The organism is Pseudomonas sp. S8 (assembly GCF_050473925.1).
Taxonomy (GTDB): Bacteria; Pseudomonadota; Gammaproteobacteria; order Pseudomonadales; family Pseudomonadaceae; genus Aquipseudomonas; species Aquipseudomonas parakoreensis.
The window spans coordinates 2762088-3681485 of the sequence record NZ_JBFDVZ010000016.1 but is presented as its reverse complement, the minus strand read 5'-3'; the positions used below and the strand labels follow the sequence as shown (position 1 = coordinate 3681485).

Annotated in this window: 836 protein-coding genes, 9 tRNA genes, 3 rRNA genes, 1 other RNA gene and 5 pseudogenes (2 of these 854 running past the window's edge); 484 read left to right on the top strand and 370 right to left on the bottom strand. The window is 60.1% G+C overall.

Annotation, left to right across the window (positions count from 1 at the left end; translation table 11 throughout):
* Window positions 1-133 carry the 5' portion of a hypothetical protein gene (locus tag AB1J88_RS17790; protein ID WP_041065594.1) on the bottom strand. It extends 374 nt beyond the left edge of the window, so only the first 133 of its 507 coding nucleotides appear in the window; it begins with the start codon at window positions 131-133; its stop codon lies off the left edge, out of view.
* A gap of 385 nt (window positions 134-518) precedes the next feature.
* On the opposite strand from AB1J88_RS17790, the gene AB1J88_RS17785 reads away from it, so the two are divergent.
* Entirely contained in the window at window positions 519-2594 is a 2076-nt protein-coding gene (locus AB1J88_RS17785; RefSeq protein WP_430291611.1) for an AsmA family protein, read from the top strand.
* A gap of 129 nt (window positions 2595-2723) precedes the next feature.
* On the opposite strand, the gene AB1J88_RS17780 is transcribed toward AB1J88_RS17785, so the two are convergent.
* Together AB1J88_RS17780 and AB1J88_RS17775 are read right to left on the bottom strand one after the other, a co-directional pair.
* Window positions 2724-3257, bottom strand: a complete 534-nt coding sequence (locus AB1J88_RS17780) for a ferritin-like domain-containing protein (RefSeq protein WP_003221186.1) — start codon at window positions 3255-3257, stop codon at window positions 2724-2726.
* Window positions 3258-3348: 91 nt separating this feature from the next.
* Complete coding sequence (locus tag AB1J88_RS17775) at window positions 3349-4308, bottom strand: LysR substrate-binding domain-containing protein (RefSeq protein ID WP_430291610.1); 960 nt, start codon at window positions 4306-4308, stop codon at window positions 3349-3351.
* Window positions 4309-4417: 109 nt separating this feature from the next.
* On the opposite strand from AB1J88_RS17775, the gene AB1J88_RS17770 reads away from it, so the two are divergent.
* The 3 genes from AB1J88_RS17770 to AB1J88_RS17760 all read left to right on the top strand — a co-directional run bounded on the left by AB1J88_RS17770 (window position 4418) and on the right by AB1J88_RS17760 (window position 6344).
* On the top strand, window positions 4418-5056 hold the full coding sequence (locus tag AB1J88_RS17770; protein WP_430291609.1) for an FMN-dependent NADH-azoreductase: 639 nt from the start codon (window positions 4418-4420) through the stop codon (window positions 5054-5056).
* Window positions 5057-5362: a DMT family transporter gene (locus AB1J88_RS17765; protein WP_222016832.1), complete on the top strand. Its 306-nt coding sequence runs from the start codon at window positions 5057-5059 to the stop codon at window positions 5360-5362.
* Between the two features lie 91 nt (window positions 5363-5453).
* A complete protein-coding gene (locus AB1J88_RS17760) occupies window positions 5454-6344 on the top strand; it encodes an alpha/beta fold hydrolase (RefSeq protein WP_430291608.1) in 891 nt (296 codons plus the stop codon).
* A gap of 108 nt (window positions 6345-6452) precedes the next feature.
* On the opposite strand, the gene AB1J88_RS17755 is transcribed toward AB1J88_RS17760, so the two are convergent.
* On the bottom strand, window positions 6453-7340 hold the full coding sequence (locus AB1J88_RS17755; protein WP_027613549.1) for a DMT family transporter: 888 nt from the start codon (window positions 7338-7340) through the stop codon (window positions 6453-6455).
* 96 nt (window positions 7341-7436) lie between these two features.
* Between AB1J88_RS17755 and AB1J88_RS17750 the strand changes: the two genes are divergently transcribed.
* From AB1J88_RS17750 to AB1J88_RS17740, 3 genes are all read left to right on the top strand, one after another.
* Window positions 7437-8231, top strand: coding sequence for an AraC family transcriptional regulator (locus AB1J88_RS17750; RefSeq protein ID WP_430291607.1), 795 nt, complete (start codon window positions 7437-7439; stop codon window positions 8229-8231).
* A 63-nt stretch (window positions 8232-8294) separates the two neighbouring features.
* Window positions 8295-8600 carry a PsiF family protein gene (locus tag AB1J88_RS17745; RefSeq protein ID WP_041065573.1) on the top strand — a complete coding sequence of 102 codons (306 nt, stop codon included), beginning with the start codon at window positions 8295-8297 and terminating at the stop codon, window positions 8598-8600.
* A gap of 169 nt (window positions 8601-8769) precedes the next feature.
* Entirely contained in the window at window positions 8770-9783 is a 1014-nt protein-coding gene (locus AB1J88_RS17740) for an AI-2E family transporter (protein ID WP_198759481.1), read from the top strand.
* A gap of 132 nt (window positions 9784-9915) precedes the next feature.
* On the opposite strand, the gene AB1J88_RS17735 is transcribed toward AB1J88_RS17740, so the two are convergent.
* Window positions 9916-11190, bottom strand: a complete 1275-nt coding sequence (locus AB1J88_RS17735; RefSeq protein WP_430291605.1) for an Hsp70 family protein — start codon at window positions 11188-11190, stop codon at window positions 9916-9918.
* A gap of 291 nt (window positions 11191-11481) precedes the next feature.
* Here AB1J88_RS17735 and AB1J88_RS17730 point away from each other — a divergent pair, with 291 nt between their 5' ends.
* A complete protein-coding gene (locus tag AB1J88_RS17730) occupies window positions 11482-12432 on the top strand; it encodes a DnaJ C-terminal domain-containing protein (protein ID WP_086794516.1) in 951 nt (316 codons plus the stop codon).
* Window positions 12433-12455: 23 nt separating this feature from the next.
* Complete coding sequence (locus tag AB1J88_RS17725; protein WP_047600625.1) at window positions 12456-12761, top strand: chaperone modulator CbpM; 306 nt, start codon at window positions 12456-12458, stop codon at window positions 12759-12761.
* A gap of 138 nt (window positions 12762-12899) precedes the next feature.
* Here the strand turns inward: AB1J88_RS17725 and AB1J88_RS17720 are convergent, their stop codons facing one another.
* The 24 genes from AB1J88_RS17720 to cbiE form a co-directional block, all read right to left on the bottom strand.
* Window positions 12900-14027 carry a sensor histidine kinase gene (locus AB1J88_RS17720; RefSeq protein ID WP_222016820.1) on the bottom strand — a complete coding sequence of 376 codons (1128 nt, stop codon included), beginning with the start codon at window positions 14025-14027 and terminating at the stop codon, window positions 12900-12902.
* Window positions 14028-14174: 147 nt separating this feature from the next.
* Window positions 14175-15875, bottom strand: coding sequence for an urease subunit alpha (ureC, locus tag AB1J88_RS17715; RefSeq protein ID WP_430291604.1), 1701 nt, complete (start codon window positions 15873-15875; stop codon window positions 14175-14177).
* A gap of 182 nt (window positions 15876-16057) precedes the next feature.
* Window positions 16058-16366: an urease subunit beta gene (locus AB1J88_RS17710; RefSeq protein WP_198759478.1), complete on the bottom strand. Its 309-nt coding sequence runs from the start codon at window positions 16364-16366 to the stop codon at window positions 16058-16060.
* Window positions 16363-16899, bottom strand: coding sequence for a GNAT family N-acetyltransferase (locus AB1J88_RS17705; protein WP_108181538.1), 537 nt, complete (start codon window positions 16897-16899; stop codon window positions 16363-16365). Before AB1J88_RS17705 ends, AB1J88_RS17710 begins: the two co-directional genes overlap by 4 nt.
* 6 nt (window positions 16900-16905) lie before the next feature.
* A complete protein-coding gene (locus AB1J88_RS17700; RefSeq protein WP_108181539.1) occupies window positions 16906-17439 on the bottom strand; it encodes a GNAT family N-acetyltransferase in 534 nt (177 codons plus the stop codon).
* A gap of 9 nt (window positions 17440-17448) precedes the next feature.
* Complete coding sequence (locus AB1J88_RS17695) at window positions 17449-17751, bottom strand: urease subunit gamma (RefSeq protein WP_222016817.1); 303 nt, start codon at window positions 17749-17751, stop codon at window positions 17449-17451.
* A 149-nt stretch (window positions 17752-17900) separates the two neighbouring features.
* Window positions 17901-18740, bottom strand: a complete 840-nt coding sequence (locus AB1J88_RS17690) for an urease accessory protein UreD (protein ID WP_430291603.1) — start codon at window positions 18738-18740, stop codon at window positions 17901-17903.
* A 30-nt stretch (window positions 18741-18770) separates the two neighbouring features.
* On the bottom strand, window positions 18771-19469 hold the full coding sequence (gene urtE, locus AB1J88_RS17685; RefSeq protein ID WP_239778634.1) for an urea ABC transporter ATP-binding subunit UrtE: 699 nt from the start codon (window positions 19467-19469) through the stop codon (window positions 18771-18773).
* A gap of 119 nt (window positions 19470-19588) precedes the next feature.
* Window positions 19589-20458, bottom strand: coding sequence for an urea ABC transporter ATP-binding protein UrtD (gene urtD / locus AB1J88_RS17680; RefSeq protein WP_086794501.1), 870 nt, complete (start codon window positions 20456-20458; stop codon window positions 19589-19591).
* Complete coding sequence (gene urtC / locus AB1J88_RS17675) at window positions 20455-21534, bottom strand: urea ABC transporter permease subunit UrtC (RefSeq protein WP_041068203.1); 1080 nt, start codon at window positions 21532-21534, stop codon at window positions 20455-20457. The genes urtD and urtC overlap by 4 nt, the downstream gene beginning before the upstream one ends.
* Window positions 21534-23036 (bottom strand): urea ABC transporter permease subunit UrtB, encoded by a 1503-nt coding sequence (urtB, locus tag AB1J88_RS17670; protein WP_430291601.1) that lies wholly within the window; start codon window positions 23034-23036, stop codon window positions 21534-21536. The genes urtC and urtB overlap by 1 nt, the downstream gene beginning before the upstream one ends.
* A 238-nt stretch (window positions 23037-23274) precedes the next feature.
* Window positions 23275-24540, bottom strand: a complete 1266-nt coding sequence (gene urtA, locus AB1J88_RS17665; RefSeq protein WP_430291600.1) for an urea ABC transporter substrate-binding protein — start codon at window positions 24538-24540, stop codon at window positions 23275-23277.
* Window positions 24541-24852: 312 nt separating this feature from the next.
* Complete coding sequence (locus tag AB1J88_RS17660) at window positions 24853-25863, bottom strand: FecCD family ABC transporter permease (protein ID WP_041068196.1); 1011 nt, start codon at window positions 25861-25863, stop codon at window positions 24853-24855.
* Entirely contained in the window at window positions 25860-26807 is a 948-nt protein-coding gene (locus AB1J88_RS17655; RefSeq protein ID WP_041068194.1) for an ABC transporter substrate-binding protein, read from the bottom strand. Before AB1J88_RS17655 ends, AB1J88_RS17660 begins: the two co-directional genes overlap by 4 nt.
* Entirely contained in the window at window positions 26804-27592 is a 789-nt protein-coding gene (locus AB1J88_RS17650; protein WP_222016806.1) for an ABC transporter ATP-binding protein, read from the bottom strand. Before AB1J88_RS17650 ends, AB1J88_RS17655 begins: the two co-directional genes overlap by 4 nt.
* A gap of 172 nt (window positions 27593-27764) precedes the next feature.
* Window positions 27765-29888 carry a TonB-dependent receptor gene (locus AB1J88_RS17645; RefSeq protein ID WP_430291599.1) on the bottom strand — a complete coding sequence of 708 codons (2124 nt, stop codon included), beginning with the start codon at window positions 29886-29888 and terminating at the stop codon, window positions 27765-27767.
* 150 nt (window positions 29889-30038) lie between these two features.
* The gene (locus AB1J88_RS17640) at window positions 30039-31418 is read right to left on the bottom strand and encodes a PepSY-associated TM helix domain-containing protein (protein WP_430291598.1); all 1380 of its coding nucleotides are present in this window, start codon (window positions 31416-31418) and stop codon (window positions 30039-30041) included.
* Window positions 31419-31533: 115 nt separating this feature from the next.
* The gene (locus AB1J88_RS17635) at window positions 31534-33654 is read right to left on the bottom strand and encodes a TonB-dependent copper receptor (protein WP_430291597.1); all 2121 of its coding nucleotides are present in this window, start codon (window positions 33652-33654) and stop codon (window positions 31534-31536) included.
* A gap of 85 nt (window positions 33655-33739) precedes the next feature.
* On the bottom strand, window positions 33740-34180 hold the full coding sequence (locus AB1J88_RS17630; RefSeq protein ID WP_222016801.1) for a DUF2946 domain-containing protein: 441 nt from the start codon (window positions 34178-34180) through the stop codon (window positions 33740-33742).
* Between the two features lie 21 nt (window positions 34181-34201).
* A complete protein-coding gene (locus AB1J88_RS17625) occupies window positions 34202-34678 on the bottom strand; it encodes a copper chaperone PCu(A)C (protein ID WP_430291596.1) in 477 nt (158 codons plus the stop codon).
* Between the two features lie 48 nt (window positions 34679-34726).
* Window positions 34727-35125 (bottom strand): DUF2946 domain-containing protein, encoded by a 399-nt coding sequence (locus tag AB1J88_RS17620; RefSeq protein ID WP_108181550.1) that lies wholly within the window; start codon window positions 35123-35125, stop codon window positions 34727-34729.
* Window positions 35126-35384: 259 nt separating this feature from the next.
* Window positions 35385-36113, bottom strand: coding sequence for a cobalt-precorrin-6A reductase (locus tag AB1J88_RS17615; RefSeq protein ID WP_430291595.1), 729 nt, complete (start codon window positions 36111-36113; stop codon window positions 35385-35387).
* Window positions 36110-37207: a cobalt-precorrin-5B (C(1))-methyltransferase gene (locus AB1J88_RS17610; RefSeq protein WP_430291594.1), complete on the bottom strand. Its 1098-nt coding sequence runs from the start codon at window positions 37205-37207 to the stop codon at window positions 36110-36112. Before AB1J88_RS17610 ends, AB1J88_RS17615 begins: the two co-directional genes overlap by 4 nt.
* Window positions 37200-38411, bottom strand: a complete 1212-nt coding sequence (gene cbiE / locus AB1J88_RS17605) for a precorrin-6y C5,15-methyltransferase (decarboxylating) subunit CbiE (RefSeq protein ID WP_430291593.1) — start codon at window positions 38409-38411, stop codon at window positions 37200-37202. Before cbiE ends, AB1J88_RS17610 begins: the two co-directional genes overlap by 8 nt.
* Window positions 38412-38681: 270 nt before the next feature.
* Between cbiE and AB1J88_RS17600 the strand changes: the two genes are divergently transcribed.
* The 6 genes from AB1J88_RS17600 (at window position 38682) to AB1J88_RS17575 (ending at window position 51270) form a co-directional block, all read left to right on the top strand.
* Window positions 38682-39296 carry a hypothetical protein gene (locus tag AB1J88_RS17600; RefSeq protein WP_430291592.1) on the top strand — a complete coding sequence of 205 codons (615 nt, stop codon included), beginning with the start codon at window positions 38682-38684 and terminating at the stop codon, window positions 39294-39296.
* Between the two features lie 147 nt (window positions 39297-39443).
* Window positions 39444-40742: a precorrin-3B synthase gene (gene cobG / locus AB1J88_RS17595; protein ID WP_430292697.1), complete on the top strand. Its 1299-nt coding sequence runs from the start codon at window positions 39444-39446 to the stop codon at window positions 40740-40742.
* On the top strand, window positions 40735-41361 hold the full coding sequence (locus tag AB1J88_RS17590; protein ID WP_108181556.1) for a precorrin-8X methylmutase: 627 nt from the start codon (window positions 40735-40737) through the stop codon (window positions 41359-41361). Before cobG ends, AB1J88_RS17590 begins: the two co-directional genes overlap by 8 nt.
* Complete coding sequence (locus AB1J88_RS17585) at window positions 41358-42092, top strand: precorrin-2 C(20)-methyltransferase (protein WP_430291591.1); 735 nt, start codon at window positions 41358-41360, stop codon at window positions 42090-42092. The genes AB1J88_RS17590 and AB1J88_RS17585 overlap by 4 nt, the downstream gene beginning before the upstream one ends.
* The gene (gene cobJ, locus AB1J88_RS17580; RefSeq protein ID WP_430291590.1) at window positions 42092-43792 is read left to right on the top strand and encodes a precorrin-3B C(17)-methyltransferase; all 1701 of its coding nucleotides are present in this window, start codon (window positions 42092-42094) and stop codon (window positions 43790-43792) included. The genes AB1J88_RS17585 and cobJ overlap by 1 nt, the downstream gene beginning before the upstream one ends.
* A 410-nt stretch (window positions 43793-44202) precedes the next feature.
* Window positions 44203-51270, top strand: a complete 7068-nt coding sequence (locus tag AB1J88_RS17575; protein ID WP_430291588.1) for a TcdA/TcdB pore-forming domain-containing protein — start codon at window positions 44203-44205, stop codon at window positions 51268-51270.
* Between the two features lie 99 nt (window positions 51271-51369).
* On the opposite strand, the gene AB1J88_RS17570 is transcribed toward AB1J88_RS17575, so the two are convergent.
* Window positions 51370-51966: a MarC family protein gene (locus AB1J88_RS17570; protein WP_003221263.1), complete on the bottom strand. Its 597-nt coding sequence runs from the start codon at window positions 51964-51966 to the stop codon at window positions 51370-51372.
* A gap of 236 nt (window positions 51967-52202) precedes the next feature.
* Here AB1J88_RS17570 and AB1J88_RS17565 point away from each other — a divergent pair, with 236 nt between their 5' ends.
* Both AB1J88_RS17565 and AB1J88_RS17560 read left to right on the top strand, forming a co-directional pair.
* A complete protein-coding gene (locus AB1J88_RS17565) occupies window positions 52203-52985 on the top strand; it encodes a hypothetical protein (RefSeq protein ID WP_041068162.1) in 783 nt (260 codons plus the stop codon).
* A gap of 102 nt (window positions 52986-53087) precedes the next feature.
* Entirely contained in the window at window positions 53088-53735 is a 648-nt protein-coding gene (locus AB1J88_RS17560) for a hypothetical protein (protein WP_430291587.1), read from the top strand.
* Window positions 53736-53785: 50 nt separating this feature from the next.
* Here the strand turns inward: AB1J88_RS17560 and AB1J88_RS17555 are convergent, their stop codons facing one another.
* The 12 genes and pseudogenes from AB1J88_RS17555 to gcbA all read right to left on the bottom strand — a co-directional run bounded on the left by AB1J88_RS17555 (window position 53786) and on the right by gcbA (window position 69983).
* Window positions 53786-56560 (bottom strand): response regulator, encoded by a 2775-nt coding sequence (locus tag AB1J88_RS17555; RefSeq protein WP_430291586.1) that lies wholly within the window; start codon window positions 56558-56560, stop codon window positions 53786-53788.
* Between the two features lie 99 nt (window positions 56561-56659).
* Window positions 56660-57955: a phosphoribosylamine--glycine ligase gene (gene purD / locus AB1J88_RS17550; protein ID WP_103485973.1), complete on the bottom strand. Its 1296-nt coding sequence runs from the start codon at window positions 57953-57955 to the stop codon at window positions 56660-56662.
* 147 nt (window positions 57956-58102) lie between these two features.
* Window positions 58103-59710 (bottom strand): bifunctional phosphoribosylaminoimidazolecarboxamide formyltransferase/IMP cyclohydrolase, encoded by a 1608-nt coding sequence (gene purH, locus AB1J88_RS17545; RefSeq protein ID WP_430291585.1) that lies wholly within the window; start codon window positions 59708-59710, stop codon window positions 58103-58105.
* 82 nt (window positions 59711-59792) lie between these two features.
* Entirely contained in the window at window positions 59793-60113 is a 321-nt protein-coding gene (gene fis, locus AB1J88_RS17540; RefSeq protein WP_003221275.1) for a DNA-binding transcriptional regulator Fis, read from the bottom strand.
* Window positions 60110-61120, bottom strand: coding sequence for a tRNA dihydrouridine synthase DusB (dusB, locus tag AB1J88_RS17535; RefSeq protein WP_007961945.1), 1011 nt, complete (start codon window positions 61118-61120; stop codon window positions 60110-60112). The genes fis and dusB overlap by 4 nt, the downstream gene beginning before the upstream one ends.
* A 185-nt stretch (window positions 61121-61305) precedes the next feature.
* The gene (locus tag AB1J88_RS17530; RefSeq protein ID WP_430291584.1) at window positions 61306-62580 is read right to left on the bottom strand and encodes a DUF3426 domain-containing protein; all 1275 of its coding nucleotides are present in this window, start codon (window positions 62578-62580) and stop codon (window positions 61306-61308) included.
* Window positions 62581-62610: 30 nt separating this feature from the next.
* On the bottom strand, window positions 62611-63489 hold the full coding sequence (gene prmA / locus AB1J88_RS17525; RefSeq protein WP_041068147.1) for a 50S ribosomal protein L11 methyltransferase: 879 nt from the start codon (window positions 63487-63489) through the stop codon (window positions 62611-62613).
* Window positions 63490-63727: 238 nt separating this feature from the next.
* Window positions 63728-65086 (bottom strand): acetyl-CoA carboxylase biotin carboxylase subunit, encoded by a 1359-nt coding sequence (gene accC / locus AB1J88_RS17520; RefSeq protein WP_041068145.1) that lies wholly within the window; start codon window positions 65084-65086, stop codon window positions 63728-63730.
* Between the two features lie 17 nt (window positions 65087-65103).
* On the bottom strand, window positions 65104-65571 hold the full coding sequence (gene accB, locus AB1J88_RS17515) for an acetyl-CoA carboxylase biotin carboxyl carrier protein (protein ID WP_430291583.1): 468 nt from the start codon (window positions 65569-65571) through the stop codon (window positions 65104-65106).
* Between the two features lie 48 nt (window positions 65572-65619).
* Complete coding sequence (gene aroQ / locus AB1J88_RS17510) at window positions 65620-66072, bottom strand: type II 3-dehydroquinate dehydratase (RefSeq protein ID WP_007914604.1); 453 nt, start codon at window positions 66070-66072, stop codon at window positions 65620-65622.
* 242 nt (window positions 66073-66314) lie between these two features.
* Window positions 66315-66821: pseudogene (locus tag AB1J88_RS17505) on the bottom strand (methyl-accepting chemotaxis protein); the annotation flags it as partial.
* A 1491-nt stretch (window positions 66822-68312) separates the two neighbouring features.
* The gene (gcbA, locus tag AB1J88_RS17500; RefSeq protein WP_430291581.1) at window positions 68313-69983 is read right to left on the bottom strand and encodes a diguanylate cyclase GcbA; all 1671 of its coding nucleotides are present in this window, start codon (window positions 69981-69983) and stop codon (window positions 68313-68315) included.
* 322 nt (window positions 69984-70305) lie between these two features.
* Here gcbA and AB1J88_RS17495 point away from each other — a divergent pair, with 322 nt between their 5' ends.
* The 11 genes from AB1J88_RS17495 (at window position 70306) to AB1J88_RS17445 (ending at window position 80965) form a co-directional block, all read left to right on the top strand.
* A complete protein-coding gene (locus AB1J88_RS17495) occupies window positions 70306-71454 on the top strand; it encodes a DUF2515 family protein (RefSeq protein WP_430291580.1) in 1149 nt (382 codons plus the stop codon).
* A gap of 109 nt (window positions 71455-71563) precedes the next feature.
* The gene (locus tag AB1J88_RS17490; RefSeq protein WP_313902814.1) at window positions 71564-72172 is read left to right on the top strand and encodes a hypothetical protein; all 609 of its coding nucleotides are present in this window, start codon (window positions 71564-71566) and stop codon (window positions 72170-72172) included.
* Window positions 72151-72657, top strand: coding sequence for an Hcp family type VI secretion system effector (locus AB1J88_RS17485; RefSeq protein ID WP_430291579.1), 507 nt, complete (start codon window positions 72151-72153; stop codon window positions 72655-72657). The genes AB1J88_RS17490 and AB1J88_RS17485 overlap by 22 nt, the downstream gene beginning before the upstream one ends.
* Window positions 72654-73130, top strand: a complete 477-nt coding sequence (locus tag AB1J88_RS17480; RefSeq protein WP_222016758.1) for a hypothetical protein — start codon at window positions 72654-72656, stop codon at window positions 73128-73130. Before AB1J88_RS17485 ends, AB1J88_RS17480 begins: the two co-directional genes overlap by 4 nt.
* A gap of 137 nt (window positions 73131-73267) precedes the next feature.
* Window positions 73268-74335, top strand: a complete 1068-nt coding sequence (locus tag AB1J88_RS17475) for a DUF2333 family protein (protein ID WP_007963034.1) — start codon at window positions 73268-73270, stop codon at window positions 74333-74335.
* A gap of 3 nt (window positions 74336-74338) precedes the next feature.
* A complete protein-coding gene (locus AB1J88_RS17470; protein ID WP_430291578.1) occupies window positions 74339-74896 on the top strand; it encodes an NUDIX hydrolase in 558 nt (185 codons plus the stop codon).
* A 316-nt stretch (window positions 74897-75212) separates the two neighbouring features.
* Window positions 75213-75584 (top strand): translation initiation factor Sui1, encoded by a 372-nt coding sequence (locus AB1J88_RS17465; RefSeq protein ID WP_041068080.1) that lies wholly within the window; start codon window positions 75213-75215, stop codon window positions 75582-75584.
* 219 nt (window positions 75585-75803) lie between these two features.
* Window positions 75804-77717 (top strand): arginine decarboxylase, encoded by a 1914-nt coding sequence (gene speA, locus AB1J88_RS17460; protein WP_007963030.1) that lies wholly within the window; start codon window positions 75804-75806, stop codon window positions 77715-77717.
* Window positions 77718-77948: 231 nt separating this feature from the next.
* Window positions 77949-79286 carry a type VI secretion system Vgr family protein gene (locus AB1J88_RS17455; RefSeq protein WP_430291577.1) on the top strand — a complete coding sequence of 446 codons (1338 nt, stop codon included), beginning with the start codon at window positions 77949-77951 and terminating at the stop codon, window positions 79284-79286.
* Window positions 79283-80077 carry a DUF4123 domain-containing protein gene (locus tag AB1J88_RS17450; RefSeq protein ID WP_430291576.1) on the top strand — a complete coding sequence of 265 codons (795 nt, stop codon included), beginning with the start codon at window positions 79283-79285 and terminating at the stop codon, window positions 80075-80077. Before AB1J88_RS17455 ends, AB1J88_RS17450 begins: the two co-directional genes overlap by 4 nt.
* A gap of 12 nt (window positions 80078-80089) precedes the next feature.
* Window positions 80090-80965, top strand: a complete 876-nt coding sequence (locus AB1J88_RS17445) for an alpha/beta hydrolase (RefSeq protein ID WP_430291574.1) — start codon at window positions 80090-80092, stop codon at window positions 80963-80965.
* Here AB1J88_RS17445 and AB1J88_RS17440 read toward each other — a convergent pair.
* Both AB1J88_RS17440 and AB1J88_RS17435 read right to left on the bottom strand, forming a co-directional pair.
* Entirely contained in the window at window positions 80959-82308 is a 1350-nt protein-coding gene (locus AB1J88_RS17440) for an MATE family efflux transporter (RefSeq protein WP_430291573.1), read from the bottom strand. The two genes, AB1J88_RS17445 and AB1J88_RS17440, sit on opposite strands and share 7 nt — an antisense overlap.
* Window positions 82309-82460: 152 nt before the next feature.
* The gene (locus tag AB1J88_RS17435; protein WP_007963021.1) at window positions 82461-82754 is read right to left on the bottom strand and encodes a hypothetical protein; all 294 of its coding nucleotides are present in this window, start codon (window positions 82752-82754) and stop codon (window positions 82461-82463) included.
* A gap of 239 nt (window positions 82755-82993) precedes the next feature.
* Between AB1J88_RS17435 and AB1J88_RS17430 the strand changes: the two genes are divergently transcribed.
* The 5 genes from AB1J88_RS17430 (at window position 82994) to AB1J88_RS17410 (ending at window position 87534) form a co-directional block, all read left to right on the top strand.
* On the top strand, window positions 82994-83296 hold the full coding sequence (locus AB1J88_RS17430) for a MazG-like family protein (protein WP_007951009.1): 303 nt from the start codon (window positions 82994-82996) through the stop codon (window positions 83294-83296).
* Window positions 83296-84045, top strand: a complete 750-nt coding sequence (locus tag AB1J88_RS17425; RefSeq protein ID WP_430291571.1) for a methyltransferase — start codon at window positions 83296-83298, stop codon at window positions 84043-84045. The genes AB1J88_RS17430 and AB1J88_RS17425 overlap by 1 nt, the downstream gene beginning before the upstream one ends.
* A 12-nt stretch (window positions 84046-84057) precedes the next feature.
* The gene (locus AB1J88_RS17420) at window positions 84058-84669 is read left to right on the top strand and encodes a DUF4136 domain-containing protein (protein WP_041068055.1); all 612 of its coding nucleotides are present in this window, start codon (window positions 84058-84060) and stop codon (window positions 84667-84669) included.
* 51 nt (window positions 84670-84720) lie between these two features.
* Window positions 84721-85278, top strand: a complete 558-nt coding sequence (locus AB1J88_RS17415; RefSeq protein ID WP_007963018.1) for a DUF4136 domain-containing protein — start codon at window positions 84721-84723, stop codon at window positions 85276-85278.
* Window positions 85279-85530: 252 nt separating this feature from the next.
* Window positions 85531-87534, top strand: coding sequence for a pilus assembly protein TadG-related protein (locus AB1J88_RS17410; protein ID WP_430291570.1), 2004 nt, complete (start codon window positions 85531-85533; stop codon window positions 87532-87534).
* On the opposite strand, the gene AB1J88_RS17405 is transcribed toward AB1J88_RS17410, so the two are convergent.
* Both AB1J88_RS17405 and AB1J88_RS17400 read right to left on the bottom strand, forming a co-directional pair.
* The gene (locus AB1J88_RS17405) at window positions 87531-90278 is read right to left on the bottom strand and encodes a PAS domain-containing sensor histidine kinase (protein WP_430291569.1); all 2748 of its coding nucleotides are present in this window, start codon (window positions 90276-90278) and stop codon (window positions 87531-87533) included. The two genes, AB1J88_RS17410 and AB1J88_RS17405, sit on opposite strands and share 4 nt — an antisense overlap.
* On the bottom strand, window positions 90275-90721 hold the full coding sequence (locus AB1J88_RS17400) for a TadE/TadG family type IV pilus assembly protein (RefSeq protein WP_041068044.1): 447 nt from the start codon (window positions 90719-90721) through the stop codon (window positions 90275-90277). The genes AB1J88_RS17405 and AB1J88_RS17400 overlap by 4 nt, the downstream gene beginning before the upstream one ends.
* Before the next feature lie 76 nt (window positions 90722-90797).
* Here AB1J88_RS17400 and AB1J88_RS17395 point away from each other — a divergent pair, with 76 nt between their 5' ends.
* Window positions 90798-91268, top strand: a complete 471-nt coding sequence (locus tag AB1J88_RS17395) for an A24 family peptidase (RefSeq protein ID WP_086794449.1) — start codon at window positions 90798-90800, stop codon at window positions 91266-91268.
* Window positions 91269-91386: 118 nt separating this feature from the next.
* Window positions 91387-92172, top strand: a complete 786-nt coding sequence (locus tag AB1J88_RS17390; RefSeq protein WP_041068038.1) for a response regulator transcription factor — start codon at window positions 91387-91389, stop codon at window positions 92170-92172.
* A gap of 61 nt (window positions 92173-92233) precedes the next feature.
* Here AB1J88_RS17390 and AB1J88_RS17385 read toward each other — a convergent pair whose 3' ends face one another.
* The 3 genes from AB1J88_RS17385 to AB1J88_RS17375 form a co-directional block, all read right to left on the bottom strand.
* Complete coding sequence (locus tag AB1J88_RS17385; protein ID WP_025111740.1) at window positions 92234-92641, bottom strand: response regulator; 408 nt, start codon at window positions 92639-92641, stop codon at window positions 92234-92236.
* A gap of 66 nt (window positions 92642-92707) precedes the next feature.
* Complete coding sequence (locus AB1J88_RS17380; protein ID WP_430291568.1) at window positions 92708-92920, bottom strand: Flp family type IVb pilin; 213 nt, start codon at window positions 92918-92920, stop codon at window positions 92708-92710.
* 119 nt (window positions 92921-93039) lie between these two features.
* A complete protein-coding gene (locus AB1J88_RS17375; RefSeq protein ID WP_373557745.1) occupies window positions 93040-93255 on the bottom strand; it encodes a Flp family type IVb pilin in 216 nt (71 codons plus the stop codon).
* Window positions 93256-93590: 335 nt separating this feature from the next.
* Here AB1J88_RS17375 and cpaB point away from each other — a divergent pair, with 335 nt between their 5' ends.
* The 8 genes from cpaB to AB1J88_RS17335 are packed head-to-tail and all read left to right on the top strand — an operon-like array spanning window position 93591 to window position 101044.
* A complete protein-coding gene (gene cpaB, locus AB1J88_RS17370; protein ID WP_222016740.1) occupies window positions 93591-94523 on the top strand; it encodes a Flp pilus assembly protein CpaB in 933 nt (310 codons plus the stop codon).
* Between the two features lie 20 nt (window positions 94524-94543).
* On the top strand, window positions 94544-95767 hold the full coding sequence (locus AB1J88_RS17365; protein WP_086794445.1) for a type II and III secretion system protein family protein: 1224 nt from the start codon (window positions 94544-94546) through the stop codon (window positions 95765-95767).
* Entirely contained in the window at window positions 95764-96954 is a 1191-nt protein-coding gene (locus tag AB1J88_RS17360) for a pilus assembly protein (RefSeq protein WP_430291567.1), read from the top strand. The genes AB1J88_RS17365 and AB1J88_RS17360 overlap by 4 nt, the downstream gene beginning before the upstream one ends.
* Entirely contained in the window at window positions 96951-98219 is a 1269-nt protein-coding gene (locus tag AB1J88_RS17355; protein WP_041068020.1) for a CpaF family protein, read from the top strand. The genes AB1J88_RS17360 and AB1J88_RS17355 overlap by 4 nt, the downstream gene beginning before the upstream one ends.
* 18 nt (window positions 98220-98237) lie before the next feature.
* Window positions 98238-99122, top strand: coding sequence for a type II secretion system F family protein (locus AB1J88_RS17350; RefSeq protein ID WP_430291566.1), 885 nt, complete (start codon window positions 98238-98240; stop codon window positions 99120-99122).
* Window position 99123: 1 nt separating this feature from the next.
* A complete protein-coding gene (locus AB1J88_RS17345) occupies window positions 99124-100008 on the top strand; it encodes a type II secretion system F family protein (protein ID WP_430291565.1) in 885 nt (294 codons plus the stop codon).
* Between the two features lie 23 nt (window positions 100009-100031).
* Window positions 100032-100754 carry a tetratricopeptide repeat protein gene (locus AB1J88_RS17340; protein ID WP_430291564.1) on the top strand — a complete coding sequence of 241 codons (723 nt, stop codon included), beginning with the start codon at window positions 100032-100034 and terminating at the stop codon, window positions 100752-100754.
* Window positions 100755-100771: 17 nt separating this feature from the next.
* Window positions 100772-101044, top strand: coding sequence for a DUF3613 domain-containing protein (locus AB1J88_RS17335; RefSeq protein WP_041068008.1), 273 nt, complete (start codon window positions 100772-100774; stop codon window positions 101042-101044).
* A gap of 67 nt (window positions 101045-101111) precedes the next feature.
* On the opposite strand, the gene AB1J88_RS17330 is transcribed toward AB1J88_RS17335, so the two are convergent.
* The 4 genes from AB1J88_RS17330 to AB1J88_RS17315 form a co-directional block, all read right to left on the bottom strand.
* Entirely contained in the window at window positions 101112-102782 is a 1671-nt protein-coding gene (locus tag AB1J88_RS17330; RefSeq protein ID WP_222016727.1) for a ShlB/FhaC/HecB family hemolysin secretion/activation protein, read from the bottom strand.
* 134 nt (window positions 102783-102916) lie between these two features.
* Window positions 102917-104521 carry a collagen-like triple helix repeat-containing protein gene (locus AB1J88_RS17325; protein ID WP_430291563.1) on the bottom strand — a complete coding sequence of 535 codons (1605 nt, stop codon included), beginning with the start codon at window positions 104519-104521 and terminating at the stop codon, window positions 102917-102919.
* 301 nt (window positions 104522-104822) lie between these two features.
* On the bottom strand, window positions 104823-105677 hold the full coding sequence (locus AB1J88_RS17320) for a MaoC family dehydratase (protein WP_430291562.1): 855 nt from the start codon (window positions 105675-105677) through the stop codon (window positions 104823-104825).
* A gap of 2 nt (window positions 105678-105679) precedes the next feature.
* Window positions 105680-107032: a 3-oxoacyl-ACP reductase gene (locus AB1J88_RS17315; RefSeq protein WP_430291561.1), complete on the bottom strand. Its 1353-nt coding sequence runs from the start codon at window positions 107030-107032 to the stop codon at window positions 105680-105682.
* A gap of 327 nt (window positions 107033-107359) precedes the next feature.
* On the opposite strand from AB1J88_RS17315, the gene AB1J88_RS17310 reads away from it, so the two are divergent.
* From AB1J88_RS17310 to AB1J88_RS17300, 3 genes are all read left to right on the top strand, one after another.
* Window positions 107360-108637: an acetyl-CoA C-acetyltransferase gene (locus AB1J88_RS17310; protein WP_430291560.1), complete on the top strand. Its 1278-nt coding sequence runs from the start codon at window positions 107360-107362 to the stop codon at window positions 108635-108637.
* A gap of 234 nt (window positions 108638-108871) precedes the next feature.
* Window positions 108872-109768, top strand: coding sequence for a PA4780 family RIO1-like protein kinase (locus AB1J88_RS17305; RefSeq protein WP_041067990.1), 897 nt, complete (start codon window positions 108872-108874; stop codon window positions 109766-109768).
* Between the two features lie 182 nt (window positions 109769-109950).
* Window positions 109951-111195: an MFS transporter gene (locus AB1J88_RS17300; protein ID WP_430292696.1), complete on the top strand. Its 1245-nt coding sequence runs from the start codon at window positions 109951-109953 to the stop codon at window positions 111193-111195.
* Here the strand turns inward: AB1J88_RS17300 and cueR are convergent.
* The 3 genes from cueR to AB1J88_RS17285 form a co-directional block, all read right to left on the bottom strand.
* On the bottom strand, window positions 111149-111562 hold the full coding sequence (gene cueR / locus AB1J88_RS17295; RefSeq protein WP_007962968.1) for a Cu(I)-responsive transcriptional regulator: 414 nt from the start codon (window positions 111560-111562) through the stop codon (window positions 111149-111151). The two genes, AB1J88_RS17300 and cueR, sit on opposite strands and share 47 nt — an antisense overlap.
* Window positions 111559-113952, bottom strand: a complete 2394-nt coding sequence (locus AB1J88_RS17290; protein WP_430291559.1) for a heavy metal translocating P-type ATPase — start codon at window positions 113950-113952, stop codon at window positions 111559-111561. Before AB1J88_RS17290 ends, cueR begins: the two co-directional genes overlap by 4 nt.
* Before the next feature lie 163 nt (window positions 113953-114115).
* On the bottom strand, window positions 114116-114499 hold the full coding sequence (locus tag AB1J88_RS17285; RefSeq protein ID WP_430291558.1) for a hypothetical protein: 384 nt from the start codon (window positions 114497-114499) through the stop codon (window positions 114116-114118).
* A 148-nt stretch (window positions 114500-114647) separates the two neighbouring features.
* Between AB1J88_RS17285 and AB1J88_RS17280 the strand changes: the two genes are divergently transcribed.
* Window positions 114648-114848, top strand: coding sequence for a heavy-metal-associated domain-containing protein (locus AB1J88_RS17280; RefSeq protein ID WP_047291084.1), 201 nt, complete (start codon window positions 114648-114650; stop codon window positions 114846-114848).
* Between the two features lie 214 nt (window positions 114849-115062).
* Window positions 115063-116265, top strand: coding sequence for a multidrug effflux MFS transporter (locus tag AB1J88_RS17275; protein ID WP_041067973.1), 1203 nt, complete (start codon window positions 115063-115065; stop codon window positions 116263-116265).
* A gap of 3 nt (window positions 116266-116268) precedes the next feature.
* On the opposite strand, the gene AB1J88_RS17270 is transcribed toward AB1J88_RS17275, so the two are convergent.
* From AB1J88_RS17270 to AB1J88_RS17260, 3 genes are all read right to left on the bottom strand, one after another.
* Window positions 116269-116442 carry a hypothetical protein gene (locus AB1J88_RS17270; protein ID WP_169842458.1) on the bottom strand — a complete coding sequence of 58 codons (174 nt, stop codon included), beginning with the start codon at window positions 116440-116442 and terminating at the stop codon, window positions 116269-116271.
* 153 nt (window positions 116443-116595) lie between these two features.
* A complete protein-coding gene (locus AB1J88_RS17265; protein ID WP_047291086.1) occupies window positions 116596-117609 on the bottom strand; it encodes a zinc-binding alcohol dehydrogenase family protein in 1014 nt (337 codons plus the stop codon).
* A gap of 32 nt (window positions 117610-117641) precedes the next feature.
* Window positions 117642-117935, bottom strand: a complete 294-nt coding sequence (locus AB1J88_RS17260) for a putative quinol monooxygenase (RefSeq protein WP_086794397.1) — start codon at window positions 117933-117935, stop codon at window positions 117642-117644.
* Between the two features lie 118 nt (window positions 117936-118053).
* Here AB1J88_RS17260 and AB1J88_RS17255 point away from each other — a divergent pair, with 118 nt between their 5' ends.
* From AB1J88_RS17255 to AB1J88_RS17245, 3 genes are all read left to right on the top strand, one after another.
* Window positions 118054-118983 carry a LysR family transcriptional regulator gene (locus AB1J88_RS17255; protein ID WP_430291557.1) on the top strand — a complete coding sequence of 310 codons (930 nt, stop codon included), beginning with the start codon at window positions 118054-118056 and terminating at the stop codon, window positions 118981-118983.
* Between the two features lie 316 nt (window positions 118984-119299).
* The gene (locus AB1J88_RS17250) at window positions 119300-120031 is read left to right on the top strand and encodes an ArsR/SmtB family transcription factor (protein ID WP_430291556.1); all 732 of its coding nucleotides are present in this window, start codon (window positions 119300-119302) and stop codon (window positions 120029-120031) included.
* Window positions 120032-120160: 129 nt separating this feature from the next.
* Entirely contained in the window at window positions 120161-121543 is a 1383-nt protein-coding gene (locus AB1J88_RS17245; protein WP_222016709.1) for an MFS transporter, read from the top strand.
* 118 nt (window positions 121544-121661) lie between these two features.
* Here AB1J88_RS17245 and AB1J88_RS17240 read toward each other — a convergent pair whose 3' ends face one another.
* From AB1J88_RS17240 to AB1J88_RS17230, 3 genes are all read right to left on the bottom strand, one after another.
* Window positions 121662-122615, bottom strand: a complete 954-nt coding sequence (locus AB1J88_RS17240; RefSeq protein ID WP_430291554.1) for an adenosine deaminase — start codon at window positions 122613-122615, stop codon at window positions 121662-121664.
* A gap of 80 nt (window positions 122616-122695) precedes the next feature.
* Complete coding sequence (locus AB1J88_RS17235; protein WP_430291553.1) at window positions 122696-123661, bottom strand: 2-oxoglutarate and iron-dependent oxygenase domain-containing protein; 966 nt, start codon at window positions 123659-123661, stop codon at window positions 122696-122698.
* A gap of 143 nt (window positions 123662-123804) precedes the next feature.
* Window positions 123805-124878 (bottom strand): BMP family ABC transporter substrate-binding protein, encoded by a 1074-nt coding sequence (locus AB1J88_RS17230; RefSeq protein WP_430291552.1) that lies wholly within the window; start codon window positions 124876-124878, stop codon window positions 123805-123807.
* A gap of 274 nt (window positions 124879-125152) precedes the next feature.
* On the opposite strand from AB1J88_RS17230, the gene AB1J88_RS17225 reads away from it, so the two are divergent.
* Window positions 125153-126244 (top strand): calcium:proton antiporter, encoded by a 1092-nt coding sequence (locus AB1J88_RS17225; protein ID WP_430291551.1) that lies wholly within the window; start codon window positions 125153-125155, stop codon window positions 126242-126244.
* Between the two features lie 118 nt (window positions 126245-126362).
* Here AB1J88_RS17225 and AB1J88_RS17220 read toward each other — a convergent pair whose 3' ends face one another.
* From AB1J88_RS17220 to AB1J88_RS17180, 9 genes are all read right to left on the bottom strand, one after another.
* Window positions 126363-127721, bottom strand: a complete 1359-nt coding sequence (locus tag AB1J88_RS17220) for an 8-oxoguanine deaminase (protein ID WP_430291550.1) — start codon at window positions 127719-127721, stop codon at window positions 126363-126365.
* 247 nt (window positions 127722-127968) lie between these two features.
* Complete coding sequence (locus AB1J88_RS17215) at window positions 127969-128655, bottom strand: SDR family oxidoreductase (RefSeq protein WP_041067945.1); 687 nt, start codon at window positions 128653-128655, stop codon at window positions 127969-127971.
* A gap of 248 nt (window positions 128656-128903) precedes the next feature.
* Complete coding sequence (locus AB1J88_RS17210; RefSeq protein WP_003221385.1) at window positions 128904-129830, bottom strand: ABC transporter permease; 927 nt, start codon at window positions 129828-129830, stop codon at window positions 128904-128906.
* The gene (locus tag AB1J88_RS17205; protein ID WP_430291549.1) at window positions 129830-130936 is read right to left on the bottom strand and encodes an ABC transporter permease; all 1107 of its coding nucleotides are present in this window, start codon (window positions 130934-130936) and stop codon (window positions 129830-129832) included. Before AB1J88_RS17205 ends, AB1J88_RS17210 begins: the two co-directional genes overlap by 1 nt.
* A gap of 14 nt (window positions 130937-130950) precedes the next feature.
* The gene (locus AB1J88_RS17200; RefSeq protein ID WP_430291548.1) at window positions 130951-132498 is read right to left on the bottom strand and encodes an ABC transporter ATP-binding protein; all 1548 of its coding nucleotides are present in this window, start codon (window positions 132496-132498) and stop codon (window positions 130951-130953) included.
* A 605-nt stretch (window positions 132499-133103) separates the two neighbouring features.
* Window positions 133104-133685 carry an IMPACT family protein gene (locus AB1J88_RS17195; RefSeq protein WP_108181600.1) on the bottom strand — a complete coding sequence of 194 codons (582 nt, stop codon included), beginning with the start codon at window positions 133683-133685 and terminating at the stop codon, window positions 133104-133106.
* A 7-nt stretch (window positions 133686-133692) separates the two neighbouring features.
* Window positions 133693-134343 carry a TetR/AcrR family transcriptional regulator gene (locus tag AB1J88_RS17190; RefSeq protein WP_027613646.1) on the bottom strand — a complete coding sequence of 217 codons (651 nt, stop codon included), beginning with the start codon at window positions 134341-134343 and terminating at the stop codon, window positions 133693-133695.
* Between the two features lie 87 nt (window positions 134344-134430).
* Window positions 134431-135819, bottom strand: coding sequence for a uracil-xanthine permease family protein (locus AB1J88_RS17185; RefSeq protein WP_414904176.1), 1389 nt, complete (start codon window positions 135817-135819; stop codon window positions 134431-134433).
* 164 nt (window positions 135820-135983) lie between these two features.
* Window positions 135984-136904, bottom strand: a complete 921-nt coding sequence (locus tag AB1J88_RS17180) for a LysR family transcriptional regulator (RefSeq protein ID WP_007968115.1) — start codon at window positions 136902-136904, stop codon at window positions 135984-135986.
* Window positions 136905-137042: 138 nt separating this feature from the next.
* Here AB1J88_RS17180 and AB1J88_RS17175 point away from each other — a divergent pair, with 138 nt between their 5' ends.
* The 13 genes from AB1J88_RS17175 to AB1J88_RS17115 all read left to right on the top strand — a co-directional run bounded on the left by AB1J88_RS17175 (window position 137043) and on the right by AB1J88_RS17115 (window position 157662).
* Window positions 137043-138392, top strand: coding sequence for an aspartate aminotransferase family protein (locus AB1J88_RS17175; protein ID WP_430291547.1), 1350 nt, complete (start codon window positions 137043-137045; stop codon window positions 138390-138392).
* 76 nt (window positions 138393-138468) lie between these two features.
* Window positions 138469-139962, top strand: a complete 1494-nt coding sequence (locus AB1J88_RS17170; protein WP_041067919.1) for a CoA-acylating methylmalonate-semialdehyde dehydrogenase — start codon at window positions 138469-138471, stop codon at window positions 139960-139962.
* Between the two features lie 630 nt (window positions 139963-140592).
* Window positions 140593-142129, top strand: a 16S ribosomal RNA gene (locus AB1J88_RS17165).
* 124 nt (window positions 142130-142253) lie between these two features.
* Window positions 142254-142330, top strand: a tRNA-Ile gene (locus AB1J88_RS17160).
* 9 nt (window positions 142331-142339) lie between these two features.
* Window positions 142340-142415: transfer RNA gene (locus AB1J88_RS17155), tRNA-Ala, on the top strand.
* Window positions 142416-142652: 237 nt separating this feature from the next.
* Window positions 142653-145544 (top strand): 23S ribosomal RNA (locus tag AB1J88_RS17150).
* 153 nt (window positions 145545-145697) lie between these two features.
* Window positions 145698-145813: ribosomal RNA gene (gene rrf, locus AB1J88_RS17145) — 5S ribosomal RNA — on the top strand.
* Together the 16S, 23S and 5S rRNA genes with 2 tRNA genes alongside form the textbook arrangement of a ribosomal RNA operon.
* A 153-nt stretch (window positions 145814-145966) precedes the next feature.
* On the top strand, window positions 145967-149419 hold the full coding sequence (gene recC, locus AB1J88_RS17140; RefSeq protein ID WP_430291546.1) for an exodeoxyribonuclease V subunit gamma: 3453 nt from the start codon (window positions 145967-145969) through the stop codon (window positions 149417-149419).
* Window positions 149416-153105, top strand: a complete 3690-nt coding sequence (recB, locus tag AB1J88_RS17135; protein ID WP_430291545.1) for an exodeoxyribonuclease V subunit beta — start codon at window positions 149416-149418, stop codon at window positions 153103-153105. The genes recC and recB overlap by 4 nt, the downstream gene beginning before the upstream one ends.
* Window positions 153102-155198, top strand: coding sequence for an exodeoxyribonuclease V subunit alpha (gene recD / locus AB1J88_RS17130; protein ID WP_430291544.1), 2097 nt, complete (start codon window positions 153102-153104; stop codon window positions 155196-155198). Before recB ends, recD begins: the two co-directional genes overlap by 4 nt.
* A 123-nt stretch (window positions 155199-155321) precedes the next feature.
* Window positions 155322-155897: a YfiR family protein gene (locus AB1J88_RS17125; RefSeq protein WP_041066640.1), complete on the top strand. Its 576-nt coding sequence runs from the start codon at window positions 155322-155324 to the stop codon at window positions 155895-155897.
* Window positions 155894-157162: a diguanylate cyclase domain-containing protein gene (locus AB1J88_RS17120; RefSeq protein ID WP_095667609.1), complete on the top strand. Its 1269-nt coding sequence runs from the start codon at window positions 155894-155896 to the stop codon at window positions 157160-157162. The genes AB1J88_RS17125 and AB1J88_RS17120 overlap by 4 nt, the downstream gene beginning before the upstream one ends.
* 44 nt (window positions 157163-157206) lie before the next feature.
* The gene (locus AB1J88_RS17115) at window positions 157207-157662 is read left to right on the top strand and encodes an OmpA family protein (protein ID WP_222019448.1); all 456 of its coding nucleotides are present in this window, start codon (window positions 157207-157209) and stop codon (window positions 157660-157662) included.
* Here the strand turns inward: AB1J88_RS17115 and AB1J88_RS17110 are convergent.
* Window positions 157659-158606 carry a LysR family transcriptional regulator gene (locus AB1J88_RS17110; RefSeq protein ID WP_007962101.1) on the bottom strand — a complete coding sequence of 316 codons (948 nt, stop codon included), beginning with the start codon at window positions 158604-158606 and terminating at the stop codon, window positions 157659-157661. The two genes, AB1J88_RS17115 and AB1J88_RS17110, sit on opposite strands and share 4 nt — an antisense overlap.
* Before the next feature lie 150 nt (window positions 158607-158756).
* On the opposite strand from AB1J88_RS17110, the gene AB1J88_RS17105 reads away from it, so the two are divergent.
* Together AB1J88_RS17105 and mmsB are read left to right on the top strand one after the other, a co-directional pair.
* The gene (locus AB1J88_RS17105; protein ID WP_430291542.1) at window positions 158757-160283 is read left to right on the top strand and encodes a CoA-acylating methylmalonate-semialdehyde dehydrogenase; all 1527 of its coding nucleotides are present in this window, start codon (window positions 158757-158759) and stop codon (window positions 160281-160283) included.
* Window positions 160284-160292: 9 nt separating this feature from the next.
* Window positions 160293-161180: a 3-hydroxyisobutyrate dehydrogenase gene (gene mmsB, locus AB1J88_RS17100; protein WP_430291541.1), complete on the top strand. Its 888-nt coding sequence runs from the start codon at window positions 160293-160295 to the stop codon at window positions 161178-161180.
* A 249-nt stretch (window positions 161181-161429) separates the two neighbouring features.
* Here mmsB and AB1J88_RS17095 read toward each other — a convergent pair whose 3' ends face one another.
* Both AB1J88_RS17095 and AB1J88_RS17090 read right to left on the bottom strand, forming a co-directional pair.
* A complete protein-coding gene (locus AB1J88_RS17095; protein WP_003221437.1) occupies window positions 161430-161780 on the bottom strand; it encodes a cupin domain-containing protein in 351 nt (116 codons plus the stop codon).
* A 34-nt stretch (window positions 161781-161814) separates the two neighbouring features.
* Window positions 161815-162753 (bottom strand): LysR substrate-binding domain-containing protein, encoded by a 939-nt coding sequence (locus AB1J88_RS17090; RefSeq protein ID WP_430291540.1) that lies wholly within the window; start codon window positions 162751-162753, stop codon window positions 161815-161817.
* Window positions 162754-162986: 233 nt separating this feature from the next.
* Between AB1J88_RS17090 and AB1J88_RS17085 the strand changes: the two genes are divergently transcribed.
* Window positions 162987-163751, top strand: coding sequence for a sulfite exporter TauE/SafE family protein (locus tag AB1J88_RS17085; protein ID WP_430291539.1), 765 nt, complete (start codon window positions 162987-162989; stop codon window positions 163749-163751).
* Here AB1J88_RS17085 and AB1J88_RS17080 read toward each other — a convergent pair.
* The gene (locus AB1J88_RS17080) at window positions 163741-164055 is read right to left on the bottom strand and encodes a putative quinol monooxygenase (protein WP_047291115.1); all 315 of its coding nucleotides are present in this window, start codon (window positions 164053-164055) and stop codon (window positions 163741-163743) included. The genes AB1J88_RS17085 and AB1J88_RS17080 overlap by 11 nt on opposite strands.
* Before the next feature lie 182 nt (window positions 164056-164237).
* On the opposite strand from AB1J88_RS17080, the gene AB1J88_RS17075 reads away from it, so the two are divergent.
* From AB1J88_RS17075 to AB1J88_RS17045, 7 genes are all read left to right on the top strand, one after another.
* Window positions 164238-164828, top strand: coding sequence for an NAD(P)H-dependent oxidoreductase (locus AB1J88_RS17075; RefSeq protein ID WP_166496110.1), 591 nt, complete (start codon window positions 164238-164240; stop codon window positions 164826-164828).
* 127 nt (window positions 164829-164955) lie between these two features.
* Window positions 164956-165867, top strand: a complete 912-nt coding sequence (locus tag AB1J88_RS17070; RefSeq protein WP_430291538.1) for a LysR substrate-binding domain-containing protein — start codon at window positions 164956-164958, stop codon at window positions 165865-165867.
* A gap of 103 nt (window positions 165868-165970) precedes the next feature.
* On the top strand, window positions 165971-166864 hold the full coding sequence (locus tag AB1J88_RS17065; RefSeq protein ID WP_041066665.1) for an NAD-dependent epimerase/dehydratase family protein: 894 nt from the start codon (window positions 165971-165973) through the stop codon (window positions 166862-166864).
* Window positions 166865-167178: 314 nt separating this feature from the next.
* On the top strand, window positions 167179-168528 hold the full coding sequence (locus AB1J88_RS17060; protein ID WP_430291537.1) for a GntP family permease: 1350 nt from the start codon (window positions 167179-167181) through the stop codon (window positions 168526-168528).
* A gap of 15 nt (window positions 168529-168543) precedes the next feature.
* On the top strand, window positions 168544-169404 hold the full coding sequence (locus AB1J88_RS17055; protein WP_430291535.1) for a MurR/RpiR family transcriptional regulator: 861 nt from the start codon (window positions 168544-168546) through the stop codon (window positions 169402-169404).
* A gap of 1 nt (window position 169405) precedes the next feature.
* Window positions 169406-170863, top strand: a complete 1458-nt coding sequence (locus AB1J88_RS17050; RefSeq protein ID WP_430291534.1) for an N-acyl-D-amino-acid deacylase family protein — start codon at window positions 169406-169408, stop codon at window positions 170861-170863.
* 151 nt (window positions 170864-171014) lie between these two features.
* Window positions 171015-171383 (top strand): glyoxalase superfamily protein, encoded by a 369-nt coding sequence (locus tag AB1J88_RS17045; RefSeq protein ID WP_430291533.1) that lies wholly within the window; start codon window positions 171015-171017, stop codon window positions 171381-171383.
* A gap of 156 nt (window positions 171384-171539) precedes the next feature.
* On the opposite strand, the gene AB1J88_RS17040 is transcribed toward AB1J88_RS17045, so the two are convergent.
* Window positions 171540-172556: an AraC family transcriptional regulator gene (locus tag AB1J88_RS17040; protein ID WP_285373952.1), complete on the bottom strand. Its 1017-nt coding sequence runs from the start codon at window positions 172554-172556 to the stop codon at window positions 171540-171542.
* A 211-nt stretch (window positions 172557-172767) separates the two neighbouring features.
* On the opposite strand from AB1J88_RS17040, the gene AB1J88_RS17035 reads away from it, so the two are divergent.
* The 7 genes from AB1J88_RS17035 to AB1J88_RS17005 all read left to right on the top strand — a co-directional run bounded on the left by AB1J88_RS17035 (window position 172768) and on the right by AB1J88_RS17005 (window position 183007).
* Window positions 172768-174363 carry an FAD-binding oxidoreductase gene (locus AB1J88_RS17035; protein WP_336837844.1) on the top strand — a complete coding sequence of 532 codons (1596 nt, stop codon included), beginning with the start codon at window positions 172768-172770 and terminating at the stop codon, window positions 174361-174363.
* Between the two features lie 5 nt (window positions 174364-174368).
* Window positions 174369-175964: a glycerol-3-phosphate dehydrogenase/oxidase gene (locus tag AB1J88_RS17030; protein ID WP_430291532.1), complete on the top strand. Its 1596-nt coding sequence runs from the start codon at window positions 174369-174371 to the stop codon at window positions 175962-175964.
* Window positions 175965-175984: 20 nt separating this feature from the next.
* Window positions 175985-177553 carry an FGGY-family carbohydrate kinase gene (locus AB1J88_RS17025; RefSeq protein ID WP_430291531.1) on the top strand — a complete coding sequence of 523 codons (1569 nt, stop codon included), beginning with the start codon at window positions 175985-175987 and terminating at the stop codon, window positions 177551-177553.
* Between the two features lie 230 nt (window positions 177554-177783).
* Window positions 177784-179073, top strand: coding sequence for a phospholipase (locus AB1J88_RS17020; RefSeq protein ID WP_430291530.1), 1290 nt, complete (start codon window positions 177784-177786; stop codon window positions 179071-179073).
* Between the two features lie 43 nt (window positions 179074-179116).
* Window positions 179117-181075 carry a DUF1302 domain-containing protein gene (locus tag AB1J88_RS17015; protein WP_430291529.1) on the top strand — a complete coding sequence of 653 codons (1959 nt, stop codon included), beginning with the start codon at window positions 179117-179119 and terminating at the stop codon, window positions 181073-181075.
* Window positions 181076-181223: 148 nt separating this feature from the next.
* Window positions 181224-182597, top strand: a complete 1374-nt coding sequence (locus AB1J88_RS17010) for a DUF1329 domain-containing protein (protein ID WP_430291528.1) — start codon at window positions 181224-181226, stop codon at window positions 182595-182597.
* Window positions 182598-182794: 197 nt separating this feature from the next.
* Complete coding sequence (locus AB1J88_RS17005; RefSeq protein WP_430291527.1) at window positions 182795-183007, top strand: FitA-like ribbon-helix-helix domain-containing protein; 213 nt, start codon at window positions 182795-182797, stop codon at window positions 183005-183007.
* A gap of 171 nt (window positions 183008-183178) precedes the next feature.
* On the opposite strand, the gene AB1J88_RS17000 is transcribed toward AB1J88_RS17005, so the two are convergent.
* Complete coding sequence (locus tag AB1J88_RS17000) at window positions 183179-183892, bottom strand: methyl-accepting chemotaxis protein (RefSeq protein WP_411353453.1); 714 nt, start codon at window positions 183890-183892, stop codon at window positions 183179-183181.
* A 144-nt stretch (window positions 183893-184036) separates the two neighbouring features.
* Window positions 184037-184963, bottom strand: a pseudogene (locus tag AB1J88_RS16995) (methyl-accepting chemotaxis protein); the annotation flags it as partial.
* Window positions 184964-185353: 390 nt separating this feature from the next.
* On the opposite strand from AB1J88_RS16995, the gene AB1J88_RS16990 reads away from it, so the two are divergent.
* Window positions 185354-186025, top strand: coding sequence for a histidine phosphatase family protein (locus tag AB1J88_RS16990; protein ID WP_430291526.1), 672 nt, complete (start codon window positions 185354-185356; stop codon window positions 186023-186025).
* A gap of 77 nt (window positions 186026-186102) precedes the next feature.
* On the opposite strand, the gene AB1J88_RS16985 is transcribed toward AB1J88_RS16990, so the two are convergent.
* On the bottom strand, window positions 186103-187581 hold the full coding sequence (locus tag AB1J88_RS16985; protein ID WP_430291525.1) for an ArnT family glycosyltransferase: 1479 nt from the start codon (window positions 187579-187581) through the stop codon (window positions 186103-186105).
* A gap of 30 nt (window positions 187582-187611) precedes the next feature.
* Window positions 187612-188199, bottom strand: a complete 588-nt coding sequence (gene rimJ, locus AB1J88_RS16980; RefSeq protein WP_430291524.1) for a ribosomal protein S5-alanine N-acetyltransferase — start codon at window positions 188197-188199, stop codon at window positions 187612-187614.
* A gap of 142 nt (window positions 188200-188341) precedes the next feature.
* Between rimJ and AB1J88_RS16975 the strand changes: the two genes are divergently transcribed.
* Both AB1J88_RS16975 and AB1J88_RS16970 read left to right on the top strand, forming a co-directional pair.
* The gene (locus AB1J88_RS16975; RefSeq protein WP_430291522.1) at window positions 188342-188914 is read left to right on the top strand and encodes a GNAT family N-acetyltransferase; all 573 of its coding nucleotides are present in this window, start codon (window positions 188342-188344) and stop codon (window positions 188912-188914) included.
* 301 nt (window positions 188915-189215) lie between these two features.
* Entirely contained in the window at window positions 189216-191081 is a 1866-nt protein-coding gene (locus AB1J88_RS16970) for a hypothetical protein (protein WP_430291521.1), read from the top strand.
* Window positions 191082-191144: 63 nt separating this feature from the next.
* On the opposite strand, the gene AB1J88_RS16965 is transcribed toward AB1J88_RS16970, so the two are convergent.
* Together AB1J88_RS16965 and AB1J88_RS16960 are read right to left on the bottom strand one after the other, a co-directional pair.
* Window positions 191145-192551 (bottom strand): DUF2252 domain-containing protein, encoded by a 1407-nt coding sequence (locus AB1J88_RS16965; RefSeq protein WP_430291520.1) that lies wholly within the window; start codon window positions 192549-192551, stop codon window positions 191145-191147.
* Window positions 192552-192635: 84 nt separating this feature from the next.
* Complete coding sequence (locus AB1J88_RS16960) at window positions 192636-193559, bottom strand: PliI family lysozyme inhibitor of I-type lysozyme (RefSeq protein WP_430291519.1); 924 nt, start codon at window positions 193557-193559, stop codon at window positions 192636-192638.
* A gap of 205 nt (window positions 193560-193764) precedes the next feature.
* Here AB1J88_RS16960 and AB1J88_RS16955 point away from each other — a divergent pair, with 205 nt between their 5' ends.
* The 6 genes from AB1J88_RS16955 (at window position 193765) to AB1J88_RS16930 (ending at window position 199862) form a co-directional block, all read left to right on the top strand.
* Entirely contained in the window at window positions 193765-194805 is a 1041-nt protein-coding gene (locus tag AB1J88_RS16955) for an EamA family transporter (protein ID WP_430291518.1), read from the top strand.
* Between the two features lie 732 nt (window positions 194806-195537).
* Complete coding sequence (locus AB1J88_RS16950) at window positions 195538-196632, top strand: nucleoid-associated protein (protein ID WP_430291517.1); 1095 nt, start codon at window positions 195538-195540, stop codon at window positions 196630-196632.
* Window positions 196629-197606 carry a GTP pyrophosphokinase gene (locus AB1J88_RS16945; RefSeq protein ID WP_430291516.1) on the top strand — a complete coding sequence of 326 codons (978 nt, stop codon included), beginning with the start codon at window positions 196629-196631 and terminating at the stop codon, window positions 197604-197606. Before AB1J88_RS16950 ends, AB1J88_RS16945 begins: the two co-directional genes overlap by 4 nt.
* A gap of 437 nt (window positions 197607-198043) precedes the next feature.
* A complete protein-coding gene (locus AB1J88_RS16940; protein WP_430291515.1) occupies window positions 198044-198586 on the top strand; it encodes a hypothetical protein in 543 nt (180 codons plus the stop codon).
* Window positions 198587-198705: 119 nt separating this feature from the next.
* On the top strand, window positions 198706-199002 hold the full coding sequence (locus AB1J88_RS16935) for a hypothetical protein (protein ID WP_430291514.1): 297 nt from the start codon (window positions 198706-198708) through the stop codon (window positions 199000-199002).
* 257 nt (window positions 199003-199259) lie between these two features.
* Window positions 199260-199862 (top strand): hypothetical protein, encoded by a 603-nt coding sequence (locus AB1J88_RS16930; RefSeq protein WP_430291513.1) that lies wholly within the window; start codon window positions 199260-199262, stop codon window positions 199860-199862.
* A gap of 193 nt (window positions 199863-200055) precedes the next feature.
* Here the strand turns inward: AB1J88_RS16930 and AB1J88_RS16925 are convergent, their stop codons facing one another.
* The 4 genes from AB1J88_RS16925 to AB1J88_RS16910 all read right to left on the bottom strand — a co-directional run bounded on the left by AB1J88_RS16925 (window position 200056) and on the right by AB1J88_RS16910 (window position 203662).
* Complete coding sequence (locus AB1J88_RS16925) at window positions 200056-200250, bottom strand: hypothetical protein (protein WP_430291512.1); 195 nt, start codon at window positions 200248-200250, stop codon at window positions 200056-200058.
* A 202-nt stretch (window positions 200251-200452) separates the two neighbouring features.
* Window positions 200453-200758 (bottom strand): hypothetical protein, encoded by a 306-nt coding sequence (locus AB1J88_RS16920; protein WP_055135522.1) that lies wholly within the window; start codon window positions 200756-200758, stop codon window positions 200453-200455.
* 247 nt (window positions 200759-201005) lie between these two features.
* Entirely contained in the window at window positions 201006-202373 is a 1368-nt protein-coding gene (gene mobH / locus AB1J88_RS16915; protein WP_430291511.1) for a MobH family relaxase, read from the bottom strand.
* 425 nt (window positions 202374-202798) lie between these two features.
* Window positions 202799-203662, bottom strand: coding sequence for an integrase domain-containing protein (locus AB1J88_RS16910; protein WP_430291510.1), 864 nt, complete (start codon window positions 203660-203662; stop codon window positions 202799-202801).
* A gap of 1290 nt (window positions 203663-204952) precedes the next feature.
* Here AB1J88_RS16910 and AB1J88_RS16905 point away from each other — a divergent pair.
* On the top strand, window positions 204953-205672 hold the full coding sequence (locus tag AB1J88_RS16905) for a hypothetical protein (protein WP_430291509.1): 720 nt from the start codon (window positions 204953-204955) through the stop codon (window positions 205670-205672).
* Between the two features lie 198 nt (window positions 205673-205870).
* On the opposite strand, the gene AB1J88_RS16900 is transcribed toward AB1J88_RS16905, so the two are convergent.
* Complete coding sequence (locus tag AB1J88_RS16900) at window positions 205871-206383, bottom strand: hypothetical protein (protein ID WP_430291507.1); 513 nt, start codon at window positions 206381-206383, stop codon at window positions 205871-205873.
* Window positions 206384-207187: 804 nt separating this feature from the next.
* Between AB1J88_RS16900 and AB1J88_RS16895 the strand changes: the two genes are divergently transcribed.
* From AB1J88_RS16895 to AB1J88_RS16880, 4 genes and pseudogenes are all read left to right on the top strand, one after another.
* On the top strand, window positions 207188-208135 hold the full coding sequence (locus AB1J88_RS16895) for a hypothetical protein (protein WP_430291506.1): 948 nt from the start codon (window positions 207188-207190) through the stop codon (window positions 208133-208135).
* Window positions 208136-208395: 260 nt separating this feature from the next.
* Window positions 208396-210537, top strand: a pseudogene (locus tag AB1J88_RS16890) (P-loop ATPase, Sll1717 family).
* Between the two features lie 643 nt (window positions 210538-211180).
* Entirely contained in the window at window positions 211181-211768 is a 588-nt protein-coding gene (locus AB1J88_RS16885) for a hypothetical protein (RefSeq protein WP_430291505.1), read from the top strand.
* A gap of 379 nt (window positions 211769-212147) precedes the next feature.
* The gene (locus AB1J88_RS16880; RefSeq protein ID WP_430291504.1) at window positions 212148-213029 is read left to right on the top strand and encodes a hypothetical protein; all 882 of its coding nucleotides are present in this window, start codon (window positions 212148-212150) and stop codon (window positions 213027-213029) included.
* A gap of 219 nt (window positions 213030-213248) precedes the next feature.
* Here the strand turns inward: AB1J88_RS16880 and AB1J88_RS16875 are convergent.
* The 14 genes and pseudogenes from AB1J88_RS16875 to AB1J88_RS16810 all read right to left on the bottom strand — a co-directional run.
* Window positions 213249-213350 (bottom strand): annotated as a pseudogene (locus AB1J88_RS16875) (integrase); the annotation flags it as partial.
* 136 nt (window positions 213351-213486) lie between these two features.
* Window positions 213487-214500, bottom strand: a complete 1014-nt coding sequence (locus AB1J88_RS16870) for a hypothetical protein (protein ID WP_430291503.1) — start codon at window positions 214498-214500, stop codon at window positions 213487-213489.
* A gap of 510 nt (window positions 214501-215010) precedes the next feature.
* Window positions 215011-216099, bottom strand: coding sequence for a hypothetical protein (locus tag AB1J88_RS16865; RefSeq protein WP_430291502.1), 1089 nt, complete (start codon window positions 216097-216099; stop codon window positions 215011-215013).
* A 293-nt stretch (window positions 216100-216392) separates the two neighbouring features.
* A complete protein-coding gene (locus AB1J88_RS16860) occupies window positions 216393-216638 on the bottom strand; it encodes a hypothetical protein (protein ID WP_430291501.1) in 246 nt (81 codons plus the stop codon).
* A 537-nt stretch (window positions 216639-217175) separates the two neighbouring features.
* Window positions 217176-217508, bottom strand: a complete 333-nt coding sequence (locus AB1J88_RS16855) for a hypothetical protein (RefSeq protein WP_430291500.1) — start codon at window positions 217506-217508, stop codon at window positions 217176-217178.
* A complete protein-coding gene (locus AB1J88_RS16850) occupies window positions 217492-218883 on the bottom strand; it encodes a YfjI family protein (RefSeq protein WP_430291499.1) in 1392 nt (463 codons plus the stop codon). Before AB1J88_RS16850 ends, AB1J88_RS16855 begins: the two co-directional genes overlap by 17 nt.
* A gap of 413 nt (window positions 218884-219296) precedes the next feature.
* Complete coding sequence (locus AB1J88_RS16845; RefSeq protein ID WP_145597244.1) at window positions 219297-220553, bottom strand: integrase domain-containing protein; 1257 nt, start codon at window positions 220551-220553, stop codon at window positions 219297-219299.
* A 183-nt stretch (window positions 220554-220736) separates the two neighbouring features.
* Window positions 220737-221126: a transfer-messenger RNA gene (ssrA, locus tag AB1J88_RS16840) on the bottom strand.
* A gap of 97 nt (window positions 221127-221223) precedes the next feature.
* Window positions 221224-221502, bottom strand: coding sequence for a hypothetical protein (locus AB1J88_RS16835; protein WP_007961392.1), 279 nt, complete (start codon window positions 221500-221502; stop codon window positions 221224-221226).
* A gap of 129 nt (window positions 221503-221631) precedes the next feature.
* Window positions 221632-224442 (bottom strand): FAD-binding and (Fe-S)-binding domain-containing protein, encoded by a 2811-nt coding sequence (locus AB1J88_RS16830; RefSeq protein ID WP_430291498.1) that lies wholly within the window; start codon window positions 224440-224442, stop codon window positions 221632-221634.
* Entirely contained in the window at window positions 224439-225110 is a 672-nt protein-coding gene (locus AB1J88_RS16825) for a LutC/YkgG family protein (protein WP_430291496.1), read from the bottom strand. Before AB1J88_RS16825 ends, AB1J88_RS16830 begins: the two co-directional genes overlap by 4 nt.
* Window positions 225110-226564, bottom strand: coding sequence for a LutB/LldF family L-lactate oxidation iron-sulfur protein (locus AB1J88_RS16820; protein ID WP_135294931.1), 1455 nt, complete (start codon window positions 226562-226564; stop codon window positions 225110-225112). The genes AB1J88_RS16825 and AB1J88_RS16820 overlap by 1 nt, the downstream gene beginning before the upstream one ends.
* Complete coding sequence (locus AB1J88_RS16815) at window positions 226561-227385, bottom strand: (Fe-S)-binding protein (RefSeq protein ID WP_430291495.1); 825 nt, start codon at window positions 227383-227385, stop codon at window positions 226561-226563. The genes AB1J88_RS16820 and AB1J88_RS16815 overlap by 4 nt, the downstream gene beginning before the upstream one ends.
* 150 nt (window positions 227386-227535) lie before the next feature.
* Window positions 227536-229230, bottom strand: a complete 1695-nt coding sequence (locus AB1J88_RS16810; RefSeq protein WP_027610771.1) for a lactate permease LctP family transporter — start codon at window positions 229228-229230, stop codon at window positions 227536-227538.
* 261 nt (window positions 229231-229491) lie between these two features.
* Between AB1J88_RS16810 and AB1J88_RS16805 the strand changes: the two genes are divergently transcribed.
* Window positions 229492-230259 carry an FCD domain-containing protein gene (locus tag AB1J88_RS16805; RefSeq protein WP_041066759.1) on the top strand — a complete coding sequence of 256 codons (768 nt, stop codon included), beginning with the start codon at window positions 229492-229494 and terminating at the stop codon, window positions 230257-230259.
* Between the two features lie 103 nt (window positions 230260-230362).
* Here AB1J88_RS16805 and smpB read toward each other — a convergent pair whose 3' ends face one another.
* Entirely contained in the window at window positions 230363-230845 is a 483-nt protein-coding gene (gene smpB / locus AB1J88_RS16800; protein ID WP_003221505.1) for an SsrA-binding protein SmpB, read from the bottom strand.
* A 119-nt stretch (window positions 230846-230964) separates the two neighbouring features.
* Here smpB and AB1J88_RS16795 point away from each other — a divergent pair, with 119 nt between their 5' ends.
* Genes AB1J88_RS16795 through AB1J88_RS16785 form a run of 3 tightly spaced genes read left to right on the top strand, consistent with a single transcriptional unit; the run spans window position 230965 to window position 233117 of the window.
* Window positions 230965-232368, top strand: coding sequence for a sodium-dependent transporter (locus tag AB1J88_RS16795; RefSeq protein WP_430291494.1), 1404 nt, complete (start codon window positions 230965-230967; stop codon window positions 232366-232368).
* Between the two features lie 7 nt (window positions 232369-232375).
* Window positions 232376-232810 (top strand): type II toxin-antitoxin system RatA family toxin, encoded by a 435-nt coding sequence (locus AB1J88_RS16790; RefSeq protein WP_003221509.1) that lies wholly within the window; start codon window positions 232376-232378, stop codon window positions 232808-232810.
* On the top strand, window positions 232803-233117 hold the full coding sequence (locus AB1J88_RS16785) for an RnfH family protein (protein WP_430291493.1): 315 nt from the start codon (window positions 232803-232805) through the stop codon (window positions 233115-233117). The genes AB1J88_RS16790 and AB1J88_RS16785 overlap by 8 nt, the downstream gene beginning before the upstream one ends.
* A 61-nt stretch (window positions 233118-233178) precedes the next feature.
* On the opposite strand, the gene AB1J88_RS16780 is transcribed toward AB1J88_RS16785, so the two are convergent.
* A complete protein-coding gene (locus AB1J88_RS16780) occupies window positions 233179-233706 on the bottom strand; it encodes an outer membrane protein assembly factor BamE (RefSeq protein ID WP_027610774.1) in 528 nt (175 codons plus the stop codon).
* Window positions 233707-233803: 97 nt separating this feature from the next.
* Between AB1J88_RS16780 and fur the strand changes: the two genes are divergently transcribed.
* Complete coding sequence (gene fur, locus AB1J88_RS16775; protein WP_003221515.1) at window positions 233804-234208, top strand: ferric iron uptake transcriptional regulator; 405 nt, start codon at window positions 233804-233806, stop codon at window positions 234206-234208.
* Window positions 234209-234283: 75 nt separating this feature from the next.
* Here fur and recN read toward each other — a convergent pair whose 3' ends face one another.
* Window positions 234284-235957, bottom strand: coding sequence for a DNA repair protein RecN (recN, locus tag AB1J88_RS16770; protein WP_430291492.1), 1674 nt, complete (start codon window positions 235955-235957; stop codon window positions 234284-234286).
* A gap of 240 nt (window positions 235958-236197) precedes the next feature.
* Between recN and grpE the strand changes: the two genes are divergently transcribed.
* From grpE to AB1J88_RS16730, 8 genes are all read left to right on the top strand, one after another.
* Window positions 236198-236764 (top strand): nucleotide exchange factor GrpE, encoded by a 567-nt coding sequence (gene grpE, locus AB1J88_RS16765; protein WP_007961425.1) that lies wholly within the window; start codon window positions 236198-236200, stop codon window positions 236762-236764.
* Between the two features lie 102 nt (window positions 236765-236866).
* A complete protein-coding gene (gene dnaK / locus AB1J88_RS16760; protein ID WP_003221521.1) occupies window positions 236867-238783 on the top strand; it encodes a molecular chaperone DnaK in 1917 nt (638 codons plus the stop codon).
* A gap of 296 nt (window positions 238784-239079) precedes the next feature.
* Window positions 239080-240204, top strand: a complete 1125-nt coding sequence (dnaJ, locus tag AB1J88_RS16755; protein ID WP_003221522.1) for a molecular chaperone DnaJ — start codon at window positions 239080-239082, stop codon at window positions 240202-240204.
* Window positions 240205-240213: 9 nt separating this feature from the next.
* The gene (dapB, locus tag AB1J88_RS16750; RefSeq protein ID WP_003221523.1) at window positions 240214-241020 is read left to right on the top strand and encodes a 4-hydroxy-tetrahydrodipicolinate reductase; all 807 of its coding nucleotides are present in this window, start codon (window positions 240214-240216) and stop codon (window positions 241018-241020) included.
* A gap of 257 nt (window positions 241021-241277) precedes the next feature.
* Window positions 241278-242414 carry a glutamine-hydrolyzing carbamoyl-phosphate synthase small subunit gene (carA, locus tag AB1J88_RS16745; RefSeq protein ID WP_430291491.1) on the top strand — a complete coding sequence of 379 codons (1137 nt, stop codon included), beginning with the start codon at window positions 241278-241280 and terminating at the stop codon, window positions 242412-242414.
* 126 nt (window positions 242415-242540) lie between these two features.
* Entirely contained in the window at window positions 242541-245762 is a 3222-nt protein-coding gene (gene carB, locus AB1J88_RS16740; RefSeq protein WP_047291165.1) for a carbamoyl-phosphate synthase large subunit, read from the top strand.
* On the top strand, window positions 245759-246235 hold the full coding sequence (gene greA, locus AB1J88_RS16735; protein WP_041066788.1) for a transcription elongation factor GreA: 477 nt from the start codon (window positions 245759-245761) through the stop codon (window positions 246233-246235). The genes carB and greA overlap by 4 nt, the downstream gene beginning before the upstream one ends.
* A 28-nt stretch (window positions 246236-246263) precedes the next feature.
* Window positions 246264-246668, top strand: a complete 405-nt coding sequence (locus AB1J88_RS16730; protein ID WP_095667564.1) for an MFS transporter — start codon at window positions 246264-246266, stop codon at window positions 246666-246668.
* Window positions 246669-246677: 9 nt separating this feature from the next.
* On the opposite strand, the gene AB1J88_RS16725 is transcribed toward AB1J88_RS16730, so the two are convergent.
* Window positions 246678-246986 carry a YhbY family RNA-binding protein gene (locus AB1J88_RS16725; protein WP_003221534.1) on the bottom strand — a complete coding sequence of 103 codons (309 nt, stop codon included), beginning with the start codon at window positions 246984-246986 and terminating at the stop codon, window positions 246678-246680.
* A 101-nt stretch (window positions 246987-247087) separates the two neighbouring features.
* Between AB1J88_RS16725 and rlmE the strand changes: the two genes are divergently transcribed.
* From rlmE to AB1J88_RS16645, 16 genes are all read left to right on the top strand, one after another.
* Complete coding sequence (gene rlmE / locus AB1J88_RS16720; RefSeq protein ID WP_003221536.1) at window positions 247088-247717, top strand: 23S rRNA (uridine(2552)-2'-O)-methyltransferase RlmE; 630 nt, start codon at window positions 247088-247090, stop codon at window positions 247715-247717.
* A 202-nt stretch (window positions 247718-247919) separates the two neighbouring features.
* Window positions 247920-249827: an ATP-dependent zinc metalloprotease FtsH gene (gene ftsH / locus AB1J88_RS16715; RefSeq protein ID WP_027610779.1), complete on the top strand. Its 1908-nt coding sequence runs from the start codon at window positions 247920-247922 to the stop codon at window positions 249825-249827.
* Window positions 249828-249835: 8 nt separating this feature from the next.
* Window positions 249836-250687, top strand: coding sequence for a dihydropteroate synthase (gene folP / locus AB1J88_RS16710; protein WP_108181642.1), 852 nt, complete (start codon window positions 249836-249838; stop codon window positions 250685-250687).
* A 16-nt stretch (window positions 250688-250703) separates the two neighbouring features.
* Entirely contained in the window at window positions 250704-252041 is a 1338-nt protein-coding gene (gene glmM / locus AB1J88_RS16705) for a phosphoglucosamine mutase (RefSeq protein ID WP_430291489.1), read from the top strand.
* A 65-nt stretch (window positions 252042-252106) separates the two neighbouring features.
* Window positions 252107-252862, top strand: coding sequence for a triose-phosphate isomerase (tpiA, locus tag AB1J88_RS16700; protein ID WP_008088336.1), 756 nt, complete (start codon window positions 252107-252109; stop codon window positions 252860-252862).
* 4 nt (window positions 252863-252866) lie between these two features.
* The gene (gene secG / locus AB1J88_RS16695; protein ID WP_027610782.1) at window positions 252867-253253 is read left to right on the top strand and encodes a preprotein translocase subunit SecG; all 387 of its coding nucleotides are present in this window, start codon (window positions 252867-252869) and stop codon (window positions 253251-253253) included.
* 22 nt (window positions 253254-253275) lie between these two features.
* A tRNA-Leu gene (locus AB1J88_RS16690) sits at window positions 253276-253361 on the top strand.
* Between the two features lie 97 nt (window positions 253362-253458).
* Window positions 253459-253535: transfer RNA gene (locus tag AB1J88_RS16685), tRNA-Met, on the top strand.
* 138 nt (window positions 253536-253673) lie between these two features.
* Window positions 253674-254132: a ribosome maturation factor RimP gene (rimP, locus tag AB1J88_RS16680; protein ID WP_007973115.1), complete on the top strand. Its 459-nt coding sequence runs from the start codon at window positions 253674-253676 to the stop codon at window positions 254130-254132.
* Between the two features lie 47 nt (window positions 254133-254179).
* Window positions 254180-255661: a transcription termination factor NusA gene (nusA, locus tag AB1J88_RS16675; protein WP_003221546.1), complete on the top strand. Its 1482-nt coding sequence runs from the start codon at window positions 254180-254182 to the stop codon at window positions 255659-255661.
* Between the two features lie 27 nt (window positions 255662-255688).
* Window positions 255689-258208, top strand: coding sequence for a translation initiation factor IF-2 (gene infB / locus AB1J88_RS16670; protein WP_041066807.1), 2520 nt, complete (start codon window positions 255689-255691; stop codon window positions 258206-258208).
* 160 nt (window positions 258209-258368) lie between these two features.
* The gene (rbfA, locus tag AB1J88_RS16665) at window positions 258369-258767 is read left to right on the top strand and encodes a 30S ribosome-binding factor RbfA (RefSeq protein ID WP_007961438.1); all 399 of its coding nucleotides are present in this window, start codon (window positions 258369-258371) and stop codon (window positions 258765-258767) included.
* Between the two features lie 4 nt (window positions 258768-258771).
* Complete coding sequence (gene truB, locus AB1J88_RS16660; protein WP_024011571.1) at window positions 258772-259689, top strand: tRNA pseudouridine(55) synthase TruB; 918 nt, start codon at window positions 258772-258774, stop codon at window positions 259687-259689.
* Between the two features lie 141 nt (window positions 259690-259830).
* Window positions 259831-260100, top strand: a complete 270-nt coding sequence (rpsO, locus tag AB1J88_RS16655) for a 30S ribosomal protein S15 (RefSeq protein WP_003221553.1) — start codon at window positions 259831-259833, stop codon at window positions 260098-260100.
* Window positions 260101-260293: 193 nt separating this feature from the next.
* Window positions 260294-262399 (top strand): polyribonucleotide nucleotidyltransferase, encoded by a 2106-nt coding sequence (gene pnp / locus AB1J88_RS16650; protein ID WP_007961443.1) that lies wholly within the window; start codon window positions 260294-260296, stop codon window positions 262397-262399.
* Window positions 262400-262653: 254 nt separating this feature from the next.
* Window positions 262654-262729, top strand: a tRNA-Thr gene (locus AB1J88_RS16645).
* A 6-nt stretch (window positions 262730-262735) separates the two neighbouring features.
* Here the strand turns inward: AB1J88_RS16645 and AB1J88_RS16640 are convergent.
* On the bottom strand, window positions 262736-263230 hold the full coding sequence (locus tag AB1J88_RS16640; protein ID WP_041066814.1) for a hypothetical protein: 495 nt from the start codon (window positions 263228-263230) through the stop codon (window positions 262736-262738).
* Between the two features lie 276 nt (window positions 263231-263506).
* Here AB1J88_RS16640 and AB1J88_RS16635 point away from each other — a divergent pair, with 276 nt between their 5' ends.
* Window positions 263507-263806, top strand: a complete 300-nt coding sequence (locus AB1J88_RS16635) for a DUF6388 family protein (RefSeq protein WP_041066817.1) — start codon at window positions 263507-263509, stop codon at window positions 263804-263806.
* Between the two features lie 51 nt (window positions 263807-263857).
* Here AB1J88_RS16635 and nadC read toward each other — a convergent pair whose 3' ends face one another.
* Window positions 263858-264706: a carboxylating nicotinate-nucleotide diphosphorylase gene (gene nadC, locus AB1J88_RS16630; RefSeq protein WP_027610785.1), complete on the bottom strand. Its 849-nt coding sequence runs from the start codon at window positions 264704-264706 to the stop codon at window positions 263858-263860.
* A 305-nt stretch (window positions 264707-265011) separates the two neighbouring features.
* Here nadC and AB1J88_RS16625 point away from each other — a divergent pair, with 305 nt between their 5' ends.
* From AB1J88_RS16625 to AB1J88_RS16605, 5 genes are all read left to right on the top strand, one after another.
* Window positions 265012-267198 (top strand): DUF1631 domain-containing protein, encoded by a 2187-nt coding sequence (locus AB1J88_RS16625; protein ID WP_430291487.1) that lies wholly within the window; start codon window positions 265012-265014, stop codon window positions 267196-267198.
* Window positions 267199-267262: 64 nt separating this feature from the next.
* A complete protein-coding gene (gene ampD, locus AB1J88_RS16620) occupies window positions 267263-267823 on the top strand; it encodes a 1,6-anhydro-N-acetylmuramyl-L-alanine amidase AmpD (protein WP_121183664.1) in 561 nt (186 codons plus the stop codon).
* Entirely contained in the window at window positions 267820-268659 is an 840-nt protein-coding gene (ampE, locus tag AB1J88_RS16615; RefSeq protein ID WP_041066826.1) for a regulatory signaling modulator protein AmpE, read from the top strand. The genes ampD and ampE overlap by 4 nt, the downstream gene beginning before the upstream one ends.
* Before the next feature lie 265 nt (window positions 268660-268924).
* Window positions 268925-270955 carry a methyl-accepting chemotaxis protein gene (locus AB1J88_RS16610; protein ID WP_430291486.1) on the top strand — a complete coding sequence of 677 codons (2031 nt, stop codon included), beginning with the start codon at window positions 268925-268927 and terminating at the stop codon, window positions 270953-270955.
* A 295-nt stretch (window positions 270956-271250) separates the two neighbouring features.
* Entirely contained in the window at window positions 271251-271646 is a 396-nt protein-coding gene (locus AB1J88_RS16605) for a hypothetical protein (protein ID WP_047291192.1), read from the top strand.
* A gap of 96 nt (window positions 271647-271742) precedes the next feature.
* Here the strand turns inward: AB1J88_RS16605 and AB1J88_RS16600 are convergent, their stop codons facing one another.
* Window positions 271743-272519 (bottom strand): TatD family hydrolase, encoded by a 777-nt coding sequence (locus AB1J88_RS16600; protein WP_222016594.1) that lies wholly within the window; start codon window positions 272517-272519, stop codon window positions 271743-271745.
* A 3-nt stretch (window positions 272520-272522) separates the two neighbouring features.
* Window positions 272523-273518, bottom strand: a complete 996-nt coding sequence (gene cra / locus AB1J88_RS16595; RefSeq protein ID WP_430291485.1) for a catabolite repressor/activator — start codon at window positions 273516-273518, stop codon at window positions 272523-272525.
* 306 nt (window positions 273519-273824) lie between these two features.
* Between cra and ptsP (AB1J88_RS16590) the strand changes: the two genes are divergently transcribed.
* From ptsP (AB1J88_RS16590) to AB1J88_RS16575, 4 genes are all read left to right on the top strand, one after another.
* The gene (ptsP, locus tag AB1J88_RS16590) at window positions 273825-276686 is read left to right on the top strand and encodes a phosphoenolpyruvate--protein phosphotransferase (protein WP_430291484.1); all 2862 of its coding nucleotides are present in this window, start codon (window positions 273825-273827) and stop codon (window positions 276684-276686) included.
* Window positions 276686-277627, top strand: a complete 942-nt coding sequence (pfkB, locus tag AB1J88_RS16585) for a 1-phosphofructokinase (RefSeq protein WP_430291483.1) — start codon at window positions 276686-276688, stop codon at window positions 277625-277627. Before ptsP (AB1J88_RS16590) ends, pfkB begins: the two co-directional genes overlap by 1 nt.
* A gap of 11 nt (window positions 277628-277638) precedes the next feature.
* Window positions 277639-279372 carry a PTS fructose-like transporter subunit IIB gene (locus AB1J88_RS16580; RefSeq protein WP_430291482.1) on the top strand — a complete coding sequence of 578 codons (1734 nt, stop codon included), beginning with the start codon at window positions 277639-277641 and terminating at the stop codon, window positions 279370-279372.
* A 142-nt stretch (window positions 279373-279514) separates the two neighbouring features.
* Window positions 279515-281056, top strand: coding sequence for an alkaline phosphatase D family protein (locus tag AB1J88_RS16575; RefSeq protein ID WP_430289973.1), 1542 nt, complete (start codon window positions 279515-279517; stop codon window positions 281054-281056).
* Between the two features lie 129 nt (window positions 281057-281185).
* Here AB1J88_RS16575 and AB1J88_RS16570 read toward each other — a convergent pair whose 3' ends face one another.
* Both AB1J88_RS16570 and AB1J88_RS16565 read right to left on the bottom strand, forming a co-directional pair.
* The gene (locus tag AB1J88_RS16570; RefSeq protein WP_430289972.1) at window positions 281186-283714 is read right to left on the bottom strand and encodes a PepSY domain-containing protein; all 2529 of its coding nucleotides are present in this window, start codon (window positions 283712-283714) and stop codon (window positions 281186-281188) included.
* Between the two features lie 235 nt (window positions 283715-283949).
* Window positions 283950-286271 carry a TonB-dependent receptor gene (locus AB1J88_RS16565; protein ID WP_430291481.1) on the bottom strand — a complete coding sequence of 774 codons (2322 nt, stop codon included), beginning with the start codon at window positions 286269-286271 and terminating at the stop codon, window positions 283950-283952.
* Between the two features lie 207 nt (window positions 286272-286478).
* Here AB1J88_RS16565 and AB1J88_RS16560 point away from each other — a divergent pair, with 207 nt between their 5' ends.
* The 4 genes from AB1J88_RS16560 to AB1J88_RS16545 all read left to right on the top strand — a co-directional run bounded on the left by AB1J88_RS16560 (window position 286479) and on the right by AB1J88_RS16545 (window position 291288).
* A complete protein-coding gene (locus tag AB1J88_RS16560; protein ID WP_430289971.1) occupies window positions 286479-287159 on the top strand; it encodes a Fe2+-dependent dioxygenase in 681 nt (226 codons plus the stop codon).
* Window positions 287156-287911: a tetratricopeptide repeat protein gene (locus AB1J88_RS16555; RefSeq protein ID WP_430289970.1), complete on the top strand. Its 756-nt coding sequence runs from the start codon at window positions 287156-287158 to the stop codon at window positions 287909-287911. Before AB1J88_RS16560 ends, AB1J88_RS16555 begins: the two co-directional genes overlap by 4 nt.
* A gap of 232 nt (window positions 287912-288143) precedes the next feature.
* Window positions 288144-290363 carry an alpha-xenorhabdolysin family binary toxin subunit A gene (locus tag AB1J88_RS16550; RefSeq protein WP_430289969.1) on the top strand — a complete coding sequence of 740 codons (2220 nt, stop codon included), beginning with the start codon at window positions 288144-288146 and terminating at the stop codon, window positions 290361-290363.
* 46 nt (window positions 290364-290409) lie between these two features.
* Window positions 290410-291288: a hypothetical protein gene (locus AB1J88_RS16545; RefSeq protein WP_430289968.1), complete on the top strand. Its 879-nt coding sequence runs from the start codon at window positions 290410-290412 to the stop codon at window positions 291286-291288.
* A gap of 44 nt (window positions 291289-291332) precedes the next feature.
* Here the strand turns inward: AB1J88_RS16545 and AB1J88_RS16540 are convergent, their stop codons facing one another.
* The 5 genes from AB1J88_RS16540 to AB1J88_RS16520 form a co-directional block, all read right to left on the bottom strand.
* The gene (locus AB1J88_RS16540) at window positions 291333-292496 is read right to left on the bottom strand and encodes a type III PLP-dependent enzyme (RefSeq protein WP_047291221.1); all 1164 of its coding nucleotides are present in this window, start codon (window positions 292494-292496) and stop codon (window positions 291333-291335) included.
* A gap of 636 nt (window positions 292497-293132) precedes the next feature.
* Complete coding sequence (locus AB1J88_RS16535) at window positions 293133-294290, bottom strand: betaine/proline/choline family ABC transporter ATP-binding protein (protein ID WP_003221591.1); 1158 nt, start codon at window positions 294288-294290, stop codon at window positions 293133-293135.
* A complete protein-coding gene (locus AB1J88_RS16530) occupies window positions 294287-294940 on the bottom strand; it encodes an ABC transporter permease (RefSeq protein ID WP_430289967.1) in 654 nt (217 codons plus the stop codon). Before AB1J88_RS16530 ends, AB1J88_RS16535 begins: the two co-directional genes overlap by 4 nt.
* Before the next feature lie 12 nt (window positions 294941-294952).
* A complete protein-coding gene (locus AB1J88_RS16525) occupies window positions 294953-295846 on the bottom strand; it encodes a glycine betaine ABC transporter substrate-binding protein (RefSeq protein WP_430291480.1) in 894 nt (297 codons plus the stop codon).
* 21 nt (window positions 295847-295867) lie between these two features.
* Window positions 295868-296557, bottom strand: coding sequence for an ABC transporter permease (locus AB1J88_RS16520; RefSeq protein ID WP_177327907.1), 690 nt, complete (start codon window positions 296555-296557; stop codon window positions 295868-295870).
* 449 nt (window positions 296558-297006) lie between these two features.
* Between AB1J88_RS16520 and AB1J88_RS16515 the strand changes: the two genes are divergently transcribed.
* The 3 genes from AB1J88_RS16515 to AB1J88_RS16505 all read left to right on the top strand — a co-directional run bounded on the left by AB1J88_RS16515 (window position 297007) and on the right by AB1J88_RS16505 (window position 301235).
* Window positions 297007-298590, top strand: a complete 1584-nt coding sequence (locus AB1J88_RS16515; protein WP_041066884.1) for a peptide chain release factor 3 — start codon at window positions 297007-297009, stop codon at window positions 298588-298590.
* A 1003-nt stretch (window positions 298591-299593) separates the two neighbouring features.
* Window positions 299594-300823, top strand: a complete 1230-nt coding sequence (locus AB1J88_RS16510) for an MFS transporter (RefSeq protein WP_430291479.1) — start codon at window positions 299594-299596, stop codon at window positions 300821-300823.
* Window positions 300824-300980: 157 nt separating this feature from the next.
* On the top strand, window positions 300981-301235 hold the full coding sequence (locus AB1J88_RS16505) for a hypothetical protein (RefSeq protein ID WP_047291237.1): 255 nt from the start codon (window positions 300981-300983) through the stop codon (window positions 301233-301235).
* A gap of 210 nt (window positions 301236-301445) precedes the next feature.
* Here the strand turns inward: AB1J88_RS16505 and AB1J88_RS16500 are convergent, their stop codons facing one another.
* The 9 genes from AB1J88_RS16500 to AB1J88_RS16460 form a co-directional block, all read right to left on the bottom strand.
* Complete coding sequence (locus tag AB1J88_RS16500; RefSeq protein WP_047291239.1) at window positions 301446-302426, bottom strand: peptide ABC transporter ATP-binding protein; 981 nt, start codon at window positions 302424-302426, stop codon at window positions 301446-301448.
* Window positions 302426-303394, bottom strand: a complete 969-nt coding sequence (locus AB1J88_RS16495; protein ID WP_041072769.1) for an ABC transporter ATP-binding protein — start codon at window positions 303392-303394, stop codon at window positions 302426-302428. Before AB1J88_RS16495 ends, AB1J88_RS16500 begins: the two co-directional genes overlap by 1 nt.
* Window positions 303395-303404: 10 nt before the next feature.
* Complete coding sequence (locus tag AB1J88_RS16490; RefSeq protein WP_041072771.1) at window positions 303405-304331, bottom strand: ABC transporter permease subunit; 927 nt, start codon at window positions 304329-304331, stop codon at window positions 303405-303407.
* A 10-nt stretch (window positions 304332-304341) separates the two neighbouring features.
* Window positions 304342-305352: an ABC transporter permease subunit gene (locus tag AB1J88_RS16485; RefSeq protein WP_041072773.1), complete on the bottom strand. Its 1011-nt coding sequence runs from the start codon at window positions 305350-305352 to the stop codon at window positions 304342-304344.
* 73 nt (window positions 305353-305425) lie between these two features.
* Complete coding sequence (locus tag AB1J88_RS16480; RefSeq protein ID WP_047291244.1) at window positions 305426-307021, bottom strand: ABC transporter substrate-binding protein; 1596 nt, start codon at window positions 307019-307021, stop codon at window positions 305426-305428.
* A 77-nt stretch (window positions 307022-307098) separates the two neighbouring features.
* Window positions 307099-308511 carry an OprD family porin gene (locus AB1J88_RS16475; RefSeq protein WP_041072777.1) on the bottom strand — a complete coding sequence of 471 codons (1413 nt, stop codon included), beginning with the start codon at window positions 308509-308511 and terminating at the stop codon, window positions 307099-307101.
* A gap of 177 nt (window positions 308512-308688) precedes the next feature.
* The gene (locus tag AB1J88_RS16470; RefSeq protein WP_108181665.1) at window positions 308689-310287 is read right to left on the bottom strand and encodes an ABC transporter substrate-binding protein; all 1599 of its coding nucleotides are present in this window, start codon (window positions 310285-310287) and stop codon (window positions 308689-308691) included.
* 300 nt (window positions 310288-310587) lie between these two features.
* The gene (locus AB1J88_RS16465) at window positions 310588-312213 is read right to left on the bottom strand and encodes an ABC transporter substrate-binding protein (protein ID WP_041072781.1); all 1626 of its coding nucleotides are present in this window, start codon (window positions 312211-312213) and stop codon (window positions 310588-310590) included.
* Between the two features lie 260 nt (window positions 312214-312473).
* Window positions 312474-314075 carry an ABC transporter substrate-binding protein gene (locus AB1J88_RS16460; protein WP_430291478.1) on the bottom strand — a complete coding sequence of 534 codons (1602 nt, stop codon included), beginning with the start codon at window positions 314073-314075 and terminating at the stop codon, window positions 312474-312476.
* Between the two features lie 963 nt (window positions 314076-315038).
* Between AB1J88_RS16460 and AB1J88_RS16455 the strand changes: the two genes are divergently transcribed.
* Window positions 315039-315401 (top strand): DUF6124 family protein, encoded by a 363-nt coding sequence (locus tag AB1J88_RS16455; protein WP_430291476.1) that lies wholly within the window; start codon window positions 315039-315041, stop codon window positions 315399-315401.
* Window positions 315402-315521: 120 nt separating this feature from the next.
* Window positions 315522-315704, top strand: coding sequence for a hypothetical protein (locus AB1J88_RS16450; RefSeq protein WP_430291475.1), 183 nt, complete (start codon window positions 315522-315524; stop codon window positions 315702-315704).
* A gap of 137 nt (window positions 315705-315841) precedes the next feature.
* On the opposite strand, the gene AB1J88_RS16445 is transcribed toward AB1J88_RS16450, so the two are convergent.
* The gene (locus tag AB1J88_RS16445) at window positions 315842-316561 is read right to left on the bottom strand and encodes an SIMPL domain-containing protein (RefSeq protein WP_097090382.1); all 720 of its coding nucleotides are present in this window, start codon (window positions 316559-316561) and stop codon (window positions 315842-315844) included.
* Between the two features lie 409 nt (window positions 316562-316970).
* On the opposite strand from AB1J88_RS16445, the gene AB1J88_RS16440 reads away from it, so the two are divergent.
* The 4 genes from AB1J88_RS16440 (at window position 316971) to AB1J88_RS16425 (ending at window position 321538) form a co-directional block, all read left to right on the top strand.
* Window positions 316971-318233, top strand: coding sequence for an ATP-binding protein (locus AB1J88_RS16440; RefSeq protein ID WP_027610820.1), 1263 nt, complete (start codon window positions 316971-316973; stop codon window positions 318231-318233).
* Window positions 318226-318786, top strand: coding sequence for a response regulator transcription factor (locus AB1J88_RS16435; RefSeq protein ID WP_003221630.1), 561 nt, complete (start codon window positions 318226-318228; stop codon window positions 318784-318786). The genes AB1J88_RS16440 and AB1J88_RS16435 overlap by 8 nt, the downstream gene beginning before the upstream one ends.
* A gap of 96 nt (window positions 318787-318882) precedes the next feature.
* Window positions 318883-320610 (top strand): ABC transporter ATP-binding protein/permease, encoded by a 1728-nt coding sequence (locus AB1J88_RS16430; RefSeq protein ID WP_041072797.1) that lies wholly within the window; start codon window positions 318883-318885, stop codon window positions 320608-320610.
* Between the two features lie 178 nt (window positions 320611-320788).
* Entirely contained in the window at window positions 320789-321538 is a 750-nt protein-coding gene (locus tag AB1J88_RS16425) for a FadR/GntR family transcriptional regulator (protein ID WP_041072876.1), read from the top strand.
* Between the two features lie 209 nt (window positions 321539-321747).
* Here the strand turns inward: AB1J88_RS16425 and AB1J88_RS16420 are convergent, their stop codons facing one another.
* The gene (locus tag AB1J88_RS16420; RefSeq protein ID WP_145597338.1) at window positions 321748-321936 is read right to left on the bottom strand and encodes a hypothetical protein; all 189 of its coding nucleotides are present in this window, start codon (window positions 321934-321936) and stop codon (window positions 321748-321750) included.
* Between the two features lie 3 nt (window positions 321937-321939).
* Entirely contained in the window at window positions 321940-323253 is a 1314-nt protein-coding gene (locus AB1J88_RS16415; RefSeq protein ID WP_430291474.1) for a phospholipase, read from the bottom strand.
* Window positions 323254-323490: 237 nt separating this feature from the next.
* On the opposite strand from AB1J88_RS16415, the gene kdgD reads away from it, so the two are divergent.
* From kdgD to AB1J88_RS16390, 5 genes are all read left to right on the top strand, one after another.
* A complete protein-coding gene (gene kdgD / locus AB1J88_RS16410; protein WP_041072803.1) occupies window positions 323491-324402 on the top strand; it encodes a 5-dehydro-4-deoxyglucarate dehydratase in 912 nt (303 codons plus the stop codon).
* Window positions 324403-324462: 60 nt separating this feature from the next.
* A complete protein-coding gene (locus AB1J88_RS16405; RefSeq protein ID WP_430291473.1) occupies window positions 324463-325908 on the top strand; it encodes an aldehyde dehydrogenase family protein in 1446 nt (481 codons plus the stop codon).
* Between the two features lie 156 nt (window positions 325909-326064).
* Window positions 326065-327429, top strand: coding sequence for an MFS transporter (locus tag AB1J88_RS16400; protein WP_430291472.1), 1365 nt, complete (start codon window positions 326065-326067; stop codon window positions 327427-327429).
* Between the two features lie 11 nt (window positions 327430-327440).
* On the top strand, window positions 327441-328994 hold the full coding sequence (gene garD, locus AB1J88_RS16395; protein WP_430291471.1) for a galactarate dehydratase: 1554 nt from the start codon (window positions 327441-327443) through the stop codon (window positions 328992-328994).
* Window positions 328995-329146: 152 nt separating this feature from the next.
* The gene (locus AB1J88_RS16390) at window positions 329147-330088 is read left to right on the top strand and encodes an AEC family transporter (RefSeq protein ID WP_041072811.1); all 942 of its coding nucleotides are present in this window, start codon (window positions 329147-329149) and stop codon (window positions 330086-330088) included.
* An 85-nt stretch (window positions 330089-330173) separates the two neighbouring features.
* On the opposite strand, the gene AB1J88_RS16385 is transcribed toward AB1J88_RS16390, so the two are convergent.
* The 6 genes from AB1J88_RS16385 to gatC form a co-directional block, all read right to left on the bottom strand.
* On the bottom strand, window positions 330174-330551 hold the full coding sequence (locus AB1J88_RS16385; RefSeq protein ID WP_041072813.1) for a carboxymuconolactone decarboxylase family protein: 378 nt from the start codon (window positions 330549-330551) through the stop codon (window positions 330174-330176).
* Window positions 330548-331609, bottom strand: a complete 1062-nt coding sequence (locus AB1J88_RS16380) for a calcium/sodium antiporter (RefSeq protein WP_041072814.1) — start codon at window positions 331607-331609, stop codon at window positions 330548-330550. Before AB1J88_RS16380 ends, AB1J88_RS16385 begins: the two co-directional genes overlap by 4 nt.
* 46 nt (window positions 331610-331655) lie before the next feature.
* Window positions 331656-332030, bottom strand: coding sequence for a septal ring lytic transglycosylase RlpA family protein (locus tag AB1J88_RS16375; protein WP_041072815.1), 375 nt, complete (start codon window positions 332028-332030; stop codon window positions 331656-331658).
* 151 nt (window positions 332031-332181) lie between these two features.
* Window positions 332182-333627, bottom strand: coding sequence for an Asp-tRNA(Asn)/Glu-tRNA(Gln) amidotransferase subunit GatB (gatB, locus tag AB1J88_RS16370; protein ID WP_041072816.1), 1446 nt, complete (start codon window positions 333625-333627; stop codon window positions 332182-332184).
* 10 nt (window positions 333628-333637) lie between these two features.
* Complete coding sequence (gatA, locus tag AB1J88_RS16365; RefSeq protein WP_095667492.1) at window positions 333638-335089, bottom strand: Asp-tRNA(Asn)/Glu-tRNA(Gln) amidotransferase subunit GatA; 1452 nt, start codon at window positions 335087-335089, stop codon at window positions 333638-333640.
* 16 nt (window positions 335090-335105) lie between these two features.
* Window positions 335106-335393 (bottom strand): Asp-tRNA(Asn)/Glu-tRNA(Gln) amidotransferase subunit GatC, encoded by a 288-nt coding sequence (gene gatC, locus AB1J88_RS16360; RefSeq protein ID WP_003221657.1) that lies wholly within the window; start codon window positions 335391-335393, stop codon window positions 335106-335108.
* Between the two features lie 211 nt (window positions 335394-335604).
* Between gatC and mreB the strand changes: the two genes are divergently transcribed.
* From mreB to tldD, 8 genes are all read left to right on the top strand, one after another.
* Window positions 335605-336642 (top strand): rod shape-determining protein MreB, encoded by a 1038-nt coding sequence (gene mreB, locus AB1J88_RS16355; RefSeq protein ID WP_002555108.1) that lies wholly within the window; start codon window positions 335605-335607, stop codon window positions 336640-336642.
* A gap of 141 nt (window positions 336643-336783) precedes the next feature.
* The gene (gene mreC, locus AB1J88_RS16350; RefSeq protein WP_430292695.1) at window positions 336784-337911 is read left to right on the top strand and encodes a rod shape-determining protein MreC; all 1128 of its coding nucleotides are present in this window, start codon (window positions 336784-336786) and stop codon (window positions 337909-337911) included.
* Window positions 337911-338402 carry a rod shape-determining protein MreD gene (gene mreD / locus AB1J88_RS16345; protein WP_003221660.1) on the top strand — a complete coding sequence of 164 codons (492 nt, stop codon included), beginning with the start codon at window positions 337911-337913 and terminating at the stop codon, window positions 338400-338402. Before mreC ends, mreD begins: the two co-directional genes overlap by 1 nt.
* 44 nt (window positions 338403-338446) lie before the next feature.
* Window positions 338447-339043, top strand: a complete 597-nt coding sequence (locus tag AB1J88_RS16340; protein ID WP_041072825.1) for a Maf family protein — start codon at window positions 338447-338449, stop codon at window positions 339041-339043.
* A 58-nt stretch (window positions 339044-339101) separates the two neighbouring features.
* Complete coding sequence (gene rng, locus AB1J88_RS16335) at window positions 339102-340559, top strand: ribonuclease G (RefSeq protein WP_007961585.1); 1458 nt, start codon at window positions 339102-339104, stop codon at window positions 340557-340559.
* A gap of 75 nt (window positions 340560-340634) precedes the next feature.
* Window positions 340635-344438, top strand: coding sequence for a YhdP family protein (locus AB1J88_RS16330; RefSeq protein ID WP_430291469.1), 3804 nt, complete (start codon window positions 340635-340637; stop codon window positions 344436-344438).
* 137 nt (window positions 344439-344575) lie between these two features.
* Window positions 344576-345436: a carbon-nitrogen hydrolase family protein gene (locus tag AB1J88_RS16325; protein WP_430291468.1), complete on the top strand. Its 861-nt coding sequence runs from the start codon at window positions 344576-344578 to the stop codon at window positions 345434-345436.
* 4 nt (window positions 345437-345440) lie between these two features.
* Complete coding sequence (gene tldD, locus AB1J88_RS16320; protein ID WP_007961588.1) at window positions 345441-346883, top strand: metalloprotease TldD; 1443 nt, start codon at window positions 345441-345443, stop codon at window positions 346881-346883.
* 106 nt (window positions 346884-346989) lie between these two features.
* Here tldD and yjgA read toward each other — a convergent pair whose 3' ends face one another.
* On the bottom strand, window positions 346990-347514 hold the full coding sequence (gene yjgA / locus AB1J88_RS16315) for a ribosome biogenesis factor YjgA (RefSeq protein WP_007961589.1): 525 nt from the start codon (window positions 347512-347514) through the stop codon (window positions 346990-346992).
* 108 nt (window positions 347515-347622) lie between these two features.
* Here yjgA and pmbA point away from each other — a divergent pair, with 108 nt between their 5' ends.
* The 6 genes from pmbA to AB1J88_RS16285 all read left to right on the top strand — a co-directional run bounded on the left by pmbA (window position 347623) and on the right by AB1J88_RS16285 (window position 352987).
* Entirely contained in the window at window positions 347623-348969 is a 1347-nt protein-coding gene (gene pmbA, locus AB1J88_RS16310; protein WP_027610838.1) for a metalloprotease PmbA, read from the top strand.
* 248 nt (window positions 348970-349217) lie between these two features.
* Window positions 349218-349625, top strand: coding sequence for a FagA protein (locus tag AB1J88_RS16305; RefSeq protein ID WP_430291466.1), 408 nt, complete (start codon window positions 349218-349220; stop codon window positions 349623-349625).
* Window positions 349606-350982, top strand: coding sequence for a class II fumarate hydratase (locus tag AB1J88_RS16300; protein ID WP_182403856.1), 1377 nt, complete (start codon window positions 349606-349608; stop codon window positions 350980-350982). The genes AB1J88_RS16305 and AB1J88_RS16300 overlap by 20 nt, the downstream gene beginning before the upstream one ends.
* Window positions 350983-351009: 27 nt before the next feature.
* A complete protein-coding gene (locus AB1J88_RS16295; RefSeq protein WP_430291465.1) occupies window positions 351010-351450 on the top strand; it encodes a hypothetical protein in 441 nt (146 codons plus the stop codon).
* Window position 351451: 1 nt separating this feature from the next.
* Window positions 351452-352063, top strand: a complete 612-nt coding sequence (locus AB1J88_RS16290; RefSeq protein ID WP_430291464.1) for a superoxide dismutase — start codon at window positions 351452-351454, stop codon at window positions 352061-352063.
* Between the two features lie 30 nt (window positions 352064-352093).
* Window positions 352094-352987: a ZIP family metal transporter gene (locus tag AB1J88_RS16285; protein ID WP_430291463.1), complete on the top strand. Its 894-nt coding sequence runs from the start codon at window positions 352094-352096 to the stop codon at window positions 352985-352987.
* Window positions 352988-353088: 101 nt separating this feature from the next.
* Here AB1J88_RS16285 and AB1J88_RS16280 read toward each other — a convergent pair whose 3' ends face one another.
* From AB1J88_RS16280 to AB1J88_RS16235, 10 genes are all read right to left on the bottom strand, one after another.
* A complete protein-coding gene (locus tag AB1J88_RS16280; protein WP_414905568.1) occupies window positions 353089-353364 on the bottom strand; it encodes an HPr family phosphocarrier protein in 276 nt (91 codons plus the stop codon).
* A 15-nt stretch (window positions 353365-353379) separates the two neighbouring features.
* Window positions 353380-354237, bottom strand: a complete 858-nt coding sequence (rapZ, locus tag AB1J88_RS16275; protein ID WP_041072843.1) for an RNase adapter RapZ — start codon at window positions 354235-354237, stop codon at window positions 353380-353382.
* Between the two features lie 2 nt (window positions 354238-354239).
* The gene (ptsN, locus tag AB1J88_RS16270; RefSeq protein WP_041072845.1) at window positions 354240-354704 is read right to left on the bottom strand and encodes a PTS IIA-like nitrogen regulatory protein PtsN; all 465 of its coding nucleotides are present in this window, start codon (window positions 354702-354704) and stop codon (window positions 354240-354242) included.
* Window positions 354705-354716: 12 nt separating this feature from the next.
* Complete coding sequence (hpf, locus tag AB1J88_RS16265) at window positions 354717-355025, bottom strand: ribosome hibernation-promoting factor, HPF/YfiA family (protein WP_025109458.1); 309 nt, start codon at window positions 355023-355025, stop codon at window positions 354717-354719.
* 73 nt (window positions 355026-355098) lie between these two features.
* Complete coding sequence (locus AB1J88_RS16260; protein ID WP_121183720.1) at window positions 355099-356592, bottom strand: RNA polymerase factor sigma-54; 1494 nt, start codon at window positions 356590-356592, stop codon at window positions 355099-355101.
* A gap of 188 nt (window positions 356593-356780) precedes the next feature.
* Entirely contained in the window at window positions 356781-357506 is a 726-nt protein-coding gene (gene lptB / locus AB1J88_RS16255) for an LPS export ABC transporter ATP-binding protein (RefSeq protein WP_041072850.1), read from the bottom strand.
* Window positions 357506-358051: a lipopolysaccharide transport periplasmic protein LptA gene (lptA, locus tag AB1J88_RS16250; protein ID WP_025109456.1), complete on the bottom strand. Its 546-nt coding sequence runs from the start codon at window positions 358049-358051 to the stop codon at window positions 357506-357508. Before lptA ends, lptB begins: the two co-directional genes overlap by 1 nt.
* Window positions 358038-358610, bottom strand: coding sequence for an LPS export ABC transporter periplasmic protein LptC (gene lptC, locus AB1J88_RS16245; protein ID WP_041072852.1), 573 nt, complete (start codon window positions 358608-358610; stop codon window positions 358038-358040). The genes lptA and lptC overlap by 14 nt, the downstream gene beginning before the upstream one ends.
* An 8-nt stretch (window positions 358611-358618) precedes the next feature.
* The gene (locus tag AB1J88_RS16240; protein WP_430291462.1) at window positions 358619-359143 is read right to left on the bottom strand and encodes a KdsC family phosphatase; all 525 of its coding nucleotides are present in this window, start codon (window positions 359141-359143) and stop codon (window positions 358619-358621) included.
* Entirely contained in the window at window positions 359143-360117 is a 975-nt protein-coding gene (locus AB1J88_RS16235; protein ID WP_027610849.1) for a KpsF/GutQ family sugar-phosphate isomerase, read from the bottom strand. The genes AB1J88_RS16240 and AB1J88_RS16235 overlap by 1 nt, the downstream gene beginning before the upstream one ends.
* A gap of 275 nt (window positions 360118-360392) precedes the next feature.
* Between AB1J88_RS16235 and AB1J88_RS16230 the strand changes: the two genes are divergently transcribed.
* The 10 genes from AB1J88_RS16230 to hisC all read left to right on the top strand — a co-directional run bounded on the left by AB1J88_RS16230 (window position 360393) and on the right by hisC (window position 368345).
* The gene (locus tag AB1J88_RS16230; protein ID WP_003221703.1) at window positions 360393-361202 is read left to right on the top strand and encodes an ATP-binding cassette domain-containing protein; all 810 of its coding nucleotides are present in this window, start codon (window positions 360393-360395) and stop codon (window positions 361200-361202) included.
* The gene (gene mlaE / locus AB1J88_RS16225; protein ID WP_025109452.1) at window positions 361202-361999 is read left to right on the top strand and encodes a lipid asymmetry maintenance ABC transporter permease subunit MlaE; all 798 of its coding nucleotides are present in this window, start codon (window positions 361202-361204) and stop codon (window positions 361997-361999) included. The genes AB1J88_RS16230 and mlaE overlap by 1 nt, the downstream gene beginning before the upstream one ends.
* Window positions 361999-362466: an outer membrane lipid asymmetry maintenance protein MlaD gene (mlaD, locus tag AB1J88_RS16220; protein ID WP_430291461.1), complete on the top strand. Its 468-nt coding sequence runs from the start codon at window positions 361999-362001 to the stop codon at window positions 362464-362466. Before mlaE ends, mlaD begins: the two co-directional genes overlap by 1 nt.
* Window positions 362467-362477: 11 nt before the next feature.
* On the top strand, window positions 362478-363131 hold the full coding sequence (locus AB1J88_RS16215) for an MlaC/ttg2D family ABC transporter substrate-binding protein (RefSeq protein ID WP_041072855.1): 654 nt from the start codon (window positions 362478-362480) through the stop codon (window positions 363129-363131).
* Window positions 363128-363433, top strand: coding sequence for an STAS domain-containing protein (locus AB1J88_RS16210; RefSeq protein WP_041072857.1), 306 nt, complete (start codon window positions 363128-363130; stop codon window positions 363431-363433). Before AB1J88_RS16215 ends, AB1J88_RS16210 begins: the two co-directional genes overlap by 4 nt.
* 116 nt (window positions 363434-363549) lie before the next feature.
* Window positions 363550-363789, top strand: a complete 240-nt coding sequence (locus tag AB1J88_RS16205) for a BolA family protein (protein ID WP_007953556.1) — start codon at window positions 363550-363552, stop codon at window positions 363787-363789.
* 22 nt (window positions 363790-363811) lie between these two features.
* Window positions 363812-365077, top strand: coding sequence for a UDP-N-acetylglucosamine 1-carboxyvinyltransferase (gene murA / locus AB1J88_RS16200; protein ID WP_027610854.1), 1266 nt, complete (start codon window positions 363812-363814; stop codon window positions 365075-365077).
* Between the two features lie 126 nt (window positions 365078-365203).
* The gene (gene hisG / locus AB1J88_RS16195; RefSeq protein ID WP_041072861.1) at window positions 365204-365839 is read left to right on the top strand and encodes an ATP phosphoribosyltransferase; all 636 of its coding nucleotides are present in this window, start codon (window positions 365204-365206) and stop codon (window positions 365837-365839) included.
* A gap of 125 nt (window positions 365840-365964) precedes the next feature.
* Window positions 365965-367290 carry a histidinol dehydrogenase gene (gene hisD, locus AB1J88_RS16190; protein ID WP_430291460.1) on the top strand — a complete coding sequence of 442 codons (1326 nt, stop codon included), beginning with the start codon at window positions 365965-365967 and terminating at the stop codon, window positions 367288-367290.
* 2 nt (window positions 367291-367292) lie between these two features.
* Entirely contained in the window at window positions 367293-368345 is a 1053-nt protein-coding gene (hisC, locus tag AB1J88_RS16185) for a histidinol-phosphate transaminase (RefSeq protein WP_041072866.1), read from the top strand.
* Window positions 368346-368466: 121 nt separating this feature from the next.
* On the opposite strand, the gene algW is transcribed toward hisC, so the two are convergent.
* Entirely contained in the window at window positions 368467-369621 is a 1155-nt protein-coding gene (algW, locus tag AB1J88_RS16180) for a Do family serine endopeptidase AlgW (RefSeq protein ID WP_041072868.1), read from the bottom strand.
* A gap of 103 nt (window positions 369622-369724) precedes the next feature.
* Between algW and AB1J88_RS16175 the strand changes: the two genes are divergently transcribed.
* From AB1J88_RS16175 to cysN, 3 genes are all read left to right on the top strand, one after another.
* A complete protein-coding gene (locus AB1J88_RS16175) occupies window positions 369725-370483 on the top strand; it encodes a Nif3-like dinuclear metal center hexameric protein (RefSeq protein WP_430291459.1) in 759 nt (252 codons plus the stop codon).
* A 255-nt stretch (window positions 370484-370738) separates the two neighbouring features.
* The gene (cysD, locus tag AB1J88_RS16170; protein WP_007912374.1) at window positions 370739-371656 is read left to right on the top strand and encodes a sulfate adenylyltransferase subunit CysD; all 918 of its coding nucleotides are present in this window, start codon (window positions 370739-370741) and stop codon (window positions 371654-371656) included.
* 9 nt (window positions 371657-371665) lie between these two features.
* Window positions 371666-373564, top strand: a complete 1899-nt coding sequence (cysN, locus tag AB1J88_RS16165) for a sulfate adenylyltransferase subunit CysN (RefSeq protein WP_430291458.1) — start codon at window positions 371666-371668, stop codon at window positions 373562-373564.
* Window positions 373565-374203: 639 nt separating this feature from the next.
* Here the strand turns inward: cysN and AB1J88_RS16160 are convergent.
* The 3 genes from AB1J88_RS16160 to AB1J88_RS16150 are packed head-to-tail and all read right to left on the bottom strand — an operon-like array spanning window position 374204 to window position 377596.
* A complete protein-coding gene (locus tag AB1J88_RS16160; protein WP_430291457.1) occupies window positions 374204-375109 on the bottom strand; it encodes an acyltransferase in 906 nt (301 codons plus the stop codon).
* Window positions 375110-377209, bottom strand: coding sequence for a phosphate acetyltransferase (gene pta, locus AB1J88_RS16155; RefSeq protein ID WP_041073921.1), 2100 nt, complete (start codon window positions 377207-377209; stop codon window positions 375110-375112).
* A 60-nt stretch (window positions 377210-377269) separates the two neighbouring features.
* Window positions 377270-377596, bottom strand: a complete 327-nt coding sequence (locus AB1J88_RS16150; RefSeq protein ID WP_086793796.1) for a DUF3565 domain-containing protein — start codon at window positions 377594-377596, stop codon at window positions 377270-377272.
* Here AB1J88_RS16150 and AB1J88_RS16145 point away from each other — a divergent pair.
* The 3 genes from AB1J88_RS16145 (at window position 377565) to AB1J88_RS16135 (ending at window position 379959) form a co-directional block, all read left to right on the top strand.
* Complete coding sequence (locus tag AB1J88_RS16145) at window positions 377565-378050, top strand: FKBP-type peptidyl-prolyl cis-trans isomerase (protein ID WP_007968032.1); 486 nt, start codon at window positions 377565-377567, stop codon at window positions 378048-378050. The genes AB1J88_RS16150 and AB1J88_RS16145 overlap by 32 nt on opposite strands.
* Before the next feature lie 122 nt (window positions 378051-378172).
* Window positions 378173-378655 carry a glutathione peroxidase gene (locus AB1J88_RS16140; RefSeq protein ID WP_041073925.1) on the top strand — a complete coding sequence of 161 codons (483 nt, stop codon included), beginning with the start codon at window positions 378173-378175 and terminating at the stop codon, window positions 378653-378655.
* A gap of 200 nt (window positions 378656-378855) precedes the next feature.
* Window positions 378856-379959, top strand: coding sequence for an NADH:flavin oxidoreductase (locus AB1J88_RS16135; protein WP_047291742.1), 1104 nt, complete (start codon window positions 378856-378858; stop codon window positions 379957-379959).
* A gap of 135 nt (window positions 379960-380094) precedes the next feature.
* On the opposite strand, the gene AB1J88_RS16130 is transcribed toward AB1J88_RS16135, so the two are convergent.
* Complete coding sequence (locus tag AB1J88_RS16130; protein WP_430289944.1) at window positions 380095-381294, bottom strand: glycosyltransferase family 4 protein; 1200 nt, start codon at window positions 381292-381294, stop codon at window positions 380095-380097.
* 54 nt (window positions 381295-381348) lie between these two features.
* A complete protein-coding gene (gene cysZ / locus AB1J88_RS16125) occupies window positions 381349-382101 on the bottom strand; it encodes a sulfate transporter CysZ (protein WP_041073931.1) in 753 nt (250 codons plus the stop codon).
* A 311-nt stretch (window positions 382102-382412) separates the two neighbouring features.
* On the opposite strand from cysZ, the gene trxB reads away from it, so the two are divergent.
* A complete protein-coding gene (gene trxB, locus AB1J88_RS16120) occupies window positions 382413-383375 on the top strand; it encodes a thioredoxin-disulfide reductase (protein WP_003221727.1) in 963 nt (320 codons plus the stop codon).
* A 126-nt stretch (window positions 383376-383501) separates the two neighbouring features.
* Here trxB and AB1J88_RS16115 read toward each other — a convergent pair whose 3' ends face one another.
* From AB1J88_RS16115 to AB1J88_RS16090, 6 genes are all read right to left on the bottom strand, one after another.
* Window positions 383502-383840, bottom strand: a complete 339-nt coding sequence (locus tag AB1J88_RS16115; protein WP_430289943.1) for a HopJ type III effector protein — start codon at window positions 383838-383840, stop codon at window positions 383502-383504.
* A complete protein-coding gene (locus AB1J88_RS16110; RefSeq protein ID WP_007968038.1) occupies window positions 383833-384129 on the bottom strand; it encodes a DUF1244 domain-containing protein in 297 nt (98 codons plus the stop codon). Before AB1J88_RS16110 ends, AB1J88_RS16115 begins: the two co-directional genes overlap by 8 nt.
* A 68-nt stretch (window positions 384130-384197) precedes the next feature.
* Complete coding sequence (folX, locus tag AB1J88_RS16105) at window positions 384198-384569, bottom strand: dihydroneopterin triphosphate 2'-epimerase (RefSeq protein WP_041073935.1); 372 nt, start codon at window positions 384567-384569, stop codon at window positions 384198-384200.
* Complete coding sequence (folE, locus tag AB1J88_RS16100) at window positions 384570-385130, bottom strand: GTP cyclohydrolase I FolE (protein ID WP_108181698.1); 561 nt, start codon at window positions 385128-385130, stop codon at window positions 384570-384572. It abuts the gene before it with no gap.
* A gap of 21 nt (window positions 385131-385151) precedes the next feature.
* A complete protein-coding gene (gene folM, locus AB1J88_RS16095; RefSeq protein ID WP_430289942.1) occupies window positions 385152-385862 on the bottom strand; it encodes a dihydromonapterin reductase in 711 nt (236 codons plus the stop codon).
* 129 nt (window positions 385863-385991) lie between these two features.
* Complete coding sequence (locus AB1J88_RS16090; protein WP_047291761.1) at window positions 385992-386561, bottom strand: antibiotic biosynthesis monooxygenase; 570 nt, start codon at window positions 386559-386561, stop codon at window positions 385992-385994.
* Window positions 386562-386771: 210 nt separating this feature from the next.
* Between AB1J88_RS16090 and AB1J88_RS16085 the strand changes: the two genes are divergently transcribed.
* Complete coding sequence (locus tag AB1J88_RS16085; protein ID WP_430289940.1) at window positions 386772-387731, top strand: MerR family transcriptional regulator; 960 nt, start codon at window positions 386772-386774, stop codon at window positions 387729-387731.
* 3 nt (window positions 387732-387734) lie between these two features.
* Here AB1J88_RS16085 and AB1J88_RS16080 read toward each other — a convergent pair whose 3' ends face one another.
* Together AB1J88_RS16080 and AB1J88_RS16075 are read right to left on the bottom strand one after the other, a co-directional pair.
* Entirely contained in the window at window positions 387735-388340 is a 606-nt protein-coding gene (locus AB1J88_RS16080) for a hypothetical protein (RefSeq protein WP_025109427.1), read from the bottom strand.
* A gap of 55 nt (window positions 388341-388395) precedes the next feature.
* A complete protein-coding gene (locus AB1J88_RS16075) occupies window positions 388396-388872 on the bottom strand; it encodes a PAS domain-containing protein (RefSeq protein WP_108181702.1) in 477 nt (158 codons plus the stop codon).
* Window positions 388873-389024: 152 nt separating this feature from the next.
* Between AB1J88_RS16075 and AB1J88_RS16070 the strand changes: the two genes are divergently transcribed.
* Window positions 389025-389480 carry a flavodoxin gene (locus AB1J88_RS16070; RefSeq protein ID WP_430291456.1) on the top strand — a complete coding sequence of 152 codons (456 nt, stop codon included), beginning with the start codon at window positions 389025-389027 and terminating at the stop codon, window positions 389478-389480.
* On the opposite strand, the gene AB1J88_RS16065 is transcribed toward AB1J88_RS16070, so the two are convergent.
* Window positions 389470-390357, bottom strand: coding sequence for a LysR family transcriptional regulator (locus tag AB1J88_RS16065; protein ID WP_430291455.1), 888 nt, complete (start codon window positions 390355-390357; stop codon window positions 389470-389472). The genes AB1J88_RS16070 and AB1J88_RS16065 overlap by 11 nt on opposite strands.
* Before the next feature lie 94 nt (window positions 390358-390451).
* On the opposite strand from AB1J88_RS16065, the gene AB1J88_RS16060 reads away from it, so the two are divergent.
* From AB1J88_RS16060 to AB1J88_RS16040, 5 genes are all read left to right on the top strand, one after another.
* Window positions 390452-390838: a CidA/LrgA family protein gene (locus tag AB1J88_RS16060; protein WP_041073952.1), complete on the top strand. Its 387-nt coding sequence runs from the start codon at window positions 390452-390454 to the stop codon at window positions 390836-390838.
* Window positions 390828-391514 (top strand): LrgB family protein, encoded by a 687-nt coding sequence (locus tag AB1J88_RS16055; protein WP_430291454.1) that lies wholly within the window; start codon window positions 390828-390830, stop codon window positions 391512-391514. Before AB1J88_RS16060 ends, AB1J88_RS16055 begins: the two co-directional genes overlap by 11 nt.
* Window positions 391515-391645: 131 nt before the next feature.
* Window positions 391646-392428, top strand: a complete 783-nt coding sequence (locus tag AB1J88_RS16050; protein WP_222016505.1) for a class II aldolase/adducin family protein — start codon at window positions 391646-391648, stop codon at window positions 392426-392428.
* Entirely contained in the window at window positions 392428-393330 is a 903-nt protein-coding gene (locus AB1J88_RS16045; RefSeq protein ID WP_086793805.1) for an alpha/beta fold hydrolase, read from the top strand. The genes AB1J88_RS16050 and AB1J88_RS16045 overlap by 1 nt, the downstream gene beginning before the upstream one ends.
* Before the next feature lie 200 nt (window positions 393331-393530).
* A complete protein-coding gene (locus AB1J88_RS16040) occupies window positions 393531-394442 on the top strand; it encodes an SDR family oxidoreductase (protein WP_086793807.1) in 912 nt (303 codons plus the stop codon).
* A gap of 355 nt (window positions 394443-394797) precedes the next feature.
* Here the strand turns inward: AB1J88_RS16040 and AB1J88_RS16035 are convergent, their stop codons facing one another.
* Window positions 394798-395592, bottom strand: coding sequence for an IclR family transcriptional regulator (locus tag AB1J88_RS16035; RefSeq protein WP_222016501.1), 795 nt, complete (start codon window positions 395590-395592; stop codon window positions 394798-394800).
* A gap of 165 nt (window positions 395593-395757) precedes the next feature.
* Between AB1J88_RS16035 and hmgA the strand changes: the two genes are divergently transcribed.
* From hmgA to AB1J88_RS16015, 4 genes are all read left to right on the top strand, one after another.
* Complete coding sequence (gene hmgA / locus AB1J88_RS16030) at window positions 395758-397062, top strand: homogentisate 1,2-dioxygenase (protein WP_430291453.1); 1305 nt, start codon at window positions 395758-395760, stop codon at window positions 397060-397062.
* Window positions 397063-397065: 3 nt separating this feature from the next.
* Window positions 397066-398370, top strand: coding sequence for a fumarylacetoacetase (gene fahA / locus AB1J88_RS16025; RefSeq protein ID WP_430291452.1), 1305 nt, complete (start codon window positions 397066-397068; stop codon window positions 398368-398370).
* A gap of 12 nt (window positions 398371-398382) precedes the next feature.
* Window positions 398383-399018 carry a maleylacetoacetate isomerase gene (maiA, locus tag AB1J88_RS16020; protein WP_145597439.1) on the top strand — a complete coding sequence of 212 codons (636 nt, stop codon included), beginning with the start codon at window positions 398383-398385 and terminating at the stop codon, window positions 399016-399018.
* A gap of 145 nt (window positions 399019-399163) precedes the next feature.
* Window positions 399164-400534, top strand: coding sequence for an MFS transporter (locus AB1J88_RS16015; protein ID WP_430291451.1), 1371 nt, complete (start codon window positions 399164-399166; stop codon window positions 400532-400534).
* A gap of 51 nt (window positions 400535-400585) precedes the next feature.
* On the opposite strand, the gene AB1J88_RS16010 is transcribed toward AB1J88_RS16015, so the two are convergent.
* The gene (locus AB1J88_RS16010) at window positions 400586-401389 is read right to left on the bottom strand and encodes a SirB1 family protein (RefSeq protein ID WP_041073965.1); all 804 of its coding nucleotides are present in this window, start codon (window positions 401387-401389) and stop codon (window positions 400586-400588) included.
* A gap of 172 nt (window positions 401390-401561) precedes the next feature.
* Here AB1J88_RS16010 and AB1J88_RS16005 point away from each other — a divergent pair, with 172 nt between their 5' ends.
* Complete coding sequence (locus tag AB1J88_RS16005; protein ID WP_123464767.1) at window positions 401562-402581, top strand: Glu/Leu/Phe/Val dehydrogenase family protein; 1020 nt, start codon at window positions 401562-401564, stop codon at window positions 402579-402581.
* Window positions 402582-402759: 178 nt separating this feature from the next.
* Here AB1J88_RS16005 and AB1J88_RS16000 read toward each other — a convergent pair.
* The 5 genes and pseudogenes from AB1J88_RS16000 to AB1J88_RS15980 all read right to left on the bottom strand — a co-directional run.
* Window positions 402760-403014 (bottom strand): annotated as a pseudogene (locus AB1J88_RS16000) (YebG family protein); the annotation flags it as partial.
* 188 nt (window positions 403015-403202) lie between these two features.
* Complete coding sequence (locus tag AB1J88_RS15995) at window positions 403203-403973, bottom strand: SDR family NAD(P)-dependent oxidoreductase (protein ID WP_430291450.1); 771 nt, start codon at window positions 403971-403973, stop codon at window positions 403203-403205.
* A gap of 13 nt (window positions 403974-403986) precedes the next feature.
* Complete coding sequence (locus AB1J88_RS15990) at window positions 403987-405135, bottom strand: NADH:flavin oxidoreductase (protein ID WP_430291449.1); 1149 nt, start codon at window positions 405133-405135, stop codon at window positions 403987-403989.
* On the bottom strand, window positions 405132-406376 hold the full coding sequence (locus AB1J88_RS15985; protein WP_430291448.1) for an AfsA-related hotdog domain-containing protein: 1245 nt from the start codon (window positions 406374-406376) through the stop codon (window positions 405132-405134). The genes AB1J88_RS15990 and AB1J88_RS15985 overlap by 4 nt, the downstream gene beginning before the upstream one ends.
* Before the next feature lie 140 nt (window positions 406377-406516).
* Window positions 406517-407071, bottom strand: coding sequence for an acyl-homoserine-lactone synthase (locus AB1J88_RS15980; protein ID WP_041073971.1), 555 nt, complete (start codon window positions 407069-407071; stop codon window positions 406517-406519).
* Between the two features lie 179 nt (window positions 407072-407250).
* Here AB1J88_RS15980 and AB1J88_RS15975 point away from each other — a divergent pair, with 179 nt between their 5' ends.
* Both AB1J88_RS15975 and AB1J88_RS15970 read left to right on the top strand, forming a co-directional pair.
* Window positions 407251-407946 (top strand): autoinducer binding domain-containing protein, encoded by a 696-nt coding sequence (locus AB1J88_RS15975; RefSeq protein WP_430289945.1) that lies wholly within the window; start codon window positions 407251-407253, stop codon window positions 407944-407946.
* Window positions 407947-408270: 324 nt separating this feature from the next.
* Window positions 408271-408771 carry a phosphate-starvation-inducible protein PsiE gene (locus tag AB1J88_RS15970; RefSeq protein ID WP_003221775.1) on the top strand — a complete coding sequence of 167 codons (501 nt, stop codon included), beginning with the start codon at window positions 408271-408273 and terminating at the stop codon, window positions 408769-408771.
* Here AB1J88_RS15970 and AB1J88_RS15965 read toward each other — a convergent pair.
* From AB1J88_RS15965 to AB1J88_RS15955, 3 genes are all read right to left on the bottom strand, one after another.
* Window positions 408768-409085, bottom strand: coding sequence for a DUF3509 domain-containing protein (locus tag AB1J88_RS15965; protein WP_108181719.1), 318 nt, complete (start codon window positions 409083-409085; stop codon window positions 408768-408770). The genes AB1J88_RS15970 and AB1J88_RS15965 overlap by 4 nt on opposite strands.
* A gap of 295 nt (window positions 409086-409380) precedes the next feature.
* Window positions 409381-410682, bottom strand: coding sequence for an HAAAP family serine/threonine permease (locus AB1J88_RS15960; protein WP_430289946.1), 1302 nt, complete (start codon window positions 410680-410682; stop codon window positions 409381-409383).
* Window positions 410683-410768: 86 nt separating this feature from the next.
* Entirely contained in the window at window positions 410769-412145 is a 1377-nt protein-coding gene (locus AB1J88_RS15955) for an L-serine ammonia-lyase (RefSeq protein WP_430289947.1), read from the bottom strand.
* 135 nt (window positions 412146-412280) lie between these two features.
* Here AB1J88_RS15955 and AB1J88_RS15950 point away from each other — a divergent pair, with 135 nt between their 5' ends.
* Together AB1J88_RS15950 and AB1J88_RS15945 are read left to right on the top strand one after the other, a co-directional pair.
* Window positions 412281-413228, top strand: coding sequence for a LysR substrate-binding domain-containing protein (locus AB1J88_RS15950; protein ID WP_007914183.1), 948 nt, complete (start codon window positions 412281-412283; stop codon window positions 413226-413228).
* Between the two features lie 200 nt (window positions 413229-413428).
* On the top strand, window positions 413429-413833 hold the full coding sequence (locus tag AB1J88_RS15945) for an HPF/RaiA family ribosome-associated protein (protein ID WP_007968091.1): 405 nt from the start codon (window positions 413429-413431) through the stop codon (window positions 413831-413833).
* A gap of 112 nt (window positions 413834-413945) precedes the next feature.
* Here the strand turns inward: AB1J88_RS15945 and fecA are convergent, their stop codons facing one another.
* The 3 genes from fecA to AB1J88_RS15930 form a co-directional block, all read right to left on the bottom strand.
* On the bottom strand, window positions 413946-416276 hold the full coding sequence (gene fecA, locus AB1J88_RS15940) for a TonB-dependent Fe(3+) dicitrate receptor FecA (protein ID WP_430289948.1): 2331 nt from the start codon (window positions 416274-416276) through the stop codon (window positions 413946-413948).
* A 177-nt stretch (window positions 416277-416453) separates the two neighbouring features.
* Entirely contained in the window at window positions 416454-417386 is a 933-nt protein-coding gene (locus AB1J88_RS15935) for a FecR domain-containing protein (protein WP_430291447.1), read from the bottom strand.
* Window positions 417383-417871, bottom strand: a complete 489-nt coding sequence (locus tag AB1J88_RS15930; RefSeq protein ID WP_430291445.1) for a sigma-70 family RNA polymerase sigma factor — start codon at window positions 417869-417871, stop codon at window positions 417383-417385. The genes AB1J88_RS15935 and AB1J88_RS15930 overlap by 4 nt, the downstream gene beginning before the upstream one ends.
* Before the next feature lie 179 nt (window positions 417872-418050).
* Between AB1J88_RS15930 and AB1J88_RS15925 the strand changes: the two genes are divergently transcribed.
* The 6 genes from AB1J88_RS15925 to AB1J88_RS15900 all read left to right on the top strand — a co-directional run bounded on the left by AB1J88_RS15925 (window position 418051) and on the right by AB1J88_RS15900 (window position 424448).
* Complete coding sequence (locus tag AB1J88_RS15925) at window positions 418051-418356, top strand: DUF3649 domain-containing protein (protein ID WP_041073980.1); 306 nt, start codon at window positions 418051-418053, stop codon at window positions 418354-418356.
* Window positions 418353-419939, top strand: coding sequence for a PepSY-associated TM helix domain-containing protein (locus AB1J88_RS15920; RefSeq protein WP_430291444.1), 1587 nt, complete (start codon window positions 418353-418355; stop codon window positions 419937-419939). The genes AB1J88_RS15925 and AB1J88_RS15920 overlap by 4 nt, the downstream gene beginning before the upstream one ends.
* Complete coding sequence (locus AB1J88_RS15915; RefSeq protein ID WP_430291443.1) at window positions 419939-420265, top strand: DUF3325 domain-containing protein; 327 nt, start codon at window positions 419939-419941, stop codon at window positions 420263-420265. Before AB1J88_RS15920 ends, AB1J88_RS15915 begins: the two co-directional genes overlap by 1 nt.
* A gap of 1 nt (window position 420266) precedes the next feature.
* The gene (locus AB1J88_RS15910; protein WP_041073983.1) at window positions 420267-420833 is read left to right on the top strand and encodes an RNA polymerase sigma factor; all 567 of its coding nucleotides are present in this window, start codon (window positions 420267-420269) and stop codon (window positions 420831-420833) included.
* A complete protein-coding gene (locus AB1J88_RS15905; RefSeq protein ID WP_430291442.1) occupies window positions 420830-421819 on the top strand; it encodes a FecR family protein in 990 nt (329 codons plus the stop codon). Before AB1J88_RS15910 ends, AB1J88_RS15905 begins: the two co-directional genes overlap by 4 nt.
* Before the next feature lie 199 nt (window positions 421820-422018).
* Window positions 422019-424448 (top strand): TonB-dependent siderophore receptor, encoded by a 2430-nt coding sequence (locus tag AB1J88_RS15900; protein WP_430291441.1) that lies wholly within the window; start codon window positions 422019-422021, stop codon window positions 424446-424448.
* A 99-nt stretch (window positions 424449-424547) separates the two neighbouring features.
* On the opposite strand, the gene AB1J88_RS15895 is transcribed toward AB1J88_RS15900, so the two are convergent.
* On the bottom strand, window positions 424548-425423 hold the full coding sequence (locus tag AB1J88_RS15895) for an AraC family transcriptional regulator (RefSeq protein ID WP_222016463.1): 876 nt from the start codon (window positions 425421-425423) through the stop codon (window positions 424548-424550).
* 252 nt (window positions 425424-425675) lie between these two features.
* Between AB1J88_RS15895 and AB1J88_RS15890 the strand changes: the two genes are divergently transcribed.
* The gene (locus tag AB1J88_RS15890; RefSeq protein ID WP_430291439.1) at window positions 425676-426578 is read left to right on the top strand and encodes a DMT family transporter; all 903 of its coding nucleotides are present in this window, start codon (window positions 425676-425678) and stop codon (window positions 426576-426578) included.
* 26 nt (window positions 426579-426604) lie between these two features.
* On the opposite strand, the gene AB1J88_RS15885 is transcribed toward AB1J88_RS15890, so the two are convergent.
* The 4 genes from AB1J88_RS15885 to AB1J88_RS15870 all read right to left on the bottom strand — a co-directional run bounded on the left by AB1J88_RS15885 (window position 426605) and on the right by AB1J88_RS15870 (window position 431301).
* Entirely contained in the window at window positions 426605-427114 is a 510-nt protein-coding gene (locus AB1J88_RS15885; RefSeq protein ID WP_222016459.1) for a DUF2165 family protein, read from the bottom strand.
* 148 nt (window positions 427115-427262) lie between these two features.
* On the bottom strand, window positions 427263-428237 hold the full coding sequence (locus AB1J88_RS15880) for a 2-hydroxyacid dehydrogenase (RefSeq protein ID WP_041073989.1): 975 nt from the start codon (window positions 428235-428237) through the stop codon (window positions 427263-427265).
* A 1378-nt stretch (window positions 428238-429615) separates the two neighbouring features.
* Window positions 429616-429990 (bottom strand): DUF6124 family protein, encoded by a 375-nt coding sequence (locus AB1J88_RS15875; RefSeq protein WP_430291438.1) that lies wholly within the window; start codon window positions 429988-429990, stop codon window positions 429616-429618.
* A gap of 342 nt (window positions 429991-430332) precedes the next feature.
* Window positions 430333-431301 (bottom strand): LysR family transcriptional regulator, encoded by a 969-nt coding sequence (locus AB1J88_RS15870; RefSeq protein ID WP_108181735.1) that lies wholly within the window; start codon window positions 431299-431301, stop codon window positions 430333-430335.
* 282 nt (window positions 431302-431583) lie between these two features.
* On the opposite strand from AB1J88_RS15870, the gene AB1J88_RS15865 reads away from it, so the two are divergent.
* The 4 genes from AB1J88_RS15865 to AB1J88_RS15850 all read left to right on the top strand — a co-directional run bounded on the left by AB1J88_RS15865 (window position 431584) and on the right by AB1J88_RS15850 (window position 436576).
* The gene (locus AB1J88_RS15865; protein ID WP_430291437.1) at window positions 431584-433083 is read left to right on the top strand and encodes an efflux transporter outer membrane subunit; all 1500 of its coding nucleotides are present in this window, start codon (window positions 431584-431586) and stop codon (window positions 433081-433083) included.
* 233 nt (window positions 433084-433316) lie between these two features.
* Window positions 433317-435509 carry an FUSC family protein gene (locus tag AB1J88_RS15860; protein WP_430291436.1) on the top strand — a complete coding sequence of 731 codons (2193 nt, stop codon included), beginning with the start codon at window positions 433317-433319 and terminating at the stop codon, window positions 435507-435509.
* On the top strand, window positions 435499-435699 hold the full coding sequence (locus tag AB1J88_RS15855; protein WP_003221811.1) for a DUF1656 domain-containing protein: 201 nt from the start codon (window positions 435499-435501) through the stop codon (window positions 435697-435699). Before AB1J88_RS15860 ends, AB1J88_RS15855 begins: the two co-directional genes overlap by 11 nt.
* Window positions 435700-435709: 10 nt before the next feature.
* Entirely contained in the window at window positions 435710-436576 is an 867-nt protein-coding gene (locus AB1J88_RS15850; RefSeq protein WP_222016447.1) for an efflux RND transporter periplasmic adaptor subunit, read from the top strand.
* A gap of 130 nt (window positions 436577-436706) precedes the next feature.
* Here AB1J88_RS15850 and AB1J88_RS15845 read toward each other — a convergent pair whose 3' ends face one another.
* Both AB1J88_RS15845 and AB1J88_RS15840 read right to left on the bottom strand, forming a co-directional pair.
* Window positions 436707-437105: a DUF4440 domain-containing protein gene (locus tag AB1J88_RS15845; RefSeq protein ID WP_430291435.1), complete on the bottom strand. Its 399-nt coding sequence runs from the start codon at window positions 437103-437105 to the stop codon at window positions 436707-436709.
* Window positions 437102-438472, bottom strand: coding sequence for an MFS transporter (locus AB1J88_RS15840; RefSeq protein ID WP_430291434.1), 1371 nt, complete (start codon window positions 438470-438472; stop codon window positions 437102-437104). Before AB1J88_RS15840 ends, AB1J88_RS15845 begins: the two co-directional genes overlap by 4 nt.
* Window positions 438473-438581: 109 nt before the next feature.
* Here AB1J88_RS15840 and AB1J88_RS15835 point away from each other — a divergent pair, with 109 nt between their 5' ends.
* On the top strand, window positions 438582-439463 hold the full coding sequence (locus AB1J88_RS15835) for a LysR substrate-binding domain-containing protein (RefSeq protein ID WP_430291433.1): 882 nt from the start codon (window positions 438582-438584) through the stop codon (window positions 439461-439463).
* A 134-nt stretch (window positions 439464-439597) separates the two neighbouring features.
* Here the strand turns inward: AB1J88_RS15835 and AB1J88_RS15830 are convergent, their stop codons facing one another.
* Together AB1J88_RS15830 and AB1J88_RS15825 are read right to left on the bottom strand one after the other, a co-directional pair.
* Entirely contained in the window at window positions 439598-440422 is an 825-nt protein-coding gene (locus tag AB1J88_RS15830; RefSeq protein ID WP_430291432.1) for an SDR family oxidoreductase, read from the bottom strand.
* A 34-nt stretch (window positions 440423-440456) separates the two neighbouring features.
* Complete coding sequence (locus tag AB1J88_RS15825; RefSeq protein WP_047601459.1) at window positions 440457-440921, bottom strand: hypothetical protein; 465 nt, start codon at window positions 440919-440921, stop codon at window positions 440457-440459.
* 188 nt (window positions 440922-441109) lie between these two features.
* Here AB1J88_RS15825 and AB1J88_RS15820 point away from each other — a divergent pair, with 188 nt between their 5' ends.
* Window positions 441110-443935, top strand: coding sequence for an RHS repeat domain-containing protein (locus tag AB1J88_RS15820; protein WP_430291431.1), 2826 nt, complete (start codon window positions 441110-441112; stop codon window positions 443933-443935).
* Window positions 443936-444022: 87 nt separating this feature from the next.
* Here AB1J88_RS15820 and AB1J88_RS15815 read toward each other — a convergent pair whose 3' ends face one another.
* The 13 genes from AB1J88_RS15815 to yaaA form a co-directional block, all read right to left on the bottom strand.
* Window positions 444023-445474 carry a mannose-1-phosphate guanylyltransferase/mannose-6-phosphate isomerase gene (locus AB1J88_RS15815; RefSeq protein WP_041064843.1) on the bottom strand — a complete coding sequence of 484 codons (1452 nt, stop codon included), beginning with the start codon at window positions 445472-445474 and terminating at the stop codon, window positions 444023-444025.
* A gap of 211 nt (window positions 445475-445685) precedes the next feature.
* The gene (locus AB1J88_RS15810; protein WP_430291430.1) at window positions 445686-446342 is read right to left on the bottom strand and encodes an alginate O-acetyltransferase AlgF; all 657 of its coding nucleotides are present in this window, start codon (window positions 446340-446342) and stop codon (window positions 445686-445688) included.
* Between the two features lie 15 nt (window positions 446343-446357).
* The gene (locus tag AB1J88_RS15805) at window positions 446358-447530 is read right to left on the bottom strand and encodes an alginate O-acetyltransferase (RefSeq protein WP_145597498.1); all 1173 of its coding nucleotides are present in this window, start codon (window positions 447528-447530) and stop codon (window positions 446358-446360) included.
* Window positions 447531-447540: 10 nt separating this feature from the next.
* On the bottom strand, window positions 447541-449106 hold the full coding sequence (locus AB1J88_RS15800) for an MBOAT family O-acyltransferase (RefSeq protein WP_430291429.1): 1566 nt from the start codon (window positions 449104-449106) through the stop codon (window positions 447541-447543).
* Between the two features lie 200 nt (window positions 449107-449306).
* Entirely contained in the window at window positions 449307-450431 is a 1125-nt protein-coding gene (locus AB1J88_RS15795) for a mannuronate-specific alginate lyase (RefSeq protein ID WP_108181745.1), read from the bottom strand.
* Between the two features lie 8 nt (window positions 450432-450439).
* A complete protein-coding gene (locus tag AB1J88_RS15790; RefSeq protein ID WP_047292668.1) occupies window positions 450440-451900 on the bottom strand; it encodes an alginate O-acetyltransferase in 1461 nt (486 codons plus the stop codon).
* Window positions 451901-451910: 10 nt separating this feature from the next.
* On the bottom strand, window positions 451911-453497 hold the full coding sequence (gene algG / locus AB1J88_RS15785) for a mannuronan 5-epimerase AlgG (protein ID WP_041064886.1): 1587 nt from the start codon (window positions 453495-453497) through the stop codon (window positions 451911-451913).
* A gap of 26 nt (window positions 453498-453523) precedes the next feature.
* Window positions 453524-455005: an alginate export family protein gene (locus AB1J88_RS15780; RefSeq protein ID WP_430291428.1), complete on the bottom strand. Its 1482-nt coding sequence runs from the start codon at window positions 455003-455005 to the stop codon at window positions 453524-453526.
* A complete protein-coding gene (algK, locus tag AB1J88_RS15775) occupies window positions 455002-456513 on the bottom strand; it encodes an alginate biosynthesis TPR repeat lipoprotein AlgK (RefSeq protein ID WP_430291427.1) in 1512 nt (503 codons plus the stop codon). Before algK ends, AB1J88_RS15780 begins: the two co-directional genes overlap by 4 nt.
* Window positions 456514-456522: 9 nt before the next feature.
* On the bottom strand, window positions 456523-457692 hold the full coding sequence (locus AB1J88_RS15770; RefSeq protein WP_430291426.1) for a PilZ domain-containing protein: 1170 nt from the start codon (window positions 457690-457692) through the stop codon (window positions 456523-456525).
* A gap of 35 nt (window positions 457693-457727) precedes the next feature.
* Complete coding sequence (gene alg8 / locus AB1J88_RS15765; protein ID WP_219738132.1) at window positions 457728-459209, bottom strand: glycosyltransferase family 2 protein; 1482 nt, start codon at window positions 459207-459209, stop codon at window positions 457728-457730.
* A 196-nt stretch (window positions 459210-459405) separates the two neighbouring features.
* Window positions 459406-460722: a nucleotide sugar dehydrogenase gene (locus AB1J88_RS15760; RefSeq protein ID WP_430291425.1), complete on the bottom strand. Its 1317-nt coding sequence runs from the start codon at window positions 460720-460722 to the stop codon at window positions 459406-459408.
* Window positions 460723-461532: 810 nt separating this feature from the next.
* The gene (gene yaaA / locus AB1J88_RS15755; protein WP_108181747.1) at window positions 461533-462312 is read right to left on the bottom strand and encodes a peroxide stress protein YaaA; all 780 of its coding nucleotides are present in this window, start codon (window positions 462310-462312) and stop codon (window positions 461533-461535) included.
* A gap of 298 nt (window positions 462313-462610) precedes the next feature.
* Between yaaA and AB1J88_RS15750 the strand changes: the two genes are divergently transcribed.
* Window positions 462611-463687: a polysaccharide deacetylase family protein gene (locus tag AB1J88_RS15750; protein ID WP_430292694.1), complete on the top strand. Its 1077-nt coding sequence runs from the start codon at window positions 462611-462613 to the stop codon at window positions 463685-463687.
* Window positions 463688-463863: 176 nt separating this feature from the next.
* On the opposite strand, the gene AB1J88_RS15745 is transcribed toward AB1J88_RS15750, so the two are convergent.
* Window positions 463864-464010: a hypothetical protein gene (locus tag AB1J88_RS15745; RefSeq protein ID WP_430291424.1), complete on the bottom strand. Its 147-nt coding sequence runs from the start codon at window positions 464008-464010 to the stop codon at window positions 463864-463866.
* Between the two features lie 14 nt (window positions 464011-464024).
* Here AB1J88_RS15745 and AB1J88_RS15740 point away from each other — a divergent pair, with 14 nt between their 5' ends.
* The 5 genes from AB1J88_RS15740 to AB1J88_RS15720 all read left to right on the top strand — a co-directional run bounded on the left by AB1J88_RS15740 (window position 464025) and on the right by AB1J88_RS15720 (window position 467883).
* Window positions 464025-465419 (top strand): PhoH family protein, encoded by a 1395-nt coding sequence (locus AB1J88_RS15740; protein WP_041064814.1) that lies wholly within the window; start codon window positions 464025-464027, stop codon window positions 465417-465419.
* 249 nt (window positions 465420-465668) lie between these two features.
* Window positions 465669-466142 (top strand): cyclic pyranopterin monophosphate synthase MoaC, encoded by a 474-nt coding sequence (moaC, locus tag AB1J88_RS15735; RefSeq protein ID WP_008080206.1) that lies wholly within the window; start codon window positions 465669-465671, stop codon window positions 466140-466142.
* Window positions 466139-466381: a MoaD/ThiS family protein gene (locus AB1J88_RS15730; protein WP_430291423.1), complete on the top strand. Its 243-nt coding sequence runs from the start codon at window positions 466139-466141 to the stop codon at window positions 466379-466381. Before moaC ends, AB1J88_RS15730 begins: the two co-directional genes overlap by 4 nt.
* Window positions 466382-466384: 3 nt before the next feature.
* Window positions 466385-466837: a molybdopterin synthase catalytic subunit MoaE gene (moaE, locus tag AB1J88_RS15725; RefSeq protein ID WP_086792219.1), complete on the top strand. Its 453-nt coding sequence runs from the start codon at window positions 466385-466387 to the stop codon at window positions 466835-466837.
* A 269-nt stretch (window positions 466838-467106) separates the two neighbouring features.
* Window positions 467107-467883: an ABC transporter substrate-binding protein gene (locus AB1J88_RS15720; protein WP_041064800.1), complete on the top strand. Its 777-nt coding sequence runs from the start codon at window positions 467107-467109 to the stop codon at window positions 467881-467883.
* A gap of 123 nt (window positions 467884-468006) precedes the next feature.
* Here AB1J88_RS15720 and AB1J88_RS15715 read toward each other — a convergent pair whose 3' ends face one another.
* From AB1J88_RS15715 to AB1J88_RS15695, 5 genes are all read right to left on the bottom strand, one after another.
* On the bottom strand, window positions 468007-468633 hold the full coding sequence (locus AB1J88_RS15715) for a helix-turn-helix transcriptional regulator (RefSeq protein WP_047292678.1): 627 nt from the start codon (window positions 468631-468633) through the stop codon (window positions 468007-468009).
* Between the two features lie 93 nt (window positions 468634-468726).
* Window positions 468727-469854: an NAD(P)/FAD-dependent oxidoreductase gene (locus tag AB1J88_RS15710; RefSeq protein WP_430291422.1), complete on the bottom strand. Its 1128-nt coding sequence runs from the start codon at window positions 469852-469854 to the stop codon at window positions 468727-468729.
* Between the two features lie 135 nt (window positions 469855-469989).
* Window positions 469990-470934 (bottom strand): ornithine cyclodeaminase family protein, encoded by a 945-nt coding sequence (locus AB1J88_RS15705; RefSeq protein ID WP_430291421.1) that lies wholly within the window; start codon window positions 470932-470934, stop codon window positions 469990-469992.
* Window positions 470935-471071: 137 nt separating this feature from the next.
* The gene (rhlB, locus tag AB1J88_RS15700) at window positions 471072-472544 is read right to left on the bottom strand and encodes an ATP-dependent RNA helicase RhlB (protein WP_430291420.1); all 1473 of its coding nucleotides are present in this window, start codon (window positions 472542-472544) and stop codon (window positions 471072-471074) included.
* 96 nt (window positions 472545-472640) lie between these two features.
* A complete protein-coding gene (locus AB1J88_RS15695; protein ID WP_430291419.1) occupies window positions 472641-473297 on the bottom strand; it encodes an alpha/beta hydrolase in 657 nt (218 codons plus the stop codon).
* Window positions 473298-473765: 468 nt separating this feature from the next.
* Between AB1J88_RS15695 and AB1J88_RS15690 the strand changes: the two genes are divergently transcribed.
* From AB1J88_RS15690 to AB1J88_RS15675, 4 genes are all read left to right on the top strand, one after another.
* Window positions 473766-474797, top strand: a complete 1032-nt coding sequence (locus AB1J88_RS15690; protein ID WP_007965188.1) for an amino acid ABC transporter substrate-binding protein — start codon at window positions 473766-473768, stop codon at window positions 474795-474797.
* Window positions 474798-474862: 65 nt separating this feature from the next.
* On the top strand, window positions 474863-476044 hold the full coding sequence (locus AB1J88_RS15685) for an amino acid ABC transporter permease (RefSeq protein ID WP_430291418.1): 1182 nt from the start codon (window positions 474863-474865) through the stop codon (window positions 476042-476044).
* Window positions 476045-476054: 10 nt separating this feature from the next.
* Window positions 476055-477152: an amino acid ABC transporter permease gene (locus AB1J88_RS15680; protein WP_041064780.1), complete on the top strand. Its 1098-nt coding sequence runs from the start codon at window positions 476055-476057 to the stop codon at window positions 477150-477152.
* 13 nt (window positions 477153-477165) lie between these two features.
* The gene (locus AB1J88_RS15675; protein WP_003221897.1) at window positions 477166-477930 is read left to right on the top strand and encodes an amino acid ABC transporter ATP-binding protein; all 765 of its coding nucleotides are present in this window, start codon (window positions 477166-477168) and stop codon (window positions 477928-477930) included.
* Between the two features lie 69 nt (window positions 477931-477999).
* On the opposite strand, the gene AB1J88_RS15670 is transcribed toward AB1J88_RS15675, so the two are convergent.
* Entirely contained in the window at window positions 478000-479661 is a 1662-nt protein-coding gene (locus AB1J88_RS15670) for a S8 family peptidase (protein WP_430291417.1), read from the bottom strand.
* Window positions 479662-479873: 212 nt separating this feature from the next.
* Between AB1J88_RS15670 and AB1J88_RS15665 the strand changes: the two genes are divergently transcribed.
* The 5 genes from AB1J88_RS15665 (at window position 479874) to AB1J88_RS15645 (ending at window position 483835) form a co-directional block, all read left to right on the top strand.
* Complete coding sequence (locus AB1J88_RS15665; protein WP_430291416.1) at window positions 479874-480533, top strand: FadR/GntR family transcriptional regulator; 660 nt, start codon at window positions 479874-479876, stop codon at window positions 480531-480533.
* Window positions 480523-481809: a CynX/NimT family MFS transporter gene (locus tag AB1J88_RS15660; protein WP_430291415.1), complete on the top strand. Its 1287-nt coding sequence runs from the start codon at window positions 480523-480525 to the stop codon at window positions 481807-481809. Before AB1J88_RS15665 ends, AB1J88_RS15660 begins: the two co-directional genes overlap by 11 nt.
* Before the next feature lie 193 nt (window positions 481810-482002).
* Window positions 482003-482473, top strand: a complete 471-nt coding sequence (locus AB1J88_RS15655; protein WP_003221901.1) for a nuclear transport factor 2 family protein — start codon at window positions 482003-482005, stop codon at window positions 482471-482473.
* A 39-nt stretch (window positions 482474-482512) separates the two neighbouring features.
* Window positions 482513-482815, top strand: coding sequence for a GIY-YIG nuclease family protein (locus AB1J88_RS15650; RefSeq protein WP_047292696.1), 303 nt, complete (start codon window positions 482513-482515; stop codon window positions 482813-482815).
* 84 nt (window positions 482816-482899) lie between these two features.
* Window positions 482900-483835: a glutathione S-transferase family protein gene (locus tag AB1J88_RS15645; protein ID WP_222016402.1), complete on the top strand. Its 936-nt coding sequence runs from the start codon at window positions 482900-482902 to the stop codon at window positions 483833-483835.
* A 159-nt stretch (window positions 483836-483994) separates the two neighbouring features.
* On the opposite strand, the gene AB1J88_RS15640 is transcribed toward AB1J88_RS15645, so the two are convergent.
* Both AB1J88_RS15640 and yejK read right to left on the bottom strand, forming a co-directional pair.
* Window positions 483995-484345: a glutaredoxin family protein gene (locus tag AB1J88_RS15640; protein WP_145597532.1), complete on the bottom strand. Its 351-nt coding sequence runs from the start codon at window positions 484343-484345 to the stop codon at window positions 483995-483997.
* Window positions 484345-485349 (bottom strand): nucleoid-associated protein YejK, encoded by a 1005-nt coding sequence (gene yejK, locus AB1J88_RS15635; protein WP_430291414.1) that lies wholly within the window; start codon window positions 485347-485349, stop codon window positions 484345-484347. Before yejK ends, AB1J88_RS15640 begins: the two co-directional genes overlap by 1 nt.
* Window positions 485350-485744: 395 nt before the next feature.
* On the opposite strand from yejK, the gene AB1J88_RS15630 reads away from it, so the two are divergent.
* Window positions 485745-486026, top strand: coding sequence for an HU family DNA-binding protein (locus AB1J88_RS15630; protein WP_003221909.1), 282 nt, complete (start codon window positions 485745-485747; stop codon window positions 486024-486026).
* A 225-nt stretch (window positions 486027-486251) separates the two neighbouring features.
* Here AB1J88_RS15630 and rlmF read toward each other — a convergent pair whose 3' ends face one another.
* From rlmF to AB1J88_RS15605, 5 genes are all read right to left on the bottom strand, one after another.
* Window positions 486252-487271, bottom strand: a complete 1020-nt coding sequence (gene rlmF / locus AB1J88_RS15625) for a 23S rRNA (adenine(1618)-N(6))-methyltransferase RlmF (protein WP_430291413.1) — start codon at window positions 487269-487271, stop codon at window positions 486252-486254.
* A 226-nt stretch (window positions 487272-487497) separates the two neighbouring features.
* Window positions 487498-490344, bottom strand: a complete 2847-nt coding sequence (locus tag AB1J88_RS15620; RefSeq protein WP_007965170.1) for a valine--tRNA ligase — start codon at window positions 490342-490344, stop codon at window positions 487498-487500.
* Window positions 490345-490595: 251 nt separating this feature from the next.
* A complete protein-coding gene (locus tag AB1J88_RS15615; protein WP_430291411.1) occupies window positions 490596-490991 on the bottom strand; it encodes a DNA polymerase III subunit chi in 396 nt (131 codons plus the stop codon).
* Between the two features lie 8 nt (window positions 490992-490999).
* Window positions 491000-491428 (bottom strand): DNA polymerase III subunit chi, encoded by a 429-nt coding sequence (locus tag AB1J88_RS15610; RefSeq protein WP_041064748.1) that lies wholly within the window; start codon window positions 491426-491428, stop codon window positions 491000-491002.
* 60 nt (window positions 491429-491488) lie between these two features.
* Complete coding sequence (locus AB1J88_RS15605; protein WP_027610952.1) at window positions 491489-492979, bottom strand: leucyl aminopeptidase; 1491 nt, start codon at window positions 492977-492979, stop codon at window positions 491489-491491.
* A gap of 308 nt (window positions 492980-493287) precedes the next feature.
* Between AB1J88_RS15605 and lptF the strand changes: the two genes are divergently transcribed.
* From lptF to pdxJ, 8 genes are all read left to right on the top strand, one after another.
* The gene (lptF, locus tag AB1J88_RS15600; RefSeq protein ID WP_222016391.1) at window positions 493288-494409 is read left to right on the top strand and encodes an LPS export ABC transporter permease LptF; all 1122 of its coding nucleotides are present in this window, start codon (window positions 493288-493290) and stop codon (window positions 494407-494409) included.
* Window positions 494402-495463, top strand: a complete 1062-nt coding sequence (gene lptG, locus AB1J88_RS15595) for an LPS export ABC transporter permease LptG (protein ID WP_222016389.1) — start codon at window positions 494402-494404, stop codon at window positions 495461-495463. Before lptF ends, lptG begins: the two co-directional genes overlap by 8 nt.
* Before the next feature lie 172 nt (window positions 495464-495635).
* Window positions 495636-497432: a translation elongation factor 4 gene (gene lepA / locus AB1J88_RS15590; protein ID WP_041064736.1), complete on the top strand. Its 1797-nt coding sequence runs from the start codon at window positions 495636-495638 to the stop codon at window positions 497430-497432.
* 9 nt (window positions 497433-497441) lie between these two features.
* Window positions 497442-498296: a signal peptidase I gene (gene lepB, locus AB1J88_RS15585; RefSeq protein ID WP_041064734.1), complete on the top strand. Its 855-nt coding sequence runs from the start codon at window positions 497442-497444 to the stop codon at window positions 498294-498296.
* A 183-nt stretch (window positions 498297-498479) separates the two neighbouring features.
* Window positions 498480-499169: a ribonuclease III gene (gene rnc, locus AB1J88_RS15580; RefSeq protein ID WP_024011703.1), complete on the top strand. Its 690-nt coding sequence runs from the start codon at window positions 498480-498482 to the stop codon at window positions 499167-499169.
* A complete protein-coding gene (gene era, locus AB1J88_RS15575; protein WP_041064729.1) occupies window positions 499162-500064 on the top strand; it encodes a GTPase Era in 903 nt (300 codons plus the stop codon). Before rnc ends, era begins: the two co-directional genes overlap by 8 nt.
* A 170-nt stretch (window positions 500065-500234) precedes the next feature.
* Window positions 500235-500924, top strand: a complete 690-nt coding sequence (gene recO, locus AB1J88_RS15570) for a DNA repair protein RecO (RefSeq protein ID WP_103484915.1) — start codon at window positions 500235-500237, stop codon at window positions 500922-500924.
* Window positions 500925-500963: 39 nt separating this feature from the next.
* Complete coding sequence (gene pdxJ, locus AB1J88_RS15565; protein ID WP_430291410.1) at window positions 500964-501710, top strand: pyridoxine 5'-phosphate synthase; 747 nt, start codon at window positions 500964-500966, stop codon at window positions 501708-501710.
* Window positions 501711-501795: 85 nt separating this feature from the next.
* On the opposite strand, the gene mltF is transcribed toward pdxJ, so the two are convergent.
* The gene (gene mltF / locus AB1J88_RS15560; protein WP_080963251.1) at window positions 501796-503256 is read right to left on the bottom strand and encodes a membrane-bound lytic murein transglycosylase MltF; all 1461 of its coding nucleotides are present in this window, start codon (window positions 503254-503256) and stop codon (window positions 501796-501798) included.
* A gap of 285 nt (window positions 503257-503541) precedes the next feature.
* Between mltF and purL the strand changes: the two genes are divergently transcribed.
* From purL to AB1J88_RS15540, 4 genes are all read left to right on the top strand, one after another.
* Window positions 503542-507438: a phosphoribosylformylglycinamidine synthase gene (gene purL, locus AB1J88_RS15555; RefSeq protein ID WP_430291409.1), complete on the top strand. Its 3897-nt coding sequence runs from the start codon at window positions 503542-503544 to the stop codon at window positions 507436-507438.
* Between the two features lie 5 nt (window positions 507439-507443).
* Window positions 507444-507755 carry an NGG1p interacting factor NIF3 gene (locus AB1J88_RS15550; protein ID WP_430291408.1) on the top strand — a complete coding sequence of 104 codons (312 nt, stop codon included), beginning with the start codon at window positions 507444-507446 and terminating at the stop codon, window positions 507753-507755.
* Window positions 507756-508697: 942 nt separating this feature from the next.
* On the top strand, window positions 508698-509060 hold the full coding sequence (locus tag AB1J88_RS15545) for a DUF6124 family protein (protein WP_430291407.1): 363 nt from the start codon (window positions 508698-508700) through the stop codon (window positions 509058-509060).
* Between the two features lie 244 nt (window positions 509061-509304).
* Window positions 509305-509601, top strand: a complete 297-nt coding sequence (locus tag AB1J88_RS15540; protein WP_430291406.1) for a hypothetical protein — start codon at window positions 509305-509307, stop codon at window positions 509599-509601.
* An 80-nt stretch (window positions 509602-509681) separates the two neighbouring features.
* Here AB1J88_RS15540 and nagE read toward each other — a convergent pair whose 3' ends face one another.
* From nagE to AB1J88_RS15505, 7 genes are all read right to left on the bottom strand, one after another.
* The gene (nagE, locus tag AB1J88_RS15535) at window positions 509682-511397 is read right to left on the bottom strand and encodes an N-acetylglucosamine-specific PTS transporter subunit IIBC (protein ID WP_430291405.1); all 1716 of its coding nucleotides are present in this window, start codon (window positions 511395-511397) and stop codon (window positions 509682-509684) included.
* Between the two features lie 35 nt (window positions 511398-511432).
* A complete protein-coding gene (gene ptsP / locus AB1J88_RS15530) occupies window positions 511433-513946 on the bottom strand; it encodes a phosphoenolpyruvate--protein phosphotransferase (protein WP_430291404.1) in 2514 nt (837 codons plus the stop codon).
* A 142-nt stretch (window positions 513947-514088) separates the two neighbouring features.
* Window positions 514089-515111 (bottom strand): SIS domain-containing protein, encoded by a 1023-nt coding sequence (locus AB1J88_RS15525; RefSeq protein ID WP_430291403.1) that lies wholly within the window; start codon window positions 515109-515111, stop codon window positions 514089-514091.
* Window positions 515092-516198, bottom strand: a complete 1107-nt coding sequence (nagA, locus tag AB1J88_RS15520; protein ID WP_430291402.1) for an N-acetylglucosamine-6-phosphate deacetylase — start codon at window positions 516196-516198, stop codon at window positions 515092-515094. Before nagA ends, AB1J88_RS15525 begins: the two co-directional genes overlap by 20 nt.
* Before the next feature lie 30 nt (window positions 516199-516228).
* Window positions 516229-516960 carry a GntR family transcriptional regulator gene (locus AB1J88_RS15515; protein WP_430291401.1) on the bottom strand — a complete coding sequence of 244 codons (732 nt, stop codon included), beginning with the start codon at window positions 516958-516960 and terminating at the stop codon, window positions 516229-516231.
* A 282-nt stretch (window positions 516961-517242) separates the two neighbouring features.
* Window positions 517243-517758, bottom strand: coding sequence for a L,D-transpeptidase family protein (locus AB1J88_RS15510; protein WP_430291400.1), 516 nt, complete (start codon window positions 517756-517758; stop codon window positions 517243-517245).
* Between the two features lie 100 nt (window positions 517759-517858).
* Window positions 517859-518410 carry an NUDIX hydrolase gene (locus AB1J88_RS15505; protein ID WP_041063112.1) on the bottom strand — a complete coding sequence of 184 codons (552 nt, stop codon included), beginning with the start codon at window positions 518408-518410 and terminating at the stop codon, window positions 517859-517861.
* 146 nt (window positions 518411-518556) lie between these two features.
* On the opposite strand from AB1J88_RS15505, the gene AB1J88_RS15500 reads away from it, so the two are divergent.
* The 5 genes from AB1J88_RS15500 to purT all read left to right on the top strand — a co-directional run bounded on the left by AB1J88_RS15500 (window position 518557) and on the right by purT (window position 521825).
* Entirely contained in the window at window positions 518557-519156 is a 600-nt protein-coding gene (locus tag AB1J88_RS15500; RefSeq protein WP_007967803.1) for a CoA pyrophosphatase, read from the top strand.
* Between the two features lie 47 nt (window positions 519157-519203).
* The gene (locus tag AB1J88_RS15495; RefSeq protein WP_084321873.1) at window positions 519204-519728 is read left to right on the top strand and encodes a gamma carbonic anhydrase family protein; all 525 of its coding nucleotides are present in this window, start codon (window positions 519204-519206) and stop codon (window positions 519726-519728) included.
* A complete protein-coding gene (locus AB1J88_RS15490) occupies window positions 519725-519940 on the top strand; it encodes a DUF1289 domain-containing protein (RefSeq protein ID WP_430291399.1) in 216 nt (71 codons plus the stop codon). The genes AB1J88_RS15495 and AB1J88_RS15490 overlap by 4 nt, the downstream gene beginning before the upstream one ends.
* A 136-nt stretch (window positions 519941-520076) precedes the next feature.
* On the top strand, window positions 520077-520544 hold the full coding sequence (locus tag AB1J88_RS15485) for a preQ0 transporter (RefSeq protein ID WP_086792211.1): 468 nt from the start codon (window positions 520077-520079) through the stop codon (window positions 520542-520544).
* Between the two features lie 99 nt (window positions 520545-520643).
* Window positions 520644-521825 carry a formate-dependent phosphoribosylglycinamide formyltransferase gene (gene purT, locus AB1J88_RS15480; RefSeq protein WP_003221968.1) on the top strand — a complete coding sequence of 394 codons (1182 nt, stop codon included), beginning with the start codon at window positions 520644-520646 and terminating at the stop codon, window positions 521823-521825.
* 114 nt (window positions 521826-521939) lie between these two features.
* Here the strand turns inward: purT and AB1J88_RS15475 are convergent, their stop codons facing one another.
* From AB1J88_RS15475 to AB1J88_RS15465, 3 genes are all read right to left on the bottom strand, one after another.
* On the bottom strand, window positions 521940-523256 hold the full coding sequence (locus tag AB1J88_RS15475; protein ID WP_086792209.1) for an MFS transporter: 1317 nt from the start codon (window positions 523254-523256) through the stop codon (window positions 521940-521942).
* Window positions 523257-523565: 309 nt separating this feature from the next.
* Window positions 523566-524807, bottom strand: a complete 1242-nt coding sequence (locus tag AB1J88_RS15470; RefSeq protein WP_222016367.1) for an HlyC/CorC family transporter — start codon at window positions 524805-524807, stop codon at window positions 523566-523568.
* Between the two features lie 12 nt (window positions 524808-524819).
* A complete protein-coding gene (locus tag AB1J88_RS15465; protein ID WP_025112187.1) occupies window positions 524820-525632 on the bottom strand; it encodes a cytochrome C assembly family protein in 813 nt (270 codons plus the stop codon).
* 195 nt (window positions 525633-525827) lie between these two features.
* Here AB1J88_RS15465 and ffh point away from each other — a divergent pair, with 195 nt between their 5' ends.
* The 6 genes from ffh to AB1J88_RS15435 all read left to right on the top strand — a co-directional run bounded on the left by ffh (window position 525828) and on the right by AB1J88_RS15435 (window position 529958).
* Entirely contained in the window at window positions 525828-527204 is a 1377-nt protein-coding gene (gene ffh, locus AB1J88_RS15460; RefSeq protein ID WP_041063139.1) for a signal recognition particle protein, read from the top strand.
* A gap of 249 nt (window positions 527205-527453) precedes the next feature.
* The gene (rpsP, locus tag AB1J88_RS15455) at window positions 527454-527705 is read left to right on the top strand and encodes a 30S ribosomal protein S16 (RefSeq protein WP_003185073.1); all 252 of its coding nucleotides are present in this window, start codon (window positions 527454-527456) and stop codon (window positions 527703-527705) included.
* A 5-nt stretch (window positions 527706-527710) separates the two neighbouring features.
* A complete protein-coding gene (gene rimM, locus AB1J88_RS15450; RefSeq protein ID WP_108181782.1) occupies window positions 527711-528247 on the top strand; it encodes a ribosome maturation factor RimM in 537 nt (178 codons plus the stop codon).
* A 3-nt stretch (window positions 528248-528250) separates the two neighbouring features.
* The gene (trmD, locus tag AB1J88_RS15445) at window positions 528251-529003 is read left to right on the top strand and encodes a tRNA (guanosine(37)-N1)-methyltransferase TrmD (RefSeq protein WP_003221981.1); all 753 of its coding nucleotides are present in this window, start codon (window positions 528251-528253) and stop codon (window positions 529001-529003) included.
* A 45-nt stretch (window positions 529004-529048) separates the two neighbouring features.
* The gene (gene rplS, locus AB1J88_RS15440) at window positions 529049-529399 is read left to right on the top strand and encodes a 50S ribosomal protein L19 (RefSeq protein ID WP_003175895.1); all 351 of its coding nucleotides are present in this window, start codon (window positions 529049-529051) and stop codon (window positions 529397-529399) included.
* Window positions 529400-529544: 145 nt separating this feature from the next.
* A complete protein-coding gene (locus AB1J88_RS15435; RefSeq protein WP_041063151.1) occupies window positions 529545-529958 on the top strand; it encodes an acyl-CoA thioesterase in 414 nt (137 codons plus the stop codon).
* Window positions 529959-530064: 106 nt separating this feature from the next.
* On the opposite strand, the gene AB1J88_RS15430 is transcribed toward AB1J88_RS15435, so the two are convergent.
* Entirely contained in the window at window positions 530065-531873 is a 1809-nt protein-coding gene (locus AB1J88_RS15430) for a cation:proton antiporter (protein ID WP_430289974.1), read from the bottom strand.
* A gap of 108 nt (window positions 531874-531981) precedes the next feature.
* Between AB1J88_RS15430 and xerD the strand changes: the two genes are divergently transcribed.
* From xerD to AB1J88_RS15395, 7 genes are all read left to right on the top strand, one after another.
* Window positions 531982-532878, top strand: coding sequence for a site-specific tyrosine recombinase XerD (gene xerD, locus AB1J88_RS15425; protein WP_430289975.1), 897 nt, complete (start codon window positions 531982-531984; stop codon window positions 532876-532878).
* A gap of 313 nt (window positions 532879-533191) precedes the next feature.
* Complete coding sequence (dsbC, locus tag AB1J88_RS15420; RefSeq protein WP_007967782.1) at window positions 533192-533923, top strand: bifunctional protein-disulfide isomerase/oxidoreductase DsbC; 732 nt, start codon at window positions 533192-533194, stop codon at window positions 533921-533923.
* Window positions 533924-534054: 131 nt separating this feature from the next.
* Window positions 534055-535359 (top strand): homoserine dehydrogenase, encoded by a 1305-nt coding sequence (locus tag AB1J88_RS15415; RefSeq protein ID WP_145597577.1) that lies wholly within the window; start codon window positions 534055-534057, stop codon window positions 535357-535359.
* A gap of 66 nt (window positions 535360-535425) precedes the next feature.
* Window positions 535426-536835 (top strand): threonine synthase, encoded by a 1410-nt coding sequence (gene thrC, locus AB1J88_RS15410; RefSeq protein ID WP_430289976.1) that lies wholly within the window; start codon window positions 535426-535428, stop codon window positions 536833-536835.
* Between the two features lie 119 nt (window positions 536836-536954).
* Window positions 536955-538307 carry a transporter substrate-binding domain-containing protein gene (locus tag AB1J88_RS15405; protein ID WP_222016355.1) on the top strand — a complete coding sequence of 451 codons (1353 nt, stop codon included), beginning with the start codon at window positions 536955-536957 and terminating at the stop codon, window positions 538305-538307.
* Window positions 538308-538434: 127 nt separating this feature from the next.
* Window positions 538435-538842, top strand: a complete 408-nt coding sequence (locus AB1J88_RS15400) for a response regulator (RefSeq protein WP_430289977.1) — start codon at window positions 538435-538437, stop codon at window positions 538840-538842.
* A gap of 162 nt (window positions 538843-539004) precedes the next feature.
* A complete protein-coding gene (locus AB1J88_RS15395) occupies window positions 539005-539286 on the top strand; it encodes a DUF3509 domain-containing protein (RefSeq protein ID WP_027610974.1) in 282 nt (93 codons plus the stop codon).
* Between the two features lie 176 nt (window positions 539287-539462).
* Here AB1J88_RS15395 and AB1J88_RS15390 read toward each other — a convergent pair whose 3' ends face one another.
* Both AB1J88_RS15390 and AB1J88_RS15385 read right to left on the bottom strand, forming a co-directional pair.
* Window positions 539463-540443 (bottom strand): TIGR02285 family protein, encoded by a 981-nt coding sequence (locus AB1J88_RS15390; protein ID WP_430291398.1) that lies wholly within the window; start codon window positions 540441-540443, stop codon window positions 539463-539465.
* A complete protein-coding gene (locus tag AB1J88_RS15385; protein WP_430291397.1) occupies window positions 540370-541569 on the bottom strand; it encodes a CaiB/BaiF CoA transferase family protein in 1200 nt (399 codons plus the stop codon). Before AB1J88_RS15385 ends, AB1J88_RS15390 begins: the two co-directional genes overlap by 74 nt.
* Before the next feature lie 146 nt (window positions 541570-541715).
* On the opposite strand from AB1J88_RS15385, the gene AB1J88_RS15380 reads away from it, so the two are divergent.
* The 4 genes from AB1J88_RS15380 to AB1J88_RS15365 all read left to right on the top strand — a co-directional run bounded on the left by AB1J88_RS15380 (window position 541716) and on the right by AB1J88_RS15365 (window position 546013).
* Entirely contained in the window at window positions 541716-542258 is a 543-nt protein-coding gene (locus tag AB1J88_RS15380; RefSeq protein WP_041063193.1) for a YaeQ family protein, read from the top strand.
* A 55-nt stretch (window positions 542259-542313) separates the two neighbouring features.
* Window positions 542314-544023 carry a single-stranded-DNA-specific exonuclease RecJ gene (recJ, locus tag AB1J88_RS15375; RefSeq protein ID WP_041063196.1) on the top strand — a complete coding sequence of 570 codons (1710 nt, stop codon included), beginning with the start codon at window positions 542314-542316 and terminating at the stop codon, window positions 544021-544023.
* Window positions 544024-544289: 266 nt separating this feature from the next.
* Window positions 544290-545396: an NADH:flavin oxidoreductase/NADH oxidase gene (locus AB1J88_RS15370; protein ID WP_134785512.1), complete on the top strand. Its 1107-nt coding sequence runs from the start codon at window positions 544290-544292 to the stop codon at window positions 545394-545396.
* Window positions 545397-545479: 83 nt separating this feature from the next.
* Complete coding sequence (locus AB1J88_RS15365; RefSeq protein ID WP_430291395.1) at window positions 545480-546013, top strand: GNAT family N-acetyltransferase; 534 nt, start codon at window positions 545480-545482, stop codon at window positions 546011-546013.
* Window positions 546014-546138: 125 nt separating this feature from the next.
* Here AB1J88_RS15365 and AB1J88_RS15360 read toward each other — a convergent pair whose 3' ends face one another.
* Window positions 546139-547767, bottom strand: coding sequence for a glucan biosynthesis protein D (locus AB1J88_RS15360; RefSeq protein ID WP_108181791.1), 1629 nt, complete (start codon window positions 547765-547767; stop codon window positions 546139-546141).
* A 394-nt stretch (window positions 547768-548161) separates the two neighbouring features.
* On the opposite strand from AB1J88_RS15360, the gene AB1J88_RS15355 reads away from it, so the two are divergent.
* The gene (locus AB1J88_RS15355; RefSeq protein ID WP_041063212.1) at window positions 548162-548347 is read left to right on the top strand and encodes a hypothetical protein; all 186 of its coding nucleotides are present in this window, start codon (window positions 548162-548164) and stop codon (window positions 548345-548347) included.
* A gap of 106 nt (window positions 548348-548453) precedes the next feature.
* Here the strand turns inward: AB1J88_RS15355 and AB1J88_RS15350 are convergent, their stop codons facing one another.
* From AB1J88_RS15350 to AB1J88_RS15315, 8 genes are all read right to left on the bottom strand, one after another.
* Complete coding sequence (locus tag AB1J88_RS15350; RefSeq protein ID WP_430291393.1) at window positions 548454-549938, bottom strand: APC family permease; 1485 nt, start codon at window positions 549936-549938, stop codon at window positions 548454-548456.
* A gap of 225 nt (window positions 549939-550163) precedes the next feature.
* Window positions 550164-551588, bottom strand: coding sequence for a gamma-aminobutyraldehyde dehydrogenase (locus AB1J88_RS15345; protein WP_430291392.1), 1425 nt, complete (start codon window positions 551586-551588; stop codon window positions 550164-550166).
* A gap of 166 nt (window positions 551589-551754) precedes the next feature.
* A complete protein-coding gene (locus AB1J88_RS15340; RefSeq protein ID WP_007967757.1) occupies window positions 551755-552564 on the bottom strand; it encodes an ABC transporter permease in 810 nt (269 codons plus the stop codon).
* Complete coding sequence (locus tag AB1J88_RS15335) at window positions 552554-553489, bottom strand: ABC transporter permease (RefSeq protein WP_041063224.1); 936 nt, start codon at window positions 553487-553489, stop codon at window positions 552554-552556. The genes AB1J88_RS15340 and AB1J88_RS15335 overlap by 11 nt, the downstream gene beginning before the upstream one ends.
* 1 nt (window position 553490) lies before the next feature.
* Entirely contained in the window at window positions 553491-554528 is a 1038-nt protein-coding gene (locus AB1J88_RS15330; protein WP_108181794.1) for an ABC transporter ATP-binding protein, read from the bottom strand.
* Between the two features lie 146 nt (window positions 554529-554674).
* Window positions 554675-555826: a putative ABC transporter substrate-binding protein YdcS gene (gene ydcS / locus AB1J88_RS15325; protein WP_430291391.1), complete on the bottom strand. Its 1152-nt coding sequence runs from the start codon at window positions 555824-555826 to the stop codon at window positions 554675-554677.
* 83 nt (window positions 555827-555909) lie between these two features.
* A complete protein-coding gene (locus AB1J88_RS15320; RefSeq protein ID WP_430291390.1) occupies window positions 555910-557367 on the bottom strand; it encodes a gamma-aminobutyraldehyde dehydrogenase in 1458 nt (485 codons plus the stop codon).
* A 130-nt stretch (window positions 557368-557497) separates the two neighbouring features.
* Window positions 557498-558412: a LysR family transcriptional regulator gene (locus AB1J88_RS15315; RefSeq protein ID WP_007954670.1), complete on the bottom strand. Its 915-nt coding sequence runs from the start codon at window positions 558410-558412 to the stop codon at window positions 557498-557500.
* Window positions 558413-558588: 176 nt separating this feature from the next.
* Between AB1J88_RS15315 and AB1J88_RS15310 the strand changes: the two genes are divergently transcribed.
* The 15 genes from AB1J88_RS15310 to AB1J88_RS15240 all read left to right on the top strand — a co-directional run bounded on the left by AB1J88_RS15310 (window position 558589) and on the right by AB1J88_RS15240 (window position 575255).
* Window positions 558589-559311 carry a tellurite resistance TerB family protein gene (locus AB1J88_RS15310; RefSeq protein WP_430291389.1) on the top strand — a complete coding sequence of 241 codons (723 nt, stop codon included), beginning with the start codon at window positions 558589-558591 and terminating at the stop codon, window positions 559309-559311.
* A 366-nt stretch (window positions 559312-559677) separates the two neighbouring features.
* Window positions 559678-561300, top strand: a complete 1623-nt coding sequence (locus AB1J88_RS15305; RefSeq protein WP_222016339.1) for a methyl-accepting chemotaxis protein — start codon at window positions 559678-559680, stop codon at window positions 561298-561300.
* Window positions 561300-561818 carry a chemotaxis protein CheW gene (locus AB1J88_RS15300; protein WP_041063245.1) on the top strand — a complete coding sequence of 173 codons (519 nt, stop codon included), beginning with the start codon at window positions 561300-561302 and terminating at the stop codon, window positions 561816-561818. Before AB1J88_RS15305 ends, AB1J88_RS15300 begins: the two co-directional genes overlap by 1 nt.
* Entirely contained in the window at window positions 561815-563083 is a 1269-nt protein-coding gene (locus AB1J88_RS15295) for a CheR family methyltransferase (protein ID WP_430291388.1), read from the top strand. Before AB1J88_RS15300 ends, AB1J88_RS15295 begins: the two co-directional genes overlap by 4 nt.
* Window positions 563080-563775, top strand: coding sequence for a chemotaxis protein CheW (locus AB1J88_RS15290; RefSeq protein ID WP_174377138.1), 696 nt, complete (start codon window positions 563080-563082; stop codon window positions 563773-563775). The genes AB1J88_RS15295 and AB1J88_RS15290 overlap by 4 nt, the downstream gene beginning before the upstream one ends.
* Complete coding sequence (locus AB1J88_RS15285; protein ID WP_430291387.1) at window positions 563772-566069, top strand: hybrid sensor histidine kinase/response regulator; 2298 nt, start codon at window positions 563772-563774, stop codon at window positions 566067-566069. Before AB1J88_RS15290 ends, AB1J88_RS15285 begins: the two co-directional genes overlap by 4 nt.
* Window positions 566066-567076 (top strand): chemotaxis response regulator protein-glutamate methylesterase, encoded by a 1011-nt coding sequence (locus AB1J88_RS15280; protein WP_041063258.1) that lies wholly within the window; start codon window positions 566066-566068, stop codon window positions 567074-567076. Before AB1J88_RS15285 ends, AB1J88_RS15280 begins: the two co-directional genes overlap by 4 nt.
* 48 nt (window positions 567077-567124) lie before the next feature.
* Window positions 567125-568126 (top strand): response regulator, encoded by a 1002-nt coding sequence (locus AB1J88_RS15275; protein WP_041063261.1) that lies wholly within the window; start codon window positions 567125-567127, stop codon window positions 568124-568126.
* 203 nt (window positions 568127-568329) lie between these two features.
* Window positions 568330-569425, top strand: a protein-coding gene (gene prfB / locus AB1J88_RS15270; protein ID WP_096795805.1) for a peptide chain release factor 2 whose coding sequence is annotated in 2 segments (ribosomal slippage) — window positions 568330-568401 and window positions 568403-569425 — 1095 coding nt in all. Because the reading frame shifts where the segments join, the coding sequence is not laid out codon by codon here.
* A gap of 112 nt (window positions 569426-569537) precedes the next feature.
* Entirely contained in the window at window positions 569538-571040 is a 1503-nt protein-coding gene (gene lysS / locus AB1J88_RS15265; protein WP_041063265.1) for a lysine--tRNA ligase, read from the top strand.
* A gap of 105 nt (window positions 571041-571145) precedes the next feature.
* Window positions 571146-571859, top strand: a complete 714-nt coding sequence (locus AB1J88_RS15260) for a TetR/AcrR family transcriptional regulator (protein ID WP_007964212.1) — start codon at window positions 571146-571148, stop codon at window positions 571857-571859.
* 143 nt (window positions 571860-572002) lie between these two features.
* Complete coding sequence (locus AB1J88_RS15255) at window positions 572003-572560, top strand: hypothetical protein (protein ID WP_430291386.1); 558 nt, start codon at window positions 572003-572005, stop codon at window positions 572558-572560.
* Window positions 572561-572584: 24 nt separating this feature from the next.
* Window positions 572585-573862 carry a flavohemoglobin expression-modulating QEGLA motif protein gene (locus AB1J88_RS15250; RefSeq protein WP_003222055.1) on the top strand — a complete coding sequence of 426 codons (1278 nt, stop codon included), beginning with the start codon at window positions 572585-572587 and terminating at the stop codon, window positions 573860-573862.
* A gap of 161 nt (window positions 573863-574023) precedes the next feature.
* Window positions 574024-574929, top strand: coding sequence for an alpha/beta hydrolase (locus tag AB1J88_RS15245; RefSeq protein ID WP_041063273.1), 906 nt, complete (start codon window positions 574024-574026; stop codon window positions 574927-574929).
* The gene (locus AB1J88_RS15240; protein ID WP_007964217.1) at window positions 574926-575255 is read left to right on the top strand and encodes a hypothetical protein; all 330 of its coding nucleotides are present in this window, start codon (window positions 574926-574928) and stop codon (window positions 575253-575255) included. Before AB1J88_RS15245 ends, AB1J88_RS15240 begins: the two co-directional genes overlap by 4 nt.
* A gap of 142 nt (window positions 575256-575397) precedes the next feature.
* Here AB1J88_RS15240 and AB1J88_RS15235 read toward each other — a convergent pair whose 3' ends face one another.
* The 3 genes from AB1J88_RS15235 to AB1J88_RS15225 all read right to left on the bottom strand — a co-directional run bounded on the left by AB1J88_RS15235 (window position 575398) and on the right by AB1J88_RS15225 (window position 577359).
* Window positions 575398-576186, bottom strand: a complete 789-nt coding sequence (locus AB1J88_RS15235; RefSeq protein WP_041063276.1) for an OmpA family protein — start codon at window positions 576184-576186, stop codon at window positions 575398-575400.
* Between the two features lie 56 nt (window positions 576187-576242).
* Window positions 576243-576647: a DUF4398 domain-containing protein gene (locus AB1J88_RS15230; RefSeq protein WP_007964219.1), complete on the bottom strand. Its 405-nt coding sequence runs from the start codon at window positions 576645-576647 to the stop codon at window positions 576243-576245.
* 367 nt (window positions 576648-577014) lie between these two features.
* Window positions 577015-577359 carry a pilin assembly protein gene (locus tag AB1J88_RS15225; protein ID WP_086792187.1) on the bottom strand — a complete coding sequence of 115 codons (345 nt, stop codon included), beginning with the start codon at window positions 577357-577359 and terminating at the stop codon, window positions 577015-577017.
* A 210-nt stretch (window positions 577360-577569) separates the two neighbouring features.
* Here AB1J88_RS15225 and ppc point away from each other — a divergent pair, with 210 nt between their 5' ends.
* From ppc to AB1J88_RS15190, 7 genes are all read left to right on the top strand, one after another.
* Window positions 577570-580200, top strand: a complete 2631-nt coding sequence (ppc, locus tag AB1J88_RS15220) for a phosphoenolpyruvate carboxylase (protein WP_430291384.1) — start codon at window positions 577570-577572, stop codon at window positions 580198-580200.
* A 290-nt stretch (window positions 580201-580490) separates the two neighbouring features.
* Window positions 580491-581138: an adenylate kinase gene (gene adk / locus AB1J88_RS15215; protein ID WP_025112233.1), complete on the top strand. Its 648-nt coding sequence runs from the start codon at window positions 580491-580493 to the stop codon at window positions 581136-581138.
* 93 nt (window positions 581139-581231) lie between these two features.
* The gene (tsaB, locus tag AB1J88_RS15210) at window positions 581232-581906 is read left to right on the top strand and encodes a tRNA (adenosine(37)-N6)-threonylcarbamoyltransferase complex dimerization subunit type 1 TsaB (protein WP_430291383.1); all 675 of its coding nucleotides are present in this window, start codon (window positions 581232-581234) and stop codon (window positions 581904-581906) included.
* Between the two features lie 286 nt (window positions 581907-582192).
* A complete protein-coding gene (locus tag AB1J88_RS15205; protein WP_086792184.1) occupies window positions 582193-582501 on the top strand; it encodes a hypothetical protein in 309 nt (102 codons plus the stop codon).
* Window positions 582501-583361 (top strand): DUF72 domain-containing protein, encoded by an 861-nt coding sequence (locus AB1J88_RS15200; protein ID WP_041063287.1) that lies wholly within the window; start codon window positions 582501-582503, stop codon window positions 583359-583361. The genes AB1J88_RS15205 and AB1J88_RS15200 overlap by 1 nt, the downstream gene beginning before the upstream one ends.
* Before the next feature lie 32 nt (window positions 583362-583393).
* On the top strand, window positions 583394-584230 hold the full coding sequence (locus AB1J88_RS15195) for an isocitrate lyase/PEP mutase family protein (protein WP_430291382.1): 837 nt from the start codon (window positions 583394-583396) through the stop codon (window positions 584228-584230).
* Window positions 584231-584232: 2 nt separating this feature from the next.
* Window positions 584233-584925, top strand: a complete 693-nt coding sequence (locus AB1J88_RS15190) for an extensin family protein (RefSeq protein WP_430291381.1) — start codon at window positions 584233-584235, stop codon at window positions 584923-584925.
* A gap of 4 nt (window positions 584926-584929) precedes the next feature.
* Here the strand turns inward: AB1J88_RS15190 and AB1J88_RS15185 are convergent, their stop codons facing one another.
* A complete protein-coding gene (locus AB1J88_RS15185) occupies window positions 584930-585550 on the bottom strand; it encodes an energy transducer TonB (protein ID WP_430292693.1) in 621 nt (206 codons plus the stop codon).
* A 93-nt stretch (window positions 585551-585643) separates the two neighbouring features.
* Between AB1J88_RS15185 and AB1J88_RS15180 the strand changes: the two genes are divergently transcribed.
* The gene (locus AB1J88_RS15180) at window positions 585644-586426 is read left to right on the top strand and encodes a class I SAM-dependent methyltransferase (RefSeq protein ID WP_430291380.1); all 783 of its coding nucleotides are present in this window, start codon (window positions 585644-585646) and stop codon (window positions 586424-586426) included.
* A gap of 129 nt (window positions 586427-586555) precedes the next feature.
* Here the strand turns inward: AB1J88_RS15180 and AB1J88_RS15175 are convergent, their stop codons facing one another.
* Window positions 586556-587191: a TetR/AcrR family transcriptional regulator gene (locus AB1J88_RS15175; RefSeq protein WP_041063295.1), complete on the bottom strand. Its 636-nt coding sequence runs from the start codon at window positions 587189-587191 to the stop codon at window positions 586556-586558.
* A 94-nt stretch (window positions 587192-587285) separates the two neighbouring features.
* On the opposite strand from AB1J88_RS15175, the gene AB1J88_RS15170 reads away from it, so the two are divergent.
* Window positions 587286-588386, top strand: a complete 1101-nt coding sequence (locus AB1J88_RS15170; protein ID WP_430291379.1) for an efflux RND transporter periplasmic adaptor subunit — start codon at window positions 587286-587288, stop codon at window positions 588384-588386.
* Window positions 588387-588392: 6 nt separating this feature from the next.
* On the top strand, window positions 588393-591461 hold the full coding sequence (locus tag AB1J88_RS15165; protein ID WP_430291378.1) for an efflux RND transporter permease subunit: 3069 nt from the start codon (window positions 588393-588395) through the stop codon (window positions 591459-591461).
* A gap of 1282 nt (window positions 591462-592743) precedes the next feature.
* Here AB1J88_RS15165 and AB1J88_RS15160 read toward each other — a convergent pair.
* The 4 genes from AB1J88_RS15160 to plsB all read right to left on the bottom strand — a co-directional run bounded on the left by AB1J88_RS15160 (window position 592744) and on the right by plsB (window position 597186).
* On the bottom strand, window positions 592744-593433 hold the full coding sequence (locus AB1J88_RS15160; RefSeq protein ID WP_086792179.1) for a DUF4197 domain-containing protein: 690 nt from the start codon (window positions 593431-593433) through the stop codon (window positions 592744-592746).
* A gap of 21 nt (window positions 593434-593454) precedes the next feature.
* The gene (locus AB1J88_RS15155; RefSeq protein ID WP_003222082.1) at window positions 593455-593853 is read right to left on the bottom strand and encodes a YbaY family lipoprotein; all 399 of its coding nucleotides are present in this window, start codon (window positions 593851-593853) and stop codon (window positions 593455-593457) included.
* 50 nt (window positions 593854-593903) lie between these two features.
* Entirely contained in the window at window positions 593904-594590 is a 687-nt protein-coding gene (locus tag AB1J88_RS15150; RefSeq protein WP_430291377.1) for a hypothetical protein, read from the bottom strand.
* Window positions 594591-594687: 97 nt separating this feature from the next.
* Window positions 594688-597186, bottom strand: a complete 2499-nt coding sequence (plsB, locus tag AB1J88_RS15145) for a glycerol-3-phosphate 1-O-acyltransferase PlsB (protein WP_041072371.1) — start codon at window positions 597184-597186, stop codon at window positions 594688-594690.
* A 237-nt stretch (window positions 597187-597423) separates the two neighbouring features.
* Here plsB and AB1J88_RS15140 point away from each other — a divergent pair, with 237 nt between their 5' ends.
* Window positions 597424-597633, top strand: coding sequence for a cold-shock protein (locus AB1J88_RS15140; protein ID WP_016771489.1), 210 nt, complete (start codon window positions 597424-597426; stop codon window positions 597631-597633).
* A gap of 93 nt (window positions 597634-597726) precedes the next feature.
* On the opposite strand, the gene AB1J88_RS15135 is transcribed toward AB1J88_RS15140, so the two are convergent.
* From AB1J88_RS15135 to AB1J88_RS15120, 4 genes are all read right to left on the bottom strand, one after another.
* Window positions 597727-598104 carry a hypothetical protein gene (locus AB1J88_RS15135; protein WP_007964251.1) on the bottom strand — a complete coding sequence of 126 codons (378 nt, stop codon included), beginning with the start codon at window positions 598102-598104 and terminating at the stop codon, window positions 597727-597729.
* 75 nt (window positions 598105-598179) lie between these two features.
* The gene (locus AB1J88_RS15130) at window positions 598180-598989 is read right to left on the bottom strand and encodes a putative RNA methyltransferase (protein ID WP_041072367.1); all 810 of its coding nucleotides are present in this window, start codon (window positions 598987-598989) and stop codon (window positions 598180-598182) included.
* Window positions 598989-600140 carry a succinyl-diaminopimelate desuccinylase gene (gene dapE / locus AB1J88_RS15125; protein ID WP_041072365.1) on the bottom strand — a complete coding sequence of 384 codons (1152 nt, stop codon included), beginning with the start codon at window positions 600138-600140 and terminating at the stop codon, window positions 598989-598991. Before dapE ends, AB1J88_RS15130 begins: the two co-directional genes overlap by 1 nt.
* A gap of 205 nt (window positions 600141-600345) precedes the next feature.
* Window positions 600346-602934, bottom strand: coding sequence for a glycosyltransferase (locus AB1J88_RS15120; RefSeq protein WP_430291376.1), 2589 nt, complete (start codon window positions 602932-602934; stop codon window positions 600346-600348).
* Between the two features lie 381 nt (window positions 602935-603315).
* Between AB1J88_RS15120 and tcdA the strand changes: the two genes are divergently transcribed.
* Window positions 603316-604134: a tRNA cyclic N6-threonylcarbamoyladenosine(37) synthase TcdA gene (gene tcdA / locus AB1J88_RS15115; protein ID WP_430291375.1), complete on the top strand. Its 819-nt coding sequence runs from the start codon at window positions 603316-603318 to the stop codon at window positions 604132-604134.
* A 141-nt stretch (window positions 604135-604275) separates the two neighbouring features.
* Here tcdA and AB1J88_RS15110 read toward each other — a convergent pair whose 3' ends face one another.
* From AB1J88_RS15110 to AB1J88_RS15095, 4 genes are all read right to left on the bottom strand, one after another.
* Window positions 604276-604686, bottom strand: a complete 411-nt coding sequence (locus AB1J88_RS15110; protein WP_430291374.1) for a SufE family protein — start codon at window positions 604684-604686, stop codon at window positions 604276-604278.
* Entirely contained in the window at window positions 604683-605888 is a 1206-nt protein-coding gene (locus tag AB1J88_RS15105) for an aminotransferase class V-fold PLP-dependent enzyme (RefSeq protein ID WP_430291373.1), read from the bottom strand. Before AB1J88_RS15105 ends, AB1J88_RS15110 begins: the two co-directional genes overlap by 4 nt.
* 149 nt (window positions 605889-606037) lie before the next feature.
* Window positions 606038-607072, bottom strand: coding sequence for a 2,3,4,5-tetrahydropyridine-2,6-dicarboxylate N-succinyltransferase (gene dapD, locus AB1J88_RS15100; protein ID WP_007954762.1), 1035 nt, complete (start codon window positions 607070-607072; stop codon window positions 606038-606040).
* 32 nt (window positions 607073-607104) lie between these two features.
* Window positions 607105-607467: an ArsC family reductase gene (locus tag AB1J88_RS15095; RefSeq protein WP_041072357.1), complete on the bottom strand. Its 363-nt coding sequence runs from the start codon at window positions 607465-607467 to the stop codon at window positions 607105-607107.
* Window positions 607468-607756: 289 nt separating this feature from the next.
* On the opposite strand from AB1J88_RS15095, the gene AB1J88_RS15090 reads away from it, so the two are divergent.
* Window positions 607757-609388 carry a Na+/H+ antiporter gene (locus AB1J88_RS15090; protein ID WP_430291372.1) on the top strand — a complete coding sequence of 544 codons (1632 nt, stop codon included), beginning with the start codon at window positions 607757-607759 and terminating at the stop codon, window positions 609386-609388.
* Window positions 609389-609409: 21 nt separating this feature from the next.
* On the opposite strand, the gene AB1J88_RS15085 is transcribed toward AB1J88_RS15090, so the two are convergent.
* From AB1J88_RS15085 to map, 4 genes are all read right to left on the bottom strand, one after another.
* Complete coding sequence (locus AB1J88_RS15085; protein ID WP_430291371.1) at window positions 609410-610057, bottom strand: hypothetical protein; 648 nt, start codon at window positions 610055-610057, stop codon at window positions 609410-609412.
* A 261-nt stretch (window positions 610058-610318) separates the two neighbouring features.
* Window positions 610319-611518: a succinyldiaminopimelate transaminase gene (gene dapC, locus AB1J88_RS15080; RefSeq protein WP_430291370.1), complete on the bottom strand. Its 1200-nt coding sequence runs from the start codon at window positions 611516-611518 to the stop codon at window positions 610319-610321.
* A gap of 207 nt (window positions 611519-611725) precedes the next feature.
* Window positions 611726-614428 (bottom strand): [protein-PII] uridylyltransferase, encoded by a 2703-nt coding sequence (locus AB1J88_RS15075; RefSeq protein ID WP_430291369.1) that lies wholly within the window; start codon window positions 614426-614428, stop codon window positions 611726-611728.
* Window positions 614429-614469: 41 nt separating this feature from the next.
* On the bottom strand, window positions 614470-615252 hold the full coding sequence (gene map / locus AB1J88_RS15070) for a type I methionyl aminopeptidase (RefSeq protein ID WP_047291865.1): 783 nt from the start codon (window positions 615250-615252) through the stop codon (window positions 614470-614472).
* Between the two features lie 373 nt (window positions 615253-615625).
* Here map and rpsB point away from each other — a divergent pair, with 373 nt between their 5' ends.
* The 23 genes from rpsB to ispD all read left to right on the top strand — a co-directional run bounded on the left by rpsB (window position 615626) and on the right by ispD (window position 641749).
* Window positions 615626-616363: a 30S ribosomal protein S2 gene (gene rpsB / locus AB1J88_RS15065; RefSeq protein WP_003222119.1), complete on the top strand. Its 738-nt coding sequence runs from the start codon at window positions 615626-615628 to the stop codon at window positions 616361-616363.
* Between the two features lie 203 nt (window positions 616364-616566).
* Window positions 616567-617430 carry a translation elongation factor Ts gene (gene tsf, locus AB1J88_RS15060; RefSeq protein WP_025110889.1) on the top strand — a complete coding sequence of 288 codons (864 nt, stop codon included), beginning with the start codon at window positions 616567-616569 and terminating at the stop codon, window positions 617428-617430.
* Between the two features lie 211 nt (window positions 617431-617641).
* Window positions 617642-618385, top strand: a complete 744-nt coding sequence (pyrH, locus tag AB1J88_RS15055; RefSeq protein WP_011332683.1) for a UMP kinase — start codon at window positions 617642-617644, stop codon at window positions 618383-618385.
* Window positions 618382-618939, top strand: a complete 558-nt coding sequence (frr, locus tag AB1J88_RS15050; protein ID WP_008019552.1) for a ribosome recycling factor — start codon at window positions 618382-618384, stop codon at window positions 618937-618939. Before pyrH ends, frr begins: the two co-directional genes overlap by 4 nt.
* Window positions 618940-618952: 13 nt before the next feature.
* Window positions 618953-619708 carry a polyprenyl diphosphate synthase gene (uppS, locus tag AB1J88_RS15045; protein WP_041072340.1) on the top strand — a complete coding sequence of 252 codons (756 nt, stop codon included), beginning with the start codon at window positions 618953-618955 and terminating at the stop codon, window positions 619706-619708.
* Window positions 619708-620514: a phosphatidate cytidylyltransferase gene (locus tag AB1J88_RS15040; RefSeq protein WP_108181818.1), complete on the top strand. Its 807-nt coding sequence runs from the start codon at window positions 619708-619710 to the stop codon at window positions 620512-620514. The genes uppS and AB1J88_RS15040 overlap by 1 nt, the downstream gene beginning before the upstream one ends.
* The gene (gene ispC / locus AB1J88_RS15035) at window positions 620511-621701 is read left to right on the top strand and encodes a 1-deoxy-D-xylulose-5-phosphate reductoisomerase (protein WP_430291367.1); all 1191 of its coding nucleotides are present in this window, start codon (window positions 620511-620513) and stop codon (window positions 621699-621701) included. Before AB1J88_RS15040 ends, ispC begins: the two co-directional genes overlap by 4 nt.
* Before the next feature lie 54 nt (window positions 621702-621755).
* Complete coding sequence (gene rseP / locus AB1J88_RS15030; RefSeq protein ID WP_047291874.1) at window positions 621756-623108, top strand: sigma E protease regulator RseP; 1353 nt, start codon at window positions 621756-621758, stop codon at window positions 623106-623108.
* A gap of 74 nt (window positions 623109-623182) precedes the next feature.
* A complete protein-coding gene (gene bamA / locus AB1J88_RS15025; protein ID WP_108181821.1) occupies window positions 623183-625558 on the top strand; it encodes an outer membrane protein assembly factor BamA in 2376 nt (791 codons plus the stop codon).
* A gap of 45 nt (window positions 625559-625603) precedes the next feature.
* Complete coding sequence (locus tag AB1J88_RS15020; RefSeq protein WP_003222140.1) at window positions 625604-626107, top strand: OmpH family outer membrane protein; 504 nt, start codon at window positions 625604-625606, stop codon at window positions 626105-626107.
* A 3-nt stretch (window positions 626108-626110) separates the two neighbouring features.
* Window positions 626111-627166 (top strand): UDP-3-O-(3-hydroxymyristoyl)glucosamine N-acyltransferase, encoded by a 1056-nt coding sequence (lpxD, locus tag AB1J88_RS15015; RefSeq protein WP_041072330.1) that lies wholly within the window; start codon window positions 626111-626113, stop codon window positions 627164-627166.
* Between the two features lie 106 nt (window positions 627167-627272).
* Window positions 627273-627713, top strand: a complete 441-nt coding sequence (fabZ, locus tag AB1J88_RS15010) for a 3-hydroxyacyl-ACP dehydratase FabZ (RefSeq protein WP_003222142.1) — start codon at window positions 627273-627275, stop codon at window positions 627711-627713.
* Window positions 627710-628486 carry an acyl-ACP--UDP-N-acetylglucosamine O-acyltransferase gene (gene lpxA, locus AB1J88_RS15005; RefSeq protein WP_047601290.1) on the top strand — a complete coding sequence of 259 codons (777 nt, stop codon included), beginning with the start codon at window positions 627710-627712 and terminating at the stop codon, window positions 628484-628486. Before fabZ ends, lpxA begins: the two co-directional genes overlap by 4 nt.
* 2 nt (window positions 628487-628488) lie before the next feature.
* Window positions 628489-629619 (top strand): lipid-A-disaccharide synthase, encoded by a 1131-nt coding sequence (gene lpxB, locus AB1J88_RS15000; RefSeq protein ID WP_430291366.1) that lies wholly within the window; start codon window positions 628489-628491, stop codon window positions 629617-629619.
* An 8-nt stretch (window positions 629620-629627) separates the two neighbouring features.
* Window positions 629628-630254, top strand: coding sequence for a ribonuclease HII (gene rnhB / locus AB1J88_RS14995; RefSeq protein ID WP_430292692.1), 627 nt, complete (start codon window positions 629628-629630; stop codon window positions 630252-630254).
* Between the two features lie 76 nt (window positions 630255-630330).
* Complete coding sequence (gene dnaE, locus AB1J88_RS14990) at window positions 630331-633852, top strand: DNA polymerase III subunit alpha (protein ID WP_086792161.1); 3522 nt, start codon at window positions 630331-630333, stop codon at window positions 633850-633852.
* Window positions 633853-633991: 139 nt separating this feature from the next.
* On the top strand, window positions 633992-634939 hold the full coding sequence (locus AB1J88_RS14985) for an acetyl-CoA carboxylase carboxyltransferase subunit alpha (RefSeq protein ID WP_041072320.1): 948 nt from the start codon (window positions 633992-633994) through the stop codon (window positions 634937-634939).
* A gap of 125 nt (window positions 634940-635064) precedes the next feature.
* Entirely contained in the window at window positions 635065-636393 is a 1329-nt protein-coding gene (gene tilS, locus AB1J88_RS14980) for a tRNA lysidine(34) synthetase TilS (RefSeq protein WP_430291365.1), read from the top strand.
* 274 nt (window positions 636394-636667) lie between these two features.
* Window positions 636668-638299 carry a CTP synthase gene (locus AB1J88_RS14975; RefSeq protein ID WP_003222153.1) on the top strand — a complete coding sequence of 544 codons (1632 nt, stop codon included), beginning with the start codon at window positions 636668-636670 and terminating at the stop codon, window positions 638297-638299.
* A gap of 4 nt (window positions 638300-638303) precedes the next feature.
* Window positions 638304-639149: a 3-deoxy-8-phosphooctulonate synthase gene (gene kdsA / locus AB1J88_RS14970; RefSeq protein WP_098967470.1), complete on the top strand. Its 846-nt coding sequence runs from the start codon at window positions 638304-638306 to the stop codon at window positions 639147-639149.
* 156 nt (window positions 639150-639305) lie between these two features.
* Window positions 639306-640595, top strand: coding sequence for a phosphopyruvate hydratase (gene eno / locus AB1J88_RS14965; protein ID WP_041072316.1), 1290 nt, complete (start codon window positions 639306-639308; stop codon window positions 640593-640595).
* Window positions 640596-640766: 171 nt separating this feature from the next.
* Window positions 640767-641045 carry a cell division protein FtsB gene (gene ftsB, locus AB1J88_RS14960; protein ID WP_007964293.1) on the top strand — a complete coding sequence of 93 codons (279 nt, stop codon included), beginning with the start codon at window positions 640767-640769 and terminating at the stop codon, window positions 641043-641045.
* Complete coding sequence (gene ispD, locus AB1J88_RS14955; protein WP_430291364.1) at window positions 641042-641749, top strand: 2-C-methyl-D-erythritol 4-phosphate cytidylyltransferase; 708 nt, start codon at window positions 641042-641044, stop codon at window positions 641747-641749. The genes ftsB and ispD overlap by 4 nt, the downstream gene beginning before the upstream one ends.
* 88 nt (window positions 641750-641837) lie before the next feature.
* On the opposite strand, the gene AB1J88_RS14950 is transcribed toward ispD, so the two are convergent.
* A complete protein-coding gene (locus tag AB1J88_RS14950; RefSeq protein WP_041072312.1) occupies window positions 641838-642734 on the bottom strand; it encodes a LysR substrate-binding domain-containing protein in 897 nt (298 codons plus the stop codon).
* Between the two features lie 117 nt (window positions 642735-642851).
* Here AB1J88_RS14950 and AB1J88_RS14945 point away from each other — a divergent pair, with 117 nt between their 5' ends.
* The 8 genes from AB1J88_RS14945 to rpoS all read left to right on the top strand — a co-directional run bounded on the left by AB1J88_RS14945 (window position 642852) and on the right by rpoS (window position 650073).
* Window positions 642852-643964 carry an S-(hydroxymethyl)glutathione dehydrogenase/class III alcohol dehydrogenase gene (locus AB1J88_RS14945; RefSeq protein ID WP_095667387.1) on the top strand — a complete coding sequence of 371 codons (1113 nt, stop codon included), beginning with the start codon at window positions 642852-642854 and terminating at the stop codon, window positions 643962-643964.
* 66 nt (window positions 643965-644030) lie between these two features.
* The gene (gene fghA, locus AB1J88_RS14940; RefSeq protein ID WP_430291363.1) at window positions 644031-644876 is read left to right on the top strand and encodes an S-formylglutathione hydrolase; all 846 of its coding nucleotides are present in this window, start codon (window positions 644031-644033) and stop codon (window positions 644874-644876) included.
* 44 nt (window positions 644877-644920) lie between these two features.
* Complete coding sequence (ispF, locus tag AB1J88_RS14935; RefSeq protein WP_063428632.1) at window positions 644921-645394, top strand: 2-C-methyl-D-erythritol 2,4-cyclodiphosphate synthase; 474 nt, start codon at window positions 644921-644923, stop codon at window positions 645392-645394.
* Window positions 645391-646449: a tRNA pseudouridine(13) synthase TruD gene (gene truD / locus AB1J88_RS14930; protein ID WP_430291362.1), complete on the top strand. Its 1059-nt coding sequence runs from the start codon at window positions 645391-645393 to the stop codon at window positions 646447-646449. Before ispF ends, truD begins: the two co-directional genes overlap by 4 nt.
* Window positions 646437-647186 carry a 5'/3'-nucleotidase SurE gene (gene surE / locus AB1J88_RS14925; protein ID WP_041072306.1) on the top strand — a complete coding sequence of 250 codons (750 nt, stop codon included), beginning with the start codon at window positions 646437-646439 and terminating at the stop codon, window positions 647184-647186. The genes truD and surE overlap by 13 nt, the downstream gene beginning before the upstream one ends.
* Window positions 647187-647227: 41 nt before the next feature.
* The gene (locus tag AB1J88_RS14920) at window positions 647228-647863 is read left to right on the top strand and encodes a protein-L-isoaspartate(D-aspartate) O-methyltransferase (RefSeq protein WP_169841266.1); all 636 of its coding nucleotides are present in this window, start codon (window positions 647228-647230) and stop codon (window positions 647861-647863) included.
* A 212-nt stretch (window positions 647864-648075) separates the two neighbouring features.
* A complete protein-coding gene (locus AB1J88_RS14915) occupies window positions 648076-648957 on the top strand; it encodes a peptidoglycan DD-metalloendopeptidase family protein (RefSeq protein WP_041072302.1) in 882 nt (293 codons plus the stop codon).
* Between the two features lie 105 nt (window positions 648958-649062).
* Complete coding sequence (gene rpoS / locus AB1J88_RS14910; RefSeq protein WP_016985073.1) at window positions 649063-650073, top strand: RNA polymerase sigma factor RpoS; 1011 nt, start codon at window positions 649063-649065, stop codon at window positions 650071-650073.
* A 577-nt stretch (window positions 650074-650650) separates the two neighbouring features.
* Here rpoS and fdxA read toward each other — a convergent pair.
* Both fdxA and mutS read right to left on the bottom strand, forming a co-directional pair.
* The gene (gene fdxA / locus AB1J88_RS14905; RefSeq protein ID WP_007908827.1) at window positions 650651-650974 is read right to left on the bottom strand and encodes a ferredoxin FdxA; all 324 of its coding nucleotides are present in this window, start codon (window positions 650972-650974) and stop codon (window positions 650651-650653) included.
* Window positions 650975-651137: 163 nt separating this feature from the next.
* Window positions 651138-653720, bottom strand: coding sequence for a DNA mismatch repair protein MutS (mutS, locus tag AB1J88_RS14900; RefSeq protein ID WP_430291361.1), 2583 nt, complete (start codon window positions 653718-653720; stop codon window positions 651138-651140).
* 200 nt (window positions 653721-653920) lie between these two features.
* Here mutS and AB1J88_RS14895 point away from each other — a divergent pair, with 200 nt between their 5' ends.
* The 46 genes from AB1J88_RS14895 to recX all read left to right on the top strand — a co-directional run bounded on the left by AB1J88_RS14895 (window position 653921) and on the right by recX (window position 690500).
* Window positions 653921-654664, top strand: coding sequence for a LexA family transcriptional regulator (locus tag AB1J88_RS14895; protein ID WP_095138375.1), 744 nt, complete (start codon window positions 653921-653923; stop codon window positions 654662-654664).
* Between the two features lie 13 nt (window positions 654665-654677).
* On the top strand, window positions 654678-655001 hold the full coding sequence (locus tag AB1J88_RS14890) for a hypothetical protein (protein WP_430291360.1): 324 nt from the start codon (window positions 654678-654680) through the stop codon (window positions 654999-655001).
* Between the two features lie 227 nt (window positions 655002-655228).
* The gene (locus tag AB1J88_RS14885; RefSeq protein WP_174376860.1) at window positions 655229-655654 is read left to right on the top strand and encodes a tail fiber assembly protein; all 426 of its coding nucleotides are present in this window, start codon (window positions 655229-655231) and stop codon (window positions 655652-655654) included.
* A gap of 259 nt (window positions 655655-655913) precedes the next feature.
* Window positions 655914-656255 carry a phage holin family protein gene (locus AB1J88_RS14880; RefSeq protein ID WP_003222183.1) on the top strand — a complete coding sequence of 114 codons (342 nt, stop codon included), beginning with the start codon at window positions 655914-655916 and terminating at the stop codon, window positions 656253-656255.
* 72 nt (window positions 656256-656327) lie between these two features.
* Window positions 656328-656849 (top strand): hypothetical protein, encoded by a 522-nt coding sequence (locus AB1J88_RS14875; RefSeq protein ID WP_430291359.1) that lies wholly within the window; start codon window positions 656328-656330, stop codon window positions 656847-656849.
* A 3-nt stretch (window positions 656850-656852) separates the two neighbouring features.
* Entirely contained in the window at window positions 656853-657461 is a 609-nt protein-coding gene (locus AB1J88_RS14870) for a phage baseplate assembly protein V (RefSeq protein WP_430291358.1), read from the top strand.
* A gap of 14 nt (window positions 657462-657475) precedes the next feature.
* The gene (locus AB1J88_RS14865) at window positions 657476-657808 is read left to right on the top strand and encodes a phage baseplate protein (RefSeq protein ID WP_003222189.1); all 333 of its coding nucleotides are present in this window, start codon (window positions 657476-657478) and stop codon (window positions 657806-657808) included.
* Entirely contained in the window at window positions 657805-658800 is a 996-nt protein-coding gene (locus AB1J88_RS14860; RefSeq protein WP_430291357.1) for a baseplate J/gp47 family protein, read from the top strand. Before AB1J88_RS14865 ends, AB1J88_RS14860 begins: the two co-directional genes overlap by 4 nt.
* Window positions 658797-659432, top strand: a complete 636-nt coding sequence (locus AB1J88_RS14855; RefSeq protein ID WP_041072285.1) for a phage tail protein I — start codon at window positions 658797-658799, stop codon at window positions 659430-659432. The genes AB1J88_RS14860 and AB1J88_RS14855 overlap by 4 nt, the downstream gene beginning before the upstream one ends.
* Window positions 659433-662195: a phage tail protein gene (locus AB1J88_RS14850; RefSeq protein WP_430291356.1), complete on the top strand. Its 2763-nt coding sequence runs from the start codon at window positions 659433-659435 to the stop codon at window positions 662193-662195.
* A 10-nt stretch (window positions 662196-662205) separates the two neighbouring features.
* Window positions 662206-662715 (top strand): DUF4376 domain-containing protein, encoded by a 510-nt coding sequence (locus AB1J88_RS14845; protein WP_041072281.1) that lies wholly within the window; start codon window positions 662206-662208, stop codon window positions 662713-662715.
* Window positions 662716-662818: 103 nt separating this feature from the next.
* Window positions 662819-663004, top strand: a complete 186-nt coding sequence (locus AB1J88_RS14840) for a hypothetical protein (RefSeq protein WP_007964321.1) — start codon at window positions 662819-662821, stop codon at window positions 663002-663004.
* A gap of 2 nt (window positions 663005-663006) precedes the next feature.
* Window positions 663007-664173: a phage tail protein gene (locus AB1J88_RS14835; RefSeq protein WP_430291355.1), complete on the top strand. Its 1167-nt coding sequence runs from the start codon at window positions 663007-663009 to the stop codon at window positions 664171-664173.
* Window positions 664173-664679: a phage major tail tube protein gene (locus AB1J88_RS14830; RefSeq protein ID WP_007908799.1), complete on the top strand. Its 507-nt coding sequence runs from the start codon at window positions 664173-664175 to the stop codon at window positions 664677-664679. The genes AB1J88_RS14835 and AB1J88_RS14830 overlap by 1 nt, the downstream gene beginning before the upstream one ends.
* Before the next feature lie 233 nt (window positions 664680-664912).
* Window positions 664913-665494 carry a phage tail assembly protein gene (locus AB1J88_RS14825; protein ID WP_430291354.1) on the top strand — a complete coding sequence of 194 codons (582 nt, stop codon included), beginning with the start codon at window positions 664913-664915 and terminating at the stop codon, window positions 665492-665494.
* A gap of 269 nt (window positions 665495-665763) precedes the next feature.
* Window positions 665764-667749 (top strand): phage tail tape measure protein, encoded by a 1986-nt coding sequence (locus tag AB1J88_RS14820; protein ID WP_430291353.1) that lies wholly within the window; start codon window positions 665764-665766, stop codon window positions 667747-667749.
* Window positions 667749-668132: a phage tail protein gene (locus AB1J88_RS14815; protein WP_430291352.1), complete on the top strand. Its 384-nt coding sequence runs from the start codon at window positions 667749-667751 to the stop codon at window positions 668130-668132. Before AB1J88_RS14820 ends, AB1J88_RS14815 begins: the two co-directional genes overlap by 1 nt.
* A complete protein-coding gene (locus AB1J88_RS14810; RefSeq protein WP_430291351.1) occupies window positions 668125-668337 on the top strand; it encodes a tail protein X in 213 nt (70 codons plus the stop codon). Before AB1J88_RS14815 ends, AB1J88_RS14810 begins: the two co-directional genes overlap by 8 nt.
* Before the next feature lie 9 nt (window positions 668338-668346).
* Complete coding sequence (locus AB1J88_RS14805) at window positions 668347-669375, top strand: phage late control D family protein (RefSeq protein ID WP_430291350.1); 1029 nt, start codon at window positions 668347-668349, stop codon at window positions 669373-669375.
* Window positions 669376-669547: 172 nt separating this feature from the next.
* Entirely contained in the window at window positions 669548-670132 is a 585-nt protein-coding gene (locus tag AB1J88_RS14800; RefSeq protein WP_430291349.1) for a phage tail terminator protein, read from the top strand.
* Window positions 670129-670311, top strand: coding sequence for a DUF2635 domain-containing protein (locus AB1J88_RS14795; RefSeq protein ID WP_041072263.1), 183 nt, complete (start codon window positions 670129-670131; stop codon window positions 670309-670311). Before AB1J88_RS14800 ends, AB1J88_RS14795 begins: the two co-directional genes overlap by 4 nt.
* Window positions 670311-671807 (top strand): phage tail sheath subtilisin-like domain-containing protein, encoded by a 1497-nt coding sequence (locus AB1J88_RS14790; protein ID WP_225137729.1) that lies wholly within the window; start codon window positions 670311-670313, stop codon window positions 671805-671807. Before AB1J88_RS14795 ends, AB1J88_RS14790 begins: the two co-directional genes overlap by 1 nt.
* A gap of 67 nt (window positions 671808-671874) precedes the next feature.
* On the top strand, window positions 671875-672222 hold the full coding sequence (locus AB1J88_RS14785; RefSeq protein WP_007964335.1) for a phage tail tube protein: 348 nt from the start codon (window positions 671875-671877) through the stop codon (window positions 672220-672222).
* Window positions 672219-672515, top strand: coding sequence for a phage tail assembly protein (locus AB1J88_RS14780; RefSeq protein WP_003222226.1), 297 nt, complete (start codon window positions 672219-672221; stop codon window positions 672513-672515). Before AB1J88_RS14785 ends, AB1J88_RS14780 begins: the two co-directional genes overlap by 4 nt.
* Before the next feature lie 130 nt (window positions 672516-672645).
* Window positions 672646-674544, top strand: coding sequence for a phage tail protein (locus tag AB1J88_RS14775; RefSeq protein WP_430291348.1), 1899 nt, complete (start codon window positions 672646-672648; stop codon window positions 674542-674544).
* Window positions 674531-675769 carry a DNA circularization protein gene (locus tag AB1J88_RS14770; RefSeq protein ID WP_222016275.1) on the top strand — a complete coding sequence of 413 codons (1239 nt, stop codon included), beginning with the start codon at window positions 674531-674533 and terminating at the stop codon, window positions 675767-675769. The genes AB1J88_RS14775 and AB1J88_RS14770 overlap by 14 nt, the downstream gene beginning before the upstream one ends.
* A 2-nt stretch (window positions 675770-675771) precedes the next feature.
* Window positions 675772-676818 (top strand): phage baseplate assembly protein, encoded by a 1047-nt coding sequence (locus AB1J88_RS14765; protein ID WP_430291347.1) that lies wholly within the window; start codon window positions 675772-675774, stop codon window positions 676816-676818.
* 114 nt (window positions 676819-676932) lie between these two features.
* Window positions 676933-677442: a phage baseplate assembly protein V gene (locus AB1J88_RS14760; protein WP_007964341.1), complete on the top strand. Its 510-nt coding sequence runs from the start codon at window positions 676933-676935 to the stop codon at window positions 677440-677442.
* Window positions 677442-677840, top strand: coding sequence for a phage GP46 family protein (locus tag AB1J88_RS14755; RefSeq protein ID WP_007964342.1), 399 nt, complete (start codon window positions 677442-677444; stop codon window positions 677838-677840). Before AB1J88_RS14760 ends, AB1J88_RS14755 begins: the two co-directional genes overlap by 1 nt.
* Window positions 677830-678876, top strand: a complete 1047-nt coding sequence (locus tag AB1J88_RS14750; RefSeq protein ID WP_430291346.1) for a baseplate J/gp47 family protein — start codon at window positions 677830-677832, stop codon at window positions 678874-678876. Before AB1J88_RS14755 ends, AB1J88_RS14750 begins: the two co-directional genes overlap by 11 nt.
* Window positions 678864-679463: a YmfQ family protein gene (locus tag AB1J88_RS14745; RefSeq protein ID WP_108181847.1), complete on the top strand. Its 600-nt coding sequence runs from the start codon at window positions 678864-678866 to the stop codon at window positions 679461-679463. Before AB1J88_RS14750 ends, AB1J88_RS14745 begins: the two co-directional genes overlap by 13 nt.
* A 14-nt stretch (window positions 679464-679477) precedes the next feature.
* The gene (locus tag AB1J88_RS14740) at window positions 679478-680629 is read left to right on the top strand and encodes a phage tail protein (RefSeq protein ID WP_430291345.1); all 1152 of its coding nucleotides are present in this window, start codon (window positions 679478-679480) and stop codon (window positions 680627-680629) included.
* Window positions 680626-681141: a phage tail protein gene (locus tag AB1J88_RS14735; protein ID WP_430291344.1), complete on the top strand. Its 516-nt coding sequence runs from the start codon at window positions 680626-680628 to the stop codon at window positions 681139-681141. Before AB1J88_RS14740 ends, AB1J88_RS14735 begins: the two co-directional genes overlap by 4 nt.
* A 137-nt stretch (window positions 681142-681278) precedes the next feature.
* Window positions 681279-682358 (top strand): phage tail protein, encoded by a 1080-nt coding sequence (locus AB1J88_RS14730; RefSeq protein ID WP_430291343.1) that lies wholly within the window; start codon window positions 681279-681281, stop codon window positions 682356-682358.
* A 7-nt stretch (window positions 682359-682365) separates the two neighbouring features.
* Window positions 682366-682932: a tail fiber assembly protein gene (locus tag AB1J88_RS14725; protein WP_430291342.1), complete on the top strand. Its 567-nt coding sequence runs from the start codon at window positions 682366-682368 to the stop codon at window positions 682930-682932.
* Between the two features lie 23 nt (window positions 682933-682955).
* Window positions 682956-683882, top strand: a complete 927-nt coding sequence (locus AB1J88_RS14720) for a hypothetical protein (RefSeq protein WP_430291341.1) — start codon at window positions 682956-682958, stop codon at window positions 683880-683882.
* On the top strand, window positions 683882-684349 hold the full coding sequence (locus AB1J88_RS14715; protein WP_222016261.1) for a phage tail assembly chaperone: 468 nt from the start codon (window positions 683882-683884) through the stop codon (window positions 684347-684349). The genes AB1J88_RS14720 and AB1J88_RS14715 overlap by 1 nt, the downstream gene beginning before the upstream one ends.
* Window positions 684350-684386: 37 nt before the next feature.
* On the top strand, window positions 684387-685307 hold the full coding sequence (locus AB1J88_RS14710; protein WP_430291340.1) for a gp53-like domain-containing protein: 921 nt from the start codon (window positions 684387-684389) through the stop codon (window positions 685305-685307).
* Between the two features lie 2 nt (window positions 685308-685309).
* Complete coding sequence (locus AB1J88_RS14705; protein ID WP_222016259.1) at window positions 685310-685750, top strand: phage tail assembly chaperone; 441 nt, start codon at window positions 685310-685312, stop codon at window positions 685748-685750.
* A 32-nt stretch (window positions 685751-685782) separates the two neighbouring features.
* Window positions 685783-686985 carry a carbohydrate binding domain-containing protein gene (locus AB1J88_RS14700; protein WP_430291339.1) on the top strand — a complete coding sequence of 401 codons (1203 nt, stop codon included), beginning with the start codon at window positions 685783-685785 and terminating at the stop codon, window positions 686983-686985.
* Window positions 686986-686994: 9 nt separating this feature from the next.
* Window positions 686995-687213 carry a hypothetical protein gene (locus AB1J88_RS14695; RefSeq protein WP_041072232.1) on the top strand — a complete coding sequence of 73 codons (219 nt, stop codon included), beginning with the start codon at window positions 686995-686997 and terminating at the stop codon, window positions 687211-687213.
* A 33-nt stretch (window positions 687214-687246) separates the two neighbouring features.
* Window positions 687247-687813: a glycoside hydrolase family 19 protein gene (locus AB1J88_RS14690; RefSeq protein WP_086792126.1), complete on the top strand. Its 567-nt coding sequence runs from the start codon at window positions 687247-687249 to the stop codon at window positions 687811-687813.
* Window positions 687792-688310 carry a lysis system i-spanin subunit Rz gene (locus AB1J88_RS14685; RefSeq protein ID WP_430291338.1) on the top strand — a complete coding sequence of 173 codons (519 nt, stop codon included), beginning with the start codon at window positions 687792-687794 and terminating at the stop codon, window positions 688308-688310. The genes AB1J88_RS14690 and AB1J88_RS14685 overlap by 22 nt, the downstream gene beginning before the upstream one ends.
* Window positions 688311-688378: 68 nt before the next feature.
* Window positions 688379-688879: a CinA family protein gene (locus AB1J88_RS14680; RefSeq protein ID WP_127652530.1), complete on the top strand. Its 501-nt coding sequence runs from the start codon at window positions 688379-688381 to the stop codon at window positions 688877-688879.
* Window positions 688880-688962: 83 nt separating this feature from the next.
* Window positions 688963-690021 (top strand): recombinase RecA, encoded by a 1059-nt coding sequence (recA, locus tag AB1J88_RS14675; RefSeq protein ID WP_003222269.1) that lies wholly within the window; start codon window positions 688963-688965, stop codon window positions 690019-690021.
* Window positions 690022-690029: 8 nt separating this feature from the next.
* On the top strand, window positions 690030-690500 hold the full coding sequence (gene recX / locus AB1J88_RS14670) for a recombination regulator RecX (RefSeq protein WP_430291337.1): 471 nt from the start codon (window positions 690030-690032) through the stop codon (window positions 690498-690500).
* 56 nt (window positions 690501-690556) lie between these two features.
* Here recX and AB1J88_RS14665 read toward each other — a convergent pair whose 3' ends face one another.
* Window positions 690557-691675, bottom strand: coding sequence for a TIGR00730 family Rossman fold protein (locus AB1J88_RS14665; RefSeq protein WP_430291336.1), 1119 nt, complete (start codon window positions 691673-691675; stop codon window positions 690557-690559).
* Window positions 691676-692033: 358 nt separating this feature from the next.
* On the opposite strand from AB1J88_RS14665, the gene AB1J88_RS14660 reads away from it, so the two are divergent.
* Entirely contained in the window at window positions 692034-692228 is a 195-nt protein-coding gene (locus AB1J88_RS14660; RefSeq protein WP_041072222.1) for a hypothetical protein, read from the top strand.
* Here AB1J88_RS14660 and AB1J88_RS14655 read toward each other — a convergent pair whose 3' ends face one another.
* Window positions 692229-692654 (bottom strand): PA3611 family quorum-sensing-regulated virulence factor, encoded by a 426-nt coding sequence (locus tag AB1J88_RS14655; RefSeq protein WP_041072220.1) that lies wholly within the window; start codon window positions 692652-692654, stop codon window positions 692229-692231.
* A 189-nt stretch (window positions 692655-692843) separates the two neighbouring features.
* On the opposite strand from AB1J88_RS14655, the gene AB1J88_RS14650 reads away from it, so the two are divergent.
* The 3 genes from AB1J88_RS14650 to AB1J88_RS14640 all read left to right on the top strand — a co-directional run bounded on the left by AB1J88_RS14650 (window position 692844) and on the right by AB1J88_RS14640 (window position 694902).
* Complete coding sequence (locus tag AB1J88_RS14650; RefSeq protein ID WP_262948024.1) at window positions 692844-693590, top strand: tRNA-uridine aminocarboxypropyltransferase; 747 nt, start codon at window positions 692844-692846, stop codon at window positions 693588-693590.
* Window positions 693591-693814: 224 nt separating this feature from the next.
* Window positions 693815-694465: a response regulator transcription factor ErdR gene (gene erdR, locus AB1J88_RS14645; RefSeq protein WP_041072218.1), complete on the top strand. Its 651-nt coding sequence runs from the start codon at window positions 693815-693817 to the stop codon at window positions 694463-694465.
* Between the two features lie 74 nt (window positions 694466-694539).
* Entirely contained in the window at window positions 694540-694902 is a 363-nt protein-coding gene (locus tag AB1J88_RS14640) for a diacylglycerol kinase (protein WP_042607041.1), read from the top strand.
* Here AB1J88_RS14640 and AB1J88_RS14635 read toward each other — a convergent pair.
* Complete coding sequence (locus AB1J88_RS14635) at window positions 694899-695825, bottom strand: LysR family transcriptional regulator (RefSeq protein WP_007964377.1); 927 nt, start codon at window positions 695823-695825, stop codon at window positions 694899-694901. The genes AB1J88_RS14640 and AB1J88_RS14635 overlap by 4 nt on opposite strands.
* Before the next feature lie 133 nt (window positions 695826-695958).
* On the opposite strand from AB1J88_RS14635, the gene fpr reads away from it, so the two are divergent.
* A complete protein-coding gene (fpr, locus tag AB1J88_RS14630; RefSeq protein WP_003222277.1) occupies window positions 695959-696738 on the top strand; it encodes a ferredoxin-NADP reductase in 780 nt (259 codons plus the stop codon).
* 178 nt (window positions 696739-696916) lie between these two features.
* On the opposite strand, the gene tsaA is transcribed toward fpr, so the two are convergent.
* The 5 genes from tsaA to rimO all read right to left on the bottom strand — a co-directional run bounded on the left by tsaA (window position 696917) and on the right by rimO (window position 701045).
* Entirely contained in the window at window positions 696917-697615 is a 699-nt protein-coding gene (gene tsaA, locus AB1J88_RS14625) for a tRNA (N6-threonylcarbamoyladenosine(37)-N6)-methyltransferase TrmO (RefSeq protein ID WP_430291335.1), read from the bottom strand.
* A 9-nt stretch (window positions 697616-697624) separates the two neighbouring features.
* Window positions 697625-698092, bottom strand: coding sequence for a DUF1456 family protein (locus AB1J88_RS14620; protein WP_108181863.1), 468 nt, complete (start codon window positions 698090-698092; stop codon window positions 697625-697627).
* A 72-nt stretch (window positions 698093-698164) separates the two neighbouring features.
* Window positions 698165-698875 carry an rRNA pseudouridine synthase gene (locus tag AB1J88_RS14615; protein WP_047291998.1) on the bottom strand — a complete coding sequence of 237 codons (711 nt, stop codon included), beginning with the start codon at window positions 698873-698875 and terminating at the stop codon, window positions 698165-698167.
* 157 nt (window positions 698876-699032) lie between these two features.
* Window positions 699033-699506: a GNAT family N-acetyltransferase gene (locus tag AB1J88_RS14610; protein ID WP_108181865.1), complete on the bottom strand. Its 474-nt coding sequence runs from the start codon at window positions 699504-699506 to the stop codon at window positions 699033-699035.
* Between the two features lie 201 nt (window positions 699507-699707).
* Complete coding sequence (rimO, locus tag AB1J88_RS14605; RefSeq protein WP_024011887.1) at window positions 699708-701045, bottom strand: 30S ribosomal protein S12 methylthiotransferase RimO; 1338 nt, start codon at window positions 701043-701045, stop codon at window positions 699708-699710.
* A gap of 349 nt (window positions 701046-701394) precedes the next feature.
* Here rimO and AB1J88_RS14600 point away from each other — a divergent pair, with 349 nt between their 5' ends.
* Window positions 701395-703236, top strand: a complete 1842-nt coding sequence (locus AB1J88_RS14600; protein WP_371260436.1) for a potassium transporter Kup — start codon at window positions 701395-701397, stop codon at window positions 703234-703236.
* Between the two features lie 441 nt (window positions 703237-703677).
* On the opposite strand, the gene AB1J88_RS14595 is transcribed toward AB1J88_RS14600, so the two are convergent.
* The 4 genes from AB1J88_RS14595 to AB1J88_RS14580 form a co-directional block, all read right to left on the bottom strand.
* A complete protein-coding gene (locus tag AB1J88_RS14595; protein WP_430291334.1) occupies window positions 703678-704970 on the bottom strand; it encodes a virulence factor family protein in 1293 nt (430 codons plus the stop codon).
* Window positions 704970-707609: a bifunctional lysylphosphatidylglycerol flippase/synthetase MprF gene (gene mprF, locus AB1J88_RS14590; protein WP_430291333.1), complete on the bottom strand. Its 2640-nt coding sequence runs from the start codon at window positions 707607-707609 to the stop codon at window positions 704970-704972. The genes AB1J88_RS14595 and mprF overlap by 1 nt, the downstream gene beginning before the upstream one ends.
* A 279-nt stretch (window positions 707610-707888) precedes the next feature.
* Window positions 707889-707965 (bottom strand) — tRNA-Met (locus tag AB1J88_RS14585).
* A gap of 208 nt (window positions 707966-708173) precedes the next feature.
* A tRNA-Met gene (locus tag AB1J88_RS14580) sits at window positions 708174-708250 on the bottom strand.
* Window positions 708251-708529: 279 nt separating this feature from the next.
* Here AB1J88_RS14580 and dinB point away from each other — a divergent pair.
* Entirely contained in the window at window positions 708530-709591 is a 1062-nt protein-coding gene (gene dinB / locus AB1J88_RS14575) for a DNA polymerase IV (RefSeq protein ID WP_047292012.1), read from the top strand.
* A gap of 85 nt (window positions 709592-709676) precedes the next feature.
* Here dinB and AB1J88_RS14570 read toward each other — a convergent pair whose 3' ends face one another.
* From AB1J88_RS14570 to AB1J88_RS14555, 4 genes are all read right to left on the bottom strand, one after another.
* Entirely contained in the window at window positions 709677-710630 is a 954-nt protein-coding gene (locus AB1J88_RS14570) for a hypothetical protein (protein WP_027614341.1), read from the bottom strand.
* Window positions 710631-710647: 17 nt separating this feature from the next.
* Window positions 710648-712363, bottom strand: a complete 1716-nt coding sequence (locus AB1J88_RS14565; RefSeq protein ID WP_041070725.1) for a proline--tRNA ligase — start codon at window positions 712361-712363, stop codon at window positions 710648-710650.
* 129 nt (window positions 712364-712492) lie between these two features.
* Window positions 712493-714052 carry an AmpG family muropeptide MFS transporter gene (locus tag AB1J88_RS14560; protein WP_041070722.1) on the bottom strand — a complete coding sequence of 520 codons (1560 nt, stop codon included), beginning with the start codon at window positions 714050-714052 and terminating at the stop codon, window positions 712493-712495.
* A 43-nt stretch (window positions 714053-714095) separates the two neighbouring features.
* Entirely contained in the window at window positions 714096-714449 is a 354-nt protein-coding gene (locus AB1J88_RS14555) for an MGMT family protein (protein WP_430291332.1), read from the bottom strand.
* Window positions 714450-714615: 166 nt separating this feature from the next.
* On the opposite strand from AB1J88_RS14555, the gene AB1J88_RS14550 reads away from it, so the two are divergent.
* On the top strand, window positions 714616-715623 hold the full coding sequence (locus AB1J88_RS14550) for a DUF481 domain-containing protein (protein WP_198759682.1): 1008 nt from the start codon (window positions 714616-714618) through the stop codon (window positions 715621-715623).
* A gap of 163 nt (window positions 715624-715786) precedes the next feature.
* Here the strand turns inward: AB1J88_RS14550 and AB1J88_RS14545 are convergent, their stop codons facing one another.
* Window positions 715787-715996: a cold-shock protein gene (locus AB1J88_RS14545; protein WP_002554837.1), complete on the bottom strand. Its 210-nt coding sequence runs from the start codon at window positions 715994-715996 to the stop codon at window positions 715787-715789.
* Between the two features lie 353 nt (window positions 715997-716349).
* Here AB1J88_RS14545 and dcd point away from each other — a divergent pair, with 353 nt between their 5' ends.
* A complete protein-coding gene (dcd, locus tag AB1J88_RS14540; protein ID WP_003222308.1) occupies window positions 716350-716916 on the top strand; it encodes a dCTP deaminase in 567 nt (188 codons plus the stop codon).
* Window positions 716917-717018: 102 nt separating this feature from the next.
* Window positions 717019-717228, top strand: coding sequence for a hypothetical protein (locus tag AB1J88_RS14535; RefSeq protein ID WP_047292047.1), 210 nt, complete (start codon window positions 717019-717021; stop codon window positions 717226-717228).
* A 45-nt stretch (window positions 717229-717273) separates the two neighbouring features.
* Here the strand turns inward: AB1J88_RS14535 and pdeM are convergent, their stop codons facing one another.
* The 10 genes from pdeM to AB1J88_RS14485 all read right to left on the bottom strand — a co-directional run bounded on the left by pdeM (window position 717274) and on the right by AB1J88_RS14485 (window position 730545).
* On the bottom strand, window positions 717274-717930 hold the full coding sequence (gene pdeM, locus AB1J88_RS14530; protein ID WP_108181873.1) for a ligase-associated DNA damage response endonuclease PdeM: 657 nt from the start codon (window positions 717928-717930) through the stop codon (window positions 717274-717276).
* Complete coding sequence (locus tag AB1J88_RS14525) at window positions 717927-720416, bottom strand: ligase-associated DNA damage response DEXH box helicase (protein ID WP_430291330.1); 2490 nt, start codon at window positions 720414-720416, stop codon at window positions 717927-717929. Before AB1J88_RS14525 ends, pdeM begins: the two co-directional genes overlap by 4 nt.
* A 170-nt stretch (window positions 720417-720586) precedes the next feature.
* The gene (locus AB1J88_RS14520; protein ID WP_123586990.1) at window positions 720587-721351 is read right to left on the bottom strand and encodes an ABC transporter ATP-binding protein; all 765 of its coding nucleotides are present in this window, start codon (window positions 721349-721351) and stop codon (window positions 720587-720589) included.
* A 13-nt stretch (window positions 721352-721364) separates the two neighbouring features.
* On the bottom strand, window positions 721365-722483 hold the full coding sequence (locus tag AB1J88_RS14515; protein WP_430291329.1) for a succinylglutamate desuccinylase/aspartoacylase family protein: 1119 nt from the start codon (window positions 722481-722483) through the stop codon (window positions 721365-721367).
* 11 nt (window positions 722484-722494) lie between these two features.
* The gene (locus AB1J88_RS14510; RefSeq protein WP_041070638.1) at window positions 722495-723205 is read right to left on the bottom strand and encodes an ABC transporter permease; all 711 of its coding nucleotides are present in this window, start codon (window positions 723203-723205) and stop codon (window positions 722495-722497) included.
* Complete coding sequence (locus AB1J88_RS14505; protein ID WP_003222319.1) at window positions 723202-723930, bottom strand: ABC transporter permease; 729 nt, start codon at window positions 723928-723930, stop codon at window positions 723202-723204. The genes AB1J88_RS14510 and AB1J88_RS14505 overlap by 4 nt, the downstream gene beginning before the upstream one ends.
* A 57-nt stretch (window positions 723931-723987) precedes the next feature.
* Complete coding sequence (locus AB1J88_RS14500; protein WP_003222321.1) at window positions 723988-724770, bottom strand: transporter substrate-binding domain-containing protein; 783 nt, start codon at window positions 724768-724770, stop codon at window positions 723988-723990.
* 425 nt (window positions 724771-725195) lie between these two features.
* Window positions 725196-726884 (bottom strand): ATP-dependent DNA ligase, encoded by a 1689-nt coding sequence (locus AB1J88_RS14495; RefSeq protein ID WP_430291328.1) that lies wholly within the window; start codon window positions 726882-726884, stop codon window positions 725196-725198.
* A complete protein-coding gene (locus tag AB1J88_RS14490) occupies window positions 726881-727915 on the bottom strand; it encodes a ligase-associated DNA damage response exonuclease (protein ID WP_121184087.1) in 1035 nt (344 codons plus the stop codon). The genes AB1J88_RS14495 and AB1J88_RS14490 overlap by 4 nt, the downstream gene beginning before the upstream one ends.
* Window positions 727916-728094: 179 nt before the next feature.
* Window positions 728095-730545, bottom strand: a complete 2451-nt coding sequence (locus tag AB1J88_RS14485) for a penicillin acylase family protein (RefSeq protein ID WP_430291327.1) — start codon at window positions 730543-730545, stop codon at window positions 728095-728097.
* Window positions 730546-730829: 284 nt separating this feature from the next.
* On the opposite strand from AB1J88_RS14485, the gene AB1J88_RS14480 reads away from it, so the two are divergent.
* Entirely contained in the window at window positions 730830-731387 is a 558-nt protein-coding gene (locus AB1J88_RS14480; RefSeq protein ID WP_108181880.1) for a cysteine hydrolase family protein, read from the top strand.
* Window positions 731388-731580: 193 nt separating this feature from the next.
* On the opposite strand, the gene AB1J88_RS14475 is transcribed toward AB1J88_RS14480, so the two are convergent.
* Genes AB1J88_RS14475 through AB1J88_RS14460 form a run of 4 tightly spaced genes read right to left on the bottom strand, consistent with a single transcriptional unit; the run spans window position 731581 to window position 733297 of the window.
* The gene (locus tag AB1J88_RS14475) at window positions 731581-731784 is read right to left on the bottom strand and encodes an SEC-C metal-binding domain-containing protein (RefSeq protein ID WP_003198420.1); all 204 of its coding nucleotides are present in this window, start codon (window positions 731782-731784) and stop codon (window positions 731581-731583) included.
* Window positions 731781-732275 carry an LEA type 2 family protein gene (locus tag AB1J88_RS14470; RefSeq protein ID WP_430291326.1) on the bottom strand — a complete coding sequence of 165 codons (495 nt, stop codon included), beginning with the start codon at window positions 732273-732275 and terminating at the stop codon, window positions 731781-731783. The genes AB1J88_RS14475 and AB1J88_RS14470 overlap by 4 nt, the downstream gene beginning before the upstream one ends.
* Before the next feature lie 43 nt (window positions 732276-732318).
* The gene (locus tag AB1J88_RS14465; RefSeq protein WP_041070623.1) at window positions 732319-732795 is read right to left on the bottom strand and encodes a YchJ family protein; all 477 of its coding nucleotides are present in this window, start codon (window positions 732793-732795) and stop codon (window positions 732319-732321) included.
* 4 nt (window positions 732796-732799) lie between these two features.
* A complete protein-coding gene (locus AB1J88_RS14460; RefSeq protein ID WP_041070621.1) occupies window positions 732800-733297 on the bottom strand; it encodes a DUF6231 family protein in 498 nt (165 codons plus the stop codon).
* A gap of 197 nt (window positions 733298-733494) precedes the next feature.
* Here AB1J88_RS14460 and AB1J88_RS14455 point away from each other — a divergent pair, with 197 nt between their 5' ends.
* The 4 genes from AB1J88_RS14455 to AB1J88_RS14440 all read left to right on the top strand — a co-directional run bounded on the left by AB1J88_RS14455 (window position 733495) and on the right by AB1J88_RS14440 (window position 736192).
* Window positions 733495-734190 (top strand): OmpA family protein, encoded by a 696-nt coding sequence (locus tag AB1J88_RS14455; RefSeq protein WP_041070618.1) that lies wholly within the window; start codon window positions 733495-733497, stop codon window positions 734188-734190.
* Window positions 734191-734280: 90 nt separating this feature from the next.
* Window positions 734281-735003, top strand: a complete 723-nt coding sequence (locus AB1J88_RS14450) for an OmpA family protein (RefSeq protein WP_041070617.1) — start codon at window positions 734281-734283, stop codon at window positions 735001-735003.
* Window positions 735004-735165: 162 nt separating this feature from the next.
* Complete coding sequence (locus AB1J88_RS14445; protein WP_430291325.1) at window positions 735166-735441, top strand: DUF1145 domain-containing protein; 276 nt, start codon at window positions 735166-735168, stop codon at window positions 735439-735441.
* Window positions 735434-736192, top strand: coding sequence for a collagen-like protein (locus tag AB1J88_RS14440; RefSeq protein ID WP_430291324.1), 759 nt, complete (start codon window positions 735434-735436; stop codon window positions 736190-736192). The genes AB1J88_RS14445 and AB1J88_RS14440 overlap by 8 nt, the downstream gene beginning before the upstream one ends.
* Window positions 736193-736271: 79 nt before the next feature.
* Here the strand turns inward: AB1J88_RS14440 and AB1J88_RS14435 are convergent, their stop codons facing one another.
* Window positions 736272-736736, bottom strand: coding sequence for a CopD family protein (locus AB1J88_RS14435; RefSeq protein WP_041070611.1), 465 nt, complete (start codon window positions 736734-736736; stop codon window positions 736272-736274).
* A 98-nt stretch (window positions 736737-736834) separates the two neighbouring features.
* Between AB1J88_RS14435 and dinG the strand changes: the two genes are divergently transcribed.
* The 5 genes from dinG (at window position 736835) to pdxH (ending at window position 744663) form a co-directional block, all read left to right on the top strand.
* On the top strand, window positions 736835-738979 hold the full coding sequence (gene dinG, locus AB1J88_RS14430) for an ATP-dependent DNA helicase DinG (RefSeq protein ID WP_430291323.1): 2145 nt from the start codon (window positions 736835-736837) through the stop codon (window positions 738977-738979).
* A 92-nt stretch (window positions 738980-739071) separates the two neighbouring features.
* Window positions 739072-741411 (top strand): beta-galactosidase, encoded by a 2340-nt coding sequence (locus AB1J88_RS14425; protein WP_430291322.1) that lies wholly within the window; start codon window positions 739072-739074, stop codon window positions 741409-741411.
* A gap of 184 nt (window positions 741412-741595) precedes the next feature.
* Window positions 741596-742741, top strand: coding sequence for a serine hydrolase domain-containing protein (locus AB1J88_RS14420; protein WP_430291321.1), 1146 nt, complete (start codon window positions 741596-741598; stop codon window positions 742739-742741).
* Between the two features lie 113 nt (window positions 742742-742854).
* Window positions 742855-743991 carry an OmpA family protein gene (locus tag AB1J88_RS14415; RefSeq protein ID WP_430291320.1) on the top strand — a complete coding sequence of 379 codons (1137 nt, stop codon included), beginning with the start codon at window positions 742855-742857 and terminating at the stop codon, window positions 743989-743991.
* A gap of 24 nt (window positions 743992-744015) precedes the next feature.
* Entirely contained in the window at window positions 744016-744663 is a 648-nt protein-coding gene (gene pdxH / locus AB1J88_RS14410) for a pyridoxamine 5'-phosphate oxidase (protein ID WP_041070601.1), read from the top strand.
* Between the two features lie 5 nt (window positions 744664-744668).
* On the opposite strand, the gene AB1J88_RS14405 is transcribed toward pdxH, so the two are convergent.
* Complete coding sequence (locus tag AB1J88_RS14405; RefSeq protein ID WP_047292092.1) at window positions 744669-744905, bottom strand: hypothetical protein; 237 nt, start codon at window positions 744903-744905, stop codon at window positions 744669-744671.
* A 167-nt stretch (window positions 744906-745072) separates the two neighbouring features.
* Between AB1J88_RS14405 and AB1J88_RS14400 the strand changes: the two genes are divergently transcribed.
* Window positions 745073-745537 (top strand): glycine zipper 2TM domain-containing protein, encoded by a 465-nt coding sequence (locus tag AB1J88_RS14400; RefSeq protein ID WP_007969461.1) that lies wholly within the window; start codon window positions 745073-745075, stop codon window positions 745535-745537.
* A gap of 79 nt (window positions 745538-745616) precedes the next feature.
* Here AB1J88_RS14400 and AB1J88_RS14395 read toward each other — a convergent pair whose 3' ends face one another.
* Together AB1J88_RS14395 and AB1J88_RS14390 are read right to left on the bottom strand one after the other, a co-directional pair.
* Entirely contained in the window at window positions 745617-745856 is a 240-nt protein-coding gene (locus AB1J88_RS14395) for a pyocin S6 family toxin immunity protein (protein WP_121184105.1), read from the bottom strand.
* A 13-nt stretch (window positions 745857-745869) separates the two neighbouring features.
* Window positions 745870-747054: a colicin E3/pyocin S6 family cytotoxin gene (locus tag AB1J88_RS14390; RefSeq protein WP_430291319.1), complete on the bottom strand. Its 1185-nt coding sequence runs from the start codon at window positions 747052-747054 to the stop codon at window positions 745870-745872.
* Between the two features lie 336 nt (window positions 747055-747390).
* On the opposite strand from AB1J88_RS14390, the gene AB1J88_RS14385 reads away from it, so the two are divergent.
* Window positions 747391-748485, top strand: a complete 1095-nt coding sequence (locus AB1J88_RS14385; RefSeq protein WP_430291318.1) for a PLP-dependent cysteine synthase family protein — start codon at window positions 747391-747393, stop codon at window positions 748483-748485.
* 133 nt (window positions 748486-748618) lie between these two features.
* Here AB1J88_RS14385 and AB1J88_RS14380 read toward each other — a convergent pair whose 3' ends face one another.
* The 3 genes from AB1J88_RS14380 to AB1J88_RS14370 form a co-directional block, all read right to left on the bottom strand.
* Entirely contained in the window at window positions 748619-750232 is a 1614-nt protein-coding gene (locus tag AB1J88_RS14380) for an NAD(P)/FAD-dependent oxidoreductase (RefSeq protein WP_182404005.1), read from the bottom strand.
* 97 nt (window positions 750233-750329) lie between these two features.
* The gene (locus tag AB1J88_RS14375) at window positions 750330-750983 is read right to left on the bottom strand and encodes a COG3650 family protein (protein ID WP_430291317.1); all 654 of its coding nucleotides are present in this window, start codon (window positions 750981-750983) and stop codon (window positions 750330-750332) included.
* Window positions 750984-751042: 59 nt separating this feature from the next.
* Window positions 751043-751642 carry a short chain dehydrogenase gene (locus AB1J88_RS14370; RefSeq protein ID WP_430291316.1) on the bottom strand — a complete coding sequence of 200 codons (600 nt, stop codon included), beginning with the start codon at window positions 751640-751642 and terminating at the stop codon, window positions 751043-751045.
* Between the two features lie 104 nt (window positions 751643-751746).
* Here AB1J88_RS14370 and AB1J88_RS14365 point away from each other — a divergent pair, with 104 nt between their 5' ends.
* Complete coding sequence (locus AB1J88_RS14365; RefSeq protein ID WP_430291315.1) at window positions 751747-752661, top strand: LysR family transcriptional regulator; 915 nt, start codon at window positions 751747-751749, stop codon at window positions 752659-752661.
* Window positions 752662-752779: 118 nt separating this feature from the next.
* On the opposite strand, the gene AB1J88_RS14360 is transcribed toward AB1J88_RS14365, so the two are convergent.
* From AB1J88_RS14360 to AB1J88_RS14345, 4 genes are read right to left on the bottom strand one after another with little or no spacing between them, the layout of a single operon-like run.
* A complete protein-coding gene (locus tag AB1J88_RS14360) occupies window positions 752780-753256 on the bottom strand; it encodes a DoxX family protein (protein ID WP_430291314.1) in 477 nt (158 codons plus the stop codon).
* The gene (locus AB1J88_RS14355; RefSeq protein WP_430291313.1) at window positions 753253-754011 is read right to left on the bottom strand and encodes a DNA-binding domain-containing protein; all 759 of its coding nucleotides are present in this window, start codon (window positions 754009-754011) and stop codon (window positions 753253-753255) included. The genes AB1J88_RS14360 and AB1J88_RS14355 overlap by 4 nt, the downstream gene beginning before the upstream one ends.
* A complete protein-coding gene (gene bufB, locus AB1J88_RS14350) occupies window positions 754008-754895 on the bottom strand; it encodes an MNIO family bufferin maturase (RefSeq protein ID WP_222016114.1) in 888 nt (295 codons plus the stop codon). The genes AB1J88_RS14355 and bufB overlap by 4 nt, the downstream gene beginning before the upstream one ends.
* Window positions 754896-754920: 25 nt before the next feature.
* A complete protein-coding gene (locus tag AB1J88_RS14345; RefSeq protein WP_007969475.1) occupies window positions 754921-755229 on the bottom strand; it encodes a BufA1 family periplasmic bufferin-type metallophore in 309 nt (102 codons plus the stop codon).
* 215 nt (window positions 755230-755444) lie between these two features.
* Between AB1J88_RS14345 and AB1J88_RS14340 the strand changes: the two genes are divergently transcribed.
* Together AB1J88_RS14340 and AB1J88_RS14335 are read left to right on the top strand one after the other, a co-directional pair.
* On the top strand, window positions 755445-756818 hold the full coding sequence (locus AB1J88_RS14340; protein ID WP_430291312.1) for a DUF2599 domain-containing protein: 1374 nt from the start codon (window positions 755445-755447) through the stop codon (window positions 756816-756818).
* A 30-nt stretch (window positions 756819-756848) separates the two neighbouring features.
* Window positions 756849-758087 carry a DUF2599 domain-containing protein gene (locus tag AB1J88_RS14335; RefSeq protein ID WP_430291311.1) on the top strand — a complete coding sequence of 413 codons (1239 nt, stop codon included), beginning with the start codon at window positions 756849-756851 and terminating at the stop codon, window positions 758085-758087.
* Window positions 758088-758246: 159 nt separating this feature from the next.
* Here the strand turns inward: AB1J88_RS14335 and AB1J88_RS14330 are convergent, their stop codons facing one another.
* The 5 genes from AB1J88_RS14330 to AB1J88_RS14310 all read right to left on the bottom strand — a co-directional run bounded on the left by AB1J88_RS14330 (window position 758247) and on the right by AB1J88_RS14310 (window position 763247).
* Window positions 758247-758948 (bottom strand): ABC transporter ATP-binding protein, encoded by a 702-nt coding sequence (locus AB1J88_RS14330; RefSeq protein ID WP_003222380.1) that lies wholly within the window; start codon window positions 758946-758948, stop codon window positions 758247-758249.
* Window positions 758949-759716 (bottom strand): high-affinity branched-chain amino acid ABC transporter ATP-binding protein LivG, encoded by a 768-nt coding sequence (gene livG, locus AB1J88_RS14325; RefSeq protein ID WP_007969480.1) that lies wholly within the window; start codon window positions 759714-759716, stop codon window positions 758949-758951.
* On the bottom strand, window positions 759713-760969 hold the full coding sequence (locus tag AB1J88_RS14320) for a high-affinity branched-chain amino acid ABC transporter permease LivM (RefSeq protein ID WP_430291310.1): 1257 nt from the start codon (window positions 760967-760969) through the stop codon (window positions 759713-759715). The genes livG and AB1J88_RS14320 overlap by 4 nt, the downstream gene beginning before the upstream one ends.
* On the bottom strand, window positions 760966-761889 hold the full coding sequence (gene livH / locus AB1J88_RS14315) for a high-affinity branched-chain amino acid ABC transporter permease LivH (protein ID WP_027614381.1): 924 nt from the start codon (window positions 761887-761889) through the stop codon (window positions 760966-760968). The genes AB1J88_RS14320 and livH overlap by 4 nt, the downstream gene beginning before the upstream one ends.
* Window positions 761890-762119: 230 nt before the next feature.
* Window positions 762120-763247, bottom strand: coding sequence for a branched-chain amino acid ABC transporter substrate-binding protein (locus tag AB1J88_RS14310; protein ID WP_047292128.1), 1128 nt, complete (start codon window positions 763245-763247; stop codon window positions 762120-762122).
* A gap of 352 nt (window positions 763248-763599) precedes the next feature.
* Between AB1J88_RS14310 and AB1J88_RS14305 the strand changes: the two genes are divergently transcribed.
* Complete coding sequence (locus tag AB1J88_RS14305) at window positions 763600-763905, top strand: DUF2288 domain-containing protein (protein ID WP_123586963.1); 306 nt, start codon at window positions 763600-763602, stop codon at window positions 763903-763905.
* Between the two features lie 319 nt (window positions 763906-764224).
* Here the strand turns inward: AB1J88_RS14305 and AB1J88_RS14300 are convergent, their stop codons facing one another.
* Window positions 764225-766423, bottom strand: coding sequence for a hypothetical protein (locus tag AB1J88_RS14300; protein ID WP_047601140.1), 2199 nt, complete (start codon window positions 766421-766423; stop codon window positions 764225-764227).
* A 195-nt stretch (window positions 766424-766618) separates the two neighbouring features.
* On the opposite strand from AB1J88_RS14300, the gene AB1J88_RS14295 reads away from it, so the two are divergent.
* On the top strand, window positions 766619-767515 hold the full coding sequence (locus tag AB1J88_RS14295) for an NAD(P)-dependent oxidoreductase (RefSeq protein WP_430291309.1): 897 nt from the start codon (window positions 766619-766621) through the stop codon (window positions 767513-767515).
* Here the strand turns inward: AB1J88_RS14295 and AB1J88_RS14290 are convergent.
* Window positions 767406-769688 (bottom strand): putative bifunctional diguanylate cyclase/phosphodiesterase, encoded by a 2283-nt coding sequence (locus tag AB1J88_RS14290; RefSeq protein WP_430291308.1) that lies wholly within the window; start codon window positions 769686-769688, stop codon window positions 767406-767408. The two genes, AB1J88_RS14295 and AB1J88_RS14290, sit on opposite strands and share 110 nt — an antisense overlap.
* A 147-nt stretch (window positions 769689-769835) precedes the next feature.
* The gene (locus AB1J88_RS14285) at window positions 769836-770204 is read right to left on the bottom strand and encodes a YkgJ family cysteine cluster protein (protein ID WP_041070557.1); all 369 of its coding nucleotides are present in this window, start codon (window positions 770202-770204) and stop codon (window positions 769836-769838) included.
* A gap of 301 nt (window positions 770205-770505) precedes the next feature.
* Between AB1J88_RS14285 and AB1J88_RS14280 the strand changes: the two genes are divergently transcribed.
* Window positions 770506-771855, top strand: a complete 1350-nt coding sequence (locus tag AB1J88_RS14280; protein ID WP_430291307.1) for a spinster family MFS transporter — start codon at window positions 770506-770508, stop codon at window positions 771853-771855.
* Window positions 771856-772041: 186 nt separating this feature from the next.
* On the opposite strand, the gene rapA is transcribed toward AB1J88_RS14280, so the two are convergent.
* The gene (gene rapA, locus AB1J88_RS14275) at window positions 772042-774888 is read right to left on the bottom strand and encodes an RNA polymerase-associated protein RapA (RefSeq protein ID WP_430291306.1); all 2847 of its coding nucleotides are present in this window, start codon (window positions 774886-774888) and stop codon (window positions 772042-772044) included.
* Between the two features lie 253 nt (window positions 774889-775141).
* Between rapA and AB1J88_RS14270 the strand changes: the two genes are divergently transcribed.
* The 4 genes from AB1J88_RS14270 (at window position 775142) to AB1J88_RS14255 (ending at window position 777487) form a co-directional block, all read left to right on the top strand.
* Window positions 775142-775483, top strand: a complete 342-nt coding sequence (locus AB1J88_RS14270) for a hypothetical protein (RefSeq protein ID WP_003222394.1) — start codon at window positions 775142-775144, stop codon at window positions 775481-775483.
* A 19-nt stretch (window positions 775484-775502) separates the two neighbouring features.
* Window positions 775503-775757: a hypothetical protein gene (locus AB1J88_RS14265; RefSeq protein WP_131669914.1), complete on the top strand. Its 255-nt coding sequence runs from the start codon at window positions 775503-775505 to the stop codon at window positions 775755-775757.
* A 148-nt stretch (window positions 775758-775905) separates the two neighbouring features.
* Window positions 775906-776019 carry a cytochrome c oxidase subunit CcoM gene (gene ccoM, locus AB1J88_RS14260; protein ID WP_041070550.1) on the top strand — a complete coding sequence of 38 codons (114 nt, stop codon included), beginning with the start codon at window positions 775906-775908 and terminating at the stop codon, window positions 776017-776019.
* A gap of 292 nt (window positions 776020-776311) precedes the next feature.
* Window positions 776312-777487 carry an integrase core domain-containing protein gene (locus AB1J88_RS14255; protein ID WP_430290968.1) on the top strand — a complete coding sequence of 392 codons (1176 nt, stop codon included), beginning with the start codon at window positions 776312-776314 and terminating at the stop codon, window positions 777485-777487.
* An 836-nt stretch (window positions 777488-778323) separates the two neighbouring features.
* On the opposite strand, the gene AB1J88_RS14250 is transcribed toward AB1J88_RS14255, so the two are convergent.
* From AB1J88_RS14250 to AB1J88_RS14240, 3 genes are all read right to left on the bottom strand, one after another.
* Window positions 778324-779799 carry an inorganic phosphate transporter gene (locus tag AB1J88_RS14250; RefSeq protein ID WP_007963152.1) on the bottom strand — a complete coding sequence of 492 codons (1476 nt, stop codon included), beginning with the start codon at window positions 779797-779799 and terminating at the stop codon, window positions 778324-778326.
* A gap of 375 nt (window positions 779800-780174) precedes the next feature.
* Window positions 780175-780375, bottom strand: coding sequence for a hypothetical protein (locus AB1J88_RS14245; protein ID WP_003222398.1), 201 nt, complete (start codon window positions 780373-780375; stop codon window positions 780175-780177).
* A gap of 481 nt (window positions 780376-780856) precedes the next feature.
* Window positions 780857-781036, bottom strand: a complete 180-nt coding sequence (locus tag AB1J88_RS14240; protein WP_142579987.1) for a hypothetical protein — start codon at window positions 781034-781036, stop codon at window positions 780857-780859.
* Between AB1J88_RS14240 and pcaR the strand changes: the two genes are divergently transcribed.
* The 11 genes from pcaR to pcaC all read left to right on the top strand — a co-directional run bounded on the left by pcaR (window position 781025) and on the right by pcaC (window position 792106).
* Window positions 781025-781867: a pca regulon transcriptional regulator PcaR gene (gene pcaR, locus AB1J88_RS14235; RefSeq protein WP_041070522.1), complete on the top strand. Its 843-nt coding sequence runs from the start codon at window positions 781025-781027 to the stop codon at window positions 781865-781867. The two genes, AB1J88_RS14240 and pcaR, sit on opposite strands and share 12 nt — an antisense overlap.
* 294 nt (window positions 781868-782161) lie before the next feature.
* Complete coding sequence (locus tag AB1J88_RS14230) at window positions 782162-783508, top strand: MFS transporter (protein ID WP_086792080.1); 1347 nt, start codon at window positions 782162-782164, stop codon at window positions 783506-783508.
* 264 nt (window positions 783509-783772) lie between these two features.
* Entirely contained in the window at window positions 783773-784630 is an 858-nt protein-coding gene (locus tag AB1J88_RS14225; protein ID WP_041070518.1) for a CoA transferase subunit A, read from the top strand.
* The gene (locus AB1J88_RS14220) at window positions 784630-785409 is read left to right on the top strand and encodes a CoA-transferase subunit beta (protein ID WP_095667332.1); all 780 of its coding nucleotides are present in this window, start codon (window positions 784630-784632) and stop codon (window positions 785407-785409) included. Before AB1J88_RS14225 ends, AB1J88_RS14220 begins: the two co-directional genes overlap by 1 nt.
* Entirely contained in the window at window positions 785406-786611 is a 1206-nt protein-coding gene (gene pcaF / locus AB1J88_RS14215) for a 3-oxoadipyl-CoA thiolase (protein ID WP_430291305.1), read from the top strand. The genes AB1J88_RS14220 and pcaF overlap by 4 nt, the downstream gene beginning before the upstream one ends.
* Before the next feature lie 37 nt (window positions 786612-786648).
* Complete coding sequence (gene pcaH, locus AB1J88_RS14210) at window positions 786649-787353, top strand: protocatechuate 3,4-dioxygenase subunit beta (RefSeq protein WP_025110743.1); 705 nt, start codon at window positions 786649-786651, stop codon at window positions 787351-787353.
* A 1-nt stretch (window position 787354) separates the two neighbouring features.
* Window positions 787355-787921, top strand: coding sequence for a protocatechuate 3,4-dioxygenase subunit alpha (gene pcaG / locus AB1J88_RS14205; RefSeq protein ID WP_047292153.1), 567 nt, complete (start codon window positions 787355-787357; stop codon window positions 787919-787921).
* A 271-nt stretch (window positions 787922-788192) separates the two neighbouring features.
* Window positions 788193-789488, top strand: a complete 1296-nt coding sequence (locus AB1J88_RS14200; protein WP_041070509.1) for an MFS family transporter — start codon at window positions 788193-788195, stop codon at window positions 789486-789488.
* A gap of 46 nt (window positions 789489-789534) precedes the next feature.
* The gene (locus AB1J88_RS14195; RefSeq protein WP_430291304.1) at window positions 789535-790899 is read left to right on the top strand and encodes a 3-carboxy-cis,cis-muconate cycloisomerase; all 1365 of its coding nucleotides are present in this window, start codon (window positions 789535-789537) and stop codon (window positions 790897-790899) included.
* Between the two features lie 12 nt (window positions 790900-790911).
* Window positions 790912-791703: a 3-oxoadipate enol-lactonase gene (gene pcaD / locus AB1J88_RS14190; protein WP_430291303.1), complete on the top strand. Its 792-nt coding sequence runs from the start codon at window positions 790912-790914 to the stop codon at window positions 791701-791703.
* A 10-nt stretch (window positions 791704-791713) separates the two neighbouring features.
* The gene (gene pcaC / locus AB1J88_RS14185; RefSeq protein ID WP_041070503.1) at window positions 791714-792106 is read left to right on the top strand and encodes a 4-carboxymuconolactone decarboxylase; all 393 of its coding nucleotides are present in this window, start codon (window positions 791714-791716) and stop codon (window positions 792104-792106) included.
* Between the two features lie 92 nt (window positions 792107-792198).
* On the opposite strand, the gene AB1J88_RS14180 is transcribed toward pcaC, so the two are convergent.
* From AB1J88_RS14180 to emhA, 5 genes are all read right to left on the bottom strand, one after another.
* Window positions 792199-793005, bottom strand: a complete 807-nt coding sequence (locus AB1J88_RS14180; protein ID WP_222016094.1) for a methyltransferase domain-containing protein — start codon at window positions 793003-793005, stop codon at window positions 792199-792201.
* Window positions 793006-793287: 282 nt separating this feature from the next.
* Window positions 793288-794547: an OprD family porin gene (locus AB1J88_RS14175; RefSeq protein WP_430291302.1), complete on the bottom strand. Its 1260-nt coding sequence runs from the start codon at window positions 794545-794547 to the stop codon at window positions 793288-793290.
* A 437-nt stretch (window positions 794548-794984) separates the two neighbouring features.
* Window positions 794985-796445, bottom strand: coding sequence for an efflux RND transporter outer membrane subunit EmhC (emhC, locus tag AB1J88_RS14170; protein ID WP_108181911.1), 1461 nt, complete (start codon window positions 796443-796445; stop codon window positions 794985-794987).
* Window positions 796442-799591, bottom strand: coding sequence for an efflux RND transporter permease subunit EmhB (emhB, locus tag AB1J88_RS14165; protein WP_086792071.1), 3150 nt, complete (start codon window positions 799589-799591; stop codon window positions 796442-796444). Before emhB ends, emhC begins: the two co-directional genes overlap by 4 nt.
* 3 nt (window positions 799592-799594) lie before the next feature.
* Window positions 799595-800749, bottom strand: coding sequence for an efflux RND transporter periplasmic adaptor subunit EmhA (gene emhA, locus AB1J88_RS14160; protein WP_041070493.1), 1155 nt, complete (start codon window positions 800747-800749; stop codon window positions 799595-799597).
* Between the two features lie 267 nt (window positions 800750-801016).
* Between emhA and emhR the strand changes: the two genes are divergently transcribed.
* Window positions 801017-801649: an efflux system transcriptional repressor EmhR gene (emhR, locus tag AB1J88_RS14155; RefSeq protein ID WP_008080104.1), complete on the top strand. Its 633-nt coding sequence runs from the start codon at window positions 801017-801019 to the stop codon at window positions 801647-801649.
* Between the two features lie 217 nt (window positions 801650-801866).
* Here the strand turns inward: emhR and AB1J88_RS14150 are convergent, their stop codons facing one another.
* Genes AB1J88_RS14150 through AB1J88_RS14140 form a run of 3 tightly spaced genes read right to left on the bottom strand, consistent with a single transcriptional unit; the run spans window position 801867 to window position 804439 of the window.
* A complete protein-coding gene (locus AB1J88_RS14150; protein ID WP_108181913.1) occupies window positions 801867-802916 on the bottom strand; it encodes an alkene reductase in 1050 nt (349 codons plus the stop codon).
* A 30-nt stretch (window positions 802917-802946) separates the two neighbouring features.
* Window positions 802947-804113: an MFS transporter gene (locus AB1J88_RS14145; protein WP_145593390.1), complete on the bottom strand. Its 1167-nt coding sequence runs from the start codon at window positions 804111-804113 to the stop codon at window positions 802947-802949.
* Between the two features lie 5 nt (window positions 804114-804118).
* Window positions 804119-804439 (bottom strand): ArsR/SmtB family transcription factor, encoded by a 321-nt coding sequence (locus tag AB1J88_RS14140; RefSeq protein WP_003222436.1) that lies wholly within the window; start codon window positions 804437-804439, stop codon window positions 804119-804121.
* Between the two features lie 169 nt (window positions 804440-804608).
* On the opposite strand from AB1J88_RS14140, the gene AB1J88_RS14135 reads away from it, so the two are divergent.
* Complete coding sequence (locus AB1J88_RS14135) at window positions 804609-805181, top strand: ACP phosphodiesterase (protein ID WP_430291301.1); 573 nt, start codon at window positions 804609-804611, stop codon at window positions 805179-805181.
* Between the two features lie 82 nt (window positions 805182-805263).
* On the opposite strand, the gene AB1J88_RS14130 is transcribed toward AB1J88_RS14135, so the two are convergent.
* A complete protein-coding gene (locus tag AB1J88_RS14130) occupies window positions 805264-806058 on the bottom strand; it encodes a lysophospholipid acyltransferase family protein (RefSeq protein ID WP_430291300.1) in 795 nt (264 codons plus the stop codon).
* Window positions 806058-806813 (bottom strand): L-ornithine N(alpha)-acyltransferase, encoded by a 756-nt coding sequence (gene olsB, locus AB1J88_RS14125; RefSeq protein WP_007963187.1) that lies wholly within the window; start codon window positions 806811-806813, stop codon window positions 806058-806060. The genes AB1J88_RS14130 and olsB overlap by 1 nt, the downstream gene beginning before the upstream one ends.
* Window positions 806814-806966: 153 nt before the next feature.
* On the opposite strand from olsB, the gene AB1J88_RS14120 reads away from it, so the two are divergent.
* The 5 genes from AB1J88_RS14120 (at window position 806967) to AB1J88_RS14100 (ending at window position 811260) form a co-directional block, all read left to right on the top strand.
* A complete protein-coding gene (locus AB1J88_RS14120; protein WP_430291299.1) occupies window positions 806967-807848 on the top strand; it encodes an acyl-CoA dehydrogenase in 882 nt (293 codons plus the stop codon).
* Window positions 807849-807985: 137 nt separating this feature from the next.
* Window positions 807986-809065 (top strand): serine hydrolase domain-containing protein, encoded by a 1080-nt coding sequence (locus AB1J88_RS14115; protein WP_430291298.1) that lies wholly within the window; start codon window positions 807986-807988, stop codon window positions 809063-809065.
* The gene (locus AB1J88_RS14110) at window positions 809062-809367 is read left to right on the top strand and encodes an amidase (protein ID WP_222016083.1); all 306 of its coding nucleotides are present in this window, start codon (window positions 809062-809064) and stop codon (window positions 809365-809367) included. The genes AB1J88_RS14115 and AB1J88_RS14110 overlap by 4 nt, the downstream gene beginning before the upstream one ends.
* A 143-nt stretch (window positions 809368-809510) precedes the next feature.
* Entirely contained in the window at window positions 809511-810101 is a 591-nt protein-coding gene (locus AB1J88_RS14105; RefSeq protein WP_222016081.1) for a YceI family protein, read from the top strand.
* 1 nt (window position 810102) lies between these two features.
* Complete coding sequence (locus AB1J88_RS14100) at window positions 810103-811260, top strand: phospholipase D-like domain-containing protein (RefSeq protein WP_041070472.1); 1158 nt, start codon at window positions 810103-810105, stop codon at window positions 811258-811260.
* A 104-nt stretch (window positions 811261-811364) separates the two neighbouring features.
* Here AB1J88_RS14100 and bglX read toward each other — a convergent pair whose 3' ends face one another.
* Window positions 811365-813656, bottom strand: a complete 2292-nt coding sequence (gene bglX, locus AB1J88_RS14095; RefSeq protein WP_430291297.1) for a beta-glucosidase BglX — start codon at window positions 813654-813656, stop codon at window positions 811365-811367.
* A 258-nt stretch (window positions 813657-813914) separates the two neighbouring features.
* Here bglX and AB1J88_RS14090 point away from each other — a divergent pair, with 258 nt between their 5' ends.
* From AB1J88_RS14090 to AB1J88_RS14075, 4 genes are all read left to right on the top strand, one after another.
* A complete protein-coding gene (locus AB1J88_RS14090; protein ID WP_007963199.1) occupies window positions 813915-814523 on the top strand; it encodes a LemA family protein in 609 nt (202 codons plus the stop codon).
* A 13-nt stretch (window positions 814524-814536) separates the two neighbouring features.
* A complete protein-coding gene (locus AB1J88_RS14085) occupies window positions 814537-815289 on the top strand; it encodes a TPM domain-containing protein (RefSeq protein ID WP_430291296.1) in 753 nt (250 codons plus the stop codon).
* A 33-nt stretch (window positions 815290-815322) separates the two neighbouring features.
* Entirely contained in the window at window positions 815323-815940 is a 618-nt protein-coding gene (locus AB1J88_RS14080) for a TPM domain-containing protein (RefSeq protein ID WP_430291295.1), read from the top strand.
* Window positions 815941-816181: 241 nt separating this feature from the next.
* Window positions 816182-817399 carry a class I SAM-dependent methyltransferase gene (locus AB1J88_RS14075; RefSeq protein ID WP_430291294.1) on the top strand — a complete coding sequence of 406 codons (1218 nt, stop codon included), beginning with the start codon at window positions 816182-816184 and terminating at the stop codon, window positions 817397-817399.
* A gap of 138 nt (window positions 817400-817537) precedes the next feature.
* On the opposite strand, the gene AB1J88_RS14070 is transcribed toward AB1J88_RS14075, so the two are convergent.
* A complete protein-coding gene (locus tag AB1J88_RS14070) occupies window positions 817538-818428 on the bottom strand; it encodes a DMT family transporter (protein WP_430291293.1) in 891 nt (296 codons plus the stop codon).
* A gap of 292 nt (window positions 818429-818720) precedes the next feature.
* On the opposite strand from AB1J88_RS14070, the gene AB1J88_RS14065 reads away from it, so the two are divergent.
* The 3 genes from AB1J88_RS14065 to AB1J88_RS14055 all read left to right on the top strand — a co-directional run bounded on the left by AB1J88_RS14065 (window position 818721) and on the right by AB1J88_RS14055 (window position 820158).
* Window positions 818721-819302 carry a DJ-1/PfpI family protein gene (locus tag AB1J88_RS14065; protein ID WP_430291292.1) on the top strand — a complete coding sequence of 194 codons (582 nt, stop codon included), beginning with the start codon at window positions 818721-818723 and terminating at the stop codon, window positions 819300-819302.
* Window positions 819303-819315: 13 nt separating this feature from the next.
* Complete coding sequence (locus AB1J88_RS14060) at window positions 819316-819627, top strand: ribbon-helix-helix domain-containing protein (RefSeq protein ID WP_047292209.1); 312 nt, start codon at window positions 819316-819318, stop codon at window positions 819625-819627.
* Between the two features lie 186 nt (window positions 819628-819813).
* Window positions 819814-820158, top strand: coding sequence for a YegP family protein (locus tag AB1J88_RS14055; RefSeq protein WP_108181923.1), 345 nt, complete (start codon window positions 819814-819816; stop codon window positions 820156-820158).
* 131 nt (window positions 820159-820289) lie between these two features.
* Here the strand turns inward: AB1J88_RS14055 and AB1J88_RS14050 are convergent, their stop codons facing one another.
* Both AB1J88_RS14050 and AB1J88_RS14045 read right to left on the bottom strand, forming a co-directional pair.
* Window positions 820290-821174: a dihydrodipicolinate synthase family protein gene (locus AB1J88_RS14050; RefSeq protein ID WP_262948962.1), complete on the bottom strand. Its 885-nt coding sequence runs from the start codon at window positions 821172-821174 to the stop codon at window positions 820290-820292.
* A gap of 22 nt (window positions 821175-821196) precedes the next feature.
* A complete protein-coding gene (locus AB1J88_RS14045) occupies window positions 821197-821979 on the bottom strand; it encodes an aldolase (protein WP_430291291.1) in 783 nt (260 codons plus the stop codon).
* Between the two features lie 106 nt (window positions 821980-822085).
* On the opposite strand from AB1J88_RS14045, the gene AB1J88_RS14040 reads away from it, so the two are divergent.
* Window positions 822086-822628, top strand: coding sequence for a helix-turn-helix domain-containing protein (locus tag AB1J88_RS14040; RefSeq protein ID WP_003222480.1), 543 nt, complete (start codon window positions 822086-822088; stop codon window positions 822626-822628).
* Window positions 822629-822716: 88 nt separating this feature from the next.
* Here the strand turns inward: AB1J88_RS14040 and AB1J88_RS14035 are convergent, their stop codons facing one another.
* Window positions 822717-823736: a DUF4917 family protein gene (locus AB1J88_RS14035; protein ID WP_430291290.1), complete on the bottom strand. Its 1020-nt coding sequence runs from the start codon at window positions 823734-823736 to the stop codon at window positions 822717-822719.
* Between the two features lie 153 nt (window positions 823737-823889).
* On the opposite strand from AB1J88_RS14035, the gene yiaY reads away from it, so the two are divergent.
* Entirely contained in the window at window positions 823890-825038 is a 1149-nt protein-coding gene (gene yiaY, locus AB1J88_RS14030; protein ID WP_041070446.1) for an L-threonine dehydrogenase, read from the top strand.
* 144 nt (window positions 825039-825182) lie between these two features.
* Here the strand turns inward: yiaY and AB1J88_RS14025 are convergent, their stop codons facing one another.
* Window positions 825183-825671, bottom strand: a complete 489-nt coding sequence (locus tag AB1J88_RS14025; RefSeq protein WP_430291289.1) for a DMT family transporter — start codon at window positions 825669-825671, stop codon at window positions 825183-825185.
* 77 nt (window positions 825672-825748) lie between these two features.
* Between AB1J88_RS14025 and AB1J88_RS14020 the strand changes: the two genes are divergently transcribed.
* On the top strand, window positions 825749-826672 hold the full coding sequence (locus tag AB1J88_RS14020) for a LysR family transcriptional regulator (protein WP_430291288.1): 924 nt from the start codon (window positions 825749-825751) through the stop codon (window positions 826670-826672).
* Window positions 826673-826679: 7 nt separating this feature from the next.
* Here the strand turns inward: AB1J88_RS14020 and AB1J88_RS14015 are convergent, their stop codons facing one another.
* Together AB1J88_RS14015 and relB are read right to left on the bottom strand one after the other, a co-directional pair.
* Window positions 826680-826964: a type II toxin-antitoxin system RelE/ParE family toxin gene (locus AB1J88_RS14015; RefSeq protein WP_084234200.1), complete on the bottom strand. Its 285-nt coding sequence runs from the start codon at window positions 826962-826964 to the stop codon at window positions 826680-826682.
* A complete protein-coding gene (relB, locus tag AB1J88_RS14010) occupies window positions 826954-827193 on the bottom strand; it encodes a type II toxin-antitoxin system RelB family antitoxin (protein ID WP_041070438.1) in 240 nt (79 codons plus the stop codon). Before relB ends, AB1J88_RS14015 begins: the two co-directional genes overlap by 11 nt.
* Window positions 827194-827300: 107 nt before the next feature.
* Here relB and AB1J88_RS14005 point away from each other — a divergent pair, with 107 nt between their 5' ends.
* The 6 genes from AB1J88_RS14005 to AB1J88_RS13980 all read left to right on the top strand — a co-directional run bounded on the left by AB1J88_RS14005 (window position 827301) and on the right by AB1J88_RS13980 (window position 831421).
* Complete coding sequence (locus tag AB1J88_RS14005) at window positions 827301-828017, top strand: hypothetical protein (RefSeq protein WP_430291287.1); 717 nt, start codon at window positions 827301-827303, stop codon at window positions 828015-828017.
* Between the two features lie 5 nt (window positions 828018-828022).
* The gene (fos, locus tag AB1J88_RS14000; RefSeq protein WP_430291286.1) at window positions 828023-828439 is read left to right on the top strand and encodes a fosfomycin resistance glutathione transferase; all 417 of its coding nucleotides are present in this window, start codon (window positions 828023-828025) and stop codon (window positions 828437-828439) included.
* A gap of 60 nt (window positions 828440-828499) precedes the next feature.
* Window positions 828500-829138, top strand: a complete 639-nt coding sequence (locus AB1J88_RS13995; RefSeq protein ID WP_041070432.1) for a LysE family translocator — start codon at window positions 828500-828502, stop codon at window positions 829136-829138.
* 77 nt (window positions 829139-829215) lie between these two features.
* Window positions 829216-830565, top strand: coding sequence for a diguanylate cyclase domain-containing protein (locus AB1J88_RS13990; RefSeq protein WP_430291285.1), 1350 nt, complete (start codon window positions 829216-829218; stop codon window positions 830563-830565).
* A gap of 118 nt (window positions 830566-830683) precedes the next feature.
* The gene (locus AB1J88_RS13985) at window positions 830684-830842 is read left to right on the top strand and encodes a KGG domain-containing protein (RefSeq protein ID WP_080963245.1); all 159 of its coding nucleotides are present in this window, start codon (window positions 830684-830686) and stop codon (window positions 830840-830842) included.
* 75 nt (window positions 830843-830917) lie between these two features.
* Window positions 830918-831421: a DUF4142 domain-containing protein gene (locus AB1J88_RS13980; protein WP_047292232.1), complete on the top strand. Its 504-nt coding sequence runs from the start codon at window positions 830918-830920 to the stop codon at window positions 831419-831421.
* A 100-nt stretch (window positions 831422-831521) separates the two neighbouring features.
* Here the strand turns inward: AB1J88_RS13980 and AB1J88_RS13975 are convergent, their stop codons facing one another.
* Window positions 831522-831932 carry a low affinity iron permease family protein gene (locus AB1J88_RS13975; RefSeq protein WP_027614440.1) on the bottom strand — a complete coding sequence of 137 codons (411 nt, stop codon included), beginning with the start codon at window positions 831930-831932 and terminating at the stop codon, window positions 831522-831524.
* A 187-nt stretch (window positions 831933-832119) separates the two neighbouring features.
* Here AB1J88_RS13975 and tam point away from each other — a divergent pair, with 187 nt between their 5' ends.
* A complete protein-coding gene (gene tam, locus AB1J88_RS13970; protein ID WP_430291284.1) occupies window positions 832120-832890 on the top strand; it encodes a trans-aconitate 2-methyltransferase in 771 nt (256 codons plus the stop codon).
* A 128-nt stretch (window positions 832891-833018) separates the two neighbouring features.
* Here the strand turns inward: tam and AB1J88_RS13965 are convergent, their stop codons facing one another.
* The 5 genes from AB1J88_RS13965 to AB1J88_RS13945 form a co-directional block, all read right to left on the bottom strand.
* Window positions 833019-833747, bottom strand: coding sequence for a class I SAM-dependent methyltransferase (locus AB1J88_RS13965; protein ID WP_430291283.1), 729 nt, complete (start codon window positions 833745-833747; stop codon window positions 833019-833021).
* A gap of 459 nt (window positions 833748-834206) precedes the next feature.
* Window positions 834207-834280, bottom strand: a tRNA-Gly gene (locus AB1J88_RS13960).
* A 159-nt stretch (window positions 834281-834439) separates the two neighbouring features.
* Window positions 834440-835324: an alpha/beta fold hydrolase gene (locus tag AB1J88_RS13955; protein WP_108181934.1), complete on the bottom strand. Its 885-nt coding sequence runs from the start codon at window positions 835322-835324 to the stop codon at window positions 834440-834442.
* 316 nt (window positions 835325-835640) lie between these two features.
* Window positions 835641-836333: a pseudouridine synthase gene (locus AB1J88_RS13950; protein ID WP_041070416.1), complete on the bottom strand. Its 693-nt coding sequence runs from the start codon at window positions 836331-836333 to the stop codon at window positions 835641-835643.
* Between the two features lie 33 nt (window positions 836334-836366).
* Entirely contained in the window at window positions 836367-836597 is a 231-nt protein-coding gene (locus tag AB1J88_RS13945; protein ID WP_041070414.1) for a cysteine-rich CWC family protein, read from the bottom strand.
* Between the two features lie 373 nt (window positions 836598-836970).
* On the opposite strand from AB1J88_RS13945, the gene AB1J88_RS13940 reads away from it, so the two are divergent.
* Window positions 836971-837234, top strand: a complete 264-nt coding sequence (locus AB1J88_RS13940; protein ID WP_430291282.1) for a hypothetical protein — start codon at window positions 836971-836973, stop codon at window positions 837232-837234.
* Window positions 837235-837413: 179 nt separating this feature from the next.
* Window positions 837414-837812, top strand: a complete 399-nt coding sequence (locus AB1J88_RS13935; RefSeq protein WP_430291281.1) for a hypothetical protein — start codon at window positions 837414-837416, stop codon at window positions 837810-837812.
* A gap of 66 nt (window positions 837813-837878) precedes the next feature.
* Here AB1J88_RS13935 and AB1J88_RS13930 read toward each other — a convergent pair whose 3' ends face one another.
* Complete coding sequence (locus AB1J88_RS13930) at window positions 837879-838991, bottom strand: enoyl-CoA hydratase/isomerase family protein (RefSeq protein WP_430291280.1); 1113 nt, start codon at window positions 838989-838991, stop codon at window positions 837879-837881.
* Between the two features lie 132 nt (window positions 838992-839123).
* Here AB1J88_RS13930 and ung point away from each other — a divergent pair, with 132 nt between their 5' ends.
* A complete protein-coding gene (ung, locus tag AB1J88_RS13925; protein ID WP_086792240.1) occupies window positions 839124-839816 on the top strand; it encodes a uracil-DNA glycosylase in 693 nt (230 codons plus the stop codon).
* A gap of 126 nt (window positions 839817-839942) precedes the next feature.
* Here ung and AB1J88_RS13920 read toward each other — a convergent pair whose 3' ends face one another.
* The 5 genes from AB1J88_RS13920 to AB1J88_RS13900 all read right to left on the bottom strand — a co-directional run bounded on the left by AB1J88_RS13920 (window position 839943) and on the right by AB1J88_RS13900 (window position 845367).
* Entirely contained in the window at window positions 839943-840977 is a 1035-nt protein-coding gene (locus AB1J88_RS13920; RefSeq protein ID WP_430291279.1) for an AbrB family transcriptional regulator, read from the bottom strand.
* A complete protein-coding gene (locus AB1J88_RS13915; protein ID WP_041070400.1) occupies window positions 840970-842484 on the bottom strand; it encodes a tripartite tricarboxylate transporter permease in 1515 nt (504 codons plus the stop codon). The genes AB1J88_RS13920 and AB1J88_RS13915 overlap by 8 nt, the downstream gene beginning before the upstream one ends.
* Before the next feature lies 1 nt (window position 842485).
* Window positions 842486-842944, bottom strand: coding sequence for a tripartite tricarboxylate transporter TctB family protein (locus tag AB1J88_RS13910; RefSeq protein ID WP_041070398.1), 459 nt, complete (start codon window positions 842942-842944; stop codon window positions 842486-842488).
* A gap of 58 nt (window positions 842945-843002) precedes the next feature.
* Window positions 843003-843980 carry a Bug family tripartite tricarboxylate transporter substrate binding protein gene (locus AB1J88_RS13905; RefSeq protein ID WP_041070529.1) on the bottom strand — a complete coding sequence of 326 codons (978 nt, stop codon included), beginning with the start codon at window positions 843978-843980 and terminating at the stop codon, window positions 843003-843005.
* Window positions 843981-844074: 94 nt separating this feature from the next.
* Window positions 844075-845367 carry an OprD family porin gene (locus tag AB1J88_RS13900; protein WP_222016041.1) on the bottom strand — a complete coding sequence of 431 codons (1293 nt, stop codon included), beginning with the start codon at window positions 845365-845367 and terminating at the stop codon, window positions 844075-844077.
* Between the two features lie 237 nt (window positions 845368-845604).
* Between AB1J88_RS13900 and AB1J88_RS13895 the strand changes: the two genes are divergently transcribed.
* Both AB1J88_RS13895 and AB1J88_RS13890 read left to right on the top strand, forming a co-directional pair.
* Complete coding sequence (locus AB1J88_RS13895) at window positions 845605-846276, top strand: response regulator (protein ID WP_041070394.1); 672 nt, start codon at window positions 845605-845607, stop codon at window positions 846274-846276.
* Window positions 846269-847654: a sensor histidine kinase gene (locus tag AB1J88_RS13890; protein WP_222016039.1), complete on the top strand. Its 1386-nt coding sequence runs from the start codon at window positions 846269-846271 to the stop codon at window positions 847652-847654. The genes AB1J88_RS13895 and AB1J88_RS13890 overlap by 8 nt, the downstream gene beginning before the upstream one ends.
* 153 nt (window positions 847655-847807) lie before the next feature.
* On the opposite strand, the gene AB1J88_RS13885 is transcribed toward AB1J88_RS13890, so the two are convergent.
* Window positions 847808-848629, bottom strand: coding sequence for an HDOD domain-containing protein (locus AB1J88_RS13885; protein ID WP_086792023.1), 822 nt, complete (start codon window positions 848627-848629; stop codon window positions 847808-847810).
* A gap of 35 nt (window positions 848630-848664) precedes the next feature.
* A complete protein-coding gene (locus AB1J88_RS13880; protein ID WP_430291278.1) occupies window positions 848665-849606 on the bottom strand; it encodes a YgfZ/GcvT domain-containing protein in 942 nt (313 codons plus the stop codon).
* Between the two features lie 149 nt (window positions 849607-849755).
* On the opposite strand from AB1J88_RS13880, the gene AB1J88_RS13875 reads away from it, so the two are divergent.
* Both AB1J88_RS13875 and AB1J88_RS13870 read left to right on the top strand, forming a co-directional pair.
* Window positions 849756-850010 (top strand): succinate dehydrogenase assembly factor 2, encoded by a 255-nt coding sequence (locus AB1J88_RS13875; RefSeq protein ID WP_007963266.1) that lies wholly within the window; start codon window positions 849756-849758, stop codon window positions 850008-850010.
* Entirely contained in the window at window positions 849994-850446 is a 453-nt protein-coding gene (locus tag AB1J88_RS13870) for a protein YgfX (RefSeq protein ID WP_430291277.1), read from the top strand. The genes AB1J88_RS13875 and AB1J88_RS13870 overlap by 17 nt, the downstream gene beginning before the upstream one ends.
* Here the strand turns inward: AB1J88_RS13870 and nadB are convergent.
* A complete protein-coding gene (nadB, locus tag AB1J88_RS13865; protein WP_086792017.1) occupies window positions 850415-852031 on the bottom strand; it encodes an L-aspartate oxidase in 1617 nt (538 codons plus the stop codon). The two genes, AB1J88_RS13870 and nadB, sit on opposite strands and share 32 nt — an antisense overlap.
* A 558-nt stretch (window positions 852032-852589) precedes the next feature.
* Between nadB and rpoE the strand changes: the two genes are divergently transcribed.
* From rpoE to AB1J88_RS13845, 4 genes are all read left to right on the top strand, one after another.
* On the top strand, window positions 852590-853171 hold the full coding sequence (gene rpoE / locus AB1J88_RS13860; RefSeq protein WP_003172477.1) for an RNA polymerase sigma factor RpoE: 582 nt from the start codon (window positions 852590-852592) through the stop codon (window positions 853169-853171).
* Between the two features lie 30 nt (window positions 853172-853201).
* Window positions 853202-853789: a sigma-E factor negative regulatory protein gene (locus tag AB1J88_RS13855; protein WP_041070379.1), complete on the top strand. Its 588-nt coding sequence runs from the start codon at window positions 853202-853204 to the stop codon at window positions 853787-853789.
* An 8-nt stretch (window positions 853790-853797) separates the two neighbouring features.
* On the top strand, window positions 853798-854760 hold the full coding sequence (locus tag AB1J88_RS13850) for a MucB/RseB C-terminal domain-containing protein (RefSeq protein WP_222016034.1): 963 nt from the start codon (window positions 853798-853800) through the stop codon (window positions 854758-854760).
* Window positions 854761-854970: 210 nt separating this feature from the next.
* Window positions 854971-856401 carry a DegQ family serine endoprotease gene (locus tag AB1J88_RS13845; RefSeq protein WP_047598084.1) on the top strand — a complete coding sequence of 477 codons (1431 nt, stop codon included), beginning with the start codon at window positions 854971-854973 and terminating at the stop codon, window positions 856399-856401.
* A gap of 80 nt (window positions 856402-856481) precedes the next feature.
* On the opposite strand, the gene AB1J88_RS13840 is transcribed toward AB1J88_RS13845, so the two are convergent.
* Window positions 856482-857915 (bottom strand): M48 family metalloprotease, encoded by a 1434-nt coding sequence (locus AB1J88_RS13840; protein ID WP_041070373.1) that lies wholly within the window; start codon window positions 857913-857915, stop codon window positions 856482-856484.
* 98 nt (window positions 857916-858013) lie between these two features.
* On the opposite strand from AB1J88_RS13840, the gene AB1J88_RS13835 reads away from it, so the two are divergent.
* Both AB1J88_RS13835 and AB1J88_RS13830 read left to right on the top strand, forming a co-directional pair.
* On the top strand, window positions 858014-858253 hold the full coding sequence (locus tag AB1J88_RS13835; RefSeq protein ID WP_007963279.1) for a sulfurtransferase TusA family protein: 240 nt from the start codon (window positions 858014-858016) through the stop codon (window positions 858251-858253).
* Between the two features lie 32 nt (window positions 858254-858285).
* Window positions 858286-859356, top strand: coding sequence for an AI-2E family transporter (locus AB1J88_RS13830; protein ID WP_027614463.1), 1071 nt, complete (start codon window positions 858286-858288; stop codon window positions 859354-859356).
* A 73-nt stretch (window positions 859357-859429) separates the two neighbouring features.
* On the opposite strand, the gene AB1J88_RS13825 is transcribed toward AB1J88_RS13830, so the two are convergent.
* Together AB1J88_RS13825 and AB1J88_RS13820 are read right to left on the bottom strand one after the other, a co-directional pair.
* A complete protein-coding gene (locus AB1J88_RS13825) occupies window positions 859430-859903 on the bottom strand; it encodes a peroxiredoxin (RefSeq protein ID WP_430291276.1) in 474 nt (157 codons plus the stop codon).
* Window positions 859904-859913: 10 nt separating this feature from the next.
* Window positions 859914-860474, bottom strand: a complete 561-nt coding sequence (locus AB1J88_RS13820) for a glycine cleavage system protein R (RefSeq protein ID WP_007963284.1) — start codon at window positions 860472-860474, stop codon at window positions 859914-859916.
* Window positions 860475-860799: 325 nt separating this feature from the next.
* Here AB1J88_RS13820 and dapA point away from each other — a divergent pair, with 325 nt between their 5' ends.
* The 5 genes from dapA to AB1J88_RS13795 all read left to right on the top strand — a co-directional run bounded on the left by dapA (window position 860800) and on the right by AB1J88_RS13795 (window position 864493).
* Window positions 860800-861678, top strand: coding sequence for a 4-hydroxy-tetrahydrodipicolinate synthase (gene dapA, locus AB1J88_RS13815; protein WP_047292292.1), 879 nt, complete (start codon window positions 860800-860802; stop codon window positions 861676-861678).
* Window positions 861679-861695: 17 nt separating this feature from the next.
* Window positions 861696-862811 carry an outer membrane protein assembly factor BamC gene (gene bamC / locus AB1J88_RS13810; RefSeq protein ID WP_041070366.1) on the top strand — a complete coding sequence of 372 codons (1116 nt, stop codon included), beginning with the start codon at window positions 861696-861698 and terminating at the stop codon, window positions 862809-862811.
* 4 nt (window positions 862812-862815) lie between these two features.
* Window positions 862816-863577 carry an MBL fold metallo-hydrolase gene (locus AB1J88_RS13805; RefSeq protein ID WP_102354439.1) on the top strand — a complete coding sequence of 254 codons (762 nt, stop codon included), beginning with the start codon at window positions 862816-862818 and terminating at the stop codon, window positions 863575-863577.
* Between the two features lie 28 nt (window positions 863578-863605).
* Window positions 863606-864319: a phosphoribosylaminoimidazolesuccinocarboxamide synthase gene (purC, locus tag AB1J88_RS13800; protein ID WP_007963288.1), complete on the top strand. Its 714-nt coding sequence runs from the start codon at window positions 863606-863608 to the stop codon at window positions 864317-864319.
* 84 nt (window positions 864320-864403) lie between these two features.
* Window positions 864404-864493, top strand: a tRNA-Ser gene (locus AB1J88_RS13795).
* A gap of 351 nt (window positions 864494-864844) precedes the next feature.
* Here the strand turns inward: AB1J88_RS13795 and AB1J88_RS13790 are convergent.
* From AB1J88_RS13790 to AB1J88_RS13750, 9 genes are all read right to left on the bottom strand, one after another.
* Window positions 864845-866401 carry a hypothetical protein gene (locus AB1J88_RS13790; RefSeq protein ID WP_430291275.1) on the bottom strand — a complete coding sequence of 519 codons (1557 nt, stop codon included), beginning with the start codon at window positions 866399-866401 and terminating at the stop codon, window positions 864845-864847.
* Entirely contained in the window at window positions 866395-867525 is a 1131-nt protein-coding gene (rffA, locus tag AB1J88_RS13785) for a dTDP-4-amino-4,6-dideoxygalactose transaminase (RefSeq protein WP_222016029.1), read from the bottom strand. The genes AB1J88_RS13790 and rffA overlap by 7 nt, the downstream gene beginning before the upstream one ends.
* 90 nt (window positions 867526-867615) lie before the next feature.
* A complete protein-coding gene (locus AB1J88_RS13780) occupies window positions 867616-867990 on the bottom strand; it encodes an EamA family transporter (protein WP_222016028.1) in 375 nt (124 codons plus the stop codon).
* Window positions 867990-868913, bottom strand: a complete 924-nt coding sequence (locus tag AB1J88_RS13775; protein ID WP_222016025.1) for a hypothetical protein — start codon at window positions 868911-868913, stop codon at window positions 867990-867992. Before AB1J88_RS13775 ends, AB1J88_RS13780 begins: the two co-directional genes overlap by 1 nt.
* Window positions 868910-869575, bottom strand: coding sequence for an acetyltransferase (locus AB1J88_RS13770; protein WP_222016023.1), 666 nt, complete (start codon window positions 869573-869575; stop codon window positions 868910-868912). The genes AB1J88_RS13775 and AB1J88_RS13770 overlap by 4 nt, the downstream gene beginning before the upstream one ends.
* On the bottom strand, window positions 869575-870207 hold the full coding sequence (locus tag AB1J88_RS13765; RefSeq protein ID WP_222016021.1) for a class I SAM-dependent methyltransferase: 633 nt from the start codon (window positions 870205-870207) through the stop codon (window positions 869575-869577). Before AB1J88_RS13765 ends, AB1J88_RS13770 begins: the two co-directional genes overlap by 1 nt.
* On the bottom strand, window positions 870188-871117 hold the full coding sequence (locus AB1J88_RS13760) for a glycosyltransferase family 2 protein (protein WP_430291274.1): 930 nt from the start codon (window positions 871115-871117) through the stop codon (window positions 870188-870190). Before AB1J88_RS13760 ends, AB1J88_RS13765 begins: the two co-directional genes overlap by 20 nt.
* Window positions 871117-871809: a WbqC family protein gene (locus AB1J88_RS13755; RefSeq protein WP_222016017.1), complete on the bottom strand. Its 693-nt coding sequence runs from the start codon at window positions 871807-871809 to the stop codon at window positions 871117-871119. Before AB1J88_RS13755 ends, AB1J88_RS13760 begins: the two co-directional genes overlap by 1 nt.
* A 586-nt stretch (window positions 871810-872395) precedes the next feature.
* Entirely contained in the window at window positions 872396-872587 is a 192-nt protein-coding gene (locus AB1J88_RS13750; RefSeq protein ID WP_041070360.1) for a YegP family protein, read from the bottom strand.
* A 276-nt stretch (window positions 872588-872863) separates the two neighbouring features.
* On the opposite strand from AB1J88_RS13750, the gene AB1J88_RS13745 reads away from it, so the two are divergent.
* The 6 genes from AB1J88_RS13745 (at window position 872864) to AB1J88_RS13720 (ending at window position 878552) form a co-directional block, all read left to right on the top strand.
* Window positions 872864-873829: a glycosyltransferase family 2 protein gene (locus AB1J88_RS13745; protein ID WP_108181958.1), complete on the top strand. Its 966-nt coding sequence runs from the start codon at window positions 872864-872866 to the stop codon at window positions 873827-873829.
* Between the two features lie 3 nt (window positions 873830-873832).
* Window positions 873833-874543 carry a class I SAM-dependent methyltransferase gene (locus tag AB1J88_RS13740; protein ID WP_430291273.1) on the top strand — a complete coding sequence of 237 codons (711 nt, stop codon included), beginning with the start codon at window positions 873833-873835 and terminating at the stop codon, window positions 874541-874543.
* Window positions 874540-874926 carry a GtrA family protein gene (locus AB1J88_RS13735; RefSeq protein ID WP_430291272.1) on the top strand — a complete coding sequence of 129 codons (387 nt, stop codon included), beginning with the start codon at window positions 874540-874542 and terminating at the stop codon, window positions 874924-874926. The genes AB1J88_RS13740 and AB1J88_RS13735 overlap by 4 nt, the downstream gene beginning before the upstream one ends.
* Window positions 874923-877007: a DUF6311 domain-containing protein gene (locus AB1J88_RS13730; protein WP_430291271.1), complete on the top strand. Its 2085-nt coding sequence runs from the start codon at window positions 874923-874925 to the stop codon at window positions 877005-877007. Before AB1J88_RS13735 ends, AB1J88_RS13730 begins: the two co-directional genes overlap by 4 nt.
* 88 nt (window positions 877008-877095) lie before the next feature.
* On the top strand, window positions 877096-878016 hold the full coding sequence (locus tag AB1J88_RS13725) for a LysR substrate-binding domain-containing protein (protein ID WP_041070352.1): 921 nt from the start codon (window positions 877096-877098) through the stop codon (window positions 878014-878016).
* Between the two features lie 170 nt (window positions 878017-878186).
* Window positions 878187-878552: a 5-carboxymethyl-2-hydroxymuconate Delta-isomerase gene (locus tag AB1J88_RS13720; RefSeq protein WP_041070350.1), complete on the top strand. Its 366-nt coding sequence runs from the start codon at window positions 878187-878189 to the stop codon at window positions 878550-878552.
* Window positions 878553-878555: 3 nt separating this feature from the next.
* Here AB1J88_RS13720 and AB1J88_RS13715 read toward each other — a convergent pair whose 3' ends face one another.
* On the bottom strand, window positions 878556-879491 hold the full coding sequence (locus tag AB1J88_RS13715; protein WP_430291270.1) for a LysR substrate-binding domain-containing protein: 936 nt from the start codon (window positions 879489-879491) through the stop codon (window positions 878556-878558).
* Window positions 879492-879691: 200 nt separating this feature from the next.
* Window positions 879692-880873 (bottom strand): cyanate transporter, encoded by a 1182-nt coding sequence (locus tag AB1J88_RS13710; protein ID WP_430291269.1) that lies wholly within the window; start codon window positions 880871-880873, stop codon window positions 879692-879694.
* Window positions 880874-881142: 269 nt separating this feature from the next.
* Here AB1J88_RS13710 and rnd point away from each other — a divergent pair, with 269 nt between their 5' ends.
* From rnd to AB1J88_RS13695, 3 genes are all read left to right on the top strand, one after another.
* Window positions 881143-882276 (top strand): ribonuclease D, encoded by a 1134-nt coding sequence (rnd, locus tag AB1J88_RS13705; protein ID WP_041070344.1) that lies wholly within the window; start codon window positions 881143-881145, stop codon window positions 882274-882276.
* Window positions 882273-882566 (top strand): YcgL domain-containing protein, encoded by a 294-nt coding sequence (locus AB1J88_RS13700; RefSeq protein WP_003222599.1) that lies wholly within the window; start codon window positions 882273-882275, stop codon window positions 882564-882566. Before rnd ends, AB1J88_RS13700 begins: the two co-directional genes overlap by 4 nt.
* Window positions 882567-882684: 118 nt before the next feature.
* Window positions 882685-883617, top strand: a complete 933-nt coding sequence (locus AB1J88_RS13695) for a D-2-hydroxyacid dehydrogenase (protein WP_430291268.1) — start codon at window positions 882685-882687, stop codon at window positions 883615-883617.
* 81 nt (window positions 883618-883698) lie between these two features.
* Here AB1J88_RS13695 and AB1J88_RS13690 read toward each other — a convergent pair whose 3' ends face one another.
* Complete coding sequence (locus AB1J88_RS13690; protein WP_047292309.1) at window positions 883699-884292, bottom strand: nitroreductase family protein; 594 nt, start codon at window positions 884290-884292, stop codon at window positions 883699-883701.
* A 165-nt stretch (window positions 884293-884457) separates the two neighbouring features.
* Here AB1J88_RS13690 and AB1J88_RS13685 point away from each other — a divergent pair, with 165 nt between their 5' ends.
* Both AB1J88_RS13685 and AB1J88_RS13680 read left to right on the top strand, forming a co-directional pair.
* Window positions 884458-884907: a YcgN family cysteine cluster protein gene (locus AB1J88_RS13685; protein ID WP_027614519.1), complete on the top strand. Its 450-nt coding sequence runs from the start codon at window positions 884458-884460 to the stop codon at window positions 884905-884907.
* Between the two features lie 36 nt (window positions 884908-884943).
* Window positions 884944-886173, top strand: a complete 1230-nt coding sequence (locus tag AB1J88_RS13680) for a hypothetical protein (RefSeq protein WP_430291267.1) — start codon at window positions 884944-884946, stop codon at window positions 886171-886173.
* An 87-nt stretch (window positions 886174-886260) separates the two neighbouring features.
* Here AB1J88_RS13680 and AB1J88_RS13675 read toward each other — a convergent pair whose 3' ends face one another.
* The 4 genes from AB1J88_RS13675 to AB1J88_RS13660 all read right to left on the bottom strand — a co-directional run bounded on the left by AB1J88_RS13675 (window position 886261) and on the right by AB1J88_RS13660 (window position 888504).
* On the bottom strand, window positions 886261-886638 hold the full coding sequence (locus AB1J88_RS13675) for a YgaP family membrane protein (RefSeq protein ID WP_430291266.1): 378 nt from the start codon (window positions 886636-886638) through the stop codon (window positions 886261-886263).
* Between the two features lie 82 nt (window positions 886639-886720).
* The gene (locus AB1J88_RS13670; protein ID WP_007911337.1) at window positions 886721-887191 is read right to left on the bottom strand and encodes an RNA methyltransferase; all 471 of its coding nucleotides are present in this window, start codon (window positions 887189-887191) and stop codon (window positions 886721-886723) included.
* Window positions 887192-887396: 205 nt separating this feature from the next.
* Window positions 887397-887768, bottom strand: coding sequence for a YajD family HNH nuclease (locus AB1J88_RS13665; protein ID WP_003222612.1), 372 nt, complete (start codon window positions 887766-887768; stop codon window positions 887397-887399).
* 49 nt (window positions 887769-887817) lie between these two features.
* The gene (locus AB1J88_RS13660; RefSeq protein ID WP_430291265.1) at window positions 887818-888504 is read right to left on the bottom strand and encodes a spermidine synthase; all 687 of its coding nucleotides are present in this window, start codon (window positions 888502-888504) and stop codon (window positions 887818-887820) included.
* An 81-nt stretch (window positions 888505-888585) separates the two neighbouring features.
* Between AB1J88_RS13660 and AB1J88_RS13655 the strand changes: the two genes are divergently transcribed.
* The gene (locus AB1J88_RS13655; protein WP_041070325.1) at window positions 888586-888870 is read left to right on the top strand and encodes a hypothetical protein; all 285 of its coding nucleotides are present in this window, start codon (window positions 888586-888588) and stop codon (window positions 888868-888870) included.
* Here AB1J88_RS13655 and AB1J88_RS13650 read toward each other — a convergent pair.
* Together AB1J88_RS13650 and AB1J88_RS13645 are read right to left on the bottom strand one after the other, a co-directional pair.
* On the bottom strand, window positions 888867-889340 hold the full coding sequence (locus tag AB1J88_RS13650; RefSeq protein WP_041070525.1) for a cyclic nucleotide-binding domain-containing protein: 474 nt from the start codon (window positions 889338-889340) through the stop codon (window positions 888867-888869). The two genes, AB1J88_RS13655 and AB1J88_RS13650, sit on opposite strands and share 4 nt — an antisense overlap.
* 275 nt (window positions 889341-889615) lie before the next feature.
* Window positions 889616-891670, bottom strand: coding sequence for a S9 family peptidase (locus AB1J88_RS13645; protein WP_430291264.1), 2055 nt, complete (start codon window positions 891668-891670; stop codon window positions 889616-889618).
* A 1286-nt stretch (window positions 891671-892956) separates the two neighbouring features.
* Here AB1J88_RS13645 and ltrA point away from each other — a divergent pair.
* The 4 genes from ltrA (at window position 892957) to AB1J88_RS13625 (ending at window position 896597) form a co-directional block, all read left to right on the top strand.
* On the top strand, window positions 892957-894654 hold the full coding sequence (ltrA, locus tag AB1J88_RS13640; protein ID WP_430291263.1) for a group II intron reverse transcriptase/maturase: 1698 nt from the start codon (window positions 892957-892959) through the stop codon (window positions 894652-894654).
* Between the two features lie 95 nt (window positions 894655-894749).
* Entirely contained in the window at window positions 894750-895247 is a 498-nt protein-coding gene (locus AB1J88_RS13635) for an MFS transporter (RefSeq protein ID WP_086791999.1), read from the top strand.
* Between the two features lie 16 nt (window positions 895248-895263).
* Entirely contained in the window at window positions 895264-896040 is a 777-nt protein-coding gene (locus AB1J88_RS13630; RefSeq protein WP_007969599.1) for a class II glutamine amidotransferase, read from the top strand.
* 14 nt (window positions 896041-896054) lie between these two features.
* Window positions 896055-896597 (top strand): DUF2937 family protein, encoded by a 543-nt coding sequence (locus AB1J88_RS13625; RefSeq protein WP_007969600.1) that lies wholly within the window; start codon window positions 896055-896057, stop codon window positions 896595-896597.
* Between the two features lie 145 nt (window positions 896598-896742).
* Here AB1J88_RS13625 and AB1J88_RS13620 read toward each other — a convergent pair whose 3' ends face one another.
* Window positions 896743-897657, bottom strand: a complete 915-nt coding sequence (locus AB1J88_RS13620; RefSeq protein ID WP_430291262.1) for a LysR family transcriptional regulator — start codon at window positions 897655-897657, stop codon at window positions 896743-896745.
* Window positions 897658-897815: 158 nt separating this feature from the next.
* On the opposite strand from AB1J88_RS13620, the gene AB1J88_RS13615 reads away from it, so the two are divergent.
* The 4 genes from AB1J88_RS13615 (at window position 897816) to AB1J88_RS13600 (ending at window position 901533) form a co-directional block, all read left to right on the top strand.
* Entirely contained in the window at window positions 897816-899102 is a 1287-nt protein-coding gene (locus AB1J88_RS13615; protein ID WP_430291261.1) for an MFS transporter, read from the top strand.
* Window positions 899103-899165: 63 nt separating this feature from the next.
* Window positions 899166-899918, top strand: a complete 753-nt coding sequence (locus AB1J88_RS13610) for a 5-oxoprolinase subunit PxpA (protein WP_430291260.1) — start codon at window positions 899166-899168, stop codon at window positions 899916-899918.
* Complete coding sequence (gene pxpB, locus AB1J88_RS13605) at window positions 899915-900619, top strand: 5-oxoprolinase subunit PxpB (RefSeq protein WP_430291259.1); 705 nt, start codon at window positions 899915-899917, stop codon at window positions 900617-900619. Before AB1J88_RS13610 ends, pxpB begins: the two co-directional genes overlap by 4 nt.
* Entirely contained in the window at window positions 900616-901533 is a 918-nt protein-coding gene (locus AB1J88_RS13600; protein ID WP_430291258.1) for a biotin-dependent carboxyltransferase family protein, read from the top strand. Before pxpB ends, AB1J88_RS13600 begins: the two co-directional genes overlap by 4 nt.
* Before the next feature lie 88 nt (window positions 901534-901621).
* Here the strand turns inward: AB1J88_RS13600 and AB1J88_RS13595 are convergent, their stop codons facing one another.
* Both AB1J88_RS13595 and AB1J88_RS13590 read right to left on the bottom strand, forming a co-directional pair.
* Entirely contained in the window at window positions 901622-902800 is a 1179-nt protein-coding gene (locus AB1J88_RS13595) for a vWA domain-containing protein (RefSeq protein WP_027614532.1), read from the bottom strand.
* Window positions 902801-902812: 12 nt separating this feature from the next.
* A complete protein-coding gene (locus AB1J88_RS13590) occupies window positions 902813-903658 on the bottom strand; it encodes an AAA family ATPase (RefSeq protein WP_025110627.1) in 846 nt (281 codons plus the stop codon).
* 202 nt (window positions 903659-903860) lie between these two features.
* Here AB1J88_RS13590 and AB1J88_RS13585 point away from each other — a divergent pair, with 202 nt between their 5' ends.
* Window positions 903861-904091, top strand: a complete 231-nt coding sequence (locus tag AB1J88_RS13585) for a DUF4160 domain-containing protein (RefSeq protein ID WP_097086717.1) — start codon at window positions 903861-903863, stop codon at window positions 904089-904091.
* Window positions 904079-904576: a DUF2442 domain-containing protein gene (locus AB1J88_RS13580; protein ID WP_086791990.1), complete on the top strand. Its 498-nt coding sequence runs from the start codon at window positions 904079-904081 to the stop codon at window positions 904574-904576. The genes AB1J88_RS13585 and AB1J88_RS13580 overlap by 13 nt, the downstream gene beginning before the upstream one ends.
* Here AB1J88_RS13580 and AB1J88_RS13575 read toward each other — a convergent pair.
* The gene (locus tag AB1J88_RS13575; protein WP_430291257.1) at window positions 904573-905649 is read right to left on the bottom strand and encodes a DUF748 domain-containing protein; all 1077 of its coding nucleotides are present in this window, start codon (window positions 905647-905649) and stop codon (window positions 904573-904575) included. The two genes, AB1J88_RS13580 and AB1J88_RS13575, sit on opposite strands and share 4 nt — an antisense overlap.
* A gap of 127 nt (window positions 905650-905776) precedes the next feature.
* On the opposite strand from AB1J88_RS13575, the gene cysK reads away from it, so the two are divergent.
* Both cysK and AB1J88_RS13565 read left to right on the top strand, forming a co-directional pair.
* The gene (gene cysK / locus AB1J88_RS13570; RefSeq protein WP_430291256.1) at window positions 905777-906751 is read left to right on the top strand and encodes a cysteine synthase A; all 975 of its coding nucleotides are present in this window, start codon (window positions 905777-905779) and stop codon (window positions 906749-906751) included.
* 184 nt (window positions 906752-906935) lie between these two features.
* Window positions 906936-907874, top strand: a complete 939-nt coding sequence (locus AB1J88_RS13565; protein ID WP_047292347.1) for an aspartyl/asparaginyl beta-hydroxylase domain-containing protein — start codon at window positions 906936-906938, stop codon at window positions 907872-907874.
* Window positions 907875-908134: 260 nt separating this feature from the next.
* Here AB1J88_RS13565 and AB1J88_RS13560 read toward each other — a convergent pair whose 3' ends face one another.
* Window positions 908135-908659, bottom strand: coding sequence for a hypothetical protein (locus AB1J88_RS13560; protein ID WP_430291255.1), 525 nt, complete (start codon window positions 908657-908659; stop codon window positions 908135-908137).
* 473 nt (window positions 908660-909132) lie between these two features.
* Between AB1J88_RS13560 and AB1J88_RS13555 the strand changes: the two genes are divergently transcribed.
* Complete coding sequence (locus AB1J88_RS13555) at window positions 909133-909996, top strand: DMT family transporter (RefSeq protein WP_222015985.1); 864 nt, start codon at window positions 909133-909135, stop codon at window positions 909994-909996.
* Window positions 909997-910131: 135 nt separating this feature from the next.
* Here AB1J88_RS13555 and AB1J88_RS13550 read toward each other — a convergent pair whose 3' ends face one another.
* Window positions 910132-911025, bottom strand: coding sequence for a DMT family transporter (locus AB1J88_RS13550; RefSeq protein WP_086791982.1), 894 nt, complete (start codon window positions 911023-911025; stop codon window positions 910132-910134).
* A 219-nt stretch (window positions 911026-911244) separates the two neighbouring features.
* On the opposite strand from AB1J88_RS13550, the gene aceK reads away from it, so the two are divergent.
* The 5 genes from aceK to AB1J88_RS13525 all read left to right on the top strand — a co-directional run.
* Complete coding sequence (aceK, locus tag AB1J88_RS13545) at window positions 911245-912966, top strand: bifunctional isocitrate dehydrogenase kinase/phosphatase (protein WP_135295161.1); 1722 nt, start codon at window positions 911245-911247, stop codon at window positions 912964-912966.
* A 180-nt stretch (window positions 912967-913146) separates the two neighbouring features.
* Window positions 913147-917058 (top strand): ATP-dependent RNA helicase HrpA, encoded by a 3912-nt coding sequence (gene hrpA, locus AB1J88_RS13540; protein WP_430291254.1) that lies wholly within the window; start codon window positions 913147-913149, stop codon window positions 917056-917058.
* A 319-nt stretch (window positions 917059-917377) separates the two neighbouring features.
* Window positions 917378-918499, top strand: a complete 1122-nt coding sequence (locus AB1J88_RS13535) for a beta-ketoacyl-ACP synthase III (RefSeq protein WP_041070278.1) — start codon at window positions 917378-917380, stop codon at window positions 918497-918499.
* Window positions 918500-918605: 106 nt separating this feature from the next.
* A complete protein-coding gene (locus tag AB1J88_RS13530) occupies window positions 918606-919220 on the top strand; it encodes an RNA polymerase sigma factor (protein ID WP_086791978.1) in 615 nt (204 codons plus the stop codon).
* A protein-coding gene (locus AB1J88_RS13525; protein WP_222015977.1) for an anti-sigma factor family protein crosses the window boundary here: on the top strand, window positions 919214-919398 show its 5' portion. It continues 55 nt past the right edge of the window; the window shows 185 of its 240 coding nt (coding positions 1-185); the start codon lies at window positions 919214-919216; the stop codon falls past the right edge of the window. The genes AB1J88_RS13530 and AB1J88_RS13525 overlap by 7 nt, the downstream gene beginning before the upstream one ends.

Genomic DNA, 919398 nt, shown 5'->3' with positions numbered 1-919398 from the left:
CAGCAGCCACAGTCTGGCTGAACACCGAGTGGCTGGATTTCACTTGTGGGGTAGCCTGATCGGCAGCGGGCAGGGCGAAAGCAGTGCTGGCTAGCATCGACAGGGTAAGGCTGAGCAGTAATTGGCGTTTCATGATGGGTTGCTCCTTGGGAGGGCGATAAAGTGGGTACGAAGCCAATGCTACTCTCGATAAGTCGATATAAAAGTTCATAAACGCAATGGTAATAATCAACAGAATTGATTGTTCTGCCGAGGCGCTCTAGCTCGGGCGTTTGCGGGCGGCGGTTTTGCACCGCAGTGGGTATTTTCGACTCACTCGCGCCTCGCAAATGTGCGGATGGCGGTAACGCTGTTCGACCAATCGGTCAGCATTCGGGCGATTTTTTGCCACGGAATCTATATTCCGATTAAACCTGCGCACTGTTTGCCAGTCGTAGATTTCATGAGGGCCGCTTTGGCCCGCCGTTTCAGCTGTGCGTCGCGAAGTCGGCGTGCGGTCGTCATCAGGAGTTTTGTGCATGACGCGCACCGGGAAAATCTTCAGTTGGACCTTCGCCATCCTCGTACTGCTGCTGGCGGTACTCGTTCTGATCATCGTGTTCTTCGATTGGAACCGGATCAAACCGCCGCTCAACGCCAAAGTCTCGGAAGAACTGCATCGACCGTTTGCCATCAATGGCAACCTCGCGGTGATCTGGCAGCGCGAGCCGGACGAGGGCGGCTGGCGGGCCTGGGTGCCGTGGCCGCACGTGGTGGCTGAAGACCTGACGCTGGGTAATCCGGACTGGTCGAAGCAGCCGCAGATGGTCACGCTCAAACGCGTGGAGCTGCGCATCTCGCCGCTGGCCCTGCTGGCGCAACGGGTGACGATCCCGCGGATCGACCTGACCGAACCCAATGCGCAACTGCAACGCTTGGCCGATGGGCGCGCCAACTGGACCTTCAAGATCGACCCGAAAGACCCGAACGCCGAACCGTCGAACTGGGTGGTGGACATCGGCGCCATCGGTTTCGACAAGGGCCACGTCACGCTGGACGACCAGACGCTGAAGACCAATCTCGACGTGGTGATCGACCCGCTAGGCAAGCCGATTCCGTTCAGCGAAATCGTCGGTGACAAAGCCGCGAAAACGGCCCAGGACAAAGGCACCGCGCCGCAGGACTATGCGTTCGCGCTGAAGGTCAAAGGCCAATACCATGGCCAGAGTCTCACCGGCCAGGGCAAAATCGGTGGATTGCTGGCGTTGCAGGACGCGAACAAACCATTCCCGCTGCAGGCCCAGGCGAAGATCGGCGCCACCAGCCTCGAACTCGCCGGCACGTTGACCGACCCGCTCAACCTCGGTGCCCTCGATCTGCGGCTGAAACTGGCCGGTGCCAGCCTCGGCAACCTCTATCCGCTGACCGGCGTGACCCTGCCGGATACGCCGCCGTATTCCACCGACGGTCACTTGATCGCCAAATTGCATGACACCGCCGGGGCGAAATTCACCTACGAGCAGTTCAACGGCAAGATCGGCGGCAGTGACATTCATGGCGATCTGACCTATGTCGCCAGTCAGCCTCGGCCAAAACTCAGTGGTGCGCTGCTGTCCAATCAGCTGCTGTTCGCCGACCTCGCGCCGCTGATCGGCGCCGACTCGAATGACAAGCAAAAGGCCCGCGGCGGCGAGAGCAAGCAGCCGAGCGACAAAGTGCTGCCGGTGGAAGAATTCAAGACCGACCGCTGGCGCGCGATGGATGCCGACGTCGAGTTCACCGGCAAACGCATCGTGCACAGCGAAAAACTGCCCTTCACCGACCTTTATACCCATCTGAAACTCAACGACGGCGAGCTCAGCCTGGAACCGCTGCGCTTCGGCGTGGCCGGCGGCAATCTGGACGCGCAGATCCGCCTCAACGGTCGAGCCGAACCGCTGGAAGGGCGGGCCAAACTGACCGCGCGCGGGTTCAAACTCAAGCAGTTGTTCCCGACCTTCGAACCGATGAAAACCAGTTTCGGTGAGCTCAATGGCGACGCCGACATCAGCGGCCGCGGCAATTCGGTGGCCAAGCTGCTCGGCGGCGCCAATGGCCAGTTGAAGATGCTGATCAACGACGGGGCGATCAGCCGTGAGCTGATGGAACTGGCAGGGCTTAACGTCGGTAACTATGTGGTCGGCAAGATCTTTGGCGACAAGGAAGTGAAGATCAACTGCGCGGCGGCGGACTTCGACATCAAGACCGGCCTGGCGACCACCCGGTTGTTTGTGTTCGATACCGAGAACGCGATCATCTATATCGACGGCACGGCGAACATGGCCACCGAGCAACTGGACCTGACCGTGACCCCGGAATCCAAGGGCTGGCGTCTGATTTCGCTGCGTTCACCGCTGTACGTGCGCGGCAAGTTCATCAAGCCGGACGCCGGGGTCAAGGCTGTACCGTTGATGCTGCGCGGGGCGGGAATGGTTGCACTGGGCGTGATCGCTGCACCAGCGGCGGGGCTGCTGGCGCTGGTGGCGCCGAGTGGCGGGGAGCCGAATCAGTGTGCACCGCTGCTTGAGCAGATGAAGGCGGGCAAGGCGCCCGTGACCGTCAAGCCAACCAAGTAAGGCAAGAGCAAAAGATCGCAGCCTGCGGCAGCTCCTACAGTGGAATGTAGGAGCTGCCGCAGGCTGCGATCTTTTTGCTTCTGTTGCGGCCCCTTCGCGAGCAGGCTCGCGAAGGCGGTTTCGAAGGGCTTACAGGTCTTTCAGAATGTCGGCCATGTCATCGGCATGCTCTTCTTCCTGCGCGAGGATGTCTTCGAAGATGCGCCGAGTCGTCGGGTCTTTTTCGCCGATGTACTGAATGATCTCGCGGTAGCTGTCGATGGCAATCCGCTCGGCCACCAGGTCCTCATAGACCATTTCCTTCAAGGTGTTCCCCGCCACATATTGGGCGTGGGACATTTTCGACAGCAGGTCCGGATTGAACTCCGGCTCGCCGCCCAGTTGCACGATGCGCTCGGCCAGACGGTCGGCGTGTTGTGCTTCCTGGGTGGCGTGTTCGAGAAATTCGTCAGCGGCCACATTGGCTTTCAGACCGTTGGCCATGAAGTAGTGACGCTTGTAGCGCAGCACGCAGACCAGCTCGGTGGCCAGCGATTCGTTGAGCAGGCGCAGCACCTCTTCACGGTTGGCACTGTAGCTTTCGGTTACCGCGCCGTTCTCGACGTGTTGCCGCGCACGTTCGCGCAGGGTTTTGACATCCGACAAGTGCAGGTCATCGCTCATTTCGATCTCCAGGAGGCTAATCCAATGGGCGCCACGCTCTACAGGCGTGATCGCTTACCCTGGTTGTGAGTCCTGCGCGACGCAAAAAGTTTTACGAGATTTGCGCCGTCCCCCCTGTAGGCGCTGCCGAAGGCTGCGATCTTGGCGTCAGTCCGGACAACACGGCCTCCTCCTGCAACCAGGCAAAAAACGCCCGCACCGGCGGATGGCGCTCCCGTCCCGGCACGCACAGCGCGCTGTACCCGGCACCCTCAACCTGCACCTGCCCCTTGTACGGCACCAGTAAACCGCTGGCGACGCTCTGCGAGACCAGAATATTGCTCGCAAGGACCAAGCCTTGCCCGGCAATTGCCGCTTGCAAGGCGTAGTGCTCTTCGTCGTATTCGCGCATTGCGGGATGCTGGTTCAGCCAGTTCTCACCTGCGCGGGCGCACCACGCTTCCCAGCCGTGGGCATACAGCTTCGAGTTGTGCCAGCGCACGCTGATCAGCGCCGGCGTGCGCCGGGCGGCCAGCGCCACCTGCTCCGGTGAGCCGTACACGCCGAACGACTCATCGAACAGGCACAAGCCGTAAAGATTGGGGTAGTCGTCAAGGCTGTAGCGCAGCACCAGATCGACGCTGGCGTCCTGATGCAAGTCGATGACTTCGCAGTGGGTATCGAGGCGCACGTTGATGTTCGGGTGCTGCGCATAAAAGCGCCCGAGGCGCGGTACCAGCCATAGCGCGGCGAAGGCGGCCGTGGTCGACAGCGTCAGGCTGCTGCCACTGCGTTGCGGGCGCAGGGTATCGACGCTTTGCGCCACTTCCAGCAGCGCGCCGTGCAGGCTGCGAAACAGCCGCTCGCCACCTTCGGTCAGGCGTACCTGACGCGGCAAACGTTCGAACAGTGCCACGCCGAGCCAGTCTTCCAGCGTACGGATCTGATGAGAGATTGCCGTGGGCGTGACCGACAGCTCTTCGGCGGCGGCCTTGAAACTCAGCAGGCGCGAAGCGGATTCGAAGGCGCGCAGAGCGGTCAGCGGCAACGAGGCGAACATTGAAAACTCCATGGATGAAATGAATTCATCCCGACTGATTTTTGCTCATTTGAACGGACGCGGTCACGCGCTTCAAGCTGCAAGCCACAAGCCGTTTGATTCTAGTCCGGAGGAAATACAGATGAGCAAAATTCTTGCAATACATGCCAGCCCACGGGGTGACCGTTCGCATTCACGGCGCCTCGCAGAAAGCTTTCTCAGCGCCTGGCAATTGCGCCATCCGCAGGCGCAGGTCACCCGCCGTGAAGTCGGGCGCACGCTGATCCCGCCAGTCAACGAAGCGTTTGTCGCTGCCGCGTTTCATCCTGAGCCCGAGGCGCGCCCACTGTCGATGCAGGCCGATCTGGCGCTCAGCGATCAATTGGTCGGCGAGTTGTTCGAGCATGACCTGCTGCTGATTTCCACGCCGATGTACAACTTCAGCGTGCCCAGCGGCCTCAAGGCCTGGGTCGATCAGATCGTGCGCCTGGGCCTGACGTTCGACCACAGCCTCGACAACGGCGTGGCCCAGTACACCCCGCTGCTGCAGGGCAAGAAAGCGTTGATCGTCACCAGTCGCGGCGGGTTCGGCTTCGGCCCCGGCGGTGAACTGGAAGCACTGAACCACGCCGATCCGTGGTTGCGCACCGCGCTGGGCTTTATCGGCATCAACGACGTCACGGTGGTCGCGGCCGAGGGTGAAGAGTCGGCCGAGCGCACCTTCGCCGTGTCAGTGGCCGAGGCCGAGCAGCGTTTGCTCGACCTCGCCCGGGGGTTCTAGATGGCCTGGCTGTTCCTGCTGATCGCCGCCGGGTTCGAAGTCACGTTTGCCATGGGCATGAAATACGCCGAAGGCTTCACCCGGTTGTGGCCGTCGCTGATCACGGTGCTCGCGGCGATTGGCGGGGTTTACTTCCTGACGCTGGCGATGCGCGAGTTGCCGGTGAGCATCGCCTACCCGATCTGGACCGCGATCGGCTCGCTGGGCACGGTGTTTCTCGGCTTTGCCTTGCTGGGCGAGAGCCTGACCCTGATGAAACTGCTGTCGGTGGGGCTGATTGTGGCGGGGGTGGTGGGCCTGAAGTAGGCTGGTCGTGGAGTTGTCATCATCAGAGAGGATGCTTGGCGGGCGTTTTGCACGTCCGGCATCCACTCAGCGACCACAAGGATGTTTGCCCATGTCACAAGGTACGGCGACACGTTATCCACTGGTGCTGGTGCCGGGCATGCTCGGGTTTATCCGGCTGCTGCTGTATCCGTACTGGTACGGGATCATCAAGGCGTTGCGCCGTGGCGGGGCCACAGTGATTGCGGTACAGGTGTCGCCGCTACACTCCACCGAGGTGCGCGGTGAGCAATTGCTGGCGCGGATCGACGAGATTCTGCGCGAGACCGGCGCGGCCAGGGTCAATCTGTTCGGTCACAGCCAGGGTTCGTTGACCGCCCGTTATGCCGCCGCGAAACGGCCGGATCTGGTCGCTTCGGTCACGTCGGTGGCCGGGCCCAATCACGGTTCGGAACTGGCCGACTATCTGCAGCAACACTACCCGGCGAACACCGCCAAGGGCCGTCTGCTCGAAGCGCTGCTGCGTTTGATCGGCTGGCTGATGGCGCGGCTGGAAACCGGTTATCACGGGCCGAAACTGCCGGTGGATATCCACGCATCGCATCAGTCGCTGACCCGCGAGGGCGTGGCGCTGTTCAATCAGCGTTATCCACAGGGCCTGCCCGAAACCTGGGGCGGGCACGGGCCGGAAGAGGTCAACGGCGTGCGTTATTACTCGTGGTCAGGCACATTGCAGCCGGGCAAGACTGACCGCGGTGGCAACCTGTTCGACGGCACCAACCGCAGCTGCCGATTGTTCGCGAAAACCTTCGTGCGTGAGCCGGGGCAGTGTGACGGGATGGTCGGGCGCTACAGCTCGCACCTGGGCACGGTGATTGGCGACGACTATCCGCTGGATCACTTCGATATCGTCAACCAGTCGCTGGGGCTGGTGGGCAAGGGCGCGGATCCGGTGCGGTTGTTTGTCGAGCATGCGGCGCGGCTCAAGGCTGCCGGCTTGTAAAAGCCAAGACAAGATCAAAAGATCGCAGCCTGCGGCAGCTCCTACAAGGTTTCAGCGTTCATCCACGCGATCACCTGTAGGAGCTGCCGCAGGCTGCGATCTTTTCCATCAGGCAACGCTGAGTTTGCGGCCTAGAACGGTGGTCCAGCGCTCCGACAGAATCACCCCACCCAACGTCAACACCCCACCCACCAGGTGATACATCGCCAGCTCTTCCTTCAACACCACCGCCGCAATCAGCGCGGTAATCAGCGGCAGCAGGTTAAAGAACAACGTGGTCCGGCTCGGCCCCAGACGCTGCACCGCCTGCATCCACGCCAGCGGCGCGAGCATCGAGGCCAGCAGGCACGCATACAGCACCAGCGGAATGTTCTGCGCGGTGAAGCCGGTTTTCGGCGAGGCGGCGTACAGCGGAAACAGCACCACAATCGCCACCAGAACCTGCAGGTACAGCAACACCAGCGGCGGCAGGCGCAGCTGCCATTTTTTTAGCAGGGTGCTGTAGATCGCGTAGGCCAGGGTGGCGATCAGCATCATCGCGTCACCCAGGTTCACTCCATGTTGCAGCAGCGCGCCGAGGCTGCCGGACGACACCACCACCAGCACGCCGGCGAACGACAGCACCGCGCCGAACAATGCGCCGGCAGTCAGGCGTTGGCCGAGGCTGATGATCGCCATGGCCAGCGACATCAGCGGCATCAGCGACAGGATGATGCCCATGTTGGTCGCCGTGGTCAGGGTCGCGGCGAAGTAGGCCAGGCTTTGATAGACCGCCATCCCGAGCACGCCGAGGATGAAGATCTTGCCCAGATTCGGGCGGATCTGCGGCCAGTGGGCGATCACCGCTTTGAGCATGAACGGGGTGAACAGCAGGCCGGCGAGCAGCCAGCGGTAGAAACCGATCTCGGCGGGGAAGATCGCCCCGACCGCCAGTTTGTTGATCACGGTATTGCCGGCCCAGATGAAAATCGCCAGCAGGGGAAACGCGTATTGCATGGGTTAAAACCAGAACGTTGATGAACCGTGATTATCCCCTGTCTGGATGCAGCCCTATACTGCGAACCGGACAACCTGCCTCTGCAACCGGACAGCATGAACAGTAAACACATCGATCTGCTGGATTTCAGCGAATTGCCGTCGGCGGTGTACTTCCGCTACGCCGACTTCAACGCCCATGAATACGCCGCGCCGCACCGCCATCCGTGGGGCACGCTGGAGTACGCGGCCCACGGTGTGCTGCACATGGACGTCGACGGCAGCCGCTTCATGTCGCCGCCGCAGTACGCGGTGTGGGTGCCGCCGCAGATCGAGCACAGTTTCTACAGCCATCAACCGGTCAACTACCGCGCGGTATGCCTCGACCCGAAGGTCTGCGCCAATTTGCCGGAGCGCGCCTGCACGCTGGCGATCAGCGACATCCTCAAGGCGATTCTCAAGGACTTCGCCGCCCGCGACGTGAAGATCCCCGAACTCGACGCCGACCAGCGTCTGGCCCAGGTGCTGGTCGATCAACTGCAACAGGCGCCGGTACATGAATGTTATCTGCCGTACGCGAGCCATCCCGGGTTGCTGGCGATTCTCGATGCATTGCAGGCCGATCCCGGCAATAACCAGCCGCTGGCGCACTGGGCGGCGCAGGTACACGTCAGCGAGCGCACGTTGGCCCGGCAGTTCGTGCGCGAGTTGGGCATGAGTTTCGGCGAATGGCGTCAGCGCCTGCGTTACCTGGCTGCCATCGAGGCACTGGAAAGCACGAAGAGCGTGCAGGAGATCGCCTTCGATCTGGGTTACAGCAGTGGCTCGGCCTTCATCGCCATGTTTGCCCGGCAGGCCGGCTGTACGCCGGAACAGTATCGGCGTAGCCACCTGGAAGGCAGGAAGGTGTAACAAGATTTGGCTACACTTCAGCGGAGGCCGCATCCATCGATGCGGCGACAAGGAGAAAACTCCATGAAGATGTTGCGTGTGCCTTTGTTGATGATCGGTCTGCTCCTGTGTTCCCAGGGTTTCGCCGCCACGGCGCAACAGAACAAAATGACCACCTGCAATGCCGACGCTACCGCCAAGAACCTCAAGGGCGATGAGCGCAAGACTTTCATGAGCACTTGCCTCAAGGCTGCACCGGCCGCCAACGACGCCAAAGTGCTGACCCCGCAGCAGGAAAAAATGAAGACCTGCAACGCCGACGCGAAAACCAAGGCCCTGACCGGTGATGCGCGCAAGACCTTCATGAGTGATTGCCTGAAGAAAAAATAAGATCAAAAGATCGCAGCCTGCGGCAGCTCCTACATGAGATCGCGATCCTGTAGGAGCTGCCGCAGGCTGCGATCTTTTCGGCGCGACCAGGATGCGGGGCATCTACTCGCTTCGGCGCCGGATCGCTGGCAGACTGCCAATCCTTTTACGCCGTTCGTTTTGAGGCTGTATGCCAACGTTTTCTGAGCGTCATGTTGTGTTTTGGGTCAGTTGCATCATCATCTGCGGCGGTTTGCTGCTGGCATTGCCGCTGCGCTTGTTGCCCAGCCTGCTGGCCGGTTTGCTGGTGTTCGAGCTGGTCAACATGCTCACCCCGCAACTGCAACGATTGATCGAAGGCCGGCGCGCGCGCTGGCTGGCGGTGGCGCTGCTGGGCACCCTGGTGGTCAGCGTGCTGGCGCTGATCTTTGCCGGTGCTATCAGTTTCCTGCTGCACGAAGCGGAAAACCCGGGCGCCTCGCTCGACAAATTCATGGGCGTGGTTGATCGCGCGCGCGGGCAACTGCCGCCGTTTCTCGATGCCTATCTGCCGGCCAGTGCTGCGGAGTTCCGCGTGGCGATTGGTGAGTGGGCGAGCAAACACCTGGCTGACCTGCAACTGGTGGGCAAGGACGCGGCGCACATGTTTGTCACTCTGTTGATCGGCATGGTCCTCGGCGCAATCATTGCCCTGCAGCGGATACCGGATGTGACCAAGCGCAAGCCGCTGGCCGCCGCCCTGTTTGATCGCCTGCACCTGCTGGTGCAAGCCTTCCGCAACATTGTCTTCGCGCAGATCAAGATTTCCCTGCTGAACACCTTCTTCACCGCGATCTTCCTCGCGGTGATCCTGCCGCTGTTTGGCATCAAGCTGCCACTGACCAAGACCCTGATCGTCCTGACCTTCCTGCTCGGCCTGCTGCCGGTGATCGGCAACCTGATGTCGAACACGCTGATCACCATCGTCGGCCTGTCGCTGTCGATCTGGGTGGCGGTGGCGGCGCTGGGTTACCTGATTTTTATCCACAAGCTCGAATACTTCCTCAACGCGCGCATTGTCGGCGGGCAGATCAGTGCCAAGTCGTGGGAGTTGCTGCTGGCGATGCTGGTGTTCGAAGCCGCGTTCGGCCTGCCGGGGGTGGTGGCGGGGCCGATTTATTACGCGTATCTGAAGAGTGAGTTGAAGCTGGGCGGGATGGTTTGATTTGATAACTGTGTTGCCTTAGCTGACGCCATCGCTGGCAAGCCAGCTCCCACAGGATTGATAGCGCTTTCGAAAGCGGCGCAGAACCTGTGGGAGCTGGCTTGCCAGCGATGGGCGCAACGCGGTCTTGGATCAGCTCATGGCGCCGTAACGCTTCATCGCCTCGATCGCCAGACCGCTGCCAATGCTGCCAAAGATGTTCCCTTCCACATGTCGCGCGTTCGGCAGCATTGCCGAGACGCTGTTGCGCAGCGCCGGAATGCCGCTGGAGCCGCCGGTGAAGAACACCGTATCGACCTGACCCACCGACACGTTGGCATCGTTCAACAGCTGCGTAACGCTGCCGCGTACGCGCTCAAGCAGCGCGTCGATCGACGATTCGAACAGAGCGCGGCTCAGTTCCACGCTCAGGCCCGGTTCAATGCGGTCCAGCGGCACGTGGCGGCTGTCGGTGTGGGTCAGCTGAATCTTGGTTTCTTCCACTTCCATCGCCAGCCAGTGCCCGGCGCGCTGTTCGATCAGCTTGAACAGGCGATCAATGCCGCCAGTGTCCTCGATGTCGTAGCGCATGCTGCCCAGCGCCAGGGTGGATTTCTGCGAGTACACCGAGTTGATGGTGTGCCAGGTCGCCAGGTTCATGTGGTGACTGGTCGGCATGTAGGCGCCGCTCTTCATCCGGCTGCCGTAGCCGAACAACGGCATCAGGCCTTGCAGGCTCAGCTGTTTGTCGAAGTCGGTCCCGCCGATGTGCACGCCGCCGGTGGCGAGGATGTCATCGTGACGGTTGTCCATGCCGCGACGCTCGGGCGACAGGCGCACCAGCGAGAAGTCCGAGGTACCCCCGCCGATGTCGACGATCAGCACCAGCTCTTCTTTTTCGATGGTCGACTCGTAGTCGAAGGCGGCGGCAATCGGTTCGTACTGGAACGACACGTCCTTGAAGCCGAGCTTGCGCGCCACTTCGACCAGGGTGTCTTCGGCTTCCTGGTCAGCCAGCGGGTCGTCATCGACGAAAAACACCGGACGCCCCAGCACCACTTGTTCGAACTCGCGACCGGCGGCCGTTTCGGCGCGGCTCTTGAGCTGGCCGATGAACAGCCCCAGCAGATCCTTGAACGGCATCGCCGTGCCGAGCACGCTGGTGTCGTGCTTGATCAGCTTGGAACCCAGCAGGCTCTTGAGCGAGCGCATCAGCCGGCCTTCGTAGCCTTCCAGGTACTCGTGCAGCGCCAGGCGACCGTACACCGGACGGCGCTCTTCGATGTTGAAGAACACCACCGACGGCAGGGTGATCTTGTCGTCTTCCAGCGCGATCATCGTTTCCATGCCGGGGCGCAGCCAGCCGACGGTGGAGTTGGAGGTGCCGAAGTCGATACCGCAGGCACGGGCTGGAGAGGCGTTGTTCATGTCTTTCGGGTTCCGGTCAAAAAACGGCCGCGCAGTGTATGTCAGTGCGCGGCAGATTCGAAGGCCGGTCATCTGCTATTTCACGACTAAGCTTCTTGAAAGTCGCAGCTTCGCCCCAAACTTGCTGGCATGGGCCGGCAGACATACCGGCGGTCGCAAGAACCGTCGTCCACTGCCGATAAACTTCTGCTGCGCCACCCGGTCACAAAGTTGAGATCGGTCAACCCGGCACGCGCGAATGAGCGCATGCTGGCCTCGGCGCGAAATCGATAACGGATGGTGATTCCTTCGATGGACTTCAAAGACTATTACAAGATACTCGGCGTGGAGCCGACAGCGGACGACAAGGCGATCAAGGCTGCCTATCGCAAGCTGGCGCGCAAATACCACCCCGATGTCAGCAAGGAAAAAGACGCCGAGGCCAAGTTCAAGGACGCCTCGGAAGCCTATGAAGCGCTGAAGAGCGCCGACAAGCGCGCCGAGTACGACGACCTGCGCCGTTATGGCCAGCATGGTCAGCCGTTCCAGGGCCCGCCGGGCTGGCAGAGCCGTGGTGGCTTTGGCGGCGGTGGTGGCGACACCGGCGACTTCTCGGACTTCTTCAGTTCGATCTTCGGCAATCGCGGCGCCGGTTTCGGTGGCGGCGAAGGTCGGCAGCAACGCAGTGCAGGACGGCGGGGACAAGACGTGGAAATGGAACTGCCGATCTTCCTTGAGGAGACGCTGTCGAACGAGTCGAAGAAGGTCAGCTTTCAGGTCCCGCAGTACAACGCCAACGGTCAGCACGTCAGCAACACCAGCAAAAGCCTGAACGTGAAGATCCCGGCGGGCGTGACCGACGGCGAGCGCATCCGCCTCAAGGGGCAGGGCGCGCCGGGCATCGGTGGCGGCGCCAATGGCGATCTGTACCTGACCATTCGCTTTGCGCCGCACCCGAAATTCGATGTCGAAGGCGACAACCTGATCATCACCTTGCCATTGGCACCGTGGGAGCTGGCGCTGGGCACCGAGGTGGCCGTGCCGACCCTGACCGGCAAGATCAACCTCAAGGTTCCGGCCGGCAGCCAGAACGGCCAGCGCATGCGCGCCAAGGGCCATGGTCTGAAAAACAAGGCCGGTGAGCGCGGTTACCTGTTCGTGCAGCTCAAGGCCGTGATGCCGAAAACCTCGGACGACGAGGTCAAGGCGCTGTGGCAGGAACTGGCGAAGAAAGCCGCGTTCAACCCACGCGAGAACTTCTGAACCCGACGACGGAGTAGCCCATCATGAGCAGCCCCCTGATCGTTCAACTGGACATGGCAGAATTCTGTGAGGCGGCCGATCTGTCGGACGTCTACGTGATCGAAATCGTCGAACACGGCATCCTCGAACCTCAGGGCGCGCAGCCCCGGGAATGGCGGTTCACCGACTACGAGCTGAGCCTGGCCAAACGCGCCGCGAAGTTGCGGCGCGAGCTGGAGCTGGAGTGGGATGGGGTCGCGCTGGCACTGAATCTGCTGGAGGAAGTGCACGAGTTGCGGGCGGAGAACCGGATGCTCAGGCAGCGCTTGGGGCGGCTGGTGGTCGAATAGGTTTTCCGTGGTATTGGCCGGCCTCATCGCTGGCAAGCCAGCTCCCACAAGGAACTATGTCGTACACAAAGTTTGTATTCGACGCCGAACCTGTGGGAGCTGGCTTGCCAGCGATGAATTTACCGCAGATTTTCTTGCTTAAACCTTTCTCGGCAACACCACACTGAACAGCGTCCCGTCAGCCTCGCTCGAGCTGACGTCGATTGTCCCGCCATGGGCGCTCACCACTTCCTTGACGATGAACAAGCCCAACCCGAGGCTGGTCGACGGCTGCCCGAGTTCTTCGTCGGCGCTGCGCACCAGCGGGTCGAAAATCGTGCCGATCGCCTCTTCGGAAATCGGTGTGCCGTAGTTGTGCACCGTCAGGCACACGTTGTCGCCCTCGCCACGCAGATCAAGGGTCACGTCGCGCTGGCTGGTGCCGTGCTGCAAGGCGTTGCCGATCAGGTTTTGCAGGAGCTGGTCGATTCGCCCGGCGTCCCACATCCCACGGGTGTCGCCGTGCACCGTGAGCTTCGGATCGGATAGCGGATTACCGGCGCAGGCTTCGGCAATCGCCGCCCGCGCCGCAACGGCCAGGTCCATCGCTGCCGGCTCGATCGGCAGGCTACGGCCGAGGCGACTGCGCACCAGCTCCAGCAGGTCGCTGACCATCGTCGCCATGTGCCGCGCGCCACGCTTGATGTGCTGGGCGCAGGCCAGGGCATCGCCTTCAAGGCTGGATTTGCGCAGCAGCAGTTCGGTGGACATGCTCACCGCCTGCAGCGGCGCGCGCAGGTCATGGCCGAGGATGGCGAGGAAAATGTCCCGCGAGCGATTGACCTGCTCGGCGTAGGCCGCGGTGGATTCGGCCAGTGCCTCGTCGATGGCTTCGTTGAAACGGATCATGTCCTGAAAATAGGTCATGTCCGGCGATTCAAGGCTGTTGACCCACAGGCGGATCACACAGGCGCGCAAATGGCGGAATTCGCTGGTCATCTGCACCAGATCGAAACCGACGGTGTGGCGCAGTTCGCCATGGCTGGCGCCGGCCTCGTCCAGGCTCGGGGTCTTTTCCGGGCCCTCGCCCTTGGCTTTGGCAGCCTGTTCGGCGGGGCTCTGTGGCTTGCTCATGTCACGGGCGGCGGCCCGCAGAATCTCGCTGGCGTGATCGCGCAGCGCAGTGGAATCCAGATGGTCGGCCGCCGGCGTAATGGTCGCGGCGAACTGTTCCCATTCATCGACGATAGGCTCGATGTTGGCCAAGATGAACTCGGAAAGACGCATGGGCAGTTCCTGAAAATAGGCGGAGCGAATCGAATATTAGCCCCTTTGGCGGGAAATACACGACCGTTTGCACATCGGTTTTCCTGCCCCATGAAAAAGGCCCCCGGCCCGTGCGCAAGATGCGGGTCGGGGGCCTTTTGCCGTGTGTCAGAACAGGAAGTAACGCTGAGCCATCGGCAAGGTTTCCGCCGGTTCACACCACAGCAGCACACCGTCGGCCTTGACCTGATAGGTCTGCGGATCGACGTCGATGTTCGGCAGGTAATCGTTATGGATCAGGTCGGTTTTCTGCACATCGCGGCAGCCTTTGACCACGCCGATTTTCTTCTTCAGTCCCAGTGCCTCGGGCAACCCTGCCTCCTGTGCGGCCTGGCTGATGAAGGTCAGGCTGGTGGCGTGCAGCGAGCCGCCGTAGCTGGCGAACATCGGGCGGTAGTGCACCGGTTGCGGGGTTGGGATCGATGCGTTGGCGTCGCCCATCAGGCTGGCAGCGATGGCACCGCCCTTGAGGATCAGCGTCGGTTTTACGCCGAAGAACGCCGGGCGCCAGAGCACCAGATCGGCCCATTTGCCGACCTCCACCGAGCCCACCTCATGGCTGATACCGTGGGTGATCGCCGGGTTGATCGTGTATTTGGCGATGTAGCGCTTGGCGCGGAAGTTGTCGTTGCCATCGCCGTCCTGGGGCAGCGGGCCGCGCTGCTTTTTCATCTTGTCGGCGGTCTGCCAGGTGCGCGTGATGACTTCGCCGACACGGCCCATGGCCTGGCTGTCGGAGCTGATCATCGAGAACGCACCGAGGTCGTGGAGGATGTCTTCGGCGGCAATCGTCTCGCGGCGGATACGGCTTTCGGCGAACGCCACGTCTTCGGCAATGCTCGGGTCGAGGTGGTGGCAGACCATCAGCATGTCGAGGTGTTCGTCGATGGTGTTGCGGGTGAACGGCCGGGTCGGGTTGGTCGAGCTCGGTAGCACGTTAGGGAAACCGCAGGCCTTGATGATGTCCGGCGCGTGGCCGCCACCGGCACCTTCGGTGTGATAGGTGTGGATGGTGCGGCCCTTGAACGCGCCCAAGGTGGTTTCGACGAAGCCGGACTCGTTGAGGGTGTCGGTGTGGATCGCCACTTGTACGTCGTACTGGTCGGCGACGCTCAAGCAATTGTCGATGCTCGCCGGGGTGGTGCCCCAGTCTTCGTGCAGTTTGAGGCCGATGGCCCCGGCCTTGACCTGCTCGATCAACGGCTCCGGCAGGCTGGCGTTGCCCTTGCCGGTGAGGCCGATGTTCATCGGGAACGCGTCGGCGGCCTGGAGCATCCGCGCCAGGTGCCACGGGCCGGAGGTGCAGGTGGTGGCGTTGGTACCGGTCGCCGGCCCCGTGCCGCCGCCGATCATGGTGGTGACGCCGCTCATCAGCGCTTCTTCGATCTGCTGCGGGCAAATGAAATGGATGTGCGTGTCGATGCCGCCGGCGGTGAGGATCATGCCTTCACCGGCGATCACTTCGGTGCTGGCGCCGATGGCGATGGTCACGTTCGGTTGTACGTCCGGGTTACCGGCCTTGCCGATAGCAGCGATGCGCCCGTCCTTGAGGCCGACGTCGGCTTTGACGATGCCCCAGTGGTCGATGATCAACGCATTGGTGATCAGCGTGTCGACCACTTCGGCAGCGAGCAACTGGCTCTGGCCCTGACCGTCACGGATGACTTTGCCGCCGCCGAACTTCACTTCTTCGCCGTAGGTGGTGAAGTCTTTTTCGACTTCGATCCACAACTCGGTGTCCGCCAGGCGCACCTTGTCGCCGACGGTGGGACCGAACATGTCGGCGTAGGCTTGTCTTGAAATTTTCATCCGAATTCCTTGCACAAATTTATTGTGGCGAGGGGATTCATCCCCGATCGGGTGCGAAGCACCCGCCATTCAGCAAAAGTGATTTTCGTGGTGGGGCCGGTGGTGGTTGGCGACCGCTGCGCGGTCGATCGGGGATGAATCCCCTCACCACAGATAAACCCCTCACCACAGGTGAATCTGCTTCAGTCGAGATCACCCATGACCCGCCCGGCAAAGCCGAACACCCGCCGATGCCCGGTGTACTCCACCAGCTCGACCTCGCGGCTTTGCCCCGGCTCGAAGCGCACGGCGGTGCCGGCGGGGATGTTCAGGCGCATGCCACGGCTGGCGGCGCGGTCGAAGGTCAGCGCGTCATTGGTTTCGAAAAAGTGATAGTGCGAACCGACCTGAATCGGCCGGTCACCGCTGTTGGCGACTTTCAGGCTGAGGGTGCGGCGGCCGACATTCAGTTCGATGTCGCCGGGCTGGATCTGGTACTGGCCGGGAATCATGGCCGGGCTCCTTGCAGAATCTTGTAGTAGAGGGCAGTCGGGCGATAGGTACCGTGCGGGTCGCAGGCGTAATCGGGAATTTCACCGGCACGGGTGTAACCCAGGGCCTTGTAGAACTCTTCGGCGGGCGAGCCGGCCTCGGTGTCGAGGTAGAGCATGCCGCGCTTGTGTTTGGCCGCTTCGAGCTCCAGCGCATTCATCAACTGCTGGCCGAGACCGCGTCGCCGTGCCTGTTCGCGCACCAGCAGCTTCTGCACTTCCGCGCGATTGAGGCCGTTGGCCTTCTGGCACAGGCCCAACTGCACGCTGGCCTGCACCTCTTCATCCTTGACCACCACCCAGAGCAACACGCTGCCCTTGTTCACGTGTTGCTGCACTTCATCGAAGTAGGCGCGAGCCTGCGCGGCATCAAGGTCGGCCATGAAGCCGACGCTGGCGCCATAACCCACGGCGTCGAGCAGCAGATCAATCAGGCCCTGACGATAGTGCGCAAAACTTTCCGCATTGACGCGTCGCAGTTGGGCGGGGTTCATCGCGTGTCACTCCTTGTTGGCGAGCGGCGGCTGCGCGCCAGGGTTGAGGATCAGTTGCATGAAGGTCAGGTCGAGCCAGCGGCCGAACTTGGTGCCGACTTGCGGCATCTGTCCGGTGATGCTGAAACCGGCGCGTTCATGCAGACGAATGGAAGCGGCATTGCCACTTTCGATGGCGGCGACCATCACATGCTTGTCGCAGGCTTTGGCCCGCTCGATCAGCACGCTCATCAATTGCGGGCCAAGGCCATTGCCGCGCTGGTCGCTGCGCACGTAGACCGAGTGCTCGACGGTGTGACGGAAACCGTCGAACGGCCGCCAGTCGCCAAAGGAAGCGTAGCCGAGCACCACGTTGTCGGCGTCGACGATCACCAGAATCGGGTAGGCCTGGGCCTGACGGGCGCTGAACCACGCCTGGCGGTTGCCGAGGTCGACCGCCGACTCGTTCCAGATCGCCGTGGTGTTGAGCACCGCGTCGTTGTAGATGTCACGGATCGCCGGCAGGTCGGCGTGCAGGGCATCGCGAATGGTGTAGGTCATGGCGAGTCCTCAAACGATCGGTTGGTGGACGGTGACCAGTTTGGTGCCGTCGGGGAACGTCGCTTCGACCTGGATCTCCGGGATCATTTCCGGAATACCTTCCATCACTTGCTCGCGGCCCAACAGGGTGGTGCCGTAGTGCATCAGCTCGGCCACGGTCTGGCCGTCACGGGCGCCTTCGAGCAGCGCGGCGGAGATGTAGGCCATGGCTTCCGGGTAGTTGAGCTTCAAACCACGGGCCAGTCGGCGCTCGGCGACGAGGCCGGCGGTGAAGATCAGCAACTTGTCTTTTTCGCGTGGGGTCAGGTCCATTTGTTTTTCAAATCTCGGCAGAAGAAAGTTAAGTCGTACGCTCTGTAGGAGCTGCCGAAGGCTGCGATCTTTTGATCTTGATTTTTTACAGCAAGATCAAAAGATCGCAGCCTTCGGCAGCTCCTACAGAGGAATACGGGGAGTGCATTTCAGGTGTTCCAGATTCGCGGTGGCTGGGCCTCGCGACCGAGCAGGGCCGGGCGCAGCAGGCGCCACAGGTCGATCAGCCAGGCGCGGGCCAGCAGTGCCTCGCTCGCCAGGCAACGGGCAACCAACAGCCCCGGCAACTGGGTCAGATCGCCGCGCACGGCATGCCCCAGCGAACGACAGCGCTCCAGCAGCTCGGCGTCGATTTCACCGGTGACCAACAGCGTGGCGAACACCGGACGGCCATCCAGACCGATGGGCGAATCCAGCAAACCGTCACCGCCAGTAATCCTCTGACGCTCGTGCCAGAGCAATCGCCCGTCGCGGCGGATATCCAGATGCGCTTGAAAGTGTCCGAGGTCGAAGCGCTCGCCACTCGCCGGTCGGCCCAGCGCCACCACGTCCCAGTAGAACAGCCGCGCATCGCCCTCCAGTTCAATCGAGGTGGTGAGTTCAGCCTGAGCGGCGCTGTAGACGATGGTTTCCTGCGGCAGCCACTCCAGCGTCGCGCCGGCGGCGACTTGCAGATCGAGCTGTTGATACGCCGGCCCTGCCGCGCGATACCACTTGGCGGCGCCGGGGCTGGTGATCTGCGCCCAGGCGTCTGCTTCGACGCGGGCGCTGATGTTCAGCCGGTCACCGCCGGCGATCCCGCCGGGCGGGTGGACGATGATGTGCTGGCAGACCTCAGGGCCTTCGGCATACAGGTGCTTTTGCACGCGCAGCGGGCCGAGATGCCGGCGCTGAACCGGGCGTGTGCAGTCGCCGAAGCGGGCGTAGGCCAGTTCCAGCTCGGCGTGCCAGCTCGGGGTAAACAGGGCAGTGGAAAGCGGTAAGTTCATGGTTTGTGATTATCGTTAGGAAGCTACAGATTAAATTGTTACCAGACCTCGTACACCCTCGGCCTCCATATTTTCGCCGCGACCCTGTTGCACGATCTCGCCCCGGGACATCACCAGGTACTGATCGGCCAGCTCCGCAGCGAAATCGTAGAACTGCTCCACCAGCAAAATGGCCATGTCGCCTCGGGCCGCGAGCTTTTTGATCACCGCGCCGATCTCCTTGATCACCGAGGGCTGGATGCCTTCGGTGGGTTCGTCGAGGATCAGCAAACGCGGACGACTGGCCAGGGCGCGACCGATAGCGAGCTGCTGTTGCTGGCCGCCGGACAGGTCGCCGCCTCGGCGCTGCTTCATTTGTAGCAGCACCGGGAACAATTCGTAGATGAAACTTGGGACTTCTTTCGCTTCGCTGCCGGGAAACCGTGAGAGGCCCATCAGCAGATTCTCCTCCACGGTGAGCCGGCCGAAGATTTCCCGGCCCTGTGGCACATAGGCGATCCCGGCGTGCACGCGCTGGTGCGGCTTGAGCGTGGTGATCGGTTTGCCCTCCCAATTCACCACGCCTTCCTTGGCCGGCAACAGGCCCATCAGGCATTTGAGCAGGGTGGTCTTGCCCACGCCGTTGCGCCCGAGCAGGCAGGTGACTTCGCCGACGTTCACGTCAAAGCTCAGGCCGCGCAGGATATGGCTACCGCCGTAGTACTGGTGCAGTTTGTCGACTTGCAGCATTCTCAAAGTCTCCTCAAATCCCTGTGTGGGAGCTGCCGAAGGCTGCGATCTTTTGATCTTGTTTTTAAGATCAAGATCAAAAGATCGCAGCCTTCGGCAGCTCCTACAGGGGACAATCTTTAGCGGCCGAGATAGACCTCGATCACCCGCTCGTTTTCCTGCACCTGTTCCAGCGACCCTTCCGCCAGCACGCTGCCCTGATGCAGCACCGTCACATGGTCGGCAATCGAGCCGACGAAGCCCATGTCGTGCTCTACCACCATCAGCGAATGCTTGCCGGCCAGCGACTTGAACAGCTCGGCGGTGAATTCGGTTTCGGCATCGGTCATGCCCGCCACCGGTTCGTCGAGCAGCAGCAGTTGCGGGTCTTGCATCAGCAGCATGCCGATCTCCAGAAACTGCTTCTGCCCGTGTGACAGCAGGCCCGCCGGGCGATTGACCGAGGTAGTCAGGCGGATGGTCTCCAGCACTTCGCTGATGCGATCGCGCTGCTCACCGCTCAAGCGTGCGCGCAAACTGGCCCAGACCGACTTGTCGGTTTTCTGCGCCAGTTCAAGGTTTTCGAACACGCTGAGGGCTTCGAACACCGTCGGTTTCTGAAACTTGCGGCCAATCCCGGCCTGGGCGATCTGCACTTCGCTCATCTGCGTCAGATCCAGAGTTTCGCCGAACCAGGCCTTGCCGTGGCTGGGGCGGGTCTTGCCGGTGATTACGTCCATCAGCGTGGTCTTGCCCGCGCCGTTTGGGCCGATGATGCAGCGCAACTCGCCGACGCCGATGTACAGGTTCAGATTGTTCAGGGCGCGAAAACCGTCGAAGCTGACGCTGATGTCTTCCAGGGTCAGGATCGTGCCGTGACGGGTGTCGAGGCCCGGGCCGACGCGTTGGCCGAGGCCGATCGAGTCACGGCTGGTGCCTTCGTCCTTGTTCGGTTCTACGGGGAAAAACGCCGGTTCGAGCATGAATTCAGCACTCGCTGTGACTCTCATTGTTCACCTCGTTTCTTCAGCAGGCCGATCACGCCTTTGGGCAAATACAACGTCACGACGATGAACAGCGCGCCGAGGAAGAACAGCCAGTATTCGGGGAACGCCACGGTGAACCAGCTCTTCATGCCGTTGACCACACCGGCGCCGAGCAGCGGCCCGATCAAGGTTCCGCGTCCGCCAAGGGCGACCCACACTGCCGCTTCGATCGAATTGGTCGGCGACATTTCGCTGGGGTTGATGATCCCCACTTGCGGTACGTACAACGCCCCGGCCAGACCGCACAGCACCGCGCTCAAGACCCAGACAAACAGCTTGAAACCGCGCGGGTCGTAGCCGCAGAACATCAGGCGGTTTTCCGCATCGCGCAGCGCGGTCAGCACCCGACCGAACTTGCTCTGCGCCAGACGCCAGCCGATGAACAGACTCGCCACCAGCAACAGCACGGTGGCCAGAAACAGCACCGCGCGGGTGCCCGGTTCAGTGATGCCGAAGCCGAGAATCGTGCGGAAGTTGGTGAAACCATTGTTACCACCGAAGCCGGTCTCGTTGCGGAAAAACAGGAGCATGCCGGCGAACGTCAGGGCCTGGGTCATGATCGAGAAATACACGCCCTTGATCCGCGAGCGGAAGGCAAAGAAACCGAACACCAGCGCCAGCAGACCTGGCGCCAGCACCACCAGACACATCGACCAGATAAAACTGCTGGTGCCGCTCCAGTACCACGGCAATTCGGTCCACGACAGAAAGGTCATGAACGCCGGCAAGCCGTCACCGGCGGCCTGGCGCATCAGGTACATGCCCATCGCATAACCGCCGAGGGCGAAGAACAGCCCGTGGCCCAGCGACAGCAGCCCGGCGTAACCCCAGACCAGATCCAGTGCCAGAGCGACGATGGCGTAGCAGAGGATTTTGCCGACCAGCGTCAGCGTATACGCCGACACATGCAGCGCGCTGTCCGCCGGCAACAGCGAGAGCAACGGCAGGGCGATCAACAGCGCGAGGATCACCGCGCCGATGGCGAGGGTGAGTTTCGGGCCGGCCTTTTGCGTGGCCGTGACAAGTAGAGGCTGGTTCATCAGTCGATCACCCGTCCTTTCAGTGCGAAGAGGCCTTGCGGACGTTTCTGGATGAACAGAATGATCAGCGCGAGGATCAGGATCTTGCCGAGCACCGCACCGATCTGCGGTTCGAGAATCTTGTTGGCGATGCCCAGGCCGAACGCCGCCAGTACGCTGCCGGCGAGTTGGCCGACGCCACCGAGCACCACCACCAGGAACGAGTCGATGATGTAGCTCTGGCCGAGGTCCGGGCCGACGTTGCCGATCTGGCTCAGCGCCACGCCACCGAGGCCGGCGATGCCCGAGCCGAGGCCAAAGGCGAGCATGTCGACGCGCCCGGTGGGCACGCCGCAGCAGGCGGCCATGTTGCGGTTCTGCGTGACCGCGCGGACATTGAGGCCGAGGCGGGTCTTGTTCAGCAGCAGCCAGGTCAGCGCCACCACGAACAAGGCGAAGGCGATGATCACGATGCGGTTGTACGGCAGGACAAGATTCGGCAGCACCTGAATGCCGCCGGACAGCCACGCCGGATTCGCCACCTCAACGTTCTGTGCACCGAACAGCAGGCGCACCAACTGGATCAGCATCAGGCTGATGCCCCAAGTGGCGAGCAGGGTTTCCAGCGGTCGGCCATAGAGGTGTCGAATCACCGTGCGCTCCAGCGCCATGCCGATTGCTGCGGTGACGAAGAACGCCACCGGCAACGCAATCAGCGGATAGAACTCGATCGCCTGTGGCGCGTAGCGCTGGAACAGCAACTGCACCACGTAGGTCGAGTAGGCGCCGAGCATCAGCATCTCGCCGTGGGCCATGTTGATCACCCCGAGCAGGCCGAAGGTGATCGCGAGGCCGAGGGCCGCGAGCAGCAGAATCGAGCCGAGGGACATGCCGCTGAACGCCTGACCCAATACTTCACCGATCAGCAGTTTGCGCTTGACCTGCGCCAGGCTGGTTTCGGCGGCGGTACGCACACCGGCATCGCTTTCGACGCCAGGTTCGAGCAGTCCTTCGAGGCGGGTGCGGGCCAGCGGATCGCCGGTTTCGCCGAGCAGGCGTACGGCGGCCAGACGCACCGCCGGGTCGCTGTCCACCAGTTGCAGGTTGGCCAGCGCCAGGCTCAGGGCGGCGTGGACGCTTTCATCTTTTTCGCCAGCCAGTTGCTGGTCGAGGAATTTCAGCTGCGCGGGTTTCGCGCTTTTCTGCAATTGCTGCGCGGCAGTCAGACGGGTTTTGGCGTCGGCGGCGAGCAATTGGTGGCTGGCCAGAGCGGTGTCGATCAGACCCCGCAGGCGGTTATTCAGGCGCAGGGTTTTGGGCTGGCCGTCGATGATCAATTCGCCTTGTTGCAGGGCGTTGATCAGCTCGACACGCGCCGGCTCGGGCTGCGCGGCCCAGGCTTCCAGCAGTTTGGCCTGTTGCACCGGGTTGGCGGCGACGAAGTCTTCGGCGTCGCTGGCGTGGCCGGCCATCGGCACCAACAGTGCGAGGGCGAGGATGAAGCGGTAAAGGGTAGTCGGCATAAAGAGTCGCCTTGCGCGGACTAATTGTGGGCACAGTCTTTGTGGCGAGGGGATTCATCCCCGATGGGTTGCGAAGCAGCCCCAAATCCAGCGGTCGCGGTGTATCAGATTGATCGCGTCGACTGATTTCGCGACTGCTTCGCAGCCGGTCGGGGATGAATCCCCTCACCACAAAATATTGTTCCCACAGAGGGATTGTGTCGGGCCGAAAATGCTCATCAGCCCGACACCCAATGGCTCAGTTGCTCTTCACCGCATAGTCCGGTTTCTTGTCGTTGCCATCGATAAACGGACTCCACGGCTGCGCACGGATCGGGCCTTCGGTCTGCCACACGACGTTGAACTGACCATCGTTCTGGATCTCGCCGATCATCACTGGTTTGTGCAGGTGGTGATTGGTCTTGTCCATGGTCAAGGTGTAACCCGAGGGTGCGGAGAAGGTCTGGCCGGCCAGCGCTTCGCGGACTTTGTCGACGTCGGTGGACTTGGCTTTCTCCGCCGCCTGCGCCCACATGTGGATGCCGACGTAGGTGGCTTCCATCGGGTCGTTGGTCACCGCTTTGTCGGCGCCCGGCAGGTTGTGTTTCTTCGCGTAAGCCTTCCAGTCAGCGACGAACTTTTTGTTCACCGGGTTCTCCACGGACTCGAAGTAGTTCCACGCCGCGAGGTTGCCCACCAGCGGTTTGGTGTCGATGCCGCGCAGTTCTTCTTCACCCACGGAGAACGCCACCACCGGTACGTCGGTCGCCTTCAGCCCCTGGTTGGCCAGCTCTTTATAGAACGGCACGTTGGAGTCGCCGTTGACCGTGGAGATCACAGCGGTCTTGCCGCCGGCGGAGAATTTCTTGATGTTGGCGACGATGGTTTGATAGTCGCTGTGACCGAACGGGGTGTAGACCTCTTCGATGTCCTTGTCGGCCACGCCTTTGGAATGCAGGAACGAGCGCAGGATCTTGTTGGTGGTGCGCGGGTAGACGTAGTCGGTGCCGAGCAGGAAGAAGCGCTTGGCGCTGCCACCTTCTTCGCTCATCAGGTATTCAACGGCCGGGATGGCTTGCTGGTTCGGCGCGGCGCCGGTGTAAAACACGTTCGGCGACATCTCTTCACCTTCGTATTGCACCGGGTAGAACAGCAGGCCGTTGAGTTCTTCGAACACCGGCAGCACCGATTTGCGCGACACCGAGGTCCAGCAGCCGAACACCACCGCGACCTTGTCCTGAGTCAGCAACTGCCGGCCTTTCTCGGCGAACAGCGGCCAGTTCGATGCCGGGTCGACCACCACCGGTTCGAGCATCTTGCCGTTCACCCCGCCCTTGGCGTTGATCTCGTCGATGGTCATCAGCGCCATGTCCTTGAGCGACGTTTCGGAAATCGCCATGGTCCCGGACAACGAATGCAGAATCCCCACCTTGATGGTCTCGGCGGCCTGGACAGTCCAGGTCATGCCCATCGCGGCAATGGATGCCGTGAGTGTGAAAGCCTTGATCAAACTGCGACGCTTCATTGTGCGATCTCCATGAACGTTAAAGTTTTTTATGGTTGGCAGATGCGGACGACTGAAGGGTGTTTTGCAAGGGCTGTGCCCGGTCGGGATCGGGCAGGAAAATGTCGGTTTAGAGCGGTCGCGCGTGGGTGGGGTGCACCATGAAGGGACGCGGAGAGAGCGTTGGTGCAGGCGGCCGCGCCAGATTGGGGCGCCCACAATTCCTGTAGGAGCTGCCGCAGGCTGCGATCTTTTGACCTTGATTTCTAATGATCAAAAGCAAGATCAAGAGATCGCAGCCTGCGGCAGCTCCTACAGGGGGATTGTGTTGTGTCAGCGGCGGCGCATCAGGCCGATGAAGAACAGGCCGCCGATGGCCGCGGTGGCAACGCCGATGGGCAGGTCTTCCGGCGCGATCAGGGTTCGCGCGGCCACATCGACCCACACCAGAAACAGGCTGCCGAGCAGTACGCAGGCCGGCAGCAGACGGCGATGTTCGGCACCCACCAGACGGCGGGCAATGTGCGGCACCATCAGTCCGACAAAGCCGATCGAGCCACTGATCGACACCAGCACTCCGGTCATCAACGAGGCGATCACAAACACCCGCAAACGCACCGCCCGGGCATTCAGGCCGAGGGTCACGGCGGTCTGCTCGCCAGCCATCAGTGCGTTCAACGGGCGGGCCATGCCCAGCAGCAGACCGAGGCCGAGCAGCACGCTCAGCGCGGGTATCGCCAGCAGCTCCCAACGCGCCAGGCCAAGGCCGCCGAGCATCCAGAACATCACCGCCGAGCTGGCGCGATGGTCGCCCATGAACAACAGCAGGTTGGCGATCGCCATCATCACGAACGACACCGCCACGCCGCACAGCAGCAAGCGGTCGCTGTCGAGTCGACCCTGCCGATTGGCGATGCCCAATACCAGAAACATGCTCAGCAATGCACCCATGAAGGCGGCAATCGGCAAGGTCAGCAGGCCAACGATTTCACCAATGTGCAGCACCACGATCACTGCGCCGAGGGTCGCGCCAGAGGTGACGCCGAGCAGGTGCGGATCGGCCAGTGGATTACGCGTCACCGCCTGCAGCACCGCGCCGATCAACGCGAGCCCGGCACCGACCAACGCCCCGAGCAGCATGCGCGGCACGCGGATCAGCCAGACGATGTGCTCCTGCCCGGCGCTCCAGCTCACCTCGCCGAAACCGAAGGTCTTGTGCAGCAGAATCCGCCAAACCACCTCCACCGGCACCCGCGCCGGACCAAAACCGAGCGAGACCACGCACGACACCAGCAACAGGGCACCGAGGGCGGTGAGCAACAGGGCGTAGCGCCGGTCGATCATTCGCCGTGGAATCCTTTGGCCAGGGTTTCCACCGCCAGCACGTTATCGATGCCCGGTGTGGCCTGCACGTAAGGGATGACGATGAAACGCTGGTTCTTGATCGCGTCCACCGATTGCAGCGCCGGGTTCTTCAGCAGAAATTCGATCTTCTGCTCGGCAGTGATTTCGCTGTAGTCGACGATCACGATCACCTGCGGATTGCGTTCGACCACGGTCTCCCAGTTGACCCGGGTCCAGCTCGCGTCGACGTCATCGAGAATATTGCGCCCACCCGCCGCGTCGATCAGCGCCTGCGGCATGCCGAGTCGGCCGGAGGTCATGGCGCGGTCTTCGCCACTGTCGTAGAGGAACACACGCGGCTTATCGGCGGGCAGGTCTTTACGGATCTCGGCGACCTGATTCTGCATGTCGGCGATCAGTGCGTTGGCGCGATCCTGTACGTCGAAAATCTTCCCGAGGTTGCGCAGGTCGTTGTAGGTGTCGTCCAGCGTGGCCGCCGGACGCTTCATCACGAAGGCGCAGGACTCGGTCAGCTCATACACGTTGATGCCCAGCGGTTGCAGGGTCTGCGGGGTGAGATCACCGCCGACGCGCATGCCGTAATCCCAGCCGGCGAAAAAGAAATCGACGTTGGCGTTGAGCAGGGTTTCCACCGACGGATATTTCGCGGCCAGCTCCGGCAAGCCGTCGAGCAGCGACTGCATCTGGGGCGTCACCGACTTCCAGCCACTGACGCCGCTGTAACCGGCCATGCGCGGTTTGAGGCCGAGGGCGAGCATCATCTGAGTCATGTTGATGTCGTGGCTGACCGCGTGCTTCGGCGCCTCGTTGAAGGTCACTTCGCGGTTGCAGCTATGGACGGTCAGCGGGTATTTGGTGGCTTCGGCCAAGGCTTGGGCACTGCACAACAGAAGAGCGACGCAAAGCAGGGAACGCACAGTCATGGTCGGGTTATCCAGGTGATTCGCGGGTAGCCGTGGAGGGGGTGGGAGTCGATCAACGCCTCGACGCCGAATACGTCGCGCAGCAGCTCGGTGGTCAGTACTTCTGGCGGCGTGCCGCTGGCGACGATCCGGCCGTGGTTGATCACGTACAGTCGGTCACAGAACGCGGCGGCCAGGTTCAGGTCGTGGATGCTGGCGAGGGTGCCGATCTGCAGACGTTTGACCAGTTGCAGCAGTTCGAGCTGATAACGCGGGTCGAGGTGGTTGGTCGGCTCGTCGAGGATCAACAGTTGCGGTTGCTGGGTCAGGGCGCGGGCAAGGATCACCCGCTGCTTCTCACCGCCGGACAGGGTGGCGAACGCGTGGTCTTCGAAGCCGTCGAGGCCGACGGACTTGAGCGCTAACGTGGCAAGGTTGCGATCTTCCAGCGTGTCGCCATCGAACAGGCCTTTGTGCGGCGTGCGGCCCATGGCGACCACTTCTTCGACGGTCAGGCCAAAGGCATCGGGGAATTCCTGCAGAACCACGGCGATGCGTTTCGCGCACCAGCGCGAGGATTGCTTCCATACGTTGTGATGATCGAGTCTGACCTCACCGCTTTCCGGCTGACTGAAGCGATAAGCGCAGCGCAGCAGGCTGGTCTTGCCGCTGCCGTTGGGGCCGATCAGCCCGACAAACTCACCGGCGGCCACCTGCAACGAGGCATCACGCAGCTGGAACTGGTGATGGCAGTGGCCGTGGCCCAGGGGTGTCCAGGCAAGGTTGGCGAGATTTAGCGAGGTCATCAAATTCCTGAATTCATTACATCATTTGTGGTGAGGGGATTTATCCCCGATGGACCGCGCAGCGGTCCCAAAACCTGTAATCACGATTTGTCAGAAGACTGTATTCATCGGATTGCGACGGCTTCGCCGCCGATCGGGGATAAATCCCCTCACCACAGGAATGTTTGAGCTTTTAAAAGGTGTAATCCGCCGTGACGAAGAACGCTCTCGGCTCGCCGAGGATCCATTGCTGGCCGTCATTGTATTGGCTTTGTGCGTACCGGCGGTCAAACAGATTGTTCAGCTGCAGGCCCAGCGTGGTGTTGCGCAAGGCTTGCCACGACAGCGTCGCATCGACCACGGTGTAACTCGGCAGCTCGTTGCGGTTGGCCATGTCGGCGTAGCGCGCGTCGACATAACGCACGCCGGCGCCAGCCTTCAGATCATCACTGAGGTTTTTGTTCAGCCAGAGATTGGCGGTTCGACGTGGTACATCCACCGGGCGATTGCCGTTGTACGACAGCGTCTGTCCGTTGACCACTTCGGAGAAGTCATCGTACTTGGCTTTGACGATGGCGGCGTTGGCCTGCAGTTGCCAAGCGTGCGGCAGTTGCAGGTCGAGGCTGGCTTCAAGACCGTTGGACGATTGCTGGCCGACTTGCTGCTTGAGCGTCGGGTTGCCCGGATCGTCGGTCAGCAGTTTCTTTTTGACGATGCGATAGGCCGCCAGGGTGAACTCGCCGCGTTGATCCCAGAACAACTGCTTCAGGCCGATTTCTGTCTGGCGCGCGGTCGACAGGTCGTATTGCTGCTGGCTCGGACTGAGGGATGTCAGGCCGCCGATGCCGTCGGTGCTGGTCGCGACCTGACCGTAGAACGAGGTCTCGGGCGTCAGGGCAAACACCAGTCCGGCCTTCCAGTTGTTGCCGGTCAGGGTCTTGTCGCTCTGGCTGTCGTCGATCAGATTGTTGCGATCCACATGCACATAGTCGCGGCGCACGCCGGTCACCAGCGACCAGCGCTCACTCAGTTGCGTGCGGTTTTCAGCGAACACTGACATCTGTTTGGTGGTGCTGTCGAACTGGTCGCGGTACGGGTTGGCGCTTTCGAAATAGCCCGGTTGCGGGTGATACAGATCCAGCGCCTGACCGTTCGGCAGCACATCGTTGAACGGCGAGTTGCTGTTGAGCTGAAAACGGATGCGGTTGTAATCGACGCCGGTCACGGTCTGGCTGTCGAGGCCGAACAGCGAGTGTTTGAAAGTGAAGGTCTGGCGGTCACCGACCTGTTCCTGTTGGTGGCCGATGCCGAAGTAGCCGCTGCGGCTGAGCTGTTGCGTGGCGGTGTCGAAGTTGTAGTTCTCGGCGTTCTGCCAGCGGCGCCGGGCCTTGAGGTAGTACAGCTCGTTGCTGGCACTGACCGCGTCGTTGATCTGCCAATCGGTGGTCAGGCGCGTCCACTGATCGTTGTAGTGCTGCTGGTCGTCGCGCACGTTGTAGTTCTTGTAGCGCAGGCTGTCTTTCAATTGGCCGTTGATCAACGGCGTGCCGAAGTCGTTCTGTGGGCGCTGGTCGCCGTAGTCGTGGGCGAGGGTGAAGGCCAGGTCGTCGGTGGCCTGCCAGCACAGCGCGGCACTGATGAAGTCGCCGGAGGAATCACCGCGATCGACCCAGCCGTTGCTGCGCAGACGATTGAGATTGAGGCGATAGCTCAGGGTGTCGCTCAGCGAGCCGCCGCTGTCGAACGCCTGCTGCTGACGGTCGTAGGAGCCGTAGCCGAGGCGCAAGTGGTTTTCGATGTCGCCCTCGAACGGTTTCTTCGCAATCACGTTGATCACCGCACCGGTCGCGCCTTCGCCGTACAGCACCGAGGCCGGGCCGCGTAGCACGTCGACGCGCTGCACCGACCAGGTGTCGACCGGAAAGGTCACGGTGCCCATGCCGGTGTACATGCGGTTGCCGTCATACAACTGCATCACTGAACTCTGCCCGGTAAAACCGCGCGCCTGCAACGAAGTGCCGCCATCGCCCGGAGTGCCGGTGCGGCTGATGCCGGTGCTGCGCGACACGGCGTCCTGCACGCTGCGATCGCCACGGGCGCGCACCTGCTCGCCGCTGAGGCTTTCGACGCTGGCCGGGGTTTCCATGGCCGTCAGGTTCAGGCGCGAACCAGCGGTGGTCGGCGTGGTCAGGCTGACATTTTCTTCGTCAAGCGCAGGCGCGGTGATGGTGCCCGCGGGCAGCGTCAACGGCTGGCTGTCGGCGTTGGCGTTGTTCAGGGCGAACAGGCAGAGGCTGGACAAGAGGTACTTGTTCATCGGGGCGGTGAATCACTTCTTCAAAAGAAAACCCGCCACTTTGGGTGGCGGGCAGAACGGCACATTTGCGTTATACAGTAACACTAAAATCTGCCGGAGTTTAAACCCCGGCAGTTTAAAGATCTGTCTGAAACGCGCATCTCGCCTGCTTCACGATGAAGTTGAGGCAGATTCAGCTTGGCGACCCAGACGCGACAACAGCAGGCGATCCAGCAGCCAGACCAGCACCAGCGAAGCGCCCACCAGCGGAAAAATCAGCGCCAGCACCAGCATGATCGCCATCCCGGTTTTCCATTTCGGCAGGTCATGGCGCAGCGGCGGCACGCCGAACTTGCCTTGCGGGCGACGCTTCCACCAGATCACCACACCGCTGACGGCGCTGAGCAGAATCATCAGGCAGATCAGCAGCACGATGATCTGGTTGAAGGTGCCGAACATCTTGCCCTCATGCAGCATCACACCGATTTCCGTGGCCCGTGCCACCGCGCCGTACTGCTCGAAACGCACATCGGCGAGGACCTTGCCGGTGTACTGATCGACATGCAGGGTCGCATCGTTACGCGGGTCGTCGGCGAACACGGCAATGGTGAACACGCCGGTCGCGGTGGTCGGCAGGGTGATGCTGTAGCCGGGTTCGACCTTGCGCTCAATGGCGATGTTCTGCACGTCTTGCAGGCTGATCGCGGGCGCGGCGGGACCGTGTTGCATGCCGCCGTGGGCCATGTGTTCGGCATGGTCACCGGACATCGGCATCGGCGTGTTTTCCATCGCCCATGGCACGGTTTGGCGCGCGGCGTTATTGAGGCTGCCGGCCTCGACGTCGGAGGTCGGCACGTTGTTCCACATCGCGGCCGGGAACACGTTCCACACCTGCGCATATTGCTTGCCCCAGAAGCCGGTCCAGGTCATGCCGCTGAGCAGCATCACCAGCAACAGTGCGGCGCCCCAGAATCCGGTAACCGCGTGCAGATCACGCCACAACACCCGACCGCGACTGTTCAGCCGTGGCCACAGAATCCCGGCGGACTGCCCGCGCGGCCACCACAGGAACACTCCGGACACCACCAACACCACACCCCAACCGGCGGCGAGTTCGATCAAGCGGTCACCGAGCGTGCCGATCATCAATTCGCCGTGAATGGCGCGGGCGACGGCTTGCAGATTTTTCTTCGCATCCTGCTCGCCGAGGATGTCGCCGTGATACGGATCGATGAATACGTTGAGTTCATGCCCCTCATTCTTGACGACAAACTGAGCGCTGCGTTCGGCGTTGGCCGGCGGCAGGTATTGGCTGATCTGACCCTGTGGATAAGCGCTCTTGACCCGTTGCAGCAGGTCATCGGCCGGCACCGTGTGATGCCCGGCCGGGACGTTGAGCAGGCTGCTGTACATCAGTGAATCGAGTTGCGGTTTGAACAGGTAGACGATGCCCGTCAGGGCCAGCATCACCATGAACGGCGCGACGAATAATCCGGCATAGAAATGCCAGCGCCAGGCCAGGTTGTAGAAATTCGGTTTGGGCTTTTGCATCACGTTTGCTCCGCTTGGCGAATCGTTTTTAGATCAAAAGATCGCAGCCTTCGGCAGCTCCTACAGGATCTACGCGCTCCCATGCAGGAGGCTGCGATCTTTTGATTTTTTCTTGTCAGAAACTCATGTCGACCTTGGTCCAGAGCGTGCGCCCCGGCTCGTTAATCGCTTGCGGGTCGTTGGCCGGGTAGCCGAAACCGGCGTTGCCCGCCAGGTTCAGGTGCTCGGCGTAAGCCTTGCCGAACAGGTTGTCGACGCCGGTGCTGACCTTCCAGTTCTTGTTGATCCGGTAGGCGCCGTTGAGCGAGAACACGCCAAAGCCGCCGCTCTTGTCGTAGTCCTTGCCGACCACGTTGCCTTTGTTCTGGTCGATGCGGTTTTGCGCCGCGACCGCGCGCCACAGCGCCCCGGCGCTCCAGTTGTCTTCGCTGTAGGTCAGGCCGAAACGCGCATCCAGCGGTGGCATTTGCGGCAGGGCCTTGCCATCGCTGCTGTTCTTGCCCCAGGCGTACGCCAGGGTCGCGTCGGCTTTCCAGTTATCGGTGAGTTTGTAGGCGGCGCCGAGTTCGCCACCCATGATCCGTGCGTCGATGTTTTCCGCGCGCGAAGTACTCATGCCCATCATCGTTGGCGTGTAGTCGAACAGGATGTAGTCGCGCACCACACCGACGTAGCCCGAGGCCCAGGCTTCGAGTTCGGCGGTCTTGTAGTTCACGCCGAAGTCGAACTGGGTGGTCTTTTCCGGTTTGATCGAGTCGAACGCATTCAGCGAACCGGCCGGGCCGGACTTCGGTGAAAACAGCTCCCAGTAATCCGGAAAGCGCTGCGCGTGACCGAGGCCGGCGTACAGCGTGGCCGGTGTGTCGGTCAGGTCATGCTCGTAGCGCACGAAACCGCTGGGCAGGGTGTCGGCGCGGGTCTCGTCGGCGGTCGGGTTGGGGCGGCTCATCATCCCCGAGCCGATGCTCTGCCGGTAATCCTTGGCCGAGGCACGGTCGACCCGGGCGCCGGTAATCAGCCGATCGCGGTCGGCGGCGTACCAGGTCATTTCGCTGAACACGCCGTAGTTATGGAAATCGGCGTCCTTGGTGTAGGGCTGATCCTTGTAGGTGTCGATGCCCATGCCGCTGCGCTGGCGGTGTTCGTTGGTCTGCGCATCGAGGCCGGTGATCAGCTGGATGTCGGCCCAGCGCCAGGTCGCCTTGATCCGCGCGCCGAGGGTCCGACGGTCGACGTTGGAGGCCATGGGCCCGGCCATCATCCCGGTGCCGGACGGCGTGCGCAGGGTGTAGTTGTCCATCACATGGTCGGCGTAGTTGTAGTAGACCTGGGTTTCGAGTTTCTCCAGTACGTCAGTGATGTTGGATTTTTCGAAGCGCAGGCCGAGGCTTTCGCGCAGGAACTGCGAACCGTCCATGCCGCGTCCGGCGTAACGTGCTTCGCCGTCGCCCTTGCCGGCGGTGAGTTCGATCAGGGTGTCGGCGTCCGGGGTCCAGCCGACGGCGATGTCACCGTTCCACTTGTCGTAGCGCGAGGCAACGATGTCGTTGTTGCCGTCGCGGTAGTCGTCGGAGTGCGCGGTGTTGCCGATCACCCGCACGTAGCCCAATGGCCCGCCGGCAGCGGCGTCGACGACCTTGTCGAAGCGTCCGTTGGAGCCGGCCAGCACGCTGGCATTCACCCGCGTGCCGAGTTCGCCGAAGCTCTCCGGCTCACGGTCGAAGAGGATCGTGCCGGCCGATGCGCCCGGGCCCCAGAGTACGGTTTGCGGGCCTTTGATCACCGTGAGCTTGTCGTAGGTTTCCGGCGAGATGTACGAGGTCGGTGCGTCCATCCGCCCCGGGCAGGCGCCGAGCAGCATGCTGCCGTTGGTGAGAATGTTCAGCCGCGAACCGAACATGCCGCGCAGCACCGGGTCGCCATTGGTGCCGCCGTTGCGCACCAGGGCGAAGCCGGGAATGGTCTTCAGGTAATCGCCGCCGTCGCTGGCCGGCACCGGTTGGCGCGGGTCCTTGGGGTTGGTGACGATGGTCAGCGGCGAGCTCGGGGCGATGGCCGTGATCACCGTCGGGCTCAGTTCTTCGTTGTGCCCGGCGTGGTCATCGGCCAGCACCAGCGGCGACAGCAGGACGCCGCAAAGGACGGCGGTAGCGTGCGAGAAACGAATCCGCGATTCGTTCAAGGCGAAAGACGCCTGAGCAGTGCTCAAACGTGGAACAGCAGCAAACCTGGACATGACAATTTCCATCAAACAGTCGTAAACGACACGGCCGGCAGCCTGAAGCTGTCTTCTCAACCGTGTGCAATCAAAGGTGCGGTGTTTACGCTGTGACGGGCGGGGCGCGGGTGCGAGCGCCAGGGAAGAAGGTCTGCCGGGCATGGCCCAGACGCGGGGAGGATGGGACGAAGGTGTTGACGTGGGTGATGCTGAATGTGGCGAACGTGCCGCCACCGGTCAGCGCCGGGCAATTGAACAGCAGGCTGCAATAACCACACTTTTCCCACAGGGCGTGGTGCGATGATTGCGGCGGACAGTGTTCGGCAGCCGGTTGTGCGCCGTGCGCGGCGTGATCCATACCCGGCATGGCCATGTCCATGCTCATCGGCATGGAACTCGAGGCGTGCTGATCCATCGGCATCGACTGAGAAATCAGCGGGCCGATGAAGATCATCAACATGGCGAACAGGGCGATCCAGCTACCGCGGGTCAGAGCCTGACTCTGGCGATGCTTGCTGGACGCCCCGGCGCGTTGCGGGCGCACGGGCGTGGTCAGCCGGATCGGTTACTGGGCGTGATCGTGTGCCTTGGTTTCCGGTGGCTTCTTCTGCACCGCGACTTCGACGGTAACGTTGCCGGCCTTTTCGAAATGCAGGGTCAGCGGGAAGCGTTTACCGTCGCTGAGCAGGCTGCGGTCTTTCGGGTTGAGCAGCATCACGTGATAGGCCATCGGCGCGAACGTCACTTTGCCGCCGGCCGGGATCTCCACGTTGGGCACTTGCTGCATTTTCATCAGATCGCCCTGCATCACGTGCTCGTGCAACTGAGCCTCGTCAGTGATCGGCGAATCGACGCTGAGCAGGCGGTCGTCGGTCTTGCCGGGATTACTGATCACAAAATAAGCGGCGACGGTTGGCGCGTTGGGCGGCAACTCCTGCGACCACGGGTGAGCGATTTCCAGCTCGCCGGCCTTGTATTCGTGGGCATGGGCGAAGCACGCCGGCAGCAACAGCGCAGCGATGACGAAGAGTTTGTTCAACATGGCAGTTCTCCAGAACGATTTGATACGCAGGTCAATTGCGAGAACAAATCAAACCAGAGGCGAGGCGCGGGGATTAAGGCTCGGCCATTGCTGGCGCGGTGTCGGTGTTTGCAACGAGGGCGGCGCCACGCTGCGATTGCTTTCGAAGCGGGCAAAATACAGCTGCGGCGCATGCCCCGGCAACGCCACCAGCGGCGCTGAACCCGAGCAGCACCAGCAATGCTGCATGTTGGAATGGCTGTCGTTGGACGGGGCTTTCTGCTCTGGGGCGCCGATGTTGATCGCCACCATCTTCGTCCCGCTGCCGGTGCAGAAACTGCTCCACAGCAATTGTTCGGCCGGTGAATTGGCCGCCTGCGCCAGCGCCCCGGTCATCGGCATGGCGAGCATGTTGAACAGCACTGCAAAGCAGGCGATCCAGGCAAATGCGAGCCGGTGTCGGTTCATGGGACAGATCCGTTGGGTGGGCGATCAGGCGCGGGCTATTTAGCCTGATCAGGGCCGATAAGTAAAAAGGCGTCGTGCGGTTTGGTGTCGCAGATCAATGGAAATGAGTGTAGCGGTGGAAATGTGCAACGCCAGATCCGACGCCTTCGCGAGCAAGCCTGCTCCCACTGGGTTTCTGGCATACACAGACTATGCGGTTGCCGCCGACCACTGTGGGAGCGGGCTTGCCCGCGAAGGCGTATTCGAAATCTGCACCTGGCTAAAGCCGGGTGAAGGCGGCAAGGGCAGCGAAGACTTCAGCCGTCGTCAGAAACTCCCGATCAACTCCCGCCAACTCCGGCCGCTTCAACACCATCACCGGCACCCCAAGCTCCCGCGCCACTTCCAGCTTCGGCTCGGTCGCGGTGCTGCCGCTGTTCTTGCTGATCAGCACATCAATCTGCCGGCGTTCGAAGAGCGCGCGTTCTTCCGCAAGCAGAAATGGCCCACGGGCGCCGATGACTTCGCAGCGTTCGTTACCGGGATAAGCGTCGAGGGCGCGCAGGGTCCAGAACTGGTGGGCAGGGATTTCGTCGAGGTGTTGCAGCGGTTCGCGGCCGAGGGTGAACAGCGGGCGGCGGAACGGTGTGAGGGCTGCGGTCAGTTCGGCCCAGTCGCTGACTTCGCGCCAGTCATCGCCCGGTTGCGGCTGCCATGCGGGGCGGCGCAAGGCCCAGCAAGGGATACCGCTCAGTTGCGCGGCGCGGGCGGCGTTGTGGCTGATTTGCGCGGCGTAGGGGTGGGTCGCGTCGAGCAGCAGGTCGATGCCTTCGTCGCGAATGAACTGCGTCAGACCTTCGGCCCCGCCGTAGCCGCCGACGCGTACCTGGCAGGTCAGGTCGGTCGGCACCCGGCCCACGCCGGCCAGGCTGTAGATGTGTTCTGGCCCCAACGTACGGGCGATGGCCAGGGCTTCGGTGACGCCGCCCAGCAACAGAATGCGCTTCATGCAAAACCTCCGGCGTGGCCGACAATGCCGCCCTGGCGATCAATCGCAAACACCTCGACCTGAACCTGCGCCGGCACCACGCTGCGGGCGAAATTCAGCGCGTGGCGGCAGACCTCATCGCCGAGGGCAATGCCTGCCGCACTGGCCATCGCCAAGGCCTGCTGACTGGTGTTCGCTTCACGAATACTTTGCTGCAACGCCTGATCGGCGCCAATCGCCGCCGCCCATTCGGCCAGTTGCGGCAGGTCGATGCTGGAATGGCGCGAGTGCAGATCCATGTGCCCGGCCGCCAGTTTGCTGATCTTGCCGAAGCCGCCGCACAGGCTGAGTTTATCCACAGGCACTTTGCGCAGATGCTTGAGCACCGCGCCGACAAAGTCGCCCATTTCGATCAAGGCGATTTCGGGCAGGTCGTAGACCCGGCGCATGGTGTCTTCGCTGGCGTTGCCGGTGCACGCAGCGATGTGCAGGTAACCATTGGTTTTGGCGACGTCGATGCCCTGATGGATCGAGGCAATGTACGCCGCACAGGAAAACGGCCGAACGATACCGCTGGTGCCGAGAATCGACAGCCCGCCGAGAATGCCCAGCCGTGGATTCATGGTTTTCAGCGCCAGCGCTTCGCCGCCCTCGACATTGACCGTGACCTCGAAGCCGCCGCCATAACCGCTTTCGGCGGCGAGCAGGCTCAAGTGATCGCTGATCATCTTGCGCGGCACCGGGTTGATTGCCGGCTCACCGACGCCGAGCACCAGTCCCGGCCGGGTCACGGTGCCGACACCTGTGCCCGCGACGAAGCGAATCCCCGGCGCGGCCAGCAGCCGCACGTGTGAATAGAGCAGCGCACCGTGGGTCACGTCGGGGTCGTCGCCGGCGTCCTTGATCGTTCCGGCCTCGGCGCCGTCGGCGGTCAAGCGGCAAAACTCCAGGCGCATCTGCACCTGCTTGCCCTTGGGCAGGACGATCTGCACCGCGTCCGCCGAGGTACCGTCGAGCAGCAGGCGCGCGGCGGCAAGGCTGGTGGCGGTGGCGCAGCTGCCAGTGGTCAGGCCGCTACGCAGCGGCGCGGGTTGTTCGGCGGTTTCGTCACGCATCGAGGGGTTTGACCAGATCGAGCAAGGTGATCGGCAGCGCCTGCCGCCACGTGTCGAACTCACCGAGCGGTTGCGCCTGGGCAACGTGGATTCGGGTCAGTTCGCCGCCATGGCGTTCGCGCCAGTTCATCAAGGTGACTTCGCTTTGCAGGGTCACGGCGTTGGCCACCAGTCGACCACCGGGTTTGAGTTGATCCCAGCAGGTTGCAAACACGCCCTCACGGGTCACGCCGCCGCCGATGAAGATCGCGTCGGGGCGCTCCAGCCCGGCGAGCGCCTGCGGTGCGCGGCCCCGCACCAATTGCAGACCGGGTACGCCCAACGCGTCGCGGTTGTGTTCGATCAAGGCCTGTCGGCCTTCGTCTGCCTCGATGGCAATGGCACGGCAGCTGGGGTGCGCGCGCATCCATTCGATGCCGATCGAGCCGCAACCGCCGCCGACATCCCACAGCAGTTCGCCGGGGATCGGCGCAAGGCGGGCGAGGGTGATGGCGCGGACATCGCGTTTGGTCAGTTGCCCGTCGTGCTGGAATGCCGAGTCGGGCAGTCCGGCCAGACGCGACAGGCGCGGTGCCTGCGCATCGGCCAGGCATTCGATGGCGATCACATTCAGATCGGCAATCGTCGGGTCGCTCCAGTCATTGGCAGTGCTGTCGATGCGCCGCTCGGCGTCGCCGCCCAGGTGCTCGAGAACACTCAGGCGACTGCCGCCAAATCCGCGCTCGCGCAGCAGCGCCGCGACCGCCGTCGGACTTTGCCGGTCATTGCTCAGCAGCAACAGGCGTACGCCGCTGAACAGCTGTGCATTGAGTGCCGCCAAAGGTCGCGCGACCAGCGACAGTGTCACTACATCCTGCAACGGCCAGCCGAGCCGGGCGGCGGCCAGCGAACAGGAAGAGGGCGCCGGCAGGATCAGCATCTCGGCACTCGGCACCTGCCGCGCAAGGCTGGCGCCGACGCCATATAACATCGGATCACCGCTGGCCAGCACGCACACGGCTTCGCCGCGCTGCTCCAATACGGGCGCGAGGGAAAACGGGCTTGGCCACAACGCGCGTTCACCGCGTATGCATACCGGCAGCAAATCCAGTTGCCGCTGGCCGCCGATGATCCGCGAGGCGCCCATCAGGGCGCGCCGGGCATTTTTGCCCAGGCCCTTGAAGCCGTCTTCACCGATTCCCACAACCGTCAGCCAGGGTGTCATGCCGTTCCTTTAATCCAGGGTAGATCTTCAAGGGCGGCATGATAACGCGGCGGCCGGCATCTGACGCGGGTCTGTCGTCGCGGGGGCCGAAAGCCGCGCGGAAACGTGTTGTTGAGCAATATTGGTTTTTTCAACTGCTGTTTTTGTTAGTTTGCTTCAGGTCAGTTTTTTAATAAGTCTGGCGCAATAGATCGATAAATAATCAATGCCAAGTTGGCAGGAGATGATATGGATATCAGTTCCAATACACGTTTAAGTCAGAATAACGCAGTGGCCGTTAACAATATGTTATTCACCGGCCTGGAAGGTCGGGCCGAGGCCGATAACAACTTTGTGAAGCACTGCATTTATCTCGCGCAGATCAAGGCGGACGGCGTTTATAACAGCAGTACTCAGCCTGCGCAGTGGTTCGATCATTTTGCCGGTATCCTCTGGTCGTTTGGCTGGAGTCTTGAGGAACAGCCAGTGGTGCTGGTCCAGACGGCGTTTTCCGGGAGTGTGCAGGAGGCATGGCGGCGATTGACTGCGCCGTTGCTCGCGCGTTCGCAACTGACCCAGGTTGAAGCGGGACTGGCAGCGCTGGAAAAAGATGCGGCATTGTTGAAGCAGTTTTCCGCGCTGAGTGGCAAAACCTTCAACTCGCACATTTTGCCGGTCAGTCAGAACACCCGTGACGAGTTGGTGGTGGTCATCAGCCATATCCGCTTTATCAAGTTGGTACTCAATACCAACTATCTGTTCTGGCAGGTTCATCAACCGATGTCACAACTGGACATTCGCGCCAGAAAGCTGCTGATCAAGCGCCGGGCCATGGATGCCAACCGGGCAAGTGTGGAGCAAGCCATTCGCGAGAATGCGTCCAGGTTTGAGGAATACCAACTCTGAAGCAGCGCCTGACAGCGGGAATTGCAGCCTGGGTGCAATTTCCGACCGGCAGGCATTTTCATGCGCTCGGGCAAAGCAGGCATAATGGCGACCTTTCGCCCACCACAGCGCTGCCAGTCAGCCGGTCATCCCTTGAACGAACGCCCTTTGTCCACCGCTCTGCGCCCCTCGGCTTGTCCGGGGTTGTTGCGTATCGTCCAGGCGCTGGACGGCGGCATCTGCCGGATCAAGCTCAATGGCGGTTCGATCACTGCCGATCAGGCCGACGCGGTGGCCAATGCCGCCGAGCGTTTCGCCCGTGGGGAAATCGAGGCGACCAACCGCGCCAATCTGCAGATTCGCGGCATCGGTGAGCAGTCAGCGGTATTGACCGACAGCTTGCTGGCCGCCGGCCTCGGGCCGCAAACCGCAGCGGGTGACGATGTACGCAACCTGATGCTCAGCCCGAGCGCCGGTATCGATCGGCGGTTGCTATTCGATACCCGGCCTCTGGCCGAACAGATTCTGCTGACATTGCAGACGCATCCGCGCTTTCCCGAGTTGAGCGCCAAGTTTGCCGTGCAACTGGACGGTGGTGAGGCGTTGGCGATGCTCGAACATCCGCATGATCTGTGGTTGTCGGCGTTTGAGTGTGACGATGAAGTCTTGCTGGCGTTCGGTCTGGCCGGCTGTCCGACCGATCGGGCGGCCGGTGCCGTGACCCTGGAAAACGGCCATGCGTTGGTGGTCGCGGTGCTGGAGCTGTTCCTCGAGCGGGCTCGGCCGGAGCAGACGCGCATGCGCCATTTGCTTGATGAATGGCCGATGCCGGCCTTCCTCGAACAGTTGCGCGAACGGGTGGCGATCAAAGCCGTCGTTGCCCGACAGCGCACGCCGCTGGCGGAGGCTCTGCACATCGGTGTTCACCCGCAAAACGCTGCCGACCGGGTGTATGTCGGCGCGGTGCCGGCGCTTGGCCGTCTCGACCCGGCCATGCTGCGTGGCGCCGCCCGGCTGGCCCGCGAGTACGGTGATGGCAGCCTGCGTTTCACCCCGTGGCAAAGTCTGTTGCTGCCGAACGTGAAGCCCTCCGACGCGGCGCAAGTCTTGCAAACACTGACGCAATTGCACTGGCTGACCGATGCCAGTGAGCCGCTGTCCAGGCTGATTGCCTGCACCGGTTCCAGCGGTTGCGGCAAAGGCCTGGCCGATACCAAACACGACGCCCGATGGCTGGCGACGCTGTTGCCTCAGGCGCAGAACGTGCACCTGTCCGGCTGCCCGCGCTCTTGCGCGGCGGCCCACCGCGCACCCGCCACATTGCTGGCGATCAGCCCCGGTCATTACGACCTCTATTTTCGCGATGCAGCGCTGCCGGGTTTCGGCACGCTGTACGCACGCAACCTTACTATTGAAGCGGCCGCGATCCTGCTCGACGCCCGCTCACGGAGCCCCCTTGATGCTTGATTACATCCGCGACGGTCAGGAGATCTATCGCAACTCCTTCGCGATCATTCGCAGCGAGGCCAATCTGGCACGCATCCCGGCCGATCTGGAAAAACTCGCGGTGCGGGTGATCCACGCCTGCGGCATGGTCGAGGCCATCGACGGTCTGCAATTCTCCGAGGGCGCCGGCAAGGCCGGGCGCGATGCGTTGGCAGCCGGTGCGCCGATCCTGTGCGATGCGCGGATGGTCTCCGAAGGCGTGACCCGTGCGCGTTTGCCGGCGAACAACCCAGTGATCTGCACCTTGCGCGACGACAGCGTGCCCGACCTGGCCCGCGAGCTGGGCAACACCCGTTCGGCGGCGGCGCTGGAGTTGTGGCGACCGCATCTCGAAGGCAGCGTGGTGGTGATCGGCAACGCGCCGACCGCACTGTTTTATCTGCTGGAAATGCTCGACGCCGGCGCACCGAAACCGGCGCTGATCCTCGGCTTCCCGGTGGGCTTCGTCGGCGCCGCCGAATCGAAAGCGGCGCTGGCGGCTGACAGTCGCGGTGTACCGTTCGTGATCATGCAAGGCCGGCTCGGCGGCAGCGCCATGGCCGCCGCCGCAGTCAATGCCCTCGCCACGGAGGTCGAATGATGCAGGCAACAGGACGTCTGATCGGCCTCGGCGTGGGCCCCGGTGATCCGGAACTGATTACCGTGAAAGCCCTGCGTCTGCTGCGCGAATCGCCAGTGGTGGCGTACTTCGTCGCCAAGGGCAAGAAAGGCAATGCGTTCGGCATCATCGAAGCGCACCTGCAGGACGCGCAGAATCTGCTGCCGCTGGTGTACCCGGTGACCACCGAAGTGCTGCCGGCGCCGCTGTCCTACGAGCAAGTGATCAGTGATTTCTACGACGATGCCGCCGAAGAAGTCGCGGCGCATCTGGACGCCGGGCGCGACGTTGCAGTGATCTGCGAAGGCGATCCGTTCTTCTACGGCTCCTACATGTATCTGCATGACCGGTTGTCCACCCGCTATGAAGCCGAAGTGGTGCCGGGCGTGTGCTCGATGCTTGGCGGCGCCTCGGTACTCGGCGCGCCGCTGGTGTATCGCAACCAGAGCCTGTCGGTGCTCTCCGGTGTACTGCCGCACGAGGATCTGAAGCGCCGTCTGGCCGACGCCGATGCGGCGGTGATCATGAAACTGGGGCGCAACTTTCCCAAAGTCCGAGCGGTACTCGAAGAGCTCGGGCTGGCTGAGCGGGCGCTGTACGTCGAACGCGCGACCATGGCCAATCAGAAGATCGTACCGCTGGATCAGGTCGAGCCGATGTCCTCGCCGTACTTCTCGCTGATCATCGTACCGGGTGAACGGTGGCAAGGTTGATGACACAGTCCACTCCGGCCATTGTCATCCTCGGACAGAGCGCGCTGGCCACCGCGCGACGTATCCAGCAGGTGTATCCGACGGCGCAGATCCACGGCCTCGCCGGACGCGTCGAAGGCGCCGACCGCCGCTATCAGGAATTCGGCGCAACCCTGCGTGAGCTGTACCAGCAAGACACGCCGATCATTGCCCTGTGCGCGGCCGGCATTGTCATTCGCACCCTGGCGCCGTTGTTGCTGGAAAAAGGTGCTGAACCGGCGGTGCTCGCCGTTGCCGAAGATGGCAGCGCCGTGGTGCCGCTGCTCGGCGGCCTCGGCGGAGTGAATGTCATGGCCCGGGAAATCGCTGGCGCATTGCAGGTCGCAGCGGCGATCACCACCAGTGGCGAATTGCGCTTTGGCACTTGCCTGCTCAACCCACCCAGCGGCTATGCGCTGGCGGATCTGGAACTGGGCAAGCGTTTCGTTTCCGATCTGCTGGCCGGGCACAGCGTGCGCATCGAAGGTGCGGCGCCGTGGCTGGATCAGGCGCAGTTGCCGCAAGACCCGCAGGCGCAGCGCTCGATTCATGTCGGCAGTGCCGAACGTGTTGCGAGCGCCTACGAGCTGCTGATCTATCCGCGCAGTGTGGCGGTGGCGGTGAGTGCGCAGTTGGACGATCTGCCGCATGCCGTGCGCGCCGCGTTGCAGCAGGCCGGGGTTGCGCAGCAGGCGCTGGCCTGTCTGCTGGCGGCTGACACGGAAATGGCGGCGGCCAAACTGCGTGAAGCCGCGCTCGAACTGGGTGTGCCACTGCGCTTTGTCGCGGCGCACAACGACCTCGACGTATTGGCGCGTCAGGCACTGCCGCAGGCCACGATCAGCCGTGCCAACGGCTTGGCGATTGCGCGCGCCGAACAGCCGCTGGACGTCGCGCAGATCGGTCGTCAGCGTGGGCGCCTGGCGGTGATCGGCCTCGGCCCCGGCGCTGCCGAGTTGATGGTGCCTGCGGTCAAGGCGGAACTGGCGCGGGCCACCGATGTGCTCGGTTACGAAACCTATGTGCGCATGGCCGGCCCGTTTCGCGCTGATCAGGTGCAGCACTGCACCGACAATCGCGAAGAAATGCAGCGCGCCCGCCACGCCTTTCGGCTGGCGGCCGAGGGCCGTTCGGTGATCGTCGTTTCGTCCGGCGACCCCGGCGTGTTCGCCATGGCCGCAGCGGTGCTTGAAGCATTGCACGAGTCGACCGATCCGTCCTGGCACAGCGTCGAGCTGGAAATCCTGCCGGGAGTGTCCGCCTCGCTCGCCACGGCTGCGCAAGCGGGTGCGCCGCTGGGTCATGATTTCTGCGTGATGTCGCTGTCGGATAACCTCAAACCGTGGTCGATCATCGAGAAGCGTCTGGATCTGGCGGCCGCCGCCGATCTGGCCCTGGCCTTCTACAATCCGATCTCCCGGGCGCGTCCGTGGCAACTGGGACGTGCACTGGAAATCGTTGCGCAACATCGCACTGCGGCGACGCCGGTGGTGTTGGGGCGCGACATCGGTCGGCCGGGGCAGTCCCTGCGGGTCACCACACTGGGGCAACTGACCCCGGATCAGGTGGACATGCGCACCATGGTACTGATTGGTTCTTCGACCACGTGCACGTTCCCCAAGGCCGAAGGTGGCGAGTGGGTCTACACGCCGCGCTGGTACGGCGAAAAGCCGCAGTCATGAGCGCAGGCGAGGGGGCATGCTCCCTCGCTGTGCCGGACATGGCGGGTAGATTGTTTCCGGATTTGCCGATGTCATATCTTTCAGCAGGGCGTGTGTGATTTGCTCCATTGCCGCGTGGGCTCTTTCTTGTGACTTACATTTTGTCGGACTTATCCTGAATCTTGATTGGCCGCAGTAAAAGTCGATGCGCAGTTGTGCCGCCGACTTTCGCAGTTTTTTTAATTTATTGATCAGGGTTGTCGCAATAACTTGTTGCGGTTACATGCGTTATCAGTTGTTTTTTAGTCGCCTGTTTTGACATGTATTGAAAGTTCTGAAGTTTGAGTGTGAATTTGCCATTCGTTAACTTCGCTGCCATTCAAGTGCCTGGGTGCACTGATGATGTCGGTCAGAATAACGGAGGAACTTTCATGCGCAATCAACGATTTAAAGATGCCAGTGGTTATGTCAGTTTTATCAATCTGTTCAAACAGGCTGATCTCGAGCAGGCCCTGTTGGTACACCGGGACAGTGACGTTTATTCGTCAGTGTGGCGCTATTACTTTGCATGTATCGGTTTGCTCAATTCCCCGCGACTGATTGAACCCCTGACATTGCTCAAGCATTCCCTGGCGCAGTTGATCGGCGAGCCGCGTGTGCGCCGTGACACTCTTGGCCAGTCTGAGCCGCCGAAAAACTCTTTATCGGGTATTTACAACAATATCCAGGCGTTTGAGACCCGTCTGCGAAACAGCGAGATTTACGCGAAGACCGCCGCCACTCCGGTTGTAAAAAATCTGCATTTTGTCTGGCTGGGCGGTGGTCTTGGCGCGATCCAGCGAGACTACCTCGACCTGTGGAAGCAGGTATTGAGCGGGCAGGGGTACAGCCTCCATCTCTGGTATGACAGTGACGCGCTACTGGCCTGGCAAACCAATCAGTTGATCGTCGAGGCCGCCAAGGCTGACGCCATGCAACATGGCGGTAGCGAGAGTATTACCGACAGCAGACTGGGGACGCTGTACGAAGAACGGGTCATCGTCCTCAAGCAGCAGATGTTCATGCACATCAACGAAGCGCTGGAACGAGGGGAATCGGCGGATGACGCACGGGTCGATTTGTTGACCCGCGCCTACGGCCAGGACGCGGTACAACTGGAAGCCTTGATCGAGCAGAACCGGCGCAGTCTGCTCGATCTGGCAGGCGATGATTTGCAGTTGCGTGACTTGCGTGACCTGGACGCACCGCTGCGACTGCAAGCCATCTATGAGCGCGAGACCCGGTTGCGCGGTAATCTGGCCGCCGCCTCCGACGTGGTGCGGGCCGAGGCGTTGTACGAGGAGGGCGGTCGCTACGTCGATGTCGATAACCTGCCGCCCCTGGTCAAAACCATGGGCGGGGTCGACATCAGTGCGTTCGGCGGCGACGCGCGCCTTGGCGTTCTGCAGCTGCTGCTCGATCACAATCCGCACTGGATGCCGGGACGCCAGGCATTGCGCGACCGGTACACCGATTATCTGGGCCGGATTCCCGACGAACACCGCGCTGCGCTGGAGGCTTTTGCCCGGCAGCAACCGGCACTGCACGAGGTGTTCCAGGCGCCGGCCGAGCTGCTTGTGCGGCCGCAGGACCTGCGCGCTGTTGCCGTGCAGAACACGTTGAGCAACTCGTTTCTGATGGCTCATGCGCAATCGCCGATGCTCAACAGCGTGATCGAGCGGTTCCGGTTCAACTATCAGGCCATTGACCAGACGGCCCGCCTCGCCGCCAAGCGAGGCGTCGCATTAAGCGATTTTGACGGCATGACAGAGCTGGCACGGGAAGTACTCGAGCAGGCATTTGGCCCTCTGGCCGAACTGTCGATGACCGAGGACGTGGCGGCCAACTTTCTGATGCTGGCCATCGCGGGCTACTTCAGTGACGGCATTCGCCCGCAGAGCGAGGGGACGATTTATCTGACCGGACCCGCCGCGATGCGCGATGGCATGGCCGATTACGCACGGCGCAATTTCGTCCCGCGCGAGGAGGAAACCTTGCGTGTGGAAGCGGCTATCGAGCCATTGTGGATGGTCAACGACAAGACCGAGGAAGAGCAGGACCACTCCTGGAAAGACAACGCCGTTGATGTCGAGCAGTGGGTGCTCGACGAGCAGCAGCGCTGGCACGAAGGACAGTACAGCGCGCGCTACCGCGGCGATGTAAAAGCATTGTTGACCCAGCAGAGCATAACGTTCGAGGAGGGCTGGCCGGTTATCGAGGGCCGGCCAGTGCTGTTGACGCAGGTGCTGCAACGGATGATCGACAGACTCGGTGAACCGTTCGTGGTCGCGATGCGCGACGGACATAACGGCCCATTATGGTTTCCTGACGGGCCGGGGCTCAGCTTCGATGATCGCCAGGCCATTAAGGCCCAGCCCGTCACTTTGCAGGCTCCGGCGTCGCTCAGCGATGCGCGGATTCAGGGGCTGGCGCTGGATGAGTTGCTAAGCGGCATTGCCGAGGGTTCGCTGCCGTTCTTTCAGATCAGTCCGTTGCAACGGGTGGTGTTGGGACAGATGCTCGGCGCACGCTCACTGGATAACTCAAGTCTCACGCAACTTGCCTCCGAGCTGGATAATCTGGCCAACAGCGTTGCCGAGTTAGGGGCGTCGGTGCGTTATGCGGCCATTGAACGCCATCTGTATCAGCAGCGAGCCCCGCAATTCATGGCCGGTCTCGCCAGTCATGTCGAGCAGCCGATGATGTCGTCAGACAGTGCGTTGACGCTGAAGCGAGCCGCGCTGTCGCAGGCGCACACGCTGTTTCAATGGGGGCGTCATGTTGCCCATATTCAGACCGTCGCCACCCGCGAGCATCGCGAGCAGGTGATCCTGCGGCTGGGTCAGGTGCTGGGGCAAATCGAGGCCAGTGACGTCAAACTGGTGCCGCAGGATCTGTTGCTCGAAGGGCCGGGCGATCCCGGTGGCCGCTGTTACCCGCTGGCGCTGATCATGAGTGCTGCTCTGGAGCAGGGCGTTGTCGCGTCGCGACGATTGCGCGAGCGGTTCTTTCTGGCCACTGCCGAGCCGCAGCAGCACGATTCAATGATGTTTCTGGAGGCGCTCGAAGAGTTGCGCGGCGTGCAATTGCACGACATCGGCAAGCCGTTGGGGCGGGTCGATCTGCAACAGCTCGGCACCGCGCTGGAAGCGTTCGCCAGCCCGCGCACGTTGATGCTCAACTCGGACAACCACGCCATGCTGGTGGCGAAAACCTTCAAGGGTGGGCACGCCACCTATCACTTTTATGATCCCAATTTCGGCGTGTTCGAGTTCAGCCAGCCGGATCAGTTTCAACTGGCACTGACTGACCTTTTCCAGAAACAGGGCATGGCGAAATACTATGCGGCCTATGGCGACAACGCGCGTCCGACTTTTGATCTGATCGAGCTGCAGGGGCAAAGGATATCGGCCCTGAATCTGTCCGGCGGATTTAGCGTCGGGCAATTGCTGGAGTCCGACAATGTGTTGCCGGAGCAGGCACAGCGGCCAATCCGTCGGCGCTTGAACAGTGCCCGCGGCCATTCGCTGGTCAGCAATCCGCACCTGGGGCGCAGCCTGCGCGATCTGGACAGTCGTTGGTGGGGACAGCAGATCGCCCAGGCAACTGACGCTTTACAGCACTTGCATGCTTCGGCAAAACCGTTGGTGCCGTTGTTCGAAACCCTGGAGATGATGCCCACCGGCGAGTTCCGGATCAACCTGATCGATCCCGCGCAAACCGAGCATGTGGTACAGGTGGTCAGCAGCGATCATCGCCTGCTGCGCATCAGAAATTATCTGTCGGAGCAGTTTTCGACACTGGGCACCCGAGCCACGCCGCAGATGGTTGAGGCCGGTGCCGTTCACACCCTCAATACCGGCTTCACGATCCAGGCACTGATGAACGTCTTGCGTGGACGAGAGGGGGATGGCCGCACCTTGACCACCGCCGTCAGGTTGCATGCTTACGTCAATTACGCGCAATTGCTGCACGGCAATGTCACCGACGTCGCCGGTCTGATCAGTCTGATCAAGACCGCACTCAATGAGGAGAAAGTCATTGCCCGTACCTGTGCGCCAGTGGTGGGCGAGGCGCTGGGACACGTCGCCAACGAAGGCGTGGGCGCGGTGCTGGGGCTGGCCAATGTCGGCTTCGACATCTACCAATTGGCGACGGCAGACAACGAGGTCGAGCGCGCGCAGTTCGGTACTCAGTTGGCCTTCGACGCCACCAGTCTGGCGTTGACCGCTGGTGGTCTGGGAGCCGCCACGGCGGGCGCGGCGACTGCAGCCGCTGTGCTCGGCGGCGCCGGGGTGGTGCTGGGCGGATTGGCTGTGGGTGTGGCGGCACTGGCTCAGGGGTTCGCCAGGATCGCCGGGCAGGCGCAGGAGGTGGGGCTGTTTTTCGATGATCTGGAGCGGGCCTGTCGCGGTGTCGGTTATCGTTATGACGACGGGTTTGGGGCGTGGGTCGCTCATCCCTCGCTGGTGGTTCAGAGCCTGGACTTCAATCGCGCGATGATGGTACTCGACAGCCCGAAGGTGTATCGGCTGCGCGACCATTTCGGGGTGCCGGGTATCAATCCGGATGATCATCAAGCACTCGATCTGCGGCGTGAGCTGGGGCTGCCAGGCTACATCCGCTTCGATCCGCCGAGCACGCAACTGGTCGTCCTGCCATGCACGCCGACCACCTACTACGGTTACGAATACAAGGCGCTGCCGTTCTCGACGCTGCGTCACGACACCGGTTTCGATACGGCCCGCAAGCTGGAGAAAAAGGATGCGGCAGGCCAGTGGCAGTTCCTGTTTTCGTTCTACTCTTTTCCCACGCACTACATCATCAACCGCCTGATACCGTCGTATCGCTCAACCGTGATCGAGGTACGGCTGGATGCCCGCGAACGTGCGCTGGCAGTCCCCATGACGCCGCCGGTCTGGCACGACAAGTTGTCGTATCGCATCGAAGGAGCGGGCGGCGCCTGTTCACTGATTCTCAATCGTGGGGTCGATGTCCAGTTGCAGTCTCCCAGCCTGCAGCTGTGTCGCTGGAAGCTGGTCGCCACCTGGGCCAGCGAAAGGGATGTGCGGATTGACGCCGCCGGGATTCTTGCCGTGGGTGGTGTGAAGGTGACGTTCACCGGCAGAGGACGGCATGACGTCACGCTGCAACTGACCGGGCGACAAACGTTCAAGGTCAACCGCGGTGACGCACGACTGGACATTCTCGAGCAGGACGCGCCAGCCGGGGAGCATGAGCAGTCGCTGCTTACGCATTACCAGAGGCTGGCCCGGGAGCATCGGCTGGTGATGCCTTACACGCCGGTTCATCACTTTCCGATTCCTTTCGAGCCCGAAGGACAACCGCGCTACACCACGGCCTGGTACGACGCTGCCAAGGATCGTTTTCTGTACATTCGCAGTGAAGAGGTACTCGCGGCCGATGAAATGCTGCTGGCGGCGGTGGTCGACGATTCTGCGTTTTTCTATGAGACGCACAACTACGATATCTGGCAGGTCGACGCCGTCAGCGGTTTACTCAAATGCCGTTACCGGCTGCTGGTGACGAAGGGGCAGTGCAGCGTGCGGCGTATCGATGTCGATGCCCAAGGGGTGATTCACATCGAGCAACAATGTCAGGGGGCCGATCAGCAAGTCACGCAGTTCAATTACCTGATCCGTGAGGGCCAGCTGCAGCTGGTTGCGGTGACCCGAGAGATGGACCGTGACTTGGGCCAGCGAGTGTTCGCCAATCCGACCCTGATACATTGGTCGGCGGTGCTGGGTCACTATTTCCCGTTATCGCCGGTGCCCGAACGCGCAGGCGTCACCACCGTCGACTGGCAACCGGCCGCCTACGTGTCGGTGTGCTGGAAGTTCAATCCGGACAAGCGCGATCTGGTCTGGATTCGCAGCCGGGACCTGTTGTGCATTCATCCGTTTGCCTCTGGGCGTCACCGCGGTTGGGCCGATTCGATCAAGCATCTAGATGATCTGGTGCTGCTGCCGGTCAACGACGAGCACGCGCTGTTTTTCATCTACGACCGGCTGGCGCAAAAACTGTGCAGGGTGCAACGCAGCGCGCCCGCAGGCAGCGAGCGCTGGCCGGCGCAATGGACGCATCAATGGCTTCAGCCTGACGGACTGAATGACGTGGTGCCGGTACAGGACGGGTATCTGGCCCTGACCGATGACGGCTTGTTCTTCAATCTGACCGCCGAGGGTGAAGTGCAGCTGGGTGGCTTGAGTGAGCGCTGGCTCAAAGGACGGGCCCAGTGGTGGCAAGCATTGGAAGCGCTGGCAGCAAAGTACCCGGTCGACAGTTTTGCCATTCTGGGTGTGCGCAACGCCACCGGTGATCGCAACCTGTGTGCCTGGTATGTGGATAACCGCGTGCTGCTGTGCGACCCGGGGCACGACGGGGAAATGCGCCTGCTCGGCGTGACCCCGGACAATCGGGCGGTCTGGCTGTTGGACGTCGGCAGCGGTGAGATCTTGAGTCAGCTGTTCATTGACAGTCGACAGCTCGCAGCAGCCTTCGGCGGTGGCGCACAGTTACTGGCGGGCGAGCTGTTGCCGGCACCGCAGGCCGAGTGGGACGACTGGCGGTTCAGCACCGTGAGCAATGATGGCTCCGGTCTGCGCGGGACGTCAGCCAATGGCGTGTCTCTCGAGCTGCGATATCAGGAACCTGAACGAATCATTGGCGTCGATCATCAGTGGGCAAGCGAACACGCAGAGCATTTGCCAGAGGCTCTGCAGGCATTGCTGGAGACTGCCGAGCATGCTCCCTACATCGCCGTGGAGTCCGACGCGGGCAAACTGCAATGGTTCGACGTGGCGAATGCCCAATTGATCCGGATCGCGGGCCAGAACCTGCCGCACGATTGCGAATTGCTCGGTACGCGCCATCGGCATGTGCTGTTGCACGAGCGCGCGGCACATTGCGTGTTCGTCTACCCCGATCACCAGAGCATTGGCCCTTTCGAATATATGCGGCGCGAGGCCGAGGTGTTGGTGGTCGAGGGCCAGAAACAGGTCGACGACCTCTTGCCACTGATCGCTGATGACGTGAGTTGTCTGGTATTGCGCGTGGGGCAGGGCGGTGTGACGTATCACCTGTCGAGGGCCAGCTGGTTGCGGCTGGAATCGGTCATCGTCGATTGTCGACCGCCACTGGGCGAGGCTCCGGTGATTCCCGGCAAGCTGGTCTGGGCGCTGGACGCTCCGCAAAAACTGCAACTGTCGTTTGTCGACGAGCACTTGCTGATCGTCGACCCGGATCGCCAGCACAGCCTGATCCTGCGGGATGTGTGCTCGGCGGATCCGGCGATGCGCGGCGATGTCTTCCTCGGCTTCGAGGGCAAGCGTTCCTATGCGGTATCGAGCCTGGTGCAGAGGTTGCGTGAAGTCACTGAGGCCGATGATGCCGACGGCAGTGCAACGCTTGCGCAGTTGCTGGGAGCTGTGCCGGCCTGACGCGGAGGGGAAACTGACCAGGCCTGCGCAGATTACTGCGCGGGCCTTTTTACTGATTCTGTCTCGTCCTGAATAAGGTTTACACCGGCTGACTTCACCTCAGGAAACCAGATAGCCCTTCACCCCGGTAAAGATGATCTGCGCCGCCAGCGCGCAAACAAACAGGCCCATCAACCGACTGACGATCTGCAAGCCTTGGTCGCCGAGAATCCGCTCGATGTGATTGGACAGGTACAGCACCACGCCGACGGTGAAGCTGGCAAGGGTGATACTCATGATTGCGGTCAGCTTGTCGTCCCAGTGCGGTTGGCTGACGCCCATCACCAGCAGGGCGCCGATGGTGCCCGGGCCGACGGTCAGCGGGATGGTCAGCGGAACGATTGTGACGTCCTGTTGCACGTTGTCACTCTGCACGACCGGTTTGCCCTGGGCCATGCCCAGCGCCGAGATGAACAACACGCTGCCGGCACCGATGCGGAATGCGTCCGCCGTGATCCCGAACACATCGAAAATCACCCGCCCGAACAGGTACAGCAAGACGCTGGATACCAGCGTGGCAATTGCCACTTTCCAGGCCAGGCGCCGCTGCTCCTTGCGCGAGTAGCCACGGGTCAGACTGATGAAACAGGACAACACGAAGAAGGGGCTGTAGAGCACCAGCATCTTCAGGTAAACGCTGAATAACACGTGGAGCATGGTGTTGGCTCGCGGCGGCAGATGGACAGAGCGGAGTCTATCAGCCGGTTTAATTTTTGGGGGGATGGCGAAAACAAATATCCCCGGAGCAACTAAGCAAGTTGTAGTTTGAAGTGGGTGTTTTCGGGGTTTGTTATTAGCAAGTTACATGTTCTGGTTTGTGGTTTTTTATTGTTCTGTTTATTGTTCTTTCGCGGGTTCAAGAGGAGCTCGTTTTAATTAATAAGGATTTGATAATGAATATTCATGATGTTGAAGATTGCGCCGTTGCTGAGTGTGTCCACCGCTTGCAGAGTTATGAACTGGACGGCGCGGCTATTCGTCCTCGTGGTCTTTCGCTGCCGGCAATCGAAGAGCCGGGCAAGGGTTCCATCGTCGGTGAAGGCATTCTGTCCTTTACCGGAAACTTGAGTGAACAGAATCGCGAAGATGTGCAACACGCGTTCCTGTTCGCCACGCTGGTCGCCAACAAGAAGTATCCGTACGAATATCAGGGCAAGGAATGGTACTACCTGTTTCTGCAAGTGATGACCGATGCCGGCTGGCTGCCAACGAGCAAGTACTACAATGACATGAACATCGGCGGTAATACCGTACGGATGGATCAACTGGTGCTGGAGATCCTCGGCAGCGTCGTGGCCGGGCTTGCTGTGCCGGGCTCGGCTTCGGTGTTGATGCTGAAAGTCGCAGGCGACGCCATTACCGCCCTGAAAAAGCGTGAAACCGCGCTGACGCTGTACGAGCGCAACATGCTTGAACATGGTGTCGGCGGTATGGCGGCTGGCACGTGTACCGAAATCAATGGCGAAGTCACCATGGCCCTGGGGACTGTTCGATTCATCCGCAAAAACACGGCCAAACAAGTGTTGTTCATGGATTGGGATTCGCGTGAAGTGAAACTCTATCGGGGTGATTCGGTATTCCGCAAAGTGCCTTCTATCGTCGAGCAAACCCGCGATACCATCCGCGTCAAACTGGGTTTGAACGCAAAAACCAAGATCGAAGATTACGAGATCTGACTGAGTGTTATTGATAGGGCGGCCGTTATCGGTCCGCCCTTTTTCCATTGAGGGTTGATAATGGCTCGGTTATACACGTTGTTGGCAGTAGGGCATGCTGTTTTGGCGTTGCCGGAATCTGGACGCCGCACGGATTACGATGATCTCGTTCAGTCAGGTCTGTTGGCGCAACTGGTCGCCAATAAAAAAATCGAAGACGCGAAAGTTGAAAGTTGGTACGACGCTTACATCGCTGTGCTGGATGACTTCTGGGTGCGAAGCGTGAAGTTGCGCGAGGATTTCTCTGTCGCTCAGGCAGATACGGGTTCGGCGCTGGAGTGGGCCACGACAGTGTTGGCCAATAACGCTGGCAACGATCCGGCACTTGGCGGGCTGATGGCATATGCGGCGCGAATCACTGACGGTGTTTCGGCAGTGCAGACGTTGCCCGAGCCGCCTGGCGAAGCGCTCATGCAGACGCCGAGGCCTGCGCTTCAGGTGGTGCGCCTGCTGACCATTGCAGCGCAGAGTCCGACATCGATCAGCAGCCTTTATCTTGAGTTCAAGACGCGACAGACGCTGGCTGCCAATCCGTGGTCGCAGCGTTTCGCGAGCGCTGAAGTCGAAGGTCCGGTGTGTGTGCGTTATGCGCGAGCGACGCTGTCACAAACGCTCTACGCACTATCGCGTCAGGCCGTGGCGCGAAAGCTTGGAGATCGACTGGCGCAGAACGTGGCGCCATTGGCTGAGGCAATCGATCTCGGTGTCTGAGGCGGATTGCCCGGGGGCTGCAAGCGCTTTCGGGCGATGAACGGCAATCGTCAGAAAGTCGAGGCCGTACGGTTCTGCTGATCACGCTGGGCCACCCAGTGTTCGATCAGCTCGCGCAGTTGCGACAACTCCACCGGTTTGGCCATGTGCCCGTCCATCCCGGCCTGGCGCGCGCGTTCCTTGTGCTCGGCGAGGATGTGTGCGGTCAGCGCGACAATCGGTGTGCGGGTACGCTGATTGCTGACTTCCCACGCGCGCAATTGCTGGGTCGCCGAGAAGCCGTCAAGGATCGGCATTTCGCAGTCCATCAGCACCAGGTCGTAACGCTGAGCCTTCATCGCCTGCAGGGCTTCTTCGCCGTTGCTGGCAGTGTCAGGTTGCAGGTTGAGTTTGCCGAGCATGCCGCGAATCACTTTGGTCGAAATCGTGTTGTCTTCGGCGACGAGAATGCGGAAATCGCTCGGCACCTTGGCGGCGGTCGCGGGCGTGACCACTTGCGGCTGGAACACCACCTGCCCCTTGTTGCGCTGGTTCAATTCGTCGGCCAGCGTGGTCTTGAGCGTGTAGCCGGCCACCGGTTTGGCGAGGATGCGTTTGATCCCGGAGTTGCGCGCGATGATCTTGCTCGGCGCGTTGCTGATGCCGGTGAGCATGATCAACAGGATGTCGTGATTGAGGCTCGGGTCTTCCTTGATCTTGGCCGCCAGTTGCATGCCGGTCATGCCGGGCATGTTCTGGTCCAGCAGCACCACATCGAAGTAGTCGCGCAGGTGCGCCTTGGTGCGCAGCAGCGCCAGCGCTTCCTTGCCCGATGGCACGGCGCTGACGTTCAGACCCCAGGCGCTGCATTGCTGCACCAGCACCTTGCGGCAGGTATCGTTGTCGTCCACCACCAGCACGCGCGCACCTTGCAGCGGGCCGTCGAGGTCGGAGGTCGGGTGTTCGAGACGGTCAGGGTCCAGTGGCAGGGTCAGCCACAAAGTGCTGCCCTGATTGGCGCCGCTCTTGATCCCGAACTCGCCGTGCATCAGGCGGATCAGTTGCCGGGCGATCACCAGCCCAAGGTTGCCACCCAAACGGTTGGCCGAGAGGAAGTGCTTGCTGTGCAACTCGGCGTGCAGCAGCGCATCGCGCTCTTCTGCCTCCATCGGCTGGCCACTGTCCTGCACGGCGATGCGCAGGCGCGGCTTGACGCTGCGCTCGTCGAGGGCGACGACGATCAGCACTTCGCCTTCGTCGGTTTTTTTCAGGGCATTTTCCAGCAGGCTCAGCAGGGTCTGGCGCAAGCGGGTCGGGTCGCCGCTGATCACGCGCGGTACCTGTGGCTGGATGAAACTGATCAGCTCGACGTTTTGCTGTTCGGCTTTGGCCCGGTAAATGCTCAGGCAGTCGTCGATCAAAGCATTGAGGTCAAACTGCACATCGTCCAGTTCGATCTGCCCGGATTCGAGCTTGGAGATGTCGAGGATCTCGTTGATCAATGTCAGCAGTTCGTTGCCGGCACTGTGGATGGTTTGCACGTAATCGCGTTGCTTTACCGACAGCGGTGTGCCCAGCAGCAACTCGGTCATGCCCAGCACGCCGTTCATCGGGGTGCGGATTTCGTGGCTGATCTTGGCGAGGAACTCGGCTTTGGCGTTGATCTCGGCATTGCTCGCAGCAAGGTCGCGACTGATGCTGAAACGGCTTTCGGTGATGCTGCGCTGGCGTTCACCCAAGGCGATGCTCATCAGCAGGCCGCTGATGCAGATGAAGCCCATCAGGGTCATGATCAGGCCCTGCGGCGCCACCAGGGTCAGCCCCAGCAGTGCCGGCAGGATGATCAGCGTGCCGATATTGAACACCACCATCCCGGCAACGAACAGCCGCGCCGGGCGATAACCTTTTTGCCAGTGATAGAAGCCGACCAGCAACATGCTCAGGCCGGCCAGCGCCACCAGCGCGTAGGTGATGATGTTCAGCGGCAGGGTGTTGACGAATAACAGCAGCAGGCTGCAGATCACGATGAACAGAATGTCGCCCAGCAACAGTTTGTTCAGCGGGTGCGGGCCCAGCGGGGCGAAGAAGCGCAGGGCGAACATCAACCCGGCGGGGGCGGTCAGCAGCAGCGCCAGATAAGCGCCCGGCGTCTGGATCGCGTGCCAGTTCGGCAGCCACGGGCCGGCGAGGTTGAGCAGCAACAACAGACTCAGGCCCAGCAGGCCTTCGCAGATCGCCAGCCACAGGCTGCTGCGCGAGCGCGAGTAGGCATAGCGCACGAGGTTGTGCAGCAGCAACATGCCGAGGCAACCGAACAGCAGGCCGAAAATCAGCGTCTGGTTCTGATTGGCGGCACTCATCACCGCCGATTGCAGGGTGATGTGCGGGCGCAGCTGATGGTCGGAGACCATGCGCAGATAGATGTCGAGTGGCTTGTCGCTTTGCGGCAGCGGCAGCAGGAAGTCGCTGCTGGGCAGTGGCCGCTCGGCCTGCGGCTGGTGGGTGCCGGAGAGGCGTTGCTCGATCAGCTTGTCGCCGTCCAGCACGTACAGACTGAGACTGGACAGGTCGGGCGCAAAGATACGCAGCACTTGCTCGTGCTTGCCCGGCGCCAGTTTGAAGCGCAGCCAGAGTGCACCATCGGGCTCGGCCGCCGTGAGGCGATCAAGTTCGATGGGACTGAATTGATTGGTGTAGCGCGCCGAGCGGATGTCGCTCAGTTGCAGATTACCCTGATCGTCAAGCAATACCGACCAGCCACTGCCTTGCGCGGCCAGCGCCGGAAGCATGCAGAGCAAGGTCAGCAACGTGACGGTGAAACTTATGGCAATCCTGAGCCAGCGCACGGCGAAATCCCTTCGTAGGTTGATGCCAGAATATAACGATGCGCGGCGGCGGAACAGCCCGGCGAGGGACTGCATCCCGCGCCGGACGTGAAGGACAGCTTATTCCTGGGTTTCGCCACGTTCACGGGCAATGGCGCGGTAGCCAATGTCCTTGCGGTAGAAGCAGCCTGCCCAGTCGATGGCGGCGGCCAGCTTGTAGGCTTGCTGCTGCGCTTCGCTGACACTGGCGCCCATGGCAGTGGCGCAGAGTACGCGACCACCGGCCGTCACCACGTTGCCATCCTTCAGCGCCGTACCGGCGTGGAAGACTTTGCCTTCCAGGCCTGCGGCTGCGTCCAGACCGTTGATCGCCGCCCCCTTGGCATAGTCGCCCGGGTAGCCGCCGGCGGCCAGCACGATGCCGACGCTCGGACGTGGATCCCACTGTGCTTCAACCTTGTCCAGCGCTTGCGCCAGAGCGGCTTCGACCAGCAGCACCAGGCTCGACTGCAGGCGCAGCATCACCGGTTGGGTCTCCGGGTCACCGAAGCGGCAGTTGAACTCGATGACTTTCGGGTTGCCGGCCTTGTCGATCATCAGACCGGCGTACAGGAAACCGGTGTAGACGTTGCCTTCTTCGGCCATGCCGCGCACGGTCGGCCAGATCACCTGATCCATCACGCGCTGGTGCACGTCGGCGGTGACCACCGGGGCAGGGGAGTAGGCACCCATGCCGCCAGTATTCGGGCCGCTGTCGCCGTCGCCAACACGTTTGTGGTCCTGGCTGGTGGCCATCGGCAGGACATTCTTGCCGTCGACCATGACGATGAACGAGGCTTCCTCACCGTCGAGGAATTCTTCGATCACCACGCGCGAACCGGCATCGCCGAACGCATTGCCGGCGAGCATGTCGCGCACGGCGTCTTCGGCTTCGGCCAGGGTCATGGCAACGATCACGCCTTTACCGGCGGCCAGGCCATCGGCCTTGATCACGATCGGTGCGCCTTTTTCACGCAGGTAAGCCAGGGCCGGCTCGATCTCGGTGAAGTTCTGGTAGTCGGCGGTCGGAATCTTGTGCCGGGCCAGGAAATCCTTGGTGAAGGCTTTCGAGCCTTCCAGCTGCGCAGCGCCGGCGGTCGGACCGAAGCAGTCCAGGCCACGGGAGCGGAACAGATCGACCACGCCAGCGACCAGCGGTACTTCCGGGCCGACGATGGTCAGGGAAACGTTTTTCTCGGCGAAGTCGGCCAGTTGCTCAAGGGCCAGCACGTCGATGGCGACGTTTTCGCACTTGGCTTCAATCGCGGTACCGGCATTGCCCGGCGCGACGAAAACCTTCTGTACGCGCGGATCCTGAGCCACTTTCCAGGCCAGGGCGTGTTCACGGCCACCGCTGCCAATGATCAAAACATTCATTTCAAAAACCTCAAATTCTGTGGGGCGCTACCAACCGCTGTGAAACCTGTAGGAGCTGCCGAAGGCTGCGATCTTTGCTCTTGATCCTTTAAAGCAAGATCAAAAGATCGCAGCCTGCGGCAGCTCCTACACAGAGGGAGCGGTGTATCAGTGACGGAAGTGGCGCATGCCCGTAAAGACCATGGCGATGCCGGCTTCATCAGCAGCAGCAATCACCTCGGCATCACGCATCGAGCCGCCTGGCTGGATCACCGCCGTGATACCGACCTTGGCCGCGTTGTCCAGGCCGTCGCGGAACGGGAAGAACGCATCCGATGCCATCACCGAACCTGCAACCTGCAGACCGGCGTGCTCAGCCTTGATCGCAGCGATACGCGCGGAGTTTACGCGGCTCATCTGGCCAGCGCCGACACCGATGGTCTGACGGTTCTTGGCGTAGACGATGGCGTTGGACTTGACGTACTTGGCGACTTTCCAGGCGAAGATCAGGTCGTGGATTTCCTGTTCGGTCGGTGCACGCTTGGTCACCACTTTCAGGTCGTCGGCGCCGATCATGCCGATGTCGCGGCTCTGCACCAGCAGGCCACCATTGACGCGCTTGTAATCCCAGGCCGGAACGCGGTCCGCCGACCACTCGCCGCAGGCCAGCAGACGCACGTTGGCTTTGGCGGCGACGATGGCGCGGGCTTCTGCGCTGACGCTTGGAGCAATGATCACTTCCACGAACTGACGCTCGACGATCGCCTTGGCGGTCTCGGCATCCAGCTCACGGTTGAAGGCGATGATGCCGCCGAAGGCCGACTCGGTGTCGGTAGCGTAGGCCAGTTCGTAGGCCTGACGGATACCGCCCTCGGCGTCCGGGCTCACGGCCACGCCGCACGGGTTGGCGTGCTTGACGATCACGCAGGCCGGCTTGACGAAGCTCTTCACGCATTCCAGCGCGGCGTCGGTGTCGGCCACGTTGTTGTACGACAGCTCTTTGCCTTGCAGTTGGGTCGCGGTGGCGATACCGACTTCGGCAGGCTTGGCTTCCACGTAGAACGCCGCGCTCTGGTGCGGGTTCTCGCCGTAGCGCATTTCCTGAGCCTTGATGAACTGGCTGTTGAAGGTGCGCGGGAACTCGCTGCGGCCTTCGGTGCTCAGGGTTTCGGCAGCCTGATTCACGGTGCCCATGTAGTTGGCGATCATGCCGTCGTAGGCGGCGGTGTGTTCGAAGGCCTTGAGCATCAGGTCGAAACGCTGAGCGTAGGTCAGGCCGCCGGCCTTGAGGTTTTGCAGAACGTTGGCGTAATCGCTGGCATTCACCACGATCGCCACGTCTTTATGGTTTTTCGCCGCCGAACGGACCATGGTCGGGCCGCCGATGTCGATGTTCTCGATAGCGGTCGGCAAGTCGCAGCCTGGCTTGCTGATGGTGGCTTCGAACGGGTACAGGTTGACCGCAACCAGGTCGATCGGCTTGATGCCGTGCTCGCTCATGATCGCGTCGTCGATACCGCGACGACCGAGGATCCCACCGTGGATTTTCGGGTGCAGGGTTTTCACCCGACCGTCCATCATTTCCGCGAAACCGGTGTAATCCGCGACTTCCACTGCGGCAACACCGTTGTCGCGCAGCAGCTTGAACGTCCCGCCGGTGGAGAGGATCTCGACGCCGAGGGCTTCAAGCTCCCTGGCGAACTCGAGGATCCCGGTCTTGTCGGAAACGCTGATCAAGGCGCGGCGGATCGGCAGGCGGGTAGTCTGGTCGGTCATCTCAATTTCCATCAAAAGCAAAGGAAGTCAGCAAAAAAGGCGACCGGTTTTACGCGGGCGCCTTTCTGGTTTGATTGAATGCTTACAGCAGATCGTACTGCTTGAGTTTCTTGCGCAGTGTGCCGCGGTTGAGTCCCAGCAGCTCACTGGCCTTGGTCTGGTTGCCCTTGACGTAGTTCATCACGCTTTCGAGCAGGGGAGCCTCGACTTCGGAGAGCACCAGGTTGTACACATCCGTGACGGACGCGCCCTCAAGGTGGGCGAAATAATTGTGCAGCGCCTTCTCGACACTCCCGCGAAGGGTCTGACCTTCTTCGCTTGGGGTATTGAGGTGCTGTTTCAAATTCACGTTGTCGCTCACGGGTGCTGTTCCACTCACTAAAGTCTCGGTCATCATCGTCATGCGGCCACCCCTTCTTCGTCCCCTGTCAGGCTCTTGTAACGCTCGGCGAAGAACTCCCGAACGTTGGCGCATTGTGTTTCCGTACCATCCAAACGATTGAAGTGGGCGCGAAACTCCCTGGCGCCCGGCAAGGTTGCGAGATACCAGCCCACATGCTTGCGGGCAATGCGCACGCCCATCACATCCCCATAGAAGGCGTGAAGGGCGGCCAGATGCTCCAGCAGGATGCGTTCCACTTCGCTCAGCTCCGGCGCCGGCAATTTCTCGCCGGTACGCAGGAAGTGTTCGATCTCGCGAAAAATCCATGGCCGCCCCTGGGCAGCCCGGCCTATCAGCAGGCCATCGGCACCGGTCGCGTCAAGCACGTAACGGGCCTTTTCCGGCGAATCGATATCGCCATTGGCAAACACCGGGATCGACACCGCCTGCTTGATCGCGGCAATCGTGTCGTACTCGGCTTCGCCGGTGTACAGATCGGCGCGCGTGCGGCCATGCACGGCCAGCGCGGTGATCCCGGCCTGCTCGGCGATCTTCGCCACGGTCAGGCCGTTCTTGTTGTCGCGATCCCATCCGGTGCGGATCTTCAGGGTCACCGGCACATCCACTGCAGCGACGACGGCCTGCAGGATCTCGGTGACCAGTGCTTCATCCTTCAACAACGCGGAGCCGGCGGCCTTGTTGCAGACCTTCTTTGCCGGGCAACCCATGTTGATATCAATAATCTGTGCGCCCAGTTCGACGTTGGCCCGTGCCGCGTCCGCCAGCATCTGCGCATCGCCACCGGCAATCTGCACCGAGCGTGGCTCGGGATCGCCTTCGTGGATCATGCGCATGCGCGACTTGCGGGTGTTCCACAGGCTCATGTCACTGGTGACCATTTCCGAGACTACAAGCCCTGCGCCCAAACGCTTGCACAGCTGACGAAAGGGCTGGTCGGTGACGCCCGCCATCGGGGCGAGAATCAAACCGTTCTGCAATGTATATGGGCCGATGCGTACCGCCGACATAGGACTTCCCTGAAGTGGGGCCGGATCATGAGAGTTCGAAAAAGGGTTGGCATGATACCCGCTCTCGATGACTGGATAAAGGCTGAATTGAACAAAATCTGAACAGTTATTCTGTTATTACCAGCGGTTTGGTGGCCGCGGAGGAAGTCAGAAAACTGCCGTCAAACCTGAAGCGATAAAGCGATTCACTCGGGGGAGTGGAAACTCAGGCTGTAATTCACCGCTTTGGGGCCTGGATCGAGGATATCCAGTGCGATGTGGATCGGCGTCTGTGGCGGCATTTCCGCCATGCCCTCAAGGTCGCCGTTGAGGTATTCGCCGGGTTTGAAGCGACGACTGGCAATCAGGTGACCGTTGAGATCGGCGAAGCGCAACTCCAGCAGCGGGAACGGCTGGGAGAATGTTGCGCGGTTATAAATGATCGCGTCGACCACCAGCGCTCCACTGAATTCCGGATGGCTGCGCACCACCAGGTTGCTGCTTTTGATTTTGCCGATGTCGACCTTGGACGGCACCGTGCAACCGATCTGCGGACAGAACTGCTGGAACCACGGGCGGTACTGATCCTGGCGCGCCAGTTCGTCGAAATGATAGGCGATGTACTGACCCGCCAGACCGGCGGCGGCGAGCAGCACCAGCAAACTCCAGAGCAGGCGCCGGCCCCAAGGCGAACGGCGCTTCTGCCAGTCCAGTTGCAGCGGGTCGTCGGTCAGATCCTGCAGCACTTCGGCGCGTTGACGTTTTTTGCGCAGCGGTTCGACCGATGGCAAGTCGTCATCGTCCGGCTCGACGTTGGCCGACAGGCGTTCACGACGGGCATTCGGATCGATCGGGTCGTGCAGGCGCAGTTGCGGGATCGGCGGTTCATCGTCCAGATCCACCGGCTCCAGCGACAGGGAAGGCTCGGTGCGCGCGGTGTTTACCGGTTCCGGTTCGACGGTATCTGGCTCGACGTCATCTTCGGGCTCGGGCAGACGTTCATCGTCGCGTGTGCTGAACAGGCTGTCGCGCCACTCCGTTTCATCGGCTTCAGGGCTGTCGCGGCGGGCGCTCAGGGATTCTTCGCGCTGACGACCGAATTCGGTGGTCGGCTGGATTTCCCGTTGTTCGAGGCGGGCCAGTTCTTCGTCCAGATCGAGGCTGTCCAGATCCAGCTCGCTGGCGCTCCATTGCTTTTGGCTGATGGCGCGCGGCGCGGGCGGTTCGTCATTGACGGGTGCTTCGACCACTGGCGGCGGCTCGCTGACCACCGCCTGAGACGGTGCTGGCTGGACAATGGACGGCGCCACCGGCGTAACCGCTTCCTTGCCGGCGTGTTGTTCCAGCAGCTGTTTGGCGGCATTGAACACTTGCAGGCAGGAGCCACAGCGAACCACCCCGCGGGCCACGCTCAACTGAGCATGGCTGACGCGGAAGCTGGTTTGGCAATGCGGGCACTGGGTGACGAAGCTGTCGGTCATGCGGCGATCCGGTTTATGCAGGCGGCCATTCTAGCGCCGACGGCCGGTGATGCGCACCCAGCCATCACGATTGGCGATCGGGTCCAGATCGAAGTCCTGCGCATAGGCTGCAGCGACCTCTTCGCCTTGTTCGGCGAGGATCCCGGACAACGCCAGACGCCCGCCGGACTTGACCAGGCCGGACAGCTGTGGCGCCAGGGAAACCAGCGGGCCGGCCAGAATGTTGGCCACCAGCACGTCGGCTTTGACCTGCGGCAGATCTTCCGGCAGGTACAGCGGGAACAGCTCGTCGGCAATATTGTTGCGCCCGGCGTTGTCGCGCGAGGCTTCCAGCGCCTGCACGTCGATGTCGGTGCCGACCGCTTCTTTGGCGCCGAGCAGCAGGGCGGCGATCGCCAGAATCCCCGAGCCGCAGCCGAAGTCCAGCACGTTGCAGTCCTTCAGATCCTGGCCGTCGAGCCATTCCAGGCACAGCGCGGTAGTCGGGTGAGTGCCGGTGCCGAATGCCAGGCCCGGATCCAGCAACAGATTGACCGCGTCAGGCTCAGGCGCGGCGTGCCAGCTCGGCACGATCCACAGGCGCTGACCGAAACGCATTGGCTGGAAACCGTCCATCCAGCTGCGTTCCCAATCCTGGTCTTCGATGACTTCGCTGTGATGCTCGGGCAGCGGGCTGCCGGTCAGCAGTTCCAGATGGGCCAGTACCGGCGCAGGCTCGGTGCCGCCCTCGAACAGGGCCAGCAGATGTGTGTGCGCCCACAGCGGGGTGGTGTTGAGTTCCGGCTCGAAGATCGGCTGATCTTCGGCGTCCATGAAGGTCACCGAAACGGCGCCGACTTCAAGGAAAGCGTCTTCGTAGGTTTCGGCTTGTTCCGGGCTGATGGCGAGACGTACTTGCAGCCAAGGCATGGCGGGCACCTTTGAAAAAATATGATTGCAGCCTAGCGGCCAGCGAGAAGCGCGCAAGTTTACGCGAGCGCGCCAAAGAAGACGAACTTGGTTGAAAAGCAAAAGATCGCAGCCTTCGGCAGCTCCTACATTTCGAATGCATTCTCCTGTAGGAGCTGCCGAAGGCTGCGATCTTTTGACTTTGCTGCAGAAACAACAAAGCCGCCCGAAGGCGGCCTTGTCTGGTGCGGGCTGAAGCTTAGTGCTTGTCGCCAGCCAGCTTGTGCTCGAGGTAGTGAATGTTCACGCCCCCTTTGCAGAAGCCTTCGTCGCGGGTCAGATCACGGTGCAGCGGGATGTTGGTCTTGATCCCGTCCACCACGATTTCGTCCAGGGCATTGCGCATGCGCGCCATGGCTTCGTCGCGGGTGGCGCCGTAAGTGATCAGCTTGCCGATCAGCGAGTCGTAGTTCGGCGGAACCGCATAACCGCTGTACAGGTGCGAATCGACGCGAACGCCGTTGCCGCCTGGAGCGTGGAAATGCTTGACCGTGCCCGGGCTCGGCATGAAGGTTTTCGGGTCTTCAGCGTTGATCCGGCACTCCAGCGAGTGACCGCGGATCACCACGTCATCCTGAGTGAACGACAGCTTGTTGCCAGCGGCGATGCTGAGCATCTCCTTGACGATGTCGATACCGGTGACCATTTCCGAAACCGGATGCTCCACCTGAACACGGGTGTTCATTTCGATGAAGTAGAAACGACCGTTCTCGTACAGGAACTCGAACGTGCCGGCGCCACGGTAGCCGATGTCGATGCACGCCTTGACGCAGCGCGCCAGCACTTCCTGACGTGCCTGCTCGTCGATGCCGGGTGCCGGTGCTTCTTCAAGCACCTTCTGGTGACGACGTTGCAGCGAGCAATCGCGGTCGCCCAGATGGATGGCGTGACCCTGGCCGTCGGACAGCACCTGAACTTCGACGTGACGCGGGTTGGTCAGGAATTTTTCCAGATAGACCATCGGGTTGCCGAACGCTGCGCCAGCTTCGGAGCGGGTCAGTTTCGCCGAGGCGATCAGGTCTTCTTCCTTGTGCACCACGCGCATGCCGCGACCACCGCCGCCGCCAGCGGCCTTGATGATCACCGGGTAGCCGACTTCACGACCGATGCGCAGCGCCGTTTCTTCGTCTTCCGGCAGCGGGCCGTCGGAACCTGGAACGGTCGGCACGCCGGCTTCGATCATCGCGTGCTTGGCCGACACCTTGTCGCCCATCAGACGAATGGTTTCGGCTTTCGGGCCGATGAAGGCGAAGCCGGAGTTCTCGACCTGTTCGGCGAAATCGGCGTTTTCCGCGAGGAAACCGTAGCCTGGGTGAATGGCGGTGGCGCCAGTCACTTCAGCGGCAGCGATGATGGCCGGGATGTGCAGGTAGGACTGAGCGGCAGAAGCCGGGCCGATGCAGACGGACTCGTCTGCCAGACCCAGGTGCATCAGCTCTTTGTCGGCCTTGGAGTAAACGGCGACGGTCTTGATGCCCATCTCTTTGCAGGCACGCAGAATCCGCAGGGCGATCTCACCGCGGTTAGCGATCAGAACTTTTTCCAACTTCGCAGTCATCAAAGGCTCTCCGCAGTTCAAACGATGGTGAACAGCGGTTGGTCGTACTCAACCGGCTGGCCGTCTTCGACGAGGATGGATTCGATCACACCGCTGGTTTCAGCTTCGATGTGGTTCATCATCTTCATGGCTTCGACGATGCACAGGGTGTCGCCTTTCTTCACGGTCTGGCCGACTTCAACGAAGGCTGGCGAGGTTGGCGAAGATTTACGGTAGAAGGTGCCTACCATTGGCGAGCGGGCCACGGTGCCGTTCAGTGCAGGAGCAGCAGCGGCAGCGGCAGCCGGAGCGGCAGCAGCCACTGGAGCAGCGGCGGCAGGCGCAGCGGCCGGAGCCTGCATCGGCGCCGGAGCGTAGTACTGCTGAGCCGGGGTCTTGCTGTGACGGCTGATGCGTACGGACTCTTCGCCTTCCTTGATCTCGAGCTCGTCGATGCCGGACTCTTCCAGCAATTCGATCAGTTTCTTAACTTTACGGATATCCATGAATCATCAACTCCCAAGGGTCGGTCAGGGGCGTTTAACGCTTGTGGTTCAAGTCGTTGCCTGTGTTTCAAGCTGCTCTAGTGCGGCCTCCAGGGCCAGTCGGTAACCGCTGGCGCCAAGGCCGCAGATCACTCCCACCGCTACATCGGAGAAGTAAGAGTGATGGCGGAAAGGTTCGCGCTTGTGCACGTTGGACAAATGCACTTCGATGAATGGGATGCTCACTCCCAGCAGCGCGTCACGTAATGCGACACTTGTGTGCGTAAAAGCTGCTGGGTTGATCAGAATGAAATCCACACCTTCACCGCGAGCGGCGTGGATGCGGTCGATCAATTCGTACTCGGCGTTGCTTTGCAGATACAGCAGATGATGGCCGGCTTCACGGGCGCGGCGCTCCAGATCCTGATTGATCTGCGCCAGGGTCGTTGAACCGTAAGTGCCGGGTTCGCGGGTGCCGAGCAGGTTCAGGTTGGGGCCGTGCAGCACCAGTAGCGTTGCCATCTGCATGTTCCTTGTTATGAATGAGCAGTCGTCAGAACCCGGCGACTATGCCGCAAAGGCTTTGTGACTGTCCAGTTCTCTGCAATAGCCAGCACGATGACCGATGTTTGCGCGAAATTTGTGACTGAGTGATTTGATCCGGTCATTCGCTCTGTAGGAGCTGCCGAAGGCTGCGATCTTTTGATCTTGTTTCTAAAAAATCAAAAGATCGCAGCCTTCGGCAGCTCCTACAGGGATCGTGATCAGACGCGGAAGGCCTGTACGGCGGTATGCAGTTGCCCGCCCAATAGCAGCAGGTTCTCGCCTTGTTCTCGACCTTCGCCGATGCGCAGCAGGTTATCGCCGCCCAATTGATGGATCCGCTCGCTGTGATCACGGATTTCGCTGACCGCGCCGCTCTGCTGAGCGGTGATCTCGGCGATGCGGATCGCCGTGTCGGAAATGGTCTGGATCGCGCCGACGATTTTATCCAGCGCGCCGTCCGCCGCTTGTGCCTGGTTGGCCGTGGCTTCGGCGTGTTCGACCTGCGCGCGCATGCCTTCGACCGATTGTCGGGCGGCGGCTTGCAGGCCGGCGATCAGCGTCTGGATTTCCGCCGTCGCGCCGGCCGTGCGTTGTGCCAGTGAGCGCACTTCCTCGGCCACCACTGCAAAGCCACGGCCCATTTCCCCGGCCCGCGCCGCTTCGATGGCCGCGTTCAGGGCCAGCAGGTTGGTCTGGTCGGCGATCGAACGGATCACCGTCAACACGCCGCCGATGGTCGCCGACTCTTCGGCCAGGTGCTCGATCATCTGCGCGTTACCCTGGACTTCGCCGACCAGCGCGTGCAGGCCGGTGAGGCTCTGGCCGATCACGGTTTGTCCGTGTTCGACGGCCAGCCCGGCATGGCGGCTGGCATCGGCGGCCTGCCGCGCATCGCCAGCGACCTGCTGAATGGTGGCTTCCAGTTCGCCCAGTGAATCGCGGATCAGCGCAGTGTCGCCGGCCTGATGTTCGGCACCGGTGTGCAGGTCATTGCTCAGTTCGGCCAGGGTACGGCTGCTGTCGGCGACCTGTTCGGCGTTGCCGCGAATCGTCCCGACCAGATCCACCAGATACGCGCGCAAGCGGTTGAGCGAAGCTTCAATGTCATGCAGTTCGCGGTTGGTTTTGCCCAACTGAATGTCGCGACTGAAATCGCCTTCGGCCCAGGTCGACAGCGCCGGGGCAAGGTTGGTCAGGGTGCGCGCCAGGCGCCGCTGCAAGGTGTCGATCAGCAGCGCGATCAGCAGAATCAGGCCGATCATCACGCCCTGCATCAGGCGCACTTCGCCCTGAATCTGTCCGTGCTGGGCGCGCACCACCGGCTCAAGTCCAGCGATGGCCTGTTGCACGGCGGCGATTTTCAGGTGAGTCGCGGTGCTCAGTTCGGTGCGTTTCTGGATCTGCTCGCGGGTGCGTGCCAGTTCCGCCGGGTAGCGGCCGAGCAGGCTGTTCAATTCACGCTTGAGGCCGATGCCGGCGTCTTCGGCGGCGGATTTTTCGGTGCTTTCGATGCCCATCATCGCGGCGAAATCATCGCTGCCGGATTCATTCCTGGCGACCACACCGAGCAGCGGCAGGGCGTCGATGGCCTGAGCCTGGGTGCGGATATTGTCGACTTCGCGCTCGACGTCGGCGGCGAGTTCACTGCGGCCGCTGCTGACCAGTTTGTCGCGGGCCAGCGACAGCTTGCCCAGGTGCTGCGAGGCGATGAGCAGCGGTGTCAGATACGTCGCGTTGCCATTGGCGTAGGTGCTGAGTTGATCGAGACTGGCGCTCAGTTCGCGTTCGGCCTGCAACAGCAACGCCTGCGGATCACCGGCCAGTTTGCCGGCCGCGAGCAGGTCGGTTTTGCTGAAGTCTTCCAGGCTCGACAGGCTTGGCCGCAGGGTCTCGGCCAGTGCCGGCGGCAGTTCGCCGAGTTCCTTCTGCAGGCCGTCGATGGCTTGGCTGGCGCTGCTCAGGCGCAGGGCGTCGCCGCTGGCGAGGTAGTCCTCGACATTGCGTGCCACGTCATTCTGAAATTGCTGCGACAGGCCGAGGTAGCGCTCCATCAACAGATACGGACGCTCCAAGGCTTTTTGCGACCACCACAGCGTCGCGCCGAGCGCCACGCAGACGGCGACCAGCAGCAGGGTGTTGAGATTGGTGAGCAACTTCAGGCGCATGACGGCTACCAACGGCAGAAATGGTAAGCGCCTGAATTTATTGCGGTTCTGTTACAGGGTTATGACCGAATCAGTGGATTCCGATGAAAAGGTGGCACTTTGCTTTGAGTCGCGCGCGGTCTGCACTCGATTGCGTCCGGCACCCTTGGCGCGGTACAGCGCTTCGTCGGCCTGGCTGGCCATCATCAGGCTGTCGGAGTCTTCGTGCATTTCCACCACGCCGGCGCTGAAGGTGCACCACAAATCCTGCGGCTGCGCCGGATAGTGGATTTCGGCAAAGCGCTGGCGGATCTCGTCGAGCACTTTGTGCGCGGCTTCTATATCCGTGTCGGGCATGACAATGGCGAACTCTTCGCCGCCGTAACGGCCGATGAAGTCGGTCTTGCGCAAGCGTTGCTTGAGGAACAGCGCCAGGCTCTTGATCACTCGGTCGCCCATCGGGTGACCGTGGCTGTCGTTGACCCGTTTGAAGTGGTCGATGTCGAGCATGGCAAAGCTCAGCGGCTTGTTCTCGCGCCGGGCGCGGAACGAGCAGTCTTCGAGCAATTGCAGGATGTGCGTGTGGTTGTACAGGCCGGTGAGGCTGTCGCGGACCATGCGTGCCTTGAGATTGCGCGCACGGGCGGCGCGGTTGCGCACCGTCGTAATCAGATGTCGCGGCTTGATCGGCTTGGTCAGGAAGTCGTCGCCGCCCTCGCTCATCGCGTCGAGCTGCTTGTCCAGATCGTCCTCGGCGGACAAATAGATGATCGGCACGCTGACGTAGCGGTCGTTGTGGCGAATCACCTTGGCCAGTTCAGTGCCGGTGCAGGCCGGCATGTACATGTCGAGGATGATCAGGTCCGGCTGGAAATCCGCCAGTTCGGCCATCGCCTGGATCGGTTCGATCAGGGTACGCGTGACGATTCCGGCGCTGTTGAGCAGGCGCTCGGTGTGCAAGGCCTGGGCGCGGGAGTCGTCGATGATCAGCACTTTATAAGGTTCGTACTGGGCGACGCAGGTCAGGACTTCGATCTTCTCCAGCAGGCTCGACGCTTCGAGGGTGCCGGTGAGAAATTCCTGGCCGCCAGCGCGCACGGCGGCGAGACGGGTCGGGGTGTCGGTTTCATGCAGGCTGAAAAACAGCAGCGGCAGTGGCTCTTCCAGACCTGTCTGGGCTTCGGCGGCCAGTTGCAGGCCGACACCGGCGCCGCTGAAGTCCACGTCCATGACGATTGCCGCCGGCAAGCGCTCGACCATCGAGGAGCGAAATGCAGCGACACTGTCCAGCGCCTGTGCGGTCAGTCCGAAGAATTCCAGCTGCTTGGCCAGGCGTTCGGCGCGGTCGTGATCCTGCAGCATCACGTAGATCGGTTTGCGCAGCGGCGGCAGGAAGGTCTGGTCGAGTTGATCGCCATGGCGCAGACCGGTGCGAGACAGGCGCTGCATCAAGCGATTGAGGTCGGTAATCAGGCCACTGCTCAAGCGCCCGCGATTGGCATCCACGGCCTCCAGCGACTGGCTGATGTGATGAGCCAGTTGCGTGTGCTCGGGCTGCTCGAAGCGCTCGGCAAAGCGCAGCAGGCGCAAGTTCGCTTCGCTCAGTTCGGCGAGGTCGGCAGTGGACCACTCACTGCGTTGCAGGCGCTGCCATATCTCAAGAATCTGACGTGCCTGATGAATTACCCGCTGGGCAAAGTGGTGCTTGAGGCGCTCACGGCTGGGGTCTTCTGGCTCGGTCATATCCTGACTACTAGTTAGGGCGCATGCTGAGATCGACTGGTGGCTCTATGCTAGCACCTCTTTTCCCTTATATGAGTGTCGTGCGTCAATAATCTGCGGTGCTGCACAATTCAGTTTCTGACCGAGCGGTTTTGTTTTTGACTTGCTCGTCGGTCAAACCCCCGTATTACGGGCTCTTTGGGGTTTTTCCTGTCGTTCGCGAAGGAGTGTCCCACCGCTTTGAAGTCATTGTCTTTCAGAGTCTTCTGATTTTTCTTCGACCCCTTTCACAGGGATTACGGACGGGTAGGGTTAAGGGATTCCCTTAGATGCCTTCGCCACCATGACCCAATGTTTCAACCCGCATCCCAGCGATGGATTACGCCTGAACCACACCACCGCGCCCGTCGCCGAGTGTGAGTGCAAGGAAGAGTGGCTGTACGGCGAAAAGATGCTGGTTACCGAGGTTCCGGTACTGATGTGTCAGTGCCTCTGGCGCGCCTGTCAGCAGGAGGCCGAGAAAGTTGTCGCGCCTGAGGGCGTTCTGATCGCCGACCCCGTTGCACGCAACCGGGCGATCAACGCCGCCTATGCCCGCTTGTGGCAACACGATCCGCGGTTCCAGTGGGCGGGTCTGGCGGCCTTCGCTTCCAAGCAGGTGGGTTGTGGGCTGCTCCATGCCGCGGACAGGATCGAACGTATTCGTGAAGAACATGAGGCGCGGCAGCGGGTGCGGGATGGTCGCAGCGAGTCCGGATTGCTGACTCCTGCAAAAATGCCTGAGCAAGCCGATGCGTTGCGCGAGTACGACGAAGCCCGGGCGCGCAATTCTGTGTCGTCGCTGGATTTCCGTGGCCCCGGTGACGCGTTGTCAGTGGCGCAGCAACAGTTCCGGCATGTGTACGAGATGATGGCGATGGGCAATACCACGCTGTTTCTGGATGTACATCCGTTGCACCGGTTTTATGCGGTGCGTGGGTTGGCGGAATTGAAGAAGTGTCTTGGTGAGCGGAAAAAAATATATGGGCACCCCACGTTTCCGGTGCTTTGGCCGGTGGGGCAGGAAACGCTTGAGTTTGGAAAGCGCTTTACAGAAATTCTGGATGCTTTTGAAGCGATCGAGGCAGGGAATATTGCCGAAAGTGTGGAGCATCTGGCTTGGCATGAGCAACGAAACATTCTTCAGCCAACCATCTACGAAAACCTTCATCTGGTGGCGCTGCTGCGGGGCAATCATTTTTCTTACGTAACGGATTTTCCCTCAGGCGTTGCCCAGGCCATCGAGTTGACCCTCACCAGTCAATGCCAGCGAGTCGATGATGGCCGCACCATCGGTTTCGATACTAATCCTCTAGCGGATTTATCCGATATCGATCAACGAATGGCGTTCGTGCTTCGGGCGGCGGCTCGTTTTGACCAGATGCTCAATAACGACGATAGACATGCGCTAGCACAATCCATCCATGAAATTGCCACCATGGAGGGGAGTTAACTTGCACTTCTTTCTGTTCAGCAGGCGTTGTTGGGGGGCGTTGGTGCTTTGTACTGTTTTAGCGATAGCCGCCGCACGTCTACTGACGCAGCCATTGTGGGATGACCCCGTGATTACCGTGAAAATGGGGGGAACATATGAATACATGGAAGCGCACTCGACAGCCGGATTCAAGGCGTGGGGTCGCGGCCGAGGCGGCGTTTCAGGTGGGATCCCGAAGACTGACGCCCGCCTGCGCTTTATTGATCCGCAGTACGGATTCGAAACACCTCTTGCGCGTTTTTTTACGCTGACTTTCGTTGGCAACCTGGTCATCGACATCCGCATGTCCCCGCAAATCGAGCCTTTACTCATCGACGATGCGATGAAAGTTGTAGTCGATCTGCAGGCACAGTGGTGTGCAAAGGGCTGGAAACCGATGGGTACGCGGCGCGATCCGACTATGGCGGATACCCCGCAGTGGCGTGCATACGTCCGACAAGGCGTGCTCTCGGGCACGTCCTATTGGCAGGCTGGCGACAAGTACCAGGCAATGCTGTCACTGGCACGATTTCGAGACTCCAGGCATCCGGATCAGGAGCGCTACCTCATCACCCTTGAGGTCGCCGAACCCTGGATACCTTTCGAAGAAATCGAAAAGCTCCCCGACGAACCCGACCATTTCCCCCCGCCCCAACCACAAAAAGGAGCAACCCCATGCCCAGCCCAGCCTTCATGACCATTCATGGCAGCCGTCAGGGGCTGATCAGTGCCGGGGCCTTCACCGAGGAGTCGGTGGGCAACATCTATCAGAAGGGACGTGAGGACAAAATCATGGTTCAGGCCCTGAGCCACGGCATTTTCCTTCCCAAGGGGCAGGGCGCGGGGCGGCGGATGCACAAGCCGCTGATCATCACCAAGGCACTCGACAAGGCATCGCCCCTGATCGAGGTGGCGATGTGTTCCGGTGAGCTGCTCAGCCAGTGTCGCGTGGAGTTCTATCGCACCTCCGCCCAGGGCGTGCAGGAGCACTTCTACACTATCGAACTGGAGGATGCGCTGATCGTCGGTGCCGAGGTGCTGATGCCGCATTGTCTGGATTCGGCGGTGTCGCACTTTACTCAACTGGAAAAAGTCCATTTCAGCTACCAGCGCATTTACTGGCGACACGAGGTGAGCCGCACGATGGGCTCCGACGAGTGGCAAGGCGAGGTGCAGGGATGAGGCTGGTTCATCATGCTGAGTTGACCAGCGCCGAGCGTCAGCATGTTTACCCGGTGGATCAGGCGCTGGAACGCGTCTGTCAGGTATTGCTGGAGCGCCGCCGGCTTGAAGGGCTCGATGAGCTGCGGGCCAGCTTGCTGATCAATCTGGACAGCGAAGTGCTGGGGCAGATCGAGTGTGGCGACTGGTTGTTGCTCAAGTCACAAGCCGAATTCGGCCAGTGGCCGGTTGCGGCGTCGGTCTTCGATCAGACTGTGCTCGAGATGATGAACAATCCCCCCGCGCAGCCCGTCCGAACCCCGCGAATTTTTCGTCTGGTCGACAGCATCACCGGTGAGCCACTGGCGCAGCAGCCTTACCTCGTAACGGTTGACGGCGTTGTCAGCCAGCGCAAGACCGACGCTGAGGGCATCGCCCATCTGTTCGCAGCTGACGCCGTCCGGCCGATTTCAATGAAAATTTTCAGCGTCTGAAGGGCGCGTCTATCCTTTCGCTCACCGACCGCGCGCGGTTTTTTGTTCCATGACCCGATCACGGGTGCCCGGCCTTGGCACGTTGTTGTATGGTTGTGGTCGAACCGTTGAACCCAAGTGATTGAAAGGATATCGCCATGCTGGACTGGAAGAACCGCGCGGGCAGCGCGCCTGAACGTGCCGCTGAACCGAAGTCGGCCACCCGCAGCTACGTGGGCGGGCTGCTGTTCAGCCGCGCGCTGGCCACGCTGATCGGCATTTATCTGCTGGTCACCATTGGCCTGGGCTGGTACTGGAGCCAGGAGCCCGCGCTGTTCCCGGTGGCACAAAATGCCCAGGCGGCTGCCGAGAAAGAAGGCAAGCAAATGGTGGTCGGCTACACCACGGTCGAAACCCTCAAGACCGTTGCCGGCACTCTGCTGAACAAGCCGGGTGGCTACATTTCCAACGACCGCTTCCCGCCAGGCCTGTGGATGGACAACACGCCGAGCTGGGAATACGGCGTGCTGGTGCAGGTGCGTGACCTGACCCGGGCCCTGCGTAAAGATTTCGCCCGTTCGCAGTCGCAGTCGGCCGAGGACGCTGATCTGGCCAAGGCCGAACCGCGTTTCAACTTCGACAACAAGAGCTGGATCCTGCCGTCGAGCGAATCGGAATATCAGGAAGGCATCAACTCCCTGAGCCGTTATCAGGCGCGTCTGTCTGATCCAACGCAGAAAAACGCCTTGTTCTACGCCCGCGCCGATAACCTGAACAACTGGCTGGGCGATGTCGGCACTCGCCTGGGTTCGCTGTCGCAACGTCTGTCCGCCAGTGTTGGCCGGGTGAAGCTCAACACCGCACTGAAAACCGAAGTGCCGGCGGTGGGCGAAGTGCCGCAGGTTGACGAGGAAGTGGTCGAGACTCCGTGGATGCAGATCGACAACGTGTTCTATGAAGCACGCGGTCAGGCCTGGGCGCTGTCGCACCTGCTGCGCGCCATCGAAGTGGACTTCGCCGATGTGCTGGCGAAGAAGAACGCCACGGTCAGTGTGCGCCAGATCATTCGTGAGCTGGAAGCCTCGCAGGAGCCGGTCTGGAGCCCGATGATTCTCAACGGCAGCGGTTTTGGCGTGCTGGCCAACCACTCGCTGGTCATGGCCAACTACATCTCTCGGGCCAACGCCGCCGTGATCGATCTGCGTCAACTGCTCAATCAGGGCTGAGTCATGGACGAGAGCGCCAAAGAGGCGGCCCATCGCGCCGCCTCCGATGCTGAACAGATCGCCTGGGTCGACGAGCAGGACAACCTGCTCGGCGCCTTGGTGCGGGCCGATCTGCGTGAGCGTGGGCTGATCGGTCGCGGCACTTACATCATGCTGTTCAACAGTGCCGGTGAGCTCTGCGTGCATCGACGCACCTTGAGCAAGGCGATCTATCCCGGTTACTGGGACGTGGCGGCCGGCGGCATGGTCCAGGCCGATGAGACCTATGCCGAATCGGCGGCCCGCGAGCTGGAAGAGGAATTGGGGGTGAGCGGGGTGGAACTGACCGCCCACGATCATTTCTTCTTCGAGGACACCGGCAATCGCCTGTGGTGCTCGGCGTTTTCCGCGGTGTGGGACGGCCCGCTGAAACTGCAGCCGGAAGAAGTGCTGGAAGCACGCTTCCTTCCGGTCGATCAGGTAATGCTGGAAATCGAGCAAAAGCCTTACTGCCCGGACTCTCTGGCCGCGTTGAAGCGCTATCTGAAGGCGCAGCAAAGCGACGTCGCAAAGAACACATAAATTGGCGCCGATTGGCTCTTAGCAATTGCGCTTTTTGCCGTTACACTGCGCGACCTTTTCAAGCTGCACCGAATGGTTTGATATGGGCCTGAACGATGACAGGCCTTTAGGAGCTGCCGAAGGCTGCGATCTTTTGATTTTTGAAGATCAGGATCAAAAGATCGCAGCCTCGTTGCACTCGACAGCTCCTACAGGTCGACGTCGAGCGGTTCAATTGTGTCGGTGCAGTAGCGCTGCCCCTGCCTGAGTGGGGCTTCGCGGTCGATGACCTTGCCCAAGGTCGCGATCAGTCTTTGTCCTCCCAAGAGGATTGCCGGTGGCCAAAAAAGCCGCATCCTTCGCCGCCCTGGGCGGCCTGGTATTTTCCACCGACGCAGGTCGTCATTGCCCGGAATGCAGCAAACCGGTGGACGCCTGTATCTGCAAACAAACCGTGATCCCGGCCGGGGACGGCATTGCCCGCGTGCGTCGCGAGAGCAAGGGCCGTGGCGGCAAGACGGTGACCACCATCACCGGCGTGCCACTGGCCGAAGACGCCCTCAAGGAGCTGGCGACAACGTTGAAGAAACGTTGCGGCACCGGTGGGGCGTTGAAGGACGGGGTCATCGAAATCCAGGGCGATCATGTCGAGCTACTCTTGGCAGAGCTGATCAAGCACGGTTTCAAAGCGAAGAAGTCCGGCGGCTAGCAGCCTCTGTGAAATCCATCTGCGGCTTGATCCGGCACTGAAGCAGTTCAGATCCGGCGTCGTCTCCATGGTTTTCACAGAGCCTGTTCATGAACGGTTTCTAAACTACACGCGGTCAGCGCGGTCTACCGCCGCGCTGACGAACCGTCATTTTCATTCTTTAGACTGCGCCGGCCTGCGATCAGGCGACGCACTATGACTTCTTTATAGGGGACTTCGATGTCCGTACGACGCACACGCAAAGACGATGGCAGCCAATGGACAGTTGCGGACAGCCGCAGTGTTTACGGGATTCGCCATTGGGGGGCCGGGTATTTCGCGATCAATGACGCCGGTCGCGTCGAAGTTCGTCCGAACGGCCCGAGCAGTTCGCCTATCGACCTGTTCGAACAAGTCGACCAACTGCGCAAGAGCGGCTTGTCCCTGCCGTTGCTGGTACGTTTCCCCGACATCCTGCAAGACCGTGTCCGTCAACTGACCGGTGCTTTCGACTCGAACATCGAGCGCCTGGAATACCAGAGCAAGTACACCGCGCTGTACCCGATCAAGGTCAACCAGCAGGAAGCGGTGATCGAGAACATCATCGCCACCCAGAACGTTTCCATCGGTCTGGAAGCCGGCTCCAAGCCCGAGCTGCTGGCGGTGTTGGCGCTGGCGCCGAAGGGCGGCACCATCGTCTGCAACGGTTACAAGGACCGCGAGTTCATCCGTCTGGCGCTGATGGGGCAGAAGCTCGGCCACAATGTGTTCATCGTCATCGAGAAAGAATCCGAAGTCGGCCTGGTGATCGAAGAAGCCGCCTCGCTCAAGGTCAAGCCACAGGTCGGCCTGCGCGTGCGCCTGTCGTCGCTGGCGTCGTCGAAGTGGGCGGACACTGGTGGCGAGAAATCCAAGTTCGGTCTGTCGGCGGCGCAACTGCTGTCGGTGGTCGAGCGCTTCCGCGCTGCCGGCCTCGATCAGGGCATTCGCCTGCTGCACTTCCACATGGGTTCGCAGATCGCCAACCTGGCTGACTACCAGCACGGTTTCAAGGAAGCGATCCGTTACTACGGCGAGCTGCGCAACCTTGGCCTGCCGGTCGATCACATCGACGTCGGCGGCGGTCTGGGTGTCGACTACGACGGCACTCACTCGCGCAACGCCAGTTCGATCAACTACGACATGGACGACTACGCCGGTGTCGTGGTCGGCATGCTCAAGGAGTTCTGCGACGCGCAGAGCCTGCCGCATCCGCACATCTTCTCCGAAAGCGGCCGCTCGCTGACCGCACACCACGCGATGCTGGTGGTGCAAGTGACCGACGTCGAGAAGCACAACGACGACGTGCCACAGATCGAAAACAAGGAAGCACTGCCGGAAACCGTGCAGTGGCTGGTTGACCTGCTCGGCCCGACCGACATCGAAATGGTCACCGAGACCTACTGGCGCGCGACGCACTACATGAGCGACGTGGCCTCGCAGTACGCCGACGGCAAACTGACCCTGGCTGAAAAAGCCCTGGCCGAGCAGTGCTACTTCGCGGTGTGCCGTCGCCTGCATAACTCGTTGAAAGCCCGTCAGCGTTCGCACCGTCAGGTGCTCGACGAACTCAACGACAAGCTGGCCGACAAGTACATCTGCAACTTCTCGGTGTTCCAGAGCCTGCCGGACACCTGGGCGATTGATCAGGTGCTGCCGATCATCCCGCTGCATCGTCTGGACGAAGAGCCGCTGCGTCGTGCCGTGCTGCAAGACCTGACCTGCGACTCCGACGGCAAAATCAACCAGTACGTCGACGAACAGAGTATCGAGACCAGCCTGCCGGTACATGGTCTGAACGAAGGTGAAGACTATCTGCTGGGGGTGTTCCTGGTCGGCGCCTATCAGGAAATTCTCGGCGACATGCACAACCTGTTCGGTGACACCGACTCGGTGAACATCTATCAAAACGCCGATGGCAGCGTGTACCACGCCGGTATCGAGACCCACGACACCATCGAAGACATGCTGCGCTACGTGCACTTGTCGCCGGAAGAACTGATGACCCACTACCGTGACAAGTGCGCCAGTGCCCGCATCAGTGCCAGCGAACGCACGCAGTTCCTCGATGCCTTGCGTCTGGGTCTGACCCGCTCCTCCTACCTGTCTTCCTGAGACAGATGCTGTTGCACCGGGTTGTCTGAAATTTCCACGAAAGCGGTGGAAAATTCGGATGATCCGGTGGGACATCTCCCAAATTTCCCGCGAAATAACTGCCTGCCACAGCCGGTGAAGTGATCCCGTCTGCTTTTCGCGTAGGTCATTTCCTAAGTTGTACTTCAGCTCTCTACTCGGCCATGTCTCTCGGCGAGAATCCCCGGCCGCCCCTCCTGTAGAGATCCGCCCATGTTCGAATCAGTCAACGAGCCGTTGTTTCGTCTCGATGTAACGGGGCTGCCCGACCCCTTCGAGGTGCTGGCCTTTACCGGCAGTGAGGGCATCAGCGAACCTTTTGCGTTTGACATCGACCTGTTGATCGATGACCCGCAACTGGACCTGGCCGGTCTGCTGTACCGCTCGGCGTTCCTGCATTTCGGCCCCAGACACAATGGCCTGAGCGGGCAATTGCAGAGCGTCGTGCAGCATGAGCACGCGGCGGGGGTGCGGTTGTGCCGAGTGACGCTGGGACCGAAGTTGAGTTGTCTGGCGCTGCGTTTCAGTCAGCGCATTTTCAGCAGCCAGTGTGTGCCGCAGATCCTCGCACAGGTCCTCAAGGAGCACGGTATCGCTGGCGCGCAACGGCGTTTTGATTTGCACGGCGAATACCCGGTACGCACGTTTTGCACCCAATACCGCGAGTCGGACCTGCAGTTCGTGCAGCGGCTGTGCGCGCAGGCGCGAATTGACTACTACTTCGAGCATCGGCCTGACGGGCACTGTCTGGTCTTCGTTGATGATCCCGCAAGGTTTCCGCTGGCTGGCGGGGCATCTGTGGACGATGACGCGAACTCGCCGAGCGTCCGGCGCTGGCAGATGCAAGTGGATGCCAGCGATGTGCAGGCGCGTTTGGCTCGGTCCGGTAAAGCCCACGGCCACAGCGATCTGCCAGCCTTGCGCAGTGCGCGGTGGCTGGCACTGAGCGAACATCCGTTTGCCGAGTGCAACCGCCGCTGGCTGCTGAACCGGATCGAGCATCGTGCTGATCCGGCCAGCGAACCGCCGTACAGCAACCGGATTCTTGCCTCGGCCGAGGCGCCTCTTGCCCCGCCGACGAGCCTTGCTACACCACCGCGCATGCACAGTCTGCAACGGGCCTGGGTGGTGACCGTCGCTGAGCCCCAGCCTGACGAATGGCGGTCAGTAGCGGTGCAGTTTGACTGGCTCTATCAGGGTGAAGGCGCTGCTGCCAGTCACTGCTGGCTGCCCCTTTCTGCGGCGTTGAGCGAGACGGCGCCGGCAGCGTTGGACGAGGGCGTCGAGGTGGTGGTGAGTTTTCTTGAGGGCGATCCGGATCAGCCGGTGATCAGTGGTGTGTTGCAGGAACCGGCCCTGATCGAAGACTACCCGGAGCCTCCGGTACTGCCGGACGTTCTGCCGAGCGCAGGTCTGGCGCGGTGGCTGATGTCCGCCGAACCGCTGTTGCTGTTGTGTCTGGTGCCCGGCGGTGGCAGTTATAACCACTGCACGGCGGCAATCTGCAGTTGCCGGCTGGTCGCGTCGCTGGGACAGGGCGGCGCCACTTGAGCGGCGCGCCATTCACCCCGCAGACACAGTGGCTGCTGCTCGATGGCGCCGATGCGCGGCAGGCGCTGACGACGTTGCGTCAGGGGTTCGCCGCAGTCCATTGCACGCGGCTGTTCGAGGGCACCGAATTTCAGGCGGTAAGCGAGCTCGGGCCGCTGCTGGTCGACCTGCACGAGTGCCCGGCACTGGCGGCGCTGTGTCACCGTGATCCGCAGACCTGGCGCGGTCTGCTGATCGCGAGCGATGCCTCGTTGCAGGTTCTTCTGAGTCACTTGCGACGAATGCTGACCGTCTCGTTCGGGCTCAATCATCGCGCCTTGCTCGGTTACTACAACCGGCAGACAGCCAGTTACTTCTTCGATGCCTGTGATGCCGCCGACCTGAGCCGCTGGCTCGGGCCGATCCAACTGCTGCGCTGGTTCGGTGGTACCTGGGCTGACCTCGCGATTGGCAGCGAGGGCTGGCAGCAACTGCGCAATCCGCAATGGGTGGTCGAGCCGCTGAGCGTCGACGAAAGCCTGACGCGGCGCCAGCGCGAACGCTTGCAAAACTGTCTGCTGGAACAACACATCTGGCGCTGGTGCCAATCCATGGGAACCGACTATGCGCGGATGGCCTCCCATGTGCAGGAGGGCCTGAGCCTGGGTTTCAGCGACCGCGCGGTGCTGGATGGCTGGTTATGGCTACGCTTGCAGCATCCCCGGGCGCAACTGCCGGACGTGCCGGACGGGCTGAGCCCGCAGGCACGGCTCGACCATGTGCGGCGGCACTGGCAGAACGATCAATCTTGAGGTGTGGCACCCATGACAAACCCGCTGTGGCAACGGTTTGGTTCAATTCTCGGCGGGTGCCTGCTGCTGATGCTGTCGGGGTGTTCGCCGGTCAAGGTGCTCAATGCGCTGACACCCGATGACACGTTCCAGCGAACGGCGGGCATTGCCTATGGCGACGATCCAAGGCAGAAGCTCGACGTCTACGTGCCACGCCAGCCACTGGAGGGCGCGCCGGTGGTGGTGTTTTTCTACGGTGGCAGCTGGAACAGCGGTGATCGCGGCGATTACGCCTTTGTCGGCGAGGCGCTGGCGTCGCGGGGGATCGTCGCGGTGCTGGCGGATTATCGGCTGTACCCGCAAGTGCGCTATCCGCTGTTTCTTGAAGACTCGGCACGGGCAGTGGCCTGGACCCGGGCGCATATCCGCGAGTTCTCCGGCAACCCGCAACGCCTGTTCCTGATGGGCCACAGTTCCGGGGCCTACAATGCGGCGATGCTGGCGCTCGACCCTGCGCTGCTCGGTGCGGTGGGCATGTCGTCGAAAGACCTCAGCGGCTGGATCGGCCTGGCCGGGCCGTACGATTTTCTGCCGATCAAGAATGCCGCTGTGCGCCCGGTATTCTTCTGGCCTGACTCACCGCCGCAATCGCAGCCGATCAACCATGTCCGGCAGGGTGAGCCTCCGGCGCTGCTGATCGCTGCGACCAAAGATAATCTGGTCAACCCGACGCGCAACACCGCCGGCCTGGCGCGCAAACTGCGCGAGGCCGGTGTGCCGGTGCAGGATCTGTACTATTCGCGCCCCAGTCATGTGACGCTGGTGGCGAGCCTGTCGCGGCCGCTTCGGCGCCTGGCGCCGGTGCTTGAGCAGGTCGTCGCGTTCGTCAAACACACGCCGGTTCAGTGAGCGGCGCCGCTGAACCAGCCGTCGTCGCGGCGCAGCCACAGGGCAAATACGCCGAGCGTCAGGCTGCGCAAGACCATGAACAGCAGGAACGTTATCCACAGCCCGTGATTGCCCAACCCTTGTAGCGCCCAGGCAAACGGCAGCAGCAGGGCGACGGTCAGCAGCATGCCATTGCGCATTTCCCGGGCGCGGGTGGCGCCGATGAACAGGCCGTCAAGCAAATAGCTCCAGACCGCAATCAGCGGCAACACCGCCAGATACGGCAGATAGATGAACGCGGTGTCGCGCACGCTCTGGATATCGGTCTGCATTTCGATGAACAAATGCCCGGCCAGCAGAAACAGCGCGGCAAATCCGAGGCTGGCCAACAACGACCAGCCGCCGGCCACCACCAATGAGCGGCGCAGGGCGAGGCGATCGCGGGCGCCGATGGCGTGCCCGCACAAGGCTTCGACCGCATGCGCCAGACCGTCCAGCGCATGGGCGGTCAGCAGCAGGCCGTTGAGCAGCAGGGCATTGGCCGCCACCGTGGCATCGCCCAAACGCGCGCCTTGCACGGTGATCAGGAAGAACACCGATTGCAGCGCCAGGCTGCGGATGAAAATGTCGCGGTTGACCGCCAGCAACGGGCGCCAGTTCTGCCACAACTTCAAGGCCGCCCAGGCGATGTGCCCGGGATAGGCGCGCAAGGCGCCACGGGTCAGCCACAGGCCAAGCAGGGCACCGCTCCACTCGGCGATCACCGAGGCCCGGGCCGAGCCGACCACGCCCCATTCCAGGCCAATCACGAACCACAGGTTCAGAGCGATGTTGATCAGGTTGGTGCTCAGCAGAATCGCCAGCGGCGCCCGGGCGTTCTGAGTGCCGAGGAACCAGCCGACCAGGGCGTAACTGGCCAGCGCTGCGGGCAGCCCGAATAACCGGGTGTGGAAGAATTCGCGGGTCAGTTGATCAAGCTCCGCCGACGGCTGCATGAAGTGCAGGGCCACACCGCTCAACGGCACGCCGAGCGTGCCGAGCACGATTGCCAGTCCCAGCGCCAGCAGCAAACCCTGCAACAGAATCTGCCGCAACGCCGCGCCATCGCTGCGCCCGGCGGCCTGGGCGGCAAACCCGGTGGTGCCCATGCGCAGAAAACCCATGGCCCAGGCGAGAAAGGTATAGAGGCTGGCGCCGACCGCCACCGCGCCCAACTGATGGGCGTGGGGCAGGTGGCCGATGACGGTGCTGTCGACCAGCGCCACCAGCGGTACGGAAATATTCGAAAGAATCATCGGCGCGGCGAGCGCCCAGACCTTGTGGTGAGTCGGACGGTCGCGCCAGTCGGCAATCAGGTTGGACATGCGGGCTCCTTGGGGGAGCGGGGATTGTAGCGATTCATGCGGCCTGCGATACAAACCAATGTGGGAGCGAGCCTGCTCGCGAAAACGGTGTGTCATTCAGAGCCGTTTTGGCTGATCTGACGCCTTCGCGAGCAGGCTCGCTCCCACGAGGACTAATGGATGATCCAGCTCAACAGCCACAACCCCAACAGCAACCAGATGATCCCGGCAATGATCGACGCATTCATGAACGCGCGAATCGCCGACCACAGCAGCATCAGGCCGACAATCAGCGCGAGGATGCTGATGATCGAGGTGTCCATGCCCAGTGTCTTGGCCAGGCCATCGACAAAATTGCCGCCAGCGTTGCTCAGTATGTTGAACAGGCCGCTGAGGCCATCGACGATGAAGCGGATGATCGAACCAAGTGCCTGGCCGAGCCATTCGAAAAAGCTTTCTACCTGCATGTGTGCATCCTGATGAAAGAGCTGAGCCTTGGGCCACAACGCGGGTGGCCGAGTTCCCTGACAGGAGTATGGCCCAATGCTGCGCCGAACGGAAAATCTGTAGGAGCTGCCGCAGGCTGCGATCTTTGACTGTTGATTTTCAGGGACAAGATCAAAAGATCGCAGCCTGCGGCAGCTCCTACATGGGCCTTGCCTTCAACGCGTATCCCCCCGAAGCTATACGCCTTCAGGAGAGCCCGATGAACCTTGTTGAACTGACCGAACGCCTGCACGCCATCCGCGACCGTAATGACTGGCGACAATTTCACAGCCCGAAAAACCTCGCCATGGCCGCCAGCGTGGAAATGTCCGAGCTGGTGGAGATTTTCCAGTGGCTGACCGAAGACCAGTCACGCCAGTTGCCGGCGGACAAACTGGCGCATGCCGGGCAGGAAGTCGGCGACATCGTCCTGTATCTGTTGCTGTTGTGCAGCGAGTTGGGGCTGGATATGAATGAAGTGGTGCGCAGCAAGCTCGCCGACAGCGAACGGCGGTTCAGCTGATGAGCGACCGGCATTTCGATCAGTTGGCGACCCGCTTCGCCGAAAAAATCTACGGCGGCGCCAAAGGCGCGATTCGCTTGGCGGTGTTGCAGGCCGACCTGGCCGAAGCGTTGCCGGACCGGCCGTTGCGCGTGCTGGACATCGGTGGCGGTCTGGGCCACATGTCGCTGTGGCTGGCCGAGCGTGGCCATCAAGTGACCTTCACCGAACCGGCCGAACCGATGCTCGAAGGGGCTCGTCAACGCTTCGCCGAAGCCGGGCAGAGCGCGACGTTCATTCAGGCGCCGTGGCAGGAGCTGCTCGGTCAGCTCACCGAACCCTACGATCTGGTGATCTGCCACGCCGTACTCGAATGGCTGGCCGAACCCCATGCGATCCTGCCGGTGCTGCATCAGCTGACCAGCCCCGGCGGCTGGCTGTCGCTGGCGTTCTACAACCGGGATGCGCTGATTTATCGCAACCTGCTCAAGGGCCATTTCAAGAAAATGCGCAAAAACACCATGGCCGGTGAAAAGCAAAGCCTGACCCCGCAGCAGCCGCTTGATCCGCGGGAGCTGGCAACGCAACTCGAAGGGTTGTGGCAGGTCGAAACCCAGAGCGGGATCCGGGTTTTCCACGACTACATGCCCGTGGAATTCCAGGCCCGCGCCGAACTCGTGGATTTGCTGGAGATGGAGCTCGCTTACCGTCGCCACCCAAGCTTCGCCGGGCTTGGGCGTTACTTGCACTGGATCTGCCGGCCGATCTGATCGGAGCACCGCATGAAAGCTCAATCCGGTTTATTGCTGATCTGCCTGGGGCTGGCCGCCTGCCAGGGCAGCAACCCGTACGTCGCGCAGTCACGGCCGTTGCCGCCGGCACCGCCGCAAGCGGCCAACACCTTCGATCGCAGTGCTTATCCGGCACCGCCACGCGATTACGGGCGCTATCGCAGTTGGGCCTGGCTCAACGGCCAGTTGCCGCCGGGCACGGCGTGGGCCGACTCGGCGCAAGTGGCCGAAGCGGTGAGCAATGCGCTGGATCAGCGCGGATTGCGGCCGTTGCACGACAACCGTCCGGCCGACCTGTTGGTCAGCGCCAACCTGCGTCTGGAAACCCGCTTGCGTCAGGTGCAGGACGACTACGGCTACTACGGCGGATACGGTGGCTATGATCGCTACGGACACGGTTACGGCATGTACAACAGCGTGCCGATTGTTCGCACCTATCAGGAGCAGGTCGTGGTGGTGCAGGTCAATCTGTTCGACGCCGGCACCGGGCAACCGGTGTGGAGCGCCAGCGCCGAGACGGCCAACCAGGGCAGCCAGCTGGTGCGCACCGATGCCATTCGCGAGGCTCTGGAAAAAGCCCTGTCGGCCTATCCGCCGAGCTAGACTTCATATGAGAACGCTTCGCAGGTTCAGGCCTTCAACCGGAGAAAAATCATGTTCCGCCGTCTCGCTTTATTGGCCATGGCCGCGCTGCTCAGTGCCTGCGCCGCCAATCAGGTCAACCATGACTTCGACGCCAGCCGCGACTTCGCCGCCTATCGCAGTTGGAGCTGGAAAGAACCCGCGCTGCAATATCGCCCGGATGATCCACGGATCAAAAGCGACCTGACCGAGCAACGCATCCGCCAGGCCGTCAGCGATCAGCTCGACCAGCGCGGTTTGCGTCCCGCCGCAGCGGGGGCCAAGGGTGACCTGAGTGTGCAGACCTACCTGATCGTCGAAGATCGCCAGCAGCAAGTGACCACCAACTACGGCGGCGGTTGGGGTGGCCCGTGGAACGGTTACTGGGGCGCGCCGATGTACAACGAAACCCGCAACATCACCTACAAGGTGGCAACGATCCAGATCGACCTGCTCGACGGCAAGGACGGCAAACTGGTGTGGCGTGGCAGCGACGAGCAGATGCTCAGCAGCACGCCCAATCCGCAGGATCGCAGCAACGCGGTACGCGAAACCGTCAGCCGGATATTGGCCAACTATCCACCGCGCTAGTGCGCTGTAAAAAAACGGGAGCCCAAGAGGCTCCCGTTTTTTTGCCCCGCCACAAATCCCCTGTGGGAGCGAGCTTGCTCGCGAGGACGGCGTGTCAGCCACCTCCATGTTGAATGACACCGCGCATTCGCGAGCAGGCGAGGTCTGCAGGGTTTTGTGCGGCATCAAATGGCGCGTTGCCACTAGCGCCGTCTACACTCAAACCCACCATCGGAGGTAGCGCTCGGCAACGCGCCAGCAAAGGAGTGCGCCATGTCGCCTCGTACGCAGTTCAATGGCAAGGCCCGGCAACGCGGGGCGATCGGCTTGATGGCGGCTGCGACCCTCAGTCTGGCGCTGGTGTTGATGCTGTTGGTGGTCGACACCGGTCGGCTGTACATGGAGCAGCGCAAGTTGCAGCGGGTGGTCGACAGTGCCGCGCTGGAAGCCGTCAGTCGCGGCGGCAACTGCCAGTCCGGTCTCAGCGCCGCTACTTACGCCGGGCAAAGCGCCGTGCGTAATGGCTACATCGTCGATGGCAACAACACGCTGGTGACCACTTGCGGCAGCGTACAGACCGCCGCCACCGGACTGCGCGCGTTCACTGCCGATGCGACGCAGTCGACGGCGGTGAAAGTCGCTGCCAGTCGCACGGTGACCACCAGTTTTGCCGGTGGGGTACAAGCGCTGTTCACGGGCTCGGCGGTCAGTCTGAACACCACGCTGAATGCTTCGGCTGTCGCCGCCCAGCCGACGCCGACGGTCGCGCAACTGAACATCCGCAGCAACCTTGCGAGCATCAACACCGCACAATCGAACATCCTCAATCCGCTGTTCTCCGGGCTGCTCGGCGGCAACGTCAACCTCACGGCACTGGGCTGGGATGGCCTGCTCAATACCGACATCAACCTGCTCAGCTACCTCAACCAACTGGCAATCAACCTCAACGTCGCGGCCGGTAACTACACGCAACTGCTCAATACCCAGGCCACGGTCACCCAACTGATTCAGGCGGCCGCGACGGTGGTGCAGCTCAATGGTGCGACCGCCACGGTGATCACTGCGCTGGGTCAGTTGCAGGTGGCGGCGATCAATGCGGCACCGGTCAAGCTCGGCGACATCCTGCAGTTACAGACCGGTACCACGGCAGCCGGGCTGGATGCCAACCTGCAACTGCTGCAATTGATTCAGGGCGTGGTGCAACTGGCCAACAGCAAAAGCGCGGTGGCTGCGACCTTGCCGATCAGCGTGCTGGGGCTGGCGAATGTCACGGTGCGGGTCAAGGTCATCGAGCCGCCGCAGTTCTCGGCCATTGGTGATCCGGCGCGGGCCAAGGCCAATCCGTTGGGGCCGGACCGGATTTATGTGCGCACGGCGCAGATTCGCACGCTGCTCTCGGTGAATCTGCCGGTGCTGACCGGGGTGACCGGGTTGACCAATGCCGTATTGGGGCTGGTCGGAACATTGACCCCGACCCTCAATGCGCTGTTGAGTCTGAATCTGGTGGCGACCCTCAACTCGGTCGGTTGTCTGCTGGGTGCCGGTTGCGAACAGCTTGATCCGCTGCTGTTGCCATCGCCGCAAATCGACATCGCCCTGGATGCCGGTGGGGCGGTCAGCTACGTCACCGATTACAGCTGCCCGGCAGGCCCGGGCACTGCGGGCACGAAAAGTCTGACCGCCCATACCCTCACCTCGATCGCGGACCTCAAGGTCGGCAAGATCGACCCGACCAATGCCTTTTCCTCACTCGCCGAACCGACGGTCACACCGTTGCCACTGGTCGATCTTGGCACCGTGACCTGCCACAAAATCCTCGGCATTGGCAGTTGCGACGAGAGCACCCACGTCCAGTACGGGGCGGGTGGTATTGCGATCATGGTCAACACCAGTGTCGCGCAAAACGCTCAGGATCTGCTGTATTCCAGCAGTACGCCGTTCGCCACGCCGGCCAACCTCAAACTGCCGCCAAGCGTGATCTCGGCGGCGCCGTCGAGCAATATCGTCAACAGCCTGGCGAATACGTTGGCGGGGATCAATCTGATCGTTTACAAACCGCAGGGCAGCAATCCACTGGGCGCCATCGTCACTGGCGTAGCCAGCCTGATCAGTGATGTCACGGCGATTTTGCAGCCACTGATTACCAACCTCGTCAGCCCGTTGCTCGACCCCTTGCTCAACAACCTGCTGAAAAGCCTGGGCATCAACCTGATGGACGTCGACGTCGGCGCCAACATGACCTGCGGCCAGACCGGCAAGGCTTATCTGGTGATCTAGACGTTCGGCGCTATCGGCAACTCGATGCAGAAACGTGCGCCCTCCAGCGAGTTGCGCACGCTCAAATGGCCGCCCATGTTTTCAATGATGCCGTAGCTCACCGACAGCCCCAGCCCGGTGCCGACGCCCACCGGTTTGGTGGTGAAGAACGGTTCGAATATGCGCTCCAGCAAACGTGGGTCGATGCCGCCACCGTTGTCCTCAACCCACAGCCGCACCTTGCTTTCATCGCGCTCGGCGTAAATCGAAATCCAGGGTTTGAATGACGCGTCCTTCTCGCGTTTACCGAGCAGCGCATCGCGGGCATTGACCATCAGGTTGATCAGCACCTGTTCCAACTGATCGACATAACCGCGCACCTGCACGCTGAAAGCGGTTTCGCTGATCCGCAGGTCGACACCTTTGCCGCGCATGCCTTCGGCGAGCAACGACAGCGTCCCTTCGATGGCCGAGGCCGGGTTGAACAGTTGCTGCTCGACCTCCGAGCGGCGGCCGAACACGCGCATGTGATCGACCACTTTCGCCGCGCGCTGCACCTGGGCGTCGATGCGATTGAGTTTGTCGGTCAGGTAGTCGATCTGCACATCACCATTGCCCAGACGCTTGAGCACGTTGACGATGGCCATGCGCATCACGTTCAGCGGCTGGTTGATTTCGTGGGCCAGGCCGGTGGCCATTTCGCCGAGGGTGGCCATTTTCGCGCTTTGTGTGAGTTGCTGTTGCGAGCGGCGTACCTCGGTGTTGTCGCGGCCCACGGCCTGCACTTCGAGCAGGCGCCCGTGTTCATCGAACACCCCGCGATCGGACCACACCCACCAGGCATGCTCGCGTCCGGGCAGTTGCAGGCTGATTTCGGCGGTGCTCACCGGCAGCTCCGGAGTCAGCAGCGCCAGGCGTTGCACGAAGGCGGCGCGTTGTTCGTCGGACATCCAGCTGCCCAGATCGACCCCCGGCAATTGCTCCGGCGAGCATTCCAGATAAGTCGCCAGCGGCCGGTTGCCGAAGGTCAGGGTCAGGTCCGGACGATAACGGCAAATCATCGCCGGCGAGTCTTCCACCAGAATCCGGTAGCGCTCTTCGCTCTGTTTGACCTGTTCGGCGGCGAGGGTCGCTTCGGTGACGTCCAGCCACAGGCCGACGGCTTCGACCGGCAGGCCCAGGTCATTGCGCAGCAGCTTGGCTTCATCGAGCAGCCAGTGGTATTCGCCGCGCGCGTCGCGTAAACGAAAGCGCGCGCGCACCGAGCCTTCGCGCAGCAGTTGGCGGGTACGGGCGAAATACAGATCGCGGTCTTCAGGATGAATCAATTGCACCCAGTCAGTGCCAATGCCCTCGTCCGGCGTCCAGCCCAGCAGCGGCTGCAAACTGGCGCTGAAGAAATCGGGACGTAGCGCGCCCTCGACGTAACGCTGCACATAAATCACCGCTGGCGAACTGGCGATCAGGTTGTCCAGTCGCGCGTGCGCAGCTTCGGCTCGCTGCTGCTGGTTCCGGATGTCGCTGATGTCGAGCATGAACCCCACCAGTCGCCGCTGTTCACCACTGCCGGCGACCTGACCTTGCACGCGATACCACTGCGGTGTTTGTCCTGATTCGCTGCGGTGCAGACGAACGCTCAGGCTCAGGGCTTCGCCGTGCAGTTGCAGGGCGTGCAGACGGCTGCGCAGTTCTTCGCGGTCGGCCGGATGAATCAGCGCCAGCCAGTCTTGCAGCGAGATTCGCGCGCTGTCCGCCGGCAGCGCAGCGAGCAGCGACGGCGCCAGCAACACGTCGTCCCCGAGCATTTCCCACCAGCCGGTACCCAGCAGGGTTTGCAGCGACTCGAGGCGCTCGGTGTAGTGATGATGTTGCTGATCCCGCAGACGGCTGAGCAGCGGGCCGGCGAGGGCGCCGGTCAGTGACATCCAGTCGCGGTCGCTCAGGTGTGGCGCGACAACGTCCACGGTGTAGAAACCACAGAGCAACCATGCCGCCACCCCGCGATCATCGCTGTAGGGCACGGCGAAACCATCGGCGTTGCCGAAGATCGCTGCAACGCGCGAGTGTTCGAACAGACCGTGATGCGCGCCGAGACGCTGCGGTGCACTGCCGTTGAGGCTGTCGAGCGGCGTGCCCAGACGCTGGCCGTCCTGCCACAGCGTGGGGGCATCGTGGGCGCGATAGTGTTGAAAAATCTGCCAGCCCTGTGCCTGTTCGTCGAGCAGGGCGATGGCCAGGCACGGGATTCGCCAGCGCTGGGCGATGGCCTGCAACTGCTCGCTGAGCACCACCGGCAGGCGCATCAGGCTGCAGGTGCGCAGGTGGTCGCTGATCTGCCCGGCAAGGGCCTGACAGGATTCGCGGTGGCGCGATTGCTGGCGCTCCAGCAGCAGGTCGCCGATGTCCATCAGTTGCAATACCCAGCCCGCCGCCGAAGGCTGCACCCAGCCGCGCAAATGCAGGGTCTGGTCACTGAGCCCGGGGAAATCCAGGTCGAGCATTTGCCCTTGCCAGTCCTGCGGCCGGCCTTCGATCGCCAGCGTACTGTGTGCGAGTAAATACGCCGCCAACGGTAGCGGCGAATCGTGGGGCGGCTGTTGCGCCAACAGATGACGCAACGGCCCGGCCATCTGCAGTACGCCGCCGTCGTGATCCAGGTGCAGGTGCAAACCCTGCGGCGGTGAGCCGAGGTGGTCGGGCAGTTCACTGGCGGGCGCCGGCGCGCGTTTGAGCAGGCGTCCGAACAGATGGTCGCCGGAGGTCAAAATTTCAGGCTCGACGCGGCGGAGAGGGTGGCGGGCAGGCTCGGCACGGCACCCACGCCCGGCAGCACCAGAAACGGAATGACCTGATTGAGCTTGCTGGTGGGGTAATCGACTCTGACCGTCAGCGTACCTTGAGTGGCGTCATACACCGCTGAGGTGTCGACGCCGACCACCAGGTTCAGCGCGGGTGGCACCCACTGCAACTGCTGGGTCAACGCGGTGTTGGCAGTGCTCACCACCACGGAGGCATAACCAGGCGTGTTGGGGTCGACTCCGACGCTGCGGCGCACCGCTTCGGATGTCGCCTCGTTGAAGGTCTGCATCAATACAAACGGCAGGCTGTAACTGACCAGCGCGTAAAACACGGCGAAAAAAATCACGAATACCAGGGCGAATTCGATCGCCACTGCGCCTGCCTGTGATTTTGCGAAGCCGGTTTTCATGACTGCGTCTACCCTGACGTTCACTGCGTAGTATCAGCATAGAATCAATCAGCAAAATCGGACGGGATTTAACCGGATGCAGAGTTTCGTTCTCCTGATCTGGCTGGCGGTTTGCGCCGCCCAGGATGCCCGACACCGGCGTATCGCCAATGCACTGACATTCGGCGCGGGAGCTCTGGCGCTGATCTATCTGCTGGTGACTGGCACGACCTGGCTCGGTGCCGAAGCGCAGCAGGGACTGTGGGCGGGCGTGATCGCTCTGGTGTTGACCCTGCCGGGTTATTTCATGGGGCGCATGGGGGCCGGCGATGTGAAACTAATGACAGCCATGGGCCTTGCGACGAACGGTTTATTCATTCTTTGTGCGTTTATCGGCGCCGGCGTCGCCAGTCTGATCTGGCTGCTTGTTGCGCCAAGAGTCTGGCTTCATATGAGTCAACGACTTAGAGAACATCTTCGATATATGGAGCCTGGAGTGTCAAAGAAGCTGCCATTTGCACCGTTCGTGCTGCTGGGCGTACTGGCTTCGATTCATTGGATCCATTAGTCGCCAGGTGCCACTAGTTCTATGTACATAGTCGGAAAGTGCGTCTACTTTCAAATGAAGTCGTTACATTGCCAAAGTGCAGAAAAAGTCAGCTTTGGCCCGAGCAATGGAGTGGTTCGTGAACAAGCTTACGTCGGCGGTAAAAGTGCTCGTGGTCGATGATCAGCCGTTGATCGTCGAAGAGTTGTGCGAGTTTCTCGAAAGCAGCGGGTACCGCTGTGTGCCGTGTGAATCCAGTGCGCAGGCGATCGAGCGTTTCAGCGAAGACGCGGAAATCGGCCTGGTGCTGAGCGATCTGCACATGCCGGACATGGACGGCATTCAGCTGGTGCAGGAACTGCAACGAATCTGCGGCAAACACCGGGTGTTCGAAGCGATCATGCTCACCGGCCGCGCCGATAAACAGGACGTGATCAAGGCCCTGCGCGCGGGGATCGCCGATTACTATCAGAAGCCGATCGAGCTGGATGAACTGCTTGAAGGCGTGAAGCGTCAGGAAGCGGCTCTGCAGGAGCGGCACAAGAATGTGCAGTTGGGCCACCTGAACCAGAAGCTGCAGTTTCTTTCCGAATCCATCGATGATCTTTACCAGGACCTGGACAAGGTCCGGCGTAACCCGGCGGCGGTGGTCAAAGACATGCTCGGTGGCGACAGCGCCGAAGCCGAGCAGGAGATTCCGGCGATCTTCAATCAGTTGTCGCCACGGCAACTGGATGTGGCGCGGCTGGTGGGCAAAGGGCAGACCAACTATCAGATTGCCTGCGAGTTGGGCATCACTGAAAACACCGTGAAGCTGTACGTTTCCCAGGTGTTGCGCCTGACCCACATGCACAACCGCACGCAGTTGGCATTGGCCCTTTCACCCAGTGCTTCGGCCGCCCGTCAGCGTGTAACCGCACACTGATTCTGTTTGCCTGCCCCTTCCCGGGCAGGCAGTCAATTCTGCCAAAAAACCTTCGCCTGTATTACCCGGCCTGTGTCTTGGGTTTGGGGAACAGATTGTCCAGGGTTTCCAGCAGCCGCACGTGGTAGATCGGCTTGCGAAACAGGTCCAGAACCTGCAGGCGCAGCATGTCGCTGACGTCCTCCATGTCGGCATGTCCGGAGGTCACGATCACCGGCAGATGCTGGCGCGACGTGTGCTCGCGCAGGCGCTTGATCAGCGACATGCCGGACTCCTCCGGCATACGCAGATCGGTGATGACCAGGGCAATATCCGGATGGCGGGTGAGGTGATGCAGGGCGAGTTTCACCGACGTGGCGGTGTGGCAGACAAAGCCCTCGCCCTCCAGTAGCTCGGCCAGCTCAAGCAACGCGTCCTCTTCGTCGTCAACCAGAAGCAACTGTTGGCGGGGGAGTGAGGAAGCAGTCATGGGCAGTCCCTGAAAAGCTGAAAGTGCAATCGAGTGTAGCGCGACATTCGCCAGACGCGACTCACATCAGGGGGTTTGCACCGGAGCGGTCTGCGCGGTGCCGCCGAGGGATACCAGGACGCTGTTGAAAATCGCAAAGATTTTCGCGCCCAGTGGTGTGATGAACACCACCACAACGACCGCTACCATCGCCACCACGATGGCGTACTCGATGGCGGATGCAGCCTCTGTACTTGCCAGAAACGACCTCAGGCGCAATAGCAGATATTCGAGGATCATTGACATTCTCCTTCGTAACGGCGGGTGATCGGACTTGTGAAATCCGAAGATTTGCCAGTGTCTGAGCGCTGCTGCCGGTCAGCCTGGACCCGGACACTGGACGACGGGAGGGATGTTGATCAAGGCGTCGTTCTGACCTGTGCCGTGCCACCGAGCTTGGTCAGCACCACGTTGAAAATGGCCAGCACCTTGTCGCCGATGGGCGTCACAAACACCACGACCACCACCGCCACCATTGCCACCACGATCGCGTATTCGATGGCCGACGCACCTTCTTCACTTCTGCACAGCAGCCTGGCCCTGGCCAGTAGATAGTCGATGATCATCCGAAACATACGTCCACTCCTTCGCGCCTCTGGCGCCGATCCAACGCTACAGCGGCATGCTTTCACCGTGCTATCAGAGCATTGTCAACAAACCCCCGGTCAACAACTGTAAGAACGGATTAATCACAAAGGATTAACCGGATTGTTAATTGAGCCAATCCCTACAGTTAATTGGCCATGACTCATACTTTAGTGAGTTATTTTCCTGTCAGTAATGGCGTTTTGGCTCGTATCAGCTAGCTTGGAAATAGCGAAATCGTTGCATGTTCATAGCTGCCTGATCGCGAAAAATTCTCTCGGCAGGAAGTACAGGCTGTCGGTGCAGCAGGAAAGGGAGAGCCGTCATGAACAGTCGCGTCACCATGGGCCTTGCAGCCGTGCTGCTGTTGGGCGCAATCATCGTCGGTTACTGGGGCCTGGTGCTCAGTCGGCAACCGGCTCCGGTTGCCCAGGCGCCTGTCGCTACGCCCGTCGTGGTGGAAAAAACCGTCGCTGCCGCCGAAGATCAGACCCGTCAGCCCGTGGTCGTGTTGTTGCACGATGTTCCGCCGTTCACTCCGCTGACCGCTGCCGATGTGACCGTGGAAAAATTGCGCAATGCGCCGGCCGGCAGCCTTGCCAGTGTTGATCAGGCAGTGGGTCGTACCCCGTGGCGGCATTTGAGCGCCGGCACCTGGCTCAACGATGAAAGCTTCGAGGCGGGTGGCTCACTGGCGCGGATGATCCACAGCGACGAGCGCGCTCTGACGGTGGCCGTGGATGAAGTGATCGGCGCTGCCGGGCAACTGCTCCCCGGCGACTATGTCGATGTGCTGCTCTACCTGCGCCAGGATGCGAGCAATCTGCAGCAGTCGGCGCAAATCGTCGTACCGGCCATGCGTGTGCTTGGCGTGGGTGAACAATACGGCCTGACCAACGACGGCCAGCCCGCCAGCCCGGCCCTCAGCGCCGACGACAAACTCAAACAGGATCAACGCCGGATCGCAGCGCGCACCGTGGTCCTGGCCGTACCTGAACAATTGCTCAGCCGGATGATGCTCGCCACCCAGGTCGGCACCTTGCGTCTGGCCGTGCGCAGCAGCGAAGAGCAGCGGCTGGCGAAATACTGGGCCGGTGAACAGCAGGCGCCGGCGCACCTGGATAACGCCAACAGCCAACTCTTCCAGTTCACGCAACTGGCCTTGGGCGCCGCGCCGAAAGCGCCGTCCTCAGGTGGTCATGAACGCAAGCCGATGGAAGTGATCCGCGGCAATCAGCTTTCCCAACAAGCCCCATGACTGAGCAAGGATCCACATGCATGCAGAGTCGATTCAGGCCGTTATTAAAACCGGTAGTCCCGGCCTTGATACTGATGGGACTGACGATGAACGCGGCCATCGCGGCCACCGGCAATTGCTCGGCGCTCGGTCGCCTGCCAGCGGTGATCGAGATCGGCGAAGGGTTCCAGCAGGACATCCAGTCGCCCGTGGCAATCACCCGGGTGGCCATCGGTGATCCGAAGATCGCCGATGTGCATGACACCGGCAGTGCTTCTTTTTTGCTCACTGGCGTGGCCCCCGGCGCCACCAGCCTGATGGTCTGGACCTCGTGCTCCAGTGAGCCGCGTCAGAGCATGGTGTTCGTGCAAGGCAGCGCCACAGCGGCGTTGACCAGCACCAGCAGACTGCCTTCCGATGACCCGACGCTGCCTTCGCAAGTGCAGACCGACATTCGCTTCGTCGAAGTCAGCCGCACCAAACTCAAGGAAGCCACGGCCTCTTTGATCGGTGTGCGCGGCAATTTTCTGTTTGGCTCGCCCGGTACGCTGCCCGATGTCGGTGGTGTGCCGACACCGAAGTTGCCGGTGAATAACGGCCAGTTCAATTTTTCCTGGATCGGCGGCAAGACCATGGCGATCATCAATGCGCTGGAAGGCAGCGGCTTTGCCTACACCCTCGCGCGGCCGAGTCTGGTCGCGCTGAGCGGGCAGAGCGCAAGCTTTCTGGCCGGTGGCGAAATCCCGATTCCGGTGCCCAGTTCCGGCAGCGATACGGTGACCATCGAGTACAAGGAGTTTGGCATCCGCCTGACCCTGACGCCGACCGTGATCGACCGCAATCGCGTGGCGCTGAAGGTCGCGCCGGAAGTCAGCGAACTGGATTACGCCAACGCCATCAATATCGCCGGCACCCCGGTGCCGGCCCTGACCGTACGCCGTACCGATACCAGCGTATCGCTGGCCGACGGCGAAAGTTTCGTCATCAGTGGCTTGATCAGCACCAGCAACACCTCGCAAGTGAACAAGTTTCCGGGGCTGGGTGATATCCCGGTGCTCGGCGCGTTTTTCCGTGATTCGCAGATCAAGCGCGAGGAGCGCGAACTGCTGATGATCGTCACCCCGCACCTGGTGCAGCCATTGGCGGCCGATGCGCAGCTGCCGTCGCTGCCGGGCGAAAAATTGCGCAACTACGACCCGAATTTCTACCGCATGTTCTTCCTCGAAAACGGCAACTTCGACAAGCGCAGTGGGTTGTCCCAATGAACCAGAACCTGAGCCAGACCTTTCTTGCGATCACCCGTAACAGCACCGATCTGGAGTGGCTGCAAGGCGCTCTCGCGCCGCTGGGCCAGGTGGTCAGCGCCGGGGCCGGGAGCCTGGACGAGTTGCTGGCGCTGGTCGACGTTACCTTCGCCAGCCTGGTGTTCGTCGGCCTCGACCGTGACCACGTGGTGGCGCAGAGTGCGTTGATCGAAGGTGCGCTGGAAGCCAAACCCATGCTCGCCATCGTTGCTCTGGGTGATGGCATGGACAACCAACTGGTGCTCAATGCGATGCGTGCCGGCGCCCGGGATTTCGTCGCGTACGGTTCGCGGGCCAGTGAGGTCGCCGGGCTGGTGCGGCGCCTGAACAAACGCCTGCCACCGGTGACCACCAACACCCAACTGGGTGGCCTCACCGTGTTGTACGGCACCCAGAGCAATTCCGACGGTGCGCTGCTGGCCAATCACATGGCGCTGGTGGTGCAAAAGAGCGGTCAGCAAACCTTGCTGCTGGATCTGGGCCTGCCCCGGGGCGACAGTCTGGCGCTGCTCGGGCTCGAGAGTTCGTTTCACTTCGGCGATGCCCTGCGCCACTTGCGCAGGCTCGATGCGACGTTGATCGACAGTGCCTTCACCAGCACGGAAGCCGGCCTGCGGATTCTGGCGTACGCCAGCAGCGACGAGCCGCTGGACAGTACCAGTGCCGCCGAGCTGTACATGTTGCTCAGCGCCTTGCGTCAACACTTCCAGCACATCGTCGTGAACCTCACCGGGCAGTCCGACAGTGAAGCCTTGCGTACATTTGTCAGCCATTGCGACAAGCTGATCTGGTACACCGATCAGAACGTGCTCAACTGCCGTCGCAACCTTGCCGTGCTCAACCAGTGGCGCGAGAAAGGCATGAAACTCGACCACGCACGCTTGCTGGTGGACGGTTACTTGAGCAGCGTCGCCCCGGACGCCGAAACCCTTGGCAAGACCTTCAACCTGGAAGTGATCGCGGTGTTGGCAGCCAACGCCGAAGTGCGTTTGAACGCCAAGAACCAGGGCGTCAGCCTGTTCGAACTGGCCCCGCGGGAAAAACTCACACAAAGCCTGCGCACCCTCGGCGAGCGCCTGGCCAAGCGCTCCGAAGGCCTGGTTAAACCCAAGGTCACCTGGTTCGACCGCTTGCGAGGCACCTCATGAGCGCGGAAAAACTGTTCGGCGCGGTGCAGCACGGCGCGACCGGCAACACCGATCACGAAGGCCTGAAACTGGTCCTGCATCGCTACATCATTGACGCCATCGAAGAGTCGGGGAAAAACCTGCTGGAAGGCTCGCGCCAGTTGCTGGCGCAATTTGTCACCGACAAGGTCGCCGAATACATCGCCCGTCTGCACCTGGCGATTTCCCGCTACGAGATGGAGCGCCTGGCCGAAGAAATCGTCGATGAACTCACCGGTTTCGGCCCGCTGGAAGTGCTGCTGCGCGATCCGTCGGTGACCGAGATTCTGGTCAACGGCCCGCACCGGGTATTCATCGAGCGCGACGGCGTGCTGCATCAAAGTGACTTGCGCTTTATCGATGCGCATCACGTCGAGCGGGTCATGCAACGGATTCTCGCGCCGCTCGGGCGACGCCTCGACGAGTCCTCGCCGATGGTCGATGCACGCCTGCCGGATGGCAGTCGGGTCAACGCGATCATCCCACCGATCGCTCTCGATGGCCCCTGCCTGTCGATTCGCAAGTTTCGCAAGGACATGCTCAAAAGCAGTGACCTGATGGCGATGCAGACCATCGATCTGGCGATTTTCGAGTTTCTTCAAGAGGCGGTGGGCAAGCGCTGCAACGTGCTCATCAGCGGCGGCACCGGCACCGGCAAGACCACGCTGCTGAACATCCTCAGCCAATTGATCAACCCCCACGAACGTCTGGTAACCATCGAAGACGTCGCCGAATTGCAGCTTGGCCACCCGCACGTCGTGCGCCTGGAAACCCGCCCGCCAAATGCCGAGGGTCACGGCGAAGTCAAGGCCAGCGACCTGATCCGCAACGCCCTGCGCATGCGTCCCGACCGGATCATCCTCGGCGAGATTCGTGGGGTCGAAGTGGTCGATGTACTGACCGCGATGAACACCGGCCACGACGGCTCGATGAGCACCGTGCACGCCAATAATGCGCAGGATGCGTTGCTGCGTCTGGAGACGCTGGTGGGGCTGACCGGACGCTCGATCGCCGAGCGCACACTGCGTCAGATGATCTGCGCCGCCCTCGACGTGATCATCCAGCTGACCCGCATGCCGGACGGCCGCCGTTGTGTCAGCGAGGTGGTGGAAGTGGTCGGCATCCGCGAAGACGTCTACGTCACCAACACCCTGTTTCGCCTTGATCGGCGTACCGGTTTCGGCTTCCTGCGCGAAGCGGTCAATCCGGCGGGCGACAAGTTGCGCCACGAGATGAACCTGAGCTGAGAGCATGGGACGCACATCATGATCGGACCGGCCATTCTCATCCTGCTTTGTCTGATTCTGCTCGGGCTGTCGATCTGGCTGTTCGTGCACGGCATCCACAAGAGCGGCAACGAACGGGTGCTCAATCGCCTTGCGGCAGGCCAGCCACAACTCGTTGCACAGAAACCGGCGTGGGTCGGGTTCGAACGCATGTTCCTGCGTGCGGGGCTGGGCCGCCCCAACGAACGATTCGGCCTGTGGCTGACCTTGTGGGGCGTGGCCATTGCCCTCGGGTATCTGCTGGCGAGCTGGATCGGTCTGCTGACGATGCTGTTGGCACCGCCGCTGATTCTGCGTCTGTACATGTCCTGGCGGTACCACCGGCGGATCAAACGCATGATCGAGCAGTTACCGCAGTTGCTCGACTACACCGTGCGCAGTCTCAAGTCCGGCCGCACCCTGAGTGACGCGATCATGGGCGGCATCGAATCGAGCGACGATCCGCTGAAAGGAGCGATGGGCCGGGTGCAGCGCAACGTGCAACTGGGCGTCAATCTGCCGGATGCGGTCAGTGACTTTGCCGAGCTTTATGAACAGGACGAATTGCGCATGTTCGCCCTCGGCCTGAAGGTCAATCATCGCTATGGCGGCAATGCCAGCGAGTTGCTGGAGAACCTGATCAAGCTGATCCGCGAGCGTGACCAGGGTGCCCGGCAACTGCGCGCGCTCACCGGCGAAACGCGTATGACGGCCTGGGTGCTGGGTTCGCTGCCGGTGATCCTGGTGGGCTACTTCATGCTGACCAATCCCGGTTACATGCTTGGCATGTGGCACGACGGCGGTGGGCGGACCATGTTGATCATCGCCGTGGTGTTGCAAGTGACCGGCTGCCTGGCGCTGTGGCGCATGTTGCGGAGTGTTTGACATGGTCTATCTCGCCGCTCTGATGCTGTTGCTCGGCGCGCTGTTGCTGGTGGTCAATCACCTGCTGACGGAGCGGCGTCGGGTGCGCCAGGTCAACCAGCGGTTGCAGGGGCATCTGGTGCGCGAGAACCGTTTCGGCAACTGGCTGCGAGCGCTGGGCAACAGCAAGTTCGGCCAGCGTTCGGTGAGCATCGACAGTGAAACCCAGACCCTGCTCAGCCGGCTCGGCTGGCGCCGCGCCAGTGAGCGTTCGCTGTACGCCGCGTGCCAGATCGGCACACCGCTGTTGGCGCTGGGGCTGGCGCTGTTTCTGCAGGAAGTGTTTTTTCCGCACGCGGCCAACGGCTGGCTGGTGCCCATGCTGGCCACCGGTGCCGGCTATTTGCTGCCCAAGCGAGTGCTGGCGTACGCCGCCGGGCGTCGACAGAAAACCATCGCCGTGGAAATCTCCACGTTCATCCCGTTGCTGCGCATCCTGTTCGAGTCGGGCATGGCGGTCGAACAAGCCCTGCGCGTGCTCAGCAGCGAAGGGCAGAAACTGCTGCCGGAACTGACCCGCGAACTGCGCCTGATTCTGGCCCGGGTCGATTCGGGACTGGAGTTGGGGCAGGAACTGAACAAGGCCTCGGTGATGCTCGCCGTCGATGAATTCACCGACACCTGCGTGATCTTGCAACAGCTGATTCAGCAGGGCGGCGGGGCGATGAAATCGTTGCTGGCGCTCAAACAATTGCTCGACGACCGGCGCCTGACCCGACTGCAGGAATACATCTCGAAAATGTCGGCGAAGATGTCGGTGGTGATGATGCTGTTTCTGTTTCCTGCCTTGCTGATCGTACTGGCCGGCCCGGGGTTCACCGCGATTACCCGGGCGTTTGCAAACTGACGTGGGCTCATGGAGAGCGTTTGATGAAAGCACTGATTGTCGTGGCAAGTCTGTTGATGCTCGGTGGCTGTGCCACTGACGGCCAGGCACCGTGGTCGGCAATGCTGGCGCCGAGCAGTTGCAGCAAGCTCGACTCCGAACAGGAACTGGCCCTGAACCTGGCGGATGATCTGGCCAACGACGGCAAGCTGCACGCCAGCCTGGCCAACCTGCAAAGCCTGCCCGACAACCTGGTCGAGGTGCGCTTGCGCAAGGCCAGGGTTTACCGCTTGCTCGGGCGCAACGAGGCCGAGCCGCTGTATCGCGGCCTGCTCGGCACGTGCCTGACGGCGGACGCCGAACATGGCCTGGGGCAAATCTATGCCGCCCGTGGCGATAACGGTCAGGCCCAGGCGCACCTGCAGCGCGCGGTGCGTCTGGCGCCAACCAATGACAAGATCCGCAACGACCTCGGCGTGGTCTACCTCAACCAGTTGCGTCTTGAAGACGCGCGCTTCGAATTCCTTACCGCTATTGAACTCAAGCAGAACGATCAACTGGCTCCGCTGAATCTGGTGACCTTGCTGCTCTACCAGAACAACTGGCAGCAAGCCGCCGAAATCGTCAGCCGCGCGCACCTGACGCCGGAACAATTCTCCGAAGCCCAGGCCCGTGCGGAAAAACTCAAGGTGCCGGCCAAGGCCCCGACCGCGGCCTGTAATCAAGTGGCGGTGGTGGCTGACCCACAACCGTCGACGCTCAAGTGACATTCCGGGAGATCACCATGAACACCGTGCACCGCCTAAGCTGCCTGATACTGCTGAGCCTGCCGCTAGCAGCCCAGGCGATCGACGCCGGCCCGGCCTCGGCGCAGCAACAGGAAACCGAAGGCTGGCTGGTGTTGCAAAGCCGTAACCAGGCGGCCTCGACGAAACCGCAAACCGCCACGGCGGCCGAGCGGGAACAGGCGATGCAGCGCTGGCTGAAGAAGTACAAGTATGAGATCCCGGACTTCTACGACCCGGACGCGGGCGGCAAGATCGAGACCAAGAACTAGGTTGCTGGCGAGGCTAAATCCATTGCGTCATCGCCGCTAAAGCGGCGTTGACGCAATGGCTGAAGGTCTACAACTGATAGCTGAAACTGATGCTGTAGCGCGCCCGACGATTGAACGTATCCAGCGCCTCATCGGACATCGGCTTGGCGGCCTCCAATGCAATGTTGTAGTACTTGGCATCGCCAAAGCGCAGCCCCACTGCCGCCGATGACAGGTCGTTGCTCTGTACCGCGAGCTTGTTGAACCAGGTTTTCGAACGGTCCAGCACCACATACGGCTGCAGGATGCGCACCCAATTGCCGTCGCGGTTGAAGCTGTAGTTGACCTCGTAGGCCGCGCCCCAGCCTTTATCCCCCGACGCCTGATCGTCCGGGTAACCACGGCCGAAATTCTGCCCGCCGAACACGGCGCGTTCGCTGTCGGGCAAGGTGTCATCGCTCCAGTACAACGCGGCCGACAGCACGCCTTGCCAGTTGTCGAAGAACTTGTCGCTCTGCACGCCGGAGAGGCGCAGGCGCAGGAAGTTCAGGTCCAGTGCCGGGTTGTTGGAATGTGCGCCCATGCTGTCCAGCCCCTGATACAAGCCGCCACTGACAATCCGCAGTTGGCGGGCGTCGCTCTTGCGCCAGTCGCTTTCGAACGCGAGGGCGCGTACGTCAGTTCGCTCCTCGATGCTCAACGGGTAGCCAACCACCTTGTAGCGGTTGGTGCTATCGACCGCATACAGCCGCGCGCCGGCATTGAGCAGTTCGTTGGCCGCAGCGATGAACGGGTGACTGACACCGATTGAGTAACGGTCGTCTTCCTTGTGCGGCTTGAGTTCGAAGCCATCGCTGGTGAGCACATTGGTGCCCGGATCGGCCCGGTAGCGTGAGGCAAACAGGCTCAGTTGCGTGCCTTCGCTGTTGAGGAACTGGTTGTAGTCCAGTCGGTAGTAATGCTCGTGGTCATCCCCCGGCGGAAACAGCCCGCTGAGGGTCAATTGCTCGCCCATGGCGGTCTGCGAGTTGCTGCTCACTCCCAGCAACGCCTGGGTGCCGTTACGGTTGTCTTCTGTGGTGCTCAGGGTGCTCGTGAACGGTTTGCGACTGGCCTGTGCGACCAGGGTCGTGGCACCGTCAGTGGTGCCGGGCGGAGGCACTTGCGCCTGCACCGTCACGCCGGGAATGCGGGTCATCAACGTGGTATAGCGCTCGAAGGTCTTGCGGGTCAGCGGCCGTTCAGCCTGGATTTTCGCTGCCAGCTTGTCGAGCAGACCTTTGACCCGGCCGACGTCGCCCTGCATCTGGATGTCCCTGACGTAGCCTTCCACCAACACCACCCGCGCGACGCCGTCGTCGAATTTTTGTTGGGGCAAGAACGCGTAGGACAGCAGATAACCGTCCTGTTGGTAGCGGCGGGTAATGGTGCGAGTGGCTTCGATCAGGTCGGCGAGGCTGGTCGGGTGACCGATCAGGGGTTTGTAGATCTCGGCCAGTTCGCTGAGTGGATAGATCGTCCCGCCTTCAATCTGGACTGTCTTCAGGGTAATTCTGGTTTCCATCATCAGCGGCTGGGCACTGGCCGCGCCGGGTTCCGGTACTTGCACCGGAGTAGTGGCCGGGCGGTAGGCATCGGCCGGCAGGTTCGGCACGGGCAGGTTGCGGATGGTTTCGTTGCTGTTGAGAAAACTGGGCAGGGTGTCGGCGAGGGCGGCGGAACTGAGACTGAGGAACAGCAGGGATGCCATTACACGCATAGGACACTCCATGGTCAGATCACAGCACTGGGCTGAATTTTTCCTAAGAAAAAAGCGGAAGACTCGTGGGAATCTTCCGCCCTCAACCAAGCGTAGGCGCTGTAGGTGAGGCCGTCGAATCGGCCAGGTGCAATTTAGCGTTTGTTGCCTCCAAGAGTGCCGGTCAGGCCACCGAGTACACCGCCCAGGCCACCGGTTGCGGTACTACCCGTTGCGGTGCCGCCGGTACTGGTGCCACCGTTGAGCAGGCCACCGACCGCGCCGACGGTAGCGCCAACATTGCTGACCACACCACCGACGGCGGTCGTGACCGGGTTGTTTGTGGACGCGAGGGTGGCGCCAACCGTGCTGACTGCGCCGCCGACCTGACCGGTGAGACCTGCGACCGGTGCGCCCAGACCTGTGGCGGCGCCGACTTGTTGAGTGACGCTGGTGACCGCGCTGGTGACCGGGTTCAGCCCGGCACCGACGGTGGCGCCGACGGTGGCCAGTGGCGAGGTGGTGGCGGTGATCGGCGTGCCCGAGCCACCGAGTACGGTGTTGAGCGAGGCGATGGTATTGCCCACTGACGCCGTGGTGACGCCACCGGCACTCACCGCACCGTTGGTGTTGCCGGCGTTCAGACCAGCACCCACATTGACCACGGCCCCGCCTACGGTTTGCAGCAGGCCGGTACCGCCCAGGCCGCCACCGAGGCCGCCGCCCAAGCCACCACCGGAAGCGGTGCCATTGTCGACCAGCCCGCCGGCTTTGCCGACCGTGGTACCAACGTTGGTCAGGGCGCCGCCAACGGTGTTGGTCAGGGCATTGCCGCTGCCGGCACCGGTAACTTGACCGCCCAGGCCTTTGACTGCGCCACCGACCTGGCCGAGGACACCGTTGAGCGGAGCGCCGAGGCCGGTCGTGTCGCCGATTTTGTCGGTGGTGCTTTCCACCATCGCAATCACCGGTACCAGACCGTTGCCGACGCTCTTGGTCACTGAACCGAGTGGGCCTGTGGTGGTGGCCAGGCTCAATGTGTCGCCGAGCATGGTGACTTTCTCGCCGACGCCATCAAGCACTGGTGCCACTTTGGTCACCACGCCACCGACGACTGGAACGCTGCCGGTGGCGGTCGCCAGTTTGCCGCTCAGGTCCGAGACGCCGGTACCGACATCTGAAACCACCCCGCCGACCGAAGCCGCGGTGACGCCCAGGCCATTATCGACCGTGCCCAGTTTGCCGATACCGTTGGCCACGCCGTCACCCAAAGTGCTGACCACATTGCCAGCGGTGTTGGCTGCGCTTTGCACGACGCCACCGACCACTGGAACCGTGCTGAGCGAATCGCCGACCTGGCCGACGCCGTCGCCGACGCCTGCAACGGTATTGCCGACATCCTGCACCAGGGTGGTGGTCACCAACGGGGTGGTGGTCGGGTTGGTCGGGTTGGTTGGGTCCGTAGGGTCGGTCGGGTTGGTTGGGTTCGTCGGATTGGTCGGGTTGGTCGTGCCTGTACCGCCAGTGCCACCGGTACCGCCAGTGCCAGCGGTATCGGTGCCGCCAGTACCGCCAGTGCCGCCAGTGCTGCCGGAACCGCCGGTGCCACTGGTGCCGCCAGTGCCCGATGTCGCGCTGTCAGGCGAAGAGCTGCCGGAACTGCTGTGATGGCCGCCACCGCCGCTGCTGCAGCCCGCGAGGCCAAGGGAGAGGATCAATGCCAGAGCTGTTGCCGATTTGCACCACACTTGAGTTTTCATGATTGAGATTCCTTGCACCTGTAACAACATTCGTCGTTTTCGATGGCTCACCCGTCTGTCGCCGGTGATGCCTCGTCCGTGGTGTCAATCTCGATCGCGTCGCGGCTTGCCGCCATTCTCAAGTTGGTATTAACGCCTTTATATATAAGGCGCCGCGCAGTGCCTAAGGACTAATACCCAGGATATAAACGCGCAAAAAAAAGCCTTGAAAATCAAGGCTGGGAGTTTTCCAGGGCGCCGCGTGAAGGGCGGAAAAACTTAAGTGATATATACACAATTTACAGGCTTGCCGGGGGTGGAATCAGGCAACCGGTTGCCACTGACCAACCATATGCTCCAGATCGCCAGCACCGATCAGGCGTAATTCGCCACTCGACCCAGCCGCACTCGCCAGCAACGAAACCTCGCTGGGCAAACGCACCGGTTTGCGAAAGTGCACGACGATTTCCAGGTTGGCTTTTGGCAAGTGATCGGCCAGTGCCGCAAGGGTTCGCGCCTTGTTCCACAAGCCGTGAGCAATCGCCGTGGGAAAACCGAACAGCCTGGCACTGGCGGCGCTCAGGTGAATCGGGTTGTAATCGCCCGAGACCCTGGCGTACTGCCGACCGATATCGGCCGGCGCTTTCCACTGCGCCACCTGGGTCAGGGCCTGCGCAGGTTCCCACTGTTGTTCGACCGGTTCGCCGTCGAGTTTCACCCCGCGACAAAGCATCTGGCTTTCGGCTTCCCACAGCGGCCCGAGTTGATCATCGAGGGTGGTCAACACATCGAAGGTTGCCCCTTTGGGATGCGGCTGCAGGTTGTGCACGCGGACGCTGACTTGTGCGCGACTGATTCCGCCCATCGGCCGCCATACACGGATGCGGTTGCTCAGATGAATCAACCCCAGCAGCGGGAACGGAAAATCCTTCTGCGTGAGCAATTGCATTTGCAGGGCGAACGCGAGGATGTGTGGATAAGTCGGCGGCAGCAGGCCGTCATCGGCAAAGCCGCAGACCTTGCGATAGGCCGCCAGCTTCTGGCCGTCGACATCGATCCAGCAGCGCAAGCCGCTGTCGGGCAGTCGGGTGCCGGTGATCTTGCGTCGGGTCGCGGCCCGCGCATACAGGCCGGGCAGGCTCGGTTCGCGATCGAGGGTGTGCCATTCAATGCTCATGTCTACGCCCCCAGAACACTTTGTCCACAGACCCGCAGCGCCTGGCCGGTGAACGCGCCAGTGCCCGGTTGGGCAATCCACGCCACGGCTTCGGCGACATCTTGCGGTAAACCGCCCTGGCCCAACGAACTCATGCGTCGCCCGGCCTCGCGCAGGCCGAACGGAATGTGCGCGGTCATCTGGGTTTCAATGAAGCCCGGCGCCACGGCGTTGATGCTGATGCCGCGTTCGTGCAGCGTCGGCGCCCAAGCCTGGGCCAGGCCGATCAGGCCGGCCTTGCTCGCGGCGTAGTTGGTCTGTCCGCGATTGCCGGCGATACCGCTGATCGAGGCCAGCAGAATTACCCGCGCGTTGTCGTGCAAGCTGCCGCTGTCGAGCAGGGCCTTGGTCAGCACCTGCGGCGCATTGAGGTTGACCGCCAGCACCGCATCCCAGAATTCCGGGGTCATGTTGGCCAGGGTCTTGTCGCGGGTGATCCCGGCGTTGTGCACCAGAATGTCGAGGCCGTCCGGCAGTTGTTCGATCAGTTGCGCAGCGGCGTCTTCAGCGCAAATGTCGAGGGTGATGGCGCGGCCGCCGAGCCGCGCGGCGAGGGCTTCCAGATCGGTCTTGGCCGGCGGCACGTCGAGCAGAATCACCTCGGCGCCATCGCGGGCGAGGGTTTCGGCGATGGATGCGCCGATCCCGCGAGCTGCCCCGGTGACCAACGCCTTGCGTCCGGCCAATGGTCGCGTCCAGTCTGTGACTGGCGTGGCGCATGCGGTCAGGCGAATCACTTGCCCGGAGACAAAGGCACTTTTCGGCGACAGGAAAAATCGCAGCGGGCCTTCCAGTTGCTCTTCGGCGCCCTCACCGACATAAATCAGTTGCAGCGTACCGCCGCTGCGCAACTCCTTGGCCAGCGAGCGCGAGAAACCTTCAAGTGCCCGTTGTGCGCTGGAGGCAAAGGGATCGCGCAGGGTTTCCGGAGCGCGGCCGAGAATCACCAGGTGCGCACTGTGGTCGAGGTTTTTCATCAGCGGCTGGAAGAATTCGCGCAGCTGTTTGAGCTGGTCGGTGTGCTGCAGGTCGCTCGCGTCGAACACTACGGCCTTGAGCTTCGGCCCGTGCCCGGGAATCCACGCGGTGGCCAGCGACGGTTCGGTGCCGTAGCTGTAGATCGCATCGGTCAGGCGGTTGGCGAATGCATTGACCCGCTCGGCCAGCGGCCCGCCGCCGATCAGCAGCGCACCGTCCACCGGCCGCAGACGCCCGGCCTGCCAGCGTTCCAGCCGCACCGGCGACGGCAGGCCCAACGCCCCGACCAGACGATGGCCGATGGATGAGTTGGCGAAGTCGATATAGCGGTCAGACATGGAACGCTCTCCAAAAGTTGGGGTTCAAAGTGTGGACTACCAACGGCAATCAATCGTTCGATCCACGCAATAAGGCCTACGCTAGAACAGCAGAGTAGTTGGCCGCCGATGGTTGTGTGGCCAAACACAAATTCAGAAACAACGTTGAACCTTGTAGGAGTGACCCGTGGCGAGGGGATTCATCCCCGATCGGCTGCGAAGCAGTCGCAATGTATAGCGATTGCAATGAGGGGCCGCTGCGCGACCCATCGGGGATGAATCCCCTCACCACAGGTCACTCCTGCAAAGGATTCAGGTGAATTCGACCATTTGGAAAAGGAGCTTTTCATGAGTCAACTGCGCCGCGTCGCCATCATCGGTGGTAACCGTATTCCTTTCGCCCGCTCCAACGGGCCGTACGCCACCGCCAGCAATCAGGTGATGCTCACTGCCGCCCTGGAAGGCCTGATCGAACGCTACAACCTGCACGGCCAGCGCATTGGCGAAGTGGTGGCCGGTGCGGTGCTTAAATTGTCACGGGATATGAATCTGACTCGCGAATGTGTGCTCGGCTCGCGGCTGTCACCGGCCACCCCGGCCTATGACATCCAGCAAGCCTGCGGCACCGGGCTGGAAGCGGCGCTGCTGGTGGCGAACAAAATCGCCCTCGGCCAGATCGATTGCGGCATCGCTGGCGGCGTCGATACCACGTCGGACGCGCCGATCAGCGTCAGCGAAGGCTTGCGCAAAATCCTCTTGCAGGCCAACCGCGCGAAGACCACCGGCGACAAACTGAAAACCTTGCTGCAACTGCGCCCACGGCACTTGATTCCGGAATTTCCGCGTAATGGCGAGCCACGCACCGGCCTGTCGATGGGCCAGCACTGCGAACTGATGGCGCAGACCTGGAACATTCCTCGTGAAGAGCAGGATCAACTGGCCCTCGAAAGCCATCACAAACTCGCCGCATCCTACAGCGAAGGCTGGCACAACGACCTGATGACGCCGTTTCTCGGCCTGACCCGCGACAACAACCTGCGCCCGGACCTGACCCTGGAAAAACTCGCCACGCTCAAACCGGCCTTCGAAAAAAGCGCGAAGGGGACGCTGACGGCGGGCAACTCCACGCCGCTCACCGACGGTGCCTCGGTGGTGCTGCTGGGCAGTGAAGAATGGGCGAAAGAGCGTGGTTTGCCGATCCTTGCCTATCTGCGTGACGGTGAGGCGGCGGCGGTGGATTTCGTCAACGGCGTCGAAGGGCTGTTAATGGCGCCGGTGTATGCGGTGCCGCGTCTGCTGGCGCGCAATGGCCTGACCTTGCAGGACTTCGACTACTACGAAATTCACGAAGCATTCGCCGCGCAGGTGCTGTGCACGCTCAAGGCCTGGGAAGACCCCGAATACTGCAAGGCCCGTCTTGGACTGGATGCGCCGCTCGGTTCGATCGATCGCAGCCGCTTGAATGTCAAAGGCAGCTCGCTGGCGGCGGGGCATCCGTTTGCCGCGACGGGCGGGCGGATTGTCGCCAATCTGGCGAAATTGCTGGATGCGGCGGGCAAAGGTAGAGGACTGATCTCGATCTGCGCTGCCGGGGGCCAGGGTGTCACCGCAATCATCGAGCGCTGAGCGCAATTCCCCCGGGGAAATGCAGGCGATGTCAGATTCTGTCGCAAATGCCCTCGACGCCCGATCACTACAAGTCCGGTGGGCTCGGCTATGATCGGCAGCGGTCGATTATTTCGGCACAGTGTGTGCATCCACAGGGTTCACAGGTCGGCAACCCCTCCCCGTAGCGCGAGGATTGCCGTATAACGAGTGACATTCGCGTGTTTGGTAATAAAGGACCCACAATAAAAGCTGATGAAGACTCCAAAACGCATTGAACCCCTGATCGAAGACGGTCTGGTCGACGAAGTGCTGCGCCCACTCATGAGTGGTAAAGAAGCAGCTGTTTATGTGGTGCGCTGCGGTAACCAGTTACGTTGCGCGAAGGTCTACAAGGAGGCGAACAAACGCAGTTTCCGCCAGGCAGCCGAGTATCAGGAAGGGCGCAAGGTGCGTAACAGCCGGCAGGCGCGGGCGATGGCCAAGGGTTCGAAATTCGGTCGCAAGGAGACCGAAGACGCCTGGCAGAATGCCGAAGTCGCGGCGCTGTTCCGCTTGGCCGGAGCTGGCGTGCGAGTGCCCAAGCCGTATGATTTTCTCGATGGCGTGCTGCTGATGGAACTGGTGGCCGACGAATACGGTGATGCCGCGCCGCGTCTGAACGACGTGGTGCTGGAGCCGGATCAGGCCCGCGAATATCACGCGTTCCTGATCTCGCAGATCGTGCTGATGTTGTGTACCGGTCTGGTGCACGGTGACCTCTCGGAGTTCAACGTGCTGCTGACCCCGACAGGTCCTGTGATCATCGACCTGCCGCAGGCAGTGGATGCCGCCGGTAACAACCACGCGTTCAGCATGCTGGAGCGTGATGTGGGCAACATGGCTTCGTACTTCGGGCGCTTTGCCCCGGAGCTGAAGAAAACCCGTTACGCGAAAGAAATGTGGGCGTTGTACGAAGCCGGCACCTTGCACCCGAACAGTGTGCTGACCGGCGAGTTCGACGATCCTGAGGACCTGGCCGACGTTGGCGGAGTGTTGCGCGAGATCGAAGCGGCGCGTCTGGATGAAGAGCGCAAGCAGGCGATCCGTGCCGCCGACGATGCGCCCAAAGGCAAGTCCGACGAACCACCGCCGCCACCGTGGATGCAGTAAGCGCTTGAACAGAAACCCGGCTTCGGCCGGGTTTTTTTGTGCCCGCATGTTCCTTCACCACCTCACTGTGGGAGCTGGCTTGCCAGCGATAGTGGAGGTTCAGCTGAAAAATTTTATCGGATGTACCGGCCTCTTCGCTGGCAAGCCAGCTCCCACAGGGGCCGGTGGTGTCTATGGACTTTATGTGGGAATCTTGTCAGCCCTCGCACACTCAAGGATTGAATGTGAACGCCTGCCTCATCATCAGCGCCCGGCTGATCTCCGACTTCGGCGCTTTCCTCAACATGGTCGCGCTGGCGACTTACGTTTACCTGCTGAGCAACAGCGCCATGAGCGTCGGGGTGTTTCTCGCCAGTCGTGTCGGCGGGGGGATTTTTGCCAGCCTGATTGGCACTCGCTTTTACCGGCGCTGGAGCGGCCGGATGCCGTTGATTGCCTTCGATCTGCTGCGCGCGGTGTTGCTGGGTCTGCTGTTGATCCTGCCGGGGAGCCAGCAGGCGTTGCTGTTGCCGGTGATTGCCTTCGGTTTGGGCTTTGGCAACTCGATGTTCGCCATCGGCCTCAACAGTCAATTGCCGAGGCTGATCGAAGCCGCGCAGCTACTGAAAACCAATGCCTGGATCACCTCGGCTTCATCGGCGGCAATGGTCGGTGGCAGCCTGGTGTCCGGCTTGCTGGTGGCGGCATTCGGTTTCGAAACGGTGTTTGCGCTAAACGCATTGACCTATGTGCTGGCGGCGCTGTTGATTGCGCCGTTGCGCTTCGCCGCTGCAGACGTCTGCGAACAATCGACCAACGAACGCAGCGAATGGTCAGCCCTGAAACAAGGCCTGCGCAGCGCTCCGGTGATTGCGGCGATGCTCGCCGTGACCATGGCCGACACCTTGGGCAGTGCCGCGCACAACGTCGGCTTCCCGATCATCTCCAAACTGCTGACACCCGATTCGGCCAGCACCACGCTCGGCCTGATGCTGGCGGTGTGGGCCAGCGGCAAACTGCTGGGTGCGCGGATTGCCAGTCGCCTCAAAGGCACGGATAACCGTGATCTGGAGCGACGGTATTTCTTCGGCGTGGCGTTGATGTCCTGCGGTTTTATCCTGATGTTCCAGCAGCACAGCCTTCTCGGGCTGCTGCTGTTTTCCCTGCCGGCGGGGTTGGGTGACGGCATTTCCGAGGTCGGCCTGATGTCGCGCCTGCAACGCGAACCGGAGCATTTGCGCTTGCCGGTTTTCAGCTTCCTGACCTTGCTGCAAATGACCGGGTTCGGTGTCGGCATGTTGATCGCCGCGCCGTTCTACGGCTGGTGGACGCCGGGTGCCGTGGTGCTGCTGTTCCACGGCATCCCGCTTGGTACGTTGTTGACCGTTAAGCTGTTGGCGCTCAGGCGCGGGCGGGTTGCGCGCAGCAGCCTGACGCCAGTTCCTTGAGGATCGGGCAGTCGGGGCGATGGTCGCCATTACAGTGCTCGACCAGGTCCTGCAGGGTGTCGCGCAACTCGCCGAGTTCGCGGATCTTCTGGTTCAGCTCGTCAATATGCTGCCGTGCCAGGGCTTTCACATCGGCGCTGGCGCGCTGGCGATCCTGCCACAGGGTCAGCAGCTTGCCGACTTCTTCCAGAGAAAATCCCAGGTCCCGCGAACGCTTGATGAACGCCAGCGTGTGCAGGTCATCATCGCTGTAGACCCGGTAGCCGCTGTCGGTGCGATGGGCAGCCTTGAGCAGGCCGATCGACTCGTAATAGCGGATCATCTTTGCGCTCAGGCCACTGTGCCGGGCCGCTTGGCCGATGTTCATCGGTGCTCCTCCAGATCCTTCGGTTTCCAGGTTTTCAACAGTAGCGCATTGCTCACCACGCTGACGCTCGACAGTGCCATTGCCGCGCCGGCCAGCACCGGGTTGAGAAAACCGAACGCCGCCAGCGGAATGCCGATCAGGTTGTAGACGAAGGCCCAGAACAGATTCTGGCGGATCTTCGCGTAGGTCTTGCGGCTGATCTCCAGCGCGGCGGGCACCAGTCGTGGATCGCCGCGCATCAAAGTAATGCCGGCCGCGTGCATGGCCACGTCGGTGCCGCCGCCCATGGCGATACCGATGTCGGCAGCGGCCAGTGCGGGGGCGTCGTTGATGCCGTCGCCGACCATTGCCACCACGCCGGTTTTCTTCAGTTCGGCGACGGTGGCGGCTTTGTCGGCGGGCAGCACTTCGGCGTGCACGTTCTCGATGCCCAACGCCTCGGCGACGACTTTCGCGCTGCCGCGGTTGTCGCCGGTCAGCAGATGGCTGTGGATACCCCGGGCGGCCAGTTGTTGCACCGCTTGCAGTGCGCCGGCCTTGAGTGTGTCACCGAACGCGAACAACCCGAGCACCCGTGGCTGCGGGCTTTGTTCGATCAGCCACGACAGGGTCCGGCCTTCCTCTTCCCAGGCCCGGGCGGACCCGGCGAGATCACCCGCGTTGAGGCCGTTTTCCTCCAGCAAGCGCTGGTTGCCCAGCGCCAGGCGCCGCCCGTCAAGATGGCCGGCGATGCCGCGCCCGGTCAGGGACTGGCTGTCGCTGACATCGGGCACGCTCAGCCCGCGCTCGGCGGCCGCGTCCAGCACGGCTTTGGCCAGCGGATGCTCGCTGCCGCGCTGCAGGGCGCCGGCCAGTGTCAGCAGGGTATTTTCATCGCTATCCACCGCACTGAAATGGGCGATGCGCGGCGTACCGGACGTCAGCGTGCCGGTCTTGTCGAAGACCACGTTGTCGACCTCATGGGCTCGCTCCAGCGCTTCGGCGTCCTTGATCAGAATGCCGTGACGCGCAGCCACACCGGTGCCGGCCATGATCGCCGTCGGCGTGGCGAGGCCGAGGGCACACGGACAAGCGATCACCAGCACGGCGACAGCGTTGATCAACGCGGTTTCCATAGGTGCGCCGTACAGCCACCAGCCAATCAACGTGACGAGGGCAATCAGCAACACAGTGGGCACGAACACCTGGCTGACTTTATCCACCAGTTTCTGGATCGGCGCTTTCGCTGCCTGGGCGTCTTCCACCAGCCGAATGATCCGCGCCAGCACACTTTCCGCACCAAGGGCGGTGGTGCGTACCAGCAGGCGACCTTCGCCGTTGATCGCACCGCCGGTGACCTGGTCGCCCGGCTGTTTTGGCACTGGCAGGCTCTCGCCGCTGATCAGCGCTTCGTCAGCGTGGCTCTGGCCTTCCAGCACTTCACCGTCCACCGGGAAGCGTTCACCGGGTTTGACCAGCACCTGATCATTAAGGCGCAGGGCGCTGATTGCGACGTCTTGCTCGCGACCGTCGATGACTTGAATCGCCCGTTCCGGGCGCAAGGCTTCGAGGGCACGGATGGCGCTGGCGGTCTGGCGCTTGGCGCGGCTTTCCAGATATTTGCCGAGCAGCACCAGGGCGATCACCACGGCTGAGGCTTCGAAATACAGATGCGGCATGCGCCCGGCGGCGGTGGCCCATTCGTACAGGCTCAGGCCATAACCGGCGCTGGTGCCGAGGGCGACCAGCAAGTCCATGTTGCCGGCGCCGGCGCGCACGGCTTTCCACGCGGCCACATAAAATCGCGCGCCGAAAATGAATTGCACCGGCGTGGCAAGGGCAAATTGCGCCCAGGCCGGGAGCATCCAGTGAATGCCGAATGGTTGCAGCAGCATCGGCAGCACCAGCGGCAAGGCCAGAACGATGGCGCAGATCAGCGCCCAGCGTTCATGTTGCAGGCGCTGTTGCTGGTTATCCGCTGCGGGATGTTCGGCTTGCCAGACGCTGGCCGAGTAACCGGCCTTGCTCACGGCGTCGAGCAGCAATTGCGGATCGATCTGACCGAGCAATTCGAGGTGGGCGCGTTCGTTGGCGAGGTTGACGCTGACGCTCCTCACCCCGGGGACTTTGTTCAGGGCGCGCTCGACGCGACCGACGCACGAGGCGCAGGTCATGCCGTCGATGCTCAGTTCCAAGGTTTGTTGGGGGACGCTGTAACCGGCGCGTTCAACCGCCTCCATCAACGCCGGCAAGCTGTTACCGGGTGCCAGGACGCGGGCCTGTTCGGTGGCGAGATTGACGCTGACGCCACTGGCGCCGCTGACGTTGCGCAACGCCCGCTCGACACGCCCGGCGCAACTGGCGCAGGTCATGCCGGCAATCGGCAGATCGAAAGTGATGGAATCGGACATCGGTCTTACTCCCTGTAGAAGATGTCTACAAGGATCAACCTTGCCACGCGGGCAAGGTCAAGCGCCAATCTGAAAAGCAAAAGATCGCAGCCTTCGGCAGCTCCTACAGGTGGATTGCATTCCAATGCAGGAGCTGCCGAAGGCTGCGATCTTTTTCGTTGACTCAATATTCGAGGGCGGCAGGTCGCAGGTACAGCCCTTTGGCGTTGGCCGCGATCCGGTACTTGAGCACATCGCCGGCCTTCAGCGAGATCTGCTGCGCGGGCGGCGCGAGCATGCCTGCCTGGCACCCCGGCATCTGGCCAGGCAATTGTTTCAGACGAATGGACAGCGTGCCGTGGGGCAGGTTGAAGGAAGTCGTCTGTTCCTGCAGCAGACGCCCAGCGAGTTGATCATTGACGTACACGCCAATCTCACAGGAAGTCGGCACTTCCAGGCGCTCGCGCGAGATGATCAGAACCGCATAGTCCTCGCCGGTCGCATTGGCCTGAGGCAGGGCGGCAAAGAGGCTGAGCAAGCCAAACAGGCTGAAAGCTGACCAGCGCATGGCTGAATCTCCTGAATTTGAGTCATTGATGCACGCAGCTTGGCTGAGCGCAGCGCCGATTGCCAGCCCGGCAGTTTTACGCAGAACTTGACCTTGCCATGGTGGCAAGCTCGACACTGCCGGCAACCTCACTCAAAGGAGTCCCTCCATGCAAGTGTTCAGCGTTCAAGGCATGTCCTGCGGCCACTGTGTCAAAGCCATCACCAACGCCGTGCAGGCGAAAGATCCGGCAGCCAGCGTGCGGGTCGATCTGGCAGCCAAAGAAGTCGGCGTCGAAAGCTCGCTCAGCCCCGAGCAGGTGATCGAGGTCATCAGCGAAGAGGGTTACCCGGTAAAACTCGCCGGATGATCAAAAGCCAAAAGATCGCAGCCTTCGGCAGCTCCTACAGGAAACGCATTCAATGTAGGAGCTGCCGAAGGCTGCGATCTTTTGATCTTTGCAGGCAAACTCCACAGTGAAGTTCGTCTGACTTTTTAATAGTTAGCGAGCTATCGGAATGTTCAAGGTGTCTTTGCGCGGCTAGACTGTCGGGCTGCCGACTCCAATCCAACCTGGATGCCTGATGAACTTCCGTACCATTCTGATTCTCGGTGCCTTGAGCGCCTTCGGTCCGCTGGCGATCGACTTCTATCTGCCGGCGTTCCCGTCAATGGCGCTGGCCTTTGGCACCGATGAAAAGCACGTCCAGCTGACACTGGCAGCGTATTTCGCCGGTCTGTCGATCGGGCAGTTGTTGTATGGCCCGGTGGCCGACCGGTTTGGTCGGCGCCTGCCGCTGCTGGTCGGTGTCGGCCTGTTCACGCTGGCCTCGTTGGCCTGCGCCTATGCGCCGAATCTGCAATGGCTGATCGGGGCCCGCTTCGTCCAGGCCTTGGGCGGCTGCGCGGGGATGGTGATTTCCCGGGCGGTGGTCAGCGACAAATGCGATGCCGTCGGATCGGCGAAAGTCTTCTCGCAGTTGATGCTGGTGATGGGTTTGGCGCCAATCCTCGCACCATTGCTCGGCGGTCTGCTGGTCAACACCACGGGCTGGCAGTCGATCTTCCTCGTGCTGACTGGCTTTAGTGCACTGGCCGGCCTCGCTGTGGCGCTGGGGTTACCGGAAAGCCTGCCGGCCTACGTGCCGCGCCAGCCGCTGTCCGGTGCGTTGCGTCAATACGGCCGGTTGTTCGGTGACCGGGTGTTTCTCGGCCACGCACTGACCGGCGGTATCGCGGTCGCCGGGATGTTTTCCTACATCGCCGGTTCACCATTTGTCTTCATCAAACTGTACGGCGTACCCGCCGAGCATTTCGGCTGGCTGTTCGGCACCAATGCAGCGGGTTTCATTCTGGTGGCTCAGGTCAACGCGCGGCTGTTGGCCAAGCGCGGTCCGTCCTTCCTGCTGGCGCGAGCGGTGTGGGTATACCTGTTGGCCGGCGTTTCGCTGCTCGCGGTCAGCGCGATGCACACCGAAGCATTGTGGCCGCTGTTGATTCCGTTGTTCGTGTGCATTGCCAGCCTCGGCTGCATCCTGCCCAATGCTGCGGCATGCGCGATGAACGGCCAGGGCGCGCGCGCCGGGAGTGCCTCGGCGCTGATGGGCTGCCTGCAATTCAGCGTGGCCTCCGGCGCGGCCTCGCTGGTGGGTGTCCTGCACGATGGCAGCGCCATGCCGATGGCCATGGTCATCAGCCTGTGCGGACTGCTGGTGGTGAGCATTGCGATGTACACCCGGCGTTTGCAGAATGCTCGGGCACTGGCGCAAGCACAGGCCGAAGCCTGAACCTCAGCCGACGGCGCGTTGTTGTCCGGGCTGGGGAATCTGATGGGGCGCGTGCAGGCGCGCTTCGAGGGTGCGGGTGAAGGCGAGAGCCTCGGCTTCACTGCGAAAGGTCACGGCGTGCTGGTCCAGACGAACCTGCCATTGAGACTTTGCCACTTCTTTTATCAGGATCTTCATTGCTGACCTCCCTTGTGTAAAAGATGCATCGCAGAGGGTTCGAGTGTAGACCTGAATACGATCGCATTTGTGACAACGATCAAGCATCTGACTGACGGCAAAAAACAGCGCCGGCCCTTAAAAGGACTGGCGCTGATGACGACGTTCGGGTTTTCAGAAACTTTCTAAAACAATTTTGCCCTTGGCTTTGCCGCTTTCCAGCAACTCGTGCGCGCGTCGCAGGTTCGCCGCATTGATCGTGCCGAAATGCTCGCCCACCGTAGTTTTCAAAGTCCCCGCATCAATCAGCTCGGCCACGCGGTTGAGCAGTTTGTGCTGCTCGATCATGTCCGGGGTTTCGAATAGCGAGCGGGTGTACATGAATTCCCAGTGCAGCGACAGGCTCTTGCGCTTGAGTTTGCTCACGTCCAGTGACTTAGGATCGTCGATCAGCGCCAGTTTGCCTTGCGGCGCCAAGGCCTCGACCAGTTGATCGAGGTGCAGATCGGTCTGGGTCAGGCTGGCGACGTGGGTCACGTGATCGATGCCGGCGCGCTTTAGCTCTTCGCTCAACGGCTGGCTGTGATCGATCACCAGATCGGCGCCCAACTCAGTCACCCAGTCGCGAGTCTGTGCACGGGACGCAGTGCCGATCACCTTCAGGCCGGTCAACTGGCGGGCCAGTTGGGTGAGGATCGAACCGACACCGCCAGCGGCGCCGACGATCAGCAGGCTTTGACCTTCATCGGTCTTGCCCTCACGGATCTGCAGGCGTTCGAACAGCAATTCCCACGCGGTGATCGCGGTCAGCGGCAGGGCAGCGGCTTCGGCGAAACCCAGGGACTTGGGCATGTGGCCGACAATCCGCTCATCCACCACGTGCAGTTCGCTGTTGCCACCGGCACGGGCGATGGAGCCGGCGTAGAACACCTTGTCGCCGGCCTTGAACAGCGTCACTTCACTGCCGACGGCTTTGACCACGCCGGCGACGTCCCAGCCCAGCACTTTTGCCGCGCCGTTTTCCGGCGCCACGTTCTGCCGCACCTTGGTGTCGACCGGGTTGACCGAGATGGCTTTGACTTCCACCAGCAGGTCGCGCGGGCCTGCGACCGGCTCCGGCAGTTCGATGTCTTGCAGGGATTTTTCGTCGCTGATCGGCAGGGAAGCGTAATAGGCGATGGCTTTCATGATTTGCTCCGTAGCGGTAATAGAAGAAGGGCTCAGGCGATGCTGCCCAGGCGTTTCAATTGGAAGTGTTCGATACAGTGGCCGGCTGTGGCCTGGAAATTCTGGAAGTGCGCGCTGGCGTTGTGCGCCTGGAGGATTTCTTCGCTGGCCCAGTGTTCGATCACATAGAAAGTCAGCGGGTCGGCGAGGTCGCGGTGCAGGTCGTACTGGCCGCAGCCTTCCTCGGCGCGGCTCGGCTCAACCAGTGCGCGCAGAGCGTTTTCGAGGGTGTCCTGCTGACCGGGTTTGGCGATCAGGGTGGCGATGGCGGTGAATGCTTGGGACATGTGCGGCTCCAGTCGCGGGATAAATTTGCTTGAACCCATCATTGGCTATTTCTCGGCGCGATAAAACCGGCTAAAAGAGCAGTCTCTTTCAATATTTTTTTGATAATCGAGGCTGAGAATGCTGCGTTTCGACGATTTGCAGTTGTTCGTTCGCGCTGCGGACCTGGGCAGTCTGTCGGCAGCCGCGCGGGTGATGGACATGTCTGCCGCGGTGGCCAGCGCCGCGCTCAAGCGTATCGAACAGCAACTGGGCGTGCGCTTGCTGGCGCGTTCGACCCGCAGCCTGCGCCTGACCGCCGAGGGCGAAGGCTTTCTCGAATATGCCCGGGCCGCGCTCGGTTCGCTGGACGAGGGCCGGCGCTTTCTCTCCAGCGCGCAGGATCAGGTCAGCGGCATCCTGCAGTTATCGGCGCCTTCGGATTTCGGGCGTAACCTGCTGTTGCCGTGGCTCGACGAGTTTCAGCGCGAGCACCCGAAGCTGACCGTGCGCCTGTTGCTCGGTGACCGTATCGCCGACCTGTTCCGCCAGCCAGTGGACATCGCCCTGCGCTATGGCGAACCGGAAGATTCGAGCCTGGTGGCCCTGCCCATCGCCCCGGACAATCGCCGCGTGCTCTGCGCCTCGCCGGCCTACCTGGCTCGCCACGGCGAGCCGCGTCAGCTCGAACAATTGGCGCAGCACAATTGCCTGCTGTACATGCTCGGCAGCCGCGTGCATGACCATTGGAGTTTTCATGACGGCAAGCGCGAAGTCGGTCTGACGGTCAGTGGTGATCGCTTCAGTGATGACGCCGACGTCGTACGGTTGTGGGCGTTGGCGGGGGCGGGCATTGCTTATAAATCGTGGCTCGATGTCGGCACCGATGTCCTCGCCGGACGCCTCAAAGTGTTGCTGCCGGAGCTTCTCTGCGAGCGTGCTCCGCTGAATCTGTTGTGCGCCCATCGCGCGCAATTGAGTAAGCCGGTAAACCTTTTAAGGGAAATGCTCGCCAGCCGATGCGTCGAATTGAGTAGTCAATTTCCCAATTTCCCGAAACTTGATCATTAGTCGCAGGCAATTAGCGAAATTTCACTCAGGAACTATCACCATTCGCGTCAGCTACGGCGCAGGAAGCAGCGTGCATCCCGCTTATACTAGCGACCGCCTCAAACCTGCACCGACAACTGGCCAGGGCAGAATCAGGCCGGTTTTTCCAGGGCCGTGCCTGCGCCATACAAACGCTGTGAACACGCCATCAACGGGTGTGGCAGCGCTGACCTGGCTTGCACCGGCTCATGGCGTTTTACCCGTCTTGGCCGACGACACATTACTGGTCAAGATGTCTTCGAGCAGTAGACGATACGATTCAACAGGGAGTGAATACATGGAACATGCACCTTGCATCAGCCAGATCGCCACGCTGCTGGCCGACCCCAAGCGCAGCGCGATGATGTGGGCGTTGATGGATGGCTCGGCCCGCCAGACCGAGGAGCTGGCGCTGCTGGCAGGGCTGTCGCCGTCGTCGGCCAGTGCGCATCTGGGGCGTTTGTCCGCGGGTGGCCTGTTGAAAGTCGAGGTCCGTGGACGCAAGCGCTTCTTCCGCCTGGCGGCTCCGGAAATCGCAGCCGCCATTGAAGCCCTGGCCAGTGCCACGATTGCCAGTGCGCCGCGGGACGTCCCTCACGTATTCAAACGCTCGACGCCGATCAACAATCCACGAACCGCACCGTCCTCGCTGCTGCGTGCGCGCTTTTGCGATGATCATTTGGGTGGCACGCTGGCCGCCGATCTGTACCAGCGTTTGCTTGATGCCGGTTGGATCGAACAGGTCGAGCAGCGGGTCGTGGTGACGCTCAAAGGCTCGACGCAGCTGGCGAATCGCGGGGTTTTCATTCAGGCCCTGGCCCATCGCAAGGCCCAGGTGGCGTGTGCCTGTCCGGACTGGAGCGAACGCCGTCCGCATCTGGGCGGTTCACTGGGCGCCGCGTTGCTGCAATTGTTCATGCAGTCCGGCTGGCTGGTGCTGCCCAAGGATTCTCGCGCATTGCAAGTCACGCCGGCCGGACAGCGGGAAATCCACTGTTTCGCCAAGGAAGTCGAGCTGGAACTGGCGTAATAGAGCATTCGCCGATCAATACTTCGTGGCTTGCGTCGCCTGTGACTGCGAACAGGTCGTATCCAGAAAAAGCGTTGAGGCGTTATCGCGCACACTCGGTCCGCACACTTCGTGGATGGGGGATGAGGTATGGATACGCGAAACTTCAGCGCGGCAGAACGCCTGGAACGGCTGCCGCTCAGCGGTTATCACCGGGTCATTTTCATCATCATCGCCTTGGCGTTCTTTTTCGATTCCATGGACCTGGCCATGATGACGTTCCTGCTCGGCTCGATCAAAAGCGAGTTTGGCCTGAGCAGTGCACAAGCCGGCCTGCTCGCCAGTTCGAGTTTTTTCGGGATGGTGCTGGGGGCATCGCTGTCGGGCATGCTCGCCGACCGCTTCGGACGCAAACCGGTGTTTCAGTGGAGCATTGTGTTGTGGGGCGTGGCCAGTTACCTGTGTTCGACCGCGCAAACGGTCGAGAGCCTGACGCTGTTCCGCATCCTGCTGGGGATCGGCATGGGCATGGAGTTTCCCATTGCGCAGTCGATGCTCTCGGAGCTGATCCCGGCGCAGCGGCGCGGGCGCTACATCGCATTGATGGACGGTTTCTGGCCATTGGGTTTTGTCGCTGCCGGCGTACTGTCTTACTTCCTGCTGCCGTTGATTGGCTGGCGCGACATCTTCCTGGTGTTGGCGGTACCGGCGGTGTTTGTGCTGGCGATCCGTTTTTTCATTCCCGAATCACCGCGCTGGCTGGAGCAGGCCGGACGTCACGCAGCGGCGGACAAAGTCCTCGGCGCCATCGAGGCACGGGTGCGCACGTCTCTTGGCGTTGCGACATTGCCTGAGCCGGTGCGCCTGCCAAGGACAGTGACGCCGCCGGGCAACTTCTTCTCGGCCCTGCAGCAGATCTGGTCGCCGCAATACCGCCAGCGCACGACGATGATCTGGAGCCTGTGGTTTTTCGCCTTGCTCGGTTTTTACGGGCTGACGTCGTGGCTCAGTGCCTTGTTGCAGCAGTCGGGTTTCGCCGTGACCCAGTCGGTGTATTACACCGTGCTGATTTCACTGGGCGGGATTCCCGGGTTTCTGATGGCGGCGTGGCTGGTGGAACGCTGGGGGCGTAAACCGGTGTGTATCGTCACGCTGCTGGGCGGCGGGGTGATGGCGTTCATCTACGGCCAGAGTGCGGTGTTTGGGGGCAATGTCGCGCTGCTGATCGGCTCGGGATTGTTGATGCAGTTTTTCCTGTTCGGCATGTGGGCGGTGCTTTACACCTATACGCCGGAGTTGTACCCGACTTCGGCGCGCGCCACAGGTTCGGGCTTTGCCTCGGCGATTGGGCGTGTCGGTTCGCTGCTCGGGCCGTTGGTGACCGGATTGGTGTTCCCGATTACCGGGCAGGGCGGAGTGTTTGCGCTGGGCGCGCTGTGCTTTGCGATTGCGGCGGGGGTGGTGTGGCTGTTCGGGATGGAGACGCGCGGTAAAACCCTGGAGGAGCTGACTGAAGCAGAGATCGCTGGCTGAACACAGCACCCTGTGGGAGCGGGCTTGCTCGCGAAAGCGGTGTGTCAGTCGACATATTGGTTGAATGACACACCGCTTTCGCGAGCAAGCCCGCTCCCACAGGGGATTTGCTTTGTACTTACGGTTTTACCAGACGCGCATCCAGGCTGTTCTGCGCCAGGCGCTTGGCCTGATCCTGGGTCATGCCCAGGTGTTCGTGCAGCGCGTGGAAGTTCTCGGTGACGTAACCGCCGAAGTACGCCGGGTCATCCGAGTTGACGGTGACCTTCACCCCACGCTCGAGCATGTCGAGGATGTTGTGCTGCGACATGTGATCGAACACGCAGAGCTTGGTATTCGACAGCGGGCACACGGTCAGCGGGATCTGCTCGTCGATGATCCGCTGCATCAGGCGCTCGTCTTCGATGGCGCGTACGCCATGGTCGATACGCTGGATTTTCAGCAGGTCGATGGCTTCCCAGATGTACTCCGGCGGGCCTTCTTCACCGGCGTGGGCGACGGTCAGAAAGCCTTCGTGGCGGGCGCGGTCGAACACGCGCTGAAACTTGCTCGGCGGGTGACCCATCTCGGAGCTGTCGAGGCCGACGGCGACAAACGCATCACGGAACGGCAGCGCCTGATCCAGCGTTTTCTGTGCTTCGTCTTCGCTCAGGTGGCGCAGGAAGCTCAGGATCAAACCGCTGGTGATGCCCAGTTGCTGTTCGCCATCCTTGAGTGCCGCCGCGATGCCGTTGAGCACGACTTCGAACGGGATGCCGCGGTCGGTGTGGGTCTGCGGGTCGAAGAACGGTTCGGTGTGAATCACGTTCTGCGCGTTGCAGCGCAGCAGGTAGGCCCAGGTCAGGTCGTAGAAGTCCTGCGAGGTGCGCAGCACATCGGCGCCCTGGTAATACAGGTCGAGGAATTCCTGCAGGTTGTTGAAGGCGTAGGCCTTGCGCAGGGTTTCGACATCGCTCCACGGCAGGGCGATCTTGTTGCGTTCGGCCAGGGCGAACAGCAGCTCGGGCTCCAGCGAGCCTTCCAGATGCAGGTGCAGTTCAGCCTTGGGCAGGGCGTTGAGCCAGTCGTACATATGCTTTTCTCATCAGGTGCAATGACGGCATTCTACAGATGCTCGCCGAAACAATTGGCAAAACCTGACCAAGCGATCCATCAGACCGCTTGCGGCTCGCGCCGATAGGCGTAGGTATCGGCGAAGCGCGACAGCAGGAATTCGGCGCAGGTGGTGGTCGGATATTTCGCCGGATGCTGTGCGTCCTGACAACCGGGCAGGCATTCGATGCGAGTATCCGGATGCGGCTCGGCGAAGAACGGCATCGAATAGCGATCCACTCCCAGCGGACTGATGACCCGGTGCGGCGTCGAGCGATAACGGTCATTGCTCCAGCGCGCCATCATGTCGCCGAGGTTGACCACGAAGGTACCGTCAATGGGCGGCGCGTCGATCCATTCACCGTTGATGTTCTTCACTTGCAGGCCGCCGGCGCTGTCCTGATAGAGCAGGGTGATGCAGCCGTAATCGGTGTGCGCTCCGGCGCCTTGCTGTGCGGCGCTGCTGGCGGTGTGGCGCGGTGGGTAGTGGATCATCCGCAGTACGCTGACCGGCTCAACGAAGCGCGAATCGAAGAAGTCGCGTTCGATCCCCAGCGCAATCGTCATCGCCCGCAGCAGAGTTTGCGCGAGCGCCTGCATGTCGAGGTAATGCTGCTCCATCAGCGCTTCCCAGCCTGCTTGTGCAGGATGACGATTCGGCCCGCGCAGCGGTTTTCCCGCGAGCACCTCGGGATGATCCGCCGGCAAGTGCAGGCCCATGTCGAAGGTTTCCTTGAGGTCGCTGGGTTTGTCCGGGTCGAGCTGTTCGGTGGCGATGGCACCGTAGCCGCGATGGTGGCGGGTCTGGGTGATGTCGATCCTGAGTTTTTCTTCGGTCGGTTGCGCAAAAAAACGCTGGGCGTGGTCGAGCAGCGAGTCGATGCGCTGCGCGGAAATCGGGTGGCCCTTGATGTAGAAAAAGCCCCATTCGCGGCAGGCCTGGTCGATCTGCGCGGCGACGGCGGGCCAGGCGTTTTGGTCGGTGGAATAGAGCGGGCTGATGTCGATGACCGGAAGCTGATCCATACACAATCCTTGAGAGCGCTGATGATCAAATGTGGGAGCTGGCTTGCCAGCGATAGCGGTCTGACAGGCAACAATGATGTTGAATGTGAGGGCCCCATCGCTGGCAAGCCAGCTCCCACAGGGACGATGCAAGTTTGAAGAGATTACTTCGGCATCTCGGCCTTCATGCCTTCAACGTAGTAATTCATCGACGCCAGTTCGGCATTGGATGCGCTCACACCGGCAGGGATTTTCTCGACGCCGGCCTGATCCTTGATCGGCCCGGTGAACGGTTGCAACTTACCGCTCTTGATGTCGGCAATGATCTGTTCGGCCTCGGCTTTCACCGGTGCCGGCACCAGCTCGCTGATCGGCAGTTCAACCGTGCCTTCCTTCAGCCCGCCCCAGTAGTCCTGGGATTTCCAGCTGTGGTCGATCACGCTCTGGGTCGCTTGAATGTAATGCGGGGCCCAGTCATTGACGATCGAAGTCAGCACCGCTTTCGGGCCGAAGTGCGCCATGTCCGAGGCGTAACCCACGGCGTACACGCCACGCCGTTCGGCGGCCTGGATCGGCGCCGGGCTGTCGGTGTGCTGGAACACCACGTCCACACCCTGATCGATCAGGGCGTTGGCGGCGTCGGCTTCCTTGCCCGGGTCGAACCACGAGTTGACCCACACCACTTTGATCTCGGTGCCAGGGTTGTACTTATTCAGCGCCAGCTGGATGGCGTTGATGTCGCGGATCACTTCCGGAATCGGGAACGAGGCGACGTAACCGACCTTCTTGGTCTTGGTCATCTTCGCCGCGAGGAAGCCGCCGACATAACGCCCCTCGTAGGTGCGCGCCAGATAGGTGCCGAGGTTTTTGTCCTGCTTGTAGCCGGTGGCGTGTTCGAAGGTCACTTTGGGAAATTGCTTGGCGACTTTCAGCGTCGGGTTCATGTAGCCGAAGGAGGTGGTGAAGATCAGGTCGTAGTTGTCCTTGGCCATGTTGCGGATCACCCGCTCGGCGTCGGCGCCCTCGGCCACGTTCTCGACGTAATTGGTGCTGATCTGCGCGCCGAATTTCTCCGCCAGCGCCTTGCGTCCCTGTTCATGCTGATACGTCCAGCCGTGGTCGCCGATCGGGCCGATGTAGACGAAACCGACCTTCAGCGGATCGGCAGCGCTGGCGCTCAGGCTGATCCCCAGACCGATGGCGGCGCACAGCAGTTTGTGCAGCGGACGTATTTGCATGAATTGGAGCTCCATTTTGTTGTGTGTGGTCAGGGGCAATGCAAATTGCTGACCAACAGGACAACAAAGCAAAAGATCGCAGCCTGCGGCAGCTCCTACAGGGGAATGGGAAACCTGTAGGAGCTGCCGCAGGCTGCGATCTTTTCAGCGCCGGAACCAACGCAGTGCAAGTCAGCGGATTCACGCTATCGGCTGGTGCGCTAAGGTGTAACGAAACGTTAGCGCCGCGCCGCAGTCAGTAGCTCATTCGAACCTCTCGGCAAAAAGGCCCGCCATGCTCACGATCCTCAAGCAAGAAAGCTTTCTGCTGCTGGCAGTGATTGCCGCGTGCATCGCCTATCCGCTGGAACACTGGATGCTGCACAGCGGCCAGATCGTTGCGCTGATCTGCGGGCTGGTGCTGATCGCCTTCATCGTCGCGGCTTCGATGCGCGTTGCCCATCATGCTGAACTGCTCGCCGAAAAAGTCGGCGACCCCTATGGCACGATGATCCTGACCCTCGCTGCGGTGCTGGTGGAGGTGGTGATCCTGGCGATCATGATGAGCAACGAAGCGTCCGCCACGCTGGTGCGTGACACGATCTATTCGGCGGTGATGCTCGACATCAACGGCATCCTCGGCCTTGCCGCGCTGATGGGTGGACTCAAGCATGGCGAGCAGTCGTACAACGATGATTCGGCGCGCAGCTATAGCGTGATGATCCTCACCGCCATGGGCGTGTCGATGGTGGTGCCGGAGTTTATTCCGGCGGCCAACTGGAAGGTTTATTCAGCGTTCACCATCGGTGCGATGGTGGTGCTTTACGCATTGTTCCTGCGCATGCAGGTCGGGCCGCACAGTTACTTTTTCAGCTACAGCTACCCCGACAAGCGCCGCAAGAAAGAACCGGTGGAAAATGAGCCGAAACCGCTGAGCCTGGCGTGGTCGATCGGCATTCTGGTGTTCGGCGTGGTGGTGATCGGCGCACTGGCCGAAGTGATGTCCAAGACCCTCGATCTGGGCCTGGAAGGCACGGGCGCACCGCCGGTGATCACGGCGATTCTGGTGGCGGCGATTTCCGCCGCGCCGGAAATTCTGACGGCGTTGCGTGCCGCGTTGGCCAACCGCATGCAATCGGTGGTGAACATTGCGATGGGCGCGTCACTGTCGACGGTGATCCTGACGGTGCCGGTGATGGAAGCGATGGCGCTGTACACCGGCCAGCCATTTCAAATGGCGATGACCCCGGTGCAGACGGTGATGATCTTCATCACGCTGATCGTCAGTGCGATCAACCTGAATGACGGCGAGACCAATGCCATCGAAGGCATGACTCACTTTGTGCTGTTTGCGACGTTTATCATGCTGTCGCTACTGGGCCTCTAGAAACACCATAAATCCCCTGTAGGAGCTGCCGCAGGCTGCGATCTTTTGATCTTGTTTTTTTAAAATCAAGATCAAAAGATCGCAGCCTGCGGCAGCTCCTACAGGGTTCTTTATTGGATCAGGTCCCCGCGATCAACTGGCGAGCCGCCTGGCTGTGATCGGCGATCAGGCCTTTAAGGTCAAGTCCTTCGACTTGACCATCAGTCACCCGCCATTTGCCACCAATCATCACCCGATCGGCACGATCGGCACCGCACAACAACAGCGCCGAAATCGGATCATGGCTGCCCGAGAAGCGCAGCTCATCGAGCTTGAACAGCGCCAGGTCCGCCTGCTTGCCCACCGCCAGCTCACCAATGTCGGTACGCCCCAACAGGCTCGCCGAGCCTTTGGTTGCCCAGCCGAGCACGCGTTCCGGGGTGATCTTCTCCGCGCCGTAACGCAGGCGCTGAATGTACAGCGCCTGCCGCGCTTCGAGGATCATGTTTGACGCGTCGTTCGAGGCCGAACCATCCACGCCGAGACCGAACAGCGCGCCGGCATCGGTCAGATCGATGCTCGGGCAGATGCCGGAGGCCAGACGCATGTTCGAACTCGGGCAATGGCAGATACCGGTGCCGGCCTGGCCGAGGCGAGCGATTTCATCCGGGTTGAAGTGAATGCCATGGGCCAGCCAGGTGCGCGGGCCGAGCCAGCCGACGCTGTCCAGATAATCCACGGTGCGCAGGCCGAAACGCTGCAGGCAGAAATCCTCTTCGTCGAGGGTTTCGGCCAGATGGGTGTGCAGACGCACGTCGAGTTTATTCGCCAGTTCGGCGCTGGCCGACATGATTTCCGGGGTCACCGAAAAGGGCGAGCAAGGCGCCAGAGCGATCTGGATTTGTGCACCATCGCCGCGCTCGTGGTACTCGTGAATCAGACGCTGACTGTCGTCGAGAATCACCTGACCTTCCTGCACGGTCTGCTGCGGCGGCAGGCCGCCGTCCTTCTCGCCGAGGCTCATCGAACCGCGCGTGAGCATGGCGCGCATGCCCAGTTCACGCACGGTGTCGACTTGCACGTCGATGGCGTTTTCCAGGCCGTCCGGGAACAGGTAATGATGGTCGGCGGCGGTGGTGCAACCCGACAGCAGCAATTCAGCCAAAGCCACTTTCGTCGCGAGGGCGAGTTTTTCCGGAGTCAGCCGCGCCCACACCGGATACAGGGTTTTCAACCACGGGAACAATGGCTGATTGACCACCGGCGCCCAGGCGCGGGTCAGGGTTTGATAGAAATGGTGGTGGGTGTTGATCAGGCCCGGCAGGATCACATGCTCGCGGGCATCGAACACTTCATTGCACGGCGCGGACGGTTGCTGACCGGCTGCCAGCACTTCGACGATCACGCCGTCTTGCAGCACCAGACCGCCACGGGCGTCGAGCGCGTTGGCCGTGAAAATGGCGAGGGGATTTTTTAACCAGGTACGGGTCGCAGGCATTGTGGCCGGCTCCTCTGAAAGTGGGGTTCAGGGTTGCCAGCTCAGTGTTGCCCTGTCTGCTGATCCAGGGTCGCCGCGTTGGACGAGGTGCGCAGTTTCAAACAAATCGCGGCAGCGGGCAAGCCCAACCCGACAAGCCAACACATCACCCTCTGTAGGAGCTGCCGAAGGCTGCGATCTTTTGATCTTGTTTTTTACAATCAAAAGATCGCAGCCTGCGGCAGCTCCTACAGGTGGTTTTCAGTGTTTACCAGGGAATGGTTTCACCCTTGTAGTTGATGAAATGATGCCCACCCTTGCCGGTATACGCATTCACCTGATCAATCAGCCCACGGGTGCTGGTCTCGACATCCAGGTCAGCCCCTTCACCGCCCATGTCCGTCTTCACCCAGCCCGGGTGCAGCGACAGCACGGTCAGTTTCTGTTCGCCCAGTTGCGTGACAAAACTGTTGGTCATGGAATTCAGCGCGGCCTTGCTCGCCTTGTACAGCGCCAGCTCCGGCGCGTCCGGTACGGTCACGCTGCCAAGACCGGAGCTCATGAACGCCAGCACGCCGCTGCCATCGCGGATCTGCCCGACGAAGCGCTGCGCCAGGTTGATCGGCGCCACGGCGTTGGTGAAGAACAACTGGCCGACTTCGGCCAGGGTCGCGCCGCCCGGGGTTTGCACCTCCGGACCTTTGACCCCGGCGTTGACGAACAGCAGGTCGAAGGTCTCGCCCTTGAGCTGCTGGCTCAGGGCGATCACCGCTTGCTGGTCGTCCATGTCGAGTTTCTCGATCCGCACCTTGCCCAGCGCTTGCAGCGCCTCGGCCTTTTGCGGATTGCGCACGGTAGCGGTCACTTGCCAGCCGTCGGCCAGCAGGGTTTTCACCAGCCCGAGGCCCAAGCCGCGGGAGGCGCCGATGATCAGTGCGTGTTTTGCCTGGGACATGACGGAATTCCTTGAAAGTTACGGTTCACGGATTCAATGGACACGCCTGACCGAGCCGTTGTTGCAACGCTCGTCGCAGCACATCGAACCGGCTCTCAAAAGAGCTGTTGACCCCGGAGCATACTCCAGGCTTTAGCATGCTTGCTTCTCAAATTCGCAGGCCGCTCAGCGGTGTTCGCCCATCATGTAGACAACACCGCCACTGTGGGAGCTGGCTTGCCAGCGATGAGGCCAGTGACATCACCGCCCTAATGCCCGGCCTGCCACGGCTGCCCCAACGACACCGGCGCATACAACCGAGTCCGCACCGCATCGCGCGACAACAGCACCAACACCACAATCGTCGCCACATACGGCAGCATCGCCAGCAGACTCGACGGAATCGCCAGCCCCAACCCCTGCGCCACCAGGTGCAGGATGCTGGCGAGTCCGAACAGGTAAGCCCCGAGCAACAGCCGCCACACGCGCCAACTGGCAAATACCACCAGCGCCAAGGCAATCCAGCCGCGTCCGGCGGTCATATTCTCGGCCCACATCGGCGTGTACGCCAGCGACAGATACGCCCCGGCCAACCCGGCCATCGCCCCGCCAAACAGCACCGCCAGCGTGCGCACGGTCAGCACCGGCAGGCCCATCGCACTGGCCGCGTCCGGGTTCTCGCCGACTGCCTGAATGATCAAGCCGACACGGCTTTTGATGATCACCCACGCCACCAGCGCAAACAGCGCGAACGACAGATACACCAGCAGATCCTGGGCAAACAGCATGCGGCCGATCAGCGGAATCTCACTCAAGTAAGGAATCGCCAACGGTTCGAATCCAGCCAGTGGCTTGCCGACCCATGCTGCGCCAACGAAGGTCGACAGGCCCACGCCGAAGATCGTCAGTGCCAGCCCGGTCGCCACCTGATTGGCATTGAACACCAGCGCCACCAAGGCAAACAGCGACGACAGCAGCATCCCCGCAAGCATCGCCAGCAACACGCCGAGCCACAGGTTGCCGCTGTTGAGGGCGACGATAAAACCGATCACCGCGCCAAACAGCATCATCCCTTCCTGGCCGAGGTTGAGCACGCCGCTCTTTTCGCAGATCAACTCACCCAGTGCCACCAACAGCAGTGGCGTGCCGCAGCGCACCATGGCGTAGAAAATATTGCTCAGCAGATCGATATCCATCACAGCGCTCCGGCGGTTACGGCGGTGGTCGAGGTGCGCCGTGCCCAGCGCAGTTTCAGGCGTGGCCGATAGAGAATCAGCACGTCGCAGGCCAGCAGGAAAAACAGCATCATTCCCTGAAACAATTGGGTGATGGCTTGCGGCAGGTTGAGGGTCATTTGCGCGCTTTCGCCGCCGATGTACAGCAGCGCCATCAGCAAGCTTGAGAACAGAATCCCGATCGGGTTCAACCGGCCGAGAAACGCCACGGTGATTGCTGCATAGCCATAGCCCGGCGAGACTTGCGGCACCAATTGCCCGATCGGCCCGGTCACTTCGCAGACCCCGGCCAGCCCGGCCAAACCGCCGCTGATCAACAGCGCGAGCCAGATCAGGCGTTGCTCGCGAAAGCCGACAAACCCCGCCGCACGTTTATCCAGACCGAGCACTTTGATCTGAAAACCGACGAAGCTTTTCTGCAACAACACCCACACCGCGACCAGCGCGAGCAAGGCGAAATACACCCCGGCATGCACCCGACCATCCTCCATCAGCAGCGGCAGGCGACTGGCGTCGCCGAACATCGCCGACTCGGGAAAGTTGTAGCCGGCCGGATCCTTCAGCGGCCCGTGCACGCAGAACAGCAACAGGTTCAGTGCGATGTAGTTGAGCATGATGCTGGTGAGGATTTCGTTGGCGTTGAAGCGCGTGCGCAACCACGCCGTCAGGCCGGCCCAGGCGGCACCGGCGAAAGTACCGGTGAGCAGAATCAGCACCAGTGCCCAATGGCTTTGCATATCGATGATGTTCACCGCCAACGCACTGCCGGCGAGCGCGCCGAACAGCAACTGACCTTCAGCGCCGATGTTCCAGATTCGCGCTTGATACGCCACGGCCAGACCGAGTGCGCAAAGCAGGATCGGCAGCGCTTTGACCAACCATTCGGAGACGCCATACAGGTCGCTGATCGGCGCGATCAACAGCGTGTGCAGGGTTTGCAGCGGGTCATGGCCGAGGGCGATGAACAGCAGCGAGCCGCAACCCAATGTCAGCAGCGCCGCCAGCAACGGCGAGCACCACAGCATCAGGCGCGATTGCTGGCCACGGGATTCGAGGGAAAGCAACATAGGGGGAAACTCCGTCAGAGCGTGGCCGATGAAGGCGCGTCGTTGAATTGCCCGGCCATCCAGCCGCCGACGTCACTCAGCAGGGTGTCGGTGGTGTTTCGCAGCGGTGACAGACGCCCCGCGCACAGGGCGCCGAGGCGGTCGCTGATCTGGAACAGTTCGTCGAGGTCTTCGGAAATCACCAGAATCGCCGCGCCGGCATCGCGCAGGGCAATCAGCGCGCGGTGAATGGTCGCGGCGGCGCCTACGTCCACGCCCCAGGTCGGGTGCGCGGCGATCAGCAGTTTCGGTTGCTGGAGGATTTCCCGGCCAAGAATGAATTTTTGCAAATTGCCGCCGGAAAGACTGCGCGCGGCGGTCTGGCTATCGGGCGTTTTCACCCCGAAACGCTGAATGATCTGCTGGGCGAGGGCTTCGACTTTGCCGCGCTCAATCAAACCGTTGCTGACCAGCCCTTGTTGAAAAGCCGTGAGCAAGGCGTTGTCGGCCAGGCTCAATTCCGGCACCGCGCCATGGCCCAGGCGTTCTGCCGGGACGAACGCCAGTCCGAGTTGGCGCCGCGCATCCGGGCGCAAAGCGGCGACCGCTTGCCCGGCAAAACAGATCGATGTCGCGCTGTCGCGGGGCAGGGTTTGCTCGCCGCTGAGCAGCGCCAGCAACTCATCCTGGCCATTGCCCGCGACCCCGGCGATACCGACGATTTCGCCGCTGCGTACTTGCAGGCTGATGTCGTTCAACGAGCAGCCGAACGGATCGGGGTTGTGCCAGCTCAAGCCGTTGACCTGTAAGTACGCCGCGCCACCGCTGACTTTCGGATATTCGCCGATCAGTGCCGCCGCTTCGCCGACCATCATTTGCGCCAACTGCTGATCCGAGCATTCGGCCGGCACGCAATGCCCGGCGACCCGCCCGCCGCGCAAAACCGTGGCGCTATGGCACAGCGCGCGCACTTCCGCGAGTTTGTGGCTGATAAACAGGATGCTGCAGCCCTCGGCGGCGAGACGGCGCAGGGTGATGAACAATTCCTCGGCCTCTTGCGGCGTCAGCACCGACGTCGGCTCGTCGAGAATCAGCAAGCGAATGTCCTGCATCAGGCAACGAATGATCTCCACCCGTTGCCGCTCGCCGATCGACAGGCTGTGGACAAGTCGCTCCGGCTCCAGCGCCATGCCGTAGCGGCGCGACACTTCGGCAATTGTCGGCTCCAGTTGTTTCGGCGTGCCGGCCCTGGCGCCCATCGCCAAGGCAATGTTCTGCGCGACGCTGAGGGTTTCGAACAGCGAGAAATGCTGGAACACCATGCCGATCCCCAACTGCCGGGCCTGCGCCGGATTACGAATATTCACCCGCTGACCTTGCCAGAGCATTTCGCCGGCATCGGCCTGGGTCACGCCGTAAATGATCTTCATCAGCGTGCTTTTGCCCGCGCCGTTCTCACCGAGCAGGGCGTGGATTTCTCCGGGCGCGATGCTCAGGTCGATGGCGTCATTGGCCAGACAACCGGGGTAGCGTTTGCTGATCTGGCGCAGTTGCAGGCGCGGCGTTGAATCTGGGCTTGGCATGACAGGCTCGACTGGCTTGGAGTTATGCCTGTGGATAAAGCAATTTCCTGGCCATTGAGTCAGGAACCTTGGCGGCTCTCGTACGGCAACGGTTGCCGTAGAGCGTCGAAGGGCAAATGTTCGGGAGGTACGGCACCAATTGAGAGCAAAGCCGTTGATCAGGCTCCAGTTTTGCCCGTAGGCAACTGATCAAAAAACGAGCAAATGCGTGGGGCCTATGCAGACCCTGCGACTGCGCCAGCCATGAACGGGTTATCCACAGGTTGCTCCACAGTATTTGTGTGCAATTGGGAATCCTTGGCATAAGCGCAGCGGTGCTATCTTCCATTGGTGATAAACAGCGCTAACTATTTGTTTTTACGCGGGATTAATCTTTTTTCAGGTGGAGTGGACGAAAAGTGAGCAAATCGCGCAATGCCACGTGACAGAAGGGTTACAGCCAGATGTGCTCAGGTTATCCACAGTCGGGTGCACAGCAGATGTGGGCAAGTTGCTGGAATAAAGAAATCCGTCGATGCCCTAAAAGATCGCAGCCTTCGGCAGCTCCTACAGGGAAACGCAAAGTCCTGTGCAGGAGCTGCCGAAGGCTGCGATCTTTTGCTCATCTAACGCTGCAGCACAATCCGCCCACGGCTCAAATCCGCCAATTGCGTTTGCAGCAAATCGATCTGCGCCTCACCCACCGCCAGCTGCAATTCAACACCATTGGCGGTGAAGTTTTCTTCGACGACCAACCCACCCAGGTCCGCCACCCGCAGCTTCACCAGCGCCAGCTCGGCAAAGCCGCAGGCACAGCGCAGCGGCACACGGCTGATCAACTCGATTTTTTCCGCGTTCTGCAGGCACTTGTTCGCGCCGCCGCCATAGGCCCGGGCCAGACCGCCAGTGCCCAGTTGAATGCCGCCGTACCAGCGGATCACCAGCACCGCGACCTGATCGCAATCCTGCGCCTCGATGGCTGCCAGAATCGGCCGTCCGGCAGTGCCGCCGGGTTCGCCATCGTCGTTGCTGCGGTATTGCGCCCCGAGTTTCCACGCCCAGCAGTTATGCGAGGCATTCAGGTCGCTGTGCTGTTCGAAGAACGCCTGTGCGTCGGCGGGGCTGGCGATCGGCGCGGCGAAGGTGATGAAGCGGCTTTTGCGAATTTCTTCGCGGTACTCGCAAAAACCGCTGAGGGTGAAAGGCATAAACGTCTTAAATAGTCGGGGTGAGGCCGCAGCCTTTGAGAATGATGCGGATCAGGTTGTTGCCGGCGTCTTCCATGTCTTGCTTGGTCAACTTGCTGCGCCCGCTGACACGGCAGATCTGCGTGGCGAAGTCGGCGTAATGCTGGGTGCTGCCCCACAGCAGGAAAATCAGGTGCACCGGGTCCACCGGGTCCATTTTTCCGGCATCGATCCACGCCTGAAACACGGCCGCGCGCCCCTGAAACCAGGCGCGGTAATCCTGGTTGAAATACTCGGTCAGGCATTCGCCGCCACTGATCACTTCCATCGCAAAGATCCGCGAGGCCTGCGGTTGGCGGCGGGAGAATTCCATCTTGGCGCGAATGTAGCGGGTCAGCGCTTCGGCGGGATCGTCCTCGGCGGTCAGGGTATTGAAGGTGCTGTCCCACAGCTCGATGATGTTGCTCAGCACCGCCACGTACAACCCAAGCTTGTTGGTGAAGTAGTAATGCAGGTTTGCCTTGGGCAGCCCGGCATTCTGCGCAATGGTGTTCATGCTGGTGCCTTTGTACCCGTGACGGGCGAACTCGTCTTCGGCGGCTTTGAGGATGGTCTCTTCGTTCTTCTGACGAATGCGGCTGGCGGGTTTGCCGCCATGGGCTGGGACTTCAAAGGTCATAGGCACTTCCGGTTTGTCTGTGGGTGCAACCAGTTGCGTTGATAACGCACCCACAGGCATCCGACAAGTCCTGATGCAATAAAACCGTTATGCCTGTTCGATCTTGTTCAACGATGCGCCGGATTCGACGGTCGAGGTTTTCGCCTCCGGCAGCAACAGGCAGAGGATGATCGCGGTCAGGCCACCGCTGGTAATTGCCGAGTCGAAGAGGTTCTGCACCAGTTTCGGCAACAGGTGCAGCAGGTTCGGTTGCGCGGCGATGCCCAGGCCGACGCCGAGCGAGGTGGCGATGATCAGCATGCTGCGTCGGTCCAGCGGCGACTGCGCGAGAATCCGCACCCCGGCCGCCGCCACGCTGCCGAACATCACCAGGGTGGCGCCACCGAGCACCGGTTTGGGGATCTGCTGCAGCACCGCGCCGATCATGGGGAACAGGCCGAGACAAAACAGGATCGCACCGATGTATAAACCGACGTAGCGGCTGGCGACGCCGGTCAACTGGATCACGCCGTTGTTCTGCGCAAACGTGGTATTGGGGAAGGCGCTGAAGGTGGCGGCGATCATGCAGCTGACGCCGTCACCGAGTACGCCACCGCGCAGTCGACTTATATAAGAAGGGCCGCTGATCGGCTGACGGGCGAGCATGCAATTGGCGGTGAGGTCGCCGACGGTTTCGATGGTGCTGATCAGATAAATCAGCGCGACCGGCAGGAACGCCGTCCAGTCGAAGCTGAATCCGAACTTGAACGGTGCAGGAAGACTCACCAGCGGCAAGTCAGGCAATGCCTGCGGAACCAGTTTCCCGCTGAACCACGCGGCCAGACTGCCCAGCAGCAGTCCGATAATGATTGCCGACAGCCGCACCCACGGCGTGTTCGAGCGGTTGAGCAGGATGATCGTCAGCAACACGAACACCCCCAGCGCGAGATTGCCCGGGGCACCGAAGTCCGGCGCATTGAAACCACCGCCCAGATCGGTAATGCCGACTTTGATCAGGCTGATGCCGATCAGAGTAATGACGATCCCGGTCACCAGCGGCGTGACGACCCGGCGCAACTGACCGATGAAACGGCTGAGGACGATCTGCACCACGGCGCCGAAGAAGCACACGCCGAAGATCATCGCCAGAATGTCCTCCGGACTGCCGCCGCGCTGCTTGACCAGAAACCCGGCCGACAGCACTGCGCCGAGGAAGGCGAAACTGGTGCCTTGCAAACAGATCATCCCGGCGCCGATGCCGAACGGTCGCCGCGCTTGAATAAAGGTGCCGACCCCTGAAACCATCAACGCCATGCTGATGAGATACGGCAAGTGCGCGGTCAAGCCGAGAGCCGAGCCGATCACCAGCGGCGGGGTAATGATGCCGACGAAACTGGCGAGCACGTGTTGCAGGGCGGCGAGGATAGCTGCCGGTGGTTTTGGGCGGTCGTCGAGGCCGTAGATCAGTTCGCTGGACGGTTCAGAATCTGGCTGCATGGGTTTGGCTTCTTGTTCAGGGATCGAGTTCACCCTTCACTGCAAAAACCTGTCCACTTGCTCAGCTTTCTGCGTGTACACCTTCCAATGTAGGAGCTGCCGAAGGCTGCGATCCTTTGATCTTGCTGTTCCAGGCCGAAGCGGTAGATTCTGGGTTTATATTTTCAACGCGTCGCCGCCAGGCTCTCCAGAAAGCTCTCCAGCACCAAATGAGGGCGCCGCCCCTTGCGCGTGACCGATGCGAGGCTCAAGTCATAAAAACGCGTCGTCGATTTCAGCGCACGCAAGCGCCCTTGCTGCACCCACAGACTGGCGTAGTGATCCGGCAGATAACCGATATAACGCCCGGTCAGAATCAGAAACGCCATGCCCTCACGGTCGGAAGCGCTGGCGGTGCAGTTGAGTGCCTGGTAATGCGCCTGAATTTCCGCCGGCAAACGGAACGTCGGCGCAATCGCGTCCTGACTGTTCAGGCGTTCGTCATCCAGTTGCTTGTCATCGACATAAAACAGCGGATGACCCACTGCGCAATAAAGCAGCGAGCGCTCGCTGTACAACGGCTGATATTCCAGCCCCGACAGTGCACTGGCCTGCGGCACCACGCCGACATGCAGGCGGCCGTCGAGCACGCCTTGTTCGACTTCGTTGGGGGCGATCATGCGGATCTGGATCTGCACGTCCGGCCCGCGCTCCTTCAATTGGGCGAGGGCATGGGTGATGCGCATGTGGGGCAGGGTGACGAGGTTGTCGGTCAGGCCGATGATCAGTTCGCCGCGCAGGTGCTGGTGCAATCCGTTGACCTCGGTGCGGAAACTTTCCAGCGCACTTAATAGTTGCAGCGCCGATTGATAAACCTCGCGGCCCTCTTCGGTCAACGAGAATCCGGCGCGGCCACGCTGACACAAGCGCAGGCCGAGGCGCTGTTCGAGATCGCTCATCTGCTGGCTGATCGCCGAGCGCCCGATACCGAGCACGGTTTCCGCCGCCGAGAAGCCGCCGCACTCCACTACGCTGCGGAAAATCCGCAGCAGGCGAATATCAAAATCACTGACCTGGGCCAGCGGATCGGGGCGACGACTGCTCATGCTGTTGTTCTCATTGTTTAGCAGGCTTCTAACTGAAGGTTAGAAAAGTTGGATTTCACCGACTTTATCGCCGTGGCAATTTAGCTGCAACAACGCTTTTTATCTCCCTGATGCTTATGCCCTGCGAGGTTTTGCCCGATGAACATGCCTGAAAACGCGCCGTCGCCACTGGCCAGCCAACTGAAGCTGGACGCGCACTGGATGCCGTACACCGCCAACCGCAACTTCCAGCGCGATCCGCGTCTGATCGTGGGGGCCGAAGGCAGCTGGCTGTTCGATGACAAGGGCCGCAAGATCTACGATTCGCTGTCCGGTCTGTGGACCTGCGGCGCCGGGCACACCCGCAAGGAAATCCAGGAAGCGGTCGCCAAGCAACTGGGCACCCTCGATTACTCGCCAGGCTTCCAGTACGGCCATCCGCTGTCATTCCAACTGGCGGAAAAAATCACTGATCTGACCCCGGGCAACCTGAACCACGTGTTCTTCACTGACTCCGGCTCCGAGTGTGCCGACACCGCGGTGAAAATGGTCCGTGCCTACTGGCGTCTGAAAGGTCAGTCGACCAAGACCAAAATGATCGGCCGTGCCCGCGGTTATCACGGCGTGAACATCGCAGGCACCAGCCTCGGCGGCGTCAACGGCAACCGCAAACTGTTCGGCCAGGCGATGATGGACGTCGATCACCTGCCGCATACGCTGCTGGCCAGCAACGCATTCTCCCGTGGCATGCCGGAGCAGGGCGGCATCGCCCTCGCCGATGAACTGTTGAAGCTGATCGAACTGCACGATGCATCGAACATCGCGGCGGTCTTCGTTGAGCCAATGGCCGGCTCCGCTGGTGTACTGGTTCCGCCTCAGGGTTACCTGAAGCGTCTGCGCGAGATCTGCGATCAACACAACATCCTTCTGGTGTTCGACGAAGTGATCACCGGTTTCGGCCGCACCGGAGCGATGTTTGGCGCCGAGAGCTTTAGCGTGACTCCGGACCTGATGTGCATCGCCAAGCAGGTCACCAACGGCGCGATTCCGATGGGCGCGGTGATTGCCAGCTCCGAGATCTACCAGACCTTCATGAATCAGCCGACGCCGGAATATGCGGTGGAATTCCCCCACGGCTATACCTACTCGGCGCATCCGGTGGCGTGCGCCGCTGGCCTGGCGGCACTCGATCTGCTGCAAAAGGAAAACCTGGTGCAGAGCGTGGCCGAAGTCGCGCCGCATTTCGAAAATGCCCTGCACGGCCTGAAAGGTTCGAAGAACGTCATCGATATCCGTAACTACGGCCTGGCCGGTGCGATCCAGATTGCCGCCCGCGACGGCGACGCCATTGTGCGTCCGTTCGAAGCCGGCATGGCCCTGTGGAAAGCCGGGTTCTACGTGCGCTTCGGCGGCGACACCCTGCAGTTTGGCCCAACCTTCAACAGCAAGCCGCAAGACCTCGATCGTCTGTTTGACGCGGTTGGCGAAGTGCTGAACAAGCTCGACTGATTTTTCCCTCTATATATACCTGCGAATAACGGGCGCCCCATGCGGGCGTCTGTACACAAGAATTCAGGAGTTTTCGATGAGCGTTATCCCGCATTTGATCAATGGCGAACTGGTGACCGAGAACGGTCGCGCGGTTGATGTGTTCAACCCGTCCACCGGTCAGGCCATCCACAAGCTGCCGCTGGCCACCCGCGAAACCATTCAACACGCGATCGACGCCGCCAAGGCCGCGTTCCCGGCATGGCGCAACACCCCACCGGCCAAACGTGCCCAGGTGATGTTCCGCTTCAAGCAACTGCTGGAGCAGAACGAAGCGCGCATCTCGCAATTGATCAGCGAAGAACACGGCAAGACCCTCGAAGACGCCGCCGGTGAACTGAAGCGCGGTATCGAGAACGTCGAGTTCGCCTGCGCCGCGCCGGAAATCCTCAAGGGCGAGTACAGCCGCAACGTCGGCCCGAACATCGATGCCTGGTCGGACTTCCAGCCACTGGGTGTGGTGGCCGGTATCACGCCGTTCAACTTCCCGGCGATGGTGCCGCTGTGGATGTACCCGTTGGCGATCGTCTGCGGTAACTGCTTCATTCTCAAGCCATCCGAGCGTGACCCGAGCTCGACGCTGCTGATCGCCCAACTGCTGCTGGAAGCCGGTTTGCCGAAAGGCGTGCTGAGCGTGGTGCATGGCGACAAGACTGCAGTGGACGCGCTGATTGAAGCGCCGGAAGTCAAAGCGCTGAGCTTTGTTGGTTCGACGCCGATTGCCGAATACATCTACGCCGAAGGTACCAAGCGCGGTAAACGCGTTCAGGCACTGGGCGGGGCGAAGAACCATGCGGTGCTGATGCCGGATGCGGATCTGGACAACGCAGTCAGCGCGCTGATGGGCGCGGCCTATGGTTCTTGCGGTGAGCGCTGCATGGCGATTTCGGTCGCAGTGTGTGTCGGCGATCAGGTAGCGGATGCGCTGGTGGCGAAACTGGTTCCGCAGATCAAGGCGCTGAAAATCGGTGCCGGCACTTCGTGTGGGCTGGACATGGGGCCACTGGTGACCGGTCAGGCGCGGGACAAGGTCAGCGGCTATGTCGATGACGGTGTGGCAGCGGGCGCGACCTTGGTCGTCGATGGTCGCGGCTTGAGCATTCCGGGTAACGAAGAGGGCTTCTTCCTCGGCGGCTGCCTGTTCGACAATGTTACCCCTGAAATGCGCATCTATAAGGAAGAGATCTTCGGACCGGTGTTGTGCGTGGTTCGTGTCAATAGCCTGGAAGAGGCGATGAAGCTGATCAACGATCACGAATACGGTAACGGCACCTGCATCTTTACCCGTGACGGTGAAGCGGCGCGTCTGTTCTGTGACGAGATTGAAGTCGGCATGGTCGGCGTCAACGTACCACTGCCGGTACCGGTGGCTTACCACAGCTTCGGTGGTTGGAAGCGTTCGCTGTTCGGCGACCTTCATGCTTATGGTCCGGATGGTGTGCGCTTCTATACCCGTCGCAAGGCCATCACTCAGCGTTGGCCGCAGCGTGCGAGCCATGAGGCTTCGCAATTCGCTTTCCCTAGCTTGTAAGTAGCAGGGCATGACCAAGGCCGACCTCTAGAGGTCGGCCTTGGTGTTTTCGGGTGTTTTTGACCGATATGACAGAAATATGAAAAAAGCGGTTGACGGCAGATTCTGGAGGTCTATAATTCGCCCCACTTCCGGCGCAGTCGAAACGGAAAACTCCTTGAGATTCAATGAGTTACGCGGTTTTCGACAGTGGGTCGCTTCAGTTCATCGAGGCCTGGAAGGAGTTGAAAGAGCGGTGATGTTTGGCTCTTTTGATGGTTCGATCTTCTCGGTCGAAAGCGGAGAAAAAGAGGTGTTGACAGCAGCGTGTAACGCTGTAGAATTCGCCTCCCGCTAACGAGAGATCGGAAGCGAAAGTGGTTGAAGTTGTTGAAGAATTCTTCGAAAACTTCTGAAAATAATCACTTGACAGCAAATGAGGCTGCTGTAGAATGCGCGCCTCGGTTGAGACGAAAGATCTTAACCAACCGCTCTTTAACAACTGAATCAAGCAATTCGTGTGGGTGCTTGTGGAGTCAGACTGATAGTCAACAAGATTATCAGCATCACAAGTTACTCCGCGAGAAATCAAAGATGTAACCAACGATTGCTGAGCCAAGTTTAGGGTTTCTTAAAAACCCAAAGATGTTTGAACTGAAGAGTTTGATCATGGCTCAGATTGAACGCTGGCGGCAGGCCTAACACATGCAAGTCGAGCGGATGAAAGGAGCTTGCTCCTGGATTCAGCGGCGGACGGGTGAGTAATGCCTAGGAATCTGCCTGGTAGTGGGGGACAACGTTTCGAAAGGAACGCTAATACCGCATACGTCCTACGGGAGAAAGCAGGGGACCTTCGGGCCTTGCGCTATCAGATGAGCCTAGGTCGGATTAGCTAGTTGGTGAGGTAATGGCTCACCAAGGCGACGATCCGTAACTGGTCTGAGAGGATGATCAGTCACACTGGAACTGAGACACGGTCCAGACTCCTACGGGAGGCAGCAGTGGGGAATATTGGACAATGGGCGAAAGCCTGATCCAGCCATGCCGCGTGTGTGAAGAAGGTCTTCGGATTGTAAAGCACTTTAAGTTGGGAGGAAGGGTTGTAGATTAATACTCTGCAATTTTGACGTTACCGACAGAATAAGCACCGGCTAACTCTGTGCCAGCAGCCGCGGTAATACAGAGGGTGCAAGCGTTAATCGGAATTACTGGGCGTAAAGCGCGCGTAGGTGGTTTGTTAAGTTGGATGTGAAATCCCCGGGCTCAACCTGGGAACTGCATCCAAAACTGGCAAGCTAGAGTATGGTAGAGGGTGGTGGAATTTCCTGTGTAGCGGTGAAATGCGTAGATATAGGAAGGAACACCAGTGGCGAAGGCGACCACCTGGACTGATACTGACACTGAGGTGCGAAAGCGTGGGGAGCAAACAGGATTAGATACCCTGGTAGTCCACGCCGTAAACGATGTCAACTAGCCGTTGGGAGCCTTGAGCTCTTAGTGGCGCAGCTAACGCATTAAGTTGACCGCCTGGGGAGTACGGCCGCAAGGTTAAAACTCAAATGAATTGACGGGGGCCCGCACAAGCGGTGGAGCATGTGGTTTAATTCGAAGCAACGCGAAGAACCTTACCAGGCCTTGACATCCAATGAACTTTCCAGAGATGGATTGGTGCCTTCGGGAGCATTGAGACAGGTGCTGCATGGCTGTCGTCAGCTCGTGTCGTGAGATGTTGGGTTAAGTCCCGTAACGAGCGCAACCCTTGTCCTTAGTTACCAGCACGTTATGGTGGGCACTCTAAGGAGACTGCCGGTGACAAACCGGAGGAAGGTGGGGATGACGTCAAGTCATCATGGCCCTTACGGCCTGGGCTACACACGTGCTACAATGGTCGGTACAGAGGGTTGCCAAGCCGCGAGGTGGAGCTAATCCCATAAAACCGATCGTAGTCCGGATCGCAGTCTGCAACTCGACTGCGTGAAGTCGGAATCGCTAGTAATCGCGAATCAGAATGTCGCGGTGAATACGTTCCCGGGCCTTGTACACACCGCCCGTCACACCATGGGAGTGGGTTGCACCAGAAGTAGCTAGTCTAACCTTCGGGAGGACGGTTACCACGGTGTGATTCATGACTGGGGTGAAGTCGTAACAAGGTAGCCGTAGGGGAACCTGCGGCTGGATCACCTCCTTAATCGACGACATCAGCTGCTCCATAAGTTCCCACACGAATTGCTTGATTCATTGAAGAAGACGATAGAAGCAGCTTTAAGCTCCAAGCTGATAGCTCTGAGCTAATCAGTTACGCGCTCGAAATTGGGTCTGTAGCTCAGTTGGTTAGAGCGCACCCCTGATAAGGGTGAGGTCGGCAGTTCGAATCTGCCCAGACCCACCAATTTTGTATGGGGCCATAGCTCAGCTGGGAGAGCGCCTGCCTTGCACGCAGGAGGTCAGCGGTTCGATCCCGCTTGGCTCCACCATTAACTGCTTCTGCTTGTTAGAGCTTAGAAATGAATATTCCAGTGCGAATATTGATTTCTAGTCTTTGATTAGATCGTTCTTTAAAAATTTGGGTATGTGATAGAAAGATAGACTGAACGTTACTTTCACTGGTAACGGATCAGGCTAAGGTAAAATTTGTGAGTGACTCTTAAGAGTTTTGCGAATTTTCGGCGAATGTCGTCTTCACAGTATAACCAGATTGCTTGGGGTTATATGGTCAAGTGAAGAAGCGCATACGGTGGATGCCTTGGCAGTCAGAGGCGATGAAAGACGTGGTAGCCTGCGAAAAGCTTCGGGGAGTCGGCAAACAGACTTTGATCCGGAGATGTCTGAATGGGGGAACCCAGCCATCATAAGATGGTTATCTTGTACTGAATACATAGGTGCAAGAGGCGAACCAGGGGAACTGAAACATCTAAGTACCCTGAGGAAAAGAAATCAACCGAGATTCCCTTAGTAGTGGCGAGCGAACGGGGACTAGCCCTTAAGTGGCTTTGAGATTAGCGGAACGCTCTGGAAAGTGCGGCCATAGTGGGTGATAGCCCTGTACGCGAAAGTCTCTTAGTCATGAAATCGAGTAGGACGGAGCACGAGAAACTTTGTCTGAATATGGGGGGACCATCCTCCAAGGCTAAATACTACTGACTGACCGATAGTGAACTAGTACCGTGAGGGAAAGGCGAAAAGAACCCCGGAGAGGGGAGTGAAATAGATCCTGAAACCGTATGCGTACAAGCAGTGGGAGCAGACTTTGTTCTGTGACTGCGTACCTTTTGTATAATGGGTCAGCGACTTATTTTCAGTGGCGAGCTTAACCGAATAGGGGAGGCGTAGCGAAAGCGAGTCTTAATAGGGCGTCTAGTCGCTGGGAATAGACCCGAAACCGGGCGATCTATCCATGGGCAGGTTGAAGGTTAGGTAACACTGACTGGAGGACCGAACCGACTACCGTTGAAAAGTTAGCGGATGACCTGTGGATCGGAGTGAAAGGCTAATCAAGCTCGGAGATAGCTGGTTCTCCTCGAAAGCTATTTAGGTAGCGCCTCATGTATCACTGTAGGGGGTAGAGCACTGTTTCGGCTAGGGGGTCATCCCGACTTACCAAACCGATGCAAACTCCGAATACCTACAAGTGCCGAGCATGGGAGACACACGGCGGGTGCTAACGTCCGTCGTGAAAAGGGAAACAACCCAGACCGTCAGCTAAGGTCCCAAAGTTATGGTTAAGTGGGAAACGATGTGGGAAGGCTTAGACAGCTAGGAGGTTGGCTTAGAAGCAGCCACCCTTTAAAGAAAGCGTAATAGCTCACTAGTCGAGTCGGCCTGCGCGGAAGATGTAACGGGGCTCAAACCATACACCGAAGCTACGGGTATCACGCAAGTGATGCGGTAGAGGAGCGTTCTGTAAGCCTGTGAAGGTGAGTTGAGAAGCTTGCTGGAGGTATCAGAAGTGCGAATGCTGACATGAGTAACGACAATGGGTGTGAAAAACACCCACGCCGAAAGACCAAGGTTTCCTGCGCAACGTTAATCGACGCAGGGTTAGTCGGTCCCTAAGGCGAGGCTGAAAAGCGTAGTCGATGGAAAACAGGTTAATATTCCTGTACTTCTGGTTATTGCGATGGAGGGACGGAGAAGGCTAGGCCAGCTTGGCGTTGGTTGTCCAAGTTTAAGGTGGTAGGCTGAGATCTTAGGTAAATCCGGGATCTTAAGGCCGAGAGCTGATGACGAGTTACCTTTCAGGTGACGAAGTGGTTGATGCCATGCTTCCAAGAAAAGCTTCTAAGCTTCAGATAACCAGGAACCGTACCCCAAACCGACACAGGTGGTTGGGTAGAGAATACCAAGGCGCTTGAGAGAACTCGGGTGAAGGAACTAGGCAAAATGGCACCGTAACTTCGGGAGAAGGTGCGCCGGTGAGGGTGAAGGACTTGCTCCGTAAGCTCATGCCGGTCGAAGATACCAGGCCGCTGCGACTGTTTATTAAAAACACAGCACTCTGCAAACACGAAAGTGGACGTATAGGGTGTGACGCCTGCCCGGTGCCGGAAGGTTAATTGATGGGGTTAGCTAACGCGAAGCTCTTGATCGAAGCCCCGGTAAACGGCGGCCGTAACTATAACGGTCCTAAGGTAGCGAAATTCCTTGTCGGGTAAGTTCCGACCTGCACGAATGGCGTAACGATGGCGGCGCTGTCTCCACCCGAGACTCAGTGAAATTGAAATCGCTGTGAAGATGCAGTGTATCCGCGGCTAGACGGAAAGACCCCGTGAACCTTTACTATAGCTTTGCACTGGACTTTGAATTTGCTTGTGTAGGATAGGTGGGAGGCTTTGAAGCGTGGACGCCAGTTCGCGTGGAGCCATCCTTGAAATACCACCCTGGCAACTTTGAGGTTCTAACTCAGGTCCGTTATCCGGATCGAGGACAGTGTATGGTGGGTAGTTTGACTGGGGCGGTCTCCTCCTAAAGAGTAACGGAGGAGTACGAAGGTGCGCTCAGACCGGTCGGAAATCGGTCGTAGAGTATAAAGGCAAAAGCGCGCTTGACTGCGAGACAGACACGTCGAGCAGGTACGAAAGTAGGTCTTAGTGATCCGGTGGTTCTGTATGGAAGGGCCATCGCTCAACGGATAAAAGGTACTCCGGGGATAACAGGCTGATACCGCCCAAGAGTTCATATCGACGGCGGTGTTTGGCACCTCGATGTCGGCTCATCACATCCTGGGGCTGAAGCCGGTCCCAAGGGTATGGCTGTTCGCCATTTAAAGTGGTACGCGAGCTGGGTTTAGAACGTCGTGAGACAGTTCGGTCCCTATCTGCCGTGGACGTTTGAGATTTGAGAGGGGCTGCTCCTAGTACGAGAGGACCGGAGTGGACGAACCTCTGGTGTTCCGGTTGTCACGCCAGTGGCATTGCCGGGTAGCTATGTTCGGGAAAGATAACCGCTGAAAGCATCTAAGCGGGAAACTTGCCTCAAGATGAGATCTCACTGGAACCTTGAGTTCCCTGAAGGGCCGTCGAAGACTACGACGTTGATAGGTTGGGTGTGTAAGCGCTGTGAGGCGTTGAGCTAACCAATACTAATTGCCCGTGAGGCTTGACCATATAACACCCAAGCAATCTGAATGCTCGAAAGAGACCAGATTGCGGTGTGTGAAGACGCAATGAACCGAAAGTTCGCGCTGCTCACAAACACCTGTATCACATACCCGATTTGCTGAAGCGAGGCCAATTGGTCACGAGTCAGTACCCGAATTTCTTGACGACCATAGAGCGTTGGAACCACCTGATCCCATCCCGAACTCAGAAGTGAAACGATGCATCGCCGATGGTAGTGTGGGGTTTCCCCATGTGAGAGTAGGTCATCGTCAAGATTAAATTCCGAAACCCCAATTGCGAAAGCAGTTGGGGTTTTGTTTTGTCCGCAGGAAAGTTCCTACAGCGCGCGTTATGCCCTTCCGGCTGTCACAGCCTGCCGACAATGCTAAGGTTCTGCCCTGGCTTTGTACTTTTCCAAGGAAGCTTTTATGCCGGACGCCCAGTCCCTCAATGCTGCATTCATGGTGGTCCAGAGCAATAGCCTGGACGAACTGCGCAGCCTGGTGGTTAGCGTCATGCGGCGCTATCCATTGGCACCCTTGGAGAACGAAATCGCTCTGGTGCAGAGCAACGGTATCGCCCAATGGCTCAAACTGGCTTTGGCGGAAGACCCTGAGGACGACGACCTCGGGGGATGCGGAATAGCTGCGGCCATAGATGTGCAATTGCCTGGCAGTTTCATGTGGCAGCTTTACCGTATGGTGTTGGGCCGAGACGAAATTCCCGCCAACTCCCTGCTCGACAAAGCCCCATTGACCTGGCGACTGATGCGCTTGCTGCCGCAGGTTATTGATCGCCCCCATTTTGAGCCACTACAAAGGTTCCTCACGCACGACACGGATTTACGCAAGCGCTACCAGCTGTCAGAGCGTCTGGCAGATCTCTTTGACCAGTACCAAGTGTATCGGGCTGATTGGCTCGAGGACTGGGCCGAAGGCCGGCACCAGTTGCGCAATGTTCGAGGTGAAGTGAAGCCACTGCCCCCGGTCAGTTGCTGGCAGGCTGAATTGTGGCGTGCTCTGCTGGAAGATGTCGGTGAGCAGGGCATGGCGCAGAGCCGGGCAGGTGTTCATCAGCGCTTTGTCGAGCGCATAAATGCCCTTGAAAACGCACCTGCGGGGCTACCCTCGCGGGTGATCGTGTTTGGCATATCTTCGTTGCCGGCCCAGGTGCTCGAAGCATTGGCCGGACTTGCGCGTTTCAGTCAGGTGTTGCTGTGTGTGCACAACCCTTGCCGACACCATTGGGCAGATATCGTTGCCGACAAGGATCTGCTGCGCCATCAATACAAGCGACAAAGCCGCAAGACCGGCATGCCGGTCGTACTCGATCCGGAAGCGCTGCACCAACACGCGCATCCGTTGCTCGCAGCTTGGGGCAAGCAGGGGCGCGACTACATTAACTTGCTGGACAGCTACGATGACCCCAATAGCTATCGCGCGGCATTCCGTGACGGGCGTATCGATCTGTTCAGCGAGACGCAGCCACAGAACCTGCTCAATCAACTTCAGGATGACATCCTCGAATTGCGGCCGCTCAATGAAACGCGTAAACACTGGCCTTCCGTCGACCTGACGCAGGATGAGTCGATCCGCTTCCATATAGCCCACAGTGCTCAGCGCGAGGTGGAAATCCTTCACGACCAGTTACTCGCCCGCTTCAGTGCCAAACCCGACCTACGCCCGCGCGATGTAATCGTGATGGTGCCGGACATCGATAGCTATGCGCCCCATATTCGGGCGGTGTTCGGGCAACTGGATCGGCATGATCCGCGCTTCATTCCATTTACCTTGGCCGACCAGGGCCAGCGCGGTCGCGATCCGTTGCTGATTGCCGTCGAGCACCTCCTTAAACTGCCGGACAGTCGTTTCCCGGTAAGCGAGATCCTCGACCTGCTCGACGTTCCTGCATTGCGCGCCCGCTTTGGCGTTCAGGAACGCGACTTACCTACGCTGCATCGCTGGATCGAAGGCGCAGGTGTGCGCTGGGGAATGAACGCTGAACAACGTGCTGGATTGGGCTTGCCAAATGAGCTTGAGCAAAACAGCTGGCATTTCGGCCTGCGACGGATGTTGCTTGGATACGCCGTAGGCAGCTCCAACGCCTGCGCAGGTATCGAGCCTTACGATGAAATCGGCGGTCTGGATGCAGCGTTGATCGGGCCGCTGGTTGCCCTGCTCGATGCCTTGGAGCTGGCCCATCACGAGCTCAATGAGGCCGCTCAGCCCAAGGTGTGGGGCCTGCGGCTGCAGATTCTGATGCAACTATTCTTCAAGGCCAGTAATGAGCACGACGATTATCTGCTCACGCAACTTGAGGAGCTGCGCGAGACTTGGCTACAGACCTGCGAGTCGGTGGGGTTGGTAGATGAGTTGCCGCTGACGGTGGTTCGGGAAGCCTGGCTCGCGGGGCTGGATCAAGGGCGTCTGTCCCAGCGCTTTCTGGCCGGTGCAGTAAATTTTTGCACACTGATGCCCATGCGTGCGATCCCGTTCAAGCTTGTCTGTTTGCTGGGGATGAACGATGGCGATTATCCCCGGGCGCAACCTCCGCTTGATTTTGACCTCATGGGCAGTGATTACCGGCCCGGGGACCGTTCCCGACGTGAGGATGATCGCTATCTGTTGCTCGAGGCGCTGCTGTCTGCGCGAAATCAGCTGTACATCAGTTGGGTCGGACGCAGTATTCGAGACAATAGTGAACGGCCTGCTTCCGTGCTGATCGGCCAGTTGCGCGATCACCTAGCCAGTGGCTGGCGGTCGCTCGATGAGCACCAGGAACTGTTGCACGCCATGACCGAGGAGCATCCCCTGCAACCGTTTAGCTCGCGCTATTTCCATGAAGGCGACCAACTATTCAGTTATGCCCGTGAATGGCAGGTTTTGCACCAGATGCATGAGCCACAACACGAAGCTGAGCTACTCGCGCCTTATGTTCAGGAGGAGCCGCTGAGTCTGGCCCTTCTGCAGGATTTCCTGCGCAATCCGGTCCGGCACTTTTTCACGCAGCGACTCAAAGTGTACTTTGAGGCCGCCGAGGCGCCCCTGGCTGACGAAGAACCGTTCGTGCTGGACGCATTGCAACGTTACACACTGAGCGAGAGCCTGCTCGAGGCCGCGCTTCGGCAGCCCGATAATGTCGATCGTGCGCTAGAAGATCAGGCACGTCGTTTGCAAAACAGTGGGTTACTGCCCATGGCCGGTTTTGGCGAATGCCTGCAACGAGAGTTGATCGAGCCGTTACCGGACCTGCTGCAGCGTTACCAACAACTTCTGGCGTTATGGCCGACTCCGTTGACCAGCGCGCTGCCGGTCAATCTCGAGTTGCAGGGTGTGCGTATTGAAGGCTGGCTCGCCGGTTTGCATCAGCGTGCTGACGGTGGCGTGTTGTCCGTCACGGCCATTCCCAACAGCATCGGTTCGATCAAAAGTCGGAAATGGCATCGCTTGATCAAGCCCTGGGTCAACCACCTGGTGGCCTGCGCCAGCGGACTCATGCTGAGCACGGCGTTGGTGGCGAGTGACGATACGCTGTTGCTCGAGCCGATGGAGAAGGATCGTGCCGCTCGGTTCCTTGGCGATCTTCTGCTCGCCTGGCAGGCCGGCATGCGCCAGCCGCTGCCGATCGCGGTCAAGACAGCCTTCGCCTGGCTTGCGCAGACTGATCCGCTCAAAGCCGAGGCAGCTGCCCGCAAGGCCTATGAAGGTGACGGCCAGACCACTGAAGCCGAGCGCCGAGAGAACCCTGCGTTGTCCCGTCAATTCGCAGATTTTGATGCATTGCTGGCGGATGAAACATTCTCCGGTTGGTGCGACGCGTTGTATCGCCCTCTGTATGAAGCGCCTTGGCGTTCACTGACCAGCGAAGGGGCGCACGCATGAGTACCAAGACACCTTTGGCACTGGCCTTCCCGCTGCACGGCAGTCAACTTATCGAGGCCAGTGCCGGCACCGGCAAGACCTTTACTATCTCGGCGCTTTATCTGCGGCTGATCCTTGGGCACGGCGGCGAAGCGAGCGGTTTCGGCCGTGAGCTGCTGCCCCCGCAGATTCTTGTGGTGACGTTCACTGATGCCGCCACCAAGGAACTGCGTGAAAGAATTCGTACACGTCTGGCCGAGGCCGCGCGGTTTTTCCGTGAAGAAACCCCTGCGCCGGATGCCCTGATTGCCGAATTGCGTGAGCAATTTGACCCGGCGCAATGGGCCGGATGCGCCAATCGTCTGGACATCGCCGCGCAATGGATGGACGAAGCGGCCGTCTCCACCATCCACAGTTGGTGCCAGCGCATGTTGCGCGAACATGCATTCGACAGCGGCAGCTTGTTTACGCAATCCCTGGAGACCGATCACAGCGACCTGCTCGGCGAAGTGCTGCGCGATTACTGGCGACTGTTCTGTTATCCGATGCAGGGCGATGCGCTGAACTGGGTTCGTACCCACTGGGGCGGTCCGGCCGCGTTGTTGCCAAGGGTGCGCGGCCTGTTTGGCAGTGAGCGCGACAGTGATGACGGAAAGGCTCCCGCAGAGCTGATCGACGAGTGCCTGCTGGAGCGACGTGCCGCGTTGCTCGAGCTGAAGATGCCATGGCGTCAGTGGGCGGATGAGCTGCTGCTGATCTGTCACGAGGGCGTCGCGAGCAAAGCCGTTGACGGACGCAAGATGCAGGCGCGTTACTTCGAGCCCTGGTTCGAGAAACTCAAGGCCTGGGCGCAAGACGAGTCCATGGAGCAACTGGACATCGGCACTGGTTTCACCCGACTGACCCCTGACGGGATGGCTGAAGCCTGGAAGGGGCAGGCGCCGAGTCATCCGGGGCTCGACGCGATGCCGGGGCTCAAGTCGAGCCTCGACGCGCTGCCCACCCCGGATGCCGCTGTCTTGCAGCACGCGGCGAGATGGGTGGGCGCGCGTTTTGAAGAAGAGAAGCGTCGTCGTGCGGAAATGGGCTTCGATGACATGCTGTTACGCCTCGATGCGGCGTTGCAATCCGACAGCGGCGAGCGCCTTGCTGCGGTAATCCGCGAGCAGTTTCCGGTGGCACTGATCGATGAGTTTCAGGACACCGATCCGGTGCAATACCGGATCTTCGAAAGCATCTATCGCATCGAAGATAACAGTCCGGACACCGGCCTGTTCCTGATCGGCGACCCCAAGCAGGCGATCTACGCGTTCCGTGGCGCCGATATCTATACCTACCTGCGCGCGCGTCAGGCCACCACCGGCCGTCTGCATACGCTGGGCACCAACTTCCGCTCCAGCCATGGCATGGTCAATGCGGTCAATCATGTATTCGAACGCGCCGAGTCCCGTGAGCAGGGGCGCGGCGCGTTTTTATTTCGGGAAAAAACCGGGGAAAACCCGGTGCCGTTCCAGCCCGTTGATTCGCAAGGACGCAAAGAGCGGTTGCAGATTGCCGGCCAGGATGTCGCGGCACTGAACGTCTGGCACCTGTCGACGGACCAGCCGCTGTCAGGGGCGGTCTATCGCCAGCAGTTGGCGGCGGTCTGTGCCAGCGAAATCACCGCATTGCTCAACGGCGGGCAAGCCGGCGCGGCGGGATTTGTCCGGGACGCAGAAGCCTTCCGCGGTTTGCGGCCCTCCGATATCGCGATTCTGGTACGTGACGGCAAAGAGGCCCAAGCCGTACGCACAGAACTCGCGGCCCGTGGCGTGCGCAGCGTTTATCTGTCGGACAAGGACTCGGTGTTTGCCGCCCAGGAAGCGCACGACCTGCTGTCCTGGCTCAAGGCCTGCGCCGAGCCGGATGTCGAGCGCTCACTGAAGGCCGCGCTGGCCTGCATCACCCTCAATCTGCCGCTGGCTGAACTTGAGCGCTTGAATCAAGACGAGTTGATCTGGGAAGCTCGCGTCATGCAGTTTCGTGGCTATCGCGAACTGTGGCGCAAGCAAGGTGTACTGCCGATGTTGCGACGCTTGCTGCACGACTTCCATTTACCGCAGACCCTGATCGCTCGCAGTGACGGCGAACGAGTGCTGACCAACCTTCTGCACCTGTCGGAACTGATGCAGCAGGCCGCGGCGGAACTCGATGGCGAGCAAGCGCTGATTCGTCATCTGGCCGAGTTGCTGGCACTGTCCGGTCAGGCCGGTGAAGAACAGATATTACGTCTGGAGAGCGACGAGCAACTGGTCAAGGTGGTGACCATCCACAAGTCGAAGGGACTTGAGTATCCGTTGGTGTTCCTGCCTTTCATCTGTTCGGCAAAACCGGTGGATGGCAGTCGCCTGCCGCTGCATTACCACGATGCTTCCGGCAAAGCCCAGGTGACACTGAAGCCTACCGCCGAATTGGTCGCCCTGGCGGATGACGAGCGCCTGGCCGAGGACCTGCGTCTGCTCTACGTCGCGCTGACTCGTGCGCAACATGCATGCTGGCTGGGTGTAACGGACCTCAAACGCGGTAATAACAACAGTTCAGTGCTTCATCTTTCGGCGCTTGGCTATCTGCTGGGTGGCGGCGCCAGGCTGGATGAGTCAACCGGCCTGAGTCGTTGGCTGCAGGATCTGCAACAGAACTGCGCGGCTATCAGTCTGAGTGAGTTGCCTCAAGCGACGCAGGAGATCTACCAGCCCGAGCGCAATGAAGCGATCCTCAGCGCCACATTGGTGCCAAAGCGCAAGGCCAGCGAGAACTGGTGGATTGCCTCTTACAGTGCATTGCGCATCAGCGACGTGTTGAGTGTCGGCAGCGATGAGGCGCCGGACAGTCCGCAAGCGCAAAAGCTGTTTGACGATGAGCGCCTCGACCCGGATGCGCCGCGAGAGCTCGTGGTTGGTGGCGCCGATATCCATCGTTTTCCCCGCGGTCCGAACCCGGGAACCTTCCTCCATGGTTTGCTGGAGTGGGCTGGCGATGAAGGCTTTGCCGTTTCCAGTGAGTCGATCAAGGACGCAATTGGCCGGCGCTGCAATCTGCGCGGCTGGCAGGGCTGGATTGTCACCTTGAGTGACTGGCTGCAGCACTTGCTCAAGTCCCCGCTGCCAGCAGGTGGCGGACAGCCTCCGGTCGTGCTCGAGCAACTGAAGCAGTACCGCGTTGAAATGGAGTTCTGGTTTGCCAGTCACAAGGTTGATGTCCTCAAACTTGATGATTGGGTGCGCCAGTACACCCACAACGGTGTGGCGCGAGTAGCCGCCGAGCCAGTACAGCTCAACGGCATGTTCAAAGGTTTTATTGACCTGACTTTCGAACACGCGGGCCGTTACTACGTCGCCGACTACAAATCCAACTGGCTGGGTGTCGACGATACGGCCTATACCGAGCAAGCCATGGAGCGCTCGATCCTCGACAACCGTTACGACCTGCAGTACGTGCTGTATCTGCTGGCCTTGCATCGGCAATTGAAGGCGCGCCTGCCCGACTACGATTATGACCGGCATGTCGGTGGTGCGTTGTATGTATTCCTGCGGGGAACCCGGGCAGACAGTCGCGGCGTGTACTTTGCGCGGCCGCCACGGGACTTGATCGAACGCCTGGATCGCCTCTTCCAGGGTAAGCCGGAACCCAAGGCCGAACCCGCATGGGAACAGGGAGTCCTGTTATGAACCGTACCTTCGCCGATCTGTCATCGGCTATCGACAACCCGTCGAGCCTGGCGCCACTGACCAGTGCCGCAGATCTGCTGATCTTGCTTGAGCGCTGGGTCGAGCGAGGCTGGCTTCGTTCGCTGGACAAGGCCTTTATCGGTTTTCTGTACGAACTCGCACCCCAGTCCGATCCACTGGTGTTGCTCGCTGCCGCACTGACCAGCCATCAACTGGGTCACGGACATGTCTGCCTCGATGTGTTCGAAACCCTCAAGGCCCCGGATTTCGCCCTGTCTTTACCTCCTGAAGGCGATGAGCAAAGTGATGTCTTGCTCCTGCCGTCGCAGTTGCTTGAAACGCTGGATGGCGCGCATTGGTGCAAGGTGCTGGCGAGCAGCGCTCTGGTTGCACTGGCTGCGGACAATAGCGAAGCGGCGCATCAGCGACCGTTGGTGCTGTCCGGCAAGCGTCTGTACCTGCGGCGCTACTGGGCCTATGAGCGGCGTATCGATGCGGCGTTACGCACACGTCTGGCCCAAGGCGAAACGCCGCCGGATGACTTGCCTAAGCGTCTCGATGAATTGTTCGGCCCCGCCAGGCCCGGAGCAGTGATCGACTGGCAGAAACTCGCCTGCGCGCTTGCCACTCGGGGAGCCTTCAGCATCATCACGGGCGGCCCGGGAACTGGCAAAACCACCACGGTGGTGCGTTTGCTCGCGCTGCTCCAGGCGCCGGCGGTCGAGGCCGGTCAACCGTTGCGTATTCGTCTCGCAGCGCCCACCGGCAAGGCCGCTGCGCGGTTGACCGAATCCATCAGCCAGCAAGTGCAATCGCTGACGGTCACCGAAGACGTGCGCGAGAAGATCCCTTGTGACGTGACGACTGTCCATCGTTTGCTGGGCAGCCGTCCCGGTACCCGACACTTCCGTCACCATGCTGGCAACCGCTTGCCGCTGGATGTGCTGGTGGTCGATGAAGCTTCCATGATCGACCTGGAAATGATGGCTAACCTGCTCGATGCATTGCCGAAGCATGCGCGTCTGGTGTTGCTCGGCGACAAGGATCAACTCGCTTCGGTGGAGGCCGGAGCGGTACTCGGCGATCTTTGCCGTGATGCCGAGGCAGGCTGGTATAACCCGCACACCCGGCAGTGGCTGGAGTCGGTCAGCGGAGAGTCATTGCACGGCAGTGACCTGCACGTAGACCTCGATGGCTCTCATCCGCTGGCCCAACAACTGGTGATGCTGCGTCATTCCCGGCGTTTCGGTGAAGGTAGCGGCATTGGTCAACTGGCGCGGCGGGTCAATCAGCAGTTGCCGGAGGAGGCGCGCCAGTTGCTGGCGGCCGGTCACTATGATGACGTGTTTTCCCTGCCGCTCAAGGGCGAACACGATCACACGTTCGAGCGGCTGCTGCTCGACGGTCATGGGGAAGGTCCAAAGGGTTATCGCCACTATCTGAATATCCTGCGCCAACAACGCCCGCCAGCGGACAGACCACTGGGGCATCCGGACTGGATCAACTGGGCGCGGGAAGTGCTGCAGGCGTTCGACACCTTCCAGTTGTTGTGTGCCGTGCGCAAGGGACCTTGGGGCGTTGAAGGGCTGAATCTGCGGATCACCGAAACCCTGCTCAAGGCACGCCTGATCGAGCATGACCAACAATGGTACGAAGGCCGGCCGGTGCTGATGACCCGCAACGATTACGGTCTGGGACTGATGAACGGCGATATCGGCATCGCCCTCAAGTTGCCCGAGCGCGAAGGCCCCGAAGCTGGCAGACCGGTACTGCGCGTTGCCTTTCCGCGAAACGACGGGCAGGGCGGGGTACGTTTCGTGCTACCGAGTCGGCTCAACGACGTTGAAACGGTGTACGCCATGACCGTGCACAAATCCCAGGGCTCGGAGTTCGCCCACACCGCGCTGATCCTGCCGGATGCCTTGAATCCGGTGCTGACCAAAGAATTGATCTACACCGGAATCACTCGGGCCAAGCACTGGTTCACCTTGATCGAACCCCGGCCTGGAGTGTTCGAAGAGGCCGTGCAGCGCAAGGTCAAGCGCCTGAGCGGATTGATGCTGGAACTGGAGGAAGGCGCAGAGGCTCGGTAATGAAATAACCTGAAGTCTGATACCGATTACTGATCGGCGGGTCAGAAGACGCTGTCTCGCTGGTGTTACTTCGCTGTGCTATCGTTGCGGCATCATTTCGGTACGATCCAAGAGAATCCCTGCATGAAGGTGGCTGTCTGGGCGACAGAGCGCGTGGTTCGCTGCAAGCACGCATTGCTTGTCGGTCTGCTCTGTTTGCTGGCGGGCGCTGCCATCGCGCAGCCACAAACGTCGGCGGGCATGGCCGAGCAACGCGCCCAAGCGGTGACGCAGGTCGTGCTCGGCATTCTCAGCTATGCACGCTGGCCGGTTGAACCTGCGCAATTGCGCCTGTGCATCGTCGGCCCCACTGAATACACCGACGACCTGGTCAAAGGCACCACGCAGGCCACTGGTCGGCCGGTCGTCGTACGCCGACTGCTGGCCGACAACCCGGCGATCGTCAGCGAATGCGATGCGGTGTATATCGGCAAACTCACGGCGGATGAGCGCAGTCGGCTGTTTGCTTCATTGATCGGTCACCCGGTGTTGAGCATCAGCGAAGGGGGCGATCAGTGCACGGTCGGCAGCCTGTTCTGCTTGCGCGTCGGCGATGAACAGGTGTCCTTCGAGGTCAACCTCGACTCTGTCGCGCGCAGCGGTGTACGCATCCACCCGAGCGTACTGCAATTGTCGCGTCGCAAACCGGCGGCGCCATGAAACTGTTCCGTTCTGGAAGCCGCCCGACGCTGGGATCGGTCATTGGCCGTGGCCATTTGATTGTGGCGCTCGTAGCCGTGACGATGGCCAGCGTATCGCTGACCCTGCTGGGCGTTCTCGCGCTGCGGGTGTACGCCGATCACAACTTGCAGCTCATTGCGCGCTCGATCAGCTACACCGTGGAAGCGGCGGTAGTGTTCAACGACAAGGCCGCCGCGACTGAGGCGCTGGCCTTGATTGCGTCCACCGAAGAGGTGGCGGACGCGCAGGTGTTCGATGCGCAAGGTCAGGTGCTGGCGCGTTGGCAGCGGCCGGAGAACGGCTTGTTCACCGAATTGGAAATGCAGATCACGCGTACCGTTCTGGAAAAGCCGGTCAGGCTGCCGATTGTGCATCAGGAACGCGAAATCGGTCACATTCTGCTGGTCGGTCATGGCGGCAGTCTCATGCGCTTTTTGCTGAGTGGTCTGGCAGGGATCATCCTGTGTACCGCCATCAGTGCCTGGGTCGCGCTCTATCTCGCGCGTCGACAATTACGCGGTATTACCGGACCACTGCGTAGCCTCGCCGCGGTGGCCCACGCCGCGCGCAGCGAGCGCGCGCTGGATCGACGGGTACCGCCGGCGCAGATTGCCGAACTGGATAATCTGGGCAACGACTTCAATGCTTTGCTCGACGAACTCGAATCCTGGCAAACCCACCTGCAGAGCGAGAACGAGACCCTCGCCCACCAGGCCAGCCACGACAGCCTCACCGGCTTGCCGAACCGGGCGTTTTTCGAGGGCCGATTGATTCGTGCCCTGCGTAATGCCGGCAAACTCAACGAGCGGGTAGCGGTGTTGTTTCTCGACAGTGACCGTTTCAAAGGCATCAACGACAACTTCGGCCACGCCGCCGGCGATGCCGTGCTGGTGGCAGTCGCCAATCGGATCCGCGCGCAGCTGCGTGAAGAGGATCTGGTGGCGCGGCTCGGCGGCGATGAGTTTGCCGTGCTGCTTGCGCCGCTGCACAAGGTCGAAGATGCCGAGCGCATTGCTGACAAGATTCTCGACAGCATGGACATGCCCATCGCGCTGCCGGGCGACACCAGTGTGGTGACGTCGCTCAGTATCGGCATTGCGGTTTTCCCCGATCATGGCGCCACGCCAGGTGCCTTGCTCAACGCCGCCGACGCCGCGATGTATCAGGCCAAACGCCTGTCACGTGGTGCTCAATTCACTGCCGGGTCGGAGAGCCCGGTTGTCAATCTGCAAACCAGGAGCTGATTCCCGTGTTCACATTTCCCGCTCGATTGTTTTCCGCCTTGCTGATGATCGCCGTACTGGCGCTGACCGGCTGCCAGACCGCACCGCAAAAAGGCCTGACCCCGGCGCAGATCGCCGTCCTCAAACAACAAGGCTTCGAGGCAACCGACGAAGGCTGGGAGTTTGGCCTGTCAGGCAAAGTGCTGTTTGGCAGCGATATCGAAAGCTTGAACGCGAAAAGCACCGAAATCGTCGAACGCATTGGCAAGGCGCTGGTGGGAGTCGGCATTGAGCGCGTACGGGTCGACGGTCATACCGACGCCTCGGGCAAAGAGACCTATAACCAGCAATTGTCGTTACGCCGGGCCAAGAGTGTGGCCAAAGTGCTGACCACCGTCGGCATGAAGGAAGAGAACATCCAGTTGCGCGGCCTGGGCAGCAGCGAGCCGGTGGCGTCCAACAGTACTGCCGCCGGACGTACCGAGAATCGTCGGGTGTCGATTGTGGTCAGCGCCGATTAATCGGCAAACCGCATCTCGCGGGTCTGCCCCATCAGCAGACCCTGATTACGCTCGGTCACCTCGCGGATGTAATCCCACAATAGGGTGATCCGCTTCAATTTCCTGAGATCCTCCCGGCAGTACATCCAGAACTGTCGGGTGATGTCGATTTCCTCGGGCAGCACCGGCAGCAGGCGCGGATCCTGGGCCGCGAGGAAGCACGGCAGAATCGCCAGTGAACGCCCTTGCTGCGCTGCGACGAACTGCGCGATCACGCTAGTGCTGCGCAGGTTCGCGCTGGCGCCGGGCAGCACGTTCGCCAAGTACAGCAGCTCCGAGCTGAACGCCAGGTCATCCACATAACTGATGAATTGATGCTTGCCCAAATCGGCCGGGCGGCGGATCGGTGGGTGTTGGTCGAGGTAGTCCTGGGTCGCGTACAGCTGCAAGCGGTAGTCGCAGAGTTTGCAGCACACGTACGGGCCGTGTTCCGGGCGCTCCAGTGCGATGACGATATCGGCTTCGCGTTTGGACAGGCTGATGAAGTGCGGCAGCGGCAGGATGTCTACCGAGATTGCCGGGTAAGCGTCGACGAAATGGCTCAGCTGTGGGGTGATGAAAAAGCTGCCGAAACCTTCGGTGCAGCCCATGCGCACATGGCCCGACAGTGCCACACCGGAGCCGGAGACCTGCTCGCAGGCCATATGCAAGGTGCTTTCAATCGACTCGGCATAGCCCAGCAAACGCTGGCCTTCAGTGGTCAGGACGAAACCGCTGGTGCGCGATTTTTCGAACAGCAACGTACCCAATGCCGCTTCCAGCGAACTGATGCGCCGCGACACGGTGGTGTAGTCGACGGCCAGGCGTTTGGCCGCGGTGCTGGCCTTGCGGGTGCGGGCGACTTCGAGGAAAAACTTCAGGTCGTCCCAGTTCAGCGACCCCAGGGAGGTGATGTTTTTTTGCATGATGGACGGGCTTATATGTGCGTTCTTATTAGAAGTTTGCACATCTATACTCCAAAAACAGTCCGACAACCAATTCGTGACACACGCCTCATCTCAAGGCGAACCCTTTCGCCTTGGCTCCTACGATAAAAACAAGTTTCGGAGACCAGCATGAACGCATCGCTTACGCCCAACGAAACCACGGTCCAGAAGGTCAAGCTGTTGATCGACGGCGAGTGGGTTGAATCGCAGACCACTGAGTGGCACGACATTGTCAACCCGGCGACCCAGCAAGTGCTGGCCAAAGTACCGTTCGCCACCGCTGCTGAAGTCGATGCCGCCATCCGTGCCGCACACCGCGCCTTCCAGACCTGGAAACTGACCCCGATCGGCGCGCGCATGCGCATCATGCTCAAGCTGCAGGCACTGATCCGCGAGCACTCCAAACGCATCGCCGTAGTGCTGAGCGCCGAGCAGGGCAAGACCATTGCCGACGCCGAGGGCGATATTTTCCGTGGCCTGGAAGTGGTCGAACACGCCTGTTCCATCGGCACCCTGCAAATGGGCGAGTTCGCCGAAAACGTGGCCGGCGGCGTCGATACCTACACCCTGCGCCAGCCAATCGGCGTGTGCGCCGGCATCACCCCGTTCAACTTCCCGGCGATGATTCCGCTGTGGATGTTCCCGATGGCCATTGCCTGCGGCAACACCTTTGTGCTCAAGCCTTCGGAACAGGATCCGCTGTCGACCATGCTGCTGGTGGAGCTGGCGATCGAGGCGGGCGTTCCGGCAGGCGTGCTCAACGTCGTGCACGGTGGCAAGGACGTCGTCGATGGTCTGTGCACCCACAAGGACATCAAAGCCGTATCGTTCGTTGGTTCGACGGCGGTCGGTACTCACGTTTACGACCTGGCCGGCAAGCACGGCAAACGCGTGCAATCGATGATGGGCGCGAAGAACCACGCCGTGGTGCTGCCGGACGCCAATCGCGAGCAAGCGCTGAATGCGCTGGTCGGCGCCGGTTTCGGTGCCGCCGGGCAGCGTTGCATGGCTACCTCGGTGGTGGTGCTGGTCGGTGCCGCGAAACAATGGCTGCCGGACCTGAAAGCACTGGCGCTGAAACTCAAGGTCAACGCCGGCAGCGAGCCGGGCACCGATGTCGGCCCGGTGATCTCGAAGAAAGCCAAGGCGCGGATTCTCGAGCTGATCGAGAGCGGCATCAAGGAAGGCGCCAAGCTTGAACTCGATGGTCGCGACATCAAGGTGCCGGGCTACGAGCAAGGCAACTTCGTCGGCCCGACCCTGTTCTCGGGCGTGACCACCGACATGCAGATCTATACCCAGGAAATCTTCGGCCCGGTGCTGGTGGTGCTGGAAGTCGACACCCTCGATCAGGCCATCGCACTGGTCAACGCCAACCCGTTCGGCAACGGCACGGGCCTGTTCACCCAGAGCGGTGCGGCGGCGCGCAAATTCCAGACGGAAATCGACGTCGGCCAGGTCGGCATCAACATCCCGATTCCAGTGCCGGTGCCGTTCTTCAGCTTCACCGGTTCCCGTGGCTCGAAACTCGGCGACCTAGGCCCGTACGGCAAGCAAGTGGTGCAGTTCTACACCCAGACCAAAACGGTCACGGCGCGCTGGTTCGATGACGACAGCGTCAACGACGGCGTGAACACCACCATCAACCTGCGCTGAGGACTGGTCATGAAAATCGCATTTATCGGTCTGGGCAACATGGGCGCGCCGATGGCGCGCAACCTGATCAAGGCCGGCCATTCGCTGAACCTGGTGGACATGAACAAAACCGTGCTGGCGGAACTGGAGCAACTGGGCGGCACCATCCGCGCCTCGGCCCGTGAAGCGGCGCAAGACGCCGAGCTGGTGATCACCATGCTCCCGGCGGCGGTGCATGTGCGTAGCGTCTGGCTCGGTGAGGACGGCGTGCTGGCCGGTATCGGCAAAGGGGTGCCGGCGGTGGATTGCAGCACCATCGATCCGCAGACCGCCCGCGATGTGGCCGCCGCTGCCGCCAAACAAGGCGTGGCGATGGCCGATGCACCGGTCTCCGGCGGTACTGGCGGCGCGACCGCCGGCACGCTGACTTTCATGGTCGGCGCCACCCCGGAACTGTTCGCCACCCTGCAACCGGTGCTGGCGCAGATGGGCCGCAACATCGTGCATTGCGGCGAAGTCGGCACCGGGCAAATCGCCAAGATCTGCAACAACCTGCTGCTGGCGATCTCGATGGTTGGCGTCAGTGAAGCCATGGCGCTGGGCGATGCACTGGGGATCGACACCTCGGTGCTGGCCGGGATCATCAACAGCTCCACCGGGCGTTGCTGGAGTTCGGAAATGTACAACCCGTGGCCGGGCATCGTCGAAACGGCGCCGGCCTCGCGCGGTTACACCGGTGGTTTCGGTGCCGAGCTGATGCTCAAGGATCTGGGGCTGGCCACCGAGGCGGCGCGTCAGGCGCATCAACCGGTGGTGCTCGGCGCGGTGGCGCAGCAGTTGTATCAGGCGATGAGCCAGCGCGGGGAGGGCGGCAAGGACTTCTCGGCGATTATCAACAGCTATCGCAAGCCGCAGTAACTTGGACATCAATACTTTTTGTGGCAACGGAGTCTTTGTGGTGAGGGGATTTATCCCCGATCGACTGTGTAGCAGTCGCAACCACTGAGCCGGCGTTTCAACTGACACAATGCGGGGGGGGGCGCTTTGCGCCCATCGGGGATAAATCCCCTCGCCACAAATCTCACAGGCGCCACAACCATGGCGTCAGCCAGAATGCAGTAGGTGTTGCCGGGAAATCACGTCGGGTGGTTTCCCGGCTTTTTTGCATCAGGCGAAAACGAAATATTTGCGTACGGTCTCGACCACTTCCCAGGTGCCTTTCATCCCCGGCTCAACCACGAAGATGTCGCCGGCACGCAGGTGAATCGGCGCCATGCCGTCCGGGGTGATGATGCAATAGCCTTCCTGGAAGTGGCAGTACTCCCACTTCACGTAGTCGACCCGCCACTTGCCCGGGGTGCAGATCCAGGTGCCCATGATCTTGCTGCCGTCTTCGCTGGTGTAGGCGTTGAGGTTGACGGTGTGCGGGTCACCTTCGAGTTTTTCCCATTTGCAGGCATCGAGTACCGGCAGCGGGTGGGTGTCGCGCAGAACGGTGATGGGGGCGGTCGCGGTCATGGGAACTCCGGGCAGAGGGATTTGAAGTCGAACCCTATAGCGCCTGCTCGCCGTTCAGTTGTCTGTGCTCGACATCGAACTGCTCAGAAACGCGCGGATCAGTGAGCGCGTGTAACAACGCGCGGGCGTAATTCGGCAGCGCGGTAAAGTCTCTGGCGCACAACATGAGCGTGCGGCGTGCCCACGTTTCATTGAGCGCAACCCATTTGAATGACCGCAACGCGGTTCGCTCGACAGCGGCCAGCGGCACAACTGCCAGCCCGGCACCTCGGGCGACCATGCGTAGCACCCCGTCGAATCCGTCGGCGCGGATGCGGATCTGCATCCGCGAGCCGCTGTGCAGCGCTTGTTCTTCCAGATACACCGCCAGCGCGCTGTCAGCGCGCAGTCCGACAAAGTCATGCTGCAGGGCGTCGCTGAAACGGACTGGCGCAGCGTCAGACAATGGGTGGTCGAGGGGGAGGATCAGCACCAGTGGATCGGCACGAAATGGCAGGGTCTGCAGGTCGGTGGTATCGACGGCGTCGGACACAATCCCGAGGTCCGCCGCGCCTTGGCGCAAGGCATGAGTGATGCGCGCGCTGGGCAATTCCTGCAGATCGATATCGAGGTTGGGATGCTCGCACAAAAAGTCCGCCAGCACTTCCGGCAGGTATTCAGTGATCGCGGTGGTGTTGCACAGCAGCCGTACCTGGCCTTTGACGCCTTGGGCGTAATCGGCCAGATCCTGCTGCATGCGTTCAGACTGTTGCAGGAGGACACGCGCATGTTGCGCCAGCGCCTTGCCGGCCGGTGTCGGGCTCACGCCACGGCGCCCGCGCTGCAGGAACTCGGTGCCGAGCGAAGCCTCCATGGCCCGGATACGCGCACTGGCGGCGGCCAGCGACAGATGACTGCGGGTGGCGCCGGCGGTGATGTTGCCGCTGTCGAGGATGTGCAGGTAGAGGCGCAGGTCGGTGAGGTCGAAGTGCATGGGGGCAGCCTCTGTTCTTCGTGGTTTCTGGGCGGACCCTATCGCTGGCAAGCCAGCTCCCACAGGATTTTGTGTTTTGCACAAATCCTGTGATCCCACTGAAACCTGTGGGAGCTGGCTTGCCAGCGATGAGGCCAGAAATATCAATCAAGTCTTCAGCCTCTTGTATCGAAAGAGGCAGCCTCAGTATATGGCAGATTTTCAGTGCCCCCGCCAAAGCGCACAGTAGCGCCATGAACGCACTCGCAGACTTCTATCAAAACCTCGGCCTTGGCCTATCGCTGCTGGTCATCGCCACCTTTATCATGGCCGGTCTGGTCAAAGGGGTAATCGGTCTCGGCTTGCCCACTGTCGCAATGGGGCTGCTGGGTCTGGCTATGGCCCCAGCACAGGCAGCCGCGTTGCTGATCATTCCGGCGACGCTGACCAACGTTTGGCAACTGGCCTTTGGCGGGCATCTGAAAGGACTGATCAAACGCCTGTGGCCGCTGCTGCTGATGATCTTCCTCGGGACCGCCGTCGGCACGTTGTCGATCGGCATGGCGGGCGGGCATTGGGTGGTGCGCGGCTTGGGCGCGGCGTTGCTGCTGTATGCGTTGAGCGGGTTGCTGCTGCCGACCCTGCAGGTCAATCCCCGGCATGAGCCGTGGCTCGGCCCGCTGTGCGGGCTGATCACCGGAGTCATCACTTCGGCAACCGGCGTGTTCGTGATACCGGCGGTGCCGTACCTGCAGGCGCTGGGTTTGCAGCGTGATGAACTGGTGCAGGCGCTGGGCCTGTCGTTCACCGTTTCGACCCTGGCGCTGGCCGGCGGCCTGTTCTGGCGCGGCGCACTGGGCAGTGGCGAATTGAGTGCGTCGCTGCTGGTGCTGATCCCGGCGATGCTGGGCATGGGGTTCGGCCAATGGCTGCGGCAGCGCATCAGCGCCGTGCTGTTCAGGCGCGTGTTCTTTATCGGACTGGGCGCACTCGGCGCCCATTTGCTGATCAGCGGCTAGCCGACGAGGCGCTCAGCATGTCGATCCGCCGGATATCGAAATCACGCTCCAGGTACGTCATGCGGTTGTCGAAAAACTCGCGCATGTGCGGCAGGTTCGAGTGCACGTCCAGGTGCGCCTGGCTTTCCCAGATCTCGTAGAAGATGAACAGCGTCGGGTCTTCCTGGTCGCGCAGCATGTGGTACTCAATGCAGCCCGGTTCGGCGCGGCTCGGTTCGACATAGGCGCGAAACAGCGCTTCGAAGGCCTCGGCTTTCTCCGGGCGGGTCTTGGCGTGCAGGATGAAACCGTGGCGTTCACTCATCAGATCAACTCCTCAAATGCAGATGGCTGCCAATGCTATTGCAACAATCTGCGTTCCATTCGTGCATTTTGGTCAAATGTATTTTGCGCCGACGCGGCTTATTCCGCGCGAGATGGATGGTTAACCTGCCGCCATTCGTTTTCCCATCTTTCCCCAGCCCAATGGCTGCGCGAGGCGTTCTGATGAAAAAAGTGTTGTTGCTCAATGGCGGCAAGAAATTCGCCCATTCCGACGGTCGTTACAACGCGACCCTGCACGAAACTGCACTGAGCGTGCTGGATCGTGGTGGCCTGGATGTCAAAACTACGTTCATCGATGAGGGTTACGACGTCGCTGAAGAAGTGGCCAAATTCCTCTGGGCCGATGTGATCATTTATCAGATGCCGGGCTGGTGGATGGGCGCGCCGTGGACCGTGAAAAAGTACATCGACGAAGTCTTCACCGAAGGCCACGGCAGCCTCTATGCCAGCGATGGTCGGACCCGTTCCGATGCGTCGCAGAAGTACGGCAGCGGCGGCCTGATTCAAGGCAAGCAATACATGCTGTCGCTGACCTGGAATGCACCGCAGCAAGCTTTCGACGACCCGAGCGATTTCTTCGAAGCCAAAGGTGTCGACGCGGTGTATTTCCCGTTCCACAAGGCCAACGAGTTTTTGGGCATGACCGGATTGCCGACGTTCCTCTGTGTCGATGTGATGAAGCGGCCGAACATCGAGAATGATGTGGCGCGGTATGAGCAGCATCTGAAACAGGTGTTTGGTCTCAAGGCTTGAATGGTTTCGGGCTACTATCGGCGGTAAGAGCAAAAGATCGCAGCCTGCGGCAGCTCCTACAGGGGAATGCAGTTCACTGTAGGAGCTGCCGAAGGCTGCGATCTTGGCGATTTCAAAGAGGACACCCGTGAAAGCCAGATCCGATGAGTTGCAGATTTTCGTCTGCGTGATCGAGTGCGGTTCGATTTCCGCCGCCGCCGAACAGGTCGGGCAGACGCCGTCGGCGGTCAGCCGCACACTGTCGCGGCTGGAAGCCAAGCTCGACACCACGCTGATCAACCGCACCACGCGGCGTATGGACCTGACCGAGGAGGGCAAGTATTTCTTCGAACAGGCCAAGCTGATTCTCGATCAGATGGATGCGCTCGAAGAGCGTCTGTCTTCACGCCAGCAAACCCCGTCCGGGCGTCTGCGGATCAACGCTGCGTCGCCGTTCATGCTGCACGCCATCGTGCCGTACATCGACGAATTCCGTGGCCTGTACCCGGACATTCAGCTCGAACTCAACAGCAATGACCTGATCATTGACCTGCTGGAACAAAGCACCGACGTCGCGATCCGCATCGGCACCCTTGCCGACTCGACGTTGCATGCGCGTTCGCTGGGTTGCAGCCCGCTGCTGATCGTCGCCAGTCCGGCGTATCTGGAGCAGCACGGCGCGCCGCAGCAGGTCGCCGACTTGAGTGACCACGCCCTGCTCGGTTTCACCCACAACGAAGGCCTCAATCAGTGGCCGCTGCGTTACGTGCACGGTGACCGTTGGCCGATCACTCCGGCCATCAGCGCCTCCAGCGGTGAGACCGTGCGCCATCTCGCGCTGGAGGGGCAGGGCATAGCCTGCCTGTCGCACTTCATGACCGTCGACGACATTCGCGCCGGACGCCTCAAGGTGTTGCTGGCGGAGTTCAACAGCGGTTATCGCCAGCCGATCAACGCGGTGTATTACCGGAACTCGCAACTGGCGCTGCGCATCCAGTGCTTCCTCGATTTCATCCAGAGCAAACTCGCGGCGTACGCCAGTGCTGATTTCAAGGGCTGATTCGTGACCCCTGCGCAACAGTGATTTGGGTGATCGCGGGTGTTTCCACTGGGACTGGCGGTCGATACTCGTTGCATCACTTATTCACGCAGGGAGTTTCTCCATGAACGTATTCATCACCGGTGCCGCCGGTTTTATCGGCGGCTCCATCGCCACCGGTCTGGTCCAGGCCGGGCACTCTGTCACCGGCCTGGTGCGCAGCGCCGAGCAGGCCGATGAGCTGAAAGCTTTGGGCATCACCCCGGTGATCGGCACCCTCGAAGACAGTACATTGCTGGCCGATCAGGCCCGCGCCGCCGATGCGGTGATCAATGCCGCCAGCAGTGACCATCGCGGCGCGGTCGAAGCCTTGCTCGATGCCCTGCGCGGTTCGCACAAAGTGTTCCTGCACACCAGTGGTTCGAGCATCGTCGGCGATGCCTCGGGCGGCAAATCCAGCGACGTCATCTACTACGAAGACAACCTGCCGGAGCCCACCGTCGACAAGGCGGCGCGCGTGGCGATCGACAACCTGATCCTCGCCGCCGCACAGGACGGCGTGAACTCGGCAGTGATCTGCAACACCCTGATCTACGGCCACAGCCTGGGCGTCAATCGCGACAGCGTGCAGTTGCCGCGTCTGCTCAAACAAGCACGTAAAAGTGGCGTGGTGCGGCATGTCGGCACTGGCCAGAACATCTGGTCCAACGTACACATCGAAGACGTCGTCGCCCTGTACCGGCTGGCGCTGACCCGGAATGTGCCCGGCACCTTCTACTTCGTCGAAAGCGGTGAAGCCTCGTTCATCGACATGACCACTGCCATGGCGCAGGCGTTGAATCTGGGCCAGCCACAAGACTGGCCACTGCAAGACGCCGAAGCCGAATGGGGCTACGAAATGGCCAACTACGGGCTCGGCTCCAACAGCCGCGTACGCGGCAAACACGCTCGTGAACGGCTGGGCTGGGCGCCAAAGCGTACGTCGGTGGTGGAGTGGATTCGTAACGAGATGGTGTGAATCGTACTCCAGCCATCCAGACACCACCGAACCTGTGGGAGCTGGCTTGCCAGCGATAGCGGTTCACCCGTCAGCAAATATGTTGAATGTGCAGCCGCCATCGCTGGCAAGCCAGCTCCCACAAGTTTTTGTGTTTGCCTGGGAACCATGTAAATCCCGCCCCGCGATTTTCATTAATCGCGACAAGACATATCCAAAAGCGACACGCCTTACCTCTCCACGAAAATTACTTTCATGGTGTTTGAAAACTCGATCTCGAAATGATTTATGAGTTTCACAACCCATTCGAACGTGACCCTTTCGAGGAGTACCGCATGACGCCTTCCTTCGGCTATTGGCTACTGATTTATGCCGCCGTAGCCATCATTGCCTTGATCGTGCTGATCGCCCGTTACCGGCTCAATCCGTTCATTGTCATCACGCTGATTTCCATCGGTCTGGCGCTCGTAGCGGGAATGCCGCCGTCGGGCGTGGTGGGGGCGTATGAGGCCGGGGTGGGCAAGACGCTGGGGCATATTGCGCTGGTGGTGGCGCTGGGGACGATGCTCGGCAAGATGATGGCCGAGTCCGGCGGTGCGGAGCAGATGGCCCGCACCCTGATTGAGAAGTTCGGCGAGAAGAACGCGCACTGGGCGATGGTTTGCATCGCGTTTCTGGTGGGGCTGCCGCTGTTCTTCGAAGTCGGTTTTGTGTTGCTGGTACCCATCGCCTTCACTGTGGCGCGGCGGGTGGGCGTGTCGATTCTGATGGTCGGCTTGCCGATGGTTGCCGGTCTGTCGGTGGTGCATGCGCTGGTGCCGCCGCACCCGGCGGCGATGCTCGCGGTGCAGGCTTATCAGGCCTCGGTCGGGCAGACCTTGCTGTATGCGATTGCCATCGGTATTCCCACCGCAATCATCGCTGGGCCGCTGTACGCCAAATTCATCGTGCCGCGCATTCAACTGCCGGCGGATAACCCGCTGGAAAAACAATTTCTCGACCGCGAGCCGCGCGACAGGCTGCCGGGTTTCGGCATCACCATGGCGACCATTCTGTTGCCGGTGGTGCTGATGCTGATCGGTGGCTGGGCCAACCTGATCTCCACGCCGGGCAGCGGTTTCAACCAGTTCCTGTTGTTCATCGGCAACTCAGTGATCGCACTGTTGCTGGCGACCTTGCTGAGTTTCTGGACGTTGGGCATCGCTCAGGGTTTCAACCGTGAATCGATCCTCAAATTCACCAACGAGTGCCTGGCACCGACCGCCAGTATCACCTTGCTGGTCGGCGCCGGCGGTGGTCTGAACCGGATTCTGGTGGACGCTGGGGTCACCGATCAGATTGTCGGGCTGGCCCACGAATTTCACCTGTCGCCGCTGATCATGGGCTGGCTGTTCGCCGCGTTGATGCGGGTGGCCACCGGTTCGGCGACCGTGGCGATGACCACCGCATCCGGCGTGGTTGCGCCGGTCGCCATCGGTCTGGGTTATCCACACCCGGAATTGCTGGTGCTGGCGACCGGCGCCGGCTCGGTGATCTTTTCCCACGTCAACGACGGCGGCTTCTGGTTGATCAAGGAATACTTCAACATGACGGTCGCGCAGACGTTCAAGACCTGGACCGTGCTTGAGACCCTGATCTCGCTGGTCGCTTTCGCTTTGACCGTCGGCCTTTCTTACCTGCTGTAACCGGAGCCCGCCGCCATGGACATCCTTTATCAGATCCGCGCTCGTCAGGACTCCTTCAGCGCCGGCGAAGGCCGCATCGCCCGGCTGATGCTGGACGACGTCGGTTTTGCCGCGAGCGCCAGCCTCGAAGACCTCGCGCAACGGGCCGAAGTCAGCACCGCCACGCTGTCGCGTTTTGCCCGTACGGTGGGCTGCCGCGACCTGCGTGATCTGCGCCTGCAACTGGCTCAGGCCAGCGGCGTTGGCAGCCGTTTTCTCGACCCGGCGGGTACCCCTGAACAGTCGGCGTTCTACGGGCAGATTGTCGGCGATATCGAAACCACGCTGCGCCAGCATCTGGCTGGATTCGACGAATCACGCTTCGCCGACGCGGTGAAAATGCTCGGCCAGGCGCAGATGATTCATGCGTTCGGCATGGGCGGTTGCTCGACCCTGTGCAGCGATGAATTGCAGGTACGCCTGGTGCGCCTCGGCTACCCGATTGCGGTGTGCCACGACGCGGTGATGATGCGCGTCACCGCCGCCAGCCTCAATGCCGAGCACGTGCTGATCGTCTGCTCGCTGACCGGCATCACCCCGGAGCTTTTGGAAACTGTCGAGCTGGCGCGCAACTATGGCGCACGCATTCTGGCCATCACCCGCGCCGACTCGCCGCTGGCCGAACTGGCCGACATCGTTCTGCCGCTGCAAGGCGCGGAAACTTCGTTCATCTACAAACCGACGGCGGCGCGCTACGGCATGTTGCTCGCCATCGATGTGCTTGCGACCGAGCTGGCGCTGGCCAATCCTGAAGACAATCAAGAGCGTCTGCGGCGGATCAAACTCGCCCTCGACGAATACCGTGGCGGCGACGATCACCTGCCGCTGGGAGACTGACATGCAGTACGACACGCTGATCCGCAACGCCACCGTCATCGATGGCAGCAACACGCCCGGCTACCGCGCCGATGTGGCGATTCTCAACGGCCGTATCGAACGCATCGGCGACTTGCACGATGCCCGCGCCACAGAAGAAATCGACGCCGCCGGCCGCGTGCTCGCCCCGGGTTTTATCGACGTGCACACCCACGACGACACCGTGGTCATCCGCCAGCCGCAGATGCTGCCCAAACTCAGCCAGGGCGTGACCACGGTGATCGTCGGCAACTGCGGGATCAGCGCCTCGCCGGTCAGTCTCAAAGGCAATCCGCCGGACCCGATGAACCTCCTCGGCACAGCCGCCGCATTCGTCTATCCACGTTTCAGCGATTACCGCGCCGCCGTCGAAGCAGCGAACACCACGCTGAACGTCGCCGCGCTGGTCGGTCACACCGCGCTGCGCAGCAATCACCTCGACGACCTGTTGCGCACCGCCACGCCTGACGAAATCGCCGCGATGCGCGAGCAATTGCGTGAAAGCCTTGAGTCTGGCGCGCTCGGTTTATCCACAGGCCTAGCCTACGCCAGCGCCTTCAACGCTTCCACCGATGAAGTGAAGCAACTGACCGAAGAACTGACCGCGTTCGGCGCGGTGTACACCACCCATCTGCGCAGTGAATTCGAGCCGGTGCTGGAGGCGATGGACGAAGCGTTCAGCATCGGCCGTCACTCGCGATCCCCGGTGATCATTTCCCACCTCAAATGCGCCGGTGTCGGTAATTGGGGGCGCAGTCCGCAGTTGCTCGCGGCGCTGGAGGCCGCGGCGAAAACCCAGCATGTGGGCTGCGATTGCTATCCCTACGCGGCGAGCTCTTCGACGCTGGATCTGAAGCAGGTCACCGATGCTCACCGCATCACCATCACCTGGTCGACGCCGCATCCTGAAGTCAGCGGCCGCGACCTGATCGACATCGCTGCCGAATGGAACGTGCCACTGTTCGAAGCCGCCAAACGCCTGCAACCGGCGGGCGCGGTGTACTACGGCATGGACGAGGCGGATGTACGAAAAATCCTCGCGCATCCACTGTCGATGGTCGGCTCTGACGGCCTGCCGGAAGACCCGTTCCCGCACCCACGCTTGTGGGGCGCTTTCCCACGAGTGCTCGGCCATTTCAGTCGCGATCTCGGGTTGTTTCCGCTGCACACCGCCGTGCACAAGATGACCGGTCTGTCGGCGGCGCGGTTTGGCTTGAAAGGGCGCGGCGAGATTCGCGAGGGCTATTGGGCGGATCTGGTCTTGTTCGATCCTGAGACGGTGCGCGATGTGGCGGATTTCACTGATCCGCAACGGGCGGCGCAGGGGATTGAGGGGGTGTGGGTCAATGGCGCGTTGAGCTATCGCGACGGGCAGGCGAATGGTCGCCGGGAAGGGCGGTTTCTGGCGCGGCAGGGGGATTTGCGCGAAGGGTTTCATTGATTGCCAAGCCCCGGTAGGCGCTGCCGAAGGCTGCGATCTTTTGATCTGCGTCTCATAGTGGCACTCTGAGATTAAAGAATGTCGAAACCAAGCCGAATTGCTGACATCCAGCCCAGCTAAACTCTTGGGCCAACCAGTCAGGGAGCACCCCATGAGCTTCGGCAAAACCACCCCGATCCTGCGGATCTTCGATGAAGCCAAGGCGTTGGAGTTCTACGTCGACTTCCTCGGCTTCAAGATCGACTGGCAGCACCGTTTCGAAGCGAATTTCCCGCTGTATCTGCAGGTGTCCCGTGGCGAATGCGTGCTGCACCTGTCCGAGCATCACGGCGACGCGACGCCGGGCTCGGCGTTGCGCATCGAGACCGACGAGCTGGAGGCGTTTCAGCAGCAGTTGCAGGCCAAGGATTACAAGTTCTCGCACCTACAGATTCAGGCGATGCCGTGGGGCAGTCAGGACATGACCATTGCTGATCCGTTTGGTAATCGGTTGGTGTTCACCAACGCGATCAGTGTCTGAGTCGAGCCATACAAAAAAAGCGCTGCCAAACCATTAAGGTGGCCACTGACGCCATCGCTGGCAAGCCAGCTCCCACATTGATCGCGTCGTACACAAAATTTGTGCTTCACCAAGAAACCTGTGGGAGCTGGCTTGCCAGCGATGAGGCCAGAACAATTACCCCCGATGCATCTGCCGAAACTCCCCCGGAGGCATCCCGCGCCGGCTCTTGAACGTACGATGAAACGACCGCGGCTCGGTAAACCCCAGATACTGCGCAATGTCCTGAATCGGCAACGTACTGTTGAGCAAATAATGCTCCGCCAGCTCTTGGCGCAAATCGTCGAGAATCTGCTGATACGACGTCCCCGCCTGATGCAACTGGCGCTGCAACGTGCGCACCGACACCGCGAGCTGCTCGGCCACCTGTTCCTTGCGCGGCAAACCTTCCTTGAGCAACTGGCGCAGGATGCTTTTGACCCGTTGTTCCAGCGACGCATCCTCCAGCGTCGCCATCAAGCCCATCGCGTGTTCTTCCAGGGTGCGCAGCAACTGCGCATCGGCCTGGCGCAGCGGTAATTGCAGATACGCCAGCGGCACGATCAGCGCCGAATACGCCTGCTCGAACAGCACCGGGCAATCGAAAAACGCTTCGTATTGCGCCTGACTGGCGTCTGGTGGGCGCGGATGTTCCAGCCACACGGCGGCGGGCGACATCTGTGTGTCGGCAATCCAGCGGGCATATTGCAGCCAAGAGCCAAGAACGTTTTCCACCAGATGCCGGCGAATCCGCGGACGCTCGTAGCGGCAAGTCCAGATCAGGTGTACGTGGCCGTCCTGCACTTCGGCACGGCTGACGCCCATGTCGCCCACCAGTTTTTCGAACGGCATGATCCGGCTCATGGCATCGCCCAGGGTCGCACAGTTCATGGTGATGTAACCGAGCACGCTCCAGGAGTTGGGCAGGACGAAATTGGCCGCGTTGAGACCAAACAGCGGATCGCCCGAGTGCTCGCAGAAATAATCGAGCAGGCGCTCATGGGTTTCGCCCGGCAGGCGCAGGCTGTTGTCGCTCAGTTGCTGCGCCTGCAATCCGGCTGCCGCCAGCGCCGGCTCGATGGCCATGCCCAGCTGCTCGGCATGGCGCACGTATTTGAGCAGCGGCGGAACCGAGGTGAAGCCGAGCGATTGCATGATCCGAATCCCTTGATCAAGGCCTGCGTGAGCGAATGAATGCCTGAAAGGTAATTTGAAACCCCGACTAAAGTAAATGGCTGGCACTTGCGCGACGTTTGACTCAATTGGCTACTCGAACTGGCCGGATGCGACCGTGACACTTTGCGGCCGCTGACTAGTATGGAGGCCTGCCATATCACTGATCAGACTGCATAAGAAGGACACACGCATGCGACGCTGGAACGGCTGGGGAGAGGCAACAACGGTGGTCGAGCTGCCGGCTCAGGGCGTGAGTTTTCTCCATGAACGACTGGGGGCCGGGCACGTGTTGCCCGATGCCACGCTGGAGTCGGCATTGGCACGGGTGCCGCTTTCGCGGCTGGCGGCGCACGCCTTGTACAGCGTCGACCCCCACGACCGTCTGCTGCACGCCCGGGGCCAGAGCCTGCCGGACTGGCTGGCGTTGCGCGAAGGCGCGCTGGGCAACTATCCGGATGCGGTGGCGTTTCCCGAAACTGCGGAGCAGATCCGCCAATTGCTGGCGCTCGCCCATGAGCAGGACCTGTGCCTGATTCCTTATGGCGGTGGCACCTCGGTGGCGGGGCACATCAACCCGCCGGATTCGACGCGACCGGTGGTGACCGTGTCGCTGGCGCGGATGAATCGCCTGATCGACCTCGACGAGCAGAGCCAACTGGCGACGTTCGGCCCCGGTGCCAGTGGCCCGCAAGTGGAAAGTCAGCTGCGCGCTCGCGGCTACACGCTAGGGCATTTCCCGCAGTCGTGGGAGTTGTCGACGCTGGGCGGTTGGGTCGCCAGTCGCTCCAGTGGTCAGCAGTCGTTGCGCTACGGGCGCATCGAGCAATTGTTCGCCGGCGGCACCCTGGAAACCTTTGCCGGGCCGTTGGAAATTCCGACCTTCCCAGCCTCGGCGGCGGGGCCTGATCTGCGCGAAGTGGTGCTCGGATGCGAAGGCCGTTTCGGGATCATTTCCGAAGTCAAAGTGCGGGTCAGTCCGCTGCCCGCCGATGAGCGTTTTTACGGGGTGTTTTTGCCCAGTTGGAGCAAAGCGCTGCAAGCGATCCGCCAATTGGCGCAGGCGCGAGTGCCGTTGTCGATGCTGCGCCTGTCGAACGCGGTGGAGACCGAAACCCAACTGGCGCTGGCCGGGCATCCGCAGCAAATCGCCTGGCTGGAAAAGTACCTGAGCCTGCGCGGTGCCAGTGAAGGCAAGTGCCTGCTGACCTTCGGCGTGACTGGCAATCGTCGGCAAAACGCGCTGTCGCTGAGCCAGGCGCGGCAGCATCTGAAAGCCTTCGGCGGTGTGTTCACCGGTACGTTGCTTGGCAAGAAGTGGGCGCAGAATCGCTTTCGTTTTCCCTACCTGCGCGAGAACCTGTGGAACGCCGGTTACGTGGTCGACACTCTGGAAACCGCCACCGACTGGAGCAACGTCGACCACCTGCTCAACCTGATCGAAAACAGCTTGCGTGATGCCTTGGCAGCGCAGGGCGAGCGGGTGCACGTGTTCACCCATCTGTCCCACGTCTACGGCGAAGGTTCGAGCATCTACACCACCTACGTGTTTCGCCCGGCGGCGGATTATGCGGCGACGCTGGCGCGCTGGCAGGCGCTCAAGCACGCGGCCAGCCAGACCATCGTCGACAACCACGGCACCATCAGCCACCAGCACGGGGTCGGCAAGGATCACGCGCCGTACCTGCCGCGCGAAAAAGGCGCGCTGGCGATGGATACCTTGCAGGCGCTGAGCAGGCACTTCGATCCGGCCGGGCGCCTCAACCCCGGCACGCTGATGCAGGAGTGACGATCATGCACCCGGACTGGAACGCTGCGTGGCGCCAGCAAATTTTGCCGACATTGGCCGACGAAACCTGGGATCTGATCGTCATCGGCGGCGGCATCAGCGGTGCCGGAATTCTGCGCGAAGCGGCACGGCGTGGCTGGCGTTGCCTGCTGCTGGAGCAACGGGATTTCGCCTGGGGCACCTCCAGCCGATCGTCAAAAATGATCCACGGCGGTTTGCGTTACATCGCCAAGGGCCAGTGGCGCCTGACCCGCGATTCGGTGCGCGAGCGTCAGCGCCTGCTCGACGAAGCGCCGGGGCTGGTGGAACCGATGAGTTTCATGATGCCGCACTATCGCGGCGGCTTTCCCGGGCCGCGTGTGCTCGGTGGCTTGTTGTCGGTTTACGACGCCTTGGCCGGACGCCGCAGCCATCGTTTTCATGACGCGCAACAACTGCGTTTTCTCGCGCCGGGGGTGAAGGAAAATCACCTGCTCGGCGGCACCTGTTTTGTCGATGCGCTGACCGATGACGCACGGCTGGTGATGCGCGTGTTAAGCGAAGCGCGAGCCGATGGCGCGGTAGTGCTCAACGGGGTGCGCGTCGAACATTTGCTGCGCGAAAACGGTCGGGTGTGTGGGGTGCAGATCGAGGACTGCGAAGCGGGTGGATCGCTGCAATTGCGTTGCGGCGTGTTGGCGGTGGCGACCGGAGCGTGGGCTGAGCGCCTGCGTTTGCCCGAGGCACCACGACAGTTGCGGCCATTGCGCGGCAGCCATCTGCTGTTGCCGGGCTGGCGTTTGCCGGTGGCGCAGGCCTTCACTTTTCTGCATGCGCGCGACCGTCGGCCAGTGTTCGTTTTTCCGTGGGAAGGGGCGACGGTGGTTGGCACTACGGATCTCGATCATCGTGAGGATCTGGATCAAAGCGCGAGCATCAGCACCGAAGAACTCGACTATCTGCTGGCGGCCTGCACGCAACAATTTCCGGGGGCCGAAGTGACGGCGAGCGATGTGCTGTCGACCTGGTCCGGCGTACGTCCGGTGGTGGGCAGCGCGGCGGGTGCACAGCAAGGCAAACCGTCGAATGAAACCCGTGAACATGTGCTGTGGCAGGAGCCGGGTTGCGTCACGTTAGCTGGCGGCAAACTGACAACGTTTCGCCCGCAAGCCATCGAAGTGCTCAAGGCTTGTGCCGATATGCTCGGTCGCTCTTTCGAAGATGATGCCGCGCCAGTGTTCGCACCGGTGCCGCCGCTGACGATTCCCGGACTCAGCCCGCAACAGTGGCGACGGCTGGCCGGACGCCACGGTCGCGACCTGCCGCGACTGGCGCAGCTGATCGCCGAGTTGGGCCGCGAAACGGTCGGCAACACCGACACCTTGTGGGCAGAACTGGCCTTCGCCTGTGAGGCGGAAATGGTTCTGCACCTCGATGATCTGTTGCTGCGCCGCACCCGACTGGGCCTGTTGCTGGTGCGCGGTGGCGAAGCGCATTTCGCCGCCATCCGCCAACTCTGCCAGCCACGCCTGGGCTGGGACGATGCACACTGGCAACAAGAGCTGCAGCGTTACCGGGCGTTGTGGCAACGTCACCACGGCCTGCCGGATGCCACGCCTTGAGGCCCCTTGAAGAGAGCGCCATGGATAACCACTCGAACAAGCGCTACCTGCTGGCGATCGACAACGGCACCCAGAGCGTGCGCGCATTGCTCTTCGATTTGCAGGGCAATCTGCTCGGTAAAGGCAAGGTCGAGTTGCAGGCGTACTACTCGACGCAACCGGGCTGGGCCGAACAGGACCCGGAATATTATTGGGCAAAACTCGGCGAAGCCTGTCAGCAGGTGTGGGCGCAAACCGGGATTGATCGCTCGCAGATTGCCGGGGTGTCGCTGACCACTCAGCGCGGCACGGTGATCAACGTCGATGCTCAGGGCAAGCCGCTGCGCCCGGCCATTCTGTGGCTCGATCAGCGCCAGAGCGAAGTCGAGGGCGGGATCAAGGGGCCATGGGGCTGGCTATTCAAACTGGTCGGCGCGCAGGCCACCGTGGATTATTTTCGCGCTCAGGCCGAGGCCAACTGGATCGCCAGACACCAGCCTGAAGTCTGGGCGGCGACGGACAAGTTTTTGCTGCTCTCTGGGTTTCTCACTCATCGTCTGTGCGGGCGCTTTGTCGACTCGGTGGGTTGCTGCGTCGGCTACCTGCCGTTCGACTTCAAACGCCTGAAATGGGCCGCGCCCAGCGACTGGAAATGGCAGGCGCTGGCGGTGCGTCCGGAGCAATTGCCGACCTTGCATAAACCCGGTGAAACCCTTGGCTACATCAGCGCCGAAGCCAGCCGTCACACCGGGATCCCCGAGGGCTTGCCGCTGATTGCGGCGGGTGCTGACAAGGCCTGCGAAGTGCTCGGTTCTGGCGTGGTCGATGCGAGCACGGTGTGCCTTTCTTACGGCACCACCGCGACGATCACCAGCACCCGTTCGCGCTATCTGGAAATCGTCCCGTTGATCCCGCCATACCCCTCGGCGGTGCCCGACCAGTACAACTGCGAGGTGATGATTTATCGCGGATACTGGATGGTCAGCTGGTTCAAGAACGAGTTCGGCCTGCGCGAGATGCAGCAGGCCAAAGAGCAGGGCATCGAGCCCGAACAACTATTCGATGCGCTGGTGAACGCGGTGCCGCCGGGATCAATGGGGCTGATGCTGCAACCGTACTGGTCGCCGGGGATTCGTGAGCCGGGTGTGGAAGCCAAAGGCGCGATGATCGGCTTCGGCGACGTGCACACCCGCGCGCACATTTACCGGGCGATTCTGGAAGGGCTGGCGTATGCGCTGCGCCAGGGGCTGGAGAACATCGAGAGGCGTTCGAAGGTGTCGGTCAAGCGTCTGCGGGTGGCCGGTGGCGGTTCGCAGAGTGATGCGGCGATGCAGCTGACGGCGAATATTTTTGGTCTGCCGGCGGAGCGCCCGCATGTGTATGAAGCGTCGGGGCTGGGCGCGGCGATCTGTTGTGCAGTGGGGTTGGGATTGTATGCGGATTACCCGGCAGCGATAGCGGCAATGACCCGCGTCGGGACGGTATTCACCCCGCAACCCGAGGCGCAGCAGGTTTACGAACGGTTATACAAAGAGGTGTACCTGCGCATGTATCGCCAGCTCAAGCCGCTGTACCAGAGCATCCGCAAAATCACCGGTTACCCCGCCTGAAGCAACACCACCAATCCCCGTGTAGGAGCTGCCGAAGGCTGCGATCTTTTGATCTTGTTTTTACAAAATCAAAGTCAAAAGATCGCAGCCTTCGGCAGCTCCTACAGGGGCGCGTGGTGATTCGCATGTGGCGCTATCGGAGACTTTTTCTGGTGAGATCGGACAGTGTCAGCGCCCGGGGCGGTTGTTAGGCTCAACCCCCACAGCACCTCCAATAAGAATTAAAAGCAATGAAGCTGACATTTCTCCTGTTGCTGCTTTGTGCAACGGCCCCGACAGCGTGGGGCTGGTCGAACCACACGGTGGGCAGTTATCTGGCGTTGCAGGAATTGCCGGCGCTGCGCGATACGCCGCCGGTCGAGGTCGAGCCGCTGGAGCGTTTTCTCGCCGAGCAATATCCGGCCGTGGTCGCATTGCTGGAGCAACAGGAAAGCTTCGCCCGTGAACACTTCACCCAGTACCCGCCGCGCCCCGACAATCTGAAGCTGCCCGCCTTACCGAGCGACAATCTGCGCCACGATTTTCTCACTGCGTTGCGGCTCAATCCGCGCATTCATCTGGCGATGGTCATTCAGCCGCTGCCGGGCCAAGACCTGCCCGAACGCGAACATCTCAGTTCCGATCAGGTGATGGTCGAGCAGACGCTTTCGCCATGGAATCGTCAGCGTTTCATTCGCGTGGCGGATGGCGAGAACGTCGCGCCGCTGGCCGTGCTGGCAAGCGCCGCCGACGAGCCGGATTACGGTCACGACATCAACCTGTTCAGCGACAACCCCGGCGAGGTCGGCGCGCGGTACGGCTTCGGCCCGCAGCCGTTTGGCGATGCGCGTTTTCAGTACAGCTCGCAGGCGCCGTTCCACATGGGCTTCTTCCATGAGAGTCCGGTGGTGTATGCCGCTGCCGGATTTCTCCAGCGCAGTTGGCCGGATTGGCGCGCCTATCAGTACCTGGGGCTTGCGCGTTTGGCATTTGCCTCTGGCCATCCCTACTGGGGCTATCGGTTCCTCGGTTGGGGCGTGCACCACGTGCAGGACCTGACTCAGCCGTATCACGCCAAGCCGCTGCCCGGGGTCGAACTGCCGAGTCTGTTGCTGCTGGAAGGCAAGGCGCTGGCCGGTTTTGCCGACGATAAAAAAGCCTCGATCGAACGGGTCGCCACCCGCCACATGGAAATCGAGAAGTATCAATCGACCTGGCTGCGTCGCGTGCTGCGCGCCGGTCAGGCGCATCCGATGCTCGCGGCCTACGCCGATGTCGCTCAAGACCAACACTATCCGCCGTACTCGGTGGACTACCTGCGCGACGTGGTCAGCGCCGAGTCGGTCGAGGACTCGGCGGCGTTCGATGAAGCCATCGGCCAGTGGCTGGAAACGGCCCCGGTGACCAGTGATTTCAGCAGCGGCAATCAGGTGCAGCGCGAGACGTTCGAGCATCCGGCACTCAATCAGCAGCTGTTCAAACTGCTCGGGCATTTCGGCGCGCACAGCCGGATTTATGTCCGCGCGGGGTTGGCACCGTAGCCGTCGCGGCCACGCAAAAAACAATAAGAACAAGGAGGAACCCATGATCAACACTCGATTGCGCCTCACCGGCGTGGCACTTCCCGGTGTCGGCCTGGCAGGGCTGCTGCAACTCTGCGCGGTGGATGCGCTGCAGGCTGCGGAGTTCAGCGTGCTGGACAATCAGGTCACCGGCTCGATCGACACGACCCTGTCCTATGGCCGTTTGTGGCGGGTGCAGGGCCGCGACAAGAACAACGACGACGTCAATACCAACGACGGCAATCGCAACTTCGACACCGGGCTGGTTTCCGAGGTGTACAAGATCACTTCCGAGCTGGAGGCCAACTACCAGAACTACGGGATGTTCCTGCGCGGCACCGCGTTCTACGACACGCAGTTGATGGACAAACGCAACGATTACTACCGCAACAACAACCCGTCGCAGCCGAGTCAGAGCTACCCGCAGGACGACCGATTCACCAGCCAGACCCGCGACATCGCCGGCAGCCGGATCGAGATGCTCGACGCCTATGTCTACGGCAACTGGGACGTGGCGCAGATGCCGGTCACCGCACGGGTCGGGCGTCAGGTATTCAACTGGGGCGAGGGGATTTTCTATCGCGGCGGGATCAACACCACCAACCCGGTGGACGCCGCCAAATACCGTTTGCCCGGCGCCGAGGTCAAGGAAGTGCTGATGCCGGTGGAGGCCGTGAGTTTCAACATCGGCCTCAGCGATTCGTTGACCCTGGAGAGCTTCTACCAGACCAACTGGAAGGAAACCCGCATCGACCCGGTCGGCACTTTCTACTCGCAGACCGACCTGTTCGCCGATGGCGGCAACACCGGTTACAACAACTTCAGCGGCACCGCGCTCGACACCCCTGTGCCGGGCTTCGGCAACGTTATCGGGCTGTACAGCGCACTGGGCAACAATCCGTTGCTCGGCCCGGCGCTGAAAAGCACCGGCCTGTACGCCAACGGTGTGACGCCGGCCTACGGCAATACGCTGAAAGTGGCGTCGATCGGCAAGGACTACAACGCGCGCAACGACGGCCAGTTCGGCTTCGCCTTCCGCTACATCGCCGAGGCGCTCAACAGCACCGAGTTCGGCCTGTACCTGGTCAACTACCACGCCAAGGAACCGACCATCGCCGCTGACCTCGGTGGCTACAAGGGCATCGACATGAATGCCCTGACCAACATGCTCTCCACCGTCGCCGGCAGTCAGGCCGGGGCGCTGGCCAACGGTCTGGCGACGGCCGATGTGATGGGCAACATTCAGGCGCATCGGCGCTATGCCGAAGACATCCGCATGTACGGTTTCAGCTTCAACACCACGTTGGGCCAGGCCTCGGTGTTCGGCGAGATTGCCTACCGGCCGAACCTGCCGATCGGCATCGCCGCGACTAACGACTTGATCGGCGATCTGGCCAACGGCGCCGCTGTGGCGGTGACCGGCAAACCCGTCAATGTCGGCGGGCAGATGGTCACCCTCGACAGCGAGATCAACAACGCCGAGCGCGTGGAAGCGTTCAACACCTCACTGGGCAGCATCTACAACTTCGGCCCGACGCTGTCGTTCGACTCGATGTTCGGCATCTTCGAACTGGCCTCCGAACACCTGCGCGGCAGCAGTCTGCAATACACCGCCTACGACGGCAGCACGCGCTATTACGCCGGTACCGGCAACACCTCTTATGTGTCCGGCGGTGATCGTGACGATCAGGTCAACCGCAACTCCTACAGCTACACGGTGATGTTCAACGGCACCTGGAACGACGTGTACGCCGGGGTCAACGTGTCGCCTTACGTCGTCTACAAGGACGACTTCAAGGGCAACAGCTATCAGGCCGGCAACACCATCGACGGGCGTAAGGCCTACACCCTGGGGATCAAGGCCAACTACCAGAACAAGCTCGAAGCCGAGGTGCAATACACCAACTTCTGGGGCGGCGGGCAGAACAACGGGATTCGCGACCGCGACAACGTCGGGTTCAACCTCAAGTATTTCTTGTGAGTTTCAGACGCAGATCCCGGGACAACTCATCCCCCTGTGGGAGCGGGCTTGCCCGCGATGACGGCAGCACATTCGACATCAATGGTGGCTGACCCACCGCTATCGCTGGCAAGCCAGCTCCCACAGGGTACGCATTCTGGAGAAGAACATGTTTCATATTTCAAGATTGACTAAGACAACGCTGGCGCTGGTTCTGGGCCTGAGCGTCGGCAGCACCTTCGCCGCCATCACCCCACAACAAGCCGAACAACTGAAAACCACCCTCACGCCCATGGGCGCCGAGCGTGCCGGCAACGCTGCCGGCACCATTCCAGCCTGGACCGGCGGCATCACCCAGGCGCCAGCCGGCTATAAACCGGGCCAACATCATCCGGATCCGTATGCGGCGGACAAGCCGCTGTTCACCATCACCAAGGCCAATCTGGAGCAGTACAAGGCCCACCTCAGCCCCGGTCAGATTGCGCTGTTCAACAGCTATCCGGACACGTTCCAGATGCCGGTCTACCCGTCGCGTCGCTCGGGTTCGGCGCCGCAATGGCTGTATGACAACACGTTGAAGAATGCGACCTCAGCCAAGCTGCTCGAGGGCGGCAGCGGATTCGCCGATGCCTACGGCGGCGTACCGTTCCCGGTGCCCAAAGACGGCATCGAAGTGCTGTGGAACCACATCACCCGTTATCGCGGGATCTACGTGGTGCGTCGTGCGTCCGAAGCCCCGGTGCAGCGCAACGGCAGCTTTGCCTTGGTCACCTCACAGCAAGAAGCGCTGTTCAATTTTTATCGTCCGGGCGGGCAGTACGCCGACCTGAAAAATATCCTGTTTTACTACCTCGCTTTTGTGAAAAGCCCGGCGCGGCTGGCCGGGGGCGCGGCGCTGGTGCACGAGATGCTCGATCAACTCAAGGACCCGCGTCAGGCCTGGGTCTACGATGCAGGCCAACGCCGTGTGCGCCGCGCGCCGAACCTGGCATATGACACGCCGATCGCCTCATCCGATGGCCTGCGTACGGCGGACGATACCGACCTGTTCAACGGCTCGCCGGACCGCTACGACTGGAAGCTCAAGGGCAAGCAGGAAATCTACATTCCCTACAACAACTACAAGGTCGGCAGCCCCGACGTGAAGTACGCCCAACTGCTGACCCCGGGCCACCTCAACCCGCAATTCACCCGCTACGAACTGCACCGAGTGTGGGTGGTTGAAGGCAACCTGAAACCGGGCGCGCGGCATGTCTATTCCAAGCGCGTGCTGTTCCTCGACGAGGACAGCTGGGGCGCGGCGCTGGTCGATCAATACGATGGGCGCGGGGAGTTGTGGCGGGTGTCGATGGCCTACCTGAAAAACTTCTACGACCTGCCAACCACCTGGAGCGCACTGGACGTGTTTCACGACCTGCAGGCCCGCCGTTACTACGTGCAGAACCTCGACAACGAAGAAGCCTCCACCGTCGACTTCTCGCAACCGGTGCCGGAAGACGCGTATTTCATGCCGTCTGCGTTGCGCCAACGCGGGACTCGCTAAGGGGCACCGGACTGCTGATCGAAGAGCTGCCGCAGGCTGCGATCTTTTGACTTTGATTTTAAAAACAAGATCAAAAGATCGCAGCCTGCGGCAGCTCCTACAAAGGCTCGATCAAATGGCGTTACAACCTGAAAACGAAGATTCGTAAACCGAGTGGTAGTCTCGCTGCTTCGATGGCTGTATCGCTGGAGTACATTGTGGCGAGTTTGACTATCAGCAATCTTGACCTTCAGCTCTATGAAGAACTGCAGTTAGCGGCAGATATTAATAATCGTTCGATTGAAGAGCACGCGCGTGTGATGTTGCAGAAAGCGCTCGAGCAGAATCAATCTGCCGCTGGCTTGGGGACTCGAATTCAAAGACGATTTAATAATGTCGGTGACGTTGAATTGGATGTGCCTTCACGCTGAAGCCAGTATTTTCTCGGCATCGCCAATTTTCAGTGGCAGTAAATCTGACGCCATCGCGGGCAAGCCCGCTCCCACAGGTTTTTCGGTCGTTCACATATTTTGTGTTCGACTCGTTTCCTGTGGGAGCGGGCTTGCCCGCGATTGGATTTACGCTTTGGCGCTGACTGAAGATCAGACGCGGAAGTGGCTGACCATCTGCTGCAACTGACCACCCAGGCGTGCCAGTTCAACGCTGGACGCTGCGGTTTCATCACTGGCTGCGGCGGTCTGTTCCGACACGTCGCGCACGTTGATGATGCTGCGGCTGATTTCTTCGGCCACGGCGCTTTGCTGTTCGGCCGCGGCGGCGATCTGCTGGTTCATCGACTGGATGTTCGACACCGTGCGGGTGATGTTTTCCAGGGAGTCGCCAGCCTTGCGGGTCAGGGCCACGCTGCTGTCGGTCAGGGCGCGGCTGTTGTTCATCACGGCAGCCACTTGCTGGGTGCCGTTCTGCAGACCGGCGACCAGGCCTTCGATTTCTTCGGTGGATTTCTGCGTGCGTTGCGCCAAGCCACGGACTTCGTCGGCGACCACGGCAAACCCACGGCCGGCTTCACCGGCACGCGCCGCTTCGATCGCGGCGTTGAGTGCCAGCAGGTTGGTCTGTTCGGCCACGGCCTTGATCACGTCCATGACGCTGCCGATCTTGTCGCTTTCCTGTTGCAGCACGCTCATGGCTTCAGTGGAACGCACCACTTCGCTGGCCAGGCGCTCAATCTGGGCGATGGCTTCATTCACTACCTTGTCGCCTTCACGGGCTTCGCCGTCAGCGGCAGCTGCGGCTTGCGAAGCTTCTTCGGCGTTGCGCGCGACTTCCTGCACGGTGGCGGTCATCTCGTGCATGGCGGTGGCCACCTGATCGGTCTCGACCTTCTGGCTGTTCACGCCGGCGCTGGTCTGCTCGGTCACGGCCGAGAGTTCTTCGGCGGCGCTGGCGATCTGAGTGACGCCGTCGCGGATACCGCTGATCAGGTCGCGCAGGGTCACGCCCATACGCGCGATGCCTTGTTGCAGCACGCCGAGTTCGTCGCGGCGGGTCACGATGACGTTCTGGGTCAGGTCGCCGCTGGCAATGCGCTCGACCACGGCCAGGGTATCTTGCAGCGGACGGGTGATCTGACGGGTGATGATCACCGCAGCAATCACACCGACCAGCAGTGCCAGCAGGGTGCTGATCAGCTGGAGCGTACGGGCCTGGGCGCTTTCGATGTCGCGACGGTCGAGCTGGATCTGGTACAGCTGCTCGCTGGTGGTGACGATGGCCGCACCCTGATCGGTCATCTCCTTACGCGCCTGCACCGCTTCGCTGTTGGCGTTCTTGTAGGCCTGCAACGCGCTGCGGTAGTTGGTCAGGGCGGTTTCCAGCTGACGCAGAGCGTCTTGCTGGGTCGCGGCGAAATGCACGTTCAGTTGCTTGAGGCTGTCGATGGCCACGTTCAGTTGGCCGACGGCTTTCTGCTCGGTTTCGTTATTGGTGGTGGCGGTATAGCCGCGCACTTCATAGCGCGCGAGGATGAACGCTTCCTTGGCCTGGGTGATGGCCTGGAACTGCTCGAAGCGCTGCTCGCTCATGTCCATTTGCTGCACGCGCTTGCTGATCGTTTCGATCAGGTTGTAAGCGGTGTCGGCGTTGCTGCCCATCACGTCGCGGGCGCTGTTGCCGGTGCGGTAGGCATTGCGCATCTTGTTCAGCGAAGTCTGGTATTCGGCGATGGTCGCGGCCTGCTCTTTCAGCAGCTTGACGTTTTCCGGGCTCTTGAACTTGTTGATCAGCGCCTGTTGTTGCGCGGCGAAGCTTTCGAGGGTGGTTTGCACATTCTGCGCGGCGGTTTCGTCGCCGTTGGTCAGCATGTATTGCAGGCGCACCACGCGCAGCTTGGTCAGGCCGGCGTTGAGCTGGGTGATGTCGCTCATCCAGTTGCTGCGGTCGATCAGACCGCCGAGGCTGGTCCAGCCAGTCAGGGCGAGGACGCAGGTCAGGGCCAGGACCAGGCCGAAGCCCAGACCCAATTTCATGTTCACGCTGATGTTGCCGAACCAGCTATTCATCACAATTCCTCCAGGAACGTTGAGCTACTTGATCGTCGGTCAGGCTGGAAGATTGTTGTTTTTTTGAGCCAGCAAGGGGGTTAGCAGGTCTGTATCGGCCGCAAACACGAGAGCTGAAAGGATTTTGTCCGACGGAATTTGTAACAAGGGCGTTTCAAGACTTTTTTCACATGCGTTTCACTCGCCACTTACGCCCGCTTCTCTACCCTCGCCGCATCGTATTGACTGTGATGGATGCCGACGAGGCGGCCCGATGTGGAATTGAGACTGAGTCTGTTCGGCGTCAAACGCTCGATTTCCCTGAGTAAGCTGGCCCGCTATCGCAACACGTGGGCGGTGCTCGGTGCGTCGCTGCTGGTGATCCCGCTGACCCTGTGGCTGCTCGCCCCGGCGGCGGTGCCTGACCTGGCCCACGGCAATGTGTCCGGTGCACGCGCGCTGGCGGCCGGGTGGGCCAAGGGCGAGATGATTGTGCTGGTGCGTCACGTCGAGCGCTGCGATCACTCGCCGGCGCCGTGCCTGAGCGGTGATGACGGCATCACCGACCGCTCGCGCAGTGTCGCGGTCGGTGTCGGCGCACAGTTCGAGCATTTGGGCCTGAATAACGCCGATATCTACAACAGCCCGATGCTGCGCACTGTGCAGACCGCCGGTTACATGTTCAATCGCGCGGCCACCGGCGAAGACTGGCTGATCAGCTGCAAGGGCCACATCCTGCAGGAAGCGCTGGCGCACAAGCTTGCGGGGCGCAATCTGATTCTGGTGACCCATAGCGAATGCATGGCGGAGCTGGAAAAGGATCTGAATTCGCCGGTTTCGGACCCGGGCTATGGCTCCTCGCTGTTTGTTTCCGCTGCGAACAAAGCGGCCCCGCGCGTGCTTGGCTTCATCGAAGCCTCTGACTGGCAGTCAGTGAGCACTCGATGAACTGAGGTGGGCAAAGCGTCGGCCCAAATAAAACCCGCCAGTGACGGCGGGTTTTTTATTGTCTGGCGCGAAGGGCGTCAGTAGCCGACGAAGTAGTACGCCTGGCGCCCGACCATCATGGTCTTCAGCACTTTGAGTGGTGCGACGGGTTCGCTGTCCGCCGAGATCACCGCGACGTTCGAGGGCGAGGCACTGAGGAAGTCATGCAGTTGCGCGTCGGTGTCCAGTCCCTTGAGCACACGTTGGGTGTAGAACACGCTGGCGCCGCCGACCCGCTCGTTGGCCTGGAACAGCGCGACCTGCTGACCGTTGGCTTGCAGGCTCTGAATATGGGCAGTCAGCGGCAGGAACGACAGTTCTTTATCAGCGTTGGGCAAGGCCCACTGGGCCGCGCCGAGGTAGCTGGCGATCACCACCGTGAGCAAGCCGGCGGCAATTGCCTGACGATGACGGGCGACTTTTCCGATAAAGCGGTCTGCGTTTTCACGCGCCTGCAAGCGCTCGAACAACACGCGTGCGTACTCGGCGGCGATCACCGCCGCAGCCGGGGTCATCGACATCAGGTACACCGTGCGTTTGCTGGAAGCGAGGGTCAGCATGATGAACTGCGCGACGATCCACAGGCTGAAAAACAGCAAGTAACGGTTGGCCTTCAGCTCCTTGCGGAAATGCCACAGGCCCAGATACACCAGAATGTTCCATGGCAGGAACGCTTCCGGCAGTTTGGCCAAGTAGTAATAGAACGGCTCGTAGTGCCCGGCCTCGACGAACGAGCCGCTGAAGCGACCGACGCTATTGGTCAGCAGCACTTCAGCGACGGCGTGCGAGCCACCGCGCTGATAAAGCACGACGAGCCAGATCAGCAACGGAATCAGGCCCACCGCCGTGAGCAGGCCGGGTCGCAGCCACGCGCCGATCTTCAGGCGTCTGTCGATCAGGTTGTCCGCCAGCAGGTAGGCGAAAATCACCACGCCGGGCATCGCCAGTCCAAGTACGCCCTTGCTCAACGTTGCGATGGCGATGCCGACGATAAACAACAGCGAGTTAGCCGCGTTCGGTGCGCGTTGCGCCTGAAAGAATGCCAGCAGCGCGGTGGTCACGCCGAGCGCCAGCAGCGCATCTTCGCCGACGCCGCGCACGTTGCTCCAGTAACTGGCCATGGTCGCCAGCAGAATCCCCGCCGTCCAGGCCAGCGCTTTCGGCCGTCCGAAGCGGCGCAGCATGCCGTACAGCAGCATGACACTGAGCAACCCGGCCACCGCCGACGCCAGCCGCACCGCCCACGGCGAAACGCCGAACACACGCATGGCGCCGGCGTCCAGCCACAGGCTCAGCGGTGGTTTTTCCAGAAACGGTTCGCCGAACAGGCGCGGCGTCACCCAGTCATCGTCCAGGTGCATCTCCATGGCGATCCCGGCGACCCGGGCCTCGGTGGAGCCTTGCAGCTGGTGGTTACCCAAAGCGAAAAAAAACAGCAGGGCGGCGAGTAGAAACAGCGAAGTGGCGGCACGCGGCATGGATTTCAGGCAACCGGAAAGGGCAGGAGCCTTGAGCATACTTCGCCAATGCTTAACAAATTGTGAAACTCACGCCAGTTGTCGTGACCAACGCTTTTCCGGCGCCTCGAACACCGGATTGACCAGCGCCGTCAGCACATGGTCCTGCCAACGCCCGGCGATGTTCAGGTAGGCCTTGGCGTAGCCCTCGCGTTCGAAACCCAGACGCTCCAGCAACCGCGCACTGCGCTCGTTGCCGGGTATGTAGTTGGCCATGATCCGGTGCAGGTTCTGCGTGTCGAACATGTAGCCGATGCCGGCCTCCAGGCCTTCCTGCATCAGGCCCTGACCCTGATGCGCGTGGTCAATGTGATAACCCAGATAACAGGCCTGAAACGCCCCGCGAATGATCCCGCTGAAGTTGCATGCGCCGATCATTTGCTGGCCGTCCGGCGTCAGCAGGGCGAAATGCATCGCCAGCCCGGCCTCGTAGGCACTGGCCTGAACTTCAAGGCGTCGGCGAATCTGCTCGGTGGAAAAGTACTCGGTGGTGCGAATCGGCGACCACGGGGCGAGATGGCGCTGGTTGCGTGCATAGAACGCACTTTCCAGTTCGGCCTGTTCCGGGGCGAGGATGGCGAGCGTCAGGCGTTGGCAGGGCAGGCTCAGCAGTGACATCGGGCGCTCCGGTTGGCAGGGTCGAGGGACAGGATTGATCACGGGATGGAAAAAAACAAACCGCGCTGGCGTCCTGTAAATTTCTTTGGTTGAGTGCACAGGGTTATCGACTGCGGAATTTCCGGGATTGGAGGAACAAGCAATGGAATTTGCATTGACGGTGAACGGGTTGGCGCTGCGTGTTCGGGCGCCGGACCCAGCGCTGGTCGATCCGGTGCGCGAGGCGCTGAACGCCAGTTACCGCGAGCATGCGCCTTTTCTCGAGTGGGCGGTGGAACACACCAGTGAGGAGCGGACGCTGTCGTCCATGCTGCAAGCGCGCGACGATTTCGCCAGCGAGACCGGTGAGCGGCGCTTATTCATCGTGACTGAAGACGGACAAGCAGTCGTTGGCTGCATCGGCCTGGTGCCGCGTCGACGCAAGCGCTATGTCGTCGGTTATTGGGCCAACAGCGCGTTTGCCGGCAAGGGCTACATGCGCGAAGTGCTCCAGCAACTGGTCAGGCGTCTGCCTGAGTTCACCTTTTACCTGACCACATCGTCGACCAACAGCCGCAGTCAGCGTCTGGCTGAAGCGGCGGGGTTTGCGCTGATCAGGGTTCACCCGCAGGCGCGGCGATCGCAGCAGCACGGCGTGCAGGACACTTGGGTGTATCGCTTCGGCAGCAAACGCCAGGCAAAAAAAAGCCCGCGGGAGAGCGCGGGCGAACCGTAGTTTCTTGAATGAGCGAGCGGACTGTACCGTGTTGATCGAACGGGGGCAGTGAAGAAAAATTCATCTGGTTTGTCGGATGTTCTTCAAGTGGTAGCGGATAGATTTCACTCAAAAGTTTCTGAGGCGACAGCTTTTACCCTTGGAATCACAGAGCGAAGAATTCACTGAAATCTTATTTGATAATGTTTTGCAGTCGAACTAATGTCGCGACGTTTTGCTGTCGTAAGTTGCGCAGTGAGTTCCACTGAGACGCAGAAGGCGCTTCGTAAAACGGAAGATTTCTCTACACGGAGTAGAAAGCATGTTCAATCGCGCCATCCCTTTGGTCCTGGTTGCGGCAGCGTGGTTGCTGTCATCGAGTAGCAATGCCTGGGCGTCACCGACAGTTCAAGCGCAAGTTCGGCCGCCAAACGCTGCCGCGCTGATGCGTGAAGCCGAGCGACTGAGCCGCGAGGGTTCACTGCCGCAGGCCACGGTCACTGCCCGAGCGGCGATGGAGGCCGGCCGACAAGGCAGTGGTGGCGCCTTCGACTCCACTGAGCTTGAAGCAGGAGACTTGCTCGTTGATCTACTCCACAAACAGGGTAGGTACGACGAGGCCCGCCGCGCTGCTGAAGAGCAAATTGCGTACTGGGAACAACAAACTGCCGCCATCGCAAGGTCGAGCAGGCGCGACCCGCGGATCACGAGCATGCTTGGTCGGGCAATCGAAGCGAGCATGATGGCGGGCGAAAAAGCACACGTCGCACGCCTGCAAGAAAAGCTGTTCGCTGTCGTCAGCCCCGATCCGGGTCAGTGGCGCTTGTCTTCGGATGAGCCGCGCTTGCAATACAACCTGGCTGACTTCGCGATGCCACTTACGGTGGGACAGTGGAAGTTGACCGAGTTCCGCCCAGCAGAAAAGCGCGACTCCTACACCCGTGCACTTTACACCCAGGCGTTGCCGGGCGGCCGCCTGAGCGCCGAGATTTCCCTGTCTTATGACGAAGATCAACGCAAGGTGAGCGCGGCCGAGCGGCAGGCACAATGGAATGCCTATCTGGAGCGGCATGTGCCAAACGCACTGGAAGTGGCAATGCCCGATCTCGCCTTCGACGGCCTGACAGCTTTCAAGCGGGGAGAGCCATCGGAGTATGAGGGTGAGGAGTGCATCAATGTGCATTGGCTGACCTATCGTGGTGACTGGCGCATGGACATCGACATCACGTTCGGATTACCGGACGAGGTCCAGGCGGCCGAGCAAATGCGTCAACTGTTCTCCGCATTGAATTGGCGCAGTGCTCCGCAGCTGTTTCGTGAGCGTCCGATGGGACTTCAGATCCGCGACATCGAAGTGGTTGCGTCCCTTGAGGACGGTGTAGACAAGGCAGCTGGACTGGCAAAACAGGCGTTGCCCGATGCGTATTTTTCCCCGGAAATTGCTCTGTTGCAGACTTATATTGGCGTGTCGCAATACCAGCGCGGAGACTTCGACGCGGCTCGTCAGGCCCTGGGTTTGGCCGTGCCCGCCTGGGAGGAGACGTTCAGCAATGAAATCCTCTATCGCAGTGCGCTGGACCACGGCGCTGACATCGCTTATCGACAGGGCCGAAGCCAGGACGCCATTGCCCTGAATCGCAAACTCATCGAATGGCAGGAAAATGATGCAACGCTGGGCTGGACGGTACCGAAGGATGAAAACGCTTTGGTCAACAACCGCAAAGGCGTGCATTTGCCCCTGCGCGTGGGCGACTACCGGTTGCGTCCGGACACGCAGGGACGGTTCTACTACGAAAACCTGCAGACCGGCGCACAGCTCGGCGTGACAGTGGGCATGCCTGTTTCCTCAGATCAGGAGCTGGAATCGATGCTGCGCTCCTACATGTCGACAAATCTGAACCTGCAAGCCGCGGGCATCTATAAGACAATGTTTTCACCCAAGTCCGCCGTGCATGGCGACACACCGGTAATCGGCTATAAGTGGGAGTTCGAGGTGTTACCGATGCCGGAAGGGCAAGGTTCCTCCGACGCTGACCCTGTCACAGTTGCTTCGCGTAAATCGCCGACAAAAATGGCGTTCTGGATCGTCGATCGCAACGAGCAGCGGTCGGTGTTGCGCGCACCTCTCACTGACAGCGGTCGATCCAGGACCGAGGCAGAGCAAATTGCACAGGCGTTATCCTGGTAGAAGGTCGATGCGCCAAGGGTCGAGCGCGATGGAAGACCTTGGGCCACCTGTCCAGCCAAAGGGTCAAGGCAGATGATCCGCTGCAAAATCCGCTTCCGAACGTGCCCGCAGCCGGCCCTTGCGGCAAGCCTGCTGAAAACGTTCGAAGTCGCGCTCGTTCTGCGCTGTATAACTGCGGGCGTATTTGAACAGGGCGTCAGACAAGGCATCGCCCTTGCCGATATAGCCGCTGATGACCGCCGCATTGCCCGAGGCTTTGGCGTGGGCGCGGGCCAGTGCGCGACCGCAGACCCGGGCATAGGCAGCGAAGGTTTCGGCGTCGAAGTTTTCCAGTTCGGCGGAGATCTTCATGTCGCGCAATTGCCGCACATAAAAATGCCGACCGTGGGGGCCGGTGGTCCAGCCCAGAAACAGATCGCTCGCCGACTGCATCAAGCGCTGCCCTTCGACCACCCGTTGGCCTTCATGACGCGTGCGGGACTTGGCCTTCACATAGTCGGCGAGCACCGAGCGCCGCGCCTCCTTGAACTGCAGAAACAACGGAAATTCCTGATCGTCGGTCAGCAGCGCCACCAGACATCGGGTGCCCACACTGCCGACACCCACCACTTTGAACGCCAGATCCTGTACGTGAAACCGCGAGAGCAATTCCCGCCGGTCAGCCTGCAGCGTGGTGCGATAGTCACGCATGAACGTATCGAACAACGGCCGCCAGTCTGCCAGCCGCAACCAATCATCGTCGGCGTCGAGCAGCGTGGTGTTCTTGTGCAGGTGGAAAATTTCCGGCAAATCGTCACGAATGACCAGTCGCCCGTTGGCGTCGCGCTCGCTGATTTTCGGCAGCAACTCGGCGTGGGTGCGCCGTTCGGCTTTATCGACGGCACGCTGCACATGCTCCAGCGCACTCTTGCGTGCCTGATCGAGCAAGTCTTCGTACTTGATCGATTCGTACCAGGTTTCCAGCGCACTCTGTTCGGCGCACTCCAGCATCGTCGCTTGATAGGCACCGAACATCTGCCGACAGACCTCTTCCTCAACCGACTCGCCATGGCGCAAATCCCGCGCCGCCACCACAAAACTCGCCGCCAGCCGCTTCACGTCCCATTCCCAGGGCCCGGGATGCGCCTCGTCGAAATCATTGACGCTAAACAACAGATTGCGCTCCGGCGTGGCGAATCCGCCGAAGTTCATCAAGTGTGCATCCCCACAGATCGGCCCAACCAGCCCCATGTTCTGGGTGCTCGACAGATCATGCGCCTGCAGCAGCGCGTTGCCACGGAAGAACGTGAAGGGCGACACCAGCATTCGTCCGTAACGCAACTCCACCAGCGAAGCGACGCGGCCCTGACTCGACGCTTTGATCAGCGGAATCGGATCGCGGCTCATTTTTCCGGTGGTGGCGTGGGTGCTGCGCGAGCATTGCTTGCGGGCGTCCTTGCCTTGTTTCATGCGGGTTTGGAGGGTGGTCATGGGGGCTCGTCGTGGCAGTGGGGGCGGTGTGAGTGTAGAAGTGGTTCAGGGGTTTATCCGCCGGCCGTAACGAACCCGGTCATTTCAGAATTCCGTGACCTTGTCCTCGCGTAAAATCCACCCGGCTTCACCCGCCACCAACGTGTATTGAACCTGTCGCATCTTCCCCGTACGCCCCGCACCCGCGTCGGCGCTGTCATACACCGGGAAGCGTTGCACCAGCCTGTTTTCCACCACGGCAAACGAGTCCTCGCCCTGATAACCCTCGGCGGTTTTCGGGTTGTCGCTGACCGGAGGCAAGTAGATTTCGCTCAGGGATTTCTTGTTGTTGGCCGAATAGGCGATCAGTTCGCCCGGCATGCCGCGCCCGGGCGAACGGGTGAACACATAGAGTTCAGGGGAACCGTCGTTGTTGAGATCGGCGACTTCGGCGCGTACCACCTCACCGCTGAGGGCCTGAATGATGACCGTATTGTCGATCTCCAGCCCCTTGGGAGCGATGTGCAAAGTGGGTTTGCCATCGACCTGTTCAGTGCTGACGTGAAAGGCAATGCCCTGCAATTCCAGCGTCTGATCGAATGGTGGCTGACGGCTGATGGCATCGCCATTGACCAGCCTCAGCGCCAGCTCGTAGTTGGCCACTTCATTACGTCGTGCGGCGTTGCGCATGAGGTAGACCTGAATCGTGTACTCGCCATCGCTGGGCAATGTGCCGAGGAAGTGATTGCCCATGATCGAGCCGTTGAACAGCGCGTAATCGGCCCCCTTGGCAGCGATGTTGAAGTAAGCGGAGGTGTTGGAGGGCTTGAAGTCGATGGTCAGCATCTGGCCGGCCTTGGCGTTGAACCGGTACTCCGCCGTCTGGTCACCCGTGATCGACTGTTTGCGCTGGACGCTGTCGGCAGCGGTTGTGAACGCTATCGGTTCGACGCGCACAGTGGGGGCGTCGGCCGCATGGACGGACGAGGAAATCAGCGCGGCCAGGGCTACGGCGATCCAGCTCTTCATCTTCAACTCCATTGCATCTCGATGTTCGCAGCATAGAAGCTGCATCGAGCGATCGCCCAGAGATTGCGCGGATTAAATGTTGCTGGATTTGAGCACGTGCCAGAGGCCGTGTTCCCTGACACGAATCAGTTGTTCACATAATTCTCACCTGAGTTTTGCCATGATGCTGGCTGGTATTCCATCGGCCCCAGCGAGTGATCCCGGCATGAATATGAGCGTTCTCTACGCATTGATTGCGGCAGCGCTGTTTGGCGCCAGTACGCCCCTCGCCAAACTGCTGGGGGTACAGATTTCGCCGATTCTGCTCGCCGGGTTGCTCTATCTCGGCAGTGGTCTGGGTTTGACCGTTCTGCGTTTTGCCCGCGATCGTGGTTGGAAACCTTCCGGGCTCGGCACCGGTGAATGGCCATGGCTGATTGGCGCCATCGGCTTCGGCGGCGTGCTGGCGCCAGTGGCGCTGATGTTCGGTCTGACCCGAACGTCCGGCGCGAGCGCTTCACTGATGCTCAACCTCGAATCCGTGCTCACGGCGCTGCTGGCGTGGGTGGTGTTCAAGGAAAATGCCGACCGCCGAATCGTGATCGGCATGCTCGCCATCGTCGCCGGTGGCATCGTGCTGTCCTGGCCACAAGAGGCCGTCTCGGCGCAAGACTGGACCGGACCGCTGGCTGTGGCTTTCGCTTGCTTTTGCTGGGCCATCGACAACAACCTGACCCGTAAAGTCTCGGCCTCGGACGCACTGTTTATCGCCGGCAGCAAAGGCCTCGTGGCCGGTCTGGTCAACTGCACACTGGCTCTGTTCATCGGCAGCCAACTACCCGCCGCCACCTCGCTGGTACCGATCATGCTGGTCGGCTTTCTCGGCTACGGCGTCAGCCTGGTAACGTTCGTCCTCGCCCTGCGCGGCCTCGGCAGCGCCCGCACCGGCGCCTACTTTTCCACCGCACCGTTTCTCGGCGCAGGCATCTCGATTCTGCTGCTGGGCGAATCGATATCGCTGATGTTCCTGCTCGCCGCAGCGTTAATGGCCGTGGGCGTATGGATTCATCTGATGGAAAACCATGTTCATGAACATCAGCACGAACGGCTTGAGCACGATCATCGGCATATACACGATGAGCATCATCAACATACGCACGGGTTTGAATGGGATGGGGTGGAGCCGCATAGTCATCGGCATGTGCACATGCCGATGCGGCATAGTCATGCGCATTTTCCGGATGTGCATCATCGGCATGGGCATTGAGTTGGGTGCGTGGGGGGGGGACCGTTGGCGGTGAGGCAGGAATGAAACGCCAGATGCGACAAAGCCCGCACTGGGCGGGCTTTGTTGTTGAGAAGTGGTGGGCCGGGGTAATCTGAATTGAGGAGAGAACCTTTTGATTATAGGGAATATATTCGTATCGCATTTTTTTGATGGAATACCATTTGGAATACTCAAAGCCAATACCCTGCCCGGAGTTGCAGCTCACAGGGGGAAAAGTACTCACTCCTTGAGATGAGAGCGGAAGGGAAATCGAAAAAGTAAAATAGCCCACCTCTGTTTTCGAGCATCTCAGCAGTTACCGGCGCTTGTGACGTAACACGAAGGCCTTAACTACATTGAGCGCAGCGACTACCCTATCGAGGCTCGGCATAGAACTCACCTACTATCTGGTGCTCGCGAGCCACATAGTCTCACTCGACAACTGGTCTCTTCCCGCAAAAAAAACAGCACGATTTTATGCGAAACGATTGCGCGGTCGCTGCTTGGCCCTGGGCAAACCTTTTCCCCTTGCCGATGGCTAAGCAGGGTAGTACATTTGATTGGGTGGCTAAATGCCATAAGGACTGATGGATTCAAGGATGAGTTTTTGATTAAAAGATATCTTCCTGCTAAGAATAAATCATCACTCTTTCTAGTGCCTATTGGGCCACTATTTATAGCGCCTGTTTTTTACATTTTAATAATTATAATGTCGTAATGTCCGGGGTGGGTATGGAGCTTTCAAATCTAACAATAGATCGAATTATCATTCATCAGATTTTTCGCCGGGGTGAAGATGCGGAAAAAATAGAACCTATCCGGAGTCGTGATTTTACTCGGTTCGATCTAACTGCAATGGAGGCATTTAAGGGCAGGGTTCGTGATGCTCTTGGCAGTGGTTCAAAAGCAGTCCAAATGGAGATTGTCAACCAAGGGCCAAATGACCTTCCAGTTATCATTGATCGTTTGGTTGATATGAATGATGCGGATTTTGCATTTACCTCATACGACGTAGCAACCAAACTCAACGATGCTCAGCATCGGAAGGCTATTCCGGGGGGGATTGTTGTTGTATTTTCGGGACGCCAGGGTCATCCATTAAAGAGCTTCATTGGTATAATTAAAGCTGAAATTCATAGTGCTTATGAAAAAGAAGTAAATCAACGGACTAACGAGATTTCATTGAAGTTTGTTGAGGAGGTTTTGTTGACGCCCGGTACAAAGCTTTATAAAACAGCTGGATTTTTTGAAAGAGCTACTGTCGAGGCTTCGAGTGAGGACCTTAATGCGCGATGGGTAGTAATGGTTTCTGATAATCAGATCAGCCAGGCAGACGGCAAAGCTGCAGCTCAATACTTTTATTCGGGTTTTTTAGGATGTGGATATCCGCAAACTAGCGCTAGGACAACCCGTCAGTTTTATGAGGAGGCGAGCGAGTTTATTTCTAATTTGAACGTTTCAGCTTCAAATAAAAACGATTTTCTAAACGCCCTAACGACATATTTAAAGGTGAGCAATTCCTCCACGGTTAGCTGCGCGGATTTTGCCTCCCAGTATTTTGATGTAGATACTCAAGACGCTTTCTGCGATCATATGTATGAGGCTGGGATTCCCGAAATCGCTTTCACCAAAGACACCGCCCAAATTGAGAGCAAACTAAAATTTAGAAAGGTTAATTTCGGTGGCAATGTTAAAATCACCGCGCCATCTGAAGCATTTAAAAATTTGGTCACTATTGAAACTATCGATGGCGATCCTGATGAGGCCGGAGGTCCTACAGAGTGGACTAAGGTGATTATCAAAGAAAAAGTGGTCGGTCAAGAATGAACGAAGAGGAATTCAAAGCTAGGTGGCATAATGACAAGCTTGTGTATCAGGCTTGGGGGGATTATGTTGTAGCCAAAATTAGCAATGAATTAACCTCTCTCGGAAAGGATGTAAATGTCTTCCTTAAAGTGCCTGCTAAAACTAGGCTCAAAGATGACTCGTCGCTGATAGACAAAGCTTTTAATCGTAAGAAAACTTACAAAGATCCCTATAATGATATCGAGGATAAGGTAGGCGCTCGCTTCGTTGTTCTCTTGCTTGATGATGTTGATCTGATATGCAGCGTGGTCCAAGCTCTAGGTGATTGGGCATTTGACGCATGTAAGAATTTCAAAGAGGATATGCGGACTAATCCGTTACTATTCACATATAAATCTGTTCATTATATTCTACGGCCGAAGCAAGACTTTGAGTATAACGGGGTTTTGTTACGTGCGGATGTTGCTTGCGAATTGCAGATTCGCACGTTGCTACAGCATGCGCACTCTGAGCTTACTCATGACACTATCTATAAGTCTGAGCGTGAAGTTCGTCCGGAAGTGCATCGGACTGTAGCCAAAAGTATGGCTCTCATTGAAACTACTGACGAGTTTTTCTCGCAGGCCACTAAGTTAATTAATTATGGGCCATTTCAGGAGTTTGAGATAGGTGGTCGATTGGACTCCATCTACAAGAACTTGGTGGGGCTTGTAGCTCATAATCAGAAATCCTCATTCGTCGTTTGGAGTGAGTACGAATCTTTTGTTGATGCTGATTTAGTTGATAGCATAGCTAGATTGCTGGCTAAAAGGCCCGACTTAGTTGATAGGGTTTCTGAAAGATATTCGATAAACGTATTCTATCAGCAGTCCGTCGTTTTCTTTTTGTATTGGATGTTGCTTAAGCGCAAGCAGAGATTGATTAAAGATTGGCCGTTGGATGAGTCAATACTAAATATGCTTGCTAACGATGTGGGCGTTAGTCTGAATGAATGATTTTCTCATAGGGCCGGGGTGCCCTCGATGGACGAACATAAGGGCCAAACACAAGGGCCAGCTTTTGAACGGGTATTAAAGCACTGCGAGCTAGACGGAGAGCCAAGGTACACGCGGCCTCTGATTTGCTCCGGCAGATCTTCAGCAGGCTCTCCAATCGAATAGCGGCTGGTCCCCTGGACGGCCAAGGTATTGATAGCAACATGCGTTGTTGAAACCGTAAAGACTATCCTTGGCCATTACAACCTTGACCACAATAATAAAAGAAAGCGACCATCGCTCAATCGATCGATAGGCTACGTTGGTCTTCAAGGCCAGGAGAAGCGAACGAAGACAGCTATGTAAAAGCGTGGGTCGCTGTTGACCCTGATGAGAATTTTTTGCCAATGAGTTGATTTTGGGAGGGAAATTTGAAAAGGACAAAAAGAGAGTACGATTTGGAACTCGATCCATTTGCCTGCTATAAAATGGAAATTATGCATAATGAATCAAGGGAGAATTTTGAGTCAACTCATAAGTGGCTGTATCTGGGCGCCAACTCTAGAGATATCGAATTTGCCAAGGTAGGAATAACCCTAGGGGATCTTACAACCAGATCATCTAGTTCAGAAAGTCCAGGTTATTATCTTTTTTGTGCTTTCAAGTGCAGAAGCAATATATCAAAGTCTCAACTTGAAGAAGTAGAGAAAAGTGCTTTGAGCTATCTTGAAGGGGTATTCACCTATCTTGACGGCTCGACTAAGCGAGCATCGCATCATGACTCAGGGCGCATCTCAGAATGTTTTTATGATGTTAATTTTCTGGATTTTTTTGGTGAGCTTCATTACTACCTTTATGAAAACCACTGTAATTATTTTATGCGGGTTGGATTTGAAAATGAAGCGGGATTTGACGAGGGTGATTTTCTAGATTGTGAATTCAATACGCACCGCATGTCACGCAATGAAATTAACAAGTACATAAGAATGATTCTCCAGTAGTATCACTAGATGGGGGCTATATAGCCCTAGGCCCAGAAGCACGCATGGTTGCACCATGCAGTAGTTGTGAACACGCGTCTCACGTACGTGATATCCAAGGTAGGCGGTATGAATTTGTAATGTCCTATCCTCGCATAGGAAACTACTGCCATCGCTGCCGCAAGGTTTGCGACGGCACTCCGAAAATCAAGGAAATCAGTATGCAAACGCCAATAAGCGAACTCTCGAATGGTGTTTTTGACGTATACGACGCTAATGGAAAAGCTATTGCGAGACTTGGTTTCGGGAACTATCTCTCCATGGATATCGCTATAGGCCAGTTCGAGGTTCGCGGATTTCCATGGGTGACCGACTGCTATCGGCCGATTCTGTTGAAAAAGTCGGTTTGCCCAAACTGCCTGATCATTGAGTGGTGAAAATGCCTTTTTACACGCTGCTACGTGAAATCCGACTCTGAAACCTCTGCCAAAAAGTAAAGATTTCAATCTCGGACGCGTATTTTCCTCATGCGCAAACCATGGCCGACTTTTTCAACAGAATCGGCCGATTCCTGCCTGTCATAACTGGCCGAAAGCGACCCAAAGGAGACTTTGATTGACCCAGCGGCGCCTCTAGGCACTATTCTTCGGTATATGAACTGCTAAATTTGAACATGAATAGAGGGATATGAGGGATGGAGAACGAGGCATTTAGTATCTGGACGCCGCACGAGGTGTTCTACATTCAGTCGATGCTCTTCAATACGACCTCTGCCTTCCAGTCGTGCAGCATTGCAGAAAAGATCATCGAGAAGATCTCAGTTGGGGAGATTGATCCGCAAGAGAAGAAGGATTTATTACTGGACTGTTTGCAGAACGTCGTCAACCAGTCTGGAGCTATATCGCGATACTTCTTCCCGTCGCGTGATGGTGTGAAGGGAACGGATAAGAAGAGCATTCACAGGGATCGCGGACAGTATCTGTCAAGGGTCTTTGGTGTAAAGGACAACAGTCCACTGATGAATAGGGCGTTAAGAAATTCGATTGAGCACTTTGACGAGCGGCTTGATCTTTATCTTCAAGAGGGGATAGTCGGATACATCTTTCCTAGCCTTATTCTTCCTGAGCCTGAAGACTCGGATGTGCCTCATCACATCTTCAGGGCTTACTACTTGAAGGAAGGTATTTTTCAAGTGCTAGGTGAGCGATACGAGATCCAGCCAATTGTTGATGAGGTAGCGAGAATTCATGATCTCTTAGTCAAGTTTGACGGCAATGGCGGAGTTTTCCGCCCGTAAAAAAGGGGCTCTACGCTACTTTTTTATTGTGCTGACGCATAGGTCTTATCCAAGAAGAGGTTCGCCACCTTGGCGATCTCTGGAACTTCTGGCGAATGTCCACTTTTGGCCAAAGGGAGACGTTTCCACCTTACTGGGTGTTGATTGGGCCCGTCGCAACTCGAGCTCAACAAACGTGCTTCCAATCGGTAATTTAAGCTTTGTGCCGCCAGTCGTTCTGATTGCTGGATTGCTGGATTGCGGGTTTTGGCAATGCCATGCGCAGGTTTTCGCGATACTGTTCCGCCGCTGCTTCGTTGGTGAATTCGACAACAGCATCGTAGTTTTCGCGAATGACCGACTCAACCTTCGCAATGTCCGCGCGGAAGAACTCCTTGCGCCCGCGCATGGGATGCGGATGCAGAAGAGGTGGGACGCACATCGAAAAAGCGACGTCTGATCAAAGGCAAGAACGGGATCGGAAAAATTGCTGGGTTGATGTCCGCTGTGGGAGAGTCAGACTTGCTGTCTTACCCGTTGGCAAGAGTCGCGAAAAAAATCACCTGTCGAAGGACAGGTGATTTTAGTGGTTTCAGTAATCGCTAAGAAAACTATAAGAAGACTTTCATCGCCCCGATCAAGATGCCGATCGTGACTGCGAGCATGGAAGCCATACGTATGGATAACTTGAGATCAGATTTAGCGATCTCGGCAGTCAGCCGATGAATCTCAGATGTGAGACGATGATCAATATGAGTAATCTCAGCAGTCAGTCGCTGCTCTAGATTGGTGAGATCACTTTTCGTCGCGAGTAGTGTGAGCATGTCAGATTCCAATGCTTGGATAACGGCTTCAGCTTTGAGCTCAGGTACGTCGATTGCGCGCAGTGCCTGATACATCGCCAGTTCCATTTTCATTAAGGCCTCCTAAACAAAAAAAGGCCTTCCCCACGACGGGAAAGGCCCGTCGTGGGTGGGAAAGTCATGCTTCCATCGACATTCAAGTCGACTGTCCGCGCTGCCGGAAGCTATGCGGTCATATGAAGGATCCTGCGGAGAAACCGCAGCGCCGTTTTGAAGATCCTGGCGGCTGGTGCTGAACGAATCAGCGAGATGCATAGCAAAAATGCCCCTGGGGGGCGTTTGCTGTCAATCCGGAAATCGGTTATCGAGTGTTTCCTAATGTTGTGTGAGGCTTCTCGCTGTCTGGCGTCACTACCTTAAGATTCGGGTTGTTGAGGGACGAGTCGCTTATCAAGCCATAGTGCTTTTTCAAGAGATAGCCGTGTAAGAAACGTGTTCTGCGCGCACCGCTGAGCTCACATGTCCAGATGCAGCGACCGTTCGCTTGTATGCGGTGCAGTTTCATTTTCCCAAAGCGTCTTTGAACCCATTCCCAGTCAGGCTGCCTCTGTCTATTCGAGATGGTGGCGAGATGAGGGAATGCTTTCGCGTAGCGTTGGAAGATTCCAGGAGTGACCAAGAAGAGTGTGTCTTCGACGGAGTGCACCAGCGCTTGATCGTCATTTATGATGATCTCGTGAGTGCGGACGCCTTCGATCAGCCACTCCATGAAGTGTTCGCCGCTTGGCTTCGCATGTTTGTCTGGCACGGACGGTTCTTCTGCTGAGGGGGCAGATTCGGCGATAGGTGCGGAGTCGGAATCTTCAGGCCACTTGGGAGGCTCGCCGAATTGATTCGTTAATGAGTCGAGATAGTCGGTTGATGTTGTATCTGACAATGATGGATCTGATTGTGTGGCGATGGTCGCTGGCTTATGGCTCTCAGCTGTCGTGGTGGTCTGTACAGGGGCTTTGGCTACTGAAGCTTGATCGGCTTGAGTAATGAGCGCGCCGAGTTCGCCGGTATGTTCACTATGGCCAGACCAGTGAAATATGAGAGAGGCCCACAGTTCAGGGAAAGCGGAAAGCCAGTCCAGGATTTCCCTGCTTAATAGCTGCTGGATCATAAGGCTGGATACGGCCCCGCGCAGTCGACACACGAGATCTTTTCGGTATCGAAATCGGTAAGGTCGAGTCAGCGGTCCGTGCCATGGGTGCCAGGCGCAGCCATCTAAATATTCGATCTGGACATCAATCGCAATCTTGCCAAGGTTTTCACCCAGGCTGGCGTATGCCAGTGCGGCATTCCACGCTTCTCCTTGGGCGATCTGAACTTCTGGTTGAGCTCCTGAGGGCAGTAATTGTGATGGGCGCATTTTGAGAGCGTACGTAATTACTTCCAGACCATGGTCCAGCATCCCACCGGAATAAGCGTGGTGCTGGCTTTCGGAGGCAGGGAGAAGTTGGACCAGTTCGGCGTATCGTCTAATTGGGTCGAGATAAAGTTTATCGAACTGAGGGCGGGATACGGCGGTGCACTGCCAGATCTGCTCCAGCAACTTTTGTCTGTGGGGAGTGGCCAAGAGTGATTTCGCAGATTGGGGAGTGGTCAGGCCGGCGGGTGATGTTGGGCTGGCTGGAGCCGTAGGGTCGAGTGCACGCCGAAGCTTGCGATGGAACAGCGAGAACATAATTGCTCCTGTCGAGAGAGAAGAGGAGGTATTCGCTTGGCAACGACATGGGCAGCACTCATGAATGATGGATGAGTGCTTAGCTTCGAAGCGCCGATATGGACTTGTCAGTGGGCAAAGCGCGGGGCGAGCGAGCCGGATTAGTTGGTATTCCATAGGGACAGCGGGCGGCTTCTTGCGACGTCAGAGAAGTCCCTCAGTTATTCACGCTTGCAGGGTTGAACAGGTGACCGAAGCCGGGAATGCTCGCCGAGCAGGCATTCAATGTCTCGTGCCCATAGGACACGCAACCGGCAAGCGCAGAAAGATTAAATGTGCCACTGCGCATATCCGTATTAGCCGGAAATACGCTTGGTCAAGGCGAGGCGCTAACAAGGTGCGAGTAGGGCGCACCCTTACGGCTTATTGACGTCGACCGCCCTGAATTATCGTCCGAGGTAGGTCGCGGTAATCTGTGTTCTCTCATGCCCGAGTTCACGGCTGATAATTTGCCGAGCAATACGGTCTTGAGAACGCTGCATTGGGGTCAATTCTTTGGAAGAGATTCCTCCTGCCGCCGGTGCTTTCCATCCTGTCAAAGCTACGTAACGGCTTTGTGCATAATGATGACGTAGCCCATGCATGTGGCTCAGGCCTGCGGCCTTGCACTGACCATCGTAGGTGTTTCTCTGCTGGATATACGTTTTCTGAGCCGGGATTAATGAGCCGGCTCCCGCTAGCTGATGTGCCGCGTTCAGCACCTCGCGCTGTTGCGAAGTAGTGACCGGTACAGGGCGATCACGCCCACCCTTCGTCCATGAGCCCTTAAGGAGAATGTGATCTCCTTGATCCGCATACTTGGGTTGAAATTTGATCGCTTCCTCACGGCGTAGTCCAAACGCCGACTGAAGCTGGAGACTCATGTGCACATGGGCGTCGGTGATCTTGCCAAGGTCCGTTCCCAGTTCCTGGGCTTTGCTGACGTTAGTGACGAAGCGCCGGTTGGCCACACCCAGTTGCGTGTTGTCCGCGGGGAGAATGCCAGCCTTGCCGATTTTTTCAGCCCACCATCGAAGGTGCGCAAGCCGATTTTTGATGGTGCCAGGTGACAGGCCTTCGCCTTGCCAGCGATCTAGCAGTGCCAGTACGTGTTTGCCCTTGAGCGAGGGGGCTTTCATCTGCCGGAAACCAGACTCCCGCAGTTGGCGGGCGATCAGCCCCAGTGAGCGGATACGGTCGGCCTGAGTGTTGTGACTGCCATCGCGATTGCGCCGGCAAAGTTGCCGCAGGGTGTAGGTCAAATCGTCCATATATCATCCACGCTCACAGGCTTTGACTGTGTTGTTGTCCTGTCCTGAAAATCATTGGTAAGTGTTGGTGCCAACTCGCTAGGCGAGATCCCCGAAGGGCAGGGGCATGGTGTTCAGGAAACACCGGTGTCTCGACTGAGACGTCCGTCTTGCTTCCTGCTGGAAGGTCGGACGGAGATGTAGCGAGATGAGTTAGTTTTTAGTGTTGATGAGTACTCCAAGGAAATGGATGGGATTGTTAAGTGAAAGCAGTCGGCATTGCGCATAGGCCCGCTGCCTAGGACGGTGCAGTAGCGGCACATCACGGAATAAATCCGATAGACAAAAGCGGCTCCGCCCATGGGTATGGGTCGGTATGCTTTTGGAACCTTGCATACCTGGCTAACTCCATCCTGCTGGATCAGCGCTTGCAGGAGTTTCGCGCTGTTGGGATGACGACTCTCGAACCTGTCGTCTTAGGTTTTTGCTGGGCCAGTGTATGGGGGCATCATCATGTACGCCGCACTCTTTGGGGTTGAGGATTTGCCCGTGATGTTGGGGCGTCGGCGGGGCCGTCACTGCGGCTTGCAGTGACGGCCCGGCACATGTGAGTTGCGCGTCATCGGGCAGGGGCATACATATTATGGCCTGTGGGACTGACGCGGCCTTCGGCCTTGCCGGCTCCCTGCGCAGGGGCGGCATGGTCCCCATGCCACGACTGCGCAGGGAGCTTGTGTGAAAAACCGGGCTGGGAATCCCATCGCTGTTTTTCATCACCGAGAGATATGGGGCATCTGAGTTGGGCTTCAATGTGCAGAACGAAATCGTGATCTGGCTCTCTTCGGTCCAGCCATCGCGATGGTCGACACCTGCCGTCGCTAACCGGCCAGGAGCTACCATTTGCTGAGAAAATACAATATAGCGAAGCAGGTGATCAGGGCCTTCGCTGAATGAGCCGGAGCTTAGGATACTTTTCAGTGGCTACCCTGTGCGGCGAATGAATGGCCGAGTGCTGCCGGTCGCGAATGGCAGCAATCGGTTGTGGATTCAACCGGTCGTGGGGGCCAGTATTCCGGTGGCGGTTCAGGGCAAGGTTAAACATTTTACGGTTAGCAAGCGGACATGGCCTGGGGCCGGAGCGGAACGTTTTTAACAGACATCGCGTGACGAATGCAGGAGTCGTTGGCACTATTCGCCGACGAGGAAAGGCTGAGTTCTATTTGGCTGTCAAAGTGCTCAACGAAACATTCCACGGGTTCAATGCCGTCATCAACAAACCGCGAATAATAGGTATTAAAGGTATGGATAACCATGAAGAAAAATACAGTCCGCTTTGCACCTTGGGTCGGCTCCCATTATGCGGAAGGTTTTTGCGGTCTACGCATTCTTCTAGTGTGCGAGTCTCACTATGGCGATAAAAAACACGAACGCCCGACAGCGACTCCCGAAATCGTGAAAGCTCTAGCGTTAAGCGAGAAGCACCCTAGGGCAACCAGCAAGCTTCGTCGGCACCCGCACTTCACCAAAATAATGAGTGCGGTGAAAAACGTCAGACATAGCTTCACGAACATACAAAGAAGGGACTTCTGGGAAAGCGTTGCTTATTACAATTTCCTACAGGAGTTCATACGCGATACTCGCGTCCATCCACCAAAAGAAGCTTGGGAACAGGGCAAAAGTGCATTTGCCGAAGTCTTGGACGTATTAGCACCGGATTTGATTGTTTGCCTTAGCGCGCGGAACGGCCATCGGATTCGGTCTCTCGCTGGGGATGTCCCAGTAGCGGTGGTGAACCACCCCTCTTCGCGGTTTGCATATTCCAGAGTTAATCCACTCATCGCCGCACATATAGAGATGGCCTTAGTACGGAAGGCGCAAGTACTAGCGTTCGCCAGCAGTGATACCTTCGTTCGCTGGTGCGAGGCCACCGCTTCTGCTTTTCCCACACCTGGTTCAAACCTTTCAGAGTCGGACAAGATCGCTCTTCTTGCGCAGCGGAAAGAGTCAATGGCGGCGCTTGATGGACTATAGTAGGCCATGTGCCGATAGTATTTACAGCCTGCTTTTATTACTCGTGCCTGAACCATCAGCTCCGCTGACTGCAGTCGTTGCAAAAGGCAGGAAATGTGGACGGATCTATTTTTTTAATTACACTAAATAAATCCGCCCCCCATTATTCTCCGCTGAGTGTCTTCTTGCTCATCCTATCCTCTACGTTTTCGGTCGATGCTAGGCGTGGATTTGTTTTAGTGAAGTACTGAATTGATTAAATATCTTCGAGCGCACTTCGTCAACCTCGCGTTTTATTTCATTGTAGTTGCAATCTTCAGAAAAGTCATTTCTATTTAAAAGTTTGTAAAGTGAGTTTCTATTAACCCAGTATGCTCTCATTAATTCAGTAAGTTCTCTATCACCTATTAATGCTGACAGTCGAACGGCGGAGCTCACAAGATTGCAAACTTTTTTAGCAGCTTCCAGTGCCTGATCCTTATTTAATAATATCATTGACATCTGATCGCTAGGCTCTTGATTTACCCAGTGACTTATATCATTTGTCAGTTCACCTGCAAGTTGAAAATTCTCAGAGAGCTCAATTAGTTTTAATCGCTTATAGCTAATCAAGTCTCCTCTTCTTTCGTCCGCGTTTTTTTTGGATAACGTGACATAGGTGACGATTCCGCTTATAAGTGCCCCAAGACCAACCTTTACAGCGCTATCTACTATGTCAAGTATAGTTATCATCATATTTATTTTTTGTTCATGTTAAAGAGATACCCGCCTCCAGCTGCGATAGATATCTACCGAGCTTGATGGGCCTACAGTTCGTTTTCCATTTGCCGCCGAAAATCATGACTGTGGTAGGTTGGAGTCATTGAGATTTTCTCAGCTGATGCAAAATCACTTCCGCCATAATGGTAAATCGCCACTACCGAGTTGCCAATAAAAATATGTACTGCCCATTGGCCGTCTGGGCTTCTTTGGCAAACAGACGAGGATGGTCCAGCTCAACCAACTTCTGGAAAGAAATGGGTGACCGGTCTGGGCCGAGATGAACGGGTCTCCACGGGCAGCATCCGGCTTGGAGCAGATGGTGGATACAGTGTTGGCAAATGGGGAGCGTTCCCGCTGCTGCTTTCAAGTCTAGAAGGCAGCAGGGCTTGCCGTGACCCGTGTCGTGTTTCTGGGCGATGTCGCGTTTTTATGCGACCAAACATAACTCAAGCAACTGCGGAAAATGCGGAAAACCGGCAAAGTCAGAATCATGACTGAATCACGCTCTGGTGGTCTGTAAAGCCTAATAACTGGCTTAAATCGTTGTCCGTCTCAGAAAAAACGTACTAGTTGCTGGCAGTCGCCACTATCAGCTTGGGGGGCGTTTTCAGCCGGTCACCACAGGCAGAAAACGGCCAGGAGCAGTCATTCAATGTGTCTACGGATTTGGGAGCGATTCGATGATCCGAACACAGACTCTGCTCGCTATAAAAGTGCATCATCGCGGCTATAATCAAGACTCACCATTTCAAATACGATATTTTTAGGATAAAAATGCAAGCAATCTTAGAATCAATAACCCTTCTAGATACGAAGGACCTGATTTTGTTGGGGCTAGGGGGAGTCCTCGGATATTTGCTCAGTCTTATCGCCGCCAAACAAACCGAGAAAAAGAAAGACTTAGTATTGGAAGTCCTAGGGCGCCAGATCGTTGCAGAAGCCACCGAATATTGTCCTTTTCGGATTGTCGATCTCGCTGGCGAGCCGCTGGACAACGTTTACTTTATCGTTGTACGAGTGTGGAATAGAGGTAGAGAAGCAGTGCGAGGCGACGAAATTTCACCCAGTGCACCTATCACGATTGACCTGGGTGAGGATATCAAAGTTATTGGGCCACCCCGTGTGACTAAACCTCATCAGGCGATGGATTTTTCCATCAACTCAGTAGATCAGAATAGATATCAAATTGGTTTTGACTGTTTGAACCAAGACGAATGGGTGCAAATCGGATTTTATACGGCTGGCAATCCCAGGGCGGTAATAAAAGGGACTGGCCGTGTGTTCGGACAGCATTCAGATTTCGCTCTAACCACTGATGATTCCAGGGCTACTATTTATGAAAGACTAACTGCTTTGATTGCGTTTGCGATGATCGTCAGCAGCCCGTTCTGCCTTTTTTTTGCATTGTGGTGGATATATGAGGACTACACATTGGCAGAAGTTTTTCTTCAGTCTGACAAACTACCAAAAACTCTATCAGCGATGCTATACCTAGGCATATTCATACCAGTGATCTCGGGATTCTATTTCTTTTCTCTGTGGCTAAAGCGTAAACGCAACCCTAAAGGCTACCCTATACGCGAAGATTTTGAGCCGACCCAAAGCCAATCGTTAAAAGCTTTCTATCTGACAGCGCTGCATGGAAAACGCTACGAAGTATCTACATCAGTTCATGACTACGGTGAGATAACGGTGCGTTCTGCCCCAAGCAAAGAGCCGTAACTCATTGGGGCGGAAGCAGCCTTTCGTGAATGGCGGCTATTGGCCGGTTTCTGCCTGTTGCCAAGGTCCGAATCGGCCCAATAGATGAGGGTGGCGACAGGTACAGATCGGCCCAGTGCGACGCTCGACGTTGACGGAACATGACCCCCGTTCATAAGAGCCTGGTCCTAAAAGGAGGCTCAAGACGGTCGGCTTATGAACGAGACCGTTGGAATCGGTGAAAAGATGAGTCCTAGCCCCCAACCAATAACCGTTCGCGGATGGAGATTTCGCCGAATTCAGCTAGTCTACGTTGCGGAGCGTTAGAGCTACTTACCCATTTATATGCGTCTCTGATAAGCACAAGGATATTACCTTTGGCTAAAATTCAGTTACCTAAAGATGCTTTGCAACGAGTAAAGCTGGGCCAGGCTTTTGCAGAGTACGATATAATTAGAAGTGATCATGAATTATTCGTAACTACACCGGCGACTCTCTCTGCGCTCAATCCGGAAAGCTCTAACTGTTTTTTTATAGGTCGACGCGGCGCCGGAAAAACCGCGATTACATTTGAAGTTGAGCGGCGTTTCCCCCGAACAATAAATATTGTTCCTCAGATATTTGATCTCTTACGGCTCCCACTAGAGCAGCAGTTGTTTCTAGACACAAGGCAGCGTCCTTTCAAATCATTAATGCACTCGATGGAAAGGGCTTTGATCGATGAAGTGATCAAGATATGGGTCATGGAAGGGCGTTTAAGTTTCGACAAGGCGCCAGATACTATCCGGCGAGAAAGAGGCCTGATAGAAGATTGTGATTTTGATCAGCGCATCTTGAATTTGACCGAAGAGATTTTTGATGCATACACCAAAGATAATGATAAGTTATGGCTTCGTCAGATAAGTCGAAGCAAGAACCTGCTGGCGGAAATTAATCAGATCTCATTTTCTTCACCAATGAGTTACATCATCTTAATTGATCGTCTAGATGAATCCTGGGATGGTTCTGGCTCAGCTATCATATGCCTCATGGCATTGATGCATGCCACGGTGAGACTAATCGCCTCAACTCCGCACGTAAAACCCTATGTCTTCATACGCGAAAACATCTATGACTGAATTCGCTCCCTTGATAATGAGTTTGCGAGGCTTGAGACGTCAGTGGTTTTTCTTGATTGGTCTTCTGAAAAACTTACCGAGCTTGTAGAGCGTCGATTGGTAAAGCCTTTTACTACCAAGCCAAAACTAGGGGGAGAGGCATGGAATTGTTTTTTCGAGGAGGAAGATTCAAAGACTAGCGTGCCCTCGGTGATGAGCCTCTGTCAGCATCGGCCTCGGGATGTACTGATGCTAACTAGCTATGCAATAGACTCAGCCATTAATCACGGCAACCAAAAGGTTAGAGACGCAGACATGGATGTCGCGTCAAAACGCTATAGCACAAGTAGACTCAAGGATTTGGGGGACGAGTATGCTGAGAATTATCCAAATATTAGTTTAATCCTCGAGTACTTTTTTGGCTTAGGCAATGAGTATACCTTGGTGGCAATTGAAGACTTTATTCAAAAGTTGCTGGTTACGGAGTCTATTAACAAATACTGCAACGGTTGGTTTTACGACTATACAACGCCTTTTCGTTTCGTCGAAGTTTTGTATGGGATCGGTTTTCTTGGTATTCGGCGAAAAAGAACTGTCGAGTACAAAGAGTCTGGCAAAGATTCAAATGCCAAGCCGTCATTTGATAATAGCTCAACTTTCTATATTCATCCTACCTACCACGAAGCACTAAACCTTCAACCACTGCTATTGAAGGATTTGCGCGACGAAACGCAACTGAAGAATGAAGGCATCCTAGAGGAGCTGCCCGACACCTTTAACTTGGATGACTATAAAGGCGCATTGCAGGACACATTGGATAATTTGCGAACCTTGCCCAAGGGACCGTCGGGGGCAGCTGGGTTTGAAGAAATTGTAGGCAATATCATAAAACTGTGTTTTTTTCGATCTTTGACGAATGTTCAACCGCACGAGCGAAGTCACGATGGCGCCTCAATACGTGATTGGATAGCATCCAACCGAGCGCCTGACGGCTTTTGGGAGGTCATAAGGAATAAATACGGTTCTACCCAAGTCGTATGGGAGTGCAAAAACTACGAAGACCTAAGCGCAAGTGATTTTCATCAGATCAACTATTACCTTAATGACACATTTGGACGATTTGGTATCATTGCCTTTCGTGGGGAGGAAGTTAAAAACAGTTATTATCGTCACATTTCTAACATAATAAACCGGAACAAATCAGGGCTAGTTGTGTTGTTGACGCAGAAAGACCTGGAGGTTTTTCTGCGCCAAGCAATCAAGGGTGCTTTCAAGGAATCACACTTACAAGATAGATATGATCAAACGATTCGCCAGATATCATAGACAGCGGAAGGAAGAACGGTGTCTAAATTAGTGTAAATATTTGAAATTCTAGCCGGTTACTACCGGCCGTTCTCTGAATCGCCCCCGATTTCTAGCACACAGCTGACCGACTACTTTTGGCCGTTTTATGCCTCTCGCCAAGGGCAGCAATCGGCCGATTCTGTTGAAAAAGTCGGCTTCGGTTTCTACGGCAGAAAAGTACGCGCCTGAGATTGAAATCTGTGTTTTTTGCAGAAGGTTCAGGAGTCAGATTTCACGTAGCCGCGTGCAAAAGAGATGTTTTCACCAATCAATACTCGCGCGTTTTGGGCAAACCGACTTTTTCAACAGAATCGGCCAAAAGCAGCCCGTCATCAAAGCCACTTTTGGATTCTTAGCAGCGAGCATAATACCCGCTGAGATGTCGCTAGCGCCTAGCCGCCGTCGAGAGCCGTAGGTAAATCGGATTTTTAGTAAGGTCAGGTGCGATAGATTGGATTTGATCCAGTGCGGCTGTGAGATCGTGAGGGATAGACCATCTACGTCAGCGCCAATTGAGCTAACCTTACGATCGACTGAGAACACAATACCCGCACCACCACCCATCATTTCCTGGGCTCCGGTCGCGGCCTCCACAGGTGTAGGTCAACATAGGGATGTCATCGTGACTATCGCAGCCACCCCGGCAAAGCTTCATTGGAATTATTTCGTGGCTTTGGAACGAGACATGGAGCTGCTCTCACGCTATGTCGAGTTCTGCGAAGAGAATTTTTCAGTTTACTCAGTAGAGCTTGCCCATCTTCTTTTTGCAGCTGCTTCCGAAGTCGACGTTGTGTGCAAGCTGATCTGCGAGCAGGTGTCCCCTGGTGCACGAAGAGAAAATATCAACGACTACAAAGCCGTTCTCTTGCAGGCCTTACCAGAACTTCCCTACACCGAAGTTTCCGTGCCTCGATACGGGCTGTCATATTGCCCCTGGCTTAATTGGGCGGGCGATCGAAACCCAGACTGGTGGCGCAGTTACAACAACGTGAAGCATGAACGAGACGCGCATTTTAACCAAGCAACGCTCAAAAACGCGCTAAATGCCCTTGGTGCTCTGCTTGTGCTTACCGTCCACTATTACTCTCGAAAGTTGGCTCTAGAGCCTGGACAGGTATTGAGACCAGAGGACACTACGCGGGAACTGATGCCTGAGTCGACGCTGCTTCGTCTTCATGAAGACAGCTACTTTTCACATCTTATTGTCTGAGCTCTCAAGCGCAGAGTGGTTCGCATTGGCCACCCCTGTCCGGTCCAGATCCCTTACGAGCTTGGGCCGTCATTACGCTTTCGGGGCTAGATGAGCCTAAGTCCCCTCAGTCTTTACGGGTCTGAGGATAGCAAGTAAGTTGGACCTGTTTGTCGTCAATAGGGGGTTTGAAGCTCTCATGACGAACACGACGGAACTGAAGTATAATTGCTGGGACGTTGTCAGCCTTACATAAATCTTTCATGCGTGGAATTCGAAGTTCAGGGGCTAGATATCTATGTTCACCCTGACAAATTTATGAGTTCGGCACGACGATTTTCCTGAGCGCATTTATTTGCGCCGATTACACACTAACGAAATTCCTAATATGATAAATGTTATGCCGTTCTCTAGTCATAAAAAATTATCTCACTCTATATATTTCTGGGTTGCCATGTTAATCCCAGTGCTGTTGGCAACTTTGGTGGCCGCCACAATTTTTCATTCGTCACCTGAGGTGGGATTTTGCTTTTCTGCTGATTGCTGGACTAACTTTTTTCAGCTTTACAAAATACCTATCACCATAGCTGGAGCATCTATTCCTGCTGCAGCTATTGTCGCCACACTCCACCGCTCCCACGAGACAGCGATCCAAATATCCATGTCTTTCCAACAGTATCAAGAAGCTGTAAGCAACAATAGATTTGGGAACTTCCTTAAACATCGCGAAGGCTTTATAAAACACATGGAAGGGGTGGTTGTTGGGCTTGAGCACAAAGGTGTAAAGTGCAATGTCGATTCGGGGGCACTTTATCATGCTGTTTTTCCAAAAAATGGCTTTGAGGATTTTGAGTGGGCATCAGACATAAATCAAACCATCTGGGTGGACTCACAAGCATTACTTTCCAAGTTGTCCGAAATTTTCTCCCAAAGAAATGAGCCTCCCGCGGGAGAAGCTGTTCTCGCCGGAGTAAAAATTTTGAATGATCTTCAACGTACATTTAGCTTCAGACATTCAGATCCTGTGCGCTACCAATTATCAGTAAAAGAGGGGGTTTATCACCTGTATAACTTCCCGAAAGTGGCTGAGGGAATTGACCATGATAGATGTGTGGCCGTTGCAGTAGTTTCTTTTTTGGAGTTTATTCGTAAAACAGCATCATTTTGCTTTGTTGATCTAGATATTTCTAAATTTGAAAAGTCTTTGAATTTGCCAAATATTGTTGAATTTATTGCAGAGTCTGAGATTGAAATTGAGGATTATGAGGATGATGAAAATTAACTATTAATCGTCAATACGCTCAGTGGTGCAGGGTAGGTAAATTAAGATTCTGGACCAAATAATAGCTCATGACATGTATGCTTTTCGGAGTCTAGCGCTGTCCGTCATACTGTTTGTAACGCCTCACTCAGTGGCTGCTTTTGACCGATTTCCGCTGGGGGTCATCGGCAGCTAAGGGTCGGATAGCGACGGGCTGGCGTAGACCGTCGCAGTGGATGGTCAGACTTCTGTCTGCTCTGCCATTTCCAGGGCATCATCGACCTCGATACCCAAGTACTTGACGGTGCTTTCAAGCGTCGTATGTCCCAGCAAGAGTTGAACTGTTGTTCCAAGGCTGATGGCGATATGTAGAAATTGAGTTCATGGCTTGTCCTCCAGGTCGAGGGAGGACAAGGGTGATTCAGTCACGGTGCGTCGTGGTCGCTATTCGACCCAAATCGGCCTTTCGCGAGTGCACTTAAACTTCGGTCCTTAGCCGCTTAAGGTAGTCCAACTTTGATTCGAGAAGTATTTTTTGAATTTTTGCTTCAAGATGACGATATCCGTTTCCCGTAATCATCCCTACACGTTGGAAGTGAAGAGCAATCTCTTTCTCGATATATTCACCGAACGCTTTTTCTGAGTCAGTGATTGTCACCCATAATTTTTCCATAGCGGCTTCATCGAGGCTCCATTCAACTTCCCACTTTGCTACTAACTCCTGCCACATATTGCCTATCGTGGAATATAGCGCCCCAGAATTTTGCAAGGCCTGAACCGAACTTCCAAATGCTCCGCGCGAAGCGCCAGGGCGAAGTTTTTGCTCGATAATCTCATACGTTGCTCTTGCGAAGGTCATTGCGCTTTCAAACCAGCGAAGCAGTTGGTCTGCACTGACCAATCGAAAATTCGCTTCATGAGCGGCTATATGGCGGGCGGCGAATATGTCTTGGATATCACCAATTAGCTGGTTGACATCGCTAACAATTATCTCGCCATACTCTATTGGGTATTTGTCTGGATCATCCATGATCGCCTCTTCAGGCGGTTCCACGAACTCCCGCACCGCAGATAAGCTTTCTTTAAAGTCTCGGTAGCCAGTATCACTATCAAATAGAGTATCGAAATGCTTGATTATTTGATCCGCACTACTGATGCTAACATTATGACTAACTAGGTCACCAAAAGTTATTTCCTTGCGACTTAGCGCCTTAGTAAGCTCAAAGTCAAATGTTAAGTCTTTAAATTTCTTAGCTCTTTCCAAATAGGGGCTATTTTCTTCATCGATAAGAATTTTCAAGCATGCCCTGGAAAAAGCTTCAAGACAGGAAGCGATAGCCACGACATGAAGCGAAATTTGATAAGGTTCAGGAGAATTGAGCGACGAGAAGCCGCTGTCCAGTGTGGCAAGCTCACTCATACCAGCATATTCCCAGTGATCAGCCCGCGATTTTTTTTCAGCGATAAAATTCAACTGGTTTCTCTTGGACATGGCTCCCTCAAATTCTGTCAGGCCAGTTAAAAAGCGGCATCAGGCGGGTTCGATAGATTGGATTCCTCTCCTTATCGATACCTGAAGAATGGCGTTGACCATCCAGGTCAAAGCACTGTTGATTTTTATCACAAACCCCGCTTTTCAAACACTCTCGGCCAAAAGCATCTTAGTCTGACTGCCCGCTTTTGGCCGATTGCTGCATCCCGTGACGGGTGGCTATGGGTCGATTGATGCCGGTGATGACAGGTAGAGAGCGGCCAAAAGCTGCCAGTAGTGACCGGCTGGCAGAACAATGGGGTTCCTGCCCAGCAAGCAATCAGTCACGTCCATTTCCATATTGCGGGCACTTTTAAGAACGTTGGAACTGAGTTCGGAGAAGTCGAAGAAAAATCAGTTGAGGAAACTGGTGAGATTGCGAAGAGGCTCCTAAGAGGCCTGTAGACGCCAGCGCCAACCTGTTTTCGGTATGGCTAGCATCACCATGGGCAATTCTGGGTCAGAAACCGACTAATAGAGTGTGATCATCCTGAGAAGATGATCATCAGGCTTATACTCTAGAGCAACATTCATGCGGGCGATGCGGCCTGAGGCGGATCGTGGAACCTCAATTACTACGTTGAATATTTTCACATTATGATCTTTCAAGTAGCGAAGATTATATATATAGCTTGCTTCAATTTTGGACCGTATTAGATTCGCCAGTTGTACTTTATCAAGTTCAACAAGATCGCCTTTTATCAGTTTCCCTGCTTTTATTAAATACTCATATTTTGCGTCTTCTATTTGAATATTCATGTCTGCTAACGGAGATACCACACCCGAAATTGCATTGAGTGAGAAGTGCGTATCTGTCTCAAATCCTGGCCAAGTCGGCCGTTCGATTTTATAGCTAAGGAAGTGGCTGAAGTCGTGCGATTGAATGCTCCGTATTTGAAATCCAAGATCCTCAAATGGATAGAATGTGATATTAATATTTTCATCGTTCGGCCGATCATCCTCATGAGGGAGAATGATCAGGTTCTCTCGTTTTATGCATACATTTACTAAAATAGTAGAAAGGTAGGCCTTTGCTGAGGAAGCGTAAGTGGTCGGAATGAATCCCAGATACGCTGAAAATGATTTTAACCCTTCATGGATTCTCTCCAAAGACGCATCGGTGACATTCGTTAAATACACGCAAAAAAGAAGGTTGCTGTGTTTATATTCGAACGATTTTGTAAGGATCAAGTTCTCACGGAGTAGATTGAATACAAGTTCTTGTTTTTCGTTGCTCGCGACGAGGTCTCCAGCGAGAATGCTCTGTGTGCTTCTAGGATCCAGAAAAGGTAAAATCGCCTGCATTGCCTCGCGACCATAACTGCTAGATTCTATTGCCGTTGAATCGAAAACAAGTCCAATTTCGTTATGCTCTAAAGATGGAACTAGCGCTGTTTTTAGGTTTGCATAGTCCACGCCGCTCTTCTTAAGATCACGAACGGTATTTTTAAACATAGATTGAATTTCGGTCATCATTCTCGACTGAGAAATTTCAAAAGCATCGCTAGTTACTTCGAGGAAAACATTTCCTCTTGCATTTAGGGTGAAAATCGTATCCATTTTAAAAGTCCGTGAGACCAAATTTTATGCGCAGGCATATGCTCAAGCAACGATGACTAGACATTATCATTCCTTACTCCATGGCAGGGTAGGATAGCCAAACCTTACTGGAAATAGCCTCCTCACAAACGTCCGCTGTTGGCCGATAGCTGCCCTTAGCCGCGCGTGCACCTGACTGGGCATAGCGGCCTAGTAGACACTACTTGGGCAATCCAGTGACTGGTACCTGAGCAAATAAAAAACCACCTGTCCTAGAACAGGTGGCTCCCGGTGTTGCTGGAAGACAGAGTTTGTCAGTGGATAAACGCGATCCCAGCGAAGAGAATCGCCACCACGAGGGAGAGCATCACGCCGATATTTACAATGAGACTCACCTCAAACCGAGATAGCTCTGCCCGAAATTGTGCTATGTCGGGATCGGATTTAACTGCAGAAGATAAATGCCTATCAGTATCCAAGGCTTGGATAACTGCTTCGATTTGCTGCTCAGGCACGTTGATCGCCTTCAGGGCTTTATACATTGCCAGTCGAATTTTCATTAAGGCCTCCAAAATAAAAAAGGCCTGCCCCAAGACGGGGAGGCCCGTCCTGGGTGGGGGGAATATCATGCTTCCTTCGACATCAAGTCGACTGTTCGCGCTTCCGGAAGCGATGCGTCATTGGAAGGATCCTGCGGGGAACCGCAGCGCCGTCTCGAAGATCCTGGCGGCTAGTGTGAGCTTGTAAATTGCATTCACTGACATTTGCCGTCAATCCGAAAACCGACTACCGAGCGTTTCCGAATGTTGGGCCAAGGGTCGTTTACGGTCAGACACTTTCATCTTCAGATTTGAGTGTGGCGGGCAAGCCTTTGATCAATCATCAGTAGTCGCTCATGTGGTTGCAGCCGTGCATCGATTCTGTCGCCAGACCCCAACAGCAGTATCTCGTGGATGTTGTCTATCTGAGGACGGTGGGTCTCATGCCTGGTTCACCGTAGAGATGTGAACGTCGGAGACCAGATCTTCTAGTGTTGGTGGACTGCAGTTGGAGATAGCCAACGTCATGGTTCTCACGCTGACCGATCCACACCATTGTCATCCATTTTCATTCGTTTGGAGGAAGAGGAGCATGGCTTTCCAGTAGCCGCTGATTTGGTCCAGCTGATGCCAGTGCCTCGGTCGGATGTGCAGAGTATTTTCATGGTGGTGCAACACCACCCCGTCATTACGCATTTGCTGGATCAGCAGTTTGATGTCGACAGGGTCTGAGCTGGATGTGGCGACAGCGGCGACAGTGGCGACAATCTGCGGGATGTCACGGTTGGCATCTGGCGACAGCTTGGCGACGGACGTGGCGACACACTGCAGGACAGGGGGCGTCTGATTTTTCGACTGAAAGCGGCGTACTGCGTCATTCAGACGGAACACGACATACCTCGAAAGTCTTGGCGTCTTGGCTCTTCACACAGTTCGCTGTGAGTAGCTCAACGAGGAGCGTGGAGGTGTGATTACAGCTCTTGCGCGCAAAGCGAGGGCCGTTGCGATTGATGTCTCGGATGGTAAAGCGGGTCCAGCCTTTCTGGTTCAGCCAGCGTAATAAGCGATCCGCCTCCTCACGCAGGGTGTTAACCGGCTCTTGCTCAGTCAAGCGTTGGATCTCGGCCAGGTAATAGTCCATCAGTGTTGAAGCGCGCTGAATATGTTCTTCGTTCAGGACACTGGCTTCCTCGATTGCCGCCAGAACCCCCGCGATGCGCAGTACATTGGCAGCAGCTTTACTTGCGACGGATTGAACGCAGGCCAGTTCGCCGAACTCGCCAGACTGGCACTCTATGGTGTCGTGAATATCAATCCAGACCCTGCGGGCGCTGTCCGTTAACTCCAATGTCTTGAGCTTGAGTGATCCGTCCTTGTTGGTCGCTAACGGTTTTTTCAGCAGATCAGAGATATGCCTTTGGTAGCGTTGGACTTTGGCGTCTTGCGTCAGATCCACCGCCTTGTACAGGCGCTGACCGATCAACCGCTCAGGCCAACTGATCAGGAATCTGCCGAGCACACCTTGCCCATTGATCATCGGATCTTTGAGGAACTGGTTGGCCAGGTAAGGCTGCAGCATCAGGTGCATGCTGAGACGACGATCATAGGCTCGCAGGCTTTCCCCGGGCATGGACCGTGTTCGGTCAATCGGGCTGCCATCCCAGATTCTTGAAAGCGTGGTGATTGCTTTGAGCTGGTTCTCTTTGCTCATGGTGCTGCCACCGAGGAATTGACCGCCTTCGTCATTGAACAGGCCCATGCTTGGCAGCCCATAACACAGGTTTTTTATAAGTGCTTCGATGGTGGGGTCGGTGGAGATCAGCCTGGGCTGGACGGGTTCGGACAGTTCACAGCTTTCACGCTTTTCCTGTCGATGGGTTTTGGCCGTAAGACGGATGGCTGATTGGTAAGCGTTGAGCTTTTCCGTATACACAGACCACTGCTCTCGCTCCCAGTTACGCGCTGCGAAGAGAGCGTGATGATCCACTGCACTTTTACGGTCACCTGATGATGCGACCGTCAGCAGATACAGAGACAGCGGATAGGTGCGGCCATCGAGTTGTACGTTGACGTGACCTTGAGTCACCAGAGCTGCGGTGGCCAGCACCGATTGTGCGGCCATGGCACTCGGTGCGCCGATGACCTCTGCCATCCGTTCTACAGCGTCCCCCAGGAGTTCACCCAGCGCTTCGACCGGGTAGGTCAAAGGTTGGGGCCGATAATCCAGCAGCGGGCGCGGTGGATCGCACTTTTCGCACAATTGCATCGACAACGTTCTCCTTATGGGGGGCAGATTTACCTCGCTCCTTGGGAAGAAGCACGACGATGTGTCGTAGTCTCAGGCTCTTGAACTTACTCAGGATCGCCGCTAACTGCGCCTCGTGAGGCGTTGGTTTACCCCGCGTTCGACTAGCGATCAAGCGGGTCATTGGGGAATGCAACTGACGTAGAAGACCTTGGATCTCGGCGGCTCTAGATAGATTTTTTACCGTTTGTAAGATCGCCAAGCGAGCCACTGCAAACGTTGCAGCGAAGCCTTCCCGACCGCAGCGGCTTTGGCTGAATAAGCATGATCGAAACCTGTGGTGGCGACGGCCCCCAGTTTGTCGCCTCGCCCGTGGCCAGAGACGACGAGGGTTGTCGCCGCTGTCGCCGCCGTCGCCATCAGGTTGTTTTTGCTTAACGAATCGAGACGACTTTCTGGCTTCTGTTCTCATGGATTGCTGCTATTGAAAAGTCACCTGTGGCCGCCTTTTGAATGTGCTCGCTCCACCAGGCCATCATTGGGCGTCGACGCTCAATGTAGTCCGCGCGGTTGTAAGCGCTTCTAACCTCATCTTTGTCGACATGAGCCAAGGCAACCTCAATCAGTTCGGCATCCCATGCATGCTCGTTCAGAATGGTGCTCGCCATGGAGCGCATTCCGTGGCTTACGAGTCGCCCCTCAAACCCCATCCGTTTCAACGCCATGTTGGCGGTCTGGCTGTTGCAATGGGTGCGAGGATTACGGTCGGCGGGAAACACGTACTCCCGGTGTCCGCTGTAGGGCTTGATGGCTTCCAGGAGCGCCAAGGCTTGCTCAGTGAGCGGGATGATGTGTGTGCGCCGTTTCTTCATGCGCTCTGCTGGAATCGTCCAGATCTTCTTCTTGAAGTCGATGTCAGTCCATCGAGTGGTCGCAGCTTCTGCTGGCCGAGTCATCGTGTGGAGCTGCCATTCGATGAGGCACCGGGTGGTTCTTTTGATGCTGGCGTTGGCAATCGTCACCATGAGTTCATTCAGCTCATCGGGGGGCAATGCCGCCATGTTTTTCTTCTTTGGTTTTTTGAAGACCGATCGAATTCCGCTCAAGGGGTTGGCGTGAATGAGTCCGTAGTTCACCCCGTAAGTCATGATTTCGTTAAGGCGTTGGGTCAGGCGCTTGACCGTTTCCAAGCTGCCTTTGGTTTCAAGTGGCCGAAGCAACTTGATGACCTGAGGCGCGCTGATTTCAGAAATTGGGGTCGCGTGTAGATCCGGGAAGATGTGCAACGTGAGCGACCGCCAGATGTCTTCAGCGTAGGCGGTTGTCACCGAATCTTTCTTCAGTTCAAACCAGGCTGTCGCGACGTTTTGAAAGGTGTGCTCTGTCGCAGCTTTTTTCGCTTGGCGATCTGCATCGCGCTGCTCTTTCGGGTCCAGTCCTTGGGCAACCAGCTCCCTGGCTTCAACCGTGCGTTTTCGCGCATGAGCCAGGCTGAGTTCTGGGAACGTCCCCAGTCCCATGTTGATCCGTTTCTTGGTCACGGGGTGGATGTAGTTGAAATTCCAAAGCCTCGAACCGTTGGTTCGGACTCGTAACTGAAGGCCGTCGCCGTCGGTCAATGTGTAGTCTTTATCCTTGGGCTTGGCGGCTTTGATTTTCAGGTCTGAAAGGCGTGTGGCTCGGGCTCCCATGGGTACTCCAACGCTGTTTGTGTATTCCAAAATTTACCAGTCACGGGCTTGGAATACGCCTTGGAATACATTTCAAAATGGATCTGCCTGAAGCGCTGTGGAGCTCAATGGCCCTGAAACCCCCGTATTTACTGGGTTTCAGGCACAAAAAAAGACGTCCGTGGACGTCTTTAGATGATGAAATGGTGGAGCCGGGGGGATTTGAACCCCCGTCCGCCAGTGCTCCGCTGTCGGTACTACATGCTTAGCCGTGTCTATTAAGTTAACCCTCAGCGACCCGACGGGCAGGGTGCTTTGGGCGAGTTGTGTAAGTTTTAGCCGCTTCGTCCACAACGTACTGCACGGCGATTCTGTTCTATATGACAATCATTTCGGGTTTACAGACATCCCCTGATGATTGCTGGGCCCGAAGGCACCAGGAGTGCATGTCAGCTGCAATTAAGCAGCGAGAGCAGCACCGTATTGGTCGTCATTGGCAACTATAAGAAGTTGCAACAGTGGATTTACGACTTCTGTTACCAAGTCGGCATGCACCTAAAGTTTCGTCACCGGCGTCGAATCCTAATCGGCCCCGAACTCATTGCCTCGTACATCAGGTGAGGCAACAAGCCTGCGCAGTGTACGCCAAACGGCCGGCAAGGCCAACCCGAAGGTTGGCCGAGGCCTTGAATCAGTTGTTGGTGCCGGTGGATTTACGCAGTTCTATGATGGTTTGCGAGGTTTCCGCTACGCAGTCATCAATCTTGCCCTGGGCTTTCAGCGCCTGTGCCTTGCTCACACTGGCCTCAGCACGCTGACTGAGTTCCGGGTTCGCTGACAGCTGCCCCTTGGCATTGTTGATGGTCTGGATGTTGGCATCGCACAGGTCGGCAGGTTTGTCGGCGGCGAACGAGGTGGAGGCCATCATCGAGGCAGTAACGAACAGACCTAACAGTACAGAACGTTTCATGTGTATCTCCTTGAACTGAGGGATCCAGACTGCGCTGGCCGTCAGGACGGGCAACCGATGGGAGGAAAAGCCCCGTTTTCCGGGGCCTGTTCTGTGGACTACGGTCGCACGCAAGGGTTCTATTTTTCTTCAGCAGGCCTTGCCCCGGGTCACCCGATCCACCAGATAGACCAGTCCGTGATAGTCGATGCCGCCGTGTTGCGTCAGGCCGATCTCACAGGTGCGGCTGGTGGAAATCCCCTCGCTGCAATGTTGCACCGCGTCCTTGAGGGTGCGCAGCGAATGACTGTTAAGCTCCGGCGTGGTGAAGCCCTTGTCACCGGCGAACCCGCAGCAGTGAATGCCTTCGGGGATGACCACGGTCTTGCTGCATTTGCGCGCCAGATCGATCAGCGCCTGGCTCTCGCCCAGATGCTGGGTGCTGCAGGTCACGTGAACCGCAATCGGTGCGTCCTGCGGTGTGAACTCCAGTCGATCGAGAAGGTGCGTACGGATAAAGCGCACCGGGTCGTACAGATCCAGGCGAACATTTCCCACGTCCTGCACCAGGCGCAAGGTGCACGGGCTGGTGTCGCAATAGATCGGATCGAGTCCGCCACGACTGGCATGGAGGAGGGCGCTGATCAGTTCTTGGCGTTTGTGTTCGGCCTGCTCGGCGTAGCCCTTGGAGGCAAACGGCTGACCGCAGCAGAGATTGTCCTGATTGTCCGGGATCACCACTTGGTAACCGGCTTTTTCCAGCAAGCCGCGGGTTTTGTCGTACAGCGACATTTGCTCCTTGTCGCCGGCTGCCGGGCCCATCACCCGCGATACGCACGCCGCCAGATACACCACCCGCGGGCGCTCATCCGACACACTCGGGTTGAAGCGAATGGCTTTTTCCGGTTGCGGCATCGCGTTGGTCCACAGCGGCACCTGGCCTTTGGACAGACGCGTCAGGCTCGCCGACAGCTTCGCCAGACGCGGTGCGCCAAGCAGCATCCGTGCGCCGTTGGCCACATGCAGGGTGAAACGTGCGCCTTGCAGAGTCTTGGCGAAATTTCCTTCGATCCAGTCAGCGGTTTTCTGATGCGTCGCGTGGCGGCCACGAAGCTTTTTCACCAGCTCGCCGGTATTGATGCCCACAGGGCAACGCTGAGCGCACAAGCCAGTCGCGGCGCAGGTTTCAATGCCTTGGTACTCGTAGGCTTGTTCCAGCTCGGTGGTGTCAACGCCGGCGCGCTTCTTCGCCTGAATGTCACGCCAGATCACGATGCGCTGGCGCGGGCTGAGGGTAAGGCCTTTCGACGGGCAGACCGGTTCGCAGAAGCCGCACTCGATGCATTTATCAACAATCTCGTCAGCCGCCGGCAGCGGCTTGAGGTGTTTGAGGTGGATCTGCGGATCTTCGCTGAGCACCACGTCCGGGTTGAGGATGCCGTTGGGGTCGAGCAGGCGTTTGAGCTGCCACATCAACTGATAGGCATCGCTGCCCCATTCCAGCTCAACGAACGGCGCCATATTGCGCCCGGTGCCGTGTTCAGCCTTCAGCGAACCGCCGAACTCCACCGCCACCAGTTGCGCGACGTCGTCCATGAACGCTTGATAGCGTGCGACTTCTTCCGGACTGTTGAAGCCTTGGGTGAAGACGAAGTGCAGATTTCCCTCCAGCGCGTGTCCGAAAAGGATCGCTTCGTCGTAGGCATGTTTGTCGAACAGCTCGATCAGGCGGTTGACGCCGATCGCCAGTTGCTCGACCGGGAAGGTTACGTCTTCGATGATCACCGTGGTGCCGGTTTTACGCACGGCACCGACGGCGGGGAAGGTGTCCTTGCGGATCGCCCAGAGTTTGGCGTTCTCGGCCGGATCTTCAGTGAAATCGACCTGTTTTTCCACCGGGAAACGGGTCAGCGAAGCCATGATCTGCGCCAGTTGTTCCTGCAGCAAAGAGGAAGAGGCGGCGCGGGATTCGATCAGCAGGGCGCAGGCATTGTTCGACAGGTGTTGTACGAAATCCGGCATGCCCGGTTTGTCTTGCACCGAGCGCAGGCTGCGTCGGTCCAGCAGTTCCACCGCTGACACCGGTTGGCTTTTCAGCACGGTGACCGCGTTGCAGCAGGTTTCCACATCCGGGAACACAATCAGTGCCGAGGCCTTGTTCGGGTGGTCGATCACCGTGTCGTAGGTCACCGCACTGATGAAGCCGAGCGTGCCTTCGGAGCCGACCAGCAGGTGGCTCAAGATATCCACAGGCTCGTCGAAATCCATCAAGGCGTTGAGTGACAGGCCGGTGGTATTTTTCAGACGGTATTTGTGGCGGATTTTCGCCGCCAGTTCGGCATTGGCGCGGGTCTCGCGGCCCAACGTCGCCAAGCGCTCCAGCAGATCGCCATGGCTTTCGCGAAACGCGGCGACACTGGCTGCGTCTTCGGTGTCGAGACGGCTGCCGTCGGCCAGTACCAGACGAATTCCGGCGAGTGTGTGATAGGTATTTTGCGCGGTGCCGCAGCACATGCCGCTGGCGTTGTTGGCGACGATGCCGCCGATTTTACAGGCGTTGATCGATGCCGGATCCGGGCCGATCTTGCGCCCGAACGGGGCCAGCCACGCGTTGGCCTGCGCGCCAATCACGCCCGGCTGCAGGCGGATTTGCAGGCCCTGATCGCGAATCTCACGAGCGTTCCAGTTATCCCCCAGCACAATCAGCACCGAATCGCTGATCGCCTGCCCGGACAAACTGGTGCCGGCGGCGCGGAAGGTCACCGGGACTTGATCGCGCTGGGCCAGTTTCAGCAGCGCTACCACTTCATCTTCGGACTCGACGCGGATCACCAGTTTGGGAACCAGCCGATAAAAACTGGCGTCGGTGCCGAAGGCCAAGGTCGACAGCGGATCGTCAAAACGGCGCTCCGCTGGAATCAGTTGCTGCACATCACGCAGGAAATTCACCGGAAGCGTCATTGGTCCTCCAGGATCAGTACCACCAGGTCTTTCGGACCGTGAGCGCCGTAGGCCAGCACTTGCTCGATGTCGGCGGTTTTCGACGGGCCGGATACCAGCAGCGCGTTGGTCGGCATGCCTTGGGCCCACTCGAACTCCTGTTGCACCTGATAGAAGTTGTCGCGGATTTCGCTGGCCTTGAGCAGGGCGAAATGCACCGGCGGCACCAGGCTCATCAATCGCGGCTCTTCACGAGTGGGCCAGAGGATCAGGCTGCCGGTGGCGGCGATGGCGCCGAGGGTGCCGGTCAGGCTGGCCGGGGTGTCGTTGAACAGCTCGGCTTTCCACTCCTCCATCGGCCGGTCGTAGGATTTCAGTGTCGGCAGATCAGGATTGTTCGCCCAGTATTGTGAGATGCGCTGCCCGTGAGGCGTAGTCGGTGCGATCAGCAGGCTCGGTAGCTGCCGGTCACGCAGCAATTGCGCGAGCAGCGCAGGCCAGTCTGCGCCGGTAGTCAGATGGATTTCGGTGTGCACCGCCTCCATCAGTTTGCGCAGTTGCGGAATGCGTCGCTCGGCGCTGTAGGTGTAAGGCTGGGTCACCAGATCGACGTCGAAGTCGTCGGCAATCGGTGTGGTGCCGGTCAGACTTTTCCGTAGCTTGGCGAGGATATTTTGCTTGGCGCTCATCAGCGGTCTCCCTGTTTGCCCAGATGCTCGCGGGCCATGTCGTGCAGTGAGCGGGCGGCGGGTTTTGGTGCGCTGTGGTTTTGTGTCCACGGGCCGACATTGCTCGGCGTTAACGCACGCAGGCGCGTGGCGAAGAAACCGAACAACCGATACAACGTCGGCGAGCTGTTGAGTTTCGCCCAGGCGTTCCAGATGAAACGTTCCTTGCGCGAATACTTGCTGCCCTGACCGCGCATCACTTGATGCGGACTGTCCGGGGCTTTGACGTTTTCTTCGCGCAATCGCCGCAGCAGGGCAGGGATCGGAATTTTCACCGGGCACACTTCACCGCAGGCACCGCACAACGACGAAGCGCTCGGGTGATCCGGGACTTTCGCCAGACCGACCATGTGCGGGGTGATGATTTTGCCGATCGGTCCCGGGTACACCTCGCCGTAGGTGTGACCACCGACGCGGGTGTAGACCGGGCAATGGTTCATGCACGCGCCACAGCGGATGCAGTTCAGGGTCTGGCGCAGTTCGCTGTCGGCGAAGGCCTGGCTGCGACCGTTGTCGAGCAGCACCAGATGCACTTCCTGCGGGCCGTCGAGTTCATGTTCCTTGCGCGGGCCGGAGATCATGTTGACGTAAGTGGTGATCGGAATGCCCAGTGCCGAGCGGGTCAGCAGCGACAACAGCGGCACCACGTCGCGCAGGTTTTCCACGACCTTTTCGATGCCGGTGACGGCGATGTGCACCGGCGGCACGGTGGTGGTCATGCGTCCGTTGCCTTCGTTTTCCACCAGCAGCAGGGTGCCGGTTTCGGCCACGGCGAAGTTGACACCGGAAACGCCGATGTCCGCTTCGAAGAATTTCTGCCGCAGGACTCTGCGACCGATCTGAATGAGTTGGTCAACGTCCTTGGTGTACTCCACGCCAAGTTTGTCGTGGAACAAGGACGCGACCTGACCGGCATTCTTATGGATCGCCGGCATAATGATGTGTGAAGGCTTCTCGTGGTCGAGCTGGACGATGTATTCCCCCATGTCGGACTCCAGGCATTCAACACCTTGAGCCTCGAGGAAATGGTTCATCTCCATCTCTTCGCTGACCATCGATTTGCCCTTGATCACTTGCCGCGCCTCGTGAGCGCGGATGATCGAAAGGACGATGCCATTGGCCTCGTCCACCGTTTCCGCCCAGTGCACTGTCACACCGTTGCGGGTCAGGTTCTGTTCCAGTTGCTCGAGCAGGTCGGGCAACTTGGAGAGCGCACGCGCCCTGATCGAGTTGCCCAGGGCGCGCAAGTGTTCTCTTTCGTGGGCATCGCTGAACGCCGCTGCCCGCTTGGTCATCAGTGAATCCATCGCAGTGCGGAAGTTGTTCCGTAGCTGCTGATCACCCAAGGCGTTGTGTGCTCGGGTGCGGAAATCTTCTTCTACGGCAACCGTAGGAATAATCGTCGAGGTGCTCATTGGGCACCTCCGGTTCGTTGCCACAGAAAGCTGGCGAGATGTTGCCCGCGCAGCGCTTCTTTTTGTTTCTCCAATGCGCCGTTGATGTTCATCAAACAGCCGCAGTCGGCGCTCAACACTTTGTGCGCGCCGGAATCCTTCAACGCCCGGGTCTTGTCCGCCACCATCGCGCCGGAAATGTCTGGCATACGGACGCTGAATGTCCCACCGAAGCCACAGCATTCGCTTTCGTGATCGTGGTTGACCCGTTCCACGTTGCTCAACTGCGCCAACAGCTCGCGGCCGTGCAGGTGGGTGTTCATTTCGCGACGTGCCGAACACGAAGTGTGCAGCGCCACTTTGACCGGTTCGCCGCTGTCCTTGAGCTGCACCTTGCAGACAAACAGCAGAAACTCAGCCAGTTCATAAGTGCGGGCCGCGAGGGCCTGCACCTGTTTCAACGTTTGCGGCTCGTCCTTGAACAAGTCCGCGTAATGCTCGCGCAGCATGCCTGCGCAGGAACCCGACGGCACCACCACCGGATAATCCCCGGCAAACAACGCCAGTTGCGCGCGCGCGACCGTCCGCGCCTGCTCGGTGTAACCCGAGGTATAGGCCGGTTGCCCGCAGCAGCTCTGCCCTTGCGGGTACTCCACACGGATGCCTTCACGCTCCAGCAAGTGGATCGCATCCATCCCGGCTTCGGGGTAGAACAGGTCGACCACGCACGTGCCGAACAGATAGACCCGCGACGGTTTCTCGCTGGGGTACTGCCGAGGTTCGGGCAGTGGCGGTGCGACGCGGGTGGCGTTGGGCACAGCGTTGTAATAAAGCTCGCTCATCAGGCGTGTCTCCGGGTGGGCCCGGTTATCCGTCTGTTGAGACTGCTGAATATAAAGCGCCTTGCTTTCAGCAGCCTTACAGACCGGGGTGTGAATTGCTGACGCCGGAATCACCAGCCGGCGTCGGTTATTTCCGTTTTGTTTATAGGTTTAGTGCACCAGCATGCCGGTGAACCAGTAGGCCTGGGCCAGCGTAATCAGGCCTACGATCGTGGCAAAGAATAGGCTGTGCTTGAGGGTGAAGCGGAACAGATCCGATTCTTTGCCCACCAGCCCGGTCGCAGCACAGGCCACGGCGATCGATTGTGGCGAGATCATCTTGCCGGTCACGCCGCCGCTGGTATTGGCGGCGACCAACAGGGTGTCATTGACGCCGATCTGGTGTGCGGTGGTCGCCTGCAGCGAACTGAACAGTGCGTTGGACGAAGTATCGGAACCGGTGAGGAACACGCCCAGCCAGCCGAGAAACGGCGAGAAGAACGGGAAGGCTGCGCCGGTCGCGGCCAATACCAGCGCCATGGTCGAAGACATCCCGGAGTAGTTGGTGACGAAGGCGAACGCCAGGACCATGCCGATCGACAGAATAGGCCAGCGCAGTTCGTAAAAGGTCTCTTTCAAAGTGGTCAGACCAGTTTTGAAGTTGATCTTCAGTACCAGCATCGAGATCAGCGCCGAGAAGAAAATCGCCGTGCCGGTCGCCGAGATCGGGTCGAGTTTGAATACGGCCGGGATGGCGGTCGGGGTGGCGACGATCGGGGCAGTCTTGATCACCAGTTGATCAAGGTGCGGGATGGCAAAGTTGAACACCCAGGCGTACATCGAACCGCCGGCGGCGAACATGGCTTTGAAGGGTTTTAGCGTCCAGATGGTTACCAGCACGGTGAGAATCAGGAACGGCGACCAGGCGATGAAAATTTCCCAGAGGCTGTAAGGCGACGCCACGGTGCTGCGTTTCTGGCCGAAACCGCCGGCGCTGGCGGTTACCACCGAGGCCGACACGGCGCCGGCGATGTGCTGACCGGCGGCGCGTTTTGGCTGCCAGACTTTGAGAAACAGGGTCAGGGAAATCAGGCTGGCCAGAGCCGAGGTGATGTCCGGCAGCTCCGGGCCGATGAAGTTCGAAGTGAAGTACTGGGTCACGGCGAAGCTCAGGCCTGCAACCAGCGCTGCCGGCCAGGTCTCACGCACGCCGCGCAGGCCGTCCATCATGAACACCAGCCAGAACGGCACGAACAGCGACAGCAGCGGTAGCTGGCGACCGGTCATGGCGCCGATCTTGAACGCGTCGATGCCAGTGACCTGGCCGGCCACGATGATCGGAATCCCCAGTGCGCCGAAGGCGACCGGCGCGGTGTTGGCAATCAGGCACAGGCCGGCGGCGTACAGCGGGTTGAAACCAAGACCGACCAGCAGCGCGGCGGTAATGGCCACTGGCGCGCCGAAACCGGCGGCGCCTTCGAGGAACGCACCGAAGCAGAAACCGATCAACAGCACCTGCAGACGCTGGTCGTCGGTGATCGACAGTACCGAACTGCGAATGACCTCGAACTGACCACTCTTGACCGTCAGTTTGTAGAGGAACACCGCCGCGACGATGATCCAGGCAATCGGCCACAGACCATAGGCAAAGCCGTATCCGGCAGCGGCGAAAGCCATGTCGACCGGCATGTGGAAGGCGAAAATCGCCACGGCAATCGACAGGGCGAGCGTGATGCTGCCGGCTACATGACCCTTGAGGCGGAACACCGCCAGAGCCAGGAAGAAGAAAACGATGGGTATGACGGCCGCGAGTGCGGAGACGCCGAGACTGCCGAGCGGGGTATACAGCTGTTGCCAGGTTTGCATATGGGGTGGCCCCTAATTGTTGTTGGTCAGGCACTGTCAGCGTTCTTGGTTAATTGGTAATACCAATTTACAATCGCTGTTGGCTAGGGTAAAAGCCTTGATATCGGTGTGTCAATTTGTCGCCCTGAAACTTTTGTCGAATAAGCGGTGCAGAAGGCATCTGATCCGCTCGGGCAAATGTGCTCTGACAGGTGTCGGCGGGGCGCTGATAGGCCAGAATAGAGAGCCCGGCGAGCGGTCGGGATCGTGGAGAAATGAGTTATGGGGTTTGATCAGATTCGTCAGCGCCGTTTGTCTGACGATATTGTCGAGCGTCTCGAGGGGATGATCCTCGAGGGCACGCTGAAGTCCGGCGAGCGGCTTCCGGCTGAGCGCACCTTGGCCGAGCAGTTCGGCGTGTCGCGTCCGTCGTTGCGTGAAGCGATCCAGAAACTGGCGGCCAAGGGCTTGCTGGTCAGTCGCCAGGGCGGCGGCAACTACGTGGTGGAAACCCTCGGATCGACCTTCAGCGACCCCCTGCTATTGCTGCTGGAGAGCAACCCCGAAGCACAGCGCGATTTGCTGGAGTTTCGGCACACACTGGAGGCATCGTGTGCCTATTACGCAGCATTGCGCGCCACGGATGTGGATCGTGAGCGCCTGACCGCAGCGTTCAACGAGCTGCAGGATTGCTACACGCGGCATGACGAAGTGAGCCGGGTGGAAGAGGGCGCGGCGGATGCGAAGTTTCATTTGGCAATTGCCGAAGCCAGCCACAACGCGGTGCTGCTGCACACCATTCGCGGTCTGTTCGATCTGCTCAAGCGCAACGTGGTGACCAATATCGGCGGCATGTACAAACAGCGCACGGAAACCCGCGACATGCTGATTTCTCAGCACCGGGAGCTGTATCTGGCGATTATCGAAGGGCGTGCGGAGCAGGCGCGGGAGGTTTCCAGTCGGCACATTCTGTATGTGCAGGAAGTGCTGGAAGAGGTGCGGCAGGAAGTTCAGCGCATGGCTCGGGCGGAGCGGCGCAAGGGAATGTAGCTTTTAGAAGCAAAAAGATCGCAGCCTTCGGCAGCTCCTACACAGGAATGTGTCTTTCCCTGTAGGAGCTGCCGCAGGCTGCGATCTTTTCAGGCAGAAGAAATTATTCTTCCTTGCCCTTGTTGCGCACAGCGCGCTGCAGCTCTCGACCGGCGTCGCGTTCGCGCTCGGTGTCACGCTTGTCGTATTCCTTCTTGCCCTTGCCCAGAGCGATCTCGCACTTGACCATGTGCTTGCTCCAGTAGAAGGACAGGCACACGCAGGCATAGCCTTTCTGTTGCACGGCAGCGGCGAGTTTTTCCAGCTCGCGCTTATTGAGCAGCAGTTTGCGGGTGCGGGTCGGATCGGCGATGACGTGGGTGCTGGCGGTCATCAACGGCGTGATGTGACTGCCGAGAAGCCAGGCTTCGCCGTCCTTGAGCAGCACGTAACTGTCGACCAGTTGCAGCTTGCTTGCCCGCAGACTTTTTACTTCCCAGCCGGCCAGGACCAGACCAGCCTCGAAACGATGTTCGATGAAGTAATCGTGTCGCGCCTTTTTGTTCTGCGCGATGGTCCCTGTTGGGTGTTTCTTCTGTTTAGCCATAGGGGCGGCATTATATGGAGATAAATGATCCTCGGCTACGGTGATGCTGCGTGCTTGAGCAGGTTGAGTGAATCCCGGACAATGCGGCCTCTTTTTCTAACGCTTGGGCGTGATATTCAATGTCGACAGACAAGGTTTCTGTCCACGGCAGTTGGGCTAGCCGCTGGGTTTTCATATTCGCCGCGACCGGTTCGGCCGTGGGACTGGGCAGCATCTGGAAATTCCCCTACATGGTCGGGGTCTACGGCGGCGGCGCCTTCGTGCTGATGTTTCTCGCCTGCATCGCATTGATCGGGATCCCGGTCATGCTGGCTGAAACCCTGATCGGCCGGCGCGCACGGCAGAGTCCGGCGAACGCCTTGAAGGTGCTGGCGCGGGAGGCCGGGCATTCGGGCAAGTGGTCGTGGGGCGCGTTTGCCGGGATGATCACGGCGCTGCTGATCCTGTCTTTCTATAGTGTGGTCGGCGGCTGGTCGCTGGATTACATCATCGACATGGGGCGCGGCGACTTCCAGGGCGCCACGGCGGAGCAGGTTGGCGCTTATTTCGGCAATGTGATCTCTGATCCTTGGCGCCTGACACTTTGGCACACGGTTTTCATGCTGTTGTCGGCCGTAGTGATCGCCAAAGGCGTGGTTGCCGGGCTGGAGCGCAGCCTGCGGATCATGATGCCGCTGCTGTTCGTGATGGTGTTGGTATTGCTGGGTTACAGCATGACCACCGGGCATTTCATGGAAGGCGTGCATTTCATGTTCGACTTCCATCCGGAAAAAGTCCTCGACGGCTTGCTGCCCGCCATGGGCCACGCGTTCTTTTCCCTGAGCGTGGGTGTGGGTTCGATCATGATTTACGGCGCTTACATGACCAAGGAAGCCTCGTTGTCCGGCACCGTGGTCGGTGTGGCACTGCTGGATACCTTTGTATCGCTGGTGGCCGGTCTGGCATTGTTTCCGATTGTGTTTGCTGGCGGTTTGAACCCTAGCGAAGGCCCAGGCCTGATGTTCGTCAGTCTGCCATTCGCCTTCGGTAACGTGGTTTTCGGCCAGCTGATGGGCGTGGTGTTCTTTGTGCTGGTGGCGATTGCCGCCTGGAGCTCGGCGATTTCCCTGCTCGAACCGATGGTTGCCTATCTGGTTGAACGCACGAAAATCAGCCGTGGCTGGGTGACTTTCTGGCTGGCGTTCATCTGCTGGTTCGTCGGTCTGGGTACGGTTTTCTCCTTCAATATCTGGAAGGAAGCCAAATTTTTCGTGAACGAAGGCGGGCTGTTCCATCTCTACCAATGGGGTGTGACGGGCGGTCTGGACTTCTTCGGCGTGATCGACTTCTTCACCTCGCGGATCATGTTGCCGCTCGGTGGCCTGTGCTTCGTGCTGTTTGCCGGTTGGGTGATGGGGCGCGATGCGGTGCGTGACGAGTTGTCGATTCGTAACCCGGCGCTGTTTGCCCTGTCCTTGTTCTTGATGCGCTACGTGGCGCCTATCGGCATTCTTGTAGTGTTTGCTGCTCAGCTCTGGAAGTAACGCTTACATGACGACACATATTCAACGTTCGGCGTTGCTGCCATACCCGGCGCAATTCCTCTATGACCTGGTCAACGACGTCGCGCGTTACCCGGAATTCCTGCCGTGGTGCTCGTCCGCCGAAGTGCTGGAAAGCTCGCCCGAGCACATGCGCGCCAGCGTTGGCGTGGCCAAGGGCGGCCTCAGTCAGCACTTCGTCACGCGCAATACGCTGGTGCCGGGGCAGTCGATCGAGATGAACCTGGAAGAAGGCCCGTTCAATCAGCTGCATGGTGTCTGGGTCTTCAAGGCGTTGAACGAGAAGGCCTGCAAGATCAGTCTTGACCTGTCTTTCGACTACGCCGGCCCGCTGGTGCGCGCGACGCTCGGCCCGCTGTTCAATCAGGCGGCGAATACGTTGGTGGATGCGTTCTGCCAGCGTGCCAAGCAGATGCATGGTTGATCCGGTGATCGAGATTGAAGTGGTGTATGCCGCCGTGGATCGTCAGCTTCTGCGCACTTTGCGCGTCCCTGAAGGGACGACAGTGCGAGAGGCGGTGCACAAGTCAGGTATTGGCGATGAATTCCCGGAGCTGGATCTGAGTGATTGTCCGCTGGGGATCTTCGGCAAGGTGGTGGCTGATCCACAGGGTCGCTTGATTCAGGCGGGAGAGCGCATCGAGATCTACCGGCCGTTGCTGGCGGATCCGAAAGAGGTGCGACGCCTGCGGGCGGCCAAGGCTGCCGAGGCCAAAGCGCGAAATCAGTAGCCTGGCCAGATCGCAGGCAATAAAAAACCCGGAAATTCCGGGTTTTTTATTGCCTCGCGCATTACTGCGGGGAGGTGTCCAGCGGCTCAGGCGTCGGAACCGGAACGGTTTCAACACCGTCCACGTCCTTCTGGATCGAATCCAGCAAGGAGCCTGGTTTGGCGGGTTGTTCCGGCTTCGGCTTCTCGGCGTTTTCAGCAGGGGCGGTCACGCTGGTGCCACTGTCCTTGCCGAGAATGGCTTCGTCACGGCTTACGCCCGGCATGAAGTCACCGGACAGGCTGACAAGCTGGTCGTTGGAGTTGAAATTAACACTCACGCGCTCCTGCTGGCGTTCACCGCCACCAGGTTGCAGGCTGTACAGATAATCCCAGCGATCGGCATGGAACGTGTCGGTCAGCAGAGGGTTGCCCATGATAAACCGTACTTGCCGACGGGTCATTCCCGGGCGTAACTGGTCTATCATGTCCTGCGTGACGACATTGCCCTGCTGGATGTCGATTTTGTAAACCCCGGGGAATGAACAACCGGCGAGTGCGAGCAGTCCCACAAAGGTGAAACTGGTTAGCAAGAGCTTGGTGTTTTGCATCGGTGGGCGACTTCCACTATCTTGGCTGGGACAACGTAAACGCCGATCATACCCGCATTAAGAGAAGCTGCGAAGCAGCATCGCGAGAAAGCTGACCATGGTTGAAAATAGCGAACTACGCAAAGCCGGCCTCAAAGTGACCCTGCCACGGGTCAAGATCCTGCAAATGCTCGACTCTACCGAGCAGCGTCACATGAGTGCCGAAGACGTCTACAAGGCGTTGATGGAAGCGGGCGAGGACGTCGGTCTGGCCACGGTTTACCGTGTTCTGACCCAGTTCGAAGCTGCTGGCCTCGTGGTCCGTCACAACTTCGACGGTGGCCACGCGGTATTCGAATTGGCCGACGGTGGCCACCACGACCATATGGTCAACGTGGAAACCGGTGAAGTCGTCGAATTCGTCAGTCCGGAAATCGAAAAGCTCCAGAAGGCAATTGCCGAGGAGCACGGTGTTGATCTGGTAGATCACAATCTGGTGCTGTACGTACGCAAGAAAAAGTAAGCATGTCGCGCGAATTTCAGGTTCGCGAAACGAACGAAGGCGACCCAAGGGTCGCCTTCGTGCTTTCTGCTGCTTTTAAACTTTTGCGGTGACCACCATTTTTTTCGCGTGAGCCAAAGACTCTTTGGTCAGGTCGATGCCGCCCAGCATCCGCGCCACTTCTTCTATACGGTCGTTCTTGCTCAGCTTGGACACTGCGGTGTGAGTCGCTTGTTCGCCCCGTACCTTGTGCACGAATAAATGCTGATGACCCTGCGCCGCCACTTGCGGCAAGTGCGTCACGGTCAGTACCTGCCCACGATCGCCAAGACGTCGCAACAATTGGCCGACAATCTCCGCTGTCGGCCCGCCGATCCCCACGTCCACTTCGTCGAATACCAGGGTTGGTACCCGTGAAGTCTGCGCGGTAATCACCTGAATCGCCAGGCTGATCCGCGACAGCTCGCCACCGGAGGCCACTTTGGCCAGCGCCTTCAACGGCTGACCGGGGTTGGCACTGACCAGCAGCTCGACTTGCTCCAGACCGTTGGGTAGCAATTCGTCGCTGCTGTTGGCGCGCAATTCGATGGTGAAGCGACCGCCGGGCATGCCCAGGCGCTGGATTTCCTGTTCCACGGCGCTTGCGAGGCTGCCGGCGGCTTGATGGCGCAAGTCGCTCAGCTCGCGGGCTTTCTCTTGATAGTGGCGTGCGTAGGAAGCCAGCTCTTCACCCAGACGCTCGATGGATTCGTCATTGGCGTTGAGGGTTTCGATCTCATCCAGCAACTTTTGCTGCATCTCGGCGACTTCGGTTGGCTGGATCCGGTGCTTGCGCGCCAAGGTGTAAATCGCGTCGAGGCGTTCTTCCAGATATTGCAGGCGCGCCGGATCGGCATCGAAGTTGTCGAGGAAGCGATTGAGCTCGCCCACGGCTTCTTCGACCTGGATCTGCGCGCTGGTCAGCAAGCTGCTGGCTTCGCCCAGTGCGCCAACCGAGCTGTTCACGCTCGACAGGCGGTTGAGGCTGGCGGTCAGTGCATTCAGTACGTTGCCGGAATCGCTTTCGCTGCACTGCTCGACCACCTGTCGGCAAATGCCAAGCAGGGTTTCGGCGTTGGTCAGATTCTTGTGTTCCTGCTCCAGCTGTTCGAGTTCGTTTTCGCCGAGGCCGAGGTTCTCCAGTTCTTCGAGCTGGTAGCTGAGCAATTGGTGACGCGCGCGTTGCTCGTCACCCGAGTTGGAGAGGCGCTCCAGTTCCTGGCGGGTCTGACGCCAGCGCTGCGCGGCCAGTTGCACCTGACGGGCCAGATCGGTAGCGCCGGCGTATTCGTCGAGCAGGCGGCGATGGGTATCGGTTTTCAGCAGGGACTGGTGTTCGTGCTGGCTGTGGATATCGATCAGCAGTTCGCCGAGAGCCTTGAGATCGCCGAGCGGGCAGGGCGTGCCATTGATATAGCCGCGCGAACGGCCTTCGGCGGTGATCACTCGGCGCAGGATGCAGGGGCCGTCGTTTTCGAGGTCGCGCTCGGCCAGCCAGGCATGGGCTTCAGGGATGTCCACCAGATCGAAGGTGGCCAGAATGTCGGCCTTGTCGGCGCCCGGGCGAACCACGCCGCTGTCGGCGCGGTCGCCAAGGGTCAGGCCCAGGGCGTCGAGCATGATCGACTTGCCGGCGCCGGTTTCCCCTGTGATCACGCTCATCCCGCGATCAAGTTCGAGATCGAGATGTTCAACGATGGCGTAGTTATGTACGGACAGGTGCACCAGCATAAAGGCCGCTCCCAGGCTTTAGGTCTGGTTATTTATACAGTGTTTTGTTTCGGCCTGACAATGCCCTCGCTTAGCTCGATTTGCTTGATCCGATCAAATGCTTAGTCCGAGCGGGAATGACAATGCAGCACTTTTTTGTAGGGTTAATCATTGCAGGCCCTTGAAGCCTGATTTTGCGGCCCCATATATCGGGGCAGAAGCGCGAGTACAGCTCGCGGACGTAATTGAAAGGAGAATTCTATGGCTGACGAACAGACAGTAGATACGCAAAATCCAGAAGCCAATCAGGCGCCCGAAACTTCGGGTGACGACCTGGCGACCCGTGTACAAGTGCTCGAAGAGCAGTTGGCCGCCGCGCAGGATCAGTCGCTGCGCGTAGCTGCCGATCTGCAGAACGTCCGCCGCCGTGCCGAGCAGGATGTCGAGAAGGCGCACAAGTTTGCGCTGGAAAAATTCGCCGGTGACTTGCTGCCGATCGTTGACAGCCTGGAGCGCGGCCTCGAGTTGTCGAGCCCGGACGACGAAAGCATCCGTCCGATGCGCGAAGGCATCGAGCTGACCCTGAAAATGTTCCACGACACCCTCAAGCGTTATCAGCTTGAAGCGATCGATCCGCATGGCGAACCGTTCAACGCCGTTCATCATCAGGCGATGGCCATGCAGGAAAGCGCCGACGTCGAACCGAACAGCGTTCTGAAGGTATTCCAGAAGGGCTACCAGCTCAACGGTCGCCTGTTGCGTCCGGCCATGGTTGTGGTCAGCAAGGCGCCGGCGCCAATTTCGCCTTCGATTGACGAGAAGGCTTGAAATTAGCCGCAAGGCCCCCATTTAGAAGTCAAGCGTTTAAGTATTACCGCAGTTAGCCACCACTGCTGCGGCAACAAAATCCAAAGTTTCGGGAGAGTGAACATGGGCAAAATTATCGGTATCGACCTGGGGACTACCAACTCCTGCGTCTCCGTGCTGGAAAACGGCGTAGCCAAAGTTATCGAAAACGCCGAAGGCGCGCGCACCACGCCGTCGATCATCGCTTACGCCAACGATGGTGAAATCCTCGTTGGTCAGTCGGCCAAGCGTCAGGCAGTGACCAACCCGCACAACACCCTGTACGCGGTGAAGCGTCTGATCGGTCGCAAGTTCGACGAAGAAGTCGTACAGAAAGACATCAAGATGGTCCCGTACAAAATCGCCAAGGCTGACAACGGCGACGCCTGGGTTGAAGTGAACGGCCAGAAAATGGCGCCGCCACAAATCTCGGCTGAAATCCTGAAGAAGATGAAGAAGACCGCCGAAGACTACCTTGGCGAGCCTGTGACCGAGGCGGTGATCACCGTTCCGGCCTACTTCAACGACAGCCAGCGTCAGGCGACCAAAGACGCCGGCCGCATTGCCGGTCTGGACGTTAAACGTATCATCAACGAACCAACCGCGGCTGCTCTGGCTTACGGTATGGACAAGGCCAAGGGCGATCACACCGTGATCGTTTACGACCTGGGTGGCGGTACTTTCGACGTTTCCGTGATCGAGATCGCTGAGGTTGACGGCGAGCACCAGTTCGAAGTGTTGGCCACCAACGGTGACACCTTCCTCGGCGGTGAAGACTTTGACATTCGTCTGATCGACTACCTCGTTGACGAATTCAAGAAAGAAAGCGGCATGAACCTCAAAGGTGACCCGCTGGCCATGCAGCGCCTGAAAGAAGCCGCTGAGAAAGCCAAGATCGAGCTGTCGTCCGCTCAGTCGACCGACGTCAACCTGCCGTACATCACTGCAGACGCTACCGGTCCTAAGCACCTGAACGTGAAGATTTCGCGTGCCAAGCTCGAAGCACTGGTTGAAGACCTGGTTCAGCGCACCATCGAACCTTGCCGTATCGCCATGAAAGACGCCGGTATCGACGTTGGCGCGATCAACGACGTGATTCTGGTCGGCGGTCAGACCCGTATGCCGCTGGTACAGAAGCTGGTGACCGATTTCTTCGGTAAAGAAGCACGTAAAGACGTGAACCCGGACGAAGCGGTTGCCATGGGTGCTGCGATTCAGGGCGCCGTTCTGGCCGGTGACGTGAAAGACGTTCTGCTGCTCGACGTCAGCCCGCTGACCCTGGGTATCGAAACCATGGGTGGCGTGATGACCGCGCTGATCGAGAAAAACACCACGATTCCTACCAAGAAATCGCAAGTGTTCTCGACTGCCGATGACAACCAGGGCGCCGTGACCATTCACGTTCTGCAAGGTGAGCGTAAGCAAGCCGCACAGAACAAGTCCCTGGGCAAGTTCGACCTGGCCGACATTCCACCAGCTCCACGTGGCGTGCCACAGATCGAAGTGACCTTCGACATCGACGCCAACGGCATCCTGCACGTCGGTGCGAAAGACAAGGCGACCGGTAAAGAGCAGAAGATCACCATCAAGGCCAACTCCGGTCTGTCGGATGAAGAAATTCAGAAGATGGTTCGCGATGCCGAGCTGAACGCCGAGGAAGACCGCAAGTTCGCTGAACTGGCTGAATCCCGTAACAAGGGTGATGCACTGGTTCACTCGACTCGCAAAATGGTCACCGAAGCGGGCGACAAGGTCAGCGCTGAAGAGAAGACCGCGATCGAAGCTGCCGTGGTTGCACTGGAAGCCGCTGTGAAAGGCGACGACAAGGCTGCCATCGAAGCGAAGATCGAAGAGCTGTCGAAAGTCTCGGCTCCGGTTGCCCAGAAGATGTACGCCGAACAGGCTCAGCCTGCTGAAGGCGCGGCACCGCACGACGAGAAAGCTGAAAAGGCTGACGATGTTGTCGATGCCGAGTTCGAAGAAGTCAAAGACCACAAGTAAGTTGTTGGTCGGCCGGTTGACTGCCTTGCGGCGGTGACTGGTAGGATGTCGCCGCGCGGGAGCTTGCTCCCGCGTTGGCGTATCTGGAATACGTGAATTTTTACAGCATGCGACAAGCCTTGCGTGCTGTTGGTATGGCCGGGAATGCTCCTGCTTTTCGTGCCGCAAGTACCACAAGAAACAAAGACCAGGATCGTTGAATTGACGTGAGTTGGGTCCGGGCCTGTATTGGGGCTCAACGAGTTTGGCCATCCTCAGGAGGGGTTTGCCGAACGTCCTCAAGAGTGCAAAGACTTATGGCAAAGCGTGACTATTACGAAGTATTGGGTGTAGAGCGTGGTTCAAGCGATGCAGACCTGAAAAAGGCCTATCGTCGCCTGGCGATGAAGCACCACCCGGACCGTAATCCCGATGACAAAGCGTCGGAAGAACTGTTCAAAGAGGCCAACGAGGCCTACGAAGTATTGTCCGATTCGAGCAAGCGCGCGGCCTACGACCAGTACGGTCATGCTGGCGTCGACCCAAGCATGGGTGGCGGTGGTGCCGGTTTCGGCGGGCAGAATTTCTCTGACATCTTTGGTGATGTCTTCAGTGACTTCTTCGGTGGCGGTCGCGGCGGTTCCCGTGGCGGCGCCCAGCGCGGCAGCGATTTGCGCTACACCCTGGAGCTGAATCTGGAAGAAGCGGTACGCGGGACCACCGTGAATATCCGCGTTCCGACACTGGTCAACTGCAAGCCGTGCGACGGTTCCGGCGCGAAGAAAGGCTCGTCGCCATCGACCTGCCCGACCTGCGGCGGCATCGGTCAGGTGCGCATGCAGCAGGGCTTCTTCTCGGTGCAGCAGACCTGCCCGCGCTGCCATGGCCAGGGCAAGATCATTTCCGATCCGTGCGATTCCTGCCACGGCGACGGTCGCGTCGAAGAATACAAGACCCTGTCGGTCAAAGTGCCGGCGGGTGTTGATACCGGCGACCGCATTCGTCTGTCCGGCGAAGGCGAGGCGGGCACTCAGGGCGGCCCGACTGGCGACCTGTACGTGGTGATCAACGTGCGCGAGCACGACATCTTCCAGCGCGATGGCAAACATCTGTTCTGCGAAGTGCCGATCAGCTTTGTTGATGCGGCGCTCGGCGGCGAACTGGAAATCCCGACCCTCGACGGTCGCGTCAAACTGAAAATTCCTGAAGGCACTCAGACCGGCAAGCAGTTCCGCGTGCGTGGCAAAGGCGTGGCGCCGGTGCGGGGCGGTGGTGCGGGCGACTTGATGTGTCGCGTAGCGGTCGAGACCCCGGTCAATCTGAATCGTCGTCAGCGCGAATTGCTCGAAGAATTCCGCAGCTCGCTGGCGGATGACAACAGTCACTCGCCAAAAACCACCGGTTGGTTCGATGGCGTGAAGCGCTTCTTCGGCGATCTGTAAGGAGTCGGCATGCGACGTATAGCTGTGATGGGCGCCGCCGGGCGCATGGGCAAGATTCTGGTCGAGGCCGTGCAACAGCGCGCGCCGCTGACCGGCCTGACCGCGGCGATCGTTCGTCCCGGCAGTACGCTGATCGGGGTGGATGCCGGTGAGCTGGCTTCGCTGGGTCGCATCGGTGTGCCGTTGTCCGGCAATCTCGAATCGGTGGCTGAAGAGTTCGATGTGCTGATCGATTTCACCCTGCCGGAAGTCATGCTGAAAAACCTCGCGTTCTGTCGCAAGGCTGGCAAGGCCATGGTCATCGGCACCACCGGGCTCGACGCTGCGCAGAAGCAGCTGCTGGCTGAGGCGGGCAAGGATATTCCGATCGTGTTCGCGGCCAACTTCAGTGTCGGGGTCAATCTGTCGCTGAAGCTGCTCGAAATGACCGCCCGGGTGCTGGGCGATGATGCCGACATCGAAATCATCGAAGCGCATCACCGGCACAAGATCGATGCGCCTTCGGGCACGGCGCTGCGCATGGGTGAAGTGATCGCCGATGCGCTGGATCGTGATCTGCAGAAGGTAGCGGTCTATGGCCGTGAAGGTCACACCGGTGCGCGCGAACGGGAAACCATCGGTTTCGCCACCGTTCGCGGTGGTGATGTGGTCGGCGATCACACCGTGCTGTTCGCTTGTGAGGGCGAGCGCCTGGAGATCACGCACAAGGCTTCTAGTCGCATGACATTCGCCAAGGGTGCGGTGCGTGCGGCGTTGTGGCTCGATGGCCGCGAGCCGGGTCTGTATGACATGCAGGACGTGCTCGACCTGCATTGATTGACGGTTTTACCCAGCGCAGACGCCCGTTTTGCGCTGGTTTTTCTACATCGCGCGACGCCCTGTCGCATTCTCCGGCCTTTTAGGCTCTTTAGCGGTGGACCAAAAAAGCCTTTTTCTGTAAGCTACAGCTTTAGTGTGTCCACTAAAAGCGCGCAGAATAATTCAGTGAAGAAGCGGGGTGACGTGTCCATACGTCACTCCGCTTTTTTACAACCTGCGATTGCCCTTTCATGCGTTATTTACGGGAGGTCTTCTTGACTAAGCCAGCCATACTCGCCCTTGCTGATGGCAGCATTTTTCGCGGCGAAGCCATTGGAGCCGACGGTCAAACCGTTGGTGAGGTGGTGTTCAACACCGCAATGACCGGCTATCAGGAAATCCTTACCGATCCTTCCTACGCCCAACAGATCGTTACCCTGACTTACCCGCACATCGGCAACACCGGCACCACGCCGGAAGATGCCGAGTCCGACCGCGTATGGTCCGCTGGTCTGGTCATCCGTGACCTGCCGCTGGTAGCGAGCAACTGGCGTAACACGATGTCCCTGTCCGACTACCTGAAAGCCAACAACGTTGTGGCAATCGCTGGTATCGATACTCGTCGCCTGACCCGCATCCTGCGTGAAAAAGGCGCACAGAACGGCTGCATCATGGCCGGCGACAACATCTCCGAAGAAGCTGCAATTGCCGCCGCGCAAGGCTTCCCGGGCCTGAAGGGCATGGATCTGGCGAAAGTCGTCAGCACCAAGGAAAAGTACGAATGGCGCTCCACTGTCTGGGATCTGAAGAGCGACAGCCACGCGACCCTCGAAGCGTCCGAGTTGCCATACCACGTGGTTGCCTACGACTACGGCGTCAAACTGAACATCCTGCGCATGCTGGTCGAGCGCGGCTGCCGCGTGACCGTGGTGCCGGCGCAAACCCCGGCAGCCGACGTGCTGGCACTCAAGCCGGACGGCGTGTTCCTGTCCAACGGCCCTGGTGATCCGGAGCCATGCGACTACGCAATCAAGGCGATCAAGGAAGTGCTGGAAACCGAAATTCCGGTCTTCGGTATCTGCCTCGGTCACCAGCTGCTGGCTCTGGCCTCCGGCGCCAAGACCCTGAAAATGGGCCATGGCCACCACGGTGCCAACCACCCGGTACAGGATCTGGACACTGGCGTCGTGATGATCACCAGCCAGAACCACGGTTTCGCGGTTGACGAAGCGACCCTGCCGGCCAACGTGCGTGCGATCCACAAATCGCTGTTCGACGGCACCCTGCAAGGCATCGAGCGCACTGACAAGAGCGCGTTCAGCTTCCAGGGCCACCCTGAAGCGAGCCCGGGCCCGAACGATGTGGCGCCCCTATTCGACCGCTTCATCAACGAGATGGCCAAGCGACGCTAAGCGTTCGCCTTGAGACTGTAGCGAGAAGCCCTCGAGGGCGGCCCCGACCCCGGTGGCGCCCCTCAGGGCTTCAGAAATCGATCAAGACGGCTTGCCGACTGACCTGCGGATTTGAGTGACAAACCCATGCCAAAACGTACAGACATTAAAAGCATCCTGATTCTCGGCGCTGGCCCGATCGTTATCGGCCAGGCCTGCGAATTCGACTACTCCGGCGCCCAGGCCTGCAAAGCCCTGCGCGAAGAGGGTTACCGCGTCATCCTGGTGAACTCCAACCCGGCCACCATCATGACCGACCCGGACATGGCCGACGCCACGTACATCGAGCCGATCAAGTGGCAGACCGTGGCCAAGATCATCGAAAAAGAGCGCCCGGACGCGGTGCTGCCAACCATGGGCGGCCAGACTGCACTGAACTGCGCCCTCGATCTGGAGCGCGAAGGCGTTCTGGAAAAGTTCGGCGTGGAAATGATCGGTGCCAACGCCGACACCATCGACAAGGCTGAAGACCGTTCGCGTTTCGACAAGGCCATGAAATCCATCGGTCTGGAATGCCCGCGTTCCGGTATCGCCCACAGCATGGAAGAAGCCAACGCCGTCCTCGAGCGTCTGGGCTTCCCGTGCATCATCCGTCCATCCTTCACCATGGGTGGCACCGGCGGCGGTATCGCCTACAACCGTGAAGAGTTCGAAGAAATCTGCGCCCGCGGTCTGGACCTGTCGCCGACCAAAGAGCTGCTGATCGACGAATCGCTGATTGGCTGGAAAGAATATGAGATGGAAGTTGTCCGCGACAAAAAGGACAACTGCATCATCGTCTGCTCGATCGAGAACTTCGACCCGATGGGCGTGCACACCGGTGACTCGATCACCGTTGCTCCGGCACAGACCCTGACCGACAAGGAATATCAGATCCTGCGTAACGCCTCGCTGGCGGTACTGCGCGAGATCGGCGTCGAGACCGGCGGTTCCAACGTGCAGTTCGGTATCTGCCCGGACACCGGCCGCATGGTCGTGATCGAGATGAACCCGCGTGTATCGCGTTCCTCGGCACTGGCTTCGAAAGCCACCGGTTTCCCGATTGCCAAAGTCGCGGCCAAACTGGCTGTGGGCTACACCCTCGACGAGCTGTCGAACGACATCACTGGCGGCAAGACCCCGGCGTCCTTCGAGCCGTCGATCGACTACGTTGTGACCAAGCTGCCACGTTTCGCCTTCGAGAAATTCGCCAAGGCTGACGCACGCCTGACCACGCAAATGAAGTCGGTCGGTGAGGTTATGGCCATCGGCCGCACCTTCCAGGAATCCCTGCAGAAAGCCCTGCGCGGCCTGGAAGTCGGTGTTTGCGGTCTGGACGAGAAGCTCGATCTGAGCAATCCGGAAAGCATGAGCATCCTCAAACGCGAGCTGACCGTGCCGGGCGCCGAGCGTATCTGGTACGTGGCGGACGCATTCCGCGCCGGCATGACCGTCGAAGACATTTTCGGCATGAACATGATCGACCCGTGGTTCCTGGTGCAGATCGAAGATCTGATCAAGGAAGAAGAGAAGGTCAAGACCCTCGGTCTGTCCGCCATCGACCGCGACCTGATGTTCAAGCTCAAGCGCAAAGGCTTCTCCGATCAGCGTCTGGCCAAACTGCTGGGTGTGACCGAGAAGAACCTGCGTACGCATCGTCAAAAACTGGAAGTGTTCCCGGTGTACAAGCGCGTTGACACGTGCGCGGCCGAGTTCGCCACCGACACCGCGTACCTCTACTCGACGTACGAGGAAGAGTGCGAAGCCGCGCCGTCCGGTCGCGACAAAATCATGATTCTGGGTGGCGGTCCGAACCGTATCGGCCAGGGCATCGAGTTCGACTACTGCTGCGTACACGCCGCTCTTGCACTGCGCGAAGACGGCTATGAAACCATCATGGTCAACTGCAACCCGGAAACCGTTTCCACCGACTACGACACGTCCGACCGTCTGTACTTCGAGCCGGTAACACTGGAAGACGTACTGGAAATCTGCCGCGTCGAGAAGCCCAAAGGCGTGATCGTCCAGTACGGCGGTCAGACGCCGCTGAAACTGGCGCGTGCCCTGGAAGCCGCTGGCGTGCCGATCATCGGTACCAGCCCTGATGCCATCGACCGTGCCGAAGACCGTGAGCGCTTCCAGCAAATGGTTGAGCGTCTTAACCTGCGTCAGCCGCCAAACGCCACCGTACGCAGCGAAGACGAAGCCGTTCGCGCTGCCGCGAAAATCGGTTATCCGCTGGTGGTGCGCCCGTCCTACGTACTGGGCGGCCGCGCGATGGAAATCGTTTACAAGGAAGACGAACTCAAGCGCTACCTGCGTGATGCGGTGCAAGTGTCCAACGACAGCCCGGTGCTGCTCGACCACTTCCTCAACTGCGCCATCGAGATGGACGTGGATGCGGTCTGCGACGGCAAAGATGTGGTGATCGGCGCGATCATGCAGCACATCGAACAGGCGGGCGTTCACTCCGGTGACTCCGCGTGCTCGCTGCCGCCTTACTCGCTGCCGGCGCACATCCAGGACGAGATGCGCGAACAGGTCAAGAAAATGGCCCTGGAACTGGGCGTTGTCGGCCTGATGAACGTGCAACTGGCGCTGCAGGGCGAAGACATCTACGTCATCGAAGTCAACCCGCGTGCTTCGCGTACCGTACCGTTCGTGTCCAAGTGCATTGGTGTTTCCCTGGCCATGATCGCCGCTCGCGTCATGGCCGGTAAGACCCTGAAGGAAATCGGCTTCACCAAGGAAATCATCCCGAACTTCTACAGCGTGAAAGAGGCGGTGTTCCCGTTCGCCAAATTCCCTGGCGTTGACCCGATCCTCGGCCCAGAGATGAAGTCCACCGGTGAAGTGATGGGCGTCGGCGACACCTTCGGTGAAGCCTTCGCCAAGGCCCAGATGGGTGCCAGCGAAGTGCTGCCGACCGGTGGTACCGCGTTCATCAGCGTGCGTGACGATGACAAGCCGCTGGTTGCAGGCGTGGCCCGTGATCTGATCAACTTGGGCTTCGAAGTGGTCGCCACTGCCGGTACTGCCAAGCTGATCGAAGCCGCAGGCCTGAAAGTGCGCCGCGTGAACAAGGTGACCGAGGGTCGTCCGCACGTGGTCGACATGATCAAGAATGACGAAGTCACCCTGATCATCAACACCACCGAAGGTCGTCAGTCGATCGCTGATTCCTACTCCATTCGTCGCAATGCCCTGCAGCACAAGATCTACTGCACCACCACCATTGCTGCGGGCGAGGCTATCTGTGAAGCGCTGAAGTTCGGTCCCGAGAAGACCGTACGCCGCTTGCAGGATCTACACGCAGGATTGAAGGCATGATCAAGTACCCAATGACCGTCCAGGGTGCAAAAGCCCTGGAAGAAGAACACGCTCACCTGACCAAGGTCGTTCGTCCGAAGCTCAGCCAGGACATCGGTACGGCTCGCGAGCTGGGTGACCTGAAGGAAAACGCCGAATACCATGCCGCCCGCGAACAGCAGGGCATGGTCGAGGCGCGGATCCGTGATATCGAAGGCCGGATCCAGAATCAGGTCATCATTGATGTCACGACCATTCCGCACACCGGCAAAGTGATCTTCGGTACCACCGTCGAAATCGCCAACGTCGAGACGGATGAAAGCGTCGCTTACCACATCGTGGGTGAGGATGAGGCTGACTTCAAACTCGGCAAGATTTCGGTCGGCTCGCCCTTGGCCCGTGCCTTGATCGGCAAGGAAGAGGGTGACGTGGTTGCCGTGAAAACGCCGAGTGGTGTTATCGAGTACGAGATTGTCGAAGTCCGTCACATCTGAGGGCAGGCGCCCGCTACGTGCGGGCGCCATGCTTTGGCAGCTGACCCAGATGTTGTGGGTCGGCGGCTTTTGGCTGATTCATCTCGGTTTGCGACCGGTGCTGGGCAAGATTGGTCTGGCACCGTTGCTGATCGATGAGATTGCCGATGCGTTCGAAGTGTCGCTGGTGATTTTTGCCGCTGCCTGCGTGATTTTTCAGGCTTTGGTGCTGGTACGGGCCGAGGGCCTTGCCAGTCTGTGGCGGGATTTTCGCGGGCAGGTGCTGCTGATGGCACTGTATGCGTGTGCGATGTTTGTCGCCGTGCATGTCGGCTGGCCGCAAGCGCAGCGCTGGCAGGCATTCAGTTTTCTGCTGTTAGGCTTCTCCGGGCTGGTGCTGGTGTTGCAGCCGCTGCCGGGATGGAGTGGCAGGGTGCGCGAAGCACACCCTTGACCCTTGTCATCACTTGAAGCGATGAACGTTCGACAGCTGCTTGTTGACGCTGAAGTTCTTGCGATAAACCAGTGCCATCTTGCCGATGACCTGTACCAGATCAGCCTTGCCGACCTTGCACAGTTCTGCAATGTGCGCCAGGCGCGACTCGCGGTCGAGGATGTTGAGCTTGATCTTGATCAGCTCGTGATCCGCCAAGGCGCGTTCAAGCTCGGCTAATACACCCTCAGTCAGACCGTTGTCCGCCACCGTCAAAACCGGTTTCAGGTGGTGACCAATGGATTTGTACTGTTTCTTCTGCTCTGGAGTGAGCGGCATAATCTGACCCTTTCGTCTGGATTCTGTAAAATGGCGGCCATTTTACCCGAGGGTTCGTGGATCCGCCCAATTAATCACGACCCTTATTATCGAGGTGCCCAATGGCGCGTTCCAAGACAAGCCTTGGTTGGCTGAAACGACATGTCAACGATCCTTATGTGAAGCAGGCGCAGAAGGATGGCTACCGCTCGCGTGCGAGTTACAAGCTTCTGGAGATCCAGGAGAAATACAAGCTGATCCGCTCCGGCATGAGTGTTGTCGACCTGGGCGCGGCGCCTGGCGGCTGGTCACAGGTCACCAGCCGGCTGATCGGTGGTCAGGGGCGACTGATCGCTTCGGACATCCTGGAGATGGACAGCATCCCTGACGTGACCTTCATTCAGGGTGACTTCACCGAGGACGAAGTGCTCGCGCGAATTCTTGAAGCCGTGGGTAATTCACAGGTGGACCTTGTGATTTCCGATATGGCCCCCAATATGAGTGGTACGCCTGAAGTGGACATGCCCAAAGCCATGTTCCTTTGCGAGCTGGCGCTTGATCTGGCAGAGCGGATACTCAAGCCGGGTGGTAATTTCGTGATCAAGATTTTTCAGGGCGAAGGTTTTGATGTCTACCTGAAGGATGCTCGGAAAAAGTTCGACAAGATCCAGATGATCAAGCCGGATTCCTCCCGTGGCAGTTCCCGCGAGCAATACATGCTGGCTTGGGGCTACCGCGGAGGTAATGAGTAAAACGAGGTTTTTTGGCAGGGTGATAGGTTTTTCGTATTTTGCCCCGCGTGCATAAGCGAATATTGTGTAGAAAGTGTTTCACAAAGGGTTACAGACGGCGCCTGCAAGAGTTGTAGGTAATGTAGTAAGTTAGGCTGGTGAATATCATGCGAAGCGCGCGCCAGTAGCGGAGCTTGCTTCAGAGGGTAGTTAATTGAACGATATGGCAAAGAATCTGATCCTGTGGTTGATCATCGCGGCAGTCCTCGTGACGGTGATGAACAACTTCTCCAGCCCTAACGAGCCGCAGACCCTCAACTATTCCGACTTCATCCAGCAGGTCAAGGATGGCAAGGTCGAGCGCGTAGCCGTTGACGGCTATGTGATTACCGGCAAGCGCAACGATGGCGACAGCTTCAAGACCATTCGTCCGGCGATCCAGGACAATGGCCTGATCGGCGACCTGGTCGACAACCACGTTGTGGTTGAGGGCAAGCAGCCTGAACAGCAAAGCATCTGGACTCAACTCCTGGTGGCGAGCTTCCCGATCCTGGTGATCATCGCGGTGTTCATGTTCTTCATGCGCCAGATGCAGGGCGGTGCTGGCGGCAAGGGCGGACCGATGAGCTTCGGCAAGAGCAAGGCACGCCTGCTTTCCGAAGATCAGGTGAAAACCACCTTGGCTGACGTTGCAGGTTGCGACGAAGCCAAGGAAGAGGTCGGCGAACTGGTTGAGTTCCTGCGTGATCCGGGCAAGTTTCAGCGCCTGGGTGGTCGTATTCCTCGCGGCGTATTGATGGTCGGCCCTCCGGGTACCGGTAAAACCTTGCTGGCCAAGGCGATTGCCGGCGAAGCGAAGGTTCCGTTCTTCACTATTTCCGGTTCCGACTTCGTTGAAATGTTTGTGGGTGTTGGTGCAAGCCGCGTTCGCGACATGTTCGAGCAGGCCAAAAAGCACGCGCCTTGCATCATCTTCATCGACGAGATCGACGCCGTCGGTCGCCACCGTGGCGCCGGCATGGGCGGCGGTCACGACGAGCGTGAGCAGACTCTCAACCAGTTGCTGGTAGAGATGGACGGCTTCGAAATGAATGACGGCATCATTGTGATCGCTGCCACCAACCGTCCTGACGTACTTGACCCTGCGCTGCTGCGTCCGGGCCGTTTCGACCGTCAGGTCGTTGTAGGTTTGCCGGATATCCGCGGTCGCGAGCAGATCCTCAAGGTTCACATGCGTAAAGTGCCAATGGGTGATGATGTGGCTCCGGCCGTTATCGCGCGCGGTACCCCGGGCTTCTCCGGTGCGGATCTGGCTAACCTGGTCAACGAAGCGTCGCTGTTCGCTGCACGTAGCGGCAAGCGCATCGTCGAAATGAAAGAATTCGAGCTGGCCAAAGACAAGATCATGATGGGCGCCGAGCGCAAATCCATGGTCATGTCCGAGAAAGAGAAACAGAACACCGCTTATCACGAAGCGGGCCATGCGATCGTTGGGCGCGTTGTGCCTGAGCATGATCCTGTCTACAAGGTTTCGATTATTCCGCGTGGTCGTGCGCTGGGTGTGACCATGTTCCTGCCGGAAGAGGATCGCTACAGCCTGTCCAAGCGTGCGCTGATCAGCCAGATCTGCTCGCTGTACGGTGGCCGTATCGCCGAAGAAATGACTCTTGGTTTCGACGGTGTGACCACCGGCGCGTCCAACGACATCATGCGTGCCAGTCAGATTGCGCGGAACATGGTGACCAAGTGGGGTCTGTCGGAAAAACTCGGTCCGCTGATGTACGCCGAAGAAGAGGGTGAGGTGTTCCTCGGTCGCGGTGGTGGCGGTCAGAATGCCAGCTTCTCCGGTGAGACAGCCAAACTTATCGACTCTGAAGTGCGCAGCATCATTGATCAGTGCTACGGCACGGCCAAGCAGATCCTCACGGACAACCGTGACAAGCTGGATGCCATGGCTGATGCGCTGATGAAGTACGAAACTATTGATGCCGAGCAGATCGACGACATCATGGCGGGTCGTACGCCACGTGAACCGCGTGACTGGACAGGTGGCACGGGTACGCCTCCGCCTCCGGTGATTCAGGATGAGCGTCCGGAAACACCGATCGGCGGTCCGGCTGCTGACGTTTAAGGTTTGAAATGACTTCTGTACAGTCCCTGACCCGGTTGCCTTGCGGCAACCGGGTTCTTGATTTGGCCCAGACGCATGTCATGGGCATTCTCAATGTCACTCCCGATTCCTTCTCCGATGGCGGCCGGTACAATCAGCTCGACGTGGCCTTGCGTCACGCCGCAGCCATGGTGGCTGCTGGGGCGACGCTGATCGATGTCGGCGGTGAATCGACCCGGCCTGGCGCGCGCGCGGTTTCGCCGCTGGAAGAGCTGGAGCGCGTGGCCCCAATCGTGGAGCTGATCAATCGCGAGCTGGATGTGATCATCTCGGTCGATACTTCGACACCTGCCGTGATGCGTGAAACTGCGCGCCTGGGCGCCGGGTTGATCAATGATGTGCGTTCGCTGCGCCGCGATGGCGCGCTGGATGCAGCAGCGGCGACCGGATTGCCGGTCTGTCTGATGCATATGCTCGGCGAGCCGGGTGACATGCAAGACAATCCGCACTATCAGGACGTCACTCGGGAGGTGGGAGAGTTTCTGGCAGAGCGCATGGCTCAATGTGCGGCGGTGGGCATTCCTGCAGAGCGGATCATTCTTGATCCCGGTTTCGGTTTCGCGAAAACCCTCCAGCACAATCTAAGCTTGTTCAAGCATATGGAAGCCCTGCATGCGCTGGGGCGTCCGCTATTGGTTGGTGTCTCGCGCAAAAGCATGATTGGCCAGGCGCTGAACCGCCCCGTGGGCGAGCGTCTGCATGGCGGTCTGGCCCTCGCGGCACTGGCGTCGGTGAAAGGTGCGCGTATCCTGCGCGTCCATGATGTGGCGGAAACGGTAGACGTGGTGCGCATGCTCGCGGCCGTGGAATCAGCCGAATAAGAATGATGGAGCACTTATGAGCAAGAAATACTTTGGTACTGACGGTATTCGTGGCCGCGTCGGTGAATATCCGATCACTCCGGACTTCATGCTCAAGCTCGGCTGGGCGGCCGGTATGGCCTTTCGCAAGATGGGCGCGTGCAAGGTGCTGGTTGGCAAGGACACGCGAATCTCCGGCTACATGTTCGAATCGGCGCTTGAGGCAGGTCTGACGTCGGCGGGCGCCGATGTGATGCTGCTTGGTCCGATGCCGACGCCCGCCATTGCCTATCTGTCGCGCACGTTTCAAGCCGAAGCCGGGATCGTGATCAGTGCTTCACATAACCCGCATGACGATAACGGCATCAAGTTCTTCTCGGGTAAAGGCACCAAGCTGCCTGACGAGTTGGAGCTGATGATCGAAGAATTGCTCGATACCCCGATGACCGTGGTTGAGTCGAGCAAAATTGGCAAGGTGTCGCGTATCAACGACGCCTCGGGTCGCTACATCGAATTCTGTAAAAGCAGTGTGCCTACCGGTACCAGCTTTTCCGGTTTGAAAATTGTGATCGACTGCGCACACGGAGCGACCTACAAGGTTGCTCCTAGTGTCTTTCGTGAGTTGGGCGCTGAAGTGGTCGTGCTGTCGGCTCAGCCCAATGGTCTGAACATCAATGACAATTGCGGTTCGACCCATATGGGGCCGCTGCAGGCCGCTGTTCTCGCCGAGCACGCTGATCTGGGGATCGCCTTTGATGGTGACGGTGACCGGGTGTTGATGGTCGATCACACGGGCGCCATTGTCGATGGCGACGAGCTGCTGTTCATCATTGCGCGTGATCTGCACGAGCGTGGCAAGTTGCAGGGTGGCGTAGTCGGTACCCTGATGAGCAATCTGGGGCTTGAACTCGCACTGGCAGATCTTTCGATACCGTTCATTCGAGCCAATGTCGGTGACCGTTACGTGATCGCCGAGTTGCTGGAACGTAACTGGCTGGTTGGTGGTGAGAACTCGGGACATGTCGTTTGTTTCAATCACACCACTACAGGTGATGCAATCATTGCTGCGCTGCAGGTGCTGATGGCACTGAAAACCCGCAATGAAGGTCTTGCGCAAACGCGTCAGGCTTTGCGCAAGTGCCCTCAGGTACTGATCAATGTGCGCTTCGGTGGTGGCGAAAGTCCGCTTGAGCACCGGGCTGTCAAGGAAGCCAGTGCGCGTGTAACCGAGGCAATGGCGGGTCGTGGCCGGGTGCTTCTGCGCAAGTCCGGCACAGAGCCATTGGTGCGTGTGATGGTCGAAGGCGAGGATGAAACTCAGGTTCGCAGCTACGCCGAAGAACTGGCAAAACTGGTAACTGAAGTTTCTGCCTGATTCGGCTTGCCAGCCATGATTGTGTTGGGTAACATCTGCGCCCACTTTGACCGACGAGGTACAGCATGCGTCGCCCTATGGTAGCTGGTAACTGGAAGATGCACGGTACCCGCGCCAGCGTCGCTGAGCTGATCAACGGCCTTCGTCATCTGGCCTTGCCAAGCGGTGTTGATGTCGCGGTATTCCCGCCTTGCTTGCATATCAATCAAGTGATTGATGGCTTGAAAGGTAAATCGATTTCGGTCGGTGCGCAGAATTCTGCGGTGGAATCCATGCAAGGTGCGTTGACTGGCGAGATTGCTCCTAGTCAGTTGGTGGATGCAGGTTGTTCCCTGGTGCTTGTCGGGCACTCCGAGCGCCGCCAGATAATGGGCGAGCGAGACGGGATGCTGAATCGCAAGTTCGCAGCGGCACAGGCATGTGGCTTGATTCCGGTGTTGTGTGTAGGGGAGACCCTAGAACAGCGCGAAGCCGGAAAAACTCTTGAGGTTGTCGGGCGTCAGCTGGGCAGCATCATCGAGGAGCTGGGTGTTGGTGCCTTTGCCAAGGCAGTCATTGCTTACGAGCCTGTCTGGGCCATTGGTACCGGACTGACTGCAACGCCGCAACAGGCTCAGGATGTGCATAAGGCCATTCGAGAGCAGTTGGCGGCAGAGAATTCTGAAGTCGCGCGAGGTGTGCGGCTTCTATACGGCGGCAGCGTGAAGGCGGCCAATGCGGTCGAACTGTTCGGCATGCCGGATATCGATGGGGGGCTCATTGGTGGAGCTTCCCTGAATGCAGATGAGTTCGGTGCGATTTGTCGCGCCGCGGGAAACTGAAAAAATGCTGGAAACAGTCGTAGTCGTTTTTCATCTGCTGGGTGCATTGGGCGTAGTTGCTCTGGTTTTGCTGCAGCAGGGTAAAGGTGCGGACGCTGGCGCGTCTTTCGGAGCAGGTGCTTCAAATACTGTGTTCGGAAGCCAAGGTTCCTCTACCTTTCTTAGTAAGTTTACTGCTATACTTGCCGCCGGTTTCTTCATAACCAGCTTGGGGTTAGGTTACTTTGCTAAAGAGAAGGCTCATCAGCTGACTCAAGCAGGTTTGCCAGATCCAGCAGTGTTGGAAGTACCTAAGCAACAACAACCGGCTTCTGATGATGTCCCGGTGCTTCAAGAGCAAAAGTCGGCTACTCCAGCGACTGACGTACCTCCAGCTCAAGAGCAGAAGTAAGAAGAGTTTCAAACGTAGTTTTGCCGAGGTGGTGGAATTGGTAGACACGCAACCTTGAGGTGGTTGTGCCCATAGGGTGTAGGGGTTCGAGTCCCCTTCTCGGTACCAATTAGTCAGGAGAGCCCGCTGTTGCGGGCTTTCTTGCAGGTGGAAGGTTACATTGACCCTATAAGGGATCGGTCGTATACTTCCGCCCCAGCTTTGTCGCGGGGTGGAGCAGTCTGGTAGCTCGTCGGGCTCATAACCCGAAGGTCGTCGGTTCAAATCCGGCCCCCGCAACCAGTTTAAGGAGCCCCTTTTCAGGGGCTTTTTGTTAGCTGGACACTTTCTACGCCGATGTTCGACGGCGTTTCAAGGATGGGCGTTTCGCCCATTTTTTTATTTTGCAGCGCATGCATTTACATGCACGAGGGGGTTCAGGTGTCGAGCAAGCTAGAAGAGTTGCAGGCCTTGTTGGCCCCGGTGGTCGTGGCCCTAGGCTATGAATGCTGGGGTATCGAGTTTTCGGCTCAGGGTCGTCACTCGATGTTGCGTGTTTATATCGATAAAGAGGGTGGCGTGCTGGTGGACGATTGCGCCATTGTCAGCCGTCAGATCAGCGGTGTCCTGGATGTTGAAGATCCGATCTCCGTTGAATACACCCTCGAAGTTTCCTCGCCTGGCATGGAACGCCCACTGTTCACTCTTGAGCAGTTTGCAAAATTTGCCGGTGAACAAGTGAAGATCAAGCTGCGCTCGCCTTTTGAAGGTCGACGCAACTTTCAGGGCCTTCTGCGCGGTGTAGAAGAACAGGACGTCGTGGTGCAGGTAGAAGACCATGAGTTCCTGTTGCCGATCGATATGATCGACAAGGCCAACATTATTCCCAGTTTTGACTGAGACGCGGATCCCGCGGATCCAATGGCTTGCGAAAGGCGAGGCGTACGATGAGCAAAGAAGTACTGCTGGTTGTTGAGTCGGTATCCAATGAAAAGGGTGTACCGGCAAGCGTGATTTTTGAAGCGCTGGAGCTGGCTCTGGCCACTGCTACCAAAAAGCGTTTTGAAGACGAAGTTGACCTGCGTGTGGAAATTAACCGCCACACCGGTTCCTACGAGACTTTCCGTCGCTGGACAGTCGTCGAAGAGAATGATCTCGACGATCCTGCGATCGAAACCTGGCCAAGCAAGGTTGCCGAAACGCATCCGGGCGCCAAGGTCGGCGACGTCGTCGAAGAAAAGATCGAATCCATCGAGTTCGGCCGCATTGCTGCACAGACCGCCAAACAGGTCATCGTGCAGAAAGTCCGTGAAGCCGAGCGCGCTCAAGTGGTCGACGCCTATCGCGAGCGCCTGGGAGAAATCATCTCCGGCACCGTGAAGAAAGTCACCCGCGACAACGTGATCGTCGATCTGGGCAACAACGCCGAAGCGTTGCTGGCCCGTGAAGACATCATTTCTCGCGAAACCTTCCGTGTCGGTGTGCGCCTGCGCGCACTGCTCAAGGAAATCCGCACCGAGAACCGCGGCCCGCAGCTGATCCTGTCGCGTACCGCGCCGGAAATGCTGATCGAGTTGTTCCGCATCGAAGTGCCGGAGATTGCCGAAGGCCTGATCGAAGTCATGGCGGCGTCCCGTGATCCGGGTTCGCGTGCCAAGATCGCTGTCCGCTCCAAGGACAAACGCATCGACCCGCAGGGCGCGTGCATCGGTATGCGCGGTTCGCGCGTCCAGGCCGTGTCGGGCGAGTTGGGTGGCGAGCGTGTCGACATCGTCCTGTGGGACGATAACCCGGCGCAGTTCGTGATCAATGCCATGTCGCCGGCAGAAGTGGCGGCCATTATCGTTGACGAAGATGCCCATGCCATGGACATCGCCGTTGGCGCAGACAATCTGGCTCAGGCCATTGGTCGTGGTGGTCAGAACGTGCGTCTGGCGAGCCAGTTGACAGGCTGGACCCTGAACGTGATGACCGAATCGGACATCCAGGCTAAGCAACAAGCAGAAACCGGCGACATCCTGCGCAACTTCATCGACGAGCTGGAAGTCGACGAAGAGCTGGCTCAGGTGCTGGTAGATGAAGGCTTCACCAGCCTGGAAGAGATTGCCTACGTACCGTTGGAAGAAATGCTCAACATCGACGGCTTTGACGAAGACATCGTCAACGAGCTTCGCGCTCGTGCCAAGGATCGTTTGTTGACCAAAGCCATCGCTACTGAGGAAAAGCTGGCAGACGCCCATCCGGCCGAAGACCTGCTCTCGCTTGAGGGTATGGACAAGGATTTGGCGATGGAACTGGCGGTGCGCGGCGTAATTACCCGCGAAGACCTGGCCGAGCAGTCTATTGACGACCTGCTCGACATCGACGGCATTGACGATGATCGTGCCGGCAAGTTGATCATGGCCGCCCGAGCCCACTGGTTCGAGTAATTAGGCGCGGCCTGAGGAGAGAAGTGCATGACGCAAGTCACGGTGAAACAACTGGCCGATGAGGTCAAAACACCGGTAGAGCGCCTGTTGCAGCAGATGCGTGAGGCAGGTCTGCCGCACACCGCCGCCGAAGAACATGTGACTGACAGTGAGAAGCAATCCCTGCTGACTCACTTGAAAAGCAGCCACAAGGCGAAAGTGGAAGAACCACGCAAAATCACGCTGCAGCGTAAAACCACCAGCACCCTGCGTGTGGCTGGTAGCAAGAGCATCAGCGTAGAAGTTCGCAAGAAGAAGGTTTTCGTACAGCGTAGCCCGGAAGAAATCGAAGCCGAGCGCCAGCGTGAACTGGAAGAGCGTCGCGCAGTAGAAAATGCTGCCCGTCAGAAGGCTGAAGAAGAAGCCAAGCAGCGCGCTGAAGAAGAAGCGCGTCGCCAGCCTGCTGCTGCGCCGAGCGCTCCTGCCGAAGCTGTTGCAGCACCTGCGCCAGTCGCTGAACCTGTGCGCGAAGCCGCACCGGTTGTCGCTGCTGCGCCAGCTGCCGACACGCGCAAGCGTGACGAACAGCGCCGTCCGGACAAACCACGTGCCGACGATAACAGTCGTCGTGGCGGCGGCGATGGCGAGCGCAAAAACGCTCCGCATCGCGCATCGGTCAAAGAAAAAGCGCCGGCTCCACGAGTGGCGCCACGCACTACCGACGAAGAAAGCGATGGCTTCCGTCGTGGTGGTCGCGGCAAGGCCAAGCTGAAGAAGCGCAACGCTCACGGTTTCCAGAACCCTACCGGTCCTGTCGTGCGTGAAGTGAAGATCGGCGAGACCATCACTGTTGGCGATCTTGCCCAGCAGATGTCGGTCAAGGCTGCTGAAATCATCAAGTTCATGTTCAAACTGGGCACTCCAGCGACCATCAACCAGGTACTCGATCAGGAAACTGCTCAACTGGTAGCTGAAGAACTGGGCCACAAAGTGACCCTGGTCAGCGACACCGCCCTGGAAGATTCCCTGGCCGAGTCCCTGAAGTTTGAAGGCGAGGCAGTTTCCCGTGCGCCAGTCGTGACCGTAATGGGCCACGTTGACCACGGTAAGACTTCCCTGCTCGACTACATCCGTCGTGCCAAGGTAGCTGCAGGCGAAGCCGGCGGCATTACCCAGCACATCGGCGCCTACCACGTTGAAACCGACCGTGGCATGGTGACGTTCCTCGACACTCCGGGTCACGCTGCGTTTACCGCCATGCGTGCCCGTGGTGCCAAGGCGACCGACATCGTGATCCTGGTGGTTGCGGCGGACGACGGCGTGATGCCGCAAACCATCGAGGCTGTTCAGCACGCTCAGGCCGCTGGCGTTCCTCTGGTGGTTGCGGTGAACAAGATCGACAAGCCAGGTGCCGACCTCGATCGCATCCGTAGCGAACTGTCGGTTCACGGCGTGACTTCCGAAGACTGGGGCGGCGACACGCCATTCGTACCGGTTTCGGCGAAAATGGGTACCGGCGTTGACGAACTGCTCGAAGCCGTTCTGCTGCAGGCCGAAGTGCTCGAACTGACCGCCACCCCATCGGCTCCTGGCCGTGGTGTTGTCGTCGAATCGCGTCTGGACAAGGGCCGTGGCCCGGTAGCCACTGTTCTGGTTCAGGACGGTACGCTGCGTCAAGGCGACATGGTGCTGGTCGGCTCGAACTATGGCCGCGTGCGCGCCATGCTCGACGAGAACGGCAAGCCAATCAAGGAAGCCGGTCCGGCCATTCCGGTCGAAATCCTGGGTCTTGACGGTACGCCGGACGCTGGTGACGAGATGAGCGTGGTTGCCGACGAGAAGAAAGCCCGTGAAGTGGCTCTGTTCCGTCAAGGCAAGTTCCGCGAAGTCAAACTGGCTCGCGCTCACGCCGGCAAGCTGGAAAACATCTTCGAAAACATGGGCCAGGAAGAGAAGAAGACGCTCAACATCGTCCTCAAATCCGACGTCCGTGGTTCGCTGGAAGCTTTGCAGGGCGCTCTGAACGGCCTGGGCAACGACGAAGTGCAAGTGCGCGTAGTCGGTGGCGGTGTCGGTGGTATCACCGAATCCGACGCCAACCTGGCACTGGCTTCCAACGCTGTACTGTTCGGCTTCAACGTGCGTGCCGATGCTGGCGCACGCAAGATCGTCGAGCAGGAAGGTCTGGACATGCGTTACTACAACGTGATCTACGACATCATCGAAGACGTCAAGAAAGCCCTGACCGGCATGCTCGGCAGCGATGTTCGCGAGAACATCCTGGGTGTGGCCGAAGTGCGTGACGTGTTCCGTTCGCCGAAGTTTGGCGCGATCGCCGGTTGCATGGTGATCGAAGGTGTTGTGCACCGTAACCGTCCGATCCGTGTACTGCGTGAAGACATCGTTATCTTCGAAGGCGAGCTGGAATCCCTGCGCCGCTTCAAGGATGACGCTTCCGAAGTACGTGCCGGCATGGAATGCGGTATCGGCGTGAAGAGCTACAACGACGTCAAAGTCGGTGACAAGATCGAAGTCTTCGAGAAGGTTCAGGTTGCTCGCAGCCTCTGACTCGCGCACTTCAAGGGCCACGCCGAGCCGCCGCATGCAGATGCGCGCCACGGCGTCAGGACTCTAAACGCAACGCCCGGTCTGGCTTTTGTCAGGCCGGGCGTTTGCCGCTTTCAGACCTTGCGGGTTTCACCGTAGGGCAGTAACAGGTAACAAAATCATGGCAAAAGAATACAGCCGTACCCAACGTATCGGCGATCAGATGCAGCGTGAGCTGGCCCAGCTGATCCGTCGTGAAGTCAAAGACCCGCGCGTCGGCCTGGTCACCATTACTGCTGTGGAAGTCAGCCGTGACGTCGGTCACGCGAAGATCTTCATCACCGTGATGGGGCAGGACAACGCCGAAGACATCGCGCAAAGCATCAAGGTGCTCAACGCTGCCGCAGGTTTCCTGCGCATGCAGCTGGCCCGTGAAATGAAGCTGCGCAGCGTGCCGCAATTGCATTTCCACTACGACGAAAGCGTCGTGCGTGGCGCGCACCTGTCGGCCCTGATCGAGCGCGCCGTGGCTGAGGACAATCAGCACGTGGCTGCGGCACCTGAAGACACCAAGGAGTAATTCGGTGGCTCAGGTCAAACGTATCCGTCGTAACGTCAGCGGTATCATCCTGCTCGACAAGCCGCTGGGGTTCACCTCCAACGCCGCGTTGCAGAAGGTTCGCTGGTTGCTCAACGCCGAGAAGGCCGGTCACACCGGCAGCCTCGACCCGTTGGCCACCGGTGTATTGCCGCTGTGCTTTGGCGAAGCAACCAAGTTCTCGCAATACCTGCTCGATTCCGACAAGGGTTACGAAACCCTCGCGCAACTGGGCAAGACCACCACCACAGCGGACGCTGAGGGTGAGGTTTTACAGGAGCGCCCGGTGACCGTTGGTCGCGCCGATGTCGAAGCGGTTCTGCCGAAATTTCGCGGGCAAATCAGTCAGATACCGCCGATGTACTCGGCACTCAAGCGTGATGGTCAGCCGTTGTACAAGCTGGCTCGTGCAGGCGAAGTAGTGGAGCGCGAACCGCGTTCTGTTACTATTGCGCGCTTGGAATTGCTGGCCTTCGAAGGCGATACTGCGCGTCTTGCGGTGGATTGCAGCAAGGGCACCTATATTCGCACTTTGGTGGAGGATATCGGTGAGCAACTCGGTTGTGGTGCGTACGTCGCTGAACTGCGTCGTACCCAGGCCGGGCCTTTCACCCTGGCGCAGACCGTGACCCTCGAAGAGCTGGAAGCGGTACATGCCGAAGGCGGCAACGAAGCGGTCGACCGTTTCCTGATGCCATCGGACAGCGGCCTGCAGGATTGGCCGCTGCTGCACTTCTCCGAAGCGAGTGCGTTCTACTGGCTCAACGGCCAGCCGGTACGTGCCCCGGATGCGCCGAAGTTCGGCATGGTACGGGTACAGGATCACAACGGTCGCTTCATCGGTATCGGTGAAGTGAGCGAAGACGGGCGCATCGCGCCGCGTCGACTGATTCGGTCAGAATGACCGGAAACCGGTCTGTGTAACAGCAGGCCGGCGAGTGTGGCTGTCAACAGGCACGGTCACTACTCATTTATAGATACAGGGATTTGTCCCTGGCCTGTTGAAACTGTTTTTGAAACAGTTTCCTGATAAAAGGATTGCCTCATGGCTCTCGACGTTCAAGAAAAAGCTCAAATCGTTGCCGACTACCAGCAAGCTGTTGGTGATACTGGTTCGCCAGAAGTGCAAGTTGCACTGCTGACCGCCAACATCAACAAACTGCAAGGTCACTTCAAGGCCAACGGTAAAGACCACCACTCCCGTCGTGGTCTGATCCGCATGGTAAACCAGCGTCGCAAGCTGCTGGACTACCTGAAAGGCAAGGATCTGAGCCGTTACAGCGCTCTGATCGGCCGCCTGGGTCTGCGTCGCTAATCAGCGATTGCGCTATGAGGTTGGTTGTCTGTCAGGCATCAGCGGTTTTCCGCTGGTGGCTGGCAGGCTCCCAGCCTCAAGTTTTATCTGCACTACCGTTTTACCCGGACAGTCAGCGGGCCGATTCCCGACATTGCCCAAGAATTTCGCAAGAAACCAGTTCCCCCAAGAGCCACAAAGAAGGTAGGACACCGTGAACCCGGTAATCAAAAAATTCCAGTTCGGTCAGTCGACCGTTACCCTCGAGACCGGCCGTATCGCCCGTCAGGCCTCCGGCGCAGTATTGGTCACCGTTGATGACGACGTCAGCGTATTGGTGACCGTAGTCGGTGCCAAGCAAGCCGATCCAGGCAAGGGTTTCTTCCCTCTGTCCGTTCACTACCAGGAAAAAACTTACGCTGCCGGTAAGATCCCTGGCGGTTTCTTCAAGCGTGAAGGCCGTCCTTCCGAGAAAGAAACCCTGACTTCCCGACTGATCGACCGTCCGATCCGTCCGCTGTTTCCAGAAGGTTTCATGAACGAAGTGCAGGTTGTCTGCACCGTCGTTTCCACTAGCAAGAAGACCGATCCGGACATCGCTGCGATGATCGGTACCTCGGCTGCCCTGGCCATCTCCGGTATTCCGTTCGACGGCCCGATCGGCGCCGCTCGCGTCGCTTTCCACGAAAGCACCGGCTACCTGCTGAACCCGACCTACGAGCAGCAAGCTGCTTCGAGCCTGGACATGGTCGTTGCCGGCACCTCCGACGCCGTACTGATGGTTGAATCGGAAGCCAAAGAGCTGACCGAAGACCAGATGCTGGGCGCGGTACTGTTTGCTCACGACGAGTTCCAGGTGGTGATCAACGCCGTCAAGGAACTGGCCGCTGAAGCTGCCAAGCCAACCTGGACCTGGGCGCCTGCTCCAGAAGCCACCGAACTGCTGGGCGCGATCCGTGCCGAGTTCGGCGAAGCGATCTCCCAGGCTTACACCATCACCGTCAAGGCTGACCGCTACGCACGTCTGGGCGAGCTGAAAGACCAGGTCGTTGCCAAGCTGTCCGGCGAAGAAGGCCAGCCTTCTGCTGCTGACGTCAAAGCCGCTTTCGGCGAAATCGAATACCGCACCGTTCGCGAAAACATCGTTAACGGCAAGCCACGTATCGACGGCCGCGACACCCGCACCGTACGTCCGCTGAACATCGAAGTCGGCGTTCTGCCTAAGACTCACGGTTCGGCGCTGTTCACTCGTGGCGAAACCCAGGCTCTGGTAGTCGCGACGCTGGGTACTGCCCGTGACGCACAGCTGCTGGACACCCTGGAAGGCGAGAAAAAAGACCCGTTCATGCTGCACTACAACTTCCCTCCGTTCTCGGTGGGCGAGTGTGGTCGCATGGGTGGCGCTGGTCGTCGTGAAATCGGTCACGGCCGTCTGGCCCGTCGTTCGGTTTCGGCCATGCTGCCAGCCGCTGACGTGTTCCCGTACACCATCCGTGTGGTTTCGGAAATCACCGAATCCAACGGTTCGAGCTCGATGGCTTCCGTTTGCGGCGCTTCCCTGGCCCTGATGGACGCTGGTGTGCCAATGAAGGCGCCGGTTGCCGGTATCGCCATGGGTCTGGTCAAAGAAGGCGAGAAGTTCGCCGTCCTGACCGACATCCTGGGTGACGAAGACCACCTGGGCGACATGGACTTCAAAGTAGCCGGTACCGCCAAAGGCGTTACTGCGCTGCAGATGGACATCAAGATCAAGGGCATCACCGAAGAGATCATGGAAATCGCTCTGGGCCAGGCCCTGGAAGCGCGCCTGAATATTCTTGGCCAGATGAACCAGATCATCGGTCAGTCGCGTACCGAGCTGTCGGCCAACGCGCCGACCATGATCGCGATGAAGATCGACACCGACAAGATCCGTGACGTTATCGGTAAAGGTGGCGCGACCATCCGTGCGATCTGCGAAGAAACCAAGGCTTCGATCGACATCGAAGACGACGGTTCGATCAAGATCTTCGGCGAAACCAAGGATGCCGCAGAAGCTGCTCGCCAGCGCGTTCTGAGCATCACTGCAGAAGCTGAAATCGGCAAGATCTACGTCGGCAAGGTTGAGCGCATCGTCGACTTCGGCGCATTCGTCAACATCCTGCCGGGCAAGGACGGTCTGGTGCACATCTCGATGCTGAGCGACGCTCGCGTAGAGAAAGTCACCGACATCCTGAAAGAAGGCCAGGAAGTGGAAGTGCTGGTACTGGACGTGGACAACCGCGGCCGTATCAAGCTGTCCATCAAAGACGTGGCAGCGGCCAAGGCTTCGGGCGTTTAATCAGCCCCCAGCTTTAGCGCAATGAAAATGCCCCGCCGTGAAAACGGCGGGGCATTTTTTTGTCTGCCATAAACGCATTTGTGGCGAGGGCGCTTGCTCCCGCTCGGCTGCGCAGCAGTCGTAAAAATCAGCCTCAGAAAGCATGGGGTCGCTCCGCAACCCAGCGGGAGCAAGCTCCCTCGCCACAAGTGATAATCAGCAGAAACATGCTCAAATTTGCCGCAGCCCGAGACCGGTGCTAGGTTTAGCCCACCGCCCGTGTAGCTCAGCCGGTAGAGCAGCGCACTCGTAACGCGAAGGTCGCAGGTTCGATTCCTGTCTCGGGCACCACTTCCCTTATTTCACCTTGCGGCTCAGATCCTCGACGGTTCGTTTGAGTTGTTCCATGGCGCGATCCTGATCGTTGATTTTCTGCTTCAGGCTGGAAATCTCGCTGCTGGCGGAATTCGAGCTCGAGCCGCTGTTGCGCTTGAGGTCTTCGACCTGGCGTCCGAGGGTATCCAGTTGCCGGTCCTGATCCTTGACCTTGCTCTTCAGGTCATCGATTTCCTTGCTGCTGGAGTTCGAACTCGAACCGCTGCTGCGTTTGAGTTCTTCAATCTGGCGTGACTGATCGCGGACGGTATCGCGGATCTTTTGCAGTTCATCAATGCTGATATCGCTTTTGATGACAACATCCTTGCCGTAGTCATTGTGAATCAGCGAAACCTTGTCGCCATAGGATGAGCTGCTGTTGCTCAATTCAAGCGCCATGGCGCTGGCCGGCAACAGCATGGCGGCGAGCAAGGCACTGGCAGACACAACGGAACAAATCTTCGAAAAGCTGCGCATCACTGGTTTTCCTTGTGAACAGCAAGAGTGAGTGCCGAAGTGGCACATCGCTATGACTCAAAATCCGGATTTATGTTCCGCAGGTCAAGTTTTTGTGCAAGAGATGTAAAGAGCCGTGTAATTCGTCATGCAAACGTCCTATATTCGGTGCCTGCATGAGCATCGCTTAGCAGTTTTCAGATGATCCCGAATGGTTCCGAAGGCCGGACAATCCGCGTCAGAGAGATCCTTGATGATCCAGATCCATCCTCCATTCTTACGATCAGCGAGAACGCCATGACCGAATTAACTCAAGAGCAACGTCACGAACAAGCGCTGGAGAAATACAAGCTCGACGCGCCCCAACTGCTGGAAGAGATCAAGGACCTGAGTCCTGATGAGCAGAAGGACCAGATACAGTGGGCGTTCGAGGACGAAGCCGAGGCCCAGGGCTTGCAGCCGTGGGAGTTGACGCTCAAGTACACCAGCACCCCTGAAGAGTTTGAGGCCAAGCGTCTGGAACTGCACAAGGAGGCGGCCGAAGTGTTGGGCGTCGATTGGGAAGAGTACTGCGAGATGAACAATCTGGTGGTCTGAAACAAAAACGCCAGCCTTAACCGGGCTGGCGTTTTTTATGGCTTGAGGGCCTCAGAGGCTCAGACGCATCGACAGGTCCACTGCCTTCACATCCTTGGTCATCGCACCGATCGAGATGTAATCCACCCCGGTCTCGGCGATCGGCAGCAGCGTGCTTTCGTTGATGCCGCCACTGGCTTCCAGTTTGGCCTTGCCGCCGTTCAGGCGCACGGCTTCGCGCATGTCATCCAGGCTCAGCTCGTCGAGCATGATGATGTCGGCGCCGGCTGTCAGCGCTTCTTTCAGCTCTTCCAGACTTTCCACTTCGACTTCCACCGGTTTGCCCGGCGCGATCTTGTGCGCGGCGGCGATGGCCTGCGCAATGCCGCCGCTGGCGGCGATGTGGTTTTCCTTGATCAGGAACGCGTCGTAGAGGCCGATGCGGTGGTTGTGGCAGCCGCCGCAGGTCACTGCGTATTTCTGCGCCAGACGCAGGCCCGGCAGGGTCTTGCGGGTATCCAGCAGCTTGACCTGGGTCTGGGCCACGAAGTCCGCCAGGTACTGCGCACGCGTCGCCACGCCGGACAGCAGTTGCAGGAAGTTCAGCGCGCTGCGTTCGCCCGTCAGCAACGAGCGGGCCGGGCCCTCCAGATGAAACAGCGGCTGATTGGGTTTGACCCGTTCGCCATCCCGCACCTGCCAATGCACCGCGACCCGCGGATCGAGCTGGCGAAACACCGTGTCGACCCACGCCGTGCCGCAGATGACGGCCTCATCGCGAGTAATGATGGTGGCTTTGGCCAGACGTTCGGCCGGGATCAGTTGCGCGGTGATGTCGCCGCTGCCGACGTCTTCGAGCAACGCGCGGCGCACGTTGGCTTCGATTTCGGCGGTCAGATCGGCGAGACGTAGATTCGGCATAACGGGCTCCACAAACTAAGTGCGCCGATTATAGGGGCATGGCGAGAGCCAACCCAAGGCGAGAACGCGCGTGGCAGACTGCAACTGGTCGATTTTCTGTGAGCAAAGCAGCGCTTCTCGTGGTCACTGGAAGGTGTTGCAGGCATAGGGGAAACCCTGACGGCTATAGCGCCCGCGACAAGTTTTGCAAGATAATCCGCCTTGCATTTGACGTCATGGCTTTGACGCTGATGTGAGAGCGAGCCCGCTCCCACAGGGAATTGCGCGGTAACTGCCCAGTGGAATCACCGTTTCAGGAGGCTTGGATGCACAACGACGGGAATGTAGTGCCTTTGCACAAGGCCGCTACCGATCAGGCGAATCACTCGCCGCTCGCCCGCCTGCCTGTGATTCTGCTTCAGGTCCGCGACAAGGCAGCCCAGCAACTGCGCCACGGTTTGCAGGAGTTGTTCGATAACGCCGACGACACCCTGTTCGAAATGGCCGACCGGGCGCGCAACGATGTCGAACAGAACATCTTTTTCGAAGCCATGCGCGACCTGCGCCTCAAACGCAAAAACATCGAGCGCGGGTTTCTCGAACAATTTTTCGAAGCCTTCGTCGCCCTCATCCAGTACGACCCCGTTCAGCACACGTTGCCCGATTCGTTGATGTTCGAAGAGTCGGCACCGCGCACCGACGACATGGAGCGCAACGTGGCGGTCGAGACCATGGTCGGCCGGGTGCTCAAGCGTGACGGCTTTGCCCTCGATCAACTGACCGCGCGGCTCAACGTGTTGCTGGGCAAGAATTTCGACAACCAGCACAACCCGCTCGGCCCGACGATGCTCTGCGAGTTTTTTCTGCAAGCCGGGCGCAACCTGGGGGTGGAGATCAAGGTCAAGCTGATCTTGCTCAAACTGTTCGAACGCTACGTACTGGCCGACACCGAGCCGTTGTACGCCGAAGCCAATCAATTGCTGGTTGCCACCGGTGTGTTGCCCGAGTTGAAACCGGCACCTGCGCGTCGCGCGATCGAGCGTGCGGCAGCGAGCATCAGCAGCGAAGAAAGCGACGAGCCGGCTCGCGCCGACGAAGGCGTACAGGAAGTTTTCGCCGCGTTGCAGGAGTTGCTCCGGCACGTGCGCGGCAGCGTCGCGCCGACCCTGGAGCCGAGCGTCGCGACGCAGCCGATCAGTACCCGCGATCTGTTGCGCCTGCTCTCGCATCTGCAGCAATACGTCCCGGCGCTGGCGGCGCAGGATGACTTCGACCTGCGCAACCAGCTCGAACAATTGCTGACGCGGGTCAGCGTCAGGAGCGGCAAATCGCGCATCGTCGACGGTGCGGATGAAGACGTGATCAATCTGATTGCGATGGTCTTCGACTGCATCCTCGAAGACCCTAACCTGCCGGATTCGCTCAAGGCGTTGATCGCCCGTCTGCAGATTCCGATGCTCAAAGTGGCGGTGCTCGACAAAAGCTTCTTCAGTCGCGGCAGCCACCCGGCGCGACGCCTGCTCAATGAGATCGCCGATGCCGCCATGGGCTGGGGCGATTGCAGCGGCGAGGCGCGTGACAGCCTGTATCTGCGCATCGAACAAGTGGTGCAGCGCCTGCTCACCGAGTTCGTTGACGACCCGGCGATCTTCTCCGAATTGCTCGCAGACTTCCTCGCCTTCACCAGCGATGAGCGGCGGCGCAGCGAATTGCTTGAGCAGCGTTTGCGCGACGCCGAAGAAGGGCGAGCGAAAACCGAGTTGGCCCGGCAGCGGGTCGAGCAGGTGTTGAATCTGGCGCTGCTGGGGAAAGTCCTGCCGCCTTCGGTGGTAATGTTCGTGCGTGATGCGTGGAGCAAAGTGCTGCTGCTGACGTGCCTCAAGCATGGCGACCAGTCGGCTGAATGGCAGGCCGATGTACAGACCATGGAACAATTGATCTGGAGCGTGCAGCGTCATGACGAGGCGGACGCCGGTCTGCGATTGCTGGCGCTGGTGCCCGGTTTGCTCAAATCATTGCGTGATGGCCTGAGCAGTTCGGCGTTCGATCCGTTCGCCACCAGCGAATTTTTCAGCGAGCTGGAAGCGTTGCATGTGCGGGTGCTTGAGCCCTCATCCGAGCCGCCGCCGGCCGATGCGCCGGCGCTGGTTGAAGTGTCGCAGCACATTACCCTGCGCAGCGCTGATGAGGGCGCGATCGGCCTGAATGCCAGCGGCCTTGCGCACGACGATCCCGGCCTGCGTCAGGTGGAGCAACTGCGTCTGGGCAGTTGGGTCGCCTTCCAGGAAGACGACGAGCACAGCCTGCGCTGCAAGCTCGCGGCGGTCATCGAAGCCACCGGCAAATACGTGTTTGTTGATCGTACCGGGATGAAAGTGCTGGAGCGCAGCCGCATCGACCTGGCCCTTGAATTCCGCCGGGGCGCGGTGCGTGCGCTGGATGACACCTTGCTGTTTGATCGGGCGCTGGAGTCGGTGCTCGGCAATCTGCGGCGCCTCAATCGCGGCAAGTGATCGCGCGCCGGGGGCCGATCACGGCATACTGGGCGCCAACACAGTCGGCGTTGAAGGAATCGGTATGCAGTTGGATCCCGCTAGCGGGTGGTGTCACGGGGTGCAGGTCTGCCCATCGCCCAACTTCAATGAACGCCCTGCGGGCGAAATCTCCCTGTTGGTGATCCACAACATCAGCCTGCCGCCGGCGCAGTTCGCCACCGGCAAGGTGCAGGAATTTTTCCAGAATCGTCTGGATGTCACCGAGCATCCCTATTTTGCAGGGATTGCCGACTTGCGCGTCTCGGCGCATTTTCTGATCGAACGTGACGGCACCGTCACCCAGTTTGTCTCTTGTCTTGAGCGGGCGTGGCATGCGGGCGTGTCGAAGTTTGAAGGCCGGGAAACCTGTAACGATTTTTCCGTGGGCATCGAACTCGAAGGCACCGATGATCTGCCCTTTACCGATGCGCAGTATCAGGCGCTGATCACGCTGACGCGTCAGCTGCAAACCGCATTTCCGGCCATCACCGGCGCCCGTATCTGCGGGCACAGCGACATCGCACCCGGGCGCAAGACCGATCCTGGCCCGGCATTCGACTGGGCGCGTTACCGCGCAGCCCTGGCACAAGAGGAAGGACAATGAGTTTTCTGGTGTTACTGCTGGCGGTCTGGATCGAGAAGTTCTCGGCCTTGCGCCATCGGGTTCAACGCGATGGCGGATGGATCCGCGAGCTGCACAAACTCGAAAGCAGCCCACGATTATCGAATCGACCGTGGCTGGTGCTGACCATTCTGGTGTTGCTGCCGGTGGCGCTGCTCGGCTTGTTGCTGCTGGTACTGGAACCCGTCGCGTACGGCTTGCTGGCCTTGCCGGTGCATTTGGTGGTGGTGATTTACGCCTTGGGCCGCGGTGATCTGCTCGGAGGACTCGGGCCGTTCCGTGACGCCTGGCGGCGTGAAGACCTGCAAGCGGCCGCGCATGTGGCCAAGCGTGATCTGGATATCTGTGCCGACAGCGGTGAGCAATTGCTGGAACAGGTCCAGAGTCACTTGCTGTGGCAGGCCTATCAGAGCTTCTTCGCGGTGATTTTCTGGTACTTCGTGCTCGGTCCGGTCGCGGCGCTGGCTTATCGCTTGCTGGCATTGGCGGAAGAAAACAGCCAGAACCCGGCGCTCGCCGAACGTGCCGGCCAGTTACGTCACGCCTTTGACTGGTTGCCGGTGCGCCTGCTGGCTGCCAGCCTTGCACTGGTCGGCAACTTCGTCGCGGTCAGCCGGGTGATGTTGCATGAGCTGCTGAACTGGAACATCAGCGCCGCGCATCTGATCAACAAGGTCGGCCTGGCAGCAGGCGAGATCCCGCCGCCGGTGGTCGGCCCTGAAGGTATCAATACCCTCGATTGCCTGTGGGAACTGCTGCTGCGCGCGGCGGTGCTGTGGTATGCCGGGTTTGCCTTGTGGACAGTCTTGATTCACTGATACTCGCCCGTGAAATTCATTGTGGTGAGGGGATTTATCCCCGATGGGGCGCGCAGCGGCCCCAATATCTTAATGGGGCTGCTGCGCAGCCCATCGGGGATAAATCCCCTCGCCACAGGTCAGTGAACGGCGCAGCGTAGTCGTTAACCTTAAGTTACAAAACCTCCCGCCGATTTGAGCTATACAGAGACAGCGCCCGATAGTGGCTATCTGCTTTCGTCCCGCGCCTGCCAATAAAAACAAGAAAAACCAAGGGAGACTTCCAGTGAAGAGCTTGCTCTATCCCGCCGTCTCGCTGATGAACCGTCTGAGCTTCGGCATGAAGTTCAGCCTGATCAGCGTGCTGTTCCTGGTGCCGATGCTGGTGACCAATTTCTATCTGGTGCGCGATTCCTACCGCGAATTCCAGGGCACCCGGGTCGAATTGCAGAGCCTCGATCTGCTGGGCAGCAGCCTGAGCCTGCGCCGGGATCTGGAAACGCTGAATAATCTGGTGCAGATCAACGTTGTCCTCGGGCAGTCCGGCAAGGCCGACAACCTCGAGGCGCAGATCAGCAGCCTGGAGCAAGCCGTGCTGGCGCGCTTGCAAGGTCTGCAGGCGATGACCGACGATCCCGAGCAGGTCAAACTGTTCGACGGCAAACGCGATGAAATGATCAGCGCGTTCAAGGCCCAACAGGTGGAAAGCTCCCTGCAAAGCAAAAGCGCAATGATCGGCAAGCTGCTCGGCAACGCGCAGATTTTCAGCCAGATCATCGCCAGTCAGGCCGGTTTGAGCCGTGACAACCAGAGCGACATCCGCCAGCTCAGCGAGTTGCTCACCAACATTACCCCGGGCGTCACCCAAACCCTCGGCGAAGGCCGGGCCATCGGCTCGTATTCGTTGGGGCAGGGCTTTCTCAACAGCTCGTCGAGTACCCGTTTCGACGAGTTGCTGGCGCAGATCGAAAAGCTCCAGGCCGAATACGCACTGAAATTGCAGGATGCCCTCGACTCCAGCAAAGCTGCGCGCGCCAGCCTCAGCGCGCCGTCCGACAGCAGCAAGACCTCGCTCAAACAGGCCAGCGAACTGTTTGAAGCGAAAGTCGTGGTGGCCGAGACCCTCGATACTCCGTGGCAGGCGTTTTACGACCAAGTCACCGGGCTGATGGCGCAGACCTACCAGCTCAATGACGCGACCCTGAAATTTCTCGATACCCAACTGCAGCAGCGCCTGGCGCAGAACCGCACGCACATGGTGTTGCAGGCGGTGGCGTTGTCGGTGGTGTTCGTGCTGATTTTCTATCTCTACGCGGGTTTCTACGCCTCGACCCGCACCACGCTCAAGCGTTTGGGCGCGATGATGGACAAGGTCGCGGCCGGTGACATGACGGTCAATTTCAAGGCCAGCAGCCGCGATGAACTCGGCGAGCTGGGTGAGGTGTTCAACGGCACCGTAAGGAAGATCCACGACCTGATCGAACGGGTCGGCCATACCGTGGCCGAGGTCGAGCGCCAGGCCGGGCAGGTGGAAAATGTCTCCGCGCAAAGCAATCAGGCGGTGGCCGGGCAGCGCACGCAGATCGAGCAAGTGGCGACCGCGATGAATCAGATGTCGGCGACCTCGCTGGAAGTTGCACGCAGCGCAGCGGCAGCCGTGAGCAGTGCGCACAGCGTCAACGATGAAACCGTCAGCGGCCGCACACTGGTGGAGTCGCAGCAGGGCAGCATTGCCGCGTTGGCCAGCGAGATCGACCAATCAGTGCTGGTGATCAATCAGTTGGCCAGCGACAGCCAGTCGATCAGCCGCGTGCTGGAAGTGATCAAGAGCATTGCCGAGCAGACCAATCTGCTGGCGCTTAACGCGGCCATCGAAGCGGCCCGTGCCGGCGAGCAGGGCCGTGGCTTCGCCGTGGTGGCAGATGAAGTGCGTACGTTGGCCAAACGCACTCAGCAATCGACCGAAGAAATCGAACAGATGATCGCCAAGCTGCATGGCGGCGTCGGCGCGGCGGTGAAAGCCATGGGCGTCAGCCATCAGATGGCCAACGGCACGGTCGGGCAGTCGGAAAAGGTCCAGCAGGCGTTGGAAAACATCCTGGGGGCGGTAGGCATGATCGTCGATCAGAATCAGCAGATCGCCGCTGCCGTGGAGCAGCAGACCGCCGTCGCGCATGACATCGACCAGAACATCGTCGAGATCAACCGCGCCGGTGAACGCACGGCCCAAGGTGCGCATCAGACCGAGGATGCCAGCCGGGCACTGTCGGCGCAGGTGGTGGAACTCAAACAGCTGATCAGCGCGTTCCGCGTCTGAATCCTGCCGCGCCCCCCTTGGCAGAAAACCTGTTGGGAGGGGATTCATCCCCGATGGGACGCGCAGCGTCCCCCCCATGCCTGTAAGTGATCAGGGACTGCTGCGCAGTCCATCGGGGATGAATCCCCTCACTACATGCTCATTCCAACAGGGGGAGCAGGGCAGATGTCAGAACATTTTGTAATGCATTGATACTTACGCTTGTAAGCCAATTCCTGTTTTCTTCCGACGGCTGGCTTTTCGTCATTAATGAGCCAGTATCCGAGTTCCGCTGATTGCGTCGAGGAGGCCGCTCATGTCCGTTGCAACCCTGGGAGTCCAGGGCCGTTGTGCTCATTGCCAGACCACGCAGTTACTCAAGCCATGGCAGCTCAACGCCATCGCAATCAACGAACCGTTCACTTGCGCGCACTGCCAGAAAACGCTGGAGTTGCGTTGCCCGAAACAGATCAAACGCTTCAAGTCCCTCGATTCGCTGGGATTGCTGCGCTTCAGCGCCTCGGTAACCGTGTGTACCGCGCTGCTGGTGGCGCTGGTCATGGAATGGATCGGGCTGCTCAGCGTGACTGAACAGTTGAATGCGTCACTGATCGTGCTTTTCGCGTACTTCGCGCTGCTGCGTTTTTTTCACCACCGTCAGCACATGACCCTGATCCTCGACGCAGCCAGAGCGCATGCGAACCGACTGTAGGAGCTGCCGAGTGAAACGAGGCTGCGATCTTTTGATCTTGTCTTGAGGGCGAGGAGCAAAAGATCGCAGCGTGCCGCAGCTCCTACAGAAGGCGTGTTACCAACCGAATACTTCGCAGCTGTTGGCAGTGCTGGCAGCGGCCAGTTGTTCCGGGCTGATGTTCATCAACTCGGCGAGCGCCGCACAGATCGCCGGCAAGTGTGCCGGTGTATTGCGTACGCCGGGAAACATCGCCGGGGCCATGTCTGGCGAGTCGGTCTCGAGCACGATCGAATCCAGTGGCAACTCCGCCAGCACGCGATGCATGCGCAACGCCTGCGGCCAGGTTGGCGCGCCGCCCAAACCCAATTTGAAACCGAGCTTGATGTATTCGCGTGCTTCTTCGCGGCTGCCGGCGAAGGCGTGGATGATCCCGGCGCGTTTGAGCTTGAAGCGCTTGAGCGTGGCGATTACGGCTGCGTGGCTGCGGCGGACGTGGATCAGCGCCGGCAAATCGAAGTCTGCCGCCAGTTGCAGTTGCGCGTCGAACAGCGCTTGCTGGCGTTCGCGGTCGAGGGTTTCGATGAAATAATCCAGACCGATCTCGCCCACCGCACACAGTTGCCGATGGCCGCGCAGCCGCGTCAGCCAGTCACCGAGTGCGCGCAGGTCTTCGGGTCGATGCTGATCGAGGTACACCGGATGCAGACCGAACGCTGCATACAAGTCGGCATCGCTCTGCACCAGATCCCACAGCCGTTGCCAATTGCCCTGATAAACCCCCAGCACCACCATCCGCCGCACGCCGAGAGCGCGGCTTTCGGCGAGCAACGCCGCGCGATCGGCGTCGAAGTCGGGGAAGTCGAGGTGGGTGTGGCTGTCGATCAGCTCCACGGCTCAGTCCCGGTGAATACGCTGCTTGAAGGTCCGCGCGATGGCCTGCACGCCAGGCTTGTATTCGGCTTGCTCAACCGCAGCCAACGCCAGCTCCAGCGCCTTGTCGGCGATCAACTGGTGCTGCTGGGCCATGGCGTTGACCGGCAATGGCAGAAAGTCCAGCAACTGCGTGTCACCGAAGGTGCCCAGGCGCAGCGGACGGGATTTGAGCGGGAAGTCATGCAGCGCATCGAACACGCCCTGCAGCAGCACGTAGGAGGTGGTCACCAGTGCATCCGGCAAATGCCCCAGACGTTGCAGGAGTTCTTCCATCAATTGCTTGCCGCATTCGCGGCTGAAGGACTCGGCGTGCTCGATCAGCACTTCGCCTTTGAAGTCGAGCAGTGCCTGCTTGAAGCCGGCCGCACGTTCCTGACTGATGCTCAGCTCCGGACGTGCGCCGAGCAGCACGATCTGTTTTGGCTGCGGGGCGAGCAGGCTCTGGGTCAGGTGCAGGCTGGCTTCGCGGTCGTCACTGATCACCGAGCAGAAGTGCTCGGGTTCCATGACCCGGTCGATGGCGATGATCGGCAGACCCTTGGCTTGCAACTGGCGATAGCTGTCGTCACCGGCCGGCAGGCAACTGGCGACGATCAGCGCATCGCAGCGGCGCGCCTTGAACAGTTGCAGCAACTGGCGCTCGCTGTCCGGCGCGTCGTCGGAGCTGGCGATCAGCAACTGATAACCCCGCGCCCGCGCGCCTTGCTCGAGCAGTTTGGCGATCCGCGCGTAACTGGGGTTTTCCAGATCCGGCAGAATAAAGCCCAACGTGCGCGTGTACCGACTGCGCAACCCGGCAGCTTGTGGATTGGGGGTGAAGCCGTGCTGTTCGACGACCGCACGCACCCGCTCGACCGTGGCGTTGCTGATGCGTTGCTGTTCGGCCTTGCCGTTGATGACGTAGCTGGCGGTGGTCACGGACACTCCGGCCAACCGCGCGATATCACTGAGTTTCAACCCGGTATTTCCTTGTTTTTTCGAGCTTGCCGCGACATTTTCGCCAATCCTACCCGATTCAGGCAGACGACTATTGTCGCAGCGCATCCGACAAGTTGGACTTCAAGGATGAGACATTATCGAGTAACGTGCCGATCAATCTAGATTAAACGTTTCAGCAAGCGTATTTTCTACGTTTTAGACGCCTTTGGCCGGTTCTGCCGTGAAACCGCCAAAACGGCCGCTGAAAAGCAGGCTGACCAGCGCCTAAGCTGTGACCATTCAAAACAATATCCTGGCGCATCCATGTGCCAAAAAGGAGATCGCATGCTCGAGCTCACTATAGAGCAGATATCCATGGGCCAATCGGCTGTGGATAAACCCGCCGCCCTGCAACTACTCGCCAATCATCTGGTGGCCGATGGCCTGGTCGCCGATGGCTACCTCGCCGGCTTGCAGGCCCGGGAAGCCCAGGGCTCGACCTTTCTCGGCCAGGGTATTGCCATCCCCCACGGTACGCCCGAGACCCGCGATCAGGTGTTCGCCACTGGCGTGCGGCTGATGCAGTTTCCCGAGGGCGTGGATTGGGGTGATGGCCAGATCGTGTATCTGGCGATCGGTATCGCTGCCAAATCCGACGAACACCTGCGCCTGCTGCAACTGCTGACCCGCGCCCTCGGCGAGACCGATCTGGGCCAGGCCCTGCGTCGCGCCAGTTCCCCGGAAGCGTTGCTGAAACTGCTGCAAGGTGCGCCGCAGGAACTGGCGCTGGATGCGCAGATGATCGGCCTCGGGGTGTCGGCTGACGACTTCGAAGAATTGGTCTGGCGTGGCGCGCGTCTGTTGCGCCAGGCCGATTGTGTGAGCAACGGGTTTGCCGGCGTGTTGCAGCAAGTCGAAGCGCTGCCGCTGGGCGATGGCCTCTGGTGGCTGCACAGCGAGCAAACCGTGAAGCGCCCGGGCCTGGCCTTCGTCACCCCGGACAAACCGATGCGTTACCTCGGCCAGCCACTGAGCGGTCTGTTCTGCCTGGCCAGTTTGGGCGAGGCGCATCAGGCGCTGCTCGAACGTCTGTGCGCGTTGTTGATTGAAGGTCGCGGCCATGAGCTGGGCCGTGCCACCAGCAGCCGCAAAGTCCTCGAAGTGCTCGGTGGCGAACTGCCCGCCGACTGGCCGAGCGCGCGTATTGCCCTGGCCAATGCCCACGGTCTGCATGCACGTCCGGCGAAGATCCTTGCGCAACTGGCGAAGAGTTTTGACGGCGAAATCCGTGTGCGCATCGTCGACAGCGCGGACAGCGCCGTGTCGGTGAAAAGCCTGAGCAAACTGCTGAGCCTCGGTGCGCGGCGTGGTCAGGTGCTGGAGTTGATCGCCGAGCCGAGCATCGCCGCCGATGCCTTGCCTGCATTGCTGGCCGCTATCGAAGAAGGCCTCGGTGAAGAAGTCGAACCGTTGCCGGCCGTGAGCCAGCAACGCGAAGTCATCACCGATATTGCCGAGGTGCTGATCGCCCCGGCGTCCGGCGCGCAGTTGCAGGCGATCCCTGCTGCACCGGGCATCGCCATTGGCCCAGCGCACATTCAGGTGCAACAGGCTATCGATTACCCGTTGCGCGGCGAGTCCGCCGCCATCGAGCGCGAGCGCCTCAAGCAAGCGTTGAGCGATGTGCGCAGTGACATCCAGGGCCTGATCGAACGCAGCAAGGCCAAGGCGATTCGCGAGATTTTCATCACTCACCAGGAAATGCTCGACGACCCGGAACTGACCGACGAAGTCGACACTCGCCTCAAGCAAGGCGAAAGCGCCGAAGCGGCGTGGATGGCGGTGATCGAAGCGGCAGCCAGACAACAGGAATCGCTGCAGGACGCGTTGCTCGCCGAGCGGGCGGCGGATCTGCGTGATATCGGTCGCCGGGTGCTGGCGCAACTCTGCGGCGTACAGACGCCGAACGAGCCGGAGCAACCGTACATTCTGGTGATGGACGAGGTCGGCCCGTCGGACGTCGCACGGCTGGATCCGGCGCGGGTAGCGGGGATTCTCACCGCGCGCGGCGGCGCCACGGCGCACAGTGCAATCGTCGCCCGTGCATTGGGGATTCCAGCGCTGGTCGGTGCGGGCGCAGCGGTGTTACTGCTGGAACCGGGCACGCCGCTGCTGCTGGACGGCCAGCGCGGTCGCCTGCACGTCGACGCCGATGCTGCGACCCTGCAACGTGCCGCCGAGGAACGCGACACCCGTGAGCAGCGCCTCAAGGCTGCCGCCGAACAACGGCATCAACCGGCGCACACCACTGACGGTCACGCCGTGGAAGTGTTCGCCAACATCGGTGAAAGCGCCGGGGTCAACGCTGCGGTCGAGCAGGGCGCCGAAGGCATTGGTCTGCTGCGCACCGAACTGATTTTCATGGCCCACCCGCAGGCGCCGGACGAAGCCACTCAAGAAGCCGAATACCGCCGCGTTCTCGATGGCCTCGCCGGGCGGCCGCTGGTGGTGCGCACCCTTGATGTCGGCGGTGACAAACCGCTGCCGTATTGGCCGATCGCCAAGGAAGAAAACCCGTTCCTCGGCGTGCGTGGCATTCGCCTGACGCTGCAGCGTCCGCAGGTCATGGAAGCGCAGTTGCGCGCCTTGCTGCGTTCGGCGGACAACCGGCCGTTGCGGATCATGTTCCCGATGGTCGGCAGCGTTGAAGAATGGCGTCAGGCCCGTGACATGACCGAACGCCTGCGCCTGGAAATCCCGGTCGCGGACTTGCAACTGGGGATCATGATCGAGGTGCCGTCCGCCGCGTTGCTGGCGCCGGTGCTGGCCAAGGAAGTCGACTTCTTCAGTGTCGGCACCAACGACCTCACGCAATACACCCTGGCCATTGACCGTGGTCATCCGACGCTATCGGCCCAGGCTGACGGCCTGCACCCGGCGGTGCTGCAACTGATCGACATCACCGTGCGCGCGGCGCATGCCCATGGCAAATGGGTCGGTGTGTGCGGCGAACTGGCGGCGGATCCGCTGGCGGTGCCGGTGCTGGTCGGCCTCGGTGTCGATGAGCTGAGCGTGTCCGGGCGCAGCATCGCCGAGGTCAAGGCGCGCATCCGCGAACTCAGCCTGAACCAGGCGCAAACCCTTGCTCAACAAGCCCTCACCGTGGGCAGCGCGAACGAAGTGCGTGCATTAGTGGAGGCCCTGTAATGGCCAAGATTCTCACCCTGACCCTCAATCCGGCGCTGGACCTCACGGTCGAGTTGCCACGCCTGGAGGCCGGTCAGGTCAACCGCAGCGACGAGATGCACACCCACGCCGCCGGCAAAGGCGTGAACGTCGCGCAAGTGCTGGCGGATCTCGGGCATCAACTGACGGTCAGCGGCTTTCTCGGCGAAGACAATCTGCAGGCCTTCGAAACCCTGTTTGCCAAGCGCGGTTTTGTCGACGCCTTCATCCGCGTGCCGGGGGAGACGCGCAGCAACATCAAGGTCGCCGAGCACGACGGGCGCATCACCGACATCAACGGTCCGGGGCCAGTGGTCGACGCGGCGGCTCAGCAAGCGTTGCTTGAGCGTCTGCTGCAGATCGCTCCGGGGCATGATGCGGTGGTGGTCGCCGGCAGTCTGCCGCGTGGCGTCAGTGCGCAGTGGTTGCGCGAGTTGATTGAACACCTGAACGGCCTCGGCCTGAAAGTCGCCCTCGACAGCAGCGGCGAAGCCTTGCGCGCTGCCATTGAAGCGCGCCCGTGGCTGATCAAACCGAACACCGAAGAACTCGCCGATGCGCTCGATTGCGATGTGGTCTCCCACGCCGCCGAAGCCCAGGCAGCGGCGTGCCTGCATGCCAAAGGCATCGAGCACGTGGTGATCTCCCACGGTGCCGACGGTGTGAACTGGTTCAGTGTCGGCTCGGCGCTGCATGCCACGCCGCCGAAGGTTACGGTCGCCAGCACGGTAGGGGCCGGCGATTCGCTGCTGGCCGGCATGCTCCACGGTCTGCTCAGTGCCGACACGCCCGAGCAGACCCTGCGCACGGCCACGGCGATTGCCGCGATGGCGGTGACCCAGATCGGTTTCGGCATCAACGATGCGGCGCAACTGGCGCGGCTCGAACAGGGCGTGCGCGTGCGTCCCCTGACAGAACAATAAGAGGGTTTGTCATGAAATTAGCCATTGTCACGGCCTGCCCGAACGGCATGGTCACCAGTGTGCTGTGCGCCCGTCTGCTCGACGCGGCGGCCCAGCGTCAGGGCTGGAGCACCAGCGTTGAAGTGGTCGATGCGGCGCATCCGGAACGTGAGTTGTCGGCCGCCACCATTGAGGCGGCGGAGTGGGTGTTGCTGGTCGCCACCGGTGACATCGACATGACGCGTTTTGTCGGCAAGCGCGTGTTCCGCATCGCCCCGGCGCAAGCGCTGCAAGATGTCGAAGCGGTGCTGCGTCGCGGTGCGCAAGAGGCTGGAGTTTATGTCGCCAGCGAAGCCGCCCCGCTTGCCGCTGCGCAACGTGCCCCGCGCATCGTCGCCATCACCGCGTGCCCGACCGGCGTCGCCCACACCTTCATGGCGGCCGAGGCGTTGCAGCAGACGGCCAAGCGTCTGGGCTATGAACTGCACGTCGAAACCCAGGGTTCGGTGGGCGCGAAAACCCCACTCAGCGCGACGGCGATTGCCGAGGCTGACGTGGTGTTGCTGGCGGCGGACATCGAAGTCGCCACCGAGCGTTTTGCCGGCAAGAAAATCTACCGCTGCGGCACCGGCATTGCCCTCAAACAGTCCGAAGCGACGCTGAAAAAAGCCCTCGCCGAAGCTCAGGTGGAGAACGCTGCGAGCGACGGCAAGGCGCCGGCCAAGCAAGAGAAAACCGGCGTTTACAAACACCTGCTGACCGGTGTTTCGTTCATGCTGCCGATGGTGGTGGCCGGTGGGTTGATGATCGCGCTGTCTTTCGTCTTCGGCATCACCGCGTTCAAGGAAGAAGGCACGCTGGCGGCAGCGCTGATGCAGATCGGCGGCGAGACCGCGTTCAAGCTGATGGTGCCGCTGCTCGCCGGGTACATTGCCTACTCGATCGCCGACCGCCCGGGCCTGGCGCCGGGGATGATTGGTGGTTTGCTTGCCAGCACGTTGGGCGCAGGGTTCATCGGCGGGATCGTCGCCGGTTTCATCGCTGGTTATGCGGCCAAGGCCATCAGTCGTTATGTGGCGTTGCCGCAGAGTCTGGAAGCGCTGAAACCGATTCTGATCATCCCGTTGTTCGCCAGCCTGTTCACCGGTCTGGTGATGATCTACGTGGTGGGTAAACCGGTCGCCGGGATGCTCGCGGCGCTGACGCATTTCCTCGACAGCATGGGCACCACCAACGCGATTTTGCTCGGCGTGTTGCTCGGCGGCATGATGTGTGTCGACCTCGGCGGACCGATCAACAAAGCCGCGTATGCGTTCTCGGTGGGGCTGCTGGCATCGCAGAGTTATGCGCCGATGGCCGCGACCATGGCTGCCGGCATGGTGCCGCCCATCGGGCTGGGCATCGCCACCTTCATCGCTCGCCGCAAGTTCGCCCAGACCGAGCGCGAGGCCGGTAAAGCGGCGCTGGTGCTGGGGCTGTGCTTTATCTCTGAAGGGGCAATTCCGTTTGCCGCCAAAGACCCGCTGCGGGTGATTCCGGCGAGCATCGCCGGCGGTGCATTGACCGGCGCGTTGTCGATGTACTTCGGCTGCAAACTGATGGCGCCGCATGGTGGCTTGTTTGTGCTGGCGATCCCCAATGCGATCAATCATGCGTTGTTGTATCTGCTGGCGATTGTTGCGGGGAGTGTGTTGACGGCGGTGGTTTACGCGGCGGTCAAACGCCCGGAAGCTGTTGAGTTGGCAATGGAGCCGGTAAAAGCTTAAAGGCAAAAGATCGCAGCCTGCGGCAGCTCCTACAGGGGATCGAGATTCTCTGTAGGAGCTGCCGCAGGCTGCGATCTTTTTGTGTGTCATCCCCAATTCATCATCCCGTGCTTAAGTTTTCCTTTTTTCAGGGAGAACACGCATGAGCGATTTCAACATTGGTCGCCGACGGGTCATGCAGGTTGTCGGTGCCGGGCTGCTGATGCCGGGGCTGGCGCCGGCAGTGATCGCGTCGGTCAAGGATCGGCCGCAACTCACCGACGGCGTGCAGTCCGGCGACCTGCAAGGCGACCGCGCGATGATCTGGAGCCGCAGCGACCGTCCGGCGCGGATGGTGGTCGAGTGGGACACCCGCAGCCAGTTTCGCCACCCGCGCCGTGTCGTCTCGCCACTGGCTGATGCGCGCACCGATTTCACCGCCCGGGTTGAGCTGACCGGGCTGCCCGCCGATCAGGCGATTTTCTATCGGGTGTATTTCAAGGACGCACAATCCGGCGTCGCCAGCGAGCCGTGGCTCGGCCATTTGCGCAGCGCACCGAAGGCGCGACGCAACATCCGTTTCGTCTGGAGTGGCGACACCGTCGGCCAGGGTTTCGGCATCAACCCGGACATCGGCGGCATGCGCATCTACGAATCCATGCGCCTGCGCCTGCCGGACTTCTTTATCCACAGCGGCGACACCATCTACGCCGACGGCCCGGTGCCGGCGCAAGTGACCACCGAAGGCGGGCGGATCTGGCGCAACCTCACCACCGAAGCCAAGAGCAAAGTGGCGCAGACCCTCGACGACTATCGCGGCAATTACCGCTACAACTTGATGGATGAAAACATCCGCCGCTTCAACGCCGAAGTACCGCAGATCTGGCAGTGGGACGACCACGAAGTGGTCAACAACTGGTCGCCGGGCAAGCAGCTCGACGAGCGTTATCAAGAGAAAGATATCCACACCCTGGTCGGCCGTGCGCGCAAGGCCTGGCTGGAATATTCGCCGATGCGTTTGCAGGCGACCGATGGCGGTGGGCGGATTTATCGCAAGCTCAGCTACGGGCCGATGCTCGACGTGTTCGTGCTCGACATGCGCAGCTATCGCGGGGCCAACGATGACAACCTTGGCGCGGCCAAACCGTTCCTCGGGCGCGAACAACTGGACTGGCTCAAGCGTGGCTTGAAGCACTCCAAAGCGCAGTGGAAGGTGATCGCCGCCGACATGCCGATCGGCCTCGGCGTGCCCGACGGCGAGGTCAGCCCGGGCGTCGCACGCTGGGAGGCGGTGGCCAACGGTGATCCCGGCCCGGCGCAAGGGCGTGAACTGGAAGTCGCCGAACTGCTCGGTTTTCTGCGGGCGCAGCACGTGCGCAATTTCGTGTTTCTGACCGCGGACGTGCATTACTGCGCGGCGCATCATTACCACCCGGATCGCGCGGCGTTTCAGGATTTCGAACCGTTCTGGGAATTTGTCGCCGGGCCGCTGAATGCCGGCAGTTTCGGGCCTAATCCGCTGGACAAGACCTTCGGGCCGGAAGTGGTGTTCCAGAAAGCACCACCGACGCAGAACGCTTCGCCGTTTGCCGGGTTTCAGTTCTTTGGCGAGGTGAATATCGAAGGGCAGAGTGGGGAGATGAGTGTGGTGTTGCGGGATTTGAATGGGGTAGCGGTGTTTGAGCAGAAGTTGCAGCCTGTCTGATTTCACAGGCACTGCAATTTCCTTGTGGGAGCGAGCTTGCTCGCGAAAGCGGTGGATCAGTTGACAATTAGGCCGGCTGGCACGACGCCTTCGCGAGCAAGCTCGCTCCCACATGGGGTATGAGTAGTGTCAGTACACGTCGCGGCGGTAGCGGCCCTGTTCGATAAGGCGTTCGACTTCGACGCTGCCGAGGATGTCGTTGAGTGCCTGATCGACGCCAGCGGCCATGCCCTGAAGGCTGCCGCAGATATAGATCACCGCACCGTCGGCCAGCCACTTCTTCAGCTCTTCAGCGGATTCGCGCAGGCGATCCTGGACGTAAATCTTCTGCGCCTGATCCCGTGAAAACGCCAGATCGAGTCGCGCCAGATCGCCATTGATCAACCACTCTTCCAGCTCCGCGCGGCAGAGGAAATCATGCTCGCGATTGCGCTCGCCGAACAGCAGCCAGTGACGCTGCTGACCGTCGGCGATGCGTGCCTTGAGCAGGCTGCGCAGCCCGGCGAGGCCGGTGCCGTTGCCCAGCAGAATCATCGGCACCGGTTGGTTCGGTAAGTGGAAGCCACTGTTGCGACGTACACGCAGGCTGATGCTGCCGCCGACCGGGGCATGCTCGGTCAGCCAACCGGAACCGATGCCCAGGCTGCCATCGCTGTGTTGCTCCTGGCGCACGATCAACTCCAGCACACCGTCAGCGGCAATCGAGGCAATCGAGTACTCGCGCATCGCCAGCGGCACCATTGCGTCCACCAGCGCTTGCGCATGCAGGCCGACCAGATGCGCGCGATGCTCGGGCAGTTGGCGCGAGGCGAGGGCGACTTCCAGCGGCTCTTCCAGGCCGTTGATCGTCACGCGGGTTTCGCCGCGAATGCCGAGGCCGTCGAGGAAATGTTCGACCGCCCACGCGCAATTGCGTGGCAGCACCTCTACCAGATCCCCGGCCAGCCAGCTGCTGGTACTCGGCGCCTTCAGGCCCAACAGGTAAACCGGCGCGCCGCTGCTGTCGGGATTCATCAGTTCGCGGCTGACCAGCGTCCAGTTGTCGTAGCTCGGCGCTTGCCAGGTGTCGACCGGCGCTTGCCCGGTGATCAGGCCGAGCTGCGTCTGCCAGTGACGCAGGGCGTACGGGTCGCCGCTGTCGACTTCGACCGGAGCGAACAGGGTCTTGCCGCCGTGATCGCCGAGCCACTGATGCAGGCGTCGGGCGAAGCCGCAGAAGTGTGGGTACTGGCGATCGCCGAGGCCCAGCACCGCATAGTTCAAGCCGTCGAAGCTGGCAGCGGTGCGCAGCACTTTGCGTTCGAAACCGCGTGCGCTGTCCGGTGCTTCGCCGTCGCCGAACGTGCTGACCACGAACAACGCATTGCTCGATTCACGCAGATCCTCGGCGCTGACGTCCGCCAGCGGCTGCACCTTCACCGGCAACCCGGCGGCCTGTAATTGCCCGGCGGTCTGCCATGCCAGTTGTTCGGCAAAACCACTCTGAGTGGCGAAACCCACCAGCCATGCCGGTGTATCTGCGTTCGGTGCCTGAAGACCTTTGCGTGCGTCCTGAATCTGTTTTTTCTTGCGCCGGCGGTCCAGATACAGCAGCCATCCGGTGATGAAAAACAGCGGCATGCACACGGCGGCGAGGGTGACGATGATCCGTCCGACGAGGCCGAAATAGCTGCCGACGTGCAGCGCGTAAATGCTGGTCAACAGCTGCGCCTTGAAGCTCTTGTCGGCGTAGCGGTCGACACGTTTGACCACGCCGGTGGCCGGATCGAGGGTGATCTGGTTCAGCGCGCGATCATGCGGCGAGCTGTCGAGCAGGTAGAACACGGTCGCCGGTTGCCCGGCCACTGGCGGCATGCGGATGTTGTAGGCCGACAGGCCCGGGCCGGCAGCGCTGTAGATGCTGCTCCACATCGCCGCGTAGTCGGCGGTGGGTGCCGGGCCTTCCGGCGTCGGGCCACGACCGCCGCGCATGCGCTCGTTTTGCGGCGCGTCGGAAAGCAGTCTGGTCAGGCCTTTGTTGTACCACTCGTACGACCAGGACAACCCGGTCAACGCCAGCAGCAGATACACCAGCAGACACCAGGTGCCGGCCACCGAGTGCAGATCCCAGTTGAAGCTGCGGCCCTTTTTCTGCCAGTCGAGGGTCAGCCACACGCGCCAGCTGTTCCACTGGCGCGGCCAGCGCAGGTACAGCCCGGAGAGGCAGAAGAACAGCAGGATCAGGGTGCAGGCGCCGGTGATGTTGCGCCCGGTATCGCCCATGGCGAGGAAGCGGTGCAGTTGCAGCATCAGACCGAAAAAGTCCTGGCCCACCGCGTCGCCCATGAACTCGCCGGTGTACGGATCGAAGTAGCGCATCTCGCCACGACGTTCGCCTTTGGGCGGGGTGAAGTAGACGCGTGCGGCGTTGCCGCTGTCGGTTTCGACCCAGAGCATGCCGACTTTCTTGCCGGAGTTCGCTTCGATGTGCTCCACCAACTCGACTGGAGGCAGGACGCCAGCGACCTGTTTTTCCACCTGCAACACCGACGGGTTCAGCGCCCGCAGGATTTCGTCCTGGAACGAATAGGCGGCACCGGTAATGCCCATCAGGGCCAGCACCAGCCCGGCAGTGATGCCGAAAAACCAGTGCAACTGGAACAGGGTTTTCTTCAACACGTCGCTCGCCTTGTCCGTTCGAAAATTGTCATCACGGCGCGCATTATGCCGTGGGTTGTCGAGAGCTTCTTTGATTACGCACAAAACCCCGTTCACATGAATGAACGGGGCCAAGCCTTGCGGCGCAGATCGTGTGGGAGCGAGCCTGCTCGCGAAGACGTCGTGTCAGTCAGCCTCTACTTGACTGACCCACCGCTTTCGCGAGCAGGCTCGCTCCCACAGGTTTCCACATCGGTCAGAAGTGGAAGTTGGTGCTCAACAGCGCCGTGCGGCCCGCCGCCTGATTGGCGAAGTGCGTCGAGAAGGCTTTGTCGTAGTAGACCTCGTTGGTCAGGTTCTGCACGTTGAGTTGCAGGTCGACGTTCTTGCTCAGCTTGTAGGCGGCCATCGCATCGTAACGGACATAGGAATCGACCATCGTCGTGTTGGCCACGCTGCCGTAGACGTCGTCGACGTAGAACGCGCCGCCACCGAGGGTCAGCTTCGGCGTGACCTGATAAGTGGTCCACAGGCTGGCGCTGTTTTGCGGCGTGTTGGGCAACTCGTTACCGTTGTTGGCCTTGTTGGCCGGCAGGTCACCACCGTCCACCTGTTCGCTGTCCATGTAGGCGTAACCGGCGAACACTTGCCACTTGTCGGTGATCTTGCCGCTGGCCGACAGCTCGATACCTTGCACGCGGGTCTTGCCGGCGTTTTCGTACGAGGTGGTGTCGACTTGTACGCGAGCGTTTTCTTTCTCGGTGCGGAAGAGGTCAGCGGTCAGCGACAGGCGATCGTTCAGCAGATCCCACTTGGTACCGATTTCGTAGTTCTTGGTGGTTTCCGGCTCCATGTCGCTCTTGAGCAGGTTGCCGTTGCGATCCGGGGTGCCGCCTAGGGGGTTGCCTTCCTGACCTTCACCGAGGGTGTTACCCGGTGGCGTCGCGGAGGTCGCGTAGGAGGCGTAGATGCTGCCGTTCGGTGCCGGTTTATAGACCACGCCGAACTGACCGGTGACGAATTCGCTGGTGTCATCACCTTTGGAGGTGGTGGTGCCGGCGTTGTTGTAGGTCTTGTAGTCGGTGTCGAAGTGGTCGTAACGCAGGCCCATGTTCACCAGCCACTGCTCGGACAACTCCAGGGTGTCGAACGCATACAGCGCGTAAGTGTTGGCCTTGGTGTCGGTGCCGGCGTAGTTGCGCGAGATCGCGCCGTTCCACGGATCGTTCGGGTTCGGATTCGACAGCGAGGTGCAGTTGTAGCCGCTCGATGCGCCAATCATCGACGGGGTGCAATTGGTGGTCGCGGCGCTGGTGCGCGGCGTGGTGTCAGTGTTGACGTTGTACGAGGACTTCTGGCCTTCCTCGCGGGTGTATTCGACACCGGTGGAGAAGCTGTTCTTGAAACCGGCGACGTAGAAATTGCCGAACAGGTCAGTCTGGTTGGTGGTGGTCTCGGTGTTGCTGACCCGCGTGTTGGCACGGCGCCAGACGCTGCCATTGTTGACGTTGCCCTTGCTGTCGTCCGGCTGAGTCAGGATGTAATCCTGCATGCTGGTGCCGTGGCGCAGGGTGTTCTTGATGGTCAGCGAATCGCTCAGGTCATGCTCGATGGCGAAAGTCGCGGTGTCGGTGCGGCCCTTGCGGAAGTCGCGATCCAGACCGTAGAAGTTGCTGTGATCGCCACCGGCATACGGCTTGTCCGGGTTGGACTTGGTACGTGCCGCCGAACCACCGGCCGGGATGGTGTAAGGAATGCCCGAGTCCGGGGTGTCGTTGCTTTCCAGATGGTAGTAGTCCAGGTTGACCCGGGTGTCGGTGCCCAGGCCAAACGCCAGGGACGGCGCGATGCCCCAACGGTCGTAGTCGACCTTGTCGCGACCGGCGACATTGCTCTCGTGGCTCATCAGGTTCAGGCGGCCGGCAGCGGTGTCGCTGAACTGGTAGTTGCCGTCCAGGGTGTAACGCTGGGTCTGGTCGGAGCCCCAGGTGAAACCACCGTCGAACGAGTTGCCCAAGTGTGCTTTTTTGCTCACCAGGTTGATGCTGCCACCGGCCGCGCCGCGACCGCCGATGGCCGAGTTCGGGCCCTTGCTGACTTCAATGTTTTCCACGGCAAAGATTTCGCGACTCTGCGAACCGGTGTCGCGCACGCCGTCGAGGTAGGTGTCGCCCTGGGCATCGAAACCACGAATGAACGGACGATCGCCCTGCGGGTTGCCGCCTTCACCGGCACCGAAGGTGATGCCCGGCACGGTGCGCAGCGCGTCCTGCATGTTCAGGGCGCCGGTGTCTTTGAGCACTTGTTGCGGGATGACGGTGACCGAACGCGGGGTATCGACCAGCGGCGCGGTGTACTTGGGCGAGGAGGCTTTTTCGACCTGGTAGGACGTCGAGTCCTGCGCTTCGCCGGTGATGGCGGTAGCGTCCAGAGCGATGGCATTGCCGGAGGCTTTGCTGTCGGTCTTTTCTGCGGCGAAGACCATGTGGCCAGCGGAACCGGCGGTGATGGCGACACCAATGGCCGAAGCGAGCAAACGTGGTGAACTGACCGGCAATTGTGCGTGTTGACGTGACATTTTTATTCCCCTCCCCAAGGATTTGAGGTCGCGGAATATAGGGTAAACGGGTATTCGTATCAATTGCGAAACATTGTTATTCGCGACGAATTTACATTCTTTACAATTTAACCTTACGGTTTTTACCGATTCATCCGTCATGCGGGTTTTACACGGCCAATAAGAATCAATACCATTGGCACCCCTTTACCATCAGGTACGATCGCCATGCTGCTGCACATCCCCGGCCTGTTTGCCAAAGAAGAAGTGCAGCGCATCCGCGAGGCGCTGGAGCAGGCGGATTGGGCCGATGGCAAGATCACCGCCGGCTATCAGTCGGCCAAGGCCAAGCACAATCTGCAACTGCCGGAAGGCCATCCGCTGGCCAAGGAAATCGGCGCAGCGATGCTCGAGCGGCTGTGGAAAAATCCGCAGTTCATGTCCGCTGCGCTGCCGCACAAAGTATTCCCGCCGTTACTCAACTGCTACACGGCGGGTGGCAGTTTCGACTTTCACATCGACAACGCCGTGCGTCAGGCCAAAGGCAGCATCGAGCGGGTGCGCACCGATCTGTCGGCCACGCTGTTTTTCAGTGAACCCGAGGATTACGACGGCGGCGAACTGGAAATCCAGGACACCTTCGGCACGCAACGGGTGAAACTGCCCGCCGGCGATATGGTGCTGTACCCCGGCACCAGCCTGCACAAGGTCAATGCCGTCACCCGCGGCGCGCGTTACGCGTCGTTCTTCTGGACGCAGAGTCTGGTGCGCGAAGACAGCCAGCGCGCCTTGCTGTTCGAGATGGACGGGGCGATCCAGCAGCTCACTCAGGACTTGCCTGATCACCCGTCGCTGATTCGCCTGACCGGCACCTATCACAACCTGCTGCGGCGCTGGGTCGAGGTATGAGTTTTCAACTGCGGCGCGAGGAGGTGCTCGACGTTGCGCAGCTCAGCGCGATGCTCGAAGAAAGTCCGGCGCGTGCGGCGCAGGCGATTCTGCTCGCCGCCGGCCAGGGCATTGTTGAAGCGCAGGCGCTGCTCGGGCAGATCCTGCTCGATGGTCGCGGTATCGCTCAGGATGCGCCATTGGCGCTGCGCTGGTTTGGCATCGCTGCCGGGCAGGGTCACCTGATGGCGCGCAACATGCTCGGTCGCTGCCATGAGCATGGTTGGGGCTGTGTGGCGGATGCTGCGGTTGCCGCGCGGCATTATCGGATCGCTGCGCAAAACGGGTTGGACTGGGCGATGTACAACCTGGCCAATCTGCACGCTACCGGGCGTGGGACGACGGAGAATCACGCGCAAGCCCTGGCGTTTTATCGTCAGGCTGCCGAATCTGGGCATGCCAAATCGATGAATCTGCTGGGCCGGTATCTGGAGGACGGACACCACTGCCCGCAAGATGTGCCGATGGCGCGCCACTGGTATCGCCTTGCCGCCGAGGGCGGAGATTTTCGCGGGCAGTTCAGTCACGCTGCAATGCTTGCCGATGAGGGCCGGATCGAGGAGGCCCTTGGGTGGTTGCGCAAGGCGCTGGACGCGGGCAATGCTAATTTTCTGCGAGTCGCCAGTGTTTCCTTGTTGAATGCACAGCATCCGGAAGTGCGTGCGATGGCCGACGCATATAGTTTGCGTTTGGCGGAACTGGATAATCGTTGATTACTTGTTTTGCAACTGCCTGGTGTCATGTATTTGAACTTGCTGCTATCGATTAAACATCGTAGTGAATGTCTATTTGTCTTGAATACTAATATTTAAGAGCTTGTTGGTTGTCGTCTTGTTGTCTTAGTGTTGTTTTGCGGTGACGGCGATTGAGTGGGGTAAGCCATTTGATGAAGTCGTATTTCAAAATAACGCTAATTAAATATCCGAAGGCGACAAGGAGTCTCTTATGGAATTCAAAATGGACAGCAAGATCGTCGAGGCTGCCGCAAAGGCACCTCGAATGTTTGTAGATGCTTCGCTGGGCGAAGGTGAAGAATACAATCGGGAAACCGGTATTCAATTAACCAAAGAACAGATTGTCAGCCTGCGCAAGTATGAAGTTCTCGGGCTGTCGCTTCCGGTTCGGATCGAGGATGTCAGGAGCTATCTGAACTACGGTGCCGGGGATGTGGGGGGTGTTGGTCTCAAGGCGGTGGACTTTCTACGGACATTCACCCGCACCTACGACCATGCGAAACGCTGGTCCCCGCTGCGTGAAAAAATCATGCTGACCGGGACCGACCTGAAGATTTTTGCCGGCAGCATCATTCGCACAGGTGAAGGCATCGTAGAGATTTACGAAGACCTGAAAGCGTCCAGATATCTGGACGAATACGATATCAAGACGCCTCAAGAGTATCTGGAGCTCAAGCGCAGGATTCCAAATCTCCCCGATCTGGAGTTGCCTTCCGGTGATGTTCCGGAAATCAAGGAGTATCTCAAAAGCATGATGGCCAAAGTCATGCAGTGCCATGCGAAAGCCGAGGAGGTGAGATCCGAACTCGACAGCTTTGGCACCGATATGCGCGAGTCTGTGCTGCCGGAGATCAAGCTGCGACTGGAGTTCGTGTCTCGCAATACCTATCAGGCAGACATTCAGGCTCTTCAGGGCGAGATCGACCAGCGCTCGAAAGAAATCGATGTACTGAACAAGCAATATGATCAACTGGTTCAGGAAGCGATTGCCGCGGCAGCGACACTGAATATCGGTGGTCTGATTCTCGGTATCTATCAGGGCGTCAAAGCTGAAAAGATCCGCAAGGAACGAAACAGGCTGAAGGCGGAGCAACAGGCTTCCAACCAGCTGATGGCCAGCAAAAACCAGACGCTGAGTTCCCTGAACAAAGTGCGCGACGATTTGCAGAATCTGAGTTATGTAGCGATCGAGGCCGAAGTCGCTACGCAAAACCTGATGCTGGTATGGAGTGCGCTAAGTACATATATCAATGCATCTGTAAAAGAAGTTGATCTGATTCACGAAGCAACTTCCCTGAGAAAATTCAAGAACCAGATTCTCGCGATCATTGACCCATGGCAACAGATCAAGACGAATTCCGATCAGCTGTTGGGCGTCTTCGCTGCGGCAGATAAAGAGTACGCAAGCAGTTCCATGATGTTCAGGAGTAAGGTACTGATGTTTTCCCAACACAATCTTCCAACCCATTCGGAGTTCGATATCGCCGCTTTGCGCAATCACGCGGCGTCTGTTCAGGCAAGCGATACCACTGCGCGAATGCTGGGGGAACAGTTCAACTACCTTCCGAACACCGTTCGCACAATGAGTGACCTGACGGCGGTTATCCAGGAAGCTACTTTTGAACTTCGTAATCAGGCCCAGAAAACCTGGATTTATCTGGATAGCACACAGAATAAACTCAGGGCTTCTCAGAAGGATCTTCTCGAATACCCGGAAGATGCGGATGAAATTCATATGGAGATGGAAAGCAGACTCAAAGACGTATCAAGGAAAGTCTGCGAGTACGCGGACGATTTACAGGTGACGCACAACGGTATGAGTACCGCTTATGACCGGTCGGCTTCGGCGCAATGGATTGTCACGCTGCAGCAGGATCGGGCCTTCAGCGCAACGCTGAAAGTCAAATCCGAAGAGAAACTCGTCGATCTGGAAACACAGATGAAATCGGTATCCGAAGCGATTGACCTGATCGCCAAGGCCGGGGTGGAAAAGATCGGACAGGAAGCCCGGTTAACGCTGGATAACCTGAAAGCGCTGGGTCTGGCACCACCGCAGGTTCAGGTTGCACTGTTCGCCATTGATACTCTGAAAAAAATGATCTCGGGTATCGGGGAGGCCATTTCCTATCTGAACATGCTGGCGGCTTATAACCAGCTCAAGGAGAAGGCAGGTGATCTGAGGGCGCAGTTGAAGAAGCACACCAAGGACATTGAGCTGATTGATGGAAAGATTCTGCTGGTGCAAGTGCTCGACCAGTTGGACGAGGAGCGTTGGAGCTACGTGAATGAGTTCTCGAATCTGGTGACCCGGTTCAAGTCCTTCGCAGACGACTTCAAACAAGACAAGTCGCAGGCGGTCGAGCAACGCACGGTTGCCACAATCGCCGCGATTTCCGAGCTCCGGCAGTTTCTGAAAACCATTCAGCAGTAAGGGGGGCAAGGCGGTGAACGGTGTGTTCACCGCCTTATAAACGGTCATGAATACACTTGCCCATGAGTTTCAAGCAGCACAGCGGCGGACGTTGGACCGCTACACTTACTTTCTTGGTTCTCTTCATTCCACCTTCAACAACATTCCCTGGGTCTTTGAGCGCCGCAGGGCCAGCGGTCATCAACTGACGGTTCTGGTCAGCGATTCGCGTTTGATCAACGCCAGTTTCAATGCGCGCTACCTGCAGGAGTTCTGGGAGCGTAGTGCAGACACTCGGCGCCTGTGCACAACGTACGTGGCGGACCTTGCCAGATTCACCACTGAAACGCTGGAAATCGCCAGAAATACTTCAAGGAACCAGCCCCTCAGCGAGGTGGATTTCAAGTTGTACAGCTTGTCCAGGTCGCCGACCTGGAAGTTGTTTCCTGCAACGGATGTGTCGGACCTGGTTCACGAATTGGCGCTTCGGTTCAACGCTTTGAGTGCGCAAGTGCGCCAACTGAAATACACCAGCGCTGAGGTGCATACCGAGTCGTTCGGCCTCAAGTCGATGTTTTTCAAGGCGATGGAACATCAATCGTGCAAGTGCCATACACAGCCGACAGTGATCGATGAGTTATTTCGCGAAGCGCGCACGACGCCGGTTTGGGACGTGACTTATTCTTCAGCAGATCCAAAAGTCAGGGCCGCAGAATACAAAACCGATATCGCTGCGTTGTTTAACGCATCGGCTTCTGTGATTTCGCAAATGAGCTTCTTTCTTGAGGAAACGTGTCTGCGTATCGATACGGCGTTCCGTGAGTTATTGAAAGCGGAGCGCGCATCGAAGCTCGGAGAGTTGAATTTTCAGTTGGCCGCCACGAGGGAGGGCGCCGACGAGTTCATGGCGATGATCGATCACCTCGAGACCTGGCTGCGCAAATAAAAAAGGCCCATGCACAAGCATGGGCCTTTCGGTTAAAGCATCACTTACACGTAGAACGATTTCAGCGGCGGGAAGCCATTGAATTCGACGGCGCTGTAACTGGTGGTGTAGGCACCGGTCGACAGCCAGTACAGACGATCACCGATCGCCAGGTTCAGTGGCAGGCCGTACTTGTAGTTCTCGTACATGATGTCGGCGCTGTCGCACGTTGGACCGGCGATCACCACTTCTTCCATCTCGCCTTTCTTCTCGGTCCAGATCGGGAACTTGATCGCTTCGTCCATGGTTTCGATCAGCCCGGAGAACTTGCCCACATCGGTGTAGACCCAACGCTCGACGGCGGTGCGCGATTTGCGTGCGACCAGTACCACTTCGCTGACCAGAATGCCGGCGTTGGCGATCAGCGAACGGCCCGGTTCCAGAATGATTTCCGGCAGGTCATCACCGAAGTCTTCTTTCAGGAAACGGATGATCTCTTCGGCGTAGGTTTCCAGGCTGTTGGTACGGGTGATGTAGTTGGCCGGGAAGCCACCGCCCATGTTGATCAGCTTCAAGTGGATACCGTCTTCTTCTTTCAGGCGCTCGAAGATCACTTTGACCTTGGCGATCGCTGCGTCCCAGACGCTGATGTCGCGCTGCTGCGAACCGACGTGGAACGAGATGCCGTAAGGCACCAGACCGAGGTCGCGAGCGAGGATCAGCAGGTCCATGGCCATGTCGGTCTGGCAGCCGAATTTGCGCGACAGCGGCCAGTCGGCAGTGGTCGAGCCTTCGGTGAGGATGCGCACATAGACTTTCGAACCCGGCGCGGCTTTGGCGATGTTGCGCAGGTCGGCTTCGGAGTCGGTGGCGTACAGACGCACGCCCTTCTCGAAGAAGTAGCGGATGTCCTTGGACTTCTTGATGGTGTTGCCGTAGCTGATCTGATCCGGGCTGACGCCACGGCTCAGGACTTTGTCCAGCTCATAGATGGAGGCGATATCAAAGCTCGAGCCTTTCTCTTTGAGCAGGTCGATGATCTCGACAGCCGGGTTGGCCTTGACCGCGTAGTAGACCTTGGCGAATTCGAAACCGGCGCGCAGGTCATCGTAGGCCTGGGCGATCATCGCGGTGTCGATCACCACGAACGGGGTTTCCTGTTTGTCGGCGAACGCCTTCATTTTCTGAAAGGTTTCGCGCGCGAAATAGTCTTCGACCTGGATCGACATGCTGGAGTGCTCCTATGGGCAAACGGGTAAAAACATGGGTGTAAATGAACGTCCTCCGTATCCCCACTTTGGTTCGCCTACTTCCCAAGGCATGTCGCCGAAAGCAAAAAGGCCACGGGCGTAACTGCCCTTGGCCTTGCTGTCTCGTCGTCAGTACTTGAGCCGGATGGATCGTTTCCAGCATGGACGTTCGGCGCGAACTTTAGGGCGTGAGGGGCCTGAGATCAACTAAAAATGTCGCGTTTTTGCACGCTTCTGACGTACGTCGCGGATATCACTCTTTGTAGCCGACCGAGATGACGGACAGATGTTCCCCAAGAATTTTCATGTGTTAAAAATACCTGCACGTTCGCCGCTTTTGTCGGCGAAGTCGAGGGTAAGTACGTTAGGCGCAACATCGGCGACGTTGGCGGCGAGAGAGGGGTGTGAGAGGGATTTTGGCTGTTTCGCAGGTCGCTTTAGACAGGCTGCGGGCTTTTTCGGTGTTGAGATTCTTTTTCGCCTGATGAGTGAAGAAAAAATCACCCGGATCCTGTGGGAGCGAGCTTGCTCGCGAAGGCATTTTCCCAGTCGACATCGTTGTTGACTGATATTCCGCTTTCGCGAGCAAGCTCGCTCCCACAGCTTGTGTATTTTTTAGGCGACTACCGCTTCAGCAGGCGAGACAATATTGGTCTTCATCCCGCGCGAACGTCCCGAGCTCAGATAGGCTGCAATCGACTCCTGCGTCACCTCGCCGAGGAACACCCGCTCGGCATCCATCACCGGCAGCCACGAGCGATTGAACTCGTACATGCGCGACAGCAAGATACGCAGGTGCTCGTCATACGCTGCAGTGGCGTTGAACTCGCGCAGATACTGCGCGCAGGTGCCGGTCTGGCGATGCAGGTCGCGGCGTCGCACATAACCCAGCGCCTTGTTCTCGGCACAGGTGACCACCACGTAGCGGCGGTCATGCTCGTCCATCAGCTCCAGCGCATCGGCCACCGGGGTTTCCGGACTGACCGATGGGGCGTTGTCCGCCGCGTCTTCAGCCTTCACCAGCAGCAGACGCTTGAGGGTGCTGTCCTGGCCGACGAAGTTGCTGACAAAGTCGTCCGCCGGGTGCGCGAGCAGGGTGTCCGGGTGATCGATCTGCAGCAGTTTGCCGGCGCGGAAGATCGCGATCTTGTCGCCAAGCTTGATCGCTTCGTCGATGTCGTGGCTGACCATGATCACGGTCTTGTTCAGTGCGCGTTGCATCTCGAAAAACTCGTTCTGGATCATCTCGCGGTTGATCGGGTCGACCGCACCAAACGGCTCGTCCATCAGCAACAACGGCGCATCCGCCGCCAGTGCGCGGATCACGCCGATGCGCTGTTGCTGGCCGCCGGACAGTTCACGCGGGTAGCGATGCAGATACTGCTTGGGTTCCAGCTTGATCATGCTCATCAATTCGCGGGCGCGGTCGTGGCATTTCTGTTTGTCCCAGCCGAGCAGTTTCGGCACCACGACGATGTTCTCTTCGATGGTCATGTTCGGGAACAGACCGATCTGCTGGATCACGTAGCCGATGTTGCGGCGCAAGGTCACTTCGTCGAGGTCGGTGGTGTCTTCGCCGTTGATCAGGATCTTGCCCGAAGTCGGTTTGATCAGGCGGTTGATCATTTTCAGCGTGGTGCTTTTGCCGCAACCCGATGGCCCGAGGAACACACAGATTTCGCCTTCATTGACGGTCAGGCTTACCGAGTCCACGGCTTTGACATCTTTGCCGTTGCTCTGGAAGGTCTTGCTGAGGTTTTGAAGTTCGATCATTTGAGGAGTCCTTTTGGAGTCAGCGTACGTTGCAGCCACTGCAGGAGAAGGTCGGCGAAGATCGCCAGAAGACTGACCAGCAGCGCGCCGACGATCAGCATCGACATGTCGCTGCGGCTGATGGAGGCGAGGATCAGCACACCGAGGCCACCGGCGCCGATGGTCGCGGCGATGGTCATCACGCCGATGTTCATCACCACCGCAGTGCGCACGCCAGCGAGAATCACCGGCACCGCAATCGGCAGCTCGACCATGCGCAGGCGCTGGCCGAAGGTCATGCCGATGCCGCGCGCGGCTTCACGGATACCCGGCTCGACGCCGGTCAGGGCGAGGTAGGTGTTGCGCATGATCGGCAGCAGCGAATAGAGGAACACCGCGGTGATCGCCGGCATCGGCCCCAGACCCTGACCGAACTTGGAATAGAGCGGCAGCAGCAGGCCGAACAGCGCAATCGATGGCACGGTCAGCAACACTGTGGCGCTGGCTTGCAAGGGACCTGCGAGTGTCGGGAAGCGCGTCATCAGAATGCCCAGCGGCACGCCGATGAGAATCGCCAGTGTCACCGCGATGCCGACCAGGGTGATGTGCTGCCAGGTCAGGTGCATCACCTGCTGCCAGTCGAGGTGGGAAAAGGCGTTCAGAAATTCCATGACTTTTCCTCCTTAGTTGAGTGGATGCTGGCGCAGGAAATCGACGGCCACTTTCGATGGGCTTTCGTGATCGACGTCGACCCGCGCGTTGAGCTGGCGCATGGTTTCGTCGTCGAACAATTGCGCCAGCGGCTTGAGTTGCTCGGCCAGTTGCGGGTGCGCATCGAGGTAGGCCTGGCGCACCACCGGCGCGGCGGTGTAGTCGGGGAAGTAGTGCTTGTCGTCTTCCAGCAGTTTCAGGCCGAACGCATTCAGGCGGCCGTCGGTGGTGTAGACCAGACCGGCAAACACCTGGCCGTTGCGCAGCGCGGTGTAGACCAGCCCCGCGTCCATCTGCCGGATGTTCTTGCGGGTCAGGTTCATGTCGTAGAGCTTGACCATGCCGTCCAGACCGTCGGAGCGGTTGGCGAACTCGGTGTCCAGCGCCACCAGGTGATTGGTCTTGGCCTCATCGCGCAGCACCTTGTTCAGGTCGCTGATGGTGTTGACCTGCGGATACTCCTCGGCGACTTTTTTCGGCAGGGCGAGGGCGTAGGTGTTGCTGAATTTCGACGGGGTCAGCCAGACCAGGCCTTTTTTCGCGTCGAGTTCTTTGACCCGGGCGTAGGACTGTTCGCTGTCGAGTTTCTCGGTGACATGGTTGTAGGCCACCAGCGACACGCCGGTGTATTCCCAGAGCATGTCCAGCTGACCGCTTTCGTGGGCGCTGCGGGCGAGGTTGCTGCCCAGACCGCCGGTGATCTGCGCGTCGTAGCCTTTGCTGCGCAGGTATTGCGCGGTGATTTCCGCGAGCAGCGTCTGCTCGGTGAAGACCCGGGCGCCGAGGCGGATAACCGGTTTTTCGGCGGCTTGGGCCAGTCCTGCAAACAGCAGGAGGCAGCTCAAGATCAAGCTAAATCGTTTCATAAATATTCCTTCGCAAAAGCCTTAAGACGGGCGCAAACCGCGTTCCAGCCAGAGACGGCTGGCGAGGGTGACGACGCCATCGAGCAGCAGGGCCAGCAGCGCGGTACACGCGGCGCCGAGCAGCAGTTGCGGCTGATTGTTCAGGGCGATGCCAGGGAAGATCAGGCTGCCGAGGCTGTTGGCGCCGATCAGGAAGGCCAGTGGCGCGGTGCCGACGTTGATCGCCAGCGCCACGCGCACGCCACCGATGATGATCGGCACGGCGTTGGGCAATTCGACTTTCCACAGCACCTGGCGCGGGGTCATGCCGATGCCGACGGCGGCTTCTTTGAGCGAACCCTGAACGTTTTTCAGGCCTTCGTAGGTGTTGCGCACAATTGGCAACAGGGAAGCGAGGAACAAAGCGAAGATCGCCGGACCACTGCCGATGCCGAGAATCCCCAGGGCAATCGCCAGTACCGCCAGCGGTGGCACGGTGTTGCCGATATTGAAGATCTGCATGAAGCGTTCAGCGCGGCCGACCATGCTCGGGCGGCTGAGAAAGATACCGGCGGGGATGCCCACGACCAGGGCGGCCAGCATTGAAGCGAGGACGAGAATCAGATGAGCTTGCAGGTAAAACAACAAATCGTCGCGGTAGTGTTCGATCGTGTTGATGCCGATCCAGTGAACCAGCAGGGCCAGGAGCGCGATCACCACCGCACCTCCCATCAGCCCTTTGCCATAGCGGATAGCCACAGGCGGACTCCTTTTTTTGTAGTCGGCGAACGCAGCTCCGTGTGGCAAGGCCATTCCTGGCTGCCGAAGTCAGCGTTCGCGAAAAGTAGCCGTTTTTCAGGACCGGCCAAGCGATCTGAAAGCGAGCCATGAGCGCAGCCTCGTCAGGCTAACTTGCTGATTTTTCAGCCCCTGACGAAATGTCGTAACAGGGGATGGACGTCTCCGTGCTTTAAAAGGTTCCCACGTCAGACACTGTTTGGCCACCTGCAGGAGCAACCGCAGGCTGCGATCTTTTGATTTTGTTCTTGAGAGCAAGATCAAAAGATCGCAGCCTGCAGCAGCTCCTACAGGGTTTTGCGCGGCCGAGGGACGGTGGTTCGGCGGTTACTTTTTAAGCTATACTCGCCGCCCTTTTTTGAATCACCGCCAGGCGATTTCCCATGACCAACCAGGCCGCCGAAGTCGCGAAACGCCGCACTTTCGCCATTATTTCCCACCCCGATGCCGGTAAAACCACGATCACCGAAAAGCTCCTGTTGATGGGCAAGGCGATTGCAGTGGCCGGTACGGTGAAATCCCGTAAATCCGACCGCCATGCGACATCCGACTGGATGGAGATGGAGAAGCAGCGGGGTATTTCCATTACCACGTCGGTCATGCAGTTCCCGTATCGCGAACACATGATCAACCTGCTCGACACCCCGGGCCACGAAGACTTCTCCGAAGACACCTACCGCACCCTGACCGCAGTCGACTCGGCGCTGATGGTGCTCGACGGCGGTAAAGGCGTTGAGCCACGGACCATCGCCCTGATGGACGTTTGCCGTCTGCGTGACACGCCGATCGTCAGCTTCATCAACAAACTCGACCGTGACATCCGCGACCCGATCGAGCTGCTCGACGAAATCGAAGCCGTTCTGAAGATCAAGGCGGCGCCGATCACCTGGCCGATCGGTTGCTACCGCGACTTCAAGGGCGTGTACCACTTGGCCGACGACTACATCATTGTCTACACCGCCGGTCACGGTCACGAACGCACTGAAACCAAGATCATCGAGAAACTCGACTCCGACGAGGCGCGCGCGCATCTGGGCGACGAGTACGAGCGCTTCCTCGAACAGCTGGAACTGGTGCAGGGCGCCTGCCATGAGTTCAACCAGCAGGAGTTCCTCGACGGTCAACTGACTCCGGTGTTCTTCGGTACCGCACTGGGCAACTTCGGGGTCGACCACGTGCTCGACGCCGTTGTGGACTGGGCGCCGCGTCCTTTGCCTCGCGTGGCCAACGAGCGCACCGTCGAGCCGGTGGAAGAGAAGTTCTCGGGCTTCATCTTCAAGATCCAGGCGAACATGGACCCGAAACACCGCGACCGTATCGCTTTCATGCGTATCTGCTCCGGCAAGTACGAGAAAGGCATGAAGATGCGCCACGTGCGTACCGGCAAGGACGTGCGCATCGGCGACGCCCTGACGTTCTTCTCCTCCGAGCGTGAACAGCTGGAAGAGGCGTACGCCGGCGACATTATCGGTCTGCATAACCATGGCACGATCCAGATCGGCGACACTTTCAGCGAAGGCGAAGTCCTCGGGTTCACTGGTATCCCGCACTTCGCCCCGGAGCTGTTCCGTCGCGTGCGTCTGCGTGATCCGCTGAAATCCAAGCAATTGCGTCAGGGTCTGCAACAGCTGGCTGAAGAGGGCGCGACTCAGGTGTTCTTTCCGGAGCGCAGCAACGACATCATTCTTGGCGCCGTCGGTGTGCTGCAGTTTGATGTGGTCGCCAGTCGTTTGAAGGAGGAATACAAGGTTGAGTGCTCTTACGAGCCGATCACTGTGTATTCCGCGCGCTGGATTGAATGCAGCGACAAGAAGAAGCTTGAGGAGTTTTCCAACAAGGCGGTGGAGAATCTCGCGCTGGATGGCGGTGGGCACCTGACCTATCTGGCGCCGACGCGGGTTAACCTGGCGTTGATGGAAGAGCGTTGGCCGGATGTGAAGTTCCGTGCGACGCGTGAGCATCATTAAGCGCTGAGCTGGGTTGTTCGAAAGCCCCTGAGGTGTAGGCCTTGGGGGCTTTTTTTGGGCTTTGTCTTGGCGGCCTTTGGGCCGACCAGGCTTCGGGTGGTTTTGGGTGTATATCCGTTTTTTCGGTGATGGCGGCTTAGGGTTTCGCCCTGACGGCGACTCACTTTTTTTACAAACGCCTAAAAAAAGTAAGCAAAAAAACGCTTGCTCCTGCGTTCGGCCCGCTCGCTAAAGCTCGGGGTCCCTTCGCTCCGGGATTGATCCGGGCGCAGCGCCTACGGTTTGCTTCGCTGCACCTCCTCTCGCTGTGTTTGGCTGCGCCAAACGGTCGCTGCGCTCCCACCCCCGGATCAATCCCTCCACTCAGCCTTCCGATGTCGCCCGTGGATCAAGATCAAAAGCGGTACTCGAGCTAACGCTCATTGTGTTGAGTGGTGAGGAGCGAGAGCGGTGCGCGTTCTGCTCTTGCTCTTGTGTGGGAGCTGGCTTGCCAGCGATGGCGGCCTGCAAGCCGACCAATCGCCCACTGAAGTCACTCAATTTCCCTGTGGGAGCGAGCTTGCTCGCGAAGGCGCCCTGCCAGCCAACCGTTCTCCAAATGAATACCCCAATCCATTGTGGGAGCTGGCTTGCCAGCGATGGCGGCCTGCGAGCCGACCAATCTCCCACTGAAGTCACTCAATTTCCCTGTGGGAGCGAGCCTGCTCGCGAAGGCGTCCTGCCAGCCAACCGTTCTCCAAATGAATACCCCAATCCATTGTGGGAGCTGGCTTGCCAGCGATGGCGGCCTGCGAGCCGACCATTTTCTAATCGAACTGAGCGACCGAGGGCTGCGATCTTTTGGACTTGAAGCGCGAAGTCAAAAGATCGCTGCCTACGACAGCTCCCACAGGGTTGTAGGGCGACTCTGTATTTTGAGATATCGATGTCCTTGAGCGCGACAACCGGTGTGCTGGGCGTTAGTGTTTCAGGTCCACGCCGGTCGCTTTGAGAGGTCAATGGAATGACGCGCAACCTCGTCCATCTGCTGCGCCCCAACGGCTATTTCAGCCTGATGGCCTGGGTGCTCGCGGCGCTGCTGTTCATCAATCGCTTGAGCAGCATGGTCAAGTTGTTCATGGCGCTGTATCTGCGCCAGGAGCTGGGGCTGGCGATCGAGACGGTGGGCTGGCTGTTGTCGGCCTACGGTGCCGGGTTGTTGATTGGTTCGATGCTCGGTGGGTTGCTCAGTGATCATGTGCGGACGGCGCGGCTGACCGCCGCGTTGTTCTTTGTTTCCATGTGGGTGTTGATCCTGTTGGGGCTGGTGACGCAGGTGGCGTTGCTGGCCGTGTTGCTGTTGCTCAGTGGTGCCGTCGACGGGGCGATTCGAACGCTGCATCAGCGACTGATCATGGAGTATTGCGAGCCTGCGCAGCGCTCCCGTGCCCAAGCCTTGAGCCGGGTGGCGCGAAACCTTGGCATGGCGGCTGCCGGGGTGGCCGGCGGGGTGTTGGCGCAGACGGATTTCCGTTGGGTGTTTTTTGTCAGTGCGGCGATGACGCTGCTCGCGTTGCTGTGGTTTGTGCGCACCACTTGGCGCCGCGCGGTACTCAAGCCCGATGAGGTGACCGAAGCTGGCACTGGTACACCGTTGCGCGACGCGGCATTCCTCTGGCTGCTCGGTGCGGCCGTGTTGCTGGGGATGGCCTTCGACACGGTTTACAGCACGCTGGGCAACTATCTGCGCGACTACTACCACTTGAGCACCGAGGCCATCGGCTGGCAGTTCGGGCTTAACGCGATGCTGGTGGTGGTGCTGCAGATCCCGCTCACGCACTGGGGCGAGCGGTGGGGCTTGCGTCGGCAATTGCTCGCGGGTTGTGTGTTGTTGGCGGTCGGGTTGGGGATGTTGCCGTTTGGCTCCGGCTTGCTTTACGTGTGTCTGTCGACGGTGATCTGGACCTTGGGTGAAGCTTTTTTCATGCCGCCGCTGAATGTGCTGGTCATGCGGCACGCGCAGGGCGGCAAAAGTGGCCAGTATTTCGGTCTGTTTTTCATGAGCTGGAGCGCCAGTGCATTGTTGTCGCCGGTGTTGAGTGGTCAGCTGTATGGGCACTTCGGCGGCCACAGTGTATGGCTTGCGAGCGCGACACTGGCGTTGTTGACCTTGCCGCTGATCTGCCTGGCGACGCGCTCATCGACCCAGGCCAAAGCGCTGGCCGCCAGTGAGCGCACGGCCTCGCTTAGCTGATTCGGTTATAGCGGTTATTCACAAGTGATCTCTCGTCCCAGGGCATTTCCCGGGGTTGGTCAGCGTCCTATCTGGTGAACCGGACTGATCGGAACTAGATTTCATTCAGCGCCGGATCGGCACCCCAGGCTTCAACCACGAAAGGATGGAAATGGCTATGAGCATTTTTCAACGCATTGTGCTGTTGCTTAAGGTTTTGGTGATGTTGACGCTTGGCACTACGGCGGCGTGGGCAAGTTCTGCCACACCATCACAGGGGTTTAACGCAGCCCACGGACAAGCCGGTGTGGTCATGCTGGCCAAGTCTGAATCCGAACCGGGCGATCAGGACCAGGGCGGCAGCAAGGATGATGACGACTCGACCACTGACGAGCCGGACACTGACGATGACGAAGGCGACAGCCAGTCGTAAAGCGCCGGCAAAAGAAAACCCCTTCTTCCCCGACTGATGCGCAATCGGGGGAGAAGAGGTTTGGGTTAACACATTATTTCCGGATAAACACGATTCCTGCAGGAGCTGCGGCACGCTGCGATCTTTTGATCCTGATGCTGGAAATCAACAGATCGCAGCCTCGTTTCACTCGACAGCTCCTACAGGTTTTGTATCGGTCTCCGGTTTTGCTTACGCCGCGCCATCGAGGAACTGTTCGGCGTAGTGGCAAGCCACCTGCCGGTTGTCGAGCTGGCGCAGGGCCGGCTCTTCAGTGCTGCAACGCTCGGTCGCGTACGGGCAACGTTTGTGGAACGCGCAGCCCGGTGGCGGGTTCAGCGGGTTGGGCAGTTCGCCGACAATCTTGATTTTCGGCTTGTCCGGATCCGGGTGGATCGTGGGTGTCGCTGACAACAAGGCCTGAGTGTAAGGGTGCAGAGGTCGGGTGTAGATGTCCTCTTTCGGGCCCATTTCCACCGGACGGCCGAGGTACATCACCAGCACCGAGTCGGCGACGTGACGCACCACCGCCAGGTTGTGCGAGATGAACACGTAGGCGGTGTTGAACTCCTGCTGCAGGTCCATGAACAGGTTCAGCACCTGCGCCTGAATCGATACGTCGAGCGCCGAGGTCGGTTCGTCCGCCACCAGCACCTTCGGTTGCAGCATCATCGCCCGCGCCAGGGCAATACGCTGACGCTGACCGCCGGAGAACATGTGCGGATAGCGCTGGTAGTGCTCGGGACGCAAGCCGACCTGCTTCATCATCGCCTGGACTTTCTCGCGACGCTCGGTAGCACTCAGGTTGGTGTTGATCAGCAGAGGCTCGGCCAATTGATCACCGATTTTCTGCCGTGGGTTCAACGATGCGTACGGGCTCTGAAACACCATTTGCACGTCTTTGCGCAGTTGTTTGCGCTGGGCCTTGTCGGCGCCGGCGACTTCTTGCCCGGCGATTTTCAGCGAGCCGGAAGACGGCTCTTCAATCAGGGTCAGGGCGCGGGCGAGGGTGGATTTGCCGCAACCCGATTCGCCTACGACAGCGAGGGTCTTGCCGGCTTCCAGTTCGAACGACACGCCGTTGAGGGCGCGCACGGTCGCGTGGCCCTTGAACAGGCCACGGGAGACTTCGTAGTGACGGGTCAGGTCGCGGGCGGTAAGTACGACGGCCATTACGCCACCTCCTGGTTCAGCGGGTAGAAGCAACGGGCGAGGCTGTTGGCTTTCGGATCAAGGGCTGGACGTTGCACGCGGCAGCTGTCCTGCACGTACGGGCAGCGCGGCGACAGCAGGCAACCCTGCGGACGGTCGTAGCGGCCTGGAACGATGCCCGGCAGGGTCGACAGGCGCTCGGCGCCCAGACTGTGCTCGGGAATCGCCTTGAGCAGGGCTTCGCTGTAAGGGTGTGCCGGGATGTCGAACAGTTGCGGCACCTGACCGACTTCTACCGCTTGACCTGCGTACATCACACAGACGCGCTGGGCGGTTTCGGCCACGACCGCGAGGTCGTGAGTGATCAGCACCAGGCCCATGTTCTGTTCTTTCTGCAACGCCAGCAGCAGATCCATGATCTGCGCCTGAATCGTCACGTCCAGCGCCGTGGTCGGTTCGTCGGCGATCAGCAGTTTCGGCTCGCCGGCAATCGCCATGGCAATTGCCACACGCTGGCTCATGCCGCCGGACAGTTGGTGCGGGTAGGCGTCCATACGGCTGGCGGCGCCCGGGATTTCCACTTTCTCCAGCAATTCGATGGCGCGTTTGCGCGCTTGCTTGCCGGACATTTTCAGGTGCAGGCGCAGCACTTCTTCGATCTGGAAACCGACGGTGTAGCTCGGGTTGAGCGCGGTCATCGGATCCTGGAACACCATCGACAGGTCTTTGCCGACGATTTGCCGACGCTGACGATTGCTCAGCTTGAGCATGTCTTTGCCGTCGAAGCTGAGCGAGTCGGCAGTGACGATGCCGGGATGCTCGATCAGCCCCATCAGCGCCATCATGGTCACGGATTTACCCGACCCCGACTCGCCAACGATGGCCAGGACTTCGCCCTTGTCGACTTTCAGGTCGAGGCCATCGACCACGGGCGTCGCGTTCTTGTCGCCGAAGCGGACGTTGAGATTCTTGATTTCTAGCAGTGACATAGGAATCTCCTCAGGCGGCGTTCTTGAGTTTCGGGTCCAGCGCGTCGCGCAGGCCGTCGCCCATCAGGTTGATTGCCAGCACGCTGAGCAAAATGGTCAAACCAGGCAGACTCACCACCCACCAGGCGCGTTCGATGTAGTCGCGGGCCGAGGCCAGCATGGTGCCCCACTCAGGGGTTGGTGGTTGTACGCCAAGGCCGAGGAAGCCCAGCGCCGCCGCGTCGAGAATCGCCGAAGAGAAACTCAGGGTGGCCTGTACGATCAGCGGTGCCATGCAGTTGGGCAGCACGGTGATAAACATCAGGCGCGGCAGACCGGCACCGGCCAGGCGCGCGGCGGTCACGTAGTCGCGGTTCAGTTCGCCCATCACGGCGGCACGGGTCAGACGCACGTAGGACGGCAGCGAAACCACGGCGATGGCGATCACGGTGTTGATCAGGCCAGGGCCGAGGATGGCGACAATCGCCACAGCCAGCAGCAGGGACGGCAGGGCCAGCATGATGTCCATCAGACGCATGATGGTCGGGCCGATCATCTTCGGGAAGAAACCGGCGAACAGACCCAGCAGGATCCCCGGGATCAACGACATCACCACCGACGACAGACCGATCAGCAGCGACAGGCGCGAACCCTGGATCAGCCGCGACAGCAGGTCGCGGCCCAGTTCATCGGTGCCGAGCAGGAACTGCATTTGCCCGCCTTCGAGCCACGCCGGTGGCGTCAGCAGGAAGTCACGGTATTGCTCGCTCGGGTTATGCGGCGCGACCCACGGCGCGAAGATCGCGCAGAAAATCACCAGCAGCATGAACAGCAGGCCGGCAACCGCGCCCTTGTTCTTCGCGAAGGCTTGCCAGAATTCTTTGTACGGTGACGGATACAGCAGGCTTTGATCCGCGCTTGGGGCGGAAGTGGCTACTGAGGATGTTGGAGTGCTCATGGTATGGACCTCAGCGCTGATGACGGATGCGTGGGTTGGCAAAGCCGTAGAGGATGTCCACTACGAAGTTGACCAGAATCACCAGGCAGGCGATTAACAGGATGCCGTTTTGCACAACCGGGTAGTCCCGGGCGCCGATGGCTTCGATCAGCCATTTACCGATGCCGGGCCAGGAGAAAATGGTTTCGGTCAGGACCGCGCCGGCCAGCAGGGTACCGACTTGCAGGCCGACCACGGTCAGAACCGGAATCAGCGCGTTACGCAGGCCGTGCACGAACACCACGCGCGACGGCGACAGGCCTTTGGCCTTGGCAGTGCGGATGTAGTCTTCACGCAGCACTTCGAGCATCGACGAACGGGTCATCCGCGCGATCACCGCCAGTGGAATGGTGCCGAGCACGATGGCCGGCAGAATCAGGTGATGCAGGGCATCGAAGAATGCGCCCATGTCATCGGCCAACAGCGTGTCGATCAGCATGAAACCGGTGCGCGGCTCGATGTCGTAGAGCAGGTCGATCCGCCCGGACACCGGGGTCCAGCCCAGGCTCACCGAGAAGAACATGATCAGGATCAGGCCCCACCAGAAGATCGGCATCGAATACCCCGCCAGGGAGATGCCCATCACCCCATGGTCGAACAGGGATCCTCGTTTGAGGGCCGCGATCACCCCGGCCAGAAGACCGAGAATGCCGGCGAACAGCAGGGCGGCCATGGACAGTTCCAGGGTCGCCGGGAAGAGGGAGGTGAACTCGGTCCATACGCTCTCACGCGTACGCAGGGATTCGCCGAGATCGCCGTGGGCCAGTTTGCCGATGTAGTCCAGGTACTGGGCATACAGCGGTTTGTTCAGACCAAGGCGTTCCATTGCCTGAGCGTGCATTTCGGGGTCGACCCGACGTTCGCCCATCATCACTTCCACGGGGTCGCCGGGAATCATGCGAATCAACGCGAAAGTCAGCAGGGTGATGCCGAAAAACGTGGGGATCAACAACCCCAGTCGGCGGGCAATAAAACTAAACATCTTGTGTGGTACCTCATCAGCCGGTTAGGCGTGCCCGGCGACCCTGGGGTCAGGGAGGCCGGGAGTTTCTTATCTACTTCACCTGGGTGGTGGCGAAGTTATTCGTGGTCAGAGGGCTGATGTGGTAACCCTCTACGTTATTGCGCATTGCGGTAAACATACGGGTGTGGGCCATGCTGATCCACGGTTGGTCCTGATTAAACAGCACCTGAGCCTGTTCGTAGAGCTTGGCGCGTTCGGCCGGATCTACTTTAGCCCGTGCTTCGTCGAGCAGTGCCTGGAATTTCTCGTTGCACCAGCGCGCGTAGTTTTCGCCGTTCTTGGCCGCTTCGCAACTGAGCATAGGCGTCAGGAAGTTATCCGGGTCGCCGTTGTCGCCCGCCCATCCGGCCGACACCATATCGTGTTCGCCGGCCTTGGCGCGCTTGAGCATCTCGCCCCATTCCATCACACGGATGTCGACCTTGATCCCGACTTTCGCCAGGTCGGCCTGCATCATCTGTGCGCCGAGCATCGGATTGGGGTTGGTCGGGCCGCCGCCGTTACGGGTAAACAGAGTAAACACGGTGCCTTCCGGGACCCCGGCTTCCTTGAGCAGGGCGCGGGCCTTGTCGAGGTCACGTGGCGGGTTCTTCAGGTCGTGGTTGTAGCCCAGCAGTGTCGGCGGGTAGGGGTTGACCGCTACGGTCGCGTTGCCCTTGCCGAACAGGGCGTTGACGTAGGCTTCCTTGTCGAAAGCGATGTCGATCGCTTTGCGGACCCGCACGTCGCTCATGTATTTGTGCTGAGTGTTCATGGCGATGTACGAGACGGTCATCGCGTCCAGTTCATCGACCTTCAGGTTGCTGTCTTTCTTGATGCTCGGGATGTCATCCGGCTTCGGATACAGTGCGATCTGGCACTCGTTGGCCTTGAGCTTCTGCAGGCGCACGTTGTTGTCGGTGGCGATTGCCAGGATCAACGCATCGGCCGGTGGCTTGCCACGGAAGTAGTCCGGGTTGGCCTTGAAGCGCACCTGCGCATCCTTGGCGTAACGCTGGAAGATGAACGGGCCGGTGCCCACAGGCTTGTTGTTGAGGTCGGCGGTCTTGCCGGACTTGAGCAACTGGTCGGCGTATTCGGCCGGGTAAATCGAGGAAAACGCCATGGCGATGTCGGCCAGGAACGGCGCTTCGCGGCGGGTCAGGGTGAACTTGACCGTGTTGTCGTCGACTTTCTCTACGCTTTTGAGCAGTTCTTTGAAGCCCATGCTTTCAAAGTACGGGAAGCCCACGCTCGACAGTTTGTGCCACGGGTGATTCGGGTCCAGCTGACGCTGGAAGCTCCAGACCACGTCGTCGGCGTTCATGTCGCGGGTCGGCTTGAAGTATTCGGTGGTGTGAAACTTGACGCCTTTGCGCAGGTGGAAGGTGTACGTCAGGCCGTCTTCACTGATGTCCCAGGATTCGGCCAGTGCCGGAATCACTTCGGTGGTGCCGGGCTTGAAGTCCGCCAGACGGTTGAAGATCGTTTCGGCCACCGCATCGGCAGTGACTGCAGTTGTGTACTGGACCATATCGAAGCCTTCCGGGCTGGCTTCGGTGCAGACCACCAAGGGTTTGGCCGAGACGCCGATGGCGGCGCTCAACAACACAGCCGTGACGGCCGCACGTAGGGGAAGCATTTTCATCGATAACCCTCTGCAATCGGTTGAAGACAAAAAACCGAACGGCCGACTCGTCATGAGTCAGCCGTCGGTCGGCGTTTTTACAGGATGTTGAACGGGATGGTGGTCACGAGACGGAACTCGTTGATGCTGCCGTCAGCCTGGTTTTCGCTGGCGCGGTGAGCGGTGTAGGTGCCACGGATGGTGGTCGCCTTGAGCGGGCCGCTCTGTACGGCGTAGGTCGCACCAATGCCGTATTCGTAGTGGTGCTCGCCGTCCATGTTGCGTACGTCATAGGCAGTGCCGGTGTAGTGAGTACCGTCGATACCCCAGCCGCGAGCCTGGTAGATGTTGAACTTCAGGCCTGGCACGCCATATTCGGCCATGTTCAGACCATAGGCGACCTGGAAGGATTTCTCGTTCGGGCCGTTGAAGTCGGACAGCAGGGAGTTGGCCAGGTAGATGCCGTTGGTTTCGTGCAGGTAGTCGAAGTACTCGTTACCGTTAATTTCCTGGTACGAGAAGGTCAGGCTATGAGCCTGGTGAGTCAGGCCGAACGACAGCGAGTAGGTGTCGTTGTCGATTTCGCCCATCTCTTTTTTGCCGGTATCGACGGTCTTGTAGTAGTTCAGGCCGGTGGTCAGGCTGACGACATTGCTGTCACCCAGTTCGTGGGTGGCGCCGAAGTAGTACTGGTTCCAGAAGTCTTCAACCTTGGAGGCGTACAGGCTGGTCTTCAGGCTTTTCAGCGGCTGATAGTTCAGGCCGACGATGCTGACGCGATCGGTTTCGGCGTTGTTGTTGGTGTACTCGGAACGGAATTTCGACAGGCTTTCTTCGGTACGTGGCGATACGCGGTCGAAGCTGCCGGCGTCAAACGACAGGTTGTTCAGTTCTTCGCTGTGCAGGCTCACACCTTCAAAGCTCGAAGGCAGCGCACGGTTGCCGATGGTGTCGACGATCGGGGTGCTGAAGTTCTGGCGACCGGCGGTCAGGGTGGTGTTCGACACGCGGAACTTGACGTTGGCCAGACCCAGTTTGCTCCACTGGCCTTCAGCGTCGCCGCCTTCTTTGGTCAGCGTACGGTTGTTGCCCGCGCCTGGACGCGAACCCGGTGCGCCACCGTTGTTGGAGGCCAGGTCCTTGCGATTGCGCTCCAGCGCTACAGCGTTGTAAGCAGCGACTTCAGTGCTGACACCCACGGTGCCCTGAGTGAAACCGGAAGTGAAATTGACGATGGTGCCCTGCACCCAGTTGATACGACGATCAGTCGGGGTGGCAACGCCGTCCTTGCGATAAGTGAACTTGCCGCCGCGCTTGAGTTGCTCGTTGGCGTACCAGTTACGGGTCGTGCCGCTGATGGTGGAACCTTCGAGGAAGCCGGTGGCATCAGCCTGGGCGCTTTTCTCGTTGACGGTCACCGGGGTGAACGCCTGGCTCTGTTCCTCGGCATAGGCCGTGGCGGTGATGCTGCTGATGGCCAGGGCCAGTATCGCGGTGCTGCTCAGTTTCATGGGTGAAGCTCCTTTACTTTCTTTTTATGCCGGCTTTTTTGGGTGGGCCGGTTATTGGTTTAGAACTCATTTCACACATCGCAAACGTTTGCAAAAGGCCGGATCGGCGAATTTCGGCAAAGCGCTTGCGTGAGGGGGATAGACAGCCCCCCTCAGCATTGCGGCTAATCGGTTGGGTTAATCGATACTGACGCCCGAGAACACATTGCGACCGAAGGGGCTGACCTTGAAGCCCTCAACCCGGGCGCTTAACGGCTGGTTGACCGTCGAGTGGGCGACAGGCGTGATCGGCACTTGCTGCTTGAGCAACTGCTGCGCCTGTTTGTAGAGCGTGGTGCGCTGGTCGCGGTCGGTGACGACCTTGGCCTCTTTGATCAGCTTGTCGTAAGCCGGATCGCACCACATGGAATAGTTGTTGCCGCCGATGGCATCGCAGCTGTACAGGGTGCCCAGCCAGTTGTCCGGATCCCCGTTGTCGCCGGTCCAGCCAATCAGGCTGATGTCGTGCTCGCCATTCTTGGTGCGCTTGATGTACTCGCCCCATTCGTAGCTGACGATCTTCACTTTCAGACCGATTTTCGCCCAGTCAGCCTGGAGCATTTCGGCCATCAGTTTGGCGTTCGGGTTGTACGGACGCTGGACCGGCATCGCCCACAACGTGATCTCGGTGCCTTCCTTGACGCCGGCGGCCTTGAGCAGCTCTTTGGCTTTTTCCGGGTTGTAGGCGGCATCCTTGATGCTGTCGTCGTAGGACCACTGGGTCGGCGGCATGCCGTTGACCGCCAGTTGTCCGGCGCCTTGATAAACAGCGTTGAGAATCCCTTGTTTATTCACTGCCATGTCCAGCGCCTGACGCACTTCGAGCTGGTCGAAGGGCTTGTGACGGACGTTGTAGGCAATGTAACCGAGGTTGAAGCCAGGCTTGGAGATCAGCTGCAGTTTCGGGTCGGCCTTCAGCGCCTCCACGTCGGCAGGGCGCGGATGCAGAGTGATCTGGCATTCGCCGGCCTTGAGCTTCTGCACGCGCACCGAAGCGTCGGTGTTGATCGCGAAGATCAGATTCTTCAGCTTGACCCGGCTTGGGTCCCAGTAGTGTTCGTTGCCGGTGTAACGGATGTTCGAGTCCTTCTGATAGCTCTTGAACACGAACGGCCCGGTCCCGACCGGTTTCTGGTTGATGTCGCTTGGCTTGCCTTCAGCCAGCAGCTTGTCGGCGTATTCGGCGGACAGGATGGCGGCGAAGCTCATGGCAATGTTCTGGATGAACGCGGCGTCGACGCTGTTGAGCGTGAACTCCACGGTCAGCGGCCCGGTCTTTTCGACCTTGGCGATGTTCTTGTTCAGGCTCATCCCGTTGAAATACGGGAATTCGGTTGGATAAGCCTTACGGAATGGCTGCGCGGGATCGAGCATGCGGTTAAACGTGAACAGCACGTCGTCGGCGTTGAAATCGCGCGTCGGTTTGAAGTACGGCGTTGTATGAAATTTCACACCTTCACGCAGGTGAAAGGTGTACTTGAGTCCATCCTCGGAAATATCCCACTGGGTTGCCAGTCCCGGTACGACGTTGGTCGCGCCTTTTTCGAACTCGACCAGACGGTTGTACAGCGGCTCGGCGGCATCGTTATCGGTCGCCGTCGTGTATTGCGCGGTATCAAAACCCGCCGGGCTGCCTTCGGAGCAGAACACCAGGCTCTTGCTGGCGGCAAAACTGGCGGACGTGGCGGCCAGCAGGCCGGCGCCCAGCAATGCGGAAAAAACCAAGGTATGGCGCATGACGCTCCCTCTTTTTGTCGTGTTGTTCAATGCACCGCGATCCCGTCCAGGGAAGTTGAGGTGGCATTGAGCTCAATCCAGTACGTACAGCAAGCCGATGGCCCACGCAGAAACTGGTCAGAACCCGACGGTAGGGGCCGTGGGTCTGGCAGTAAATGCGTAATTGCCTGAATGCTCGTAGGAAAAGTCGACACATCCCCTGCCGTTGCAGTCATCCGCAACGGAATTGGCTGTAGGCAAATTCCTGACTTCCGGCAGCTAAAGCAGCGGCGACGTCATGAACGTCGCCGCTGCGATGGCTTAATTGCTGACGCTGACGCCGTAGAAGGAATTCAAGCCGAATGGGCTGATCTTGAAGTCCTGCACGTTGGCGCGCATGGGTTGGAACACCGTCGAGTGAGCGATAGGTGTGTAGGGAACAGCATCTTTGAGGACGTGTTGCGCCTGTTTGTACAGTTCGGTGCGCTTGGCCTGATCGGTGGTGCGCTTGGCATCTTTGACGAGACCGTCGTACTTCTTGTCGCACCACTTGGAGAAGTTGTTGCCGTTGAGCGAGTCGCAGCCGAACAGCACGTTCAGCCAGTTGTCGGGATCACCATTGTCACCGCTCCAGCCAATCAGCATGGCCTGGTTCTCGCCACCTTTGGAGCGCTTGATGTACTCGCCCCATTCGTAGCTGGTGATCTTCACGTTCAAGCCGATCTTCTTCCAGTCGGACTGGAGCATTTCAGCCATCAGCTTGGCGTTCGGGTTGTACGGGCGCTGTACCGGCATCGCCCACAGAACGATTTCGGTTCCTTCCTTGACGCCGGCTTCCTTGAGCAGCTGTTTGGCTTTCTCAGGATCGTATTTGGCGTCCTTGATGGTGGTGTCGTAGGACCACTGGGTCGGCGGCATGGCGTTGACGGCCAGCTGGCCGGCGCCCTGGTAAACCGAATCGATGATCTGCGGCTTGTTCACCGCCATGTCCAGCGCCTGGCGCACGCGCAGGTCGGCCAGCGGGTTAGGCTCGTTGCTACCCTTGACCTTGTCCATCACGTTGTAGGCGATGTAGCCCAGGTTGAAACCGGCCTGGTCAGGCATCTTCAGGGTCTTGTCGGCCTTGAGCGCCGCGAGATCCGCCGGACGCGGGAACAGGGTGACCTGGCATTCGTTCTTTTTCAGCTTCTGGATGCGCACCGACGGGTCGGTGGTGATAGCGAAGATCAGGTTGTCGATCTTCACGTCCTCAGGCTTCCAGTAGTCCTTGTTGCCGGTGTAACGGATGTTCGAGTCTTTCTGGTAGCTCTTGAACACGAACGGACCAGTGCCGATCGGCTTCTGGTTGATGTCGGCAGCCTTGCCTTCCTTGAGCAGTTGGGCAGCGTACTCGGCGGACTGGATCGAGGCGAAGCTCATGGCCATGTTCTGGATGAACGCGGCGTCGACTTCTTTCAGCGTGAACTTGACGGTGTGGTCGTCGACTTTATCGATCTTGGTGATGTTGGTGTCCATCCCCATGTCGGTGAAGTACGGGAATTCGGTCGGGTAGGCCTTACGGAACGGGTCATCCTTGTTAATCATGCGATTGAAGGTGAACAGCACGTCGTCGGCGTTGAACTCACGAGTCGGCTTGAAATACGGGGTGGTGTGGAACTTGACGCCTTCACGCAGGTGGAAGGTGTAATTCAGGCCGTCCGGGGAAATGTCCCAGCTGGTGGCCAGGCCCGGGATAACGGCGGTGCCACCACGCTCGAACTGGCTCAGACGGTTGAACATGGTTTCGGCTGAGGCGTCGAAGTCGGTTCCGGTGGTGTACTGGCCTGGATCAAAACCGGCCGGGCTCCCTTCGGAGCAGAACACCAGGTTAGTCGCAGCGGATGCGAAAGGTGCGGAGGCTAACAAGCCTGCGCCGACTAAAAACGGAATGACCGCGTGTTTAAGCATGTTGGCCTCATGATTTGTTGTCATTTTTTAATATTGAGGTACGACCTCGTGAGTCGTGCCTGCGGATACTTATGCAGGGGCCATACCCAATGCAAGATCCAGAGCGACTGCCGGCCTCAAAGCGTGGCACGAACGTACCTTAATGTCGCATTTGTATAAGAGTTGACGCATTTGACCGTTTGCGGCCGTTTTTTACGGTGCAAACGAGGCCCCAAAACGGTGCGTTGGTCACGTTGTGCGCGCCGCCTTGGGGCTCGGTGTTACTTATTTATACCCACGCCGTAGAAGGGTGTAAGGCCAAACGGACTGATCTTGAAGTCGCTCACTTCCTTGCGCAGCGGCTGGAACACCGTGGAGTTGGCAATGGGCGTGATCGGCACCTGCTGTTTAAGGATCAGTTGCGCCTGTTGATACAGTTTTACCCGTTGCGCTTTATCCGTGGACACCTTGGCCTGCTGAATCAATTTGTCGTAGGCCGGATCGCACCACTTGGCGTAGTTGCTGCCCTTGACTGCCGCGCAGCTGTAGAGCACGCCGAGCCAGTTGTCCGGGTCGCCGTTGTCACCTGTCCAACCATAGATCATCGCGTCGTGTTCGCCATTTTTCGCGCGCTTGATGTACTCGCCCCATTCGTAGCTGACGATGTTGGCCTTGATCCCGATCTTGTCCCAATCCTGCTGGATCATCTGCGCCGACATCCGCGCATTCGGGTTGGAGGCGCGCTGCACGGTCATCGCCCAGAGATTGATGGTGGTACCCGGTGCAACCCCGGCTTCCTTGAGTAGCGCCTTGGCTTTCACCGGGTCGTACGGCGCGTCCTTGATGTTCGGGTCATACGACCATTGCGCCGGTGGCAAGGCGTTCTGCGCCAGTTGCCCGGCACTCTGGTAGACGGCTTTGATGATCGCCGGTTTGTCGATGGCCATGTCCAGCGCCTGACGGACCTTGAGCTGGTCCAGCGGCGGATGCGTGGTGTTGTAGGCGAGGAAGCCGAGGTTGAAACCGGCCTGCTTCAATACGCGCAGGTTCGGGTCTTGTTCCATCACTTCGATGTCGGCCGGGCGCGGGTAGCCGCTGACCTGGCATTCGCCGGTCTTGAGTTTCTGCAGGCGGACGGCGGCGTCCGGGGTGATCGAGAACACCAGGTTGTCGATCTTCACGTCCTCGGGTTTCCAGTAGTCCTTGTTTGCGGCGTAGCGGATCTGCGCGTCTTTCTGGTAACGCTTGAACACGAACGGGCCGGTGCCCACCGGTTTCTGATTGAGCTCGGCGGCTTTGCCTTCCTTTAACAGTTGGGCGGCGTATTCGGCCGACTGCACCGAGGCGAAGCTCATGGCGAGGTTTTGCACGAACGCGGCGTCGACGTTGTTCAGGTTGAAGCGCACGGTGTTGTCGTCGAGTTTTTCCACTGATTTGATGGTGGTGTTCAGGCCCATGTCGGTGAAGTACGGGGACTCGGCGGGGTAGGCCTTGCGAAAGGCGTTGTCCGGGTCGAGCAGGCGCTGGAAGGTGAACAGTACGTCGTCGGCGTTGAAGTCGCGGGTCGGGGTGAAATATTCCGTTGTGTGGAATTTCACGCCTTGCCGTAGGTGGAAGGTGTATTGCAGGCCGTCGTTGGAGACGTCCCATTGGGTCGCCAGGCCGGGTTCGATGTCGGTGCCGCCGCGCTGGAATTGGGTGAGGCGGTTGAAGACGGTTTCGGCGGAGGCGTCGAAGTCGGTGCCGCTGGTGTATTGGCTGGGGTCGAAGCCGGCGGGGCTGGCTTCGGAGCAGTAGACCAGGGTTGTTGCTGCGTTTGCGATTGGGGCTATGGCGGTTAGTGCGAGGGTGATTAGTAGTGGTTTCAGGGTGAATCTTTCCATGGAGTCCCCGGGTCGATTGGAGGTGGTTGTGTTTTTCAGGGTAGCGGGGATTTGGGGGGCTTCGGAAATATCGTTTTTCTTGTTGAGATGTCTGTCTCGATATATGTGGCGGCTTTTGTCGGGTACATATCCGTTGCTGCGGTAACGGCTGCTTAGGGTTCCGCCCTGACGGCGGGTCACTTTGGCAAACGCCCCAAAGTAACCAAAGGGCTTTACCCTGACGTTCGGCCCTCGCTTGGGCTCGGGTTCCTTCGCTGCGGGATTCATCCGGGGGGCAGCGCCTACGGTTTGCTTCGCTGCACCTCCTCTCGCTGTGTTTGGCTGCGCCAAACGGTCGCTGCGCTCCCACCCCCGGATAAACCCCTCCACTCAGCCTGCCGACGGGCCCTCAGATCAAAAGCGGTACTCGAGCTAACGCTCATCGTGTTGAGTGGTGAAAAGCGGTTGCGGCGACTTGCCAGCGATGGCGGCCTGACAGCCGACCTGAATTTGATTGAATACTCTGAGTTCCCCCTGTAGGAGCTGCCGAAGGCTGCGATCTTTTGATCTTGCTTTTGAGTTGTGAGAGCCAAAGTCAAAAGATCGTCTGAACGCGGCCCGAGCCTTCGGCAGCTCCTACAGGGAGTGGGGTTGTATTTAAAGGTGTGTGGGATAACCAGAACCTTCCCACAAGGTTTTCAGGTTGTCCCTCGGACGTTAGCTCTCTAGCCTTGAGCTGTCGCTGAAAACTCAGCGATCGGGTGTGAGAGCCTGGAAAAATTAGTGATTCAGTCCATGTGTCCGCATAATTGCCGGCGGCTTATCTGTTGCCTGCAAATGCTTCATGGCGGCTGTGTGCGGGCAGACTTCGGTCTGGCCGGTTTCCTATTTTTCCGGTTTCTCACCCCGCACATAGCTGCCACCCACTTCGCCGCGTGAGAAACGGCAAGTGCTGGCGTTCATTTGCAAAAATAGGGTTATCCAATGACTAAGCCAGTCCCAGATCCACCACTCGAACCCACAACCCCACTCACCGAAGCCCTCCACGCCGAAGACCTCGCAAAAAACCGCGAAGCGATCAAACGTGCCCTCGATTTCTACCTCAGCCCCGAAGCCACAAAACCGCGCCCACCCAGTTCGATGTTCCTCGTCCATCCGGGCATCGACACGGAAAGCCTGCTGGCCCACGCCTGTGAGTCCCTGGCCTCGGCCAACACCATGGCCAGCGATTTCGCCGATCAGCTCAATCGCCCGCAGCGCAATACGGCGCTGGCGATTCAGCAGATCATCATGTTGGCCGAGTTGGCGGTGAACCGGGCGCTGGATCGGGTGGATCCGCAGTCATAGACCTGTCAGGTCTGACAGTAGATATAGCTCGCGAATGGGATGAACATGATTGCAAGCGACTCGTCTGGCTAGTCTTGCCAATCGAGTTGTATCCAAGCAAAAACTGATTGAGGTGAAGCCATGGACATCGCGGATGCAAAACAACGCGGCTATCAAGCCGTCCCAGTCGCCAAGGGGAATCAGGGAATCGTCTGGCAGGTCTATCTGGCAGGGCAGCTGTTTGATCGTCAGGAGTTTGGCACCGAGGCTGAAGCGTGGACGCACGCGATAGATTTGATTAATGCAGACCAATACAACCATTGATCTTCCGTTTAAGGTTGCGGCTGAATTGTAGAAAGAAGCGGTATGCCTGCAATGGCAGCTCATTCACTACAAACCCAGGCACAAAAAAACCGGCGATCATTCTCTGATCGCCGGTTTTTCATTCAGCCCACATCAATTCACTGCATCAGCACTTCAATCGAGCCGTCCGCCGTCAGGCTGACCTGGCTGGTGCCGGCTTCGACTTCCGGTGTGACCGGTGCCGAATCCGCCATGCCGGCGGCTTTCATCATCATCGGGGCGCGCATGTACGGTTGTGGGTAGCCGTTGCTGTTGAGGTTCAGGTTGACGATTTTGTAGCCCTTGCCGCCCAGTGCGTCGGTGGCCAGTTGCGCGCGGGCCTTGAAGGCGTTGACGGCTTCTTTGAGCAGTTTGTCTTCGCTGGCCTTGCGGGTCGGCTCGGCGATGGCGAAGTCCATGCCGCCCATTTTCAGGTCGGTCAGCAGTTCGCCAGTGAGTTTGGACAGGGCGGCGAAGTCGGCGCTTTCCAGGCGCAGTTCGGCGCGTTCACGCCAGCCGGTGATTTTCTGGCCCTTGGTGTCGTAGATCGGGTAGCTGTTGCGGCTGCCCTGGCGCAGGGTGATGTCTTTGACTTGCTTGGCCTGGGCCAGTGCCTTGTTCATGGTGGTGCTGACGTCGGCGGCGAGCTTGGCCGGGTCGGTGTTTTGCGCTTCGGTGTAGAGCGTCACGATCATCAGGTCGCGGGCCACTTCCTGGCTGACTTCGGCGCGCAGGGAGATCTGGTTGTAGTGCAGCTCATCGGCGGCCAGCGCCGGAAGGCTGGCGATGCTGCCGACGGTCAGGGCGAGAAGGGCGGCGCTGCGGCGAAAGGTGTGCATGAAGGCTCCTTGAATAATGCGCAGGTGTTGGTTCGTCCCTGCGTGAAACCATCAGACTCTAGCTTCTGCGCTGCGGTTCGCCCAGTTACAACTTCTATACAGATGGCCGCACGCCGCAAGCTCTTTGTGGCGAGGGGATTTAGCGAAACGTCGCACCGCCCCGATCGGCTGCGAAGCAGTCGCAATTCAGCAGATGCGGTCTGCCTGTGAAAAACGGATTGCAGGGTTTGGGGCGGCTTCGCCACCCATCGGGGATGAATCCCCTCACCACAGGTGATCTCGGACAGCTATGTGAGGTAGCTGAATTTTTCGGCAACGCCATGTGGTCATTTGCCGCACTTTCGCCTCTCAAAGGCGCGGCTTGGTTATACTCCGTGCGATCCGCCTGGAGCGCTCATCAGGAGAGCTCATGCTCGCCCCCGTACAACTGACTTCCGCCACTCGCCAGAACCTCTGGCGGCTGACGTTCATCCGCACCCTGGTGCTCGCCGCGCAGGCCGGGTCCGTCGGCCTGGCCTACTGGCTGCAATTGTTGCCGTTGCCGTGGGTGCAACTGGCGATGACCCTCGGCTGCTCGATTCTGCTCTGCGTGTTCACCGCCGTGCGACTGCGTACGTCGTGGCCGGTGACCGAACTCGAATATGCGCTGCAACTGGCCTGCGATCTGGTGATCCACAGTGCGCTGCTGTATTTCTCCGGCGGTTCGACCAACCCGTTCGTTTCCTACTATCTGGTGCCACTGACCATCGCGGCGGTGACGCTGCCGTGGCGTTATTCGGTGATTCTGTCGGGTATCGCGCTGGCGCTGTATACCGTGATGCTGACCCGGTTCTACCCGCTGGAAACCCTGCCGGTGGCCCGCGAGAACCTGCAGATCTACGGCATGTGGCTGAGTTTTGCCCTCGCGGCTGCGGTCATCACGTTTTTCGCTGCGCGCATGGCCGAAGAGCTGCGCCGTCAGGAAGAATTGCGCGCGATTCGCCGCGAAGAAGGCCTGCGCGATCAGCAATTGCTGGCCGTCGCCACCCAGGCCGCTGGCGCGGCGCATGAACTCGGCACGCCGCTGGCGACCATGAGCGTGTTGCTCAAGGAGATGCAGCAGGACCACCCCGACGCGATGTTGCAGGACGATCTGAAAGTGCTGCAGGATCAGGTCAAGCTGTGCAAAGAAACGTTGCAACAACTGGTGCGCGCCGCCGAGGCCAACCGGCGTATGGCGGTGGAGATGCAGGACGTCACCCAATGGCTCGACGAAGCGCTGAACCGTTGGCACCTGATGCGTCCGGAAGCCAGTTATCGCTTCCAGCGTCTCGGCCAGGGCACAGTCCCGCGCATGGCACCGCCGCCGGATCTGACCCAGGCGCTGCTCAATCTGCTGAACAATGCCGCCGACGCCTGCCCGGAAAATCTTCAGGTGACGCTGGACTGGGACGCGGAAACCGTGACCATCAGCATTCGTGACCACGGTGCCGGTGTGCCGCTGGCCATCGCCGAGCAGATCGGCAAACCGTTTTTTACCACCAAGGGCAAAGGTTTCGGCCTGGGCCTGTTTTTGAGCAAGGCCAGCGTGACACGCGCCGGCGGCTCAGTGAAACTCTATAGTCATGAGGAAGGCGGCACGCTCACCGAGCTGCGCCTGCCCCACGGCGCCCGAGGAGACCAACATGAGTGACGAAATCCAAGTCGAAGGCGAAGAACTGCCGCATCTGCTGCTGGTCGACGACGACGCGACCTTCACCCGAGTAATGGCCCGTGCCATGGCCCGCCGTGGCTTTCGCGTGAGTACCGCAGGCTCCGCCGAGGAAGGCTTGACCATCGCCCAGGCCGACCTGCCGGACTACGCCGCGCTGGACCTGAAAATGGACGGCGACTCCGGTCTGGTGCTGCTGCCCAAGCTGCTGGAACTGGACCCGGAAATGCGCGTGGTGATCCTCACCGGTTATTCGAGCATTGCCACGGCGGTCGAAGCGATCAAGCGCGGCGCCTGCAACTACCTGTGCAAACCGGCCGACGCCGACGACGTGCTGGCTGCGCTGCTCTCCGAACACGCCGACCTCGACAGCCTGGTGCCGGAAAACCCGATGTCGGTCGACCGCCTGCAATGGGAGCACATCCAGCGCGTGCTCACCGAGCACGAAGGCAACATCTCCGCCACTGCCCGCGCCCTGGGCATGCACCGCCGCACCCTGCAGCGCAAACTGCAGAAGCGCCCGGTTCGTCGCTGAACCTGCGCTGAACGGCCATCGCCAGCCCTCGCGATAACGCGCACCGATCAACTATGATCGGTGCGTGTCTGTTCTTTTCTTTATCGAGCCTTTTCCATGAATCAGAACGCTGAATATTCCGCGGTCAACGATGCTGTGCGCGGGCAGTTTTTTCGCAAGGTGTGGGGGATCATCACGCCTTATTGGCGCAGCGAAGAGAAGGGCAAGGCCTGGACATTGCTGATTGCGGTGATTGCGCTGTCGTTGCTCAGCGTGGGGATCTCGGTGTGGTTCAACACCTGGTACAAGGATTTCTACAACGCGCTGCAGAAGAAAGATGAAGCGGCGTTCTGGCAGCTGATTCTGTATTTCTGCGCGATTGCAGCGGTGGCGATTGTCGGTGCGGTGTACCGGCTTTATCTGACCCAGATGCTGACGATTCGCTGGCGGGCCTGGCTCACCGAAAAGCATTTCTCCCGTTGGCTCGCCGACAAGAATTACTACCAGCTGGAGCAGGGCGGTTACACCGATAACCCGGACCAGCGGATTTCCGAAGACCTCAATAACTTCACCTCCAATACCCTTGAGCTGGGGATCGGCCTGCTGCGCAATATCGTCAGCCTGGTGTCGTTCTCGATCATTCTGTGGGGCGTGTCGGGCAGCATTGAGGTCTATGGCATCACCATTCCCGGCTACATGTTCTGGTGCGTGCTGGTCTACGCCGTGGTGGGCAGCTGGCTGACGCACTTGATCGGTCGCCGCTTGATCGGCCTGAACAACCAACAACAACGCTTCGAAGCCGACCTGCGTTTTTCCATGGTGCGGATTCGTGAAAATGCCGAGAGCATCGCGTTGTACAACGGCGAGCCGAACGAAAATCGTCGTTTGAGCGGTCGCTTCGGTAATGTCTGGCACAACTTCTGGGACATCATGAAAGTGTCCAAGCGCCTGACGTTCTTCACTGCCGGTTACAGCCAGGCTGCGATCATTTTCCCGTTTATCGTGGCGTCGCCGCGCTACCTCGCCGGCAAGATCGAGCTGGGTGAACTGATGCAGATCAGCTCGGCATTCGGCAACGTCCAGGAGAGTTTCAGCTGGTTCATCAGCGCCTATCAGAGCCTCGCGTCTTGGCGCGCCACCTGTGATCGTCTGCTGAGTTTCCGTCAGGCCATGACCGATAACGAACAGCGCCGCCCGGCCATCGACGTGCAAAACCAAGGCAGCGAATTGCAAGTGCACAACCTCGGCCTGGACCTGGCCGATGGTCGTCACCTGCTGACCAATGCCGACATGACGGTAGAGCCCGGCGAGCGGGTGATGCTCAGCGGTCGCTCCGGCAGCGGCAAGTCCACGCTGTTGCGGGCGATGGGGCACTTGTGGCCCGCGGGCCACGGTGCTATTCGTCTGCCGGCAGCGCGTTATCTGTTCCTGCCGCAGAAGCCGTATCTGCCGATCGGTACCCTGCGCGAAGCCTTGAGTTATCCACAACCGGGCGACACCTACGCGCCAGAGCGTTACGCGCAGGTGCTGGAGACTTGCCGTCTGCCGCATCTGGTCGCACGTCTGGACGAAGCCAATCACTGGCAGCGCATGCTGTCGCCGGGTGAGCAGCAACGCCTGGCCTTCGCCCGCGCGATGCTTTACGCACCGCAATGGCTGTACATGGACGAGGCGACGTCGGCGATGGATGAAGAGGATGAGGCAACGTTGTATCAGGCGCTGATTGATCAGTTGCCGGGCCTGAGCATCGTCAGCGTCGGCCACCGCAGCAGCCTCAAGCGCTTCCACCCACGGCATGTACGGATCGACAGCGGGCATCTGGTGGAACAGGCCGTGACCGCCTGACCCACAGAAATCCCCCTGTAGGAGCTGCCGCAGGCTGCGATCTTTTGATGTTGTTTTTCAAGATCAAAAGATCGCAGCCTGCGGCAGCTCCTACAGGGGAAGTTTGTGACGAGTGATCGTACAACCCGCCTGCGCTATGATGCCCACCAAGCCGATTTTTCGAGACCAGACGTTGACCATGGAAAACCCGATCGACACCCCACGCCTCCCGCGCAAGCGCCGCAGCCTGGCCCAGGAGCTGGTGACGGTGCTGACCGAGCAGATCCGCGACGGTCTGCTCAAGCGCGGCGACAAATTGCCCACCGAGTCGGCGATCATGCAGGAGCATGGCGTCAGCCGCACGGTGGTGCGCGAGGCGATCTCCCGCTTGCAGGCTGCCGGCCAAGTGGAAACCCGCCACGGCATCGGCACCTTCGTGCTCGACACGCCGAGCCCCAGCGGTTTCCGCATCGACCCGGCGACCGTCGTCACTTTGCGTGACGTGCTGGCGATTCTGGAGTTGCGCATCAGCCTGGAAGTGGAGTCCGCCGGCCTCGCCGCGCAACGTCGCAGTCCCGAACAACTGGCGACCATGCGCGCCGCCCTCGATGCACTGAACGACAGCGTGGCCCACGCCAGCGATGCGGTAGCGTCGGACTTCGCCTTCCACCTGGAAATCGCACTGTCCACCGGCAACCGTTACTTCACCGACATCATGACCCACCTGGGCACCAGCATCATTCCGCGTACGCGGCTGAATTCGGCGCGCCTGGCGCATGATGATCAGCAGCACTACATGAATCGCCTGAGCCGTGAGCACGAGGAAATCTACGAGGCAATTGCCCGCCAGGATGCCGATGCGGCGCGGGCGGCGATGCGCCTGCATTTGACCAACAGCCGTGAAAGGCTGCGCCAGGCCCATGAAGAGGCACAGGCGCAGCGCGGATGAGCGTCTGGCAGATTATGTGCGCCTGACATACCGCTATCGCTGGCAAGCCAGCTCCCACAGGTTCCTATGTTGAAGCGGATCCCGTGTACGACATCGATCGCTGAGGGGAGCAGGCAAGCCAGCTCCCACAGGTTCCTATGTTGCAGCGGATCCCGTGTACGACATCAGTCACTGTGGGAGCTGGCTTGCCAGCGATGAGGCCGGTGAATTCAGCGCGGCAATATCGAGCGATCCACCCTCACTGCCAGTTTCGCGTTACCAGGCTTGGCAGCAAACGCCACCTCTCCCGATTTATCCACAACCCCCCGCGCAATCGGCTTGCCGTCCGCCAGCAGCTCCAGCGGCGCGCCCTGTAGCGACTGCCCCGACGTCAGTTCCAGTTTCAATGTGATCGTCATTGCTCATTCTCCTTGATTGACGTTGCCCGTCGGGTGGTAGTCCTTGAGCAGCAAGTAAGTGCTCCAGCCCCACCAGTCATCGATGGTGGCGGTGTCGTTGAGGTTGTTCACATCTTTGCGCCGCAGCACCTTGCCGCCCTCTACGCGGAACAGCGGCGAGAAGTTGCTGGAAAGATTCAGCACCGCCGTCAGATCCGGCAGGCATTGCAGCGCAGCAAACGTTGAAGGGGCGGGCACGTTGCCGCTGAGGTAGGCGGCGAAGATTTCATCCGCCGAAGCCTGCACCGCCAGATTGACCTGGGTTCGGTTGTCCGCGTCGCTGGCGTCGAAGTAACGTTTGTCGCCGTAGGCGCGCCATTGATCGCCATGGGCGTTGCGCACCTTGAGGCCGAATTTGCTGTCCTCGTCGTGCATGAAACGGGTGACCAGCGAGCCGAGATCGCTCGGCGTGACCACCGCCGCCATCTCTTTGCGTGGCACACGCAGGTGGCCGGCAGAGAACAGGTCGGTGAGGAAGTGGTCGGCAAACGCGTTCATCGCGTAGGCCCGTTCCAGTTGCTGCTCATCGTGATTGGCGCGGGCTGCGACGGCGGTTTGCAGGGCGGCGGTGTGGCCGGCGATGTAGGCCAGTCTGGCCCATTCGCCAAAGTGGTCGGCGTTGTTCGCCGCCAGTTTCAGATAGCGCCCAAGCGGGAATAGCGCGGAGACGAAACTGCCGCCGCCGGTGAGCTTGTTCCACTCTTCGGACAACGTATCTCCGAGCGCGTCGTAGGCTTCGTGCGGTGATTTACCGTCCTTGATCGCCTGTTTGACCGCGTCGATCTCCTTTTGCATGACCGCGAGAATCTGCGTGGCCTCGGCGCGTGAGGCCGGCAGCACGGCGAGAGAATCAAATGCAGCGTGGAAGCGATTCAGGCGATCAGCCGGGGTCGCGCCTTCGTTGATCGGTCGATCGACCACGCCGTAGAAATCTCCAGCCAGCGCCACCACTTGGCCGTAGGTCAGCGCAAGGCCATTGGGCAAGTGCAAGGGCTTGTTTTGCGCGCGAATCGGCTCGGCGTTTTCGCTGAAGCGCAGCAGGGTGTTATCGCCGATGGCCGTGTGTTCAGCGCCTTCGAAGTGCAGTGGCGGTCGAATGTTCAAGGCGTTGCCGGGGAGGGCGGCGGCCGGTACGACATCGCTATGGGCGTCGGCGATGTGCAGCAGCAGATGCGGATTGTCGGCGTTGAAGCGCATGCCTTTTACAGTGAAAAGATCATCGAGTCGAGCGACGACCGGTTTGGGTCGTACCTGTGGTTTTGCATGCAGTCCGGACATTTCTGGCTCCTTGATATGTCGTCGGTGGATTTATTTTTAACTGTATGGATATACAGTCAGGTCGAGCCTAGACCAGATTTTTCCTACGTCAAGATCGAATCTTGTCCGACAAAAAGTGCGGGGCAACGATGAAATGCAGTTGACGGTTATCTTTTAAGTTGTACGATGACCTACAACTTCAGCGCTGGCTGAACCATAAAACTCACAAAAAACGTTGCTACCCAGGGTGTTCGAATAATGAATCCACAAGAACTGAAGTCCATCCTCTCCGCCGGTCTGCTGTCGTTCCCGGTCACTGATTTCAATGCTCAGGGCGATTTCAACCGCGCCGGCTACATCAAACGTCTGGAGTGGCTGGCCCCGTATGGCGCTTCAGCCTTGTTCGCCGCCGGCGGCACCGGTGAGTTCTTCTCCCTGGCCGCCAGCGAATACTCGGAAATCATCAAGACCGCGGTCGATACCTGCGCCAGCAGCGTGCCGATTCTGGCCGGTGTCGGCGGCTCGACCCGTCAAGCCATCGAGTACGCCCAGGAAGCCGAGCGTCTGGGCGCCAAAGGCCTGTTGCTGCTACCGCACTATCTGACCGAGGCCAGCCAGGACGGCGTCGCCGCCCACGTTGAAGCGGTGTGCAAATCGGTGAACATCGGCGTGGTGGTCTACAACCGCAACGTCTGCCGCCTGACCGCGCCACTGCTGGAACGTCTGGCCGAGCGCTGCCCGAACCTGATCGGCTACAAGGACGGTCTGGGCGATATCGAGTTGATGGTGTCGATCCGTCGCCGCCTCGGTGATCGCTTCAGCTACCTCGGCGGCCTGCCGACTGCGGAAGTCTACGCCGCTGCCTACAAGGCACTGGGCGTGCCGGTTTACTCCTCGGCAGTGTTCAACTTCATCCCGAAAACCGCGATGGACTTCTACCACGCGATTGCCCGTGACGATCACGCCACCGTCGCCAGGATCATCGACGACTTCTTCCTGCCGTACCTGGACATCCGCAACCGCAAGGCCGGTTACGCCGTGAGCATCGTCAAGGCAGGCGCGAAAATCGCCGGCTATGACGCAGGCCCGGTGCGCGCACCGCTGACTGACCTGACCGGCGAAGAATTCGAAATGCTCGCCGCGCTGATCGACAAACAAGGCGCGCAATAAACACCGACCCACAAGGCCGCTGAGCAATCAGCGGCTTTTGCGTAGAGAGGAGAATTTTCTGTGGCTGATTCCAAGCGTTACGACAACTACATCAACGGTGAATGGGTCGCCGGTGCCGATTACTCGGCCAACATCAACCCGTCCGAGCTGAGCGACACCATCGGCGACTACGCCAAGGCTGACCTGACTCAGGTTAACGCCGCCATCGATGCGGCCCGCGCCGCGTTCCCGGCGTGGTCGACTTCGGGCATTCAGGCCCGTCACGATGCGCTGGATAAAGTCGGCACGGAAATCCTCGCCCGTCGCGAAGAACTCGGCACCCTGCTGGCCCGGGAAGAGGGCAAGACCCTGCCCGAAGCCATCGGCGAAGTGACCCGCGCCGGCAACATCTTCAAGTTCTTCGCCGGTGAATGCCTGCGTCTGTCCGGCGACTACGTGCCGTCGGTGCGCCCGGGCGTCAACGTCGAAGTCACCCGCGAAGCCCTCGGCGTGGTCGGTTTGATCACCCCGTGGAACTTCCCGATTGCCATTCCGGCATGGAAAATCGCCCCGGCCCTGGCCTACGGCAACTGCGTGGTGCTCAAACCTGCCGATCTGGTGCCAGGTTGTGCCTGGGCGCTGGCGGAAATCATCTCCCGCGCTGGCTTCCCGGCCGGCGTGTTCAACCTGGTGATGGGCAGCGGTCGGGTGGTCGGCGAAGCGCTGGTCAACAGCCCGAAAGTCGATGGCATCAGCTTTACCGGTTCGGTGGGCGTCGGTCGGCAGATCGCTGTTAATTGCGTGTCGCGCCAGGCCAAGGTGCAGCTGGAAATGGGCGGCAAGAACCCGCAGATCATTCTCGACGACGCCGACCTCAAGCAAGCGGTCGAGCTGTCGGTGCAGAGCGCGTTCTACTCCACCGGCCAGCGTTGCACGGCGTCGAGTCGTTTGATCGTCACTGCCGGGATTCATGACAAGTTCGTTGAAGCCATGGCCGAGCGCATGCAGTCGATCAAGGTCGGCCACGCGCTGAAATCCGGCACCGACATCGGTCCGGTGGTTTCCCAGGCGCAGCTGGAACAGGACATGAAGTACATCGACATCGGCCAGTCCGAAGGTGCACGTCTGGTCAGCGGCGGTGGTCTGGTGACCTGCGACACCGAAGGCTACTTCCTCGCGCCAACACTGTTTGCCGACAGCGAAGCGTCGATGCGCATCAGCCGTGAAGAAATCTTTGGCCCGGTGGCTAACGTCGTTCGCGTGGCCGATTACGAGGCGGCGCTGGCGATGGCCAACGACACCGAGTTCGGTCTGTCCGCCGGTATCGCCACCACGTCGCTGAAGTACGCCAACCACTTCAAGCGCCATTCGCAGGCCGGGATGGTGATGGTCAACCTGCCGACCGCCGGTGTCGATTACCACGTTCCGTTCGGGGGCCGTAAGGGTTCATCCTATGGCTCACGTGAGCAAGGCCGCTATGCGCAAGAGTTCTACACGGTCGTGAAGACCAGCTACATCGGCTCCTGAAGCAATACCCCTGTAGGAGCTGCCGAAGGCTGCGATCTTTTGATTTGTTTGAAGATCAAGATCAAAAGATCGCAGCCTTCGGCAGCTCCTACAGGGAATACATGCAGCACAACAGATTCACCCGCGCATAAAAATAATCAGTGGGAGTACATCTACATGCAATCGTCCAAGCCGACTCACGTCCGCTATTTGATCCTGCTCATGCTGTTTCTGGTGACCACGATCAACTACGCCGACCGCGCGACCATCGCCATCGCCGGTTCCAGCCTGCAAAAAGACCTCGGCATCGACGCGGTCACCCTCGGTTATATCTTCTCCGCTTTCGGGTGGGCCTACGTCGCCGGACAGATTCCCGGTGGCTGGCTGCTCGATCGCTTCGGCTCGAAAAAAGTCTACGCCCTGAGCATTTTCACCTGGTCGCTGTTCACCGTGCTGCAAGGCTTTGTCGGTGAATTCGGCATGTCCACGGCGATCGTTGCGCTGTTCATGCTGCGCTTTCTGGTCGGTCTGGCGGAGGCGCCATCCTTTCCCGGTAACGCACGGATTGTCGCGGCCTGGTTCCCGACCGCTGAACGCGGTACGGCATCGGCGATCTTCAACTCGGCGCAATATTTCGCCACTGTGCTGTTCGCGCCGCTGATGGGCTGGATCGTGTATCGCTTCGGCTGGGAGCACGTGTTCATTGTCATGGGTATCCTTGGCATCATCTTCTCGCTGGTCTGGCTCAAGGTTATCCACAGCCCGCGTCAGCATCCGCTGGCCAACGAAGCCGAAGTGCAGTTCATCGCCGACAACGGCGGCATGGTCGACATGGACGGCAAGCAAGGCAAAAAATCCGACGGGCCGAAGTGGGATTACATCCGTCAGTTGCTGACCAACCGCATGATGCTCGGCGTGTATCTGGGCCAGTATTGCATCAACGGCATCACTTATTTCTTCCTGACCTGGTTCCCGGTGTACCTGGTGCAGGAGCGCGGCATGACCATCCTCAAGGCTGGTTTCATTGCCTCGCTGCCGGCGATCTGCGGTTTCATCGGTGGCGTGCTTGGCGGGGTGATTTCCGATTACCTGCTGCGCAAAGGGCATTCGCTGACCTTCGCCCGCAAGGCGCCGATCATTGCCGGCTTGCTGGTCTCGAGCAGTATCGTGGCCTGCAACTATGTTGACGTGGAATGGATGGTCGTTGGTTTCATGGCATTGGCCTTCTTCGGCAAAGGCGTAGGCGCGCTGGGTTGGGCGGTGGTGTCCGACACTTCGCCAAAACAGATCGCTGGCCTGAGCGGCGGGTTGTTCAACACCTTCGGCAACCTCGCTTCGATTACCACGCCGATCGTGATCGGCTACATCATCAGCTCCACCGGTTCGTTCAAGTGGGCGCTAGTGTTCGTCGGTGCCAACGCACTGGTCGCGGTGTTCAGCTACCTGGTGATCGTCGGCCCGATCAAACGTGTGGTGCTCAAAGAGCCGCCCACCAACGGTGGTTCTGAAATCACCGGCAAATTGTCTCAAGCGCATTCCTGAGGAGCGGCGTCATGCAGTTGATTGAACATTCCGACTCGCCGCGCTACATCCGCCTGCACGAGCGGGACAACGTAGTGATTGTGGTCAACGACCAGGGCGTACCGGCCGGCACCGAGTTCCCGGACGGTCTGGTGACCGTGGACTTTGTGCCGCAGAGCCACAAGGTCACCCTCGAGGACATTCCCGAGGGCGGCCAGGTGATTCGCTACGGCCAGACCATCGGCTACGCGTTGCAGCCGATCCCGCGTGGCAGTTGGGTCAAGGAAGATCAACTGCGCATGCCGACTGCGCCGCCGCTGGACAGCCTGCCGCTGTCCACCGAGGTGCCTGCCGCACAGGCCCCGCTGGAAGGCTTCACGTTCGAGGGTTATCGCAACGCCGACGGCACCGTCGGTACGCGCAATATTCTCGGGATCACCACCACGGTGCAGTGCGTGACCGGCGTGCTTGATCACGCGGTGAAACGCATCAAGGACGAGTTGCTGCCGAAGTATCCGCACGTTGATGACGTGGTGGCGCTGACCCACAGTTACGGCTGCGGCGTGGCGATCACCGCCACTGATGCGTACATCCCGATCCGCACCGTGCGCAATCTGGCACGCAACCCGAACCTGGGTGGCGAAGCGCTGGTGATCAGCCTGGGCTGCGAGAAATTGCAGGCCGGGCAGGTGATGCACGAGGATGACGCCTCGGTCGATCTCAGCGAGCCGTGGCTGTATCGCCTGCAGGATTCCAGTCACGGTTTTACCGAGATGATCGAGCAGATCATGGCGCTGGCTGAAGTCCGTTTGCAGAAGCTTGACCAGCGCCGCCGCGAAACCGTGCCGGCCTCCGAGCTGATCCTCGGCATGCAGTGCGGCGGCAGCGATGCGTTCTCCGGCATCACCGCCAACCCGGCGCTGGGTTACGCCTCTGACTTGCTGCTGCGCGCCGGGGCGACGGTGATGTTTTCCGAGGTCACCGAAGTGCGCGATGCGATCTATCTGCTGACGTCCCGTGCCGAAACCAAGACCGTGGCGCAGGAACTGGTGCGCGAGATGGACTGGTACGACCGCTATCTGGCCAAGGGCGAAGCGGATCGCAGCGCCAATACCACGCCGGGCAACAAGAAGGGCGGGTTGTCGAACATTGTCGAGAAGTCGCTGGGTTCGATCGTCAAATCCGGCAGCAGCGCGATCAATGGCGTGCTCGGCCCGGGCGAGCGTTTCAAGCAGAAGGGTTTGATTTTCTGCGCGACCCCGGCCAGTGATTTTGTCTGCGGCACCTTGCAGTTGGCCGCGGGGATGAACCTGCATGTGTTCACCACCGGGCGGGGCACGCCGTATGGCTTGGCCATGGCGCCGGTGGTCAAGGTCTCGACCCGGACCGAGCTGGCGCAACGCTGGCCGGATCTGATCGATATCGATGCCGGGCGGATTGCTACCGGTCGTGCGTCCATCGAGGCGTTGGGCTGGGAGTTGTTCCACTATTACCTGGATGTGGCGAGCGGCAAGCAGCAGACATGGGCGGAGAAGCACAAGCTGCATAACGACATCACCCTGTTCAATCCGGCGCCGATTACCTGACCCCAAAAAAGATCGCAGCCTGCGGCAGCTCCTACAGGGAAACCCGAATTCCACTGTAGGAGCTGCCGCAGGCTGCGATCTTTTGATCTTCAATGGCAACTCAGTGGCTTATCATTAGCCCCTGACGACGCTCACCCAAAGGCTCCCCCGGCATGCTGGCAATCTTCCTCGAAACCCTGAATATCACCGCGCCGGTGTTCGCCATGCTGTTCCTCGGGGTGTTGCTCAAGCGCATCGACTGGATCAACGACAACTTCATCCACACCGCCTCGGCGCTGGTGTTCAACGTCAGCATGCCGGCGCTGTTGTTTCTCGGGATTCTGCATGCGGATCTGCACGCCGCGCTGCAACCGGCGCTGTTGATCTATTTTGCAGTCGCCACGCTGGTGAGTTTTGCCCTGGCCTGGGGCTGGGCGATCATCAAGTGCCCGCGTGAAGATCGCGGCATCTACACCCAGGGCGCGTTTCGCGGCAACAACGGGGTGATTGGTCTGGCGCTGGCGGCGAGCATGTACGGCGACTACGGGATTTCCCTCGGGGCAATTCTCGCGGCGCTGGTGATCCTGTTCTACAACACGCTGTCGACCATCGTGCTTGCGGTGTACAGCCCGGTGATCAAGTCCGATCCGTGGAGCATCTGCAAAAGCGTTTTCAGCAATCCGCTGATCATCAGCGTGATTGCCGCCGCACCGTTCGCGTATTTCCAGATCAGCCTGCCAGGCTGGCTGGAAACCTCCGGCCAGTATCTGGCGCAAACCACCTTGCCGCTGGCGCTGATCTGCATTGGCGGCACGCTGTCATTAGCGGCGCTGCGCAAGAGCGGGAGCATGGCGCTCAGTTCGAGTCTGGTGAAGATGATCGGTTTGCCGGTGCTGGCGACGCTCGGTGCGTGGCTGTGGGGCTTTCGCGGAGCGGAGCTGGGGATTCTGTTTCTGTACTTCGGCAGCCCGACGGCGGCGGCGAGTTTCGTCATGGCCCGGGCAGCGCAGGGCAATCATGAGCTGGCAGCGGCGATCATTGTGCTGACCACGCTGATGGCGGCGGTGACCACCAATATCGGGATCTTTCTGTTGCAGTGGGGTGGGTGGATCTGAAGGGCAAGATCAAAAGATCGCAGCCTGCGGCAGCTCCTACATTGGAATGCGTTCTCCTGTAGGAGCTGCCGAAGGCTGCGATCTTTTAGTTTTTCTGATAACTGTCGATCACTTCCTGCGCCGCGCGAAACGCATCGATCGCCGCCGGTACTCCGGCATATACCGCGCAATGCAGCAGCGCCTCACGAATCTCCTCGACCGTGCAGCCATTGTTCAACGCGCCACGCACGTGACCCTTCAATTCCTGCGGGCACTTCAACGCGGTCAGCGCGGCGAGGGTGATCAGGCTGCGAGTCTTCAGCGGCAAACCTTCGCGATTCCACACGCCGCCCCAGGCGTGTTCGTTGACGAAATCCTGCAAGGGTTGAGTGAACTCGGTGGCATTGCCCAGCGCGCGGTCGACAAACGCGTCGCCCATTACCTGACGGCGCATTTCAACCCCGGTTTTCTGCGAATCGGTCATGGCACATCCCTCTTGTGGTGTTGGCGGCGCCAGGCGCGTACGGACGTGAACAACAGAAACGCCAGCAGCGTTGGCAGCACGTAAAACAGCATCAGCTTTTCCAGTTTGCCGGCCAGTGGCATGCCGGTGGTGAACGACACCACGTGCAGCCCGTAAGCCGCGTACAAACCGAGCAACAACAAACCTTCAGCGCGGGTCACGCGATAGCCGGAATAGAACACCGGCAGGCACAACGCGGCGACGCCGAGCATCACCGGCAGGTCGAAATCCAGTGCGTTGGGCGAGACCGACAACGGTGTCGGTGCGATCAGTGCGGTAACGCCGAGCACCCCGAGCAGGTTGAACAGGTTGGCGCCGATCACGTTGCCCACGGCGATATCGCGCTGCCCGCGCAGTGCGGCGATCAGCGAGGTGGCGAGCTCCGGCAGCGAGGTGCCGACCGCGACCACGGTCAGGCCGATTACTCGTTCGGAGAAGCCCAGATCCGTCGCCACCGCCACCGCTGCGCCGAGCAGCAAATGCCCGGCGAACACCAGCAGCGCCAGACCGACGACGATCATCAACAGACTGCTGAACCACGGCACCTGCGGGGCTTGCGGCAATTGCGAATGCGGACGCGCCGAGTGCCGCGACTGGCGCAGCAACAAACTGAGGTACAACGCCAATGCCGCGAGCAGCAGCACGCCGTCGAAGCGACCGATCTGTTCGTTCCAGGCGAGGACAAACACCAGCAGGCTGGCGCCGATCATCAGCGGAATATCCAGGCGCACCAGTTGCCGCGAGACCCGCAGCGGAATAATCAGCGCCGACAGACCGAGGGTCACGAGGATGTTGAAGATGCTGCTGCCGATCACGCTGCCGACGGCGATGTCGGGGTTGTGCGTCAGGGTCGCTTGCAGGCTGACCGCCATTTGCGGGGCGCTGCTGCCGAGGGCGACGATGGTCAGGCCGATGATCAGTGGTCGTACATGCAGGCGGGCGGCCAGACGCACCGCGGCGCGCACCATCAGTTCGGCGCCGAGGATCAACAAGATCAGGCCGCTGAGCAACTCGATCACGTTGATCAGCGGTAAATCGGCCAGAGCAAAAATGGTCAGCGCTCCATCAGTCGTCGAGGGCCTGTATGCGCACGCGTGCCGTGCCGCTGCCTAGCATGCCGAGGCGTTCGGCGGCTTCACGGGAGACATCGATCAAGCGGCCACGGGTGTGCGGGCCGCGATCATTGATGCGCACAACGCAGGATTTGTCGTTTTTCAGATTGGTGACCTTCACCCGCGTGCCGAACGGCAGTTGGCGATGGGCGGCGGTCAGGGAATTCTGGTTGAACGCTTCGCCGCTGGCGGTGCGTTTACCGTGGTGCTTGGCACCGTAATAGGAAGCGACGCCAGTCTGGTCGTAACCGTGCGGGTCGATGATGTCGTTGCTGGCGCAACCGGCGAGCAAGGAGAGCAGGGCGCAGGCGCCGAGCAGGCGTTTCATTCGAAAGCTCCACAAAACAAATGTGGAAACAACCCAATGTGGAGATCAGCTTCTGTGGTGAGGGGATAAATCCCCTCACCACAAAACCCCTTCAGCCATGGATTGTTCCCACAGGGGATGGAGCCAGGCTTCAGGTCTGGCCCCATTTGCATCAGCCTTCGAGCTTGCTTTTCAGCAGTTCGTTCACTTGCTGCGGGTTGGCCTTGCCTTTCGAAGCCTTCATGGCCTGACCCACAAAGAAGCCGAACATCTTGCCGCGTTTGGCTTCGTCTGCCGCGCGGTATTGTTCGACTTGCTCGGCGTTGGCCGCCAGCATTTCGTCCAGTACCGCCGAGATCGCGCCGCTGTCGGTCACTTGCTTGAGGCCGCGCTTGTCGATGATCTCGTCCGCCGTGCCTTCGCCGTTGGCCATCGCTTCGAACACCACTTTGGCGATCTTGCCGGAGATGGTGTTGTCCTTGATGCGCTGCAGCATGCCGCCCAACAGCTCGGCGGAGACCGGCGAGTCCTCGATGTCCAGGCCTTGCTTGTTGAGCAGGCTGCCCAACTCGACCATCACCCAGTTCGCCGCCAGTTTGGCGTCGCCACCGATGGCCGCGACTTTTTCGAAGTAGTCCGCTTGCTCACGGCTGGTGGCCAGCACGTTGGCGTCGTAGGCCGACAGACCGAACTGGCTCTGGAAGCGCTCGCGCTTTTGCGGTGGCAGTTCCGGCAGAGTGGCGCGCACCTCGCCGAGGAACGACTCTTCGATGACCACCGGCAGCAGGTCCGGATCGGGGAAGTAACGGTAGTCGTTGGCTTCCTCTTTGGAGCGCATCGGACGGGTCTCGTCCTTGTTCGGATCGTACAGACGGGTCTGCTGGATCACTTTGCCGCCGTCTTCGATCAGCTCGATCTGCCGCTGGATCTCGGAGTTGATCGCCTTCTCGATGAAGCGGAACGAGTTGACGTTCTTGATCTCGCAGCGGGTGCCGAACTCGACCTGGCCTTTCGGGCGGACCGAGACGTTGCAGTCGCAACGCAGCGAGCCTTCGGCCATGTTGCCGTCGCAGATGCCCAGGTAACGCACCAGCGCGTGGATCGCTTTGACGTAAGCCACGGCTTCCTTGGCGCTGCGCATGTCCGGCTCGGAAACGATTTCCAGCAGCGGCGTGCCGGCACGGTTCAGGTCGATGCCGGTGGCACCGTTGAATTCTTCGTGCAGGCTCTTGCCGGCGTCTTCTTCCAGGTGCGCGCGGGTGATGCCGACACGTTTGACGGTGCCGTCTTCCAGCGCGATGTCCAGGTGGCCCTTGCCGACGATCGGCAATTCCATCTGGCTGATCTGGTAGCCCTTCGGCAGGTCCGGGTAGAAGTAGTTTTTGCGGGCGAACACGTTGTGCTGACCGATCTCGGCGTCAATCGCCAGACCGAACATCACCGCCATGCGCACCGCTTCCTGGTTCAGCACCGGCAATACGCCGGGCATGCCCAGGTCGATCAGGCTGGCCTGGGTGTTCGGCTCGGAGCCGAACTGGGTGGAACTACCGGAAAAGATTTTCGACCGGGTAGTGAGCTGAGTGTGAATCTCCAGCCCGATCACGACTTCCCATTGCATGTGTGTCTCCTCAGAAGCCGGTTGGGGTGCGGGTGTGCCAGTCAGTGTTCAACTGATACTGGTGCGCAACGTTGAGCAAACGGCCTTCCTGGAAATACGGCGCAAGCAACTGCACGCCCACCGGCAGACCGTCGACAAAACCGGCCGGCATCGACAGGCCCGGCAGGCCCGCGAGGTTGGCGGTGATGGTGTAGACGTCTTCCAGATAGGCAGCGACCGGATCGCTGTTCTTCGCGCCGAGTTTCCAGGCCGGGTTCGGCGTAGTCGGGCCGAGGATGATGTCGACTTCATTAAAGGCCGCCATGAAGTCGTTTTTCACCAGGCGACGGATCTTCTGCGCTTTCAGGTAGTAGGCGTCGTAGTAACCGGCGGACAGCGCGTAGGCGCCGACCATGATCCGGCGCTGCACTTCAGGCCCGAAGCCTTCGCCACGCGAGCGCTTGTACAGGTCGATCAGGTTTTCCGGGTTCTCGCAGCGATGGCCGAAGCGCACGCCGTCGAAACGCGACAGGTTCGAAGAGGCTTCGGCCGGGGCGATCACGTAGTACGCAGGAATCGCGTGCTGCATGTTCGGCAGGCTGATTTCCTTGATCACGGCGCCGAGCTTCTGCAGCTCTTTGATGCTGTTCTGGATCAGTTCGGCGATGCGCGGGTCGAGACCGGCGCTGAAGTATTCCTTCGGCACGCCGATGCGCAGGCCTTGCAGCGAAGTGTTGAGACCCGCGGAGTAATCCGGAACCGGCTCATCGATGCTGGTGGAGTCGTTCTGGTCGAACCCGGCCATACCTTGCAACAAAATCGCGCAGTCTTCGGCCGTGCGCGCCAATGGGCCGCCCTGATCGAGGCTGGAGGCGTAAGCGATCATGCCCCAGCGCGAAACACGACCGTACGTCGGTTTCAGGCCGGTGAGGTTGGTGAATGCAGCGGGCTGACGGATCGAACCACCGGTATCGGTGGCCGTGGCCGCCGGCAACAGACGAGCGGCAACCGCCGCCGCCGAACCACCGGACGAACCACCCGGCACGTGTTCCAGGTTCCACGGGTTTTTCACCGCGCCGTACCAGCTCGACTCGTTGGCCGAACCCATGGCGAATTCGTCCATGTTGGTCTTGCCCAGCGTCACGGCGCCGGCAGCCGCGAGTTTCGCAACCACGGTGGCGTCGTACGGGGCCTTGAAGTTGTCGAGCATCTTCGAGCCGCAACTGGTGCGGATGCCCTGGGTGCAGAACAGGTCCTTGTGGGCAATCGGCGCACCGAGCAGGGCGCCGCTCTCACCGTTGGCCCGGCGCGCGTCGGCGGCTTTCGCCTGCGCAAGCGCCAGCTCTTCGGTGAGGCTGATGAAGCTGTTGAGCTGCGGATCGAGCTGGGTAATACGCGCCAGCAGGACTTTGGTCAGCTCTTCGGAGGAAAACTTTTTATCGGCGAGACCGCGGGCGATCTCGGCCAGAGTCATTTGATGCATTGCAGGCTCTTTCCCTTTAGTCGATGACTTTCGGAACCAGATACAGGCCGTTTTCGACCGCTGGTGCGATGGACTGGTAAGCCTCGCGGTGATTGGTCTCGGTCACGACGTCGGCGCGCAGGCGCTGACTGGCTTCCAGCGGGTGGGCCAAAGGCTCGATACCGTCGGTATCGACGGCCTGCATTTCGTCGACCAGCCCGAGAATGCTGTTGAGGGCGGAAGTAATGTGCGGAAGATCGGCATCATTCAGGCCAAGGCAGGCCAGATGCGCGATTTTTTCCACGTCGGAGCGTTCTAGCGCCATCGGGATTCTCCAGTGGAAAACAGAACGGACGGCGTCCGTGTGTTAGATTGTCGGAACACTACCGCACTTCTACGGTCATAAGGCCGCGATTGTGGGGCTTGGTGCACAGAAAAGCGGCCAATTTAACATATTGGCGCCTTGCCCAAAATCCCTGTCGTTGTTAGAGTTTGCCGCACTTTTTTACCCACGCGTTGCCTAGGGTCCCTTTCCCATGTTCAAGAAACTGCGTGGCATGTTTTCCAGCGATCTCTCCATTGACCTGGGCACTGCCAACACCCTTATTTACGTGCGCGAGCGCGGTATCGTCCTGAATGAGCCATCGGTTGTGGCCATTCGGACACACGGTAACCAGAAAAGTGTCGTCGCTGTCGGCACCGAAGCCAAGCGCATGCTCGGCCGTACGCCGGGCAACATTGCTGCCATTCGTCCGATGAAGGACGGCGTGATTGCCGACTTCAGCGTCTGCGAAAAGATGCTGCAATACTTTATCAACAAGGTTCACGAAAACAGCTTTCTGCAGCCCAGCCCTCGTGTGCTGATCTGCGTTCCATGCAAATCCACCCAGGTTGAGCGTCGTGCCATCCGTGAATCGGCCCTTGGTGCCGGTGCCCGTGAAGTGTTCCTGATCGAAGAGCCGATGGCTGCTGCGATCGGTGCCGGCCTGCCGGTTGAAGAGGCCCGTGGCTCGATGGTCGTCGATATCGGTGGTGGTACCACTGAAATCGCGCTGATCTCCCTGAACGGTGTGGTCTATGCCGAATCCGTCCGCGTGGGCGGCGACCGCTTCGACGAAGCGATCATCACCTACGTGCGCCGTAACTACGGCAGCCTGATCGGTGAATCGACGGCCGAGCGCATCAAGCAGGAAATCGGTACGGCCTACCCGGGCGGCGAAGTTCGCGAAGTCGACGTTCGCGGTCGCAACCTGGCCGAAGGCGTTCCACGCGCATTCACCCTGAACTCCAACGAAGTGCTGGAAGCTCTGCAAGAGTCTCTGGCAACCATCGTTCAGGCCGTGAAAAGCGCCCTGGAGCAATCGCCGCCGGAACTGGCTTCCGACATCGCCGAGCGTGGTCTGGTGCTGACCGGTGGTGGCGCGCTGCTGCGTGACCTCGACAAGTTGCTGGCCCAGGAAACCGGTCTGCCGGTGATCGTTGCCGAAGACCCGCTGACCTGCGTTGCTCGCGGCGGTGGCCGTGCATTGGAAATGATGGACAAGCACACCATGGATCTGCTCTCCAGCGAATAAGCGCTGGGTTGCAATACGTGGGTGAGCGCACAGGCAGCACTTTGCAGTGCTGCCTGTTGGCGTTTATCTTCTGTCAGTCTTCATCCAGGCCGGTTTGATGCCGTATGAATAAACAGAACATTTGCCTGGGAGGAGCGGCTTATTAAACCGCTTTTCGCCAAGGGCCCTTCGTTGGGCGTGCGCCTGTTGGTGCTGGCCGTGCTGTCGGTCGCGCTGATGGTGGTCGATGCCCGCTTCAGTCTGCTCAAGCCTGCACGCAGCCAGATGTCGCTGGTGCTGATGGACGCCTACTGGATCACCGACCTGCCCGGCCGGTTGTGGGACGGTGTCGCCAGTCAGTTTGGCAGTCGCACCGAGCTGGTCGCCGAAAACGAAAAACTCAAGACCGAGAATCTGCTGTTGCAGGGCCGCATGCAAAAGCTCGCCGCTCTCACCGAGCAGAACGTGCGGCTGCGCGAGCTGCTCAATTCCTCCGCACTGGTCAACGAAAAGGTCGAAGTGGCCGAGCTGATCGGCATGGACCCCAATCCCTTCACCCATCGCATCATCATCAATAAGGGTGAGCGCGATGGCGTGGTGCTCGGTCAGCCGGTGCTCGATGCACGCGGGCTGATGGGCCAGGTGGTCGAGTTGATGCCGTACACCTCCCGTGTGCTGCTGCTGACCGACACCACGCACAGCATTCCTGTCCAGGTGAACCGTAACGGTCTGCGGGCGATTGCCAGCGGCACCGGCAACCCGGAACGTCTGGAACTGCGGCACGTCGCCGATACCGCTGACATCAAGGAAGGCGATCTGCTGGTCAGCTCCGGCCTCGGGCAGCGCTTCCCGGCCGGTTATCCGGTGGCAACGGTCAAGGAAGTCATCCACGACTCCGGTCAGCCTTTCGCGATTGTCCGTGCGGTGCCGACCGCTGCGTTGAACCGCAGCCGTTATCTGCTGCTGGTATTCAGCGACAACCGCACCGCCGAAGAGCGCGCCAACGATGCGGCGCAGGCTCAGGAAAATCTTGATGCGCAGGGCGGTGGACCGGTGATTCCGGCCACGGTGCCGAAAACCGTGACACCGCCTGCAGCGGTACCTGCGCCGGCCGCGACCGCCACGCCGGCAGTCAGTGCTACGCCGGCCAAACCGGTCGCCAGCAAGCCCCCTGCCAAACCAACTGCAGCCACGCCCGCGAATAGCCGGCCTGCACCGTCCCAGCCGGCGGTTCGACCAGCGGCCAAACCGCCTGTCACCACGCCGGCCAACACCGGGAGACAAGAATAATGGTCGGGGCTACCGCTTCGCGTAACGGTTGGATGGTCTGGCTGACGTTTCTCATCGGCCTGCTGCTCAGTGTGTCGCCGATGCCGCAATTCATGGAGATCCTGCGCCCGCTGTGGCTGGCGCTGCTTCTGGCGTTCTGGGCTCTGGCCCTGCCGCAAACGGTCGGCATGGTGACCGCGTTTTGCCTGGGACTGGCCGAAGACGTGCTGTACGGCACGCTGCTTGGGCAGAACGCGTTGATCCTGACGCTGATCACCTTCCTGGTGCTGTCGTTGCAGCAGCGTCTGCGGATGTTCCCGATGTGGCAGCAATGCCTGGTGATCCTGGTGATCTTCGGCCTCGCTCAGCTGGTTCAACTGTGGCTCAGCGCGCTGACCGGCAACCGCCAGCCAACGCTGGCACTGGTGCTGCCGGCATTGACCAGCGCGTTGCTCTGGCCCTGGGTCAGCTTCGCTTTGCGTGGATTGCGCCGGCGCTACAAAATCAACTGATTCGGTCAGGCATGTGCCCGCACCTCGACAAGGGAGATGTCTTGATGAAGCCGCTTTACCTCGCCTCTGGTTCGCCGCGCCGGCGTGAATTGCTCACGCAGATCGGCGTGCCGTTCTCCGCCATCAGTGCGGAAATCGACGAAACCCCGCTTGCCGAAGAATCGCCTTCGGCCTATGTCGAGCGCCTGGCGCGTGGCAAGGCCGAGGCCGGTCGACGCGCGCTCGCCTGCGACGCGGCGTTTTGCGTACTGGGGGCGGACACTGCCGTGGTCCTCGACGGTAAAATTCTTGGCAAACCGGTGGACGAAGTCGACGCATGCGCCATGCTGATGATGTTGTCCGGCAAGGAGCATGAAGTGCTGACCGCCATCGCTGTGCTGGAAGGCCAGCATTGCGAGTCGCGCGTGGTGCGCAGTCTGGTGCGCTTCCGCCCGATCAGCCGCGAAGAGGCGGCGGCCTACTGGGCCAGTGGCGAGCCTCGGGACAAGGCCGGCGGTTATGGCATTCAGGGCCTCGGCGCGGTGTTTGTCGCCGGGCTCAATGGCAGCTATTCGGCGGTGGTCGGGCTGCCGGTTTGCGAAACCGCAGAACTGTTGGGCCATTTCGGCATACCCTGTTGGCAAAACCTGAACGCGCAATGAGCGTCGTATGGATCAAGATGCGGCCATTATCGTGAACATGCCTGAACGAGACCCTGCCATGAGTGAAGAGATTCTGATCAACATCACGCCGATGGAATCGCGCGTGGCGGTGGTCGAAAACGGTGTGCTGCAAGAAGTCCACGTTGAGCGCACGCAAAAACGCGGGATCGTCGGCAACATCTATAAAGGCAAGATCGTCAGGGTGCTGCCGGGCATGCAGGCGGCATTTGTCGATATCGGTCTGGACCGTGCGGCATTCATTCACGCCTCGGAAATCTCCCTGCGCGAAGGCCCGGCGGTGGAAAGCATCAGCGCGCTGGTGCATGAAGGCCAGAGCCTGGTGGTGCAAGTCACCAAGGATCCGATCGGTTCGAAAGGCGCACGTTTGACCACCCAGCTGTCGATCCCGTCGCGCTATCTGGTGTACATGCCGCGCACCGCCCATGTCGGCATTTCCCTGAAGATCGAAGACGAAGCCGAGCGCGAGCGCCTCAAGCAGGTGGTCAGCGATTGCGTGGCCAAGGAAGGAATCAAGGAGGCCGGTGGCTTCATCCTGCGTACCGCCGCCGAAGGCGCCGGGGCCGATGAAATCCTCATGGACATCCGCTACCTGCGGCGCCTGTGGGACCAGATCAATGCGCAGATCCAGACCATCGGCGCACCGAGCGTGATCTACGAAGACCTCGGTCTGGCGCTGCGTACCCTGCGCGATCTGGTCAGCCCGAAGATCGAGAAAATCCGCATCGACTCCCGGGAAACCTTCCAGAAAACCACGCAGTTTGTCGCCGAACTGATGCCGGAAATCGCCGATCGTCTGGAGCACTACCCGGGTGAGCGACCGATTTTCGACCTGTATGGCGTCGAAGACGAAATCCAGAAAGCCCTCGAGCGCAAAGTGCCGCTCAAGTCCGGTGGTTATCTGGTGGTCGATCCGGCGGAAGCCATGACCACCATCGACGTCAACACCGGGGCCTTCGTCGGCCATCGCAACCTTGAAGAAACCATCTTCAAGACCAACCTCGAAGCCGCCACCGCGATTGCCCGGCAGATGCGCCTGCGCAATCTGGGCGGGATCATCATCATCGACTTCATCGACATGGAAGATGAGGAGCATCAGCGCCAGGTGCTGCGCACCCTGGAAAAACAGCTCGAACGTGATCACGCCAAGACCAACATCATCGGCATCACCGAGTTGGGCCTGGTGCAGATGACCCGCAAGCGCACCCGTGAAAGCCTTGAGCAAGTGCTGTGCGAGCCGTGCAGCAGCTGTCAGGGGCGCGGCAAGCTGAAGACTCCGGAAACCATCTGTTACGAGATCTTCCGCGAAATTCTGCGCGAGGCCCGCGCTTATCAGGCCGAGGGGTACCGGGTGTTGGCGAACCAGAAAGTGGTGGATCGCCTGCTCGATGAAGAATCCGGTAACGTCGCCGAGCTTGAAGGTTTCATCGGTCGAACCATACGCTTTCAGGTCGAAACCATGTATTCCCAGGAACAATATGATGTGGTGCTGCTCTGATCCCCTGCAGCACATTTAATCCACAACGGCTGGCCTCAGCTTTTCGCAGTTTTTTCGCCATGGGAGCCAACTGACATGGAGCGTCTGACACGCATTTTGGCCGCACTTACCCGCTGGGGACTGGGCCTGTGCGCGTTGGTTCTGGTGCTGTTGGCGTTGTACGTCAGCCTCGGTCGGGAATTGACGCCGCTGGTGGCGGAGTACCGCACCGACATCGAAGACAAGGCCAGTGCCGCGCTCGGCATGCCGTTGCAGATCGGCGAACTGGAAGGTGACTGGAGCGGATTTGCACCGATCCTGCTGGCCCATGACGTGATGGTCGGTGACGGCGCGAATGCCTTGCGTCTGGACCGCGTACGTGTGGTGCCGGATCTCTGGGGCAGCCTGCTGGCGCGCGAAGTGCGTATCGCCCATCTGGAATTGAACGGTCTGAAAATCAGCGTCAAGGAAGCGCAGGACGGTACATGGTCGCTGGAAGGCCTGCCGGTGCAGAACGACCAGCCGCTGGATCCCGAACAACTGTTCAAGCGCTCGCAGATCGTTCAGCAATTGTCGGTGCTCGACAGTCAGGTGACCGTGCAGCCGCTGGACCATGCGCCGATGACCTTCACCTACGTCGGCCTCAATCTGAAAACCGGCAGCAGCCGGCAGCGCCTCGACGCTCGTCTGACTTTGCCCGACGGGCAGCCGATGGCGATGAGCCTGCGAACACGGATTCGCCCGTCCCGACTGCCGGACAGCTCGGTGGAAGGCTATGTCAGCCTGCCGCAAAGCGACTGGTCGAAGTGGTTGCCCGAGCGTTTGACCCAGCAATGGAATTTTTCCGAGATCAAAGCGGGCGGCGAGTTGTGGGTGAACTGGAACGACGGCGCCCTGCAAAGCGCCGCTGTCCGTTTGAACGCACCGCAGGTGACCGGCGCTTATGCCGAGCGCAAGCCGATCAAGATCAGCAATCTGGCGCTCAATGGCTATTACCAGCGCGACGATGACGGCGCCACCGTTACGCTTGATTCGCTGGCGATGAGTTTTGGCGAAACCCGCTGGGAAACTCACGTGCAGCTCAAGCAGACGGCAGCCACTGATGCAGTCGACGAGCTGTGGCATCTGCAGGCTGACCGCCTCGATTTGCAGCCGGTCACCCCGTTGCTGAATGCACTGGGGCCGCTGCCTGAAGGCTTCGCCACGGTTGTCGACCACCTGAAAGTGACCGGCGGGTTGCGCAACGTGTTGCTGGATTTTCGCCCCAACGCTACCGATGGCTCGAAATTCGGCTTCGCGGCCAATCTGGATAAAGTCGGGTTCGACGCCTATCACGGCGCCCCGGCGGCGCGAAACGTCAGTGGCAGCCTCAGCGGCAACCTCGACGGCGGCGAGCTGCGCCTGGACAGCAAGGATTTCGTCCTGCACCTCGACCCGATCTTCGCCAAGCCATGGCAATACATTCAGGCCAATGCCCGGCTGACCTGGAAGCTCGACAAAGAAGGTTTCACCCTGATCGCGCCTTACCTGAAAGTGCTGGGCGAGGAGGGCAAAATTGCTGGCGATTTCCTGATCCGCCTGCACTTCGACCATAGCCAGGAAGACTACATGGACCTGCGCGTCGGGCTGGTCGATGGCGACGGTCGCTACACCGCCAAATACCTGCCCGAAGTCTTGAGTCCGGCCCTCGACGAGTGGCTGCGCACGGCGATCCTCAAAGGCGCGGTGGACCAGGGTTTTTTCCAGTATCAGGGTTCGCTGAGCAAAAATGCCAAGGATGTCGATCGCAGCATCAGCCTGTTCTTCAAGGTGCATGACGCCGAGCTGGCGTTCCAGCCGGGCTGGCCGCACGTGAGCAAGGTCAGTGGCGACGTGTTCATCGAGGACAGCGGCGTGCGCATCGTGGCCGACAAGGGGCAGTTGCTCGACACCCAGGTCAGCGACGTTTTCGTCAATATTCCCCATGTCCCGGCAGGGCAGCATACGCATCTGTTCCTCGACGGCGGGTTTGCCGGTGGGTTGGGTGATGGCCTGAAAATTCTCCAGACTGCACCGATCGGCACTGGCGAAACGTTTGCCGGCTGGGAAGGCGAGGGCGATCTGCAGGGCAAGGTCAAACTCGATATCCCGCTGGAAAAGGGCGATTTGCCGAAGATCCTCGTCGACTTCAAGACTGCCAATGCGCGCTTGAAACTGGCGGAGCCGAAACTTGAGCTGAGCCAGCTCAAAGGCGATTTCCGTTTCGACAGCGCCAAAGGATTGAGTGGGCAGAACATCGCCGCCAAGGCTTTTGACAAGCCGGTGACCGCGCAGATTTTCGCGGATGGCAGCCCGGGCAAGCTCAAGACGCGGGTCTCGGCTTCCGGGCAGGTCGAGGTCAAGAAACTCACTGACTGGCTGGGCGTGACTCAACCGTTGCCGGTGTCTGGGACCCTTCCCTATCAGTTGCAGGTCAACCTCGACGGCACTGACAGTCAACTGACGGTCAGTTCCAGCATGAAAGGCGTCGCGGTGGATCTGCCGGCGCCGTTCGGCATGTCGGCCCAGCAAGGGCGTGACACGGTGTTCCGCATGAGCTTGCAAGGTCCGGAGCGACGTTTTTGGGTCAGTTACGATCAACTGGCCAGCTTCACCTTCGCCGCACCGCCGAGCAATTTCGCCGATGGTCGTGGCGAGCTGTTTCTCGGTACTGGCGACGCAGTCCTGCCGGACGCCAAAGGCCTGCGCATACGCGGTGTGCTGTCGGAGCTGGACGTCGCGCCGTGGCAGGACCTGGTCAATAAATACGCCGGTAACGACCCGGGTGGCAGCGCCAAGCAATTACTCAACAGTGCCGACTTCAAGGTGGGCAAGCTCACCGCATTCGGCACCACCCTCGATCAGGCGGCAGTTCAGGTCAATCGCAAACCGTGGGCGTGGAATCTGGCGCTCGACAGCCAGCAGGCCAAAGGCTCGGCCAGTCTTCCCGATGCCAAGGGCGCACCGATCGCGGTCAATCTGCAATACGTGCGGCTGCCGGCACCGGATCCGACGGTGCAGGCCGACGAGAACTCGCCTGATCCGCTGGTTTCCGTCGACCCGACGAAGATTCCCGCGCTGGACATCACCATCAATCAATTGTTTCTCGGTGCGGATCTGGTAGGCGGCTGGTCGCTCAAGGTACGGCCAACGGCCAAAGGCATCGCCCTGAACAATATGGACATGGGCCTCAAGGGCATCCTGTTGCAAGGCAATGGCGGCTGGGAAGGTATCCCGGGTTCGACCAACAGCTGGTTCAAGGGCCGGATCAGCGGCAAGAACCTTGCCGATGTGCTTAAGGGCTGGGGCTTCGCGCCGAGCGTGACCAGTGAAGAATTCCACATGGACGTCGATGGCCGCTGGCCGGGGTCGCCGGCGTGGCTGGCGACCAAGCGTTTCTCCGGCACGCTGGATGCCTCGCTGAATAAAGGTCAGTTCGTTGAAGTGGAGGGCGGCGCGCAGGCGTTGCGGGTGTTCGGTCTGCTCAACTTCAATTCCATTGGGCGCCGTCTGCGTCTGGACTTCTCCGACTTGTTTGGCAAAGGCTTGAGCTACGACCGGGTCAAGGGCTTGTTGGTGGCCAATAGCGGCGTGTATGTCACCCGCGAGCCGATTCGGCTGACCGGTCCTTCAAGCAATCTTGAGCTGGACGGTACGCTGGATCTGGTTGGCGATCAGGTCGATGCAAAATTGCTGGTGACCTTGCCGGTGACCAACAATCTGCCGATCGCCGCGCTGATTGTCGGCGCGCCAGCGGTCGGCGGGGCATTGTTTCTCATCGACAAGCTGATCGGTGACCGCGTGGCACGCTTCGCCAGCGTCAAATACACCGTCAAGGGCCCGTGGAAAGAGCCGAAAATCACCTTCGACAAGCCTTTTTGAGTAGCATGAGGCTTTTCCCCGTGTAGGAGCTGCCGCAGGCTGCGATCTTTTGATCTGGTTTTAAAAAGCACAATCGAAAGATCGCAGCCTGCGGCAGCTCCTACAGTGATAAGTGGACTCCCTGTCAGGAAGCGGCCATGTCTTTAGCGGTGATTCAAATGGTCAGCCAGAGCGATGTGCTGGCCAATCTGGCGCAGGCTCGAAGCCTGCTCGAACAGGCTGCGGCCGGCGGCGCGAAGCTGGCGGTGCTGCCGGAAAACTTCGCCGCCATGGGCCGTCGCGACATCGCCGACATCGGCCGTGCCGAAGCGCTTGGCGAAGGTCCGATCCTGCCATGGTTGAAACAGACCGCCCGCGACCTCAAGTTATGGATAGTGGCCGGCACCTTGCCGTTGCCGCCGCTTGGGCAACCGGACGCCAAGTCGCATGCCTGTTCGCTGCTGGTCAATGATCAGGGTGAAACCGTGGCGCGGTATGACAAGTTGCATCTGTTCGATGTTGATGTGGCGGACAATCGCGGGCGGTATCGCGAATCCGATGACTATGCTTATGGCAGTGGCGTAGTGGTCGCAGACACGCCGGTTGGCCGAGTCGGCCTGACCGTGTGTTACGACCTGCGCTTTCCGGAGCTGTACAGCGAATTGCGCGCCGCTGGTGCCGAGTTGATCACCGCCCCGTCGGCCTTCACCGCTGTGACCGGAGCAGCGCACTGGGAGGTGCTGATTCGCGCCCGGGCCATCGAAACGCAGTGTTATGTATTGGCGGCAGCGCAGGGCGGGACTCACCCGGGACCGCGTGAAACCTTCGGTCATGCGGCGATTGTCGACCCGTGGGGCCGTGTGCTGGCGCATCAGGATCAAGGCGAGGCGGTATTGTTGGCCGCACGCGACAGTGACGAACAAGCGTCTATCAGGGCGCGAATGCCGGTGACCCGTCATCGGCGGTTTTTCTCGCAGGGCGCCCAGCGGCCTGCTTCAGAACATGAATTTAAGGCGTAAACCTATGAGCGAGTTGTTGTCCTCAGTCAGTGATCACCTGTTGGCGCCCGGCGGCGTGACCATCGAGAGCCTGCAAGGCGTGCTCGGCGATCTGGCCGGCCCGGGCATCGATGCTGCCGATCTGTATTTCCAGGGCCAGATCTCTGAGTCGTGGTCGCTGGAAGACGGTATCGTCAAGGAAGGCAGCTTCAACCTCGACCAAGGTGTTGGCGTGCGTGCGCAGTCCGGCGAGAAAACCGGTTTTGCCTACAGCAACGCGATCACCCTCGAAGCCCTGGGCGCTGCGGCCCGTGCCGCCCGCTCGATCTCCCGCGCCGGGCAGAACGGCACGGTGCAGGCGTTCAGCACTCAGGATGTCGCGCAGTTGTATGCGCCGGATAATCCGCTGGAAGTGCTGAGCCGCGCCGAGAAAGTCGAGCTGCTCAAGCGCATCGACGTCGCCACCCGCGCCCTCGATCCACGGATTCAGCAGGTCAGCGTGAGCATGGCCGGGGTCTGGGAACGGATTCTGGTGGCGTCCACCGACGGTGGCCTGGCCGCTGATGTGCGTCCACTGGTACGTTTCAACGTCAGCGTGATCGTCGAGCAGAATGGCCGTCGCGAGCGCGGCGGGCATGGCGGTGGCGGGCGTACCGATTACCGCTATTTCCTCGCCGAAGACCGCGCCATGGGCTATGCCCGTGAGGCGCTGCGTCAGGCGCTGGTGAACCTGGAAGCGATTCCGGCACCGGCCGGCACTTTGCCTGTCGTCCTCGGTTCGGGTTGGTCCGGCGTGCTCCTGCACGAAGCGGTCGGCCACGGTCTGGAGGGGGATTTCAACCGCAAGGGCAGTTCGGCCTACAGCGGGCGAATGGGCGAAATGGTCGCCTCCAAACTGTGCACCATCGTCGATGATGGCACCTTGAGCGGCCGTCGCGGTTCGCTGAGCGTCGACGACGAAGGCACTCCGACCGAGTGCACCACGCTGATCGAGAACGGTGTGCTCAAGGGTTACATGCAGGACAAGCTCAACGCGCGCCTGATGGGTGTAGCCCGTACCGGCAACGGTCGTCGTGAGTCATACGCGCATCTGCCGATGCCGCGCATGACCAACACCTACATGCTCGGTGGCGAAAGCGATCCGGCGGAAATCATCGCATCGGTGAAGAAAGGCATCTACTGCGCCAACCTCGGCGGCGGTCAGGTCGACATCACCAGCGGCAAGTTCGTGTTCTCCACCAGTGAGGCGTACCTGATCGAGGACGGCAAGATCACCGCACCGGTCAAGGGCGCGACGTTGATCGGCAATGGTCCTGAGGCGATGAGCCGAGTGTCGATGGTCGGTAACGATCTGGCACTGGACAGCGGTGTGGGCACGTGCGGCAAGGACGGGCAGTCGGTACCGGTGGGTGTCGGTCAGCCGACGCTGAAGATCGATGCGATTACCGTGGGGGGCACGGGCGCATAAACAAAAAAGCTGTAGGAGCTGCCGCAGGCTGCGATCTTTTGATCTTGCTTTTAACAATCAAAGTCAAAAGATCGCAGCCTGCGGCAGCTCCTACAGGGGCGAGATATCAACGCAGACCGCGTTGCGTATCGTCCAGCTCACGGATGTACTTGAAGATCTTGCGGCTGGAAGCAGGAGGTTTGTTGTGTGCAACCTCGTGCTGAGCCTGACGGATCAGCGACCGCAGTTGCTGGCGATCGGCGTCCGGGTATTCGACGACGAATTTCTCCAGCACGGCATCGTCACCGGCGATCAGCCGGTCACGCCAGCGTTCGAGATTGTGGAAACGCTCGTTGTACTGACGGGTGGAGGCATCGAGTTGATCGAGCAGGACCAGAATCGCGTCAGTGTCCTGATCGCGCATCAGTTTGCCGATGAACTGCAGGTGCCGTTTACGCGCGATGTTCGCGGTGTGCTTCGGCGCATCGGCCAGGGCCCGGCGCAGAGCGTCGGTCAATGGCAGTTTTGCCTGCAAGTCGGGCTTGAGTGTTGTAAGGCGCTCGCCAAGGTCAACCAGAGCATGCAGCTCGCGTTTGACCTGAGATTTGCTTTTTTCTCCCGTATCGAGGGAGTCGTCGTAAGAATCAACCATGGTGGCAGTCCGCAAAGAAACGCCGCCATGATAACCAGTCGGGGGCCGCTTGTCCGGCCCGGTCGCTCGATGACCCCAGCCGAAAGCAGAATTTGAGTGGAGATGAGCATGAGTGCAGTTCAAAGCGTCGGTCCGCAAGCATTGCCGGCACTGCAGGAACAGGTCGAGCAGATCATCGCCGAAGCCAAGCGTCAGGGCGCCAGTGCCTGCGAAGTCGCGGTGTCGCTGGAGCAGGGTTTGTCGACCTCGGTGCGTCAGCGTGAGGTCGAGACGGTCGAGTTCAATCGCGACCAGGGCTTTGGCATCACCCTGTACGTCGGCCAGCGCAAAGGCTCGGCCAGCACCTCCGCCACCGGGCCGGATGCGATTCGTGAAACCGTTGCTGCCGCACTGGCGATCGCCAAACACACCTCTGAAGACGAAGCCTCGGGCCTCGCCGATGCCGCGTTGATGGCCAGGGATGTGCAGGATTTCGACCTGTTCCACGAATGGGACATCACCCCGGAGCAGGCGATCGAGAAGGCGTTGCTCTGTGAAGCCGCCGCATTCGACGCCGATGCGCGAATCAAGAACGCCGACGGCACCACCCTCAGCACCCATCAGGGCTGCCGCGTGTATGGCAACAGCCACGGTTTCATCGGCGGTTACGCGTCGACCCGGCACAGCCTGAGCTGCGTGATGATCGCCGAAGCCGATGGCCAGATGCAGCGCGATTACTGGTATGACGTCAATCGTCAGGGCAGCCTGCTGGCGGATCCGGTGAGCATCGGCCAGCGTGCCGCGCAACGCGCCGCGAGTCGTCTGGGCGCGCGTCCGGTGCCGACCTGCGAAGTGCCGGTGTTGTTTTCTGCCGAGCTGGCGGGCGGGTTGTTCGGCAGCTTTCTGTCAGCGGTCTCCGGCGGCAGTCTGTATCGCAAATCGTCGTTCCTCGAAGGCACGCTGGGGCAGAAGCTGTTTCCGGAATGGCTGACCATCGATGAGCGTCCACATCTGATGCGCGCCATGGGCAGTGCGTCTTACGACGGTGATGGCTTGGCCACCTACGCCAAACCGTTCGTCGAAAAGGGCGAATTGGTGTCGTACATCCTCGGCACGTACTCCGGGCGCAAACTCGGCATGCCAAGCACCGCCAACGCGGGGGGCGTGCATAACCTGTTCGTGACGCATGGTGATGAAGATCAGGCGGCGCTGTTGAAGCGCATGGGCCGTGGCCTGTTGGTTACCGAATTGATGGGTCATGGTTTGAACATGGTCACCGGCGATTATTCGCGCGGAGCGGCGGGGTTCTGGGTCGAGAATGGCGAAATCCAGTTCGCCGTGCAGGAAGTGACCATCGCCGGCAACATGCGCGACATGTTCAAGCAGATCGTCGCTGTCGGTAATGATCTGGAACTGCGCAGCAACATTCGCACAGGCTCGGTGTTGATCGAGCGGATGACTGTCGCGGGCAGCTAAGCCCCAGCGGTCAGACAAGAAAGGCGCGCCACCTCATCGGGTGGCGCGCCTTTTTTCTTGGCTCCACACAAAACCTTGTGGGAGCGAGCCTGCTCGCGAAAGCGATAGCAGCCGACCGCAGCGGCGACTGACACGACGCCTTCGCGAGCAGGCTCGCTCCCACAATGGAGTTTGTGTAACCAAGCGCTCTTGTTTTGGTTCTCATTATCATCTAATAATTAATCTCATCTCCGAACGAGTCCCGGATCATGAGTTCTGCCTTGCACGAGCAGCCATACCTCGAAAGCTGGCGCTGGATGAGTCGCCAGATCCGTTGCGCGATGGATCCTGACGAACCGCGCCTGATCGAACATTACCTGGCCGAAGGCCATTATCTGGCCTGCTGCACGGCGACTTCCCCGTGGACCATCGCTGAAACCTCCTTCCGTTTGCTGCTCGACACAGCCTGCGACATCGCGTTGCCATGGCACTGGCGCAGCTTGTGTCTCGATCAAGCCTGGCGCCCGCTGCGTGAAATGGAGCGCCTGTCGCTGTGCAACTGCCGACTCCAGCGTTGGCAGCGCTACACCTGGCAACTGGCAACCTGCGAGTTGCAACCCTCGATTCCTCTCATTGAATCAGTCCAAGGATTTTCAGATGACCAAGACTCGTATTGAGCGCGACAGCATGGGCGAACTGCAGGTGCCGGTGGACGCTCTCTACGGCGCGCAAACCCAGCGCGCAGTGGATAACTTCCCGATTAGCGGCAAACCGATGCCAACGCAATTCATCCGTGCGCTGATCCTCGCCAAAGCCGCCGCCGCGCGGGCCAACGTCGAACTCAACCAGCTCAGCGCCTCGCAAGGCAAGGCCATCAGCGACGCCGCGCAAGGCCTGCTCGAAGGCGATTTCATGCAGCATTTCCCGGTGGATATCTTCCAGACCGGTTCCGGCACCAGCTCCAACATGAACGCCAACGAAGTGATCGCGACCCTCGCCAGTCGCCTGCTTGGCGAGCCGGTCAACCCGAACGATCACGTCAACTGCGGCCAGAGCAGCAACGACATCATCCCGACCACCATTCACGTCAGCGCCGCCCTGGCGTTGCACGAACAACTCTTGCCGGCGTTGCTGCACCTGGTGCAGGTCATCGAAAACAAAGCCGTGCAAGTGCATCACCACGTCAAAACCGGTCGCACCCATTTGATGGATGCGATGCCGGTGCGCATGAGTCAGGTGCTCAACGGTTGGGCGCAGCAACTCAAGGCCAACATCGCCCACCTGCAGGATCTTCTGCCGAGCCTGCAATCGCTGGCGCAGGGTGGCACGGCCGTCGGCACCGGGATCAATGCGCACCCGGAATTCGCCGCGCGTTTCAGCCGCCAATTAAGCCAGCTGACCCATGTGCAATTCACTCCGGGCAAGGATCTGTTCGCCCTGATCGGCTCGCAGGACACCGCCGTCGCTGTCTCCGGCCAGCTCAAGGCCATTGCCGTGTCGCTGATGAAAATCGCCAACGACTTGCGCTGGATGAACTCCGGCCCGCTCGCCGGTCTCGGTGAAATCGAGCTGGAAGCTTTGCAGCCGGGCTCCTCAATCATGCCGGGCAAGGTCAATCCGGTGATCCCGGAAGCCACCGCGATGGTCGCCGCGCAAGTCATCGGCAACGATTCGGTGATCACCATCGCCGGCCAATCGGGCAACTTCGAGCTGAACGTGATGCTGCCGATCATCGCCCAGAACCTGTTGAGCAGCATCGAACTGCTGGCCAACGCCAGCCGTCTGCTCGGCGACAAAGCCATCGCCAGCTTCAAGGTCAACGAGTCGCGGCTCAAGGAAGCGCTGTCGCGCAACCCGATTCTGGTCACCGCGCTCAACCCGATCATCGGTTACCAGAAAGCCGCGGAAATCGCCAAGCAGGCCTACAAACAGGGGCGCCCGGTGATTGACGTCGCGCTGGAGCACACCGATCTGTCGCGCAGCCAACTGGAAGAGTTACTCAACCCCGAGAAACTCACCGCCGGCGGCGTATAAACCCCGCAACCGCTTTGGAGGTTCACCATGGAGCACTGGAAACGCACGATCGAACGGGCCAATCGCTGCTTCATGCTCGGCGAGCTGATTGATGCCCGTGAAGCTTATCTGCAAGCCCTGGCCCTCGCGCAAGTACTGTTCGAACGCTGGGCGGACGCCGACGAAGCGGTAGCGGCCTGCGTTATCTCCCACCACAACCTGGCGGACCTGCACCTGCGCCTGAACCAGCCGGAGGAGAGCGCCGAGTACCTCTGCGCGATTCATCAACGGCTGTTGCAAACCATGCAGGACGAGCGCCTGCGCCCGGCCCTGCGGGAAGCGGCGTTGCGCCAGAGCAGCAAGACCTACGTCGAGCTGCTGAATTTCATCGGCGAACACGGCGAATACCCGCGCACCCAACGCCTGCTGCATCCGGACACCGGCCATGCACGCCGCGCGTCAGCCTCACATCACCATGGAGTCCACTGAAATGGCTTTTACCTTGCCTGCCTTGCCGTACGCCTACGACGCCCTGGAACCGCACATCGATGCGCAAACCATGGAGATTCACTACACCAAGCACCACCAGACCTACATCAACAACCTCAACACTGCCGTCGAAGGCACAGAGTATGCCGAGTGGCCGGTGGAAAAACTGGTCGCCAGCGTCCAGCAATTACCGGAAAAACTCCGTGCGGCCGTGATCAATCAGGGTGGCGGTCACGCCAACCATTCGTTGTTCTGGGAAATCATGGTGCCCAACGGTGGCGGCAAGCCTGAAGGCGCGCTGGCCAAGGCGATTGATGACCAACTGGGCGGCCTCGACAGCTTCAAGGACGCCTTTACCAAAGCCGCACTGACCCGTTTCGGCAGTGGCTGGGCCTGGCTCAGCGTCACTTCAGAGAAGACCTTGATCGTGGAAAGCAGCGGCAACCAGGACAGTCCGCTGATGAACGGTAATACGCCGATTCTCGGTCTGGACGTATGGGAACACGCCTACTACCTGCGCTATCAGAACCGCCGTCCGGAATACATCAACGCGTTCTACAACGTGATCAATTGGCCTGAAGTGGCCGCGCGTTATCAGGCTGCGCTGGTTTAAGTCATCTATAAAAACAATCCTGGGCTGACTATGGGCACTGAAACACTGGCGATTGGTGGTGGGCGCATGTTTCGTTATGCGGTCGGGTCGCTGTTGCTGCTGGCGGGCATGACTTTGCTGGCGGCGCATGGGCTGGAATGGCTGGATCTGCAGCCGAAACTGTCGCGGGCCTTGCAGGGTGGCGCGATTTGCGCCCTCGGCACGGCGCTCGGCGCGGTGCCGGTGCTGGTGATCCGGCGCATACCGCAGAGGCTTAGCGATACGCTATTGGGGTTCGGCGCCGGCGTGATGCTGGCGGCGACTGCGTTTTCGCTGATCGTGCCGGGCATTGCTGCTGCTGAAAGTCTGGGCCTGACACCGTGGGCTGCCAGCGGGTTGATCTGTTTCGGCATCATGCTCGGTGCATTCGGTCTGTATCTGGTGGATCTGAAACTGTCCGGCGCCTCACCGGAAATGCTCGTCGGTACCTCTGAGCGCCCGGTGATCCCGCCAAGGATCTGGTTGTTCGTCTTCGCCATCATTGCTCACAACATCCCGGAAGGCATGGCGTTGGGGGTGTCTGCTGGCGGCGGCATGCCGGATGCCGACAGTCTGGCGATGGGCATCGCTTTGCAGGATGTGCCTGAGGGATTGGTGATTGCGCTGATGTTGGCTGGGGCCGGGATGTCGCGGGTCAAGGCGTTTTTGATCGGTGCGGCGTCAGGGCTGGTCGAGCCGGTGTTTGCATTGCTCTGTGCGTGGCTGGTCAGCCTGGCAGAGTTGTTGTTGCCGTTAGGGCTGGCGCTGGCCGCGGGAGCGATGTTGCTGGTGGTGACGCATGAGGTGATCCCCGAGTCGCGACGCAATGGTCATGACAAGCTGGCCAGTCTTGGCTTGCTGATCGGGTTTTGTCTGATGATGGCGATGGATACGGCGTTGGGTTGAATATCAAAAGATCGCAGCCTGCGGCAGCTCCTACATTGGAATGCGTTCACTGTAGGAGCTGCCGCAGGCTGCGATCTTTTGATCTTTTGATCTTTAAACGATCAACCACCCTCATCGAAGTAGTTGTTGATCAACTCCACCAGCGCATCCAGCGCTTCCTGTTCCTGATGGCCTTCAGTACTCAGATAGATCTTCGTGCCCTTGCCGGCAGCCAGCATCATCATCGCCATGATGCTTTTACCGTCCACGGTTGTTTCTGGTGTACGACCCACTCTGATCGTGCAATCCGGGAACTTGCCCGCCACCCCGACGAACTTGGCCGAAGCTCGGGCATGCAGGCCCAGTTTATTGATGATTTCGATTTCCAGAGCAGGCATCGCGGTGTGAATCCTTTAAGTGAGGTCGCGGTGGCGAACCTGGACGTTCTTCAGGGTTTTCTGCAGGGCCTGACCCAGGCGTTCGGTCAGGTAAACGGAGCGGTGATGCCCACCAGTGCAGCCAATGGCAATGGTGACGTAGGCGCGGTTGCTCGCAGCAAAGCGTGGCAGCCATTTATTCAGATAGCCGAAGATATCCTGATACATCTCCTCGACTTCCGGTTGCGCCGCCAGGTATTCGGCGACCGGTGCATCGAGACCCGATTGGGCGCGTAGCTCCGGCTTCCAGTACGGATTAGGCAGGCAGCGCACGTCGAATACCAGATCCGCATCCACCGGCATGCCGCGCTTGAAGCCGAACGACTCGACCAGAAACGCCGTGCCCGGCTCTGGTTGGTTCAGCAGGCGTAACTTGATGGTGTCACGCAGTTGGTACAGATTCAGATTGGTGGTGTTGACCTTGAGGTCGGCCAGGTCCGCAATCGGGCCCAGCAGGGCCGTCTCGTCTTGAATCGCTTCGGCCAGCGAACGATTGGCAGTGCTCAGCGGATGGCGCCGGCGGGTTTCCGAGAAGCGCTTGAGCAGGGTTTCTTCGTCGGCATCCAGATACAACACATCGCACTGGATGTGCCGGGCACGGACTTCTTCAAGCAGTTCGGGGAAACGCGACAGGTGGCTCGGCAGATTGCGTGCATCGATCGACACGGCCACCAGCGGCTGGGCCAGCTCGGTATGAATCAGGGCGCGTTCGGCGAGTTCCGGCAGCAGGCCGGCCGGCAGGTTGTCGATGCAGTAGTAGCCATTGTCCTCAAGGACATCCAGGGCAGTACTTTTACCCGAGCCGGAGCGGCCGCTGACGATGATCAAACGCATGATTAATGACCGTTCTGCTCGCTCAGGACGACCTGATACAAGGCTTCGTTACTTGGTGCGCTGCGCAGTTTTTCGCGCACTTCCTTGCGATCGAGCATGCTGGCGATCTGGCGCAATAATTCCAGGTGAGCATCGGTGGCCGCTTCCGGGACCAGCAGGACAAACAGCAAGTCAACCGGAGCGCCGTCGATGGCATCGAAATCAATGGGGGCATCAAGGTGCATCAATGCGCTGATAGGCGCTTCGCAGCCTTTGAGGCGACAATGGGGAATGGCGATGCCGTTGCCGAAACCGGTGGAACCGAGTTTCTCACGGGCGATCAGCGCATCGAACACATCCTGCATGGCCAGATCCGGCACTTCTTTATGGATGAGGTTGGCAATCTGTTCGAGGGCTTTCTTTTTACTGCCGCCCGGCACGTTCACCAGGGAACGGCCGGGGGTCAGGATACTTTCAAGTCGGATCATGGGTTGGGGGTGTTAACGACCGGTTGCGCCCTGGAGGAGGCTCTGGGTCTTTTCCTTATGCTTTTTGAGTTGGCGATCCAGCTTGTCGGTCAGTGAGTCGATCGCAGCATACATGTCGGTATCTTCTGCGTTGGCGACCACTTCGCTGCCGGGAATATGCAAGGTGGCTTCGATTTTCTGCTTGAGCTTTTCGACGCACATCGTGACCTGCACGTTGGTGATCTTGTCGAAATGGCGCTCCAATCGTTCGAGTTTCTCGTTGATGTAGGTGCGCAGAGGTTCGGTCACTTCCAGTTGGTGTCCACTGATGTTGACTTGCATACAGCTTCTCCTTCGTTGCCAGTGCATAAAGCGGCAGGCCGGATAGCCTGCCACTGGAACGCTGTAACGTGGCTTACATCAACCGCTTGCGTTCGCTCGAAGGCGCGATCCCGAGGGATTCGCGGTACTTGGCGACGGTGCGGCGAGCCACCTGAATGCCTTGTGCCTCCAGTAAACCAGCGATCTTGCTGTCACTCAATGGCTTTTTCTGATTTTCCGCCGCGACCAGTTTTTTGATGATCGCGCGGATCGCCGTGGATGAGCATTCACCGCCTTCAGAGGTGCTGACGTGGCTGGAGAAAAAGTATTTCAGTTCATAAATGCCCCGAGGGGTATGCATGAATTTCTGCGTGGTGACCCGGGAAATCGTCGATTCGTGCATGCCGACCGCCTCGGCGATGTCATGCAGGACCAACGGTTTCATGGCTTCATCGCCGTATTCCAGGAAGCCGCGCTGATGCTCGACGATCTGGGTGGCCACCTTCATCAGGGTTTCGTTGCGGCTTTGCAGGCTCTTGATGAACCAGCGTGCCTCTTGCAACTGGTTGCGCATGAAGGTGTTGTCGGCGCTGGTGTCGGCGCGTCGCACGAAGCCGGCATACTGCGCATTGACCCGCAGACGAGGCACCGACTCCTGATTCAGCTCGACCAGCCAGCGTTCGTTGTCCTTGCGCACAATCACGTCAGGCACCACGTACTCGGCTTCGGTGGATTCGATCTGTGAACCCGGGCGCGGATTGAGGCTCTGCACCAGTTCGATGACCTGACGCAGCTCGTCTTCCTTGAGCTTCATGCGTCGCATCAGCTGGCTGTAGTCGCGACTGCCAAGCAGATCGATGTAGTCGCTGACCAGACGCTTGGCTTCGTTCAGCCAAGGAGTCTTGGCCGGGAGTTGACGCAGTTGCAGCAACAGGCATTCGCCGAGGTTGCGCGCGCCGATGCCGGCGGGTTCGAATTGCTGGATGCGGTGCAGGACGGCTTCGATCTCGTCCAGCTCGATGTCGAGTTCCGGATCAAAGGCGTCGAGAATTTCTTCGAGGGTTTCGTCGAGATAACCCTGATTGTTGATGCAGTCGATCAGGGTCACGGCGATCAGGCGGTCGGTGTCGGACATCGGCGCCAGGTTCAGTTGCCACAGCAGATGGCTTTGCAGGCTTTCCCCGGCGGAGGTGCGGGTGGTGAAGTCCCACTCGTCGTCATCGCTGCTGGGCAGGCTGCTGGCGCTGGTCTGGTAGACGTCTTCCCAGGCGGTGTCGACGGGCAATTCGTTAGGAATGCGCTCGTTCCATTCGCCTTCCTCCAGGTTGTCCACCGTCGGGGCGGTTTCCTGATAGGAGGGTTCCTGAATCTCGGTGTTGGGTTTTTGTTCGGCGTTGTCGGCCAATGGATCGGAGTTGTCGAAGTCGTCGCCTTCTTCCTGGCGCTCGAGCATCGGATTGGATTCCAGGGCCTCCTGGATTTCCTGTTGCAGGTCCAGGGTCGACAATTGGAGCAGGCGGATGGCCTGTTGCAGCTGCGGTGTCATCGTCAGCTGCTGGCCCATTCTCAAGACTAGCGATGGTTTCATGGCAGGGGCTTAACACCTTATTCGCCGGCGCGCATGCGCCATCCACTACAGGGCGCCGAAGCGCCAAACTTAAGCAAATTATATGCCTGAAACTGTCGTGTTTGCCTAGAGCGCTGTAACAATAAAGCGCATAAAAAAAGCGCTTCAACGTTACAGCACCCGGACGGCTGGCCGAATGCGCTCGCGCTTTAGAGGCGGAACTCGTGGCCCAGGTACACTTCCTTCACCAGATCGTTGGCAAGGATGGTTGCCGCATCGCCTTCAGCGATCAGTTGACCGTCGTTGACGATGTAGGCGGTCTCGCAGATATCCAGCGTCTCACGCACGTTGTGGTCGGTGATCAGCACACCGATGCCCTTGGCCTTGAGGTGATGGATGATCTGCTTGATGTCGCCGACCGAGATCGGGTCGACACCGGCGAACGGTTCGTCGAGCAGGATGAATTTCGGGGCGGTCGCCAGGGCGCGGGCGATTTCCACTCGACGGCGTTCACCACCGGACAGGCTCATGCCGAGGTTGTCGCGGATGTGGCTGATATGGAATTCCTGCAGCAGGCTTTCCAGCTCCTTGCGACGGCCGGCCTTGTCGAGCTCCTGGCGGGTCTCGAGGATGGCCATGATGTTGTCGGCCACTGACAGTTTGCGGAAGATCGACGCTTCTTGTGGCAGATAGCCGATACCGGCCTTGGCGCGACCGTGCATCGGCTGGTGGCTGACGTCCAGATCGTCGATCAGTACGCGGCCCTGATCGGCCTGCACCAGGCCAACGATCATGTAGAAGCAGGTGGTCTTGCCGGCACCGTTCGGGCCGAGCAGGCCGACGATCTGGCCGCTGTCGATCGACAGGCTGACGTCACGCACGACCTGGCGGCTTTTATAGGCCTTGGCCAGGTGCTGAGCTTTCAGAGTTGCCATTACTGGGTTTTCTCGTCGGTTTTCTTCTTCGGCTGGATCACCATGTCGATGCGCGGACGCGTCTCGGTGACCTTGTTGCCGGTAGCGCGACCGGCGCTGGCCAGTTTTCTCACCGTGTCATAGACGATTTTCTCGCCCTGGGTGGTGTTGTTGTCCTTGTCGACAACCTTGGCCTTGTCGATCAGCACGACGCGGTTTTGCGCGGCGTGATACTGGATCGTCACGCCCCAGCCCTGTACAGGCTTGGTGTCACCCTGGGTTTGCAACTGCTCGAAGTAGGCAAGGTTGCCCACCGAGGTCACCACGTCGATGTCGCCGGTCGGAGTACGGGTGATGGTCACCGTATTGCCCTTAACGATCATCGAGCCCTGGGTGATGATCACGTCACCTTTATAGGTGGCGATGCCGTTCTTGTCGTCCAGTTGGGCGTCGTCGGCCTGAATGCGGATAGGTTGCTGCTGATCGTTCGGCAGAGCCCAGGCGCTCACGCTTCCCAGTGCTGCGCCCAGACTGAGCAAAATAGGGAGGGTTTTAACGAGCCTCATACTGTCCTCTTACGTTCGATTGCAGGTGTATCCTGCTTTCCTTCAAATACGCCTTCATTCCCACGCCAGTCGATACACCGCCAGCGCCGTCGATTCTAACGGGTTGCTCGGTCTGCGCATATTGCTGCTGAGGGAACACCGTCATGCGGGTGCTGGTGATCAGGGTGTCGCGGTTCTTTTCATCGGTGCGCTTGATGCGTACCGAGTCGATCAGTTCCACCTGGGTTCCGTCCGGGTTCACTTCGCCACGCTCGCTGGTCACGTGCCACGGAAAGTCTGTGCCGCGGAACATGTTGAGGTCGGGTTTGGTGACCAGCGTCACGTCCGTCGCTTTCAGATGCTCGGCCTTGTCCGACGTCATTTCGTACTGCACCTTGCCGTCCGGAAGGTATTGCAGGGTATGCGTGTTCGTGGCGTACCAGTCGATGGCGGTGTCTTCGACCTTGGTCACAGGTTTGTCGAGGAACCGTTCAGGGCTGATGTTCCAATAGCCGACCGCTGCAAACAGGGCAGCGATACAGCCGAACAACAGGAAGTTGCGAAATTTTTTGCTAAACATGGTTTGGCTCACAGGTACGCGGCGTTGGCCGCATCGAGGCGGCCCTGGGCGCGCAGGATCAATTCGCAGAACTCTCGGGCGGCACCTTCGCCACCGCGGGCCCGAGTGACGCCATCGGCGTGTTCGCGCACGAAGTCGGCAGCATTGGCCACGGCCATGCCCAAGCCTACGCGGCGGATCACCGGCAGGTCAGGCAGGTCGTCACCGAGGTAGGCGACTTGTTCATAGCTTAGGCCCAGTTGCGCCAATAGGCCGTCCAGAACTACCAATTTGTCTTCGCGGCCCTGAAACAGATGCGGGATGCCGAGGTTCTTCGCCCGGCGCTCGACCACCGGCGTCTTGCGGCCACTGATGATGGCGGTTTCTACGCCGGCATTCATCAGCATCTTGATGCCCTGGCCGTCGAGGGTGTTGAAGGTCTTGAATTCGCTGCCGTCTTCGAGGAAGTACAGGCGCCCGTCGGTGAGGACGCCATCGACGTCGAACACCGCCAGTTTGATCGCTTTGCCGCGTTGCAGCAGATCGGTTGTCATTACATCACTCCTGCACGCAGCAGATCGGAGAGGTTGAAGGCGCCGATCGGGCGATCTTCTTCGTCCACGACCACCAGTGCGTTGATTCGGTGGTCTTCCATGATTTTCAGCGCTTCGGCGGCGAGCATCTCGGGCCGTGCGGTCTTGCCGTGCGCGGTCATGACCTGGTCGATGGTGGCGCTGCGGATGTCGATGCTGCGATCCAGGGTGCGGCGCAGGTCGCCGTCGGTGAAGATCCCGGCGAGTTTGCCATCGGCTTCAACGATCGCGGTCATGCCCAGGCCCTTGCGGGTCATTTCCATGAGCGCGTCCTTGAGCAGGGTACCGCGTTGCACTTGCGGCAACTCCTGGCCTGCGTGCATGACGTTTTCCACTTTCAGCAGCAGGCGTCGACCCAGGGCGCCGCCCGGGTGGGAAAAAGCAAAATCTTCGGCGGTAAAACCCCGGGCTTCCAGCAGCGCCACGGCCAGGGCATCGCCCATGACCAGCGCAGCGGTGGTCGAGGAAGTCGGTGCCAGGTTCAGCGGGCAGGCTTCGTGCTCGACGTGAACGTTGAGATTGACTTCGGCGGCCTTGGCCAGCGGTGACTGTGGATTACCGGTCAGGCTGATCAACTGGATGCCCAGGCGCTTGATCAACGGCAGCAGGGTGACGATTTCGTTGGTCGAGCCGGAGTTGGAGAGGGCGAGGATCACGTCATCGCGGGTGATCATGCCCATGTCGCCGTGGCTGGCTTCGGCTGGATGAACAAAAAATGCCGGGGTGCCGGTGCTGGCCAGGGTCGCGGCAATCTTGTTGCCGACGTGCCCGGATTTGCCCATGCCGACCACGACCACACGGCCCTTGCTGGCCAGAATCATCTCGCAAGCGCGTACGAAATCGGCGTCGATATGGGGCAACAAGCCTTGTACGGCTTCCACTTCGAGGCGGATGGTGCGTTGTGCCGATTGAATCAGGTCGCTGGATTGGCTCATGTCAGAAATCGTATAGCCCGATGAAAAGGCGGCGATTATAGCGGTTATGTTGAAAAGCCTCACGCAAGTTCGTCGAGCTTTGTCATTCCTGGCAACCAAAACCCCGAAAAAGTGCCGTCGGGCCTGTCATATCGTTGAACGCGGAGGGGCATGGGCCTTGGGCGCTTGGCGTTTGCAGTGATATAGTTCGCCGCCAGTTCGGCCTGCCCGGGAGGTATGTGCTTTCTACGGAAAGCCAGGCGTCCGAGTGAGAGGCTGCATCGCAAGGAGTTTAGATGAGTGCCGATAACGCCTACGCGGTCGAGCTGAAGGGAGTCTCCTTCAAGCGCGGTGCGCGCAGCATTTTCAATAACGTCGATATTCGCATCCCGCGCGGCAAGGTTACCGGCATCATGGGGCCTTCCGGGTGTGGCAAGACCACGCTGCTGCGATTGATGGGCGCGCAATTGCGTCCCTCCAGCGGGGAAGTCTGGGTCAACGGTCAGAACCTGCCGACGCTGTCGCGCAGTGATCTGTTCGATGCGCGAAAGCACATGGGCGTGCTGTTTCAGAGTGGCGCGCTGTTCACCGATCTCGATGTCTTCGAGAACGTCGCTTTCCCCCTGCGGGTTCATACCCAATTACCGGACGAGATGATCCGCGACATCGTCCTGCTCAAATTGCAGGCGGTTGGACTGCGCGGCGCGATCGAGCTGATGCCGGACGAGCTGTCGGGCGGCATGAAACGTCGCGTGGCGCTGGCGCGGGCGATCGCGCTCGATCCGCAGATTCTCATGTATGACGAGCCTTTCGTTGGTCAGGATCCGATCGCCATGGGCGTGCTGGTGCGCCTGATCCGTCTGCTCAATGATGCGCTGGGCATTACCAGCATTGTGGTTTCCCACGACCTGGCCGAAACCGCGAGCATCGCTGACTACATCTATGTAGTGGGTGATGGTCAGGTGCTGGGGCAGGGCACGCCGGACGAATTGATGAACTCGGATGAACCGCGTATTCGCCAGTTCATGACCGGCAACCCCGATGGCCCGGTGCCGTACCATTTTCCAGCGACGGATTACCGCGCAGATCTTCTGGGGAAGCGCTGATGCGCAGAATTTCATTGATAGAACGCGTACGCCGCTTTGGCGAGACGGCGATCGACGCCGTGGCGGTGTTTGGCCGCGCGACCCTGTTCCTGTTTCACGCCCTGCTCGGTCGTGGCGGCATCAGTGGCGGTTTTGGTCTGCTGGTCAAGCAACTGCATTCGGTTGGCGTGATGTCGCTGGTGATCATCGTCGTCTCCGGGATTTTCATCGGCATGGTGCTGGCGCTGCAGGGCTTCAGTATTCTGTCGAGCTACGGTTCGGAGCAGGCAGTGGGGCAGATGGTCGCCCTGACCTTGCTGCGTGAATTGGGTCCGGTGGTGACGGCGCTGCTGTTTGCCGGGCGTGCCGGTTCGGCGCTGACGGCCGAAATCGGCAACATGAAGTCCACCGAACAGCTTTCCAGCCTGGAAATGATCGGTGTCGACCCGCTCAAGTACATCATTGCTCCGCGCCTGTGGGCCGGTTTCATTTCCCTGCCGGTGCTGGCGATGATTTTCAGCGTGGTAGGCATCTGGGGTGGATCGTGGGTGGCTGTCGACTGGCTGGGTGTGTATGAAGGCTCTTATTGGGCGAACATGCAGAACAGCGTGAATTTCACCAGTGACGTGCTCAACGGCGTGATCAAAAGTATTGTTTTCGCCTTTGTAGTGACCTGGATTGCCGTATTCCAAGGCTATGACTGTGAGCCCACTTCCGAGGGTATCAGTCGTGCCACCACCAAGACCGTGGTGTTTGCCTCGCTGGCAGTGCTCGGCCTGGACTTTATTCTGACCGCTTTGATGTTTGGAGATTTCTGATGCAAAACCGCACCCTGGAAATCGGTGTCGGCCTGTTCCTGCTGGCAGGGATTCTGGCCTTGTTGCTGCTGGCGCTGCGGGTCAGTGGCCTGTCTCCGACCTCGACCACCGACACCTATAAGCTGTATGCCTACTTCGACAATATCGCCGGTTTGACGGTCAGAGCCAAAGTGACCATGGCCGGTGTAACCATCGGCAAGGTCACGGCCATCGATCTGGATCGCGACAGCTTCACCGGTCGGGTCACCCTGCAAGTGGATAAAAAGGTCGACAACCTGCCGACCGACTCCACAGCGTCTATCCTGACCGCTGGCCTGTTGGGCGAGAAGTACATCGGTATCAGCGTGGGCGGGGAAGACTCCCGTCTGAAGGATGGTGGAACCATCCACGACACGCAGTCGTCTCTGGTACTGGAAGACCTGATCGGTAAATTCCTGCTCAATACCGTTAGCAAAGACGCCAAATGAGGAGCTTTTGAATGATCTCTACCTTGCGACGTGGCCTGTTGGTGTTGCTCGCGACACTGCCACTGCTGGCTAACGCTGCGCCCGGGCAATCGGCGCACGATCTGGTTCAGGACACCACGAACCGGATGCTGGCCGACCTGTCGGCCAACAAAGCGAAATACAAGCAGGATCCGGCTGATTTCTATGCCGCGTTGAACAACATCGTCGGCCCGGTAGTGGATGCCGAGGGCATTTCCAAGAGCATCATGACGGTCAAGTATTCGCGCAAGGCCACGCCTGCGCAGATGCAGACCTTCCAGGAAAACTTCAAGAAAGGCCTGTTCCAGTTCTACGGCAATGCCTTGCTCGAATACAACAATCAGGGCATCACGGTTGATCCGGCCAAGGATGAATCGGGTGATCGCACCAGCGTCGGCATGACCGTCAAGGGCAGCAACGGCGCGATCTATCCGGTGCAGTACACGCTGGAGAAGATCAACGGCGAGTGGAAGCTGCGCAACGTGATCATCAACGGCATCAACATCGGCAAGCTGTTCCGTGATCAGTTCGCGGATGCGATGCAGCGCAATGGCAACGATCTGGACAAGACCATCAACAATTGGGCTGGCGAAGTGGCCAAGGCCAAGGAAACCACCGAGAAAGCTGCCGAGAAGCCAGCGCAATGAATGAGGCGGCAGTTCGTATGAGTGATGTCGACGAGCTATTGCTCAGCGGAGTGCTGGACTATCGCACAGGCCCCGACCTGCGCAAGGAAGGCCAGGCGCTGATCAAGTCCAGCAAGGCGGCATCGCTGGTGATTGATTGTTCGGCAGTGAAGAAGTCCAGCAGCGTCGGCTTGTCCTTGCTGCTGTGCTTCATGCGCGATGCCCGGGCGGCCGGCAAGGCCGTCAGCATCCGCGCGATGCCGGAAGACATGCGCGAAATCGCTCAGGTCAGCGAACTGACCGAGTTGCTGGCGCACCCCTGAACCCGCATCGACAAACAAGCCCCCCGTCAGAGTCCTGCCAATGCGGGGTTCGCAGGCGCGGGGCTTTTTTGTATGATGTCCGACCCGTGCGCACAGGGCGCCGATTGAGGTTGAGCATGCAGGCCGTAGAAGTGAAGAGCTTCCTTGAAGGAAAGCTGCCAGGAACGCAGGTGGAAGTTGAAGGCGAAGGCTGCAACTTCCAGCTGAACGTGATTAGTGATGAACTGGCGGCGTTGAGCCCGGTCAAGCGTCAGCAAAGCATCTATGCCCATTTGAACCCTTGGATCGCTGATGGCAGCATCCACGCGGTCACTATGAAATTTTTCAGCAGCGCGGCCTGGGCCGAGCGCACCTGAGCCCTAGGGCGTCGAGATTCTTATGGATAAATTGATTATTACCGGTGGCGTTCGTCTTGATGGCGAAATCCGTATCTCCGGGGCGAAGAACTCCGCCCTGCCGATTCTGGCCGCCACCCTGCTGTGCGATGGCCCGGTGACCGTTGGCAACCTGCCGCACCTGCACGACATCACCACCATGATCGAGCTGTTCGGTCGCATGGGCATCGAGCCTGTGATCGACGAGAAACTCAGCGTTGAAATCGACCCACGCACCATCAAGACCCTGATCGCGCCATACGAACTGGTGAAAACCATGCGTGCCTCGATCCTGGTTCTGGGGCCGATGGTTGCCCGTTTCGGTGAAGCCGAAGTCGCCCTGCCTGGCGGTTGCGCCATCGGTTCGCGCCCGGTTGACCTGCACATCCGTGGTCTCGAAGCCATGGGCGCGGTGATCGACGTCGAAGGCGGCTACATCAAGGCCAAGGCGCCTGAAGGCGGTCTGCGCGGTGCGCACTTCTTCTTCGATACCGTCAGCGTGACCGGTACCGAAAACATCATGATGGCGGCTGCCCTGGCCAAGGGTCGCAGCGTGCTGCAGAACGCTGCGCGCGAGCCGGAAGTCGTCGACCTGGCGAATTTCCTCAACGCCATGGGCGCCAAGGTTTCCGGCGCCGGTACCGACACCATCACCATCGATGGCGTCGAGCGCTTGGGTTCGTGTTTCTACAAGGTCATGCCTGACCGTATCGAAACCGGCACCTACCTGGTGGCCGCTGCGGTCACCGGTGGCCGCGTCAAGGTCAAGGACACTGATCCGACCATTCTTGAAGCAGTCCTGGAAAAGCTCCGTGAGTCCGGTGCGGAAATCACCTGCGGTGAAGACTGGATTGAGCTGAACATGCACGGCAAGCGCCCGAAAGCGGTCAACGTGCGCACGGCACCGTACCCGGCGTTCCCGACCGACATGCAGGCGCAGTTCATCTCGCTCAACGCCATTGCCGAAGGCACCGGTGCGGTAATCGAGACGATCTTCGAAAACCGTTTCATGCACGTGTACGAACTGCACCGCATGGGCGCCAGGATCCAGGTCGAAGGCAACACTGCGATCGTCACCGGTACTGAAGTGCTGAAGGGCGCGCCAGTGATGGCCACCGACCTGCGTGCTTCGGCCAGCCTGGTGATCTCGGCCCTGGTGGCCGAAGGCGATACCCTGATCGACCGCATCTACCACATCGACCGTGGTTACGAGTGCATCGAAGAAAAACTGCAGATGCTGGGCGCCAAGATCCGTCGCGTTCCGGGCTAGTCGCTGCACTGGGCACAGGGAGGTGTCCACTGAATTTGTTTCGAGTCGAGCCGGTATCCGGCTCGATGTGTGTCCGGCGCCGATTGCGACCGGACATGAGTACCTTGATAAGGACTGACGTTTCCCATGTTGACCATCGCACTGTCCAAGGGCCGCATCCTTGACGACACTCTGCCGCTTCTCGCTGAAGCCGGCATCGTGCCGACCGAGAATCCGGACAAGAGCCGCAAACTGATCATCCCCACCACTCAGGATGACGTACGTCTGTTGATCGTGCGTGCCACCGACGTGCCGACCTATGTCGAGCATGGCGCGGCCGACCTCGGCGTCGCCGGTAAAGATGTGCTGATGGAATACACCGGCCAGGGCCTCTACGAGCCGCTGGATCTGCAGATTGCCCAGTGCAAGCTGATGACGGCCGGCAAGATCGGCGCAGCCGAGCCCAAGGGCCGTCTGCGCGTGGCGACCAAGTTTGTCAACGTTGCCAAGCGCTACTACGCCGAGCAGGGCCGTCAGGTCGACATCATCAAGCTCTACGGCTCGATGGAGCTGGCGCCGCTGATCGGTCTGGCCGACAAGATCATCGACGTGGTCGACACCGGCAATACACTGCGCGCCAACGGCCTGGAACCTCAGGAACTGATCGCCACGATCAGCTCGCGCCTGGTGGTCAACAAGGCTTCGATGAAGATGCAACACGCCCGAATCCAGGCGTTGATCGATACCCTGCGCACGGCAGTGGAATCGCGACACCGCGGCTGATGTACTTGCGCGACCTTGAGTCGCGCCCGTCTATCCGCCTCATAGCCAGAATCTCAGGTGCCCAAGCGGAAACGACTGCTAAGTTAGGGCGCCTGAGTTTTTGCCATTCCTATGAGGCTCTCGCTATGACCGCACCGACTGCAATTCGCCGACTCAACGCTGCTGACCCGGATTTCGCGCATCATCTGGATCATCTGCTGAGCTGGGAAAGTGTGTCTGACGACTCGGTCAATCAGCGCGTGCTGGACATCATCAAGGCTGTGCGCGAGCGCGGCGACGCGGCGCTGGTCGAGTTCACCCAGAAGTTCGACGGCCTCGAAGTGGCGTCGATGGCCGACCTGATCCTGCCGCGCGAGCGTCTGGAACTGGCCCTGACCCGCATCACTGTCGCGCAGCGCGAAGCGCTGGAAAAAGCTGCAGCGCGGGTGCGCAGCTACCACGAAAAACAGAAACAGAATTCCTGGAGCTACACCGAGGCCGACGGCACTGTGCTCGGGCAGAAGGTCACGCCGCTGGATCGCGCCGGCCTGTACGTGCCGGGCGGCAAGGCGTCATACCCGTCGTCGGTGTTGATGAACGCGATTCCGGCCAAGGTTGCCGGCGTGGCCGAAGTGGTCATGGTGGTGCCGACCCCGCGCGGTGAAATCAATGAGCTGGTGCTGGCGGCGGCGTGCATTGCCGGCGTTGACCGGGTGTTCACCATCGGCGGCGCGCAAGCGGTTGCTGCGCTGGCTTACGGTACCGAAAGCGTGCCGCAGGTGGACAAAGTGGTCGGCCCGGGCAACATCTATGTCGCCACCGCCAAACGCCACGTGTTCGGTCAGGTCGGCATCGACATGATCGCCGGCCCGTCGGAAATCCTCGTGGTGTGCGACGGCCAGACCGATCCGGACTGGATCGCCATGGACCTGTTCTCCCAGGCCGAGCACGACGAAGACGCGCAGGCAATTCTGGTCAGTCCCGACGCCGAGTTCCTCGACAAGGTCGCGGCGAGCATCGACAAACTGCTGCCGACCATGGACCGCGCGGCCATCATCGAAACTTCGATCAATGGTCGCGGTGCGCTGATTTACGTGCGCGACATGGCGCAAGCCATCGAAGTCGCCAACCGCATCGCCCCGGAACACCTGGAGCTGTCGGTCGCTGACCCACAAGCGTGGTTGCCGCAGATCCGTCACGCCGGCGCGATCTTCATGGGCCGCCACACCTCGGAAGCGCTGGGTGATTACTGCGCCGGCCCGAACCACGTGCTGCCAACGTCCGGCACTGCGCGTTTCTCCTCGCCACTGGGTGTGTACGACTTCCAGAAACGTTCGTCGATCATCTTCTGCTCCGAGGCCGGTGCTTCCGAGCTGGGCAAGACCGCTTCGGTGCTGGCCCGTGGCGAATCCCTGAGCGCGCACGCACGCAGCGCCGAATACCGTATCAAAGACGAAGTGAAGGGGAATTGAACATGAGTAAATTCTGGAGCCCGTTCGTCAAGGATCTGGTGCCCTATGTGCCGGGCGAACAGCCGAAGCTGACCAGACTGGTCAAGCTCAACACCAACGAAAACCCTTACGGCCCGTCGCCCAAAGCCCTGGCGGCGATGCAAACCGAGCTCAACGACAACCTGCGCCTGTACCCGGATCCGAACAGCGATCTGCTGAAAACCGCCGTCGCCAACTACTACGGCGTGCAGAGCAATCAGGTGTTCCTTGGCAACGGTTCGGACGAAGTGCTGGCGCACATCTTCCACGGTCTGCTGCAACACGAGCAGCCGCTGCTTTTTCCGGACATCAGCTACAGCTTCTATCCGGTGTATTGCGGTCTGTACGGCATCCAGTTCGATGCCGTGCCGCTGGACGCGCAGTTCCAGATCAACCCGGCGGACTACGCCAAACCGAACGGCGGGATCATTTTCCCCAATCCGAACGCACCGACCGGTTGCCTGCTGGCACTGGAAGCGGTCGAGCAGATCCTCAAGGCCAGCCCGGATTCGGTGGTTGTGGTGGACGAGGCTTATATCGACTTCGGCGGCGAAACCGCGATCAGCCTGGTGGACCGTTATCCGAACCTGCTGGTGACCCAGACCTTGTCCAAGTCGCGCTCGCTGGCCGGCCTGCGCGTAGGCCTGGCGGTGGGGCATCCGGATCTGATCGAAGCGCTGGAGCGAATCAAGAACAGCTTCAACTCCTATCCGCTGGATCGCCTGGCGATTGTCGGAGCGGCGGCCGCGTTCGAGGATCGCGAGTATTTCGACAAGACCTGCCGTCTGGTCATCGAAAGTCGTGAGTGGGTCATCGCGCAATTGCAGGCCAAGGGGTTTGAGGTGCTGCCGTCGGCGGCGAACTTCATCTTCGCCCGGCACCCGCAACACGATGCAGCGGGGCTGGCAGCCAAGTTGCGCGAGCAGGGCGTGATTGTGCGCCACTTCAAGCAGGAGCGGATTGCCCAGTTCCTGCGGATCTCGATCGGTACGCCGGAGCAGAATCAGGCGCTGATCGACGGTCTCGGCGACCTCTAAACCGCCGCTGAACCTGTGGGAGCGAGCTTGCTCGCGAAAGCGCTTGGCCATTCAATAACGATGTTGAATGTGCCGGCCTCTTCGCGAGCAAGCTCGCTCCCACAGTGTTTTTGGTTGGTGTTTACTCTTCTTCCTTGACCGGCGCCGGCGGTGGACGCAGGCCGATTTCCGCGGTCAGCTTCAGCTCCTTGCCATTGCGCATCACTTGAATCGTGACCTTGTCAGTCGGCTTGATCCGCGCCACCTGGTTCATTGACTTGCGGCCATCACCCGCCGGTTCGCCGTCGATACTCAGAATCACGTCACCCAGCTGCAGGCCGGCCTTCTGTGCCGGGCCATCGCGGAAGATTCCCGCCACGACAATTCCCGGACGCCCGGACAGGCCAAACGACTCGGCCAGTTCCTGGGTCAGCGGCTGCACTTCAATACCGAGCCAGCCACGAATCACCTGACCGTGCTCGATGATCGACTTCATCACCTCCATCGCCAGTTTTACCGGAATCGCAAAACCGATGCCTTGCGAGCCGCCGGACTTGGAGAAGATTGCCGTGTTGATCCCTGTGAGGTTGCCGTTGGCATCGACCAGTGCGCCGCCGGAGTTGCCCGGGTTGATCGCCGCGTCGGTCTGGATGAAGTCTTCGTAGTTGTTCAGGCCCAACTGGTTGCGCCCGGTGGCGCTGATGATGCCCATGGTCACGGTCTGGCCGACGCCGAACGGGTTGCCGATGGCCAGCGCGACGTCGCCGATGCGGATGTTGTCGGAGCGGCCGACGGTGATCGCCGGGAGGTTTTTCAGATCAATCTTCAGCACCGCGAGGTCGGTTTCCGGGTCGCTGCCGATGACGCGGGCGAGGGTTTCGCGCCCATCCTTGAGTGCCACCACGATCTGGTCGGCGCCGGTGGTTACGTGGTTGTTGGTCAGGATGTAGCCTTCCGGGCTCATGATCACGCCGGAACCGAGGCTCGATTCCATGCGTTTCTGCTTCGGCGAGTTGTCACCGAAGAAGCGCCGGAACTGCGGATCCTCAAACAGCGGGTGCGCCGGTTTGTTGATGACTTTGGTGGTGTAGAGGTTGACCACCGACGGTGCGGCGATGGTCACCGCGTCGGCATAGGACACCGGGCCCTGCTGCACACTGGTGGTTTGCGGGGCCTGTTGCAGGTTGACGTCGAGGCTCGGAAGCCCGACCCACTGCGGGTAACGCTGAATAATCAACAGAGCGATAAGCACGCCGGCCAACAGCGGCCAGCCAAAAAAACGCAGCGCCTTGAGCATTAAGCACGTCCTGGAAAAGTTGCAGGCGGGGGCAGACCGCCGATAATGTCGCGCATTATACGAGGCCGCGCGCGCCTCTGAACGGGATTTTCAGGAGTCTTTCATGGCCGTCGCCCTCAGCACCCTCGTCGAAGAAGCCGACCGTTACCTCGGCAGTGCAAAAATCGCCGATTATTGCCCCAACGGCCTGCAGGTCGAAGGCTGTCCACAAGTGATGCGCATCGTCAGTGGCGTCACCGCCAGTCAGGCCTTGCTCGATGCCGCAGTAGAAGCCGAGGCCGATCTGGTGCTGGTGCATCACGGCTATTTCTGGAAGGGCGAGAACCCGTGCATCACCGGCATGAAGCAGCGTCGCCTGAAAACCTTGCTCAAGCACGACATCAGTCTGCTCGCCTATCACTTGCCACTGGATCTGCACCCGGAGGTCGGCAACAACGTGCAACTGGCGCGTCAGCTGGACATCACCGTCGAAGGGCCGCTGGATCCGGACAACCTGAAGATTGTCGGACTGGTTGGCTCGTTGAATGAGCCGATGACCCCGCGTGATTTCGCGCGCAAGGTTCAGGAGGTCATGGGCCGCGAGCCGCTGCTGGTCGAAGGCAGTACGATGATTCGTCGGGTCGGCTGGTGCACTGGCGGCGGGCAGGGCTATATCGATCAGGGCGTGGCGGCGGGTGTTGATCTGTTCCTCAGCGGTGAAGCCTCCGAGCAGACCTTCCACAGCGCTCGGGAAAACGACATCAGCTTCATCGCCGCCGGCCACCATGCCACCGAGCGCTATGGTGTGCAGGCGCTGGGTGACTACCTGGCAAAACGTTTTGCCCTGGAACACATCTTCATCGACTGCCCGAACCCGATCTGACGACTCGCGGCGAGCTTGATCTGAAATTCTGCCCTGTAGGAGCTGCCGAAGGCTGCGATCTTTTGATCTTAAAAACAGAGGCAAAAGATCGCAGCCTGCGGCAGCTCCTACAGGGGAGAAAGGGGCAAACCGGCGGGCATATTGATATGCCCTTTCGATCTAGTTGGCGTCCTGATTAGAAGAGGGCGCTGTGCTAGGATTCCCCGCTCGAACACGGCCCGCTGGCCGTTCATAAGAAAGCTTTCGTGAGTAGCCATGGTCGACAAACTGACGCATCTGAAACAGCTGGAGGCGGAAAGCATCCACATCATCCGCGAGGTGGCCGCCGAGTTCGACAACCCGGTGATGCTGTACTCCATCGGTAAAGACTCCGCCGTGATGCTGCACCTGGCACGCAAGGCGTTCTTCCCGGGCAAACTGCCGTTTCCGGTGATGCACGTCGACACTCGCTGGAAATTCCAGGAGATGTACAAGTTCCGCGACAAGATGGTCGAAGAGCTGGGCCTGGACCTGATCACCCACATCAACCCCGATGGCGTGGCGCAGAACATCAACCCGTTCACCCACGGCAGCGCCAAGCACACCGACATCATGAAGACCGAGGGCTTGAAGCAGGCACTCGACAAGCATGGTTTCGACGCCGCGTTCGGTGGTGCCCGTCGTGACGAAGAGAAGTCCCGCGCCAAGGAGCGTGTGTACTCGTTCCGCGACAGCAAGCACCGCTGGGATCCGAAGAATCAGCGTCCGGAGCTGTGGAACGTCTACAACGGCAAGGTCAACAAGGGCGAATCCATTCGTGTGTTCCCGTTGTCGAACTGGACCGAACTGGACATCTGGCAGTACATCTACCTCGAAGGCATCCCGATCGTGCCGCTGTACTTCGCCGCCGAACGCGAAGTAATCGAGAAGAACGGCACCCTGATCATGATCGACGACGAGCGCATCCTTGAGCATCTGTCCGACGAGGACAAGGCGCGCATCGTCAAAAAGAAAGTGCGTTTCCGTACCCTTGGCTGCTACCCGTTGACGGGCGCGGTGGAGTCCGAGGCCGAAAGCCTCACGGACATCATTCAGGAAATGCTCCTGACGCGAACTTCCGAGCGCCAGGGCCGGGTCATCGACCACGATGGCGCCGGCTCGATGGAAGATAAAAAACGTCAAGGCTATTTCTAAGGGGTTGTCATGTCGCACGCATCTGATTTGATCAGCGAGGACATCCTCGCCTACCTGGGCCAGCACGAACGTAAAGAGCTGCTGCGCTTTTTGACCTGCGGTAACGTCGACGACGGCAAAAGCACCCTGATCGGGCGCCTGCTGCACGACTCCAAGATGATCTACGAAGATCATCTGGAAGCCATCACCCGCGATTCGAAGAAAGTCGGCACCACCGGTGACGACATCGACCTGGCATTGCTGGTCGACGGCCTGCAGGCCGAGCGTGAGCAGGGCATCACCATCGATGTTGCCTACCGCTACTTCTCCACCGCCAAGCGCAAATTCATCATCGCCGACACCCCCGGCCATGAGCAGTACACCCGCAACATGGCCACCGGTGCATCCACCTGTGACCTGGCGATCATTCTGGTCGATGCCCGTTACGGCGTGCAGACCCAGACTCGTCGTCACAGCTTCATCGCCTCGTTGCTCGGCATCAAGCACATCGTTGTCGCCATCAACAAGATGGACTTGAAAGACTTTGATGAAGGTGTGTTCGAGTCGATCAAGGCCGACTACCTGAAGTTCGCCGAAGGCTTGAAGATGAAGCCGACCAGCATGCACTTCGTGCCGATGTCTGCTCTCAAGGGCGACAACGTGGTGAACAAGTCCGAGCGCTCGCCTTGGTACAAAGGGCAGTCGCTGATGGAGATCCTCGAAACCGTGGAGGTGTCGGGTGATCGCAACTTCACCGATCTGCGCTTCCCGGTGCAATACGTCAACCGTCCGAACCTGAACTTCCGCGGCTTCGCCGGCACCCTTGCCAGCGGCATCGTGCACAAGGGCGACGAAGTGGTGGTGCTGCCGTCGGGCAAGAGCAGCCGCGTCAAATCCATCGTCACCTTCGAAGGTGAGCTGGAGCAGGCCGGTCCTGGTCAAGCGGTGACGCTGACCATGGAAGACGAAATCGACATCTCCCGTGGCGACTTGCTGGTGCATGCCGACAACGTGCCGCCGGTCACCGACAGCTTCGAAGCGATGCTGGTGTGGATGGCTGAAGAGCCGATGCTGCCGGGCAAGAAATACGACATCAAGCGCGCCACCAGTTACGTGCCGGGCTCGATTGCCAGCATCGTCAACAAGGTCGACGTCAACACCCTCGAAGAAGGTCCGGCGAGCGCGTTGCAGCTCAACGAAATCGGCAAGGTGAAGATCGCGCTCGACGCGCCGATCGCCCTCGACGGTTACGACAGCAACCGCACCACCGGTGCGTTCATCGTCATTGACCGTTTGACCAACGGCACCGTTGGCGCCGGCATGATCGTCGCCCCACCGTTGTCCCACGGCACCGCGACGCATCACGGCAAACTGGCCCACGTTGCCACTCAGGAACGTGCCCAGCGCTTCGGCCAGCAGCCAGCCACCGTGTTGTTCAGCGGCCTGTCGGGCGCGGGCAAGAGCACGCTGGCCTATGCGGTCGAGCGCAAGTTGTTCGACATGGGCCGTGCGGTGTTTGTGCTGGATGGGCAGAACCTGCGTCACGACCTCAACAAGGGCCTGCCACAGGACCGTGCCGGTCGTACCGAGAACTGGCGTCGTGCTGCGCACGTGGCGCGTCAGTTCAACGAGGCCGGTCTGCTGACGCTGGCGGCGTTTGTTGCGCCGAGTGCTGAAGGTCGCGAGCAGGCCAAGGAGCTGATCGGCAAGGAGCGTCTGCTGACGGTTTATGTGCAGGCTTCGCCGGCGGTGTGTGCCGAGCGTGATCCGCAGGGTTTGTATGCTGCGGGTGGCGATAATATTCCGGGTGAGTCCTTCCCGTATGACGTGCCGCTGAATGCCGATCTGGTGATCGATACGCAGTCGCTGTCGCTGGAAGAGAGCGTCAAGCAGGTGCTGGATCTGCTGCGTCAGCGTGGCACGATTTAAGCGTTAGCCGGAAATGAAAGGCCCGCGGATGAGTGATCATCGGCGGGCTTTTTGTTGGCTGCGATTTTTGCGCGAGCTCATTCCACTGTGGGAGCTGGCTTGCCAGCGATGGCGCCCTTATAGGCGACCATGCTCTGTCTGGCTGAGTGAATATCCGTTTCTTCGGGTGCTGCGGCTGGCGGTTTCGCCCTTACGGCGACTCACTTTTTTTACAAACGCCTAAAAAAAGTAAGCAAAAAAAGGCTTGCTCCTGCGTTCGGCCCGCTCGCTGGGGCTCGGGGTCCCTTCGCTGCGGGATTGATCCGGGCGCAGCGCCTACGGTTTGCTTCGCTGCACCTCCTCTCGCTGTGTTTGGCTTCGCCAAACGGTCGCTGCGCTCCCACCCCCGGATCAATCCCTCCGCTCAGCCTTCCGACGTCGCCCGTGGATCAAGATCAAAAGCTGCAGCCGAGCTTGCGCTCATCCTGGAGTGGGGCGGCTGCGCCGCGTGCGGGTTGTATTATCTTCCCTGTAGGAGCTGCCGAAGGCTGCGATCTTTTGATCTATTGTGGGAGCTGGCTTGCCAGCGATGGCGGTGTGTCATTCACCAATGATGCTTGCTGATCTCCGCCATCGCCGGCATGCCGGCTCCCACCAGATTCACTGTCGGTTCGGGAATTCGCGGTGCATCTGTTCCAGCAGCGCATCCTTGTCCTGCCACAGCTGGTTGATCCAGCCCTGAAACTGCAGACGGTATTCGCCGTCCTGATCGTAGTTCTTGCCAATGAACGCTGGCGGAATCTGCAGTTCTTCAAAGTGCACCACCACGTCGCGCACGTTGCCGCACAGCAGGTCCCAGAAGCCCGGCCGCCCGCCCGGATAGTGGATGGTCACGTTGACGATCGATTCCAGCTGTTCTCCCATTGCGTCCAGCACAAAGGCGATGCCGCCAGCCTTGGGCTTGAGCAGGTACTTGAACGGTGATTGCTGTTGCGCGTGCTTGCCTTCGGTGAAGCGTGTGCCTTCGACGAAGTTGAAAATCCCCACCGGGTTGTCGCGAAACTTCGCGCAGGTCTTGCGCGTGGTTTCCAGGTCTTTGCCTTTCTTCTCCGGGTGTTTTTCCAGATAGGCCTTGGAGTAGCGTTTCATGAACGGAAAGCCCAGCGCCCACCACGCCAGGCCAATCACCGGGACCCAGATCAGCTCCTGCTTGAGGAAGAATTTCAGCGGTTGGATGCGCCGGTTGAGCACGTATTGCAGCACCAGGATGTCGACCCAGCTCTGGTGGTTGCTGGTGATCAAATACGAGTGTTTGTAATCCAGGCCTTGCAAGCCGCTGATGTGCCAGCGGGTGCGGCGCACCAGGTTCATCCAGCCCTTGTTGTTACTGATCCAGGCTTCGTGGGTGTGGCTCATCAGCCACCGTGAGGCGCGGCGGGCGAGGTCGAAGGGCAGCACTTTGATCAACGCCACGCAGAACAGGAACGAGCACAGCAGAATCGTATTGAGCGCCAACAGCAGCGCGGCGATCACGCCGCGAATCGGGGCGGGCAGGAAGTCCAGCATTTACACATCCATAGGTCGGTTGGCGGCTTGAATCGCGGTCAGGGCGATGGTGTAGACGATGTCGTCGACCTGCGCGCCGCGCGGCAGGTCGTTCACCGGTTTGCGCAGACCTTGCAGCATCGGGCCGAGGCTGACGCAGTCGGCACTGCGCTGCACGGCTTTGTGGGTGGTGTTGCCGGTGTTCAGGTCGGGGAACACGAACACCGTGGCGCGGCCAGCCACCTGGCTGTTGGGCGCCAGTTGCCGGGCCACATCGGCGTTGGCAGCGGCGTCGTATTGCAGCGGCCCGTCGATCAGCAGCGAGTGCTGTTGCTCGTGGGCGAGCAGGGTGGCTTCGCGGACTTTCTCGACTTCTTCGCCGCTGGCCGACTCGCCGCTGGAGTAACTGATCATCGCCACGCGCGGGGTGATGCCGAAGGCCGCTGCCGAGTCGGCGCTTTGCAGGGCGATCTCGGCCAGCTCAGTTGCGCTTGGGTGCGGATTCATCACGCAGTCGCCGTAGACCAGCACTTCTTCGGGGAACAGCATGAAGAACACTGAAGACACCAGCGTGCAGCCCGGCGCGGTCTTGATCAGTTGCAGCGCTGGGCGGATGGTGTTGGCGGTGGTGTTGATCACGCCCGACACCAGACCGTCGACTTCATCCAGCGCAAGCATCATGGTGCCAATGACCACGGTGTCTTCCAGTTGCTGTTCGGCCATCGGCGCGTTGAGGCTTTTGCTTTTGCGCAGGGCGACCATCGGTTCGATATAACGCTCGCGGATCAGATCCGGATCGAGAATCTCCAGCCCCGGCGGCAGCTCGATGCCCTGAGCGCGGGCCACGGCTTCAACGTCCGCCGGTTTGGCCAGCAACACGCAACGGGCGATACCGCGCTCCTGACAGATCGCCGCCGCTTGCACGGTGAGCGGCTCGCTGCCTTCGGGCAGGACGATGCGCTTGTTCGCCGACTGCGCCCGTTGAATCAGTTGATAGCGGAATACTGCGGGTGACAGGCGCATTTCCCGCGGGGTGCCGCAGCGCTGGTGCAGCCACTTGGCGTCAAGATGGCTGGCGACGAAGTCGGTGATGATCTCCGCGCGCTCGCGGTCATCAATGGGGATTTCCTTGTTCAGGCCATTGAGCAGGTTGGCGGTGTCGTAGGAGCCGGTGCTCACCGACAATACCGGCAGACCGGCCTGCAACGCGCCACGGCACAAGTCCATGATGCGTGGATCGGGCAGGGTGTCACTGGTCAGCAACAGCCCGGCCAATGGCACGCCGTTGAGCGCCGCAAGGCTGACCGCAAGAATGATGTCGTCGCGGTCGCCCGGGGTTACCACCAGCACGCCGGGTTTGAGCAGCTCCACGGTGTTGCGCATGGTGCGCGCGCAGATGATGATTTTGGTCATGCGCCGGGTTTCATAGTCGCCGGCGTTGAGCACCTGTGCGCCCATCAGGTCAGCGACGTCGCGGGTGCGCGGTGCGTTGAGCTCGGGCTGGAACGGAATGCAGCCGAGCAGGCGGAAGTCACCGCTGCGCAGCAACGGCGAATGCTCCTTCAAGCGCGTGGCGAAGGCCTCCATGCTCTCGTCGGTCTTGACCTTGTTGAGGATCACGCCGAGGACTTTCGGGTCTTTCGGACCGCCGAACAATTGCGCCTGCAATTCCACGCGGCCGGAGAGTTCGGCGAGCACTTCGTTTTCCGGGGCCGACACCAGAATTACCTCGGCATCCAGGCTTTTGGCCAGGTGCAAATTGACCCGCGCCGCATAACTGGCGCTGCGGGTCGGCACCATGCCTTCGACCACCAGCACGTCCTTGCCGACAGCCGCTTGCTGATACAGGGCGATGATTTCTTCGAGCAGCTCATCGAGCTGACCGTCGCCGAGCATTCGCTCGACGTGAGCCAGGCCCAGTGGTTGCGGCGGTTTCAGGCCGTGAGTACGTGCCACCAGTTCGGTGGAACGCTCGGGGCCGGTGTCGCCCGGATGCGGCTGAGCAATCGGTTTGAAGAACCCGACTTTCAGTCCGGCCCGCTCCAGGGTACGCACCAGCCCGAGGCTGATGGAGGTCAGACCCACGCCAAAATCGGTGGGCGCGATAAAAAAAGTTTGCATGCGGATTCTCTAAGGGTGCATGGCAAGGGTGGCGATCTATACGTGACCGCCTACCGAAATTCAGTCGCCAAGGTTATCGCTAACCGAGCCTTGTGCGCACCAACCGCAGGTAAAGGCTTGGCCTATTTTTTCAATACGTTGCGCCGGGTCAAGGACCCAGGCGCGCGATTGCCATGGCGGCTGATGACGCAAGTGCTGGGTGTGGCCACAGGAAAGCTCGACGACCCAATGACTGTCCTCGTCCTGATGGAAGCCGGTGATCGTCGAAACCCGTTTGTCCGGGTTGTGTTCGCTTTCGCGCGATTGCTTCGCTAAACTTGGCCTTTCTATATTCTTATGCAAAAGGTCTCGCCCCATGCTGATCGCCGCCAATAAGGCTGTCTCCATCGACTATACCCTGACCAACGACGCTGGTGAGGTCATCGACAGCTCCGCCGGCGGCGCTCCGCTGGTCTACCTGCAAGGCGCAGGCAACATCATCCCGGGCCTGGAAAAAGCGCTGGAAGGTAAGGCTGTTGGTGACGAGCTGGAAGTTTCCGTTGAGCCGGAAGACGCTTACGGCGAATACGCTGCCGAACTGGTCAGCACCCTGAGCCGCAGCATGTTCGAAGGCGTTGACGAGCTGGAAGTCGGCATGCAGTTCCACGCTTCGGCGCCGGACGGCCAGATGCAGATCGTGACCATCCGTGACCTGGACGGCGACGACGTCACCGTTGACGGTAACCACCCACTGGCCGGTCAGCGCCTGAACTTCAAAGTGAAGGTCGTTGCTATCCGTGACGCCAGCCAGGAAGAAGTCGCTCATGGCCACGTCCATGGCGAAGGTGGCCATCACCACTGATTTTCTGCGCTAAGCTTCGAGTACTGGAGAGGCGCCTGAGGGCGCCTTTTTAGTCCGCGGCTGTCCTTGGTGGCCTCGCCAAGTGGCTGTTTCGAGTAGAACACGGGAATCTGGAGTCCGTCATGAGTGCTTTTCACGACCTTAAGTTGACAGCCCTGGATGGTCAGGAGCTACCGTTGGCGCCTTTCAAGGGCCAAGTCGTGCTGGTGGTCAACGTCGCCTCCAAATGCGGCTTGACCCCACAGTACGCGGCACTGGAAAACCTCTACCAGCAATTCAAGGGCAAAGGCTTCAGTGTGCTGGGCCTGCCGTGCAACCAGTTTGCCGGCCAGGAACCAGGCACGGAGCAGGAAATCCAGGAATTCTGCAGCCTGAACTATGGCGTGACGTTCCCGTTGTCGAGCAAGCTTGAAGTCAACGGTCACGAGCGGCACCAGCTGTACCGCTTGCTGGCGGGCGAGGGCGCGGAGTTTCCCGGGGATATCACCTGGAACTTCGAGAAGTTTCTGCTCGGCAAGGACGGCCGGGTGCTGGCGCGGTTCTCGCCGCGTACGGCGCCGGATGATCCGACAATCGTTCACGCGATTGAAAAAGCGCTGGGCTGAACCAGCAAGATCAAAAGATCGCAGCCTGCGGCAGCTCCTACACGTCATCGAGTTATCGAATAATTGTAGGAGCTGCCGCAGGCTGCGATCTTTTGCTTTGTGTCTTTTGATCCTTGATCACTCAAATCAATAATGCTGTTCAAGGCTTGCAACTCTCCATATTATCGCCGTCATAAAGTCATTCCCTGTGGAGCCTTCCAATGCCGGTGCAAGCCCTGTTCAAACCGTTCCACCTCGGTGCCCTCGAACTGCCGACCCGCGTGGTCATGGCGCCAATGACCCGCTCGTTTTCCCCGGGTGGCGTACCCAATTCCAAAGTGATCGAGTACTACCGTCGCCGCGCTGCGGCCGGTGTCGGTCTGATCATCACCGAAGGCACCACGGTCGGTCACAAGGCCTCCAACGGTTACCCGAACGTGCCGCAGTTCTTCGGTGAAGCGCCACTGGCCGGCTGGAAAAAAGTGGTCGACGCGGTGCACGCCGAGGGCGGCAAGATTGTTCCGCAACTGTGGCATGTCGGCAGCGTGCGCCGTATCGGCACCGAGCCGGACGCCAGCGTGCCGGGTTACGGCCCGACGGAAAAACTCAAGGACGGTCAGGTCGTGGTGCACGGCATGACCAAACAGGACATTCAAGACGTGATCGCCGCATTCGCCCAGGCCGCCAAAGATGCCAAAAGCATCGGCATGGACGGCGTGGAAATCCACGGTGCCCACGGTTACCTGATCGACCAGTTCTTCTGGGAAGGCAGCAATCAGCGCAGCGACGAATACGGCGGCAGCCTGGCCAACCGCTCGCGTTTCGCCATCGAATTGATTCAAGCGGTGCGCGCCGCCGTCGGCGAAGGCTTCCCGATCATCTTCCGATTTTCGCAATGGAAGCAGCAGGATTACACCGCGCGTCTGGTACAAACGCCCGAGGCGCTGGGCGAGTTCCTCAAGCCGTTGGCCGACGCTGGCGTGGACATTTTCCATTGCTCGACGCGGCGTTTCTGGGAGCCCGAGTTCGACGGTTCCGAGCTGAACCTGGCCGGCTGGACACGCAAGCTGACCGGCAAACCGACCATTACCGTCGGCAGCGTCGGCCTGGACGGCGAGTTCCTGCAGTTCATGGTCAACACCGACAAGGTCGCGCAACCGGCCAGTCTGGAAAAACTGCTGGAGCGTCTGAACAACGACGAGTTCGACTTGGTGGCGGTGGGCCGTGCGCTGCTGGTGGATCCGGACTGGGCACTGAAAGTCCGTGAAGGGCGTGAGCAGGACATTCTGCCGTTCAGCCGTGAGGCGTTGATGACGCTGGTTTAAGCGGCGCTCAAACTGATGCTATCGCTGGCAAGCCAGCTCCCACAGGTATTGCGGGTGTTCGCAAAAATTGTGTTCACCGCAGCCCCTTGTGGGCGCTGGCTTGCCAGCGATGGCGGCTTCAAAATCAGCAAAGATCTAAGGCAATGTCTGCGCATTCGGCAACACCTGCTCCCGCAGACACGCCCCACGCAAATGCTTTTCAAATTGCTCGATGATCGCTGCCCACCCCTGGCGACTGGCATGCTGACGCGCATTCAGGCGCACGCAACGCAACGTCTCGTCCTCCTCCAGCAGCCAAGCCGCCGCATCGCAAAACGCCTCTTCATCACCCGGCATCGCCAGCACACCGTTGTAGCCGTGGCGAATATGCTGCGCTGCCGCTGCCTGATCGTACGCCACCACCCCCAGTCCTGAAGCCAATGCTTCGAGCACCACATTACCGAAGGTTTCGGTCATGCTCGGGAACAGAAAAATATCCCCCGAGGCATAGTGCGCCGCCAGCGCTTCGCCGCGCTGTGAACCACAGAAAATCGCCTCAGGCAGCTCTTTTTCCAGCGCAAGCCGTTGTGGTCCGTCGCCGACCACAATCAGCTTCAGGTTGCGCTGTGGATAAGTGCTGCGGAGTTTATCGAAGCAGCGCTTGAGCAGGCCCAGATTCTTCTCCGTGGCCAGGCGTCCTACGTGAATCACCGCGATGTCCTGCTCGCTCAGGCCCCATTGCTCACGCAACCCGTTCAGGCGCCTGGCCGGGTGAAACAACTGGCTGTCCACGCCTCTGGAGAGCAGGGCGAGGCGGTCGAAATGCCGGCGCTCCAGTTCCAGACGCTGACTGACGCTCGGCACCAGGGTCATCGACGAGCGATTGTGGAACCAGCGAAGATAATGCGTCAGCAAGCGCGTCAGCAAACCCAGCCCGTACTGATGGGTGTACTGCTGGAAATTGGTATGAAAACCGCTGACCACCGAGATCCCCAGGCGCCGCGCCGCCCGCAAGGCTGACAAGCCGAGCGGACCTTCTGTGGCGATGTACAGCACGTCCGGGCGATGACGCTGCCAGCGCCGCAGCAGCTTGTGCATCGACGACTGACCCCATTGCAACCCCGGATAACCCGGCAACGGCCAGCCCCGGCACAACAGCAAGGCATCGTCCTCGACGCGCTGCGGATCGCCCGCCTGGCGCGGTCGCACCAGTTCCACCTGATGCCCACGCGCGCGCAAGCCATCGCACAAGCGGCCAAGGGTATTGGCCACCCCGTTGATTTCCGGTGGAAAGGTTTCGCTGATCAGAGTGATATGCAGAACTGTCGTCATGACCTCAGTGTCGGCTGAGGCCATGTCGTGCTTGTGACGTTCGGATGATGGATTTGTGACTGGCGGTCTGTGAGCGGCTCAGCGCTGTGCGACAAGGTTCTCCGCGCCGCGCTCACGTACCCAGAACAAGGTCGCGCCGGCAACGGCGGCCGGCATCATCAGGATGTTGACCACCGGAATCAGCAGCGCCAGGTAGACGATTCCGCCAAAACTCATGCTCTGCCAGCGCTTCTGGCGCAGCCAGGCGAGCATTTCGTTCCAGCCCAGTTTGTGGTTGTCCGCCGGGTAGTCGATGTACTGGATCGCCATCATCCACACGCCGAACAGCAGCCACAGCGGTGCGGCGACGATATTGACCACCGGGATGAACGAGAGAACGAACAGGCCGATTGCTCGCGGCAGGAAGTAGCCGAGTTTGCGCATTTCCCGGGCGAGGGTGCGCGGGATCATCGCGATCAGTTCGCCCCAGCTGAAGGCCGGGAAATCATCGGTGCCGCGCACCACCACTTCGACTTTTTCCGCGAGGAAGCCGTTGAACGGCGCCGCGATCACGTTGGCCAGCATGGTAAAGGTGAAGAACACCATCAACGCCACCAGCACCACGAACAGCGGCCACAGGATGTAGCTGAGAAAACTCAGCCAGTCGGGCAGCGACGGCATCAGGCTGTCGACCCACAGGCTGAACTGATGGCCGGCCAGATAGATCAATCCGACGAACAGCACCAGATTGATCGCCAGCGGCAGCAGCACGAACAGGCGCAGGCCCGGGCTGAGAACCAGTTTGAGGCCTTCGCGCAGGTATTGCGGGCCGGACAGAACGGGGGCGGGCATAAGGGGCTCCGAGCAAGGGAAAACGCGCCGACCTTACCGACTTTGCAACGGGTGCGAAAGCGCGGTAGAGCGATCGACATTCACTGTAACAAAGACGTCGATCCGGTCGGAGTCTGCGCATAGAGACCACCTATGAGCTGGATTGTTAATCCGTATTTCCTTAATCTTGCCCCCCTCGATACGCTGCACCCAACTTTTTACAGGACTGTCGAGCTCATGCCTTCCCCAAGGTTATCCACAGTCCTTTTTTATTCCCGCCGGCAGTCCGGCGTTCCGCGCCAGTGTTTCGGCCCGGTCAACAGGAGCAGGTCATGTCTGAAGTCCGTCATTCGCGAGTGATTATTCTCGGTTCCGGCCCTGCCGGTTACAGCGCTGCGGTCTACGCCGCCCGTGCCAACCTCAAGCCACTGCTGATCACCGGCATGCAGGCTGGCGGTCAGCTGACCACCACCACTGAAGTCGATAACTGGCCGGGCGACGTCCACGGCCTGACTGGTCCGGCGCTGATGGAGCGCATGCGCGAGCACGCCGAGCGGTTTGAAACCGAGATCGTTTTCGATCACATCAACGCCGTGGACTTCGCCGCCAAGCCGTACACCCTGACCGGTGACAGCGCGACCTACACCTGCGACGCGCTGATCATTGCTACCGGTGCCAGCGCACGTTACCTGGGCCTGCCGTCGGAAGAAGCGTTCATGGGCAAAGGCGTTTCGGCCTGCGCGACCTGCGACGGTTTCTTCTACCGCAACAAGCCAGTGGCTGTGGTCGGCGGCGGCAACACCGCTGTTGAAGAAGCACTGTACCTGGCGAACATCGCCAGCACCGTGACCCTGATCCACCGTCGCGAAACCTTCCGCGCCGAGAAGATCCTGATCGACAAGCTCAACGCCCGTGTGGCCGAAGGCAAGATCATCCTCAAGTTGAACGCCAACCTCGACGAAGTGCTGGGCGACAACATGGGTGTGACCGGTGCGCGCCTGAAAAACAACGACGGCAGCTTCGACGAAATCAAGGTCGACGGCGTGTTTATCGCGATCGGCCACACTCCGAACACTTCGCTGTTCGAAGGCCAGTTGACCCTCAAGGACGGTTATCTGGTGGTCCAGGGCGGTCGTGACGGCAACGCCACTGCCACCAGCGTCGAAGGCATCTTCGCTGCCGGCGACGTGGCTGACCACGTTTACCGTCAGGCCATCACCTCGGCCGGCGCCGGCTGCATGGCGGCACTGGACACCGAGCGTTACCTGGACGGTCTGCAGAACGCTTCGTTCTAAGACCGCAGGCACAAAAAAACCGGCTTCGGCCGGTTTTTTTATGAGAGTCAAAAGATCGCAGCCTGCGGCAGCTCCTACAGGGATCAGTGTAGGAGCTGCCGCAGGCTGCGATCTTTTGATCTTGAATCAGCGACGGGTCAGCGGCTGTGCTTCGAACTTCACACCGGCCAGACCGTGCTTGATCAGCGCACGGATATTGCCGTGGTCGCTGCCTTCAGGCGTCGCCAGCACCGAGCGGTAATGCTCGCCGAATGCCAGCAGCGCTTCTTCATTGCTCAAGCCTTCCAGCAGTGCCAGACCCAGGGTCTTGCACGAGCCTTCGTTCTGCCCGGCAGCGTTTTCCACGCCGCCATTGTTGAACGCTTGTGGCTGGTAGTCATAACCGGCAGCGATGAACGCCAGGGTGTCGGCGAAAGCGTGTTCGCCGCTGTTGAGGCTGGCGCGCAGGGTGTTCAGATCACTCATTGGGTTTTCCTTTGGCGAACGCCGCCTGTTGTTCGGCGCTGGCCTCTTGCTGGTATTGGGCTTTCCATTCGGCGTACGGCATGCCGTAAACCACTTCGCGGGCGTCATCGAGGCTGACCTCGATCTGACGGTCATCGGCGGCGGCCTTGTACCACTTGGACAGGCAGTTGCGGCAGAACCCGGCAAGGTTCATCAGGTCGATGTTCTGCACGTCCTTGCGGCTGTCCAGATGGGCGACCAGCCGGCGGAAAGCGGCGGCTTCGAGTTCGAGGCGTTGTTGCTCGGTCATGATGGGCTCTGTGCAGTCTATTCGTGGCGCGGATGATAAAAGTCTGGCGAGCAATGCGCCAGACGCGCTCAGCGGCTGGCCGCGAGAGTGATCGACACCGACTCGGCAAATCGCAGGGCATGCGGCTTGTCGACTTCGACTTCGGCGTAAAGCACGGCGGTATTGCTCATCACCAGATCCAGCAGCTCCTGGGTCAGGCGTTCGAGCAGCGCAAAGCGGTTGCCCTCGACGTGGGCGATGATCGCCTTGGTGATGGTGCGGTAGTTCAGCGCGTGATCGATGTCGTTGTCGCGCACCGCTTCCTGCGCGGCGTACTGGATGGTCAGGTTGATCAGCACATCCTGTTTGTTGAGGATCTCGTCCTCGTTGATCCCGATAAAGGTGCGCAAGCGCAGATCCTTGACCCGGATGCGCGCCATTCCCGGTTGAAGTTGTGACATTTACTTGCTCCGTCCAATCAATTGCAGGAACTCCTGGCGGGTGTTGCTCGAGTCGCGAAAGGCGCCGAGCATGACCGAGGTGTTCATGGTCGAATTCTGTTTCTCGACACCGCGCATCATCATGCACATGTGCCGGGCCTCGATGACCACCGCGACGCCAGCGGCATCGGTGACCTGTTGCACCGCTTCGGCAATCTGTCGGGTGAGGTTTTCCTGAATCTGCAGGCGCCGGGCGAACATGTCCACCAGCCGCGCAATCTTCGACAGCCCCAGCACCTTGCCGGTTGGAATATAAGCCACATGGGCCTTGCCGATGAAGGGCAGCAGGTGATGTTCGCACAACGAGTAGAGCTCGATGTCGGCGACGATAATCATCTCGTCGCTGTCGGAGGCAAACAGCGCGCCGTTGACGATCTCCTCCACACGCTGTTCGTAGCCGTGACACAGGTATTGCATGGCCTTGGCCGCGCGCTGCGGAGTGTCGAGCAGACCTTCGCGGTCGGGGTCTTCGCCGAGGCCGATGAGGATCTCGCGGTAATTCTCGGGCAGGGTACGGCTCATGGGAGATCCTCGCGCAGCAGCTTATTTGACGTGCCGCCCGCCGTTGACGGTCAGGGTCGTGCCGGTGACATAGGGGTTGTCGAGCAGATAGCGCAGGCTCTGGTAGATCACTTCGCTGCCGGGTTCGATGCCCAGCGCGGATTTGGCCAGCGCCTTGGCGCGGTACGCCGCGTCGTCGTCGGGATTGAACAATAGCAGGGCCGGCGCGATGCCGTTGACCTTGATTGCCGGCGCATAGCGCGCGGCGAAGGACAGGGTCAGGCTGTCGAGCCCGGCCTTGCTGGCGCAATAGCCGATGTGTTTGCTGCTGCCCTTGCGCGTGACGTCGTCACTGATGTGGATGATGTCGGCCGGTGTCGAGCGCTTGAGCAGGTCGGCGCAGTGCAGGTTGATCAGGTACGGCGCGAGCAGGTGCACGTTGAGCATGCGTTCGAAGGCTTCGGCTTCGTTGCCCGGGGTTTCCGCCAGCCATTCGGAGGCGTTGTGGACGATGGCGCGCAGGCGGTCGGTATGGGTTTTCAGTTCATCGATGAAGGCGAGAATGGCCGCTTCGCTGGAGAAGTCGGCGAACACTCCGATCGCGCCCAGATCCCGCAGCGCTTGCACGCCTGGACGTTCGCTGCGGTAGGTGAAAATGACCTGATGGCCGTCTTCAAGCAAACGCTGCGCGCAGTGCAGACCGACACGCTGGCCGGCACCGGTGATGAGAATCGGGGCGGAGGAAATGGTCATGTACGGCTCGCGTCGCGGCTGGAGCAAAAACTATAACAGCGACGCTGTCGAAAAGATCGCAGCCTTCGGCAGCTCCTACAGGGGCGCCTTCATCTGTAGGAGCTGACGAGTGCAACGAGGCTGCGATCTTTAGCGATTCTGCGTAGAGGGTGTTGCAGGCAAAGGTCGCGCCGGCACAGCGTTCAACCAGTTGGCCAGCAACCGCGTCGACAGCGGAATAAAGAAATACACCATCAACGGCGTCAGGCACGCCGTGCTGATCAACACCCGCGGCAGCAGGCTCATGTCGCCGAGCAACGGCCCGAGAACAAAGTTGAACAGCAGCGACACCGGAAAGAACGCCAGCCAGATGGCCACGGCCTGTTTCCAGCGCGGTGGCCGCTGACCGGCCGCGCCGAACCAGCCTTCGATACCACTGACCCGATGTTCTTTGGGATGCGCGAACAGATCGCTGCCTCGCGCGAGCCACGCGGTACGCGAGACCGAGTGCTCCCAGGCGTGCAGGGTCTGCTCGTCGACGAAGCGGAAAATGATCTGGAATTCGTTGTCACCGGGTGGCGGAGCGAGCACGCCGGAGCCCAGGTAACCGGGAAAGTCAGTGGCCAGTTGTTCGCCTTCGCGCAGCCAGGCAATCAGGTCCTGATAGCGGCCGTCGGCGACGCGACGCGCAACCATCAGCGTGACGGGGGAAGTAGACATTATGTATCTCCGTATTCCGAGTGCGTCGCTCCGGGTAGGAGTTTCGCAATACGCAGGCGGGGGTAGGAGCCTGCGCTTTTTGACAAGCAAGGATTATTCCTGATTTTAATGACAGTTTCAGAGACTTTCGTCTCTATTCATGGGTTGAACCGATAGAGGGCATCGGAGGTAGAATGGGATCCAAATCTACCGAGTGGATGCACCTGCACAATGGCTGTTATCACGGACGCTGATCCTGCTTCGCAGGCCTCTGTCGCACTTGAGCGCGAAGAGTTGTTCCCTATTCGTGAGGTGTCGCGCCTGACCGGCGTCAACCCGGTAACGCTGCGTGCATGGGAGCGTCGCTACGGTTTGATTCAGCCGACTCGCACCGAAAGCGGGCATCGGCTGTATTCGATGACCGAAATCGAGCGCGTGCGCAGCATCGTCGACTGGATCGACCGCGGCGTGGCGGTGAGCAAGGTCGGCAAGATCCTCGCCAAGACCGAGCCGCTGAAAGTGCTGGCGCATATCATTCCTGATGATCTGGTGCAGGCTGATTACGCGCAGTGGCAACAACAGGTGCAGGTTGCAGTCGGCGCATTCGATGACCGCGCGCTGGACCAGGTCTACAACCAGATTTTCTCTTCATATTCGCTGTCAGTGGTGTTCCAGGACATTCTCATGCCGTTGTGGCTGCAGATGCTGCAGCGTCAGGATGCCTTCGGCCAGACCAGCGAATGGTTGTTTTTCGACGGGTTCCTGCGGGCGCGGGTCCTGCAGCGGATTGTCGCGCTGCGCGGCGCGCAACCGCGCAAAGTGATTGTCAGTGCGCTCGCCGGTCAGTGCCGTGAACTCGAATTACTGGTTGCCGCGTTGTTTCTGAGTGGCAATGACGCCGGGGTGCGGGTGCTCACCACCGGTCAGCCATTCGATGAGTTGGCGCTGGTGTGCGAGCGGATCAAGCCGCAGGCGCTGGTGCTGTTTTCCAATCACGCCCCGACAGCCGATTTGCCGCGACGGTTGAACCGTCTGGCGTTAAGTCTGGATTGTCAGGTGCTGCTGGCCGGCGATACCGCCGATCTGGCACAGGACAGCCTGGCGGGATCGTCGATCGGCTGTCTGGGCAATGAAGGGGCGACGATGCGTCAGCGCATGACGCAGTTTCTCGCGGGGACGCTGGATACCTGAATATCAGGTGTGCAGGGCGGGGTGGGTCAGACGGTGTTGTTGCAGGATGAACTGGCGCAGGCGTTCGGTTTCATCGGCATCGGTCTGGCTCAGCTCGTAGGCGTAGAAGCCATGCTCGGTTTCCCGCTCGAAATTGCCGCGCAGGGAGATCCGCTCATACCCTGAAGGGCTGAACCACAGGGCGAAATGCTTGGGCGGTTTGGTCTTGTTGCGCATTTCCAGCAGCACGCCTTTGTGCGACACCTCGTGCACCCACATCATCCCCGGTTGGCCCTTGGCATTTTCCAGCGCGACCGGCTCTTCGAGGGTCAGACGCCATGGGCGAACCATCGGCCCGTCTTCGTAAATGCTTGGTACGCCCAGACGCAGGTGCAAGGCGTGGAATTCGTCTTCCACCAGGTGCAACGGGAAGGTCATCTGCTGATTTTCGAAGTTGGCCTGGATGGTCACTTGCTCATGAGCCGCCAGGCGCGTGAGCAGGTCACGGATCTGCGAGCCACCATTGACCAACAGGCTCGACGTCGCATCCCGCACATTGAGTTGCGGGTTGTGCTGCATGGTCTGGATGAAATCCAGCTCATCCTGGGTCAGGAGGGCGTCGCGTTGCATGGCCTGGCTCGAAAGAATTAGTTACAAAGTCATTGGTGATTGTAGTTACTGACACTTAGTTCGCAGTTTTGTTTGCGCCGTTCGTCGCTTTCAGGGCAGAGAGTTCGGCTTGCAAGGCGGCAACCTGTGCTTCCAGTTGCGCGACGCGTTGCTGCGCCTTGACCTGAACCGTGACGTCCTTCTGCACGCCGACGAAATAAGTCTGGCCGTCCTTGTCGTTTTTCACTGTCGACAGCGACAGTTCGTTCCAGAATGGCGTGCCGTCCTTGCGGTAGTTACGCAGGATTTCCCGGCACGCCCCGCCATTGCGCAAGGTGTCACGAATCCGCGTCAGATTGGCCTGATCGCGGTCGCCGGACTGCAGAAAACGGCAATCCTGGTAGAGAATTTCTTCGCTGGTGTAACCGGTCAGGCGCTCGAAGGCCGGGTTTACGTAAATCAGGATGTTGTCCTGTTCGCCTTCCTTTTCTGCAACCACGATCCCGTCGTTCGAAGCGTTGATCACCATTTGCAGCAGATTGGCGTTGATCATCAATGAATCCTTTCAGTGTCGATATTGGCTGGCATTCTAGAAGTTCCAGCCAGTCTGTCTACTGGCCATCACGGCTATTCGGGCCTGGATCGCGGCTTTTACGTCGGACTGCTACTATCGCCGCTCTTTTTTTCAGCTTCAGGATCAGATTGATGAAAGTCGCCATCCTCTCCGGCTCGGTTTACGGCGCGGCCGAAGAAGTCGCCCGTCACGCGCAGAACCTGCTGAAAGACGCCGGTTTTGAAACCTTCTACAACTCGCGCGCCAGCCTGGCGGATATACAGGCGTTCGGCCCTGAAGCGATTCTCGCGGTGACCTCGACCACCGGCATGGGCGAGTTGCCGGATAACCTGCAGCCGCTGTATTTCAGCCTTCGCGATCAATTGCCAATGGCCTGGCGCGGCTTGCCCGGCGCGGTGATCGGTTTGGGCGATGCCAGTTACGGCGATACGTTCTGCGGTGGCGGCGAGCTGATGCGTGAGTTGTTCGCCGAGCTGGGCCTGCGCGAAGTACAGGGGATGCTGCGTCTGGACGCCAGCGAAAGCGTGACCCCGGAAACCGATGCCGAGCCTTGGCTGGCGCAATTGATCGCCACGCTCAAGGGCTGATCGCGCGCTCGCGCAGCAGGGCCAGCCAGGCCTGCGCGGCTTTCGACAGGTAGGCGCCGCGACGCCAGATGAACGCGATATCCCAACGCAGATAATCTGGCGCGCGCAAGGTCAGGCGCACCACGCCCGGACGCTCCAGTGCCCGGGCGACCACGCTCGGCAACAGCACCACGCCTTGCCCGGCCGCCACCAGCGCCACGAGAAAATCCGCCTGGCCACTGCGGCCGCCTTCTTTCGGGGTAAAGCCCAGTTGCTGGCACGCCTGCAATAACCGGTCATTGAGCACGAAGCTGCGCTGATACAGCAGGAACGGTGTCTCGGCCAACTCCTCCAGAGCAATTTCACCGCGCGCCGCCAGCGGATGATCCACCGGCAGCAACGCGTCGAGCTTCTCATCGCAGAACGGCTGAAAATCGAACTGCGGATCCTTGGGCAGCAAGCTGCCACCCAACTCCAGTTCACCGCTGAGCACCGCCTGCTCGACGTTACGGCTGCCGCCCTCAAGCAATTGAATGCTGATGTTCGGATAGCGCCGTCGATACTCGGCGAACAACCCGGCGAACAGCGCATCGCTGCCCAGCAACGGCAGACCGAGGCGCAATTCGCCGCGCGCCAGTTGGCTCAGATCATCCAGTTCGCTGAGCAACTCCTGACGCAAGCGCAGCATGCCCTCGGCGTGTGACAGCACCACGCTGCCCGCAGCGGTCAGGTGCAACTGGGAGCCGAGCCGTTCGAGCAACGGCGTGCCGAGACTCTGCTCCAGTTGCGCGACTTGTTTGCTCACCGCCGACTGACTGACGTGCAGGGTTTTCGCCGCCTGGGTAAAGCCGCCTTGACGTATGACTTCGACAAAACTGCGCAGCTGTTTGAATTCCACTTTCCGATTCCGTTTTGGAATAGCCATGAGTCTAACAATTCGCTTCTGGGATGGCAGGCCGCTTCGTAAAATAAGCCCCTGTAAGGAGCCCATCATGAACGCTGCATCCCTCACCTATGTTTCCCGTCTGATAGCAGAACTGGCCGTGTTGCTCGGTCTCTATCTGCTCGGCTGTCAGATCGCCGCGTGGCTGGCCTGGCCAATTCCCGGCGGCGTCATCGGCATGGCCCTGTTGCTGCTGGCGTTCGCGTTTGGCTGGGTCAAACCGGCGGCGCTGCAATTGGGGGCCGGATTGCTGATGGCCGAGATGCTGCTGTTCTTTATTCCGGCACTGATGAGTCTGCTCGACTATGGCGCACTGCTGCGTGATGACGGTTGGCGGATTCTGCTGGTGATTGGCGCCAGCACCCTGATGGTGATGCTGGTGACGGCCTTTACCGTGGAGCTGGCCGTGCGCCTGAGGCGGTCCCATGAAGCTTGAATGGATGCCGATGTTCTGGCTCGCTTTCACTCTGTTGGCGTACCTGTTCAGTCGCTGGATTTATCGACGCACCGGGCGTTATCTGCTGTCGCCGCTGATTCTGGTGCCGGCGCTGCTGCTGGCGCTCGCCATACCGTTGCACACGGCCTATGCCGAATACTCAAGCAACACCCATTGGCTGATGCTGGTGCTCGGGCCGGTGACGGTCGCTTTCGCGGTGCCGATCTGGCAGCAGCGACGTCTGCTGGTGCGGCACTGGTCAGCGCTGTTGCTGGGCATGCTCGCCGGCAGCGCGGCATCGATCGCTACCTCGTTTGGCCTGGCCAGGGCGCTGGCGCTGGATACCTCAGTCACGATGTCGCTGGTGCCGCGTTCGATCACCACGCCGTTCGCCATGCCGCTGGCGCAGGATCTGGGGGGCGTGCCGGAACTGACGGCCGTGTTCGTGATGTTCACCGGCGTGTTCGGTGCGATGCTCGGCGGCGTGCTGCTCAAGTGGCTGCCGCTGCGCAGTGCCTTGGCGCGCGGTGCGTTGTTTGGGGTTGGCGCGCACGGTGCCGGCGTCAGTCGGGCGCATGAAGTGGGCGGTGAAGAAGGCTCGGTGGCCGGGCTGGTGATGGTGCTGACAGGACTGCTCAATCTGTTCGCTGCGCCTTTGTTGGCGTCGTTGCTTTGACATGGATCCAAGCTGTTTGCATGGCTGACCCGCTCAGTCATCAAGCTGGCTGGCAATGCAACTACGTGAGCCCCGGGAGCTGACTAGACTGCTGACACGTGCAAAACAATAAGAACGCAGAGGTGCATACAGTGAGCGTAGCCCCCGTCCAGTCGCCCGTTAATGTCAAAGACCAGGTCAGTGCTGCGGAGTGGCAGACCCGGGTCGATCTCGCCGCCTGTTATCGACTGGTCGCCCTGCATGGCTGGGACGACCTGATCTTCACCCACATTTCCGCCAAGGTCCCGGGCACCGAAGACTTCCTGATCAATCCGTTCGGGTTGATGTTTCATGAGATCACCGCGTCCAGCCTGGTCAAAGTCGACCAGGCCGGCAACAAGCTGATGGACAGTCCCTACGAAATCAATCCCGCCGGTTACACCATCCACAGCGCCGTGCACGAAGTGCGGCACGACGTGGTGTGTGTACTGCACACGCACACTGCGTCCGGCGTGGCCGTTTCAGCGCAGAAGCAGGGCGTGTTGCCGATCAGCCAGCAGTCGCTGTTCGTGTTGTCGAGCCTGGCCTATCACGGCTACGAAGGCGTGGCGCTGAATCACGAAGAGAAAGCGCGCTTGCAGGCCGACCTGGGCGAGAACAATTTCCTGATGCTGCACAACCACGGTCTGCTGACCTGTGGCGGCACCATCGCCGACACCTTTCTGATGATGTTCACCTTCCAGCGCGCCTGCGACATTCAGGTCATGGCGCAGACCGGTGGTGCTGAGCTGATCGCCATCGAACCGCAGATCCTCGCGGGCGCCAAGGCGATGATCGCCGGCGTCACCAAGAGTGCTCAAGGCATGGGCGGCGCGCTGGCCTGGCCGGCGTTGCTGCGCAAACTCGATAAACAAGACCCCGGATATAAACTCTGATGCCTCTTGCCGAGATTCCTCTGTGTGTCTGGCGCAAACGCAGCCGGACATTTGTCTTTCGCGGCCAGTCGATCCGTTACTGGACGGCGGGGCAGGGTGAGCCGCTGTTGCTGATCCATGGCTTTCCGACGGCCAGTTGGGACTGGCATTACCTGTGGCAGCCGCTGGCCCAGCGCTATCGGGTGATCGCCTGTGACATGCTCGGTTTCGGTGATTCGGCCAAACCGTTGCACCACAGCTACAGCCTGCTGGAACAGGCTGATTTGCAACAGGCGCTGCTGGCCCATCTGCAGGTCGAGCAACCTCTGCATATTCTGGCTCACGATTACGGCGACAGCGTCGCCCAGGAACTGCTCGCGCGGCATTACGAAAACCGGCTCGCCGTCGCCAGTTGCGTGTTCCTCAACGGCGGGCTGTTCCCGGAAACCCATCGCCCGGTGCTGATGCAAAAGTTGTTGCTCAGCCCCTTGGGCTGGATGATTGGCCGGGCCTTCAGCCGTGATGCATTGGTGAAAAGCTTTCGGCAGATTTTCGGCCCGCAGACCGGCCCCAGCGAAAGCGAACTGGATGATTTCTGGAGCCTGATCGAGACCCACCGCGGTCCGCGCATCCTGCACAAACTGATTGGTTACATCCCCGAGCGCCGAGCGCAACGCGACCGCTGGGTAGCGGCCATGCAGCGTGATGACATCCCGTTGCGGGTGATCGACGGCGAAGTCGATCCGGTCTCGGGTGCGCACATGGTCGAGCGTTACCGCCAGTTGATCGCCGGCGCCGACACGGTGTTGTTGCCGGGCATCGGCCACTATCCACAGATCGAGGCGCCGGTGCAGGTGCTCAAACATTATCTGGCGTTTCGTGACCGCCTGGAGTTGCCGCCGCGCAAGGTCGCGTGCTCCTGAGAGATCAAAAGATCGCAGCCTGCGGCAGCTCCTGCACAAATTAATGCAGGAGCTGCCGCAGGCTGCGATCTTTTGATCTTTTGACGCCCTCATCATCCCCCACCGTTATCGCGCACCATTCAGCCTCAGCCGTATTTGTTGTGACCCAAAGCCCTGTGCCTGACACTCGGACTCAATACTGGCCTGCTGGAGTTCCTGCGATGAATGAGTCCGTACGTTTCGAAGATAAAGTCGTGATCGTCACCGGAGCCGGTGGTGGCCTGGGCCGGGCGCATGCTTTGCTGTTCGCCCGGCACGGCGCCAGAGTGCTGGTCAACGACCTCGGCGGCTCGACCCAGGGCGAGGGCGCCAATGCCTCCGCCGCCGACCGTGTGGTGGCGGAAATTCGCGAAGCCGGCGGCATTGCCGAGGCCAACCACGACTCGGTCACCGACGGCGACAAACTGGTGCAGAACGCCCTTGACGCCTTTGGCCGTGTCGACGTGGTGGTGAACAACGCCGGGATCCTGCGCGACAAGACCTTTCACAAAATGGACGACGCCGACTGGGATCTGGTCTATCGCGTTCACGTCGAAGGCGCCTACAAAGTCACCCGCGCCGCCTGGCCGCACCTGCGCGAGCAAAACTACGGCCGGGTGATCTTTACGGCATCCACTTCGGGCATCTACGGCAACTTCGGCCAGTCCAACTACGGCATGGCCAAACTCGGCCTCTACGGATTGACCCGTACCCTGGCCATCGAAGGGCGCAAGAACAACATTCTGGTCAACGCCATCGCGCCCACTGGCGGTACGCGCATGACCGAGGGGCTGATCCCGCCGCAAGTGTTCGAACAGCTGAAACCGGAACTGGTCAGCCCGCTGGTGGTGTACCTGGCCAGTGAGCAGTGCCAGGAAACGTCCGGTCTGTTTGAAGTCGGTGGTGGCTGGATGGGCAAAGTGCGCTGGGAGCGCAGCCTCGGCGCCGGATTCGATCCACGCAGCGGTTTCTCCCCGCAAGACGTCGCGGCGCATTGGCAGCAGATCTGCGATTTCGAAGGCGCGGCGCATCCCAAGGACAACATTGAAGCGCTGAAGGAAATGATGGCGAATCTGCAGAAGTATTCGCTTTGACATCTGCCATGACCGTCAAGCGACCTGTCCCACCGGCATGAATCTCGCCCATAAAAAAGGCCGCTGCAAACGCAGCGGCCAAGGTAAGACGTTGGATCAAGGAGCTACAAATCAACGTCAGTGAACACCGGGGCGATCAATCGAAGCATCGATTCATCTGAAATCGGTCAGCGCGGGCGCGAGTTGCTCGGCAGCCAAGGCTGGTTGCTTTGCGGCGTGTGCCGTGAAAGCCCGCTCAGAATAAGCACTTGAGATCGAAGGAAACAGAGCGATTCCGGACATGCACTGTTACGGGGCATGCAACAGTCGTGTCCGGCTACGCTATTGGGTCACTGAAGGGATTGTGGCTGTTGTTTCAAGGGCGCAGGTCGTCGGCCTGATAGCCCATGCGCCAACTGACGGCGCGTGCCGCCGCCAGCAATCGCCGGGCGGCCGGGCCGTTTTCATCCGCGTGGAACAATGAAGTCGGGCCGACAATCGTCAGTACCGCTGCGATCTGCCCGACGGCGTTGAACACTGGCGCCGACAACGCATCCACGCCCGGCATCAACAAACCGTGCACATGATGCAAGCCGCGTTCGCGGATCTGTTCACACAGGCTGGCGTAGTTTGTTTCATCGGCCAGCGGATGGTCGGCGATGGCGGTTTCCAGTACGCGCAGTTCATCGGTTTCGCGATGCGGCAGGTAGGCGCTGAATACCAAGCCAGTGGATGAACTGAGCAGCGGCAATACCGAACCCAATTGCGTGACCACCGTCACCGCGCGCACCGCCGGCTCGATGTGCACCACGGTCGCGCCCTGATTGCCCCACACCGCCAGAAAACAGGTTTCATTCAGTTCGTCGCGCAACTCGGACAGCGGCAGGGCGGCGACTTTCAGCACGTCCATACTGTTCAGGGCTGCCAGGCCCACGCGCAACGCTTCACGGCCGAGTCCGTAATGGTTGGTGGCGGCGTTCTGCTCGGCGAAACCACTGGCGATCAGAGCCTGAAGATAACGGTGCACCTTGCTCGCCGGCATCTGCACATGTTCGGCCAGCCGCGACAACGAGGTGGAGGGCGACAACTCGGCCAACGCCTTGAGGATGTCGGTGCCGACCTCGGCGGAGCGGACTTTCTGTTTGCCGTTGCTGTCGCTGGTTTTTTCCATGGTGCGGCCGGGATCCGAAAACGAATGGGCGTCTTTATAGCTTGACGCTGGATAGCGAGCAAATTACGTTATGCGTAATCGAATTACGATAATAACAACCCCGGCGTGCGCAAACCTCTGAGCCAGAGCGATGGGCCACTGCCGACTCCCTGTTCAGGAGGCTCCATGAACCTCGATTCAAACGCGTCGGCGCTGGCGTACCAGTCCGGTTTCGGCAACGAATTCAGCAGTGAAGCGTTGCCCGGCGCCTTGCCCATCGGCCAGAACTCCCCGCAAAAAACCCCCTACGGCCTCTACACCGAATTGCTCTCCGGCACGGCGTTCACCATGACCCGCAGTGAAGCGCGGCGTACGTGGCTGTACCGGATTCAACCGTCGGCCAATCACCCGGCGTTCGTCAAACTGGAGCGGCAACTGGCCGGCGGCCCGTTGGGTGACGTAACCCCGAATCGTCTGCGCTGGAATCCCCTGCAGATGCCCGCCGAGCCAACCGACTTCATCGACGGCCTGGTTGGCATGGTCGCCAACTCGGCGGCGGAGAAGCCTGCCGGCATCAGCATCTATAACTATTGCGCCAACCGCTCGATGGAGCGGGTGTTCTACAACGCCGACGGCGAGCTGCTGCTGGTGCCGCAACTCGGGCGACTGCGGATTGCCACCGAACTCGGTGTGCTCGACGTCGCGCCGCTGGAAATCGCCGTGTTGCCACGCGGTCTGAAATTCCGCGTCGAACTGCTTGATCCGCAGGCGCGCGGTTACGTTGCCGAGAACCACGGCGCGCCGCTGCGCCTGCCGGATCTGGGGCCGATCGGCAGCAACGGTCTGGCCAATCCACGGGACTTCCTCGCGCCGGTCGCTGCCTACGAAAACCTGCAGCAGCCGACGACGCTGGTGCAGAAATTCCTCGGCCAGTTGTGGGGCACCCAACTCGATCATTCGCCGCTGAACGTGGTCGCCTGGCACGGCAACAACGTACCGTACAAATACGATCTGCGCCGTTTCAACACCATTGGCACCGTGAGTTTCGATCATCCTGACCCGTCGATTTTCACCGTGCTGACCTCGCCGACCAGCGTGCATGGCATGGCCAACCTCGACTTCGTGATCTTCCCGCCACGCTGGATGGTCGCCGAGAACACCTTCCGTCCGCCGTGGTTCCATCGCAACCTGATGAACGAATTCATGGGCTTGATCCACGGCGAATACGACGCCAAGGCTGAAGGCTTCGTGCCCGGCGGTGCATCCCTGCACAGCTGCATGAGCGCCCACGGCCCGGACGGCGAAACCTGCACCAAAGCAATCAACGCCGAGCTCAAGCCGACGAAGATCGACAACACCATGGCCTTCATGTTCGAGACCAGTCAGGTGCTGCGTCCAAGCCGTTTCGCCCTCGACTGCCCGCAACTGCAATCCAATTACGACGCCTGCTGGGCCACGCTGCCCGCTACGTTCGACCCGACCCGGAGATAACCCATGATTCAGACTTCCATCACCCGCAGCTGGGTTGCTTCGGCCAATGGCCACGCGGATTTCCCGTTGCAGAACCTGCCGCTGGGCGTATTCAGCATCAACGGCTCGGCGCCGCGTGCGGGCGTGGCGATTGGCGAGCACATTTTCGATCTGCAAGTGGCGCTTGAAGCCGGTCTGTTTGACGGCGCCGCACGCAGTGCGGTCGAGGCCATGCACGGCGGCCTGTTGAACGCCTTCTTCGACCTCGGTCGCGAAGCCCGTGTCGCCTTGCGTACGCGCTTGCTGGAACTGTTCAGCGAGGGCAGCAGCCATCGCGGCACCATCGAAGCCCAAGGCGCAAAACTGCTGCCCTTGGCTGCCGATTGCCAAATGCACCTGCCGGCCCGCATCAGCGATTACACCGACTTCTACGTCGGCATCGAACACGCGCAAAACGTCGGCAAACTGTTCCGCCCGGACAACCCGTTGTTGCCGAACTACAAGCATGTGCCGATCGGTTATCACGGTCGCGCCTCCACTGTGCGCGCCTCCGGTACCGACGTGCGCCGCCCGAAAGGCCAGACCCTGCCGGCCGGTGCCAGCGAGCCGACCTTCGGCCCTTGCGCCCGTCTGGACTATGAGCTGGAACTGGGCATCTGGATCGGTCAGGGCAACGACATGGGCGAGCCGATTGCCATCGGTGACGCCGCCGAGCACATCGCCGGTTTCTGCCTGCTCAACGACTGGTCGGCCCGCGATATCCAGGCCTGGGAATACCAGCCACTGGGACCGTTCCTGTCCAAGAGTTTTATCACCAGCGTCTCACCATGGGTGGTGACGGCCGAAGCGCTGGAGCCGTTCCGTATGGCACAACCGGCGCGCCCTGAAGGTGATCCGCAGCCGCTGCCTTACCTGTTCGACAAGCGCGATCAGGAGGCCGGTGCCTTTGACATCGAACTGGAAGTGCTGCTGCTCACCGAAGCCATGCGCGAGCAGAATCTGCCGGCCCATCGCCTGACCCTGAGCAACACGCGCTACATGTACTGGACCGTCGCACAAATGGTCGCGCATCACAGCGTCAACGGCTGCCAGTTGCAGGCCGGCGACCTGTTCGGTTCGGGCACTTTGTCCGGCCCGCAAAACGGTCAGTTCGGCAGCCTGCTGGAAATCACCGAGGGCGGTAAAAAGCCGATCGAACTGGCGTCCGGCGAAGTGCGCAAATTCCTCGAAGACGGCGACGAAATCATCCTGCGCGCGCGTTGCGCCCGAGAGGGTTTTGCCTCGATCGGCTTCGGCGAATGCCGCGGCACAGTGCTGGCGGCGCGCTGACAGGAGCGGCTCATGGATCTCTACACCTATTACCGTTCCACCTCGTCGTACCGGGTGCGTATCGCTCTGGCGCTGAAGGGGCTCGACTACAACGCGCTACCGGTCAATCTGATTGCGCCGTCTGGGGGCGAGCATCGGCAGGCGGCGTATCTGGCGATCAATCCGCAGGGCCGGGTGCCGGCTTTGCGTACTGATGACGGCGAGTTGCTGATTCAGTCGCCGGCGATCATCGAGTACCTGGAAGAGCGTTATCCACAGCAGCCGCTGCTGCCGGAAGACCTCGCCGCCCGCGCCCATGTGCGTGGCGTCGCGGCGGTGATTGGCTGCGACGTGCATCCGCTGCACAACGTCAGCGTGCTCAATCGTCTGCGCCAGCTGGGCCACGAAGAGCCGCAGGTAGTGGAGTGGATCGCGCACTGGATCAATCAAGGGTTGGCGACCGTCGAGCAGTTGATCGGCGACAGTGGTTTCTGTTTCGGCGAGTGGCCGTGTGTGGCGGACGTTTATCTGATTCCACAGTTGTACGCGGCGGAGCGCTTCGGTGTTTCGCTGCAGGCTTATCCACGGATTTGTCGCGTAGCCGCGTTGGCGGCTGAGCATCCGGCGTTCATCAAGGCGCATCCGGCCAACCAGCCCGATACACCGTAAGACCCTGTGGGAGCGAGCCTGCTCGCGAAGAGGTCGTATCAGCAGACATTCTTTAGCTGGCACACCGCTTTCGCGAGCAGGCTCGCTCCCACATGGGGTCCGTGTTGCCCCTAAAAAATCATAAAAACAAAACAGGTACCTTGCGATGCACAACCAGATTGCCAGCTTCCGGGCGGCACTCGACGCCCGTCCTGTGTCCCGCTATCAGTGGTTGCTCTTGATCCTGCTCGCCTTGTTGCTGGTCACCGACGGCTATGACGCCCAGGTGCTCGGTTACGTGGTGCCGGCCCTGGCGCAGGACTGGGGTCTGGAGAAAGCCGCCTTCGGGCCGGTTTTCAGTGCCAACCTGTTGGGCCTGACCCTTGGTTCGCTCGCGGTGACGCCGCTGGCCGACCGCTTCGGCGTGCGGCGAATTCTGCTGGCGTGCGTGCTGATCTACGCCACCCTCACGGTGCTGATGGTGTTCGCCGATTCCCTGAATACCCTGATGATCGCGCGCTTTATCTGCGGCATCGGCATGGGCGGAGCGATGCCCAGTGCCATGGCCCTGATGTCGGAGTATTCGCCGCCGCGCTTGCGCACCTTGATGGTCACGCTGGCCGCTTGTGGGTTTTCGTTTGGCGGTGCGGCGGGTGGTTTCGTTGCGGCGGGCTTCATTGATCGCTTTGGCTGGCAAGCGGTGTTCCTCGCCGGTGGTGTCACGCCGTTGCTGCTGTTCCCGTTCCTGTGGTGGATGCTCCCGGAATCGCTGCCGCGTCTGCTGCGTGACGCACCGCCTTATGCGCGCTTGCGCCAAGTCACCGCGCGAATGCTGCCGGACTGGCAGCCACCGGCTGCCTCGGTCGAGCAGAACGAGCGCGAGCAGGGCAGCAAACTGACCGTGGTCGAGCTGTTCCGCAACGGTTATGCACGACCGACCCTGCTGATCTGGGCGACGTTTTTTGTCAGCCTGATTCTGTTGTATTTCATGATCAGCTGGCTGCCGACGCTGTTGCTGGAAAGCGGTCTGCAACTCAATGAAGCTAATCTGGTGACCTCGATGTTCCTGTTCGCCGGCACCTTGGGCGCGGTGTGCATGGCGTGGTTCGCCGACCGGCTCAAGCGCAAGGTGCGGCTGCTCTGCGCGGTGTTGGCTGGGGCGGCTGTGTGCACGGTTCTGCTGGGCCTGAATCACGACAATCCGCGCTATCTGGTGGCCTGCGTGTTTGCTGCCGGATTTTGCATCATTGGTGGGCAACTGACGTTGAACGCCTTCGCCAGTAACTTCTATCCGGCGCAGGTGCGCGCCACGGGCACTGGCTGGGCGCTGGGCGTAGGGCGCTTCGGTTCGATCCTCGGGCCGCTGTTTGGCAGCCTGCTGCTGGCGATGCACATTCCGGTGGCGCAGATATTTTTCTTCTGCGCGATTCCGGCGGTTATTGCGGCACTGCTGATCATCCAGGTGCGTTCGCCCTCAGATATCCCGCAATCCAATGTAGGGGCGAGCTTGCTCGCGAAGAACGATAACGCGGTTTAAAGGATAAACCGAGGTGCCTGCTTCGCGAGCAGGCTCGCTCCCACACAGGGATTAGTGGACCACGGAATTCGGAGGCAGGTGCCCGAGCCGTTCGGTCAGGCGCAGGCGCTGGATTGGATCGTCGCTGAGCAGCAACGCATGTTCCAGATCGAAGCGTTCGGCGTTCGGGCAGTCGAGGCGCTGATACAGGCTGGCGCGGGCCAGATAATCGGCAGCGCTGGCACCGCCCAGTTCCAGCACGCGTTCGGCATCGATCAACGCAGCGATGTAATCCTCGTGCGCCAGATGCAACTGGCGCAGGTTGCGTGACAGGCGCTGCAGCATTTGGATCGGGGTGGCGACCAATAGATGCTCGGCGTTGAGTTTCATGTGTGCGCCGTACTGACGCTGCAACAACTCGCGACAATCATTCGGGTAAAGCCGCCGACCGCCGCAGGGATCCAGCAAGTGATCAGCGCCGGGCACCCGCAGCAGGAAATGCCCGGGAAAGTTCACCCCGACCAGCGGAATCTCCAGGCTGCGCGCCAGTTCCAGGGCTATCAGGGACAGGCTCAGTGGCTGGCCGCGACGGGTCTGCAACACCTTGTGCAGCAACGCGACCTGCGGGCGCAACGGCAAAAAATCGTCCTGAGAAAAGCCCAGATCATTCATCCGCCGCAGCAACGGTTGCGCCAGTTCGCTGACTGGCAGCATCGGCAAGCCGTAGCTGACGCGCTGTTGCAGCTCCTTGAAGTCCTGTTGCAGTGCTTCGACATCCAGGCCTTTTTCGTGCTCGGCAGCCATCCACAGCGCCGCTTCGAACAGTGCGGGCGGTGAACGGTGCAGACACTCGAAAAAACGTTGGCGCGGACTCATCGAAATCTCCGGGGCATGCCTCGTTTTAGCCCCGTCCGTGCCATTCGTCCAGTACCGGCCGGGTTATGCCGCAAAGTCGCCGTCGGCGCCGACGCTTATTCCGGTGCGCTTCAGCAATTTTTGGGCGCAAGCCTATACTGGCGACTACCAGAAGTGATTCGGGAGCCTGCCGATGTTCGCTCTCATGCAAAGCACTCGCCTGGAATCGCTGCACCTCAGCGTTGACCCGGTCACCGGGTTGAAGGCGGTCATTGCCATTCATAACAGTCGCCTCGGGCCTGCCCTGGGCGGTTGCCGTTATCTTGCCTATCCCAACGACGAATCCGCAGTCGAGGACGCCATTCGCCTCGCGCAGGGCATGAGCTACAAAGCGGCGCTGGCCGGACTGGCCCAGGGCGGCGGGGTGGCAGTGATCGTACGCCCGGCGCATGTGGAAAACCGCGGTGCGCTGTTCGAGGCTTTCGGGCGCTGCATCGAGCAGCTCGACGGTCGCTACATCACCGCCATCGACAGCGGCACGTCGGTGGCGGACATGGATTGCATCGCCCAGCAGACCCAGCATGTCACCAGCACCACCTCGGCCGGTGACCCGGCACCGCACGCGGCGATGGGGGTGTTCACCGGAATTCGCGCCACCGCCATGGCGCGGCTGGGCAGCGACAATCTCGAAGGATTGCGCATAGCGATTCAGGGGCTGGGGAATGTGGGTTATGCACTGGCGGAACAACTGCATGCGGCGGGCGCCGAATTGCTGGTCAGCGACATCGATCACGGCAAGGTGCAACTGGCGATGGAGCAACTCAACGCGCATCCGATCGCCAACGATGCGTTGCTCAGCACACCGTGCGACATCCTTGCGCCGTGCGGCCTCGGCGGGGTACTCAACAGCCACACAGTGACGCAACTGCGTTGCTCGGCGGTGGCGGGTTCGGCGAACAATCAACTGACGCATCTGGACGTGGCTGATCAACTGGAGCGTCGGGGGATTCTGTATGCGCCGGATTACGTGATCAACGCGGGCGGGTTGATTTATGTTTCGCTCAAGCATCGCGGTGAAGAGCTGGGGACGATCACTGCGCATCTGTCGAAGATTTCCTCGCGACTGACCGAAGTGTTTGCCCATGCGCAGGCCGAGAAACGCTCGCCAGCGCGGGTGGCGGATGAGTTGGCGGAGAAAGTCTTGTATCGCTGAAAAGCAAAAGATCGCAGCCTGCGCCAGCTCCTACATATGGAATGCGTATTCCCTGTAGGAGCTGCCGCAGGCTGCGATCTTTTCGATTCAAACGTGGTTACTTGGCAGCTTTCGCCGCTTTAACCGGCTTCACTGGAGCTTCTTCCGGCTCAGCCGCTGCGTCTTTTTCGACTACTTCTGCCGGTGCATTGATCAGCTCCGACAGCGCATCAGGCTGGCTCTTGAACGCCTTGGCGAACACATCGCGGTTCTTCGCCATGTAGATCCCGACTTCTTCAACCTGTTGCTCGTTCAGCGACGGCACGGCTTTTTGCAACACTTCGGACAGCATCTCGGCCAGTTCGAGCATTTTGTCATGACGGTCAGCTTCGGCTTTATCCATGAACAAGCGCTCCAGATCTCGGCTGCTGCGGTATACCACTTCGACGGCCATTCACCACCTCACATGCCTTCACATTTAGTTGTCTTAGCGACTACTGTATTTATATACAGCGAAAGGATAAGCGAATCCCTGCGCTTTGGGTAGTGGCTTTTCAATGTAGACCGGATTCGGCGATTTTCCTGATTTACGCCCCTCGAACAAAACGACCCGCACACGGCGGGTCGTTGGTTTATTTGATTTCAGAACTTGCCGCTGGCGTAACCCCCATCGATGGGCATGATCACGCCCGTGACGTAAGCAGACTGATCGCTGAGCAGCCAGAGCACCGCGTTGGCCACTTCGTCCGCCGTGCCGAAGCGCTTCATCGACGTCACGTTGATTTTGCGCTGGGTGTTTTCCGGTGCGGCTTTCAGGCGTGCCTCGCTGTTCATGCCGCCAAGGATCGGCCCCGGGGCGACGGCATTGACGCGAATGCAGCCACCGTCTTCCAGCCGCGCATTCTCGATCGACGCCACCTGGGTCATGCCATTGATCGCCTGCTTGCTGGCGACATAGGCCACCTGGCCGCCTATCGGCACCACGCCGGCGCAGGACGAGGTATTGACGATGGCCCCGGTGCCGCGGGTGAGCATCAGTTGCAGTTCATGGCGCATGCAGTGGTAGGTGCCGTTGACGTTGATGTTCATCACCTTCATCCAGTCATCCGGGCACGATTGCGCGAGCGCTGCGTACTTGGCGGTCACGCCGGCATTGTTGAACGCGCAATCAAGGCGGCCGTAGGCCGAACGAATGCTCGCGAACGCCTGCTCGACCTGCGCCGGGTCACCGACATCGCAGGCGATGAAGCGGCAGTGTTCACCCAGCCGATCGGCCAGCGCTGCGCCTTTTTCTTCGTCTCGGCCGAACACGATCACATCGGCGCCGGCCTTGATCAGGCGTTCGCTGACGGTCTCGCCAATGCCGCTGGTGCCGCCGGTGACCAGGCATACTTTTCCCAGAAAATCGTACATATGTCGCATCTCCTTATGCCAACGCGGGGCGTAAATATTTCGGGTTCACGCAGCAATACACCCGATCCAGTCGCGGATTGCTCTTGTCGCTGAAGCACTGGCTGTCCCACCGGCATTTGTGGATATCGGCGGAGCGGCCCTGCAGGGTTTTGTTGATCAGGTCGTTGTCGGCAAACAGCGCCCGCGACATGCCCACCCAATCGCATACGCCGTCGGCCAGCAACTGCTCGGCCTTGTCCAGACCGTCGATGAAACCGGCGTACCCCACCGGCACTGTCGCCACGGACTTGATCGCCCGCACGCCGGCTTGCAGGTAGTGGTCCATGGTCTCGGAGTGCACGATCAACTGGCCGAAGGTCGCGCCCATGCACATCGAACATTCCAGCGCGGCAACGCCGGCCTGACAGAGCGCTTGAACGGTTTCCTTGAGGTCCGGATATTGCAGCCCTTCCGCGCCCAGGCGGTCGTCGATGCCCAGACGAATGGTGACGATCAATTGGCCCCGGGTGCGCTCGCGGATGGCCCTGACCACGTCGAGCAACAGCCGCGCGCGGTTCTCTTCGCTGCCGCCATAGCGGTCGGTGCGCTTGTTGGTGTGCGGTGAAAGAAAGCTGCTCAGCAGGTAGCCGTTGGACGCCTGTAACTGCACCAGGCGTGCGCCGTTGGTCCAGGCCAGCCAGGCGGAGTGGGCGAACTGCTCGATCACCAGGGCGATGTCGGTTTCGTCCATGATCCGCACGCGATAATCCGGATCAAGTTTCGACACGCGCGGGCAGGGCACGCCGCTCGGGGTCAGCACGGCAACCCCGGTGTGCGTGGTGGTGCCCTGGCCGCCGTAATGCTGCAGTTGCACACTCACCGGCGTGTTGACCTGCTCGGCCATGGCGAACATCGCCCTGAGCGATTCGCCCTGATGCGCCTCGAACAGGCCGAGCCCGGTGCTCTGTAGACGTGACTGCGGCGAGACCGTGGCGTTGCACAGAAACGCCATGGAGCAGCCGCCCTCCATGATGCCCTGATAAAACTCGATCATGGCGGGCGTCACGCACCCGCTGTGATCAGCCAGGTCCACGCCCATCGACGCGAAGAACAGCCGATTGCGCAACTCCAGCCCGCCGGCCAGCCGCAGCGGCTCCAGCACGTGGGGATAGCGCGTCATCATGCTTCCTTCCTGTGTTCGGGTATTGCGGTGGTCTGATCGAAGGTCATCCACACCGGTTGTCCGAGAGCGGGCGCCGGGGCCGGGGCGGTTTCTTCGTGGGAGAAGTAAGCGAACTGTTTGAGCACTTCGCGCCACTTGAAGCGCAACGGCGAATCCAGCTCTGCCAGGTGCAGTTTGAGCGTGCCGGCCTTTGTCGCGTCGCTGGCGTGCAGCGATTGCAGCGGCAGACTGAGCATCCCTTCGTTTTCCAGGTACAGGTAAACGTGGCCGCGCTCGGAGGCGTCGAGCGGGCTGTCGCATTGCACTTGCAGCCCGGCCATCGACAACAGCTCCAGACGGGCGGAGAGGTGACGACCGGAATCCAGGCGCACCAGCACTTCATGGCGTATGCCCTTGAGCGGGCGGAACCAGCAGGCCGGGTCGATGTTGATATTCCGCATGCGCTTGAACACCGGCATCTTGATCACTTCGCCATGCAGGCGAATGTCGGCCACCAGTTCGCCGCGCTGGAAGAAGCGCGCACGCTTGTCGACCTTGCGCGCCCGTGGCTGCGCCATGCCCTCGTAGTCGCCGACCAGCACATTCACCTGAAACGAAGACTCGGTGTAACGGGGAAAACTCGACAGCAGATCAACGATGGAAATCGACACCTCACCGCGGGCATAACCGCTGTGCTCGTAGAACTGCGCGTACATGGCCTGGCGTGCCGCTTCGATCAGCATCAGGCCGGGCACGTGCTCGTGGTGCTTGCGGTAGAAAAAGTAATTGGCGGTGTCGTTGAACAGGGTGAAATACAGCAGACCCTGCTGCGGGCAGCCGTCCAGGTTTTTCAGGACATCATGTACCTGCCGGCGCTGATCGAGGCTCAGGCCGTTGCCGCAACCGGGCAGTCGAGCCAGTTTGGCTTCGGTGCTTTCCAGCACCCAGATGCCGCTGAGGATCAGGTGGTCGGTGGTCTTTTCGTAATTCGTCAGCAGTTCCGGCAGACAGTCCGACAGGCCCACCTGTTCGAGCGCCTGCAGGTCGATGATGGTTGGCAGTGAACGCAGCACCAGTCGCTCGCTGTCCAACCGATAGGCCTGATTGATAACCTCCAGATCCATCGGATCAAGGTTCGCCCGTTGCACGATGGCGGCAGGCAACCAGGCCGGCAGCAAGTGGTGAGCGTCGTAAATCAGCACATCGTCGTCGTGGCCCTTGTGGACGATGTCTTTGGCAACTTTCCTGTGCATGTCGATCATGATCATCCCTCTGTGTTGAACGTTGGTTGTAAGGCAGTTGCTATCCATGGCGTGAAATCGACCCACACCGAAAGGTGCTGCTCGACGCGTGTCGGCAGCTTCAGTTGATGTGTTTTTTTGTTATCGCGTGTCGGGCAGTTTTACTGCACCGTGATGTAGCAGGCGCCGAGGGTTCGGTTGTCCAGGACCTGTGGCGGCGCCAGCCATTTGTAGTCAATGCCGCCGCGTTTGAGCAGGCGGCCGATGGCAATCGGGGACACCGACACCAGATGTGAAACGCCGCAGGTTCGGGCGTACTCGAGCGTGGCCATGAACAGGCCGACGGTATTTTCGTCGGACATCACTTGTTCGTTTTTGCCGCCCTCGGCATCAAGGTCCAGTGAGGTGAAGCGCGACAGCTCCCAGATGTCATCACCGCACGGTGCAGGCTGGTCACCGAGCAACGCGGTGAACACCTCACTCAGCAAATACGGCTGGGTGGTCGGCAACAGGCGTGCGCAACCTTTGATGTTGCCGTCTTCTTCTTGCGCAACGATGTAATGGGTGCCGCTGTGGTCGAACTGATCAAACTCGAAATCGTCCGGTGTTGATAATTGCCAGCCGAGGCGTTCGACAAAGACCTGATAGCGATATTGAGCCAAGCGTTGACGCTTTACTGTCGTCAACTGGTCATAACGTCCTGACAAGTAATCCATCACAGATTCCGTTTAGTGATTGGTTGGGTGGCGATTAAAGTGCACACTGCGCTCGCAGACTACCTGTCACCCTTGACAGCTAGCGGAAACATTTGGAAATATGCTAGGCATGTTGGCAAGAGGCCGACAGCAATAACTGTGGGAAAGGAATCTCTATGTCATATTGGCAGGCTGAACTGTTGGAAAACGCCATGTCTGCAACGGATGTCGAGTTGTTGTTCGACAATATCAAGACCGTTGCCAGGCAGTTGGAGTTTGATTATGTGGCCTATGGTTCACGCAGGCTCTTCCCCATCACCAAACCTTGCCTGTTTCTCGCCAATAACTATTCGCCGGCCTGGCAAGCTGCCTATTCCGCCAATCGTTACCTGGACATCGACCCTTACGTGATGCGCGCAATGCGCAGCGTGAAACCGGTGCTGTGGGACTCTGAACTCAAGGCTCAGGCGCCCGAGTTCTGGCAGGAAGCGCATGCTCATGGAATCTGCGAAGGTTGGGGGCAGACGCTGCTGAACAGCGAAACTCAAGGGCTGGTGACGTTTGCCCGGGGCAGCGAAGCGATCACCGCACTGGAACTCGAAACCAAGCAGGCAGAGCTTTCATGGCTGGCCCAGATCACCCATCTGGGCCTGACGCGCCTGCAAATGCGCGGCGCCGATTCGGTAATCCCGGTACCGATAGAACTGTCGCAAAGGGAAAAGGAAATTCTGCAATGGACCGCTGACGGAAAGTCATCGGACGATGTTTCGGTGATCCTCGGCATCAGCAAAAGGACCGTAAACTTCCATATAAACCATTGCCTGAAGAAACTCGGTTGCCAAAACAAAATCGCCGCGGCCGTTAAAGCTTCGCTGATGGGCCTGCTCTGGAAATAATTACACGAGTCATTTATTCGATAACTAACTGGTGAATTACCGGGGGGAGTGTGCGCGAGTTCACAGAATGACCCGGTTAATAATATTTCATTTATAAGCTAATGCCTTTTCAGCGTAACGAACTTATCAAGAAACTTTAGTTGGATCGTCACAATCATTCCTGTCGACGGTGTCTGTTCAACGGTGCGACCAAACGCCACGGCGCAGGTTTCATGCCGTCTCGCCATGATGCGTGGCCTCGTTTCTGCATGGCGCACAGCGCATACGGAAAACCGTCACGTCCAACCGGCATCATCCGCTCGCATCGGGCTAAGGAACATCATCGTGAAAATCAACTGGGCCGAGAAATTGCGGCAAAACGTGCATCAACTGGCCGAGTCCCTGGGCAACCTGTTTGTCGAGACCTTCCACTACCTGGCGCTGTTCGCCATCGGTGCGGTGACCGCGTGGGCGGCGGTGATGGAGTTTCTCGGCATGCTCGAAGAAGGCCACATCAAGATCGATGACATTCTGTTGCTGTTCATCTATCTGGAACTGGGCGCAATGGTCGGGATTTACTTCAAGACCAACCACATGCCAGTGCGCTTCCTGATCTACGTGGCGATCACTGCGCTGACTCGCCTGCTGATCTCCAACGTCTCGCACCACAACCCGCCGGACATGGGCATCATCTACCTGTGCGGCGGCATTCTGCTGCTGGCGTTCTCGATTCTGGTGGTGCGCTACGCCTCGTCGCAATTCCCGTCGGTGAAGATCGAAAAACCGCAACGCAAACTCGGCGCCGGTTCCGGTGAACACCCCGAGATCGAGAAGGGCGAGCTTTAAAGTCCCATCGATGGCCGAGGCTGGCCGTTGTTTTGCTGCGGTGGCGGGGGCAGCCCGTCGCCGCTGGTCATCGCTTCGAGGATCGCCATGGCACTGTGGCCCTGTTCGATGGCAATGCCGAATTGAATGCTTTGCACCAGCCGCTTAAGCCGTACCGGGTCGTTGCGCTGTTCGGCGCTGATCATCCGTTTGGCCACGATCCGGCCGCTGTTGGACAGGGTCAGCATGATGCTGCCGTCCAGCCCCTGAATGCTCAGGTTGATCTGATAGTCCGGCGCGAAGGCATCGGTAATGATCTGAAAAGGGTTGTCCATGATGCGTCACCGCCTGATTGAACGTGCAGTTGTTGACCGGCCGTGATCGGGTTGGTTCGCCATACCGGACCATCGGCCATTCCGTGGCCTGTGTTGTTGCTTATGTAGGAGCTGCCGCAGGCTGCGATCTTTTGATCTTCAGTGTTTTGATTTCGGTCACAAAGATCAAAAGATCGCAGCCTGCGGCAGCTCCTGCACAGGTCATAGCAAGGGCTGTGCCGGGAAAATTGTTGGACAATGGATACGGCATAAAAAAGGCGAGCCCATGGCTCGCCTTTGTCATTTGTGGCCCGTTTCAGGGCAGAACCGAGTAGATGATCGCCGACAGTGCAATCAGGCCGATCAGCACCACGAACACGTTGGACGCCTGTCCCGAGTACTGGCGCAAGGCTGGCACACGGCGGATGGCGTACATCGGCATCAGGAACAACAGGCAGGCAATCACTGGCCCGCCGAGGGTTTCGATCATGCCGAGGATGCTCGGGTTGAACGTCGCCACGGCCCAGCAGCTGAGGATCATGAACAGCGCGGTCGCACGGTTCAGCCAGCTCGCCGACATCACCTTGCCACGGCCGCGCAGGCTCTTGACGATCATGCCCTGAAAGCCTTCGCTGGCGCCGATGTAGTGGCCGAGGAAGGATTTGGTGATCGCCACCAACGCAATCAGCGGCGCGGCGTAGGCGATGACCGGGGTCTGGAAGTGGTTGGCCAGGTACGACAGGATCGAAATGTTCTGCGCTTTCGCGGCCGCCAGATCCGCTGGCGACAGCGCCAGCACGCAACTGAAACAGAAGAACATTACCGTCAGCACCATCATGCCGTGGGCCATGGCGAGGATGCCGCTGCTCTTGCGTTCGGCCTCCGCGCCGTAACGCTGCTTCTGATCGACCGCGAAGGCGGAGATGATCGGCGAATGGTTGAACGAGAACACCATCACCGGGATCGCCAGCCACAGGGTCTTGAGGAACGTCGATAACGGCATTGCCTCTTGAGCGCTGGCGAAGAACGCGCCGTTCCAGTTCGGAATCAGACTGAGGCCGAGTAACAGCAGCGCGGCGACGAACGGGTAAACCAGCACGCTCATGGCTTTGACGATCACGTTCTGGCCGCAGCGCACGATCGCCATCAGGCCGAGGATCAGCACCAGCGACAGGATTGCCCGTGGTGGCGGGGCGATGTGCAACTGGTGTTCGAGAAAACTGCTCAGGGTGTTGGTCAGCGCCACGCTGTACACCAGCAGGATCGGAAAAATCGCAAAGAAATACAGCAGGGTAATCAGCTTGCCGGCGCCGTTACCGAAGTGTTCTTCGACGACTTCGGTGATGTCGCCGGAACGCCCGGACAGCACGAAGCGGGTCAGGCCTCGGTGAGCGAAGAAGGTCATCGGGAAGGCCAGCAGCGCCAGAATCAGCAACGGCCAGAAACCGCCAACGCCGGCATTGATCGGCAAGAACAATGTGCCGGCACCAATCGCGGTGCCGTACAGACCGAGCATCCAGGTGGTGTCGGATTTGCTCCAGCCCTTGTGAGCGGTTTCGGTGTTGCGTGTGCGATCTACAGCGGGATTTTCGGCAGCAGGTGTACGTACATCGGTCATCGTTTTTGCCTCGTTATTATTTTTGCTCGGGCTCACGGTTGGCAGGCCGCAAGTTGCGGCCTGCCGGGGCGGTCAGGGAATGCGCGTCAGCACTCCACCCAGCTCACGGCCAGGCCGCCCCGTGAAGTCTCTTTGTATTTGTCGTGCATGTCGGCGCCGGTGTCGCGCATGGTGCGGATCACCCGGTCGAGGGAAATGAAGTGTTTGCCGTCGCCGCGCAGGGCCATTTGTGTGGCATTGATCGCTTTCACCGCGGCAATGGCATTGCGTTCGATGCACGGCACCTGTACCAGGCCGCCGACCGGGTCGCAGGTCAGGCCGAGGTTGTGTTCCAGGCCGATTTCGGCGGCGTTTTCCAGTTGTTCCGGAGTCGCACCCAGCACTTCAGCGAGGCCCGCCGCGGCCATGGCGCAGGCCGAACCGACCTCGCCCTGGCAGCCGACTTCAGCGCCGGAGATCGAGGCATTTTTCTTGCACAGAATGCCGACAGCAGCGGCGCCCATGAAGAACGCGACCACGTCATCGTCAGACGCGTCCGGGTTGAATTTCATGTAGTAGTGCAGCACCGCCGGAATGATCCCGGCCGCGCCATTGGTCGGCGCGGTCACCATGCGCCCGCCGGCAGCGTTCTCTTCGTTAACGGCGAGGGCGAAAAGGTTGACCCACTCCATCGCCGACAGCGTCGAACTGATGACATTCGGCTTGCCGATTTCCAGCAGGCTGCGGTGCAATTTCGCCGCGCGGCGCGGCACGTTCAGCCCACCGGGCAGGATGCCTTCGTGGCGCAGGCCCTGTTCGACACACTCGCGCATCACCGACCAGATGTGCAGCAGGCCGTTACGGATTTCAGCGTCGCTGCGCCAGGCCCGTTCGTTGGCCATCATCAGCTCCGACACGCGCAAGTTGTGCTGCTTGCACAGGCTGAGCAGTTCGGCGGCGCTGGAAAAATCGTACGGCAACACCACGTCGCCGGCCGGCGCCACACCGGACTCGGCTTGCGCCGCTTCGATGATGAAACCGCCGCCAATCGAGTAGTACGTTTGCGTAAACAGCTCGACGCTTTCGCCAAAGGCTGTCAGCGACATGGCGTTGGGGTGGTAGGGCAGGCTTTCGTCCAGCAGCAGGAGATCGTGCTGCCAGTTGAAGGAAATTTCTCTGTGACCGGCCAGAGACAGCAGACCACTTTCGCGCAGTTGCTGGATGCGTGGGTCGATGGTCGAGGGATCAATGCTGTCCGGCCATTCGCCCATCAGGCCCATGACCGTGGCGCGGTCGGTGGCGTGGCCGACGCCGGTGGCCGACAGCGAGCCGTACAAACGGATTTCCACCCGACGCACATCGTTGAGCAAGTGCTGCTCGATCAGCGCCTGGGCGAAGGTCGCGGCGGCGCGCATCGGGCCGACGGTGTGGGAACTGGACGGACCGATGCCGACTTTGAATAGATCGAAAACACTGATAGCCATGCTAAACCCTTACAAGCAATGGAGTAGGAATCGCTGCCATTTTTTGTAGGACAAGCGCAATGTCGGCGATACTGCCCACCTCGGTCCTACGTGACCAACGAAACTTCCTAAGAAAGCCTTTAGCAGGACTAAACGATGAGTCGTCAATTGCACGCCCAGACCTATGTCTGGCTGCAGGTGTTTTCCTGTGCCGCGCGGCACCTGTCGTTCACCCGTTGCGCGGAAGAGCTGCACATCACTCCGGGGGCGGTCAGCCAGCAGATTCGTCAGTTGGAAGAGCGTCTTGGTTTTCGCCTGTTCCATCGCCGGGCGCGGGGGGTCGAGTTGAGTGCGGAAGGCCAGCGGCTGGCCATCACCGTCAATGAGGCCTACGGCAGCATCGATGCTGAATTGCGTCGTCTGGATGCGGGGATGATCAGCGGGATTCTGCGGGTGCGTTCGATTCCGTCGTTCCTCAGCAAATGGCTGACCCCGCGTTTGCCGCGCCTGCAACAGCGCTATCCGGACATCCAGTTACGGCTGGTGGCCGAGGACAGCAGCGTGCCGTTGCACGAGGGCGACTTTGATCTGGCAATCGATCTGAACGACGGCAGCTACCCGGGGCTGTTATCCACAGCCTTGCTCGATGAGCAGATTTTCCCGGTGTGTGCGCCGAGTTTGCTGCGCGGACGCCCTCCGCTGCACGGGCCGGCGGATCTGGTGCATTTTCCGTTGTTGCACGACATCACCGCCTGGCGCGGCAGTTATGAATATGCGGAATGGGAGTTTTATCTGAACGCGATTGGTTTTGAAGGCGCCGACGTACGGCGTGGGCACACGTTCAATCGCAATCACCTGACCATCGAAGCGGCGATCGCCGGCATGGGCGTGGCGATTGCCCGGCGCACGTTGCTCAACGATGAGCTGGAGCGCGGAACGTTGATCGTGCCGTTCGGCCTGTCGGTGCCCAACCACAAACGCTACGTGCTGCTGTATGCGCCGGGGGCCTTGAGCCATCCGGGCGTGCGCGCCGTGCATGACTGGCTGGTGGAGGAGGCGGGGATTTTCCGCAGTTTGCACCCGCTGAATGACGGGCAATTGTGAGCAGATTTTGCAGGGTTGCCAGGCAACCCAACTCCCGACCTTACCAGTGACTTGCTCGGTTGTCCGGCTTTTTTTGCGAATGAATATTTATCTTTTTTCAGGGGTTGAAATGTTCGCCGGTCGGGCCGATTGTTGTAACCAGGAGGTCAGGAAATTCAATTCAAGGCCTCTGGCGAGCTAGCTGAAATAAGGGATGAACTATGCAAATCCAAGTCAACAGCGATAACCATATTCAAAGCAGTAAACGACTGGAGGAGTGGGTACGTACAACCATTGAGAGCACGCTCGACCGTTATGAAGAAGACCTGACCCGTGTCGAAGTCCACCTGAGCGACGAGAACGGCGACAAACCAGGTCCCCATGACTTGCGCTGCCAACTGGAAGCGCGGCCAAAAGGCCATCAACCGATTTCCGTCACCCATAAAGCCGATTCGCTGGAACAGGCGATCGACGGTGCAGCCGAAAAACTGGAACACGCGCTGGAGCACCTGTTTGGCAAACTGCGAGGCAAGCCCCGCGCCGCCATCGTGCCATTCAGCAAGGCGAATGACGCACTGCTGGAAGAAGAGTTTCTGGAGAATGAGCAGGCAGCGATCAACAGTTGATGCGCTGATTTTTCAAGCCACCCCATGAGAACGGGCCTGCGCAAGCAGGCCCGTTTTTGTTTGTGTTGCTGAACAGTGTGGCGACGGAGCTTGCTCCCTCGCCACAGTTCTTTTAGAAAGCTACAGACGTTTGTACATACACCGTGCGCGGTTCACCCACGTACTTGCCCTTGTTGTTGTCGTCAAACGAGCGGGTGAAGTACTGCGTGTTGAAGATGTTCTTCACCCCCACTGCCACGTTCAGATCCGACAGTTGCGGGCCGAAGTCGTAACCGGCGCGGCTGCTGAACAGCATGTAGCCGGGGATTTTGCCGGTGCTGCCGTCAGCACTTTCCTTGGAGGTGTTGGCGTTGTCGGCGAACTGGTCGCTCTGGAAGCTACTGTCAAAGTTGAGCTTCCACGACCCTTCGGTGTAACCGACGCCAATCGTGCCTTTGTGTTTCGAAGAGAACGGTACGCGGTTGCCCTTGTTCGGCCCGTCTTCGCGGATGGTCGCGTCGACATAGGCATAAGTGGCGTATACATCGAAACCGGCCAGTGCCGGGCTCAAGTCATCCAGTGCGTAATTGACGCTGGTCTCGATGCCCTGATGACGGGTCTCGCCACGGGCGATCACTGAATCATTGGTCTGGTTGCTTTCGTACTGGTTGTCGAAGTTGATCAGAAATGCGCCGATCTCCGCGCGCAATGCACCGTTGTCGTAACGGGTGCCGAGTTCCCAGGTGCGAGCCTTCTCCGGTTTCACTTCGCCGCTGCTCACGCGGTTAGGCATCTGGCTGTACTGCACGCTGCCGAACGAGCCTTCGGTGTTGGCGTACAGATTCCAGCTGTCGGTCAGGTGATACAGCACGTTCAGTGCCGGCAGCGCGGTGTTGTAGTCGCCTTGATATTTGACGTTGGTCAGATTGTTGGTCTGCTGCGACTCGATCATCTCGTAGCGCATGCCCGGGGTGATGGTCCATTTGCCGATGTCGATGCGATCGTCGACGAAGAGTGCATTGGCTTCGGTGCCACCGCGGGTGTCGCGGTCGTTGCGGCTGTTGGTGGTCGGGTATTGGTTGCTGCTGATCGGCGTGCGATAGCGCAACTCGTGGCCGGCCTCGTTGATGTAGCGATAACCGACGCCGACTTCGTGGCTGGTCGGGCCGAGGTCGAAGCCTTGGGCGAAACGGGTTTCGAAACCGCGCACCCAATACTCGCGTGGCGACAGCGAAAGGAAGCTGCCCTGATCCAGATAGCCGCTGCGCAAAGTCTTGGTGAAGAACGTGTTGGCGGTGAATTCGCGGCGATCCTCCTGATAGCGATAGCCAAAGTTGAACATTGTGCGGCGACCCCAGAACTGGTCTTTCAGGCGCGTCGACTGGTACGGATCGGCGTCGTAATCGGCGACGCTCAGGCCACCGGGCATGTCGGCCTTGCCTTCGTAATATTGGGCCATGGCGTTGAAGCTGTTGACCTCATCGAGCTGGTATTTGCCCTTGAGAATCAGGTCGTCGATCTCGCTGTCGCTGTGTTCACGCCAGTCGCCACCGCGAGTGCCAGAATACAGCAACGCGCCGCCCAGACCGTTGGCATTGGTGCCGCCGGCCAGCAGATTGGCGCTGGTCTTGAAGCCGTCATGGCTCGATGACGGACTGGTTTCTGTCTGGAACCCACCCTTGACCGTCGGCTCATCGGGGATGGCACGGGTGACGAAGTTGACCACACCGCCGACGTTTTGCGGGCCGTAACGTACCGCGCCGCCGCCACGCACCACATCCACCGCGTCCATGTTGCCCATGCTGATCGGCGCAAACGACAACTGTGGCTGGCCATAAGGGGCGAACGGCACGGGAATGCCGTCCATCAGTACCGTCGAACGTGCAGCCAGGCGCGGGTTAAGACCGCGAATGCCAAAGTTCAGCGCCATGTCGTGGCTGCCGGTGCCGTTGTTTTCCGGCGCGTTGACCCCGGGGATGCGGTTGAGCACATCGCGCGCCTGGGTCGCGCCTTGGCGTTCGAAGTCTTCACGGCGGATCACGTCGCGGGCGCCCGGATGCTCGAACACGTTGACCTGCGCCGCGTCACCGAGCCAGTCACCGACGACTTTCGAGGCGTCCAGCTCCAGCGCGGTGTCGCCGACCGGTTGCAGGCTGAACGCGTTGTTACCTTCGGCGCGGGCTTGCAGGCCGGTGCCCTCGAGCAATGCATCGAGACCTTGGGCGGCGGTGTAGCTGCCTTCCAGGCCACGACTTTGCACGCCGCGGGTGATTTGCGAACCGAAGGAAATCAGCACGCCGGCCTCACGACCAAACTGGTTGAGGGCGTTTTCCAGCGACGCCGGAGCGATGTGGTAAACCTTGGTTTCGGTGGCCATGGCTGGCAGAGCGCTGAAGCTCAGGCTGGCGCCCAGTACGAGGTTGCGCAGGCGGCGGGCCAGTGGCGTGAGGCGGGTGGGGTGCATGAAGGTTGATCCTGAGAAGGTTGAATCAAAGGGGCTTTCCTTCTCTGTCACGCCAGATCTGAAAAACGGCTCATTTATTTTTCGAGAGCAAAAGATCGCAGTCTTCGGCAGCTCCTTCAGGATGTACACCGAGCCAATGTAGGAGCTGCCGCAGGCTGCGATCTTTTGATCTTGCTGCTAAACCCGAGCCTCGACGCTGACCCAATAGCGGGTAAACCGCCGTACTTTCACCGGCAGACTGATTTGCAGCAGATCCAGAATCCGCTCGCTGTCGTCCAGTGGATAAGTCCCGGAGATCAGCAGATCGGCCACTTTCGCATCGCAATGCAACTGGCCGCGACGGTAGCGCCCGAGCTCTTCAAGGAAGTCGCCCAGGCGCATGTGCGCGGCGATCAACATGCCGTCCGCCCAGGCGCCGCTGTTGGCGTCCAGTGGCCTGGCTTCGCTGATCGAGGTGGCGCTGAAGCTCAGCTGACGGGCGATGGGCAATAACATCGGCGCACGCCCTTGGGCATTCAACTCCACTTGACCCTCAAACACTGCCACCTGCGTGCGATCGGCGAACTGCCGCACGTTGAGGCGTGCCGCCCGGGTGTGCAGAGTGCCTTGTGCCGTACGCACTTCGAACGCTTGCGTGGTGCTCAGGAGGATCTCGCCCTCCAGCAGACGAATCAGTCGTTGCGTGCTGTCCACGTCCGCTGCACTGGCGGTATTGAGCTGCAACTGGCTGCCCGTGCCCAGCGCCACCTTGCGACGCTGACCCAGCGGACTGCGGTAATCGGCGAGCAGCGTCGGCAGCGGATTGTGCTCGCGCATGCCCCAGGTGACGGCGGAACCGGCACCGAGAAGCAGGAGCAATTTGAGCGCCTGACGGCGGCTGGAGGACTTCGGCCCGTTCAACGCGGCATGGGCCAATGGCGAAGATACACCGCGCAAGCGCTGGTTGACCCGCTGCATGTGCTCCCACGCGCGACGGTGTTCGCTGTGGGCGTCCAGCCATTGCTGCCAGGCTTGTTGCTGGCGCGGGGAGAGCGTCCCCTGCTGCATTTCCATCAGCCAGTGCACGGCCTGTTCGGCCACTTGCGCAGAGAAATCCGGGACGCGGTTCATAGGGCGAAATAGCAGCGCAGGGCGGCTTTTTGCAAGTGACGTTTGACCGTAGCTAGGGAGATGCCCAGCTCGGCGGCGATTTGCGGATAAGTCAGGTCATCGACCTGCGCCAGCAAAAAGGCGCGTTTGACCAAGCGCGGCAAGCCATCGAGCAACTGGTCCAGCTCGATCAGGGTTTGCAGGATGATCGCTTTGTCTTCTTCCGACGGCGCAAGCATTTCCGGCATCTGCGCCAGGGTCTCGAGGTAGGCGCGTTCCAGATCCTGGCGACGGTAATGATTGAACAGCACACGTTTGGCGAGGGTGGTCAGGAAGGCGCGCGGCTCGATGATCACCGGTTGTTCACGAGCGCTGAGCACACGAATGAAGGTGTCCTGGGCCAGATCCGCAGCGCTGTCCGGGCAGCCGAGTCTGCGCCGCAACCAGCCGGTGAGCCAGCTGTGGTGGTCGTGGTAGAGCGATTCGACGGGATGAGCGGACGACAAGGGTATTACTCCGGGCGCATGATCGATGCGTTAGAGAACAAGAACTGTTCGCATTGTAGGGGTGTGCAGCGCTGCCCGGCAATCAGATGCTTTTGCGTATGAGAATATTTATCATTAATATTGCTCGCCTGTTGGTTCGGCTTTATCGGCTGGACGTTTTTTCGTTTCAGGGTCGAAACATGAAAGGCAAACTCGCCTCACTTCCCATGTCCTATCGTCTGGCCATCACCTCGCGGGTGCTGGCGGCGGTGTTCGGCGGCTATCTGGTTGCGGCGCTGGCCAGTGTCGCCCTGACGCTGTGGCTACCGTTAAGTCGTGCCGAAGCGGTGGTGACCGGCATGACCATTTCCTTTCTGGTTTATCTGGTCGCGGTGCTCTGGTGTTTCGCCTGTCGCACGGCGTGGTCGGCGTGGGTCGGTCTGCTGGTGCCCAGCGTGATTCTGGCGACGGTATCCGGCGCCGCGCGGGGCTTGGGCTACGCATGAAGGAGGGCTTTCGTCAGTCGATGGCCTGGCTGCATACCTGGACGGGACTGGTGTTTGGCTGGCTGCTGTTTGCGATTTTCCTGACCGGAACGCTGGCCTATTTCAAGGATGAAATCAGCCACTGGATGCAGCCGGAAATTCCCGTGCACGCCATCGATTCAGCGAACAGCCTGAGCCTGGCGCAAGGCTATCTGCAGCAGCACGCGCCGGCTGCTTCGCGTTGGTTGATTGATTTGCCGAATGCCCGTGATCCTGCGTTGACTGTGCGCTGGCAAGACACACCGGCCGAAGCCGGCAAGCGCGGAAGCTTCACGCAAAAAACACTCGATGCGCAGACCGGTGCAGAAATACACGCCCGGGACAGCCGGGGCGGCGAGTTCTTTTATCGCTTCCATTTCCAGCTGCAAATGCCTTATCCGTGGGGCCGCTGGCTGGCGACGACGGCCGCGATGGTAATGTTCATTGCGCTGATCACCGGCATCATCACCCACAAGAAAATCTTCAAGGACTTCTTCACCTTTCGCCCGCGCAAAGGCCAGCGTTCATGGCTCGACGGGCATAATGCGGTCGGCGTGCTGGTGCTGCCGTTTCATCTGATGATCACTTACAGCAGCCTGGTGATTTTCATGGCGATGGTCATGCCGGCCAGCATTCTGGCGTCCTACGGCACTGATCGCGAGGCGTTTTACCAAGAGTTGTTTCCCGAAACGCCAACCCCGCAACGTGCCGCTCAAGCGAGTTTGCTGCCACCGCTGGCACCCTTTTTGGTACGGGCAAGCGAGCAGTGGGCGGGGGGGCATACGGCGCGGGTCAACGTCATCAACCCCGGCGACGCCAATGCCACGGTGCAGCTGTCGCGCGCGAGTTCCGACCGGATCGCCTATGAGTACGCCAGCAACCTGACCTTCAACGGCGTCACCGGGCAGATGCTCGGCGCCACGCCCGACAAGCCGCTGCCGATGACGATCGCCAGTGGTTTCTACGGTTTGCACATCGGTCATTTCGCCGGTCCGATCCTGCGTTGGCTGTACTTCATCTGCGGTCTGGCGAGTACCGCGATGATCGGCACCGGGCTGGTGATCTGGCTCGGCAAGCGCCAGCTCAAACATGCCAAAAGCGGCGTGATGCCGTTCGAATTGCGCGTGGTGGAGGTGCTGAACATCGCCAGCATGGCCGGGCTGACAGCGGCGGTGGCGGTGTTCTTTTTGGCCAATCGCCTGTTGCCGGCGGACCTGGCCGGGCGCGCCGATCAAGAAGTGAATGCGTTTTTTATCGCCTGGGCCTTGAGCGTGGTGCATGCGCTGCTGCGCAAGGGGCGAACGGCCTGGGTCGAACAGCTGGGGCTGGCTGGCGTGCTGTTTATCGCGGTGCCACTGATCAATCTGGCCACGCCATGGAGTCTCGGCGTAACGCTGGCGCAAGGCGACTGGACGCTGGCGGGTTTCGATCTGACGTGCCTGGGCGCAGGCCTGTTCCTCGGTTGGGCCGCCTGGAAAATGCAGCGTGCCGGCAGCGCCGTCAGCGTGAAAAAAACTCCCCGCGAAAAGCCGCGGCCGATCACGCTTGAGCAGGAGGTGAGCTGATGTTGCTGGCGTTGTTGCTGTGCTATGCCGGGTTCAGCGCGTTGTGTCTGTCGATGCCACGGCACCACGATGAGCTGCTCGGCAACAAACCCTCGGCCCGACGTGCACGGGTTCTGAAACTCGCCGGGTGGCTGTTGCTCGGGCTGTCGCTTTGGGCAACTGTCGGGGCGAACGGCTGGAGTTTCGGTCTGGTCGACTGGTTTGCGGTCCTCATGCTCAGCGCCTTGGCGTTGGTGTTGTTGCTGCCCTATCGCCCACGTCTGGCCCTCGCACTGGCCGGGTTGAGCCTGCTGGCCAGTCCGGTCGCTGCTTGGGCGCGGTGCTGAGATGCTGATCGGTCATCCTCCGGAATCCCGCGACGACGAGCCGCACGGCGCGCGTGCGCATTTTCTCCAGGTGTTCCTGTCGCAGCGCTCGCAAATGGAAGCGCTGGTCAACCGGCGCGTTGGTTGCCGGGCCACGGCGGCGGATCTGGTGCAGGACCTGTTCCTGCGTTTCTGGCGGCGGCCGCTGGTGCAGGTCGAAGAACTCAGCACCTACCTGTTGCGTTGCGCCGGCAACATCGCCATCGATCATTTGCGCAGCGAAGGCACGCGGGTGCGGATCAACGAGGGCTGGCAACCGGATGCGCCGGACAGCCACGGCAGCGAACCGCAAGCCGCGCTCGAAGCGGGCAATGACCTGCGCCATGTCGAGGCGGCGTTGCGCGCCTTGCCCGAGCGCACCCGGCAGATTTTTTTGCTCAATCGCATTCACGGTCGCAAATACGCAGACATCGCCAAAGCCATGGGCCTGTCCCAAAGCGCCGTGGAAAAACATATGATGCGCGCCCTTGAGGCCTGCAAGGCCAGCCTGCGCGAACCCGCGCCACGCCTGCCAGGGAAAGCACCGTGAAAGCCACCGACCGCGTCATCCCCACGCCCGCTCAGGAACAGGCCGCACTCGCTTGGCTGAGTCTGCTGCACGACCGCCCGAGCACCGGCGATCAACTGACCTTCAGCCAGTGGCTGCGCGCCGACCCGGCCCACGCCGAGGCCTACGCCCAGGCGCAAGTCGTGTGGGAGTTGAGCGAAAGTCCGGCGCGTACCCTGGCCGATGAGGACGCGTTTGCGTTGCAGGGCTACCTCAATGCAATGGAGCGTCCGCGTCGTTCAACGCTGCTGCGCTGGTCGGGCGCGCTGGCGATGGCCGCGTGTCTGATGCTGATGATCAGCCTTGGCACGGGTTGGCAGCCGCAGCGCTGGATCGATGATCTGGGTGCCGATTACGTTTCGGCACCGGGGGAAGTCCGCACGGTGACCCTGGCCGATCAATCGCAAGTCACGCTGGATGCCGACAGTGCCATCGCGGTGGATTTCAGTCATGGCGAGCGGCATGTGCAATTGCGTCGCGGTGCCGGATTTTTCAGTGTGACGCACACCGGTGACCCCTTTGTGGTCGAGGCTGAGAAAGGCGAGGCGCGGGTCCTCGGTACGCAGTTCGAAGTGCGTCTGCAACCGCAGGGCGCGCAGGTCACGGTGTTGTCCGGGCGCGTTGGCGTGACGGCGGATCGCAATGCGCAACAGCAGATTCTGACGGCTGGCCAGCAAGTGGCTTACGGACAAGGCCGCGCAGAAAAACTGCACGCCGTGGACAGCGAAGCACAACTGGCCTGGCGGCAGGGCTGGCTGACGTACTACAAGGCGTCGCTGGCCGATGTGGTGCAGGATTTGCGTCGCTATTACCCAGGGCGGATTGTTGTACTCAACGATGAGTTGGCTGCGCGCAAGGTCAGCGGCAGTTTTCCGAGCAAGGATCCGCAGGCTGTTTTGAGTTCGCTGCAAGGGGTGATGGGGTTTGAGCAGCGTCAGGTGTTGGGGCATCTGATTATTTTGCGCTGATTCAACGTCAAAAGATCGCAGCCTGCGGCAGCTCCTACAGGTACACGCGATCACCTGTTGGAGCTGCCGCAGGCTGCGATCTTTTGATCTTCAGAAATATTTTCAGATTTGTGGTGAGGTAAACCACAGCCCCATCCGTGTAGTGACTGAAACTGCGAGTCATTCGCATCCGTAGCGGTTCTACACAGGTCATTGAGCAATGAAGTCCAGGGCAAAATCGGGTTCGGTCAAACAGTGGTTGGGTGTTTCGGCATTGAGTTTTTCGGCGTTGGCGCTGTTGCCGCTGAGTGTGGCGCTGGCCGCTGAAACCGTCAGCAGCCCGACACAGAAACAGTTCAGTTTCTCCCTGAGCGCCAAACCACTGCCCCAGGCTCTGAGCGACTTCAGCCGCGTCACCGGGCAAAGCGTGGTCTACACCGATGAAGCGCCGTACGGCCTCAACGCCCCGGCCGTCAGCGGCCAGATGAGCGCCGAACAGGCGCTGCAACGCCTGCTCAGTGGTTCCGGCATGACCTTTCGCCGTACCGACAGCCACACCCTGGCGCTGGAACCGCAACCCACCGCAGGCGCACTCAATCTTGGCGCGACCACCATCACGTCGATGCGTGACGAGTCGATGAGCTATCAGCCGCCGCAGACCAGTTCGGTGATGCGCTCCTCGGCGTCGCTGCAGGAAATCCCGCAGACCGTCAACGTGATCCCGGCCCAGGTGATCCGCGATCAGGCCCCGCGCAATCTCGACGATGCGCTGGCCAATGTCAGCGGCATCACCCAGGGCAACACCTTGGGCAGCACCCAGGACTCGGTGATGACCCGCGGCTTCGGCGACAACCGCAATGGCTCGATCATGCGCGACGGCATGCCGATCGTGCAGGGCCGTGGCATGAACGCGACGGTCGATCGGGTCGAAGTGCTCAAGGGCCCGGCCTCGTTGCTCTACGGCATTCAGGACCCGGGCGGGGTGGTCAACCTGGTCAGCAAAAAGCCGGAATTGACCCAATACAACGCGCTGACCCTGCGCGGTTCGAGCTACGGCGACGGCAAGAATGGCAGCGGCGGCACCTTCGACAGCACCGGGGCACTGGGTGAATCTGGGCTGGCCTACCGGCTGGTGCTGGACCATGAAGACGAAGATTACTGGCGCAACTACGGCACCCATCGCGAGACGCTGATCGCGCCTTCGCTGGCCTGGTTTGGCGAGCGCACCCAGCTGTCGTTCGGCTACGAGCATCGCGAGTTCCTCACGCCGTTCGACCGGGGCACGGTGATCGATCCGCGCACCAACCACCCGTTGGACATCTCGCGCAACGAGCGTCTGGACGAGCCGTTCAACGACATGGAAGGCCGCTCGGACCTCTACCATTTCGAGGCCGACCACGAACTCAACGACGACTGGAAAGCCCACTTCGGTTACAGCTGGAACCGCGAAACCTACGACGCCAGCCAAGTCCGCGTGACCGCCATCGACACCAAAAAAGGCACACTGACCCGCAGCATGGACGGCACGCGAGGCGCGATCAGCACCGACCGCTTCACCACCGCCAGCCTTGAGGGCAAGGTCAACCTGCTGGGCATGCAACATGATCTGGTGTTCGGCGTCGACGACGAGTACCGCAAAATCTACCGTGCCGACCTGATCCGACAGAAAAGCCTGAGCACCTTCAGCTACGTCAATCCGGTGTATGGCCGTGAAGTCGAAGGCACCACGGTCAGCCCGGCGGACAGCGCGCAGACCGATCTGCTGCGCAGCGATTCGGTGTTTCTGCAGGACTCCATTCACCTCAATGACCAATGGATTCTAGTCGCCGGTGGACGCTTTCAGGAGTACGACCAGTACGCCGGCAAGGGGGTGCCGTTCAAGGCCAACACCGACAGCAACGGGCAGAAGTTCGTGCCGCGCGCCGGTCTGGTGTATCGCTACACCGACGAGTTGTCGTTCTACGGCAGCTACACCGAATCGTTCAAACCCAACTCGACCATCGCCCCGCTCAGCGGCAGCAGCACCGTGCTCGACGGCAGCATCGCACCGGAAGAAGCCAAGTCGTGGGAACTGGGTGCGCGTCTGGATATGCCAGGGCGCATCACTGGCAATATCGCGTTGTTCGACATCAAGAAGCGCAACGTGCTGGTCTCCAATTCTGAAGGCCCGACCACGATCTACAGCGCGGCTGGCGAAGTGCGTTCCCGAGGCCTGGAACTGGACCTGACCGGTCAACTGACTGACCGTTGGAGCCTGATCGGCGCCTATGCCTACACCGATGCCGAGGTCACCGAAGACCCGGACTACAAAGGCAATCGCCTGCAGAACGTGGCGAAAAACAGCGGCTCATTGTCAGCGGTGTATGACTTCGGCAGCGTGATCGGTGGCGATCAGCTGCGGGTCGGCGCCGGGGCGCGGTATGTTGGTGAGCGCGCGGGCAACGCGGTGAATGATTTCGACCTGCCGAGCTACACCGTGGCCGATGCGTTCGCCACTTACGACACCCGACTCGAAGGGCAGAAGGTCAAGTTCCAGCTCAACGTGAAGAACCTGTTCGACCGCACCTACTACACCTCGGCGGCGAGCCGGTTCTTTGTGTCGATGGGCGATTCGCGGCAGATTTCGCTCTCCAGCACGCTGGAGTTCTGATCCGAAAACAGCAAAAGATCGCAGCCTGCGGCAGCTCCTACAGTTGGAATGCGTTTCCCCTGTAGGAGCTGCCGCAGGCTGCGATCTTTTGATCTGGCTCTAACGCAAAAACGCCTGCCGATATTCCCCAGGCGTCCCACCCAACACCTGGCGAAAACGGTTGGTGAAATGACTGGCGCTGGCAAACCCGCATGCCAGCGCAATCTCTCCCAGCGGCAACGCGGTGCAGCGTAACAACTCCCGCGCCCGGCTCATGCGTCGCGCCAGCACGTACTGATGCGGCGGCAAGCCGAAGCTCACGCGAAACATCCGCGCAAAGTGGTATTCCGACAACGCACATAGACCGGCGAGTTGCCCTAGGCTGATCGGTTCGGCCAATTGACTGTCGATGAACTCCACCAACTGCCGGCGCTGGTGGGGCGCCAGTCCGCCCTTGAGGCGCAAACCCTGGCGCGCGCCGACCTGGCTGAGCAGGGTGTGGCTGATCAATTCGTGAGCGAGGCTGCTGGTCAGCAAACGTTCGGCCGGCTCGTCCCAGTTCAGCGTGAGCAATTGCCGAAAGCGCTGTGCCTGTTGCGGATCTTCGAGAAAAGTCTGCTCGCGCAACTGCATTTCTCGCGGCTCGCGATCGAGCAAGGTGACGCAGCCCAACGCAAATTGCTCGGCACTGAAATACAGGTGAGCGAGGCGAATGTCACCGTTGATCACCCAGCCGGATTGGTGATCGGCGGGCAGGATGCACAACTTGTCCGGCCCGCCCTTGTGCCCCGGCTGCCCGCGCCGAAAGGTGCCGGTGCCGCCGGCGATGTAGCAGGACAGCGTGTGGTGGCTCGGCGCTTCGTACTCCTGGGCATCATGATGGTTGGTCCACAAAGCCGCAGACAAGCCGTCACCGAGCTCGGCGCTGTGCACAAGGCGTGCGTTCGGCGAGCGGTTGAGGGCTTGAAAGACTTGCAGGGTATCAATAGCGGCCATGTGCGGTTCTCTCCAACGCCTTGCATCCTACTCCGTAGCCTTCGCGCTGCCAGCCTGTCGGGCGACAAAAGCGCAAGAATCTGCAAGCGCCCCGATCGTTGCTGCCGCATCCTGAATCTCCATACAACACAACCCTGTGGCGAGGGAGCTTGCTCCCGCCGAGTGCGCAGCACTCATGAACGGGGCTGCTGCGCAGCCCGGCGTGAGCAAGCTCGCTCGCCACAGAGGTCAGGTGTCCTCAGGAGTCTCGCCATGAACCTTTCGCTGTATCTGCTGACTGTGCTGATCTGGGGCACCACCTGGATTGCCCTGAAATGGCAATTGGGGGTGGTGGCGATTCCGGTGTCGATCGTCTATCGCTTCGGCCTCGCCGCGCTGGTGCTGTTCGTGCTGTTGCTGCTCAGTCGGCGCCTGCAACTGATGAATCGCCGTGGTCATTTGATCTGCGTGGCGCAGGGGTTGTGCCTGTTCTGTGTCAACTTCATGTGCTTTCTGACGGCCAGCCAGTGGATTCCCAGCGGTCTGGTGGCGGTGGTGTTTTCCACCGCCACCTTGTGGAACGCGCTCAATGCGCGGGTGTTCTTCGGCCAGCGCATTGCGCGCAATGTGCTGATGGGGGGCGCGCTCGGTTTGTTCGGTCTGGGGATGTTGTTCTGGCCGGAACTGTCCGGCCATCAAGCCAGTCCGCAGACCTTGCTCGGTCTGGCGTTGGCCCTGTGCGGCACGCTGTGTTTCTCGGCGGGCAACATGCTGTCGAGTCTGCAGCAGAAGGCCGGTCTGAAACCGTTGACCACCAATGCCTGGGGCATGGCCTACGGGGCGGCGATGTTGTCGGTGTGGTGCCTGGTCAAAGGTATTGCGTTCGACATGGACTGGTCGCCACGTTACGTCGGCGCGCTGTTGTATCTGGTGATCCCGGGTTCAGTGATTGGCTTCACTGCCTACCTGACGCTGGTCGGGCGCATGGGCCCGGAGCGCGCGGCCTATTGCACAGTGTTGTTCCCGGTGGTGGCGCTAAACGTTTCGGCGTTTGCCGAAGGCTACCAGTGGACTGCTCCGGCGCTGGTCGGCCTGGTGTTGGTCATGCTTGGCAACATCTTGGTATTTCGTAAACCTCGTGCCGTGGCATTGCCCCGTCAGGGCAAGTTGGCGTGAGGCTGTAACTGTGCGAGCGCTGATGTTCAGCGCTCGACTTTTATCACGATGTAAATCATCAACGGCAAGATAAAGTCGACAATATGTCGGGCCCAATCCTTGGCGTTCCAGATCTTTGAAGTGTCCATGTCGAACCATTCGACACCGACAACTTGAAAACATACGTAGTAGATGAAAACAGCGATTAAAAGACCAATGATCGAAAACTTCTTGGCTTCATGGAATTCCTCGCTGGAGCCGTTGATGTTCTTGAGTAATTGATAGACACCCAACATGCAAAATGCGCTGAAAGTGACTTCCAGGGTAATGATCAGCCAATAGATACGGTGGTGCAGCATTGGCGAGGTGATGGCGCGGTAGCGCAGGTTGGCGTTGTGTTCGGTCGTGTCCATGCTCAGGACGTGCGCGACATATTCGTAGTTTGAACCGTAGTCGGTGAAATTGCTGAACATCATCAGCAAGCCAAAAAAACTGAAGTAACTCATCAGTATGACTTTGCTGTAGCGGATAATTTTATCCATGGTCAGAGCGTTCAAGTGTGTTCTCCATAACATTTGTCGAGGGTTCGATATGTCGGGAGAGTTTATAGCGGGGTCTATTGTTTTGGTGTCGGGTTGAATTGCAAAGTATGTGGGCGTGCATAACGTGTCGGGCAAGTGTCTTTTGGCACTTGCCCGATTTTGTTTAACCGCGCCAGACCTGCGGGTTTACCAGATCCTGTGGACGCTCGCCCATCAAGGCGCTGCGCAGGTTGGCCAGCGCGCGATTGGCCATGGCTTCGCGGGTTTCTCCGGTGGCCGAGCCGATGTGCGGCAATGTCACAGCATTTTTCAACTGGAACAGCGGGGACTCGGCCAGCGGTTCTTTTTCGTAGACGTCGAGACCGGCGCCACGGATGCGATTGTTCTGCAGCGCCTCGATCAGCGCTGGCTCGTCGACCACCGGACCACGGGAGATGTTGACCAGGATCGCGCCCGGCTTCATCAGGCCCAGTTCGCGATGGCTGATCAGGTGGCGGGTCTTGTCGCTGAGCGGCACCACCAGGCAGACGAAATCGGCTTCGGCGAGCAACTGGTCGAGGCTGCGAAAGTGTGCGCCGAGTTGTTGTTCCAGTTCGGGCTTGCGGCTGTTGCCGCTGTAGATAATCGGCATGTTGAAGCCGAAGTGGCCACGGCGGGCGACGGCGGCGCCGATGTTGCCCATGCCGACGATGCCCAGGGTCTTGCCGTGGACGTCGCAGCCGAACAATGGCGCGCCGACGCTGGCTTGCCACTGGCCGGCCTTGGTCCAGGCATCGAGTTCGGCGACGCGGCGGGCGCTGCTCATGATCAGGGCGAAGGCGAGGTCGGCGGTGCTTTCGGTGAGCACGTCCGGGGTGTTGGTGAGCATGATTCCGCGTTGGTTGAAGTAATCGAGGTCGTAGTTGTCGTAGCCGACGGAGACGCTGGAGACCACTTCGAGTTTTGTGGCGGTTTCGAGTTGGGCTTTGCCGAGTTTACGGCCGACGCCGATCAGTCCGTGGGCGTGGGGCAGGGCTTCGTTGAATTGGGCGTTGATGTCACCGTTCTTCGGGTTGGGGACGATGACGTCGAACTCTTGCTGGAGGCGTTCGATCATGGGCGGGGTGATGCGGCTGAAGGCCAGGACTGTTTTTTTCATTGGGCTTGGGCTCGGCTGTCTTTATTACCAAGCACGCTAACATTTCTTTGTGGGGTTTGGCTTGTCTTGGCGGCCTCTGGGCCGACCATGCTCCTGGGGTTTTGGGTGTTTATCCGTTGCTTCGGGTGTTGCGGCTGGCGGTTTCGCCCTTACGGCGAGTCACTTTTGCAGACGCCCAAAAGTAACCAAAACGCTGGGCCCCGGCGTACGGCCCTCGCTCAGGCTCGGGTACCTTCGTTGCGGGGTTCATCCGGGGGCATCGCCTCCGGTTTGCTTCGCTGCACCTCCTCTCGATGTGTTCGACTGCGTCGAACGGTCGCTGCGCTCCCACCCCCGGATAACCCCCTCCACTCAGCCTGCCGAAGGGGCCGGCACGGCAAGATCAAGAGCTGCAGCCGAGCTAACGCTCATCCTGTTGAATGGTGAAAAGCATGCGGTTTGCCTGGACTGCTTTGCTTTTCTGTAGGAGTGAGCTTGCTCGCGAAGGCGGCCTGGCAGCCGACCTGGATCTAACTGAATCCACTCAATCCTTGTGGGAGCTGGCTTGCCAGCGATGGCGGCCTGACAGCCGACCTGGATCTAACTGAATCCACTCAATCCTTGTGGGAGCTGGCTTGCCAGCGAAGGCGGCCTGACAGCCGACCTGGAACTAACTGAATCCACTCAGTCCTTGTGGGAGCTGGCTTGCCAGCGAAGGCGGCCTGACAGCCGACCTGGAACTAACTGAATCCACTCCATCCTTTTGGGAGCTGGCTTGCCAGCGATGGCGGCCTGACAGCCGACCTGGATCTAACTGAATCCACTCAATCCTTGTGGGAGCTGGCTTGCCAGCGAAGGCGGCCTGACAGCCGACCTGGAACTAACTGAATCCACTCAATCCTTGTGGGAGCTGGCTTGCCAGCGATGGCGGCCTGACAGCCGACCTGGATCTAACTGAATCCACTCAATCCTTGTGGGAGCTGGCTTGCCAGCGAAGGCGGCCTGACAGCCGACCTGGAACTAACTGAATCCACTCAATCCTTGTGGGAGCTGGCTTGCCAGCGATGGCGGCCTGACAGCCGACCTGGATCTAACTGAATCCACTCAATCCTTGTGGGAGCTGGCTTGCCAGCGAAGGCGGCCTGATAGCCGACCTGGAACTAACTGAATCCACTCAGTCCTTGTGGGAGCTGGCTTGCTCGCGAAGGCGGCCTGACAGCCGACCTGGAACTAACTGAATCCACTCAATCCTTGTGGGAGCTGGCTTGCCAGCGAAGGCGGCCTGACAGCCGACCTGGAACTAACTGAATCCACTCAGTCCTTGTGGGAGCTGGCTTGCCAGCGATGGCGGCCTGACAGCCGACCAGTCTCTAACCGACTCGCCCGCTCCCACAATGGCTCAGCTGTGTGCTGCAGATTGGCTGATTTCCACGTTATCCAGCACCCGATTCACCGCCAGTTCGGCGAGCATGATGATTTGCTGGATCGCCAGTATCGTTTGTCGCTGCGGGCTGTCGACGTAGGCCGCAATGTCGCTGGTCATGATGCTCGCCGAGGCCAGTGATTCGCAGGCGTGAACCAGCAGGCTTTCGTTGTCCATGTCGGGGGCGACCTGGAACATGCTGCTGGGTTTGTGGAATCTCACAGCGGCGGCGGAAGGTTTCAGGTAGTGGTCGAGGGCGCGTTCGGCGGCGTCGTGGAGTTTTTTTGAATCGAGGGATTCGTAGGGGGAGGTGCTTTCCGCTTGGGGCGGATTGGGTGAGGGCTTAATCATGGCAAAGATCCTTTTAACGGAATGGAACTGCCACTTTTCGTTTCCAGGCGAAGTGGGTGGCAGCTGTACGCAGGCTGGAAAAACCGGCAAAGGATCAAACCCGGCAGACCCGAGGGTCTCCCACGTACAGCCGCCATAACTGAAACACCGGCGCTGAAGAAGCGCGGCATTATGTCATGTGCTTTGACCCATCGGGTTTTCCAGACCCGGTCGCTGATGTGTCAGCGACCGAACCAGCCTATCCACCCAACTTCCGAGCCACAACCGTCAAAACCTGTCGGAAAACTCCCTTCAAATCACCGCTTCTGTAGGAGCTGCCGCAGGTTTGGCGGTGTGTTTAAGTCAGGTGGCGACGCGGGCGCCGGCGAGGCTGCCGCTGAGTTCGTAGGCGGCCAGTTCTGCCTGGTGCGCGGCAAGGATTTCCGGCAGTGACCCGCGCAAATACTCGACCCAGGTCTTGATTTTCGCGTCCAGGTATTGCCGCGACGGGTAGATCGCGTACAGGTTGAGTTCCTGCGAGCGGTAGTTGGGCATCATCCGTACCAGCGTGCCGTTGCGCAGGCCTTCGATGGCGGCGTAGACCGGCAGGACGCCGACGCCCATGCCGCTGATGATCGCGGCCTTCATCGCGTCGGCGGAGTTCACTAGGAACGGCGAGCTGTTGATGGTGACCATTTCCTGGCCATCGGGGCCGTTGAAGGCCCATTTTTCCAGGGGGATCACCGGGCTGACGAGGCGCAGGCAGGCGTGGTTCAGCAGGTCGCTGGGTTTTTGCGCGCAGCCGTTGGCTTTCACGTAGGCCGGGGAGGCGCAGACGATGCTGTAGGTGATGCCCAGGCGTTGCGAGACGAAGCCCGAGTCCGGCAGTTCGCTGGCCAGCACGATGGACACGTCATAGCCCTCGTCGAGCAGGTCCGGCACGCGGTTGGCCATGGTCAGGTCGAAGGTCACGTCCGGGTGGGTCTTGCGGTAGCGGGCGATGGCGTCGATCACGAAGTGCTGACCGATGCCGGTCATGGTGTGCACTTTCAGTTGGCCGGCGGGGCGCGCGTGGGCTTCGCTGGCCTCGGCTTCGGCTTCTTCGACATAGGCCAGGATCTGTTCGCAGCGCAGCAGGTAGCGCTTGCCGGCCTCGGTCAGGGCGATGCGCCGGGTCGTGCGATTGAGCAGGCGGGTTTGCAGGTGGGCTTCCAGGTTGGAGACCGCGCGCGAGACGTTGGCCGTGGTGGTGTCGAGTTGCACGGCGGCAGCGGTGAAGCTGCCAGCTTCGGCCACGCAACTGAAGGCGCGCATGTTTTGCAATGTGTCCATGGGGTGCTCTCAAGGGAGATGGCAAATTGTGACACGAAGTTTCAGGGGCTGAGACCCCCGACCAAGGGATTATCTCGTTAACGGTAACAAAGATTCACAGGAATCCCAGCTTATCGCCACCAAGGCGCCCACCTAGAATTGCGCCGTGCCCATGTAGGAGCTGCCGAAGGCTGCGATCTTTTGATTCTGTTTTAAGGGAATCAGGATCAAAGATCGCAGCCTTCGCCAGCTCCTACAGAAGGGAACACGTCCCGCCTTATCCTCTTTCAGGAATTCGCAGCTGTGCCGCGTCGCATCAACAGAGCGCTTTTGCCGCTCAGTGTTCTGGCTTTTACTTTGGGTCTTGGCGGCTGCATCGGTACCGGAGGAATTGCCCCGCAGGGCAAGGCACTGGAGGCCAATACCCTGGCCACCGACGATGCGATTGCCCACGCCGCCAAAGACGCCAATTGGCCCACCGCACAATGGTGGCAAGCCTACGGCGACCCGCAACTCAATCGCTGGATCGACCTCGCCGTGCAGGGCAGTCCGAGCATGGCCATGGCCGCTGCACGCGTGCGTCAGGCCAAGGCGCTGGCCGGTGTCGCCGAGGCCGCCGAGTCGTTGCAGATCAATGGCGAGTCAACGCTCAAGCGCCACAACTGGCCGACCGACCAGTTCTACGGCCCGGGCGAGCTGGCCAACACCACCACCTGGGACAACAACGCCGCGCTGGGTTTCAGCTACGCCCTCGACCTCTGGGGCCGCGAAAGCAATGCCAGCGAACGCGCGGTGGATCTGGCGCACATGAGCGCCGCCGAAGCACGGCTGGCGCAGCTGGAATTGCAGAACAACCTCGTGCGCGCCTACATCGAGCTGTCGCTGCATTACGCCCAGCGCGATATCGTCGCCGCGACGCTCAAGCAGCAACAGCAGATTCTGGATCTGGCGCAGAAGCGTCTGGATGGCGGGATCGGCACGCACTTCGAAGTCAGTCAGGCCGAAACACCGTTGCCTGAAACCCATCGGCAACTGGATGCGCTCGACGAAGAAATTGCCCTGAGCCGTAACCAGATCGCCGCGTTGGCGGGCAAAGGTCCGGGCGACGGGGCGCAGTTGCAGCGCCCGACGTTGGCGCTGGGTGCTGCGTTGAAACTGCCGTCGGCATTGCCCGCCGAGTTGCTCGGTCAGCGCCCGGACGTGGTCGCCAGTCGCTGGCAGGTCGCGGCGCAGGCGCGCGGTATTGATGTTGCGCATGCCGGTTTCTATCCCAACGTCGATCTGGTTGGCAGCCTCGGCTACATGGCCACCGGCGGCGGGGCGCTGGAGTTTTTGACTGGCAAGAAGCTCAACTACAACGTCGGCCCGGCGATCTCGCTGCCGATCTTCGACGGTGGGCGTTTGCGCAGCGAACTGGGCGAAGCGTCTGCCGGCTATGACATCGCCGTGGCGCATTACAACCAGACGCTGGTCAATGCGCTGAAGAACATTTCCGACCAGTTGATCCGTCGCGAGTCGATGGACAAGCAGCAAGCCTTCGCCGCCGAGTCGGTGGCTACTGCGCAGAAGACCTACGACATCGCGATGATCGCTTATCAGCGTGGCCTCACCGATTACCTCAACGTGCTGAATGCGCAGACCTTGCTGTTCAAGCAGCAGCAAGTGCAGCAGCAGGTGCAGGCGGCGCGCTTGAGTGCGCATGCCGAGCTGGTGACGGCGCTGGGCGGCGGCCTCGGGGCGGGCAATGACGTGCCGACTGCCGAGCAAACAGCAGCCCCGAAAATCCCGACCCTGCTGCGGTGAACACACAACTCACTACACAAAACCTTTGTGGCGAGGGGATTCATCCCCGATGGGCTGCGGAGCAGCCCCAAAACCTGCAAACCGGTTCTGCTTGGCACACCGCATTGGCTTTTCTTGGGGCTGCTGTGCAACCCATCGGGGATAAACCCCCTCACCACAGAGTTTGTGTTCACCACAAAAATTGATGTTTGCCACAGATAACTCTTCAGTCCTCAATCATTGAGCAAGATTTAATGACTCCCTTGCCCGCACCTCTACGCTGGCTCTCCTCCCTGGAATGGCGCCGTGGCTTCTTTGACTGGGCGCGCAGTGATGGCGTGACCTGGGTCTACATCTTCAAGGTCTTGCTCGCCGCGTTCCTCACGCTATGGCTGGCCATGCGTCTGGAGCTGCCGCAGCCGCGCACGGCGATGATCACCGTGTTTATCGTCATGCAGCCGCAGAGCGGGCAGGTGTTCGCCAAGAGTTTCTATCGCTTTCTCGGCACTCTGGCCGGGTCGGCGATGATGGTCACGCTGATCGCGCTGTTCGCGCAGAACACCGAATTGTTCCTGGGCTCGCTGGCGATCTGGGTTGGCATCTGTTCTGCGGGGGCGGCGCGCTGCCGTAACTTTCGCGCCTACGGTTTTGTCCTGGCGGGCTACACCGCGGCGATGGTCGGGTTGCCGGCGCTGGCACATCCGGACGGTGCGTTCATGGCCGCCGTGTGGCGGGTGCTGGAGATCTCGTTGGGGATTCTCTGCTCGACCGTGATCAGCGCCGCGATCCTGCCGCAAACCGCCAGCGCAGCCATGCGCAACGCGCTGTATCAGCGCTTCGGTGTGTTCGCGCTGTTCGTCACCGATGGCCTGCGCGGGCGCAGCAAGGCCGAGTCGTTCGAAGCGAGCAACGTGCGCTTCATCGCCGAAGCCGTAGGCCTGGAAGGGCTGCGCAGCGTGACCGTGTTCGAAGACCCGCACATGCGTCGGCGCAACGGTCGCCTCAGTCGTCTGAACAGCGAGTTCATGGGCATCACCACACGCTTCAACGCCCTGCATCAGTTGCTCGAGCGCCTGCGCGGCAATGGCGAAGAACATGTGGTGGCCGCGATCAAACCGGGCCTGCAGGACCTGGCCGAAGTGCTCGACGGCTTCAGTGGCCGTGCCTTGACCAGCCCCGACGCGGCACGTTTGGCGACGGCGTTGGCGACGTACAAGGAAGGCCTGCCGACACGCGTGCGAACCTTGCGCGGCATTTTCCAGGAAACCGCTCCGAGTGAAGCCGAGCAACTGGACTTCCACACCGCCTACGAATTGCTCTATCGCTTCGTCGATGACTTGCACAGTTATGCACAGACCCACGCCTCGCTGGCCGATCACCGCCACGAGCGTGAGCGCTGGGACGAGCCGTTCACCCCGCAAACCAACTGGTGGGCCGCGGCGGCTTCGGGGATCCGCGCCTCGTTCATCCTGATTGTGCTGGGCAGCTATTGGGTGGCCACCGCGTGGCCGAGCGGCGCGACCATGACCTTGATCGCCGCCGCCACCGTGGGTTTGTCCGCCGCCACACCGAACCCGAAACGCATGGCTTTTCAAATGGCCTGCGGGACGTTCCTCGGGGCGCTGATCGGCTTCGTCGAGATGTTTTTCATCTTCCCGTGGATCGACGGTTTTCCGCTGTTGTGCGTGATGCTCGCGCCGGTGATCGTGCTCGGTTCGTTCCTCACGTCGCGGCCGCAATATGCCGGGGTCGGTCTCGGTCTGTTGATCTTCTTCAGCACCGGTTCGGTGCCCGACAACTTGACCATTTACAACCCTTACACCTTCATCAACGACTACATCGCCATGGTCATGGGCATGCTGGTATGCGCGGCGGCGGGGGCAATCATTCTGCCGCCGAACAGCCGCTGGTTGTGGAAGCGTCTGGAGCAGGACCTGCGCGGTCAGGTGGTCTACGCCATCAGCGGCAAACTCAAGGGGCTGGCGTCGAGTTTCGAGAGTCGTACCCGCGATCTGTTGCATCAGGCATACGGCCTCGCTGCCGGCCAGCCGAAGGTACAAAAAAACCTGCTGCGCTGGATGTTCGTGGTGCTCGAAGTCGGCCACGCGATCATCGAGTTGCGCAAGGAACAGGCAATCCTCCCGGTGCACCCGGCGTATGCCGAATCGCAGCCGTGGCGTCAGGCGATCCGCGTCATGGGCCGGGCGCTGGTGCGGCTGTTTCTGCAACCGAACCCGAGCAATCTGGAGCGTGCACTGGTCGCGGTCGATCACGCGATCAGCCGGGTCGCCGCGACCGACGAGCCGTTCGCGCCGCACTTCGACACCTCCGCGCTGCGTCGGGTGAAGAGCTACCTGCACTTCATCCGCACCTCGTTGCTCGACCCGCAATCACCACTCGCTGCCTACGCCGTCGCCAAGCCCGAAGGACTTGCCCATGCCTCGTGAAATCGCTTTCCACGGCGTGTACATGCCGACCATGACCCTAATGTTTTTTGTCGCCGCGGCGCTGGCCTGGGCGCTGGACCGGTTCCTCTCGGGGTTCGACCTGTACCGCTTTTTCTGGCACCCGGCGCTGCTGCGCCTGAGTCTGTTTACCTGTCTGTTCGGCGCCATGGCGCTGACCGTCTACCGTTGAGAACGTTCTGATGAAAAAGTTTTTCAGCCTGCTCGCGACCCTGCTGGTGTTGGCCCTGGCACTGTGGATTGGCCGGACCCTGTGGGAGCACTACATGAACACCCCGTGGACCCGCGACGGCCGGGTGCGGGCGGACATCATCAACGTCGCGGCTGACGTCACCGGTGAAGTCATCGATGTGCCGGTGCGCGACAACCAGTTGGTGAAGAAGGGCGACCTGCTGATGCAGATCGACCCGGAGCACTACCGCATCGCGGTCAAGCAGGCGCAGTCGCTGGTCGCTTCGCGCAAGTCGACATGGGAGATGCGCAAGGTCAACGCGCATCGCCGCGCCGACCTCGACAACCTGGTGATCTCCAAGGAAAACCGCGACGACGCCAGCAACATCGCCGACGCCGCGCTGGCCGATTACCAACACGCGCAAGCGCAACTGGAAGCCGCCGAACTTAACCTCAAACGCACCGAAGTGCGCGCGGCGGTGGACGGTTACGTGACCAACCTCAACGTGCATCGCGGCGACTACGCGCGCATTGGCGAAGCGAAAATGGCCGTGGTCGACATGAACTCGTTCTGGGTCTACGGCTTCTTCGAAGAGACCAAGCTGCCGCACGTGCGCGTGGGTGACAAGGCCGACATGCAACTGATGAGCGGCGAAGTGTTGAAGGGCCACGTGGAGAGCATTTCCCGCGGCATCTACGACCGCGACAACCCGGAAAGCCGCGAGCTGATCGCCGACGTCAACCCGACGTTCAACTGGGTGCGCCTGGCACAGCGCGTACCGGTGCGCATTCACATCGATGACGTGCCGGAGGGCGTGTTGCTGGCGGCGGGGATTACTTGCACGGTGGTGGTGAAACAGGACGCTGTGGATAACTGAAATACCGAGTCGCTTTCATTCGCGAGCAAGCTCGCTCCCACAGGGGGGCCGGGGTGCAACAAACATCCCTTGTGGGAGCGAGCTTGCTCGCGAAGAGGTCGACTCGTTACTTCAGAAAAGCGCTGAGCAATCACTCAGCGCAAAACGTCTCCTGCAAATGCCGCCACAGCACCCGCCCGTCTTCGCTCTTTTCAAACACCACTGTCGACCGGCGATCAGTGTGCAACCCGCTCGCATCGCTCTGCTGCTCGCGATAACTCAGCGTTGCGCCATGCGCATGCAGGGCAATCCCGCGCAGCTCACTGAGCTCGATCCGGAACCCGGGCTTCTTCCCGCCTGCTGACTGAAACAGCCCGCGCAAGGCTTCGATATCCAGCATCCGGCCCAGCGGCGTGACCATGGAAAAATCCGTGGAGAACCGGCTCAGCAAACGCGCCAGTTCCGCCGGATCCTGCTCCACGGCAAACCAGCGTTCGATGACCAGATGGGCCTGGATCACTTCATCAAAATATTCGTTGTAGTCAATCATGTGGATTTTTCCTGAAGGGAAGGTGGGCTCAGAAGGGCGAGCACTTTGCTCGCATCGAAACGCAGCACCGCGACCATTGGCAACAGCGTCAGCACAGCGGCGGCGAGAAAGCAGTAGCGGAAACCGTCGCCCCCCAATGCGCCCAACAGTGAACTGAGCAGCGCGGCGCCAAGACAGAAACCGAGCTGGCGATTGATGTTCCACAGGGCGCTGGAGTGGCCCATTTTTTCCGGCGCGATGCCGACAAACGCCAAGGTCTGTGCGGTCACGCTGCACAGGCTGCCGCCCAGTCCCATCAAGGCATAGGCGATGATCAGCGGCGCGGCGGCGGGCTGCTCGATGCGCATCAACAAGACAATGCCCAGACATTGCAAAAGCATTCCGGCGATCAGCAACGGTTTGGGGCCGATGCGGTTGAAACTGCGTTTGCCGAGCATGATCGCCACGCCCGAGGCAGCGGCCCAGGACAGCATCAGCGCACCGGTTTGCGCGGCGCCGAAGCCGAGGTCATGCAGGTACAACACGGCAATCATGTTGGTGCCGGTAAACACCCCGGGCACAAACAGATAAATCAGCATTGCCAGGCGCAACGACGGACTCTTGAGTAGTTGCAGGTCGAGCACCGCGTCGGGTTTGTGCCAGCCATCACGCAGGTATAGCCATAAGGTGATGCCGCCGATCAGCAGCACGCCGCCCGCAAGATGTCGGGTCGTGGGCGCGCTCGCCAGACTCACGGCCATCAACAACAGACTCAGGGTTGCCACCGCCAGCAGCAGGCCGCGTACGTCCAGCGTCGGGCGCTCGGTGGTGGGTTGATCCGCTTGCAACCACAACAGACCCAATGCGAACACGAGCAGCGCCAGCGGCATGTTCAGGTAGAAAATCCAGCGCCACGACAAGGCCTCGACGATCAGGCCGCCCGCCGCCGGCGACAGGGCTGGCACCATCAGCGCGACCAGCAACACCACACCAGTGAGGTGTGCCCGCTGCGCCGCCGGGAATTGCCGATACGCCAGGGCTTGCCCGATCGGCAGCAACAATCCGCCGCCGAGCCCTTGCAGCAAACGCCAGCCGATCAGGCTTTCAATCGACCCGGCCTGGGCCACCAGGCCCGAGGCGATGCCGAACAGCAGCAACGAGCCGAGAATCAGCCGGCGCTCGCCCAGCCGCGCTGCAAGCCATACGCTCAGCGGAATGATCAGCGTCAGCCCGAGCATGTAGGCGTTGGTGATCCACGCCAATTGCGTCACCGATGCCTGTAATTCCCGGGCGATGTCCGGGTAGGCAATGCTCGCGGCGAACATGTTCAGCAGGTCGAGGGCGAACCCGGACAAATACACCAGCGCGACTTTCGAGCGATAGGCCATGGCAGCTTCCCTGTGATGAGGCGTGCAGGGTAGGGCGGTTCGGACGTTAGGAAAACGCGGGTTTGCCTGCTAGTTTGTCAAAATTATTTTGACAGGGAGTGCGCCGGAGATGGTCAGCCTGGACCGTTTTGACACCTTCAAAGCCGTGGTCGAGGCCGGGTCACTGACGGCCGCCGCCGATACCTTGGGCCAGACCCGCGCCGTGGTGAGCTTCAACCTCAAGCGTCTGGAAGAGGAATTGGGCGTCACGCTGCTCACGCGCAACACCCGGCAACTGGCCCTGACCGATGCCGGCGAGCGCTTTTATCGCCGCTGTCTGCGCACCCTCGACGAAGCGCGACTGGCGATCGAGGAGGCGCGCTCCGAGCATGCGCAACTCAAGGGCACGTTGCGCATCACCACCACCGTGGAATTCGCCTTGGCTCAGGTGGTGCCGGCGCTGGAGGTGTTTCGTCAGCAACAGCCGCAACTGAACATTCATTTGTCGACGTCCTCGACCCACGCCGATCTGATCTCCGAACGCTTTGACCTGGCGATTCGCCTGGGCCGCATGCACGACTCCAGTCTGCGCGCGGTGCAGTTGTCGACGTTCGAAGTGTTTGCGGTGGCGGCGCCGCCGCTGGTCGAGCGCTTTGCCCCGGCTGCCACGTTGGCGATGCTGGAATCAATGCCGACGCTGGGGCATGGCCGCGTCCCGGAAATGACCGTGACCGACCCGGCGGGTACCGAGCATGTCTACCAGCCCAAACCGGGGACTACCGCCATCGTCGCTGACAACTCGGCGACGCTGCGAGCGTTTGCGTTGACCGGGCAAGGCGTGGCGATTCTGCCGCAGTGGCTGATTCAGGATGATCTGGAGGCGGGGCGATTGGTGCGATTGCTGGCCGATTACCGTTTTGCTCAGCAGGGGGTGTATGCGCTGTACCCGGATACCCGGCATTTGCCGCTGAAAGTGCGGGCGTTCATTGATTTCATGAAGGGCTGGGGCTGAGGGTCTCGGCTGACTGTGCCGGCCTCATCGCGGGCAAGCCACGCTCCCACAGGTTTTTGTGTTGCTCTGGATATTCGTGTACGGCGCAAAACCCTGTGGGAGCGTGGCTTGCCCGCGATGGGGGCACCTCGGTCTCAGAGCTTGCCACGCAACCCGAACCGCCGCATCAACGTCGACTCCAGCAACCCCTTGGGCAACACCATCGCCAGCAACGGCAACGCCCGGCTGCCATTACCCAGGCGGATCAGTCGTGGCGGCTTGCTTTGTTGCACAGCCTTGAGCAACTCAGCCGCAAACTCACTGGCCGGCGTCGGCTTGTCCTGCGAGGCCTTGGCCCGTGCGCGGATTCCCTCACGCAAGGGAAACCACGGCGACTGCTCGTTGATCAGTTGCTCGGCTTCGTGCCCGGCATTCTTGGCGAAGCTCGACTGAATCGCCCCAGGCTGGACCTCCATCACGCGAATGCCGAACGGCGCCAGTTCCATGCGCAGTGCATCGCTCAACGCATGCACCGCCGCTTTCGAGGCGCAATATGCGCCAGCGAACGGCGTCACCAGCACGCCTGAGACACTGCCGATGTTCACCACCAGACCCTTGGCCCGACGCAGTACCGGAAACAGTGCGCGGGTAACGCCGACAATCGAGAACACGTTGGTTTCGAACTGGCGCTGCATGGCCGGCACGCCGCCATCGAGCAGCGGCCCCATCGCGCCATAACCGGCGTTGTTGATCAGCACGTCGAGGCCGCCGTGTTGCTGGTTGAGGCGTTCGGCGAGTTGTTCCAGCGCCACGCTGTCATTGACGTCCAGCGCAATGGCGGTGAACCCGGCAGCGGCGAGGGCCGCGACATCTTCGGTTTTGCGCGCAGTGGCCCAGACTTCGTAGCCGGCGGCTTTGAATGCATCGGCGAGGGCGCGGCCAATGCCGCTGGAGCAACCGGTAATCAACGCAACGGGCATGGCGCATTCCTTGTGCAAAAAAGGGGGGTAAGGATCAGTCGGAGAAGCTGCCCTGCAAGCGCTCGGCACGAAACTCCAGGGTTTGCGGACGGTAACCGGGGCGCAGCGGTGGCATCGGCAGGCAGTCTTCCCAGTTACCGCCGGCCTGCAGTTCGCCGGGGCCGCGATAGCGCGGGGCGGTGTATTGGTTGTCGGCCAGATTGACCGTGTCGCCGGGCGCGTAGGCTGCGATGCGCCAGCGTAATTCGGTCAGCGGCACGTCGTTGCCGTTTTTCATTTTCAGTTGCAGCGGACGATCCGCCGGGCATTGTTCAGGCGCATAGACAATGCGCATCTCCAGACGCGCCAGTTGCTTGAGCTCGCGGTTGTCCAGCCACACTACCCAGACCGCGACCAGTCCCAGACCCACGGCGGCCGCGACGGACACCGGCACGGCCTTGGCCGGATAGCGCAGCAACAGGATCAGCCAGGTAATGACCAGCAGCACGCCGATGAACATGTTTGAACGCTCCTTGAACTCATGAGCACCATCCTACCGAAGGGGCGCGGGAATGGATATTCACCGGGCAAAGCATGACGCCATTGGTCGGGACTGTAATTTCTGACAGTGGGCATCCGGACTGTCGAGCGGTTTGATGTCTCCGCCGGAACGAAATGGCGCGGTCATGAATATTGAGTACGAGACATATGGGCGTTCATTACAAGACTCCGACCCTTTCGGCGAACGACCCTCGGGGGCTTGCGATTCGCACGGTCGACTATTGGCGCGGTGATGACGTCGGCCCCGCTCAAAGTCGCATCCACCGTACCTTGCACGACGTGGCCGGGCGTGCTGTTGCGCAGTGGGACCCGCGTTTGTGGGCACTGCAAATGTCCGACCCACTGACCCCGGCCAATCTGACCACGGTGTACTCGTTGAATAGCCAGGTGTTGCGCTCGGACAGCGTCGACGCGGGCACGCAGGTCGCGTTGTACGGTCTCGGAGCACAAGTGCTGCTTGATTGGGACAGCCTTGGAACCCGTCGTGAGGCGGAATATGACGTGTTGCTGCGACCGCTGGCGGTGTTCGAAGAAGGTGTAGCGACGCCCCGACGCTGCGTCGAGCGTTACCGGTATGGCCAGCCCGGCGCCGGTGAACCGAGTAAAAATCAGCTCGGCCAGCTGATACGCCATGACGATCCGGCGGGCAGCGTGTTGTTTGAAACCTTTGCGGTCACCGGCCAGTGCAGTGAAAACATCCGCTATTTCACCCACGACCCTGTCGCCCCCGATTGGCCCGAGCGAATGGAAGACCGTGCACGGTTGCTTGAGCCGGGCGAGGGCGCCGCTAGCCGATGGCGCTTCGGCCCGCTGGCACAAGTGCTCGAACAAGTCGACGCGCGAGGTAACAGGCAGGGGGTTGAACTGACCGTCGACGGGCGCTTGCGTGCGGCACATGTGCAGTTGAAGCTGCAGCCCGATACCCGGCCCATGGTCAGCGACATTCGTTACAACGCTGACGGGCAGGTCGAACATGAGTTGGCGGGCAACGGCGTTCGTGCCTCGCTGATCTATCAGCCGCAGAACGGTCGTCTCGTCAGCCGTCGCACGACTGACGCCAGCGCCAAGCTGCTGCAGCATCTGCTTTACACCTATGACCCGATGGGTAATGTGTTGAGCATCGAAGACGCGGCCCAGCCTATCCGTTACTTCGCCAATCAGCGTATTGACCCGATCAGCCGTTTCACTTACGACATCCTCTATCAATTGAGTGAGGCGAGCGGCTGGGAGGCGGGGGCAAATAATCAGGGGCCGACGCCGATGAGTCGCGCTGATCCAGCGGCGTTCAGCAACTACCGGCAAACCTATCGTTACGATGCCGGCGGCAATTTGCTCGAGTTGACGCATGTCGGCGCTCAAGCGCACGGACGCCAGTTCAAGACCGCCCGCTACAGCAATCGCGGCCTGTCGTGGCGCAATGGCCTGCCGCCGACTGAAGCGCAAATCGCGGCAGCTTACGACGCTCGTGGCAATTTGCTGGAGCTGGATCAAGGGCGATTTGTGCAGTGGGATCTGCGCAATCAACTGCACCTGGTCAGCTTGGTAGAGCGCGTGAGCGAATCTGACGATCAGGAAATTTATCTGTACGACGCCGGCGGTCAGCGCGTGCGGAAAATCCGTTCGCTGCAGACCCATACCCGTACTGTCATCAACGAAGTGCGCTACCTGCCAGGACTGGAGTTGCGGGTCGACAGTGCTGGCGAAGTCCTGCAGGTGATCTCGGCACAAACGGCAATTAACAGCATCAACGTCCTGCACTGGGAAGGTCCGCCGCCGTCGGGAAGCAATGATCGGTATCGGTACAACGTTGTTGATCATCTTGGGTCGGCCAGCCTGGAGTCAGGCGAGAAGGGGCGGATCATCAGTCAGGAAAGCTATTACCCGTTTGGCGAGACGGCGTGGAGCCGTGAGTCCGAGGTCAGTTACCGCACGCTTCGATATTCGGGCAAGGAGCGAGATGCGACGGGACTGTATTATTACGGTTTGCGCTATTACGTCCCGTGGCTGCAGCGTTGGATGAACCCGGATCGCAAAGGCTTCATCGATGGAAGTAATCTCTACAGGATGGTGTTGAACAACCCGATGACCTATCTCGACAGCGACGGAGCGATCACGCGAAAACCGTTGGCCAATGGCTTATGGGAACCCGTTATTGCATCAGGCTCAAAGCGCGAAATGACCGCCGTCGCATTCACGGATAAAGGCGAACCCAATCGGTTTGTACCTGCAATGGGTAACCCCACCCCTATCGCGAAAGCGCTGCAAACACCTGAGTTCGGCAAGGTGGTGGTCGACACCAAGTTTTTAGACCCGACGCCCGGGCGTTATTCCAAAGCGGTGGTCAACGGCCTCAGTAATACTGCGGGTGGAGCCGAATTCATATTCACCATGGATAAGCTGACCTACTCAGGAGCCAGCAATGGTGCTTTCAACGCATTGAGAATTGTCGACATCGCTGCCGGCCAGATGCCTGATAAAGCCAACGCCGTTTCTGGCTATTGGGCGCCTCAGGGGGGGTATGTCGATATTCCTGTGAATCCTTCCGGGGTTCAGCCAGATCATGTCTTTACCCCGGCCTTCAGTGGCTGCTCGCTGACGGTGGAACAGTTGAACAGAAACGTCCTCCGCGTGCGTCACGTGGAGGGTGGCAAGGAAGATACCCAGTTCAATAACCTGCCGCGCAGCGAGCATGGTCTGGGCCTCGGTGCAACAATGGAGTACCCGGACTATGGCTATGCCGCTAACGACAGCGGACAGCTACAGGAGTTTAAAAACGCGTTCGCCTTCATGAAATTCGATCGAAAACAGCAGGCATGGAATATCCACTACCAGACCATTGAGGGTACCGCCAGCATTACGCGTTACGAGCCGGCCAAGAGGGGCTTGTTCACCAAAACCAATGCCAGTGTATCCGCGCATGCTTCTATCAAAGTCCGGCAGTCGATGAGCAAGCGTGTGGCGATTGCGCGGTAACCGACAAAAGAATGAAAAAGCCCCCGCCCAACCCACTGCGGATAGGGGACGCAGCGGGCTGGACGGGGGCTTCTTATTGCCGGGAGATCACTGCGCGATGGTTTTCACCGACACGCCGCGTTCGATCGGGGTGGAGCGACCGTAGATGTCTTCGAAGCGCTCGATATCGTCTTCACCCAGGTACGAACCCGACTGCACTTCGATGATTTCCAGCGGGATCTTGCCCGGGTTGCGCAGGCGATGCACCGAAGCGATCGGGATGTAGGTCGACTGGTTCTCGCAGAGCAGGAACACGTTGTCATCGCAGGTCACTTCGGCGGTGCCGCTGACCACGATCCAGTGTTCGGCGCGGTGGTGGTGCATCTGCAGCGACAGGCACGCGCCCGGCTTGACCGAGATGTGCTTGACCTGGAAGCGGCCGCCCATGTCCACCGAGTCGTAGGAACCCCACGGACGGTAGACCTCGCAGTGGTTCTGGGTTTCGCTACGGCCCTGTTCGTTGAGGGTGTTGACCATCTGCTTGACGCCCTGAACCTTGTCCTTGTGGGCGATCATCATCGCGTCTTTGGTTTCGACCACGACGATGTTTTCCAGGCCGATCACCGACACCAGTTTGCCGTTGCCGTGGATCATGCAGTTCTTGCTGTCCTGGATCACCACGTCGCCTTTGCTGACGTTGCCGTTGGCATCCTTCTCATTGACTTCCCACAGCGACGACCAGCAACCGACATCGCTCCAGCCGGCGGTCAGCGGCACCACGCAGGCGCGCTGGGTTTTTTCCATGACGGAGTAGTCGATGGAATTGTCCGGGCAGCAGGCGAAGGTGGCCTCGTCGAAGGTGATGGTGTCGGCGTCCTGCTGGCTGCGCTCAAGGGTCAGCAGGCAGGTGTCGTAGATGTCCGGATCGTGCTTTTTCAGCTCTTCGAGGAAGCGGCTGGCGCGGAACAGGAACATGCCGCTGTTCCAGTAGTAGCCGCCGGATTCGACGTATTCGGTGGCGCGTTTGACGTCAGGTTTCTCGACGAAGTGCGAAACGCGGCTGACGCCTTCGGGCAGCAGCGAGTCGCCGGTGGATTTGATGTAGCCGTAGCCGGTTTCCGGTTTGGTCGCCGGCACGCCGAACAGCACCATCTCGCCGTTTTCGGCGGCGACGGTGGCCAGGGCCAGGGCGCGTTGCAGGGCTTTCTGGTCTTCCAGCACGTGGTCGGCCGGCAGCACCAGCATCAGTTCGTCACGTCCTTCGTTGACCAGCATCATCGCGGTCAGCGCCACGGCCGGCGCGGTGTTGCGGCCGAACGGCTCCATGAGGATGCGCTGGCATTCGAGATTACGGTTGGCCAACTGTTCGTTGACGATGAAGCGGTGATCCTTGTTGCAGACCACGATCGGCGTGTCCATGCCTTCGAACACCAGGCGCTCCAGGGTTTGCTGGAACAGCGTGTGTTCACCGGTCAGGGCCAGGAATTGTTTAGGGAATTGCTTACGCGAAAGCGGCCAAAGACGTGAACCGCTACCACCTGACAAGATCACCGGAATCATGTTGTTTACTCCATAAAAATCGATTGGTTAGAGGCACGAACGTTGTGTCGTTTCACTCTTGTTGTTGTCTCGTATCCGAACTCTTGCCTCGGTCCCTGTGGGAGCCTGGCTTGCCAGCGATGGCATCACCTCGGTGTATCTGCAGAACCGAGGTGTCTGCATCGCTGGCAAGCCAGCTCCCACAGGAGGCCGGGTCAGTTCATGAAATGTGTTAGCGCGTCGACACCGGGCGTTTTACCCAGACTGGCGACAGGCTGCTGCCGGAGCCGGTGACGTACAGCACCGCGGCTTCACCACGCTCCAGCGCGACCGGTTTCACGTCGCCGACTTTCTTGTCGCCTTCGTACAGCGCCAGGCTGACTTTCACCGGGTTGATTTCACGTTCGCCACGGCCCTTGGCAGCCACGTTCGGCACCACGTCGGTCTTGCCGTCGGCGGTCTTCAGGGTCAGCGGCTTGTCGCTGAGGTTCTGCACGCGCACCAGGGATTTCTGCTTGTTCTTGAACGGCGGTTCTTCGATCAGTTGCGGCGCGCCGGACGCGTTGTTGACCAGGGTGTAGTAGTGGTCACCGGCGAGTTTGACCGGCAGGGTCTGGCTGCCGACTTTGGCGCTGTAGTCACCGCCCGGCATGAAGCTGAAGTCGCTGCTGGCCAGTGGCGCTACGTCACTCAGATTGGTGCTGCCGACGGTGGCGCTGACTTCGGCGTTGCTGGCGTTGTAGACCCGCACGAAGGTCGAGCCTTTCGGTGCGGTCGGGCCGTACAGCGCGGCGTCGCCAGCGGCGAAAGCCTGGACGGAAAGCACGCTGAGGCCTGCAACCAGTGCGAAGCGTTTGGCGAGACGACGAGGAGTAGTAGTGAAAGTCATGGTGTTACCTCTCTTTCAGTTTTGCGCCCGATCGGGCGTCTCGGATTTAGTGTTGATGGCTACGTTTTGTTGGCGAGCACCGGCTTGTTTGAGCTCTGCGACCCACTGCGGGTCGGCGTCGCCGATTTCGTTGTTCACAGGCAGATATCGTTCAGGAAACTCCCAGATCAGCACCTGTGGCGGGCTGTTCTTGAAGTCATCGCTTTTCAGGTAGCTGAGCATCGGCAGGATCGGGCCGTGGCCGTCCTCGGCGTAGTTCACGACGTCGCTGTGCAGCGCTTGTTTCAGCGCCCCGACGAAGTTCCAGTTGGGGTTGGCGCTGTAGCTGGTGCCGATCAGTGCGACCGGGACTTCGTTGCTGGCGAACAGCGCGTCGTCACCGGCCGGTTGCTCGGCGGCCACGGTGTTGCGCTTTTGCAGCGGCTCTTGCGCCGGCATCAGGTTTTCGAACAGCGGATCCAGCGGCAGGAACAGACGCAGGTCGCCCTTGTGCGTGACCTTTTCGGCTGGCGTGGTGACGAAGCGCTGCGGCTCGCCGCTGAGCGGGAACTTGTCGGCGATGGTCTTGGCCAGGGTGTTGGCGGCGATTTCGGCGCCTTCCGGGGTCCAGTGGGTGTCGGTGCGCAGGAACACTTGCTGACCGTTTTGCTTGGCTTGTTGCAGCGGGCCGAGCAGGTCCGGGGCGAGGATCTTGTCCGCCGCGACACGGGCGTGGAAGTCCTGATAAAGGTTGGCGTGAATGCTCGCCGGTTTCACTTCACCCAGGTGTTCCGGGTACAGGCGCACCTTGGCCGGCACGATGGCCATCACCAGTTTCACGCCTTTCTCTTTCAGGGTCTGACGCACGCCTTCGACCAGCGCGTAGTTGCCTTGCAGGTTCAGCTCTTCGTTGACGATCGGGTTGAATTCCTCGTCGCTGTACAGCCACTGATCGCGACCAAGCACTACGCCCGGACGACCTTCGTTGAACAGTTTGAAATCCAGCGCCGCCCAGAGGTTGGTGCCCAGCCGCTTGATCGGAAACTGATCGTCGTAGTGGGTTTCCACGGCTTTGGTCCAGCGACCGTTGAGCACCGTCGCGTCGGCATTGGTGTTGAAGCCGAAGAAGCTGCGCACCGACCACAGACCGAGCACCAGCAGGGTCAGCAGAAACAGCGCGATGTAGAAGATGCGTAATGAGCGGGTCATGTCAGATCCCTCAGAACTGGAAGTAAAGGAACGGCGAGAAGCTTTGCGCCGAGAGTTTGAGAATCGAGGCGATGAACAGCAGCAGGATCAGCCCGCGCATCACGTAGCGCGACCAGTCCGCCGTCCAGTACGCCGGTTGCACCTGGGCTTCGACGCCGACGGTGTAGCCAGGCTCATGGATGTTCGCCGGGTTTTCGCCAGGCGCGGCTTTGATCATGCCCGGGGTCGCAGCGGCAGGGCCGTCGGTTTCGACGTTGACCACTGGCTTGGTTTTGACCGGAGGCTGATTGGTGTACAGATCACGCAAGCCAAAGAACGCCAGCGTTGCGTACGCCACAACCAGCGTTGCCACTTGCAGACCGGTGAGGCTGGCGCGGTTGAGTTCTGACAGCGACCAGTCGCTGAAGCTGAACATCGCGCCGTACATGCGCCCGGCGACGTGCAGGTTCTCGGCACGGAAGATCACCCAGCCCATCACCACCAGCAGGAAGGTCAGCGCCCAGCGGATCGGGTTGAGGCTGCGCGGCGAGGTGTTGATGCCGAGCATTTTTTCGATCGCCAGCCACATGCCGTGCCAGGCGCCCCAAACGATGTAAGTGATGTTCGCGCCGTGCCACAGACCACCCAGCAGCATGGTCAGGAACAGGTTGCGATAGGTCATCAGCGTGCCTTTGCGGTTACCGCCGAGGGTGATGTACAGGTAGTCACGCAGCCAGGTCGACAGGCTGATGTGCCAGCGACGCCAGAACTCGGTGATCGACTGGCTGATGTACGGCTGCTTGAAGTTTTCCATGAAGCGGAAACCCATCATCAGGCCCAGACCGATGGCCATGTCGCTGTAACCGGAGAAGTCGAAATACAGCTGCGCGGTGTACGCCAGTGCGCCCAGCCAGGCATCCCCGGTGGTCGGGTTTTGCAGGGCGAAGCAATGGTCGGCGACCACCGCGAGGGTGTCGGCGATGAACACCTTCTTGATGAAACCCTGCATGAACCGCGTGCAACCTTCGGAGAACTTGTCGAGGGTGTGGGTGCGGTTGTTGAACTGGTCGGCGAGGTCGCGGAAGCGCAGGACCGGGCCGGCAATCAGGTGCGGGAAGATCGCCACGAACGCCGCGAAGTCGATCAGGTTGCGCGTGGCCGGGGTGTCGCCGCGGTACACGTCGATGATGTAGCTGATCGATTCGAAGATGTAGAACGAGATGCCGATCGGCAGCAGCACGTGGGTCAGGATGAACGGCTCCAGACCGAACGAGGTCATGATCGCGTTGATGCTGTCCACGCCGAAGTTGGCGTACTTGAAGTAGCCGAGGATGCACAGGTCGACCGCGACGCCGAGCAGCAGCCAGCGCTGCGCTGGTTTGGTGCGCACGCCGGCGGCGCCGACTTTCAGGCCGATCCAGTAGTTCCACAGGGTGACGCCGGCGAACAGCGCCAGGAAGTCCACCCGCCACCACGCGTAGAACACGTAGCTGGCGATCAGCAGCAACAGGTTGCGATAGCGTTGCCCGCTCAAGTAGTACAAGCCGAGAAAGATCGGCAAGAACAGAAACAGGAACACGTTGGATGAAAATACCATCCCGATCTCTCCATGTTTGAACCAACAGTCAAGGGCCAAAGCCCCCCCAAACCCCCCCATGTAAAACCGGAGGGCTAACTCAAATCTTGCTGCCCCCTGTAGGAGCTGCCGAAGGCTGCGATCTTTTGATTTTTGTCTTTGGAAATCAAAGTCAAAAGATCGCAGCGTGCCGCAGCTCCTACAGGGTTTTGTGTCCTGCCTTAAGAACCCTTGTTGCCCTTCTCATGCGACGGGTCGTAGACCTTGGTCAGGTCGCCGCCGAGGCGGAAGGTCTTGAACGGTTGCATGCCGTGCTTCTTCTCGATCACATCCGCCGGGCAGGTGTAGAGGGTGCAGAACGGTTCGAGCCAGGCGAATTTCATGTCCTCTTTCAGGTCGGTCATGTCCTGCTCTTTGCCGTTTTTCTTCTCGAATTGATCAGGGTCTTTCACTCCGGCCAGCACTCGGTCACCCAGACGCTTGAGCGCGCTGTTGTTTTCCTGACGCAGATCGACGCCGTTGACCTGGGCGAAACTGGCGATCATCGCCAGTGGCGGCAGGGCGTAGTTGTGATAGGCGAGGGCGCGTTGCTGGCGCTTGAGTTCGTTGGGCAGGAAGCCGTCGGCGTCGACTTGATTGACCCCGACCTTGTATTCCTTCACCGCCCAATCAAACAGGTCGCGACGGTTGGTGGCGATCGAGGTCGCCATCACCGACCACGCGGCCCAGTACGAGTGGTTGTTGGTTTTTTCCAGCGGCAGGTTGTCCCAGTCGCTGACCACCTGATCGGCCATCTTGCTGAACCACGCCTCGATCTGCTGCGCTTCTTGCTGATGCGTGGCCAGCGGATGCGAGTCGGAGAACTTCAGGCGAATGTACGAAGAGGCCATGCTGCCCAGCGCCCATTTGCGCATCGATTTGCCGGTGTGGTTGAAGTCTTTCGACATCAATGCATCGGCCTTGGCCCACGCGGTCAGCCAGTTCAACGTGCAGTCGAGCTGCTCCGGGCGACCGTCGCGCATGAACTGCATCACCCGTTTGGCGGTGCCGCGCTCCAGGGTGGTGATGTCCTTGGTGGTGTCGCGGAAGGCTTTTTCCGACTGCACGTTCAGGGTCGCGCGAGCCTTGTCCGAGCCTTCGTATTTGCTGCGAAATTGCAGCGGTCCGGTGTACGGCGCCGGCATCGCATCGCAGCCTTCGCTCTTGTCGCCGCTCTTGAATTTATCCACCGGGGCGAAGTAGCCCTGCGGCGGGCGCAGTGGCGCGGCGGCCTGAGTGGCCCCGGCGAACATCGCCAGGGTCAGCAGGGATGGCGCAAGCAAGTGTTTGATCGTTCGATTTCGCATAGCAGACCTCATTGCCCGAGCTGAGCGGTTTGTGGCCCAGCGCCCGGGAATACGTTGCGTTTGCAGATTTTCGCTTCGACTTTTTGCGGCGCGGTACCCGCTTCCGGGCCCTGAACTTCGACGGCCAGCAGATTTTGCGAGGCCCAGTCTTCGTCCGTGCGCAGCTCAAAGGCGAAACGACCGTCGGTGTCGGAGGTTTCCGGTTTCTCGATCTTGATGTCCTCGTGGCGACCGTTCATGTACCAGAGGGTGGCTTGCAGGGTTTTCACCGAGGTGTCGGCGAAGCGGATGTCGACCTGATGGCTGCTGTTCTGCAGGTTCAGGTTCTTGCTGTTGACCAGCAGTTCCTGTTTGCCGCCAGGCTTGAGTGTGGTGCTGGCGGACATTTGGGTTTCCTTGCCTTCGCAACCGTTATCCAGCAGCGCCATCATTTGGCGATAGATGGTTTCCTGGTCGAGGCGGTACAGCGGCGAGAATTCCCAGATGAGGATCTTCGGCGGGGTCTTCTGGAATTCGTCGCTACCGAGGTACTGCAGCATCGAACCTTCGAGACCACCGCCGGGGAAGGCGACGTTGAGGATGTCGGCGCCGATTGCCTCTTCGAGGAAGCCGGCGAAGTTGTAGTTCTTGCCGCTGTGCGAGGTGCCCACGAGGGTGATTTGCGGGTTGCCGGAATCACCGAACAGGTCGCCGTCACCGGCTTCGCCTTTCGGCTCGGTGGTGAACTGGTCCATGTACTGGATCGCGTAACTGGTGCCGCACAGTTGCCCGGCCATGTTGTGCAGGGTGCCGGTCTTGCCCATGCGCCCGGTGCGCTTGGTCTCGAATTCACGCTTGGGAATGTCGGCGAAGGCCGGAATCTGCTTGACCTTCTCGGCGACGATTTTCGCTGTGCGCTGAGCACCGTATGGGGTCCAGTGCTGGTCGCCACGGAAGTAGAAATCGTGAGCGGGCAGGGTGTCCGGCAGCGATTCGTTGGTCAGCGGCGACAGGTCCGGTACCACGTAACCCATCTTGGCGAAACGGCCGAGCATGGTCTTGTAGTTGCCCAGCGCTTTCTCGTAATCGAACGCGGCTTTTTCCTGCGGGTTGAGCTTGTTGCGGTTCACCAAACCACGGGTCGGCTGATAGACGATCACCAGTTCGACGCCTTTGGCCTTGAACGCATCGTGCAGCTGTTGCAGGCGTTTGTAGCCGGCCGGGGTGGTGTTGAACTCGGTGCGCAAATCTTCCTGGGTACGGAACAGCCAGTCGCCCTGCGCCTGCACCAGGGTGGTGAAGTTCTGCTGATAACGTGTGGTGTAGTTCTTCGCATCGTGCGCGGCCGGGCACAGGTTGCAGCACGGTTCGGCGCTGAATTTTGGCGCGGTGGCGCCCGCCGCTTCATCGGCGCGAGCAGCATTGCTTGCCGCCAGAATGCCCACGGTCAGGGCCGACAGGCTGAGTAATTTGATCAAGTGTGGGTGCATAAAATTATCCTCAGTCCCGCAGTTCGGTCTGGCGTTCGACAGGGTCGATCAGTACGGCTTTCTGCTGGCGTACCAGCAGGTCGAGAATTTCATCCTGGCGCTCGCCAAGGATGCCGTTGAAGCTGATGCCGCTGGATTTGGTCGGCGCCAGCATCGATACGCGATACAGCTCGACGCTCAACGGCGAGTCGATGGCCATCGGGCCGCTGCCGTTGGCCGCCAGTTCACCGCCAACCACGATCAGCGAGACCTGGGCGTCGAACGGGTCGAGCTTGATGTCGCGGTCGGTGTCGGTCAGGTCCTTGATGTGGCCGTAGACACCGGTCAGCCCGTTGGCCATGGCGACGTTTTCGTAGAGGCGGATGTTCACGCTGTTACGAATGCGGATGCCGTGGCGCTTGTTGCTGATGACCTTGTTGCCCCACAGCAGGTTGTCGGCGGACTCGTAGAGGGTGATGCCGTCGGTGTGGTTCTTGTAGATCTCGTTGTAGGCAATGATGTTGTTGACGCTGTTACGGTCGATCACCAGGCCCGAGAGGTGGTTGTCGTAGCTCTTGTTGTTGAAGATGAAGCTGTCGTTCACTTCACGGGAAATGATGATGCCGTGCTTCTTCTTCGTGCCGTGGACGGTGTTCTCGGCAATGATCAGACCGTGGGAACGGTCGTGCGGGTCGATGCCGTAGACGATGTTGTCCTTGTAGGTGTTGCCCTTGACCACGAAGTCGCGGGTCTCGTAGCAGTAGAAGCCGTACCACATGTCGGAGAACTCGGAGCCGACGATCCAGCCGGTCGGTTCAGGGCGCTTGAGCACCTTGGCCATGTTCGGCGTGTACTGGGAAATACTCACCCCGTACGACTTACTGTTGGCGTAACCGAAACTGGCCATCTTGCTGTTGACGATGTAGGTCTCGGTGCCGCCCCAGGCCAGCAGGAACGGACGGAATTCCTTCGGCGAACGGAAGGTCGCCGGACCGTTGTCCTTCTCGCGCCAGCCAGTGACTTTGGTGTCACGCACAAACAACTGACCGTCGTTGACCAGGAACGAACCAGCCTCTTGCGACAGACGCAATTCCTGGGTCTGGCCGTCGATTTCGAGGATGCCTTTACGGCCCACCACGATTGGCAGCTTCGCCAGGTACACGCCCGGCGAGGTCTCGCTGAAGTACTGCTTGGGCAGCTTCTGCGCCAGATCCTTGAGGTTCAGGTAACCGTCGTCGACGAAGATCGCCTGCGGGATGCCGTGCTGACGCACCACCCATTCGGCCATCTTGTTGTCACCGCCGATGAAGTCCTTCAGGGCGTCTTCCTGCATCATCCGGCGCACGCTGATCTTGCCCGGTTTACTGCGATTGATCTTCGCGGCAGCGGCTTCGGCGGTGAAGCCGGACAGGTCGGGCAGTTTCGGCTTGGCCAGTTCCAGCGCCTCGGTCGGCGCGCTGCTGACGGTGTAGGTCTTGGCTTGTTGCAGCTCTTTGGCGGTGGTCACCGGCTTGCCCTGTTGAGGCACGGCCGGTTCCACCGTGGCGAACGCGCCAGCGGAGGCCAGCAGCATGGCGCCGGCCAACAGGCTGAGCGAGCCTTTCCTTGCATGGTGCATGTCGGGCACTCCCTTGGCGGTTTGCATCAGAAGCGCCAGATCACGTCGATGAACGCGCGGTGCATGTACGAATCGACCTGGCTGCCATAGGCATCACCCGGCTTGAACACGCCGCCACGGAAACGCACCAGCGCCGACGGTTCGTCGATCGACTGGCTCAACGCCGCCGGCAGCAAGCCTTGCTTGAAGTATTTGGTCACCACCAGATCCATTTCCTGACCCAGGTCCTTGTTGCCATCCTGCAGTGGCAGCGAGGTGCTGGAGAGGATCGCGCCAGTGACGTCGTCGGTGTTGTTTTCCACGGCGTTGATGCCGTTGCTGCCCACCGGCTTGTTGCCGTCCACGCGCCAGAATTTGTGGTAGATCAGGCTGGCGTCGTACTGGTCGTTGAGCATCCACGAACCGAACAGGGTGGCGGTCTGCATGTTGTTCATTTCGCCACGGAACGCTTCGCCGAAACGGTGCACCCGCGAGCGGGTACCGGTGTAGTTGGAGCGGTTGCTTTCCAGACCGTTCTGCTGGTAATCGGCGCTGGCGCGGGCGTAGGCCGCACCGACCTGCCACTGCGGATCGAGGCGCAGGCGTACGCCAAGGTCGGTGGCCCAGCCGTTGATGTCATCACTGCGCTTGGCTTGCGCCGGACGACTGCCATCGGCATTCAGCGGATTGACCGAGTCGAGGTTGCCGCTCATGCCGGTGATGCTGCCCCAGTAGTTGACGGTGTTGGTGTTGCGCCAGTTGTAGGCATCGCTGTCGGCGGTCAGACCGAGCCAGCTGATGTCGCCGTTCTGGGTTTTGTCGAGGGTGTCGCGGGGCACGCCCGGTTCGGCGTAATCGAGCTTGCCGTTGTCGTGGGTGTGATGACCGCGAATGCCGACCCAGTTGCCCGGTGTCCACTGATAGGCGGCATCGGCGTAGGCGTGCAGGCGATCCTTGTCTTTCGGCGCCAGCTCTTTGAGGTCAGTGCGGTATTCGCTGAAGCGTTCGGCGACACCGACGTTGGCGCGCAACAGGGTGGTGTCGAAGGTCCAGTTCAGCGCTTCGATGTTGGTGTCGCGCCATTGGCCGTCGTCATTGCGCAGGCGCTGGCGACCGAGCTTGAGCATCTCGCCGGGGTACGGCGTCAGGCCGCTGTAGCCGACCCAGAACTCGCGCATCGCCAGGTAGTTTTTCTTGGTCTTGCGGTCGCTGTTGTCGGTGGTTTGTTCACCGTCGGACTGTTGCAGAGTGTCGGTCTCGATGATGTCGGTCGAGGTCACGGCCTGGCCCATGGCGTAGGCGCTCCACGCGCCGCTTTCGCCGTAGACCCACGGACGCAGGTCCAGGCCCACACCGTTGACGTCGCCGCCGCTGGCGGTGCCGAGGTCGCGGTCGTCTTCGGACTGGCCGGTGATTTTCACTTCCAGACCGAAGTTCTTGGTTTCAGTGATCGCGGCCAGTGTCGGGCAAGACCAGATCAGCGCGAACGTGAGGCCAATGCCAGCCTTCACAAAGGGATTCAACTTCATAGGGATTCCTCGCCGTCTTCTTCTTGCAGGGCATGCAGTTGCAGCGTGTTCTGGTTCAGGGCGCCACGGCTGGCCTGTTCCTGTTGCAGCAGGCGCTGGGCTTCGGCCAGACGCTCGGGCGGCAATTGTGCTGCCAGGGTGGTCGCCAGTTCATCGGCTTGCGGGGTGTTCTGCGCCTTGGCCAATTGGCTGAATACATAGGCGTTGAGTGGATCGGGCTTGGTGCCCTTGCCTTGGGAAAACAGTTGGGCGATGGCGAAATCGGCGCTGTTCTGGCCATTGCGCGCAGCGGTCAGCAGGTGGTCGAGAGCCTTCTGCGGATAGACCTTGCCCAGGTAACCACGGCGATAAATCTGGCCGAGGTAGTAGTCGGCGGCGACTTCGCGGCCGACGGCTTTCTGGAAGTGTTCTTCGGCGACTTTCGCGTCGGCCGGCACCAGTTTGCCTTCGTAGTAGAGCTTGCCCAGCAACAGTTCGGCGCGCGGCTGGTCGGCGGCGCGGCCGTTGTCCAGGTACTTCATCATCTGATCGACGTCGCCCAGTTCAGGGAAGTCATAAAGCAGCTGCGCGAGGGTCACCCACGATGCCGGGTAGCCCGGGGCGATCGGTTCGAGCAGCGACTGCGCGGTCTTCTCGTCGGTCTTGCCGAGGGTCGAATCGGCCAGCACGCGGGCCACCGAATCGACGCGCTGCGCGCTGACCGTGCCGCGGCTGTAACCGGCCTGCATCTGCTTGAGCAGCTCGGCCTGTTGCTCCGGCTGGGCCCGTTTCTGATAGACCGTGGCCAGTTCGACGTAGCAGATGTCGGTGGTGTTGAGCGCGGCCTTGCAGATCTTTTCCACGTCATCCAGATGCTGGTCGTAAGTGCCTTGGGTGCGATACAGCAGCACCTGCGCCAGACCCGCTTCCGGGTAACCGGATTTGCGCCACTGATCGATCTGCTGCTGCGCGTTGATATTCGGGAAGCTGTGCGGGTATTGCAGGTACAGCATCGCCAGCGGGATCAACGTGTTGCCTTCGCCATTGGCGGCGGCTTTTTTCAGCAGGCTTTCGGCTTCGTGGTGCTCGGCTTCGGTGGAACCGGGCTTGGCCACCAGCAGGCGACCGAGACGGGCCTGGGCCCGTGGCGACACGTCGGCGGCGGCGCGGTAGGTCGCTTCGGCCTGTTTGATCTGCTCGGGGTCGCGGCTGTCGACCTGGATATCGGCGAGACCGACTTGCGCCTCGCTGTAACCCAGATCCGCCAGCGCACGGTAGTTCTGCGCGGCAGTGGCAGTGTCGCCGCGCTTGAGCGCTTCGTTGGCCAGGCGTTGGTCGGGCAGGCCGGCGCAACCGGCCAGACTCACCGCCAGTGCCAGCGAGCACACCATATGACCTTTGTGGGAGCTGGCTTGCCAGCGATTCAGGCGGCTCGGTGTGTCAGACCGACCGCGTTGATCCAATCGCTGGCAAGCCAGCTCCCACAGGGATCGCGGTGTTCTCAGGAGACTGATGATAGTCACAGGCATGTCCTCGACTTAAAGACCGGCAGCCATGGCTTTGTCGATCAGCCAGTTCAGGTTCGGACCACGGTCGCTGTTCACTTCCACCGGACGGCCGGCGAAGCTGCTGTCCAGCGGTTCGTCCGGCTGGATCTGCACGCGGATGTCGGAGGACAGGTCGGCGCTTTTCAGGCTGGTGCTGCTGACGATCTTGCCGGTGCGGGTCTGGTCTTCGCCGGCGATCTGGAAGCTCACTGGCGTACCCGGACGCACGTCGCCGAACTGGCGATAGGAGAAGCGAGCATCGACGGTGGCCTGGGTGTTGCGCGGTACCAGGGTGAAGATCACGTCGCCTTTGCTTGCGTACTGACCGTCAGCCACCAGTTGCTGGGCCACGGTGCAGTCGCACGGCGAGGTCAGGGTGCCAGTCATCTGCTTGCCGAACAGTTCTTCCACCTTGGCCGGTTGCAACTGGTCTTCGTCGAGATGGCCCTTGAGCACGTCGAGCATGCTGGTGCTGAAGGTCGCCAGCGGGGCGCCTTTGGCGGCGACGCCGTCGGACTTGACCAGGCTCTGCACGGTACCGTCACGCGGCATGGTGATGTTCATTCCCGGTACGCTGACCAGACCGGCCTGCGCATGGCTGACGAAGTACATGCCGTACACCGACTTGAAGACGAAACCGAACGCCACCAGGCCGATGGCGAATACCCCGGCACTGAAGGTCACCGCTTTCAGACGCCCGAACGGGGTCATGCCGCTGCCGCTGTCCTTGACCTTGCGCGCCTTGGTGAAGTTGTCGCGCTGCAGGGTCGCCAGCACTTCACCCATGCTGACGATGTCGCCGGCCAGGTGCGACGTGATCAGGTGACGCAGGGTCGAGATGTCCTGCGGTTCGAGGTTCTGGAACTGGCAACCGACGCGGCCGCTCTGGCGGTCGTAGGAGCGCACTTGCAGTTCGACGTCCATGGCCAGGCCGAGATTGTCGATCACGAATTGCAGGCGTGCCTTGTACACGTCGCCGGTCTTGAGCGGCAGTTGTCCGGCGTTGAACGCCAGACCACCGGCGGACAGGTCCAGGACCCGCGCCTCGACCGGCGTCCGGTCCGGGCCGAAGAAGCGCAGTTTGGCCGGGATTTTCACTCGGGCGTGCTGACGCTGGGCTTCGGATTCATGCACTACGTTGGCGTTGACGGCGGTATTCATGGGGGCGATTTCCTTGTTAATTCAATAGGGGCAGGTCAGACCATCATCAGCAGCACGGCGACGAAAATGCTGCCGGCGGAGAAGGTCATGGTCCGAGACGACCAGGTGTTGAACCAACGTTGAAAGCTGGCGAGATCACGGGTCAGGGAAGTGGGTTGGCGCGTCCAGGATTGCTGGTCGAGGCGGAAGAACACGTAGATCTTCACCAGCGCACCGACGATCTGGTTGTAATACAGAATCACGGGATAGGCCGGGCCGATCCGGTGACCGGAGCACGACAGCAGCAGGGTCAGAATCAGGCGCGTGATGCCGATCCACAGCAGGTAGGCGAGGATGAACGCACCGCCGTACTTGAAGCTGGCGATGATCGCCACGGTCAGGCCCAGCAGCGAGGTCCACATCGATACGCGCTGGTCGAACAGCACCACCGAGGTGAAGGCGCCGAGGCGTTTCACGCCCAGGCCCAGCGCTCGCGAGTTCTGGCGCAGGTTGTTGCCGTACCAGCGGAACATCAGTTTGCGGCTGGCCTTGATGAAGCTCTTTTCCGGCGGGTGTTCAACGGTGTTGATCGCGGCGTCCGGCACGTAAAAGGTGTCGTAACCCAGACGCATCAGGCTGAACCAGCTCGATTTGTCGTCACCGGTGAGGAACTTGAAACGCCCCAGGCGCCAGTGTTGCAGCGAGTCGCTTTCGACGTCGGCGATGAATTCCGGGTCGGTCACCACGGTGGCGCGGAACACCGACATACGCCCGGTCATGGTCAGTACGCGCTTGGACAGGGCCATCGAGCACATGTTGATGTGACGCTGGGCGAAACGCAGCTTGTGCCATTCGCTCATGATGTAGCCGCCGCGCACTTCGCAGAATTCGTTGGTGGTCAGGCCGCCGACATTGCCGAACAGCTGGAACCACGGCACGGTCTTGCGCACGGTGCCTTCACCGAGCACGGTGTCACCGTCGATCACGGCCACCACGGCGCGGTCGTCCGGCAGGTGACGGGAGATCGCGCGGAAACCGTAGGCCAGGCCATCACGCTTGCCGGTGCCGGGAATGCGCACGAAGTCGAGCTTCACCCGGTCTGGCGGATTCATCCGCGCCCACAGCGCCTTGACCAGCAGCTCATCGGACATTTCGACGATCGAGCAGACCACGGTGGTCGGCAGTTCGCAGTCGATGGCTTCGCGGATCACCGAGCTGTAGACCTGCGCGGTGGTGAGCGCGTCGATACGGAAACTGGTGACCATCAGAAACACATGCGACGGGTCCGCCGCCTTACCCAGCTTGCGCACTTTGCGGCGCAGGTGCGGGTAAACGATGTAGAGAAAAATCATGCCGCGCACAAAGTGCGTTGCACCCATCGAGTAGCGCCAGATACCCACGGCGCCAATCAGGAAAATAAAGTCCTTCGACTCAGAGTCGAACGTGGACGTGGGCAGCATCAAAGCCAGGCCCAACAACAAACTGAGGTAAAACAGCCAACCGGCGGCCTGAAGTAGGCCGTGCTTTAGCCTGTGCATAATCTGCATCCGTCTCTATCTCGGGCGAGCCTGTCGGGTGGCCCGATGGGGTTAAGGCAGGCATACAAAAACTTGCAAGGACATGTAGGAGCTGCCGAAGGCTGCGATCTTTTGATCTTTGCGGGTTCACTCAAGACTCAAGTGGCCGGGGTAAAGATCGCAGCCTCGTTTCACTCGTCAGCTCCTACAGGGCTGTTTACCAGCAGATACCTTCAGTGCGAGTACCTGGATTGGTGGCTTTGGCCATGAAGCCGACCAGGTCGATGACCTGTTTGCCCTGCGGTGCTTCCTGGGCCAGCGAGCGGAATTTCTCGTCGCGGTTGCCGAGGATGATCACGTCGGAGTTGTCGATCACCGAATCGAAGTCCGCGTTGAGCAGGGACGACACGTGCGGGATCTTCGACTCGATGTAGTCCTTGTTCGCGCCGTGAACACGGGCGTACTCGACGTTGCTGTCGTAGATGCTCAGGTCGTAGCCCTTGCCGATCAGCATTTCGGCCAGTTCCACCAGCGGACTTTCGCGCAGGTCGTCGGTGCCGGCCTTGAAGCTCAGGCCGAGCAGGGCGACTTTGCGTTTGTCGTGGCTTTCAACGATGTCGAAGGCGTTCTGCACTTGCGATTCATTGCTGCGCATCAGCGAGTTGAGCAGCGGTGCTTCGACGTCCAGCGAACCGGCGCGGTAGGTCAGGGCGCGTACGTCTTTCGGCAGGCACGAACCGCCGAAGGCGAAGCCCGGGCGCATGTAGTACTGGGACAGGTTGAGCGTCTTGTCCTGGCAGACCACGTCCATCACTTCGCGGCCATCGACGCCGACCGCTTTGGCGATGTTGCCGATCTCGTTGGCGAAGGTGACCTTGGTTGCGTGCCAGACGTTGCAGGTGTACTTGATCATCTCGGCGACGGCGATGTCCTTGCGGATGATCGGCGCGTCGAGTTCTTCGTACAGCGATTGCAGAACGTCGCCCGAGGCCTTGTCGAACTCGCCGATGACGGTCATCGGTGGCAGGTCGTAGTCCTTGATCGCGGTGGATTCACGCAGGAATTCCGGGTTGACCGCGACGCCGAAATCGACACCGGCCTTCTTGCCCGAGCAGTCTTCGAGGATCGGGATGACCACGTTGGCGACGGTGCCCGGCAGCACGGTGCTGCGCACCACGATGGTGTGACGGGTGGATTTTTCACGCAGCACGAAACCGATCTCGCGGCACACCGCCTCGATGTAGTTCAGTTCCAGGTCGCCGTTCTTCTTGCTCGGTGTACCGACGCAGATCATCGACAGGTCGGTGTCACGAATTGCCTCGGCGAAGTTGGTTGTACCGCGCAGACGACCGGTCTCGATACCCTGGGCCAGAAGTTCGCCCAGACCCGGTTCAACAATCGGCGACTTGCCGGCGTTGATCATGTCGATCTTGTCTTTGGCAACATCGACGCCAACCACGTCATGGCCCCGTGCAGACAGGCAACCGGCACATACTGCGCCAACGTAACCCAAACCAAATATGCTGATGCGCATCGCAAATACCTCTGTGTTTTATCAAGCCATTAGATGGCCGGAGTTAATGGTGTTCAGCGGTCATAGTGCACTCGAAAGTGCGGCAAACAGGCGCCACAATGCCGTGTGCAGGCATACTAAGTTCCGAGTGTCTAAATAAGTGCACTCAAGATGTGCGCAACTAGGCCTGGTTGTTATGACTTGCCCTGTTATGCAGCGGATCTTCTTGCTGGAAGACTCTTGTGCATGTTTTCAGTCCACCTGATGTCGGTCGAAAAGCCCGTAGATCAAGCGGTTGGGTGCTCAGGCGAGCACGTTTACAGGGGCGCAGCCTTGGCCTTGTAGAGGATGTTTATGGTGCGTATCACCTATCCATCGTTAGTTGATCAGATGAGTGAACCATCTAGGCAAGTTGCTGTGACAACTTGGTTACATGGTTCTCCGCTCTGCGTAAGTTATCTCGTACAAACTCGGCGAGAATCGTTACCGGTGGTATGAGCTATGCATTTGGACATAGTTCCTACCCGCTCATCGCGAAATCTGAAATTTTTTGAAATATTGACAAAGATGGCACTGGTCTCAATTTGATAGCACTTTCGATTTGGGCCTTTATTAATCGGTGCGCAATCGAGCTAGATAGTTTTGTGCCACTACCGTAAAAAAATTTGCGTGCCACTACTGAAAAAAAGTGCGGCTGTCGAGTGAAACTAAAATTAGAATTGGGTGGGACGATTTTGTGGCGCCAATAAAACGGCGAAATGTGGCGGGGGATTTTTGACGTCGTGCGAGCTGCACGACTCTTTATAGAAAGAGTCGTGCAATGGGCATGCTTTATTCCGGGGCGTGGTCGCGCAGAAACACCAGATTGTCCGGTTTCGATTGCTCGGCGCTGTAGCGATAACCCTGCACATCGAACTGCTTGAGCAGGGCAGGATCGTTGATTTTTTCCTGAATCACGAAACGGCTCATCAGGCCGCGGGCCTTCTTCGCGTAGAAGCTGATGATCTTGTACTGGCCGTTCTTCAGGTCCTTGAAATCGGTGTTGATGATCCGGGCGTTCAGGGCGCTGCGTTTGACCGCCGAAAAGTACTCGTTGGAGGCCAGGTTCAGCAGCACATCGTCGCCCTGATCGGCCAGCGCTTCGTTGAGCCATTCGCTGATGCGCGTGCCCCAGAACGCGTACAGGTCCTTGCCACGGGCGTTGGCCAGTTTGGTGCCCATTTCCAGACGATACGGCTGCATCAGGTCCAGCGGACGCAGCAGGCCATAGAGACCGGAGAGCATGCGCAAGTGCTTTTGCGCATAGTCGAACTGAGCTTCGCTGAACGATTGCGCGTCGAGGCCGGTGTACACGTCACCCTTGAACGCGAGCAGCGCCTGCTTGGCGTTTTCCGGGGTGAAGGCGGGCGTCCAGCTGCCGAAACGCGCGGCATTCAGGCCGCCGATCTTGTCGGACACGTGCATCAGTTCGCTGATCTGTGCCGGGCTCAGTTCGCGCAGCTGCTGGATCAACTCCTGAGAGTGATCAAGGTATTGCGGCTGGGTAAAGCGCTGGGTCGCCGGCGGTGTTTCGTAATCGAGGGTCTTGGCGGGGGAAATCACCATCAGCATGAAGTCGTCTCCTTTAATCGTGGGGGCGATTCTAGGGGGTTGGCCGGGTTGACTCCAGCTATCAAGCCCATAGGTGATCGATGGTGTGCTGGAAAAGATCGCAGCCTTCGGCAGCTCCTACAGGTTACGGTCGATTGTTCGCTGCCTTTGTAGGAGCTGCCGAAGGCTGCGATCTTTTGATTTTTCTTTTGATCGTCCTGCGATCACCCGCGATATAGTGCCGCGCGGGTTTGGTTATGGAGACACCCCTTTGCGCATTGTTCTTTTATTCACGGCGTGGCTGATGAGCTGCGGGGCCATGGCGGCACCGGGCGATGTGGCGACGCTGGATCGCAGCACCTGGCCGGAGCAACTGAGCAGCCCGACGCTGTTCGACGTTGCCTCGCGCGCGGAAATCCTCATGTTCGCCCGGGGCCTGCTCGGCACCGAGGCGCTGGACGAGGCTGCGCTGGCCCAGCGTTTGGGGCTGCGCACGGTCAATGTCGACGCGATCAGCCGCCTGCGGCAGCGGCTCTGGGAGCGTCTGTTGACCAACTACAATTTCGCCCAGCAGAGCTGCGATCAGGATGCTTCGTTCTGCTTCCTCGTCGAAGACCTGCCGACCCTGCGCGAGCAGGCCGCCAAGTTCGTGGTCAGCGACGACAGTTATTACACCAAATGGGCCGAACCGAGCCGGTTGTTTCATCTGCAGTACCTGGACGAGCTGATGCGCAAGGCCGCGCTGTCGCCGCAGACCAGCAGTGAAGTCGATCGTTTCGGCGACTATGAACGCAGCGGCGACGAGATGCATGACCGGCTGTTTCTGCTGAGTTTCGACAGCGCTGCAAACCTGCAGCCGGACAACACCGACTGGATCGCCGACTATCTGCGCAAAGCCAATCTCAGCGGCACGTTCTTCCTGTTGGGCAAGGACGTGCAGGCGCGACTGGCGGATCGCTCGGTGAGCAATCTGCAATCGGAGTTCTCGAAACAGTGTGTCGGCGTGCAGGGTTGGGAGTTCCGTTCCCACAGTTATTGGCAGGACTGGCAGGACTCGGTGCGCCGCAGCAGTGACCTGGTGAAGAACAAGTTGCCGGAAAACTACGTGCCGCTGTTCCGTCCGCCGGAGGGGCAGCGTCGCTCTGATGCCGGCAGTTTCTTGCGCAATCAGGGCCTGCAAGTGGCGCTGTGGGACATCGATGCCCAGGATGGTGCCGGCAAGCTGAAGGGCGCGCAGAGCGCGCAGCGAGTGCTGACCCTGATGCTGCTATGGCGTCACGGGGTGATCAATTTCAACATGAAACAGGATGCGGTGAAGACCGCGTTGCCGTGGCTGATCACGCAAACTGCGCAAAGCGGCATCGGCTTTGAAGACTGTCAGGACGGGTTTCGCTGATAAACGGAGAAAGCCCGGAAACATTGGGCTTGGGGCGATTTTTCTAGAGAATTCGATGCAGGCGGACTTCCGACTTTAGCGGGGTCTGGACGGTCCGCCAAGGGCTTTTCGTCACTCTGCAAAATAAACTTAAAAAAACCGTCAAAGTGCTTTTTTATGTCATGGGTTTTGGAGTATTACGAAGACAGACCGCCGAAACCTGCAACACAGGTGGCGTCTTCCAAGACTCCTTTTGTGTGCAGTTCATCCAGGCCCTCGCGGATGAATTCGGCAGTCACTTCGAGGCGCAGCACCGCCCAGGTATTGCGTCGAATGGCTCCCACAAAGGTGACCGAGTATGGATGATCACGGACGTAGCCCTTCTTCCAACCAGCCAATCCTTTATGTACTCGATACCAACGTATTGATTCACGATCCAAATGCCCTGCTGAATTTCGAAGAACACCACGTCGCGATCCCGATGACCGTGCTTGAGGAGCTGGACAAGCTCAAGAGCGGCCATCACAGCGTTGCTGCCGAATGCCGCCAGGCGATCCGGCTGATCGACAAGACCCTGGGCGATGCCTCCCCCGAGGACGTCGAGCTGGGTGTGCCGATCCAGCGCGGCAAGGGTGGGCCGAAAGGCTTGCTGTCAATTCTGATGAGCAAGCAGGCCGAGTCGAACCTGATTCTGCCCGAGCACCTGAACGACAACAAAATCATCAACCAGTTGATCGACCTGCACACCCGTGATCCGCAGAAGGCGGTGGTGCTGGTCACCAAAGACATCAACATGCGCCTCAAGGCACGTGCCTGCGGCATCGATGCCGAGGACTACAGCACCGACCAACTGGTCGACGACGTGTCCCTGCTGCCCAACGGCTACCACAACATGACCGGCTCCTTCTGGGACCGCGTGAGCAAGGTCGATACCCGTCAGGATCACGGCCGCACCTGGCATCAGGTGCAGTTGATCGACAACCTGCCCGCGGTGCACATCAACGAGTTCATCATTGACGAACAAGGCTTTGTCGGCTGGATCAAGGAAATCCAGGAAGACAAGCTGCTGATCCTCGACTTGCACCAGGAACCGCTGCTGCACCAGGAAGCCTGGGGCCTCAAACCACGGGACATCTATCAGAGTCTGGCGCTCTACGCGCTGCTGGATCCGGACATTCATCTGGTCAACCTGTCGGGTGCTGCCGGTTCCGGTAAAACCATTCTGGCGCTGGCCGCGGCGATCGAGCAGACCATGGTCAGCAAGCGCTATCGCCGCATCATCGCGACCCGCAGCGTGCAGGGCCTGGACCAGGAGATCGGCTTCCTGCCCGGCACCGAAGCGGAAAAAATGGAGCCTTGGCTGGGCGCCATCACCGACAACCTCGAAGCCTTGCACATGGATGATGAAAACACCCATGGCAGCGTCGATTACATCCTCAGCAAAGTGCCGTTGCAGTTCAAATCGCTCAACTACATTCGCGGTCGCAGCTTCCAGCAGAGCCTGATCCTGATCGACGAATGCCAGAACCTTACGCCGCACCAGATGAAAACCATCATCACCCGGGCCGGCGCCGGTTCCAAAGTGGTGTGCCTGGGCAACCTGGCACAGATCGACACCCCTTACCTGTCCGCGACCAGCTCCGGGCTGACCTACCTGACCGAACGCTTCAAGGATTTCCCCAACGGGGTGCACATCACCCTGCAGGGCGTGCCACGCTCGATTCTGGCCGAATACGCCGAATCGCATTTGTAACCCTTCCAACAAAACCGGGCGGCCGCAAAGCCGCCCGGTTTTTTATGCCTGAACCACAAATCCCTTGATTGATGCACCACTGATCCGATGTAGGAGCTGCCGAAGGCTGCGATCTTTTGATCCTGCTTTAAAAATCAAAGTCAAAAGATCGCAGCCTGCGGCAGCTCCTACACAAAGAGCGTCATATTCGTGGATGCGGAAATTTGACCCACAGGTTTACAATCCACGCTCCTGATCAGGAGTAATCCCGTGCTGACTCATCTCGATTCCCAAGGTCGCGCCAACATGGTCGACGTCACCGAAAAAGCCGTGACATTCCGTGAGGCGACCGCCCAGGCGCTGGTGCGCATGCTGCCCGAAACCCTGCAGATGATCGTCAGCGGCGGCCACCCCAAGGGTGACGTGTTTGCCGTCGCTCGGATTGCCGGCATTCAGGCGGCGAAGAAAACCAGTGATCTAATCCCGTTGTGCCATCCGCTGATGCTCACCGGTGTCAAGGTCGAACTCAGTGCAGAAGGCGAAGACAGCGTACGCATCGTCGCCCGCTGCAAGCTCTCCGGGCAGACCGGCGTGGAGATGGAAGCACTGACCGCTGCCAGCGTTGCCGCGCTGACCATTTACGATATGTGCAAGGCCGTGGATCGGGGCATGACCATCGAAAGCGTGCGTTTGCTGGAAAAGGTCGGCGGCAAGAGCGGGCATTTTCAGGCGGAGCAACCATGAAACTGACGGTTAAATTCTTTGCGCGTTATCGTGAAGCGTTGGGCGTGGACTCGGTCAAGGTCGAAGGCGATTTCGCCACGGTCGACGATGTCCGTTCGCTGCTCGCGCAACGCGATGGCGCCGAGGTCTTGAGCGAGCAGAACCTGATGTGCGCGCGCAACGAAGACCTGTGCCAGCTCAACGAGCCGGTGAGCGACGGCGACGAAGTGGCGTTTTTTCCCACCGTGACCGGAGGCTGAGGCATGGCGATTCGTGTGCAGTCCACGGCGTTCGATCCCGGCGCTGAAGTCAACGCGATGCACGCGGCGAATGTCGGCGTTGGCGCGGTGGTGAGTTTTGTCGGCTACGTGCGCGACTTCAATGACGGGCTGGATGTGGCCGGGATGTTCCTCGAACACTATCCGGGCATGACCGAAAAGGCGTTGGCCAAGATTGCCGTCGAGGCCGAGCAGCGCTGGCCGCTGCTGAAGCTGGAAGTGCTGCACCGCATCGGCGCGCTGGAGCCGGGCGAGCCGATTGTGTTTGTCGGCGCGGCCAGCGCCCATCGCCAGGCGGCATTCGACGCCTGCGCCTTCGTCATGGACTACCTGAAAACCCGCGCGCCGTTCTGGAAAAAAGAGAACACCCGCGACGGCCCGCGCTGGGTCGAAGGGCGTGACAGCGATCATGCTGCGGCGGATCGCTGGAAGAAGTAATTTCTGCATCGCCCTCTAGTCAGCCATCGCTGGCAAGCCAGCTCCCACAGTGTTTTGTGTCATGCACATATTCATGTACACCTCTGAACCCTGTGGGAGCTGGCTTGCCAGCGATGAGGCCATCCGCAACACCAAATACCTTTCTTCAGCTAATTGACGATTTGTACGTGCGAGTCCAATATGGATTTATAAGTACAAAAAAGGCATTCCTCTTTCCAGCTCTTTTCTTCTGTCTTGCCAAACCAACAACAACCCGCGAGAGAACGAACATGAAGAAACTCCCCCTCATCACCGGTCTGGCCCTGAGCCTGTTGGCGTGCACCCATTCGTTTGCTGCGGAGAAAACCCTGCGCATCGGCATTGAGGCCGCTTATCCACCGTTCGCCTCGAAAACCGACAAGGGCGAGATCGTCGGTTTCGACTACGACATCGGCAACGCCCTGTGCGCGCAGATGAAGGTCAAGTGTGTGTGGGTCGAGGGTGAGTTCGATGGCCTGATCCCTTCGCTGAAAGTGAAGAAAATCGATATGGCGCTGTCGTCGATGACCATCAACGAAGACCGCAAGAAGTCGGTGGATTTCACCCACAAGTACTACTTCACTTCGTCGCGGCTGGTGATGAAGGAAGGCGCCACGGTCGACGACCAATACGCCAGCCTCAAGGGCAAGACCGTCGGTGTGCAGCGCGCGACCACCACCGACCGTTATGCCACCGAGGTGTTCGAGCCCAAGGGCATCATCGTCAAGCGCTATGGCAATAACGAAGAAATCTACATGGACCTGGCGGCAGGGCGGCTCGATGCGATTTTTGCCGACACCATTCCGCTGACCGACTTCCTGTCGATGCCACGCGGCAAGGGTTACGCGTTTGTCGGGCCGGAACTGAAGGATCCGAAGTACGTGGGCGAGGGCGCGGGGATTGCGGTGCGCAAGGGCAATACCGAGCTGGTCAGCGAGTTGAACACGGCCATCGACGGGATTCGTGCGAGTGGCGAATATCAGAAGATTTCCCAGAAGTACTTCAAGTCTGACATTTACGGCGACTGACAGCCCGCTATCGCTGGCAAGCCAGCTCCCACAGTGACCGAGTCGTGCACAGATTTTGTGTACACCAAAAAACTGTGGGAGCTGGCTTGCCAGCGATGGGGCCGGAACTGCCAATGCAGATCTTCAGCCCTTCAATTCCTTCAAATGCTTGTACACCGTCGCTCGCCCCATGTTCAGCACATTGGCCACATAGTTCGAGGCGCTCTTGCCCTTGAACGCGCCTTCGGCGTGCAGCGCCAGCACCAGTTCGCGCTTGTGATCGCGGGTCAGCAGATTCAGGCTCAGCTGGCGCTCGCGCAGCCAGGCGTGGAGGAAGGTGTTGATGCGTTCCTGCCAGTCATCGCGAAACAGTGAATCCGGCTGCGGGATCAGTTTGCTCGGCGACAGGAACAGGTCCAGCGCAGCCTTGGCATTCTCGAACAACGAAATATTCAGGTTGATGCACAGCACCGCCAGTGGCCGCTCTTCGCTGTCGCGCAGCACGGTGCTCAGGCTGCGTATCTTCTGGCCGTCCCAATTGAGCTTTTCGTACGGACCGATGTTGCGCTCACTGACCTCCTCGCTGAGCATGTCTTCAAGCGATGAATCGTCGCCGATCTCGCGTTTGGACAAGTTGTTGGCGATGTAGTCGACCTTCTGCGTGCGCAAGTCGTGCAGCACCACTTCGGCGTGGGGAAAGAACAGCGTGGCGATGGCGTCGGCGATGGCGCGGAAATTATCCAGTGCCGGATCGAATTCGGGGGCGGTCATGTTTGTGGAGCTCCAGGCAGCGTCAGCGCCCCCCGTGCACGGGGGCGCTGCGAGTGTGCCGCAATCCGTTGGGCGCGTCATCCGCCAAGGCGCTCAGCCGAGCCTTGCGAGGGAGAGCATGGCGCTGCTCAGGCCGAACTGCTGCAGATGTTCAGGCAAGGCTTCACCGCGTACCAATGCCGCACTGGCCTGGCCCATGGCCGGTGAGGTCTGAATACCGTAACCGCCTTGGGCCGCGACCCAGAACAGCCCGGGCACCTGCGGATCGAAACCGCTGAGCAGATCACCGTCGGCGACAAAGCTGCGCAAACCGGCCCAGGTGCGGGTCGGACGGCGGATGGTCAGGGTCGTGGCTTCTTCGATCTGGTAGATGCCCATGGCGATGTCCAGCTCTTCTGGCTGCACGTCGTGGGGTTCGACCGGGTCGGCGTTGGCCGGCGAGCCGAGGAACATCCCGGCGTCGGGCTTCATATAGAACGACTCATCGAGGCTGACCAGCATCGGCCAGTGATGAATGTCCACGCCCTCGGGACCGGCGAAAATGAACGCCGCGCGGCGCTTGGGTTGCAGGCCCAGCGCTTGTGCACCGGCCAGTGCGCCGATCTGGTCGGCCCAGGCGCCGGCGGCGTTGATGATGACCGGTGCGCTGAAAGTCTGACCGTTGGTCTGCACTTGCCACTGGCCGTCAGTGTCACGACGCAGGCCCAGCACTTCGCGATCGGTGTGCACTTGGCCGTTGTTGCGGCGGATACCGCGCAGGTAGCCCTGATGCAGGGCGTCGGTGTCGATGTCGCTGGCGGTCGGGTCGTAGATCGCGCCGTGGACTTTTTCCCGACGCAGTATTGGCAGGCGAGCGCAGGCTTCATCGGCGCTGAGCAGTTGCATTTCCGGCACCGTGGCTTTGGCACTGAGGTACTGGTTGTTCAGCTCGGCGGCATCACCGGTGAAATCCACGGTCATTTCGCCGCGTGGCGTGAGCAATGGGTGCTCGCAAAAGCCGCTCGGCGGATGGTCGAAGAACGCACGGCTGGCCAGTGTCAACGCCCGCACCTGCGGCGTGCCGTAGGCGGCGGTATAGAGCGCCGCGGAACGTCCGGTGGAGTGATAGGCCGGGTGTGATTCGCGTTCGAGCACGATCACTCTGGCGTGGCGCGACAGCCAGAAACCGGTGGAAGCGCCGGCAATCCCGCCGCCGATGATGATGAAATCTGCCTGGCTCATGAAATCTCCCAATTTATCTGGAATCCTGTAGGAGCTGACGAGTGAAACGAGGCTGCGATCTTTTGATCTTGTCTTCTGAAAATCAAAAGATCGCAGCCTCGTTTTACTCGTCAGCTCCTACAAGGGATCGAGGTGTCAGTGCTTGAGGTGATAAATCGCATTGGCCAGCGCAATGTCTTCCAGGCCCAGGCCTATTGAACGGAAAAATACGTGACGGTCGTAACCGGGACGCGGCACTTTCTCGCTGAGCAGATCGGCCAGGTCGCCGATGATCAAATCCTTGTTCCAGCCATGCTGATCGGCGGCGATCAGCATTTCACCCGCCGAGCCCGGCGTGGTCAGCCGATAGTCACAGAACACCTGCATGTCGCCCAAGCTCTGTGGGGGCACCTCATGGGCGCGCGGAGCGTTGGTGCTGATGGAGGTGATCAGCGCCGGTTTGCTCAAGCTGGCCGGGTCGATGACCGGGCCGGCGGATGACGTGCAGAGCATGATCACGTCCGCGTCCGTGAAGGCGACATCGCGGCTGTCGGCAATCTTCACCCCGGGGTAGATCTCTTTCAGCAGCGCCCGGGTTTCAGCGTCTTCAGACAGACTCGGCGAATACACGCTGATGCGCTGCCAGTCGCGCAGCCCTTTCACGTAATGCAGATGCGCCTGGGCAACCTTGCCGCTGCCGATGATCGCCAGTCGTGTGGCATTCAGCGGGGCGAGGGCATCGACCGCCACGGCGGTGGTCGCAGCGGTACGGGCGGTGGTCAGTTCGCCGGCGTCGCACAGCAGCAGTGGCTGGCCGGTTTGCATTGACATCAACAGCGTCCACGCTGTCACCAGTGGCCCTTGCTCGCGGACGATGTACGGCGAGGTTTTTACGCCGTACACGCCGTCCTCGGCCAGCACCCCCAGATAATTGATGAAGTCGCCGGCGCCCTGCGGGAACTCCACCAGTTGCTGCGCTGGTTGTACGGCGTGGCCGGCGGCAAGGTCGCGAAACAGTTTGCGCAGGATCTGTGGCACGTCGATGTGCGCCAGCAGCTCGCGGGCCTGGGTGTGGTCGATCACGTAGGGTGTACTGGACATGTCAGGCTCCGCAGTCTGGATATAAACTAATTTGTCCATTATGGACTTTTAGTTTTCTATCGCAAGCGCCTGGTGAAAACGCCGAGCAAAAAAAAGCGCAGTCCGTTGCCGGCTGCGCTTTTTGCGTTAGAAGTGGCTTACTGCGGCTGCGGACGCTTGCGTTCGACTGCGCGCAGCAGGTGCGTCGGCGGTGTTTCGCAACTGATCTTGCGGCCGAGCTTCTCTTCGATGGACGGCAACTGGTACGAGTCGTCCTCACCGGCGAAGCTGATCGACACGCCATCGGCGCCCGCGCGACCGGTACGGCCGATGCGGTGTACGTAATCGTCCGGGACTTCCGGGAGGGTGAAGTTGATCACGTGGCTGATGCCGTCGATGTGGATGCCGCGACCGGCGACATCGGTGGCCACCAGCACGCGGATCTTGCCTTCGCGGAAGCCTTCCAGGGTCTTGATGCGCTTGTGCTGCGGCACGTCGCCGGACAGTTGCGCAGCGTTGATGCCGTCACGCACCAGACGCTCTTCGATGCGGCGCACTTCGTCCTTGCGGTTGGCGAAGACGATCACGCGCTCCCAGCCGTTGTCGTTGACCAGGTTGAACAGCAATTTGTACTTGTCCGCACCGGCTACCGCGTAGATGTGCTGCTCGACGTTTTCGTTGGCCACGTTGGTGACTTCGATTTCGACGATTGCCGGATCGGTGGTCCATTGCTTGGCCAGGTTCATCACGTCTTCGGTGAAGGTCGCGGAGAACAGCAGGGTCTGACGCTCGGACTTCGGCGGGGTCTGGCGAATGATCTGTCGCACTTGCGGGATGAAACCCATGTCGAGCATGCGGTCGGCTTCGTCCAGCACCATCACTTCGACCATGTCCAGGTGCACGTCGCCGCGCTGGTTGAAGTCGAGCAGACGGCCCGGAGTGGCGACGAGAATGTCGCAGTGGCGCGCTTCGAGGTGCTTGAGCTGTTTGTCGAAGTCCATGCCGCCAACGAACGTCATGACGTTGAGGCCGGTGTACTTGGTCAGGTCGGCAGCATCCTTGGCGATCTGCACCACCAGCTCACGGGTCGGCGCGATGATCAGTGCACGGGGTTCGCCCATGTAGCGTTCTTTCGGCGGCGGGGTCTGCAACAGCTGGGTGATGATCGAGATCAGGAACGCGGCCGTCTTGCCGGTACCGGTCTGCGCGCGGCCGATGGCGTCTTTGCCGGCGAGGGTGAAACCCAGCACCTGCGCCTGAATCGGTGTGCAGTATGGAAAGCCCAGGTCCTGAATGGCGTGCATCAGTTCCGGAGCGAGTTTGAAATCGTGGAAGCGGGTTTTGCCTTCCTGGGGTTCGACGACGAAATCTTCGAGTTTCCAGGGAATGACCGGTGCCTTGGGCTTCGGTTCACGGCGCGGCCGAGGCGGTTTCGGTGCTTCGGCGCGGACAGATTCGGTGGCGATGGCAGGCTGCGGCTCGGGCTGGGGTGTCGCTACCGGTGCCGGACGTTCGGCTTTGGGCGCATCGCTGCGAGGGCCGGGGGCGCGTGAGGGCGCACTGGGGGCTGGCGCGAGCTGCTCAGCCTCGCTTTTGCCGAACATTTTCTTGAGTGCTTTGAGCACGGTCATCTCATCAATTGGTTAAGGAATGTACGCCGGCCAGTGTAATGCAAGAAGCGGGCTCGGCGTAGTGGGATGATCAAAGGGACGTTCGAACTGAAACGATCAACGCAGGTGTTCACCCAGCCAGACCCCGATGTCGCGAATTTCTTCGGGTAACACTTCATGCTCCATTGGGTATTCCTGCCATGTCACGGTGACACCATGCTTCAGCAGATGCTCATAGGCGCTGCGTCCCATGGAGTTCTGCACCACGCCATCGAACTGGCCGTGCAGGCACAGCGCAGGAATACGCTGCTGACTGGCTGAAAGCTCCATTTCATCGGTGAAGGTCGGGGCATAAGTGGACAGGGCAAGTACGCCACCCAACGGACCTTGCCACTTTATATAAGCGGTGTGCAGAACAACGGCGCCACCCTGGGAAAACCCGGCGAGAAAAATCCGCGAGGCGTCTATTCCGCTGGCGCGCTCCTTTTCGATCAATTCGATGATGCGATCCGCCGACGCTTCCAACTGCTCACGGTCAATCGACCGCGCCGGACTCATTGCTTTTATGTCGTACCAGCTCGGCATCGCGTAACCGCCGTTGATGGTGACGGACAGGGTTGGCGCTTGCGGTAATACGAAGCGCGTACTCAGCAGGCTTTCCTGCAGCGCTTCGGCGACCGGCAGAAAGTCATAGCGATCCGCGCCGAGACCGTGCAGCCAGATCACGCAGGCGTCTGCGGGCTTTTGGGGTTGAAGAATCAGGGGCTCGGTCATGGCTGCTCCAAAAATGTGCGGGCGCTCTCATTAAGTGCGTGATTGAGGTGCGCGCCCGGTCGATCCGTTAAGAAGATGTCGCAAGGCTACAAGTTTTGCTATTGACCTGTCGCGCAATCGCTTCGGCAGGCGGTGTGGTACGGGCTTTGCTATGGCTCTAAGCGTGCAACCGATCTCGCGTGTGGCGGTAACACTATCAGTGTACGTCGTGCGAAGGGATTGCAAAGAATCCGGTGATGGATGTTCGCCAATGGCCGCTACGGGCAACGCGAACGTGAAAGGGCTACAGCCCGTTCGGCCGACTGGTGAGAAGTGAGTTGTCCATGATGTGGATTTTCTCCTACTAGACTCATAGCGAAGGTCTTACGTCGGTTGACCCCAAAAAAAGCCAACACGGGTCAACAACGCCTCAAAAGGGTGCGACTGGACTCAAGCTCCGACACAACAAGAGCAAAACTGGAGGTTTGAATGAAGATGTTGAAATCCACTCTGGCGGTCGTGACTGCTGCAGCAGTACTCGGCGTCAGCGGGTTCGCTCAGGCGGGTGCAACCCTGGATGCCGTGCAGAAGAAAGGTTTCGTGCAATGCGGCGTGAGCGACGGTCTGCCGGGTTTCTCGGTGCCGGACGCCTCGGGCAAGATTCTCGGGATCGACGCTGACGTTTGCCGCGCTGTGGCCGCTGCCGTATTCGGCGACGCCAACAAGGTCAAGTTCAGCCAGTTGAACGCCAAGGAGCGCTTCACCGCGCTGCAGTCCGGCGAAATCGACCTGCTCTCGCGCAACACCACCATGACCAGCTCGCGTGACGCCGGCATGGGCCTGAAATTCCCGGGCTTCATCACTTACTACGACGGTGTGGGCTTCCTGGCCAACAACAAGCTGGGCGTGAAAAGTGCCAAGGAACTGGACGGTGCAACCATCTGCATCCAGGCCGGTACCACCACCGAACTGAACGTCTCCGACTACTTCCGCGCCAACGGCCTGAAGTACACCCCGATCACCTTCGACACCTCCGATGAAAGCGCCAAGTCGCTGGAATCCGGTCGTTGCGACGTGCTGACCTCCGACAAGTCGCAGCTGTACGCCCAGCGCAGCAAACTGGCGTCGCCGAAAGACTACGTGGTGCTGCCGGAAACCATCTCCAAAGAACCACTGGGCCCGGTCGTGCGTAACGGCGACGACGAGTGGCTGGCGATCGTTCGCTGGGTTGGCTACGCGCTGCTGAACACTGAAGAAGCCGGCGTGACCTCGAAAAACGTGCTGGAAGAAGCCAAATCCACCAAGAACCCGGACGTCGCTCGTCTGCTGGGTGCTGACGGTGAATACGGCAAAGACCTGAAACTGCCGAAGGACTGGGTTGTGAAAATCGTTTCGCAGGTCGGTAACTACGGTGAAATCTTCGAGAAAAACCTCGGCAAGAGCACTCCGCTGGAAATCGACCGTGGCCTGAACGCGCTGTGGACCAACGGCGGCATTCAGTACGCACCACCAGTGCGCTAATGGTTCTATCACCCGGCGGGCCAACCGCCGGGTGATGTTCTGTTCCATTTTTTCCGGGGCACTTCATGCAAAATTCAATCGGCGCACCAAAGCAGAGGTTCAGCCTCAGCGATCCGCGAGTGCGTGCGTGGCTGTTTCAGATCATCACCGTCGTGGCGGTGGTCGCCATGGGCTGGTATCTGTTCGACAACACCCAGACCAACCTGCAGCACCGGGGCATCACCTCCGGTTTCGACTTTCTCGAGCGCAGTGCCGGGTTCGGCATCGCTCAGCACCTGATCTCCTACACCGAAGCGGACAGTTACGCTCGGGTATTCGTGATCGGCCTGCTCAACACGCTGTTGGTGACCTTCATCGGCGTGATCCTGGCGACCCTGCTGGGCTTCATCATCGGTGTGGCGCGGCTGTCGCCGAACTGGATCATCAGCAAACTGGCGACCGTGTATGTGGAAGTGTTCCGCAACATTCCGCCGCTGCTGCAGATCCTGTTCTGGTACTTCGCGGTGTTCCTGACCATGCCGGGACCGCGCAACAGCCACAACTTCGGCGACACCTTCTTTGTCAGCAGCCGGGGCCTGAACATGCCGGCCGCGCAAATGGCTGACGGCTTCTGGGCATTCTTCATCAGCGTGGTGCTGACCATCATCGCCATCGTGCTGATGTGCCGCTGGGCCAACAAGCGATTCGAAGACACCGGCGAACCATTCCACAAGTTCTGGACCGGCCTGGCGATCCTGCTGGTGATCCCGACCTTGTGCGCGCTGATTTTCGGTGCACCCCTGCACTGGGAAATGCCGCAACTCAAGGGCTTCAACTTCGTTGGTGGCTGGGTGCTGATCCCGGAACTGCTGGCGTTGACCCTGGCGTTGACCGTGTACACCGCAGCATTCATCGCGGAAATCGTCCGTTCCGGGATCAAGTCGGTCAGCCATGGCCAGACCGAAGCGGCGCGTTCGCTCGGCTTGCGCAACGGCCCGACCCTGCGCAAGGTGATCATTCCGCAAGCCCTGCGGGTCATCATTCCGCCGCTGACCAGCCAATACCTGAACCTGGCGAAGAACTCGTCGCTGGCCGCTGGTATCGGTTATCCGGAAATGGTTTCGCTGTTCGCCGGCACCGTGCTCAACCAGACCGGCCAGGCCATCGAAGTCATTGCCATCACCATGAGCGTGTACCTGGCGATCAGTATCAGCATTTCCCTGCTGATGAACTGGTACAACAAGCGCATTGCGCTGATCGAGCGGTGAGGAAACGCGCATGACAACCCATACTTTCAAACCCGACATGCCACCACCGGCCAAGGTTTTCGGCCCGATGGCGTGGATACGCGCCAATATGTTCTCCAGCTGGCTCAACACGCTGCTGACCCTGTTTGCGTTTTACCTGATTTATCTCGTCGTGCCGCCGATCCTCAGCTGGGCGATCCTCGACGCCAACTGGGTCGGCACCACCCGCGCCGACTGCACCAAGGACGGCGCCTGCTGGGTGTTCATTCAGCAGCGTTTCGGCCAGTTCATGTACGGCTACTACCCGGTGGAACTGCGCTGGCGTGTAGACCTCACTGTTTGGCTGGCAGTGCTCGGCGTGGCGCCGCTGTTCATCTCGCGCTTCCCGCGTAAAGCGGTGTACGGTCTGAGTTTCCTTGTGATCTACCCGATCGTCGCCTGGTGCCTGCTGCATGGCGGCGTGTTCGGCCTCGATGCCGTGGCGACCAGCCAGTGGGGCGGCCTGATGCTGACCCTGGTCATCGCCACCGTCGGTATCGCCGGCGCCTTGCCGCTGGGGATCATTCTGGCACTGGGCCGTCGCTCGAACATGCCGGCGATTCGCGTGGTCTGCGTGACGTTCATCGAGTTCTGGCGCGGCGTGCCGTTGATTACGGTGCTGTTCATGTCCTCGGTGATGCTGCCGCTGTTCCTGCCCGAAGGCATGAACTTCGACAAGCTGCTGCGGGCGCTGATCGGGGTGATTCTGTTCCAGTCGGCCTACGTCGCCGAAGTGGTGCGCGGCGGTCTGCAAGCGATCCCCAAAGGGCAGTACGAAGCGGCTGCGGCGATGGGGCTCGGTTACTGGCGCGCCATGGGGCTGGTGATTCTGCCGCAAGCCCTGAAGCTGGTGATCCCGGGCATCGTCAACACCTTCATTGCGCTGTTCAAGGACACCAGCCTTGTGATCATCATCGGCCTGTTCGACCTGCTCAACAGCGTCAAGCAAGCCGCTGCCGATCCGAAATGGCTGGGCATGGCCACCGAAGGCTACGTATTCGCCGCCCTGGTGTTCTGGATTTTCTGTTTTGGTATGTCGCGCTATTCCATGCATCTGGAACGTAAGCTCGACACTGGCCACAAGCGTTAGGAGTTCTCTGTAAATGAGCGAAGCAATCAAAAAGCCTGTGGGCCCTGAAGGCATTATCCAGATGCAGGGCGTGAACAAGTGGTACGGCCAGTTCCACGTGCTGAAAGACATCAACCTCAACGTCAAACAGGGCGAGCGTATCGTTCTGTGCGGCCCGTCGGGTTCCGGCAAATCGACCACCATCCGCTGCCTCAATCGCCTGGAAGAACACCAGCAGGGCCGCATCGTGGTTGATGGCGTGGAGCTGACCAACGACCTCAAGCAGATCGAAGCGATCCGCCGCGAAGTCGGCATGGTCTTCCAGCACTTCAACCTGTTCCCGCACCTGACCATCCTGCAGAACTGCACGCTGGCGCCGATGTGGGTGCGCAAGATGCCCAAGCGCAAGGCCGAGGAAATCGCCATGCATTACCTGGAGCGCGTACGCATTCCGGAGCAGGCGCATAAATTCCCGGGGCAGTTGTCCGGCGGTCAGCAACAGCGTGTGGCGATTGCCCGCGCGCTGTGCATGAAACCGAAAATCATGCTGTTCGACGAACCGACCTCGGCACTCGACCCGGAGATGGTGAAAGAGGTGCTCGACACCATGATCGGCCTCGCCGAAGACGGCATGACCATGCTCTGCGTGACCCACGAAATGGGCTTCGCCCGCACCGTGGCCAACCGAGTGATCTTCATGGACAAGGGTGAAATCGTCGAACAGGCGGCGCCGAACGACTTCTTCGACAACCCGCAAAATGACCGCACCAAACTGTTCCTGAGCCAGATCCTGCATTGATCGCTTGAGACGTTCGCCTGACAAAAAGCCCTGCCGGTATGCCGACAGGGCTTTTTTCATGGAGGAAAATCAACTCGCATTGGCTTTGAGCTCAAGTGCCAACTGCACGGCACGCAGTGCATTGAGTCGACCGTGCCCGTAGTAGTGACTGTGGCCGTTTTTGTCGTACTGGCCGAGCGGCCCGTCATCGGGGTGGCCGATCTTGTCGCAACAATCGGCAAGAATCTGCCGTACCGCAGTGCGATCAAGCTCAGGGTTGACGCCGAGCACCAGTGCAGCGATGCCCGCAGCGCCAGGGCAGGCGCTGGAGGTACCGCTGAAGGCCTCGGTATAGGCCGGCAATGTGGCTGCGACAAACTTTGCGCTCAAATCGGTGGTGCGGATACCCCGGGTCTGCGGGATCGAGGTTGCAGGCTTGAACTTCGGATCGGGGTGTTGCTGATCTCCGCTGGGAAAGCAGCACCAGACGGACTTGCCATAATCACTGTAGGCACTGCGCCGGTTCTGATCGTTGCAGGCCCCTACCGCAATGATCTCTGGGTGGCTGGCGTAGCCATCGTTATCGGCGCATTCGTTACCGTTTCCCGCGCCAAAAAAGATCACACAGCCTTTGCCATTGCGGCCCTTGGTGGCGGCGTATTCGATTGCCAGCCGTGTACTGGCAGCCAAGGGAAACACTTGCGTGTGACGCGGATCCGCCGGATCGGCCCAATGACCTTCAGCCGGCCCCCAGCTGCAGGAAATAACGTCCGCTCCCTGATCGGCGGCCCAGAAAAAGGCGTCGGCCTCCGCGCGTGCTCCCAAGGGTTTGGTGAGTTTCAACGGCATCAGGCTGGCCTTGGGGGCGACACCGCTGGCGCCGTCCTGACCATTGGCGCAAGCCACTCCGGCAGCGGCCGTACCGTGGCGCTCCAGGGCGTTCAGTGGGCGCGGGCCCCCTTTGGCGTTACGTCGGTCAAAGTTCTTTGCGCCGACCACTTTGCCTTCTCCGGAAAATTCGGGATGGTCGATATCAAACGCGTCATCGATGACGGCGATCACGATGCCTTCGCCCTGCGCGAGCTTATGTGCGTCTTCGACGTTGGCGCTGGCATCGATTTCAACCTGATAGGTCACGGTGGTTTTCTTCAGGTGCCACTGATTGGCATGGATCGCTCGGCGTTGACCCTGTCGCAGCAATTCCGGATGGCAGTACTCGACCTCGTCGCGTTCCAGCCATTTACCGGTGAGGGTACAGATATCGATGCCATGAGTGCCGGGGTGATGGACAAAGAAAGCATTGGTTGCATAAGGCACCTGTTGTTTGATCATCAGCCCCAGCTCTTCAAGTATGACCATGCACTCGGTGGCTTTCAGCGAATCGACGAACTTCAAAAAGACATTTTCGGTATAGAGCACAGGCTCCTGAGTGACGGGTTCCACCAGCACACTGCCGGCGAAGCGCACGTCGGGCAATTCGCGCAACAGCGCCTTGCGGTGCGATGTGTCCGAGTGTTCAGGCAGTTTGAAAACCTGCACATCAGCGTCCTCGATATGCATCAAAAGCTCACAGCCCTCCAGCGCGGTGTGAGCGGACTTACAGCAAAGTGTTTGAGCCAACGGCGTTCCTGCGTGGCTGCGGACCGCCAGCAATTGGCGATTTTTCTGCAGAACAAAAGGGCGGTCGTGCTGCTTGCCGAAATTGACTTCTACCATGAGCGTTGCATCTTCCTTTGGATAATGACGGGGCAAAACGCCCCTGGATCAATGTCCAGAGTCTGCAGTCCGGCGTCTGCAAGTGATGTCGGCACTATTCCCGCGACGTGTGGGAAATCACTTTTCCTGTCAGCGGCTTTTACAGCTTGCCAAGTAGGATTGATGTCTCGGTTGGGGTTGTGTGCGGCACCTGAGCTGACTACCATGTCAGAAAATTCATCCTATGATTGGATGAAAGGGCGAATTTCATGACAGACACCTCACCTTTGATCAAGCGATCCCTGGTCGATCAGGCCCTGGATCAGTTGCGCCAGCGCATCACCGATGGCGTGTGGCAGATCGGCGAACGGCTGCCGACGGAGCCTGAGCTGTGCGCCGAGCTGGGCATCAGCCGCAACACCGTGCGTGAAGCCATGCGCGTGTTGGCGTTTTCCGGGTTGATCGAAATCCGGCAGGGCGATGGCAGTTATTTGCGCGCGGTGGTGGATCCGATGGACACGCTCAAGGCGTTGTCCCGTTGCTCGCTGGAGCAGGCGCGCGAGACCCGGCACATTCTCGAAGTCGAGGCGATTGGCCTGGCCGCGCTGCGTCGCACCGATGAAGATCTCACCGCATTGCGCGCAGCGCTTGGCACCAGCGGCAGCCACTACCACGGCGATCTCGACACTTACATTGCCTGCGATCTGGTGTTCCACCGCCGTCTGGTGGACGCCGCGCACAACCCCACCCTCAGCGAGCTGTATCGCTATTTTTCCAGCATCGTCGGCGCGCAATTGCGCCAGACGCTGAACATCGTCCCGCGCCGTCAGGAAGTGTTCGACCTGCACATCGAGTTGCTCGATGCGGTCGAACAACGCGACCCGGAACGGGCCAAAGCCATATCGAGGCAGTTGATCAATGAACCTTGAAAGCGAGAAAAACTTTTCAACCCCCAAGCGCACGGCGGAGCTCGAAGAGCTGCTGATCGACGCCGAGGCCGACGACGAACACGTGCAGCAAAGCCACCCGCTGGTGCGCCGGCCATGGCTGTTGCTGCTGGGGCTGATTCTGGTGGCGCTGAACCTGCGCCCGGCGCTGTCGAGCATGGCGCCGTTGCTCAGCGAAGTGTCGAAAAGCCTTGGCCTGTCTGCGGCGCAGGCCGGTTTGCTGACCACGTTGCCGGTGTTGTGCCTGGGACTGTTCGCGCCGCTGGCGCCGATTCTGGCGCGGCGTTTCGGCGCCGAACGGGTGGTGCTGGGGATTCTGCTGACCCTGGCCGCCGGGATCATTGTGCGCAGCAACTTCGGTGAGATCGGGCTGTTCGCCGGCAGTGTGCTTGGTGGCGCGAGCATCGGCATCATCGGTGTATTGCTGCCGGGCATTGTCAAACGCGACTTCGCCAAACACGCCGGAACCATGACCGGCGTCTACACCATGGCCCTGTGCCTGGGCGCGGCAATGGCAGCGGGTTCCACCGTGCCATTGAGCGAACACTTCGACCACAGCTGGGCGCTGGGCCTGGGTTTCTGGGTGATCCCGGCGCTGGTGGCAGCGCTGTTCTGGCTGCCGCAGGTCGGGCAGAAACACGGCGCGCACAACGTCGCCTATCGGGTGAAAGGTCTGCTGCGCGATCCGCTGGCCTGGCAAGTGACCTTGTACATGGGCCTGCAATCGTCGCTGGCGTACATCGTGTTCGGCTGGTTGCCGTCGATCCTGATCGGCCGCGGGCTGACCCCGACCCAGGCCGGCCTGGTGCTGTCCGGCTCGGTGATCATCCAGCTCGCCAGTTCACTGGCTGCACCGTGGCTGGCGACCCGTGGCAAGGACCAGCGCCTGGCGATCGTGGTGGTGATGGCGCTGACCCTCGGTGGTCTGTTCGGTTGCCTGTATGCACCGATTGAAGGACTCTGGGGCTGGGCGATTCTGTTGGGGCTGGGGCAGGGCGGTACGTTCAGTCTGGCGCTGACCCTGATCGTGCTGCGCTCGCGGGATTCGCACGTGGCGGCGAACCTGTCGAGCATGTCCCAGGGCTTCGGCTACACCTTGGCGTCGATGGGGCCGTTCGCCGTCGGCGTGGTGCATGACTGGACTGGCGGCTGGAATGCCGTGGGCTGGATTTTCGGCATCATCGGCACCGGTGCGATCATTGCCGGGCTGGGTGCCGGCCGGGCGCTGTACGTGCAAGTGCAAAGCGAGAAAATCTGACACCTGTAGGAGCTGCGGCACGCTGCGATCTTTTGATGTTGATCTTGACGGTCTTGAAGATCAAAAGATCGCAGCGTGCCGCAGCTCCTACAGGATTTGTGTGCTCCGGGTATTCGGTGCACGAATGCCGATAGTGTTTCTGCGATTTGCAGCTTATCGTGCTGGCAATCTGTCCATTCCCCGGAGTTTGCCCATGAGCGAAGCCCACGCCGCCCTGATCACCCGCTTCTACCAAGCCTTCCAGCGCCTCGACGCCGAGGCCATGGCCGCGTGCTATACCGACGATGTGGTGTTCAGCGATCCGGCCTTCGGTGAACTGCGCGGGCGCGATGCCGGCGACATGTGGCGCATGCTCACCACTCGCGCCAAGGACTTTTCCTTGACCTTCGACAATGTCCGCGCCGACGAGCGCAGCGGTGGCGCGCATTGGGTGGCGACGTATCTGTTCAGCCAGACCGGCAACGTGGTGATCAACGATATTCAGGCGCGCTTCGTCTTTCGTGACGGCAAGATCTGCGAGCACCACGACCATTTCGACCTGTGGCGCTGGTCGCGTCAGGCGTTGGGTTTCAAGGGCTTGCTGCTGGGCTGGACACCGCTGGTACGCAACGCCGTCCGGGCGCAGGCGCTGAAAGGGCTGAAGGCATTTCAGGCCGGTCGCTGATAAGATCGCGGCCTGTTTCCTACACGTCCAGATCCCGAAGTGACCAGCCTCAGCGAAAAACCGGTTGATGTTGTCGAACCCGTGAGCAAGTCCTGGTTCGTCTACCTCGTGCGCGCGGCCAATGGCTCGCTGTACTGCGGGATCAGCGACGATCCGGTGCGGCGCTTTGCCAAGCATCAGAGCGGCAAGGGTGCGCGGTTCTTCCTGTCCAGCCCGGCGATGGCGCTAGTCTACACCGAACGTTGCCGCGACAAGAGCGATGCGTTGCGTCAGGAACGCTTGATCAAGAAGCTGCGCAAGAGCGCCAAGGAATGTCTGGTCGCGTCTTATCAATCTGACTGATCGGTTCCCATCAGCCAGATCTGTAGGCTGCTAATCAAATGCACGCTAAGCTGCCAATTCACTTTCTGTGCGGCGGAGCCGAGCATGTCCGAGTTGATTCTGCATCATTACCCGACCTCTCCATTTGCCGAAAAGGCTCGCCTCCTGTTGGGCTTCAAAGGCTTGTCCTGGCGCTCGGTGCACATTTCGCCGGTGATGCCCAAGCCGGATCTGACCGCGCTGACTGGCGGCTACCGCAAGACTCCTGTGTTGCAGATCGGCGCGGACATCTATTGCGACACCTCGTTGATCGCCCGTCGTCTGGAGCAGGAAAAAGCCCTGCCAGCGTTTTTCCCGGAAGGCCAGGAAATGACCAGCGCCAGCTTTGCCGCGTGGGCCGATTCGGTGGTGTTCCAGCATGCGGTCAGTCTGGTGTTCCAGCCAGAATCGGTGGCGGTGCGTTTCGGCAAGTTGCCGCCGGAAGCGATCAAGGCGTTTATCGCTGACCGTGCCGGTCTGTTCAGTGGTGGCAGCGCCACGCGGTTGCCGGCCGAACAGGCCAAACACCAATGGCCAACGATCATGGCGCGCCTGGAGCAGCAGTTGCAGCGCGAGCAGGGCGACTTTCTGTTCGGTGAGCCATCGATTGCCGACTTCGCCTTGGCGCATCCGCTGTGGTTCCTCAAGGCGACGCACGTCACTGCGCCGTTGGTCGATGAATATCCGGCCGTAACGGCCTGGCTTGGGCGTGTGCTGGGCTTTGGCCATGGCGCCGCGAGCGAAATGACCGCCGAAGCGGCGCTGGAAGTGGCGCGCACCTCGACGCCGGCGGCGCTGCCGGATGAGCGATTTGTCGATCCGAACGGGTTCAAGGCCGGGCAGCAGGTGGCGATTGCTGCGGTCGATTACGGGGTTGACCCGGTGGTGGGGGAGTTGCTGTTTGCTGGCCGCGAAGAGCTGATCCTGCGCCGCGAAGACCCGCGTGGTGGCGTGGTGCACGTGCACTTCCCGCGCTTTGGTTTCCGCATCGAAGCTCGCTGATCAGCAAGCGGCTTTTGCTTGGAGGGGGCAATTGTGGTGAGGGGATTTATCCCCATGGGGCGCGAAGCGCCCCCAAAAAACTGCACACCCTACCAGGCAGATTTTGCGACGGCTTCACCGCCGATCGGGGATAAATCCCCTCACCACAGAGGAGTTGTGTTATTTCAGGGCAGCGAGGATTTCGTCCGGGTCGAACCCGCGAATCAACGTGCCATTCACGTCGATCAGCGGAATCCCGCGCCCACCCAGCGCCTCATACGCTTTGCGCGCCTCGGCGTCCTTCTCGATATCGAATTCCCGGAAAGGAATCCCCTTGCTGTCGAGAAAGCGCTTGGTCTGTTTGCAGTAGCCGCACCAGTCGGTGGCATACAGCACGACACGGGCCTGCGCCCGCGTCTGCTCAGAGACCATCTGCGACGGGTTGAACACCCGCTCGATCTTGCCCCAGTTCTGATAGATCACCACCACCAGCAGAACCAGCGCAACCTTCTTCAGCACATTGCCCAGCATCAGTTGCGGCGCTTGAGCTGATCGGTGAGCGAGGTCGGCAGGCCCTTGATGATCAGGGTGCCGGCCTCTTCGTCGTATTCGATCTTCGAACCCAGCAGGTGCGCTTCAAAGCTGATCGACAGACCCTCGGCGCGGCCGGTGAAGCGGCGGAACTGGTTGAGGGTGCGTTTGTCTGCCGGAATCTCCGGCGACAGACCGTAGTCCTTGTTGCGGATGTGATCGTAGAAGGCTTTCGGCCGTTCTTCGTCGATCAGCTCCGACAGCTCTTCCAGGCCCATTGGCTCGCCGAGCTTGGCCTGACTGCTGGCGTAATCGACCAGAGTCTTGGTTTTCTCGCGGGCGGAATCTTCCGGCAGGTCTTCGCTCTCGACGAAGTCGCTGAAGGCCTTGAGCAGGGTGCGGGTCTCGCCCGGGCCGTCGACGCCTTCCTGGCAGCCGATGAAGTCGCGGAAGTACTCCGAAACCTTCTTGCCGTTCTTGCCCTTGATGAACGAGATGTACTGCTTGGACTGCTTGTTGTTCTGCCACTCAGAGACGTTGATCCGCGCCGCCAGGTGCAGTTGGCCGAGGTCGAGGTGACGCGACGGGGTGACGTCCAGCTCGTCGGTCACCGCCACGCCTTCGCTGTGGTGCAGCAGGGCGATCGCCAGGTAGTCGGTCATGCCTTGCTGATAGTGGGCGAACAGCACGTGGCCGCCGACCGACAGGTTCGACTCTTCCATCAGTTTCTGCAGATGCTCGACCGCGACTTTGCTGAACGAAGTGAAGTCCTGGCCGCCTTCCATGTATTCCTTCAGCCAGCCGCTGAACGGAAACGCGCCGGATTCCGGATGGAACAGGCCCCAGGCTTTGCCTTGCTTGGCGTTGTAGCTCTCGTTGAGGTCGGCAAGCATGTTCTCGATGGCCGCGGACTCAGCCAGTTCGGAGTCGCGGGCGTGCAGAACTGCGGGCGTGCCGTCGGGTTTTTTGTCGATCAGGTGGACGATGCAATGACGGATCGGCATGGGCTTCTCGGCTGGTGGAAGGGAGGAGGGCGGGCTCCCCCGAAAAAGCGCCCAGTGTACCGCAACCACTGGTTTTGGCGCGGGGTGAAGGGCAAATCCGGGGCGGGTGACCGCCCTTATGCAGTTTTTTACCGATTTAGAGCAATAAACCTGACCAAATGGGTAGCTAGAGGCGGATATTTCCCCGTCTCTGTGCTAGTTTTGCCCGGTCTTACGCGAAGTCACTGCGTTAAGCGTGCAATCAGCATTTGTCAGGTCGAACCAAACCCTGATTTCGGTATCTATAACCCGACTCGTCGTGGTTATCGCCGAGGGTGCCAGATCCAGAAGATCGGGCTCGATGGCTGACACTGCACTCTGCAATCCATATGAATTTGATAGGGAAGGAACACTACATGGCTCTTACTAAAGACCAACTGATCGCCGACATCGCTGAAGCTATCGACGCGCCGAAAACCACCGCGCGTAACGCTCTGGACCAACTGGGCCAAATCGTTGCCGATCAGCTGGAAAACGGCGGCGAAATCACCTTGCCAGGTATCGGCAAGCTGAAAGTGACCGAGCGTCCTGCCCGCACTGGCCGTAACCCTTCGACTGGCGCTGCCATCGAAATCCCTGCCAAGAAAGTGATCAAGCTGGTTGTGGCCAAAGGCCTGACCGACGCTGTGAACAAGTAAGACGCAGCGATAAAAAAACCGTGCACCGGAGCGATCCGGGCACGGTTTTTTTGTGCCTGCGATTTGATGGCCGACTCCTGAGCACCATATGCCATTGTGGGAGCGAGCTTGCTCGCGAAGGCAGTGTGTCAGTCAAAGTTGAATTGACAGATGCGCCGCATTCGTCGGAGCGCCGCCCGGAGCAAGCTCGCTCCCACAATTGATTTGTGTCCGGCGATGCAATGTTTAGCGCACCCAGCGCTCGCGACGCCAGATCTGCTGCTCGGACTTGGTCTGAAAGGTCCACGCCACGAAGCGGCTCTGTTTCTGCCCTTGCGACATCTCCACCACCTGGCTTTCCAGCACGCCGGCCTTTTTCAGGGCGGTTTCGATGGCCGGCAGGTTCGAGGCTTTCGACACCAGGGTGCTGAACCACAGCACCTTGTGCTGGAAGTTCGCGCTCTCGGCGATCAGTTGCGTCACGAAACGCGCTTCACCGCCTTCACACCACAGCTCGGCAGACTGACCACCGAAGTTCAGCACCGGCAGTTTGCGTTTCGGATCAGCCTTGCCCAGTGCGCGCCATTTGCGCTCGCTGCCCTTGGTTGCCTCTTCCATCGAGGCGTGGAACGGCGGGTTGCACATGGTCAGGTCAAAGCGCTCACCCGGTTCCAGCAGGCCAATCAGGATGTGTTTGCGGTTTTCCTGCTGGCGCAGCTGGATCACCTTGTTCAGGCCGTTGGACTGGACGATGGCCTTCGCGGCAGCCACGGCGGTCGGATCGATTTCCGAACCGAGGAAGTGCCAGCGGTATTCGCTGTTACCAATCAGCGGATAAACGCAGTTGGCGCCCATGCCGATGTCCAGCACGTTGACGATTGCACCGCGCGGCACCTTGCCGTCGTTCATGCTGGCTAGCAGGTCCGCAAGAAAGTGCACGTAATCGGCACGGCCCGGGACCGGTGGGCATAGGTAATCGGCCGGGATGTCCCAATGCTCGATGCCATAAAACGCCTTGAGCAGCGCCCGGTTGAAAACGCGCACCGCGTCGGGGCTGGCGAAGTCGATGCTTTCCTTGCCGTACGGGTTGGTGATCACGAATTTCGCCAGTTCCGGCGTGGTCTTGATCAGCGCCGGGAAGTCGTAGCGACCCTGGTGGCGATTGCGCGGGTGCAGGCTGGCCTTTTCACGCGGCTCGACGGCTTTGGCCGGGATCGCGGCATCAGGTTTCTTGCGCGCAGGTTTGGGGGGGCGGGGGGCGTTCATGGGTGTGATCGATTCGGGTATGGCTGAAAGTGGCGGGTATTGTCCCACATTGATGAGTCATGCGCCGAACGCATGTAGGAGCTGCCGAAGGCTGCGATCTTTTGATCTTGTTTTTAAAAAAATCAAAGTCAAAAGATCGCAGCCTTCGGCAGCTCCTACAGGGGATTGGTGTTCTGGAATAAAAAAGGGAGGCCACTTGGCCTCCCTCTTTCATTGCGGCTTGCCCTTACAGGCTGGAAATCCGCGCATGTTGCTCGGCCAGTTTGCCCAAGGCCTGTTCAGCCTCGGCCAGTTTGGCGCGTTCCTTCTCGATGACTTCGGCCGGCGCCTTGTCAACGAAACCGGCGTTCGACAGCTTGCCGCCAACGCGCTGGACTTCACCTTGCAGACGCAGGATTTCCTTGTCCAGACGCGCCAGCTCGGCGCCCTTGTCGATCAGGCCGGCCATCGGCACCAGCACTTCCATCTCGCCAACCAGCGCGGTGGCGGACAGTGGTGCTTCTTCGCCAGCGGCCAGCACGGTGATCGATTCCAGACGCGCCAGCTTCTTCAGCAGCGCTTCATTCTCGGTCAGACGACGCTGGTCTTCAGCGCTGACGTTCTTCAGGTAGATCGGCAGCGGTTTGCCCGGGCCGATGTTCATTTCGCCACGGATGTTGCGCGTGCCGAGCATCAGGCCTTTAAGCCATTCGATGTCGTCCTCGGCGGCCGGATCGATGCGCTCTTCGTTGGCCACTGGCCAAGGCTGCAGCATGATCGTCTTGCCCTGAATACCGGCCAGCGGCGCGATGCGCTGCCAGATTTCTTCAGTGATGAACGGCATGAACGGATGCGCCAGACGCAGCGCCACTTCCAGAACGCGCACCAGCGTGCGACGGGTGCCGCGCTGGCGCTCGACCGGCGCGTTTTCGTCCCACAGCACTGGCTTGGACAGTTCCAGGTACCAGTCGCAGTACTGGTTCCAGATGAACTCGTATAGCGCTTGCGCGGCGAGGTCGAAACGGAACTGATCCAGTTGACGGGTCACCTCGGCTTCGGTGCGTTGCAGTTGCGAGATGATCCAGCGATCCGCCAGCGACAGCTCGTAGGCCTCGCCGTTCTGGCCACAGTCTTCGCCCTTGTCCAGAACATAACGCGCGGCGTTCCAGATCTTGTTGCAGAAGTTGCGATAGCCTTCGACGCGGCCCATGTCGAACTTGATGTCGCGACCGGTCGAGGCCAGCGAGCAGAAGGTGAAGCGCAGCGCGTCAGTGCCGTAACTGGCGATGCCGTCGGCGAACTCGTCGCGGGTCTGCTTCTCGATCTTCTTCGCCAGTTTCGGCTGCATCATGCCGGAGGTGCGTTTCTGCACCAGGGCTTCCAGCTCGATACCGTCGATGATGTCCAGCGGGTCAAGGACGTTGCCCTTGGACTTGGACATCTTCTGGCCCTGGCCATCACGCACCAGGCCGTGCACGTAAACGGTCTTGAACGGTACTTGCGGGGTGCCGTCCTCGTTCTTGATCAGGTGCATCGTCAGCATGATCATCCGGGCAACCCAGAAGAAAATGATGTCGAAACCGGTGACCAGCACGTCGGTGGAGTGGAATTTCTTCAGGAACTCGGTCTTTTCCGGCCAACCCAGAGTGGAGAACGTCCACAGACCCGAGCTGAACCAGGTGTCGAGCACATCGTTGTCCTGTTGCAGCGCAACGTCCGGGCCGAGGTTGTGCTTGGCACGCACTTCGGCTTCGTCGCGACCGACGTAGACCTTGCCCGACTCGTCGTACCAGGCCGGAATCCGGTGGCCCCACCACAGTTGACGGCTGATGCACCAGTCCTGGATGTCGCGCATCCACGAGAAGTACATGTTTTCGTATTGCTTCGGCACGAACTGGATGCGGCCGTCTTCAACGGCAGCAATCGCAGGCTCGGCCAGAGGCTTGGTCGACACGTACCACTGGTCAGTCAGCCACGGCTCGATCACGGTGCCGGAACGGTCGCCTTTCGGCACTTTCAGGTTGTGATCGTCGACGCTGACCAGCAGGCCGGCGGCGTCGAACGCGGCAACGATCTGCTTGCGCGCTTCGAAACGCTCGAGACCGGCGTACTCGGCCGGGATCTTGCCGTCGATGCTGTCGTTCAGCGTGCCGTCGAGGTTGAATACCTGGGCTGCGGGCAGCACGTTGGCGTTCTTGTCGAAGATGTTCAGCAGCGGCAGGTTGTGGCGCTTGCCGACTTCGTAGTCGTTGAAATCGTGGGCCGGGGTGATTTTCACGCAGCCGGTGCCGAATTCAGGGTCGCAGTAATCGTCGGCGATGATCGGGATGCGGCGGCCAACCAGTGGCAGCTCGACAAATTTGCCGATCAGGGCTTTGTAGCGCTCATCGTTCGGGTTAACCGCGACGGCGGAGTCGCCGAGCATGGTTTCCGGACGGGTGGTCGCGACGATCAGGAAATCGTTGCCTTCAGCGGTTTTCGCGCCGTCGGCCAGCGGGTACTTGAGGTTCCACAGGAAACCTTTTTCGTCGTGGTTTTCCACTTCGAGGTCGGAAATCGCCGTGTGCAGCTTGGTGTCCCAGTTGACCAGACGCTTGCCGCGGTAGATCAGACCGTCTTCGTGCAGGCGTACGAAGGCTTCCTTGACCGCTTCCGAGAGGCCGTCGTCCATGGTGAAGCGCTCGCGGCTCCAGTCCACGGACGAGCCGAGGCGGCGGATCTGACGGCTGATGTTGCCGCCGGACTGATCCTTCCACTCCCAGACTTTCTCGAGGAATTTCTCGCGGCCCAGGTCGTGGCGGTTCTGCCCGGTGGCTTCCAGTTGACGCTCCACCAGCATCTGCGTGGCGATACCGGCGTGGTCGGTGCCCGGCTGCCACAGGGTGTTGCGACCCTGCATGCGGCGGAAACGGATCAGGGCGTCCATGATCGCGTTGTTGAAACCGTGACCCATGTGCAAGCTGCCGGTGACGTTTGGCGGCGGGATCATGATGGTGTAGGAATCGCCCGCGCCTTGCGGTGCGAAATAGTTCTCGGACTCCCAGGTGTTGTACCAGGAAGTTTCAATGGCGTGCGGCTGGTAGGTCTTATCCATGCGCGGCGGGACCCTATTGGCATTTATTCAGGAAAAGCCGGGAAGTATAGCGGGGCATGGGGCAGAGGGCGAGCGGGGGGAGGCTGGGCGGACACTAATGTTGGGGGGAACCCTTGTGGTGAGGGGATTTATCCCCGATGGGCCGCGCAGCAGCCCCAAATAATTCAATCACGCTGCGTATTCGCAGGGTTCACGACTGCTGCGCAGCCGATCGGGGATAAATCCCCTCGCCACAAGGAGATCCATCCGGGTTATTCGTACTGGCTGAGCAACCGCTCCATCCGCGCCTCGAGGCGGCGTTTGATTTCGGTTTCGATGTGCGGTGCGAAGTCGTCGATCACGTCCTGCATGATCAACTGCGCGGCGGCGCGCAGTTCGCTGTCCAGGTGCAGCAGGGCGTCCGGGCCTTTATCAACAGGCGCTGCCGGTTGGGCGGCAGGCGTCGGGGCCGGGACGGGTGGCGGTTCGACGGCGGGCGTCTCGTTGCCAACCGCCTCGAACAGCATCGGAATCTGTTCCTGTTCACCGTCATCGACTGTGTCGGTCAGCAGCGGCGGTTGCAGGTTGTCATCGCCGAGCAACTGACGGATCGATTCGAGATCGTCCAGCAGGTGCGCAGGCTTTTGCAGCGGTTTTGGAGTGTCCATCGGCGTACTCAGAGTCGCTGTAAACGGTGATCTTGCAGAGGATAGCCCTGTTCGCGGTAGAAACGGAAACTCTCCCGTGCCGCCGCTCGAATCGTCGGATCTTCCACCACCACTTCCGCCACGCGGGCGAATTTGCTGGCGAAGGCCGGGATTTTCAGGTCGAGGTTGACCAGCAGATCCTGATGCTCGCCGCAGTCTGCGCTCAGTCCCAGCACGATCAAACCATCCGGCTCGCTCTCGGCAGGGCCGTGCGGCACGAACGTTTCACCCTTGAACGCCCACAGGCGCGCATCGAGATCGTCACGCTGAGCAGCATCGCTGCAATGCAGGTAGATGCGGTGGCCCATGCGCCAGGCTTTCTCAGTGAGCTTGCAGGCAAAGTCCAGGCGAGCCGAAGGATCGGCGCTGGGCAGGATATAGAAGTCGACTTTGGTCATTGCGGTTCCTGAGCCTGGAACGGCGTCACCGCCAAGTGACGCCGTTCAGGTTCATCGGTTTCAGGCTTTGGCGCGGTCCAGCAGGTATTGGGTCAGCAGCGGAACCGGACGGCCGGTGGCGCCCTTGTCCTTGCCGCCGCTGGTCCACGCGGTGCCGGCGATGTCCAGGTGCGCCCAGTTGAGGTTCTTGGTGAAGCGCGACAGGAAGCACGCGGCGGTGATGGTGCCGGCCTTCGGCCCGCCAATGTTGGCGATGTCGGCGAACGGGCTGTCCAGTTGCTCCTGGTATTCGTCGAACAGCGGCAGTTGCCAGGCGCGGTCGTCAGCAGCTTTGCCGGCGCTGAGCAGTTGCTCGATCAGTTCGTCGTTATTGCCCAGCAGGCCGGAAGTGTGGGCGCCGAGTGCAACCACGCAGGCACCGGTCAGGGTGGCGATGTCGATCACCGCTTGTGGCTTGAAGCGCTCGGAGTAGGTCAGGGCGTCGCACAGCACCAGACGGCCTTCGGCGTCGGTGTTGAGGATTTCCACGGTCTGGCCGCTCATGGTGGTGACGATGTCGCCCGGGCGCGAGGCGTTGCCGCTCGGCATGTTTTCGGCGCAGGCGAGGATGCACACCAGGTTGATCGGCAGTTTCAGTTCGAGCACGGCACGCAGGGTACCGAACACGGAGGCCGCGCCACCCATGTCGTACTTCATTTCGTCCATGCCGGCGCCCGGCTTGAGGCTGATGCCGCCGGTGTCGAAGGTGATGCCTTTACCGACCAGCGCGTAAGGTTTCTCGGATTTCTTGCCACCGTTGTATTGCATGACGATCAGGCGCGGCGGTTGGGCGCTGCCTTGGCCGACGGCGTAGAACGAGCCCATGCCCAGGGATTTGATCTTCTTCTCGTCGAGGACTTCGACTTTCAGATCCTTGAACTCTTTGCCGAGGTTCTTGGCTTGCTCGCCGAGGAAGGTCGGGTGGCAGATATTCGGCGGCAGGTTGCCCAGATTACGGGTGAAGGCCATGCCGTTGGCGATCGCGGTGGCATGGTTCACGGCGCGCTGCACTTCGGCCTGCGCAGCCTTGATGGTCAGCAGGGTGATTTTCTTCAGGGCGCGCGGTTCGGCTTTCTGGCTCTTGAACTGGTCGAAGGTGTATTCGCCGTCCACCAGGGTTTCCGCCAGCAGACGGGTCTTGCCGTAGCTGTCGCGGTTCTTGACGATGATTTCATCCAGGGCCAGCACGGCATCGCTGCCACCCAGACCTTTCAGGGTGTTGAGGATGCCAGCCACGATTTTACGGAACGGACGGTCGCCCAGTTCTTCATCCTTGCCCACGCCGACCAGCAGCACGCGCTCGGCCTTGAGGTTCGGTAGGCTGTGCAGCAGCAGGCTTTGACCGACCTTGCCGGCCAGATCGCCACGCTTGAGCACGGCGCTGATCGCGCCACCGCTCAGCTCGTCGACCTGTCTGGCGGCGACGCCGAGTTTGCGGCCTTCGCCGACGGCAACCACCAGGGTGGCGGTTTTCAACGTTTCTGGGCTAACGCTTTTTACAACCAGTTCCATGTCCGGATCCCTGAATGAATGGTCAACACACAGGCGTTCGACGGTGTCCGCAGTCGCCTGCTTATAGATAGAAGAGGCGCAGGTCTGTGCCTGCGACGAAGGCGGCAGTTTGAACCTCGCTCACCGCGCCTGACAACCCTCGGTTGTGCGATCTTCAACGGAATCTACGCTTGGGTGAGTGTGCGCAGTGACAGGCGCCCTCAATCACAGGATAATGCCGCATCTTTTTTCGACGGCTCTGCCTTGCGGGTCGCTCGAAACGTTTGCTTGTTTGGCCGCCTTAGCCTGACAACCCTGGAGTGTCTGGTTTGATCGTCTTCCGTTATCTGTCCCGTGAAGTGATGTTGACCCTGAGCGCCGTCAGCGCCGTGCTGCTGGTCATCATCATGAGCGGTCGCTTCATCAAATACCTTGCCCAGGCCGCTGCGGGCCAACTCGATCCGGGATCGCTGTTCCTGATCATGGGTTACCGCCTGCCGGGTTTCATGCAGCTGATCCTGCCGTTGGGCCTGTTTCTCGGGATCCTGCTGGCTTACGGCCGGCTGTATCTCGAAAGCGAAATGACCGTGCTCTCGGCCACCGGCATGAGTCAGCAGCGTCTGCTGCGCATGACCCTGTTTCCGGCGACGCTGGTGGCACTGGTGGTGGCGTGGCTGAGCCTGAGTCTGGCCCCGCAAGGCGCTAACCAGTTTCAGTTGCTGCTGAACAAGCAGGACGCCCTGACCGAATTCGATACCCTCGAACCCGGCCGTTTCCAGGCGTTGCGTGACGGCACTCGGGTGACCTACACCGAAAGCCTGACCGACGACCGCGTCAACCTCGGCGGCGTGTTCATCTCGCAGAAAAATCTCGGCTCCGATCAGAAAGATCGGGGGATTTCCGTGCTGGTGGCCGAGAAGGGCCGTCAGGAGATTCACCCGGACGGCAACCGCTATCTGATCCTCCACAACGGTTACCGCTACGACGGCAGCCCGGGTCAGGCCGATTACCGCGCGATCAAATACGACACCTACGGCGTATTGCTGCCCAAACCCGATGCCAGCGACGAAGTCACCGACCGTGATGCGATCCCGACTTCGACCCTGCTGAGCGCCGATGACGAGCGTTCCAAGGCTGAATTGCAATGGCGGATTTCACTGCCGTTGCTGGTATTCATCGTGACCCTGATGGCGGTGCCGCTGTCGCGGGTCAATCCGCGTCAGGGCCGTTTCCTGAAGCTGCTGCCGGCGATTCTTCTTTATATGGCTTACCTGACCATCCTGATTGCCGCCCGCGGCGCCCTCGAAAAAGGCAAGATTCCAGCGGTGCTCGGCTTGTGGTGGGTGCACGGGATCTTCCTGGTCATCGGTCTCGGCCTGCTGTACTGGGAGCCGTTGCGCCTGAAGCTGGCCAGCCGTCGCAGCGCTGCGCTGGAGGTGGCCCGTGGTTAAACTCGACCGCTACATCGGCAGTAGTGTATTCGTGGCGATCATCGCCGTGCTGGCGATCATTCTGGGTCTGGCGACCCTGTTTGCCTTCATCGACGAGATGAGCGACGTCAGCGATACCTACACCCTGGCCGACGTGCTGAGCTTCGTCATGCTCACCGCGCCGCGTCGCCTGTATGAAATGCTGCCGATGGCCGCGCTGATCGGCTGTCTGATCGGCCTCGGCAGTCTGGCCAGCAGCAGCGAGCTGACGGTCATGCGTGCCGCGGGTGTGTCCATCGGGCGCATTGTCTGGGCGGTCATGAAGCCAATGCTGGTGCTGATGCTGGCTGGCGTGCTGATTGGCGAATACGTGGCCCCGGCCACCGAAAGCATGGCCCAGGCCAATCGCTCGCTGGCGCAAGGCAGCGGCGATGCGCAGAGCGCCAAACACGGTATGTGGCACCGTCAGGGCGAGGAGTTCATCCATATCAACGCCGTGCAACCCGACGGCCTGCTGTATGGCGTGACCCGCTATCACTTCGACAAAGAGCGCCACCTGCTCAGTTCCAGCTTCGCCAAGCGTGCGGAGTTCGACGGCAAGCGCTGGCTGCTCACTGACGTGACTACTACGGTGTTCCATGAGCGCAACACTGAAGTGGTGAACGCGCCGAGCGAGGAGTGGGATGTATCGCTGAGCCCGCAATTGCTCAACACGGTGGTGATGGCGCCTGAGGCGCTGTCGATTTCCGGACTGTGGGGCTATATCCACTATCTGGCGGATCAAGGCCTGAGCAACGGTCGTTACTGGCTGGCATTTTGGGTCAAGGTGTTGCAGCCGCTGGTCACCGCTGCGCTGGTGCTGATGGCGATCTCCTTCATCTTCGGCCCATTGCGCTCGGTAACCCTCGGTCAGCGAGTGTTCACCGGCGTGCTGGTGGGCTTCACCTTCCGCATCGTCCAGGATCTGCTCGGCCCGTCGAGCCTGGTGTTTGGCTTCTCGCCGCTGTTCGCGGTGCTGGTGCCGGCCACGGTCTGTGCGCTGGCGGGTGTCTGGTTGCTGCGACGCGCCGGTTGATGGCCACGTTGTTGCCAATGCTTTAACCGCGAAAACGCCTCGGTCGACAGATCGGGGCGTTTTCGTATGCAATCCGGGTGACAGGCGAACGTGACGCTTGCGCCGTGTATCAGGTACAATTCCCGGCTATTTTTCGGCGGGCCAAGCCTGCAGCCTTTTTGAGTGTTGATCCGTGAGTGATTTGAGTCATATCCGCAATTTCTCCATCATCGCCCACATTGACCATGGCAAGTCGACGCTGGCTGACCGTTTCATCCAGATGTGCGGTGGCCTGGCCGAGCGTGAAATGGAAGCCCAGGTACTGGATTCCATGGATCTGGAGCGCGAACGCGGGATCACCATCAAGGCCCACAGCGTTACCCTCTATTACAAAGCCAAAGACGGCGTCACCTACCAGCTGAACTTCATTGACACCCCGGGTCACGTCGACTTCACCTACGAAGTCAGCCGTTCCCTGGCCGCGTGTGAAGGCGCATTGCTGGTGGTCGATGCCGGTCAGGGTGTTGAAGCCCAGTCCGTGGCCAACTGCTACACCGCCATCGAGCAAGGCCTCGAGGTCATGCCGGTGCTGAACAAGATCGACCTGCCACAGGCCGAGCCGGACCGCGTCAAGGACGAGATCGAGAAGATCATCGGCATCGACGCCACTGACGCCGTTACCTGCAGCGCCAAGACCGGCCTGGGTGTCGACGAAGTGCTCGAGCGTCTGGTCGCGACCATTCCTGCGCCGACCGGCAACATCGAAGATCCGCTGCAAGCGTTGATCATCGATTCCTGGTTCGACAACTACCTGGGCGTTGTTTCCCTGGTGCGCGTGCGTCATGGCCGCGTGAAGAAGGGCGACAAGATCCTGGTGAAATCCACCGGCAAGATCCACCTGGTGGACAGCGTCGGTGTGTTCAACCCGAAACACACTGCCACTGCTGACCTCAAGGCCGGCGAAGTGGGCTTCATCATCGCCAGCATCAAGGACATTCACGGTGCACCGGTCGGTGACACCCTGACCCTGAGCTCGACCCCGGACGTTGAAGTGCTGCCCGGCTTCAAACGCATCCAGCCACAGGTTTACGCCGGTCTGTTCCCGGTCAGTTCCGACGACTTCGAGGACTTTCGCGAAGCGCTGCAGAAACTGACCCTGAACGACTCCTCGCTGCAGTACACCCCGGAAAGCTCCGACGCACTGGGCTTCGGCTTCCGTTGCGGGTTCCTCGGCATGCTGCACATGGAGATCATCCAGGAGCGCCTCGAGCGCGAATACGACCTGGACCTGATCACCACCGCGCCAACGGTAATTTTCGAGCTGGTGCTGAAAACCGGTGAAACGATTTACGTCGACAACCCGTCCAAGCTTCCGGATGTGTCGGCCATTGAAGACATGCGCGAGCCGATCGTGCGAGCCAATATTCTGGTTCCGCAGGAACACCTGGGCAACGTCATCACCCTGTGCATCGAGAAACGCGGCGTACAGGTCGACATGCTGTTCCTCGGCAATCAGGTACAAGTGACCTACGACCTGCCGATGAACGAAGTGGTCCTGGACTTCTTCGACCGTCTCAAATCCACCAGCCGCGGCTATGCTTCGCTGGATTACCATTTCGATCGTTACCAATCGGCTAATCTGGTGAAACTGGACGTGCTGATCAACGGTGACAAGGTCGACGCCCTGGCGTTGATCGTGCACCGTGACAATTCGCACTTCAAAGGTCGCCAGTTGACCGAGAAGATGAAAGAACTGATTCCTCGTCAGATGTTCGACGTGGCGATCCAGGCGGCCATTGGCGGTCAGATCGTCGCCCGGACCACCGTCAAGGCACTCAGAAAGAACGTATTGGCCAAATGCTACGGCGGTGACGTAAGCCGTAAGAAAAAGCTGCTTGAAAAGCAAAAGGCCGGTAAGAAACGCATGAAGCAGGTCGGCAACGTGGAAATTCCACAAGAAGCCTTCCTCGCCGTGCTCAGGTTGGAATAGTCAGGTCCTATGTCACTAAATTTCCCGCTGTTGCTGGTCATCGCCGTGTTCGTCTGCGGCCTGTTGGCGTTGCTCGATCTGCTGTTCCTGGCGCCGCGCCGGCGTGCTGCGATTGCCTCTTATCAAGGCAGTGTCAGCCAGCCCGAGCCCGTGGTGGTCGAGAAGCTGAACAAAGAGCCGTTGCTGGTCGAATACGGCAAGTCGTTCTTTCCGGTGCTGTTCATCGTGCTGGTGCTGCGTTCGTTCCTGGTGGAACCGTTCCAGATTCCGTCCGGCTCGATGAAACCGACGCTGGACGTCGGCGACTTCATTCTGGTGAACAAGTTTTCTTACGGGATCCGCCTGCCGGTGATCGACAAGAAAATCATCGAAGTCGGTGATCCACAGCGTGGCGATGTGATGGTGTTCCGCTACCCGAGCGACCCTAACGTCAACTACATCAAGCGTGTAGTCGGCGTACCGGGCGACACGGTGCGTTACACCGCCGACAAGCGTCTGTTCGTCAATGGCGAGTCGATTGCCGAGCAACTGGTCGGCTCCGAGCCGGGCACGCTGGGCAGCGCGGAACTCTACAAGGAAAAACTCGGCGCCGCCGAGCACCTGATCCGCAAGGAAATGAGCCGCTACCGCGCGACGCCGGACCATACCTGGACCGTGCCGGCCGGGCACTACTTCATGATGGGCGACAACCGCGATAACTCCAACGACAGTCGCTACTGGGATGATCCGAACATTCCCAAGGATCTGCTGGGCATGGTTCCCGACCAGAATATCGTCGGCAAAGCCTTCGCTGTCTGGATGAGCTGGCCGGAACCGAAACTCAGCCACCTGCCGAATTTCTCGCGGGTTGGCCTGATCAAGTAATCAATCACGGCGCTGTTGACCACAGCGCCGAATGCATTTCTGGCGTCGACACAAATTGGCGCCAGGGCATGAAGCCACGATATTCAGGACGTCATTTTTGAACACAGCGTTAATTGTCCCAGGCCTGCGCCGTACCCCGGCGATGGCAGTGGAATCCAGCCACGAACTCAGCGTGGGTAAACCGTGAGCGTTTCTCTAAGCCGTCTCGAGCGCCAGCTCGGTTACACCTTCAAGGATCAGGAGCTGATGCTGCTGGCCCTCACGCACCGCAGCTTTGCCGGGCGTAACAACGAACGCCTGGAATTCCTTGGCGATGCCATCCTCAACTTCGTCGCCGGCGAGGCGCTGTTCGATCGCTTCCCGCTGGCTCGCGAAGGCCAGTTGTCGCGTTTGCGCGCACGCCTGGTGAAGGGTGAGACACTGGCCGTGCTGGCCCGTGGTTTCGACCTGGGCGACTACCTGCGTCTGGGTTCGGGCGAACTGAAAAGCGGTGGTTTCCGTCGCGAATCGATTCTGGCCGATGCCCTCGAAGCGCTGATCGGCGCGATCTACCTGGATGCCGGCATGGACGTCGCTCGCGAGCGCGTGCTGGCCTGGTTGGCCGGTGAGTTCGAAGGCCTGACGCTGGTCGACACCAACAAGGATCCCAAGACCCGTCTGCAGGAACACCTGCAATCGCGCGGTTGTGAACTGCCACGCTATGAAGTGGTGGATATCCAGGGTGAGCCCCACTGCCGTACCTTCTTCGTCGAGTGCGAAGTGGTCTTATTGAATGAAAAAAGCCGAGGTCAGGGTGTGAGCCGTCGTATTGCCGAACAGGTAGCGGCCGCCGCAGCACTGATTGCCCTGGGCGTGGAGAATGGCAATGACTGATACAAACGCAACTCGCTGTGGCTACGTTGCCATCGTCGGCCGTCCCAACGTTGGCAAGTCGACGTTGCTCAACCACATCCTCGGCCAGAAGCTCGCGATCACCTCGCGCAAGCCGCAGACTACCCGTCACAACATGCTCGGGATCAAGACCGAAGGTGACGTGCAGGCGATCTACGTCGACACCCCCGGCATGCACAAGGGTGGCGAAAAGGCCCTGAACCGCTACATGAATAAAACCGCCTCGGCGGCGTTGAAAGACGTCGATGTGGTGATCTTCGTGGTTGACCGCACCAAGTGGACCGAAGAAGACCAGATGGTCCTGGAGCGCGTGCAGTACGTGACCGGCCCGCTGATCGTCGCGCTGAACAAGACCGACCGCATCGAAGACAAGGCCGAGCTGATGCCGCACCTGTCGTGGTTGCAGGAACAGCTGCCGAACGCGCAGATCATCCCGATTTCCGCGCAGCAAGGGCACAACCTCGACGCACTGGAAAAGGTCATCGCCGATCACTTGCCGGAGAACGATCATTTCTTCCCGGAAGACCAGATCACCGACCGCAGCAGCCGTTTCCTTGCCGCCGAACTGGTGCGCGAGAAAATCATGCGCCAGATGGGTGCCGAGCTGCCGTACCAGATCACCGTCGAGATCGAAGAGTTCAAGCAGCAGGGCAAGACCCTGCACATCCATGCGCTGATCCTCGTCGAGCGTGACGGCCAGAAGAAGATCATCATTGGCGACAAGGGCGAGCGCATCAAGCGCATCGGCACCGAAGCGCGCAAGGACATGGAGCTGCTGTTCGACGCCAAGATCATGCTCAACCTGTGGGTCAAGGTGAAGGGCGGCTGGTCCGACGACGAGCGTGCTCTGCGTTCGCTGGGTTACGGCGACCTGTAAAAAATCTCGGTTCCTGTTTAAACCAGAGAACCCTGTGGGAGCGGGCTTGCCCGCGATGAGGATGTAATGTTCAACAGAGATGTTGAATGTGAATCCGCCATCGCGGGCAAGCCCGCTCCCACATTTGGTTTATGTTGATCTCAAGACTGCGTTTCTTCATCGAGAACTCCATGTCGCAAACCCCACCTCCCGCCCAACTCGCCTACGTCCTGCATTCGCGCGCCTACCGCGAAACCAGCGCGCTGGTCGACTTCCTCACGCCGCAAGGTCGGCTGCGGGCGGTGTTGCGCAGTGCGCGGGGCAAGGCCGGGACACTGGCGCGACCGTTCGTGCCGCTGGAAGTCGAGTTTCGTGGCAAGGGTGAGCTGAAGAATGTCGGGCGCATGGAAAGTGCCGGTAATGCGACCTGGATGGTCGGCGAGGCGCTGTTCAGCGGCCTCTATCTCAATGAGCTGCTGATCCGCCTGCTGCCCGCCGAAGACCCGCACCCGGCGGTGTTCGATCACTACGCTGCCACGCTGTTGGCGCTGGCCGAAGGTCGCCCGCTGGAGCCGTTGTTGCGCTCCTTTGAATGGCGCCTGCTGGACGATCTCGGTTACGGCTTCTCCCTGAACACCGATATCCACAGCGAACCGGTCGCGCCGGACGGTCTCTATCGTCTGCAAGTGGATGCCGGGCTTGAGCGGGTCTACCTGCTGCAACCGGGCTTGTTCAACGGCGTTGAATTACTGGCCATGGCTGAAGCCGATTGGTCCGCCCCCGGCGCACTGTCGGCAGCCAAGCGTCTGATGCGTCAGGCACTGGCCGTTCACTTGGGCGGTCGGCCCCTCGTCAGCCGCGAGCTATTTCGCAAGCCCTGATATGCTGTGCGCCGAATCTTTCCCTTCAGGAGCGCATCCGTGACCACCAGCAATCGCATTCTTCTTGGCGTGAACATCGACCACGTCGCCACCCTGCGTCAGGCCCGTGGCACGCGCTACCCGGATCCGGTCAAGGCTGCGCTGGACGCGGAAGAGGCGGGCGCCGACGGCATCACCGTGCACCTGCGCGAAGACCGCCGGCACATTCAGGAGCGCGACGTGTTGCTGCTCAAGGATGTGCTGCAGACTCGCATGAACTTTGAAATGGGCGTCACCGAAGAAATGATGGCGTTCGCCGAGCGCATCCGTCCGGCACACATCTGTCTGGTCCCGGAGACTCGTCAGGAACTGACCACTGAAGGCGGTCTGGATGTAGCGGGGCAGGAAGAGCGGATCAAGGCGGCGGTCGAGCGCCTGTCGAAGATCGGCAGCGAAGTGTCGCTGTTCATCGATGCCGACGAGCGCCAGATCGCTGCGTCCAGGCGCGTAGGAGCCCCGGCGATCGAGCTGCACACCGGGCGTTACGCTGATGCCGAGACCCCGACCGAAGTTGCTGAGGAATTGAAGCGTGTGGCGGACGGCGTGGCGTTTGGTCTGGCGCAGGGCCTGATCGTCAATGCCGGGCATGGCCTGCATTATCACAACGTCGAAGCCGTGGCAGCGATCAAGGGCATTAACGAATTGAACATCGGCCATGCGCTGGTGGCGCATGCGTTGTTCGTGGGCTTCAAGTCGGCAGTGTCCGAGATGAAGGCGCTGATTCTGGCGGCTGCGCTCAAAGGCTGAAGATCAAAAGATCGCAGCCTTCGGCAGCTCCTACAGATGTACGCAAAACCCTGTAGGAGCTGCCGAAGGCTGCGATCTTTTGCTTTTAGAGCGGGGCAGGCTCTTGCGCCGGTTTTGACTTGTCGATCCCCGGCACATGCAGATTGCCCTCGGCCACCTGATCGCCCTCGAGCTGCGGCTGGGTCACCCAGGTCAGGATGTCGTAGTAGCGACGGATGTTCGCCACGAAATGCACCGGCTCGCCGCCCCGGGCGTAGCCGTAGCGGGTTTTGCTGTACCACTGCTTCTGCGACAGGCGCGGCAGCATCTTCTTCACGTCCAGCCACTTGTCCGGGTTCAGGCCTTCGCGGGACGCCAGTTTGCGCGCGTCATCCAGATGGCCGCTGCCGACGTTGTACGCCGCCAAGGCAAACCAGGTTCGGTCCGGTTCCTGAATCGATTCGTCGAGCTGATCCTTCATGTAGGCCAGGTACTTGGCGCCGCCCATGATGCTTTGCTTGGGATCGAGCCGGTTCGACACGCCCATCGCCTGAGCGGTGTTCTGGGTCAGCATCATCAAGCCGCGCACGCCGGTTTTCGAAGTGACCGCCGGTTGCCACAGCGATTCCTGATAACCGATGGCCGCGAGCAGGCGCCAGTCGATTTTCTCTTTCTTGGCGTACGCCTTGAAGTGCTGTTCGTATTTGGGCAGGCGCTGCTGCAGGTGCTGGGCGAAGGTGGTAGCGCCCATGTAGCCAAGGACATCGACGTGGCCGTAGTAACGGTCTTTCAGGCGCTGCAGGGTGCCGTTTTTCTGCACCTTGTCGAGGTAGGCGTTGATCTCGTTGAGCAGGCTGTTGTCTTCGCCGGCGGCCACGGCCCAGCTCTGACTGCGCGCATCGCCGAGGTCGAAGGCCACGCGGATGTTGGTGAAGTACACCTGGTTCATTGCCACTTCGTTGGAATCAACCAGCGTCAGGTCGATCTGGCCTTCATCGACCATGCGCAACAGGTCGACCACCTCAACGGCGTCGGATTCTTCGTATTCGATGCCGGGAAATTTCTTTTTCAGCTCGGCCAGCTGTTCGGCGTGGGTGCTGCCCTTGAGCACCATGATCTTCTTGCCGACCAGATCGCCCGGGTCGGTAGGGCGCGACTGGCCGTTGCGGTAGATGATCTGCGGGGTGACTTCGAGGTAGGAGTGGGAGAAGCGCACCTGCTTCTTGCGCTCCTCGCTGCTGACCAGGCCCGCCGCCGCCAGTACCGGGCCGTTCGGCTTGCCGATCTGGTTGAACAGGTCATCGAGGTTGTCGGCGGTCTCGATCTTCAGTTCGACCCCCAAATCGTCGGCGAAGCGCTTCACCAGCTCGTATTCGAAGCCGGTTTCACCGCTGCGATCCTGAAAGTAGGTGGCGGGGCTGTTACGGGTAATCACCCGCAGCACACCATCCTCCTTTACGCGCTCAAGTGTGTTGGGTTTATCAACACAACCACCGAGCATCAGGAAGAGTCCGGTTGCGATCAGCCATTTGGCGTACCGCGGACGCAAAGCCGTTGGGAAAAACATGTGCGCAGTATACGCAAACGGCTGCGGGCGCCATATCTCGACAGTGAGGGGCTTGTCTGCTAGAGATCACAAAACCGCACGAAACCCCGCAGGAATGGGGATTAGCGGCATTTTGTGACAGAAAAAATATGCGTTGGCCGCGCACTCTCGAAATTTGACTTCAAAGGCAGAAACACAGATTGATATCCGAGTGCAACCGTGCGTAGCGTTTCGGGTGATGTTGAGGGCGGTTTAGGCTAGAATGCACGGCCTCAAAGCACACCCCTTCCCGAGGCTGTCCCGAAGATGTTGATCCTGCGCGGCGCTCCTGCCCTTTCTGCCTTTCGCCACAGCAAACTCCTTGAGCAACTGAGCCAGAAGGTTCCAGCTGTCAATGGCCTGTATGCTGAATTCGCTCACTTCGCCGAAGTCACCGGCGTCCTGACCGGCGACGAACAGCAGGTGCTTGCGCGCCTTCTGAAGTACGGCCCAAGCGTTCCGGTACAAGAGCCGACCGGCCGTCTGTTCCTGGTGTTGCCGCGTTTCGGCACTATCTCGCCATGGTCGAGCAAGGCCAGCGACATCGCCCGCAACTGCGGCCTGAGCAAGATCCAGCGTCTGGAGCGCGGCATCGCGTTCTACGTGGCCGGCCAGTTCAGCGACATTGAAGCCCAGCAGATTGCCGACGTGCTGCATGACCGCATGACCCAGATCGTTCTGGGCAATCTGGAACAGGCCGCCGGTCTGTTCAGCCACGCCGAGCCGAAGCCGCTGACCGCGATTGACATCCTCGGTGGCGGCCGCGCCGCGCTGGAAAAAGCCAACACCGAGCTGGGCCTGGCCCTGGCCGAAGACGAGATCGATTACCTGGTCAACGCCTTCAACGGCCTCAAGCGCAACCCGCACGACATCGAACTGATGATGTTCGCCCAGGCCAACTCCGAGCACTGCCGCCACAAGATCTTCAACGCCAGTTGGGATATTGACGGCGAGAGCCAGGAAAAAAGCCTGTTCGGCATGATCAAGAACACCTACCAGATGCACAACGAAGGCGTGCTGTCCGCTTATAAGGACAACGCTTCGGTGATCGTCGGCAACGTCGCCGGCCGCTTCTTCCCGGATCCGGAAACCCGCCAGTACGGCGCGGTGCAGGAGCCGGTGCACATCCTGATGAAGGTCGAGACCCACAACCACCCGACCGCGATCGCCCCGTTCCCGGGCGCCTCCACCGGTTCCGGTGGTGAGATCCGCGACGAAGGTGCCACCGGCCGTGGCGCGAAGCCAAAGGCCGGCCTGACCGGTTTCACCGTGTCCAACCTGCAGATCCCGGGCTTCGAACAGCCGTGGGAAGTGCCGTACGGCAAGCCTGAGCGTATCGTTACCGCGCTGGACATCATGATCGAAGGCCCGCTGGGCGGCGCCGCGTTCAACAACGAATTCGGTCGTCCGGCCCTGACCGGTTACTTCCGTACCTTCGAACAATCGATCACTACTCCGCACGGTGACGAAGTTCGCGGTTACCACAAGCCGATCATGCTCGCGGGCGGCATGGGCAACATCCGTGAAGAGCACGTCAAGAAAGGCGAGATCGTCGTCGGCTCCAAGCTGATCGTCCTCGGCGGCCCGGCGATGCTCATCGGTCTGGGCGGCGGCGCCGCGTCCTCGATGGCCACCGGCACCAGCTCGGCGGATCTCGACTTCGCTTCCGTACAGCGTGAAAACCCTGAGATGGAGCGTCGCTGCCAGGAAGTCATCGACCGTTGCTGGCAGCTGGGCGACAAGAACCCGATCAGCTTCATCCACGACGTGGGCGCGGGCGGTCTGTCCAACGCCTTCCCGGAACTGGTCAACGACGGCGACCGCGGTGGCCGTTTCGAACTGCGCAACATTCCAAACGACGAGCCGGGCATGGCCCCGCACGAAATCTGGTCCAACGAATCCCAGGAACGTTACGTTCTGGCGGTCGGTCCGGCTGACTTCGAGCGCTTCAAGGCGATCTGCGAACGCGAGCGTTGCCCGTTCGCCGTGGTCGGTGAAGCCACTGCCGAGCCGCAACTGACCGTGACCGACAGCCACTTCGGCAACAACCCGGTGGACATGCCGCTGGAAGTGTTGCTGGGCAAGGCCCCGCGCATGCACCGTTCGGTGGTTCGCGAAGCCGAGCTGGGCGATGACTTCGATCCGTCGAACCTGGACATCAGCGAATCCATCGAGCGCGTCCTGCATCACCCGGCCGTGGCGAGCAAAAGCTTCCTGATCACCATCGGCGACCGCACCATCACCGGCCTCGTGGCCCGTGACCAGATGGTTGGCCCATGGCAGGTTCCGGTGGCCGACGTCGCCGTCACCGCCACCAGTTTCGACGTCTACACCGGTGAAGCGATGGCCATGGGCGAGCGCACTCCGCTGGCGCTGCTGGACGCTCCGGCGTCGGGCCGTATGGCTATCGGCGAAACCCTGACCAACATTGCCGCTTCGCGCATCAACAAGATTTCCGACATCAAGCTGTCGGCGAACTGGATGTCCGCTGCCGGCCACCCGGGCGAAGACGCGCGTCTGTACGACACCGTGAAAGCGGTCGGCATGGAACTGTGCCCAGAGCTGGGCATCACCATCCCGGTCGGCAAGGACTCGATGTCCATGGCCACCCGCTGGAGCGACAACGGTGAAGAAAAAACCGTGACCTCGCCGATGTCGCTGATCGTGACCGGTTTCGCCCCAGTGGCTGACATCCGTCAGACCCTGACCCCGGAACTGCGCATGGACAAGGGCACCACCGACCTGATCCTGATCGACCTCGGTCGCGGCCAGAACCGCATGGGCGCCTCGATCCTCGCTCAGGTTCACGGCAAGCTCGGCAAGCAGGCACCGGACGTCGATGACGCCGAAGACCTGAAAGCCTTCTTCGCGGTGATCCAGGGCCTCAACGCCGACGGTCACCTGCTGGCTTACCACGACCGTTCCGACGGTGGTCTGCTGACCTCCGTGGTGGAAATGGCGTTCGCCGGCCACTGCGGCCTGAGCCTGAACCTGGACAGCGTTGCCGAAAATTCGGCAGAAATCGCCGCGATCCTGTTCAACGAAGAACTGGGTGCAGTGATCCAGGTTCGTCAGGACGCCACGCCAGATATCCTCGCGCAGTTCAGCGCGGCTGGTCTGGGTGATTGTGTGTCGGTGATCGGTCAGCCGATCAACAATGGCCAGATCAACATCACCTTCAACGGTGACACGGTGTTTGAAGGCCAGCGTCGTCTGCTGCAGCGTCAGTGGGCCGAGACCAGCTACCAGATCCAGCGTCTGCGCGACAACGCCGACTGCGCCGAGCAAGAGTTCGATGCACTGCTGGAAGAGGACAACCCGGGCCTGAGCGTCAAGCTGAGCTACGACGTCAACCAGGACATTGCCGCGCCTTACATCAAGAAAGGCATCCGCCCACAGGTTGCCGTGCTGCGTGAGCAGGGCGTCAACGGTCAGGTGGAAATGGCCGCCGCGTTCGATCGCGCCGGTTTCAACGCGATCGACGTGCACATGAGCGATATTCTCGCTGGCCGTGTCGACCTGAACGAGTTCAAAGGCCTGGTGGCCTGCGGTGGTTTCTCCTACGGCGACGTCCTCGGCGCCGGTGAAGGCTGGGCCAAGTCGGCACTGTTCAACAGCCGTGCCCGCGATGCGTTCCAGGGCTTCTTCGAACGTAACGACAGCTTCACCCTCGGCGTGTGCAACGGTTGCCAGATGATGTCCAACCTGCACGAGCTGATCCCGGGCAGCGAGTTCTGGCCGCACTTCGTGCGCAACCGCTCCGAGCAGTTCGAAGCGCGCGTGGCGATGGTGCAGATCCAGGAATCGAACTCGATCTTCTTGCAGGGCATGGCCGGTTCACGCATGCCGATCGCCATCGCGCACGGTGAAGGCCATGCCGAGTTCTCCAGCGAAGAAGCCCTGCTGGAAGCCGATCTGTCCGGTTGCGTGGCGATGCGTTTCGTCGACAACCACGGTAAGGTCACCGAAGCCTACCCGGCCAACCCGAACGGTTCGCCACGCGGGATTACCGGTCTCACCAGCCGCGACGGTCGTGTGACGATCATGATGCCGCACCCGGAGCGGGTGTTCCGCGCGGTGCAGAACTCGTGGCGTTCGGAAGACTGGACCGAGGATGCTCCTTGGATGCGCATGTTCCGTAACGCGCGCGTCTGGGTGAACTGAGGCCTGTGTACAAGCTCGCGTTTTTTGTTCCCGACAGTCATGTCGAGGTGGTCAAGGACGCTGTATTCGCTGCCGGTGGTGGGCGGATCGGGGACTATGACCACTGTGCTTGGCAGGTGCTTGGGTCTGGTCAGTTTCGGCCTTTGCACGGCAGTCAGCCGTTCATTGGTGAGGCGGGGCGGGTTGAGCGGGTCGAGGAATGGAAGGTTGAGCTTGTGGTTTGTGACGCGTTGATTCGTGATGTGGTGGCTGCTCTCAAGTTGAGCCACCCTTACGAGACGCCGGCTTATGAAGTGTGGCGGCTGGAGGATTTCTGATCTTTTTGCCGCTGGAACGGGAAACCCGCAGATGAGTGATTGTCTGCGGGTTTTTTGTTACCTGCGATTTGAGGGGTGACTACGTTTCATTGTGGGAGCTGGCTTGCCAGCGATGGCGCCCTTATAGGCGACCATGCTCTGTCTGATTGAGTGAGTATCCGTTGCTTCGGGCGCAGCGCCTACGGTTTGCTTCGCTGCACCTCCTCTCGCTGTGTTTGGCTTCACCAAACGGTCGCTGCGCTCCCACCCCCGGATCAATCCCTCCACTCAGCCTTCCGACGTCGCCCGTGGATCAAGATCAAGAACGACAGCCGAGCTTGCGCTCATCCTGGAGTGGGGCGGCTTCGCCGCATGGCGGTGTTCACAAGTTAAAAATATGGGAGCTGGCTTGCCGGCGAAGGCGCCCTGCCAGCCAACCGTTCTCCAATTGAATACCCCCCAATCCATTGTGGAGCTGGCTTGCCAGCGATGGCGGCCTGAAAGCCGACCAATTTCTATCTGGTGCAGTACTCACCTGTAGGAGCTGCCGAAGGCTGCGATCTTTTGACTTTGGTTTTTTACAGGCAAAGGGCAGATCAAAAGATCGCAGCCTTCGGCAGCTCCTACACGGGATGTTTTGTGTTTAAGAGTGTGTGGAATTACCAGAACCTTCCCACAAGATTTTCAGGTTGTCCCTCGGACGTCCGGTCTCTAGGCTTCGTCTGTCGCTGCCAATTCAGCGACCGGGAGGTGAGATACCCGATTTGGATCCCCAGACAAGTGCCCCCATAATTGCGGCCAGCTTTCGCTGTCAGCAATTCCTTATGGCGGCTATGTACGGGCGGACTTCGGTCCGGCCGGATTTGGGGTCCTTACCGGTAATCTCACTCCGTACATGGCTGCCACCTCTTCTCCGAGTGAGATCGGGATCAAGTGGCTACAACACTTAAAAGGACTTGTTCAATGGACAAACTGATCCCCGACCCACCCCACAAAGTCACACTTCCACCCGCCGACGCCATCCGGATTGAAGACCTGACGAAAGACCGTGAAGCCATCAAGCGCGCTGTCGATTTCTACTTCACCCAGCAACCCGCTCAGGCGCATCAGCCCAGCACAATGTTCCTGGTCAACCCCAGCATCGACACCGAAACCCTGCTAGCCCACGCCTACGAATCGTTGGCCTGCGCCAGTGCCATGGCCAGCAACTTCGCCAACGAACTCAGCGGCCTGCAACGCAGCACCGCACTGGCGATCCAGCAAATAGTCATGCTCGCCGAACTGGCGGTAAACCGCGCGCTGGACCGGGTCGATCCGCAAATCTGATTCATCGGATGATCATCGCAAACCGGCTCGTCCCGTCGCGGATCTCATTTCCTTTTTGGGCAGTGGAGACTTCCCTAGGGAGCGAGCCTTCGGCGATCGACTTTTGGATTCAATGCCCAGGTTCGACATGAAGATGACCGATCATCGGAATCCACCGCTGACCTGTAATTTCTGACAGTGGTGCGCTTCGGCAAACTTCTGTCTGATGACACTTCCAACCACAACAGGTAAGAGGGATTTTGCTATGTCTACTGAAAAAAACACTGTGCCAGTGATTACCTCCATGAAAAACAGCCAAGGCGAGCAGATTCCAAACGGCGGTATCACCTCGTCCACTGTTGTGCAGTCGAGCGGCTTGGCGTCTGCAGGCGATGAACTGCAGATTGTTGACGGTGCGACTGAGAAGGGGCGAGTAGTCGCCGACGCTGCAGGCACTTGGCACTTTCACTTGAGGGATTTGTCAGTGGGCATGCATTCGATCACGGCCAGAGGACAGGCTGGTGTCTCTGCACCACGTACGTTCATCGTCACAGTCGAGTAAACACCCGATAAAAAAGCCGCTGAGCTCCACAGCCCAGCGGCTTTCCGTTTATCAGTGAGGCTGTTGAGTTTCGCTGTGGGTTATACCTTGGCGCTGACCTCACTCCGATTAACCAACGCCTCAATCGCCCCACTCAAACTCGCGGCTTTCTCGCCAATCAACAGATGCCAGACCCCACCTTCCAACGGGCTGACACCCTGACACCCCAGCTCTTTCAACTGAGCCTCGGACAACGCTTTGCCATCGGCCAGTTGCAAACGAAGGCGGGTCAGGGCGATGCAGTCCAGTTGCAGTACATTCTCGCGACCGCCTAACGCAGTCAGCCATTGTTGGGCTTCTGGCGCCGTGACCCATGCAGCGTTCGATGCTTCGACCTGCACCGCAGGCGCCGGCACTAACGCACGCCCCAGCGCTGGCATCGCGAGCCGAATTTCGTCGGCGATGCTGTCGGCCAATGGCCCGACCACCACCTGCAAGCTGCCGCCCTTGCCCGGGCGTACCACGGCCATCGCGCCCAATGCCTTCAAGTCAGCGTCGGAAGCCTTGTTGCGATCAACCATTTCCAGACGCAAACGGGTGGTGCAGGCACCGACAGTCACCAGATTCTGCGCACCACCGAGCGCCTTGATGTAAGCCGCGGCGCGCTCATTCTCGGTGAGAACAGCCTTGTCCGCCGCTGCCACATCCTCACGCCCCGGCGTCTTCAAATTGAAGCGACGAATACAGAAATCAAACACCGCGTAATACACCACGGCATACGCCAGTCCGACCGGAATCACCAGCCAGCCATTGGTCGAGCGCCCCCAACCCAGCACCATGTCGATGAAGCCGCCGGAGAAGGTGAAACCGAGGTGGATGTTCAGCGCATTGGTGATCGCCATCGACAGGCCGGTCAGCAACGCATGCAGCAGATACAGCAGCGGGGCGAGGAACATGAAGGCGAATTCGATGGGCTCGGTTACCCCGGTCAAAAACGAGGTCAGCGCCATCGACAGGAAGATCCCGCCCATGACCTTGCGCCGCTCTGGCAGGGCGTTGCGGTACATCGCCAGGCACGCGGCGGGCAGGCCGAAGATCATCATCGGGAACATTCCGGTCATGAACTGGCCGCCTTTCGGATCGCCGGCGAAGTAGCGTGACAGGTCGCCGGTGACCAGTGCACCAGTGGTCGGATCGGTGAAGTTGCCGAACACGAACCACGCCATGTTGTTGAGGATGTGGTGCAGGCCGGTGACGATCAGCAGGCGGTTGAACACGCCGAAGACGAACGCGCCAATGCTGCCGCTTTCCATCATCAGCGCGCCGAAGGCATTGATGCCGTGCTGGATCGGCGGCCAGATGTAGCCGAACACCACGCCCAGCGCGACGGCGGCGAACCCGGTGACGATCGGTACAAACCGTCGGCCGCCGAAGAACGCCAGATACTCCGGCAGTTTGATGTCCTTGAAGCGGTTGTACAGCGCGCCGGCCATCAGGCCGCTGACGATCCCGGCGAGCATGCCCATGTTGATGCTCGCGTCGAGCACCTTGAGGGTGGAGATCATCACCAGATAACCGATTACCCCGGCCAGACCCGCGGTGCCGTTGTTGTCCTTGGCAAACCCGACGGCGATGCCGATGGCGAAGATCATCGCCAGGTTGGCGAAGATCACTTGCCCGGCATCGTGAATGATCGCGATGTTCAAAAGGTCGGTGTCACCCAGACGCAGCAGCAGGCCGGCAATCGGCAGGATCGCGATCGGCAGCATCAGCGCGCGGCCGAGGCGTTGCAGGCCTTCGATGAAGAGTTGGTACATGGTGGTTCTCCCTGCTCTTTATAGAGAGCTTGTTGTTAGTGCAGAGGCCAATGCTGGTGGCAGGCGTGACGAACCGCAGCGGCGCTGTTGAGTTTCAACAGGTCGTGGCTGAGGCGTTGGCATTCGGCCTCGTGCAACTGGCGCACGCGATCCTTGATTTCACCGATTTGCACCGGGCTCACCGACAACTCGGTCACGCCGAGGCCGATCAGCACCGGCGTCGCCAGTGGATCCGAGGCGAGGGCGCCGCAGACGCCGACCCAGCGTTTGTGCGCCGCCGCACCTGCGCAGGTCATGGCGATCAGCCGCAGCAGCGCCGGGTGCAAGGCATCAACCCGAGCGGCCAAACCTGCGTGATCGCGGTCCATGGCCAGGGTGTATTGCGACAGGTCGTTGGTGCCGATCGACAGGAAGTCGGCGTGCTCGGCCAGTTGCTCGGCCTGCAATGCCGCAGCCGGGACTTCGATCATCACGCCGATTTCCGGGCGCTGGCTGATGCCCAGTTCCAGGCACAGCGCATCGACGCGCTGACGGATCTGCAGCAGTTCATCGACTTCGGTAACCATCGGCAGCAGGATCCGGCAACGCTGCAACGGGCTGACCTGCAGCAGTGCGCGCAGTTGTTGATCGAGGATTTCCGGACGCGCCTGAGCCAGACGAATGCCACGCAAGCCGAGTACCGGGTTGGCTTCGGCAGGCAGCGGCAGGTAGTCGAGTTGCTTGTCGCCGCCGACGTCGATGGTGCGAATGATCACCGAATGTTCACCCATGGCATCGAGCACCGCTTGATAGGCAAAGCGCTGCTCTTCGACGTCCGGCGCGGTTTGCCGGTCGACGAACAGAAACTCGGTGCGCAACAGGCCGACGCCATCGGCGCCGTTGGCAAAGGCGTCCGCCGCTTCATGGCTGGAGGCAACATTGGCGACCACTTCGATGACCACGCCATTGCGGGTTTCGGCGGGCAGATGGGCCTTTTTCTGTTGCGCATCGCGGCGTTGCTGACGCTCGATTTGCGCCTGCTGCACTTCGGCCAGACGCTCGGCATTTGGCTTCAGTTCGAGGCGACCGCCATCGGCATCCAGCACCACCGACTGACCTTGTGCTTGATCGAGTAAAGCGGCGCCCAGTGCAACCAGGCACGGCAGGCCTTTGCCGCGCGCCAGAATCGCCACATGCGAGGTCGCGCCGCCTTCGGCCATGCACAATCCCGCGACACCCTGCGCGCTGAGTTGCAGCAGATCCGACGGCGTCAGTTCATGCGCAGCGACGATGGCACCGGCCGGCACTTCGTAATGCCAGGCTTCGCCAAGCAGGGCGCGCAGCACCCGTTGCTTGAGGTCGCGCAGGTCGTTGGCGCGTTCGGCCAGCAGCGCGCTGCCGGTGTGTTGCAGTACTTCGCACTGCACGTCGATCGACTGGCTCCAGGCGTGGGTCGCCGCTGTTCCTTGGTCGATAGCATGCTGCGCGGCGTCGAGCAGGGCCGGGTCTTCGAGCAGTGCCAGATGCGCGGTGAAAATCGCTTCTTCGTCGGTGTTCTTGTGCTTTTTTGCTTGGGTGAGCGTGGCGTGGATTTCGCCGCGCACCTGATGCAGCGCCGACTCCAGCACCTGCTGTTGCACCCGCGGATCATGCTTGCCGACATCTGCCGGCAGGCTGATCGCGTTCAGGCGAAACAACGGCCCGCCAACCAGTCCCGGTGCGGCGCACACCCCTTGCAGCACGCCCGCCTCGGCTGGGCGTTTGCGCGGTGTGGCGCTGGCCGGCGCAGCTGCGTGATGATCATCAGGAAGGGCGGTCGCCAACGCATTGAGCAACGCCTGCAGCGCGGCGTCGGCTTCCGGCCCCTGACAGCTGACCTGCACCTCATCCTGCTCACCGATCGCCAGGCCCATCAGCCCGATCAGGCTGTTGCACGGCGCCGATTTGCCGGCGAAGTGCAGCTGCGACTGGCTCTTGAAGCCTTGTGCGGTCTGGCGAATCAGCGCGGCTGGGCGGGCATGCAAGCCGCCGCGATGCGCCACCAGCACCTGACCTTGAACCTCTGGCCCGCCAACCGCTTCAGCGGTCGCCGCAAAGCTGTTGCGCGCAATGATGTGTAGCAACGGCTCGCCGACCTTCACCGCTTTGAGCGTGATCGGGCGCACCTGGAAGTCCTGGCTGTTGGTCAGGATCAACAGGCTGACCAGGCTTTTGCACTGCTGGCCGACCTTGTCCAGGTCGTAGCGCAACAACGGTTGGCCCTTGTCGACCCGCGTGCCTTGCTTGACCAGCATCGAGAAGCCTTCGCCGTTCAGTTCGACAGTGTCCAGGCCAAGATGCAGGAGGATTTCCGCGCCGTTGTCGGCGCGCACGGTCAGCGCGTGGGCGGTGCGTGCGACGTGGATGATCTCCCCGGCACAGGGTGAGTACAGGGTGTCATTCAGCGGGTCGATGGCGATGCCGTCGCCCATTGCGCCACTGGCGAACACCGCGTCCGGGACTTTGGCCAGCGTGAGCACCGGGCCGCTGAGCGGGGCGCTGAGGGTCAGCTCTTTATTGTTGTTGTGCATGGCTCGGTCTCATCAGTAATTTCGCTTTCCCCGGTAGGAGCTGCCGCAGGCTGCGATCTTTTGATCTTGTTTTTTTGAACGTCAAAATCAAAAGATCGCAGCCTTCGGCAGCTCCTACACGGGTTACATGCCTAAACAGTGGTCAGTGCGTACGGGTCACTTTGCTCAGGTGACGCGGCTGGTCCGGGTCCATGCCGCGGGCCACGGCCAGGCCGGCGGCCATCACGTAGAAGCTCTGGATCGCCAGAATCGGGTCGAGGGCCGGGTGTTCGGCGCGGCTCAGGGTCAGGTCGCGTTCGAGGATGTCGTCCGGCGCGGCCAGCAGCACGCGGGCACCGCGTTGACGCATCTCTGACGCGAGGCTGATCAGACCGGCCTGTTCGGCACCGCGCGGGGCGAACACCAGCAAAGGGTAATGCTCGTCGATCAGCGCCATCGGGCCGTGACGGACTTCGGCACTGCTGAACGCTTCGGCCTGAATGGCCGAGGTTTCCTTGAATTTCAGCGCGGCCTCTTGGGCGATGGCAAAACCGGCGCCACGGCCGATGACCATCAGCCGTTCGCAGTCGCGCAAGGCGTCGATCGCGGTGCTCCAGTCCTGTTTTGCCGCTTCGCGCAGACCTTCGGGTAGGGCGTTGTGCGCTTCCAGCAGTTCGCTGTCTTCTTTCCAGTGCGCGATCAGACGGGCGCTGGCGCTCAGGGTGGCGATGAAACTCTTGGTCGCGGCGACACTGCTTTCGATACCGGCGAGCAACGGCAGGCTGAATTCACACGCCGCTTCCAGTGGCGAATCGGCGGCGTTGACCATCGACACGCTCAGCGCGCCACGCTTGCGCAGCAGACGCAGGCTGTTGACCAGATCCGGGCTTTGCCCCGATTGCGAGAACGCGAACGCGACCTGACCGCTGACCTTCAACGGCGCCTGCTGCATGGTCACCACCGACATCGGCAACGACGCCACCGGTACCCCCAGTTGCTGCATGGTCAGGTAGGCGAAGTAGCTCGCCGCGTGGTCGGAGCTGCCGCGCGCGACGGTCATCGCCACTTGCGGCGGCTGACGGCGCAGGCGCCCGGCGATCTCGATCATCTGCGGGTCGAGCTGTTGCAGTTGGGCTTGCACGGCCTCGAACGAGGACAGCGCCTCTTCAAGCATTTTTGAAGTCAATGTCTTCTCCTTCGACCATGACGGCGGTCAGTGTGAGTGAGCGATCCAGCCGCACGCAGTCGGCCCAGGCGCCCGGTTCGAGGCGCCCGCGTTCGGTGATGCCGAGGTAGTCGGCGGGGAATTGCGACAGGCGCTGCGAGGCCTCGGCGATCGGCAATCCGATCTTCACCAGGTTGCGCAGGGCCTGATCCATGGTCAGGGTGCTGCCGGCCAGCGTGCCGTCGGGCAGGCGCACGCCGCCCAGGCATTTGGTCACGGTGTGGCTGCCGAGCTTGTATTCACCGTCGGGCATGCCGGCGGCGGCGGTTGAATCGGTGACGCAGTACAGGCACGGGATCGAACGCAGGGCCACGCGGATCGCGCCGGGGTGCACGTGCAACAAGTCCGGGATCAGCTCGGCGAATTTGGCGTGGGCCAACGCGGCGCCGACGATGCCCGGCTCGCGGTGATGCAGCGGGCTCATGGCGTTGTACAAATGGGTGAAACTGGTCGCGCCGGCATCGAGGGCGGCGACGCCTTCCTCGTAGCTGCCGAGGGTGTGGCCGATCTGCATGCGGATGCCGCGGCTGCTCAGTTCACGAATCAACCCGTCGTGGCCGGCGATTTCCGGAGCGATGGTGATCACCCGGATCGGCGCCAGCGCCAGGTATTCCTCGACTTCGGCCATCAACGCGGTGTGGGCGAAATTCGGTTGCGCGCCGAGTTTGCCGGGGTTGATGTACGGGCCTTCCAGATGCACACCGAGTACCCGGGCGGCGTCTTGCGGACGCTGTTCGCAGAACTCGCCGACCTCTTTCAGCACGCTGGAAATCTCGGCGCTCGGCGCGGTCATGGTGGTGGCCAGCAGTGAAGTGGTGCCGAAACGCACGTGGGTTTTGGTGATGGTTTCGAAGGCGCTGGCGCCTTCCATGATGTCTTTGCCACCACCGCCGTGGACGTGCAGGTCGATGAAACCCGGCAGCAGGTACGGCAGGTCATTGTCGGCCGGATCGCAGGGTACGCCTTCGATCGACACGACTTTGCCGTGTTCGTGAATCAGCCGGCCGCGAACCCAGCCGCTGGCGGTGAGGATGTTGTCTTCGGACATTTTGCTTCTCTCGTTTGGCCTGGCTGCCGGTCAGCGGCGAAGCTCTGCAACAAAGTCGTAGTAGTCGTTGCGGCAATAGGTGTCGGTGACTTCGATCGGCGTGTTGTCTTCCAGATAGCCGACCCGGGTCATCAGCAGCATGGCGGTGCCGGGGGCGATGCCGACCAGCGCGGCGAACTCGTCCGAGGCGTTGATCGCCTGGATGTGCTGCAGGGCGCGGACGATCGGTTTGCCGATGCCGTCGAGGTACTCGTAGAGCGAATTGCCGACCAGGTGCGGCTTGGGCATGATCGAGGCGGGCAGGGTGCTCATCTCGATGGCCATCACGGTGTCATCGGCCTTGCGCAGGCGTTTCATGCGCGCCACCTTGTCGTTCGGCGACAGGCTCAGGCGGATCAGTTCTTCGTGAGTCGGCAGGGTGATTTCGCGTTCCAGCCACTGCGAGCTGGGGACGAAACCCTTGAGGCGGAGCATTTCGCTGAAGCCCGAGAGGCGTGACAGCGGTTGTTCCAGACGTGGGGTGATGAAGGTGCCGGAACCTTGCAGACGGCGGATCAGACCTTGATCGAGCAGCACTTCCAGCGCCTTGCGCGCGGTGACCCGGGAGATCCCGAGTTGCTCGCTGAGGTTGCGCTCGGAGGGCATGGCCTGCTCGGCCTTCCATTGCCCGGAATGGATCGCCGATTCCAGATTGCGCGCCAGCTGCAGGTACAGCGGCGTCGGCTGGGAGTCATCTGGGCGTAGGGCCTGGAGGTCGTTCATGTAGGTCATTTCCGACGCGAGTATAGGATTGTTGTGGCTCGCTTGTGGGGCGGAAATTAATACCACTTGAATACCATGTCAACGCAGTGAATTGGCGTGTAGCCCAATGAAATGGCGGGTTTCGGGGTTTGTGGTTTGAAGTGGTATTAGTGGTGGGCTGTAAAAAGCAAAAGATCGCAGCCTGCGGCAGCTCCTGCAGTGGGAAGTGGTATCAACCCTGTAGGAGCTGCCGAAGGCTGCGATCTTTTGATTTATTTTTTTCAGGTGACCAGTGGTCAGTCGTTAAGGACGAATCTCGATCATCGTGCCGTCCGGCACCAGACCCCAGACTTCACGCATGTCCATGTTGCGCATGGCGATGCAGCCGTCGGTCCAGTCCAGAGTGTGGAACAGGTCTTCGGGGGTTTCTGCCGAATCCGGCGTGCCGTGAATCATGATCATCCCGCCAGGCTCGACGCCTTCGCGGCGGGCGCGGGCCGAATCGCTGATGTTCGGGTAGGAGATGTGCATCGCCAGATTGAATTTCTCGCTGACCTTGCGCCAGTCGATCCAATAGAAACCTTCCGGGGTACGTTTGTCGCCTTCAATCAGTTTCGGCCCCTTTTTCGCGCCCTTGCCCAAGGAAATCCGATAGGTCTTGATCGGCTTGCCGTCGGCGATCAACTGCAGTTGATGCGCCGATTTGAGCACCAGGATTTTTTCGATCAGCGGGGTGTTCGACGGCGTCACGGTGGTCACGAAGGACGCTTGGGAGACTGAGACGAATGACAGGCAAAACAGAGCAAACAACCAGCGCATTGAAACAATTCCCCAAAGAGTGACGCAACGTTAAGTGTAGGAGCTGCCGAAGGCTGCGATCTTTTGATCTTTTGATCTTTTGATCTTTGGATTTTTTGAGTCAGCTAATGGCAGGCTGAGCCAGCGGCGGAATCGATTCGGAGCGAACCGGGTAGTTTTCGGCGCGGCGATCAGCGAAGAAACATTCTAAGGTACGCCCCACGGTGCGGAAAGCCAGCTCGTCCCACGGAATGTCGGCTTCGTCGAATAGTTGCACTTCGAGGCTTTCGGGGCCGGCCGCGAAGTCCAGGTCGGCCAGTTCGGCGCGAAAGAACACATGCACCTGGCTGATGTGCGGCACATCGATCAGGGTATAGATGCTCAGATTGCGCACTCGGGCGCAGGCTTCCTCGGCGGTTTCGCGGATCGCGGCCTGTTCGATGGTCTCGCCGTTTTCCATGAAGCCGGCGGGCAGCGTCCAGTAACCCAGGCGTGGCTCGATGGCGCGGCGGCAGAGCAGCACCTGGCGACCCCAGGTCGCGACACAACCGGCGACGATATTGGGGTTTTGATAGTGAATGGTCTGACAGCTGTCACAGACAAATCGCAGTCGCGAGTCGCCTTCGGGAATGCGCTGGGTCACCGGGTTGCCGCACTGGCTGCAAAATTTCATGCTGGGGTTCCTGAATGCTGCGCCTATCTTGGCGTGCAGCGGTGTCGGTCGGCAAGTTGTCGTTTCGCGACATGGCCCGGCGAAGGGCTTGGGCGGCTGCAATGATTGGTGCATGATGCAGGGTAAGGCACAGATCGAGAACACTCATGCTGGACGAGCTACTGCATAGGGTAAGCAACCACACACCGCGCACGCTGGAGACCGATAAACGTTTCCCCGAGGCCGCTGTTCTGGTGCCGATCACCCGCAGTGACGAGCCCGAGCTGGTGCTGACCCTGCGGGCAAGCGGCCTCTCGACCCATGGCGGCGAAGTGGCCTTTCCCGGCGGTCGCCGCGACCCCGAAGACCCCGACCTGATTTTCACCGCCTTACGCGAAGCCGAAGAAGAAATCGGCCTGCCACCGGGGCTGGTCGAAGTCATCGGCCCGCTCAGCCCGCTGATCTCCCTGCATGGCATCAAGGTCACGCCGTATGTCGGGGTGATTCCGGACTTTGTCGAATACCAGGCCAACGATGCCGAGATCGCTGCCGTCTTCAACGTGCCGTTGGAGTTCTTCCGCAAAGACCCGCGTGAGCATACGCATCGTATCGATTATCAGGGCCGCAGCTGGTACGTGCCGAGTTATCGTTACGGCGAATTCAAGATCTGGGGATTGACCGCTATCATGATTGTCGAGCTGATCAATCTGCTCTATGACGAACAGATCAGCCTGCATCACCCGCCCAAAAGCTATATCAACACCTGAAGCCATCGCTCGAATGGCCCGTCATCGTGAGCCCTGAGGAAAACAAGATGAAATACCGCCTGGGCGACGCCCGCGTCGAGACCCATCCACAGAGCTGGGTTGCACCCAATGCCGTGCTGGTGGGCAAGGTCAAGCTGGAAGAAGGCGCCAACGTCTGGTTCAACGCCGTGCTGCGCGGCGACAACGAGCTGATCCTGATCGGCAAGAACAGCAACGTCCAGGATGGCACGGTGATGCACACCGACATGGGCTATCCGCTGACCATCGGCACCGGCGTGACCATCGGCCATAACGCCATGCTGCATGGCTGCACCGTTGGCGACTACAGCCTGATTGGCATCAACGCGGTGATCCTCAACGGCGCGAAAATCGGCAAGAACTGCATCATCGGCGCCAATTCGCTGATCGGCGAAGGCAAGGAAATCCCCGATGGCTCGCTGGTGATGGGGTCTCCGGGCAAGGTCGTGCGTGAACTGACCGAGCCACAGAAGAAAATGCTCGAAGCCAGTGCCGCGCACTATGTGCACAATTCCCAGCGCTATGCGCGTGATCTGGTCGAGCAGGAAGCATGAACACGCCCGAAAGACCGGTTGCCTCGCCGTGCGTGAATATCTGTGCGCTGGATGAGGACGATATTTGTACCGGTTGCCAGCGCACGGTCGCGGAGATCACCTGCTGGGGCCGCATGACCAACGACGAGCGGCGGGTGGTGCTGGGGTTGTGTCATGAGCGGGCGAAAGCGAGTGGGTTGGTGTGGATGATCCCGGCGACCCCAAACAAGTAGCGAAGATCAAAAGATCGCAGCCTTCGGCAGCTCCTACAGGAAGATCGCATTCCCATGTAGGAGCTGCCGCAGGCTGCGATCTTTTGCTTCTGCTTTGCCTGAAGTAACCTGTGCGCCAATTTCCCAGGTCGCCAGCATGATTTTCCTCATCGCCTACATCAGCAGCGTCGTGCTGATCAACTTCGCTTTCTCCACCGCGCCACACCTGGACATCATCTGGTCGGCCTGGGGCGGATTGGTGTTCGTGTTGCGCGACATGGTGCAAACCCGTTTCGGTCACGGTGCCATCGTGGCGATGCTGGTGGCGCTGGTGTTGTCCTACGTCACCTCGGATCCTTCCATCGCCCTGGCCAGCGCCACGGCGTTCGCGATCTCCGAATGCATCGACTGGCTGGTCTTCAGCATCACCAAACGGCCGCTGCGCGACCGCCTGTGGATCAGTTCGGCGCTGAGCATTCCCCTCGATACCTTCATCTTTTTCGGCATGATCGACCTGATGACGCCACCGGTGATCATCACGGCATTGGCCTCGAAGTTCGCAGGTGTTACTGCCGTCTGGCTGATCATGGCCTGGCGCGAGCGCAAACAGGCTGTCGCCAGCTGAGCCAAACCCTGCGGTTCATGTAAAATGCCGCGCTTTCTCCCCATGGAAAGCGCGTCTGGCGTTGCTTTCCTCGATGATCCGCTTCTTTGAGGACCTGAGATGACCCGTATCGGAACTCCATTGTCGCCAACCGCGACCCGCGTATTGCTGTGTGGCTGTGGTGAGTTGGGCAAGGAAGTGGTGATCGAGCTGCAACGCCTGGGCGTTGAAGTGATTGCCGTCGACCGTTACGCCAACGCGCCGGCCATGCAGGTGGCGCACCGCAGCCACGTGATCAACATGCTCGACGGCGCCGCGCTGCGTGCAGTCATCGAAGCCGAGAAGCCGCACTTCATCGTGCCGGAAATCGAAGCCATCGCCACCGCCACGCTGGTCGAGCTGGAAGCCGAAGGCTTCACCGTGATACCGACCGCCCGCGCCGCGCAATTGACCATGAACCGCGAAGGTATCCGTCGCCTGGCCGCTGAAGAGCTGGACCTGCCAACCTCGCCGTACCACTTTGCCGACACCTTCGAGGACTACAGCAAAGCCGTTCAGGATCTGGGCTTCCCGTGCGTGGTCAAGCCAGTCATGAGCTCGTCGGGCAAAGGCCAGAGCCTGCTGCGCAGCGCCGATGACGTGCAGAAAGCCTGGGATTACGCGCAAGAGGGCGGTCGCGCCGGCAAAGGTCGGGTGATCATCGAAGGCTTCATCGATTTCGACTACGAAATCACTCTGCTGACCGTGCGCCACATCGGCGGCACCACGTTCTGCGCACCGGTCGGTCACCGTCAGGAAAAGGGCGACTATCAGGAGTCCTGGCAGCCGCAGGCCATGAGCCCGATTGCCTTGGCTGAGTCCGAGCGCGTGGCCAAAGCCGTGACCGAGGCTCTGGGTGGTCGCGGGCTGTTCGGCGTCGAGTTGTTCATCAAGGGTGATCAGGTGTGGTTCAGCGAAGTCTCGCCGCGCCCGCACGACACCGGTCTGGTGACCCTGATTTCCCAGGATCTGTCGCAGTTCGCCCTGCACGCGCGCGCCATTCTCGGTCTGCCGGTGCCGCTGATCCGTCAGTTCGGCCCATCCGCTTCGGCGGTGATTCTGGTGGAAGGGCAGTCGACCCAGACCGCGTTCGCCAACCTTGGCGCAGCGCTGAGCGAGCCGGATACCGCACTGCGGCTGTTCGGCAAGCCTGAAGTCAACGGTCAGCGCCGGATGGGCGTGGCGCTGGCGCGGGATGAGTCGATTGAGGCGGCTCGTGCCAAGGCGACCCGTGCGGCTCAGGCTGTTGTTGTAGAGCTGTAAACCGAGGCGCGGCATTCGCGAGCAAGCTCGCTCCCACAGGTTTTTTGGTTGTGCACAAAATTTGTGATCAACCGAAAACCCTGTGGGAGCGGGCTTGCCCGCGATAGCGATCTATCAGGCAACCTGATTCAGATCGTTGCCACGCGTTTCCTTCAGGCACAGCACCGCAATCAGGCTGAGCACCGCTGCCGCCGACACATACCCGCCGACATAACTCAAACCGCCCATCGCCACCAGTTTCTGCGCAAAGAACGGTGCCGCCGAGGCGCCGACGATGCCGCCCAGATTGTAGGCCGCCGATGCGCCGGTATAGCGCACGTGGGTCGGAAACAGTTCCGGCAGCAGCGCGCCCATCGGGGCAAACGTCACGCCCATCAGGAACAGCTCGATGCACAGGAACAGCGCCACGCCCCAGGTCGAGCCCTGCGTCAGCAACGGCTCCATCAGGAATCCGGACAGGATCGCCAGCACACCGCCGACGATCAGCACCGGTTTGCGCCCGTAACGATCGCTGGCCCAGGCGGACAACGGTGTAGCCGCCGCCATGAACAGCACGGCAAAACACAGCAGTCCAAGAAACGTCTCACGGCTGTAGCCGAGGGTGGACACGCCGTAGCTCAGGGAAAACACCGTCGAGATGTAAAACAGCGCATAACACACGACCATCGCCGCCGCGCCGAGCAGGGTGGGCGCCCAGTATTGGCTGAACAGCTCGACCAGCGGCACTTTCACTCGCTCCTGACGGGCAATCGCGTTGGCGAACACCGGCGTTTCGTGAAGCTTGAGGCGTACATACAGACCGACCATCACCAGCACTGCGCTGAGCAGAAACGGAATCCGCCAGCCCCAGCTGCGGAACTGCTCGTCATTGAGGGTCATGGCCAGGGTCAGGAACAACCCATTGGCCGCGAGAAAACCGATCGAAGGCCCCAGTTGCGGGAACATGCCGAACCACGCCCGCTTGCCCTTCGGCGCATTCTCGGTGGCCAGCAACGCCGCGCCACCCCATTCGCCGCCCAGGCCCAACCCCTGACCGAAACGCAGCACGCACAACAGAATCGGTGCCCAGGCGCCAATGCTGTCGTAACCCGGCAGCACGCCGATCAGCGTGGTGCACACGCCCATCAGCAAGAGTGAAGCGACCAGCGTCGATTTGCGCCCGATGCGGTCACCGAAGTGGCCGAACAGCGCCGAACCCAGCGGTCGGGCGAGGAAGGCGATACCGAAAGTGAGAAACGCCGAGAGCATTTGCGCGGTGCCGGACGTCTGTGGAAAGAACACCGGTCCGATCACCAGTGCAGCGGCGGTGGCGTAGACATAGAAGTCGTAAAACTCGATGGCGGTGCCGATGAAGCTCGCCGTTGCCACGCGGGTGGCGGAGTTGGTCGGCTGGGCAGGCGCGGTGGCGCTGTAAGCGGTACTGGTCGTCATGCGGTGATCCCTGACAGTCATGGCTCCGTTGGAGCGAATTATTATGGTTGAACACCCAGGGATGTGGGATGAGACGCGAGCGCTGTTTCGAGTAGGAACAGTCGTCGGGGTAGTGCGGAAAATGGCCAAAACCGCTTTAGTGCGGGGTAAGCACAGGGCTCGGCAGCGCTTGGGTAAGCGGCTCGATTATAGGAAGGGGGCTAACGAATGAACAAGAGCAAAGATCGCAGCCTTCGGCAGCTCCTACAGAGTACAGAGGAACGCATTCCCAAATGTAGGAGCTGCCGAAGGCTGCGATCTTTTGATCTTTTATCTGGCCGGCACCAAAGCAGGCACAGCGCTCGTATGCCAGATCAACACCTTGCTCACCCGGTTGTCCTCGGTCTCGAGAATCTCCAGCCGATAACGCCCGATCTTCAGACACACCGCGCTGTCCGGAATGGTTTCCAGCGCCTCGGTCACCAGGCCGTTGAGGGTTTTCGGCCCGTCGCTCGGCAAATGCCAGCCCAGGCATTTGTTCAACTCGCGGATCGACGCGGTGCCGTCGATCACCATGCGCCCGTCGGGCTGCGGATGGATGTGCGGGTTGTCGAGGCTGTGCTCGCTTTCGAATTCGCCGACGATTTCTTCGAGAATGTCTTCCAGGGTAACGATGCCCAGCACTTCGCCGTATTCGTCCACCACCATGCCCAGCCGGCGCTGCTGTTTGTGGAAATTGAGCAGTTGCAGTTGCAGCGGCGTGCTTTCCGGAACGAAGTACGGTTCGTAGCTGGCGGCCAGCAGTGCTTCGCGGGTCAGCTCGCCATCGTTGAGCAGATGGCGGATTTGCCGGGTGTTGAGCACCGCTTCGACCTGGTTGATGTCGCTATGGAACACCGGCAGGCGCGTGCGTTTGTTGTGGCGCAGTTGTTCGATGATCTCCTCGATCGAGTCGTCGAGGTTGATGCCGTCGACATCGCTGCGCGGCACCAGAATGTCGTTGACCGTGATGTTGTCCAGCGCGTGGATCCCGGAAACCGGGTGGGCGCGAGACGGGTGTTCCGGGTCGTCGTTCGGGTCGGCAGGTTCTTCGTCTTCGCTTTGCTGCACCACTTGGGTTTTGCGCGCGAAGGGACGCAGCAGCAAACCGCTGATGCGGCTCAGCAGCCAGGCCAGCGGATAAAGAATTTTCAGCGGAACGGCCAGCAGGGTATTGCCGAAGGACAGCACGGCCTCCGGATAGCGCTGGGCCACGGTGCGTGGGAAGTAATCGGCAAACACCAGCAACACGGCAGCGGCACCGAGGCAGGCTGCCCACGGGCCGTTTTCTTCGCAAAGGAAGATTGCCAGCAGCGTGGCAATGACCACCGCAAGGGCGCGGCACAGGGTGTTGCACAGGATCAGACTGTCGAGCGGGAAGCTCAGCTTCGCCAGCGGTTTATCGCTGGCGCGCGAGGCGGTGCGTTGCGCGAGCAAGTGCTGCTGCGCGATTTCGACGGCGGTAAACAGCCCCGACCATAAAATCAGCAGGACAAATACCGCAAGCATCGGCCCTATGGGCAAACCGTCCATTTATGCCGCCCGTCAGATGTGCAGGATGTATTCACGAACCAGTTTGCTGCCGAAATACGCCAACATCAGCAGGCAGAAACCGGCGAGGGTCCAGCGAATCGCCTTGTGGCCGCGCCAGCCGAGGCGATTACGGCCCCACAGCAGCACGCTGAACACCACCCACGCCAGGCACGCCAGCAAGGTCTTATGCACCAGATGCTGGGCGAACAGGTTCTCGACGAACAGCCAGCCGGAGATCAGCGACAGCGACAGCAGCGTCCAGCCGGCCCAGAGAAAGCCGAACAACAGGCTTTCCATGGTTTGCAGCGGCGGGAAGTTCTTGATCAGGCCCGACGGGTGCTTGTGCTTGAGCTGGTGATCCTGCACCAGCAGCAGCAAGGCCTGGAAGACCGCGATGGTGAACATGCCGTAGGCGAGGATCGACAGCAGAATGTGGGCGAGGATGCCCGGCTCTTCGTCGATGATCTGCACCGTACCGGCCGGCGCGAACTGCGCCAGCAACACCGTCGCCGCGCCGAGCGGGAACAGCAGCACCAAGAGGTTTTCCACCGGGATCCGCGAGCAGGCCAGCAGCGTCAGGGCGATGACGGCCGCGGCGATCAGGCTGGCGGCGCTGAAGAAGTCCAGGCCCAGGCCGATCGGGGTCAGCAGGTGAGTGAGCAGGCTGGCGCTGTGGGCGAGCACGGCGAGGATGCCGAGCGTAACCAGCAGGCGCTTGTTCGCCTTGGCGCCGGAGGCCAGGCGGGTGCCCTGATAAAGGGTCGCAGCGGCATAAAGAAGAGCGGCGGCGAGCGTGGTCAGCAAACTGGGTGACAAGGGGAGCATAAATCCTGTTAGGCAGGCCCGAAAGGCGCTGAGTTTGGCATAGAACCGCCACACCACGAAAGTGCGAGGTGTCCGCCCGACGCAGTCTTCGCTATAATCCGCGACCTGCCCACGCCGCAGGCTCGCCGAGCACATGTTGAATCCGGTCTGGGCCGCCATTATCCCGGTCTACACAGGGCCTGAAAGGATCGCGCAATGTTTGAAAACTTAACCGACCGTCTCTCGCAGACGCTGCGCCATGTCACCGGCAAGGCGAAGCTGACTGAAGACAATATCAAAGACACCCTGCGCGAAGTGCGCATGGCGTTGCTCGAAGCCGACGTCGCCCTGCCGGTGGTCAAGGACTTCGTCAATTCGGTCAAGGAGCGCGCTGTCGGCACCGAGGTGTCGCGCAGCCTGACGCCGGGCCAGGCATTCGTGAAGATCGTCCAGGCCGAACTCGAAAGCCTGATGGGCGCGGCCAACGAAGACTTGAACCTGAGCGCTGTGCCGCCCGCCGTCATTCTGATGGCCGGTCTGCAGGGTGCCGGTAAAACCACCACCGCCGGCAAGCTCGCGCGCTTCCTTAAAGAGCGCAAGAAGAAGTCGGTGATGGTCGTATCGGCGGACATCTACCGCCCGGCGGCTATCAAGCAGCTGGAAACCCTGGCCAACGACATCGGCGTGACGTTCTTCCCGTCCGATCTGAGCCAGAAGCCGGTCGACATCGCCAACGCGGCTATTAAAGAAGCAAAACTCAAATTCATCGATGTGGTCATCGTCGACACCGCCGGTCGTCTGCACATCGATGAAGAGATGATGGGCGAGATCAAGGCGCTGCACGCCGCGATCAAGCCGGTCGAAACCCTGTTCGTGGTCGACGCCATGACCGGTCAGGACGCCGCCAACACGGCCAAGGCCTTCGGTGATGCGCTGCCACTGACCGGTGTGATCCTGACCAAGGTCGACGGCGATGCCCGAGGCGGTGCGGCGCTGTCGGTACGCGCGATCACCGGCAAGCCGATCAAGTTCATTGGTATGGGCGAGAAGAGCGAAGCACTCGATCCGTTCCACCCTGAGCGTATCGCTTCGCGGATCCTCGGCATGGGTGACGTGCTCAGCCTGATCGAACAGGCTGAAGCGACCCTCGACAAGGACAAGGCCGACAAGCTGGCCAAGAAGCTGAAGAAGGGCAAGGGCTTCGACCTCGAAGACTTCCGCGATCAGCTGCAACAAATGAAGAATATGGGCGGCCTCGGCGGGCTCATGGACAAACTGCCGAGCATCGGCGGCGTCAACCTGTCGCAGATGGGCAATGCCCAGAACGCGGCAGAGAAACAGTTCAAGCAGATGGAAGCCATCATCAACTCCATGACCCCGGCCGAGCGCCGCGACCCTGAGCTGATCAGCGGTTCGCGCAAACGCCGGATCGCCATGGGTTCCGGCACCCAGGTGCAGGACATCGGTCGCTTGATCAAGCAGCACAAGCAGATGCAGAAGATGATGAAGAAATTCACCGCCAAGGGCGGTATGGCGAAAATGATGCGCGGCATGGGCGGTATGTTGCCCGGCGGCGGCATGCCAAAAATGTAAAGATCTCGCCGGTCGTCGCACCGGCGCAGACCCTGCAAGGACGCAGGATCAACAGCAAACCCGCACTCGGCGGGAGCTGACCGGCCGTTTTCATCGACGGCTCTATATGCAAATCCGCACGGCATGCCATAGGCGCCGGAAAAAGTCATTTGCAAAAGTCCGGATATTCCTTAGAATATGCGGCCTTTCGGGCACCCATGCCCGCTGTGCATTTAGATTTGCAGCACCGACTACAGGAACGATGTTCACATGCTAACAATCCGTCTTGCCCTTGGCGGCTCCAAAAAGCGCCCGTTTTACCACCTGACCGTAACCGACTCGCGTAACCCGCGTGACGGCTCCCACAAAGAACAGGTTGGCTTCTTCAACCCTGTTGCCCGTGGTCAGGAAATCCGTCTGTCCGTGAACCAAGAGCGCGTAGCCTACTGGCTGAGCGTTGGTGCACAGCCTTCTGAGCGTGTTGCTCAGTTGCTGAAGGAATCTGCCAAGGCTGCAGCCTGAGCAGTATGAGCGCGACGCCAGAAAAAGCTGATGACCTGATCGTTGTCGGCAAGATTTTTTCGGTTCACGGCGTTCGCGGCGAGGTGAAGGTCTTTTCCTTTACCGATCCGATTGAAAACCTGTTGGACTACCGCCACTGGACGCTTCGGCGCGAAGGCGTGGTGAAACAGGTCGAGCTGGTCAGCGGCCGGTCCACTCAAAAGGATCTGGTTGCCAAGCTCAAAGGCCTCGACGATCGCGATGAAGCCCGTCTTCTGAGCGGTTACGAGATTTGCATCTCGCGAAGCCTTTTGCCCAACCTGACAGGCGACGAGTACTACTGGTACCAGTTGCAGGGTCTGAGCGTCATCAACCAGGACGAGCAATTGTTCGGCAAGGTTGATCACCTGTTGGAGACCGGCGCGAACGATGTATTGGTGGTCAAGCCCTGCGCGGGCAGCCTGGATGATCGTGAGCGGTTGTTGCCCTACACGGAGCAATGCGTGCTGACAATCGATCTGGATGCAGGCGTGATGAGGGTGGAATGGGACGCGGACTTCTAAGCAATGGCCAGCCTGCGCGTAGACGTCATAACGTTGTTCCCCGAGATGTTTTCGGCCATCAGTGAGTACGGCATTACCAGTCGTGCGGTCAAACAGGGGCTGTTGCAGCTGACCTGTTGGAATCCGCGGGATTACACGACGGATCGGCATCACACTGTGGACGATCGCCCGTTTGGCGGTGGTCCGGGCATGGTGATGAAGATCAAGCCCCTGGAAGATGCTCTGGTTCAGGCCAAGGCAGCAGCCGGGGAGGCGGCGAAGGTGATTTACCTGTCCCCCCAAGGCCGTCAACTGACTCAGTCGGCGGTACGCGAGTTGGCAAAATCGGATGCATTGATCCTGATTGCCGGCCGCTATGAAGGCATTGACGAGCGCTTTATTGAGGCTCATGTCGATGAAGAGTGGTCGATTGGTGACTATGTACTGTCTGGCGGCGAGCTGCCGGCCATGGTCATGATCGATGCGGTTACACGACTGCTGCCCGGAGCTTTAGGGCATGCGGATTCCGCTGAGGAAGATTCCTTTACGGATGGTCTGCTGGATTGCCCGCACTACACCCGACCTGAGGTGTATGCGGATCAGCGTGTTCCCGACGTGTTGCTAAGTGGCAATCACGCGCATATCCGGCGTTGGCGTTTACAGCAGTCCCTTGGTCGGACCTATGAACGACGCGCCGATCTTCTGGAAAGCCGCTCGCTTTCTGGAGAAGAGAAGAAGCTGCTCGAGGAATACATCCGCGAGCGGGACGATAGTTAACAACGTATCGATGGTAGATCAGTTGATTTACCTTAGGAGCACAGCATGACCAACAAAATCATCCTTGCACTCGAAGCAGAGCAGATGACCAAAGAAATCCCTACCTTTGCCCCAGGCGACACCATTGTCGTTCAGGTGAAAGTGAAGGAAGGCGATCGTTCCCGTCTGCAAGCGTTCGAAGGCGTTGTCATCGCCAAGCGTAACCGCGGCGTGAACAGTGCGTTCACCGTTCGTAAAATCTCCAACGGTGTTGGCGTAGAACGTACTTTCCAGACCTACTCCCCGCAGATCGACAGCATGGCTGTTAAACGTCGCGGTGACGTACGTAAAGCCAAGCTGTACTACCTGCGCGACCTGTCGGGTAAAGCAGCTCGCATCAAGGAAAAACTGGCTTAAGTCCAGCTTCCGATGCAGAAAAAAGCAGCCTACGGGCTGCTTTTTTGTTGCCTGCAATAAACTGCCCCCACTGTAGGAGCTGCCGAAGGCTGCGATCTTTTGATCTTGCTTGTGTTTCGGGAGCCAGAAATCAGAGCCATTCTTTATGACCACCCGCGACCAGGAAATCCAGCGCCGCACCGAACTCTCGGTAACGCGCGTGACCAAAGCCGTCTTCCCGCCGACCACCAACCATCACAACACCCTGTTCGGCGGCACCGCGCTGGCGTGGATGGACGAAGTGTCGTTCATCACCGCCACACGCTTCTGCCGTCTGCCTTTGGTGACTGTGTCCACCGACCGGATTGACTTCAATCATGCGATCCCGGCTGGTTCGATCGTCGAGCTGGTAGGGCGGGTGATCAAAGTCGGCAACACCAGCCTCAAGGTTGAAGTGGAAGTGTTTGTCGAGAGCATGAGCTGCGATGGTCGCGAGAAGGCGATCCACGGGCAGTTCAGCTTTGTCGCTATTGATGATGACAAGCGGCCGGTGCCGGTGCTGCCTGGGTTTGCAGCCTGATCTGAAACCGAGTCGCGCCATTCGCGAGCAGGCTTGCTCCCACAGGTTCTGTGTTGGACACAATTTCCGATCACAGTGGGAGCGAGCCTGCTCGCGAAGCGTCAGCTCAGGCGCCGCTGGCCTCCGGCTGAATCAGCGCCAACAAGGTCCACCCGGATCCCGGTTTCACAGCAGTCTCCGGCGTCACCACGTGCACCCACCCGCTGTCATCACGCATGAACAGCAGAGTCGCTCGATTGCCATGCAATGCCTGGTAATCCTCCCAGCCAAAACCGTCGGTCAGCGTCGTGCTGTACAGTTCGGCGCCGTTGCTGATCAGGCTGGCCAGCTTGGCATAGGTCAGCGCCTCGCTGCCCAGCTGATTGCCGCGATGCTCCAGACTCGCGCGATGCTTGTCAGTGCGACGAGTTTCCTGACCGCTGGCCAGACCGAACAAACGCTGGTGACCAAAGTCGTGGCGAAAGCGCATTGCCGCCAAAGTATTCAATTCGCCCGAGGGCGATAGCGCCAATAGATGCCCCAGCCCCACCAGATCCAGATGCGCATCGGCATGCTGCGACGCCGGGTTACCGAAGTACGTCGGCAACCCCTCCATGCGCGCCGCACGAATATTCTCCCAGCTCGAATCGGTCAACAGTACGCGGCTGCCCAGTTGCTGCAATGACTTGCCCAGCAACCGCGCCGGGCCGTTGGCGCCGACGATCAGGAAGCCGCTCGGCGCCGGTTCAGCGACGTTCAGCAAGCGTGCCAGTGGCCGAGCGGTTGCACTTTGCAGCACCACGGTGCCGGTGATCACCGCGAAAGTCAGCGGCACCAGCAGCAGCGCACCTTCGTGTCCGGCTTGATCCAGGCGAATCGCGAAAATCGCCGACACCGCTGCCGCCACGATCCCGCGCGGGGCGATCCAGCACAGCAAGGCGCGTTCACGCCAGCTCAGGCTGGAGCCAGCAGTGCTCAACAGCACGTTCAGCGGACGCGCGATCAGTTGAATCACCAGCAGCAGAATCAGCACCAACGGCCCGAGGCTGATCAGTGCATGCAGATCCAGCCGCGCCGCCAGCAGAATGAACAGTCCGGAAATCAGCAAAACGCTCAGGTTTTCCTTGAAGTGCAGGATGTGCCGCACATCCACGCCCTTCATGTTCGCCAGCCACATGCCCATCAGCGTCACCGCCAACAGACCGGACTCATGCATCACCTGGTTGGCAGCAATGAAAATCCCCAACACCGCCGCCAGCGAGGCGAGGTTGTGCAGGTATTCCGGCAGCCATTGGCGACGGATGATGGTGCCGAGCACCCAGCCGCCGACCACCCCGAATACGCTGCCGCAGGCAATCACGCCGCCGAAGGTCAACAGGCTCTGTTCGAGGCCGTTACCCTCGGAGCGGGCGATGATGAAGCTGTAGACCACCACCGCAAGCAGGGCGCCAATCGGGTCGATGACGATGCCTTCCCAGCGCAGAATGTTGGCGATCGAGGCTTTCGGTCGCACCACCCGCAGCATCGGCACGATCACCGTCGGCCCGGTCACCAGCGTCAGGCTGCCGAACAGAATTGCCAGCAACCAGTCGAAGCCGAGCAGGAAGTGGGTCGCGACGGCAATCACCACCCAGGTCGTGAGCGCGCCGATTGTCACCAGGCGATGCACGACGCTGCCGATCTCGCGCCATTCCGACAGATGCAGGGTCAGACTGCCCTCAAACAGGATCAACGCGACCGCCAGCGACACCAGCGGCATCAGCAGCGGGCCGAACATTTCCTGCGGGTCGAGCCAGCCGAGCACCGGGCCCGCGAGAATCCCGGTCAGCAACAAAAACAGAATGGCCGGCAGCTTCAGGCGCCACGCCAGCCACTGGCACCCCAGCGCAGCGGCGCCGATCCCGCCAAATGCCAAGAGAATTTGTTGTTCGTTCATTGAAGCTCCTTGTTCCTTGAAATGGCGGGCTATGAAAGACTAGCGGCCATTCCTACAGTTCACTCGACATTTGCACGCAGCCCCGGAGGTTGTGTGTCTTGAGCGCCCATGCCTGCCATCGACCACCCGCTGATTGACCAATTCCTCGACGCCCTGTGGCTGGAAAAGGGCCTGTCCGACAATACCCGCGGCGCCTACCGCAGCGATCTGGCGCTGTTCAACGGCTGGCTGCAGGAGAAAAACCTCGAGCTGATCAATGCCGGTCGCGAGTTGATCCTTGATCACCTGTCCTGGCGTCTGGAGCAGAACTACAAACCACGCTCCACCGCCCGATTTCTCTCCGGTGTGCGTGGCTTTTATCGCTATCTGCTGCGGGAAAAACTGATTACGGTCGATCCGACTTTGCGCGTCGACATGCCGCAACTGGGCAGGCCACTGCCCAAATCGTTGTCGGAAGCGGACGTCGAAGCGCTGCTCAGGGCACCGGACCTGAGCGAAGCCATCGGTCAGCGTGATCGCGCGATGCTTGAAGTGCTGTACGCCTGCGGGCTGCGGGTGACCGAACTGGTGAGCCTGACGCTGGAGCAGGTCAACTTGCGTCAGGGCGTGTTGCGGGTGATGGGCAAGGGCAGCAAGGAGCGGCTTGTGCCGATGGGCGAGGAGGCGATTGTCTGGGTCGAGCGCTACCTGCGTGATGGCCGTAGCGAGCTGCTGGGCGGGCGTCCCAGCGATGTGCTGTTCCCCAGCCAGCGCGGCGAACAGATGACGCGCCAGACCTTCTGGCACCGGATCAAGCATTGGGCCAAGGTCGCCGGGATCGGCAAATCGCTGTCACCGCACACCTTGCGTCACGCGTTTGCCACGCACCTGCTCAACCACGGCGCCGACTTGCGGGTGGTGCAGATGCTGCTGGGGCACAGTGATCTGTCGACCACGCAGATTTACACCCATGTCGCCCGGGCACGGTTGCAGGACCTGCATGCCAAACACCACCCAAGAGGCTGATGCCCCCCTCAATGGTGGATTAATTACCCGTGGCGAGGGGATTCATCCCCGATGGGCTGCGCAGCAGCCCCAAAAACTTTGGGTTTAATAAAAATACCAAAGTATCCATTCACGACCGTAGCGCCTGCATCGGGGATAAATCCCCTCACCACAATAATGTGTGTCAGTCAGCCTGGAGTGTCTGGCGACAGGCGCATTCGGCCATGCGGGCCTTATGTGTTAGGCTTTGCCGGTTTGCACGATGGACGGTTATGACCCGGTGTTCCGGCACGGGCGTTCTGACCGTTTCATTTGTCCGCCTTCAGGAGTTCTCATGCGTCTGACCCAGATTTTCGCCGCCGCAGCCATTGCGTTGGTCAGCACCTTTGCCGTCGCCGATGACGCGGCCGACAAAGCCATTCGTCAAAGCCTGGAAAAACTCGAACTCGAGGTTCCGGTAGAAAGCATCAGCGCCAGCCCGTTGCCGGGCATGTATGAAGTCAAGCTCAAGGGCAGCCGCGTGCTGTACGCCAGCGCCGACGGCCAGTACATCGTTCAGGGCTACCTGTTCCAGCTCAAGGACGGCAAACCGGTCAACCTGACCGAGAAGACCGAACGCCTGGGCATCTCCAAACTGATCAATGCCATTCCAGTGGCCGAAACCGTGGTGTATCCGGCGGTGGGCGAAACCAAATCGCACATCACCGTGTTCACCGACACCACCTGCCCGTACTGCCACAAGCTGCACGCCGAAGTGCCTGAGCTGAACAAGCGCGGCATCGAAGTGCGTTACGTGGCGTTCCCGCGTCAGGGCCTCGGCTCGCCGGGTGACGAGCAGTTGCAAGCCGTGTGGTGCTCGACCGACAAGAAAGCCGCCATGGACAAAATGGTCGATGGCAAGGAAATCAAGGCCGCCAAGTGCGCGAACCCGGTTTCCAAACAGTTCGCTTTGGGTCAGTCGATTGGCGTGAACGGCACACCGGCTATCGTTTTGGCCGACGGACAAGTCATTCCGGGCTACCAGCCGGCGCCACAAGTCGCCAAACTGGCGCTGGGCGCCAAGTAATTCGCATCGTCACGGTCCGCCGTTGACGATCATGGTCCGGCGGTAACTTCGCCGGGCCATTAATAGAGAGCCGCGAACACGCGGTTGTTTTCCGGCCGACCTTGCGTCGGCCGTTTCATGGGGAGTTCACAGTGAATCCGGTCAAAGTAGGCATCTGTGGGTTAGGGACCGTCGGTGGCGGTACCTTCAACGTACTTCAGCGCAACGCCGAGGAAATTGCTCGTCGTGCCGGGCGTGGGATCGAAGTGGCACAAATTGCCATGCGCACGCCAAAGCCTCAGTTCCAGACGACCGGTATTGCGATTACCAACGATGTCTTCGAAGTGGCCACGAACCCTGAGATCGACATCGTCATAGAGCTGATGGGCGGCTACACCGTTGCCCGCGAGCTGGTACTCAAGGCCATCGAGAATGGCAAGCATGTGGTCACCGCGAACAAGGCACTGATTGCCGTTCACGGTAATGAGATTTTCGCCAAGGCACGCGAGAAAGGCGTGATCGTGGCGTTCGAAGCGGCCGTGGCCGGTGGCATTCCGGTAATCAAGGCGATCCGTGAAGGCCTGTCCGCCAACCGCATCAATTGGGTGGCCGGGATCATCAACGGTACCGGTAACTTCATCCTCACCGAAATGCGCGAGAAGGGTCGCACCTTCGAAGACGTGCTGGCCGAAGCGCAAGCGCTGGGCTACGCCGAAGCCGATCCGACCTTCGACGTCGAAGGCATCGACGCGGCGCACAAGCTGACGATTCTGGCGTCGATCGCGTTCGGCATTCCGCTGCAATTCGACAAGGCTTACACCGAAGGCATCACCCAGCTGACCACCGCCGACGTGAATTACGCCGAAGCGTTGGGCTACCGCATCAAGCACCTCGGTGTAGCGCGCAGCACCGCTGCCGGTATCGAGCTGCGCGTACACCCGACGCTGATCCCGGCCGATCGTCTGATCGCCAACGTCAACGGCGTGATGAACGCCGTGATGGTCAACGGTGACGCTGCCGGCTCGACCCTGTTCTACGGCGCTGGCGCCGGCATGGAGCCGACCGCTTCGTCGGTGATCGCCGACCTGGTGGACGTGGTTCGCGCCATGACGTCCGATCCGGAAAACCGCGTGCCGCACCTGGCCTTCCAGCCGGACTCGCTGTCGGCGCATCCGATCCTGCCGATCGAAGCCTGCGAAAGCGCCTACTACCTGCGCATCCAGGCCAAGGACCATCCGGGCGTTCTGGCTCAGGTGGCAAGCATCCTTTCGGAGCGCGGTATCAACATCGAGTCGATCATGCAGAAGGAAGTCGAAGAGCATGACGGTCTGGTGCCGATGATCCTGCTGACCCACCGCGTGGTCGAGCAGCGCATCAACGATGCGATCGCTGCCCTCGAAGCGCTGGCGGGCGTCAACGGTCCGGTTGTGCGGATCCGCGTCGAGCACCTGAACTAAGTCGCCATCATTGACCGGGCCCGTGCGCGGGTCCGGCATTGCGAACACTCTGCATTGGAGTCAGTCATGCGTTACATCAGTACCCGCGGCCAGGCACCGGCCCTGAATTTCGAAGACGTCCTGCTGGCCGGTCTCGCCACCGACGGCGGTCTGTACGTCCCGGAAAACCTGCCACGTTTCACCCAGGAAGAAATCGCTTCCTGGGCCGGTCTGCCGTACCACGAGCTGGCCTTCCGGGTCATGCGCCCGTTTGTCACCGGCAGCATCCCGGACGCCGATTTCAAAAAGATCCTCGAAGAAACCTACGGTGTGTTCTCGCACAGCGCCGTTGCGCCGCTGCGTCAGCTCAACGGCAACGAATGGGTGCTCGAGCTGTTCCACGGCCCGACCCTGGCGTTCAAGGACTTTGCCCTGCAACTGCTCGGTCGTCTGCTCGATTACGTGCTGGAAAAGCGCGGCGAGCGCGTGGTCATCGTCGGTGCCACCTCGGGTGACACCGGTTCGGCCGCCATCGAAGGCTGCAAGCACTGCGAAAACGTCGACATCTTCATCCTGCACCCGCACAACCGTGTGTCCGAAGTGCAGCGTCGGCAGATGACGACGATTGTCGGCGAGAACATCCACAACATCGCCATCGAAGGCAACTTCGATGACTGCCAGGAAATGGTCAAGAACAGCTTCGCCGACCAGAGCTTCCTCAAGGGCACGCGCCTGGTAGCGGTGAACTCGATCAACTGGGCGCGGATCATGGCCCAGATCGTCTACTACTTCCACGCAGCCCTGCAGCTGGGCGGCCCGGCGCGTTCGGTGGCGTTCTCGGTGCCGACCGGCAACTTCGGCGACATCTTCGCCGGTTACCTGGCGCGTAACATGGGCCTGCCGATCAACCAGTTGATCGTCGCCACCAATCGCAACGACATCCTGCACCGCTTCATGAGCGGCAATCAGTACGTCAAGGAAACCCTGCACGCCACGCTGTCGCCGTCGATGGACATCATGGTCTCGTCGAACTTCGAACGCCTGCTGTTCGACCTGCACGGTCGCAACGGCGCGGCCATCGCCGGGCTGATGGATTCGTTCAAGCAGGGCGGTGGCTTCAACGTCGAGCAAGAGCGCTGGACCGAAGCCCGCAAACTGTTCGACTCGCTGGCCGTGGATGACGCGCAAACCTGCGAAACCATCGCCGAAGTCTACGCGCAATGCGGCGAAGTGCTGGACCCGCACACCGCCATCGGCGTCAAGGCCGCCCGCGAATGCCGTCGCAGCCTGGACATCCCGATGGTGATTCTGGGCACTGCACATCCGGTGAAATTCCCGGATGCCGTGGAGAAAGCCGGTGTAGGAAAAGCTCTCGAACTGCCTGCACATCTTTCTGATTTGTTTGAGCGAAACGAGCGTTGCACCGTTCTGCCGAACGAACTGAAAGCCGTACAGGCCTTTGTCAGCCAGCATGGCAACCGCGGCAAGCCGTTGTAAGCCGAAAAAGCTGTCACATTTTGAAGCCCGTCTCCTGACGGGCTTTTTTGTTTCTGCTGCCACACTGCTCGGGTTTTCGCCCATGAAGGACGGGTGAGTCGATCACGAAGGAAGTGGCAATGCTGTTTGAAAGAGGATGGAAACACACCCTGAAGCAGGTTCTGCTGTTGTGCCTGTTGTACGGCTGGCGCGTGAGCGCGGCGGCGCATCTGGCGCATGAGGAAGACAAGTTGAACATCGGCACCGTGGTGCTGGATGAGGAAGAGCGACAATGGATTCGCGATAATCCTACGGTGATCGTGGCGGCGGAGCAGTACCCGTTGTACCTGTTTCTGGACGAGCACGGTCATTGGAGCGGCCTCAACAGCGATGTGCTCAAGCGCATCAGCGCCATGACCGGCTTGCAGTTCATCTACAGGGAATCCTTTTCCACCGCGCAAATGCTCGAGCGCCTGGAAACCGGTGCTGCGGACATCAGCACAACCCTGGCGATGAATGATGAACGCCGATTGAGCCTGGATTTCAGTCATGCCTTTGGCGGTGCCGGCTGGGTATTTGTCGGCCGCGCCGGCGAGCCGCAGGTGCAGTCACTGGAGCAGTTGGCCAAACGGGTGCTGGTATTGCCGGGTCGGCATGCGCTGGAGGGGGTGATCCGGCGCGATTATCCGTCCATCGAGTTACGTTCGGTGAAAACCTATGCCGAGGCGCGGGCGCTGGTCGAAAGCGGTGAGGCCTATGCCACTATCGAAAATGAAATCGGTGCGCAGCTCTATCCCTCCGGCCTGCTGAAGGTCGGCGAATTGCTGGAGGGCAAATGGGAGGCCGATCTTCTGGCCGTGCGCAAGGGGCAGCCGCAATTGCTGAGCATCCTGAACAAGGCGCTTGAAGCGTTCCCGGCTTCCGAACTCCGGGCCATTCGCCTGAACTGGCTGGGCGGCATCGGGCCGAAACCTGCCGCCGCCGGTTGGCAACACTGGCTCCGCTCGAGCTGCTGGGGGGTGGTTTTGGTGGGGGGCTTTTGCGTGATGTCGCTGCTATGGAATCGGCGAATGGCGGCCGTGATCAAGCGGCATCGAGACGTGCAAAGCGAGCTCGACGATCAGTTGGTCTTCCAGCGTGCATTGATTGATGCCATGCCTGATCCGGTGTTCGTCCGTGACCTGGAAGGGCGCCTGATCCTGTGCAACAAGAGTTACGAAGAGGCGTTGTCGCTCCGCTTTGAGCAGGTGCAGGGATGCCGTTTGATCGAGGTCGATGCGCTACCGCGAGCGACCGCCGCCACGCTGCATGATGAATTCATGATTCAGTTGAGAACGCGCAGGACCCGCTTCAGCAAGCGCCGTTTGCAATTCAACGATGGCAATCGGGAAATCTATCAGTGGACCGTGCCGTTCTACAGCGCCAAAGGGGAATTGCGCGGCCTGCTCGGGGGCTGGACAGATATCACCCAGCGTGAGGCTGAGGCGGGATAAGGTCCGCATTGATATTGGGAAATTTCCTATGTCACGCGCCTCTTTTTCCGATGGGGGACTGAAGGAGGCTCGCCTAAAGTGGGCAACCCCTGCGGCGAGTCCGCGATTGCCGTTTCCGAGGTCGCCCATGCGCTCGCTCAAAGTCCTGATTCTCGAACCTGACCCTTATCGAATGATGGCGTTGCACCAGATGCTCAACGCGTTCGGTATCTATGACGTACTCACGGCGTCATCGCTGGCCTCGGCACGCTGCTCGCTGGAGCGTCGTACCCGGGTCGACATCGCGATCTGCGATCCGCAGCTGAAAGGCGGGGAAGGCCTGGCGCTGATCCGGCATCTGGCGGCCGAGCGGGAGGCCAGTGCTGTCATTCTGTTGGGGCGAGTAGCACCAGGCCTGCTGAGCGATCTCGAAAGCCTGCTGCAAACACAGGCGTTGATGCTGCTGGGGCGCCTGCAAACGCCTGTTTCGGCAGTGCTGATGCGCGGGCTGCTGGACCGCTACCTGCAAACTGCAGCCCAGTCGGCCAGTGCCTGAACCGACGGTTATGTTTCTGTCATCTTCACCGTGCATGCTCTGACAGACCGCTAACTGCTTCGTGAGCAGCGCGACATTCAGAACTTTCTTCTCGGGCCGGTGGTCACTTAATGTGAACACGCCCCAGGCACAATGTTTTCGGACTATTGAGTGGAGATCGAGATGGAAAGTATCAGTCTATTGCTCGGTGAGGCTCTGAGCCCGTATCAGGTGACGTTGACTCCGTGTGGCGCCCATGGCGAATGCCTGGTGACGCTGAAGAACAGCAACGGCGCCCTCGTGGTGGAGCGCGAATTCAATCAGGCGCAGTTGAGTGACAAACGTCTGCTGACCGATGTGGTCGACGGGTTGCACCGCGACGTCCTGATCGCCGAAGGGCGGCTGGAGCCCTGTGTCATCGCGGCTTTGCGCAATGCGGCGCTGGATAAGCGTGCGGCACTGTAAAGATGAAATATTTTTTGTGGGAACCTTCCTGCATTCCCGTCAGTCAGACCCCGTAACAGCAGGATCAAGCATTGTGCTCCGGTGCTTGTCGCTTGCTGCTACGGGTCTTTATGTAGACCGCGTTTAACCCCGAGTCGTCTCCCCACTTCTCGGGGTTTCTTTTTGCCCGCAGGTTTTTATTGCGCGGCCTGTTGTTCGAAAAAGATTCGTGCCTGTTGCAGGTAATCCGTGCGCATTTCGGGGTCCAGCCAGTCGGCATACGACTGGTTCAGTTGCTCATGGGGCAGGGTACGCAGCAGTTGGTTGATCTCACTGATCGCCTGACGGCCCTGAGGCGTATCGGAACACCCGACATAGCCGGACAGATATTTGCCGGTGCCACGAATCGGATAGAACACCAGTTGGTCTTCGGCGATTTGCGCCTGATGCGCCTGATAGCGGATCTCCGGCCAGTAACCCAACACCACTTGCAGCCGCCCCAGGCGCTGCATTGATAGCAGGCTGCTCAGGGCGTCGTTGCCATAATGCGGCGTCAGCGCACCGTCCGGGGCCTGCTTGAGCAGCGTGTCGAGATACTCGCCGTAACTGCGTTCTGCGACGACGCCGACCTTGATTTCACCGTTGGCCAGAAATGCCGTCAGATCGACTTCACCGTCGATCAGGTACGGCGCCAGCACATTGCGATCCTTCTGACGCACCACCAGACCATTACTGACAGCGCGAAACGCCGGGATAGAGAAAGTGATCCATTGCGTGCGCTCCTTGCTCCAGATCAGCGAGGGATCGCAGGTGAAGGACGGCTCGTGCAGCATCTGCATGCCCCGGGCGCGATTGACCCGCATCAGCGTGTGTTCGTATTGCGGCATGCCGGCGATCAGCATCGGCATCAGTTGATCGATGACGCCCTGGCCCTTTTTCGGGCCTTCGAAGATGGTCAGGGGCGGCAAGTCGCGCAGCAACCAGATCAGCGTGGGTTTCGCTTGCGCCCAGGCGGGCAGGGCCAGCAGAAACAGCAGGCCGAACAGCCGCCACGTCCACCCGTGGTGGGCGCGGTTGGCGGCCGATGTCTGGCGATGTTTCAGCTTAAATGGCTCCGTCTGTGCGCAACCGGGCGATCTGCTGTTCGTCGTAGCCGAGATCGTGCAGCACCTGCGCATTGTGTTCACCGAGCTGTGGCCCGACCCATTCGGAAGTGCCCGGCGTCTCGGAGAGTTTCGGCACGATGCCCGGCATCTTGAAAGGCTTGCCGTCCGGCAGTTTCGCCTGCAGGAACATTTCCCGGGCGAGGTACTGCGGGTCGCTGAACATGTCTTCGGCACTGAAGATCCGGCTGGCCGGCACTTCCGCCTGGTTGAGCAGGTCGAGCACGCTTTGCAGCGGCAGCGAATTGACCCAACGGTCGATCACCCCATACAACTCGTCACGGCGATGGTCGCGCCCGTCGTTGCTCGCCAGCGTCGGGTCGTTGGCCAGATCCTCGCGGCCGATGATCAGCATGAAACGTTTGAAGATCGCGTCGCCATTGGCGCCGATCTGCACATGCTTGCCGTCGGCGCTGGTGTGGATCGATGACGGCGTGATGCCCGGCATGATGTTGCCGGTGCGCTCGCGGATGAAACCGAACACGTCGAACTCCGGCACCATGCTTTCCATCATGGCGAAAATCGCCTCGTACAACGCGACATCAACGACCTGGCCGAGACCGCCGTTGACCTCGCGGTGACGCAGGGCCATCAGCGCACCGATCACGCCCCATAACGCGGCAATCGAATCACCGATGGAAATCCCGGTGCGCACTGGTGGCCGATCCTCGAAACCGGTGATGTAGCGCAAGCCGCCCATGGATTCACCGACCGCGCCGAAGCCCGGTTGATCCTTCATCGGCCCGGTCTGGCCGAACCCCGAGAGGCGCACCATCACCAGTTTCGGATTCAGGGCATGCAGGGTTTCCCAGCTCAGCCCGAGTTTTTCCAGCACACCGGGGCGAAAGTTCTCGATCAGGATGTCGGCTTCGCCCAGCAGTTTTTTCAGGATCGCCAGACCCTCGGGGTGCTTGAGGTTCAGCGTCAGTGACTTCTTGTTGCGCGCCTGAACGAACCACCACAATGAAGTACCTTCATACAATTTGCGCCATTTGCGCAGCGGGTCGCCGCCGTCGGGCGATTCGACCTTGATCACTTCGGCGCCGAACTCGCCGCAAATGCGTGAGGCGAACGGCCCGGCAATCAACGTACCCAATTCAATGACTTTCACACCGCTGAGCGGTTTGTTGGCGAACGGCATACTGAATCCTGTAGGACAAGGCTGAGCAGATACAGCGTTTTAACATAGCCGGCTGTCAGACGCCGCAGCTTGATCGCCATCAATTCGATGATTGCCTACCGCATCGGTTAGACTTGCCGACTTTCCTCGTATCAAGAAGCCCGTTCATGGCCCAGCCGTCTACCACTTACAAATTCGAACTGAACCTCACTGACCTCGACCGTGGTGTCTACGAGAGCGTCAAGCAGACCATCGCCCGTCACCCTTCGGAAACCGAAGAGCGCATGACCGTGCGGCTGCTGGCCTACGCCCTCTGGTACAACGAACTGCTGTCGTTTGGCCGTGGTCTGTCGGATGTGGATGAACCTGCGCTGTGGGAAAAAAGCCTGGACGACCGCGTTCTGCACTGGATCGAAGTCGGCCAGCCGGATGCCGATCGCCTGACCTGGTGCTCGCGTCGCACCGAACGCACCAGCCTGCTGGCCTATGGCAGCCTGCGCGTATGGGAAGGCAAAGTGGTGCCGGTGGCGAAGAACCTGAAAAACGTCAACATCGCCGCCGTGCCGCAAGAGGTGCTGGAAACCCTGGCCAAGGACATGCCGCGTGTCATCAAGTGGGACGTAATGATCAGCGAAGGCACGATCTTCGTCACCGACGACCGTGGTCAGCACGAAGTTCAGCTGGAATGGCTGGCAGGCGAGCGCGGCTGATCCCGTGTCGCCTGCTGATTAATCCCACGTATTCAAGAGAAGTTTCCGTTACCCCATGCGTATTGATCCTCGACCGTTGCCTGCCACGCTGCCGTTTCTCGGTGATCTGCCACCTTTGCTGACCCGTTTGTACGCGGCGCGTGGCGTTCAATCCGAGGCCGAGCTGGATAAAAGTCTGGCGCGGCTGATTCCGTTCCAGCAGCTCAAGGGCATCGAGGCGGCGGTGGATCTGCTGGTGACGGCGCTGGAGCAGCGTCAGCGGATTCTGATCGTCGGTGACTTCGATGCGGACGGGGCGACGGCCAGTACGGTCGGCGTGCTCGGCTTGCGTCTGCTGGGCGCGGCGCATGTCGATTATCTGGTGCCGAACCGCTTCGAATACGGCTATGGCCTGACCCCGGAAATCGTCGAAGTCGCGCTGACCCGTGAGCCGCAGTTGTTGATCACTGTCGACAACGGCATCTCCAGCGTCGAGGGCGTGGCTGCCGCCAGGCGCGCGGGACTCAAGGTGTTGATCACCGACCACCACTTGCCCGGCGATGAACTGCCGCTGGCCGATGCACTGGTCAACCCGAATCAGCCAGGCTGCGAGTTTCCGAGCAAGGCGCTGGCCGGGGTCGGGGTGATTTTCTACGTGCTGATGGCCTTGCGCGCGCGCCTGCGCAGCCTCGGCTGGTACGAGAGCAAGCCGCAGCCGAACATCGGTGAACTGCTGGATCTGGTGGCGCTGGGCAGCGTCGCCGACGTGGTGCCGCTGGACGCCAACAACCGGATTCTGGTGCATCAAGGCCTTGAGCGGATTCGCGCCGGGCGCGCACGGCCGGGGATCAAGGCGATTCTCGAAGTGGCCAAGCGTGACGCGGCGCGCATTACCTCAACCGACCTGGGTTTCATCGTCGGACCGCGCTTGAATGCGGCGGGGCGCCTGGATGACATGAGCCTCGGGATCGAATGCCTGCTCACTGCCGACGCCAATCTGGCGCGGGAAATGGCCGCGCAACTGGACGGCATGAACCAGGACCGCAAATCCATCGAGCAGGGTATGCAGCGCGAGGCGCTGGCCCAGCTCAAGGATTTGCCGGTGGAATCAATGCCGTTCGGCCTGTGCCTGTTCGATCCCGAGTGGCATCAGGGCGTGATCGGCATTCTCGCCTCGCGGATGAAAGAGCGTTATTTCCGCCCGACCATTGCCTTCGCCGATGCTGGCGACGGGCTGCTCAAGGGCTCTGGACGTTCGGTGCAAGGCTTCCACATTCGTGACGCGCTGAGCGTGGTGGCCGCGCAGCATCCGAACCTGATTGCCAAATACGGTGGTCACGCGATGGCGGCGGGCCTGACCTTGCCGCAGGAGAATTTTGCGCTGTTCGCCGAGGCTTTCGATGCCGAAGTGCGTCGGCAACTCCGCGAAGAAGACCTGACCGGGCGGATGCTCTCGGACGGTACGTTGGCGGTCGAGGAGTTCCATCTGGAACTGGCTCGCGCATTGCGCCATGCCGGGCCTTGGGGCCAGCATTTCCCGGAGCCGCTGTTCCATGGTGTGTTCCAGTTGGTCGAGCAGCGCGTGGTCGGCGAGCGCCATCTGAAAGTAGTGCTGAAAAGCGAGTGCGGGTCGGTGAAGCTGGATGGCATCGCGTTCGGCATTGACCGCGATGTGTGGCCGAACCCGACTATTCAGTGGGTCGAGCTGGCTTATAAGCTCGACGTTAACGAGTTTCGGGGCAACGAGTCGGTGCAATTGATGATTGCCCACATCGAACCACGCTGACCCCATTCGCGAGCAGGCTCGCTCACACAGGCACGGTGTTGTCTTTGTGGGAGCGAGCCTGCTCGCGAAAGCACCCTTTCACCACTGAATCACTCTGAACCCTCCCTCATCCCCGGTTGTCGACTAGGCTCTAAGCACTGCTTGATTGGCCTTGTGACGTCTTGTCGAATTTTTTGCCCGCGGGGGCGGGTGCTGCGCCTTTTTTGTCACTCGTCGACTTTTCAAACAGAACCCTGGAGCCTGCCCACTGATTTGAGAGGTGCCCCATGAGTCTGCTGCTCGAACCCTTTACCCTTCGCCAACTGACCCTGCCCAACCGCATCGCCGTCTCGCCGATGTGCCAGTATTCCAGCGTCGACGGTCTGGCCAACGACTGGCATCTGGTGCACTTGGGCAGTCGCGCGGTAGGCGGTGCCGGCCTGATTTTTACCGAGGCCACGGCGGTCACCGCCGACGGGCGGATCACCGCCGAAGACCTCGGTTTGTGGAACGACGAACAGATCGAACCGCTGCAACGCATCACCCGTTTCATTACCGCTCAAGGCGCCGTCGCCGGCATTCAGCTGGCCCATGCCGGGCGCAAGGCCAGCACCCATCGGCCATGGATCGGCAAACACGGTAGCGTCAAGCCGGAGGATGGCGGCTGGACCCCAGTCGGCCCGTCACCGATTGCCTTCGACCCGCAGCACACGCAACCGAAACAGCTGGATGAAGGGCAGATCGCCGAAGTGATCCAGGCCTTCGTTGCTGCGGCCAAACGTGCGTTGACCGCAGGTTTCAGCGTGGTCGAAGTGCATGCCGCCCACGGTTATCTGCTGCATCAGTTTCTGTCGCCATTGAGCAATCAGCGCCGCGATCAATATGGTGGTTCGTTCGAAAATCGTATTCGGCTGGTGTTGCAAGTCACCGAGGCCGTGCGCGAGGTCTGGCCACAAGAGTTGCCGGTGTTTGTCCGGGTGTCGGCCACCGACTGGGTGGAAGACGGCTGGAACCCGGATGAAACCGTGGAGCTGGCGCGCCGCCTCAAGGCACTGGGAGCGGATCTGATCGACGTCTCTTCCGGTGGAACCGCCGCCAACGCCGAGATTCCGGTGGGGCCGGGTTATCAGACGCGCTTCGCCGAACGGGTACGCAAGGAGTCCGGCATCGCCACCGGCACCGTCGGCATGATTACCGAGCCGGCGCAGGCCGAGCACATTTTGCGCACCTGTCAGGCCGACATCATCTTCCTCGCTCGCGAGCTGCTGCGTGACCCTTACTGGCCGCTGCATGCCGACGATGATCTGGGTGGGCGCAAAGCGGTATGGCCGGCGCAGTATCAGCGCGCGACCCATCGTGATCAGCCGATTCACGAATCCGATCTGCGCGATTGATTTCAAACCGGCGCAACGTCTATAAAACCCGCCATTGAACCGGCGGGTTTTTTCTTGCCTGCCATTTGCCAAGGAAGTCGAGCATGTTGATCGAGCGAGAACTGACCGAACACGACTTGCCGCTGCTGGCGCAGATCGACCGCAGTGAGCTGGTGGAGGAATGTTATCGGCTGGAAAACGGTGAGCTGATTCTGTACCCGGTACATTTCGACATGCGTGGCTGGCCGGAAGGCGAAGCTGAGGAAAACGCGCTGGCGCTGGAGAAGTGCTTGCGGCGCGGTGGCTGGTTGTACGGGGTTTTCGATGGGCTGGCACTGGTCGCGGCGGTGGTTGTGGATAACCGGGTTATACACAACCAGGGGCTGAGCATGCGTCAGCTGAAGTTTCTGCACATCAGCCGTGATTACCGCGGGCAAGGGCTGGGGGCGAAGTTGTTTGCGCTGGCTTGTAAGCAGGGGCGACGGTTTGGTGCCGAGGCGTTGTATGTTTCAGCGACTGAATCGCGCAACACTGTGGAGTTTTATCAGAGACAGGGTTGCCGGTTGGTTGATCAGGCGGATCCGGAGTTATTCGCTCTGGAACCCTGCGATATCCATTTGTATTTGCCGCTGACCTGACGGACGCCATCGCTGGCAAGCCAGCTCCCACAGTGGTCGGTGTCGATCACGCAATTTGTGTACGGCACCGAACTTGTGGGAGCTGGCTTGCCAGCGATGAGGCCCGATCAGACGCTAGACAACCTTCAAGGATATTTGCGCTTGTCCGGCGCCGGCGGGAAGTACTGGTACAACCAGGTCTCGCTCAGCGTGCGGTCATTGGTGCGGATGAACAGGCGCAGTTCCACCGGGTCGACGCTGTCGCTGGTCGGGTACCAGTCGAACAGGATCCGGTAACCCTTGATGTCATCGAGCACCAGTACGCTGAAGTCCTGCACCTTGCCGTTGGAGCAGGTGACCACCGGTTCGATCCCGGTGCCCTGCGGCAGGCGATCCAGGCCGCCACCGGTGAAGTCCACGGCAAAGCGCCGTGCCCAGACCGGCGGATAGTGCTCGCCCGGTGCCCAGCCTTCGACGAAGCCCCCCATGCCCGAGCGGGTCGCATGCACCCGCGCCAGCGGTGTGCCAACTGGCGGCAGAGCGCTCCAGTAGAGCTTGTAGCCGTAATTCAGCGAGTCGCCGGCGGCCACCGGCTTCTTCGGGGTCCAGAACGCGACGATGTTATCGAGGGTTTCGCCGGTGGTCGGAATTTCCAGCAGATCGATCGAGCCTTCGCCCCACGCGGTTGTAGGCTCGACCCACAGGCTCGGGCGCTTGCTGTACCAGTCGACAGTGTCCTGATAGTTGGCGAATTCGTGGTCAGTCTGTACCAGACCGAAGCCTTTCGGATCGGTGTCGGCGAACGCGTTGAACTGCAGGGTCGCCGGGTTGTTCAGCGGGCGGCAGATCCACTCACCGTTGCCACGCCACATCGCCAGGCGATCCGAGTCGTGGATTTGCGGGTGGATGGTGTCGCACATGCGGCGTTCGTGGGTGCCGCAGCTGAACATGCTGGTCATCGGCGCGATGCCCAGTTGTTCGATGGCGGTACGCGCGTTGATGTGGGCGTCGATCTCCATCACCACGCGCTCGGCCTGGCAATCGATGTCGAAGCGATAGGCGCCAGTCGCACTCGGCGAGTCGAGCAGGGCATAGACCACAAAACGCGTGGCGTTCTGCTCCGGAGTCTCGAACCAGAACTTGGTGAAGTCAGGGAACTCTTCGCGCTTTTTCGCGTAGGTGTCGACGGCCAGGCCACGGGCCGAGAGGCCATATTGGCCAGTGGCATCCACCGCACGGAAGTAGCTGGCGCCGAGGAACGACACCACGTCGTGACGATCCAGCTCCGGCGCCTTGAACAGCTTGAAGCCGGCAAAGCCCAGGTCGCCCTTGAGCTGCTGGGTATCGACCGAGGTGTTCTCGTAATTGAATAGTGTCGGGCGGAAATGCACTTCGCGCGCGGTGCGAGTCTTCGGATCGACGCTGTACATGCGCACTGGCTGGCGGAAACCCATGCCGACGTGGAAGAACTGCACGTCCAGCTGACCCTTGTTTTCCTTCCACAGCGAATGTTCGCCGTCGTAGCGGATCGCGTTGAAATTCTGCGGGGTCATGGTCGCCAGGGTCGGCGGCAGCACCTGTTTAGTGTCCTGATAGGCCGAACCGGCCAGTTGCTTGGCCTGACGCTTGAGCGCTTCGAAATCGAAGGCCTGCGCTTCGCCATCAGCGGCGCCACCATTGGCGGCCCAGGCACGGGCGGCCAGCAGGCCGGAAGCCGAGAGACCGGTGTAAGCCGCAATGGCCATCGACGCTTTGAGCAAATTCCTGCGGTGCATAAATACAACCTGTCGTGAGCAATCCCGCGCCGTTCCTGGCACGTGCTGGATCAGAAATTACGGTTCGGACAAGCCTTCGGCCAAACGCAACGGACTATAAACAGATGCCGGCTAGCTTAAACGGTTCGCTCGCCGAGCAAAATTCGTTGATACACGATGACAGCGTGTCAATGAAACAAGACATGTCGGTTAAACGTCCTACGGCACTTACTGATTTACAGGGCATATCTGCTTTTTTCGACTAATTACTCTAAAAACCGCTTTTCAGCGCCGATTAAATTTCTATTCTATGGGCATGGCCGGTACGACCGGCAGGGCACAGGCGCTGCTGTAAAGGGGCAGGGCGATGTGGTGATCAAGCAATTCTTCGACGTATCAGAGAAGGACATCGTCCATGGCAAAAATACAAGGCATCGCCGAAATGCTCGGCATCTTTCCCTGCCTGAGCAGCGGACGCAGAAGGCGTCGATTGAGTTCTGAAGAGCTGAAGCTGGTGGAGCGTTATCGCGAGTTGTCGGAGAGTGACCGGATTGCGATGCGCTATCTGGTGGATGCGATGCGCAGTGTTTCGCGGTTTTGAGTGTGTCTAGCCCTGAAACAGGCTTACACCTGTTTCAGGGCTAGACAATTGATGACGGCGCTTCGAGGAGGCCCCGGAATCAAAATTTGATTCCGGGGAACTCGTCTTAGCGATTCACCTTCCACGCATCCCCAGCCGGCGCCTTCCCATGGTCATACGGCTTGCCGATCCACATATAAACCAGCCCCAGTCCAATCACGATCGCCGTGCTCAACACCATCGCATAGTTCACATACCACGCCGCATCCGGTGTGCGAGGCCAGGCCATGTTGATGATTGCGCCGACGCCGTACACCAGCGCGCCGATGTTTACCGGCCAGCCCCAGGCGCCGAGGGTGAATTTGCCGCTGGGTTTCCAGCCTTTCATCCGCGCATACAAAGCGGCCAGCACGATCATCTGGAACGCGAGGTAGATGCCGATGGCGGCGAAGCTGACGATGGTGGCCACGGCGTCCTGCAGGAAGAAACCGAGGGCGATGATCAGGGCGGGCAGGACGCCGGACACGAACAGCGCGGCAACCGGTACTTGGGTTGTAGGAGAAATCTTTTTCAGCAGTCGGCTGCCGATCACCATTTCATCGCGAGCGTAGGAGTACAGCAGACGGCTGGCTGCTGCCTGCAGGCTGATGACGCAGGAGATGAAGGAAATCATCACCACGCCCATCACCACTTTCGAGCCGATCGGGCCGAAGGCGTTATTGAGGATGGTGGTGACCGGGTCTTTGTCAGTGCCGTTGATCACCGCTTGCATGTCCGGCACGGCGAGGATCAACGCCAGGCAGGCGAACATCGCCGCGATGCCGCCGATGTAGATGGTCATGCGCATGGCCACCGGAATTTTTGCGCTGGGGTTCGGGGTTTCCTCGGCGACGTCGCCGCAGGCTTCGAAACCGTAGTAAAGGAACATCCCCGCCAGCGAGGCGGTGAGGAACGCCGGCAGGTACGAGCCGTCAACGCTGATGTCGAAGGTGTTGAACAGCACGCTCAGCGGCTGATGACGTTCGAAGACCAGCAGGTAGACGCCGACGATCACCGCGCCGACCAGCTCGCAGAGGAAGCCGAACATGGCGATCCGCGCCAGCACTTGGGTGCCGCTCAGATTGACCAGCGTGGCGAACAGGGTCAGCACCAGCGCGATGACGATATTGGTGTTGTTGCTCGGCTCAAACCCGAGCATCGCCGCCAGATACGGGCCGGCACCGACGGCCACCGCCGCGATGGTCACGCACAGGGCGATGGAGTAGATCCAGCCGACCATCCATGCCCATTTTTTGCCAACCAGGCGCCGCGCCCATGGATAGACGCCGCCGGAAATCGGGAACTGCGAGACCACTTCGCCGAAGATCAGGCACACCAGCAACTGGCCGCAACCGACCAGCAAGTAAGCCCAGAACATCGGTGGCCCGCCGGCGGCGAGGCACAGGCCGAACAGGGTATAAACCCCTACGACCGGTGACAGATAAGTGAAGCCCAGCGCGAAGTTTTCCCACAGGCTCATGCTGCGGTTGAAGTTCGAGGTGTAGCCCAGTTTGCGCAGTTGTTCGGCATCGCTGTCGGCAACGGCGGCCGAGAGTTCGGGTGAGGCACTCATGTGTTTTGCTCCGGGAAATCGGCAGATTTCGGATGGCCGAAACCGTGGCGGGGCTTTGTGGGCGCCGCCCGGGTCGGTAGTTATTGTTTTGGTTTCGGTGAAGCCTGGTGGTGAATCGCCGACATCATCCGTGTGTCGCGGAAAAAGATCGCAGCCTGCGGCAGCTCCTACAGGGGCACGGCGTCCATCCTGTAGGAGCTGCCGCAGGCTGCGATCTTTTTGCTGTTAATGCTTGAACATCACATGCCGAACCGTGGTGTAGTCCTCCAGCCCGTACATGGACATGTCCTTGCCGTAGCCGGACAGTTTCTGACCGCCGTGGGGCATTTCGCTGACGAGCATGAAGTGCGTGTTGACCCAGGTGCAGCCGTACTGCAATCGCGCGGACAGGCGATGCGCGCGTCCTACATCCGCCGTCCACACAGAGGAGGCGAGGCCGTACTCCGAATCGTTGGCCCACCCCAGCGCCTGCGCTTCATCGGTGAACTTGGTCACCGACACCACTGGCCCGAACACTTCGCGGCGCACGATTTCGTCATCCTGCTGTGCATCCGCCAGCACCGTCGGTTCGAAGAAGAAGCCGTTGCCTTCCACAGCCTTGCCGCCGGTGATCAAGCGAATGTGTGGCTGCGCCACGGCACGTTCGACAAAACCAGCGACGCGGTCGCGATGTTGCGCAGTGATCAACGGCCCAAGCTCAGTCGACGGATCATCCTGCAAGCCATACTTGATGCTGCTGACCGCCGCGCCGAGCTTCTCGACGAATTTTTCGTAAATGCCCTGCTGCGCATAGATCCGGCACGCGGCGGTGCAGTCCTGCCCGGCATTGTAGAATCCAAAGGTGCGAATACCTTCCACCGCAGCATCGATGTCGGCGTCATCGAAGATGATCACCGGCGCCTTGCCGCCCAGTTCCATGTGCATGCGTTTGACGCTGTCGGCGGTGCTGGAAATGATGTTCGAGCCAGTGGCGATGGAGCCAGTCAGCGAGACCATGCGCACTTTAGGATGCGTGACCAACGGGCTGCCGACGGTAGGACCGCGACCGAATACCAGATTGAGTACACCGGCCGGGAAGATTTCCGACGCCAGTTCGGCCAGACGCAACGCGGTCAGCGGGGTTTGTTCCGACGGCTTGAGCACCACGGTATTACCGGCAGCGAGGGCCGGGGCGATTTTCCAGGCGACCATCATCAGCGGGTAGTTCCACGGCGCAATCGAGGCGATCACGCCCACCGGGTCGCGGCGAATCATTGAGGTGTGGCCAGGCAGGTATTCACCACCGGCCGAACCGCTCATGCAACGGCTGGCGCCGGCGAAGAAACGGAACACGTCGGCAATCGCCGGAATCTCGTCATTCAGCGCGGCGCTGTAGGGCTTGCCGCAGTTGTCGGATTCGAGTTTAGCCAGTTCCTCGCCATGGGCTTCAATGGCGTCGGCGAGTTTGAGCAGCAGCAGCGAACGGTCTTTCGGTGTGGTTTGCGACCACTCGGCGAACGCGTTATCGGCGGCGCGCACGGCGGCATCGACCTGGGCCTCGGAGGCTTCATTGATTTCCACCAGTACGCTGCCGAGCGCCGGGTTGAGCACCGGTTGCGCCGGGCCTTCGCCGTTGACCAGGTGGCCGTTGATCAAGAGTCTGGTTTGCATTTCATTGTCCTCGCTAACACTTTTATTGTTCTGTCGAAACCGAACCATGTAGGAGCTGCCGAAGGCTGCGATCTTTTGATCTTGATCTTGATTTTCAAAGCAACATCAAAAGATCGCAGCCTTCGGCAGCTCCTAAAGGGATTCGGTTTGTTCAGTGGTTATTCAATTATTTGCCGCCGCTACCGGCGACACTCTCGCCACCCCGGGTCAGGTAATACGCGCCTAGGATCGGCAGCATGGTCACCATCATCACCAGCATCGCGACGACGTTGGTCACCGGCACATCCCGTGGGCGGCTGAGCTGGTTGAGCAGCCACAACGGCAACGTGCGCTCATGCCCGGCGGTGAAGGTGGTGACGATGATTTCGTCGAACGACAGCGCAAAGGCGAGCATGCCGCCGGCCAACAGCGCCGAGCCGAGGTTCGGCAGGATGATGTAGCGAAAGGTCTGCCAGCCGTCGGCACCGAGATCCATCGAGGCCTCGATCAGGCTGTGCGAGGTGCGGCGCAGGCGGGCGATGACGTTGTTGTAGACGATCACCACGCAGAACGTCGCGTGACCAACGATGATGGTGAACATCCCCGGCTCGATCCCCAGCGTCTTGAACGTCGCCAGCAGCGCGATCCCGGTGATGATCCCCGGCAGCGCAATCGGCAAAATCAGCATCAGCGAAATGCCCTGCTTGCCGAAGAAGTCCCGGCGATACAGCGCGGCTGAAGCCAATGTGCCGAGCACCATCGCAATCAGCGTGGCGATGGCGGCAATCTGCAGTGAGAGCTTGATCGCCTCCAGCACATCCGGCCGCGAAAACGCCACACTGAACCAGTGCAGTGTGAAGCCCTTCGGCGGAAAGCTGAACGCGGCTTCCTCGGTGTTGAAGGCGTAAAGAAAGATGATCAGGATCGGGAAGTGCAGAAACACCAACCCGCCCCAGGCTGCGATGCGCAAACCCAATGAAGCCTTTTCAGAGTGCATCGAAGGCCCCCAGACGTTTAACGATGGACAGGTAAACCGCGATCAACACAATCGGCACCAGCGTGAACGCCGCCGCCATCGGCATGTTGCCGATCGCGCCTTGCTGCGCATACACCATGCTGCCAACGAAGTAGCCCGGCGGGCCGACCAGTTGCGGCACGATGAAGTCGCCCAGGGTCAGGGAAAAAGTGAAGATCGAACCGGCAGCAATACCCGGCACCGACAGCGGCAGAATCACCTGCATGAAGGTCTGGCGCGGCTTGGCGCCGAGGTCGGCAGACGCCTGCAGCAGCGACGGCGGCAGACGCTCCAGCGAGGCCTGAATCGGAAGGATCATGAACGGCAACCAGATATAGACAAAGACCATGAAGCGCCCCAGATGCGAGGTCGACAAGGTGCTGCCGCCGACGCCGGGAATCCCCAGAATGAACTGCAGGACCGGCTCCAGTCCCAGATGCTGCACGAACCACTGCGCCACACCGCCCTTGGCCAGCAGCAACGTCCACGCATAGGCCTTGACGATGTAACTGGCCCACATCGGCAGCATCACCGCGATGTAGAAAAACGCCTTGGTCTTGCCCGTGGTGTAGCGCGCCATGTAATAGGCAATCGGGAACGCGACGATGGCGCTGGCGATCGACACGACGATGGCCATGCTCAGCGTGCGCAGGATGATGTCGAAGTTCGACGGCTGGAACAGCGCGGCAAAATTGGCCAGGGTCAGGTCAGGGGTGACCGCCATGGTGAAGTCGTCGAAGGTGTAGAAACCTTGCCACAACAGCACCAGCAGCGAGCCGAGGTAGATCGCGCCAAACCACAGCAACGGTGGTACCAGCAGCAGCGACAGATACAGATTCGGCTTGCGGTAGAGCAGGTTGGAAAATCGGCGCAACGGCGGTGCTTGAGTCATTGCGAGCGTGCTCATCTCACACCCCGCTCGAGACAGTGTCGTGCAGTGGGATCATCGCTTCCCGCGCCCAGCGTGCGTGCAGGCGCTGGCCGGTCTGGTGCTGCGCGCTGCTGTCGATCCACTGATTGTTGGCGTGGCTGATGCTCAGGGTCTGGCCGTTTTCCAGGGTCAGTTCATAGCGCGTGGCGCTGCCCTGATACTGGATGTCATGCAGCACGCCGCTGACTTCGATTTCATGGCTGGCGAGCGGCCCTTCGGCGAAACGCACGTGCTCGGGGCGAATCGAAAACGGCTGCGGATGGCCGCTGAGCTGGCGCGCCAGATCGCCGCGAATCACGTTGGAAGTGCCGACGAATTCGGCGACGAAGGTGGTGGTCGGTTTCATGTACAGATTGCGCGGGGTATCGACCTGTTCGATGCGGCCCTTGTTGAACACCGCCACGCGGTCGGACATCGACAGCGCTTCGGTCTGGTCATGGGTCACGAAGATGAAGGTAATGCCGAGCTGGCGTTGCAGCTTCTTCAGTTCGCTCTGCATCTGCTCGCGCAATTTCAGATCGAGGGCGCCGAGCGGTTCATCGAGCAGCAGCACCCGTGGGCGATTGACCAAGGCGCGGGCGAGGGCGACACGCTGGCGCTGACCGCCGGACAACTGCACCGGTTTGCGCGCGCCATAACCACCGAGCGCGACCATGTCCAACGCCTCTTCGGCGCGCTTGTGGCGCTCGGTTTTACTCACGCCTTTGACCTTCAAGCCGTAGGCGACGTTGTCCAGCACGTTCATGTGCGGGAACAGCGCGTAGTCCTGGAAGACGGTGTTTACATCACGTTGATATGGCGGCAGACCGGCCGCTTCAGCGCCGTGGATGCGGATCGAGCCGGCGCTCGGTTGTTCGAACCCGGCGATCAGGCGCAGGCAGGTGGTTTTGCCCGAGCCGGATGGGCCGAGCATGGAAAAGAACTCGCCGTCCTGAATATCGATGGAAACCCGGTCAACGGCCTTCACCTCGCCAAACTGCCGGGAAACGTTGGTGAACTGGACTGCAAGCGTCATGGTGCGGTGCTCCGGTAAAGCAGGCTTTCAAAAAGTGATCAGGTGTTGCGTCGAAAAGATCGCAGCCTGCGGCAGCTCCTACAGGAAAGCGGTGTCCATTGATGTAGGAGCTGCCGCAGGCTGCGATCTTTTGATCTTGAAAGGGCTTACCTGCCGCCCATGATCGCGATGTAATCCTGAGTCCAGCGACTGTACGGCACGAATTTGCCACCTTCAGCCTGCGGGGTTTTCCAGAAGGCGATCTTGTCGAACTGGTCAAAACCATTGGTCTTGCAACCCTCGGCGCCGAGCAATTCGCTCTCCTTGCACGCCGCCGGCACGGCTGGCAACGAACCAAACCACGCCGCCACGTCACCCTGGACTTTCGGCTGCAGCGACCAGTCCATCCACTTGTAAGCGCAATTAGGGTGCTTGGCTTCGGCGTGCAGCATGGTGGTGTCGGCCCAACCGGTGGCGCCTTCTTTCGGGATGGTCGAGGCAATCGGCTGTTTCTCATTGATCAGGCCGTTGACCTGATACGGCCAGGCACTCGACGCCACCACGCCTTCGTTCTTGAAGTCACTCATTTGTACCGTGGTGTCGTGCCAGTAGCGGTGGATCAAAGGTTGCTGCGCACGCAACAGATCGAGCACCGCTTTGTACTGTGCCTCGGTCAATTGATACGGATCCTTGATCCCCAGCTCAGGCTTGGCGGTTTTCAGGTACAGCGCCGCATCGGCGATGTAGATCGGCCCGTCATAGGCCTGCACGCGACCCTTGTTCGGCTTGCCGTCGGGGAAGTTCTGCGCGTCGAACAGCACATTCCAGCTGGTCGGCGGCGTCTTGAACACGTTGGTGTTGTACATCAGCACGTTCGGGCCCCACTGATACGGGGTGCCGTAGGTCTGCTTGTTGACCACGTACCACGGCGCATCTTTCAGGCGTGGATCGAGGGTGTTCCAGTTCGGGATCAACGCGGTGTTGATCGGCTGCACGCGCTTGCCGACGATCAGGCGCAACGAGGCATCGCCCGAAGCGGTGACCAGATCGTAACCACCCTTGGCCATCAGGCTGACCATCTCGTCGGAGGTGGCGGCAGTCTTCACATTGACCTTGCAGCCGGTTTCTTTTTCGAAACCGGTGACCCAGTCGTAAGCCTTGTCACTCTCGCCACGTTCGATGTAACCGGGCCAGGCCACGATATCCAGCTGACCCTCGCCGGCGCCGACGGCCTTCAGCGGCTCGGCGGCTTGCAGGCTGGCGCTGGCCAGCAGGGCCGTGGTGATTACACTGAGCAGTGCGGTCTTGTGCACGAACATGGTTGAACCCTCTTCTTTAAATTATGGTCGGGGCAGTTGTGAACGCGGTGAAGCATGCCGTTGATGGCTTGTTATTAGCGTAGTCAGAGATGCTGGCCGTGGCGGGCCATGATGTGCCGCACCACGCTGTAGTCCTGCAGCGAATCACTGGACAAGTCTTTGCCGTATCCGGAGCGTTTCAGTCCGCCGTGGGGCATTTCGCTGACCAGCATGAAATGGCTGTTGATCCAGGTGCAGCCGTACTGCAAGCGGGCGGCGACCTGCATTGCCTTGTCCAGATTCTGCGTCCACACCGACGAGGCGAGGCCGTATTCGGAGTCGTTGGCCCAGTCCACGGCTTGTGCGAGTTCGTCGAAGCGGGTCACGGTCACCACCGGGCCAAACACTTCGCGCTGAACGATTTCATCCGTTTGTTTGCAACCGGCCAGCAGCGTCGGCTGGTAAAAGAACCCGGCGCCGGAATGCACCGCCGCGCCGGTCACCCGCTCGATGTGCGGCTGGCCGAGGGCGCGTTCGACGAAACTGGCGACGCGGTCGCGCTGGCGGGTGCTGATCAACGGGCCGATCTCGTTGTCGGCATCGCGCTTGCCGGCGAAGCGCAGGCTGCTGACTGCCGCACCCAGTTCGGCAACCAGTTTGTCGTGAATCCCGGCCTGCGCGTAGATGCGGCACGCGGCGGTGCAGTCCTGACCGGCGTTGTAGTAACCATAGGTGCGCACGCCGTCGACCACGGCTTGAATATCCGCGTCGTTGCAGACGATCACTGGGGCTTTGCCGCCGAGTTCCAGGTGTGTGCGTTTTAGGGTTTTCGCTGCAGCCTGGAGAATCTTCTGCCCGGTGACGATATCGCCGGTCAGCGAGACCATGCGCACCCTGGCATGTCCGACCAGATGGCTGCCGACGCCTTCACCGCCACCGCAGATGATGTTGATCACCCCGCGCGGCAGGATCTCGGCCAGCGCTGGCGCCAGCGCGAGGATCGACAATGGTGTGTGTTCCGAGGGTTTGAACACCAGCGTATTGCCGGCGGCGAGGGCCGGGGCGATTTTCCACGCCGCCATCATGATCGGGTAGTTCCACGGCGCAATCGAGGCGACCACGCCGATCGGATCGCGGCGCACCATGCTGGTGTAGCCCGGCAGGTATTCGCCACTGAGCTGGCCGGTCTGGCAGCGCACGGCGCCAGCGAAGAAACGGAACACATCGACGGTGGCGCTCAGATCGTCCTGCCGCGCCAAGTGCAGCGGCTTGCCGCAGTTCAGCGCTTCGAGGCGGGCGAGGTAATCGGCGTGTTTTTCGACGGCGTTGGCGATGTCCAGCAGCAGGTTGGAGCGTTGCTGCGGCGTGGTGCGCGACCATTCGGCAAAGGCGCGGTGGGCGGCGAGAATCGCGGTTTCGACCTGCTCGGTGCTGGCCTCGGCGATGTGCGTGAGAGTTTCACCGGTAGCCGGGTTGAGGATCGGCTCGACAAAACCCTGCCCGGCAACGAGTTCGCCGTCGATCAGCAACGCGGTACACATCGGGGTCTGCACGCCAGCCATTTTCCGCGATCTCTTTTCTTGTGTGGTCATTGGGGCTCCCGTACCGGGGAACCGACCGTCTTATAGATGCAGCAAGACTAGTGTGCGGCTCCGAGGTCGACAAATTCTAAATACTGAAGGTGGCATTCGATTAAATAGATGGCTTGCGTCCGCCGTGCGGCTGCTCGCGGGCCACGGTCAGGAATGGATCGACCAGAGCGGGGCGCGCGGTCCCACGGCGCCAGGCCAGACCGACGTCGAGGGTCTGGTTGAGGTCGGCAATCGGCCGTGCTTCGATGATGTCGCCCTCCAGTGACCACGGGCGGTAAGTCATGTCCGGCTGGATCGACACGCCCAGGCCGGCTGCGACAAGGCTTCGCACGGCTTCGGTGGATGCCGTGCGCAGGGTGATCTTCGGTTGCAGCCCGGCGCCGCGCCACAGGCGCTGGGCATTGCGATCCATCTCGTCGACGTTCAGTTGAATCAGCGGTTCGCGGGCAACATCGGCGAGATTGATGCTGTCGTGCTCCAGCAGCGGATGCTGGGCCGGCAGCCACAGACGGTGCGGCGAGTGAGTCAGCACTTCGGTTTGCAAGGCGTGGCGGTCTTCGAGGTTGGACAGGATCAGCACGCCGACATCGATCTCGCCGCTGACCAGCAAATGTTCGATGTACGGCCGCTCGTCCTCCATCACCCGGATCTCGACATTGGGATAGGCGCGCTGAAAACGGGTGAGCAAATCGGCGAGGTAATAACCGGCCACCAGACTGGTCACGCCGACAATCAACTGCCCGGCCACTTGGTCGGTGCTTTGTTGCAGGCTGCGCTTGGCGTTATCCACCGTTGCCAGAATCAGATGCGCCTGGCGCAGGAATTGATGACCCTGATGAGTCAAGGTCATGCCCTTGGCGTGACGGTTGAACAGGCTGACGCCGATTTCCTCTTCCAGTTGCTGGATCGCCAGCGTCAGGGTCGACTGGGATATGAACGCGGTTTGCGCGGCGGCGGAGATCGAGCCGGTCTCGGCCACCGCGATGAAGTGACGGATCTGACGCAGGGTCATCATGAGAAGGGTACCCGGTGGGCGGTTTTTATCGATTGGCCTGAGTGTATATCGATTTTCACGAAGGGCCTGCGCCTGTTGAGCAACATCTGGAAGCACACTTGCGGGCAGGCCCAGGGCACTTTCGAACTAGGCTGAGGGCCTGATAGATCCGGATAACCCCTGTTTTGGAGGCGAACATGAACACCCGTGGATTGCTCGATCAACTGCTCAAGTCCGGCCAGGATCTGTTGCAGAACAAGGCCGGTGGCGCGCAGAACAAACCGGCGGCTGGCGGCCTGGGCGGTTTGCTTGGTGGGTCTTCTGGTGGCAGTGGCCTCGGCGGTCTGCTGTCAGGTGCTGGCGGCGGCGCATTGGCGGCGGGCGCGATGGGCTTGCTGCTGGGTAACAAGAAAGTGCGCAAGGTCGGCGGCAAAGTTGCGATTTACGGCGGGCTCGCAGCGCTTGGCGTGCTGGCCTACAAAGCCTACGGCAACTACAACGCCCAGAAAGGCACCGCACCGCAAACCGAACCGCAAACCCTCGACCGCTTGCCACCGGCGCAGGCCGAGCAACACAGCCAGGCCATTCTCAAAGCACTGGTCGCCGCCGCAAAGGCTGATGGCCATATCGATGATCGCGAGCGCCAATTGATCGAAGGCGAATTCACCAAACTCGACAACGATCAGGAACTGCAACACTGGCTGCACGCCGAACTCAACAAACCCCTCGACCCAAGCGACGTCGCCCGCGCCGCGAGTACGCCGGAGATGGCGGCGGAAATGTACATCGCCAGCGTGATGCTGGTGGATGAGGAGAGCTTTATGGAAAAGGCGTATCTGGAGGAACTGGCCAAGCAACTGAAGCTGGAGCCGGGGTTGAAGGTAGAACTGGAGAATCAGATGCGCCAGGTATCGCTATAGAACTGCCTGAACACGGTACTTATGTAGGAGCTGCGGCACGCTGCGATCTTTTGATGTTGGCTTTAAAAATCAAAAGATCGCAGCGTGCCGCAGCTCCTACAGGGTTTTGGACTGGACGCCGAAATTAGTAGGCGCGAGCCTGCTCACGATTGCGTTTTCAGCCGCGCATCCACAGCAATGGCCGATCCATCGCCCCTTTTTGCCGTTCCATCACTGGCACGTCAGCCCCCGATTGTCGGACAGTCCCACCCCAGAGCCTTCCCGCCAACCACGTCGGGTCGGCCCGAGGGTTAAAAAGCGTCTTATAAATGAGACACCGCCCTCGGCTATACTCCCCGCATTTCGACTTAGGCACGAGGAATCACTGTGAAGAACTGGACGTTGCGCCAACGCATTTTGGCGAGCTTTGCGGTGATTATCGCCATCATGTTGCTGATGGTCGTCGTTTCGTATTCCCGCCTGCTGAAAATCGAAGCCAGTGAAAGCAGCGTGCGTGATGACGCCGTTCCCGGCGTCTATTACAGCTCGATGATCCGCGGCGCGTGGGTCGACAGTTATCTGCAGACCCAGGAACTGCTCGGCCTCAAGGAAGGGCAGGGTATCAGCAGTGAAGATGCGGCGGACTACAAGGCGTTCGAGACGCGCCTGCAAGAGCAGATGGCCAACTACCGCAGCACTGTCACCACCGACGAAGACCGGGTCGAGTTCGCTGCGTTCGAGAAGGATCACGACACCTACATGCAGATCCAGGATCAGGTGCTCGACTTGCACAAGCGCAACCTGGAAGCCGACGCGGTCAAGCTGTTCACCGAGAAGCTGACCCCGGCCTGGTACACCGGTCGCATGAAACTCAACGACATCATCGGCGAGAACAAACGGGTCGCCGATCAGGCCATGGCCAACATCGACGAAGCCGTGGCGGCGGCCAAGGTCAGCATGTTCGTCTCGCTGCTGGTGGCCGTGCTCGCAGCCGGGGCCTGCGGTCTGTTGCTGATGCGCGCGATCATGGCGCCGATGAACCGCATCGTGAAGATCCTCGAAATCATGCGCACCGGCGATCTGAGCAGCCGTCTTAATCTGGATCGCAAGGACGAGTTCGGTGCAGTGGAAACCGGCTTCAACGACATGATGACCGAGCTGACTTCGCTGGTGTCCCAGGCCCAACGTTCCTCGGTGCAGGTGACCACTTCGGTGACCGAAATTGCCGCCACGTCGAAGCAGCAACAGGCCACCGCCACCGAAACCGCGGCCACCACCACCGAAATCGGCGCGACCTCACGTGAAATCGCCGCCACCTCGCGGGATCTGGTGCGCACCATGACCGAAGTGTCCACCGCCGCCGATCAGGCCTCGGTGCTCGCCGGTTCCGGCCAGCAAGGCCTGGCGCGCATGGAAGACACCATGCACTCGGTGATGGGCGCGGCTGACCTGGTCAACGCCAAACTGGCGATCCTCAACGAGAAGGCCGGCAACATCAATCAGGTGGTGGTAACCATCGTCAAGGTCGCCGACCAGACCAACCTGCTGTCGCTCAACGCCGCCATCGAGGCCGAGAAGGCCGGTGAGTACGGCCGTGGTTTTGCCGTGGTCGCCACCGAAGTACGGCGTCTGGCGGATCAGACCGCCGTCGCCACTTACGACATTGAGCAGATGGTCCGCGAGATCCAGTCGGCGGTGTCTGCTGGCGTGATGGGCATGGACAAGTTCTCCGAAGAAGTGCGCCGGGGCATGGCCGAAGTGCAGCAGGTCGGCGAGCAACTGTCGCAGATCATCCATCAGGTGCAGGCGCTGGCGCCGCGGGTGTTGATGGTCAACGAAGGCATGCAGGCCCAGGCCACCGGTGCCGAACAGATCAACCATGCGCTGGTGCAGTTGGGCGACGCCAGCAGCCAGACCGTCGAGTCGCTGCGTCAGGCCAGTTTCGCCATCGACGAACTGAGCCAGGTGGCCGTCGGGCTGCGCAGTGGCGTTTCGCGATTCAAAGTCTGATGAGCGAAATCACCGCCAAACGCAGCGCTGCGCCGGTGGCGAAGCAGGCGTTGTTCCTGCTGTTTCGCATCGGCAGCGAGCGTTACGCCTTGCGCGCCACCGAGGTGGCGGAAGTGTTGCCGCGCCTGCCGTTGAAGCCGATTGCCCAAGCGCCGAACTGGGTCGCCGGGGTGTTCGCCTATCGCGGTGCGGTGGTGCCGGCCATCGACCTCAGTGCGCTGACCTTCGGCCAACCGGCCGAGGCGCGTACCAGCACCCGGCTGGTGCTGGTGCATTACCGCCCGGATGAACGGCAGCCGTCACGCTGGCTCGGACTGATACTCGAACAGGCGACCGATACCCTGCGCTGCAATCCCGAGGATTTTCAGCCGTATGGTCTGGACAATCGTCAGGCGCCGTACCTCGGCCCGGTGCGCGAAGATGCCCAGGGCCTGGTGCAGTGGGTGCGGGTCAACGATTTGCTGGATGACGCCGTGCGCAGCCTGCTCTTTCCCGCGCCGCATGAGGCGCAGTCATGAGCAGCGATCAGCGTTTTTTCGATTTCCTCAAGGAACGCATCGGTCTGGATGTCACGTCGGTCGGACCGGCGATCATCGAGCGCGCGGTGCGCCAACGCACCACGCTCTCGCAAGCGGCGCACAGCGATGAATACTGGCAACTGTTGCAAGGTTCGCGGGACGAACAGCAGGCGTTGATCGAGGCGGTGATCGTCCCCGAAACCTGGTTTTTCCGTTACCCGGAATCCTTCGCCACCCTCGGCAAGCTGGCGCGCAAGCGTCTGGACGAATTGAACAACATGCGCGCGCTGCGCATCCTCAGCCTGCCGTGTTCGACCGGCGAGGAACCCTATTCGATTGCCATGGCCTTGCTCGATGCCGGGCTCAAGCCCCATCAGTTCAAGGTCGATGGCATGGATGTCAGCCCGCTGTCGGTGGACAAGGCGCGGCGCGGGCTGTACGGCAAGAACTCGTTTCGGGGTCAGGAGCTGGACTTTCGCGAGCGTCATTTCACCGCCGAACAGGACGGCCATCGAGTCAGCGACGCCGTGCGCGAACAGGTGCGCCTGCAGGCCGGCAATGTGCTGGATCCGGCGCTGCTGGCGGGTGAGCCGCCGTTCGATTTCGTGTTCTGCCGCAACCTGTTGATCTATTTCGATCAGCCGACCCAGAAGCAGGTGTTCGAAGTGCTCAAGCGTCTGACTCACGTGGATGGCGTGCTGTTCATCGGCCCGGCCGAGGGCAGTCTGCTCGGGCGTCTGGGCATGCGCTCGATTGGCATCCCGCAGTCGTTTGCCTTCAGTCGACAAAACGATCCGGTACCGCAACCGCTGTCGCTGCCGACTCCACCACCATTGCCCGTGCGCCAACCGCTGCGCACGCCGCCGCCACCCGTGCGCCCGCGTCCGTTTGCCAACGTTGCACCGTTGCCCGTCAGCAGCAAAAGCGTCAACCCGGACGCGGCGACCTTGCTCGCCAACATCGCTGCGCTGGCCAACGAAGGCAAAAGCGCCGAGGCCCGTGCGGCGTGCGAGCAGTACCTGCGCAGTCACGAACCGGTGGCGCAGGTGTTTTACTGGCTCGGCCTGCTCAGTGACGTGGCCGGCGCCACCCTCGAAGCCCAGAGCCATTACCGCAAGGCCTTGTACCTTGAGTCGCAACACCCCGAAGCCTTGATGCACCTGGCTGCGTTGCTGCAGGCCCAGGGCGACAGCGCCGGTGCCAGACGATTGCAGGAACGCGCCGCCCGCAGCGGCCGCACCGCCGACAGTGAGCGTAAACGATGATCCCGTCCGACACCTTGAACGTCACCCACGAAGACGCGCGGGCCATCGATGACTGCTGGAACCGCATCGGCATTCACGGCGACAAGTCCTGCCCGTTGCTGACCGAGCATATTCACTGCCGAAACTGCGCGGTGTATTCCGCTGCCGCCACGCGTCTGCTCGACCGCTATGCGTTGCAGCAGGATGAGCGCGACCCGGTCGCCGTGGCGGTCGAAAGCGATGTGAAAACCCGTTCGCTGCTTATGTTCCGCCTGGGCGAAGAGTGGCTGGGCCTGGCCACCCGCAGTCTGGTGGAAGTCGCTCCGCTGCAGGCAATTCACTCGTTGCCGCACCAGCGCTCGCGGGCCCTGCTCGGCGTGGCGAACGTGCGCGGCGCGCTGGTGGCCTGCCTGTCGCTGGTCGAGTTGCTCGACCTGGACGGCAACGCCGCACCAGCCACGGGCGCGCGGATCATGCCGCGTATGTTGATCATCGCCGCCCACGGTGGGCCGGTGGTGGTGCCAGTGGATGAGGTCGACGGCATCCACGCCATCGACGAACGCATTCTCGACGCTGCGTCGCGTGCCGGTGCTGAACACAGCAGTACGGCCAGCGCCAAATACACTCGGGGCGTCCTGCAATTCCGCGGACGCAGCTTGCGTTGGCTGGATGAAGAACAGTTGCTGTCCGCCGTGACCCGGAGCCTCACATGACCCCCGAGCAAATGCGCGACGCCTCGCTGCTGGAACTGTTCAGCCTCGAAGCCGAGGCCCAGACCCAGGTGCTGAGCAGTGGGCTGCTGGCGCTGGAGCGTAATCCGACCCAGGCCGACTATCTGGAATCGTGCATGCGTGCGGCGCACTCGCTCAAGGGCGCGGCGCGGATCGTCGGCATCGACAACGGTGTCAGCGTCGCCCACGTGATGGAAGATTGTCTGGTCAGCGCTCAGGAAAAGCGGCTGTTGCTGCGCCCCGAACACATCGATGCGTTGTTGCAGGGCACCGATCTGTTGATGCGCATCGCCACACCGGCCAATGCCCCGCAAGCGCCGGACATTGAGGCGTATGTGGCGTTGATGGGCCGCCTGCTCGACCCTTCGACACCGCCCGCCGTGGCGTCGCCGCCCATGGCCGAATTGCAGATGCAGGCACCGTCTGCGCCGATTGAAACGCCACCGCCAGCGCCCATGCCGGCGGTTGATACAGCGCTGGAAACCTCCGCCCCGGCGCCGCGCAAGAACAAACGCACCACCGAAGGTGGCGAGCGCGTGCTGCGGGTCACTGCCGAGCGTCTGAACAGCCTGCTCGACCTGTCGAGTAAGTCACTGGTCGAAACCCAGCGCCTCAAGCCGCATCTGGCGACCATGCAGCGCCTCAGGCGCATGCAGAACAATGGTCTGCGGGCGCTGGAAAGCCTCAATGTTCATCTCAAGGAACAGGCGCTGAGCCTCGAAGCCCAGGAAGCCCTTGAAGATGCGCGGCGCTTGCTGGCCGAGTCTCAGCAATTGCTCGCGGAAAAGAACGCCGAGCTCGACGAATTCGCCTGGCAGGCCAGCCAGCGCGCACAAGTGCTCTACGACACCGCGCTGGCCTGCCGCATGCGCCCGTTTGCCGACGTGCTCACCGGTCAGGTGCGCATGGTTCGGGATCTGGGGCGCAGCCTTGGCAAACAGGTGCGGCTGGAAATCGAAGGCGAGAAGACGCAGGTCGACCGCGACGTACTGGAAAAACTCGAAGCGCCGCTGACTCATCTGCTGCGCAACGCGGTCGACCACGGCATCGAAACTCCGGAACAACGCTTGCTCAAGGGCAAGACAGAAGAGGGCCTGATCCGCCTGCGTGCTTCGCATCAGGCCGGTTTGCTGGTGCTCGAACTGAGTGACGACGGCAATGGTGTCGACCTGGAAAAGGTCCGCCGCAGTATCGTCGAACGCCAATTGTCACCGGCAGAAACTGCCGCGCAGTTGAGCGAAGAAGAGTTGCTGACGTTCCTGTTCCTGCCGGGTTTCAGCCTGCGCGACACCGTCACCGAAGTGTCGGGGCGTGGCGTCGGCCTCGACGCGGTGCAGCACATGGTTCGGCAACTGCGCGGTGCAGTGGTGCTGGAGCAGACGGCGGGCGAGGGCAGCCGCTTTCATCTGGAAGTGCCACTGACCCTGTCGGTGGTGCGCAGTCTGGTGGTGGAGGTCGGCGAGGAAGCCTATGCGTTTCCGCTGGCGCACATCGAGCGCATGTGCGACCTGGAGCCACAGGACATCGTGCAGATCGAAGGTCGCCAGCATTTCTGGCACGAAGGCCGACATGTCGGGTTGGTCGCCGCCAGCCAGTTGCTGAATCGTCCGGCCAGTCAGAGCAGCGACGAAACCCTCAAGGTCGTGGTGATCCGCGAGCGCGATGCGGTCTATGGCGTGGCGGTCGAACGATTTGTCGGCGAGCGCACTCTGGTGGTGCTGCCGCTGGATGAACGACTGGGCAAGGTGCAGGACATCTCCGCCGGGGCGCTGCTTGACGATGGCTCGGTGGTGCTGATCGTCGATGTCGAAGACATGTTGCGCTCGGTGGACAAGCTGCTCAACACCGGGCGTCTGGAGCGTATTGCGCGGCACGGCAACCAGGCCGCCGAAGTGGCGCGCAAACGGATTCTGGTGGTCGACGATTCGCTCACGGTGCGCGAGCTGCAGCGCAAGCTGCTACTCAATCGCGGCTACGACGTGGCGGTCGCGGTGGATGGCATGGACGGCTGGAACGCGCTGCGTTCGGAGGACTTCGATTTGCTGATCACCGACATCGACATGCCGCGCATGGACGGCATCGAACTGGTTACGTTGCTGCGCCGTGATACCCGTCTGCAATCGCTACCGGTGATGGTGGTCTCGTACAAGGACCGTGAAGAGGACCGCCGTCGTGGACTGGATGCGGGCGCCGACTATTATTTAGCCAAGGCCAGTTTTCATGACGACGCCCTGCTCGATGCAGTGGTTGAGCTCATTGGAGGAGCGCGGGCATGAAAATCGCAATCGTCAACGACATGCCACTGGCGGTGGAGGCTTTGCGCCGTGCGCTGGCCTTCGAGCCGGCGCATCAAGTGGTCTGGGTGGCCGGCAACGGCGCCGAGGCCGTGCGTCTGTGTGCCGAAAACACCCCGGATCTGATCCTGATGGACCTGATCATGCCGGTCATGGACGGTGTCGAGGCCACGCGACGGATCATGGCTGAAACCCCGTGCGCGATCGTCATCGTCACAGTCGACCGCCAGCAGAACGTGCATCGGGTGTTCGAGGCCATGGGCCACGGTGCGCTGGATGTGGTCGATACCCCGGCCCTGGGGGCCGGTAACGCGCAGGAAGCGGCGGCGCCGTTGCTGCGCAAGATCCTCAATATCGGCTGGCTGATCGGCGAGAAAACCCCGCGTTCGCGTCCGGTGCCGACACCGCACCGCAGTTCGGCGTCGTGCAAGCGGTTGGTGGCGATCGGCTCCTCTGCCGGCGGGCCGGCCGCGCTGGAAGTATTGCTCAAGGGCCTGCCACGCAATTTTTCGGCGGCCATTGTGCTGGTGCAGCACGTCGATCAGGTGTTCGCGGCGGGCATGGCCGAATGGCTGGCCAGCGCCAGTGGCCTGGACGTGCGCCTGGCCCGCGAAGGCGAGCCACCACAGGCCGGCGCGGTGCTGCTGGCTGGCACCAATCACCATATTCGCTTATTGAAAAACGGCACGCTGGCCTACACCGCCGAGCCGGTCAACGAGATCTACCGACCCTCGATCGACGTCTTCTTTGAAAGTGTCGCCAACTATTGGAACGGCGATGCCATCGGGGTTTTATTGACCGGAATGGGACGCGACGGGGCGCAAGGGCTTAAGCTCATGCGCCAGCAGGGATACCTGACCATCGCGCAGGATCAGCAAAGCAGTGCGGTGTACGGCATGCCCAAGGCCGCAGCGGCGATCGATGCAGCCGTCGAAATCCGTCCACTGGAAAAGATAGCGCCACGATTGCTGGAGGTTTTCCCCAAATGAACAGCGTTTTCCGCAATCCTGGCCCCCGCAGTACTCAGGTGACCGCCCATGAATGATTTACAGATCGACGACATTAAAACCGACGAAAACGCCGCCATGGTGTTGTTGGTGGACGATCAGGCGATGATCGGCGAAGCCGTGCGCCGTGGGCTGTCGAACGAAGAGAACATCGACTTCCACTTCTGTTCCGACCCGCACCAGGCCATCGCCCAGGCGGTCCGGATCAAGCCGACGGTGATTTTGCAGGACCTGGTGATGCCCGGCCTCGACGGCCTGAGCCTGGTGCGCGAATACCGCAATCACCCGGCGACCAAGGACATCCCGATCATTGTGCTGTCGACCAAGGAAGATCCGCTGATCAAGAGCGCGGCGTTCTCCGCCGGGGCCAACGATTATCTGGTGAAACTGCCGGACACCATCGAGTTGGTGGCGCGCATCCGCTATCACTCGCGCTCCTACATGACCCTGCTGCAGCGGGATGCGGCGTACCGTGCGTTGCGCGTCAGCCAGCAGCAATTGCTCGACACCAACCTGGTGCTGCAACGGCTGATGAACTCCGACGGCCTGACCGGGCTGTCCAACCGCCGGCACTTCGACGAGTACCTGGAGCTGGAGTGGCGCCGCTCGTTGCGCGATCAGAGCCAGTTGTCGTTGCTGATGATCGACGTCGATTACTTCAAGTCCTACAACGACAGCTTTGGCCATGTCGAAGGCGATGAGGCGCTGCGCAAGGTCGCCACGGCGATCCGCGATGCCAGCGCCCGACCGTCGGATCTGCCGGCACGCTACGGCGGTGAAGAGTTCGCGCTGGTACTGCCGAACACCTCGCCGGGCGGTGCCCGGCTGGTGGCAGAGAAACTGCGCCAGACCGTGGCGGCGCTGAAGATTCCGCACAACACCCCGAGCGAAGGGTCGAGCCTGACCATCAGCATCGGCCTGGCGACCATGGTGCCGCAGGCGGGCAGCGATTGCCGCCTGCTGATTTCGGCGGCGGATCGTGGGTTGTATCAGGCGAAAAACAATGGCCGTAACCAGGTAGGTATCGAGTAACCCATCAATTGCTGTAGGAGCTGCCGCAGGCTGCGATCTTTTGATCTTTAAAAGCAAAATCAAAAGATCGCAGCCTGCGGCAGCTCCTACAGGGGCAATGTGTCAAGTGATTCACCCCGACAGCCGCCAGACGGGCTGCCGTGACCGCGTGATTACGTTATACTCGCCGGCTTTCAAAAGTTCGCCAACGAGTGCTGCCCGTCATGGAAATCAACCCGATCCTGAACACCATCAAGGACCTGTCCGAGCGCTCCGAAACTATTCGGGGGTATCTTTGACTACGATCAAAAGCATGAGCGTCTGATCGAAGTCAATCGCGAGCTTGAAGATCCTGCAGTCTGGAACAAACCTGAATACGCCCAGGAACTGGGCCGCGAGCGAGCATCGCTGGCGCAGATCGTCGACACCCTGGATGAGCTTTCCAGCGGTCTGGCCGATTCCCGCGAGCTGCTCGACATGGCCGTTGAAGAAAACGACGAAGGCGCGGTAAACGACGTCGTTGAACTGCTTCAAGGGCTTGAAGAGTCACTGGCCAAGCTTGAATTCCGCCGCATGTTCAGCCACGAAATGGACCCGAACAACGCCTACCTGGACATCCAGGCCGGTTCCGGCGGCACCGAGGCCCAGGACTGGGCCAATATCCTGCTGCGCATGTACCTGCGCTGGGCGGACAAACGCGGGTTCGACGCGACCATCATGGAACTGTCGGCCGGTGAAGTCGCCGGTATCAAAGGTGCGACCGTGCACATCAAGGGCGAATACGCCTTTGGCTGGCTGCGCACCGAGATCGGCGTGCACCGTCTGGTGCGCAAGAGCCCGTTCGACTCCGGCAATCGTCGCCACACTTCGTTCTCTGCGGTTTTCGTCTCGCCAGAGATCGACGACAAGGTCGAAATCGAAATCAACCCGGCAGACTTGCGGATTGACACCTATCGTTCCTCCGGTGCCGGTGGTCAGCACGTAAACACCACCGACTCGGCCGTACGTATCACCCACGTACCGACCAACACCGTGGTCAGCTGCCAGAACGAACGTTCCCAGCACGCCAACAAGGACACCGCGATGAAAATGTTGCGGGCCAAGTTGTACGAGCAGGAAATGCAGAAGCGCAACGCCGCTTCCCAGGCGCTGGAAGACACCAAGTCGGACATCGGCTGGGGTCATCAGATCCGTTCGTACGTGCTCGACGCGTCGCGGATCAAGGACTTGCGCACCAACATCGAACGCAGCGACTGCGACAAGGTACTCGACGGCGATATCGACGAATACCTGGAAGCCAGCCTGAAATCGGGGCTGTAACAGACGCACACAGGGTCGCTGATGCAACGCGATCCCTGTAGGAGCCAGCCCTGCTGGCGATTCCCGGGCCGCCAGGCCCGGGGGCAACGAACCTGATGGAATATCTGAAGACATGAGCGACCAACAACTCGACCCGCAAGCCCTGCAACAGGAAGAAAACTCCCTGATCGCCCTGCGCAAGGAAAAGCTGGCTGCCGAGCGCGCCAAGGGCAACGCCTTCCCGAACGACTTCCGCCGTGAAAACTACTGCGAAGATCTGCAGAAGAAATACGCGGACAAGACCAAGGAAGAGCTGGCCGAGGCTGCAATCCCGGTCAAGGTTGCCGGTCGCATCATGCTCAACCGTGGCTCGTTCATGGTGATCCAGGACATGACCGGTCGCATCCAGGTCTACGTCAACCGCAAGACCCTGTCCGAAGACACCCTGGCCGCCGTCAAGACCTGGGACATGGGCGACATCATTGCCGCTGAAGGTACCCTGGCGCGTTCCGGCAAGGGCGACCTGTACGTCGAAATGACCAACGTGCGCCTGCTGACCAAGTCGCTGCGCCCGCTGCCGGACAAGCACCACGGCCTGACCGACACCGAACAGCGCTACCGTCAGCGTTACGTTGACCTGATCGTCAACGAAGAAGTGCGCCAGACCTTCCGCGTGCGTTCGCAAGTGATCGCGCACATCCGCAGCTTCCTGATGAAGCGCGACTTCCTCGAAGTCGAAACGCCGATGCTGCAGACCATTCCTGGCGGCGCTGCGGCCAAGCCGTTCGAAACCCACCACAACGCGCTGGACATGGAAATGTTCCTGCGTATCGCGCCTGAACTGTATCTGAAGCGTCTGGTGGTTGGCGGTTTCGAGAAAGTGTTCGAGATCAACCGCAACTTCCGTAACGAAGGCGTTTCGACCCGTCACAACCCTGAATTCACCATGTTGGAGTTCTACCAGGCTTACGCCGACTACGAAGACAACATGGACCTGACCGAAGAGCTGTTCCGTGAACTGGCGCAACTGGTGCTGGGCAGCACCGACGTGCCGTACGGCGACAAGGTGTTCCACTTCGGCGAGCCGTTTGCCCGTCTCTCGGTGTTCGACTCGATCCTCAAGTACAACCCTGAGCTGACTGCCGATGACCTGAACGACATCGACAAGGCGCGCGCCATTGCCAAGAAGGCCGGCGCCAAGGTGCTGGGCTTCGAAGGTCTGGGCAAGCTGCAGGTGATGATTTTCGAAGAACTGGTCGAGCACAAGCTGGAGCAGCCGCACTTCATCACTCAGTACCCGTTCGAAGTGTCGCCGCTGGCCCGTCGTAACGACGAGAACCCGAACGTCACCGACCGTTTCGAGCTGTTCATCGGCGGCCGTGAAATCGCCAACGCCTACTCCGAGTTGAACGACGCGGAAGACCAGGCCGAGCGTTTCATGGCGCAGGTGGCTGACAAGGACGCTGGCGACGACGAAGCCATGCACTACGACGCCGACTTCGTGCGTGCGCTGGAGTACGGCATGCCGCCAACGGCCGGTGAAGGTATCGGCATCGACCGTCTGGTGATGTTGCTGACCAACTCGCCATCGATCCGCGATGTGATCCTGTTCCCGCACATGCGACCGCAAGCGTAAACGTTTCAGTTAAAAAGCCGCCTAAAACAGGCGGCTTTTTATTGCCTGTCTGGTACAAATGTATCAATTGGTTAATTTTGCAATAGCAGAGGAAGTCCAGTCGTGATGGTTGCAATCGCTCAAGAAGGTGCAGCGGGTATCGCCACTGCGGTCGCTGAAAGTGTTCAGTACCAGGGCCGCAAGGCCAGCCGACAGGGCAGTGAGCAGCGTCGACAGGACATTCTCGACGCGGCGATGCGCATTGTCGTGCGCGACGGCGTGCGTGCCGTGCGCCACCGGGCCGTGGCGGCCGAGGCCGGTGTGCCACTGTCGGCCACCACCTATTACTTCAAGGACATCGATGACCTGCTCACCGATACCTTCGCCCAATACGTCGAACGCAGCGCGGCCTACATGGCCAAGCTGTGGATCAACAACGAAGGCTTGCTGCGCGAGATGGTCGTCAGTGGCGACGGCAGCCCCGAGTCGCGCTCGCAACTGGCCGACGACATCGCGCGGCTGATGGCGGACTATGTGCACCGGCAACTGGTCAACCGTCGCGAGCACCTGATGGCCGAGCAGGCGTTCCGCCAGGAAGCGCTGCTCAACCCGCGCCTGGCGGATCTGGTGCGCTCGCATCAGCAGATTCTGCTGCAGGGCACCTGCCAGTTGTTCCAAGTCCTGGGCTCGCGTGAACCGCAACAGGATGCCAAAGTGTTGACGGCGATTATCGGACGGATGGAATATCAGGGCCTGCTCAACGACGCCGAGCCTTTGGCCGAACAGGACATGCTCGGGATTCTGACGCGGTACATGCATCTGGTCCTGGCGTCGGTGTAACGCAATGTTGTCCGTCTGACACCGATCCCAATGTAGGAGCTGCCGCAGGCTGCGATCTTTTGATTTTCAAGATCAAGATCAAAAGATCGCAGCCTGCGGCAGCTCCTACAGGGGAAGTGTGGTGGGTTCATAGGGAGTATTGAATGAAAGCCTGGCGTGGCGTGCTGATCGCCTTGTCGTTCCTGCTGCTCAGTGGCTGTCTGGTGACTTTCAAGGATCCGTTGCCCGCCAGTGAGTCGGCGCCCAAGGGCCTGCTGGGCACGTGGTCGAGCACCAATGCCTGGGGCGAGCCGATGAACCTTGAGTTGACCCGCGTCGGCCATGATCGCTATCAGGCCGTCACCTGGTTCAAGGCCCGGCCCCACGAGCGCGAGGCTTACCCGTTCACGGTGTCGCGCCACGGCAGCCGCTGGTACCTGTCGGCGAAGGTGCCGGCGCGTTACGGTGGCCAATACGCCATTGCCGGTTTCGAACTCACCGACAAACACGAATTGGTGGTGTACAACCTCGACCTCGAACAGATCAATCAGGCGATCAAACAGCAAGCCCTCGACGGCCAGTCGTTCCAGACCGAAGACGATGGCGACGGCGTGCAGGTCGACAGCCGTCTCGACAAGGTCTTTGCTTACCTCGACGATCCGGCCAATTCCGATGTCTTCGTCGAGGCCGCGCGCTATCAGCGCCAGGCCCGCGCCAAATAATTCAGTTTTCTACAGGAGTTTCGGGTGGACGATTACCAGCAGACGATACGCACGTTGTCCGATCGCATTGTGCTGGCGCAGACGCCGATCCGCGTGCTCGATGCGGTGAAGTGGGACGAGAACATCCGCAAGGGCTTTCTCAAGGCCAAGGGCAAGGAAATGCCGGCGGTGGATCGCGACTACTACCTCAATCGGCCGCTGAGTTTCGATTCGAGCAAGGTCAAACTCGAGTTCCAGAACATCGAACGCGACATCACCCGCCAGCTCGGCCAGTTCAACCCGGTCGGGCAGATCATGCGGCGCATGTGCAAGGAATACCGCATGGTGGTGCGCATGCTCGAAGCGCGCGGCACCGAGGATTTCGGCCTGATCTCCCAGGAACTCTACGGCGCCGCCTCCGATGCGTTCCACGCCGGCGACCCGACCCTGGCCGACCTCGGCCTGATGATGTCCGACTACCTGAACAACATCGATGGCCGTGGCGACCTGAAGGACGAGCCGAAAATCCTCACCGCCAAGGATGCCGTGCACCTGCTGCAAACCCGCTTGAACAAGGTGTTTGGCGAGGCCGAGGAAACCATCCGCGTGTTCGAGTCCGACGGCATCGTCGCTGACGCGGCCGCGGGCGCCGATTACATCAAGATCCGCACCGACGCGCTGTTCAACGACCGCGACGTGCGTGCACTGGAAGTCCATGAAGGTCTGGTGCACGTCGGCACCACGCTCAATGGCTTGAACCAGCCGATCTGCACCTTCCTGTCCAAGGGCCCGCCCTCGTCGACGGTGACCCAGGAAGGCCTGGCGATCCTGATGGAAATCATCACCTTCGCCTCCTACCCGAGTCGCCTGCGCAAGCTGACCAACCGTACCCGCGCGATTCACATGGTCGAGGAGGGCGCGGACTTTTTGCAGGTGTTCGAATTCTTCCGCGAACAGGGTTTCGAAATGGCCGAAAGCTACGGCAACGCCAGCCGGGTGTTCCGAGGCTCGACGCCAACCGGTCTGCCATTCACCAAAGACTTGTCCTACCTCAAGGGCTTTATCATGGTTTACAACTACATTCAGTTGGCCGTGCGTAAGGGCAAGCTTGAGCAGGTACCGCTGCTGTTCTGCGGCAAGACCACGCTGGAGGACATGCGTACCCTGCGTCAACTGGTCGATGAAGGTCTGGTGGTGCCGCCGAAATACCTGCCGGAACAGTTCCGCGACATGAACGCGCTGTCGGCATGGATGTGCTTCTCCAACTTCCTCAATCACTTGAGCCTGGACCGGATCGAGGCGGATTACTCCAATATCCTCTGACCACATACAAACCCTGTGGGAGCTGGCTTGCCAGCGATTGCAGTCTGACAGTCAATATTGATGTTGGCTGACCCACCGCTATCGCTGGCAAGCCAGCTCCCACAGGGTCATTTGTTGACACAATTATTGTTTTCAACCCGAATTCTGCGAGGTTTCACCGGATGAGAATCCTCGGCATCCTTTGCCTGCTCCTGACCCTCGGCGGTTGCAGTTCGCTGTTGTTTTACCCCGAGCCGGGCCAGGTCTTTACCCCGGAAAGAGCCAAGCTCGAATACCGCACCGTCACCCTGACCACGGCCGACGGCCTCAAGCTCAACGCCTGGTGGCTGCCGGCCAAGCCCGGTGTCGAGGTCAAAGGCACAGTCCTGCACCTGCACGGCAACGGCGGCAATCTGCCGATGCACTTGGGTGGCAGTTGGTGGTTGCCGAAAAACGGCTATCAGGTGCTGCTGGTGGATTATCGCGGGTATGGCTTGTCCGAGGGCGAGCCGAGTTTGCCGGCGATCTATCAGGACATCGACGCCGCGTTCGCCTGGCTGGATCAGGCGCCAGAGGTCAAAGGCAAGCCGCTGATCCTCCTCGGCCAGAGCCTCGGCGGCTCAATGGCCGTGCATTGGCTGGTGCAGCACCCCGAGCGGCAGAAACAGCTGAAAGCCTTCGTGCTCGACGGTGTACCCGCCAGTTACCGCAGCGTCGGTCAGTACGCCCTCAGCACGTCGTGGCTGACCTGGCCGTTCCAGGTGCCGTTGTCGTGGCTGGTGCCGGACGGCGACAGCGCGATCAACTCGATGCCGCAGCTTAATGGCGTGCCGAAACTGATCTTTCACAGCATCGACGACCCACTGGTGCCAATGTCCAACGCCATCCGCCTGTACCAGGCAGCGCCGCCGCCACGGGTGTTGCAGTTGACCCGCGGCGGCCACGTACAGACCTTCGGCGACCCGGTCTGGCGCCAGGTGATGCTGCGTTATCTGGAAGATCCCGAGCACTTCAACGGCCTGCGCCGCCTCGGCGAGATTCCCAATTATCCGCAACCCCCGAATTCTGAAGATGAGAGTCCGCAATGACTGAAGAACGTAACGCCATCCCGCTGATCATCACCGGTATCTGCAGCATCCTCGGCACCGTTGGTGCCCTGTGGTATTACGGCTACCTGCACTTCGCCAAACCCGAGGATGCGCTGCTGCTCAACGAATTCACCATGCTCAAGACCGTGCCGGGCGAAGACTACAAAGTCTCGCTGGACCCGGCGCCGCAGGTGGCGCAGTGCATCGATGGCGTACTGGTGCTGTTTGACACCGAGCAGAAAGGCCTGACCGGGGTGCTGATCAATGCGCAGAAAAAAGCCGTGCGTTGCATGGGCCAGGAAACCCCGCAGAAACTCGAGCCTTAAACGCAAAAGATCGCAGCCTGCGGCAGCTCCTACATTGGAACGCGATCCCTGTAGGAGCTGCCGCAGGCTGCGATCTTTTGATCTTCAACAAAAAGCCCCGCCTGATTCAGTCAGGCGGGGCTTTTACGTCACTGCGTGTTGCTTAGTTCGAGCTGACCGCCGAACGTGGCACCACTGGCTGGTTGTCGTTGGAAATGGTCACTTCCACACGACGGTTCATCGCACGACCGGAAACGCTGCCGTTGTCGGCAACCGGGTATTCCTTGCCGTAACCCTGAACCACGATGCGCGAAGGATCTACACCCATCTTGATCAGCGCGACTTGTACCGAGGTGGCACGACGCTCGGACAGCGACTGGTTGTACGAAGCCGCGCCGGTGCTGTCGGTGTAACCCTCGACGATCACTTTGCGATCAGGGTTTTCCTGGAGGAACTGCGCCAGTTTGTTGATGTTCACCAGACCGCTGGATTTCAGGTCAGCCTTGTTGGTGGCGAACAGCACGTCACCGAAAGTCACCAGCGTACCGCGATCGGTCTGCTTGGCGTTCAGGCTCTGCTGCAGTTGTTTGATCTGCTGATCACGAGCGTCCAGACGCGCTTGCGCACGTTGCGCGGCAGCGTTTTTCAGGTTGTTCTCAGCGGTGCGCAGGGCGATGGTCTGCTTGGCCACTTCCACGCGCTGGTTGGTCAGGTAGGCCAGTTGGTCAACCTTGGCTGCGTCTTGCTTGTCCAGATAAGCCTTGTCGGCCTTGTCCAGGTAATCGCTGGCGTCCTTGGTTTCCAGGGCAGCGACTTTGCTTGCCTGTGGATTGGCCTGCAGGCCGGCGTAGTTGGTACGTGCCTGCTCCAGGTTCGGGTTAGGCGGGGTGGAGCAGGCAGCCAGGGCAACGCTTGCGGCCAGGAGAGCGGGGATCATCAGTTGCTTACGCATAATTTGTCGTCCTTTCTATCGATAAAAGTTTCAGCTTTGCGATTCGGGATGCGCGCTTACTGCACGGTGCGCTGACTTTCCTGACGCAGTTCCTGAACACCTTTCTGGGAATCCTTCACAGCCTGTTCGGCCTTGGCAGCCTGAGCCTTGCGTTCTGCTACGCGAGCGTCCCATTCGGCTTGCTCGGCGAGGGTGCGAGCCTGTTCATACTTCTTGTCGTGCATGGCGATTTCGGCTTGCTTGAGCTTGTCCTGCGCCTGCTTCATTTCCACAGCAGCGAACTCGGTACCACCGGCGCTGACCGCACTGTTGACCGCCGATTGGGTCACGGCGTACTGCTCGGTTGGCGGGTTACCGGCGCAACCGGCCAGTACGAAGCTGGTACCGATGGCCAGAGCAGCCAGTTTCAGACCGCGCAGGTGGGAGAACGAGGTTTGGGTCTTCATGGTCTTCAACTCCATTGTTTAACTCCTGATAAAACCGAAAATCCATCCTGGTCGAGGAGCCGCAAGCGTCGTGTAAAAGCGCGTTTTTGAAACGCTCGTTCCAGGCGTGGTTACAGCTTCCGACCGAAGGCGTTTTTCAAAAGTTCAGAAAAGATGGCCTATCGCCAAAAGTTTTTTTGACCAAGTCGACAAGGCTCTAAACCGGGAACTTTGGAGGCGGGGAGAGGTACGCGCGGGGTAAAAAGCGTGCGATTTTTGAAGTTCGATACAGTCAATGTGGGAGCGAGCTTGCTCGCGAATGCGGTGAATCAGTCGCTATCAATGTCGGCTGAAATACCGCATTCGCGAGCAAGCTCGCTCCCACAGTTTGATCTATGTTGTGTCAGTGCTTTTGCTTGCCGGCAGCGGCGGACAAATCCTGCAGATGCCGGCGTGAAAGCGCCAGAAACCGCGGCGTCGGACCGACGTCCTCATACAGCGGATCACCTTCTTCATCCGTCGCCACCACCGTCGAACCTTTCACATACGGCAGGCTCGCCTCGAACTCTTCGAGCGCGGCGCCGATCAGTTCGCCGAGCAGTTCTTGCGGATGACGTTTGGGGTACATCTCGGCAATCGCCGCCAGGCGCGCAGCGGCCTCGACGTCCAGATGAATCGTGTAGCCAGTGTCGGTCAGGCGACCCTTGGCGTTTTCTTCCCAATGCTGGGCGAGCTCACGGATTTTCATGATGACCTCATGTCGTACCTGCTCATGGCAGGATCGGGTGAGTGTCCGGCGCGGCCGGCAAGCCGTTGTGCGGCTTACTGTTGAGACTAGCTTCAGGCCGCAAGGTTTAAAGTCCCTTCGTCGTCTGCTTGTAAGAAGCGCCACAGAGCGGCACTCTCTGGGCAAAGCATTCGTTTCTGAGCCGTCCCGATTACCGCTGGAGAACTGCTGATGACCGATATCGATGCACGCTTGCGCGAGGACGTTCACCTGTTGGGTGAGCTGTTAGGCAATACCATCCGCGACCAGTACGGCGAGGAATTTCTCGACAAGATCGAGCAGATCCGCAAGGGCGCCAAGGCTGATCGCCGTGGCTCGATGGACGCCGAACTCAGCGCCAGCCTCAATCAGCTGAGCGAAGACGAACTGCTGCCGGTGGCGCGGGCGTTCAACCAGTTTCTCAACCTGGCGAACATCGCCGAGCAGTATCAGCTGATTCATCGCCGCGAAGAGTCGCAGCCGGCGCCGTTCGAGTCCCGCGTACTGCCGGAACTGCTCGCCCGCCTGCGCAACGAAGGCCACAGCGCCGAATCCCTGGCCCGGCAACTGGCGCGCCTGGAAATCGAACTGGTGCTGACCGCGCACCCGACCGAAGTGGCGCGGCGCACGCTGATCCAGAAGTACGACGCGATTGCCGCGCAACTGGCCGCGCAGGATCATCGCGATCTGACCAGCGCCGAACGCGAACAGATCCAGAACACCCTGCAACGGCTGATTGCCGAAGCCTGGCACACCGAAGAAATCCGCCGCACCCGGCCGACCCCGGTCGACGAAGCGAAATGGGGTTTTGCGGTGATCGAGCATTCGCTGTGGCAGGCGATTCCCAACCATATGCGCAAGGCCGACAAGGCGCTGTATGAAGCGACGGGCCTGCGTTTGCCGCTGGAAGCGGCGCCGATCCGCTTTGCTTCATGGATGGGCGGCGACCGTGACGGCAACCCGAATGTCACGGCAGCGGTGACCCGCGAAGTACTGTTGCTGGCGCGCTGGATGGCCGCCGACCTGTACCTGCGCGATGTCGATCATCTGGCTGCGGAACTGTCGATGCAGCAGGCCAGTGATGCGCTCAAGGCCAAGGCCGGTGACAGCGCCGAACCTTACCGTGCGGTGCTCAAGCAGTTGCGCGAACGCCTGCGTGCCACGCGCAATTGGGCGCATGCCTCGCTCAGCGCCAGCACACCGGCGCCGGCCGACGTGTTGCACAACAACCGCGATCTGCTCGATCCGCTGGAACTGTGTTTCAACTCCCTGCACGAATGCGGCATGGGCGTGATTGCCGACGGGCCGTTGCTCGATTGCCTGCGCCGGGCGGTGACTTTCGGTCTGTTTCTGGTACGCCTCGATGTACGTCAGGATTCGACGCGACACAGTTCGGCAATGACCGAAATCACCGATTACCTTGGCCTCGGTCGCTACGAAGACTGGGACGAAGAACAGCGCATCAGCTTCCTCACCCGCGAATTGAGCAATCGTCGCCCGTTGTTGCCGGCGCATTTCAAACCGTCCGCCGACACCGCTGAAGTGCTCGCCACTTGCAAGGAAATCGCTGCCGCACCGGGCGCCTCGCTGGGCTCTTATGTGATCTCGATGGCGGGCGCCGCCTCCGACGTGCTGGCGGTGCAACTGCTGCTGAAAGAGTCCGGCGTGCTGCGGCCGATGCGCGTGGTGCCGCTGTTCGAAACCCTGGCGGACCTCGACAACGCCGGGCCGGTGATGGAGCGTCTGTTGCTGTTGCCGGGCTACCGCGCAAGGCTGCAAGGCCCGCAGGAAGTGATGATCGGTTACTCCGACTCGGCCAAGGATGCGGGCACCACCGCCGCCGCCTGGGCGCAATACCGCGCGCAGGAGCGGCTGGTGGAGATCTGCCGCGAGCAGCAAGTCGAACTGCTGTTGTTCCACGGTCGCGGTGGCACCGTGGGCCGTGGCGGCGGTCCGGCGCACGCGGCGATCCTGTCGCAGCCGCCGGGGTCGGTGGCGGGGCGCTTCCGCACCACCGAGCAGGGCGAAATGATTCGATTCAAATTCGGCCTGCCGGACATCGCCGAGCAGAACCTCAATCTGTATCTGGCCGCGGTGCTCGAAGCGACGCTGTTGCCACCACCGCCGCCGACGCCCGAATGGCGGCACCTGATGGATGAACTGGCCGCGGACGGCGTAGCCGCGTATCGCGCCGTGGTGCGGGAGAATCCGCAGTTCGTCGAGTATTTCCGCCAGTCGACACCGGAGCAGGAGCTGGGACGTTTGCCCCTCGGCAGCCGTCCGGCCAAGCGCCGTGCGGGTGGGATCGAGAGTCTGCGGGCGATCCCGTGGATCTTCGGCTGGACCCAGACCCGCCTGATGCTGCCGGCCTGGCTCGGTTGGGAAAGCGCGTTGAGCAAGGCGCTGGAGCGCGGCGAGGGCGAACTGCTGGGGCAGATGCGTGAACAGTGGCCGTTCTTCCGCACCCGTATCGACATGCTGGAAATGGTGCTGGCCAAGGCCGACGCTGACATTGCACTGTCGTACGACCAGCGTCTGGTCGAGCCGGACTTGCTGCCGTTGGGCGCACAGTTACGCGACCTATTGTCGCAGGCATGCGCGGTGGTGCTCGGCCTGACCGGTCAGTCGCAACTGCTGGCACATAGCCCAGAGACGCTGGAATTCATCCGTCTGCGCAACACTTACCTCGACCCGCTTCATCTATTGCAGGCCGAGCTGTTGGCCCGTTCACGGCAGCAGAATGTCGAACAGGGCAGCCCGGTGGAGCAAGCGCTGCTGGTGTCTGTGGCGGGAATTGCCGCCGGTTTGCGCAATACCGGCTAAGGTTTTTGCGGTGGTATCAGGCGCCCGGTGCACAGGCCGGGTGCCGCTTTGTGCACAGGCAGAAAGTGCGGGCAGGCGACAGTTAATGATGGGGTTGCGACTTGGGTTACCGCGTCGCAAGGTCGCGGCGGGCGCCGGTTTCTCCGACTTTTGGCGTCTTGTGTGGGCGCAGCCTGCTGTGTATCTTGATCAGCCTTTGGCCGTTTGTGCGGCCACGACCCGTTTTTTTGAGATTGGCCCAAAGAGGCGAATCCCGTTGTTTTCTATATAAAAAATTGAGGAGCACATCGATGCGCGTCATTCTGCTGGGAGCTCCCGGGGCCGGTAAAGGTACTCAGGCTAAGTTCATCACCGAGAAATTCGGCATTCCGCAAATCTCCACCGGCGACATGCTGCGTGCTGCGGTCAAGGCCGGCACTCCGCTGGGCGTTCAAGCCAAGAGCATCATGGATGCCGGCGGCCTGGTGTCGGATGACCTGATCATCGCGCTGGTGCAGGATCGCATCGCTCAACCCGACTGCGTCAATGGCTTCCTGTTCGACGGCTTCCCGCGCACCATTCCGCAAGCCGAGGCACTGGTGACTGCCGGTGTCGAACTGGACGCCGTGGTTGAAATCGCTGTTGAAGACGAAGAAATCGTTCAGCGTATCGCCGGTCGTCGCGTTCACGAGGCCAGCGGCCGCGTTTACCACATCGTCTACAACCCGCCGAAAGTGGCTGGCAAAGACGACGTTACCGGCGACGATCTGGTGCAGCGCAAGGACGACACCGAAGAAACCGTGCGTCATCGCCTGTCGGTCTACCATTCGCAGACCAAGCCGCTGGTGGATTTCTACCAGAAGCTCTCCGCTGCCAACGGCAAGCCGAAGTACAGCCACATCCCGGGCGTTGGTTCGGTTGAAGCGATCACCGCCAAGGTGCTCGAAGCGCTGAGCTGAAAAAGCTGATCCGCTGCATCATCCACGGCCCGCTTGCGGGCCGTAGTTGTTTATACTGACGCCCTTTTTCTCCCACCTGTTTTGGAAACATCGATGAGCACCTTGCTGGCCCTGGACACCGCGACCGAAGCTTGCTCCGTTGCCTTGCTGCATGACGGCAAGGTCACGAGCCATTACGAGGTGATCCCGCGTCTGCACGCGCAGAAGCTGCTGCCGATGATCCAGCAACTGCTGGCCGATGCCGGCACCACGCTGCAAGCGGTGGACGCCATCGCGTTCGGTCGCGGGCCGGGTGCGTTTACCGGTGTGCGGATCGCCATCGGTGTGGTGCAAGGTCTGGCGTTCGCGCTGGATCGTCCGGTGCTGCCGGTGTCCAACCTCGCCGTCCTGGCGCAACGTGCGTATCGCGAACACGGCGTGAGCCAGGTCGCGGCGGCTATCGATGCGCGGATGGATGAAGTGTATTGGGGCTGCTACCGCGAAACGGCTGGCGAGATGCGTCTGGTCGGCGTCGAGGCGGTACTGCCGCCGGAAGTGGCGGCGCTGCCGGGCGATGCCAGCGGTGAGTGGTTCGGTGCGGGCACCGGTTGGGGCTATGGCGAGCGGATCGCGCTCAGCCTGAGCGGCTCGGATGCCGGCATGCTGCCTCACGCCGAAGACCTGCTGACCCTGGCGCGATTTGCCTGGGAGCGCGGCGAGTCGATCCCGGCCGACGATGCGCAACCGGTTTACCTGCGCGATAAAGTCGCTACTCCAAAGGCTCGCTGAGTCCTGACTTCTAGCGGGGGAAGCCTCTGTGGTGAGGGGATTTATCCCCGATCGGCTGCGAAGCAGTCGCTGATTTTGGCGCCGCTTCGCGACCCATCGGGGATAAATCCCCTCACCACATAAGGCTCTCCACAATCCCCCTGCTTATTCCAAATTCTGCCAATCGTCAGTTTCCAACCCTGCGCTTTAAACCTTTTACGCTTTATGTGTTCTAGTTATCACTCGGCGGTTTGCTAAGTCGGTCAAGTGCCGCTAAATTGCCATCATCGATACCGAGCATGAAATTATGCGTATAGACGGCCTTTCCTCTCAGTCCTACCCCATCAAGCGCAAGCCTCGCAAAGGCAATGTGGTGCTGGATGAGTCCGTCGACGATATCGATGGCGAGCTGGAATTCCCGACTGAAGAGCAGCTGGCCGCCCGCGCTGCCAAAGCCTCCGCACAACGCCTGGCCAATCTGCCCGCCCGTCAGCAAGACATGATTTATCACCGCGCCATGAGCAAAAGCGTAGCGATGGCCCTGGCCAGCTACCTGAGCACCGCCGGTTTTGTCGATTGGGATGCGGATGTGCTGGGCCTCGACCTGTACATCTGATGGATCTGCCTTACTACCTCGGTTGTCCGTCCTGGAGTGAAAACGCCTGGCGCGAGTATCTGTACCCCGAAGACGCCAAGACCTCCGACTTCCTCGCTCTCTACTCCCAAGTATTCAATGCCGTCGAAGGCAACACGACCTTCTACGCCAGCCCCTCGCCGGCCACCGTGCAGCGCTGGGCCGAGACCATGCCCGAACATTTTCGCTTCACCGCCAAGTTTCCCGGCGATATCAGCCACAGCGGTGACCTGCGCGATCAGCTGACCGCCGCCGAAACGTTCGTAAATCTTCTCAGCCCGCTCGGCGAACGGGTTTCGCCGCTGTGGCTGCAATTGTCGAAAAGCTTCACCCCGCATCGATTGCCCGAGCTGACGGCGTTCATCGACGCGCTGGACCGGCCACTGGCAGTGGAAGTCCGTCACGAACAGTTTTTCGCCAAGGGCGAGAGCGAGCGCCTGCTCAATCGTCTGCTGCTTGAGCGTGGCGTGGAGCGCATCTGCCTCGATCCACGGGCGCTGTTCAGTTGCCTGTCGACCGAGTCTTCGGTGATCCACGCGCAATCGAAAAAGCCTCGGGTGCCGACCCGTCCGGCGGCGTTCACTCAATGTCCGCAGGTGCGCTTCATCGGCCACCCGGAGCTGGAAGCCAACGATCCGTTCCTCGTGCCATGGGTGGCGAAAATCGCCGAGTGGATTGAAGAGGGTCGCACGCCGTACATCTTCCTGCACACCGCCGACAACGTGATGGCGGCGAAGCTGGCGCAACGTTTTCACGCACAATTGATGCAACGTTTGCCTGGCCTGCCGTCCCTGCCTGAGCTATACAGAGAACCCGCCGCCGAGCAACTCGGCTTGCTCTGAAGGCGGATTTTTCCCTGCCCAGGAGCCTGCCGATGGACGCCCACGCCCTTCAAGAACAAGCCCGCAAAGCCCAGGCCTTCAAGGCTCTGCATGAAGGTGCGGGGATTTTCGTCATCCCCAATCCGTGGGATGCCGGCTCGGCGAAAATGCTCGCCAGTCTGGGCTATCAGGCGTTGGCGACCACCAGTGCCGGTTATGCGTTTTCCCAAGGCAAAGCCGATGGCGCCCTGAGTCTCGATGACACCTTGGCCAATGTCCGGGCAATTGTCGCAGCGACCGATCTGCCGGTGGCGGTGGACCTGGAAAACGGTTTCGCCGATGACCCGGCCGAGTGCGCCAAAAGCTTGCTGCGTGCGGCCGAGGCCGGCGCGGTCGGTGGTTCGATCGAGGACGCCACGGGCCGTGCCGACGCACCGATCTACTGCTTCGAACACGCCGTGGCACGCATCGAAGCCGCCGTCGCTGCGGTGCGCACGCTGCCATTTCCCTTCATCTTGACCGCCCGCGCGGAAAACTACCTGCACGGCAATCCCGATCTCAACGACACCATTCGCCGCCTGCAAGCCTTTGCCGAGGCGGGCGCCGACGTGCTGTATGCGCCGGGTCTGCGCAGCGCCGAAGAGGTGCTGGCGGTGGTGCGCGCGGTGGCACCGAAACCGGTCAACGTGCTGATGTCCGGCGGTTTGAAACTGACCGTACAGGCGCTGGAAGAAATGGGTGTGCGCAGGATCAGCACCGGTTCGGCGCTGGCTTTGGCAGCGTTCGGCGAGTTTTTCCGCGCGGCTGAAGAGATCCAGCAGCGCGGTACCTTCGGCTTCACTGCGCAGTCGATGCCGTACGCCCAGGCCAATCAGTTCTTCAAAGACTGAGTATGGGCCGCTGGATCGCGCTGTCGGTACTGTTGATGATTGCTGGTGCCATGGTCAGCGTCTGGCGCGGCTGGGTCGCCGTGCCGGCCGAATGGAATCCGTGGGCGCCGCTGGACGTGAAGGCCGCGCCGAACTGGCTGACCGGTTTCAAGCTGATGCGCCTGCGCGGCAATCCCGAGTTATGCGCACAAGTGCTCAGCAACTCGGGTCTGCGCATCACCGCGCAAGCCGACAGCCCCGACGCCAAGTGCCCGCAGATCGGCGCCGTGCGCGTGCAGGGCGGCGAGGTGGCGCTGAGCAGCAGCTTCCTCGCCAGTTGTCCGTTGGCGGTGGCTTACGCGATGTTTGAACGGCACACCCTGCAACCCGTCGCGCAAGCGCTTTACGGACAGCCTGTGGCGCGGCTCGATCACCTTGGCAGCTTTGCCTGCCGTAATGTCTACAACCGCGAGAGCGGGGCGCTCAGCCGCCATGCCAGTGCCGATGCGCTGGACATCAGCGGTTTTCGGCTGGCGGACGGGCGCAGCGTCAGTGTGCTCAAAGACTGGCCGAAGCAAAATCAGGACGCGCAGTTTCTGCGCCAGGTGCGCAATGGCGCCTGCGAGGCATTCAGTGTGGTGTTGAGTCCGGATTACAACGCCGCCCATCGCAATCACTTTCATGTCGATGTCGGGCGCTGGAGCGTGTGTCGCTGAGGGATCAGGCGGCGAGGCGCAGGTTCTGCAACACGATCGGGCGCGCCCAACCGTTATCGAAGTCCAGCGCTTTTTGCTGCTCGACGATTTCTTCCGGCGGGAACGGCGGATAAGGTTTTTGCAGCAGGTCGAGATCGAACTCGGCAATCGGCAGGTACAGCGGCTTCTTCTGCGGTGCCGGGCCAGGCTCTGGCACCGGCTGACCATTGTTGATCACGATCGGACGGACCCAACTGCTGTCGAAGTCCTGCTGCTCCTGCTGAGCCTTGAGTTCTTCTGGCGGGAACGGTGGGAATGGCTTGTCCAGCAGATCGGTTTCGAACTCGGCGATCGGCAGGAACAGCGGCTCCGGCGGACGCACTTCGGTCTCGACCACGTCGCACTGACGCTGCTCGACGATGTGCGCGTGCAGCTCGCTGCCCAGGGTCGGTTCTTCCGGGCTGTTCAGGTCAACCGGTGGAAACGTGCCACAGGCCGGCACCACATCGCTCGATTGTTCGGCCAGGGCCTGGGCAAAGAAATCCTGCCACAGGTGACTGACGCCGCCCAATGCTTGAGTGTTATGACGGCTGAAGTCGCCCTTGGGCGAAATGTAGCCAATCGATGTGGGAAGAATGCCTGACATTTTTTTCGGTTGACGCTCAGCTCTGGCAAAATGCGCGTTGATTGGTTTATCGGCCACTTTTTGCCGATCCTTAACTTTTTTGAGCGTGTTTTCATGATTGAGCAACCCGCGGCCTGCCGCATCCATGTCCAGGCCCTCGGCCCGACGTTTGAAGCGCAGGCCGAGCAGTGGGCCGAGCGTCTGGACCTGCCGCTGCAGGTGGTCGACGGCGAGTTCGCTTTGCAGGTGGGCGAGCAGGGTTTGCAGCTGCAGCAGCTCGGCCCGGATGCGCCGGGACCGGTGCGGGTGGACTTTGTCGAGGGGGGCGCGGCGCACCGGCGTTTGTACGGTGGCGGCAGCGGGCAGATGATTGCCAAGGCGGTTGGCATCGCCCAAGGCGTGCGCCCTCGGGTGCTGGACGCCACGGCGGGGCTGGGCAAGGACGCGTTCGTGCTGGCCAGTCTGGGCTGCGAGATGAGCCTGATCGAGCGCCAGCCGTTGATCGGGGCGTTGCTGGAGGATGGTCTGGCGCGGGCGGCGGAAGATTTCGACGTGGCGCCGATTGTCGCGCGGATGAAGTTGCTCAAGGGCAACTCCATTGAGGTCATGTGCAATTGGCAAGGCGAGCCGCCGCAGGTGATCTACCTCGACCCGATGTTTCCGCACCGCGAGAAAACCGCGTTGGTGAAGAAAGAGATGCGCCTGTTCCGGCCGCTGGTCGGCGATGATCCCGATGCGCCGGCATTGCTAGAAGCGGCGCTGGCCCTGGCGACACATCGTGTGGTGGTCAAGCGCCCGCGCAAGGCGCCGTGCATCGAGGGACCGAAGCCGAGCCATGCGCTGGATGGCAAATCCAGTCGGTATGACATCTACCCGAAGAAAGCACTCAAGGCTTGATACCGAGTCGCCTCAATCGCTGGCAAGCCAGCTCCCACAAGTTTTTGTGTCGTTCGCACAATTTGTGTTCAGCACGATCAATGTGGGAGCTGGCTTGCCAGCGATGACGTCAGATCAGGCGCTAAAAAATCAGGGCCGATACGCCCGCATGAACAACCCCACCACTTCTTGCACATGACTCTCTGCCGCTTCTTCGCTCAGCGGCTCACCGCAGCAATACAGCAAACGAAAATTCCCCGCACCCTTGAGCAGGCAGAAAAAGTGCTCGGCGGCATTGCGCGGCAGGTCGATGCTCAGCACGCCGGTCTCGTCGATGCGTTTGAGTAGCCGCTCCATGCCTTGCACCATGCGCTCAGGGCCAGCGTCGAAGAAGATCTGCGACAGCTTCGGATCCTGCGTGCCCAGCGCCATCATCAAGCGATGCAAATTCACCGACTCGTCGCTGTTGATCAGCTGATGAAAGCCCCGGGCAATGTTCAGCAACACATTTTCCACGGGGATGCCGGCGGGCAATTCGAAGAACAGCGGCGGTAACTGCTCCTCGCATTTGGCCATTACCGCGGAGGAGAACAACGTCTCCTTGTCGTTGAAGTGGCTGTAAACCGTCAGTTTGGACACGCCAGCCTCGGCGGCGACCGCGTCCATGCTGGTGTTGGCGTAGCCGTGACTCAGAAACAGGGTTTTCGCCGCATCGAGGATCGCCCGGCGCTTGGCCGGATCCTTCGGACGGCCCGGGCCGTTTGGAGCTGAAAGATTGTTCGACATTCTTCGCTTTTAATACTGGACTGGTGAGTTTGCTATTAATACCATACCGGCCAGTATAAATATTCCAAGCACCATAAGCGAAAGGTCCGTCACCATGTTCCGCTATGTGTTGTCCTTTGCCGTGCCAGTCAGCCTGGCTGTTTTATTGTCCGCATGCGGTCAGGAAGAGGCGACGCCAGTCAGCATTCGACCGGCCATGGTGGTGCAGCCAGAGCCTTCAGCGCAGGCGATGGAAAGTTATCCGGGCGAGGTGCGCGCCCGTTACGAACCGGATCTGGCGTTCCGCATTGGCGGCAAAGTCAGCCGACGACTGGTCGAGGAAGGTCAGCGCGTGAAGGCTGATCAACCATTGGCCGAACTCGATCCGCAGGATGTGCGCCTGCAACTGGAAGCCACCCGTGCCCAGGTCGCCGCCGCTGAAGCCAATCTGAACTTGGTGCGCGCCGAGCGTGACCGCTACAAAACCTTGATGGAGCGGCAGATGGTCAGCCGTTCCGCCTATGACAACGCGGAAAACCTCTACCGCTCCGGCGAAGCCCGCCTCAAGCAGATCAAAGCCGAATTCAACGTCTCGACCAACCAGGCCAGTTACGCCGTGCTGCGCGCGCCGCAGGACGGTGTGGTGGCCAAGCGTTCGGTGGAAGTCGGGCAGGTGGTCGCCGCCGGGCAAACCGTGTTTACCCTTGCCACCGATGGCGAGCGCGAAGTGTCGATCAGTCTGCCGGAGCAGAGCTTCGGACGGTTCAAGGTCGGCCAGCCAGTCACCGTTGAACTGTGGACCCAGCAGAACCAGCGCTTCGCCGGGCAGATTCGTGAGCTGTCGCCAGCGGCCGATCCGAAATCCCGTACCTTCGCCGCGCGCATCTCGTTCACCAGCGGCAAAGTCCCGGCTGAACTCGGGCAGAGCGCCCGGGTGTTCGTGCAATCGGCAGACAGTGTGCCGCTGTCAGTACCGCTTTCGGCCCTGACTGCCGAGAACGGTGCGACCTATGTCTGGGTCGTCAGCGCCAACAACACCCTGAAGAAGACCCCGGTGCGTATCGGCCCGTTCGGCGAGAAAAGTGTGCCGGTGCTCGAAGGCCTCAACGCCAGCGACTGGGTGGTGGCAGCCGGCGTCCATGTGTTGCTCGATGGTCAGCAGGTGCGTCCCGTGGATCGCTCCAACCGAGTAGTCAATCTGGCGGACAAGGAGTAAGTCCCGATGCGCTTCAACCTTTCCGAATGGGCGTTGCGTAATCGCCAGATCGTCCTGTTCCTGATGCTTTTGCTGGCCATCGTCGGGGCCTTGTCCTACACCAAACTCGGCCAGAGCGAAGACCCACCGTTCACCTTCAAGGCCATGGTCATCCAGACCCGCTGGCCGGGGGCGACCGCGCAGGAAGTCTCGCGGCAGGTCACCGAACGCATCGAAAAGAAACTGATGGAAACCGGCGAGTACGAGCGCATCGTGTCGTTCTCCCGCCCCGGTGAGTCGCAGGTCACGTTTATTGCCCGCGACTCGATGCACTCCAAGGAAATCCCCGACCTCTGGTACCAGGTGCGCAAGAAGGTCAGCGACATTCGCCAGACCTTGCCGCCGGATATTCAGGGGCCGTTCTTCAACGATGAATTCGGCACCACGTTCGGCAACATTTACGCGCTGACCGGCGACGGTTTCGACTACGCGGTGCTCAAGGATTACGCCGACCGTATCCAGATTCAGCTGCAACGAGTCAAAGATGTCGGCAAGGTCGATCTGCTCGGTTTGCAGGACGAGAAGATCTGGGTCGAGCTGTCCAACGTCAAACTCGCCACCCTTGGCTTGCCACTGGCGGCTGTACAGCAAGCGCTGCAAGAGCAGAACGCGGTGTCCACTGCGGGGTTCTTTGAAACTGGCAGCGAACGTGTGCAGCTGCGGGTTTCGGGGAATTTTCAAACGGTCGAGGAGATCAAGAACTTCCCGATCCGCGTCGGTGACCGGACGTTCCGTATCTCCGATGTCGCCGATGTGCATCGCGGTTTCAACGACCCTCCGGCGCCACGCATGCGCTTCATGGGCGAAGACGCCATTGGCCTCGCTGTCGCGATGAAGGACGGCGGCGACATTCTGGTGCTGGGCAAAGCGCTGGAAGGCGAGTTCTCGCGCCTGCAGAAAAACCTCCCGGCCGGCATGCAACTGCGCAAAGTCTCCGACCAACCGGCGGCGGTAAAGACTGGTGTCGGCGAGTTCGTCCAGGTGCTGGTCGAAGCGCTGGCAATTGTGTTGCTGGTGAGCTTCTTTTCCCTCGGCGTGCGCACCGGCATGGTGGTCGCGCTGACCATTCCGCTGGTGCTGGCGATGACCTTCGCCTGCATGTATTACCTGGGTATCGGCCTGCACAAAATCTCGCTTGGCGCGCTGGTGCTGGCGCTGGGCTTGCTGGTGGACGACGCGATCATCGCCGTGGAAATGATGGCGATCAAAATGGAGCAGGGTTTCGACCGGATCAAGGCCGCAAGCTACGCCTGGACCAGCACCGCGTTCCCGATGCTCACCGGTACGCTGATTACCGCCGCCGGCTTCCTGCCGATTGCCACCGCGCAGTCCGGCACCGGTGAATACACCCGTTCGATCTTCCAGGTGGTGACCATCGCCTTGCTCGCGTCATGGGTGGCGGCGGTGATGTTCGTGCCGTATCTGGGGGAAAAACTGCTGCCGGATCTGGCGAAGATTCATGCGGCCAAACACGGCACGGCTGACGGGCAAGCCGATCCGTACGGCACGCCGTTCTATCAACGGGTGCGGCGTCTGGTGGAGTGGTGCGTGGCGCATCGCAAAACCGTGATCGTGCTGACGGTGGGGCTGTTCATCGCGTCGGTGATGCTGTTCCGTTTCGTCCCGCAGCAGTTCTTCCCGGCCTCCAATCGACTGGAGTTGATGGTCGATCTGAAGCTGGCCGAAGGGGCGTCGCTGGCCAACACCACGGCCGAGGTCAAACGCCTGGAAGCGCTGCTCAAGGATCACGCCGGCATCGATAACTACGTGGCGTATGTCGGCACCGGTTCGCCGCGTTTCTACCTGCCGCTGGATCAGCAACTGCCGGCGGCGAGCTTCGCCCAGTTCGTGGTATTGGCGAAAAACATCGAGGAGCGCGAGACCCTGCGCACCTGGTTGATCGAGACCCTCAACGAGCAATTCCCGGCCCTGCGCTCGCGGGTCACGCGTCTGGAAAACGGTCCGCCGGTGGGCTACCCGGTGCAGTTCCGCGTCACCGGTGAGCACATCGAAGAAGTCCGTGCGCTGGCGCGCAAAGTGGCGGCCAAGGTGCGCGAGAACCCGCATGTGGTCAACGTGCACCTGGACTGGGAAGAACCGAGCAAAGTGGTGTACCTGAACATCGATCAGGACCGCGCCCGGGCACTCGGTGTGAGCACGGCCAATCTGGCGAAATTCCTCCAGAGCTCGCTGACCGGTTCGAGTGTCAGTCAGTATCGCGAGGACAACGAACTGATCGAGATCCTGTTGCGCGGCACGGTGCATGAGCGTACCGAGTTGTCGTTGCTGCCGAGTCTGGCGGTACCGACCGATAACGGTCGCAGTGTGGCGTTGTCGCAGATTGCCACGCTGGAATACGGGTTTGAGGAAGGGATCATCTGGCACCGTAATCGTCTGCCCACCGTGACGGTGCGTGCCGACATCTATGGCAAGGAGCAGCCGGCGACGCTGGTGAAGCAGATCGCTCCGACGCTGGATCCGATTCGTGCTGAATTGCCTGACGGGTATCTGTTGGATGTCGGCGGGACGGTGGAGGATTCGGAGCGTGGGCAGAAGTCGGTGAATGCCGGGGTGCCGATGTTTATCGTGGTGGTGCTGACGTTGCTGATGGTGCAATTGCGTAGCTTCTCGCGCACGGCGATGGTGTTTCTGACGGCGCCGTTGGGGTTGATCGGGGTGGTGTTGTTTCTGATGGTGTTCCGTCAGCCGTTCGGGTTTGTGGCGATGCTGGGGACGATCGCGCTGTCGGGGATGATCATGCGCAACTCGGTGATTCTGGTGGATCAGATCGAGCAGGATATTGCTTCTGGTCTCAAGCCTTGGCAGGCGATTATCGAGGCGACGGTGCGGCGGTTTCGGCCTATCGTCTTGACGGCTTTGGCGGCGGTGCTGGCGATGATTCCGTTGTCGCGCAGTGTGTTTTTCGGGCCGATGGCGGTGGCGATCATGGGGGGGTTGATTGTGGCTACGGCTTTGACGCTTTTGTTTTTGCCTGCTTTGTATGCGGCTTGGTTCCGAGTGCGTCGGGAGGGATGAGGCTTTTTTGGACTTGGCGGCCTTTGGGCCGACCAGGTTCTTGGGGTTTTGGGTGTTTATCCGTTGCTTCGGGGGTTGCGGCTGGCGGTTTCGCCCTTACGGCGAGTCACTTTGGCAAACGCCGGAGTGCCGGCCCAGCCCAAAGTAACCAAAGGTCTTGGCCCCGGCGTACGGCCCTCGCCTAGGCTCGGGTTCCTTCGTTGCGGGGTTCATCCGGGGGCATCGCCTCCGGTTTGCTTCGCTGCACCTCCTCTCGATGTGTTTGGCTGCGCCAAACGGTCGCTGCGCTCCCACCCCCGGATAAACCCCTCCACTCAGCCTGCCGATGGGGCCGGCACGGCAAGATCAAGAGCTGCAGCCGAGCTAACGCTCATCCTGTTGAGTGGTGAAAAGCATGCGGTCTGCCTGGACTGCTTGGCTTTTTTGTGGGAGCGAGCTTGCTCGCGAAGGCGGCCTATGGGCCGACCAATTTCCAACAGACCGCACCCAATCCACCTGTGGGAGCTGGCTTGCCAGCGATGGCGGCCTGACAGCCGACCAGTCTCCAGCTGCCAACACCCATTCCCACTGTGGGAGCGAGCCTGCTCGCGAAGACGACCTGACAGCCGACCAATCTCCCACTGAATACACCCAATCCACCTGTGGGAGCTGGCTTGCCAGCGATGACGGCCTATGAGCCGACCAATCTCCAACTGCCTGCACCCAATCCAAATGTGGGAGCGAGCCTGCTCGCGAAGACGACCTGACAGCCGACCAATCTCCCACTGAATACACCCAATCCACCTGTGGGAGCTGGCTTGCCAGCGATGACGGCCTATGAGCCGACCAATCTCCAACTGCCTGCACCCAATCCAAATGTGGGAGCGAGCTTGCTCGCGAAGAGGTCCGCCCTGCTACCCAACATCTTTGGTCTTTTTAAAGATGTTCCAGATAACCAGAACCTTCCCATAAGGTTTTCAGGTTGCCCGTCGCAAGCGCGATCCCTAGCCTGAGTCTGTCGCTGCCAATTCACCGACCGGATCTGCAAGCCCGCCCATCATCTGCAAGTGATGGTGGTAACTCCACTTGAATAGTCAGGCGTTCCACCCTGTTCAAACACCCCCCGAATCCGAACCAGAATGTCCAAGCGACCCTGCACCTTACGCCTTCCTCGATTCGCGCAAGCTCCACGACGCCCTCGGTAAAACGCCTCCTCGATCAAGTCGATCCGCAAGGCTGACACGCAACAAAAAGCCCGCTGACCTTCACCGGTTCAGCGGGCTTTTGCGTGCAACGGCAAGAGTTACAAAGTGCCGAACACCTTTTTCGCCAGACCGGTCGCTGCAGCCGCCGGATTCTTGCGGATGGTTTCTTCCTGTTTGCCGATCATTTCGAACAGGCCATTGAGCGCTTGTTCGGTGACGTAGTTTTCGACGTTGGCGCTTTTCGCATCCACCACGCCCAGAGTCGCAGCCTGGCCGGCGAAGGCGTTGTACTTTTGCGCTACGCCGACTTTGTCGGTGGCTTGTTTGACGATGGGCAGGAATTTGGCGCGGATTTGTTCGCGGCTGGTTTTGTCCAGGTATTGGGTGGCCGAGTCGGTGCCGCCGCTGAGGATGCCTTTGGCGTCGGCCACGGTCATTTTCTTCACGGCGTCGACGAGGATCGGCTGGGCCTGGGTCACGGCGCTTTCGGCGGCCTTGTTCATGGCGGTTTCGAGTTCGTCGACCTGGGCGCCCATGCCGAAGGCTTTCATCTTGCCGGCGACTTTGCCGAGTTTGCCCGGCAGTTCGATTTTCACTTCCGGGTTGTTGCTGAAGCCGCCCGGGGTGCCGAGTTGTTTGACGGCGATTTGTGCGCCTTGGGTCAGGGCGTCCTTGAGGCCGCCGGTGGCGTCTTGTTGCGAGAGGTCGCTGAGCGACAGTGCCAGGGCGCTGGCAGAGATCATCAGGCCCGCGCACAGGCCGGCGAAGCGAAGGGTAGGGCGGAGCATGGCAGCTTCCTTGAAAGACAATTAGCGAATGGCGTCGACACGGATTTTCAGCGGCTGCGGATCGTTGCCGTCCAGTTGCACGGCGTGGTTCTCGGTGGTGATGAACATCAGCTCGCCGTTGACTTCGATGCGCGCGCTGACCGAGTAGCGGTGGCCGGGTTTGACCTGGGCCGGATCGTAACTCAAGTGGAACGGCAGCGGCACCTGGCCTTTGACCGGGCCTTTCTGCTCGTCGAGGACCACCGCCGGGGCGTCGGCCAGCGATACGTCCTGCAGGCTCACGCTCAACGTCGCGCTCGGTGGCAGGGCGATGCGTTGCAGGTAGAACACTTCACCGTCGAGGCCGACTTTGCCGGCGGGGGTGGTCGACTGGCAGGCGCTCAACAGGGTGGCTGCGGCGAGAAGGGTGAGTTTTTTCATCGGGACCTCTGAGGCAGGTGCGCCGGAAGAATCCCGGCGCCGATGGAAATCTAGCGGATTTTGCTTTCAGCGTCAGTGAACAAACGTAAGGGTTTTTCCAGCCACTGCGCCAGTGTCTGCATGAACCACCCGCGTTGTTCGCGTGGCGGCGGGCACAGTTCTATTCGACCGGGACTGACCGGAATACGCTGGTGGTAGCGATTTTCGATGCCGCTGAGTGCATAACGTTTGCCGGGAGTAACGCTGGCCGGGTCGTATCGCAGATAGAACGAAGTCGCGGTCTGTTCGTCATGGCTGACGCGCACCAGTTCAACTTCAGGGCTGTCGGCTTCATGCAGGCTGATAGTGACCGCTTCTTCGGTCGGGAAACTTTCCGGCTCTTGAGCTTCAACATACAACAGCCCGATCGGGCTCAAGTGCACAGTCTGGCGATGAGGCAGCGTGTTGACGATAACAAAGTGTTCCTGATCAAGCAGCAGGGGTTGGCGGTTGTGGAACATCCGCACAGTAATCCGGTACTTCACGCCGATATTGGTATGGGAATGGGCAAACTCGAACTTCCAGTCGCCTTCGAACAGTCTCGCGAAGCGCTGTTCCCTGGCGGGCGTCGCCAACTTCGGATTAACCACCTCGATACTGACAATGGTTTCATGTTCACCGTCGAAGGGGATTTGAAAGGCTGCAGGCAAGCTGAAGTTTAAAGTCACTGCCGAAGCGGGATCTTGTAACAGGCTCATCTCGATATCCTTATCGTGATTGTTTTAAAGAGCCTATTAATTCACGGATCAACTAACGGGGGAACCCGAGTGGTACCCCGTTAGTTGTCGGCAAGTTTCAGACTTGCGGTGTCACTGCCGTTTCCGCGGCATCTTCACTGCGATGCAGGGCCACTTGACGAATCGACAGACGAATCTCCGCCGGTAACACGCGTTTGGCCGCGCCCTCCGCCAGTTCGCCGAGCAGTTCGTGGTAGCTCAACTTGCCGGCTTCGTCGCGGCGCAGGACGTCGAGGTCGAGCATCGTCTGGATGAAATGACGGAACAGGCTCTTGTCGAAGAACTCCGGGGCATTCAGGCCGTGCAGGATCGACAGGCGCTGGGCCATGACCGTGCACAGGTCTTCCAGCTCTTCGGCGCTGATGCTGTTCTGCCCGGCGTTGAGCAGCAGCGAGACGGTCATGTAGAAGCGCTGCAGGGTCTGCGCGATGCTTTTCGACAGCAGGGTCAGCAGCACAAAGTGCCGCGAACTTGGAGCGGGGCGCAGGTACACGTCCTTTTCGAAACGCAGCAGGCCTTGCTCGACGAACGCTTCCAGCCATTGATCGATTACCGCGTCCAGTTCCTCCAGGCTCCAGCGGATGAACAGCTCCGACTGCAAGTACGGATACAGCGCGCGGGTGTAGCGCAGGATCTGCTCGCGGCTCATGCGCGAAGTGCTCTGGAAGAAGCTCGCCAGCAGCGCTGGCAAGGCGAAGATGTGCAGCACGTTGTTGCGGTAGTAGGTCATCAGGACGGCGTTCTGCTCGTCGAGATAGAGAATCTTGCCCAGCGCATCGTTCTGCTCGGACAGCAGGTCCATGTCCTTCACATGCTCGATCAGCGCGCGACCGTCGCCTTCGGGCAACGTGGTGTGCGGCGAGTAAGGGACTTTGCGCAGCAGCGCCAGGTACAGATCCAGCACCCGCGCCATGGCCCGATCGTCCAGCGCCAGGCGGGTGGTCGAGAGCAGCGCCAGCGCCACCAGATTGACCGGGTTAATTGCCGCCGCTTCGTTCAGGTGCTGCGCGACTTTCTCGCCGAGGCGGTTGGTGGTTTCGTTGAGCCAGGCCGGTTTGTACTGCGGGCCGAGTTCCTGCTGGCGCCAGTCCGGCTGTTCGCTGTCGAGGAACTCCGCGAGTTTGATCGGCTCGCCGAAGTTCACCGCGACTTGGCCGAAGCGCTGCTTGAGCGCGCCGATGACTTTGAAGATGTCAAAGATCGACTCTTTCTTCTTGCTCGCGCCACGCAATTCGCCGAGGTAGGTGCGACCTTCCAGCACGCGCTCGTAACCGATGTACACCGGCACGAAGACGATCGGCATCCGCGACGAACGCAGGAAGCTGCGCATCGTGATCGCGAGCATGCCGGTTTTCGGTTGCAGCATGCGCCCGGTGCGCGAACGGCCGCCCTCGACGAAGTACTCGACCGGGAATCCTTTGGTGAACAGGGTGTGCAGGTATTCGTTGAACACCGAGGTGTACAGCGGATTGCCCTTGAACGTGCGGCGCATGAAGAACGCGCCACCACGGCGCAGCAGGCTGCCGATCACCGGCATGTTCAGGTTGATCCCGGCGGCAATGTGCGGCGGGGTCAGGCCGTTGCGAAACAGCAGATACGAGAGCAGCAGGTAGTCGATGTGGCTACGGTGGCACGGCACGTAGATCACTTCGTGACCCTGGGCGACCTTCTGCACGCCTTCGATGTGGTTGACCTTGATCCCGTCGTAGATCTTGTTCCAGAACCAGCTCAGCACCACTTCGAGGAAACGGATCGCGGTGTAGGTGTAGTCCGAGGCGATCTCGTTGCCGTAGCGCAGGGCCTGGGCCTTGGCTTTTTCCAGGGAAATGTTCTCGCGTTCGGCTTCGTCGACGATCGCCTGCTTGACCAGTGGCTGATTGAGCAGACCCTTGACCAGATTGCGCCGGTGGGAAATGTCCGGGCCGATCACTGCCGCCTTCAGGTTGCGGAAGTGCACGCGCAGGATGCGCTGGGCCATGCGTACGGTGCGTTCGTGGCCCTTGTTGTGTTCAATCAGTTCGCGCAGGTGGATCGGCGCGGAGAACTGCACACGGGTCTTGCGTCCCAGAACGATGATGCTCAGCAGTCGGCGCAGACGCCCGGTGACGGCCCAGCTGTCGGCGAACAGCAACTTCCACGGACTATTTTCGCTGTCCGGCGACTGGCCCCAGAACACGCTGACCGGAATGATCTGCGCATCTTCGGCGGCGTTCTGCGTCAGGGCGCTGACCAGACGGGTCAGGGTCGGCGGTGCACCGCGCTTGTCCTGACGGCCGAGCCAGTCCGGGTCCGGCGTCAGGTAGAAAAACGCCGCCGGTTCGATCAACGGCCCCACCGACACCGGCAGCACCGGACGCGGCAGACCGGCCTTGGTGCACTCGGTGTCGACCACCGCCAGATCAGTCAGCGATGGGTTTTGCAGGACGTAGAACACCGGACGACTGCGGTCGAGGTTGAGGGTGAGCGACGACTGGTTGATCGTCTCGGAGCGAACCCAGAGGTACAACAGTCGGCGCAAGGTGCCAAACACAAGACGGCGGAACGGGGAACGGGTCATACGGCTTCTGCGTGAGTGAATAAAACCGAGCGTTTGCTCGGGCGGTCGACAGTTTGCCGTATTAGTCGAAAATCGGCAAAAAAGCGGCGAAGTAATCTCCTGTTGAGAGTTTTTGCGCCTGTCATATACTCGGCAATCTGTCGCCGGGGCCCTTTATGGACGTCGGGCGCAGGCTGACGTTCCGCAAAGGCTTTCCTGCGAAAAGCCTGTTCAATAATAAAAAAGGAGTATGAACAGATGGCAACACGTGAAACCGGCAATGTGAAGTGGTTCAACGACGCCAAGGGCTACGGCTTCATTCAGCGCGACGACGGGGTGGACGTGTTCGTGCACTACCGCGCGATTCGCGGCGAAGGGCATCGCTCGCTGACTGAAGGTCAGCAGGTTGAGTATGCGGTGATTACTGGCGAGAAGGGTTTGCAGGCTGAGGATGTTGTAGGCCTGTAACTTTCAAGATCAAAAGATCGCAGCCTGCGGCAGCTCCTACAGTTTGGAATGCATTCCCCTGTAGGAGCTGCCGAAGGCTGCGATCTTTTGCTTTCAGGCAGTCTTCCAGGTGATTTCTTCTTCCCCGTCGGCGCTGATGCGAATCCAGCGATCCGCCGTTTCCTCACCTTCTTCCTCGACCCACGTGCCCGGTGCGCAACGCACTTCCACGTTCAGCGCGGCGAAAGCCGCACGGGCGCAGGCGATGTCGTCGTCCCAAGGCGTCGCGTCGCTTTCCAGGTACAGGCTGTTCCATTTGCCCACGGCCTTCGGCAGCCACGTCACCGGGATGTTGCCGGCCTTGCACTTGTAGGTCTGGCCTTTCTGTACCCAATCGCTGCACGGGCCCAGAGCCTCACCGAGCCAGGCGGAAATCGCCTTGTGGTCGACGTCGGCGTCTTTCAGGTAAATCTCGATATCCGGTTGGCGCATGGATGTCCTCACTGCGGGTCTGAAAAATCCATTCGCGGATTTAGCCGGCCCCGGGCACTTGCCCGAGACCAAAAGTTATTGAAGAACGAAATAATCGTAGCGCATCGACACGGTGGTCACGAACGGCTCGGGCTGTTCGATTACTGCGGCGCGGCGTTCGGCACTGGCGCGCCAGCCGTGGGGCGTCATCGCCAGCAGGTTGGCGCGATCCTCGGGCTTGTCCAGCGTCAGTTTGAATTCCAGAGTTTCGCTGTGCGCCAGCGCCATGCCTTCCGGCACCAGGGCCAGATGCTTGTCGTCGGTGTATTCGCGCACTTCGTCGTACAAACGTTCGCGCAGTTCCATCAGGTGGCCGCTGGTCGGGCCGACCTTCATCAGGCCGCCGCCGACGCTGAGCAGGCGTTTGGCTTCTGCCCAGTCCAGCGGGCTGAAAACGCTGGCGAGAAATTGGCAACTGCCCGACGCCAATGGCACGCGGGCCATGCTGGCGATCAACCAGGTGAGCGCCGGGTTGCGCTTGCAGGCGCGTTTCACCGCCTCGCGGGAGATGTCCAGCGCGTAGCCATCGGCGTCCGGCAGGGCCTCGGCGATCTGTGCGGTGTAGTAACCCTCGCCGCAACCGATATCGACCCAGCGCGCTGGCGCATAACTCGCCGCCAGTTCTGCCAGACGCTTGGCCACCGGCGCGTAATGCCCGGCGTTCAGGAAGTCGCGGCGGGCCTCGACCATCGCCTGATTGTCGCCAGGATCACGGCTGTTCTTGTGCTGCACCGGCAACAGGTTCAGGTAGCCCTGACGCGCGCGGTCGAAGCGGTGGCCGGCGGGGCAGACCACGCCGTTGTCCACGCTGCTGAGCGGTTCACTGCAGATCGGGCACGCGAGCATCAGGCGAGCAACTTGATCAGGGTCTGGTAGTAGATCTCGGTCAACACGTCGAGATCGGCCGCCAGCACACGCTCGTTGACCTGGTGAATGGTCGCGTTGACCGGCCCCAGCTCAACCACTTGCGTGCCCATGGTGGCGATGAACCGGCCATCGGAAGTCCCGCCGCTGGTCGACGCGTGGGTCTCGCGGCCGGTGATGTCCTTGATGCTCGACGACACCGCGTCAAGCAGCGCGCCCGGCTCGGTGAGGAACGGCAGGCCGGACAGCGCCCAGTCGATGTGCCAATCCAGATTGTGTTTGTCGAGGATGTCGGCCACGCGTTTCTGCAGGCCTTCGACGGTGGATTCGGTGGAGAAGCGGAAGTTGAACACGGCCACCAGATCACCCGGAATCACGTTGGTCGCGCCGGTGCCGGAGTTGAGGTTGGAAATCTGGAAACTGGTCGGCGGGAAGAAATCGTTGCCGTGATCCCAATGCTCGGCAGCCAGCTCGGCCAGCGCCGGAGCCGCGAGGTGGATCGGGTTCTTCGCCAGATGCGGGTAGGCCACGTGACCCTGCACGCCGCGCACGGTCAGCTTGGCGCCCAGCGAGCCGCGACGCCCGTTTTTCACCACGTCACCGACCAGCGTGGTGCTCGACGGTTCGCCGACGATGCACCAGTCCAGACGTTCCTTGCGCGCCACCAGACGTTCAACCACCGCTTTGGTGCCATGGTGCGCCGGGCCTTCTTCGTCGCTGGTGATGAGGAACGCGACCTTGCCCTTGTGATTCGGGTAGTCGGCAACGAAACGCTCGGCGGCGACGGTCATCGACGCCAGGCTGCCTTTCATGTCCGCTGCGCCACGGCCACAGAGCATGCCGTGTTCATCGATCACCGCGTTGAACGGGTCGATCTGCCAGGCAGTCACCGGACCGGTCGGCACCACGTCGGTGTGGCCGGCGAAGCACAGCACCGGGCCGTCGTCGTTGCCGTGGGTGGCCCAGAAGTTGTCCACATCTTCGATGCGCATCGGCTCGAGGGTGAAACCGGCATCGCCCAGGCGCTGCATCATCTGCTTCTGGCAATCGGCGTCGACCGGCGTCACGGACGGACGGCGGATCAGGTCGATGGCGAGTTGGAGGGTCGGCGAAAGGTCGGCGTGGGCCGTCATGTAATAACTCCGGGGTGCGCACGGTAAACCTGTAGGAGCTGCCGCAGGCTGCGATCTTTTGATTTTGTTTTTTCAAATCTACAGCAAGATCAAAGGATCGCAGCCTGCGGCAGCTCCTACAGGATGTGTTGGCATTGAAAAAGGCGACCATTCTAATGCAAAACGGCGGCCCGAAGGCCGCCGTTTGACGTTCAACAATAACTGATCAAGCGGCGGCCGGTTCAGGCTCCGCCGCCGGTTTTGGCAGCGACGAGAGGAACGCCATGATCAGCGCCGCGACGTACGGCAACGACTGCACCAGCAGCATCGCCACCCAGAAGCGCATGTCGTTGCTCGGAATGCCTTGCACCAGGTAAATCCCCAGCGCCGCGCCCCACAACAGCAGCATGATGAACAGCTCTTCCCGGGCTTCGGAAATCGCCACCCAGAAGCCGTGGTTGTCGGCGTTTTTCGGTGTGCGGAAGAACGGAATGCTGCTGGTGAAGAAGCCATACAACACCGCTTTGGCGATGGTGTGCGACAACGCCAGTCCGGCCAGTGCGGCGCAGAACGCATCTTTGAGGTTCACGCCCACGGCGCGACGGTAGAGGAAGATGATCTTGCTGACTTTGAACACGAACAGCGCCAATGGCGGGATGGCGAAAATCAGCAGCGGCGGATCGACCCGTTGCGGCACGATGATCATCGCCGCCGACCACAACAGCGCGCCGACGGTGAAGAAAATGTTCATGCCGTCCGCCACCCACGGCAGCCAGCCCGCAAGGAAGTGGTAACGCTGGCCACGGGTCAGCTCGGTGTCCTTGCCGCGCAGCAGGCTGCGGGTGTGGCGCTTGATGATCTGGATCGCGCCGTAGGCCCAGCGGAAACGCTGCTTCTTGAAGTCGATGAAGGTATCCGGCATCAGACCCTTGCCGTAGCTGTCGTGGTAATACGCCGCCGACAGGCCTTTCTCGAACACGCGCAGACCGAGTTCGGCGTCTTCACAAATGCACCAGTCGGCCCAGCCCAGCTCTTCCAGAACCGAACGCCGGGTCATGGTCATGGTGCCGTGCTGGATGATCGCGTCGCGGTCGTTACGGGTGACCATGCCGATGTGGAAGAAGCCTTTGTATTCGGCATAGCAGAGCTTCTTGAAGGTGCTTTCGTTCTGGTCGCGGTAATCCTGCGGCGACTGCACCACGGCGATTTTCGGGTCGGCGAAGTGCGGCACCATGTGCTTGAGCCAGTTCGGGTGTACGCAGTAGTCGGAGTCGATCACCGCGATCACTTCGGCGTCCTTGGCGGTGTGCGGGATCAGGTAGTTCAGCGCGCCCCCCTTGAAACCGGCCAGGGGCGAGACATGGAAGAACTTGAAGCGCGGGCCGAGGGTCGCGCAGTAGTCGCGCACCGGCTCCCAGACCGCCGGGTCCTTGGTGTTGTTGTCGATGATCAGGACTTCATAGTCCGGGTAATCGAGGGCCGCGAGGGCGTCGAGGGTCTGTTTGACCATGTCCGGCGGCTCGTTGTAGCAGGGCACGTGGATCGAGACTTTCGGCCGGTAGTCCGAATCACCGATCACCGGCAGGAATTCCCGACGACGCTTGTGAATCCACACGGCTTCGGCCAGTTCATGCGCCTCGGTCAGCAACACGATGAACACCCCGAGCGCGCCCAGCGCCAGCAGGAAACCCACCGTCAGGCTGAACCACGTGCTGTATTGCTGGCTGTAGTCGTAGCCGATCCACACCAGCACCGAACCGCAGAGGAACGCGATAAAGGTCAGGAAGGTGCGGCCACGCTGGCGCAGGGCCGAGCCGTCGATCATCAGCAGGGTCAGCGACAGCAGCGCCAGCACCACCGAACCGATGGCCAGCACGCGCCATTGCGGGATGGCGACGACCGGGCCTTCGAAGTTGAATTTCTGCTGGCGGGCGGCGTTGAACACGCCCCAGTAAGCGCCGACCGAACCTTCGTCACTGGCCTTCCACGGCTGGTCGAAGGCTTCGATCACGAAGTAGTTGAAGCCCTGACGGTTGAGCTTGTTGACCAGCGTGCGCAGGTAGATCGCCTGATCCGCTGGCGACGCATCGGCGCCACCGCGCATGCGACCGTTGCTCGGCCAGCCGACTTCGGACAGCAGCAACGGTTTTTTCGGGAACAGCTTTTTCAAGTCGCGGGCGCGGTCGAAGACGAACTGTCCGGCCTTGTCCACCGGAATGAATTCCCAGTACGGCAGCACGTGCGCAGCGATCAGGTCGACGTGTTTGGCCAGCTCCGGGTGTTCTTCCCAGACGTGCCACTGCTCGGAGGTGGTCACCGGCACTTTCACCGCTGCGCGCACGCGATCCAGCAGCACGCTGAGTTGTTCAGCGGTGATTTCCTTGCGGAAAATCGCCTCGTTACCGACCACCACCCGCACCACGCTGCGCGAGGTGTTGGCCAGTTCGATGGCGCGCTGGATTTCGCGCTCGTTGCGTTCCTGATCGGGGCTGATCCAGATCCCGAGGGTCACGCGCAGACCAAACTCTTCCGCCAGTTTCGGGATGTCCTGCAGCGAACCGTCGACCGAGTAGATGCGGATGTTGTCCGTCAGCTTGCTCATGATCTCCAGGTCACGGCGCATTTCATCGTCAGTCGGATACTGATCCTTCTGCGGGAATTGGCCCTGCTGGAATGGCGAATAAGAGAAACCGGAGATCTGCTCCGGCCAGTTGGGCGCGGAGACCGGGCGGTTGATCAGCGCCCAGAAACCGGTGAACAGGGCGGCGATTGCCAGAACCACCACCAGGTTGAGACCAAATTTACGCGATGACATAGCTATTTCGGGTTCCAAAGGCTGTGGAACGAAGGAACGGTTGGCAAGCGCCAAAAGGGCGCGAATCCTACACCGGCAGTTCACTGCTCGTACACCGGACAGGGAAATGCCCGACATTGGGCAGTCCAACCTGATTTAAGTTCTTTAGTAACAGCTTGTAAGAGAAAACTTTGTTGCTTAGTTATAGCAATTCCCAGTGGCGAGGGAGCTTGCTCCCGCTGGACTGCGAAGCAGGCCGCTTTTCAAGGGCCGCTTCGCGACCCGGCGGGAGCAAGCTCCCTCGCCACAAGGCTTGTGCAAATCGGCGGCGTTCACCGTTCATAGCGTCAAAGATGCTCTTGGCCGCCGACGGCCCTATAATGCGCGCCGGTTTTTGGGGTAATGGTCATGAGTACAGAAGATCCGCGGTTTGCAGGCATCGCCCGTTTGTATGGCATCGAGGGCCTCGAGCGCCTGCGTGCGGCCCATGTGGCGATTGTCGGCGTCGGTGGCGTCGGTTCCTGGGCGGCGGAGGCCATGGCCCGCTGTGGCGTCGGCGAGATTTCGCTGTTCGACCTCGACGACGTCTGCGTCAGCAACGCCAACCGTCAGTTGCACGCGCTGGACAGTACCGTCGGCAAACCCAAGGTCGAGGTGATGGCCGAGCGTCTGCGCGGGATTAACCCGGACTGCACCGTGCACGCGGTGGCGGATTTCGTCACCCGCGACACCATGGCCGAGTACATCACACCGAACATCGACTGCGTGATCGACTGCATCGACGCGGTCAACGCCAAGGCTGCGCTGATCGCCTGGTGCAAACGCCGCAAGATCCAGATCATCACCACCGGCGGTGCGGGTGGGCAGATCGATCCGACGCTGATTCAGGTCTGCGACCTCAACCGCACATTCAACGATCCACTGGCCTCGAAAGTGCGTTCGACGTTGCGTCGCGACTATGGCTTCTCGCGTACCGTGACTCGCCATTACAGCGTGCCGTGTGTGTTCTCCACCGAACAACTGCGCTATCCGAAACCGGACGGCAGCATCTGCTTGCAGAAGAGTTTTGTCGGCGACGGGGTGAAGCTCGACTGCGCCGGCGGGTTTGGCGCGGTGATGATGGTCACGGCGACGTTCGGCATGGTCGCGGCGACCAAGGCGGTGGACAAGATTGTGGCGGGTGTGCGGCGGCCGGCTGACCGGGTCAAGCCTGGGGTTTGATGCTGGGGCTGAAGGCCTCTTCGCGAGCAGGCTCGCTCCCACATTTGCAATACGTTCCCCTGTAGGAGCTGCCGAAGGCTGCGATCTTTTGATCCTGATTTTTAAAAAGCAAGATCAAAAGATCGCAGCCTGCGGCAGCTCCTACAGGGTGGTGGCCAACTCATTCATCCGCTGGAGCACGGCATTCAAGCCATTACTGCGCGACGGCGACAACTGCCGCGACAGTCCCAGCTGATTGAACCAGTTCGGCAGGTCCACTTGCTGCAACTCGGCAGCGCTCAAGCCGTTGACCCGCAACAGCAACAACGCCACCAACCCACGAATCATTCGCGCATCGCTGGCAGCGCTGAACTGCCAGTGGCCGTCCTGCAATTCCCCCACCAGCCACATTTGACTCTCACAGCCATGCACCCGATTGGCTTCGCATTTGTCCGCGTCGTTCAGCGGCGGCAGACGATCGCCAAACTGCATCAGCAACCGCGCGCGTTGCTCCCAACCGGCGGCATTCTGAAAGGTCTGCAGCGCTTCGGCGGCGGCGAGCGGCAGGCTCATCGCAGCAACTCCAGAGCCTGATCCAGCGCGTCAAAGAAACGCTCCAGATCCTCTGAATCGTTGTACAGCGCCAGCGACACGCGGATCGCCCCGGCCAGTTCGAAGCTTTTCAGCAACGGCATGGCGCAATGATGCCCGGCGCGCACAGCGATACCTTGTTCGGTGAGCAGGTGCGCCAGATCGGCGTTGTGCACGCCCTCGACGACAAAACTGGCCAGCGCCAATTGCGGCGTGCCGAGCAGGCGAATGCCGTTGCGCGCGGCCAGGCCTTGCAGCAGATAGGCGTGCAGCGCAGCTTCGTGGGCCGACACCGCGTCCTGATCCAGCCCGGCCAAATAGTCGAGGGTTGCGCCGAGGCCAATCACGCTGGCGATCGGCGGTGTGCCCGCCTCGAAACCCAGCGGGGCAGGGCGGAAGCGTGAATCGTGATAATTGGCTTCCAGCACCATTTCGCCGCCGAACTGCCACGGCTGCAGTTGCTCAAGCGCCTTGTTGCGCCCGAACAGCACGCCGAGGCCATCGGGGCCGTACAGCTTGTGGCTGGAAAACACATAGAAGTCGCAACCCAGCGCCTGCACGTCGTGCCGACCGTGCACCACACCCTGGGCGCCATCGACCACGGTCAGTGCGTTGTGCGCCTTGGCCATCGCCAGCAGCGCCGGCAGCGGTTGCCAGGCACCGAGCACGTTGGACAGCTGACTGACCGCCAGCAAGCGAGTGCGCGGGGTGATCAGACGCACAGCGGCGCCGAGGTCGATCACGCCGTCGGCGTCCAGCGGCAGGATCACCAGTTTCAGCTCGCGACGCTGCGCCAGTTGCTGCCACGGCAGCAGGTTGGCGTGATGCTCCAGGGCGCTGATGACAATTTCATCGCCCGGGTGGAAAAGAGGTTCCAGGCCATAGGCCAGGAGATTCAGCGCGCTGGTGGCGCCGTGGGTGAAGATGATCTGCCCGCTGTCACCGGCATTCAGCCACTGGGCAACCTTCAGGCGACTGTCTTCGAACGCCTGTGTGGCGTGGGCGCCGGGCAGATGCTGCGCGCGATGCACATTGGCCGCGCCGTTGGCGTAGTAATGCGTCAGTGCGTCAAGCAGAGCCTGGGGTTTTTGCGTGGTGGCGGCGTTGTCCAGATAGGTCTGGTCTTGCCGTTGCAGGGCGGCGATGGCCGGAAAGTCAGCGCGCCACGGGGAGGGAATCATCATAGGTTCAGCCCTGTGAACTTGGGCGGGGGTACATCGAACCTCGTGGGAGCGAGCTTGCTCGCGAAAGCGTCGTGTCATTCAGCACTGTTGTTGACTGACCGGACGCCTTCGCGAGCAAGCTCGCTCTCACAGGGGGATCGTACGGCTGCTTAGTTGTGCGCGTGCAGCGCTTCGTTCAGCTCGATCGCCGATTTGTGGGTCTTGCACTCCACGGCACCGGTTTCCGAGTTGCGACGGAACAGCAGGTCGGTCTGACCTGCCAGTTCACGCGCCTTCACCACTTTGACCAGGTTGTTGTGCTCGTCCAGCAGCGCGACCTTGGTGCCGGCGGTCACATACAGGCCCGACTCGACGGTGTTGCGGTCGCCCAACGGAATACCGATACCGGCGTTGGCGCCGATCAGGCAGCCTTCGCCCACCTTGATCACGATGTTGCCGCCGCCCGACAAAGTGCCCATGGTCGAGCAGCCGCCGCCCAGATCCGAGCCCTTGCCGACGAATACGCCAGCGGAAACGCGGCCTTCGATCATGCCCGGGCCTTCGGTGCCGGCGTTGAAGTTGATGAAGCCTTCGTGCATCACGGTGGTGCCTTCGCCCACGTACGCACCCAGACGCAGACGTGCGGCGTCAGCGATACGCACGCCGGCCGGCACCACGTAGTCGGTCATTTTCGGGAACTTGTCCACCGAGAACACTTCCAGCAGCTCGCCGCGCAGGCGGGCTTCGAGTTGCAGCTCGGCCAGTTCGCTCAGGTCGATCGCGCCCTGGCTGGTCCAGGCCACGTTCGGCAGCAGCGGGAAGATCCCGGCCAGGCTTACGCCGTGCGGCTTGACCAGACGATGCGACAGCAGATGCAGCTTGAGGTACGCCTCTGGCGTCGAGGTCAGCTGTGCGTCTTCGGCCAGCAGGGTGGCGACCAGCGGCTTGTGGCTCTCGGCCAGACGGGTCAGCAGTTTGCCTTGAACGGCGTCGATGCCTTTGACCGCTTCAGCCAGTTGCGCCGCCTGCGCGGTGGTGAAGGTGATGGCCTGGTTACCTTCGGTGTAGCCGAGGATCGGCGCAACGGCAGCGACCAGTTCGGCCGACGGGTTGAGCAGTGGCTGGGCGTAGAACACTTCCAGCCAGGCACCTTGACGGTTTTGCGTGCCGACACCAAAGGCGATGCTGAACAGAGAGTTGGACATGTGAATACCTCTAGCAATAAGTGACGGGCTGCTTACTTGAGTGCGGCCGCGTAGATGTCTGGCTTGAAGCCAATCAGGGTTCGATCACCGAGATCAAGCACCGGGCGCTTGATCATCGAGGGTTGAGCGAGCATCAGTTCGATGGCTTTCGACTGGTCGAGATCGGCTTTACGTTCGTCGTCGAGTTTGCGAAAGGTCGTGCCGGCACGGTTCAACACCGTTTGCCAGCCGTGCTCGTTGCACCATTGAGTCAGGTGCTCACGGTCGATGCCGGCGGTTTTGTAGTCGTGAAAGTCGTAGCTGACAGCGTGTTCATCGAGCCAGGTGCGCGCCTTCTTCATGGTGTCGCAGGCTTTGATGCCGAAAAGGTGCAACGTTTTACTTGAAACGGTCAAGGAATCGCCCCCTTTACAGGTGCTGGAAAAAAATGGTGTCGGATTATGCCATGACCAAACGGTTTCGCGGCGCCCGGCTTCATTACGCTGCACAAATCCCTGTAGGAGCTGTCGAGTGAAACGAGGCTGCGATCTTTTGATTTTGTTTTTAAACATCAAAAGATCACAGCGTGCCGCAGCCCCTACACGGGGATCAGTGTGGACGTGCGACATAGGTGCAAACGCCAGACGCATCCTAAGCGGCTAATATGGCAGTTCAACGCTGTCGATTGTCTGAGATTTCCGCTTTATGCAAACCGCTTATACCGTCCTGATCCTGCTGATGCTGGTCAGCGTCTCGCGGCTGGTCGGACGGGTCATCCCGCTGCCGCTGCCCCTGGTGCAAATCGCCGCCGGTGCCTTGCTGGCCTGGCCGACATTGGGCCTGCACGTAGCGCTCGATCCGGAGCTGTTCCTGTTTCTGTTCCTGCCGCCGCTGCTGTTTTCCGATGGCTGGCGGATGCCCAAACGCGAGTTCTGGCATTTGCGTGGGCCGATCCTGACGCTGGCGGTCGGTCTGGTGCTGTTTACCGTGGTCGGTGCCGGGTACTTCATTCACTGGCTGTTGCCGACAATTCCACTACCGGTGGCCTTCGCGCTCGCCGCTGTGCTGTCGCCGACCGACGCCGTGGCGGTGTCGGCGATCTCGCAGAACCGTTTGCCGACGCCGCTGATGCACATACTGCAGGGCGAAGCCTTGATGAACGATGCCTCGGGTCTGGTGACGTTCAAGTTTGCCCTGGTTGCGGCGGTCACCGGAGTGTTCTCACTGGCCAATGCCAGCCTGACCTTCGTGCTGGTGGCGGTCGGAGGCTTGGCCGTCGGCGTGGTGCTGAGCTGGCTGGTCGGGCGTTTGCGCGCGTGGATGATCGCCCGGGGCTGGGACGATCCGGCCACCCACGTGGTGTTCATGTTGCTGCTGCCGTTCGCGGCTTATGTGCTGGCCGAACGGTTGGGCGCTTCGGGCATCCTGTCGGCGGTGGCGGCGGGAATGATGCAGAGCTGGCTCGATCTGTTGCCCCGACAGACCAGCACTCGCTTGCTCAACCGTAGCGTCTGGTCATTGCTCGAATTTGCCTTCAACGGTCTGATCTTTCTGCTGCTGGGCCTGCAATTGCCGGACATCATCAAAGCGGTGGTCAGCCACGAGCCGACGTTGTGGCCGACGCTGTTGTACCGTGGCCTCGATGTGGTGGCGATCTTCCTCGCGCTGGTGCTGTTGCGCTTTATCTGGGTGCAGAGCATCTGGCGCCTGTCGGTGCTGCTGCGCCGTTTGCGCGGCAAGGGCGACCTGACGCAAGTGCCGACCGCGCAATCCTGCTGGCTGCTGACCGTCGGCGGTGTGCGCGGCGCGGTGACGCTGGCCGGTGTGATGTCGGTGCCGATGTTGATGGGGGCCGAGGCGTTTCCCGAGCGCGATCTGCTGATCTTCATCGCCGCCGGGGTGATTCTGTTGTCGCTGATTTGCGCCTGCATCGCTTTGCCATTGCTGCTGCGCGGCATCGAGAAAAGTCCGGACGACAAGCGCCGTCAGGAAGTGCGCGACGCCTGGCGCAAAACCGCCGAGGCGGCGATCCATGCGCTGGAAACCGAAGAGGTCGCGCCGCAGGACGCTGCGCAGGCAGCACTCTCGGCCGAACTCAAGGCGCGGATCATGTCCGAGTACCGGCATCAGCTAGAAGTGTTCAACGATTCGGCTGAAGCCCAGGCGCTGGCGTTCCAGATGGATCTGCTGGAACGCCGCTTGCGACTCAAGGCGCTGAGGGCGCAACGCCTTGAGTTGTATAGCCTGAGCCGTCATCACCAGATTGGTGATGATGTGCTCAGAGAAGTATTGAGCGAGCTTGATTTGAGCGAGGCAAATCTGGGGCAGGTCAAATAACCCGATATGGATCTGGCGCGCTCACTGACTTGCGGGGTAGGGATAAATGTTCGACATGAAGGTTTTATCCTGTTCGCTGAGACCCAGATTGATGAAGATCTGGAAGTCACCGAGTGTCCAGGACTGGCTGACGGGATAGTGCATGATCGACTTCTGGTCGTACTCTGAATAAATGCTTTCGTCGGGATTGCCGAGGTCAAGATACCAGTCGTGCAGTCGTTTGCGCGTCACGCTGGCCTGGTAGTTGTCTTCTTCCGGGTCGGCAGTTATTCCGTGTTGTTTATAAATGGCCGGTTTGTCCCAGGGAATGTTTGCCGTGGGGTTGGTCTGTTCATGTTCTGCACCGAGCATGTGACCGAACTCATGCATGACGTTGGCTGCGAAATAACGTGCCTGGCTCGGTGGGTGTGGCCAGAGTCTCATGGTCGGCTCATCGGGATGTAAGAGAGCATCGGTACCGATCAGAGAGGAAAACGTTCCCGGTTGACTGAGTATGCGGATATCGCCTTCTTCACCTTCGACGAAATCGAAACTCAAGTTGATGTGCGGCAACCAGTTGCTGGCGGCGGCGATCGTTTCGTCCTTGAATGCCTGCGTACCGTTGAGGAAGGCGATGCGAAGTGTGCTGCCGGGGGTCCAGAATTTTGCCGGATTGTTTTTAGCCCACATGTTTTTGAATCTCCCAAGTACATTTAATGTTGCGGGAGATGCGTGTGTGTTCGAATTGTTTGTTTGGCTGAAGCCAGGTTGATTGCATTACGGAACATCCATGTTTTCATTCTTCAGGTTTAACTTGTCCGGTTGCTTATTGTTCCCGGGAAGTTGCTTTGAATGAGGGATGCTAGTGACTGAGCTGGAGTCGGTAAATTGAATATATGTACGGTTTTATGACCGGTTACCGTGCCAGCGGAACTGGCACGGTAAAGACACTTACGGCTGGCGAGAGACAAACGCGCGAATCCGCTCTGCGGCCTCGACGCATTCAGCCAGTGGCGCTACCAGCGCCATGCGCACTCGACCGGCGCCCGGATTCACACCGTCTACCTCGCGGGACAGATACGAGCCCGGCACCACGGTCACGTGTTCCTGTTCGAACAGGTCGCGACAGAACGCCGCGTCGTCACCTTGTACGTTCGGCCACAGATAGAAACTGCCGTCCGGACGCTGCACGTCCATCACCGGGCTGAGGATCGCCAAGACAGCGTCGAATTTCTCGCGGTACAGCGCACGGTTGGCGCGCACATGCACTTCGTCATTCCACGCCGCAACGCTGGCCAGTTGGGTTTGCACCGGCATCGCGCAGCCGTGGTAGGTGCGGTAGAGCAGGAAGCCTTTGAGGACATCGGCGTCGCCCGCGACGAAACCGGAACGCAGCCCCGGCAGGTTGGAGCGCTTGGACAGGCTGTGGAACACCACGCAACGCTTGAAGTCCTTGCGGCCCAGTTCGACACACGCACTGAGCAGGCCCGGCGGTGGGGTCTGTTCGTCAAAGTACAGTTCGCTGTAGCACTCGTCGGCGGCGATCACGAAGTCGTGTTCGTCGGCCAGGGCGATGAGTTTTTTCAGCACATCGACCGGGATCAGCGCGCCGGTCGGATTGCCCGGCGAACACAGGAACAGGATCTGGCAGCGTTTCCAGATGTCTGGCGAGACTGCGTCGAAATCCGGGTTGAAGCCGTTTTCGTCCAGGCACGGCAGGTAGTGCGGCTTGGCGCCGGCGAGGAACGCTGCCCCTTCGTAGATCTGATAGAACGGGTTCGGGCTGACCACCAGTGCATCGTCACCGCGATTGACCACGGTCTGGGTGAAGGCGAACAGCGCTTCGCGGGTGCCGTTGACCGGCAGCACGTTGCGCGCTGGATCAATCCAGCCGCTTGGTACGCCGAAGCGACGTTCGCACCAGCCGGCGATGGCTTCGCGCAGGGCCGGAATGCCGAGAGTGGTCGGGTACACCGCCATCTGATCCAGATTGTTCGCCAGCGCTTCGGCGACAAAGCTTGGCGAACGGTGTTTCGGCTCGCCGATCGACAGGGCGATCGGGCGTTTGTCCGGGTTCGGCGTCACGCTGCCGAGCAAGGCGCGGAGCTTTTCGAACGGGTAAGGCTGGAGCTGGTTCAGAGCGTTGTTCATGGGGGCCTCGTTCAATGTGGAGAGAACTCCGTGGCGAGGGGATTTATCCCTGATCGGCTGCGCAGCAGCCGCAAAACCATCGCGTGCGGTGTAACGGATACTCCGCGATTGCCGGTTCGGGGCTGCTTCGCAACCCATCGGGGATGAATTCCCTCACCACAAAAGCCCCGGCAGCTATATCTGCCTCCACAGGGGTAGTTTGCTGATTCAAATACTGATGCGCGAAAGCTTGATATCCGGTTCCTGATTGACGCTCAGTTGCTCGACGATTGCGTCCTGCAAGCGGCTGCACAGCAGCGGGTCGGAAAGCGGCTGGTTGTGGGCGTCGGTGATGAAGAACACGTCTTCCACGCGTTCGCCCAGGGTCGCAATCTTGGCGTTCTGCAGCGACAGGTCGAACTCGAGGAAGATCCCGCCGACCCGCGCCAGCAGGCCCGGGCGATCAGGGGCGGTGAGTTCCAGCACCGTCACCGGACGCTGAGCGTCGTTATGGATTGTTACCTGCGGCGCGAAGGCGAAGTGCTTGAGCTGGCGCGGCACCCGACGCTGGATGATCGTCGGGTAGTCGTCCGGGTTGCGCAGCGCTTCGGTCAAACCGTCGCGAATCTGTTTGATCCGTGTCGGGTTGTCGCCGATGGATTCACCGTCGTTGTCGAGCACGATATAGGTGTCGAGGGTGAACTGGCTGCTTGAGGTGATGACCCTGGCGTCATGAATGTTCAGGTTGAGCTGATCCATCGCGGCCACGGTCACGGCGAAGAAGTCGTGCTGATCCGGCGCATAGATGAAGATCTGCGTGCCGCCCTCGAACTCGCGCTGGGTGGTTTCCTTGATCAGCACCAACGGGCCGCCTTCGGCCGGTTGCTGCAGGATCGCGTCACTGTGCCAGGCCACGTCGCCAGCGGTATGACGCAGGAAATAGTCATCGCCCAGTTGTGCCCACAACTGCTCGACGTCGTCCGGATCGGTGCCGCCACGCACGAGGATGTCCAGTGCGGCGCTCTGGGTCTGGCGGATCTGCTCTTCGCGATCCACCGGGTTTTCCAGGCCACGGCGCAGAGCGCGTTTGGTCTCGGTATAGAGCTGGCGCAGCAGGCTGGCGCGCCAGGAGTTCCACAGCGTCGGGTTGGTCGCGTTGATATCGGCAACCGTCAGCACGTACAGGTAGTCCAGACGGGTTTCGTCGCCGACGATCTGCGCGAAATCATGGATCACCTGCGGATCGGACAGATCCTTGCGCTGCGCGGTGGTCGACATTACCAGGTGGTTCTGCACCAGCCAGACGATCAGGCGGCTGTCCCACAGCGGCAACTGATGGCGCTGGCAGAACGCTTCGGCATCGACCGCGCCGATGTCCGAGTGGTCGCCATGCCGGCCCTTGCCGATGTCGTGGTACAGGCCGGCCATGTAAATGAGCTCAGGCTTGGGCAGTTTGGCCATGAGCTTGGCGGCCAGCGGGAATTTTTCCGACACCTGGGTGTACTGCAACTTACGCAGGTGTTTGATCAGGTTCAGGGTGTGCGCATCGACCGTATAAATGTGGAACAGGTCGTGCTGCATTTGCCCGACGATAAAGCCGAACTCCGGCAGATAACGCCCGAGGATGCCGTAGCGGTTCATCCGGCGCAGGTTGCGGTGCACGCCGATCTTGCACTTGAACAGCTCGATGAACAGGCTGGTATTGCGGATATCGTTGCGGAAATTGTCGTCGATCAGGTGCCGGTTCTCGCGCAGCAGACGAATGGTGTCGGCGCGCACACCTTTGATTTCCGGCTGCTGGGCCATCAACACGAAAATCTCGAGCATGGCGAACGGCGTGCGACGGAACACGTTGTCGTTGCGCGCTTCGATGTAGCCGTCGTGCAACTGGAAGCGCGAGTTGATCGGCTGTGGCGGCGCTTCGTCTTCCGGGGCGAGGATGACTTCCTCGAAATGCTGGATGATCAGGTCGCTGAGCTGGGCAATGCTCATTACCACGCGGAAATATTGCTGCATGAAGTTTTCGACCGCCTGTTTGGCGTCGTCGCCTTCAAAGCCGAGCAGGCCGGCAATGGTCCGTTGATGATCGAACAGCAGACGGTCTTCGGAGCGACCGGCGAGCATGTGCAGGGCATAGCGCACTTTCCACAGAAATTCCTGGGACGACGCCAGCAGGGCGTTTTCGCTCTCGACCAGAAAACCTTCGCCGGCGAGGGCGCGCAGGTTCAGGGTGCCGTACTGACGCCGGGCCACCCACAGAATCGTCTGGATATCCCGCAGGCCGCCGGGCGAGCCTTTGACGTTGGGTTCCAGGTTGTATTCGGTGTCGTTGTACTTGTGGTGACGGGCCTTCTGTTCGGCGCGTTTGGCCAGGAAAAACTCCTTGGCCGGCCACATGTGGGCCGTGCTGGTGACATCAAGCATGCGCTGACGCAGGCGCTCGGGGCCGCAGATGGTGCGGCTTTCCATCAGGTTGGTGACCACGGTCAGGTCGGCACGGGCTTCCTCGGCGCATTCATCGACCGAGCGTACGCTCTGGCCCACTTCCAGGCCGATGTCCCACAGCAGCGTCAGAAAACGCTCAATGGAGTCGCGGAAAACTTCGTGATCGGCGCTGTCCAGCAGGATCAGCAAGTCGATGTCAGAGTAGGGATGCAACTCGCCCCGGCCATAGCCACCGACCGCGACCAGCGCGATGTCGGCGTCTTCGCTCCAGTTGAACTGCTCCCAGGCCTTTTGCAGGATGTTGTCGACGAACCATGCGCGGTCTTCGATCAGGCGGCGGATGTCGCGGCCATTGCGAAAACGCGTGTCGAGGACCTCGCGCGCCTGGCGGATCGCCTTTTTGAACGCCGCGATAGGACTCGCTTTCAGGGCCAGTTCAGCCTGGAACTGGCCGCGGTCGAAGAGTTCGGGATCCACCTGCGGCATCGATTGGCTTTCCTTCTATAAAGGTGGGAGCGTTCTAGGGGTCAGGCCGAGACGCGCGGGATCGTGTCGTCGGCGCGCAGGGTGAAGATCTCGTAGCCGGTGTCGGTCACCAGCAGGGTGTGTTCCCACTGCGCCGAGAGCTTGCGGTCCTTGGTGATCGCGGTCCAGCCGTCGCCCAGCACCTTGGTGTCGGCTTTGCCCTGGTTGATCATCGGCTCGATGGTGAAGGTCATGCCGGCCTTCAGTTCCATACCGGTGCCGGCGCGGCCGTAGTGCAGGATCTGCGGTTCTTCGTGGAATACCTTGCCGATGCCGTGGCCGCAGAACTCGCGAACCACCGAGAAACCGTTCTTTTCCGCGTGCTTCTGGATGACTTCACCGATGTCGCCGAGGCGGCAGCCGGGCTTGACGATCTCGATTGCCTTGTACATGCATTCCTGAGTGACCTGCGACAGGCGCTCGGCCCAGACAGGCACTTCGCCAACGTGGAACATGCGGCTGGTGTCGCCGTGGTAGCCGTCCTTGATCACGGTGACGTCTATGTTCAGGGTGTCACCGTTTTTCAGCGGCTTATCGTTCGGGATGCCGTGGCAGACCACATGGTTGATCGAGGTGCAGATCGACTTCGGAAAACCCTTGTAGTTGAGCGGGGCCGGGATGGCCTGCTGCACGTTGACGATGTAGTCGTGGCAGATCTGGTTCAGTTGATCGGTAGTCACACCCGGTTTGACGTGTTCGGCAATCATTTCCAGCACATCGGCGGCCAGTTTGCCGGCGACACGCATGCCAGCGATGTCCTCGGGGGTTTTGAGGTTGACGGTCATACAGGCTCTCTCTGCGCTCGGCGGCGCTTGCTGATACGGATAGGGTGGCAGGTGTACGTTTCGCGACCCTGAAAAACCCGATTCTAACAGACGAAAGGCGCAAATCCGCGCCTGCGTACATCGTCTCTCTCTATACAATGGTGTGCCTGACGGCGATTCCAAGGGGGCTGCGCCCATGTCCCAGGTGCGAATACAGATTCCGGGTTCCGTTTCTGTGCACCTTGTGGTATAAAATGCGCCGCTTTCCGGGGATGCCCCGAGAAGCTTAAATCCACACACGTGTCGACACGATGACCTGGGTGCTTTTGGCTTTATGCCACTGGTTGGTCATTGGGATACGTGGAGGCCAAACCCGACTTATTAAGGAACTATCATGTCCCAAGTCAACATGCGCGATATGCTGAAGGCCGGTGTGCACTTCGGTCACCAAACCCGTTACTGGAATCCGAAAATGGGTAAGTACATTTTCGGCGCGCGTAACAAGATTCACATCATCAACCTTGAAAAAACCCTGCCAATGTTCAACGAAGCTCTGACTTTCGTAGAGCGTCTGGCCCAGGGCAAAAACAAGATTCTGTTCGTCGGCACCAAGCGTTCCGCTGGCAAGATCGTTGCTGAAGAAGCAGCACGTTGCGGTTCGCCGTACGTCGACCACCGCTGGTTGGGCGGCATGCTGACCAACTTCAAAACCATTCGTGCTTCCATCAAGCGTCTGCGTGACCTTGAAGTTCAAGCCGAAGACGGTACTTTCGCCAAGCTGACCAAGAAAGAAGCGCTGATGCGCTCCCGTGACCTGGAAAAGCTGGATCGCTCCCTGGGCGGCATCAAGGACATGGGCGGTCTGCCAGACGCACTGTTCGTGATCGACGTTGACCACGAGCGCATCGCGATCACCGAAGCCAACAAGCTGGGCATCCCGGTCATCGGCGTTGTCGATACCAACAGCAGCCCGGAAGGCGTTGACTACATCATCCCAGGCAACGATGACGCAATCCGCGCTATCCAGCTGTACATGGGTTCGATGGCTGACGCAGTGATCCGTGGTCGCAACAATGTTGCTGGCGGCACTGTTGAATTCGCAGCTGAAGAAACTCAGGCTGCAGCTGAGTAATCGACGCCCTGGCGTTGACTCAGTAAGCAAAAAGGGGGCTTGGCCCCCTTTTTGCCACCTCGAAAACCGTTTGTTGGCGCCCACGTGTGGCAGCGCACCTCCTGCATTTGTAACGTGCAGCAGCTACAAGGTGTTTCGGGAAGAATTGAACGCCCGTTCGATCGGGTGGAATGGTTGAAAACCTATCCAAGAGGAATTTGAAAATGGCAGCAATTACTGCAGCGTTGGTTAAAGAACTGCGCGAGCGTACCGGCGAAGGCATGATGGACTGCAAGAAAGCCCTGGAAAAGGCTGACGGCGACATCGAAAAAGCCATTGATGACATGCGTGCTTCGGGCGCGATCAAGGCTGCGAAAAAGGCTGGCAACGTTGCCGCTGAAGGCGCAATCGCAATCAAGGACGACGGTAAAGCTGCCGTTATCCTGGAAGTGAACTCGCAGACCGACTTCCTGGCTCTGCAAGACGACTTCAAAAACTTTGTTGCTGCCAGCGTCGAAAAAGCCTTCGCTGACAAGCTGACCGACGCTGCTCCGCTGATCGCTGCTCAAGAAGCCGCTCGCGAAGCACTGGTTGCCAAAGTAGGCGAAAACGTCAACATCCGTCGTCTGACCCGTATCGAAGGTGACGTTGTAGGTTCCTACCTGCACGGCAACAAGATCGGTGTTGTTGTGGCTCTGAAAGGCGGCGACGTCGAGCTGGCCAAAGACATCGCGATGCACGTAGCTGCAAGCAACCCTGAGTTCCTGCTGCCTTCGCAGGTTTCGGCTGAAGCGATCGAGCGTGAAAAAGCTGTGTTCCTGCAGCTGAACGAAGAGAAGATCAAAGGCAAGCCGGAAAACATTGTTGAGAACATGGTCAAAGGCCGTATCAGCAAGTTCCTGGCAGAAGCGAGCCTGGTTGAGCAGGCGTTCGTCAAGAACCCTGAAATCAAGGTTGGCGAGCTGGCCAAGAAAGGCGGCGCAGAAATCGTTTCCTTCACTTACTTCAAAGTAGGCGAAGGCATCGAGAAGCCGGTCGACAACTTCGCTGAAGAAGTTGCTGCCCAGCTGGCTGCCGCCAAGCAATAAGACGGTTTTTCAACTGTCGCCCGAAAGAGGCTGCCCGCTCACGCGCGCAGCCTCTTTTCAGATGGGTTACCAATTTTTAATTGGTTTCCACTGGGAACTGACTTACAAAGCCAGGTTCCGATGGCGCTGAAGCAGCGCCAAGCTAGAGTGAACGGCAGCTGTAAAACAGCTTGCACAGAATTTTTTAAATACGCCGCAGGAGAGATTCGCAATGGCTCAGCAGGGCAGTGGTTATCAGGCTCGCTATAAACGCATTCTACTCAAGCTTAGCGGCGAGGCCCTGATGGGCTCGGAAGAGTTCGGGATCGATCCAAAAGTGCTGGATCGGATGGCGCTGGAAGTCGGCCAACTGGTCGGCATCGGCGTACAGGTCGGTCTGGTGATCGGCGGTGGCAACCTGTTTCGTGGTGAGGCCTTGAGCAAGGCCGGCATGGATCGGGTCACAGGCGACCACATGGGCATGCTGGCCACTGTGATGAACGCCCTGGCCATGCGCGACGCGCTGGAACGTGCCAATATCTCGGCCATCGTGATGTCGGCCATTTCCATGGTTGGCGTGACCGATCACTATGATCGCCGCAAAGCCATGCGCCACCTGAACTCCAAGGACGTGGTAATTTTCGCGGCCGGTACCGGCAATCCGTTCTTTACCACGGATTCGGCAGCCTGCCTGCGTGCCATCGAAATCGATGCCGACGTCGTGCTGAAAGCGACCAAGGTCGATGGCGTCTACACTGCCGACCCATTCAAGGATCCGCATGCCGAGAAGTTCGATCATCTGACATATGATGAAGTGCTGGATCGCAAGCTGGGTGTGATGGATCTGACAGCTATTTGCCTGTGCCGCGATCACAAGATGCCGCTGCGCGTATTCAACATGAACAAGCCTGGCGCCCTGCTGAACATCGTACATGGCGGCGCTGAAGGAACCCTGATCGAGGAAGTTCAACAATGATCAACGAAATCAAGAAAGACGCCAAAGAGCGCATGCAGAAGTCGGTGGAATCGCTGTCCCACAACTTCGGTCGCATTCGTACCGGTCAGGCGCACCCAAGCATCCTGGAAGGCGTGATGGTGCCGTACTACGGCGCTGACACCCCGATCAAGCAAGTGGCCAACATCACTGTCAAAGACGCCCGTACCCTGCAAGTCGTTGCGTTCGAACGCAACATGCTGGGCGCCGTCGACAAGGCGATCGGCAGTGCAGGTCTGAACCTGAACCCGACCAACCTCGGCGAGTTGCTGCTCATCAGCATGCCGGCCCTGACCGAAGAAACCCGTCGTGGTTTCACCAAGCAAGCGCGTGACGTTGCTGAAGACGCGCGTGTTGCCGTGCGCAACATTCGTCGTGATGCGAACAGCTCGCTGAAGGATCTGGTCAAGGAAAAAGAGATCAGTGAAGACGAAGAGCGTCGCGCGACTGGCGAGATCGACGATCTGACCAAGAAATTCGTGGCTGAAATCGACGCGAAGCTGGCAGAGAAAGAAAAAGACCTGATGGCCGTATAAGGGTCGCGTTTCAATGGAAAAGACCAAGCAGTCTGCGCCGTCCGCGGTGCCGCGCCATGTCGCGATCATCATGGATGGCAATAATCGCTGGGCGAAAAAACGCTTTATGCCGGGTGTCGCCGGGCATAAAGCCGGCGTGGATGCTGTGCGGGCGGTAATCGAGGTGTGCGCCGAGGCCAAGGTCGAAGTGCTCACCCTGTTCGCCTTTTCCAGTGAAAACTGGCAGCGCCCGGCCGATGAGGTCAGTGCCTTGATGGACCTGTTCTTCAAGGCCCTGCGTCGTGAGGCCAAGCGCCTCAACGACAACAACATCAGCTTGCGCATCATCGGTGATCGCTCGCGCTTCCACCCTGAGCTTCAGGCGGCGATGCGCGAAGCCGAGGCCATGACCGCGGGTGCCAACCGCTTTATTCTGCAGATCGCCGCCAACTACGGCGGTCAGTGGGATATTGCTCAGGCAGCGCAACGTCTGGCGCGTGAGGTTCAGGCCGGGCATCTGCGTCCGGAAGACATCACTCCGGAGCTGTTGCAAACCTGTCTGGCGACCGGCGACCTGCCGCTGCCGGACTTGTGTATCCGTACCGGTGGCGAGCACCGCATCAGCAACTTCCTGCTGTGGCAACTGGCGTATGCCGAGTTGTACTTCTCCGACCTGTTCTGGCCGGACTTCAAACACGAAGCCATGCGCACTGCGCTGGCCGATTTCGCTTCGCGCCAGCGTCGCTTCGGTAAAACGAGCGAACAGGTCGAAGCTGGAGCCCGGGTTTAATGCTTAAACAACGAATCATCACTGCGCTGATCCTGCTGCCGATCGCTCTGTGCGGTTTTTTCCTGCTCGAGGGGTCCGGTTTTGCGCTGTTCATCGGTCTGGTCGTGAGCCTGGGTGCCTGGGAATGGGCGCGTCTGGCTGGCTTTACCGCGCAGTCGTTCCGTGTCGGCTTTGCCGCTGTCGTCGCGCTGATGCTGTTCGTCATGTACGTCCTGCCGGGTCTTGCCCCTTGGGTGTTGGGCGCTTCGGTGTTGTGGTGGGCGGTGGCGACTTACCTGGTGCTGACGTATCCACGCTCGAGCGAGCATTGGTCCACCGCAGCCACCAAACTGGTGATCGGCTTGCTGATCTTGCTGCCGGCCTGGCAGGGGCTGGTGCAGATCAAACAGTACCCGCTGGGCAACTGGCTGATCATGGCGGTGATGGTGTTGGTCTGGGGTGCCGACATCGGTGCTTACTTCTCCGGTCGTGCTTTCGGCAAGCGCAAACTGGCGCCGCAAGTCAGTCCTGGTAAGAGTTGGGAAGGTGTTTACGGTGGCCTGGCGCTGAGTCTGGTGATCACCGCGATCGTCGGTCTGGTTCGCGACTGGACGGTGGCTGAGCTGCTCAAGGGGCTGGTCGGTGCTGCGCTGATCGTCTTCATTTCGGTGGTGGGCGACCTCACCGAAAGCATGTTCAAGCGCCAGTCCGGCATCAAGGACAGCAGTAACCTGCTGCCCGGTCATGGCGGCGTGCTTGATCGCATCGACAGCCTGACCGCTGCGATCCCGATTTTCGCTGTATTGCTGTGGATGGCTGCACCGTGAGCCGTCCTCAACAGATCACTGTTCTGGGGGCTACCGGTTCGATTGGCCTGAGCACCCTCGACGTCATCGCGCGTCATCCCGAGCGTTATCAGGTGTTCGCCCTGAGCGGTTTCACGCGCCTGAGCGAGTTGCTGGCCTTGTGCGTGCGCCATGTGCCGCAATTCGCAGTCGTGCCGGAAGCGGCAGCGGCGCGCGGTTTGCAGGATGACCTGCGGGCTGCCGGTCTGTCCACTCGCGTGCTGGTGGGGGAGGAGGGCCTGTGTCAGGTCGCTTCCGCGCCTGAAGTGGATGCCGTGATGGCCGCCATCGTCGGCGCCGCGGGCCTGCGCCCGACGCTGGCGGCGGTGGAGGCTGGCAAGAAGATCCTGCTGGCCAATAAAGAGGCGTTGGTGATGTCCGGCGCGCTGTTCATGCAAGCCGTGCACAAGAGCGGCTCGGTGCTGCTGCCGATCGACAGCGAGCACAACGCGATCTTCCAGTGCATGCCGCAGGATTTTGCCCGCGGCCTGAGTACAGTCGGCGTGCGACGGATTTTGCTCACGGCTTCGGGCGGGCCTTTCCGCCAGACGCCGTTGAGCGAGCTGGCGCACGTTTCGCCTGATCAGGCGTGTGCGCACCCGAACTGGTCGATGGGTCGCAAGATCTCGGTGGACTCGGCCAGCATGATGAACAAGGGCCTGGAGTTGATCGAGGCCTGCTGGCTGTTCGACGCCAAGCCGTCGCAGGTCGAGGTGGTGATCCATCCGCAGAGTGTGATTCACTCGCTGGTCGACTATGTGGATGGCTCAGTGTTGGCGCAGTTGGGCAACCCTGACATGCGCACACCGATTGCCAATGCGCTGGCCTGGCCCGAGCGTATCGACTCAGGCGTGGCGCCGCTGGATCTGTTTGCTGTTGCGCGCCTGGATTTCGAAGCGCCGGATGAAGAACGTTTCCCTTGTTTGCGTCTGGCGCGACAGGCGGCCGAGGTGGGTAACAGTGCGCCGGCCATGCTCAATGCGGCCAACGAAGTGGCAGTCGCCGCGTTTCTCGACGGGCGCGTGGGTTATCTGGAAATCGCGAGTATCATCGAGGACGTGCTGAACCTCGAGCCCGTGGTTGCGCTGGGGGATCTGGATGCGGTGTTTACCGCAGACGCGAAAGCGCGGGCTCTGGCCGGGCAGTGGCTGAATCGTCACGGCCGATAGCCGTTGCAGTACCATGGCGTCACGCGGCACTGAACAGGATTGCGGAGAAAGTAGATGAGCGCGCTCTATATGATTGCCGGCACCCTGATCGCTTTGGGTGTGCTGGTCACCTTTCACGAATTCGGCCACTTCTGGGTCGCGCGTCGCTGTGGCGTCAAGGTTCTGCGTTTTTCCGTGGGCTTCGGCATGCCCCTGTTGCGTTGGCACGACAAGCAGGGCACTGAATTTGTCGTCGCCGCGATTCCGCTGGGCGGCTACGTCAAGATGCTCGATGAGCGTGAAGGCGAAGTCCCGGCCGATCAGCTTCATCAATCCTTCAATCGTAAATCGGTGCGCCAGCGCATCGCCATTGTCGCGGCGGGGCCGATTGCCAACTTCCTGCTGGCCCTGGTGTTTTTCTGGGTGCTGGCCATGCTCGGCAGCGAGCAGATCCGCCCGGTCATTGGTGCCGTCGAGTCCGGCAGCATTGCGGCCAGGGCTGGTTTGAGTGCCGGTCAGGAAATCGTTGCCATCGATGGTGAACCAACGTCCGGTTGGGCCGCCGTCAATTTGCAACTGGTGCGTCGACTCGGGGAAAGCGGATCCCTGCAATTGCTCGTGCGCGAGCAGGGCTCTACCGTCGACGCGCCGCGTGAGCTGGCGCTGGACCATTGGCTCAAAGGCGCTGATGAGCCCGATCCGATTCGCTCGCTGGGTATTCGCCCATGGCGCCCGGCTTTGCCGCCAGTACTCGCTGAACTCGATCCAAAAGGCCCGGCACAAGCCGCCGGTCTGAAAACCGGTGATCGCCTGCTGGCGCTCGACGGCCTGGCGCTGAATGACTGGCAGCAAGTGGTCGACAGCGTTCGTACGCGTCCTGATACCAAAATCATGCTGAAAGTCGAGCGCGATGGTGCTCAAATCGACGTCCCGGTGACCCTGGCGGCGCGCGGCGAAAGCAAGTCGCCAAGCGGCTATCTCGGGGCCGGCGTAAAAGCCGTGGACTGGCCGCCGGAAATGATTCGCGAGGTCAGTTATGGTCCGTTGGCCGCGATTGGCGAGGGTGCCCGTCGTACCTGGACCATGAGCGTGCTGACGCTGGACTCGTTGAAGAAAATGCTGTTTGGCGAGCTCTCGGTAAAAAACTTGAGTGGGCCGATAACCATTGCTAAAGTGGCGGGCGCTTCTGCCCAGTCGGGCGTTGCTGATTTCCTGAATTTCCTTGCTTATCTGAGTATTAGCCTGGGGGTTCTGAATTTGCTGCCCATTCCTGTACTGGATGGGGGGCATTTGTTGTTTTATCTGATTGAGTGGGTGCGTGGTCGCCCCTTGTCGGATCGGGTGCAAGGTTGGGGGGTGCAGATCGGTATCAGTTTGGTGGTCGGAGTGATGTTGCTTGCTCTGGTCAATGATCTGGGTCGACTGTAAAGCTTCGCTGAATTGCGAATCTGCCGCATTTTGCGGCAGTTTGTTTATTGCCAGTTGGAATAAGAAAGGACTTCATGAAACGTCTGCTGCTAACTGCGGTTCTCACCGTATTGATGATCGCCGAAGTTCACGCCGAGTCCTTCACTATCTCTGATATTCGCGTCAACGGCCTCCAGCGGGTCTCCGCGGGTAGCGTCTTTGGTGCCTTGCCGTTGAACGTCGGCGAGCAGGCGGATGATCGTCGCCTGGTGGAATCCACTCGTGCGTTGTTCAAAACCGGTTTCTTTCAAGATATCCAGCTGGGCCGCGAAGGCAACGTTCTGGTGATCACGGTCGTCGAACGTCCGTCGGTTGCCAGTATCGAGATCGAGGGCAACAAGGCGATCTCTACCGAAGACCTGATGAAAGGCCTGAAGCAGTCCGGTCTGTCCGAAGGTGAAATCTTCCAGCGCGCCACCCTCGAAGGTGTCCGTAACGAGCTGCAGCGTCAGTACGTTGCCCAGGGCCGTTACTCGGCGACCGTCGATACCGAAGTGGTCTCGCAGCCGCGCAACCGCGTGGCGCTGAAAGTGAAGATCAACGAAGGCACCGTGGCCGCGATCCAGCACATCAACGTGGTGGGTAACACGGTCTTCCCTGATGACGACCTGATCGATCTGTTCGAGCTGAAAACCACCAACTGGCTGTCGTTCTTCAAGAACGATGACAAGTACGCCCGTGAAAAGCTGTCCGGTGACCTGGAGCGTCTGCGTTCCTACTACCTGGACCGTGGTTACATCAACATGGATATCGCTTCGACCCAGGTGTCCATCACCCCGGACAAGAAGCACGTCTACATCACCGTCAACATCACCGAAGGCGAGAAGTACACCGTACGTGACGTCAAGCTCAGCGGTGACCTGAAAGTCCCTGAAGACCAGGTCAAGTCGCTGTTGCTGGTGCAGAAAGGCCAGGTGTTCTCGCGCAAGCTGATGACCACCACTTCCGAACTGATCACTCGTCGCCTGGGTAACGAGGGCTACACATTCGCCAACGTCAATGGCGTTCCTCAGCCGCATGACGACGATCACACCGTGGACATCCTGTTCGCCGTCGATCCGGGCAAGCGTGCCTACGTCAACCGTATCAATTTCCGTGGCAACACCAAGTCCGAAGACGAAGTGCTGCGTCGTGAAATGCGTCAGATGGAAGGTGGCTGGGCTTCGACCTACCTGATCGACCAGTCCAAGACCCGTCTTGAACGTCTGGGCTTCTTCAAGGAAGTGAACGTCGAGACGCCGGCTGTACCGGGTGTCGACGACCAGGTGGACGTGAACTACGCCGTTGAAGAACAAGCTTCCGGTTCGATCACCGCCAGCGTCGGTTTCGCCCAGAGCGCCGGTCTGATCCTCGGTGGTTCGATCACCCAGAACAACTTCCTGGGTACCGGTAACCGTGTGAGCGTGGGCCTGACTCGCAGCGAATACCAGAGCCGCTACAACTTCGGCTACGTTGACCCCTACTGGACCGCCGATGGCGTGAGCCTGGGTTACAACGCGTTCTATCGCACCACCGACTACAAAGATCTCAACATCGATGTAGCCAGCTATGCGGTAGACAGCCTGGGTGCCGGCGTCAACGTTGGCTATCCGATCAGCGAGACTTCGCGTCTGACCTTCGGTCTGTCCGCACAGCAGGACAAGATCAAGACCGGTCAGTACACCGTTGACGAGATCTTCGACTTCGTGAACAAGGAAGGCGATCAGTACCTGAACTTCAAGGCGTCGGCCGGCTGGTCCGAATCGACCCTGAACAAGGGTGTATTGCCGACCCGTGGCCGTTCCCAGAGCCTGACACTGGAAACCACGATCCCAGGCAGCGACCTGTCGTTCTACAAACTCGACTACCGTGGTCAGCTGTTCCAGCCGATCACCGAGAACTACACCCTGCGTCTGCACACCGAGCTGGGTTATGGCGACGGCTATGGTTCGACCGATGGCTTGCCGTTCTATGAAAACTACTATGCTGGTGGTTTCAACTCGGTTCGCGGTTTCAAGGACAGTACGCTGGGTCCTCGTAGTACGCCGAGTCGTGGTACCAACCCGGGCACTTCGATTGACCCTGACCAGGATCCGCTGCCGTTCGGTGGTAACGTCCTGATCCAGGGCGGTGCCGAGGTTCTGTTCCCGCTGCCGTTCGTCAAGGATCAACGCTCCTTGCGTACCTCGGTATTCTGGGACGTGGGTAACGTTTTCGATTCGCAGTGCAAGGACACCACCAACGCAAATGGCTCGACGTCCAACACCAAGTGCAACGACATCAGCCTGAGCAATATGGCCAGTTCCGTTGGTGTGGGTGTGACCTGGGTCACCGCACTGGGTCCTCTGAGTTTTGCTCTGGCGATGCCGGTCAAGAAACCGGATAACGCTGAAACTCAAGTGTTCCAATTCTCCCTCGGCCAGACGTTCTAAGCGTCTGACCCAAGATAACGACAATGGATTTTGTAGGAGTGCATCGTGCGTAAGTTGACTCAATTGGTTCTCCTGGCCTCCGTACTGGTGGCAGGCCCGGCGTTCGCCGACATGAAAATCGCCGTTCTGAACTATCAGATGGCATTGCTGGAATCCGATGCGGCCAAGAAATACGCGGTGGATGCCGAGAAGAAGTTCGGTCCGCAACTGACCAAGCTCAAGACGCTGGAAAGCAGCGCCAAAGGCATTCAGGACCGTCTGATGGCCGGTGGCGACAAGATGCAGCAGGGCGAGCGTGAGCGTCTGGAGCTTGAGTTCAAGCAAAAGGCCCGTGACTTCCAGTTCCAGTCCAAGGAACTGAACGAAGCCAAGGCAGTTGCCGACCGCGAAATGCTCAAGCAACTGAAGCCGAAACTGGATAGCGCAGTGGAAGAAGTCATCAAGAAAGGTGGTTTTGACCTGGTGTTCGAGCGTGGCGCAGTGATTGATGTCAAACCTCAGTACGACATCACGCGCCAGGTTATCGAGCGCATGAATCAGCTGAAGTAACCCATGACCGTGACTATCAAGCTCGGCCAGTTGGCCGAGTTCCTCGGCGCCACCCTGCGTGGCGACCCCGAGACGCAAATTACTGGGCTAGCCACCTTGCAGGAGGCTGGCCCAGCTCAGTTGAGCTTTCTGGCAAATCCTCAATATCGCAAATACCTGGCAAGTTCCCAGGCGGCTGCGCTATTGCTCAAGGAGGCTGATGCCGACGGTTTTGCCGGTCACGCACTGGTGGTGCCGGATCCTTACCTGGCTTATGCACGCATCTCGCACCTGTTCGATCCGAAACCGAAAGCCACTGCGGGTGTTCATCCCACAGCGGTGATTGCGCCGGATGCAGTGGTTGATCCAAGCGCCAGCATTGGTCCGTTCGTGGTGATCGAGGCGGGTGCGCGCATCGGTGCGCAGGTCACGTTGGGCGCCCATTGCGTCATCGGTGCCCGCAGTGAAATCGGTGAGGGCGGCTGGCTCGCTCCGCGGGTGACGCTGTACCACGACGTGCGCATCGGCAAGCGCGTAGTGATCCAGTCCGGTGCCGTGCTCGGTGGTGAAGGTTTCGGTTTTGCCAACGAGAAAGGTATCTGGCAGAAGATCGCCCAGATCGGCGGCGTGACCATCGGCGACGATGTCGAGATCGGCGTGAACACCGCCATCGACCGTGGTGCGCTGGCAGATACCGTGATCGGCAACGGCGTGAAGCTCGACAACCAGATCCAGATCGCGCACAACGTCCAGGTCGGTGATCACACCGCCATGGCGGCGTGTGTCGGTATCTCCGGCAGCACCAAAATCGGCAAGCATTGCATGCTCGCCGGTGGTGTCGGCCTGGTTGGGCACATCGATATTTGCGACAACGTTTTCCTGACCGGGATGACCATGGTGACCCACTCGATTACCGAGCCGGGTGCCTATTCGTCCGGCACAGCCATGCAACCGGCGGCCGAATGGCGCAAAAGCGCGGCCCGCATCCGTCAGCTCGATGACCTCGCGCGACGTTTGAAGCAGCTGGAAAAGCGCGTCGGGGAAGTGACCCCCGGCAGCAATGCTTCATCTGATGGCTGATACCATTTCCATATCAAGTGTGCACAGCCTCTAGACTGCCTCCTTGATTTGCTAGAGGAGTGCGCGTCAGTCGCGCTCCCAATCTTTACATAGGCTTCCCCCCGAAATGATGGACATCAACGAGATTCGCGAATACCTGCCTCACCGTTACCCGTTCCTGCTGGTGGACCGGGTGGTGGAACTGGACACTGAAGGCAAGCGCATTCGCGCCTACAAGAATGTCAGCATCAATGAGCCATTCTTCAACGGCCACTTCCCGGCGCACCCGATCATGCCGGGCGTACTGATCATCGAAGCGATGGCCCAGGCTGCCGGGATCCTCGGTTTCAAAATGCTTGACGTAAAACCGGCCGACGGCACCCTGTACTACTTCGTCGGTTCCGACAAACTGCGTTTCCGCCAGCCAGTGCTGCCGGGTGACCAGTTGATCCTGGAAGCCAAGTTCATCAGCTGCAAGCGCCAGATCTGGAAATTCGAATGCCAGGCTTCGGTCGACGGCAAGCCAGTCTGCTCGGCTGAAATCATCTGTGCGGAACGCAAGCTATGAGTTTGATTGACCCTCGCGCAATCATCGATCCGTCGGCCGTTCTGGCTGACGGCGTCGAGGTCGGCCCGTGGTCGATCATCGGCGCAGGTGTGGAAATCGGCGAGGGTACCGTGATCGGGCCGCACGTGGTCCTCAAAGGCCCGACCCGCATCGGCAAGCACAACCGCATCTACCAGTTTTCCTCGGTCGGTGAAGATACCCCTGACCTGAAGTACAAGGGTGAGGAAACCCGTCTGGTGATCGGTGATCACAACGTCATTCGCGAAGGCGTGACGATTCACCGTGGCACCGTGCAGGACCGTTCGGAAACCACGCTGGGCGATCACAACCTGATCATGGCCTACGCCCACATCGGGCATGACAGCGTCATCGGCAACCACTGCATCCTGGTCAACAACACCGCGTTGGCCGGGCATGTGCACGTTGACGATTGGGCGATCCTTTCCGGTTTCACCCTGGTGCATCAGTACTGCCACATCGGCGCCCACAGTTTTTCCGGCATGGGCACTGCCATCGGCAAGGACGTTCCGGCGTTCGTCACCGTGTTCGGCAACCCGGCCGAAGCGCGCAGCATGAACTTCGAAGGCATGCGCCGTCGTGGATTCAGCGAAGACGCGATTCACGCGCTGCGCCGCGCTTATAAGACCGTGTATCGCCAGGGCCTGACCGTGGAGCAAGCGTTGGCCGAATTGGCCGAACCTGCTGCGCAGTTCCCGGAAGTTGCGCTGTTTCGTGACTCGATCCAGTCGTCGACTCGCGGCATCACCCGCTGATCATGGCCAGTCTGCGTATTGCGCTGGTGGCGGGCGAAGCTTCCGGCGACATTTTGGGCGCCGGCCTCATGCGCGCCCTCAAGGCTAAACATCCGGCAGTCGAGTTCATCGGTGTCGGCGGTCCGTTGATGCAGGCCGAGGGCCTGACGTCTTATTTTCCCATGGAGCGTCTGTCGGTCATGGGGTTGGTGGAAGTCCTCGGACGGCTGCGCGAGCTGCTCAAGCGCCGCAAGGAACTGATCGCCACGCTGATCGCTGAGAAACCGGATGTGTTCATCGGCATCGACGCTCCCGATTTCAACCTCAACATCGAACTCAAGCTGCGTCAGGCCGGGATCAAGACCGTGCATTACGTCAGCCCTTCGGTGTGGGCGTGGCGCCAGAAGCGTGTGCTGAAGATTCGCGAAGGCTGCGATCTGATGCTCACGCTGCTGCCGTTCGAAGCAAAATTCTACGAAGAGAAGGGCGTGCCGGTGCGGTTCGTCGGTCATACGCTGGCCGATACCATTCCGTTGCAGGCCGATCGCGCGGCAGCGCGTGCCGAACTCGGCTTGCCCGACGGGCCGCTGGTGGCATTGATGCCCGGCAGTCGCGGCGGTGAAGTTGGCCGTCTCGGTGCGCTGTTCCTGGATACTGCCGAACGTCTGCGGGCCATGCGCCCCGGGCTGCGCTTCGTCATCCCGTGCGCCAATGCCGAGCGTCGCGCACAGCTCGAAGCGTTGCTGGTTGGTCGCGACTTGCCGGTCACGTTGCTCGATGGCAAATCGCACCTGGCCCTCGCGGCGTGCAACGCGGTGCTGATCGCTTCGGGCACGGCGACGCTCGAGGCGTTGCTGTACAAGCGGCCGATGGTCGTTGCGTATCGCCTGGCGCCGCTGACCTTCTGGATTCTCAAGCGCATGGTCAAGAGCCCGTACGTGTCGCTGCCGAACCTGTTGGCCCAGCGTCTGTTAGTGCCAGAGTTGTTGCAGGATGATGCGACGGTCGAGGCGCTGGCCCAGACCCTGTCGCCGCTGATCGACGGCGGCGAAGAGCAGACCCGAGGCTTCGACGAGATCCACCGCACGTTGCGGCGGGACGCTTCCAATCAGGCGGCGGATGCCGTCCTTAACCTGATCGGTCGGAAACAATGAGCAAGACGATGCAAATGGGCCTGGATTTCACATTGGTCGCCGAAGTCGAAGAACTGGTGGCCGGTGTCGACGAAGTCGGTCGTGGCCCGTTGTGCGGCGCGGTGGTGACGGCGGCGGTGATCCTCGATCCGAACCGGCCGATCCTCGGTCTCAACGACTCGAAGAAGCTCACCGAAGCCCGGCGCGAGAAGCTTTACGACGAGATCATCGAGAAATCCCTGAGTTGGTGCATCGCCCGCGCCGAAGTCGAGGAAATCGACGAGCTGAACATCCTGCACGCGACCATGCTCGCCATGCAGCGCGCGGTGGCCGGGCTGCATGTGCAGCCGAAACTGGCGATGATCGACGGCAACCGCTGCCCGAAACTGCCGATGCGCGCCGAAGCGGTGGTGCAGGGTGACGGCAAGGTGCCGGCCATCGCTGCCGCGTCGATCCTGGCCAAAGTCAGCCGCGACCGGGAAATGGCGGCATTCGAATTGATCTACCCGGGGTACGGCATCGGCGGTCATAAAGGCTACCCGACGCCCGTTCATCTGGAAGCGTTGGTGCGCCTTGGCCCGACCCCGATTCACCGGCGCTCCTTCGCCCCGGTGCGTCAGGCTTACGAGGCGCTTGAAGGCCTGACGCAGGTTTAGGCGCAAGGCTGATGTTTTGTTCGAGGCCCGGTACAATCCGGGCCTTGTTGTCTCTATGTAACTGGACAGGATCACTATGCCGGCTTCATTCGTTCATCTACGCCTGCACACTGAATACTCCCTGGTCGACGGGCTGGTGCGGATCAAGCCACTGGTCAAGGCGCTGACCGGCATGAACATGCCGGCCGTGGCGGTCACCGATCAGAACAACATGTGTTCCCTGGTCAAATTCTATAAAAACGCCATGGGCGCCGGCATCAAGCCGATCTGCGGCGCCGACCTGTGGCTGTCGAACAAGGATCCGGACGGGCCATTGAGCCGGATCAGCCTGTTGGTGATGAACGCCAAGGGTTATCGCAACCTCACCGAGTTGATCTCGCGCGGCTTCATCGATGGCCAGCGCAACGGCATGATCATCATCGAGCGCGAATGGGTCGCCGAGGCCAACGAAGGCCTGATCATGCTGTCCGCCGCGAAGGAAGGCGAGATCGGCATGGCCATGATTGGCGGTAACCCGGCCGAAGCCGAGACCTTGGCGCGCGAGTGGATGGCGGTGTTCCCTGACCGTTTCTATCTGGAAATCCAGCGCACCAATCGCCCCAACGACGAAGAGCAATTGCACGGCGCCGTGGCCCTGGCCGACAAGCTCGGCGCTCCGCTGGTGGCGACCAATGATGTGCGCTTCATCAAGCAGGAAGACTTTGCTGCCCACGAAACCCGCGTGTGCATCGGAGAGGGCCGCGCCCTCGACGATCCGCGGCGCTCGAAGAATTACAGCGATCAGCAGTACCTGAAAAGCGCCGAGGAAATGGCCGAGCTGTTCAGTGACATTCCCGATGCGATCGAAAACACCGTCGAGATTGCCAAGCGTTGCAACATCGACGTGAAGCTGGGCAAGCACTTCCTGCCTGACTACCCGATTCCTGATGGCATGACCATCGATGAATACTTCCGCAAGGTGTCGTTCGATGGTCTGGAAGACCGCCTCAGCGTATTGCTGCCCAAGGACACCACCGAAGATTATGAGGCCAAGCGTCAGGTCTACGTCGACCGGCTGAATTTCGAGCTGGATATCATCATCCAGATGGGCTTCCCCGGTTACTTCCTGATCGTGATGGACTTTATCCAGTGGGCCAAGAACAACGGCGTGCCGGTGGGCCCGGGCCGTGGGTCGGGTGCCGGATCGCTGGTGGCCTATGTGCAGAAGATCACTGACCTCGACCCGCTGGAATACGATCTGCTGTTCGAACGTTTCCTTAACCCGGAACGGGTCTCGATGCCCGACTTCGACGTCGACTTCTGCATGGACGGTCGCGACCGGGTCATTGATTACGTGGCCGAAAAATATGGCCGCAACGCGGTAAGCCAGATCATCACCTTCGGTTCCATGGCCGCCAAGGCGGTGGTGCGCGACGTGGCGCGAGCCCAGGGCAAATCATTCGGCCTGGCGGATCGTCTGTCGAAGATGATTCCGTTCGAAGTCGGCATGACCCTGGAAAAAGCCTACGAGCAGGAAGAGATCCTGCGCGACTTCATCAAGGTCGATGAGGAAGCAGCGGAAATCTGGGAGATGGCGCGCAAGCTCGAGGGCGTGGTGCGTAACGTCGGCAAGCACGCCGGTGGTGTGGTAATCGCCCCGACCAAGCTGACCGATTTCTCGCCTATCTATTGCGACGAGGCCGGCGATGGCCTGGTGACCCAGTTCGACAAGGACGACGTCGAGGCGGCCGGTCTGGTGAAGTTCGACTTCCTCGGCTTGCGGACCCTGACGATCATCGACTGGGCGCTGAAAACCATCAACCGCGACCGCGCCAAGGTCAACGAGCCGCCGCTGGACATCGCGTTCATCCCGCTGGATGACAAACCGACTTATCAGTTGCTGCAAAAAGCTGAAACCACCGCGGTGTTCCAGCTCGAATCCCGGGGCATGAAAGAGCTGATCAAAAAGCTTAAGCCTGACTGCCTCGAAGACTTGATCGCACTGGTGGCCCTGTTCCGTCCGGGCCCACTGCAATCGGGCATGGTGGATGACTTCATCAACCGTAAGCACGGTCGCGCCGAATTGGCTTATCCGCACCCGGATTACCAGTATGAAGGCCTGCAACCGGTACTGGCGCCGACGTACGGCATCATCCTGTATCAGGAACAGGTGATGCAGATCGCCCAGGTCATGGCCGGTTACACCCTCGGTGGTGCGGACATGCTGCGTCGGGCGATGGGTAAGAAGAAACCCGAGGAAATGGCCAAGCAGCGCGGCGGTTTCATTGAAGGTTGTGCGTCGAACAATATCGATGCGGACCTTGCCGGTAACATTTTTGACCTGGTGGAGAAATTCGCCGGTTACGGCTTCAACAAGTCCCACTCCGCCGCTTACGGCCTGGTGTCGTACCAGACTGCCTGGCTGAAAGCCCATTACCCGGCGCCGTTCATGGCGGCGGTGCTTTCGGCGGATATGCACAACACCGACAAGGTCGTGACCTTGATTGAGGAAGTGCGCACGATGAAGCTGCGCCTCGACGCGCCGGACGTGAACACTTCGGAGTTCAAGTTCACGGTGAACGACGAAGGCCGCATCGTGTACGGCCTGGGCGCGATCAAAGGTGTCGGTGAAGGCCCGGTGGAAGCGATCACCGAGGCCCGTCAGGCCGGTCCCTTCAAGGATCTGTTCGACTTCTGTGCCCGGGTCGACCTCAAGCGCATCAACAAACGTACGCTGGACGGTTTGATCCGCAGCGGTGCGCTGGATCGTCTTGGCCCGTACTTCCACGATGAACAAAAGGCTTATCAGGCCAACATCGACCGCAACCGCGCCGTGCTGCTGGCGGCGATGGAAGAGGCAATCAAGTCGGCTGAGCAGACTGCGCGCACCCGCGACAGCGGTCATGCCGACCTGTTCGGCGGGCTGTTCGTCGAGGAAGATGCCGACGTCTACGCGACGCACCGCAAGGCCAAGGAGCTGACCCTCAAGGAACGCCTCAAGGGTGAGAAAGACACTCTGGGCCTGTACCTGACTGGTCATCCGATCGACGAGTACGAAGGCGAGATTCGCCGTTTCGCCCGGCAGCGCATCATCGACCTGAAACCGGCTCGCGACACGCAAACCGTGGCCGGGATGATCATTGCCCTGCGCGTGATGAAGAACAAAAAGGGCGACAAGATGGGCTTCATCACCCTCGATGACCGCTCGGGACGGATCGAGGCCTCGCTGTTTGCCGATGCGTTCCATTCTGCGCAGTCGCTGTTGCAGACCGACGCGATGGTGGTGGTCGAAGGCGAAGTCAGCAACGACGACTTCTCCGGCGGCCTGCGCCTGCGGGTCAAGCGGGTGATGAGCATGGAGGATGCACGGACCAATCTGGCCGAAAGCCTGCGCCTGAAGCTGCACACTCAGGATTTGAAAGGCGATCAGCTACGCTGGTTGGGTGAACTGCTCAAGCGTCACCGCGGGGCGTGCCCGATCACCATGGAGTACACCAGTCCGGATGCGAAGACCTTGCTGCAGTTCGGCGAGACCTGGCGAATCGACCCGGCAGATGCGTTGATTCAAGCCCTGCGTGACCAGTTCGGGCGAGACAACGTCTTCCTCCAATACCGTTGACCGGCAAGTGCCATCATTGCGCTTGCCCACAACCTGAATTTTTAATCTCGACCTCAGCGCGCCTCTCCCTTAAGGTAGGGCGCGAATAGACAACCGGCCGGCCCAAGCTCATTTGGGACACGACCCAAGACGGACGCCTATGAACCCGAATTTTCTAGATTTCGAACAGCCGATCGCCGACCTGCAAGCCAAGATCGAAGAGTTGCGCTTGGTCGGTAATGACAATTCGCTGAATATCGGCGATGAGATCTCCCGCCTGCAGGACAAGAGCCGCACGCTGACCGAAGACATCTTCGGCAAGCTGACCAGCTGGCAGATCGCTCGCCTGGCGCGCCACCCGAAACGCCCGTACACCCTTGATTACATCGAGCACATCTTCACCGAGTTCGACGAACTGCACGGTGACCGTCACTTCTCCGACGACGCCGCCATTGTGGGTGGCGTGGCCCGTCTGGAAGACCAGCCAGTGATGGTCATCGGTCACCAGAAGGGTCGCGAAGTGCGCGAGAAGGTGCGCCGCAACTTCGGTATGCCGCGTCCGGAAGGCTACCGCAAGGCTTGCCGTCTGATGGAAATGGCCGAGCGTTTCAAGATGCCGATCCTGACCTTCATCGACACCCCGGGCGCCTACCCGGGTATTGACGCCGAAGAGCGCAACCAGAGCGAGGCCATCGCCTGGAACCTGCGCGTGATGGCGCGCCTGAAAACCCCGATCATCGCCACCGTGATCGGTGAAGGTGGTTCCGGCGGTGCGTTGGCGATCGGTGTTTGCGATCAGTTGAACATGCTGCAGTACTCGACCTACGCGGTGATCTCGCCGGAAGGTTGTGCTTCGATCCTGTGGAAAACCGCCGAAAAAGCGCCGGACGCTGCCGAGGCGATGGGCATCACCGCCGAGCGCCTGAAAGGTCTGGGTATCGTCGACAAGGTGATCGGCGAGCCACTGGGCGGCGCCCATCGTGATCCGGCGGCTGCCGCTGCGTCGATCCGCGCCGAGCTGAGCTCGCAGCTGGCGATGCTGAAGAAGTTCGACAACGAAGCGCTGCTCAAGCGTCGTTACGATCGTCTGATGAGCTACGGTCTCTAACTCGACTGCGCAGTACCCCTGTAGGAGCTGCCGCAGGCTGCGATCTTTTGATTTTGCTGTATCAAGATCAAAAGATCGCAGCCTGCGGCAGCTCCTACAGGGTTCTTTATTAAGCGACCCTCTCTATGAATTCTTCGAAGAGTGATTTGCCGTCGCGACTTATGTCGAGCCTTGAGCCTTGGCGCAATGCCGCTCACTGGCGTATCGCCTTCTCCGGTGGTCTCGATTCCACCGTCCTGCTGCATCTGCTGGCCCATCTCGCCAGACACCATTCCCTGCCGGCGCTCAGCGCCATCCATATCCATCACGGCCTTCAGGCTGCGGCCGATGCGTGGCCGGAACATTGTCAGTCGGTCTGTGATGCGCTGGGCGTTTCTTTGCAAGTGATTCGGGTGTCAGTACAACCCGGCGCCAGTCTGGAGCGGGCAGCGCGGGAGGCGCGTTATGCGGCGTTCACCTCGCTGACCGAGGCGGATGAGGTGCTGCTGACCGGGCAACACCGTGATGATCAGGCCGAAACCCTGTTGTTTCGCCTGATGCGCGGTGCCGGCGTTCGCGGACTTTCGGCGATGCCGGCGCAGCGACCGTTGGGGCAGGGCACGCTGTTGCGGCCTCTTCTCGATGCCACGCGTGCCGAGCTTGAGGCGTACGCCCGTGCGCATCAGTTGCACTGGATCGAAGACCCGTCGAACGAAGACCGGCAGTTCTCCCGCAACTACTTGCGTCATCAGGTGCTGCCGCTGCTCACCGCGCGCTGGCCGCAAGCGCAGGCGAGCATGGCGCGCAGCGCGGCGCACCTGCGTGAGGCGCAAGGCCTGCTCGATGAGCTGGCGCAACTCGATCTGGCACAAGCCGCCACGCCGAGCGGGTTTCCATGGCTGGACCTGCCGTCGCTGGAGTTGGCGCCGCTGATGAGTCTGTCCGCCGCTCGTCAGCGCAATGCACTCAGCCACTGGCTCGAACCGCTGACTCGGCTGCCCGACACTGACCATTGGTCGGGTTGGGACAACCTGTGCGGTGCTGCCAACGATGCTTCGCCGATCTGGCGTCTGGCCGACGGTGAGCTGCATCGCAGCGCCGGCCGGGTATGGTGGTTGAGCGGCGACTGGCTGCGAGCGCCGACGGGCAGTGGTGAGTGGCCTGACCCGTCGACAGCGCTGCGCTTGGCGAATAACGGGCGTGTCATGTTCAGCGGGCAGACTCCCGACGGGCCATTACGGATTGCCTATCGGCAGGGCGGCGAAGTGATGTACTTGGCGGAGCGCGGCCATCGCGATCTCAAGCGCCTGCTCAATGAGCGCGGGGTGCCGGGCTTCGTCCGTGGCAGATTGCCGCTGCTGTTTCGCGGCGCAGAATTGCTCGCCGTGGCGAACCTGCCGGGCCTTGACGGGCAGGGGGCGGACGGCTGGAAATTGCATTGGCAGCCAACAGACGAAGATCAAGGTTTGAGATGAAAGGGGCATTCCGGTAGACTACGCTCCCTTCTTGATACAACTTCTGTGGATTCGCCTGAATTGCAGGAGTTGCCGATTACCAAGCAGTCTTTGCTGGGCGATTCCAAAAAATGTGTAGCGAGCAACGTACCGGTGTTTCATCTGCCGGTCTGTCCCAACGCGGCGGTTTTTTTGAAAGATGCACTGTGATTAATGCAGGTGATCGGGGGCTTCGGCCTTCCTTCGCTTTCCCCGGCGGCTCGTACCGCTTTAACGCAGACTTCTAGGGTTTTTCATGACGCGCTACATATTCGTCACGGGCGGTGTTGTTTCTTCATTGGGGAAAGGCATTGCCTCGGCTTCATTGGCGGCCATCCTGGAGGCGCGGGGGCTTAAGGTCACCATGCTTAAGCTGGATCCGTACATCAACGTCGACCCGGGCACCATGAGCCCGTTCCAGCACGGTGAAGTGTTCGTCACCCACGACGGCGCCGAGACCGACCTGGACCTGGGCCACTACGAGCGGTTCATCCGCACGACCATGACCCAGAACAACAACTTCACCACCGGCCGTGTCTACGAGCACGTGCTGCGCAAAGAGCGCCGTGGTGATTACCTGGGTGCAACCATCCAGGTGATTCCGCACATCACCGACGAAATCAAGCGTCGCATCATCAAGGGTGCCGGCGATGCCGACGTGGCCCTGGTGGAAATCGGCGGTACCGTTGGCGACATCGAATCGCAACCGTTCCTCGAAGCCATCCGTCAACTGCGTGTGGAAGTCGGTTCCAAGCGCGCGATGCTGATGCACCTGACCCTGGTTCCGTACATCGCCACCGCTGGCGAGACCAAGACCAAGCCAACCCAGCACTCGGTTAAAGAGCTGCGTTCGATTGGCCTGCAGCCTGACGTGCTGATCTGCCGCTCCGACCATCCGGTGGATGTGTCGTCGCGTCGCAAGATCGCGCTGTTCACCAACGTTGAAGAACGTGCGGTGATCTCCCTGGAAGACGTCGACACCATCTACAAGATCCCGGCCGTGCTGCACGCCCAGGGTCTGGACGATTTCGTCGTCGAGCGTTTCGGCCTGCAATGCAACGGCGCCGACCTGTCCGAGTGGGAAAAGGTTGTCGATGCCAAGCTCAATCCAGAGCACGAAGTGACCATCGCAATGGTCGGCAAGTACATGGAACTGCTGGACGCCTACAAGTCGCTGATCGAAGCGATGAGTCACGCCGGCATCACCAACCGTACCAAGGTCAACCTGCGTTACATCGATTCCGAAGACATCGAGAACCAGGGCACTGCGCTGCTCGAAGGCGTTGACGCGATCCTCGTACCGGGCGGCTTCGGTCTGCGCGGCGTGGAAGGCAAGATCACGGCCGTTCAGTACGCTCGTGAGAACAAGGTTCCATACCTGGGCATCTGCCTGGGCATGCAAGTGGCGGTCATCGAGTTCGCCCGTAACGTGCTGGGCTGGAAAGACGCCAACTCCACCGAGTTCGATCGCGCCAGCGGCCATCCGGTCGTGGGCCTGATCACCGAGTGGGAAGATGCCACCGGCGCGGTTGAAGTGCGTACCGAAGCGTCCGATCTGGGCGGCACCATGCGCCTCGGCGCTCAGGAATGCCTGCTCGAAGCCGGCTCCAAGGTGCACGATTGCTATGGCAAGGACGTGATCGTTGAACGTCACCGTCACCGCTACGAAGTGAACAACAACCTGCTGCCACAGATCATCGAAGCCGGCCTGAAAATCTCCGGTCGCTCCGCTGACGCCGCGCTGGTTGAAGTGGTCGAAGCGCCGGATCATCCATGGTTCGTCGCTTGCCAGTTCCACCCGGAGTTCACCTCGACGCCTCGTGACGGTCACCCGCTGTTCAGCGGTTTCGTGAAAGCTGCGTTGGCTCAACACCAGAAGAAGGCGTAACTCGATGGCACAGAAGATCATTCGCGTTGGCAACATCGAAATCGCCAACGACAAGCCCATGGTGCTGTTCGGCGGCATGAACGTGCTGGAAAGCCGTGACATGGCCATGCAGGTTTGCGAAGAGTACGTGAAGGTCACCGAGAAACTCGGTATCCCTTACGTGTTCAAGGCCAGCTTCGACAAGGCCAACCGGTCTTCTGTGACTTCATATCGTGGCCCTGGCCTGGAAGAAGGCATGCGCATCTTCCAGGACATCAAGCAAGCCTTCGGCGTGCCGATCATCACCGACGTCCACGAGCCTGATCAGGCCGCGGTCGTCGCTGAAGTCTGCGACATCATCCAGCTGCCGGCCTTCCTGTCGCGTCAGACCGATCTGGTCGTCGCGATGGCCAAGACCAACGCGGTGATCAACATCAAGAAAGCCCAGTTCCTCGCCCCTCAGGAAATGAAACACATCCTGAACAAGTGTGTGGAAGCGGGTAACGATCAATTGATCCTCTGCGAGCGTGGTTCGAGCTTCGGCTACAACAACCTCGTGGTCGACATGCTCGGCTTCGGCATCATGAAGCAGTTCGAGTACCCGGTATTCTTCGACGTGACCCACTCGCTGCAAATGCCTGGCGGTCGTTCCGACTCCGCCGGCGGGCGCCGTGCACAGGTCACCGATCTGGCCAAGGCAGGCATGAGCCAGTCGCTGGCCGGTCTGTTCCTCGAAGCGCATCCGGATCCGGACAACGCCAAATGCGACGGCCCCTGCGCCTTGCGTCTGGACAAACTGGAGCCATTCCTGGCCCAGCTCAAAGCCTTGGACGAACTGGTGAAGAGTTTTCCGACGGTAGAAACCGCGTAACGCTCATTTCTCCGGTAAAGTACCGCACGATTTGTCGCACATGCCCTCGGGCATGTGCGTTGTCGTCTGCAAGCTGCCCGCTGCACACCACTTGCCGACGGTAAAAAGATTTCCTCTAGCTGCGTCGTTTTCGTCAACTTTGGAGTGTTTACAACAATGGCAAAAATCGTCGACATCAAAGGTCGTGAAGTCCTCGACTCCCGTGGCAATCCCACCGTGGAAGCGGACGTGCTTCTCGACAACGGCATCATCGGCAGCGCTTGCGCGCCGTCCGGTGCATCCACTGGCTCGCGTGAAGCGCTCGAGCTGCGTGATGGCGACAAGAGCCGTTACCTGGGCAAAGGTGTGCTCAAGGCGGTAGCCAACATCAACGGTCCGATCCGCGATCTGCTGCTGGGCACTGACCCAAGCGACCAGAAAGCCCTCGACCACGCGATGATCAAGCTCGACGGTACCGAAAACAAGGCAACTCTGGGCGCCAACGCCATCCTCGCGGTGTCCCTGGCTGCGGCCAAGGCGGCTGCACAGGACCAGGACCTGCCGCTGTACGCACACATCGCCAACCTGAACGGCACCCCGGGTGTGTACTCGATGCCGGTGCCGATGATGAACATCATCAACGGTGGCGAGCATGCCGATAACAACGTCGACATCCAGGAATTCATGGTGCAGCCGGTTGGCGCCAAGACCTTCTCGGAAGGTCTGCGCATGGGCACCGAGATTTTCCATCACCTCAAAGCCGTGCTGAAGGCCCGTGGCCTGAGCACTGCCGTTGGCGACGAAGGCGGTTTCGCACCGAACCTGGCGTCCAACGAAGACGCGTTGAAAGTGATCTCCGAAGCCGTGGCCAACGCCGGCTACAAGCTGGGCACCGACGTGACCCTGGCGCTGGACTGCGCCGCGAGCGAGTTCTTCGAAGACGGCAAGTACAACCTGTCCGGCGAAGGCCAGGTGTTTACCGCTGAAGGTTTCGCCGATTATCTGAAAGGCCTGACCGAACGTTATCCGATCATCTCGATCGAAGACGGTCTGGACGAGTCCGACTGGGCTGGCTGGAAGATCCTCACCGACAAGATTGGCGAGAAAACCCAACTGGTCGGCGACGACCTGTTCGTGACCAACACCAAGATCCTGAAAGAAGGCATCGATAAAAAGATCGCCAACTCGATCCTGATCAAGTTCAACCAGATCGGCACCCTGACCGAAACCCTGGAAGCCATCCAGATGGCCAAGGCCGCCGGTTACACCGCCGTGATCTCGCACCGTTCGGGCGAAACCGAAGATTCGACGATTGCCGACCTGGCCGTGGGCACCTCGGCTGGCCAGATCAAGACCGGTTCGCTGTGCCGTTCCGACCGCGTTTCCAAGTACAACCAACTGCTGCGTATCGAAGAGCAGTTGAATGGCAAAGCCAAGTACAACGGTCGCGCCGAGTTCCGCGGTTAAGCTGTAGATGGTAAAAAGACACCGGATTGTGTCGGAAAAGTCGTGACAGCGATGGATTTGCCACTAATCTGATGCCTTATATGCACAAGCCTGGATCTTCCAGGCTTCGTGCTATCAGACGTTTCAAAGTTTTCGCGTGGCTGTCTTTTTTCACTGGATACCTGATATTCGATGCGCAGTCCTTACTGGTTGTTTCTCGTTTTGCTCTTGCTGCTGGCCGGTCTGCAGTACCGCCTGTGGGTGGGCAATGGCAGTCTGGCGCAGGTCGCCGAGCTGAAGCAGCAGATTGCTGATCAGCACGCCGAGAACGAAGGCCTGCTGGAGCGCAATCGGGTGATGGATGCTGAAGTCAGCGAGTTGAAAAAAGGCATGGAGACCGTTGAAGAGCGGGCTCGCCATGAGCTGGGCATGGTCAAGGACGGTGAAACCCTTTACCAGCTCGCGCAATGATCGATTCCCTGCCGGCCTTCTGGGCCGTGATTCCTTCCGCGGGCGTCGGTGCCCGAATGGCTGCGGACCGTCCCAAGCAATACCTGCAACTGGGCGGACGGACAATTCTCGAACACAGCCTCGGCTGTTTCCTTGATCACCCAAGCCTCAAGGGGCTGGTGGTCAGTCTGGCTGTTGATGATCCTTATTGGCCAAACCTGGCTTGCGCCAGCGACTCGCGGATTCAGCGGGTCGAGGGCGGCACGGAGCGTTCCGGGTCGGTGCTCAATGCCTTGCTGCATTTGCATGCGCAAGGTGCCGACGATGAAGACTGGGTGCTGGTGCACGATGCCGCGCGCCCGAATCTGAGCCGTGACGATCTCGACAAATTGCTGGCTGAGCTGGCGGACGATGCCGTCGGTGGTCTGCTGGCCGTGCCGGCGCGCGACACCTTGAAGCGGGTCGACAAGCACGGTCGTGTGGTGGAAACCGTGGATCGCAGCGTGATCTGGCAAGCCTACACACCGCAGATGTTCCGCCTCGGTGCCTTGCATCGGGCGTTGGCTGACAGTCTGGTGGCGGATGCGGTGATTACCGATGAAGCCTCGGCGATGGAGTGGGCTGGTCTGGCACCGCGTTTGATCGAAGGGCGGGCGGACAACCTTAAAGTCACCCGGCCGGAAGATCTGGAGTGGTTGCGTCAGCGTTGGGCTAACCGCCGCTGAAAGATCAAAGGATCGCAGCCTGCGGCAGCTCCTACAGGGAGTTCGCGGTTTCCCTGTAGGAGCTGCCGCAGGCTGCGATCTTTTGCTTTTAAATTCGATACTCCGGCCGCTCGGCCAACCCTTCCTTCAAGAAATCCACCAGCTTGCGCACCTTCGGCGACAGATGCCGCTGCTGCGGATATAACGCCCACACCGCCGTATTCGGTGGCTGATGCGCCTCCAGCAGCGAAATCAGCGCCCCGCTGTGCAAATGCTCGAGCACGTAGTAGTCCGGCAACTGACACAGGCCGACCCCTTGCAGCGCCGCATCCAGTACCGCCTGCCCACTGTTGCAGCGCCAGTTTCCCTGAACACGTTGGGAAAATTCCCGCCCGTTCTGTTCCAGTTGCCACAGATCCGAGCTGCCGATCAGGCAATTGTGGCGGCTCAGTTCCGACAAACTGTGTGGGCGGCCATACCGTTCTACGTAGGACGGAGACGCGCACAGATACATCCGGCGCGGCGCCAGGCGAGTGGCGACCAATCGAGAATCCTGTAACCGGCCCAATCGGATCGCCAGATCCAGCCCCTCATGCACCAGGTCGAGCTGGCGGTTGGTTAACTCGATGTCGACGCGCAATTGCGGATATTGCCCCATGAAACGTGTCACCAGCGGCACGATGAACCGCTCGCCATAGGCCACGGCACAGGTCATGCGCAGCATGCCTTTGGGCTCGCTGGTCAGGTCGCCAACCGCGCGCAGGGCTTCTTCGCGACCGTCCTGCAGGCGTTGGCAATGCTGCAGAAAAGTTTGTCCGGCTTCGGTCAACGTCACGCGGCGGGTACTGCGATAGAGCAGACGCGTCTGCAAGCGCTCTTCCAGTCGTACGATTTGTCGACTGATGTGCGAGGACGAAACCCCAAGACGCTCTGCTGCGGCGGTGAATTGGCTGCATTCGGCAACGGCGACGAACTCGTCGATGCCTTCCCAGCGATTTTCCGACATCGGGATTATCCCTGTATGGCAATAATGTTTTGCTTTGGTCCGGATTATTCATCAGATCGCGCTGTACTACACTGCCGGTCTGGTTTTTTTTATCAATGGATTCACTGGAGAGTCAGCATGATCAAGTCGCGCGCCGCCGTAGCCTTCGAGGCCAAGAAGCCGCTGGAAATCGTAGAAGTCGATGTGGCCATGCCCAAGGCCGGTGAAGTGTTGCTGCGCGTGGTGGCTTCCGGGGTTTGCCACACTGACGCCTACACCCTGTCCGGCGCAGACCCGGAAGGCATCTTCCCGTCGATCCTTGGCCACGAAGGTGGCGCAATCGTTGAAGCGATCGGCGAGGGCGTCACCTCGGTCGCCGTCGGTGACCACGTGATTCCGCTCTACACCCCGGAATGCGGCCAGTGCAAATTCTGTAAGTCGGGCAAGACCAACCTGTGTCAGGCGATTCGCGCCACTCAGGGCAAAGGTCTGATGCCGGACGGTACTTCGCGCTTTTCCTACAAGGGCCAAACGATTTTCCACTACATGGGTACTTCGACGTTCTCGGAATACACCGTACTGCCGGAAATCTCCGTGGCGAAAATCGCCAAGGACGCGCCGCTGGAAAAGGTCTGCCTGCTCGGTTGCGGCGTGACCACCGGTATCGGTGCGGTGATCAACACTGCCAAGGTCAAGCCGGGTGACACCGTGGCGATCTTCGGTCTGGGCGGCATCGGTCTGTCGGCCGTCATTGGTGCGGTTAAAGCCAAGGCTGGGCGGATCATTGCCATCGACATCAACCCGGCCAAGTTCGAAATCGCCAAGCAATTGGGTGCCACCGATTGCGTCAATCCGAAAGATTTCGATCGTCCGATCCAGGAAGTGATCGTCGACATGACCGACGGCGGCGTCGACTTCTCCTTCGAGTGCATCGGCAACGTGCAACTGATGCGCGCTGCGCTGGAGTGCTGCCACAAGGGCTGGGGCGAGTCGGTGATCATCGGCGTGGCCGGTGCCGGTCAGGAAATTTCGACCCGTCCATTCCAATTGGTGACCGGGCGCGTCTGGCGTGGTTCGGCATTCGGCGGCGTACGTGGCCGTACCGAGTTGCCAAGCTACGTCGACATGGCACAGAGCGGCGAGATCCCGCTGGATACCTTCATTACCCACACCATGGGTCTGGAAGACATCAACAAGGCCTTCGATCTGATGCACGAAGGCAAGAGCATCCGCACCGTCATTCATTTCTGATCAATCGCGACGTCCCGGCTACAGATCTTGAAGGGTTTGTAACCGGGGCCGCGTAGGAGTCTTTACATGAGTCTGGAAAACATCTCCTGTCAGAAAAGTTTCGGCGGCTGGCACAAGCGCTATCGCCATCGTTCCGATGTGCTTGGTTGCGACATGGTGTTTGCCGTGTACCTGCCGCCGCAGGTGGAGCAGGGCGGCAAGTTGCCAGTGCTCTACTGGCTGTCCGGTCTGACCTGCACCGACGAGAACTTCATGCAAAAGGCCGGCGCGATGCGCATGGCCGCCGAACTTGGCCTGATCATCGTCGCACCGGACACCAGTCCGCGCGGCCCGGATGTGCCGGGTGATCCGGATGGCGCCTGGGATTTTGGCCTCGGCGCCGGGTTCTACCTGAATGCCACGCAGGAACCGTGGTCGCGGCACTATCGGATGCATGACTATGTCGTGCAGGAATTGCCTTCATTGGTTGAAGCGCATTTCCCGGCGTCGGACAAACGCAGCATCAGCGGCCATTCAATGGGCGGCCACGGCGCTTTGGTTTGTGCGCTGCGCAATCCGGGGCGTTACCAGTCGGTCTCGGCGTTTTCGCCGATCAACAATCCGATGGATTGCCCATGGGGACAGAAGGCGTTCTCGCGTTATCTGGGTGAAGACCGTTCGAAGTGGAAAGAATGGGATGCTTGCGCGCTGATTGCCGAGGCCGGCGAAAAACTGCCGTTACTGGTCGATCAGGGTGATCGCGACGACTTCCTCGAAAACCAGCTCAAGCCCCAGGCCCTGCAACAAGCGGCAAAACAAGCGGGTCATCCGCTGACGTTGCGCCTGCAACCGGGCTACGACCACAGCTATTTCTTCATCTCAAGCTTCATAGATGACCACTTGCAGCATCACGCACGCGCCCTGCGCGGTTAATGCAGGTAGAATCACGCCCTGACAAAAATCGGGGCGTTTTTTTTATGCGTATTGGCCACGGCTACGATGTGCACCGTTTCGCTGAAGGCGATTTCATTACTCTGGGCGGCGTGCGCATTGCACACAGCTTCGGGCTGCTCGCTCACTCCGACGGTGACGTCCTGCTGCACGCCTTGAGCGATGCCTTGCTCGGCGCGGCCGCGCTGGGTGATATCGGCAAACACTTTCCGGACACTGACCCGCAATTCAAGGGCGCCGACAGCCGCGTGCTGCTGCGTCATGTGGTCGCGCTGATCCACGCCAAGGGCTGGAAAGTCGGCAACGTCGACAACACCATCGTCGCCCAGGCACCGAAAATGGCCCCGCATATCGAAACGATGCGAGCGTTGATCGCCGCCGATCTTCAAGTTGAACTGGATCAAGTGAACGTGAAAGCTACCACCACCGAAAAGCTCGGCTTTGTCGGTCGCGAAGAAGGCATTGCCGTGCATTCCGTTGCCTTGTTGCTGCGCGCATGAACGAACTGCAACTGCTCGGCCCGCGCGCCTATGGCGAACCCCTCGGCACTGCGGTTCTGAAAGCCATCGCCGAAGATTTTCAGGTCGATGAAGTGCTCGACATCCCGTTCAGCGGCGATGGCGAACACCTGTGGATCTGGGTGGAAAAACGCGGTCTGAACACCGAAGAGGCAGCGCGGCGGATTGCCAAAGCAACTGGCGTGCCGTTGCGTACCGTCAGTTATGCCGGGCTCAAGGATCGTCAGGCGCTGACCCGTCAGTGGTTCAGCGTGCAACTGCCGGGCAAGGCTGATCCGGATCTGTCGGCGGCGGAAAACGACACGCTGAAGATCCTTAAAACCACGCGCCACAAGCGCAAGCTGCAACGCGGCGCGCATTCGGCGAACGGCTTCACCTTGCGCCTGACCCAGTTTGCCGGCGACAAGGATGCGATCGAGCAGCGTCTGCAACTGATCGCCAGGCAAGGCATTCCCAATTATTTCGGCGCCCAGCGTTTCGGCCATGACGGCGGTAACGTCGTTGATGCGCGTGCCTGGGCGGCGCGCAAGGCGCTACCGGAGCAGCGCAATGTGCGCTCGCGGCTGCTATCGACGGCGCGCAGTTTTCTATTCAATCAGGTGCTGGCCGCCCGGGTGGCCGATGGCACCTGGCAGCAGGCACAGGTCGGCGACCTGCTGGCGTTTACCGACAGCCGCAGTTTCTTCCCGGCCGGTGAGGCCGAATGCAGCGATCCGCGCCTGGCGATTCTCGACCTGCACCCGACGGGCCCGCAGTGGGGCGAAGGTGACTCACCGGCCGCCGGCGCTGTCCATGATCTGGAGCAGGGGATTGCCGAGCGTGAGGCGGATCTGCGCGATTGGCTGATCAATGCCGGAATGAGCCACGAACGTCGCATCCTGCGGCTGCCCATTGGCGGGTTGTCGTGGCATTATCCCCAGCCTGACATTCTGCAACTGGAATTCGTCCTCCCGGCCGGATGCTTCGCCACCGTATTGGTGCGCGAACTCGTTGATCTGGTGCCGGTGGGGCAGACGGACAGCCCATGCGTATTCTGATTTCTAACGACGATGGGGTAACCGCACCCGGTCTCGCCGCGCTTTATGCTGCGCTGGCGGATTACACCGAATGCGTGGTTATCGCCCCGGAGCAGGACAAAAGCGGCGCCAGCAGTTCGCTGACGCTCGACCGTCCGCTGCACCCGCAATACCTGGCCAATGGTTTCATCAGCCTCAACGGAACACCGACCGACTGCGTGCATCTGGGCCTCAACGGCCTGCTGGAGCGCGAGCCGGACATGGTGGTTTCGGGGATCAATCTCGGTGCCAATCTGGGCGATGACGTGCTGTATTCCGGCACGGTGGCAGCAGCCCTCGAAGGGCGCTTTCTTGAGCGCCCTTCGTTTGCGTTTTCGCTGTGTTCGCGCCAGGTGGACAACCTGGCGACAGCTGCACATTTCGCGCGCAAACTGGTCGAGGCCCATGCCGGGCTGGACCTGCCACCGCGCACGGTGCTGAACGTGAACATTCCCAATCTGCCGATCGACCATATTCGTGGCATTCAACTGACCCGTCTGGGCCATCGCGCCCGCGCCGCAGCACCCATGAAAGTGGTCGACCCGCGTGGCAAGGCCGGTTACTGGATTGCCGCTGCCGGCGATGCCGAAGACGGCGGGCCAGGCACCGACTTTCATGCAGTGATGCAGGGCTACGTTTCCATTACCCCGCTGCAGCTCGATCGCACCTTCAACGATGCCTTCAGGCATCTCGACGGCTGGCTGGAGGGACTGCGCTAATGGCTCGTGAACACGAAGACAGAATGCGCAGCGGCATCGGCATGACGTCGCAGCGTACGCGCGAACGTCTTATCCAGCGCCTCTATGAAGAAGGCCTGTCCAACGCCAAGGTGCTGGAAGTGATCCGCCGTACGCCGCGTCATCTGTTTGTCGATGAAGCGCTGGCGCACCGTGCCTATGAAGATACCGCGCTGCCGATTGGCCACAACCAGACCATCTCCCAGCCTTATATGGTGGCGCGCATGAGCGAGCTGCTGCTGGAGGCCGGGCCTTTGGACAAGGTGCTGGAAATCGGTACCGGTTCGGGCTATCAGACGGCGGTGCTGTCGCAACTGGTTGAGCGGGTGTTCTCGGTCGAGCGCATCAAGGTCCTGCAGGACCGGGCCAAGGAACGCCTGGTCGAGTTGAACCTGCGCAACGTGGTGTTCCGCTGGGGCGATGGCTGGGAAGGCTGGCCGGCGTTGGCGCCGTACAATGGCATCATCGTCACCGCAGTCGCGACTGACGTTCCGCAGGCGTTGCTCGATCAACTGGCACCGGGCGGGCGGATGGTGATTCCGGTCGGCTCCGGAGAAGTGCAGCAACTGATGCTGATCGTGCGTGAAGAACACGGCTTTTCCCGTCACGTGCTGGGGGCGGTGCGCTTCGTGCCATTGCTCAATGGTCCGTTGGCCTGAGCATTTATTTGCGCGCGCTGAATTCCTTGCGCTGGCCTGTGTCTTACACCGTCAGTGAGGGTTTAAACGCTATCAATTGCCCAAGGGCAAACGTGTGCGTGAAGCGTTTTCGCATCTTTAACGGTAAAGCCCATTCGGCCCGTTATACTTGCGACACTACTTGCCGCGATTCGGCATTCCACATATTTCAGCCACCACAAAGGGAGCGGCGGGTGAGTCTCACAGTCATTGCGCAGCGTATGGGTAACACGAGCTTTCAGCGCCTGGTGACTGGCCTTGTATTGAGCACCTTGCTGGTCGGTTGCTCCAGCACCAAATCGAGCAACGTGCGGGTGGTCGATCGCAACAGTGCGGCGGCTCAACGCCCTGCGGTAACGACCGGGCAGTACGTAGTCCGTCCGGGCGATACGCTGTTTTCCATCGCTTTTCGCTACGGCTGGGACTACAAAGCCCTCGCGGCCCGGAACAATATTCCTACGCCGTATACGATCCACCCGGGTCAGACAATTCGCTTTGATGGCCGCACCGGCTCAACGCCGACGGCGGTGGTCAGCAACAGCAGCTCTTCGCCGTCTTCGTCGAGCAAAACCACGGTAATCCGGCGTCAGGCGAATGGCACGACGACCACGACGGTGACCGGTTCCGGCGCCGGCTCTGCGGGGGCTGCACCGTCCGTCGCCAGCAAACCGGCCCCGGCTCCGCTGCCTCCACCGGGGCCAGCCCCGACCGGCTGGGGATGGCCATCTAATGGCATTCTGATTGGAAAATTCTCTTCAAACGGTAGTTTGAATAAAGGAATTGATATCGCCGGAGATTTGGGACAGCCTGTTTTAGCTGCGTCTGATGGGACGGTGGTTTACGCCGGGAGTGGCTTAAGGGGCTACGGCGAATTAGTCATCATCAAACACAGCGAAACCTACGTCAGTGCTTACGGACATAACCGCAGGCTGTTGGTACGGGAGGGGCAGCAGGTCAAAGTCGGACAGACAATTGCCGAAATGGGGTCAACGGGTACAGACCGGGTGAAACTGCATTTTGAGATTCGCCGACAAGGTAAACCAGTAGATCCGCTGCAGTTCCTGCCCAGACGTTGATTTGAGGCCAGCCTGTTCCGTCGCGTAGAGGGGACAGGCTCCAGCGCTGCCAAGGATAAAGGCGTCGCTTGAGCTTGGGGTCGAACTCACCAAAGGACTATAACAATGGCTCTCAGTAAAGAAGTGCCGGAGTTTGACATCGACGATGAGGTTCTCCTTATGGAGGCCGGCATCGATTCGGAATCTTCGATGTCGAATGATGAAGGGGCTGCTCCACCTTCCGTTCGTTCCAAATCCAAACACTCCGCTTCACTTAAACAACACAAGTATATCGACTACACTCGGGCACTCGATGCCACGCAGCTGTATCTCAACGAAATCGGCTTTTCACCACTGCTCTCCCCGGAGGAAGAAGTTCATTTTGCGCGTCTGTCGCAAAGTGGCGACCCTGCCGGGCGCAAGCGCATGATTGAAAGTAACCTGCGGCTGGTCGTGAAGATCGCCCGGCGTTATGTCAATCGGGGGCTGTCGCTGCTGGATCTGATCGAAGAGGGCAACCTCGGCTTGATCCGCGCGGTGGAAAAGTTCGATCCCGAGCGCGGCTTCCGCTTCTCGACCTACGCCACCTGGTGGATTCGTCAGACCATCGAGCGTGCGATCATGAATCAGACCCGGACCATCCGGTTGCCGATCCATGTGGTCAAGGAGCTCAACGTGTACCTGCGGGCGGCACGCGAGCTGACGCAAAAGCTCGATCACGAACCTTCACCCGAAGAAATCGCCAACCTGCTGGAAAAACCGGTGGGCGAGGTCAAGCGCATGCTCGGCCTGAACGAGCGGGTTTCTTCGGTCGATGTCTCGCTGGGTCCGGATTCGGATAAAACCCTGCTGGACACCCTGACGGATGACCGTCCGACCGATCCATGCGAACTGCTGCAGGATGACGACCTGTCGCAGAGCATCGATCAATGGCTCTCGGAACTGACCGACAAGCAGCGTGAGGTGGTCGTTCGCCGCTTTGGCCTGCGCGGCCATGAGAGCAGCACGCTGGAGGATGTAGGCCTGGAGATCGGCCTGACCCGGGAACGGGTGCGGCAGATCCAGGTCGAGGGCCTCAAGCGCCTTCGTGAAATCCTCGAGAAGAATGGCCTGTCGAGCGAGTCGCTGTTTCAGTAAGCGCCTCTGACAACCGTCCATAAAAAGCCCCGACTGGTTCGGGGCTTTTTTATTTTTGGAGACTTCGTCCTGTAGGAGCTGCCGAAGGCTGCGATCTTTTGATCTTGATCGTTAAAGCAAAATCGAAAGATCGCAGCCTTCGGCAGCTCCTACAGGGGGGCTTTTAGATCTGGATATGTAGTCTCGCGGTGTAAGCCTTGGCTTACTCTTTCGTAAGCGTTCCCTATTTTTGCAGGACGGCAGACGTCGATTGCTCTTCGGGAAAAATCTCAATCTGCTGATTTATATACTTATTTTTTAATGTGAAGGGCTTATTTCAGTGTTTTCCAGCGCTCACGGCCGATTGCTCTCGGCAGGGAACTCTCTAATATCAGCACTGTGTCGACGGACAGACACGCCCTTCAAGGAAGAGGGGAACGGACATCGCAGGACGCGATTCATCAGGACGATGAAAAGGAATACAGGGAATAGGGAAAAAATGTGGGCGGGTCAAACCGCCCCTTTTTTTGCCTGTAGAAAAGTAAAACCCGCAAAAGCAAAAAGGCCCGCGAGGGGCCTTTTCGTAACGCGCGACAGATCAGCGTTCGAGGTCTTTGATCTTGCCTTTGACGCCATCCCACTCTTCGGCATCCGGCAGCGATTCTTTCTTCTCGGTGATGTTCGGCCAGATTTCAGCCAATTCAACGTTCAGCTGAATGAACTCCTGCATCTCTTCCGGAACTTCGTCCTCGGAGAAAATCGCGACGGCCGGGCATTCCGGTTCGCACAGGGCGCAGTCGATGCACTCGTCCGGGTGAATCACCAGGAAGTTCGGGCCTTCGTAAAAGCAGTCCACCGGACAGACTTCTACGCAGTCGGTGTACTTGCACTTGATGCAGTTGTCGGTGACGACGAAGGTCATTTCTAATTTTCTCCTCAGGCGGCGGCAGCGTAGCCCCTTCACGGTTGGGGTCGCCAGGTTCGGGAGCGATGTCTGCCAGCCAGGCTATTAACCGGCAGCATCCCGAACCGCGCGAGATTCTAACAGCTTGAAGCCGTTTGCGTTATATCCGGTTCTTTGCTGCTTAGATCCGGTTCTTAAGTGCATATAACAATTCGAGTGCTCGACGCGGGGTCAGGTCATCGAGATCCACTTTCGCCAATTCGTCCAGTACCGGATGCGGCAGGCTGGCAAACATGTCGCTTTGCTGAGGGGCCGCCGGTTTGCCTTTGATGACAGGCTTCGGCGCTTCGTGCGGCAATGCGGTGTCTTCCAGTCGGCTCAGATGCTCACGGGCACGCACGATGACTTCGCTCGGTACGCCGGCCAGTTGCGCCACGGCCAGGCCGTAGCTTTGGCTGGCAGGTCCCGGCAAGACGTGGTGCAGGAATACGATGCGCTCGTTGTGCTCGGTCGCGTTGAGGTGCACGTTGGCCACCAGCGGCTCGGCTTCCGGCAACACGGTCAGTTCGAAATAGTGTGTGGCAAATAAAGTATAGGCGCGCAGATGCGCCAGACGCTCGGCAGCGGCCCATGCCAGCGACAGACCGTCGAAGGTGCTGGTGCCGCGACCGACTTCGTCCATCAGCACCAGACTGCGTTCGGTGGCGTTGTGCAGGATGTTGGCGGTTTCGCTCATCTCGACCATGAAGGTCGAGCGGCCGCCGGCCAGGTCGTCGCTGGAGCCGATCCGGGTGAAGATCCGGTCCACCAGCGACAACTCGCAACTGGCCGCCGGGACAAAACTGCCGATATGCGCCAGCAGCACGATCAATGCGGTTTGGCGCATGTAGGTGGATTTACCGCCCATGTTCGGCCCGGTGATCACCAGCATCCGGGTGTTGTCATCCAGGCTCAGGTCGTTGGCCACGAACGGCGTGGTCAGCACCTGCTCAACCACCGGGTGACGCCCTTGGGTGATGCGCATGCACGGCTCGCTGACGAAACGCGGGCAGTTCAGGTCAAGGTTCAGCGCACGTTCGGCAAGGTTGCTCAGTACGTCCAGTTCGGCCAGCGCGCCGGCCGTGTCCTGCAGCGGTGGTAACTGGCTGATCAGATCTTCCAGCAACGCCTCGTAGAGCATTTTCTCGCGGGCCAAGGCGCGGCTCTTGGCTGACAGCGCCTTGTCCTCGAATTCTTTCAGCTCGGGCGTGATGAAACGCTCGGCGCCCTTGAGCGTCTGGCGCCGGATGTAATCGGCTGGAGCCGATTCGGCTTGCTTGCTCGGCAGTTCGATGAAGTAGCCGTGAATGCGGTTGTAGCCGACTTTCAGGTTGGCCAGACCGGTGCGGGCCTTTTCCCGGGCTTCGAGGTCGATGAGGAATTGGCCGGCGTTTTCGCTCAACGATTGCAGCTCGTCGAGTTCGCTGTCGTAACCGGTTTTCAGCACGCCGCCGTCGCGGATCACCGCGGGCGGGTTGTCGATGATGGCTTTTTCCAGCAGCGCCGCCAGTTCCGGGTAGGTGCTGGTGGTGGCTGCCAAGCGTTGCAGGTGCGGCGCTTCGAGGTCGGTCATCGCCACTTGCAGTTGCGGCAGGGCACCGAGAGCATCGCGCAGGCGAGCGAGGTCACGGGGGCGCGCGTTGCGCAGACCGATCCGCGCCAGAATCCGCTCGATGTCGCCGATTTCCTTGAGCTGCGGCTGGAGTTTTTCGAAGCGGTAGCCGTCGAGCAGGCAAGTGATCGAGGTCTGCCGCGCCAGCAGGACGGTCAGATCGCGCAGTGGACGGTTCAGCCAACGGGTCAGCAGGCGGCTGCCCATCGCGGTCTGGCAACGATCGACCACCGATTGCAACGTGTTGTCGCGACCGCCAGCCAGGTTGGTATCGAGTTCGAGGTTGCGGCGGCTCGCGCCGTCGAGCACCACGGTGTCGTCCAGACGCTCATGACGCAGGCTGCGCAGATGGGGCAGGGCGGTGCGCTGGGTTTCCTTGGCATAGGCCAGCAAGCAACCAGCGGCGCCGATGGCCAGGGTCAGGGTTTCGCAACCGAAGCCTTTCAGGTCTTGTGTGGAAAACTGCTGGCAGAGACTTTTCAACGCCGAATCGCGCTCGAAATCCCACGGCGCGCGACGACGCACACCACGGCGTTTTTCCGCCGGCAGGTCTTTCGGCCAATCGTCCGGAATCAGCAGCTCTACCGGGTTGACCCGCTCCAGTTCCGCCAGCAGGTTCTCCCAGCCCTTGATCTCCAGCACCGTGAAGTTGCCACTGGTGATGTCCAGCACCGCCAGACCGAACAGACGCTCATCGCCCAGCACCGCTGCGATCAGGTTGTCGCGCCGCTCATCCAGCAACGCCTCATCGCTGACCGTACCCGGGGTGATGATCCGCACCACCTGACGTTCCACCGGGCCCTTGCTGGTGGCCGGGTCGCCGACCTGCTCGCAGATCACCACCGACTCGCCGAGCTTGACCAGTTTCGCCAAGTAACCTTCCGCCGCGTGGTAAGGAATCCCGCACATCGGGATCGCTTGCCCCGCCGACTGGCCGCGCGCAGTCAGGGTAATGTCGAGCAACTTGGCAGCCTTCTTCGCATCTTCATAGAAGATCTCGTAGAAGTCGCCCATGCGATAGAACATCAGCTGATCCGGGTGCTGATTCTTCAGGCGCCAGTACTGCTGCATCATCGGGGTGTGGGAGGACAGGTCGGAGACGGCTTTATTCATCGGATTGTCAGGTAACTCGTTAAATGATGTAGGGCAAAAGCGAGGGCAACCGCCGGGCTTTTCCGCGATGGACGCAAGGTTACCATGGGCGGTCGGCTCGACGCAGGCACGACGGCCCGCTGACACTTTCTGCGTTTAATTGTGATTTATGCACGATTTATGCAAATCAGCATTTGTCTTCGGAAAAAACTTCAAGCACTATGCGCGTTATGCAAAAACGCAACGTATCCTCCGTCTTAAGAGCACTGCTCGACCAGCACGGGATCTCCCCCACGGAGCTCCACCGTCGCACCGGCGTGCCTCAATCAACGCTCTCGCGGATTCTCAGCGGGAAGATCGTCGATCCTTCGGATAAACATATTTCGAAGATCGCCGAATACTTCAATGTGAGCACTGATCAATTGCGCGGTCGCGCCGATGTCGCGACCGCGACCGGTGGCGCGCGCGATGACGTGCATGCGGAACTCAAGGACATAAGCCTGTGGGACGACGATACCCCTGTCGATGACGACGAGGTGTCGGTGCCCTTTCTTCGTGAGGTTGAATTGGCTGCTGGATCAGGAAGATTCGTCATCGAAGAGAGCGAACGCTCTAGCCTGCGCTTCGGCAAGCGCAGCCTGCGCCATAACGGTGTGCAGTTCGACCAGGCCAAATGCGTGACAGTGCGCGGTAACAGCATGATGCCGGTGTTGCGGGACGGCGCCACGGTCGGTGTGAATGCGGGCAAGTGCGGCATTGGCGACATCATCGATGGCGACCTGTACGCGATCAATCACAACGGTCAATTGCGCGTGAAGCAACTCTATCGCCTGCCGACCGGCATCCGTCTGCGCAGCTTCAACCGCGATGAACATCCGGACGAGGACTACAGCTTCCAGGATATGCAGGAAGAGCAGATCGTCATCCTCGGTCATGTCTTCTGGTGGGGCATGTACGCCCGATAGGCACTCCCCTTTCTTGAAAACCCGTCTCATGACGGGTTTTTTTTCGCCTGGACGAATCCCTCGAACCCTTGATTTATGCGGGCTTCATGCGGCTGTGCATTTCTTTCGCATAAATAAATGCATTTATGCATTGACCGTGTATGCATTCATGCATATTCTTGCCACCAAGCCGCTCGACAAAGCGGCTGGCAACAACAGCTCTTTAGTTCCACAAGAACAGGCAGCGATGAACCGGCCTCAACGGTTCAGAGGGTTGGCAACTGACCCGGGTGTGCAGCGTAAAGCACCAAGAGCAGTTATCCGGCGGGCAGGGACCGCGGTCGGAAAAACAATTTGAATGGACTCGTACCGCGCCAGTAGCGCCGAAAAGTCAGCTTCCTTCTCGGATACCGGATTTGAAGGAAGGCGAAGGAACGCGAAGGAACGCATTACTGAAAAGCCCGGTGCATTGCCGGGCTTTTTGGAATGTCGACGTGTCGTAATTGCTGTTTGCTCAAATTTTAATCAGTGCATGATTTACATAATGAAAGCAATGTTATTTAAACCAGATAGTAAGGAAAGATGATGAATCGCTACGTGTTTATTGACGCGTACAGCCGGCCATTTATCCGCGCTGTACAAATTGTGGATGCAGATGAGTTCCCACAGTTTACGCCACCGGGGCCGTCCGGTTATTGGGTAGAAGTATCTATCGATACTCCAGTGCAAGTGGGGTGGAAGGGGAATTACGTTGGTAATGGCTGGGTGTTCACTGAGTTGACCTATCAAGATAACGTCGATGTCCTTGATGTCCGAGCGCGCGAGCTATTAACTCAGGCAGCTAACTGGCTGACGGTCAATCCTCTGCAATACAAACTCGACTTAGGTGTTGCCAGCACTTCCGAGACCGAGCAGCTGCTTGCATATAAGCAGTATTGCGTCGCAATCAGTGAGATAAAAAACCAAACTGGTTATCCCTACACAATTAACTGGCCAGTTGCTCCCTTCTAATTGACCACTTTGAAAAAATCCAGCATCGGGATTGCATTGTGCAATGGCGCGACTTTTTAGCCTCGTCTTCAAAGTGCCTGTGTTCAGTCAGACGATCAAAGAACGAGCCAATACTAAAGCCCTTTTTGCTTTCAGCGGCAAGACTGGTGTCGTCACAACTCAACGTGTACTCCTCCGGGCATCCCTGGCATGCCCGCTTTCAGAGATATCGTTTGAACGGACATAAAAAGCGAGTAACTCATCCCCCCGGAGGCGTGACATGACAAACGAGCAACAAGCTTTGGCGGACATGCCTATCTGGCTAGTCATCCTCCTTGCCGTGGTGGGCGGGGTGTCCGGCGAAATGTGGCGCGCCGACAAGGAGGGCGCTCGTGGCTGGTCATTGCTGCGGCGTCTGGCGCTGCGCTCCGGCGCCTGCATGATCTGCGGCGTCTCGGCGATCATGCTGCTGTATGCCGCCGGATTATCCATCTGGGCCGCGGGTGCCTTCGGTTGCCTGACCGCGATGGCCGGTGCCGACGTGGCCATCGGTCTCTACGAACGCTGGGCCGCCAAGCGTATTGGCGTCTGCGAAGTTCCCCCGCCGCGCGATCCCCAGTAACTCAACACTTTCCTGCCTCGCTGCAACTGATGCGGCGGGGCTGCGCGTGGACAATTGAAAAGGAGGTCATGCATGCCCGCACCGATCCAGCAGCCTTCGCAGCTGTTCACGGCGATGGCGACAACCCTGCGCAACAGCGCCGGCCTGAATCTGCAGGTTGGCAATCACGACGACTTCACCGCTCCCGGCGCTCAGGCCTGGGCGTTGATCGACTTCGACCGTAATGCGCCCGGAGTGCGTGGCGCCGACGGACGTATCGCCCACGTCATGACCGTATCGCTGCAAGTCATTCCGGCACTTTCTGCGAGTGCATTTGCCGCGTGCGATCTGATCGCCGTACTGAAAAACCTGATCACCGACAACCGTTGGAACCTGCCCGGCGATCAATGTGATCTGCCGATGAACATTGATGGTTTGCCGTCAGTGCTCACACGCGCCGACCAGCCATACAAGGCGTGGACCCTGACCTTCACCCAGACCCTCTACCTCGGCCCGACGCTGCTCGACGACCCGCTTGGTACGCCTAAATTCGCCCGTACCTGGGAAGTCAGCAACATCGACGACCCTGACCAATACACTGCGCTGGAGGCCTGACCGATGTTCGACGCATTACTGCGCATGCAACTGGGGCCGATCATCGAGCGGCTGGCGGAGATGGAAGCGGAGATCGACGACCTGCACCGCCGTGCCGAGAGTTTCTGTCGCATCGGCGTGTGTCAGGCAGTCGATGCTGTGAGCAACACTTGCCAGGTCAGCCACGGTGGACTGCTGACACCCGCCATCAAGTTCTTCAACCCGAGCGCCGGAGCGCAGAGCGAATCGCGGATTCCCAGCGTGGGCGAGCAGTGTCTGTTGCTCAACTACGGCAGCGGTGAAAGCGGCGCGCAAAGCGTGGCGTTGTTCGGCTTGAACAGTGAGCGCTTTCCACCGACGGCGACGGTTCCGACGCTGACGCGCCGGGTGCATGTCGACGGCACTGAAAGCGGCTACGACGACGCCACGCACACCCTGCATTGGCAAAACGGCCCGGCCGCATTCAGTGGCTCTCGCGAGTCGCTCGCACTGAGCATCGGCCCGGCGCAACTGACGATGACGCCGCAGCTGATCAGCCTGCAACTGGGCGGCGTCGGCCTGAGCATCGACGCCTCGGGCGTGCACTTCAGCGGCCCGTTGGTGGATCACCAGGGCCGCGTCATCAGCCCCTGAATCAAGAGCTTCCCATGATCGGAATCGATAGAGACTCCGGGGCCACGGTCGACGACTGGCTGCAGTTTGTGCAGCGCGCGACCCGGGCCCTGACCACGCCGCTGGGCACCCGGCAAAAAAGGCCCCTTTATGGCTCGCTGATCCCGACGCTGCTGGGGCAGAACCTCGGTGACGACGTTCTGCTTCTGGCCCAGAGCCACGCGGCTCAGGCGTTCTACAACGCGCAGAACGGGATCAGCGATTTTCAGCCGAGCGTGATCGTCGCCAGCCGCCAGGGCGCGGGCCTGCTGCTGCGCTTCGCCGGCACCTGGAAAAACCGTCAACAGACATTCGAGGTCGTGACATGAGCATGTTGATCCCCGGCCAGAATCAATTGGCCGAACCGGCGCTGATCACCGTCGACGCCTTCGAAGACCTGCTCGCCGAGTTCAAGACCTTCGTCGTCGAGTACGTCGGCGCCCGAGCGCCCGAAAGCGCGGCGAAACTCGAGACCAGCCTCGACAACGAGAGCGAACTGCTGACCCTCGCGCTTGAGGCTTTCTGCGTGCGTCTGCAAACCCACGAACGCAAATACAACGCCCGTATCAAGCAGATGCTGGCGTGGTGGGCCACTGGCAGCAACCTCGACGCACGGCTGGCGGACATGGGCCTGGAGCGGCAGTTGCTCGACCCCGGCGACCCGGCGGCATTTCCGCCGGTACCGCCGATTTATGAAAGTGATGACGACGCCCGGCTGCGCTATTACCTGGCGCCGCATGCCCCGGCTGCAGGTTCGCGAATGCAGTATCGCCGCGAGGTATTCACCCTCGGTGAACGGCCAACGGTGAAGGTCGAATCCAGCGATGGCGGTGTGGTAAATGTCACCTACACCTTCAACCCGGACGGCCTCGCGGCGCAGGTCAAGGACGGCAACGGTCGGCGCATTGCGCCGGGCGAGGTGCAGGTCACGGTGCTGTCGCGAGACGGCGATGGCACGCCGTCTGCAGCGTTGCTGGATGGCGTGCGTCAGCACTTCGCCCGCCCTGATGTGCGGCCGGAAACCGACCTCGTCACGGTCAAGGCTGCCGACATTCAACGCTACAAGATTCGTGTGGTGGCCAAGATCAATTCCGGTCCCGACTCGGGCCTGACCAAAGTCGCCGCACAGCAGCAATTGCAGGCCTACGCCGACAGTTGCCATCGCCTCGAAGGGCGGGTCGATCCGAGCTGGATCGACTACACGTTGCACAGCGCTGGCGCCGTGCAACTGCAGATTCTTGAACCGCTGGAGCCGATCATCACCAGCGCCTTCGAGGCGCCGTACTGCACGGCGGTCGAGGTCGAGGTGCTGACGCTATGAGTGAGCCAACGCATAGCCCGACGTTGCTGCCGGCCAACAGCTCTCCACTCGAACGTGGACTGGATCTGGGCTTCGGCGCACTGCTTGATCGCATCGCGCCGCCGTTCCCCGAACTGATGAACCCGAGCGAAACACCGGTCGCATTCCTGCCGTATCTGGCAGCGGATCGCGGTGTCGCCGAATGGAGCACCAGCGCACCGGAAGCGGAAAAGCGCCTGACCGTCGAACTGGCCTGGCCCACTGCGCGCCAGGCGGGCACCCGCAAGGCGCTGGAGAACGCGGCCAAGGGTTTGCAACTGCGCCCCGAAGTCCGCGCCTGGTACGAACAGACGCCGCCCGGCGTGCCTTACAGCTTCTCCGTGCGGGCCTTCAGCGAGCAACCCTACAGCGCAGAAATCGACGCCCGTCTCGACCGACGCCTGGCTGATGCCAAGAGCGAACGGGACATTCTCTCGGTGACGGTTGGCTTGAGCGCGTTCGGCAGCCACTCCATCGCCGCCGCGACTTTCTGCGGTGAGCTGACGACGGTTTATCCGGTGTTCATCGAAGGGCTCGAAACCTCTGGCGAGGCGTTCATGGCCGCCGCGATGTACACCGTCGAAACATCCACTATTTATCCTCAGGGGGCCTGAATGGCTGACTATTACACCCTGCTCACCAACGCAGGGATTGCCTACGAAACGGCGTGCAAGGCTGCGGGCACACCGATCAAGCTGACTCAGATTTCCGTCGGTGATGGCAATGGCAAGGTCTACAACCCTGCCGCCACCGCCACGGCACTTGCACGCGAAGTCTGGCGCGGGCCGCTCAATGCCCTGTTCCAGGACGAGAAGAATCCGAGCTGGCTGCTCGCCGAAGTCACCATTCCGCCGGACGTTGGCGGTTGGTACGTGCGTGAAGCTGGGCTATGGACCGACACCGGCATTCTCTACGCCATCGTCAAATATCCGGAGTCATTCAAACCGGTTCTGGCGACTTCGGGCTCGGGCAAAGAGTTCTACATTCGCTCGATTTTCGAGACCAGCAATGCGTCGCTGGTAACGCTGCTGATCGATGACACCGTGGTTAAGGCCACCCGTGCCTGGGTCATGAGTTACCTCGCCGAGGAACTCGGCAAACTCGATGGCAAGCAATCGGTGCGCGTCGCGGCCTCTACCAACATCGTGTTGAACGGTGCCCAGCAGATTGACGGCGTGGCCGTGATTGCCGGTGACCGCGTGCTGCTGGCGAACCAGACCCTGGCCAAGGACAACGGCCTGTGGATCGTCGCCAATGGCGACTGGGTGCGGGCGACGGATGCCAACAGCAGTGCCAAGGTCACGCCGGGCCTGACGGTCATGGTGGAGGAGGGTACGGCGAACGGCGATTCGCTGTGGCACCTGACCACTAATGCGCCGATCACTCTTGGCACCACCGCGCTGACGTTCAAGATGCTCGCCGGGCGTACCGGGATTGTGGCCGGGACTTACAAGAGTCTGACGGTTGATGAATATGGTCGGGCGACTGCCGGTGCCAATCCTGAAACGCTGGCCGGGTTTGGCATCAAGGATTCCTACACCAAGGCTGAAGTCGAGGCGTTGATTGCCAAGGCATCGGCATTGCCGGTGGGTTCGATTGTGGCGTTCCCGGTGGATGCACCGCCGCCGGGTTTTCTGGAGCTGGATAACAGCGTCAAGAGCAGTGCGACTTACCCGGACTTGAGCGCTTATCTGGGCGGCAAGTTCAACAAGGGTGATGAGGGCGTCGGGAATTTCCGTTTGCCTGAAGCGCGTGGCGAATTTTTGCGCGGTTGGGATCATGGGCGGGGTGTGGATGCTGGTCGACAGATTGGTACGGTTCAACTGGACGCGATGCAGCGCCTGACCGGTGCGATATCTGCAGCAGACTCCACTGGAATGGGCCAAATACTCAACGGTGTGTACGGTGGGTCGAAATCCGGCGTGTCAAAGGGCGTAAATGCTGCTGCTGATGCTTACACCTCCATAGATTTTGACAACGCCCGACAAGCTCGGACAGCAACAGAAAATCGTCCCCGCAACATCTCTGTCATGTGGTGCATCAAAGCCTGGAACGCCCCGGTCAATCAGGGAACCATCGATGTAGCCGCACTGGCCAAGGAAGTCGAACGACTCAAATCCGCCGTTCCGGTGGGGGCGGTTCTGGCATTCCCGACCGGGATCGTTGCGCCGGGTTATCTGGAGCTGGATGGTAGCGTGCAGAGCATTGCGACTTATCCGGATCTGGCGGCTTTTCTCGGTACAACTTACAACAAGGGCAATGAGGGAGTAGGTAATTTCCGCTTGCCGGAATCACGTGGTGAATTTTTGCGCGGCTGGGATCATGGGCGTGGAGTCGACGCCGGGCGAAACGTAGGCAGTTACCAGGCCGGTACGAAGATCCAGGGTGACAACGTCGAGGCGCCAGCCGTTCAAGGCATTGGAAACTCCGACGCGATTGATGCCGATCCGGCACCTGATTTCAAAGGCGACATTTACTACACGTCCACCGGTGTCACTGTCCTCAATACAGGCTCGTACTGGAAAACCGTGCGTCCGCGCAACCTCGCCGTCATGTGGTGTATCAAAGCCTGGAACGCACCGATCAATCAGGGAAGCATCGATATCGCCTCTCTGGCTACTGAAGTCAAACTGTCTCGCCTAAATGGTGCGGAAGTAGGCGCCATGCTTAATCTGAGAGTATCGCTGCCTGTCGCGGCTTCCGTTGCAACGGTTACTGCTGATCAACTGATTGTCGAGCAGCCGGGTGTCGCGCAGTACAAGTTGGCGAATCTCAATCTATCGCTCGATCTGACAACCGTCGGTGCAGGTGGCATGGACACCGGTATCGCTCCAGCAAACGGCAGTGTCGGGATTTACGTCATCTACAACCCCGAGTTGAAGGTTGCGAAGCTGCTGGGCGTCAATGCGACATTGAGTACCGCTCCTGAAATTTATGCGGGCACGAATATGCCCGCCGGTTATAGCGCCAGTGCGCTGGTCAGCGTGTGGCAAACCGGTGCCAGTCGATTGATGAACCCCGGCATTCAACATCAGCGTTCAATTTCCATTGCTCGGACGGTAGTGCTGGAAAACGGCATGTCGATGTCGCCGACACCGATCTCGCTGGCCTCTGTTGTTCCGAAGAATGCAAAAACCGTCGGTGGCTACATTCATTACATTGGTAGCGCTGATTTTCCGGGCGGTGGCTCTCTGGGGCTTTCTCCGGATGTTACCGAAGTAGGTATGAAAGCATGCGGCATTGGTGGAATCGTCGGACTGGGTGTTCTAAGTCCGTTCTCGGACCTGGTCATGGCGACTCCACAGACGATCTATTACCGTCTCTATGCGTCGGTCTCTCGTGCAAACGATGTCCACATCTCCCAATACACTTTTTAAGGAGTCATCTATGTTGAGAGCCTACTCAAATGTGGGGACGACCTTTCGATGTGTCGCCTCGGACTGGCCATTGGCTGACGGTGAAGTACTCTTCGACCATGAACCCACCCTTCAGGAACTGGAAAACTCATTTGGTTTTGCGAACGGCGAGCTGGTCTTGAAGCGCCAATTGGACCTGATTGCGCAGGAGCGATTTCGCCGAGAAGGTTCGGGTATCGTGGTCGCCGGTTTGATTATCGATTCATCCCGTGACAGTCAATCGCTGATTGCTGGAATGGCGGTTTCCGCGATGCTCGATCCTGAATATCGTTGCAGCTACAAGTCTGTTGCCGGGTTTGTCGATTTGACAGCTCAACAGATCCTGCAAATTGCACAGGCTGTACGGTCTCATGTTCAGGCCTGTTTTGATCGGGAAAAAGCGCTGTCCGAGTCTGCTCGAGCAGGAACGTTCGGCAACGAAATGCTGACCGAGGGCTGGCCAGATTCCTTGCCTGAAACGCGAGTCCCAAACCTTCAGTAAAACGCCCCTGCACCCCGGGGCGTTTTCTTGTCCGCTTAAAACAAATCAACACCCGCCAAGCCCCTCCCCACGAGGGGCTTTCCCGTTTATGGAGAAACGAAAAATGGCAACCCGCCAAACCTACACCGTGCTCGTTCCATTCCCCACCGGCGGTGGGCACTGGTCGAGCGTCGGTCAAGACCTTGATCTGCTCGACGTCGAGGCCAGTGCGTTGCACAGCGCCGGTCGACTGGAACTGAAAACACCCTCCACCCAGGCCAAAAAGGCCGCTGCCAAGAAGGCTGACTAACCATGGCTGAGGTTTTGAACTTCGAGCACAACGGCATTACCGTCAATGCCACGGAATCCCCCGAGGCCATGGGTGGCCTGGGTGACAACGTCATCGGTCTGGTCGGCACCGCGCCGAAAGCCGATCCGCTGATTCCGCGCAACGCACCGTTCCGCATTAATAGCTTCACCACCCACGCGCTGCTCGATCCGACCGGTTCGGAAGAGGGCACCCTGTACCACGCGGTTTACCAGATCCTCAAAGTGGTCAAGGTGCCGGTCTACGTAGTGATCGTCGAGGCGGGCGCGACCCCGGCCGACACTGTCAACGCAGTGATCGGCGGTGTCGAGCCAGCCACCGGCCGCAAGCTCGGTCTGGCGGCGCTGGGCAGTGTCCCGGAAGACCTGACCATCATCGGTGCGCCGGGCTTCACCGGCACCAAAGCAGTGGCCAGCGAGTTCGCTTCGTTCGGCAAACGCATCAAGGCTCGTGTGGTGCTGGATGGCAAGGACGCGTCGGTCGCTGATCAAGTGACTTACAGCCAGGAACTGGGCGGCGCCGATCTCGGTTTCGACCGCTGCCTGGTGGTGCACAACATGCCGGCGGTGTACTCGAAAGCGGCGAAGAAAAATGTCTTCCTCGCACCGTCGAGCCTGGCGATTGCCGCGCTGGCCAAGGTCAAGCAGTGGGAGAGCCCGGGCAACCAGGTGACCTACGCCGAAGACGTGTCCCGCGTCGTTGAGTACAACATCCTCGATACCTCCACCGAAGGCGATCTGCTCAACCGTTACGGCATCAGCTACTACGCCCGCACTGTGCTCGGCGGCTTCTCGCTGCTGGGTAACCGCTCGATCACCGGCAAGTTCATCAGCTACGTCGGCCTTGAAGATGCGATCAGCCGCAAGCTGGTCAAGGCCGGCCAGAAAGCCATGGCGAAGAACCTGACCAAGTCGTTCATGGATCAGGAGGTCAAGCGCATCAACGACTGGCTGCAGACTCTGGTCGCCGACGAAACCATTCCTGGCGGCAGCGTGTACCTGCACCCGGAACTCAACAGCGTCGAGAAGTACAAGAACGGCACCTGGTACGTGGTCATCGACTACGGCCGCTACGCGCCGAACGAACACATGGTTTATCAACTCAACGCCCGCGATGAAATCATCGAGCAGTTCCTGGAGGACGTTCTCTAATGTTTACCAACCGCGTAAGACAGGCCATCGCGGCCACCCTGCAAGGCCTGCCGTTGTCGGCGACCGTTGAGGAATTCACGCCACCGAAGATCGACTTCGACATGGAAAACATGACGGGCGGGCGCTTCATCGTTGAGGAAATGGCCAAGAGCGCCAAGCCGCTGAATGCTCAGATCAAGCTGCAAGGCACCGGTGCAGAAGTGTTGCTGGCAATGGGCGTGAAACTGGGCGACGACATCCTGCTGAATGTGCGTGAAGCCGGTCAGGATCAGGACGGCAACACCTGGTTCACCTATCACACCATCGGCGGCAAGCTCAAAACCATGGGTGAGGACGCGATCAAAATGGGCGGCAAAGCCCTGACGACGCTGGACTTCTCCTGCCGCACCTACAACCGCCTGGAAAACGGCATTCCGGTGATCGACATCGACGTGCGCACCCAGAAGTTCGTGCTCAACGGCGTCGACATCCTCGGTGATGCGCGTCGTGCGGTGCTGATGCCGTAACCCCGTAAGCAAGCCCTGCACCAAAACTTGTGGGAAGGAGCTTTTGTGGTGAGGGGATTCATCCCCGATGGGGCGCGAAGCGGCCCCAACATTGAGTTGGCGATTTAGCCGATACCGCACCCATCCATAAGCGGGGCTGCTGCGCAGCCCATCGGGGATGAATCCCCTCGCCACATAGGTTTCTTCTCCCAAGTGCTGCAACACCCCCTCAAGAATCACCAAGGAATTCATACATGTCGTGGATGCCACCCCAGCATGACCTGCTGTCGCCGATCACCGGCGACGACGGCGTGCAGATCGAGCAGATCCAGCTCAAGCCACTGTTCTACGCCGCGCAAAAAGAAGCGCTGGAGCGCGCTGGCGATGATGAAGACGATCAGTTCTTCGAACTGGCGCTGCTCGCCACCGGCCTGTCGGTCAAGGAACTCGACCAGCTCAAACGCCCGGACTACGTGAGCATCGCCCAGTACGTGCACGAGATGTCGACCCGTCCGGCGTCGTACTTTCTGGAGCAGGTCGAGGATGCAGAAAAGTCCGCCGACCCTGACGAAGTGAAGCTGCTGCAACCGCTCGCCGTGACCGGCCGCACCGTGACCTCGCTGTCGCTGGAAATGCCCGCACTGCTCGCCACCAAAGTGATGAAGAAACTGAAAACGGCCAAGGAACGCGCCGAATTCATCACTGCCCATTGCACCGGCCTGATGATCCCCGATCTGGCCCACATGAGCGTCCCTGACTGGACCCAATTGCAGGTGCGCATCGACGATTTTTTAAACCAGCCGGCGGCCTACTTTCGGAACGCGACATCGAAGTAATCCTCGATATCGTCCCGCTCATTTACCCGGTAAGTGAGGCGGAGATTCTGGAATGGGACGCCGAAAAGGCGTTGCGCCGCTACGACATAGCGATCACTCGCCTTGGCGTGAAACAGGAGTAGAGCGGCATGGCAGAGAGTAAAAATGCGCTCATGTACGCCGGTGAGAGCACAGGTTCCGCGAGCCGCAATATTGGTTTGACCACCGCAGCAACGAGCACGACTACAGCAGGCCTGGATCGGGATAAGGTCGCCGACCTGAGGCAAGCGTTGAGAACGGCAAGTGACCGAATCGTTTCGCTGACTGCAGCCATCGATTCGCTGATCCTCACCTTGGCGACCCAACGTTCTTTGTTCAAGAGCGCGGTCAATGGCGACGGCGGATCTTCCGCGCAGAAGGCTGCAGACAAGGTAGCCGGCGCCGTCCCTCCCGAACTGCTCAAAGCCGCTGTCGCGATGGACACAGCCGCTGCGAACCTGAGCGAAGTCGCTCGACTGACTCCGGTTCAGGGCAAGGAAATGGCTCAGGCAAGCCTGATCATGGCCAGCGCCCCGTTGGTGGCTGCCGGAGGAACCACCGGGGTTGAATTGCTCAATGCCGCGGCATTGGGTGCCAAGGCGGGGATTGGCATCGACTTGCCCAATGCCTCGGACAAGCAGTTCGAACTGCTGAAGTTTGCCGATGACGCTGCGCTCACCGCGTCAGCATTCAAGGTGCCTGCGCTACAAGTCGCCGAGATGATGGCGGCCTGGCGTACCTCGATGAAACTGACCCGTGATCAGGCCATCGATCTGGCAGATGCGGCTCACCACTTGGGCAAAATGCCTGGGGATGTAAACGCGGCAGACATCGGCTCGGTGTTGCAGCGTTCCGGCGACGCGGCGATTGCTGCGGGGTTGCAACCCGAGCAAGCCGCAGCGCTGTCGGCAGCCTTGCTGAACACCGGAACGAAAGAAGGTGAAGCAAGCGTCGCGTTGAAGAGCATTTCCACAGCCTTGAGCAAGGGAGACCAGGTCTCTGTTGCCGAACAGGGGGCGTGGAAACAACTGGGGCTCGATCCCAAGGCCGTGTCTGCGGCGATGCGTGATCCGAACAAGGACAATGCGCAAGGTGCGTTGCTGACAGTGTTGGCCGCATTGAACGCCAGACCGCCAGAACAACGCGCAGTGCTGGCCAGGACGTTGTTCTCCGATGGCGGTGATGCTGCGCAGAAGCTCTCGCAAAACCTCGGTGAGGTTAATGAGACGTTCTGGCAGGTCAAGGACAAGCAGCGATACGCGACGTCGGAGCTGGGCGAGAAGGGGTCGATAAAACAGGCTGCCCTGACGCTTTCCGGTACTCAGCAAGGACAGCTGAATATTCTGAATGCCCGTAGCGAACGATTGGCCGTCGCCAAAGGCAACGCGTTGGCACCCTCCAGCGATTCGCTGGCCTCTGCCGGGGTCGACAAGCTCAGTGAACTGACTGAAGCCTATCCGAAAACTGCTGGCGTGGTGTTGACGGTGAGCGCGTTTCTCAAACCGTTGTTCGATCAAGCGCTCGATGCCATTGGCAGCGATATCAAAGAACGGGTTGGCAAGAAAGTCGTGGATAAGGGCCTGTCCGTTTTCACCGGCGCCGCCACCGGCACAGCGGGGGCCGCCGCTGCTGGCAGCGGTTTGAAGATCCTCGAGCAAACTTCACGGGTGCGGGCCCCGCTTCTGGAGTCGACCGCTGCTGCCATGCGCCCTCTGTCGCGCGCAATGCCCTGGCCTGTAAAAACCGTCGCTGCCCTCACAGGCCTGGCGGCCGGGGTGGCCAGCGGTGACGAAACCCAGATAGCTAAAAGCGTCGGCGCAGCGGGCGGTGGAATGGCCGGCGCTCTTGCAGGCTCTGCTTTCGGCGCGTCACTCGGAGTCGTGGGTGGCCCACCCGGCATGGCCATAGGTGGCCTTCTCGGTGGATTGCTTGGCGGGTGGCTTGGCAGTGAGGGCGGTTCCCTTCTTGGCGAAAAACTCGGCAATGCCGCACCAGACAAACTGGCAGCACCGGCTCAGGTCAGTCAGGCGCTGGCCAGCGCCCAGGCGCCCACGGTGCCAGCCCCCTACGCGCCCACCGTTCAGGTGTATTGCAGCGACCCGGGCAGTGTGGAAAAGATCGGTCAATTGGTCGACTTTCACCTGAGATCCCAATTCAACAACGAATTCATTCCACTGATGAACACCAACAGCCTCGCCACCCGCCGTGACGCAGCCCTGACCGATGGAGTCGCCTGATGAAACAACAAATGGCGCTGGGCAGTTTCATCTTCGGCCTGTCGCGCAACTTCGCCTACAGCACGCTGGCGCGAAAGTCCGACGGTGGCTGGAGCGACATCCAGATCCTGACCAGCAAACCCAAGTCCAGTCAGACCGGGCAGAAAGCGGAATCGCTGACCATCAGCGGCACCTCGATGTATGCCGTGGCCATGGATCGACTCGATGAATTGCGCGCACTTCAGGCATTGCGTGTGCCGCTGCCGTTGATTGACGGTATCGGGCGCAACTGGGGTCTGTGGCGGATCAACAGCATCGACGAGAACCAGAGCGAGGTCATCGATGACGGCACCGCGATGGTGATCAAGTGGGTCATCGGATTGACGGAGTTCAACAATGCGTAAAGTCCGAAGCGTGGCCGGTGATTCGGTGAATCTGCTGCTCTACCGCGAAACCGGGCGCAGTGATGACACCGCCGAAGAGGCGCTGTGGACACTCAACCCGACCCTGGCCGAACACGGCTCGATCCTGTCTGCGGGCGTTTGGGTCACGTTGCCGGAACTCGATTCGAAACCGGCCACGATCAAACCGCTCACGGCCTGGGATTAAGGAGGTTGCATGGCACTGGGTTTCACCCCGGCGGTAAGACTCTACGGGGCCCACTCGGCCCTGCTCAATCAACGCCTGATCAGTTGGGAACACATTGATGCAGCCGGTTTCGAGTCCGATCAGCTGACGTTGACCATCGATCTTGAAGGCCTCGAAGGGCTGCCGGATCTGGGCGGGAAAATCGGCCTTGAGGTCGGTTATCTGGAATCGGGAATGGTCGACAAGGGCCAGTTCAAAGTGACACGCCTGACGCCGACGCTGTTCCCGTTTCGCCTGACGCTGGTGGCCACGGCGGCACCGTTCAGCAAGGAGGATGAGACGGGCTTCAAGCAACGTCGCACGGCCAGTCATGGCCCGACTACATTGGGTGCGCTGTTTCGCAAACTGGTGTCGAGCCATGGCTTTTCACCGCGCGTCGCGCCCGAGGTGGCGATGATCAGGATCGAGCACGTCGACCAGTCCAACGAAACCGACATGAGCTTTCTGACGCGCCTGGCGAAAAAGTACAACGCGGTGACCAAACCCTACAACGACGTGTACGTGCTGGCCCGTCCCGGCCAGACCAAATCGTTGTCGGGCCAGGTGCTGGCGGACGTGACCTTGTCGGTGACCAGCAACAACCGTCCCGGCGATCACGCATTCATCAGCGCCACGCTGGAGGAGTCCGCCCGCGAGCAAACCAAGGGTTGCAAGACCTGTTTCGTGGAGGCTGCCACAGGTTTGTTGCAGTGGGTCGAAACGGGGCTTGCGCCGTTCAAGATCATCCGCCAGAAGCAACCCAGCGAAGCCGATGCGATTGCCGTTGGCGAAGGCGAAGTGCGCAAGATGCTCCGGCAGAAGTACAAGGTGAAGATCACCTGTCCCGGCAATCCGCTGCTGGCGGCCGAAGGGCTGGTGCTGCTCGATGAGACCTGGCCGGACTTCATGCGTGGGCGCTGGTCGATCGAAAAAGTCACCGCCAGTGGCAATCGCGAGAACAGCTATCGCTGCGTGATCGATGCCAGCGGCCTTGATCCCAAGGCCGCAGCCAAGGACTGATTCCCCGCTTTGTCACTGCGATGAAGATCCCTGTGGGAGCGGGCTCGCCCGCGAAGAGGCCAGCCCATTCAAAAGAGACGCCGGTTGATCCACCGCCATCGCTGGCAAGCCAGCTCCCACAGGTTTTGCAGTGTTCTGCAGACCGCTTTTCATTCAACTCTGGAACACCACCATGAAGATCACCCCGATCCTCACGCAGCTGCGTGCGCAATGCCCTGGGCTTGCCAACCACATTGCCGTCGGTGTCGATCTGGCGTTGCTGCAAGGCAATGCCGATCTGCCGACACCCTCGGCCCATGTGCTGCCGCTGGCCGATGTCGCCAGCAACAGCACCGCGCAAAACCTCACCGCCCAACCGATCCGCGACCGCTTTGACATCATCCTGGCACTTGATGCCAGCGACGGCACAAAAGCGCTGGATCTGTTGCACGACCTGCGCGCCGAACTGTGGCGCGCGCTGGTGGGGTTCAAGCCCGATTCCGACTACAGCGCCATCGTCTACGACGGCGGCGAGATGGTCTCGATCAACAGCAGCCGGGCCTTCTATCGGCTGCGCTTTTTTGCCGAGTTCCAGCTCGGCCGCAATCTGCCCAGTCAGCCTGCGGAGAGTTGGCACGAACGTGAACTGGACGGTTTGTCGTCCTTTACCGGGGTCACCGTGCGGGTCGATGCGATCGACCCGGCCGACCCCAATCTGAAACACCCGGGCCCTGACGGGCGCGTGGAACTGACTTTCTCTGGAGACGTAACCCCATGAGCAATCGCATCACCGTACTGCCGGCCGCTGGCCGTGCTGTGCCTGACCCGGAAGCGGGCGATCTGCTGCCCAAGGAAGGCCGTGAAGTGCTGGACAGCGCCTGGTGGCGCCGGCGTCTGGCCGACGGCGATATCACACTCAAAACCGCAAAAGCGGCTAAACCACAGGGAGCCAAATAATGGCGATCGGATTCAGCAACATCCCCGCGGACATTCGTGTACCGCTGTTCTATGCCGAAATGGACAACTCGGCCGCCAATAGCGCGACTTCGGCCATGCGCCGTCTGATCGTCGCTCAGGTCAATGACAACATCGCCCCGACCGAAGTCGGCAAACTGGTGCTGGTCTCCAGCGTCGCGCTGGCAAAAAGCATCGGCGGTCAGGGCTCGATGCTCGCCTCGATGTACGAGACCTTCCGCAAGGCCGACCCGATCGGCGAGATCTGGTGCCTGCCGCTGCACAACACCGAAGGCGCCATCGCCAAAGGCGTGCTGACCCTGACCGGCACCGCCACTCAGGCTGGCGTGCTCAACCTGTACGTCGCTGGTGTGCGGGTGCAGGCCACCGTGGTCAACGGTGCCACCGCTGCTCAAGCGGCTACCGCACTGGCACAGAAAATCAACGCCACCGCCGATCTGCCAGTCAGCGCTGCGGCTGCTGAAGGCGTGGTCACTCTGACCGCCAAATGGACCGGCGACAGCGCTAACGACATCAGCCTGCAGTTCAATCGCTTGGGCAAGAGCAACGGCGAAGAAACCCCGGCCGGCCTGACCACTGCGATCACCGCCATGACCGGCGGCGCCGGTGTGCCGGACCAGGTCGCCGCCGTGGCTGCACTGGGCGACGAGCCGTTCGAGTTCATCGCACTGCCGTGGTCGGATCTGTCGACCCTCAACACCTGGCAAGCAGTGATGGATGACAGCACCGGTCGCTGGTCCTGGGCCAAGCAACTGTTCGGTCACGTCTACAGCGCCAAACGCGGCACCGTCGGCACCCTGGTTGCTGCTGGCCAGGCACGCAACGACCAGCACATGACCATTCAGGCACTGGAGCCGGGCGTACCGCAACCGTTCTGGGTACAAGCAGCAGCACTGGCTGCGCGCACCGCAGTGTTCATCTCCGCCGATGCCAGCCGTCCGACCCAAAGCGGCAGCCTGCCGGGTGTTGATCCAGCGCCGGCCAGCGAGCGCTTCACCCTGACCGAGCGCCAGTCGCTGCTCAACTACGGCATCGCCACTGCGTACTACGAGGGCGGTTACGTGCGCATCCAGCGTTCGATCACCACCTACCAGAAAAACGCTTACGGTCAGGCTGACAACTCCTATCTGGACAGCGAAACCATGCACCAGTCGGCGTTCATCGTGCGTCGTCTGCAAAGCGTGATCACCAGCAAATACGGGCGCCACAAACTGGCTTCCGACGGCACCCGTTTCGGCGCCGGCCAGCCGATCGTCACTCCGGCGACCATTCGCGGCGAGTTGATCGCGCAGTACGCCAAGCTGGAACTGGAAGGCCACGTGGAGAACGCCGAGCTGTTCGCCGAGCACCTGATCGTCGAGCGTGACGTGCAGGACCCGAGCCGCGTGAACGTGCTGTTCCCGCCGGATTACATCAACGGTCTGCGCGTGTTCGCACTGCTCAACCAATTCCGTCTGCAATACGACGACGCGGCCTGATCGCCGCGTTTGGCCGTAAGCATTCAGCCCACCTCGGTGGGCTTTTTTATTTGAAGGGAGTAACACCATGGGTCAAGTGATTGCAGGCACCTGCTACGTCAAAGTCGACGGTGCACAACTGACTATCAACGGCGGCTGCGAAGCCCCGCTGATGGCCGTCAAACGCGAAACCGTCGTACCGGGTTTCTACAAGGAAACCGACGTCGCGCCGTCGTTCAAAGTGACCGCGCTGCACACCGCCGACTTCCCGCTGAAGAAGCTGATCGAAGGCACTGACATCACCGTCACTTGCGAATTCAGCAACGGCAAAGTCTACGTGCTGGCCGGTGCCTATCTGGTCGAAGAGCCGGTTTCCAAAGGCGATGACGCCACCATCGAACTGAAATTCGAAGGCATCAAGGGGACCTGGCAATGAGCGGCGCCGTGAAGCTTCAGGTTGCGATCGAAGCTCACGGCGAGCCCCTGACCGAACTCGTCCTGCGCCGTCCGACGGTGCAGGAAGTGCGAGCGATCAAGGCGCTGCCGTACAAGATCGACAAGAGCGAAGAAGTCAGCCTCGACATGGACGTGGCGGCCAAATACATCGCCGTGTGCGCCGGCATCCCGCCGTCGTCGGTCAACCAGCTCGATCTGGCTGACCTCAATGCGTTGAGCTGGGCCGTTGCGAGTTTTTTCATGAGTGCGGCGTCGGAGCCATCACCGACCTGATCGCAGTCGCCTATGACCTGGCCTGGTTCTGGAAGGTTGACCCCGAACAGATGATGGCCAGGCCACTGGATGTGCTCCGCGAGTCGCTGGAGCACGCGCAACGGATCAATGCGATGCAGCAGGTGCAGTGATGGCAGACGAAGAAAAGCAAGTCAAAACACCGGTGCTGATCACGGGCATCGATGAACTGTCGCCCAAACTCGGCGCCCTGCGAGTAAAGGTCGAGAGCTTCAAGAAAAATCTCGAACAGACCGGCCTCGGCAAACTGGACATCAGCGGTCTGTTCAAGGGCGGCAGTGTGATCACGCCGTTCGTGGACGGGATCAAATCGGCGGCGGCGTTTCAGGGCAAACTGACTGAAGTCAGCGAGACGGCGAAAACCGTTGATCTGCCCGCCGCACCGCAAACCGCCGCGCAGAACATGAACGTGTTCAGTGCGTCGATGGAAAAGGTTTCCTCCGCTGTCGACGCAGCGCTGGTGCCGGCGGTGGGGGCGTTGGTGATCGGGCTTGAGCCGATGATGACTCAGGTCGGCAGCCTGCTTGCCGACAATCCGAAACTGGTTGAGGGGCTGGCGGCGGGAGCCATCGCCTTTTCGGCGATGCAAACCGCAGTCACTGGCGCGACGCAAGTGTTCGATGTCATGAGCATGGTGCTCAAGACCAACCCGATCATGCTGATTGCCATGGGTATCGCGGTGGCGGCCGGTTTGATCTATGCCAACTGGACACCGATCAGCGCGTTCTTCACCGGGATGTGGGAAGGTGTCAAAAACGTCGGGTCGAATGCCATGGCGATCTTGCGTTCGGTGCTCGACTGGCGCCCGCTCGATGCGCTGGCGGCGCTCTGGCAACCGGTCACGGGATTTTTCTCGGGGATCTGGGACAAGGTCAAGGCGGTCACCCGCCCGGTGATCGACTTCTTTAAAACAGTTTTCTCCTGGACGCCTTACGGCATGATCCTGGACAACTGGGGGGCGCTGACGGGACTGTTTTCGGCGATCTGGGAACTGCTCAAGGCCTTGAGTGTGCCGGTAATGGCGTTCCTCAGAAATCTGTTCGATTTCTCGCCGATGCAGATGATCAACAGTGCGTGGGGCGGTGTTGTCAGGTTCTTCGAGCCGATGTTCGATGGTCTGCGAAAAGCCGCGCAGCCGGCCAAGGCGTTCCTGGCTTCGTTGTTCGACTTCTCGCCGATGCAGATGATCACCAGCGCCTGGGGCGGTGTTGTTGCGTACTTCCAGCCGCTGTGGACGACGCTGCAATCGGCTGTGCAAAGCACCCGGGAAACATTGCGGACGTTGTTCGATTATTTCCCGATGGAAATGATCACCAGCGCCTGGAGTGGTGTCGTGGGGTACTTCGAACCGATCTGGACGGCCCTGCAAACATCAGTGCAGCGGGTCCAGGGCTTTTTCACCAGCCTGTTCGAGTGGTCGCCGCTGGAGCAGATTGCGCAGTACTGGCAGCCGGTCGGCGAGGTTTTTTCAGCGCTGTGGGATGTTGTGCTGGCGGTGTCTGCGCCGGTCGTGGACTTTCTGCACACGCTGTTCGAATGGAAACCTCTGGATCAGATCATCGAGAGCTGGGGGCCGATCGTCGGGTGGTTCGGAGAGTTGTGGCAAAAGCTGCAAACCGTCATCGCGCCGATCAAGGAACTGTTCGACGGTGGTTTTGCCGGGTTGATCGCCAAGGTCACCGGCAAGGTCGAAACGCTGACTGAGGCGCAACGCCAGACCAATGCCGAAGGCAAGGGTGAACTGGCGCCGGCGTTCTTTGGCGCGAATCCAGCGCCTGCAGGAAACGGGACGTTGCAAAGCGGTTCGCTGCCACAATCCTCCAGCGCCCTGATCCAGCAAAGCGCTGCCAACAACCGCACGCAACTCGAAGGCGGCCTGACCGTGCGCTTCGAAAATGCGCCGGCGGGGCTGCGCACCGATCAACCGCAAACCAATCAACCTGGCCTGGCGCTGTCTTCGCGCATCGGCTATCGCTCGCTGTCGGCAGGAGGTTCCAATGAATTGGCGTGACCGCTTGTTGCCGGCATCGTTTCGCGGTGTCGGGTTCTGGATCGATCAGGCGAAAACCCCGGTCGGTCGCAAAGGTCAGTTGCATGAGTATCCGCAACGCGACCTGCCGTATTTCGAGGATCTCGGCCAGCAGGCCAAGACCCACGACCTGACGGCGTTCATCATCGGCGCCGATTGCCTGGAGCAGCGCGACAAGCTGCTCAAGGCCTTGGAGGCGGGCAGTGGTGAACTGGTGCATCCGTGGCTCGGACGTTTGCAAGTCAAGGTCGGCGAATGCGACATGACCCACACCCGCCAGGATGGCGGGCTGGTGACGTTCAGTCTGAAGTTTTACCCCGACCGGCCGTTGCCGTTTCCGACCGCCACGGTCAGTACGCAAAAAATCCTGTTGGCCAAGGCTGACACGTTGCTGGGGTCAGCCGTGTCGCGTTTCGAGGAGGTGATTGTCCGGATTCAAGCGGCGCGGATCGGCATCAATAATCTGCGAAACAGCCTGACCGGGGTGTTCGATGTCATCAAGGAACAGCTGAAACCGCTGATCGCGCAATACAAGGAAATCACTGAACTGGTCAGAGCCGTCAAGGAATTGCCCAAGGAAGTGGCGGCGGAGTTCAAGGGCTTGCTCGGCGATATCAAGGAACTCAAGGCATTCGCGAAGGAGGGCTACCGTGGCGTGATTGCCGACGTGTCCCAACAACTCGAAGCCATTCGCAAGGCCGATGCGCCGAAGATCACCACCGGCAAGGACACCAACGCGGCGGCCCAAGCCATGGCCGATCTGGTGCAAGACACCCTGATCGTCAAAGTGGCGCAATGGGTCGCCTCGATGCCGGTGGCGTCGAAGCCAGTGAAGCTGGCGTCGACACCTTCGCTTGATCAGCAATCGAAGCAGCAGGTCACGCGTCAGGACGTGCCGGCCACGGATGATTTGCAGGCGCTGCAGAACAACCTGGTCGAGGCGCTCCAGATGGCCAAAAACAAAGCCGGCCCGGCGCACTATCAAGCGATCAGCGATGTACAGGATGCTTTGGTCGCGCACCTCAAAGCGGTAGCGTCTTCGGGTGTGCGTCTGGTCACCAAGTCGTTTCAGGAGAGTTTTCCGGCGCTGGTGGTGGCGTACAAACAGTTCGGAGATGCGACGCGCGTTACCGAAGTGATCCAGCGTAACGCGGTAACCAACCCGTTGTACCTGCCGCCCAATGACGTGAAAGTCTCCCGGGAGTAGTCATGAGCGAGATAGACAACCGCGTCACGCTGACTGTCGACAACATGGAATACGGCGGCTGGAAAAGTGTGGAAATTACCGCCGATCTTGAGCGCCAGTTTCGCACCTTCAAACTCGACATCACCTGGCAATGGCCGGGGCAGACGGTGGACAAACCGATCAAGCCGGGCGACCCGTGTGAAGTGAAAATCGGCCAGGACCTGGTGCTCACCGGCTACGTGTTCAAGGCGCCGATCCGCTACGACGGGCGCCAGATCAGCCTGAGTATCGAGGGCAGTTCCTGCACTCAGGATCTGGTGGACTGTGCCGCGATCAACCGCCCGAACCAGTGGAAAGACCAGCCCATGCTGGGCATCGTCGAGGCATTGGCGTCGTCGTACAAGGTCAAGGTGGTCAGCGAGATTGCCGAAACCACCCGATTGGGCAGCTACACCCTGGTGCCGGGGGAAACGGTTTTTCAATCGATCGATCGTCTGCTGTCGCTGTTTCGGGTGTTCTCCACCGACGATGCATCGGGACGGCTGGTGCTGGCCAGGCCTGGCAGCGCGGGCCGCGCCAGTGATGCGCTGGAGCTGGGCAAGAATATCCTTTCGGCTAACGCGCCGATGGATTACAGCCAGGTGTTCTCTGAATACCGGGTCATCGGCCAGCAGAAGGGCAACGATCAGAAAAGCGGCGCGGCGGTCAGCGAGATTGAATCGATCGCCACGGATCTGGGCTACAAGCGCCGCCGCGTCACCGTGATCAACGAGGGCCTGCAGATCAACCCTGATCTGTCGCTCAAACGCGCGCTCTGGGAAAGCGCCACCCGCATGGGCCGGGCGCAGACCACCACCTATCAGGTGCAGGGCTGGCGTCAGTCCAATGGCGATCTGTGGCGCCACAACACGCTGGTGAAGGTCAAGGATCCGGTGCTCGGTTTTGACGGCGACATGCTGATCTCCAAAGTGACGTATTCGCTGTCGGCGCAAGGCTCGGTGACCACGCTGCAGGTGGCGCCACCGCATACCTTCGATCCTGATCCCACGCCCCCGAAAAAAACCTCATAGGCCCGGAAAAGATCGCAGCCTTCGGCAGCTCCTACAGGTGTACGCCGATCATAGGTAGGAGCTGCCGAAGGCTGCGATCTTTTGACCTCGGCCCGTTTCGTACAGGAACCAAGCATGAGCCTACTGACACGCCTGCTGGCGCGCGGCACTGTCGTGCTCGCCAACTCGGCATCCAAGCTGCAATCGCTGCAAATGCGCCTCACCGCCGGTGAAGTGAACGACGACCTGGAGCATTTCGAACCCTACGGTTTCACCAGCAATCCGCTGGCCGGCGCCGAAGGCATCGTCACGTTTCTTGGCGGTGACCGTTCCCACGCCATCGCCCTGGTGGTCGCCGACCGCCGCTATCGCCTGCAGTCGCTGGCCTCTGGCGAAGTGGCGATCTACACCGACGAGGGCGACAAGATCCACTTCAAGCGCGGGCGCATCATCGACATCGAAACCGCCACCCTGAACATCCGCGCCAGCAGCGCGGTGAACTTCGACACGCCGGTGATCAACCAGACCGGCAAGATCGTTTCCACTGGTGATCAGCTCGCCGGTGGCATTAGCCAGATCAAACATGTGCACGTCGGCGTGCAGGCCGGCAGCGGCCAGACCGGTGCGCCGGCAGGAGGCAAATAATGCTTGTCAGCCAGAACCTCCATGCCGCGCTGACCCGCGCCGTGCTCATCAGCCTGTTCACCTGGCGCCGCGCCGCCGATGACGACGCTCTCGATGACGAGGAGCGCTTCGGCTGGTGGGGCGACAGCTTTCCCACCGTCGCCGACGATCGCATCGGTTCGCGGCTGTGGCTTTTGCGTCGGGTCAAGCTGACCCGACAGACCCAGATGGACGCCGAGTTCTATGCCCGCGAAGCCCTGCAATGGCTGATCGACGACGGCCACTGCAGCGCCATCGACATCATCAGCGAACGCCTCGACGCCCAGCGCCTGAACCTGCGCACGGTCCTGACCCTGGCCGACGGCGAACGTCTGGACATCAACCCCGATAACAGTTGGCAGGTGATCTATGCCGTTTGAAACCCCTTCGCTGCCGGTGCTGATCAAGCGCACCCAAAGCGACCTGGCCGGCGATTCGCTGCGCCAGTCCGATGCGCAAGTGCTGGCCCGCACCCTCGGCGGTGCCGCTTATGGCCTGTACGGTTATCTCGACTGGATTGCCGAGCAGATCCTGCCGGACAAGGCCGACGAATCGACCCTGGAACGCATCGCCGCGCTGCGCCTGAACCAGCCGCGCAAACCGGCGCAAGTCGCCACCGGCAGCGTCAGTTTTACCGCCACTGCCGGCGCGGTGCTCGACGTTGACACGCTGCTGCAAGCAAGCGATGGCCGTACTTACAAAGTTACCACCGCGCGCACTACCGTCAATGGCAGCAACACCACCACGATTGCTGCGCTCGATGCCGGCAGCCTGGGCAATGCTGACGCTGGTCTGGCGCTGAACCCGGTACAGCCGATAGCCGGTGTGGTCGGCAATAGCTTCGTCGTGCTGGCGCCCGGCCTCAGTGGCGGCGTGGCGCGGGAAAGCCTGGAGTCGCTGCGTTCGCGGGTGATCCGTTCCTATCGGGTCATTCCGCACGGCGGTTCGGCCAGCGACTACGAGACCTGGGCGCTGGAAGTGCCGGGTGTGACGCGAGCCTGGTGCCGCGGTGGCTTCCTGGGGCCGGGCACGGTGACGGTGTTCATCATGCGCGACGAAGACCCGCAACCGGTGCCCAACGATGAACAACTGGCGGAGGTTCAGGCGTACATCGAACCGCTGCGTCCGGTGACCGCGGAAGTACACGTGCAGCGGCCGATTCAGGTGCCGGTGGTGTATCGCTTCAAGAGCGTCAATCCGGACACCACCGCTGTGCGCGCCGCCGTGGAAGCGCAGCTGCGCGACTTGCACAACCGCGAGGCCGACCTCGGCGTGCCGCTGCTGATCAGCCATATCCGCGAAGCCATCAGCAGCGCCGGCGGTGAATACGATCACTCGCTGACCGCGCCGGCCGCTGACGTGCCTGCCGGGCAAAGCGAACTGCTCACCTTCGGAGGTTGCGTATGGGGGGCATAAGAACCGCCGCGCAATACCAGGCGCAACTGCGCGCCTTGCTGCCGAGCGGCCCGGCATGGGATCCGGAACGCGTCCCGGAACTCGAGGACGTGCTGCAAGGCGTCGCCGTCGAGCTGGCCCGTCTCGATGCCCGTGCCGCCGACCTGCTCAACGAGATGGACCCGGCAGGCGTCAGCGAACTGGTGCCGGACTGGGAGCGGGTGATGGAACTGCCCGACCCGTGCCTGGGCGCCACGCCGCTGTTCGACGACCGCCGCCTCGCCGTACGCCGGCGCTTGCTCGCGGTGGGCAGCCAAGCTGTCGGTTACTACCTCGACATCGCCAAAAGCCAGGGCTACCCCAACGCCAGCATCACCGAACACGAAGCCCCCCGCATGGGCCGCTCGCGTTTCGGCGCAGCGCACTGGGGCACCTGGGAAGCGCAATTCATGTGGACCCTCAACACCGGCGGCCGCCTGCTGCTTGGCCGGCGCTACGGCGCGAGCTACTGGGGCGAGCGCTTTGGCGTCAACCCGGGCTCGGCGCTGGAGTGCCTGATCCACCGCAGTGCGCCGGCGCATACCAAAGTGCACATCAATTATGACTAGGGAGGAATGACGGGATGGATTATCCGAAAAGTGTGCCTAGCGCCGGTCTGGTGAATGGGAAATTTGTCGATGAAAACCCGCTGACCGGGACGCCGGGGTCGTTGATCCCGGCGGACTGGGGCAACGGGGTGACGCAGGAAATTCTCAACGTGATCAAGGCTGGGGATCTGACTCCGGACGAGAAGAAATACGATCAGTTGTTGCAGGCGATTCAGAGCGTTTCGGCCAAGGGCTGGAATCTGGATTCGGCGTTGCCGATCGGGTCGTTGCCAACCGCTACTGTTGCTACGGCAGACGGGCGACTGCCGATCACGCCAGCGGCTGTTGCCACCAGTGGCGGGAGGGTGTCGATTCCGGCTGGCGTGCTGATCAGCCTCGGTCAGGAAGTGGTGGCCGGGCAGTTGGCTCGTCCGCGCACATTTACGACACAAGCCTGGAGCAGTGTTGATCTGTTGCCTAACTCTAATTACTTTTTGCGTGCGCAAGTGGTTGCCGGCGTGCTGACCTTTTACACGCAGCGCGGCGTCATCTATGACGCTACGCCCGAAGGCTTGAAGGGCACGATCAATGGTGCGGCGGGAGGCGGTTTTCAGTCGACGCCGCTGGATATTTGTTTGGCATGGGTGGTGACAGCAGGCCCTGGCTCGGTGCCGATTGTCCGACCGATTTATAACCGCGGTCGTTTGTCGTGGACGCAAACAATCAGCGGTAATGGCGTGGTGTACCTGCCACTTGACCCGCATGCCCGTGCCGCGCGGCTGGTGGTGGGCAATGCGACGCCGCATCCGACGCTCGTCACAGCTGTGAATTTTGCTACACCCGGATGGCTGGGTGCCAACTACTGTTTTCTCAATCCAAAGGCTGCCGCGTCGAGCAATTGGGATGGTTGGGCCATTGCGGGTGAGACGGTACGGGTTATTACCAACAACGAGGTGAGTGACACAACCGTGTCGACACTGACCGCTAGCTTCGACCACAGCATGTTGCGTTCCTTGTGGCAGACCTATCAAGCCGAACACGCTTTTGGTGCCGATAACGGTTCAAGTGACGAATTGCTGTTCAGCATGGGCATCAAAAATCTCCTCCCAAGCGACTACGCCAACGGTGTTGCGATCAATTTTTCAGCGGCGGTGAATATCAATCTTTCCTGGGAGCTGATCCGATGATCATCATTCAAGAACTTCACCACTTCGAGGAAGGCTTGCGTCCGGCCCAGCCGTCCAGTGCCCATGATTGGGATGGAGAAAAATGGCAGCTGAATGCGTCCAGAGTTGCCGAACTGGAACTTCAGGAAGCCGAGCAGCTGTGTTCCAAGGTCGACGCGGCGGCCGACAGTGTTCGCACCGTTTTGGCCGGCGACCCGCTCAAAGCCATGGAGTACGCCCAGGCCGCTGCCGACGCTCAGGCTTATCAGAACGCTGGTTACCCGAAAAAAGAAGTGCCGCTGTCAGTCGCCGCATGGGTAGTGAAAGGTCGAACTGCCAAACAGGCCGCCGAGCAGATCCTGAGCAAGGCCGACCAACTCACTGACCATCTGCTGACCCTGCGCACCTTGCGCCTGAAGGCCAAAAACCAGATCCGCGCGCATGCGGCCAAAGGCAATCTCGATCTGGCGCGAAGTGCGAGCGATGACACGTTGGTGGCGATTCGCGAACTGCTCAGCAGCCAGAATCTCTAGTCGCAACGCCTTCGTTCTGCGTCACCCAAGCCCACCTCGATGTGGGCTTTTTATTTTCAGAAAACAGACCGCCGCTGGCTCGCATCAGCGATCGCCGTGATGCGGTTCATTTGTTATTTCAGAGGAACGAAAGACCTATGGATTATCCAAAAAGCGTCCCCAGTGTCGGTCTGGTCGATGGCCGGTTTGTCGATGAAAACCCGGTGGCGGGCACGCCGGGTTCGTTGATTCCGGCGGTGTGGGGCAACAGCGTGACTCAGGAGATCCTGAGTGTGATTAACGGCGGCGGGTTGGTGGCTTCTGAAGCCGATACCGGTCAGTTGTACAAGGCGATTCAGGTGTTGATGGGCAAGAGCAGCCCGATGCGTTCGTCCATCACTCGGGTCAATTCATCCCGATTGTTGGCCAGCGAAGAGCTTGGTCTGGTCCTCATTGATGCCAGTGCTGGCGCACTCAGTGTCAGCCTGCCGCCAGCCAATGCGGGTCTGGGGGTGCGAGACGTTATTGTCCGGCGGCTGGATAACAGCGGTAGTCGTCTGGTTGTTCAAGTTTCAAGTGGTGACTCAATCAAATTCCATACCCACCTGAACACCTCGGGGTATCCATTTCTGGTGTTGATGGGCGCAGGTGACTGGTGGCATCTGCGCAGTGATGGCGCAGGTAACTGGTGGCCGGTCGGTCGTTTCGACGGCTCTTCACTGGGGCACATTGTCTTTGAAACTGCGCTGGCAGTATTACCGGGTGGCTATGCCGCTTTGAACGGTTCGTTACTCAGTCGCGCAGAGTGGCCGTGGCTTTGGGATCACGCGCAACAGTCCGGAATGCTGCGTTCCGAAGCTGATCGTGGTGGTGCGTGGACGCCTGGAGATGGTGCCACGAACTTCCGTTTACCAGAGGCTCGCGGTGAATTTTTACGGGTACTCGCTGAAGGCGGATTGATCGACCCGGGACGTGCACCTGGCTCCTGGCAAAAAGGCTCTTTAGTTCAGGGCGACAATGGAATGGGCGACAACATTTTGTTCGCAACACATATCAACTCCCAGAAATCCCAGTTGGGCTTCGATATGGGTAACTACACCGATTACGTGGGCTCCACTGTTAAATACATCACACCTGCAGCGCCGGTTACGCCAATCTCGGACGCTGACTTGCTGAACCATGGCGGTATCACGCGCCCTCGAAATATTGCCTATCCGGGTCGGATCAAACTTATCTGAGGTGCCCATGTTTAATTATCTGACTGATCACTTGGGCTGTTTGACAGGCCCTGTCGAGTTTGATGTCACACCGGGGCTTGGTGTTCAACTGCCGAGTAATGCGATTCAACTTTCCTTCCAGTTGCCGGCGCCTGAGAGCGGCCGAGTGTGGACCTTGGTTAACACTGTTCCGCGTGAGGTGATCGACCGCCGTGGCATGGTTTATCGCAAGGACGGCGGCGCGCAACAGATCTGGACCGAGCTTGGTGAGTTGCCGGACACCCTGACCGCGCAGCCATGGCCAGGCGAGTTCCACATCTGGCGCGACAACGCCTGGGTGCTGGATGAGCAGGCTCGTTTGGCGAGCATCAGACAGCAATCTCTCGGCCAGCGCGACGCATTGTTACGCGATGCCGTCCTGCGCATCGCTCCGCTGCAATACGCCGAAGACATCGGCGATGCCAACCACGACGAACAACTGCTGCTGATCGAGTGGAAGCTCTACAGCGTGGAGCTGAACCGTATCGAAAAGCAGGCCGGTTTCCCCGATGAGATTACCTGGCCGGTCGCTCCCGGCGCAGCCATAACCAACTGATTTTCAGCACAGGGAGCAGTGCAATGGATTATCCAAAAAGCATTCCCGGCGTTGGCCTGGTCAACGGCGGCTTCGTCGATGAAAACCCGCTCGCCGGTTCACCGGGCTCGTTGATCCCGGCCGCGTGGGGCAACAGTGTCACGCAAGAAATTCTCAACGCGATCAAGGCTGCCGGGCTGACGCCTGATGAAGCCAGAACCGACCAGTTGGCAACGGCCATCGGCGCGTTGGTCGACTTCACCAAACTGAGAAACACCCCGACCACACTGGCCGGTTACGGCATCACCGATGCGGTGGGGCGGTTGTTGGCGGTGCGGCAGATCGAGACGCTCGGGATCACGGTTTACAAGCCCAATCCCAGGGCCAAACGGATTCGCGTGCGGTTGGTGGGGGCGGGTGGTTCGGGTGGAGGTTGTGCGCCTGTTGCCGCCGGTAATTTGCGTATTGGTGGTGGAGGTGGTTCGGGTGCCTATGCCGAAAGCCTGTATGACGTGACGCCTCAAATGCTTGCCGGCGTGCCTGTTTCGTTGGGTGCGGGTGGTGCAATCGGCCCCACGATGGGGTTGGGCGGCGGCGGGGCCTCCTTCGGCTCATACATGAGCGTGGGAGGCGGGGGCGGTGCACAGATCCTGAACATTGATACGTCAACCTCTGCCTCAGGGTACGTCCAAGGCGGCCTCGGAGGCCAAGACGCGGTGGGCGGCAATCTTGCCAACGCACGTGGCAACACCGGCGGCTACGCAATGTTCAACGGCAATTGGGGAGTGCTCTCCGGTGGTGGAGCCGCAAGCCCGTTCGACGGCGGCGCCCCGTACAAGGGCGTAAACAACCCTGGTGTTGCGGGTATTCGAGGCTCAGGAGGCAGTGGCTCCTGTTCGTCGCATCCTACGAACTCTTTCGCTGGTGGTGCTGGCGGCAACGCCTTCTGTGAAATCTGGGAGTACGAATAATGGCCCGTTATGTACGAGTGGAAAACGGTGTCGCGGTCGAATTGATCGACACCGGTGACTACGCGATCACCCAACTGTTTGCCCCCGCTTTCGTCGAGACGATGGTGCAGGTGCCGGAGGGTATGCAGATCGAAATTGGCGCGCCCGTCGGCGAATTGCGTCAGGAAATTGCGCCGTTGCCTGTAACGAGCAGCCCGGTCATTACCCCTGAAACAGTCCCCGATGAGCAAGAGCCTCTGGCGGCAGCACGCACCTGGCGCCAGTCCAGCCTGTCGGCCACCGAATGGTGGGTGACGCGTCATCGCGATGAGCAAGAGCTGGGGCGCGGGACGACGCTCAAGGCTGCGCAATATCTGGAATTGCTGGAGTACCGTCAGGCGCTGCGCGACTGGCCTGAAACAAGTCAATTTCCTTCCGCTGTTTCCCGGCCTTCGGTCCCCACGCGGTTAGCCGCACTCATAGGCTGAGACCAGCCCCAAATATTTCAGATTAAGGAGACAACCCTTGGACTATCCCAAGAGTGTGCCCAGTGTCGGACTGGTGAATGGACAATTTGCTGATGAGGACCCGGTTGCCGGCAAACCTGGTTCGCTGATTCCGGCGACATGGGGCAATGGCGTTACGCAGGAAATTCTTAATGTGGTGCAAGCGGCCGGCATGACGCCGAATGAGTCAGCCAATAATCAGTTGCTCGCTGCGCTGCGCAGCCCGACGCTGTTCAACACAGCACCGCAGTTTGATAGCGGACGCTCGGCGGCAACTGCGCAATTTGTACAACGAGCGTTGGGCAGTCATGCGAGTGCTCGCGGAATATCCGCAGCGACTCAGTTGACGCTGGCCGATGTCGGTTCCTCGATTGGTCTGGGCGGCACAGTGACTTATACCGTGACGCTTCCGGACGCAGCCTCGGCGCCGGATGGCGCGACGATCAGTCTGCATTGCCGCAACGCAGGCTCGGTCATGGTAGCCAGCAAAACCGGCTCACAAATCAGCCCTCAAGGGGCTTACGTGGCGTCGATCGTGATGAACGCCGGTGAGAGTGCGAACTTCGTCAGGGAGTCTGGTACTTGGGTGGTTTATGGCACGGCTGCGTTGAAGCACTGCGCCTCCTATGGCGCTCAGTTCACCACGCCGGGTTATCAGAAATTCCCCAGCGGATTGATCCTGCAGTGGGTCGTCGGTGGCTCAGACACCAATGGCAACATGACGCTTTCACTGCCGATCAAGTTTCCGTCGGCCATTCTGGGTGGCGTCGCCAATGAGGCAAATCCGACAGGCTGGAGTGCTGCAAATGCGACCGTCTGGGCGTTCGATCTGGGGTTATCGACCACCACTCAGGTGGTGGCGCGGGTTCGCAACATTGATTCCACAGGGATCAAGCCATCGACGGGAATTTCGGGTCGCATTCTGGTTTGGGGAGTTTGACCATGGCTATTTACTTTTACGCACAAACGCTTGGATTTGACCGGGTTGAAAATCCTGGAGCGGAACCTCCAGCAGGCGCAGTGGAAATCACTCAGGCCCAATACATTGAGCTATTCGCCGGGCAGGCCGCAGGCAAAGTCATCAGCGCCACTGCCACAGGTCAGCCAGTCCTTGGCGAGCCGCAAGTCTCCCCAGTGGCGCTGATTGCCCTGGAGCGCGGCTGGCGCAATAACGTTCTGCAGAGCACTCAATGGCTGGTTCTTCGCGATGCCGAAGAACTGGAAATGGGCGAGGGCACCACCCTGCGCAGCGAAGAATTCAAACAACTCCTGACGTACCGTCAGGCACTGCGCGACTGGCCTGACAATCCGGATTTCCCGAACGTACGTTCGCGGCCGGTTGAACCTGACTGGCTGGAAGGCTTGCTGCAGGCCAATGGTTGAGCGGTTTGCTGAGCAACCGAGGATAAATAAACATGGATTACCCAAAAAGTGTCCCGGGCTCCGGCCTGGTCGATGGCAAATTTGTCGACGAAGACGCCATCGCCGGAACACCGGGATCGCTGATCCCGGCCAGTTGGGGCAACAGTGTTACTCAGGAAATACTCAACGCAATTACCTCGGCCGGTTTGAAACCGGATGAAGCACAGACCGATCAGTTGGCGCAGGCGATCCGGCAATTATCGAAGCCTGACCCACTGCAGCAGTTTCCGGTGCAGGTCTATCGCCGGAATGTGCTGATCAATGGCGGCTTCGATATCTGGCAGCGCGGAACGACCAACCAAGGCCCCAATATCGGTGGGTATGTAGCCGATCGTTTTCGTTGCGACTGGAATGGCAATGCTGCCGTGGCCATTTCCCGCCAGGATTTTGCCCCTGGCCAGACAGACGTGGCAGGTGAGCCGAGCTATTTCTTGCGCTGGCAGCAAACCACGGCGGGCGTTGGCGCTACCGAGCACAAGATTTCCCAAGGCGTTGAATCGGTCAGGACTCTGGCTGGAAAAACCGCCACCGTGACATTTTGGGCGCGCTCCGACGCCGCGCGCCCGTTGAAGGTAACCATCGGTCAGTACTTCGGCAACGGTGGTTCGGAAGCCGTCGTCAAAGTGGTCGATGTCTTTGCATTGAACACTGCATGGACCAAATACAGCGCGACGTTTCAGGTGCCAGTGATCGCGGGAAAAATGCTCGGCACCAATGATTACTTGCGGTTGGCTTTTGATCTGCCACTTAACGTTTTGCAAACCGTGGATCTTGCACGGGTTCAACTCGAGGAGGGACCGGTTTCCACGCCGTTCGAATATCGTCCTGTTGGTGAAGAGCTGATGTTGTGTCAGCGCTACTTCGAGAAGTCGTTTGCCAGTCGTTTACCGATTCGTGCAAACAATGGTGTCGTAACCTGCATCGTTACGTTCACTCAGGCTGCGGCCGGGAATACCGGTCAATACGGCATGGTTATAGACATGCAGGTTCAGAAGAGAGTGCAACCCACCGTCGTCCTGTATTGCCCCGGAAATGAAAGCAGTCAGGTCTGGAACTACTCGCAGGGTGTGGCATGCACGGGGACCACGGTGCAAAGTGTGACACAGCGAAGTTTCGCCATCGGCACCGTGACGCCTGTGAGCAGTCAGCCCGGTAACGGATTGCAGATTGAATGGACAGCGGACGCTGAAATCTAGGGGTAGCTCATGACATATCAACTGACCGCCTGTGGTGTATTGCGCGTTGAAGATGCCGCGTTTATTCCACAGGACACGACCAATCGCGACTGGCTTGAGTATCAGCAATGGCTGTTAACCGGCGGACAGGTGCTGCCATCGAATGACGCACTCGAAGAGTCTGTACCCAACAACACCCTGACAACTCTGGCAAAAAAATGGCTGGGGGCCGTTGCTCGCCAACCATGATTCAATCGGAGCATCCAGGGAGGATTACGCATTATGCAAATAACTGAAGACAACCTTAAAACCATCATGCCCAACGCCCGCTCCCAAGCGGGCGTTTTTGTTTCTGCACTGAACAAAGCAATGACTCGCCGCCATATCGACTCGCCGAAACGCATCGCCGCGTTCCTGGCACAAGTTGGTCATGAGTCGGGGCAGCTGCAATACGTGCGCGAGCTGGGCAACAACCAGTACCTGAGCAAATACGACACCGGCACGCTGGCCTTGCGTCTGGGTAACACGCCCGAGGCCGACGGCGACGGGCAGAAGTACCGCGGTCGCGGGCTGATCCAGATCACCGGGCGCAGCAACTATCGCCAGTGCAGCCTCGGCCTGTTCGGCGATGAGCGTCTGCTGTCCTTGCCTGAGTTGCTTGAGCAACCGCAATGGGCAGCGGAATCGGCGGCATGGTTCTGGGAACAGAACGGCCTGAACGATCTGGCCGACCGCGACCAGTTCAACAGCATCACTCGCCGAATCAACGGCGGGTTGAATGGCCTGCAGGATCGGCTCGACATCTGGGCGCGGGCGAGGGCGGTGCTATGTCCATCTCCTGGCGCCTGATCGGCATTTTGCTGCTGGCTGCGGTGGCCGCTGCGCTGGCCTGGCAGTTTCAGGACTGGCGCTACGGTCGACAACTCGCGGAGCAGGCGCGGTTAAACGCCGACACTCTCAATCAGCTGAATGTGGCGGCAGCCAGCGCGCAGCAGATCGAGCAGGATAAACGTCTGGCCCTTGAGCGACGCCTGGCGGCCAGTGAACAAACCCACTATCGAGCCATGAGCGATGCCCAACGTGATCAAGATCGCCTGCGCGATCGTCTTGCCACTGCTGATTTGCGCCTGTCAGTCCTCATCGACGCCGGCGACGCTGCCCAAGGCTGCGGGATGCCAGCCACCGCCGGCGCCGGCGGCGTGGATCATGCAGCCGTACGCGCCCGACTTGACCCGGCGCATGCTCAACGAATTATCGCCATCACCGACGCCGGCGACCGCGGACTGATTGCCCTGCAGGCCTGTCAGGCCTATGTCAGAGCGCTGGCGCCCGAACATTTTGAATGAGTCTGTGTATTGAAAGCGCAACCGGGTCGTGTACGGTGGTAGTCATTCCACCCGATCCGGAGCGCACCGTGAAAGAGATCACTCAACTGGCTGCCGAGCTTGGCCGACGTTTGCAGTTGCTCAACGCCCACGTCACCACGGCCGAGTCGTGTACCGGTGGCGGGATTGCTGAGGCGATCACGCGGATTCCCGGGAGCTCGGCGTGGTTCGAGGCCGGTTATGTGACCTACTCCAACCGGCAGAAGACCCAGCAACTGAATGTGCCCGCCGAATTGTTCGGCACGGTGGGCGCGGTCAGTCGCGAAGTCGTCGAGTCGATGGTGCGGGGCGCGCAGAAAAACAGCCTGGCGCGGTTTGCCGTCGCCGTCAGCGGCGTGGCCGGGCCCGATGGCGGTACACCGAACAAACCGGTGGGCACCGTGTGGCTGGCCTGGGGCGTGGGCGATGCGGTTTCCAGTGAGGTTCAGCACTTCCCCGGTAACCGCGACGAAGTTCGCCGACAAACGGTGAAGGCCGCGCTAGAGGGGCTGTTGCGACTAGCGGCACGAGAAATCGAAAATCAGGGGTAGGCGATCCGCGAACGCTGTGGAATAATACTGGCTACTTATACAGGTGTTGGCCGTCAGGCCTTATTGATTACGTGAGGACTTTAATGGACGACAACAAGAAGAAAGCCTTGGCTGCGGCCCTGGGTCAGATCGAACGTCAATTCGGCAAGGGTGCCGTGATGCGTATGGGCGATCAGGACCGTCAGGCGATCCCGGCTATCTCCACCGGCTCTCTGGGTCTGGACATCGCACTCGGCATTGGCGGTCTGCCAAAAGGCCGTATTGTTGAAATCTACGGTCCTGAATCTTCCGGTAAAACCACACTGACGCTGTCCGTGATCGCCCAGGCGCAAAAAGCCGGTGCGACCTGCGCCTTCGTCGACGCCGAACACGCCCTCGACCCTGAGTACGCCGGCAAGCTGGGCGTCAACGTCGACGACCTGCTGGTTTCGCAGCCGGACACCGGCGAACAGGCCTTGGAAATCACCGACATGCTGGTGCGCTCCAACGCAGTCGACGTAATCATCGTCGACTCCGTGGCGGCACTGGTACCGAAGGCTGAAATCGAAGGCGAAATGGGTGACATGCACGTGGGCCTGCAAGCCCGTCTGATGTCCCAGGCGCTGCGTAAAATCACCGGTAACATCAAGAACGCCAACTGCCTGGTGATCTTCATCAACCAGATCCGCATGAAGATCGGCGTGATGTTCGGCAGCCCGGAAACCACCACCGGTGGTAACGCGCTGAAGTTCTACGCCTCGGTCCGTCTCGACATCCGCCGTACCGGCGCGGTGAAGGAAGGCGACGAAGTCGTCGGCAGCGAAACCCGCGTCAAGGTTGTGAAGAACAAGGTGGCGTCGCCGTTCCGTCAGGCCGAGTTCCAGATTCTTTACGGCAAAGGCATCTACCTCAATGGCGAGATGATCGACCTGGGCGTGCTGCACGGTTTCGTCGAGAAATCCGGCGCTTGGTATGCCTATGAAGGCACCAAGATCGGTCAGGGCAAGGCCAACTCGGCCAAGTTCCTGGCAGACAACCCGGAAGTCGCTGCCAAGCTCGAGAAGCAGCTGCGTGACAAACTGCTGTCGCCAGCGGTGATCGCCGACTCCAAGGCTTCTGCGGTCAAAGAGACCGAAGACGACCTGGCTGACGCTGATATCTGATCGCAGCGATGACCACCGCTGTACTGGATACCCTCGTCGCGGTGCGGCGAACCGCCATGGACCTGCTTGCTCGACGCGAGCACGGTCGAGTTGAGCTGACGCGTAAACTGCGTCAGCGCGGCGCTGAGGCGGAAATGATCGAAACAGCCCTCGACCGGTTGACGGAAGAGGGGCTGCTTTCTGAAGCCCGTTACCTTGAAAGCTTTGTTTCCTACCGTGCCCGCTCCGGTTATGGCCCCTTGCGCATTCGCGAAGAGCTGGGTCAGCGTGGTTTGCGACGCGCCGACATCGAACTCGCACTGCGTGAGAGCGGTATCGACTGGCAGGAGCAGCTTCGGGATACATGGCAGCGCAAGTTCTCCGGACACTTGCCGATTGATGCCAAGGAACGTGCCAAACAAGGTCGATTCCTCGCCTATCGGGGCTTTTCGATGGAGATGATCAACCGCTTGTTCAGCGGCAGAGGGATGGACGACTAAGTCGGTTTAAATAGAAACGGCCCGCTATGGAAATAGCGGGCCGTTTTTTTTTGCCTTCAAATAACCTTCGAAGGTTCGCGTGTGCGATGTGTGGTCTGCGGTTTGCTATGGGCCCAATTTTCCGGAAGGTTGATGTAATCCACCAGTTCCCTGAGTCGGCCGTGGTCCCGGGCGTTGAAGGCGAACGCCAGCCGCACCAGATGGCTGTACTGCGCTTCGTCGTGTTCTTCACCGCTGTAGGCGTGTTGATGGAACTGGTCGCTCAGACACAGATCGGCGAAAGCCGTCTGCATATGCGCCAATGCCTGGTCGCTGAGCTTGTGGTGCATACGAATAACGAACTGACGTTTGAGCCAGCGGCTGGAGTGGAAGTTGCTGTAGAACTGGTTGATTTGCTGCACCGCCTCATCGACGTTATAGACCAGTCGCATCAGTTTCAGGTCGGTGGGCAGGATGTAGCGGTTTTCTTCAAGTTGCTGGCGAATGAAATCCAGTGCTCCCTGCCAGAACGTTCCACCCGGTGTATCCAGCAATACCACAGGCACCAGAGGACTTTTGCCGGTCTGGATCAATGTCAGGACTTCCAGTGCTTCGTCCAGTGTGCCAAACCCGCCAGGGCACAGCACCAGCGCATCGGCTTCCTTGACGAAGAACAGTTTGCGGGTGAAGAAAAAATGGAACGGCAGCAGGTTGCCTGTGCCGTCCACAGTCGGGTTGGCATGCTGTTCGAAGGGCAGGGTGATATTGAATCCGAGGCTGTGGTCACGTCCGGCACCTTCGTGTGCGGCGGCCATGATTCCACCACCAGCGCCGGTGATGACCATCATGTCTGAACGTGTCAGGGCCGCGCCGAGTTCCCGGGCCATTACATACAGTGGATGCTCGACCGGCGTGCGTGCCGAGCCGAACACGGTGACTTTGCGTCGCCCCTTGAATTGTTCCAGCACCCGGAACGCCTGCTCCAGTTCGCGCAGGGCCTGCAGGGTGATCTTGGCGTTCCAGCGGTTGTGATCTTCCTGGGCCATGCGCAGCACGGTCAGGATCATGTCGCGATAGATCGGCAGGTTCGGGCTGTTGGGAGAAACCTGGTTGAGTTGTTCTTCGACCTTGTTGATGAGGTCGGGAAGTTGTTCCTGAAAATGCCGGCTGAGCAGGTCATTCGGTTGGTAAGGCATTCAACGTCTCCTTCTGCACAGAGCTTGTGGCCCTGACGTGCGGCGTCAGTGCCGCGCTGCAAAAAAACACACACTCGGCAGCTCCTTGTCCTGCCGTGAACAGATGATCGGGAATACTTTGAATCTAGACCCTCGCGAGCCATTGCGCTGAGTTGATCATTACGCCGCGCAGTCTTTTTCTGGCAGCCGTTGGGTGTCATTGGCAAAGAATGTTCACCGCTCGTCCGAACGTACGCCGTAGAGCAATCGCTCTGATTTACTAACTTACAGGCACTGTACGACAGCTTGGAGTCAGCCGCCGTACGCAGGGTGCGCGCTTTTCAGGGATTCGCGGGTAGCAGGCAAGGAGGCGGGATAGATGGCCAGAGTGGTTCTGGAAATCGATACGCAGCTGTATCGGATGTTGAAAGCATCAGCCGAGGCCAATCAAGTCAGTCTCGAAGAGGAGTGCTGCCGACGTCTGGCGGGTGGTGAACGGCGTTCACGCTATTTACAGGCACTGGTGGCCGAATTGCGCGCCGAGGATGAGCAGCGGCGCGCCAATACCCGGTGATTACTTCTTCTTCGCCGGGGCTGCTTTCGGGCAATCGGAATCCTGATAGCTGGCCGAGCCGATGGCTTTGTTGGTTTTATATTCAGTGAAGTCGTAACGCATGACCGCGCCTTTGGCCATCAGCTTGCGGTACGACGGGTTATTGCACACCGAAGCACCCAGCTGGAAATACACCGCTTTTGGATCAGCGCGCATCTTTTCGGCGTGGCTGGCCTGTACGCTCAGGTGGTTGATCAGGGTGATGCCTTCAACGGTGTAGCCCTGATCGAGAATGTCTTCGTTGATCGCCCGTGGCGTACCAACGCTGCTTTGTTCGGCGATGTTGCGCAGTTCTTTGTTCAGATTCTGCTCTTTCAACGACGCCGCTTGTGCGCTGAAGGACAACGCCAGCGCGATGGCGGCGGTGGGAACGATTAGGCGCAGCATGAAACTCTCCTGATTCAGTGACTGGTGGTTCGACCAGCCCTGTGGCTGTGCGTTCAGTGGCGCCGGATTATAGGGGAGCCGGTCGGGACGGTACAGGTTTGCGCTCGCCGCTCTGGTAAACTGCCGGCCTTTATTACCTTGCCGAGTGCTGTGCGTGTCGAGTTTTCCTGCTGTGGTGCGTTGCCTGTGATCAAACATGCCCCCAACGCTGTAGCCCGTTTGCGCGACCAGCGCGAGGACGAGGGCATCAAGCCGATTCAGGCCCGAGGTTTTCGCTCCGAACGTTGCCGCGACTGCCGGGTGATCATCAGCCACTGCCTGTGCGCCTGGCGACCAACGGTCGAGTCCCGTTCCGGCGTGTGCCTGATCATGACCGGCAAGGAAGTGTTCAAACCGAGCAACACCGGCTGGCTGATTGCCGATGTGGTACGCGACAACCACGCGTTCATCTGGTCGCGCACCGAGCCTGACTCGCAGATGCTCGCGCTGCTCAACGACCCGCAATGGCAGCCGTACCTGGTATTTCCCGGCGAATACGTAGAACCGTCACGGGTGACCAACACCGTCGCCGTCGATAGCAGCAAGCGTCCGTTGTTCATTCTGCTGGATGCGACCTGGACCGAGGCGCGCAAGATCTTCCGCAAGAGTCCGTATTTCGATCGCTTGCCGATTCTCAGCCTGTTGCCCGACAGACTCTCGCGTTATCGCCTGCGTCGCTCCACCCGTAGCGAACACCTGTGCACCGCCGAAGTTGCGGCGTTGTGCCTCGAATTGGCGGGGGACAGCGACGCGGCCTCGGCACTGGACGCGTATTTCGATGTGTTCAGCCAGCATTACCTGGGCGCCAAACAACAGCTGGACATGAACGAGTCGACCCCGGCGCACGCCGAGTTGTTGCCTTATATACGAAAGCCGCAGGCAGTGTTGGCGCCATAGTGGCCCATACTTCACGCAGCGGCGGCCGTGCTGCTTGACCACCCCGGCTTCGCTGGGCATGCTTGGCGCCGATTAGGGTGCGGCCAAGGTTTGAAACGCCGTGTTTGCTTGTGATTGGCGTTGAACGTGCCCCTGTGGATAGCGCTGTGCAGCGCTCTCTTGAGTTGCTTTGGCGAGGCTCGAATGCGTCGGGTCTGCCATCAAAAAACAGGATCATTTGAATAATGGCCACATACGACATCCTGATTGCCGATGATCACCCTCTGTTTCGTAGCGCACTGCATCAAGCGGTGACGCTGGGCCTTGGCCCGGATGTACGACTGGTGGAGGTGGCGAGCATCGCCGAGCTGGAAGCACGCCTGACGGAAAAATCCGACTGGGATCTGGTCCTGCTGGACCTGAACATGCCCGGCGCGTTCGGCTTTTCCGGTCTGGTCATGCTGCGCGGTCAATATCCACAGATTCCAGTGGTGATGGTCTCGGCGCAGGAAGAAGCCTCGGTCATGGTCAAGTCCCGCGAGTTCGGTGCCAGTGGCTTTATTCCCAAGTCCAGCGACCTGAGCATGATCCAGCAAGCCGTGCGCAAGGTGCTCGATGGCGATGTGTTCTGGCCACCGCAGGCGTTCGAAGCGGTCAGCGTCTCCGCCGAAGCCAAAGCTGCCAGCGACGGCCTTGCCAGCCTTACCCCGCAACAGTTCCGCGTATTGACCATGGTCTGTGAAGGCCTGCTGAACAAGCAGATTGCCTATGAGCTGAACGTGTCCGAAGCGACCATCAAGGCTCACGTTACAGCGATCTTTCGCAAGTTGAACGTACGCACCCGGACACAGGCTGCATTACTTCTGCAACAACTTGAGTCAATTCCGAGCCAATAAAGGCTGGCGTCTTCACGCTTTTTTGACTTTTGTTGCTCTAGCTTTCCCACTCCTTTCTGGTTGGTTTTTACCTTATGTCACCTTTCAAGGGCCAGACCGGCCTGAAACGCATCCTCAACGCTTCCGGTTACTCGCTGGACGGCCTGCGCGCAGCCTTCACCGGCGAAGCGGCATTCCGCCAACTGGTGCTGCTCAATGTGGTGCTGATTCCGCTGACTTTCTTCCTGAATGTCAGCCGCGTCGAACAGGCAGTGCTGATCGCCGTCTGCCTGCTGGCGCTGATCGTCGAGTTGTTGAACTCGGCAGTAGAAGCGGCGATTGACCGCATTTCCCTGGAACTTCACCCACTGTCCAAGAATGCCAAGGACATGGGCAGCGCTGCGCAATTCGTAGCCCTGAGCATGATTGCCCTGGTGTGGGCGGTGATTCTGCTTTAAGCGATACTTGGCAAGACGATCTCGTCGCTGCGCTGCACCCCAGCGGTGAAAGCGCGGCACAGATCGAGAAATTCGCGCATGGCCGACGTCTGATATTTCTGCTTGTGCCAGATGAAGTAAAACTGCCGCGCCAGATCCAGATCCGGCGTTTCCACCGCCACCAGGCTGCCGCGCCGAAACGCATCGCGCAGCGCCAGCCGCGAAATACAGCCAATCCCCAATCCTGATTCCACCGCGCGTTTGATCGCTTCGGTGTGTTCCAGCTCCAGACGGATATTCAGTGCACTGCGATGGTGCCGCATGGCCTGATCGAACGTCAGTCGTGTGCCAGAGCCTTGTTCGCGCAGAATCCACGCTTCGTGCGTCAACTCTTCCATGGTCGCGCTGCCGCGTTTGGCCAACGGATGTTGCGGTGCGCAGAACACCACCAGCTCATCTTCGACCCAGCTCTGCACTTCGATGTCCGGATGGCTGCAGTCACCTTCGATTAGACCCAGATCAATTTCGTAGTGAGCGACTTGATGCACGATATTGGCCGTGTTCTGCACATGCAGCTTTACCTGGCTTTCGGGATGACGCTGCATGAAGCCGCCGATCAACAGGGTCGCCAGGTAATTGCCGATGGTCAGGGTGGCACCCACCGACAGTGAGCCGAAACCGGATTTGCCATTGAGCAGGTCTTCGATTTCCTTGGACTGATCAAGCAGGGCCACGGCTTGCGGCAGCAGCTGTTTGCCCAGCGCGTTGAGGCTCAGGCGTTTGCCGGCGCGGTCGAACAGCTGGCAGCTGGACTGGCGCTCCAGTTCGGTAATGGAGGTGCTTGCCGCCGATTGCGAGAGGTTGAGCAGGCCCGCAGCACGGGATACGCTTTCCTGCTGGGCGACGGCGACGAAGACTTGCAGTTGACGAAGAGTAAATCGCATATCGATATAACCGATAACCCTTATCTTAATAATCCAGTTAACAGATATTGTCGTCGCTATTAGAATGCGTTGCAATTGCGCACTGTCGGCCGCAAAGGCGAGCGCAGACCCAATATCCAGGAGTCCCACGTACATGAGCAACATGAACCACGAGCGTGTCCTCAGTGTTCATCACTGGAACGACACTCTGTTCAGCTTCAAGTGCACCCGCGATCCGGGCCTGCGCTTCGAGAACGGTCAGTTCGTGATGATCGGCCTGCAACAGCCAAATGGCCGCCCGCTTATGCGCGCTTACTCGATCGCCAGCCCGAACTGGGAAGAGCATCTCGAGTTCTTCAGCATCAAAGTGCCTGATGGTCCGCTGACTTCGCAGCTGCAGCACCTGAAGGAAGGCGACGAGATCATCATCTCGAAGAAGCCTACCGGCACCCTGGTACTGGACGACCTGAACCCGGGCAAGCACCTGTATCTGCTGAGCACCGGCACGGGTCTGGCGCCGTTCATGAGCGTGATTCAGGACCCGGAAACCTACGAGCGCTTTGAAAAAGTGATCCTGGTGCACGGCGTGCGCTACGTCAACGAAGTCGCCTATCGCGAGTTCATCACCGAGCACCTGCCGCAGAACGAGTTCTTCGGTGAAGCGCTGCGTGACAAGCTGATCTACTACCCGACCGTGACCCGCGAGCCGTTCGAGAACCAGGGCCGTCTGACCGATCTGATGCGCAGCGGCAAGCTGTTCAGCGACATCGGCCTGCCACCGATCAACCCGCAGGATGACCGCGCGATGATCTGCGGCAGCCCGAGCATGCTCGACGAGACCAGCGAAGTGCTCGACAGCTTCGGCCTGAAGATCTCGGCGCGGATGCGCGAGCCGGGTGATTACTTGATCGAGCGTGCGTTCGTCGAGAAGTAAGCCCCACGAAAAAGCCCCCATTGCCGGCGAAGGCAATGGGGGCTTTTTTATGCCCGAGATATTTCATTCCTGCCTGCCACAATCCATGTAGGAGCTGCCGAAGGCTGCGATCTTTTGATCTTGAAAAGGCAAAATCAAAAGATTGCAGCCTGCGGCAGCTCCTACATTGAGCGAGGTCTCAGGTGTTGGCCGGGATCACTTCCAGCACGCAAATCTGCTCCGGCGTCGGGTAATGCCAGCGCACGTCCAGATCCCAGAATTGCGCACCGTATTCGCGCTCCGGCGCCGGCGTCTGATACGCCGGGCGCGGATCCTGGGCCAGACACTGCTCGATCAACTCGACCAGTGGCTCGCCAAGGCGCTGAGCATGGCCGTGCGCCTGTTGCAGCGCGGCGTCCGTCCACTGCACGTCAATCAGCTGTGGCGCGGCGCTGGCGATGCTGTTGGAGGCTCCGGGGATGATATCGGCGTAAGGCACATAGGGTTTGATGTCGAGGATCGGCGTGCCGTCGAGCAGGTCGATGCCCGAGATGAACAGCCGATGTGCCTCGACCTTGTCCAGCTTTACCACCGACTGGCCGATGCCATTGGGACGGTGAGTGGCGCGGGTGGCGAACACGCCCATGGACTTGTTGCCACCCAGACGTGGTGGGCGCACTTTCAGGCGCGGTTTTTCTTCCAGCGCCTGATGAAACAGGAACAGCAGCCAGACATGGCTGACCTGCTCCAGCCCTTGCACCGCGTCACCCTGATCGAACGGCGCCACCAGCTCCAGCACGCCACGAGCGGCGGGTGCCAGTTGTGGCTGGCGCGGAATGGCGAACTTCTCCTTGAAGCAGGAGCGCACAAAACCAATGGGGGAGACGCTGTAAGTCATGTTGCGTGATCAGCCACGAACGCGCAGGGTCAGGCCCTTGAGGAAATTGCGCAGCAACTGGTCGCCGCACGGGCGGTAGTTGGTGTGGCCGACCTTGCGGAACAGCGCGCTCAGCTCAGGCTTGGACACCGGGAACTCGGCAGCCTTGAGGATCGCGTGCATGTCGTCTTCCTTCAGTTCGAAAGCCACGCGCAGCTTTTTCAGAATGATGTTGTTGGTCACCGGCACTTCGATCGGCTGCGGTGGACGACTTTCGTCCTTGCCACGCTTGAAGATCACCAGGCCATCGAGGAAGTGCGCCATGACCTCGTCCGGGCAGCGCACGAAGCCTTCTTCGTCTTCTTCTTTCTTGTCGAGGTACGCGACGACGTCTTTCAGCTCCACGTCCATGCCGCCGAGCTTGATGATCTCGATGACTTTCTTGTCGCTGATGTCGAGCATGTAGCGCACGCTGCGCAATACGTCGTTATGAATCATGTGGGTCATCCTGATAATCGTTGTGGGCAACGTGCAGGCACGCTGCCGGAATGTGTGGCGGCAACAGAGGTGTCAGAACTTCTCTTTGCCGGACAGGTAGCGCCATTGGCCCACCGGAACCTTGCCGATCGACACGCCGCCGATGCGGATGCGGCGAATGCCGACGACCTTCAGGCCAACCGCTTCGCAGAACTGCGCGATGATCCCCGGCTGCGGGTTCTTCATGGCGAAGCGCAGGCGGTTTTCGTTCTGCCAGCTGGCCTTGACCGGCGGCAGCTCCTTGCCCTTGTGGGTCAGACCATGCTGCAGGCGATTGAGGCCGTGGGCAACCATGTCGCCTTCGACCTCGACCACGTATTCCTGCTCGATCTTGGCCGCATCGGCAGTCAGTTTGCGCAGCACTTTCCAGTCCTGGGTGAATACCAGCAGGCCACTGGCCTTGGGCTGCAGGTCGGCGCTGGCGGTCAGGCGCAGGAAGTGCCCGCGCAACGGACGTTTGCCGTAGCGGTGCTCTTCGCTGAGGGTGTCGGCGCTGAGCGATTGCATGGCGGTGTCGACGTCCATGCCGGCCGGCACGTTGAGCAGAATCGTGACCGGCTCCGGCGCGGTGGCCTTGGCGTCCTTGTCGAGTTCGACCTTCTGGTCGCCGACCTTGAACTGCGGTTCGTCGATCACTTCGCCGTCCACGGTGACCCAGCCGCCCTCAATGAACAGCTCGGCCTCCCGGCGGGAGCAACCGACCAGTTCGATGAGGCGTTTGGAGAGGCGAATCGGGTCAGTCATGACAGGGCCGTAACAAAAAAGGGGTGGGCATTGTACCTGCCTGGCGCCGGTTAAGCCCGGTTCCATTTGTAGGAGCTGCCGAAGGCTGCGATCTTTTGATCTTCACAAAGCAAAAGATCGCAGCCTTCGGCAGCTCCTACAGTGGGATTGTGGTGAGTCAGGCATGGCTTGAGCGCTGCTGGTTCTGGCGCAAGCGCATATGCAGCAGCGGATATGGCTGGCCCATGCCGTCGACTTCCGAGCGGCCGATCACTTCAAAACCCTGTTTGAAGTAAAACCCCAGCGCCTGCGGGTTCTGTTCGTTGACGTCCAGTTCATCGGCATTCAGATGTTGCATGGCGTAGTTGAGCAGTTTCTTGCCCAAACCCTGGCCGCGATGCTCGGGATCGATGAACAGCATTTCGATCTTGCCCGCCGCCACGCCGGCAAACCCGGTGATGCGCTGGTTGGCGTCCTTGGTACAGATCAACATCACCGCGTCCAGGTAACGGGTGAGCACCAGATTGCGCAGCAATTCGATGTAGCTGTCCGGCAGAAAGTCATGGGTCGCGCGGACCGAGGCCTCCCAGACCCGGGTCAGTTCCTGATAGTCGCTGAGTTTCGGCGTGTGAATGACCGAATGCTGACGCATGCCCGTCGCCTCTTTCCAGTGGATAAGCGGGATTCCTTCCCACAGCAAACAATAGCCGTAAAAAAGCCCCGCATCTCGTAAAAAGAGCGGGGCTTTTGATATCTGCGCATTCCCTGTAGGAGCTGTCGAGTGAAACGAGGCTGCGATCTTTTCAAGATCAAAAGATCGCAGCCTTTGGCATCTCCTACAGTGGCTACTGCGTCAAATCTGTTCAGCCCACAGATCGTATTCGTCAGCGTCAGTCACCTTGCACCAGACCTTGTCGCCCGGCTTGAGGTTGCTGCCGTTGTCGATGAACACGTTGCCGTCGATTTCCGGGGCATCGAAGAAGCAGCGGCCGACGGCGCCTTGCTCGTCGACTTCGTCCACCAGCACTTCGATCTCGCGGCCAATGCGCATTTGCAGGCGTGCCGAGCTGATTGCCTGCTGGTGCGCCATGAAGCGCTCCCAACGGTCTTGCTTGACGTCGTCTGGGACCACTTCCAGGTCCAGGTCATTGGCCGGTGCGCCATCGACTGGCGAGTACTGGAAGCAACCGACGCGGTCGAGCTGGGCTTCGGTCAGCCAGTTCAGCAGATACTGGAAGTCTTCCTCGGTTTCGCCCGGGAAGCCGACGATGAAGGTCGAACGGATGATCAGGTCCGGGCAGATTTCGCGCCAGTTCTTGATCCGCGCCAGGGTCTTGTCTTCGAACGCCGGGCGTTTCATCGACTTCAGGACTTTCGGGCTGGCGTGCTGGAACGGGATGTCCAGGTACGGCAGGATCTTGCCGGCGGCCATCAGTGGGATCAGCTCGTCAACGTGCGGGTACGGGTAAACGTAGTGCAGACGCACCCACACGCCCAAGGTGCTCAGCGCTTCGCAGAGTTCGGTCATGCGGGTTTTCACCGGCGCGCCGTTCCAGAAACCGGTGCGGTATTTCACGTCGACGCCGTAGGCGCTGGTGTCTTGCGAAATCACCAGCAGCTCTTTGACGCCGGATTTGACCAGACGCTGGGCTTCGTCGAGCACGTCGCCGACCGGACGGCTGACCAGTTTGCCGCGCATCGACGGAATGATGCAGAAGCTGCAGCTGTGGTTGCAGCCTTCGGAGATCTTCAGGTACGCGTAGTGGCGCGGAGTCAGCTTTATGCCTTGCGGCGGCACCAGGTCGATCAGCGGGTTGTGATCCTGACGCGGCGGCACCACTTCGTGCACCGCGTTGACCACTTGCTCGTACTGCTGCGGACCGGTTACGGCCAGCACGCTCGGGTGTACGTCGCGGATGTTGCCTTCTTCCACGCCCATGCAACCGGTGACGATGACCTTGCCGTTTTCCTTGATCGCTTCACCGATCACTTCCAGCGACTCAGCCTTGGCCGAGTCGATGAAACCGCAGGTGTTGACCACCACCACGTCGGCGTCCTGGTAGGTGGACACCACGTCATAGCCTTCCATACGCAGCTGGGTCAGGATGCGCTCGGAGTCGACCAGTGCTTTCGGGCAACCCAGAGATACGAAGCCAACCTTTGGATTGGCCGGCGCAGGAGTGGTGGACATGTCTAACCTCGGTGTTTTGTGACGTCGCTTGCCGTGTGGGAAAGCCGACGGATGGGCGCTCAGGGTGCGCCTCTGATCAAAAAGTGCGCAATTCTAGCGATGAGCAACGCACTTGACCAGCTTTATGCAGGGAAATACGACGAGTGCTGCGCTATGCTTCGCGCCGTTGAGCTTTACCGTTTTTTTACAGTCAACAAAACGACTGTAACAACAGGTAAAACAGCGCATGCTGCACCACAAAGCATAGTGCTTCATTCAAAGAAGCCGGTTCGAGAATCAGGAGTGTTGGATGGGTCAGGCAAGTAGTCAGGCGGCGGGCGCCGAGCATTCGGCTGCAAAACCGCTGAGCATGCTGGTCGCGGCAGTCGGGGTAGTTTACGGCGACATCGGCACGAGCCCGTTGTACACCCTCAAAGAAGTATTCGCCGGTCATTATGGGGTGCCGGTCAATCACGACGGCGTCTTCGGGATTCTGGCATTGATATTCTGGTCGCTGATCTGGGTCGTTACGATCAAGTACGTGTTGTTCGTCTTGCGGGCCGACAACCAGGGCGAAGGGGGGATCATGGCGCTGACCGCCCTGGCGCGACGCGCATCCAGCCGCTATCCCAAATTGCAGGCGGTGCTGGTGATCCTGGGATTGATCGGTGCCGCACTGTTTTACGGCGACAGCATGATCACCCCGGCGATTTCCGTATTGTCGGCGGTGGAAGGTCTGGAGCTGGCATTCGATGGCCTGGAGCGCTGGGTGGTGCCGATGGCGCTGGTGGTCCTGGTCGGACTGTTCCTGATCCAGAAGCATGGCACCGATCGCATTGGCAAGCTGTTTGGTCCGGTGATGGTGGCGTGGTTCCTGGTGCTGGGCGGTCTGGGTGTCAGCGGGATCGTTCGACACCCTGAAGTATTGAGCGCGCTGAACCCGATCTGGGGCGTGCGATTCTTCATCGTGCATCCGGGCATGGGCGTGGCGATTCTCGGCGCGGTAGTGCTGGCATTGACCGGCGCCGAAGCACTGTACGCCGACATGGGCCACTTCGGGCGCAAGCCGATTGCCCGCGCCTGGCTGGCGCTGGTACTTCCGGCACTGGTGCTGAATTACTTCGGTCAGGGCGCGTTGCTCCTGGAGAACCCGGAAGCGGCGCGTAACCCGTTCTACCTGCTGGCGCCGAACTGGGCACTGGTGCCTTTGGTGGTGCTGGCAACCCTGGCCACGGTGATTGCTTCGCAAGCGGTGATTTCCGGTGCGTTTTCGTTGACCCGTCAAGCAATTCAGCTTGGCTACATCCCGCGCATGCACATTCAGCACACCTCCAGTGCCGAACAGGGGCAGATCTATATTGGTGCGGTGAACTGGGCGCTGATGGTCGGCGTGATCCTGCTGGTGATCGGTTTCGAGTCCTCCGGCGCATTGGCGTCTGCCTATGGCGTGGCGGTGACGGGCACCATGCTGATCACCAGTATTCTGGTGGCGGCGGTGATCTTGCTGCTATGGAAATGGCCACCACTGCTGGCCGTGCCGATTCTGGTCGGCTTCCTGCTGGTCGATGGCATGTTCTTCGCGGCCAACGTGCCGAAAATCATTCAGGGCGGTGCCTTCCCGGTACTGGCGGGGATCGTGCTGTTCATCCTGATGACCACCTGGAAGCGCGGCAAAGAGCTGTTGGTCGATCGGCTGGACGAAGGCGCGTTGCCGCTGCCGATCTTCATCAGCAGCATCCGCGTGCAACCACCGCACCGCGTGCAGGGCACCGCGGTGTTCCTCACCGCGCGCTCCGACGCCGTACCCCACGCGTTGTTGCACAACCTGCTGCACAACCAGGTATTGCACGAGCAAGTGGTGCTGCTGACCGTGGTCTACGAAGACATCCCGCGCGTGCCGCCATCGCGGCGCTTCGAAGTCGAAGCTCACGGCGAAGGCTTCTTCCGGGTGATCCTGCACTTCGGCTTCACCGACGAGCCGGACGTGCCGCAGGCACTGAAGCTATGCCATCTGGATGATCTGGACTTCAGCCCGATGCGCACCACCTACTTCCTCAGCCGCGAAACGGTGATTGCCTCGAAACTCGAAGGCATGGCCCGTTGGCGTGAGGCGCTGTTTGCGTTCATGTTGAAGAATGCCAACGGCAACCTGCGGTTCTTTAATCTGCCGCTGAACCGGGTGATTGAGTTGGGGACGCAGGTGGAGATGTAGCTGCACCCTAACTGAAAAGCCCCCGTCAGCTTCAACGCTGGCGGGGGCTTTTTTGTGCCCGCACATAAACCTCAAGTCCACCACCAATCCTCTGTGGGAGCTGGCTTGCCAGCGATGAGTCCGGCACATCAAGAATCAATGTCGACTGACTCACCGTCATCGCTGGCAAGCCAGCTCCTGCAAGGTTATGAGGTGCATTCAGGCAGATCGGCTTCGGATTCGGTTATCGTCCGCGCAGGTCGTGGGCACTAAACATCGGGCACATGATTCCCTGTGGGAGCGAGCCTGCTCGCGAGGGCGTAGTGTCAGTCGACGAATCTGTTAACGGACTTACCGCTTCGCGAGCAGGCTCGCTCCCACAGAGGATTCTGACGGCAGCTGAAATGTAAAAAGCCCCCGCAACCATGAGGCTGCGGGGGCTTTTCGTTTTGCCGGTTCAGATCACTCCGCCGGCTGATCCTTGCTCTGACGCTTCTCGATCAAGTCCACCAACCGCTTGGCCAGCGCCGGGTAATTCTCGTCGAAGTGGTGGCCGCCGGGCAGTTTCACCGCTTCGCCCACCGCAGTCTTGTCGGTGCAGCCGCTCTCGTCGGTCTCTTCGGCGCCGTAGATGCACACCACTTTGGCGGCGGGCAGCTTGGCCATTTCCGGGCCGGTGGCGGCTTCTTTGCCGGCGTTGCCGAGCCAGCCTTCGACTTCGATTTCGAAGCTGCCGGTGCGGGCGAAGGCCAGCAGGATGATGGCGTCGACGCGTTGCTGCTCGGTGTCTGGCAGGCGGTTGTAGATCGCTGGCAGGACGTCGGCACCGAACGAGTAACCGGTCAGGATGAAGCGCTTGGTGCCCCATTTCTGCCGGTAGTGCTGCATCAGTTCGGTCAGATCCAGTGCGCTTTGCTCCGGGCTCTTGTGCTGCCAGTAGTAGCGCAGGGTATCGATGCCGACCACCGGGTAACCGATCTTGGCCATCTCGCCGGCCACGTCGCGGTCGAGGTCGCGCCAGCCGCCGTCACCGGAAAGGAACAGGGTCACGGTGTCCTTGGCTTGACCGGCTGGCACTTCAACCACCGGGATCGCCAGACCACCATTGGCCTTGTCGCCGCCGACGAGGATTTTGCGCAGCTCGTTGTTCAGCACTTGCGGCAGGTTGATGTCGTAGTCGCTGATGCTGGTTTCGGCGTTCGGTTGATCGCGCACGAAACCGGCGCTGGTGTCGTCCGGGTTGTCGTTCCATGCCGCCAGCCAGTGGCCGTGGGCGGCAGATTTCGGCAGCAGGTGGGTGCATCCAGGTTTTTCCAGGGCCAGGTCGACCGAGATCGCCTGGGCCTTGTCGTCCTTCTGCTCGGACAACCAGCGCCAGGCCAGCACCGCGCCAGGGCCGATACCGCTGACCAGCGTGGCCGGGCCATTCAGTTCGCGCAGGCCGGTTTGCAGGGCGCGGCTCTGTTGCAGGCAGTCCTTGGGCAGAATCACCTGAACGATCTGCGCCGAGGCGCTGCGGCTCAGTGTGCTCAATTGGTTGTCGGTCAGCTTCTGGTCGTCATTGACCGCGACCAGCACCTGAGCCTTGGGCTGGGTGCCGGGAATGACGCGGGTCATGACCGTGCCGTCGGCAGCCGTCAGTGGTTGCAGTGTCGGTTGCGGTGCCGGGCGTTTGAGGTACCAGTAACCGCCGCCGGCAATCACGGCCAGCACGATCAGTGCGGCCAGGATGTACTTCAGGGAGCGTTGAATCATCAGCGTTTCACCAATCCAGTCAAGCCGCCCGCGATCAGGGCAGCAGTATCGGCCAGCGCCACCAGCGGATCGAGTCCGGCGGGCACTGCCATATAACGGGGTTCCCAGTCAGGCTGGAACTTGTCTTTGAAGCGGCGCAAGCCTTGGAAATTGTACAGCTGCTCACCACGGCGGAAGACCATCGAGCCCAGACGCTGGGTCAGCGGTGCACCTCGCCGGGGTTGCAACCCCGACAACGGCACCATGCCCAGGCTGAAGCGCGCGTATCCGTGACTCTTATAGTGTTGAATCAAGCCGACCATGAGGAACTCCATGGTCAGCTTGGGGGCGTCCGGGTGCGAGCGCATCAGATCGAGACTGGCCAGGTCATGGCTGTAAGTCTCGAGCAGGTTGGCGAACGCCACCGGGCGGCCCTCGAAGCGAATCACCGCAATGCGGAAATGCTTCAGATAATCGTCGCTGAAACGGCCAAGGGAGAAGCCTTTCTCGCGCACGTTCTTGCCGGTCAGCCACGCATCGGAAATCACTTTCAACTCATCCATCGGCGCCTGGCCCGGCTCATGGATTTCCAGCGACAGACCGTCGCGGGTGCCACGGTTCCAGGTGTAGCGCAGGTCCTTCATCTCCTTGCCCTTGGCTTCCAGGTCAAAGCGATGCAGATCGACCCGGGCTTCTTCGCCGAGCTTGATCGCGGTCAGGCCGATGTCCATGTAGTACGGCAGGTTCTCGGCGCGCACCTGATAGAACACCGGACGGGTGTGATGGATGTCGCACAGGTCGCGGAACTGCCAGATCATCTCGGCACGCTGCTGGCCGGGGCCGATCGGGTCGTACAGCGCCACCAGGCTGCGGCCGCGACGGGCGTACATCAGGAACGCCTCGTCGTTGGGGTGAAACAGCAGCGCCTTGTCACCGGTCAGGGCGAGGCCGCCATCGGGTTGCGACGAGGCCATCAGGATTTTCGCGGCGCGATCCAGTTCGTCCGGGGTCGGCAGGTGGATCACCGGGCGCGCGGTGCGCAGCAGCCAGGTCAGGGCGATCACCAGCAACAGCACCGCCGCGCCGAGCAGCGAGCGCAGGCCGCGCGGGGCGTCAGCGTCGAGGGTAAACTGCCACCACAGTTGATGGCTGTACGGCACGTCCTGATAGGCGAACAGCAGCAGCCAGGTCGAAGCGCCCAATACACACAGGCTGGCCACCAGATACAGCGGCGAGAACGGCAGTTCGGTCAGTCGACTCGGACGATAGAACGAACGACGGAACACCCCCAGCAGCGCCGCGGTGAGTGTCATCAGCGTGGCTTCTTCCCAGTCGAAGCCTTTGAGCAGCGAGAGCAGGGCGCCGACCAGCAACAGAATGGTGGTCAGCATCCACGCGGCTGACAGGCGACGGCGCAGGCCCTGCGCCAGCATCAGGCACAGCACACCGATCAGGCTGGCGCCGAAGTGCGAGGCGTCGACCAGGCGATGCGGAATCAGAAAACCGATGTGTTCAAGACGCGTGTCGATCTCCGGGGTCGCGCCGGAAAACAGCAGCACCACGCCGGACAGAAACACCAGCACCGCCAGAATCGGCGCGGCCAGACCGGACGCTGCGCGCATGGTCTGGGTCTGGAACAGGCGCTGGCCTTCGTTGATTAGCAAAAACAGGCAGGCCACCAGCAGCGGCAGCACCACATAGATCAGGCGATACAGCAGCAGCGCGGCGGCGAGTGGCGCGGCCCCGAGGGTATCGGCGAACGCGGCGAGCAGGATCGCTTCGAAGACCCCGACACCTCCCGGTACATGGCTGAGTACGCCAGCGGCCAGGGCCAGCAGGTACACCAGCAGGAAGGCGCCGAACGGCGGGGCTTCCGGCAGCAGCAGATAGAGCACGGTGGCCGCTGCGGCGACGTCGAGGGCGGTGATGATCAGTTGCAGGAAGGTCAGGCGTCGGCCCGGCAGGCGCAATGTGCGGCGACCGACCCTGACCAGCAGGTTGTCGCGGTATGGCTGCTCCGGCAGGCGGCGGCGATAGATGCCGACGGCCAGAATCGCGCCAAGCCCCAGCACCACCGCGGCGATCGTGCCGAGCAGGCCTTCTGACAAACCCAATGCAGTGGAGGCGGCGGGCAGATCGCTCAGGGTCGCGAGGGCGGCCAGCGGAGGCAGGGCGCAACCCAGCGACAGGCTGGCGAACAGCGTCATGTGCGCGACTTCCGATGCCCCCAGACCATGTCGTGCATATAAACGGTAGCGCACCGAGCCGCCGGACAGCAGCGACAGGCCGATGGCGTTGCCAATCGCAAATGCGGTGAAGCCACCCAGCGCCAGAGTGCGCGGCGGCAGTGTCACGCCGGCATAGCGGCTGGCCGACCATTCATAGCCGAGCAATATGATGAAGCCGACCACCGTCGCACTCACGGCTCCCAGCAGGGCCGGTTTCGGCACGGCCAGGATCGAGTCATGCAGGGCGTAGAGATCGAGTTCGCTCAGCAGATGGCGGCAGGCAATCAGCGCAATGGCAAACAGCAGCAACGTGACCGCCAGACCGATCGGCTGGCGATATTTGCTCAACCGATCCAGCAAGCGCAGGCGCTCGGGTTTGATCGGATGTTCTGCTGTGACGGTGTCTTGTGAATCAGACGAGTTGGCGCGCATCAATCACCTCTTGGATTGTGCGCGACAGGATGGAGGTATCCAGCCAAGTTACCAATCCCTGTAGAAAAAAATAATCACAAAATACTACGCCTCTCATCCGGGATCGGCGAGGGCGGGTCATGGATTGCAGACGTCTTGCCTGCGACTCAAGCATAGTCGCAACTGGGCGGGTCTGATGATCCTGAGCGTTTCACTGCAGCGTGACAGATCATTGTTGCGAAAGGACTTTTTCCACAGATACAAAAAAGGCCACTCTTTCGAGCAGCCTTTTTTGATGTTTGGTTGCGGGAGCCGGATTTGAACCGACGACCTTCGGGTTATGAGCCCGACGAGCTACCAGACTGCTCCATCCCGCGTCTGTGTGGCGGCATTCTACAGGCGAACGGCGAGGTGTCAACCGCTAATCCCGTAAAGGGTCAAATAAGTGTGAATTTGCGTCAAACGGTCGCAGCGCAACGGTAAGTTTCGGAAATGCAACGAATTCCTGTTTGCTCGACTGCGCGTTGATTGAAAAACAGACGCGCACAAAAAAGGCCACTCTTTCGAGTAGCCTTTTTTGATGTTTGGTTGCGGGAGCCGGATTTGAACCGACGACCTTCGGGTTATGAGCCCGACGAGCTACCAGACTGCTCCATCCCGCGTCTGTGTGGCGGCATTCTACAGAGGATCACCGGAGTGTCAACCTTGAATCTGGATAAATCTGTTCCTGTTCAATCGCTTAGCGCTTTTTGCAGGGCGGGAGAAGGGACGCAGGGCAGGTGGGACGAGGCTTTCAGCTCTATCGGCCAATGATTTTCGATTGAGAAAATAAATTCATTGTCGTTGTCCTACAGACTGAAAAGAACATTCGGACCACTGGTGCTATATACAGGTGTCAGTGAGATACTGCGTTTCCGGCTCACCATGTTGCTTTTTCTGTCATGACCCAGCGAAAAATCATCCACGTCGACTGCGACTGTTTCTACGCCGCCATCGAGATGCGCGACGACCCGAACCTGGCTGGCAAGCCGTTGGCGGTGGGTGGGTCGGCGGATCGGCGTGGAGTGATTGCAACCTGCAACTATGAAGCGCGGGCCTATGGTGTGCGCTCGGCAATGTCATCCGGACACGCCTTGAAGCTGTGCCCCGACCTGACCATCGTCAAGCCACGCATGGACGCCTATCGCGAAGCCTCGAAGGAAATTCATACGATCTTTCGCGATTACACCGACCTGATCGAACCGCTGTCGCTGGACGAAGCCTATCTCGACGTCTCCGACAGCGCGCATTTTGGCGGCAGCGCCACGCGCATCGCTCAGGATATCCGTCGGCGCGTTTCCAATCAGTTGCACATCACCGTGTCTGCGGGTGTGGCTCCGAACAAGTTTCTGGCCAAGATCGCCAGTGACTGGAAGAAGCCCAACGGGCTGTTCGTCATTACTCCGGATCAGGTGGAAGATTTCGTCAGCGGTTTGCCGGTGAGCAAGTTGCACGGCGTCGGCAAAGTCACCGCGGACAAGCTGGGCAAACTCGGCATCGCCGATTGCCTGCAATTGCGCGAGTGGGACAAGTTGGCGCTGGTGCGCGAATTCGGCAGTTTCGGTGAGCGACTCTGGAGTCTGGCCCGTGGGATTGATGACCGGCTGGTGCATAACGACAGTCGCCGTCAGTCAATCAGCGTGGAAAACACCTACGACGTCGATCTGCCGGATCTGCGCAGTTGCCTCGACAAGCTGCCGGAGCTGCTGGACACCCTGAAAACCCGCATGGAACGGATCGACAGCAGTTATCGCCCAGGCAAGCCGTTCGTCAAAGTGAAGTTCCATGACTTTACCCAGACCACACTGGAGCAGGCCGGGGCAGGGCGCGATCTGGGCAGTTATCAGTTGATGCTGACGCAGGCATTCAATCGTGGCGGGAAACCGGTGCGGTTGTTGGGGGTGGGGGTCCGGCTGGAGGATTTGCGCGGCGGGTTTGAGCAGATGGAGTTGTTTGAGCGTTAAAAGTCAAAAGATCGCAGCCTGCGGCAGCTCCTACATTGGAATGCGTTCCCTGTAGGAGCTGCCGCAGGCTGCGATCTTTTAAGGCTTAATTCGGTCCTGGATCAGCCACCAGGCGCCCGGCATCCTTGGTCAGCGACTTGAGAAACTCGGCCTGCAACTCAGGATCGTTACGCGTCAGCTCGATCAGGCTTTGCTCCAGTTCGCTGGCTTCTTCTTCCAGACCCAGCTCCGACAGGCGTTTGACCCGGTGGACCCACTGGCTCACTTCGTCGTCTTCCAGATCGTCATAAATCAACCCGTGGGCTTCGAGTAACTTGCTGCGCAAATGACTGCTGATCGCCAGGGATGAATCGCTGTGCACGTCATCCTTGCCGTCTTCGACGCTGATTTGCAGCTTGCCGATATGATTCAAGTCATTTTCGGCGAACGGACTGTCCAGCAGGTTCAGGCGCAGCACGCCGTTGCGGTCAGTGGTCATGTCGAAGGTCTGCTTGCCGGCCTTGACCTGCACCGGGCGCTCGCTCCACGGCAGGCTCGAATATTCCGTGCGCTTGTCGCGCTGGACTTCATCGATACCGGCCAGGTTCTGTTGTGCACGACCGTGAGACTGCACGTTCATGAACGGGTTGACCCCGGCAATGCCGTAGTTCAGCCAGTCCTTGGTCACGCTGTCCGGCAGGTTGCCCAGGGCGAACACGTTGACCACATTGGCGCCGATACCAGCGACCACGGCCACCGCGCCCAGCGGAATCTCGTAGATTTCGCGCCAGGGCTGGTAAGGCGTGTAGCGATCGTAACGACGGGTGACTTCGAACTCGGTGACTTCGAAGGTCTTCTGTTCGTTGATCTTCACACGTCGTTGCGGCAGCTCGAGCACCTTAGGCTCACCGACATCGATCTGCAGGCTGTGGTCGAGCAGTTTGCGCTCGACCCGCTCTTCGTGCTCGCTGCGCTGTGACATCTGATTGGCGCAGCCGCTGACCAGCAGGGCGCCGCACAAGGCGGCGCCACCGAGGCCCAAGGTGTTTCGCTTGAACATGAGGTCTCTATCTGGATTCAGCGGCGGATACGGGCCTGAAGGAAGGACAGCACATCGGCGACCGGCAGCGCTTGCGCTTCGGCCTCGGTGCGGCTCTTGTATTCCAGGTTGCCTTCGGCGAGGCCGCGGTCACTGACCACGATCCGGTGAGGAATGCCGATCAGCTCCATGTCCGCGAACTTGATGCCCGGGCTGGTTTTCTTGTCGCGATCGTCCAGCAGCACTTCGAAACCGGCGGCAGTCAGTTCTGCGTACAGCTTGTCGGTGGCTTCGCGCACCTGCTCGGTTTCATAGCGCAGCGGTACCAGGGCGATCTGGAACGGCGCCAGGGTGTCGCTCCAGATGATGCCTTTGTCGTCGTTGTTCTGCTCGATGGCGGCAGCGACCACGCGGGATACGCCGATACCGTAGCAACCCATCTCCAGCGTGACCGGCTTGCCGTTCTCGCCCAGCACTTCGCACTTCATCGCCTTGCTGTACTTGTTGCCCAGCTGGAAGATGTGCCCGACTTCGATGCCGCGCTTGATTTCCAGCGTGCCTTTGCCGTCCGGGCTTGGGTCACCGGCGACGACGTTACGCAGGTCGGCAACGGTTGGAACCGGCAGATCGCGCTCCCAGTTCACGCCGAAGTAGTGCTTGTCGTCGATGTTCGCGCCGATGCCGAAGTCGCTCATCAGTTCGACCGAGCGATCGATGATGATCGGCAGTGGCAGGTTCAGCGGGCCGAGGGAACCGGCACCGGCGCCAATGGCGTCACGCAGTTCGGCATCGGAAGCCATGACCAGCGGGCTGGCAACGCCTGGCTGGTTGGCAGCCTTGATTTCGTTGAGCTCGTGGTCGCCACGGATGATCAGCGCAATCAGCTTGCCTGGCTCTTCGGCGTGGACGATCAGGGTCTTGATGGTCTTTTCAATCGGCAGATTGAATTTTTCCACCAGCGCGGCAATGGTCTTGGTGTCCGGGGTGTCGACCAAGCGCAGCTCTTCGGCCGGTGCCGGACGCGAGGTTTCGCGTGGCACGGCTTCGGCTTTCTCGATGTTCGCCGCGTAGTCGGAGCCGTTGCTGAAGACGATGTCGTCTTCGCCGGACTCGGCCAGTACGTGGAACTCGTGGGAGCCGGCGCCACCGATCGAACCGTTGTCGGCCTCAACCGGACGGAATTTCAGGCCCAGGCGGGTGAACACGTTGCAGTACGCCTGATGCATGCGGTCGTAGGTGACCTGCAGCGAAGCCTGATCGGCGTGGAACGAGTAGGCGTCCTTCATGATGAATTCACGGCCACGCATCAAGCCGAAGCGTGGGCGGATTTCGTCACGGAATTTGGTCTGGATCTGGTACAGGTTGATCGGCAGCTGCTTGTAGCTGCTCAACTCGTTGCGCATCAGATCGGTGATCACTTCTTCGTGGGTAGGGCCCGCGCAGAAGTCGCGACCGTGGCGGTCTTTGATGCGCAGCAGCTCAGGGCCGTATTCTTCCCAGCGCCCCGATTCCTGCCACAGCTCGGCCGGTTGGGTGCTCGGCATCAACACTTCAAGAGAACCGGCAGCGTTCATTTCTTCGCGAACGATGGCTTCAACCTTGCGCATTACCCGCAAGCCCATCGGCAGCCAGGTGTACAGGCCCGAAGCGAGTTTGCGGATCATGCCGGCGCGCAGCATCAGCTGGTGGCTGACGACGACCGCATCGGAAGGCGTTTCTTTCTGTGTGGCGAGCAAAAATTGACTGGTGCGCATGGTTGGCCGTTGTCGGTTGCTGTGACTGGAAATGACTGAGCAGTGTACCGGCGAGATTTGCCGACGTACAGGATTGCGCTTGGCGGTGAGGCTCGACGGCGGGAATCCTCCCGCCGTATCTGAAATGTCCTACGACTCTTCGACGACGGAGGTCGGTGCAGGCTCGGGCGTTGGCGTCGGGCCCGCGCGGCGATTTTCCTGGAACCAGTGCAGGGCAATCAGCACCAGCGTCGGCACCCCGAGCAGCGCGGTGATCATGAAGAAGTTGTGGTAGCCGAACTTCTCGACCATGACACCGGAGTAACCGCCCATCAGGCGCGGTAGCAACAGCATGATCGAACTGAGCAGGGCGTACTGTGTCGCCGAGAACTTGAGGTTGGTCAGGCTCGACAGGTAGGCGACGAACGCCGAGGTGGCGAGCCCGGAACTGAAATTGTCGAGGGAGATGGTCACCACCAGCATCTGCAGGTTCGGCCCCATGTCGGCCAGCATCACAAACAGCAGGTTGGTCGCCGCCGAAGCCGCGCCACCGATGAACAGGATCGGCAGGATGCCGAAACGCACGATCAGCAGGCCGCCCATGCCGGCGCCGACCAGGGTCATGATCAGGCCAAAGATCTTGCTCACGCTGGCGATCTGATCCTTGGTGAAGCCCTGGTCGATGTAGAACACGTTGGCCATCACGCCCATTACCGTGTCGGACATCCGATACGTGGCGATCAGTCCGAGCAGCAGCAACGCTTGCCAGCGGTAACGCAGGATGAAGTCGTTGACCGGCGTCAGCACCGGTGCCAGGCCGCGACGGCCCATGGTTGACAGGCACAGGCCGGTGAGCAGGGTATAGAGGATGGCACGCAGGAAGGCGCGGTCTTCGAGCAGCAGGTCGAGCGGACTCATCTGACCGAACAATACGCTGGCGAAATCGGTGTTGTAGAGCTGGGTGAACATCGCCGGAACCGACACCAGCAACACGATCAGCACGAATACCGAGGCCAGCTGATGGACGAAGCTGTAGCGACCGGCCTGCAACTGCGTGCGCAATGGCACGGGCGGTTCGCGCATCAGCAGCGAGGTCAACAGGGCAGGGACCATCAACACCCCGAACAGGGCGTAGGTGCCGGTCCAGGCTGAATGTTGGTAGTTGAAGCCGGTGGAACCGAAGCCTTCGGCGAAGAACAGCGCGCCTGCCGTGGCCAGCAGGGCGGCGACGCGATAGCCGGACATGTAACTGGCGGCCAGTGCGGCCTGACGGCTGTCGTCGGCGATTTCCAGGCGATAGGCGTCGACCGCGATATCCTGGGTGGCGGAGGCAAAGGCGACGATGACGGCAATGGCGATCAGCCAGGACAGGTGTTTCTGCGGATCACAGAAGCCCATGCCGATCAGGCCCAGAATCACTAACGACTGCGAGAGCACCAGCCACGAACGGCGGCGGCCCAGCTTGCCCAATAAAGGCAGGCGCCATTGGTCGAGCAGCGGTGACCAGACCCATTTGAAGGCGTAGGCCAGGCCGATCAGGCTGGCGTAGCCGATGGTTTCACGGGCAACGCCGGCTTCACGCAGCCACACGGACAGCGTCGAAAACACCAGCATGTACGGCAGGCCGGCAGCAAAACCGAGCAACAACAGCACGAGCGTCGAAGGACTGGCATAGGCGGCTAGCGCGGCGCGCCAGGTTTTACGGGGCATGGGCTGAAGTCTGCCTCAAGATTGCGAAAACAAAGCGCGCACTCTAACCGCTGTGCTCTATCGGACGCCAGCCATGGCGCTGAATATCCACACGATTGTTCAGGATGGTGACGCCTTCAGAACGTAATCGTGCCCGTTGTTCGTCCCCCGAGGGGCTGCCCAGCGGCAGGCTGATCCGACCGCCGGCACCCAATACCCGGTGCCACGGCAGTCTGGTATCGCCGGGTAGTTGGCTGAGGGTCCGGCCGACCCAGCGGGCGGCGCGCCCCAGACCCGCGAGTTCGGCCAGCTGACCATAGCTGACCACTTTGCCTTCAGGTACTTGGGCAAGGGTGGAATAAAGCGCCGTGCGTCGGATTTGCGCTTCGCTTTCCTCGGGATGATTCGGCTCTTTCACCTGCGCGGTTCCTGAACAATAGTCGTATCGATGGGCTCAAGCGTAATCGCTCGTTGGCCAGATGAGAAATGAACTCAATGGAAATCGCTCGGTCAGTCCTTGTCAGGGTCTTATTCCTACGGATAATGCCGACCTTTTTTCGCAAACTTGAGCCCTTGAACTGCTTATGCTGTCCAGAACCCTGCTGTGCCTTGCTGTTTTCAGTGCGTCTACGCCCCTGCTTGCCGACACCGTCTGGTTGAAGAACGGTGACAAATTGAGCGGCAAGATTTCCGTTTTCGATGGCGGCAAATTGCTGATTCAGACCCAGTATGCGGGTGCGGTCACCATTGACTGGAAAGAGGTCAAGACTCTGCAGAGCGATCAGGAACTGCTGGTCAAACAGGACGCCTACAACGGTGAAAAGGCCAAGTCGCTGACCGCTGCCGATGACGGCAAGGTCACCCTGGCCAACGGCGAGGCGCCGAAGACCGTCGAGCTGGCGAGCATTCAGCAGATTCTCAAACCCAAACCGGTGGTCGAGGATCTGGTATGGAAAGGCAATATAGGCCTGGCGATGGATTATCAGCGGGCGGAAAAGGACACCGACGATTACGACATCGACTTCAAGACCACCGCACGTCATGGTCGCTGGCGGCACACCGCCGAGGGCGAATACAACCGCGAAGTGCAGGACGACGCAGTCACCACCAATAACTGGCGCGCTGAATACGCGCTCGACCGTTTCCTCACCGACAAGTGGTTCTGGCAGGGGCGCCTGAACTACAAGCGTGATTACGTTGAAGAGCTGTCACGTCAGCGCGTGGTCGGTACCGGTCCGGGCTACCAGTTCTGGGACGACGAGCTGGGGGCGTTTTCGCTTGGCTCGCTGCTCAACCGCACCGATTACGAGTACAGCGATGGCGGCAAGGACAATTTCTATTCGGTCGCCATGAAGTGGGATTACAACCGCTACCTGATCGGCAAGAAGGTCGAGTTCTTCACCAACGGCGAACTGGGCAAGCCGCTGTCGGACGTGGCCAACTACGCGCTGGATGCCGAGATGGGCCTGCGTTACAAGGTCACTGACTGGGCGTCGCTCAATCTCAAGGCCGAGCGCGACATCATCAGTGGCACGAAGGACGCAGATTTGAACAAGACCCGCTATACCGCAGGGTTTGGCGTGGCCTGGTAAGGCACAAGCAAAAGATCGCAGCCTGCGGCAGCGCCTACAGGGGAATGGTATTTATCCTGTAGGCGCTGCCGCAGGCTGCGATCTTTTTTTGCGTCTGGAAAATAGACACCCGCAAAAAAGCCCCGCTTTTGAGGGCGGGGCTCTTTTCTAAAGAAGCTACAAGTTAGATAACTTGTACTTCTTCAGCTTGCATGCCTTTCTGACCGCGGGTAGCGATGAAAGAAACCTGTTGGCCTTCTTTCAGGCTTTTGAAGCCGTCGGATTGGATAGCTTTGAAGTGAACGAACAGGTCGTCACCGGATTGTGGAGTGATGAAGCCGAAGCCTTTTTCATCGTTGAACCACTTAACGGTACCGGTTTGGCGATTAGACATGGTGTAACTCCTTGAACAAAGATAACTGCGACTCAGGAAGAACCCTGGCCGAGACTGAGTGCAAAGAGCAGGAAAAATTCTTGTAGATGGTTGGATCGAAATTCAACATATCGTGTAGAGATTCTCAGTGACACAAGCAGCACAGTGGCGCCACCTTAACCCTTTTTCCGGAACGTGCCAATGCTTCTTGCGAAGGTTTCTCTGTTTTAAGGATCGGCGGTGTGACGCTTCGTCGCCAGGGCGCGTATTTCCAGCATGTTCGCCGAGAATTGCAGCGCACACTTTGAACCCGGCGGCGCGCCCGGTAAGATGCCGGACAGATTTTTTCCACCTCGCTATTCAGGACACCCGCCATGAGCATCAAATCGGACAAGTGGATTCGCCGCATGGCGCAGGAACACGGCATGATCGAGCCTTTCGTCGAGCGCCAGGTGCGCGGCAGCGACGACAGCCGTGTGATCTCCTACGGTGTGTCGAGCTACGGCTACGATGTGCGCTGCACCAATCATTTCAAGGTGTTCACCAACATCAACTCGGCGATCGTCGACCCGAAAAACTTCGACGCCGGCAGCTTTGTCGACATTCACAGCGATGTCTGCATCATTCCGCCGAACTCCTTCGCCCTGGCCAGCACCGTCGAGTACTTCCGCATTCCGCGCAACGTATTGACCATCTGCCTGGGTAAAAGCACCTATGCGCGTTGCGGCATCATCGTCAACGTAACCCCGCTCGAGCCTGAGTGGGAAGGTCATGTGACCCTGGAGTTTTCCAACACCACCAACCTGCCGGCGAAGATTTACGCCAACGAAGGCGTGGCGCAAATGCTGTTCCTCGAATCCGACGAACAATGCGAAGTTTCCTACAAGGATCGCGGCGGCAAGTATCAAGGCCAGCGTGGCGTGACCCTGCCGCGTACCTGATCCGTCCGGCAGTTCGCGGGAATTCTTTGGCGGGCAGACACTCTATGGGGTGTACTGCCCGTTTTTGCTTCTGGCAAAACGGGCCTTCGCCGAGGAGGTTGCATGAAGATCGATCCGCATATCACCGCCGAACTGGCAAGGCTTGAGCCCAATCAGGTTGGCGTTTTGGCCTGGTCATTGTTGGCACACCCGGCTTTCCATATGGCTGGCGGCATTCCCGGTCAGCCTGATCCCGATACTCCCAACGAACAACCGACCGAACCGGGCGAGCCGACGCTGCCGGACGAGCCGCCACCCGCGCCAGTGGCTTGAGCCGCTGCCCGATAATGGCCAGTTGGCCGAGGTGTGCCCTATACCTCAGCTGACCGGCCATATTTCGTTGTCGCCGACGACGAAAATCCTGCAGGTGTCATCCTTCTCCACCGCAAAGCCGCCGGTAAACGCGCCAAACGCTGGCAGCAGGCTCAAACCCTCGCCCAGCCGGAAACATGCCAGACGCAAACGCTGCCGCCCTTTGCCGTTAAGCCGATAGACGGGATGCACGTGCCCGGCCAGCACATGCCGTTCCGGGTGCGGGTCGGGTTCGTGTTGCAAGGCGAACGGCCCGAGCAGCATCGGTTCTGGAACCACGCGGATATTCAGTGCCGCCGGCGGGTCCCCGGCGCGCTTGTCGTGGTTGCCGCGAATCAGTGTCATCGGCAGATCCGCGTGACGTGCGCGCCATTCGGCCAAGGCATTGAGCGTGCCCGCCGCATGCGAACCGGGACCGTGCAGAAAGTCACCGAGGAAAATCAGCTGCCGGCAGGGCAGCCTCGCCAGCAAGCGGTCGAGCACTTCGATGTTCGCCGTCGTGGTGCCTTGTGGCACTGGCTGGCCGAGGCTGCGGTACGCCGCAGCCTTGCCGAAATGCACGTCGGCGATCAGCAGCGCTTGCTGCGCCGGCCAGTACAGAGCCTTTTCCGGCAGCAGCCAGAGTTCCTCGCCGGCCAGGCGCACGGGATACGCTGCACTCATGAGGCTTGACCCTTGTCGGCGGATTGCTCCAGATCACCGACCATGCGCCGGATGCGGTCGGCGAGTTTTTCCGAGCTCATGCTTTCACGCATGCGCTCCACCAGCAATGGAAAGCCCAGCGGTGTAGGCCGTTTGATCAGGTGCATGTCCAGTTTCATCCGGTTGATTCGCTCCAATGTCTGTTCCAGACGACGAATATCCAGCTCTTCGCGCAGGACTTCTTCCCCGGCCTGGGCCAGCAGCAGGTTGTCGGCGTCGTATTGCTTGAACACCTCGAAGAACAATCCGCTGGAGGCCTGCACCTGACGGGTACTTTTCGGTGCGCCGGGATAGCCGGCGAACACCAGCCCGGCGATCCGCGCAATTTCGCGAAAGCGCCGCAGCGCCAGCTCCCCGGCATTCAGGCTGGCGAGCACGTCGCGCAGCAGATACTCGGGGCTGAGCAGCGCTGCATCGAATTGCCCGGACCAATCGACCGGAGTGGCGCTGAGCAACTCCAGCCCGTAATCATTGACCGCAATCGAGAACGTCAGCGGCTGACGCTGGCTCATGCGCCACGCCAGCAGGCTGGCGAGCCCCAAATGCACCTGGCGCCCGGCAAACGGGTAGAGGAAAAGGTGCCAGCCTTCGCGGGATTTCAGCACCTCCGCCAACAGACTGTCGGAAGTGGGCAGACCCGACCAGCGCGCCTGGGTCTGCAGCAACGGTTGCAGCGCGTGCATTTCCGGGCCGGCGAACTCACCCCGCGCGGCCGCTGTGAAGCGACTGACCACGGCGGCGGCCAATTCGTTGGAAAGCGGCATCCGCCCGCCATTCCAGCGCGGCACGGCGGCTTTCTTTGCGGTGCTGCGTTTGACGTACGCGGTCATGTTTTCCGCCCGCACCAACTCCAGCAAACGCCCGGCGAACAGAAAGCCGTCACCCGGTTTCAGCCGCGCGATAAACCCTTCCTCGACGCTGCCCAATTGCTTGCCGCCGCCACCCTTGCTCCAGAATTTCAGATGGATGCTCGCATCGCTGACGATGGTGCCGATGCTCATGCGATGGCGGCGGGCGAGCCGTGCATCGGGGACGCGCCAGACGCCGTTTTCGTCCGGTTCGACCCGGCGGTAATCCGGATAGGCCGTCAGAGAAAGCCCGCCGTGACGTACGAACGCCAGCGCCCAGGCCCAGTTCGCCAGCGTTAGGTCTCGATAAGCCCAGGCACCACGGACTTCTTCGTACAGCTCCTCGGGAATAAAGCCACCACCCAGCGCCATGCTGACCAGATGTTGCACCAGCACATCCAGCGGTTGGTGCGGCGACAGGCGCGGTTCAATGTGGCGTTGCGCCACGGCATCACGTGCGGCGACGGCTTCGATCAGCTCCAGGCTGTGGGTCGGCACCAGCGTCACTCGCGAGGTGCGCCCCGGCGCGTGACCGGAGCGCCCTGCACGCTGCATCAGCCGCGCCACGCCCTTGGCCGAGCCGATTTGCAGCACCCGTTCCACCGGTAAAAAATCCACGCCCAGATCCAGGCTTGACGTACAGACCACGGCTTTCAACTGCCCGTCCTTCAACGCTTGCTCGACCCAGTCGCGGGTCTCGCGAGACAGTGAACTGTGGTGCAGCGCGATCAGTCCGGCCCAGTCCGGCCGCGCTTCGAGCAACGCCTGATACCAGATTTCCGACTGCGCGCGGGTGTTGGTGAAGACCAGGCTGCTGGCGCAGGCGTCGAGTTCGGCGACAACCTGCGGCAGCATCTTCAGACCAATGTGCCCGGCCCACGGAAAACGTTCGATGGCGGGCGGGATCAAGGTGTCGACCTTGAGTGATTTTTCGCTCTGGCCCTGCACGCTGATCCCGCCGCCCTGTGGGATCAGCACCTGTTCGGCGTGGGCTTGATTACCGAGGGTCGCGGACACGCCCCAGACGATCAGCTCCGGTTGCCAGTGGCGCAGGCGGGCGAGGGCCAGTTGCAGCTGTACGCCGCGTTTGTTGCCGAGCAATTCGTGCCATTCATCGACGACGATCATGCGCAGGCTCGACAGTGCGGTTTGTGCGTCGGCGCGGGCGAGCAGCAGGGTCAGGCTTTCCGGGGTGGTGATCAGCGTGGTCGGCAGGCGTCGGCCCTGACGTGCGCGTTCAGCGCTGCTGGTGTCGCCGGTGCGCAGACCGATGCTCCACGGAATCTGCAAATCGCTGACCGGCGCTTGCAGGGCACGCGCGGTGTCGGCAGCGAGGGCGCGCATCGGCGTGATCCACAACACGGTCAGCGGTTCGCTCTGGGGTTTGCGTTTGCTGGTCGTGGCTGCGGGCGCGGCTGACCGGGCGAAGCGGTTGAGCGCGGCGAACCACACCGCATAGGTTTTACCGGCGCCGGTGCTGGCGTGGAGCAACCCGGACTGACCTTTTTTAACGGCGGCCCACACCTGCTTTTGAAAGGCGAACGGCTTCCAGTTGCGTGCGTTGAACCAGGTTTTTGCGAGGTCGGTGGATTTCGCCATGCCGGTTGTGCGCGCTCTGGAAGTGTTCTTCCAGTGACCACGCCGACATACGAAAGGTTTAAAAACACCGCAATCTCAATGTAGGAGCTGCCGCAGGCTGCGATCTTTTGATCTTGAAAGGCAAATCAAAAGATCGCAGCCTGCGGCAGCTCCTACATTGGAGATTCGGGTTACTTGAGGTTACCGCTGAGGAACTGCTTCAGCCGCTCGCTGCGCGGATTGCCCAGCACGTCTTCCGGCGCGCCTTCTTCTTCCACCAGCCCTTGATGCAGGAACAACACCTGGCTGGAGACTTTGCGGGCGAAGCTCATTTCATGGGTCACCATGATCATCGTCCGGCCTTCCTCGGCCAGTCCCTGAATCACCCGCAGCACTTCGCCTACCAGCTCCGGGTCGAGTGCCGAGGTCGGTTCGTCGAACAGCATCACTTCCGGCTCCATCGCCAGCGCCCGGGCAATCGCCACCCGCTGTTGCTGGCCGCCGGAGAGAAACGCCGGGTACTGATCGGCGACGCGCGCCGGCAGGCCAACCTTGTCCAGGTAACGGCGGGCGCGGTCTTCCGCTTCCTGCTTGCTGCAACCCAGCACCCGGCGCGGGGCCATGGTGATGTTTTCCAGCACGGTCATGTGGCTCCACAGGTTGAAGTGCTGGAACACCATGGCCAGTCGCGTGCGCAGGCGTTGCAGTTCATTCGGGTCGGCGACGTGCATGCCGTGGCGGTCGGTGACCATGCGGATCGCCTGGCCGTCGAGGCTCATGGCGCCATCGTTGGGTTGTTCGAGGAAGTTGATGCAGCGCAAAAAGGTGCTTTTGCCCGAGCCACTGGCGCCGATCAGGCTGATCACGTCGCCGGTTTTGGCCTTGAGCGAAACGCCTTTGAGTACCTGATGGTCGCCATAGCTTTTGTGCAGACCTTCAACCGTCAATTTGTACATGGGACAGACATCCTCAAGGCGAAAGTAGATAGCCGCTGCGATAGGCTTCGGCACCCGCCACGTGGGCGATCACCATGCCGGCAGTGGCCATGCGCCGCAGCGATCGGGCGTACATCACGCCGGCAGCGGTGCAGCAAATGGGGGTAACCCGATCACTGATCGGGTCGATGATTTCGGCAATCTGTTGCCCGGCTTGCAGGTACTGGCCGGCTTGCGCGGTGTACACCAGCAGCCCCCCGACCGCTGTCGTGACCGGCTCGACACCGGCCAGCGGTGTTGCGGGGAAGGGCAAGGGCGGTTGCGGCCGGGTCTCGCCGACGATCGCATCGAACTGGATCAGGTAATCGATCAAGGCCTGGCAGTCACGACTGGCCATCGGGTGATTGACGTCACCCTGGCCGCGCAACTCCACGGTCACCGAAAAACTGCCCAGCGGAATCTCGAAGTGCTCGCCAAAGCGTTCCTGCAGTTGCCACCACAGCAGGGTGAAGCATTCGTCGAACGACTGGCCGCCGGAATCGGTGGCCAGCAAGCTCGCCTGGGCTTCGATATAACGCGCCAGCGGCTCGACCTGCGGCCACGCCTCGGGCGTGGTGTAGAGGTGAACCACCGATTCGAAATCGCAATGCAGGTCCAGCACCATGTCGGCATCACACGCCAGCCGTTGCAGGGTCAGGCGCTGGGATTGCAGTTGTGTGGCGGGCGTCTGGCGGGCGAGGGCGTTGCGCAGGCTGGCGCGGATCAGCTCAAGGTTGCGTTGCGGGTCGTCGCCCAGTTGGCCCTCGATGGCGTTGCCGATTTCTTCGCTGAGGTCGACGAACCAGCGATTGAAATTCTGCCCGCTCTCCAGTTCGTAGCGGCCCAGCGGCACGTCCATCAGCACTTGTTCAAGACCGACCGGATTGGCCACCGGCACCAGCACGATCTGGCTGCGCAGGCGCCCAGCAGCTTCCAGCTCCGCCAGGCGCTGCTTGAGGTGCCAGGCGACGAGCATGCCGGGCATTTCATCGGCATGCAGCGAGGACTGGATGTAAATCTTGCCTTGGGCCTGCTCCGGGCCGAAGTGGAAGCTGTGGATCTGGCGTGCGGTCCCCGGCACCGGGGCCAACAGGTCATGGATCTGGTGTCGCATTACAGGGTTTCCTAGTGGGTCGGCCCGAGGAATGCCAGCCATCGGCGTTCGGCGAGGCGGAACAGGCCGACCAGCGCGAAGGTGATGGTCAGGTAGATCAGCGCGGCGATGCCGAACGACTGGAAGGTCAGGTAGGTCGCCGAGTTGGCGTCCCGTGCCACTTTCAGGATGTCGGGGATGGTCGCGGTGAAGGCCACGGTGGTCGAGTGCAGCATCAGGATCACTTCGTTGCTGTAATACGGCAACGAACGGCGCAGCGCCGAGGGCATGATCACGTAGGCATACAGCTTCCAGCCGGTCAGACCGTAGGCCTTGGCCGCTTCGACTTCACCGTGGTTCATGCTGCGGATCGCCCCGGCAAAAATCTCCGTGGTGTAAGCGCAGGTGTTCAGGGCGAACGCGAGGATCGTGCAGTTCATCGCATCGCGAAAGAAACTGTCGAGCAACGGTTGCGCGCGCACGGCGGCCAGGCTGTAGATCCCGGTGTAGCAGATCAGCAACTGGATGTAGAGCGGCGTGCCACGGAACAGGTAGGTGTAAAACTGCACCGGCCAGCGCACATAGAAGTGCGACGAGACCCGGGCAATCGACAGCGGTATCGACACCAGGAACCCGATGAAGATCGAGGCGCTGAGCAGCCACATCGTCATCGCCAGCCCGGTGATGTTGGTGCCGTCGGTATAAAGGAAGGGTTTCCAGTATTCCTGCAGGAGTTCGATCATCGTACGGCCTCCCGGGCACCGGCGGCGTAACGGCGCTCAAGCCAGCGCAGGATGACGTTGGATGCACTGGTGATCAGCAGATAGATCAAGGCGGCGAGTACCAGGAAGTAGAACAGTTGATAGGTGCTTTTACCGGCGTCCTGCGCGGCTTTGACCAGATCCGCCAGACCGATGATCGACACCAGCGCGGTGGCCTTGAGCATCACCATCCAGTTGTTGCCGATGCCCGGCAGGGCGAAGCGCATCATTTGCGGGAACACCACGAAGCGAAAGCGCTGGCCGCGTTTGAGGCCGTAGGCGGTGGCCGCTTCGACCTGACCGCGTGGTACGGCGAGGATTGCGCCACGGAAGGTTTCGGTGAAATACGCGCCATAGATGAAGCCCAGGGTGATCACCCCGGCGGTAAAGGAGTCGATTTCGATGTAGTCCCACTCCATGACGTCGGTCAGGGCGGTCAGCCAGGTTTGCAGGCTGTAGAAAATCAGCAGCATCAGCACCAGATCCGGCACGCCGCGAATCAGCGTGGTGTAGAGCTGGGCAGGCAGGCGCAGCAGTTTGGATTTCGACAGTTTGGCACTGGCGCCCAAGAGACCGAGCAACACGGCCACCAGCAGCGACAACGCCGACAATTTGATGGTCATCCAGGTGCCTTCCAACAGCAACGGACCGAAGCCCTTGAGGCTGAAGGCGGAGAGCCCCAGATTTTGTAAGAGGTTTTCGAACATAAATCAGCAACCTGAGCGGATGGAAAAGGCGCCCATCGAGTGATGGGCGCCAGGGCATTATTTACCGCTGTACAGATTCAGATCGCCAAAGTGTTTCTTTTGAATCTCGGCGTATTTGCCGTCATCGTGTAACGCTTTGATACCTTTATCTAAAAGCGCCTTCAGCTCTTTGTTACCTTTCTTAATACCGACAGCGGTTTTGGCTGGCAGCAGTTCGCTGTCAACTGGCTTGCTGACTTCGTAGTTGGCGCCATCCGGCGACTTCAAAAAGCCCAGTTCGGCTTGCAGCATGTCCTGGATCGAGGCGTCGAGACGGCCGTTTTTCAGGTCGGCGTAGACCTGATCCTGGTTGGCGTAAGCCTGGATTTTCACCCCGGCCTTCTCCAGTACGGCCTTGGCGTAGGCTTCCTGGATGGTGCCTTGCTCGTAACCGACGGATTTGCCCTTGAGAGAGGCGACGTCATCGCTCAGGCCGGAACCCTTCTTGAACACGTAGGAAGTCGGGCCGGAGAACAGCTCGCTGGAGAAATCGATCGCCTTTTCACGGGCCGGGGTCACGGTCATCGACGAAATCACACCGTCGAATTTGTTGGCGTTGAGGCCCGGAATCATGCCGTCGAAGTCGCTTTCAACCCATTTGCACTTGACCTTCAGCTCGGCGCAGATCGCGTTGCCCAGGTCGATGTCGAAGCCCACCAGGCTGCCGTCGGCCGCTTTCGACTCGAACGGTGCGTAGGAAGGATCAACGCCAAAACGCAGCTCTTTGTATTCCTTGGCCAGCGCGGAGCCGGCAGCCATGCACAACGCCAGTGCAGAAAGGGTCAGCAATGCTTTTTTCATTATTCAATCCCTAAGAACCAATATGAGCGCTTGTGGCGCAGAATTATTGTTACTGGAACGCGTACGACCTATAGAAAGTAGCAATTTCCGAACCAGAGTCCCGAACAAGTGTTTTAAAAGGTTGGGGGAGGGGAGAGGGAAAGGGATTGGTGCACGGAACCGGGCGTTGGTTGAAGGCCGCACCAAGTTGGGTCGAGGCACGCATTTTTTAACGGATTCTGAATGCTTGTAGCGAGGGGATTTATCCCCGATCGGCTGCGTAGCAGTCGCAAATCCGGTACACGCGGTTTACTGAAAGAATGATGGGGAGCCGCTTCGCGCCCATCGGGGATAAATCCCCTCACCACAAGATCTCCTCACCAGAAAATCCACTCACTACAGGATGTTCATTCAGCACGATTGGAGGTATGTCCCGGAAAACCGGGTCAGGCCAACAAATCCTGCAACGTTGCCAGGCTATCTGCCTCATCCACCGTCTTGTCCTGCCGCCAGCGCAGCATGCGCGGGAAGCGCACGGCAATGCCGCTCTTGTGCCGTCGCGACAGGGCGATCCCTTCGAAACCCAGTTCGAACACCAGACTCGGTTTGACGCTGCTCACCGGGCCGAATTTTTCCACGGTGGTCTTGCGTACGATGCTGTCGACCTGACGCATTTCCTCGTCGGTCAGCCCCGAATAGGCCTTGGCAAACGGCACCAGCGCCCGTTGGCTGGATTCGGGCGGTCCGTCCCACACGGCGAAGGTGTAATCGCTGTACAGACTGGCGCGCCGGCCATGGCCGCGTTGGGCGTAGATCAATACCGCATCGACGCTGAACGGATCGACCTTCCACTTCCACCACACGCCCATGTCCTTGGTCCGGCCCACGCCATACAGGGCGTCGCGGGCTTTGAGCATCATGCCCTCGACCCCCAGTCGCCGTGAGGCTTCGCGCTGCCGGGCCAGATCGAACCAGTCACTGCCAGTGAGCATCGGCGAGGCCAGTAACACCGGGTTGTTACCGTGGGCGATCACTTGCTCCAGTTGCGCACGCCGTTCGGCCTGCGGACGATTGCGCCAGTCTTCGCCCTGCCACTCCAGCAAGTCGTAGGCGAGGACCACCACCGGCACTTCTTCGAGGATCTTCTTGTCGAGGGTTTTGCGGCCGATCCGTTGCTGCAGCAGGGCGAAAGGTTGCACCGCTGGTGGCGCGCTCGATTGCGGATCGAAGGCGTCTTCGGTGCTCGGATGGGTGCTTTTCCAGACCACGATTTCGCCGTCGATCACCGTGCCGTCGGGTAACGCGTGGATCAACGTATCGAATTCGGGAAAGCGTTCGGTCACCAGTTCTTCACCGCGCGACCAGACCCACAACCGCCCCTCACGTTTGACCACCTGCGCGCGGATCCCATCCCACTTCCATTCCACCTGCCAGTTGCTCGCCGGGCCCAGCAATGTTTCGAACTCATCCACCGATTGCGACAAGGCATGGGCGAGGAAAAACGGGTAGGGCTGACCGCCACGCTGAGCGTGTTCGTCGGCGGATTCCGGGGCGATCAGTTTCAGGTAGCTGGCTGCGTTCGGCCGGTTCGACAGGTCGGTGTAACCCACCAGACGCTGCGCCACACGTTTGCTGTCGAGGCCGGCCATCGATGCCAACGCGCGAGTGACCAACAGTTTCGATACGCCGACGCGAAAGCTCCCGGTGATCAATTTGATGCACAGCATCAGGCTCGGCCGGTCCAGCTGCGCCCACAGTGCGGGCAGTTGGCGGGCGAGATACTCCGGGGTCTCACCGCGCAGCGGCAGCAGCTTGTCTTCGATCCATTCGGCAAGGCCGGCCTCGGAGCTGTGCAGGTTTTCTGGCAGCACCAGCGAAATGGTTTCCGCCAGATCGCCGACGGATTGATAGCTTTCCTCGAACAGCCACGGCTGCAACCCCGAGACCTCCACCGCCAGTTCGCGCAGGATGCGCACCGGCACCAGTTGTCGCGGGCGCCCGCCCGACAGAAAGTACACCGCCCATGCCGCGTCTTGCGGTGCAGCCTGGGCGAAGTAGGCTTGCATGGCGGCCAGTTTGGCGTTGCTGGACGTGGTGGCGTCGAGTTCGGCATACAACTCGGCGAAGGCTTTCATGCTTGCACCTCGGCGATGGCAGGTTCGGCGTCAATGTTTTCCTCTTCATCGTCGCCGTATTCGGTGTTGAAGCCTTGCGCATCCAGGCCTTGTTCACGCAGATGGCGCACCAGCACGCCGATCGAGCCGTGGGTGACCATCACCCGTTCGGCGCCGGTCTGTTCGATGGCCCAGAGCAGGCCCGGCCAGTCGGCGTGATCCGACAGCACAAAACCACGATCCACGCCGCGCCGCCGGCGGGTGCCGCGCAGGCGCATCCAGCCGCTGGCGAAGGCGTCGCTGAAATCACCGAACCGGCGCATCCAGGTGCTGCCACCGGCCGAGGGCGGGGCGATGACCAGCGCCTGACGCATGATCGGGTCGGATTTTTTGATGTCGCCGGCGTAGATCGTCGGCGGCAGGTGCACGCCGGCCTCGCGGTAGACCCGGTTCAGCGGCTCGACGGCGCCGTGGCTGAGGATCGGGCCGAGGCTGGCGTCGATACCGTGCAGAATCCGCTGAGCCTTGCCGAATGAATAACAGAACAGCACGCTGGCCTTGCCCGCCGCGATGTTTGCCTGCCACCACTGGTTGATTTCGCTGAACACCTGCGCCTGTGGCTGCCAGCGGTAGATCGGCAGGCCGAAGGTCGATTCGGTGATAAAGGTGTGGCAGCGCACCGGTTCGAACGGCGCGCAGGTGCCATCAGGTTCGATCTTGTAGTCGCCGGACGCGACCCAGACTTCACCGCCGTATTCCAGACGCACCTGGGCCGAACCGAGCACATGCCCGGCCGGATGGAAACTCAAGGTCACGCCGTGGTGGGTCAGGCGTTGGCCGTAGGCGAGGGTTTGCAGGTTGATGTCCTGACCCAGACGCGCGCGCAAAATCCCTTCGCTGGCGCTGCTGGCAAGGTAGTGCTGATTGCCGTTACGGGCGTGATCGCCGTGGGCATGGGTGATCACCGAGCGCTCGACCGGGCGCCACGGATCAATATAGAAATCCCCGGCAGGGCAGTACAAGCCTTCGGGGCGGGCGATAACAAGGTCCATGTCGTTACCAGAATGGAGGGCTTGTTAGCTATGAGGTTGGCGCGAGTCCGGAAGTTCTATCGGGTTTTTATGTGGGGCGAAAAGCAAAAGATCGCAGCCTTCGGTAGCTCCTACAGGATGTTCACCATTCCCATGTAGGAGCTGCCGAAGGCTGCGATCTTTTGATCTTGCTCTAGCGTTTATTTGCCCGGGGTGAGGGTCAAACGCGTCTTGCCATACACCCGGTCAAAGTTCTGCGGCTGCATCGGCAGACCGATGTACTGACCCTTGAGCCATGCATCAACGCCATTGAGGTAATTCGGGCTGGCCGGGTTGCCGGACTGGCCGGTACCGTTCTGCCCCATCAAGGGTTCGGTTTGGCTGAAGTCGACAATGAAACGCATCGACGGCGCCCGCGTGGTGTTGAAGTCCTGACCCCAGGCAAATGCCGAGGTATTGAGCGTGGTGTGATCGCCGCCGGCTGCCAGTGGGCCGCGAACGGTCTGGCCGTTGGCGTTTTTCCATGTGTAGCTGTGCAGTTTGCCCCACTGCCAGGCCTTGTGATCGCCACCCAACTGACTGTCGCCGGCGTTGATCGCGGCCGCCAGACTGCGCGCCAGAATCTGCGCCTTGTCTTCTTTCTGCGGGGTGTGGATGTCATCCCAGAACGGGCTGTCTTCGCGACCGAGCAGGTGATCGGCCTGCGCCGAGTAAGACAAGTCACCGTTGGCGATAAAGGCTTTCCACGCCGGGCTCGACTCGGGGCCGAGCTCATCGAGGAAGATCTGCTTCATGCTTGCTTGCAGGAACAGTTCATAGATCGCCGCATCCGCCGAGGTCGGGCTGAGCTTGCCGTCGAACGCCATCAATCGGGTGAACGCCTCGCGCGCCTTGCTGCGATCGGCTTCCGGTAGAGCGTCGATCGCCTGTTTCAGCGGCTGCTTCATGCCTGGCGCTTCAAACATTTTCTTCAGCTTGGCGGCGAAGGTGGTGGTCTGGTCGTACTGCATGGCGATCACGCTGCGACTGTCCTGTTTGCCGCTGCCGGCCAGTTCCGCCAGACGTTCGCCGCGCTCCGGCGCCGCCCACGAGTTGGACAACTGCATGCCGTAGCCGTGAGGAATCACCCGCTGGTTGGCAGTGCCGAGCCAGCCCTGGGTCGGGTCCTGATCGTAGGGGTGAAGCATCGGGTCGGCGTAACCGTCCCAGTCGTAGCGGCCTTCCCAGCCCGGCGATGGCAGCAGGCCTTCGCCTTCACGACGGTTGGGGAAACGACCGGTGACTTGCCAGCCAATATTGCTGGCGTCGGCGAACACCATGTTCAGGGCGATGGCGCGGATTTCGCGACTGGCGTCCGAAGCGCGTTCAACGTCTTGCGCGCGGGTCAGGTCGAAAAAAGCGTCCAGCGATTTGTCGTCGGCGAAGTTCGGGGTTTGCAGGGCCAGGCCAAAACCGTTGCCCTGTGCCGCAGCCTGGGCACTGTTGAGCAGTGCACCGTGACGGGTTTCGTACACCGCTTCGCGAATCGGCCGCTGGCCTTTGACGAAATAGGTTTCGTTGCGCACGCCCAGCGGCTGCCATTTGCCGTTGACCTCGTAGGTCAGGCTGCTGCCCTGACGGCGGATTTTTTCCAGGAACAGGTCCTGGTTGTCGCCGAGCACGCTGGTGGCGCTCCACGCCACTTTGCCGTTGAAGCCACCGAGGACCATTGGCAGACCGGCAACGGTGACACCGGCAGCCTGATATTTCGGCGCGCGGATCTGCACGAAGGTCCACAGCGACGGCGCGGCCAATGGCCCATGACTGTCGCTGGCAAGAATGCTCTTGCCGCTGCGGCTGCGTTGCGGGGCGATGGCCCAGTTGTTCGAGGTGCTGGCGCCCAGCAGATTCACCGCCGCCAATTGTTGGCTGGCGTTGCTCAGTTCGCTCAGGCCAGGGATCTGTCCGTTGAGTTTGAGGCCTTGCAGCTTGTCGGCCTCGGCCAGCGGCAGGTTTTCATCCGGTGCAGACGGGGTCAGCCAGGCGAGTTTGTCGGTGGTCACGGTTTGCGCCAGCACCAGCGAGGAAATTTCCTCCGGCAGGTTGGCTGACTGGCTGAAGTTCAACAGTGCGAACAGCAGCGCCGAGTCTTCCGGTTTCCAGTATTCCGGCTTGTAGCCGCTGGACGCGAGGTCGCCTGGCAGTTTGTCGGCGTAGCGGAACAGGTAGGCGTTGACGCCTCGCGCATAGACTTCAAAGAAACGCTTGAGGCGTGGCGACGAGGCCTTGTACAGCCCGTCGGCGCTTTTCTTCAGGTTGACTGCGCGCATGTAGCGGTCAGCATCGAGCATTGAGGCGCCGGACATTTCCGCCAGACGGCCCTGGGCCAGCAGGCGCAGGGTCACCATCTGGTTGATGCGGTCGCTGGCATGCACGTAACCGAGGGTGAACAGTGCGTCGTGGAAGCTGTTGCTTTCGATCAACGGCATGCCCATCGCATTGCGACGCACCGAAACGTTCTGCGCCAGGCCCTTGAGCGCTTGCACGCCGGAGGTGGGCGGGAGGGTGTCCTGCGCGTTCCAGGTCTGGCAACCGGACAGGCTCAAGACACCGGTCACTGCTGCGGCAACGCCGAACCGGGGAAGAAAATGTGTAAGGGCTGGCGAGGCCATGGCAAAGCTCCTGCGGGGGTAGAGGCTGGGGGCGCAATAAAGCCGCTACGTTAGTGAGCAGGCGGTGGCCGCGCAAGCGGGCGCGGGGGTTATTTGTGTAATTCTGTCGAATGGAGAAGATCGCAGCCTTCGGCAGCTCCTGCATTGGATTGAGTACCCCCTGTAGGAGCTGCCGAAGGCTGCGATCTTTTGATCTTGGAGGGTTGGTCTTATGCACTTGCCTGATACCTGGAGGTGATGTTGAAGTGCGGGAAATTCACTGACCCGCATGAGAAAAAAACGCCATGGAGCTCAAGGCCAACGCTGCACTGATCATCATCGACCAGCAACAAGGCATTCTGCAGCCGCGCCTGGGCCGACGGAATAATCCACAGGCCGAAGAACGCATGCTTGATTTGCTGAGGGCGTGGCGCAGCAGCGGGAGGCCGGTGATTCATGTGCAGCATCTGTCGCGTGAAGCGGATTCGGTGTTCTGGCCCGGGCAGTCAGGGGTGGAGATTCAGCAGCGATTCATGCCGCAGGACGGCGAATGGCTGATCCAGAAACAGGTGCCGGACGCGTTTTGCGCCATGGGGCTGGAGGCACGGTTGCGTGAGGCGGGGATCGGGCAATTGATCATTGTCGGTGTGGCGACCCACAACTCGGTGGAATCCACAGCGCGAACGGCGGGCAATCTGGGATTTGACGCCTGGGTGGCAGAGGACGCGTGTTTTACCTTCGACAAGGCCGATTATTTCGGTACACCGCGTTCAGCCGAAGAGGTGCACGGGATGTCGCTGGGGAATTTGCACGGGGAGTATGCGACGGTGGTCAGTGCTGCGCAGGTTCTGGCAGTTGCCTGAGAAACCTGTGGGAGCTGGCTTGCCAGCGATAGCGGAGCGTCAGGCTACATCGATGCTGGATGCGCCGGCCTCATCGCTGGCAAGCCAGCTCCCACAGTCGACTGCGTTCAGCCAGCGGGAACGCGGTCAACTGTGGGAGCGAGCTTGCTCGCGAAGGCAATGTGTCAGGCGAAGAGTATCTTCACCCGAAACATCAAGCGCCGTGGCACTTCTTGAATTTCTTGCCGTTGCCGCAAGGGCAAGGGTCGTTGCGGCCGACGTCTTTCAGGGCGTTGCGCACCGGTTCCTGGTGGGCGTGGCCGCAGTTCGGGCCGTGGACATGGCCATGGTCGTGATCGTGATGATGGTCATGATCGTGGTTGCAGTCAGGGCCATGGACATGAGGTTGCTGAGTCATCGGTTGTGCTCCGGAATTAAATCGGCGGGGATTATTACGCCATTGCGCTCCAGGTGCACGTAGTGGGCGATGAATAAACCGGTTTCCATCTCGCCTTGCAGTCGGTAAGGCACCTGCTGGTGCGGACTTTTCAGCATTTTCACCACCTCCTTGACCCGTGGCCACAGGTTGGTGCGGATCGGTATCCGATAGAACGCGCTGCTTTTGGGCCCCACGGTGATCCAGTGTTCATGCTCGCCTTCGGCCAACAACAGGTCTGCCAGATGAATGCGATATTCCATGCCGCGCACCGTCAGGTCGCTGTCGTTGGGGTTGTCGATGCGAAAGTGCAGGATGAATTTCTGTTCGAGCAGCTTGGCCCGCACCACCTCGACTTTTACCAGGTGCACGGCGGGGTCGACGCTGTCGTCGCTGAACCATGAGGCGCAACCGCCGAGGTTCAGGATCAGCATCAATAACAAGCCATGCAGTGTGCGACAGTGACCGAGCATCGAAAAAACTCCCTTTGTGCCCCAGTCTAGTCGGCACTTCCCTTTATGCGCCGAAATACCCCGCACAGCACTTCTTGAACTTCTGCCCGCTGGCACATGGACACGCGTCATTGCGCCCCAGCTTCAACTGCACGGTCGGGTCGATGAAGTACCAGCGCCCGGCGTTCTGCACGAATGAAGAGCGCTCGCGGTGGCTGTGTTCGCCCTGGCTGTCGTGCCAGCGCGCGGTGAAGGTGACGAAGGCGTGCTCGGGTTGGCCGCCGAACACTTCCGAGCTTTCGACCTCAAGGCCGAGCCAGGTGCTTTGCGCGCTCCAGGCACTGATCGACTGGCGATCCAGGCCGGCCTGCTGGGCGGGCAGGGTGGTGGCCACCAGATAATCGATCAGCCCCAAAACGTAGGCGCTGTAGCGCGACCGCATCAGCGCTTCGGCGCACGGCGCCGGGTGGCCTTCGTGGTAGGGACCGCAGCAGGCCAGCAGCAGGTTGCCGCTGCCGCATGGGCAAATGGCTGTACTCATTGCATTACCACCAGTATTTGCCGAAGTTTTCCGGATTGGCCCAGAACCGCGAGTTGAGCCAGTCGGGGACTTGCTTGTAGTCAAGCAGATCGTAAGTGAACAGGGTCAGTACCTGCTCGTCACGCTGAAAGCGCTCACTGGCTTGCAGCGCCAGCGAGTAGAAATCGGTTTCCTGCCAGCCGCTGGCTGGCAGATCTGCCAGCACCGCAATGCGACTGGCGTTGAGGTTGCGAATCCCGCCCAGCAGGTTCAGGCCGTCACGCTTGGGCAAGTGCTCCAGGCAATCGACCACCAGCGCCAGGTCGAAGCGCCGTGCCGCGAGTTCGGCGGGCAACGCACCGGGTTCGGCGTGGGCCACGCAGCAATCCGGGTGCGCCTGTTTAAAAGCGGCGAGCGCCGGAAATTCGCTGGCGCCGATCAGCAGCAAACGCGCCGGGGCATAGCGATCCAGTAAAGCAGCCAGCGCCTGTTGCGGCGTGCGCGAAGAAATGGCGACGTTCATCGAAGCTCCTCAATCAGATCGCCAAGACTAGCGCGCCAGACGGATCCGGCCTAGACCCCGATTTGTCGCGCGTGGCAAAAGTGCCGAATCCCTGTGAACACGGTCCCAAATGCCAGTGGCCTATTGCTGGCGGAGATTAAAACTCCGGTCTTTACTCCGTGAATCGGTTCTAAGCCGATCCCTCAGGAGAAAACCAGATGAGCATAGTTCGGACAGCATTACCTTTGATTCTGCTAACCAGTGTGTTGACTGGTTGCGCAGGTTTGCAGAAAACCGATTGGCCGACCTGTGCGGCGGTCGGCGGTGTGGTCGGGGCCGGTCTCGGTGCGACGGAAAGTTCGGCGTGGGCCGGCTACGGCGCACTGTTGGTCGGCGGTACGGCAGCGGCCTATTGCTGGGTGCACGGTGATGGCGACGAAGATGGCGATGGTGTGCCGGACAGCCGCGACAAGTGCCCGCACACGCCTAAAGGCGTGCAGGTCGATGCTGACGGCTGCCCTCCACCAGCCCCGGCGCCCGTGGTAGAAGAGGCGGTTGTGGTCAAGGAAGAAACCATCGTCATCCGCGATGTGCACTTCCAGTTCGACAAAGCCACCCTGACCGGCTCCGATAAACAGGTGCTGGACAAAGTTGCCACGCGCCTGAAACAAGAGTCGTCCACGGCGCAACTGACCGTGACCGGTCACACCGACAGCGTGGGCAGCGATGCCTACAACAAGAAACTGTCGGATCGTCGTGCGCACTCGGTGGTGGAATACCTGATCCAGCAAGGTGTGCCGCGTGCCAGCTTCGTTTCGGTGTCGGGCATGGGTGAAAGCCAGCCAGTGGCGGATAACAAAACCGCTGACGGTCGCGCACAGAACCGTCGTACCGAAATCAAAATCGTCCGCTAGCCCCTCACGCATCCGCGGCTTGTGCAGTCGCGGATGCGCGTCTTTACTCCTGTGTAACCGGTATGGGCCGGTGACACAGGAGCTTTCACAATGACTGTTTTCTCAAGGTCCGTCTTGCCGGTGCTGCTGCTGGGCAGCTTGCTCACCGGTTGCGCCACTCACAGCGACGGCGACGCCCCCCTCAATCAACGTACGTGGCCGATTTGCAGCCTGATCGGCGGGCTGGTCGGTGGCGGTCTTGGCGCCATTGAAAGTGGCGGCTGGGCCGGTGGCGGTGCCGCGCTGGGGATCCTTACCGGCGGGCTGATCTGTTATGCCCAGGATGGCGATGAAGATGGCGATGGCGTGTTCGATCGCCGCGACCGTTGTCCGGACACTCCGGCCAATACCCCGGTCGATCATCGTGGTTGTCCGCTGCCGCAATACCCGGTCACGGAAAAAGCGCCCGAGCCTGCACCGCAATCGGAAGTCATCACCCTCAGCGATGCCGGCAATGTGTTGTTCGACTTCGACAAGTCGGACCTGACCCCGGCCGCGAAAGCCCAGCTCGATACGCTGATGGACAAGTTGCGCAATGCTGACGTGGTCAGCATCAAAGTCATCGGCCATACCGACAGCAAGGGTTCAGACGCCTATAACCAGGCGTTGTCGGAGCGGCGTGCCAGCAGTGTGGCGGCGTATCTGCTGAGCCAGGGCCTGGAACCGGCCAAACTGACCAGCGAAGGGCGCGGCGAGAGCGAGCCGGTGGCCGATAACGCGACGGACGAAGGGCGGGCGAAAAACCGTCGGGTAGAGTTGCATATCAATCGCTAGGACTTGTCTGTAGTCCGCAGGCTAGAGCTGCCGGGCGACGATCATCGTCGAACCGGCAGCGATCCGACGACTGACAAAAGTTTTTTCTTTTGCCCCTCTGGCTTATCCCCCGCGTAAGCCGTTACTGTGCGCCCAAAGAATAATTCCGAGACGGGGGAGCGTATGAAGGTTTTCTGGGGGCTGGGGCGTTTGCTGACCCTGCTGTTCTGGTGCGTGGTGGTGGTCAATCTGCTGCTGCCGTTTGTGCATCCGCTGCATCTGCTGGTCAATCTGGCCGGCGGCTTGTTGCTGGCGCTGCATGGGCTGGAGTTGCTGTTCTCTCGCCTCAAGGGGCGTCCCAACCCATGGCGCGATCGTCTGCGCATCCTGCTGTTCGGCGTTTTTCACCTGCAAACCATCCCGGCCCCGGCCGCTCCGGAGGCTTCTTCCCATGCGTAAACTTTGCCTGCTCGCCGCATTCATCAGTCCCCTGGCCTGCGCCCAGGTGGTCAGTGTCGAAACCAATTCCCTGATGCGTTTGCCCAACACGGCCAGCACCCTGCAGCTGGAGCGGCTGGACGTCGCGGACTACGGCACCTTGCTGATTCCTGCCAACGTGACCGAACTGACCGTCGGCGAATTGCGTCTGGGCCATGAAGCGCGCATTGCGATCGTCCCGAGTGAACAGGCACTGGACATGAAAGTCATCCGTGCCGAACTGTCCGAAGGCAGCCTGATCACCGCACGCGGCGCGCCGGGCACCTATGAAAAAGCCGCCCGTGCCGGGCGTAATCTGAATTTGCAGTTCAAGGCACTGAGCGCGCCAAAACTGTTTGTCGATGCTCGCGGCGGTACCGGCGCGCCGGGTTTTGTTGGCCTCGATGGCGGCAACGGTGAAGATCCGGGCTGCACCTGGGGCGCGGCCGGTCACGGTTTTGATGGCAGCAACGGTAGCGATGGCCAGCCGGGAGCGCCGGGAGCGCTGGTGCGCCTGGAAGTGCCGCGCGAGTTTCCGGCTGAACTGATCAAGGTCAATGTCGCGGGCGGCGCCGGCGGCCCGGCGGGTATTGGCGGCAAGGCCGGCCAGGGTGGCAAGTCCAAGGGCTGCCTGGTGTATCGCGCCGATGGCGGCAAGAACGGCAAGCCCGGAGCGGATGGTCAGCCTGGACCGACGGGTGCGGCGGGGGCGGTGACTGTGCAACGCCTCTAAATACAGCGCTATTCACTATTGTGGTGAGGGGATGAATCCCCTCACCACAACAGAGTTCACAGCGCCAAAAATGGGGTGGTCAGAACATCGGCCGCGCCGCCGCAATCGCCACCAGCACCAACCCGACAATCAAATTGATCCCCACCACCCGGCGAATCCGCCCCAGCACCGCCGCACCCACCGGCCATTCCTTGGCTTCAACGGCTTTGCGCAACTCTGGCAGCATCAAACCCTGAATCCGGATAAACAGCGCCGTCATCACCACATACAGTCCGATCATCACCTGCACGTATTTCGGCGCGGTCTCGAAGCCGACCTGCTGCAAGTGCAACATGCCCACGCCGCTGATCGGCAACAGAATCACCGCGACCCAGACCCAGCGGAAAAAACCTTGAAACACTTCTACCCACAGGGTCAGGCGGGCGGGGCCGTCGAGCGCCTTCACCGCCGCCGGGCGCAGGACCATCCAGGCGAAAAACATGCCGCCGACCCAGACCAGGGCGGACAGGACATGCAGCGGATAAACGAGGCTAAAAGGTGTCATTGGGGTACTCCGTTCTGCGCGGGACTGATTAGCGGGGTATGATAGCGGCCGATCCGAACTACTGAAAATTTATCCAGCGTTTTTACGCCCGACATTCAATGATCAGCACTGAACTCAAAACCACGATCCAGGGCGCCTATTCGCGTTTTCTTGAAGCCAAGAGCCTCAAACCGCGTTACGGCCAGCGCCTGATGATCGCCGAAGTCGCCAAAGTCCTCGGGGATATCGACACCGACGACGAAGGCCGGCGCAGTGGCGACCCCGCGATTGTCGCGGTGGAAGCCGGCACCGGTACCGGCAAGACCGTGGCCTACAGCCTGGCGGCAATCCCCACGGCGAAGCTGGCCGGCAAGCGTTTGGTGATCGCCACCGCGACCGTGGCCCTGCAAGAGCAGATCGTCTACAAGGACTTGCCCGACCTGATGCGCAACAGCGGGCTGAACTTCAGCTTTGCGCTGGCCAAGGGCCGTGGCCGCTACATGTGCCTGTCCAAGCTCGACATGTTGTTGCAGGAAGGCCACGCGCAAACCGCCACCGCGCAGCTGTTCGAAGAAGAAGGCTTCAAGATCGAGGTCGATGAGGCCAGTCAGAAGCTGTTCACCAGCATGATCGAGAAACTCGCCGGCAATAAATGGGACGGCGACCGTGACAGCTGGCCCAACGCTCTCGAAGATGCCGACTGGGCGCGGCTGACCACCGATCACAGCCAGTGCACCAATCGCCATTGCCCGAATTTCGGCCAGTGCGCCTTTTACAAGGCGCGCGAAGGCATGGGCAAGGTCGATGTGATCGTCACCAACCACGACATGGTGCTGGCTGACCTGGCCCTCGGCGGCGGTGCGGTACTGCCGGATCCGCGTGACACCATTTACGTGTTCGACGAAGGCCATCACCTGCCGGACAAGGCCATCGGCCACTTCGCCCACTACACGCGTCTGCGTTCCACTGCCGACTGGCTGGAAACCACCGCGAAGAACCTCACCAAATTGTTGGCCCAGCATCCGTTGCCGGGGGATCTCGGCAAGCTGATCGAGCAAGTGCCCGAGCTGGCGCGGGAGATCAAGACCCAGCAGCAGTTCATGTTCACCGCGTGCGAGCAGGTTGCCGATTTCAAGCCCGGCGAAGACGTCGAAGGTCGCGAGCGGCCACGCCATCGTTTCGTCGGCGGGGTGATTCCCGAGCACATGCGCGAGATGGGCATCGAGCTGAAAAAGGGTTATTCGCGGCTCAACGATCTGTTCACCCGCCTGACCGACCTGCTCAAGGAAGGCATGGACGGCGAGGTCAATATCGGCATCGCCAGCAATCAGGCCGAAGAGTGGTATCCGCTGTTCGGCAGCCTGTTGTCCCGTGCCTCGGGCAACTGGGAACTGTGGACCGCGTTCACCGCCGAAGACCCGGAAGACAGCCCGCCGATGGCCCGCTGGCTGACGCTGGCCGAAAGCGGCTCGCTGTTCGACATCGAGGTCAATGCCAGCCCGATTCTCGCCGCAGAAACCTTGCGCCGCAGCCTGTGGAACGTCGCCTACGGCTGCCTCGTAACGTCGGCAACGCTGACCGCGCTGGGCACCTTTGACCGCTTTCGCATGCGCGCCGGGCTGCCGAAGAAAGCCGTCACCGCTGTGGTGCCGAGCCCGTTTCATCATGCCGACGCCGGCGTGTTGCGCGTGCCGGACCTCAAGGCTGATCCGCGTGATGCAGCGGCCCACACGGCGGCGATCATCCGCGATCTGCCGGAACTGGTGGAAGGCTCGCGCGGCAGTCTGGTGCTGTTCTCTTCGCGCAAACAGATGCAGGACGTGTTCGACGGCCTCGACCGCGACTGGCGCAAACAAGTGTTCATTCAAGGCAACCTGTCGAAACAGGAAACCCTGAACAAGCACAAGGCGCGGGTCGATGGCGGCGATTCCAGCGTGCTGTTCGGCCTCGCCAGTTTCGCCGAAGGGGTGGACTTGCCGGGCGCCTATTGCGAACACGTGGTGATCGCCAAGATCCCGTTCTCGGTGCCGGACGATCCGGTCGAGGCGGCGCTGTCGGAGTGGATCGAGGCCCGGGGCGGCAATCCGTTCATGGAAATCTCGGTGCCCGACGCCTCCTTGAAACTGGTTCAGGCCTGCGGCCGCCTGCTGCGCACCGAAGAAGACCGCGGCACCATCACCTTGCTCGATCGGCGCCTGGTCACCCAGCGCTATGGCAAGGCGATCCTCAATGCGTTACCGCCATTCCGTCGTGAAATATCCTGAGACAACGGTGGGCAGTTTTGCCCGCCGCGCTGTCTATCTCTCTGCCATGCTTTTCCATTGGCCTTTTGGTCGTTAGGGAGAACTCCGTTCTTATGATTCGCCGCTCGTTGCCTGCCGTTTTTGCCTTGATCTTTGCCGCTCCGTTACTGGCGGCGCCTGCCGGTCAGCAGACCCTGTTCAACTTCGTCCGTCCTGCCGATGTGGTGAAAGTCGTCACCGAAAACACTGACCTGCCACAAGCCAACGCCGAGCAAACCCCGGAAGGTGAAGTGCTGCGCCGGGTGACGTTCAACCCGGTGGCTCGCCCGACCCTGCGCCTGACCCCACAAACCGGCGCCTGGGACTGGTCGCAGTCGGGCATGATGAGCCTGCGTCTGCAGAGCGCAATGAACTGGGCCGTGACGGTCTACGTGCAAATCCAGAGCAACAACGGCCAGACCCTGACCAGCCGCGTTGACCTGCCGGCCGGCCCTGCGCAAACCCTGCTGGTGCCGCTGGTGGCAACTTCGCCGCTGAGCCAGGGCATGAAGGCCGGGCCGCCGATGCCGATGACCGTCGATGGCCAGCGCATTTTGCTGGCCAGCAGCAGCGGCGAACTGGATCGCAGCCAGGTGGTGTCGGTCAGCCTGTGGATGGATCAGCCGAAAGCCGCGCAAAGCCTGCTGCTCGAACGTTTCGGTGTGCAGGACGGCGATGCCGTGACCCGGGCCGTCTACGGCAATCTGGTGGACGCCTACGGGCAGTCGACCCGCAGCAAATGGCCGGAAAAAATCAGCAACGACGAACAACTGAAATCTGCCGCCGCCAAGGAACAGCAACAGCTGAAAACCTGGCTGGCCGAGCGCGAAAAATCTTCGCTGGACAAGTTCGGTGGCTGGAACAAAGGCCCGGCGTTCAAGGCCAGCGGCTTTTTCCGTACTGAAAAACGTGATGGTCGCTGGTATCTCGTCACGCCGGAAGGACATCCGTTCTATTCGCTGGGGGTCAACACCGTCAGCCCGCAGGTCAACCAGACCTACGTGGCCGGGCGTGAGTGGATGTTCGAATCCCTGCCCAAGCCTGACGAACCACTTGCCAGTCATTTCGGCGAAGGCGACAACCGTGGCGGCAACGGTGCCGATCAGGGCCGAGGCTATGGCAACGGGCGCTGGTACGATTTTTACGGCGCCAACCTGCAACGCCTGTATGGCGAACCTTGCGCAGCACAGGCGCATGCCGAACCGCCAGCCGCGCCCTGCAAGGCCACTGTCGATCAGCAGAAGTGGGCCACCCACACCCTCGACCGCCTGCAGGCCTGGGGCTTCAACACGGTCGGCAACTGGAGTGCCGACTCGCTCGCCGACGCCGAGCGGGTGCCGTACACCTTGCCGCTGTCGATCGTCGGCGACTACACCAGCATCAGCACCGGCAGCGACTGGTGGGGCGGCATGCCTGATCCGTTCGACCCGCGTTTCGCCATGGCCACCGAGCGTGCCGTGGCCATCGCCGCCCGCGATCATCGTGATGATCCGTGGCTGATCGGTTACTACGCCGACAACGAATTGGCCTGGGCCGGTCCGGGCGATGATCCGCAGTCGCGCTATGCCTTGGCCTATGGCACGTTGAAAATGACCACCGACGTGCCGGCCAAACGCGCGTTTCTCAAGCAGCTGCGCGACAAGTACCGCAACCAGGCGGGCCTGTCGAAAGCCTGGGGCATTGATTTGCCGGCGTGGGAGTTGATGGAAGACCCGGGTTTCGTGCCACCGATGCCGAATCCGGAGCACCCGGAAATCGAAAACGACTTCAAATACTTCCAGAAGGTGTTCGCCGACACCTACTTCAAAACCATCTCGGATTCGCTGAAATGGCACGCGCCGAACCAGTTGCTGCTCGGCGGCCGTTTCGCCACCAGCACCCCGGAAGCCGTGGCGTCCTGTGCACAGTATTGCGACGTGCTGAGTTTCAACCTGTATACGCTGAAACCGCAGGACGGCTATGACTTCGCCGCTCTGCGTGCCCTCGACAAACCGGTGCTGATTACCGAGTTCAACTTCGGCTCCAGTGATCGCGGCCCGTTCTGGGGTGGCGTGACGCAACTGGCGAAGGAAGAGGATCGCGGCCCGGCGTATGCCAACTTCCTCAAACAGGCGTTAAGCGAACCGTCGATTGTCGGCGTGCACTGGTTCCAGTATCTGGACCAACCGGTGACCGGGCGTCTGCTTGATGGCGAGAACGGGCACTTTGGTCTGGTGGGGATTACCGATCTGCCGTATCAGGGGTTCGTCGAAGCGGTGCGCAAGAGCAATCTGCAGGCGGTTGATCAGCTCGGCAAAGAGGCTGAGAAGGCCGCGGCCGCTGCCGGTCATGAAGCGGAGGGCGGGCGCAAGGGTGAAGCCGGCAAGGGCCCGGGGGCCGGGCATGCGGGTGGGCATTCGGGCAATGGTCACTGAGGTTTGATGCCTTGAAGATCGCAGCCTGCGGCAGCTCCTACAGGGAATGGAATTTTGTAGGAGCTGCCGCAGGCTGCGATCTTTTGATTTGAAATGACCACCCGGCCCGCAGCTGTTCCCAAATCCCTCAAGGGCTGGAACAATGCGGGCCACTTTGTAGAGCGTTTTCGCGGGGGAGTTGCGGGTGCAGATTCAGGGTCATTACGAGCTTCAATTCGAAGCGGTGCGCGAGGCATTCGCGGCACTGTTCGACGATCCCCAGGAGCGCGGCGCAGCCCTGTGCATCAAGGTCGGCGGCGAAACCGTCCTCGACCTCTGGTCCGGTACCGCCGACAAGGACGGCACCGAGGCCTGGCACAGCGATACCATCGCCAACCTGTTTTCCTGCACCAAGACGTTCACTGCGGTCACCGCGCTGCAATTGGTGGCCGAAGGCAAACTGCAACTGGATGCACCGGTTGCCCGCTACTGGCCGGAATTTGCCGCCGCCGGCAAAGAATCCGTCACCCTGCGCCAATTGCTCTGCCATCAGGCCGGTTTGCCGGCCCTGCGCGAGTTGCTGGCGCCCGCGGCCCTCTACGAATGGCAAACCATGGTCGACGCACTCGCAGCCGAAGCGCCGTGGTGGACGCCGGGCACCGGTCACGGCTATGCCGCCATCACTTATGGCTGGCTGGTCGGCGAGTTGCTGCGCCGTGCTGACGGTCGTGGGCCGGGCGAGTCGATCGTCGCTCGTGTCGCCAGGCCGCTGGGGCTGGATTTCCACGTCGGTCTGGCGGACGAAGAATTCTACCGCGTGGCGCACATCGCTCGCGGCAAGGGCAACGTCGGCGATGCCGCGGCCCAGCGCCTGTTGCAAGTGACCATGCGCGAACCGACCGCCATGACCACCCGTGCCTTCACCAATCCGCCGTCGGTGCTCACCAGCACCAACAAACCGGAATGGCGGCGCATGCAGCAGCCGGCCGCCAATGGTCATGGCAACGCGCGCAGCCTGGCCGGTTTCTACGCTGGCTTGCTCGATGGCAGCCTGCTCGAAAGCGAAATGCTCGAAGAACTGACCCGCGAACACAGTTACGGCGAAGACAAGACCCTGCTGACCCGTACCCGTTTCGGCCTGGGCTGCATGCTCGATCAGCCGGACATGGCAAACGCCACCTATGGCCTCGGCCCGCGGGCGTTTGGTCATCCGGGGGCGGGCGGTTCGGTGGGTTTTGCTGATCCCGAGCACGATGTCGCGTTCGGTTTTGTGACAAATACCCTTGGGCCGTACGTCTTGATGGATCCGCGCGCGCAGCAACTGGCGCGGGTACTTGCCACTTGTCTGTAAAGCGTTACATGAGGTTCCAGGGTTGGAACCAGATCCGGTTTTTTGATTCAAAGCGTCTGTTTATCCGGGCAAAAGAGCTCTGATCTTTCATTACTTCACTTTGTGGATTTTCAATGTCATCCAAAAAAACTCTCGCCCTGGCCCTGTGCGTTGCAATGACCGGTTGCGCACAGACTCCTAAAAACGATGCGGACGGCGGCAGCTGGTGGCCGTTCGGCTCTTCCGACAAAGTGGCGGCCAAAGAGCCGGCCCCAGCCCCGGCTTCTGTCGCAGCCCCGGCGCCGCTCAAACCTGCCGCGACCGCACCTGCGGCCAAGACTGAAAGCAGCAGCCACTGGTACTGGCCGTTCGGCAGCTCCGATGACGCGGCGGCCAAGGCCGACGTGAAACCCGAAGTCAAACCAGAAGCAAAACCGGCGGTAGTGGCCAAGGCCGATGCTGACACCGGCACAAAGTGGTGGTGGCCGTTCGGCGGCAAGGACCAGTCCACGGCCAAAGTGGTGCCGATGCCTGACCCGAAAGTCACTCAGGCCTGGCTGGATGACTACGAGCCACGCCTGCGTGCAGCGATCAAGGACAGCAATCTGCAACTCGAGCGTCGTGACAACGTGTTGGTGGTGATCGCGCCGGTTGAAGGCTCGTTCAACCCGAAACGTCCAGCGATGCTGTTGCCAGTTACCCTCAGCCCGTTCACCAATGTCGCGAAAATCCTCGAAGCTGACCCGAAAACCGCTGTCCTGGTGCTCGGTCACAGCGACAACACCGGCGCCGCGCCGGCCAACGTCAAGCTTAGCCAGGAACGCGCTCAGTCCGTGGCGGCGATTTTCCGCCTGAGCGGCTTGCAGCGTGATCGCCTGATGCTGCGCGGCATGGGTGGCGATGCCCCGCGTGCGGCCAACGACAGCGCCGAAGGCCGTGCCCTGAACCGTCGCGTCGAACTGCTGGTGACCCCGCAGAACACCATGGTGGCCCTGCTGAGCAAATACAACATGCCGGCGCCCGCACCGACCACGATGCTTGCCGCACAGGACGTCAAGCCTGCAGCCAAACCGGTTACCCCGGCGCCGGCCGCTTCGAAGGCCGCCGTACCTGCAACCAAAAAGGCTCCGGCGAAGAAAGCCGCTGCCAAGGCACCAGCGAAGAAGGCGGCGACCAAGGCTCCGGCGAAAACCCCAGCCAAGAAAACCGCTCCGGCCAAAGCCGCGACGACTGACAAGAAAGTTGCCGCCAGCGATACTTCCAAGCAGTGATCCGCTAACGAAAAGGAATGCGCCATGACCCAGGCTCTGGCAGATATGCGTCGTGATTACACCCGGGATGGTCTGACCGAGGCGCAAGCCCCGGCTGAACCCTTTGCGTTGTTCCACCAGTGGTTTGCCGATGCGGTGAAAACCGAACAGGCGCCGGTGGAGGCCAACGCCATGACCCTGGCCACGGTCGATGCGGACGGTCGCCCGCACTGCCGCATTCTGCTGCTCAAGGGCCTGGACGAGCAGGGCTTCACCTTTTTCACCAATTACGACAGCGCCAAGGGGCAGCATCTGGCGGCCAACCCGTTGGCTGCCATGACGTTCTTCTGGCCGACCCTGGAGCGCCAGGTGCGCATCGAAGGGCGTGTGGTGAAAGTCACGCCTGCTGAGTCCGATGCTTATTATCAGGTGCGTCCGCTGGGCAGTCGGCTCGGGGCCTGGGCTTCACCGCAGAGCCGGGTGATCAACGGGCGCGGCGAACTGGAAGAGCTGCTTAAGGCCACCGAGCAGCGTTTCAGCGATACGCAACCGCACTGTCCGGAACACTGGGGCGGTTATCGCCTGCTGCCTGAGCGCATCGAGTTCTGGCAGGGCCGTCCAAGTCGTCTGCACGATCGCCTGAACTACCGTCAGCAGGGTGCCGACTGGATTCTTGAACGTCTGGCGCCTTAAGCAGTCTACCGAGCGGGATAGCTTGCCGCAGCGGCCTCAAGCCACTTCGGCAGGTCCCGACGCTTGATCTTCTGCACGCGGGCATCGGCCAGTCGTTGCAGCATGAAGGCGCGTTTGTCTTCATCCTTGCCCGCCAGCGACAGGGCCAGATCACGATCCATCCAGCGTTTGATCCGCACGTACAGCCACCCATGGAAGTACAGACCGGCGACGGTGGTGACGAAAATGATCAGGTAATCCATGAAAATCCTTGGGTTGGCAGGGCGGATTGGGCGATTTGGCGCTACTGTTGGGTGGGTCTGCAGGTGCCTGTACCGGGCCTGAATAAAATCAAGTTTATCCGGGCTGCGTCGTGACAGGCGTCAAGCAGCGGGGTTTAATGAACACCTGTTCTTTTGGAGTTGATGCTATGCGTAAGTCTGTTCTGCTGGTTGCTTCCTTTTCCACGATGGCGATGTTGCTGACCGGCTGCCAGTCGAGCCTGACCGGTGACTCCTACTCCCGTGACGAAGCGCGTCGTGTGCAGACGATTCGCATGGGTACCATCGAATCCCTGCGTCCGGTGAAAATCGAAGGCACCAAGACCCCGATCGGCGGCGCTGCAGGCGCAGTGGTCGGCGGTGTCGGCGGCAGCGCCATCGGTGGCGGCAAGGGCAGCATCGTTGCGGCGGTCATCGGCGCCGTGGCCGGCGGCCTGATCGGTTCTGCCACCGAAGAAGGCCTGACCCGCACCCAGGGCGTGGAAATTACCGTGCGCGAAGACGACGGCAGCATGCGCGCCTACGTGCAACAGGTTCAGGAAAACGAAGTGTTCCGTGTCGGTGAGCGCGTACGTATCTCCACCGTCGGTGGCACCAGCCGCGTTTCGCACTAAGCGGCAACGAGCGGTAAAGAAAAACCCCGATCAGGTGTCTGGTCGGGGTTTTTCGTTTTTGGATTTCTCGGTGCGATGCTTACATCTCAATACCAATAAACAATTCCAGGTTGGTGGGAATGAACTCATCAGTCAGCATCGCAATCTGTTGCGCCTGCTCTGCGGTCAACAGCCATTCTCCTTCTGCCATGGCGTTGAGGCTCTTGTGGCCTAGGAGCTTCACGATCCGGTCGTTAAAAGCAGGATCAACGTCCAGTTCATACTTGAGTGAGCTATCGTCGAAACTGTCGGGTAAGAACCCTGTGATGCACAAGTACATAAGCGCCTCTTGATTACTTGGGAGTGGTTCGCCCGGGTTTGGCAGGTTTTGTCTGTTCGCCAGTTTGAGGATTGAACTCTCCAAGGTGTTTCCCCTGTTTGTCGTACATTTCTACCGTTCCGTGTTGGCTATCCCACTCAAAAATGCGTCCTTTGAGATCTTTCCAGCGCTTACGACGAGCGCCGCCACCTTGTACGCTGCTTTTTGGTTTGTCTTTCACAGCTTCAGGAAATGCTGTTAGACCTTCAGGGGCTTTATGGTAGTTGTGGTCGCCTGTGCTTAGAACAATGTAAACCGGCTTAACCCCCGAATCCGCCGGAAATACCAGAATGAAATCCCGATACTCCGGCGGATAAACCGGATTCACCAGGATCCCGTCCGCCGCTTTCGTCGGCGGATAAACCCAGATGTGCGGGGCCTGTGGTGCAGCCTCCAGCGCCGGAATGCCGAGAACGTCCGAACCATCCACCGCCGGCGTCCAGATCAGTTCGACGCCTTCACCAAGGTCCGCAATGAATTGACTGCCACGCGGGCTCAACTGCACGACATCGACCATTTCCCAATCGCGATTTCTGCCGGTATAGAAGCCGTAGCCCTTTAGGCTGCCGTCGGCCTGTTGTTCGACGCGCAGGCGAACGCGGGTGCGGGCCTGTTTGAGGCTGCGCAGTTGCTCGTCGCTATAGAGTGCGCTGTCGCCGAGGCTGGAAGGCATGAGCAGCGCCACCAGTCCTGCCAGGGTGGCGGTGGCCGTTCCGGCGGCGATGGCGGGTAGCGCCTCAAAGGCGGCGCCGGCCAGGGCGAAACTGCCGAGCCCGGCGGGAATGGCTGCGGCGCCGATTTTCTTCAGGGCAATGCCGCCGGTTTCATCGCTTTCGCGTGCACCCAGCAGGATCAGCTCGCCGTAATCCTTGAGGCTGTCGGTCGGCACCATCCCCGAAGGATTCGCGTATTCGCTGATCGCGTCCGGCAATTTGCAGGACTTGGCGAACACGCATCCGGCACGCACCGGATCCGGCTTTTGGGCCGCTACCTCGCGGCTGCGCTCAAAGGCCTCCTGCCGCGCCAGCATGGCGTCGTAAGCGTTCTGCCGGGCTTCGCGCTCGGCCAGTTCAGTGGCCGTCATGTAGCGCCATGTGACGTGATGCCCGTCGCCCGCCGGCGGGTTGGGAACCCGGGGAATGTCCTTGTTGCGAGCCACTGAGCGTCCTTTCGTTCATCCATCGACAACCCTTCGAAAGGGCTGTGCGACGTTAACGAAGCGGACAAAGGCTGGCTGTAGGACGGATCTTTGATTAAGTGCGGATTGTTCGCTATTGGTCAGGCAGGGGGGCGAGCAGGCCGCTTCAGCGCAGAGAACGGGAGGAAAGGTTCTGCGCCGTTACTGAAAAAGCCTGATACCCATTTGCACAGAACCTGGCAGTTGGTGGGTGAATTGAGCCTCAGCTGTATCTGTGAGGCCTGCAGGTTTTTTCCTATGCTTGAGCGCTGACCCTGTGACGAGGCAATTCCTGCCCGACTCAACGAGAACATGACCATGAGCGACAACCGACAGTGGGCCCGTGAAGCGATCCGCATCATCGAAGCGGACTTCCAGCGCAGCGCCGACACCCACCTGATCCCCTTGCCGCTGCCGGGCTTCGCAGGCATTGAGTTGTACTTCAAGGACGAGTCGAGCCATCCCACCGGCAGCCTCAAGCATCGCCTGGCGCGCTCGCTGTTTCTGTATGCGTTGTGTAACGGCTGGCTCAAACCCGGCGCGCCGGTGATCGAGGCGTCCAGCGGTTCGACGGCGATTTCCGAGGCGTATTTCGCGCGCATGCTCGGTTTGCCGTTCATTGCGGTGATGCCGGCGACCACCTCGAAAGAGAAGATCGCGCAGATCGCTTTCTACGGTGGCCAGAGCCATCTGGTGAAAGATCCGACGCAGATTTACGCCGAATCCGAACGTCTGGCCCGCGAGCATGGCGGCCACTTCATCGACCAGTTCACCTACGCCGAGCGGGCCACCGACTGGCGGGCGAACAACAACATCGCCGAGTCGATCTTCCAGCAGATGCGTTTCGAGAAACATCCGGAACCGAGCTGGCTGATTTCCAGCCCCGGCACCGGCGGCACCACCGCGACTCTCGGCCGCTACGTGCGTTATCGCCAGCATTGCACCCGGGTGTTGTGCGCCGATGCCGAGCGTTCGGTGTTCTTCGATTACTACCAGACGGGCGACGCGAGCCTGCGCCTGGACTGCGGTTCGCGGATCGAAGGCATCGGTCGGCCCCGGGTCGAGGCGTCGTTCCTGCCCAAGGTCATCGATGCGATGGTCAAGGTGCCGGACGCCTTGTCGCTGGCGGCCATGCATTATCTGGCGCAGCGTCTGGGACGGCATGTCGGCGGGTCGAGCGGGACCAACCTGATCGGCGCGCTGATGGCGGCGCAGCAGATGAATGTGGCGGGGGAGTCGGGGTCGATCGTGGCGATTCTGTGCGATGGCGGCGAGCGCTATGCCGACACCTATTACGATCAGGCCTGGCTGAAGGCGCAGGGCTATGAGCTGGAGGGATTGATTGCAGCGGTGGCGGCGAGTGCCGAGCGCGGTGAGGCGCTGCCAACCACAGTACTGCGCGCGAATATCTGATACACCAAAAACCACTGTGGGAGCTGGCTTGCCAGCGATAGCGGATTGTCAGTCAACATCAATGTCGAATCTGAGTCCGTCATCGCTGGCAAGCCAGCTCCCACAGGGTTGCGCGTTTTGCAGATTTGGCTGATCAGGCTTCCAGGCCGAGGATATCCCGCGCCACGGCCTCGGCAATCCGAATCCCGTCGACACCCGCCGACAGAATGCCGCCGGCATAACCCGCACCTTCACCCGCCGGGAACAGACCTTTGACGTTCATGCTCTGCAGCGACTCGTTACGCGTAATGCGCAGCGGCGACGAGGTACGGGTTTCGATGCCGGTCAGTACGGCATCGTGCAGCGAGTAGCCACGAATCTGCTTCTCGAACGCCGGCAACGCTTCACGAATCGCTTCGATGGCAAAGTCCGGCAGCGCCAGGGCCAGATCGCCCAGGGCCACGCCCGGTTTGTACGACGGCTCGACTTCGCCCAACTCGGTGGACGGGGTGCCGTTGATGAAGTCGCCGACCAGTTGCGCCGGGGCCTTGTAGTCGCTGCCGCCGAGGATGAACGCGTGGGATTCCAGACGCTCCTGCAACTCGATCCCGGCCAGCGGGCCGCCCGGGTAATCGACCTCCGGGGTGATGCCGACGACGATCCCGGAGTTGGCGTTGCGCTCGTTACGCGAGTACTGGCTCATGCCGTTGGTGACCACGCGGTTCGGCTCGGACGTCGCCGCGACCACGGTGCCGCCCGGGCACATGCAGAAGCTGTAGACCGAACGGCCGTTCTTGGCGTGGTGCACCAGTTTGTAGTCGGCGGCGCCCAGCTTCGGGTGGCCGGCGTACTTGCCCAGCCGCGCACGGTCGATCAGCGATTGCGGGTGCTCGATGCGGAAACCCACCGAGAACGGCTTGGCTTCCATGAACACGCCACGGCTGTGGAGCATGCGGAAGGTGTCGCGGGCGCTGTGGCCGAGGGCCAGAACCACGTGTTTCGAATGCAGGGTTTCGCCGCTCGCCAGTTCGACGCCGACCAGTTGGCCGTCTTCGATCAGCACGTCGGTGACGCGCTCCTGGAAGCGTACTTCGCCGCCCAGGGCGCGGATCTCTTCACGCATGGTCTCGACCATGCCGGTCAGACGGAACGTACCGATGTGCGGTTTGCTAACGTAGAGAATCTCTTCCGGCGCGCCGGCCTTGACGAATTCGTGCAGGACTTTGCGGCCGAGGAACTTCGGATCCTTGATCTGGCTGTACAGCTTTCCGTCGGAGAACGTGCCCGCGCCGCCTTCGCCGAACTGCACGTTGGACTCGGGGTTGAGCACACTTTTACGCCACAGACCCCAGGTGTCCTTGGTGCGCTGACGTACTTCGGTGCCACGTTCGAGGATGATCGGCTTGAAGCCCATCTGTGCCAGCAACAGGCCGGCGAAAATCCCGCACGGGCCGAAACCGACCACGATCGGGCGCTGGTTCAGGTCGCTCGGCGCCTGACCGACGAATTTGTAGCTGACATCCGGCGCCACGTTGACGTTACGGTCGTCGGCGAACTTGCCGAGCACCTTGGCCTCGTCGCGCACGGTGAGGTCGATGGTGTAGATGAAGCACAGTTCGGAGGACTTTTTGCGCGCGTCGTAGCTGCGCTTGAACAAGGTGAAATCGAGCAGGTCATCGCTGGCGATGCCCAGACGCTGCACGATAGCGGCACGCAGGTCTTCTTCGGGATGGTCGATTGGCAGCTTGAGTTCGGTGATTCGTAACATGGCGAGGATCCGGATTCGCGGGGCGCACAACTGCGCCAGGGCGTTTGAAGGCCGCGATTATAAGCCGCAAAGGCCGGATCCGGTGAGGCTAAAACGCTCAGTCGTTACGCGATCCGCCGAAATACCCGCAGCCATGCTCGACCTTGCCGTCGATGCGCAGCTCGGCGCTCATGTGCTGCACGCTGCCGGTGCTGCTGTCGACGCAGCGCTGCGGCGCGACCCACAACTCGATGCGCTGGTTGTTGGCTTCGCTGCTCAGGTTGAAGCGGCCGTCGCCCAGTTGTTCTTCGACATACGGCACGGCCAGCGCCGGTTGGCCTTCACGGTCGATGACCATGCCCTTGCCGCTGACTTTGACGTTCCACTCGGGACCGTGGCCGGCGGCCCGCAGGATCAACAGTTTGAAGTTCGGGTCGTCGCACGCGGTGCCGGAACGTTCGACGCGATACAACTGACCGAGGTCGAGGCGGTCGCCGGCGATCTTCCCGCGTACATCGGCAAACAGTTTGCCCTGCTGATCGGCGAGGGTCGCGGCCTCTTGCAGCACGCTGGTGCCGCCGATGTCATTGACCACGTACTGACGTTGTTCCCCACATGGCTGGAACACCAGCTTGCCGTCGGCTGCGGTCAACTGCCCCTGCATCCGGGATTGCCCGACATGGGACGCACTTTCGCGCGGGCCATCGAGCAATTGGCAGGCGGCGAACAACGGCAGCAGGGCAACAACGATCAACGAACGGGCAACACGCATCTTCGGCTCTCCAGACAAGTGCCGCCACGTTACGCAGGCTGACCGTTGATCACAAGGGTTTAGCCCACGTGAAAGGTCTGGCCGGTTTGCAGGCCTTCGACACTTTTCGCGTAGGCCAGCGCCACATCGGCTGCCGGAACCGGCTTATAGCCACGGAAGTACGGAGCGTAGCTGCCCATGGCTTCCAGCAGCACGGTGGGGCTGATGGAGTTGATGCGCAGGCCACGCGGCAACTCGATGGCGGCCGCTTTGACGAAGCTGTCCAGTGCACCGTTGACCAATGCCGCCGAGGCGCCGGTACGGATCGGGTCGTGGCTGAGCACGCCGCTGGTGAAGGTGAACGAGGCGCCGTCGTTGGCGTATTCGCGGCCGATCAGCAGCAGGTTGACCTGGCCCATCAGTTTGTCTTTCAGGCCGAGGGCGAAGCTTTCAGCGTTCATCTCGCCGAGTGGGGCGAAGGTAACGTTGCCGGCGGCGCAGATCAGCGCGTCGAACTTGCCGGTTTGCTCGAACAGTTTGCGAATCGATGCGCTGTCGCTGATGTCCACCTGGAAGTCGCCGCTGCTGCGACCAATGCGGATCACTTCGTGACGCTGGCTCAGCTCTTTATCCACGGCCGAACCGATGGTGCCGGCGGCACCGATCAACAGAATCTTCATGGGACTGTTCCTCAATGGGTTGAACGAGGTTTCAGTCTAGAGTGGTTTTTTCTGCGGATAAGCGCACTAATAGGCAACCTTTGGTTTTCAAATGGAAACAATCCATGAGTGAGATGGATGATCTTGCGGCGTTCGCGGTGTTGATCGAGGCCGGCAGTTTTACCTTGGCAGCGCAGCAGCTGGGTTGCAGCAAGGGCCAGTTGTCCAAGCGTATCAGCCAGCTGGAAGCGCAGTTTTCCGTGGTGTTGCTGCAACGCACGACGCGCCGTCTGAGCCTGACTGCCGCCGGCGCCGCTTTGCTGCCCCAGGCGCAGGCGCTGGTCGTCCAGGTGGAGCGGGCACGGCAGGCATTGGCGCGTTTGAAGGACGACATGGCCGGCCCGGTGCGGATGACGGTGCCGGTGTCGCTGGGGGAAACGTTTTTCGACGGCTTGCTGCTGGAGTTCTCGCAGAAGTATCCCGAGGTGCAGATCGAGCTGGAGCTGAACAACCACTATCGCGACCTGTCCCGGGACGGCTTCGATCTGGCGATTCGCTCCGAGGTGGCCAATGATGAGCGGTTGGTGGCCAAACCCCTGCTGGCGTGGCAGGAATTGACCTGCGCCAGCCCGATATACCTTGAACAATTCGGTGAACCGCTGACCCCGCAGGAGCTGGCCGAACACCGCTGCCTGCTCAACAGTCATTACAGTGGCCGTGAAGAATGGCTGTATCACCAACAGCACGAATTGCTCCGGGTGCGGGTGTCGGGGCCGTTCGCCAGCAACCATTACAACCTGCTGAAGAAAGCCGCCCTGGCCGGTGCCGGTATCGCACGGTTGCCGTCGTATCTGTTGCAAACGGAACTCGCTGACGGCCGGTTGCGCTGGCTGTTGCGCGATTTTCAGACGCGCCGGATGCCGATGTATCTGGTGCACCCGTACCAAGGTGGATTGCCCAAACGCACGCAGGTGCTGGCGGATTATCTGATTGGCTGGTTCAAACGCAGCGGCGAGGCGCTGGATCGCCTGGCGCATTGACCACGATGCCTGTGATATCCCTGTAGGAGCTGCCGAAGGCTGCGATCTTTTGACCTTGAAAATCAAAAGATCGCAGCCTTCGGCAGCTCCTACTAAGACATCAGAGGCATCAGAGACATCAGCGTTTGCAGTATTTGGCGATCAGGTGATCAATCGACAATCTGCCCGGCCCGGTCGCCATCAGGTACAGCAACACCGCCGCCCAAGTGCCATGGGTCGGGTAGGCATCGGGATAGACGAACACCTCGATGACCAGCGTCATGCCCAGCAGCGCCAGCGCCGAAAACCTCGTGGCGAAGCCGATCAATATCAGCACCGGAAAAAAGTGTTCGGCGAACGCTGCCATGTGCGCGGCGATTTCCGGTGACAGCAACGGCACGTGGTATTCGCTCTGGAACAACGGAATCGTCGAGTCCGCCAAGCGTGGCCAGCCGAGTTGAAAGGTGCCGTCGACCAAATCGATGGCCAGTCCCTCGACCTTGGTCTGCCCGGACTTCCAGAACACCGCGGCAATCGAGAACCGGGCGATGAAGGCGATCAGGCTGTGGGGAATCTTTTCCATTAGCCCGATGGCGCGAGTGATGAGGTTGTTCATGGCGATACCTTGTTGTTCAGGTCGGTGATGGCATGGTGGCCGATCAGCAGGGCGAGGGTCTGCGGCAGATCGAAGGGCGGGCTGTCTTGCGCCGCTTGCAGCAGCGGTCGGTGATGGAGCAGATGGTGGATGAATACGCTGGCGCCGTGATCGAGGGCAAAGACCTCGACCTCCAGACCGTTGCGCAGCACCAGTGCGTGTTGCCCTTGATGGATATCGATACCCGCCAGGGTGGTGTCTTGCTGATGCGCGGCCCAGATCGAAACCACTGCGTAGGCGGAGTCGAGCAGGTGCAGCGAGGGGTGCAGGGCGATGTGCAGTTCGGCCAGCGTTTGCGGTTCGGCCAGTGCTGCACTGATCTGTTGCGCACTGACCGTCGCGGCATCGGCGGCGTGATAAGCGCGGGTGCGCAAGCGTTCGAGCCGTGCGACATCGGCGAGATACGGCACCCCGGCCGCCGGTTCGAATGCACCAATGAAGTCCGCCAGTCCGTCACCATAACGGCTCATCAACGGACTGTGCGGCGGCTGCTGCTGGATGAAAATGCTGGCCATGCCGCGAAAGAATTCCTCGCCGACCAATTGCTGCACCACCGGATAACTGTCGGCCAGCGCGTTGATCAATGAGCCTTGCACGTTATTGCGATACACCGAAAACCGGCTGGCAGGATCAGCGCCGTTGGCACTGTACAGGCCAGCGGGGCAGGGCAGGCGAGTGTCGAGCAGGGCGGCGCTGAAGTCGGCTTGAGTGCTCATGGCTGACTCCTTGCGTGCCGCAGCAACGCTTCGGCCTGCTGCGCCTCGGCCAGCAGCACGTTGAACGTCGGGAGGTGATTGTCCCGTTCGATCAAAGTTGCCACCGGGCCAACACGTTCGAGTGCCTGTCGGTATAACGCCCAGACGGCATCATCAACCGGCGCGCCGTGATCATCGATCAGCAAGCGGTCGCCGAGGCTGTCGGCGTCTTCGGCGAACCCGGCCAGATGAATCTCGCCAACCGCGTGTAAGGGCAGTGCATCAAGGTACGCCAGTGGATCGCGTTGATGATTGATGCACGAGACGTAGACGTTGTTGACGTCGAGTAGCAGACCGCAGCCGCTGCGACGGATCACCTCGGCGATGAACGCCGGCTCATCGATGGTCGAGCGCTCGAAGCCAAGATAGGTCGCTGGATTTTCCAGCAGCATCGGACGCTTGAGGGTGTTCTGCACCTGATCAATATGCGCGCAGACGCGGTCAAGCGTCGGCGTGTCATACGCCAGCGGCAGCAGGTCATTGAGGAACACCGGGCCGTGGCTCGACCAGGCCAGGTGTTCGGAAAAGGCTTGCGGTTGATAACGCTCGATCAGTGTTTGCAGGCGTTGCAGGTGTTGCAGATCCAGTGGTCTTTCGGCCCCGATCGACAGCCCGACGCCGTGCAGCGACAGCGGATACTGCTCGCGGATCAACCCGAGAAAATGATGAAACGGACCGCCGTCGACCATGTAGTTTTCGGCGTGGACTTCGAAGAAACCGATGTCCGGTCGGGTGCCGAGCACTTCACGAAAGTGCCCGGTCTTGAGTCCCAGCCCCGCGCGGGGCGGGAGCCCGCAGAGGGCTGCCCGAGTGCGCGGTGGGACAGGTTCGTTGAGGGTGAACATGAGCGTCACTCGGGCAGGTCGTGGATCAGGACTTGGCTTTGAAGGCTTCCATCTGACCGAAGCCGGTCGGCGAGGTTTTGCTCTCGGTGGTGGTGCAGGTGCCTTTTGGCACGAACTTCCAGGAGTTGGCCTGGTAATCCATTTTCGCGGTGCCGGCACATGTGGTGCCTGCGCCCGCGGCGCAATCGTTGTGACCCTTCATGGCCACACCGAAGCATTTTTCCATGTTGCTGTTGTCGGCGGCATTGGCGCTGGAAACGGCAGTCATGCTCAGGGCGGAACCAAGAGCCAGAACCAGTGCAGCGGCGGACAGGGTGCGAGTGGTAGCAGTCATGATGTTTCTCCAGAATTGAGCTTGGGTTTTACAAGCGAAGTGCGCTTGCTTACCCCACTAGAGAACGCCCATGGCGATGCGTTACAGCGCCACCGAAATTTTTCAGAAAAAAATGCAAAACCCTGTAGGAGCTGCCGCAGGGGATTTCTGTGGTTGCGCGTCTATAGTCATTGCAACGGCCCCTGTCACAGGCCGATTTACCAGGACGGTATCTCATGACGAAGGATCGCTCAGCCCGCGCTGTGCTATTGCGCACGGCTTCATCTTTTACGCTCGCCTGCACGCTGCCCCTGCTGTCTGGCACGGTTTGCGCGCAGACGCAGATTGATCCGCTGGACACGCTCAAGCGCATCAATCACAACTACAACACCCTCAAGGACAGCTGTCAGGAACCGGATACCGGCGCCGCGCGCGGGCTGTATTACTGCAGCGGCGTGACCCTGCGCATGGTCAATGACGGGCCCTTCAATCCGTGGGATTACAGCCCTTATGCAATCAAGATCGGCGCGACGTCCTACTCGTGGATTCGCAAGGATCTGAGCACGCGCATTCTCATTCACCCGGCCGGTTTCATCCTGCGCACACCCACCGATGCAGCGGCGCTGAAGCTGCCGGTCAAGGAGCAAGGCTTCACCTGCATCTATGCGTTTGATGGCGGTACCGGGCCGGAGCGCAAGTGGTATGGCTGCGGTTTCTTCGACAGCCGCGAACCGCCGCGTGCGGCGCAAGGCACGCTGAACAACCGCAATGCCGCACTGGCCTACGGCACTTGTGCCGAGGCGGGTGTCACCACCGCCGAGCAGTGGACGCAGAAATACACCGGGCTGATGAAGGGGCCGATCCAGTACAGCCAATGTTCGTGGAACGCGGAAAAACCCAGCGACTGGCACGCGATGATCCGCGTGCATGAGTCGCGCCCGAACACCACCAACAAGGACCCCTTTGCCTTCAGTGCCCAGGTCAACGAGTTCATGTTGAAGAACGCCACCGCGAGCAACGACGGCAGCGAAAACATGAAGTACATCGATGCCTTTATCTACAACGTCAACAGCACGCAGAACTTCGCCACTCGCGGAGATCAGGCGCCACCGAAACCGGAGAACGGCTTGAACAGCGCGCGCAACTTCCAGAAAAAACTTCAGGCCCAGGGCTATAGCGTGCCGATCCTGCGCCTGGATTTCACCCAGCCTGCGGAGCGGCGTTTCAGCTATGTCGCCGCCGATCAGGCGATCGCCGAAATGGTAGTGGCTGGCGCCCCGGTGCCGCAATACATCGCCTCCGCCAACTGGGTCAAACGTTATGACCCCGGCACCCGCAAGGATGAATGGAGCCTGAGCGTTGTGCCCACGGCAGCGGGGCGCGCCTTGCCCGGTGAGCAGGTCGACGCTCTTTACGATCAGTTGTTCGCCCTCAAGGGGCCGGACAGCAACTGGCGCGACAACGAAAAGTCCGCTGGCAGCATGCGTCAGCAACTGCGCTGCGTGCTGGTCAATTACCGCAACAAGACGCCATGGAACCTGGAGCCGTTCCGGCCGGCGTTGTCGGACAGCGAGACTCGCGCCGCGGGTTGCAACCCGGTCCCGCGTTGAGTGTGTTGGCTAATCAAGGAGATGCAAGCCATGAAGAAACGTCTGAACAGGATCGCCCCGTTGCTCGTATTGCCGCTGTTGGTGCATGCGGCATGGGCCAGTGCCGAGTCATGCGACGAGACGCTGAGGAAGGTGGAAAAGCTCTATAACAATACCGTCGACAGTTGCGGGCAGGACCCCGCATCGGACTGCTCGGGGCTGCTGGTGCGCGGCACGCACCGGGCCGATCCGGCCAAGGGGCAAAAGTGGGACGTCTGGAACCCCAGCCCGAAAGCCGTGGAGCTGGGCACGTTTGCCGCCTCGTTCATGCGCGCCGACGGCATCAGTTATGAAGACCCCGGCATGAGCACGCAGAACGGCTACCTGATTACGCCACGGGATCTGGTGAAAGACCCCGAGACGCCGGTGCATGTCTATTGCGCGTTTCCCAACGATGCCTGGACCGACTTTCGCAATGACCGTGGCTGCGGTGACAACAAGAATACCGCCCCGGCCGAGGCGGTCTGCCAGGCCATGAAGCCGCCGATTTCGACGCCGAATGCCTGGGTGGCGCACTTCACCCAGTACAACAACAATCGCCAGCAGGACCAGTTGCAGTGCGGCTTCAACATGCGCAATCCGATGAGCAGCAAAGAGCGGGTCGATGCCTTTCGCAATTTCATGGGCGCGCGCAAAGTCATCAACAGCCGCGAGTTTCAGACTCAGACCGAGCTGCGTCTGGGCAATCCTAAAACCGATGAACTGCCGATTCTGGCGTTTTTCTACAGCGATCAGCGCGGCTTGAATGATGCCTTGGCCAATCAAAAGGATTACAAGGCCAAGACCGGCAAGGATCGCAACATCATCAAGATCGACTTCCCGAAAACCCCGGTCGCCAAGGCCTCTTTCTCGTGCATCCAGACCTCGACGCCGGCCGCACCAAAATTTTGCGACAAGTACATCGAGTCCAGCACCTGGGTGCAGCGTCCCGATCCGAAACTGGGGCCGAACACCTGGTCGCTCTCGGTAGTGCCGACCGCATGCGGGCGGGCAATCAAGGACGACCAGACCGACCGGATGTTTGCCGAGCTGTACAACAAGCACAAGGACGATGCGCAATGGCGCGAGTACAGCGTCAATGGCGGGTCGTTGCGGCGGCAGATGGTTTGTCATCTGGCGGCGGTCTACGACGGCAAACCGGTGAGGAACAAGCCTGAGTGGAACCTTGAACCGGCCCGGCCGTATGTCGATCAGGCGACGGCGGTGGCGCAGTACTGCAACCCGTACTGACATCGCTTCCCTGTAGGAGCTGCCGCAGGCTGCGATCTTTTGATCTTGCTTCTAAAAGGCAAAGTCAAAAGATCGCAACCTGCGGCAGCTCCTACACGGGGGGATGTGTGAGGTATAAAAAAACGGCCCGAAGGCCGTTTTTTTGTTCAGCGAAAAGCCTCAACCGCCGAGGTACGCCTCGCGCACTTTCGGGTCGGTGAGCAGCGCTTCACCGGTACCTTGCATGACCACGCGGCCGTTCTCCAGAACATACGCACGGTCGGCGATTTTCAGCGCCTGGTTGGCGTTCTGCTCGACCAGGAACACCGTTACACCGTCCTTGCGCAGTTGTTCGATGATGTCGAAGATCTGCTGGATGATGATCGGTGCCAGGCCCAGCGATGGCTCGTCGAGCAGCAGCAGTTTCGGCTTGCTCATCAGCGCGCGGCCGATGGCGAGCATTTGCTGTTCGCCGCCGGACATGGTGCCGCCGCGCTGGTTGAAGCGTTCTTTCAGGCGCGGGAACAGGCCGAGGACCTTGTCCATCTGCTCCTGATAGTCGCCCTTGTCGGTGAAGAAACCGCCCATCGACAGGTTCTCTTCAACGGTCAGACGGGCGAACACCCGACGACCTTCCGGCACCACGGCGATGCTCTTGCGCATGATCTGCGACGAGTCCTGGCCGACCAGTTCCTCACCCATGTAGCGGATGCTGCCGCTGTGCGCCTGCGGTGAACCGCAGAGCGTCATCAGCAGCGTGGACTTGCCGGCACCGTTCGCTCCGATCAGGGTCACGATCTCGCCCTGGCGGACTTCGACGTTGACGCTGTGCAGGGCCTGGATCTTGCCGTAGAAGGTGGAAACGTTTTCGAACTGCAGCATTTACGCTTCCCCCAGGTAGGCTTTGATCACTTCAGGATTGTCGCGGATCTGTTCCGGCGTGCCATCGGCCAGCGGCGTGCCCTGGTTGATCACGACGATGTGGTCGGAAATGCTCATGACCAGTTTCATGTCGTGTTCGATCAGCAGCACGGTCACGTTGTGCTCTTCACGCAGCACGCTGATCAGCGCCTTGAGGTCTTCGGTTTCCTTCGGGTTCAGGCCGGCGGCCGGTTCGTCGAGCATGAGGATCCGCGGACGGGTCATCATGCAGCGGGCGATTTCCAGGCGCCGTTGCTGACCGTAGGCCAGGGTGCCGGCGGTACGGTTGGCGAACTCTTTCAGGTTGACCTTTTCCAGCCAGTACTCGGCATATTCCATGGCCTCGCGTTCGCTCTTGCGGAACGCCGGGGTCTTGAACAGGCCGGACAGGAAGTTGGTGTTCAGGTGACGGTGCTGCGCGATCAACAGGTTCTCGACCGCCGTCATGTCCTTGAACAGCCGCACGTTCTGGAAGGTGCGGACCACGCCCTTGAGGGCGATTTTGTGCCCCGGCAGACCCTGGATGGGCTCGCCGTCGAGCAGGATGCTGCCGCCCGATGGCTGGTAGAAACCGGTCAGGCAGTTGAACACGGTGGTCTTGCCCGCGCCGTTCGGCCCGATCAGCGCCACCACTTGCTTCTCCTTGACGGTCAGGGCCACGCCATTGACCGCCAGCAAGCCGCCGAAGCGCATGCTCAGGTTTTCGACTTTCAGGATCTCGCGGCTCATTTTCGCAACTCCATGTGTGGGCGTTGCATCGGCAGCAGACCTTGTGGACGCCAGATCATCATCAACACCATCAGCGCACCGAACATCAACATCCGGTATTCGCTGAATTCACGCATCATTTCCGGCAACAGGATCATCACCACGGCCGCGAGAATCACGCCCAGCTGCGAGCCCATGCCACCCAGCACAACGATGGCGAGGATGATCGCCGACTCGATGAAGGTGAACGACTCCGGTGTCACCAGACCCTGACGGGCGGCGAAGAAGCTGCCGGCGAAACCGGCGAAGCTCGCGCCCAGGGTGAACGCCGACAGTTTGATCACGGTCGGGTTGAGGCCAAGTGCGCGGCAGGCGATTTCGTCTTCACGCAGCGCTTCCCACGCACGGCCGATCGGCATGCGCAGCAGACGGTTGATGATGAACAGCGCTGCCAGCGCCAGCAACAGGGCCACCAGGTAGAGGAAGATCACCTTGTTGATCGAGTTGTATTCGAGGCCGAAGTACTCGTGGAAGGTTTGCATGCCTTCCGCCGCTTTGCGTTCGAAGGTCAGGCCGAAGAACGTCGGTTTCTCGATGTTGCTGATGCCGTTCGGACCACCGGTGATATCGGTCAGGTTACGCAGGAACAGACGAATGATTTCGCCGAAACCGAGGGTCACGATCGCTAGATAGTCACCGCGCAGACGCAACACGGGGAAGCCCAGCAGGAAGCCGAACGTCGCCGCCATCAGGCCGGCAATCGGCAGGCAGATCCAGAAGCTCAGGCCGTAGTAGTGCGACAGCAGCGCGTAGCTGTAGGCGCCGACGGCGTAGAAACCGACGTAACCCAGATCGAGCAGGCCGGCCAGGCCCACCACGATGTTCAGGCCGAGGCCGAGCATCACGTAGATCAGGATCAGCGTGGCGATGTCCACCGCGCCACGCGAGCCGAAGAACGGCCACACCAGCGCACCCAGAATCAGCGCAATGATGATGTAGCGTTGCGTGGTCGGCAGGGTCAGGAAGTTGCTGGCCTTGGCCGGGATCAACGGCAGGCCCGGCGAGGATTTCCACGCCTTGCTGATCTGCTGGTTGAACAGCACCCGCAGGAACATCAACACCGAGCAGATGGCGATGGTCGCCAAAATGGCCGGGCTGGTGCCGTGCACTTCGAGGTTGATGCCGACGATGGTCAGTTTCAGACCGAGTACCGGGTAGGCCACGGCCCACACCAGCAAGGCACTGAACAGTGCCTGTTTAAGATTCCTAGTCATACTTTCTCAACCTCCGGACGGCCCAGAATGCCGGTCGGACGGAACAACAGCACCAGAACCAACAAGCCGAAAGCCACGACGTCCTTGTACTGGTCGCCGAAGATATCGGCGCCAAAGGCTTCCGCCACCCCAAGCACCAGCCCGCCGAGCATGGCGCCGGGGATGCTGCCGATCCCGCCGAGTACCGCAGCGGTGAAGGCCTTGAGGCCGACGAGGAAACCGGCGTTGGGGTTGATCACGCCGTACTGCATGCTCAGCAGCACAGCCGCAACGGCTGCCAGCGCGGCACCGATGACGAAGGTCAGGGCGATGATGTTGTTGGTGTTGATGCCCAGCAGGTTGGCCATCTTGATGTCTTCGGCGCAGGCACGGCAGGCGCGACCCAGGCGAGAGCGGGAGATGAACAGCGTGAGGCCGAGCATGGCGACCAGGGTCACCACGAACACCACGATTTGCATGTAGGAAATCAGCACTTCATGTGCGCCACCTGGCCCGATGGAGAAGTTGCCGGGGATCAGGTTGGGGATGGATTTGTCCTTGGAGTCTTGCGCGAGCAGAACCGTGTTCTGCAGGAAGATCGACATACCGATCGCGGAAATCAGCGGGATCAGACGGTTGCTGCCGCGCAGAGGGCGGTAGGCGATCCGTTCGATGCTGTAACCGTAGGAACTGGTGACGACGATGCTCGCGATGAACGCGGCGGTCATCAACAGCGGGACGTTGTCGATTCCCATCATGGCCAGCCCGGCGATGGCGATGAACGCCACGTACGAACCGATCATGTACACCTCGCCGTGGGCGAAGTTGATCATTCCAATGATGCCGTAAACCATCGTATAGCCGATGGCGATCAGGGCATACGTGCTGCCAATGGTCAGGCCATTAACCAGCTGTTGGAAGAAGTGATAGATGTCAGGCATTACAACGCTCCTAAAAACCTGATACGCATTTCACTGGTGGAGTCATTTTCCCGCCCGGCCCCGTGGATCTTTATCCACTTCGAATCCGGGTTTTGCCAGCGAACCGCTGATGACGGTTTTGAGATTTTCAGGTGGGGAGACTGGCGGATCACGCCAGCGCGGCCCATACATTCGTAAAACAAAGCCCACGGCACGCCGTGGGCTTTATTGGCAGTCAGTCAGGGCGCGCCTTACTGAGGCGAAACTTCAGTTTTCGGTTTGCCGAAGTGCCACTCGTAAACCACAAATTTGAAGTCCTTCAGGTCGCCCTTGGCGTCGAAGCTCAGGTCGCCGGTAGGGGTCTTGAAGGTGCCGGCGTGAATGGCTTCGGCCACTTTGGCCGCGTCTTCGGATTTGGCTGCCTTGATGCCTTCGGCAATCACTTCAACCGCCGAGTAGGAAGGGAACACGAACGGGCCGCTCGGGTCTTCTTTCTTCGCCTTGAAGGCATCTGCCAGGGCAACGTTGGCCGGATCCTGGTCGAAGGATTTCGGCAGGGTCACCAGCAGGCCTTCGGAGGACTCTTTGGCGATCTGCGAAATGGAGTCGTTACCCACGCCTTCCGGACCCATGAACTTGGCTTTCAGGCCTTTTTCCTGGGATTGACGCAGGATCAGACCCAGTTCCGGGTGGTAGCCGCCGTAGTAAACGAAGTCGACGTTGGCTTGTTTGAGCTTGGCGATCATCGAGGAGAAGTCTTTGTCGCCGGCGTTGACGCCTTCGAACACGGCGACTTTCACGCCTTTCTTCTCAAGAGTCGCCTTGACGGCGGTGGCGATGCCTTCACCGTATTGCTGTTTGTCGTGCAGTACGGCAACGATTTTCGGCTTCACGTGATCGGCAATGTAGTTACCGGCGGCAGGGCCCTGGGCGCTGTCCAGACCGATGGTGCGGAAGACCATTTTGTAACCACGGGCGGTGATGTCCGGGCTGGTGGCAGCCGGGGTGATCATCACCACGCCTTCGTCTTCGTAGATGTCCGAAGCAGGCTGAGTGGAGCTGGAGCACAGGTGACCAACCACGAACTTGACGCCGTCGTTGACGACCTTGTTCGCGACCGCTACGGCTTGTTTCGGATCGCACGCGTCATCGTATTCAACGGCTTCGAGTTTCTTGCCGTCGACGCCGCCCTTGGCGTTGATCTGCTCGATGGCCATTTTCGCGCCACTGAACTGCATGTCGCCGTATTGGGCTACAGGACCGGTTTTAGGGCCGGCGATACCGATCTTGATGGTGTCAGCGGCGAACGAATGGCTGGCAACCCCGGCCAGAACCATAGCGGCAAACAGTTTGGAAATCTGCTTAGTAGCCTTAGTCATAGTGCTCCACTCTTACTGTTGTAATTTTTTTGAGTTCTGGCGCCGTAGCAGCAGAACCGGGTCAGATATCTTGGCGATACCCTCCGGCAATGCCCCCGGCAACTGTACCGGTACAGTGTAGAGCGCCGGTTGTTGGCCTGGGAAGCTGGCGCGAGGGGGCAAAACTTGTGGGTGTCGCATTTTTGAATGAAAAAGACAGAATTGCGGCGGGGCTTTCGGGGGGCTTATGCCCCAAACAGCAGCATTCCTTGGCGTTCCTGCTCTTTTCGTTCGGTGAAGCCATTTGCAACCGGGTTTTTCTGCCGAACCACCGACGTTATCATTCGCGTCGATTTCTTTTCCGGACAGTCCCATGAATCAAGAACCTAGCACCCTCTATGCCAAGCTGCTTGGTGAAACCGCATCTATTACCTGGAAAGAGCTGGAGCCGTTCTTTGCCAAGGGTGCCCTATTGTGGGTCGACCCGGCTCTGGATTTGATCGCCGCCGCCGAGGCCGTGGCCTCGGATGATGGCGAGAAAGTCGCCGCCTGGCTGGCCGAAGACAAGGTAGCCAAGCTGTCTGAAACGCGGGCGCTGGATATTTTCGAGCGTGATCCACAGCTGTGGGCGGTGGTGGTGAGTCCGTGGATTCTGATCCAGGAAAGGGCGGCCATTTGAGACTGGGCACCTTTATGGTGCGTCTGGCCAGCAGCGAAAAGTGTGTAGCCGAGTAGCGTGATGGCACGTTGCCGTAGAGAAAGGCCACAAGCGTGCGTGGCCTCACGGTGACGTAAACGTAACGGGAACAGTTTATTGAGCAGCCTGAGGGCTGCTTAATTGTTTCTGGATGTTGGAAGGGCTGAGATTTTCAGGGAATTTGCGGGCCCCATCGCTGGCAAGCCAGCTCCCACAGGTTGTGTGGTGTTCACAAATGGTTGTGTTCACATGGACCCGGTGGGAGCTGGCTTGCCAGCGATTGGGGCGACTCGGTCGTCAATCAGACCGAGTAAGTCTTCCCGGTATGGTTATTCAGGGAAATTACCTTGGTCTTGCCGATCCGGTGACGGTAGATCTCGCGCAGGTACTTGATCGACTTCTTCACGCAATCGCGCGACAGGCGAATGTCGTTGATCGAGACGAACTTGTCCTTGTCGTTGATCAGCTCGCGGTACTTCTTCTCGTACATCGGCTTGATTGCGTACCAGTTGGTGTCGAGGATCTTCGCCGGGTTTTCGAACTCGTTGAGCAGGTCGTCGATGCGGTCTTCGTCAAAGTCTTCATTAATGATGAAGTCGAGGATCGAGTTGTCCAGGGTCTCGTCGAAACGGTACGGGGTCTTGGCGAAGCAACGCTTGATGAACGCCACGATCAGGGTCAGGAAGTCGTCCGACAGGCACGGACTCTTGGCGATCAGGGTGGTCAGCGACAGGTTGGCCGACGCACCGATCACCAGCGCATAACGCTTGAGCGTGGTGTTGGGGAACAGGCTGTTGAGGTGGGTCTTCAACCGGTTCAGATCCATGTAGGACAGCTTGTAGTCTTTCGGCAACGAAACGATCGAGACCACCGACGAGCAGTTCTTGAAGAAGTGCAGGTCGTGCAGCGCCGCGGCGTCGTAGCCGGAATTCTTGTACTGCTCCAGCGACGCGCGATAGCGCTTGGATTCGATTGGCAGCAGGCTGATGCCTTCGATGGCCTGGGTGACCTTGTTGAAGTGCGGCAGGTCGATCGAACGGAAGAACAGATCGTCGATGTTCAGGCGCTGCGGCTCTTTGTCGAATACCTTGAACTTGTCGCTGCTCGGCGGCGGGGTTTCCGGCACCACCGATTCGGCGTAGGCAATCGCCACCGGGCCGGCCAGGCTCATGAACAAGTCGTTGGCGTCGAGGCGAATGGTTTCGCCGATGTCGATGCCGGCGCGACGGAAGTAGTTCTGGTCGTAGTCGGTGGTCACCGCCTGCGCCGTCAGAATGTTGAAGATCTGCTGGGAGATGTACTGGTTGGCGTGCTTCTCCATCGCATTGACATCAATGTTCTGGATGTTGCCGTCATCGCTCTCTTCGGCGTAACGCATGATGTCGTTGGAGATCAGCATCATCGCGTTCCAAGGGCGAATACGGCCCATGACGCTGGCTTCGCTGCTGTCTTCATTGGCGAAGTTGTAGGAGAAATCCCATTCTTCCGACAGGTATTTGCACAGCAGGCGGCCGGCGTTGATGTGCAGCGCCTCAGACATTTCGCTGCGGTGATCGGAAATGTTCGGCAGCACGCAGATGCCGCTGGTGAAGATCGGCTCGAACACGAACGAATGCCCGCTCTTGCCGTCATGCTCGTCCATCGGCTTGGTGTCGAACGTCTTGTTCATGTACGAGTGCTGCTGTGCCAGGCCGAATTCCGACGCCATGCCCGAACCGGTACCGCCGCCGGCACTGAAGATCGAGAAGTACAGGCGCGACTGGTTGGCCTTGATGCCGCAGCTGTCGATCAGGTACGAGTGGATCATTTTCCAGTCAGGGCTGGAGAAACGCTGGGTGTCCTTGTTGAGGATGATCTTGGCCAGGTACTGACCGAGGATCGGCGCGTTACCGGCGCCACCGGCGTGGACTTCGGACAAGTCCATGATCTTCATTTTGCTGTAATCGCGCAGGAAGCCGCTTTTCTCGCCCTTGCGCGAGAAGCGGATGCGCCCGGCGATGTCCTTGTCGAGGTCGCCGAGCATCACCAGCGGCTCGACGAGGAACACCGGTTTGCTCGACTTGTTCGGGCCGATCCGCAGATTCTGCTTGATCCACTGGGCCGGGCTGTAGCCCTTGTCGGCCAGACGCCGGTCAGCGGCGCGGTCTTCGTTGTTGAATTCGTTGAGGTAGAACTTGCGCGCGTTGTACACCAGCTCCGCGACGTCGAGGGCGATGTTCGAGCCGCAGCGACCGAGGCCGATCAGGCACACCGACGGGAATTCCTGGTCGTTGTGCTGTTCGTTGTCGCCTTCCAGGTGCGGCGGGCGCGGGAACACCAGATCGCGCAGCCCGTCCAGGTTGTCGAGGATGCGGTCGGTGTTGGTTTCGGTGTAGTACAGATATTGCTGAGTGCCCAGCGGGCGCGAGGGAGGCAATGGCTTCGATGATGACGGGCTGTTTGCGGCAGGGCTCAGGGTCAGATCGGATACCGCAGTGGCGGGATTGTTTTTAGAAGTCATTGTGCGCCATATACCTGGACTGGTTGGTCCGCTGACCAGTGTCAGCGAGCCTCACGGAATAAGATCTCGCGTCTTTTATTGCGCGAATTTGGCCCGGGCGTCAGGGGCTTGGCCTGATCGTCGCGCGGGGGAATCCTTTCCTGATCGTTCATGAATCGGCCATTATTCGGTGATCTTTAATCGAAAAGAGGCAAAATGATGTCAACGCTACCTTCGTTGGGCTTTGCCGGAATCGGCCTGATGGGCTTGCCGATGTGCCACCGTTTGCTGGCGGCGGGCTACCCGTTGACCGTGTGGAACCGCAACCCGGCCAAGTGCGCGCCCCTGGTTGAAGCTGGCGCCCGGCAGGTGGCGACTCCAGCGGAGCTGTGCGAACACGCGGACGTGGTGATGCTGTGTTTGGCCGATACGGCGGTGGTGCGCGAGGTGGTGTTTGGCACTGGCGGCGTTGTTGAAGGTGCGAAAAACGGCCAGTTGCTGGTGGACTTCTCCAGCCTCGAGCCGACGGCTACTCGCGAGATGGCCGCTGACCTGGCAGGCAGAACCGGCATGGCCTGGCTTGATTCACCGGTGTCCGGCGGCGTGGTCGGTGCCGAGGCGGGCAGCCTGGCGATCATGGTCGGTGGTGCGGTGACGGATCTGGATCGGGTGCGCCCGGTGCTGCTCAGCCTCGGTCAGCGTGTCACGCACATGGGGGGCATCGGCGCCGGGCAGGTGACCAAGGCCTGCAACCAGATGATTGTTGCCTGCAACGCGTTGGTGATTGCCGAAGTGGTGGCGCTGGCCGAACAGGCCGGAGTCGATGCGCGCCTGATTGCCGAGGCGCTGGCCGGTGGTTTTGCCGATTCGAAACCGCTGCAGATCCTCGCCCCGCAAATGGCCGAAAGCCGTTTTGAACCGGTGAAATGGCACGTGCGCACGCTGCTCAAGGATCTCGATACGGCGGTGAAATTCTCCCGCGAACAAGGCTCGGCCACGCCGATCAGCGGATTGGCCGCACAACTGATGCGCCTGCATGGGGCGCAAGGTTTTTTGCAGAAGGATCCAGCGACTCTGGTACACCTGTACCGCGCGCCAGACTCAGTGGATTGACCACATGCGCGTGTTTGCGCTGGTTGATTTCCTCGAGCACCGGACGGAGTTCATCCAGTGGCACCGGGCGGCTGAGCAGATAACCCTGAATGAAGTCGCAGCCCGAACGTTCGAGAAACTCGTACTGCTCCAGGCTTTCCACGCCTTCGGTCACCACCTGCAAGTGCAGGGTGTGGGCCATGACGATGATCGCCTGGACGATCTCCATGTCGGCGGTCGCCGCAGGAATGTCGAGGATGAACGAGCGGTCGATTTTCAGCGTATTGAGCGGCAGGCGTTTGAGGTAGGCCAACGATGAGTATCCGGTGCCGAAGTCGTCGATCGACAGCGATACGCCGAGGGCCCGGATCTGCCGCAACAGCACCAGCGTGTTGGCGATGTTGCCCATCAGTGCGTTTTCGGTGACTTCCAGCTCCAGCCGTTCCGGCGCGACGCCAGCGCTGCGCAGTGCACTTTCGATTTCGTTGGCCAGTTCTTCCCGGGCGAGGTTGAGCGGTGAGCAGTTCCAGGCGATTTTCAGTTCGTTGCAGCCGTGGCGCGTCAGTTCGCCGAGGTCGGTGCAGGCGCGGCGAAGCACCCAGTTGTCCAGTTCGGCGATCAGGCCGTTGGTTTCGGCAATCGCGATGAAACGGTCCGGGGCCAGCAGGCCATGCACCGGATGCTGCCAGCGAATCAACGCTTCGAGTTTGGTCACCCGGCCGGTTTTCAGTTCGAAGATGGGTTGGTAATACAGCGTCAGCCCGTGGTCTTCACGCAAAGCCTGGCGCAGTTCTTCTTCCAGTTGCAGTTCGAGGCTGGCGCGGGTCTTCATGTTCGAACTGAAAAAATGCAGGCCGTTACGCCCGGCACCCTTGGACTGATACAACGCCAGATCGGCGTGCTTGAGCAGTTCTTCGCAGCTGGTGCCGTCGTCGGGGAACAGGCTGATACCGATGCTGGTGGTCATCACCATACGACGTCCGGCCAATTCGATCGGCTCCTTCATTTTCTGCATGATCCGTTGCGCCATGCTGCGCGCTTCCTCGCGGTCGTGCAGGCCGATCAGGATGCAGAACTCGTCACCGCCAAAGCGTGCGACCACGTCTTCATGGCTGCGCACCGAGCCTTTGATGTGGTTGGCGATGACTTTGAGCAGGGCGTCGCCGGCGTCATGGCCGAGGCTGTCGTTGATCCGCTTGAAGTGGTCGATGTCGAGAAACATCACCGCGAGCATGCCGCCTTCGCTGGTTTTCTGGCTGAGTTTCTCGGCGAAGATCTGGTTGAAACCGCGACGGTTGATCAGGTTGGTCAGGGCGTCGTAATTGGCCACTTGTTGCAGCGACATCCGAGCCTGATCGAGCTGGCTGAGCAGGGCATTGACTCGGCGCAGATCCTGCTCCTTGCTTTGCAGTTTCTTGTCGGCAAGTGCCGCGCTGATCGCGCTGCCGAGAATCAACAGTGTGATCAGCGCGATGGTCAGGCCCAGTTGCAGGTGATTGGTTTCGGCACTCAAGATGGGCGTGGCGCCTTCGGGCAACACCAGATGCAACGCGGCCATCCCGGTGAAATGCATGCTGATGATGCCGGCGCCGAGGATGATCGCGGCGGTGTATTTGAACAGTTGATGAAAACGCCCACTGCCTTCACGCAAGTAACCGGCGACCCACAGCGCGGCGAAACTGGCGCTGATCGCAATCACGATCGACAGGCAGAACAACAGCGGCTCGTAATAGGCGGTGGCCACCGAGTGCATCGCCGCCATGCCGACGTAATGCATGCCGGCGATGCCCAAGCCAATGACGATGGCGGTTTTCAGGTAATGCACCCGTGAGGGATGGGGCACGCTCAGGGTGTGCATCGCCAGCCACGAAGCGAGCAGGGCGATCACCAGGGAAAACAGGGTGGTGGCCAGTTCGTAATGGATTTCGATCGGTGTCTGGAACGCCAGCATGGCAATGAAGTGCATCGCCCAGATACCGCCGGCCAGGCAAGTGGCGCCGATCCAGCGCCAGACCCGTTGCGAGCCCGGGTCTTCGGCATGGCCGACCCGCTCGGCCATGTCGAGGGTGGCAAAACTCGCGGCGCAGGCGACCAGATAAGCCACCAGCACCAGCAAGGGATTGTGTGTGCAATCGAGAATGACCTGCCCGCCGTCCGGCAGCTCGGTAACAAACTGCAAACCAAGCCACTCCATAGCATCCCCGTCTCTGAAGTCGTCCCTTCTGCGTCAGAAACGCAGGCGAATGAGAGGAGTATAGAGGCGGTTTTTATCGTGCAAGCGATAGTGGCATATTGGCGCCAACCATTTCGGCATGAGCCTCATAGCGATTGGCGCTAAGCGTCAGGCGCTCTGGTCGTAGGGGATCTGATTCCAGTCCTTCTCAAGGGGCGGCAAGCCGAAGCGGGCGCGGGCCTTGTCGCAATCGACATTCTGTTCGCCGTTCTCCCAGGACGATTCGAATTCGCGGCAGGGGCTGGAGCGCTGCTCATAAATCGAGCACTGCACCTGACTGCCCACCTCGCCGACCAACGCCGTACAACGCGGTGACTTGCAGTCGGTGCCGTTCATCGCCACCCGGCTGGGGCTGATCTGCGTCACCAGCTCATCGGGCACTGTGCCGCCGGAGGAGGCGCATTCACCCCAGAAAAAAGACACGCGAAAATGGGAACAGCAGGCACCGCAATTCAGACACGGACTGACTTCGGACATTAGGAGGGCATCAAAGGGGTTGATCGGCGAATCCGGACGGATCCGGCGGCTATTCTAGGCTTCGCCATGAACTTGGGAAGGGGGGCGCGAAAGTATTTTTTTGTAGCCGGGTTTTGCCGCTAAACCCCCGGTTTACGGGGGATTGCTGCGTTATCAAGGGCTTACGTTTCTTTACAGTGCCATGGCTCATTATCAGCTTGACGAATGATCACAGACAGCTACGCACCGCCTGTCTAGATTGCAGGTTCCGGGCTCGGATGCGTCGGCAGTGAAGCCCTCATAACAATAAAGAGACGGACCCATGCAGAACTCGACCCAAGCGGCGAATGCCTGGCGCATTCTGTTCCTGTTGTTCCTTGCCAACCTGTTCAACTTCTTCGACCGCACCATTCCGGCGATCATCATCGAGCCGATCCGCATGGAGTGGCACCTCAGTGACTTTCAACTGGGGATCGTCGGTACCGCGTTTACCCTGGTTTATGCGATTGCCGGTCTGCCGTTAGGCCGCATGGCCGACACTGGCTCGCGCAGCAAACTGATGGGCTGGGGTCTGGCGACCTGGAGCGCACTGACGGCGGTCAACGGTCTGGTTGGCAGTTTCTGGAGCTTTCTGCTGGTGCGCATGGGGATCGGCATTGGCGAAGCCAGTTATGCACCGGCCGCCAACTCGCTGATCGGCGACCTGTTCCCGGCGCACCGCCGGGCGCGGGCCATGGGCATTTTCATGCTCGGGCTGCCCTTGGGATTGTTGCTGGCGTTCTTCACCATCGGTGCGATGGTCAAGGCGTTCGACAGCTGGCGTGCGCCGTTCTTTATCGCGGCGGTGCCGGGGCTGATCCTCGCGGTATTCATGTTCTTCATCAAGGAACCCAAGCGCGGCGCGGCGGAAACCGTGCAGGTGTCCCAGGATAAAGTCGACAGGCCGATCCGCCGTGTCCTCGCCGTGCCGACATTCCTGTGGCTGGTGATGGCAGGCTTGTGTTTCAACTTCGCCACCTATGCCTGCAACTCGTTTCTGGTGCCGATGCTGCAGCGCTACTTCCTGATGCCGTTGCAGGACGCGGCGGTGGCAACCGGGGTGATTGTGGGGATCACCGGGTTGATCGGCCTGACACTCGGCGGCTGGCTCGCTGACAAGATTCATCAGCGAGTCGCCAGCGGCCGGCTGCTGTTTGCCGGCTTCAGTCTGATCATCTCGACCCTGTGCACGGCCTGGGCGTTGCACGCCGGACGGGTCGAGATTGGCGTGTTCGTCGCGGTGTTCAGCGTCGGCTGGCTGTTTGCCTATAACTTCTACACCTGCGTGTACACGGCGATCCAGGACGTGGTCGAGCCGCGCCTGCGAGCGACGGCAATGGCGTTGTTCTTTGCCGGGCTGTACTTGCTCGGCGGCGGATTGGGGCCGGTGGTGGTGGGGGCCTTGTCCGATCACTTCGCCAAGTCGGCGATGCTTTCGGCGGGGGCTGAGCAGATGACCGAGGCGTTCAAGGCTGTCGGGCTGCATGACGCGATGTATCTGATTCCGGTGGCGCTGTTCTTGACCATGGTGTTTCTGTTTCTGGCGGCGCGGTGTTTTGTGCGGGATGCGCAGCGGATGAAGGCGGGGTTGGTGGCAGTGGTTGAGCCTGATGTTTCTGTGGCGACTGCATGATTGCTATCGCTGGCAAGCCAGCTCCCGCAGTGACCGAGTCACACGCATAATTTGTAAACACTCCAAACCCTGTGGGAGCTGGCTTGCCAGCGATGGGGCCATCAGCGTCAGCTGATAAATACCAGCCAAACAAAAAGGCCCGCATCACTGCGGGCCTTTTCATTTACAGCGGTGGGGCAGGGTGGTTTAACCCGCCACCAACACCCGAATCGCTTCCAGACGCAGCGCCGCTTTATCCAGCATCGCCAGACCCTGTTCACGCTGCTGGCGCAACGCATCGAGTTCGCTGTCGCGCACGGTCGGGTTGACCGCTTGCAACGCGGTCAGGCGCGCCAGTTCTTCTTCGGTGTCGGCTGCCAGACGGCGCCGGGCCTCGGCCACGCGCTCGGCGTGACGCGGAGTGACCTTGTCTTCACCCGCGTTGATCCGTGGCGTCAGCTGATCGCGCTGGGCCTGGATGAACTTGTTGGCGCTGGCGCGAGGTACGCTTTCCAGTTGATCGTTGAGGGTTGCGAACGAGACCCGTGGCGACAGGTCGTTACCGTTGGCGTCGAGCAGGCAGCGCAAGGCGGCCGGCGGCAGGTAGCGGCCCAGTTGCAGCGAACGTGGGGCAACCACTTCGCTGACATAGAGCAGTTCCAGCAGCACGGTGCCCGGTTTCAGTGCCTTGTTCTTGATCAGCGCGACGGCGGTGTTGCCCATCGAACCGGACAGCACCAGGTCCATGCCGCCCTGCACCATCGGGTGTTCCCAGGTGATGAACTGCATGTCTTCGCGCGACAGCGCCTGGTTGCGGTCGTAGGTGATGGTCACACCTTCGTCGTCGCCCAGCGGGAAGCTGGCGTCGAGCATCTTCTCGCTCGGCTTGAGGATCAGGGCGTTTTCCGAGTGGTCTTCGCTGTCGATGCCGAACGCATCGAACAGGGTTTCCATGTAAATCGGCAGGGCGAACTGGTCGTCCTGTTCAAGGATCGCCTCGACCAGCGCATCCCCTTCGCCAGCACCGCCGGAGTTGAGTTCCAGCAGACGGTCGCGACCGGTGTGCAGCTCTTGTTCCAGACGCTCGCGCTCGGTGCGGGCCTCGTCAATCAGTGCTTGCCACTCGCCGTCATCGGCTTCTTCGAGCAGCGGCAGCAGGCGCGGGCCGAACTGATGCTGCAAGGCGTTGCCGGTCGGGCAGGTGTTGAGGAACGCGTTCAATGCTTCGTGGTACCACTGGAACAGGCGCTCTTGCGGGCTGGTTTCCAGGTACGGCACGTGCAGTTCGATGATGTGCTTCTGGCCGATCCGGTCGAGACGACCGATGCGCTGCTCGAGCAGGTCCGGGTGCGATGGCAGATCGAACAGCACCAGGTGATGAGCGAACTGGAAGTTGCGACCTTCACTGCCGATTTCCGAGCAGATCAGCACTTGCGCGCCGAACTCTTCGTCGGCGAAGTAGGCGGCGGCGCGGTCACGCTCAAGGATGTTCATGCCTTCATGGAACACCGTGGCCGGAATGCCGGAACGCACGCGCAGGGCGTCTTCCAGGTCCATCGCGGTTTCGGCGTGGGCGCAGATCACCAGCACTTTGGTGCGCTTGAGCATTTTCAGCTGATCGATCAGCCACTCGACGCGCGGGTCGAATTTCCACCAGCGCTCTTCTTCGCTGGCGTCCGGCTGGGCCTGGAAGCTGACTTCCGGGTACAGCTCGGCGTGATCGCCCAGCGGCAGCTCGAGGTATTCGTCCGGGCATGGCAGCGGGTAAGGGTGCAGTTTACGCTCGGGGAAACCCTGCACCGCGGCGCGGGTGTTACGGAACAGTACGCGGCCGGTGCCGTGGCGGTCGAGCAGCTCACGCACCAGACGGGCGCTGGCTTCGCTGTCGCCATCGTTGACCGCGGTCAGCAGGGCTTCGCCTTCGCTGCCGAGGAAACCGTGGATGGTCTTGTGCGCTTCGGGCGACAGGCGTCCCTTGTCGAGCAGCTCCTGCACGGCTTCGGCCACCGGGCGATAGTTCTCGCTCTCGGCGCGGAAGGCGGCCAGGTCGTGGAAACGGTTCGGGTCGAGCAGGCGCAGACGGGCGAAGTGGCTGTCCTGACCGAGTTGTTCCGGGGTCGCGGTGAGCAGCAGTACGCCGGGAATCACTTCCGCCAGTTGCTCGACCAGCGCGTACTCCGGGCTGACCTTGTCTTCGTGCCACACCAGGTGATGGGCTTCGTCGACCACCATCAGGTCCCAGCCGGCGGCGAACAGGGCATCCTGCGCCTTCTCGTCGTCGACCAGCCATTCCAGGGCAACCAATGCCAGCTGGGTGTCTTCGAACGGGTTGGTGGCATCGCTTTCAATGAAGCGTTCTTCGTCGAACAGCGCGACCTGCAGGTTGAAGCGGCGGCGCATTTCCACCAGCCACTGGTGCTGCAGGTTTTCCGGCACCAGAATCAGCACGCGATTGGCGCGGCCCGAGAGCAGTTGGCGATGGATCACCAGACCGGCTTCGATGGTTTTCCCCAGGCCCACTTCGTCTGCCAGCAGAACCCGTGGCGCGATGCGGTCGGCGACTTCACGGGCGATGTGCAACTGGTGCGCGATCGGTTGCGCACGCACGCCGCCCAGGCCCCAGAGCGAGGACTGCAATTGGCGGCTGGTGTGTTCCAGGGTGTTGTAGCGCAGGGAGAACCATGGCAGCGGGTCGATCTGTCCGGCGAACAGACGGTCGCTGGCCAGACGGAACTGAATGAAGTTCGACAGCTGGGTTTCCGGCAGGGTGACGGCTTCGTTCTGCCCGTTGAGACCGTGATAGACCATCAGCCCGTCGACATCGTCGACTTCGCGCACGGTCATCTTCCAGCCTTCGAAGTGAGTAATGGTGTCACCCGGCGAGAACCGAACGCGGGTGAGGGGCGCATTCCGTAGCGCGTACTGGCGGGTTTCGCCAGTGGCCGGGTAAAGCACGGTCAACAAGCGGCCGTCCTGTGCCAGAACGGTGCCTAAACCAAGCTCTGCTTCGCTGTCACTGATCCAGCGTTGCCCCGGTTGATACTGCTGCGCCATGCTGCCTGACTCCCACCTTGAAAAAGCGGGCTATCTTAACGGAATGCAGGCCTCCAGACCAAAGGTTTACGAGTGTAGGAGCTGCCGAAGGCTGCGATCTTTTGATCTTCGGGAACGCTTGCGTTCTACGGTGTTCCATTAAAGATCGCAGCCTGCGGCAGCTCCTGCAGTGCCAACCCGATCACAGATTTGCGACGGATGGCTCAAGGCGCCTTTGCCGCAGCCGATAGCCTGCTGACAGGAGACCCTTTATATGCTGCCACCGATGCTCCCCCTGAGCGCTGTGCCGATCACTTCCCAGCAGGATCCGATTCGCCAGCGGCCGGACATTCCTCCGGTGGTGCCGGTGCAGGAAAGCTCCAACGAAAGCACGATCGACCTGCAAAAGCGCGACCCGGAAGAGGACCGTCTGCTGGCGCGCGAAGAACAGCGCCGTCAACAGGAACGCGATCGGCGCCGTCGCGAAGCCGATGAAGACCCGGAGGAGCATCTGGCCGTGCCGGGTACCGAGCTCAATGCCGACAACACCGTGCCGGTGGTGCCGCTGATGGAAGATCAGCCGCGCCAGGGCTTGTGGGTCGATATCGAGATCTGAGTCCGCCGATTTACACGAATTGTTGTCGGGTGCTGGTGTCAGGCTGCATGATTGGCGCAGCCCTGCCGCTGACGCGGCAGTTGTGTTTTCTTCAAGTGATGCGCTGAACGCCATGAGCCAAGATGAAAAACTGATCGACCTCGGCACTGAACGCGCCAAGCGTGTGCATGATCTCAACGAAAAGCGGCTGAACGAAGTGCGCAAGGCCTTCGAGCAGGCCATGCCGTTGGGAAAAACCCAGAAAAAGCCGAAAAAGAAACCGAAAAAGCGTTGATCGTCCCCTGCATCCTTTGATGCAGGTCAGTTATTTTCCCGCCTTTATCCTCTGTGTTGACCGGACTTGATCCTGGTCAATTTCTGCGCCTGCGCGATTGCTTAACTTAGCTCCATCGCAGCAAAGCAGGGGCCAGGAGGCCACAGTCATGTTTTTCGATAACGTGGTGTTTGCCGGGGTTCTGACCGTAGGTCTCATGGTTCTGTTTTTTGCAGGGTTTGGATTTTTTATCTGGAAGGACGCGCATAAGCGCAAGAAGTAGTCCTTTCTGGATTGAATGAGCACGCAAGGCATTTTGGGCGACTTCGGTTGCCCTTTTTTTTTTTGTCTTGGCGGCCTCTGGGCCGACCATGTTCTTGGGGTTCTGGGTGTAGATCCGTTTCTGCGGGTGTTGCTTATTACGGTTCCGCCCTTACGGCGGGTCACCTTTTCCAAACGCCGAAAAGGTAACCCAAAAGGCTTTACGGTATGACTCACCCACATAGGTAACAAACCAGCTCAAGCACATAGGTAACAGTTTTTAACTGGCACGGGTCGATTCCGAGGATCTGACCATGCCGTGGCAAGAGCTGAAACCTATGGACCTGAAAGTGATGTTCATTGCTGACTACCTGTCTGGTCGTCTCAATTTCAGTCAACTCTGTGCAGCTCACAGCATCAGTCGCAAGACTGGATACAAGTGGGTGGCCCGCTACAACGCGGACAGCATTAATGGTTTGGCTGAGTGCAGTCGCAAGCGGCACTCTCAAGCTCAGGCTGTACCGTTTGCGGTCAAAGAGGCCATTCTTGAGTTACGCCAACAGGGGCAAACCATACCGGGCCCGAAAAAGATTCAGACAGCCCTGAGTCGACGATTTCCAGATCAGCCACCGCCGTCCAAAACCACGATCTATAACGTGCTTAAAAAGGCGGGGCTCGTCGAGCCTCGGCGCTTGCGCCAACGTGTCGCCCTCTATCCCAAGCCACTTCAGAAAGCCGAGCTTCCCAATCAGCTCTGGAGTGCCGATTACAAAGGCCAGTACCTGACAGGAGATGGTGTCTGGTGTTACCCCTTGACGGTGATGGATCACGCCAGTCGCTTTCTATTGGCTTGTGAAAGCATGCCGAGCACGACGTTCAAAGATGCCAAAGCTACCTTTGAGCGGCTATTCAAGATGTACGGAATGCCCGAGCGGATTCGTACTGACAACGGTGTCCCATTTGCCAGCGGTGGGTGTGCTGGGCTGTCGCAGTTGTCGATCTGGTGGGCTCACCTGGGCATCATTCATGAGAGGATTGAGCCTGGGCGACCTGAGCAAAACGGACGCCATGAACGCATGCACCGCACGCTTAAAAGCACGCTGCCAAGACCGCCGGAAATTGAATGGGGAGCCCAGCAGAAGCATTTTGATCTGTTCATGCAGCACTATAATCATGAGCGCCTTCATGAGGCTTTGGGGCAGAAAACGCCGGGCTCTTGCTACACAAGCTCGTCACGGGCCTTTCCGGGAAAACTACCGGAGATGAAATATCCAAGCCATGTTGAGACGTACCGAACGGACTCAAACGGGGTGGTGAACAAGGGACGACTCAGAATCTATGTCGGCTATGTCCTGAAGCATCAGATGGTCGGATTGGCGGGAATCAGCGAGGGTGTTTGGGACATCATCTTTGGACCTGTTCTACTGGGCCGTGTTGATGAACGAGACGCTAAGGATGGTTATCTGACGCTCAAGACAATCAAAAATTAGTGATCGGGTGTTACCTATGTGCCTGAACTCTTCTGTTACCTATGTGGTTGATCCCTTCATTACCCTGACGTTCGGCCCTCGCTTAGGCTCGGGTTCCTTCGCTGCGGGATTCATCCGGGGGCAGCGCCTACGGTTTGCTTCGCTGCACCTCCTCTCGCTGTGTTTGGCTGCGCCAAACGGTCGCTGCGCTCCCACCCCCGGATCAATCCCTCCACTCAGCCTGCCGACGGGCCCTCAGATCAAAAGCTTTACTCGAGCTAACGCTCATCGTGTTGAGTGGGGGGGGCTTCGCTGCATGGGGTGTGCACGAATAAAATTGTGGGAGCGAGCCTGCTCGCGAAGGCGGCCTGACAGCCGACCAATCTCTGACTGAAAACACCCAATCTCACTGTGGGAGCTGGCTTGCCAGCGAAGGCGGCCTGACAGCCGACCAATTTCTAACTGAAAACACCCAATCCCATGTAGGAACTGCCGAAGGCTGTGATCTTTTGATCTGGCTTTGGCTTTGGCTTTGGCTTTGGCTTTGGCTCTTGATGTGGCTTTTGATCTTCAGCCCCTTCGGCAGGCCGAGCGTAGGTGTCCATCAGGGGGTTAGGCGCGCAGCGCCGTGCGGCGAAGCCGCATACATCGAGAGGAGGTGCAGCGAAGCAAACCGTAGGCGATGCCCCCGGATGGACACCGTAGCGAGGGAACACTGAGCCTAAGCGAAGTGCCGCACGCCGTAAGGGCGGAACCGTAATCAGCAACACCCGCAGCAACGGATATGCTCACAAATCCAAACCCAAAAAAAAGGCGCGATCCTTACGAATCACGCCTTTCTCATGTGCAGCGGTCTATCAGCTACCCAACGCTTTGGACGCCAACCAGAACAACCCGGCCGACAGCGCCACCGTCGCCGGCAAGGTCAGAACCCACGCCAGCAGGATAGTGCGAACAGTCCCACCCTGCAGGCCGCTCTTGTTGGCGACCATGGTGCCCGCCACGCCCGAGGACAGCACGTGAGTGGTCGATACCGGCAGACTGAAGATGTTGGCCATACCGATCAAACTGGCGGTAGTGATCTGCGCCGACATGCCTTGAGAGTAGGTCATGCCTTGCTTGCCGATCTTCTCGCCGATGGTCAGTACCACGCGTTTCCAGCCAACCATGGTGCCCAGGCCCAAGGCCAGCGCGACCGCCAGAATCACCCAGAACGGGGCGTATTCGGTGGTGGTGGTCAGGTCTTTGCGCAGTTTGTCCAGGTCAGCCTTTTCACGCGCTTCCAGGCCTGGCAGCTTGCCGACTTTCTTCGCAGTGTCGTCCAGGCACAGCAGGTAGCGGCGCACTTCGATGCGGCTTTCCGAGGACAGCGAATGGTAGTCCGCTACACCCTTGAGCGTATCGAGCAGGGCGTTGATGGTCGGTTCGGTCTGCTGCGGGTTGCAGCGGAATTTCTCCGGCAGGTCGCCTTCAACACTTTTGCCCAGGGCCAGGAACTCGCCCAGGGAATCAGCATTGCGCTTGTAGAACTGGCTCAGGTGCAGGGTCGCATCACGGGTGCGTTCGATCTGGTAAGTGGTGCTGCTCAGGTCGAGGACGAACTGCGCAGGCACGATACCGATCAATACCAGCATGATCAGGCCGATGCCTTTCTGACCATCGTTGGAACCGTGCACGAAGCTCACGGCCATGGCCGAGATCACCAGGACCAGGCGGTTCCAGAACGGCGGATGTTTCTTGTCGTCGATCTTGCGGCGCTGTTCCGGGGTCTTGTGCATCTTCGACAGCGGGCGCCACCACTTCAGGCCGATCAGGATCAGCGCGGCGATCAGGAAGCCGGCCATTGGCGAGAACACCAGCGAGGCGCCGATGTCGATCGCTTTCTGCCAGTTCACACCGTCGGCCAGCGGGATGTTGTTGATCAGGGCGTTGGCCAGGCCAACGCCAAGGATCGAACCGATCAGGGTGTGGGAACTGGAGGCCGGGATACCGAAGTACCAGGTGCCCAGGTTCCAGGTGATCGCCGCGGCGAGCAACGAGAACACCATTGCCAGGCCATGGCCGGTGTTCACATTGATCAGCAATTCTACCGGCAGCAGGTGAACAATGGCATACGCCACGCCAACGCCGCCCAGCAACACGCCGAGGAAGTTGAACACACCGGAGAAGAACACCGCCAGGTGAGGCGGCATGGCTTTGGTGTAGATAACAGTGGCTACCGCGTTAGCGGTGTCATGAAATCCATTGATGAACTCGAAGGCGAGGACAAACGTCAGGGCGAGCAAGAGGCTCACAAGCACCCAAGCATCCAGTCCGCTGAATAAATCGATCATGAAGGTTTTCTGACCCGGTCATAAGGGGGCGCGATTATGCCAGAAAAGACTGGAAATCGATCCCCTACCTGCTCATCGGTAGCAATCAATGTCGAATTAAATTGTTGCAAGGTGCAAAGCCCGAGCGTGTTGCAGGGTTTTTCAAGTGTTTGATTCTATTGAAAAAACCTTCAGGCAGCAGGCGTTTCGTCGAGTGCGCGAGGGCCTCAAACGCTTGTGTGAAATATCTCTGAAACGAGTCAGACACGCTCCTTTCCCGCGCAACACGGGGGAGGTGGCCGCTGCCCGCGGGTAGCGGGCGCGCAAGGCATTGTCGGGTCACCGCGCTTGTAGCCGGTGGCGACGCAGACCCTCGAAAAACTCACAATCGCCGGTTCATGGCTCTTCGGTTTTGAGTTCTTCTTCCATCTTTTTCAGTTCTTGCTGGAAAACCTGATCCTGAACAGTGGGGCGTTTACGCCATGCTTTGCGTTCCGGTTCCGGTTGAGCGGCGTAGGTGGTGACTTCCCCGCCGTAAACTTCCTTGTAACGTTGTTCCTGGCGCTCAAGTTCCGCGCGCAGTTCGTCTTTCGTCACAGTGCTACCTGTTTGAGTTGAGATGAATGTCTGGTGAAACGCACGGCAACGAGTCGATTGAGCGCGTCCACCGAAAGGTCATGCCCGTAAAGGCATTGGAGTTATCGGCAGGGCGGTCAAGACTTCCATGTTGCAGGCGGCTGCGACACCAGATTAAAACTGACGCAGCATCAGTTGCCTGTTCAGCGGGCGCTGTCGTTGCATGAGTCATGCGCGTCAGCGCTGGCCGGAGCTGTCGGCGATTGGCATCGCTTCGGCAGGTGGCGGCTTCGGTGAATAAAACCGGCCCCACTGAGAGGCATTATAGCGGTCGATTCGGGATTGACTATCTTTGCCAAATTAAAAACGGTTCCGGATGTGTGATTGTTTTTGTGACTGACAATTTTTATCGCTAGTTGAAATCCGCTGAAACCTTTATGCGCTCAGCGTTGTGTTTCTGACGCCATTAAGACGAACAACTAACGCACGATGGAAAGTTGGATTAACCCGCTCCATGGTCGATCAGGCAAACCATGAAGAGCCTGTGCCGCGGATTGCGATAATCGGTCGACGGTTCGATAATCGCCCAATCCTGGCGTCCCGGTCCTTGTGCATTTGCCGGCGAGCCGCTTGTATAGCCATTGATCCGCGCCGCAAAAAAGGACAAGAAATGAACGATCAAATGCGCAACTCCTTCACCTCCGTGGCGCCGCCGATCGTCGCGTCGCCAGCCAAGCGTATCCAGGCGCTGACCGGCGATCCGGATTTCATGACCTCGCTGGCCCGTGGCCTGGCAGTGGTGCAGGCGTTTCAGGAGCGCAAGCGGCACCTGACCATCGCCCAGATCAGCCATCGCACGGAAATTCCCCGCGCCGCCGTGCGCCGTTGTCTGCACACCTTGATCAAACTGGGTTACGCCACCACCGATGGCCGCACGTACTCGTTGTTGCCCAAAGTGTTGACCCTCGGCCACGCATATCTGTCGTCGACGCCGCTGGCGGTCTCGGCCCAGCCGTACCTCGACCGCATGAGCGAGCAACTGCACGAAGCCTGCAACATGGCCACGCTCGAAGGTGACGACATTCTGTACATCGCCCGTTCGGCAACCACACAACGGCTGATCTCGGTGGATCTGTCGGTGGGCGGGCGTCTGCCGGCCTATTGCACCTCGATGGGCCGTATCCTGCTGGCGGCGCTGGACGACACTTCGTTGCGCGAATACCTCGACCATGCCGAACTGGTGGCCAAGACCAGCCGCACCCTGCATACCCCGGAAAGTCTGCTCGCATGCCTGCAGGAAGTGCGGCAACAGGGCTGGTGCATCGTCGATCAGGAGCTGGAGCAGGGCCTGCGCTCGATTGCGGTGCCGGTCTACGACGCGTCGGGCCAAGTGGTGGCGGCGCTCAACGTCAGTACCCACGCCGGCCGCGTCAGCCGCACCGAGCTGGAACAACGCTTCCTGCCGGGCCTGCTCAGCGCCAGCCGCGACCTCAGCGCACAACTGTTCGCCTGATGAAGCTGTTCGATAAACGCACAGTGTTGCGTTTATCGAATTGACGCTAAAACCCTCGGATCATTAATGTCGCGGCAGCGTCATCCGGCGCCGATATGAATGAGCCTGCCGGATTGTCGACTCCCATAATAATGACAAGAGGCAACTCACCATGCGCATGCTCCCCGACTGTCTCAGCTCCGTTCCCTGTTGCCGGATTCACCGCAACGCCTGATCCCGACCTTCTATTCTTGTGACCGTGCCGCTCTCTGGCCGGCCGCCGTTCGACTGCGTTTTTTGCGTGGAATAAAAATAATGAACCAGCCTCAGTCCGCTGTAGGTAACTGCCTCGACGTGCAGACCTTCATCAATGCCCAACCGATCTCGCGCTATCAGTGGCGGGTGGTGATCCTGTGTTTCCTGATTGTGTTTCTCGATGGCCTCGACACAGCGGCGATGGGCTTTATTGCCCCTGCGCTGTCTCAGGATTGGGGCATCGACCGCGCCAGCCTCGGCCCGGTGATGAGTGCCGCGTTGATCGGCATGGTCTTTGGCGCTCTGGGTTCGGGCCCTCTGGCGGACCGTTTCGGGCGCAAAGTGGTACTGGTCGGCGCGGTGCTGCTGTTCGGCGCTTTCAGCCTGGCCTCGGCCTACAGCACCAACGTCGAGCAATTGCTGGTGCTACGTTTTCTGACCGGTCTCGGCCTGGGCGCCGGCATGCCCAACGCCACCACGCTGCTCTCGGAATACACCCCGGAGCGCAAAAAGTCATTGCTGGTGACCAGCATGTTCTGCGGCTTCAACCTCGGCATGGCCGGCGGCGGTTTCATCTCCGCCAAATTGATCCCGGCGTTCGGCTGGCACAGCCTGCTGCTGATCGGCGGGATCCTGCCGCTGATCCTCGCGGTGGTGCTGCTGTTCTGGCTGCCTGAGTCGGCGCGTTATCTGGTGGTGCGCAATCGCGGCACCGACAAAGTGCGCAAGACCCTGTCGCCAATCGATCCGGTCGCCGTGGCGCAAGCCTCGAGTTTCAGCGTTCCGGAGCAAAAAACCGTCAAGGCGCGCAACGTCTTCGCGGTGATTTTCTCCGGCACTTACAGTGTCGGCACTTTGTTGCTGTGGCTGACCTACTTCATGGGCCTGGTCATCGTCTATCTGCTGACCAGTTGGCTGCCGACCCTGATGCGTGACAGCGGCGCGAGCATGGAGCAGGCGGCGTTTATCGGCGCGTTGTTCCAGTTCGGCGGGGTGTTGAGCGCGGTCGCTGTCGGCTGGGCGATGGATCGCTTCAATCCGCACAAGGTCATCGGCACGTTCTACCTGCTGGCCGGGGTGTTTGCCTACGCGGTGGGGCAGAGCCTGGGCAATATCACATTGCTGGCGACCCTGGTGCTGGTGGCGGGGATGTGCGTCAACGGTGCGCAATCGGCGATGCCTTCGCTGGCGGCGCGGTTTTATCCGACGCAAGGGCGGGCGACCGGGGTGTCGTGGATGCTCGGGATTGGCCGGTTCGGCGCGATTCTCGGGGCGTGGATGGGCGCGACGTTGCTGGGGTTGGGCTGGAACTTCGAACAGGTGCTGACGGCGTTGGTGATTCCGGCGGCGTTGGCGACCACGGCGGTGGTGATCAAAGGTGTGGTCAGTCATGCGGATGCGACCTGATATTTCGATGTAAAGCGAAAAGATCGCAGCCTTCGGCAGCTCCTACATGTGAACGCGTAACCCTGTAGGAGCTGCCGCAGGCTGCGATCTTTTGGCGGTCAACACGGAACGATAGGGTGATAACAATCCGTTCGATAAACGAACACTCAGTCGATTATCGGATTGTTTGGCGATTTTCAGCGGCTTAATCTGCAGTGACTCCGGCGCTGAACCTCGCGCCTTTTTCTCACTGGCGATTCACTACAAAAAACGGGAGCCCGCTCCATGGCTGAGATCCTTTCGCTGCACGACGCGGTGAAGCAATTCGTCAACGACGGCGACACCGTCGCGCTCGAAGGCTTCACTCACCTGATCCCTACGGCGGCGGGTCATGAAATCATTCGTCAGGGCAAGAAAGATCTGACCCTGGTGCGGATGACGCCTGACCTGATCTACGACCAACTGATCGGTGCCGGTTGTGCACGCAAGCTGATCTTTTCCTGGGGCGGCAACCCCGGTGTGGGTTCGCTGCACCGCCTGCGCGATGCGGTCGAGAAGCAATGGCCGCATGCCCTGGAAATCGAAGAGCACAGCCACGCCGATCTGGCCAACGCCTACGTTGCCGGCGCTTCCGGCCTGCCGTTCGCCGTGCTGCGGGCCTACGCCGGTTCCGACCTGCCGAAGGTCAATCCGCTGATCAAATCCGTGACCTGCCCGTTCACCGGTGAAGTGCTGGCCGCGGTGCCGTCGGTGCGTCCGGACGTGACCGTGATCCACGCGCAGAAAGCCGACCGCCAAGGCAACGTGCTGTTGTGGGGCATTCTCGGGGTGCAGAAAGAAGCCGCGCTGGCAGCCAAGCGCTGCATCGTCACGGTTGAAGAAATCGTCGACAACCTCAACGCGCCGATGAACGCCTGCGTGCTGCCAACCTGGGCCTTGAGCGCGGTCTGCCATGTACCCGGCGGCGCGCATCCGTCCTACGCCCATGGTTACACCGAACGCGACAATCGTTTCTATCAGGCGTGGGATCCGATCGCCCGCGACCGTGAGACGTTTACCGCGTGGATCAACGAATACATCCATGGCTGCGCTGACTTCAGCGCGTTCCAGGCCAAGTTGGCCGCTGCTTCGGAGGCCAAGTAATGACTTACACCACCAATGAAATGATGACCGTCGCGGCGGCCCGTCGCCTGAAGAACGGTTCGGTGTGCTTCGTCGGCATCGGCCTGCCGTCGAAAGCCGCCAACCTCGCGCGCCTGACGTCGTCGCCGGACGTGGTGCTGATCTATGAATCCGGCCCGATTGGCGCCAAGCCAAGCGTGCTGCCGCTGTCGATCGGTGATGGTGAACTGGCGGAGACCGCCGACACCGTCGTGCCGACCGGTGAGATTTTTCGCTACTGGCTGCAGGGCGGGCGCATCGACGTCGGTTTTCTCGGCGCCGCGCAGGTCGACCGTTTCGGCAACATCAACACCACCGTGGTCGGCGACTACCACGCACCGAAAGTACGCCTGCCGGGTGCCGGTGGCGCGCCGGAAATCGCCGGTTCGGCGAAGAGCGTGCTGATCATCCTCAAGCAGTCGGCGCGTTCGTTCGTCGACAAGCTCGACTTCATTACCTCGGTCGGTCACGGCGAGGGCGGCGATTCGCGCAAGCGTCTGGGCCTGCCGGGCGCCGGTCCGGTCGGGATCATCACCGACCTGTGCATCATGGAGCCGGAAGCGGGCACCCACGAATTCGTGGTCACCGCCCTGCATCCGGGCGTGACCCGTGAACAAGTGGTCGCCGCCACCGGTTGGGCCATTCGTTTTGCCGACAACGTGGAAACCACGGCTGCGCCGACCGAGACCGAACTGACCGCGCTGCGCGATCTCGAAGCGCGCACCGCCGCCGCCCACGGCCAGGCACCGGGAGAAGCATGATGCGTGACGTGTATATCTGCGATGCAATCCGTACGCCCATCGGCCGTGTCGGCGGTGGACTGGCCGCCGTCCGTGCCGACGATCTGGCCGCTGTGCCGATCAAGGCGCTGATGGAACGCAATCCGTCGGTGGACTGGAATGCAATCGATGAAGTGTTCCTCGGCTGCGCCAACCAGGCCGGCGAAGACAACCGTAACGTGGCGCGCATGGCGCTGTTGCTGGCCGGTCTGCCGGAGAGCGTGCCGGGCGTGACCCTCAACCGTCTGTGTGCCTCGGGCATGGACGCGATTGGTACTGCGTTCCGCGCCATTGCCAGCGGCGAGATGGAGCTGGCGATTGCCGGTGGCGTCGAGTCGATGTCCCGTGCGCCGTTCGTGATGGGCAAGGCGGACGCAGCGTTCTCGCGCAACATGAAGCTGGAAGACACCACCATCGGCTGGCGTTTCATCAACCCGCTGATGAAAGCCCAGTACGGCGTCGATGCGATGCCGCAGACCGCCGACAACGTCGCCGACGACTATAAGGTGTCGCGCGCCGACCAGGACGCGTTCGCCCTGCGCAGTCAGCAACGCACGGCCGCTGCACAAGCGGCGGGCTACTTCGCCGAGGAAATCGTCGAAGTGCGGATCGCCCACAAGAAGGGCGAAACTGTGGTCAGCCAGGACGAACATCCGCGCGCCGACACCACGCTTGAAGCGTTGGCCAAATTGAAGCCGGTCAACGGCCCGGACAAGACGGTTACCGCTGGCAACGCGTCCGGCGTCAACGACGGTGCTGCTGCGCTGATTCTCGCGTCTGCCGAAGCGGTGAAGAAACACGGCCTGACCGCCCGCGCCAAAGTACTCGGGATGGCCAGCGCCGGCGTTGCGCCGCGCGTCATGGGCATCGGCCCGGTACCGGCGGTGCGCAAACTGATCGAGCGTCTCGGCGTGGCGGTCAGCGATTTCGATGTGATCGAACTCAACGAAGCCTTCGCCAGCCAAGGCCTGGCAGTGCTGCGTGAATTGGGTCTGGCCGACGATGCGCCGCAGGTCAACCCGAACGGTGGCGCGATTGCCTTGGGCCACCCGTTGGGCATGAGCGGGGCGCGACTGGTGCTGACGGCGCTGCATCAGCTGGAAAAGACCGGCGGCCAGAAAGGTCTGGCGACCATGTGCGTCGGCGTCGGGCAGGGTCTGGCCCTGGCTATCGAACGCGTCTGACGCAGCGCGTCGACTGATAAGAACAGAGGAAAGTGAAATGACTGACAAGCCTGGCTACCGTCGTCCGCAGGAAGGCACCCAGCCTGAATACCTGCACCCGACGTATCAATCCACCAACCTGCGCTCGCCGTCCAAGCCGTTGGTGTTTCTGCCGCATTCGTTGTCGGAGATCACCGGCCCGACCATCGGTGCCGAACGCGTCGCCGAGAAAGACAACGACTTGACCGCGCAGCACGACGGCGAGCCGTTGGGCGAGCGCATCATCATTCACGGCCGTGTGCTCGACGAAAACGGCTTGCCGGTGCCGGGGATTCTGGTGGAGATCTGGCAAGCCAACGCCGCTGGCCGCTACAACCACCAGCGTGACCTGCACGACGCGCCGCTGGACCCGAACTTCACCGGCACTGGCCGCACTGTGACCGATGCCGACGGTTGGTATCAGTTCCAGACCATCAAGCCCGGCGCCTATCCGTGGGGCAACCACCACAACGCGTGGCGTCCGGCGCACATCCATTTTTCGCTGTTCGGGCCGAGCATCCTCACCCGTCTGGTGACGCAGATGTACTTCCCCGGCGACCCGCTGCTGGCCTACGACCCGATCTACAACTGCGTGCCGGACACTTCGGCCAAGGAACGTCTGATCGCCGCTTTCGATCTGGAAAAAACCATTCCGTCCTACGCCCTCGGCTATCGCTGGGACATCGTCTTGCGCGGCCGCGACGCCACGCCGATGGAGAAATAAGATGACGCTGACTGCCACCACGTCCCACACCGTCGGGCCGTACTACCACATCGGCCTGACCTGGCTGAATCGCGAAAACCTCGCGGTCGAACAAACCCTCGGCGAGCGCGTGGCGATCACCGGCCAAGTGGTTGACGGCAACGGCGATGTGGTCAACGACGCGATGCTCGAAGTCTGGCAGGCCAACGCCGCAGGCAAGTACGCGCACCCGGAAGACGAGCAGGACAAACCGCTGGATCCGCACTTCGAAGGTTTTGGCCGGGTGCCGGTGGACGCCGAAGGGCGCTTCCGTTTCACCACGATCAAACCGGGCACGGTCGAAGGCCTGAAGGGCACAACCCAGGCGCCGCATCTGGTGGTGCTGGTGTTTGCCCGTGGCTTGGTCAAGCACTTGCTGACGCGCATCTACTTCGAAGGTGAGCCGGCGAACGTCAATGATCCGCTGCTCGAATGTGTGCCGGCCGAGCGACGCGCCACGTTGCTGGCGAAGCCGGATGCGGCGGGTGTGTATCAGTGGAATGTGATTTTGCAGGGCACTGAGGCGGAGACGGTGTTCTTCGATTATTGATCGCACCTCATTCCATTGGAGTGAGTTTGTGGTGAGGGGATTTATCCCCGATGGGCTGCGAGGCAGCCCCAAGACCGGAGTTCACGGTGAAACTGACACACCGCGTCTGCCGGATTTGCGAGTGCTGCGCACTCGATCGGGGATGAATCCCCTCGCCACAAAAGCCCTCTTTCAGAAGAGGGGCTGTGTAATGCCTAGTGGATGTATCTGTGGAACGGGACTGTTGCGAAGTGTGTCTAGACTCTCACCTGTCCCCTCAGAGTAAAAAATAATGACAACTACCACCGCTCATTACACCGGCGAGGAGCGCAGCAAGCGCATCTTTGCGATTGTCGGTGCCTCGTCCGGCAACCTCGTCGAATGGTTCGACTTCTACGTCTACGCCTTCTGCGCGATTTATTTCGCCCCGGCGTTTTTCCCCTCCGACAACCCGACGGTGCAACTGGTCAACACGGCCGGGGTGTTCGCTGCCGGGTTCTTGATGCGCCCGATTGGCGGCTGGATCTTCGGGCGGCTGGCGGACAAGAAGGGCCGCAAGACCTCGATGATGATTTCGGTGCTGATGATGTGCTTCGGCTCGTTGCTCATCGCCTGCCTGCCGACTTACGCCAGCATCGGCGTCTGGGCACCGCTGCTGTTGCTGTTCGCGCGTCTGCTGCAAGGCCTGTCGGTGGGTGGCGAGTACGGCACCACCGCGACCTACATGAGTGAAGTCGCGCTCAAGGGCCAGCGCGGCTTTTTCGCCTCGTTCCAGTACGTGACCCTGATCGGCGGCCAACTGCTGGCGGTGTCGCTGGTGGTGATCCTGCAACAGTTCCTCAGTGAAGATGAACTGCGTGCCTACGGCTGGCGGATTCCGTTTGTGGTGGGTGCGGTGGCGGCGGTGATTTCACTGTTCCTGCGTCGTTCGCTGAAAGAAACCACCAGCAAGGAAATGCGTGAGAACAAAGACGCCGGCAGCATCCGCGCACTGTTCCGTGATCACAAAGCCGCGTTTATCACCGTGCTGGGTTACACCGCCGGTGGCTCGTTGATTTTCTACACCTTCACCACGTACATGCAGAAGTACCTGGTGAACACCGCCGGCATGCACGCCAAGACCGCCAGTTACATCATGACCGGCGCGCTGTTCCTGTATATGTGCATGCAGCCGCTGTTCGGCATGCTTGCCGACAAGATCGGCCGACGTAATTCGATGCTCTGGTTCGGCGCGCTCGGTACGTTGTTCACCGTGCCGATCCTGCTGAGCCTGAAAAGCATCAGCAGCCCGATTCTGGCCTTCGTGCTGATCACCGTGGCGCTGGCGATCGTCAGTTTCTACACCTCGATCAGCGGCCTGGTGAAAGCCGAAATGTTCCCGCCGGAAGTCCGCGCCCTTGGCGTCGGTCTGGCCTATGCAGTGGCCAACGCGATCTTCGGTGGTTCGGCCGAGTACGTGGCCCTGAGCCTGAAGGCCGGGGGCATGGAAAACGCTTTCTACTGGTACGTCACGGTGATGATGGCGGTGGCGTTCCTGTTCAGCCTGCGCCTGCCGAAACAGGCGGCGTACTTGCACCACGATCTGTAAACCGATGTGCGCGGGCCGCATAGGCCCGCGCCGGCAAGGACTGTTTATGACTCAGCGACCGGGCAATCAATTGTTCGATGCCTACTTCACTGCCCGCGATATGCGCGAGGTGTTCTGCGATCAGGGCCGGGTGCAGGCGATGCTCGATTTCGAAGCGTCGCTGGCCCGGGCCGAGGCGCGGGTCGGGGTGATTCCGGCGTCCGCTGTCGCGCCGATTGCCGCCGCCTGCGACGCCGGTCTGTATGACTTCGCGGCGCTGGGCGAGGCGATTGCCACGGCCGGTAACTCGGCGATTCCACTGGTCAAGGCCTTGGGCAAGCAGATCGCCGCGCGCAGTGCCGAGGCCGAGCGCTATGTGCATCTTGGGGCTACCAGTCAGGACGTGATGGATTGCGGGCTGGTCCTGCAATTGCGGCAGGCACTGGAGCTGATTGAAAGCGATCTGGCAGCGCTCGCCGATTCGCTCGCCACCCAGGCCCAACGGCATGCGGCGACGCCATTGGCCGGGCGCACCTGGCTGCAGCACGCCACGCCGGTCACCCTCGGGATGAAGATTGCCGGATGGCTCGGCGCGGTGACCCGCAGCCGTCAGCGTCTGCGCGAACTCAAGCCACGGCTGCTGGTGCTGCAATTCGGCGGCGCTTCCGGCACCCTCGCGGCGCTCGGCGAGCAAGCGCTGCCGATCGCGCAGGCGCTGGCCGAAGAGCTGCAATTGGCCTTGCCTGAACAACCGTGGCACACCCAGCGTGATCGCATCGTCGAGTTCGGCGCGGTGCTTGGTTTGATCGCCGGCAGCCTCGGCAAACTCGGGCGCGACGTCAGTCTGTTGATGCAGACCGAAGCGGCGGAAGTGTTCGAACCGTCGGCGCCGGGCAAGGGCGGTTCGTCGACCATGCCGCACAAGCGTAATCCGGTAGGCGCGGCGGTGTTGATCGGCGCGGCGACCCGGGTCCCGGGGCTGGTCTCGACGCTGTTCAGCGCCATGCCGCAGGAGCACGAACGCAGCCTCGGTCTGTGGCATGCCGAATGGGAAACCCTGCCGGAGATCTGCTGCCTGGTGTCCGGTGCGCTGCAACAGGCGCGCCTGCTCGCCGATGGTCTGGAGGTCGATGCCGAACGCATGGCGCGCAATCTGCAATTGACCCAAGGCCTGGTGCTGGCCGAGGCGGTGAGCATCGTCCTCGCCCAGCGTGTCGGCCGCGACACCGCGCACCATTTGCTCGAACAATGCTGCAAACGCGCGGTGGCCGAACAGCGCCACCTGCGTGCGGTACTTGGTGACGAGCCGCAAGTGACCGCCGAACTGAGCAGCACCGAGCTGGATCATCTGCTCGACCCCGCGCATTACCTCGGCCAGGCGCAAACCTGGGTCGAGCGCGCGGTGGCCGAACACAACGCATTGTCTGTCTGAAAGGAGAGGGCTGTGGCTTTCGTTCAACTCGCCGATGGCGAACTGCATTACGTCATGGAAGGCCCGGTCGATGCGCCGGTGCTGGTGCTGTCCAATTCGCTGGGCACCAACCTGCACATGTGGGACGCGCAGATGCCGGCGTTCACCGAGCACTTCAGGGTGCTGCGTTTCGACACCCGTGGTCACGGTCAATCCCTGGTGACGCCGGGGCCGTACAGCATCGAGCAATTGGGCCACGATGTGCTCGGCTTGCTCGATGCGCTGCACATCGAGCGCGCACATTTCTGCGGATTGTCGATGGGCGGGTTGATCGGCCAGTGGCTGGGGATCAATGCCGGTCATCGTCTGCACAAACTGATCGTGTGCAACACCGCCGCGAAGATTGGCGATCCGTCGGTGTGGAATCCACGCATTGACACCGTGCTGCGTGATGGCCCGGCGGCGATGGTCGCCCTGCGTGATGCGTCGATTGCCCGTTGGTTCACCCCGGACTTTTCCGCGGCCAATCCGGCTGCAGCGAAGAAGATCACCGACATGCTCGCGGCCACTTCGCCTGAAGGTTATGCGGCCAATTGCGCGGCGGTGCGCGACGCCGATTTCCGCGAGCAGCTGGCGTCGATCAACCTGCCGCTGCTGGTGATTGCCGGCACCGAAGATGCGGTAACGCCACCGTCCGGTGGGCATTTCATTCAAGAGCATGTGCGCGGCGCCGAGTACGCCGAGTTCCATGCCGCGCACCTGTCCAACGTGCAGGCGGGTGCCGCATTCAGTGATCGTGTGTTGGCGTTTCTGAACGCTCAGTGAGGAAGTTTTTGTGGACGAGAAACAACGTTATGACGATGGCATGCAAGTACGCCGTGCGGTGCTGGGCGATGCGCATGTCGATCGCAGCCTGACCACGCTGACCGAGTTCAACTCGGAATTTCAGGAGATGATCACCCGTCACGCCTGGGGCGACATCTGGACCCGCCCGGGCCTGCCGCGGCATACCCGCAGCCTGATCACCATCGCCATGCTCATCGGGATGAACCGCGAAGGCGAACTGAAACTGCATTTGCGCGCAGCGGCGAACAATGGCGTAAGCCGGGGCGAGATCAAGGAAGTGATCATGCAGAGCGCGATTTATTGCGGGATTCCGGCGGCCAATGCGACGTTCCATCTGGCGGAGTCGGTGTGGGATGAGCTTGGGATTGAGTCTCGGGAGTAGGCATCAGAATCAACAGATCGCAGCCTGCGGCAGCTCCTACAGGGGAGTGCATTCCAATGTAGGAGCTGCCGCAGGCTGCGATCTGTTGATCTTCAAACCCTGACGACAATGAAAATCCGCTTGAACGGAAACAGCGTCTGCCCGTTTTTCTCCGGCGGATAATACTCATGCACGCGCATCAGGAAGTGATAGATAAACCGCGCCTGCTCCTGTGACGTCAGCGCCTGCATCACCGGTCGCAACGCCGAGACCTTTACCCAGTCGTACACCGGCGACTTGCCGTCCACCACTTGCAGTTGCTCGGTTTCCCAGATGTCCAGCGACGTGGTCAGCGGCGCCAGCAAGCGGTAGTAATCCTCCAATGCCAACAACGGCCGCGCGGCCATGCGCTGGCGCAACTCCGGTGTGCCGATGGGGGTGTGTCCCGGTCCGGCATCGTCGAGGGTGTCGAGCATCAGTCGATACCACAAGGCATCGCGCCAGTCCGGCATGTGTGCTGCCAGACAGCCACCGGGCTTGAGATGACCGAGCAGGCGCGGCAGCCGTTGTTGATGATCGCCAATGAAATGCAGCACCGCCGCCGCGAGCAGCAGGTCGGCGGGTTGCTCGGGGTGCCAGTCGAGCAAGTCGCACTCTTGCCATTGGGCGTTGATCGGCAGACATCGGGCCTGATCAAGCATCTGCCGTGAGCTGTCGACGCCCAGCAACTGCGCTCGCGGCCAGCGCTCGGCCAGCAACTGCGTGGCAATGCCGGTGCCGCAGCCCAGGTCATAAATGCGTTTGGGGTCGTGCAGATCGATACGGTCGAGCAATTCGTTGACCGGGCGCTGGCGTTGACGAGAAAACTGCTGGTAGGCCTTGGCGTCCCAGTCGGGTGTTGCGTTGAGACGAGTGATCATGAGGTGGTCCTCCGATGATCAGCAGTGTCTTCCGATGACAATCTGGCCAAATCTTGAGGACCAACAACTTTGGATAGCGGAAGCGGGGAGGGTGTGGCACCTGAGTCCTTCAGGTGTTTCCTACTCTACCCGAGGCTTAGTGAAGTGCCAAAGATCCTGACGGATGGCTCTCTGATATCTCTTTCCTATAGGAGCTGCCGCAGGCTGCGATCTTTTGATCTTAAAAAGCAAAAGATCGCAGCCTGCGGCAGCTCCTACAGGTAATCCGGGGCGATTTTCGAATCAGAGCAGGCTGATCGGATAGCTGATGATCAGGCGGTTCTCGTCGAACTCGTTGTTGCTGAAGTCGCGGCGCATGGTCGAGTTGCGCCAGCGCACGTTGAGGTCGCGCAGGGTACCGCTTTGCACGGTGTAGCCCAGTTCCGATTCGCGGCCCCATTCCTTGCCGTCGGTGATGGTTCCGGTGTGCACGTTGTCGCCGCTGATGTAGCGGTTCATCAGGGTCAGGCCGGGGATGCCCAGGGCGGCGAAGTTGTAGTCGTGGCGCACCTGCCAGGAACGTTCCTGGGCGTTGTCGTAGCTGGAGTTGTAACTGTCGTTGGCCAAGGTGCCGCCGCTGGTGCCGTTGACGCGCATCCAGGCGCTGTCGCCGGTGAGTTTTTGCAGGCCGACATAGAAGGTGTTGCCGCCGTAGCGGGCCGAGAACATCCCCGACCAGGTCTTGTTGTCGAGTTCGCCGGCGCGGGCGCTGCCGTCATCCTTGCCGTAGAAGAAGCCGAGGTTGGCGCCCAGCGTCCAGTCACCGAGTGGCTGGCTGTGAGTCAGATTGACGTATTGCTGGCTGTAAATGTCTTTGAGTTCGGCGTTCCACAGACCGATCTGTGTGCGTTTTTCGTTGAACTGGTATTCACCGCCCTGGAAGTTGAAACGATCAGAGGTGAACGCCGCTTTGCCGAACATCGACATGTCGCTCATGCTGCTGTCATCGCGCGGGCTGTTGGCGCGGAACTGGCCGCCGTAGAGGGTCAGGCCGTTGATCTCCTTCGAGGTGATCTGGCCACCACGGAAGGTTTGCGGCAGCGAACGACCGTCGTCCGAACGCAGGATCGGCAGCACTGGCATCCATTCGCCGACCTTGATTTCGGTCTGCGACAGCTTGGCCTTGAACGCGACGTTGGTGCGGCCGAAGTTGTCCGCCGGACGCCCGTCGTGATCCAGCGGCAGCAGTTGCGTGCCGCCGGTGCCTTTACCGCCATCGAGTTTTACCGAATACAGACCGAGCACGTCCATGCCGAAACCGACGGTGCCCTGGGTGAAACCGGATTTGGCGTCGAGGATGAAGTTCTGCGTCCATTCTTCGGCCTTGCCCTGCGCCTTGGTCGGGTTGGTGAAGTTACGGTTGATGTAGAAATTGCGCAGGTTCAGGTTGGCGCTGGCGCCCTCGATAAAACCGGCTTCTTCGGCTGCGGCGGGCAGGGCGGCGCCAGTCAGGGCCAGGGCGATCAGGCCGGGGAGTGCGTACGGCGCAGTGGGATGAGTCATCGCAGGGTCTCTTGTTATTTTTTTGGGGACGAACGGGTTCGCTGCCGCCACTTTGGGGCGAGCACGACATTGCAGATCAGGAATGGAGCGGCGGCGATCAGCCGGGCGGGGCAGGGCGCGGGAGCATGGTATCGAACCTGTTGTTATTGGTTTTGTGGAGCGAATGGTGCGGGGGGCGGATGTTTTGATTCAATTGGTAAAAGCGGGTTCTGGGCGATTATCGAACGCAAGATTCAGTTGGATTTCAGGGTGCCTGTGAAGGCCTCATCGCTGGCAAGCCAGCTCCCACAAGGATCTTCAGTGAACACATATTTTGCGGACCCCTGAAAACCTGTGGGAGCTGGCTTGCCAGCGATGGGGCCAGTGCCGGCACCTAAACTTTTCCTGAGGCAACAAAAAGCCCACCAATCGGTGGGCTCCTTGTATTCAACCGATGATCAGAACAGCTTCATCTTCGGTGCTTCTTCTTTCAGCGGTTCGTTCTGCGCGGTCTGCGCATTCCAGCCACCACCCAGGGCCTTGTACAGGTTGACCGCACTGGTCAGCTGCGCGAGGCGGTCGGTGATCAGTGCCTGTTGCGCGCTGAACAACTGACGCTGGGCGTCGAGGAAGGTCAGGTTGCTGTCGACACCGATGCGATAGCGACGCTCGGCCAGGCGGTAGTAATCCTGGTTGGCCGCGACGAAGTCACGCTGCGCTTGCAACTGCTCGGTGTAGGTCTGGCGGGCGGCCAGACCGTCGGCGACTTCCTGGAAGGCAGTCTGAATCGACTTCTCGTAGTTCGCCACGCCAATGTCCTTCTGGATCTTGGCGTAGTCGAGGCTGGCGCGCAGGCTGCCGGCGTTGAAGATCGGCAGGTTGATCTGCGGCTGGAACAGCCATGTGCCCGAACCACCTTTGAACAGACCGGACAGGTCCGGGCTCAGGCTGCCCGCATTGGCGGTCAGGCTGATGCTCGGGAAGAACGCTGCACGGGCGGCGCCGATGTTGGCGTTGGCCGCTTTCAGGTTGTACTCGGCTTGCAGGATGTCCGGACGACGTTGCAGCAGATCCGAAGGCAGGCCGGCCGGTACGTCGCTGAGCAGATCATCCGACAGCGGTTTGGCCGCTTGCAGATTGGCCGGGATGCCGGTGCCGAGCAGCAGGGTCAGGCTGTTCTCGTCCTGAGCCACCTGACGGGTGTACTTGGCCAGTTGTGCCCGGGCGTTTTCCACCGAGGTCCGCGACTGCGCCAGGTCCAGCGCCGAGGCCACACCGACTTCGTTGCTGCGGCTGGTCAGCTTGTAGCTTTCTTCGAAGGCACCGAGGGTGTCTTGCGTCAGCTTGAGCAGTTCCTTGTCGGCCTGCCAGGTCATGTAGGCGTTGGCCACACTGGCCACCAGACTGATCTGGGTGCTGCGACGCGCTTCTTCGGTGGCGAAGTATTGTTGCAGCGCTTGTTCGCTCAGGCTGCGCACCCGACCGAACAGGTCGAGTTCGTAGGCGCTGATGCCGACGGTCGCGGTGTAGGAGCTGCTGATGTTCGCTTCACCGGTCTGCGACGCACGGGCCGGAACCCGCTGACGACTGCCGCTGGCATTGGCCGAAACCGCCGGGAACAGATCCGCTCGCTGGATGCGGTATTGAGCCGCATAAGCGTCGATGTTCAGCGCCGCGACACGCAGGTCGCGGTTGTTTTCCAGTGCCACCTGGATCAGCTGCTGCAGGGCCGGATCATGGAAAAACTGCTTCCAGCCCTGCTCGGCAGCGGCTTGCGCCGGCGCCTGGGCCGGCGAATAGGCCGGCCCTTGCGGGTACTGACCTGCGACAGGAGCCTCAGGCTGCTGATAATCGGGGATCAGCGAGCAACCGCTCAGCACGAAGGCGGCGACTGCGATGGAGAGTAGCGACTTGCTCATTGGCCAGCCTCTTTAGGAGTTTCAGTCGTCTCGTCCGGATCGGCGATTTTGCGCTGGCCCATGGACGAAACCGTGACGAAGAACAGTGGGACCCAGAAGATCGCCAGGATCGTGGCCGTGAGCATACCGCCAATCACGCCGGTACCGATCGCATGCTGGCTACCCGAACCTGCACCCGTGGAGATCGCCAACGGTACTACACCGAGAACGAACGCCAGCGAGGTCATGATGATCGGTCGCAGACGCATGCGGCACGCTTCGATCGCCGCATCGCGCAGACTGCGTCCTTGCTCGTGCAGCTCTTTGGCGAACTCGACGATCAGAATGGCGTTTTTAGCCGCAAGACCGATGGTCGTCAACAGACCCACCTGGAAGTACACGTCGTTGGACAGCCCGCGCAGGCTGGTGGCCATCAGCGCGCCGATGATCCCCAGCGGTACCACGAGCATCACGGCGATCGGAATCGACCAGCTCTCGTACAGCGCCGCCAGACACAGGAACACCATCAGCAGCGACAGGGCATACAGCGCTGGCGCCTGCGAGCCGGACAGCCGTTCCTCATAGGACAGACCGGTCCAGGAGATACCGACACCGGCCGGCAGCTTCTTGGCAATCGCTTCGACTTCGGCCATCGCTTCGCCGGTGGAGTAACCCGGCGCCGGAGAACCGAGGATCTCCATCGCTTCCACACCGTTGTAGCGCGCCAGTTTCGGCGAACCGTAGATCCACTCGCCCTTGGCGAATGCGGAGAACGGCACCATGGTCCCGGCGCTGTTGCGCACGTACCACTTCTTCAGGTCTTCCGGGCTCATGCGAGCGCCAGCCTGACCTTGCACGTACACTTTTTTCACCCGACCGCGGTCGATGAAGTCGTTGACGTAGCTACTACCGAAGGAGATCGACAGCGTGCTGTTGATGTCGGAAATGCTCACGCCCAGGGCGCGGGCCTTCGCATCGTCGATTTCCAGGTGGTATTGCGGCTCATCGTTCAGACCGTTCGGACGCACCTGGTAGAGCACCTTGCTCTGTGCAGCCATGCCGAGGAACTGGTTACGCGCTTCCATCAGTTTTTCGTGACCGATACCGGCGCGGTCCTGCAGGAACACGTCGAAACCGGTGGCGTTACCCAGCTCCAGTACCGCTGGCGGGGCGAAGGCAAACACCATCGCGTCGCGGAAACTGAAGAAGTGCTGCTGGGCGCGCTGGGCCAGGGCAAACACGCTGTTGCTCGAATCACGCTCGTGCCACGGCTTGAGCATGATGAACGCCAGACCCGAGCTCTGCCCACGACCGGCGAAGTTGAAGCCGTTCACGGTGAACACCGAGGACACCGCTCCCGCTTCCTTCTCCAGCAGATACGAACGCATTTCGTCGATCACGACCTGGGTTCGTTCGGCACTGGAACCCGCCGGGGTTTGCACTTGGGCGAACAGTACGCCCTGGTCTTCTTCCGGCAGGAACGCAGTCGGAATGCGGGTGAACAGCCAGATCATGCCGACCACGATCAACAGGTAGGCCAACAGATACGGCGCCTTGCGCTGCAGGATGTTGCCGACGCCGCGCTCGTAGCTGCGCACGCTGCGGTCGAAGTTGCGGTTGAACCAGCCGAAGAAGCCTTTTTTCGGCGTGCCGTGCTCGCCTTTCGGGATGGCCTTGAGCATGGTCGCGCAGAGCGCCGGGGTGAAGATCAGCGCAACCAGCACCGACAGGGCCATGGCCGAGACGATGGTGATCGAGAACTGACGGTAGATCACACCGGTGGAACCGCTGAAGAACGCCATCGGCAGCAATACTGCCGACAGCACCAGGGCGATACCGACCAGAGCGCCCTGGATCTGCCCCATGGACTTCTTGGTCGCTTCTTTTGGTGACAGGCCTTCTTCGGCCATCACCCGCTCGACGTTTTCCACCACGACGATGGCGTCGTCCACCAGCAAGCCGATGGCCAATACCATACCGAACATGGTCAGGGTGTTGATGCTGAAACCGGCAGCCGCGAGGATGCCGAACGTGCCGAGCAATACCACCGGCACGGTCATCGTGGTGATGACGGTGGCGCGGAAGTTCTGCAGGAACAGGAACATCACCAGGAACACCAGCGCGATCGCCTCGACCAGGGTTTCAACCACACCCTTGATCGATTCGGTCACCACTGGCGTGGTGTCGTACGGGAACACCACTTCCATGCCTTGCGGGAAGAACGGCTTGAGTTCGTCAATCGTCTTGCGCAGCGCCTTGGCGGTGTCGAGGGCGTTGGCGCCGTTGGCCAGTTTGACCGCCAGACCGGACGACGGCTTGCCGTTGAACTGCGCCGAGATGGTCGAGTTTTCACCACCCAGGCCGACGTCGGCGACATCGCCAATGTGCACTTGCGAACCGTCCTGGTTGACCTTCAGCAGAATCGCCTTGAACTGCTCGGCAGTCTGCAGACGGGTCTTGCCGATGATCGTGGCGTTCAGTTGCTGGCCAGGCAGCGCCGGCAAGCCGCCGAGCTGACCGGAAGACACCTGAACGTTCTGCGCCGAGATCGCGCTGCTGACATCAGCCGGGGTCAGGTTGTACTTGTTCAACTTGGCCGGATCGAGCCAGATGCGCATCGCGTACTGGGCACCGAAGACCTGGAAGTCACCGACACCGGCAGTCCGCGAGATCGGATCCTGCATGTTCGACACGATGTAGTTGGACAGGTCGTCCTTTGTCATGCTGCCGTCACGCGATACCACGCCGATTACCAGCAGGAAGTTCTTCACTGCCTTGGTCACGCGGATACCCTGTTGCTGCACTTCCTGCGGCAGCAGCGGGGTCGCCAGGTTCAGCTTGTTCTGAACCTGAACCTGCGCGGTGTCGGAGTTGGTGCCTTGCTCGAAGGTCGCGGTGATGGTCATGCTGCCGTCGGAGTTACTTTCCGAAGACACATAACGCAAGTTGTCGATACCGTTGAGCTGTTGCTCGATCACCTGGACCACGGTGTCCTGAACCGTTTGTGCCGAAGCACCCGGGTAGGTCACGGAGATCGCGATGGCCGGAGGCGCAATGCTCGGGTATTGGTTGATTGGCAATTTCAGGATCGAGAGTGCCCCGACCAACATGATCACCAGGGCAATTACCCAGGCGAAAATCGGACGGTCGATAAAAAATTTCGACATGAGTTACTCCCCTTTGCCGCCAGCGGCTTTGTCAGCTGCCTGAGCGGGGGCCGGGTTCTTGGCTACGTTGGTCGCTTCGGTCGGGTTGACCTGGGCACCTGGGCGAACGTATTGCAGGCCTTCGGTGATCAGACGATCGCCGGCTTTCAGGCCATCTTCGATCAGCCACTGGCTGCCGACGGTGCGGCTGGCCTTGAGCTGACGCAGCTCGACCTTGTTGTCCGGGCCGACAACCAGTGCGGTCGGGGTGCCCTTGAGGTCACGGGTCACGCCTTGTTGCGGCGCCAGAATGGCCGCGGCGTTGACGCCGGCCTGCAACTGGGCGCGGACGAACATGCCGGGCAGCAGGGTGTGATCCGGGTTCGGGAACACGGCGCGCAGGGTCACGGAACCGGTCGTTGGATCAACCGACACTTCGGAGAATTCCAGTTTGCCGTCGAGCTTGTACTGGCTGCCGTCTTCCAGGGTCAACTTGACCGCTGCCGAGTTGTCGCCAGCCTTCTGCAGGCGACCGCTTTCCAGCTCGCGGCGCAGTTCCAGCAGTTCAACCGAGGACTGGGTGACGTCGACATAGATCGGGTCCAGTTGCTGGATCGTCGCCATCGCGTCGGCCTGACCATTGCTGACCAGCGCACCTTCGGTCACCGCAGAACGGCCAATACGACCGGAGATCGGCGCGTAGACCTTGGTGTATTTCACATTGATCTGCGCGCTTTGCAGCGACGCTTCCGATTCCATGCGGTTGGCGACGGCGGTGTCGTATTCCTGACGGCTCACGGCCTGCTCGTCGACCAGTTGCTTATAGCGGTCGGAGATCGACTTGGTCGAACGCAGATTGGCTTCGGCGCTTTTCAAGGTCGCTTCATAGACTGCCGGATCGATCTGGTACAGCTGCTGACCGGCTTTGACGTCGGCGCCTTCCTTGAACAGGCGCTTGAGAATGATGCCGTTGACCTGTGGCCGGACTTCAGCGATGCGGTACGCACTGGTGCGCCCCGGCAGTTCCGACGTGAGGGTGAACGCTTGTGGTTGCAGGGTGACGACGCCGACCTGAGGAGGCGGAGCGGCCGGGGCCGCTTCTTCCTTTTTACATCCGCTGAGCAGCGATGCCAGGGCGACGGCAGTGACCAGAGCGGTAACAGCTGGCTTGAATTGCATGAAGATCCTCGGGTCAGGCGCGCAAAATGCGCACAAGAAGTGTGGAAGGGTAAAAAAATCGGGTCGGGTGGATAAGTAGCTTGCTAAGGAATATACTTACGTTCATGGTTGTTTGTAAATAGCTTGGCGTCGTACCCACCCTGTTACAAAATGCGTCGCAAGGTTTGAAATTGTAGGCCGGGGAGCCGATTCGTGAGAAATCGGCCCCCTCTTTATTCAGCGGATATTCAGCCATCCCTGAAACATCCTGTTTGAGGTTTTACTGCCATGGTCCGTCGTACCAAAGAGGAAGCTCAGGAAACGCGCAGCCAGATTCTCGAAGCGGCCGAGAAAGCGTTTTATGAAAGGGGCGTGGCCCGCACGACCCTGGCGGATATCGCGACAATGGCCGGCGTTACGCGCGGTGCCATTTATTGGCACTTCAGCAACAAGGCCGATCTGGTGCAGGCGATGCTCGACAGCCTGCACGAACCGCTGGATGAATTGGCCAAGGCCAGCGAGAGCGAGGATGAACTCGATCCGCTGGGGTGCATGCGCAAGCTGTTGATCCATCTGTTCCATCAGGTTGCCCTGGATCCGAAGACCCGTCGCATTAACGAGATTCTGTTTCACAAGTGCGAATTCACCGATGAAATGTGCGATCTGCGCCAGCAGCGCCGCACGGCCAGTCTCGATTGCAATCTGCGCATCGGACTGACCCTGCGTAATGCGGTCAATCGCGGCCAGTTGCCGGAAGATCTCGACACTGCCCGCGCGGCCATCAGCATTCATGCGTATATCGATGGCCTCCTGTATGGATGGCTATTGGCGCCGGACAGCTTTGAGCTGCATGCCGAGGCCGAGCGTTGGGTCGATACAGGGTTGGATATGCTGCGCCTGAGCCCCAGCCTGCGCAAATGAAACAAAATGCGTAATTGACACAGGTTATGTCAATTGGCCTGCTTTTACAGACGCCCGAACCGCGAGTTTAAACGTAGCGAGCTACGGATTTTGTAGGGATTTTGTGTCGTCCCTGTGAACGAATGTTAGCTGCCCCGTACCGGACGCCCAAGAAAAAGCCCCCGGCTCTCACGAGTCGGGGGCTTTTGCGTTTCGGCTGCTTTGTACTGAATAACGTTTACAGCGTCGGGTAGTCGATGTAACCGACCGGGCCCTTGCCGTAGAACAGCTCTGGGCGCGGATCGTTCAGCGGGGCATCGGCCTTCAGGCGCGCCGGCAGGTCCGGGTTGGCAATGAACGGTACGCCGAACGCCACGGCGTCAGCCTTGCCTTCAGCCAGCCACGCATTGGCGCTGTCTTTGGTGAAACGCTCGTTGGCGATGTACGCACCGCCGAAAGCTTCTTTGAGCTGTGGACCGAGGCTGTCGGCGCCTTCTTTCTCGCGGGAGCAGATGAAGGCGATGCCACGTTTGCCCAGCTCGCGAGCCACATAAGTGAAGGTCTCGGCCAGATTGTCGTCGCCCATGTCGTGGGAGTCGGCGCGGGGTGCCAGGTGCACGCCGACACGGCCGGCGCCCCAGACGTCGATCGCCGCGTCAGTCACTTCCAGCAGCAGGCGCGCACGGTTCTCCAGGGAGCCGCCGTAGTTGTCGGTACGCTGGTTGGTGCTGCTTTGCAGGAACTGGTCGAGCAGGTAGCCGTTGGCGCCGTGGATTTCCACGCCATCGAAACCGGCGGCTTTGGCGTTCTCGGCGCCGGTACGGTAGGCGTCGACAATCTCGGCGATTTCAGCGGTTTCCAGCGCGCGCGGGGTCGGGTAGTCGGCCAGTGGGCGCACCAGACTGACGTGACCTTTGGGCTGGATGGCGCTCGGCGCGACCGGAGCTTCACCGTTGAGGTACGACGGGTGCGAGATGCGGCCGACGTGCCACAGTTGCAGAACGATCTTGCCGCCGGCAGCGTGCACCGCTTTGGTCACGTTGGTCCAGCCGCGCACCTGGTCGTTGGACCAGATGCCCGGGGTGTCCGGGTAGCCGACGCCCATCGGGGTGACCGAAGTGGCTTCGGACAGGATCAGGCCGGCAGAGGCGCGTTGCACGTAGTACTCGGCCATCAGCGCGTTCGGCACGCGGCCTTCATCAGCGCGGCAGCGGGTCAGCGGGGCCATGATGATGCGGTTGGACAACTCGAGGTCGCCCAGTTTGATCGGATCGAAAATAGTTGCCATGTGTACAACCCTCGTCAGTGAAGTGGTTAATCAGTGGGTAGCAGGGGCCAGGCCGGCATCGCCGTTCTGACGGAAAGTGATCAGGGTCACCAGCAGCGCGAGTACCGCCAGGGCTGCTGCGGCCAGGGGCACGCTGGTCAGGCCGAAACCGTGGGCGATAACGCTGCCGCCGACCCAGGCGCCCAAGGCGTTGCCGATGTTGAAAGCGCCGATGTTCAGGGTCGATACCAGATTCGGGGCCGCCTTGCCGAAGGTCACCACGTTGACTTGCAGCGCCGGGACGGCGGCAAACGAAGCGGTGGCCCAGAGGAACAGAGTGATCTCCGTCGGGATCAGCGCGACGCTGGTCCAGCTCAGCACGGTGGAAACCACCGCCATCGCCACGAACACGCCGATCAGGGTGGCGCCGAGACGCTTGTCTGCCAGCTTGCCGCCGATGATGTTGCCCACCGTCAGACCGAGGCCGATCAGCAGCAGGGTCCAGGTCACGCCTTTTGGCGAGACACCGGTGACATCACCGAGCAGCGGCGCGACGTAGGTGAAGAGGGTGAACATCGACGCGGCGAACAGTGCGGTCATGCTCAGCGACAGCCAGATGCCGGCGCCTTTGAGGGCGGCGAGTTCGGCGCGCATGTCGAGTTTTTCCTCGTCACGCTTGGCCGGCAGGAAGCGGATCAGACCGATCAGCGCCACGACACCAATCACGGTCACCGCCCAGAAGGTCGAACGCCAGCCGGCTTCCTGACCCAGCGCCGTGCCCAGTGGCACGCCGAGCACGTTGGCCAGGGTCAGGCCGGTGAACATCAGCGCCACCGCTGATGCGCGCTTGTTTGGCGCGACCAGCCCGGCAGCTACCACAGAACCGATACCGAAGAACGCACCGTGGCACAGCGCGGTGACGACACGGGCAAACATCAGCACGTTGTAGTCACTGGCGATGGCACACAGCAGGTTACCGACGATGAAAATCCCCATCAGCGCTACCAGTGCAGCCTTGCGTGGCAGTCTGGCGGTGGCCAGTGCCATGAACGGTGCACCGATGGCCACGCCCAGGGCGTAACCGGTCACCAGCCAGCCGGCGCCCGGGATCGACACACCGAGGTCGGTCGCCACATCGGGCAGCAGGCCCATGATGACGAACTCGGTGGTGCCGATGGCGAAGGCGCTCAAGGCCAGGATGAGTAGCGAGAGGGGCATTTGAATCAATTCCTTGTGGGAGCGCTGAGCTCTTTGACGATGGCGTCGAGGAACGCCTGGATCACGTCCTCGTTGCGTTTGAAGAAGTGCCACTGGCCGGCTTTCTGGCTGCTGATCAGGCCTGCGCGTTGCAGGGTCGCCAAGTGGGCGGAGACGGTCGACTGCGACAGGCCGCAGCGTTGATCGATCTGCCCGGCGCAGATGCCGTACTCGTGGTTATGAATCTGCTCAGGAAACTGGGCTTTGGGGTCTTTCAGCCAGATAAGGATGTCTCGCCGTACTGGGTGTGCCAGGGCTTTTATTATTTCGTCGAGGTCGAGGTTCATGGCTTTGTGCTCGTGATGTGTAGCGCTATATCGCGATGAGGCGAACTTTAAATCGGTATTTCGCGATATACCAATATGAATTTGATCTGACGACCGCATAAATCGGTATATCGGGTTATAACGATACGTGTGCTGTAACGATGAAAGCGCGCAGTGCTAAGCTGCGCCCATGAACTATCTCGCACATTTACACCTCGGAGGCCAGCTCCCCGAGCAATTACTCGGCAGTCTGTATGGCGATTTCGTCAAAGGACGCCTGCAAGGACAATTTGCGCCGCAGATCGAAGCGGCGATTCAGCTGCATCGGCGGATTGATGTGTTCACCGATCGCCACCCCGTGGTGGACATCGCCCTTGGGCGTTTCACCGAGACCCGGCGGCGCTACGCGGGGATTGTCCTCGATGTGTTTTTCGACCATTGCCTGGCGCGGGACTGGACGCTGTACGCCGATCAGCCGCTGGAGGACTTCACCCGCGACGTGTACCGGGTGCTGTCGAATGAACGGCAATTGCCCGAACGCCTGGCGAAGATCGCACCGCACATGGTTGCCAATGACTGGCTGGGTTCGTATCAGGCGTTTGAAGTGCTGGAGCAGGTGCTGCGCGGGATCTCCCGGCGCCTGACCCGGCCGGAGGAACTGGCGATGGCGATGCAGGAGTTGCGGCGTTTGTATGAGCCGCTGAGTGAGGATTTCCGGCTTTTTTATCCGCAGCTTCAGGATTTTGCGGCTTCACAGGGATAGGCAAGATCAAAAGATCGCAGCCTTCGGCAGCTCCTACAGAGGATCGGTGTAGGAGCTGCCGAAGGCTGCGATCTTTTGCTTTTCAGGCGGCGATCAACTCGCCCGCGCGCCGTGGTTCGGCCGCTCTGGCGATGTCACCAAACAACGCCTTCTGCACCGCCTGCTGCGCTTCGAACGCCAGTGCCGCACGCTCGCGGCCCTGACAGGCGATCGGCTTGAGCAGATGCACTTCGACATCGGCACAATCATTGCTGAACAGCCGCATCAGGTGCGACAGCAAATCATCGTCACCAATGAACGGCGCCAGCGCGTCGATGTCGCCATTGCGCAGATAACGGATCGCCACCGGTTGCAGCATCACCTCGGAATCGATGGCCGCCGACAGCAGGCGACCATGAAAAGTGCGCAGCGAACGCCCATCGGTGGTGGTGCCTTCCGGGAACATCAGCAGCGGATGCTGCGTCTGCAAATGGCGGGTCATCTGTTTGCGGATCAACTGGCTGTCGCCCGAGCCGCGACGAATAAACAGGCTGCCAGCCTTGGCCGCCAGCCAACCCGCCACCGGCCAGGTGCGCACTTCGGCCTTGGACAGAAACGACAGCGGCGTGAGCATGCCCAGCAGCGGAATGTCAGTCCATGACACATGATTGCTGACCCACAGCATCGGCTGCTGCGGCAACTCGCCGTGCACCGTTACGCGAAAGGGCAGGGCATTGCTCAAACGTGCCATGAAGAAACGCGACCAGCGCTGCCGACGTTGCATCGAGTGCGCCAGGCCCAGACGTTCGAATATGCCGAACACGCTGGCCATGGTCAGGCCCAGCGTCACCACCAGCAGCACTCGCGCGATTCGCGCGTACACGCGCAACCGGCTCATCACACGGCCGCCTTGAAGTGCTTGGCGTAACGCGGGCAGAGTTCGTCGCGCTTGAGCAGGATGAACACGTCGGCGACCTGGAAGTCTTCGTCCCAGCACGGCTCGCCGCAGATCTTCGCGCCCAGGCGCATGTAGGCCTTGAGCAGCGGTGGCATTTCGGCGATCACGTTCGACGGAATGTCCAGCGACGGCAACGGATTCTTCGGTTCGGCGCGCAGGTGTTCGGTGCACAGGTAGCGTTCGCGCAGACGCTGCATGATCGCGTGAGCCTGCACGCCGCCGTCCTGCATCGGGATGCTCGCGCAACCCATCAGGTAGCTGTAGCCGCCCTGATTCAGCACTTCGGCCAGTTCACCCCAGAGCACGGCGATGGTGCCGCCGTTGCGGTAGGCCGGATCGACGCAGGTACGGCCGATTTCGAGGATCGGACCTTGCAGGTGCGCCAGGCCATGCAGGCTGAATTCTTCTTCGCTGTAGAACTTGCCCAGGCTGCTGGCGGCGGTGTGATCGAGCAAGCGGGTGGTGGCGACCAGACGCCCGGTGTTCAGGTCACGCACGCCGATGTGGCTGCAGTGAACATCATAGTCATCCATGTCCAGACCCAGTTCCGCGCCTTTCAGCTTGGCGTTGAATTCGCCGCTGAAGACGCTGAAGCGCAAGGCCTGGGCTTGCTGCAAGGCCTCGGCGCCGATCAGGCGTTCGGCTTGCAGGCGGCGTTCATTGCCGGTGTCGCTGATGCGGGCGATCTGAGTCATTTGAATCTCCGTACGGGCCTTGAACCCGTCGTGGGTTGCAGCCGATCGACTTTCTTTATGCAGCCATGTTGTGCAAAGTCAGGCTATGTAGCCCCGGTGTCATCACCGTGAACGTTTGGTGATGCTTGTATGACAGCCCTCAAGGAGCCTCTTATGCCCTGGCCCAGCCTGCTCGAAAGCCATGAACGCCTGCCCGCCGTGACTGATCTGTCGGAAGGTTTCGCTACCTTGCTGCATCAATTGGGCAACGTGACGCCGTTCGAACTGGCGGTGGCCGGAGGGCGGCGCATGGCGACGCCGGGGCTGGCGTTTCTGGTGGGGTATCAGGCGGCGTTGCGCATGCTTTGGCCGAGCGCGCCGCCAAGTCTTGGCGCGTTGTGTGCGACCGAACAGCGCAGCCTGCGCCCGGCGGACATGCAGACCCGTCTCAGCGATTTGCGCTTGAGCGGGCGCAAGGATTTCGTCACCGCCGGGGACGCGGCGGACTGGCTGTTGATCGCCGCGCGCAGTGAAGAGCCCGGTGAAAAACCGCGTCTGAGTCTGGCGGTGGTCTATCCCGGAGAGCCCGGCGTGCGTGTGGAAAAGCTCCCGGCGCTGCCGCTGATGCCGGACATCAGCCACGGTCGTCTGCACCTGGACGGCGCGTTGTGCGAGTTGCTCGCGGGGGATGGCTGGGATGCTTATGTGAAGCCGTTCCGCAGCCTGGAAGATGTCTATGTGTTGAGCGCGATGACCGCGTGGCTGTATGGCGTCGGTCAGGACAGTGGCTGGTCGCAGCCGCTGCTGTTGCGTTTGCTGGCGCTGCTGGCCGGCTGTGCGGAAGCGAGTCGCCAGCCGCCGAACAATCCGGCCGGACACGTGTTGCTGGGCGGGTTGTTTGCGCAGTTTGATGCGCTGAAGAACGAGATCGATCAGGCGTTGGCCGAGGGCAACCCGGAGTGGGCGCAGATGTGGCAGCGTGATCAGTCGGTGATGCAATTGGCGGCCGCCGCGCGGGCCAAGCGCTTGGCCAAAGCCCTGCACATTCCGCTGTAGGAGCTGCCGCAGGCTGCGATCTTTTGATCTTTAAATGCACAATCAAAAGATCGCAGCCTGCGGCAGCTCCTACAGTGATCGGGAGATTGTCATTTTTCTGGGCCATGATCTTTGCACCCGTCCGTTGAGATTTTTCCATGATCAAAGGCCTGTCCCTGTTCCTGCTGCTGATCAGCTTCACGGTCCAGGCCGAGCAATGGCCGGATGAACAATGGCCAACGGGCGCAAAAAACAGTGGCGCAGCAGTCGAGGCATTAGAGGCCTATGCCTTCCCACCCCGCGACGACGACACCCGCCAGGGGATCCGCACCGACGCCTTGCTGGTCATTCGCGACGGTCAGGTTATCTACGAACGCTATGCCGGTCCGACCAGTGCCGAAACCCCGCACCTGACCTGGTCGATCAGCAAGAGTCTGATGGCCACGGTGCTTGGCGTGGCGTATGGCGAAGGCTTGTTCAAACTGGATGATCCCGTTTCAAAGTTTTATCCGGCGTTGGAAAAACACCCGGCGATCACCATGGCGGACCTGCTGCACTGGGCTTCCGGTCTGGACTGGCAGGAAGATTACGAATACGCCCCGCTGAAATCCTCGGTGGTGGCGATGCTCTACACCCGTGGGCAGCGCGACATGCCCGCGTTCACTGCCGATCACGACGCCTACGCGCCGCCGGGGCAGGCGTTCCGTTATTCCAGTGGCGACAGCAATCTGCTGGCGGCGGCGCTGAAGAACATGGTCGGCCCCGAGCGTTATCCCGACTATCCGTGGACGGCGCTGTTCGAGCCGTTGGGCATTCGCCATGCCGTGTGGGAAACCGATGCCGGCGGCACGTTTGTCGCGTCCTCTTACGCGTATCTCACCGCCCGTGATCTGGCGCGGGTTGGCCTGTTGATGCTGCGCGACGGACGTTGGCGCGACCGGCAATTACTGCCCAAGGATTGGGTGGCCTTCAACCGAACTGCTTTTACCGGCTACAAGGCGCATCAGGACGAAGCGGTGCCCGGCGGCCAGTGGTGGCTCAATCGCCCGGCGGATGGCGCCGCCGCGCCATGGCCCGACGCGCCGCCCGACACCTTCGCCGCCCTCGGTCATTGGGGGCAGGCGCTGTATGTGGTTCCCAGCGAGAACCTGCTGATCGTGCGTTACGCCGATGACCGCGACGGCAGCTATCGCCACAACGAATTGCTCAAACGCGTGCTCCAGGCGGTGCAGCCATGAAGCTGTTGAAGCGGGTGTTGCTGCTGGCGCTGATCGTGCTGCTCGGCTGGATCTGGCTCGAACGCGACAATCTGTGGGCGTTCCCCGACATCATCAGTGCGTACACGGCCAAGGAATATTGTTCGTGTCGCTACGTGATGAACAACCAGGCTGAATATTGTCGGGGTTATGTGAAACAGTGGCTGCCGACCAGCGGTTTTACCGATGACAGCGCGAGCAAAACCGTCACCGTCAGTGGCATGGGCCGCAGCAATCGCGCGCAGTGGCTGGGTGAACGGCAAGGCTGTCGTTTACAGCCTTGAAAGATCGCAGCCTGCGGCAGCTCCTACAGGTTTTGCATTCCTTGTAGGAGCTGCCGCAGGCTGCGATCTTTTGATCTTGATGTTTGCAATAAACCTATGGGCGGTTAAGGTTCGTGCAGGTTTATCGCCCCCACGAGTATTCAATGTTCAACCGCTCCCTCTATACAGCCTTCGCCAGTCTGCTGCTGGCCGCCGCCGCGCTGCCGGCGCAGGCCAACTGGTATCTGGATGGCGAGTCGTCGCGGCTGTCGTTCGTCAGCACGAAAAACGCCCACATTTCCGAAGTGCAGCGCTTCCTGGTGTTGCACGGCAAGGTCGATCCGGATGGCCGCGCCGAAGTCGAAGTCGAGCTGGATTCGATCAACAGCGGCATCCCGCTGCGCGACGAGCGCATGCGCAAGGAGTTGTTCCAGATCGAGCAATTCCCCGAAGCGACCATCAGCACCCGGATCGACCTGCGCCCGATCAACGATCTGGCTCCCGGCGCGCAGCTGGAATTGCGTTTGCCGCTGACCGTCAACCTGCACGGCAAGCAACATGAATACCCGGCGCAGTTGCTGGCAACCCGCCTCGATGACCGGCGGTTTCAAGTGGTGACCCTGGAGCCGCTGGTGATCAACGCCGAGGATTTCGACCTGGTGCCGGGCCTGGAAACCCTGCGTAACCTCGCTGGCCTGTCGGCCATCAGTCTGTCGGTGCCGGTGGGTGCGGTGCTGATTTTCACGGCGCGCTGACATGCGCGGCGCGGTGTTCCCGTGGCGGGACGGCAACCGCTTCGAACTGTTGATTGACGGCCCGCAATTCTTCCCGCGCATGCTGGTGGAAATTGCCCGCGCCGAAGAACAGGTCGAACTCGAGTTGTATCTGGTGGAGGCGGGCGCCTGCGCCGAAGCCGTGGTGCAGGCGCTGGTGCAGGCTGCCGAGCGCGGGGTGCGGGTACGCTGCCTGTTCGATGACTACGGCAGTCTCGCGTTTACCCTGCACCTGCGTCAGCGCCTGATCAAGGCCGGGGTTGAACTGCGTTTTTACAATCGCCTGAGCTGGCGGCGTTGGGTCGGCAACTTTTATCGCGATCATCGCAAACTGTTGCTGGTTGATCAGCGTCTGGCGGTGGTCGGCGGCACGGGTGTCACCGATGAGTTCTGGACGCCGGGGCAGGACAGCAGCGAATGGCATGAAGTGATGGTGGAAATCAGCGGTCCGCTGGTGCTCGACTGGCAAGTGCTGTTCGACCGCCAATGGATCGCCAACCGCCATCGCCGGGCCTGGAAACCTTCGGCCCATGTCGGCCTGCCACGCTTGCCCAAGGTCCCGGACATGGGCGAGGGCATGGGCCGCGTGGCCTACGCCGATGCCCGCCAGCATCGCGACATTCTGCAGTCGCTGTTCCGCGCCTTGAACAGCGGACAGAAACGCATCTGGATGGCCACGCCTTACTTCCTGCCGACCTGGAAAATCCGCCGCTCGCTGCGCAAGGCCGCTGCCCGGGGTGTCGACGTCCGGCTATTGCTGACCGGGCCGCGCACCGATCACCCGTCAGTACGTTACGCCGGCCATCGCTACTATCCGCGCCTGCTCAAGGCCGGGGTGCAGATCTTCGAATATCAGCCGTGTTTCCTGCACCTGAAAATGGTCCTGGTGGACGAGTGGGTGAGCATTGGATCGTGCAACTTCGATCACTGGAACTTGCGTTTCAATCTGGAGGCGAATCTGGAGGCACTGGACCCGTCGTTGACGGCAGCGGTGGTGCAGAGTTTCGAGAAGGACTTCGGCCTGAGTCAGCAGGTCAGTCTGGAGGAGTGGCAGCGCCGGCCGCTGTGGCGGCGGGTGAAGCAGCGGATCTGGGGCTGGGTGGATCGGCTGGTGGTCAACATTCTCGACAGACGCGGATAAGGCAAAAGCAAGATCAAAAGATCGCAGCCTGCGGCAGCTCCTACAGGGTGCACACCCTCCCAATGTAGGAGCTGCCGAAGGCTGCGATCTTTTGCTTTTAACGGTTACAGCAACTCAAAGCTCTGCTGCGTCACATCCTGCGAATCCAGGCCGATCTGCACGTTGAACTTGCCAGGCTCGGCCGCGTACTTGAGCTGGGCGTTGTAGAACTTCAGGTCATCCTCGGTGATGGTGAAGTGCACGACTTTCTGTTCGCCGGCCTTGAGCATGATTTTCTGGAAGTTCTTCAGTTCTTTCACCGGGCGAATCATCGAGCCGGTGACGTCCTGAATGTACAGCTGCACCACGGTTTCGCCGTCACGTTTGCCGGTGTTTTTCAGGGTGACACTGGCGTCGAGCTTGCCGGTGGCGTTCAGCGTGGTTGACGACAGCGCCATGTCGCTCAGGGCGAATTGGGTGTAGCTCAAGCCGTAACCGAACGGGAACAGCGGGCCCGTGGTGTCATCGAAATACTGCGAGGTGTAGTTGCCCGGTTTGCCCGGCGTGAACGGCCGGCCAATGCTCAGGTGGTTGTAGTAGGTCGGGATCTGGCCCACGGAGCGCGGGAAGGTCACCGGCAGTTTGCCCGACGGGTTGTAGTCGCCGAACAGCACGTCGGCGATGGCGTTGCCGCCCTCGGTGCCGCTGAACCAGGTTTCCAGAATCGCATCAGCCGACTGGTTCTCTTCGAGAATGGTCAGCGGCCGGCCGTTCATCAGCACCAGTACCAGCGGTTTGCCGGTGGCTTTCAGGGCACGGATCAACTCGCGCTGGTTTTCCGGGATGTTCAGGTCGGTACGGCTGGAGGACTCGTGGGACATGCCACGGGATTCGCCAACGGCGGCGACGATCACGTCTGCGTCTTTGGCTGCCTTCACCGCTTCGTCGATCAGCACATTGGCCGGGCGCGGGTCATCGACCACTTCCGGGGCGTCGAAGTTGAGGAAATTCAGGTAATCCAGCACTTTTTTGTCGCTGGTGATGTTGGCGCCACGGGCGTAGATCAGGTTGGCCTTGTCGCCCATCACCGAGCGCATGCCGTCGAACAGCGTGACCGACTGCGCCGGTTTACCCGCAGCGGCCCAACTGCCCATCATGTCGATAGGTGCCTTGGCCAATGGACCGACCAGCATGACTTTCGCGTCTTTCTTCAGCGGCAGGGTGTCGTTCTGGTTCTTCAACAGCACCAGGCTGCGACGTGCCACGTCACGGGCTTCGGCGCGGTGCAGACGGCTTTCGGCGTAGGTGTCGGCCGGATCATCCTCGGCCTTGCCGATACGCAGGTACGGGTCCTTGAACAGGCCCATGTCGTACTTGGCGGCGAGCACTTCGCGCACCGCGTTGTCGATGTCTTTCTGTTCGATCTCGCCGGACTTGAGCAGCCCCGGCAGCTCTTTGCCGTACAGGGTGTCGTTCATGCTCATGTCGATGCCGGCCTTGATCGCCAGCTTCGCCGCTTCACGACCGTCGGCGGCCACGCCGTGCTTGATCAGTTCGAAGATCGCGCCGTGGTCGCTGACGGCCAGGCCCTTGAAGCCCCAGTCCTTGCGCAGCAAGTCGTTCATCAGCCAGGTGTTGGCGGTGGCCGGGATGCCGTTGATCGAGTTCAGCGCGACCATCACGCCACCGGCGCCGGCATCAATCGCGGCGCGGTACGGCGGCAGGTAGTCCTGGTACATCTTCACCGGGCTCATGTCCACGGTGTTGTAGTCACGACCGCCCTCGACCGCGCCATACAGGGCGAAGTGTTTGACGCTGGCCATGATGCTGTCGGCGGCGCTCGGGGTATCGCCCTGATAGGCCTTGACCATGACTTTGGCGATACGCGAAGTCAGATAGGTGTCTTCACCAAAGCCCTCGGAGCTGCGGCCCCAGCGCGGATCACGGGAGATATCGACCATCGGTGCAAAGGTGATGTCGAGGCTGTCGGCCGCAGCTTCCTTGGCGGCAATACGCCCGGACTGACCGATGGCGCCCATGTCCCAGCTCGAGGCCAGGGCCAGCGGAATCGGGAAAATCGTACGATGACCGTGGATCACGTCGTACGCAAAAAACATCGGAATCTTCAGGCGACTGCGCATCGCCGCGTCCTGCATCGGACGGTTTTCCGGGCGGGTGATCGAGTTGAACGTACCGCCGATGTTGCCGGCGGCGATCTCTTTGCGGATCAACTCGCGGGGCATTTCCGGGCCGATGCTGATCAGGCGCAACTGGCCGATCTTTTCATCGAGGGTCATTTGCTTCATCAGATTGCTGATGAACGCGTCCTTGTTTTCCAGGGGTACCGGGGTCGTGGCGGCCAATACTTGATGACTGGCCAGGCTGACGAACAGGCCCAGCAAACACAGCTTCTTCATGAATATTTTTCTCGAGGGCCCAAACGGCAATGCAATGCCGGCCAGCCAAAAGTTAGGGAGCGACTATTGTTGTTCGGGTGCAGGCTCAAAATGACCGAGCCAAAAACGCCCGCCGACCGTCGGCAGCGTTTGCGCAGGGCCTCTTTTTAGCCCATCGGCCCGTTGCAATCCAGTGGCGCGGCCGATTATGCCCCAACCGCCGATGCAGAAGGTTTCACGGTCGGTTTTTTATGAAATACGCCAGGGAGCATCACTTTGATGAATGTCAGTCCAACCTACCGCTCGCGTCTGCAGGTCGCCACGTTGCTGGTGCTCGCCACCTTGTTGACCGCGTGCGGCATCAACAATATCCCGACCCTCGACGAACAGGCGAAAGCCGCCTGGGGCCAGGTCCAGAACCAGTACCAGCGCCGTGCCGACCTGATCCCCAACCTGGTGGAAACCGTCAGAGGCTACGCCAAGCATGAGGAAGCGACCCTGACTGCCGTGGTCGAGGCGCGGGCCAAGGCGACGTCGATCCAGGTCGATGCCAGCACCCTCGACAACCCGGAAAAACTCAAGCAGTTCCAGCAGGCCCAGGATCAGTTGAGCGGTGCCCTGAGCCGGCTGATGGTGGTGTCCGAGCGTTATCCCGACCTGAAAGCCAACCAGAATTTCCTCGCCTTGCAGTCGCAGCTCGAAGGTACGGAAAACCGGATTGCCGTGGCGCGGCGCGATTTCATTCTGGCGGTGCAGAAATACAACACCGAGATCCGCACGTTTCCCGGGCGCCTCTGGCACAGCGTGATGTACAGCGACCTGCCGATTCGCGAAACCTTCGAAGCCACCACCCCCGGTGCGGAAAAGGCCCCGGAAGTGAAGTTCTGACCCGAGGTTATTCATGCGTGTGTTGAAGATAGGCCTGGTGCTGATGCTGTGGCTGTTCGCCGTCAGCGCCCGGGCCGAGTTGACATTCCCGGCGCTGAGCGGGCGAGTGGTGGACGAGGCGCAGATGCTCGAGCCCTCGGTGCGCGCCCAGTTGAGCCAGCAGTTGCAGGCGCATGAGCAAGCGACCGGCGAGCAACTGGTGGTGGTCACGGTGCCCGATCTGCAGGGCACCACCATCGAAGACTACGGCGTACAACTGGGCCGGCACTGGGGCATCGGCCAGAAGGACAAGAACAACGGCGCGCTGCTGATCGTCGCCCGGGACGAGCGCAAGCTGCGCATCGAAGTCGGTTACGGGCTGGAAGATCGGCTGACCGATGCACAGAGTTCGGTGATCATCCATCAAGTGATCACCCCGGCGTTCAAGGCCGGCAATTTCAGCAAGGGCATCAGCGATGGCGTCGCGGCGATGCTGGTGGTGCTCGGCGGCAATCCGCTGGACGAGCCGTCGACGGTGTACGAGTCGAGCGGTGACCCGCAAAACGATTTTGTCTCGCGGCATCCGTTGTTGTTCATTTTTCTGGTGGTGTTGTTCATCCTGACCGTGTTTGTCTGCCAGATGCTCGGTATCCTTCCCGCCGGCCGTGGCGGCTCCGGAGGCGGGGGCGGTTTCGGCGGGGGTGGATTTGGCGGTGGCGGTGGAGGCGGGGGCTTCAGCGGCGGCGGGGGCAGTTTTGGCGGCGGCGGATCGTCCGGCGGCTGGTGAACACACAACAATAATGATCAGGCACTTTTCGACATGGCATTACTGACCGAACACGAACAACGCAAAGTCGCCGAGGCGATCGCCCGGGTCGAGCGCGACACCGACGCCGAACTGGTAACGGTGCTGGCGGCGCGCGCCGATGACTACGCATACATCCCGTTGCTGTGGGCCAGCCTGCTGGCGTTGCTGGTGCCGGGCATCGTTCACTACCTGAGCGGCTGGATGACGATGCGCAGCCTGTTGCTGGTGCAATGGGGGCTGTTTATCGTCCTGTGCCTGCTGTTTCGTCTGCCGAAAGTCACCACCCACCTGATCCCGCGCCGTGTGCGGCACTGGCGCGCGTCGAATCTGGCGCGGCGCCAGTTTCTCGAACAGAACCTGCACCACACCGTCGGCAGTACCGGGATGCTGATCTTTGTCTGCGAGGCCGAGCGCTACGTGGAAATTCTGGTGGACGAGGGGATTTCCCGGCGGCTGGACAACAAGAGCTGGGACGCGATTGTCGCCGCGTTCACCGAGCAGGTGCGGCAGGGACGCACGCTTGAGGGGTTCATCACCTGCATCGAGGCCTGCGGTGAGTTGCTCAAGGTGCATGTGCCGGTGACGCAGGTGAGGAATGAATTGCCCAATCGGTTGATTGTGCTGGGTTGAGTCAGTCAGGTGGCGAGGGGATTTATCCCCGATCGGCTGCGCAGCAGTCGCAAAAACTGTGCATCTGATTTGACTGGCCGTACATAAAGGGCAGCGTCGCGCCTTGTCGGGGATAAATCCCCTCGCCACAAGGTTGGGTGTCATGGATTTTGCCGTTGGGTAAATAAGAGCGTGTCCCCAAGCACCGTCCACCCTAAAATACCCGCCATTCCCGATTTCGCCCGTCCGAGGCCGCTTTTCCATGTCCGTTACCGCTCCCTCCCTCAAGCCCACACCAGATCATCACGCCCAGTTCATCGAGCTGCTGCAAACCAGCCTCGGACACAACGGCTTCATCAAGCTGGTGCTGGCCAAGTACGTGGGCGAAGAGGTGGATCTGCAGCGGATCATCATCAAAGCGGTGACGGTCAAGGCGCAGCCCAACCTGTCGTTCGTCTATCGCTACAAGACCCGCGACATCACCAAGAACCTGCCGCTGAGCGAAGGTGTGGCGGTGATTGCCGAGCTGTTGCCGGCGGCGTTCAAGAATGCGCATTTGCTGACCGTGACCGACGAAGCCCAGCTCGAATACAGCAAAAAGGGCAAGCCTTCGCTGTTCAAGAGCAAACCTCAGCAATTGCGTGAAGCACCGTCCGCCGAGCACAACCGTGAGAAAAACCGTTTTCTGGACTTGAGCCGACCGTTCCTCAAGGACCTGGGTGTGACCAACGCGCAGCATGAGCTGATCCCGGCGATGTCGCGCAAGTGGAAGCAGATCAACAAGTTCATCGAAGTCTTCAGCCACGCGCTGACCTCGTCACCGCTGGCGCTGGACAAACCGGTGCGAGTCGCGGATTTCGGTTCGGGCAAGGGCTACCTGACGTTCGCGATTCACGATTACCTGCGCAACACGCTGAAGGCCGAGGGTGAAGTCACCGGCGTCGAGCTGCGCGAAGAGATGGTCAACCTGTGCAACGCCGCCGCAGCGAAACTGGAACACCCGGGCCTGGTGTTCAAGTGCGGTGACGTGCGCAGCGTGGCGCCGAGCGAACTGGACGTGATGATCGCCCTGCATGCCTGCGACATCGCCACCGACTACGCGATTCACACCGGCATCCGTTCGGGCGCGTCGATCATCATGTGCTCGCCGTGCTGCCACAAACAGATCCGCCTGCAGATCCAGAGCCCGGCACTGCTCAAGCCGATGCTGCAATACGGTCTGCACCTGGGCCAACAGGCGGAAATGGTCACCGACAGCCTGCGTGCGCTGTTCCTCGAAGCCTGTGGTTACGAGACCAAGGTGTTCGAGTTCATCTCGCTGGAACACACCAACAAGAACAAGATGATTCTCGCGGTGAAGCGCGCCGAGCCGGTGGACCCGGCCCAGCTGCTGGTGAAGATTCAGGAACTCAAGGACTTCTACAACATCAGCGAGCACTGTCTGGAAACCCTGCTGCGCGCCGACGGCTTTCTCGCCTGACACCCGATACTGATCCGACACGAAACCCTGTAGGAGCTGCGGCACGCTGCGATCTTTTGATCTTAAAGGCAACATCAAAAGATCGCAGCGTGCCGCAGCTCCTACAGGGGCATGCGCTCGTCATTCGAGGGGCGGTGGTCATGCAGTGGCCGGTTGGGCAGGACGCACAGCGGTCTTGCGCCCGAGCATCACCGTCGCGATGACCCCGCAGGCAAACACCCAGGTAATCGGCTCGACATGTTCACCAAAGAACAGCGCCGAAAACGCGATGGTGAAGAAAATCTGCAGCAACTGGATCTGACTGACCCGCGCGATCCCGCCCATCGCCAGCCCGGCGTACCAGGCGAAAAAGCCGAGAAACTGCGAGAACAGCGCCACGTAGCCGAACGCCCACCAAGTCTTGGCTGACACCGCGCCGTGATGCTGCAGCCCCAGGTACAGCACCGGGCCGATCAGCAGCGGCGTCGACAGCACCAGCGCCCAGCAGATCACCTGCCAGCCGCCCATTTCCTTGGCCAACCGGCCACCCTCGGCATAGCCCAGACCACCCACGGCAATCGCGCCGAGCATCAACAAGTCGCCGGCCTGAATGCTGCCGGCCCCGGTGTACAACGCGTAACCGAGCACCAGCGCACTGCCCAGTGCGGCGCAGGCCCAGAAGGCTTTCGAGGGGCGTTCATGGGACAGCCACGCCGCATACAGCGCGACACACAGCGGCTGCAAACCGTTGACCAGCGCGCCGTGGGACGCTGGCAAGGTCTGCATGGCCCACGCCGACAGCACCGGGAAGCCGAGAATCACCCCGGCGATCACCAAGCTCAGGCCTTTGATCTGCTGCCAGCTCGGCCACTTCTCGCGTCGCCATAACAAGAGGGCTGCCGCCGGAATCGCCGCGAACAGCGCACGGCCCAAGCCATTGAGCAGCGGATGCAGTTCCTGCACCACGATCCGGGTGAAGGGCAGGGTCAGGCTGAAAATCACAACCCCGAGCAGGCCGAGGGCCATGCCGGTGTTTTCGCGTGAGGACATGTGAGTGACCAGAATTGAAGGTGACAGGGAAGTGACTTCATCTAGCCATAAACCGTGGAGTCCGGGCTGTTACAGCTAGGCACAGAGTTATCCATACAGTTCGCGGTAACCCCTGTAGGAGCTGCCGAAGGCTGCGATCTTTTGATCCTCGCTTTTAACAGCAAGATCAAAAGATCGCAGCCTTCGGCAGCTCCTACAGGGGACAGGTCGTAGTAGCCGGTTGTTACCCGCCCGAACGGATAAGGTCTACCTTGAAGACTCCTGCAAGCCCATTTCCAGAGGAGTCCTCCCCATGGCCGCGAAAAAAATCCTGATGCTGGTCGGCGATTACGTCGAAGACTACGAAGTGATGGTGCCGTTCCAGGCCCTGCAGATGGTCGGCCACACCGTGCACGCCGTGTGCCCGGACAAGGCCGCCGGCAAGACCGTACGCACCGCGATCCATGACTTCGAAGGCGACCAGACCTACAGCGAGAAACCCGGGCACCTGTTCGCCCTCAACTTCGACTTCGCCAAGGTCGCCGAGGCCGATTACGACGCGCTGCTGATCCCCGGCGGACGAGCGCCGGAATACCTGCGCCTGAACCATAAAGTCCTGGAACTGGTGCGCGCCTTCGACAAGGCTGGCAAGCCGATTGCCGCGGTCTGCCACGGCGCGCAACTGCTGGCGGCGGCGGGCGTTCTCGAAGGGCGCGAGTGCAGCGCCTATCCGGCCTGCGCCCCGGAAGTGCGGCTGGCCGGTGGCACGTTCATCGATATCCCGGTGACCGACGGCCACGTTCAAGGCAATCTGGCGACTGCGCCAGCCTGGCCGGCGCATCCGAACTGGCTGGCCGGTTTCCTCGGCCTGCTCGGCACCCAAATCACCCTGTAACGAGGATTCGCCGATGTGCGAGCTCTACGTCAAGGCCGACCCGATTCTCTACGAATCCCGCTCGCGCTCACTGCGTATCTGCGGCGTGGTGACGACGTTGCGCCTGGAAAACCAGTTCTGGGACATCCTCAGCGAAATCGCCGAAGTCGATGGCATGACCACCAACCAGTTGATCGCCAAGCTGTATGAAGAGGTGATGGATTATCGCGGCGAGGTGGTGAATTTTGCCTCGTTCCTGCGGGTGAGTTGTACGCGCTATCTGAGTCAGCGGCGGGGGACGGAGCCGCAGTTGTCGGTGGTGCGAGCAGTGGTGAAACAGTCCTGACCGAGTTGACCCCATCGCGGGCAAGCCCGCTCCCACAGGTTTCTCTGGTGCTCACAAATTTTGTGATCGCTGACGAACTCGGTGGGAGCGGGCTTGCCCGCGATGGGGCCGGTACAGGCGACAGAAGTCTTGGGCTGGTCTTTACTCTGAAGCGCGAAACCCCTCAACCGCCAAGGAGAATCGAGCATGTCCGGATGGTACGAAGTGAGCAAAAGCAGCAACGGCCAGTTCAGGTTTGTGCTGAAAGCCGCCAACGCCGAAACCATTCTCACCAGCGAGCTCTACACCACTCGTGCGGCAGCCGACAGCGGCATTGCTTCGGTGCAGACCAACAGCCCGCTGGATGAACGCTACGAGAAAAAGACCACCAAGGATGGTCATCCTTACTTCAACCTCAAGGCTGCCAACCACCAGATCATCGGCAGCAGCGAGTCCTACTCCAACGACACCGCGTGCGCCAAAGGCATCGCCAGCGTCAAGGCCAACGGGCCGAGCAAAGTGATCAAGGACAAGACCCTGCCGGTGCTCTGAACCCGGAACATCCCTCTGTAGGAGCTGCGGTACGCTGCGATCTTTTGATCTTGATGGTAAAGAGCAGGATCACAAGATCGCAGCCTCGTTTCACTCGACAGCTCCTACAGGGATTTTTGTTTTGCCTGAGATCAGCGCAGGGTTTTCAGGATGGTTTGCAGCTGCGTTTGTCCCGCCTCGCTCAACGGAAACACCGGCAAGCGCGGATCACCAACCTCCAGCCCCGTCTCCCGCAGTCCGGCCTTGATCGTCGCTGGCAAACCGCCCTTGAGGATGAAATCCAGCAGCGGCAACTGGCGATAGAACAGCTCGCGTGCGCGCTCCAGATCACCGGCCAGCGCAGCCGCATACAGATCCAGATTCAGCTGCGGGATCAGGTTTGGCGCGGCGGTGCACCAGCCTTTGGCCCCGGCGGCAAACGCCTCCAGCGCCAGCGGATTGCAACCGTTGTAGAACGGCACCTGACCTTCACCGAACAGTTGCAGCTTGTGCATACGCTGAATGTCGCCAGTGCTCTCCTTGACCATGGTCACGTTTTCCACAGCATTGACTATGCGCAGGATCAGCTCGACCGACATGTCGGTGCCGCTGGTGGCCGGGTTGTTGTAGAGCATGATCGGCACGCCGATGCTGTCGCCGATGGCGCGGTAATGGGCGAGGATTTCCGCTTCTGTGAGCTTCCAGTAGGAGGCGGGCAACACCATTACCACATCGGCGCCGTGGGCTTCGGCGAAGCGCGCGCGGCGCACGGCTTTGGCGGTGGTCAGGTCGGACACGCTGACGATGGTTGGCACTCGTTTGGCGACGTGCTGGATGCTGAACTCGGCGACTTGATCCCATTCGGCGTCGCTCAGATAGGCGCCTTCGCCGGTGCTGCCCAGCGGGGCGATGGCGTGGACGCCGCTGTCGATCAGGCGATCGATGGATTGGCCGAGGGCCGGCAGATCGAGGCCTTCGCCGTTGGCGCTGAACGGGGTGATGGTGTAACCGATGATGCCGTGAATATTGGACATGATGAGTCTCCGGGAAAAGCTGAAATCAGTTCAGGCAATCGGCGTGTTGGCGCAGGTTCTGCCGGGCGTAGTAGTTGAAAGCGGCGGCGTGGCGCTTGGGTTTCGACACCCAGTCATGGGCTTCGCGCCCCAGCGCCGGAATGATCGGTTTGATCGTACCGGCGGCCATTGCCAGCAGCTGAAGTCTGGCGGCGCGCTCGATCAGCTGGGCGATGACACAGGCCTCTTCGATCGTGCTGCCGGTCGACAACTGGCCGTGGTGCGATAGCAGAATGGCGCGCTTGTCGCCCAGCGCACCGGCGATCAGTTCGCCTTCTTCGTTGCCCACCGGCACGCCCGGCCAGCCCTCGAGAAACGCACAGTCGTCGTACAGCGGGCACAGGTCCATGTGGGAAATCTGCAGCGGCACTTCCAGCATCGACAATGCAGCAATGTGGGTCGGGTGGGTGTGGATGATGCAGTTCACGTCCGGCCGGGCGCGGTAGACCCAGCTGTGGAAACGGTTGGCCGGGTTGGCCATGCCGTGACCTTCGAGCACTTCCAAGTCCTCGTTGACCAACAGCAGATTGCTCGCGGTGATCTCATCGAAACCCAGGCCCAGTTGTTGAGTGTAATAGGTCCCCGGTTGCGGGCCGCGAGCGGTGATCTGTCCGGCCAGACCGGAGTCGTGACCGTTCTCGAACAGGATCCGGCAGGTCAGCGCCAGCTTTTGCCGGTCAGTCCACGTATTATCCGCCAGGCTTTTTTGCATTTGGGTCAGCGCTTGCTTGACCAGTTGTTCTTTAGGTAGTGCTAATGTCTTGGCCATGTCTGTGTCCTTTGAGTGAGTGCAAATGACACTAAAGAGGCTAAATGACACAATGTGTCATTGGCAAGCACAAATCGTCGCTTCCTTGATGGAATAACCGCTGCGCATGTCTATCCGTTTGAAATTGTTGAGAAAAAAACTTGGGGTAACGCTTGAGGCACTGGCCGAAAAATCCGGCATGACCAAGAGTTATCTGTCGAAAGTCGAGCGCGGGTTGAACACCCCGTCGATTGCGGCCGCGCTGAAACTGGCAAAAGCGCTGAACGTGAAGGTCGAGGAATTGTTCTCCGAAGACAACGTCAGCCTCGACAGTTACAGCCTGGTACGCAGCCACGAACGCCAGTCACTGGCGGCCAACGATCAGAGCCCGGGGTACGCGGTGCTGGCGCATCAGGTCAGCGAACGCAACCTGCTGCCGTTCATCATCTACCCGCCGAGCGAGTTCACCGACAAGACCTTCAAGGAGCACTTGGGCGAAGAATTTCTGTTCGTCCACGAAGGGCAGGTGGAAGTGGATTTCATGAACGAACGGGTGCTGCTGGAGCGTGGCGATGCGCTGCACTTCAATGCGCAGAAGCCGCACCGGATCAGATCGGTGGGCGAGGTGCAGGCGCAGTTGCTGGTGGTGGTGCACAGCAGCGAAGAATGAACCTTAAAATCAAAAGATCGCAGCCTGCGGCAGCTCCTACGCCGATCTGTGTAGGAGCTGCCGCAGGCTGCGATCTTTTGATCTTGCTTTAAACCTCGACCGGCACCGAAAGCTTCGGATTGCCCAACGCATGCGTCTTCGCATCAAAGAACCGCAACGCAACACCGGTCCCTTCGAACACCTTCGTGTAATGCCGTTTCTGATGCTGAATGAAAGCCGCACTGCGCGGATAGATCGAGATCGCCACGCTTGCCGGTTTCGCCAGGCGCAGCGCCCTCACGATATGCGCATCCTGCTCGCCCAAGGCATGACCGAAGATGCACAGGTTATCCGCGTGCCCCAATAACTGTTCATAACAGAACGACAGATAATCCGAGCTGCGAATGGTCTTGAGCTTGTCTGCGCTCGGCCCTTCGTTGACGAACAGCGGCACGTCGTCGAGCGTCTTGATTGTGTTGTTGATCGCGAAACTGCCGAGCAGGGTGCCCTCGGTCGAGGTCAGTTTGCGCGCGGTGCCGTCCTGATTGCGCACCAGATGCAGACCGCCGTGCAGGTACAGCAGACGCGGTTTGGGGCTGGCGCTTGCGCTCAGATCGAAACGGGCGTCGGGGCCGTTGAACAGGTCGTCGATGGCCTCGCTGCGGTGCTGGATCGCCCAGTGGTTGAGCAGGTCGTAGTTGGTGGTGAATACCGTGCGGTAGCGCGCCAGTTCCTCATTGAGCGTGACCAGGGTCGAGGCCTGTACCAGCCGCCACGGAATGTGTACGGCGTGCACGGTATTGATCAGTGCTTCCTTGATCGCGTAATAGCGATTGCGCGGTGCCGCCGAGCTGACGGCCAGCGCCTTGTTGACCCGACTGGTGGTTTTCAGTGCACCGAGCACCTGCTCGAAGCTGCGCGTCTGCATCGCATCGAACACGCTCAGCTCCGACGGGCTCAGCGGTTTCTCTTCCACCGTGCGCGCGTTTTCGAACAGCGAGTCGTAGCCGAAGTCGTCCCACACCGCGCGGCTGGCGCCATTGCCCACCAACAGACCGTTGAAGTCAGTGGTGGCACGCAGGGCGCTCCAGTCTTCGAGGGTGGCGTCGACATCCAGAAAATCGGTCATTGCGTGGGCAGTCTCAAAACAAAGGGCGGATGGACGGCGACTTTATCACGAGCGGGCGTTGAGCCAGATCAACATCGGCCGTGACCGATCAGTCGATCCTGTGCACATCCGCCGGATCGGAGCATTCGATTCGGCCCCAGTCAGGAGACGCGCATGAGCAGCACCTTTTTCATTCCAGCCGTAAACATCATGGGCAATGGATGCCTCGATGAGGCCATGGTTGCGATCCGCAACTATGGGTTTCGCAAGGCGCTGATCGTCACCGACGCGGGGCTGGCCAAGGCTGGCGTGGCGACCATGGTCGCCGAGAAGCTGGCGATGCAGGACATCGACTCGGTGATCTTCGATGGCGCCAAACCGAACCCGAGTATCGCCAACGTCGAATCCGGGCTGGCGCTGCTCAAGGACAGTCGTTGCGATTTCGTGGTGTCGCTGGGCGGCGGCTCGCCCCATGACTGCGCCAAGGGCATCGCCCTGTGTGCGACCAACGGCGGGCAGATCCGCGACTACGAAGGCGTCGATCAATCGAGCAAGCCGCAGTTGCCGCTGATCGCCATCAACACCACCGCCGGCACCGCCAGCGAGATGACCCGTTTCTGCATCATCACCGACGAATCGCGTCACGTGAAAATGGCCATTGTCGATCGCAACGTCACGCCGCTGTTGTCAGTCAACGACCCGGCGCTGATGGTCGCCATGCCGAAAAGCCTGACTGCCGCCACCGGCATGGACGCGCTGACCCACGCCATCGAAGCTTACGTTTCGACGGCGGCCAACCCGATCACCGATGCCTGCGCGCTGAAGGCCATGACCCTGATCAGCAACAACCTGCGCCTGGCCGTGCGTGACGGCAGCGACCTCGCGGCGCGGGAGAACATGGCTTACGCGCAGTTCCTCGCCGGGATGGCGTTCAACAACGCATCGCTCGGCTACGTGCATGCGATGGCCCACCAGTTGGGCGGTTTCTACGACTTGCCTCACGGCGTGTGCAACGCGGTGTTGTTGCCGCATGTGCAGACCTTCAACGCACTGGTCTGTGCCGAACGCCTGACCGACGTCGCCCACGCCATGGGCGCGGACATTCGTGGTTTCAGCGCGGAGGAGGGCGCTCAAGCGGCGATCAATGCGATCCGTTGTTTGGCCAGGGATGTCGATATTCCTGGCGGCCTGCGCGAACTCGGTGCCAAGCTCAGCGATATTCCAGTGCTAGCCACCAACGCGCTGAAAGACGCGTGCGGTCTGACCAACCCACGGGCGGCGGATCAGCGGCAGATCGAGGAGATTTTCCGTAACGCGTTTTGAGAGGCGCCGTCCTGATATGTTCAGCAGAGCTCACTGGCCCCTTCGCGAGCAGGCTCGCTCCCACAGTTGAAATGCGATCACTGTGGGAGCGAGCCTGCTCGCCAAGACTGACTCGTCAACACCACAAAACTATGAGCTCTCAGATCAGCCAACCGCTGCCACATTCCGCTCAAACCCCCCACCAAACTGAATCAACACCACCCCGCCAATCAGCAGCAACGCGCCCAACACCCGCGACGCCGTCAGCTGTTTCTCCACCAGCCCAAACAACCCGAAGTGATCCAGCACCATCGACGCAATCACCTGGCCGGCCAACGCCAGCGCAACAAACCCCGACGCGCCGAGCTTCGGTAACAACATCACCGCCAGCGCCACAAAGCACACGCCGAACGCACCGCCAGCCCACATCCACAACGGCGCCTTGCTGATAAACCCCAACGACGGCAGCGGCAGGCGCAGCGCCAGAATCACCGGCAACAACACCAACACACTCACCAGCAACGAGGCCAGGGTTGCCCACAGCGGATGGCCGAGGCTCCGCGCCAGATTGCTGTTGATCGCACTTTGAAACGGCACCACCGCCCCGGCAAACGCGGCCAGCAGCAACAGACCGGCCCACTGCAACGTACTCATGATCACACTCCAACAGGTTTTGCTGGACTCTAGAGTATTCGTCGCGCAGATTTAAATTCCGTTTTGTCATCCAGAACATGCACAAGATGAATGATCTGCGCCGTATCGATCTCAACCTGCTGGTGATCCTTGATGCCTTGCTCAGCGAGCAACACGTCACCCGCGCCGCCGAGCGGTTACACCTGAGTCAACCGGCGGTCAGCCATGCGCTGGCGCGTCTGCGCGACGTGCTGGGCGATCCGCTGCTGGTGCGCGCCGGTTCGACGCTGGTGCCCACGGCGCGGGCGCTGGAACTGGTCGCGCCACTGGCCGAAGCGCTGGCCCAGGTGCAATCACTGCTGGCGCCGAACACGTTCGATCCGGCCACTGCGCGGCGGACCTTTCGCGTGGCGATGTCCGACTACGGCGCGGCCATCATCCTGCCTGGACTGATCCGCACCTTGCGCCGCGAGGCACCGGGCATCGACCTGCAGATCAGCCACGCCAGCCGCGAAGGCATGCTCGACGGTGTGCTCAACGGCGACATCGACGTGGCCGCCGGGGTGTTCCCGGAAATGCCCAACGAATTGCGCAGCAGCGTGCTGTTCGAAGAACGCTACGTCTGCCTGCTGGATCGCCGCCGCTTGCCGGCCGACGGCGTACTGGATTTGCCGACCTATCTGTCGCGCCCGCACGTCTTGCTGGAAATGCGCGGCAGCGGTACCCCGGAAATCGAACGGGCACTGACGGCATTGCGCGAACGCCGCCGCGTCGCCATCAGCCTGCCGCACTGGAACGTCGCGCCGCAGTTGATCAGCGGCACGGATTTGATTCTCACGGTGTCGTCACGCAGCGTGCGCGACATTGATCAACAGCAATTGATTGTGCTGCCGCCACCGTTCGAGATTGCGCCGTTCACCTTTGTGCTGGCGTGGCATAAGCGCCGGGGTGGGGATCAGGCGTTGAACTGGTTGAATCGCCGGATTGAGGAGGGGATAGATCGATCCGGGATCTGCGATTGAGAATGTGCTACCAAGTGCGGGGAGGAAGCCTGCGAGTATGGAAAACGCGCAGAACCTGAAGCCGGCCCTGACGAACGCGGTAAGGAATCAAATAGGGGCGATCAGGGAGCGCCCATTCTCTGGTTCCGGGCAAACGTCCCTCGCGTCCGGAGGCGGGAAAGCGAGCAAGATGATCGACGGAGTCGAGAATGGCTTGAACAAACTCAGAGGCCGCCTGCGGATTTTCAATCGCGATGTAGGCGGCTTCGTCATCGAGATTCCTTAGTGCAGTACGCAGCCACTCAACGCGCATTGGCATTCCATTTGTTGGCGATCGCCCTGACATCATCGGCAGAAGCGAAATCACCGGCATCGGCTTCGTCCAGCGCTTTTTGAATTTCTTCAATTTGCCAGGCTTCACGGGCCAGGTACTCGCGCAATGCATCGACTGCCAGATAGGACTTGCTGCGCCCGGTCGCTTTGGCGAGGTTAGCCAGCGTATCGGCAATTTCGTCGGGAAGCCGCAAAGACATGACGGACATGGTGGTCTCGGTGTAGTGGTTTGTAGTGCAACATACTACAGCGTCATACTTGCCCCGGCCCGCCATTCGTCTAACGGTTGCGCACAAGACTTTATCAAGGAAGAAAAATGATCTGCAGAAACACCTTCATCCTGGCTTTTGCATTCCTGGCCATCACCCCCCACGCCCACGCAGCCTGCACCACCAAGAGTTTCGACGGCAGAACCATGTCGCGTTGCAACGTATGGCCGGCGTTTCCGAGTCAGGCGATTTCGGTCAAATCCACCTACCTCGCCGACTCCGGTGGCGACGATGCCGGGGCGTTCGATCTGGAGCTGGCGCTCCTCAATGCGAGCAACGCCAAACCCATCGCCACTTACCATAAACCGGGCGCGTACAACTCCGATGCCGTGCGTCTGGAGGATGTACGCATCGATACGGCGCGTTACCGTTTGACCCCGGACGTCCGGGCTTTTGGGCTGCGGGCGAAATTCGCGCACAGTTCCCACGCCATCCCCTACGAAAAAACCGATCTGGCGCTGTATGTGCGTGAGGGGGACGAACTGCGTCCGGTGCTCGAAGGGCTGGTGGTGTACAAGAACCACGGTGAATTCACCAGCAAGTGTGAGGGCTATAACCGAAAAATCCGCCGCACCGTCGAGATCGGGCCTGCGATTCACCATGGTTTTGCCGATCTGATCGTTACCACCAGTGGCAGCAAGATGAAAAACACCCAATCTGGCAATCAGTGCGTATCGAAAACCACCGAGTTGAAGAAAAAGCAGGTCACCCTGACGTACGATGGCCAGCAGTACGCCGTCCCCGAAGACCTCAGAGGTTACTGATCCCGATGCTCACTGGCCTCAATCACCTGACCCTTGCCGTCAGCGACTTGCCGCGCAGTCTGGCGTTCTACCGTGACGTGCTGAATCTGCGTGTAGAAGCCACGTGGGACGCCGGCGCCTATCTGTCGCTGCCGGGGCTGTGGTTGTGCCTGGCGCTGGATGCGCAGCGCCGCGGCGAGCCGTCCGTCGACTACACGCATTACGCGTTCAGCCTGGCTGAGGCGAATTTTCCGTTGTTCGTGCAAACGCTAAAAGCGGCGAACGTGCGGGAGTGGCGTGACAACCGCAGCGAAGGTGCGTCGTTCTACTTCCTTGATCCTGATGGCCACAAGCTCGAAGCGCACGTCGGCAATTTGGCCTCGCGACTGGCAGCCTGTCGGTTGAAACCGTACTCGGGGATGCGTTTTTACGACGAGTCATGATCAGGCGTCGCAGGCTGATATAGACTGGCCATCATTTGTACTGGCGACAGCAGGTTTTTCATGACTCCATCGCTGCTAATGGCCGTTCTGGCCTCTGGTTTCATTTACGGCATCACACCCGGGCCGGGCGTTCTGGCGGTGTTCGGCATCGGCGCGGCACATGGCCGTCGGGCCGGGGCGGGGTTTCTTTGCGGGCATTTGCTTGGTGATGTGGTCTGGTGCAGTACCGCGCTGATCGCCATCGTCGGCGCCCGGGAAATCGGCAGCACGGCTTTTGACGTGCTCGGCGTACTCAGCGGCGTGTACCTGTTCTGGCTTGGCTGGCGCGCAGTGCGCGCCCAGCGGCGCAGCGATGATCAGCCGCAGGGCGCTGCGCGTCAGCCGTTCTGGCACGGAATCCTGTTTGGTTTGACCAATCCCAAGGCCTACCCGGTGGCGGTGGCGACGTTTACCGCGTTGCTGTCGAGTCGTGCCGAACTGCTCAACTGGTCGATGCTGCCGGCGCTGATCGCCCTGAGCTTCCTTGGCGGTTTGCTGGCCTACGCTATTCTGATCGGCGTGGTTGGCGCCCGCCGCGTACGCACGTTGTATCAGCGCCACGAGCTGATGATCACGCGTTTATGTGGCGTGATGTTCATCGGTTTTGCCATAAACGCACTGGTGCACGCACTACCGGGATTGCTGCCGAACGAGGCTTGAAATTGTGTGCAGGGATGCTTGATCAAGGGCAAGGATGGTTGAACAGTGCTGCATTGTCCGGACACCCACGCTGAACCATGGAAAGCCGAAACTCCGCGCCGTTGGCGAGTTATATGGACCTGTTGCTGGATGCCGTCTGTGCGGTGGACAGGCAGGGCCGTTTCGTTTTTGTCAGTGCCGCCTGCGAGCGCATTTTCGGTTATACGCCTGACGAGTTGATCGGCCGGCCGATGATCGAGCTGGTGCATCCGGCGGACCGCCAGCGCACGTTGGCAGCGGCCAGTGACATCATGGGCGGTGAACCGAAACACAACTTTGAAAACCGCTACGTGCGCAAGGACGGGCGCATCGCGAACATACTGTGGTCGGCGCGCTGGTCGGAGGTCGATCAGCTGCGCATCGCCGTGGCCCGCGACATCACCGAGCGCAAGCAGGCGGAATCGCGTCAGGCTGCGCTGTATGCGATTTCCGAAGCGGCGCATGTCGCCGAAGATCTGCTGGCGCTGTTCAAACGCATTCACTTGATCATCGGCGAATGGCTGCCGGCGCTGAATTTTTCCGTGGCGCTGTACGACGAGCACTGTGCGCAGCTGAATTTTCCCTATCACGTTGATGATCACGAATTGCAGCCCGAGCAACCGGGCACCGTCACCGGGCGTCTGTGTGCGCAAGTCATCCGCAGCGGTCAGCCGATTCTGCTGACGCCGGACAGCCCCGACGCCTCATCCGATTTCGCGGCGCTGGTGGCGGGGCAGGATTCACCGTGTTGGCTCGGTGTGCCGCTGAATTCGAAAAACGGCACCATCGGTGCGTTGATCGTCAAAAGCCTGCCCGGCGGCGAACGTTACACCGAACAGGACAAGGAACTGCTGCAATACGTCTGCGCCCAGGTCGCCACCGCCATTGAGCGCCAGCAACTGTACGCGCGGCTCAAGCGCATGGCGCAGTACGATCAATTGACCCAGTTGCCCAATCGCGGATTACTCAAAGACCGTCTCAAGGCTGCACTGGCCGGCGCCCGGGACACGTCGGGAAACATGGCGTTGTTGTACGTCGATCTGGATCGCTTCAAACAGGTCAACGACACCTTCGGCCACGCGGTCGGCGACATGCTGTTGCAAACCGTGGCGAGTCGGCTCAAGGGCTGCGTGCGCGATACCGATACCGTGGCGCGCATTGGTGGCGACGAATTCGTGGTGCTGCTGCACAGTATCCACGCCGCTGAAGACGCCGACAGCGTGGCCGAAAAAATCCGTCAGGTGCTTGTGCAGCCCATGCGCCTGGACGGTCACAACCTGCACATCGAGCCTAGCATTGGCGTGGCCCGTTATCCCGAACATGGCAGCGAGGAGCAGCAACTGTTCCGGCATGCCGACCAGGCGATGTACGCCGCCAAACGCCTCAATCATCGGCTGGTTGATATCTGAACCGGTGCGCGCCGTTCGTCGCGGCGCGGGCAACTTTTCTAAACCTTTGGCAGCCTGGCAATTCTCAATCTAGGCGGGCACCTGCTCGCCAACGATCAACACCAAGAGGAAGAGAATCATGCCTAATTCAAGAAACTCCAACTCGGGAAACTTCGCCAACGATCGAACGAAGGCCTCTGAAGCCGGTCGCAAAGGTGGGAAAACCACCACCACGACAGTCGACAAAGAGCCTGCGAAAGCCGAAATGGGCCGCAAGCCAGCTCAGAAGTCGAAGTAGTCGGCGAGGTTGTTTTGATTGAGAGGCGGGGGCGCAAGCCCCCGCTTGAATTTGCAGAGATAGGAGGGCGCGACCATGAGCCGGATGGCCACCCAGATACGTCATTTAAGTGTTGCCACCCTGTTGGGTTTGTTCGCTGGCACGGCATTCGCCCAGTCGCCTGCCGACTTCATCAACGATGCTTCTGCCAAAGGCATGGCCGACATCGAAGCCAGCCGTCTGGCGCACCAGAAATCCGAATCCAAAGAGGTCAAGGATTACACCATCGTGGTGATCAATGACCGCACCACGGCCAACCAGCATCTGGCGAAGATCGCCAAGAAACTCGATCTGCCGGTTGCACCCCGTGAAGAAATCGCCGACAAGGCAAAGAGCATGATCCCGCAGGTCAAGGACGGTGAAACCTTCGACCAGGCCTACGCCGCCAGCCAAGTGAAAGCGACCGAAGAGGCCATCCAGCAGATCCAGCAGGAAGCGCAGTCGACCGATGTGCCGGAAATCAAGGCCTTTGCCGACGAGACCTTGCCAAAGCTGCAAAGCCATCTGCAAATGGCCCGGGCGCTACAAGCCAGCCGCTGACACCAACTGCCAATCAAAAGATCGCAGCCTGCGGCAGCTCCTACATAGAACGGTGTAGGAACTGCCGCAGGCTGCGATCTTTTGCTTTGTTCAACTTTACTTAGCAGTCATTCAAATCCTGCTTCGGCTTGCTCTTCTCCCCCAGCCCTTCAAGATCGAATACCTCGCTTTCCCCCAGGCTGCGGTAATGCTTGCGCAGCGCCTCCAGTTGTTTGAGATCCAGCGATTCCAACCCGAGCATCGCGTTCTGTGCTTCCTTGTTCACCCGCAGCAACTCATCAAGTTTCAGGTGCAGGATGTCGGTATCGCGGTTTTGCGTGTTCTGGATCAGGAACACCATCAGAAAGGTGATGATCGTGGTCGAGGTGTTGATGATCAGTTGCCAGGTGTCATTGAAATCAAAAATCGGCCCACTCAACCCCCACAGAAAAATCAGGATCAACGCGCCCATGAACGTTTTCGGGCTGCCGGCCCAAAGGGCCAGGGTCTGGGAGATTTTGGCGAATTTCATTGCGGTGTTCCTTATTGGGAGAGCTTGAAATTCAGACATCCGGGATGCGATGAAAATTCTACTTACAACTGAAACCTGCCAATCATTGCGAGCAACCAGACACTCTTGGCAATAAGCCTCTCTGGAACTGCCCGCAGCGCTGCCTGTATGGTGACGAACCGCTGGAATGTCCCGACAGGAGAACGCAATGAGTTGGTCCGCCAGACAATACGTCGCTTTTGAAGATGAACGCACCCGCCCGGCCCGTGATCTGCTGGCGGCGATTCCCACGGTTCAGGCGCGATCGGTGGTCGATATCGGTTGCGGCCCGGGTAACTCCACCGAGCTGCTGGTGCAGCGTTTTGCGCAGGCGCAGGTCAGTGGTCTGGACAGCTCGGCGGACATGATTGACGCGGCGCGCAAGCGCTTGCCTGACGTGCAGTTCGAAGTCGCGGAAATCAATAGCTGGGCGGATCAAGGGCCGTTCGATGTGATCTTCGCCAATGCCGTGCTGCAATGGGTGCCGGATCACGCGACGTTACTGCCGGCGTTGGCGGGTAAGCTGTCGGACGGAGGCAGTCTGGCGATCCAGATGCCGGACAACCTCAACGAGCCTTCCCATCGGCTGATGCGCGAAGTCGCCGCCAATGGCCCATGGGCCGCCAAACTGGCTGGCGCCGCCGGGCAACGCACCGACATGGCGAGTGCCAGCGATTACTTTTCGATGTTGCGTCCGTACTGTTCGCGGGTGGATGTATGGCGCACCACCTATCACCATCAACTGCCGGGCGGGGCGGCGGGGGTGGTGGAGTGGTTCAAGGGCAGTGGTTTGATTCCGTTCTTGAACCCGCTGACTGAAGAGGAGCGGGCTCAATATCTGCAGCAGTATCTGGCGGCGGTGGCCAAGGCTTATCCGGCGTTGCCGGATGGCTCGGTGCTGTTGCCATTTCCGCGGTTGTTTATCGTCGCGACTCGCTGAAGCCAGCCTTCAGCCACCTGTAGTGAGGGGATTTATCCCCGATGGACTGCGCAGCAGGCCCTTTAAGCGGGTGCTGCGCACCCATCGGGGATAAATCCCCTCGCCACATATTGTTTGTTCAGATCAGATCAGCGCTGCACCGCCACCAGCATCATCATCGGCCGCTCCCGCTCTTCAGCCAGCGCCGGTTGCGCGGCCACCTCTGCATTGCTCGGCCCCCATTCGTTGACATGACGGATGGCAAAACCTGCCGCGATCAACGAATTCAACAGCGTGCCCATCGTGCGGTGCTGCTTGATCACCCCGTCCGCCAGCCAGTGGGTCACCCGCTCGCCTTCCATCTGATAACTGTCCAGCGGCCAGCGCTTGTGGCCATCGCCGTCGACCAGCCAGCCAGGATTGCGTGGGGCCATGAAGATCGGATGTTCCATGGAAAACACAAAATGCGAACCCGGTTTCAACGCCGCGTACAGATGAGCGAACAGCCCTGGCAGATCTTTGATGTAGTGCAGTGCCAGCGAACTGTAGGCCAGATCGAAACGGCAGACCGGCAGGTCGAGATGCTCAAGGTCGGCGCGCTCATAGCGGATGTTCGCTGCCGTAGTGGTTTCGCGCGCGCGCTCGAGCATTTTTTCCGAGACATCCAGCCCCAGCACCTGAGCGGCGCCGTGCTCGCTGGCCCAGCGGCTGAACCAGCCATAGCCGCAGCCGAGGTCGACCACATTCAAGTCATGCATCGATGGCAGCAACGCTTTGAGCGCCGGCCACTCCGGCGCGGCATCGAGGCCGCCGATGGAGCGGTTCATCTGGCTGTAGCTGTGGAAAAACTCGGGGTCGTCGTAGATGTTTTGCGTCATGGGGGAAGTGCTCTTTTGAGTTCGGTCATCAGCGGCACAGTGGCCGCGCCATGGAATCCCTCGAAAGTGAGAACGCGTATTCGTCGATGGCCGCGCAGGGGGAGGGTGGTGGGTGATGGGGAAATGCTAGCGGGTCGTGGGGATGGTGAGAACCGTCGGTGTATGCTTCTCGGGGATATGGTAGTCAATCTTGTCGACAGCAGCCTTGTAGAGGCGTCCAGAATTATCCTTCACGAGCAGATCGACATGCAGGTCTTTGCCAAGCTCTAGCTTAAGCGTTAGTAACAATCAAAGCGTAAAGAGGGCTGGTGCATCTGCAATAAACGGTGCGTTGCATAATGGTTCGGTGCCGACCAAGTAGCCGACCTCAAATCCCGGACACAAAAAAACCGGCCTTGTAGGCCGGTTTTTTCTGTTCCTGCATCCCCCGTCATAACCACGACGTGAGACCTGATTGAGTGGAGCGGGTAGAGGGAATCGAACCCTCAACTAAAGCTTGGGAAGCTTTCGTTTTGCCACTAAACTATACCCGCTCAGAGCGGCTGACTTTTTACCAGAGTCGGGCGCGAATTTGAAGTTTTTCTTTTCCTCGCAGCGCGTTACAGCATTGAAAACGGTCATTCGCGGGCAAATCTGCAGGGCAACCAATGCTGGTTTTTCAGCCCCACAGACTCGCTCGCGACGACACTTTTTCAAATGGCCAGTGCATGGTGATCCTGAACGAACGCATAACGCGTTCGGCTCGTTTGCTGTGACGGTTTCAGGAAGCCAAGCAGGGCGTTCTGGCTATCGCGGCACGCAGCCTTGTGCTCCATGTCGAGGAAGTGCCCAGTAGCCTGCAGCGTGGTGAAGGTGCTGTGCGCCACGTGGTTGCCGAATATCCGGGCGTCTTCGGCGGCGGTGTATTCATCCCATTCGCCGTTGAGGAACAGCACCGGCACATTGATCTTCTTCGCCGCATTCAAATAGCACTGACGGTCGCTGTGCAACACGTCGTTGATGTGAAAGTGCATCTGCCCGTATTCGTGCTCGGCCAGGCTGCTGACGTGGCGATAGTTGAAGCGCTTGAACAGTGACGGCAGGTGTTTGCCAATCGTGTTGTTGACCAGGTGCCCGACCCGATCGCCATCGCGCTGGCCAAGGTAGTCGACACCGCGCTCCAGGTAATCAAGCATGTGTGCGTTGATCACTGGCGAGAACGAGCTGATCACAGCTTTTTCAATGCGCCGGGGCTGGTGGGCCAAGGCGACCAGGGTCGCCGCGCCGCCCCAGGAAAACGACAGCACATGTTCGGCGCTGAAGTGATCGATCAGCTCCAGCAGGATCTGCCCTTCGACTTCCTTGGTCAGATGTTTCTCGTGACGGTTGTGAATTTTCGACCTGCCCGCGTAGGGCTGGTCATAGCAAACCACGTTGAATTGCGGGTGCAGATTTTTCACGGTTTGAGCAAACGACGCAGTCGTGGCCATCGAGCCGTTGACCAGGATGATGGTCTTTTCTGCGGCGTCTGCGCGATAGAACTCCGTGTAAACCCGATACTGACCCTGTATATCCAGCACAGCGATTTCTGGCCTCATGTCATAAGACTCCTGGCAAGCAAGCGGGTATGCGCGCAAATAGAGATTGCACGAGCTTTGTGACAGGTAGGCATACGCCTGGAATTTGCTTGGCCCATGTCGATCCATGACTGCGGTCGACGGGTGTTGTTATTGGCGGGCAGTCTGCCGGCTGAGGCGCAACCCAGAGGGCTGACGACCGGCAAAAAGTTTCTTGGATGTATGTTGTGACTAATCGGTCACAATTTGGCCGACGTCCTGATTCAAGCAGTGGGATGGGGATCGCGCAAGTGCCGTTGGTAAATTGTTCGACAACTTCTGCTGAGCGGTCGCCGGCTTAGAACAAATGAATCTCTTCGGTGCGCAAAGCGCGGTACTCGCCCGGTTTTAGCGCGTTATCGAGCGACAGCGCGCCCATGGATTCGCGGTGAAGGCGCATGACTTTGTTGTTGAAGTGACCAAACATGCGTTTTACCTGATGGTAGCGACCCTCGACGATACTGAGGCGCGCCGCTCTCGGGCCCAGCACTTCGAGTTGCGCCGGTTGCGTGGTCAGGTTTTCGAAGGCGAAGTAGAGGCCCTCGGCAAACGTGACCGCGTATTGCGGCCCGATCTCCTGTTCGGTTTCGACGTAATAGACCTTTGGCAGTTTGGTCTGTGGCTGGGTCAGACGTCGTGACCAGCTGCCATCGTTGGTGATCAGCATCAGCCCGGTGGTGTTGAAGTCCAGGCGCCCGGCGATGTGCAGGTCGTCCTTGTCCGGTTCATGGATCAGATCGAGCACGGTCGGGTGCTGCGGATCGCGGGTCGCACTGACGCAGCCAGGCGGTTTGTGCAGCATGAAGTAGCGCGCCGGTTTACCGACTTGCAGTACCTGCTCATCGACTTCGACGCGGCTGAACTCCAGCACTTCGCTGTGCGGGTCGCTGACGACTTTTCCGTCGATCCGCACGCGCTTTTCTACCAGCAACAGGCGAACCTGCTGACGGTTATAGCGGGGCAGGTTGCTGAGGAAACGATCGACGCGCATGGTCAGAAATCGGCGGACAAAGGGTCGCGCATCTTACGTGATCGGCCGCGCCGCTGCTTGCAGCTGCGCCTCGACCTGCGCGCAGCGCGGGCACAGGCAGGATTTGTCGCGCAGCGCCGCTGGCAGCGCCTCGAGGACTGCAGGATCAATGCTCACGCCGTAGCACCAGCAGGCTCGGTCAGCGGTGCGCGGGTCGGCAAGGCTGCAATCGTTGCGTGCGCCGCAGGCCGGGCAGAGGTCGGGTTTAGTGTCGGAATCAGGCATAAGTCGGGTGAGGCATTTCCACGCAGGTGCGGTTACGGCCGGTTTGTCTGGCCTGCTACATCGCATGATCGACCCGAGACAGCAGGGTATGCAAGGTGTCATGAGCATGTACGGTGGTGGCACCGATGTATTCCCGGACATTACGCAGGCTAACTGTGGAAGCGAGCCTGCTCGCGAAAGCGGTGGGTCAGCCAACGTAAATGTCGTCTGACACTCCTTCTTCGCGAGCAGGCTCGCTCCCACAGGGGGGGCAGTGTGACTGACGCCGCTGATCTGAAGCCTTTCCGCGCCCGGCACTTGCCCCGGACCTGACAGTCAAAACTGTGTCGGCTGCGCTGTCTTGCTGCAGCCGCAGGTCTTTCAGGAGGCCGTCATGAGTACTTCAAAACTGTTGCGCCGGGTGCTGCTGGGAGCAGTGCTCGGCCTGGGGCTGTCCGGGTGTTATTACTACGCCGGTCCTTACGATGCTTACCCTGCCACTTACTACTATCCCGGCTATTACTCACCGTATTACTACGGCGGTTATTACGGCCCGCGCTACTACGGTGGCGGGCACTATTACTACGGCGGTCACGGCTATCGCGGCGGTTATGGACGCGGTTACCACGGCGGCGGCTTTCACGGTGGGCACCACTGATCGGCGGCTGAATGACAGCGTTTTCCAAATGAACAGGATTTCATCAATCACATGTTTCAACTTGTTACGAAAGCGCACCAGATTCGGAAAACGCTGTCAGATAATTCGTCAGTCACCGAATAACCGACTGATGCCTGCCAGCGTCGCTGGTGTGGCTACCCGCGGTCCAGGAGGCCGCCATGTATCGACGAATTCTTCTACTTGCTGCGATGATGTTTTCCGTTGCCGGTTGCGCTCCTTACTCCTACGCAGACAGTTACTACAGCTCGGAGGTCTACACGTCACCCGCTCCCGCGTACTACAACACTGGCGGCACGTATTACAGCGGTGGCGGCACCTACTACTCGGCCCCTCGCTATTACCAAGCGGCCCCGCGTTACTACCAGCCAGCGCCACGTTACTACTCGGCGCCGCGCTACTACCAACCAGCGCCGCGCTACTACGAAAGCCGTCGCTGGCACGACAACGATCGCGGGCGCTGGGACGGGCACCGCGGCGGGGGTTGGGATCGGGATCGTGGTGGCCGTGATCATCACGGTAACCGGGGCGACCACGACGGGCGAGGCGGTCGCTGGTAATCATCCGCAAACAAAAAAGCGGCGCATAGAGCGCCGCTTTTTTTCTGCCTGCGATTTGCCGGGCAGTCAGTAAACCGTCAAATCCGCCAACGGATGCCGACCTTCCCACACCTTGTGAAAATGCGCCTCGACCACCGCCTCCGGGACGTTATTGATGTCCGGCCAATGCCAGTGCGGCTTCTGATCCTTGTCGATCAGTCGCGCGCGAACCCCTTCGCTGAACTCCGGATGCCGGCAGCAATTGAGGCTCAGGGTGTATTCCATCTGAAAGACTTCCGCCAGTGACAGGTAGCGGGCGCGGAGGATCTGTTCCCAGACCAGATGCGCGGTCAGCGGCGAGCCTTCGCTCAGGGTTTTCGCGGCGCGGGCGATCAGCGGGTCGTTGCTGTCGCGTTGCAGGCTGATGGCTTTCCAGGCGCAGGTGACGTTGCTGACGTCGAGCAGTTCGTCGATCTGCTGGCGGCGCGGCAACCACTGCGCCTCGGGCATCTGCCCGACGGCTTCCTGTTGCAGGGCTTTGAGCAGACTGTTGAGTTGCATGTCGGTTTGCTCCTGCCAGTTGAGTTGCAGCAGGCCTTCGATCAGTTGCGGTTGCTGCTCTTCAAGCAGAAAGCGGTCGGCCAGATCCAGATCGATCGCATCACGCCCGTTCATGTGCGCACCGGTCAGACCGAGGAACAAGCCGAGCTTGCCCGGCAACCGGGAGAGAAACCAACTGGCCCCGACGTCCGGATACAGACCGATGGTGATCTCCGGCATCGCCAGGCGACTGCTCGGCGTGACGATCCGCGTACTGGCGCCTTGCAACAGGCCCATGCCGCCGCCGAGCACGTAACCGTGGCCCCAGCAGATCAGCGGTTTGGGGTAGGTGTGCAGGCTGTAGTCCAGGCGGTATTCGGCGGCGAAAAACTGCGCGGCCAGTGGCGGCACTTCGCCGGGATGGGCGCGGCAGGCTTCCACCAGGCTGCGTACTTCGCCGCCAGCGCAGAATGCCTTGACGCCATTGCCGCGCAATAGCACGCAGACGATTTGTGGATCCTTGGCCCAGGCGTTCAGTTTGTCGCTCAGGGCGTTGATCATCGGCAGGGACAGCGCGTTGAGCGACTTTTCAGCATCCAGGCTGGCGATCCCGAGGCGGGCGCCGTCGCTGCCGGTGAGTTCTTCGAAGTGCAGATTCATCGTGACCTCGATCGGGAATTTGAACGATCAGTATGATCGCTGTGTGGGAAAGTGCCGGATCTGCGTCAGATCAATTGACAAGCGTGGTCGGCTTTCCTAGGGTTCGCCCCATTGTTTTTGCCGGGTATGACCATGACTGCTGACGACCGTATCAAACTCGAACCGAGCTGGAAGGAGGCACTGCGTGCTGAATTCGACCAGCCTTACATGGCAGAGTTGCGCAATTTTCTGCAGCAGGAGCGGGCGGCCGGCAAGGAGATCTATCCGCCGGGACCGCTGATTTTCAACGCGCTGAATTCGACGCCGCTGGATAAAGTCAAAGTGGTGATCCTCGGCCAGGACCCGTACCACGGCCCGGGCCAGGCCCATGGCTTGTGCTTCTCGGTGCAGCCGGGCGTGCCGGCGCCGCCATCGCTGGTTAACATCTACAAGGAGTTGAAGCGCGACCTGAACATCGACATCCCCAATCACGGCTACCTGCAGAGCTGGGCCGATCAGGGCGTGTTGATGCTCAACACCACCATGACCGTCGAGCGCGCCAATGCCAACGCGCACAAGGATAAGGGCTGGCAGTTCTTCACCGACCGGATCATTGAGGTAGTCAGCGAACGTCAGCCGCATCTGGTGTTCATGCTGTGGGGCGCGCATGCGCAGAGCAAGCAGAAGCTGATCGACGCGACCAAACATCTGGTGTTGACCTCGGTGCATCCGTCGCCGCTGTCGGCTTATCGTGGATTTTTGGGGTGCGGGCATTTCAGCCGGACCAACAAGTTTCTTGAGCAGAATGGTGAAGCGCCAATTGAGTGGCGGTTGCCGCCGGTTTGATCGGTTGACCGGGCTGGCCCTATCGCTGGCAAGCCAGCTCCCACAAGGTTTCAGCGGTGTACACACGATTTGTGGCACCCACAATCCTGTGGGAGCTGGCTCGCCAGCGATGAAGTCGACTCGGTATTACTCGGGATTACGATTCCAGTACTTGAACAACGGCTCCGCCAGAAACAGCACAAACAACAGCCGCATTACTTGCATCGCCGTCACCAGCGGCACCGACAGTTGCAGGGTCTCCGCCGTCAAACTCATCTCGGCAATCCCCCCGGGCATCATCCCCAACGTCAGCGAACGCAGATCCAGATGGGTCAGCGCACTCAAGCCCAGTGCCGCCAGGGTGGCGATCAACATGGTCAACGCCGTGCCGATCAACGTACGCCCCATGAATGACGGCGCGCGCCGGAAGAACTGCCGATTGAAGTGACAGCCCAGTCCGCTGCCGATCAGCCACTGGCCGATCTGGCTGCCTCCGTCCGGCAGGCCAATGTGCAAATCCCAGGCAATGCTCACCGTGGCACTGACCAGCAATGGGCCGAACAGCCACGGATTGGGTTGACGCAAACGCTGCCAGAGCCAGGCGAGCAGGGCGCCTGTGGGAAACAGAATCGCCAGCCAGCGCCAATCGACGCTGCCGGCGTGGGAAATCGGCGTGCCGTCGCCCAGCAGATACTTGAACGCCGCCGGTACACACAGCACCACCACCAGCACCCGCAGACTCTGCCCGGCCGCGACATGGCTGAGCAGCGCACCATTGCGCGCGCCGAGATTGACCATCTCTCCGGAGCCGCCGGGCATGCTCGAGAAAAACGCCGTGGCGCGATCTTCGCCGGTGCGGCGCATCAGCCACACGCCGACCACCGCCGAGAGGCTGGTGACCAGCGCACCGAAGAAAACCAGACCGAAGTGACTGAGCACCTGCTCCATCACCAGCGGGGTGAAGTGCAGGCCGATGCCGATGCCGACAATCCATTGGCCGCATTTGCGCCCGCCGGGGATTTCCTTGAGTTGCCACGGGGTCAGGCAGCGCACCAGGATGATCGCCAGCAACGAGCCGACCATCCACGGTAGCGGCCAGCCGATCTGGCTGGCGATAAAACCGCCAAGCAGACCGACCAGCGGGGTGGCCCACCAGCTTCTGAGGGACGTTCGATCAGACATCGGCGATGGCGCGTTGCGCTGCCGCACGTTTGCGCCAGATGCGGATGATCGGCATCAGCAGCATGATCCCTGTCAGTACCCAGACGCCGAGCGTGATCGGGCTCGACCAGAGGATTTCCAGCGCACCGTTGGAGATCGACAGGGCGCGACGCAGGTTCTGCTCCATCAGTTCGCCAAGAATGAAGCCCAGCAATAGCGGCGACAGCGGGAAGTCCAGCTTGCGCAGGATGTAGCCGAAGATGCCGATACCGATCATCAGGAACAGGTCGAACGTGGTGGCATGCACGGCATACACGCCAATCCCGGTGATGATGGCGATGACGGGCACCAACGCCCAATTGGGCACGGCGAGGATGCGGGTGAAGATGCGGATCATCGGGATGTTGAGGATCACCAGCATGACGTTGGCGATGAACAACGAAGCGATCAGGCCCCAGACGATGTCCGGTTGCTGTTGGAACAGCAGCGGCCCCGGAGTGATGTTGTACAGCGACAGGGCGCCGATCATCACCGCCGTGGTGCCCGAGCCGGGAACACCGAGGGTCAGCATCGGCACCAGCGCACCGCAGGCCGCACCGCCAATAGCCGTTTCCGGCGCGGCGAGGCCTCGGGCATCACCTTCACCAAACTTGCCGCTGGTGCCGGCGATGCGTTTCTCGGTCATGTAGGCCACGGCACTGGCGAGGGTCGCGCCGGCACCCGGCAACACGCCCATGATGAAACCCAGCACGCCGCAGCGGACGTTGACCACGAATACCGAAGCCGCCTCCTTGAAGTTGAACATCATCCGGCCGGTGGCTTTCACCGCTTCCTGGCCGTGGTGGGTTTTTTCCAGCAGCAGGAGAATTTCGCTGATGGAAAACAGGCCCAGCACCAGCACCACGAACTGAATGCCGTCGGTCAGGTGAATGTTGTCGCCAGTGAAACGGTACACACCGCTGTTGGCGTCGATGCCCACGGTCGACAGGAACAGGCCGATCAACGCTGCAATAAACGTCTTCAGCGGACGATCACCGGCCATGCCGCCAAGGCAGACAATCGCAAACACCATCAGCACGAAGTATTCCGCCGGGCCGAAGGCAATCGCCCATTTCGCCAGCAGCGGGGCGAACAGCACCATGCCGCAGGTGGCAATGAATGCACCGATGAATGAGCTCCAGGCCGACAGCGACAGCGCCACACCGGCCAGACCTTTACGGGCCATCGGGTAACCGTCGAGGGTGGTCATCACGGTGGAGGCTTCGCCTGGAATGTTCAGCAGGATCGAGCTGATCCGCCCGCCGTATTCACAGCCCAGATACACCGCCGCCAACAGAATCAGCGCCGACTCCGGCGGCAGGCCGAGGGCGAATGCGATCGGGATCAGCAACGCCACGCCGTTGATCGGACCCAGGCCCGGCAACAGGCCGACAACAGTGCCGATCAGTGTGCCGCACAGCGCGGTCACCAGGTTGTAGGGGCTCAGCGCAACGCCAAAACCCTGACCCAAATAGCCAAGAGTATCCATATCAGTTCTCCAGAACGCTGAGCAGGCCAAGGGGCAGCGGAACGTCCATCAAACGGTCGAACAGCAGGTAAAGACCGATGGCCATCAGGCTGATGATCGCCACGCTGGGCAACCAGCGACCGCCGTACAGGCGTGCCATCGGGATGCCGGTGATGACGCTGGCGATGATGAAACCCAGCGATTCAAATGTGCCGGCGAACACCAGCAGCAGGACGACGCAGATGCCGATCTTGATCAGGGTTTCGCGATCCAGCGGCGGTTCGTCCGCGCTGTGTTTGATGGGGGCTGGGCGGAACACCATGTACAGCAGCGCCAGGCCCATCAGGCCGAGCATCAGCAAGGGAAAGGCACGCGGGCCGACCGGTTCATAAGAAAAAGCCGCTTGATACGGCCACGCCATGAGCGCCAGGCCGACGCAGGCCAGCAACAGCACCGAGGCGAAAATGCGTTGTAAGAGCATGGGAAACTCCTGTGCCGAGGCCTCGATGCGCGAGGCCGCAGCCGCTAGACAGAGGCGATCACTGAATCAGGCCGAACTCTTTGGCCAGCACCTTGTAGTCCGCCACCTGCTTCTTCACGTAGGTGTCCAGCTCCGGGCCGGTCATGGCGAACGGGAACAGTTCACGCTGATCGCGCAGCTTGGCGAAGTCGTCCGAGGCCAGCAGTTTGTCGAAGGCGTCTTTCCACCAGGCGTAGTCTTCGTCGCTGACTTTTGGCCCGAGGTAGAAACCGCGAACCACTGGCCAGACGATGTCGTAACCCTGCTCGCGGGCGGTCGGGATGTCTTTCATTTCCGGCTCGTCGAGGCGTTTGTCGGCGAATACTGCCAACAGGCGCATGTCACCGCTCTGGATGTGCGGCATGGAGTCGGAAATGTCGGTGCTGCCGACCTGGATGTGCCCGCCAAGCAGCGCGGTGGCAATTTCGCCGCCACCTTCGAGGGCGACATAACGCAGGTCACGCGGGTTGATCCCGGCAGCCTTGGCGATCAGGGCGGTTTGCATCCAGTCCTGGCTGCCGACGGTGCCGCCGGAGCCGATGACCACCGAGCTCGGATCTTTCTTCAAGGCTTTGACTAGATCGTCGAGGGTCTTGTAGGGCGAATCGCTTTTCACCGCGATGGCGCCGTAGCTGGTGCCGACGGCCGCGAGCCAGCGCACATTGGTCTCGTCGAAACGACCGAACTTGCCTTGCGCCAGGTTCAGCAGCGAACCGCTGGACCACGCCACCAGCGTGCCCGCATCGGCCGGACGCTGAGCGACGACCGCGTTGTACGCCACCGCGCCGACACCGCCGGGCATGTAGGTCACACGCATCGGCTTGGTCAGCAGTTTTTCATTGACCAGCGCGCTCTGCGCCAGTTTGCAGGTCAGGTCGAAACCGCCGCCGGGGGAGGCCGGGGCGATGCATTCCGGGCGCTTCGGTTCGGCCATCAGTTGGCCGGCGAACAGCATGACGCCAGCGGCCAGAGCAACTTTACGCAGTGATAAGTTCATTGGTTTCTCCACGGTCTTCTTGTTGTAGGGCTTTTTGCAGGAGCTGCCGCAGGCTGCGATCTTTTGATCTTCCAACCCGCAGCATTTCAATCAATTACCAAAGGGCAACGCTATAGCTCACCAGCAGACGCACTTCATCGGCATCGCGAGCGGAGTAGTTGGAACGGTAGGTGGCATTACGCAGGCGTACGGCAACGTCCTTCAAGGCGCCGCTTTGTACTACATATTTGATCTCGGTGTTGCGCTCCCACTCTTTGCCTTCATCGCCGTTCTTGAGCTTGATGTTGTCACCGCTCAGGTAACGACTCATGAACGACAGGCCGGGGATGCCGAGGCGCGCAAAGTCGAAGTCGTAACGCGCCTGCCAGGAGCGTTCCTCGGCGCCGGCGAAGTCGTTGATCTGCACGAAGTTGACCAGGTACGGGTCGCTGCCATCGACATACGGGAAGGCGCTGTCGCCGGACATGTGCTGATAACCGGCGCTGAACTTGTGGCCGCTCAGGGCGTAGCTGACCAGACCGTTGAGCGAGCGGTTGTCGATCTCGCCACCACGGGCCGCGCCCTGATCGTCACTGACGGCAAAGCGCAGGTCGGTGGCGAAGGTGCCCGGGCCCATCGGCCGCGAGGCGACCAGACCGAAGAAGTGCTGGTTATAGACTTCGTCGAGTTGGGCGAAATGGTAGCTGCCGGTGATCTTGTCGGTGAACTTGTAGTCCACGCCGGCAAAATCGAAATGCTTGCCGGCCACGGTGCCAGCGAAACGGCTGTTCTTGTTGTTGAGGGCAATGTCCTCGAAATCGGTGCTGTCGCGATCCTTGGCTTTCTCCAGACGCCCGCCGGTGAAGGTCAGGTTCTTGATCTCTTTGGAGGTCAGCAAACCGCCCTCGAAGGTCTGCGGCAGGATGCGCCCGTCGTTCGGTTTGAGGATCGGCAATTCAGGCATCAGGCTGCCGATTTTCAGTTCGGTGGCAGAGATTTTCACTTTGCCGGTCAGGCCGACCTTGGAATATTCGTCAGCGGCGCGCCCGTCATCGTGGGTCGGCAGCAGGCCGGTGCCGGTGCGATCCGGGCTCGAATCAAGTTTGACCCCCAACATGCCCAGCGCATCGACACCGAACCCCACGGTGCCGTCTGTGTAACCCGATTGCAGGTTGAGCATGAACCCTTGGGCCCATTCATCCCGCTTGCTTTGCTGGGCACTGGTGCCGTCGCGAAAGTCGCGGTTGAAGTACATGTTGCGGGTTTCGAAGGTGGCGGAACTGTCTTTGATGAAGTCGGCGTAGCTCAGCGGTGAAAAACCGGCGAGGGCGGCGGCACTGACGAGGGCGGTGTGGCTGAAACGCGAAGGGCGAGCGGGCGTGAAAGCCCTGGTCTGCAAGGACGGCATGCGCGGTGTACTCCGTTTATTGTTCTTATTGGTCGAAAACGCTTCGTGGCGTTTTTCGTAGCGCTGTGTGGCAGCAGCGACGGCAGTCGAAACTGTCCGTGACCGGACTCTAACGGCCCAACCTTTCGCTAACCTTTCAGCTGGATTTCGCGGTTTTCGGGCTTCACAGTGGCGGTTGCGGCTGTAAACTCCGCGGCAAAGAATGGCGTCGGCCATCCCTGAATGAGGTAAAGATCCATGCGTGTTCTGCTCGTCGAAGACCATTTGCAGTTGGCCGAAAGCGTCGCCCAGGCGCTCAAGAGCACCGGTCTGACCGTGGACGTGCTGCACGATGGCGTAGCCGCCGACCTGGCGCTGGGCAGCGAGGAATACGCGATGGCGATCCTCGATGTCGGCCTGCCGCGCATGGACGGGTTCGAGGTGCTGGCGCGCCTGCGCGCACGCGGCAAGAACCTGCCGGTGTTGATGCTGACGGCGCGCAGCGATGTGAAGGACCGCGTACACGGCTTGAATCTCGGCGCTGACGATTACCTCGCCAAACCGTTCGAACTGAGCGAGCTCGAAGCGCGGGTCAAAGCCCTGCTGCGACGCAGTGTGCTCGGCGGTGAACGCCAGCAGCGTTGCGGCGTGCTGGCCTATGATCTCGACACCCGACGTTTCAGCCTTGGCGAAGAATTGCTGACCCTGACCTCTCGCGAACAGGCCGTGCTCGAAGCATTGATCGCCCGCCCGGGACGGGTGATGAGCAAGGAGCAACTCGCCGCGCAAGTGTTCGGTCTCGACGAAGAAGCCAGCCCCGACGCCATCGAAATCTACGTGCATCGCCTGCGCAAGAAACTCGACGGCCAGCCTGTGGCGATCGTGACTTTCCGTGGCCTCGGTTACCTGCTGGAAAGCCGCGATGCATAAGCCCAGCAGCCTGCGCTGGCGGTTGCTGTGGAACCTCGCGTTGCTGCTGGTGGTGTTGATGCTCGCCAGTGGTCTGAGCGCGTACTGGAATGGTCGCGAAGCCGCCGACACGGCTTACGATCGAACCCTGCTGGCCTCGGCGCGAACCATCGCCGCCGGCCTCTCGCAGCGCGACGGCACGCTCAGCGCCGACGTGCCCTACGTAGCCCTGGACACCTTCGCTTACGACAGCGCCGGGCGGATTTACTACCAAGTCAACGACATCCACCAGAAGCTGATTTCCGGCTACGAAAACCTGCCCGGGCCGCCACCCGGTACGCCAAGAACCGACGATTACCCGGCGCTCGCGCGCTTCTACAACGCGACCTATCGCGGGCAGAATGTGCGCGTGGTCAGCCTGCTCAAAGCGGTCACCGAACCGAACATGAATGGCATGGCGGAAATCCGTGTCGCCGAAACTGACGAGGCGCGAGTCAGCATGGCCCGCAGTCTGGCGGCCGATACGCTGCTGCGTCTGGGCATGCTGGCGATCGGCGCCCTGTTGCTGGTGTGGTTTGCGGTGAGTGCCGCGCTGCGCCCGCTGGAGCGTTTGCGCACGGCGGTGGAGGAGCGTCAGCCCGATGATTTGCGGCCGCTGCCGCTGGTGGAAGTGCAACATGAATTGTGGCCGCTGGTGCGCGCGCTCAATCACTTCACCGAGCGCCTGCGTGGGCAGTTCGAGCGGCAGGCGCAGTTCATCGCCGATGCCGCCCACGAACTGCGCACGCCACTGGCGGCGTTGAAGGCGCGGCTGGAGTTGGGGCTGCGTTCCAGCGAACCGGAAACCTGGCGCACAACCCTGGAGTCGTCGGCGCAAAGCACCGATCGCCTGACCCACCTGGCCAATCAACTGCTGTCGCTGGCACGGGTGGAAAACGGTGCCCGGGCGATCGCCGAGGGCGGCGCGCAATTATTGGATCTGAGTCAGTTGGCCCGCGAACTGGGCATGGCCATGGCGCCTCTGGCCCACGCGCGCGGCGTCGCACTGGCGCTGGAGGCGGATGAACCGGTGTGGCTGCGCGGCGAGCCGACGTTGCTCAATGAACTGTTGAGCAATCTGGTGGACAACGCCCTGGCGCATACGCCACCGGGCGGCAACGTGATTCTGCGGGTCGCGGCACCGGCGGTGCTTGAGGTTGAAGATGACGGGCCGGGGATTCCGCTGGAGGAGCGTGATCGGGTGTTTGAACGCTTCTACCGGCGCAATCAACAAGTGGCGGGTTCAGGGTTGGGGCTGGCGATTGTCGGAGAGATCTGCCGGGCGCATCTGGCGCAGATCACCTTGCATGATGGCGAGCAGGCCGGTTTGAAGGTTCGGGTGAGTTTTATTGCCGGGTAGCAGCCGAGAGGGCTTTTGTGGCGAGGGCGCTTGCTCCCGCTCGGCTGCGCAGCAGTCGTGATCCCTGAGTGCAAGGTTTGTCTGATGAAGGGATGCCGTCTGGTTTGGGGCCGCTACGCAACCCAGCGGGAGCAAGCTCCCTCGCCACGGGTGTCAGTAAAACATCGTCCGCGACTCTTCCAGATCTGCACACAATTGCTTGTTCTCCGGATCGATCCCAAGCTTTCTGAATGCCGGCACACTGAGCGGGTCAATCCGTGAAATCGGATGATCGCTGTCCTTGTGGCAGTACAGGCTCGCGACCTGCACCAGATCGACGTAATCGATCTGTGCTGAGTCGCGCTTGAAATCCAGGTACAGCCCGGGCAGCTCCACCAGCTGCTCGGGAAATTCCCAGACCCGCAACAGCTTGTCGCCCAGCAGCGGGTGAATGTGGTCGATCACATGATTGAGGCTGACCGGATCCGACAGCAGTTCGTAGTGATCTTCGGCGTAAGTCAGGATCGGCAGCACGCCGATTTGATGCACCAGTCCGCCCAGCGCTGCCTGATCAGGTTTGAGTTGGGTGTGGCGGCGGCACAGGGCGTAGCTGACGCCGGCGATTTCCAGGCTCTTGCGCCAGACTTCGCGCATCTTCTGTTCGACCACGTCGGAGCGGGCGTGGAAGATCTGTTCCATCACCAGCCCGATCGCCAGGTTGCTGCTGTAGTTCACCCCCAGCCGGGTGATGGCGGTGTGCAGGTCGGTGACTTCCTGGGTTGCACGCAGCAACGGGCTGTTGACTACTTTGATCAGGCGCGCCGACAGCGCCGTGTCGCGGCCAATGACTTTGCTCAGATCGCTGACGCTGATCTCCGGGTCTTCGGCGGCCTTGCGAATTTGCAGGGCCACTTCCGGTAACGTTGGCAGAACCAGGTCATCGTTATCGATGGCCTCAACCAAATCCTGTTGGACCTTATCCGCCAGCTCGCTCATGTAGATTCTCTAGGGTGTTGCAACAAAAGCTGCGATCAGCGCTGGATTTCGCGGTCGCGATCCAGTTCGTAGGGCAGGTCGAGCAAATGCAGGGCTGGCCCTTCGAGGGCGCCGAGGTGCAGATCACCCGCTTCGGCAGCTTCGGCCTGCAACACCGCCAGCAGTTCAATCTTTTCTGCGGCGCGGGCGGCAATCACCACTTCGCCGATGGCGCTGCTGTGGCTTGGGGCGAACAGCGGGGTACCCGGCTCCGGCAGTTCGCTCGCGTCCAGTTGCACGCGATAGAGGCGACGCTTGAGCTTGCCCAGGTACTGCATGCGCGCGACGATTTCCTGTCCGGTGTAGCAACCTTTCTTGAAACTCACGCCGCCGACGGCCTGCAGGTTGAGCATCTGCGGGATGAACAGCTCGCGGGTGGTCGGCATGACCTGACCGATACCGGCGCGAATCTGCCCCAGCAGCCATTGGTTCAGCTCGCCTTCCGGCAGGGCGGCGGTCAGTTTGGCCTTGATGGCATTGGCTTGATCGGCCGGTGTCCAGAGCTCGGCGCGATCCGCCGAGACGCGAATCGCGATCAGGCCTGCGTTGCGCACCACGCTGTCGGTTTCGTGCGGCAGGTCCAGACCCAGGCTGGCCAATGCGGCGTCGCCGTGCTCCAGGCCAAAACGCACCCAGGCGGCGCTTTCGTCGGTCAACTTGGATTTGGAGAATACGGCGTACTTTTTCAGATCTGCCAGTTGCGGCTCCAGCAGTTCGCTGGCCATCGCCAGTAGCACGCCATCACCTTCGAGCAGAATGCGGAAGCTTGACTGCATCCGGCCTTTTTGCGTGCAGCGTGCGCCAAGGCTGGCCTGGCTGTCGCTGAGGTAATTGATGTTGCAGGTCAATTGGCCTTGCAGGAATTTGCCGGCATCCGCGCCGCGAACCGCGAGTACGCCTTCATGAGACAGGGTGCAGAAAAAAGCAGAATCGGCCATGGTTCATCGCAGGGTAAAAAGTCTGGGGCACATCATAAGGGCGCGTTGTTGAAATGGGTAGTTGATAAAGGATCGGTGGTGCCCGACCAAAGCCGACTGTGCGACCCGCGCCGGGGCTGTATACTGCGCGCCTATTTGAGGAGGGCTCCATGGTCGAACAAGTTGAACTCAATCGCCTCTTCTGGCACAGCCGCCGCGGCATGCTGGAACTTGACGTACTGCTGGTGCCGTTCGTGCAGGAGGTCTATCCGCACCTCAACCAGGTCGATCGCGACTTGTATGTCCGACTGCTGACCTGTGAAGACCAGGACATGTTCGGCTGGTTCATGGAGCGCAGTGAATCCGAAGACCCGGAACTGCAGCGCATGGTCCGGATGATCCTGGACCGTGTTCAGCCCAAGTAACACCTTCGAATGCCGCTGGCATGCCTCACGGCAGTTGCTGGCGGCGTATCTGTTGGCCCAGGCGTTCGCACTGGGCGTGTTGTTTCTCCTGTCGATTCCACTCTGGGCCAGTCTGCTCGGAGCTTTCGCCTGTCTGCTGCACGCCGCGTGGGTGCTGCCACGGCAGATTCTGCTGAAGCATCCGCAGGCCTTTTGCCGATTACGCCGCGACGCCGATGGCTGGCAGTTGTGGAATCAGGCGGGCGGCTGGCAAGCGGCGCAGCTGCGGCCCGATAGCCTGGCGTTGCCGTTGATCGTGGTGTTGCGCTTTCGTCTGCGTGGGGAACGGCGAGTGCGTTCGATCTGCGTACCGCGAGACTCGCAGGCGGCGGATGTGCACCGACGCCTGCGAGTGCGGCTTAAATTCAGCCGGCGTAGGTGGGCGGCACCAGAATAGTGTCGAGCGCTTCGGGCAGCAGGTTCGGATAGTCGAGGGTGTAATGCAGGCCGCGACTTTCCTTGCGCTCCATGGCTGAGCAGATCATCAGCTCGGCGACTTGCGCCAGATTACGCAACTCGATCAGGTCGCGGCTGACTTTATAGTTGCTGTAGAACTCGTCAATCTCGTCCAGCAACAGACGCACGCGGTGCTGCGCCCGTTGCAGGCGCTTGTTGGTGCGCACGATCCCCACGTAGTCCCACATGAAGCGGCGCAGCTCATCCCAGTTGTGGGCGATGATCACGTCTTCGTCGGAATCGGTTACCTGGCTGGCGTCCCACTCGGGCAGGGCGTTTGGCGCGGTGACGGCATCCAGTTGCGCAAGAATGTCCGCCGCCGCCGAGCGGGCATACACGAAGCATTCGAGCAGCGAGTTGCTGGCCATGCGGTTGGCCCCGTGCAAACCCGTGAAGCTGGTTTCGCCGATGGCGTACAGCCCCGGCACGTCGGTGCGACCGTGTTGATCGACCATCACGCCACCACAGGTGTAGTGCGCCGCGGGTACGACCGGGATCGGTTGCCTGGTGATGTCGATGCCGAAACCCAGGCAGCGCTCATAAACTGTCGGGAAGTGGCTTTTGATGAAGGCTTCAGGCTTGTGGCTGATATCGAGATAGACGCAGTCGACACCCAGGCGCTTCATTTCATGGTCGATGGCACGGGCGACGATGTCGCGTGGTGCCAGTTCGGCACGTTTGTCGAAACGCGGCATGAACCGTTCGCCATTGGGCAGCTTCAGGTGCGCGCCTTCGCCACGCAAGGCTTCAGTGATCAGGAAGCTCTTGGCTTGTGGGTGATACAGGCAAGTGGGGTGGAACTGGTTGAATTCCAGGTTTGCCACCCGGCAGCCCGAGCGCCAGGCCATGGCAATGCCATCACCGCAGGCGCCATCGGGGTTGCTGGTATAGAGGTATACCTTGGCGGCGCCGCCGGACGCGAGGATCACGAAACGCGCGCCGTAGGTATCGACTTCGCCGGTCGCGCGATTCAGCACGTAGGCACCGAGGCAACGCTCGCCGTCCAGGCCCAGACGACGCTCGGTGATCAGATCAACGGCAACCCGTTGTTCCAGCAGCTCTATGTTGCTGCGCTCTCTGGCTTGGGCGAGCAGGGTGGTGAAAATCGCTGCGCCGGTTGCGTCGGCGGCATGGATGATGCGCCGATGGCTGTGGCCGCCCTCGCGGGTCAGGTGGAATTCGAAGCCGCCGTCTTCGGTGCCGGACTGTTCGTCGCGGGTGAACGGCACGCCCTGGTCGATCAACCACTGGATGGCTTCCCGACTGTGCTCGACAGTGAAACGCACCGCGTCTTCATGGCATAGACCGCCGCCGGCGTTCAGGGTGTCATCGACGTGGGATTCGACAGTGTCGGTATCGTCCAGCACGGCAGCGACGCCGCCCTGGGCCCAATAGGTCGAACCGTTGGCCAGATCACCCTTGCTCAATACGGCAATGCGCAAATGACCCGGCAGGGTCAGCGCGAGACTCAAACCGGCAGCGCCGCTGCCAATCACCAGAACATCGTGTTGAAACTGTTGGCTCATTTCAGGATTCCGCTCAAAGCGACCCGGATCGGGGTTGGCGCAAGACAGCTGGATCGGCGAGTCAAGACAGCCACACAGCCCACTAGTATATAGAGGGGTGGAGCGGCACAATAGCCGGGCTTGTATGGCATTGTGAAACTACTGTGACGACAAAAGCCTGACGTTTCGTCGGACGTTTTTTTCGGTCGTTTTGGGAAAAGGCGACTGTATCGAGGATGAAACAGGCTTTTTCAGCGCACGGTCGTTCAATGTCGCGCCAGCATGGCTATAAATAATTGGAACTTTTGCCAGAGGCCCAAGATCAATAGACAGTTGCCAGAAACACGGGACAGTGTCGGCTTCAATGCAGAACCTGCGATTGGGTTTTTGCCGGCGAACCGATGACAAGATTATTCGCGCAGCCGGTTTATCCCGCGCTGCGTTTTTCGTGCGTGCCAAATCAGAGCCCGCAGGAAACTTGCCTGGAGGGGGAGAACTTTTGCGAAAAGCCCGAGTCTATGTTTGCAAGTCTGGTCGTTTAGTTATGCAAGCCTCCTCCATGCTTATCGAGGAGTGTTCATGCTAACCCAGGAAGAGGATCAGCAGCTGGTCGAGCGCGTTCAGCGTGGCGACAAGCGAGCTTTCGATCTGCTGGTGCTGAAATATCAGCACAAAATTCTCGGGTTGATCGTGCGTTTCGTGCACGACACCCATGAAGCCCAGGATGTGGCTCAGGAAGCCTTTATCAAGGCGTACCGAGCATTAGGAAACTTTCGCGGAGACAGCGCGTTCTATACGTGGCTTTACCGTATTGCCATCAACACGGCAAAAAACTATCTGGTTTCACGCGGCCGCCGGCCGCCGGATAGCGATGTAAGTTCTGAAGACGCAGAGTTCTACGACGGCGATCATGGCCTCAAGGATCTCGAATCACCGGAACGCGCGTTGCTGCGGGATGAGATCGAAGGCACCGTCCATCGAACCATTCAGCAACTGCCAGAGGATTTGCGTACGGCGTTAACTTTACGTGAATTCGATGGTCTGAGTTACGAGGACATTGCGAGCGTCATGCAGTGTCCGGTGGGTACCGTGCGCTCCCGGATTTTCCGCGCTCGGGAGGCCATCGATAAAGCCCTGCAGCCGTTGTTGCAGGAAAACTGAGACAGCGGCGACAGCCAAGAGAGGAACGCCATGAGTCGTGAAGCCCTGCAGGAATCGCTGTCCGCAGTGATGGATAACGAAGCGGACGAATTGGAATTGCGTCGAGTGATCAATGCACTGGACGATGTTGAAACCCGTGAGACCTGGGCTCGTTACCAGATCGCCCGGGCAGCCATGCACAAGGACCTGCTGCTTCCGCGTCTGGACATCGCTGCGGCAGTCTCTGCTGCGCTGGAAGACGAAACGGCTCCAGCCAAAGTATCCCGTGGTCCGTGGCGTAACCTCGGTCGTCTGGCCGTTGCCGCTTCGGTGACCGTTGCCGTACTGGCCGGTGTTCGTCTGTACAACCAGGACGAAATCGCGGGTGTCGAGTTGGCTCAGCAGTCCAATCAGCCTTCGCTGGTAGCGCCACAAGCCAAAGGCCCGGCAGTGCTGGCAGGCTATAAGGAAAGCTCGGAAACCACCGGTCCGATGGCCAATGGCGTTCTGCAAGGTCAGCCAGGCTGGCATGATCAGCGTCTGCCAGGTTATCTGCGCCAGCATGCCCAGCAGGCTGCGCTGAAAGGTACTGAAAGCGCCTTGCCTTATGCGCGTGCAGCAAGCATGGAAAACCGTTAAGGAGGATCATGCGCGCCATACCTTTACTTTCGCTTCTGCTCAGTGGCTGGTTCGTTGTTCCAGCCCACGCTGATGAGGCCCAGGACTGGTTGAACCGTCTGGGCCAGGCCGAACAGCAGCAAAGCTTTCAAGGCACCTTCGTTTACGAGCGTAACGGTAGTTTTTCTACCCATAACATCTGGCATCGTGTCCAGAACGGTCAGGTTCGCGAGCGTCTTGTTCAACTGGACGGCTCGGCGCAGGAAGTGGTGCGCATTGATGGGCATACTCAATGTGTCAGTGGCACTCTGATTGCGGGGTTGGGAGACTCTTCCAACTCGACCGCTCGTGCGTTTGATCCCCAAAAGCTGAAAAATTGGTATGAGCTTGCCGTCATCGGCAAGTCGCGCGTGGCCGGGCGTGATGCGGTCATCGTATCGCTGACGCCGCGAGACCAGCATCGCTATGGTTTCGAGCTTCATCTGGACAAGCAGACCGCCCTGCCGCTTAAGTCATTGCTGCTCAATGACAAGGGGCAGTTGCTCGAGCGTTTCCAGTTCACCAGCCTCGATACCGCTGATGTTCCGTCGGATAAAGATCTGCAAGCTGGCACTGAGTGCAAGGCCGTTACTATTGATAGTGACAAGGCCTCTGCCGTGAAGACGGCTCAGGTCTGGCATTCCGACTGGCTCCCTCCGGGTTTCGTGCTAACCAGCAGCACCTCGCACAAAGATCCGGAAACCAAGACTCAAGTCAGCAGCCTGATGTATGACGACGGTCTGGCGCGTTTTTCGGTATTTCTTGAGCCGTTGAACGGTGCAACAGTGACCGATACCCGCACGCAGTTGGGGCCGACTGTTGCCGTTTCTCGCCGCCTCACCACGCCCGAGGGTGAGATGATGGTCACGGTGGTCGGAGAAATTCCAATCGGCACAGCTGAACGCATTGCTTTGTCGATGCGCAACGATGGCACTGCAACCAGCAAGCAGTGAGCTGATTTCAGTCATTTCCACCTCTTCGTCGAGACGTAGATGAAATGTTTGCTCAGCATTTTCATTTGCAAATCACCCGAAAGTTTTTTATAGGTCAGAGCCTCACGGCTCTGGCCTTGTCTGTTGTTCCCGGAACAAAAATACCGGCCCGCGGTTTCCGGTGTTCCTTGCTCCATATCGCTTAACCCTGCTCGTCGTAACGGGAGCTGTATGTCGATACTTAGCTTGAAGTCTTATCTCTCCATTTTCGCCACCGTGCTGGTGCTGGGTCAGGCTGTCCCCGCTGTCCAGGCGGCCGACCTGCCGGATTTCACCCAACTGGTTGAACAGGCCTCGCCTGCAGTGGTGAACATCAGTACCACGCAGAAACTGCCGGACCGCAAGGTGAACCAGCAGATGCCTGACCTGGAAGGCTTGCCGCCGATGTTGCGCGAGTTCTTCGAGCGCGGCATGCCGCCTCAGCAGCGTTCGCCGCGCGGCGACCGTCAGCGTGAAGCACAATCGCTGGGTTCGGGCTTCATCATTTCTTCGGATGGCTACATCCTGACCAACAACCATGTGATTGCCGATGCCGACGAAATCCTCGTGCGTCTTGCAGATCGCAGTGAAATGAAAGCCAAGCTGATCGGCACCGACCCGCGCTCCGACGTGGCCCTGCTGAAAATCGACGGCAAGGATCTGCCGGTGCTCAAACTCGGCAAGTCCCAGGACCTGAAAGCCGGTCAGTGGGTGGTGGCGATCGGGTCGCCGTTCGGCTTTGACCACACCGTGACCCAAGGCATTGTCAGTGCCGTCGGCCGTAGCCTGCCGAACGAAAACTACGTGCCGTTCATCCAGACCGACGTACCCATCAACCCGGGTAACTCCGGTGGCCCGCTGTTCAACCTGAACGGTGAAGTGGTCGGGATCAACTCGCAGATCTACACCCGTTCCGGTGGCTTCATGGGTGTGTCGTTCGCCATTCCGATCGACGTGGCGATGGACGTTTCCAATCAGTTGAAAAGCGGTGGCAAGGTCAGTCGCGGCTGGCTGGGTGTGGTCATCCAGGAAGTGAACAAGGATCTGGCCGAGTCGTTCGGTCTTGATAAGCCGGCCGGTGCGCTGGTTGCGCAGATTCAGGATGACGGTCCGGCAGCCAAGGGTGGCCTGCAAGTGGGTGACGTGATCCTGAGCATGAACGGTCAGCCGATCGTCATGTCCGCCGACCTGCCACATCTGGTCGGTGCGCTGAAAGCGGGCGCCAAAGCCAACCTTGAAGTGATTCGTGACGGCAAGCGCAAGAATGTCGAGCTGACTGTCGGCGCGATTCCGGACGAGGACAAAGAGCTGGCAGCGCTGCCGAAATCCGGCGCGGAAAGCAGCAGCAATCGCCTCGGTGTTTCGGTGGTCGAGTTGACCGCCGAGCAGAAGAAAACCTACGACCTCAAGGGCGGAGTGGTGATCAAGGAAGTTCAGGACGGTCCTGCGGCCCTGATCGGTCTGCAGCCGGGTGACGTGATCACTCACCTGAACAACCAGGCCATCGGCTCCACCAAGGAGTTCACCGAGATCGCCAAGGCACTGCCGAAGAATCGTTCGGTGTCGATGCGCGTACTGCGTCAAGGTCGCGCGAGCTTCATCACCTTCAAACTGGCTGAATAACCCGGTTGCGGTGAAATAAAAAACCGCCTCGAAAGAGGCGGTTTTTTTATGCCTGAAATTTTTATGTCGCTGATGAGAACTCAGCCCATCATGTCCTTGATCATGCGTTCCTGCTCCATCAGCTCGCGCTGGCGCGCATCGATCCGCGAGGACAGCGGGAAGTTGCTGCCCGCCTTGCGTTTGGCAAAATCGAGCTGCTGGATCGCCTGACGATAGTCCCCTACCAGCGCAAAGTATTCGGCGCGAGCCTGATGCAGACCGATGATATTGCCGGACAGGCCACGAGTTTCAGCGACCTGATACCACACGTCCGGATCGTTCGGACGAGATTTGAGCAAGCTGTCGAGGGCTTTTTCCGCGTCAGCGGTGCGATTCTGTTTCAGCAACAGATCGACGCGAACCTGATTCAGCGGGTAGTTGCCCGGATATTGCGTGAGCATCCGGTCCACCCGCGTTTGCGCATCCGGCAGGCGGTTGTTGGTGATGTCCAGGTCGATCTGCGCGAGGTTGTAGATGATCTCGTTGGGCGACTTGGCCAGTAACTGTTTGAGGTTCTCCCTGGCCTCATTGAGCTGACCACCCTTGATCTGCGCGATTGCCAGGCCATAGCGCGCCACGTCATTCTTCGGGTTCTCATCCAGTTGTGCGCGGAAGCGCTTGGCGCCCAGCCCCGGGGTTTCTTCGTAGATCAGCTGTACGCGGGCGCGGATCAGCTGATAGCGCATGCTGTCTTCGATGCCGCCCGCTGGCGCCTGTTCTGCGCGGTTACGGGTGTCGGCGATACGCGATTCGGTCACCGGGTGAGTCAGCAGAAATTCTGGCGGCTTGGCGTCGAAGCGGTATTGGCGCATCAGACGTTCGAACATGGTCGGCATTGAGCGCGGGTCGTATCCGGCCTTTTCCAGGTTGAGGATGCCAATACGGTCGGCTTCCTGTTCGTTCTGGCGCGAGAAGGTACGTTGCGATTGAATGGCTGCTGCTTGACTGCCGGCAATGGTCGCGATCCCGGCATCACCACCACCGGCAGCGGCAATCACGATGCCAGCCAGCAGCGCCGCCATCATCGGTACCTGCATCCGTTGCGAAGCTTCGACGCCACGAGCAAAGTGACGTTGCGACAAGTGAGCCAGTTCGTGAGCCAGTACCGAGGCATATTCGCCTTCGGTCTGCGCATTGAGGAACAGCCCGCCGTTGACCCCGACCACGCCACCTGGCGCCGCGAAGGCGTTGAGCTGCGGGCTGTTGATCAGGATAAATTCGAGGCGGCGGTCAGTTACCTGGCTGGTTTCCACCAGCTTGTAGACGCTGGACTCGACGTAGTCCTTGAGTTGCGGATCGTTGAGTTGTGCAACCTGACTGCGCAACATCGCCAGCCAGGCGCGGCCCAGCTGATATTCCTGTTGCGGTGAGACAATGGCAGAACTGGCGTCGCCAAGTGACGGCAGATCGTCGGCGAAGCCCGGTGAGGCGAGCAGGCAAGCGAGCGTCAACAGGGTAGGGCGCAGAAATGTCATGCACAAAGCCTTAGAAGACAAAGACCTTACTGTAGCCGGACACCGGGCCCGCGACCAGATATTCTAGGCCGCTCGACCATCTGAACCGGAGTGACGCAATGACTGACGCTGTAGCCCATGATTGTGAACTGGACGCCAGTGGCTTGAATTGCCCGTTGCCGTTGCTCAAGGCCAAAATGGAACTCAACAAGCTGCCCAGCGGCGCCGTACTCAAGGTGATCGCCACGGACGCGGGCTCGCAGCGCGACTTCCGCACCTTTGCGCGTTTGGCCGGTCATACGCTGCTGCGCGAAGAAGACGAAGCGGGCGTTTACCGTTACTGGTTGAAAAAAGCCTGAAATCCACCGCGTAAAAGACCTAGGGATTATTGATGTTCAAAGTGTTACGCGACTGGATTCAGCGCTACTTTTCCGACGAAGAAGCGGTGGTGCTGGCAGTGCTGCTGTTTCTCGCCTTCACCGCAGTGCTCACGCTCGGTGGCATGCTCGCGCCGGTACTGGCGGGGATGGTGCTGGCGTACCTGATGCAGGGGCTGGTGCTTGCTCTTGAGCGTATGCGCGTGCCTGGTGCGGCGGCGGTGGGCCTGGTGTTTGCGCTGTTCATGGGCGTCTTGCTGGTGTTTATCGTGGTGGTGTTGCCGCTGCTCTGGCATCAGTTGATCACGTTGTTCAACGAGCTGCCGGGCATGCTCGCCAAGTGGCAGTCGCTGCTGCTGTTGCTGCCCGAGCGCTATCCGCATCTGGTTTCTGACGAGCAGGTGCTGCAGGCCATCGAAGCCGCGCGTGGCGAAATCGGCAAGTTCGGGCAGTGGGCGCTGACCTTCTCGCTGTCGAGCCTGCCGCTGCTGGTCAACATCATGATCTATCTGGTGCTGGTGCCGATCCTGGTGTTTTTCTTTCTCAAGGACCGGGCCATGATCGGCGAGTGGGTGCGCGGCTATCTGCCTCGCGAGCGGGCGCTGATTACCCGGGTCGCGCAGGAGATGAACCGGCAGATTGCCAACTACATTCGCGGCAAGGTCATTGAAATCGTGATCTGCGGCGGCGTGACCTACATCGCCTTCGTCGCCCTCGGCCTCAACTATGCGGCGCTGCTGGCGTTGCTGGTCGGGGTGTCGGTGGTCGTGCCGTACGTCGGTGCGGTGGTGGTGACCGTACCGGTGCTGCTGATCGCGCTATTCCAATGGGGCTGGAGCGATCAGTTCATTTATCTGATGGCGGTCTACGGAATCATTCAGACGCTGGATGGCAACGTGCTGGTGCCTTTGCTGTTTTCCGAGGCGGTCAACCTGCACCCGGTGGCCATCATCTGCGCGGTGCTGTTGTTTGGCGGGTTGTGGGGCTTCTGGGGCGTGTTCTTTGCGATTCCGCTGGCGACGCTGTTCAAGGCAGTGCTGGATGCCTGGCCGCGCAAGGAGCCTGTAGTGGCTCCATTGCTATGAAAGTAAAAGATCGCAGCCTGCATTGGAATGCGTTTTCTTGTAGAAGCTGCCGCAGGCTGCGATCTTTTGATCTTTAGGCTTTATTCAGATCCTGAGCCGCAGCCAGCACCGCATCCACATGCCCCGGCACTTTCACGCCGCGCCATTCCTGACGCAGCACACCGTCCTTGTCGATCAGGAATGTGCTTCGATCGACGCCCAGGTATTCCTTGCCGTACAGCTTCTTCAGCTTGATCACGTCGAACAGCTGGCAGACGGCTTCGTCCTTGTCGCTGATCAGCTCGAACGGAAATTCCTGCTTGCACTTGAAGTTCTCGTGGGACTTCAGGCTGTCGCGGGAAATCCCGAAGATTTCCGTGTTGGCAGCCTGGAACGCCGCGTACTGGTCACGAAAACCCTGGCCTTCGGTGGTGCAGCCCGGGGTGCTGTCCTTCGGATAGAAGTAGATCACCACTTGCTTGCCCTTCAAGGCAGACAGACTGATGGTCTGCCCGCTGGTGGCAGGTGCTTCGAAATCCGCAACGGGTTGGTCGATGACAACGGCCATGAAAGCTTCCTTACATTGGGTTTTGTGGGCGCCAAGGCTCGATGAGGGCATCCAGGTTCATCGCGTCGGCGAAATCCAGGAACTGGTCGCGCAGCCAGCTGATCTGGGTGCCGGCCGGCAGAGTCACGGTAAAGGTGGCGTTGAGCATGGTGCCGCCGGTCTGCGGGGCCTGATAGGTATCGCAGGTCAGGTTTTCCAGCTCGACGTTGTGGTCCATGAAGAACTGGCACAGCTCATTGATGATGTCCGGGCGATACGCCGAGCTGACATAAGCTACATAAGGCAGCGCCTGCGGGCGATTTTCCAGCGCCGCACTGCGTACCACGTTGACGGTGAAGGCGTGGCGCTTGGCCAGGGTTGGCAGGCTGCCTTCGAGGCGGGCCAAGGCGTCCCAGCTACCGGAAATTTCCAGTACCAGGGCACTGCACTCGCCGTGGCGGGTCAGGCGGGAAGTGACGACGGCGCAGCGATTTTCATGGCTGGCGCGGCACAGGACGTTAGTCAGCTCCATGGGGTTGGCGCCAAGGGCACTGATGACAAGGAATTGTTCGCGAACTGTGGGGGTGGACATGCAGCATTCCTAAAGCGATGAGCGGTCGGTAGGTCGATGGGCGTTGGCCGTCGGGATGCGTCTGCGCGTGCCCGTTCAGAAAGCCCCGGACCCTGGCTCGCGATTCGCTCCAATAAAGGCGGAACGTACAGCTGCGACACTGGAACGGGGCCTGGGAGGCCGAAAGGGGAGGCTGGAACCCGGCGTACAAGCTGATCTGTACCGATCAAAGTCTGAAGGGTAGCGAAAACCGACGCCAAGGGGAATGGCGGCGCAGTACTTCGCTTGTGCAAGCATCTTGGCGCCAGTACCATTACCGCTCTCTTTTTCCGGCAGGAGCGGTTTCATGATTGCGGGCAGTATGGTGGCACTGGTCACTCCCATGGATGCACAAGGGCGTCTTGACTGGGACAGCCTCAGCAAACTCGTGGACTTCCATCTCAAGAACGGCACCCATGCCATTGTCGCGGTCGGTACTACCGGCGAGTCGGCAACCCTTGATGTAGAAGAACACATCGCCGTCATCAAAGCCGTGGTCAAACAGGTCGCAGGCCGCATCCCGGTGATCGCCGGTACCGGTGCGAATTCGACCCGCGAAGCCGTCGAGCTGACCCGCAACGCCAAGGAAGCCGGCGCCGACGCCTGCCTGCTGGTCGTGCCGTACTACAACAAGCCGACCCAGGAAGGCCTGTACCAGCACTTCAAGCACATTGCCGAAGCCGTCGACATTCCACAGATTCTCTACAACGTTCCCGGCCGCACCTCCTGCGACATGCAGGCCGAGACGGTGATTCGCCTGTCCACCGTACCGAACATCATCGGCATCAAGGAAGCCACCGGCGACCTGAAACGCGCCAAAGCCATCATCGACGGCGTGAGCAAGGATTTCATCGTGCTGTCCGGCGATGATCCGACTGCGGTCGAGCTGATCCTGCTGGGTGGCAAAGGCAACATATCCGTAACAGCCAACGTCGCCCCGCGCGAAATGGCTGACCTGTGCGAGGCCGCGTTGAAAGGCGACGCCGATACCGCACGGGCAATCAATGAAAAACTGATGCCGTTGCACAAGGACCTGTTCATCGAAGCCAACCCGATTCCGGTGAAGTGGGCTTTGGTTGAAATGGGCTTGATGCACGAAGGCATCCGCCTGCCGCTGACCTGGCTGAGCGCTCCTTGTCATGAAACGCTTCGCACGGCCCTGCGCCAGTGCAGCGTCCTGGTTTAATTGAGGAAGTACAACGCATGAAGCGAATGGCCGGACTTTCCGCACTTGCCTTGATTATCTCCAGCACCAGTGGCTGCGGATGGGTCTGGGGCCCGGAAGGTTATTTCCGTGACCGTGGTAGCGATTACCTGGAAGCGCAACAGACTGCACCGATGCAACTGCCACCGAATGTCAGCACCTCCAAGCGCCTCGACCCGCTGTTGCCGATCCCGCGCAACGTGGCCGATGACACTGCCAAGGGCGAATACGTGGTGCCGCGTCCACAACCGCTGACCGCGATTGCCGATGCAACCGACTACTCGCTGCAGAAGAGCGGTGACTCGCGTTGGGTCGTGGCCCAGCACCCACCGGCCGAAGTCTGGCCAGTGGCGGTGCAGTTTTTCCAGGACAACGGTTTCCGTCTGGATGAACAGCGTCCGCAAACCGGTGAATTCACTACCACCTGGCAGCATTCTGACGAGCTGTCCGCCGCCATGGCCAAGCGCCTGAGCGCCGCGGGTGTCGGCGCCGACAGCGAAACCCGCGTGCGGGTGCGCATCGAGCCGGGCGTGCAGCGCAACACCAGTGAAATCTACGTAGTCAGTGCCGAGCGTCCTGCCGGCAGCACCGCTGACGTCGATTTCACCAACCGTTCGGTCAACACTGGCCTGGACGCCGCGCTGGTCGACGACATGCTGGCGAGCATGAGCCGGACCTCCGAAAAGGGTGGTTCGGTGTCGATGCTGGCTTCGCGTGATTTCGATACCCCAAGCCGTGTCAGCCTCAGCGAAGACGGTAGCGGCAACCCAGTGTTGAACGTCGGTCCGGATCTGGATCGTGCCTGGTCGAGCGTCGGTCGTGCGCTGGAGCAAGGTCAGTGGCGCGTTGAAGACATCAACCGCAGCCTGGGCCTGTACTACATCAACCTGGCCGAAAAAGCCGAGAAGAAAGACGAGAAGCCTGGTTTCTTCAGCAGCCTGTTCGGCAGTGCGCCGACCAAAGAGGAAGTTGAAGCCCGCGCCGAGCGTTATCAGGTTCGCCTGAGCAAGGTCGGTGAAAACGTTCAGGTAACCGTCGAGAAGAACATCAACACCGTTGCGCCGGCCGATGTGGCCCGCAAAGTGTTGAGCGTGATTCAGGACAACCTGGGCTGATCACATGCGCTTTGCCGTTCTCGGCAGCGGTAGCCAAGGGAACGGCACGCTGATCGCCAGCGCTGATACGTATGTGCTGGTGGATTGTGGTTTTTCCCTGCGGGAAACCGAAAAACGCCTGTTGCGCCTGGGTGTGAACCCGGCGCAATTGAGCGCGATACTCGTAACCCACGAACATGCCGACCACGTGCATGGCGTGGGTTTGCTGTCTCGGCGCTACAATTTGCCGGTCTACCTCAGTCGCGGCACACTGCGCGGGATGCGCAAACCGATCGAACCCGCAGGCTTTCTGGCCGGCGGCGAGCAGTTGCAGATCGGCGCACTGAACATCGGGGTCATTGCCGTGGCCCATGATGCGCAAGAGCCGACTCAGTATGTATTCAGTGACAACGAGCAGCGGCGCTTCGGCCTGCTGACCGACCTGGGTTCCTACTGCGAGCGGGTGCTGGACGGCTATCGGGATCTCGATGCATTGATGATCGAGTCCAACCATTGTCGCGACATGCTGGCACGTGGTCATTACCCGTACTTTCTCAAGCAGCGGGTGGGCGGCGAGCTGGGACATTTGAACAACCATCAGGCGGCATTCCTGGTGGCCGAGTTGGGGTGGCAGGGCTTGCAGCATCTGGTTCTCGCCCACCTGAGCAGCAAGAACAACCTGCCGCAGCTGGCCCGGCAATGTTTCGTCGACACCCTCGGGTGCGACCCGGACTGGCTGCAACTGGCCGATCAAGATTCAGGGCTCGACTGGCGCCATATCGCCTAGCCCATCTACTTAGCAAGCGGAGCCCATCATGGAAAAACGTGAAGAACTCTACCGCGGCAAAGCCAAATCGGTTTACAAGACCGATGACGCTGACCGCTTGATCCTGCTGTTTCGCAACGACACCTCGGCGTTCGACGGCAAGCGCATCGAGCAGCTCGACCGCAAAGGCATGGTGAACAACAAGTTCAACGCCTTCATCATGCAGAAACTCGAAGCGGCCGGCATCCCGACCCAATTCGACAAGCTGCTGGGCGACAACGAGTGCCTGGTGAAGAAGCTGGACATGATTCCCGTCGAGTGCGTCGTGCGTAACTACGCCGCCGGCAGCCTGGTAAAACGTCTGGGCGTCGAAGAGGGCATGAAGCTCAATCCTTACACCTTCGAACTGTTCCTGAAGGACGACGCCAAGGGCGACCCGTTCATCAACGAATCCCACGTCGTGGCATTCGGCTGGGGCACCGCCGAGCAACTGGCGCGCATGAAAGAACTGTCGCTCAAGGTCAACGAAGTCCTGAGCAAACTGTTCGACGACGCAGGCCTCTTGCTGGTGGACTTCAAACTTGAATTCGGCGTGTTCAGCGACGGCTCGATCGTCCTGGGCGACGAGTTCAGCCCGGACGGCTGCCGTCTCTGGGACAAGGACACCAAGAAGAAGATGGACAAAGACCGCTTCCGCCAGGGCCTCGGTGACGTCATCGAAGCTTACGAAGAAGTCGCCAATCGTCTGGGTGTACCGCTTTAATCGACGCAAGCATCTGATAGCACGGAGAAAATTTTCGAAAGAGGGTTTGCTTTCGGCAGAAGTGTTGTTATGATGCGCGCCGTTGGAGAGATGCCAGAGTGGCCGAATGGGACGGATTCGAAATCCGTTGTACCTTCACCGGTACCTAGGGTTCGAATCCCTATCTCTCCGCCATTATTGAACAAGACAAAGCCCCCGTAATCATTGCTGATTACGGGGGCTTTTTCGTTTTCGGTCGCCAGGATTCGTGTTGTGCGGGCTGATGCCTCCAGGCTTTGACTTTATGCCGATCGGAATGGGCCTGTAGGCGCTCTGGCGGCGTCTACAGGGGCTGAGCGGATCGATCCGGGTCGTTATCAATATTGGTAAGACGCATGGGTGAGCAGCCCGGAAGGGGGGGCTTGGGCTGCTATAGCTTGCACTTACGAGGGGGGGGGGCAACCAGAGTGGCTCTGGCTGCTGTCTCCGATAACGGTTATACAATTCTCGTCGATTTTTTGCGTTAGTCACCGCTTACCGAGTGAGTTACTTGCATTGCGAATCCACGTTGCTGGCCAGTTTATAGATCGTTCCACCAAACGTTCCGTAGGACTTTTCTGGCGAATTGGCAATGGTCGCAACGGCTCCGTAGAGCTTGGAGCCTTCAACCGCCTCCTTGATGGTTTCTGAGCCCGGTAGGTCTGTTCTGGTGGTGGTCATGAGGATGTCGGGCGGACAGGACTCCAGAGCGCGTTGCAAGGCGTGTGCATTGAACCCGTACCTGATTGCCATGGCATTCAGGTGATCTGATTTGTATGCGGGGGGCATTAGCCCTGTCAAAGGGTAGAGGGAAAACATAAAGCCGCTGATGCTTAGTGTACTTCCAGGTGGAGCGGCTTTCAGGATGGCATCGGCAGCCAGTAAATAGTTGGACTGGGCAACCGCTTCAGGTCTCCATGCCGTGTTGGCTATGCCTGCAAGATTTTCCTTGGTGCCTGACCAGATGTTGGAGAGCAGAACAAATTTGGGCCAAAGCAGAGGCACGCACGCCGCAATTAATCCTGCTGAGATTACGACTCTCACTTTTTCAGGTTGCGGGCTGATCAGGTAATGCCAGGCCAGTGCGCAGATACCTGCCAAGCCTGGAAGGCAGACAGCGAAGTGGTAGGGAAAACCTATTTTTGTAATGGGTTCCAGCAAGGGGACGGCTGCAATGGCGACCCAAAATAATAAGCGATTCAAAGATGCTGAGCTTCGCTGATGCACGGTATGCACAATCAGTCCGAAAGCTGCGGCCCCTGTAATGCCGAGTGCGATACCTGCCTCTTTGGCTGAAGCAGTGCCATTTGAAATCAGCAGAGGGATCGTCTGATCTTTCATCGAGGCATAAAAGTCACCGGCATGTACGTACGCGTCAAGGAACGCCTGCATTCCACCGCGCGAAATCAGTACCGCGCCAATGATGATGGCACCTGTCAGTACACCACCCATGGAGAATCTGGTAAGTGTTCGCCAGCCATGGGTGATCAGGATGCTGATTGCCCCGACGACCACGAACGGTATGAACGTTTCTCGAAGCAAAACCGAGATCGCGCTCAATCCCCCGATCCAGAGCCAGGACGGCGAGTCCTTCGATATGTTTCGAGCCCATAGCAGTGCGATGAACAGTGGGATATAGGCCGAAAATATGCTGTTCTTGAATCCTGATTGAATGAACAGTGGCTGATTCATCAAAAAGAGGAATATAGCCGCTATCAGCGTGGCTCCCAGTCGGCTCTGTGATTGCTGTTCGATTACTTTGTAAAAGAGCAGCCCGGCCACCAAGGCGACAATCAAATCGACGAGTCGCAGAAACATCAGATGATTGACTGACAAATCAAAAACCCAAGATAGGAGCATTGGGTAAAGCATCAATGTCCCTGAATCGGGTAGCCCATGTCCGGTGGACAAGCTTGCAAAAATGATCTGCGAGAAATAGGCAAATACACCTTCATCTGTGGAAGGCAATGAGCCTAGAACGCAAAGTCGCGGCAACCCTGTCGCCACGATAACGACGAACCAGCAAAGGGCCTGCTGGCTTGATTTGGTGCAATGACTCAGCATGAAAGCATCTCTACGACTTTGATTTGCTGGGCTTCAGTGATACCGACCCAAAGTGGCAGGCGAACCAGGCGTTCGGACTGGTCATCGGTGACTTCCAGGCTGCCATGTGTGCGGCCGTATCGCCGGCCCGCAGGAGATGAATGCAGGGGAACGTAGTGGAAGACCGAACTGATCTCCTGGCTCCTGAATTTCTCAAGGACAACTTGGCGATCAATGTCGGGTGCCAGCAACACATAATACATATGAGCGTTATGTTGGCATTCTTGAGGAATTATCGGGCGCCGCAGAATGCCGCGCGCCTCCAGAGGCGCCAGTAATTCGTGGTAGCGGTTCCAGCTGGCAAGGCGCGTCTGAGTAATGCGATCAGCTTCCTCCAGCTGTGCCCAAAGAAACGCAGCGATCAATTCCCCGGGAAGAAAAGAAGAGCCGACTTCTTGCCAGGTGTATTTATCGACTTCGCCTCTGAAGAAACGGCTGCGGTCTGTACCCTTTTCACGAATGATCTCGGCGCGCAACGCCATCTGTGGATCGTTGACCAGAAGAGCGCCACCCTCACCGGAAATCACATTTTTGGTCTCATGGAAGCTGTAGGCGCCCAAGTCACCGATGCCACCCAATGCGCGCCCCTTGTACGTAGCCATTACACCTTGAGCTGCATCCTCAACTACTTTGAGATCGCGTCGCCGGGCGAGTGTCATGATGCTGTCCATCTCGCAAGCGACGCCAGCGTAATGGACTGGGACGATGGCTTTGGTTCGATCAGTGATGGCTGACTCAATTAGATTTTCGTCGAGGTTCAGGGTGTCTTTGCGGATATCTACAAAGACTGGGACGCCCCCTCGCAAGACAAAGGCGTTTGCGGTGGAAACAAATGTGTAGGAGGGCATGATGATCTCATCCCCTGGCTCAATATCCAGAAGCAGCGCAGCCATTTCCAGGGCAGCGGTGCATGAGTGGGTCAGCAGGGCTTTGCTGCAACCAGTTCGCTGCTCCAGCCAGTTGTGACAGTGCTTCGTAAACGGTCCGTCACCTGCCAAGCGGCCATTGAAGTGAGATTCGGCAATGTAATAAAGCTCCTTCCCGGTCATGTGTGGCCAGTTGAATGGAATCTTGTTTTTGCTCATTTTGAATTCGCTCCGATCTCAAAGATGCACAGTACTGGCCAGCTTTGAATGAAAACTGGGAAGGCCGCTTGATTAGGGGGCAGTGGGGTGTCATCCACGAGCAGCCACCACTGTGCCTATGACAATAAGAGAAACCCCTATTACTTTTTGTAGAGTCATGGGCTCGCTTAAAATCCATGTCCCCAGAATAAGCACGACAACAAAGTTAATGCTCATGAACGGGTAGGCGTGGCTCAAGTCGAATTTCGACATGGCAGCCATCCAGGTGATGGATGCGAGGAAACCCGCTAAAAAACCGGAAAATACACCAGGGTCCATTAGTAAGTGGACCATGAACTTGAGTTTTCCGAAAAGATCTTCCGGCAAGGCGCCAAAGCGTGAAATTCTCCATTTCAGCATTAGTTGCCCGTACACAGTAAATATAATTGTGGCGAATATATAAAGGTAGTCGAGCAGGCGAGCCATTAATTGCGCTCCAGAATAGCTAGCCCGAATCCGGATTTTCCGTAGCCATTGCCGTTATACAACATGTATCTTTTTCCCTTGTGATCGAACACAAACGGGTACTCAATCATTTCGGAGTCCCAGCCCTCCGACGATGCGTCAATGCTGACTTCATTCAGTGCGAGTCGCCATTGAGTGCCTGCATCAGTAGTTGCATATCCGATACGATACTTTTCGCCGTTTCCACTGCGATATGAAAACCACATTTCCAGTCCGCCCAGAGGGTTTTTTGCAATGGTGGGGCGAGAAAAAGCCTGCGCGACTCCCACTTCAAAAGGGATTGCCAGGCCGTTACGGTGCCAGTTATCACCGTCATTGGAGTGAGCCGAGTTGATGATGTGGATCATTTCACCATTGCCGGAATCCCAGGTTCTGGTCGATCCATACCACATGTCAAAGCCACCATCGGGATTTTCGACCACCCAGGGATAGGACAGGCTGATGGGATCGGTCTCATCGATGCCCATGAACGGAGTATCGCGGTCAATGCTCAGTGTGGCGTCTGAGTTGACAATCAGTCTGCCGACATCCCCTCGCCAGTGTTGCTGTCCGGACGATTGCCAGCCCATGAAAAGCATGTACCGAACGCCGTCGACCGTGTAGCAGTTGCCGATGCTCACGCCGTCGGCATAGAAACTTCCCTTTGGACCATGCTCGAAAAACGGTAGAGGGTGTTCCTTGACAACTTTTAACTGTTCGATATCGATGTCAACGGCACCGACGGAGGAGCGATTTTGGCTATCCCTCCCGCTGAAAAAAACTCTAAAAGTATCATCGTGCAAAAATACCGGAAGCGGATTGGCTGCATGAGATAGCAACTTCGGATGACGGTTTTCGCCTTCGACGGTAAACAGTCGTCCGAGTTTTCGCCATGTCGGTTTCATAATTTTCTCAACTTACTGCTTGGCACTCTTGAGCGCTCGGTGGCTTGACCGATATATACACCTTCCGCCTCTGCGTCTGCCAAGAGCAATGTGCCTGCGCCTATCACGCATTTGTCCTCTACCTTTATATGGTCGCGCAGTGTTGCGTTGACACCAATAAAACACTGCTCGCCAATATGAACACCGCCTGAAATTACTACATGCGAGGCGATAAAAGTATGGTCCTGGATCGTGGAGTGATGGCCGATATGGTTGCCACTCCAGAGCGTGATGTTATTGCCGATTGACACGAAAGGCTGGAGGGTGTTGTCTTCAAGAATAAAACAGTTGTCGCCGATAAGCCCCTCGTTGAGTACAGTTGCACGACTGCTGATGTAATTGGCGAGAGTATAGCCGAGCACCTTGGCTGCCAGATATTTCTCTTTACGCACCGCGTTGAGTTTGGAGTAGCTCAAGGCGATGAACATGTCATGGGTTTCTACTGGGTAGCGGGAAAGAATATCTTCAAATGCAACGACTGGCAGCCCGCAAAAAGTAGGAGCTTGAATATACTCGCTGTCGACTGTGAAGGCGACTACTTCAAAGGAGGAGTCTGTGCTGAAATAAAAATGTGCCAGTTGAGCAATATCGCCTGATCCAAATATTACTAGTTTTCTTTTCATCACGTCTTCCTTACCAGAATGGTGAATTCATAAAGTCCATAGTCATGGAGCAAGGCGACCTGTCGGGAATAGCGGCGTTTGCACAAATCAAATAACAGGCAAGGGTCGGAGTAGTACAGGTCGTCGCGCTTTTTATCTTCGTCGGAGTATGAAGTCAGGCAGTTGAAGGCGAAGCCGTAACGACTTGCTTTATCCATTACATCCAAGGTGTTTTCAAGGTAGGCCCGCCACTCTGCGTCGGACCGTCCCAAGCGAACATTGAAGATCCCACTGGCAACAATATAGTCCATCAGGCTGTCAGGTTCGGATGCGGTAATGAATCGCGCTGCCTGCATTTTTGCATAGCGTTGTTTGGCGACATTGATCATGTCGCTGGAAACGTCGATGCCAAGGTACGAAAATGAGTGGCATTGTTTATTCAGGTAGTCAACAAGTGCGCCGTATCCGCAGCCAAGATCACCGATTGAGAACGCCTGCGGATCATTGATTATTTTGCACAGTTGTTCGAATCGAAGCGCCTGGCCCTGTTCACCGTTCCAGTCAACTCCATTTGGGGTTTCGCCATGTAGTGCGAGCTTTTTCGAGTAGTAACTTGCTACTTCGTCGAGCAATTCAATCTTGTCGTTTTGCATAAATTTGCCTCACGATGGTGTAGGGGCGCTGTTTCGACTCGGAAAAGATCTTCGAAAGATAGATGCCCACGACGCCAATAAACGAGATGACCATGCCGCCAATTAGCCAGATGGACGCCATGACTGACGTCCAGCCACTCATCGGCGTCGCCAGCACTAGCCAATGAAGGATCAGATAAGCAATATAAAGGACAGCAAAAAAAGAAATAGAAATGCCAATATAGAAGATGCCAACCAGCGGGGCATTACTGAACGAAGTCACAGAGTTAACCAATACAGACATTTTTCGTCTGAAGGTATAAGTCGTTTGACTGGTGTTGCCTTTTTTTACCGTTTGCGCTTGCTGGTTAAAACCGGTGATATGCCAAAGTCCTGCCATGAATACTTCACGCTCCTCATGGCGTAGCAAGGCATCCACATAGCGACGAGTCATCAGTCTGGCGGTGATGATGTTTTCCGGCAGTGCCAACCCTGTCAGCGCTTGAAAGAAGCGATAGAACCAGCGGCCGCTCCAGCGTTCGAACCAACCACCCTTGCGTTGCTCCTGTACGCCATAGACCACATCACAGGATTGCTGTTGAAGCTGCTCGGAAAAGCTGGTCAAGTATTCAGGCTCCTCCTCCAGATCGCTGTCTATCAGGAAAACTTTCTCTCCATTGGCGTGTGCCAACCCAGTCATCATTGCTTTGTGATGACCGAAATTACGTGACAGGTCAACCAATACAACATGGTGATCTCGCTCGGTAAGAGAGATAGCAATGTCAAGGCTGTTGTCGGGGGAACCGTCATTCACCAAGACGATTTCATAGTCTTCCCCTGCAAGGCTTATTGCCGCAGCGCTGGCACGTGAATAAAACTCTTCTATATAGGCCGCAGATTGATAAAGGGTGGCGACGATCGAGAGCTTCATCAATTAACATGCCTCATCTGGCGATGGGAATTTTCCCCGCAGTTAAATAATAAGTCGAGAATCGTAACGCCATGGGTGAACTCTCCCCATAACTGTGGGTACTCCGGGTAGCCAGCGTAGTCATACCAAGTGAGCTTTATATTTCGCGTGTCGAAAATCTGTTCATCGATATAATTTCTGGCCGCCGGGCCGGAGATGTATTCGGTGCCTCCTGCCTGAGCACAGAGGTCGGCAAGACGCTCGGTTTTGCCTTCGATTAACGTGTAGTCGGAGGAGCGAGTGAGCGTGGTTGTTATTTTAAGGTAATCGCAGATGGCCTGGATAAAGTTCTGGTTAAGTTCGGAAATAGTGGCGTAGGAATTGCTCAGATATAGTGGCTCAAGCCATTCGGCAATTTCCTGGAAGTGGGGCGCACGACTGTAGTTTTGAAGCAGGGATCTCCAGTGAATGGCGGCCCATTCGTTTCCATCAATTTCAGTGTCCTTGATTTTCTGGTGGTATTTTCCTTTCACCAGAACGGGCACTGTTAGCCACTGAACACCTTGAGGCGTTTTGATCTGATTGCGGTTTCGCCAGTCACGACGCGTATATTGCATGTCGTCAAATAGAATAAATTCATCTACCGATGCGATCATGTCAAAATACCCTTTCCAAGGGATGTAGTTAGATTGGAGTATCGCAACTTTTTTCAAAGTATCATTCCTTGGTTTCGATGAGGCTTGCTTGAATGATTCGGCTGATGTGAAATAATAAAGAATGGACTTTTTTTAAGTTAATAGAAAACAAACTATTGGTAGTGCTGTTTCTCCACTTCTTGACGCAGGCATGTTAATCCGCGAAGGAGGAGGCGTCACCCTTTTCGTCGAGATTTTTTCCCTGGAGCATCGCTGGAGAAGGGAGGGCGTGAGCAGTCAGAATGCATTCTCCGACCTCGGGCAGGGCAGGTCGTCCTACCCTGCCCGAGGGGCGTTGAAGCCGGGCACGCCTCGCTCTGGGGGGCGCTACTATCTAGTGGATTTGGAAAGCAAGTTGGGTCGTGGGGAAAGTGACTTCGTTGCAGTAAAACTCAGCTTGTTATGGCTATAAGCAGTTCGACATGTTGATTGTATTGAAGGCATTTTTTGTAGAAAACCCCAGTGCAAAAGGCTGGGGCTTTCTGTTCAGCAGGCGCTGGACCATTCCCATGATCGGGCGGTCATAGTCGGAATTATCCGCCTTGTCATTGCGTGTCTATTGCATTCGGCTTGTTGTTCTTGGGCACCTGGCAGAGTTTCTGATTCAGATTTCCTTCACCGGCGTATCGCTCTGCACACCCTTGATCAACTCGATCACATGTAAACAGTCAGCTTTGTTCACATAGGACTCGCCACTGGCAACCGTCTCGTGGTTTCCCGCCCGCAGCCGCCAGCGCCATTGGCCTTTGCCGGTGCTCGGGGTGCCTCGGGATTGCCTGTAGATCTCGAAATACATTCAGTTCGCTCCTTGCGATGGTGTTTGCGACAACCTGTGTGTCGCATCGACGCAAGCCTAGCGGAGCGAGTTTTTTTCGCTATCGGGCATTTGTTTCCAATCGTTGGCAGATGTTTCTGAGGAGTGCGGGCTAGAGCGTGCGCAATGGCGTCTGGATTGGCCGGAATGTCGCCATTTGCGCCTTGCAAGGTTAACGGCGCTACTGCTTAATACGGGACGGCTCATGGCGTCGAAAATGCTTCGACGACCGACAAACACTATAAAAAGAGCATTCCCTTGACTGAGCATGGAACAGCACAGGCCACACGGGTCACGTTATCGCTGGTTATCCCGGTTTTTAATGAGGAGGACAGTCTCGACGCGTTCATTCTGCGCATCGACGAAGTCTTCCGGCAGCAGACCTCGATTGCTCTGGAGCTGGTGTTCGTCAATGACGGCAGTACCGATGCCACGCTTGAGGGGCTGCTGGAACGGCAACGGCACGACTCGCGTCTGCGCATCGTCGATCTGAGCCGTAACTTCGGCAAAGAGGCCGCCTTGTCCGCTGGCCTCCAGATCGCCACCGGGCAGATCGTTGTCCCCATCGATGCCGACCTGCAGGACCCGCCCGAAGTCATTCTGCAAATGATCGAGCGCTGGCGCGAAGGCTATGAAGTCGTGCTCGGCCACCGCATCAGTCGCCGCAGCGACACCTGGGCCAAGCAGACTTCCGCCCACTGGTTCTATCGCCTGCACAACAAGATCGCCGAGCAACCGCTGCCGGAAAACGTCGGTGATTTCCGCCTGATGGACCGTTGCGTGGTCGACGCCTTGCTGACCTTGCCCGAGTCTCGGCGCTTCATGAAGGGCCTGTTTGCCTGGGTCGGGTTTCGCACCACCCATGTGGATTACGAACGGCCCGAACGCGTGGCCGGGCAGAGCAAGTTCAACGGCTGGCGGCTGTGGAATTTTGCCCTGGAGGGCATCACCAGTTTCAGTACCGAACCGCTGCGAATCTGGACCTACATCGGCGCGGCGGTGTCGCTGGTCTCGTTTGCCTTCGCCATTTTTATTGTGGTGCGCACGCTGATCCACGGCGTCGACATGCCCGGTTATGCCTCGTTGATGGTGGCTGTGACGTTCCTCGGTGGCCTGCAGTTGATCGGCATCGGCGTACTCGGCGAGTACCTGGGGCGCACTTACATCGAATCCAAACGCCGGCCGGTTTTTCTGGTGCGTCGCGTCTATGACCCCAAGGACTGATACATGGATCTCAAGGAAACCGACATCCTCGGCGACAGCATTGGCGAGCATTGGTATTACTGCTCCAAAGCGGCGGCAACGCGTCACCTGCTCGGTGAGGCACCGATCACGCGGATTCTCGACGTGGGCGCCGGATCGGGTTTTTTTTCGCATCATCTGTTGACCCAAACCTCGGCGCAGGAGGCGTGGTGCGTTGACATCAGTTACCCCGCCGATTCCGATGCGAGCACTGCCGGCAAACCGGTGCATTATCGCCGCGATATCGACGCCGTCGACGCGGATCTGGTGCTGCTGATGGACGTGCTGGAGCATGTCGACGACGACCTCGGCCTGCTCAAGGCTTACGTCGATAAAGTGCCGTCCGGCAGCCGTTTTCTGATGACCGTGCCGGCGTTTCAGTTTCTGTGGAGCGGGCATGACGACTTCCTCGAACACAAACGCCGCTACACCCTGGCGCAGTTTGAAACCCTGGCCCGTGACGCCGGCTTGACTGTGCAGCGCGGTGCCTACTTTTTCGGTGCGGTGTTTCCGATCGCGGCGGTCTTGCGTTTGCTGCCCCAAGGCCCGCAGGCCGCCGCGCCGCAGTCTCAACTCAAACGTCATCATCCGTTGGTCAACGGCGTGCTCAAGACCCTCTGCCGCCTTGAACTGCCGCTGATGGGCATGAACCGTCTGGCCGGTCTGAGCGTGTTTGTGCTGGCGTGCAAACCGTGACTTCAGCCGATAGATCGGCGTTGATCCAGCGCGGCTTGCGCTTTGCCGTGACCGGGCTGTTCGTCACCGCTCTGCATGCGCTGGTGGCGGTGCTGTTCATCAACTTCGTGGCCCCGCATCCGCCGTTGGCCAACGGTGTGGCATTCGCTGTGGCGACGGTGGTGTCCTACGTGATCAACACCACCTGGAGTTTCTCCGCGCGGCTGCATGGCAGAACATTGGTGCGGTTCATGCTGGTGTCCTTCGGCGGGTTCTTGCTGGCGATGTTCGTTGCGTGGGCAGCGCAATTGGCTGGACTGCACTATTTGCTGGGCATCGGTGTCGTGGCACTGATCATTCCGGCGTTCACCTTTGTGCTGCACAATTTCTGGACGTACCGATGAAAGGCTTGAACAAGCATTCGGCCTTGGCGCTGTTGCCAATCCTGCTGGGAGCGCTGGCGTTTTTTCTGGTGATCGGCCCGCGTGCCCTTGATCCGCAAAACATTGCCTGGCTCAAGGACGGCGACCCGGCGACGCATTACCTGGGCTGGGCGTTCTTTCGCCACTCGCCCTGGACCTTTCCGCTCGGGCTGAATCCGTTCTATGGAATGGAGTTGGGCAGTGCGATCATTTTTTCCGATTCCAATCCGTTGCTGGCGTTGCTGTTCAAGCCGTTCAGTGCGTGGCTGCCGGAAACATTCCAGTACTTCGGCATGTGGTTGTTGCTGTGTTTCGTTCTGCAGGCCTGGTTTGCCTGGAAGCTGCTCGGACTGATCACCGACAATCCCGTGTTGCGCTTGCTCGGCACCGGGCTGCTGGTTTTTTCGCCGCCGATGTTTCTGCGCACCGGTGGCCATCTTTCGCTGGCCGGGCACTTTCTGATTCTTGCGGCGCTGTACCTGGCGTTGCATCCGGCACTGCAGCGGCGGCGTCTGGCATGGGGCATGTTGCTGGCCGCGACAGCGCTGGTGCATGCCTACCTGTTGGGGATGGTGGCGCTGATCTGGGTGGCTGATCTGCTTGGCAAGCTGCGGGGCGGCAAGCTGATCCGCCGTCAGGTCCTGATCGAGCTGGGCAGTTTGTTCGCACTGGTGAGCGTGTGCTGTTGGCAGGCGGGTTATTTCAGTATTTCCGGTGGCGCGGTGAGCGGTGGTTTCGGCTTTTATCGAATGAACCTGCTGTCGCTGGTGGATGCGGACGGTTGGTCTTACATTTTGACTAACATTCCCACGGCCGGCGGCGATTACGAAGGCTTCAATTATCTGGGGCTTGGCGTGCTGTTGCTGGTGCCCTTGGCCTTGATTGGCGGGTACCGCAGCGGCATTTCGCTGAAGGCACTGGTGAGCCGTCGTCCGTTGCTGTTCTGGGCGTTGATCGGGTTGACCTTGTTCGCGCTGTCGAACCATATCGGCGTCGGCCTGCAGACTTTCAGTTATCCGTTACCGAAGTTTGTGGTGAAGCTTTCGAATATTTTTCGTGCCTCGGGTCGGATGTTCTGGCCGGTGTTTTACGTCATCGTGATATTGCTGACTTATCTGGTGGTGCGCGGCTATCGAACGCGAGTCGCCATGGGGCTGCTGGCGCTGGCGTTAATGGTGCAAGTCACCGACACCCGGATTGCCTGGGCAGGTTTGAGAGCAGCGAAAATGCTGCCCGAAGCGTCGGCCTGGGCCAGCCCGATGCATGATCCGTTCTGGGCCAGTGCGGCGGCGCACTACAAGAGCATCCGTGCCGTGATGCCGAAAAATCAACCGGACCAGTGGCAGGCGATTGCCGATTTCGCCGCCACCCATGGGCTGAAAACCGATGCCGCCTACCTGGGGCGTACGAGCCCCCAAGCCCTGGAAAAGCTGCAGCGCACGACGCAAAGCCAACTTGCCAGTGGCCAGTACGACCCCGACTCGCTGTACATCCTTGATGACGATGCGCTGATGCTGGCGGTAAAAAGCATTCGCAGCGACAGCGATCTGTTGACCCGGGTCGACGACTTTGTCGTGCTGGCTCCTGGCTGGAAACACTGTGATCAATGCCTGGCGATGGTCGATCAGGGGCGAGCGCTGTCGCCGATACCCTTGAGCCAGCCGGGACTGGTGCAGACGTTCAACCGCAGTACTCGACAACTGGTCAAAGGCTGGTCCACACCGGAAGCCTGGGGCACCTGGAGTGACGGACAGGATGCGCAACTGCTGCTGCGCGTGGCCCCCGGGTCGCATGCGCTGGTGATTGAGGCGCTGGCGTTTGCCATGCCGCCGAACCTCAGTCAGCGGGTGATCGTCAGCATCAATGGCGTCGAGGCGTTGTCGACGCGTCTGACCCAGGTGCAGGGCAATCGGCTGGAAATTCCGCTCAGCGCGGCGCAGGTCGCCGAGGAGTATCTGAATGTCCAGCTGCATCTGCCAGATGCGGTCAGCCCGAAAAAGCTCGGCTTCAATGACGATGCGCGAGTCATGGGGCTGGGATTGCAAACCCTGACGGTGCAGTGAAATTGTCGAACAAACCGCCAATCGTCTGATAGACGCCGATCCCAAGGACTTCATACACTGCCAGCAGTCTGGGGATCGGGGGCAATGGATGAATCGAAATGAACTACGCAAGGCCGACATCAACCTGATGGTGGTGTTCGAGACCTTGATGCTCGAACGCAACGTGACCCGGGCGGCGGAGAAGCTGTTTCTCGGCCAGCCGACCATCAGTTCGGCGCTCAATCGCTTGCGCGCGATGTTCAATGACCCGCTGTTCATCCGCGTCGGCCATCGCATGGAACCGACCGCCCGCGCCGAAGAGTTGTTCAGGTATCTGTCGCCGGCGCTCGACTCGCTGTCGGTGGCGCTGAGCCTGACCCACGACTTCGACCCCGCCGTGAGCAACATGACGTTCCGGATCGGCCTGTCCGATGATGTCGAGTTCGGCCTGTTGCCGCCGCTGTTGCGGGCATTGCGCCAGGAGGCGCCGAGCGTGGTGTTCGTGGTGCAACACGTCGACTACTGGCGCATTCCCGATCTGCTGGCTGCCGGCGACATTACCGTCGGCATCAGCCAGACCCGTGGCTTGCCGGCCAATGCCAAACGCAAGCTGCTGCGGCATATCCAGCCGAGCATCCTGCGTGCCGATGCTTCGGACTCACCGCTGACCCTCGACGAATACTGTTCACGCCCACACGTACTGGTGTCGCACACGGCGAACATCAGCGGCTATGCCGATGAGTGGCTGGCGGAAATCGGTCGCACCCGGCATGTGGTGTTGTCGGTGCCGCAATACAGTGCGCTGCCGGCGTTGCTCGCCGGTACCGACCTGATCGCCAGCCTGCCGGACTACACCGCCGAAGCCATGGCGGCTTCTGGTCGATTGTTCAAAGAACCGTTCCCGTTCAAGACCCCGATGCTGGATCTGTCGATGGTCTGGCTCAGCCATGTCGACAGCGATCCGGCCGAACGCTGGCTGCGTTCGCGGCTTGAGGCATTCATGAGCGAACGGCCACTGACCGCGCCCTGAATTCCACCACAAATCTCCCCTGTGGGAGCGAGCCTGCTCGCGAAAGCGCAGTATCAGACAATATTGATTTGACTGAGACGTCCTCATCGCGAGCAGGCAAAAACCCGCACGGGAGCAGGGCAATGCTGTGGTATATGTACGACCTTTCTGCCGACTGACTGGAGCACCCCATGCCACATCTGCACATGGAATACACCGCCAACCTGCCGCAATTGAACGCGGATGTGGCGTTGATCCGGCTCAACAACACGCTGGTGGGGTCCGGTCAGTTCGCGGCGGAGTTTGATATCAAAAGCCGGGCGGTGAAGGTTGAGACTTTCAAGGTGGGCACCGGCATGGGCGAACGCGCCTTTGTCCACGTGAAGCTGGCGCTGCTCAGCGGTCGTTCGCCGCAAATCAAGAAGCAGCTCTCGGAAAGTCTGTTGGCGGTGCTGCAGGATCTGTGCGAGTGGCCGGCTGGGGTTGAAGTGCAGCTCTGTGTGGAGTTGCTCGATATCGACCGCGATTCCTACACCAAGACCGCCATCGGCGTTTAGGACTCAGGCCGCTTCCAGCTCACTGCAGACCTTGATCACCTGCTCGCGCAGCCAGACGTTGGCGCTGTCCTGATCGGCGTTCTGGCTCCATTGCATGTCGAGGGTGAACCCCGGCAGGCCGTTCGGCGCTTCGCAATGATTGAACACCGCGTCGTTGGTCAGCAGACGCTGGATGCGCCGGGGCAGGGTGAGGATGAAGTCGGTGCCGGTGATCATTTTCAGCGCCGCGCTGTAGCTGTTGGAGCGGGCGACGATCTGCCGTTTCTGCGCCTGGCGCGCCAGCCAGCCATCAACCATGTTGGTGGTGGAAGTCCACGGTGTCGGAAACACGTGTCGGCGCTCGGTGAAGGCCTGCAGGCTCAGGCGCGGTTCCAGCGGCGTGGCGCGTTTGTCGAAGACGCAGACCAGATCGTCTTCCAGCAGCATTCGCGACTTGAGGTCGGTGTGGCTGCGGTGGAAGTTGGGGCCGAAACAGATGACCAGATCGAGGCTGCCGTCGCGCAGTTCGTCGGCGGGCACATCGGTCTCGAACTTGTGCATGTTGACCACCACCGGCAAATCGTCGAAGTCGAAACGCTTCAACAGGCGCGGCAACACCAGTTGCTCGAAGTATTCCGGCGCACAGATGTTGAAGGTTTTCGCTTGGAGGGTCGGGTCGAAGGCCGGGGCACCGGCGTGGCACAGGTTGATGCTTTCGAGAATTTTCTGCACATGGCCGTACATGGTGCCGGCCTTGTAGGTGGGCCGCATGCCTGTGCGGGTGTTGATGAACAGATCGTCTTCGAAACTGGTGCGCAATTTTTTCAGGCAGTAGCTGACAGTGGACTGGCTGACGCAGAGCGTCTCCGAGACGTCCGTGACGCTGCTTTGCTCATACACGGCGATAAACACCATGAGGTCCTGCATGTCGAGCTTTCGAAGCAAGTTACTGTTCAGCATCCGTTCCGTCTCGCTGTGCTCCTTGCGCTGAATCCGCGCAAACGTGTGCGCATGATCGTAACGGAACGATGGTGCCAGGACAAAGCCTTGTAGGACGATTCAATGTCAGTTGTGGGACAGAAAGTTTTAGCAACACGACGTCGCCAGATAAACCGCAAAAAGATGGCAAGAAGCCTCTAGCCCGGCGATGGTATCTGGCTTCAACGGATGTGTCGGGCGAACTGCCGAGGGTCGAAACGCAGCACGATCAGCAACATCACCATCATTACCGCAGTCAGCGACCACCAGGCCCATTCGAAGCTGCCGAGCCGGTCGCGGATCATTCCGGCCAGCAGCGGCGAAAGCCCGGCGATCAAGTAGCCGATACCTTGCACGAATGCGGTCAGGCTGCCGGCGCGCTGCGGGTTGTCGAGGTGATCGAGTGAGACGATCAGGCTCATCGGGAACAAGCCGCCGATGCCCAGCCCCAACAGGCACGGCCACAGCAGGCTGAGGTGTTGCGGACTGAGGACCAGCCCGCAGAAGCCTGTAATGATCAGCAGCAGTAAAGCTGCCAGGACCGCGCGACGATCACGGCTGCGGTTGGCGATGGCCGGCGTCAGCAGCCCGGAAATGACCTCCATGGCGGTCAGAAAACCCAACAGTAGCCCGGCATCCTGTTCGTTCCAGCCTTGTTCCACGTAATACGGCGCCAGCCACGCGAGTACGCAGGTGTAGGAGGCCGTGCCGAGGCCGAAGAAGATGGCGAGCAGCCAGGCACGGGAATTACGTGCGAAGGATTCTTTTCCTGCAGCCGTGTTCTGGATGGATGACGAGGGCGCCTGCGTCCACCAGACCAGCAACGCGAGCAAGGCCAGTCCTGCCCAGATCGCCAGTCCGGTGCGCCAGCTGCCAGTGTGTACTAGCACCGACGGCGCGAGTGAGGCGGCCAGGGCGGCGCCGCCCATGATCGACGTGACATACAGGCCCATGCACAGCGCTACATGATCGGGGAAGCGTGACTTGATCAGCGCCGGCATTAACGCCTGAATCAAAGCAATGCCAATCCCCGCCAGCACCGCGCTGCCAATCAACGGCGGCGCCGAATCGAGCCACAGCCGCGACAGCGTCGCCAGTCCGATAATCAGCAGCGACAGGATCACCGCGCGTTGCTCGCCCAAACGTCGACTGATGCCAATACCGAAAAACATCGCCAGTCCCATCGCCATCACCGGCAGCATGGTCAGCAGCGAAGCCAGGCTGAAACTCAGTGCAATGTCGCCGCGTATGGCCGACAGCAAGGGACCGACGGCGGCCATGGACGGGCGCAGATTCAGCGCGACGAGGATGATCCCGAACATCAGCCAGACAGCGGGGCGGGTGGTGGTGCGGACGTTTTCCATCGGCAGACTCTGGATTGCGGAGGCCGCTGATTAGGCGGTGCGGCGCACTTATCGGCAAATCAGATTTCCCGAGCATTATTTAAAAACTAAATATCACTCTCCCCGTGTAGGAGCTGCCGCAGGGTGAGGTTCGGATTCATCTTGTTGATCACGCTGTCAGACTATTCTTTATCTCTGGCAGGATATTTCGTTACAGCTCTGGTCCTGCGCAGGCGCGTAAAACGCCGGCGGCGATATATACTGCGCGCCATTCTTCAAGGGAGAGCCGTGTGGCCATCGATATTCACTGGATTCGCGACAACGAAAGCCTCGCGCAGCTTTGCGCCGAGTGGCAGCAACTGCCGTTCGTTGCCCTCGACACCGAATTCATGCGGGTCGACACCTTCTACCCGATTGCCGGTTTGCTGCAGGTCGGTGACGGCAAACGCGCCTACCTGATCGATCCGCTGACCATCGACGCCTGGCAACCACTGGCGGCGCTGCTGGAAAACCCGGCGGTGCTCAAAGTCTTGCACGCCTGCAGCGAAGACCTCGAAGTGCTGTTGCGTCTGACCGGCAGCTTGCCGGCGCCGTTGTTCGACACTCAATTGGCCGCGGCCTATCTGAACCTCGGGTTCTCGATGGGCTATTCGCGGCTGGTGCAGGAGGTGCTCGGTATCGAGCTGCCGAAGGGCGAAACCCGTTCCGACTGGTTACAGCGTCCGCTGTCCGACACGCAGATCAGCTACGCCGCCGAAGACGCGGTGCATCTGGCGGAAGTTTTCGTACAACTGCGGCCGAAACTGTCTGACGATAAGTTCGCCTGGGTGCTGGAGGACGGCGCCGAACTGGTAGCCAACCTGCGCCGTGAAACCGACCCGTACGAGGTCTATCGCGAAGCCAAGCTGGCGTGGAAACTGTCTCGTGCGCAATTGGCGGTGCTGCGTGAGTTGTGCGCCTGGCGTGAAAAAGAAGCCCGCGCCCGTGATCTGCCGCGCAACCGCATCGTCCGTGAACACTCGCTGTGGCCGCTGGCCCGCACGCAACCGGACAACCTCGCGGCGTTGGGCAAGATCGAAGACATGCACCCGCGTACCGTGCGTCAGGACGGCCAGTTTCTGCTTGATCTGATCAAGCGCTCTGGCAGTGTGGGGCCTGATCAATGGCCGCCGGCGGTGCCGGAGCCATTGCCGGTCGAAGCCGCTGCGCTGATCAAGCAACTGCGCGCCCTCGGCCAGGTCGAAGCCGAGCGTCTGGGCATCGCGCCGGAACTGATGCTGCGCAAGAAAACCCTCGAAGCGCTGGTTAAAAGCGGCTTCCCCGAGGGCCCTTATCAATTGCCTGAGTCGCTGCGTGGCTGGCGCCGCGAACTCATGGGCCAGAAGCTGCTCGACAGCCTGGCCACCGCCGGAGAACAGCCTTGAAACGTATTTGCTCCATTTACCAAAGTTCGAAGAAACCCGGGATGTATCTTTATGTGCTCAAGAGCGATGCGCTTGAGCGCGTGCCCGAGGCGCTGATGGCGGCCTTCGGCAAGGCGAAGCATTCCTTTGACCTGGTACTGACCCCCGAGCGCACACTGGCGCGCGAGGACATCACCGTGGTCCTGGAAAACCTCGACAAGCAGGGCTATCACCTGCAGATGCCACCGGCCGAGGACGAGTACATCGAACACCTGCCCGAAGAGTTGCTGCGACGCAACGACCCGGTCTGATCTGCGAGGCCCTGTTCTGGGCCTCTTGCCACCCTGGAACTGATTTTACGGCGACGACCGCCACGAAGGAGCACCGCTCTTTCGGCGGTTGCCTGCACGGTTTGCGAAAGGTTTGAAGATGCGCGTTCTGATTGCTGAACACGACCACGCGGTGTACGCCCGGCTGCTGCGCCAGATGGCCCCCGAACTTGAAGTCCTGACCAGTGGCGACTCTGCCGAACTGGCGCGTCAGGCTGCCGATTGCCCGGTGTGGCTGGGGCAGCCGGATCTGTTGGCGACCCTGCTGCGTCAGGGCCACCAGCCGCAATGGCTGCAATCGACCTGGGCCGGCATCACGCCGCTGCTCGCTGATGGTCTGCGCCGCGATTACCGCCTGACCCGCGCGGTGGGGATCTTCGGTCAGGTGATGGCCGAATACGTACTGACCTACATGCTCGGTCACGAACGGGAAGTGCTGGCGCGGCTGGTCAGCCAGGTCGAACGCAAGTGGGATAACCGCACCGGCCAGAGCCTGGTCGGGCGCAAGGTGCTGATCGTCGGGACCGGCAATATCGGTCAGAGCGTGGCGCAGTTCCTGCTGCCGTTTGGCGTCGAGTTGTACGGCATTGCCAGCAGCGCGCGTGAGCAGGCGCCGTTCATCGAAGTTGGTTCGATGGCCGATCTGCCACGGCTGGTGGGCGCGGTCGATTACGTGGTCAACCTGCTGCCGAACACTGCGCACACCCACGATATCTACGATGCGGCGCTGTTCAAGCAGTTCAAGCCGACCGGGTTGTTCATCAACGTCGGACGCGGCGTGGCGGTGGTGGATGCGGATCTGGTGGAAGCCTTGAAGGAAGGGCATCTGGCCGGTGCAGTGATCGACGTTTGCCGTCAGGAGCCGTTGCCGCAACGCCATCCGTTCTGGACTGCCTGGGGGCTGCTGCTGACTGGACACAGCTCGGCGCCGACGTCGCCGGCGTTGATGGTGCAGTTGTTCGTCGAGAATCTGAAGGCGTATCAGGCGGGAGAAGCGTTGCGCGGGGAAGTGGATTTCAACCGCGGTTACTGAGGTGTAATCAAAAGATCGCAGCCTTCGGCAGCTCCTGCATTGATCTCAGTAGGAGCTGCCGAAGGCTGCGATCTTTTGCGTTTAAAGGGTGAAGTTGCCTTCCGCCGCCAGCTCGCTCAGCGGACGACGCGGGCTCGGCTCTTCACGGGCCTGCAGGTACTCGGCCAGGGTCGCCTTGTCACCCAGCTTGCCGACAGCGACCGCCGCATGCAGCGCATAACCTTGCGGAATATTCAGCTCCTTGCGGGTCAGCTCCTGATCGAAACCGGCCATGCCGTGGGTGTGCCAGCCGCTGATGCTCGCCTGCAGCGCCAGGTGGCCCCAAGCGGAGCCGGTATCGAAGGTGTGCCACAGCGCCGGGGTCTCTTCGCTGGCACCGGGTGCGGTGAAGGTGGTTTTCGAAATCACGATCACCAGCGCCGACGCGTGTTGCGCCCAGCTGCGGTTGAATTCATTCAGCAGCCCCAGGAAGCGCTCCCAGTTCGGCGTATCACGACGCGCATACAGAAAACGCCACGGCTGCGAGTTGTACGCCGAAGGCGCCCAGCGTGCGGCTTCGAAAAAACTCAGCAGGGTTTCTTCCGGGATCGCTTCGCCGGTGAAGGCACGAGGCGACCAGCGATCGGTGAACTGCGGGTGAATGGCGTAATCGGCAACGCGAGGGTTGGCACTCATCAAAAGATTCCTTGCTGTGTTTGCGTCATGAATTCGTGGCAAAACCCTACTGGGCGGCGATTCGGCTGACAAGCGCGATTTACCGACAGTCGCCAGCGCTTGGCCCGCAGGGCCTTGGGCACTAGACTGGCGGCCTTTTCACCACCTGATGTTGATGCTTGAGCCATGGCCGCCAAAGTCGAACCGTTCTGGAAACGCAAAACCCTCGAGCAACTGGATCACGAGGAATGGGAATCGCTGTGCGACGGCTGCGGTCTGTGCTGCCTGCAGAAACTCGAAGATGAAGAAGACAACAGCGTCTATTACACGCGCATCGCCTGCAAACTGCTGGACCTGAAAACCTGCCAGTGCAGCGACTACCCGAATCGCATCAAGTTTGTCCCGGACTGTATCCAGCTCACTCCTGGCCAGGCCGAAGAATTCAAATGGCTACCGCCGACTTGCGGTTATCGTCTGGTCAGTGAAGGCAAGGATCTGCCGCTGTGGCACCACTTGGTGTGCGGCGATCGTGACGCCGTGCACCACGAACGGATTTCCCAGTCCGGGCGCATGCTCGCCGAAGGCAGCGTGCCGGAGGACGACTGGGAAGATCACCTGATTTTCCGCGCCGGTTAAGCACCAAGGGTTTCCAGGATTCAACAAGGAGTGTGTATGGCTGGGGGATTGCTGCGGGCATCGCTGATCGGCCTGCTGGCGCTAAGCGCACCGGTGTGGGCGGCAAAGAAAGTCGATCTGGATTACCACGTTCGCCTGCTGCCGCAAAGCGATCAGGCCGAAGTGCGCCTGACCGTGGCCAAGGGCGAAGCGGTACGCAGCCTCGATTTTGACCTCGGCGATGGCAGCCACTACAGCGACTTCAAGGCCGATGGTCAGTGGCAATTGTCTCCGGGCAAGCATGCTCGGGGCCTCTGGCGTCCGAGCGGCGACAAGCCCAGCCTGACTTATCGCGTCAGCATCAGCCACGGCCGCAAGAGCGGCAGCTTCGACACGCGCATGACCCCGACCTGGGCGCTGCTGCGCGGTGATGATCTGGTGCCGCCCGCCAGGCTCGATCAGCAGGATGGCGTCGAGCTGGTGTCACGTCTGCAATTCGAACTGCCCAACGGCTGGCAAAGCGTCGAAACCGCCTGGCCGCGCATCGGCAAAAACACATTTCGCATCGACAACCCTTCACGCCTGTTCGACCGCCCGACCGGCTGGATGCTCGCCGGTCACCTCGGCAGCCGCCGCACGCGCCTGGGCGAAACCGAAGTCACCGTGGCTTCGCCGCAAGGGCAGGGCATGCGCCGCATGGATGTGCTGACGCTGCTGACGTTCGTCTGGCCGCAGGTGCAAGCGGTCTATCCCCGGCATCCGAAAAAACTGCTGATTGTCGGCGCCAACGACCCGATGTGGCGCGGCAGCCTCGGTGCACATGAATCGATCTATCTGAATACGCGTTTGCCGCTGGTCAGCGAGAGCGGCAGCAGTGCGCTGGTGCGTGAGCTGGCGCAGGTGTTCGGGCGCATCAACGATGAACATCGCAGTGACTGGATCAGTGAAGGCTTTGCCGAGTACTACGCGATCGAACTGGTGCGGCGTGCCGGGGGCATGAGCGATGAACGTTATCAGGCGTTGCAGGCGAAATTGACCCGGGACAGTCAGAAGGTGACGACGTTACGCGGCGAGCAGATCAGTGCGGCGCAGCTTGCAAAAGCGGTCATTGTCTTGCAGGAACTGGATCGCGAGATTCGCTTGAAGACGCGCAACAAGCGTTCGCTGGATGATGTGTTGCGCGGGGCGATGCATCTGGGGGCGGTGAGTACCAAGGAGTTTTTGCAACTGGCCGAGAGTGTTCTGGGTGAGTCTTCCAAAGTCCTCGATACCGTGTTACTCCAGTAAAGATCAAAAGATCGCAGCCTGCGGCAGCTCCTACAGGGGAAACGCATTCCACATGTAGGAGCTGCCGCAGGCTGCGATCTTTTGCTTTTAAACCCCGGCTTTCGGTGATTTCACCGAATCATCACCGGTAACGGTGGCGGTCTTGGTCGCCGCCTCGGCAATGGCCTTGAGCTGGCTCAGTTCTTCACCGGCGCGCTCGATCTTGGCACGCACGTTGTTCATGTCCTGACGGCTTTTTTCCAGCAGGCTCTTCACCGAGCTGTGCCCGGTGATGCCACGGGCCATCGCCACGCCGCCAATCGCCACTTGAATCAGACCGAACACGCCGCCACGGCGCAGGCCCTTGCCGACCATGATCACGCCACCGGCCAGCGAGCCGATGCGCTCCCAGCCCTGGACGTTCTGCTCGGTCGGGCTCTGGAACGGGGTGGAATCGATACGTTGGACGCGTTTGAGTTCGGTCATGATCTGTCTCCCAGGCAATGTGCAATAGATAGATAAGCTGACTGCCGCAGCGCCCGGCTCGTTCCATCGGATGTGCGACGTTTCAGCGGAATTTCGGCCCCGAGCGGGTGTTCAGGCCTTTGGCCATGCGGTCGTAGAGCACCACGTTGACTGTCGCTGCCAGATTCATGCAGCCGGTGGTCGGGATGTACACAACGTCTTCGCACCAGTCGCGGATCTCTTTATCCAGCGAGCCGTCTTCCGGGCCAAAGATGTATAGCGCGCGATCCGGGTGGGTGTATTCCGGCAGCGGGCGGGCGCCCTCGACCAGTTCCACGGCGACCGGGACGCAGTTGAGCGGGAGGATCTTTTTCAGGTCGTCGATGCCGATCAGCGGGATGTCGTAGTGCACACGCTTGGTGTCGGTGACGAAGTCGGCGGCGCGTTCATAACGCTTGCCGGTGTAGAACACCGACGCCACGCCGTAACAGCCTGCGGCGCGCATCACCGAACCGACGTTCTCCGGTGACTTGGGGTTGTACAAACCAATGCAGCTGTAACGTTTGTCTGCCACGAGCGGGGTGCCTTCGGGAAAAAGAGGGCGATTATACGGGGATTGGGGGAGGGCGGGCAGATTCGAGATCTGTGGTGTCTGGTCTGGCCTCATCGCTGGCAAGCCAGCTCCCACAGGTATCTCGGGTGTTCACAAAATTTGTGAGCGACCAAAATCATTGTGGGAGCTGGCTTGCCAGCGATGGGGCCAGTAATGGCAATGAAGATCAGTCTTCTTTTTTCATCAGGCCGGCGAGGGCGGCAAACGGGTTATGCGTGGCCTTGGCGATTTTTGGTGTGCTCAGCGAGCCGTCGCCGAAATACTGCTGGTCGGTGTAGCGCGAGTGCTCATTGTCGTGGCAATACAGGCACAACAGTTCCCAGTTCGAGCCGTCCTGCGGGTTGTTGTCGTGGTTGTGATCGCGGTGGTGTACGGTCAGTTCGCTCAGGCGCTTGCCGGAAAACTCACGGGCGCAGCGGCCGCAGACGTGCGGGTACATCTTCAGGGCCTTGTCGCGGTAGCCCATTTCCTTGTCGCGCTGGTTGTCGGCAAGGATGCGATCGAGCTTCGACGTGTTGGTCGGGGTGGACGAACTCATGGGTTCACCTTAGTAAAAAGACTAATGACGGTTATGTGCAGAGTTTAGCTCAGCCCTTGAGCTTCTCGGCAATCCAGATCGTGTGGCGGGTGCCCTTGTTGCCGTGGGCGAACACCTGGACTTCCTCGGCCTTGAAACCGGCCTTCTTCAATTTGTCGGAAAACTGCCGGTCAGCGCTGGCCGACCACACCGCCAGCACGCCCTTGGGCCGCAGGGCCTTGGCGCAGGCGTTCAGACCGGCGGCGGAATACAGCCAGCTGTTGGCCTTCTGGGTCAGGCCTTCGGGACCGTTGTCGACGTCGAGCATGATTGCGTCGAAGCCGTTCGGCTCGCTTTGCAGGACCTTGGCGACGTCGTCCTTGCGGATCACCGTGCGCGGATCGAGCAGTGGGCGCCCGGACTTTTCCCCGAGCGGGCCGCGGTTCCACTCGACCACGCCGGGCACCAGCTCGGCGACCACCACTTCGGCGCTCTTGCCCAGATGCTTGAGTGCCGAGGCGAGGGTGAAGCCCATGCCCAGACCGCCAATCAGCACCCGTGAATTCGGCCGTCCGGCCACCTTGCGGCAAGGAATCTCGGCCAGCGCATCTTCCGAACCGTGCATGCGCGTGTTCATCAATTGCCCGCCGTCGCCGCCCTGGATCTTGATGACGAAATCCTCGCCATACTCGAACAGGCACAGGGCGCCGCCGCTGTCAGGGATCGGCGTGGTGTCGAGCAGAACGAAACGTTTCATGGAAATCTCTACAAGGGGGGAAGGCAAGCAGGCCCGTTGGGAGTAGCCTGAGCGCAGACTAGAGGCCAAACGGAGCCCTTGATGAAGCGCACCATTCTAACGGCCATTGCCCTGGCCGCGCTCGCGATTACTGCAGTGCAGGCGCAGCAGACCATTCCGGTCAGCCCGACGCCGCAACCCGGCTCGCCGGGTACCGCCACGCCGACCCCGTATCCGCAAATCACCCCGATCAGCGCACCGAAGGCCGGCGCCGGCAGTGGCAGCCCGCCGCTGGTGCCAATCGAAATGCCCAGCCCGCCGAGCAAGGATCAACCGGTGCCGGGCATCGAGCCGAACAGCACCAAGGCCAAATCCCCTGGCGGTTAAACCTGTTGCGCCGCCAGTTGACCGTCGGCCATGCGCAGGCGTTTGGAAAGGGACACGGCGAGGGCGCGAATGATCTTGGCGGCGATCTTCGGCGCGTCGTTGAGCATCTTTTCCAGTGAGTCCTTGCCCAGGTTGAGCAGTTGGCAGTTGCTCGCCGCGACGCAGGTCGCCGAACGGCGCTCACCATCGAGCACGGCCATTTCGCCGAACGCCCGACCGCTGCGCAGGGTGGCCATGGTGATGACCTGGCCGTCAGGGCCAGTTTTCTGCACCGCGACCTGACCGGTGTGGAGGATGCACATGAAACTGCCGGCATCGCCCTCACGGAAAATCGCTTCACCTTCAGCCACGGTGCTGATGCTGAAGTAGCCCGAGGCCGCGGCGAAGTCCGCCAGTTGCAATTGATCGAACAGGCCACAGTCCATCAGCCAGTCGCGGATTTCGTTGTTCAGTAAGGTCGGTTCTGACATGTCGTTGCGGTCTTTATTGTTTTCACGGTTTTCAGGCACTACACGGACCCTTGTAGGAGTGAGCCTGTGGTGAGGGGATTTATCCCCGATCGGCTGCGCAGCAGTCGCAAATCCGCCAATGCGATCGGCCTGAAAGAATCGCATTGCAGATCTGGGGCGGCTTTGCCACCCATCGGGGATAAATCCCCTCACCACACAGGCTCGTTCCTACAGGGATCTGTGGTGTATCGGCCTCTTGGGTCTGGAGTTAAGACCCAAGTGACCGATGGAGTTCCTCAGGCCAGGCCCAAAACCTTGAACACAAATGCATATTCGAGCGCTACGTCACGTAATCCCTGATAACGCCCGCTCATGCCGCCATGCCCGGCGCCGAGTTCGGTCTTGAGCAGCAGCAGGTTGTCGTCGGTCTTGGTCGCGCGCAGTTTCGCCACCCACTTGGCGGCTTCCCAGTACTGCACGCGGCTGTCGTTGTAGCCGGCGATCACCAGCATTGCCGGGTAAGCTTGCGCGGTGACGTTTTCGTACGGCGCGTACGCTTTGATCCGCTCGTAGACGTCCGGCTCTGCGGGGTTGCCCCACTCGTCGTACTCGGTGACGGTCAGCGGCAAATCGGGGTCGAGCATGGTGTTGAGCACGTCGACGAACGGCACTTCGGCAATCGCCACGCCGAACAGGTCCGGGCGCTGGTTCAGCACTGCGCCAATCAACAAGCCGCCAGCGCTGCCGCCGCTGATCGCCAGTTTTTCAGCGGTGGTGATGCCGTTGAGGATCAGAAATTCGGCGCAGGCAATAAAGTCGCTGAAGGTGTTGTGCTTGTGTTCCTGTTTGCCGGCGCGGTACCACGCTTCGCCCAGCTCACCGCCGCCACGCACGTGGGCGATGGCGAACGCCATGCCGCGATCCAGCAGGCTCAGGCGCGCGTGGGAGAACCACGGGTCGAGGCTGGAGCCGTAGGCGCCATAACCATACAGATACAGCGGCACCGGTTTGCCGACCATTTCGCGTTTCATCACCAGACTGATCGGCACCTGCGTGCCGTCCGGCGCGGTGGCCCACAGGCGTTGGCTGACGTAGGCGTCGGCGTCGAACGGGCCGAGCACCGGGGTTTCTTTCAGGACGGTTTGTTCGCCGCTGTCCAGCCGTAACTGCCGCACCTGCGCCGGACGGTTCAATGCCTCGTAGCGCAGACGGATGCGGTCGCTTTCGAACTCCAGGCTGTTCTGCACATAGAGGCTGTAAGCCGCGTCCGGTAATTGCACGCGATACGGCGTCTGGCCTTGCGGATGAACTTCGATGATCGGCAGACCGCCTTCGCGCAGGCTCAGGGTCATGGCCGCCGTGTTCAGCGTCACGCCGTCGAGCATCACTGTGTCGCTGTGCGGGATCAGGTTCTGCCAGTCGGCTTCGCTCGGTACCACACCGGTGTCCGGCGCCTGATACAGGGCGAAATTGATGCCGTCACGGTTGGTGCGGATGAACCAGGTCCACACGCCATCCAGCGCGCCGTGGTCGACATCGTATTCGTGATCCTCGACCCGGGGCGCCAGGCAAGTGAAGGGCAGGTGCGGCTGATGCGCGTCCAGGGCCCAGACTTCGCTGGTGGTCTTGCTGCCCAGGGTCAGCAGCAATTGCTGCTCGGAACTGGAGCGGTAGCAATGCAGGAAGAAACGTCCGTCCGGCTCATGGAACACTTCTTCGGCAGCGGTGCCGTCGAGGCGATAGCGAAACAGCTTGTGCGGGCGATGGGTGTCGTCGAGCACGCCGAAGAACAAGGTCAGGCTGTCGTTGGCCCAGGTCATGCTGCCGTCGCAGTCCTGGAATTCCAGCTCGCTGATCTTGTCGCTGGCCAGTTCCTTGACGAACAGCGTGTAGATCTCGTCGCCCGAAGCATCGACGCTGTAGGCCAGGCGCTGGTGATCCGGGCTGATGCTGAACGCGCCGAGCGAGAAAAAGCCGCCGTTGGCCAGCACGTTGGGGTCGAGCAGCAGTTGCTCGCGGCTCTCGTCGAGGGTCAGGCTGTCGTCGGCCGGACGCGGGCAGCGGTAATGCCGGGCGTATTCGTCACCCGCCGTGGTGCGCGTGTAATACAGATACGGCCCCCACGGCGAGGGCAGGGACAGGTCGGTTTCGAGGATCCGGCCCTTGATCTCTTCGAACAGGCTTTCGCGCAGGGCGGCCTGATCGGCGGTCTGTGCTTCCTGATAGGCGTTTTCAGCCTTGAGGTAGTCGAGCACCGCGTCGGTGTCGCGTTCCTGCAGCCAGGCATACGGGTCGGCACCGGCAGCCTTGTGGGCGATCGGGGCGCGGATGACGTGGGCGGATTCGGGCATGGAAGGCTCTCGGACAATATTCGGAATAATGGTTTTCGCAGCTCTTGAAACCATCGCACTCTCCTGTGGGAGCGAGCTTGCTCGCGAAGGCGTCCTGTCAGATGACATTTGTTTCACTGACCCGACGCTTGCGCGAGCAAGCTCGCTCCCACAGGGTTTGCTGTTGGCCGTCTGGCATTGGGACAAGCCTGACAGGCGAAAAGTCGTTACTATAAGCGCCTCTGTGCGACACGCGTAGCGTGTCTTCAAGACTTCGAGGTGGATGGTCATCTTGAAGGGCTGTTTGATTACAGCCAAGGCTGGAGTACCCAATCTCCGGAATAAAAATCCATCAAAGAAGTCCACTGCCTTCAAGGACTTACCGTTGCGGCGGGGCATGCCCACAGTCGATCAGCATTCGACACAATCGACTGGGAAAGGATCTTTTCTTTCTCGAATGCATCTTCAATCTTCGGTTCTCACAGAACCTCACCCCTGCGGGATAGAATCCCCGCAAGGGTTTTCTCCTGCTTCGAAACAGGAGGAAACACTTTTCTGAGCATGCTGACTCTGTCAGTTCCTGCTTATCTCTCTGAAGACTCGAGCGAAAGCTCTGTCTGTCATTGTCCATCCAGCTTGCTTGCAAGTTGGCAGCGGACTCGTTGTACGACCAACGATAGCCTAGGAAGACATGCGTCATTGGCAACGATGAGGTGTGAAGCTTTTCCAACAACGTAGCCCCTGAAAAGGTCTGCAGCCACCGTGAGGGGATGTAGAGATGCTCGGAGCTGAACCGGGTTGAGGCGCCAGGCTGGTTGGCATGGGCAACATATGTGAACTGCTGATAAACGTCGTAATTATAAACAAGCCAAAACAGCTGTCAGGCTTGAGCCAAAAGGCAAAGTGATCGGATATCTCTGTAGAGGCTGGAGATACGTCGTCATCAGAATCACCGGCGAAAAGGCAGGCCCTAACCCAATCGTGTGACAGGCAGGGAACGTGGTAAGCCCGTATGGCTGCCTTCGGGCAGGTGAACCGCAAGGGGATCTGTTGGCTGTGCGGGTATGGGATCGCAGAGAAAGCGAAAGTCGATCTGTAATGGATCGAATAGGGGTTGGAACATCACCCCACGGGAAACCGGGCAGACTTCTGCGTGGTCTTTCGTCGCATGAACTCTGACTGAGCCTGTCTCAATAATCTCAGAAACCTGCAGTTTAGGTTTCCCATTTATCCAGCCCTGACGGGACGTCCATTCCCGTCAGGGAATGCGTACGTCTTCAGCTCAGGCAATTTGAGAGGAAGGCAGCATGAAAGTACACAGCCCTACGGCCGTGTCTGCGCCTTCCGGCGCTCCGCAGCAATGGCATGACATCGATTGGTGGCGTGTTCAGCGGAATGTCCGGGCGATGCAGTTACGGATTGCGAAGGCTTGTCGGGAAGGCAATTGGCGCAGGGTTAATTCCCTGCAACGAATGCTGACCCGCTCTAGTTCGGCCAGATATTTGGCCGTTCGGCGAGTCACTGAAAACCAGGGCAAGCGCACGGCGGGAGTCGACCGCGTGCTCTGGGATACACCCGATGCCAAATGGAAAGCGGCAAACGGGTTGAAGCGCCACGGATACAAACCACGGCCTTTAAGGCGTGTGTTCATTCCGAAGTCAAACGGAAAGGAGCGCCCACTGGGCATTCCGACCATGACTGACAGGGCCATGCAGGCTCTATACCTTCTAGCTCTGGCGCCCATTGCAGAAACCACCGGAGATCCGAACAGCTACGGCTTCAGGATCGAGCGCTCTACCGCAGACGCAATGGGACAGCTGTTCATCTGCTTATCCAAGAAGGTTTCGGCCGAATGGGTACTGGAGGCGGACATCAAAGGTTGCTTTGACCACATCAACCATGACTGGCTGATCGTCAATGTCCCTACGGACAAAACGATCCTCCGGAAATGGCTAAAGGCTGGAGTGATTCATAAAGGTCAGTTTCAGGCAACGGATGCCGGTACGCCACAAGGCGGGATCATCTCGCCAACATTGGCAAATATGGTGCTGGATGGATTGGAGTCACAGCTCAAGCAACATCTGGGCGTGACAAAGGCCAAGAAGCTGAAAATCAATGTGGTGCGCTATGCGGATGACTTTGTGATTACCGGAAACTCGAAAGAGATGCTGGAGAGCGAAATCAGACCTTGGGTGGAGAAATTCCTCGCTTTGCGAGGATTACAGCTGTCACTCGAGAAAACCCGTGTGGTTCACATAGACAAAGGCTTTGACTTTCTGGGATGGAATTTCCGCAAGTACGAGGGAAAGCTCCTGATCAAGCCAAGCAAGAAAAACGTGAAAGCGTTCTATCGCAAGGTGAAGGACGTCATCAGTACCAACAAAACGGCAAAGCAAGAGGATCTGATCCAACGGCTGAATCCGATACTGCGTGGCTGGGCGATGTACCACCAGCCAGTAGTTGCCAAGAAGGCGTTTAGCAGAATGGATAACTCTGTTTTCCATGCTCTCTGGCGTTGGGCGAAAAGGCGACATCCTAATAAATCGTTGGAATGGGTCAGGAGAGGTTATTTCCAACCCCATGAAGGCAGAAGTTGGGTGTTCGCCACCATGGCGATGAGGACGGACGGGACGAAAGCAATAGCTCCCCTGTACTCAATAGCGAGCACTGCGATCGAGCGGCATAGAAAGGTGAGCGGGGAATACAACCCCTTCGATCCCTCCATGGAGGAAATGGGAGAGAAATTACGAATGGTGCGTATGCTTAAAAAGCTGAAGTATCGGAAACAGATCGTAAGTCTCTTTCAAAGCCAAAAAGGTCTATGTCCGCTGTGCAAGCAACCGATTACCAAGGAAAGCGGGTGGCACGACCATCATGTAATCCACCGCTCGCAAGGCGGTGGAGACACCTTGGATAACCGAGTACTATTGCATCCAGTTTGTCATCAGCAGCTACACAGCCGTGGATTGACAGTAAACAAGCCGGCTCCAACCGGGGCTTTCTAAAGACTTGAGCCGTATGCGTTGAAAGGCGCACGTACGGTTCTTAGGGGGAGGCAGACCAGTAATGGTCTGTCTCTACCCGACTTGCCTGCCTTGCCATGGACACCATGACCGAGAACGACTATCTGATCGCCTGGGGCCTCTACGCCTTCGCCGCTGTGGGCTGCCTGTTGGTATGGATGCGCCTGACCCGCTGGATGTGGCGCTGGCTGCGCGAGCCGCTGCGGGTGCTGATGGCAGTGTTACTGTTCAGCCCGACCATCATTGACCCGGTGAAAGCCAAGGTTGCACCGTCGATCGCCATCACTGCGCTGGATCTGGCCTTCAAGGTCGGCAACAACGCCTGGCGGGCGATTTCCGACCTGTTCATGTACGGCATGATTGCGTTCGGCATCTACCTGATTTTCGTGCTGATCCGCTTCCCGATCGAACGCGCCTCGCGCGCCCGTCGCGAGCAGGCCGAGGCCGCCAAAGCGGCGGCGCGTGCCGATGATCGCGACGACGATCAGCCGTTCGGCGCTGCCGGTGATGACCGTTACGGTCGCCCGCCATTGCCGAACAACCCGCAGCGCATGCGCGTCGAGCCGCGTCTGTAACCACGAGAGTCAGCACATGTGTGAATTACTGGGCATGAGTGCCAACGTGCCGACCGATATCGTGTTCAGCTTCACCGGCCTGATGCAGCGCGGCGGGCGTACCGGCCCGCACCGCGACGGCTGGGGCATTGCCTTCTATGAAGGGCGCGGTCTGCGCCTGTTTCAGGACCCGGCCGCCAGCAGTGAGTCGGAAGTCGCCAATCTGGTGCAGCGCTATCCGATCAAGAGCGAAGTGGTCATCGGCCACATTCGTCAGGCCAACGTCGGCAAGGTCTGCCTGTCCAACACCCACCCGTTCGTCCGCGAACTGTGGGGCCGCAACTGGTGTTTCGCGCACAACGGCCAGCTCGCCGATTTCACCCCGATCAAGAGCTTCTACCGCCCGGTGGGCGACACCGACAGCGAAGCGGCGTTCTGCGATTTGCTCAACCGCGTGCGTGCAGCCTTCCCGGAACCGGTCGATATAGAAGTGCTGCTGCCGGATCTGGTTGCTGCCTGCGCCGAATACCGCAGCAAAGGCGTGTTCAACTGCCTGCTCAGCGACGGCGACTGGCTGTTCTGCTATTGCTCGACCAAACTGGCACAGATCACCCGGCGCGCACCGTTCGGCCCGGCGCGGCTCAAGGATGTCGATGTGATCGTCGATTTCCAGGCGGAAACCACGCCTAACGACGTGGTCACGGTGATCGCCACCGAGCCTTTGACCGAAAACGAAACCTGGACCCGTTACCAACCGGGCCAATGGAGCCTGTGGCGACGCGGCGAATGCGTCAGCCAGGGCACGACCGAATAAAGGATCTCTCCCCGATGTTGCTCAGTTATCTACGGCTGGTGTTGTTTGCGGCGGGCCTGTTGATCGGTGTCCAGGTGCCGGGTTTCATCAACGATTATGCCAAACGCGTCGAAGCCCATCTGATCGAAGCGCAGACCGGTCTGCGCGGTTTTCAGGGCACCGCCGAGCAGTTCTTCAAGGGCGACTTGCAGGCGCTGGTCGCGCATTACCGCGCCAGTGACGACCCGGTGTTTCGCAGCGATGCCGACAGCCTGAGCACTTTGCTCAACCGCCAGACAGCGCTGGATAAACAGTTTCAGGCGATGCAGGGGCCGTGGTACATCCGCTTCCTGCAAGTGGTGCTGGCCGCCGACCCGGACATTCGCAAGGAAACCTGGAACGGCTACAGCTACCAGATCCTGCTGACCCCGGAAGCGATGATCTGGGGCATGAGCGGCGCGTTGCTGCTGTCGTTCGGCATCGAGTGTCTGATTCGTCTGATTGACTGGGTGGTGCTGGGTGGCCGGCGCTTGCGCCAGAGCCGCCCGATTGAAGATCGCGACGTGCGCGGCCTCTAAAGCTTGCAAGGTTCCTGTGGCGAGGGGATTTATCCCCGATGGGGCGCGAAGCGGCCCTCAATGGTGTGTCAGATAAACCTGATTGTTCGGGTTTCAGGACTGCTGCGCAGTCCATCGGGGATAAATCCCCTCACCACAGGTGAGATTACTGAGTGAGGGTGATGTAGTTTTCACCGACCTTGCGCGCATACCCCGCCAGCACCTGCTGACACAACGTCACCATCTCCTCGACCCACTCCACGCCCACTCGCCACGACACCACCACCTGCAGATTCGGCGGGCGTTGGTCGATGTCGAGCAAAGTCAGTTCACCCCGCGCCAGTTCCTCGGCCACCAGCACCGGCGGCAATACGCCAATGCCGAATCCATCACCTAACAACCGGGTAATCGCCGACACTGAATTCACGCAGTTCAGGCGTGGCGCGAGCACGCCGTTGGCCTGCATCAGCGCCAGCAGGTCCTGGTGCGGTCGGGAGTTTTTCGAGTAGGTGATGATCCGTTCCTGCGCGAGTTCGCCGAGGTCGGCGTACTCGCGGTTGTAGATCGAATTGCTCGCAACGATCCAGCCCAGCGGATGGCTGGCCAGCTCGAGGCTGCGCACGCTTTCGTGGCGCACCAGATCGGTTTGCAGAACGATGTCGAGAAAGCCTTTTTGCAGCTGATCGCAGAGGTTAAGCGAGGTATCCGCCACCAGCTCGATTTCCACCCGCGGATACAGATCGGTCATCTGCGCGACCAACGGGCTGAGCCAGGTGTGGATCACCGTGTCCATCACGCCGATGCGCACCCGCCCGACCTTGCTTGAACGGGTCTCGATCGATTGCTTGAGCGCCGACATCGTATCGAGCATCTGCTCGGCATAATCCAGCACCTTCAAGCCTTCGGGTGTCAGGCTGACGCCGCGTGAGTCGCGCAGAAACAGCTTCACCCCCAACTCGCCTTCGAGCACCGCGATGCGGCTGGAAATCGACGCCTGGGTGGTGAACAGCTTGTCGGCGGTCAGGCGAAAACTCTTCAGCCGGGCGACCCAGACAAAGGTCTCGAGAAACTTCAGGTTCATGGCAACGGCTCGGGTGACAAATTTTTCTTATGCCTAAGGCGGGTTTTTATTCGTTGGACGCAGCAGGGCCGGGCGACGAAAAATCGGCGCATCCGGTTCCCACGATAGGCGTCGTCGGAACTTCGAACAAGACCAATAAAAGCCTGCGGAGACTTGCCATGCGTGCGCCCGACACCCTCGACCTCCCCAAGAACACGGCCCGCCCCGGACCGTTCGACTGGTATCGCAACATCAATCAGCAGGAACGTCGTACCTTCTGGAGCTGCAAGATCGGCTATGGCCTGGACGGCATGGACACGCAGATGCTCAGCTTCGTGGTACCGACCCTGATCGCCATGTGGGGCATCACCACCGGACAGGCCGGGCTGATTCACACCAGCACCCTGATCGCCTCGGCCATCGGCGGGTGGGTGGCGGGGATTCTCTCCGACCGCATTGGCCGCGTGCGCACCCTGCAACTGACGGTGCTGTGGTTCGCCTTCTTCACCTTCCTCTGCGGTTTCGCGCAGAACTACGAACAGCTGCTGATCGCCCGCACCCTGATGGGCTTCGGATTCGGCGGTGAATGGACCGCCGGCGCGGTGCTGATCGGTGAAGTGATCCGCGCCAAGGATCGCGGCAAAGCGGTGGGCATGGTGCAGAGTGGTTGGGCGTTGGGTTGGGGACTGACGGCGATTCTGTATGCGCTGCTGTTTTCGCTGTTGCCGCCGGAAGAGGCCTGGCGGGCGCTGTTCATCCTCGGCATCGTTCCGGCGATTTTCGTGATTTTCGTCCGTCGGCTGGTGAAAGACCCGGAAATCTACCGCGAAGCCAAGGCGGCGCAAACCCCGGAAAACCCGGCGAAGTTCTACGAGATCTTTGCCCCGGGCATGCTGTTCACCACGTTCCGCGCCTCCTTGCTGACCACCGGCGCGCTCGGCGGTTACTACGCGATCACCTCGTGGCTGCCGACCTTCCTCAAGAATGAACGCGGCTTGAGTGTGCTCGGCACTGGCGGGTATCTGGCGATGGTGATTGTCGGGTCCTACGTCGGCTATGTGATCAGCGCTTATCTGACCGATCTGCTGGGACGTAAAAAGAACTTCATCCTGTTTGCGGTCGGTTCGTTCACCATCGTCTTGCTGTACACGCAGATGCCGGTCAGCAACGGGGTGATGCTGTGGCTGGGCTTTCCGCTGGGCTTCTTCGCCTCAGGGATTTTCAGCGGCATGGGCGCGTTTCTCACCGAGCTGTTTCCAACGCGGATTCGTGGCTCGGGGCAGGGTTTCTGCTACAACATCGGTCGGGCGCTGGCGGCATTGTTTCCGCTGTTGATTGGTTTGCTGAGTCAGAAAGTCCCGTTGAGCGTGGGTATCGGTGCGTTTGCTGCGGTGTCCTACGGCGTGGTGATTCTTGCGGCGTTGAGCCTGCCGGAGACCCGCGGCAAGCAACTGGATGCGCAGTAACTGATAACCTGCCGGGCAAGCGTCCTACAGATAAAAAGACAAGAAGCTACAGGAGTGTTCACCGTGAGCCGCCTGCTATTGAACTGTGACATCGGCGAGAGTTTCGGCAGCTGGACCATGGGTCTGGACGCCGAAGTCATGCCCTTCATCGACTGCGCCAACGTGGCCTGCGGCTTCCATGCCGGTGACCCGAGCATCATGCGCAAGACCGTCAGCCTGGCCCTGAGCCACGGCGTGCAGATCGGCGCACATCCGGCCTATCAGGATCTGGTTGGCTTCGGCCGGCGTTCCATGGCTTATTCCGCGCAAGAGCTGCAAGACATCCTGCATTACCAGATCGGCGCGCTCGACGGCATTTGCCGCGCGCAGGGCGGGCGAGTCAGTTACGTCAAACCCCACGGCGCGATGTACAACGACATGATGGCCAACCCGGCACAGTTGCGTGCGGTGATTCAGGCCGTCGCTGCTTACGATCGCAGTTTGCCGCTGATGTTGATGGCCACCCGCGACAACGCGGCGGCGCAACAGCTCGGCGACGAATATGGCGTGACCCTGTGGTTCGAAGCCTTCGCCGACCGCGCCTACGACAGCGCCGGCCGACTGGTGTCGCGGCAACTGGCGGGCGCGGTGCATCACGAACCAGAAACAATCATCGAACAGGCCCTGACCATCGCCCGTGGCGGTGAACTCGTCGCCAGCGACGGCAGTGCGCTGCATCTGCAGGCCAACACCTTGTGCGTGCATGGCGACAACGCCAGTTCGGTGGCCGCCGTGCAGCGCATTCGCGAGGCCCTGAATCAGCAGAGTGTGCCATGAACCCACGGATTGAAGTGGTGGCGGTGGATTGCCTGATGCTGCGCCTGTTCGATGAAATCGCCGAAGCCAACATGCCGTGGATGCTCGCCGCCAGTGAGCGCTTGCGTGCGGTGTTTGGCGCGCAGTTGATCGATCTGGTGCCGTCTTACACCACGTTGATGGTGCATTACGACCTGACCGCGCTGAGCCCGAGTCAGGCCCGTGAATTGATCGCTGAAGCGTTGATCGATCTGTCGCCGAACGCTCGAACCAGCGGCCAGTGCCATGTGTTGCCGGTCTGGTACGACCTGAGTGTCGGCCCCGAACTGAGCCTGTTGGCGCAGCGCAGCGGGTTGGCGGTGGAGGAGGTGATTCGTCGGCACAGCGCTCGCGAATATCAGGTGTTTGCCCTCGGCTTTGCGCCGGGGTTCGCCTTCATGGGGCTGGTGGAAGAGGTGCTGGCAGCGCCCCGTCTGGACACCCCGCGCAAAAAAGTCGCGGCCGGCAGCGTCGGGATCGCCGAACGGCAGACCGCGGCTTATCCGGTGGTGTCCCCCGGCGGCTGGAATCTGATCGGCCGTACCCCGGCGAAACTGTTCGACCGTCATCGCGACGGCTACAGCCTGATGCAACCCGGCGACACCGTGCGTTTCGAAGCGGTGGGCCACGCCGAGTTCATCAACCTGGGCGGTGATGACACACCGCTGGAGGCGCTGGCATGAGCCGACTGACGATTGAAGCCAGCACGCCGCTGTGTTTGTTGCAGGACACCGGGCGTTTTGGCGTGCGCCATTTGGGCGTGACTCAGGGCGGCGCGGCAGATTGGTGTTCGATGAGTTGGGGCAATTGGTTGCTCGGCAATGCGCTGGATCTGCCGGTGATTGAAATTACCCTCGGCGGGTTTGCCGTGGTGGCACAGGAGGATTGCCTGCTGGCGCTGGCCGGGGCGGATCTTGGTGCGCAGATCGATGGGCAGGCGCTGGCGCCGTGGCGCAGTTTCAAACTGGGCCAAGGGCAAACATTGAGGTTCACCCAACCGCTGCTCGGCGCGCGGGCTTATCTGGCCGCGCCCGGTGGTTTCGACGCGCCGCAGGTGCTGGGCAGCAGCGCCACGGTGGTGCGCGAAGAACTCGGTGGATTGGATGGTTTGGGGTTACCGCTGACCAAGGGCGCGACGTTGAGTTATCGCGGTGCGGTTCTGCAGGTGCGTGAAGTGCCGCTGGCGCATCGACCTGATTTACGGCTGGATACGCCGCTGGATCTGGTGCTCGGCGCACAGATCGGTCAGTTCAGCGGGCAGAGTCTGTTCGATGTGTTCAACAGTCCGTGGACGCTCGACAGTCGCGCCGACCGCATGGGCATTCGGCTGTTGGGCACGGCGTTGCAGTACCAGGGCCAGCCGATGATTTCCGAGGGCATTCCGCTGGGCGCGGTGCAGGTGCCGCCGGACGGGCAGCCGATTGTCTTGCTCAATGATCGGCAGACGATTGGCGGGTATCCACGGTTGGGAGCGTTGACGCCGTTGGCGCTGGCGCGACTGGCGCAATGTCTGCCGGGGGCGCAGGTGCGATTGAGGCCGGTGGTGCAGGACGTCGCACATCGCGAGCATGTCGAGTATTTGCAGCGCTTTGGTTGAAGATCAAAAGATCGCAGCCTTCGGCAGCTCCTACATGGAAACGCGAATTTTTCTGTAGGAGCTGCCGAAGGCTGCGATCTTTGGCTTTTTATTTGGACAAAAACCGCATCCCTTCCTCAAGCCCACGCAACGTCAACGGATACATCTGATCCTCGATCAAATCGCGCACGATATTGGTCGACGAGGTATAGCCCCACGTATCCTTCGGATACGGATTGATCCAGATGAGCTTCTTGTACTTCTCCATGAAGCGCTGCATCCACAGGTAGCCCGGCTCTTCGTTCCAGTGCTCGACGCTGCCGCCGGCCTGGGTGATTTCGTAGGGCGCCATGGCGGCGTCACCGATGAAGATCACTTTGTAGTCGGCGCCGTACTTGTGCAGCAGATCCTGCGTCGAGAAACGCTCGGACGTGCGGCGCATGTTGTTCTTCCACACCGACTCATAAATGAAGTTGTGGAAGTAGAAGTACTCCAGATGCTTGAACTCGGTCTTGCACGCCGAGAACAGCTCCTCGCAGATCTTCACGTGAGCGTCCATCGAGCCGCCGATGTCGAATAGCAGCAACAGCTTCACCGTGTTGCGCCGCTCCGGGCGCATCTGGATGTTCAGCAGGCCGGCATCCTTGGCGGTGTGGTCGATGGTGCCGTCGATGTCCAGCTCTTCCGCCGCACCCTGACGGGCGAATTTACGCAGACGACGCAGGGCGACCTTGATGTTGCGCGTGCCCAGCTCCACCGAATCGTCGAGGTTCTTGTACTCGCGCTGATCCCAGACCTTAACCGCTTTGCCCTGACGCTTGCCGGCATCGCCGACCCGAATGCCTTCCGGGTTGAAGCCGCCGGAGCCAAACGGGCTGGTGCCGCCGGTGCCGATCCATTTGTTGCCGCCGGCGTGGCGTTCCTTTTGTTCTTCGAGGCGCTTCTTGAACTCTTCGATCAGCTTGTCCAGACCGCCGAGGGACTGGATCTGCGCGCGCTCCTCATCAGTCAGCGAACGCTCGAATTCCTTGCGCAACCAATCTTCGGGAATCAGCGCCTGCAAGTGATCGTCGAGTTTTTCCAGACCATTGAAGTAGGCGCCGAACGCACGGTCGAACTTGTCGAAATGCCGTTCGTCCTTGACCAGAATCGCCCGCGACAAGTAGTAGAACTCGTCCATGTCGGCAAAGGTCACGCGCTGCTTCAGCGCGTTGATCAGGTCGAGCAGCTCGCGCACCGACACCGGCACCTTGGCTGCGCGCATTTCATTGAACAGGTTGAGCAACATGGCATCAGCCTCTTAGCGAGAACCGCGACGGCTCATGAACGCCAGGCGCTCAAGCAACTGCACATCCTGTTCGTTCTTTACCAGCGCACCGGCCAATGGCGGAATGGCCTTGGTCGGATCGCGCTCGCGCAGCACCGCTTCGCCGATGTTGTCGGCCATCAGCAGCTTCAGCCAGTCGACCAGTTCTGAGGTCGACGGCTTCTTCTTCAGGCCCGGCACCTTGCGCACGTCGAAGAACACGTCCAGCGCTTCGCTGACCAGATCCTTCTTGATGTCCGGGTAGTGCACGTCGACGATTTTCTGCAGGGTCGTGCGATCGGGGAAGGCGATGTAGTGGAAGAAGCAGCGGCGCAGGAAGGCGTCCGGCAGCTCTTTCTCGTTGTTCGAGGTAATGATGATGATTGGGCGTTTTTTTGCCTTGATGGTCTCGTCGATCTCGTAAACGTAGAACTCCATCTTGTCGAGTTCTTGCAGCAGGTCGTTGGGGAACTCGATGTCAGCCTTGTCGATTTCGTCGATCAGCAGAATGACGCGTTCTTCGGACTCGAACGCCTCCCACAACTTGCCCTTCTTCAGGTAGTTGCGCACGTCGTGGACTTTTTCGTTGCCCAGTTGCGAGTCGCGCAGACGGCTGACCGCATCGTACTCGTACAGCCCCTGATGGGCCTTGGTAGTGGACTTGATGTGCCAGGTGATCAGCTTGGCGCCGAACGATTCGGCCAGTTGCTCGGCGAGCATGGTCTTGCCGGTGCCCGGTTCGCCCTTGACCAGCAGCGGCCGCTCCAGGGTGATGGCGGCGTTGACCGCCAGCTTCAGGTCATCGGTGGCGACGTAGGCCTGGGTGCCTTCGAACTTCATCTGCTAATCCTCGAACGGTAACGCCGACCTGCACGGGCAGGGCGGGGGCGAAAAAATCGGATGCCCCGACTATAACGCGCAGCCCGGTCGACTGTGAACGCAGACGGCTTATTCAGTCTCTGAATGGGGCGTCACATGTTGACTCGGTTTCGGCCAGAGGCCAGTATTCAGGTATCGCCGATTTGGCGATAGTCTGTCGGGCATGACGACTAAATACCGATTTCGCGACAAATACCGCATTCAGTTACGTGAGAAGGATCACCCGCCACCCCATGTCCACTTGATCGGTGGCGGTGTGGACGTGATGCTGAGCCTTGAAACCGTCGAAGTCATGACGGGCAAGGCACCGCCGCTGATTATCAAGGAAGCGCTGGCTTGGGTTGCGGCTCATCAAGTGCAACTGCTGGAGGACTGGAAACGATGTTACCCATGAAAAGGCCTCGTCTGACGGCTGTGCAGGCACTGTCAGGTTATCGATTGAAACTGACCTTTATTGATGGTCAGGATCTGACCCTTGACCTGAGCCGAGATATCCACGCTTATCCAGGTCTGCAACCATTGCTTGATCCCGAAGTGTTTGCGGCTGCGACCCTTGACGACAATGGCTGGACGGTCGAATGGCTTGAGCCCGATATACAGATCGGCGCAGACACGCTTTATATGGATGCGCTGGCCCAAAACACTGTCGATGAAAACACTCGGATTTTCATCGATTGGCGTGCACGTACCGGACTCTCACTGAATCAGGCAGCCGAGGCGCTGGGTGTCAGTGCCCGCAGCATCAGCCGATACAGTAATGGGCGGGAGGCGGTGCCAAGGTCATTAGCCTTGGCTTGTCTTGGTTGGGACTCATTGCAGCAAAAGTCCACGCTGGCGGCTGAAGAGTCTGGTCGATATGTCGTTAATCGTAAGAATTAGCCCGCATCCGGCTTCGGCCGCTCATACCGCGCATTGAAAGCCTGAATGAAGCCATTACGCAAAATCTGCAAAAACGCTTCGAACGCACTGATGTTTTGCTGATGCACGTTGCCACTGAGTTCGACCTTGGTGGCGAACTGATTCTTGGCCTGGTTCTTCAGCACGGTTTCCGTGCCGCCGACGATGGCCTCCCAGACTGAGCGGAAGATGCTCTTGTCCTTGTTTTCCACGTCCTGCTGCCAGTTGAACACCTCGACGTCACGCAGCAAGGGTTTGATATAGCCGCTGACCTGGGCTTTTTTCGCCTGGGCCTCGATGACGACGTCGCCATGGCCGGCGTTGAAATCGAACTTGCCGTAGGCCGAGGCAAAGTCGTTCATGCTTTTGAGTTCGATGTCGCGGGCGCGCAGGCGGAACTGGAAGTCTTCGAAGTTGCTCAGCGGATCGAAGGTGGCGCTGGTCTCCAGCGGTGCATGGCCGAGCAGTTTTGCCTTGCCTTCGAAACGGGCGTCGCGTTTGCCCTGTTTGTCGACCACGTTGGTCAGGTTGTAGATGCTCGCCTCGACGTTGCTGGCGTTCATGTTGACCGGCGGTTTGGAGTTGAAATTGCGGAAAGTGATCTTGCCGTCGTGGATCTGCACCTCGTCGAGAGTGATCGGCAGCAACTTGCCCAGTTGCGCCCGCCAGTCGGTGCCTTTACCAGTCTGCGAGTTCTGCTTGTTGGGGCCGCCATCGACGAAGTTGATCTCGGGATTGAAGAACTGCACCTGCGCCACCACGGCATGGTCGTACCACAGCGAATGCCAGCTGACCGCCAGATCGATCACGGGCGCATTGACGAACGGCACCGGCACCTTGCCGTCGACCTTGACGATTTTCAGGCCGTTGATCTTATAAGCGCCGCGCCAAAGGGCCAGATCGACATCGGTGATCTGACCGCGGTAATCGCCCATGTCGGCGAGCTTGCCGTTCAAGTAATCGCGTACCACGTAGGGCAGGGCGATGTGCAGGGCGATCAGCAGCACGACGATGATGGCGATAATTCCGATGGGCCAGCTGTAGCGACGCTTCATGGCGGTAGTTCCCGAACGATGTAAGCGATTGACTGTTGCGCGTCGCAGACGTTCGACCCGACTGGACTGCGTCAGGCAACAGGCATACCTTGAAAGGCTGAATTCAACGCTGCATAAGGACCCAGCCATGAGCCGCATTTTCGCTGACAACGCCCATTCCATCGGCAATACGCCGCTGGTGCAGATCAACCGCATCGCGCCGCGTGGCGTGACCATTCTGGCCAAGATCGAGGGACGCAACCCCGGTTATTCGGTCAAATGCCGAATCGGCGCGAACATGATCTGGGACGCCGAGAGCAGCGGCAAACTCAAGCCGGGCATGACCATCGTCGAGCCGACGTCGGGCAATACCGGCATCGGTCTGGCCTTCGTTGCCGCCGCCCGTGGTTACAAATTGATGCTGACCATGCCGGCCTCGATGAGCATCGAGCGGCGCAAGGTGCTCAAGGCCCTCGGCGCAGAACTGGTCCTGACCGAACCGGCCAAGGGCATGAAAGGCGCAATCGAGAAGGCTGCCGAGATCGTTGCCAGTGATGCCGGCAAATACTTCATGCCGTCGCAGTTCGATAATCCGGCCAACCCCGCGATTCACGAAAAAACCACCGGTCCGGAAATCTGGAACGATACTGACGGCGCTGTCGATGTACTGGTCGCAGGTGTCGGGACCGGCGGAACCATCACCGGCGTTTCGCGGTATATCAAGAATACCCAGGGCAAACCGATTCTGTCGGTCGCGGTAGAACCCGTCTCTTCGCCGGTGATCAGCCAGGCCCTGGCAGGAGAAGAGATCAAGCCAAGCCCGCACAAGATTCAGGGGATTGGCGCCGGTTTCGTGCCGAAGAACCTCGATTTGTCGATGGTCGACCGGGTGGAGCAGGTCACTGATGACGAGTCCAAGGCCATGGCACTGCGACTGATGCAGGAAGAAGGAATCCTGTGCGGGATCTCATGCGGCGCGGCCATGGCCGTGGCAGTGCGTCTGGCCGAGAAGCCGGAGATGCAGGGCAAGACCATCGTGGTGATTTTGCCGGACTCCGGTGAGCGGTATCTGTCGAGCATGTTGTTCAGCGATCTGTTCACCGAGCAGGAGAATCAGCAATAGTCGAATTGACTCAGATCAGCCGGGGTTCAGGATCGTTATGCTAATAAATGCTTTGTTGCGCAATTCTTAACACTGAATCTTGGGTTCAGCGGGTTTTGCCCGAGGCCGGTAGTGTTTATCATGGCCGGCTGCCATGCCGGCTAAAGGGCATTGCGCAGCGTTGTCTTTATTCAAGGAGTCGTTGATGACCTTTTCGTTAGCCGCCAAGGTGTTGGTGTTGCTGCTGTTTGTGGGCAGCATCCTCTATGTGCATTTGCGCGGCAAGGCGCGTTTGCCGGTCCTGCGTCAGTTCGTCAACCACTCGGCGCTGTTCGCTCCGTACAATGCGCTGATGTACTTGTTCTCCGGCGTGCCGTCCAAACCGTATCTGGATCGTAGCAAGTTTCCGGAACTGGATGTGCTGCGCGATAACTGGGAAACCATTCGCGACGAGGCCATGCATCTGTTCGATGAGGGCTATATCCGCGCCGCGGAGAAGAACAACGACGCGGGTTTCGGCTCGTTCTTCAAGAAGGGCTGGAAGCGTTTCTACCTCAAGTGGTACGACAAACCGCTGCCGTCGGCCGAAACCCTGTGCCCGAAAACCGTGGCGCTGGTCAGTGCGATCCCTAACGTCAAAGGCGCGATGTTCGCGCTGTTGCCCGGTGGCAGCCACCTGAACCCGCACCGTGATCCGTTTGCCGGCTCGCTGCGTTATCACTTGGGCCTGTCGACGCCGAACTCCGACGACTGCCGGATCTTCGTCGACGGTCAGGTCTACGCCTGGCGCGACGGTGAAGACGTGATGTTCGACGAGACCTACGTGCACTGGGTGAAGAACGAAACCGAACAGACTCGCGTCATTCTGTTCTGCGACGTCGAACGCCCATTGAGCAACCGTCTGATGACCCGCATCAACCGTGCCATCAGCGCCTGGCTGGGACGTGCCACCGCTCCGCAGAACCTTGATGACGAACGTGTCGGCGGCATTAACCAGGCTTATGCCTGGAGCAAGAGCTTCAGCGACAAGTTCAGTGGCGTGGTCAAACAGTGGAAACGCCGCAACCCCAAGGCTTACCGCATCCTGCGTCCAGTATTGGCGGTGCTGGTGTTGACGTTGCTGGGGTATTGGCTGTTTGGTTGAGGCTGGGTGTTGAAATAAAAAAACCGCTCCTAGTGAGCGGTTTTTCGTCTGCTGATAAATCTACAGTCGGCCAGCGGCGAGTACATTCGGCTCTTCGCTTTCAGTGCCCTTTATCAGTAACTGCAGCAGACGCCTCTGACTCGCAGTGAGCGTTATCTCACCGGATTTTTTGCCGAGAGGAGGTATCTCTTTTCTGGAGGACGGCTTCTTTGTTGATTTGCTCATTTCTCCTCCTGTGTTGATTGTTAATTGAACAGTTTTCACGATACTAGGTTCTCCAGGGTTTTGACAAGGCGGCCACCAGTGTCGAAGCCGAAGCCAAGCTCTTGATAGTGTGAAATCGCGCCCTTCAAAGGTTCTTGGATCTCGAGAACCTTGCTGCCTATGAGTTGGGCGTATTGTTCAATCACAATCATCGCCAGTGCCCCGATACGTCTTTTTAACGGATGGGATTCGTAGGGGCGTCCCTCCAGGCGCACAATTCGTATTCTGTTTTTGCTGGCATTTGGATTTGCGAAACACAGCCCGCACAGTTCCTCTTCAAACCAGATAGCGATGTCCAGAGATAAAGGCTCTCGACCTTTCCACTCAATGACCTCATTCCAGCAAAAGTGCGGGTCTCTCCAGAGGGTTGATGCCTGAAGTGCTTGTTGGTCGATAGGTTCGAAACGTACTTTCGACAAATCGATGGCAGTCGGACCATGGCGTTCCAACTGAAGCTGTAGTTGAAGGGTAACGATAGCAGCCTGCTTCCGCGCCTCTGACCGATAGACCTGATACCGCAAATATGTCCGTTCCCTTGGCATGTGATCCCGAGCATTCCCTGTCTCCCCATCAATGGTCCTATCCGTTGCTCATCAGCCTATTCACCTCGCCGCCAACTGTCCCTGCTGGCCCTTTGTCCAAATCGTTGCAATCCATGTCCCACGCTGGTTATAGTCGGCGCTCGTGAATCAGCTGATTCACTTTCCAAACCCCTCAAAAAAGATCAGCCCCAATGCCTGCATCCCTCATCAACGCGGTAGTCGATTCAGCGGTCAACGCTGGCGTCGTGCCGTGCGGGAATCAGCAGCCTGGGCAGATCAGTCATTACCCTCCACCTGTCAGTAGCACGCCGGTGTGCGTCGTCGTATCACCGCCGGGCGTTGGCGTTTCGGGCTGATCGGCATTCTTTGCTGACCCCCTGCGCCCGCCAGAAACACCTACTGAATTTCAGCCTCGGCTGAGTTGGCTATTTGCCTGACTACAGGTGGTATTCATGTTTGTCCTTTCGAAACAATCCGCGCTCGCGGCGATGTCCACGAGCCTGTTCGTTCTGCTGTGGAGCAGTGGTGCGATCTTCTCCAAATGGGGCCTGGCCCATGCCTCGCCCTTTGCTTTTCTATTGATTCGCTTTGTGATCGCCCTGTGCGGGCTGCTGCTGTTGACGCCGCTGCTCAAGTTGAAGCTGCCCAAGGGCGGCAGGCCGATGCTGTTTGCGATTGCAACGGGCCTGGTGTTGTTGGGCGCGTATCAGATTTTTTATCTGTTGGCGCTCAACACCAAAGTCACGCCGGGGGTGATGGCGACCATCATGGGTGTACAGCCGATCCTCACCGTGGTGTTGATGGAGCGGCAGCGCTCGGCGAGCCGGATGTTCGGTCTGGCGCTGGGCTTGGCGGGGCTGATCATGGTGGTTTACCAGGGCATCGGTCTGGCGGGGATGTCCTGGGCTGGCATGCTGTTTGGCCTGCTTGCACTGGCGAGCATGACTCTGGGTTCGATCATGCAGAAACGCATCACCGACAATCCCCTCGGCACGCTGCCGGTGCAATACCTGGCCGGACTGTTGTTGTGCGGGATATTTGTGCCGTTTCAACCGTTCCACTTTGAGCACAGCGCCGGTTTCATCGTGCCGGTGTTGTGGATGGGGCTGGTGGTGTCGGTGCTGGCGACGCTGTTGCTGTACCGCCTGATCGCTCGGGGCAACCTGGTGAACGTCACCAGTCTGTTCTATCTGGTGCCAGCGGTGACGGCGCTGATGGACTATCTGATTTTCGGCAATCGTCTGGCGGCGCTGAGTGTGCTGGGGATGCTGTTGATCATAGTTGGGCTGGCGTTTGTGTTCCGTAGAACTGCTTGAAAACCTTCAGGCCGCCCCGGGCATTTTCAGTGTCTGGGCCGGCCTCTTCGCGGGCAAGCCCGCTCCCACAATTGGAATGCATTCCTCCTGTGGGAGCGGGCTTGCTCGCGAAGACTGACTTATCAACGCCGCAAATCAGCGGGCTGTAGCTACAGCCGGCTTCAACACCAACCACAACGCCAGCGCAATCAACACCCCGCCGTACAAGTGAGCCATCGACAGCGGCTCATCCAGCAGCAACGCACCCCACAACACGCCGAACGCCGGGATCATGAAGGTGACGGTCATCGATTTGACCGGGCCGATGGAACTGAGCAAGCGGAAATAGATGATGTAGGCGAACGCCGTGCAACCCAGACCCAGGCCCAGCAGCGACAGCCAGACGTTCCACCCACCCCAGCTTGCCGGAGGGGCGGTGATCACGCTGTAGCCGAACAGCGGCAACAGAAACAGCGAAGCGCCGAGCATGCTGCCCACCGCCGAGAGACGACTGTCGAGTCCACCGCTGTGATCCAGCCAGCGTCGCGTAAGAAATCCGGCGAAACCGTAGCAGGTGGTGGCAAGCAGGCAGGCGAGGGCGCCCATCAGCAATGGCAGATCGAAAGCCACCGGCCCTGCACGCGTCAGCACACCGACACCGAACAAGCCGAGAAACACCCCAGTCAGCTTCGCGGCAGTGAGTTTTTCACTGAAAAACAGCCCGCCAATCAATACGCCCATCAACGGCGTGGTGGCGTTAAAGATTGCCGAGTAACCGGCGGGCAACACCTGCGCCGCGACCGAATACAGCGTTGCCGGAATCCCCGAATTGATCACGCCCAGCAACATCACGGTTTTAAGCTTGCCTTTGAAGTCCCAGCTGATGCGCATCAACCCGAGAATCACCAGCAGCCCGACGGCCGCTATCGACACCCGAAAGAACGCAGTCGGAATGGTGCCGATGACCGGCGCAATAATGCGCATGAACAGGAAACTCGCGCCCCAGATGGCGGCCAGCGACAGCATGCGGAAAATATCGACAGCGCTCACGATGGCACTCCTTCCTTGATCGGGACGAGAGTGTTGCCGAGCGCCCCGGCGATGGCAACCGCTAATCGGGCATTTAATTCGCTGCAGCGGGTTGCCTGGTGAAAAATGCCAGCGATGTGCGCTGGCGTTCCGGTTTTGGCAGAAATTGCACTTCACCTGCACCCGGTTCCGTGGCTAAGCTCAGGCACAGATTTCCACTTGCACGCCGAGGTCTCATCTATGCCGCAGCAATGGCCAGCCACCGACATCGCCCGCATGATCCTCGATGGCTTTGACGATTACCGCGAGCATTTCCGGCGGATCACCGACGGTGCGCGCGAGCGCTTCGAGCAGGCGCGCTGGCAGGAAACGCAGACCGCCTCGGCAGCGCGGATCAATCTTTACGAGGAAAAGGTCGGCGAAACCATCGCCCGCCTGCGCGAGCATTTCGACGACGAGACGTTGATGAATGTCGGCAGCTGGCCGTTGGTGAAAAGCGCCTACATCAGCGTGATCGACCTGCGCTTCGACGATGAGCTGTCCGAGACCTGGTACAACTCGATCTTCTGCGGGCTGTTCAGCCACGACCTGATCAGCGACGGCTGCATGTTCATCCACACCACCCGGCCGAGCCTGCGCCGCGCCCGGGCTGCGCAAACCCGCACCTACAAGCCGCAGGGCCAGTTGTCGTCGATGCTTGCGAGCATCTTTGCCGACTACCGTTTCAGCGAGGATTACGCCGATCTGCCCGGCGATCTGCAGCGCCTCGAAGCGCAACTGCGCGAGAATTTGCCGGACTGGGTGTGCAAGGATCCGGAGCTGAGCGTCGAGCTGTTTTCCTCGGTGCTGTACCGCAACAAAGGCGCCTATCTGGTCGGGCGCATCTACACCCGCGACGAGCAGTGGCCGCTGGTGATTCCGCTGCTGCACCGCGAAGGCCGCGGGATTCAGATCGACGCGCTGATCACCGACGAAGCCGATGTGTCGATCATCTTCTCTTTCACCCGTTCGTATTTCATGGTCGATGTGCCGGTGCCGGCCGAGTTCATCGGTTTCCTGCGGCGCATTCTGCCGGGCAAGCACATCGCCGAGCTGTACACCTCGATCGGCTTCTACAAACACGGCAAGTCCGAGTTCTACCGCGCGCTGATCAATCACCTGGCCAACACCGACGATCAGTTCATCATGGCGCCGGGCGTGCGTGGCATGGTCATGAGCGTATTCACCCTGCCGGGCTTCAACACCGTGTTCAAGATCATCAAGGACCGTTTCTCGCCGTCGAAAAACGTCGACCGGGCGACGGTGATCGAAAAATACCGATTGGTGAAAAGTGTCGACCGCGTCGGGCGCATGGCCGATACCCAGGAATTTGCCGACTTCCGTTTTCCACTGAGCAAGTTCGATCCGGCGTGCCTGGAAGAACTGCTGGAAGTCGCGCCGTCGACGGTCTCGGTCGAAGGCGACACGGTGCTGATCCGCCACTGCTGGACCGAGCGCCGCATGACCCCGCTCAACCTCTATCTGGACAACGCCAACGAAGCGCAGGTACGCGAGGCGCTGGAGGATTACGGGCTGGCGATCAAGCAACTGGCGGCGGCCAACATCTTCCCCGGCGACATGTTGCTGAAGAACTTCGGCGTCACCCGTCACGGGCGGGTGGTGTTTTACGATTACGACGAGATTTGTTTCCTGACCGAAGCCAACTTTCGCCACATCCCCGCGCCGCGCACCCCCGAGGACGAAATGGCTTCCGAGCCGTGGTATTCGATCGGGCCGCTGGATGTGTTCCCGGAAGAGTTTCCGCCGTTCCTGTTCGCCGATGCCGGGCAGCGCAAACTGTTCGATCAACTGCACGGCGAGCTGTACAACGCCGATTACTGGAAGGGTCTGCAGGAGGCGATTCGCGCCGGCAAAGTCATCGACGTGTTCCCTTACCGCCGCAAAGGACTGGATAACGAATAACCCGTTGTCACCTCAATCCTGTAGGAGCTGCCGCAGGCTGCGATCTTTTGACTTTGATTTTTAAAAACAAGATCAAAAGATCGCAGCCTGCGGCAGCTCCTACAGGGGAAGCAGGTCAATCGAGAGCAAATCTGCGACAATCGGCCCCCTGCACATATAGACGACCGAATTGCGTACCCGATGACCGACGAATCGCCCTCCATCGACAAACTGCTGAAAAACCTTGATCACGCCATGCTCGCCGACCGTCATCGGCTGCGGCGGCAGTTGCTCGAGCTGCGCAAGAAACCCGACGAGGCCAAACTGGCCCAGTGGGTGACGCGCCTGCAGGCGTCCAGTGATCAGGTGCTGGCGCGCCGTGCCAGCCTGCCGGTGATTCGTTACGACGACAGCCTGCCAATCGCCGCCAAGCGCGATGAGATCAAGGCTGCGCTGGAGAAGCATCAGGTCCTGATCATCGCCGGCGAAACCGGTTCGGGTAAAACCACCCAGTTGCCGAAAATCTGTCTTGAAATCGGTCGCGGTCAGCATGGCTTGATCGGCCACACCCAGCCGCGCCGAATCGCGGCACGCAGTGTGGCCAGTCGGGTCGCTGAAGAACTCGGTACGCCACTGGGCGCGCTGGTCGGCTATCAGGTGCGCTTCGAGGATCAAAGCGATGCCAACACCCTGATCAAACTGATGACCGACGGCATCCTGCTGGCGGAAACCCAGAACGATCGCTACCTCGAACGCTACGACACGATCATCGTCGACGAAGCCCACGAACGCAGCCTGAACATCGATTTCCTGCTCGGTTACCTGAAAACCCTGCTGCCGCGTCGCCCGGATCTGAAGGTCATCATCACTTCGGCGACCATCGATCTGGAGCGCTTCTCCAAGCATTTCGATGACGCGCCGATTGTCGAGGTGTCCGGCCGCACCTTCCCGGTTGAAACCTGGTATCGCCCGCTGACGCTTGAGCAGGATGAAGAAGGCAACCGCGTCGAAGACGACCTGACCGTGGATCAAGCAATCCTCGCCACCCTCGATGAGATCGCCGCCTACGAACGCAGCGAACGCCGCAGTCCCGGCGATGTGCTGGTGTTCCTGCCCGGCGAACGCGAGATTCGCGACGCTGCCGACATGCTGCGCAAGGCCCAGCTCAAACACACGGAAATCCTGCCGCTGTACGCGCGCCTGTCGCCGGCTGAACAGCAGCGGATTTTCCAGTCGCATCCGGGGCGGCGCGTGGTGCTGGCGACCAACGTCGCTGAGACCTCGTTGACCGTGCCGGGCATCCGTTACGTTATCGACAGCGGCACCGCACGCATCAGCCGCTACAGCTATCGCGCCAAGGTGCAGCGCCTGCCGATCGAAGCGATTTCCCAGGCCAGTGCCAATCAGCGTAAAGGTCGTTGCGGCCGGGTTGAACCAGGGATTTGCGTGCGGCTGTACAGCGAGGAAGATTTCCTCGGTCGCCCGGAATTCACTGACCCGGAAATTCTGCGCACCAACCTTGCCGCCGTGATCCTGCAGATGCTGCACCTGCGCCTCGGTGAGATCACCGCGTTCCCGTTCATCGAGCCGCCGGACGGCAAGGCGATCAGCGACGGTTTCAACCTGCTGCAAGAACTCTCGGCGGTGGATCGCAACAGTCAGCTGACCCCGCTCGGGCGCCAGTTGGCGCGCCTGCCGGTGGACCCGCGCATGGGCCGCATGCTGCTGGAAGCGGCAAAACTCGGCAGCTTGCAGGAAGTGCTGATCGTCGCCAGCGCCATATCGATTCAGGACCCGCGCGAGCGTCCGCCGGAGCGTCAGCAAGCAGCCGATCAGGCCCACGCACAATGGAAAGACAGCGATTCGGACTTCGCCGGACTGGTCAATCTGTGGCGCGGTTTTGAAGAGCAGCGTCAGACGCTGACCGCCAGTCCGCTGCGCAACTGGTGCCGGAAGAATTTCCTCAACTACCTGCGTCTGCGCGAGTGGCGTGATTCCCATCGCCAGTTGAGTCTGATCTGCCGCGACATGCAGTTGAGCCTCAACAAGGAACCGGCGGATTACCCGAAACTGCACAAAGCGGTGCTGGTCGGCCTGCTCAGTCAGATCGGCCAGAAAACCGAAGACGGCGATTACCTCGGTGCCCGGCAACGGCGCTTCTGGATTCACCCGTCGTCGGGCATCGGCAAGAAGCGCCCGCAGTGGTTGATGACCGCCGAACTGGTGGAAACCACCAAGCTCTATGCGCGCATGGTCGCCAAGATCGACGCCGACTGGATCGAGCCGCTGGCCGGGCACCTGATCAAGAAAAACCACTTCGAACCGCACTGGGAGAAGAAGCGCGGCCAGGTCGTGGCCTACGAGCAGATCACCCTGTTCGGGCTGATCGTGGTCGGTCGCCGTCCTGTGCATTACGGCCCGGTGGATCCGGTGGTGTCGCGTGAGCTGTTTATCCGTGAAGGTCTAGTGCGTGGCGAGATTCAGTCGAAAGCCAAATGCCTGAGCGCCAACAAACAATTGCTCGAACAGCTCGACGAACTGGAAGCCAAGGCCCGGCGCCGCGACATTCTCGCTGACGAAGAGACCCTGTACGCGTTCTACGATGCGCGGTTGCCGGCGGAGATTCACCAGACCGCGACCTTCGACAGTTGGTATCGGGTCAACAGCCAGAAGAACCCACAGCTGCTGATCATGCGCGAAGAGGACGTGCTGGCCCGCGAGGCCAGCGAAGTCACCGCGCGCGACTATCCAGACACGCTGCACATCGGCGATCTGGAACTGGCGCTCAGTTATCACTTCGAACCCAATCACCCGCGCGACGGCGTGACCCTGCGCGTGCCGGCACCGCTGCTGCCGATGCTGCCACCGGAACGTCTGGAATGGCTGGTGCCGGGGCTGATCGAGGCCAAGTGCATTGCGCTGGTGCGCAATCTGCCGAAAGCCTTGCGCAAGAACTTCGTGCCGGTGCCGGATTTCATCAAGGCGGCGTTGCAGCGCATGACCTTCGCTGAAGGCTCATTGCCGCAAGCGCTCGGTCGCGAGTTGCTGCGCATGACCGGTGCGCGCGTCAGCGATGAAGCATGGGCGGAAGCCGCGCAGCAGGTCGAAAGCCATCTGCGGATGAACCTGGAAATCGTCGACGGCCAGGGCAAGTTCCTCGGCGAGGGCCGCGACCTGGCCGAGCTGACCGCGCGTTTTGCCGAAGCCAGCCAGGCGGCTTTGGCCGTGCCGCAGAGTGCGAAAAGTCAGCAACCGGTGGAGGCCAAGGTCTTCGCCCCGGTGGCGGAAAAGACTCAGCAGAAGATTGCCGGCCTGTCGATGACGGTGTATCCGGCGCTGGTGGAAGAGGGCGGCACGGTCAAGGAAGGGCGGTTTTCGACCCCGGCCGAAGCCGAATTCCAGCATCGCCGCGCCTTGCAGCGGCTGCTGCTGCAGCAACTGGCGGAACCGGCGAAGTTCCTGCGCAGCAAACTGCCGGGCATCACCGAGTTGGGCCTGCTCTATCGCGAGTTGGGCCGAGTGGATGCGCTGGTCGAAGACATTCTGCTGGCCAGTCTCGACAGCTGCATTCTGGAAGGCGAAGACCCGTTACCCCGTGACGGTGCCGGGCTGGCGGCATTGGCTGAACGCAAACGCGGCAGCTGGACCGAACACGCCGAGCGCGTGGCACGGTTGACGCTGGAGATCCTCAAGCTGTGGCACGGCCTGCAAAAACGCTTCAAGGGCAAGATCGATCTGGCTCAGGCTGTGGCGCTGAATGACATCAAGCAGCAAATCAGCCATCTGGTGTATCCGGGGTTTGTCCGGGAAACGCCGATGCAATGGCTCAAGGAGCTGCCGCGCTATCTGAAGGCGGTCGAGCAGCGTTTCGAGAAACTCGGTGCGCAAGTACAGAAGGATCGCGTCTGGAGCGGTGAACTGGCCGGCCTCTGGGTGCAATACCAGACCCGCGCGGCGAAACATGCCCAGGAAGGCAAGCGCGATCCGCAGCTGGAGTTGTACCGCTGGTGGCTGGAGGAATACCGGGTGTCGCTGTTCGCCCAGCAGTTGGGAACGAAAGTGCCGATCTCGGACAAGCGGCTGAGCAAGCAGTGGAGTCAGGTCGAGGCTTGAACCCGCGACAGGCAAGGACTTTGTAGGAGCTGCCGAAGGCTGCGATCTTTTGATTTTGCTTTTTAAAGGATCAAGATCAAAAGATCGCAGCCTTCGGCAGCTCCTACAGGGAGTGCGTTTAGCGGGAGAGGCGCCAAAACCTTGGGTTTATGGCAAACTTCGCGACCATAAACGCCGGTTTCGTGACCCAGAGCCTTCGGCCGGGTCACGTGGCGGAATAAAGCGATGCCAGGTCAGCGTCCCCGGACGGGAACAGACCCTTTGTGTGTTGGTACGTCGGTGCCAGCGCTTTCTGCCTGAACAGATTAGAGAAACGACCATGCATAACGTCGTCATCAGCGGCACCGGCCTGTACACCCCGGCCAACAGCATTTCCAACGAAGAGCTGGTGCAGTCTTTCAATACCTACGTCGCGCAGTTCAACGCCGACAACGCCGATGCCATCGCCCGCGGTGAAGTCCAGGCGCTGACTGAATCCAGCGCCGCGTTCATCGAAAAGGCCTCTGGCATCAAGAGCCGCTTTGTCATGGACAAGGATGGCATTCTCGATCCGCGACGCATGGCCCCGCGTCTGCCGGAGCGTTCCAACGACGAATGGTCGGTCCTCTGCCAGATGGCCATCGGCGCCGCCGAACAGGCGTTGCAACGTGCCGGCAAGACCGCCGCCGACATCGACGGCGTGATCGTCGCCTGCTCCAATCTGCAGCGCGCCTACCCGGCCATCGCCATCGAAGTCCAGGAAGCACTGGGCATTCAGGGCTTCGGTTTCGACATGAACGTGGCCTGCTCCTCGGCGACTTTCGGCATTCAGGCTGCGGCCAACAGCGTGCAACTGGGTCAGGCCCGGGCGATCCTGATGGTCAACCCTGAAGTCTGCACCGGTCACCTGAACTTCCGCGACCGCGACAGCCACTTCATCTTCGGCGACGCCGCGACGGCAGTCATCATCGAACGCGCTGACCTGGCGACCTCCAAGTACCAGTTCGACGTGGTCAGCACCAAACTGCTGACCAAGTTCTCTAACAACATTCGCAACAACTTCGGTTTCCTCAATCGCGCCGCGGAAGAGGGCATCGGTGCCCGTGACAAACTGTTCGTGCAGGAAGGCCGCAAGGTGTTCAAGGATGTCTGCCCGATGGTTGCCGAACTGATCGGTGAGCATCTGGAAGAGAACAAACTCAACGTCGGCGACGTCAAGCGCTTCTGGCTGCACCAGGCCAACCTGAGCATGAACCACCTGATCGTGCGCAAGCTGCTGGGTCGTGAAGCCACCGAAGAAGAAGCCCCGGTGATTCTCGACACCTACGCCAACACCAGCTCTGCCGGCTCGGTGATTGCCTTCCACAAATATCAGGACGATCTGGCCGCCGGTTCGCTGGCCGTGCTGAGCTCGTTCGGCGCCGGTTACTCGATCGGCAGCGTGATTCTGCGCAAGCGCTGAGTGCGCCTGAAAAGATCGCAGCCTGCGGCAGCTCCTACACTAATCTCTGTAGGAGCTGCCGCAGGCTGCGATCTTTTGCTTTCGACCATCTGAAAACGAGGCGCGCATGGCCGCAACGGACGACACCCAACTGCTCGAACGCCTGTTGGCCGGTGAGCAAAGAGCTTTCAAGGAACTGGTCAGTACCTACCAGAGCGCCATGCGCGCCGTGGCTTACGCGATTGTCGGCCAGCGCCATGTCGAAGAAGTGGTGCAGGACGCCTGGCTTTCGGTGGTGCGCCACATCGGTAGCTTCGAGGGCCGTTCCAGTCTCAAGACCTGGCTGCTGACCATCACTGCCAACTCGGCCAAGAGCCGCTACAAACAAAATCGTCGCGAAGTCTTGATGGATGACCTGCCGTCACCCCACGGCACCATCGACGATGATCGCTTTTCTCCCGGTGACGGTCATTGGCTGGTGGCGCCGTTCGCCTGGCATCAGGACACGCCGGAAGCCTTGCTGACGGAAAGCGAATTGCGCGACTGCCTGGAGCACACCTTGCTCAGCCTGTCGGAACTGCAAAGCAGTGTTTTGCTGCTGCGCGAGCGTCAGGGCCTGGAGCTGGAGGAGATCTGTAATCTTCTGGAGATCTCGCTCTCCAATGTCCGTGTGCTGCTGCATCGTGCGCGGCTGAAAGTCTTCGCCACGGTGGAGCATTTTGAGGAGACCGGCGAATGCTGACCTGCAAGGAACAAGTAGCGCGCTCCAGCGATTACCTCGATGGCCAGTTGAGCTTTCGCGAGAGACTGTTGGTGCGCCATCACCTGATGTTCTGCCCTAACTGCCGGCGTTTCATTCGCCAGATGCGTTTGATGCAGGCCACGTTGAAGGCGATGCCGGAGAAAACCGAGGCGGGTAT

Coding starts and splice junctions, on each gene's coding strand:
- purH (WP_430291585.1), bottom strand. CDS start 59,710: ATGACCGACCAGACTACCCGCCTGCCGATCCGCCGCGCCTTGATCAGC.
- livG (WP_007969480.1), bottom strand. CDS start 759,716: ATGAGCCGCGAGATCCTGAAAGTCGAAAACCTGAGCATGCGCTTCGGC.
- AB1J88_RS15790 (WP_047292668.1), bottom strand. CDS start 451,900: ATGCACCCACACTTGATCAAATTACTCAGCCTGTCGGCCCTGACCGTG.
- AB1J88_RS15950 (WP_007914183.1), top strand. CDS start 412,281: ATGAGTCGTCAATTGCACGCCCAGACCTATGTCTGGCTGCAGGTGTTT.
- AB1J88_RS15545 (WP_430291407.1), top strand. CDS start 508,698: ATGGACAAACTGATCCCCGACCCACCCCACAAAGTCACACTTCCACCC.
- AB1J88_RS16725 (WP_003221534.1), bottom strand. CDS start 246,986: ATGCCGCTCACTCCAGAGCAGAAGAAACAGTACAAATCCATTGGTCAC.
- relB (WP_041070438.1), bottom strand. CDS start 827,193: ATGTCCGTCATGTCTTTGCGGCTTCCCGACGAAATTGCCGATACGCTG.
- AB1J88_RS13880 (WP_430291278.1), bottom strand. CDS start 849,606: ATGGCCGATTCTGCTTTTTTCTGCACCCTGTCTCATGAAGGCGTACTC.
- AB1J88_RS17235 (WP_430291553.1), bottom strand. CDS start 123,661: ATGGATCAGCTTCCGGTCATCGACATCAGCCCGCTCTATTCCACCGAC.
- adk (WP_025112233.1), top strand. CDS start 580,491: ATGCGCGTCATTCTGCTGGGAGCTCCCGGGGCCGGTAAAGGTACTCAG.
- AB1J88_RS14800 (WP_430291349.1), top strand. CDS start 669,548: ATGAAGATCACCCCGATCCTCACGCAGCTGCGTGCGCAATGCCCTGGG.
- AB1J88_RS14415 (WP_430291320.1), top strand. CDS start 742,855: ATGTCATCCAAAAAAACTCTCGCCCTGGCCCTGTGCGTTGCAATGACC.
- AB1J88_RS17170 (WP_041067919.1), top strand. CDS start 138,469: ATGAGCGTTATCCCGCATTTGATCAATGGCGAACTGGTGACCGAGAAC.
- rpsP (WP_003185073.1), top strand. CDS start 527,454: ATGCTAACAATCCGTCTTGCCCTTGGCGGCTCCAAAAAGCGCCCGTTT.
- AB1J88_RS17425 (WP_430291571.1), top strand. CDS start 83,296: ATGAGCGACCGGCATTTCGATCAGTTGGCGACCCGCTTCGCCGAAAAA.
- AB1J88_RS16485 (WP_041072773.1), bottom strand. CDS start 305,352: ATGTTTAGTTTTATTGCCCGCCGACTGGGGTTGTTGATCCCCACGTTT.
- AB1J88_RS14950 (WP_041072312.1), bottom strand. CDS start 642,734: ATGTCGGAAAATCGCTGGGAAGGCATCGACGAGTTCGTCGCCGTTGCC.
- AB1J88_RS14850 (WP_430291356.1), top strand. CDS start 659,433: ATGGCTGACTATTACACCCTGCTCACCAACGCAGGGATTGCCTACGAA.
- AB1J88_RS14115 (WP_430291298.1), top strand. CDS start 807,986: ATGATCAAAGGCCTGTCCCTGTTCCTGCTGCTGATCAGCTTCACGGTC.
- AB1J88_RS15285 (WP_430291387.1), top strand. CDS start 563,772: ATGACCCCCGAGCAAATGCGCGACGCCTCGCTGCTGGAACTGTTCAGC.
- AB1J88_RS15750 (WP_430292694.1), top strand. CDS start 462,611: ATGGCGGCACCGGGCGATGTGGCGACGCTGGATCGCAGCACCTGGCCG.
- rpsB (WP_003222119.1), top strand. CDS start 615,626: ATGTCCCAAGTCAACATGCGCGATATGCTGAAGGCCGGTGTGCACTTC.
- AB1J88_RS15855 (WP_003221811.1), top strand. CDS start 435,499: ATGCCTCGTGAAATCGCTTTCCACGGCGTGTACATGCCGACCATGACC.
- AB1J88_RS16815 (WP_430291495.1), bottom strand. CDS start 227,385: ATGAGCGAGCTTTATTACAACGCTGTGCCCAACGCCACCCGCGTCGCA.
- AB1J88_RS14070 (WP_430291293.1), bottom strand. CDS start 818,428: ATGTCCTCACGCGAAAACACCGGCATGGCCCTCGGCCTGCTCGGGGTT.
- dnaE (WP_086792161.1), top strand. CDS start 630,331: ATGCCGGCTTCATTCGTTCATCTACGCCTGCACACTGAATACTCCCTG.
- grpE (WP_007961425.1), top strand. CDS start 236,198: ATGGCTGACGAACAGACAGTAGATACGCAAAATCCAGAAGCCAATCAG.
- AB1J88_RS14975 (WP_003222153.1), top strand. CDS start 636,668: ATGACGCGCTACATATTCGTCACGGGCGGTGTTGTTTCTTCATTGGGG.
- AB1J88_RS16785 (WP_430291493.1), top strand. CDS start 232,803: ATGGTTGATCCGGTGATCGAGATTGAAGTGGTGTATGCCGCCGTGGAT.
- AB1J88_RS14480 (WP_108181880.1), top strand. CDS start 730,830: ATGGAGCTCAAGGCCAACGCTGCACTGATCATCATCGACCAGCAACAA.
- AB1J88_RS16340 (WP_041072825.1), top strand. CDS start 338,447: ATGAAGCCGCTTTACCTCGCCTCTGGTTCGCCGCGCCGGCGTGAATTG.
- AB1J88_RS17310 (WP_430291560.1), top strand. CDS start 107,360: ATGAGTCAACTGCGCCGCGTCGCCATCATCGGTGGTAACCGTATTCCT.
- AB1J88_RS15075 (WP_430291369.1), bottom strand. CDS start 614,428: ATGCCGCAGGTGGATCCCGAACTCTTCGACCGCGGCCAGTTCCAGGCT.
- rlmF (WP_430291413.1), bottom strand. CDS start 487,271: ATGAACGCCCCCCGCCCCCCCAAACCTGCGCGCAAGAAACCTGATGCC.
- AB1J88_RS15615 (WP_430291411.1), bottom strand. CDS start 490,991: ATGGACACTCCAAAACCGCTGCAAAAGCCTGCGCACCTGCTGGACGAT.
- AB1J88_RS13995 (WP_041070432.1), top strand. CDS start 828,500: ATGACTCCATCGCTGCTAATGGCCGTTCTGGCCTCTGGTTTCATTTAC.
- AB1J88_RS14810 (WP_430291351.1), top strand. CDS start 668,125: ATGCGTAAAGTCCGAAGCGTGGCCGGTGATTCGGTGAATCTGCTGCTC.
- ampD (WP_121183664.1), top strand. CDS start 267,263: ATGCAGTTGGATCCCGCTAGCGGGTGGTGTCACGGGGTGCAGGTCTGC.
- AB1J88_RS17205 (WP_430291549.1), bottom strand. CDS start 130,936: ATGTTGCTTTCCCTCGAATCCCGTGGCCAGCAATCGCGCCTGATGCTG.
- cysZ (WP_041073931.1), bottom strand. CDS start 382,101: ATGCCCGCCCCCGTTCTGTCCGGCCCGCAATACCTGCGCGAAGGCCTC.
- AB1J88_RS15770 (WP_430291426.1), bottom strand. CDS start 457,692: ATGAATACCGCCGTCAACGCCAACGTAGTGCATGAATCCGAAGCCCAG.
- AB1J88_RS15845 (WP_430291435.1), bottom strand. CDS start 437,105: ATGATTGACTACAACGAATATTTTGATGAAGTGATCCAGGCCCATCTG.
- AB1J88_RS14865 (WP_003222189.1), top strand. CDS start 657,476: ATGATCGGAATCGATAGAGACTCCGGGGCCACGGTCGACGACTGGCTG.
- aceK (WP_135295161.1), top strand. CDS start 911,245: ATGCCGCAGCAATGGCCAGCCACCGACATCGCCCGCATGATCCTCGAT.
- AB1J88_RS13730 (WP_430291271.1), top strand. CDS start 874,923: ATGAAAGGCTTGAACAAGCATTCGGCCTTGGCGCTGTTGCCAATCCTG.
- bamA (WP_108181821.1), top strand. CDS start 623,183: ATGAAACGTCTGCTGCTAACTGCGGTTCTCACCGTATTGATGATCGCC.
- AB1J88_RS13715 (WP_430291270.1), bottom strand. CDS start 879,491: ATGCTGAACAGTAACTTGCTTCGAAAGCTCGACATGCAGGACCTCATG.
- folX (WP_041073935.1), bottom strand. CDS start 384,569: ATGTCACAACTTCAACCGGGAATGGCGCGCATCCGGGTCAAGGATCTG.
- tam (WP_430291284.1), top strand. CDS start 832,120: ATGAGTTGGTCCGCCAGACAATACGTCGCTTTTGAAGATGAACGCACC.
- ptsP (WP_430291404.1), bottom strand. CDS start 513,946: ATGCACAACAACAATAAAGAGCTGACCCTCAGCGCCCCGCTCAGCGGC.
- AB1J88_RS16960 (WP_430291519.1), bottom strand. CDS start 193,559: ATGAAGAGCTGGATCGCCGTAGCCCTGGCCGCGCTGATTTCCTCGTCC.
- AB1J88_RS17375 (WP_373557745.1), bottom strand. CDS start 93,255: ATGTTTCGGATGATCATCGACTATCTACTGGCCAGGGCCAGGCTGCTG.
- AB1J88_RS13680 (WP_430291267.1), top strand. CDS start 884,944: ATGGCTGGGGGATTGCTGCGGGCATCGCTGATCGGCCTGCTGGCGCTA.
- AB1J88_RS17770 (WP_430291609.1), top strand. CDS start 4,418: ATGAGCAAAATTCTTGCAATACATGCCAGCCCACGGGGTGACCGTTCG.
- AB1J88_RS15200 (WP_041063287.1), top strand. CDS start 582,501: ATGGATCTGCCTTACTACCTCGGTTGTCCGTCCTGGAGTGAAAACGCC.
- AB1J88_RS17575 (WP_430291588.1), top strand. CDS start 44,203: ATGCGCAATCAACGATTTAAAGATGCCAGTGGTTATGTCAGTTTTATC.
- AB1J88_RS16010 (WP_041073965.1), bottom strand. CDS start 401,389: ATGAGTCCGCGCCAACGTTTTTTCGAGTGTCTGCACCGTTCACCGCCC.
- AB1J88_RS15645 (WP_222016402.1), top strand. CDS start 482,900: ATGTCCGAGTTGATTCTGCATCATTACCCGACCTCTCCATTTGCCGAA.
- kdsA (WP_098967470.1), top strand. CDS start 638,304: ATGGCACAGAAGATCATTCGCGTTGGCAACATCGAAATCGCCAACGAC.
- algW (WP_041072868.1), bottom strand. CDS start 369,621: ATGCTCAAGGCGCTGCGTTTTTTTGGCTGGCCGCTGTTGGCCGGCGTG.
- AB1J88_RS17755 (WP_027613549.1), bottom strand. CDS start 7,340: ATGCAATACGCGTTTCCCCTGCTGGCGATTTTCATCTGGGCCGGCAAT.
- fdxA (WP_007908827.1), bottom strand. CDS start 650,974: ATGACCTTCGTCGTCACCGACAACTGCATCAAGTGCAAGTACACCGAC.
- AB1J88_RS15680 (WP_041064780.1), top strand. CDS start 476,055: ATGACAACCCATACTTTCAAACCCGACATGCCACCACCGGCCAAGGTT.
- AB1J88_RS15470 (WP_222016367.1), bottom strand. CDS start 524,807: ATGGACGGTTTGCCCATAGGGCCGATGCTTGCGGTATTTGTCCTGCTG.
- rapZ (WP_041072843.1), bottom strand. CDS start 354,237: ATGCGTTTGATCATCGTCAGCGGCCGCTCCGGCTCGGGTAAAAGTACT.
- AB1J88_RS14660 (WP_041072222.1), top strand. CDS start 692,034: ATGGCCAGAGTGGTTCTGGAAATCGATACGCAGCTGTATCGGATGTTG.
- AB1J88_RS15490 (WP_430291399.1), top strand. CDS start 519,725: ATGAACACGCCCGAAAGACCGGTTGCCTCGCCGTGCGTGAATATCTGT.
- dapC (WP_430291370.1), bottom strand. CDS start 611,518: ATGAACAACGCTCTGAACCAGCTCCAGCCTTACCCGTTCGAAAAGCTC.
- AB1J88_RS13945 (WP_041070414.1), bottom strand. CDS start 836,597: ATGCCTGATTCCGACACTAAACCCGACCTCTGCCCGGCCTGCGGCGCA.
- rffA (WP_222016029.1), bottom strand. CDS start 867,525: ATGAGCAAAAACAAGATTCCATTCAACTGGCCACACATGACCGGGAAG.
- AB1J88_RS16865 (WP_430291502.1), bottom strand. CDS start 216,099: ATGGATACGATTTTCACCCTAAATGCAAGAGGAAATGTTTTCCTCGAA.
- emhC (WP_108181911.1), bottom strand. CDS start 796,445: ATGAGCAAGTCGCTACTCTCCATCGCAGTCGCCGCCTTCGTGCTGAGC.
- AB1J88_RS14765 (WP_430291347.1), top strand. CDS start 675,772: ATGAGCGAGATAGACAACCGCGTCACGCTGACTGTCGACAACATGGAA.
- era (WP_041064729.1), top strand. CDS start 499,162: ATGACTGATACAAACGCAACTCGCTGTGGCTACGTTGCCATCGTCGGC.
- AB1J88_RS14715 (WP_222016261.1), top strand. CDS start 683,882: ATGGCCCGTTATGTACGAGTGGAAAACGGTGTCGCGGTCGAATTGATC.
- AB1J88_RS14045 (WP_430291291.1), bottom strand. CDS start 821,979: ATGGCCAAGACATTAGCACTACCTAAAGAACAACTGGTCAAGCAAGCG.
- AB1J88_RS14760 (WP_007964341.1), top strand. CDS start 676,933: ATGAGCCTACTGACACGCCTGCTGGCGCGCGGCACTGTCGTGCTCGCC.
- AB1J88_RS16110 (WP_007968038.1), bottom strand. CDS start 384,129: ATGACCGAGCAACAACGCCTCGAACTCGAAGCCGCCGCTTTCCGCCGG.
- AB1J88_RS14230 (WP_086792080.1), top strand. CDS start 782,162: ATGAACCAGCCTCAGTCCGCTGTAGGTAACTGCCTCGACGTGCAGACC.
- AB1J88_RS16530 (WP_430289967.1), bottom strand. CDS start 294,940: ATGGAATTTCTGAACGCCTTTTCCCACCTCGACTGGCAGCAGGTGATG.
- rplS (WP_003175895.1), top strand. CDS start 529,049: ATGACCAACAAAATCATCCTTGCACTCGAAGCAGAGCAGATGACCAAA.
- AB1J88_RS16455 (WP_430291476.1), top strand. CDS start 315,039: ATGACTAAGCCAGTCCCAGATCCACCACTCGAACCCACAACCCCACTC.
- AB1J88_RS14500 (WP_003222321.1), bottom strand. CDS start 724,770: ATGAAAAAAGCATTGCTGACCCTTTCTGCACTGGCGTTGTGCATGGCT.
- rapA (WP_430291306.1), bottom strand. CDS start 774,888: ATGGCGCAGCAGTATCAACCGGGGCAACGCTGGATCAGTGACAGCGAA.
- pta (WP_041073921.1), bottom strand. CDS start 377,209: ATGCAAACTTTTTTTATCGCGCCCACCGATTTTGGCGTGGGTCTGACC.
- glmM (WP_430291489.1), top strand. CDS start 250,704: ATGAGCAAGAAATACTTTGGTACTGACGGTATTCGTGGCCGCGTCGGT.
- AB1J88_RS16150 (WP_086793796.1), bottom strand. CDS start 377,596: ATGGAGACAGCCTTATTGGCGGCGATCAGCATGGGGCGAGACCTTTTG.
- AB1J88_RS16450 (WP_430291475.1), top strand. CDS start 315,522: ATGGACATCGCGGATGCAAAACAACGCGGCTATCAAGCCGTCCCAGTC.
- AB1J88_RS14595 (WP_430291334.1), bottom strand. CDS start 704,970: ATGATTCAACGCTCCCTGAAGTACATCCTGGCCGCACTGATCGTGCTG.
- AB1J88_RS17475 (WP_007963034.1), top strand. CDS start 73,268: ATGCTGGACTGGAAGAACCGCGCGGGCAGCGCGCCTGAACGTGCCGCT.
- AB1J88_RS17090 (WP_430291540.1), bottom strand. CDS start 162,753: ATGCACTTCGACCTCACCGACCTGCGCCTCTACCTGCACATCCTCGAC.
- AB1J88_RS17705 (WP_108181538.1), bottom strand. CDS start 16,899: ATGAACCCCGCCCAACTGCGACGCGTCAATGCGGAAAGTTTTGCGCAC.
- AB1J88_RS17710 (WP_198759478.1), bottom strand. CDS start 16,366: ATGATTCCCGGCCAGTACCAGATCCAGCCCGGCGACATCGAACTGAAT.
- purC (WP_007963288.1), top strand. CDS start 863,606: ATGGAAAAACGTGAAGAACTCTACCGCGGCAAAGCCAAATCGGTTTAC.
- AB1J88_RS14105 (WP_222016081.1), top strand. CDS start 809,511: ATGTTCAACCGCTCCCTCTATACAGCCTTCGCCAGTCTGCTGCTGGCC.
- AB1J88_RS13835 (WP_007963279.1), top strand. CDS start 858,014: ATGACTGACGCTGTAGCCCATGATTGTGAACTGGACGCCAGTGGCTTG.
- AB1J88_RS14785 (WP_007964335.1), top strand. CDS start 671,875: ATGGGTCAAGTGATTGCAGGCACCTGCTACGTCAAAGTCGACGGTGCA.
- AB1J88_RS14730 (WP_430291343.1), top strand. CDS start 681,279: ATGGATTATCCAAAAAGCGTCCCCAGTGTCGGTCTGGTCGATGGCCGG.
- AB1J88_RS15500 (WP_007967803.1), top strand. CDS start 518,557: ATGCTGGACGAGCTACTGCATAGGGTAAGCAACCACACACCGCGCACG.
- AB1J88_RS14565 (WP_041070725.1), bottom strand. CDS start 712,363: ATGCGCACCAGTCAATTTTTGCTCGCCACACAGAAAGAAACGCCTTCC.
- ispF (WP_063428632.1), top strand. CDS start 644,921: ATGCGTATTGGCCACGGCTACGATGTGCACCGTTTCGCTGAAGGCGAT.
- AB1J88_RS15245 (WP_041063273.1), top strand. CDS start 574,024: ATGAGAATCCTCGGCATCCTTTGCCTGCTCCTGACCCTCGGCGGTTGC.
- AB1J88_RS16400 (WP_430291472.1), top strand. CDS start 326,065: ATGCAATCGTCCAAGCCGACTCACGTCCGCTATTTGATCCTGCTCATG.
- AB1J88_RS17330 (WP_222016727.1), bottom strand. CDS start 102,782: ATGCGTGTAATGGCATCCCTGCTGTTCCTCAGTCTCAGTTCCGCCGCC.
- AB1J88_RS14120 (WP_430291299.1), top strand. CDS start 806,967: ATGCCCTGGCCCAGCCTGCTCGAAAGCCATGAACGCCTGCCCGCCGTG.
- AB1J88_RS13980 (WP_047292232.1), top strand. CDS start 830,918: ATGAGCCGGATGGCCACCCAGATACGTCATTTAAGTGTTGCCACCCTG.
- AB1J88_RS15180 (WP_430291380.1), top strand. CDS start 585,644: ATGATTGAGCAACCCGCGGCCTGCCGCATCCATGTCCAGGCCCTCGGC.
- AB1J88_RS16040 (WP_086793807.1), top strand. CDS start 393,531: ATGAATGAGTCCGTACGTTTCGAAGATAAAGTCGTGATCGTCACCGGA.
- AB1J88_RS14720 (WP_430291341.1), top strand. CDS start 682,956: ATGGATTATCCAAAAAGCATTCCCGGCGTTGGCCTGGTCAACGGCGGC.
- cbiE (WP_430291593.1), bottom strand. CDS start 38,411: ATGACACCCTGGCTGACGGTTGTGGGAATCGGTGAAGACGGCTTCAAG.
- AB1J88_RS13765 (WP_222016021.1), bottom strand. CDS start 870,207: ATGCAAAACGACAAGATTGAATTGCTCGACGAAGTAGCAAGTTACTAC.
- pxpB (WP_430291259.1), top strand. CDS start 899,915: ATGAACCCACGGATTGAAGTGGTGGCGGTGGATTGCCTGATGCTGCGC.
- AB1J88_RS15945 (WP_007968091.1), top strand. CDS start 413,429: ATGCAAATCCAAGTCAACAGCGATAACCATATTCAAAGCAGTAAACGA.
- AB1J88_RS14790 (WP_225137729.1), top strand. CDS start 670,311: ATGGCGATCGGATTCAGCAACATCCCCGCGGACATTCGTGTACCGCTG.
- AB1J88_RS14845 (WP_041072281.1), top strand. CDS start 662,206: ATGTTGAGAGCCTACTCAAATGTGGGGACGACCTTTCGATGTGTCGCC.
- AB1J88_RS14330 (WP_003222380.1), bottom strand. CDS start 758,948: ATGCTGCAGTTCGAAAACGTTTCCACCTTCTACGGCAAGATCCAGGCC.
- AB1J88_RS15805 (WP_145597498.1), bottom strand. CDS start 447,530: ATGACCCGCTCATTACGCATCTTCTACATCGCGCTGTTTCTGCTGACC.
- fghA (WP_430291363.1), top strand. CDS start 644,031: ATGAGTCTGGAAAACATCTCCTGTCAGAAAAGTTTCGGCGGCTGGCAC.
- AB1J88_RS15260 (WP_007964212.1), top strand. CDS start 571,146: ATGGTTGCAATCGCTCAAGAAGGTGCAGCGGGTATCGCCACTGCGGTC.
- AB1J88_RS13950 (WP_041070416.1), bottom strand. CDS start 836,333: ATGCGCGTCGATCGTTTCCTCAGCAACCTGCCCCGCTATAACCGTCAG.
- AB1J88_RS15350 (WP_430291393.1), bottom strand. CDS start 549,938: ATGAGTGCCTCACCCGAACTCTCGGCCGCCGTTGCCGACAGCGATGCC.
- AB1J88_RS17200 (WP_430291548.1), bottom strand. CDS start 132,498: ATGCCAAGCCCAGATTCAACGCCGCGCCTGCAACTGCGCCAGATCAGC.
- AB1J88_RS14075 (WP_430291294.1), top strand. CDS start 816,182: ATGTCCGTTACCGCTCCCTCCCTCAAGCCCACACCAGATCATCACGCC.
- AB1J88_RS16300 (WP_182403856.1), top strand. CDS start 349,606: ATGACCAAGACTCGTATTGAGCGCGACAGCATGGGCGAACTGCAGGTG.
- AB1J88_RS13575 (WP_430291257.1), bottom strand. CDS start 905,649: ATGAAGCGTCGCTACAGCTGGCCCATCGGAATTATCGCCATCATCGTC.
- AB1J88_RS14320 (WP_430291310.1), bottom strand. CDS start 760,969: ATGACTAGGAATCTTAAACAGGCACTGTTCAGTGCCTTGCTGGTGTGG.
- AB1J88_RS14055 (WP_108181923.1), top strand. CDS start 819,814: ATGTCCGGATGGTACGAAGTGAGCAAAAGCAGCAACGGCCAGTTCAGG.
- AB1J88_RS17255 (WP_430291557.1), top strand. CDS start 118,054: ATGCTGCGTTTCGACGATTTGCAGTTGTTCGTTCGCGCTGCGGACCTG.
- AB1J88_RS17220 (WP_430291550.1), bottom strand. CDS start 127,721: ATGCCTGCGACCCGTACCTGGTTAAAAAATCCCCTCGCCATTTTCACG.
- AB1J88_RS17440 (WP_430291573.1), bottom strand. CDS start 82,308: ATGTCCAACCTGATTGCCGACTGGCGCGACCGTCCGACTCACCACAAG.
- AB1J88_RS16240 (WP_430291462.1), bottom strand. CDS start 359,143: ATGACAACCGATCTGCTGCAACGCGGCAAAGCGATCAAACTGGCGGTG.
- recB (WP_430291545.1), top strand. CDS start 149,416: ATGAGTACCAAGACACCTTTGGCACTGGCCTTCCCGCTGCACGGCAGT.
- AB1J88_RS15230 (WP_007964219.1), bottom strand. CDS start 576,647: ATGGAGTTGAAGACCATGAAGACCCAAACCTCGTTCTCCCACCTGCGC.
- thrC (WP_430289976.1), top strand. CDS start 535,426: ATGCGTTACATCAGTACCCGCGGCCAGGCACCGGCCCTGAATTTCGAA.
- AB1J88_RS15205 (WP_086792184.1), top strand. CDS start 582,193: ATGCGTATAGACGGCCTTTCCTCTCAGTCCTACCCCATCAAGCGCAAG.
- AB1J88_RS13630 (WP_007969599.1), top strand. CDS start 895,264: ATGTGTGAATTACTGGGCATGAGTGCCAACGTGCCGACCGATATCGTG.
- AB1J88_RS13720 (WP_041070350.1), top strand. CDS start 878,187: ATGCCACATCTGCACATGGAATACACCGCCAACCTGCCGCAATTGAAC.
- AB1J88_RS15630 (WP_003221909.1), top strand. CDS start 485,745: ATGGCTCTTACTAAAGACCAACTGATCGCCGACATCGCTGAAGCTATC.
- AB1J88_RS14505 (WP_003222319.1), bottom strand. CDS start 723,930: ATGTTCGAAAACCTCTTACAAAATCTGGGGCTCTCCGCCTTCAGCCTC.
- AB1J88_RS15175 (WP_041063295.1), bottom strand. CDS start 587,191: ATGTCGAACAATCTTTCAGCTCCAAACGGCCCGGGCCGTCCGAAGGAT.
- AB1J88_RS17615 (WP_430291595.1), bottom strand. CDS start 36,113: ATGAAGCGCATTCTGTTGCTGGGCGGCGTCACCGAAGCCCTGGCCATC.
- greA (WP_041066788.1), top strand. CDS start 245,759: ATGATCAAGTACCCAATGACCGTCCAGGGTGCAAAAGCCCTGGAAGAA.
- AB1J88_RS17195 (WP_108181600.1), bottom strand. CDS start 133,685: ATGCCTTTCACCCTCAGCGGTTTTTGCGAGTACCGCGAAGAAATTCGC.
- AB1J88_RS13655 (WP_041070325.1), top strand. CDS start 888,586: ATGAAGCGCACCATTCTAACGGCCATTGCCCTGGCCGCGCTCGCGATT.
- AB1J88_RS14560 (WP_041070722.1), bottom strand. CDS start 714,052: ATGCCCCGTAAAACCTGGCGCGCCGCGCTAGCCGCCTATGCCAGTCCT.
- AB1J88_RS16445 (WP_097090382.1), bottom strand. CDS start 316,561: ATGCACACCTTTCGCCGCAGCGCCGCCCTTCTCGCCCTGACCGTCGGC.
- AB1J88_RS17020 (WP_430291530.1), top strand. CDS start 177,784: ATGAAGCTGACATTTCTCCTGTTGCTGCTTTGTGCAACGGCCCCGACA.
- AB1J88_RS14445 (WP_430291325.1), top strand. CDS start 735,166: ATGAAGGTTTTCTGGGGGCTGGGGCGTTTGCTGACCCTGCTGTTCTGG.
- prmA (WP_041068147.1), bottom strand. CDS start 63,489: ATGCCTTGGCTGCAAGTACGTCTCGCCATCAGCCCGGAACAAGCCGAA.
- olsB (WP_007963187.1), bottom strand. CDS start 806,813: ATGACTCAGATCGCCCGCATCAGCGACACCGGCAATGAACGCCGCCTG.
- AB1J88_RS16850 (WP_430291499.1), bottom strand. CDS start 218,883: ATGCAATTGTGCGAAAAGTGCGATCCACCGCGCCCGCTGCTGGATTAT.
- AB1J88_RS15405 (WP_222016355.1), top strand. CDS start 536,955: ATGCTGTTTGAAAGAGGATGGAAACACACCCTGAAGCAGGTTCTGCTG.
- hisD (WP_430291460.1), top strand. CDS start 365,965: ATGACCGCACCGACTGCAATTCGCCGACTCAACGCTGCTGACCCGGAT.
- AB1J88_RS13840 (WP_041070373.1), bottom strand. CDS start 857,915: ATGACATTTCTGCGCCCTACCCTGTTGACGCTCGCTTGCCTGCTCGCC.
- AB1J88_RS14840 (WP_007964321.1), top strand. CDS start 662,819: ATGGCAACCCGCCAAACCTACACCGTGCTCGTTCCATTCCCCACCGGC.
- AB1J88_RS17280 (WP_047291084.1), top strand. CDS start 114,648: ATGCAAGTGTTCAGCGTTCAAGGCATGTCCTGCGGCCACTGTGTCAAA.
- dcd (WP_003222308.1), top strand. CDS start 716,350: ATGAGCATCAAATCGGACAAGTGGATTCGCCGCATGGCGCAGGAACAC.
- AB1J88_RS17065 (WP_041066665.1), top strand. CDS start 165,971: ATGAACGTATTCATCACCGGTGCCGCCGGTTTTATCGGCGGCTCCATC.
- AB1J88_RS15130 (WP_041072367.1), bottom strand. CDS start 598,989: ATGCTCGCGTGCCCGATCTGCAGTGAACCGCTCAGCAGCGTGGACAAC.
- AB1J88_RS14475 (WP_003198420.1), bottom strand. CDS start 731,784: ATGACTCAGCAACCTCATGTCCATGGCCCTGACTGCAACCACGATCAT.
- ispD (WP_430291364.1), top strand. CDS start 641,042: ATGATCGATTCCCTGCCGGCCTTCTGGGCCGTGATTCCTTCCGCGGGC.
- AB1J88_RS15380 (WP_041063193.1), top strand. CDS start 541,716: ATGGCCCAGCCGTCTACCACTTACAAATTCGAACTGAACCTCACTGAC.
- AB1J88_RS15740 (WP_041064814.1), top strand. CDS start 464,025: ATGGATGATCACGGACGTAGCCCTTCTTCCAACCAGCCAATCCTTTAT.
- bufB (WP_222016114.1), bottom strand. CDS start 754,895: ATGTTCACCCTCAACGAACCTGTCCCACCGCGCACTCGGGCAGCCCTC.
- AB1J88_RS15960 (WP_430289946.1), bottom strand. CDS start 410,682: ATGACCGATGTACGTACACCTGCTGCCGAAAATCCCGCTGTAGATCGC.
- AB1J88_RS14740 (WP_430291345.1), top strand. CDS start 679,478: ATGGATTATCCGAAAAGTGTGCCTAGCGCCGGTCTGGTGAATGGGAAA.
- AB1J88_RS15155 (WP_003222082.1), bottom strand. CDS start 593,853: ATGAAAAAACTCACCCTTCTCGCCGCAGCCACCCTGTTGAGCGCCTGC.
- AB1J88_RS17775 (WP_430291610.1), bottom strand. CDS start 4,308: ATGGAGTTTTCAATGTTCGCCTCGTTGCCGCTGACCGCTCTGCGCGCC.
- AB1J88_RS13985 (WP_080963245.1), top strand. CDS start 830,684: ATGCCTAATTCAAGAAACTCCAACTCGGGAAACTTCGCCAACGATCGA.
- pmbA (WP_027610838.1), top strand. CDS start 347,623: ATGAGTGCAGTTCAAAGCGTCGGTCCGCAAGCATTGCCGGCACTGCAG.
- accC (WP_041068145.1), bottom strand. CDS start 65,086: ATGACTGCGAAGTTGGAAAAAGTTCTGATCGCTAACCGCGGTGAGATC.
- fos (WP_430291286.1), top strand. CDS start 828,023: ATGCTCACTGGCCTCAATCACCTGACCCTTGCCGTCAGCGACTTGCCG.
- mprF (WP_430291333.1), bottom strand. CDS start 707,609: ATGCGCGCCAACTCGTCTGATTCACAAGACACCGTCACAGCAGAACAT.
- AB1J88_RS15160 (WP_086792179.1), bottom strand. CDS start 593,433: ATGCTCCGCCCTACCCTTCGCTTCGCCGGCCTGTGCGCGGGCCTGATG.
- AB1J88_RS17265 (WP_047291086.1), bottom strand. CDS start 117,609: ATGAAAGCCATCGCCTATTACGCTTCCCTGCCGATCAGCGACGAAAAA.
- AB1J88_RS17180 (WP_007968115.1), bottom strand. CDS start 136,904: ATGAGCAGTCGTCGCCCCGATCCGCTGGCCCAGGTCAGTGATTTTGAT.
- AB1J88_RS14080 (WP_430291295.1), top strand. CDS start 815,323: ATGGCATTACTGACCGAACACGAACAACGCAAAGTCGCCGAGGCGATC.
- erdR (WP_041072218.1), top strand. CDS start 693,815: ATGGCCACATACGACATCCTGATTGCCGATGATCACCCTCTGTTTCGT.
- AB1J88_RS14135 (WP_430291301.1), top strand. CDS start 804,609: ATGAACTATCTCGCACATTTACACCTCGGAGGCCAGCTCCCCGAGCAA.
- AB1J88_RS15660 (WP_430291415.1), top strand. CDS start 480,523: ATGAACCTTGAAAGCGAGAAAAACTTTTCAACCCCCAAGCGCACGGCG.
- AB1J88_RS13555 (WP_222015985.1), top strand. CDS start 909,133: ATGTTTGTCCTTTCGAAACAATCCGCGCTCGCGGCGATGTCCACGAGC.
- AB1J88_RS13665 (WP_003222612.1), bottom strand. CDS start 887,768: ATGAGTTCGTCCACCCCGACCAACACGTCGAAGCTCGATCGCATCCTT.
- emhB (WP_086792071.1), bottom strand. CDS start 799,591: ATGTCGAAATTTTTTATCGACCGTCCGATTTTCGCCTGGGTAATTGCC.
- AB1J88_RS17400 (WP_041068044.1), bottom strand. CDS start 90,721: ATGAAAACCGGCTTCGCAAAATCACAGGCAGGCGCAGTGGCGATCGAA.
- AB1J88_RS16505 (WP_047291237.1), top strand. CDS start 300,981: ATGAGCATTTTTCAACGCATTGTGCTGTTGCTTAAGGTTTTGGTGATG.
- ltrA (WP_430291263.1), top strand. CDS start 892,957: ATGAAAGTACACAGCCCTACGGCCGTGTCTGCGCCTTCCGGCGCTCCG.
- AB1J88_RS13885 (WP_086792023.1), bottom strand. CDS start 848,629: ATGAGCGAGCTGGCGGATAAGGTCCAACAGGATTTGGTTGAGGCCATC.
- hmgA (WP_430291453.1), top strand. CDS start 395,758: ATGAACCTCGATTCAAACGCGTCGGCGCTGGCGTACCAGTCCGGTTTC.
- AB1J88_RS16790 (WP_003221509.1), top strand. CDS start 232,376: ATGACGACACATATTCAACGTTCGGCGTTGCTGCCATACCCGGCGCAA.
- AB1J88_RS14515 (WP_430291329.1), bottom strand. CDS start 722,483: ATGCGACACCAGATCCATGACCTGTTGGCCCCGGTGCCGGGGACCGCA.
- AB1J88_RS15190 (WP_430291381.1), top strand. CDS start 584,233: ATGGGCCGCTGGATCGCGCTGTCGGTACTGTTGATGATTGCTGGTGCC.
- AB1J88_RS14855 (WP_041072285.1), top strand. CDS start 658,797: ATGAGTGAGCCAACGCATAGCCCGACGTTGCTGCCGGCCAACAGCTCT.
- AB1J88_RS17750 (WP_430291607.1), top strand. CDS start 7,437: ATGAACAGTAAACACATCGATCTGCTGGATTTCAGCGAATTGCCGTCG.
- AB1J88_RS14130 (WP_430291300.1), bottom strand. CDS start 806,058: ATGAGCCGGTTGCGCGTGTACGCGCGAATCGCGCGAGTGCTGCTGGTG.
- AB1J88_RS17635 (WP_430291597.1), bottom strand. CDS start 33,654: ATGTCCAGGTTTGCTGCTGTTCCACGTTTGAGCACTGCTCAGGCGTCT.
- AB1J88_RS16945 (WP_430291516.1), top strand. CDS start 196,629: ATGAACGAAGAGGAATTCAAAGCTAGGTGGCATAATGACAAGCTTGTG.
- AB1J88_RS17035 (WP_336837844.1), top strand. CDS start 172,768: ATGCGACGCTGGAACGGCTGGGGAGAGGCAACAACGGTGGTCGAGCTG.
- AB1J88_RS16420 (WP_145597338.1), bottom strand. CDS start 321,936: ATGACGATCACATTGAAACTGGAACTGACGTCGGGGCAGTCGCTACAG.
- AB1J88_RS14830 (WP_007908799.1), top strand. CDS start 664,173: ATGTTTACCAACCGCGTAAGACAGGCCATCGCGGCCACCCTGCAAGGC.
- AB1J88_RS16930 (WP_430291513.1), top strand. CDS start 199,260: ATGGAGAACGAGGCATTTAGTATCTGGACGCCGCACGAGGTGTTCTAC.
- AB1J88_RS17240 (WP_430291554.1), bottom strand. CDS start 122,615: ATGTACGACTGGCTCAACGCCCTGCCCAAGGCTGAACTGCACCTGCAT.
- AB1J88_RS15515 (WP_430291401.1), bottom strand. CDS start 516,960: ATGAACGACCTCCAGGCCCTACGCCCAGATGACTCCCAGCCGACGCCG.
- hisG (WP_041072861.1), top strand. CDS start 365,204: ATGTTGACCATCGCACTGTCCAAGGGCCGCATCCTTGACGACACTCTG.
- AB1J88_RS14380 (WP_182404005.1), bottom strand. CDS start 750,232: ATGTTACGAATCACCGAACTCAAGCTGCCAATCGACCATCCCGAAGAA.
- AB1J88_RS15335 (WP_041063224.1), bottom strand. CDS start 553,489: ATGAGCACGCTCGCAATGACTCAAGCACCGCCGTTGCGCCGATTTTCC.
- AB1J88_RS14065 (WP_430291292.1), top strand. CDS start 818,721: ATGGCCGCGAAAAAAATCCTGATGCTGGTCGGCGATTACGTCGAAGAC.
- AB1J88_RS16480 (WP_047291244.1), bottom strand. CDS start 307,021: ATGAAAATGCTTCCCCTACGTGCGGCCGTCACGGCTGTGTTGTTGAGC.
- hisC (WP_041072866.1), top strand. CDS start 367,293: ATGAGTAAATTCTGGAGCCCGTTCGTCAAGGATCTGGTGCCCTATGTG.
- moaE (WP_086792219.1), top strand. CDS start 466,385: ATGGCGATTCGTGTGCAGTCCACGGCGTTCGATCCCGGCGCTGAAGTC.
- algK (WP_430291427.1), bottom strand. CDS start 456,513: ATGCCTGTGACTATCATCAGTCTCCTGAGAACACCGCGATCCCTGTGG.
- AB1J88_RS17270 (WP_169842458.1), bottom strand. CDS start 116,442: ATGAAGATCCTGATAAAAGAAGTGGCAAAGTCTCAATGGCAGGTTCGT.
- AB1J88_RS14615 (WP_047291998.1), bottom strand. CDS start 698,875: ATGACTGACCCGATTCGCCTCTCCAAACGCCTCATCGAACTGGTCGGT.
- AB1J88_RS17480 (WP_222016758.1), top strand. CDS start 72,654: ATGAGGCTGGTTCATCATGCTGAGTTGACCAGCGCCGAGCGTCAGCAT.
- purL (WP_430291409.1), top strand. CDS start 503,542: ATGTTGATCCTGCGCGGCGCTCCTGCCCTTTCTGCCTTTCGCCACAGC.
- urtB (WP_430291601.1), bottom strand. CDS start 23,036: ATGCCGACTACCCTTTACCGCTTCATCCTCGCCCTCGCACTGTTGGTG.
- dnaK (WP_003221521.1), top strand. CDS start 236,867: ATGGGCAAAATTATCGGTATCGACCTGGGGACTACCAACTCCTGCGTC.
- gatA (WP_095667492.1), bottom strand. CDS start 335,089: ATGCATCAAATGACTCTGGCCGAGATCGCCCGCGGTCTCGCCGATAAA.
- pdxH (WP_041070601.1), top strand. CDS start 744,016: ATGACCCAGGCTCTGGCAGATATGCGTCGTGATTACACCCGGGATGGT.
- fur (WP_003221515.1), top strand. CDS start 233,804: ATGGTTGAAAATAGCGAACTACGCAAAGCCGGCCTCAAAGTGACCCTG.
- AB1J88_RS17565 (WP_041068162.1), top strand. CDS start 52,203: ATGAATATTCATGATGTTGAAGATTGCGCCGTTGCTGAGTGTGTCCAC.
- AB1J88_RS14870 (WP_430291358.1), top strand. CDS start 656,853: ATGTTCGACGCATTACTGCGCATGCAACTGGGGCCGATCATCGAGCGG.
- AB1J88_RS16635 (WP_041066817.1), top strand. CDS start 263,507: ATGACCGAATTAACTCAAGAGCAACGTCACGAACAAGCGCTGGAGAAA.
- AB1J88_RS17395 (WP_086794449.1), top strand. CDS start 90,798: ATGCAGAGTTTCGTTCTCCTGATCTGGCTGGCGGTTTGCGCCGCCCAG.
- AB1J88_RS16520 (WP_177327907.1), bottom strand. CDS start 296,557: ATGGGAGGTGCGGTGGTGATCGCGCTCCTGGCCCTGCTGGTTCACTGG.
- AB1J88_RS17250 (WP_430291556.1), top strand. CDS start 119,300: ATGGAACATGCACCTTGCATCAGCCAGATCGCCACGCTGCTGGCCGAC.
- AB1J88_RS15370 (WP_134785512.1), top strand. CDS start 544,290: ATGAGTCTGCTGCTCGAACCCTTTACCCTTCGCCAACTGACCCTGCCC.
- AB1J88_RS13940 (WP_430291282.1), top strand. CDS start 836,971: ATGAGTACTTCAAAACTGTTGCGCCGGGTGCTGCTGGGAGCAGTGCTC.
- rlmE (WP_003221536.1), top strand. CDS start 247,088: ATGGCGCGTTCCAAGACAAGCCTTGGTTGGCTGAAACGACATGTCAAC.
- rpoS (WP_016985073.1), top strand. CDS start 649,063: ATGGCTCTCAGTAAAGAAGTGCCGGAGTTTGACATCGACGATGAGGTT.
- AB1J88_RS13635 (WP_086791999.1), top strand. CDS start 894,750: ATGGACACCATGACCGAGAACGACTATCTGATCGCCTGGGGCCTCTAC.
- AB1J88_RS15860 (WP_430291436.1), top strand. CDS start 433,317: ATGACTCCCTTGCCCGCACCTCTACGCTGGCTCTCCTCCCTGGAATGG.
- AB1J88_RS17215 (WP_041067945.1), bottom strand. CDS start 128,655: ATGTCCCAGGCAAAACACGCACTGATCATCGGCGCCTCCCGCGGCTTG.
- AB1J88_RS16805 (WP_041066759.1), top strand. CDS start 229,492: ATGGGGTTTGATCAGATTCGTCAGCGCCGTTTGTCTGACGATATTGTC.
- dsbC (WP_007967782.1), top strand. CDS start 533,192: ATGCGTCTGACCCAGATTTTCGCCGCCGCAGCCATTGCGTTGGTCAGC.
- AB1J88_RS14985 (WP_041072320.1), top strand. CDS start 633,992: ATGAACCCGAATTTTCTAGATTTCGAACAGCCGATCGCCGACCTGCAA.
- AB1J88_RS14750 (WP_430291346.1), top strand. CDS start 677,830: ATGCCGTTTGAAACCCCTTCGCTGCCGGTGCTGATCAAGCGCACCCAA.
- AB1J88_RS15090 (WP_430291372.1), top strand. CDS start 607,757: ATGCAAACCGCTTATACCGTCCTGATCCTGCTGATGCTGGTCAGCGTC.
- AB1J88_RS14465 (WP_041070623.1), bottom strand. CDS start 732,795: ATGAGTACAGCCATTTGCCCATGCGGCAGCGGCAACCTGCTGCTGGCC.
- cysD (WP_007912374.1), top strand. CDS start 370,739: ATGGTCGACAAACTGACGCATCTGAAACAGCTGGAGGCGGAAAGCATC.
- AB1J88_RS17430 (WP_007951009.1), top strand. CDS start 82,994: ATGAACCTTGTTGAACTGACCGAACGCCTGCACGCCATCCGCGACCGT.
- AB1J88_RS15830 (WP_430291432.1), bottom strand. CDS start 440,422: ATGCCCGTTGCGTTGATTACCGGTTGCTCCAGCGGCATTGGCCGCGCC.
- AB1J88_RS15040 (WP_108181818.1), top strand. CDS start 619,708: ATGCTTAAACAACGAATCATCACTGCGCTGATCCTGCTGCCGATCGCT.
- AB1J88_RS15835 (WP_430291433.1), top strand. CDS start 438,582: ATGGTCAGCCTGGACCGTTTTGACACCTTCAAAGCCGTGGTCGAGGCC.
- mltF (WP_080963251.1), bottom strand. CDS start 503,256: ATGTTTTTCCCAACGGCTTTGCGTCCGCGGTACGCCAAATGGCTGATC.
- AB1J88_RS17315 (WP_430291561.1), bottom strand. CDS start 107,032: ATGTCTGACCGCTATATCGACTTCGCCAACTCATCCATCGGCCATCGT.
- map (WP_047291865.1), bottom strand. CDS start 615,252: ATGACCGTCAACCTCAAAACCCCCGAGGACATCGCTGGCATGCGTGTC.
- rpsO (WP_003221553.1), top strand. CDS start 259,831: ATGGCTCTCGACGTTCAAGAAAAAGCTCAAATCGTTGCCGACTACCAG.
- AB1J88_RS16305 (WP_430291466.1), top strand. CDS start 349,218: ATGAGTTCTGCCTTGCACGAGCAGCCATACCTCGAAAGCTGGCGCTGG.
- AB1J88_RS17095 (WP_003221437.1), bottom strand. CDS start 161,780: ATGACCGCGACCGCCCCCATCACCGTTCTGCGCGACACCCACCCGCTG.
- dapA (WP_047292292.1), top strand. CDS start 860,800: ATGATTGCGGGCAGTATGGTGGCACTGGTCACTCCCATGGATGCACAA.
- AB1J88_RS14295 (WP_430291309.1), top strand. CDS start 766,619: ATGATGTCAACGCTACCTTCGTTGGGCTTTGCCGGAATCGGCCTGATG.
- AB1J88_RS17645 (WP_430291599.1), bottom strand. CDS start 29,888: ATGAACAAGTACCTCTTGTCCAGCCTCTGCCTGTTCGCCCTGAACAAC.
- AB1J88_RS15195 (WP_430291382.1), top strand. CDS start 583,394: ATGGACGCCCACGCCCTTCAAGAACAAGCCCGCAAAGCCCAGGCCTTC.
- dapB (WP_003221523.1), top strand. CDS start 240,214: ATGCGACGTATAGCTGTGATGGGCGCCGCCGGGCGCATGGGCAAGATT.
- AB1J88_RS14175 (WP_430291302.1), bottom strand. CDS start 794,547: ATGACTCATCCCACTGCGCCGTACGCACTCCCCGGCCTGATCGCCCTG.
- AB1J88_RS13910 (WP_041070398.1), bottom strand. CDS start 842,944: ATGCTCTTACAACGCATTTTCGCCTCGGTGCTGTTGCTGGCCTGCGTC.
- pyrH (WP_011332683.1), top strand. CDS start 617,642: ATGGCTCAGCAGGGCAGTGGTTATCAGGCTCGCTATAAACGCATTCTA.
- AB1J88_RS13855 (WP_041070379.1), top strand. CDS start 853,202: ATGAGTCGTGAAGCCCTGCAGGAATCGCTGTCCGCAGTGATGGATAAC.
- AB1J88_RS13975 (WP_027614440.1), bottom strand. CDS start 831,932: ATGAAATTCGCCAAAATCTCCCAGACCCTGGCCCTTTGGGCCGGCAGC.
- AB1J88_RS15330 (WP_108181794.1), bottom strand. CDS start 554,528: ATGACGCTTGCAGTCCAGTTCACCAACGTTTCCCGGCAGTTTGGCGAG.
- AB1J88_RS16085 (WP_430289940.1), top strand. CDS start 386,772: ATGGCTGTTATCACGGACGCTGATCCTGCTTCGCAGGCCTCTGTCGCA.
- cpaB (WP_222016740.1), top strand. CDS start 93,591: ATGAACAGTCGCGTCACCATGGGCCTTGCAGCCGTGCTGCTGTTGGGC.
- AB1J88_RS13965 (WP_430291283.1), bottom strand. CDS start 833,747: ATGACGCAAAACATCTACGACGACCCCGAGTTTTTCCACAGCTACAGC.
- AB1J88_RS14695 (WP_041072232.1), top strand. CDS start 686,995: ATGACATATCAACTGACCGCCTGTGGTGTATTGCGCGTTGAAGATGCC.
- AB1J88_RS16135 (WP_047291742.1), top strand. CDS start 378,856: ATGCCGGTGCAAGCCCTGTTCAAACCGTTCCACCTCGGTGCCCTCGAA.
- ppc (WP_430291384.1), top strand. CDS start 577,570: ATGACCGATATCGATGCACGCTTGCGCGAGGACGTTCACCTGTTGGGT.
- AB1J88_RS16970 (WP_430291521.1), top strand. CDS start 189,216: ATGTTCAATCGCGCCATCCCTTTGGTCCTGGTTGCGGCAGCGTGGTTG.
- AB1J88_RS13900 (WP_222016041.1), bottom strand. CDS start 845,367: ATGCCGTCCTTGCAGACCAGGGCTTTCACGCCCGCTCGCCCTTCGCGT.
- ftsH (WP_027610779.1), top strand. CDS start 247,920: ATGGCAAAGAATCTGATCCTGTGGTTGATCATCGCGGCAGTCCTCGTG.
- emhA (WP_041070493.1), bottom strand. CDS start 800,749: ATGCAATTCAAGCCAGCTGTTACCGCTCTGGTCACTGCCGTCGCCCTG.
- purD (WP_103485973.1), bottom strand. CDS start 57,955: ATGAATGTTTTGATCATTGGCAGCGGTGGCCGTGAACACGCCCTGGCC.
- AB1J88_RS15505 (WP_041063112.1), bottom strand. CDS start 518,410: ATGAAATTTTGCAGCCAGTGCGGCAACCCGGTGACCCAGCGCATTCCC.
- AB1J88_RS14745 (WP_108181847.1), top strand. CDS start 678,864: ATGGGGGGCATAAGAACCGCCGCGCAATACCAGGCGCAACTGCGCGCC.
- AB1J88_RS14545 (WP_002554837.1), bottom strand. CDS start 715,996: ATGTCTAATCGCCAAACCGGTACCGTTAAGTGGTTCAACGATGAAAAA.
- AB1J88_RS15310 (WP_430291389.1), top strand. CDS start 558,589: ATGAACACCCGTGGATTGCTCGATCAACTGCTCAAGTCCGGCCAGGAT.
- AB1J88_RS14450 (WP_041070617.1), top strand. CDS start 734,281: ATGACTGTTTTCTCAAGGTCCGTCTTGCCGGTGCTGCTGCTGGGCAGC.
- AB1J88_RS17610 (WP_430291594.1), bottom strand. CDS start 37,207: ATGCGTGACGAAACCGCCGAACAACCCGCGCCGCTGCGTAGCGGCCTG.
- AB1J88_RS13930 (WP_430291280.1), bottom strand. CDS start 838,991: ATGAATCTGCACTTCGAAGAACTCACCGGCAGCGACGGCGCCCGCCTC.
- AB1J88_RS13915 (WP_041070400.1), bottom strand. CDS start 842,484: ATGGATACTCTTGGCTATTTGGGTCAGGGTTTTGGCGTTGCGCTGAGC.
- AB1J88_RS16860 (WP_430291501.1), bottom strand. CDS start 216,638: ATGAAAATTCGACTGGCAATGTATAAAGCCCTGAAGGCGATCAACGTG.
- AB1J88_RS17105 (WP_430291542.1), top strand. CDS start 158,757: ATGAACGCATCGCTTACGCCCAACGAAACCACGGTCCAGAAGGTCAAG.
- AB1J88_RS14035 (WP_430291290.1), bottom strand. CDS start 823,736: ATGACCGATTTTCTGGATGTCGACGCCACCCTCGAAGACTGGAGCGCC.
- AB1J88_RS14700 (WP_430291339.1), top strand. CDS start 685,783: ATGGATTACCCAAAAAGTGTCCCGGGCTCCGGCCTGGTCGATGGCAAA.
- AB1J88_RS16230 (WP_003221703.1), top strand. CDS start 360,393: ATGAGTGCCGATAACGCCTACGCGGTCGAGCTGAAGGGAGTCTCCTTC.
- AB1J88_RS16465 (WP_041072781.1), bottom strand. CDS start 312,213: ATGCTTAAACACGCGGTCATTCCGTTTTTAGTCGGCGCAGGCTTGTTA.
- recD (WP_430291544.1), top strand. CDS start 153,102: ATGAACCGTACCTTCGCCGATCTGTCATCGGCTATCGACAACCCGTCG.
- ydcS (WP_430291391.1), bottom strand. CDS start 555,826: ATGTTCGTGCACAAGACCGCACTGCTCAGTGTAATCACCACGGCCCTG.
- AB1J88_RS16260 (WP_121183720.1), bottom strand. CDS start 356,592: ATGAAACCATCGCTAGTCTTGAGAATGGGCCAGCAGCTGACGATGACA.
- AB1J88_RS17620 (WP_108181550.1), bottom strand. CDS start 35,125: ATGAACCGACACCGGCTCGCATTTGCCTGGATCGCCTGCTTTGCAGTG.
- AB1J88_RS15705 (WP_430291421.1), bottom strand. CDS start 470,934: ATGTCCAGTACACCCTACGTGATCGACCACACCCAGGCCCGCGAGCTG.
- AB1J88_RS13825 (WP_430291276.1), bottom strand. CDS start 859,903: ATGGCCGTTGTCATCGACCAACCCGTTGCGGATTTCGAAGCACCTGCC.
- AB1J88_RS16285 (WP_430291463.1), top strand. CDS start 352,094: ATGGGCACTGAAACACTGGCGATTGGTGGTGGGCGCATGTTTCGTTAT.
- AB1J88_RS17325 (WP_430291563.1), bottom strand. CDS start 104,521: ATGAAAACTCAAGTGTGGTGCAAATCGGCAACAGCTCTGGCATTGATC.
- AB1J88_RS17350 (WP_430291566.1), top strand. CDS start 98,238: ATGATCGGACCGGCCATTCTCATCCTGCTTTGTCTGATTCTGCTCGGG.
- AB1J88_RS17300 (WP_430292696.1), top strand. CDS start 109,951: ATGTGGGAATCTTGTCAGCCCTCGCACACTCAAGGATTGAATGTGAAC.
- AB1J88_RS16075 (WP_108181702.1), bottom strand. CDS start 388,872: ATGATCAACGCCAATCTGCTGCAAATGGTGATCAACGCTTCGAACGAC.
- AB1J88_RS13725 (WP_041070352.1), top strand. CDS start 877,096: ATGAATCGAAATGAACTACGCAAGGCCGACATCAACCTGATGGTGGTG.
- truD (WP_430291362.1), top strand. CDS start 645,391: ATGAACGAACTGCAACTGCTCGGCCCGCGCGCCTATGGCGAACCCCTC.
- AB1J88_RS13695 (WP_430291268.1), top strand. CDS start 882,685: ATGCGCGTTCTGATTGCTGAACACGACCACGCGGTGTACGCCCGGCTG.
- AB1J88_RS16440 (WP_027610820.1), top strand. CDS start 316,971: ATGCTCGCCCCCGTACAACTGACTTCCGCCACTCGCCAGAACCTCTGG.
- AB1J88_RS14755 (WP_007964342.1), top strand. CDS start 677,442: ATGCTTGTCAGCCAGAACCTCCATGCCGCGCTGACCCGCGCCGTGCTC.
- AB1J88_RS15675 (WP_003221897.1), top strand. CDS start 477,166: ATGAGCGAAGCAATCAAAAAGCCTGTGGGCCCTGAAGGCATTATCCAG.
- AB1J88_RS15320 (WP_430291390.1), bottom strand. CDS start 557,367: ATGGCTGGCGTGCAGACCCCGATGTGTACCGCGTTGCTGATCGACGGC.
- AB1J88_RS14100 (WP_041070472.1), top strand. CDS start 810,103: ATGCGCGGCGCGGTGTTCCCGTGGCGGGACGGCAACCGCTTCGAACTG.
- AB1J88_RS13615 (WP_430291261.1), top strand. CDS start 897,816: ATGCGTGCGCCCGACACCCTCGACCTCCCCAAGAACACGGCCCGCCCC.
- AB1J88_RS16780 (WP_027610774.1), bottom strand. CDS start 233,706: ATGCAAAACACCAAGCTCTTGCTAACCAGTTTCACCTTTGTGGGACTG.
- AB1J88_RS15795 (WP_108181745.1), bottom strand. CDS start 450,431: ATGCGAAATCGAACGATCAAACACTTGCTTGCGCCATCCCTGCTGACC.
- dnaJ (WP_003221522.1), top strand. CDS start 239,080: ATGGCAAAGCGTGACTATTACGAAGTATTGGGTGTAGAGCGTGGTTCA.
- AB1J88_RS14550 (WP_198759682.1), top strand. CDS start 714,616: ATGCTGTCCAGAACCCTGCTGTGCCTTGCTGTTTTCAGTGCGTCTACG.
- AB1J88_RS14685 (WP_430291338.1), top strand. CDS start 687,792: ATGTCCATCTCCTGGCGCCTGATCGGCATTTTGCTGCTGGCTGCGGTG.
- AB1J88_RS14945 (WP_095667387.1), top strand. CDS start 642,852: ATGATCAAGTCGCGCGCCGCCGTAGCCTTCGAGGCCAAGAAGCCGCTG.
- AB1J88_RS16525 (WP_430291480.1), bottom strand. CDS start 295,846: ATGAAACGATTTAGCTTGATCTTGAGCTGCCTCCTGCTGTTTGCAGGA.
- AB1J88_RS16535 (WP_003221591.1), bottom strand. CDS start 294,290: ATGATCGAACTTCAAAACCTCAGCAAGACCTTCCAGAGCAACGGCAAA.
- mutS (WP_430291361.1), bottom strand. CDS start 653,720: ATGAATAAAGCCGTCTCCGACCTGTCCTCCCACACCCCGATGATGCAG.
- AB1J88_RS17080 (WP_047291115.1), bottom strand. CDS start 164,055: ATGAGTGAACGCCACGGTTTCATCCTGCACGCCAAGACCCGCCCGGAG.
- AB1J88_RS14110 (WP_222016083.1), top strand. CDS start 809,062: ATGAAGCTGTTGAAGCGGGTGTTGCTGCTGGCGCTGATCGTGCTGCTC.
- AB1J88_RS13590 (WP_025110627.1), bottom strand. CDS start 903,658: ATGAAGTTCGAAGGCACCCAGGCCTACGTCGCCACCGATGACCTGAAG.
- AB1J88_RS17485 (WP_430291579.1), top strand. CDS start 72,151: ATGCCCAGCCCAGCCTTCATGACCATTCATGGCAGCCGTCAGGGGCTG.
- gcbA (WP_430291581.1), bottom strand. CDS start 69,983: ATGACCGAGCCAGAAGACCCCAGCCGTGAGCGCCTCAAGCACCACTTT.
- pcaR (WP_041070522.1), top strand. CDS start 781,025: ATGAACGATCAAATGCGCAACTCCTTCACCTCCGTGGCGCCGCCGATC.
- AB1J88_RS14735 (WP_430291344.1), top strand. CDS start 680,626: ATGATCATCATTCAAGAACTTCACCACTTCGAGGAAGGCTTGCGTCCG.
- AB1J88_RS15400 (WP_430289977.1), top strand. CDS start 538,435: ATGCGCTCGCTCAAAGTCCTGATTCTCGAACCTGACCCTTATCGAATG.
- AB1J88_RS14725 (WP_430291342.1), top strand. CDS start 682,366: ATGTTTAATTATCTGACTGATCACTTGGGCTGTTTGACAGGCCCTGTC.
- AB1J88_RS15290 (WP_174377138.1), top strand. CDS start 563,080: ATGATCCCGTCCGACACCTTGAACGTCACCCACGAAGACGCGCGGGCC.
- AB1J88_RS14690 (WP_086792126.1), top strand. CDS start 687,247: ATGCAAATAACTGAAGACAACCTTAAAACCATCATGCCCAACGCCCGC.
- AB1J88_RS14895 (WP_095138375.1), top strand. CDS start 653,921: ATGCGCGTTATGCAAAAACGCAACGTATCCTCCGTCTTAAGAGCACTG.
- AB1J88_RS15995 (WP_430291450.1), bottom strand. CDS start 403,973: ATGTACGATTTTCTGGGAAAAGTATGCCTGGTCACCGGCGGCACCAGC.
- surE (WP_041072306.1), top strand. CDS start 646,437: ATGCGTATTCTGATTTCTAACGACGATGGGGTAACCGCACCCGGTCTC.
- AB1J88_RS17040 (WP_285373952.1), bottom strand. CDS start 172,556: ATGCAATCGCTCGGCTTCACCTCGGTTCCGCCGCTGCTCAAATACGTG.
- AB1J88_RS15925 (WP_041073980.1), top strand. CDS start 418,051: ATGAAAGGCAAACTCGCCTCACTTCCCATGTCCTATCGTCTGGCCATC.
- AB1J88_RS16810 (WP_027610771.1), bottom strand. CDS start 229,230: ATGCAAACCTGGCAACAGCTGTATACCCCGCTCGGCAGTCTCGGCGTC.
- AB1J88_RS13740 (WP_430291273.1), top strand. CDS start 873,833: ATGGATCTCAAGGAAACCGACATCCTCGGCGACAGCATTGGCGAGCAT.
- lpxB (WP_430291366.1), top strand. CDS start 628,489: ATGGCCAGTCTGCGTATTGCGCTGGTGGCGGGCGAAGCTTCCGGCGAC.
- AB1J88_RS14345 (WP_007969475.1), bottom strand. CDS start 755,229: ATGACTGCTACCACTCGCACCCTGTCCGCCGCTGCACTGGTTCTGGCT.
- AB1J88_RS14395 (WP_121184105.1), bottom strand. CDS start 745,856: ATGTACTTGTGCATCACAGGGTTCTTACCCGACAGTTTCGACGATAGC.
- AB1J88_RS15910 (WP_041073983.1), top strand. CDS start 420,267: ATGCTGATCGGTCATCCTCCGGAATCCCGCGACGACGAGCCGCACGGC.
- AB1J88_RS13895 (WP_041070394.1), top strand. CDS start 845,605: ATGCGTGTTCTGCTCGTCGAAGACCATTTGCAGTTGGCCGAAAGCGTC.
- AB1J88_RS15655 (WP_003221901.1), top strand. CDS start 482,003: ATGAGCGAAGCCCACGCCGCCCTGATCACCCGCTTCTACCAAGCCTTC.
- AB1J88_RS13620 (WP_430291262.1), bottom strand. CDS start 897,657: ATGAACCTGAAGTTTCTCGAGACCTTTGTCTGGGTCGCCCGGCTGAAG.
- AB1J88_RS13535 (WP_041070278.1), top strand. CDS start 917,378: ATGCATAACGTCGTCATCAGCGGCACCGGCCTGTACACCCCGGCCAAC.
- AB1J88_RS16175 (WP_430291459.1), top strand. CDS start 369,725: ATGGCCGTCGCCCTCAGCACCCTCGTCGAAGAAGCCGACCGTTACCTC.
- urtA (WP_430291600.1), bottom strand. CDS start 24,540: ATGAAGCGTCGCAGTTTGATCAAGGCTTTCACACTCACGGCATCCATT.
- AB1J88_RS15685 (WP_430291418.1), top strand. CDS start 474,863: ATGCAAAATTCAATCGGCGCACCAAAGCAGAGGTTCAGCCTCAGCGAT.
- AB1J88_RS17640 (WP_430291598.1), bottom strand. CDS start 31,418: ATGCAAAAGCCCAAACCGAATTTCTACAACCTGGCCTGGCGCTGGCAT.
- fecA (WP_430289948.1), bottom strand. CDS start 416,276: ATGCACCCCACCCGCCTCACGCCACTGGCCCGCCGCCTGCGCAACCTC.
- AB1J88_RS16955 (WP_430291518.1), top strand. CDS start 193,765: ATGAATATGAGCGTTCTCTACGCATTGATTGCGGCAGCGCTGTTTGGC.
- AB1J88_RS15695 (WP_430291419.1), bottom strand. CDS start 473,297: ATGACCGAGCCCCTGATTCTTCAACCCCAAAAGCCCGCAGACGCCTGC.
- recX (WP_430291337.1), top strand. CDS start 690,030: ATGACCACCGCTGTACTGGATACCCTCGTCGCGGTGCGGCGAACCGCC.
- AB1J88_RS15255 (WP_430291386.1), top strand. CDS start 572,003: ATGAAAGCCTGGCGTGGCGTGCTGATCGCCTTGTCGTTCCTGCTGCTC.
- AB1J88_RS14355 (WP_430291313.1), bottom strand. CDS start 754,011: ATGAGCACTCAAGCCGACTTCAGCGCCGCCCTGCTCGACACTCGCCTG.
- AB1J88_RS16045 (WP_086793805.1), top strand. CDS start 392,428: ATGCCTCTTGCCGAGATTCCTCTGTGTGTCTGGCGCAAACGCAGCCGG.
- AB1J88_RS14795 (WP_041072263.1), top strand. CDS start 670,129: ATGAGCAATCGCATCACCGTACTGCCGGCCGCTGGCCGTGCTGTGCCT.
- ftsB (WP_007964293.1), top strand. CDS start 640,767: ATGCGCAGTCCTTACTGGTTGTTTCTCGTTTTGCTCTTGCTGCTGGCC.
- AB1J88_RS17720 (WP_222016820.1), bottom strand. CDS start 14,027: ATGCGTCTTTCCGAGTTCATCTTGGCCAACATCGAGCCTATCGTCGAT.
- AB1J88_RS17435 (WP_007963021.1), bottom strand. CDS start 82,754: ATGCAGGTAGAAAGCTTTTTCGAATGGCTCGGCCAGGCACTTGGTTCG.
- AB1J88_RS15360 (WP_108181791.1), bottom strand. CDS start 547,767: ATGCACCGCAGGAATTTGCTCAAAGCGTCGATGGCCATTGCGGCTTAC.
- AB1J88_RS17760 (WP_430291608.1), top strand. CDS start 5,454: ATGTCACAAGGTACGGCGACACGTTATCCACTGGTGCTGGTGCCGGGC.
- rhlB (WP_430291420.1), bottom strand. CDS start 472,544: ATGACCGTGCTCAAAGCACTCAAGAAAATGTTCGGCAAAAGCGAGGCT.
- AB1J88_RS14290 (WP_430291308.1), bottom strand. CDS start 769,688: ATGGAGTGGCTTGGTTTGCAGTTTGTTACCGAGCTGCCGGACGGCGGG.
- AB1J88_RS15900 (WP_430291441.1), top strand. CDS start 422,019: ATGAAGTCCAGGGCAAAATCGGGTTCGGTCAAACAGTGGTTGGGTGTT.
- AB1J88_RS13830 (WP_027614463.1), top strand. CDS start 858,286: ATGTTCAAAGTGTTACGCGACTGGATTCAGCGCTACTTTTCCGACGAA.
- AB1J88_RS15990 (WP_430291449.1), bottom strand. CDS start 405,135: ATGATGACGCGCTATCCCCACGTGCTGGAGCCGCTGCGGCTGGCCGGC.
- AB1J88_RS16295 (WP_430291465.1), top strand. CDS start 351,010: ATGGAGCACTGGAAACGCACGATCGAACGGGCCAATCGCTGCTTCATG.
- lysS (WP_041063265.1), top strand. CDS start 569,538: ATGAGCGACCAACAACTCGACCCGCAAGCCCTGCAACAGGAAGAAAAC.
- AB1J88_RS16605 (WP_047291192.1), top strand. CDS start 271,251: ATGTCCGTTGCAACCCTGGGAGTCCAGGGCCGTTGTGCTCATTGCCAG.
- AB1J88_RS13530 (WP_086791978.1), top strand. CDS start 918,606: ATGGCCGCAACGGACGACACCCAACTGCTCGAACGCCTGTTGGCCGGT.
- AB1J88_RS14305 (WP_123586963.1), top strand. CDS start 763,600: ATGAATCAAGAACCTAGCACCCTCTATGCCAAGCTGCTTGGTGAAACC.
- AB1J88_RS14200 (WP_041070509.1), top strand. CDS start 788,193: ATGACAACTACCACCGCTCATTACACCGGCGAGGAGCGCAGCAAGCGC.
- AB1J88_RS14525 (WP_430291330.1), bottom strand. CDS start 720,416: ATGGCGAAATCCACCGACCTCGCAAAAACCTGGTTCAACGCACGCAAC.
- AB1J88_RS17275 (WP_041067973.1), top strand. CDS start 115,063: ATGAACTTCCGTACCATTCTGATTCTCGGTGCCTTGAGCGCCTTCGGT.
- AB1J88_RS17385 (WP_025111740.1), bottom strand. CDS start 92,641: ATGACTGCTTCCTCACTCCCCCGCCAACAGTTGCTTCTGGTTGACGAC.
- AB1J88_RS14495 (WP_430291328.1), bottom strand. CDS start 726,884: ATGAAAGCCTTCGCCGAGTTGTATGCCGAACTCGACGCCACCACGTCC.
- livH (WP_027614381.1), bottom strand. CDS start 761,889: ATGCCTGACATCTATCACTTCTTCCAACAGCTGGTTAATGGCCTGACC.
- ureC (WP_430291604.1), bottom strand. CDS start 15,875: ATGAAAATTTCAAGACAAGCCTACGCCGACATGTTCGGTCCCACCGTC.
- AB1J88_RS14655 (WP_041072220.1), bottom strand. CDS start 692,654: ATGCTGCGCCTAATCGTTCCCACCGCCGCCATCGCGCTGGCGTTGTCC.
- AB1J88_RS16515 (WP_041066884.1), top strand. CDS start 297,007: ATGACCAACCAGGCCGCCGAAGTCGCGAAACGCCGCACTTTCGCCATT.
- AB1J88_RS13805 (WP_102354439.1), top strand. CDS start 862,816: ATGCGCTTTGCCGTTCTCGGCAGCGGTAGCCAAGGGAACGGCACGCTG.
- AB1J88_RS15430 (WP_430289974.1), bottom strand. CDS start 531,873: ATGAACGAACAACAAATTCTCTTGGCATTTGGCGGGATCGGCGCCGCT.
- AB1J88_RS15110 (WP_430291374.1), bottom strand. CDS start 604,686: ATGAGCCTGCCGCTCGCCGCCGCCGAAGCGCTGCAGACCTTTCAGAAT.
- AB1J88_RS13760 (WP_430291274.1), bottom strand. CDS start 871,117: ATGAAGCTCTCGATCGTCGCCACCCTTTATCAATCTGCGGCCTATATA.
- AB1J88_RS16205 (WP_007953556.1), top strand. CDS start 363,550: ATGCAGGCCGTAGAAGTGAAGAGCTTCCTTGAAGGAAAGCTGCCAGGA.
- urtC (WP_041068203.1), bottom strand. CDS start 21,534: ATGAACCAGCCTCTACTTGTCACGGCCACGCAAAAGGCCGGCCCGAAA.
- AB1J88_RS14360 (WP_430291314.1), bottom strand. CDS start 753,256: ATGAACAACCTCATCACTCGCGCCATCGGGCTAATGGAAAAGATTCCC.
- AB1J88_RS17570 (WP_003221263.1), bottom strand. CDS start 51,966: ATGCTCCACGTGTTATTCAGCGTTTACCTGAAGATGCTGGTGCTCTAC.
- ung (WP_086792240.1), top strand. CDS start 839,124: ATGACTGCTGACGACCGTATCAAACTCGAACCGAGCTGGAAGGAGGCA.
- AB1J88_RS16215 (WP_041072855.1), top strand. CDS start 362,478: ATGATCTCTACCTTGCGACGTGGCCTGTTGGTGTTGCTCGCGACACTG.
- tpiA (WP_008088336.1), top strand. CDS start 252,107: ATGCGTCGCCCTATGGTAGCTGGTAACTGGAAGATGCACGGTACCCGC.
- emhR (WP_008080104.1), top strand. CDS start 801,017: ATGGTCCGTCGTACCAAAGAGGAAGCTCAGGAAACGCGCAGCCAGATT.
- urtD (WP_086794501.1), bottom strand. CDS start 20,458: ATGAGAGTCACAGCGAGTGCTGAATTCATGCTCGAACCGGCGTTTTTC.
- ccoM (WP_041070550.1), top strand. CDS start 775,906: ATGTTTTTCGATAACGTGGTGTTTGCCGGGGTTCTGACCGTAGGTCTC.
- AB1J88_RS16290 (WP_430291464.1), top strand. CDS start 351,452: ATGGCTTTTACCTTGCCTGCCTTGCCGTACGCCTACGACGCCCTGGAA.
- pfkB (WP_430291483.1), top strand. CDS start 276,686: ATGGCCAAGATTCTCACCCTGACCCTCAATCCGGCGCTGGACCTCACG.
- fis (WP_003221275.1), bottom strand. CDS start 60,113: ATGACGATGATGACCGAGACTTTAGTGAGTGGAACAGCACCCGTGAGC.
- bglX (WP_430291297.1), bottom strand. CDS start 813,656: ATGAAGAAGCTGTGTTTGCTGGGCCTGTTCGTCAGCCTGGCCAGTCAT.
- AB1J88_RS17590 (WP_108181556.1), top strand. CDS start 40,735: ATGCTTGATTACATCCGCGACGGTCAGGAGATCTATCGCAACTCCTTC.
- AB1J88_RS16935 (WP_430291514.1), top strand. CDS start 198,706: ATGTCCTATCCTCGCATAGGAAACTACTGCCATCGCTGCCGCAAGGTT.
- garD (WP_430291471.1), top strand. CDS start 327,441: ATGCAGTTGATTGAACATTCCGACTCGCCGCGCTACATCCGCCTGCAC.
- AB1J88_RS15710 (WP_430291422.1), bottom strand. CDS start 469,854: ATGAGCCAGGCAGATTTCATCATCATCGGCGGCGGGATTGCCGGCGCT.
- AB1J88_RS15085 (WP_430291371.1), bottom strand. CDS start 610,057: ATGTGGGCTAAAAACAATCCGGCAAAATTCTGGACCCCCGGCAGCACA.
- AB1J88_RS13920 (WP_430291279.1), bottom strand. CDS start 840,977: ATGTCTGATCGAACGTCCCTCAGAAGCTGGTGGGCCACCCCGCTGGTC.
- AB1J88_RS15300 (WP_041063245.1), top strand. CDS start 561,300: ATGAGCGAAATCACCGCCAAACGCAGCGCTGCGCCGGTGGCGAAGCAG.
- fabZ (WP_003222142.1), top strand. CDS start 627,273: ATGATGGACATCAACGAGATTCGCGAATACCTGCCTCACCGTTACCCG.
- AB1J88_RS14815 (WP_430291352.1), top strand. CDS start 667,749: ATGAAACAACAAATGGCGCTGGGCAGTTTCATCTTCGGCCTGTCGCGC.
- tilS (WP_430291365.1), top strand. CDS start 635,065: ATGAATTCTTCGAAGAGTGATTTGCCGTCGCGACTTATGTCGAGCCTT.
- AB1J88_RS14635 (WP_007964377.1), bottom strand. CDS start 695,825: ATGCGATTTACTCTTCGTCAACTGCAAGTCTTCGTCGCCGTCGCCCAG.
- AB1J88_RS13645 (WP_430291264.1), bottom strand. CDS start 891,670: ATGCCCGAATCCGCCCACGTCATCCGCGCCCCGATCGCCCACAAGGCT.
- AB1J88_RS16235 (WP_027610849.1), bottom strand. CDS start 360,117: ATGAGCCAATCCAGCGACCTGATTCAATCGGCACAACGCACCATCCGC.
- AB1J88_RS15870 (WP_108181735.1), bottom strand. CDS start 431,301: ATGGACACATTGCAAAACATGCGCGCCTTCAGTTGCGTGGCCGAAGCT.
- AB1J88_RS14020 (WP_430291288.1), top strand. CDS start 825,749: ATGCACAAGATGAATGATCTGCGCCGTATCGATCTCAACCTGCTGGTG.
- AB1J88_RS14005 (WP_430291287.1), top strand. CDS start 827,301: ATGATCTGCAGAAACACCTTCATCCTGGCTTTTGCATTCCTGGCCATC.
- AB1J88_RS13850 (WP_222016034.1), top strand. CDS start 853,798: ATGCGCGCCATACCTTTACTTTCGCTTCTGCTCAGTGGCTGGTTCGTT.
- AB1J88_RS17000 (WP_411353453.1), bottom strand. CDS start 183,892: ATGCACGAGATGACCGCCACCGTGCAGGAAGTCGCGCGCAACGCCGAA.
- AB1J88_RS17285 (WP_430291558.1), bottom strand. CDS start 114,499: ATGCGCTGGTCAGCTTTCAGCCTGTTTGGCTTGCTCAGCCTCTTTGCC.
- AB1J88_RS14015 (WP_084234200.1), bottom strand. CDS start 826,964: ATGCGCGTTGAGTGGCTGCGTACTGCACTAAGGAATCTCGATGACGAA.
- accB (WP_430291583.1), bottom strand. CDS start 65,571: ATGGATATCCGTAAAGTTAAGAAACTGATCGAATTGCTGGAAGAGTCC.
- plsB (WP_041072371.1), bottom strand. CDS start 597,186: ATGACCCGTTCCCCGTTCCGCCGTCTTGTGTTTGGCACCTTGCGCCGA.
- nusA (WP_003221546.1), top strand. CDS start 254,180: ATGAGCAAAGAAGTACTGCTGGTTGTTGAGTCGGTATCCAATGAAAAG.
- AB1J88_RS15185 (WP_430292693.1), bottom strand. CDS start 585,550: ATGTCAGGCATTCTTCCCACATCGATTGGCTACATTTCGCCCAAGGGC.
- AB1J88_RS16375 (WP_041072815.1), bottom strand. CDS start 332,030: ATGAAACGCCTGCTCGGCGCCTGCGCCCTGCTCTCCTTGCTCGCCGGT.
- hpf (WP_025109458.1), bottom strand. CDS start 355,025: ATGCAAGTCAACATCAGTGGACACCAACTGGAAGTGACCGAACCTCTG.
- AB1J88_RS14775 (WP_430291348.1), top strand. CDS start 672,646: ATGGCAGACGAAGAAAAGCAAGTCAAAACACCGGTGCTGATCACGGGC.
- AB1J88_RS14805 (WP_430291350.1), top strand. CDS start 668,347: ATGGCACTGGGTTTCACCCCGGCGGTAAGACTCTACGGGGCCCACTCG.
- ptsP (WP_430291484.1), top strand. CDS start 273,825: ATGCTCGAGCTCACTATAGAGCAGATATCCATGGGCCAATCGGCTGTG.
- smpB (WP_003221505.1), bottom strand. CDS start 230,845: ATGGCTAAACAGAAGAAACACCCAACAGGGACCATCGCGCAGAACAAA.
- AB1J88_RS15390 (WP_430291398.1), bottom strand. CDS start 540,443: ATGCGCAGGTGCTGCACGATCTCGGCTACGACGAACAGCAGATCGCCC.
- AB1J88_RS14460 (WP_041070621.1), bottom strand. CDS start 733,297: ATGAACGTCGCCATTTCTTCGCGCACGCCGCAACAGGCGCTGGCTGCT.
- AB1J88_RS13790 (WP_430291275.1), bottom strand. CDS start 866,401: ATGCTGAGTCATTGCACCAAATCAAGCCAGCAGGCCCTTTGCTGGTTC.
- AB1J88_RS13600 (WP_430291258.1), top strand. CDS start 900,616: ATGAGCCGACTGACGATTGAAGCCAGCACGCCGCTGTGTTTGTTGCAG.
- AB1J88_RS14220 (WP_095667332.1), top strand. CDS start 784,630: ATGACTTACACCACCAATGAAATGATGACCGTCGCGGCGGCCCGTCGC.
- AB1J88_RS14340 (WP_430291312.1), top strand. CDS start 755,445: ATGACGAAGGATCGCTCAGCCCGCGCTGTGCTATTGCGCACGGCTTCA.
- AB1J88_RS14835 (WP_430291355.1), top strand. CDS start 663,007: ATGGCTGAGGTTTTGAACTTCGAGCACAACGGCATTACCGTCAATGCC.
- AB1J88_RS15170 (WP_430291379.1), top strand. CDS start 587,286: ATGTTCCGCTATGTGTTGTCCTTTGCCGTGCCAGTCAGCCTGGCTGTT.
- frr (WP_008019552.1), top strand. CDS start 618,382: ATGATCAACGAAATCAAGAAAGACGCCAAAGAGCGCATGCAGAAGTCG.
- AB1J88_RS14250 (WP_007963152.1), bottom strand. CDS start 779,799: ATGATCGATTTATTCAGCGGACTGGATGCTTGGGTGCTTGTGAGCCTC.
- AB1J88_RS15225 (WP_086792187.1), bottom strand. CDS start 577,359: ATGAAAATCCGTGAGCTCGCCCAGCATTGGGAAGAAAACGCCAAGGGT.
- tsf (WP_025110889.1), top strand. CDS start 616,567: ATGGCAGCAATTACTGCAGCGTTGGTTAAAGAACTGCGCGAGCGTACC.
- recO (WP_103484915.1), top strand. CDS start 500,235: ATGTCGCAAACCCCACCTCCCGCCCAACTCGCCTACGTCCTGCATTCG.
- AB1J88_RS14335 (WP_430291311.1), top strand. CDS start 756,849: ATGAAGAAACGTCTGAACAGGATCGCCCCGTTGCTCGTATTGCCGCTG.
- AB1J88_RS17025 (WP_430291531.1), top strand. CDS start 175,985: ATGGATAACCACTCGAACAAGCGCTACCTGCTGGCGATCGACAACGGC.
- AB1J88_RS14255 (WP_430290968.1), top strand. CDS start 776,312: ATGCCGTGGCAAGAGCTGAAACCTATGGACCTGAAAGTGATGTTCATT.
- AB1J88_RS17445 (WP_430291574.1), top strand. CDS start 80,090: ATGACAAACCCGCTGTGGCAACGGTTTGGTTCAATTCTCGGCGGGTGC.
- AB1J88_RS14060 (WP_047292209.1), top strand. CDS start 819,316: ATGTGCGAGCTCTACGTCAAGGCCGACCCGATTCTCTACGAATCCCGC.
- AB1J88_RS14375 (WP_430291317.1), bottom strand. CDS start 750,983: ATGCGTGTTGCCCGTTCGTTGATCGTTGTTGCCCTGCTGCCGTTGTTC.
- AB1J88_RS13595 (WP_027614532.1), bottom strand. CDS start 902,800: ATGTTGCTCAACCTGTTCAATGAAATGCGCGCAGCCAAGGTGCCGGTG.
- AB1J88_RS15165 (WP_430291378.1), top strand. CDS start 588,393: ATGCGCTTCAACCTTTCCGAATGGGCGTTGCGTAATCGCCAGATCGTC.
- AB1J88_RS16910 (WP_430291510.1), bottom strand. CDS start 203,662: ATGGACGATTTGACCTACACCCTGCGGCAACTTTGCCGGCGCAATCGC.
- AB1J88_RS17045 (WP_430291533.1), top strand. CDS start 171,015: ATGAGCTTCGGCAAAACCACCCCGATCCTGCGGATCTTCGATGAAGCC.
- aroQ (WP_007914604.1), bottom strand. CDS start 66,072: ATGGCAACGCTACTGGTGCTGCACGGCCCCAACCTGAACCTGCTCGGC.
- AB1J88_RS15850 (WP_222016447.1), top strand. CDS start 435,710: ATGAAAAAGTTTTTCAGCCTGCTCGCGACCCTGCTGGTGTTGGCCCTG.
- rseP (WP_047291874.1), top strand. CDS start 621,756: ATGAGCGCGCTCTATATGATTGCCGGCACCCTGATCGCTTTGGGTGTG.
- AB1J88_RS13875 (WP_007963266.1), top strand. CDS start 849,756: ATGGTCGAACAAGTTGAACTCAATCGCCTCTTCTGGCACAGCCGCCGC.
- lptA (WP_025109456.1), bottom strand. CDS start 358,051: ATGAGGCTCGTTAAAACCCTCCCTATTTTGCTCAGTCTGGGCGCAGCA.
- AB1J88_RS17245 (WP_222016709.1), top strand. CDS start 120,161: ATGGATACGCGAAACTTCAGCGCGGCAGAACGCCTGGAACGGCTGCCG.
- lptC (WP_041072852.1), bottom strand. CDS start 358,610: ATGTTTAGCAAAAAATTTCGCAACTTCCTGTTGTTCGGCTGTATCGCT.
- recN (WP_430291492.1), bottom strand. CDS start 235,957: ATGCTGGTGCACCTGTCCGTACATAACTACGCCATCGTTGAACATCTC.
- rpoE (WP_003172477.1), top strand. CDS start 852,590: ATGCTAACCCAGGAAGAGGATCAGCAGCTGGTCGAGCGCGTTCAGCGT.
- AB1J88_RS17415 (WP_007963018.1), top strand. CDS start 84,721: ATGTTCCGCCGTCTCGCTTTATTGGCCATGGCCGCGCTGCTCAGTGCC.
- pcaG (WP_047292153.1), top strand. CDS start 787,355: ATGACGCTGACTGCCACCACGTCCCACACCGTCGGGCCGTACTACCAC.
- AB1J88_RS13905 (WP_041070529.1), bottom strand. CDS start 843,980: ATGAACTTATCACTGCGTAAAGTTGCTCTGGCCGCTGGCGTCATGCTG.
- AB1J88_RS16975 (WP_430291522.1), top strand. CDS start 188,342: ATGGAATTTGCATTGACGGTGAACGGGTTGGCGCTGCGTGTTCGGGCG.
- AB1J88_RS15935 (WP_430291447.1), bottom strand. CDS start 417,386: ATGAACCGCGTCCCGGATTTCTCTGCGCAAGTGGCCGAACAGGCCGTG.
- tcdA (WP_430291375.1), top strand. CDS start 603,316: ATGGTCATGAGTACAGAAGATCCGCGGTTTGCAGGCATCGCCCGTTTG.
- AB1J88_RS15985 (WP_430291448.1), bottom strand. CDS start 406,376: ATGATCGACATGCACAGGAAAGTTGCCAAAGACATCGTCCACAAGGGC.
- AB1J88_RS14880 (WP_003222183.1), top strand. CDS start 655,914: ATGACAAACGAGCAACAAGCTTTGGCGGACATGCCTATCTGGCTAGTC.
- AB1J88_RS15605 (WP_027610952.1), bottom strand. CDS start 492,979: ATGGAACTGGTTGTAAAAAGCGTTAGCCCAGAAACGTTGAAAACCGCC.
- dinG (WP_430291323.1), top strand. CDS start 736,835: ATGATCAGCACTGAACTCAAAACCACGATCCAGGGCGCCTATTCGCGT.
- AB1J88_RS17655 (WP_041068194.1), bottom strand. CDS start 26,807: ATGACTGTGCGTTCCCTGCTTTGCGTCGCTCTTCTGTTGTGCAGTGCC.
- dapE (WP_041072365.1), bottom strand. CDS start 600,140: ATGACGGCCCACGCCGACCTTTCGCCGACCCTCCAACTCGCCATCGAC.
- AB1J88_RS14225 (WP_041070518.1), top strand. CDS start 783,773: ATGGCTGAGATCCTTTCGCTGCACGACGCGGTGAAGCAATTCGTCAAC.
- purT (WP_003221968.1), top strand. CDS start 520,644: ATGACCCGTATCGGAACTCCATTGTCGCCAACCGCGACCCGCGTATTG.
- uppS (WP_041072340.1), top strand. CDS start 618,953: ATGGAAAAGACCAAGCAGTCTGCGCCGTCCGCGGTGCCGCGCCATGTC.
- AB1J88_RS14920 (WP_169841266.1), top strand. CDS start 647,228: ATGACGTCGCAGCGTACGCGCGAACGTCTTATCCAGCGCCTCTATGAA.
- bamC (WP_041070366.1), top strand. CDS start 861,696: ATGAAGCGAATGGCCGGACTTTCCGCACTTGCCTTGATTATCTCCAGC.
- AB1J88_RS16550 (WP_430289969.1), top strand. CDS start 288,144: ATGGAATTCAAAATGGACAGCAAGATCGTCGAGGCTGCCGCAAAGGCA.
- rimJ (WP_430291524.1), bottom strand. CDS start 188,199: ATGTCACTGCTGAGCCTGCCCTGCCAACGCCTGACGCTCGCCATCCTC.
- AB1J88_RS16730 (WP_095667564.1), top strand. CDS start 246,264: ATGCTTTGGCAGCTGACCCAGATGTTGTGGGTCGGCGGCTTTTGGCTG.
- AB1J88_RS16565 (WP_430291481.1), bottom strand. CDS start 286,271: ATGTCACGTCAACACGCACAATTGCCGGTCAGTTCACCACGTTTGCTC.
- AB1J88_RS14025 (WP_430291289.1), bottom strand. CDS start 825,671: ATGAGTACGTTGCAGTGGGCCGGTCTGTTGCTGCTGGCCGCGTTTGCC.
- AB1J88_RS17340 (WP_430291564.1), top strand. CDS start 100,032: ATGAAAGCACTGATTGTCGTGGCAAGTCTGTTGATGCTCGGTGGCTGT.
- AB1J88_RS15340 (WP_007967757.1), bottom strand. CDS start 552,564: ATGCACTCTGAAAAGGCTTCATTGGGTTTGCGCATCGCAGCCTGGGGC.
- AB1J88_RS17530 (WP_430291584.1), bottom strand. CDS start 62,580: ATGACCGACAGCTTCGTCACCCAGTGCCCGCATTGCCAAACCAGCTTC.
- nadB (WP_086792017.1), bottom strand. CDS start 852,031: ATGAGCCAACAGTTTCAACACGATGTTCTGGTGATTGGCAGCGGCGCT.
- algG (WP_041064886.1), bottom strand. CDS start 453,497: ATGCACCATGCAAGGAAAGGCTCGCTCAGCCTGTTGGCCGGCGCCATG.
- AB1J88_RS17625 (WP_430291596.1), bottom strand. CDS start 34,678: ATGTTGAACAAACTCTTCGTCATCGCTGCGCTGTTGCTGCCGGCGTGC.
- AB1J88_RS13585 (WP_097086717.1), top strand. CDS start 903,861: ATGACGACTAAATACCGATTTCGCGACAAATACCGCATTCAGTTACGT.
- AB1J88_RS15715 (WP_047292678.1), bottom strand. CDS start 468,633: ATGACCGCCCCCGAATTCGATCCGGCACTGGATAATTTCCGCGCCATC.
- AB1J88_RS15105 (WP_430291373.1), bottom strand. CDS start 605,888: ATGATGATTCCCTCCCCGTGGCGCGCTGACTTTCCGGCCATCGCCGCC.
- AB1J88_RS15540 (WP_430291406.1), top strand. CDS start 509,305: ATGTCTACTGAAAAAAACACTGTGCCAGTGATTACCTCCATGAAAAAC.
- AB1J88_RS15385 (WP_430291397.1), bottom strand. CDS start 541,569: ATGCCGTTCGCCAACAAACCGCTCAGCGGTGTGAAAGTCATTGAATTG.
- AB1J88_RS17410 (WP_430291570.1), top strand. CDS start 85,531: ATGTCGCCTCGTACGCAGTTCAATGGCAAGGCCCGGCAACGCGGGGCG.
- AB1J88_RS13690 (WP_047292309.1), bottom strand. CDS start 884,292: ATGAGTGCCAACCCTCGCGTTGCCGATTACGCCATTCACCCGCAGTTC.
- AB1J88_RS15825 (WP_047601459.1), bottom strand. CDS start 440,921: ATGTTCATCGGCGTGCTGCTGGTCATTACCTGGCTGATCCTGTTGCTG.
- AB1J88_RS15810 (WP_430291430.1), bottom strand. CDS start 446,342: ATGACTTTCACTACTACTCCTCGTCGTCTCGCCAAACGCTTCGCACTG.
- AB1J88_RS17320 (WP_430291562.1), bottom strand. CDS start 105,677: ATGAGCATTGAATGGCACACCCTCGATCGCGAACCGAGCCTGCCCGGC.
- AB1J88_RS15895 (WP_222016463.1), bottom strand. CDS start 425,423: ATGGCCGCTATTGATACCCTGCAAGTCTTTCAAGCCCTCAACCGCTCG.
- AB1J88_RS14885 (WP_174376860.1), top strand. CDS start 655,229: ATGAATCGCTACGTGTTTATTGACGCGTACAGCCGGCCATTTATCCGC.
- xerD (WP_430289975.1), top strand. CDS start 531,982: ATGCCTGCCATCGACCACCCGCTGATTGACCAATTCCTCGACGCCCTG.
- AB1J88_RS17660 (WP_041068196.1), bottom strand. CDS start 25,863: ATGATCGACCGGCGCTACGCCCTGTTGCTCACCGCCCTCGGTGCCCTG.
- rnhB (WP_430292692.1), top strand. CDS start 629,628: ATGCAAATGGGCCTGGATTTCACATTGGTCGCCGAAGTCGAAGAACTG.
- AB1J88_RS13820 (WP_007963284.1), bottom strand. CDS start 860,474: ATGTCCACCCCCACAGTTCGCGAACAATTCCTTGTCATCAGTGCCCTT.
- AB1J88_RS14610 (WP_108181865.1), bottom strand. CDS start 699,506: ATGCGTCAGCATTCGGTCATTCACACGCCGAAACTCAGCGACTATCAG.
- AB1J88_RS16950 (WP_430291517.1), top strand. CDS start 195,538: ATGGAGCTTTCAAATCTAACAATAGATCGAATTATCATTCATCAGATT.
- AB1J88_RS14435 (WP_041070611.1), bottom strand. CDS start 736,736: ATGACACCTTTTAGCCTCGTTTATCCGCTGCATGTCCTGTCCGCCCTG.
- AB1J88_RS17305 (WP_041067990.1), top strand. CDS start 108,872: ATGAAGACTCCAAAACGCATTGAACCCCTGATCGAAGACGGTCTGGTC.
- AB1J88_RS16080 (WP_025109427.1), bottom strand. CDS start 388,340: ATGCAACGCGACGCCCTCCTGACCCAGGATGAGCTGGATTTCATCCAG.
- AB1J88_RS14620 (WP_108181863.1), bottom strand. CDS start 698,092: ATGATTCATAACGACGTATTGCGCAGCGTGCGCTACATGCTCGACATC.
- ptsN (WP_041072845.1), bottom strand. CDS start 354,704: ATGATCCGACTTGAAAGTATCCTGACCCCCGGCCGTTCCCTGGTGAAC.
- AB1J88_RS17230 (WP_430291552.1), bottom strand. CDS start 124,878: ATGCAAATACGTCCGCTGCACAAACTGCTGTGCGCCGCCATCGGTCTG.
- AB1J88_RS15365 (WP_430291395.1), top strand. CDS start 545,480: ATGTTGATCGAGCGAGAACTGACCGAACACGACTTGCCGCTGCTGGCG.
- AB1J88_RS14535 (WP_047292047.1), top strand. CDS start 717,019: ATGAAGATCGATCCGCATATCACCGCCGAACTGGCAAGGCTTGAGCCC.
- AB1J88_RS13770 (WP_222016023.1), bottom strand. CDS start 869,575: ATGAAAAGAAAACTAGTAATATTTGGATCAGGCGATATTGCTCAACTG.
- AB1J88_RS16210 (WP_041072857.1), top strand. CDS start 363,128: ATGAATGAGGCGGCAGTTCGTATGAGTGATGTCGACGAGCTATTGCTC.
- dinB (WP_047292012.1), top strand. CDS start 708,530: ATGACCCAGCGAAAAATCATCCACGTCGACTGCGACTGTTTCTACGCC.
- AB1J88_RS17365 (WP_086794445.1), top strand. CDS start 94,544: ATGCAGAGTCGATTCAGGCCGTTATTAAAACCGGTAGTCCCGGCCTTG.
- AB1J88_RS15980 (WP_041073971.1), bottom strand. CDS start 407,071: ATGGATTACTTGTCAGGACGTTATGACCAGTTGACGACAGTAAAGCGT.
- fpr (WP_003222277.1), top strand. CDS start 695,959: ATGAGCAACATGAACCACGAGCGTGTCCTCAGTGTTCATCACTGGAAC.
- AB1J88_RS15620 (WP_007965170.1), bottom strand. CDS start 490,344: ATGGATAAGACCTACCAGCCGCACGCCATTGAAACTTCCTGGTACAAC.
- AB1J88_RS15150 (WP_430291377.1), bottom strand. CDS start 594,590: ATGAGCCTGTTACAAGATCCCGCTTCGGCAGTGACTTTAAACTTCAGC.
- AB1J88_RS16845 (WP_145597244.1), bottom strand. CDS start 220,553: ATGGGAGCCCGAGCCACACGCCTTTCAGACCTGAAAATCAAAGCCGCC.
- AB1J88_RS17345 (WP_430291565.1), top strand. CDS start 99,124: ATGGTCTATCTCGCCGCTCTGATGCTGTTGCTCGGCGCGCTGTTGCTG.
- AB1J88_RS14085 (WP_430291296.1), top strand. CDS start 814,537: ATGCGTGTGTTGAAGATAGGCCTGGTGCTGATGCTGTGGCTGTTCGCC.
- AB1J88_RS16435 (WP_003221630.1), top strand. CDS start 318,226: ATGAGTGACGAAATCCAAGTCGAAGGCGAAGAACTGCCGCATCTGCTG.
- rng (WP_007961585.1), top strand. CDS start 339,102: ATGAGTGAAGAGATTCTGATCAACATCACGCCGATGGAATCGCGCGTG.
- trmD (WP_003221981.1), top strand. CDS start 528,251: ATGGCCAGCCTGCGCGTAGACGTCATAACGTTGTTCCCCGAGATGTTT.
- AB1J88_RS16540 (WP_047291221.1), bottom strand. CDS start 292,496: ATGTCGATCCAGGTCGAAGACTATTTCGCGCGCGAAACCTTTCAGAAA.
- AB1J88_RS16090 (WP_047291761.1), bottom strand. CDS start 386,561: ATGTCTACTTCCCCCGTCACGCTGATGGTTGCGCGTCGCGTCGCCGAC.
- AB1J88_RS16640 (WP_041066814.1), bottom strand. CDS start 263,230: ATGCGCAGCTTTTCGAAGATTTGTTCCGTTGTGTCTGCCAGTGCCTTG.
- AB1J88_RS13955 (WP_108181934.1), bottom strand. CDS start 835,324: ATGAGGCCAGAAATCGCTGTGCTGGATATACAGGGTCAGTATCGGGTT.
- cueR (WP_007962968.1), bottom strand. CDS start 111,562: ATGAACATCGGCCAAGCGGCCCGGCACAGTGGCCTGAGCGCAAAGATG.
- AB1J88_RS16985 (WP_430291525.1), bottom strand. CDS start 187,581: ATGCTCAAGGCTCCTGCCCTTTCCGGTTGCCTGAAATCCATGCCGCGT.
- secG (WP_027610782.1), top strand. CDS start 252,867: ATGCTGGAAACAGTCGTAGTCGTTTTTCATCTGCTGGGTGCATTGGGC.
- AB1J88_RS13775 (WP_222016025.1), bottom strand. CDS start 868,913: ATGAAACCGACATGGCGAAAACTCGGACGACTGTTTACCGTCGAAGGC.
- mreD (WP_003221660.1), top strand. CDS start 337,911: ATGGTCGGGGCTACCGCTTCGCGTAACGGTTGGATGGTCTGGCTGACG.
- AB1J88_RS17355 (WP_041068020.1), top strand. CDS start 96,951: ATGAGCGCGGAAAAACTGTTCGGCGCGGTGCAGCACGGCGCGACCGGC.
- AB1J88_RS16055 (WP_430291454.1), top strand. CDS start 390,828: ATGAAGCTTGAATGGATGCCGATGTTCTGGCTCGCTTTCACTCTGTTG.
- AB1J88_RS14280 (WP_430291307.1), top strand. CDS start 770,506: ATGCAGAACTCGACCCAAGCGGCGAATGCCTGGCGCATTCTGTTCCTG.
- AB1J88_RS17260 (WP_086794397.1), bottom strand. CDS start 117,935: ATGTCCCAAGCATTCACCGCCATCGCCACCCTGATCGCCAAACCCGGT.
- AB1J88_RS17745 (WP_041065573.1), top strand. CDS start 8,295: ATGAAGATGTTGCGTGTGCCTTTGTTGATGATCGGTCTGCTCCTGTGT.
- AB1J88_RS15475 (WP_086792209.1), bottom strand. CDS start 523,256: ATGACGACCAGTACCGCTTACAGCGCCACCGCGCCTGCCCAGCCGACC.
- nagA (WP_430291402.1), bottom strand. CDS start 516,198: ATGTCCGAAGACAACATCCTCACCGCCAGCGGCTGGGTTCGCGGCCGG.
- urtE (WP_239778634.1), bottom strand. CDS start 19,469: ATGCTGCAAGTCGACAAACTGCACCAGTACTACGGCGGTAGCCATATC.
- AB1J88_RS17690 (WP_430291603.1), bottom strand. CDS start 18,740: ATGAACTTACCGCTTTCCACTGCCCTGTTTACCCCGAGCTGGCACGCC.
- AB1J88_RS16835 (WP_007961392.1), bottom strand. CDS start 221,502: ATGAAACGTTCTGTACTGTTAGGTCTGTTCGTTACTGCCTCGATGATG.
- AB1J88_RS17050 (WP_430291534.1), top strand. CDS start 169,406: ATGCAGTACGACACGCTGATCCGCAACGCCACCGTCATCGATGGCAGC.
- AB1J88_RS17190 (WP_027613646.1), bottom strand. CDS start 134,343: ATGACCTTTGAAGTCCCAGCCCATGGCGGCAAACCCGCCAGCCGCATT.
- AB1J88_RS15435 (WP_041063151.1), top strand. CDS start 529,545: ATGACCACCCGCGACCAGGAAATCCAGCGCCGCACCGAACTCTCGGTA.
- AB1J88_RS14145 (WP_145593390.1), bottom strand. CDS start 804,113: ATGCCCCTCTCGCTACTCATCCTGGCCTTGAGCGCCTTCGCCATCGGC.
- AB1J88_RS15760 (WP_430291425.1), bottom strand. CDS start 460,722: ATGCGCATCAGCATATTTGGTTTGGGTTACGTTGGCGCAGTATGTGCC.
- AB1J88_RS14385 (WP_430291318.1), top strand. CDS start 747,391: ATGAGCGACAACCGACAGTGGGCCCGTGAAGCGATCCGCATCATCGAA.
- AB1J88_RS16015 (WP_430291451.1), top strand. CDS start 399,164: ATGCACAACCAGATTGCCAGCTTCCGGGCGGCACTCGACGCCCGTCCT.
- AB1J88_RS16330 (WP_430291469.1), top strand. CDS start 340,635: ATGGAGCGTCTGACACGCATTTTGGCCGCACTTACCCGCTGGGGACTG.
- AB1J88_RS13660 (WP_430291265.1), bottom strand. CDS start 888,504: ATGAAACGTTTCGTTCTGCTCGACACCACGCCGATCCCTGACAGCGGC.
- AB1J88_RS16070 (WP_430291456.1), top strand. CDS start 389,025: ATGAAAGTCGCCATCCTCTCCGGCTCGGTTTACGGCGCGGCCGAAGAA.
- AB1J88_RS17420 (WP_041068055.1), top strand. CDS start 84,058: ATGAAAGCTCAATCCGGTTTATTGCTGATCTGCCTGGGGCTGGCCGCC.
- AB1J88_RS13890 (WP_222016039.1), top strand. CDS start 846,269: ATGCATAAGCCCAGCAGCCTGCGCTGGCGGTTGCTGTGGAACCTCGCG.
- AB1J88_RS15815 (WP_041064843.1), bottom strand. CDS start 445,474: ATGATTCCGGTGATCTTGTCAGGTGGTAGCGGTTCACGTCTTTGGCCG.
- AB1J88_RS16470 (WP_108181665.1), bottom strand. CDS start 310,287: ATGCGCCATACCTTGGTTTTTTCCGCATTGCTGGGCGCCGGCCTGCTG.
- AB1J88_RS16905 (WP_430291509.1), top strand. CDS start 204,953: ATGAAGAAAAATACAGTCCGCTTTGCACCTTGGGTCGGCTCCCATTAT.
- trxB (WP_003221727.1), top strand. CDS start 382,413: ATGTCTGAAGTCCGTCATTCGCGAGTGATTATTCTCGGTTCCGGCCCT.
- eno (WP_041072316.1), top strand. CDS start 639,306: ATGGCAAAAATCGTCGACATCAAAGGTCGTGAAGTCCTCGACTCCCGT.
- AB1J88_RS14510 (WP_041070638.1), bottom strand. CDS start 723,205: ATGATCGAACTCCTGCAGGAATACTGGAAACCCTTCCTTTATACCGAC.
- AB1J88_RS14365 (WP_430291315.1), top strand. CDS start 751,747: ATGAGTGAGATGGATGATCTTGCGGCGTTCGCGGTGTTGATCGAGGCC.
- AB1J88_RS17125 (WP_041066640.1), top strand. CDS start 155,322: ATGAAGGTGGCTGTCTGGGCGACAGAGCGCGTGGTTCGCTGCAAGCAC.
- AB1J88_RS14470 (WP_430291326.1), bottom strand. CDS start 732,275: ATGCTCGGTCACTGTCGCACACTGCATGGCTTGTTATTGATGCTGATC.
- AB1J88_RS15880 (WP_041073989.1), bottom strand. CDS start 428,237: ATGAAAAAAACAGTCCTGGCCTTCAGCCGCATCACCCCGCCCATGATC.
- AB1J88_RS13565 (WP_047292347.1), top strand. CDS start 906,936: ATGACCTTTTCGTTAGCCGCCAAGGTGTTGGTGTTGCTGCTGTTTGTG.
- AB1J88_RS17055 (WP_430291535.1), top strand. CDS start 168,544: ATGGACATCCTTTATCAGATCCGCGCTCGTCAGGACTCCTTCAGCGCC.
- AB1J88_RS14780 (WP_003222226.1), top strand. CDS start 672,219: ATGAGCGGCGCCGTGAAGCTTCAGGTTGCGATCGAAGCTCACGGCGAG.
- AB1J88_RS17740 (WP_198759481.1), top strand. CDS start 8,770: ATGCCAACGTTTTCTGAGCGTCATGTTGTGTTTTGGGTCAGTTGCATC.
- mobH (WP_430291511.1), bottom strand. CDS start 202,373: ATGTTCTCGCTGTTCCATCGCAAGCTTCGGCGTGCACTCGACCCTACG.
- AB1J88_RS17210 (WP_003221385.1), bottom strand. CDS start 129,830: ATGGATATCGATCTGCTGAGCAATATTTTCTACGCCATGGTGCGCTGC.
- AB1J88_RS17360 (WP_430291567.1), top strand. CDS start 95,764: ATGAACCAGAACCTGAGCCAGACCTTTCTTGCGATCACCCGTAACAGC.
- recC (WP_430291546.1), top strand. CDS start 145,967: ATGCCGGACGCCCAGTCCCTCAATGCTGCATTCATGGTGGTCCAGAGC.
- AB1J88_RS16415 (WP_430291474.1), bottom strand. CDS start 323,253: ATGTCCGGACTGCATGCAAAACCACAGGTACGACCCAAACCGGTCGTC.
- AB1J88_RS14440 (WP_430291324.1), top strand. CDS start 735,434: ATGCGTAAACTTTGCCTGCTCGCCGCATTCATCAGTCCCCTGGCCTGC.
- AB1J88_RS16390 (WP_041072811.1), top strand. CDS start 329,147: ATGCTGGCAATCTTCCTCGAAACCCTGAATATCACCGCGCCGGTGTTC.
- AB1J88_RS15280 (WP_041063258.1), top strand. CDS start 566,066: ATGAAAATCGCAATCGTCAACGACATGCCACTGGCGGTGGAGGCTTTG.
- AB1J88_RS16500 (WP_047291239.1), bottom strand. CDS start 302,426: ATGGCCGTCGTACTTACCGCCCGCGACCTGACCCGTCACTACGAAGTC.
- AB1J88_RS17335 (WP_041068008.1), top strand. CDS start 100,772: ATGAACACCGTGCACCGCCTAAGCTGCCTGATACTGCTGAGCCTGCCG.
- AB1J88_RS17650 (WP_222016806.1), bottom strand. CDS start 27,592: ATGACCTCGCTAAATCTCGCCAACCTTGCCTGGACACCCCTGGGCCAC.
- AB1J88_RS17700 (WP_108181539.1), bottom strand. CDS start 17,439: ATGACCTACACCATTCGCGATGCCCTGCACGCCGACCTGCCGGCGATC.
- AB1J88_RS17060 (WP_430291537.1), top strand. CDS start 167,179: ATGACGCCTTCCTTCGGCTATTGGCTACTGATTTATGCCGCCGTAGCC.
- AB1J88_RS16160 (WP_430291457.1), bottom strand. CDS start 375,109: ATGCTGGACTTCCTGCCCGCCCCGATTCGCGGCGTGATCGCCGCGCTG.
- mreB (WP_002555108.1), top strand. CDS start 335,605: ATGTTCAAGAAACTGCGTGGCATGTTTTCCAGCGATCTCTCCATTGAC.
- AB1J88_RS15315 (WP_007954670.1), bottom strand. CDS start 558,412: ATGATGACCCTGCGTCAGATCCGTCACTTCATCGCGGTGGCCGAGACC.
- AB1J88_RS13990 (WP_430291285.1), top strand. CDS start 829,216: ATGGAAAGCCGAAACTCCGCGCCGTTGGCGAGTTATATGGACCTGTTG.
- folE (WP_108181698.1), bottom strand. CDS start 385,130: ATGAGCCGTACCCTGCCCGAGAATTACCGCGAGATCCTCATCGGCCTC.
- AB1J88_RS14140 (WP_003222436.1), bottom strand. CDS start 804,439: ATGAACCTCGACCTCGACGAAATAATAAAAGCCCTGGCACACCCAGTA.
- cobJ (WP_430291590.1), top strand. CDS start 42,092: ATGACACAGTCCACTCCGGCCATTGTCATCCTCGGACAGAGCGCGCTG.
- AB1J88_RS16460 (WP_430291478.1), bottom strand. CDS start 314,075: ATGGAAAGATTCACCCTGAAACCACTACTAATCACCCTCGCACTAACC.
- tldD (WP_007961588.1), top strand. CDS start 345,441: ATGAGCGAGTTGTTGTCCTCAGTCAGTGATCACCTGTTGGCGCCCGGC.
- pdeM (WP_108181873.1), bottom strand. CDS start 717,930: ATGAGTGCAGCGTATCCCGTGCGCCTGGCCGGCGAGGAACTCTGGCTG.
- AB1J88_RS14570 (WP_027614341.1), bottom strand. CDS start 710,630: ATGTTCAAGCGAAACACCTTGGGCCTCGGTGGCGCCGCCTTGTGCGGC.
- yiaY (WP_041070446.1), top strand. CDS start 823,890: ATGAGCAGCACCTTTTTCATTCCAGCCGTAAACATCATGGGCAATGGA.
- AB1J88_RS16430 (WP_041072797.1), top strand. CDS start 318,883: ATGAATCAGAACGCTGAATATTCCGCGGTCAACGATGCTGTGCGCGGG.
- AB1J88_RS17495 (WP_430291580.1), top strand. CDS start 70,306: ATGACCCAATGTTTCAACCCGCATCCCAGCGATGGATTACGCCTGAAC.
- AB1J88_RS14040 (WP_003222480.1), top strand. CDS start 822,086: ATGTCTATCCGTTTGAAATTGTTGAGAAAAAAACTTGGGGTAACGCTT.
- AB1J88_RS14455 (WP_041070618.1), top strand. CDS start 733,495: ATGAGCATAGTTCGGACAGCATTACCTTTGATTCTGCTAACCAGTGTG.
- AB1J88_RS17175 (WP_430291547.1), top strand. CDS start 137,043: ATGAACATGCCTGAAAACGCGCCGTCGCCACTGGCCAGCCAACTGAAG.
- carB (WP_047291165.1), top strand. CDS start 242,541: ATGCCAAAACGTACAGACATTAAAAGCATCCTGATTCTCGGCGCTGGC.
- AB1J88_RS17115 (WP_222019448.1), top strand. CDS start 157,207: ATGATCGCCGTACTGGCGCTGACCGGCTGCCAGACCGCACCGCAAAAA.
- AB1J88_RS16280 (WP_414905568.1), bottom strand. CDS start 353,364: ATGCCTGCTCTGGAAATCGAAATCATCAATAAACTGGGCCTGCATGCC.
- AB1J88_RS17695 (WP_222016817.1), bottom strand. CDS start 17,751: ATGGACCTGACCCCACGCGAAAAAGACAAGTTGCTGATCTTCACCGCC.
- AB1J88_RS15965 (WP_108181719.1), bottom strand. CDS start 409,085: ATGGACAACCCTTTTCAGATCATTACCGATGCCTTCGCGCCGGACTAT.
- AB1J88_RS15640 (WP_145597532.1), bottom strand. CDS start 484,345: ATGCTGGGCAATGTGCTGAAGAAGGTTGCGCTGGTTCTGCTGGTGGTG.
- AB1J88_RS17110 (WP_007962101.1), bottom strand. CDS start 158,606: ATGCAAAAAAACATCACCTCCCTGGGGTCGCTGAACTGGGACGACCTG.
- AB1J88_RS17455 (WP_430291577.1), top strand. CDS start 77,949: ATGTTCGAATCAGTCAACGAGCCGTTGTTTCGTCTCGATGTAACGGGG.
- lpxD (WP_041072330.1), top strand. CDS start 626,111: ATGACCGTGACTATCAAGCTCGGCCAGTTGGCCGAGTTCCTCGGCGCC.
- AB1J88_RS14090 (WP_007963199.1), top strand. CDS start 813,915: ATGAATGTCAGTCCAACCTACCGCTCGCGTCTGCAGGTCGCCACGTTG.
- AB1J88_RS15345 (WP_430291392.1), bottom strand. CDS start 551,588: ATGCAAACCAGACTCTTGATCAACGGCCACCTGGTCAACGGCGAAGGC.
- mmsB (WP_430291541.1), top strand. CDS start 160,293: ATGAAAATCGCATTTATCGGTCTGGGCAACATGGGCGCGCCGATGGCG.
- AB1J88_RS15120 (WP_430291376.1), bottom strand. CDS start 602,934: ATGTCATCGCGTAAATTTGGTCTCAACCTGGTGGTGGTTCTGGCAATC.
- yejK (WP_430291414.1), bottom strand. CDS start 485,349: ATGCCGATCCGTCATTGCATCGTCCACCTGATCGACAAAAAACCCGAC.
- AB1J88_RS14310 (WP_047292128.1), bottom strand. CDS start 763,247: ATGACTAAGGCTACTAAGCAGATTTCCAAACTGTTTGCCGCTATGGTT.
- AB1J88_RS13935 (WP_430291281.1), top strand. CDS start 837,414: ATGTATCGACGAATTCTTCTACTTGCTGCGATGATGTTTTCCGTTGCC.
- AB1J88_RS15730 (WP_430291423.1), top strand. CDS start 466,139: ATGAAACTGACGGTTAAATTCTTTGCGCGTTATCGTGAAGCGTTGGGC.
- kdgD (WP_041072803.1), top strand. CDS start 323,491: ATGAATCCACAAGAACTGAAGTCCATCCTCTCCGCCGGTCTGCTGTCG.
- AB1J88_RS15235 (WP_041063276.1), bottom strand. CDS start 576,186: ATGCGTAAGCAACTGATGATCCCCGCTCTCCTGGCCGCAAGCGTTGCC.
- murA (WP_027610854.1), top strand. CDS start 363,812: ATGGATAAATTGATTATTACCGGTGGCGTTCGTCTTGATGGCGAAATC.
- yjgA (WP_007961589.1), bottom strand. CDS start 347,514: ATGGTTGATTCTTACGACGACTCCCTCGATACGGGAGAAAAAAGCAAA.
- AB1J88_RS15135 (WP_007964251.1), bottom strand. CDS start 598,104: ATGCGCCAACCGGATATCGAGATTTACCTGAAAGACGCCGACGTCGAC.
- AB1J88_RS16510 (WP_430291479.1), top strand. CDS start 299,594: ATGACGCGCAACCTCGTCCATCTGCTGCGCCCCAACGGCTATTTCAGC.
- AB1J88_RS16795 (WP_430291494.1), top strand. CDS start 230,965: ATGTCGACAGACAAGGTTTCTGTCCACGGCAGTTGGGCTAGCCGCTGG.
- AB1J88_RS16870 (WP_430291503.1), bottom strand. CDS start 214,500: ATGTCCAAGAGAAACCAGTTGAATTTTATCGCTGAAAAAAAATCGCGG.
- ffh (WP_041063139.1), top strand. CDS start 525,828: ATGTTTGAAAACTTAACCGACCGTCTCTCGCAGACGCTGCGCCATGTC.
- AB1J88_RS16130 (WP_430289944.1), bottom strand. CDS start 381,294: ATGGCCTCAGCCGACACTGAGGTCATGACGACAGTTCTGCATATCACT.
- AB1J88_RS13710 (WP_430291269.1), bottom strand. CDS start 880,873: ATGGAAAACGTCCGCACCACCACCCGCCCCGCTGTCTGGCTGATGTTC.
- AB1J88_RS15955 (WP_430289947.1), bottom strand. CDS start 412,145: ATGGCTATCAGTGTTTTCGATCTATTCAAAGTCGGCATCGGTCCGTCC.
- lpxA (WP_047601290.1), top strand. CDS start 627,710: ATGAGTTTGATTGACCCTCGCGCAATCATCGATCCGTCGGCCGTTCTG.
- AB1J88_RS17015 (WP_430291529.1), top strand. CDS start 179,117: ATGATCAACACTCGATTGCGCCTCACCGGCGTGGCACTTCCCGGTGTC.
- AB1J88_RS17725 (WP_047600625.1), top strand. CDS start 12,456: ATGAGCAGCCCCCTGATCGTTCAACTGGACATGGCAGAATTCTGTGAG.
- yaaA (WP_108181747.1), bottom strand. CDS start 462,312: ATGCTGATGGTGATTTCCCCCGCCAAGACCCTCGATTACGAAACACCG.
- cysN (WP_430291458.1), top strand. CDS start 371,666: ATGTCGCACGCATCTGATTTGATCAGCGAGGACATCCTCGCCTACCTG.
- AB1J88_RS15485 (WP_086792211.1), top strand. CDS start 520,077: ATGATTTTCCTCATCGCCTACATCAGCAGCGTCGTGCTGATCAACTTC.
- AB1J88_RS16325 (WP_430291468.1), top strand. CDS start 344,576: ATGTCTTTAGCGGTGATTCAAATGGTCAGCCAGAGCGATGTGCTGGCC.
- AB1J88_RS16925 (WP_430291512.1), bottom strand. CDS start 200,250: ATGCGCGGGCGCAAGGAGTTCTTCCGCGCGGACATTGCGAAGGTTGAG.
- AB1J88_RS14860 (WP_430291357.1), top strand. CDS start 657,805: ATGAGCATGTTGATCCCCGGCCAGAATCAATTGGCCGAACCGGCGCTG.
- AB1J88_RS16145 (WP_007968032.1), top strand. CDS start 377,565: ATGCTGATCGCCGCCAATAAGGCTGTCTCCATCGACTATACCCTGACC.
- AB1J88_RS16825 (WP_430291496.1), bottom strand. CDS start 225,110: ATGAGCGCCAAGCAAAATATCCTCGCCAAGCTACGGAAAAGTCTGACC.
- AB1J88_RS15510 (WP_430291400.1), bottom strand. CDS start 517,758: ATGCGCTGGTTGTTTGCTCTGTTTTGCCTGTCATTCGTCTCAGTCTCC.
- AB1J88_RS16005 (WP_123464767.1), top strand. CDS start 401,562: ATGTTCGCTCTCATGCAAAGCACTCGCCTGGAATCGCTGCACCTCAGC.
- AB1J88_RS17585 (WP_430291591.1), top strand. CDS start 41,358: ATGATGCAGGCAACAGGACGTCTGATCGGCCTCGGCGTGGGCCCCGGT.
- AB1J88_RS13750 (WP_041070360.1), bottom strand. CDS start 872,587: ATGTATTTCGAGATCTACAGGCAATCCCGAGGCACCCCGAGCACCGGC.
- AB1J88_RS15295 (WP_430291388.1), top strand. CDS start 561,815: ATGAGCAGCGATCAGCGTTTTTTCGATTTCCTCAAGGAACGCATCGGT.
- AB1J88_RS17075 (WP_166496110.1), top strand. CDS start 164,238: ATGAAAAAAGTGTTGTTGCTCAATGGCGGCAAGAAATTCGCCCATTCC.
- AB1J88_RS16625 (WP_430291487.1), top strand. CDS start 265,012: ATGCACAACGACGGGAATGTAGTGCCTTTGCACAAGGCCGCTACCGAT.
- AB1J88_RS15140 (WP_016771489.1), top strand. CDS start 597,424: ATGGCAACACGTGAAACCGGCAATGTGAAGTGGTTCAACGACGCCAAG.
- AB1J88_RS14300 (WP_047601140.1), bottom strand. CDS start 766,423: ATGACTTCTAAAAACAATCCCGCCACTGCGGTATCCGATCTGACCCTG.
- AB1J88_RS13845 (WP_047598084.1), top strand. CDS start 854,971: ATGTCGATACTTAGCTTGAAGTCTTATCTCTCCATTTTCGCCACCGTG.
- AB1J88_RS14270 (WP_003222394.1), top strand. CDS start 775,142: ATGCTGCCACCGATGCTCCCCCTGAGCGCTGTGCCGATCACTTCCCAG.
- lptB (WP_041072850.1), bottom strand. CDS start 357,506: ATGGCAACTCTGAAAGCTCAGCACCTGGCCAAGGCCTATAAAAGCCGC.
- AB1J88_RS15275 (WP_041063261.1), top strand. CDS start 567,125: ATGAATGATTTACAGATCGACGACATTAAAACCGACGAAAACGCCGCC.
- dusB (WP_007961945.1), bottom strand. CDS start 61,120: ATGTCGGCGGTACGCATCGGCCCATATACATTGCAGAACGGTTTGATT.
- nadC (WP_027610785.1), bottom strand. CDS start 264,706: ATGCCGAATCTACGTCTCGCCGATCTGACCGCCGAAATCGAAGCCAAC.
- AB1J88_RS17225 (WP_430291551.1), top strand. CDS start 125,153: ATGCTCACGATCCTCAAGCAAGAAAGCTTTCTGCTGCTGGCAGTGATT.
- AB1J88_RS15920 (WP_430291444.1), top strand. CDS start 418,353: ATGAAGGAGGGCTTTCGTCAGTCGATGGCCTGGCTGCATACCTGGACG.
- AB1J88_RS16140 (WP_041073925.1), top strand. CDS start 378,173: ATGAGTGCTTTTCACGACCTTAAGTTGACAGCCCTGGATGGTCAGGAG.
- AB1J88_RS16965 (WP_430291520.1), bottom strand. CDS start 192,551: ATGACCACCCTCCAAACCCGCATGAAACAAGGCAAGGACGCCCGCAAG.
- AB1J88_RS16580 (WP_430291482.1), top strand. CDS start 277,639: ATGAAATTAGCCATTGTCACGGCCTGCCCGAACGGCATGGTCACCAGT.
- tsaB (WP_430291383.1), top strand. CDS start 581,232: ATGAGCACCTTGCTGGCCCTGGACACCGCGACCGAAGCTTGCTCCGTT.
- AB1J88_RS14875 (WP_430291359.1), top strand. CDS start 656,328: ATGCCCGCACCGATCCAGCAGCCTTCGCAGCTGTTCACGGCGATGGCG.
- AB1J88_RS14180 (WP_222016094.1), bottom strand. CDS start 793,005: ATGATCACTCGTCTCAACGCAACACCCGACTGGGACGCCAAGGCCTAC.
- AB1J88_RS16560 (WP_430289971.1), top strand. CDS start 286,479: ATGCTGCTGCACATCCCCGGCCTGTTTGCCAAAGAAGAAGTGCAGCGC.
- cysK (WP_430291256.1), top strand. CDS start 905,777: ATGAGCCGCATTTTCGCTGACAACGCCCATTCCATCGGCAATACGCCG.
- folM (WP_430289942.1), bottom strand. CDS start 385,862: ATGACCATTTCCTCCGCCCCGATTCTCATCACCGGTGCCGGCCAGCGT.
- recA (WP_003222269.1), top strand. CDS start 688,963: ATGGACGACAACAAGAAGAAAGCCTTGGCTGCGGCCCTGGGTCAGATC.
- rimM (WP_108181782.1), top strand. CDS start 527,711: ATGAGCGCGACGCCAGAAAAAGCTGATGACCTGATCGTTGTCGGCAAG.
- AB1J88_RS14665 (WP_430291336.1), bottom strand. CDS start 691,675: ATGCCTTACCAACCGAATGACCTGCTCAGCCGGCATTTTCAGGAACAA.
- AB1J88_RS17185 (WP_414904176.1), bottom strand. CDS start 135,819: ATGCAGCCAGATTCTGAACCGTCCAGCGAACTGATCTACGGCCTCGAC.
- rimO (WP_024011887.1), bottom strand. CDS start 701,045: ATGTCCACCACTCCTGCGCCGGCCAATCCAAAGGTTGGCTTCGTATCT.
- AB1J88_RS15820 (WP_430291431.1), top strand. CDS start 441,110: ATGGGCGTTCATTACAAGACTCCGACCCTTTCGGCGAACGACCCTCGG.
- hrpA (WP_430291254.1), top strand. CDS start 913,147: ATGACCGACGAATCGCCCTCCATCGACAAACTGCTGAAAAACCTTGAT.
- AB1J88_RS16495 (WP_041072769.1), bottom strand. CDS start 303,394: ATGTCACTGCTAGAAATCAAGAATCTCAACGTCCGCTTCGGCGACAAG.
- AB1J88_RS15840 (WP_430291434.1), bottom strand. CDS start 438,472: ATGGCCTATCGCTCGAAAGTCGCGCTGGTGTATTTGTCCGGGTTCGCC.
- AB1J88_RS14405 (WP_047292092.1), bottom strand. CDS start 744,905: ATGGATTACCTGATCATTTTCGTCACCACCGTCGCCGGTCTGTACTTC.
- alg8 (WP_219738132.1), bottom strand. CDS start 459,209: ATGCACAGGCTAAAGCACGGCCTACTTCAGGCCGCCGGTTGGCTGTTT.
- AB1J88_RS16920 (WP_055135522.1), bottom strand. CDS start 200,758: ATGAAAATGGAACTGGCGATGTATCAGGCACTGCGCGCAATCGACGTA.
- AB1J88_RS14600 (WP_371260436.1), top strand. CDS start 701,395: ATGCTGGTCGCGGCAGTCGGGGTAGTTTACGGCGACATCGGCACGAGC.
- fahA (WP_430291452.1), top strand. CDS start 397,066: ATGATTCAGACTTCCATCACCCGCAGCTGGGTTGCTTCGGCCAATGGC.
- AB1J88_RS15690 (WP_007965188.1), top strand. CDS start 473,766: ATGAAGATGTTGAAATCCACTCTGGCGGTCGTGACTGCTGCAGCAGTA.
- AB1J88_RS13580 (WP_086791990.1), top strand. CDS start 904,079: ATGTTACCCATGAAAAGGCCTCGTCTGACGGCTGTGCAGGCACTGTCA.
- AB1J88_RS16115 (WP_430289943.1), bottom strand. CDS start 383,840: ATGAGTGATCTGAACACCCTGCGCGCCAGCCTCAACAGCGGCGAACAC.
- AB1J88_RS16820 (WP_135294931.1), bottom strand. CDS start 226,564: ATGAGCACCTCGACGATTATTCCTACGGTTGCCGTAGAAGAAGATTTC.
- AB1J88_RS15395 (WP_027610974.1), top strand. CDS start 539,005: ATGGAAAGTATCAGTCTATTGCTCGGTGAGGCTCTGAGCCCGTATCAG.
- AB1J88_RS17780 (WP_003221186.1), bottom strand. CDS start 3,257: ATGAGCGATGACCTGCACTTGTCGGATGTCAAAACCCTGCGCGAACGT.
- AB1J88_RS14705 (WP_222016259.1), top strand. CDS start 685,310: ATGGCTATTTACTTTTACGCACAAACGCTTGGATTTGACCGGGTTGAA.
- AB1J88_RS16575 (WP_430289973.1), top strand. CDS start 279,515: ATGAGCGATTTCAACATTGGTCGCCGACGGGTCATGCAGGTTGTCGGT.
- AB1J88_RS14285 (WP_041070557.1), bottom strand. CDS start 770,204: ATGTCCGAAGTCAGTCCGTGTCTGAATTGCGGTGCCTGCTGTTCCCAT.
- AB1J88_RS16900 (WP_430291507.1), bottom strand. CDS start 206,383: ATGATAACTATACTTGACATAGTAGATAGCGCTGTAAAGGTTGGTCTT.
- AB1J88_RS14485 (WP_430291327.1), bottom strand. CDS start 730,545: ATGGCCTCGCCAGCCCTTACACATTTTCTTCCCCGGTTCGGCGTTGCC.
- mlaD (WP_430291461.1), top strand. CDS start 361,999: ATGCAAAACCGCACCCTGGAAATCGGTGTCGGCCTGTTCCTGCTGGCA.
- AB1J88_RS16060 (WP_041073952.1), top strand. CDS start 390,452: ATGAACGCTGCATCCCTCACCTATGTTTCCCGTCTGATAGCAGAACTG.
- tsaA (WP_430291335.1), bottom strand. CDS start 697,615: ATGACTTACAGCGTCTCCCCCATTGGTTTTGTGCGCTCCTGCTTCAAG.
- AB1J88_RS16490 (WP_041072771.1), bottom strand. CDS start 304,331: ATGAGCACTCCAACATCCTCAGTAGCCACTTCCGCCCCAAGCGCGGAT.
- AB1J88_RS13675 (WP_430291266.1), bottom strand. CDS start 886,638: ATGACCGAACTCAAACGCGTCCAACGTATCGATTCCACCCCGTTCCAG.
- dapD (WP_007954762.1), bottom strand. CDS start 607,072: ATGTCCAACTCTCTGTTCAGCATCGCCTTTGGTGTCGGCACGCAAAAC.
- AB1J88_RS14370 (WP_430291316.1), bottom strand. CDS start 751,642: ATGAAGATTCTGTTGATCGGTGCCGCCGGCACCATCGGTTCGGCCGTG.
- AB1J88_RS14150 (WP_108181913.1), bottom strand. CDS start 802,916: ATGGCAACTATTTTCGATCCGATCAAACTGGGCGACCTCGAGTTGTCC.
- AB1J88_RS15720 (WP_041064800.1), top strand. CDS start 467,107: ATGAAGAAACTCCCCCTCATCACCGGTCTGGCCCTGAGCCTGTTGGCG.
- AB1J88_RS15875 (WP_430291438.1), bottom strand. CDS start 429,990: ATGATTAAGCCCTCACCCAATCCGCCCCAAGCGGAAAGCACCTCCCCC.
- AB1J88_RS13650 (WP_041070525.1), bottom strand. CDS start 889,340: ATGTCAGAACCGACCTTACTGAACAACGAAATCCGCGACTGGCTGATG.
- AB1J88_RS15355 (WP_041063212.1), top strand. CDS start 548,162: ATGGCAAAAATACAAGGCATCGCCGAAATGCTCGGCATCTTTCCCTGC.
- AB1J88_RS15915 (WP_430291443.1), top strand. CDS start 419,939: ATGTTGCTGGCGTTGTTGCTGTGCTATGCCGGGTTCAGCGCGTTGTGT.
- AB1J88_RS15240 (WP_007964217.1), top strand. CDS start 574,926: ATGACTGAAGAACGTAACGCCATCCCGCTGATCATCACCGGTATCTGC.
- recJ (WP_041063196.1), top strand. CDS start 542,314: ATGCGTATTGATCCTCGACCGTTGCCTGCCACGCTGCCGTTTCTCGGT.
- AB1J88_RS16880 (WP_430291504.1), top strand. CDS start 212,148: ATGCCGTTCTCTAGTCATAAAAAATTATCTCACTCTATATATTTCTGG.
- AB1J88_RS15890 (WP_430291439.1), top strand. CDS start 425,676: ATGAACCTTTCGCTGTATCTGCTGACTGTGCTGATCTGGGGCACCACC.
- gatB (WP_041072816.1), bottom strand. CDS start 333,627: ATGCAATGGGAAGTCGTGATCGGGCTGGAGATTCACACTCAGCTCACT.
- AB1J88_RS15780 (WP_430291428.1), bottom strand. CDS start 455,005: ATGAAGTTGAATCCCTTTGTGAAGGCTGGCATTGGCCTCACGTTCGCG.
- rbfA (WP_007961438.1), top strand. CDS start 258,369: ATGGCAAAAGAATACAGCCGTACCCAACGTATCGGCGATCAGATGCAG.
- AB1J88_RS14640 (WP_042607041.1), top strand. CDS start 694,540: ATGTCACCTTTCAAGGGCCAGACCGGCCTGAAACGCATCCTCAACGCT.
- AB1J88_RS14195 (WP_430291304.1), top strand. CDS start 789,535: ATGACTCAGCGACCGGGCAATCAATTGTTCGATGCCTACTTCACTGCC.
- AB1J88_RS16385 (WP_041072813.1), bottom strand. CDS start 330,551: ATGACCGATTCGCAGAAAACCGGGGTTGAAATGCGCCGTCAGGTAATG.
- AB1J88_RS16830 (WP_430291498.1), bottom strand. CDS start 224,442: ATGACGCTTCCGGTGAATTTCCTGCGTGATGTGCAGCAACTGATTCCA.
- AB1J88_RS16425 (WP_041072876.1), top strand. CDS start 320,789: ATGGAAAACCCGATCGACACCCCACGCCTCCCGCGCAAGCGCCGCAGC.
- AB1J88_RS13625 (WP_007969600.1), top strand. CDS start 896,055: ATGTTGCTCAGTTATCTACGGCTGGTGTTGTTTGCGGCGGGCCTGTTG.
- AB1J88_RS14490 (WP_121184087.1), bottom strand. CDS start 727,915: ATGGACCTTGTTATCGCCCGCCCCGAAGGCTTGTACTGCCCTGCCGGG.
- AB1J88_RS15665 (WP_430291416.1), top strand. CDS start 479,874: ATGACAGACACCTCACCTTTGATCAAGCGATCCCTGGTCGATCAGGCC.
- mlaE (WP_025109452.1), top strand. CDS start 361,202: ATGCGCAGAATTTCATTGATAGAACGCGTACGCCGCTTTGGCGAGACG.
- AB1J88_RS17380 (WP_430291568.1), bottom strand. CDS start 92,920: ATGATCCTCGAATATCTGCTATTGCGCCTGAGGTCGTTTCTGGCAAGT.
- AB1J88_RS17765 (WP_222016832.1), top strand. CDS start 5,057: ATGGCCTGGCTGTTCCTGCTGATCGCCGCCGGGTTCGAAGTCACGTTT.
- AB1J88_RS17735 (WP_430291605.1), bottom strand. CDS start 11,190: ATGAACAACGCCTCTCCAGCCCGTGCCTGCGGTATCGACTTCGGCACC.
- AB1J88_RS17730 (WP_086794516.1), top strand. CDS start 11,482: ATGGACTTCAAAGACTATTACAAGATACTCGGCGTGGAGCCGACAGCG.
- AB1J88_RS14425 (WP_430291322.1), top strand. CDS start 739,072: ATGATTCGCCGCTCGTTGCCTGCCGTTTTTGCCTTGATCTTTGCCGCT.
- AB1J88_RS13780 (WP_222016028.1), bottom strand. CDS start 867,990: ATGGCTCGCCTGCTCGACTACCTTTATATATTCGCCACAATTATATTT.
- AB1J88_RS14400 (WP_007969461.1), top strand. CDS start 745,073: ATGCGTAAGTCTGTTCTGCTGGTTGCTTCCTTTTCCACGATGGCGATG.
- AB1J88_RS16475 (WP_041072777.1), bottom strand. CDS start 308,511: ATGAAACTGAGCAGCACCGCGATACTGGCCCTGGCCATCAGCAGCATC.
- maiA (WP_145597439.1), top strand. CDS start 398,383: ATGGATCTCTACACCTATTACCGTTCCACCTCGTCGTACCGGGTGCGT.
- AB1J88_RS13685 (WP_027614519.1), top strand. CDS start 884,458: ATGGCCGCCAAAGTCGAACCGTTCTGGAAACGCAAAACCCTCGAGCAA.
- pcaF (WP_430291305.1), top strand. CDS start 785,406: ATGATGCGTGACGTGTATATCTGCGATGCAATCCGTACGCCCATCGGC.
- AB1J88_RS15800 (WP_430291429.1), bottom strand. CDS start 449,106: ATGGTATTTTCATCCAACGTGTTCCTGTTTCTGTTCTTGCCGATCTTT.
- AB1J88_RS15495 (WP_084321873.1), top strand. CDS start 519,204: ATGAAATACCGCCTGGGCGACGCCCGCGTCGAGACCCATCCACAGAGC.
- AB1J88_RS17290 (WP_430291559.1), bottom strand. CDS start 113,952: ATGTCCGATTCCATCACTTTCGATCTGCCGATTGCCGGCATGACCTGC.
- pcaH (WP_025110743.1), top strand. CDS start 786,649: ATGACTGACAAGCCTGGCTACCGTCGTCCGCAGGAAGGCACCCAGCCT.
- AB1J88_RS17030 (WP_430291532.1), top strand. CDS start 174,369: ATGCACCCGGACTGGAACGCTGCGTGGCGCCAGCAAATTTTGCCGACA.
- nagE (WP_430291405.1), bottom strand. CDS start 511,397: ATGTACCAACTCTTCATCGAAGGCCTGCAACGCCTCGGCCGCGCGCTG.
- AB1J88_RS14825 (WP_430291354.1), top strand. CDS start 664,913: ATGTCGTGGATGCCACCCCAGCATGACCTGCTGTCGCCGATCACCGGC.
- AB1J88_RS16895 (WP_430291506.1), top strand. CDS start 207,188: ATGCAAGCAATCTTAGAATCAATAACCCTTCTAGATACGAAGGACCTG.
- AB1J88_RS17785 (WP_430291611.1), top strand. CDS start 519: ATGACGCGCACCGGGAAAATCTTCAGTTGGACCTTCGCCATCCTCGTA.
- AB1J88_RS17120 (WP_095667609.1), top strand. CDS start 155,894: ATGAAACTGTTCCGTTCTGGAAGCCGCCCGACGCTGGGATCGGTCATT.
- speA (WP_007963030.1), top strand. CDS start 75,804: ATGTCCGTACGACGCACACGCAAAGACGATGGCAGCCAATGGACAGTT.
- ampE (WP_041066826.1), top strand. CDS start 267,820: ATGAGTTTTCTGGTGTTACTGCTGGCGGTCTGGATCGAGAAGTTCTCG.
- folP (WP_108181642.1), top strand. CDS start 249,836: ATGACTTCTGTACAGTCCCTGACCCGGTTGCCTTGCGGCAACCGGGTT.
- gatC (WP_003221657.1), bottom strand. CDS start 335,393: ATGGCGCTAGAACGCTCCGACGTGGAAAAAATCGCGCATCTGGCCTGC.
- AB1J88_RS17010 (WP_430291528.1), top strand. CDS start 181,224: ATGTTTCATATTTCAAGATTGACTAAGACAACGCTGGCGCTGGTTCTG.
- AB1J88_RS17085 (WP_430291539.1), top strand. CDS start 162,987: ATGAACGCACTCGCAGACTTCTATCAAAACCTCGGCCTTGGCCTATCG.
- AB1J88_RS16555 (WP_430289970.1), top strand. CDS start 287,156: ATGAGTTTTCAACTGCGGCGCGAGGAGGTGCTCGACGTTGCGCAGCTC.
- AB1J88_RS14770 (WP_222016275.1), top strand. CDS start 674,531: ATGAATTGGCGTGACCGCTTGTTGCCGGCATCGTTTCGCGGTGTCGGG.
- AB1J88_RS17470 (WP_430291578.1), top strand. CDS start 74,339: ATGGACGAGAGCGCCAAAGAGGCGGCCCATCGCGCCGCCTCCGATGCT.
- AB1J88_RS15610 (WP_041064748.1), bottom strand. CDS start 491,428: ATGACCAAAGTCGACTTCTATATCCTGCCCAGCGCCGATCCTTCGGCT.
- lepB (WP_041064734.1), top strand. CDS start 497,442: ATGTCACTAAATTTCCCGCTGTTGCTGGTCATCGCCGTGTTCGTCTGC.
- AB1J88_RS14520 (WP_123586990.1), bottom strand. CDS start 721,351: ATGTACAAATTGACGGTTGAAGGTCTGCACAAAAGCTATGGCGACCAT.
- AB1J88_RS16545 (WP_430289968.1), top strand. CDS start 290,410: ATGAATACACTTGCCCATGAGTTTCAAGCAGCACAGCGGCGGACGTTG.
- infB (WP_041066807.1), top strand. CDS start 255,689: ATGACGCAAGTCACGGTGAAACAACTGGCCGATGAGGTCAAAACACCG.
- AB1J88_RS15465 (WP_025112187.1), bottom strand. CDS start 525,632: ATGCTCCCCTTGTCACCCAGTTTGCTGACCACGCTCGCCGCCGCTCTT.
- AB1J88_RS16035 (WP_222016501.1), bottom strand. CDS start 395,592: ATGGAAAAAACCAGCGACAGCAACGGCAAACAGAAAGTCCGCTCCGCC.